General features: G+C 38.1%; 893 protein-coding genes, 41 tRNA genes, 3 rRNA genes, 3 other RNA genes, 10 pseudogenes, 2 CRISPR repeat arrays, 4 riboswitches and 3 other annotated features (2 of these 959 running past the window's edge). Of the genes and pseudogenes, 667 read left to right on the forward strand and 283 right to left on the reverse strand.

Features of this window, described 5'->3' with window-relative positions:
- The 7 genes in view from rsmG to MOO45_RS00285 are tightly spaced (at most 20 nt apart) and all read left to right on the forward strand, a layout consistent with a single transcriptional unit that may run on beyond the window.
- Window positions 1–639, forward strand: partial view of a 16S rRNA (guanine(527)-N(7))-methyltransferase RsmG gene (gene rsmG / locus MOO45_RS00255; RefSeq protein WP_249514436.1) — the 3' portion only. Its footprint begins 81 nt before the window's first position; 639 of the gene's 720 nt are visible here — the last part of the coding sequence; its start codon lies beyond the left edge, outside the window; its stop codon occupies window positions 637–639.
- A 20-nt stretch (window positions 640–659) separates the two neighbouring features.
- Window positions 660–1,490, forward strand: a complete 831-nt coding sequence (locus tag MOO45_RS00260) for a ParB/RepB/Spo0J family partition protein (RefSeq protein ID WP_249514437.1) — start codon at window positions 660–662, stop codon at window positions 1,488–1,490.
- A complete protein-coding gene (locus MOO45_RS00265) occupies window positions 1,483–2,250 on the forward strand; it encodes a ParA family protein (RefSeq protein WP_249514438.1) in 768 nt (255 codons plus the stop codon). Before MOO45_RS00260 ends, MOO45_RS00265 begins: the two co-directional genes overlap by 8 nt.
- Window positions 2,240–3,100: a ParB/RepB/Spo0J family partition protein gene (locus MOO45_RS00270; protein ID WP_249514439.1), complete on the forward strand. Its 861-nt coding sequence runs from the start codon at window positions 2,240–2,242 to the stop codon at window positions 3,098–3,100. The genes MOO45_RS00265 and MOO45_RS00270 overlap by 11 nt, the downstream gene beginning before the upstream one ends.
- A 12-nt stretch (window positions 3,101–3,112) precedes the next feature.
- A complete protein-coding gene (locus MOO45_RS00275) occupies window positions 3,113–3,364 on the forward strand; it encodes a DUF951 domain-containing protein (RefSeq protein WP_249514440.1) in 252 nt (83 codons plus the stop codon).
- 12 nt (window positions 3,365–3,376) lie between these two features.
- Window positions 3,377–4,477 (forward strand): redox-regulated ATPase YchF, encoded by a 1,101-nt coding sequence (gene ychF / locus MOO45_RS00280; protein WP_249514441.1) that lies wholly within the window; start codon window positions 3,377–3,379, stop codon window positions 4,475–4,477.
- Between the two features lie 8 nt (window positions 4,478–4,485).
- Window positions 4,486–5,241: a DUF1129 family protein gene (locus tag MOO45_RS00285; RefSeq protein WP_249514442.1), complete on the forward strand. Its 756-nt coding sequence runs from the start codon at window positions 4,486–4,488 to the stop codon at window positions 5,239–5,241.
- Window positions 5,242–5,813: 572 nt separating this feature from the next.
- On the opposite strand, the gene MOO45_RS00290 is transcribed toward MOO45_RS00285, so the two are convergent.
- Window positions 5,814–6,692: a Fic family protein gene (locus tag MOO45_RS00290; RefSeq protein WP_249514443.1), complete on the reverse strand. Its 879-nt coding sequence runs from the start codon at window positions 6,690–6,692 to the stop codon at window positions 5,814–5,816.
- A gap of 78 nt (window positions 6,693–6,770) precedes the next feature.
- Window positions 6,771–7,790 carry a zinc-binding alcohol dehydrogenase family protein gene (locus MOO45_RS00295; RefSeq protein ID WP_396022410.1) on the reverse strand — a complete coding sequence of 340 codons (1,020 nt, stop codon included), beginning with the start codon at window positions 7,788–7,790 and terminating at the stop codon, window positions 6,771–6,773.
- Between the two features lie 144 nt (window positions 7,791–7,934).
- On the opposite strand from MOO45_RS00295, the gene MOO45_RS00300 reads away from it, so the two are divergent.
- The gene (locus MOO45_RS00300) at window positions 7,935–8,267 is read left to right on the forward strand and encodes a winged helix-turn-helix transcriptional regulator (protein ID WP_249514444.1); all 333 of its coding nucleotides are present in this window, start codon (window positions 7,935–7,937) and stop codon (window positions 8,265–8,267) included.
- A gap of 75 nt (window positions 8,268–8,342) precedes the next feature.
- On the opposite strand, the gene MOO45_RS00305 is transcribed toward MOO45_RS00300, so the two are convergent.
- Window positions 8,343–9,038, reverse strand: coding sequence for a GTP pyrophosphokinase (locus tag MOO45_RS00305; RefSeq protein ID WP_249514445.1), 696 nt, complete (start codon window positions 9,036–9,038; stop codon window positions 8,343–8,345).
- A 132-nt stretch (window positions 9,039–9,170) separates the two neighbouring features.
- Between MOO45_RS00305 and MOO45_RS00310 the strand changes: the two genes are divergently transcribed.
- The 6 genes from MOO45_RS00310 (at window position 9,171) to MOO45_RS00335 (ending at window position 14,186) form a co-directional block, all read left to right on the forward strand.
- Window positions 9,171–9,734, forward strand: a complete 564-nt coding sequence (locus MOO45_RS00310; RefSeq protein ID WP_249514446.1) for a TetR/AcrR family transcriptional regulator — start codon at window positions 9,171–9,173, stop codon at window positions 9,732–9,734.
- 22 nt (window positions 9,735–9,756) lie between these two features.
- Window positions 9,757–12,147: a YhgE/Pip domain-containing protein gene (locus MOO45_RS00315; protein ID WP_249514447.1), complete on the forward strand. Its 2,391-nt coding sequence runs from the start codon at window positions 9,757–9,759 to the stop codon at window positions 12,145–12,147.
- Between the two features lie 239 nt (window positions 12,148–12,386).
- On the forward strand, window positions 12,387–12,551 hold the full coding sequence (locus MOO45_RS00320; RefSeq protein WP_249514448.1) for a hypothetical protein: 165 nt from the start codon (window positions 12,387–12,389) through the stop codon (window positions 12,549–12,551).
- A gap of 499 nt (window positions 12,552–13,050) precedes the next feature.
- Window positions 13,051–13,200 (forward strand): hypothetical protein, encoded by a 150-nt coding sequence (locus MOO45_RS00325; protein ID WP_249514449.1) that lies wholly within the window; start codon window positions 13,051–13,053, stop codon window positions 13,198–13,200.
- Between the two features lie 99 nt (window positions 13,201–13,299).
- Window positions 13,300–13,944 (forward strand): hypothetical protein, encoded by a 645-nt coding sequence (locus MOO45_RS00330; protein WP_249514450.1) that lies wholly within the window; start codon window positions 13,300–13,302, stop codon window positions 13,942–13,944.
- Window positions 13,945–13,979: 35 nt separating this feature from the next.
- Complete coding sequence (locus tag MOO45_RS00335) at window positions 13,980–14,186, forward strand: hypothetical protein (RefSeq protein WP_249514451.1); 207 nt, start codon at window positions 13,980–13,982, stop codon at window positions 14,184–14,186.
- Window positions 14,187–14,248: 62 nt separating this feature from the next.
- Here MOO45_RS00335 and MOO45_RS00340 read toward each other — a convergent pair whose 3' ends face one another.
- Window positions 14,249–14,569: a DMT family transporter gene (locus MOO45_RS00340; RefSeq protein WP_249514452.1), complete on the reverse strand. Its 321-nt coding sequence runs from the start codon at window positions 14,567–14,569 to the stop codon at window positions 14,249–14,251.
- Between the two features lie 408 nt (window positions 14,570–14,977).
- On the opposite strand from MOO45_RS00340, the gene MOO45_RS00345 reads away from it, so the two are divergent.
- The 3 genes from MOO45_RS00345 to MOO45_RS00355 all read left to right on the forward strand — a co-directional run bounded on the left by MOO45_RS00345 (window position 14,978) and on the right by MOO45_RS00355 (window position 20,322).
- Complete coding sequence (locus MOO45_RS00345; RefSeq protein WP_396022417.1) at window positions 14,978–16,015, forward strand: PTS sugar transporter subunit IIC; 1,038 nt, start codon at window positions 14,978–14,980, stop codon at window positions 16,013–16,015.
- An 81-nt stretch (window positions 16,016–16,096) separates the two neighbouring features.
- Window positions 16,097–17,224, forward strand: a complete 1,128-nt coding sequence (locus tag MOO45_RS00350) for an exonuclease SbcCD subunit D (protein ID WP_249514454.1) — start codon at window positions 16,097–16,099, stop codon at window positions 17,222–17,224.
- A complete protein-coding gene (locus MOO45_RS00355) occupies window positions 17,224–20,322 on the forward strand; it encodes an AAA family ATPase (RefSeq protein ID WP_249514455.1) in 3,099 nt (1,032 codons plus the stop codon). The genes MOO45_RS00350 and MOO45_RS00355 overlap by 1 nt, the downstream gene beginning before the upstream one ends.
- Window positions 20,323–20,356: 34 nt before the next feature.
- On the opposite strand, the gene MOO45_RS00360 is transcribed toward MOO45_RS00355, so the two are convergent.
- Window positions 20,357–21,919 (reverse strand): APC family permease, encoded by a 1,563-nt coding sequence (locus MOO45_RS00360; RefSeq protein ID WP_249515107.1) that lies wholly within the window; start codon window positions 21,917–21,919, stop codon window positions 20,357–20,359.
- Window positions 21,920–22,196: 277 nt separating this feature from the next.
- Here MOO45_RS00360 and MOO45_RS00365 point away from each other — a divergent pair, with 277 nt between their 5' ends.
- From MOO45_RS00365 to MOO45_RS00380, 4 genes are all read left to right on the forward strand, one after another.
- Window positions 22,197–23,642, forward strand: coding sequence for a 6-phospho-beta-glucosidase (locus MOO45_RS00365; protein ID WP_249514456.1), 1,446 nt, complete (start codon window positions 22,197–22,199; stop codon window positions 23,640–23,642).
- Window positions 23,643–23,657: 15 nt separating this feature from the next.
- On the forward strand, window positions 23,658–24,956 hold the full coding sequence (gene celB, locus MOO45_RS00370) for a PTS cellobiose transporter subunit IIC (RefSeq protein WP_249514457.1): 1,299 nt from the start codon (window positions 23,658–23,660) through the stop codon (window positions 24,954–24,956).
- An 11-nt stretch (window positions 24,957–24,967) separates the two neighbouring features.
- Window positions 24,968–25,276, forward strand: a complete 309-nt coding sequence (locus MOO45_RS00375; protein ID WP_249514458.1) for a PTS sugar transporter subunit IIB — start codon at window positions 24,968–24,970, stop codon at window positions 25,274–25,276.
- 95 nt (window positions 25,277–25,371) lie between these two features.
- The gene (locus tag MOO45_RS00380) at window positions 25,372–26,076 is read left to right on the forward strand and encodes a MurR/RpiR family transcriptional regulator (RefSeq protein WP_249514459.1); all 705 of its coding nucleotides are present in this window, start codon (window positions 25,372–25,374) and stop codon (window positions 26,074–26,076) included.
- A gap of 6 nt (window positions 26,077–26,082) precedes the next feature.
- Here MOO45_RS00380 and MOO45_RS00385 read toward each other — a convergent pair whose 3' ends face one another.
- The 7 genes from MOO45_RS00385 to MOO45_RS00415 all read right to left on the reverse strand — a co-directional run bounded on the left by MOO45_RS00385 (window position 26,083) and on the right by MOO45_RS00415 (window position 32,075).
- Window positions 26,083–27,168 carry a tRNA dihydrouridine synthase gene (locus tag MOO45_RS00385; protein ID WP_249514460.1) on the reverse strand — a complete coding sequence of 362 codons (1,086 nt, stop codon included), beginning with the start codon at window positions 27,166–27,168 and terminating at the stop codon, window positions 26,083–26,085.
- A gap of 128 nt (window positions 27,169–27,296) precedes the next feature.
- Window positions 27,297–27,956, reverse strand: coding sequence for an ABC transporter permease (locus MOO45_RS00390; RefSeq protein ID WP_249514461.1), 660 nt, complete (start codon window positions 27,954–27,956; stop codon window positions 27,297–27,299).
- Entirely contained in the window at window positions 27,957–28,892 is a 936-nt protein-coding gene (locus MOO45_RS00395) for an osmoprotectant ABC transporter substrate-binding protein (RefSeq protein WP_249514462.1), read from the reverse strand.
- Between the two features lie 13 nt (window positions 28,893–28,905).
- Window positions 28,906–29,538, reverse strand: a complete 633-nt coding sequence (locus tag MOO45_RS00400; RefSeq protein ID WP_249514463.1) for an ABC transporter permease — start codon at window positions 29,536–29,538, stop codon at window positions 28,906–28,908.
- Entirely contained in the window at window positions 29,531–30,733 is a 1,203-nt protein-coding gene (locus MOO45_RS00405) for a betaine/proline/choline family ABC transporter ATP-binding protein (RefSeq protein ID WP_317619035.1), read from the reverse strand. Before MOO45_RS00405 ends, MOO45_RS00400 begins: the two co-directional genes overlap by 8 nt.
- Before the next feature lie 100 nt (window positions 30,734–30,833).
- Entirely contained in the window at window positions 30,834–31,571 is a 738-nt protein-coding gene (locus tag MOO45_RS00410) for a DUF475 domain-containing protein (RefSeq protein WP_249514464.1), read from the reverse strand.
- A 63-nt stretch (window positions 31,572–31,634) separates the two neighbouring features.
- Window positions 31,635–32,075, reverse strand: coding sequence for a MerR family transcriptional regulator (locus MOO45_RS00415; protein ID WP_249514465.1), 441 nt, complete (start codon window positions 32,073–32,075; stop codon window positions 31,635–31,637).
- A 277-nt stretch (window positions 32,076–32,352) separates the two neighbouring features.
- On the opposite strand from MOO45_RS00415, the gene MOO45_RS00420 reads away from it, so the two are divergent.
- From MOO45_RS00420 to MOO45_RS00440, 5 genes are all read left to right on the forward strand, one after another.
- Complete coding sequence (locus MOO45_RS00420) at window positions 32,353–33,789, forward strand: MDR family MFS transporter (RefSeq protein ID WP_249515109.1); 1,437 nt, start codon at window positions 32,353–32,355, stop codon at window positions 33,787–33,789.
- A gap of 2 nt (window positions 33,790–33,791) precedes the next feature.
- Window positions 33,792–34,529 (forward strand): DUF4811 domain-containing protein, encoded by a 738-nt coding sequence (locus MOO45_RS00425; RefSeq protein WP_249514466.1) that lies wholly within the window; start codon window positions 33,792–33,794, stop codon window positions 34,527–34,529.
- Between the two features lie 163 nt (window positions 34,530–34,692).
- Window positions 34,693–34,789, forward strand: a riboswitch (TPP riboswitch).
- 45 nt (window positions 34,790–34,834) lie between these two features.
- Window positions 34,835–35,407, forward strand: a complete 573-nt coding sequence (gene thiT, locus MOO45_RS00430) for an energy-coupled thiamine transporter ThiT (RefSeq protein ID WP_249514467.1) — start codon at window positions 34,835–34,837, stop codon at window positions 35,405–35,407.
- A 72-nt stretch (window positions 35,408–35,479) separates the two neighbouring features.
- Window positions 35,480–36,493, forward strand: coding sequence for a lipoate--protein ligase (locus MOO45_RS00435; RefSeq protein ID WP_249514468.1), 1,014 nt, complete (start codon window positions 35,480–35,482; stop codon window positions 36,491–36,493).
- Between the two features lie 28 nt (window positions 36,494–36,521).
- Complete coding sequence (locus tag MOO45_RS00440) at window positions 36,522–37,535, forward strand: lipoate--protein ligase (protein WP_317619036.1); 1,014 nt, start codon at window positions 36,522–36,524, stop codon at window positions 37,533–37,535.
- Between the two features lie 66 nt (window positions 37,536–37,601).
- Here the strand turns inward: MOO45_RS00440 and MOO45_RS00445 are convergent, their stop codons facing one another.
- On the reverse strand, window positions 37,602–38,066 hold the full coding sequence (locus MOO45_RS00445; protein ID WP_249514469.1) for a GNAT family N-acetyltransferase: 465 nt from the start codon (window positions 38,064–38,066) through the stop codon (window positions 37,602–37,604).
- Window positions 38,067–38,201: 135 nt separating this feature from the next.
- On the reverse strand, window positions 38,202–39,290 hold the full coding sequence (locus MOO45_RS00450; RefSeq protein ID WP_249514470.1) for a DUF871 domain-containing protein: 1,089 nt from the start codon (window positions 39,288–39,290) through the stop codon (window positions 38,202–38,204).
- 216 nt (window positions 39,291–39,506) lie between these two features.
- Between MOO45_RS00450 and MOO45_RS00455 the strand changes: the two genes are divergently transcribed.
- A complete protein-coding gene (locus MOO45_RS00455) occupies window positions 39,507–39,815 on the forward strand; it encodes a PTS sugar transporter subunit IIB (RefSeq protein ID WP_249514471.1) in 309 nt (102 codons plus the stop codon).
- Between the two features lie 14 nt (window positions 39,816–39,829).
- Window positions 39,830–40,150 (forward strand): PTS lactose/cellobiose transporter subunit IIA, encoded by a 321-nt coding sequence (locus MOO45_RS00460; protein ID WP_249514472.1) that lies wholly within the window; start codon window positions 39,830–39,832, stop codon window positions 40,148–40,150.
- A 62-nt stretch (window positions 40,151–40,212) separates the two neighbouring features.
- On the opposite strand, the gene MOO45_RS00465 is transcribed toward MOO45_RS00460, so the two are convergent.
- Entirely contained in the window at window positions 40,213–41,784 is a 1,572-nt protein-coding gene (locus tag MOO45_RS00465) for an Nramp family divalent metal transporter (protein WP_249514473.1), read from the reverse strand.
- Between the two features lie 235 nt (window positions 41,785–42,019).
- Here MOO45_RS00465 and MOO45_RS00470 point away from each other — a divergent pair, with 235 nt between their 5' ends.
- Complete coding sequence (locus tag MOO45_RS00470) at window positions 42,020–43,333, forward strand: MFS transporter (protein WP_249515111.1); 1,314 nt, start codon at window positions 42,020–42,022, stop codon at window positions 43,331–43,333.
- Between the two features lie 371 nt (window positions 43,334–43,704).
- Complete coding sequence (locus MOO45_RS00475; RefSeq protein WP_249514474.1) at window positions 43,705–46,008, forward strand: hypothetical protein; 2,304 nt, start codon at window positions 43,705–43,707, stop codon at window positions 46,006–46,008.
- A 146-nt stretch (window positions 46,009–46,154) separates the two neighbouring features.
- Here MOO45_RS00475 and MOO45_RS00480 read toward each other — a convergent pair whose 3' ends face one another.
- Window positions 46,155–46,985 carry an aldo/keto reductase gene (locus tag MOO45_RS00480; protein WP_396022418.1) on the reverse strand — a complete coding sequence of 277 codons (831 nt, stop codon included), beginning with the start codon at window positions 46,983–46,985 and terminating at the stop codon, window positions 46,155–46,157.
- Window positions 46,986–47,061: 76 nt separating this feature from the next.
- Between MOO45_RS00480 and MOO45_RS00485 the strand changes: the two genes are divergently transcribed.
- Window positions 47,062–47,532 (forward strand): hypothetical protein, encoded by a 471-nt coding sequence (locus MOO45_RS00485; protein WP_249514476.1) that lies wholly within the window; start codon window positions 47,062–47,064, stop codon window positions 47,530–47,532.
- A gap of 62 nt (window positions 47,533–47,594) precedes the next feature.
- On the opposite strand, the gene MOO45_RS00490 is transcribed toward MOO45_RS00485, so the two are convergent.
- The 4 genes from MOO45_RS00490 to MOO45_RS00505 all read right to left on the reverse strand — a co-directional run bounded on the left by MOO45_RS00490 (window position 47,595) and on the right by MOO45_RS00505 (window position 54,780).
- Window positions 47,595–51,605, reverse strand: coding sequence for a pectate lyase-like adhesive domain-containing protein (locus tag MOO45_RS00490; RefSeq protein ID WP_249514477.1), 4,011 nt, complete (start codon window positions 51,603–51,605; stop codon window positions 47,595–47,597).
- Window positions 51,606–52,053: 448 nt separating this feature from the next.
- On the reverse strand, window positions 52,054–53,514 hold the full coding sequence (gene cls / locus MOO45_RS00495) for a cardiolipin synthase (protein ID WP_249514478.1): 1,461 nt from the start codon (window positions 53,512–53,514) through the stop codon (window positions 52,054–52,056).
- An 11-nt stretch (window positions 53,515–53,525) separates the two neighbouring features.
- The gene (locus tag MOO45_RS00500; protein WP_249514479.1) at window positions 53,526–53,930 is read right to left on the reverse strand and encodes a hypothetical protein; all 405 of its coding nucleotides are present in this window, start codon (window positions 53,928–53,930) and stop codon (window positions 53,526–53,528) included.
- Complete coding sequence (locus tag MOO45_RS00505; RefSeq protein WP_249514480.1) at window positions 53,923–54,780, reverse strand: alpha/beta hydrolase; 858 nt, start codon at window positions 54,778–54,780, stop codon at window positions 53,923–53,925. The genes MOO45_RS00500 and MOO45_RS00505 overlap by 8 nt, the downstream gene beginning before the upstream one ends.
- An 85-nt stretch (window positions 54,781–54,865) precedes the next feature.
- On the opposite strand from MOO45_RS00505, the gene MOO45_RS00510 reads away from it, so the two are divergent.
- Complete coding sequence (locus MOO45_RS00510; RefSeq protein WP_249514481.1) at window positions 54,866–55,528, forward strand: ribonuclease H family protein; 663 nt, start codon at window positions 54,866–54,868, stop codon at window positions 55,526–55,528.
- A gap of 94 nt (window positions 55,529–55,622) precedes the next feature.
- Here the strand turns inward: MOO45_RS00510 and MOO45_RS00515 are convergent, their stop codons facing one another.
- Window positions 55,623–56,327 carry an MFS transporter gene (locus MOO45_RS00515; protein WP_249514482.1) on the reverse strand — a complete coding sequence of 235 codons (705 nt, stop codon included), beginning with the start codon at window positions 56,325–56,327 and terminating at the stop codon, window positions 55,623–55,625.
- Window positions 56,328–56,457: 130 nt separating this feature from the next.
- Here MOO45_RS00515 and MOO45_RS00520 point away from each other — a divergent pair, with 130 nt between their 5' ends.
- Window positions 56,458–56,973, forward strand: coding sequence for a PadR family transcriptional regulator (locus MOO45_RS00520; protein ID WP_249514483.1), 516 nt, complete (start codon window positions 56,458–56,460; stop codon window positions 56,971–56,973).
- An 83-nt stretch (window positions 56,974–57,056) separates the two neighbouring features.
- Here the strand turns inward: MOO45_RS00520 and MOO45_RS00525 are convergent, their stop codons facing one another.
- Window positions 57,057–58,028 carry a DUF1002 domain-containing protein gene (locus MOO45_RS00525; RefSeq protein ID WP_249514484.1) on the reverse strand — a complete coding sequence of 324 codons (972 nt, stop codon included), beginning with the start codon at window positions 58,026–58,028 and terminating at the stop codon, window positions 57,057–57,059.
- Window positions 58,029–58,227: 199 nt separating this feature from the next.
- Here MOO45_RS00525 and MOO45_RS00530 point away from each other — a divergent pair, with 199 nt between their 5' ends.
- The 3 genes from MOO45_RS00530 (at window position 58,228) to MOO45_RS00540 (ending at window position 63,712) form a co-directional block, all read left to right on the forward strand.
- Entirely contained in the window at window positions 58,228–59,283 is a 1,056-nt protein-coding gene (locus tag MOO45_RS00530; RefSeq protein WP_249514485.1) for a D-alanine--D-alanine ligase family protein, read from the forward strand.
- A 121-nt stretch (window positions 59,284–59,404) separates the two neighbouring features.
- Window positions 59,405–60,562 (forward strand): N-acetylglucosamine-6-phosphate deacetylase, encoded by a 1,158-nt coding sequence (gene nagA / locus MOO45_RS00535; protein WP_249514486.1) that lies wholly within the window; start codon window positions 59,405–59,407, stop codon window positions 60,560–60,562.
- Window positions 60,563–60,733: 171 nt separating this feature from the next.
- The gene (locus tag MOO45_RS00540) at window positions 60,734–63,712 is read left to right on the forward strand and encodes a BspA family leucine-rich repeat surface protein (RefSeq protein ID WP_249514487.1); all 2,979 of its coding nucleotides are present in this window, start codon (window positions 60,734–60,736) and stop codon (window positions 63,710–63,712) included.
- A 133-nt stretch (window positions 63,713–63,845) separates the two neighbouring features.
- Here MOO45_RS00540 and MOO45_RS00545 read toward each other — a convergent pair whose 3' ends face one another.
- From MOO45_RS00545 to MOO45_RS00560, 4 genes are all read right to left on the reverse strand, one after another.
- Window positions 63,846–66,221, reverse strand: a complete 2,376-nt coding sequence (locus MOO45_RS00545) for a BspA family leucine-rich repeat surface protein (RefSeq protein ID WP_249514488.1) — start codon at window positions 66,219–66,221, stop codon at window positions 63,846–63,848.
- A gap of 128 nt (window positions 66,222–66,349) precedes the next feature.
- On the reverse strand, window positions 66,350–67,783 hold the full coding sequence (locus MOO45_RS00550; RefSeq protein ID WP_249514489.1) for a helix-turn-helix domain-containing protein: 1,434 nt from the start codon (window positions 67,781–67,783) through the stop codon (window positions 66,350–66,352).
- Window positions 67,773–69,089 (reverse strand): NAD(P)/FAD-dependent oxidoreductase, encoded by a 1,317-nt coding sequence (locus tag MOO45_RS00555; protein ID WP_249514490.1) that lies wholly within the window; start codon window positions 69,087–69,089, stop codon window positions 67,773–67,775. Before MOO45_RS00555 ends, MOO45_RS00550 begins: the two co-directional genes overlap by 11 nt.
- 26 nt (window positions 69,090–69,115) lie before the next feature.
- Window positions 69,116–70,453, reverse strand: a complete 1,338-nt coding sequence (locus MOO45_RS00560; protein WP_249514491.1) for an amino acid permease — start codon at window positions 70,451–70,453, stop codon at window positions 69,116–69,118.
- Window positions 70,454–70,632: 179 nt separating this feature from the next.
- Here MOO45_RS00560 and MOO45_RS00565 point away from each other — a divergent pair, with 179 nt between their 5' ends.
- Genes MOO45_RS00565 through MOO45_RS00575 form a run of 3 tightly spaced genes read left to right on the forward strand, consistent with a single transcriptional unit; the run spans window position 70,633 to window position 72,331 of the window.
- Window positions 70,633–71,118, forward strand: a complete 486-nt coding sequence (locus MOO45_RS00565) for a hypothetical protein (RefSeq protein WP_249514492.1) — start codon at window positions 70,633–70,635, stop codon at window positions 71,116–71,118.
- Window positions 71,115–71,966: a sulfite exporter TauE/SafE family protein gene (locus tag MOO45_RS00570; protein ID WP_249514493.1), complete on the forward strand. Its 852-nt coding sequence runs from the start codon at window positions 71,115–71,117 to the stop codon at window positions 71,964–71,966. Before MOO45_RS00565 ends, MOO45_RS00570 begins: the two co-directional genes overlap by 4 nt.
- A complete protein-coding gene (locus MOO45_RS00575) occupies window positions 71,966–72,331 on the forward strand; it encodes a DUF1634 domain-containing protein (RefSeq protein ID WP_249514494.1) in 366 nt (121 codons plus the stop codon). The genes MOO45_RS00570 and MOO45_RS00575 overlap by 1 nt, the downstream gene beginning before the upstream one ends.
- A 60-nt stretch (window positions 72,332–72,391) precedes the next feature.
- On the opposite strand, the gene MOO45_RS00580 is transcribed toward MOO45_RS00575, so the two are convergent.
- Window positions 72,392–73,777 (reverse strand): PTS transporter subunit IIC, encoded by a 1,386-nt coding sequence (locus MOO45_RS00580; RefSeq protein ID WP_249514495.1) that lies wholly within the window; start codon window positions 73,775–73,777, stop codon window positions 72,392–72,394.
- 176 nt (window positions 73,778–73,953) lie between these two features.
- Between MOO45_RS00580 and MOO45_RS00585 the strand changes: the two genes are divergently transcribed.
- Genes MOO45_RS00585 through MOO45_RS00595 form a run of 3 tightly spaced genes read left to right on the forward strand, consistent with a single transcriptional unit; the run spans window position 73,954 to window position 76,501 of the window.
- Window positions 73,954–74,940 (forward strand): LacI family DNA-binding transcriptional regulator, encoded by a 987-nt coding sequence (locus MOO45_RS00585; RefSeq protein ID WP_249514496.1) that lies wholly within the window; start codon window positions 73,954–73,956, stop codon window positions 74,938–74,940.
- Entirely contained in the window at window positions 74,933–75,601 is a 669-nt protein-coding gene (gene rpe, locus MOO45_RS00590; protein WP_249514497.1) for a ribulose-phosphate 3-epimerase, read from the forward strand. The genes MOO45_RS00585 and rpe overlap by 8 nt, the downstream gene beginning before the upstream one ends.
- The gene (locus MOO45_RS00595; RefSeq protein ID WP_249514498.1) at window positions 75,602–76,501 is read left to right on the forward strand and encodes a ribokinase; all 900 of its coding nucleotides are present in this window, start codon (window positions 75,602–75,604) and stop codon (window positions 76,499–76,501) included.
- A 139-nt stretch (window positions 76,502–76,640) separates the two neighbouring features.
- Here MOO45_RS00595 and MOO45_RS00600 read toward each other — a convergent pair whose 3' ends face one another.
- Window positions 76,641–76,964 carry a winged helix-turn-helix transcriptional regulator gene (locus tag MOO45_RS00600; RefSeq protein ID WP_249514499.1) on the reverse strand — a complete coding sequence of 108 codons (324 nt, stop codon included), beginning with the start codon at window positions 76,962–76,964 and terminating at the stop codon, window positions 76,641–76,643.
- Between the two features lie 214 nt (window positions 76,965–77,178).
- Between MOO45_RS00600 and MOO45_RS00605 the strand changes: the two genes are divergently transcribed.
- Window positions 77,179–78,639: an MFS transporter gene (locus MOO45_RS00605; protein WP_249514500.1), complete on the forward strand. Its 1,461-nt coding sequence runs from the start codon at window positions 77,179–77,181 to the stop codon at window positions 78,637–78,639.
- Between the two features lie 117 nt (window positions 78,640–78,756).
- On the opposite strand, the gene nrdF is transcribed toward MOO45_RS00605, so the two are convergent.
- From nrdF to nrdH, 4 genes are read right to left on the reverse strand one after another with little or no spacing between them, the layout of a single operon-like run.
- Window positions 78,757–79,731: a class 1b ribonucleoside-diphosphate reductase subunit beta gene (gene nrdF, locus MOO45_RS00610; protein ID WP_249514501.1), complete on the reverse strand. Its 975-nt coding sequence runs from the start codon at window positions 79,729–79,731 to the stop codon at window positions 78,757–78,759.
- Window positions 79,732–79,749: 18 nt separating this feature from the next.
- Complete coding sequence (gene nrdE, locus MOO45_RS00615; RefSeq protein WP_396022411.1) at window positions 79,750–81,957, reverse strand: class 1b ribonucleoside-diphosphate reductase subunit alpha; 2,208 nt, start codon at window positions 81,955–81,957, stop codon at window positions 79,750–79,752.
- On the reverse strand, window positions 81,905–82,282 hold the full coding sequence (locus MOO45_RS00620) for a ribonucleotide reductase stimulatory protein (RefSeq protein WP_249514502.1): 378 nt from the start codon (window positions 82,280–82,282) through the stop codon (window positions 81,905–81,907). The genes nrdE and MOO45_RS00620 overlap by 53 nt, the downstream gene beginning before the upstream one ends.
- Window positions 82,283–82,284: 2 nt before the next feature.
- Entirely contained in the window at window positions 82,285–82,515 is a 231-nt protein-coding gene (nrdH, locus tag MOO45_RS00625; RefSeq protein ID WP_249514503.1) for a glutaredoxin-like protein NrdH, read from the reverse strand.
- Window positions 82,516–82,799: 284 nt separating this feature from the next.
- On the opposite strand from nrdH, the gene MOO45_RS00630 reads away from it, so the two are divergent.
- Window positions 82,800–83,420, forward strand: a complete 621-nt coding sequence (locus MOO45_RS00630) for an LVIS_2131 family protein (protein ID WP_249514504.1) — start codon at window positions 82,800–82,802, stop codon at window positions 83,418–83,420.
- 55 nt (window positions 83,421–83,475) lie between these two features.
- Here MOO45_RS00630 and MOO45_RS00635 read toward each other — a convergent pair whose 3' ends face one another.
- Entirely contained in the window at window positions 83,476–83,691 is a 216-nt protein-coding gene (locus tag MOO45_RS00635; RefSeq protein ID WP_249514505.1) for a DUF2187 family protein, read from the reverse strand.
- Window positions 83,692–83,769: 78 nt separating this feature from the next.
- Here MOO45_RS00635 and MOO45_RS00640 point away from each other — a divergent pair, with 78 nt between their 5' ends.
- The 3 genes from MOO45_RS00640 (at window position 83,770) to MOO45_RS00650 (ending at window position 86,077) form a co-directional block, all read left to right on the forward strand.
- Window positions 83,770–84,318 carry a guanylate kinase gene (locus MOO45_RS00640; protein ID WP_249514506.1) on the forward strand — a complete coding sequence of 183 codons (549 nt, stop codon included), beginning with the start codon at window positions 83,770–83,772 and terminating at the stop codon, window positions 84,316–84,318.
- A 161-nt stretch (window positions 84,319–84,479) separates the two neighbouring features.
- Entirely contained in the window at window positions 84,480–85,148 is a 669-nt protein-coding gene (locus MOO45_RS08145; RefSeq protein ID WP_317619038.1) for a C40 family peptidase, read from the forward strand.
- Window positions 85,149–85,738: 590 nt separating this feature from the next.
- On the forward strand, window positions 85,739–86,077 hold the full coding sequence (locus MOO45_RS00650) for a GNAT family N-acetyltransferase (protein WP_249515113.1): 339 nt from the start codon (window positions 85,739–85,741) through the stop codon (window positions 86,075–86,077).
- An 86-nt stretch (window positions 86,078–86,163) separates the two neighbouring features.
- On the opposite strand, the gene MOO45_RS00655 is transcribed toward MOO45_RS00650, so the two are convergent.
- The 7 genes from MOO45_RS00655 to MOO45_RS00685 form a co-directional block, all read right to left on the reverse strand.
- On the reverse strand, window positions 86,164–86,577 hold the full coding sequence (locus tag MOO45_RS00655; protein ID WP_249514507.1) for a hypothetical protein: 414 nt from the start codon (window positions 86,575–86,577) through the stop codon (window positions 86,164–86,166).
- Between the two features lie 1,034 nt (window positions 86,578–87,611).
- Window positions 87,612–88,541 carry an ABC transporter ATP-binding protein gene (locus MOO45_RS00660; RefSeq protein WP_249514508.1) on the reverse strand — a complete coding sequence of 310 codons (930 nt, stop codon included), beginning with the start codon at window positions 88,539–88,541 and terminating at the stop codon, window positions 87,612–87,614.
- A gap of 2 nt (window positions 88,542–88,543) precedes the next feature.
- Window positions 88,544–89,620 carry an ABC transporter ATP-binding protein gene (locus MOO45_RS00665; protein ID WP_249514509.1) on the reverse strand — a complete coding sequence of 359 codons (1,077 nt, stop codon included), beginning with the start codon at window positions 89,618–89,620 and terminating at the stop codon, window positions 88,544–88,546.
- Window positions 89,621–89,631: 11 nt separating this feature from the next.
- Window positions 89,632–90,651, reverse strand: coding sequence for an ABC transporter permease (locus MOO45_RS00670; RefSeq protein ID WP_249514510.1), 1,020 nt, complete (start codon window positions 90,649–90,651; stop codon window positions 89,632–89,634).
- A complete protein-coding gene (gene opp3b, locus MOO45_RS00675; RefSeq protein ID WP_249514511.1) occupies window positions 90,652–91,587 on the reverse strand; it encodes an oligopeptide ABC transporter permease in 936 nt (311 codons plus the stop codon).
- Between the two features lie 80 nt (window positions 91,588–91,667).
- On the reverse strand, window positions 91,668–93,308 hold the full coding sequence (locus MOO45_RS00680) for a peptide ABC transporter substrate-binding protein (protein ID WP_249514512.1): 1,641 nt from the start codon (window positions 93,306–93,308) through the stop codon (window positions 91,668–91,670).
- Between the two features lie 182 nt (window positions 93,309–93,490).
- Window positions 93,491–95,134 (reverse strand): peptide ABC transporter substrate-binding protein, encoded by a 1,644-nt coding sequence (locus MOO45_RS00685; RefSeq protein WP_249514513.1) that lies wholly within the window; start codon window positions 95,132–95,134, stop codon window positions 93,491–93,493.
- A gap of 214 nt (window positions 95,135–95,348) precedes the next feature.
- Here MOO45_RS00685 and MOO45_RS00690 point away from each other — a divergent pair, with 214 nt between their 5' ends.
- Window positions 95,349–96,068 (forward strand): hypothetical protein, encoded by a 720-nt coding sequence (locus MOO45_RS00690; RefSeq protein WP_249514514.1) that lies wholly within the window; start codon window positions 95,349–95,351, stop codon window positions 96,066–96,068.
- A gap of 61 nt (window positions 96,069–96,129) precedes the next feature.
- Here the strand turns inward: MOO45_RS00690 and hflX are convergent, their stop codons facing one another.
- Both hflX and MOO45_RS00700 read right to left on the reverse strand, forming a co-directional pair.
- Entirely contained in the window at window positions 96,130–97,422 is a 1,293-nt protein-coding gene (gene hflX / locus MOO45_RS00695; RefSeq protein ID WP_249514515.1) for a GTPase HflX, read from the reverse strand.
- A gap of 69 nt (window positions 97,423–97,491) precedes the next feature.
- Window positions 97,492–98,934: an APC family permease gene (locus MOO45_RS00700; RefSeq protein ID WP_249515114.1), complete on the reverse strand. Its 1,443-nt coding sequence runs from the start codon at window positions 98,932–98,934 to the stop codon at window positions 97,492–97,494.
- A gap of 139 nt (window positions 98,935–99,073) precedes the next feature.
- Between MOO45_RS00700 and MOO45_RS00705 the strand changes: the two genes are divergently transcribed.
- From MOO45_RS00705 to MOO45_RS00730, 6 genes are all read left to right on the forward strand, one after another.
- The gene (locus tag MOO45_RS00705; protein ID WP_249514516.1) at window positions 99,074–99,826 is read left to right on the forward strand and encodes an ABC transporter ATP-binding protein; all 753 of its coding nucleotides are present in this window, start codon (window positions 99,074–99,076) and stop codon (window positions 99,824–99,826) included.
- Between the two features lie 20 nt (window positions 99,827–99,846).
- Entirely contained in the window at window positions 99,847–101,640 is a 1,794-nt protein-coding gene (locus tag MOO45_RS00710; RefSeq protein ID WP_249514517.1) for an FtsX-like permease family protein, read from the forward strand.
- 416 nt (window positions 101,641–102,056) lie between these two features.
- The gene (locus MOO45_RS00715) at window positions 102,057–102,794 is read left to right on the forward strand and encodes an amino acid ABC transporter ATP-binding protein (protein ID WP_317619039.1); all 738 of its coding nucleotides are present in this window, start codon (window positions 102,057–102,059) and stop codon (window positions 102,792–102,794) included.
- 11 nt (window positions 102,795–102,805) lie between these two features.
- Window positions 102,806–103,621 carry a transporter substrate-binding domain-containing protein gene (locus MOO45_RS00720; protein ID WP_249514518.1) on the forward strand — a complete coding sequence of 272 codons (816 nt, stop codon included), beginning with the start codon at window positions 102,806–102,808 and terminating at the stop codon, window positions 103,619–103,621.
- A complete protein-coding gene (locus MOO45_RS00725; protein WP_249514519.1) occupies window positions 103,618–104,256 on the forward strand; it encodes an amino acid ABC transporter permease in 639 nt (212 codons plus the stop codon). Before MOO45_RS00720 ends, MOO45_RS00725 begins: the two co-directional genes overlap by 4 nt.
- Window positions 104,257–104,269: 13 nt before the next feature.
- The gene (locus MOO45_RS00730; protein ID WP_249514520.1) at window positions 104,270–104,923 is read left to right on the forward strand and encodes an amino acid ABC transporter permease; all 654 of its coding nucleotides are present in this window, start codon (window positions 104,270–104,272) and stop codon (window positions 104,921–104,923) included.
- Window positions 104,924–104,971: 48 nt separating this feature from the next.
- Here the strand turns inward: MOO45_RS00730 and MOO45_RS00735 are convergent, their stop codons facing one another.
- The 3 genes and pseudogenes from MOO45_RS00735 to MOO45_RS00745 all read right to left on the reverse strand — a co-directional run bounded on the left by MOO45_RS00735 (window position 104,972) and on the right by MOO45_RS00745 (window position 108,195).
- The gene (locus MOO45_RS00735) at window positions 104,972–105,643 is read right to left on the reverse strand and encodes a histidine phosphatase family protein (RefSeq protein ID WP_249514521.1); all 672 of its coding nucleotides are present in this window, start codon (window positions 105,641–105,643) and stop codon (window positions 104,972–104,974) included.
- Between the two features lie 110 nt (window positions 105,644–105,753).
- Window positions 105,754–106,659 (reverse strand): proline-specific peptidase family protein, encoded by a 906-nt coding sequence (locus tag MOO45_RS00740; RefSeq protein WP_249514522.1) that lies wholly within the window; start codon window positions 106,657–106,659, stop codon window positions 105,754–105,756.
- Window positions 106,660–106,810: 151 nt separating this feature from the next.
- Window positions 106,811–108,195 (reverse strand): annotated as a pseudogene (locus MOO45_RS00745) (FAD-dependent oxidoreductase).
- A 533-nt stretch (window positions 108,196–108,728) separates the two neighbouring features.
- Here MOO45_RS00745 and MOO45_RS00750 point away from each other — a divergent pair.
- The 5 genes from MOO45_RS00750 to MOO45_RS00770 all read left to right on the forward strand — a co-directional run bounded on the left by MOO45_RS00750 (window position 108,729) and on the right by MOO45_RS00770 (window position 116,070).
- Window positions 108,729–110,117, forward strand: coding sequence for an amino acid permease (locus MOO45_RS00750; protein WP_249514523.1), 1,389 nt, complete (start codon window positions 108,729–108,731; stop codon window positions 110,115–110,117).
- A gap of 214 nt (window positions 110,118–110,331) precedes the next feature.
- Window positions 110,332–111,267, forward strand: coding sequence for a histidine decarboxylase, pyruvoyl type (hdcA, locus tag MOO45_RS00755; protein WP_249514524.1), 936 nt, complete (start codon window positions 110,332–110,334; stop codon window positions 111,265–111,267).
- Between the two features lie 26 nt (window positions 111,268–111,293).
- On the forward strand, window positions 111,294–112,778 hold the full coding sequence (locus tag MOO45_RS00760; protein ID WP_317619040.1) for an amino acid permease: 1,485 nt from the start codon (window positions 111,294–111,296) through the stop codon (window positions 112,776–112,778).
- Window positions 112,779–112,792: 14 nt separating this feature from the next.
- Complete coding sequence (gene hdcB / locus MOO45_RS00765) at window positions 112,793–113,323, forward strand: histidine decarboxylase maturation protein HdcB (RefSeq protein WP_249514525.1); 531 nt, start codon at window positions 112,793–112,795, stop codon at window positions 113,321–113,323.
- A 401-nt stretch (window positions 113,324–113,724) separates the two neighbouring features.
- Window positions 113,725–116,070 (forward strand): SdrD B-like domain-containing protein, encoded by a 2,346-nt coding sequence (locus MOO45_RS00770; RefSeq protein ID WP_249514284.1) that lies wholly within the window; start codon window positions 113,725–113,727, stop codon window positions 116,068–116,070.
- 646 nt (window positions 116,071–116,716) lie between these two features.
- Here MOO45_RS00770 and MOO45_RS00775 read toward each other — a convergent pair.
- Together MOO45_RS00775 and MOO45_RS00780 are read right to left on the reverse strand one after the other, a co-directional pair.
- Window positions 116,717–117,574 (reverse strand): helix-turn-helix domain-containing protein, encoded by an 858-nt coding sequence (locus MOO45_RS00775; protein ID WP_249514526.1) that lies wholly within the window; start codon window positions 117,572–117,574, stop codon window positions 116,717–116,719.
- 51 nt (window positions 117,575–117,625) lie between these two features.
- The gene (locus MOO45_RS00780) at window positions 117,626–118,063 is read right to left on the reverse strand and encodes an SRPBCC family protein (protein WP_249514527.1); all 438 of its coding nucleotides are present in this window, start codon (window positions 118,061–118,063) and stop codon (window positions 117,626–117,628) included.
- Window positions 118,064–118,259: 196 nt separating this feature from the next.
- Here MOO45_RS00780 and MOO45_RS00785 point away from each other — a divergent pair, with 196 nt between their 5' ends.
- The 14 genes from MOO45_RS00785 (at window position 118,260) to MOO45_RS00850 (ending at window position 134,965) form a co-directional block, all read left to right on the forward strand.
- On the forward strand, window positions 118,260–118,637 hold the full coding sequence (locus tag MOO45_RS00785; RefSeq protein WP_249514528.1) for a GntR family transcriptional regulator: 378 nt from the start codon (window positions 118,260–118,262) through the stop codon (window positions 118,635–118,637).
- Window positions 118,627–119,349 carry an ATP-binding cassette domain-containing protein gene (locus tag MOO45_RS00790; RefSeq protein WP_249514529.1) on the forward strand — a complete coding sequence of 241 codons (723 nt, stop codon included), beginning with the start codon at window positions 118,627–118,629 and terminating at the stop codon, window positions 119,347–119,349. The genes MOO45_RS00785 and MOO45_RS00790 overlap by 11 nt, the downstream gene beginning before the upstream one ends.
- The gene (locus tag MOO45_RS00795) at window positions 119,342–120,139 is read left to right on the forward strand and encodes a hypothetical protein (protein WP_249514530.1); all 798 of its coding nucleotides are present in this window, start codon (window positions 119,342–119,344) and stop codon (window positions 120,137–120,139) included. Before MOO45_RS00790 ends, MOO45_RS00795 begins: the two co-directional genes overlap by 8 nt.
- A gap of 128 nt (window positions 120,140–120,267) precedes the next feature.
- Window positions 120,268–122,568 carry an RNA polymerase recycling motor HelD gene (gene helD / locus MOO45_RS00800; RefSeq protein ID WP_249514531.1) on the forward strand — a complete coding sequence of 767 codons (2,301 nt, stop codon included), beginning with the start codon at window positions 120,268–120,270 and terminating at the stop codon, window positions 122,566–122,568.
- Between the two features lie 123 nt (window positions 122,569–122,691).
- Entirely contained in the window at window positions 122,692–123,870 is a 1,179-nt protein-coding gene (locus MOO45_RS00805; RefSeq protein WP_249514532.1) for an MFS transporter, read from the forward strand.
- 154 nt (window positions 123,871–124,024) lie between these two features.
- Window positions 124,025–125,308, forward strand: coding sequence for an RNA polymerase factor sigma-54 (gene rpoN, locus MOO45_RS00810; protein ID WP_249514533.1), 1,284 nt, complete (start codon window positions 124,025–124,027; stop codon window positions 125,306–125,308).
- 23 nt (window positions 125,309–125,331) lie between these two features.
- Window positions 125,332–128,082, forward strand: a complete 2,751-nt coding sequence (locus tag MOO45_RS00815; RefSeq protein WP_249514534.1) for a sigma 54-interacting transcriptional regulator — start codon at window positions 125,332–125,334, stop codon at window positions 128,080–128,082.
- 87 nt (window positions 128,083–128,169) lie between these two features.
- Window positions 128,170–128,580: a PTS sugar transporter subunit IIA gene (locus MOO45_RS00820; RefSeq protein ID WP_249514535.1), complete on the forward strand. Its 411-nt coding sequence runs from the start codon at window positions 128,170–128,172 to the stop codon at window positions 128,578–128,580.
- A complete protein-coding gene (locus MOO45_RS00825) occupies window positions 128,573–129,043 on the forward strand; it encodes a PTS sugar transporter subunit IIB (protein ID WP_249514536.1) in 471 nt (156 codons plus the stop codon). Before MOO45_RS00820 ends, MOO45_RS00825 begins: the two co-directional genes overlap by 8 nt.
- Window positions 129,044–129,070: 27 nt before the next feature.
- Complete coding sequence (locus MOO45_RS00830; protein WP_249514537.1) at window positions 129,071–129,850, forward strand: PTS mannose/fructose/sorbose/N-acetylgalactosamine transporter subunit IIC; 780 nt, start codon at window positions 129,071–129,073, stop codon at window positions 129,848–129,850.
- Window positions 129,851–129,865: 15 nt separating this feature from the next.
- Window positions 129,866–130,708: a PTS system mannose/fructose/sorbose family transporter subunit IID gene (locus tag MOO45_RS00835; RefSeq protein WP_249514538.1), complete on the forward strand. Its 843-nt coding sequence runs from the start codon at window positions 129,866–129,868 to the stop codon at window positions 130,706–130,708.
- Between the two features lie 22 nt (window positions 130,709–130,730).
- Window positions 130,731–131,708 carry an SIS domain-containing protein gene (locus MOO45_RS00840; protein ID WP_249514539.1) on the forward strand — a complete coding sequence of 326 codons (978 nt, stop codon included), beginning with the start codon at window positions 130,731–130,733 and terminating at the stop codon, window positions 131,706–131,708.
- An 89-nt stretch (window positions 131,709–131,797) separates the two neighbouring features.
- Window positions 131,798–132,856, forward strand: coding sequence for an SIS domain-containing protein (locus MOO45_RS00845; RefSeq protein ID WP_249514540.1), 1,059 nt, complete (start codon window positions 131,798–131,800; stop codon window positions 132,854–132,856).
- A gap of 372 nt (window positions 132,857–133,228) precedes the next feature.
- Window positions 133,229–134,965 (forward strand): SLAP domain-containing protein, encoded by a 1,737-nt coding sequence (locus MOO45_RS00850; protein WP_249514541.1) that lies wholly within the window; start codon window positions 133,229–133,231, stop codon window positions 134,963–134,965.
- 456 nt (window positions 134,966–135,421) lie between these two features.
- Here MOO45_RS00850 and MOO45_RS08170 read toward each other — a convergent pair whose 3' ends face one another.
- The gene (locus MOO45_RS08170; RefSeq protein WP_396022419.1) at window positions 135,422–135,475 is read right to left on the reverse strand and encodes a hypothetical protein; all 54 of its coding nucleotides are present in this window, start codon (window positions 135,473–135,475) and stop codon (window positions 135,422–135,424) included.
- A gap of 768 nt (window positions 135,476–136,243) precedes the next feature.
- Here MOO45_RS08170 and MOO45_RS00855 point away from each other — a divergent pair.
- The 6 genes from MOO45_RS00855 (at window position 136,244) to MOO45_RS00880 (ending at window position 141,649) form a co-directional block, all read left to right on the forward strand.
- Window positions 136,244–136,990 carry a GntR family transcriptional regulator gene (locus MOO45_RS00855; RefSeq protein ID WP_249514542.1) on the forward strand — a complete coding sequence of 249 codons (747 nt, stop codon included), beginning with the start codon at window positions 136,244–136,246 and terminating at the stop codon, window positions 136,988–136,990.
- A 170-nt stretch (window positions 136,991–137,160) separates the two neighbouring features.
- On the forward strand, window positions 137,161–138,015 hold the full coding sequence (locus tag MOO45_RS00860; RefSeq protein ID WP_249514543.1) for a class II aldolase: 855 nt from the start codon (window positions 137,161–137,163) through the stop codon (window positions 138,013–138,015).
- A gap of 11 nt (window positions 138,016–138,026) precedes the next feature.
- Window positions 138,027–138,506: a PTS sugar transporter subunit IIA gene (locus MOO45_RS00865; protein WP_249514544.1), complete on the forward strand. Its 480-nt coding sequence runs from the start codon at window positions 138,027–138,029 to the stop codon at window positions 138,504–138,506.
- A complete protein-coding gene (locus MOO45_RS00870; RefSeq protein WP_396022420.1) occupies window positions 138,503–138,802 on the forward strand; it encodes a PTS sugar transporter subunit IIB in 300 nt (99 codons plus the stop codon). Before MOO45_RS00865 ends, MOO45_RS00870 begins: the two co-directional genes overlap by 4 nt.
- Before the next feature lie 11 nt (window positions 138,803–138,813).
- Entirely contained in the window at window positions 138,814–140,193 is a 1,380-nt protein-coding gene (locus tag MOO45_RS00875; RefSeq protein WP_249514546.1) for a PTS galactitol transporter subunit IIC, read from the forward strand.
- Complete coding sequence (locus MOO45_RS00880) at window positions 140,177–141,649, forward strand: FGGY-family carbohydrate kinase (RefSeq protein WP_249514547.1); 1,473 nt, start codon at window positions 140,177–140,179, stop codon at window positions 141,647–141,649. The genes MOO45_RS00875 and MOO45_RS00880 overlap by 17 nt, the downstream gene beginning before the upstream one ends.
- Before the next feature lie 163 nt (window positions 141,650–141,812).
- On the opposite strand, the gene MOO45_RS00885 is transcribed toward MOO45_RS00880, so the two are convergent.
- From MOO45_RS00885 to MOO45_RS00900, 4 genes are all read right to left on the reverse strand, one after another.
- Entirely contained in the window at window positions 141,813–143,009 is a 1,197-nt protein-coding gene (locus MOO45_RS00885) for an MFS transporter (protein WP_249514548.1), read from the reverse strand.
- A gap of 179 nt (window positions 143,010–143,188) precedes the next feature.
- A complete protein-coding gene (locus MOO45_RS00890; protein WP_249514549.1) occupies window positions 143,189–144,604 on the reverse strand; it encodes a glycoside hydrolase family 1 protein in 1,416 nt (471 codons plus the stop codon).
- A gap of 4 nt (window positions 144,605–144,608) precedes the next feature.
- On the reverse strand, window positions 144,609–145,901 hold the full coding sequence (locus MOO45_RS00895; RefSeq protein WP_249514550.1) for a PTS sugar transporter subunit IIC: 1,293 nt from the start codon (window positions 145,899–145,901) through the stop codon (window positions 144,609–144,611).
- A 131-nt stretch (window positions 145,902–146,032) separates the two neighbouring features.
- Complete coding sequence (locus MOO45_RS00900; protein WP_249514551.1) at window positions 146,033–147,043, reverse strand: AraC family transcriptional regulator; 1,011 nt, start codon at window positions 147,041–147,043, stop codon at window positions 146,033–146,035.
- A 193-nt stretch (window positions 147,044–147,236) separates the two neighbouring features.
- On the opposite strand from MOO45_RS00900, the gene MOO45_RS00905 reads away from it, so the two are divergent.
- The 9 genes from MOO45_RS00905 (at window position 147,237) to MOO45_RS00945 (ending at window position 159,996) form a co-directional block, all read left to right on the forward strand.
- Window positions 147,237–148,940, forward strand: coding sequence for a glycoside hydrolase family 3 protein (locus MOO45_RS00905; RefSeq protein ID WP_249514552.1), 1,704 nt, complete (start codon window positions 147,237–147,239; stop codon window positions 148,938–148,940).
- A gap of 19 nt (window positions 148,941–148,959) precedes the next feature.
- The gene (locus MOO45_RS00910; protein ID WP_249514553.1) at window positions 148,960–151,782 is read left to right on the forward strand and encodes an alpha-L-rhamnosidase; all 2,823 of its coding nucleotides are present in this window, start codon (window positions 148,960–148,962) and stop codon (window positions 151,780–151,782) included.
- Window positions 151,779–152,447: a beta-phosphoglucomutase gene (gene pgmB, locus MOO45_RS00915; RefSeq protein ID WP_249514554.1), complete on the forward strand. Its 669-nt coding sequence runs from the start codon at window positions 151,779–151,781 to the stop codon at window positions 152,445–152,447. Before MOO45_RS00910 ends, pgmB begins: the two co-directional genes overlap by 4 nt.
- A 690-nt stretch (window positions 152,448–153,137) precedes the next feature.
- Window positions 153,138–155,102, forward strand: coding sequence for an isopeptide-forming domain-containing fimbrial protein (locus MOO45_RS00920; protein ID WP_249514555.1), 1,965 nt, complete (start codon window positions 153,138–153,140; stop codon window positions 155,100–155,102).
- Window positions 155,086–155,631 (forward strand): hypothetical protein, encoded by a 546-nt coding sequence (locus tag MOO45_RS00925; protein ID WP_249514556.1) that lies wholly within the window; start codon window positions 155,086–155,088, stop codon window positions 155,629–155,631. Before MOO45_RS00920 ends, MOO45_RS00925 begins: the two co-directional genes overlap by 17 nt.
- A gap of 198 nt (window positions 155,632–155,829) precedes the next feature.
- Window positions 155,830–157,140, forward strand: coding sequence for a Sapep family Mn(2+)-dependent dipeptidase (locus MOO45_RS00930; RefSeq protein WP_249514557.1), 1,311 nt, complete (start codon window positions 155,830–155,832; stop codon window positions 157,138–157,140).
- 15 nt (window positions 157,141–157,155) lie between these two features.
- Window positions 157,156–158,112, forward strand: coding sequence for a N(4)-(beta-N-acetylglucosaminyl)-L-asparaginase (locus MOO45_RS00935; RefSeq protein ID WP_249514558.1), 957 nt, complete (start codon window positions 157,156–157,158; stop codon window positions 158,110–158,112).
- Window positions 158,113–158,129: 17 nt separating this feature from the next.
- Window positions 158,130–158,657: a GrdB-related putative oxidoreductase gene (locus MOO45_RS00940; RefSeq protein WP_249514559.1), complete on the forward strand. Its 528-nt coding sequence runs from the start codon at window positions 158,130–158,132 to the stop codon at window positions 158,655–158,657.
- Window positions 158,658–158,679: 22 nt separating this feature from the next.
- On the forward strand, window positions 158,680–159,996 hold the full coding sequence (locus MOO45_RS00945; protein WP_249514560.1) for a PTS sugar transporter subunit IIC: 1,317 nt from the start codon (window positions 158,680–158,682) through the stop codon (window positions 159,994–159,996).
- A 68-nt stretch (window positions 159,997–160,064) separates the two neighbouring features.
- Here MOO45_RS00945 and MOO45_RS00950 read toward each other — a convergent pair whose 3' ends face one another.
- Complete coding sequence (locus tag MOO45_RS00950; protein ID WP_249514561.1) at window positions 160,065–160,631, reverse strand: SGNH/GDSL hydrolase family protein; 567 nt, start codon at window positions 160,629–160,631, stop codon at window positions 160,065–160,067.
- A 133-nt stretch (window positions 160,632–160,764) separates the two neighbouring features.
- On the opposite strand from MOO45_RS00950, the gene coaA reads away from it, so the two are divergent.
- Window positions 160,765–161,694, forward strand: coding sequence for a type I pantothenate kinase (coaA, locus tag MOO45_RS00955; protein WP_249514562.1), 930 nt, complete (start codon window positions 160,765–160,767; stop codon window positions 161,692–161,694).
- Here the strand turns inward: coaA and helD (MOO45_RS00960) are convergent.
- The gene (gene helD / locus MOO45_RS00960) at window positions 161,691–163,961 is read right to left on the reverse strand and encodes an RNA polymerase recycling motor HelD (protein WP_249514563.1); all 2,271 of its coding nucleotides are present in this window, start codon (window positions 163,959–163,961) and stop codon (window positions 161,691–161,693) included. The two genes, coaA and helD (MOO45_RS00960), sit on opposite strands and share 4 nt — an antisense overlap.
- 296 nt (window positions 163,962–164,257) lie before the next feature.
- Between helD (MOO45_RS00960) and trpS the strand changes: the two genes are divergently transcribed.
- From trpS to MOO45_RS00985, 5 genes are all read left to right on the forward strand, one after another.
- Window positions 164,258–165,277, forward strand: coding sequence for a tryptophan--tRNA ligase (gene trpS, locus MOO45_RS00965; protein ID WP_249514564.1), 1,020 nt, complete (start codon window positions 164,258–164,260; stop codon window positions 165,275–165,277).
- Window positions 165,278–165,464: 187 nt separating this feature from the next.
- On the forward strand, window positions 165,465–166,931 hold the full coding sequence (locus MOO45_RS00970; RefSeq protein ID WP_249514565.1) for an MDR family MFS transporter: 1,467 nt from the start codon (window positions 165,465–165,467) through the stop codon (window positions 166,929–166,931).
- A gap of 1 nt (window position 166,932) precedes the next feature.
- Window positions 166,933–167,631 carry a DUF4811 domain-containing protein gene (locus tag MOO45_RS00975; protein ID WP_249514566.1) on the forward strand — a complete coding sequence of 233 codons (699 nt, stop codon included), beginning with the start codon at window positions 166,933–166,935 and terminating at the stop codon, window positions 167,629–167,631.
- A 96-nt stretch (window positions 167,632–167,727) separates the two neighbouring features.
- Window positions 167,728–168,603 (forward strand): DNA/RNA non-specific endonuclease, encoded by an 876-nt coding sequence (locus MOO45_RS00980; protein ID WP_249514567.1) that lies wholly within the window; start codon window positions 167,728–167,730, stop codon window positions 168,601–168,603.
- A gap of 90 nt (window positions 168,604–168,693) precedes the next feature.
- Complete coding sequence (locus MOO45_RS00985) at window positions 168,694–169,581, forward strand: Ppx/GppA phosphatase family protein (protein WP_249514568.1); 888 nt, start codon at window positions 168,694–168,696, stop codon at window positions 169,579–169,581.
- 86 nt (window positions 169,582–169,667) lie between these two features.
- On the opposite strand, the gene MOO45_RS00990 is transcribed toward MOO45_RS00985, so the two are convergent.
- The gene (locus MOO45_RS00990) at window positions 169,668–170,180 is read right to left on the reverse strand and encodes a YbhB/YbcL family Raf kinase inhibitor-like protein (protein ID WP_249514569.1); all 513 of its coding nucleotides are present in this window, start codon (window positions 170,178–170,180) and stop codon (window positions 169,668–169,670) included.
- Between the two features lie 103 nt (window positions 170,181–170,283).
- Between MOO45_RS00990 and MOO45_RS00995 the strand changes: the two genes are divergently transcribed.
- The 9 genes from MOO45_RS00995 (at window position 170,284) to MOO45_RS01035 (ending at window position 179,029) form a co-directional block, all read left to right on the forward strand.
- On the forward strand, window positions 170,284–170,973 hold the full coding sequence (locus tag MOO45_RS00995) for an NAD-dependent protein deacylase (RefSeq protein ID WP_249514570.1): 690 nt from the start codon (window positions 170,284–170,286) through the stop codon (window positions 170,971–170,973).
- Window positions 170,974–171,054: 81 nt separating this feature from the next.
- Window positions 171,055–173,064, forward strand: coding sequence for a methionine--tRNA ligase (gene metG / locus MOO45_RS01000; RefSeq protein ID WP_249514571.1), 2,010 nt, complete (start codon window positions 171,055–171,057; stop codon window positions 173,062–173,064).
- Entirely contained in the window at window positions 173,065–173,844 is a 780-nt protein-coding gene (locus tag MOO45_RS01005; RefSeq protein ID WP_249514572.1) for a TatD family hydrolase, read from the forward strand.
- Entirely contained in the window at window positions 173,831–174,409 is a 579-nt protein-coding gene (gene rnmV, locus MOO45_RS01010) for a ribonuclease M5 (protein ID WP_249514573.1), read from the forward strand. Before MOO45_RS01005 ends, rnmV begins: the two co-directional genes overlap by 14 nt.
- Window positions 174,390–175,280 (forward strand): 16S rRNA (adenine(1518)-N(6)/adenine(1519)-N(6))-dimethyltransferase RsmA, encoded by an 891-nt coding sequence (gene rsmA / locus MOO45_RS01015; protein WP_249514574.1) that lies wholly within the window; start codon window positions 174,390–174,392, stop codon window positions 175,278–175,280. Before rnmV ends, rsmA begins: the two co-directional genes overlap by 20 nt.
- Before the next feature lie 60 nt (window positions 175,281–175,340).
- On the forward strand, window positions 175,341–175,574 hold the full coding sequence (locus MOO45_RS01020) for a Veg family protein (RefSeq protein ID WP_249514575.1): 234 nt from the start codon (window positions 175,341–175,343) through the stop codon (window positions 175,572–175,574).
- Between the two features lie 131 nt (window positions 175,575–175,705).
- Window positions 175,706–176,557, forward strand: a complete 852-nt coding sequence (gene purR, locus MOO45_RS01025) for a pur operon repressor (protein WP_249514576.1) — start codon at window positions 175,706–175,708, stop codon at window positions 176,555–176,557.
- Window positions 176,558–176,628: 71 nt separating this feature from the next.
- On the forward strand, window positions 176,629–178,020 hold the full coding sequence (gene glmU, locus MOO45_RS01030) for a bifunctional UDP-N-acetylglucosamine diphosphorylase/glucosamine-1-phosphate N-acetyltransferase GlmU (RefSeq protein ID WP_249514577.1): 1,392 nt from the start codon (window positions 176,629–176,631) through the stop codon (window positions 178,018–178,020).
- 34 nt (window positions 178,021–178,054) lie between these two features.
- The gene (locus MOO45_RS01035) at window positions 178,055–179,029 is read left to right on the forward strand and encodes a ribose-phosphate diphosphokinase (protein WP_249514578.1); all 975 of its coding nucleotides are present in this window, start codon (window positions 178,055–178,057) and stop codon (window positions 179,027–179,029) included.
- Window positions 179,030–179,064: 35 nt separating this feature from the next.
- Here MOO45_RS01035 and mscL read toward each other — a convergent pair whose 3' ends face one another.
- Genes mscL through MOO45_RS01050 form a run of 3 tightly spaced genes read right to left on the reverse strand, consistent with a single transcriptional unit; the run spans window position 179,065 to window position 181,628 of the window.
- Entirely contained in the window at window positions 179,065–179,436 is a 372-nt protein-coding gene (mscL, locus tag MOO45_RS01040; RefSeq protein WP_249514579.1) for a large conductance mechanosensitive channel protein MscL, read from the reverse strand.
- A gap of 39 nt (window positions 179,437–179,475) precedes the next feature.
- On the reverse strand, window positions 179,476–180,816 hold the full coding sequence (locus MOO45_RS01045; protein WP_249514580.1) for an HD domain-containing protein: 1,341 nt from the start codon (window positions 180,814–180,816) through the stop codon (window positions 179,476–179,478).
- Entirely contained in the window at window positions 180,813–181,628 is an 816-nt protein-coding gene (locus MOO45_RS01050; RefSeq protein WP_249514581.1) for a lipoate--protein ligase family protein, read from the reverse strand. Before MOO45_RS01050 ends, MOO45_RS01045 begins: the two co-directional genes overlap by 4 nt.
- A gap of 68 nt (window positions 181,629–181,696) precedes the next feature.
- Here MOO45_RS01050 and MOO45_RS01055 point away from each other — a divergent pair, with 68 nt between their 5' ends.
- From MOO45_RS01055 to MOO45_RS01075, 5 genes are all read left to right on the forward strand, one after another.
- Complete coding sequence (locus tag MOO45_RS01055) at window positions 181,697–182,131, forward strand: DUF1934 domain-containing protein (RefSeq protein WP_249514582.1); 435 nt, start codon at window positions 181,697–181,699, stop codon at window positions 182,129–182,131.
- 98 nt (window positions 182,132–182,229) lie between these two features.
- Window positions 182,230–182,760 (forward strand): DNA-directed RNA polymerase subunit delta, encoded by a 531-nt coding sequence (rpoE, locus tag MOO45_RS01060; protein WP_249515117.1) that lies wholly within the window; start codon window positions 182,230–182,232, stop codon window positions 182,758–182,760.
- A gap of 153 nt (window positions 182,761–182,913) precedes the next feature.
- Window positions 182,914–184,527 carry a CTP synthase gene (locus MOO45_RS01065; RefSeq protein ID WP_249514583.1) on the forward strand — a complete coding sequence of 538 codons (1,614 nt, stop codon included), beginning with the start codon at window positions 182,914–182,916 and terminating at the stop codon, window positions 184,525–184,527.
- 140 nt (window positions 184,528–184,667) lie between these two features.
- Window positions 184,668–185,936, forward strand: coding sequence for a UDP-N-acetylglucosamine 1-carboxyvinyltransferase (locus tag MOO45_RS01070; protein ID WP_249514584.1), 1,269 nt, complete (start codon window positions 184,668–184,670; stop codon window positions 185,934–185,936).
- A 101-nt stretch (window positions 185,937–186,037) separates the two neighbouring features.
- Complete coding sequence (locus MOO45_RS01075; protein ID WP_249514585.1) at window positions 186,038–186,286, forward strand: type B 50S ribosomal protein L31; 249 nt, start codon at window positions 186,038–186,040, stop codon at window positions 186,284–186,286.
- Between the two features lie 99 nt (window positions 186,287–186,385).
- On the opposite strand, the gene MOO45_RS01080 is transcribed toward MOO45_RS01075, so the two are convergent.
- Window positions 186,386–187,579, reverse strand: coding sequence for an MFS transporter (locus tag MOO45_RS01080; RefSeq protein ID WP_249514586.1), 1,194 nt, complete (start codon window positions 187,577–187,579; stop codon window positions 186,386–186,388).
- A 92-nt stretch (window positions 187,580–187,671) separates the two neighbouring features.
- Between MOO45_RS01080 and MOO45_RS01085 the strand changes: the two genes are divergently transcribed.
- The 7 genes from MOO45_RS01085 to MOO45_RS01115 all read left to right on the forward strand — a co-directional run bounded on the left by MOO45_RS01085 (window position 187,672) and on the right by MOO45_RS01115 (window position 193,713).
- Complete coding sequence (locus MOO45_RS01085) at window positions 187,672–189,039, forward strand: UDP-N-acetylmuramoyl-tripeptide--D-alanyl-D-alanine ligase (RefSeq protein ID WP_249514587.1); 1,368 nt, start codon at window positions 187,672–187,674, stop codon at window positions 189,037–189,039.
- Between the two features lie 187 nt (window positions 189,040–189,226).
- Complete coding sequence (locus tag MOO45_RS01090; protein ID WP_249514588.1) at window positions 189,227–190,738, forward strand: DEAD/DEAH box helicase; 1,512 nt, start codon at window positions 189,227–189,229, stop codon at window positions 190,736–190,738.
- Window positions 190,739–190,772: 34 nt separating this feature from the next.
- Complete coding sequence (gene acpS, locus MOO45_RS01095; protein WP_249514589.1) at window positions 190,773–191,171, forward strand: holo-ACP synthase; 399 nt, start codon at window positions 190,773–190,775, stop codon at window positions 191,169–191,171.
- A complete protein-coding gene (gene alr / locus MOO45_RS01100) occupies window positions 191,131–192,240 on the forward strand; it encodes an alanine racemase (protein ID WP_249514590.1) in 1,110 nt (369 codons plus the stop codon). The genes acpS and alr overlap by 41 nt, the downstream gene beginning before the upstream one ends.
- 52 nt (window positions 192,241–192,292) lie before the next feature.
- On the forward strand, window positions 192,293–192,541 hold the full coding sequence (locus tag MOO45_RS01105) for a ribbon-helix-helix domain-containing protein (protein WP_249514591.1): 249 nt from the start codon (window positions 192,293–192,295) through the stop codon (window positions 192,539–192,541).
- A complete protein-coding gene (locus MOO45_RS01110) occupies window positions 192,541–192,885 on the forward strand; it encodes a type II toxin-antitoxin system PemK/MazF family toxin (RefSeq protein WP_317619041.1) in 345 nt (114 codons plus the stop codon). Before MOO45_RS01105 ends, MOO45_RS01110 begins: the two co-directional genes overlap by 1 nt.
- A 75-nt stretch (window positions 192,886–192,960) precedes the next feature.
- On the forward strand, window positions 192,961–193,713 hold the full coding sequence (locus MOO45_RS01115) for a C39 family peptidase (protein WP_249514592.1): 753 nt from the start codon (window positions 192,961–192,963) through the stop codon (window positions 193,711–193,713).
- 53 nt (window positions 193,714–193,766) lie between these two features.
- On the opposite strand, the gene MOO45_RS01120 is transcribed toward MOO45_RS01115, so the two are convergent.
- Genes MOO45_RS01120 through MOO45_RS01130 form a run of 3 tightly spaced genes read right to left on the reverse strand, consistent with a single transcriptional unit; the run spans window position 193,767 to window position 195,695 of the window.
- Complete coding sequence (locus tag MOO45_RS01120) at window positions 193,767–194,132, reverse strand: mucin-binding protein (protein WP_249514593.1); 366 nt, start codon at window positions 194,130–194,132, stop codon at window positions 193,767–193,769.
- A 25-nt stretch (window positions 194,133–194,157) separates the two neighbouring features.
- Window positions 194,158–195,354 (reverse strand): BspA family leucine-rich repeat surface protein, encoded by a 1,197-nt coding sequence (locus MOO45_RS01125; RefSeq protein WP_249514594.1) that lies wholly within the window; start codon window positions 195,352–195,354, stop codon window positions 194,158–194,160.
- Window positions 195,288–195,695 carry a hypothetical protein gene (locus MOO45_RS01130; RefSeq protein ID WP_249514595.1) on the reverse strand — a complete coding sequence of 136 codons (408 nt, stop codon included), beginning with the start codon at window positions 195,693–195,695 and terminating at the stop codon, window positions 195,288–195,290. The genes MOO45_RS01125 and MOO45_RS01130 overlap by 67 nt, the downstream gene beginning before the upstream one ends.
- A gap of 575 nt (window positions 195,696–196,270) precedes the next feature.
- Between MOO45_RS01130 and MOO45_RS01135 the strand changes: the two genes are divergently transcribed.
- Window positions 196,271–200,533, forward strand: coding sequence for a pectate lyase-like adhesive domain-containing protein (locus MOO45_RS01135; RefSeq protein ID WP_249514596.1), 4,263 nt, complete (start codon window positions 196,271–196,273; stop codon window positions 200,531–200,533).
- A gap of 100 nt (window positions 200,534–200,633) precedes the next feature.
- Here MOO45_RS01135 and MOO45_RS01140 read toward each other — a convergent pair.
- The 4 genes and pseudogenes from MOO45_RS01140 to MOO45_RS01155 form a co-directional block, all read right to left on the reverse strand.
- Window positions 200,634–200,913: pseudogene (locus MOO45_RS01140) on the reverse strand (aldo/keto reductase); the annotation flags it as partial.
- A 58-nt stretch (window positions 200,914–200,971) separates the two neighbouring features.
- On the reverse strand, window positions 200,972–201,637 hold the full coding sequence (gene cbpA, locus MOO45_RS01145; RefSeq protein ID WP_249514597.1) for a cyclic di-AMP binding protein CbpA: 666 nt from the start codon (window positions 201,635–201,637) through the stop codon (window positions 200,972–200,974).
- Between the two features lie 15 nt (window positions 201,638–201,652).
- The gene (locus MOO45_RS01150; protein ID WP_249514598.1) at window positions 201,653–201,793 is read right to left on the reverse strand and encodes a hypothetical protein; all 141 of its coding nucleotides are present in this window, start codon (window positions 201,791–201,793) and stop codon (window positions 201,653–201,655) included.
- Between the two features lie 150 nt (window positions 201,794–201,943).
- Window positions 201,944–202,915 carry an L-lactate dehydrogenase gene (locus MOO45_RS01155; RefSeq protein ID WP_249514599.1) on the reverse strand — a complete coding sequence of 324 codons (972 nt, stop codon included), beginning with the start codon at window positions 202,913–202,915 and terminating at the stop codon, window positions 201,944–201,946.
- Between the two features lie 306 nt (window positions 202,916–203,221).
- Between MOO45_RS01155 and pth the strand changes: the two genes are divergently transcribed.
- The 21 genes from pth (at window position 203,222) to rpoC (ending at window position 227,582) form a co-directional block, all read left to right on the forward strand.
- Window positions 203,222–203,779, forward strand: coding sequence for an aminoacyl-tRNA hydrolase (gene pth / locus MOO45_RS01160; RefSeq protein ID WP_249514600.1), 558 nt, complete (start codon window positions 203,222–203,224; stop codon window positions 203,777–203,779).
- A 14-nt stretch (window positions 203,780–203,793) separates the two neighbouring features.
- Window positions 203,794–207,309, forward strand: a complete 3,516-nt coding sequence (gene mfd, locus MOO45_RS01165) for a transcription-repair coupling factor (RefSeq protein WP_249514601.1) — start codon at window positions 203,794–203,796, stop codon at window positions 207,307–207,309.
- 7 nt (window positions 207,310–207,316) lie between these two features.
- Window positions 207,317–208,837, forward strand: a complete 1,521-nt coding sequence (locus tag MOO45_RS01170) for a polysaccharide biosynthesis protein (RefSeq protein WP_249514602.1) — start codon at window positions 207,317–207,319, stop codon at window positions 208,835–208,837.
- A 20-nt stretch (window positions 208,838–208,857) separates the two neighbouring features.
- A complete protein-coding gene (locus tag MOO45_RS01175; RefSeq protein WP_249514603.1) occupies window positions 208,858–209,100 on the forward strand; it encodes an RNA-binding S4 domain-containing protein in 243 nt (80 codons plus the stop codon).
- Between the two features lie 71 nt (window positions 209,101–209,171).
- Complete coding sequence (locus MOO45_RS01180; protein WP_249514604.1) at window positions 209,172–209,564, forward strand: FtsB family cell division protein; 393 nt, start codon at window positions 209,172–209,174, stop codon at window positions 209,562–209,564.
- Window positions 209,565–209,581: 17 nt separating this feature from the next.
- A complete protein-coding gene (locus MOO45_RS01185) occupies window positions 209,582–209,989 on the forward strand; it encodes a S1 RNA-binding domain-containing protein (RefSeq protein WP_249514605.1) in 408 nt (135 codons plus the stop codon).
- Window positions 209,990–210,079: 90 nt separating this feature from the next.
- Entirely contained in the window at window positions 210,080–211,348 is a 1,269-nt protein-coding gene (gene tilS, locus MOO45_RS01190; RefSeq protein WP_249514606.1) for a tRNA lysidine(34) synthetase TilS, read from the forward strand.
- A gap of 8 nt (window positions 211,349–211,356) precedes the next feature.
- Entirely contained in the window at window positions 211,357–211,908 is a 552-nt protein-coding gene (gene hpt / locus MOO45_RS01195; protein ID WP_249515119.1) for a hypoxanthine phosphoribosyltransferase, read from the forward strand.
- A gap of 136 nt (window positions 211,909–212,044) precedes the next feature.
- Window positions 212,045–214,126, forward strand: coding sequence for an ATP-dependent zinc metalloprotease FtsH (gene ftsH / locus MOO45_RS01200; RefSeq protein WP_249514607.1), 2,082 nt, complete (start codon window positions 212,045–212,047; stop codon window positions 214,124–214,126).
- Window positions 214,127–214,187: 61 nt separating this feature from the next.
- Window positions 214,188–215,057, forward strand: coding sequence for an Hsp33 family molecular chaperone HslO (hslO, locus tag MOO45_RS01205; protein WP_249514608.1), 870 nt, complete (start codon window positions 214,188–214,190; stop codon window positions 215,055–215,057).
- 161 nt (window positions 215,058–215,218) lie between these two features.
- Entirely contained in the window at window positions 215,219–216,706 is a 1,488-nt protein-coding gene (lysS, locus tag MOO45_RS01210) for a lysine--tRNA ligase (RefSeq protein ID WP_249514609.1), read from the forward strand.
- A 78-nt stretch (window positions 216,707–216,784) separates the two neighbouring features.
- Window positions 216,785–216,857, forward strand: a tRNA-Lys gene (locus MOO45_RS01215).
- A 5-nt stretch (window positions 216,858–216,862) separates the two neighbouring features.
- Window positions 216,863–216,934: transfer RNA gene (locus MOO45_RS01220), tRNA-Gly, on the forward strand.
- Window positions 216,935–216,949: 15 nt separating this feature from the next.
- Window positions 216,950–217,035: transfer RNA gene (locus MOO45_RS01225), tRNA-Leu, on the forward strand.
- A gap of 10 nt (window positions 217,036–217,045) precedes the next feature.
- Window positions 217,046–217,119: transfer RNA gene (locus MOO45_RS01230), tRNA-Arg, on the forward strand.
- A 22-nt stretch (window positions 217,120–217,141) separates the two neighbouring features.
- Window positions 217,142–217,213, forward strand: a tRNA-Gly gene (locus MOO45_RS01235).
- 10 nt (window positions 217,214–217,223) lie between these two features.
- Window positions 217,224–217,297 (forward strand) — tRNA-Pro (locus MOO45_RS01240).
- 8 nt (window positions 217,298–217,305) lie between these two features.
- Window positions 217,306–217,379 (forward strand) — tRNA-Pro (locus MOO45_RS01245).
- Between the two features lie 198 nt (window positions 217,380–217,577).
- Window positions 217,578–220,052: an ATP-dependent Clp protease ATP-binding subunit gene (locus MOO45_RS01250; protein WP_249514610.1), complete on the forward strand. Its 2,475-nt coding sequence runs from the start codon at window positions 217,578–217,580 to the stop codon at window positions 220,050–220,052.
- A 211-nt stretch (window positions 220,053–220,263) separates the two neighbouring features.
- A complete protein-coding gene (rpoB, locus tag MOO45_RS01255) occupies window positions 220,264–223,926 on the forward strand; it encodes a DNA-directed RNA polymerase subunit beta (protein WP_249514611.1) in 3,663 nt (1,220 codons plus the stop codon).
- A 14-nt stretch (window positions 223,927–223,940) separates the two neighbouring features.
- Window positions 223,941–227,582 (forward strand): DNA-directed RNA polymerase subunit beta', encoded by a 3,642-nt coding sequence (gene rpoC / locus MOO45_RS01260; protein WP_249514612.1) that lies wholly within the window; start codon window positions 223,941–223,943, stop codon window positions 227,580–227,582.
- Window positions 227,583–227,673: 91 nt separating this feature from the next.
- On the opposite strand, the gene MOO45_RS01265 is transcribed toward rpoC, so the two are convergent.
- On the reverse strand, window positions 227,674–228,462 hold the full coding sequence (locus tag MOO45_RS01265) for a TraX family protein (RefSeq protein WP_249514613.1): 789 nt from the start codon (window positions 228,460–228,462) through the stop codon (window positions 227,674–227,676).
- 135 nt (window positions 228,463–228,597) lie between these two features.
- Here MOO45_RS01265 and msrA point away from each other — a divergent pair, with 135 nt between their 5' ends.
- The gene (msrA, locus tag MOO45_RS01270) at window positions 228,598–229,116 is read left to right on the forward strand and encodes a peptide-methionine (S)-S-oxide reductase MsrA (RefSeq protein ID WP_249514614.1); all 519 of its coding nucleotides are present in this window, start codon (window positions 228,598–228,600) and stop codon (window positions 229,114–229,116) included.
- On the opposite strand, the gene MOO45_RS01275 is transcribed toward msrA, so the two are convergent.
- Window positions 229,108–229,785, reverse strand: a complete 678-nt coding sequence (locus MOO45_RS01275; RefSeq protein ID WP_249514615.1) for a prepilin peptidase — start codon at window positions 229,783–229,785, stop codon at window positions 229,108–229,110. The genes msrA and MOO45_RS01275 overlap by 9 nt on opposite strands.
- 234 nt (window positions 229,786–230,019) lie before the next feature.
- Here MOO45_RS01275 and rpsL point away from each other — a divergent pair, with 234 nt between their 5' ends.
- From rpsL to pepT (MOO45_RS01300), 5 genes are all read left to right on the forward strand, one after another.
- Window positions 230,020–230,430: a 30S ribosomal protein S12 gene (rpsL, locus tag MOO45_RS01280; RefSeq protein ID WP_249514616.1), complete on the forward strand. Its 411-nt coding sequence runs from the start codon at window positions 230,020–230,022 to the stop codon at window positions 230,428–230,430.
- A 43-nt stretch (window positions 230,431–230,473) separates the two neighbouring features.
- Window positions 230,474–230,944, forward strand: a complete 471-nt coding sequence (rpsG, locus tag MOO45_RS01285; RefSeq protein WP_249514617.1) for a 30S ribosomal protein S7 — start codon at window positions 230,474–230,476, stop codon at window positions 230,942–230,944.
- Window positions 230,945–230,979: 35 nt separating this feature from the next.
- Window positions 230,980–233,073 (forward strand): elongation factor G, encoded by a 2,094-nt coding sequence (gene fusA, locus MOO45_RS01290; protein WP_249514618.1) that lies wholly within the window; start codon window positions 230,980–230,982, stop codon window positions 233,071–233,073.
- A gap of 378 nt (window positions 233,074–233,451) precedes the next feature.
- Window positions 233,452–235,071, forward strand: a complete 1,620-nt coding sequence (locus MOO45_RS01295) for a peptide ABC transporter substrate-binding protein (RefSeq protein ID WP_396022421.1) — start codon at window positions 233,452–233,454, stop codon at window positions 235,069–235,071.
- A gap of 13 nt (window positions 235,072–235,084) precedes the next feature.
- Window positions 235,085–236,326, forward strand: coding sequence for a peptidase T (gene pepT / locus MOO45_RS01300; RefSeq protein ID WP_249514620.1), 1,242 nt, complete (start codon window positions 235,085–235,087; stop codon window positions 236,324–236,326).
- A gap of 54 nt (window positions 236,327–236,380) precedes the next feature.
- Here the strand turns inward: pepT (MOO45_RS01300) and MOO45_RS01305 are convergent, their stop codons facing one another.
- Window positions 236,381–236,932, reverse strand: a complete 552-nt coding sequence (locus tag MOO45_RS01305; protein ID WP_249514621.1) for a cysteine hydrolase family protein — start codon at window positions 236,930–236,932, stop codon at window positions 236,381–236,383.
- A gap of 342 nt (window positions 236,933–237,274) precedes the next feature.
- On the opposite strand from MOO45_RS01305, the gene rpsJ reads away from it, so the two are divergent.
- The 35 genes from rpsJ to rpsI all read left to right on the forward strand — a co-directional run bounded on the left by rpsJ (window position 237,275) and on the right by rpsI (window position 255,496).
- Entirely contained in the window at window positions 237,275–237,583 is a 309-nt protein-coding gene (gene rpsJ, locus MOO45_RS01310) for a 30S ribosomal protein S10 (RefSeq protein ID WP_249514622.1), read from the forward strand.
- Window positions 237,584–237,619: 36 nt separating this feature from the next.
- Window positions 237,620–238,315: a 50S ribosomal protein L3 gene (gene rplC / locus MOO45_RS01315; protein ID WP_249514623.1), complete on the forward strand. Its 696-nt coding sequence runs from the start codon at window positions 237,620–237,622 to the stop codon at window positions 238,313–238,315.
- A 19-nt stretch (window positions 238,316–238,334) separates the two neighbouring features.
- Window positions 238,335–238,958 (forward strand): 50S ribosomal protein L4, encoded by a 624-nt coding sequence (gene rplD, locus MOO45_RS01320; RefSeq protein WP_249514624.1) that lies wholly within the window; start codon window positions 238,335–238,337, stop codon window positions 238,956–238,958.
- On the forward strand, window positions 238,958–239,245 hold the full coding sequence (gene rplW / locus MOO45_RS01325) for a 50S ribosomal protein L23 (protein ID WP_249514625.1): 288 nt from the start codon (window positions 238,958–238,960) through the stop codon (window positions 239,243–239,245). Before rplD ends, rplW begins: the two co-directional genes overlap by 1 nt.
- Window positions 239,246–239,262: 17 nt before the next feature.
- Window positions 239,263–240,102 (forward strand): 50S ribosomal protein L2, encoded by an 840-nt coding sequence (gene rplB, locus MOO45_RS01330; protein ID WP_249514626.1) that lies wholly within the window; start codon window positions 239,263–239,265, stop codon window positions 240,100–240,102.
- A 39-nt stretch (window positions 240,103–240,141) separates the two neighbouring features.
- On the forward strand, window positions 240,142–240,420 hold the full coding sequence (gene rpsS / locus MOO45_RS01335; RefSeq protein ID WP_249514627.1) for a 30S ribosomal protein S19: 279 nt from the start codon (window positions 240,142–240,144) through the stop codon (window positions 240,418–240,420).
- Between the two features lie 17 nt (window positions 240,421–240,437).
- On the forward strand, window positions 240,438–240,791 hold the full coding sequence (gene rplV, locus MOO45_RS01340; RefSeq protein WP_249514628.1) for a 50S ribosomal protein L22: 354 nt from the start codon (window positions 240,438–240,440) through the stop codon (window positions 240,789–240,791).
- Window positions 240,792–240,814: 23 nt separating this feature from the next.
- Window positions 240,815–241,507 carry a 30S ribosomal protein S3 gene (gene rpsC, locus MOO45_RS01345; protein ID WP_249514629.1) on the forward strand — a complete coding sequence of 231 codons (693 nt, stop codon included), beginning with the start codon at window positions 240,815–240,817 and terminating at the stop codon, window positions 241,505–241,507.
- 3 nt (window positions 241,508–241,510) lie between these two features.
- Window positions 241,511–241,945, forward strand: a complete 435-nt coding sequence (gene rplP / locus MOO45_RS01350) for a 50S ribosomal protein L16 (protein WP_249514630.1) — start codon at window positions 241,511–241,513, stop codon at window positions 241,943–241,945.
- Window positions 241,935–242,132: a 50S ribosomal protein L29 gene (gene rpmC / locus MOO45_RS01355; protein WP_249514631.1), complete on the forward strand. Its 198-nt coding sequence runs from the start codon at window positions 241,935–241,937 to the stop codon at window positions 242,130–242,132. The genes rplP and rpmC overlap by 11 nt, the downstream gene beginning before the upstream one ends.
- Window positions 242,133–242,148: 16 nt before the next feature.
- A complete protein-coding gene (gene rpsQ, locus MOO45_RS01360; RefSeq protein WP_249514632.1) occupies window positions 242,149–242,424 on the forward strand; it encodes a 30S ribosomal protein S17 in 276 nt (91 codons plus the stop codon).
- A 36-nt stretch (window positions 242,425–242,460) separates the two neighbouring features.
- Window positions 242,461–242,829, forward strand: a complete 369-nt coding sequence (rplN, locus tag MOO45_RS01365) for a 50S ribosomal protein L14 (protein ID WP_249514633.1) — start codon at window positions 242,461–242,463, stop codon at window positions 242,827–242,829.
- A 31-nt stretch (window positions 242,830–242,860) separates the two neighbouring features.
- Window positions 242,861–243,112 carry a 50S ribosomal protein L24 gene (gene rplX / locus MOO45_RS01370; protein ID WP_249514634.1) on the forward strand — a complete coding sequence of 84 codons (252 nt, stop codon included), beginning with the start codon at window positions 242,861–242,863 and terminating at the stop codon, window positions 243,110–243,112.
- A 25-nt stretch (window positions 243,113–243,137) separates the two neighbouring features.
- Window positions 243,138–243,680 (forward strand): 50S ribosomal protein L5, encoded by a 543-nt coding sequence (gene rplE, locus MOO45_RS01375; protein WP_249515120.1) that lies wholly within the window; start codon window positions 243,138–243,140, stop codon window positions 243,678–243,680.
- 17 nt (window positions 243,681–243,697) lie between these two features.
- Entirely contained in the window at window positions 243,698–243,883 is a 186-nt protein-coding gene (locus tag MOO45_RS01380) for a type Z 30S ribosomal protein S14 (RefSeq protein WP_249514635.1), read from the forward strand.
- 24 nt (window positions 243,884–243,907) lie between these two features.
- Window positions 243,908–244,306, forward strand: a complete 399-nt coding sequence (gene rpsH, locus MOO45_RS01385) for a 30S ribosomal protein S8 (RefSeq protein WP_249514636.1) — start codon at window positions 243,908–243,910, stop codon at window positions 244,304–244,306.
- Window positions 244,307–244,334: 28 nt separating this feature from the next.
- Window positions 244,335–244,865: a 50S ribosomal protein L6 gene (gene rplF, locus MOO45_RS01390; RefSeq protein ID WP_249514637.1), complete on the forward strand. Its 531-nt coding sequence runs from the start codon at window positions 244,335–244,337 to the stop codon at window positions 244,863–244,865.
- Between the two features lie 27 nt (window positions 244,866–244,892).
- Complete coding sequence (gene rplR, locus MOO45_RS01395; RefSeq protein WP_317619042.1) at window positions 244,893–245,258, forward strand: 50S ribosomal protein L18; 366 nt, start codon at window positions 244,893–244,895, stop codon at window positions 245,256–245,258.
- A 17-nt stretch (window positions 245,259–245,275) separates the two neighbouring features.
- Entirely contained in the window at window positions 245,276–245,776 is a 501-nt protein-coding gene (gene rpsE / locus MOO45_RS01400) for a 30S ribosomal protein S5 (RefSeq protein ID WP_249514639.1), read from the forward strand.
- Between the two features lie 11 nt (window positions 245,777–245,787).
- A complete protein-coding gene (gene rpmD, locus MOO45_RS01405; protein ID WP_249514640.1) occupies window positions 245,788–245,970 on the forward strand; it encodes a 50S ribosomal protein L30 in 183 nt (60 codons plus the stop codon).
- Between the two features lie 29 nt (window positions 245,971–245,999).
- Window positions 246,000–246,440 carry a 50S ribosomal protein L15 gene (rplO, locus tag MOO45_RS01410; RefSeq protein ID WP_249514641.1) on the forward strand — a complete coding sequence of 147 codons (441 nt, stop codon included), beginning with the start codon at window positions 246,000–246,002 and terminating at the stop codon, window positions 246,438–246,440.
- The gene (gene secY, locus MOO45_RS01415) at window positions 246,440–247,744 is read left to right on the forward strand and encodes a preprotein translocase subunit SecY (RefSeq protein ID WP_249514642.1); all 1,305 of its coding nucleotides are present in this window, start codon (window positions 246,440–246,442) and stop codon (window positions 247,742–247,744) included. Before rplO ends, secY begins: the two co-directional genes overlap by 1 nt.
- A gap of 20 nt (window positions 247,745–247,764) precedes the next feature.
- A complete protein-coding gene (locus MOO45_RS01420; RefSeq protein ID WP_249514643.1) occupies window positions 247,765–248,421 on the forward strand; it encodes an adenylate kinase in 657 nt (218 codons plus the stop codon).
- Window positions 248,422–248,528: 107 nt separating this feature from the next.
- Window positions 248,529–248,747 carry a translation initiation factor IF-1 gene (infA, locus tag MOO45_RS01425; RefSeq protein ID WP_249514644.1) on the forward strand — a complete coding sequence of 73 codons (219 nt, stop codon included), beginning with the start codon at window positions 248,529–248,531 and terminating at the stop codon, window positions 248,745–248,747.
- A gap of 48 nt (window positions 248,748–248,795) precedes the next feature.
- Entirely contained in the window at window positions 248,796–248,912 is a 117-nt protein-coding gene (gene rpmJ / locus MOO45_RS01430; RefSeq protein WP_045922249.1) for a 50S ribosomal protein L36, read from the forward strand.
- Between the two features lie 18 nt (window positions 248,913–248,930).
- Complete coding sequence (gene rpsM / locus MOO45_RS01435; RefSeq protein WP_249514645.1) at window positions 248,931–249,296, forward strand: 30S ribosomal protein S13; 366 nt, start codon at window positions 248,931–248,933, stop codon at window positions 249,294–249,296.
- Window positions 249,297–249,317: 21 nt separating this feature from the next.
- On the forward strand, window positions 249,318–249,713 hold the full coding sequence (gene rpsK / locus MOO45_RS01440; protein WP_249514646.1) for a 30S ribosomal protein S11: 396 nt from the start codon (window positions 249,318–249,320) through the stop codon (window positions 249,711–249,713).
- A 68-nt stretch (window positions 249,714–249,781) separates the two neighbouring features.
- Window positions 249,782–250,717: a DNA-directed RNA polymerase subunit alpha gene (locus tag MOO45_RS01445; RefSeq protein WP_249514647.1), complete on the forward strand. Its 936-nt coding sequence runs from the start codon at window positions 249,782–249,784 to the stop codon at window positions 250,715–250,717.
- Between the two features lie 21 nt (window positions 250,718–250,738).
- The gene (rplQ, locus tag MOO45_RS01450; protein WP_249514648.1) at window positions 250,739–251,119 is read left to right on the forward strand and encodes a 50S ribosomal protein L17; all 381 of its coding nucleotides are present in this window, start codon (window positions 250,739–250,741) and stop codon (window positions 251,117–251,119) included.
- 188 nt (window positions 251,120–251,307) lie between these two features.
- Window positions 251,308–252,144 (forward strand): energy-coupling factor ABC transporter ATP-binding protein, encoded by an 837-nt coding sequence (locus MOO45_RS01455; RefSeq protein WP_249514649.1) that lies wholly within the window; start codon window positions 251,308–251,310, stop codon window positions 252,142–252,144.
- The gene (locus MOO45_RS01460) at window positions 252,120–252,977 is read left to right on the forward strand and encodes an energy-coupling factor transporter ATPase (protein WP_249514650.1); all 858 of its coding nucleotides are present in this window, start codon (window positions 252,120–252,122) and stop codon (window positions 252,975–252,977) included. The genes MOO45_RS01455 and MOO45_RS01460 overlap by 25 nt, the downstream gene beginning before the upstream one ends.
- Window positions 252,974–253,774, forward strand: coding sequence for an energy-coupling factor transporter transmembrane component T family protein (locus MOO45_RS01465; protein ID WP_249514651.1), 801 nt, complete (start codon window positions 252,974–252,976; stop codon window positions 253,772–253,774). The genes MOO45_RS01460 and MOO45_RS01465 overlap by 4 nt, the downstream gene beginning before the upstream one ends.
- Window position 253,775: 1 nt before the next feature.
- Complete coding sequence (gene truA, locus MOO45_RS01470; RefSeq protein WP_249514652.1) at window positions 253,776–254,525, forward strand: tRNA pseudouridine(38-40) synthase TruA; 750 nt, start codon at window positions 253,776–253,778, stop codon at window positions 254,523–254,525.
- A gap of 121 nt (window positions 254,526–254,646) precedes the next feature.
- The gene (gene rplM, locus MOO45_RS01475; protein ID WP_249514653.1) at window positions 254,647–255,090 is read left to right on the forward strand and encodes a 50S ribosomal protein L13; all 444 of its coding nucleotides are present in this window, start codon (window positions 254,647–254,649) and stop codon (window positions 255,088–255,090) included.
- A 13-nt stretch (window positions 255,091–255,103) separates the two neighbouring features.
- Window positions 255,104–255,496, forward strand: coding sequence for a 30S ribosomal protein S9 (gene rpsI / locus MOO45_RS01480; RefSeq protein ID WP_249514654.1), 393 nt, complete (start codon window positions 255,104–255,106; stop codon window positions 255,494–255,496).
- 188 nt (window positions 255,497–255,684) lie between these two features.
- Here rpsI and MOO45_RS01485 read toward each other — a convergent pair whose 3' ends face one another.
- Window positions 255,685–256,647: a DUF5067 domain-containing protein gene (locus tag MOO45_RS01485; RefSeq protein WP_249514655.1), complete on the reverse strand. Its 963-nt coding sequence runs from the start codon at window positions 256,645–256,647 to the stop codon at window positions 255,685–255,687.
- 218 nt (window positions 256,648–256,865) lie between these two features.
- Between MOO45_RS01485 and MOO45_RS01490 the strand changes: the two genes are divergently transcribed.
- Both MOO45_RS01490 and MOO45_RS01495 read left to right on the forward strand, forming a co-directional pair.
- Entirely contained in the window at window positions 256,866–257,090 is a 225-nt protein-coding gene (locus MOO45_RS01490) for a hypothetical protein (protein WP_249514656.1), read from the forward strand.
- 51 nt (window positions 257,091–257,141) lie between these two features.
- A complete protein-coding gene (locus MOO45_RS01495; RefSeq protein WP_249514657.1) occupies window positions 257,142–258,044 on the forward strand; it encodes a cation diffusion facilitator family transporter in 903 nt (300 codons plus the stop codon).
- Here the strand turns inward: MOO45_RS01495 and lepB (MOO45_RS01500) are convergent.
- The gene (lepB, locus tag MOO45_RS01500; protein ID WP_249514658.1) at window positions 258,031–258,609 is read right to left on the reverse strand and encodes a signal peptidase I; all 579 of its coding nucleotides are present in this window, start codon (window positions 258,607–258,609) and stop codon (window positions 258,031–258,033) included. The two genes, MOO45_RS01495 and lepB (MOO45_RS01500), sit on opposite strands and share 14 nt — an antisense overlap.
- Window positions 258,610–258,725: 116 nt before the next feature.
- Here lepB (MOO45_RS01500) and MOO45_RS01505 point away from each other — a divergent pair, with 116 nt between their 5' ends.
- Window positions 258,726–259,667, forward strand: a complete 942-nt coding sequence (locus tag MOO45_RS01505; RefSeq protein WP_249514659.1) for an AEC family transporter — start codon at window positions 258,726–258,728, stop codon at window positions 259,665–259,667.
- 16 nt (window positions 259,668–259,683) lie between these two features.
- Window positions 259,684–260,394 (forward strand): 2,3-bisphosphoglycerate-dependent phosphoglycerate mutase, encoded by a 711-nt coding sequence (locus tag MOO45_RS01510; RefSeq protein ID WP_249514660.1) that lies wholly within the window; start codon window positions 259,684–259,686, stop codon window positions 260,392–260,394.
- Window positions 260,395–260,409: 15 nt separating this feature from the next.
- Here MOO45_RS01510 and MOO45_RS01515 read toward each other — a convergent pair whose 3' ends face one another.
- The gene (locus tag MOO45_RS01515; RefSeq protein WP_249514661.1) at window positions 260,410–262,497 is read right to left on the reverse strand and encodes a KUP/HAK/KT family potassium transporter; all 2,088 of its coding nucleotides are present in this window, start codon (window positions 262,495–262,497) and stop codon (window positions 260,410–260,412) included.
- Between the two features lie 125 nt (window positions 262,498–262,622).
- Between MOO45_RS01515 and MOO45_RS01520 the strand changes: the two genes are divergently transcribed.
- The 4 genes from MOO45_RS01520 to MOO45_RS01535 are packed head-to-tail and all read left to right on the forward strand — an operon-like array spanning window position 262,623 to window position 266,712.
- A complete protein-coding gene (locus tag MOO45_RS01520) occupies window positions 262,623–263,690 on the forward strand; it encodes a serine hydrolase domain-containing protein (protein ID WP_249514662.1) in 1,068 nt (355 codons plus the stop codon).
- Window positions 263,691–263,712: 22 nt separating this feature from the next.
- Entirely contained in the window at window positions 263,713–264,879 is a 1,167-nt protein-coding gene (aroC, locus tag MOO45_RS01525) for a chorismate synthase (protein ID WP_249514663.1), read from the forward strand.
- Window positions 264,880–264,897: 18 nt separating this feature from the next.
- Window positions 264,898–266,187: a 3-phosphoshikimate 1-carboxyvinyltransferase gene (aroA, locus tag MOO45_RS01530; RefSeq protein ID WP_249514664.1), complete on the forward strand. Its 1,290-nt coding sequence runs from the start codon at window positions 264,898–264,900 to the stop codon at window positions 266,185–266,187.
- Window positions 266,188–266,712, forward strand: coding sequence for a shikimate kinase (locus MOO45_RS01535; protein WP_249514665.1), 525 nt, complete (start codon window positions 266,188–266,190; stop codon window positions 266,710–266,712).
- Between the two features lie 479 nt (window positions 266,713–267,191).
- Here the strand turns inward: MOO45_RS01535 and MOO45_RS01540 are convergent, their stop codons facing one another.
- From MOO45_RS01540 to MOO45_RS01550, 3 genes are all read right to left on the reverse strand, one after another.
- Window positions 267,192–268,535, reverse strand: a complete 1,344-nt coding sequence (locus MOO45_RS01540) for a C1 family peptidase (RefSeq protein WP_249514666.1) — start codon at window positions 268,533–268,535, stop codon at window positions 267,192–267,194.
- A 71-nt stretch (window positions 268,536–268,606) separates the two neighbouring features.
- Window positions 268,607–269,293, reverse strand: coding sequence for a ribose-5-phosphate isomerase RpiA (rpiA, locus tag MOO45_RS01545; protein WP_249514667.1), 687 nt, complete (start codon window positions 269,291–269,293; stop codon window positions 268,607–268,609).
- Window positions 269,280–269,588, reverse strand: coding sequence for a GNAT family N-acetyltransferase (locus tag MOO45_RS01550; protein WP_249514668.1), 309 nt, complete (start codon window positions 269,586–269,588; stop codon window positions 269,280–269,282). Before MOO45_RS01550 ends, rpiA begins: the two co-directional genes overlap by 14 nt.
- 143 nt (window positions 269,589–269,731) lie before the next feature.
- Here MOO45_RS01550 and MOO45_RS01555 point away from each other — a divergent pair, with 143 nt between their 5' ends.
- The 19 genes from MOO45_RS01555 to MOO45_RS01645 all read left to right on the forward strand — a co-directional run bounded on the left by MOO45_RS01555 (window position 269,732) and on the right by MOO45_RS01645 (window position 287,390).
- Window positions 269,732–270,268, forward strand: a complete 537-nt coding sequence (locus MOO45_RS01555) for a dUTP diphosphatase (RefSeq protein ID WP_396022412.1) — start codon at window positions 269,732–269,734, stop codon at window positions 270,266–270,268.
- Window positions 270,269–270,274: 6 nt separating this feature from the next.
- Window positions 270,275–271,651, forward strand: a complete 1,377-nt coding sequence (gene radA, locus MOO45_RS01560; protein ID WP_249514670.1) for a DNA repair protein RadA — start codon at window positions 270,275–270,277, stop codon at window positions 271,649–271,651.
- Between the two features lie 80 nt (window positions 271,652–271,731).
- Window positions 271,732–273,225, forward strand: coding sequence for a glutamate--tRNA ligase (gltX, locus tag MOO45_RS01565; protein WP_249514671.1), 1,494 nt, complete (start codon window positions 271,732–271,734; stop codon window positions 273,223–273,225).
- A gap of 67 nt (window positions 273,226–273,292) precedes the next feature.
- Window positions 273,293–274,705 (forward strand): cysteine--tRNA ligase, encoded by a 1,413-nt coding sequence (gene cysS / locus MOO45_RS01570; protein WP_249514673.1) that lies wholly within the window; start codon window positions 273,293–273,295, stop codon window positions 274,703–274,705.
- Window positions 274,702–275,115, forward strand: coding sequence for a Mini-ribonuclease 3 (locus MOO45_RS01575; RefSeq protein WP_249514674.1), 414 nt, complete (start codon window positions 274,702–274,704; stop codon window positions 275,113–275,115). Before cysS ends, MOO45_RS01575 begins: the two co-directional genes overlap by 4 nt.
- Window positions 275,096–275,866: a 23S rRNA (guanosine(2251)-2'-O)-methyltransferase RlmB gene (gene rlmB / locus MOO45_RS01580; RefSeq protein WP_249514675.1), complete on the forward strand. Its 771-nt coding sequence runs from the start codon at window positions 275,096–275,098 to the stop codon at window positions 275,864–275,866. Before MOO45_RS01575 ends, rlmB begins: the two co-directional genes overlap by 20 nt.
- Complete coding sequence (locus MOO45_RS01585; RefSeq protein ID WP_249514677.1) at window positions 275,863–276,390, forward strand: NYN domain-containing protein; 528 nt, start codon at window positions 275,863–275,865, stop codon at window positions 276,388–276,390. The genes rlmB and MOO45_RS01585 overlap by 4 nt, the downstream gene beginning before the upstream one ends.
- Window positions 276,391–276,404: 14 nt before the next feature.
- Window positions 276,405–277,718, forward strand: coding sequence for a D-alanyl-D-alanine carboxypeptidase family protein (locus tag MOO45_RS01590; protein ID WP_249514679.1), 1,314 nt, complete (start codon window positions 276,405–276,407; stop codon window positions 277,716–277,718).
- Window positions 277,719–277,801: 83 nt separating this feature from the next.
- Window positions 277,802–278,413 carry a hypothetical protein gene (locus MOO45_RS01595; RefSeq protein WP_249514680.1) on the forward strand — a complete coding sequence of 204 codons (612 nt, stop codon included), beginning with the start codon at window positions 277,802–277,804 and terminating at the stop codon, window positions 278,411–278,413.
- A 143-nt stretch (window positions 278,414–278,556) separates the two neighbouring features.
- Window positions 278,557–278,733, forward strand: a complete 177-nt coding sequence (gene secE / locus MOO45_RS01600; protein WP_249515121.1) for a preprotein translocase subunit SecE — start codon at window positions 278,557–278,559, stop codon at window positions 278,731–278,733.
- A gap of 108 nt (window positions 278,734–278,841) precedes the next feature.
- Window positions 278,842–279,387 carry a transcription termination/antitermination protein NusG gene (gene nusG, locus MOO45_RS01605; RefSeq protein ID WP_249514683.1) on the forward strand — a complete coding sequence of 182 codons (546 nt, stop codon included), beginning with the start codon at window positions 278,842–278,844 and terminating at the stop codon, window positions 279,385–279,387.
- Between the two features lie 121 nt (window positions 279,388–279,508).
- Window positions 279,509–279,934: a 50S ribosomal protein L11 gene (rplK, locus tag MOO45_RS01610; RefSeq protein ID WP_249514685.1), complete on the forward strand. Its 426-nt coding sequence runs from the start codon at window positions 279,509–279,511 to the stop codon at window positions 279,932–279,934.
- A gap of 94 nt (window positions 279,935–280,028) precedes the next feature.
- Window positions 280,029–280,712, forward strand: coding sequence for a 50S ribosomal protein L1 (gene rplA / locus MOO45_RS01615; RefSeq protein WP_249514687.1), 684 nt, complete (start codon window positions 280,029–280,031; stop codon window positions 280,710–280,712).
- Window positions 280,713–280,730: 18 nt separating this feature from the next.
- Window positions 280,731–280,844 (forward strand) — a sequence feature (ribosomal protein L10 leader region).
- 26 nt (window positions 280,845–280,870) lie between these two features.
- Window positions 280,871–281,380: a 50S ribosomal protein L10 gene (rplJ, locus tag MOO45_RS01620; RefSeq protein WP_249514688.1), complete on the forward strand. Its 510-nt coding sequence runs from the start codon at window positions 280,871–280,873 to the stop codon at window positions 281,378–281,380.
- A 29-nt stretch (window positions 281,381–281,409) separates the two neighbouring features.
- Window positions 281,410–281,778, forward strand: a complete 369-nt coding sequence (gene rplL, locus MOO45_RS01625) for a 50S ribosomal protein L7/L12 (protein WP_249514689.1) — start codon at window positions 281,410–281,412, stop codon at window positions 281,776–281,778.
- 73 nt (window positions 281,779–281,851) lie between these two features.
- The gene (gene abc-f / locus MOO45_RS01630; RefSeq protein ID WP_249514691.1) at window positions 281,852–283,396 is read left to right on the forward strand and encodes a ribosomal protection-like ABC-F family protein; all 1,545 of its coding nucleotides are present in this window, start codon (window positions 281,852–281,854) and stop codon (window positions 283,394–283,396) included.
- Window positions 283,397–283,428: 32 nt separating this feature from the next.
- The gene (locus MOO45_RS01635; protein WP_249514692.1) at window positions 283,429–284,037 is read left to right on the forward strand and encodes a class I SAM-dependent methyltransferase; all 609 of its coding nucleotides are present in this window, start codon (window positions 283,429–283,431) and stop codon (window positions 284,035–284,037) included.
- A 34-nt stretch (window positions 284,038–284,071) separates the two neighbouring features.
- The gene (gene tadA / locus MOO45_RS01640) at window positions 284,072–284,518 is read left to right on the forward strand and encodes a tRNA adenosine(34) deaminase TadA (protein WP_249515122.1); all 447 of its coding nucleotides are present in this window, start codon (window positions 284,072–284,074) and stop codon (window positions 284,516–284,518) included.
- A gap of 382 nt (window positions 284,519–284,900) precedes the next feature.
- On the forward strand, window positions 284,901–287,390 hold the full coding sequence (locus MOO45_RS01645; RefSeq protein WP_249514694.1) for a hypothetical protein: 2,490 nt from the start codon (window positions 284,901–284,903) through the stop codon (window positions 287,388–287,390).
- 91 nt (window positions 287,391–287,481) lie between these two features.
- On the opposite strand, the gene MOO45_RS01650 is transcribed toward MOO45_RS01645, so the two are convergent.
- From MOO45_RS01650 to MOO45_RS01660, 3 genes are all read right to left on the reverse strand, one after another.
- Entirely contained in the window at window positions 287,482–288,759 is a 1,278-nt protein-coding gene (locus MOO45_RS01650; protein ID WP_249514695.1) for a DUF1542 domain-containing protein, read from the reverse strand.
- A 171-nt stretch (window positions 288,760–288,930) separates the two neighbouring features.
- Complete coding sequence (locus MOO45_RS01655; protein ID WP_249514696.1) at window positions 288,931–289,422, reverse strand: hypothetical protein; 492 nt, start codon at window positions 289,420–289,422, stop codon at window positions 288,931–288,933.
- A gap of 29 nt (window positions 289,423–289,451) precedes the next feature.
- Window positions 289,452–289,985 (reverse strand): Ig-like domain-containing protein, encoded by a 534-nt coding sequence (locus MOO45_RS01660; RefSeq protein WP_249514698.1) that lies wholly within the window; start codon window positions 289,983–289,985, stop codon window positions 289,452–289,454.
- Between the two features lie 216 nt (window positions 289,986–290,201).
- Here MOO45_RS01660 and ffs point away from each other — a divergent pair.
- The 10 genes from ffs to MOO45_RS01710 all read left to right on the forward strand — a co-directional run bounded on the left by ffs (window position 290,202) and on the right by MOO45_RS01710 (window position 297,565).
- An RNA gene (gene ffs, locus MOO45_RS01665) (signal recognition particle sRNA small type) lies at window positions 290,202–290,289 on the forward strand.
- Window positions 290,290–290,364: 75 nt separating this feature from the next.
- A complete protein-coding gene (gene dnaX, locus MOO45_RS01670) occupies window positions 290,365–292,101 on the forward strand; it encodes a DNA polymerase III subunit gamma/tau (RefSeq protein ID WP_249514699.1) in 1,737 nt (578 codons plus the stop codon).
- 18 nt (window positions 292,102–292,119) lie between these two features.
- Window positions 292,120–292,719: a recombination mediator RecR gene (recR, locus tag MOO45_RS01675; protein ID WP_249514700.1), complete on the forward strand. Its 600-nt coding sequence runs from the start codon at window positions 292,120–292,122 to the stop codon at window positions 292,717–292,719.
- 45 nt (window positions 292,720–292,764) lie between these two features.
- The gene (gene tmk, locus MOO45_RS01680) at window positions 292,765–293,403 is read left to right on the forward strand and encodes a dTMP kinase (protein WP_249514701.1); all 639 of its coding nucleotides are present in this window, start codon (window positions 292,765–292,767) and stop codon (window positions 293,401–293,403) included.
- Window positions 293,404–293,407: 4 nt separating this feature from the next.
- A complete protein-coding gene (locus tag MOO45_RS01685; RefSeq protein WP_249514702.1) occupies window positions 293,408–293,734 on the forward strand; it encodes a cyclic-di-AMP receptor in 327 nt (108 codons plus the stop codon).
- Window positions 293,734–294,660, forward strand: a complete 927-nt coding sequence (locus tag MOO45_RS01690) for a hypothetical protein (RefSeq protein ID WP_249514703.1) — start codon at window positions 293,734–293,736, stop codon at window positions 294,658–294,660. Before MOO45_RS01685 ends, MOO45_RS01690 begins: the two co-directional genes overlap by 1 nt.
- A gap of 12 nt (window positions 294,661–294,672) precedes the next feature.
- Entirely contained in the window at window positions 294,673–295,005 is a 333-nt protein-coding gene (locus MOO45_RS01695; RefSeq protein ID WP_249514704.1) for a DNA replication initiation control protein YabA, read from the forward strand.
- On the forward strand, window positions 295,005–295,877 hold the full coding sequence (rsmI, locus tag MOO45_RS01700; RefSeq protein ID WP_249515123.1) for a 16S rRNA (cytidine(1402)-2'-O)-methyltransferase: 873 nt from the start codon (window positions 295,005–295,007) through the stop codon (window positions 295,875–295,877). The genes MOO45_RS01695 and rsmI overlap by 1 nt, the downstream gene beginning before the upstream one ends.
- Window positions 295,877–296,608, forward strand: a complete 732-nt coding sequence (locus tag MOO45_RS01705; protein ID WP_249514705.1) for an acyl-[acyl-carrier-protein] thioesterase — start codon at window positions 295,877–295,879, stop codon at window positions 296,606–296,608. The genes rsmI and MOO45_RS01705 overlap by 1 nt, the downstream gene beginning before the upstream one ends.
- A 96-nt stretch (window positions 296,609–296,704) precedes the next feature.
- On the forward strand, window positions 296,705–297,565 hold the full coding sequence (locus MOO45_RS01710; RefSeq protein ID WP_249514706.1) for an alpha/beta hydrolase: 861 nt from the start codon (window positions 296,705–296,707) through the stop codon (window positions 297,563–297,565).
- Here MOO45_RS01710 and MOO45_RS01715 read toward each other — a convergent pair whose 3' ends face one another.
- Entirely contained in the window at window positions 297,566–298,216 is a 651-nt protein-coding gene (locus MOO45_RS01715) for an HD domain-containing protein (RefSeq protein WP_249514707.1), read from the reverse strand.
- A 284-nt stretch (window positions 298,217–298,500) separates the two neighbouring features.
- Between MOO45_RS01715 and MOO45_RS01720 the strand changes: the two genes are divergently transcribed.
- Together MOO45_RS01720 and MOO45_RS01725 are read left to right on the forward strand one after the other, a co-directional pair.
- Window positions 298,501–299,718, forward strand: coding sequence for a NupC/NupG family nucleoside CNT transporter (locus MOO45_RS01720; protein WP_249514708.1), 1,218 nt, complete (start codon window positions 298,501–298,503; stop codon window positions 299,716–299,718).
- 127 nt (window positions 299,719–299,845) lie between these two features.
- Window positions 299,846–300,642: pseudogene (locus MOO45_RS01725) on the forward strand (hypothetical protein).
- A 46-nt stretch (window positions 300,643–300,688) separates the two neighbouring features.
- Here MOO45_RS01725 and MOO45_RS01730 read toward each other — a convergent pair.
- Window positions 300,689–301,609, reverse strand: coding sequence for an asparaginase (locus tag MOO45_RS01730; protein WP_249515124.1), 921 nt, complete (start codon window positions 301,607–301,609; stop codon window positions 300,689–300,691).
- 127 nt (window positions 301,610–301,736) lie between these two features.
- A riboswitch (THF riboswitch) is annotated at window positions 301,737–301,838 on the forward strand.
- 34 nt (window positions 301,839–301,872) lie between these two features.
- Here MOO45_RS01730 and MOO45_RS01735 point away from each other — a divergent pair.
- From MOO45_RS01735 to MOO45_RS01760, 6 genes are all read left to right on the forward strand, one after another.
- Window positions 301,873–302,388, forward strand: a complete 516-nt coding sequence (locus MOO45_RS01735) for a folate family ECF transporter S component (RefSeq protein WP_249514709.1) — start codon at window positions 301,873–301,875, stop codon at window positions 302,386–302,388.
- A gap of 56 nt (window positions 302,389–302,444) precedes the next feature.
- On the forward strand, window positions 302,445–303,167 hold the full coding sequence (gene tsaB, locus MOO45_RS01740; RefSeq protein ID WP_249514710.1) for a tRNA (adenosine(37)-N6)-threonylcarbamoyltransferase complex dimerization subunit type 1 TsaB: 723 nt from the start codon (window positions 302,445–302,447) through the stop codon (window positions 303,165–303,167).
- A 30-nt stretch (window positions 303,168–303,197) separates the two neighbouring features.
- A complete protein-coding gene (gene tsaD, locus MOO45_RS01745; RefSeq protein ID WP_249514711.1) occupies window positions 303,198–304,214 on the forward strand; it encodes a tRNA (adenosine(37)-N6)-threonylcarbamoyltransferase complex transferase subunit TsaD in 1,017 nt (338 codons plus the stop codon).
- Window positions 304,215–304,316: 102 nt separating this feature from the next.
- Window positions 304,317–305,294: a mannose/fructose/sorbose PTS transporter subunit IIA gene (locus MOO45_RS01750; RefSeq protein WP_249514712.1), complete on the forward strand. Its 978-nt coding sequence runs from the start codon at window positions 304,317–304,319 to the stop codon at window positions 305,292–305,294.
- A 21-nt stretch (window positions 305,295–305,315) separates the two neighbouring features.
- Window positions 305,316–306,134 carry a PTS mannose/fructose/sorbose transporter subunit IIC gene (locus MOO45_RS01755; protein ID WP_249514713.1) on the forward strand — a complete coding sequence of 273 codons (819 nt, stop codon included), beginning with the start codon at window positions 305,316–305,318 and terminating at the stop codon, window positions 306,132–306,134.
- A gap of 15 nt (window positions 306,135–306,149) precedes the next feature.
- Window positions 306,150–307,064 carry a PTS system mannose/fructose/sorbose family transporter subunit IID gene (locus MOO45_RS01760; RefSeq protein ID WP_249514714.1) on the forward strand — a complete coding sequence of 305 codons (915 nt, stop codon included), beginning with the start codon at window positions 306,150–306,152 and terminating at the stop codon, window positions 307,062–307,064.
- Window positions 307,065–307,184: 120 nt separating this feature from the next.
- Here MOO45_RS01760 and MOO45_RS01765 read toward each other — a convergent pair whose 3' ends face one another.
- Window positions 307,185–307,544: a hypothetical protein gene (locus tag MOO45_RS01765; protein WP_249514715.1), complete on the reverse strand. Its 360-nt coding sequence runs from the start codon at window positions 307,542–307,544 to the stop codon at window positions 307,185–307,187.
- Window positions 307,545–307,837: 293 nt separating this feature from the next.
- A CRISPR array of direct repeats spans window positions 307,838–308,467; the repeat unit is 36 nt; unit sequence ATTTTACTATTACTAAATCTTTAAGGGTACAAAAAC.
- A 274-nt stretch (window positions 308,468–308,741) separates the two neighbouring features.
- On the opposite strand from MOO45_RS01765, the gene MOO45_RS01770 reads away from it, so the two are divergent.
- Both MOO45_RS01770 and MOO45_RS01775 read left to right on the forward strand, forming a co-directional pair.
- Window positions 308,742–310,085: an aspartate aminotransferase family protein gene (locus tag MOO45_RS01770; RefSeq protein ID WP_249514716.1), complete on the forward strand. Its 1,344-nt coding sequence runs from the start codon at window positions 308,742–308,744 to the stop codon at window positions 310,083–310,085.
- 51 nt (window positions 310,086–310,136) lie between these two features.
- Window positions 310,137–310,508 carry a DUF956 family protein gene (locus tag MOO45_RS01775; protein WP_249514717.1) on the forward strand — a complete coding sequence of 124 codons (372 nt, stop codon included), beginning with the start codon at window positions 310,137–310,139 and terminating at the stop codon, window positions 310,506–310,508.
- Between the two features lie 31 nt (window positions 310,509–310,539).
- Here MOO45_RS01775 and MOO45_RS01780 read toward each other — a convergent pair whose 3' ends face one another.
- A complete protein-coding gene (locus MOO45_RS01780; RefSeq protein ID WP_249514718.1) occupies window positions 310,540–312,462 on the reverse strand; it encodes an ABC-F family ATP-binding cassette domain-containing protein in 1,923 nt (640 codons plus the stop codon).
- Between the two features lie 396 nt (window positions 312,463–312,858).
- Here MOO45_RS01780 and MOO45_RS01785 point away from each other — a divergent pair, with 396 nt between their 5' ends.
- The 32 genes and pseudogenes from MOO45_RS01785 (at window position 312,859) to MOO45_RS01940 (ending at window position 347,668) form a co-directional block, all read left to right on the forward strand.
- The gene (locus tag MOO45_RS01785; RefSeq protein ID WP_249514719.1) at window positions 312,859–313,488 is read left to right on the forward strand and encodes a redox-sensing transcriptional repressor Rex; all 630 of its coding nucleotides are present in this window, start codon (window positions 312,859–312,861) and stop codon (window positions 313,486–313,488) included.
- 13 nt (window positions 313,489–313,501) lie between these two features.
- Complete coding sequence (locus MOO45_RS01790; protein WP_249514720.1) at window positions 313,502–314,476, forward strand: type I phosphomannose isomerase catalytic subunit; 975 nt, start codon at window positions 313,502–313,504, stop codon at window positions 314,474–314,476.
- A 68-nt stretch (window positions 314,477–314,544) separates the two neighbouring features.
- A complete protein-coding gene (locus MOO45_RS01795; RefSeq protein ID WP_249514721.1) occupies window positions 314,545–316,461 on the forward strand; it encodes an LTA synthase family protein in 1,917 nt (638 codons plus the stop codon).
- A 231-nt stretch (window positions 316,462–316,692) separates the two neighbouring features.
- Window positions 316,693–316,977: a co-chaperone GroES gene (groES, locus tag MOO45_RS01800; protein ID WP_249515125.1), complete on the forward strand. Its 285-nt coding sequence runs from the start codon at window positions 316,693–316,695 to the stop codon at window positions 316,975–316,977.
- Between the two features lie 52 nt (window positions 316,978–317,029).
- The gene (groL, locus tag MOO45_RS01805) at window positions 317,030–318,661 is read left to right on the forward strand and encodes a chaperonin GroEL (protein ID WP_249514722.1); all 1,632 of its coding nucleotides are present in this window, start codon (window positions 317,030–317,032) and stop codon (window positions 318,659–318,661) included.
- Between the two features lie 243 nt (window positions 318,662–318,904).
- Window positions 318,905–319,687 carry a TIGR00282 family metallophosphoesterase gene (locus tag MOO45_RS01810; RefSeq protein ID WP_249514723.1) on the forward strand — a complete coding sequence of 261 codons (783 nt, stop codon included), beginning with the start codon at window positions 318,905–318,907 and terminating at the stop codon, window positions 319,685–319,687.
- Window positions 319,688–319,715: 28 nt separating this feature from the next.
- Window positions 319,716–322,298, forward strand: coding sequence for a DNA mismatch repair protein MutS (gene mutS / locus MOO45_RS01815; protein ID WP_249514724.1), 2,583 nt, complete (start codon window positions 319,716–319,718; stop codon window positions 322,296–322,298).
- A 14-nt stretch (window positions 322,299–322,312) separates the two neighbouring features.
- Entirely contained in the window at window positions 322,313–324,187 is a 1,875-nt protein-coding gene (mutL, locus tag MOO45_RS01820) for a DNA mismatch repair endonuclease MutL (RefSeq protein ID WP_249514725.1), read from the forward strand.
- A gap of 3 nt (window positions 324,188–324,190) precedes the next feature.
- Window positions 324,191–324,790 (forward strand): Holliday junction branch migration protein RuvA, encoded by a 600-nt coding sequence (ruvA, locus tag MOO45_RS01825; RefSeq protein ID WP_249514726.1) that lies wholly within the window; start codon window positions 324,191–324,193, stop codon window positions 324,788–324,790.
- Window positions 324,791–324,802: 12 nt separating this feature from the next.
- Complete coding sequence (ruvB, locus tag MOO45_RS01830; protein WP_249514727.1) at window positions 324,803–325,813, forward strand: Holliday junction branch migration DNA helicase RuvB; 1,011 nt, start codon at window positions 324,803–324,805, stop codon at window positions 325,811–325,813.
- A 3-nt stretch (window positions 325,814–325,816) separates the two neighbouring features.
- Window positions 325,817–326,848 (forward strand): tRNA preQ1(34) S-adenosylmethionine ribosyltransferase-isomerase QueA, encoded by a 1,032-nt coding sequence (gene queA, locus MOO45_RS01835; RefSeq protein ID WP_249514728.1) that lies wholly within the window; start codon window positions 325,817–325,819, stop codon window positions 326,846–326,848.
- 30 nt (window positions 326,849–326,878) lie between these two features.
- Complete coding sequence (gene tgt / locus MOO45_RS01840) at window positions 326,879–328,021, forward strand: tRNA guanosine(34) transglycosylase Tgt (protein WP_249514729.1); 1,143 nt, start codon at window positions 326,879–326,881, stop codon at window positions 328,019–328,021.
- 69 nt (window positions 328,022–328,090) lie between these two features.
- Entirely contained in the window at window positions 328,091–328,507 is a 417-nt protein-coding gene (gene yajC / locus MOO45_RS01845; protein WP_317619043.1) for a preprotein translocase subunit YajC, read from the forward strand.
- Between the two features lie 151 nt (window positions 328,508–328,658).
- Window positions 328,659–330,147, forward strand: a pseudogene (zwf, locus tag MOO45_RS01850) (glucose-6-phosphate dehydrogenase).
- The gene (gene dinB, locus MOO45_RS01855) at window positions 330,147–331,253 is read left to right on the forward strand and encodes a DNA polymerase IV (RefSeq protein WP_249514730.1); all 1,107 of its coding nucleotides are present in this window, start codon (window positions 330,147–330,149) and stop codon (window positions 331,251–331,253) included. The pseudogene zwf and the gene dinB overlap by 1 nt, the downstream one beginning before the upstream one ends.
- 11 nt (window positions 331,254–331,264) lie before the next feature.
- Window positions 331,265–332,206, forward strand: coding sequence for a DHH family phosphoesterase (locus tag MOO45_RS01860; RefSeq protein ID WP_249514731.1), 942 nt, complete (start codon window positions 331,265–331,267; stop codon window positions 332,204–332,206).
- A 30-nt stretch (window positions 332,207–332,236) separates the two neighbouring features.
- The gene (locus MOO45_RS01865; RefSeq protein ID WP_249514732.1) at window positions 332,237–333,583 is read left to right on the forward strand and encodes a DEAD/DEAH box helicase; all 1,347 of its coding nucleotides are present in this window, start codon (window positions 332,237–332,239) and stop codon (window positions 333,581–333,583) included.
- A gap of 236 nt (window positions 333,584–333,819) precedes the next feature.
- Entirely contained in the window at window positions 333,820–336,462 is a 2,643-nt protein-coding gene (gene alaS / locus MOO45_RS01870) for an alanine--tRNA ligase (RefSeq protein ID WP_249514733.1), read from the forward strand.
- A 112-nt stretch (window positions 336,463–336,574) separates the two neighbouring features.
- Complete coding sequence (locus MOO45_RS01875) at window positions 336,575–336,838, forward strand: IreB family regulatory phosphoprotein (RefSeq protein WP_249514734.1); 264 nt, start codon at window positions 336,575–336,577, stop codon at window positions 336,836–336,838.
- Complete coding sequence (ruvX, locus tag MOO45_RS01880; RefSeq protein ID WP_249514735.1) at window positions 336,835–337,275, forward strand: Holliday junction resolvase RuvX; 441 nt, start codon at window positions 336,835–336,837, stop codon at window positions 337,273–337,275. Before MOO45_RS01875 ends, ruvX begins: the two co-directional genes overlap by 4 nt.
- A 12-nt stretch (window positions 337,276–337,287) precedes the next feature.
- Complete coding sequence (locus MOO45_RS01885) at window positions 337,288–337,587, forward strand: DUF1292 domain-containing protein (protein ID WP_249514736.1); 300 nt, start codon at window positions 337,288–337,290, stop codon at window positions 337,585–337,587.
- 25 nt (window positions 337,588–337,612) lie between these two features.
- Window positions 337,613–338,155 carry a CvpA family protein gene (locus MOO45_RS01890; RefSeq protein WP_249514737.1) on the forward strand — a complete coding sequence of 181 codons (543 nt, stop codon included), beginning with the start codon at window positions 337,613–337,615 and terminating at the stop codon, window positions 338,153–338,155.
- Between the two features lie 66 nt (window positions 338,156–338,221).
- Window positions 338,222–340,573, forward strand: coding sequence for an endonuclease MutS2 (locus tag MOO45_RS01895; protein ID WP_249514738.1), 2,352 nt, complete (start codon window positions 338,222–338,224; stop codon window positions 340,571–340,573).
- Window positions 340,574–340,648: 75 nt separating this feature from the next.
- Window positions 340,649–340,957, forward strand: a complete 309-nt coding sequence (trxA, locus tag MOO45_RS01900) for a thioredoxin (protein WP_249514739.1) — start codon at window positions 340,649–340,651, stop codon at window positions 340,955–340,957.
- 157 nt (window positions 340,958–341,114) lie between these two features.
- Complete coding sequence (locus MOO45_RS01905; RefSeq protein WP_249514740.1) at window positions 341,115–341,255, forward strand: teichoic acid D-Ala incorporation-associated protein DltX; 141 nt, start codon at window positions 341,115–341,117, stop codon at window positions 341,253–341,255.
- A 12-nt stretch (window positions 341,256–341,267) separates the two neighbouring features.
- Complete coding sequence (dltA, locus tag MOO45_RS01910; RefSeq protein ID WP_249514741.1) at window positions 341,268–342,779, forward strand: D-alanine--poly(phosphoribitol) ligase subunit DltA; 1,512 nt, start codon at window positions 341,268–341,270, stop codon at window positions 342,777–342,779.
- Complete coding sequence (gene dltB, locus MOO45_RS01915; RefSeq protein WP_249514742.1) at window positions 342,772–343,992, forward strand: D-alanyl-lipoteichoic acid biosynthesis protein DltB; 1,221 nt, start codon at window positions 342,772–342,774, stop codon at window positions 343,990–343,992. Before dltA ends, dltB begins: the two co-directional genes overlap by 8 nt.
- Window positions 343,993–344,011: 19 nt before the next feature.
- Window positions 344,012–344,254 (forward strand): D-alanine--poly(phosphoribitol) ligase subunit DltC, encoded by a 243-nt coding sequence (gene dltC, locus MOO45_RS01920; RefSeq protein WP_249514743.1) that lies wholly within the window; start codon window positions 344,012–344,014, stop codon window positions 344,252–344,254.
- The gene (gene dltD / locus MOO45_RS01925; RefSeq protein WP_249514744.1) at window positions 344,247–345,521 is read left to right on the forward strand and encodes a D-alanyl-lipoteichoic acid biosynthesis protein DltD; all 1,275 of its coding nucleotides are present in this window, start codon (window positions 344,247–344,249) and stop codon (window positions 345,519–345,521) included. Before dltC ends, dltD begins: the two co-directional genes overlap by 8 nt.
- Before the next feature lie 114 nt (window positions 345,522–345,635).
- Window positions 345,636–346,442, forward strand: coding sequence for a glutamate racemase (murI, locus tag MOO45_RS01930; protein WP_249514745.1), 807 nt, complete (start codon window positions 345,636–345,638; stop codon window positions 346,440–346,442).
- Window positions 346,443–347,036: an XTP/dITP diphosphatase gene (locus MOO45_RS01935; protein ID WP_249514746.1), complete on the forward strand. Its 594-nt coding sequence runs from the start codon at window positions 346,443–346,445 to the stop codon at window positions 347,034–347,036.
- A 476-nt stretch (window positions 347,037–347,512) separates the two neighbouring features.
- Window positions 347,513–347,668 (forward strand): hypothetical protein, encoded by a 156-nt coding sequence (locus MOO45_RS01940; RefSeq protein ID WP_249514747.1) that lies wholly within the window; start codon window positions 347,513–347,515, stop codon window positions 347,666–347,668.
- 97 nt (window positions 347,669–347,765) lie between these two features.
- Here MOO45_RS01940 and MOO45_RS01945 read toward each other — a convergent pair whose 3' ends face one another.
- Complete coding sequence (locus tag MOO45_RS01945; protein WP_249514748.1) at window positions 347,766–348,677, reverse strand: mechanosensitive ion channel family protein; 912 nt, start codon at window positions 348,675–348,677, stop codon at window positions 347,766–347,768.
- A 157-nt stretch (window positions 348,678–348,834) separates the two neighbouring features.
- Between MOO45_RS01945 and MOO45_RS01950 the strand changes: the two genes are divergently transcribed.
- From MOO45_RS01950 to MOO45_RS01990, 9 genes are all read left to right on the forward strand, one after another.
- Window positions 348,835–349,236 (forward strand): DUF948 domain-containing protein, encoded by a 402-nt coding sequence (locus MOO45_RS01950; protein ID WP_249514749.1) that lies wholly within the window; start codon window positions 348,835–348,837, stop codon window positions 349,234–349,236.
- A 12-nt stretch (window positions 349,237–349,248) separates the two neighbouring features.
- Window positions 349,249–349,524, forward strand: a complete 276-nt coding sequence (locus MOO45_RS01955) for a hypothetical protein (RefSeq protein WP_249514750.1) — start codon at window positions 349,249–349,251, stop codon at window positions 349,522–349,524.
- Between the two features lie 110 nt (window positions 349,525–349,634).
- The gene (locus MOO45_RS01960) at window positions 349,635–350,090 is read left to right on the forward strand and encodes a hypothetical protein (protein WP_249514751.1); all 456 of its coding nucleotides are present in this window, start codon (window positions 349,635–349,637) and stop codon (window positions 350,088–350,090) included.
- The gene (locus tag MOO45_RS01965; RefSeq protein WP_249514752.1) at window positions 350,087–350,812 is read left to right on the forward strand and encodes a GntR family transcriptional regulator; all 726 of its coding nucleotides are present in this window, start codon (window positions 350,087–350,089) and stop codon (window positions 350,810–350,812) included. Before MOO45_RS01960 ends, MOO45_RS01965 begins: the two co-directional genes overlap by 4 nt.
- A 173-nt stretch (window positions 350,813–350,985) precedes the next feature.
- Window positions 350,986–351,375 carry a PTS sugar transporter subunit IIA gene (locus MOO45_RS01970; protein ID WP_249514753.1) on the forward strand — a complete coding sequence of 130 codons (390 nt, stop codon included), beginning with the start codon at window positions 350,986–350,988 and terminating at the stop codon, window positions 351,373–351,375.
- A 20-nt stretch (window positions 351,376–351,395) separates the two neighbouring features.
- Window positions 351,396–351,869: a PTS sugar transporter subunit IIB gene (locus MOO45_RS01975; RefSeq protein ID WP_249514754.1), complete on the forward strand. Its 474-nt coding sequence runs from the start codon at window positions 351,396–351,398 to the stop codon at window positions 351,867–351,869.
- A gap of 13 nt (window positions 351,870–351,882) precedes the next feature.
- Window positions 351,883–352,674, forward strand: a complete 792-nt coding sequence (locus MOO45_RS01980) for a PTS mannose/fructose/sorbose/N-acetylgalactosamine transporter subunit IIC (RefSeq protein WP_249514755.1) — start codon at window positions 351,883–351,885, stop codon at window positions 352,672–352,674.
- Window positions 352,664–353,491, forward strand: coding sequence for a PTS system mannose/fructose/sorbose family transporter subunit IID (locus MOO45_RS01985; protein WP_249514756.1), 828 nt, complete (start codon window positions 352,664–352,666; stop codon window positions 353,489–353,491). The genes MOO45_RS01980 and MOO45_RS01985 overlap by 11 nt, the downstream gene beginning before the upstream one ends.
- A gap of 17 nt (window positions 353,492–353,508) precedes the next feature.
- Window positions 353,509–354,510 (forward strand): SIS domain-containing protein, encoded by a 1,002-nt coding sequence (locus MOO45_RS01990; protein ID WP_249514757.1) that lies wholly within the window; start codon window positions 353,509–353,511, stop codon window positions 354,508–354,510.
- Between the two features lie 65 nt (window positions 354,511–354,575).
- Here MOO45_RS01990 and MOO45_RS01995 read toward each other — a convergent pair whose 3' ends face one another.
- Entirely contained in the window at window positions 354,576–355,679 is a 1,104-nt protein-coding gene (locus MOO45_RS01995) for a M24 family metallopeptidase (RefSeq protein ID WP_249514758.1), read from the reverse strand.
- A 144-nt stretch (window positions 355,680–355,823) separates the two neighbouring features.
- Between MOO45_RS01995 and ccpA the strand changes: the two genes are divergently transcribed.
- Entirely contained in the window at window positions 355,824–356,831 is a 1,008-nt protein-coding gene (ccpA, locus tag MOO45_RS02000; RefSeq protein WP_249514759.1) for a catabolite control protein A, read from the forward strand.
- Window positions 356,832–356,951: 120 nt separating this feature from the next.
- Here the strand turns inward: ccpA and MOO45_RS02005 are convergent, their stop codons facing one another.
- Window positions 356,952–359,765, reverse strand: coding sequence for a transglycosylase domain-containing protein (locus MOO45_RS02005; RefSeq protein WP_249514760.1), 2,814 nt, complete (start codon window positions 359,763–359,765; stop codon window positions 356,952–356,954).
- A gap of 246 nt (window positions 359,766–360,011) precedes the next feature.
- Here MOO45_RS02005 and MOO45_RS02010 point away from each other — a divergent pair, with 246 nt between their 5' ends.
- Window positions 360,012–361,181 (forward strand): MFS transporter, encoded by a 1,170-nt coding sequence (locus tag MOO45_RS02010; protein ID WP_249515127.1) that lies wholly within the window; start codon window positions 360,012–360,014, stop codon window positions 361,179–361,181.
- 30 nt (window positions 361,182–361,211) lie between these two features.
- Here MOO45_RS02010 and pepV read toward each other — a convergent pair whose 3' ends face one another.
- Entirely contained in the window at window positions 361,212–362,618 is a 1,407-nt protein-coding gene (pepV, locus tag MOO45_RS02015; RefSeq protein ID WP_249514761.1) for a dipeptidase PepV, read from the reverse strand.
- A gap of 61 nt (window positions 362,619–362,679) precedes the next feature.
- On the reverse strand, window positions 362,680–364,110 hold the full coding sequence (locus MOO45_RS02020) for a glycerophosphodiester phosphodiesterase (protein ID WP_249514762.1): 1,431 nt from the start codon (window positions 364,108–364,110) through the stop codon (window positions 362,680–362,682).
- 37 nt (window positions 364,111–364,147) lie between these two features.
- Between MOO45_RS02020 and MOO45_RS02025 the strand changes: the two genes are divergently transcribed.
- From MOO45_RS02025 to MOO45_RS02045, 5 genes are all read left to right on the forward strand, one after another.
- Entirely contained in the window at window positions 364,148–364,459 is a 312-nt protein-coding gene (locus MOO45_RS02025) for a hypothetical protein (protein ID WP_249514763.1), read from the forward strand.
- An 82-nt stretch (window positions 364,460–364,541) separates the two neighbouring features.
- On the forward strand, window positions 364,542–365,933 hold the full coding sequence (locus tag MOO45_RS02030; RefSeq protein ID WP_249514764.1) for a bifunctional metallophosphatase/5'-nucleotidase: 1,392 nt from the start codon (window positions 364,542–364,544) through the stop codon (window positions 365,931–365,933).
- A gap of 7 nt (window positions 365,934–365,940) precedes the next feature.
- A complete protein-coding gene (locus MOO45_RS02035; RefSeq protein ID WP_396022413.1) occupies window positions 365,941–366,525 on the forward strand; it encodes a YutD family protein in 585 nt (194 codons plus the stop codon).
- A 114-nt stretch (window positions 366,526–366,639) separates the two neighbouring features.
- Window positions 366,640–367,413 (forward strand): TIGR01457 family HAD-type hydrolase, encoded by a 774-nt coding sequence (locus MOO45_RS02040; protein ID WP_249515129.1) that lies wholly within the window; start codon window positions 366,640–366,642, stop codon window positions 367,411–367,413.
- 6 nt (window positions 367,414–367,419) lie between these two features.
- Window positions 367,420–368,037: a TIGR01906 family membrane protein gene (locus tag MOO45_RS02045; protein WP_249515130.1), complete on the forward strand. Its 618-nt coding sequence runs from the start codon at window positions 367,420–367,422 to the stop codon at window positions 368,035–368,037.
- Here the strand turns inward: MOO45_RS02045 and MOO45_RS02050 are convergent.
- On the reverse strand, window positions 368,034–368,672 hold the full coding sequence (locus tag MOO45_RS02050; RefSeq protein ID WP_249514765.1) for a VTT domain-containing protein: 639 nt from the start codon (window positions 368,670–368,672) through the stop codon (window positions 368,034–368,036). The two genes, MOO45_RS02045 and MOO45_RS02050, sit on opposite strands and share 4 nt — an antisense overlap.
- Window positions 368,673–368,741: 69 nt before the next feature.
- Window positions 368,742–369,725, reverse strand: a complete 984-nt coding sequence (locus MOO45_RS02055) for an NAD(P)/FAD-dependent oxidoreductase (protein WP_249514766.1) — start codon at window positions 369,723–369,725, stop codon at window positions 368,742–368,744.
- A 69-nt stretch (window positions 369,726–369,794) separates the two neighbouring features.
- On the opposite strand from MOO45_RS02055, the gene MOO45_RS02060 reads away from it, so the two are divergent.
- From MOO45_RS02060 to MOO45_RS02220, 33 genes are all read left to right on the forward strand, one after another.
- Entirely contained in the window at window positions 369,795–370,151 is a 357-nt protein-coding gene (locus tag MOO45_RS02060) for a CvfD/Ygs/GSP13 family RNA-binding post-transcriptional regulator (protein ID WP_249514767.1), read from the forward strand.
- A 300-nt stretch (window positions 370,152–370,451) separates the two neighbouring features.
- Window positions 370,452–372,018, forward strand: a 16S ribosomal RNA gene (locus tag MOO45_RS02065).
- An 88-nt stretch (window positions 372,019–372,106) separates the two neighbouring features.
- Window positions 372,107–372,180: transfer RNA gene (locus MOO45_RS02070), tRNA-Ile, on the forward strand.
- A gap of 21 nt (window positions 372,181–372,201) precedes the next feature.
- Window positions 372,202–372,274: transfer RNA gene (locus tag MOO45_RS02075), tRNA-Ala, on the forward strand.
- An 89-nt stretch (window positions 372,275–372,363) separates the two neighbouring features.
- Window positions 372,364–375,273, forward strand: a 23S ribosomal RNA gene (locus MOO45_RS02080).
- Between the two features lie 74 nt (window positions 375,274–375,347).
- A 5S ribosomal RNA gene (rrf, locus tag MOO45_RS02085) occupies window positions 375,348–375,464 on the forward strand.
- Together the 16S, 23S and 5S rRNA genes with 28 tRNA genes alongside form the textbook arrangement of a ribosomal RNA operon.
- A 23-nt stretch (window positions 375,465–375,487) precedes the next feature.
- A tRNA-Val gene (locus MOO45_RS02090) sits at window positions 375,488–375,560 on the forward strand.
- 2 nt (window positions 375,561–375,562) lie between these two features.
- Window positions 375,563–375,635 (forward strand) — tRNA-Lys (locus tag MOO45_RS02095).
- Window positions 375,636–375,642: 7 nt separating this feature from the next.
- Window positions 375,643–375,725, forward strand: a tRNA-Leu gene (locus MOO45_RS02100).
- 20 nt (window positions 375,726–375,745) lie between these two features.
- A tRNA-Thr gene (locus MOO45_RS02105) sits at window positions 375,746–375,818 on the forward strand.
- A 3-nt stretch (window positions 375,819–375,821) separates the two neighbouring features.
- Window positions 375,822–375,893 (forward strand) — tRNA-Gly (locus MOO45_RS02110).
- Window positions 375,894–375,908: 15 nt separating this feature from the next.
- Window positions 375,909–375,994: transfer RNA gene (locus MOO45_RS02115), tRNA-Leu, on the forward strand.
- Between the two features lie 10 nt (window positions 375,995–376,004).
- Window positions 376,005–376,078: transfer RNA gene (locus MOO45_RS02120), tRNA-Arg, on the forward strand.
- Between the two features lie 3 nt (window positions 376,079–376,081).
- Window positions 376,082–376,155 (forward strand) — tRNA-Pro (locus tag MOO45_RS02125).
- Window positions 376,156–376,181: 26 nt separating this feature from the next.
- Window positions 376,182–376,255: transfer RNA gene (locus MOO45_RS02130), tRNA-Met, on the forward strand.
- Window positions 376,256–376,259: 4 nt separating this feature from the next.
- Window positions 376,260–376,333 (forward strand) — tRNA-Ile (locus tag MOO45_RS02135).
- A gap of 33 nt (window positions 376,334–376,366) precedes the next feature.
- Window positions 376,367–376,440: transfer RNA gene (locus MOO45_RS02140), tRNA-Met, on the forward strand.
- Window positions 376,441–376,443: 3 nt separating this feature from the next.
- Window positions 376,444–376,517, forward strand: a tRNA-Asp gene (locus tag MOO45_RS02145).
- Window positions 376,518–376,522: 5 nt separating this feature from the next.
- Window positions 376,523–376,595, forward strand: a tRNA-Phe gene (locus MOO45_RS02150).
- Window positions 376,596–376,610: 15 nt separating this feature from the next.
- Window positions 376,611–376,681, forward strand: a tRNA-Gly gene (locus tag MOO45_RS02155).
- A 3-nt stretch (window positions 376,682–376,684) separates the two neighbouring features.
- Window positions 376,685–376,758 (forward strand) — tRNA-Ile (locus MOO45_RS02160).
- Window positions 376,759–376,760: 2 nt separating this feature from the next.
- Window positions 376,761–376,848 (forward strand) — tRNA-Ser (locus tag MOO45_RS02165).
- A gap of 19 nt (window positions 376,849–376,867) precedes the next feature.
- Window positions 376,868–376,955: transfer RNA gene (locus tag MOO45_RS02170), tRNA-Ser, on the forward strand.
- 17 nt (window positions 376,956–376,972) lie between these two features.
- Window positions 376,973–377,046 (forward strand) — tRNA-Met (locus MOO45_RS02175).
- Window positions 377,047–377,049: 3 nt separating this feature from the next.
- Window positions 377,050–377,123 (forward strand) — tRNA-Asp (locus MOO45_RS02180).
- A gap of 5 nt (window positions 377,124–377,128) precedes the next feature.
- Window positions 377,129–377,201: transfer RNA gene (locus MOO45_RS02185), tRNA-Phe, on the forward strand.
- 5 nt (window positions 377,202–377,206) lie between these two features.
- Window positions 377,207–377,289 (forward strand) — tRNA-Tyr (locus tag MOO45_RS02190).
- Window positions 377,290–377,297: 8 nt separating this feature from the next.
- Window positions 377,298–377,368: transfer RNA gene (locus MOO45_RS02195), tRNA-Trp, on the forward strand.
- A gap of 10 nt (window positions 377,369–377,378) precedes the next feature.
- A tRNA-His gene (locus MOO45_RS02200) sits at window positions 377,379–377,452 on the forward strand.
- A gap of 6 nt (window positions 377,453–377,458) precedes the next feature.
- A tRNA-Gln gene (locus tag MOO45_RS02205) sits at window positions 377,459–377,530 on the forward strand.
- A 7-nt stretch (window positions 377,531–377,537) separates the two neighbouring features.
- Window positions 377,538–377,608 (forward strand) — tRNA-Cys (locus tag MOO45_RS02210).
- A gap of 31 nt (window positions 377,609–377,639) precedes the next feature.
- Window positions 377,640–377,724, forward strand: a tRNA-Leu gene (locus tag MOO45_RS02215).
- Window positions 377,725–378,312: 588 nt separating this feature from the next.
- Window positions 378,313–378,486, forward strand: a complete 174-nt coding sequence (locus MOO45_RS02220; RefSeq protein ID WP_249514768.1) for an ATP-binding cassette domain-containing protein — start codon at window positions 378,313–378,315, stop codon at window positions 378,484–378,486.
- Between the two features lie 254 nt (window positions 378,487–378,740).
- On the opposite strand, the pseudogene MOO45_RS02225 reads toward MOO45_RS02220, so the two are convergent.
- A pseudogene (locus MOO45_RS02225) lies at window positions 378,741–379,303 on the reverse strand (SPFH domain-containing protein); the annotation flags it as partial.
- Window positions 379,304–379,715: 412 nt separating this feature from the next.
- On the opposite strand from MOO45_RS02225, the gene glmS reads away from it, so the two are divergent.
- The 11 genes from glmS to ssrA all read left to right on the forward strand — a co-directional run bounded on the left by glmS (window position 379,716) and on the right by ssrA (window position 388,740).
- Complete coding sequence (gene glmS, locus MOO45_RS02230) at window positions 379,716–381,527, forward strand: glutamine--fructose-6-phosphate transaminase (isomerizing) (protein ID WP_249514769.1); 1,812 nt, start codon at window positions 379,716–379,718, stop codon at window positions 381,525–381,527.
- 107 nt (window positions 381,528–381,634) lie between these two features.
- Window positions 381,635–382,357 carry a YebC/PmpR family DNA-binding transcriptional regulator gene (locus MOO45_RS02235; RefSeq protein WP_249514770.1) on the forward strand — a complete coding sequence of 241 codons (723 nt, stop codon included), beginning with the start codon at window positions 381,635–381,637 and terminating at the stop codon, window positions 382,355–382,357.
- 138 nt (window positions 382,358–382,495) lie between these two features.
- Entirely contained in the window at window positions 382,496–383,467 is a 972-nt protein-coding gene (gene comGA, locus MOO45_RS02240) for a competence type IV pilus ATPase ComGA (protein WP_249514771.1), read from the forward strand.
- Window positions 383,433–384,434 (forward strand): type II secretion system F family protein, encoded by a 1,002-nt coding sequence (locus MOO45_RS02245; protein ID WP_249514772.1) that lies wholly within the window; start codon window positions 383,433–383,435, stop codon window positions 384,432–384,434. Before comGA ends, MOO45_RS02245 begins: the two co-directional genes overlap by 35 nt.
- A 3-nt stretch (window positions 384,435–384,437) precedes the next feature.
- The gene (gene comGC / locus MOO45_RS02250; protein ID WP_249514773.1) at window positions 384,438–384,749 is read left to right on the forward strand and encodes a competence type IV pilus major pilin ComGC; all 312 of its coding nucleotides are present in this window, start codon (window positions 384,438–384,440) and stop codon (window positions 384,747–384,749) included.
- Window positions 384,721–385,188, forward strand: a complete 468-nt coding sequence (locus tag MOO45_RS02255) for a type II secretion system protein (protein ID WP_249514774.1) — start codon at window positions 384,721–384,723, stop codon at window positions 385,186–385,188. The genes comGC and MOO45_RS02255 overlap by 29 nt, the downstream gene beginning before the upstream one ends.
- Window positions 385,169–385,480, forward strand: a complete 312-nt coding sequence (locus MOO45_RS02260) for a hypothetical protein (protein ID WP_249514775.1) — start codon at window positions 385,169–385,171, stop codon at window positions 385,478–385,480. The genes MOO45_RS02255 and MOO45_RS02260 overlap by 20 nt, the downstream gene beginning before the upstream one ends.
- A gap of 43 nt (window positions 385,481–385,523) precedes the next feature.
- Window positions 385,524–385,913 (forward strand): ComGF family competence protein, encoded by a 390-nt coding sequence (locus MOO45_RS02265; RefSeq protein ID WP_249514776.1) that lies wholly within the window; start codon window positions 385,524–385,526, stop codon window positions 385,911–385,913.
- A gap of 182 nt (window positions 385,914–386,095) precedes the next feature.
- Window positions 386,096–387,121 (forward strand): class I SAM-dependent methyltransferase, encoded by a 1,026-nt coding sequence (locus MOO45_RS02270; RefSeq protein ID WP_249514777.1) that lies wholly within the window; start codon window positions 386,096–386,098, stop codon window positions 387,119–387,121.
- Window positions 387,122–387,126: 5 nt separating this feature from the next.
- Entirely contained in the window at window positions 387,127–388,320 is a 1,194-nt protein-coding gene (locus MOO45_RS02275; protein WP_249515131.1) for an acetate/propionate family kinase, read from the forward strand.
- 51 nt (window positions 388,321–388,371) lie between these two features.
- Window positions 388,372–388,740: a transfer-messenger RNA gene (gene ssrA / locus MOO45_RS02280) on the forward strand.
- Window positions 388,741–389,183: 443 nt separating this feature from the next.
- On the opposite strand, the gene MOO45_RS02285 is transcribed toward ssrA, so the two are convergent.
- From MOO45_RS02285 to MOO45_RS02295, 3 genes are all read right to left on the reverse strand, one after another.
- On the reverse strand, window positions 389,184–390,008 hold the full coding sequence (locus MOO45_RS02285) for a hypothetical protein (protein WP_249514778.1): 825 nt from the start codon (window positions 390,006–390,008) through the stop codon (window positions 389,184–389,186).
- Window positions 390,009–390,209: 201 nt separating this feature from the next.
- On the reverse strand, window positions 390,210–391,169 hold the full coding sequence (locus tag MOO45_RS02290; protein WP_249514779.1) for a hypothetical protein: 960 nt from the start codon (window positions 391,167–391,169) through the stop codon (window positions 390,210–390,212).
- A complete protein-coding gene (locus MOO45_RS02295) occupies window positions 391,154–391,576 on the reverse strand; it encodes a hypothetical protein (protein ID WP_249514780.1) in 423 nt (140 codons plus the stop codon). Before MOO45_RS02295 ends, MOO45_RS02290 begins: the two co-directional genes overlap by 16 nt.
- 681 nt (window positions 391,577–392,257) lie before the next feature.
- Between MOO45_RS02295 and MOO45_RS02300 the strand changes: the two genes are divergently transcribed.
- Together MOO45_RS02300 and MOO45_RS08175 are read left to right on the forward strand one after the other, a co-directional pair.
- A complete protein-coding gene (locus MOO45_RS02300; RefSeq protein ID WP_249514781.1) occupies window positions 392,258–393,190 on the forward strand; it encodes a nucleoside hydrolase in 933 nt (310 codons plus the stop codon).
- Window positions 393,191–393,324: 134 nt separating this feature from the next.
- Complete coding sequence (locus tag MOO45_RS08175) at window positions 393,325–393,948, forward strand: C40 family peptidase (protein ID WP_396022414.1); 624 nt, start codon at window positions 393,325–393,327, stop codon at window positions 393,946–393,948.
- A 258-nt stretch (window positions 393,949–394,206) separates the two neighbouring features.
- On the opposite strand, the gene MOO45_RS02310 is transcribed toward MOO45_RS08175, so the two are convergent.
- Entirely contained in the window at window positions 394,207–394,680 is a 474-nt protein-coding gene (locus tag MOO45_RS02310; RefSeq protein ID WP_249514782.1) for a nucleoside 2-deoxyribosyltransferase, read from the reverse strand.
- Window positions 394,681–394,845: 165 nt separating this feature from the next.
- On the opposite strand from MOO45_RS02310, the gene MOO45_RS02315 reads away from it, so the two are divergent.
- The 4 genes from MOO45_RS02315 (at window position 394,846) to MOO45_RS02330 (ending at window position 400,698) form a co-directional block, all read left to right on the forward strand.
- Entirely contained in the window at window positions 394,846–395,868 is a 1,023-nt protein-coding gene (locus tag MOO45_RS02315) for a zinc-binding alcohol dehydrogenase family protein (protein ID WP_249514783.1), read from the forward strand.
- A gap of 45 nt (window positions 395,869–395,913) precedes the next feature.
- Entirely contained in the window at window positions 395,914–396,633 is a 720-nt protein-coding gene (locus MOO45_RS02320) for a response regulator transcription factor (RefSeq protein WP_249514784.1), read from the forward strand.
- Window positions 396,630–398,105 carry a sensor histidine kinase gene (locus tag MOO45_RS02325; RefSeq protein WP_249514785.1) on the forward strand — a complete coding sequence of 492 codons (1,476 nt, stop codon included), beginning with the start codon at window positions 396,630–396,632 and terminating at the stop codon, window positions 398,103–398,105. The genes MOO45_RS02320 and MOO45_RS02325 overlap by 4 nt, the downstream gene beginning before the upstream one ends.
- 64 nt (window positions 398,106–398,169) lie before the next feature.
- Window positions 398,170–400,698 carry a M1 family metallopeptidase gene (locus tag MOO45_RS02330; protein ID WP_249514786.1) on the forward strand — a complete coding sequence of 843 codons (2,529 nt, stop codon included), beginning with the start codon at window positions 398,170–398,172 and terminating at the stop codon, window positions 400,696–400,698.
- Window positions 400,699–400,737: 39 nt separating this feature from the next.
- Here MOO45_RS02330 and MOO45_RS02335 read toward each other — a convergent pair whose 3' ends face one another.
- A complete protein-coding gene (locus MOO45_RS02335) occupies window positions 400,738–402,855 on the reverse strand; it encodes an LTA synthase family protein (protein ID WP_249514787.1) in 2,118 nt (705 codons plus the stop codon).
- 72 nt (window positions 402,856–402,927) lie between these two features.
- Between MOO45_RS02335 and MOO45_RS02340 the strand changes: the two genes are divergently transcribed.
- Entirely contained in the window at window positions 402,928–403,530 is a 603-nt protein-coding gene (locus MOO45_RS02340) for a VanZ family protein (RefSeq protein WP_249514788.1), read from the forward strand.
- 84 nt (window positions 403,531–403,614) lie between these two features.
- The gene (locus tag MOO45_RS02345) at window positions 403,615–404,955 is read left to right on the forward strand and encodes a glucose-6-phosphate isomerase (protein WP_249514789.1); all 1,341 of its coding nucleotides are present in this window, start codon (window positions 403,615–403,617) and stop codon (window positions 404,953–404,955) included.
- 35 nt (window positions 404,956–404,990) lie between these two features.
- Here the strand turns inward: MOO45_RS02345 and MOO45_RS02350 are convergent, their stop codons facing one another.
- Window positions 404,991–405,923, reverse strand: coding sequence for a glycosyltransferase family 2 protein (locus tag MOO45_RS02350; protein ID WP_249514790.1), 933 nt, complete (start codon window positions 405,921–405,923; stop codon window positions 404,991–404,993).
- Window positions 405,924–406,026: 103 nt separating this feature from the next.
- On the opposite strand from MOO45_RS02350, the gene MOO45_RS02355 reads away from it, so the two are divergent.
- The 5 genes from MOO45_RS02355 (at window position 406,027) to MOO45_RS02375 (ending at window position 412,322) form a co-directional block, all read left to right on the forward strand.
- On the forward strand, window positions 406,027–406,515 hold the full coding sequence (locus MOO45_RS02355) for a GNAT family N-acetyltransferase (RefSeq protein ID WP_249514791.1): 489 nt from the start codon (window positions 406,027–406,029) through the stop codon (window positions 406,513–406,515).
- A gap of 40 nt (window positions 406,516–406,555) precedes the next feature.
- Entirely contained in the window at window positions 406,556–408,013 is a 1,458-nt protein-coding gene (locus MOO45_RS02360) for a multicopper oxidase family protein (RefSeq protein ID WP_396022422.1), read from the forward strand.
- Window positions 408,014–408,119: 106 nt separating this feature from the next.
- Complete coding sequence (locus MOO45_RS02365) at window positions 408,120–409,568, forward strand: APC family permease (RefSeq protein WP_249514793.1); 1,449 nt, start codon at window positions 408,120–408,122, stop codon at window positions 409,566–409,568.
- A gap of 415 nt (window positions 409,569–409,983) precedes the next feature.
- Window positions 409,984–411,030, forward strand: a complete 1,047-nt coding sequence (locus MOO45_RS02370; RefSeq protein ID WP_249514794.1) for a hypothetical protein — start codon at window positions 409,984–409,986, stop codon at window positions 411,028–411,030.
- Window positions 410,970–412,322 (forward strand): hypothetical protein, encoded by a 1,353-nt coding sequence (locus tag MOO45_RS02375; protein WP_249514795.1) that lies wholly within the window; start codon window positions 410,970–410,972, stop codon window positions 412,320–412,322. The genes MOO45_RS02370 and MOO45_RS02375 overlap by 61 nt, the downstream gene beginning before the upstream one ends.
- Window positions 412,323–412,368: 46 nt before the next feature.
- Here MOO45_RS02375 and dapF read toward each other — a convergent pair whose 3' ends face one another.
- Entirely contained in the window at window positions 412,369–413,352 is a 984-nt protein-coding gene (gene dapF, locus MOO45_RS02380; protein WP_396022415.1) for a diaminopimelate epimerase, read from the reverse strand.
- A complete protein-coding gene (locus tag MOO45_RS02385) occupies window positions 413,352–414,713 on the reverse strand; it encodes an aspartate kinase (protein WP_249514797.1) in 1,362 nt (453 codons plus the stop codon). The genes dapF and MOO45_RS02385 overlap by 1 nt, the downstream gene beginning before the upstream one ends.
- Window positions 414,714–414,885: 172 nt before the next feature.
- Window positions 414,886–415,059, forward strand: a riboswitch (Lysine riboswitch).
- 84 nt (window positions 415,060–415,143) lie between these two features.
- Here MOO45_RS02385 and lysA point away from each other — a divergent pair.
- The 7 genes from lysA to MOO45_RS02420 are packed head-to-tail and all read left to right on the forward strand — an operon-like array spanning window position 415,144 to window position 422,241.
- Window positions 415,144–416,454, forward strand: a complete 1,311-nt coding sequence (lysA, locus tag MOO45_RS02390; RefSeq protein ID WP_249515132.1) for a diaminopimelate decarboxylase — start codon at window positions 415,144–415,146, stop codon at window positions 416,452–416,454.
- A 6-nt stretch (window positions 416,455–416,460) separates the two neighbouring features.
- Window positions 416,461–417,162, forward strand: a complete 702-nt coding sequence (gene dapD, locus MOO45_RS02395) for a 2,3,4,5-tetrahydropyridine-2,6-dicarboxylate N-acetyltransferase (protein WP_249514798.1) — start codon at window positions 416,461–416,463, stop codon at window positions 417,160–417,162.
- Between the two features lie 6 nt (window positions 417,163–417,168).
- Window positions 417,169–418,320: an N-acetyldiaminopimelate deacetylase gene (locus MOO45_RS02400; RefSeq protein ID WP_249514799.1), complete on the forward strand. Its 1,152-nt coding sequence runs from the start codon at window positions 417,169–417,171 to the stop codon at window positions 418,318–418,320.
- Window positions 418,321–419,217, forward strand: a complete 897-nt coding sequence (dapA, locus tag MOO45_RS02405) for a 4-hydroxy-tetrahydrodipicolinate synthase (protein ID WP_249514800.1) — start codon at window positions 418,321–418,323, stop codon at window positions 419,215–419,217. It begins immediately after the preceding gene.
- 16 nt (window positions 419,218–419,233) lie between these two features.
- Window positions 419,234–419,992, forward strand: a complete 759-nt coding sequence (gene dapB / locus MOO45_RS02410) for a 4-hydroxy-tetrahydrodipicolinate reductase (protein WP_249514801.1) — start codon at window positions 419,234–419,236, stop codon at window positions 419,990–419,992.
- Between the two features lie 15 nt (window positions 419,993–420,007).
- Window positions 420,008–421,192 carry an aminotransferase class I/II-fold pyridoxal phosphate-dependent enzyme gene (locus MOO45_RS02415; protein ID WP_249514802.1) on the forward strand — a complete coding sequence of 395 codons (1,185 nt, stop codon included), beginning with the start codon at window positions 420,008–420,010 and terminating at the stop codon, window positions 421,190–421,192.
- The gene (locus MOO45_RS02420) at window positions 421,189–422,241 is read left to right on the forward strand and encodes an aspartate-semialdehyde dehydrogenase (RefSeq protein WP_249514803.1); all 1,053 of its coding nucleotides are present in this window, start codon (window positions 421,189–421,191) and stop codon (window positions 422,239–422,241) included. Before MOO45_RS02415 ends, MOO45_RS02420 begins: the two co-directional genes overlap by 4 nt.
- A gap of 32 nt (window positions 422,242–422,273) precedes the next feature.
- On the opposite strand, the gene MOO45_RS02425 is transcribed toward MOO45_RS02420, so the two are convergent.
- Window positions 422,274–423,329, reverse strand: coding sequence for a YdcF family protein (locus MOO45_RS02425; RefSeq protein WP_249514804.1), 1,056 nt, complete (start codon window positions 423,327–423,329; stop codon window positions 422,274–422,276).
- A 30-nt stretch (window positions 423,330–423,359) separates the two neighbouring features.
- Window positions 423,360–425,762 carry a Xaa-Pro dipeptidyl-peptidase gene (locus MOO45_RS02430; protein WP_249514805.1) on the reverse strand — a complete coding sequence of 801 codons (2,403 nt, stop codon included), beginning with the start codon at window positions 425,760–425,762 and terminating at the stop codon, window positions 423,360–423,362.
- A 152-nt stretch (window positions 425,763–425,914) separates the two neighbouring features.
- Between MOO45_RS02430 and MOO45_RS02435 the strand changes: the two genes are divergently transcribed.
- Complete coding sequence (locus MOO45_RS02435) at window positions 425,915–426,160, forward strand: GlsB/YeaQ/YmgE family stress response membrane protein (RefSeq protein ID WP_249514806.1); 246 nt, start codon at window positions 425,915–425,917, stop codon at window positions 426,158–426,160.
- Between the two features lie 51 nt (window positions 426,161–426,211).
- Here the strand turns inward: MOO45_RS02435 and MOO45_RS02440 are convergent.
- Window positions 426,212–426,284: transfer RNA gene (locus MOO45_RS02440), tRNA-Gln, on the reverse strand.
- A 150-nt stretch (window positions 426,285–426,434) separates the two neighbouring features.
- Here MOO45_RS02440 and MOO45_RS02445 point away from each other — a divergent pair.
- On the forward strand, window positions 426,435–427,853 hold the full coding sequence (locus MOO45_RS02445) for a C69 family dipeptidase (RefSeq protein WP_249514807.1): 1,419 nt from the start codon (window positions 426,435–426,437) through the stop codon (window positions 427,851–427,853).
- Between the two features lie 69 nt (window positions 427,854–427,922).
- On the opposite strand, the gene glyA is transcribed toward MOO45_RS02445, so the two are convergent.
- The gene (glyA, locus tag MOO45_RS02450; protein WP_249514808.1) at window positions 427,923–429,155 is read right to left on the reverse strand and encodes a serine hydroxymethyltransferase; all 1,233 of its coding nucleotides are present in this window, start codon (window positions 429,153–429,155) and stop codon (window positions 427,923–427,925) included.
- Window positions 429,156–429,241: 86 nt separating this feature from the next.
- Between glyA and MOO45_RS02455 the strand changes: the two genes are divergently transcribed.
- From MOO45_RS02455 to glpO, 3 genes are all read left to right on the forward strand, one after another.
- Window positions 429,242–429,862 (forward strand): sugar O-acetyltransferase, encoded by a 621-nt coding sequence (locus tag MOO45_RS02455; protein ID WP_249514809.1) that lies wholly within the window; start codon window positions 429,242–429,244, stop codon window positions 429,860–429,862.
- A gap of 11 nt (window positions 429,863–429,873) precedes the next feature.
- On the forward strand, window positions 429,874–430,686 hold the full coding sequence (locus tag MOO45_RS02460; protein WP_249514810.1) for a Cof-type HAD-IIB family hydrolase: 813 nt from the start codon (window positions 429,874–429,876) through the stop codon (window positions 430,684–430,686).
- 207 nt (window positions 430,687–430,893) lie between these two features.
- Window positions 430,894–432,726, forward strand: coding sequence for a type 1 glycerol-3-phosphate oxidase (gene glpO / locus MOO45_RS02465; RefSeq protein ID WP_249514811.1), 1,833 nt, complete (start codon window positions 430,894–430,896; stop codon window positions 432,724–432,726).
- Window positions 432,727–432,794: 68 nt separating this feature from the next.
- Here the strand turns inward: glpO and MOO45_RS02470 are convergent, their stop codons facing one another.
- The gene (locus tag MOO45_RS02470) at window positions 432,795–433,541 is read right to left on the reverse strand and encodes a tyrosine-protein phosphatase (RefSeq protein WP_249514812.1); all 747 of its coding nucleotides are present in this window, start codon (window positions 433,539–433,541) and stop codon (window positions 432,795–432,797) included.
- Between the two features lie 168 nt (window positions 433,542–433,709).
- Between MOO45_RS02470 and MOO45_RS02475 the strand changes: the two genes are divergently transcribed.
- The 17 genes from MOO45_RS02475 to MOO45_RS02555 all read left to right on the forward strand — a co-directional run bounded on the left by MOO45_RS02475 (window position 433,710) and on the right by MOO45_RS02555 (window position 446,716).
- Window positions 433,710–434,435: an ABC transporter ATP-binding protein gene (locus tag MOO45_RS02475; RefSeq protein ID WP_249514813.1), complete on the forward strand. Its 726-nt coding sequence runs from the start codon at window positions 433,710–433,712 to the stop codon at window positions 434,433–434,435.
- Window positions 434,432–435,532, forward strand: coding sequence for an ABC transporter permease (locus tag MOO45_RS02480; protein ID WP_249514814.1), 1,101 nt, complete (start codon window positions 434,432–434,434; stop codon window positions 435,530–435,532). The genes MOO45_RS02475 and MOO45_RS02480 overlap by 4 nt, the downstream gene beginning before the upstream one ends.
- Window positions 435,532–436,170 carry a TetR/AcrR family transcriptional regulator gene (locus tag MOO45_RS02485; protein ID WP_249514815.1) on the forward strand — a complete coding sequence of 213 codons (639 nt, stop codon included), beginning with the start codon at window positions 435,532–435,534 and terminating at the stop codon, window positions 436,168–436,170. Before MOO45_RS02480 ends, MOO45_RS02485 begins: the two co-directional genes overlap by 1 nt.
- A gap of 46 nt (window positions 436,171–436,216) precedes the next feature.
- Window positions 436,217–436,329, forward strand: a sequence feature (ribosomal protein L20 leader region).
- Between the two features lie 47 nt (window positions 436,330–436,376).
- Window positions 436,377–436,889 (forward strand): translation initiation factor IF-3, encoded by a 513-nt coding sequence (gene infC, locus MOO45_RS02490; protein WP_249514816.1) that lies wholly within the window; start codon window positions 436,377–436,379, stop codon window positions 436,887–436,889.
- 18 nt (window positions 436,890–436,907) lie between these two features.
- Complete coding sequence (gene rpmI / locus MOO45_RS02495; RefSeq protein WP_249514817.1) at window positions 436,908–437,108, forward strand: 50S ribosomal protein L35; 201 nt, start codon at window positions 436,908–436,910, stop codon at window positions 437,106–437,108.
- A gap of 38 nt (window positions 437,109–437,146) precedes the next feature.
- A complete protein-coding gene (gene rplT, locus MOO45_RS02500) occupies window positions 437,147–437,503 on the forward strand; it encodes a 50S ribosomal protein L20 (protein WP_249514818.1) in 357 nt (118 codons plus the stop codon).
- 98 nt (window positions 437,504–437,601) lie between these two features.
- Window positions 437,602–438,111: a YqeG family HAD IIIA-type phosphatase gene (locus MOO45_RS02505; RefSeq protein ID WP_249514819.1), complete on the forward strand. Its 510-nt coding sequence runs from the start codon at window positions 437,602–437,604 to the stop codon at window positions 438,109–438,111.
- Complete coding sequence (yqeH, locus tag MOO45_RS02510; protein ID WP_249514820.1) at window positions 438,104–439,210, forward strand: ribosome biogenesis GTPase YqeH; 1,107 nt, start codon at window positions 438,104–438,106, stop codon at window positions 439,208–439,210. The genes MOO45_RS02505 and yqeH overlap by 8 nt, the downstream gene beginning before the upstream one ends.
- Window positions 439,211–439,221: 11 nt before the next feature.
- Window positions 439,222–439,539, forward strand: a complete 318-nt coding sequence (locus MOO45_RS02515; RefSeq protein WP_249514821.1) for a YhbY family RNA-binding protein — start codon at window positions 439,222–439,224, stop codon at window positions 439,537–439,539.
- Between the two features lie 9 nt (window positions 439,540–439,548).
- Entirely contained in the window at window positions 439,549–440,199 is a 651-nt protein-coding gene (locus MOO45_RS02520; protein ID WP_249514822.1) for a nicotinate-nucleotide adenylyltransferase, read from the forward strand.
- The gene (yqeK, locus tag MOO45_RS02525) at window positions 440,192–440,773 is read left to right on the forward strand and encodes a bis(5'-nucleosyl)-tetraphosphatase (symmetrical) YqeK (protein WP_317619049.1); all 582 of its coding nucleotides are present in this window, start codon (window positions 440,192–440,194) and stop codon (window positions 440,771–440,773) included. The genes MOO45_RS02520 and yqeK overlap by 8 nt, the downstream gene beginning before the upstream one ends.
- A 9-nt stretch (window positions 440,774–440,782) precedes the next feature.
- Window positions 440,783–441,136 (forward strand): ribosome silencing factor, encoded by a 354-nt coding sequence (gene rsfS, locus MOO45_RS02530; protein WP_249514824.1) that lies wholly within the window; start codon window positions 440,783–440,785, stop codon window positions 441,134–441,136.
- Window positions 441,136–442,275: a nucleotidyltransferase gene (locus tag MOO45_RS02535; protein ID WP_249514825.1), complete on the forward strand. Its 1,140-nt coding sequence runs from the start codon at window positions 441,136–441,138 to the stop codon at window positions 442,273–442,275. The genes rsfS and MOO45_RS02535 overlap by 1 nt, the downstream gene beginning before the upstream one ends.
- A gap of 29 nt (window positions 442,276–442,304) precedes the next feature.
- Entirely contained in the window at window positions 442,305–442,841 is a 537-nt protein-coding gene (locus MOO45_RS02540) for a DUF177 domain-containing protein (RefSeq protein WP_249514826.1), read from the forward strand.
- A 91-nt stretch (window positions 442,842–442,932) separates the two neighbouring features.
- Window positions 442,933–444,348 (forward strand): NADP-dependent phosphogluconate dehydrogenase, encoded by a 1,416-nt coding sequence (gene gndA / locus MOO45_RS02545; protein WP_249514827.1) that lies wholly within the window; start codon window positions 442,933–442,935, stop codon window positions 444,346–444,348.
- Between the two features lie 191 nt (window positions 444,349–444,539).
- Window positions 444,540–445,229: a response regulator transcription factor gene (locus MOO45_RS02550; RefSeq protein ID WP_249514828.1), complete on the forward strand. Its 690-nt coding sequence runs from the start codon at window positions 444,540–444,542 to the stop codon at window positions 445,227–445,229.
- Window positions 445,226–446,716, forward strand: a complete 1,491-nt coding sequence (locus MOO45_RS02555; protein WP_249514829.1) for a HAMP domain-containing sensor histidine kinase — start codon at window positions 445,226–445,228, stop codon at window positions 446,714–446,716. Before MOO45_RS02550 ends, MOO45_RS02555 begins: the two co-directional genes overlap by 4 nt.
- A 106-nt stretch (window positions 446,717–446,822) precedes the next feature.
- Here the strand turns inward: MOO45_RS02555 and yidC are convergent, their stop codons facing one another.
- On the reverse strand, window positions 446,823–447,800 hold the full coding sequence (gene yidC / locus MOO45_RS02560; protein ID WP_249514830.1) for a membrane protein insertase YidC: 978 nt from the start codon (window positions 447,798–447,800) through the stop codon (window positions 446,823–446,825).
- Window positions 447,801–447,812: 12 nt separating this feature from the next.
- Entirely contained in the window at window positions 447,813–448,085 is a 273-nt protein-coding gene (locus MOO45_RS02565) for an acylphosphatase (protein ID WP_249514831.1), read from the reverse strand.
- Between the two features lie 143 nt (window positions 448,086–448,228).
- Here MOO45_RS02565 and MOO45_RS02570 point away from each other — a divergent pair, with 143 nt between their 5' ends.
- The 14 genes from MOO45_RS02570 to MOO45_RS02635 all read left to right on the forward strand — a co-directional run bounded on the left by MOO45_RS02570 (window position 448,229) and on the right by MOO45_RS02635 (window position 460,859).
- Complete coding sequence (locus MOO45_RS02570) at window positions 448,229–448,996, forward strand: TrmH family RNA methyltransferase (RefSeq protein WP_249514832.1); 768 nt, start codon at window positions 448,229–448,231, stop codon at window positions 448,994–448,996.
- A gap of 17 nt (window positions 448,997–449,013) precedes the next feature.
- Window positions 449,014–449,511, forward strand: a complete 498-nt coding sequence (locus MOO45_RS02575; protein ID WP_249515133.1) for an HD domain-containing protein — start codon at window positions 449,014–449,016, stop codon at window positions 449,509–449,511.
- Between the two features lie 40 nt (window positions 449,512–449,551).
- Window positions 449,552–449,743, forward strand: a binding site (T-box leader).
- A gap of 54 nt (window positions 449,744–449,797) precedes the next feature.
- The gene (gene pheS, locus MOO45_RS02580; protein ID WP_249514833.1) at window positions 449,798–450,841 is read left to right on the forward strand and encodes a phenylalanine--tRNA ligase subunit alpha; all 1,044 of its coding nucleotides are present in this window, start codon (window positions 449,798–449,800) and stop codon (window positions 450,839–450,841) included.
- 3 nt (window positions 450,842–450,844) lie between these two features.
- Complete coding sequence (gene pheT / locus MOO45_RS02585) at window positions 450,845–453,265, forward strand: phenylalanine--tRNA ligase subunit beta (protein WP_249514834.1); 2,421 nt, start codon at window positions 450,845–450,847, stop codon at window positions 453,263–453,265.
- 119 nt (window positions 453,266–453,384) lie between these two features.
- On the forward strand, window positions 453,385–454,491 hold the full coding sequence (mltG, locus tag MOO45_RS02590; protein WP_249515134.1) for an endolytic transglycosylase MltG: 1,107 nt from the start codon (window positions 453,385–453,387) through the stop codon (window positions 454,489–454,491).
- Window positions 454,492–454,538: 47 nt separating this feature from the next.
- Entirely contained in the window at window positions 454,539–455,192 is a 654-nt protein-coding gene (udk, locus tag MOO45_RS02595) for a uridine kinase (RefSeq protein ID WP_249514835.1), read from the forward strand.
- 17 nt (window positions 455,193–455,209) lie between these two features.
- Entirely contained in the window at window positions 455,210–455,683 is a 474-nt protein-coding gene (greA, locus tag MOO45_RS02600) for a transcription elongation factor GreA (protein ID WP_249514836.1), read from the forward strand.
- Window positions 455,684–455,732: 49 nt separating this feature from the next.
- Window positions 455,733–456,029 (forward strand): HesB/YadR/YfhF family protein, encoded by a 297-nt coding sequence (locus MOO45_RS02605; RefSeq protein WP_249514837.1) that lies wholly within the window; start codon window positions 455,733–455,735, stop codon window positions 456,027–456,029.
- An 87-nt stretch (window positions 456,030–456,116) separates the two neighbouring features.
- Complete coding sequence (locus MOO45_RS02610) at window positions 456,117–458,222, forward strand: peptidoglycan D,D-transpeptidase FtsI family protein (RefSeq protein WP_249514838.1); 2,106 nt, start codon at window positions 456,117–456,119, stop codon at window positions 458,220–458,222.
- 75 nt (window positions 458,223–458,297) lie between these two features.
- Window positions 458,298–458,447: a 50S ribosomal protein L33 gene (gene rpmG / locus MOO45_RS02615; protein ID WP_249514839.1), complete on the forward strand. Its 150-nt coding sequence runs from the start codon at window positions 458,298–458,300 to the stop codon at window positions 458,445–458,447.
- 134 nt (window positions 458,448–458,581) lie between these two features.
- Window positions 458,582–459,256, forward strand: a complete 675-nt coding sequence (locus tag MOO45_RS02620) for a rhomboid family intramembrane serine protease (protein WP_249514840.1) — start codon at window positions 458,582–458,584, stop codon at window positions 459,254–459,256.
- Between the two features lie 14 nt (window positions 459,257–459,270).
- A complete protein-coding gene (locus MOO45_RS02625; RefSeq protein WP_249515135.1) occupies window positions 459,271–459,480 on the forward strand; it encodes a YqgQ family protein in 210 nt (69 codons plus the stop codon).
- A complete protein-coding gene (locus tag MOO45_RS02630) occupies window positions 459,470–460,432 on the forward strand; it encodes an ROK family glucokinase (RefSeq protein WP_249514841.1) in 963 nt (320 codons plus the stop codon). The genes MOO45_RS02625 and MOO45_RS02630 overlap by 11 nt, the downstream gene beginning before the upstream one ends.
- 25 nt (window positions 460,433–460,457) lie before the next feature.
- On the forward strand, window positions 460,458–460,859 hold the full coding sequence (locus MOO45_RS02635) for a rhodanese-like domain-containing protein (protein WP_249514842.1): 402 nt from the start codon (window positions 460,458–460,460) through the stop codon (window positions 460,857–460,859).
- A gap of 42 nt (window positions 460,860–460,901) precedes the next feature.
- Here MOO45_RS02635 and MOO45_RS02640 read toward each other — a convergent pair whose 3' ends face one another.
- Window positions 460,902–461,084, reverse strand: coding sequence for a DUF3042 family protein (locus tag MOO45_RS02640; RefSeq protein ID WP_249514843.1), 183 nt, complete (start codon window positions 461,082–461,084; stop codon window positions 460,902–460,904).
- Between the two features lie 93 nt (window positions 461,085–461,177).
- Here MOO45_RS02640 and miaA point away from each other — a divergent pair, with 93 nt between their 5' ends.
- From miaA to MOO45_RS02665, 5 genes are all read left to right on the forward strand, one after another.
- Window positions 461,178–462,119 carry a tRNA (adenosine(37)-N6)-dimethylallyltransferase MiaA gene (gene miaA / locus MOO45_RS02645; protein ID WP_249514844.1) on the forward strand — a complete coding sequence of 314 codons (942 nt, stop codon included), beginning with the start codon at window positions 461,178–461,180 and terminating at the stop codon, window positions 462,117–462,119.
- Window positions 462,106–463,359: a methionine gamma-lyase family protein gene (locus tag MOO45_RS02650; RefSeq protein ID WP_249514845.1), complete on the forward strand. Its 1,254-nt coding sequence runs from the start codon at window positions 462,106–462,108 to the stop codon at window positions 463,357–463,359. The genes miaA and MOO45_RS02650 overlap by 14 nt, the downstream gene beginning before the upstream one ends.
- Before the next feature lie 101 nt (window positions 463,360–463,460).
- Window positions 463,461–463,832, forward strand: a complete 372-nt coding sequence (locus tag MOO45_RS02655) for a MerR family transcriptional regulator (protein ID WP_249514846.1) — start codon at window positions 463,461–463,463, stop codon at window positions 463,830–463,832.
- Between the two features lie 20 nt (window positions 463,833–463,852).
- Entirely contained in the window at window positions 463,853–465,193 is a 1,341-nt protein-coding gene (gene glnA / locus MOO45_RS02660) for a type I glutamate--ammonia ligase (RefSeq protein ID WP_249514847.1), read from the forward strand.
- A 102-nt stretch (window positions 465,194–465,295) separates the two neighbouring features.
- Window positions 465,296–466,336 carry a zinc-binding dehydrogenase gene (locus MOO45_RS02665; protein WP_249514848.1) on the forward strand — a complete coding sequence of 347 codons (1,041 nt, stop codon included), beginning with the start codon at window positions 465,296–465,298 and terminating at the stop codon, window positions 466,334–466,336.
- A gap of 62 nt (window positions 466,337–466,398) precedes the next feature.
- On the opposite strand, the gene MOO45_RS02670 is transcribed toward MOO45_RS02665, so the two are convergent.
- A complete protein-coding gene (locus MOO45_RS02670) occupies window positions 466,399–466,836 on the reverse strand; it encodes a MarR family winged helix-turn-helix transcriptional regulator (protein ID WP_249514849.1) in 438 nt (145 codons plus the stop codon).
- Between the two features lie 86 nt (window positions 466,837–466,922).
- On the opposite strand from MOO45_RS02670, the gene MOO45_RS02675 reads away from it, so the two are divergent.
- The gene (locus tag MOO45_RS02675; protein ID WP_249514850.1) at window positions 466,923–467,888 is read left to right on the forward strand and encodes a quinone oxidoreductase family protein; all 966 of its coding nucleotides are present in this window, start codon (window positions 466,923–466,925) and stop codon (window positions 467,886–467,888) included.
- Between the two features lie 56 nt (window positions 467,889–467,944).
- Here MOO45_RS02675 and MOO45_RS02680 read toward each other — a convergent pair.
- Window positions 467,945–468,018: transfer RNA gene (locus MOO45_RS02680), tRNA-Arg, on the reverse strand.
- 147 nt (window positions 468,019–468,165) lie between these two features.
- Between MOO45_RS02680 and MOO45_RS02685 the strand changes: the two genes are divergently transcribed.
- From MOO45_RS02685 to MOO45_RS02700, 4 genes and pseudogenes are all read left to right on the forward strand, one after another.
- Window positions 468,166–468,495 (forward strand): carboxymuconolactone decarboxylase family protein, encoded by a 330-nt coding sequence (locus MOO45_RS02685; protein WP_249514851.1) that lies wholly within the window; start codon window positions 468,166–468,168, stop codon window positions 468,493–468,495.
- Window positions 468,495–468,908 (forward strand): cupin domain-containing protein, encoded by a 414-nt coding sequence (locus MOO45_RS02690; protein WP_249514852.1) that lies wholly within the window; start codon window positions 468,495–468,497, stop codon window positions 468,906–468,908. The genes MOO45_RS02685 and MOO45_RS02690 overlap by 1 nt, the downstream gene beginning before the upstream one ends.
- 530 nt (window positions 468,909–469,438) lie before the next feature.
- Window positions 469,439–469,516, forward strand: a pseudogene (locus MOO45_RS02695) (type II toxin-antitoxin system HicA family toxin); the annotation flags it as partial.
- Window positions 469,517–469,546: 30 nt separating this feature from the next.
- The gene (locus MOO45_RS02700) at window positions 469,547–469,936 is read left to right on the forward strand and encodes a type II toxin-antitoxin system HicB family antitoxin (protein WP_249515136.1); all 390 of its coding nucleotides are present in this window, start codon (window positions 469,547–469,549) and stop codon (window positions 469,934–469,936) included.
- Between the two features lie 345 nt (window positions 469,937–470,281).
- Here MOO45_RS02700 and MOO45_RS02705 read toward each other — a convergent pair whose 3' ends face one another.
- The 4 genes from MOO45_RS02705 to MOO45_RS02720 form a co-directional block, all read right to left on the reverse strand.
- Complete coding sequence (locus MOO45_RS02705) at window positions 470,282–471,406, reverse strand: site-specific integrase (RefSeq protein WP_249514853.1); 1,125 nt, start codon at window positions 471,404–471,406, stop codon at window positions 470,282–470,284.
- 124 nt (window positions 471,407–471,530) lie between these two features.
- The gene (locus MOO45_RS02710; protein WP_249514854.1) at window positions 471,531–472,442 is read right to left on the reverse strand and encodes a DUF3862 domain-containing protein; all 912 of its coding nucleotides are present in this window, start codon (window positions 472,440–472,442) and stop codon (window positions 471,531–471,533) included.
- 350 nt (window positions 472,443–472,792) lie between these two features.
- Window positions 472,793–473,239, reverse strand: a complete 447-nt coding sequence (locus MOO45_RS02715) for an ImmA/IrrE family metallo-endopeptidase (RefSeq protein WP_249514855.1) — start codon at window positions 473,237–473,239, stop codon at window positions 472,793–472,795.
- 14 nt (window positions 473,240–473,253) lie between these two features.
- Entirely contained in the window at window positions 473,254–473,655 is a 402-nt protein-coding gene (locus MOO45_RS02720) for a helix-turn-helix domain-containing protein (RefSeq protein WP_249514856.1), read from the reverse strand.
- 212 nt (window positions 473,656–473,867) lie between these two features.
- On the opposite strand from MOO45_RS02720, the gene MOO45_RS02725 reads away from it, so the two are divergent.
- The 3 genes from MOO45_RS02725 to MOO45_RS02735 are packed head-to-tail and all read left to right on the forward strand — an operon-like array spanning window position 473,868 to window position 474,949.
- Window positions 473,868–474,071, forward strand: a complete 204-nt coding sequence (locus tag MOO45_RS02725) for a helix-turn-helix domain-containing protein (protein WP_249514857.1) — start codon at window positions 473,868–473,870, stop codon at window positions 474,069–474,071.
- 3 nt (window positions 474,072–474,074) lie between these two features.
- Window positions 474,075–474,725 carry a Rha family transcriptional regulator gene (locus MOO45_RS02730; RefSeq protein WP_249514858.1) on the forward strand — a complete coding sequence of 217 codons (651 nt, stop codon included), beginning with the start codon at window positions 474,075–474,077 and terminating at the stop codon, window positions 474,723–474,725.
- A 2-nt stretch (window positions 474,726–474,727) separates the two neighbouring features.
- Window positions 474,728–474,949: a hypothetical protein gene (locus tag MOO45_RS02735; RefSeq protein ID WP_249514859.1), complete on the forward strand. Its 222-nt coding sequence runs from the start codon at window positions 474,728–474,730 to the stop codon at window positions 474,947–474,949.
- On the opposite strand, the gene MOO45_RS02740 is transcribed toward MOO45_RS02735, so the two are convergent.
- Window positions 474,938–475,324: a hypothetical protein gene (locus tag MOO45_RS02740; protein ID WP_249514860.1), complete on the reverse strand. Its 387-nt coding sequence runs from the start codon at window positions 475,322–475,324 to the stop codon at window positions 474,938–474,940. The two genes, MOO45_RS02735 and MOO45_RS02740, sit on opposite strands and share 12 nt — an antisense overlap.
- 180 nt (window positions 475,325–475,504) lie before the next feature.
- Here MOO45_RS02740 and MOO45_RS02745 point away from each other — a divergent pair, with 180 nt between their 5' ends.
- The 38 genes from MOO45_RS02745 (at window position 475,505) to MOO45_RS02930 (ending at window position 506,987) form a co-directional block, all read left to right on the forward strand.
- A complete protein-coding gene (locus tag MOO45_RS02745) occupies window positions 475,505–475,864 on the forward strand; it encodes a DUF771 domain-containing protein (RefSeq protein WP_249514861.1) in 360 nt (119 codons plus the stop codon).
- On the forward strand, window positions 475,855–477,189 hold the full coding sequence (locus MOO45_RS02750) for a DEAD/DEAH box helicase (protein WP_249514862.1): 1,335 nt from the start codon (window positions 475,855–475,857) through the stop codon (window positions 477,187–477,189). Before MOO45_RS02745 ends, MOO45_RS02750 begins: the two co-directional genes overlap by 10 nt.
- Before the next feature lie 139 nt (window positions 477,190–477,328).
- Entirely contained in the window at window positions 477,329–479,959 is a 2,631-nt protein-coding gene (locus tag MOO45_RS02755; RefSeq protein ID WP_249514863.1) for an ERF family protein, read from the forward strand.
- Entirely contained in the window at window positions 479,960–481,024 is a 1,065-nt protein-coding gene (locus tag MOO45_RS02760; protein WP_249514864.1) for a YqaJ viral recombinase family protein, read from the forward strand. It begins immediately after the preceding gene.
- Window positions 481,025–481,039: 15 nt separating this feature from the next.
- Window positions 481,040–481,504 (forward strand): hypothetical protein, encoded by a 465-nt coding sequence (locus MOO45_RS02765; RefSeq protein ID WP_249514865.1) that lies wholly within the window; start codon window positions 481,040–481,042, stop codon window positions 481,502–481,504.
- A gap of 2 nt (window positions 481,505–481,506) precedes the next feature.
- On the forward strand, window positions 481,507–481,791 hold the full coding sequence (locus MOO45_RS02770) for a hypothetical protein (protein ID WP_249514866.1): 285 nt from the start codon (window positions 481,507–481,509) through the stop codon (window positions 481,789–481,791).
- A 3-nt stretch (window positions 481,792–481,794) separates the two neighbouring features.
- Entirely contained in the window at window positions 481,795–483,720 is a 1,926-nt protein-coding gene (locus MOO45_RS02775; protein ID WP_249514867.1) for a phage/plasmid primase, P4 family, read from the forward strand.
- A 12-nt stretch (window positions 483,721–483,732) separates the two neighbouring features.
- Entirely contained in the window at window positions 483,733–483,951 is a 219-nt protein-coding gene (locus tag MOO45_RS02780; RefSeq protein ID WP_249514868.1) for a hypothetical protein, read from the forward strand.
- Window positions 483,905–484,399: a hypothetical protein gene (locus MOO45_RS02785; RefSeq protein WP_249514869.1), complete on the forward strand. Its 495-nt coding sequence runs from the start codon at window positions 483,905–483,907 to the stop codon at window positions 484,397–484,399. Before MOO45_RS02780 ends, MOO45_RS02785 begins: the two co-directional genes overlap by 47 nt.
- The gene (locus MOO45_RS02790) at window positions 484,392–484,916 is read left to right on the forward strand and encodes a class I SAM-dependent methyltransferase (RefSeq protein ID WP_249514870.1); all 525 of its coding nucleotides are present in this window, start codon (window positions 484,392–484,394) and stop codon (window positions 484,914–484,916) included. The genes MOO45_RS02785 and MOO45_RS02790 overlap by 8 nt, the downstream gene beginning before the upstream one ends.
- 204 nt (window positions 484,917–485,120) lie before the next feature.
- A complete protein-coding gene (locus MOO45_RS02795; protein WP_249514871.1) occupies window positions 485,121–485,315 on the forward strand; it encodes a hypothetical protein in 195 nt (64 codons plus the stop codon).
- Window positions 485,316–485,960: 645 nt separating this feature from the next.
- Window positions 485,961–486,140 (forward strand): hypothetical protein, encoded by a 180-nt coding sequence (locus MOO45_RS02800; protein WP_249514872.1) that lies wholly within the window; start codon window positions 485,961–485,963, stop codon window positions 486,138–486,140.
- 399 nt (window positions 486,141–486,539) lie between these two features.
- Window positions 486,540–486,962: a hypothetical protein gene (locus MOO45_RS02805; RefSeq protein ID WP_249514873.1), complete on the forward strand. Its 423-nt coding sequence runs from the start codon at window positions 486,540–486,542 to the stop codon at window positions 486,960–486,962.
- Window positions 486,963–487,092: 130 nt separating this feature from the next.
- A complete protein-coding gene (locus MOO45_RS02810; protein ID WP_249514874.1) occupies window positions 487,093–487,314 on the forward strand; it encodes a hypothetical protein in 222 nt (73 codons plus the stop codon).
- 7 nt (window positions 487,315–487,321) lie between these two features.
- Window positions 487,322–487,750 (forward strand): terminase small subunit, encoded by a 429-nt coding sequence (locus tag MOO45_RS02815; RefSeq protein ID WP_249514875.1) that lies wholly within the window; start codon window positions 487,322–487,324, stop codon window positions 487,748–487,750.
- Complete coding sequence (locus MOO45_RS02820; RefSeq protein ID WP_249515137.1) at window positions 487,737–489,005, forward strand: PBSX family phage terminase large subunit; 1,269 nt, start codon at window positions 487,737–487,739, stop codon at window positions 489,003–489,005. Before MOO45_RS02815 ends, MOO45_RS02820 begins: the two co-directional genes overlap by 14 nt.
- An 11-nt stretch (window positions 489,006–489,016) precedes the next feature.
- Window positions 489,017–490,384 (forward strand): phage portal protein, encoded by a 1,368-nt coding sequence (locus tag MOO45_RS02825; protein ID WP_249514876.1) that lies wholly within the window; start codon window positions 489,017–489,019, stop codon window positions 490,382–490,384.
- Window positions 490,381–491,787, forward strand: a complete 1,407-nt coding sequence (locus MOO45_RS02830; RefSeq protein ID WP_249514877.1) for a minor capsid protein — start codon at window positions 490,381–490,383, stop codon at window positions 491,785–491,787. The genes MOO45_RS02825 and MOO45_RS02830 overlap by 4 nt, the downstream gene beginning before the upstream one ends.
- Before the next feature lie 7 nt (window positions 491,788–491,794).
- A complete protein-coding gene (locus tag MOO45_RS02835; protein WP_249514878.1) occupies window positions 491,795–491,983 on the forward strand; it encodes a hypothetical protein in 189 nt (62 codons plus the stop codon).
- 199 nt (window positions 491,984–492,182) lie between these two features.
- Window positions 492,183–492,749 (forward strand): DUF4355 domain-containing protein, encoded by a 567-nt coding sequence (locus MOO45_RS02840; RefSeq protein WP_249514879.1) that lies wholly within the window; start codon window positions 492,183–492,185, stop codon window positions 492,747–492,749.
- Between the two features lie 2 nt (window positions 492,750–492,751).
- Window positions 492,752–493,567, forward strand: coding sequence for a N4-gp56 family major capsid protein (locus tag MOO45_RS02845; protein WP_249514880.1), 816 nt, complete (start codon window positions 492,752–492,754; stop codon window positions 493,565–493,567).
- 11 nt (window positions 493,568–493,578) lie between these two features.
- Window positions 493,579–493,923 carry a phage head-tail connector protein gene (locus MOO45_RS02850; RefSeq protein ID WP_249514881.1) on the forward strand — a complete coding sequence of 115 codons (345 nt, stop codon included), beginning with the start codon at window positions 493,579–493,581 and terminating at the stop codon, window positions 493,921–493,923.
- Window positions 493,907–494,221, forward strand: coding sequence for a hypothetical protein (locus MOO45_RS02855; RefSeq protein ID WP_249514882.1), 315 nt, complete (start codon window positions 493,907–493,909; stop codon window positions 494,219–494,221). Before MOO45_RS02850 ends, MOO45_RS02855 begins: the two co-directional genes overlap by 17 nt.
- Entirely contained in the window at window positions 494,214–494,570 is a 357-nt protein-coding gene (locus MOO45_RS02860) for an HK97-gp10 family putative phage morphogenesis protein (protein WP_249514883.1), read from the forward strand. The genes MOO45_RS02855 and MOO45_RS02860 overlap by 8 nt, the downstream gene beginning before the upstream one ends.
- 8 nt (window positions 494,571–494,578) lie before the next feature.
- Window positions 494,579–494,989, forward strand: coding sequence for a hypothetical protein (locus MOO45_RS02865; protein ID WP_249514884.1), 411 nt, complete (start codon window positions 494,579–494,581; stop codon window positions 494,987–494,989).
- A complete protein-coding gene (locus MOO45_RS02870) occupies window positions 494,990–495,619 on the forward strand; it encodes a phage major tail protein, TP901-1 family (protein WP_249514885.1) in 630 nt (209 codons plus the stop codon).
- Window positions 495,620–495,664: 45 nt separating this feature from the next.
- Entirely contained in the window at window positions 495,665–496,006 is a 342-nt protein-coding gene (locus MOO45_RS02875; RefSeq protein ID WP_249514886.1) for a tail assembly chaperone, read from the forward strand.
- Window positions 496,007–496,104: 98 nt separating this feature from the next.
- On the forward strand, window positions 496,105–496,428 hold the full coding sequence (locus MOO45_RS02880) for a hypothetical protein (RefSeq protein WP_249515138.1): 324 nt from the start codon (window positions 496,105–496,107) through the stop codon (window positions 496,426–496,428).
- On the forward strand, window positions 496,412–499,912 hold the full coding sequence (locus MOO45_RS02885) for a phage tail tape measure protein (RefSeq protein ID WP_249514887.1): 3,501 nt from the start codon (window positions 496,412–496,414) through the stop codon (window positions 499,910–499,912). Before MOO45_RS02880 ends, MOO45_RS02885 begins: the two co-directional genes overlap by 17 nt.
- Window positions 499,913–499,925: 13 nt before the next feature.
- Window positions 499,926–500,714 carry a distal tail protein Dit gene (locus MOO45_RS02890; RefSeq protein WP_249514888.1) on the forward strand — a complete coding sequence of 263 codons (789 nt, stop codon included), beginning with the start codon at window positions 499,926–499,928 and terminating at the stop codon, window positions 500,712–500,714.
- Complete coding sequence (locus tag MOO45_RS02895) at window positions 500,702–502,693, forward strand: phage tail spike protein (protein ID WP_249514889.1); 1,992 nt, start codon at window positions 500,702–500,704, stop codon at window positions 502,691–502,693. The genes MOO45_RS02890 and MOO45_RS02895 overlap by 13 nt, the downstream gene beginning before the upstream one ends.
- Before the next feature lie 15 nt (window positions 502,694–502,708).
- Window positions 502,709–502,930 carry a hypothetical protein gene (locus MOO45_RS02900; RefSeq protein WP_249514890.1) on the forward strand — a complete coding sequence of 74 codons (222 nt, stop codon included), beginning with the start codon at window positions 502,709–502,711 and terminating at the stop codon, window positions 502,928–502,930.
- Window positions 502,930–503,094: a hypothetical protein gene (locus MOO45_RS02905; protein WP_249514891.1), complete on the forward strand. Its 165-nt coding sequence runs from the start codon at window positions 502,930–502,932 to the stop codon at window positions 503,092–503,094. The genes MOO45_RS02900 and MOO45_RS02905 overlap by 1 nt, the downstream gene beginning before the upstream one ends.
- Window positions 503,094–504,143 carry a BppU family phage baseplate upper protein gene (locus MOO45_RS02910; protein ID WP_249514892.1) on the forward strand — a complete coding sequence of 350 codons (1,050 nt, stop codon included), beginning with the start codon at window positions 503,094–503,096 and terminating at the stop codon, window positions 504,141–504,143. Before MOO45_RS02905 ends, MOO45_RS02910 begins: the two co-directional genes overlap by 1 nt.
- Window positions 504,144–504,154: 11 nt before the next feature.
- A complete protein-coding gene (locus MOO45_RS02915) occupies window positions 504,155–505,270 on the forward strand; it encodes a BppU family phage baseplate upper protein (RefSeq protein WP_249514893.1) in 1,116 nt (371 codons plus the stop codon).
- Between the two features lie 146 nt (window positions 505,271–505,416).
- Window positions 505,417–505,662, forward strand: coding sequence for a hypothetical protein (locus MOO45_RS02920; protein ID WP_249514894.1), 246 nt, complete (start codon window positions 505,417–505,419; stop codon window positions 505,660–505,662).
- Window positions 505,646–506,038, forward strand: coding sequence for a holin (locus MOO45_RS02925; RefSeq protein ID WP_249514895.1), 393 nt, complete (start codon window positions 505,646–505,648; stop codon window positions 506,036–506,038). The genes MOO45_RS02920 and MOO45_RS02925 overlap by 17 nt, the downstream gene beginning before the upstream one ends.
- A complete protein-coding gene (locus MOO45_RS02930; RefSeq protein ID WP_249514896.1) occupies window positions 506,025–506,987 on the forward strand; it encodes a peptidoglycan recognition protein family protein in 963 nt (320 codons plus the stop codon). The genes MOO45_RS02925 and MOO45_RS02930 overlap by 14 nt, the downstream gene beginning before the upstream one ends.
- 191 nt (window positions 506,988–507,178) lie before the next feature.
- Here MOO45_RS02930 and MOO45_RS02935 read toward each other — a convergent pair.
- Window positions 507,179–507,262 (reverse strand) — tRNA-Leu (locus MOO45_RS02935).
- A 58-nt stretch (window positions 507,263–507,320) separates the two neighbouring features.
- Between MOO45_RS02935 and MOO45_RS02940 the strand changes: the two genes are divergently transcribed.
- The gene (locus MOO45_RS02940; protein WP_249514897.1) at window positions 507,321–508,163 is read left to right on the forward strand and encodes an NAD(P)H-hydrate dehydratase; all 843 of its coding nucleotides are present in this window, start codon (window positions 507,321–507,323) and stop codon (window positions 508,161–508,163) included.
- Window positions 508,164–508,199: 36 nt separating this feature from the next.
- On the opposite strand, the gene MOO45_RS02945 is transcribed toward MOO45_RS02940, so the two are convergent.
- A tRNA-Gly gene (locus MOO45_RS02945) sits at window positions 508,200–508,270 on the reverse strand.
- Window positions 508,271–508,351: 81 nt separating this feature from the next.
- Between MOO45_RS02945 and MOO45_RS02950 the strand changes: the two genes are divergently transcribed.
- The 7 genes from MOO45_RS02950 to argS all read left to right on the forward strand — a co-directional run bounded on the left by MOO45_RS02950 (window position 508,352) and on the right by argS (window position 518,001).
- A complete protein-coding gene (locus tag MOO45_RS02950; protein WP_249514898.1) occupies window positions 508,352–509,197 on the forward strand; it encodes a YitT family protein in 846 nt (281 codons plus the stop codon).
- A gap of 130 nt (window positions 509,198–509,327) precedes the next feature.
- Window positions 509,328–512,741, forward strand: coding sequence for a type II CRISPR RNA-guided endonuclease Cas9 (cas9, locus tag MOO45_RS02955; protein WP_249514899.1), 3,414 nt, complete (start codon window positions 509,328–509,330; stop codon window positions 512,739–512,741).
- Window positions 512,742–512,967: 226 nt separating this feature from the next.
- Window positions 512,968–513,864 carry a type II CRISPR-associated endonuclease Cas1 gene (gene cas1 / locus MOO45_RS02960; protein WP_249514900.1) on the forward strand — a complete coding sequence of 299 codons (897 nt, stop codon included), beginning with the start codon at window positions 512,968–512,970 and terminating at the stop codon, window positions 513,862–513,864.
- Window positions 513,865–513,888: 24 nt separating this feature from the next.
- A complete protein-coding gene (cas2, locus tag MOO45_RS02965) occupies window positions 513,889–514,197 on the forward strand; it encodes a CRISPR-associated endonuclease Cas2 (RefSeq protein WP_249515139.1) in 309 nt (102 codons plus the stop codon).
- A complete protein-coding gene (gene csn2-St, locus MOO45_RS02970; protein ID WP_249514901.1) occupies window positions 514,194–515,219 on the forward strand; it encodes a CRISPR-associated protein Csn2-St in 1,026 nt (341 codons plus the stop codon). Before cas2 (MOO45_RS02965) ends, csn2-St begins: the two co-directional genes overlap by 4 nt.
- A gap of 14 nt (window positions 515,220–515,233) precedes the next feature.
- Window positions 515,234–515,797: direct repeats of the CRISPR family, unit length 36 nt; unit sequence GTTTTTGTACCCTTAAAGATTTAGTAATAGTAAAAC.
- Between the two features lie 98 nt (window positions 515,798–515,895).
- On the forward strand, window positions 515,896–516,018 hold the full coding sequence (locus tag MOO45_RS08120) for a hypothetical protein (RefSeq protein ID WP_260524458.1): 123 nt from the start codon (window positions 515,896–515,898) through the stop codon (window positions 516,016–516,018).
- Window positions 516,019–516,297: 279 nt separating this feature from the next.
- Window positions 516,298–518,001, forward strand: coding sequence for an arginine--tRNA ligase (gene argS / locus MOO45_RS02975; protein WP_249514902.1), 1,704 nt, complete (start codon window positions 516,298–516,300; stop codon window positions 517,999–518,001).
- 53 nt (window positions 518,002–518,054) lie between these two features.
- On the opposite strand, the gene MOO45_RS02980 is transcribed toward argS, so the two are convergent.
- Window positions 518,055–518,921 carry an RluA family pseudouridine synthase gene (locus tag MOO45_RS02980; RefSeq protein WP_249514903.1) on the reverse strand — a complete coding sequence of 289 codons (867 nt, stop codon included), beginning with the start codon at window positions 518,919–518,921 and terminating at the stop codon, window positions 518,055–518,057.
- A 47-nt stretch (window positions 518,922–518,968) separates the two neighbouring features.
- Here MOO45_RS02980 and MOO45_RS02985 point away from each other — a divergent pair, with 47 nt between their 5' ends.
- From MOO45_RS02985 to MOO45_RS02995, 3 genes are all read left to right on the forward strand, one after another.
- Window positions 518,969–521,074: a transglycosylase domain-containing protein gene (locus MOO45_RS02985; protein WP_249514904.1), complete on the forward strand. Its 2,106-nt coding sequence runs from the start codon at window positions 518,969–518,971 to the stop codon at window positions 521,072–521,074.
- 14 nt (window positions 521,075–521,088) lie between these two features.
- Window positions 521,089–521,430, forward strand: a complete 342-nt coding sequence (locus MOO45_RS02990) for a YlbF family regulator (protein WP_249514905.1) — start codon at window positions 521,089–521,091, stop codon at window positions 521,428–521,430.
- A 77-nt stretch (window positions 521,431–521,507) separates the two neighbouring features.
- Complete coding sequence (locus MOO45_RS02995; protein ID WP_249514906.1) at window positions 521,508–522,455, forward strand: 3'-5' exoribonuclease YhaM family protein; 948 nt, start codon at window positions 521,508–521,510, stop codon at window positions 522,453–522,455.
- A 72-nt stretch (window positions 522,456–522,527) separates the two neighbouring features.
- On the opposite strand, the gene MOO45_RS03000 is transcribed toward MOO45_RS02995, so the two are convergent.
- Both MOO45_RS03000 and rpiB read right to left on the reverse strand, forming a co-directional pair.
- On the reverse strand, window positions 522,528–523,535 hold the full coding sequence (locus MOO45_RS03000; RefSeq protein ID WP_249514907.1) for a LacI family DNA-binding transcriptional regulator: 1,008 nt from the start codon (window positions 523,533–523,535) through the stop codon (window positions 522,528–522,530).
- A 64-nt stretch (window positions 523,536–523,599) separates the two neighbouring features.
- A complete protein-coding gene (rpiB, locus tag MOO45_RS03005; RefSeq protein ID WP_249514908.1) occupies window positions 523,600–524,094 on the reverse strand; it encodes a ribose 5-phosphate isomerase B in 495 nt (164 codons plus the stop codon).
- Window positions 524,095–524,455: 361 nt separating this feature from the next.
- Between rpiB and MOO45_RS03010 the strand changes: the two genes are divergently transcribed.
- From MOO45_RS03010 to MOO45_RS03025, 4 genes are all read left to right on the forward strand, one after another.
- Window positions 524,456–525,823 (forward strand): PTS transporter subunit EIIC, encoded by a 1,368-nt coding sequence (locus MOO45_RS03010; protein WP_249514909.1) that lies wholly within the window; start codon window positions 524,456–524,458, stop codon window positions 525,821–525,823.
- Entirely contained in the window at window positions 525,810–526,301 is a 492-nt protein-coding gene (locus MOO45_RS03015) for a PTS sugar transporter subunit IIA (RefSeq protein WP_249514910.1), read from the forward strand. Before MOO45_RS03010 ends, MOO45_RS03015 begins: the two co-directional genes overlap by 14 nt.
- A gap of 356 nt (window positions 526,302–526,657) precedes the next feature.
- Complete coding sequence (locus MOO45_RS03020) at window positions 526,658–527,584, forward strand: proline iminopeptidase-family hydrolase (protein ID WP_317619044.1); 927 nt, start codon at window positions 526,658–526,660, stop codon at window positions 527,582–527,584.
- Window positions 527,574–529,187: a peptide ABC transporter substrate-binding protein gene (locus MOO45_RS03025; protein ID WP_249514911.1), complete on the forward strand. Its 1,614-nt coding sequence runs from the start codon at window positions 527,574–527,576 to the stop codon at window positions 529,185–529,187. The genes MOO45_RS03020 and MOO45_RS03025 overlap by 11 nt, the downstream gene beginning before the upstream one ends.
- Before the next feature lie 80 nt (window positions 529,188–529,267).
- Here MOO45_RS03025 and MOO45_RS03030 read toward each other — a convergent pair whose 3' ends face one another.
- The 3 genes from MOO45_RS03030 to MOO45_RS03040 form a co-directional block, all read right to left on the reverse strand.
- The gene (locus MOO45_RS03030) at window positions 529,268–530,200 is read right to left on the reverse strand and encodes a peptidylprolyl isomerase (protein WP_249514912.1); all 933 of its coding nucleotides are present in this window, start codon (window positions 530,198–530,200) and stop codon (window positions 529,268–529,270) included.
- A 116-nt stretch (window positions 530,201–530,316) separates the two neighbouring features.
- Window positions 530,317–530,583: a hypothetical protein gene (locus MOO45_RS03035; RefSeq protein WP_249514913.1), complete on the reverse strand. Its 267-nt coding sequence runs from the start codon at window positions 530,581–530,583 to the stop codon at window positions 530,317–530,319.
- 2 nt (window positions 530,584–530,585) lie between these two features.
- A complete protein-coding gene (locus MOO45_RS03040; protein ID WP_249514914.1) occupies window positions 530,586–531,026 on the reverse strand; it encodes an HIT family protein in 441 nt (146 codons plus the stop codon).
- Window positions 531,027–531,116: 90 nt separating this feature from the next.
- On the opposite strand from MOO45_RS03040, the gene MOO45_RS03045 reads away from it, so the two are divergent.
- Genes MOO45_RS03045 through trmB form a run of 3 tightly spaced genes read left to right on the forward strand, consistent with a single transcriptional unit; the run spans window position 531,117 to window position 533,713 of the window.
- The gene (locus MOO45_RS03045) at window positions 531,117–531,845 is read left to right on the forward strand and encodes an ABC transporter ATP-binding protein (protein ID WP_249514915.1); all 729 of its coding nucleotides are present in this window, start codon (window positions 531,117–531,119) and stop codon (window positions 531,843–531,845) included.
- 5 nt (window positions 531,846–531,850) lie between these two features.
- Complete coding sequence (locus MOO45_RS03050; protein ID WP_249515141.1) at window positions 531,851–533,056, forward strand: ABC transporter permease; 1,206 nt, start codon at window positions 531,851–531,853, stop codon at window positions 533,054–533,056.
- Between the two features lie 12 nt (window positions 533,057–533,068).
- The gene (gene trmB / locus MOO45_RS03055; RefSeq protein WP_249514916.1) at window positions 533,069–533,713 is read left to right on the forward strand and encodes a tRNA (guanosine(46)-N7)-methyltransferase TrmB; all 645 of its coding nucleotides are present in this window, start codon (window positions 533,069–533,071) and stop codon (window positions 533,711–533,713) included.
- 70 nt (window positions 533,714–533,783) lie between these two features.
- Here trmB and MOO45_RS03060 read toward each other — a convergent pair whose 3' ends face one another.
- Entirely contained in the window at window positions 533,784–534,098 is a 315-nt protein-coding gene (locus MOO45_RS03060) for a hypothetical protein (protein ID WP_249514917.1), read from the reverse strand.
- A 120-nt stretch (window positions 534,099–534,218) separates the two neighbouring features.
- Between MOO45_RS03060 and MOO45_RS03065 the strand changes: the two genes are divergently transcribed.
- From MOO45_RS03065 to thrS, 12 genes are all read left to right on the forward strand, one after another.
- Window positions 534,219–534,542: a thioredoxin family protein gene (locus tag MOO45_RS03065; RefSeq protein WP_249514918.1), complete on the forward strand. Its 324-nt coding sequence runs from the start codon at window positions 534,219–534,221 to the stop codon at window positions 534,540–534,542.
- Window positions 534,543–534,579: 37 nt separating this feature from the next.
- Window positions 534,580–535,212 (forward strand): YtpR family tRNA-binding protein, encoded by a 633-nt coding sequence (ytpR, locus tag MOO45_RS03070; protein ID WP_249514919.1) that lies wholly within the window; start codon window positions 534,580–534,582, stop codon window positions 535,210–535,212.
- A gap of 22 nt (window positions 535,213–535,234) precedes the next feature.
- Window positions 535,235–536,554 (forward strand): UDP-N-acetylmuramate--L-alanine ligase, encoded by a 1,320-nt coding sequence (gene murC / locus MOO45_RS03075; protein WP_249514920.1) that lies wholly within the window; start codon window positions 535,235–535,237, stop codon window positions 536,552–536,554.
- A gap of 130 nt (window positions 536,555–536,684) precedes the next feature.
- Window positions 536,685–539,342, forward strand: a complete 2,658-nt coding sequence (polA, locus tag MOO45_RS03080) for a DNA polymerase I (protein WP_249514921.1) — start codon at window positions 536,685–536,687, stop codon at window positions 539,340–539,342.
- Window positions 539,343–539,986: 644 nt separating this feature from the next.
- The gene (locus MOO45_RS03085; RefSeq protein WP_249514922.1) at window positions 539,987–541,543 is read left to right on the forward strand and encodes a hypothetical protein; all 1,557 of its coding nucleotides are present in this window, start codon (window positions 539,987–539,989) and stop codon (window positions 541,541–541,543) included.
- A 178-nt stretch (window positions 541,544–541,721) separates the two neighbouring features.
- Entirely contained in the window at window positions 541,722–542,789 is a 1,068-nt protein-coding gene (locus MOO45_RS03090) for a mucin-binding protein (protein WP_249514923.1), read from the forward strand.
- 21 nt (window positions 542,790–542,810) lie between these two features.
- The gene (gene mutM, locus MOO45_RS03095) at window positions 542,811–543,638 is read left to right on the forward strand and encodes a bifunctional DNA-formamidopyrimidine glycosylase/DNA-(apurinic or apyrimidinic site) lyase (protein WP_249514924.1); all 828 of its coding nucleotides are present in this window, start codon (window positions 542,811–542,813) and stop codon (window positions 543,636–543,638) included.
- The gene (gene coaE / locus MOO45_RS03100) at window positions 543,638–544,222 is read left to right on the forward strand and encodes a dephospho-CoA kinase (RefSeq protein ID WP_249514925.1); all 585 of its coding nucleotides are present in this window, start codon (window positions 543,638–543,640) and stop codon (window positions 544,220–544,222) included. Before mutM ends, coaE begins: the two co-directional genes overlap by 1 nt.
- Window positions 544,223–544,235: 13 nt before the next feature.
- Window positions 544,236–544,724 carry a transcriptional regulator NrdR gene (nrdR, locus tag MOO45_RS03105; RefSeq protein WP_249514926.1) on the forward strand — a complete coding sequence of 163 codons (489 nt, stop codon included), beginning with the start codon at window positions 544,236–544,238 and terminating at the stop codon, window positions 544,722–544,724.
- The gene (locus MOO45_RS03110) at window positions 544,714–546,018 is read left to right on the forward strand and encodes a DnaD domain protein (protein ID WP_249514927.1); all 1,305 of its coding nucleotides are present in this window, start codon (window positions 544,714–544,716) and stop codon (window positions 546,016–546,018) included. Before nrdR ends, MOO45_RS03110 begins: the two co-directional genes overlap by 11 nt.
- A 9-nt stretch (window positions 546,019–546,027) precedes the next feature.
- Window positions 546,028–546,942, forward strand: coding sequence for a primosomal protein DnaI (gene dnaI / locus MOO45_RS03115; protein WP_249514928.1), 915 nt, complete (start codon window positions 546,028–546,030; stop codon window positions 546,940–546,942).
- Window positions 546,943–547,206: 264 nt separating this feature from the next.
- Window positions 547,207–549,150 (forward strand): threonine--tRNA ligase, encoded by a 1,944-nt coding sequence (gene thrS / locus MOO45_RS03120; protein ID WP_249514929.1) that lies wholly within the window; start codon window positions 547,207–547,209, stop codon window positions 549,148–549,150.
- 677 nt (window positions 549,151–549,827) lie between these two features.
- Here the strand turns inward: thrS and MOO45_RS03125 are convergent.
- The 3 genes from MOO45_RS03125 to MOO45_RS03135 all read right to left on the reverse strand — a co-directional run bounded on the left by MOO45_RS03125 (window position 549,828) and on the right by MOO45_RS03135 (window position 550,941).
- A complete protein-coding gene (locus tag MOO45_RS03125; protein ID WP_249514930.1) occupies window positions 549,828–550,094 on the reverse strand; it encodes a hypothetical protein in 267 nt (88 codons plus the stop codon).
- Window positions 550,095–550,177: 83 nt separating this feature from the next.
- Window positions 550,178–550,249: transfer RNA gene (locus MOO45_RS03130), tRNA-Glu, on the reverse strand.
- Window positions 550,250–550,296: 47 nt separating this feature from the next.
- Window positions 550,297–550,941 (reverse strand): CPBP family intramembrane glutamic endopeptidase, encoded by a 645-nt coding sequence (locus MOO45_RS03135; protein WP_249514931.1) that lies wholly within the window; start codon window positions 550,939–550,941, stop codon window positions 550,297–550,299.
- Window positions 550,942–550,975: 34 nt separating this feature from the next.
- Here MOO45_RS03135 and MOO45_RS03140 point away from each other — a divergent pair, with 34 nt between their 5' ends.
- From MOO45_RS03140 to MOO45_RS03150, 3 genes are read left to right on the forward strand one after another with little or no spacing between them, the layout of a single operon-like run.
- Window positions 550,976–552,694: an ABC transporter ATP-binding protein gene (locus MOO45_RS03140; protein WP_249514932.1), complete on the forward strand. Its 1,719-nt coding sequence runs from the start codon at window positions 550,976–550,978 to the stop codon at window positions 552,692–552,694.
- Complete coding sequence (locus MOO45_RS03145) at window positions 552,687–554,516, forward strand: ABC transporter ATP-binding protein (RefSeq protein ID WP_249514933.1); 1,830 nt, start codon at window positions 552,687–552,689, stop codon at window positions 554,514–554,516. The genes MOO45_RS03140 and MOO45_RS03145 overlap by 8 nt, the downstream gene beginning before the upstream one ends.
- A complete protein-coding gene (locus MOO45_RS03150; RefSeq protein ID WP_249514934.1) occupies window positions 554,516–555,514 on the forward strand; it encodes a serine hydrolase domain-containing protein in 999 nt (332 codons plus the stop codon). Before MOO45_RS03145 ends, MOO45_RS03150 begins: the two co-directional genes overlap by 1 nt.
- Before the next feature lie 54 nt (window positions 555,515–555,568).
- On the opposite strand, the gene MOO45_RS03155 is transcribed toward MOO45_RS03150, so the two are convergent.
- Together MOO45_RS03155 and MOO45_RS03160 are read right to left on the reverse strand one after the other, a co-directional pair.
- Window positions 555,569–556,189, reverse strand: a complete 621-nt coding sequence (locus MOO45_RS03155) for a response regulator transcription factor (RefSeq protein WP_249514935.1) — start codon at window positions 556,187–556,189, stop codon at window positions 555,569–555,571.
- Window positions 556,182–557,258: a sensor histidine kinase gene (locus MOO45_RS03160; RefSeq protein WP_249514936.1), complete on the reverse strand. Its 1,077-nt coding sequence runs from the start codon at window positions 557,256–557,258 to the stop codon at window positions 556,182–556,184. Before MOO45_RS03160 ends, MOO45_RS03155 begins: the two co-directional genes overlap by 8 nt.
- 112 nt (window positions 557,259–557,370) lie before the next feature.
- Here MOO45_RS03160 and MOO45_RS03165 point away from each other — a divergent pair, with 112 nt between their 5' ends.
- The 3 genes from MOO45_RS03165 to MOO45_RS03175 are packed head-to-tail and all read left to right on the forward strand — an operon-like array spanning window position 557,371 to window position 560,566.
- On the forward strand, window positions 557,371–558,312 hold the full coding sequence (locus MOO45_RS03165; RefSeq protein ID WP_249514937.1) for an ABC transporter ATP-binding protein: 942 nt from the start codon (window positions 557,371–557,373) through the stop codon (window positions 558,310–558,312).
- Between the two features lie 3 nt (window positions 558,313–558,315).
- Window positions 558,316–559,434 carry an ABC transporter permease gene (locus MOO45_RS03170; RefSeq protein ID WP_249514938.1) on the forward strand — a complete coding sequence of 373 codons (1,119 nt, stop codon included), beginning with the start codon at window positions 558,316–558,318 and terminating at the stop codon, window positions 559,432–559,434.
- Window positions 559,421–560,566, forward strand: coding sequence for an ABC transporter permease (locus tag MOO45_RS03175; RefSeq protein WP_249514939.1), 1,146 nt, complete (start codon window positions 559,421–559,423; stop codon window positions 560,564–560,566). Before MOO45_RS03170 ends, MOO45_RS03175 begins: the two co-directional genes overlap by 14 nt.
- 7 nt (window positions 560,567–560,573) lie before the next feature.
- Here MOO45_RS03175 and MOO45_RS03180 read toward each other — a convergent pair whose 3' ends face one another.
- On the reverse strand, window positions 560,574–560,993 hold the full coding sequence (locus MOO45_RS03180; RefSeq protein ID WP_249514940.1) for a MerR family transcriptional regulator: 420 nt from the start codon (window positions 560,991–560,993) through the stop codon (window positions 560,574–560,576).
- A 154-nt stretch (window positions 560,994–561,147) separates the two neighbouring features.
- Here MOO45_RS03180 and MOO45_RS03185 point away from each other — a divergent pair, with 154 nt between their 5' ends.
- Window positions 561,148–561,831 (forward strand): dihydrofolate reductase family protein, encoded by a 684-nt coding sequence (locus tag MOO45_RS03185; protein WP_249514941.1) that lies wholly within the window; start codon window positions 561,148–561,150, stop codon window positions 561,829–561,831.
- A gap of 58 nt (window positions 561,832–561,889) precedes the next feature.
- Here the strand turns inward: MOO45_RS03185 and MOO45_RS03190 are convergent, their stop codons facing one another.
- Window positions 561,890–562,531, reverse strand: coding sequence for an NAD(P)H-binding protein (locus MOO45_RS03190; protein WP_249514942.1), 642 nt, complete (start codon window positions 562,529–562,531; stop codon window positions 561,890–561,892).
- Window positions 562,532–562,624: 93 nt separating this feature from the next.
- The gene (locus MOO45_RS03195; RefSeq protein WP_249514943.1) at window positions 562,625–563,974 is read right to left on the reverse strand and encodes a Mur ligase family protein; all 1,350 of its coding nucleotides are present in this window, start codon (window positions 563,972–563,974) and stop codon (window positions 562,625–562,627) included.
- 145 nt (window positions 563,975–564,119) lie between these two features.
- Here MOO45_RS03195 and MOO45_RS03200 point away from each other — a divergent pair, with 145 nt between their 5' ends.
- The 19 genes from MOO45_RS03200 (at window position 564,120) to MOO45_RS03290 (ending at window position 578,189) form a co-directional block, all read left to right on the forward strand.
- Window positions 564,120–564,701, forward strand: a complete 582-nt coding sequence (locus tag MOO45_RS03200; RefSeq protein WP_249514944.1) for a thymidine kinase — start codon at window positions 564,120–564,122, stop codon at window positions 564,699–564,701.
- Between the two features lies 1 nt (window position 564,702).
- Window positions 564,703–565,800: a peptide chain release factor 1 gene (gene prfA / locus MOO45_RS03205; RefSeq protein ID WP_249514945.1), complete on the forward strand. Its 1,098-nt coding sequence runs from the start codon at window positions 564,703–564,705 to the stop codon at window positions 565,798–565,800.
- 22 nt (window positions 565,801–565,822) lie between these two features.
- A complete protein-coding gene (gene prmC, locus MOO45_RS03210) occupies window positions 565,823–566,620 on the forward strand; it encodes a peptide chain release factor N(5)-glutamine methyltransferase (protein ID WP_249514946.1) in 798 nt (265 codons plus the stop codon).
- A gap of 8 nt (window positions 566,621–566,628) precedes the next feature.
- Complete coding sequence (locus MOO45_RS03215; protein WP_249515142.1) at window positions 566,629–567,645, forward strand: L-threonylcarbamoyladenylate synthase; 1,017 nt, start codon at window positions 566,629–566,631, stop codon at window positions 567,643–567,645.
- 13 nt (window positions 567,646–567,658) lie between these two features.
- On the forward strand, window positions 567,659–568,288 hold the full coding sequence (gene upp / locus MOO45_RS03220; protein WP_249514947.1) for a uracil phosphoribosyltransferase: 630 nt from the start codon (window positions 567,659–567,661) through the stop codon (window positions 568,286–568,288).
- 118 nt (window positions 568,289–568,406) lie between these two features.
- Window positions 568,407–569,123 (forward strand): F0F1 ATP synthase subunit A, encoded by a 717-nt coding sequence (gene atpB, locus MOO45_RS03225; protein WP_249514948.1) that lies wholly within the window; start codon window positions 568,407–568,409, stop codon window positions 569,121–569,123.
- 15 nt (window positions 569,124–569,138) lie between these two features.
- On the forward strand, window positions 569,139–569,348 hold the full coding sequence (gene atpE, locus MOO45_RS03230) for a F0F1 ATP synthase subunit C (RefSeq protein ID WP_249514949.1): 210 nt from the start codon (window positions 569,139–569,141) through the stop codon (window positions 569,346–569,348).
- Between the two features lie 39 nt (window positions 569,349–569,387).
- On the forward strand, window positions 569,388–569,909 hold the full coding sequence (gene atpF / locus MOO45_RS03235) for a F0F1 ATP synthase subunit B (RefSeq protein WP_249514950.1): 522 nt from the start codon (window positions 569,388–569,390) through the stop codon (window positions 569,907–569,909).
- A complete protein-coding gene (gene atpH, locus MOO45_RS03240; protein ID WP_249514951.1) occupies window positions 569,896–570,441 on the forward strand; it encodes an ATP synthase F1 subunit delta in 546 nt (181 codons plus the stop codon). The genes atpF and atpH overlap by 14 nt, the downstream gene beginning before the upstream one ends.
- Window positions 570,442–570,465: 24 nt before the next feature.
- On the forward strand, window positions 570,466–571,989 hold the full coding sequence (gene atpA, locus MOO45_RS03245; protein ID WP_249514952.1) for a F0F1 ATP synthase subunit alpha: 1,524 nt from the start codon (window positions 570,466–570,468) through the stop codon (window positions 571,987–571,989).
- 15 nt (window positions 571,990–572,004) lie between these two features.
- Complete coding sequence (locus tag MOO45_RS03250; protein WP_249514953.1) at window positions 572,005–572,928, forward strand: F0F1 ATP synthase subunit gamma; 924 nt, start codon at window positions 572,005–572,007, stop codon at window positions 572,926–572,928.
- A gap of 17 nt (window positions 572,929–572,945) precedes the next feature.
- Entirely contained in the window at window positions 572,946–574,397 is a 1,452-nt protein-coding gene (gene atpD / locus MOO45_RS03255) for a F0F1 ATP synthase subunit beta (RefSeq protein ID WP_249514954.1), read from the forward strand.
- Window positions 574,398–574,414: 17 nt separating this feature from the next.
- Window positions 574,415–574,843 (forward strand): F0F1 ATP synthase subunit epsilon, encoded by a 429-nt coding sequence (locus MOO45_RS03260; protein ID WP_249514955.1) that lies wholly within the window; start codon window positions 574,415–574,417, stop codon window positions 574,841–574,843.
- A gap of 91 nt (window positions 574,844–574,934) precedes the next feature.
- Window positions 574,935–575,156, forward strand: coding sequence for a DUF1146 family protein (locus MOO45_RS03265; protein WP_249515143.1), 222 nt, complete (start codon window positions 574,935–574,937; stop codon window positions 575,154–575,156).
- An 84-nt stretch (window positions 575,157–575,240) separates the two neighbouring features.
- Window positions 575,241–576,227: a rod shape-determining protein gene (mreB, locus tag MOO45_RS03270; protein ID WP_249514956.1), complete on the forward strand. Its 987-nt coding sequence runs from the start codon at window positions 575,241–575,243 to the stop codon at window positions 576,225–576,227.
- 25 nt (window positions 576,228–576,252) lie between these two features.
- Window positions 576,253–576,423 carry a DNA-directed RNA polymerase subunit beta gene (locus MOO45_RS03275; protein ID WP_249514957.1) on the forward strand — a complete coding sequence of 57 codons (171 nt, stop codon included), beginning with the start codon at window positions 576,253–576,255 and terminating at the stop codon, window positions 576,421–576,423.
- Window positions 576,424–576,429: 6 nt separating this feature from the next.
- Window positions 576,430–576,723: a membrane protein insertion efficiency factor YidD gene (gene yidD / locus MOO45_RS03280; RefSeq protein WP_249514958.1), complete on the forward strand. Its 294-nt coding sequence runs from the start codon at window positions 576,430–576,432 to the stop codon at window positions 576,721–576,723.
- 11 nt (window positions 576,724–576,734) lie between these two features.
- Window positions 576,735–576,971, forward strand: a complete 237-nt coding sequence (locus MOO45_RS03285; protein WP_249514959.1) for a DUF2969 family protein — start codon at window positions 576,735–576,737, stop codon at window positions 576,969–576,971.
- A gap of 12 nt (window positions 576,972–576,983) precedes the next feature.
- Window positions 576,984–578,189, forward strand: a complete 1,206-nt coding sequence (locus tag MOO45_RS03290; RefSeq protein WP_249514960.1) for an FtsW/RodA/SpoVE family cell cycle protein — start codon at window positions 576,984–576,986, stop codon at window positions 578,187–578,189.
- 72 nt (window positions 578,190–578,261) lie between these two features.
- Here the strand turns inward: MOO45_RS03290 and MOO45_RS03295 are convergent, their stop codons facing one another.
- From MOO45_RS03295 to rpsD, 3 genes are all read right to left on the reverse strand, one after another.
- Window positions 578,262–578,732 carry a universal stress protein gene (locus MOO45_RS03295; protein WP_249514961.1) on the reverse strand — a complete coding sequence of 157 codons (471 nt, stop codon included), beginning with the start codon at window positions 578,730–578,732 and terminating at the stop codon, window positions 578,262–578,264.
- Between the two features lie 352 nt (window positions 578,733–579,084).
- A complete protein-coding gene (locus MOO45_RS03300; RefSeq protein WP_249514962.1) occupies window positions 579,085–580,368 on the reverse strand; it encodes a replication-associated recombination protein A in 1,284 nt (427 codons plus the stop codon).
- A 73-nt stretch (window positions 580,369–580,441) separates the two neighbouring features.
- Complete coding sequence (gene rpsD / locus MOO45_RS03305) at window positions 580,442–581,050, reverse strand: 30S ribosomal protein S4 (protein WP_249514963.1); 609 nt, start codon at window positions 581,048–581,050, stop codon at window positions 580,442–580,444.
- A gap of 289 nt (window positions 581,051–581,339) precedes the next feature.
- Between rpsD and MOO45_RS03310 the strand changes: the two genes are divergently transcribed.
- From MOO45_RS03310 to MOO45_RS03380, 15 genes are all read left to right on the forward strand, one after another.
- Window positions 581,340–583,025 (forward strand): septation ring formation regulator EzrA, encoded by a 1,686-nt coding sequence (locus tag MOO45_RS03310; protein WP_249514964.1) that lies wholly within the window; start codon window positions 581,340–581,342, stop codon window positions 583,023–583,025.
- Window positions 583,026–583,087: 62 nt separating this feature from the next.
- Entirely contained in the window at window positions 583,088–584,233 is a 1,146-nt protein-coding gene (locus MOO45_RS03315) for a cysteine desulfurase family protein (RefSeq protein WP_249515144.1), read from the forward strand.
- Window positions 584,234–584,242: 9 nt separating this feature from the next.
- Window positions 584,243–585,460, forward strand: a complete 1,218-nt coding sequence (gene thiI / locus MOO45_RS03320; RefSeq protein WP_249514965.1) for a tRNA uracil 4-sulfurtransferase ThiI — start codon at window positions 584,243–584,245, stop codon at window positions 585,458–585,460.
- Window positions 585,461–585,742: 282 nt separating this feature from the next.
- Window positions 585,743–588,391 carry a valine--tRNA ligase gene (locus tag MOO45_RS03325; protein WP_249514966.1) on the forward strand — a complete coding sequence of 883 codons (2,649 nt, stop codon included), beginning with the start codon at window positions 585,743–585,745 and terminating at the stop codon, window positions 588,389–588,391.
- 177 nt (window positions 588,392–588,568) lie between these two features.
- Window positions 588,569–589,513, forward strand: a complete 945-nt coding sequence (locus MOO45_RS03330) for a 2-dehydropantoate 2-reductase (RefSeq protein WP_249514967.1) — start codon at window positions 588,569–588,571, stop codon at window positions 589,511–589,513.
- A gap of 139 nt (window positions 589,514–589,652) precedes the next feature.
- Window positions 589,653–590,936, forward strand: coding sequence for a bifunctional folylpolyglutamate synthase/dihydrofolate synthase (locus tag MOO45_RS03335; RefSeq protein WP_249514968.1), 1,284 nt, complete (start codon window positions 589,653–589,655; stop codon window positions 590,934–590,936).
- A 33-nt stretch (window positions 590,937–590,969) separates the two neighbouring features.
- Complete coding sequence (locus tag MOO45_RS03340) at window positions 590,970–591,614, forward strand: JAB domain-containing protein (RefSeq protein WP_249514969.1); 645 nt, start codon at window positions 590,970–590,972, stop codon at window positions 591,612–591,614.
- 96 nt (window positions 591,615–591,710) lie between these two features.
- Window positions 591,711–592,703, forward strand: coding sequence for a rod shape-determining protein (locus tag MOO45_RS03345; protein ID WP_249515145.1), 993 nt, complete (start codon window positions 591,711–591,713; stop codon window positions 592,701–592,703).
- Between the two features lie 42 nt (window positions 592,704–592,745).
- Window positions 592,746–593,597 (forward strand): rod shape-determining protein MreC, encoded by an 852-nt coding sequence (mreC, locus tag MOO45_RS03350; protein ID WP_249514970.1) that lies wholly within the window; start codon window positions 592,746–592,748, stop codon window positions 593,595–593,597.
- Complete coding sequence (gene mreD, locus MOO45_RS03355) at window positions 593,590–594,126, forward strand: rod shape-determining protein MreD (protein WP_249514971.1); 537 nt, start codon at window positions 593,590–593,592, stop codon at window positions 594,124–594,126. Before mreC ends, mreD begins: the two co-directional genes overlap by 8 nt.
- A gap of 18 nt (window positions 594,127–594,144) precedes the next feature.
- Complete coding sequence (locus MOO45_RS03360) at window positions 594,145–594,807, forward strand: septum site-determining protein MinC (RefSeq protein ID WP_249514972.1); 663 nt, start codon at window positions 594,145–594,147, stop codon at window positions 594,805–594,807.
- A gap of 10 nt (window positions 594,808–594,817) precedes the next feature.
- Window positions 594,818–595,633 (forward strand): septum site-determining protein MinD, encoded by an 816-nt coding sequence (gene minD / locus MOO45_RS03365; protein ID WP_249514973.1) that lies wholly within the window; start codon window positions 594,818–594,820, stop codon window positions 595,631–595,633.
- 277 nt (window positions 595,634–595,910) lie between these two features.
- Complete coding sequence (locus MOO45_RS03370) at window positions 595,911–596,552, forward strand: amino acid ABC transporter permease (protein ID WP_249514974.1); 642 nt, start codon at window positions 595,911–595,913, stop codon at window positions 596,550–596,552.
- Window positions 596,545–597,189: an amino acid ABC transporter ATP-binding protein gene (locus MOO45_RS03375; protein ID WP_249514975.1), complete on the forward strand. Its 645-nt coding sequence runs from the start codon at window positions 596,545–596,547 to the stop codon at window positions 597,187–597,189. Before MOO45_RS03370 ends, MOO45_RS03375 begins: the two co-directional genes overlap by 8 nt.
- Window positions 597,186–597,983, forward strand: a complete 798-nt coding sequence (locus tag MOO45_RS03380) for an amino acid ABC transporter substrate-binding protein (RefSeq protein ID WP_249514976.1) — start codon at window positions 597,186–597,188, stop codon at window positions 597,981–597,983. The genes MOO45_RS03375 and MOO45_RS03380 overlap by 4 nt, the downstream gene beginning before the upstream one ends.
- A 60-nt stretch (window positions 597,984–598,043) precedes the next feature.
- On the opposite strand, the gene MOO45_RS03385 is transcribed toward MOO45_RS03380, so the two are convergent.
- Window positions 598,044–598,154, reverse strand: a complete 111-nt coding sequence (locus tag MOO45_RS03385; RefSeq protein ID WP_249514977.1) for a DUF4044 domain-containing protein — start codon at window positions 598,152–598,154, stop codon at window positions 598,044–598,046.
- Between the two features lie 290 nt (window positions 598,155–598,444).
- Between MOO45_RS03385 and rsmH the strand changes: the two genes are divergently transcribed.
- From rsmH to MOO45_RS03460, 15 genes are all read left to right on the forward strand, one after another.
- Window positions 598,445–599,386, forward strand: coding sequence for a 16S rRNA (cytosine(1402)-N(4))-methyltransferase RsmH (rsmH, locus tag MOO45_RS03390; protein WP_249515146.1), 942 nt, complete (start codon window positions 598,445–598,447; stop codon window positions 599,384–599,386).
- Window positions 599,387–599,404: 18 nt separating this feature from the next.
- Entirely contained in the window at window positions 599,405–599,794 is a 390-nt protein-coding gene (gene ftsL, locus MOO45_RS03395) for a cell division protein FtsL (RefSeq protein ID WP_249514978.1), read from the forward strand.
- The gene (locus MOO45_RS03400; RefSeq protein WP_249514979.1) at window positions 599,791–601,962 is read left to right on the forward strand and encodes a penicillin-binding protein; all 2,172 of its coding nucleotides are present in this window, start codon (window positions 599,791–599,793) and stop codon (window positions 601,960–601,962) included. The genes ftsL and MOO45_RS03400 overlap by 4 nt, the downstream gene beginning before the upstream one ends.
- Before the next feature lie 15 nt (window positions 601,963–601,977).
- The gene (gene mraY, locus MOO45_RS03405; protein ID WP_249514980.1) at window positions 601,978–602,943 is read left to right on the forward strand and encodes a phospho-N-acetylmuramoyl-pentapeptide-transferase; all 966 of its coding nucleotides are present in this window, start codon (window positions 601,978–601,980) and stop codon (window positions 602,941–602,943) included.
- Between the two features lie 9 nt (window positions 602,944–602,952).
- Entirely contained in the window at window positions 602,953–604,302 is a 1,350-nt protein-coding gene (gene murD / locus MOO45_RS03410) for a UDP-N-acetylmuramoyl-L-alanine--D-glutamate ligase (protein ID WP_249514981.1), read from the forward strand.
- A 9-nt stretch (window positions 604,303–604,311) separates the two neighbouring features.
- Window positions 604,312–605,412: an undecaprenyldiphospho-muramoylpentapeptide beta-N-acetylglucosaminyltransferase gene (gene murG / locus MOO45_RS03415; protein WP_249514982.1), complete on the forward strand. Its 1,101-nt coding sequence runs from the start codon at window positions 604,312–604,314 to the stop codon at window positions 605,410–605,412.
- 4 nt (window positions 605,413–605,416) lie between these two features.
- The gene (locus MOO45_RS03420; RefSeq protein WP_249514983.1) at window positions 605,417–606,220 is read left to right on the forward strand and encodes a cell division protein FtsQ/DivIB; all 804 of its coding nucleotides are present in this window, start codon (window positions 605,417–605,419) and stop codon (window positions 606,218–606,220) included.
- Window positions 606,221–606,298: 78 nt separating this feature from the next.
- A complete protein-coding gene (ftsA, locus tag MOO45_RS03425; protein WP_249514984.1) occupies window positions 606,299–607,603 on the forward strand; it encodes a cell division protein FtsA in 1,305 nt (434 codons plus the stop codon).
- A gap of 35 nt (window positions 607,604–607,638) precedes the next feature.
- The gene (ftsZ, locus tag MOO45_RS03430) at window positions 607,639–608,823 is read left to right on the forward strand and encodes a cell division protein FtsZ (protein ID WP_249514985.1); all 1,185 of its coding nucleotides are present in this window, start codon (window positions 607,639–607,641) and stop codon (window positions 608,821–608,823) included.
- Window positions 608,824–608,835: 12 nt separating this feature from the next.
- Entirely contained in the window at window positions 608,836–609,237 is a 402-nt protein-coding gene (locus MOO45_RS03435; protein WP_249514986.1) for a cell division protein SepF, read from the forward strand.
- Window positions 609,238–609,279: 42 nt separating this feature from the next.
- Entirely contained in the window at window positions 609,280–609,516 is a 237-nt protein-coding gene (locus MOO45_RS03440; protein WP_249515147.1) for a YggT family protein, read from the forward strand.
- A complete protein-coding gene (locus tag MOO45_RS03445) occupies window positions 609,516–610,268 on the forward strand; it encodes a YlmH family RNA-binding protein (RefSeq protein WP_249514987.1) in 753 nt (250 codons plus the stop codon). Before MOO45_RS03440 ends, MOO45_RS03445 begins: the two co-directional genes overlap by 1 nt.
- A 20-nt stretch (window positions 610,269–610,288) precedes the next feature.
- Window positions 610,289–610,969, forward strand: coding sequence for a DivIVA domain-containing protein (locus MOO45_RS03450; protein ID WP_249514988.1), 681 nt, complete (start codon window positions 610,289–610,291; stop codon window positions 610,967–610,969).
- Window positions 610,970–611,157: 188 nt separating this feature from the next.
- On the forward strand, window positions 611,158–613,938 hold the full coding sequence (gene ileS / locus MOO45_RS03455; RefSeq protein WP_249514989.1) for an isoleucine--tRNA ligase: 2,781 nt from the start codon (window positions 611,158–611,160) through the stop codon (window positions 613,936–613,938).
- A complete protein-coding gene (locus MOO45_RS03460) occupies window positions 613,938–614,141 on the forward strand; it encodes a cold shock domain-containing protein (protein ID WP_396022416.1) in 204 nt (67 codons plus the stop codon). The genes ileS and MOO45_RS03460 overlap by 1 nt, the downstream gene beginning before the upstream one ends.
- Before the next feature lie 96 nt (window positions 614,142–614,237).
- Here the strand turns inward: MOO45_RS03460 and MOO45_RS03465 are convergent, their stop codons facing one another.
- Window positions 614,238–614,876, reverse strand: coding sequence for a DUF421 domain-containing protein (locus tag MOO45_RS03465; protein WP_249514990.1), 639 nt, complete (start codon window positions 614,874–614,876; stop codon window positions 614,238–614,240).
- 9 nt (window positions 614,877–614,885) lie between these two features.
- Window positions 614,886–615,335, reverse strand: coding sequence for a DUF3290 family protein (locus MOO45_RS03470; RefSeq protein WP_249514991.1), 450 nt, complete (start codon window positions 615,333–615,335; stop codon window positions 614,886–614,888).
- Between the two features lie 93 nt (window positions 615,336–615,428).
- Here MOO45_RS03470 and MOO45_RS03475 point away from each other — a divergent pair, with 93 nt between their 5' ends.
- From MOO45_RS03475 to recD2, 9 genes are all read left to right on the forward strand, one after another.
- On the forward strand, window positions 615,429–615,974 hold the full coding sequence (locus tag MOO45_RS03475) for an NUDIX hydrolase (protein WP_249514992.1): 546 nt from the start codon (window positions 615,429–615,431) through the stop codon (window positions 615,972–615,974).
- A gap of 2 nt (window positions 615,975–615,976) precedes the next feature.
- Complete coding sequence (locus tag MOO45_RS03480; RefSeq protein WP_249514993.1) at window positions 615,977–616,168, forward strand: hypothetical protein; 192 nt, start codon at window positions 615,977–615,979, stop codon at window positions 616,166–616,168.
- A 15-nt stretch (window positions 616,169–616,183) separates the two neighbouring features.
- On the forward strand, window positions 616,184–616,873 hold the full coding sequence (locus tag MOO45_RS03485) for a 5'-methylthioadenosine/adenosylhomocysteine nucleosidase (RefSeq protein WP_249514994.1): 690 nt from the start codon (window positions 616,184–616,186) through the stop codon (window positions 616,871–616,873).
- A gap of 21 nt (window positions 616,874–616,894) precedes the next feature.
- Entirely contained in the window at window positions 616,895–618,031 is a 1,137-nt protein-coding gene (locus MOO45_RS03490) for a cysteine desulfurase family protein (protein ID WP_249514995.1), read from the forward strand.
- Window positions 618,032–618,050: 19 nt separating this feature from the next.
- Complete coding sequence (locus tag MOO45_RS03495) at window positions 618,051–618,392, forward strand: DUF1831 domain-containing protein (RefSeq protein ID WP_249514996.1); 342 nt, start codon at window positions 618,051–618,053, stop codon at window positions 618,390–618,392.
- 42 nt (window positions 618,393–618,434) lie between these two features.
- A complete protein-coding gene (mnmA, locus tag MOO45_RS03500) occupies window positions 618,435–619,517 on the forward strand; it encodes a tRNA 2-thiouridine(34) synthase MnmA (RefSeq protein WP_249515149.1) in 1,083 nt (360 codons plus the stop codon).
- Between the two features lie 158 nt (window positions 619,518–619,675).
- The gene (locus MOO45_RS03505) at window positions 619,676–620,338 is read left to right on the forward strand and encodes a histidine phosphatase family protein (protein WP_249514997.1); all 663 of its coding nucleotides are present in this window, start codon (window positions 619,676–619,678) and stop codon (window positions 620,336–620,338) included.
- Window positions 620,339–620,353: 15 nt separating this feature from the next.
- Window positions 620,354–621,028, forward strand: coding sequence for a tetratricopeptide repeat protein (locus tag MOO45_RS03510; RefSeq protein WP_249514998.1), 675 nt, complete (start codon window positions 620,354–620,356; stop codon window positions 621,026–621,028).
- Window positions 621,021–623,390 carry an SF1B family DNA helicase RecD2 gene (recD2, locus tag MOO45_RS03515; protein ID WP_249514999.1) on the forward strand — a complete coding sequence of 790 codons (2,370 nt, stop codon included), beginning with the start codon at window positions 621,021–621,023 and terminating at the stop codon, window positions 623,388–623,390. The genes MOO45_RS03510 and recD2 overlap by 8 nt, the downstream gene beginning before the upstream one ends.
- Here the strand turns inward: recD2 and MOO45_RS03520 are convergent.
- The 4 genes from MOO45_RS03520 to def all read right to left on the reverse strand — a co-directional run bounded on the left by MOO45_RS03520 (window position 623,387) and on the right by def (window position 627,051).
- The gene (locus MOO45_RS03520) at window positions 623,387–624,316 is read right to left on the reverse strand and encodes a diacylglycerol/lipid kinase family protein (protein WP_249515000.1); all 930 of its coding nucleotides are present in this window, start codon (window positions 624,314–624,316) and stop codon (window positions 623,387–623,389) included. The two genes, recD2 and MOO45_RS03520, sit on opposite strands and share 4 nt — an antisense overlap.
- Window positions 624,317–624,417: 101 nt before the next feature.
- Window positions 624,418–626,106, reverse strand: coding sequence for a ribonuclease J1 (gene rnjA, locus MOO45_RS03525; RefSeq protein ID WP_249515001.1), 1,689 nt, complete (start codon window positions 626,104–626,106; stop codon window positions 624,418–624,420).
- A 4-nt stretch (window positions 626,107–626,110) separates the two neighbouring features.
- Window positions 626,111–626,332, reverse strand: a complete 222-nt coding sequence (locus MOO45_RS03530; RefSeq protein ID WP_249515002.1) for an RNA polymerase epsilon subunit — start codon at window positions 626,330–626,332, stop codon at window positions 626,111–626,113.
- Between the two features lie 152 nt (window positions 626,333–626,484).
- A complete protein-coding gene (def, locus tag MOO45_RS03535; RefSeq protein ID WP_249515003.1) occupies window positions 626,485–627,051 on the reverse strand; it encodes a peptide deformylase in 567 nt (188 codons plus the stop codon).
- A gap of 209 nt (window positions 627,052–627,260) precedes the next feature.
- Here def and MOO45_RS03540 point away from each other — a divergent pair, with 209 nt between their 5' ends.
- From MOO45_RS03540 to holA, 18 genes are all read left to right on the forward strand, one after another.
- On the forward strand, window positions 627,261–628,361 hold the full coding sequence (locus MOO45_RS03540; RefSeq protein ID WP_249515004.1) for a thiamine pyrophosphate-dependent dehydrogenase E1 component subunit alpha: 1,101 nt from the start codon (window positions 627,261–627,263) through the stop codon (window positions 628,359–628,361).
- Window position 628,362: 1 nt separating this feature from the next.
- Window positions 628,363–629,340 carry an alpha-ketoacid dehydrogenase subunit beta gene (locus tag MOO45_RS03545; protein ID WP_249515005.1) on the forward strand — a complete coding sequence of 326 codons (978 nt, stop codon included), beginning with the start codon at window positions 628,363–628,365 and terminating at the stop codon, window positions 629,338–629,340.
- A gap of 26 nt (window positions 629,341–629,366) precedes the next feature.
- Window positions 629,367–630,647, forward strand: coding sequence for a 2-oxo acid dehydrogenase subunit E2 (locus tag MOO45_RS03550; protein WP_249515006.1), 1,281 nt, complete (start codon window positions 629,367–629,369; stop codon window positions 630,645–630,647).
- Between the two features lie 7 nt (window positions 630,648–630,654).
- Window positions 630,655–632,076 carry a dihydrolipoyl dehydrogenase gene (gene lpdA, locus MOO45_RS03555; protein ID WP_249515007.1) on the forward strand — a complete coding sequence of 474 codons (1,422 nt, stop codon included), beginning with the start codon at window positions 630,655–630,657 and terminating at the stop codon, window positions 632,074–632,076.
- A gap of 120 nt (window positions 632,077–632,196) precedes the next feature.
- Window positions 632,197–632,958 carry an inositol monophosphatase family protein gene (locus MOO45_RS03560; protein WP_249515008.1) on the forward strand — a complete coding sequence of 254 codons (762 nt, stop codon included), beginning with the start codon at window positions 632,197–632,199 and terminating at the stop codon, window positions 632,956–632,958.
- A 70-nt stretch (window positions 632,959–633,028) separates the two neighbouring features.
- Window positions 633,029–634,870 (forward strand): translational GTPase TypA, encoded by a 1,842-nt coding sequence (typA, locus tag MOO45_RS03565; protein WP_249515009.1) that lies wholly within the window; start codon window positions 633,029–633,031, stop codon window positions 634,868–634,870.
- Between the two features lie 309 nt (window positions 634,871–635,179).
- Window positions 635,180–636,043: a hypothetical protein gene (locus MOO45_RS03570; RefSeq protein ID WP_249515010.1), complete on the forward strand. Its 864-nt coding sequence runs from the start codon at window positions 635,180–635,182 to the stop codon at window positions 636,041–636,043.
- A 33-nt stretch (window positions 636,044–636,076) separates the two neighbouring features.
- Window positions 636,077–636,460 carry a hypothetical protein gene (locus MOO45_RS03575; RefSeq protein WP_249515011.1) on the forward strand — a complete coding sequence of 128 codons (384 nt, stop codon included), beginning with the start codon at window positions 636,077–636,079 and terminating at the stop codon, window positions 636,458–636,460.
- A 144-nt stretch (window positions 636,461–636,604) separates the two neighbouring features.
- Window positions 636,605–637,516: a DUF1542 domain-containing protein gene (locus MOO45_RS03580; RefSeq protein WP_249515012.1), complete on the forward strand. Its 912-nt coding sequence runs from the start codon at window positions 636,605–636,607 to the stop codon at window positions 637,514–637,516.
- 32 nt (window positions 637,517–637,548) lie between these two features.
- Window positions 637,549–638,412 (forward strand): SLAP domain-containing protein, encoded by an 864-nt coding sequence (locus MOO45_RS03585; RefSeq protein WP_249515013.1) that lies wholly within the window; start codon window positions 637,549–637,551, stop codon window positions 638,410–638,412.
- 285 nt (window positions 638,413–638,697) lie between these two features.
- Window positions 638,698–639,810 carry an FtsW/RodA/SpoVE family cell cycle protein gene (locus tag MOO45_RS03590; protein ID WP_249515014.1) on the forward strand — a complete coding sequence of 371 codons (1,113 nt, stop codon included), beginning with the start codon at window positions 638,698–638,700 and terminating at the stop codon, window positions 639,808–639,810.
- 2 nt (window positions 639,811–639,812) lie between these two features.
- On the forward strand, window positions 639,813–640,103 hold the full coding sequence (locus MOO45_RS03595) for a YlbG family protein (RefSeq protein WP_249515015.1): 291 nt from the start codon (window positions 639,813–639,815) through the stop codon (window positions 640,101–640,103).
- Window positions 640,104–640,108: 5 nt separating this feature from the next.
- Window positions 640,109–640,675: a 16S rRNA (guanine(966)-N(2))-methyltransferase RsmD gene (gene rsmD / locus MOO45_RS03600; RefSeq protein WP_249515016.1), complete on the forward strand. Its 567-nt coding sequence runs from the start codon at window positions 640,109–640,111 to the stop codon at window positions 640,673–640,675.
- Window positions 640,672–641,160: a pantetheine-phosphate adenylyltransferase gene (coaD, locus tag MOO45_RS03605; RefSeq protein WP_249515017.1), complete on the forward strand. Its 489-nt coding sequence runs from the start codon at window positions 640,672–640,674 to the stop codon at window positions 641,158–641,160. Before rsmD ends, coaD begins: the two co-directional genes overlap by 4 nt.
- The gene (locus tag MOO45_RS03610) at window positions 641,157–642,200 is read left to right on the forward strand and encodes a SepM family pheromone-processing serine protease (RefSeq protein ID WP_249515018.1); all 1,044 of its coding nucleotides are present in this window, start codon (window positions 641,157–641,159) and stop codon (window positions 642,198–642,200) included. The genes coaD and MOO45_RS03610 overlap by 4 nt, the downstream gene beginning before the upstream one ends.
- A 42-nt stretch (window positions 642,201–642,242) precedes the next feature.
- Entirely contained in the window at window positions 642,243–642,848 is a 606-nt protein-coding gene (locus MOO45_RS03615) for a ComEA family DNA-binding protein (protein WP_249515019.1), read from the forward strand.
- On the forward strand, window positions 642,841–645,045 hold the full coding sequence (locus tag MOO45_RS03620; RefSeq protein ID WP_249515020.1) for a DNA internalization-related competence protein ComEC/Rec2: 2,205 nt from the start codon (window positions 642,841–642,843) through the stop codon (window positions 645,043–645,045). The genes MOO45_RS03615 and MOO45_RS03620 overlap by 8 nt, the downstream gene beginning before the upstream one ends.
- Complete coding sequence (holA, locus tag MOO45_RS03625; RefSeq protein WP_249515021.1) at window positions 645,032–646,063, forward strand: DNA polymerase III subunit delta; 1,032 nt, start codon at window positions 645,032–645,034, stop codon at window positions 646,061–646,063. The genes MOO45_RS03620 and holA overlap by 14 nt, the downstream gene beginning before the upstream one ends.
- 28 nt (window positions 646,064–646,091) lie before the next feature.
- Here the strand turns inward: holA and rpsT are convergent, their stop codons facing one another.
- Window positions 646,092–646,343, reverse strand: a complete 252-nt coding sequence (rpsT, locus tag MOO45_RS03630) for a 30S ribosomal protein S20 (protein ID WP_249515022.1) — start codon at window positions 646,341–646,343, stop codon at window positions 646,092–646,094.
- Window positions 646,344–646,540: 197 nt separating this feature from the next.
- Here rpsT and rpsO point away from each other — a divergent pair, with 197 nt between their 5' ends.
- The 5 genes from rpsO (at window position 646,541) to tig (ending at window position 652,457) form a co-directional block, all read left to right on the forward strand.
- Window positions 646,541–646,810: a 30S ribosomal protein S15 gene (gene rpsO / locus MOO45_RS03635; RefSeq protein WP_249515023.1), complete on the forward strand. Its 270-nt coding sequence runs from the start codon at window positions 646,541–646,543 to the stop codon at window positions 646,808–646,810.
- Between the two features lie 181 nt (window positions 646,811–646,991).
- The gene (locus MOO45_RS03640) at window positions 646,992–648,695 is read left to right on the forward strand and encodes a ribonuclease J (protein ID WP_249515024.1); all 1,704 of its coding nucleotides are present in this window, start codon (window positions 646,992–646,994) and stop codon (window positions 648,693–648,695) included.
- Between the two features lie 38 nt (window positions 648,696–648,733).
- The gene (locus MOO45_RS03645; protein ID WP_249515025.1) at window positions 648,734–649,672 is read left to right on the forward strand and encodes a hypothetical protein; all 939 of its coding nucleotides are present in this window, start codon (window positions 648,734–648,736) and stop codon (window positions 649,670–649,672) included.
- Between the two features lie 180 nt (window positions 649,673–649,852).
- Window positions 649,853–651,043: an elongation factor Tu gene (gene tuf / locus MOO45_RS03650; protein ID WP_249515026.1), complete on the forward strand. Its 1,191-nt coding sequence runs from the start codon at window positions 649,853–649,855 to the stop codon at window positions 651,041–651,043.
- Between the two features lie 124 nt (window positions 651,044–651,167).
- Window positions 651,168–652,457, forward strand: a complete 1,290-nt coding sequence (tig, locus tag MOO45_RS03655) for a trigger factor (protein ID WP_249515027.1) — start codon at window positions 651,168–651,170, stop codon at window positions 652,455–652,457.
- 123 nt (window positions 652,458–652,580) lie between these two features.
- Here tig and MOO45_RS03660 read toward each other — a convergent pair whose 3' ends face one another.
- Entirely contained in the window at window positions 652,581–653,501 is a 921-nt protein-coding gene (locus tag MOO45_RS03660) for a lactate/malate family dehydrogenase (RefSeq protein WP_249515028.1), read from the reverse strand.
- A 128-nt stretch (window positions 653,502–653,629) separates the two neighbouring features.
- Here MOO45_RS03660 and clpX point away from each other — a divergent pair, with 128 nt between their 5' ends.
- The 3 genes from clpX to galE all read left to right on the forward strand — a co-directional run bounded on the left by clpX (window position 653,630) and on the right by galE (window position 656,627).
- Window positions 653,630–654,877: an ATP-dependent Clp protease ATP-binding subunit ClpX gene (gene clpX, locus MOO45_RS03665; protein WP_249515029.1), complete on the forward strand. Its 1,248-nt coding sequence runs from the start codon at window positions 653,630–653,632 to the stop codon at window positions 654,875–654,877.
- A 4-nt stretch (window positions 654,878–654,881) separates the two neighbouring features.
- Entirely contained in the window at window positions 654,882–655,463 is a 582-nt protein-coding gene (gene yihA, locus MOO45_RS03670; protein ID WP_249515030.1) for a ribosome biogenesis GTP-binding protein YihA/YsxC, read from the forward strand.
- 174 nt (window positions 655,464–655,637) lie between these two features.
- Window positions 655,638–656,627 (forward strand): UDP-glucose 4-epimerase GalE, encoded by a 990-nt coding sequence (gene galE, locus MOO45_RS03675; RefSeq protein ID WP_249515031.1) that lies wholly within the window; start codon window positions 655,638–655,640, stop codon window positions 656,625–656,627.
- A 126-nt stretch (window positions 656,628–656,753) separates the two neighbouring features.
- Here the strand turns inward: galE and MOO45_RS03680 are convergent, their stop codons facing one another.
- The gene (locus MOO45_RS03680; RefSeq protein ID WP_249515032.1) at window positions 656,754–656,894 is read right to left on the reverse strand and encodes an SPJ_0845 family protein; all 141 of its coding nucleotides are present in this window, start codon (window positions 656,892–656,894) and stop codon (window positions 656,754–656,756) included.
- 164 nt (window positions 656,895–657,058) lie between these two features.
- Here MOO45_RS03680 and uvrC point away from each other — a divergent pair, with 164 nt between their 5' ends.
- Complete coding sequence (gene uvrC, locus MOO45_RS03685; RefSeq protein ID WP_249515033.1) at window positions 657,059–658,870, forward strand: excinuclease ABC subunit UvrC; 1,812 nt, start codon at window positions 657,059–657,061, stop codon at window positions 658,868–658,870.
- Window positions 658,871–658,874: 4 nt separating this feature from the next.
- On the opposite strand, the gene MOO45_RS03690 is transcribed toward uvrC, so the two are convergent.
- From MOO45_RS03690 to MOO45_RS03705, 4 genes are all read right to left on the reverse strand, one after another.
- Window positions 658,875–659,489 carry a copper homeostasis protein CutC gene (locus MOO45_RS03690; protein ID WP_249515034.1) on the reverse strand — a complete coding sequence of 205 codons (615 nt, stop codon included), beginning with the start codon at window positions 659,487–659,489 and terminating at the stop codon, window positions 658,875–658,877.
- 68 nt (window positions 659,490–659,557) lie between these two features.
- The gene (locus tag MOO45_RS03695; protein WP_249515035.1) at window positions 659,558–661,474 is read right to left on the reverse strand and encodes a PTS fructose transporter subunit IIABC; all 1,917 of its coding nucleotides are present in this window, start codon (window positions 661,472–661,474) and stop codon (window positions 659,558–659,560) included.
- A 30-nt stretch (window positions 661,475–661,504) separates the two neighbouring features.
- Window positions 661,505–662,422: a 1-phosphofructokinase gene (gene pfkB / locus MOO45_RS03700; RefSeq protein ID WP_249515036.1), complete on the reverse strand. Its 918-nt coding sequence runs from the start codon at window positions 662,420–662,422 to the stop codon at window positions 661,505–661,507.
- On the reverse strand, window positions 662,419–663,177 hold the full coding sequence (locus MOO45_RS03705; RefSeq protein ID WP_249515037.1) for a DeoR/GlpR family DNA-binding transcription regulator: 759 nt from the start codon (window positions 663,175–663,177) through the stop codon (window positions 662,419–662,421). Before MOO45_RS03705 ends, pfkB begins: the two co-directional genes overlap by 4 nt.
- A gap of 161 nt (window positions 663,178–663,338) precedes the next feature.
- Between MOO45_RS03705 and obgE the strand changes: the two genes are divergently transcribed.
- The 5 genes from obgE (at window position 663,339) to rpmF (ending at window position 668,625) form a co-directional block, all read left to right on the forward strand.
- Window positions 663,339–664,628: a GTPase ObgE gene (obgE, locus tag MOO45_RS03710; protein ID WP_249515038.1), complete on the forward strand. Its 1,290-nt coding sequence runs from the start codon at window positions 663,339–663,341 to the stop codon at window positions 664,626–664,628.
- A gap of 24 nt (window positions 664,629–664,652) precedes the next feature.
- Window positions 664,653–666,542, forward strand: coding sequence for an acyltransferase family protein (locus MOO45_RS03715; RefSeq protein ID WP_249515039.1), 1,890 nt, complete (start codon window positions 664,653–664,655; stop codon window positions 666,540–666,542).
- Between the two features lie 15 nt (window positions 666,543–666,557).
- Window positions 666,558–667,505, forward strand: coding sequence for a ribonuclease Z (rnz, locus tag MOO45_RS03720; RefSeq protein ID WP_249515040.1), 948 nt, complete (start codon window positions 666,558–666,560; stop codon window positions 667,503–667,505).
- Window positions 667,502–668,308, forward strand: coding sequence for an SDR family NAD(P)-dependent oxidoreductase (locus tag MOO45_RS03725; protein ID WP_249515041.1), 807 nt, complete (start codon window positions 667,502–667,504; stop codon window positions 668,306–668,308). The genes rnz and MOO45_RS03725 overlap by 4 nt, the downstream gene beginning before the upstream one ends.
- A 134-nt stretch (window positions 668,309–668,442) precedes the next feature.
- Window positions 668,443–668,625 (forward strand): 50S ribosomal protein L32, encoded by a 183-nt coding sequence (rpmF, locus tag MOO45_RS03730; RefSeq protein WP_249515042.1) that lies wholly within the window; start codon window positions 668,443–668,445, stop codon window positions 668,623–668,625.
- Window positions 668,626–668,780: 155 nt separating this feature from the next.
- Here the strand turns inward: rpmF and MOO45_RS03735 are convergent, their stop codons facing one another.
- Entirely contained in the window at window positions 668,781–668,963 is a 183-nt protein-coding gene (locus tag MOO45_RS03735) for a YjzD family protein (protein WP_249515043.1), read from the reverse strand.
- Between the two features lie 95 nt (window positions 668,964–669,058).
- Between MOO45_RS03735 and MOO45_RS03740 the strand changes: the two genes are divergently transcribed.
- From MOO45_RS03740 to MOO45_RS03835, 20 genes are all read left to right on the forward strand, one after another.
- Window positions 669,059–672,361 (forward strand): DNA polymerase III subunit alpha, encoded by a 3,303-nt coding sequence (locus tag MOO45_RS03740; RefSeq protein WP_249515044.1) that lies wholly within the window; start codon window positions 669,059–669,061, stop codon window positions 672,359–672,361.
- An 85-nt stretch (window positions 672,362–672,446) separates the two neighbouring features.
- A complete protein-coding gene (pfkA, locus tag MOO45_RS03745; protein WP_249515150.1) occupies window positions 672,447–673,406 on the forward strand; it encodes a 6-phosphofructokinase in 960 nt (319 codons plus the stop codon).
- Between the two features lie 59 nt (window positions 673,407–673,465).
- Complete coding sequence (pyk, locus tag MOO45_RS03750) at window positions 673,466–675,235, forward strand: pyruvate kinase (RefSeq protein WP_249515045.1); 1,770 nt, start codon at window positions 673,466–673,468, stop codon at window positions 675,233–675,235.
- Between the two features lie 113 nt (window positions 675,236–675,348).
- Window positions 675,349–675,810, forward strand: a complete 462-nt coding sequence (locus tag MOO45_RS03755; RefSeq protein ID WP_249515046.1) for a DUF441 domain-containing protein — start codon at window positions 675,349–675,351, stop codon at window positions 675,808–675,810.
- A 12-nt stretch (window positions 675,811–675,822) separates the two neighbouring features.
- The gene (locus MOO45_RS03760; RefSeq protein WP_249515047.1) at window positions 675,823–676,677 is read left to right on the forward strand and encodes a S1 RNA-binding domain-containing protein; all 855 of its coding nucleotides are present in this window, start codon (window positions 675,823–675,825) and stop codon (window positions 676,675–676,677) included.
- A 15-nt stretch (window positions 676,678–676,692) separates the two neighbouring features.
- Window positions 676,693–677,058 (forward strand): N-acetyltransferase, encoded by a 366-nt coding sequence (locus MOO45_RS03765; protein WP_249515048.1) that lies wholly within the window; start codon window positions 676,693–676,695, stop codon window positions 677,056–677,058.
- A complete protein-coding gene (locus MOO45_RS03770) occupies window positions 677,055–677,786 on the forward strand; it encodes a segregation and condensation protein A (RefSeq protein WP_249515049.1) in 732 nt (243 codons plus the stop codon). Before MOO45_RS03765 ends, MOO45_RS03770 begins: the two co-directional genes overlap by 4 nt.
- 3 nt (window positions 677,787–677,789) lie before the next feature.
- Window positions 677,790–678,344, forward strand: a complete 555-nt coding sequence (gene scpB, locus MOO45_RS03775; protein ID WP_317619046.1) for an SMC-Scp complex subunit ScpB — start codon at window positions 677,790–677,792, stop codon at window positions 678,342–678,344.
- 22 nt (window positions 678,345–678,366) lie between these two features.
- Entirely contained in the window at window positions 678,367–679,080 is a 714-nt protein-coding gene (locus MOO45_RS03780) for a pseudouridine synthase (protein WP_249515152.1), read from the forward strand.
- Window positions 679,081–679,197, forward strand: a riboswitch (FMN riboswitch).
- A gap of 57 nt (window positions 679,198–679,254) precedes the next feature.
- Complete coding sequence (locus MOO45_RS03785) at window positions 679,255–679,806, forward strand: ECF transporter S component (protein WP_249515050.1); 552 nt, start codon at window positions 679,255–679,257, stop codon at window positions 679,804–679,806.
- A 78-nt stretch (window positions 679,807–679,884) separates the two neighbouring features.
- Window positions 679,885–680,547: a LysM peptidoglycan-binding domain-containing protein gene (locus tag MOO45_RS03790; protein WP_249515051.1), complete on the forward strand. Its 663-nt coding sequence runs from the start codon at window positions 679,885–679,887 to the stop codon at window positions 680,545–680,547.
- 61 nt (window positions 680,548–680,608) lie between these two features.
- Entirely contained in the window at window positions 680,609–681,274 is a 666-nt protein-coding gene (gene cmk / locus MOO45_RS03795; protein WP_249515052.1) for a (d)CMP kinase, read from the forward strand.
- Window positions 681,275–681,345: 71 nt separating this feature from the next.
- A complete protein-coding gene (rpsA, locus tag MOO45_RS03800) occupies window positions 681,346–682,548 on the forward strand; it encodes a 30S ribosomal protein S1 (RefSeq protein WP_249515053.1) in 1,203 nt (400 codons plus the stop codon).
- 69 nt (window positions 682,549–682,617) lie between these two features.
- Complete coding sequence (der, locus tag MOO45_RS03805; RefSeq protein WP_249515153.1) at window positions 682,618–683,931, forward strand: ribosome biogenesis GTPase Der; 1,314 nt, start codon at window positions 682,618–682,620, stop codon at window positions 683,929–683,931.
- Between the two features lie 156 nt (window positions 683,932–684,087).
- The gene (locus MOO45_RS03810; RefSeq protein ID WP_249515054.1) at window positions 684,088–684,363 is read left to right on the forward strand and encodes an HU family DNA-binding protein; all 276 of its coding nucleotides are present in this window, start codon (window positions 684,088–684,090) and stop codon (window positions 684,361–684,363) included.
- Between the two features lie 185 nt (window positions 684,364–684,548).
- A complete protein-coding gene (locus tag MOO45_RS03815; protein WP_249515055.1) occupies window positions 684,549–685,820 on the forward strand; it encodes a tetratricopeptide repeat protein in 1,272 nt (423 codons plus the stop codon).
- A complete protein-coding gene (locus MOO45_RS03820; RefSeq protein ID WP_249515056.1) occupies window positions 685,810–687,012 on the forward strand; it encodes a CCA tRNA nucleotidyltransferase in 1,203 nt (400 codons plus the stop codon). The genes MOO45_RS03815 and MOO45_RS03820 overlap by 11 nt, the downstream gene beginning before the upstream one ends.
- A gap of 4 nt (window positions 687,013–687,016) precedes the next feature.
- The gene (locus MOO45_RS03825) at window positions 687,017–688,903 is read left to right on the forward strand and encodes an ABC-F family ATP-binding cassette domain-containing protein (RefSeq protein ID WP_249515057.1); all 1,887 of its coding nucleotides are present in this window, start codon (window positions 687,017–687,019) and stop codon (window positions 688,901–688,903) included.
- Window positions 688,904–688,905: 2 nt separating this feature from the next.
- Complete coding sequence (locus MOO45_RS03830; RefSeq protein WP_249515058.1) at window positions 688,906–689,865, forward strand: thymidylate synthase; 960 nt, start codon at window positions 688,906–688,908, stop codon at window positions 689,863–689,865.
- A 15-nt stretch (window positions 689,866–689,880) separates the two neighbouring features.
- Window positions 689,881–690,384: a dihydrofolate reductase gene (locus MOO45_RS03835; protein ID WP_249515059.1), complete on the forward strand. Its 504-nt coding sequence runs from the start codon at window positions 689,881–689,883 to the stop codon at window positions 690,382–690,384.
- Here the strand turns inward: MOO45_RS03835 and trhA are convergent.
- Window positions 690,373–691,038 (reverse strand): PAQR family membrane homeostasis protein TrhA, encoded by a 666-nt coding sequence (gene trhA / locus MOO45_RS03840; protein ID WP_249515060.1) that lies wholly within the window; start codon window positions 691,036–691,038, stop codon window positions 690,373–690,375. The two genes, MOO45_RS03835 and trhA, sit on opposite strands and share 12 nt — an antisense overlap.
- A gap of 123 nt (window positions 691,039–691,161) precedes the next feature.
- Here trhA and MOO45_RS03845 point away from each other — a divergent pair, with 123 nt between their 5' ends.
- From MOO45_RS03845 to MOO45_RS03915, 15 genes are all read left to right on the forward strand, one after another.
- Complete coding sequence (locus MOO45_RS03845; RefSeq protein ID WP_249515061.1) at window positions 691,162–692,007, forward strand: DegV family protein; 846 nt, start codon at window positions 691,162–691,164, stop codon at window positions 692,005–692,007.
- A gap of 56 nt (window positions 692,008–692,063) precedes the next feature.
- Window positions 692,064–692,843 (forward strand): GDSL-type esterase/lipase family protein, encoded by a 780-nt coding sequence (locus tag MOO45_RS03850; RefSeq protein WP_249515062.1) that lies wholly within the window; start codon window positions 692,064–692,066, stop codon window positions 692,841–692,843.
- Window positions 692,840–693,445, forward strand: a complete 606-nt coding sequence (locus MOO45_RS03855; RefSeq protein ID WP_249515063.1) for a YpmS family protein — start codon at window positions 692,840–692,842, stop codon at window positions 693,443–693,445. The genes MOO45_RS03850 and MOO45_RS03855 overlap by 4 nt, the downstream gene beginning before the upstream one ends.
- A gap of 8 nt (window positions 693,446–693,453) precedes the next feature.
- Window positions 693,454–693,684 carry a YozE family protein gene (locus MOO45_RS03860; protein WP_249515064.1) on the forward strand — a complete coding sequence of 77 codons (231 nt, stop codon included), beginning with the start codon at window positions 693,454–693,456 and terminating at the stop codon, window positions 693,682–693,684.
- A gap of 16 nt (window positions 693,685–693,700) precedes the next feature.
- On the forward strand, window positions 693,701–695,110 hold the full coding sequence (locus MOO45_RS03865) for a S41 family peptidase (RefSeq protein WP_249515065.1): 1,410 nt from the start codon (window positions 693,701–693,703) through the stop codon (window positions 695,108–695,110).
- Window positions 695,111–695,959, forward strand: a complete 849-nt coding sequence (gene ylqF / locus MOO45_RS03870; RefSeq protein WP_249515066.1) for a ribosome biogenesis GTPase YlqF — start codon at window positions 695,111–695,113, stop codon at window positions 695,957–695,959. It abuts the gene before it with no gap.
- Window positions 695,949–696,725 (forward strand): ribonuclease HII, encoded by a 777-nt coding sequence (locus MOO45_RS03875; RefSeq protein WP_249515067.1) that lies wholly within the window; start codon window positions 695,949–695,951, stop codon window positions 696,723–696,725. The genes ylqF and MOO45_RS03875 overlap by 11 nt, the downstream gene beginning before the upstream one ends.
- 39 nt (window positions 696,726–696,764) lie before the next feature.
- Window positions 696,765–697,601: a DNA-processing protein DprA gene (gene dprA, locus MOO45_RS03880; protein ID WP_249515068.1), complete on the forward strand. Its 837-nt coding sequence runs from the start codon at window positions 696,765–696,767 to the stop codon at window positions 697,599–697,601.
- Window positions 697,602–697,675: 74 nt separating this feature from the next.
- Window positions 697,676–699,787, forward strand: a complete 2,112-nt coding sequence (gene topA / locus MOO45_RS03885; RefSeq protein ID WP_249515069.1) for a type I DNA topoisomerase — start codon at window positions 697,676–697,678, stop codon at window positions 699,785–699,787.
- 100 nt (window positions 699,788–699,887) lie between these two features.
- Window positions 699,888–700,412 carry an ATP-dependent protease subunit HslV gene (gene hslV / locus MOO45_RS03890; RefSeq protein WP_249515070.1) on the forward strand — a complete coding sequence of 175 codons (525 nt, stop codon included), beginning with the start codon at window positions 699,888–699,890 and terminating at the stop codon, window positions 700,410–700,412.
- 12 nt (window positions 700,413–700,424) lie between these two features.
- Window positions 700,425–701,840: an ATP-dependent protease ATPase subunit HslU gene (gene hslU / locus MOO45_RS03895; RefSeq protein WP_249515071.1), complete on the forward strand. Its 1,416-nt coding sequence runs from the start codon at window positions 700,425–700,427 to the stop codon at window positions 701,838–701,840.
- A gap of 10 nt (window positions 701,841–701,850) precedes the next feature.
- Complete coding sequence (locus MOO45_RS03900) at window positions 701,851–702,705, forward strand: aldose 1-epimerase family protein (protein ID WP_249515072.1); 855 nt, start codon at window positions 701,851–701,853, stop codon at window positions 702,703–702,705.
- Window positions 702,706–702,808: 103 nt separating this feature from the next.
- Complete coding sequence (locus MOO45_RS03905) at window positions 702,809–703,297, forward strand: hypothetical protein (RefSeq protein ID WP_249515073.1); 489 nt, start codon at window positions 702,809–702,811, stop codon at window positions 703,295–703,297.
- Window positions 703,290–703,739 (forward strand): RusA family crossover junction endodeoxyribonuclease, encoded by a 450-nt coding sequence (locus MOO45_RS03910; protein WP_249515074.1) that lies wholly within the window; start codon window positions 703,290–703,292, stop codon window positions 703,737–703,739. Before MOO45_RS03905 ends, MOO45_RS03910 begins: the two co-directional genes overlap by 8 nt.
- Window positions 703,726–704,412, forward strand: a complete 687-nt coding sequence (locus MOO45_RS03915) for a hypothetical protein (protein WP_249515075.1) — start codon at window positions 703,726–703,728, stop codon at window positions 704,410–704,412. Before MOO45_RS03910 ends, MOO45_RS03915 begins: the two co-directional genes overlap by 14 nt.
- 73 nt (window positions 704,413–704,485) lie before the next feature.
- On the opposite strand, the gene MOO45_RS03920 is transcribed toward MOO45_RS03915, so the two are convergent.
- Window positions 704,486–705,670, reverse strand: a complete 1,185-nt coding sequence (locus MOO45_RS03920; protein WP_249515076.1) for a hypothetical protein — start codon at window positions 705,668–705,670, stop codon at window positions 704,486–704,488.
- 159 nt (window positions 705,671–705,829) lie between these two features.
- On the opposite strand from MOO45_RS03920, the gene MOO45_RS03925 reads away from it, so the two are divergent.
- The 9 genes from MOO45_RS03925 to MOO45_RS03965 all read left to right on the forward strand — a co-directional run bounded on the left by MOO45_RS03925 (window position 705,830) and on the right by MOO45_RS03965 (window position 716,393).
- Window positions 705,830–707,038, forward strand: a complete 1,209-nt coding sequence (locus MOO45_RS03925; RefSeq protein ID WP_249515077.1) for a metal-dependent hydrolase family protein — start codon at window positions 705,830–705,832, stop codon at window positions 707,036–707,038.
- A 30-nt stretch (window positions 707,039–707,068) separates the two neighbouring features.
- On the forward strand, window positions 707,069–708,274 hold the full coding sequence (locus MOO45_RS03930; RefSeq protein WP_249515078.1) for a metal-dependent hydrolase family protein: 1,206 nt from the start codon (window positions 707,069–707,071) through the stop codon (window positions 708,272–708,274).
- Between the two features lie 103 nt (window positions 708,275–708,377).
- A complete protein-coding gene (locus MOO45_RS03935) occupies window positions 708,378–709,751 on the forward strand; it encodes a glycoside hydrolase family 1 protein (RefSeq protein ID WP_249515079.1) in 1,374 nt (457 codons plus the stop codon).
- Between the two features lie 29 nt (window positions 709,752–709,780).
- A complete protein-coding gene (locus MOO45_RS03940; RefSeq protein WP_249515080.1) occupies window positions 709,781–711,085 on the forward strand; it encodes an alpha-L-fucosidase in 1,305 nt (434 codons plus the stop codon).
- 84 nt (window positions 711,086–711,169) lie between these two features.
- On the forward strand, window positions 711,170–712,000 hold the full coding sequence (locus MOO45_RS03945; protein ID WP_249515081.1) for an exodeoxyribonuclease III: 831 nt from the start codon (window positions 711,170–711,172) through the stop codon (window positions 711,998–712,000).
- 21 nt (window positions 712,001–712,021) lie between these two features.
- Complete coding sequence (locus tag MOO45_RS03950; RefSeq protein ID WP_249515082.1) at window positions 712,022–712,720, forward strand: nicotinamide mononucleotide transporter; 699 nt, start codon at window positions 712,022–712,024, stop codon at window positions 712,718–712,720.
- 72 nt (window positions 712,721–712,792) lie between these two features.
- On the forward strand, window positions 712,793–713,356 hold the full coding sequence (locus MOO45_RS03955) for a hypothetical protein (protein ID WP_249515083.1): 564 nt from the start codon (window positions 712,793–712,795) through the stop codon (window positions 713,354–713,356).
- Between the two features lie 79 nt (window positions 713,357–713,435).
- Window positions 713,436–715,607, forward strand: a complete 2,172-nt coding sequence (locus MOO45_RS03960; RefSeq protein ID WP_249515084.1) for a peptide cleavage/export ABC transporter — start codon at window positions 713,436–713,438, stop codon at window positions 715,605–715,607.
- A gap of 114 nt (window positions 715,608–715,721) precedes the next feature.
- A complete protein-coding gene (locus tag MOO45_RS03965; protein ID WP_249515085.1) occupies window positions 715,722–716,393 on the forward strand; it encodes a type 1 glutamine amidotransferase in 672 nt (223 codons plus the stop codon).
- On the opposite strand, the gene MOO45_RS03970 is transcribed toward MOO45_RS03965, so the two are convergent.
- Complete coding sequence (locus tag MOO45_RS03970) at window positions 716,380–716,760, reverse strand: hypothetical protein (protein WP_249515086.1); 381 nt, start codon at window positions 716,758–716,760, stop codon at window positions 716,380–716,382. The genes MOO45_RS03965 and MOO45_RS03970 overlap by 14 nt on opposite strands.
- Window positions 716,757–717,230 (reverse strand): alpha/beta fold hydrolase, encoded by a 474-nt coding sequence (locus MOO45_RS03975; protein ID WP_249515087.1) that lies wholly within the window; start codon window positions 717,228–717,230, stop codon window positions 716,757–716,759. Before MOO45_RS03975 ends, MOO45_RS03970 begins: the two co-directional genes overlap by 4 nt.
- Before the next feature lie 229 nt (window positions 717,231–717,459).
- Here MOO45_RS03975 and cas9 (MOO45_RS03980) point away from each other — a divergent pair, with 229 nt between their 5' ends.
- From cas9 (MOO45_RS03980) to MOO45_RS04050, 15 genes are all read left to right on the forward strand, one after another.
- Window positions 717,460–721,620 carry a type II CRISPR RNA-guided endonuclease Cas9 gene (gene cas9, locus MOO45_RS03980; protein ID WP_317619047.1) on the forward strand — a complete coding sequence of 1,387 codons (4,161 nt, stop codon included), beginning with the start codon at window positions 717,460–717,462 and terminating at the stop codon, window positions 721,618–721,620.
- Window positions 721,621–721,824: 204 nt separating this feature from the next.
- Window positions 721,825–722,742: a type II CRISPR-associated endonuclease Cas1 gene (gene cas1, locus MOO45_RS03985; protein ID WP_249515088.1), complete on the forward strand. Its 918-nt coding sequence runs from the start codon at window positions 721,825–721,827 to the stop codon at window positions 722,740–722,742.
- Window positions 722,720–723,025, forward strand: coding sequence for a CRISPR-associated endonuclease Cas2 (gene cas2 / locus MOO45_RS03990; protein WP_249515089.1), 306 nt, complete (start codon window positions 722,720–722,722; stop codon window positions 723,023–723,025). Before cas1 (MOO45_RS03985) ends, cas2 (MOO45_RS03990) begins: the two co-directional genes overlap by 23 nt.
- Entirely contained in the window at window positions 723,022–723,708 is a 687-nt protein-coding gene (csn2, locus tag MOO45_RS03995) for a type II-A CRISPR-associated protein Csn2 (protein WP_249515090.1), read from the forward strand. The genes cas2 (MOO45_RS03990) and csn2 overlap by 4 nt, the downstream gene beginning before the upstream one ends.
- A 265-nt stretch (window positions 723,709–723,973) precedes the next feature.
- Window positions 723,974–724,393, forward strand: a complete 420-nt coding sequence (locus MOO45_RS04000) for an MBL fold metallo-hydrolase (RefSeq protein WP_249515091.1) — start codon at window positions 723,974–723,976, stop codon at window positions 724,391–724,393.
- 304 nt (window positions 724,394–724,697) lie between these two features.
- Entirely contained in the window at window positions 724,698–725,189 is a 492-nt protein-coding gene (locus tag MOO45_RS04005; protein ID WP_249515092.1) for a PTS sugar transporter subunit IIA, read from the forward strand.
- Window positions 725,190–725,205: 16 nt separating this feature from the next.
- Window positions 725,206–726,054 (forward strand): PRD domain-containing protein, encoded by an 849-nt coding sequence (locus tag MOO45_RS04010; protein ID WP_249515093.1) that lies wholly within the window; start codon window positions 725,206–725,208, stop codon window positions 726,052–726,054.
- 3 nt (window positions 726,055–726,057) lie between these two features.
- Complete coding sequence (locus MOO45_RS04015) at window positions 726,058–727,515, forward strand: PTS transporter subunit EIIC (RefSeq protein WP_249515155.1); 1,458 nt, start codon at window positions 726,058–726,060, stop codon at window positions 727,513–727,515.
- Window positions 727,516–727,518: 3 nt separating this feature from the next.
- Window positions 727,519–728,277, forward strand: coding sequence for a ChbG/HpnK family deacetylase (locus tag MOO45_RS04020; protein ID WP_249515094.1), 759 nt, complete (start codon window positions 727,519–727,521; stop codon window positions 728,275–728,277).
- 323 nt (window positions 728,278–728,600) lie between these two features.
- Window positions 728,601–729,608 (forward strand): tryptophan ABC transporter substrate-binding protein, encoded by a 1,008-nt coding sequence (trpX, locus tag MOO45_RS04025; protein ID WP_249515095.1) that lies wholly within the window; start codon window positions 728,601–728,603, stop codon window positions 729,606–729,608.
- A complete protein-coding gene (locus MOO45_RS04030) occupies window positions 729,605–730,504 on the forward strand; it encodes an ABC transporter permease (RefSeq protein ID WP_249515096.1) in 900 nt (299 codons plus the stop codon). The genes trpX and MOO45_RS04030 overlap by 4 nt, the downstream gene beginning before the upstream one ends.
- Complete coding sequence (locus tag MOO45_RS04035) at window positions 730,500–731,261, forward strand: ABC transporter ATP-binding protein (protein ID WP_249515156.1); 762 nt, start codon at window positions 730,500–730,502, stop codon at window positions 731,259–731,261. The genes MOO45_RS04030 and MOO45_RS04035 overlap by 5 nt, the downstream gene beginning before the upstream one ends.
- A gap of 122 nt (window positions 731,262–731,383) precedes the next feature.
- A complete protein-coding gene (locus MOO45_RS04040) occupies window positions 731,384–732,910 on the forward strand; it encodes a ClC family H(+)/Cl(-) exchange transporter (protein ID WP_396022423.1) in 1,527 nt (508 codons plus the stop codon).
- Between the two features lie 76 nt (window positions 732,911–732,986).
- Complete coding sequence (locus MOO45_RS04045) at window positions 732,987–733,154, forward strand: hypothetical protein (protein ID WP_249515098.1); 168 nt, start codon at window positions 732,987–732,989, stop codon at window positions 733,152–733,154.
- Entirely contained in the window at window positions 733,129–733,569 is a 441-nt protein-coding gene (locus tag MOO45_RS04050; protein WP_249515099.1) for a hypothetical protein, read from the forward strand. Before MOO45_RS04045 ends, MOO45_RS04050 begins: the two co-directional genes overlap by 26 nt.
- Window positions 733,570–733,695: 126 nt before the next feature.
- On the opposite strand, the gene MOO45_RS04055 is transcribed toward MOO45_RS04050, so the two are convergent.
- The 3 genes from MOO45_RS04055 to MOO45_RS04065 all read right to left on the reverse strand — a co-directional run bounded on the left by MOO45_RS04055 (window position 733,696) and on the right by MOO45_RS04065 (window position 736,654).
- Entirely contained in the window at window positions 733,696–734,028 is a 333-nt protein-coding gene (locus MOO45_RS04055) for a type II toxin-antitoxin system PemK/MazF family toxin (protein WP_249515100.1), read from the reverse strand.
- Entirely contained in the window at window positions 734,029–734,304 is a 276-nt protein-coding gene (locus MOO45_RS04060; RefSeq protein WP_249515101.1) for an AbrB/MazE/SpoVT family DNA-binding domain-containing protein, read from the reverse strand.
- 154 nt (window positions 734,305–734,458) lie between these two features.
- Window positions 734,459–736,654: a putative mucin/carbohydrate-binding domain-containing protein gene (locus tag MOO45_RS04065; RefSeq protein ID WP_249515102.1), complete on the reverse strand. Its 2,196-nt coding sequence runs from the start codon at window positions 736,652–736,654 to the stop codon at window positions 734,459–734,461.
- A 586-nt stretch (window positions 736,655–737,240) separates the two neighbouring features.
- Here MOO45_RS04065 and gap point away from each other — a divergent pair.
- The 13 genes from gap to MOO45_RS04130 all read left to right on the forward strand — a co-directional run bounded on the left by gap (window position 737,241) and on the right by MOO45_RS04130 (window position 750,030).
- On the forward strand, window positions 737,241–738,242 hold the full coding sequence (gene gap, locus MOO45_RS04070) for a type I glyceraldehyde-3-phosphate dehydrogenase (RefSeq protein ID WP_249515103.1): 1,002 nt from the start codon (window positions 737,241–737,243) through the stop codon (window positions 738,240–738,242).
- A 131-nt stretch (window positions 738,243–738,373) separates the two neighbouring features.
- Window positions 738,374–738,901: an ABC transporter permease family protein gene (locus tag MOO45_RS04075; protein WP_249515104.1), complete on the forward strand. Its 528-nt coding sequence runs from the start codon at window positions 738,374–738,376 to the stop codon at window positions 738,899–738,901.
- Window positions 738,902–739,269: 368 nt separating this feature from the next.
- Complete coding sequence (locus MOO45_RS04080; protein ID WP_249513701.1) at window positions 739,270–739,854, forward strand: TetR/AcrR family transcriptional regulator; 585 nt, start codon at window positions 739,270–739,272, stop codon at window positions 739,852–739,854.
- 202 nt (window positions 739,855–740,056) lie between these two features.
- Entirely contained in the window at window positions 740,057–741,853 is a 1,797-nt protein-coding gene (locus MOO45_RS04085) for an MFS transporter (protein WP_249513700.1), read from the forward strand.
- Window positions 741,854–742,158: 305 nt separating this feature from the next.
- Entirely contained in the window at window positions 742,159–745,176 is a 3,018-nt protein-coding gene (locus tag MOO45_RS04090) for a BspA family leucine-rich repeat surface protein (RefSeq protein ID WP_249513699.1), read from the forward strand.
- A gap of 448 nt (window positions 745,177–745,624) precedes the next feature.
- Window positions 745,625–745,897, forward strand: coding sequence for a hypothetical protein (locus MOO45_RS04095; protein WP_249513698.1), 273 nt, complete (start codon window positions 745,625–745,627; stop codon window positions 745,895–745,897).
- On the forward strand, window positions 745,879–746,529 hold the full coding sequence (locus MOO45_RS04100; protein ID WP_249513697.1) for a hypothetical protein: 651 nt from the start codon (window positions 745,879–745,881) through the stop codon (window positions 746,527–746,529). Before MOO45_RS04095 ends, MOO45_RS04100 begins: the two co-directional genes overlap by 19 nt.
- A gap of 8 nt (window positions 746,530–746,537) precedes the next feature.
- Entirely contained in the window at window positions 746,538–746,729 is a 192-nt protein-coding gene (locus tag MOO45_RS04105) for a hypothetical protein (RefSeq protein WP_249513696.1), read from the forward strand.
- Window positions 746,730–746,734: 5 nt separating this feature from the next.
- The gene (locus MOO45_RS04110) at window positions 746,735–747,067 is read left to right on the forward strand and encodes a hypothetical protein (protein ID WP_249513695.1); all 333 of its coding nucleotides are present in this window, start codon (window positions 746,735–746,737) and stop codon (window positions 747,065–747,067) included.
- Window positions 747,068–747,140: 73 nt separating this feature from the next.
- A complete protein-coding gene (locus tag MOO45_RS04115; RefSeq protein WP_249513694.1) occupies window positions 747,141–747,680 on the forward strand; it encodes a hypothetical protein in 540 nt (179 codons plus the stop codon).
- Between the two features lie 137 nt (window positions 747,681–747,817).
- Window positions 747,818–748,363 (forward strand): TetR/AcrR family transcriptional regulator, encoded by a 546-nt coding sequence (locus MOO45_RS04120; protein ID WP_249513693.1) that lies wholly within the window; start codon window positions 747,818–747,820, stop codon window positions 748,361–748,363.
- Between the two features lie 70 nt (window positions 748,364–748,433).
- Window positions 748,434–748,814 carry a hypothetical protein gene (locus tag MOO45_RS04125; RefSeq protein WP_249513692.1) on the forward strand — a complete coding sequence of 127 codons (381 nt, stop codon included), beginning with the start codon at window positions 748,434–748,436 and terminating at the stop codon, window positions 748,812–748,814.
- Between the two features lie 415 nt (window positions 748,815–749,229).
- Complete coding sequence (locus MOO45_RS04130; RefSeq protein WP_249513691.1) at window positions 749,230–750,030, forward strand: 2-keto-4-pentenoate hydratase; 801 nt, start codon at window positions 749,230–749,232, stop codon at window positions 750,028–750,030.
- A gap of 110 nt (window positions 750,031–750,140) precedes the next feature.
- On the opposite strand, the gene MOO45_RS04135 is transcribed toward MOO45_RS04130, so the two are convergent.
- Both MOO45_RS04135 and MOO45_RS04140 read right to left on the reverse strand, forming a co-directional pair.
- Window positions 750,141–750,779 carry a DUF5067 domain-containing protein gene (locus tag MOO45_RS04135; RefSeq protein ID WP_249513690.1) on the reverse strand — a complete coding sequence of 213 codons (639 nt, stop codon included), beginning with the start codon at window positions 750,777–750,779 and terminating at the stop codon, window positions 750,141–750,143.
- 18 nt (window positions 750,780–750,797) lie between these two features.
- A complete protein-coding gene (locus MOO45_RS04140; RefSeq protein ID WP_249513689.1) occupies window positions 750,798–751,976 on the reverse strand; it encodes an MFS transporter in 1,179 nt (392 codons plus the stop codon).
- A gap of 138 nt (window positions 751,977–752,114) precedes the next feature.
- Between MOO45_RS04140 and MOO45_RS04145 the strand changes: the two genes are divergently transcribed.
- Window positions 752,115–752,690: a hypothetical protein gene (locus tag MOO45_RS04145; RefSeq protein WP_249513688.1), complete on the forward strand. Its 576-nt coding sequence runs from the start codon at window positions 752,115–752,117 to the stop codon at window positions 752,688–752,690.
- Between the two features lie 1,962 nt (window positions 752,691–754,652).
- On the opposite strand, the gene MOO45_RS04150 is transcribed toward MOO45_RS04145, so the two are convergent.
- Window positions 754,653–755,228, reverse strand: a complete 576-nt coding sequence (locus MOO45_RS04150; RefSeq protein WP_249513688.1) for a hypothetical protein — start codon at window positions 755,226–755,228, stop codon at window positions 754,653–754,655.
- A 138-nt stretch (window positions 755,229–755,366) separates the two neighbouring features.
- Here MOO45_RS04150 and MOO45_RS04155 point away from each other — a divergent pair, with 138 nt between their 5' ends.
- Both MOO45_RS04155 and MOO45_RS04160 read left to right on the forward strand, forming a co-directional pair.
- Window positions 755,367–756,545 carry an MFS transporter gene (locus tag MOO45_RS04155; RefSeq protein ID WP_249513689.1) on the forward strand — a complete coding sequence of 393 codons (1,179 nt, stop codon included), beginning with the start codon at window positions 755,367–755,369 and terminating at the stop codon, window positions 756,543–756,545.
- Between the two features lie 18 nt (window positions 756,546–756,563).
- Window positions 756,564–757,202, forward strand: coding sequence for a DUF5067 domain-containing protein (locus MOO45_RS04160; RefSeq protein ID WP_249513690.1), 639 nt, complete (start codon window positions 756,564–756,566; stop codon window positions 757,200–757,202).
- Between the two features lie 110 nt (window positions 757,203–757,312).
- Here the strand turns inward: MOO45_RS04160 and MOO45_RS04165 are convergent, their stop codons facing one another.
- The 13 genes from MOO45_RS04165 to MOO45_RS04225 all read right to left on the reverse strand — a co-directional run bounded on the left by MOO45_RS04165 (window position 757,313) and on the right by MOO45_RS04225 (window position 770,530).
- Complete coding sequence (locus tag MOO45_RS04165) at window positions 757,313–758,113, reverse strand: 2-keto-4-pentenoate hydratase (protein WP_249513691.1); 801 nt, start codon at window positions 758,111–758,113, stop codon at window positions 757,313–757,315.
- Between the two features lie 415 nt (window positions 758,114–758,528).
- The gene (locus MOO45_RS04170; protein ID WP_249513692.1) at window positions 758,529–758,909 is read right to left on the reverse strand and encodes a hypothetical protein; all 381 of its coding nucleotides are present in this window, start codon (window positions 758,907–758,909) and stop codon (window positions 758,529–758,531) included.
- A gap of 70 nt (window positions 758,910–758,979) precedes the next feature.
- Window positions 758,980–759,525 (reverse strand): TetR/AcrR family transcriptional regulator, encoded by a 546-nt coding sequence (locus MOO45_RS04175; RefSeq protein WP_249513693.1) that lies wholly within the window; start codon window positions 759,523–759,525, stop codon window positions 758,980–758,982.
- Window positions 759,526–759,662: 137 nt separating this feature from the next.
- A complete protein-coding gene (locus MOO45_RS04180; RefSeq protein WP_249513694.1) occupies window positions 759,663–760,202 on the reverse strand; it encodes a hypothetical protein in 540 nt (179 codons plus the stop codon).
- A gap of 73 nt (window positions 760,203–760,275) precedes the next feature.
- A complete protein-coding gene (locus MOO45_RS04185; protein ID WP_249513695.1) occupies window positions 760,276–760,608 on the reverse strand; it encodes a hypothetical protein in 333 nt (110 codons plus the stop codon).
- Between the two features lie 5 nt (window positions 760,609–760,613).
- On the reverse strand, window positions 760,614–760,805 hold the full coding sequence (locus MOO45_RS04190) for a hypothetical protein (protein WP_249513696.1): 192 nt from the start codon (window positions 760,803–760,805) through the stop codon (window positions 760,614–760,616).
- A gap of 8 nt (window positions 760,806–760,813) precedes the next feature.
- Complete coding sequence (locus MOO45_RS04195) at window positions 760,814–761,464, reverse strand: hypothetical protein (protein WP_249513697.1); 651 nt, start codon at window positions 761,462–761,464, stop codon at window positions 760,814–760,816.
- Window positions 761,446–761,718 (reverse strand): hypothetical protein, encoded by a 273-nt coding sequence (locus MOO45_RS04200; RefSeq protein ID WP_249513698.1) that lies wholly within the window; start codon window positions 761,716–761,718, stop codon window positions 761,446–761,448. The genes MOO45_RS04195 and MOO45_RS04200 overlap by 19 nt, the downstream gene beginning before the upstream one ends.
- A 448-nt stretch (window positions 761,719–762,166) precedes the next feature.
- Window positions 762,167–765,184 carry a BspA family leucine-rich repeat surface protein gene (locus MOO45_RS04205; protein WP_249513699.1) on the reverse strand — a complete coding sequence of 1,006 codons (3,018 nt, stop codon included), beginning with the start codon at window positions 765,182–765,184 and terminating at the stop codon, window positions 762,167–762,169.
- Between the two features lie 305 nt (window positions 765,185–765,489).
- The gene (locus MOO45_RS04210) at window positions 765,490–767,286 is read right to left on the reverse strand and encodes an MFS transporter (RefSeq protein WP_249513700.1); all 1,797 of its coding nucleotides are present in this window, start codon (window positions 767,284–767,286) and stop codon (window positions 765,490–765,492) included.
- 202 nt (window positions 767,287–767,488) lie between these two features.
- Entirely contained in the window at window positions 767,489–768,073 is a 585-nt protein-coding gene (locus tag MOO45_RS04215; protein ID WP_249513701.1) for a TetR/AcrR family transcriptional regulator, read from the reverse strand.
- A gap of 368 nt (window positions 768,074–768,441) precedes the next feature.
- Window positions 768,442–769,638 carry an ABC transporter permease gene (locus MOO45_RS04220; protein ID WP_249513702.1) on the reverse strand — a complete coding sequence of 399 codons (1,197 nt, stop codon included), beginning with the start codon at window positions 769,636–769,638 and terminating at the stop codon, window positions 768,442–768,444.
- Window positions 769,619–770,530 carry an ABC transporter ATP-binding protein gene (locus tag MOO45_RS04225; protein WP_249513703.1) on the reverse strand — a complete coding sequence of 304 codons (912 nt, stop codon included), beginning with the start codon at window positions 770,528–770,530 and terminating at the stop codon, window positions 769,619–769,621. Before MOO45_RS04225 ends, MOO45_RS04220 begins: the two co-directional genes overlap by 20 nt.
- A gap of 369 nt (window positions 770,531–770,899) precedes the next feature.
- Here MOO45_RS04225 and MOO45_RS04230 point away from each other — a divergent pair.
- A pseudogene (locus tag MOO45_RS04230) lies at window positions 770,900–771,448 on the forward strand (uracil-DNA glycosylase).
- 205 nt (window positions 771,449–771,653) lie between these two features.
- Here MOO45_RS04230 and MOO45_RS04235 read toward each other — a convergent pair.
- A pseudogene (locus MOO45_RS04235) lies at window positions 771,654–772,812 on the reverse strand (MFS transporter).
- Between the two features lie 372 nt (window positions 772,813–773,184).
- Between MOO45_RS04235 and MOO45_RS04240 the strand changes: the two are divergent.
- On the forward strand, window positions 773,185–773,481 hold the full coding sequence (locus MOO45_RS04240; RefSeq protein WP_249515157.1) for an ArsR/SmtB family transcription factor: 297 nt from the start codon (window positions 773,185–773,187) through the stop codon (window positions 773,479–773,481).
- Window positions 773,482–773,642: 161 nt separating this feature from the next.
- Here the strand turns inward: MOO45_RS04240 and MOO45_RS04245 are convergent, their stop codons facing one another.
- The 5 genes from MOO45_RS04245 to MOO45_RS04260 all read right to left on the reverse strand — a co-directional run bounded on the left by MOO45_RS04245 (window position 773,643) and on the right by MOO45_RS04260 (window position 777,966).
- Entirely contained in the window at window positions 773,643–774,239 is a 597-nt protein-coding gene (locus MOO45_RS04245; RefSeq protein ID WP_249513704.1) for an NAD(P)H-dependent oxidoreductase, read from the reverse strand.
- An 83-nt stretch (window positions 774,240–774,322) separates the two neighbouring features.
- A complete protein-coding gene (locus MOO45_RS08125; protein WP_260524459.1) occupies window positions 774,323–774,445 on the reverse strand; it encodes a hypothetical protein in 123 nt (40 codons plus the stop codon).
- A gap of 141 nt (window positions 774,446–774,586) precedes the next feature.
- A complete protein-coding gene (locus MOO45_RS04250; RefSeq protein WP_249513705.1) occupies window positions 774,587–775,735 on the reverse strand; it encodes a mannitol-1-phosphate 5-dehydrogenase in 1,149 nt (382 codons plus the stop codon).
- 2 nt (window positions 775,736–775,737) lie between these two features.
- Complete coding sequence (locus tag MOO45_RS04255; protein ID WP_249513706.1) at window positions 775,738–776,178, reverse strand: PTS sugar transporter subunit IIA; 441 nt, start codon at window positions 776,176–776,178, stop codon at window positions 775,738–775,740.
- A gap of 12 nt (window positions 776,179–776,190) precedes the next feature.
- Window positions 776,191–777,966 (reverse strand): PTS mannitol transporter subunit IICB, encoded by a 1,776-nt coding sequence (locus MOO45_RS04260; protein ID WP_249515158.1) that lies wholly within the window; start codon window positions 777,964–777,966, stop codon window positions 776,191–776,193.
- 196 nt (window positions 777,967–778,162) lie between these two features.
- Between MOO45_RS04260 and MOO45_RS04265 the strand changes: the two genes are divergently transcribed.
- On the forward strand, window positions 778,163–778,867 hold the full coding sequence (locus tag MOO45_RS04265) for a glucosamine-6-phosphate deaminase (protein WP_249513707.1): 705 nt from the start codon (window positions 778,163–778,165) through the stop codon (window positions 778,865–778,867).
- 78 nt (window positions 778,868–778,945) lie between these two features.
- Here the strand turns inward: MOO45_RS04265 and MOO45_RS04270 are convergent, their stop codons facing one another.
- The 5 genes from MOO45_RS04270 to MOO45_RS04290 form a co-directional block, all read right to left on the reverse strand.
- On the reverse strand, window positions 778,946–781,009 hold the full coding sequence (locus MOO45_RS04270) for a BglG family transcription antiterminator (protein ID WP_249513708.1): 2,064 nt from the start codon (window positions 781,007–781,009) through the stop codon (window positions 778,946–778,948).
- A gap of 128 nt (window positions 781,010–781,137) precedes the next feature.
- Window positions 781,138–783,078: an FtsX-like permease family protein gene (locus MOO45_RS04275; RefSeq protein WP_249513709.1), complete on the reverse strand. Its 1,941-nt coding sequence runs from the start codon at window positions 783,076–783,078 to the stop codon at window positions 781,138–781,140.
- A 6-nt stretch (window positions 783,079–783,084) separates the two neighbouring features.
- Window positions 783,085–783,837: an ABC transporter ATP-binding protein gene (locus MOO45_RS04280; RefSeq protein WP_249513710.1), complete on the reverse strand. Its 753-nt coding sequence runs from the start codon at window positions 783,835–783,837 to the stop codon at window positions 783,085–783,087.
- A gap of 90 nt (window positions 783,838–783,927) precedes the next feature.
- Entirely contained in the window at window positions 783,928–784,839 is a 912-nt protein-coding gene (locus tag MOO45_RS04285; protein ID WP_249513711.1) for a sensor histidine kinase, read from the reverse strand.
- Between the two features lie 64 nt (window positions 784,840–784,903).
- A complete protein-coding gene (locus MOO45_RS04290; RefSeq protein ID WP_249513712.1) occupies window positions 784,904–785,593 on the reverse strand; it encodes a response regulator transcription factor in 690 nt (229 codons plus the stop codon).
- An 86-nt stretch (window positions 785,594–785,679) separates the two neighbouring features.
- On the opposite strand from MOO45_RS04290, the gene MOO45_RS04295 reads away from it, so the two are divergent.
- A complete protein-coding gene (locus MOO45_RS04295) occupies window positions 785,680–786,174 on the forward strand; it encodes a cupin domain-containing protein (protein WP_249513713.1) in 495 nt (164 codons plus the stop codon).
- 90 nt (window positions 786,175–786,264) lie between these two features.
- On the opposite strand, the gene MOO45_RS04300 is transcribed toward MOO45_RS04295, so the two are convergent.
- The 5 genes from MOO45_RS04300 to MOO45_RS04320 are packed head-to-tail and all read right to left on the reverse strand — an operon-like array spanning window position 786,265 to window position 789,651.
- A complete protein-coding gene (locus MOO45_RS04300) occupies window positions 786,265–787,104 on the reverse strand; it encodes a PTS system mannose/fructose/sorbose family transporter subunit IID (RefSeq protein ID WP_249513714.1) in 840 nt (279 codons plus the stop codon).
- A gap of 14 nt (window positions 787,105–787,118) precedes the next feature.
- Window positions 787,119–787,928 carry a PTS mannose/fructose/sorbose transporter subunit IIC gene (locus MOO45_RS04305; RefSeq protein WP_249515159.1) on the reverse strand — a complete coding sequence of 270 codons (810 nt, stop codon included), beginning with the start codon at window positions 787,926–787,928 and terminating at the stop codon, window positions 787,119–787,121.
- Window positions 787,928–788,413: a PTS system mannose/fructose/N-acetylgalactosamine-transporter subunit IIB gene (locus MOO45_RS04310; protein ID WP_249513715.1), complete on the reverse strand. Its 486-nt coding sequence runs from the start codon at window positions 788,411–788,413 to the stop codon at window positions 787,928–787,930. Before MOO45_RS04310 ends, MOO45_RS04305 begins: the two co-directional genes overlap by 1 nt.
- A complete protein-coding gene (locus tag MOO45_RS04315) occupies window positions 788,410–788,829 on the reverse strand; it encodes a PTS sugar transporter subunit IIA (RefSeq protein ID WP_249513716.1) in 420 nt (139 codons plus the stop codon). The genes MOO45_RS04310 and MOO45_RS04315 overlap by 4 nt, the downstream gene beginning before the upstream one ends.
- Before the next feature lie 15 nt (window positions 788,830–788,844).
- Window positions 788,845–789,651 carry an SDR family oxidoreductase gene (locus MOO45_RS04320; protein ID WP_249513717.1) on the reverse strand — a complete coding sequence of 269 codons (807 nt, stop codon included), beginning with the start codon at window positions 789,649–789,651 and terminating at the stop codon, window positions 788,845–788,847.
- 160 nt (window positions 789,652–789,811) lie between these two features.
- On the opposite strand from MOO45_RS04320, the gene MOO45_RS04325 reads away from it, so the two are divergent.
- Window positions 789,812–790,789 carry a sugar-binding transcriptional regulator gene (locus MOO45_RS04325; protein ID WP_249513719.1) on the forward strand — a complete coding sequence of 326 codons (978 nt, stop codon included), beginning with the start codon at window positions 789,812–789,814 and terminating at the stop codon, window positions 790,787–790,789.
- A 113-nt stretch (window positions 790,790–790,902) separates the two neighbouring features.
- Window positions 790,903–792,141 (forward strand): MDR/zinc-dependent alcohol dehydrogenase-like family protein, encoded by a 1,239-nt coding sequence (locus MOO45_RS04330; RefSeq protein WP_249513720.1) that lies wholly within the window; start codon window positions 790,903–790,905, stop codon window positions 792,139–792,141.
- A 168-nt stretch (window positions 792,142–792,309) separates the two neighbouring features.
- On the opposite strand, the gene MOO45_RS04335 is transcribed toward MOO45_RS04330, so the two are convergent.
- Together MOO45_RS04335 and MOO45_RS04340 are read right to left on the reverse strand one after the other, a co-directional pair.
- Window positions 792,310–792,639, reverse strand: coding sequence for a PTS lactose/cellobiose transporter subunit IIA (locus tag MOO45_RS04335; protein WP_249513722.1), 330 nt, complete (start codon window positions 792,637–792,639; stop codon window positions 792,310–792,312).
- Between the two features lie 16 nt (window positions 792,640–792,655).
- The gene (locus MOO45_RS04340; RefSeq protein ID WP_249513724.1) at window positions 792,656–792,967 is read right to left on the reverse strand and encodes a PTS sugar transporter subunit IIB; all 312 of its coding nucleotides are present in this window, start codon (window positions 792,965–792,967) and stop codon (window positions 792,656–792,658) included.
- Between the two features lie 182 nt (window positions 792,968–793,149).
- Here MOO45_RS04340 and MOO45_RS04345 point away from each other — a divergent pair, with 182 nt between their 5' ends.
- The 6 genes from MOO45_RS04345 to guaB all read left to right on the forward strand — a co-directional run bounded on the left by MOO45_RS04345 (window position 793,150) and on the right by guaB (window position 799,629).
- A complete protein-coding gene (locus tag MOO45_RS04345) occupies window positions 793,150–793,881 on the forward strand; it encodes an alpha/beta hydrolase (RefSeq protein WP_249513725.1) in 732 nt (243 codons plus the stop codon).
- Window positions 793,882–794,095: 214 nt separating this feature from the next.
- The gene (locus MOO45_RS04350) at window positions 794,096–795,397 is read left to right on the forward strand and encodes a PTS sugar transporter subunit IIC (protein WP_249513726.1); all 1,302 of its coding nucleotides are present in this window, start codon (window positions 794,096–794,098) and stop codon (window positions 795,395–795,397) included.
- A 65-nt stretch (window positions 795,398–795,462) separates the two neighbouring features.
- The gene (locus MOO45_RS04355) at window positions 795,463–796,485 is read left to right on the forward strand and encodes a serine hydrolase domain-containing protein (RefSeq protein WP_249513727.1); all 1,023 of its coding nucleotides are present in this window, start codon (window positions 795,463–795,465) and stop codon (window positions 796,483–796,485) included.
- Window positions 796,478–797,533 carry a dipeptide epimerase gene (locus tag MOO45_RS04360; protein ID WP_249513728.1) on the forward strand — a complete coding sequence of 352 codons (1,056 nt, stop codon included), beginning with the start codon at window positions 796,478–796,480 and terminating at the stop codon, window positions 797,531–797,533. Before MOO45_RS04355 ends, MOO45_RS04360 begins: the two co-directional genes overlap by 8 nt.
- 11 nt (window positions 797,534–797,544) lie before the next feature.
- Window positions 797,545–798,303, forward strand: a complete 759-nt coding sequence (locus MOO45_RS04365) for a serine hydrolase (protein WP_249513729.1) — start codon at window positions 797,545–797,547, stop codon at window positions 798,301–798,303.
- 189 nt (window positions 798,304–798,492) lie between these two features.
- A complete protein-coding gene (gene guaB, locus MOO45_RS04370) occupies window positions 798,493–799,629 on the forward strand; it encodes an IMP dehydrogenase (RefSeq protein ID WP_249513730.1) in 1,137 nt (378 codons plus the stop codon).
- Between the two features lie 63 nt (window positions 799,630–799,692).
- Here guaB and MOO45_RS04375 read toward each other — a convergent pair whose 3' ends face one another.
- Entirely contained in the window at window positions 799,693–800,559 is an 867-nt protein-coding gene (locus MOO45_RS04375) for a DegV family protein (RefSeq protein WP_249513731.1), read from the reverse strand.
- A 129-nt stretch (window positions 800,560–800,688) separates the two neighbouring features.
- On the opposite strand from MOO45_RS04375, the gene MOO45_RS04380 reads away from it, so the two are divergent.
- A complete protein-coding gene (locus MOO45_RS04380) occupies window positions 800,689–802,410 on the forward strand; it encodes an NFACT RNA binding domain-containing protein (protein WP_249513732.1) in 1,722 nt (573 codons plus the stop codon).
- Between the two features lie 33 nt (window positions 802,411–802,443).
- Here the strand turns inward: MOO45_RS04380 and MOO45_RS04385 are convergent, their stop codons facing one another.
- From MOO45_RS04385 to MOO45_RS04415, 7 genes are read right to left on the reverse strand one after another with little or no spacing between them, the layout of a single operon-like run.
- On the reverse strand, window positions 802,444–804,822 hold the full coding sequence (locus tag MOO45_RS04385) for an ATP-binding protein (protein WP_249513733.1): 2,379 nt from the start codon (window positions 804,820–804,822) through the stop codon (window positions 802,444–802,446).
- On the reverse strand, window positions 804,794–805,906 hold the full coding sequence (locus tag MOO45_RS04390) for a carbamoyl phosphate synthase small subunit (protein ID WP_249513734.1): 1,113 nt from the start codon (window positions 805,904–805,906) through the stop codon (window positions 804,794–804,796). The genes MOO45_RS04385 and MOO45_RS04390 overlap by 29 nt, the downstream gene beginning before the upstream one ends.
- Window positions 805,890–806,423, reverse strand: coding sequence for a bifunctional pyr operon transcriptional regulator/uracil phosphoribosyltransferase PyrR (pyrR, locus tag MOO45_RS04395; RefSeq protein WP_249513735.1), 534 nt, complete (start codon window positions 806,421–806,423; stop codon window positions 805,890–805,892). The genes MOO45_RS04390 and pyrR overlap by 17 nt, the downstream gene beginning before the upstream one ends.
- A gap of 33 nt (window positions 806,424–806,456) precedes the next feature.
- Entirely contained in the window at window positions 806,457–807,368 is a 912-nt protein-coding gene (locus tag MOO45_RS04400) for an RluA family pseudouridine synthase (RefSeq protein ID WP_249513736.1), read from the reverse strand.
- Window positions 807,365–807,829 (reverse strand): signal peptidase II, encoded by a 465-nt coding sequence (gene lspA, locus MOO45_RS04405; protein WP_249513738.1) that lies wholly within the window; start codon window positions 807,827–807,829, stop codon window positions 807,365–807,367. The genes MOO45_RS04400 and lspA overlap by 4 nt, the downstream gene beginning before the upstream one ends.
- A gap of 9 nt (window positions 807,830–807,838) precedes the next feature.
- Window positions 807,839–809,512 (reverse strand): formate--tetrahydrofolate ligase, encoded by a 1,674-nt coding sequence (locus tag MOO45_RS04410; RefSeq protein ID WP_249513739.1) that lies wholly within the window; start codon window positions 809,510–809,512, stop codon window positions 807,839–807,841.
- 29 nt (window positions 809,513–809,541) lie between these two features.
- Entirely contained in the window at window positions 809,542–809,919 is a 378-nt protein-coding gene (locus tag MOO45_RS04415; RefSeq protein WP_249513740.1) for an EbsA family protein, read from the reverse strand.
- A 126-nt stretch (window positions 809,920–810,045) separates the two neighbouring features.
- Between MOO45_RS04415 and MOO45_RS04420 the strand changes: the two genes are divergently transcribed.
- Window positions 810,046–810,969, forward strand: a complete 924-nt coding sequence (locus MOO45_RS04420; RefSeq protein WP_249513741.1) for a magnesium transporter CorA family protein — start codon at window positions 810,046–810,048, stop codon at window positions 810,967–810,969.
- Here MOO45_RS04420 and MOO45_RS04425 read toward each other — a convergent pair.
- From MOO45_RS04425 to MOO45_RS04440, 4 genes are all read right to left on the reverse strand, one after another.
- Complete coding sequence (locus MOO45_RS04425; protein ID WP_249513742.1) at window positions 810,957–812,087, reverse strand: THUMP domain-containing class I SAM-dependent RNA methyltransferase; 1,131 nt, start codon at window positions 812,085–812,087, stop codon at window positions 810,957–810,959. The two genes, MOO45_RS04420 and MOO45_RS04425, sit on opposite strands and share 13 nt — an antisense overlap.
- A gap of 60 nt (window positions 812,088–812,147) precedes the next feature.
- Window positions 812,148–812,511, reverse strand: an RNA gene (gene rnpB, locus MOO45_RS04430) — RNase P RNA component class B.
- A gap of 39 nt (window positions 812,512–812,550) precedes the next feature.
- A complete protein-coding gene (gene gpsB, locus MOO45_RS04435) occupies window positions 812,551–812,997 on the reverse strand; it encodes a cell division regulator GpsB (protein ID WP_249513743.1) in 447 nt (148 codons plus the stop codon).
- 85 nt (window positions 812,998–813,082) lie between these two features.
- On the reverse strand, window positions 813,083–813,637 hold the full coding sequence (locus tag MOO45_RS04440; RefSeq protein WP_249513744.1) for an SLOG family protein: 555 nt from the start codon (window positions 813,635–813,637) through the stop codon (window positions 813,083–813,085).
- A 73-nt stretch (window positions 813,638–813,710) separates the two neighbouring features.
- On the opposite strand from MOO45_RS04440, the gene recU reads away from it, so the two are divergent.
- Together recU and MOO45_RS04450 are read left to right on the forward strand one after the other, a co-directional pair.
- Window positions 813,711–814,313: a Holliday junction resolvase RecU gene (gene recU, locus MOO45_RS04445; RefSeq protein ID WP_396022400.1), complete on the forward strand. Its 603-nt coding sequence runs from the start codon at window positions 813,711–813,713 to the stop codon at window positions 814,311–814,313.
- Window positions 814,313–816,604: a transglycosylase domain-containing protein gene (locus MOO45_RS04450; protein ID WP_249513746.1), complete on the forward strand. Its 2,292-nt coding sequence runs from the start codon at window positions 814,313–814,315 to the stop codon at window positions 816,602–816,604. The genes recU and MOO45_RS04450 overlap by 1 nt, the downstream gene beginning before the upstream one ends.
- Window positions 816,605–816,925: 321 nt before the next feature.
- Here the strand turns inward: MOO45_RS04450 and MOO45_RS04455 are convergent, their stop codons facing one another.
- The 10 genes from MOO45_RS04455 to parE form a co-directional block, all read right to left on the reverse strand.
- Window positions 816,926–817,567: an endonuclease III domain-containing protein gene (locus MOO45_RS04455; RefSeq protein ID WP_249513747.1), complete on the reverse strand. Its 642-nt coding sequence runs from the start codon at window positions 817,565–817,567 to the stop codon at window positions 816,926–816,928.
- Window positions 817,567–818,193: a DnaD domain-containing protein gene (locus tag MOO45_RS04460; RefSeq protein ID WP_249513748.1), complete on the reverse strand. Its 627-nt coding sequence runs from the start codon at window positions 818,191–818,193 to the stop codon at window positions 817,567–817,569. Before MOO45_RS04460 ends, MOO45_RS04455 begins: the two co-directional genes overlap by 1 nt.
- Window positions 818,194–818,324: 131 nt before the next feature.
- Complete coding sequence (locus tag MOO45_RS04465; RefSeq protein ID WP_249513750.1) at window positions 818,325–818,978, reverse strand: nitroreductase family protein; 654 nt, start codon at window positions 818,976–818,978, stop codon at window positions 818,325–818,327.
- Window positions 818,979–818,994: 16 nt separating this feature from the next.
- On the reverse strand, window positions 818,995–819,651 hold the full coding sequence (locus tag MOO45_RS04470) for an NAD(P)-dependent oxidoreductase (RefSeq protein ID WP_249513752.1): 657 nt from the start codon (window positions 819,649–819,651) through the stop codon (window positions 818,995–818,997).
- Between the two features lie 54 nt (window positions 819,652–819,705).
- Entirely contained in the window at window positions 819,706–820,602 is an 897-nt protein-coding gene (locus MOO45_RS04475) for an ROK family protein (protein ID WP_249513754.1), read from the reverse strand.
- 12 nt (window positions 820,603–820,614) lie between these two features.
- Window positions 820,615–821,841 carry an ArgE/DapE family deacylase gene (locus MOO45_RS04480; RefSeq protein ID WP_249513756.1) on the reverse strand — a complete coding sequence of 409 codons (1,227 nt, stop codon included), beginning with the start codon at window positions 821,839–821,841 and terminating at the stop codon, window positions 820,615–820,617.
- A 122-nt stretch (window positions 821,842–821,963) separates the two neighbouring features.
- The gene (locus tag MOO45_RS04485) at window positions 821,964–822,893 is read right to left on the reverse strand and encodes a manganese-dependent inorganic pyrophosphatase (protein ID WP_249513758.1); all 930 of its coding nucleotides are present in this window, start codon (window positions 822,891–822,893) and stop codon (window positions 821,964–821,966) included.
- Between the two features lie 50 nt (window positions 822,894–822,943).
- Window positions 822,944–823,912: a LysR family transcriptional regulator gene (locus MOO45_RS04490; RefSeq protein ID WP_249513759.1), complete on the reverse strand. Its 969-nt coding sequence runs from the start codon at window positions 823,910–823,912 to the stop codon at window positions 822,944–822,946.
- 13 nt (window positions 823,913–823,925) lie between these two features.
- A complete protein-coding gene (gene parC, locus MOO45_RS04495) occupies window positions 823,926–826,346 on the reverse strand; it encodes a DNA topoisomerase IV subunit A (RefSeq protein WP_249515161.1) in 2,421 nt (806 codons plus the stop codon).
- Between the two features lie 59 nt (window positions 826,347–826,405).
- Window positions 826,406–828,394: a DNA topoisomerase IV subunit B gene (gene parE, locus MOO45_RS04500; RefSeq protein WP_249513760.1), complete on the reverse strand. Its 1,989-nt coding sequence runs from the start codon at window positions 828,392–828,394 to the stop codon at window positions 826,406–826,408.
- Between the two features lie 104 nt (window positions 828,395–828,498).
- Here parE and plsY point away from each other — a divergent pair, with 104 nt between their 5' ends.
- Window positions 828,499–829,131 (forward strand): glycerol-3-phosphate 1-O-acyltransferase PlsY, encoded by a 633-nt coding sequence (gene plsY / locus MOO45_RS04505; RefSeq protein ID WP_249513761.1) that lies wholly within the window; start codon window positions 828,499–828,501, stop codon window positions 829,129–829,131.
- 225 nt (window positions 829,132–829,356) lie between these two features.
- Here plsY and MOO45_RS04510 read toward each other — a convergent pair whose 3' ends face one another.
- From MOO45_RS04510 to MOO45_RS04555, 10 genes are all read right to left on the reverse strand, one after another.
- Window positions 829,357–830,193 carry a histidine phosphatase family protein gene (locus MOO45_RS04510; protein WP_249513762.1) on the reverse strand — a complete coding sequence of 279 codons (837 nt, stop codon included), beginning with the start codon at window positions 830,191–830,193 and terminating at the stop codon, window positions 829,357–829,359.
- Between the two features lie 166 nt (window positions 830,194–830,359).
- Window positions 830,360–831,046: a methionine ABC transporter permease gene (locus MOO45_RS04515; RefSeq protein WP_317619022.1), complete on the reverse strand. Its 687-nt coding sequence runs from the start codon at window positions 831,044–831,046 to the stop codon at window positions 830,360–830,362.
- A complete protein-coding gene (locus tag MOO45_RS04520) occupies window positions 831,047–832,108 on the reverse strand; it encodes a methionine ABC transporter ATP-binding protein (RefSeq protein ID WP_396022424.1) in 1,062 nt (353 codons plus the stop codon). It lies immediately after the preceding gene.
- A 10-nt stretch (window positions 832,109–832,118) separates the two neighbouring features.
- The gene (locus MOO45_RS04525) at window positions 832,119–833,447 is read right to left on the reverse strand and encodes a M20/M25/M40 family metallo-hydrolase (protein ID WP_249513764.1); all 1,329 of its coding nucleotides are present in this window, start codon (window positions 833,445–833,447) and stop codon (window positions 832,119–832,121) included.
- Between the two features lie 24 nt (window positions 833,448–833,471).
- On the reverse strand, window positions 833,472–834,299 hold the full coding sequence (locus MOO45_RS04530) for a MetQ/NlpA family ABC transporter substrate-binding protein (RefSeq protein ID WP_249513765.1): 828 nt from the start codon (window positions 834,297–834,299) through the stop codon (window positions 833,472–833,474).
- A gap of 406 nt (window positions 834,300–834,705) precedes the next feature.
- Window positions 834,706–836,001, reverse strand: coding sequence for an asparagine--tRNA ligase (gene asnS, locus MOO45_RS04535; RefSeq protein WP_249513766.1), 1,296 nt, complete (start codon window positions 835,999–836,001; stop codon window positions 834,706–834,708).
- Between the two features lie 118 nt (window positions 836,002–836,119).
- Entirely contained in the window at window positions 836,120–836,605 is a 486-nt protein-coding gene (locus MOO45_RS04540) for a peptidase (RefSeq protein ID WP_249513767.1), read from the reverse strand.
- 22 nt (window positions 836,606–836,627) lie between these two features.
- Window positions 836,628–839,411, reverse strand: coding sequence for a helicase C-terminal domain-containing protein (locus MOO45_RS04545; RefSeq protein WP_249513768.1), 2,784 nt, complete (start codon window positions 839,409–839,411; stop codon window positions 836,628–836,630).
- A gap of 4 nt (window positions 839,412–839,415) precedes the next feature.
- Window positions 839,416–843,084, reverse strand: a complete 3,669-nt coding sequence (gene addA, locus MOO45_RS04550; RefSeq protein WP_249513769.1) for a helicase-exonuclease AddAB subunit AddA — start codon at window positions 843,082–843,084, stop codon at window positions 839,416–839,418.
- Window positions 843,071–846,553, reverse strand: a complete 3,483-nt coding sequence (locus MOO45_RS04555; RefSeq protein WP_249513770.1) for a PD-(D/E)XK nuclease family protein — start codon at window positions 846,551–846,553, stop codon at window positions 843,071–843,073. Before MOO45_RS04555 ends, addA begins: the two co-directional genes overlap by 14 nt.
- Before the next feature lie 90 nt (window positions 846,554–846,643).
- On the opposite strand from MOO45_RS04555, the gene mvk reads away from it, so the two are divergent.
- From mvk to fni, 4 genes are read left to right on the forward strand one after another with little or no spacing between them, the layout of a single operon-like run.
- Entirely contained in the window at window positions 846,644–847,570 is a 927-nt protein-coding gene (gene mvk, locus MOO45_RS04560; RefSeq protein WP_249513771.1) for a mevalonate kinase, read from the forward strand.
- A gap of 8 nt (window positions 847,571–847,578) precedes the next feature.
- The gene (gene mvaD, locus MOO45_RS04565; protein WP_249513772.1) at window positions 847,579–848,553 is read left to right on the forward strand and encodes a diphosphomevalonate decarboxylase; all 975 of its coding nucleotides are present in this window, start codon (window positions 847,579–847,581) and stop codon (window positions 848,551–848,553) included.
- Window positions 848,554–848,600: 47 nt separating this feature from the next.
- Window positions 848,601–849,677, forward strand: coding sequence for a phosphomevalonate kinase (locus MOO45_RS04570; protein ID WP_249513773.1), 1,077 nt, complete (start codon window positions 848,601–848,603; stop codon window positions 849,675–849,677).
- Window positions 849,678–849,697: 20 nt separating this feature from the next.
- Window positions 849,698–850,765, forward strand: coding sequence for a type 2 isopentenyl-diphosphate Delta-isomerase (gene fni, locus MOO45_RS04575; RefSeq protein ID WP_249513774.1), 1,068 nt, complete (start codon window positions 849,698–849,700; stop codon window positions 850,763–850,765).
- Window positions 850,766–850,777: 12 nt separating this feature from the next.
- Here the strand turns inward: fni and MOO45_RS04580 are convergent, their stop codons facing one another.
- The 4 genes from MOO45_RS04580 to MOO45_RS04595 are packed head-to-tail and all read right to left on the reverse strand — an operon-like array spanning window position 850,778 to window position 853,911.
- Complete coding sequence (locus MOO45_RS04580) at window positions 850,778–852,157, reverse strand: RsmF rRNA methyltransferase first C-terminal domain-containing protein (protein WP_249513775.1); 1,380 nt, start codon at window positions 852,155–852,157, stop codon at window positions 850,778–850,780.
- Window positions 852,147–852,875, reverse strand: a complete 729-nt coding sequence (locus MOO45_RS04585) for a hypothetical protein (protein ID WP_249513776.1) — start codon at window positions 852,873–852,875, stop codon at window positions 852,147–852,149. Before MOO45_RS04585 ends, MOO45_RS04580 begins: the two co-directional genes overlap by 11 nt.
- A gap of 11 nt (window positions 852,876–852,886) precedes the next feature.
- On the reverse strand, window positions 852,887–853,129 hold the full coding sequence (locus MOO45_RS04590; protein WP_249513777.1) for a hypothetical protein: 243 nt from the start codon (window positions 853,127–853,129) through the stop codon (window positions 852,887–852,889).
- A 5-nt stretch (window positions 853,130–853,134) separates the two neighbouring features.
- Window positions 853,135–853,911, reverse strand: a complete 777-nt coding sequence (locus MOO45_RS04595; RefSeq protein WP_249513778.1) for a hypothetical protein — start codon at window positions 853,909–853,911, stop codon at window positions 853,135–853,137.
- Between the two features lie 184 nt (window positions 853,912–854,095).
- Here MOO45_RS04595 and lepB (MOO45_RS04600) point away from each other — a divergent pair, with 184 nt between their 5' ends.
- Complete coding sequence (gene lepB, locus MOO45_RS04600; RefSeq protein WP_249513779.1) at window positions 854,096–854,755, forward strand: signal peptidase I; 660 nt, start codon at window positions 854,096–854,098, stop codon at window positions 854,753–854,755.
- Window positions 854,756–854,780: 25 nt separating this feature from the next.
- Window positions 854,781–854,963 (forward strand): LBP_cg2779 family protein, encoded by a 183-nt coding sequence (locus MOO45_RS04605; RefSeq protein ID WP_249513780.1) that lies wholly within the window; start codon window positions 854,781–854,783, stop codon window positions 854,961–854,963.
- A gap of 43 nt (window positions 854,964–855,006) precedes the next feature.
- Here the strand turns inward: MOO45_RS04605 and MOO45_RS04610 are convergent, their stop codons facing one another.
- The 7 genes from MOO45_RS04610 to dnaG form a co-directional block, all read right to left on the reverse strand.
- A complete protein-coding gene (locus MOO45_RS04610) occupies window positions 855,007–855,198 on the reverse strand; it encodes a 2-hydroxymuconate tautomerase (RefSeq protein ID WP_249513781.1) in 192 nt (63 codons plus the stop codon).
- A 3-nt stretch (window positions 855,199–855,201) separates the two neighbouring features.
- Window positions 855,202–856,440: a peptidase T gene (gene pepT, locus MOO45_RS04615; protein ID WP_249513782.1), complete on the reverse strand. Its 1,239-nt coding sequence runs from the start codon at window positions 856,438–856,440 to the stop codon at window positions 855,202–855,204.
- A 13-nt stretch (window positions 856,441–856,453) separates the two neighbouring features.
- Window positions 856,454–857,251: a Nif3-like dinuclear metal center hexameric protein gene (locus MOO45_RS04620; RefSeq protein WP_249513783.1), complete on the reverse strand. Its 798-nt coding sequence runs from the start codon at window positions 857,249–857,251 to the stop codon at window positions 856,454–856,456.
- Entirely contained in the window at window positions 857,248–857,937 is a 690-nt protein-coding gene (locus MOO45_RS04625) for a tRNA (adenine(22)-N(1))-methyltransferase (RefSeq protein WP_249513784.1), read from the reverse strand. Before MOO45_RS04625 ends, MOO45_RS04620 begins: the two co-directional genes overlap by 4 nt.
- A gap of 64 nt (window positions 857,938–858,001) precedes the next feature.
- Entirely contained in the window at window positions 858,002–859,126 is a 1,125-nt protein-coding gene (gene rpoD, locus MOO45_RS04630; protein ID WP_249513785.1) for an RNA polymerase sigma factor RpoD, read from the reverse strand.
- A 123-nt stretch (window positions 859,127–859,249) separates the two neighbouring features.
- Complete coding sequence (gene rpoD / locus MOO45_RS04635; protein ID WP_249513786.1) at window positions 859,250–860,377, reverse strand: RNA polymerase sigma factor RpoD; 1,128 nt, start codon at window positions 860,375–860,377, stop codon at window positions 859,250–859,252.
- Window positions 860,378–860,414: 37 nt separating this feature from the next.
- Window positions 860,415–862,250, reverse strand: a complete 1,836-nt coding sequence (gene dnaG, locus MOO45_RS04640) for a DNA primase (RefSeq protein ID WP_249513787.1) — start codon at window positions 862,248–862,250, stop codon at window positions 860,415–860,417.
- Window positions 862,251–862,435: 185 nt separating this feature from the next.
- Between dnaG and MOO45_RS04645 the strand changes: the two genes are divergently transcribed.
- The 3 genes from MOO45_RS04645 to MOO45_RS04655 all read left to right on the forward strand — a co-directional run bounded on the left by MOO45_RS04645 (window position 862,436) and on the right by MOO45_RS04655 (window position 864,304).
- Entirely contained in the window at window positions 862,436–863,002 is a 567-nt protein-coding gene (locus MOO45_RS04645; RefSeq protein ID WP_249513788.1) for a cadmium resistance transporter, read from the forward strand.
- A gap of 9 nt (window positions 863,003–863,011) precedes the next feature.
- On the forward strand, window positions 863,012–863,353 hold the full coding sequence (locus MOO45_RS04650; RefSeq protein WP_249513789.1) for an ArsR/SmtB family transcription factor: 342 nt from the start codon (window positions 863,012–863,014) through the stop codon (window positions 863,351–863,353).
- 132 nt (window positions 863,354–863,485) lie between these two features.
- Window positions 863,486–864,304: a glycosyltransferase gene (locus MOO45_RS04655; RefSeq protein ID WP_249513790.1), complete on the forward strand. Its 819-nt coding sequence runs from the start codon at window positions 863,486–863,488 to the stop codon at window positions 864,302–864,304.
- Here MOO45_RS04655 and MOO45_RS04660 read toward each other — a convergent pair.
- Window positions 864,301–866,064: an ABC transporter ATP-binding protein gene (locus MOO45_RS04660; protein ID WP_249513791.1), complete on the reverse strand. Its 1,764-nt coding sequence runs from the start codon at window positions 866,062–866,064 to the stop codon at window positions 864,301–864,303. The two genes, MOO45_RS04655 and MOO45_RS04660, sit on opposite strands and share 4 nt — an antisense overlap.
- A 111-nt stretch (window positions 866,065–866,175) precedes the next feature.
- On the opposite strand from MOO45_RS04660, the gene MOO45_RS04665 reads away from it, so the two are divergent.
- Genes MOO45_RS04665 through MOO45_RS04675 form a run of 3 tightly spaced genes read left to right on the forward strand, consistent with a single transcriptional unit; the run spans window position 866,176 to window position 868,773 of the window.
- The gene (locus MOO45_RS04665; protein WP_249513792.1) at window positions 866,176–866,952 is read left to right on the forward strand and encodes a 1-acyl-sn-glycerol-3-phosphate acyltransferase; all 777 of its coding nucleotides are present in this window, start codon (window positions 866,176–866,178) and stop codon (window positions 866,950–866,952) included.
- Window position 866,953: 1 nt separating this feature from the next.
- Window positions 866,954–867,910 (forward strand): glycosyltransferase family 8 protein, encoded by a 957-nt coding sequence (locus MOO45_RS04670; protein ID WP_249513793.1) that lies wholly within the window; start codon window positions 866,954–866,956, stop codon window positions 867,908–867,910.
- Window positions 867,907–868,773, forward strand: a complete 867-nt coding sequence (locus tag MOO45_RS04675) for a 1-acyl-sn-glycerol-3-phosphate acyltransferase (protein ID WP_249513794.1) — start codon at window positions 867,907–867,909, stop codon at window positions 868,771–868,773. The genes MOO45_RS04670 and MOO45_RS04675 overlap by 4 nt, the downstream gene beginning before the upstream one ends.
- On the opposite strand, the gene MOO45_RS04680 is transcribed toward MOO45_RS04675, so the two are convergent.
- The 11 genes from MOO45_RS04680 to rpsU all read right to left on the reverse strand — a co-directional run bounded on the left by MOO45_RS04680 (window position 868,770) and on the right by rpsU (window position 877,755).
- A complete protein-coding gene (locus tag MOO45_RS04680; RefSeq protein ID WP_249513795.1) occupies window positions 868,770–869,393 on the reverse strand; it encodes an endonuclease III domain-containing protein in 624 nt (207 codons plus the stop codon). The two genes, MOO45_RS04675 and MOO45_RS04680, sit on opposite strands and share 4 nt — an antisense overlap.
- Before the next feature lie 134 nt (window positions 869,394–869,527).
- Window positions 869,528–871,603 carry a glycine--tRNA ligase subunit beta gene (glyS, locus tag MOO45_RS04685; RefSeq protein ID WP_249513796.1) on the reverse strand — a complete coding sequence of 692 codons (2,076 nt, stop codon included), beginning with the start codon at window positions 871,601–871,603 and terminating at the stop codon, window positions 869,528–869,530.
- Entirely contained in the window at window positions 871,596–872,516 is a 921-nt protein-coding gene (gene glyQ, locus MOO45_RS04690; RefSeq protein WP_249513797.1) for a glycine--tRNA ligase subunit alpha, read from the reverse strand. The genes glyS and glyQ overlap by 8 nt, the downstream gene beginning before the upstream one ends.
- A gap of 212 nt (window positions 872,517–872,728) precedes the next feature.
- The gene (locus tag MOO45_RS04695; protein ID WP_249513798.1) at window positions 872,729–873,463 is read right to left on the reverse strand and encodes an NADPH-dependent oxidoreductase; all 735 of its coding nucleotides are present in this window, start codon (window positions 873,461–873,463) and stop codon (window positions 872,729–872,731) included.
- 23 nt (window positions 873,464–873,486) lie between these two features.
- Window positions 873,487–874,248, reverse strand: a complete 762-nt coding sequence (gene recO / locus MOO45_RS04700) for a DNA repair protein RecO (RefSeq protein ID WP_249513799.1) — start codon at window positions 874,246–874,248, stop codon at window positions 873,487–873,489.
- On the reverse strand, window positions 874,249–875,154 hold the full coding sequence (gene era, locus MOO45_RS04705; RefSeq protein ID WP_249513800.1) for a GTPase Era: 906 nt from the start codon (window positions 875,152–875,154) through the stop codon (window positions 874,249–874,251).
- The gene (locus MOO45_RS04710) at window positions 875,144–875,548 is read right to left on the reverse strand and encodes a cytidine deaminase (RefSeq protein ID WP_249513801.1); all 405 of its coding nucleotides are present in this window, start codon (window positions 875,546–875,548) and stop codon (window positions 875,144–875,146) included. Before MOO45_RS04710 ends, era begins: the two co-directional genes overlap by 11 nt.
- A gap of 20 nt (window positions 875,549–875,568) precedes the next feature.
- Entirely contained in the window at window positions 875,569–876,045 is a 477-nt protein-coding gene (ybeY, locus tag MOO45_RS04715; RefSeq protein ID WP_249513802.1) for an rRNA maturation RNase YbeY, read from the reverse strand.
- Window positions 876,042–876,974 (reverse strand): PhoH family protein, encoded by a 933-nt coding sequence (locus tag MOO45_RS04720; RefSeq protein WP_249515163.1) that lies wholly within the window; start codon window positions 876,972–876,974, stop codon window positions 876,042–876,044. Before MOO45_RS04720 ends, ybeY begins: the two co-directional genes overlap by 4 nt.
- Window positions 876,975–877,102: 128 nt before the next feature.
- Window positions 877,103–877,546, reverse strand: a complete 444-nt coding sequence (locus MOO45_RS04725) for a GatB/YqeY domain-containing protein (protein ID WP_249513803.1) — start codon at window positions 877,544–877,546, stop codon at window positions 877,103–877,105.
- 20 nt (window positions 877,547–877,566) lie between these two features.
- Window positions 877,567–877,755: a 30S ribosomal protein S21 gene (gene rpsU / locus MOO45_RS04730; protein WP_249512765.1), complete on the reverse strand. Its 189-nt coding sequence runs from the start codon at window positions 877,753–877,755 to the stop codon at window positions 877,567–877,569.
- 161 nt (window positions 877,756–877,916) lie between these two features.
- Between rpsU and MOO45_RS04735 the strand changes: the two genes are divergently transcribed.
- A complete protein-coding gene (locus MOO45_RS04735) occupies window positions 877,917–878,732 on the forward strand; it encodes a pyruvate, water dikinase regulatory protein (RefSeq protein ID WP_249513804.1) in 816 nt (271 codons plus the stop codon).
- A gap of 2 nt (window positions 878,733–878,734) precedes the next feature.
- Here MOO45_RS04735 and MOO45_RS04740 read toward each other — a convergent pair whose 3' ends face one another.
- The 4 genes from MOO45_RS04740 to hisS all read right to left on the reverse strand — a co-directional run bounded on the left by MOO45_RS04740 (window position 878,735) and on the right by hisS (window position 883,229).
- Entirely contained in the window at window positions 878,735–879,613 is an 879-nt protein-coding gene (locus tag MOO45_RS04740; protein WP_249513805.1) for a YitT family protein, read from the reverse strand.
- A 76-nt stretch (window positions 879,614–879,689) separates the two neighbouring features.
- Window positions 879,690–880,121 carry a peptide-methionine (R)-S-oxide reductase MsrB gene (gene msrB, locus MOO45_RS04745; RefSeq protein ID WP_249513806.1) on the reverse strand — a complete coding sequence of 144 codons (432 nt, stop codon included), beginning with the start codon at window positions 880,119–880,121 and terminating at the stop codon, window positions 879,690–879,692.
- A gap of 57 nt (window positions 880,122–880,178) precedes the next feature.
- Window positions 880,179–881,939: an aspartate--tRNA ligase gene (gene aspS / locus MOO45_RS04750; protein ID WP_249513807.1), complete on the reverse strand. Its 1,761-nt coding sequence runs from the start codon at window positions 881,937–881,939 to the stop codon at window positions 880,179–880,181.
- Window positions 881,940–883,229, reverse strand: coding sequence for a histidine--tRNA ligase (hisS, locus tag MOO45_RS04755; protein ID WP_249513808.1), 1,290 nt, complete (start codon window positions 883,227–883,229; stop codon window positions 881,940–881,942).
- Window positions 883,230–883,564: 335 nt separating this feature from the next.
- On the opposite strand from hisS, the gene MOO45_RS04760 reads away from it, so the two are divergent.
- Window positions 883,565–884,896, forward strand: a complete 1,332-nt coding sequence (locus MOO45_RS04760) for an N-acetylmuramoyl-L-alanine amidase (RefSeq protein WP_249513809.1) — start codon at window positions 883,565–883,567, stop codon at window positions 884,894–884,896.
- 64 nt (window positions 884,897–884,960) lie between these two features.
- Here MOO45_RS04760 and MOO45_RS04765 read toward each other — a convergent pair whose 3' ends face one another.
- The 7 genes from MOO45_RS04765 to MOO45_RS04795 are packed head-to-tail and all read right to left on the reverse strand — an operon-like array spanning window position 884,961 to window position 890,439.
- Entirely contained in the window at window positions 884,961–885,596 is a 636-nt protein-coding gene (locus MOO45_RS04765; RefSeq protein WP_249513810.1) for an HAD-IA family hydrolase, read from the reverse strand.
- Entirely contained in the window at window positions 885,586–886,038 is a 453-nt protein-coding gene (gene dtd, locus MOO45_RS04770) for a D-aminoacyl-tRNA deacylase (RefSeq protein WP_249513811.1), read from the reverse strand. Before dtd ends, MOO45_RS04765 begins: the two co-directional genes overlap by 11 nt.
- Window positions 886,039–886,046: 8 nt before the next feature.
- Complete coding sequence (locus MOO45_RS04775) at window positions 886,047–888,272, reverse strand: RelA/SpoT family protein (RefSeq protein ID WP_249513812.1); 2,226 nt, start codon at window positions 888,270–888,272, stop codon at window positions 886,047–886,049.
- A gap of 28 nt (window positions 888,273–888,300) precedes the next feature.
- Window positions 888,301–888,648, reverse strand: a complete 348-nt coding sequence (locus tag MOO45_RS04780; RefSeq protein ID WP_249513813.1) for a hypothetical protein — start codon at window positions 888,646–888,648, stop codon at window positions 888,301–888,303.
- A 1-nt stretch (window position 888,649) separates the two neighbouring features.
- Entirely contained in the window at window positions 888,650–889,402 is a 753-nt protein-coding gene (locus tag MOO45_RS04785) for an RsmE family RNA methyltransferase (RefSeq protein ID WP_249513814.1), read from the reverse strand.
- A 1-nt stretch (window position 889,403) separates the two neighbouring features.
- Window positions 889,404–890,267, reverse strand: a complete 864-nt coding sequence (prmA, locus tag MOO45_RS04790) for a 50S ribosomal protein L11 methyltransferase (RefSeq protein WP_249513815.1) — start codon at window positions 890,265–890,267, stop codon at window positions 889,404–889,406.
- Window positions 890,260–890,439 carry a hypothetical protein gene (locus tag MOO45_RS04795; RefSeq protein WP_249513816.1) on the reverse strand — a complete coding sequence of 60 codons (180 nt, stop codon included), beginning with the start codon at window positions 890,437–890,439 and terminating at the stop codon, window positions 890,260–890,262. The genes prmA and MOO45_RS04795 overlap by 8 nt, the downstream gene beginning before the upstream one ends.
- A gap of 71 nt (window positions 890,440–890,510) precedes the next feature.
- Here MOO45_RS04795 and MOO45_RS04800 point away from each other — a divergent pair, with 71 nt between their 5' ends.
- Complete coding sequence (locus MOO45_RS04800; protein ID WP_249513817.1) at window positions 890,511–891,017, forward strand: YbaK/EbsC family protein; 507 nt, start codon at window positions 890,511–890,513, stop codon at window positions 891,015–891,017.
- On the opposite strand, the gene MOO45_RS04805 is transcribed toward MOO45_RS04800, so the two are convergent.
- Window positions 890,978–892,519, reverse strand: a complete 1,542-nt coding sequence (locus tag MOO45_RS04805) for a glycosyltransferase family 39 protein (protein ID WP_249513818.1) — start codon at window positions 892,517–892,519, stop codon at window positions 890,978–890,980. The two genes, MOO45_RS04800 and MOO45_RS04805, sit on opposite strands and share 40 nt — an antisense overlap.
- Window positions 892,520–892,708: 189 nt before the next feature.
- Here MOO45_RS04805 and MOO45_RS04810 point away from each other — a divergent pair, with 189 nt between their 5' ends.
- Window positions 892,709–892,885 (forward strand): PspC domain-containing protein, encoded by a 177-nt coding sequence (locus MOO45_RS04810; protein WP_249513819.1) that lies wholly within the window; start codon window positions 892,709–892,711, stop codon window positions 892,883–892,885.
- A gap of 35 nt (window positions 892,886–892,920) precedes the next feature.
- On the opposite strand, the gene MOO45_RS04815 is transcribed toward MOO45_RS04810, so the two are convergent.
- Window positions 892,921–893,166: a helix-turn-helix transcriptional regulator gene (locus MOO45_RS04815; protein ID WP_249513820.1), complete on the reverse strand. Its 246-nt coding sequence runs from the start codon at window positions 893,164–893,166 to the stop codon at window positions 892,921–892,923.
- A gap of 122 nt (window positions 893,167–893,288) precedes the next feature.
- Between MOO45_RS04815 and MOO45_RS04820 the strand changes: the two genes are divergently transcribed.
- On the forward strand, window positions 893,289–893,948 hold the full coding sequence (locus tag MOO45_RS04820; protein WP_249513821.1) for an XRE family transcriptional regulator: 660 nt from the start codon (window positions 893,289–893,291) through the stop codon (window positions 893,946–893,948).
- Window positions 893,949–894,012: 64 nt separating this feature from the next.
- On the opposite strand, the gene MOO45_RS04825 is transcribed toward MOO45_RS04820, so the two are convergent.
- From MOO45_RS04825 to MOO45_RS08130, 8 genes are all read right to left on the reverse strand, one after another.
- Window positions 894,013–894,486: an S-ribosylhomocysteine lyase gene (locus MOO45_RS04825; protein WP_249513822.1), complete on the reverse strand. Its 474-nt coding sequence runs from the start codon at window positions 894,484–894,486 to the stop codon at window positions 894,013–894,015.
- 460 nt (window positions 894,487–894,946) lie between these two features.
- Entirely contained in the window at window positions 894,947–895,864 is a 918-nt protein-coding gene (gene rbsK / locus MOO45_RS04830; protein WP_249515164.1) for a ribokinase, read from the reverse strand.
- A gap of 152 nt (window positions 895,865–896,016) precedes the next feature.
- Entirely contained in the window at window positions 896,017–897,420 is a 1,404-nt protein-coding gene (locus MOO45_RS04835) for a monovalent cation:proton antiporter family protein (RefSeq protein ID WP_249513823.1), read from the reverse strand.
- A 63-nt stretch (window positions 897,421–897,483) separates the two neighbouring features.
- Window positions 897,484–898,596 carry an MDR/zinc-dependent alcohol dehydrogenase-like family protein gene (locus MOO45_RS04840; RefSeq protein WP_249513824.1) on the reverse strand — a complete coding sequence of 371 codons (1,113 nt, stop codon included), beginning with the start codon at window positions 898,594–898,596 and terminating at the stop codon, window positions 897,484–897,486.
- A gap of 18 nt (window positions 898,597–898,614) precedes the next feature.
- Window positions 898,615–899,424: an ABC transporter permease gene (locus MOO45_RS04845; protein ID WP_249513825.1), complete on the reverse strand. Its 810-nt coding sequence runs from the start codon at window positions 899,422–899,424 to the stop codon at window positions 898,615–898,617.
- Window positions 899,425–900,348, reverse strand: coding sequence for an ABC transporter ATP-binding protein (locus tag MOO45_RS04850; RefSeq protein WP_249513826.1), 924 nt, complete (start codon window positions 900,346–900,348; stop codon window positions 899,425–899,427).
- Between the two features lie 33 nt (window positions 900,349–900,381).
- Window positions 900,382–900,771: a hypothetical protein gene (locus tag MOO45_RS04855; protein WP_249513827.1), complete on the reverse strand. Its 390-nt coding sequence runs from the start codon at window positions 900,769–900,771 to the stop codon at window positions 900,382–900,384.
- Window positions 900,772–901,167: 396 nt separating this feature from the next.
- Window positions 901,168–901,296 carry a hypothetical protein gene (locus MOO45_RS08130; protein ID WP_260524457.1) on the reverse strand — a complete coding sequence of 43 codons (129 nt, stop codon included), beginning with the start codon at window positions 901,294–901,296 and terminating at the stop codon, window positions 901,168–901,170.
- A 141-nt stretch (window positions 901,297–901,437) separates the two neighbouring features.
- On the opposite strand from MOO45_RS08130, the gene MOO45_RS04860 reads away from it, so the two are divergent.
- From MOO45_RS04860 to MOO45_RS08180, 4 genes and pseudogenes are all read left to right on the forward strand, one after another.
- Entirely contained in the window at window positions 901,438–901,686 is a 249-nt protein-coding gene (locus tag MOO45_RS04860; RefSeq protein WP_249513828.1) for an Ltp family lipoprotein, read from the forward strand.
- A 168-nt stretch (window positions 901,687–901,854) separates the two neighbouring features.
- Entirely contained in the window at window positions 901,855–902,553 is a 699-nt protein-coding gene (locus MOO45_RS04865; RefSeq protein ID WP_249513829.1) for a hypothetical protein, read from the forward strand.
- A gap of 46 nt (window positions 902,554–902,599) precedes the next feature.
- A complete protein-coding gene (locus MOO45_RS04870; protein ID WP_249513830.1) occupies window positions 902,600–902,758 on the forward strand; it encodes a hypothetical protein in 159 nt (52 codons plus the stop codon).
- 101 nt (window positions 902,759–902,859) lie between these two features.
- Window positions 902,860–902,940, forward strand: a pseudogene (locus MOO45_RS08180) (hypothetical protein); the annotation flags it as partial.
- Between the two features lie 69 nt (window positions 902,941–903,009).
- Here MOO45_RS08180 and MOO45_RS04875 read toward each other — a convergent pair.
- From MOO45_RS04875 to MOO45_RS04925, 11 genes are all read right to left on the reverse strand, one after another.
- Window positions 903,010–903,234 carry a capsid assembly scaffolding protein Gp46 family protein gene (locus MOO45_RS04875; protein WP_249513831.1) on the reverse strand — a complete coding sequence of 75 codons (225 nt, stop codon included), beginning with the start codon at window positions 903,232–903,234 and terminating at the stop codon, window positions 903,010–903,012.
- Between the two features lie 200 nt (window positions 903,235–903,434).
- A complete protein-coding gene (locus tag MOO45_RS04880; protein WP_249513832.1) occupies window positions 903,435–903,611 on the reverse strand; it encodes a hypothetical protein in 177 nt (58 codons plus the stop codon).
- Window positions 903,608–905,017: a minor capsid protein gene (locus MOO45_RS04885; RefSeq protein WP_249513833.1), complete on the reverse strand. Its 1,410-nt coding sequence runs from the start codon at window positions 905,015–905,017 to the stop codon at window positions 903,608–903,610. The genes MOO45_RS04880 and MOO45_RS04885 overlap by 4 nt, the downstream gene beginning before the upstream one ends.
- The gene (locus MOO45_RS04890) at window positions 905,014–906,381 is read right to left on the reverse strand and encodes a phage portal protein (protein ID WP_249513834.1); all 1,368 of its coding nucleotides are present in this window, start codon (window positions 906,379–906,381) and stop codon (window positions 905,014–905,016) included. The genes MOO45_RS04885 and MOO45_RS04890 overlap by 4 nt, the downstream gene beginning before the upstream one ends.
- Before the next feature lie 11 nt (window positions 906,382–906,392).
- Window positions 906,393–907,661: a PBSX family phage terminase large subunit gene (locus tag MOO45_RS04895; RefSeq protein ID WP_249515165.1), complete on the reverse strand. Its 1,269-nt coding sequence runs from the start codon at window positions 907,659–907,661 to the stop codon at window positions 906,393–906,395.
- Complete coding sequence (locus MOO45_RS04900) at window positions 907,648–907,965, reverse strand: terminase small subunit (RefSeq protein ID WP_317619023.1); 318 nt, start codon at window positions 907,963–907,965, stop codon at window positions 907,648–907,650. The genes MOO45_RS04895 and MOO45_RS04900 overlap by 14 nt, the downstream gene beginning before the upstream one ends.
- Window positions 907,966–908,117: 152 nt before the next feature.
- Complete coding sequence (locus MOO45_RS04905) at window positions 908,118–908,345, reverse strand: hypothetical protein (protein ID WP_249513835.1); 228 nt, start codon at window positions 908,343–908,345, stop codon at window positions 908,118–908,120.
- Between the two features lie 361 nt (window positions 908,346–908,706).
- Window positions 908,707–908,919 carry a helix-turn-helix domain-containing protein gene (locus MOO45_RS04910; RefSeq protein ID WP_396022401.1) on the reverse strand — a complete coding sequence of 71 codons (213 nt, stop codon included), beginning with the start codon at window positions 908,917–908,919 and terminating at the stop codon, window positions 908,707–908,709.
- Between the two features lie 159 nt (window positions 908,920–909,078).
- On the reverse strand, window positions 909,079–909,216 hold the full coding sequence (locus MOO45_RS04915; protein ID WP_249513836.1) for a hypothetical protein: 138 nt from the start codon (window positions 909,214–909,216) through the stop codon (window positions 909,079–909,081).
- Between the two features lie 106 nt (window positions 909,217–909,322).
- Complete coding sequence (locus MOO45_RS04920) at window positions 909,323–909,703, reverse strand: type II toxin-antitoxin system HicB family antitoxin (RefSeq protein WP_249513837.1); 381 nt, start codon at window positions 909,701–909,703, stop codon at window positions 909,323–909,325.
- Window positions 909,704–909,741: 38 nt separating this feature from the next.
- Window positions 909,742–909,930 (reverse strand): type II toxin-antitoxin system HicA family toxin, encoded by a 189-nt coding sequence (locus MOO45_RS04925; protein WP_249513838.1) that lies wholly within the window; start codon window positions 909,928–909,930, stop codon window positions 909,742–909,744.
- A 497-nt stretch (window positions 909,931–910,427) separates the two neighbouring features.
- Here MOO45_RS04925 and MOO45_RS04930 point away from each other — a divergent pair, with 497 nt between their 5' ends.
- From MOO45_RS04930 to MOO45_RS04940, 3 genes and pseudogenes are all read left to right on the forward strand, one after another.
- Entirely contained in the window at window positions 910,428–911,255 is an 828-nt protein-coding gene (locus MOO45_RS04930) for a hypothetical protein (RefSeq protein ID WP_249513839.1), read from the forward strand.
- Window positions 911,256–912,555: 1,300 nt separating this feature from the next.
- Window positions 912,556–912,756 (forward strand): hypothetical protein, encoded by a 201-nt coding sequence (locus tag MOO45_RS04935; RefSeq protein ID WP_249513840.1) that lies wholly within the window; start codon window positions 912,556–912,558, stop codon window positions 912,754–912,756.
- Window positions 912,757–912,993: 237 nt separating this feature from the next.
- Window positions 912,994–913,935, forward strand: a pseudogene (locus MOO45_RS04940) (site-specific integrase).
- A 211-nt stretch (window positions 913,936–914,146) separates the two neighbouring features.
- Here the strand turns inward: MOO45_RS04940 and MOO45_RS04945 are convergent.
- The 7 genes from MOO45_RS04945 to dnaK all read right to left on the reverse strand — a co-directional run.
- Window positions 914,147–914,234, reverse strand: a tRNA-Ser gene (locus tag MOO45_RS04945).
- 25 nt (window positions 914,235–914,259) lie between these two features.
- A complete protein-coding gene (locus MOO45_RS04950) occupies window positions 914,260–914,772 on the reverse strand; it encodes an adenine phosphoribosyltransferase (protein WP_249513841.1) in 513 nt (170 codons plus the stop codon).
- 1 nt (window position 914,773) lies between these two features.
- Entirely contained in the window at window positions 914,774–917,107 is a 2,334-nt protein-coding gene (recJ, locus tag MOO45_RS04955; RefSeq protein WP_249513842.1) for a single-stranded-DNA-specific exonuclease RecJ, read from the reverse strand.
- A gap of 12 nt (window positions 917,108–917,119) precedes the next feature.
- Window positions 917,120–917,779 carry a class A sortase gene (locus MOO45_RS04960; RefSeq protein WP_249513843.1) on the reverse strand — a complete coding sequence of 220 codons (660 nt, stop codon included), beginning with the start codon at window positions 917,777–917,779 and terminating at the stop codon, window positions 917,120–917,122.
- Between the two features lie 64 nt (window positions 917,780–917,843).
- Entirely contained in the window at window positions 917,844–919,673 is a 1,830-nt protein-coding gene (lepA, locus tag MOO45_RS04965) for a translation elongation factor 4 (RefSeq protein ID WP_249513844.1), read from the reverse strand.
- A 91-nt stretch (window positions 919,674–919,764) separates the two neighbouring features.
- Window positions 919,765–920,886, reverse strand: coding sequence for a molecular chaperone DnaJ (gene dnaJ / locus MOO45_RS04970; RefSeq protein ID WP_249513845.1), 1,122 nt, complete (start codon window positions 920,884–920,886; stop codon window positions 919,765–919,767).
- A gap of 108 nt (window positions 920,887–920,994) precedes the next feature.
- Window positions 920,995–922,746, reverse strand: partial view of a molecular chaperone DnaK gene (gene dnaK / locus MOO45_RS04975; RefSeq protein ID WP_249513846.1) — the 3' portion only. Its footprint extends 84 nt past the window's final position; only the last 1,752 of its 1,836 coding nucleotides appear in the window; its start codon lies off the right edge, out of view; it ends in the stop codon at window positions 920,995–920,997.

Consider the following 922,746-nt stretch of genomic DNA (forward strand, 5'->3'; position numbering starts at 1 on the left):
TATCTAGATTTATTGATTCAAACGAATAAAGTAATGAATTTAACGAATATTACAGAACCCCGCGAAGTTTATGTCAAACATTTTTATGATTCCGCGACGCCGCTGTTTTTTGAGCCGCGGTTGCTGGAAGACCTGAGCTTAGCCGATATTGGTTCGGGCGCGGGTTTTCCCGGGATCGTTTTAAAAATTATCAATCCAAACCTAAAATTAACCATTGTGGATTCACTTCAAAAGCGAATCAAATTTTTGGAGCAAGTGGTCACTGAACTTGGCTTAACACAAGTGACGTTGGTACATGCCCGTGCGGAAGAATTTGCGCGGCAAAAAGATCAGCGCGAAGCCTTTGATTATGTGACGGCACGCGCTGTGGCTAAATTATCAGTTTTATTAGAGTTATGTTTGCCGGTGGTCAAAGTTCAAGGCACATTTATTGCTTTAAAAGGCATTCATGCACAAGATGAAGTTAAGACTGCACAACAGGCTCTAAAAATTTTAGATGCCGAGGTAACCCAAACTAAAAGTTTCGAGTTACCAGAGCAGGCGGGTCAGCGGGAAATATTATTTATTCAAAAGCAAACACGTACACCTAAAAAATATCCACGTAAACCAGGAACACCTGCTAAGGAGCCGTTAGAGTAGTCATTAGGAGGAGTTCAGATTTGTCATTTTGGGAAAATCTTTGGGACAAAAATTCAAAGCAACCGGCAGATACAGTCCAGTCGATTCCGCTCCAGCAAATTGTTGCTAACGCGTATCAACCGCGTCAGGAATTTGATCCGGTTCATATTTCTGAATTGGCGCAGTCGATTCAATCTAATGGTTTGCTGCAGCCGATTGTTGTGCGCCCCAAGGCGGATCAACAATATGAGTTAATTGCTGGCGAAAGACGTTTGCGCGCGGTCACGACTTTGCAGTGGGAGCAGATTCCCGCCATTGTCCGCGATTATGATGATAATCAATCAGCATCACTAGCTTTAATTGAAAATTTACAGCGTCAAAATTTGAATCCCATTGAAGAAGCACAAGCGTATTTGAATTTGGCACAGATGAATCAAATGACGCAAAAAGATTTAGCCCGACATTTGGGCAAAAGTCAATCTTATGTGGCGAATAAATTGCGCTTGTTAAAATTAGCACCTGCTGTGCAAACGGCGATTAGCCAAGGGCAGATTTCTCAACGTCACGGGCGAGCATTGTTGAGTTTGGATGCACAGCAACAACAAACAACATTAACAAAAATTGAACAAAATTCTTTGACTGTGAAACAGACGGAACAATTGGTTCAAAAAATCAAGCAACCGGTAGTTCAAAAGAAAGCGCAACGAATTCGAGCTTTACCGTCAAAGAACGCGCAATTATCCATTAATACCGTCAAAGATGCAGTCAATTTAGCACAAAAAAATGGCGCACAATTTAGTTATCAAGAAATTGATGGTGAGCAAGAATATCAATTGATTATTACAGTCAAAAAGGAGAACGGGCATGGTTAAAGTAATATCCCTAGCTAATCAAAAGGGTGGTGTTGGCAAAACAACAACTACGATTAATTTGGGTGCTTGCTTATCCGAATTAGGTCAGCGTGTTTTAGTTATTGATATTGATCCGCAAGGCAATGCGACGAGTGGTTTGGGCATCAAAAAAGTGGATGTCACGCAAGATATTTACGATGTGATTATTAACGAAATGCCCTTGGGTGATACGGTGATGCACACGCAACGCAAAAACTTGGATATCGTGCCGGCTACAATTCAATTAGCAGGTGCTGAAATGGAGTTGACATCAATGATGGCGCGCGAAACCCGTTTAAAAGAAGCGATTGGTTCGATTGCCCAACAGTATGATTATATTTTGATTGACTGTCCACCGTCATTGGGGCAACTGTCAATCAATGCCTTTACCGCCAGCAATTCTATTGTCATTCCGGTGCAAAGTGAATATTATGCATTGGAAGGCTTGAGTCAGTTATTGAATACGATTCGGCTGGTGCAAAAGCACTTTAATCCCGATTTGGCGATTGAAGGCGTTTTGTTGACGATGTTTGATGCGCGAACGAATTTGGGTACGCAAGTTGTTAATGAAGTTCAAAGTTATTTTGGCGATCATGTCTATAAAACGATTATTCCGCGCAACACTCGTTTAGCCGAAGCACCCAGTTATGGTTTGCCGATTATTGATTTTGACCGCAAATCACGTGGCGCCGAGGTGTATTTGCAATTAGCCAAGGAGGTTATGGATAACGATGACCGATAAGAAAAGAAGCGGCTTAGGTCGCGGCATTGATGCAATTTTTTCAGATTTTGAAAAAGATGAAATTACGTCAGAAAATGTTGTCGAAATTTCTTTAGAAGATATTCGCCCGAATCCTTATCAACCCCGGAAAACCTTTGATCAAGAAGCTTTAGACGATTTGGCACAATCCATTAAAGAAAATGGTGTGTTTCAACCGATTGTGGTTCGTAAAAGTGTCAACGGTTTTCAGATTGTGGTGGGCGAGCGTCGATTTCGTGCCAGCAAAATTGCTCAGCGGTCCACGATTCCCGCCATTATCCGGCAATTAGATGAAAGTCAAATGATGGAAATTGGGGTACTGGAGAATCTGCAACGTGAAGATCTTAACCCCATTGAAGAAGCGCAAGCTTATCAAACTCTGATTGAAAAATTGCATTTAACGCAAGAACAAGTTTCGGAACGTTTGGGTAAAAGTCGGCCGTATATTGCCAATTACTTACGCTTATTGAGTTTGCCAGAACAAACCAAGCAATTGTTAATCAATGGTGATTTAACGATGGCGCAAGCGCGGACGTTATTGACGTTTAAAGATCCGAAGAAGATTGATCAAGTGGCTAAATTAGCAGTTGAGCAGGGGTTGACGGTGCGCCAATTAGAATCCATGGCCACACAACCGGTCAAAATTGTGAAAAAAACAGCTCCGGCTAAATCATCATTCATTACAGAAACTGAGGAGCAATTAGTCAATAAATTTGGCACGAGTGTCAAAGTTACTGATAGTAAAAATGGGAAGGGTAAAATCCAGATTGATTTTGCTTCAACCAAAGATTTGAACCGTATTTTAGAGCTATTAAATATTTCGATTGATTAGCGGAGGGTGAAGATGTATCAAATTGGTGATATTGTCATGATGAAAAAGCCACATGCTTGTAGCATAAATCGTTGGGAAGTGGTGCGTTTGGGCGCTGATATTAAGATTTTGTGCTTAGGTTGTGGTCATCAAGTGATGATGGCGCGTGGTGAATTTAATAAAAAATTCAAAAAGATTATTACCAAACAGCACGAAGTCAAAACTGATCAAGAAAACTTTTACTTATTACCCGCCAAGTTACACTTACCAAATCAAATTAACTAAGGAGTTTGAAAAATGTCATTAACTGCAGGAATTGTGGGTTTGCCTAATGTGGGTAAATCGACCTTGTTTAATGCGATTACCAAAGCGGGTGCCGAAATGGCGAATTACCCGTTTGCGACTATTGATCCAAATGTGGGCATGGTAGAAGTGCCCGATGCGCGTTTACAGCGGATTGATGAGCTGATTCCCGCCAAAAAAATTGTGCACACGACCTTTGAATTTACCGATATTGCGGGCATTGTCAAAGGCGCCAGCAAGGGTGAAGGCTTAGGTAATAAATTTTTAGAAAATATTCGTCAAGTTGATGCGATTGTCCACGTGGTGCGGGCGTTTGCTGACGATAATGTCACTCATGTGAGTGGCAAAATTGATCCGTTAGATGATATTGAAACAATTAATCTTGAATTGAGTATTGCGGATTTAGACAGCGTGAATAAGCGCTTTGCCAAAGTTGAAAAAGTGGCGCGGACCAAAGATAAAGAAGCGATTGCGGAATTAGCTGTCTTACAAAAAATTAAACCATTGTTGGAACAAGGTGGCGCTGTCCGCAGCTTAGACTTCACCAAAGAAGAACAGCAAATCGTCAAAGGCTTATTCTTGTTAACATCAAAGCCGGTTTTATATGTAGCTAATATTGCCGAAGATGATATGGCCGATCCCGAACAATCGCCATATTATCAGGTTGTCAAAGACTATGCCGCAAAAGAAAATGCAGAAGTTATTGGTATTTCGGCGAAAACTGAAGAAGAAATTGCGGAATTAGGTGATGATGAACGTCAAGTCTTCTTGGAAGCTGAAGGCGTGAGCGAATCTGGTTTGGATCGGTTGATTCAAGCTAGTTATCATCTGTTAGGTTTAGCAACTTTCTTTACCGCTGGCGGCGTGGAAACCCGTGCGTGGACGTTCAAGCAAGGGATGAAAGCGCCCCAAGTTGCTGGTGTGATCCATTCGGATTTTGAACGCGGTTTTATTAAAGCTGAAGCTGTTTCATTTGCGGACTTGGATGAGCATGGTAGTATGCAAGCGGTGAAAGAAGCTGGTAAATTAAGGCTTGAAGGCAAGGATTACGTTGTCCAAGATGGCGATATTATCGAATTCCGGTTTAATGTGTAGGAGAGAGTATGGATCCCAGAGAAAAAAATGAGCAAAAACAAGCACAAAGTCAGGAAAAAACAATTAAACGTCAACAACAGTTAGCGACGGAAGAACAGATCCGCAATGCTGATGCAACAGCTTTGTGGCAAAAATTGAGCCGCAAGAATGAAGATTACTTATTTAAATTGCATAAAGCATTACAAAATAACGGTAAAACGACTTCGCAGGCGCAAGAAATCATTGATAATTTGTTGCCAGAAGTGTTGGAAAACCAGGTCAAAGGGATTACAGCGCGGCAACTTTACGGTAAAGTCGCTGATAAGCTAGACGCTACCTTGCATAGAAAGGTGCCGTCCCAGACAGCTGCTAATACACCAATGTGGCAGATGGCGGTTGATAATTCCCTATTGTTTATTGCCGTGTTTGCGGTCATGTACGGTATCATGAGTCTGTTTATCAAAAATCCAAGTCGCGATAATCAAAGCGGAATTCTATCCATTTTGATTATTGCCATTATTTGGGGTGTGCTCTTTGGTTGGCTCAATAAGCGTATGATGACAAAAAAAGAGGAGCGTGAACCATTTTGGAAAACGATTCTCGTCATTATTGTCGGACTGTTGTTTATGATGTTGGCTTGGTTATTCACGGTCTTGCTGCCACCAGTATTGAATCCAATTTTGCCAGCTTGGGCCGAAATTCTGATCGCGGTCGTGGCCTATGGCTTACGTTGGTTGTTCCGGCGGTATTATCATATTACTTTCAGTTCATTTACCGGTAAATAAAACTTGTTTATGTAAAATTAATGCTTCATTGTAGTTAGTCGAAGCTAGCTATGATGGGGCATTTTTGAGAAATATACGGACAATGGCTTTTTCTTGTCTAAGGCTCGAATTGTGTTATTATATTCATATAAAGAAAAAGCCTAGTGCGCTAACACTAAGCTTTAATGCAAGCCGTTTTAAAGACGGTAGCTAAATTTTAGAATTAAAAAACCATCCTAGAACTCGCTAAAGTTTATACAGGACGGTTTTTTATTTACTTTTTGTGATTTAAAATCATCACAATGATTTGGACAATTACATTGCCAAATGAAATAATTACCATGAATAACTGGTAAATACTCAAGTAATGCTGTTTTCCTTTCCGTCAGTTTCTTCCGTATTCTCATACGCAAGCACCTCCTTGAGAACAAACGGCTACCGCCCATAAAACTTCTTACTTTTATATTATATCATAAAAAGCAGTTAAAAGCCTATTAGATTAGGATTTTGACCGCTTTTATGTGGAGTCCTTGTAATTAAATGTCGTTAGAAAATTCATCAAATCTTATCTAGTATTTTATTTTGACGATTACTCATCGATCAATCTCTCCGTCTTTTTGTGCTTTATATTCCCTGAAAAGTTTATCCCAATCTAGTTTGCTTTTCGCAAAATCTTTTTGAGCCTCTTTTTCGTTTTCTTCACCTAATTCTAGTGTATCTGTTCTCCTATTCAATTCACTTTTGACATAATCCGCAATTAAATTTCTAAATGGACTCATATTTTTATCGGAGCGTGACGTTTCTAAAGCTTCCATATACTTATTTCTAGCTTCTTTAGACGGGTTAACATTAATCACAGGATAACCATTTTTGGTTAATGCAAAATTCATTAATAATCTAGCCGTTCGCCCATTACCATCTCTGAAAGGGTGAATTGAGACAAACTTTTGGTGTAAATCTGTGGCATATTGCACGGGGTGTAAAGTTTCTGAAGCTTGATTACTCCATTGAATCAGATTATCCATAGCTTGCGGAATGTCATAAGGTGCCAAATATGGGTGATCTTCTAAACTATATGGATAAACATCAATTTGTCGATATTTTCCAGCTTCGTCTTTAGATTGTAAAGTTTCCAGTGTAGCTATACGGTTTAGATTACGAATATCAATTGTCTGCAAGGGCCTTTTTTCAGTTGCTAATTCTTGCATATAACCATACGCTTCATTTAAATCAATAATTTCTAGTGTTTCCCTAATCGTCTTACCATGAATCGTTGCTCCTAGACCACTATTAATAATTGCTGCTGTTTCATATTTATTGAACGTATTTCCCTCAATGGCTGCTGAAGACCAAACGTGCTCAATGCGAATATTTTTCTCTAACTGTTTAACTTCTGTGGGAGGGAGTGGCCGATATTGATTCATTTTATCTTTTAATTGCGTTAATTCTGTTAATTTAGCTTCGTAATTCATTAAATCATCACCTCTATTAATTGATAGTTTATCATTTTTAAATTTCATTATCGTTTGAGCTAAAATTGAATTAATTTTTTATCTTTTCCATCCAGCTAATATGACTTTGCCAACCATTCGCCCCGATTCGATATCGTGATGGGCCTGACGCAGGTTAGTTGCGTTGATTGGTGAATAACTGATTTTATTGATGGGAATCAAGAGTTTAGTTTCGTATAACTTAGCCAATTTACTTAAAATGTCATGTTGAGTCATCATGGATGGCAACTGGTAGTAAGATTTGCTGTACATCCACTCCCAGCTGAAAGTGACCCTTTTTTTGGTTAATTTTTGTAAATCAATTAATTGGTGATTTTCTGTTGTTGCCACCACTTGACCGTCGGGTTTGATCAGTTCGGCAATTTCTGACCAGTGTGCATCAAGGTTATTTAAATTTAAAATTTTATCGACATAACGAAAACCGAGAGCTCGCATTTGTGAAACCAAATCTTGGTGATGATCAATAATAAAATCGGCGCCTAAGTCTTGAACCCAAGCAACAGATTGAGGTTTGGAAGCCGTGGCAATCACAGTTAAACCGGCCAACTTGGCTAATTGAATCGCCATTGAACCCACGCCACCGGATCCATTAATAATGAGAATTTTATCGTTTTTTTGAAGCGAAAACTTTTCAAATAACGATTCATATGCGGTTAAACCAACTAATGGGACGGCAGCTGCTTGTTCATCAGACAAATTTTGAGGAGCGGTTCCGACAATTCGTTCATCAACTGCCTGCAATTGTGTGTTACTTCCAGAACGTTGGAAGTCACCAGCATACCAAACACGATCGCCGGGTTGAAACAAAGTAACTTCTTTGCCCACCGCCTGCACTTGACCGACAGCATCCCAACCAAGCACTTTGGGATGTTTAAGACGTTGGGCGGAGCCACCGCCACGCACGCCCGTATCAACCGGATTCACAGAAACGGCGTTGACTTGTACTAAAAGATCATGCGCTTTCATGGTTGGGGTTGTGACCGTAATATCTTGTAAGCTGTTTGGATTAGAAATCGGTAAATGTTGGTAAAAGCCTACAGCTGCGATTTGATTATTCATAATGTGCTCCTTTTTAGTTAATATATTGAATAGCTTAACTGGGATTTTGAAAATGTTAATAGGTGAATTTAAATTCACCATAAATTTTTTCTAAAAAATGCTAAAATTAATTATGAGATAATAATGATAAGTAGGTTAATAAAAATGCGGAAAATTTATGATTGTGATCCCGGTTGTCCCGTTCAAAATACGATGATGTTTCTGGCAGGCAAATGGAAGTGTGTGATTTTGTATCATTTATTTCAGGAAGAAGTTTTACGTTTTTCTGAATTGCAACGAAAACTGCCGTATGTCAATAAAAGAATGTTGGCCAAACAATTACTGGAATTAGAGAAGGACGAAATCATCGCCAAAAAAGTGTATCCCGTTTATCCACTCAAAACAGAATATTCCGTGACGGATTTTGGGGCCACCTTTTATCCAATCATTCATGAGATGATGAATTGGGGCGAAAAGTATCTGGACGCTGTTAGATAAAAATAGATTAAACAACACAAAAAAACACCAAATTATCCAATTAAAGATAGTTTGATGGCTTTTTTGGAGATGCAATTATTTTGATTTATCTAAATCTTTAGCAATTTGTTGCATCCCAACTTCAATATCGTTGATTCGTTGGGAATAGTCGCCCAATTTTTGCGTATAAGAGTCAGCTTTTTGCGCACTCGTCTCATTTTTATAGTGTAATTTGTGTTCCAAACTGGCCCACATTTCCATGCCGCTGGTCCGTAGTTGGACTTCGACGGGGACATCTTTATGTGTTTTATTCGCCAAGAATACGGGCACACTAACCACCAGATGAAAACCACGATAACCGTTTGCCTTAGGGTGATTTAAGTAATCTTTGGTCTTGAGCACTTTGACGTCATCTTGATTACTAAGAACGTCTTTCACACGTAAAATATCATCTAAATAGTTGGTAATTACGCGAATGCCGGCAATATCCAGCATATTCTTGTTAATACTGGCCAGTGAAAAAGGCAGCTGCTTGCGCCGTAATTTTTCAAACAAACTGGACGGACTTTTGAGGCGTTCTTCGATCAAATGGATCGGATTATGGTGATGGGCGATAGAATATTCGTCATCTAAATTCACGAGCTTGGTACCAATTTCGTTAATCGCGGAGCGCCGTAACATATATAAATGAATCAGTTGGTTCAAGTCAAGATCTTGATCTTGGAGCAAAACGGAGCTGATTTGTGTTTCAATTTGATCAATACTTAAAAAATTATTACGTTCTAAAATCATAAAAACCTCCAGATTTTTTAATTATAAGACTTTCGGTGACTAATTCAACGACAATGACTTGCCAAAAAGGGGATTTCGTATTAAAATTACAACTTGTAATTTTAGAGTTACAAATAGAAAGATGGTGTGGAGATGAGTAATCAAAGAGTGACCAAAGACCAAATTATTCAGACAGCTCAAGGAATAATTTTCCACGAAGGGTTAACGGCTTTGTCTTTTCCACGCTTATCTAAAATGCTGGCGATCAGATCACAGGCACTGTACAACTATTTTGATAACTTGGACGATTTGGTCAATCAAATTGGCGCCATTTTTATGGATAATCTCTATCAACAAGTCATTGAGAGCTTAGTTGGTTTGTCTGGCAAAGCTGCTTTTAAGAAGTATGCGGAAGTCGCACATGATTATTTTGAGAGCCAAGGTAAGATGGTGGAGTTGATTTATGATGTGCATAAAGTCAATCGTGAGAGCCAGTTTTATCAAAATACGGCCAAAGTGTTGGCGTTGTTGAATAAGTTAGTTGACAGTGTGCATCTGAAGCAAATGCACGCACAAAGTTATGTACAAACATTAATTAGTTCAGTTTTGGGATTTACGGCAATTGAAATGATGGGTTTTTTGCCACCAGAAAAAAAGCAACGGCAACTCGAATTTCAAGAGCTATTGAATTTGCAACTGAGCGAAATTGATGAATAAATAAGGAGCAGAGCACAGTCAGATGATTAAGAAAGAATTCCAGTTTATTAAGCATAATCGCTTAATCTTGATTTCGTTGATAGCCATTGCGTTCATCCCCTTTTTGTATTCCATTTTTTTCCTAAGATCAGTTTGGGATCCTTACGGACATACGGGTGATTTGCCCGTGGCGGTGGTGAATCAGGACCAAGCCGTGAAGTATGAAGGCAAGAAGTTGGCAGTTGGCAAGCAATTAACTAAAAAATTAAAGTCCAATCATGATTTAGGTTGGCGTTTTGTTTCACCCCAAGTTGCGCAAAAAGGTCTGAAAGATCGCAAATATTATACGGTCATCACGATTCCGCGGAATTTTTCCAAAAATGCGGCGACAGCTTTAAATAAGAAGCCTAAGCAAATGCAACTCAAGTATGAAACTAATGGTTCGCTCAATTATATTGGTCAAGTAGTCAGTAAAATGGGTGTCGATCAGTTGAATACGCAGATTCGTTCTTCAGTGACGCAGGCTTACGCGCAAGCGATGTTTGAAGCTTTGCACGTGGTCAGTCATGGGATGAAACAAGCTGGGGACGGAGCAGCGCAATTGAATACAGGAACGGTCGCGTTGAATGATGGTTTGAATCGGTATACGGCGGCGATTTCGCAAGTGGATAATGGGGTTCAAAGTTTGAATCTTAGTGTGGCACCCTTAACTAGCGGCTTGGCTCAATTACAGCAACAGGTGCAACCACTAGGCAGTGGCGTGGGTCAGTTGACCACTGGTGCTGATCAATTAAGTAACGGCTTGACGCAATTGCAAAATGCGGTGAGTGCGAGTGCTTCAGGCAGTCAACAAGCTCAATTACAACAAGTCGTGGCTGCTTTGCCACAAATTAATACTGGTTTACAGCAATTGAATCAAAGTTTACAAGCTAGTCAAAATTTACTGGGCGGTTTGACGAATTTGCAGATGAGCTTAAGTAATGTCGGTGCACAAACCCAAACAATCGGGGCTAATTTAACACAAGCTCAACAAACATTGGCTAATTTGCAGGCAACTGGTGGTACTACCGGCGCCAACAGTTCGGATGTTGTTGGGCAAGTTAATCAAGCTTTAGCTAATCAAGGACTTACGCAATTAACACCAGAACAGCAAAGTGTGCTCGCTCAAGTGATGCAACAAACTGCCGCGCAAAATAGTACGAACGAAGACGTCACCACGGCTTTGCAAAGTGTGGCTGGTAATTTGCAGACAGCAGGGACAGCAACGCAAGCAATTAGCGGTAACTTGCAACAAATACAGCAGGTCCAGCCACAGCTTCAACAAATTCAGGGGCAAATTGGACAATTACAGAGTAGTGTCAGTCAGTTAGCACAAGCGTCAAATGTCGCTTTACCGGGTGCTAGTCAGGCAATTACGCAATTGAATTCGGGTGTCCAAGGTATTCAAGGTGCGTTAAACGGCACGGGCACTCAAACTGGTTTGACGAGTGGTGCCAACCAATTAGCGACAGGCTTGTCGCAATTGAATCAATCAGTGCCAACGTTAATGAATGGAATTAATCAATTAAGTGCTGGTGGCCAGCAATTAGGTAGTGGGGTCGGTCAATTAGCCAGCGCGACAGAACAACTCAATGCAACAGGACCAAGTTTAACTGCTGGTAGTCAGCAATTACTTGGCGGCACGCAACAATTAAGTCAATCGTTGCAGGATGGTGCTAAACAACTGGGGAGTATCAAACCAACGAAGCGCAATACCAAAATGATTGCGGAACCGTCCAAAGTTAAGCACAAAGAATACAGTCATGTGGCCGATTATGGTCATGCCTTGGCGCCATATGTCTTGTCATTAGCTTTATATGTTGGTTCAATTGTCTTTAACTTTGCTTATCCCATTCGCAAAGTTGCCGAAAAGGGCAAACCAGCTTGGCAATGGTTCTTAAGTAAGGTCACCGTCGGTGGCATTGTTGCCGTAGCGATGGCGATTGTGGAAGCGGGACTGATGTTAATCGGTGGTATCCAGCCAGATAATTTGGCTCAATATTTCACCACGGCGATTATCTTCTCGTTATCTTCAATGTACTTGATTATGCTCTTATCAATGTTGTTTGATAATCCGGGACGTTTTGTGGCGATGGTGTTATTGATGTTGCAATTAGGCGGTTCCGGCGGAACCTTCCCAATGCAATTAACCAGTCATTTTTATAATGTGATTCATCCATATTTACCGATGACTTATTCGATTGATGCCTTCCGCGAAGCAATTACTTCCGGACTAGGCAATGAAGTCTTTGGACAGGCAATGTTGATCTTATTAGCATTGATTATTGTTTGCTTAATCTTATTGTATTTCAGCATGGATTTCTTGCAGAAAAAGCATTTAGATGGTAAATCGCAATTGGACGATAATCAAGAATTGCAAGCGGTCGAAGAATAAAGATTGTAAGCATTAAAAAAGAAAGCTGAAATTTGAGTGATCAAATTGTCGGCTTTCTTTTTTTGTGGTGATCAAGTTAAAAAATAAACAAAAAGTATATTGTCAAAGCGAATAGATAATGCTAAATTGAAATGGTTGTATAGTTTTTTACATAATAATGATTATATTTGTATAAAAGCGTCAATAAATTGTTTAAATTATAAAATAAAATCAAAAATCAAAGGAATTGTTATCAAATCATGGTTCAAAAACTGAGAGCAATCATTTTAGCGTTGCTACTATTATTACCAATCAATTCTTTACCAAAAGTATCAGCTGCTACGACCAGAGCCACGCCCGTGAATGTGCAAAAGACAGCTAAACAATCAACGACGAGCGATTTATTAACCGGTGATAACATCTGATCACAAATAACAGCCAAGCAGGTTGGACCTACGACCAAGGCTACTCTACTAACGGTGCCTTACCCTTAGCAACGCCAATTACGGGGCAATTTGGTAGTTGTGATTGGACTATTGGAACTAACGGAATCTTAACAATTAATCCAGGAACTTTGGGAACTGCAATTGGTCAAACTTTTCAAGATCAGTATGGTAATACACGAAGTCCCAGTGGTGGTAATTGGTTACCATATTTCTTTTATATTACTAAGGTTGATAATTTCGCCAGGGGTTAAAGTTCCCACAAGTATGAACCGTTTATTCAGTAGTTTTGATACAGGAAATTTAGTGAAATCTTATTCGCAAGGATCCAGTAGTATTTTTGCTCATTCAGAACTTTGGCAGTTAACTTTAGGACCTAAAACAGCTTTTTTTAGATGATTATAACTATTCTAGTCAGTTACCACATATTGATAAGCATACCGATTCGTCTACTTTTAAAGACGGTGGCAAGACTTACCAAGTGCTCAGCAAAGATTGGCAGGCGGTTGGTGATGGGACGGTTCACCATCCGACAGGTAAAACTTATGATGGTGGAGCTGGGACATATACCAAGGATGGTTTTGAAACATGTTTAATGACAGGCCGTCCCCAAACGCAAACTTATGTTTGACAACACGAACTCCAAAATCATGCGCCGGCTATCAAGATTGATAGTGTTAATGATGTTACGACGAGTTTAGCATAAGTCCATGACTATCATGATGCGAATTTGCCAGCTATCACTTTTAAGGGGCAGATTACCGATGAGGATAGCCCCAGTTATCAAATTTATTATGTAATTGATCCGATGACTGATCAAATGTCGGTGAAGGATGCTAAACAAATGACACCAGATCAAGGCTTTTATCCATTGGTGTCGTCGATCCCCAAAGAAAGTCCTGATAATAACCAAACTAATTATACTGTGGCTTTGACGGATAATGACGCGCTAGCACAGATCGCAAAGCCACAAGCTGGAGGCCACAAAATTGGTCTGTATGTTGTGGATAATGGCTCACAAGGTAGTACCGAAAATCCTAAAATATCTCCGATAGCAACTTTTGCGGTACAACAAAACGGACTTGCGAAGTTCCATTATGTTGATAATGCAGGCAATCTCTTGCCAGAAATTAATTCTGAGGTCCCTGATCAAACGATTGTTGGCTTAGCAGGACAACCGATAGATTCCAAATATTTTCCTAAGGATGTTTGGACCAAACATTGTCATTACCAATTGAATTACAGTCAGTTACCGTCATCTGTAACTTTTGACAAAGATGGTGATCCTGATGTCAAGGCGGTTAATGTGCCTTATAATTTAGGAACGTTAACTTTGTCAGCTATGAAGAAACTGGATTTTGGGCAGGAAACCTAAAGTATGATTCTACGCCAATTACGACGGAGCCAACTGTGATCCGCAAGTTCAATGAAGCTGCAGATTCCAAAGGAGCTGCTTTGGGGGAGTCGGTGACAACGGATATTTCCAAAGACTGGTGGAACAGTCAAGATCAACAAGTAAATGGACCGATGCTGGATTTGCGGACGCTGACTACGACACCAGAAAAGAGAGCGTACAATGCAACTATTAATTGGAGCCTCACCAACAGTTTATTGTGATAAAATTGTTATCTGTTGAGCTTGCCGGTAACGACTGAAACGTTTCACGTGAAACAATTTGACTAATGATTACTAAAAAGATTGACGAGAACGATACCTAATAAAATCAAAACTAAGCCAATGATGGTCATGAAATTGAGATTTTCTTTCCAGATAAAGTAACTAATCGCGGTGGTGGCCACAATGCCAATGCCGGACCACAAGGCGTAGGCGACACTTAAGTTGATCGTCTTCAAGGATAGTGACAAGAAGTAAAAGCAAATACCATATGAAAGTAACGCGCCAAGTGTGGCGAATAATTGGGTGAAACCATTTGAAGCTTTCAACAAGGAAGTACCCAAAATTTCGCCGATCACGGCCACAACTAAATAAAGATAACTCAAAATAAGATTTCCTCCTGAATGAAGTCTGCAGTAAATTTTAGATAATACCTTATTACAAATAAATTGGGGACGCAATGAAGATCATTTGTTAACTACTAGATTAAGAATTGCTAAATAATTCTTAAAAAGACTTTGCTTTTTATTAGAAAATCAGTTATGATAATTTTTACAAGAAGGGAGAATTTCAAATGATGAAGACTAAGTATAATCAATATCTTGCAAAGAAGATTGCCTATTATTATTTATACTTTAATTCATGATCTTAAGTTCTCAAATTTTCTAGATTGGGACTGTGCAGATCTTTTAATGGTGATTAAAAATTGTGCAGGACCAGTATTGATGAGTTGTTTGTTAGCCTGCATATTGGATGCAGGCTTTTTTAGTTGGTGCGAGGTGGAACAAATGAAAATTGGTCAAATAATAAAAAAAGTTGCGTGGGATACCTTGAACGGCGTGTCCGTGGGCGTGGTAGTGGCTTTGATTCCCGCGGTATTAATGAATTTAGTAATTAAAGCGCTCATGCCGCTGTGGCCCGATGTAGGGAATACGATCACGTTTTTAACAAATATTGCGACGGCTTTGTTGCCTGTGGCGTGTGCTGTTTGTGTGGGAATGACAGCCAAATTGACTTCGATTCAAACAGCTTCAATCACTTTGGCAGCTATGGGTGCCGCTGGAAATATCACTGTGAAAAATCAACAGTTGGTGCTCAAAGGAAGTGGCGACGTGATTAATGTAGCGTTGACGATTATGATTGCATATCTGTTGGTTTTAGTTTTGGGTAAAAAACTCAAAGCTTATACAATTTTATTGGTGCCATTGCTTGTCACTTTAGTTGCTGGCGGCATAGGGTTGTTCTTGTTGCCATATGTCGGTCAAATCACGACGGAGATTGGGATTGGCGTGGAACATCTGATGACTTTGCAGCCGATTGTCATGGGGGCAGTCATTGGCATTGTGTTTGCGTTATTGATTGTCTCACCGATTTCGTCGGTCGGAATTGCGACTGCAATCGGAATCCATGGTGTGGCCGCAGGTAGCGCTAATTTGGGTATTACCGCAGCTGCCTTTGCGTTAGCAATTTACGGTTGGCGAGTTAATTCGATTGGCACCTCCTTAGCGCACTTTTTGGGTTCACCAAAAATGCAGATGCCCAATTTAGTGGCACATCCCAAAATTTTATTGCCGGTTATTGTGAATTCAGGATTGATGGGCGGCTTGGGAGCAATTTTAAAAATTCAAGGTACCACAACTAGTGCCGGCTTTGGTTTTTCAGGATTAGTTGGTCCCAGCGTGGTCTTAGAGCAGCTATCCGTGACTCCCTTAAATTGTTTGTTGGTAATTTTTTTGTATATTATTTTGCCCGTCGGTTTGGGTTTATTAAGCAATTGGCTGTGTCAAAAACGCTTATTTGAAGCCCAAGATTTAGCTTTACATTTTGATTAAATTAATAATCGTTGCTTAAGAAGCAGCGATTATTTTTTTGACAGTGTACAATTAAAGAAAAAGTGACGAAGGAGATTGAGCATGCGATTTTTACACACGTCTGATTGGCATTTGGGTCGGCGGTTGCATGGTTTTGACTTGCAGGCCGAACAAGCTGACGCATTTTCCCAAATTGAACAAATTGCTTTGGCGCAACAAGTTGACGGTGTGATTGTGGCCGGCGATTTGTACGATCGTTCTTTGCCTGCTGAACAATCTGTGCGGATGTTGAATCAACAATTTAAGCAGTTAAATTTGGTAGATCACTTGCCGTTATACGTGATTGCCGGCAATCATGATAGTGCGACGCGCTTGGCGACAGGAGCGTCTTGGTATCAGCAAACCCACTTATATGTAGCGACACAATTGGCACAGGCATTTACGCCCGTGGAATTGACGGACACACAAATATTTTTGTTGCCATATTTTGAACCTTTTGCGGCTCGACAATATTTTCATGATGAGCAGCTCCAAACGCTACAACAGGCGATTGTACCAGTTTTCCAAAAAATGAAACAGGTCTTTGATCCGGCCAAAAAGCATGTATTAGTGGCCCATTTTTTTGTGGCAGGCAGTAGTCAGACGACGTCAGAAACGCCGTTGACGGTGGGTGGTTTGGCAGCGATCCCCAGCGATTTATTAGCTGATTTTGATTATGTTGCCTTAGGCCATTTACATGGTAAAGATGCGCTGCAGTTACCCAATGCTCGTTACAGTGGTTCGCCGATTAAGTTTTCGTTGTCAGAAACGACTCAGCAAAAAGGGGTGTGGATTGTAGATACGGAGCCCTTTTGGCTACAATTTTATCCGCTGAAGCTGTTGCACGACGTAATTCATTTGACACAAAGCTTTCAGACTTTAACCGATGAAAGCTATTATCAAAAGCAAGATTTGAATAATTATTTTGGGATTACGTTAACAGACCGGCAAATTATTCCGAATTTGTTATCACGTTTGCGGACGATTTATCCTAAATTACTCACCGTAGAACGCCAAACTAAATTGCAGTTGCCCGATAGTGCGAAGTCTGATGTACGGCAATTGCAGCAACAGGATCCGATGGATTTATTAACAGACTTTTATGAGCAAGTGGCACAAGTTCCGTTAACGAAGCAGCAACAACAATGGGCAACGCAAGCTTTGCAATTAGCACAAAAAGAGGTGCAGTAATGCGACCAATGAAACTGATTTTGCAAAATTTTGGTCCATATGTGAATGAAACGGTGGATTTTGAGCGTTTGCAGCAAAACGGCTTATTTTTAATTACGGGCAAAACGGGCAGTGGCAAAACCACGATTTTTGAAGCGTTGACTTTTGCCTTATACGGGTCCACGACCAGTGATGATCGACCGCCGGAAAGTTTGCGTTCAGATTTTGCGTCATCGCAAGCAGCAACTTCGGTCCAATTAACCTTTGAGCATCGTGGGAAAATTTATCAGGTGATACGTTTGCCGAAGCAAATATTAGCCAAAAAGCGGGGAGTTGGTGATAAGGAATATGAAAGTCGCGGGCGCTTAAAGATTTTTAAAGATGCACAGCAAGTTGATGAATTGACCAAACTCAAGGATATTAATTTAAAATTATTAGATGTGTTGCAGTTGTCCAGGCAACAATTTATTCAAATCGTTTTATTGCCGCAAGGTGCCTTTCGCCGCTTTTTGATGGCGTCAAGCGTGGATAAAGAACAAGTGCTTCGCAAAATTTTTCGAACGCAATTATATCAAAAGTGGACGCAAATATTGAATGATCAACTCAAAGATCAACAGCGACAGAGCAAACAGCTTCATCAAACTTTAACAACTGATTTGACCAAAATTCATTGGGTCACGACCCCTGTATCCAAGGCCTTGTCTGCCGTTCAACAAATTGCCGACTTAGAACAGCAGCAACAGCAACAGCATGCTAAATTAACGCATCGCCAAGCGCAACAACGTGACCGCCAAGCACAGCTCCAGCAACGGCAACAAGCACTGTCAGAACATCAAAAAATTAATAACCAAATTGAGCAATTAGCACAACTTCACCAAACACAACAGTCTCTTCAGCAACAACAGGACAATTTTGAACAAGTAAAGCACCAAATTCAGCAGTTAACTTGGGTGAAAGATCGACAAGCTGCCGTTCAACAAATCCAGACTTTACAGCAGCAGCAACAAGCCGTGACGACCCAACAGACTACTTTTGTGCACCGCCAAGCGCAACTCCAGCAACAATTGGCGTCAGCAAAGGCGACCCAGCAAGATTTAATTCAAAAAACACCGCAAGATCGTCACCGCCAAGCGCAACTTGCGACTTTGAACGCGCAGCGTAAATCTTATGTTCAATATCAGCAATTACAGGATCAATTAACTGAGGCACACCAACAAGTCGAACAGGCGTACCAAAATTTACAACAAACCAAAGCACAGGTCGAGCAAGTCCAAACGACATATCAACAAGCTTTGAATGCAGTGCAAACGTTACCTGATTTGTTGCAGCAACAACAATGGACCCAAAATTTAGTCCAACAGTTGCACGAATGGCAACATCACCAGCAAATTGAACAAGAATTAGAGCACCAGCAGCAACATTTGCAAGACCAATTCGTGTATCAACAACAAGTTGTAGCTCAATGTCAAAACCACCAGCGCGCGTTAAAAGATCAATGGCTGCAAAATCAAATTGCGACTTTGGCGGCCCAATTGAGTCCCGACCAGCCTTGTCCCGTGTGTGGCAGTTTAGACCATCCAGTTCCTAATACGAATGCGCCCAAAGCTGTCACGGCTTCCGCTGTCAAATTGGCGGATAAACAATTAACGACCAGCCAAGAAGCGTTGGTTCGTTTGCAAACGCAAATACAAGCCCAACAATCACAGCTGGAAGTGCAGCAACAAGCAATTGTTCAAATTCAAGTCACTTGTCAAGAATTATGTCAGCAATTAGCAATATCAATTGATGCTGATGATTTAGCCGAGCCAGTGGCGCCCATTTTGGCGCAACAGCAAGATCATTTACAACAATTGACAGTACGAGTGCAAAAAGTGCAACATCAACAGCAAACCGTGGCACAGACAAAAAGACGTCTGCAAAATTTGAATGAAACGCTGACACAATGGCAAACTAAACATCAAAGTGCACAACGCGTTTATCAACAATTGTCAGGACAACAGACGATGTTAGCCCAACAATTACCCGGGAAATATTCAGACTTAGCCGCAGTGGATCAAGCCATTACACAATTAGCGCAACAAGTTCAAGATTTTTCTGAGCAACTAACCAAAAATCAACAGCAATTACAACGAGATCACCAACAACAAGCTGCTTTGAATGCACAAGCGGAATTAGTTCAGCAACAATTAGCCCAAATTAGTCAAACTTTGCAAGCGAACACGCAGCAATTGACAGCACAAGTGCAAGCTTATTTTGGAGAAAATTCGCAACAGCGTTTTGACCAATTGACAGCACAATTGCCGCAATTAACCCATCTTCAGCAAGCCGTCAGTGATTATGAGCAGCGATGTCAGACGGTAGCGACGCAAATTCAAGTTTATCAACAATTGATTGGATCTCAGCGCCAATTTGATGTAACCGCGGAGCACCAACAATTAGTAGAATTGCAGTTGCAGTGGGATGCAGATGCGGCTGCCACAGAACAATTTTATCATCAGGTGCTCAATAATGATGCACTATTGCAGCAGTTGCGACAAACTCAACAGGAATTAACCGATCGGCAGGATCAAGAAGATCAATTACAGATTTTGGCAGAAACGATGGCTGGCAAAAGTGCTGCCAAGTTGAGTTTGGAACGGTTTGTCTTGCGGGCACAATTAGTTGATATTTTAGAAGTGGCAAACCAACATCTCCAACAGTTCAGCTCAGGGCGGTATTACATGCTGTTGCATCAAGCTCAAGGTACTTATCAAAAAGACACAGGCTTAGAAATTGATGTTTATGATGATAATGTGGGTGAGGTACGCAGTGTGCACACTTTGTCTGGCGGCGAAAGCTTTTTGGCAGCGTTGAGCTTGGCTTTGGCGTTGGGCGAAGTGATTCAGGAACAGGCTGGCGGTGTGCAAATTGAGGCTTTGTTCATTGATGAAGGTTTTGGTTCATTAGATCAGGAGTCACTTTTGATAGCCTTGCGCGCTCTGGAACAAATCCAAACGGGTCACCAGGTAATTGGCATTATTAGTCATGTGGCTTTGTTGAAGGAGCAAATTCCGAATCAATTAGTGGTGCACGCAAATGATCAAGGTCAAAGTACGGTGCAGTTAAAAATTAGTGATTGATAAAATTAATATCAAAAAAGAAACTCTATTTTAATTAAAATAGAGTTTCTTTTTTGATTTTACGGTTAATTTGATAACCTTGATTGAGAAAGCGTGACTGCCAGTAACTGTGCGTGCCCCAATAATAGAAGCCACCTGAACACAAGATAATGATGAGAAAATCATAGGGATAGTGGAGCCAATTTTGACCATTAAATTGCCGACTACCAATAAAGGACATGATCGCCATAAAAATCAAATAACAAATCAGCCACGCGGCTCCTTGCAGTTCTTGCTTGGTCGTTTGCCAGCCGGCTTTGGCTTCATAATAAAAATAAATGGGTAAACCCAAGGTAATAATAAAAATAACTTGAATCGTAGTTGGCCACATGCCCCAATAAATTGCTAAAGACGTGAGAATAAAGGCTAACGGAGCCATTAATTTCAGATGCTTCAGGACAATTGGTCGTTTAAAGTGTGGTGCTAATTTACGTAAAGCAACAACAGTGGTCGGACCCGTCAGATAAGCAATTAAAGTGGACGTACAAATTACGGTCGCCAGTGATGCCCATGATCGAAACAAGCCCACCATGACCATGCTTAACAAGGCATCGATCACCATGGCGGTCCTGGGCGTATGGTATTTTTGATTCAACTTGCCCAAAAATTTGGGTAAATGTTCATTATCTACCATGGCGGCCAAGGCTCTGGATGTCGAAGCAGTGAAGGAGACACCGGTGCCAAATGGCGATACAAACGCATCTAAGTATAAGAGGATTGCGAGCCAATAAATATTTAATAAAATAGCCAAATCGGCAAAGGGAGAATTAAAGTTGATCCCTTGCCATCCATGACACAACATGTGTGGCGTCATGGATGTAATAAAAGTGCTTTGTAACAAAATATAAATGACGGCACTAATACTTAGCGAAATTGTGATAGCGCGACCAATATTTTTTTGCGGATTACGCACTTCGTTGCCCATGTTAATTACGGTTTGGAAAGCATCGAATGAAAAAATGATTCCGGACACGGACGTTGCTGCAAAAATCGGCGCACTACCGTAAGGCATGAAGGAATGCCAAGTGTGCCCATAATTGGCCGGATGAAAGCTACTGATTGTCAATAAAATCACCGTTAACAAAGGAATCGCAATTTTAAAGAGCGAAATAGCACTCGTAAAATGGGTCAGTAAGGCGACCGACCAATAGTTCAACAATGTAAAGATAATAATAAAAATGAAGACCATAATCAAACCGCGATTAGTTACCGTGTTATTGTGCATGAATTGATTCGTAAAATGCGCCCATTTGAATGGCCAAGCGCTCATATATTGTACGGCCGCGACCGCTTCAATCGGCAATAGGGTAATCAACGAAATCCAATTGGCCCACGCGGCAATGAAGCCTAAGAGCGAACCATGACTGTATTGGGCAAATTTGCTCATACCACCGGATTCCGGAAACATAGTGCCTAATTCAATATAGTTGTAAGCGATGGCGCCGATAATAATGGCACCCAAAATCCAAGAGATGATGGCTGCAGGTCCTGCGACGGCAGATGCTTCCCAAGCGCCAAATAACCAGCCGGAACCAATTAAAGATCCCAAGGCTAACATGACCAAATGAAATAAATTGATTTTGGTAGATGAGGAACTTGTTCGCTGAATTCTTTGATACATTGATGAATGATTTTTAATTTTCTTCATAGGGTTAGTGTAAAAGATTGTTGGCCAAATGAAAAGGATAAATTCTGGCGATCAGGCTAATATTCAAAAAATAGGAGTGGAATTTTCTGAAACGTGTTTCTTAAATGTCTCCAATACAATTTGCTTTTTGGAAACAAAGTGGTATTATGTTTCTTGTAAACGCTTTATAATTTTAGGAGGAAACATAATGGGGAAAACGACAACGTTGCGACCAGATTTTTTATGGGGTGGAGCAGTGGCAGCTCATCAATTAGAAGGTGGCTGGCAAGCTGGCGGCAAGGGTGTCAGTGTTGCTGATATCATGACGGCCGGTGCTAATGGTGTCCCACGGCAAATCACCAAGGGTGTGCAACCAGATTTGTACTATCCAAACCATGAAGCAATTGACTTTTATAATCGTTATCCCGGCGATATCAAGCTATTTGCCGAGATGGGGTTCAAGTGTTTTCGGACTTCGATTGCGTGGACGCGGATCTTTCCAAATGGTGATGAAGACCAGCCTAATGAAGCAGGTTTAAAGTTTTATGATGATTTGTTTGACGAATGCTTGAAATATGATATTGAACCAGTGATTACTTTGTCCCATTTTGAAATGCCGTATCACTTGGTTGAAGAATATGGTGGTTGGCGCAGTCGCAAAGTGATTGATTTCTTTGTCAAATTTGCCGAAGTTGTTTTTAAGCGCTACCAACATAAGGTTAAATATTGGATGACTTTTAACGAAATCAACAATCAGTCGGACTATCAAAATGATTTTTCGATTATGACTAATTCCGGTTTATTCAAACATGACGGCGAAAATATGGAGCAAACGATGTATCAAGCCGCTCATTATGAGCTAGTGGCCAGTGCCGAGGCTGTCCAAATTGGGCATCAAATTAATCCTGAGTTTCAGATTGGTTCGATGATTGCGATGGTGCCGTTGTATCCAGCAACCTCTAAACCGGCAGATGTCATGAAAGCGCAGCGCGCCAACCAAGCGCGTTATTGGTTCGAAGATATTCAATCGAATGGTCAATATCCTAAATGGCTGACAGCTTATCAACATAATCAGGGCTGGGACATGGATATTACCTTAGCTGATTTGGATGTTTTAAAAGCCGGAACGGTTGATTATATTGGCTTTAGCTATTATATGTCGCGGGCGGTGTCGGCGCATGATGATGAGCGGGTCGATTATCATTATGACGAAGCGGCGGATAGCGTGGACAATCCTTATGTGGAAAAATCGGAGTGGGATTGGCAAATTGATCCCGAAGGTTTGCGCTATGCGATGAACTGGCTGGCAGATCGTTACGACAAACCGCAATTCATTGTTGAAAATGGGTTTGGTGCCGTGGATCAAAAAGAAGCAGATGGTTCAGTCCATGATCAGTATCGAATTGATTACTTAAAAGCACATATTGAACAAATGAAATTGGCTGTCTGTGAAGATGGTGTGGACTTGATGGGCTATACCCCATGGGGCTGTATTGATTTAGTTTCAGCTGGGACAGGGCAGATGTCTAAGCGTTACGGTTTCATTTATGTTGATAAGGATGACGAGGGCAACGGAACTTTGGAGCGTTCCAAGAAAGATTCCTTTGCTTGGTACCAAAAAGTCATTGCGTCTAATGGTGAAGATTTGAGTTAAAAAGGGGAGAGGAAAATGGCACAGGAAAAGTCAAAAAATAGTTTTTTGACCACTAAATTAATTCCGTTTTTCCAAAAGATTTCAGCTGAACGACATATGGTTGCCTTGCGTGATGGGATGGCTGCCGCGATTCCCATGATCATCATCGGCTCCATGTTTATGATTATTGCGCAATTTCCTGTTAAAGGTTATTTAGCCTTCATGGCTCAGACCTTTGGTCCGCATTGGGCGGATATCTTGCAGTACATTACCAATGCGTCATTTCATATTATGGGCTTGGTTGCCGTTGCTGGTATTTCATATAATTTGGCGAAAAGTTATAAAGTCGATTCTTTTTCAGCGATGATTGTCGCCGTTGGAGCCTTTATCTTAACGATTCCGTTAAAAACCGATAAAGCCGGTAATATGTGGGTCCCATTGAAGGAATTGGATTCGTCTGGTTTATTCATTGCGATCTTGGTAGGATTATTCATTACTGATTTTTATGTCTGGATTGTCCACAAGAATTGGACCATTAAAATGCCCGCTAGTGTTCCACCCGCAATTATTAATTCATTCGCGTCTTTAATTCCCGGCGCATTGTCATTATTTTTGGTTTGGTTAATTCGTTTAGGTGTAGAAGCCACGCCAATGCATAGTATTCCTAATGTAATTACTTTCTTCTTACAAGATCCATTGAGTAAGTTGAGTAATACTTTACCCGGCGCGTTAGTTGCTGAAGGTTTAGTCTGTGTTTTGTGGATCTTTGGGATTCATGGTTCCAATACAGTGGCGGGGGTCATGCAGCCGATTTGGTTAAGTGCCATGGCGCAAAATGCGGCTGCCTTGAAAGCTGGTCACGCTTTACCAAATATTGTAACGCAGCAGTTCTTTGATAACTTTGTGCATATGGGCGGTTCTGGTGCAACTTTGGGATTGGCCTTGATGATTGCCTTTCTGTCCAAGAGCAAAGAGTATAAAACTTTGGGTGAATTAGTCATTGGTCCAGCAATTTTTAATGTCAATGAACCAATTATTTTTGGTTTGCCCATTGTGATGAATTATAAAATGGTCATTCCGTTTATTGCTGCACCTTTGACGAATGTGACGACGACTTATCTAGCTATGAAATGGGGTTGGGTCGCCAAAACCATGGGCGTGGCTGTTCCGTGGACGACACCACCAATTATGTCGGGTATTTTAGCAACGGGTCATATTTCTGGTGGAGTTATGCAGATTATCAATATTATTTTGGATACTTTGATTTACTACTTCTTCTTTAAGAGTATGGATAATGAAAAGGTCAAAGCCGAACAAGCTTTGGCAACTGAATAAGGAGTTCCATTATGAGTGAAAAAACCATTATGTTGGTGTGTGCCGCAGGCATGTCGACCAGTTTATTAGTCAGCAAAATGCAAAAAGCCGCCGAAGAAAAGGGCATTGAGGCCAAAATTTTTGCGACAGCGGCCGCAGATGCTGATGCTAAAATTGAGACTGAGCAACCTGATGTTTTAATGTTAGGACCGCAAGTTAGTTATATGTTGGATGATTTCAAAGGTCGGGTTAATATTCCGGTGGAAGTCATCAATATGCAAGATTACGGCATGATGAACGGTCCCAAAGTGTTAGATGAAGCTTTGAGTTTGCTCAATTAAAAGATATATAAAATAAACAAGCGATTCTGTCAGGAGATTTTTCCTAAAGAATCGCTTGTTTTATTGTATAATCAGAACGTTGAGGTGATAAAAGAGTGCCGATTAATGATTTAACTAAAATGCAACAAAAAATTTATCAGTATATTTTGGACCATAAAGAAACCGTAAAGGATTTTAGTTTGCGGCATTTGGCCGAAGAATTAGATGTCGCACCAGCTTCAGTTTTACGCACGATTAATCGCTTGGGATATCAACATTATTATGAATTTTGCCAGCAATTAAACCAAGAAGTTGCTGAAGATCGTTTAGACGATGTGACTTATCAAGCTCAAAGTTATTTTGCTCAGGCGCCGGAATATGAGACACAAATGCAACAGTTTTTGAATTTGGTGTTTGCGGATACAATTTTTATTTTTTTTGGTGTGGGAACTTCAGGCGATTTGGCCAGTTATGGTGCTCGCCAATTTGTTAATCACGGTCGGGAGGCTTTTGTGATTTCAGATCCATTTTATCCGGTGCAGTTGGGGAAGAATTCATTAAAAAACCATTTACTGATTGTTCTATCTGCCAGTGGTGAGACCGCCCAAACTTTGGATCAAGTGGTTAATTTTTATGATCATAATGCCAAAATCGTCAGCATCACAAATAATCCGACTAATTCGTTGGCGGAATTGTCGGATTTGAATTTTTCGTATGAAATTCCGGAGCGCATCGTGGGTCAAGGCGTCAATTTAACAAGCCAGGTACCGGTCGTTTATTTGCTTGAGCGGTTAGCGCAAGTTGTGCATCAATGTCAGTAATAGATTTTATTGGTCGTCAGTGTTGGACTGGCGGCTTGATTTTTTTATGGGAATGACGATTTGTTCGGGAGCGACCATCTGTTGTTCAAAATCATCCAAGAGTTGACGGGCTTCGTCGGTGCTATTACTATCCATTAGGGCCACACGGAGGTCAGAAGCATTATCAAAATGCCGCACGTAAATTTTGAAAAAGCGGCGTAATTTGCGAAAATTCAGCGGACCGTGTTCGGCATTAAATTGATCATGCAGATCTAATTGCATACGTAACAGATGTAAATTTTCAGCTAAAGTGTGTTCTTTGGGGGTGTCTTCAAAGGCAAAGGGGTTTTCAAAAATGCCACGTCCAATCATAATGCCATCGACACCGGGATGTTGGCGTACTAACGCTAAGCCCGCTGCGCGATCCTTGATATCACCATTGATTTGCAGCAGAGTGTTGGGCGCATATTGATCACGGAGCGCCACCAATTCGTCAATTAGTTCATAATGAGCGGGAACTTTGGACATTTCCTTGCGTGAACGGACATGCACGGTTAATAGGGGAATATCTTGTTTTAGTAAAAAGGGAATCCAAGTTTTGTAGGTGTCAAGTTCATTAAAACCCAATCTAGTTTTGACTGAAACGGGTAAGCCCGCCGTTTTCGCGCCCGCAATGACAGCTGCCGCATCATCCAAATGGCGGATCAAATCAGAACCGCCACCATTTTTAATAATCGTCGCGGAAGGACAACCCATATTAAGATCAATTGCTTGGTAACCATGAGCTTTCAAATCTTGACTGGCTGTCTCAAAATCAATTTGCCGATTACCCCAAATTTGTGCGATGGGCATTTGTTCACCAGGCGCGACATTCAAACGAACTTGCGCGGTGAATTTGGCCTTAGGATGTGTGATACTGCGGGCATTGGTGAATTCTGTAAAATAAACATCGGGTCCACCGGCTTGTGCCACGACACGCCGGAAAACAGAATCGGTGACGCCTTCCATCGGTGCCATAGAAAAAAAGGGAATTTGAGTTAAGCCCGCGACTGCAGGATGTTGTTGGGCACGCTCGACAACGTTTTGCCAGTAGGCAGATTTAATTTGAACCATGAATGACTTTCCTCACTGATCTATAATGCGAAACTCTATCTATCTTAGCGATATTTAGGCGAGCTTTCAAGCTAGGACTTGGGAATGTAATAAAAAACTTCAGAAGAATCAACCCCTGAAGTTTTCATTTAATCATCTAAGCCCGCCGGTTTGAGCCATTTTTCTAATAAATTCAATAATGAATCCGAAATGATGGACATCAAGGCTGTTGGTAATGCGCCGGCCAAAATTAAAGCACCGCCATTGGTGGCATTGGTGCCGCGGATAATAATATCACCTAAACCACCAGCGCCAACGAAGGCTCCGATAGCCGTAATTCCGATTGCTAAAACTAATGCGTTCCGAATGCCTGCCATGATAATGGATAATGACAGGGGCAGACGAACCATGTATAAAATTTGAAAATTCGTCATCCCCATGCCCTTACCAGAATCAATAATATTTTCGTCAACATTGCGCATACCCGTATAAGTGTTTTTGATAATCGGCAGCAGCGAGTATAAGAAGACAGTCACAATCACGGTATTAACACCTAGCCCCATCACAATCATGATGATGGATAAAAGCGCTAGTGAGGGAATCGTTTGAATGACGTTGGCAATACTGATGACAAAATTGCCTAATTTATGATTGCGAGCGATGAAAATCCCGATCGGAATCCCAACAATGGCCGCGAATAAGACGCCATAGATCGAAATCAGAAAGTGGCGCATAAATTGCTGGAGGATGTACATCCCGTTGTGACTGTAATAATAAAGCAATTGTTGCCAAATATTTAAATGAGACATCTACTTATCACCTCGGAAATAATGATTTTCCTGTAAAAATTTTTGCGCGACAACTTGAGGTTCCAGTAACTGATCATCAACTTGATAATTTAATTTGCGCATGGTGTGGACATCAATTTTGTTATCCAAACGATGTAAGATAGGTTTTAACTGTGGATCTTTTTTTAATAAAGAATTATTAACTAACATGGAACATTTGTATGGTGGGAAGAATTTTTTATCATCTTGTAATTGTTTAAGATGGTAGCTATCCACGCGTCCGTCAGTCGAATATCCCAAAACCACGTCCATTTTCTTGGAAGCTAACGCGGAGTAGACTAAACCAATCTGCATGGGATAAGCTTTCACAAATTCAAATCCATAATATTTAGTGAAATCTTTGTAGCCATCACCTTTGCGATTGAGCCAGTTGGCGTCTACTCCGATTGTGGAGCTGTCGGCGATCTTGTTGAGATCAGAAACTTTTTGGAGATGGTCTTTTTGAGCCGTTTGTTGCGTCACCATGAAGGCAAATTTGTTTTCAAAACCATAGGTCGGAAATAAAGTTTGGTTATAACGCTTTTTGACAGTTTTGGCCACCGTTTTAGTCGCTTTATCAGCATTTTTGGTTGGCGGCAAGTTCAAAGTAGTGGTCAATTCGGTACCGCTGTAAGATACTGCTTGAATATCGGCATCTCCTCTGATTAAGGCTTGATGCATTAGCGGAGCCGAACCTAAATTGTTGACGATTGATGTTTGGTAATTAGTTTCATGATCAATTAATTCACTAATAATGTTAGCGATAATCTGTGATTCGGTAGTGTTCAATGAGGCGATCCGTACGGTGTTGCCACTACCTTGCGCTGACGATAATCCCGGTAAGCTGCAACCACTAGTAGTCAGTGTGGTTAAGAGTAAGGTCAGAGCTAAAAAACCGCGTAATAATTTTTTCTTCATACGACTTCCTCCCTTATTTAGTCTTGCTGGAAATTGGCGTCAGTTTGGCTTCCAATTTTCCTAATAGATAATCAGTCAAAATAGCAAGAATAATGACAGGAATTGTCCCGCCGAAAATCAAATCCGGCTGGAATAAGTTTAAGCCGTTGAAAATAAAATCGCCTAAACCACCGGCACCAATATAAGAGGCTAAAGTTGACCAAGCAATGACGTAAATGGCAGATAACCGAATACCAGACATAATGACAGGCATCGCTAGGGGCACTTCAACTTTGATGATGGACTGCCAATTAGTCATGCCGATCCCCTTAGCGGAATCGATGATATCAGGATTCACGCCTTTCATCCCAATATAAGTATTGCGCAAAATTGGCATTAAACTGTAAATAAAGAGCGCAATAATGGCCGGCAGCTGGCCGATCCCAAAGACAGGAATCATGAGCGCTAATAAAGCTAATGCAGGAATTGTCTGTAACATACTGGCAATATTCATTACCACATTAGCAGTTTTGGGAAATCGTGATAAGACAACGCCTAACGGCACCGCCACGATAATCCCCAAGCCTAAAGCAATTAAGGAAATATAGATTTGTTCCCACGTTTTAACTAAGAGCTCTGAACCGTGCTGGGCTAAAAAACTACTCATTTTCGCTGTCAGCTCCCTTATTGCTGGAATTAGTTTTGGTTTCAGCAAGCGGATCGTTATCGCCCCAAATGGTGTTGTAAACTAAGTTAACTAAGGCCGAACGAGTGACGATTCCCACTAAAATATGATTATCGTCAACAACTGGCACGTAACTGACACCCCGCTTGAGAATTCGATCAACGGTATCACGCAAATAAGCATCAGGTTTCACCGTGTAAAGTTGCTTTTCTAGAATGTCACTGACGCCAGATGCTTTATGATATTTTTGTTCCAAACGATCCACACTAATCATGCCCTTGAGATGATCGGTATCATCAGTGACTAATAGGGTATCGACGTGGCGTTCTTTCATTAATACCAAGGCTTCCTTTAACGAAGCGCCTAAATTAATTTTGACAGGAGTTTTCAGCATGACTTCTTGGACTTGCACGGTATCATGCTTAGCTTCAGCCAGCCGTTCTTCACCAATTAAGTTTTCAACAAATTCGTTCGCAGGTTTCTGCAAAATATTCGTGGGTGTATCATTTTGAACGACTTGACCATCATGCATGATGACGATATGCGTGGCTAACTTCAAAGCTTCGTCCATATCGTGGGTTACGAAGACAAAAGTTTTGCCAGTGTCTTGTTGTAATTTTTGGACTAAATCTTGTAAATTTTCACGGGTAATCGGATCTAAAGCACCAAACGGTTCGTCCATCAAGATTAAGTCTTGATCCGCCGCCAAAGCCCGCACGACGCCGATTCTTTGTTGTTGACCGCCAGATAGTTCAGATGGATAACGGTCTAAATAAGATTCCGGCAATTCAGCTAATTGAATCAATTCTTTAGCACGTTGCTCTAGCTTTTCTTTGGGCCATTTGAGCAATTTGGGTACCAAAATAATGTTATCTTTAATTGTCATATGGGGCATTAAGCCGTTGTTTTGAATTACGTAACCGATTTTGCGCCGCAGGTCCACAGCATTAAAACTATTCACATCTTCACCGTTAATTAACACTTGACCAGAAGTGATGCTATTCATGCGGTTAATCATGCGCATTAAGGTGGTTTTACCAGAGCCGGAGGTTCCGATAAAACAACAAAATTCACCTTTTTCAATTTTGATGTTAGCATTGCTAACAGCGGGCGTTTTACCTTTATAAATTTTTGTAACGTTTTTAAACTCGACCATTGGTGTATTATTATCTGCCATGCAGAAAAATACTCCTTTCTGAGATTCTAACTAAGAGTCCAAAGTTGGAAGACCTTAATTACTATAATAACGAAGCTTTCCGTTTAAATCAAAAAACAGCCTAATTTTTCGGCTGCTTCTTGCGAATAATATGAACAATAAAGGTGGCAATAAAGGCAATCGCCATCACGATCGTGAACACAGTGTTGGGAATTTCAATATCAATTGCAGGAATGGTCAAAAATAATTTCACTGCGATAAATAAAATGAGGACATAGGCCATCGGCTCTAATTCGGGAATTTTGTTCATCAGACTCATGATCACTTCGGCTACCCCGCGCATTGCAATGATGCCGATGACACTACCAATCAGAATGATGACGGGATTATTAGACACCGCAATTAAGGTGAGGACAGAGTCTAAAGAAAACATGATATCCGTAAATTCAATTGAGATGATGACTTGCCATAACGGTGATAAACCTTTAATTTTAAACATTTTCACTTTTTTGTGTTGACCAGACATTTTTTCCCAGAAAAAGTGAATTGCCATGTACACTAAATACAAAGCACCAAGAATCTTGATCCACCAAAGATCAATCAAATAAGTGCCGATGCCAATGACTAAAAAGCGGAAAATAAACGCGCCCCAGATACCATAAAAGAGGGCATCTGCTTGTTCTTTTTTGGTCTTTAAAGTGTGAGCTTGGGCCGCTAAAACGATTGAATTATCCACGGATAATAGACATTCCATAATAATCAATGAAATGATCAACAACCAATCGTTGGGTGAAGAAATCACCTTTTCCCAATTTTGTAGATCGAAAAAGGGCTTATATAAATTGATAATGAAATTCACGCAGTACTCCTTCTGCTCCAAAATAAATACTATTTAATAGTAAAAAGTGACATTCAGTCCGTTTTAAGGCTCTTGCACCGTAAAATGAATTTTTCCTTGCTGCTCAATGCCGTACACATGGCGTTTTTCATCTTCCGCTAGGGGGCCAAAATCAAAGATCACTTGATCATTGTCAACGGTAATATTTTGCATACTATCTAATAACATTGTTTGTAACGAACGGGCCAAAGAAATTTTGTCTTGAGCCTTTTTGACTGCAGCATGTAGGGTGAATCCGTCGTCAAGAAATTTTTTAATCATGCGCGCATGGATAATTTGCTTATACGGTAATTTAACAGCACCATTTTCGGCTTTCACCGTTTTTAGGTAACCATTTTTGATCCAATAACGAACTTGAGTATCCGTAATTTGACAGGCACGAGCCGTATCGCGAATACTCAAATAGAGATTATCTGGTCGAATAATATCATGAAGCCACTGCATGTAATTGTTGATTTGAGTCATTTTTCACCTAGTAGTATCACACAAATTTTTGCTTACTGTATAAAATAGGAAAATTAAACTAGCCTCATTATATGATGCTGACGAGAAAATGTAAAATTGTTAATTTGTTAACATTAATATTGAATAGTTGACAAGATTATAAAGATAGTCTATATTATACCGTATTGTTTTTTTATCAAAATTATTCATTGTAACTATTGAAAATTAGTTAATCAAGAATATGAAAGAAGGATTTTACTTGGCAAAAAGCGATACAGATAATAAATTTAGCAAAATCATGCTGATTATTGTCTTATTAGTTGGAACATTTTGTACAGTTTTAAATCAGACTTTATTGTCGACGGCATTACCAAAATTAATGTCCACTTTTAATGTTTCTACAGCAACAGTTCAGTGGTTGACCACTGGATTTTTGATGGTGAATGGGATTATGATTCCTTTGTCAGCTTACCTAGCGACAACCATTAATACGAAGTGGCTCTACGTTTCAGCAATGGTTATCTTTTTAATTGGAACCATTGTGGCTTTTCTAGCTCCAAGTTTTGGTGTCTTATTAGCAGCACGTTTGATTCAAGCGGTGGGTGTCGGAATTACGATGCCGTTGTTGCAGACCATTATGTTATCACTGTTTCCTGCCGAATCACGGGGGGCAGCTTTAGGCTTAGTTGGAATCGTCGTAGGATTTGCGCCAGCAATTGGACCGACTTTATCAGGTTGGATTGTTGATAATATGTCTTGGCGTGATTTGTTTGGTTTATTGATTCCAATTGTGTTGATTGTGGTTATTTTGGCGTTAATTTTTATGAAGCCTGTCATTGAAACACATAAACAAAAATTAGATTGGGTATCTTTAGTCTTTTCAACAGTTGGTTTCGGTGCGTTATTGTACGGCTTCTCTGACGCTGGTAATGACGGTTGGGATTCTGCCGGGGTAATTGCTAGCTTAGTTGTAGGTGTCATTGTGGTGATTTTGTTTGTTTGGCGTCAATTAGTTATCGACAAACCATTCTTGGAATTACGTGTCTTTAAGACGCGTGACTTTACGATTGCCGCAATTTTATCTTCAATTGTAACGATTGCTATGTTAGGTGTTTCGACCGTTTTACCTTTATATTTACAAATTGTGCACGGGATGAGCGCCTTAAAATCAGGTTTAATCTTGTTGCCAGCTGCGTTAGTCATGGCCTTTATGAGTCCAATTACCGGTCGAACCTTTGATGCTGTCGGTGGCAAACGCTTGGCTGTCACAGGTTTAGTTATTTTGACTTTGTCAACATTACCATTTCTGTGGTTGACAGTTGATACACCAACAAGTTATATCGTGATTTTGCAGGTTGTGCGGACCTTTGGAATTTCAATGGTTTTGATGCCGGTGACGACGTCTGGAATGAACGCTTTACCAGATCACTTGATTGCAGATGGCACGGCTGCTAATAATACAGCTCGGCAGATTGCTTCGTCCATTGGTTCAGCTATTATGATGACATTGTTGACGAATGTCACAACGAATCATCAGCCCGCTAAGCATTTATTGCATGCGGCACCTTTCCAATATAAACATGATTATCTCAATGCTACTTTATCTGGTTACCATGCATCCTTTATGTTTTCCTTAGTTTTTGCGGTAATTGGGGTAGCTTTAGCTTTCTTCTTAAAAGATAAATCACGTTCTGACGATGTGGATTTAGAGCAAATGCAAAAGGACGGTGAGTAAGTATGATTTTAGTAATTTTAATTCTCGGCGCACTTGCCACCTTTATTAGTTTTGTTTATTTGCGCAAACCAATTATTCGCGCTACTGCGACGATTTTGTCGTTATTGATTCTCGGGTTATCCTTACTCTTTTTAGTTTTGAATGATTATAATCATTACGGCATGCATCAAGTTAGTGAAAGTAAAACAACGCGGATTTATCCTGCTAAGTCGGCTAATGGCATGAACTTGATGTTGTACAAAACGGTTGGCAGCAACGGTAAAGAAACAGTGCAAGTTTATAAAACTGATCCTAATCAGAAAAAGCCTGTGCATTCGCAAGTTAATGAAGAAACGATTTCCAATAATCATATTAAAGCTACAACGAAGAAGCATGGTTCGTTGAAAGCAACGACTACACGTTGGCGCTTTGATTCGAATGCGGCCAAGATTTGGTTTGGTGTTTCCGGCATGGATGGTAAGCTCGTTAAACGGGTGAATACGTTCTATGTGCCAAATAATTGGTTGCACTTGTCCATGAGTCAAGTTAAGCAATTATCCAAAAAAATGAAGCAAATGAAGACGCCTGCTGGGCAAGCGCAAGTTAAGGCGCAAGCTCAAGATTATGTGAAACAAAAATTAGCTGCGGATATGAAAAAAGATCCAAGTTTAGCTACTAATAAGGTTAAATTAACAGCTTTGACAAAGCAGTATGGTCAAGAATTTCAATTACAATTAATTAAAAAAGCAGTTGCAAAATAATTAATGGAATAAAATAAAAGACTTGTAAACTTTTGGATGAAAGTTTGCAGGTCTTTTTTGATGCTTAAAATTGTAGTTTAATTAAAAATTGGTTCAGACGGATTATCCCAAAAGACTTGTATAAAGGACTCTTTTAAATTACACTGAAACTAATTAAATAATTGTCATCGCAAAGGGGAGCTATTAGCTGAGAGTGATTGAGTTCAGACCCTTGGAACCTGTTTGTTAGTGCAAGCGTAGGGATTGTGATGAGTGCAGATAAAGCACTCTCTTTGCGTGGCAGAAAGCAAAGGAGTGCTTTTTTGATGAAGAAAAATAGTTTGCAGTCGATTACTGAAGGTGCAATCATTGTTGCTTTAGCGATGGTTTTGTCCTATATTCCGCATAGTGTGGGGATTTCATCCATTGAAGTTTTGTATGGAGTGGTGCCGCTATTTTTATATTCATGGCGCCGTGGTTTCAAAGCTGGCGTTATTGCGGGTATTGCATGGGGTTTATTGGATTTGATTTTGCGGGGACTCAGCAGCGGTTCGGTGTTAAACGCGTGGCAGGGAATTTTGGAATATCCGGTAGCGTTTGGTTTGTTGGGTTTGGCCGGTATTTGGTCCAAAGCGATCAAAACGAAACTGGACGAGCATTTGTCGATTGGCAGTTTGGTGATCATTAGTAGTTTGGTCGCTTTATTTGGCAAATATTTGATTCATTTTTTTGCAGGGGTATTGGTCTGGGGTTCCTACGCGCCCAAGGCGTTTAATCCGTGGACTTGGTCATTATTGGTGAATGGCGGCAGTGCGATTGTCACCTTGGTTTTTGTCATAATTATTATGCTACTTTTGAAACGCGTACTACCCAAAATTATTAATTGGCGCTTAAAATGATGGTGGTTAAATTCACCATTTTTTATTATAATATTTTTGGAAACGTTTCAAAATAGAAAGGTGGCTTTTAATGTGTACTATGTTGTAATGCAATCGCATGATATCCGTGATAATTTGGCGACAGAACAGTATCTAATGAATAATAAAAACTTTGATGAACCGCTGGTTCTCTTTTATATTGAAGGACCGTGCATTATTGTCGGACGCAATCAAAATACGTTGGAAGAATTAAATAATGATTATGTGCGCGAACATCAAATTACTGTGACGCGACGATTATCCGGGGGTGGTGCCGTCTATCAAGATTTGGGTAATCTTTGTTTTAGCTTTGTGGTGGATGCCCAAGATGAAGAGTTTGGCAATTTCAAAAAGATCACCCAACCGATTGTAGATGCATTACATCGTTTAGGAGCTACGGGCGCTGAGGTTTCAGGGCGCAATGATATTTTGATTGATGGTAAGAAGTTTTCGGGCAATGCAATGTACACCAAGAATGGCAAGACATTCTCGCATGGTACTTTGTCTTATAATGTGGATTTAGATGTTTTGACTAAAGCCTTGCATGTGCAAAAAGATAAAATTGCGTCGAAGGGGATTAAATCAATTCGCAGTCGCGTCACGAATATTCGACCTTATTTGGATCAACAATATCAGCAATTAACGACCGAACAGTTTCGGGACGTTTTGTTGTTGAGTTTATTTCAAGCTAATGATTTATCCCAGATTAAAGATCATGAATACCACATCACTGCTGAAGATCAAAAAGCGATTGAGCAGTTAAAACAAGATATTTATTACAATTGGGATTGGGTTTATGGTAAATCGCCCGAATTCACGGTGAAAAATCGCAAACATTTTGATATGGGAACGATTGACGCCCGCTTTTTAATTGAACATGGCAAAATTGCTCAAGCCAAATTTTATGGTGATTTCTTTGGGACGCAAAATGTTGGAGAATTAGAGCAGCAATTACAAGGTACGATTTATGATTACGATCACTTAGCACAAAAACTGCAGGCTATGGATTTGAATCAGTATTTTACAGGTGTACGGGCAGAGGATTTGATTGAATTGGTGACACCATAGAAAAAAATGTTGAAAGGGAGTGGGTTGTTTGTATTATTTTTGTATGCCTGAACGTGATATTCGGATTAATTTGGCGACAGAACAGTATTTAATGAACAACAAAGATTTTGATGAGCCGCTGGTTTTGTTTTATATTCAAAAACCTTGCATCATCGTCGGACGTAATCAGAATACTTTGGAAGAGCTGAATTTGGATTATGTCAAGAAACATCAGATTACTGTGACGCGACGCGTTTCTGGTGGCGGTGCCGTTTATGATGATTTAGGTAATGTGTCGTTTAGTTTTGTGATCAACGCCCAAGATGAGCGCTTTGGCGATTTTAAGAAAATGACGCAGCCGATTGTGGAAGCACTACACCGAATGGGGGCCACAGGGGCGGCAGTTTCAGGGCGCAATGATATTTTAATTGACGGTAAAAAGTTCTCGGGCAACGCGATGTATACCAAAAATGGTAAAACTTTTTCTCATGGAACTTTGACCTATGATGTGAATTTGGACGTTTTGAGCCAAGCTTTAAAAGTTGCGCCAGATAAAATTGCGTCGAAAGGGATTAAATCAATTCGCAGTCGGGTGACCAATCTTAAACCATATTTAGCGCCGCAATATCAAAATTTAACGATTGATGAATTTCGTGATGCGCTGCTGTTGAGTCTATTTGAAGCTCAGGATTTGGCAGAGATCAAAGATAAGGAATATCACCTGACCCCAGATGATCAACAAGGCATTGCACAACTGAATCAGGAGTTGTATTCGAATTGGGATTGGGTGTATGGTCGTTCGCCAGAATTTACGGTCAAAAAGCGGCAGCATTTTGATATGGGAACAATTGATGCGCGCCTGTCCATCGAACATGGCAAAATTGCCCAAATTAAATTTTATGGTGATTTCTTCGGTACCAAAGATGTTGAAAGGCTGGAACGGCAGTTGCAAGGGACCATTTATGATGCTGAACATTTGACGCAAAAGTTGCAAGATATTGACTTAGATCAATATTTTACTGGGATCAAAGTCTCAGATTTGAGCCAATTGATTGCACCGTGAACGTCAGTAAAAAAAATGCCAACCGGATTGATTGTCGATATTCTATCGGCGTCAATCTTTTATTTTTTAGTTATTTCCTTTTTCAACATGACCATATCTTTTAGGTAGAGATACCATTCGATAAAATCTTTTTTTGATAATGCGCAAAAAAAAAATTTTTATTTTATCAAATCTAAATCCATTTCTTAAATAAAAAAGGATATTTTGAATATCTGCATCTCCAGTACCAACAACAAATTCAGTCGTTTCTTTAATCGCAAAATTTTCTATAAATGAAATCATTTTACGACCTATTCCTAATTTTTGGTATTCCGGTAGTACGGCAATATTTTTCAGCTCTAAAGTGTGTTGATTTAGCTTCATAACTAACGCAATCGCGACCACTCTAGACTCTATTTCTGCGGCAAACAATTGTCCATTATTTATATATTTATTAACCTCAAGACTATCTTCATCTCCCAGTAAAAGTAAGTCTCTGAAATTTTCTCTGTTTGTTTCCCGTACTTCGTAGAAATTAATTTTTTTGTTCATTTATTTTGTTCCTACTTTTGTAGTGATGTTGATTTTCGCGGTATTGACGTAGTCGATTAATTTGGCCATAAAAAATGCACCTCCAAAATTGGCTTCATTTTGAGGTGCACTTCACAGGCGATTGGTCTTTTTAGGTTAATGATTTAATTTGAATTTTGTCCAAGGTTTAATAAAATCTAACAAGAATAATTCTTCGGGTTTGATGCGACCAACTTTATTTTTACGTTGATCTTGATGCGGCTCTAGCACAATTTGTAATTCATTCTTATAGATACCAAAATCGTCATTACCAATTAAGACATCACCACGTTGGAAAGTTTCGTGGTTGTCATGCGGTTGATTGGCCACAGCTTTGTAAGTCACGCGCGGCATCGTAGACCGTACGACCAAGCGATTCACGTCACCGCGGCGGAAATGTTGCGGTTTAAAGAGAATGTCTTGTTCTACCTCGTTGAGTTGGTCATTTAAATCTAAGGTAAACTCTAATTGATATCGATTGGTGTTTGCCAAATCTGCTAGTTCGGCTTCACTGGCGTAAGCATTGCCGATAATGACGTCATCAATTAAATTAGAAGCAAATAAATGTTTAGCTTGAACTGCAATTGGTAACCGCCGGTCTTCTTCAAGCGTCGGCAAGCCGTCATTGACATTCCATGGACCTTGATTGCCTACTTGGCTAGCCACGAACGCGGCAGTATGAATGCCTGCTTGCTTGAAGCGCTGACTGCATTTTACGAAAAAGTCATACGGTAAGCCGGTCCCAACTTGCGGATAAAAATTATGACAGCCGTAAATGAAAGGTTCATTGGCTTGATAACTCAAAATATTGTTTAAATAATCGACATTGTTACTCATGTTTAATTCCACGATTAAGCCATCCGGATTATATGACAGCATCGCTTCGGTGGCTCCGTCAAATGCTTGATCTAAACGGATCCCAGCTGCATGTAATTCATGGAAAAATGATAAATCGTTATAAGAAATATGCAGATCATCAAAAATTTTGGGTGCGACATCAATGATGGTTTGATAACCTAGATCGTTACCAACATCAATAATTTTTCGAAACTTGGCTTTGGTTTGTTCAGGTGAACCAGAGACTTCCAGCATACTCATAAAAATCCGCGAGTAGCCGTATTTGTGACCTAATTCCAAATATTTGCGATCAGCTTCGAAATTACTATGATCGGGATAAATTGAGAGGCCTAATTGCCTTTTAGTCATGTAAAAACTCCTTTTCTGTGGATAAAAATTGAGATTGACGCTAGCTTTAGTTTAGCCTAATGCCAAACTTTTGCAACCGCTTAAAAGTAAATAAATTAGAATGCTCCTGTCAAATTAAAAAGTTATTCATTCAATGTAAAAAATAGCGCATCCGACGAGAATTAGTGGTTTAATATAGTTATGTGATTTTTGAATAAAATTTTAAGGAGTTCAATTATGAGTGAAAAAACCATTATGTTGGTGTGTGCCGCAGGCATGTCGACCAGTTTATTAGTCAGCAAAATGCAAAAAGCCGCCGAAGAAAAGGGCATTGAGGCCAAAATTTTTGCGACAGCAGCAGCAGATGCGGATGCCAAAATTGAAACGGAGCAACCTGATGTTTTAATGTTAGGACCGCAAGTTAGTTATATGTTGGATGATTTTAAAGGCCGGGTGAACATTCCGGTAGAAGTCATCAATATGCAAGACTACGGTATGATGAACGGTCCCAAAGTATTAGACGAAGCGTTGAGCTTAATTCAATAGTAAAGGATAAATTGATGGACGAAGAAGAAAATTTACAAACAGTCATGGGACTGATTATGAATGGTGGCAATGCCAAGGGTGCAGCTGTGGAAGCCATTAAAGCTGCTAAAACTGGCGATTTTGAGCAAGCTGCTGCCAAATTGAAGCAGTCTGATGAATTTTTGAGTGAAGCACACAATGCCCAAACCGGTATGTTGACGCAAGAAGCTAGTGGTGAACATACACCTGTCACTTTGTTGATGGTGCATGGGCAAGACCATATTATGAATGCGATCACTTTTCGGGATATGGCAGGAGAAATTGTTGACTTGTATAAGCAATTAGCCGAAAAGTAATTAAGCTTAAGTATTAAAAAAGGAATGACCTTTGTAGTCATTCCTTTTTGTGTGGCAAAATTTTATTCTTCAGGATTGTTCAACTGAGCTTCTTCATAACGTTTATTACCTTTGTAAAGCTCAATGATTGTCCAGAATAATAAGGCTAGCACTAAGATAATCAAAACCCAAGCAATAATGTTAGCTTGCGTGGTTTGCGCCGCCGTGATGTTAGATCCGTAAAAGGCGGCAATAGAATCTGGCAAGCCTTTTAAGTTCAAGAAAGTCAAACCAATTACTGAGATCCAACCGAGGATTTTGACCCACCAAGAGTTCTTGAAACGTTCGCCCATTTCAACTTTGCTGTCGGTAAACATCAATAATGGCAGCATAGAGAATGGTAAAGCGAAAGCTAGGAAAACTTGAGAATTGTTCATTAAATCGTTCAAAGCAGCATGCTGTTGAATTTTGTTTTGACCGCTAGTCATTAATACACAAACCAAAACCGGGATGACAGAGATAACACGCGTAACCAAGCGCCGTAACCATAGCGGCATCTTCATATGCACGAAACCTTCCATGATAACCTGACCAGTTAAAGTCCCGGTAATCGTGGAGTTTTGACCAGAAGCTAATAAAGCGACAGCGAATAACGTTGACAAAACGCCTGTCTTGGCAACGGAAATTAAAATACCGTTACTCAATTTAGAAGTATCGGATAAAGCTTGATATAAACCGAAGAATGAAGGATCTTTCACAGCGCCTGTCTTAAAGACTGCAACACCAGTGATGAGTAACAATGCATTCACAAAGAAAGCAAATGTTAACTGAATGTTGGAGTCCCAAGCAGAGAACTTAACTGCGTTAGCAACTTCATCTTGACTATCGTGATTGATTTTCCGCGTTTGGGAAACTGACGAATGCAAGTATAAGTTATGCGGCATAACCGTGGCCCCGATAATCCCCAAAGCTCCTTGTAATGGACTCATCCCATTAACCACAGGGTGACTGGAGAAAGCTTGCGCTGTTGGGACTAACCCCTTTAAGACACCGCCCCAGTCAGGATCAGATAAAGCCACTTGATAAACGAAAATTACCAAGATAACCAAGATTAAAGCGACCACAATTGCTTCAATCTTCCGGAAACCAATTTTGGTTAACAATAACAAGACTAAAACATCAAGGACGGTAATAAAGACCGCGATGACTAAAGGAATGTTGAACAAGAGATACAATGCAATAGCGGCTCCGATAACTTCAGCAATATCGGTAGCCATGATCGCCAACTCGGTAAGAATCCATAAAATGACACCTAAAGATTTACTCGTCCGCGCTCGAATCGCCTGTGCCAAGTCCATTTGTGTCACAATGCCAAGTTTAGCTGCCATGTATTGGAGCAACATGGCAATTAAACTTGAAATTAAGATAATGGACATTAATAAGTACTGGAAGTTCTGTCCACCAGTAATTGATGTTGACCAATTGCCCGGATCCATATAACCAACGGCTACTAACGCGCCAGGTCCTGAATAAGCAAATAATGTGCGCCAGAAGCCTTTACCTTTGGGAACTTCAACCGTACTGTTGATTTCCTCCAAAGAAGGACCATTGGCATACTCAATTAAATGGTGTTTTTTCTTTGTATTTTCAACCACTATAATTCCTCCTAAGTGTTTTCCAAAAGACAATAATACTCCTACTTTTGCCAAAATTAAACCTTAAATTAGGCTGACTTAAAAAACTTATTGTTTGCTATTTTCTGCAAGTCACTGAATAATAGGCGTAAAAGATGGATGGGAGTAACTGGAGGTCAACAAATTGTCAAAACAATTATCCAAAAAAAGGCTGCGTTGGGCATTTGTAATTACTTTGTTAGCGGGAACATTTACGATGTCGATTAGTCAATCAGCACTCTCCACGGCGTATCCCACTTTGATGCGTTATTTTGGATTGCCAATGTCGTCCATTCAATGGCTGACAACAGGGTTCATGTTAGTGATGACAGTGATGATTCCGGTCAGTCCGTGGCTATTGGCTAATATTTCGTTCAAATCATTATTCTTAAGTCTGTTGGCGATTTTTGACGTAGGGACTTTGCTCATTATTGTAGCGCCCAACTTTGCTCTAATGATGTTCGGGCGCGTACTGGAAGCTATCGCGGTCGGCGTGTTGTTTCCGTCCTATCAAACAGTGCTGCTCAAAATCACTGCCGATAAAGAACGGGGTACAATGATGGGCTTGGCTGGCCTAGTGATGGGGTCAGCGCTCGCTGTGGGACCAATTATTTCCGGCATTGTCTTGCGTTTTTTCAGTTGGCAGGGAGTGTTCATTCTCTTCTTATTAATCATTACAGTGGTATTGTTGGTGGCAATGCGCACGATTACCAGTCCGCTATCCTTGACGCCGATCAAATTAGATTGGCTTTCAGCTCTATCATCGGTTAGTTTCATTGGTTTGTTGTACGTCTTAACGCAATGGGGGAAAACATTGGTATTCACACCGTTTTTAGGACAACTGTTAGCTGTCAGCTGCTTGGGCTTAGGAGTCTTTATTTGGCGGCAATTAACGGTTCAACAGCCGATGTTACAATTACGGGTGATGCAAACTTTCAATTTCGATTTAGCCATTTTATTAACGGGAATTTCGTATATTTCCCTCATTGTGGTCACGATTATCTTCCCATTGTATTATCAAAATATCTTGCATTTATCGGCTTTTTGGTCCGGCTTAGCGCTTGTGCCGGGGGCAGTGGTCTTGAGTGTCTTGAATCCGTTAACGGGCAAATTGGCAGATCACTTCGGTTTTAAAACGATTTTGTTCGTGGGTATGTTGATGATTAGCGGTGGTTGGTTATTGTTATGGTTATTGCATCATCAACTTAATTTATGGTGGCTCTTGTTGTTGGCGGCATTGATCGAAGGTGGCAACGCATTTGTAATGATGCCCGCGGTGACAATGGGGGCCAATGTATTGCCCGGGAAATATTTAGCCCACGGAACGGCGGTCATCACGACTTTTCGTCAAACTTTGGGCTCGTTTGGCGTCACTTTAGCTACTTTGTTGTTGGCTTTGCCTGCACGTGGTTCAACTTCTAGTTTTCGGAAACAAAATCAGTTTCATCTAGTTTTTCTAGTATTTTTGGGTATTTCCTTGCTCGGATTATTAGCCGCGGTGGTAATTCGAGATAAAAAAAGAACTAATTGATCGAAGCTTTAAAAAAATATAAATATTTTTTGAGGCTTTTTTTAGTGCAAAAAATTATTGATTTTAGTTAAAATATATTTATGTGAAAACTTTGTTAAATATATCATTCTAAAAATCCCAAGTGAGCTAAAAATAATTTGCATTATTTAATCAGATTGCTAGACAACCATTTGCAAACGTCGCATCAGTCGATTAAACTGAAATTAATTTTACAAGTGTCAATACCAACAAAAACAGGAGCAGTATGTTAAAATGTTTTGTCATTTATCACGATTAGCTAGAACTAATAGGAACCATAAGAAAATCCTAGGGGGGGGGGTTCACTCCTATTAATTTTGGCTAGTTTATTTTTTTTAGTTTCGATACATAATGTGCAAGCCAAGAAAACAACTTCTTTGACCATCACTCCAACACTCATTGACGATGGTTTTAATACACCTGAATATACTCAACAGGAGCAAGCTGTTCCCACGGGTTTTACTGATATAGTTGCTAAATTACAACTAGCAAATGGGTTTTCTTGTGGTGTCAAAATGAATGAAAAGCAAACACTGGATACTAATAATGAATATTATTATGATAATTTATTTCGTTTGCTTCATACGCAAACAAGTGGTCAAGAATTTGATCTGGAATTAAACTATGATTTGTTAGCTGTAGATGATAATTTAAGTAATCATTCTTCAATGCTAGAGGGTAAACATTATGTTGGGGAGTCTTCGTTGCATGATGCCACTCATGATGCCGCTATGGGAAAATATTATGTAATTAAAGATAAAGTTGGTCAAATTAAGGCTATTAAATGGGTGAATTATTCGACGACGAATAATTATACTGGTGGTAATATTCCGAATAACGCGTTTGTTGTGGAAAAATTAATTACACCATCAAAAAGTTCAACTTCAGGGGTTGATGTTCAATTATTTGTTAAGAATATTTCAAAAGCAACTTATGGTTATGGTGTAGATTTCGATACAGATGATCATTACTACGGTGTGGATAGCTCATCTGCAGCCAAGGCATTGGGTGATAACCAAGGTTTTACCACATTATTAGGTGATAACAATAACTTGAATCTGACCGTTAGAACTAAAGTTTCTGATGGACCCAATCGCTATTTTGCAGGACATTTAGGCAAGATAAACGATTTGTTTCAGGGTTCGACTTTTAGTAATTGTGTTGGTCAGGAAGCGGAAAATTATTCTGTAGGTACTGTTTTAGATTCAGGTAATGTAATGAAAAGTTTTTACTTGTTATGGCCATGGAAGAGTATTGCCCCACAGGAAACGCAGCATTATAATACTGAAATTGAGTTGGAGACGGCTGGACAAGCCAAACCTGTCTTGACTCAAAATTACAGTAATTCCCGTTCTTCACGTTTTAATTATCAGGGAGATAAGCTTAATCTGCAGGTTAAGCTGGTTAATAATAATGATAGTCGAGGCAGTTTAACACCCACAACCTTTTATGTGAATTTACCACAAGGTTTATCTGTGACGAAGGCAGATCTGGAGCAAATATATAGTGAGGGAACAGTTGCAGAATCTGCTGAATATGACGCTAATACTGGACAAGTAAAAATCATTTCAAATGGATCATATTTATCTAATCCTAATGACTCAATTTCAATCAATATTCCAGTGACAGTTAGCAATGATGCACCGATGGGTGATGCTACAATCAAAACTAATTTTTCAGGTGAAAATAAAGATGCCACTGGTGCTCATCAGACAGTTACAGCTGATTCCGCCGACTTGAAAGTACCAATTACGCCATCATATGATGCCAAACTCACTTCTGAGGTTAAAAATACGAGATATTCAAGTGTTTATGCCAGTTCGGCGCAATATGTGCCGGGCGATACTTTGACGTATCATGCGCAGTATCAGTTGAATAGTGACAATGAATATGCTTTAAAGGCGCCCGTAACTTTTGGCAACAGTAATTCGGGATTGGATTTTTCAGATAGCGCGCCAAGTGTAACGGTCAACGGTGATAGTTCGGTGGCGTCGGCGTCAGTCGATCCTGTGACCGGCAGGATTACAGTAACTAAGACCAGTGGTAACTTCAGTCCGGGTGATTTGCTTGATTTGACGTATAATGTCAAAGCTAAAGCAGATCCCGTAGCCGGTGAACCGGGCGCTAACCACGAAAGTACGATCACCGCACCATATAATACGGTGAGTGTCAGTGGGACGCGCAGTGATGGACAGGCGATTCCGAGCGCGTCTAGTGGTACAACGTTGCAACGTAAGGATTTAGATTATTTTGTGCGTGTGCCTGAGGTGATTGATTTTGGGCACAATCCATGCGTCTTTGACAGTCCGTTTTATAGTACGACTAGTGGTCGGTTGAAGTTCAGTCATTATTCGGCTTCGGGCAGTGGTCAATATTATATTCAAATGAAGTATAATCAGGATTTGCGCACCAGTGCGTATGCTTACTTGCGGCCGGATTCGGGGAACGCGCTGATTGAATATCGACCTAACGATTATGGTTCATATCAATCAATTGATGGCATCGCCGGTAATTTGTCGACGAGTGGTTTCACCACGCAAGGTATTAGTGATTTGACGAGTTATGTGTCGGATAAGCATTTTCGCTTGAATTCCAATGATAAACCGCTAGGCAATTACAGCGGCACGATGACGTGGACGTATAGTAATTCGCTTTAAGATTATTGATGTAATAATAATCTAAAACTATCTACAAAAAAGAACCTTTCAAGAAGTCTTGAGGGGTTCTTTTTTCGGTGCCATACAACTATAATTCATTTTTACGAGCTCAATAGAATATATTTTCTACTTCGCTTGCTGATTCCCTAAAATTCTTCGTATTCAGCCGGATCTTGATTCTGCAGGCGACCATCTGCACGATCCAAGTTGGTAATAGTTTGCATTTGCGCATCACTTAAGCTGAAATCAAAGACAGCGAGATTTTCTTGTTGGCGCTTGAGATGGGCTGCTTTTGGAATTGGTAACACGCCTAACTGCACTTCCCAACGTAAAATCACTTGCCCTACGCTGCGATGGACTTGTTGCGCGATGCCTTGTAAAATTGGATCTTGCAAGACAGAACTAGCGCGTCCCAGTGGACTCCAAGCCGAAGTAATAATGTCATTTTTAGCATCGTATTGACGTAATTCAGGCTGGGAGAAGTAAGGGTGTAATTCAATTTGATTGACGGCCGGTTTGACTCCTGTTTCCTGAACTAAGCGGTCAATATGTTCAGGCAAAAAGTTGGACACGCCGATCGTTTTAATTAATCCCATTTGTTGGGCGGTAATCAGTGCTTGCCAAGCTTCCACGTACAGATTTTCCTTGGGATTTGGCCAATGAATCAGATAAATGTCATAATAATCCAATCCCGCGCGGTACAGAGATTCTTGGATCGTATCCAGCGCTTCTTGATAGCGGTGATGTCGTCCCGGCAGCTTGGATGAAATAATAATTTGTGAACGTTCAACTTCACTGCGTTTGACACTTTGACCAACTGCGCCTTCATTTTCATAGTTGAATGCGGTATCGAGCAGGCGATAACCGGTGCTTAAAGCGCTTTGCAGCACATTAACCCCTTTTGCTCCATTTAAACTGTAAGTTCCGAACCCGATTTGTGGTAAAATTAATCCATCGTAGGTTGTTAGTGTAGGAATTTGCAAAGTAAAACCTCCTTTAAAATATTAACGCTACTTTCATTATATAAAATTTATATTAATTAGGGGTAATTTGATGGCTGATTGGATCTTTATTTTGATTGATTTGTTCTTTATAGTAGCTTTTTTATTCAACTTATTTTGGCAAGCACAGATTGTAGTGCCTGCTAAATACAAAATTTCGAGTTTAGTCTTAACCGTCTTTTTAGCAATCTGGATTTTATCGCTACCTAGTGACTCTTGGTGGTACGTGCTGATGGTTGCGGCCTTTTTGACGACGACTCTAATGCAAGGCACGGGTGGTTTAGGTAAAAAGCGGTTGATTACGAATAGTTTTTTTGCGGGCGTGTTGGGTTATCAAAAGGTAGAACATGTGACCCTAGTGCCGATTGAATTACCAGATACACCAGCGCAGGTCGTTGCAATTTTTACCACAATTAATCGGCAAAATATTCAAATGACTTTCAAAAAATCAATCACTGATTTTCAAAAAGATTTACAGGATGTTTTACCGAATAATATCAAAATTGATATTTCACGTTTATAAAAAAGCTATGAACTCCGAATTTATTAAGATTCGGAAATCATAGCTTTTTTTGTACATAAAATTTAATTCAAACTGTTCACTGCACTCCAAGTAATCGTACCATCATATTTGCCTTCAGGTAAACCATCATCTTTGAGATCTAAGAATAAGCCGTTAGGGTCGCTGGACGTAGGATGAGTATTAAGATTTTTACTACTCTTTTTGGCAAGGGCGCCTTGGAAAATTAAAGCAGGATTATTGAGATTGACTTGATCGGCGGCGTTAACCTGGTAATATAAGCGACTGGCAATCTTTGGATCACCCTGATATTGAGCATAAACGTTGATATCATTCATATCATAGTCAGCGTTATTCAATAATTGGACATACTGGTCTACTGCATCAGGATAGAGCAAACTCTTTTTATCATTAGGTCGTTTCGAAAAGTTCAATGCTTTGGGCACCTTCAATTGCAAATCGGGTTCGGTAATGAGATATTTAACTGCTGGGGTTGCGGCCAGTTGTTTGGTAGTACCATCTGGTAAAACGGCTGATAATACATCACTATCAGTTTGGAAATAATCTTGATTGGACAGACCTTTCACATCAACACTTTGCTGGATTTTAAAAGTGGTATCCGCCGGAATCTTGTCGTCAGGAAAGGCGAAATTTTTGCCCGATAAATCATAGAGATTATCGTCATTGGTGATTAAAGTGATTGTTTTGGACAACGTTTTGTCAGTGCTCATGGTATCAGGATTAGGATAACTGGCCGTGATTTTGATATTTGGATCGTTCAGTTGCCCACCGTCAGTAATAGCCCCCAGTTGCAACTGGACTTGACTCATATTATGGTGCCCCACGGGCGTAAATTTAGTGACCAGCGTCTGTGGACCAGCTCCAATTGTTGCAGCTTGCTGGGCAGAACTTTGAAAATTCTTGGTTCCGATGTATTTCGGATACGGCAAAACTTGATATTCATAAGTTAGATCTGGATTGCCCAATAATGGATAACGATTGCTGGGCGTGAGATCGTCTTGACCGGAAAAACTGATTTTATGGGTGGTGTCATCCGTATCCGTACTATTGGTAATATCGCTGATAGACCAGTCGGTGTGACTGTCACTTTGGTCGGAATTATGCTGCATTGCCAGTTTGGGACTAGTTAGTGTCTTATCTTGACCGGCGTCTTTGACGGTACCGTTGAGTGTGAGCTCTTGGGCGCTGGGATTACCATCAAAATAACTGATCGGAATTTTGACATCGTCACCAGTCAAATATTGGGTGACTTTTTTATCAGTTTTGAGCACCAGATTCACAATATCAATCGGCTGTTCAGGTGTTTGCTGAAAATTAGCGACCGCACTGACGGCTAATTTGTCTTTCGAAGAAAGGTCCCCGATGGGATTATCTTTGGGCAAATCATCTAAAACTTTCTGTAAATTAATATCGTACGTATAAGTCGGATATTTTTTATCAGTGTCATTCTGTGGCGTTATTTGAACTTCTTTTTTGTCGGGAGATAGATATTGGGGGGCAGATTCGACGACGTTGCCGTCACCACCTGTGGCTAGTAAACCGTTTTGTTGTTGATTGTCGCCTACACCTAAAACATCCGGGGTAACAGGGAGTTCTTTGGCGGTTGTTTTTTGAGTCCCATAGGCTTGCGAAGGATTAGTGGTACTACCCAAATCGTACGACTTGTCACCGCGTTTGAGAGTTAGCCGAATCATTGGTGGATCTGGATCAAAACTCGTATCGTCATCGTAGTGCGTCACGGTCCCCGTTAAGTGAATATCTTTATTTTTGTGGGGCACAATGGCAGTGGTTTGATTATCAATCACCGGACTATCCACCTTACCAAATTGCAGAGTATGGAATTCTTTACTATTCATAGCATTTAAACCAGTTGTTAATTCTTTGCGCGGTTCTTTTTTGGCATACATCGCAGCAGTGCCATCGGTGACTAAATTGTTAGGCGTACTCCAATAAGAAAACGGAATTTGCATTTTTTGAATAGGGATATTACTTAATTGCACATTCTTGCTATTGTCCGAACCGATAGAACCATTAGGTCCACTAACAGTGCTAGCATCACCATTAGCGCTGACGGTACTGTTATCAACGTTGATGTAACCACCGGGATTATTTTTGTCACCGCCTTCAATATAAACTAAGTTGGATTGCGGATTATTATTAGTGCCTAGATCAAAATCAACTTCTTTCGGGTTAGAAATATTAAACTGTAATCCCTTTGCCGCTTGGAGCAAATTCATGCCGTTGTTGATTTGTTTATCACCGGTGTTTCGTAAACGAAAAATTCCATCTTTTTTAACGTAAACGTTCATACCCCCACCGATGTACATTATATAACCATTGGAGGGCGTCCAAGTGCTGTTAGGTGAGCCGGTCCCAAAATCATGTAAGTTGTTGGCTTGGACATCAAAAGTCCCGTTATCAATGGTAGCGGTACTTTGATTACTGCTACTATTACCTAGATAAATTAGGGGGTTACTATTTAAAGTTGCCCCCGTTGTTGTTGTGGAGCCATCCGTCCCGGTACCACCATTACTGGTAGATAAACATGAAACATATTTGCCATAATCGTCCGTTGAAAAATCATAGTCGTCACCATAGGCTTGATAATTGACATTCTTATCACCCGTTGCTGTATTATTCGTCGCTGGAATATTTAAATTACCATTTTGATCCATCACATTATTTTCGGGGTGCACATAATCCATCGTGCTTTGATCATTACTTTGCACCCGGATAGTCGGCGAACCGGTGTTGTCTTTGTGATAGTTCAAATCAAACTGACCAGAAACGTATAATCCGCCAGCTAATTCTAAGTTATGGCGCAATTTGTTGGTGCCATTATAATATTGCCCTTTAGCTGGCGCATCGTTGGAAATAATATTTAATTCTGCATCACCATATAAATCCATCTTAGATTTGTCACCTAAAGAGGTGATCGCGTAGGGCATGCCTTTGGAATTACCAGCATTTTCGGCGGAACCATCCCCGTGTGGGAAGAGATAAACTTTGGCGCCATCCTCCAGTTTGATACTATTACTTTTATGGACATCATTGATTCCTGCGTTATTGAGGGCAATGCCAATTCCGTCATAGGTATAACCTGTAAAGACACTGTTTTGATCAAAAATAATTTTAGAGGCTTCAAAAATTTGTTGATCACCGTTGTCATCACATTGATATTCGATTCCTTTATATTTATAACGGTCGACTGAAGACATATCAACGCGATTTTTGATAATAATTTCTGTGTTGGCTGACCCACTACCAGAGTTATGGACTTGCGAGCCTAAATAGCTAAAATTATCATACGTGAGGCGAGTAAAGCCGCCGTTGGTTTCAATCGTGGCATCACCGGTACCATTGTCAGCTGCTTCGGCATTATCGGCGACGCCATTGTTTCCAGCGACAGGTCCCCAATAAGTGGTTCCATAAGTGTGCAGATTTTTAAAACTCCAATCTTCCTTGTATAAACCGCCGGGCGAAGACAAAGCAATACAATGAGAACTAAAATTAATCGTGTGACCTTGACCGTCAATAGTGAATTTAAAGTGGCGTGCATAATTATAGCTATACGTGGAACCATTGGCAAAGCCGAAACTGCCATCAATATTAGAAGTGTCGTAAAAGTCTAAGTCTTGCTTAATTACAACCTTGCTAATATGAGAAACACGATTGCCATAATCAGGATTTTGCAAATCATAAACAGCTTCTAAAAAAGCCAAAGGGGTACTGACATAAGCAGTGTAAGTATTTGTAGATTGAAGATTTTTACCATTTGAATCAATTAAATACTGAAAATCGGTTTTATTGCCGTTAGTTTGACCTTCCGTATTAACAGTAAAATAATTTTTACCATCGTTAGCATTCGCTTGAGCTTCACTATCTGTCCATTGAAAATCAGGATACATATATAATCCTGGATGACTATTACCATCTGTGGCAGCATCTCGTAACATAGGTGAAGGCTGCGTTAAAAAACTAAAATTAGCTGGGGCTTGTGGTGCATGCGCATTTGGATAAAGAATATTGTCTAAAGTTGGGTTATTAGTAGTCAATGTGGTGTTGGATGCTTGGGTAGTGTTAGTGCTTGATGTGCAAAGAAGATAAAATATACTGATAATTATAAAAGTTATTCCTAATTTAAATTTGCTATTCATTTTATTTAAGGCCCTTAATAGAAAAAATCATAATTAATGATATCATTTTCGAATAAAATGAGCAAAAATCAGTTCAAGCTATAAAAATATTTATTAGAATGAGTTTTAAAGACATTTTTATTAAAAAAATAGTATAGAAAATAAGAAACGCCGTTTTGTCAGTCAATTAGCTTTTTGTTTTTAATTCTGGAAGCGTCTCAATGAACCCCAGATTTCAACGTCGACATCTGTCAGAATTTATTTCATAAAAATTAATTTTAATTCTCATAAATTGATGCTTTTAGCAAATCTAATTACCATAAAAAAGCCAACGCTTAAATGCGCTGACTAATGGTATGATTAAATTTTATAAAATGGGTGACAGCAATCGGGAAAATAGTTGTTTGAAATGTAACCATCTGGATTGCTGGTTTATGATCTCCATGGTTAATAAAGTGCAGTGTTTAATATCTTCTTCAAAAATTTTGGTTAACTGCTGACTCACCTTGGTGTCGTATAAAAAAGCATCCGCTTCAAAATTCAAACTATAACTGCGATAGTCCTGATTCATTGAACCGATGGCGCTGATTTGATGATCAAAAACCGCTGTTTTGGCATGCATAAAGCCATTATTATAAATGTAAACCTCAATATTTTTTTCACTCAACAAATTGGCGTAAAATTGCGTTGCGCGGTAAATAAAGGGATGATCTGGTTTGTCAGGAATCATAATTTTGACTTTGGTACCTGAACGGGCGGTCACTAATAAAGCGTCTAGCATGGAATCATCAGGAATTAAATAAGGCGTTTGGATCAAAACACTCTTTTGAGCATTCATAACAAAGCTCATTAAACCGCCCTTCAGAGTGTCGAAATTATTGTCCGGACCGTCAGAAACAATTTGAATCGGCGTGATGTCTTCCGGAACTTCCCAGTTAATTGGGAAATACTTCTCTTGAAATAAAATCTTTTCATGATGGCGGTTAACCGAAGCGTTCCAATCTAGGACAAATCGTTCCTGTAAAGATAAAGCGGCATACCCAACAATCCGAACATGAGTATCACGCCAATAGCCGAATTTAGGCTTCAGTCCCAGGTATTGATCACCAATATTAAAGCCACCTGTCCAACCAATTTTACCGTCAATAACGACAATTTTACGGTGTAAATGATAATTTAAACGATACTTAGTAATAGCATTTTGTGAAGTGATAAATGGCATTACTTGCCCGCCAGCTTCCATTAACGGCTTGAAAAATTTTTTATTGGCACCCGGCGACCCCCAGCGATCATAAATGACGCGCACTTCTAGACCCTCTTGAGCCTTTTGGGTCAGTAATTGCAAGATTTGGCGCCCCAAATCATCATCAAAAAAGGAGTAATATTCTAAATGAATGGTTTCTTTAGCGGCTTTGATATCTTGTTCTAGCGCGGCAAATTTAGCTTTGCCATCCGTAAAAATTTTCGGCTGATTATGAACGGTCACCGGAGCATCTTCACTTTGGTTAAAATAATCAATTTGGCGTTGCGCTTTTTTTGTGGTTTCGTTGGCCGCGGAGGGTCTTTTTTTGGCTAAATCTTTGGATACCATTTGCTTTAAGCGCTCTAATCCCACGTGTTCAGCGTTACTAATGGCAAAAAGATTTTCTTGGGCAATGCCGCGACCGAAGAATGCGAAGATAATGAATCCGATAATTGGCAATAAAATCAGCACAATCAGCCAAGCTAGGGTGGTGCTGATACTGCGCCGTCGGTGAAAAACGGTGATGATTGCGGCAATGGTATTTAATAGAAAAATTAGAATAACAATATTAATAAAAATTTGCATGAAAAAATTCCTTAAGTAAGATTTTTGTTGAAAAATTTTTGTGATAAAGCTGCTTGTGTAGATTCGGCAGTGACTAGAACAGCTTGATGATGGAATTGATCATTGATTAACTGTTGCAGACGTGTCAAAATCTCGGCAGGGACCTCTGTCTTGAAGTTTAACGTTAAAGATAGTTGAGGACTATCAAAATGCTTGATCGTGATCAGACCGATTAATTGCCGTGACTTTTTGGCTAAAACACCCCAAGTGATAGCTTGATTACGCATGATTTGTTGCATAGCCCGATTAATAAAAGCAGACGTTTGCGCTATATCGGTCTGCAAAAAGGTTTGAATAATTTGACCGGGCAGATAACTTAAAAAGTTTAACTCAAAATGAGCGGTAATAATAGGGTGGAAAATTTGTAAATTAGGCATAATCTGACCTGCTAACTGTAAATTCGGGATAAATGAACGTATTAATTTTGTGCAACACATGCTTATCATCATGCATTTTTGAATGTTCACCACTATTGCCTAGCGCGTTATATTCTTGGAATTCTCGAACCTGGTCTTGCAAAATATATTTGATGGAACGTGCGGAACTGACGGAAACGTATTTGTCCGTGTTAGAGTGGTCATTAATATTACCATAAATATTCAAAACCAAGGCATTAGCTGGAATTTTGTGGCGGTTCAAGTACATCCACAAATACTTGGGTGTCATAAAAGCAGGTTTACCAGAAGCATCCAACGGATTAATATTGGGTAAATCACCAAAAGCAACCAAACCGTCAAACGGTCCCGCAATTAAAGCTAATCGATTAATCTGCGGCAATGGTTGATTGTACGTATGAATTAACTGCGAAATGACAGCCACTGCCCCTAAAGAATGAGCAATCGCGTTATAATTTTGAAAATGGTAACGTTGGCTGAGATCATTCAGAATTTGATTGAACCAACGCTCCATAAGCGCTGACGGAATCCAGCGATCTTGAAAAATGAGTTGTACTATGGGATAACGGGCAGTAGACCAGTAACCAGAATAATTGATTTTGCTATGCCAATCCACGGTGGCACGCAAAAAAACGGGTGATCCTGTCACTTTTTGGGCAGAACCAACCATTTTCTCAGTGGTGTAATTACCACCACGAAATCCGTGAATGTAAAAGGTTGGAATTTGTTCTTGACTAGAAGTTACGGAAATAGTCTGGTCTAATTTACAAATCGGAATTGTGGCTGTTTGTTTATTATCTAGTTGCTGATGCAGATATCGCCAAGCGCTCATGCTTTAAGTGTCCTCTAATTGAGTAAAATCGCTATTCAATATCATACAGGTTCTGAAAGGGTAATTCTAGTTACAGGAGAAAAATATGAAAAAATATTATGCTGTGAAATCTGGTCGTCAGCCGGGAATTTATCAAACTTGGGCGGATTGCCAGCGACAAGTCACGGGCTTTTCTGGTGCCCAGTTTAAAAGTTTTGTGACTTTAGCCCAAGCGCAAGCGTTTTTGGAATCAGACGGTACTAAATCCACGGCCTCAACTTCCGCGCCGACACCAATAATTCAGTTATACACTGATGGTGGGACGCGCAATACGGGTAATGTCCATGGTGGTCACGTCAACGCGACGGATAAAGCTGCTTGGGCGTATCTGATTGTGACGCCGGCTCAGCGTTATTCAGATAGTCAAGGTTGTTTGGGTGCAACCAATAATCAAATGGAATTGCTGGCTTTATTGCAAGGGTTGAAGCAATTAATTAACCTCAATTTGCAGTATGAAGCAATTTTGGTTACTATGGATTCACGTTATGTGTTGAATGCGATTAACAAGCATTGGCTCCAAAATTGGCAACGTCGAGGCTGGAAAAAAGCTGACGGACAACCAGTTTTGAATGTACAGTTGTGGCAAGCGTTCGTCAAGCTTTTACCGACTTTTCCACGGATTCAATTTGTTTGGACGAAGGGGCACGCAGATAATGCCGGGAATGTGTTTGTGGATCGGTTGTTGAATAAAACGATGGATGATATGTAAATAAAATAGAAGGTTACTTGTTAAATTTATATTAACGGCGATCCTATTATTTGATAAAAAAACTCTACCAAAATTGATTGGTGGAGCTTTTTTATCATGCTTTATTGCCACTACTGTCTTTTTTCTTTGGAAAAAGTAAGAAAGAAAAGATAGATATTGCTACAAAAATAATGGAACTGGAATATAACTTGATGAAAGCTTTATTGTGCTGACTAAGTGCGTAATTTTTGATTTTTTGAATCACATGATTGATTTGGGCATTCAGTTTGGTGACACGTTGCAATACTTTTTTTCGAACTTGTTGTTTAATGACTGCAGCTTGTTGTGGTGGTAAATTCGGTTGTTGCTGGATAACTTTATGATAATTGTGTTCAACGAGTTCTTTTTTATCTTCTTTCGTGAAATGTTTGGTATTGGTATTAGTCTTGTTACTGCTTAGGGCAGCAACCGATTTCTTAATAATTACTTTTTGCTTTGCTTGAGGTACATCTAGTGTGGCAACTTTTTGATGAATATAGTTAACAGAATGATCATGTGCTGTATTTAAGTTGCTATATAAGCTAGTTACATAAATAGCAACTGCTAAAATCGTTCCGACTTGGCGCAAAACGCCAGCGATACTTTGCGAAGCTGTCAGGAGTTTACCTTCAAAATCTGAAGCTGCTAGCAAAGTTATAGGTCCAGCAATAATGCCATAACCCGTTCCCAAAATCAAACAAGTTCCGACAACGACGGGGTTATTAGTCATATCTATATGTGCTAACAACACGTAAGCAATGAGCAAAAGATTTTTTTTCATAATAAGATCCCTTTATTCATATTATTAATATTAATAAAGTTAATATAATCAATCTATCTTGGGATGTCAATAATCTAGTTAATTTTGTGGTACGATTGACTTTAATAAAATTATTCGGTGATGGTGGCATATGAAGGGCAAAGATATTATTTTAGGTATTTTGAGTACGTCTGATAAAACAGGTTATGAAATTAATGATATTTTGCAAAATCAGTTATCTTATTTCTGTGATGGTACGTATGGCATGATCTATCCCACGCTCAAGAAACTAGAACAAGCTGGCTCTATTTCGAAGCAAGAAATTATTCAATCCGGTAAGCCTAATAAGAATATTTATTCGATTACCGATAAAGGGCAAAGAGAATTTGCCGAATATTTATCTGCTGATGTGGCACCATCAACTTTTAAATCTGATTTCTTGCTCCATTTATTTTTCGGAGCCGATTTACCAAAAGAACAAGTAGAGAAACTTATTAAAGAAGAATTAGCTAGAAAAAAAGGGCAGTTACAACAATTGCTAGATAACTATCAAATGTGGCAGCAACAAGGAATCTCACAAACGCAATTAATTACGGTAAATTATGGAATTGTTCAATATAAAGCAGTGATTGAATTTTTGCAGTCACAGCTGGATGAATTAAACTGAAAAAAGGATTGACGCCGATAGAATATCGACAATCAATCCTAAATTAAGTTATTCAATCTTTCTTTAATTTGTAGGTTGCTTTATTATTGTGGTTGATTCTGATTACCACCAAATAAATGGCTAAAGAAATTAGTAATGCTGGTCCAAATTTGCTGGAGCAGGTTCTGATTTTGCGGTGTATTCACTTTGTTAATAATGGCTTGAGCATGACTTTTGATATCAGAACTTAGTTTGTTGGCTTGTTGTTTGAAATTGCCATTTTTTAAAGCTCCCGAATCGCGGACTTGCACGAGCAAATTAATGATTTGCTGTTTTTGATTAGCAGTGATAATGTTTTGCAGATTGTTACTTTGAATCGTGTTATTAACGATATTGGTAATTTGGTTCACCGTGATGTTGGGACCAATCTTCGCCATTTGACTTTTGGCTTGCGCGACAGCATTGTTGAGTTGCGTATCACTATAGCCATTTTGGCTTTTATTTTGTTGATTAATTTGACTGAGTGTGTTCATTTCATTTTGAGCTGCGGCAACTTGATTTTCATTTAAGTGGTCACCATTTTGTGCAAAAGCAGCATAAACTCCGGCTAAAGCACCCGAACCATCAATCGGGGTGGCGGAGGTGACGTAAATATTAGCGTCACTGATCCCGGCGGTTAAGGCAGCGTTACGATACTGATTTTCTGTAATTGTAGTGATGTTATTTTTACCATTATATTTCAAAATTTGGACGTTAATTCCGGATCCCTTGGCAGTTTTCTCAATTAAGGCTGAGGACCAAACTCCAGAATTATTTGTAAAATTATCACCAGCAGGATTGAGATACTGCACTAAAGTAGCGCCAGTAACGGTGAGCTTTTGAAAGTTCTTGTTGGCAATCTGATTCGATAAAACATCGATGGTACCTTGACGTTGACTGGTGGATAATGAAGTTCCTAACGTCATGACCGGTGTATTCCAATTTTGATTATCATCCGCGCGCACAGGATTAATCCATATTGAAAAACTGCTAATGGCCAAAGTCAGGATGGTGAGTAATGAAACTTTTTTGTGCATAGTTTGATCCCTCCTAATTAGGAAACTAGGTTAATTATAGCAAGATTATAATAAGGAAACCACTTACAGAATTCAAAAGTCGTGTAATCTTCATTATTAAGATATTTGGTTAAATAATCTGTTAACGTTTTAAATATGTTATACTTTAGGTTCTGGAATTGTTCTTAAATAATCCTAAATTCAATTTAAGGAGAAAAAAATGAAAATTGTAGTTTTATCTGGCGGTCGCAGTACCGAGCGCAATGTCTCACTATCTTCAGGTGTCAAGATTACGAATGCTTTACGTGGTAAAGGTTACGAAGTGGCGTTGGTTGATTCATTCTTGGGGCAAGCCTTAGATCCGTCGCAATCAGTGGAGGATTTGTTCTCCACGCAATTGGCTGACGAAAGTAATTTGGTAATTGCTGACGAGGTCTTGACTGATGACAAGATTAACGCTTTGCGGACCGATGGCACACGTGGCTTATTGGGTCCTAACGTATTAAAAATTTGCCAAGCAGCTGATTTGGTTTACCTTGGTTTACACGGTGAAGATGGCGAAAATGGTAAAATTCAAGCAACATTGGATGTCTTTGATATTCGCTACACTGGCAGTGGTCCACTGGCTTCAGGTTTAGCAATGAATAAGAAGTTTTCCAAAGAAGTCTTCATGCAAAATCAGATTCCGACAGCCCCTTATATTACGACCAAAACTGCCGACGTGGACGAATCCGCGATTACGTTTGGCTTCCCAGTCGTCGTCAAACCAGCTAATGGTGGTTCTAGCGTGGGGACACATATTGTGCAAAAGCATGCGGATTTAAAAGAAAGTCTGCTTGATGCCTTTAAGTTTGATGATGACGTTTTGATTGAAAAGTATATTAAGGGTCGTGAATTTTCGGTTGCCATTGTGGATGGAGAAGTTTTGCCACCAGTTGAAATCGTCGTGACACAGGGTTGGTACGATTTTCAACATAAATTTCAAGATAATAATCAAACACAATTTATCACACCGCCAGAATTGGATCACGAAACGTTGGAAGCTTTGAATAAGTGGACGAAGGCGACCTTTAAAGCTTTGAATATGGAAAATTATGGTCGCATTGACTTCTTGGTTAATGACGAAGGCGTGTATGTCATGGAAGCCAATTCTTTGCCGGGGATGACGCCGCGGTCGTTGATTCCTCAAGAAGCTGCTGTGGTCGGTATTAATTACGCGGATTTGTGTGAGAAAATCATTCAAAGCAAATGGCGTTTTTATGAAGATCAAGCTTAATTTGTTTTTAAGAGTGTAATCAACTGTATCGGGTTGGTTACACTTTTTTGTTGGCCAAATGGGAATGTTCGTTTACTTTCTTAAAAGAGATGAGTAAAATTAGAATAAAACGGGGGAAATAGTGATGAAATATATTCATGCAGCAAAGTTCTTTTTAAAGAATACGACTGAAAATGGTGGTTATTTGGAAATTACGAATGACGGGAATTTTGGTCAGTATTTGCCCGAAAGTCACCGTCCAACGAGTGAAATTTTGGATTATCAAGATCAGTGGATTGCGCCGGGGTTGATTGATACGCATATTCATGGGATTGCGGGTCATGATGTTATGGATAATGATTCTGAAGGTCTCAATGAAATGTCTGAAGCTCTGTTGCGCTGTGGGGTCACATCTTGGATGCCAACGACAATTACTGGTTCTAAGCAACAACTGCAGGATATTTGTGCGACTATTGCCGCTAGTCAAGAGCAACTAACAGGCGCAAAAGTGGCTGGAATTAATTTTGAAGGACCATTTTTCACGCCTGAACATAAAGGGGCGCAGAATCCAAAGTATTTTATGGATCCTGATCCTGAAATTTTTTATGATTGGCAAGACGCTGCCCAAGGATTATTACGTCAAATTACGATTGCGCCGGAGCGTCATGGTGCGGTGGAATTCACCGAAGCTATCAGTAAAACGGGTGTGGTTGTGGCTTTGGGGCATAGCTCGGCTACTTTTGAACAAGCCAAAGCTTGCGTGGAAGCTGGCGCAACCACTTTTACACATACTTATAACGGCATGAGTGGCTTGAGTCACCGTGAACCTGGTATGGTCGGGGCGGCGATGAGTTTGTCTGAAGTCAATGATGAACTGATTTGTGATGGTCATCATGTGTATCCTAATGCTGTCAAAATTTTGTTAAATCAAAAAGGCTCCGAACATATTATCCTGGTCACTGATTGTATGTCCGCAGGGTTAATGCCTGATGGCAACTATATGCTAGGTGAATTGCCCGTGGTGGTGGCTGATGGGACAGCGCGACTCCAAGATGGGGATCACAATTTAGCGGGGAGTATCTTAAAATTGAACGATGCGATCAAGAATTTAGTTGATTGGAATTTGGTTACGCCTCAAGATGCGATTGAGATGGCGACGGATACGCCTGCTCGAAGCATTGGCATTGATGATAAGGCCGGTGCCATTTTACCTGAACATCCCGCCGATTTTATTGTGTTGAATCCAAAGATGGAATTACAGGCCACTTACTTAAATGGTCAGCAACGTTATCATATCTAATTTAAAATAATTATCATCCGTCCATATCTCATTATGGGCGGATTTTTTAGTTTAAATGAGGCAAGTTATATGAGTTAATAAAATCACAAGTCTAAATCTTTGCTTTTGACCCATTTAGTAAGCTAGATTGAACATGTGTCATTATGCAGATTTTTAAAGGGGGAAAATACAGTGAAGCAAAAGTTACATTATATTGTTACTTTATTGACCTTAGTAACGGTATTTGGTTTTATCGAAGGTCTTGGGGGGGAAAATGTGTCTGCAAAGACGACCATTCCTGATCCGCCGTATAGTAGTCAAGTCACAACATTAGGGGATAATTTTACTGTTAATAGTAATAGTGCTAACAACGGTAATATTATGTTGGCTGGACATACTGAAGTGCAGGTGATGAGTCAGGGCGAAAATGCCATGGCTAAGTCGATGTGGAACAAAACACCAATTGATATTAAAAAGCCGTTTACCATCAACTTTCAATATTATTTAAATGGTGCTGGTCCCACTAAAAGTGGTGATGGTTTAACTTTTACTATGCAAAATGAAAATCCTTATTTGCTCGGACATGCAGGTGAAGCGATTGGTGTTTATGGGGCTTTGCGTAATAGCAGCACTTATCAACCGGCATATAAGCAAGGATTGACGGTGGAATTTGATCCTAAATATAACGATGATGCAAGTGATAGTGACTTAAAGATGGATTCTAATGCACCTAAGAATCATAATCATGTCGCCATTACGGATGGATCGGTGACCAATGTTGGTGACCATTTTGCAATTAAGCATTTGGCGGTTTTGTATGATCCAAGTATGGTATCGAATGTTTGGAAGCAAGTTGAAGTACACTGGGAGCCTAATTTGGCTGATAATACTGGTACTTTGACCGTTTCGCATACAGATACTTCTCATTTTGCGGAATCGGGGTCGTTAATGCCAAGTACGCAGACGATTGCTTACACCAAATCGTTGAGTGATTTTAATTCGAGTAAGCCGATGTATTGGGGCTTCACCGCTGGTACTGGTGATAAGACGATGACCAGCGCCATTGCATTGGATAAGGTTGATGTCAAACCTGTGGTTAATAAAACCGATCCATTAGTGACGAAGAAGATTCGCAATGTTACGCAGGGGACTGATTTTAGTTCTTCTGAAGTAACAGCCAATCCGGGTGATACTTTAGAATATCAAGTGTCCGTTGATAATAGTCAGGCTCATGGTCTCAAAGAAACTTGGAACGGTGTTAATTTGACAGAAAAGTTGCCTACCGGCTTAACTTCACCTTTAGACGGGGGTCAAAACATCAGTTTACCAGCATTTGATGTACCATTTGGCAACAGTCTGGTAACCAAAACTTATCGTGTGAAGGTTAGTTCTAATGCGACGTCGGGTCAAACTTTAAAGAGTGAGACAGACTTATTCGGACAGAATTGGCCAGCAAAGGGGAGTGTGGTTTCTGCAAGCAATAATCCAGAGATTAAGATTCAAACGAAAGTACAACCTTCTAATCCCTTGATTAAAGAAGAGGTTCGTGATGTAACCGCCAAGGGAGCGTATACGACCGATCAAATTTCTGTAGTTCCTGGCGATGAGTTGCAATATCGCATTACGGTCGATAATAGTGATGGTCACGGGATTCAAGAGACGTGGAATAATGTTAATTTTAGAAATAATTTACCTGACGGTGGCTGGTTGACATGGAATAACCAAAATGGGAATCCTAAGTTAACGGCTAAAGGAGACTTAGGTGCGGTACCATTTGGGCAAACGAAGTCTACAACTTATAAAGTAAATGTTGCAAAAGATGCTGCCGTTGGGTCATCTTTTGCCAGCAGATTACGTGTTGGCGGTGACAATTGGCCAACTAATGGAAAAAGGTTGAAATCAACTAATAGTCCAATTGTCAAAGTTAAGGCTCCGATTTCTAATCCGAAAGTTGTTGAATCTGTGCGTAATGAAACGACAGGTGATGGCACTTTTTCGCAAGAAGGAGTGAAAGCTAAACCAGGTGACGTATTAGAATACCAAGTTTCAATTGACAATAATCAAGAAACGGGGATTCAAGATACTTGGAAAATGGTGCAGTTAACGGATCAATTACCTAATTGGTTAGAAAATATGGGCGATGGTAGCCATGTAGCCCAAGCCTATGTTGGTGATGTGCCATTTGGTAATACACCAGTAACTAAAATTTATCGTGTCAAAGTCTTAGAAAATGCCTCCGATGGTCAATCTTTTACTAGTAAAGCAGTGGTCAGTGGTATCAATTGGCCAAAAACTGGTACAGTTGCATCGACTACTAGTCCAAAGGTGACAGTAGATACAACAACCCCTTGGTGGGATATTACCAAGGGCGTTTTGACAATTCATAAACATGCAATTGCCGACGATGAATTGAAGGATAATGCCGGGCAAGTTACAAGAGAAAGTTGGCCTTGGGATCAAGAACGTTCTACCATTCGGAGCGTCCAAATTGAACCTGATGTGACCGCCCAAACTTCATTAAAAAATATGTTTTCAGATATGCCTAATTTAATAGATGTTTATGGTTTAGGAAACTTACAGACTAGCTCAGTGCAAAATATGTCTCAGATGTTTAAAGGAGACACTAAGTTGAATAAGCTAGATTATCAAACTGACAAATTGATTAATCATTTTGATAGTAGCAAGGTGACAGATTATAGTAGTATGTTTGAAGGATGTCAGAAGTTAACTAATTTTGATGCCACCAAGTTGAATGTTTCTGGAAATGTGGACATTTCCAGAATGTTCTATGATTGTGCTAATTTGTTGCAATTAGATTTAACTGATTGGAATTTGGTTTCTGCGAAAGAAACGAATATGTTGACTAGCACAGTCGATGCGGATCAACCCCTTACAGGGCATGATCCTATTAAGTCTCATTTGTGGAAAATCACTTTAGGTTCTAATGCGCGTTTGAATAGTGATTGTGGTTTGGCGCCAGCGCCAGATGATCAGAATCCATTACCTGAAAATTCTCAATTTTATAGTAAAGATGGGACTTGGACGCTAGTTACGACGAGTGATGATTATCGTCCAGGTACAAGAATTTATACATTTAGTCAGATAATAACTCTATCTTCCCAGTATCATTTCAATCCTTATGTCTTTGTTTGGACCCCGATACTACGTTAAACAAAATTAGATCGTCTTTTTATACAAGTAAATATCCACAAAATGAATTATCAATTTTATTTGATTTCCATACAAGAGATGTCATATAAAAGTATACAAAACAGCCACCAGCTATGAACTGGTGGCTGTTTTATTAAATATTCGTGGTTGGATTAGTAACTGAGTTTGTTAAGGTATATACCATGGTGGCGGTGTAAGAACCACTGTGGGGAACATTGCTGGCATCTAATTTAAATGGAATGGAGGTCCAACTGTGAGAATATGTGGAGGCATCGCTGGTTGGTGGTTCCTTAACGCTATTTTCATACATAATCCCGGAATTATTATTTGATAGTCGATCATTGAATAATAATTGTGGTGTAAAGGAAATGGTCTGATTTGTATCAAGTACAAAAGGTGAAAGACTGTAATTAATCGTAAAACCACCTCGGACACGGGGATCTCTTGTATCATTAACGCTAATGGCAAACGGTTTTTCCTTGTCTGTCGATTTGGGAGTTAAATTGTCTAGAGGTTCATTCATGTAATGACTTTGAAAGTCTAAATCACCTGGATATTGTGTCAAAGAGATAGTTCCCTTAGTTTGTCGCCAGACGTAAGTTTTGGAACCAGCTAACCGATCGTCGTCTAACACGGCAACTCCACTCTCAAATGAAGTACCATTAGGTTCGTGATCACTACCCCCAGCTTTATCCTGCCAACCACCGTTAGAAGTATAGGTTGTAGGAAATTCAGCAGAAGTATTTAATGAATCAGCACCCAACATTTTACCAGCCGGTCCATCGTTTAATTTGGCCACAGAATTACTATCTCTAAAATTAGTTTGAGATCCTAAAACTATTTTCCAGAGATTACTGTCACCTTGAAACATCTTGTTGTATGAAATATTGCCACTGGAGTTAGACGACGTTAAGTTCATGGGACTAATGTCTAGGGTATGCAGGTTAGAGCAACCACTAAACATGGAGTTAGCATTGTTTAAACTAGTTTGGTTAGTCATAGGATCGTTGAATTGCCAATTAGTTAAATTCAAATGAATTAAATCAGAACAATAGCTAAACATACTATCCATATTTTGAACTTGAGAGACGTTCCAGCTATTAACATCTAGATATTGTAAACCGGTAGATGAAAACATAGATTGCATATTCGTTACCTTAGCAGTATCCCAGTTTGCCAAATTAGAAATATCACGTAAACTAGAACAATTTTCGAAAACAGCCCCCATATTCGTTATTCCACCAGTGGACCAGTCTTCAAGTCCATTAACTTTTGTCAAATTAGTGCAATTATAGAACATGTCAGAGATATCAATAACGTTATCAACCTTAAATCCTGTTAAATTAATTGTTAAAAAACTAGTTCCCGCAAACATATAAGAAGTGCTTGTGACCTGGTTAGTTTGTAGGAGTGCAAAATTGTAGTCATCATTAGGTGGTTCTGTCAAGGCAGCATCATACTGGAATAAACTTTGAAAAGAGGTAACGTGAGAAGTATTAAAACCTAAAAAATTGTGAGCATGATCAAAAAATTTAACTGTCGAAATTTGACTTTCAGCAAACATACTATACATGTCTGTTAAAGAATCAGTTTGCCATTGACTCAAGTCTAAACTGACAGGTGCGGATGCTTGCTGAAAATATTGGTAAAACATAAGGCTCATATTTTTTACATGTGTGACGTTTAATTTATATAAATTGATTAATTTAATACTATTATTGGCAAACATATCTTGCATGTTAGTGACCTTAGCAGTATCCCATACATTATCCTGTGGCTGAAAAGTGATTGTTGGACTGGTGGTATCATTTAAAGCACTATTACTAAACATATAACTCATATCAGTCACAGAATTAGTCACAAAATTTTCAATTCCGTTTATGCTGGATAACGCATAATCACCATAAAACATTGCTTTCATACTGGTCGCACCCGTCGTGTCCAAATTATTTAAACCGGAGATGGTGGTGACTGAGTTTAAACCGCCAAACAAGTATTCTAAAGATGCATTCTGATTTTTAACAGTTAAAGGTGTATTTATTTGAATAGAATTTATTGTGAGACCAGCTTCCTGTTGCCAAGGCCATATTCTAGACGAGGAATAACTGGATGTATCATTACTGTTACCACTATTAGTTTTTTCCGTAGTATCCTCATCATAACTTAAGCCTTCACCATCAGGACCATTTTGGTTGATTATCAAGGTTTCACCACTAATATACCACCAACTGCCATCTCTTAAATTTAGTTGCTGTTGGAAATTACTGACAGGATTAACGGAAGGATTTGATGGTGGATCATTGGTTATGGAATCTTGGGTTTCATGAGTTGATGAAAGGGGCTCAACAGGCTGAATTTGCATTTTTGTCAAAGAAGTTTGAAAATTTTGACGAGATTGATCAGAAACTGGCGCTGCTTGTACTTTGGATAAGGGCAGCAAACTGACGATCAAAATCAAAATTAAAGCTAAATTGAAACTATTTACTAATAATTGACGCTTATTATGCAAAATAAATCCCCCATCAGAATTAATAGTTGTGACTAATAATCACTATTAGTTAATTCTAACAAGGTGGTAGATGAGCATCTTGCCACTTTTTGTATAAAAATATAATTATTTGACAACTTATTTAAAACTTAAGCTAATTTGTGAATCAAACGCTTAACCTCACTTAAATCATAAGCTGAATTGACTTCGGTGATTTGATAAATTGGTGCGTCTAACTGTAATTGCGTGTTAGTGATAACCAGATCATATTGATGTTTGGCGTTAAAAGTTTCTACTTGCACACCGTTGAGATTCTTTAATTGGAGCGCCAAGATTTGTGCGGCCTCTTCTTGAAAGGCACCTTCTAGATTCAACGCAACACCGAGGCGAATCGTATGGCGAATTGCCAAATCAACTATCATGATAATGCTGGCGTAGCGCACGAGTGTCATTTTTTGTACACTAGAACTCGTTTGCAGTTGTAATTCAGATTGCATTATGGCTGACAAATATTGCGCATGCTGTTTAATGCCATTGAGATAGAGATTGTGGTCCAGTTGGTCGACAATTTTTAAATTATAAATTTCAAAATCACCTTGAAAAAAATAGAGTTTCATATGCATTTGAGTTAAGTAATAAAGACATTTGGTTTGTAAGTCTGGTTCAATATGCGGCTGGTCATAAAATTGTGCAATTTGGTGAAATAAACGTTCGTTGCAATGATCAACCAGTGTTTTTGCACCGGTAGTCGCTTGATGTTGAACAAAATCAGTTTGCTCCAAAATCCCCATACTCTGGAAAAAAGCAAAGTGAAGCATAGTTTCTTCAGGGCGCAATTCCAACGCATAAAAACTGTTAATTCGTTGCATGAGCGGGCGCAATTTTTGGTATAAAGGTTCTTTTTGAAAAGGTTGAAATTGCTGAGCAAAGGCGCCAAAGTTGATTTGAGGATTATTGATGCGTTTTTTGGTAATCCGCAACCAAAGTAATAATTTTCGGCGGGTTGTTTCGGTCAAAGTGAGTTGTAATCCTCGGGTTAAATCTTGGATAATATGCTGTTCTGAAGGTGTTATCTGGTCGAATCCTTGTTCTAAGCCCCAAAATAAATTGAAGTAAAAATAACGAATTTGACTTTCATCGCCGCATAATTTGCCTTGCCAAATCCGCAAACTAAATTCTTGCAGTGACACATTTAACTCTTTGATTTTGCGAGAGATTGAAGACTCACTCATGGACAAATCTTGCGCTAAAACAATCAAATTCAGTTCTTGCTTTTTAAATAGTGTCAGGAGAATTTGATATTTACTAGAGCTTAGATAAATTTTTTGTTCTAATGCTTTTAACGACAATTCGGGCGGCTTTTGAAAAGTTAAGGTCACGCCGTTATAAGTCAGTTGGCAAGCAGGTGCAAAATCCTGCAAAGTTTGCGCCGTTTCTTCAATATAGTTTTCCAAAGATTTTTTGGATAAATGTAATTGTTGATACATAGCCTTAGCGTCCATCGTGCCCCCAGCATTAATAAGCAATTTGACGAGTGTCACTTCTTTGGCTTCTTTAGTTTTAAGCAAATCCTCATAACGCATCGCTACGGTCACTTCCTAACGATAATCTATTTAGTGGTTCGCTGAGATTCGTGAATTCTGGTTGAAAAAAATAGTCGCTTTGCATTAATGCTTCTAAAGTCAACCCTTGTTGAATCGCTAAAGCGGCAGGATTAATTTTGGCGAGGCAATTGACTTTGGACATGATTTGCAAGCCTAATAATTGATGGGTATCTTTGGTATAAATCGCTTTGTAATACATTGGTTGAGGATTCAACAAGGAATAATTTTGGCAGAAAATGTGACTGTCAATGTCTGATTGAACACTAAAAGCATTCGCTTCCAACAGACCGCTACTAGCCAAATACCAATCAAACATTTGCGTGCCCACAGTTTTAACGCCACTGTTGCACGGAATTTTTGCCTGTTGCAAATTATAGGCCGCCACTTGTCCTGATCTGAGTGCATGAGTCACTTGGGCCAAGTATGGTCCCAGCTCGTTTGGTTGTTGTGCAGGTGCGTGAATCAAGTCACCGATCGCAAAAATATCGGGAATGGAAGTTTCTAGATATTGATTGGTTTGTAAAGTGTTATCCACGTTCAAGGCAAATTGCTGAGTGAGCTGATTTTTGGGTGGATGCACATTCACCGTTCCAAAAATGTAATCACTTTGGATATCATTTCCATTGACTTGCACGGCAAAACCGTCATGTTGTTTGATCTGTTTGATGGTTGTATCAAAATAAAGTTGCAATTGTTGTTGAGTTTGTAAATCCCTAATAAAGGGTTGCAAAAAATCTTGATCGAAGTATTTGAACAACGGATAACTGGCAGTTTCAATTAGATTGACTGCCTTCTGGTTGGCAATTAAAGCGCTAGCGAGCTCCATCCCGGATTGGCCTGCACCAATAATTGTTAATGTTTGAGCTTTTTGAATGATTTTCAGAGCTTTTTGGGCTCCCAGATAGGTTTTGAAACTAGAATTCCAGTCGGTACCGTCTAGATTAATATTTAACGATTGTTGTTCAGAACCCATGGCCAAAACTAATTTGTCATAAGAGTATTGTCGTTGATCAGTCGTAATTTGATGATGTTTGGGATCAATAGCAATTAATTGTTCCTGCAAATGTAAATCAATTTGGGCTGCTGCTAATTGTGTGGGCGTGACAAACACGGCATCTTCTAAATGCTCGACCTTATGTCTGAGATAAAGCACCAAGCCACCGGGAATAAAGCCGAGCGTGGGGCTACGTTCAATTACGGTGATTTGTGCGTGAGGATATAGCTGTCGAGCTTGGCGGGCACAACTGATACCTGCAAACGAACCACCAATAATAAATAATCGCATCTCTTTTGAACTCCTATTTCAAATAGCTAACGCTTGACTACTTTGAAACTAAGCAAATAAATCAATACAAACCAGATTAAAGTTAAGACTGTGGTGCTAGTTGTTTCAGGAGTAAATAAAAGAATCAAGAAAATTAAAAACATAAAGATAATCGTTAAATAATCAGTTACGGGAGCGCCAGGCATTAAAAATTGTTTCGAGTTGGCGCTCAGAAAATTATTTGAGGAACGGTATTTTGCATGTGTGAGCATTAAAAACATGTAAATTACCAAAAAGCCCGCTGAAGCAATGGATGTGATAAGTTTGAACGCACCCTGCGGGGATAAATAATTGATGATGACGACTAATGCAACTAAGAGCGTGGACAAGGAAATGGCGCGCATGGGAATCTGATTGCGATTCAATTTGCCCAACCAACTGGTGGAAGGACACATTGAATATAACATGCGTCCAGTCGTGAAGAGGGAACTATTCAGAGATGAAGCCGCGGCCGTCAGCACGACAAAATTAATGATGCCAGCAGCTGCCTTGATGCCGATTCCCCCAAAAACTTGGACGAAAGGAGAATGACCAGCACTATAATTAGGCCATGGTTGAATGATCATAATCGCTGCCAAGGCGCCAATGTAAAAAATTAAAATTCGCATGATCACAGAATTAATGGCATGTGGAATATTGGTGAATGGATCTTTAGTTTCCGCCGCTGAAACACCCACGAATTCTACGCCTAAGAAGGAAAAGAAGGCCATCTGAAAGGCTGAAATAATTTCTTTAGGGTGACCGGAAGAACTGCCAAAGCGCCATAAATTGCTGAATTGAACATAGCCGTGATTTGTTTTGGTATGCAGACAAACCATAATCACAGCGACGGCAATAATTGCCAAAATCGCGACAATTTTAATAAGTGCGAACCAAAATTCTGTTTCTCCGAACGCTTTGACGGCAATAATATTAATTAAATAAAGAATTGCCAAAAAGGCTAATTCCCAAATCCAAGTGGGAATATGGGAAAACCAAAACTGCATATACGTTCCGACTGCAGTTAGTTCAGACATGGCAATGACCAACCAGCCTAACCAGTAAGTCCAGCCCATGATGAAACCCGTACGATCACCTAAGTATTCTTTGATAAAATCAACAAAAATAATTTTTTTCGTGTCAGATAGTAATAATTCGCCTAAAGCACGCATCATTAAAAAGACGAACAATCCAGTAATTAAGTAAATGACCAAAATCAATGGTCCTGCTTTATGAATTGATTCTCCCGATCCTAAGAATAGTCCGGTACCGATTGTGCCGCCTAAAGCAATCATGCTCACATGACGTGAGGATAAAGTTCGTGCTAATTCATCTTTTTGTGCCATTACGGTTCTCCCCTTACTGTAAAAGCTCTCATTTATGTCTAATTATTTTAAGCTGTAATAATACCATAAAAATTATAACTTGTTAAAAAAGTTTGAAGCAAATCAGTCACGCATTGATAGATAATTGAATCCACTAAGGTGCAGTAGTATGATAATTTTATTAATAGAAGGGTCTTATTATGGAAATTACAACGAAACAATTTCAAGATAAAATTCAAAATCAAGATTACCAAAGTTTTACACAAACAGTTAAAATGACCAAAAGTTTAGCCCAAAGTAAAATTGCCGCTGCGGTACAAACAAGTTGTGAACAGTTGAGTGAAGCTTGTGATAGTGGCTATTTGGCACAAGGAATTTTAGATTTTCAAGGCTTAAACTTCCCGGTGACTTGTTCCATTCAAATGAGTCTGATTAATTTGCCGTGGGTCGATAGTGCGAAGGTGAGTCACTTTTTGGATGCTGACGAGAAGCGGACATTGCACGCCTATCTTGTAACAGATTGTGAATGGATTAATGTTTCACATTTGCGTATTGATGAGGTGGCGCAAGATCCCAGTAATCTCATGGATTGTCAGCAGTCAATTGTGGAGATGATTACCGCTAACTTAAAGCAAGCGATGGACAATCAAGAACAAGCTGCCCAAGCTTCTGAGGATCAAAAATGATTGCAAATTTGTTGTTGATGTTAGTAACGGGTCTCTTTGCAGGTATTTTAGGCTCGATTTTAGGTATTGGTGGTGGCATGATTGTCACGCCGATTTTGACGATTGCCATGGGCTTGGATATTAAATACGCCATTGGAACCAGCATTATCGTGGTCATTGCGACAAGTTCGGGGGCGACGATTTCGTTTTTGAAAGATGACATGCTGAATTTGCGTGTGGCGATGTTTTTGGAAATTGCGACGACAGTTGGTGCCGTTACAGGTGCGGCGTTGAATGGTTGGATTCCCAAATCAGTCTTGTATGTGTTGTTTAGTCTGTTGTTGTTGCAATCCTGTTATAACATGGTCAAAAAGTTGTTGAATAAGCCAGCTACTGCGGAGCAAGCTGTGATTCAGCCGGACTATCTTTCGCAAAAATTGCGCTTGAACGGTAGCTATTATGATAAAGCGCTCAAGCAAAAGGTCGATTATCAAGTTAAAAATGTACCGGGTGGCTTTTTGATGATGCTGGCAGCCGGGCTTGCGAGTGGCTTGTTGGGAATCGGGAGTGGCGCGTTCAAGGTAATTGCGATGGATAACATCATGCGCATGCCGCTCAAGCCGTCCAGTGCGACGAGTAATTTGATGATGGGCGTGACAGCGGCGGCCAGTGCGACGGTATATTTCTTTAATGGGACTATTTTGCCAAATATTGCAGTGCCATTAGCGTTGGGCGTGGTGTTTGGCGCCACGATTGGCAGTCGAATTATGCAACATCTGCACCCGAAAGTGATTCGGATCATCTTTATTCCCATTCTGCTGTATTTAGGTTTACAAATGTTTTTGAAGGGATTCGGGGTCAACATTTGATGAAAAAAGATGAAATGTGCGATATTGAATTATTAATCGGTAAAATTTTACGTGTGGGCGTCATTGTATCCGTTGTCGTCATGGTTTTAGGGATAGTTTTGATGCTGGTACAAGGTCAAGGCGGTTATGCGGCTAAGACTTATCCTACGACTTTTGCGGCCATTTTCCGCGGCGTTGTGCAATTAAAACCATATGCGGTGATGATGTTGGGAGCGTTCTTGTTAATCTTGACGCCAGTTTTACGGGTGGTTGTTTCCATTTATGCTTTTTTGAAAGAAAAAGACTACTTATATGTAGCGATCACCACCATTGTTTTAATTATTTTAGCCATTGCGATGATCGGTGGTTATTTTGCCGGACACTAGAATTTTCTTAATTTAAGCACAAAAATAGTCCTCAAATTCGAGGACTATTTATTTTGCTATTTAAGCCTTTAACGGATTGTTCTTTTTCATCATTTTGAGGTACCAGATGAAGACGAGTGCGTAAACCACGATGGCAACCACGGAAATAATCAGTAACTTGACATCCCAAGTTTTGACCGTTTTTCCAAACAAAATCGCCAAGAACTTCTCAATCGGATCGGAATCAATGGAACTGAACGTTTGCCCCTTAGAGAGACCCTTGGGGAAATTACCCATGGAAATCGAAGTGGCGGTAATAAACTTGGAAATTGCGGTAGCTCCCCAAAGGTATAGCGGAACTAAAACGGTGCCAATAATGGTCATTCGAATCACTCGCCCGCGCGTCACCAGCAATAAAGCCGGTGTTAAGACGGTCAATATGATGCCACCGAGTGGCAAAACTTTATTACCAGGTAAAATCATGGCAATCACTAACATAATGGGCGCTAAAATATTGGCTACCGCCCAAATTTCGGCCCGTGAAGCCAGAATCGGCCAATCAATGGCGACGAACAGTTTGCGCCCGCGCAGACGTGAACTCATGAATTGTTGAATTCCCCCGGATAAGGGTTCAATGGCGGGACCAAACCAGTCGCCCACGGCACCAAATAATTCTAGCGCTACCCCGGCGGTAAAGGCTAATGAACAAATATTAGCAGCACTTTGTTTGCCTAGAAGACCAATGAAAATCCCTAAATAAGCGCCAATGGCGAATTTGCTACCCCAAAAGCCGATTTTTTCGTTTAAAGTATCCGCATTAAAATCGAATTTATCCACAAAAGGAATTAACCAATCAATTAATTTATTCACAATCATGGCAGTCGGCATAATTAGTAACGATGGATGCGCCGTGGTCGTGATGTTATTGTCGTCATATTTCAACAGATAATTAATGGTGGGTTTGATAGCATCAGCATTAAAGAGCATCAACATCACAATCACCACGACGAACAATGAGGTGATCCACAGATTATTGCCCGAATAATGGTGAATTAACAGCCCTAGAATCGACACGTTCCAGATATTGAACATATCAACATTTAATGTATTGGTGCATTTTAAAAAGAGCATCACCAAATTGGTTAAAATTTCTAGAAAAGCAAAATAAAGCGTATAGACGGATCCCCAAGTGATGACAGCCAATGGTGCCCAACCTAAGTCAGTGATCGTCAGGTTAACGCCGGTCGATTTGACAAAAGCATTGAGCGCCGGACCAAAGGAAGTCGTCAGTAATGAAATGACGGCGCTCATTCCGGTTAATGCGGTGGCCATACGCAAACCACCCTCGACCGCCTTGGAGAATTTTACCCGAAAACATAGTGATAGCAGCGTAATGATGAAAAACATCATTGCCGCGCCACCTAAACCGATAAAGAAGTTAAAACCAGCACGAATTGTATCAAGCATGACATTACTCCTATTCTTTGAGAATTAAGAGTAACCGATTACGTAAAATTGAAAACATCTAAAATATAGCGCTTTCTTTAATGGAAAGCAAGGGCGGTGAGCAATTTGACAAAATAAATTGGAAACGCTATATTTATATTTACGTAACCGATTACGAGAACAATTGAGGACTATAAATGACAACGTTAAAAGATATCGCCCAACTAGCGGGTGTTTCCACGGCGACGGTATCGCGCGTGATGAATGGCAAGGGGGAAGCGAGCCTACAAACGATTCAAAAGATTCAAAAAATTATTGAACAAGTTAATTATCATCCGAATCGGACAGCAAAAATATTGTCCGCGCAGAAGTCGAATTTGATTGCTTTGTTGATTCCTAATTTTAGCAATCCGTTTTTTAGTGAATTAGTTCAAAAAATTGAGCAAGCCGCTAATCGGCAAGGATACCAGATTTATTTGTGCAACAGTGAAGATAATCGGCAAAAAGTTGAATATTATTTGGAAACGATGCAGGATAATTATGTAGCAGGCGCAATTATTGATTCACTATTTGTCAAGCAGGCTGATTTAGATCGGTTGGAGCAACGCCAGATTCCGACGGTCACGATTGATCGGACGCATTTAAAACATCCGTATGCGGCTTTGAATGTCGATCATGTGCAAGGTGAGTATTTGGCGACGAAAAATATTTTGCAACAGCAACCGCAAGCAAAGCTTGTCTTTCTGTCAGGACCTGCTGGTGAACAAAGTTCCAAAGATCGTTACCAAGGTTATTGCAAAGCGCTTCGGGAAGTAGGCGCAACGTCGTTAGCCGTCTTGTACGGTGATTTTACTTACGAAAGTGGTTATCAACAAGTCGACCAATTTTTACAGTCCAGGACTGATTTACAAGGGATTGTTTGTTCCAATGACGCGATGGCTGTGGGTGCACTGCGAGCATGTCAGGATCATCAATTAAGGGTTCCGCAAGATGTCCAGCTGGTGGGCTATGATAATACGCGCTTGGGTAAATTTATGAATCCGCGCTTGAGTACGGTGCAACAGTTTGCGCCAAATTATTTTGATTTAATGATTGATGAATTAACGCAAAAACAGAAACAGCAATATTGCTTAACACCGCAATTTATTGCGCGAGAATCAACTTATGGAGGAAAAAATGACTAAAAAAATTGCACCATCATTAATGTGTACGGATTTAGGACATGTCGCCCGTGACGTGCAGGCTTTAGATGCTGCGGGCGTGGATTATTATCATATTGATATCATGGACGGTAGTTTTGTGCCAAATTTCACTTTGGGACCAGATTTCATTCAGGCGGTTCGCAAGTTAACCAACAAACCGTTGGATATTCATACTATGGTGCAGCAACCGGAGCGTTTTGTGGACTTATTTCAGCAAGCAGGTGCCGATATGATGTCCATTCACGCGGAAGCAACGATGAATTTGCAAGGTACACTCACGCAAATTAAAGCTTGTGGCATGCAAGCAGGGGTGGCGATTAATCCCGCCACACCGTTAAGTGTTTTGGATTATGTTTTACCAGTAGCGGATTATGTCGTGTTGATGACTGTGAATCCGGGCTTTGCGGGTCAAAAGTTTATCCCCGAAATGTATCAAAAAATTGCACAGCTGAAACAAAAAATTACTGATTTACATTTAACGACTAAAATTGAGGTTGACGGTAATTTGGGTGCCCAAACCATTCCACAGTGTGTCAAAGCCGGTGCCGATTGGTTCGTTGGTGGCACCAGTTCGGTTTATCGCGCAAGAGCTTCGTTGGCGGACAATGTTGCCCAAACCCGGCAATGGTTGGAGGTTAAATAAATGAAATATGATGTGGCAGTTTTAGGCAGTATCAATGTTGATATTAAAGCACAAATCAGTCAATATCCCGAATATGGTGCGACGGCGACCGCTAAAAGTGTGGTTACCTTACCTGGCGGCAAGGGCGCGAATCAAGCAATTGGGGTGGCGCGGCTCGGGGGCAAACTTGCTTTCATGGGTTCCGTCGGTCAAGATGCCAGCGGTCAACAAATGTTACAAAATTTAACTAATTTTAGAATTGACACCAAGTATATCAAGCAAAGTCCAGATGCAGGCACCGGCAGTTTTATCGTGTGGTTGGATGATGACGGTGAGAATACGATGGTGGGTACACTGGGAGCGAATGCCAGTTTAACGGCGGCCGATATCGACAGGGCGATGCAGGAAATTGAAGCCCCCGTCTTATTACTACAAATGGAAACCAGTCGCGAATCAATCATGGCGGCTCTGAAACAGGCGCAACAAAAAGGCATGTTTGTCATTTTGGATCCCGCACCCGCTGATAATTATTTTGAGGAAGCTTTGCAATACGCTGATTGTGTGACGCCCAATGCGCAGGAAACACAAAAAATTAGTGGTGTGCAGGTGACTGATCAACAAAGTGCGTTGCAAGCAGCGAAAGTGATTGCCGCTAAAGGTGTGCCCAATGTGATTGTTAAAATGGGCAGTCAAGGTAATTTAGTTTATCAAAATGGCAAGGTGGATTATGTGGCTGCTCACAAGGTTCAAGCGGTGGATACTTTGGGCGCGGGCGATACCTTTGCTGCTGGCATGGCGGTCAGTTATGCGAAAAATCAAGACTTGTTGGCGGCAGTGGAATATGGCAACAAGGCGGCGGCCATTAAAGTCAGTCGCACCGGTGGTCAAAAGTCGATGCCGACCGCTGCAGAAATGCAATAAAACTTAATCATTAATTCGAGAGCAGGGTCGTGATGGCGATCCTGTTTTTTGAGTTGCGGCAGAAAATTATGTATACATTTTGAGTAAAGACTAAGTAACGTCGAAAGGCGGGCGCGGTCTTTTTTTGTTCAATTGCAGATTAAGCATATTTGTCAGCCCAAATGTTCATATCTGTAAAAATACACTTCAAACTCTTCCCCTTTTCAGTCAAATTATATGTACTTTGTTGAGAGAGAGAATTTGTTTCTTTAATTATTATATTTTCTTTTTCTAGTGTTTTCAGACTATGCGCCAAAGATCTTGGATTCAGCCCCGGTAAAGATCTGAGCAATGTTCCGAAATGGTTATTACCGTTAGAAATTTCTATCCAGATGTTGAATATCCATTTGCCCTTTAAAATATGGATTACATGGATAACACTTGCTAGATTACATTTGATAGTATTTTTTTTATTTTCCCCCATTTGATACCTCTTCTTCCTACTATAAAAAAATTCCGTACTTTAATTATATTTTGTTTGCATTAATATTAAAACATGCATTGTGTTGATATTTTAATCATATTATTTATTTATTGTCAATTAATAAATAAATAATATTGCAAAAAATGTAGATACACAAATTTTGATAGGAACAATTTTCTGAAGTGTTGAATAAAGTGATTTTGGGGGAATAGAGATGCAAACTAAGCATAAGTCAATTATTATGGTAGCCATTTTTATAGCAACATTTATGACTTCCATTGAAACAACTATTATTACAACGGCAATGCCGACGATTGTTAGTGATTTGCATGGTCTAGCACTGCAAAGCTGGATTTTTACCATATATTTATTAACAACTTCCGTTACCACGCCCATTTATGGAAAATTATCGGATCAAATTGGTCGAAAACCCATTTTTTTGACAGGGATTGCTTTATTTGCGCTGGGTTCATTATTGAGTGGTTTGTCGCCGAATATGATCATTTTAACAGCTGCCCGTTTTATTCAAGGTTTAGGGGCTGGAGCAGTTCTTCCAATAACTAACACGATTATTGCTGATCTATTTGAATTCGAGAAAAGATCCACGGGTTTAGCATTTAACAATACTGCGTGGGGCATATCGGCTTTGGCGGGTCCTGTAGTGGGGGGCTTTATAGTTGATAAATTGAGCTGGCATTGGGTATTTTTCATCAATGTTCCCTTAGGAGTTATTGTCTTCATTATTATTGCGACGATGTACACTGAAAAATTAAATAGTAATATAAAGCACATCAATATTGATTATATCGGGATTGTGACTTTGTCTTTGGCAATTTTAAGTCTCTTATTTATTTTTCAGGATTTACAAAATAGTTCCATTAAAATGTTTTTGATTATTATCTTGTTTCTTGTTTTTATATTGTCCACCATCATGTTTATTTACCGGGAAAAGAAAACCAATGATCCATTAATTAATTTAACCATTTTCAAGAATAGAACTTTTTCAGCACAAATTGCCACAGCATTTTTGCTCAGTGGAGCACAATTTGGCTTTCAGATATACTTTCCAACTTGGCTACAATCAATTTATCGAGCACCCGCTTCACTAGCTGGTCTGGTTGTCTCGCCTAGTCCGATTATGTGGTTGGTTGCTTCATTTTTTGTAGGGTCATTAGTCAAGCGTTTGGCACCTAAATATATTAATTTAATCTTTGTCAGTATTATGGCGCTTGGTTTTGTAGTTATTTTGCGTACTAGTGTGGATAGCAAGATGATTTTGTTTTATGTAATTTCTGGAATTTCAGGTGTTTGTTTGGGGACAGTCATTACGACAAATACAGTTGTCTCGCAGCAAGTAATTGATCAATCGCAATTGGGAACGGCCTCTTCAATGTTGACACTAGGCCGAACTATGGGGCAAACAATTATGACCGGCATTTATGGTCTGGTGTTTAATTATGCCTTAGACAAAGGAATTCAAAATAAGTCGGGTGTTTCACAAACAGTATTGAATAAATTTATTGATAACTCGGCTCAGATAGCAGCATCAACCAGACATGCTTTGAACCAAATTATGTTAAATGCGCAACATCAAGTGTTTTATATTGTTATTTTTGTTTTAATAATTGCGCTCGTTATTAATGTTTTTGATAATCAGAAAACTAAATTAATTTAAATTGAAACGTTTATAATTTAAATTGACTGGGGAATGGGAAACATGTATTGAAGATATATTTGATCTTATGTAAACTAAAAAAAGCTCCATTTCGACTTCAAATCGAAATGAAGTTTTTTAATTATTATTACGGCCAATGTCGTAATCAGACTCTTTCATGGCCGACACGCGTCCTAATAAATAACCATTGCCGACTTGCGAGAAAAAGTCGTGATTATTCGTTCCTGTCGAAATGCCGTTCATCACGATCGGATTAACGTTTTCGGCTGTGCCATCAGGAAACAAGGGATTTTGTCCGAGATTCATGAGCGCTTTGTTAGCGTTATAACGCAAGAATCGGTTCACATCATCGGTCCAGCCAATCTCATCGTACAATTGCGCGGTATATTTTTCCTCATTGTCATACAGCTCATATAATAAATTATACATCCAATCTTGGAATTTTTCTTGTTCCGCGTGAGAGAGTTCTTGGAAGCCGAGCTGAAATTTGTAACCAATATAAGTGCCGTGGACAGATTCATCACGAATAATTAACTTGATGATTTCTGCGACATTTGTCAATTTATTATTGCCGAGATAATACAGTGGCGTATAAAAACCTGAGTAGAACAGGAAAGTTTCCAAGAAGACAGAAGCAACTTTCTTTTCGAGGGGTTGCCCAGTTTGATAGATTTGATTGACCACTTCTGCTTTCTTTTGTAGAAATTCATTGTGATTCGTCCAATCAAAGATTTCGTTGATTTCTTCGGCTGTATTGAGCGTGCTAAAAATTGATGAATAACTTTTGGCATGGACGGATTCCATGAATTGAATATTATTAAATACGGCGATTTCTTCAGGTGTGCGGGCATCTTTGCGTAAGACTTCCGCGCCATCTTGGGATTGCAAAGTATCGAGTAAAGTTAAGCCGCCAAATACGTGTCCCACCACGGTGTGCTCAATTTCACTTAATCCACGCCAATCGTCGCGATCGTTGGATAGTGGAATCCGTGTGTCCAGCCAGAATTGTTCCGTCAATTTTTCCCAGGTGGCTTTATCAACTTGATCTTCAATTTGATTCCAATTAATTGCTTCGTAGTACGTTTTAACCATTTGGCTCTCCTTTTTTGCTTAAATTGAACAGCTTTCACATTCGTTGACACCTACTTCGGAACTATCATCGGTAAAAGTGCGCACATAATATAAGGACTTAATTCCTTTGTAATAAGCGTAATTGCGCAGAATTGTCAAGTCACGCGTTGTTTGCTTATTTTCCTCATCAGGTGTCTTCCATTCATACATGCCCTCAGGAATGGTGGAGCGAATGAATAAAGTCAAGCTCAAGCCTTGATCGACATGTTCTTGCGCGGCAGCATAGGTGTTAATCACTTTACGCATGTCGGTGTCATAAGCTGAACGATAGTAAGGAATCGTATCATTAGCCATTTTTGGTGCGGGGAAATATAATTTGCCATTCTTTTTTTCTTGGCGTTCTTCCACCAACCATGTAATCGGCTGTAAACTGGCGCTGGTGTCGTCAATATAAGAAATCGATCCCGTGGGCGCGACTGCTAAGCGATTTTGATTGTATAAGCCAGTGGCTTGCACTTTGTGTTGTAATAGTTCCCAATCTTTGGGCGTTGGTACAAAAATGTCCGCGAATAATTGTTGAACCACAGGATCTTTGGGGGCAAAGCTGTGTTGTGTATATTTAGTGAAATATTGACCATTAGCGTATTGTGATTTGGCAAAATTATGAAACATTGTATGTCGTTCACGGGCAAGCTGATTGCTTTCAACCAGGGTCCAATAATTCAATAACATAAAATAAACATTCGTGAATTCTAGCGCTTGTGGTGAACCATATTCGATGTGCTGGGTGGCTAAATAGGTGTGCAAACCCATAGCGCCCAAGCCGATTGAATGACTAAGCTTATTGCCCTTGCGAATGGAAGGCACAGCATCAATTTGGGAATGATCCGACACAAAAGTCAACGCCCGTGTCATGGCTCGCACCGATTGACCCAAATCAGGACTAGCCATCAATTGGGGAATATTAGTGGAACCGAGGTTGCAACTCACATCGGTCCCCATTTTGACGTATTCTTGCTTGTCGTTGAGAATTGACGGCGTTTGGACTTGCTGAATTTCGGAGCATAAATTGCTCATGATAATTTTGCCATCAATTGGATTATCACGGTTGACGGTATCAATATTAAGAATGTAGGGATAACCTGATTCTTGTTGCAATTTGCTGATTTCTAATTCCAAATCCCGTGCCTTGATTTTATATTTCTTGATTTGCGGATTGGCCACCAAATGATCATATTCTTTAGTGATATCTACGTAGGAAAAAGGCGTTTGGTACACGCGTTCAACACTGTATGGACTGAACAAATACATATCAGCATCTTGACGCACGAGTTCATAATATTTATCCGGCACAATGATGCCAAGTGATAAAGTTTTTACCCGAATTTTCTCATCGGCGTTTTCTTTTTTAGCAGACAAAAAATCAATAATATCGGGATGAAAGACGTTCAAATAAACAGCGCCGGCACCTTGGCGTTGCCCCAGTTGGTTACTGTAACTGAAACTATCTTCTAATAGTTTCATCACTGGCAAAACGCCGCTAGATAAGTTCTCCACGCCCTTAATCGGCGCCCCCGCTTCACGTAAATTGGACAGAGTAATCCCCACACCGCCACCAATGCGGGAAAGTTGCAACGCACTATTAATAGCGCGGCCAATTGAATTCATATCGTCAGTCGTTTGAATCAAAAAGCATGACACGAATTCACCACGTCGCTTTTTACCAGCATTCAAAAAGGTTGGCGTTGCCGGCTGATAGCGTTGATGAATCATTTCGTCGGCTAATTGCTGGGCCAATTGTTCGTTGCCATCTGCGAAATACAAGGCATTATTGAGAACCCGCAGTTCATAATTTTCTAAATAATAGTTACCATCGTTGGTTTTTAAAGCATACTGATTATAAAATTTGTAAGCTGCCATGAAAGATTTAAATTGAAAATGTTGATCTAATAGATATTGGTAAAGCTGTTGGATAAAAGCTTTCGAATATTTTTTAAAAAAAGCACCTTCCAAATAATCGTTTTGAACCAGATTGGTTAAATGATCAAGCACATCAGGCAAAATCTTGGTGTTCGGTGTCACATTTTCTTGCCAAAATGCGGTCAGGGCTTCTTGATCTTTGGCTAAGGGAATGTGACCATCGACGGGGATATTTAATTCATTGTTTAGCTTGAAATAGTGAACTTTAGCGATATCAATGTTGTTTAGACTCAAGTTGTTCAACCACTTTCTGAAAATTTGCGACATCTGTCAGCGTTCCATTGAATTCATAATCGAAGACCACAGGAACACCCAGCCCTCTGGCGATGTCTTTAGCCGTGTGAATATACAACTCATTAAAGTTGCGATTACCACTGCCGACAACGCCTACTAGACGTTGAGCATTAGTTTGATACCCCAAAAAATCAATGACAGCGTCCATCATTTCGTCATCATAGGCGGGCACTGCTAGCAAATATGGGGCACTCATTTGGTGAAAAGGATCCGTATCGTTGATTTCATAGGCGGACAGTTGCGTTTTTTCGATAAAACGCCGCGTCTGACCGGTGATCGTGTAATAAGCAATCAGCATGATTACACCAGAGCTTTCAGTTCATCTGGACGAAAACCGACAATGGGTTGGACGCCATCGGCTATCACGATAGGCACACTTTGAAAGCCTTGCTGTTTTAAAGTTGCTAAAGATTCCGGCTGTTGATTAATGTTCACTTCTTGAAAATCAATTTGATGTTCAGTTAAAAAGCGCTTTGTCATCTTGCATTGCATGCAACCATTTTTGGTGTAAATCAATGCTGTTTTTTTCATTGCGACGACCTCCTATTTGATTAGCACTCATTATAAAACCCAAAATAGGCAAATACAATATATTGTATTTAGTACGATGTCGAACTACATGATAGTGTGGTTGATGTACTAGGCGTTTGTACAATTTAAAAAAATGTCGAACGTTAGTTCTTATATATTTCGAGCAATTTGTCAAGTAAAAAAGCTCTTTTTCTAATGTTAAAATCCGGTTTTCATTAATGCGACCCAGACCGAAGTGAGCTATAATAGAACTAATAAATTTATGATGAATTTGGAGAATGTTGATGCATCTTAATTGGAATATTTTGGGAGTATTGTGTTGGATCGTGGTTATTTGTCTTGTGGCTGGGATTATTTTTCATACACGGCAACGCCATTTAAAGATGATTGTGGTGCAAAAAAAACATCATTCACAGATGAATTGGTTTTTGGATATCATAGAATTTTTAATTGCGTTGATCGCGGTTGGTGGCATGCTTTACGTTACCGTTTTGGATAGAGCGAATGCTAAAGATAGTCAACGCATAACACTTAATTACGAAGTTCAACCATTGGTGATGCAGACTAAGAGCAGTCAAGGATACTATGTCCAAGCTAAAGGGGCTGCCGACAAAAATATAATTCAGTATTATACTTATTGGACTCATGGGGCTAAGTACAGTGTTCCCAGTAATAACGCTTCAGTTGTGGATGGTGACCAATCGATTAGTTTGAATGCGAAGAATTATCCGTGGCCGCATACGCGAAAATATGATCAAAAATATCAAAAGGCTTATGTAATTACGATGGTGGCCCATTACAAAAATAATTGGCGTAACGGTTTGGGGATGCATGTAGGTAGTGTGGCAACTGATTACACATTGATTCGTATTCCATCGAATACTTTCTTACAAATGCTTCCATAAAAAAGGCTTCTTAGTCGTTCAAAAGAAGGACCGAGAAGCTTTTTTATACTGTTATTTATTTTTTAGCTGGTTTTTTCAGATTTTGTGCATTGACGACAATTTTATGATTCAATTCAATGACATTATCGTTATCTTGTGGATCATATTGTTCAATATCAATTAAAACGGAATTGGTGTAAAGTTTTTCAACGGTGCCCGTAAAGGGTTGTTCCATATCTTCTTCAACATGACCTTGTAATTTATCGCCAACTTTAATGTTATCCATCTTCATAATGCGCAACTCCCTTCACTAAAACAATCTTTATCATAAGCGATAAAGCCTAATTTGACAATTATTTGGAGTAAATCAATGCAAAAAGTTATCATTATTACTGGCGCGAGCGGTGTTGGCAAAACGACGGTGAGCACTTATTTAAAGCAGCAATATCAGATTCCGGCAGTTGTGACGCATACGACTAGACCCAAACGGAAGCATGAAGTTGATGGTGTAGATTATTATTTTGAAACGCCGTCAACTTTTCGTCAAAATGAGTATCTGGAATCAGTGACTTATAGTGGACATCTGTATGGTTCCTCCAAAGAGGGCTTGACCAAGGCTTGGGCCAAATCCGACGTGGTGAGTATTGTCTTAGATACTAAAGGCGCTGTTAGTTATGTTCAAGCTTATTCTCAACAAGCCATGGTGTGGTTTTTAACGGTGGATGAGCACTTGTTGATGCAACGTTTAAAAATGCGCGGAGATACGCCAGATTTGTTGGCGCAGCGCTTGCATAGCAAAGAGTTTCGACGTGATTTGCTGGTGCCGCAAGTCTTGCAAACATGCGCTCACATCTTGCGAAATGATTCATGGCCGCAGTTAAAAACTGAAGTGGATTTGTTGATGAAATCAGTCAAGTAATCGTTTCACATAAAATCACTTTTTGTAATTAGATATTTTTCTGTCTGTAACATGTTTGACATATAAAAAGGGTATTATTCGTATTGTTAAGTTAATTAAGAAAAATAATTGCAATTTAAAAATAAGTTTTACCGATTTTATGTTGGAGGTAGATTAATTCAATGATTTCTAAAAAAAGTTTACTCAGTTTTGTTGCAGCAGGTGTCGTTAGTATTTCTGCAGTAGGTGTAGTTGGTCATCATCAAGATGCTCAGGCTGCTAATGTTGGCGAAAGTGTGACTGTAACTAAGGATTCTGTAGGCTTACGGCATCAACCATATACGAATGGTTCTTTGACAGGTCAATATGTTGATAAAAATACCACTTGGAAAGTTACCGACGTGACTTCTGATGGCCAATGGTATAACGTAGGTGCTGATGATTGGATTGCATCTGATGATGTTGCTGATACAAATTCTTTAAGAGATACTAAGGTACAACAAGTTATTAATGAAGCACAAATGCAAGGTGGCAAGCCTTACGTTTGGGGTGCTAAGGGTCCTAATTCCTTTGACTGTTCTGGTTTGATGCAATACGTGTTCAAGCAAGCTTTGGGTCAAGATATTGGTGGTTATACAGTTGCTCAAGAAAGTGCTGGTCCTAAAGTTTCGATTGATAACTTACAACCTGGCGATTTGATGTTCTGGGGTTCACAAGGTAATTCTTATCATGTTGCTTTATATATTGGTAATGGTCAATATATTGATGCACCAAAACCGGGCGAAGGCGTTGGCGTTCACAGCATTTCTAGTTACTTCTATCCATCATTCGGTGTTCGGGCAATTAACTAATAAATTATTGATAATGTAATAAACGATAAAGTCAGCATTAGTTAATGCTGACTTTTTAATTGATCTAATGCGTTATTTACGAAAATGATGGTATCTTGGAGCTGATTTTTGAGGGGAGGGAGTGTGTTATTTTGAATAAAGGTGTTTTTTTAATCATAATATTTTTAACGATGATGGTGGATACACTAGTTTACTATTTTTTTAAACCAACATCGTTAGAAATGTTTATATTAGTTATATTTTTGTTCCTGATACAAATGTTTTTATTTTTTAAGGTTAAATAAAACATTTTGGTTAGGTAAATGCTAGATTTTAAGGAAATGGAAATTGAAAAATTATTTTTCTAATGGAACTAATCTCTGGACGGGGGTTAATATTAGAGCTGTTTTCATACTAAGTGTAGCCGCATGTTTAACGTATAAGAAATAATGCTTTATATGAGAGGACGATGTGATTTGGAAATTAGAGAAATAAAAGATGAAGACGTTTATTTTTTAAAAGATATGCTTTATGAAGCCATATAATATATACCTGATGGTGATCATAAATTACCTTATTCGGCTATATATAATGATGATTTATATACATATATAAAAAAATTTGGTTCAAGGAACGATGATGTATGTTTGGTTTCTTTGAGTAAGGGGAATTTAGTTGGTGCTGCATGGATTAGAAAAATTCGGTCGTACGGTTATGTTGATGCTGATACACCGGAGTTAAGTATAGCTCTGAAAGCAGAGTTTAGAGGTCAGGGCTATGGAACGAATTTATTGAATTCTCTCATTGATTTATTAAAAGGTAAAAAATATAAAAAAATTTCGTTGAGCGTAGATAATAGAAATATTCCTGCTTATAAACTTTATCTAAAAAATAATTTTAAGACTGTAAGGAAGTGTGATCATACTGAAATAATGGTTGTTAATTTGTGATATTTAGGAAAAACGTATCTTATATTATTGCCCTTTGAGGACATGAGGACAAATAAAAAGTCATCAGCAAGCCGGTGGCAATTTTGTCATATTAATTTATTATAATATCCGATATATTCTGTTAGTTTTAATATTCTTGCGTTGTGAAGAATACGAATGTGGTTTTCCTGATATAGATAGCAAATTAATCCATTTTCGGTGGGACTTACTGAGACAAAAAATGCTGCCTGTGGTTTTTGTCCGTTTTCGATAATTTGTTCAAGTAATTTTAGGCGTGTATCCAGCCCTTCGATTTTTTGGACAAAATAATCAGGGCTGGTATAGATTGTTTCTACCAATTTTGTGTCTTCATCTATTAATTCAAAGGCAATTTTTTTATTGTGTCTATGAACATTAATAAGTGTACCACCTAGTGCGATTGCAGATTCGTTAACGTCTTTGGGCTGGATTTTGCCCAGGTAAGAAATATTCCATTGGAGCGCTTCTCGTTTGCATTTCAATATGATTAATGTCTGTATTATTAGATTGTTTGACCGATGGTTTTTTTAAAGTTTTATGTTGCTTTTTTGTATTCAGATCCGTTTTTGGACTTTTTGTCTGTTTATTGGAACTTTGTTTATTTGACTGAGTTAATTGGTTATTCATTTTTTTAAACAAATAATTAGCTCTTTTGTTTATATCATTATCGTCAATCAAAGAATATTCCACTATGTTAAAGGAATCAATAGATTTTCTAATACTGGGTTCATGGTAGTATATACACTCCTTGTTATGGACACGGTCACGCCAAGTACTTAAATAAGCCTTACGTTTTTAGGTTCATCGATGAAATTCAAGCTTGCACCCGCAGTACATACATTCAATGTGATTAAGTCTTTCATCGTTTGGATCTGCTTCTTTGATATCGCTTACTTGGGAAGTATTATATATCTTCCCATCAATTATGCATTCATTAATTAACGCCATTTTACAAAGATCCTCCCATTATAAGAAGGAAACAAATAAGCTCTAAGTTATTTACTTAAAGTAGATACAATGGTATTATAAATACTGATATAAATTTTTATAATGTCATATTAGAGCTTACTTTTGTTTCTCTTCTGATTTTTATTTGATAAATGATTAACGAATGATTCTGCCAAATTATTCGTTAATCATTTTTTGTATCGAAATTGTTTAATCATATTATCATCCCCTTTAACTAAAGGATATTACAATTTAATAATTTGTCAAACTAAAACTAAAGTATATATTGTTTGTTATTACTAAAATAATAATTGCTTGTTTTTTATTTCTTTTAGTCTACAATGAACATATGCTTTTTTAATATGTAATTTTGATTAATATTATGGACTTTGAGTCATGTATTGTTGTTTGTTATTAGTTTCCGTACCCTTAAAGATTTAGCAATTGCAAATCTTTATGGCTTCTTTGCTTAAGACGTTAAGCATCGAACTTACTTAATGAGATAGAAAAATAAAAAAGTACGTTGAATTCAATTTTGAATTTCAACGTACTTTTTTGATTTAATAATTTAATCTTGATACTGTGTAATCTCTTCTTCACTACAAAAGACGAAGTGGTCATGCTGAACTTCCCGTAGTTGGCGCTCGTTATTGTTGCTAGCTTCGATAGAAGCATCGTAATCAATCCGAGTTCTTTGACGTTCTAATTCAGGATCGGGCGTCGGGACCGCCGACAACAAACTTTTAGTATAAGGATGCAGTGGGTGATTATAAACTTCATCAGCATCACCTAATTCCATGAGGCGACCTTGGTGCATCACCGCAATACGATCGCTAATATATTTAACCATCGACAAATCATGTGCAATGAATAAATAAGTTAGATTATTTTTCTTTTGAATATCTTTCATCAAGTTGACGACCTGTGCTTGAATTGATACGTCCAAAGCTGAGATTGGTTCGTCGGCAATGATGAATTGTGGATCTACCGCCAACGCACGGGCAATACCAATCCGTTGCCGTTGTCCACCAGAAAATTCATGTGGGTAACGAGTCGCGTGATCAGGATTTAAGCCGACAATCTTCAGTAAATCGTTCACCCGTTGGTCACGGTCTTGATCGTTTTTTGCCAGACCATGCACATCTAAACCTTCAGCAATAATATCTTTAACTTTCATCCGGGGATCCAAAGAAGCATATGGATCTTGGAAAATCATCTGCATTTCACGTCGAAACTTCAGCATCTCAGGGCTATGATTTTTGATTGTGCTGATATCCTTACCATCAAAAATAATTTTACCGGACGTTGGATTATACAGACGAATGATGCTACGACCCGTGGTACTCTTACCAGAACCAGATTCGCCAACGAGGCCGAAAGTTTCACCTTCATAAATGTCAAAACTAATATCGTCGACAGCCCGAACTTCATTTGGTTTACCGGGACTAAAATATTGTTTCAAATGTTGCACTTGAATAATTTTTTTTCTTTCACTCATGATTAAAGTGCTCCTCCTTGATTCGGGTTAATCACTTTGCCATCTTGAATTAAACGTTCATATTCTTGAGCACGTTTTTGAATGGCTAATGGTGGTTCCACTTTGGGAGCATCAGGATGCAATAACCAAGTTGCCGCATAGTGGGTATCACTCACTTTGAAGAAGGGCGGCTGTGCCTCCAAGTCAATTTTCATAGCGTAAGGATTGCGAGGAGCGAAAGCATCACCCTTTGGAGGATCTAACAAATCCGGCGGAGTACCAGGGATTGAGGACAGTTTGGACCCCTTAGTATCTAAGGTCGGCATAGAACTCAGTAAGCCCCAAGTATAAGGGTGTTTTGGTTGGTAAAAAATTTCATCGACGGTGCCATATTCAATGATTTTACCTGCATACATAACGGCCACCCGGTCAGCAATTCCAGCCACTACACCCAAATCATGCGTGATAAAGATAATCGAAGTTTCCAGTTTTTCCTGCAATTCACGCATCAAATCAATAATTTGTGCTTGCACAGTCACATCCAGCGCTGTGGTTGGTTCGTCAGCAATCAAGATTTCAGGATAATTGACAATGGCAATTGCAATCACAATCCGTTGCCGCTGTCCACCAGAGAATTGGTGCGGATAATCTTTCATCCGGGCTTTAGCATTCGGAATGCCGACCAATTCAAGTACTTCTTGGGCCCGTTTCATGGCTTTTTCTTTAGAAATTTTACTGTGAATGCGTAAAGGTTCAGCAACTTGCTTGCCGATTGGCATTGTAGGATCTAAAGAGGTCATTGGATCTTGGAAAATCATAGAAAGATCATTACCGCGATGGTGATCCATTTCTTTTTCAGATTCCTTAAGCAAGTCTTTGCCTTTATATAAAATTTCACCGTTTGCCACAATGGCATTAGATGCTAACAAGCCCATGATACTGCGAGTTGTGACGGATTTACCAGATCCAGATTCCCCAACAATTGCTAAAGTTTCACCTTTTCGCAAATTAAAGCTGACGTCACGAATTGCTTGGACGGTACCGGCAAAGGTTTTAAAATTGATTTCTAAATTTTTTACTTCAAGAATATTATTCGCCATTTTAGAACCTCCTATTCTGATTTTGGATCGAATGCATCACGCAGACCATCAGCAAATAAGTTAAAGGCAATCATTAAGATACAAAGCACTAATGCTGGGTACCACATCTGATATGGCAAGAAACGGAAAGCTTTTTGACCGTCAGACAATAACGTACCTAAAGAAGCATTTGGTGCAGGAATCCCGATCCCAATGAAACTCAAGAAAGCTTCAAAGAAAATGGCGTTTGGAATAGAAAACATGGTTTGAATAATGATGGTTGAAGACAAATTGGGAATCAAATGCTTCATCGAAATTTTAAACGGTGATTCACCCACAGTTAACGATGCTAGAATATATTCTTCTTCTTTTAATTGTAAGGTTTGCGCTCGAATTAGCCTGGCCATGGTGACCCAACTACTAAAGGCAATCGCAATAATGATTGAAGATAGCCCCGGTTTTAAGACCAGCAGTAATAAGATAACGACAATTAAGTTCGGCACTGAGGAGATGACTTCAATAATCCGCTGCATGACCAGATCCACAGTGCCACCTTTCCAACCAGAAATAATCCCGTATGGTAAACCGATTAAGAGATCAACCAAAGTGGCAACAAAGGCAATAATTAATGATAAACGAGTACCATATAAAATCCGCGAGAACAAATCGCGACCAAGATAATCCGTTCCTAAAATATAGGTACGGTTTTTAGGAACATTATTAGTGGTGTAGGAATTAACTTTAATCCCAGCAGCATTCTTGGTGAGACCACGAAAACCAGGAATATTGGTATTCGCAATTCGTGGTGGTAAGTTCGCATAGTTAGGATTTTGAGCATTGGGATCACGTGGTGACAAGATCGGTGCGCAAAAAGCAACGAGTGCAATAAAAACTAATACGAAGAATGAAACCACCGCGATTTTATCCTTTTTTAAACGGCGAACGGCATCTTGGAAAAAGGTTAGTGAAGGGGCATTAATTTTTTCTTGGTTTTGTGATTGATCACCACTAATTTTTTCAAAGCTTTCAGTAGTGATTTTGATATCAGCCATCTAGTTGCCCTCCTTGTTGTTCGTTAAGCGAATCCGTGGATCAATAATACTATATAAAATATCGGTAATTAATAACATGACCATGAACATTAACGAGTAGAAAATGGTCAAGCCCATGATGGTTGGATAATCGTTCGTCATAATGGATTTCACAAATTGTTCACCGATCCCTGGAATGGAGAAAATGTTTTCCACAACAAGTGAACCGGTTAAAATATTAGCAGTCAAAGGTCCCAAAATTGTGATGACAGGAATTAACGAATTTCGCAAAGTATGCTTCACAACTGTTTGCCAGCGGGTATTCCCCTTGGCTTTAGATAATTCAATATAATCACTATTTAAAACGTCGACCATTTCGGTCCTCATGAAACGGGCTGTTTGCGCTAACGGACTTACAGCCAAGGCTAAGGATGGTAAAATGCTGGATTGCCAACCGTTCCAGAGCGCAATTGGTAATATATGCCACTTGAAAGCGATGAAGAATTGTAATAAAACGCCTAGGACAAAACTAGGGACGGAAATGCCTACAATGGAGACAAAAGTAGCAAGACTATCAATCCAGTTATTTTTGTTAATCGCGGCAACGGCTCCCAGTAAAATTCCTAACAACGAACCAATAATCATTGCTTGTGCACCAATCAGCATGGACGGTTTTAAGCGGGTCATGATTAGTGATAGAACTGGTTGATTATTGAATTGGAAAGAAGTTCCAAAATCACCGTGCAATAAATTGCCTAAATAAATTAAATATTGTTGCCAAATCGGTTTGTTTAAGCCATATTGTTCATTCATGATTTTTAATTGAGCGGCGGATAACTTGTCTTGATTGGAAAAAGGCGTTCCAGGCATCAATTTCATCATAAAGAATGTGACACTGGCAACGATAAATAATGTCAGAATCATATAACCAATACGCTTGAGTATATATTTGGTCATAAAACCAGCTCCTTTACATAAAATGAAAAACGGAGTCCCAGACTTAACTGCAACTCCGCTTTCAACGATGATCGACGTGCTTATTTATGAATACGAAGTGAAACCATGTTATAGGTTCCGGATGGACCATAGTCGAGATTCTTAACCTTATTATTGGTTAAGTGGGCTTCACCGACTTGATACAGAGGAATGACGCCTTGTTGCTTATTCAAAATATCTTGCGCTTGTGTCATATCTTTCCAACGAATAGTCGGATCGTTAGCGTCAGTACTCAAACTCTTATTAACCAGATTGTCATAATCGCTATTATTCCAGTGACCATTGTTGTTACTTGCACCATTGGTGAAGAGGGTTAAGAAGTTAGATGGATCAGGAAAATCTGCATTCCAAGCGGTAACTACAAGATCGAAGTCTCCAGATATCGATCGACTTAAACGGCTCTTGAATGGAACATTGTTCAATGTAACTTTGATGCCAGGAAGCTTTTCTAATTGACTTTGTAAGAATTCGCTTTGTTTCTTAGCAGCGTCAGTATCGTCACTTAAAAGGGTTAAATTGAATTTCTTACCCGTTTGTCCTGTTTCAGTTAAACCTGTTTTCCAAAGTTTTTGGGCTTCTTTGGTGTTATATTCAGCTGTTTTGGCACTTTGTTTGGTATCACTGACGAAATCTTTGGATTTGTTGTTTGGATCGTAGGACATATTTGATGGTGTTGTGGATAAACTAGCTGAGCTACCATCACCTAAAATTTTATTTGCTAATTGTGTCCGATCAATAGATTTGGCTAAAGCTTGCCGAATTTTTTGATTCTTGAAGATAGGATCTTTTTCTTGATTCATTTCTAAATAGAAAGTTGAATTCATCTTCTTGACATTGAAGCCTTTAGAACCCTTCATTTGTTTGGCAGTGTCACCAGTCAAGATTACATCATCTAACTTGTTGGATTGATACAGATTCAAAGCTGTGGAAGCATCTTTGACGACTTGATATTGCAACTTCTTAACTTTGACATCTTTAGCATTCCAATAATCTTTGTTCTTAACTTCGTTCCAAGTATTATCAGGACCGTTCCATTTTTGAAGTTTATAAGGTCCATTGAAAACTAACGTCTTTGAATTTGTTCCATATTTCTTACCCCATTTTTCTACCACTTTTTGATCTTGTGGAAAGAATGTTGAGGAAGTCATTAATTGATTAAAGTAAGGAATGGGCTTATCTAAAGTGACTTGTAAAGTATGCTTGTCTAAAGCTTTGACACCTAAAGAATCAACGGGCTTTTTATTGTCAGTAATTTCTTTGGCATTCGCAATTCCTTCGTAAATATAAGCATATTGGGACTTAGTTTTTGGATTAACGGTCCGTTGCCAAGCATAAACAAAATCATTGGCAGTAACAGGATCACCATTGGACCATTTAGCATTTTTACGTAATGGGAAAGTGTAAGTTAAACCGTTATTGGTTGGTTTAACAACTTTGGTCGCAATGGCCGGCTTGACAGTTTTGCCTTGATAACGATACAAACCATCCATTGTATCGCTCAGAGCTTGAGTACCAATAATATCCGTGTTGAGGGATGAATCCATGGTAGCAATAACATCTTTTCGCATAATCCGGACGGTATTTTTAGGACCTTGTGCTGACTTGGATGAACTGCAACCAGCCAGCACGCCTAGACTCACTAATGCACTCGCACTAGCAACTAACATGCGTTTAAACTTCATTTGAACTTCTCCTTAGTTTCCAGTGTTGAGTTAATTTTACAATGTTTAATATTAAAAGTAAACTGATAAATTAAAAAATGCTCATGAGGTAATTGACAAGCCGATCAAATGGATTAAAATCAGCGTGCTCAAAGAAAAAGAATATCTAAAATCGACATTCTTTTTCCGTAAAATCTTTGAATTTATTTAATCTGCACATTAATCATATTGTACTTGCCATTCGGGGTCATTTTATAGTTCTTGATCTTGGTGTTTGTGAGGTGAGCTTCACCAACTTGAAACAACGGAATGACACCTTGTTGATCATTCAAAATATCTTGAGCCTGCTTCATTTTTTGCCACCGTTCGTCGGTATTATTAGATGAGGTAGTGAGACATTCATTAACTAACTTATTGTATTCAGCATTTTGCCAGTGGCCATCATTGTTGCTGGCACCTTTAGTAAAGAGCGTTAAGAAGTTAATGGGATCGGGATAATCGGCGCTCCAGCCAGTCACAACGAGGTCAAAGTCGCCATTATCTGTTTTGCTGAGCCGACTTTTGAAGGGCACGTTGCTCAGGTTAACTTTGACACCGGGGAGTTTTTCCAACTGATCTTGTAAAAATTCACTTTGTTTCTTACTGGCATCAGTGTCATCACCTAAAATAGTCCAGGTGAGTTTTTTACCGGATTGTCCAGTTTCTTTCAAACCTTTCTTCCATAATTTTTTAGCTTCGGCCGGTTTATATTGTGTATATTTTTGCCCACTGTTTTTGGTTTCAGCCACAAAATCTTTGGATTTGTCGTTCGGATCATAACTCATTTTACTTGGAGTCGCGGAAGTTGCAGGATTGTCGCCACTACCTAAAATTTTATCCGTTAATTCTTTACGATTGATTGATAAAGCAATGGCTCGCCGAATATTTGCATTTTGGAATAATTTATCTTTTTTCTGATTCATTTGTAGGTAAAATGTGGCATTTTGCTTCACCACATTGTAACCCTTGGAATCTTTCATTTGCTTGGCGTTGTTGCCGCTGACAATGACGTCGTTTAATTTCTTTGATTGATAAAGATTTAAAGCGGTTGAAGAATCCTTGACGACTTGATACTGTAATTTTTTGACGGTCACTGCTTTAGCATTCCAGTAATTTTTATTCTTCACTTCAGTCCACGAATTATCTGGGCCATTCCAATTTTTCATTACATAAGGACCGTTGAAAACCAAAGTTTTTGAATTAGTCCCATATTTTTTGCCCCATTTGTTGACATTTTTTTGATTTTGGGGGAAATAGGCCTCCGAAGTTAACAGTTGTAAGAAATACGGAATGGGTTGCGATAGTTTAACTTTTAAAGTGTGATCATCGAGGGCTTTCACGCCTAAAGCAGAAACGGGCTTTTTGCCGTTAGAGATATCTTTCGCATTTTCGATGCCATCAAAAATATAAGCATATTGAGACTTAGTCTTGGGATTGACGGTGCGTTGCCAGGCAAAAACGAAATCTTTCGCGGTCACGGGATCACCATTGGACCATTTAGCTTCAGGTCGTAAACTGAAAGTATAAGTCAAGCCGTCTGTAGATGGTTGGACAATTTTGGTCGCTAAAGCAGGCTTGAGCGTTTTATTATCATAGCGATACAAACCTTCCATTGTATTATTGATGTTTTGGGAACCGATCACATCGGTATTTAATGAAGAATCCATCGTAGCAATTACATCTTTAGACATAATTTTGAGTGTATCGCTTTTGGCCGCTTGTACAGTGTGGGTAGCATGGTAGCCTCCCAGAATCCCCAAATTCAAGAGGACAGCGGTCGTAAATAATAAAGACTTATGAACTTTCATGGTAAACACTCCTTAATTAAGATTGTCCATAGTCTAATATGTTTATTATTAAAAGTAAATAAATATGTTAAGAAAAATTAATTGAGGATTTTTTAGTGCAAAAACTTTGACGATGAGACGAAACTTGTATAAAATATAGGTTTTTGTTTTGATAGTTCTGAAATAATTTTAATGCTATAATAAAATCACTGCTTAATTTGGAGGAGTAATAGATATGAAATTAAATAAAATTTTGTTTTCAGCAATGGTTTCGTTTGGAATTTTATGTACAGGCGCACAAACGGTTTCGGCAGCGCAAGTAATTAGTCCGCGGAGTAAGGTTTATTATTCCAATGGTCAAACGACAACTATTTACAGTGATCCCAATTTAACTCAGACGACGGGAAAAACTTTGGATCGCAATGTTGATCAATGGGAGATTTTTGGTGAAGCAATTAATGATGCTGGTCAAAGAACGGCGGTCAATTTAGGCGGCAATCAGTGGATTTCAACTTGCGATGCACCAAAATATCATGATATTGCCGAGGGTTCTTACGTTTTTAATGAAGCATTTTCCAATTATCGCCCGATTCAGCTGTATAGTGATCCGCAATTGACGCAGCCGATTGGCAAATTATCGACCCAGTATGCGGATTGGAGAATTAATCAAGTCGATTTTGTCGATCAATCGGAAGCAATTTATTCGATTGATGTCGGGAATAATCAATGGGCTTCGGTGGAAGCATTTGACTATCTCTTGCCTCAAGTTGTTTGTGTGCAACCGGGAACGCAGTTGTGTGATCAATTAGGGCATTCAACAGGCAAAATTATTCAAAATGTTACTAATATGATGTACTCCACTTATGGAGTTAAATCGATTGACGGTCAATTGTATGTGCGTTTGGGTAGTGATCAACAGTGGGTTTTAGCACAGAAAGTGAGTCCGGTTGCTTAAAAAGAATTTCAAAAAAATCAGTGCTGAATGAAAGCACTGATTTTTTTATGGGAGCAATCAATTATTGATGGAACGAAGATATCGCCATAGGTTTATCGGTTAAGGCAATTTCATATGGTTGTAATTGTGCGGCTTGACTGCGAGCGACTTGCAAGCGATAATAAGTGCCTTTAGCAGTGAAATACTGTTCTTGGATTGTCAGATTTGCTTGAATTTGATTGACAATATCACCACAAGCATACGGAATGACAACAGCAATTTGGACATAATCACGACTTAAAGTTTGTTCAATTAATTGAATCAATAATGCGATATCTTGGAGACGTTTGGCGCTGTAATAGATTGTGTTGCCTTTGATTTGTGCTGGCTCGTGGGTGACTTGGTCGGCTTTGTTATAAGCAAAAATCATGGGTTTATCGTGAATGCCAATTTCGGCTAAGGTTTGTTGTGTAACATCAATCATTTGTTCATGATTAGCGTCAGCATAATCAACGACTTGTACCAAAAGATCAGCGTTTTGCGCTTCCGCTAAAGTGGAGCGAAAAGCAGCAATTAATTTATGCGGTAATTTATTGATGAAACCGACCGTGTCCGAAAGCAAAAAACGCGCTTTAGCAGGTGGCTTAATGGTGCGCACTGATGTATCCAGCGTCGCAAATAATTGATCTTTGACGCCAACTTGTTTGGCAGTGGTTTGTTTGGTGTAATCTAAAACACCGTTTAAAGTTGTTGATTTACCCGCGTTTGTATAACCAACTAAGGCGACTTGGGGCAATTGCGATTGACGGCGGCGTTTGCTTTGTGTAGTTAACGCTTTTTGTAATTGTTTAAGTTCGTGCTTGAGTTTGGTAATGCGCTGTTTGATCACTCGGCGGTCCAATTCTAATTGACTTTCGCCGGTGCCACGGTTTGCTAAGCCGCCACCACGTTGTTGATCTAATGGATTACCTGAAGGATGAACTCGTGGTAATTGATATTGCAATTGGGCAATCGCGACTTGCAGTTGAGCCTGTCGACTATGAGCACGTTGACTGAATACTTGCAAAATTAATTCGGTGCGGTCTAGAAAATGAAGTTTAGTATCTTTTTCTAAATTACGTAATTGTGCGGGAGTTAGTTCGTCGTTGACCAAAATTAAATCGACTTGATGATATTGAGCAAGTTGCTTTAATTCCTGAACTTTGCCTTGACCAAAGTAAGTTTTATGATTCACGAGTTCAAGCATTTGGGTAAATTCTTGGACTGGTTTTAATTGATCAGCGAGCGCTAGTTGCTTTAATTCACGCATAGAATCGGTGAAATCGGTTTGTAAGTGGCTGACACCACTGACGATAACGGGGATGGGTTCGCTCATAAGAAGTCCTCCTTGAAAAAATTCCTACTTTGAATATATCAAAAAAGCAACCGGTTGGTTGCTTTTTGTTTAGTCTAATTCTTTTTGTTGTTGATGATGAGCAATCATTGGTAAGATGGCGCCGATCACGATCATTACTAATGGCTCAATAATGTTTAAGGCTAAGACATGATAGAACGTTGATGTGCCAGGCTTTTCATCCACTGGCCAAATGCCGAGGGTAGCAAATAAGAAGGTGATGGCAAAACACCATATTCCCACGGCAACTGCCAATTTATTATTTTTAATATAGACAAAGTCTGACGGATATTGCTTATCATGTAAGCGCACTAAGATAAATGAAGAAAATAGGAAACAGGTGGTATACGGGGAGACGATGCCGTTGAGATTCAATAATTGGTTAAAAATAGAATTCATATTGGGCAATGTCGCACTGGCGACCATGATGAAGGTACAGATACCAGTAGTCAGCCAATAACCGTTCACAGGTAAACCGCGATTATCAAGTTTGGTTAATGACTTAGGTAAATATTTTTTAGCAGTATCAGACAAGAACATCCGTGTTCCCGCATCCAGTAAAACGGCCAATTGTGCCATCATATAAATTGCCTGCGTAATTGCAAAAGCATATAAAAAGAAATTACCGAGGCCAAACTCAGACCCCATTTTCTGAAAAGCGTAATAAGAACCGTTCATTTTGAGGTCATTCGGCAGATGATGAGCGTTGAAGAAAATTCCCAATGAGAATGAGCCTAAAACGGTTAAGAAACCAGTCATAATTGCTAACATCCACATTGCTTTAGGAAAATCATGCTTGCCATCTTTCATTTCAGTCACATACGGTGCGGCAAATTCACTACCGTTCATAGCAAAAATAATGAGGGCAAAAGATCCCAAATACTTCATATCAACATGAGGCACAAAAGATTTCCATGTGAACGGCTGCGTATGCGGTGCACCGCCGTGTCCTAAGTAAACAAAGGTCATAATAACGTAAAGGACAGTCATTATGAACATTGCACCACCACCAATGACACTGAAAACTTGCAATGAATTCTTGAAGCGATGTTCTAAAAAGATGAAAATCGTGAAAATCACAGCGGTTAATAAAGCAAACATGGCGTTACTCATTTTGTTAGATAAAGAATTATTACCATAAATTAGCCAGCCAAACGAAATGACCATGGAATTAGCCACGTCGACAATGTACGGCAAACCGGAAACCCAGTAAGTCCAAGCGCATATGTAGCCCCATAGGTCGCCACTCGTATGACGCACCCAAGAGGTCATGCCGCCGCCATCATGGCTAAAGACAGATCCTAAATGCCCCACAATCATTTCATATGGGACAACAAAAACAAAAAGCATCAAAATCCAGGTTGTAACCACTGCCAAACCTTGGTTTTGAAAATTATAGATAATATCATCAAACCCAATCACCGTAACAAAATCCATCAGTGCCACCACGGGCCAACTAATGAATTTTTTGCGATCGGGATCCAAATCGTCCATCATAATCCTTCCTCCTTCAAATCGACAAAAACCTCAATTAGTATACTGCATTTATTGTTTGACGAAAATATATAATTTATTGTACAATGCTATTCGTCATATAATATTATTCAAAATCAAATTACTCTGGAGGTTAGTCATGACCAAAGTCGTAGAATTACAAGATGTCCAAAAAGTTTATGGCAAACAAAGTTCGCAGCAAGTGCAAGTTTTGAAAAATGTTAGTTTTAGTGTGGGAAAAGGTGAATTTGTCGCAATTATGGGTGCTTCAGGTTCAGGGAAGACCACATTATTAAATACAATGTCAACGCTAGATCGACCAACCAGTGGCAGTATCAAGATTGGCGGGTCTGATGTAACCAAGTTGAAAGGAAATCAGCTAGCCGATTTTCGGGCACAACAAATTGGTTTTATTTTTCAAGAATTTAATCTGTTAGAGAATCTAACCGCGTTTGAAAATATTGCTTTGCCGTTATCTTTGCAACGCGCAACACCGAAAATCATTGACCAAAAAGTGCAAGTTATGGCTGCTAAATTAGGCTTAAGCGATTATTTGAATCATTATCCCACGCAATTATCGGGTGGACAAAAACAGCGTGTGTCCGCAGCGCGAGCGCTCATTAATGAACCAGCGATTTTATTAGGTGATGAACCCACGGGTGCGCTGGATTCTAAAAGTGCGCGCGCTTTGTTGGATACGATGACTAAGGTGAATCAGGAAGATCAAACTTCCATTTTGATGGTGACACACGATCCGTTTTCGGCTAGCTTTTGCCAACGCATCTTATTTATTAGGGATGGTCAAATTGGTTTGGAATTGCAACGTGGTGGTCTGGAGCGGCCACAGTTTTATCAACAAATACTCAATAATTTAGGAACGTTTGTAGAGTAATCTAGGGAGGACAAAGGCAGATGTTGAATAAATTAGCCTTAACGGGTATCAAAAAACGCTGGAAAGATTATTTAGTCTTGTTTTCTGGCTTACTGATTGCGGCAGCCATTTTTTATATGTTTCAAGCTTTGGCTTTAAATCAGCGCTTTTTAAAATCTAATTCGCCAGTGGCGGTGACACCGATTGTTTTTCAAATGGGAACGATTTTCCTCGTGTTGATTACGATTGTCTATGTTTTGTATGCAAATAATTTTTTGATGAGTATGCGTCAACAAGAATACGGTATGTTCTTGATGTTGGGAGCCAAAGAACGAACTCTTCGGCGCTTAGTAATGACCGAAACGTTGGTGATTGGCCTCAGTAGCACCGCCGTCGGCGTCATCTTAGGCTTGGGACTAACGCAGTTGATTGCACCAGCCTTAGCTCATCAATTACAGACGTCATTAGTTGGTTTTCACGTATTTTATTGGCCCGCAGTGTTGTCCACGGTCCTCATTTTAAGCATCATTTTTTTATTTGCTGCGTTCAAAAATAGTTGGACAATTAGTCATCGTCCGTTATTGAATCTTTTAAAAGATTCAGCACCAAAAGCTGGTTCCAAAATGCGCGTTGGCTTTGTCCAAGTTGGACAATTAGTCATGAGTTTGGTTTTGTTGGCTATCGGTTATTGGTCTATGACGCAAGTTCAACAAATGCAGCTATTGGCGGTAGGACTGGCATTAGTGACTGTTAGCTTAGGTACCTATGGTGTCATTAATACTCTTTTTAGGTTCCTAATTCAGTTACTACGGCGGCGAAAATTTGCACAGCGTGATCTGCATAGTTTTACTTTGGGCCAATTGAACTTTCGTATTGCCGATTATACTAAAATTTTGACGATCGTCACATTGTTATTCTCGTTAGCTTTAGGAGCCTTAAGCGTCGGTGTTGGCTTTGCCCAAAGTGTTCAAAAAACGACGGATCGTTCGGAATATTATGATGTGACGGTGAATAATCCCAATCGTCGGGAACAAAAATTATTGACGCAATTAAAAGCAGCCAAGAAAACGGTATATCAGTATAAAGTGCAACACCAGACGGTTTATTTTGCGCAAGAGCAGATGCACCGACAACCGTTTCATTATTTATTGACCAATCAAGAGCAGGTGGCAACGATCACGCCGACGATCCAACAAATGCAACGGCGTGAGTCACAAACTGGTGATCACTTGCAGTTGATGTTGATACCGCAAGCCTTAGATCATCAACGGCAATGGGTCGATTCAGCAGCTTTTCAGCAGATTTCAGCACCCACAAATCAGATAATTTTAGTCAAAACAGCCGACTTTTATCAAAATATTTCCGTGATTAAAAGTTTGGTTCAAGAACAACAAGCGCGTTATCCAACTTTAAAAATTCGAGGTACAACACCCAAAGTATCCACATATCAGATGATTAACGAATTATTTAGTGGTTTGGAGTTTATGGGCTTCTTCTTAGGCTTTGCTTTTTTGGCGATGTTGGCTAGCTGTTTAATGTTTAAGGTGCTGTCTAGTGCTAATAGTGACCGATTACGGTATCAAATGTTACAAAAAATTGGCGCACGAACTAGCTTATTGAAACGTTCGCTACGCCAAGAATTAGGCGTGTTGTTTGGGATTCCCGCGGTGATGGGAATTGTGAATATGTTGTTTGGTTTACAATTATTCACATCACTCATTTCCCAGCCATACCAACGAGTTTGGCTACCAATTGTCGTGTTTTTAGTATTATATTTCTTCTATTATGTATTGACCATATCTTTATATCAGCTGATCGTGCTCAAACGTCGATAGCTTTTCAGAGGGAGTTTAGTGAAAACTAAGCTCCTTTTTGAATTGTTGTACGTTTACGATGTAACTGGGGTTTTCGCATAATTAGTCATCATATTTATTTAAACGAAAATGAACTTAATCCTTGGACAATGCTAGCAAGGCAACAATTATCTGCCACTTAGGTCTAGGGGGTTGTTTTTTTATGATAAAATACCGTAAAATTGATTTTTGCTTATTTTACGATTTGATATTAATAATAATTAATTAAATTAAATCTCAGATTTACTCTCACAATACGGTCTACCGATCGTAGTCTGCAGAACCCCTAAAAATAAAACTCTTTTCATTATGTTAGTACATATTGTCTAATTTCTTTAATTTAGAGTATAATTATTTCAAATCATGATACTGGTAAGAAGAATAAAGAGGCGATGAAAATGTCAATGATTGAATTTCATGATGTACAAAAATATTACGGCCAATTTCATGCACTACACGATATTAACTTAGAAATTGATCAAGGTGAGACGGTCGTTCTCATCGGGCCTTCAGGATCCGGTAAAAGTACTTTGGCGCGGACAGTGAACGGCTTGGAATCAATCCAAAGCGGACAGCTCATTGTTAATAATCATGATTTATCAGCTAAAAAAACCGATCTGAATATCTTACGGCGTGACGTTGGGATGGTGTTTCAGCATTTTAATTTGTATGCTAATAAAACGGTTTTAGAAAATATTATGTTAGCACCGCGCATTGTCGGTCACGTGCCAGAAGAGGAAAATCGTAAAAGCGCATTGAAGTTGTTACAAATGGTAGGTTTGGAGAGTAAGGCTCAAAATAAACCATCTCAGATATCTGGCGGACAGCAACAACGCGTAGCGATTGCCCGTTCATTGGCCATGAAACCCAAGTTATTGTTATTCGATGAGCCGACTTCGGCGCTGGATCCGGAAATGATTGATGATGTTTTGCAAGTTATCAAAAAAATCACGTCCGACAGTGATATGACGTCGTTAATTGTGACACACGAAATGGGTTTCGCTAAAGAAGTCGCTAACCGAGTTGTTTTTATGGATGAAGGTCGAATTGTGGAAGATGATAAAACGAACAGTTTCTTTGAGCGTCCACAGACTGAACGTGCTCAGCAATTTTTAAGCAAGATTATTACGCATTAGGAGGGTCCATAATGAAAAAACGTTTTTGGTTATTCTCCTTATTAATTAGTTTATTGATGCTCACTGGCTGTGGAAAAAGTGTGGCTAATCAATCGGTTTTGAAGAATGCGCAGGCCACTAAAACGATCACTTGGGGGGTTAAGGGTGACGTCAAACTGTTTGGCTTAGTTGATGTGAAAGATGGTCAGCAAAAAGGGTTTGATGTCGATATGGCCAAGCACATTACTAAGCATATTTTAGGACCCAAGGGCAAGGCTAATCTGGTTACAGTTACTTCGCAATCACGAGTACCGTTGTTGAAAAATGGCAACGTTGACGCGGTCATTGCCACGATGTCCATTACCCCTGAGCGCAAAAAAATTATTGATTTTTCGCATCATTATTTTAATGCAGGCCAATCTTTATTGGTGCCTAAAAATTCGTCCATTCAGAACGCGAAAGATTTGAATGGTAAAACGGTGATTGGGGTTGTCGGCGCAAATTCCGTGCAAAATATTAAACAGCAATCACCCAAGGCCAAGGTGGTGGAACTGCAAGATTACGCTCAAGCGATGAATGCCTTAAAATCGCATCAAGGTGACGCGTTGACGACAGATAACGGCATTTTATATGGTTTAGCTGTCGAAAATCCTGGTTTCGTTGTCCGCGGCGGGACTTTCACCAAGGAACCTTACGGAGTAGCCGTGAATAAGGGGCAAAAATCATTTACCCGTGCGGTGGATAAAGCAGTGTTGGAGATGCAACATGATGGTGAGTATAATCGCTTAGTTAAAAAATGGTTTGGTAATGTTCCGGGATTTAATTATAAGGAGTTGTATCGCAAATGATTAATATTTTTACGCATTTTGGCAGCCAACTTCTTGTCGGCTTCTGCTGGACGGTGCTTTCAAGTATCTTGGCGCTGGTCTTTAGCTTGATTATTGGCGCGTTGTTCGCAATTATGGAGGTTTTGCCGAATAAAACAGCCCGCATTGTGGCAAAAACTTATGTTGAAATTTTCCGGAATATTCCGTTGTTGGTTATCACAATGTTCTTTTATTTAGTCATTCCGATGTTTATCGTCAAAATTAATGGCTTTACGGCGGGGACCATTGGTTTGACGCTATATACCTCAGCTTTTATTGCCGAAACAGTTCGTTCTGGGATTCAGTCCGTGTCCGTGGGACAAATGGAAGGTGCCCGTTCGGTGGGGATGACTTATTGGCAGGCAATGCGCTATATTATTTTGCCGCAAGCTTTTAAAATCGTGATTCCGCCATTAGGTAATCAATTTGTGAATTTGGTCAAAAATTCATCTGTCTTAGCATTCGTGGCGGGCTTTGATTTGATGTATCAGGCTAATTCTATCGCTTCGACGACATTTGACACAATCAATAGTTATCTGGTGGTCGGCGTCTTGTATTTGGTGATTACGTTGCCGTTGAGTTACTATATGCGATATTTAGAAAAGAAACTGGCTTAGGAGGTGGATATCAATGCAGACTTGGATTCAAGCTTTTTCATGGTTAAATATCCGCTTTTTGCTGATGGGTTTATGGGTTACGATTTATATTTCGGTGATTTCGGTCATTTTGAGTTTTATTTTAGGTTCCTTGTTGGGGATTATTCGTTATTCGAAAATTAAGTATGTGTCCGCAGTGGTCGGTTTTGTGATTGATATTATCCGCAACTTGCCGTTGCTGTTGATTATTTTCTTTACTTATTTTGGCTTACCGAATTTTGGGTTCAAACCTGATACGATTCCGGCGGCCATTATCGCAATGACGTTGTTTGAATCAGCGATGATTGCCGAGATTGTGCGTTCTGGTTTGAATGCAGTTGATGTCGGGCAAATGGAAGGCGCCCGTTCGGTGGGCATGAGTTTTGTCCAAGCCTTGTGGCATATTATTTTACCGCAAGCATATAAGAAAATGATTCCGACATTGATTAGTCAATTTGTTTCGTTGATCAAAGATACCTCGTTGGCCACCATTATTGTGGTGCCCGAAATGTTGCAGCATGCGCAAGTGATTTACGGACAAAATGCCAATTACATTTTACCGATGTTTGCGGCGTTAGCAGTTTTATACTTTATTGTTTGTTTCAGTTTGTCGTTGTTAGGCAATCATATTGATAAAAAAATGGCATAAAATATTAAAAAAGCATCCCACGGGATGCTTTTTGTGCACATAAAAAGATTAGTTTGATGAATCGTTATCTAAAGTTTGATTGTAACTAGTGACGACATTTTGACCATCTTCGCGAACTAAAGTGGTTAAACTAGAATTCTGAGGGCCGGTTGTCACTTCAAACGAACCGTCACCAAAGCGTTCGGCTAAGGAACGAATTGTGGTGCCGTGACTCACCAATAGAATTTTGGCACCATCAAAAGCCAGTTGATCTAAATCGTTGAAACCAGCTTCCAAACGTTGCCAATATTCGTGAGCATCTTCAGCATCGTGAAACGGGTCGGCTGCTTTCATCCAATCTTTGGTTTGGTCTAAACCAACTTCTTGGGCAGCTTCGTTAAATGAACCAAAGCCATGTGGTGCTAGCACCATATGCCAAGTTTCGGTAGAGTTCATACCCTCAAAATAACCATAAAATTCTTCACGAAAACGAGGTGATTTTTGGGGAATCAAAGTTTGATGATTGACGTTTGCTGAGGTGATGAGTCGACAAGTATCAATGGCCCGTCTTGCATCAGAGGAAATTGCTAAGTCAAATGGCACATCTTTTAGTTGTTGAGCGGCTCTTTCAGCAACCGCTGTTCCTTCAGTGGTTAAAGGGCTGTCCGACCAGCCTTGCATTTTATCATAAGTATTGAACCAGGTTCGACCGTGACGCAGGATATAAACTGTGTATTTCATAAAACTACCTCCCATCGTCATTTTACTCGTTTAATGAAAGAATGTGTATAATTTTTCAAATAAAAAAACATTATGAGATTAGGATTTCTCACAATGTTCAAGAAAACGATTTAATCGTTGAAATTATCACTTTCAACGTCGTTGATAAATTGCTTCAAATGTTCAAAATAAACAGGCGCATTATCAATCATATGATGATGACCACCATTGGGTGTGGTGACTAAGCGAGCATGCGGAATTTTTTCTTGCATAATTTTGGCTGTCGCAATTGGCATGGTTTCATGTTCGCCAAAAGTTAACAGAGTAGGCACGGTGATTTCATGCAAATGCTCACGAAAATGCCATTGACCTAACTTGCCGGTGATGACGAATTCATTGTCACCTTGGAAGACGTTATAAACGTCGGTAGCCATCGTAGAAACTAAGTGGCGAATGGCTTCAGGTTGTTTGCGATCCACATATTCTGCGTTGAGAATATCGACATAACTTTGATAAGTTGGATCAGCTAATCGATTTTCTTGTTCAATTTGTTCCATGTAAGCAACTTTGTCAGGACCTAAGCAATCCATGCGGCATTGATTAACATGTGTAACATATTCGTCAATTTCGTCCACCATACTGGAGATAATTGCACCTTTTAAGTGTTGACCGTATTTGGCCGCGTACATTTGAACCAATAGTCCACCCCAAGATTGTCCAATTAAATAGAAATTGTCTAAGCCTAATTTTTGGCGAACTTCTTCAACTTCATTTAAGTAATAATCATAGGTGAGGTATTTGTCCGCAATTTTGGGATCACTATAATCTGGTTGATCAGAATAAAAGGAACCTAGCTGGTCGTACATGGTGACTTCCACGCCTAAATCGGCTAACTCATCACCAAAGTTTTCCCAGTATTCATGTGTACCACCAGGACCACCGTGCAGACAGAGTAATTTGATGTCACCTTGACCCACCGTGCGCGTCCAAAGATGATAACCGTTATCTAATGTTAAAATATGGGTACCTTGTTTCATGAACTCACTCTTTTCTATCGTAATTGTCCTTATCATAGCAAATTTTGATGGGTTAGGATATATGTAACTATGGAATAGAAACTTATTAGCCATAAAAAAATTCTGAAACCATTTGACGATTTCAGAATTTTTTTGTTATTTTGTGCAGCAGTTATTTTCTGGTAAACTCAATTTCACCTAACGCATGTTGTGCGGCCAGATTTAATAAACTCCATTGACGATCAAAGCCGGGCTGGAAGAAGAAATCGGCTTCAGCCAAATCTTCAAGGGTTAATTGATGTTGAATTGCCAAAGATAAAACATTACCTTGGGCGGTAATATCAGCAGTCGATAAGACGGCACCGCCCAGAAGGCGATGACTTTTTGGATCGAAGAATAATTGAACATAAACATCAGGATTGCCTTGGTTTTGAGGCACATAACTAGGACGCAAAGTGTCTTGATAAAAATCACTTGCGATAGGCACACTGGCATTTTGAGCAGTGAAACTATTCAATCCACTTTCGGCAAAATGATAGTCAAAAGCACTCAAAGCAGAAGAACCTACGACGCCACCAAATGGTTTGTTAGGTTGATCTTCAAACAAATGTTGCACGATATAGCGAGCTTCACGCCGTGCTACCGTGGCGAGGGCAATTGGCATTTTTTGACCAGCCGCCACCGAATAAGCCAAAGTCGCATCACCGATAGCATAGACATCAGGCAAGTTCGTTCTTAAATACTCATCTGTTTGAATCCAACCGCGCTCATCTAAATCAATCGTACCTTTGAGCCAATCGGTAGCAGGTTTTACACCAGTTGCTTGAATCACTAAATCGCTCGGATAAGTGCCTTGATTGCTTTTGACTGCTTTAACTTGACCATTTTGCCCGCTAAATTCTGTAATTTGGACATTCGTTTGTACGTTAACACCTTGATCCGTTAAATGTTGGCTCAAAATATCAGTCATTTCCGCGTCTAAATAAGTGCCCAGAGGTCGTGCAATAACGTCTAACAGTGTCACATGTTTGCCAGCTTTAGTAGCAGCTTCGGCAGCCTCAATACCAATATAGCCAGCACCAACAACGGTCACATTTTTGACTTGCGGGTCGGTTAATTTCGCTTTAATTTTAGTTGCCCAATCAAAGCCCCACATTAAATCGACATTGTCTAGATCGTGGCCGGGAATGGGTAGCGATTTAGGTGTGACGCCTGACTGAGAATCAATTTGTCATAAGCAACCACTTGATTTTGACCAGTTTTGGTATCTGTCACATTAACGGTCTTTTGGTCCCCGTTAATCTTAGTGACTTGATGATTATTACAAATATGCACATTTTCCTATGGAAAACTTTCCGGGCGAAAATTGCGGACATCGTTGACATCCGTCACGCAATCTTCCAAATACAATTCCATTCCGCAAGACATGAACGAAATAAAGTCATCCGCTTCAAATAATGTAATCTCCACATTATCATGATAACGTGTTAATAATTCTAAAATTGATTGATGTCCACTGTGGGAAGCACCTACAATCACTACTTTTTGTTTTGCCATCTTTAATCTTCCTTCCAAAAATTCGACCCAACAACCCTAGTTATAATGACATCTGGAGTGCTTGGTTACCTTTAAAATAGCACACTCAACAAGGGTGTTCAAAATCAAAATCGGTAGCTGGAAGTGGAAATAGTCTATATTCGCTAGTTTAGATCCATTATAAACTGGAAAGTTTTTTTCATGGCTGATCTAAGCATGATGTATTTTATAAGGACATTTTGCAAAGTAATGCTAATTTTATTTACGGATTCTATGGAAAAATTATGAAATGGCTACTTGCTTTCTTTTAATAATAATGATATTCTTCTAATTATTAATTGCAGAGCGGAGAAAATGTGATGGTTCTTTGTCCAGAAATTCAATTTAGTTTCGAAAATTATCTAACAACTACCACCTCAACCACCATTATGGCTGGTTGGGATGTTTAACGTGCTGCTAAAATAAACGTAAACAAAACGTCCAATCAGCTAATATCCCAATGCGATATTAAGTTGGTTGGACGTTTTTTAGTTGATTTGAGAAGGAGTTTGGTGATGAAAGCTAAGCAGGAATATTCAGAACGCCAGTTAAAGCGTTCGTTATCAGGTGGGCAAATGCAGATGATTGCCTTGGGCGGAACCATTGGGGTAGGGTTATTTATGGGTTCCACCTCGACCATTAAATGGACGGGACCCTCAGTCTTATTAGCCTATGCTTTTGTGGGAATTTTATTGTACTTAGTCATGCGGGCATTAGGGGAAATGATTTTTATTAATCCCACTACGGGCTCGTTCGCGGATTATGCCACCACTTATATTCATCCACTGGCTGGATATTTAACCAAGTGGAGCAACGTGTTTCAATATATTATTGTGGGTATTAGTGAAGTGATTGCTGTTAGTACTTATTTGAATTATTGGTGGCCTAACTTGCCCGACTGGGTTTCGGGGATTGTGGTGATTGTTACTTTAGCCCTCGCTAATTTAACCTCGGCGAAAGCTTATGGCACGTTGGAATTTTATTTTGCATTGATCAAAGTGGTCACGATTATCTTGATGATTGTCTTAGGGTTTTTGGTGATCTTTTTGGGTTTGGGGAATCATTGGCAGGCTATTGGTCTGAGTAACTTATGGAAACACGGCGGCTTTTTTACGGGTGGCGTCAAAGGTTTTATCTTTGCATTGTCCATTGTCGTAGGCTCGTATCAAGGAATTGAAGTTTTGGGTATTACGGCGGGCGAAGCAGCTCATCCTAAGCACGCGATTGTAGCTTCGATTAAATCCATTGTGTGGCGCATCTTGATTTTTTATATTGGCGCAATTTTTGTGATTGTGACAATTTATCCGTGGAATCAACTTGAAAGTGTCGGTTCACCTTTTGTGGAAACTTTTTCGAAAGTGGGAATTGCAGGTGCCGCGGGAATTATTAATTTTGTTGTGTTAACGGCGGCGATGTCGGGGGCTAATTCCGGAATTTACAGTTCGAGCCGGATGTTATTCAAATTATCTAAAGATGGTGAAATCTCTGAATCCATGTCGAAATTATCTACTAGACAGGTGCCATATGTGGCGATTCTAGCGATTGCAGGTGGGATTTTATTAGGCTTTATTTTGAATACAGTCTTTTCTGCGTATAGTAAATCGACTGCCAATCTGTTTGTCTTAGTTTATAGTTCCAGTGTATTGCCGGGGATGGTGCCGTGGATTGTTATTTTGTTGTCGGAACTGCGTTTTCGGGCGGATAATCAAGATTTGATGGTTGATCACCCGTTCAAAATGCCCTTGTATCCGTGGACAAATTATCTGGCATTGGTCTCGTTGATTATTATTGTCATTTTCATGTTCATTAATCCTGATACCCGTATTTCGGCCGCGATTGGCGCCGGATTCTTAATTCTCTTATCATTGAATTTTTGGCTCCGTCATCGAAAACAAAAGCGGTAAGCCTAAATTTAGAATAGCATTCGCCGAATGATGAATGCTATTTTTTTGGTTTCAGAAAGTCAATTGGGCACACTTATCCATAATTAATATCATAAATATATTTAGATTCAACTAATATGTCTTATATAGCTTATTACTTGATAAATAAAAATGTGGATTTTATGATATGCCGTATAAAGGGCTGGCAAAGTCACAAAACTTTGGAGGTAACAAAATGGCAGAATTAGATTTAAGTTTGAACAAAATTGGCATTGATCGAATTGCGATCAGTCCTTATAAACAATATTCACGCGGTTACATGGAACCGGGTAATCTGGGCAATGGCTATGTTACTGGAGTCAAAGTGGACGCGGGCGTTCGTGAAAAAACGGATGATGATGTGTTAGACGGCATTGTTTCGTATGATCGAGCCGAAACGAAAAATGCTTATATTGGGCAAATTAATATGACAACAGCGTCTAGTTTTACTGGACCACAAGGGCATTTTTTAGGGTATGACTTATTGCGCAATCCGCAAGTGGATCAAGCAAAGCCGTTATTTAGTGTGAAACAATGGGATGGCAGTGATTTGCCCATTTATGATGCCAAGCCGTTGCAGGATTCGTTAGTGGAATATTTTGGCGTGCGGGATCAACGTCGACATTATCCAGCACCGGGGAGTTTCATTGTTTGTGCGAATAAGGGTGTCACCGCTTCGCGACCTAAAGCCGATCAAGAGATGAAGCCGGGGCAAGGTTACGGTGTGTGGTCAGCAATTGCGATTTCGTTTGCCAAGGATCCTGAACGTAATTCGAGTATGTACATTGAAGATGCGGGTGTGTGGAATACGCCGAATGAAGAAGAATTGCTTGAATTTTTGAATCATCGGCGTCAAGCCGTTGCCAAATCCATTGCAGCGTGTGGTCAAGATGCGGATACTTCGTTTGCAAGTTCGTGGATTGGTTTTGCGCATACGATGATGGAGCCGGGACAAATTGGTAATGCGATTACCGCGGCACCCTATTTTGCGATGCCAGTTGATTCGATTCCGAATGGTTCACTCTTAACGCCAGATAAAGATATGGAAATTATGGAAAAGTTGACGTTACCACAATGGCTAGACCAGATGAATTATGAATCACTGGTCGAAACTAAAAAGATTAAATACTAATTATATTAATTTGAGGGGGAATTGATGTGGCTGCGCAAGAAAAGCAAGCGTCAAAAAGTTCTAATACCCAAAAAGTCGGTGTTATCGGCCTGATCGCGTTTGTTTTGTCGGCAATGGTCGGGGGCGGTATTTATGATTTGCCGCAAAACATGGCGATCAAAGCTGGGATGTTAGGCCAAGTTTTGGGTTGGATTTTAACGGGAATTATTATGTGGTTTATTGTGCGCTCATTTTTGACTCTCTCCGAAATTCGTCCGCAATTCATCACCGGTTTATACAAGTACGCAGACGATGGTTTTGGCCGCTTTACAGGCTTTTTCGTGAGTTGGGGTTACTGGATTTGCGAATGTTTCGCTAATGTCACTTATGCCGTGTTGTTGATGTCAACATTAAATACATTATGGCCGGGAACCTTTGGCAATGGAAATAATATTCCATCGTTAATTTTGAATAGTTTAATTTTGTGGGGCATGAGTCTGTTGATCCTCAACGGCATTAAGGGTGCCAGCTGGGTTGATATCACCGGTACGGTCGTGATGCTGTTATCGACGGCGGTGTTCTTAATTACGATGATTGTGGTCTTTAATTGGGATACTTTTACTACGAACATGTTCGCTAATCACGCGGTCGCCAGTCTTGGTGATAAGAATCTGGGTTCGTTGGCCAGTCAAGTCAAGAACACCATGATGACGACCTTGTGGGTCTTTGGTGGCGTTGAAGGTGCGGTCGTCTTGTCAGGGAAGGCGCGCAGTCAAAAAGATGTGCGGACCGCTACGAAATACGGCTTCTTAATCTGTTTAGTGTTGTATGCAATGGCATCATTGTTGCCGCTAGGATTGAAAAGTTATGGACAAATTGCGGCGATGCATTCACCGTCTTCGGGTGAATTAATGAATCTGGTGGTCGGACCTTGGGGGCGTTTGGTTATTACCTTTGGCGTTATCTTGGCCGTTTTATCTAGCTGGTTGACTTGGACTTTGTTATTGTCACAAATGCCAGCGGCTGCGGCTCAAGATAAGACTTTCCCTAAGGCTTTCGCCAAGATTAATAAGAATAATGTGCCATCATTTTCCGTGATTGTGTCAACCATTGTGATGCAGGTCATTATTATCGGCACGCACTTTGCCGTCAATGCATTCAATACAATGTTGACGATTGTCGGCACCATGACAGTGCCACCGTACTTGATTTCCATGATGTATCTATTCAAATCGACAAATAGCGAACAAATGTTCAATCCGCAAAAATTAACTGTGACTTCATCACGTCAATCAGCGCGGTACATTAGTTTGTTAGCGGCCTTAGGAACATTATTCATGGGTTACGCGGCGGGCATTGAATATACGACTTTATCATTCATTATTTACGCTTTGGGCATTCCCGTCTTCATCTATGGACGTAAGCAATATGCGCCACATGAAGCAGTGTTTACCAAATATGAAAAGATTTTTGCAGGAATCATTGTTTTAGTGGCTGTGTTAGGATTGATCTTTGTTTTAGCTAAACATTGAAGGATGGTGATTGGATGAGTGCCGATTTAGCCGCGAATGAACAATTTGTTCGCAAATATTTACCGGAAGTCAAAGTGAAAAAAGTTTTGCCCGCATTAGCTAATGTGTCTGAAAAGATGAATAGTATTGCGCTTAATGAAGATGGCGCTTTGGAGCAAGTGATTTTTACCGCGGGAACCAAAGTGTTCTTCTATGATTTAAAAAAGAAGGATTCCTTACGTTACCGAAGTCGCGAGGAAGTTAAGTCAGCGCAGTGTTTGAAGGGTACGCCACATGGCAAAATCAAAATTGTGTTTGAAGATTTAGAAAAATGGGAATTTGATGATATTGTGGCAGGGCGAGCGTTTGATCTGGTACAGGCCATTAAACCGCAAACGCAAAATCAAGCTGCCTATGATAATACGATTCGAGGTGGTTTTCCGCAATTGTTGGACGCCGATCACGGACCGGAAGTGGATCGCTTGCGCAATTATATGCAAGCTGGCTTTATCAGCCAATATGAATATGATGATAGTAATCCGGCTTTGCCAAAAGCTGGTAAGTAAGATAAAAAGGGAAAAGTGTTGCTTTTTAAGGGCAACACTTTTTATATTGTTTAATATTTCACGAATAGTTTGTCAAAAAAATATTCAAAAAATAAAATATCATAATTATTAGTTAAAAAAATAGTCTTTTTAAGATGAAAGCCATTAAATCTGAATCTTTTTAGTTAATTTAGTTTTGAAAAAGTCGTTTCAGCTAAAAATAATTCCCGTGAATCACAACTGACTTTGTTTGCTGATTTGCAAACTACGCGTAAACGTTTTAAACTGAAATCAATTTCACAAGTGTAAGTTTAGCTAAATCAGGGGAAGTGTGTTAAAACGCGACACTATTTATCATTAGCTCAAGCTAATAGTAATTATAAGAAAATCCTAGGGGGGGGGGGGTACTCCTATTCGCTCTCGTGCTTAGTTTTTTCGTTTCCTTACATATAACGCAAGCCAGCGATACGATTGCCGGTAGCGTGGCTCAAAAATCAACAGCACCCTTTTCGTTCACATTGACCACGCAAAGCGGTTACAATGATGGGCACAAAGCTTATGTGAGTTTGAATTGGGACACCGTGCCCAATCTCCAAGACGGTTATATCTTACAAAAAGCGCAAGGTTCAGATCTAACTAGCTTGGATTTTAAGGATACAACGAGTAATTACGGTAAGAAAATTAAAGTTTTGAATGTTTATCCCGATAATTATGGCGATAATGGGAAGTATTTAGGAAGTTGGTTAAGTCAAAAAAATCCTGATGGACAAGTGATTTCGGACGGTTTAATCAGTGTTGACTATGTAGCCATGTCGGCATTTAACACTCATCCAAGTCAATATTTAGTTAAAAATAGTAGTGGCCAGTACAATTATGATGGGGTGTATTTTGGTTCACATGATGTTGGCGGTGATGATTTAAGTGCTAATGCGCTGACTGTGACCAAAGATTTTGGTCTCACCGGTCGTTCGCTAATTTTTGGACACGATACAGTACGTTCAGCCCATTCCAATTATGGAACTTTTGCCTCCAATTTGGGACTAAAGCTAAATAAGCCAGAGGTAACATTGGGATCAACAACTGTGGCGTTTACGGATAATTCTAAAGATGGTTTTTTAGCTACTTATCCGAATGATTTGTTGAAGTTTGAACCAAATAACAAATTTACGATTTCTTTTTCACATAATGAAGGTCAGTTTTATCCGTATCAAGGTGGAGGTCAGCGTTGGCTGCAATATGTTGGTCCACCTTTTTTTAATCCAAGTCTAGGGGCAGCTGATATGAGTTATATGAATAATGCTGGCGTGGTCAGCAAGAATTCTTCAGGTGCAGTAGCTGACAATAATTTTTATTTAGTCACTAATAATAATTACGCTCTGATTCAGACTGGTCATACAGTGGGTAGTTGTACCCCCGAAGAAGCCATGATTATTGCCAATATGATGTACTACACCAGTACTTTGAACTTGAGTACCAAGGGCGAGGACCGTACGGTCAAAGATACCGCTAAACCTGATGCACCCACGATTGATTTGTATTATGGTGCGGCGACTGTCGTCAAACAAAGTTTGCAAGGTCGCTTATTCAGTAACGATCAGCCATCGACTTATTATTACCGCGTCAAAGCCAAGAACAATACGGAGACTTACTATTCGGATGTGATGAAACAAGACGTTTTGAGTAAAGTGAAAGGCTATATTTGGCAGGTTGATGATAGTCCTGATACGCAAATTACACCCGTGGCGGATAATGAAGGCAATATCGACAAGACAAAGAATCCGCATTATGTAGCGGTTGACACGCCCGCTAATCACGCGGTAACGGACATGATTTCCAAGGATTCCAAGGGTTATTTGCACGCGGTGGCAGTAGATAACGATAATAATTATTCGGCGACAACCACCAAAAAAGTTTCGTCATTGTTTATGGGTGGTCAAGTTCAAGGCACAGCTTGGCAAGACCAGAATCAAGATGGCAAGCTGGATACCACGGAAGCTAAATTACAAGATTTAGATGTGAGTTTATTGGTGTCGGATATTAATGATAAGAAGTTATATGTCACGTCCGCAAAAACTGATGCCGACGGCAAATATGTATTTAAGAATTTGTTGCCGGGAACCTACACGGTGGCAATTGCTAAGTCAGCAATTAAAGGCAAATTGCCAACGAAAAACGGTGCTGGCTTGGATTCGGCGCTGTTATTGAATCAAGAAGAAACCGTCGATGGTGTGGATTATTGTTTGACCGATACTTTTAAAGTAGCCGCCAATGGCACGCTCCAAAAAAATCTGGGTTTGGATAGCCAATATAATTATTTGCGTTTTGACCATTTGCCGAATCTCAATTTCGGGCGAATCAATTTGATTTTTCCAGAAAGCAAAACGTTGACCAATCAAAGCGGTGATAACCAAGTCGTAGTCGACGATCAGCGCAGTGCGCATCCGGAATTCAATGATTATTATGTACCGTATCAAATTTTGATGGGGTTGAGTGTTTTTCAAGATGGGCAAAACGCTGTGGGTTTGCAACAAGCACAACTAGATTTACGAGAACGCGATTCTGCCACGCCAATCCAGTTGCAACCGGGCCAAGATACAATTTTGTATCAACAGCCGGTCGATAGTTATACCAGTAAAACTTTTAATTTTGATGATAGCGCCGGAAATTCCTTGATTAAAATGTTGGTGCCCGTGCCGTCTTCCTTGAATACGATTAAACCGACGCAATATACGGCCACGTTGAAATATACGATCAAAAATGCGCCGTAAGAATGCGTTGCTATTGATGGGCATAAGCTAAACTTTGTCAGCAATAGTAAAACCGCAAATTAAAAAGCCTAGTTAGTAGGCTTTTTTGGTGTGTTAAAATATTTATTGGTGAAGCAAAAAGCTAAGATGGTGGCTATTCCCGAAGGGAAGTGGTGCTTATGGTGTAAAAACTGTAAACGCACATTCTGAAGAAAGGAGTAGTCGGGTATCCATGATGGATACTTTGAGATTAATCAACCAGCTCTTGACGAACTTAAATTTAGTTTTAAGTCATACTCAAGATGTTCTGGCGTTAATCTTTTTGCTCATATATTTATATAAGCAAAAAAATAACCATTTTAGCCCTGCAAGGCTGATGGTTATTTGAAATTTAAGTTTTGAATAGTCACTGTCTTAGCAACTTCACCAAGGAGTTAGTGTTCCCACACTAGCTCCTTTTCACTACCAATATAACACATTTTTATACGTGTTTAAACTTATGCACTCTGTTCGCTAATTAAATTTTGGTTCACGTCACTATTGTTGATAAATCTAATTAAGCTGGATGATTTTGAATAAAGAGGCTTGATTCAATCGGTCAAAAAAAGACCTATCAAGAGAATTATGACAAAAAATTGGTTTGGATATCTAAAAAATGATGGATAATTTATCCATCATTTTTATTTAGCATAACGTCAGCAAAAACGTCATAGTGAGCTTTATATTTGGCCACTTCAGTGTTGTTGCCTAAGTGCTGATAGCAATTCATAATCATCAAAGCATATTCTGGTAACATAAAGTATGATTCGATTTGTCGAATCCGATCATAACCAGCTAGCAACACGGCCAGCGCGTCAGGATACTTTTCCAATTTATACAAGGCAAGGCCATACTGATAGTCAATCACATTTAAGTTTTCACTAGAATTATGACTCAAATCCAAGTTCTGTCGTGCTTCAGTAAACTGTCCGAGCGCTTTTTGGGTATGCCCAAGTTGCATTTCCACGACTGCAGTGGCGTTCAGAATCAAAATTTCTACTTCTGCGGGCTTCGACCGCTTCTTGCCTTGGTCATGACTATATAATGAAGCAATCTGAAAATAACGTTTTGCTTCCACAGCGCTATGCTTCAATTGATAAATCGCGCAACCATAATAGTAGTAATAAGTTTGCAAATCATTGGTTGTGTTTAAACTATCTAATACACTTTCTTCATTTAAATAACTTAACATTTCAGCATATTTGTGCTGTTTACATAAAGCAAAAATGTCTTTGCTAAAAGTTGCGCTACTATTCAAAATTAATTCAGATTTTAAAAAGGAATCATCCAAATGAATATTTAATCGATGACACAATTTGAGAAACAAGAGCGCATTGGGAATATATGAACCATGTTCGATACTGCTAACCATCGATTGTGAACAAATCCCCTCGGCTAACTCATGCTGCGACATTTGCAGCTGGCAACGTTGGTCCTTAATTAATTGTCCCAAACGTTGCTCAATTTCACTTTCATAGTTCAACATTTACAAAATCACTTCACTTAATCGGTTATCACACTTATTTTACACTAAATTTTAAAATATTTTGGTGCCGATTTGTTGTTCGCAAACTAGTTTTAAAGTTTTTAAATTTTCATAGAAAGCTTTTTTAGTTACAGGGCGAAGTAATTCAGCTAGTGGCAAAAACAGATTCTTCTCTGTTAAAAATAAGGTTTGCGATAAATTGGTGGTATGTTCGGATATTGGTTCAATTAGCCAGTCCACCTGATATTCAATCGTACCATTAGTCGAGACGTAACGGATAAGCTTTTCGCTGGTGATTATTTTGATTGTTTCTTGTTGATTAATGGCTGCATTTTGGCGATAAATCACAAATTGATTTGCTTCCAGTGGTTGCAGTTCAGTTATTTCGGAATCCCATTGTAAAAGATTTTGTGGTTCACTCAGCACTCCTTGAACACGTTGAGCTGAACTTCGAATCGTTGTTTGATTGGTGAATAAGCTGGTTTTCATTATTTTGAGCTCCCTTGTTTTTGGTATGTTGCAAGTATGCTCTAAGTCGTAGAAAAATCCTAATTAGGATTCTGATTTTGTTTATTAGAATACTGATAAATATTTTGCTTAAAGTTATCATTGGATAATTTGGTCGCTTGCATTTTTGACAAAATGTGTTATGCTGTAATAGCACACAGATGGAGGGCATATGCAGATGAAATTTAAAGATAATATTCCTATCTATCTTCAAATTAAAGATTTGATTAATCAACAAATTGTTTCACAAAAATATCCTTTGGGAGCCAAAATACCGTCCGTGCGGGACTTATCGGTTCAACTGGAAGTTAATATCAATACGATTCAAAAGGCGCTGACGGAATTGATCCGCGAGGGAATCATCGAAACGAAGCGCGGCCGTGGCAATTTTGTAACAGAAAATCCACAGGTAATTGATGAGATTCGTATCAAAATTATTCAACAATCTTTGAGCAAAATGTATGAATCCTTGTCCCGAATTGGATTAGATCAAGGCGAAATGTTGTATTACATCAAAACTTATTTTGGTGAGAGGATGGCGGAAGATGAAAAATGATGAACTCTTAAAAATTGTGAATTTAAGTTATAAGAAGAAGCAAAAAACAATTTTGCAACAAGTGAATCTAACTTTGACTGCGGGCCATTTTATTGGTTTGGCAGGACTCAATGGTGCAGGTAAAACAACTTTGATGCGCTTGATTGCTGGTGTAGCAACTGATTATCAAGGGCAAATTTTCTTTCAAAAAGAGACAGATATCGTTAAACGCAAAGCGCTGGTGAGTTATTCAGACGAGTTACGTGGTTTTAAAAAGCGAACATCTCTCAAAGAAATTAATCAATTTTATCAAATGGTCTATCCAGATTTTGACATCCAACGTTATCAGGAATTAGTGGCATTTTTGCAATTAGATAACCAACAAAAATTAGGCGCGCTATCTAAAGGCATGAAAGAACGCTTAATCATGGCCTTGACCTTAGCGAGAAAAGCTCGCTTGTACTTATTGGATGAACCATTTAGCGGGATTGATGTGTTAAGTCGCAAAAAGATTATCCAAGGTATGTTGAGCTGGATTCCCGAAGATGCGACGATTTTAATCAGTAGTCATCATTTGGAAGAAATTGTGCAGATTTTGGATGAATTAGTGGTGATTAAGGATCAAACCGTGTTTGCGCATCGAGCTACAGATGACATTTTAGCATCAGAACATTGCTCTGTTGAAGAATATTTTGAACAGTTATATGACGAACGGGAGGCACAAAATGACTAAATGGAGTCGGGTTTTTCATGCAATGACGCTGGAGCAATGGAAAAAAGGGTCTAAAGCTTTAGGATTAAATTTAATCTGTATCGTTTTGACATTTGTTATCTCACTGTTTTCAAATGGCACGGTGAGTTTCAAAATGAATCATGTTCAGTTTCAATCTAAAGAATGGTTGGTCCCATTAATGATGATCAGCGTTTTTTGGTGTTTTGTGTTTGGAATTTATTTTATAATCCAAGCCCTGATGATAAGTGGTCGACAAATTCAAACTAATCGTTATCGCTTGATTCCACTTGCGGATTGGAAGTTATATTTAGCCCAAATTAGTAGTGTCATTGTTAATTGGTTATACGTAGCGGTGGTGTATGGCGTTTACTTCTTGGGCATGATGCTGGCTATTTTTTTACATGAAAATGTGAATATAAATACATGGCTGGGTTCACATTATTTATCTGGATTATTGCTAATTTTTGTCGGTTTGTTTGTGGCTGTTCTTTTATTCTTAGTACTTTGCCATTTAATTGGTTTTTTAAGCGATATTTTAGTCGACCATTTACCAGGTCAGATGCCGATATTGATTCAAATCTTGGTGGATATAGTACTTTTTGTAGTTATGTATAAAGTCTTGCAATATCTGTTCCGTTTCATCCAAGCTAATCTATTACACATTCACTTTTTAGGGAATTCACTTGCGCCGGTAAATGGCGTTTGGGGGATTGTCGTTTTAATTTTACTGACGGTGATCATTTTTATCGTCAATGCGTTCTTAGTGGAACATTTGGAAACGAATCGTTGAATTTTACTTTTGGCATAGCCCAATGCGTTGGAGCTATGCTTTTTCGATGGTGTTATTTCGCTTATGGTTGTGCTAAAATATTTCACTAATATTTGGCGAAAATTCAATTAGTTTGGGGATTATGTTCAATGACAAAACAGACAATCAAGCAACAAGAACAAGCGCATTTAGATGAAGTAGTCCAATTAATCCAGCAATCAGAACAAAAAATGGAACACAATATGTCCACAGCTAAGGCAGATATCAAAGAAATTGATCGGACTTTTGGCGATGACGTGCATATTGGCATGGGCGACGATTCTGTTTCCATGGCTGGCGCGTTATCGATTCATCAACAGCAACAAATGTTGGCGGAGCGAAATAATTCTTGGCAACGTTCGCACCAGCAATTGGGCGTTTTACAAAAGTTAGAAAAAACGCCCTATTTTGCGCGACTTGATTTTCAGGAATTGCCAACTGGGAAGCCCGAAACGATTTATATTGGCTTGAGTTCGTTTACGGATCAAAATAATAAATTTTGGGTTTATGATTGGCGCGCACCGATTTCGTCGATCTATTATGATGGAGATTTAGGGCGGATTAGTTATCAAACGCCTGATGGTCAACAAGCTGTCGATGTCCATCTTAAACGGCAGTTCATTATTGCAGATGGGCAAATTCAAACGCTTTATGACACGGCAGAAACCATTGGCGATCAAATGTTGTTAGAAGTGTTAGACGAAAAAGCTAGCACGCAGATGAAGGGGATTGTTTCGACCATTCAGCGCGAACAAAATCAAATTATTCGCGATACCGAATCGAATTTGTTATTTGTCCAAGGAGCCGCTGGTTCAGGGAAAACGTCCGCGATTATGCAACGAATTGCGTATTTGTTATATCGGTACCGCAAAAAATTGACTTCGGGTCAAGTGTTGATGTTTTCACCCAATATGTTATTTAACGATTATATCAGTCATGTTTTGCCAGAAATGGGTGAACAAAATATGGTGCAGATGACGTATTTGCAGTATGTGGCGCGTCGCTTGCCCAAAATGCGATTACAAACACTCTTTGAGCAATTTGAACAGACGCAACAACGTGTTCATGATCCAGTTGCCAATTTAATGGAAGATTTAGATTTTTTCAAACTTGAAACCAATTACGCCAAAATTTTGAATAGTGGCGGCGTGTATTTTCGCGATTTGAAGTTTAAGGGACGCGTGCTGATTACGAAAGAAAAAATTGCCCAAATTTATTATGGTTTTGGTCCGCAGTATAAGTTAATTAACCGGATTGATGGCACAAAACAGCAATTGCTAAAATTGCTGAATCAGCGTATGGGGCAAGAAATGCGCAAGAAGTGGGTGCAAGAGACCATTGAATCATTGAGTTCTGAACAATTGCGGGCCTTATATGATTATCCCGATCAGGAGTTTACCAACGGCGATGCTGAGCAACGTTTTTTGGCGCGTAAGTTGGTTCAAAAAGCTTTTAAACCATTGATTCGTCAAATTAAGCAGAATAATTTTTTGAATATTACCGCCACGTATCAACGTTTTTTGGAAGTTGTTCCGCAGCTTGTTAAAATATCTCACTATGAGATAAAAGGAGAACAGTGGCAAAATCATATCCAAGAATTCCAGCAAAACTTCAAGGAACACAAGATTACGATTAATGAAATTTCGCCTTATTTATACTTGTACGATTTATTGACAGGATATCATGGTGATTCAGAGATGAAATTCGTGTTCATTGATGAGATTCAAGATTATACGCCGTTTCAATTAGCGTATTTGAAATTTAATTTTCCTCGGGCTCGTTACACGATGCTGGGGGATTTGAATCAATCGATTTTGGTGCAGAACAAAACTAATTCATTATTAAAGGAAATTGCGCGTTTATTTGATGCGCCAAAAGTACGCGTGGTGCAACTAACGCATTCGTATCGTTCGACCAAGCAAATTACGGAATTTACGCGGGGCTTGTTGACTCATGGCGAAAAAATTGTGCCGTTTGACCGAAATGGCGATTTGCCTAATATTACAGTTAGTGCTGATGAACCAGCCATGAGCCAAACGGCGCTGACGCAACTGCAGCAAAATCAAGCGGATGGTTATGTGACAGCGATTATTACCAAAGATTTGGCGCAAGCGCAGGCTGTTTACGAACGGTTCACAGCTGCAGGACAAAAATTAACCCTGATCAAATCAGAAAATCAACGTTTAGCGAATGGTAATTTGGTGATTCCCGCCTATTTGGCCAAAGGTTTGGAATTTGATGCAGTGATCATGTGGAATATGAGTGCTGGGCAATTTAGTGAGGACGATCGCCAATTGATTTATACGATTGCATCTAGAGCGATGCATCGCTTGAGTATTTTAGCGACTGGGACGTTAGAACCCATTATTGCCCAAGTTCCAGCGCAGTTATCCACACAAAAGCACAGTTAACTTCTGGCGAATCATACCAGAAGTTTTTTCTTATTTTAGAAAAAATCAATTGCAAAAAAAGCTTATTCCTAGTAAAGTTAAATTTGCTGTGTTGAAAAAGAAGTGAAAAAAGGACTGTTATTTTTGAAAAAAAGAACTTTATGGAGCTTAAGTGTCGGTATTATTTTAATTGCGGCTAACTTACGTTTACCGATTACAATGTTACCGCCGATTCTACCTTGGCTACATCATGCTTTAGGGTTAGCAACGAGTTTAAGTGGTTTATTAACGACGATCCCGTTATTGATGTTTGCGATTTTATCACCGCTGATTGCTAAATGGGGGATTCGCTTTGGCAATGCGCGTGTGTTGTTAGTGACGTTGGTAGTCTTAACGATTGGTGGCTATTTAAGAGCTTGGCCCAGCAGCTTTGTCTTGATTGCGGGCACAATTTTAGTAGGAATAGGGATTTCAGGTGGCAATGTGTTACTGCCAGCCGTAATTCAAGAATATTTTCCACAAAAAGCCACCTTATTAACGAGTTTATACACTTTCACCATGGGCTTAGTGGCTTCGTTTGGAACAGGCTTTGCGGCACCGTTAGTTAAGAAAACAAGTTTAAGTGCGGCGATTATGATAATGTCATCAGTAAGTTTGGTAGCGTTAATTGTCTGGTGGTTTGTAGATCATCAATTACCGGCTCACCAAAAGCTGCAACATCATCAAACGCCAGTGATAGCAATTAAGCAATATCCCTTAACTTGGCTGATGACATGTTTCTTTGGCTTGCAGTCGTTATTGTACTATTCAATGTTGACTTGGTTACCTGTATTTTGGCGGGATAACCATTTTTCAACGAATCAAGCAGGTTTGTTAGCAACAGTCTTTCAATTATGCGGGATGCCGATGTCCTTATTGATTCCGCCGCTGGCTTCTACCAAACTTGGTAAATATGTGAGTGTTGTGATTGTCGGTGGCGGTTATGCACTAGGCACCTTTGGTTTGTTGGTGGTACCGCACACCATGGGTTGGAATTTGCTTTTAGCCGTGATTACTGGATTGGCGTCTGGTTCGGCGTTTAGTTTATGTATGGTTTTCTTTCAAGACAAAACGAGTTCATTCGCCCAAACGGCTAAATTGTCCGGAACAGCGCAATCCGTGGGTTATTTATTGGCAGCGATTGGTCCTACTTTAAGCGGCGTGATTGAAAGTCAGCAACATTCATTTGTAGGTATTTTCAGCGGTTACTGTGTTTTGGGTGTGATTTTGTTGATGAGTGGCATCTTGATTACACGGCATGGCGCTTTACCCGATTCTAAATAAGCAAATTAATATAAGCAATTAGTCTTTGACAGTTCAATTTGGAAACTGTTAAGGACTTTTTTTATTGCCAAATGACAAATCATTTTCATAGATTAAAAAGTTTTTAATATTTTAACATTTATGACATAATGAGGGCTAAAGGTTGGTGAGCGTGATGAGTTTTCGACAAACATATCAGCTTAATCAAAAACAAGTCCAAAAGTTAGTTCTTTCACAGACGATGAAGCAATCGCTGCAAATCCTGCAAGCTAATGTCTTGGATTTGAATGATTATGTGAAAGAGCAAAGCCTCGAAAATCCACTGTTTGATGTGAATCCTCGATTGTCTAAAACCGAAGTGGCGTTAAGTGCGCAAACTTGGCATGTAGATGTCGCACCACAAAATTTAGATGATTACTTATTGGAACAAGTGCAATTAACCATGCGCAAAACACACTTACAACAAATTGTGATTTTGTTAATTAATTGTTTGGATGAGCATGGCTATTTGTCGTTTTCTCAGCAGCAGTTACAGCGAGAATTACAGATACAACCGTTAGAATTCGCGGATGCCAAGGAATTATTGGTCAATTTGGATCCACCGGGGGTGGGTGCGCAAAGTTTGCAAGAATGTTTGCAGTTACAATTATTTAATTTACCTGCAACGCCCACGAACTTGTTGGCAAGTCAGATGCTGAAACAAACGTTTGATCAAGTAGTGAGCCACGATTGGGCGGCTATTACTACACAATTGCAGGTATCTTTGCCGCAAGTACAAGCTGCTTTTGGCGTTATTCAAACTTTAAGTCCGTATCCTTATACAGCTGATCAGACGGCGCAATATGTTATTCCGGAATTAATTGTGCAGCGGCAAGGGCAACAATTATCTTTAGAAGTGACCAAATATGGGTATCCCAATTTGATTTTTGTACAGGAAACGTATGATATGTTGAAACAAAGTACCGATCGTGCGGTTCAACAATATGTGCAACAAAAATATCAGGCTTACCAAACTTTACAGCAAAATTTGAATCATCGTTTGACAACCTTAAGCTTGATTGGACAGTTGATTATTGAGGTGCAGGCCGATTTTTTCTTAAATGATACCGCTAGTTTGCACCCGTTGTTACTGCGGGATTTGGCACAAAAATTAGCTTTGAGTGAATCCACGGTTAGTCGGGCGTTGAATGGCAAATATTTACAATGTGAACGCGGCATTTTTCCTTTGAAGTCATTTTTGATGAAACGCAGTTCGGGTCCAGCAGATCATTCAGTGGCGGAAGTTCAAACGCAAATCAAAACGTTGGTGCAACAAGAAGACAAGGCTCATCCACTCAGTGATCAAAAATTGTGTGCGTTATTGACGCAAGCCGGTGACTACATTTCGCGCCGCACGGTGGCCAAATATCGGCAACAGTTAGGGATCGTTGCTGCCGCCAAACGCAAGGTGCGACGCTAAAATTTTGATGGTGGTGATGGCCAATGTTATTGGATCAAATTGAATTATGTTTAAAAGAAGCAACAGCTGATGAACACTGGCAACAACATGAAATCAGCGCGGCATTTTTGTGTCAAAAATTTCGGGTTAAGCGTAATACTGTGAGTCATTATTTAAATTTGTTATTTAAGGACCATAAAGCGTTGAAAATTAATTCGCGACCTGTGATTTATTGGGATAAACGGGTTTTGGAAACACATTATCAAGTGCGTTTGTTAGATATGTACCCGACCAGAGAAACATTATTGCAAGCATTGGCACAATCAGCGTCTGGTACGAATGCGTTTGATCAAGTGATTGGCAATCGTGGTTCGTTATATATTGCGATTGAGCGTTTGAAAATGGCAGCGAGCTATCCCCAAGGTTTATCGATTTTGTTGACAGGACCTACGGGGGTCGGCAAAAGTTTCTTAGCCCAAGTTTATTATCAATATTGCTTGGATCAAGGCTATTTGGCGTCCAACGCGCAATTTGTTCATTTTAATTGTGCAGAATATGCTGACAATCCTGAATTATTGGCTAGTAATTTGTTTGGCTATAATCAAGGGGCATTTACAGGTGCTAGTACCGCGCAAACTGGTGTCTTTGATCAGGCCAATCACGGCGTTTTATTCTTGGATGAAGTACACCGGTTGGATGCTAAAGGTCAAGAAAAATTATTTAACTATCTGGATACGGGTTATATCACCCCATTGGGTGGTTCAAGTAAACGGCATTTGGTGGACGTGCGCATTATTTGTGCGACCACGGAAAATCTTCAAAGTTATTTTTTGGATACTTTTTTGCGACGTATTCCGATTCAAATTGAAATTCCCAGCTTGCAACAACGGGAACTGCAGGAAGTCAAAGATTTAATCAAATTTTTTTATTGGCAGCAAGCTCAGCAATTACAGCGCAATTTACAAGTCCATCAAGCGGTCATTAAGGTTTTATGTTCCATTCGTTATCAAGGTAATATTGGTTCGCTGAAAAATGCGATTGTACTTTCGGTAGCCAGTGCCATTCATCAGGCAACCACGCTTGTTCCGTTGAAAATCACTTTGCCGAATTTGCCACCAGAAATTTTAAATTTGAATAGTAGTCATGCCCAAGTGGTGGCGCTCCAAACCGGTTTTTTGGACATTACTGTGGAACAAACACTGGCGCAATTGATCACCAAAGAACCAGTGTTGACCGACGAAATTCAGCAGACGATTCAACAAATTCTCAATGATTATCATCAGATGCAGTACGCGGATTTGTTCATTGAAAATAGTATTGCGAAGATTAATAAGTTATGCGATTATCTAGTGTTTGAAAAGGATCAGCACGCTAATATTATCCCCCTTAATTTTTTTAAAAACTTATTTGAAAATGTTTTAGCAACGATTACCAAGGATCAAAATATTGATTTTACAGGTAATACGGCCTTGATTTTGTCATATTATTTTTACAATCGACAGGATTCCAATGGTTATTTGACCGGCAAGCAAGCACGTTTAGCCAAAAAAGTGGTGCATTATTTTCAAGCTTTGAATGCTAATTTACAGATTGTGGTGGAAACCATTGATAGTATCATCACGCAAAGTGTGGGTCTGGCTTATGATTTGATGGATGCAGTGTTTTTGTACATTTTTTTGTATAGCATTATTCAAAAGTCGCAAACCAGTGCCTTGCGGTGTATCGTTTTGGCACATGGTTATTCTACCGCCAGCAGTATTGTGAATGTGGTGAACGGTATGCATCATCTGCATATTTTGGATGCAATTGATATGCCGGTGGATATTCAAATTGCCACCGTTGGTCAAAAAATCAATCATTACATTCAAAATCATCAAATTGATCAAGGACTGATTTTGATGGTGGATATGGGTTCCTTAGAAGGTGTGCAAAAATATATTGCGCGAGATGTGGAATTCCCGATTGCCATTTTGAATAATGTATCCACGCAAGCTGCTTTGTTAGTGGCAACAGGTATTCAACAAAAGCAAAGTTTACCCAAAATTATGACGAGTGTGAAAAAGCAAATTCAGCCCGAGCAACAAATGATTTATCCACAAAAAGTCAAAAAGAATTTAATCATTACTTGTTGTCTGACGGGGATCGGAACCGCCACGAAAATTCGTAAATTAGTGTTGGATAGTTTGCCTGCCAATGCCCATTTGTCGGTGTTGGCGTTTGAAGAAAGTCAACTTAAGGACTCCCAAGAGCTTGCTTTGTTGCGTCATGTTTATAATATTGTCATGGTGATTGGTACGATGGATCCGCAGTTACCGCAGATTCCGTATTTTTCGTTAGAAAGCATGATTTCGGGGGCAGATCTCACAGCATTAACGCACGTTTTAAGTCAATATTTGAGTGAACAGGAGTTAAACGATTTTAATGATCGCTTGATTCACAATTTTACTTTGCAACGGGTGTTAAACTCAATTACGATTTTAGATGTCAATGTTGTGATGCAAAATATTGACGAAGCTTTCAAGAATTATACTCAGCTCAGTGGACAACGCTTGAGTAGTGGCACACGAATGACGCTATATGTCCATGTAAGTTATTTGGTTGAGCGTTTAATTCGTAATGAACCCATCACCACGTATAATTGGGACAGTTTAACCGACACAAAAAGTTTAACAATCTTTCAGAATATCCAAAAAGCGTTTAGTGTCATCGAAACTGAATATAGTGTCACGATTCCTCAAGCTGAATACGGTTATATTTATGATATTATCGCCGCTGATACCGTTAATCAGTTATAAAAATGAACGCAAGAAAGCGTGCCAGATTTTGGCACGCTTTTTGCTTGTAAATAGATGAAGTGGGCTAAAGCAAAAGAGGTGATGAGAATGGAATTGATTCTAGTCAGCCATGGTCAGTTGGCCAAAGGCATGAAGGATACGCTAGAAATGATTGTTGGCCCGCAATCGCAAGTCACAGCTTTTTCGGCTTATGGAGTGCAGGATGCAGATTTTTTGTCCTTAATCAAAGCAAAGATTGAACAAACGCAAGAGCCTGTGGTGATTTTAACGGATATTTTAGGTGGTTCGGTTAACAATAATCTCACGCAGTTAATGTTGCAAAATCATTCAATCACTTTGATTACGGGCATGAATTTGCCCCTTGTCCTAGCCTTGGCAACTTGTAGTGAGGACTTAACGAAAACGAAAATTCAGGAGCTAATTCGAGAATGTCGTCAAAGTATGGTTTGGATGAATGAGCAATTGGATGATGCTAGTGAGGAGGAAATAGATGATTAAAATGATTCGGATTGATCACCGATTGTTGCACGGTCAAGTCTTGTTTGCTTGGACCAAGTCTCAAGGAATTGAGCGCATCATCGTTATTGATAATGCGACGGCACAAGATGATTTTAAAAAAATGTCGTTGAAATTATCCAAGCCGGCAGATATTAAGTTGAGCGTTTTTAGTGACGAACAAGCATTGGCTCGCATGACAAAAATTAACGCACTGAGCGAACAAACGATGATTATTTTTGGCAATGTGACTGAAACAGCGGCTGTGGCGCCCAGTCTGACAGGAATTAAAGCTATTAATTATGGTGGGATTCCGGAACGGTCGGAGACTAAAAAATTTAGTAAAGCGATTTATTTAACTACAGCTGAAGTGCAAGCTAGTCGACAATTGAAGGAACAGGGTTTTGAGTTATATATGCAACAAGTTCCCACATCGAAAAAAGAAAATTTGAATCAATTAATTTGAACCTAATCATAAAAAGGAGGGAGTTTGATGTTAGTCAAAGCTATTTTACTAGGATTTGTCGGCGTTATCGGCGTGATGGATTCACGGCTATTGGGACGCAGCAATTTGGAACAACCGTTAGTCATGAGCTGTTTAGTCGGCTTGGCTTTAGGCGATTTGACCAAAGGCTTAATTGTCGGCGCTTCATTGGAATTAGTGTTTATGGGCATGGCCAATATCGGTGCGGCAGCGCCACCAGATTTGGTTTTGGGATCAGTGATTGCGACGGCGTTTGCTATTTTGTCACATACGAATGCACAAACGGCTCTAACGATTGCTTTGCCCGTAGCGATTTTGGGACAAATGTTGGCAATTGTGGTGCGAATGTTTATTTCGACATTTAATCGTTGGGCCAAAACGGCGATTGATGAGGGTAAATTTGCTAAAGCTCGCCATTACCATATTTTGTGGGGATCGTTATTGTATGCTGGTTTGTATTTTATTTTAGTTTTCTTGTCGGTTTATTTAGGCACCGATTTAGTCAAGAACGTGGTTGCCATGATTCCAAAATGGGTCACGGATGCGTTAACTTTGGCCAGCAAAATCTTGCCAGCCTTTGGTTTTGCCTTGTTGATGCAAACGATGCTGACGAAAAAAACGATGGTGTATTTGTTGTTAGGTTTCTTTATCACCGCATATGCCAAGATGTCAGTTACTGGGGTGGCCATCTTTGCGGTGCTCTTGGTTTTAGTCTTGAACGAAGTTTTGCCCAAAAAGCAAACGGCTCATACTGAACAAACAGCCGATGACGATTTAGAAGAATTATAGAAAGGAGGCTAAAAGATGTCAGTTGCACAAAATGTTCCAAAATTAACGCAAAAAGAATTGAAAAAACGCTATTGGTCCTTTGTTTGGCGGTCGTACGCGATTCAGGCGTCGTGGAATTATGAAGGTCAAATGAATCTGGGTTTTATGTACGGAATTGCTCCGATTATTGATCGTATTTATGGTGATGGACGACCAGAAACACTCGAAATGAAAAAAGAGGCTTATAAAAGACATTTAGCGTTTTATAATTGTACGCCGCAAACCAGTGCCTTTGTTTTGGGCATTACTGCTTCGATGGAAGAAGAATATGCGCGCAAGCCAGATGAGTTTGATCCCAATTCAATCAATGCTGTGAAGTCGTCACTGATGGGGCCGTTGTCAGGAGTTGGGGATTCCTTTTTCCAAGGCACAATTAAGATTTTGGCCTTTGGCTTGGGCATCACATTTGCCAAGCAAGGCAATATCTTGGGCCCCATTTTAGCTGTTTTGATTTCTGTAGTTCCCGCACTGTTGGTCACTTATTACGGTGGCAAATTCGGATATTCAGCGGGAAATACTTTTCTGAAAAAATTGACCGCGGAAGGGATTATGGATCGCGCCATGTACTTAGTGACAATTGTAGGTTTGATGGTTATTGGCGCAATGATTGCCAGCATGATTGGGATTACTACGCCTTTGCATTTTGGCAAAGCGTTCAGTTTGCAGAAAACGTTGGATTCCATTTTTCCCCAGATGATTCCGCTGGCGTTCACTTTCTTCATGTACTGGCTGTTGCAAAAGCATGTCAGCACAGGTTGGATTTTGGTAATTTGTATTGTCTTGGGCTTAGTGTTAAGCCCATTAGGAATTTTTGCATAAATTTTAGGAGGACGAATTAATTATGACACAGACACCAAAGGATATTATTGCAACAATTAAGCAGAACAATGACCAAATTAAGCATGTGATTTTCACTGGTTGTGGTGCTTCGATGGCCGATTTGTACCCAGCATACTATTTTGTGGCACAAGAAAGTCAGCGCTTATCCGTGCAAATTATGCAAGCTAACGAATTTAATTATGCTACACCCAAATTTGTGGGAGCCGATACTATTGTGATTACTGCTTCATTGGGCGGTACCACGCCGGAATCCATTGCAGCTACCAAGCATGCGCGGGAATTAGGCGCCCAAGTCATCACTTTATCGCATAATCCAGACTCACCCATTGTCAAAGCTGCCGAGTTTGTCCTAATTCACGGTTTTGAAGAAGATTATGCGCACAAAACCGAAAAAATGACGATGGCTTTACAATTAGCGATTGAAATTGTGAACCAATTTGAAGGTTATGAATTTTATGATGAAGCCCAAACAGCTTTCGATGGTTTATTTGACCTGATTAATCATGAAGTTCAGATGGCCCAAGGTGCCGCCAAAGAGTTTGCGCAACGTTATCAATATGTAGACAAAATTTATGTTTTGGGTAGTGGGGCAACCTTTGGTACTGCTTATTCGACTGCTTCGTTCTTATTCATGGAAATGCAATGGATTACGGGCACGACAATTAATTCTGGTGAGTTCTTCCATGGTCCATTTGAATTGGCGCTCAAAGATGCACCATATTTGTTATTCATGAACGACGGTTCGACCAGACATTTGGATGCTCGCGCCTTGGAATTCTTGCAACGCTTTGATACTAAGTTGACTGTAATTGATGCCAAGGATCACAATTTAGCTTCGATTGCTTCGCCGAATGTGATTGATTACTTCAACCCGATGTTAATCACGGGCGTGATGCGAATTTATGCCGATGAATTGTCCGTTGCTCGGCAACATCCTTTAACACAACGCCGCTATATGTGGAAATTAGAGAATTACTAGGTAGCGATTTAGACATTAAAATGATAAAAAACTTTCTTGTGTCTAGCTGGCATGAGAAAGTTTTTGGTTAACGGCGAAAGGATAGTCAGATGAATTTAATTCAACAAGCTTTACAACAAACACCCACGCAGTTAGTTCAGTTAATGGCAGGTAGTCAAGAATTGTTTGCCCGGGTGGTTCAGCGTCCGCTTCAACAAATTATACTGACCGGTTCTGGAACCAGTTACCATTCTGGCGTTCAAATGCAGGAATTGATGCGCCAAAAGAGTGGGATTAAAGTTCAAACGGCGTATCCCTTTTTATTAACGGATGCTTATTTACAAGGGTTGGATGCGCAAACTTTATTTATTGGCATTTCGCAAGGTGGTAGCAGTTTGTCAACTTTTGAAGCAATGCAGCGTGCACAACAAGCTGGATGTACGATTGCGACCATGGCTGGTCAACCGCAAGCTTACTTGGACCAACTCGCCGATGAAGTGCTGACCGTCGATCTCGGCGAAGAAACAGCAGGTGCCAAGACAAAGGGCTATTACGCAACCAAATTGAATTTGTTGTTGCTGGCAGAATATCTGGGGGTAGCTAATCATCATTTAACCAAGGTGCAGTTTGAACAGGATTTACAGGCACTCCACCAAGTTTTACAACAATTTGACCACGCTTATGAACGATCACAGCAGTGGGTTCGAGCTCATCAATTAGATTTTGCTAAAACGCATGATTTACGCATAGTCGGTCCGGCCAATTCATATGGTGACACGCTGGAAAGTGCGTTGAAGTTGCTGGAAACATGGCGGATTCCGGTGACAGGTTATGAGTTTAATGAATTTATTCATGGCATTTATAACGCAATTGATGCGCAATCAACGATTTTTTTCATTGATGATGGAAGTGAGCCGCGGCTTGCTAAAATGCTGGAAGTGTTAGGAAAGTGGACTTCCCAATTATATGTTGTGGACTTGAGTCAGCAAATGACCGAACATCATTTCGGTTATGATGTACAGGTGCTACCAGCTTTCACAACTTTTATCGAACCCTTAGTTTTTCAATTAATGGCTGCACTGGTCCCAGAGTCCAAAGGGATAGATCCTAGTCACCCCAAAGATCCGCAATTTCACACGGAATTAAGTTCCAAAAAATTTAATCGATAAAAACAAGCAGACTTCCAAACACAAGCTAATTTTGGAAGCCTTTTTTGTTGCTTTAGATGAGTTTCAATGAGCAAAACTTGTGAAAAATTTTTTTAGAAAAAATAACGATTTTGAGATTGCTCCCAACTTATGTTGAGTTTTTATCCCGGAAGCGTTGATGAGGTGTGTATCAATTTGTTTTGATACCAAATTGTTTAGCATCTTATATGCAAATTATAATTAATTTTTTTGTACAAATTAGTTGAGATATTTTTATTATCTGAGTGTGGTTTTAAATTACAAAATTAGCTCATTTTACTATATATAATTTGATTTTTAGATTTCGAGTAGTATTATAAGGGTGTATTTTAATTAGAGAAGGGGAAGAAAAAGATGAGACATTCAAATTTAAAAATCTCAGGCGTCGTTTTGGCAGCACTTTTAGCTGCTGCACCAATTGTTTCTACAAGTACAACCGCATTTGCTGATCCCAATGGTGGGCAAGGTGGCAATGTTTCGGCAACTTCAGGAGAAGCTGGTACATCTGGTAGTTCAGCAACTTCAGGAGAAGCTGGTACATCTGGTAGTTCAGCAACTTCAGGAGAGGATAACACTTCTGATGCTTCTAAAATTGCAGATGCAAGTACGGTTAATAAATTTGTAAGTCATTTTAGCAGTAAACCTTTAATTTTCAGTAGAAAAGCCGCTGCTAAGTATGATCCCGCTGACCTTTTAAATTGGAGTGGTTTGGTTGATACTTATTCTGGGCCAGGACTTGTTGATGGGGGAGATACTGGCAAAGTCAATGATTTAGCAGGTTTCTTTTATGATGCTAAGAATGGTAAACAAGATGCTATTAATCTTTGGAAGCAGAGTGGTGCAAATAATAAGTTTAAGTCATTTGTAAGTTTTAATGGTGGTGACAGAGTTCAAGCTACATTAAGGAATGCTAGTGTACTTGCAGCTGATTGGAATGATGTTTTACAAAATGGTGGCAATGTTAAAGAAGAAATTAACTTTTTGGATACCGATGGCAATGTGAGAACGGATGTTCGGCCTATCGTTTTGCAAGTGAATGTTTTGTCTAATGATACTGCAGTAAATAATTTCATGAACTATTTCTCAACGAGTCCTAAAAATGTTACCACAGATCAATTGAATAAAATGGGACACAATCCACTGCCTTTGTTGAATCATAGTGGTGTTGTTGGTACTTATAGTACTACGACAAGTGGTAGTGCAGGTGAACCTAATAACGATCATTTTGGTTTAGTTGATATGGGTGGTGGAATAAATGGTTTAGCTCAATATTTCTATGATACAAGTACTGAAGCTAACCAAACTGCTGTTGCTATGTGGGAAGCTTCCGATCAATATGATCTGAAGTCTACAATTAAGTATGGTGATAAAACTTGTGAAGTAAATGATAATCCTGTTAATGAAGATAAGATTGATGATTTATGGGATACATTGAAGCAAAATGGCGGCGATGTTAAGGAAACACTTGAAATATTGAGTAAGTCAGACGGTCAAGTTGTTGGAACAACGACTTTGACAGTACATGTAACTAAGGGTTCAACTTCAACATCATCCGTTTCTGGTGGCGGCTCTTATTATCCTGCAGCCAGCGATACTTGGGCTGATACAACAGATAACGATAATGACAATAACAACACCTCTGCACCAACAGTTTCTGCAACCGTACCAGTAACGGGCATTATGCATATCAAGTCTAGTAACACAATACTTTACACTAAAGATGGTAAGGCTATTCCAAGTCGGGTTTTGCCTGCCAATACTGATTGGCGGACTGACACCAAAGTTACTTTGAATGATGGTCGGGTACTGTATCGTGTGGCCACGAATGAATATGTATTAGGTAGTGCGGCTGATTTTTCTGAAAACAGTGTATCCGTAACTCCAGTGTCATCTGGTGTCTTCACTGTAACACAACCTGGTTTCATTACTTTACAGAAGTTGACTGACAATAATACTTTTGAACCCGTTCCTGTGCGCCTTATTCAAAATTCTTCTTGGAAGTATGATAAAAAGGCTGTCTGGAATGGTCAAACTTATTACCGTATTGCTACCAACGAATGGGTTAACGCCACAGATGGTAGCTTGTCTTAATTAGAACTTTGATTTCATGGTGATGAGCTCAGTTTTATGTACGTGTAAAAACTTAAGGTTTAACAAAAGTACCGAATTTTCCTTTGGGAGGAAAATTCGGTACTTTTGATGTTGCGAATAAAAATTAGTAATAAATTTGGTCTGTGAAGAGTTTAGATTAGTGTTTACTTGCAAATTGGTAAATCAAATGTGAAGTTGAGCAATTGTTGTATCATTCCATAATTCTTCTCAAATTGGATGAAACGATCTATTATTATTTATTTTTGTGAAACAAAATAAAAAAGAAACAATTTAGTTATTACAAATAGAATTCATGTTATAATATTCAGGTAAAAAAAGCCAGTGCTGGTAACACTGACTTTTCCTAAGTAAGCTGCTTTAAAGGCAGTAGCGTTATTTTAAAATGATAAAGTCATCCTAAAACTGGCTAAAGTTTTGACAGGACGGCTTTTTTTGTTACTTATTTTTATGATCAATTACGGTCAAAATCAACAGGCTGAATTGAAACATTAAGCTCAAGGCTTGATAAGTCGTCAAGCTGCAAATTCCCTTCCGTCAGATTTCTCCCGTATTCTCATACGCAAGCACCTCCTTCGAGAACAAACAGCTACCGCCCATAAAACTTCTTATAGAGGTATTATATCAAAAGTAAAAACTTTTATTTTAATTAATTCGTGTGATATACTGCATATGTAAAAGGAAAAGCCTAGTGCTCTAACACTAAGCTTTTGTAAGCCGTTTTAAAGACGGTAGCTTGATTTTAAGATATAAAAGCCATCCTAAAACTACGCCAAAGTTTGGTAGGACGGCTTTTTATTTACTTTCTGTGGTTCAAGATAATTACAATAATTTGGACAATCAGATCGCCTAAAGTGATCACTAAATTGTCTATTGCAACTAACACCATTAGTACCTCGTAGGCACTCAAGTAATGCTGTGAGCCTTTCGTCAGATTTCTTCCGTATTCTCATACGCAAGCACCTCCTTCGATAATCAACAGCTACCGCCCATAAAACTTCTTACAGTAAAGATTATATCATAGGATTTTTTTGAAAAGACTAAGGTTTTAATAGAATTATGAACTCATTGCCACTGAGATTTATTCTACCGAAACTTTTAATCTACCGTTAATTGTTGAGAATGATTTTGAGTGCTAAACTGTACTTAAACCATGGTCTTCATGATCTTTATTGAGCCTGATATTCGCTTGAAAGTCGCTTTGGTTCAAATATATGTTATGGTTTACATAAAATTTGTCAAATATTTATGAGGGATAACGTGAAAATAGAAATTAATAAAGATTCTATGGTTCCAATTTATAAGCAGGTGGCGGATATCATTCGTGATGATGTTTATAACGGTTCTTTAGCTAAGGGCGAGAAATTACCATCGGAACAGACTTTTGCTGAAAAAATTGGTATTAGTAGGGGAACAATGCGAAAGGCGATTTCCGTTCTGATTGACGATGGAACTCTTGTCCAAATTCAAGGCAAAGGAACCTTTGTTAATTCACAAGAAGTAGAATTTCCGTTAAATGAACAATTATTTTCTTTTGCTGAAATGTTGGAAAGAGAAAATTTGGATTACAAGACAACTGTGGTGAAAAAGGAGACTCGCAAGGCAGATCAATTAATTTCCAAAAAACTAGACATTGAGGCAAGTAATCTGTTTTTATATTTGGAACGAATTAGGTCGATCAATGCGGAAAATTTAATGCTGATTGAGAATCGTATTAATATTCAGAACTATCCGGAATTAATTGATGTCGATTACAATAATGTGAGCTTATTTAGGAAAATTGAGGAATTAACACATCACAAGATTTCTTATGCAAAAAGTACGTATGAAGCTGTGGCAGTGGGCAAACAACGGGGGGAATTGTTGGATGTTCCTGAGGCAACACCGATTTTGAAAATGACGCAATCAGTCTATTTAGATAACGACGATCCGATAGAATACGGAACCGTTTGGTTGAAAGGAAATAAATACTTTTTAACAACTACGGCACAACGAAGAATGTCGTAAAAATATGGTTCATCAAAAAATTTTTAAAGGAGTTTGGCCCGGGTGAGGGGGTTAGATGAATTTAAAGATTTTTTATTTTGAGTTGACATTTCTATGAAACCGGTTTATTCTTTATACGTATTCAAAAGTATATATACGTATATAGTCAAAACGCAGAAAGGATAATTCAAATGCCGTTAGTAAATGGATTTAAATTAATTGATATAGTGCAGGAAAGAAATGTTGTGGCGGGGGCTTTTAACACGACTGACTTAATTACAACTATGGGGATTTTAAGTGCTGTGGAGAAAAGCAAAGTTCCGGCGTTTATTCAAATTGCGCCAACGAACGTTTCTTTGTCTGGTTACGGATATATTGCAGATATGGTCAAACGTTATACAGCTAATATGGAGACTCCTGTGGCGCTGCATTTAGATCATGGCAAGACTTTTGAATCCGTAAAACAAGCCGCACGTGCTGGTTTTACCTCGTTGATGACAGATAATGCAAAATATGATTACGAGGAAAATATTTTACATACTGCCGAGGCAGTAAGGTTTGCTGAAGGATATGGGATACCGGTTGAAGCAGAATTAGGCGCGATTGCGGGTAAGGAAGATGATGATGTTACCGAGGGTAACGCCAAGACAGATCCTGATCAAGTTGTCGACTTTGTGCAGCGGACAGGGGTTGACTTATTAGCAATAGCTGTAGGCAATGTGCATGGCTTGAACCTTGATCCAAACATTGATTTTCCTCTTTTGGAAAAAATAGAAGCAGTCTGTCCCGTACCTTTAGTTTTGCATGGAGCGTCCGGCATTCCAGATGACCAAATTGCACAGATGGTTAATTATGGAGTGGTCAAGATTAATGTTGCCAGTGATTTAAGGAATGCATATATCAAAGCAGTCGGTCAAGATTATAATGATGATCCGCATCGGTTTGATTTGATTGATGTCACTTTGGATGCTAAGAAAGCGGTTGCGGACGTTGTATATCAAAAAATCCAAATGATGAATCAAAATTCGACCAGTAAGGTTTATTAGGAGGTTTCATTTTGACTAAGGAAGTTCAAACAAGTATCGCGTTCGATGAATCATTTATTCAATATTTTTTGGAACCAACTGATTTCGCTGCTGTAATTGAAAGTTTGAGTAAGAATCTATTAGCCAAAAAGTTGGTCACATCTGGATATGCTAATGCAGTTCAAGCACGCGAGAAAAAATTTTCCACAGGTTTGCCAACTGAACCAATTGGTGTGGCAATTCCTCATACGGATCCTGAGTATGTCAACGAAAATGCGATTTCGGTGGCAATTTTAAAGCAGCCAATTTTGATGAGGGTCATGGCTTCTGGTGATCAGTTTGTGGATGTCTCAGTAATTTTTCTTTTGGCGTTAGGTGAATCCAACAAGCAATTGAATGTGCTACAAAAATTGATGGGCATTGTTCAAGATCAACAAGTACTGAGTGAATTAACGACAATGTCGAAAAAAGAAATGGTTCGTACAATTAAACAAGCAATTTTGGAGGGATAAAAATGAATAATTCAAAGAAAAATATTTTATTTGTGTGTGCAACGGGAATTGCAACATCAACGGTAGCTGCCGAAAAAACTATGGATTATTTAAATGCACATAATGTCGATGTGGATTATGTGCAGACTAATGTTTCATCGTTAGGACAATATGATATGAGTGATGTTGATGTAGTGGTTGCCACCACTCAAGTTCCGTATGATTTAGATGTGCCAGTGATCAGTGCGTTACCCTTAATTACGGGAATTGGCGATCAAAAAGTTTTAGAAGAGGTCTTGCAGATAGTTAGTGAATAGGAGTGATCTCAATGTCAGGAATAACTGAAACATTAAACAATGGTGTGCAGTACGTTTTAGGACTTGGGGTCAGTGTCATGTTGCCGCTTTTCCTATTTATTTTATCTTTGTTTTTCCGATTAAAACCAGCTAAAGCACTCAGGTCGGCTTTGACCGTAGGGGTCGGTTTTGTGGGAATTAACGCTGTCATTTCCATTTTATCTAACAGTGTCGGGCCGGCAGCGAAAGCAATGGTTAAGCATGTAGGGATTAATTTGCCGAATACAGATTTGGGTTGGCCAGCTTTGTCAGCGATTACATGGGGGCTACCCATTGCACCATTTGTCATTATTATGACGATTGTGATTAATATTGTGATGCTGTCTTTTAAATTGACGAAGACGGTTGACGTTGACCTATGGAATTATTGGCATTTCGCATTAGCAGGAACTTTAGTTTATTACGTGACAGGCAATTTTTGGTTGGGCATCTTAGCGGCCGGGATTATTACGGTGATTGTATTTAAAATGGCTGATTGGGCAGCACCATATGGAGAAAAATATTTTGGATTGACGGGGATTTCTTTGCCCACAGTTTCTGCAATTACTTTTTGGCCGATTGGTTTACTGGGTAATTGGATTTTTGATCATATCCCCGGTCTGAAGAAAATTCATATTAATCCGCAGACGATTCAGAAGAAACTAGGAATTATGGGTGAGCCTTTAATGATTGGTTTATTTCTGGGGTTATTATTTGGAATTTTAGCAGGTTACGATATTAAAAGGATTTTGAATATTGGGGTTAATGTTGCAGCGGTAATGTTTATTTTGCCGAGAATGGTGCGAATCTTGATGGAAGGCTTAATGCCAATTTCTGAAGCAGTCAAATCTTGGTTAAATCAACATGTTAAAAATAGTGGCAATTTATACATCGGATTGGATACTGCAGTGGCAATAGGGAATCCTGCGGTCATTTCGACGGGTTTGATCTTAACGCCTATTGCTGTGGGTTTAGCTTTCATTTTACCCGGGAACGGAACAATGCCGTTAGCCGATTTGGCTAATTTAGCCGTCTTTTGTTCCATGATTGTTTTAGCAACCCATGGCGATGTCTTTCGATCGGTCATTATCAGTATTCCGTGTATTATTGGTGACTTGTATATTTCATCAGCAATGGCTAAAACTATTACCAAAATGGCGCATGCAGTTAATTATGGAGGAGCTAAAGGAGGATCTTTAACGGCTTTTTTAGACGGTGGCAATCCTTTACGATATTGGTTAGTTAAAATTTTTCAATTGAATCCAATTGCATTAATTCTAATTCCAATCATCGGGTTACTCATTTGGTGGCTTTATAAAGAAACTAAAAAAGCAGTTCAGAAAACGAGTGATTTAAATGAATCTAACGATTGATGTTGGTACAACTAATACGAAACTTTCTCTTTGGGACAGAGGTACACAGTCTGCGCCGATTCAACAAATTAAATTTCCAACGCCCAAAACAGTTGTACATGACAATACTAATTTTGATTTGTCACAATTGTTACGGGAGCTTGAAAATCATTTATTGCATATTGATCTTTCGCAAAGAAAAAAAATTCAAAAAATTGCCATTGCGAGTGTGGGTGAAACTGGTGTTTTACTGGATGAATCAGGGCAAATAGTTAGTTCTGCTATTGCTTGGTATGACACGCGATCGCAAGCGATAATTGATGGATTGTCTGCCAGTCAAAAATATGAAATTTACCAAATCACTGGTTTACCCGCGCATGTTCATTATTCAGCTAGTAAAATAGCGTGGCTGTTAGAAAATGAAGTTGACTCTAATCGGAGTTATACTTGGCTTTGTATACCAGATTATCTTTGTTATCAATTAACAGGTGCAATCGCGACAGAGTATTCTTTAGCTAGTCGGACAATGGTTTATGATCTCAAACGAAGAGTTTGGTCGACTCAGATAAAAGATATTTTCAATATTCAAAATGTCTCATTTCCAAAAGTTTATCCAGCTGGTCAACAAATTGGGACAGTGCTGGCTCCATTAGCTCAAAAATTGGGTCTGGCGCAGGATGTGACAGTTGTTATTGCTGGTCATGATCATATGGTTGGTTCGCTTGTCAGTAAACAGAAATCCGATGAAATTTTTGATTCGACGGGAACAACCGAGGGTATTTTACTAGTCACGCCCACTTTGACCAATGATTTAGAAAAAGAAGCAGCAGGGATTGCACATGGAATCTATGTAGATCCTAAATATTATACAGTTTTTACCGCTTTGCCTTCAGCGGGGTCAGTGATTAAATGGTTTACCGATAGATTTGCTATGAACGAAAAACAGTTCATGACAGCGATGAATTCAGCTTACAATCAATATTTAAATCAACAATTTATTTTGGAGAGGGTTCCTTGGATTATTCCGCATTTTAATGGAAGTGGTAGTCCTAATAAAGCTATTAATACGAGAGGCTTGATCTATGGAATTACGACTCAAACTACCACGGAAGAGATGATTCTGGGAATGTTCTTGGGTTTAACTTTTGAGTTAAAACATGCCTTAGAGTCGATGACCAGTGAAAGGATCAGTAAGATTAAGCTGGTTGGTCCAGCAATTCTTGATCCGTTATGGGTTCAGTTAAGAGCAGATTTATTAGCTGTTGATGTTGAAATTATTGAGGAGCGTGAGGCGGTTTCACAAGGAGCCAATATTATTGCTTCCTCCTATCAAAAGCAAATCAAGCAACAAGCAGTTGAAACAGGAGCTATTTATACACCCAATAAGAATGAGCAGGTTATCAAGCAGCTGCTAGAAATCTATCACAAAAAATATTTGCCACTTTACCAAAAAAAGATTGAGTTAGAAATTAGATGATGACCAAATTATGTTATAGTAAATGTGTGAAAAATGTTTCAATGCTACACCCCATTTTGTTGTAGGGTTGCAACAAAACAATTCTAATTTTTAATTCAACAAAAAAGGTTGTCTATTTTAACTTTAACTAAGTTAAGTAGACAACCTTTTTTGATAGAGACAATTATTCAACAGTTTTAACTGTTGCTTGATTTTCAATACTTTTACCTATGCGGCTGACTAACAGCAGTGCGGCAATAATTGCACACATCACTGTAGCGGCGATAAAAGAAGCATTGCCCGCTGGAATTTTGATTGCAGCCAACAAAATTGGAGCAAACATGCCTGCCAGTGATGAAACTAAGGTATTCATCGAAATCACTACTGGGAATTGATGTTCATCAGCTAAAATTGATAATTCGAACTGAATCGTTGCGTTCACCATAACGACGCCCATGCCAGAGAACATGTTGCCAATCAAATGACAAACGGGATTATGGAAAAAGACGACGAAAGCATACGACAAAGCAAAAGCCACAAAGCCAAAGGCTAAGGTATTCGATTTAGTCAATTTGCGAATATATTTTAAAAGAAAACCAGTTAAAATGCCGCCAATATTACCAATTGCCGTAATAATTGCCGTATATGCAGTTCCGCGACCTTGGGAAGCTAAAGTAATAGATTGATTGGACATAAAAATCATTAAAGCTAACGATGTGAAGAACGTTAAAATAACAATGACATAAATGCGCCAATTGAGATTCTTGACTGATTGCCAAAAAAAACTTTGTTTCTTTTGATTGCCGTCTGTTTGGGTAACTAATTTTTGATCTTGCGGTACTAAGAACCAAACAATGAACAAAACAACAAAGGCGAGACCGTAAACCCAAAATAAATTTCGCCAATTAGAGCCGCCTAAAATACCACCCAGAGCAGTAAAAATCATCATGCCAAGATTGTTAAAACCAACAGACCAACCCATGACGCTGGCCCGATCTTCACCTTGAAAATGTTCTTGCAATAAAACGGGGCTCACGTTGCTAATTAAGCCTGCACCACAACCTAATAGAACCATACAAGCCAGAATCAAGTTCAGACTATTCGGATAAATCAAGGGGATAATCCCGCTAACTCCTACGAAAAGAACAGCGATCAATCCAATATTTTTCCGGGTTAGCTTATAAGTTAGCCAAGTAAACAAAAGGGTTGCCACTAGCTGTCCTAATTGAGAAATAGAACTAACCATTTGGACTTTGGAAACAGGTTCATTTGGAAAAGATTTAGTCATGGCAGCGATTGCAGAACCGATGACAGATCCGGTCATCAAAAGTAAATTCATACTTAAGATTCCTAAAGCTAAAAACGTTTTTTTTCGACTCATTGTGTCGTGCTCCTTTCGAATATGTAACACTCTTTTATGTTAAAGGGTAATGAAGAGGTTTTCTATATTCAAAAGTCAGGTATTAACTGTTGATTTCGCAGGTTGTCTTTAAAAGGAACAAAAAAGCTCAACCACCAAGGAATGGTAGATTGAGCTTGCTTTTGATTTTCGGTTAAAAATTATTCAGTTTTCATTATTTTTACATTTTTGGCATGATTGACAATCGTTTTTTGATAAAAAAGATAACTATCTTTTTTATAGCGTTTTTGTGCTTTGGTGGATTGATTGTCACGGTCAACAAAAACTAGACCATAACGCTTATTCATCCCGTCGTTGACGCTAATTAAATCCAAAAAAGACCACGGATTAAATGATATAACATTCACACCATCCCGAATAGCTTCGCGTAATTGGTAAATATGATCATTCAAGTAATCAACCCGTTGGGAATCATGAACTTGACCATCTTCTAATATGTCAGCGTCCGGCCAGCCACATTCGGTAATAATAATTGGAATATTTGGGAAGCGGTCGTTGACTTTTTGTAGGGCATAGCGTAACCCCTTTGGATCACAAGAAAAATCCCATTGCGAATTGATAATTCGATCGTCACGAACCTTTTCCACACCGGAAATGACACCATCAAGCATCTTGGGGTTAGCTTGTTGATTGAGCCGGAAAATACTTGTGGAATACCAGTTTAAACCGAGAAAATCTGCCCGACCAGTTTGGAAAATAGCTTCATCTTCAGGTTGAGTAACGAGTTGAATCTGGCTATCCTGTAAATAACGCAGATAATAACTTGGTAATTGTCCACGCACTGCCACATCCATGTCAATATAACCAATTAAATCTTCTAATTGTTTACTTTTTAAAACATCACTACTGGTATGATCGTAAGGCAATGTTGTCATGTAAGACACTGCCGGGCCAATCTTGGCTTGCGGCAACATCTGATGACACAAATTGTATACTTTAGCTTGTGCCAAGAACATATGATAATTGGATTGTTCGCCTAATTGCCGCATTTCACGCGTATCACTAGCTTGCAAACCATTCATTGCCGGCACATTAGCCAATAATGATTGTTCGTTAATAGTCAACCAATATTTAACCCGATCGCCAAATAATTCAAATAAAGTTTTGGCATAATGATAAAAATCAGCTACACATTGTCGGCTCGCCCAACCATTATATTGTTCCACTAGACTTTGCGGCAAATCAAAATGAAACATGGTGACAATTGGCTCAATTTGATTTTGGACAAGGAGGTCAAGCAAGCGATTATAAAAATCGACACCGGCTTGATTGACTTGTTGGTCATTACCATGCGGAAAAATGCGCGCCCAACTAATGGAAAATCGGTAACTTTTCAGTCCTAATTCCTTCATCAATGCCACATCTGCTTCGAGATGATGATAATGATCGACAGAAACGGAAGTATCCAAATATTTACTTTTTTGTGAACGCAAATCCGCTACTGTTACCCCTTTGCCGGCTTCATGGGCTGCACCTTCGACTTGAAATGCAGAGGTACTAGCACCCCATAAAAAATCTGACGGAAAATCAGTTGGTAAAGTTCGAATCATACTCATAAAGTTACTCCTTTGTGTTTGCTTGAGCTTCGGCATCCAAAGCTTGCTGGTCTAAAACTTTGAAAAATGGTAGATAAATGATAAACATCAAGGCAAAGTTAATCAACCAAATCACAATGCCTTGCCAACCCATAATTAAGAAATTAGAAATAATTTTAGGCATTGTCCACGGCATTCCTAAGCTTAAAATGGGATTGTAATTCGTCAAAAAACCGAGATTGACTGCTGAAATAGCCACAAAGCCAGAAACTAACGATGACAAGATGAAAGGCACAAACAAAATCGGATTCAAGACGATGGGTAAACCGAACACGATGGGTTCGTTGATGTTGAATAAATTAGGAATTGACGAAATTTTAAAGAATTGTTTATAGCGCTTGGATTTACCAAAAATTAACGCAACTAAGACCAAACTCAAAGTGGCTCCAGCCGCGTCGTTGTTCGAAAAAGTAAATGCCACTAAATTTTTGAGGTAAGGAATGGTTTGATGTTGTTGAAAGGGCTTGGCACTAGTCACCATCATTGAAATGACTAAGGGCATGATGACTGATTGGATGGCTGCGGGGTGCACACCAAAGAAAAAGAGCAGGTTGGACAGAGTAATAATCAAAATCAAAGTCCAAGGTGAGCCGCCAACATGGATTAATGGCGTGGTAATAATTTGGTTCACAAAATCAAATACATCATGATACGGAGTATAACTGAAACCGGCGCCGACAATAAAGACAACCACAAAAATAATAATGCCAATAATCAGAGGTTCAATAGACGAACTCACCATACTCGGAACGGAATCTGGCAATTTGATGGTTAATTGCTTAATATTGCTCAAACGTACATACAACATCGCAATTAAAATGGACAAAATAATGGCCACAATGATGCCTTGGCTGCCCATATATTTAATTTGAAAAGCGTCAACTGATTGTTTACCATGTCCGACACTTTGCGGTGCTAACACGAAGAAACTAGCTAAACTAAAAAGTCCAGCAATGACACCGTTGGCCTTACTTTTTTGTGCATAATTATAAGCAATACTGAACGCGATAAAAACGGCTAAAATGTTCATGGAACCATTTGCCACAGCGTTCATCGGTTGGGTCAAATGAATCGCGTTGAACCAGTTACTAACTGATTTCACTGGGAAACTAGCTAAAATCGAAAAAACAGATGCCCCGATGGTAATTGGTAAAGTCATCACCATCCCAGACGAAATACTTTGAAGAATTTTACTTTGTCCTAGTTTGTTGGAGACAGGAACTAAAGTTTTCTGCAATAATTCTTGAAATTTATTCATCAAATTTGCTCCTTATTCTTTAAATGAAGTACATCTAAACTTCATCTTAATAATGACAGCAAGGAAACGCTAGATTGAAAACGTTGATAAAGTATGTTTGATTCTTAGAATGACCCAGAAAATAATGAAAATCACTTAAATTGTTGGCGATAGGTATCAGGTGAAACACCTAAAACTTTTTTAAAAATCTTATAAAAATAAGATGGATTTTCATAGCCCACTTGTGCGGCGATGCTTTCAATTGGTGCTGAAGTATAAATTAAGTATTCCGCTGCAGTGTTAACACGTTGTAAATGGACTAATTGAATAAAAGTTTGGCCAGTTTCTTTTTTTAAATAAGTTGATAAATAATTCGGATTGAAACCAAAATGTTGGGCCATATCATCTAACTTGATATCGCGGTAATTGTTTTCAATATAAAGTAAAAGAGATAATAGATTAACCTGTGAATTATTGATGCTCGGCATTTTGGTTGAGGAATGATACGCTTGGCGAATGAGTCGGGAAAATAAGGTCAGAATATTAAAGCGAATAATCTGGTGGGATTGAATATCGTAATGATAATATTCATCAATAATATCGTAGATAGTTTGCACAATTTTGGGTTGATGCTGCACCTGAAACCAAACATAGCGTCCTTCGCCATAATCCTTGTTCGACAACAGCGCAAATAAAAGGTTGGAAATATTGGAACGGGCACCATTACGATGCAAAAAATTTAAATCATTGAGCGAAAAAGCTGAACTTTTTAAGGCAATATTGACAACGATATCATTTTTTTGTATCGGTTTGACCTTATGGGCGGTTTGATTACCAATAAACAGAACATCTTCACAATTTAAATGCAATTCTTGCTTGTCTAGATAAACGGTACATTCGCCAACTAAGGGAATCATAATCTCGACATAATTATGAATGTGATAGGGAATGTACGACAAGACAGGTTGCACAGAAATGGTAATAGCATTCAGATCTAAGACTAAGCCATCTGCGTAAGTTTCAAAGAATTCATAGGTCGGTTCATCAGTGATTTGGCCGACTTTTTTGACAGAATTGCCCTTTTTAGCAAATGAAGCTGAAATTTCATTCCAATCCCGGGGCTGGTTATTGCGTCGCAATAGTGATAGCAGCTGTTTGTTCACAATTTAGTCTCCTCTTTATAACGGACGTGTCTCTACCTATATAATATAAATTATTACGATAAAAAAATAGATTGGTAGCCAACTTTCTAGGAAATAAACATACGACTTATGGATTTTAAACATAGTCCAGATTAATTATCTTCGTTACAATGAGTTTATTATTGCGATTAATAGCCAACTGGAGGTTAATTTAATGGTTGATTTGACAAAGAAACCCTATTATTTAACAAAAGAACAAATAGCTTATCTAAAGCAACAACTTGCAACAATGACCACGCAGGAAAAAATTGGTCAGTTGTTTTTTGTGATTGGTCCGGATGAACAAACGATTGATATTGCGGCTTTCGTGAAACAATATCAACCCGGTGGTGTGATGTATCGAGCTGATGAGTCCACAAAAATTAAGCGTGAATTAACTATTGCCCAACAAAATAGTGCGATTCCATTATTGACGGCAGCTAATTTGGAAGCTGGGGGCAACGGCATTGCCACGGATGGGACTTGGTTTGGTACACCATTAGAAGTGGCCGCTAGTGATAATCCCCAAAATGCTTATCAATTAGGTAATGTGGCGGGCTTTGAAGCCAGTCAAGTGGGCGTCAATATGTCCTTTGCACCGATTGTAGATTTGGATCAAAACTTTCGGAATCCAATTATGAATACACGGACTTTTGGTAGTGATCTGAACCGTGTTTTGACGATGGCACAGGCACAAGCAAAGGGTTTAACAGATAATCAAGTGATTCCAGTTATCAAGCATTTTCCCGGAGATGGTGTCGATGAACGTGACCAGCATTTATTAAGTTCGGTCAATTCCTTAGATAAAGATACTTGGATGAATTCTTATGGACGAATTTATCATCAATTAATTGATGGCGGGATCCCCAGTGTGATGATTGCGCACATTTTCCAACCAGCATGGGAACGCGAACTGGAGCCGGGCATTAGTGACCAAGATTTACGGCCAGCTTCAAGCTCAAAATTATTAATTGATGGCTTGTTGAGAGATGTGTTGCATTTTAATGGTTTAACAATTACGGATGCGACCCCAATGATTGGTTATAATGCCGCCTCAAGTCGTGAACAACTGTTACCGGCCACGATTAATGCGGGCATTGATATGATTTTATTTAATAAAAATATTGATGAAGATTATCAATTTATCGCGCAAGCGGTGCAAGATGGCACGATTAGTGCGGCACGCTTGGATGAAGCGGTGACACGGATTTTGGGAACCAAATTGGCACAAGGTGTGATGAATACGCAAGGTGAATTTACCAAAGCCCCGACAGCCAATTTAGATTTACAAACGGCAATTCATCATCAGGCTGCGCAACAATTAGCTGATGAAGCAGTCACTTTAGTTAAGGATCGGGATCAATTGTTGCCAATGACACCACAAAAATATCCACGAATTCGGTTGGTCGTTTTAGGTGATCAAGATGACGGTGGTTTTAAAGAAGGTGGCAGCGTTACTGATAAGGTCAAGCAACAATTGGAACAACGTGGCTTTGAGGTAACTTTATTTGATCAACAACATTTAGATTTTCATGAAGTCTTTGAAGAAGGGGTTGCGGATTTAAAAGCCAAATTTGACTTGGCTTTATATGTAGCTAATGTCGAAACGGCCAGCAATCAAACAACGACGCGGCTAGATTGGGTGCATTTAATGGCTGCCGATGCGCCATGGTTTATGAAGTCAATTCCGACGATTTTTGTTTCCACAGCTAATCCGTATCATCTCTTTGATATTCCAAATGTTTCCACATTTATTAATGCTTATACAGGTAATGATGAAACGCTCAATGCGGTGATGGACAAGTTAATGGGCAAGAGTCAATTTAAGGGGATTAATCCGGTGGATCCGTTCTGCGGCGATTTCACCACGAAGTTGTAAGTCAGAGGAGGACGCATTAATGCAAATCACAAAGATTTTGGTCAATCATATGCAACAACCGCTGGGATTTGAGCTCCAGGATTTGCGAGTGGAATTTCAGTTACAAGCAACAGGCACTTTGCCGCACACGCTCAAAAAACATTTACAGATCTATCAACAGCCGCAACAGAAATTAGTGTATGAAAGTAATTGGTCCACTTTTCCGACCAATTATTTTGTGCCAGATTGTTCTTTGCAACCACGCACTCGTTATATGGTCAAAATTCAAGTTCATGCCGATCAAGACTTGGTGACGGGAGAATCTTGGTTTGAAACGGGAAAAATGAATGAACCATTCCAAGCTGATTTTATTGGTCATCCCGATCAAGATGTAGCAAATACCCTTTTGCAAAAGCAACTGACAATTCAGAAGCCAGTTCGGCAAGCGCGTCTATATATCACCGGTTTAGGCTTGTATGAAACTTATATTGATCAGCAAAAAGTCGGTGATGAGTTTTTGACGCCAGGAGTGACCGCGTATGATCAATTTGTGCAAGTCCAGACCTATGATGTCACCCAAGCTTTGCAGGTTCAAGGCGACCATCAATTGTTGATTTCTTGTGGCGATGGTTGGTATAAAGGTAACTTCGGCTTCGATGGCGGGCAAGATTGTATCTACGGTAATCGCCAAATGGCGTTGGCAGAGTACCATTTGGATTATGAAGATGGCACTCACGAAGTGATTACTACAGACGCCGATTGGCAGACAACTGTTGGACAAATCACTAAATCAGCAATTTATTACGGCGAAGATTATGATGCTACTAAGCCGGTGACGGATTGGCAACCAGCGGTGGTGGTTGAGCAAACTAAAGCAGTTTTAGCTGATCGTTTGAGTTTGCCCATTACGATTAATCAACAATTAAGTCCTGAACTGCTACAAACGCCTGCTGGTGAGCAAGTGTTAGATTTTAAGCAAAATCAAGCTGGTTGGATAGAATTTTACAATCGTGAGCCCAAGGGAACCAAATTAAATTTTGAAATGGGCGAAATTTTGCAGGACGGGAATTTTTATCGGGATAACTTGCGAGAAGCGCGCGCTGCTTTCACCTATGTTTCAGATGGAAAAGAACAGTGGGTGCGTCCGCATTTTACGTATTTTGGTTATCGTTATGTGCGGGTACAGGGCAATACGCAACCTCTGCAAATGGCGGATTTTAAAGCTGATGTGCTGTATTCAAAGATGCAAGAGACGGGTGTTATTCAAACCAATAATGCATTAGTAAATCGTTTATTCCAAAATATTATTTGGGGACAACGCAGTAATTTTATGGATGTACCCACGGATTGCCCGCAACGTGATGAGCGTTTGGGCTGGAGTGGTGATGCCGAAATATTTTCCAATACGGCCACTTATAATATGAATGTTTTTGCTTTCTTTAAAAAATATGCGCACGATATGGCATTAGAACAGAAGCAAAATGATGGTATGTTGCCGATGTATGCGCCAGCAATGGGGCAAAGTGATGGTGGTTCGGCGGTTTGGGCAGATGCTGCTACCATTATTCCGTGGAATATGTATCAAGCCTATGGCGATCCAGCAATTTTGCATCAGAATTATCCACAGATGAAAGCTTGGGTAGACTGGATTAGTCTGCACACGACAACCCCTAATTTGTGGACTGGAACTTTTCAATTTGGTGATTGGTTGGCGCTAGATGGTGAAAATCCGGCTAAACCGACCGGCAAAACGGATGAAGATTTTATTGCTTCTGTTTATTATTATTATTCCACTAGTATCGTGGCGAAAACGGCGCAATTATTGCATGAAGACCAAGACGCTAAGGATTATTCCGTTTTGGCACAAAAAATTAAAATGGCTATTCGTCAAGAATATATTACGGAAACTGGTCGTGTAGCAATCAATGCACAAACGGCGTATGCTTTGACATTGTATTTTGATTTGGTGACGCCGGAGCAAAGAAAACATGTTGTAGCAGATTTGGTTCAGCGCTTGCAATTAGATGGTAATCATCTGCAAACCGGTTTTGTTGGTACGCCGTATTTGTGTCAAGTTTTGTCAGCTAATGGGCAGCATAAATTAGCGACCCAGATTTTTCTCAATGAAGATTTTCCAAGTTGGTTATATGCTGTGAAGTTAGGGGCGACGACGGTTTGGGAACGCTGGAATTCGGTGGAAGCGGATGGTTCGATGAATCCCGAAGGGATGAATTCGCTGAATCATTACAGTATCGGAACGATTATGGAATGGGCATATAAGTATTTGCTGGGAATCAAGGAGCATACAGCTGGTTTCGCGAGTTTCACTTTCGCGCCGCAATTTGATTATCGTTTGCCGCAAATTCAAGGACATTTTGATAGTCCCTACGGTGATATTCAAGTTCAAACGGCGATTGAAACGGACGCCCAGCATACGATTCAAATTCAGTTAAGCGTGCCAATTGGGACGAGTGCCCAGATTGAGTTGCCACGTTCGGCGAGCCAAACAATTCGGGTCAATGACCAAGAATATCAAAGTGACCAGTTGACATTAACAGCAGGTCGATATGAAATTAGTTATCAACCGACGCAAGATTATGTGGAGCGCTATCAAGCTGCTACGCCGTTACGCGAGATCATGGTGGATGAGCAATTGGTCGCCCAAATTGATGCGGTAGATCCAGTCTTAAACTTCTTCAAGCAAAATCCCCAAGAAGTCGCTGGTGGTATGGGCTCGATGAGTTTGACTGAAGCTAATATAACTTTCCCGTTTATCAATGTGAGCGAGGAACATTTGGCTAAAATCAATCAATTATTAATCAAAACACCAATTTTAAGCGAACGAAAGCAGGGAAAACAATGATTCAAGGAGCTTTATTTGATTTGGATGGTGTCATTGCCGACACTTCGGTTTATCATTTTCAAGCTTGGCGGGCATTAATTCAGACGAATTTTCACAAGAAATTGCCTGACGAATTGGAGCAACGGACTAAAGGCGTTAGCCGGGCTGATTCCTTGCAAGCAATTTTAGATTTTTTGCAGATTGATGTGCCACAAAAGCAATTTGAGCAGTTGATGATTGAAAAAAATCAATTGTATTTGCAATCTTTGGAGCAATTGCAACCTAAAGATACGTTACCAGGCATTGTCGCATTATTAGAAGCATTACAAGCTCAAAAAATTAAGATTGCGTTAGCTTCAGCTAGTCGCAATGCGCCAACAATCTTGGCTAAATTGCAATTAACGGACTATTTTGCAGCGATTGCTGATCCCGCCCAAGTTCAGGCCGGTAAACCAGCTCCCGATATCTTTTTGGCTGCGGCCCAAGGCATTGCTGTAGCACCTAAAGATTGTATTGGCATTGAAGATTCCATTGCCGGCATTCAGGCCATTAATGCTGCGCAAGCTTTTTCAGTTGGCGTGGGTTCTGCGCAAGAATTAGGCGCGGCGGATTTATTAGTTGACGATACTAGTCAGTTAAAGCTAGATATCATTCAGACACAATTTGCCAAGCACATTCAAAACTAAACATTTTGTTTGTTCCATTTAGCGTCAATGTGTTATATTAGTAATGAAAAAGGAGCTAGCGCGATACGCTAACTCCTTAGTGAAGTTGCTAAGACAGTGACTATTTTACAAATTTATTTATATATTAAAAACAGCCATCAGCCTTGCCCGGCTAGGACGGCTGTTTTTGTGTTATTTGCTGAATAATTTGATCAGCGCAATAACAAATTCTAGTACGGCTTTGATCACAATCATAGCCTTTAATACTAGAAACAGAATATCCATGAGGATATTGGCTAATCTTTTCTTCAGAATGTGCGTTTACAGTTTTTACACCATAAGCACCACTTCCTTTCGGGAATAGCCACCATCTTAGCTTTTACTTCACCAGTTTCTAATTTAACATAATTTCGAAGATATTTTCAAACCACTCCAGTAAATTTGGGAGTGGTTTTTGGTTGCTGTGAAAAAAAATTCAAAATAAATTTATAGTACAATTTTTAAAAATAAAAATTGAGTAATTAGTTTAAAAAGTAATTATCAGAATCATTCATCAAGAAAAATTCCATAAAATTATCGTTTATGCTGAAAATAATCACCACAATTCAATTATCTTTTCGTGATGTCATTTGCAAACGGCTCGCCAATCAACTAAACTGAAATTAATTTCACAAGCGTTAATACCAACAAAAATAGGAGCAGTATATTAAAATGTTGCATTTTTTATTAGCTAGAACTAATAGGAACCATAAGAAAATCCTAGGGGGGGGGGGGTCACTCCTACTAATTTTAGTTAGTTTGTTCTTTTTAGTTTCGATACATAATATACAAGCCAAAGTTTCCACGAAAACCGCGCCACCAGAAATTACACCCAATCTAATTGATGATGGTTTTAATTCGCCGGAATATACGCAAGAAGAACAAACGGTTTCTATTCCTGATGGGTACTCTCAAACAATTGCTAATCTACAACTGGCAAATAATCTCGTTTGTGATTGGGTATCGGCGTGGTTGGGAATGGATCATCACTCCGATAATCTGGCGTCTACGGATCCAACCTGGTTTGATGGCGAAATCCATTATTACTATAGTTCTTTAGACTTACATGATGCCAGTGCTGGAATTAGTGCAACCTATAATTTGTTCTCAGCGATTGATGATCAGAATGTTGATGAATATGAATCCTTGACTAATATTGCATATTTTGATAGTAACACGGGGGCATGGTCAGATCTGAACGGCAATGTGCCAAGAAAAAAATTTTATATGGTGAAAGATCAAACTGGCCACATTAAAGCTTTGAAATGGTTACATTATTCGGTGAAATCTCGCATTAATAAGGGTAATATCCCGAGTAATGCCCTTTTAATGGAAGAACTCATCACTCCGTCGAAAACTGCGTCCACGGGTGTTAATTATCAATTGCTTGTTAAAAATGTTTCGAATTCAACTTATACTTATGGTGTAGATTGTACAGAGGATATACACTATGACAGCATTAGCAGTGAAGCAAAAGCGTTAGGTGATAATCAAGGCTTTACCTCGCTAATGGGAACCAATAATCAGTTATCAGATTTGACTGTGCGAACCAAGGTGGATGACGGTCCGAATCGTTATTTTGCAGGTCATAGTGCTCCCACTTCCGCAGATTTTCCGTATCCCTTGCCCATGTTATTTCAGGGCACTAATTTTAGTAATTACGTTGGTCAAGAAGCGGGGAATTATCCAGCGGGCACGGCGTTAGATGCGGGTCGGCCAATGTCAAACTTTTACTTATTGTGGCCCTTGCAAAAGATTGCGCCGCAAGAAACACAGCGGCACAATGTGGAGTTCGAATTGGAAGTGGCAGGCAAAGCTAAGCCGGTATTGACGCAAAGTTACAGCAATCCACGATTGGCGCGTTTGAATTATCAAGGAGACAAGTTAAATTTACAGGTCAAATTAGTCAATAACGGTGATGGACAAGGCAAGTTATATCCATTTACTTTTAATGTGAATTTACCTAAGGGATTGACGGTGACGAAAGAGGATCTCAAGCAGATTACTTACTCTCTGGGATCCAAAGCTGGCAGTTTAACGGGCAGCTATAATGCTACCACAAGACAATTGAAAATTTCCGGTTCTGGTGGCAATTTGGTGACTTCAGCTGATCAATATGTGATTAATCTGCCGGTGACGATCTCTGATGATGCGCCAATCGGTGATACGGTGGTTAAAACTAGTTTTTCTGGTCAAAATCGAGATACTGCTGGTCGGCAAAACGTGACGGCTAATGCTACTGATTTAAAAATTCCCATCACATCTTCGTATGCGGCTAAATTAATATCTGGCGTCAAGAATGTCAAAAATTCCAGCGATTATGCCAGTTCGGCAACATATGTGCCAAGTGACACTTTGGCTTACCATGTGCAATATCAGTTAAATGGTGATAATGAATATGCTTTGAAATCGCCGGTAATGTTTAATAATAGTAATGCAGGGTTAGATTTTAGTGATAGTGCGCCAAGTGTAACGGTAAACGGTGATAATTCAGTGGCATCGGCGGCAATAGATCATACCACGGGCAAGATTACGGTCACGAAAGCCAATGGCAATTTTAGTCCCGGTGATTTGATTGATTTGACGTATAATGCCAAGGCTAAAGCAGATCCCGTAGCCGGTGAATCAGGGTGCTAAACATGAAAGTACGATTACCGCACCGTATAACACGGTGAGTGTCAGTGGGACACGGAGCGATGACAAGGCGATTCCAGCTGATTCCAGTTCGACGTCATTGCAACGTAAGGATTTGGATTACTTTGTGCGTGTGCCTGAGGTGATTGATTTTGGGCACAATCCACGCATGTTTGATAGTCCGTTTTACAATACGACGAGTGGTCGATTGAAGTTTAGTCATTATTCGGCGTCTAGCAGTAAGCAGTATTATCTGCAAGTTAAGTATAATCAGGATTTGCGTACGAGCGCAGGGGCTCGTTTGCTGCCCGATTCGGGGAATTCCTTGATTGAATATCGACCCAATGATGTTGGTTTATATCAATCAATTGACGGTACTTCCAGCAATTTAACGACGGACGGTCTCACCACTCAAGGGATTAGTGATTTGACAAGCTATGTTTCAGATAAGCATTTTCGCTTGAATTCTAACGATAAACCGCTGGGTAATTATAGTGGCACGATGACATGGACATATAGCAATTCGTTATAAGAGATAAATATGCAGGATTAGCTGATAGATTCAAGCAGCTAATCCTTTTTTGATGGAAATTTTATTTTTTTCTAAGCGTATTGTAAATGTTTTGATAACGGTTTAAGATGTGTCTTAAATAAAAGTGATAAATGGATTAGACCAATTTTGTTTTGATTTAATTTTTATCATCACTTAATTTTATTAAAGGAAGTAGCAATGTTTGCCAAAGACCAAATTCGACAGAGAATTCACGCACAACAAACAACTTTTTTAACTGATTTACGTCAGTTAATCCGAATTTCCAGTGTCAAATCACAACCACAAACGCATGCGCCTTTTGGTATCGGTCCGCGCCAAATTTTGGATAAAATTGTGACATTAGCGCATCAATACGGTTTTACTGCGCAAGTTGTCAATGATGCGGTGGCTTATGTACAGTGGGGTGCGGATCCGCGGAATTATCAAGCAATTGTAGGGCATTTGGATGTTGTGGCAGCAGGTGATCATTGGACTAGTGCACCATTTGAATTGACCCAGGTTCAGCAAATGCTATATGGGCGTGGGGTTTTGGATAATAAGGGTCCTAGTTTTGCCTGTTTATACGGGATGAAAATTTTAAAAGAGTTGGGCGTCCAGCCTAAACGGACAATTCGCTTGCTTTTTGGTTCGAACGAAGAAAGCGGCAGTCATGATATTGCTCGTTATCTAGCGCAAGAAGCCGCGCCAAGCTTTGGTTTTACGCCAGATTGCAAATTTCCAGTTGTTTATGGTGAACGGGGAATTGTAAATTATCAAATTACGACGGATTTTGCAGGCGCAGACTTGCAGCCACTGTCCACCATTAGCGGCAATCAAGCCAGTGATCATGTGCCTGATGAGCTTCAGGTGCAAGTCAATGGGCAGTTATTAACTATTCATGGGCAAAGGTCACCGAGTAATGCGCCGGAATTAGGTCAAAATGCCATTACTTATTTAGCCAAGCGGATCAATGATCAACAATTGGTGACGGGAGCTTTAGCAGACTATTTTCAGTGGCTGGAGCGGTCTTTTCATGAAAAACATTTTGGTCAAGGGCTGGGGTTGACATTAGAAGATGCAGCTAGTGGCAAATTAATTCAAACGCCGTATAGTTTGCAAAAACAATCGCAGAATTTGATTTTAAAAGTCGCGATGCGTTATCCAGTTTCTTACACGGAACAACAAGTGACAGCTGGCCTCAAAAAAGTTGTTCCACCGAATAGTCAAGTGCAAGTCATTCGTAGTTTGCCCAGTGTCTTGCATGACCCAACAGATCCACGCGTCAGTCAACTATCACAGATTTATCAACAAGTTACGGGATTAGATGCGACGCCAGTCACCACCACAGGTGCGACCTATGCGCGGGTGATGCCGAATATTGTCGCCTTTGGACCGTCTTTTCCAGGACAAAAAGGGATTGCGCATAGGCAAGATGAATGGATGAAGTTGTCTGATTTATTAACAATGATGGAAATTTATACCCAAGCAATTTATACAATGACACGTTGATGAGAGGAAAAATTGATGAATAAATGGGGAACGATCGCCACATGGCGGATGTCTTACGAAGGTTTAGTGGCTGCCAGCCAACTATTAACTGAGCAAAATTCAGCAGCGGACGCGGTAGAAACCTTGATTCAAAAAGTAGAAAGTTATCAATATTACAAATCGGTCGGGTATGGCGGCTTGCCTAATGAAGCTGGTGTGGTCCAAATGGATGCGGCATTTATGGACGGCGATACTTTTGCACAAGGAGCAGTTGCAGGGATTGAAGATGTTCAACATCCAATTAGTGTTGCTCGTGCTTTGAGCCGGAATCATTATAATAGCTTTTTAGTTGGGACGGGCGCAACCCAATATGCTAAGCTTCACGGTTTTACAACAACCAATATGTTAACTGCTCGTGCGAAAAAAATTTGGGAAAACAGACGTGCACAGTTGCGTCGGCAGTCTTTGAATCCTTATGACGGTCATGATACGGTGGGGGCGATTGCTTTGGATCAGCAAAATTCATTGGCAGTGGGTACGTCAACTTCGGGATTATTTATGAAAAAACCTGGACGTGTAGGGGATTCACCATTGTCCGGCTCAGGTTTTTATGCGGATAGTCAAGTGGGCGCTGCGGCAGCGACGGGTTTGGGTGAAGACATTATGAAGGGCTGTTTGTCTTATGAAATTGTGCGGCTCATGGCAGCTGGTTGTTCGCCACAACAGGCTTGTGATCAAGCTGTTTATCCGTTTATTCAAAAGTTGCAACAACGCTATGGTCAAGCAGGTGAATTTTCACTAATTGCGATGAATACAAAGGGTCAATGGGGCGTGGCAACCAATGTCGAATTCACCTTCAGCGTGGCCACGAGCCAAAGTCATCCTCAAATTTTGATTGCTTATCCAGCTGAGCAGCAATCAACCAAAATTCAACCAGTGACCCCAGAATGGTTAGCGGCTTATGAAAAGAGAATCAAAAAGCCGCTTGATTAAAATGTGAGGAGTAAGCAATGATTAAAGCGATTATTATTTTGGATCAGATTCAAGCCGGTTTAGGTGGCAAAGAGCAAGCTGACACACCTTATGGTGGTAAGAGATTGGCAATGGGTGCTGGGGAAGCTGTCGACCAGGAGTTGAAACGAACTGACGGTCAATTATTAGGAACCTTCTATTGTGGAACAGCTTATTATCAGAAACATCAAGCCGAAGTTCAAAAAAAATTTACGAAAATGGCTGAAAAAATGACCGCCAATCTGGTTATTCTGGGGCCAGCGTACGATTATTCGGATTTTTCACAAATGGCTTGTGAATTAAGTATGGCTTTTCAACAGAAAACACAGATTCCTACGATTGTGGCGCTGGCTGCTGAAAATAATGCACAGTTAATTGCACAATATCGTCAAGATTTATGTCTAGTCAAAATGCCTAAAAAAGGTGGTGGCGGCTTAAACCAAACGATTAAGAATTTGGTAGCCGGTGGCAACAAGTTGGTGAAACAAGAAGAGATGACGACATTTAAGGCAGATTATTGTTATTAACACTGATACAGGAGGTCAGACAATGCAAAAACAGATGGAAAAAATGTTGATGCCGATTGCCGTGAAATTGGGCAATAATGTGGTTTTAAGATCCTTACGTGATGGATTTTTAATTATTATGCCGTTAATTATTGTCACGTCGATTTTCCTATTAATTGGCAACTTTCCAATTCCGGGATGGAGTGCATTTTGGACGCATATTTTGGGTGCCAAATGGAATGATTGGTTTGCAGCGGTCTCTAATTCAGTGTTTAGTTTTACAGGTATCTTGTCTTGCATGGGTATTGCGTATGCTTATGGCAAAAATCGTGGTTTACAAGCGATTCATTCTAGTGTGATTGCGATTATTTCATTTTTAATTCTGACACCTACGACGGTGAAAGTGGGAAAAAGCACGGTTAGTGCTGTGCAAACGATATACTTAGGCCCTAATGGCGTTTTCTTAGGTATTTTCATTGCTTTATTGAGTGTGGAAATTTATCGTTTCGCGGTCAAACGTGATTGGCGCATTAAAATGCCTGAGGGCGTGCCGCCGGCTGTGGGACAAGCATTTGATGCATTGATTCCAAGCGCATTAGTGATTTTTGCCTTTTTCTTAGTGCGCATTCTGTTTAGCCTGACCAATTTTGACACGGCATATAATTTTATTTATACCCTCTTACAGCAACCGCTCAAAGGGGTCGGCAACTCCATGCCATCAGTTTTGTTATATAATTTTTTAGCCAGTTTACTATGGTGTTTTGGCATCAACGGACCCACGATTACGAACTCGGTGTGGCAACCTATCTTCTTTGTCTTGACCCAAGATAATTTGACTGCTTTTAAAAATCATGCGGCGTTGCCCCACATTTTTACGCAACCATTTATTGATATTTTTACAACTTATGGTGGCGGCGGGAGCACTTTATCCTTATTGATTATTATGTTATTCGTTTGTCGCTCCAAACGAATTAAAGAACTAGCCAAATTAGCGATTGTGCCGGGAATTTTTGGCATCAATGAACCAATTATTTTTGGTTTACCAGTTGTCTTAAATCCTATTATTGCGTTGCCATTTATTATTGTGCCTACCCTCAACACTTTGCTTTCAGGACTCGTTTTTATGGCGGGGTGGGTGCCACGAACCAATGGTGTGATGCTGCCTTGGACGACGCCGCCTATTATTTCTGGTTGGTTAGCGACTGGGAGTTGGACCGGTTCGGTGTTACAAATTGTCGAAATTATGCTGGGGGTGGCCATTTATTATCCGTTTATTAAGATGCTTGATAAGCAATATTTGACAGAAGAACGGCAGACGCAAGCTCAAGATAACGTGGAGATTGATTTTGGTGAAGTTTAATGTTGAAGTCAGAAGTGGTGATATATCTTTTTATGTATGAAAAGAGCGATTATTAAAAATAAATTCGCTCATTTTTTTAACAATTGTGTCAGTAACGGCTTGATTAAACTCATCAATAAGTCCCAACCTAATTCGTTTAAATTACGGCCATCAGCCTGTAAATAAGCTTTGGCAGCGTAATGACTGTGTTGCATTTTTTTTAAAAGATTAATAAAGGGCACGTTCAGTTGCTGGGCCACATATTCAGCAGCCAGAGTTAATTGTAATTGCCTCGGCCAGTTGTGATTAGGCTGTTTTTGAGCGTCCGTATAGGGTGGCGATAACAAAATTACTTTATATGGGCCAATCAATTGCATCAACTTGTGCAAATTACTTGTGAAAATCCCCGGCTTGATTTCATCATGCACTGAAACGTCATTGACACCAAAACCCAGCACCACGGCAGCGGGATTGAGTTTGACAACATCACGATTCACATGTGTAAGCGCGTCACTAGTTTTGTGGCCCGGAATGGAACGATTAATGACTTGCGTTTGGGGAAACGCAGTGGCGACGCGTTTCGTTATGGCATCGGTGACTTGATTATTGGCCACTCCGCCGAGCGTATCGTCACCAAATAAAACAATTCGTTGCATAAAAATTAACCTCAAGACTTAATTGATAACGCTTATAATTTTGTTATAATAAGCGACAGAACAAAGCAGCCTCAGATGAAACGGGCTGTTTTCTTATTTACTAAATTAATCATATCATGAGTGAGGCAAATAAATGCAAGACTTTATGAATTACAATGAATACTCTAGGCAGCAGTGGTCTCAGTTTCGTGGCGCTGATTTTCATGATATTGGCACCACTGATTTGGATCATGTGCGCTCCGTGGATGATCAGATTTCATTAAAAGATGTTCAAGAAATTTATTTGCCATTACGTCATTTACTGCATCTTTATTTTAAAAATTATCAAGCATTGTCCAAACAAAAAGCGCAATTCTTAGGCAAACAGCCGCAAAAAGTGCCCTTTATCATCGGGATTAGCGGCAGTGTCGCTGTTGGTAAAAGTACGACAGCGCGTTTGTTAAAAGTGATGTTAGAGCGCGCCTATCCTCAATATTGTATTGAACAGATGACGACCGATGGTTTTTTGTATTCTACTAAAGAATTAGAGCAACGCCACATTTTGAACGATAAGGGTTTTCCATGGAGTTATGATAACGAAAAAATCCTGACTTTTTTGGAACAAGTCAAGGCCAATCAAGGACCAGTCAGTTATCCGATTTACTCGCACGAGAGTTACGATATTGTGCCGAACCAAGTTCAGTGGGTGGATCATCCAGATATTTTGATTTTGGAGGGTATCAATGTGTTACAGTCGCCGCAAAATCAAAAATTGTATGTGAGTGATTATTTTGATTTTTCTATTTATATTGATGCTGATCCCAAACTAATTGAAGAATGGTTCATTCACCGTTTCCAAGGCTTTTTGGCAGCTGAAAAGGACCAACCTAATCCGCAAAATTATTACTACCAATTTTTGAATCAACCTTACGAAGAAGTTATGCAGTTGGCGCATCAAGTTTGGCATGATGTTGATTATCGCAATTTAGTTGAATATATTGCACCAACGATGAATCGTGCGGATGTTATTTTGCATAAAACGCATCAACATATGATTGACAAAGTGTTGTTTAAGAAATATTAGGACTGTGCAAGTGTAAAAGTTGTTGGATCTAACTTCTGTAACAAAGTTGAGGGTTGGAGGGGAGCAATCAACGTTAATTGGTGCATCGCCCGCGTTGCTATGGTGTACAAGATGCCTTGGTCGCCAAGTGTTTGATAATTATCAGGGCTGACGTCGTAAGCAATGACGCTGTCAAATTCTAACCCTTTTGCTAAGTACACCGGCAAAATTATAATACCTTGCGGAATTTGGAGGGCTTTTTCAGTTAATAAATGATGTGTCAGTGTGAATTGGTCGTCCAATTTTTGGGCTTGGGCTTGCGTTTTAGTGATAATTGCGACCGTTATTTGATGAGCAAGGTTTATTTTAGCTTGTTGTTCAACTGTTTCTTGCAAATGTGGCGTCAAAATAATTTGCGGTTTTTGACCTTGCCGATTGAACGGTTGAATTTGGTCACCAGAAGCGATGAGTTGCTTGGCAAAATTAGTGATGGCCGCCGTCGAGCGATAGCTTTGGTTGAGCGTAATCACAGCAGTTTTGGCAGCACCTAAAAGCGTGGCAATTTCTTGAAAATGTTCTGTTGGTAAACCATCGGCTTGATAAACGTTTTGTTCAATATCTCCCACCAAAGTGAGTTGGGCTTGAGGAAATGCTTCATGGATATAGGCTAATTGTAAATCAGAATAATCCTGAATTTCATCAATAAATAAATGCTGAATCTGGTGATTTTGCCCGCGTCCAGTGACCAAATAACGCAGATATAAAATGGCCGTCGCATCATCAAGTTGTAAAGAATGCCGCTCCAGCTGTTCTTCAAATTGTTGAATCATTTCTTGCCAAACTATTTGGGAGATGTCCGCTGGCTTAAGTTTACGTAAAAATTGGGCGTAAGTTTGGGTTTCGTCAAACAGATAATCGTTGTAAATAGCATCATATAAAGGTAAATAATGCTGTTGCAAATAATAGTGATTCAAAGCTTGTTGTTGCTGATTAACCTCAGCATCCAACAGCTTTTTTTCTTGCAAAATTTGTTGATATTGGGCGTCACTGAATTGATTAACTGCCTCGACCACCCAGTCGGCGTTCTGTTGTGAGCTAATCAGTTGTTTAACTTGCTGAATCAATTGATTTTTGGTTTGCAAATATTTATCCGCCGGTAACAAATTCTTGGGCCAACTTTGATAGATTTGTTGAATTTGCTCCGCACTAAAAATAATCTCACCTTCAAAATATAGATTCCGAAAAGTTGGTGTTGTCAGCAACTGTTGATAATTTCGTAAGAGCTCAATGAAAGTCTTGCTGGTTTTAAATTGCCGAATTTTTTGATGAGAGCAGTGATTTTGCTGCTCATGTTCGAAGCGTTCAAAGAGTGTTTCAATATGAAAACCTTGCAAACGTTTGGTTAAGAATTCGCTCAAGGTGACTTGACGCATATTTTTTTCGCCTAAACTAGGTAAGACTTCGGCAATATAATTGGAAAAAAGTTTGTTCGGTGAAAACAAAATAATTTGATCGGAGTCCAAGTTTTGACGACTATGATACAGCAAATACGCGATGCGCTGCATAATGGTGGAAGTTTTACCGGAACCGGCAGCACCTTGAACGATGAGCACTTGTGATTTAGTATCTCGGATAATTTGGTTTTGCTTGCGTTGAATGGTAGCCACGATATTTTTCATTTGCGCGCTGCTAGCTTGTCCCAAGGCATTTTGTAAGATTTCATCGCCAATCGTTTCGTTGGTGTCAAACATGTTGGTGATTTGCCCAGCTTTAATCGAAAATTGGCGTTTACGTTGGAGGGCAACTTGTTTGGGACCCGCAGGCGTTTGATATTTGACTTGGCCTAAAGTGCCGTTGTAATAAATTGCCGCAATCGGTGCGCGCCAATCATAAACTAAAAAATTACCTGTTTGGGGATCGTCTAACGAGGCTGTGCCAATATATAAAGTATCAGCTTCTTGATCTTCAACGATATCAATCCGGCCAAAATAAGGAGTTGTTTGTAAATTCAGGAGATTTTTTTGTTTACGCTGCAATAATTCTTCGTCGCTGGTCGAACTGTTCAACAATTGCTTTTGTTGTTGCGTAGTGGCGTAAGTTTCCATGATGTCATCAGTTTCAATATAGTTAGCGCGCGTGTTTGCGCCATAATTAATTTCGACACGGTGACGCTCTTGTTGGACTTGCTCAAGTTTTTGTTCTGTTTGCTGTAATTGTTGGGCAATATTTTGTTCGACATGATTGAGATGGGCTTGTTCTTGTTGTTGCGTATTATTTAAAAAATTCATGGTTCAGTCCTTTCAGTGGCGCCAGAATTAGCTAAGCCAACTGCTGAAAATTATGTTATAATCACATTAACATTTTGTATAATTAAGTGCAAAGTATTGTCAAACTGGGAAAACAGAAACTAGCTGGTGCTGTGAAGCTAGCCCAAGTTGGATAAGAAGTGGAGCTTAATTCATAAACGGTTTTTAGTGCCTTAAGCTATGTGAGTGGTAATTTTTTACAAAACAGGTGGCACCACGGTCATGCGTCCTATTGTTCAATGAACAATAGGACTTTTTTATATTTAGGAGGAAAAATAATGCAACATACGATTTTAACAGCGGATCGCCCAACAGGCAAATTACACATTGGTCATTATATTGGCTCTTTAAAAAACCGGGTGCGGTTGCAAAATAGTGGCGAATATCGAACTTTTATTATGATTGCGGATATGCAGGCGCTTACCGATAATGCGCGCAATCCTGAAAAAATTCAAAACAGTTTGATTGAAGTCGCACTAGATTATTTGGCTGTGGGGATTGATCCTAGCAAATCGACCATTTTTGTACAATCGCAAATTCCAGCATTAAATGAATTGACAATGTACTATCTAGACTTGGTTTCGTTGGCACGGTTAAAGCGCAATCCTACGGTCAAAAGTGAAATTCAACAAAAGGGTTTTGGTGAGAGCGTGCCGGCGGGTTTTTTAGCTTATCCAATCAGTCAAGCCGCGGATATTACGGCTTTTAAAGCCGATACCGTCCCAGTTGGTGATGATCAAGAGCCAATGCTAGAACAGACACGCGAGATTGTGCGGTCATTTAATACAACTTATCAAAAAGACGTTTTGGTGGAGCCAGCTGGCTTGTTTCCACCGAAAGGTCAAGGCCGCTTGCCCGGATTAGATGGCAATGCTAAGATGAGTAAATCGTTAAACAACGCCATTTATTTGTCTGACAGTGCAGACGAACTTCATCAAAAGGTCATGAAAATGTATACGGATCCCAAGCACATTCATGTGGAAGATCCAGGGCAAATTGAAGGTAATATTGTGTTTGACTATCTAGATGTTTTTGCTACGGATCAAAAGCAAGTGGCGGCATTAAAGACGCAGTATCGACATGGTGGCCTTGGCGATGTAAAAGTGAAGTGTTATTTAGAAGAAGTTTTGAATGCTACTCTAGCGCCCATTCGCCAGCGTCGTGGCGAATATGCCAAAGATTTAGGAACGGTTTATCAAATTTTAAAAACAGGTAGTCAAAAAGCAAACGAAGTGGCTGCACAAACCTTGTCGGAAGTACGGGCAGCCATTGGGGTTAATTACTTTGATAAACACTAAATTCAAAAAGAATTAGTTAGAAAAAAGTGTATTTTATTAAAAATACACTTTTTTTATTTGGTAATTCTTGCTATTTGTTCATCGTTGGCATAACGTAATAATAGTTAAACTAATCTGGGGATCTGTGCACTAAATTTTTCCAGATTGGAGTTGCATCAAGCTTTCCAAAATAAATGAGGTGTAATTAATGAACGGCAATATTGACAATAATGGTAAAAAATTTAACCGTTTGGTCATGGTCATTACGCTTTTGTGCGGAACTTTTTGTACCGTGCTCAACGGGACCATTTTAGCGACCGCGTTTCCCACATTGATGCGAACGTTTAATATTTCAGCATCAACAGTTCAATGGTTAACGACTGGTTTTATGATGGTTAATGGGGTTATGATTCCAGTGAGTGCTTGGTTGAGTACACGCATTAATTCAAAAACGCTGTATATTTTTGCTATGAGCACTTTTCTGGTGGGGACGATAATTTGTTATTTTGCACATAGCTTTGGAGTTTTATTGTCAGGGCGCTTGATTCAAGGCGTTGCTGTCGGGATTACAATGCCTTTGATGCAAACAATTATGTTGAGTATTTTTCCCAAAGAAAAACGCGGCATGGCGATGGGGCTTGGCGGCTTGGTGATCGGATTAGCACCAGCGATTGGACCGACCTTATCTGGCTGGGTGATTGATAATTGGACTTGGCGAGATTTGTTCAGCATCATCATTCCAATTGTGGCTTTGGTGGTTGTCGCCAGTTTCTTTACGATGAAGTCAGTTTTAAAAACGTCCAAGAGTTCGATTGATATTTTGTCCATTGTTGAATCAACGGTTGGTTTTGGAACATTGCTGTTTGGTTTTTCATCAGTTGGTGATGATGGTTGGACGTCACCCAAAGTTTATGTCAGCATTATTGTTGGGGTCATCTTTATCGTGTTGTTTGGCTATCGTCAATTAAAATTAACGAAACCATTTTTGGAATTACGCGTCTTTAAATCTTCAGAATATGCTCTGTCAGTTGTTTTGTCTTCGGTAACGAATATGGCCATGATGGGCGTCGAAATGATTTTGCCATTGTATTTGCAAATGGTCAAAGGTTTATCAGCATTTCATTCAGGGTTAGCTTTATTATTGGGAGCTTTAGTTACTGGAATAATGAGTCCTGTAACTGGGGTGGCTTTTGACAAATTTGGGGCCAAACGTTTGGCTACTACTGGCATGTTTTTTTTAACGTCAGGAACGATTCCTTTTATTTTTATCACGCAGCATACGTCAACTGTATTAATTATTGCATTGTACACATTCAGAATGTTTGGAATTTCCATGGTTAATATGCCAGTGACGACTTCAGGCATGAATTCTCTACCATTCGATTTAATCAGTCATGGGACAGCGGTGAACAATACGATTCGCCAGGTTTTTACTTCGATTGGGACGGCGATTTTGACGAGTGTGTTGACCAATGTGACGAATACGGTTAAACCAGCCCATAGGTTGTTGACGCAAGCACCGTTCGCATATAAAAATCAGATGATGAATGCCACGGTGATCGGCTATCGGGCTGCTTTTGCGGTGGCCGTACTTTTTTGTTTAGTGACCTTTACATTATCGTTTAAGTTAAAAGATAAGACGCCAACTTCTAAAATCGTTAAGGAGGCTGCTTAAAATGATTCTTTTTTTGTTAATTGTTTTAACGTTAATCACTTATTTAGGCAGTGTCTATTTAAAAAATCGGCGTGCCAGTTTGTGGATTCGCTGGGTAGGCAATTTGTGTTTGGTGGTCGTATTGGCATTGTTGGTGCTTAATGATTCTTTTCATTTGGGGATGAAGACTATCACGACCAAACAAACGACAGCCATTGAGTCAGTATCTTCCCAAGCTAATTTGTCAATGTTGATGTATAAACCGGTTGGAACTAAAGGAACCGAAAAAGTTTATCTGTATAAAACAAACCACTCACAAAAAGTACAGACGTTGACTCCTGAACAGGCAACCACAAAGGTTGTTCAAACTAAAGGTAAACCCAAATTGGTCCAAAAAAAGCAGCAGTGGGTTTACCAAAATGTGGCGATGAAACAGCTATTTGGGGTTCTAGGCAATGATCATCGTCGAATTAAAACGCAAAATACGTTGTATGTTAAAAATGATTGGTTAGTGCTATCGACCAAACAAGCTAAAATATTACAAAAGAAACTGGCTAATAAGCAAATACAGGCGAGGTTGCAACAACAAATCAAACAAAAAGTCACTGTCAAAATGGCGCAAATGTCAAAAGAACAATTAACGCCACAACAACAAGTGCGGCAGATCCATCGTCTGACCCAACAAGTTCAAAAACAAGCACTTGAGTCTTTATTGAAATAAAAGTAGTGAGGGTTTAAAATCAGATTTTGATTTTAAACTTTTTTTTTCGGCAAAAAACGTAATTTTAGATAGAAACGATTCAGGATAGGACAAAATATGAGTAAACGCGGTTATAAAAAGCAACGTTCAAAAGGTAATCTCTTCTTAGCGATAGTTATTCTCATTGCTATCATCTTTTTTGGTCAAAAGTTACCTAGTCATGATCAAACCAATCAACAAGGCAATGCTAGTGCTTTGTTGAATCTGAAATTTGATCTCACGAAATATCCGCAAAATTATGCTGTAGTAAATCAAAATAATCCGCAGTGGAGTACCGCAGTTGCTCAGGAGATTAAAGATGTCACGCAACAACGTCCACAGTATTTACAACAACTGGCACAACAACAAAAAACGCAATATTCAGCCTTTGATCATTTAGGTCGTACACAAATGGTCACAAGTTTTGTCCGTTATAAAGATGTTGTCAAACATTCATCGCAAGTGATGGCCCGACCTGCTTTTCCATCAACGACGAAAGTGTCGGGAGAATATCAAGATGGTCATTTTGATGCTCAACAAAATCGTTGGACTGGGACAGTTTCGAACAATCAAATTGTCCAGTTGTCCGGTTATCGGGGCTACCTTTATAATAAAAGTCATTTATTGGCTTGGTCGTTGGGTGGTTCGATGGATAGTGACAATATTATTTTGGGAACGCGTGCCCAAAATGTCGGGACCAATAATAGTCGAGATCCCGGTGGTATGGCGTACGCTGAAACTAAAGTCCGCAATTACTTGCGTCAAAATCAGGATGAAGTGGTCTTTTATCAGGCAACGCCTATCTATTCTGGTCAGGAATTGGTCCCACGAGGGGTGCAAGTGCAAGCCCAAGCGCTTAAAAATCCGCAAGCTCTCAAAATTAATATCTGGACATTTAATGCACAAGCTGGTGTAGCGTTGAATTATCAAACCGGACAAGCTAGTGTTAATTAAATTTGCTTAATTATTTTTTATGAGTTGGTTTTAATGGTCGAAATTTGGTCCTAAATTGTGTATTCTATTAATTGTGAACAGGAGGATCTTATGACCAAAATTGCCTTGATTGATGTCGGTTCTAATTCAATTAGAATGGCTATTTACCAGATCCAAAATCAACAAATTATTGCTGAAGGGCAACGTTATCGTGAGTTTGTGCAGTTGGCTAAGGGCATGACAAGTGATGGTTGCATTAATGACGCCAATTTTGATGCGGGCGTCCAAGCGTTAAAGCAATTTCGGCAAGTGATTGATCAAAATCAGGTTGATCAAGTGATTGCGACAGCCACAGAAGCTATTCGACGAGCCAACAATCAAAAAGCATTTTTGGCAGCTGTCCAAGCTCAAGCACAAATCAAAATTCAAGTTTTGAGTGGTTATCAAGAAGCTTATTTTGATTCATTAGCCATCCAAAAGGCGTTTCCCACAGATGATTTTTTATTTTTGGATATGGGTGGCGGTAGCTTTGAATTAGGTGCAGTTATTAATCAGCGTCTGGTCAAGGCAGACAGCTGGTCTTATGGTGCGGTGACTTTGTATGACTTGTTGCGCCAGCCAGATTGTTTGTCACGGCATCAGCAACAACAGCTTCAAAAATTATTACAACCTTGCTGGTCTGAGTTTAAGGGTTTGACTGCCTCCAAATTGGTGGTCATTGGTGGTGTTCATCAAGTTTTGTTTGAAGTCATGCAGCTCAAAGCTAACTGTTGGCAACCGGCTCAAACGATTACACGTTGGGTTGAGCGAGTTCAGCATAATAATTTGGCTGCTAATTCAGCACTGGCGAATATGGAATTTGTGCGGGCACCTTTTATGCCGGCAGGTTTGATGCCCTTGCGAGAAATATTGACGCAGTTTGCTATTCAACAGGTCAGTTTTTGTTCTTATGCGTTACGCGATGGTATTTTGGCAGATTTATTAAAAAATAAAATGTGAGTTAATTGGTAATTCTTACATATCAGGACAATTAGATTGGGAATAATTATGTAAAACTCAGTAGTTTAAATACTGAATTAGGGAGATCAGCCACGATAAGGTAAAACGATTTTTTGATGTGTTAAGATACGTCCGGCCATTTCGTGGATCAATTCATTCAACCAAAATCCGGGTTGCAGATCTAACATTTGATCTAATGCATATACGCGTAGTTCGTATTGGTGAGTGCCACTTGGTGGTGTTGGTCCGTGGTAAGTTTGATTCAACAGAGGATCACTTTGATTGAGCATCGATCCAGCAAATGAGTTCTTACCCTGAAGCATTGTAAACGGCGGCTTTTGGCTGGCATTTTCAGGAATTTGGTGAATGTCGGGCGCAATATTGGCTACTGTCCAATGAATCCATTCAAAACCACAGACCGGGATAGAATCTGGATCTAAGAAGGTCAACGCTAACGATTTGGTTAATGCAGGTACGTCTGCAATCTCAATCGGAAAAGATGTCGCAGGATATTTATTTTGATATAAATCATTACCCGTCGCAAATTTGCCATATTTTTTGGGCAGTAATTCACCGATTAGAGGCACATTAATTTTCATATACAATCTTCCTTTGCTTAAATGTTATACTGAAAACAGTTTCTGCACTAAATTTTAACAATTTGAAAAGATAATGCAAACGATGAGATAGGCGGTGTGTCAAATGGATGAGTTACAACAATTGATTGATCAAGCGCAACAGGTGACTTTTTTGACAGGAGCTGGTGTGTCGACAGCTTCGGGAATTCCAGATTATCGATCGAAAACAGGTTTATATGCGGGAAGGCAGCGGCCTGAGGAACTGCTGAGTCATGACTACTTTGTCGCTCATCCTGACAAATTTTGGCAATTTGTCAAACAAAGTTTGTACTTTCCGGAGGCTCAACCAAATATTATCCATCAAAAAATGGCGCAAATTGCAGCCACTAAGGGACAGGTTATTACGCAAAATATTGATGGTTTGGATCACAAGGCAGGCAATCAACAAGTCATTGAGTTTCACGGTAATTTATATCAAACATACTGTACTCAATGTCAAAAAGATGTGCCATGGCAGGAATATTTGGCTGATTATCGTCATCCAGATTGTGGTGGTTTCTTGCGTCCACGCATTGTTTTGTATGGGGAAGGTATTAATGAACAGGTCGTCCAAAAGTCAGTACGTGCCATTCAACAAGCGGATGTCATTATTGTTGTGGGCACTAGTTTTCAAGTTTATCCATTTGCGGGTTTGTTGCAGTATCGACAACCTCAAGCTAAATTAGTGGCTGTGAACAAAACGCCGTTAGATGTTGGTCAACATGGATTGATGTTGACGGGTGATGCTGCACATATTTTTGCTCAACTTCATTAAATTCCAGTTTTTGGTAAAGATTTGCGCGATAGTAAGGCAATGCTATAATTGACAACAATACGAAAGAATTGAGGCAAGTAAATGTCTAAAAAACCAACATTTTATATTACGACACCGATCTACTATCCTTCGGGAAAATTAACGATTGGTAATTCTTATACAACAGTTGCTGCGGATACTTTGGCTCGTTACAAACGTTCGCGCGGTTTTGACGTCTTCTTTTTGACAGGAACTGATGAGCATGGTTTGAAAATTGAGGAAAAAGCTGAAGCTAATGGCATGGATCCCCAAAGTTATGTTGACAAAATGGCTGCGGGCATTAAGGAACTCTGGCAGCTTTTAGAAATTTCGAATGATAAATTTATTCGCACGACAGACCAAGAACATGTTGATGCTGTTCAAAAAATTGTCCAAAAATTAATTGATAGTGGCGATGTGTATTTGGGTGAATATCTGGGCTGGTATTCCGTTGAGGATGAGGAATATTTTACTGAATCACAATTGGCAGAAGTCTATCGAGATGATCAAGGACAAGTCATTGGTGGCAAAGCTCCTAGTGGTCATGAGGTGAAATTAGTTAAGGAACCATCATATTTCTTCAAAATGAGTAAATATGCGGATCGTTTGTTGCAATACTATGAAGATCATCCTGATTTCATTCAACCGGAAAGTCGCAAGAATGAAATGATTAATAATTTTATCAAGCCGGGCTTAGAAGATTTGGCGATGTCTAGAACTAGTTTTAATTGGGGCGTGCCGATTCCTAGTGATCCAAAGCATGTGGTTTATGTGTGGGTTGATGCTTTGTTGAACTATATTACTGCACTAGGTTATGGTAGCGACAATCAAGCTTTATTTGATCGTTACTGGCCAGCCAATGTTCATTTTGTCGGCAAAGAAATTGTGCGTTTTCATACCATTTATTGGCCAATTATTTTGATGGCGCTTGGTTTGCCTTTGCCAAAGCAAATTTTTGGTCATGGGTGGCTCTTGATGAAAGATGGCAAGATGTCCAAGTCGAAGGGCAATGTCGTTTATCCAGAAATGTTGGTGGAACGCTATGGTTTAGATCCATTGCGTTATTATTTGATGCGTGCGATTCCATTTGGCAGTGATGGAGTTTTTACGCCTGAAGATTTTGTGCAGCGAATTAATTATGATTTGGCAAACGATTTGGGTAACTTGTTGAATCGGACAGTATCCATGATTAATAAGTATTTTGATGGTCAGATTCCAGCACTAGTGTTGGGTCAGACTGCAGTAGATCAAGACTTGGAAAACTGTGCTGCCCAAACAATTGCGGATTACAATCAAGCAATGGATCAATTTGAGTTTTCCACAGCCTTAGATGATACTTGGAAATTTATTTCGCGAACCAATAAATATATTGATCAAACTCAGCCATGGATGTTGGCTAAAGATCCTGATAAAAATGAGGAACTTGGCAATGTGATGGCGCATTTAGCGGAAGCTTTGCGGATCATTGCCATTTTGATTAGCCCAGTGATGACGCATGCGCCGCAAAAGATTTTTGAGCAGTTAGGCTTTACGGCTGAACAATTCCAGCCGATTAGTTATGGTCATTTACCACAGCCTAAAGTAGTGGCACAACCGACACCGATTTTTCCGCGGTTAGATTACGATGAAGAAGTCGCTTATATCAAGGACAAAATGCGTCAGGAGCAACAAAAAGCGCAAGCTAATGGGACGCTCAAAGTTACTAAATCGGCGGCCGCAAAGCAAAAGCAAATTAGCCAAAAAGCTGAAATTAATATTGACGATTTTGATAAAGTACAAATTCAAGTCGTAGAAATTTTGGCGGTTCAAAAGGTTCCAAAGGCTGATCGGTTATTGCAATTTAAGTTGGATGATGGTAGTGGTCAAGAACGGCAAATTATTTCGGGAATTGCAGAATTTTATCCCAATCCACAAGAATTAGTTCATCAAAAAGTCTTAGCGATCACGAATCTGAAACCTCGAAAAATGCGTGGTGTAATTAGTTCAGGGATGTTATTATCCGCTGAACACAACGGGCAAGTGCAATTGGTCACGGTACCACAAGAATTAGTCAATGGCTCAGGTGTAGAATAGATGCAAATATTCGATACGCATACGCACTTGAATGATGATCCCTTGTGGGATCAAACACCTCAATATCTCCAACAAGCCCAGCAATTAGGCGTTATTCAGATGGCTATCGTGGGTTCAAATGCCAAATTTAATCAGCGAGCGTTGCAGTTAGCAAGACATTATGAACCTTTATTTGCGGTTCTAGGTTGGCATCCAGAAGATAGTGCGCATTATGACAAACAGGAACAAGAACGACTCATTACTCAGTTGCAAGATCCTAAAGCAGTAGCAATTGGTGAAATTGGTTTGGATTATCATTGGTCCCAAAATCCGGAACCCAAAATTCAACAGGCTGTTTTGATTCAGCAATTAGAATTGGCACAACAGTTCCATTTGCCAGTTAATATTCATACGCGAGAAGCTATGGCTGATACGTATGCCATTTTAAAGGATCATTTGCCGGATAAGGGCGTTATTATGCACAGTTTTAATGGTAGTGAAGCTTGGTTGGCTAAATTTTTGGAGCTGGGCTGTTATATTTCGTATAGTGGCGTGGTTTCCTTTAAAAATGCGCCTGAAGTTCGTCAAGCAGCGATCAAAACACCATTAAATCGGTTGCTAGTTGAAACGGATGCACCATATTTAACGCCAGAACCCCATCGTGGCGAATTGAATCAACCAGCGTTTAGTCGGTTTGTTTTGGAAGCAATTGCTAACTGTCGCGATGAGTCTTTAGAACACTTAGCACAAGTCACTTATCAAAATGCACATGAGGTTTATGGTTTAAATGAAAAAAATTAAAGAGGTAATTGTCGTAGAAGGGCGCGATGATACTGCACGTTTGCAGCAGGTTTTAGGGGATGTTGATACGATTGAAACTAATGGTTCAGCTATTAATGAGCAAACGATTCAATTAATTCAACAAGCTCAAGCCAAACGGGGCGTAATTGTTATTACAGATCCTGATTTTAATGGTGAGCGTATTCGTCGGAAAATTTTAGAGCAAGTACCAGATGTCAAGCAGGCTTTTTTGCGGCGTCAGGATAGCGTACCGGCTAATCATCATGGCAGTTTAGGTCTGGAACATGCTAGTGGTGCTGTGATTAAGCGTGCTTTGCAGGCCGTTTGGACGACGGATCAAGGTGGCGAGCAACTGATTTCACAGCAAGATTTATTAGATTTAAATTTAATTGGTGCAGCGGAATCACGGCATTTACGCGAACGAGTGGGCGATTTATTACACATTGGTTATGGTAATGCCAAGCAATTTTTGCGGCGTTTGGCCATGTTTCAGATTACATTGGTACAATTACAACAAGCAGTGCAGCAAGCAAAAGAGGAATTACATGGCAGTTGGGAAATTTGAGATTGCAGATCCTTTACGGACCCAAGCAATTTTGGCAGAGCATCAAATTCAAGCTAAAAAAAGTTTAGGACAAAATTTTTTAAAAGAACCAGCGGTTATTGATCAGATTGTTGCAGATGCTCAGTTGACTGCCAACGATATTGTTTTAGAGATCGGTCCAGGCATTGGCAGTTTAACGGAGCAATTAGCGAAGGTTGCAAAACAAGTTTATGCATTTGAATTAGATCAAAGTTTGATTGCGCTATTAGAGGAAAATTTGGCACCTTATGACAATATTCAAATTATCCAGGGCGATTTTTTGGAAGTAGATTTGGCGGCTTTTTTTGAGCAAAAGCAACTAACGGGGCAATCAGTGAAAGTTGTTGCTAATTTGCCGTACTACATTACCACGCCAATTTTGTTGAAGTTGTTGAATGCACCTGTTGCACTAGACAAATTAATTTTGATGATGCAAAAAGAAGTCGCCTTGCGCTTAACAGCTCAGCCAGGACATCGTGAGTATGGCTCTTTGAGTGTGGTTGTCCAAACCAAGTCGCAAGTTAAAATTGAACAAACTGTTTCGCATGCTAGTTTTGTGCCACAGCCTCAAGTAGATTCAGCCGTGGTTAGTTTTGATTTAGCACAGTTGCCTGATTTTGCAATTACAGATCGGTCATGGTTTGATCAAGTTGTAAAGGCGATTTTTAAGCAAAAGCGAAAGAATCTTTGGAATAATTTATTATCTTTTGTTGGTAAAAATCCTGAAAATAAAGCGAAATTAGAAACTGTTTTTCAGAAATTACGGTGGCAACATCAAGTGCGTGCAGAGCAGTTGAGTATTGAACAAATCAATACTTTAGCGCAACAATTGGCGTTGATCTTCCCAAAATAAATAAGAAAATTGAAAAAAAGATTGTTTAATGTTACAATTTATGCTAAAGGGGTTGAGTTTATGCCAACAACATTTGATTCAATTAAACATAAGTTGGATGATCATCTAGGTGAAAGTATCACGGTTATTGCTCAGGTAGGACGTAAAAAAGTTACTCGTCGTCATGGCAAATTAGCGGAAACTTTTCATTCAGTGTTTGTCGTAGATTTAGATCCTACTGAAAATTCTTTTGAACGTGTTTCATATAGTTATGCTGATTTATTAACTAAATCTATTGAGTTGTCTTTTGATTAATAGGTTGCCTTTTATGAAAGGGCAATCTTTTTTTGTGCCATTTCGAACAGTCTAAACGCCGATGATTTAAAAATGTTCGGTTTTTCTGTATAATTGAAATGTTAATAATCTCAAAAAAGTAGGTATGCTTTATGAAAGTTCGACGTAGCGAACGCTTAGTGGCTATTACTCATTATTTAGAACAACGACCTTACCAATTGGTTCCACTGACTTTTTTTGCGCAAAAATATAATTCAGCTAAATCGTCGATTAGTGAAGATATTACGATTATTAAGCGAGCGTTTTTGAATAGTCATTTGGGTGTTGTCGAAACGCTACCGGGGGCTGGTGGCGGCGTCTTGTTTACTCCCGGCATCGACCATCAAACTGCGGAAAGTTATCTGTTTGATCTGAAAGCTTTGTTGGCTGATCCGAAGCGAATTTTGCCCGGAGGATATTTATATTTGTCTGATATGTTGGGCAACCCCGCCACTCTCAAAAAGATTGGTCAGTTGATTGCCACTCAGTATGCTGGTCAAAAAATTGACGCCATTATGACGATGGCAACAAAGGGAATCCCGATTGCACACAGTGTTGCGTACTATCTGAATGTTCCGTTTGTGATTGTGCGACGGGAATCTAAAGTAACAGAAGGCCCTACTTTAAGTGTTAATTATGCTTCTGATTCTTCTAATTATGTCGAAAAAATGGAGTTATCTAAACGTAGTTTGAGCCTAGGCTCACGTGTTTTGGCAGTGGATGACTTTATGAAGGGTGGTGGCACGGTCAGTGGAATGCAAAATCTGGTGCAAGAATTTGAAGGTCAGTTAATCGGGGTTACCGTTTTGGTGGAAGCTAAAAGCCCCAATGATGATCTGACTAAAAAGATGACGACCTCGTTATTAAATGTTCAAGATTTGACGACTAGTTCGCAAGTAATTAACGTGTCCATGGGCAATTATTTGCAGCGCACAGATTTTGCTCGCTTTGAAACAAAAGATTGAGTGGTTTTCGACATTCATGTATGATAATAATGACAAGATTGATAAATTTGAAATGGAGCGAAGGAGTTTAAATGGCTGAGCGTTTGACAGTGATTTTAGCTGCGGGTAAAGGTACCCGTATGAAATCCAAATTATATAAAGTTTTGCACCCGGTTTGTGGTCGAGCAATGGTTGATCATGTGTTGACCCAAGTGGAACAAACGCATCCTAGTGAAATTGTGACGGTTGTGGGCTTTGGTTCGGATCAAGTTCAAAAATTGTTGCATACCAGAACTGCTTATGCTTTACAAAAAGAACAATTAGGGACCGCACATGCGGTTTTACAAGCAGAGTCGTTGCTAGCCGATAAAAGTGGGACAACATTAGTCATTAGCGGTGACACGCCATTGTTTACGGCAGAAACATTGAATCAGTTATTTGCTTATCATGAACAAAATCAAGCAATGGCAACGGTATTAACGGCTAAGGCACCAGATCCTTTTGGTTATGGTCGGGTGATCCGCGATGAAAATGGTCAAGTGTTGCGGATTGTGGAGCAAAAAGATGCTACTCCAGAAGAACAGCAAATTCAAGAAATCAATACTGGTGTTTATTGTTTTGATAATCAACAGCTATTTACTTATCTGCACATGGTCAACAATGATAATGTACAAAGTGAATATTATTTGCCTGATGTGATTGGTTTGATGCAAGCGCAACAGCAAAAAGTTTTGGCTTATCAAATGGCTGATTTTACAGAATCACTAGGGGTTAATGATCGAATTGCCTTGGCGCAGGCTAACCAAATTATGCAACAACGGATTAATCGACGGTTGATGGCGCAAGGTGTCAGCATGTTAGCTCCTGAACAAACAGCGATTGATATTGATGTTCAAATTGGTGTGGATACGGTCGTTGAAGGTGGAGTAACCATCAAAGGTCAAACCCAAATTGGCGCAGATTGCTATATTACTAGTGGTTCGCGAATTGTGGATTCGACGATTGGTGACGGAGTTACGATTACGAGTTCAACATTGGAACAATCAGTGATGGATAATCAGAGTAATATCGGTCCCAATTCACATTTGCGTCCGAAAAGTCATATTGGTGTTCAAGCTCATGTCGGTAATTTTTGTGAGGTCAAAAATGCCACTTTAGGTGCGCGGACCAAAATGGGGCATTTAAGTTATGTCGGTGATGCTCAAATTGGAAGTGATGTTAATATTGGTTGTGGTGTAGTGTTAGTCAATTATGATGGTGTAAAAAAGTGGTCGACCACTGTGGGCGACCATGCTTTTATTGGTAGTAATTCTAATTTGGTGGCGCCATTGACAATTGCCGATCATTCTTTTGTCGCTGCTGGTTCCACAATTACTCAAGATGTTGCACGACATGATTTGGCTTTGGGTCGTGCACGGCAAATTAATAAAGCTGATTATTGGGACAAGTTGCCCGTTTCAGATGATCCAAATTGGAATAAATAGTTAAGATATTGGTTAAAAGAAAGTTGAGAGAATAATGTCTACACAGAGATCAAATAGTCCGATGAAAATTTTTGCGCTAAACTCCAATAAACCATTGGCAGAAAAGATTGCCCAAGAAGTCGGAGTTCCGTTAGGGAAGTCATCTGTCAAACGTTTTAGCGATGGAGAGATTCAGATTAATATTGAGGAAAGTATTCGCGGTTCCGAAATTTTTATCATTCAATCCACATCGGCGCCTGTTAATGATAATTTGATGGAGTTGTTAATCATGATTGATGCGCTGCGTCGGGCCTCGGCAGCCATGATTAATGTGGTTATTCCGTATTACGGTTATGCGCGTCAAGATCGTAAGGCACGTGCACGTGAACCGATCACTTCCAAGTTAGTAGCTAACATGTTGCAGACAGCAGGGGCTGACCGCGTTTTGGCGTTAGATTTGCATGCTGTTCAGATTCAAGGCTTCTTTGATATTCCTGTTGATCATTTGATGGGTGCGCCGTTATTGGCCGATTATTTTTTGGAAAATGGTTTAGAAAAAGATGCTGTGGTTGTTTCACCTGATCATGGTGGTGTGGTGCGGGCACGTAAATTGGCTGAATTTTTGAAGGCACCAATTGCTATTATTGATAAACGTCGTCCACGTCCGAATGTTTCAGAAGTGATGAATATTATTGGCGATGTGAAAGATAAGCGTTGTATCATTATTGATGATATGATTGACACCGCTGGCACGATTTCCTTAGCAGCACAAGCACTCAAAGAAGCTGGCTCTAAAGAAGTTTATGCTTCTTGTACGCACGCCGTTTTATCTGGACCGGCTATTCAACGTTTGGAGGATTCTCCGATTGAAAAAGTTGTAGTGACAGATTCAATTCAGTTACCACCAGAAAAAATTATTGATAAGATGGTTTCTATTTCCGTCGCACCGTTAATTGGTGAAGCAATCAAGCGGATTTATGACAATGAACCAGTTAGTCCCTTATTCAAAACAAGATTTAAACGTCACTAAATTAAACACTAAAAAAGCTCCCATAGGGAGCTTTTTTAGTGTTTAATTTGTTTTTGCAACAAATCTTTGATGTCTGCTAAATATTGCACTGATAATTCTTCATTGCTGGGTGTTGGTGTATCTTCTACTTGAGGCTTTTTTATCACATTTAAAGCTTTGACAATAAAAAAGACGACCACAGCAATAATCAAAAATTCAATAATTGAATTGAGAAAATCGCCAATCCGAAACATGCCTAATTTAATTTGTGAAAGATCAATACGCCCTAAGAATAATCCAATAAAAGGATTAAGAATATATTTAGTTAAAGCACCGACAATATTTTGAAATGCGCCCCCAATAATCACCCCAATGGCTAGGTCAACTACGTTACCGTGCGAAATAAAATCTTTGAATTCTTGCCACATTATTGCAATTCCTCCTTTTAGCTCATAGTTTTAGCATAACTAATCTTGCAGAGAATTGTTGTTAATATGACTTTGAAATTGACGTAAAACATCGGGAAAAGTGGAAGTGTGTGAATCAGCCAGCATTTCTTTTGGAAAATAAAAACGCTGATCACCACTCAGGCGACCATTTAAGGCACTTACCAAAGGACTAACTTTTGATAGCTCACGTAAAGTGCCATCAGGCTGCATCAACTCAATGGGGGTCTGTGGTTTTTTCGATGTGGGATCATAAACATCGTATGGTAAGTCAAAACTGTTATTGACATCAGTATAAAATTGGGGATCAAAGCCAGCATCTTGGACTAATTGTTTCATATGAGACAATGAGGTGTGTTGTTGAGGATTGAAAGTAATGGATTTCAAGGGAATCCGATCCAAAAAATGGTGGACTAAGTTGCGCAAAATGGGATCATGATGGTCGCGCCATAAATTAAAATAAGTGTTTAATGCATCATCATCAAGGCGTAAATAATCTTGAACCTGAATATGATTTTCAAAAAAAGGAACTAATAAACTAGGCATTTGCGCATCGGTAAATTGCTGCTGTTCGTATAAATATTGTGCACGCTGTAAAGTTTTGCGCAGCACAATCTCTAATCCTCTAGACACTGGATGAAAATAAACTTGTTGATACATCTGAAACCGCGACACAATATAGTCTTCTACGGCGTGCATACCACCAATTTCAAATGCTAAACCATCTTGGTAAGGCCGAATCACCCGCATAATCCGCTTAAGATCAAAGGTGCCGTATTGTGTACCGGTAAAGTAAGCATCGCGCAGTAAATAATCCATCCGATCGGCGTCAATTTGACTAGAAATCATCTGTACCACTTGTTTATTGGGATAAGTTTTAGCAATCACGCTAGCTACCTGATTAGGAAAAGCTGGACTCACGCGTTGGAGAATTTGATTGACTTGGGTATCCGGTGAAGTAATAATGTGTTGAGTCCACTGTTCATGATTGGTATGAAAAATATGTTCAAAGGTATGCGAATAAGGACCATGACCAATATCATGCAGTAATGCTGCACATAGTGCCACCAAGCGCTCGTCATCGTCCCAAAGACCATCACCCGGTTTTTGCGTGGGATAATTGCGACTAAAATAATCACATAATTGGCGCGTAATCTCATAAACGCCAACACAATGCCCAAAACGTGAATGTTCTGCGCCATGGAAGGTAAATGAGGTGGTGCCTAACTGTTTAATCCGCCGTAAACGTTGGAATTCGGGCGTGTTGATTAAATCCAAAATAATTTGTTGATCAACATGAATGTAACTATGAACAGGATCACGTAAAACTTTTTCGCGTGGTAATAAACCGGTTGGCTTCATTTTGAATCCTCCATAATTGCTTGATTAAGATGCTGTTGCTGAATTAATTTTTGTTGCAAAAAACTGGTGTAATCCATTTGATGAGTTAGTTGGCGCTCAGTCAGTAATTGGCAGTTGGCGTGCTGTTTAATGACTTTAAGTATATGTTGCTTGAATTGAGCGATCGTGAGCTCATGTGAATCAAAAGCTGCCAGATTGGCCATGGAAGTCGGATCGACTGCCGGATAACGCGGATTTTTTTGATGATTGGCCAGTTGATAAAAATGTTGAAGCACTTCGCCACGTTGCTGTTGATTGCCTTGAATAGACAAATACGCCATAATTGCCACAGCATTTTGATTACGCCGTTGAGCAATTCCCGCAATTTTTTGATGATTGACCACTAAATCAAAGCTGCCGGGGCAATAAGAAGTTTTGACTTCATAATGATCTATCTTTAAATTCGTAAAACTGGCTTGAATTAATTTGAACATCAAAAAATAGGCTTGGTCAATACTCAAATTTGTAGCATCGGGTAATAATAAACTCAAGTTCATCACACCAGGATCACTGACCACCGCTAAGCCACCAGCGTTTCGAAGTAAGACTTGATAATTTTGAGCTTTCAGATATTGGATACCCTCACTCAAATGATCTAAGTGTTTATCACGCAGGCCTAAAATAACCGTCGGCGTAGTTTGCCAGAAGTGAATTAAAGGTTGGTTGTGACTTTGGCAATAATGTAATAAATAATCGATTTGAGGAAAAATCGTTAACAGTTGGTTCGAAGTCTGATATTTGACATCATAGAGTAAACAGTTTTTTTCTATCATAATATTCCTCACTTCTTCTGAAATGGATTATAATAAGTTTATTATAGAACATGTGAAAGGAGATTGGCATGGAACGTATGGCTCAAGATGTTCAAGTTCATTTAAAAACACAAGTTGTTCAAGCTGGTCAGGTGCATAATTATAAGGTGGATCAGGTTGGTCAAGCCGTGATTATGGGTGATAAAATTTATGTTCGATACATGGAGTCTCCCGAAAAGCAGGATAATGTTAAGGTGATCGTGAAAATTGCTTCCAATAATCAAATCACGATTAAACGTAAGACGCAAAATCAAATGACGACCAATATGATGTTTGATCAGGTGCATGATCAGGCTTTTGATTATATGACGGATTACGGGATGATTCCGCTCGTTTCGCATACGAATAATTTGCAAGTCTTAGTGGCGCAAGCCCCGATTTCTGGTCAAATTAAGCTGGATTATTCGCTCCATTCGGGTCGACAATTAGTTGGTAATTACAAGTTACAATTGCTTTTTAGTTGAGAAATCGTTAAAATTAAAAGTAGACTGTTGAAAGGACGTGTACGTCGTTGGCTTTAGAACTCAAACAATTCGATGGTGAAGACAAAAAAGATTTGTCCATGATCGAAGTAGCACACGCAATTTTAGAAGAAAAGGGTGATGTGTTGCCCTTTGCAGACATTGTAAACGAAATTCAACAATTCACAGAAAAAAGTGATCGTGAAATTCGGGAACGTTTGCCACAATTTTATACCGATCTGAACGATGATGGTAGTTTTATTTCATTAGGTGAAAATGTTTGGGGACTGCGTACTTGGTATCCTTACGATTCGATTGATGAAGAAGTTAATCATCCAGAAGATGCTGATAATGTCAAAGCTCCAACTTTAAAACGAGTTAATGCTTTCTTAGACGATGATGACGACGATGTTGTTGAATATGACGATGATACTGTTGATACCACTGAGGAAGAAGAAGACGCAGATACGCAAAGTACACCAGATTTATCACAATTTTCGCATCAAGATTTGAGTTTTGATGATGATGACGATGAATTGGTCGGTGACCCTGATGATGATTTGGAAGGCGGTATTGAAGGCAATTTGAGTGAATTTTCGGCCGATGATGACGAAGATGATGATGCTGAATAAACGCATCATGATTATTTGACATTGATACTAATTAAGATATAATAAGCTTTGGGCGCTTTATAGTGCGACGAAAGCTCTCTGTTCAGCTAATGAATAGGGAGCTTTTTTAATGTTACGATGTTTGTTCTCAATAAATTTGAAGGAGTAAAGTGAATGACCAAATATATCTTTGTAACGGGTGGCGTAGTTTCTTCGCTTGGAAAAGGAATTGTAGCTTCCTCTTTGGGGAGATTGTTGAAAAATCGGGGATTGAAAGTAACATTACAAAAATTTGACCCGTATATCAATATCGATCCCGGAACCATGAGTCCTTATCAACATGGTGAGGTCTTTGTCACAGATGATGGTGCTGAAACAGATTTAGACTTGGGTCATTACGAGCGTTTTATCGATAACGATTTAAACCAATATTCTAATGTTACAACGGGTAAAATTTATTCTGAAATTTTGCGTAAAGAGCGCAAGGGTGAATATAATGGGGCCACAGTGCAGGTAATTCCGCATATCACGGATATGATCAAAGAAAAAATTATGCGAGCAGCCACCACGACTGATTCTGATGTCATTATCACCGAAGTTGGCGGTACAGTTGGCGATATTGAATCGTTACCTTATTTGGAAGCTTTGCGCCAGATGAAGTCTGAGGTTGGTGCTGAGAATGTTGTTTATATTCATACTACTTTAGTTCCTTATTTGAAGGCAGCTGGAGAAATGAAAACTAAACCAACTCAACACAGCGTTAAAGAATTGCGGGGGTTAGGAATTCAGCCTAATATTTTAGTGGTGCGCACGGAAAAGCCAATTTCACAAGGAATGCGGGACAAGATTGCGTCATTTTGTGATGTGGCTCCGGAAGCTGTGGTTGAATCGTTAGATGTGCCGACTTTGTATTCAATTCCCTTGAATTTGCAAAAACAAAATATGGATCAGATTGTTTGCGATTATCTCCATTTGGATTTACCGCAGGCCGATATGCAGGTTTGGAAACGCCTAGAGCAACGCGTTTTAAATTTGCAGTATCAAACTAAAATTGCTTTGGTTGGTAAATATGTAGATCTGCAGGACGCTTATATTTCTGTGAACGAAGCTTTGCGCCACGCGGGTTATCAATATGATACCGAAATTGTGATTGAACGGATCAGTGCTGAAGAAATTAATGAAGATAATGTTGCTGACAAATTGGGCGATGTCGATGGTTTAATTGTCCCAGGCGGTTTTGGTTCCCGTGGTTTAGAAGGAATGATTGCGGCAATTAAATATGCGCGTGAAAATGATTTGCCATTTTTAGGCATTTGTCTAGGAATGCAGATGGCTAGTATCGAATATGCACGGAATGTTGCAGGCATTAGTGACGCAATTAGTGGTGAAGTAGATGCCGATGCACCACATAAGATTATTGATTTGATGGCTGATCAAAAAGATGTCGAAATTCGTGGCGGAACTTTGCGTCTAGGCTTATATCCATGCAAATTGACTCCGAATACTTTGGTTGCCAAGGCTTATGCGGGACAAAGTGTGATTCAAGAACGTCATCGTCATCGTTACGAATTTAATAATGAGTATCGTCAAACTTTGCAAGATCAAGGTTTAGTTTTGTCAGGAATTTCACCGGATAATCATTTAGTTGAAATTATTGAAGTACCGCAAAATAAATTCTTTGTGGGTGTGCAATATCACCCGGAATTTTTGTCACGACCTAATCGTCCGGAACCAATTTTTAAAGAATTTATCGGCGCAGCTAGTGGCTTGCCATCGCTTGATATTTAACAATATGGGTGTACTTTGCTTAAAGTTTATATTATTATTTTAAAATGGGTTTTATTTTAAATTATTTTCTAATTTGTTCGTTGAATTAAGCAGAAAAAACCCTTCATTTAGTAATAACTAACGAAGAAGGATTGAAAATTATGGCAAAAATGGTGATTCATGGGGGCAAAAGACTTTCCGGATCAGTGACAATTGGCGGCTCTAAGAACAGTACAGTAGCAATTATTCCCGCGACCATTTTGTCTGATACACCGGTCGTTTTAGATTCGGTTCCGCAAATTAAAGATGTCTATAATTTAATGGCCTTAATGGATGAGATGGGCGTTAAATCCGATTTTCAAGGTGAGATTCTGAAAATTGATCCGACGCAAATTTTTCCTATTTCATTATCACACAATAAAGTTACAAGTTTGCGGGCGTCTTACTATTTTATTGGTTCACTATTAGGTCGATTTGGTAAAGCTGTCGTTGGTTTTCCTGGTGGTGATGATATTGGTCCGCGACCGATTGATCAGCATATTAAGGGCTTTAAGGCTTTAGGCGCGACAATTACGGAAAAAGATAACTATATTGTGGTGGAAGCTCGCAATGGTTTGCACGGTGCGCGGATTTTTTTGGATATGGCGTCAGTCGGAGCAACCATCAATATTATTTTGGCAGCCGTCAAGGCTCAGGGCACAACGATCATTGAAAATGCTGCTAAAGAGCCGGAGATAATTGATTTGGCAACCTTTTTGAACAATATGGGGGCCAATATTCGTGGCGTCGGCACGCAGACAATTCGCATTACGGGTGTTGATTGTTTAAAGGCGACTAATTCTCATACGATTATTCCGGATCGTATTGAAGCGGGAACTTATTTATCTATTGCAGCTTCCAGTGGTAATGGTATTCTGATCAAAAATATTATTGCGGAACACTTGGATGCTTTCTTGGCAAAAGTTCAAGAATTGGGTGTGAATCTAGATGTGCGCGAGGATAGTATTTTTGTGTATCCCAACAGCCAATTGACGGGCGTTGAAATTAAGACTAGTCCTTATCCGGGATTCGCGACCGATTTGCAACAACCCTTAACGCCGTTGTTGTTGTTGGCAGATAGTCAAAGTACCATTATTGATACCCTTTATCCGAAGCGAACACGCCATATTCCCGAGTTAATTAAAATGGGAGCCAAAATTAAAGTTGTTGATAGCAAAATTGTGATTGAACACACTGATCATTTTAACGCAGCAGAAGTGACGGCTGAAGAGATTCGCGGTGGCGCCAGTTTAATGGTGACCGGTTTGATGGCTCCGGGCACCACAGTGATTAATCAAGCCGAAAATATTATGCGAGGTTATGATCGCGTCATTGACAAACTACGCTCTTTACAAGCTGATGTTTCTTATAGTGGTAGTGAGAAGTTTTAGTAAAGCAAGTTGCGTCACTGTTTAATTCGTGTTAACATATAGAATTGTTAACAATTTAATCTCTAGATCAGCAAATGATTTAGGGCAAGGAGTGTCCATTTATGAAGAAAAATATCCATCCAGATTATCATGAAGTAGTATTTATGGATTCTGCTACAGGTAAGAAATTCTTGGCAGGTTCAACTGTTAATTCTAATGAAACAACGGATTATGAAGGTAAAGAATATCCTTTGATTCGTGTTGAAATCACTTCCGATTCGCATCCTTTCTATACTGGTAAGCAAAAATTTACCCAAGCCGATGGTCGGATCGATCGTTTCAACAAGAAATATGGTTTATCAGAAAAATAATATTGGCAATTTTCGAAAAGACATCTCGCAAGAGATGTCTTTTTATTATGCAATTAAAAAAACCGTTATCTTCAGGATAACGGTTCAGTAATGATGGACTTATTGATTTTTGTGGGTCACGCGTTGCACAAAAACTAAATTGAATAATTCCAAAAAAGCAGTGGATAAGAAGACCATGCTGTAACCTAATAGTCCGGAAACTAATGATCCGAGCAACGGACCTAAGAAATTCCCCACATACATAAAACTTTGATTATAGCCAAAAATCCTGCCAGAAATCTCGTGTGGACTTTCTTTCGCCAAAATTGTTTGGACTTGGGGCAAGAGGGCGGCGTTAGAAATACCTACTAAGAAGCGTAAGATCATTAACTGCCAGACATTGGTGACAAAAGCTTGGGGAATATAAACAATTGTGGCAAAAATTAAGCCGGCAATTAAGACTTTTTTGGTCCCAATGCGATCACCTAAGGCGCCCAAACGAGAAGCCAACAAGGCCGATGGAATTCCTGGCATAGCCGTGACAAGCCCACTAATAAAAGCTACTTTACCTTGCCCATGCATCAATTGATGCACATATAAGCTAATAATGGGGTTAATCGAATTATTGGCTGTTTGGATGACCAAAGTGGTTATGCACATGCCAATAATGATTTTTGGTTCCGAAAGCTTATGATAAAGTTGTCCAAATGAAAGTTCCTTGCCTTTTTTGACCGGAACAAAATCTTCTTTGACAAAGAAGAGACATAAGAAAAAGGCACTTAATAATAAAATCCCCGTAATCAAAAACGGTAAGCGGTAACCAAACATCTGTGCAATAGCGCCACCCAGTAAGGGACCGAGTAAGTTCCCTGTGACTGTCCCAGTGGTTAGCGTTCCTAAAGCTTTACCAACTTGATGCGAGGGTGCCGTAGTGGCAATTAAGGTATTAGAATTACTGATATAACCAGAAAAAATTCCTTGTAAAGCCCTTAGAACCAGTAATTCATAGACATTCGTGACGATGGACATGCAGCCGATGACAATTGCCATGCCTAAAGATGCTCTCAAAATAATGAGTTTGCGTCCTTTACGATCCGCTAATTTACCCCACATGGGGGAGACTGCTGCCGAAACCAAAAAGGTGATGGAGTATGTAATTCCAGACCAAAAAGAAAGTTGCGTCGTGTTAAAATGGTGTAACGTGTTAATATATAAAGATAAAAACGGTACAACCATACTGAACCCGACTCCGGCAATAAAATTACCGAACGTCAGAATATACATGTTGCGTTGCCAATATTTATTTTCTACCATTATTTCACTTCCATTTACATGGAGATATTATAGCACTTCAAAAATTATTATTTAAAAATTATTTTCATTCGACAATGATAAGGAGTAGATTTATGCAAATGAATCTTAGTACAATTGCTCAAATTCTGCATCTCCAACAAACTTTTGTGACAGACGCAGTCGTTCAAGACGTGGTGTTTGATAGTCGCAAAGTCACGCCCAATTCTTTATTTGTACCATTAGTTGCTCAACGTGATGGTCATGATTTCGTACCTCAAGCCTTGGCTGCAGGGGCAGTGGCAACTTTGTGGCAAAGTGATCATCCCTTACCGGCAGGTCATCACGAGAATTATTTGGTGGTGGATGATCCGTTGAGTGCAATCCAAACTTTGAGTCAAGCTTATTTACACGAAGTTGCGCCTAAGGTGGTTGCCATCACAGGCAGCAATGGTAAAACGACCACCAAAGATATGATTGCCGCAGTTTTGTCCCAAAAATATCAAGTAGCTAAAACACCCACCAATTTTAATAATGAAATTGGCGTTCCGCTCACTATTCTCCAAATGGCACCAGATACGCAAATTTTGGTAGTTGAATTAGGCATGGATCGTCCCGGGCAGCTCACAAAGTTGTCAGCACTCGTGCAACCAGACATTGCCGTGATCACCATGATTGGGGAAGCTCATATTGAATTCTTCGGGACACGAGCCAAAATTGCGGATGCTAAAATGGAAATTGTTTCCTCATTAAAACCAAGTGGTTTATTCATTTATAACGGCTCAGAACCACTTTTGGTTCAACGAGCTGCTGCGGTGACACAAAAACAGGCTACTTTTGGACGGGCGTCAACCTTAGATATTTATCCATCAACTATTCAAACTTACCAAACATATACCACCTTTAGAATAAATCTGGTACCGGAGTTTGAGTTTCGGTTGCCATTGATGGGTGATTATAATGTAGATAATGCATTAGCTGCCATTTTGGTAGGAAAACAATTTCAAGTGGATTTCCAGAAAATTCAAGAAGCATTGGCACATTTCCAACCCACGAAAAATCGGACGCAATGGTTACAAGCTCAAAATGGTGCGCAAATTTTGAGTGATGTGTATAATGCTAATCCAACAGCAATGATTGATGTAATTCAGAATTTTCAAAAAATTCTAACGACAGGGCGCCGGATTCTGGTTTTAGGTGATATGTTGGAATTAGGTGAGCAGGCTCCTCAATTACATGCTGAAGTAGCTCAAGCGATTGATTTACAGGCAATTGCTCAAGTTTATTTATACGGCTCTGAAATGCGAGCTTTGCGGGATGCTTTGCCGAGTCAGTTGTCAGTACAATGGTACTCACGAGATCAAAAAGTAAAATTGATCCAAGATTTGCAAGAAATATTACAACCACAGGATTTGATTTTGTTAAAAGCCAGCAACGGTTTGCACTTAGATGAAGTTGTGCAAGCTTTACAAAAAAGCAATTGATGAACAATTAAAAATGCGACTCGTGCTAAAATAAAAGTTTAAAGATCTTTATCTTCCATACAAAACGTGGTAAACTGGTTAGCTAGTGAAAGTTTCTGAAAAATATAATCTGAATTACAAGACAGTTCAATTTTTAATTTTAGCCCCTGTTTTGTGATCGACTTTCACAATTCTAGGAGGACAATTTTTGAAATTTAGTGAACTTAATTTAGATCAAGATATATTGGCAGCAGTCACCGAGGCAGGCTTTGAAGAAGCGACACCGATTCAAGCACAGACGATTCCGTTAGTTTTGTCGGGTGTTGATGTCATTGGTCAAGCGCAAACAGGAACAGGTAAGACTGCGTCCTTTGGTTTGCCATTGTTACAAACGGTAGATACTCATGATTCACATGTGCAAGCCTTGGTTATTTCACCAACTAGAGAATTAGCTGTGCAAACGCAAGAAGAATTGCATCGCTTGGGTCGGCATCGTCATGTCGCTGTGCAAGCTGTGTATGGTGGTTCTGATATTCGGCGGCAAATTCAATCTTTGCGTAATCATCCCCAAATTGTGGTAGGAACGCCTGGTCGGGTTTTGGACCATATTAAACGACACACGTTGAAGTTAGATCAAGTCCAGACCGTGGTGTTAGACGAAGCTGACGAAATGTTGGACATGGGCTTTGTCGAAGATATTGAAAGCATCTTGAAAAATGTGCAAGCTGAACATCAAACTTTATTGTATTCAGCTACGATGCCGCGGCCAATTATGAATATTGCCGAGAAATTCATGAAAGATCCGAAGATTGTTCAGATTAAGTCTAAGGAATTAACCGCTGATAATATTGAACAATACGTTGTGCGGTCCAAAGAATTTGAAAAATTCAATACAATGACGCGGTTGTTTGATGTTCAAAAACCTGAATTAGCAGTCATTTTTGGTCGAACCAAGCGGCGCGTTGATGAAATTACGCGTGGACTAAAAGCACGTGGATATAACGCTGAAGGCATTCACGGAGATTTATCGCAACAAAAACGGATGAGTGTTTTGAAGCAGTTTAAAGCGGGCAAACTTGAATATTTGGTGGCAACTGATGTGGCAGCGCGTGGCTTAGATATTTCTGGTGTCAGTCACGTTTATAATTATGATATTCCTCAAGATCCAGATAGTTATGTGCATCGAATTGGCCGGACAGGTCGTGCAGGACATTCTGGGGTATCAGTGACATTTGTTTCGCCAAACGAAATGAGTTATTTACGCGGGATTGAGCAATTAACTAAAGTGCGGATGATGCCTTTGAAGCCACCGACCAATGAACAAGCATTGGCGGGTCAATTAGAAGATGCCAGTGCACAAATTGCCCATGATTTGAAGAGTCAACATTTGACTAAATTTGAAGTGGCAGCGCAAGAATTGATTGAACAATATGATGCCACAGAATTGGTCGAATTATTATTGAAAAGTTTGACAAAAGATCCTGAAGCTATTCCTGTGAAAATTACTCCGGAACGCCCATTACCAAATCGGCGCGGTCGTAATAATTCACGTGGTGGTGATCGGCGTTCGCATGGTCGTTATCGTGGCGGAAATAGTAATGATCGCCGCCGTGGCAACAACGATCATCGTTCCCGTCGTAACAACAATGGTCATCATGATTCTAATAATCATGGCGGTGGTAATCGCAAACGGAATTTTACGGTGCGGACTAACAAATAAACGATAAAATTTCTTGATCGTAAAGGAGTTGCTGATGATTCAGGGTTTGGGCGTTGACTTAGCGGAAATAGAACGGATTTGGGCTACTTATCAAAAACGCCCTCGTTTTTTAACGAAAGTTTTAACGCCTAGTGAACAAGCGGTTTTCCAATCTTATCAAGGACAAAGACAAAAAGAATTCTTAGCGGGACGTTTTTCGGCAAAAGAGGCTTTTAGTAAAGCCTTGGGCACTGGGATCGGCCCGATTAGTTTTCAAGATGTGTCGATTCTGAATCTTGACCATGGCAAACCTTATGTTCAACAGCAAGTTTATGCAGGAAATGTGTTGATTTCTATTTCGCATACCCAGTTGTATGTCATGACGGAAGTTATTTTGGAAGGGGGAAGCCCTAGTGCAGCCTTCAATTCATCGTCCAACAGTCATTCAAATTGATCGTGACGCTTTGCGGAATAATTATTTGCAGGCCCGTCAACTGGCGGGTTCTGAAAAAAGAATATTTGCGGTAGTCAAAGCTGATGCGTACCATCACGGTGCCGTCGTTGTTGCGCAAATCTTGCATGAACTGCAGGTGGATGGCTTTTGTGTGGCCACTATTGATGAAGCTTTAGAATTGCGGACGGCGGGAATCACCGAGCAGATTTTGGTGTTAGGCTTGATTCCGGTGCAACAAGCACCGTTAGCAGCACAAAATGATATTTCAGTGGCTGTTGGTGATTTAACTTGGTTGCAAACTGCGGCTTTTACCGTGCGGTCACCGTTGAAAGTGCATTTAGCATTAGATACGGGCATGGGACGTATTGGTTTTCGCGAGAAATCCGCCTTGGTTGAAGCTTGTCAGTTTTTAAAAACACAGCCACAATTAATTCCTGAAGGAATCTTTACGCATTTTGCAACGGCGGATGAACTTAGTGATGATTATTTCCAACAGCAATTAGCGCAGTTTGAGTTTTTAATTCAAGATTTACCGATTACATTTGAAAATGTGCATTGTGCTAATTCGGCAACTTCCTTATGGCATCGGCAAGCACCGGGAAATTTAATTCGGCTGGGAATTGGGTTGTATGGTTTGAATCCAGCGGGGTCGCATTCAAAGCAGTTACCGTATTCGTTACAACCAGCGCTTAGTCTCACCAGTCAAATTGTGGCAATTAAACAATTACCGGCAGGACAAAGTATCAGTTACGGTGCAACGTATACAACTGAGCAACCAGAAATTATTGCGACGGTGCCACTGGGTTATGCAGATGGTTGGCAAAGACGAATGACTGGTAGTAAGGTGTTAGTAGACGGTCATTTATGTCCAATTGTAGGACGGATTTGTATGGATCAGCTCATGATTAAAGTACCGAAATTTTATCCGTTAGGAACGCTTGTGACATTTATTGGTCAGCAAAATCAGCAAACTTTGAGTGCAGATGTTGCTGCTGATTATGGTCAAACCATTAATTACGAAATTTTGTGTAATTTATCTGACCGAATCCCGCGAAAATATATTAATTAATTGATGACTTTGTGTTATATTTAATTAAAATTATCCGAGGGGGAGATTGGATATGGCTGGCTTTTCAAAAAACTTTTCTTTACAATTGGACTCAGATCTTATTGATCGTTTGATGCAATACAGTAATGAAAATGCTTGTGACACTAGTTATGTAGTGGATGAAGCACTTTTTAGCTTCTTTCAACGTGAGGATAGGATGGTAAGTCAATTGATGGATGGTTATGTGAATATGGCAGATATTAATGAAGAAATCAGCAATGCTTTTTCAGTTTGTGAGCAGGAAGTAGATAGGCAAGTTTAGTGGGAATTACAATTAAACGGGGCGATGTATTCTTTGCGGATCTCTCTCCGGTTGTTGGTTCAGAACAAGGTGGCATGCGACCCGTTTTAGTGGTCCAAAATAACGTTGGTAATAAATACAGTCCGACAATCATTATCGTGGCCATCACGGGACGAATTGATAAGCCAAAGATGCCAACGCATGTCGGCATTACCCGTAAAGATGGTTTTAGTAAAGATTCGGTTATTTTAACTGAGCAAATCAGAACAATTGATAAACAACGTTTGAAAGAAAAAGTTACAACTTTATCCGCACAAAAAATGCTACTAGTGGATAAAGCGTTACGTGTGAGCGTTCATGTGTAAGCAAAAAGCATCCAGATTCTGATGGGATGCTTTTTTGGTGTTTTTAAATAAGGTTAAATTCGGTATAATACAACCATGGAAAATAATCGTCGAACTATTCGCAAGAAGCATCAACGACAATTTAAAATTGGTGTTACAATTTTAGTTTTATTAGTAACTGTCTGGGGCTTGTGGTTTTATTTTGTGAAGTCAGACGACGGCTTACGCAATCCCTTGACTTATCATCGGCAAGTGGAGTTGACCGTTCCCTATGAGAATCAATTAAAGGATCAGCCAGCCCTCAAAAATGGTTGTGAAGTCACTTCATTGGCGATGTTGTTGCGCTATTATGGTTATAATGTGAATAAAAATGTGTTAGCGAAAAAAATTGATTGTGTGCCGTTTAATGTTGATCGGCATCATCATGGTGATCCGCATGATGGTTTTGTAGGCAATATGACGTCGGGTTATGCGGCAATGGGCGCTTATGTGGAACCCGTCAGCAAGTTGTGTAAGCAGATCGTTGGTTCAGATTATACAGTTCATAGTGGTGAGAAGTTGGAATTAAAAGATTTAGAACGTTTGATTCATCATGGACATCCAGTTTGGATTTTAGCCACGCTAGACTTTCAACCAGTGACGAAAAAAGACTTAATCAATTGGAAGACGCCTAATGGGATAATTACGGTGACGCCATTAATTCATTCAGTCGTGGTGACGGGGATTAATCAAAAGGATTTTTACGTGAATGATCCCTTGAAGAAGGCTAATCGCAAGGTACCGATTGCCAAACTAGCGAAGTCGTTTGCGGGCTTGCGGTCACAATATCTGTATTTAATGCCAAAATAAAGGGGCTATTGTCGAACGAAATCGACGACAGTCCTTTTTTGGTACAGTGGATGTTAATTCTTAGTATAGTAAAGATCAATTGTGGAGACGTTTGGGGTAGCACTTGTCACCGGAACACTGTCCACTAATGGTTGACTAGCTGTATAACCAGTAATAGTCGGTGTTACATATTCGTCAAAATTGCCCGTGCTCCAAGTATTATAAACCGTCTCATTGGTGACTTGATCAACATACAAATTCCGCTTGAGAACGGCAACTTGCTTAATTGACTTCACGGCGCTACTGGGATAATGAACGTTAATAACCCTTAATTTGGTCTGTTTTTGAGAAGTTGGATCAATTTGATGTGCCACATGGGCCTGAACAACTTGTTGACCCGAAGCGTCAATCGTAATCGTGGCTTGCGGTTGATCAATCAATTCATAGCCCTGAGGTGCTTAGTAATTAAGCGCTAAAGTTTGTCCCGTGTAACCCCGTTAGTTGTTGCGTACCGACTTCCTTACCCGCTTCATCTAGATATTGAATCGTGACTGTTTGTTCAATCGGTGTGTAGTAAATGTCAATTGTTTGATCTTGATTAAAATCACTAATGACGGCTGCTGGAACTTGCGTTTGGGAAGCTGTGTATCCCGCAAATTTAGGAATTTGATAACTGGCAAACTGATCATCTGACCAATCCCCAAAAGTGGCATTGCCATTATTATCGTAATGTACTGTGCGTTCTACTTTGCCGGTTTGGGTTTCGGTGTGCACTTGTCCGTCAGGTTGATGTACGTTAATGGTTCGGGTGATAGCTTTAACTTCTTGGTCATCTAATAATTGACCGGTGTCCCATTCATAAACGGTAACTTGGTCGCGTCCGGTTAAATTTTCCAGTTCATCAAGTGAATAATGTCCGCCTTTTTGATAGCCACTGACGGCGACCAAGTCATTTGAAATAGCTTTTTTATTGGTGCCGAGAATGGTTCTACCGATATGTCCATTGTGGAGCTGATCTAGACCGCCCAAGTTAACATCGTTTTTTAGTATTAGACGATTTAAGTTGAAAGTTCCGTTTAACTCTACTCCCTTACCAATCAAGTTACTTAAATTAAGACTGGTTAAACCACAACCATCCAATATCGCGAATGGATCTTCTTGTAAACCAGAAAGATTGAAATTGTTAAGATCTAATTCTTTTAGACTGATACAGTCCATAAACATTGCTGTAACATCAGCCACGTTAGCTGTATTAAAGCTACTAACATTAACATTTTGTAGATTTTTACACCCCTGAAACATGAATAACATGTCAGTGACATTAGACGTATCCAAACTACTTAAATCTAAACTGGTTAATGTAGACCCGTCAAACATTTCTGACATGTCGGTTACTTTGGATGTATCTAAATTTTCTAATCCTATAATCTGTTTTAAATTATACAAATTTGCAAATAATAATGATGAATCTTCATTAGCAACAACACCTTGATCTAAGACAATTTTAGTAATCTTTGTAACGTGATAGTCGTTTGTTATACCCTTAAATTCGTTTCCGTCAATTCCCCCACTCCCCAACGTTCCTGCATGGAAAGTCAGTACATAATCATCACCATCTTGAGTGTAATCCCACTTGCTGGTGCCCCAAGTGCCTTGTGCCAAGGGGACTTCGTAGCTGATGCATCATTAGCATCAGACACTGTGGTGGTATCGGTGGTATTAATATCGTTATTAATGTTAACGTTATCATTAGAAGCTACATTATCAGTCGTGTTACTACTTTCGTTAACAATATTAGTTTGAGATGTCGTTGTATCATTGTTTGGCGCCACAGCAGGCACAGTCTGATCATTCATATCATGATTGTTAACCGCTTCCAAATTGGTATCAACTATTGGATTCGTGACTGGCGTAGCTGAAGTAGGGTCCGGCGTTTGCACCTGTGTAGTAGCCACGTCATTCGCCTCATTATTATTATCAGCATTCACAGCTTGTTGGCTCAACACGATGCCACAGACTAACCCTAAAAAGTACCCATAGTGCGAATTGTCAATTTTTTGTGATTCATTGTCATCTTTACTCCTTATCCCTTATCTTGTGTAAACAATAACGATCATTTACAAATTTGATTGTAAAGTTTTAATTAATAATACACAAGCCTAATTTTTAAGGAATAATATTTAACGATAGGATGGGATAATAATCTGCTTTTAGATTTAACCAAAATAAATTCTAATGACCAAATCTATGGATTAATATTTAATAATAGAGATTATTTTATGTGAATATAACAAAAAAATATTTAGGCAATTCTTTCTATTTCATTAATATAGCCTAATAATTATAAATTTTACTAAATAAAAATCAAAATGCAATAAAATATTTTTTTAATTATACTTGAAATTTGCTTTGGAAATAGTGATTTAGGATGCATATAACATATGGTATAAAAAATTATAGATATTTAACATTGTTTGATAACTTTGATTCCAGATGATATAATTAGCATCGTGCTTAATTTAATTTGCAATCTGATACTGTTGTTTTTATTAAAATAATTCGAAGGTCTCGAGAGATATTGAATAATTATAAATACTTACTTAAAATTTTAAAATTGTTTCTATTGTTTGTGACAGCCTATTTGTTGTTAATTTCGCATTGTCAGTTGGTGCGGGCAGCACATAGTAAAAATCTGAATTTGACGACTAATAACCTCATAGTTGACTCTGCCTTGCATTCACCGCAAACGCAAACTCAAGATAATACCAAAAATTTTGATTATTTGACGCAACCATCGCCCATGGTCGACAATATTGCAAGAGAGGCTACTGCTCATCCAGGATTGTATATGTATGATAATTATGCAAATCTGAATGGACAATTTTACTGGGCCGATTCTGACGCTCAAGCTAGTGTTGCTGACGGTAAAAATTATTTCACTGTTGATAATGATCCTGACGCTAAAGATAATCAAGATGATTTCAACTATTTAATCAAGAATGGTGAAAATTTGGGATCTAGTGCTACATATACGGCCTACGTTAGTACGGCTCAAGGATTCTTGGAAGCTGTTTATGATGAAGATAGTCCTGATGCTAAAAATGACAATGTTTCGCATATCAGTAAAATAGTAATTAAAAATGATTTAGATTTATCAAAGGATTACTGTGACTATACTGGTTATCGTGGCTTAACTTTTGAATGGAACTATACTAGACATTTTAAAATGGATATTGAGGGGAATAATCATTCAATAGAGTTTGCAGATTGTAGTATTGCTTTAATTTCTAATGGAAGCAGTACTAACAAAGATTCTACTTTTTCAGTAAGTGACGCCGGTGCAATATGTAGCACCCTCTATAAGGAAGATTGGACTTTGAAGGATTTACACGCCTATGATCAAAGTTACTGGGGACCAATCGCTGCTAATAATGGAGTAGCTGATAATGCGCAAAAAGCTGATGAAGGTAAAGATAATAATTATATCCAACGCCACGGAGGGTTTACTCGAATTACCTATGATAACTTTACTGATGTAGGTGCGCAAACACATAATGGTTATAGTTCTAAAGCTAATAGTGATATTGTTATAAAAGATAGAGTCGATTTATCTTCAGTTAAAAGTTATAAATATAATGGCAAAGTATATGAGAGTCAAGATAAAAATCAACAGATTTTTGAAGCCTCCAATATCACTTTTTCTAAGGGGTGTCTTTTCACTGGTTATACGTATGATGCTAGTGGGATTACACTAAGTGGTTCTACAACACATTCTGAGGATCCTAGTCGTGCTCATGAACACAATGTCGTCAAACTAGAAGATGGAGCAAAAGTTTATCTCTTTCCACACGGAGATGCCAGTGCAGAAAATAGTGGTGATTCTCCAAATATTAATATGCCATATGCAATTACATCTATTGGTAATAATTCTAAGATTGAGCTGCACGGTAATTCGGAATTATACATGATCTCTAATGATGCTCCCCCCAAAGGTCAGTACTATACTAGTAGTGATCCACTACGCAATAATCATTCATTGGCTGGTGGATTGTATGTTGGTGGAAAGTGTGATGTTGAATATCACAAAGATAGCACTGGTTCACCCATTCTACGTGTTCAAAGTAACGATGATAGTACAATGGATTATAATAATCCACAAAATAATGTTATGGACGATGATGGCAACTTTCCGGCGGGTCGTGAGACGAATAGTAATGCTGCAGGTGATGCTAATGTTCAAGAAAGCTCTTATAGTAATGCTATGGGTGATGCTCACAGTAACTATGGTCAATATATTTCACCTGATACTAATTCGACAGGCGCAACTTTAGCCAGTAAACCGCTTGTTTATTTAGGTGGTGCTGGTAGTAGCGCTAATTTAGATAACGGGACTTTTAGTGTTCAAACACACAATCTCCATGACTTTGGAACTGGTAATAGTTCAAATAGTATAGGATTATCGGCTGGTCGCGGTCAGGTAATGGATATTGCTTCAGGGATGAAAGTTACCATCAATAAAGATGGAATATTCAATTTAAAGAATACTGGTGCTTCGAATACTGGTGGTGCGATTATTCTGTTATATGCGGATAATGGTATGGATTTGAATATTTATAATCCTGAAAAAATTAACTTGGATTTGGGAACGAATAACAATCCTAATAGTGATATTGTTTATGTTAATGGTGGTTCAGCAACTAGTCCAGGTGGGAGTGTTAACGTGTTTAATAGTACCTTTAGTGCTAGTGGTAATTCTAGCGCAATTAGTGGACCTAGTGGTTCTTTAGGAACTGGTAATAATGACGATGTTACATTGGATAATGTGCCGATTCAAAAATTAGAAGTTCCCTTTGCCTACTGGGCAATTATGGGTAATCTGCTTCAAGATGGTACGAAAGATGTTTATGCTTCCAAAGATAATTTAGCAAAATTGAATATAGGTTTAGCCGCAATGAACGGTAAGGAATTCCATCAAATTACTTTCGGTAAATTGGATAGTCCTTTGATTAATAACGCAACTGATGATGTGATTCCTGCTCACAGTATGGATATTAAGGGCACGATTAGTCACTACGATAATGATACAGCCTTTACGCCGGCCACTCCATTGTTGCATTTGAGTTTGGTGCGGCAAGATGGCTCCACTTATGATTTGGGCACTGTTAACAATTCTCAACAATCTTACTGGGGTTACACAGATAGTAGTAATAATGCAATCACTAAACCCGTTTCTCCCGGTATTTTAGGTGTGGGTGAAGATGGTAAGCAAAATGGTTTAGTTAGTTCGGACCGTACTGGTGATGTTGTTTTAACTGCACCGCTCTACTTGAATGATGGTGTCGATGATGCAGATCATCCTGATGATCAAGATGTTAAAATTACACAGACTGCTTCTGATCCTAAAAGTTCTGTTTTTGATTATACGATTGACTTTGCCAATGCTTTGAAGAAATATAATGAGTTTGCCGAGAAGCCTGACAGTGGTAAGACGCCGATTAATGATTTGAAATCGAGTGATAAGTTGATGGTTAGTGCTGTTACTAATTATCAAGAGACGCCATTGCAAACAGTCAATGTGACCAATCTGTTTTTGAGCACAGGGGACAGCAAGGATGTTCTCTTAGGTGATGAGGTGGCCGTACCGCTGAGTTATTACGATGGTGATCCTAATGCTAAGAAGCTACACTTGAATGGGACTGTTATTGGTGATGGTACTTCTAAGACGGTTACTACTGGTGATGATCCATTGAATATTACACATCCAGCTGATAAAAAGGATGTGCCAACAACTTGGAATATTGCTGATGTTACGGATAAGGTGGGGCAACATACTTTGAGCTTTGATGGTAAAGATGATATTGATCCCGCCAATCCGTATCCGACTAGTGGTCAATTGACTTATGATTATAATGTTTTGCCATTTCCTAAGTATCAGGGAACCAAAAAATTAAGTCATTTAAATGAGCAAACTTATACTGATGGTGATCAGACCATTCATACTGCTAGTGCTGGTAATAATAAGTTGGTCACCACGTTTAAGCCTGTTGGACACCATGATTTAGCCGAAGTTAAATTGTCGTTACATCAACCAACATCAGGGGCAATTACTACGAGTTCCGCATATCAAATTACTGCTAGTTATCCTGATACAACAGATTCCACGAAGACGGTTACCAAAACGATAACTGAACCGATGGCGACTAATGACGGTGTATATACATTAACTGCCAATGATTTTGGTTTTGGCGTGGCTGATTTTCCAGTAGATACTACTTTTACGATTCAACAAGATGTCAATGTTACGGGCGATATTCAAAGTTTATTTAGTAGTGCGGCGGATACCTTGTCGACGATAGATAGTGATGGAGCTGAACATGTATTGGCGACGACGAACGCTCCTAAGAACTGGATTACGAATCATGATGTAGAATTGTTTGTGCCTCAAAAATTGAACTATACAGCCAAATTATTTGATAAAAAGAAAGATTTTTATCCCGATGATAGCGAGGATAAACCTGAAGTAGAGTTGAAAAATAATTTTACAGGTGACGAGAATATTACTTTAATTGCTAAATATGAAGGTGAATCAACGGATGATAAAGTGGGACCTTTATTGATGTATGGTAGTTGTGATAATGCACAATCCTTAGAGGATGATGTTACAATTGATAAATGTTCTTTAGCTGGTAGTACAAGCAAAAAAATCAATCTCAAACCAAGCTCGCCAACTGAGACGACAGGATTATTTATTCAAGTACCTGATGATGGAAGTCATAAGTTAAATAATAAGACGACTTATAAGGGCAAGGTGACTTGGTCTCTGAGTAATTCTATAAGTTAAAAAGCTTGTCTTATCACTATAATAACAATAAAAAATCTCCAAGATTAATTGAAATCTTGGAGATTTTATTTGTGAACATAGATTGCTCAATTGGTAAATAAGTTGTTTTATCTGGAAAATGAAAAAAAAACTAGGTAATCGGTTTTGAGGTGCGCTAACGTGTCTTGGGCCGCTTTGGTAGCGATTAAGATTTTTGAGTGATCATAGATCATAATCTTGCAGAACATCGCCAATAACTTCTTCTGAGCGACCATTGCTATAGACAGAAGCCGTGTCTAATAACTTGATGTCATCATCTATAGCTTGTCGAACAGATTGTGACCTCCGACTTTGTTGCTTCCCAATCCTATAGTGACTGCAGGCACTTTAGGATTGGACATAAAAAGACCTCCTCTTATGTATTAATTTTTGCCATAAGAGAAGGTTGCGACAAGTAGTTTAAATTTTAGGTAATTCGTCTAAAATACTGCCTTTTTGGAGATCATCAATTTCGGCAACGCGATAGTTGTTCGCTTCTAAATTGTCAACGATATGTTGTAATTTGGCTGGACTAATGCCCGCTTTTAAGGTGAAGAGATTCCGCCGAACGAGTGCGGTTTTACGGGCATCTAAAGTTAAGCAACCGGCGATATTGGCTTCTCGACTGATAATACCAGCCATTTCGGCTAATTCACCACTTTGGCCTGAGGAAATCACGGTCAGGACATAACTGCCGGTGTTGATATTCCAAGCTTCTGATAACATATTAAGCAACTTGGTATGCGTTAAAATGCCATAAAAACGGTGTTCTTCATCTAAAACGGCGATATAAGGCAAGTCCTTAATATTAAAGAAAACTTTAAAAAAGGGTGAATTAATCGGAATTGTCTTTGTCGCATTTTTAAGCAGATAAGTGACTGGCAAACTCATGTCACCACCACGCGATTTATGGCGATAAATGTGCATTTTATAGATATTACCACGAAAAATGGTACCTGTTTCGTCTAAAATGGGCACACAACGAAAGCCAGTATCTTCCAGAATTTGTAAAGCTTCTTCTAAATTGACTGATTCTTGAACGGTAGTAAGGAATTGCTTTTTTAAAACAAGTGATTTTATTAACATTTCCAGTCTCCCTGACTAATCTTGGGCAGCAAAGTAGGCTGTCGGCACTAAAGCAACAAAAAGTGGGATAATGCCGAACCATAAACTTTCTAGTAAAATGCCTAAACCGACGCTTGCCAAACACAAAATCATAATTATAATCATTAAATTTTTCAATTTCTTCCTCCAGCTATTCAATTGTTAATAAGTCAATTGTAAAGCCATTTGTAAAGTTTGACAAATAAACTTGATTAAATTAAGAAAAATATTAAAAAATTGCAATAAAAAAGGCCAAGCTTTTGCTTGGCCTTTTTAGAAGATGCTTGCTTATTTAATGCCTGTAGCTTTAAAGCCATCCGTAGCTACTTTTCTCAATTGTGCAGCAGAGGATTGCATCTTTTCTTTTTCACTGGCAGATAATGGAATTTCCAGAACTGAGACCACACCGTTGCGGTTGACCACTGTCGGTGAACTAATATATAGATCATTGACACCGTATTGACCGTCCATGTGAACGGATAATGGTAAGACCGTATTTTCGTCGCGCAACAAAGCTTGGCAAATACGAGCTAAAGCAGTCCCCACACCGTAGAAAGTAGCACCTTTGGTATTAATAATGTCATAAGCCGCGTTGACAACGGTGTCGTTTAATTCCGCCAACCGTTGATCTGTTAATTCTGGGTGGGTAGCGTTCAATTCTGCAATGCTCAAGCCACCAACGGTTGTATGAGACCAAGCAGCGAATTCGCTGTCGCCGTGTTCGCCTAAAATATAACCATGCACGGAACGTGGATCGACATTCAATTCTTGACCCACAAATTTACGTAAGCGTGCAGTATCTAAGGAAGTACCGGAACCAATTACACGTTCTTTAGGGAAACCGGATAATTTCCATGTACCATAAGTTAAAATATCAACTGGATTAGCAGCAACTAAGAAAATACCATTGAATCCTGAGTCAACAATTGGATTCACGATGGTCTTTAAAATATTCAAATTTTTGTTAACTAAATCTAAACGTGTTTCACCGGGCTTTTGAGGAGCGCCGGCTGTAATTACAACAATATCTGCATCTTTAGCATCACTATATTCTGCTGAATAGAGCTTTGTTGGCGAACTATACGGTGTGGCATCAGCAATATCTAAAGCGTCACCCTTTGTTTTGTCTTTAGCAATATCGGTGATCCCAATTTCGTTGGCAATACCATTCAAAACCATGGCGTAAGCAAAAGTGGACCCAACTGCGCCGTCACCGACTAACAATACTTTGGTATGATTCTTGTTTGTAATACTTGTCATTATACTAGCCTCTCCATTTGTTAAATTAATTACATCACTAAGTTTACCACTTCATTCTTAGAACTGAAAGAGGAATTGTGTATTTTCACACAATTAATGAAAATTAAATCGAACTAATTTACAAAAACATTAACCAATAATAAGGAAACATTCTATCTCATGCACGGTAAGTAATGTTATAATCAAACAGCACGTTTAAGAATCAAAGCTTTGCGTAATTTGGAGTAAAGCTTCCAACTGAGAAACACGATATTTGTTGATTTGCAGTGATGAAAGGCTTTTAAAAAGACGATTTAAGGTGAAAAAATGAAAGCAATTTTTGGTTTAGGCAATCCGGGACGTGAATACGATCAGACTAAGCATAATATGGGGTTTATGACGATTGATGCCCTAGCAGATACTTATCAAGTTGAATTGAACAAGAGTGAATTTTCGGCAATTGATACTCATTTTAAATTAGCAGGTGAAACGATTTATTTAGTCAAACCGCTAACTTTTATGAATAGTTCAGGCAACGCGGTGAAGCAATTGATGAGTTATTATCAAATTCGTCCCGAAGAAATTTTGGTCATTCAAGATGATTTGGACTTGCCGATTGGTAAGATTCGGTTGCGAGAAAAGGGTTCCGCCGGCGGTCATAATGGGATCAAGAGTATTATTGCGGCAACGGGAACCCAAGACTTTAAACGTGTCAAAATTGGCATTGGCCATCCAGATCGTGCACAAGTGGTGAATTGGGTGTTAACTCCTTTTCAAAAAGCAGAACAGGCCAACGCTCAAGCTGGCATTGGTTTAGCCGCCCAAGCAATCCAAAAATGGTTAGAAACTGATAATTTCAGCCAAGTGATGAATGATTTTAACTAAAGGAGCGAGAATCGTTGCAGTTAATTGATTTTTTGGAGCAAAATCAAACTTTACATGATTTTGTCGCTAATTTGCTTCCGCAGACCCACCAAGTGGTTACGGGCTTGAATGGTTCGGCGAAGGCGTTATTTTTGGCAACGGTGGCTCAGCAGACTCAGCAACCGTTGTTAGTGGTCGTCGACGATAATTATCATGCTAATTTGTTGATGGATGATTTGCAGCAACTTTTGCCAACTGAACAGTTATATCATTTTGACGTGGAAGCTCCGATTGCGATGCAAATGGCTACAAGTTCACCTGAAGCGTTGAGTCAAAGATTATTAGCGTTGGAATTCTTGGGTTCTCAGCAAGCGGGGGTTGTGGTTACTTCCGTGGCTGGTTTGGAGTTTTTGCTGCCGACACCGCAACAATTTGCAGCGGCGCAAATTAAAATTGCACAAAATCAAGAAATTGTCGTAGCAAATCTAGGGCAACAATTAGTTGATCTAGGTTATCGACGCCAAAATTTGGTGATGAGTCCTGGTGAATTTGCGATTCGAGGCGATATTGTTGATTTTTACCCATTGACAATGGATAAACCCATTCGTGTTGAGTTCTTTGGTGATGAAGTCGACGCTATTCACACATTTGATCCCGAGACGCAGCGCAGTCAAGATGAACTGACGGAAACGCTCGTATTGCCAGCGAGTGATTATTTGGTTGATGATAAGCGCTTACAAATTGTAGGGGAATTATTAGAGCAGCAATTAACGACTGAAATTGGGACGATCAAAGATCCAGAACTTATTCAAAATTTAAAACATAATTTTCAAAGTGATATTGAACAACTACAACACGGTGTCCATTTGGAACAATTAGGACAATATGTATCGTTGTTATATCCCAAGCCGGCAACGTTAGTGGATTACTTAAGTTCCTCGGGGATTATTATTTATGATGATTTGGCGCGTCTTAACGAGCAAGAGCGGACTAATTTGGAAGAAAATTCCGCTTGGGTGAGTGGTCGGATCGAAACGGGGAAACTTTTAGGCCAACAGCGTTTTCGCTGGTCATTAGCTGAAGTAATTGATGAAGTTTTACAGGCAAAATTAGATTTAACCTTGTTTCAAAAAACAAGCTATCCTGTGCGATTAAATCAATTATTGAATTTGAATACGCGTACTGTACAGCAATTTTTTAGTAATCTACCATTGCTCAAAACGGAAATTCAACATTGGCAAGTTCAAGGCTACACGATTGTCCTTTTGCTGAGTGTCAAAAGTAATTTGCAGAAAATACAACGAACACTAGCGGATTTTGAGATTTCCAGTACGCAAAGTACGTTAACGCGAATTGAAAAGCAGCAGACCCAGTTGATTGCCGGTGGTTTACACACCGGAATTGATTTTCTAGATGAAAAATTAGTCATTATTACTGAAAAGGAATTGTTCAATAAGCAACCGCAACGTCGGCGCCAACGTTCGACGATTAGTAATGCTGAACGATTAAAAAGTTATACGGATTTGAAGCCCGGCGATTATGTTGTACACGTTAATCATGGGATTGGAAAATTTTTGGGGACGCAAACTTTAGAAGTTGATGGCAAGCATCAAGATTATATGACAATTGAGTACCGAGATGATGGCAAGCTTTTCATTCCCGTGACCCAATTGAATATGGTGCAAAAGTATGTGTCAGCCAAAGGCAAAGCTCCCCGCATGAACAAATTGGGGGGGACAGAATGGCATAAAACCAAGCAAAAAGTTCAAAAAAATATTGAAGATATTGCTGACGATTTGGTGAAATTATATGCCCAACGTGAGTCTGAACCGGGATTTGCTTTTGCGCCGGATGATGATTTGCAACATCAATTTGATGAACAATTTGCCTATGTCGAAACGCCTGATCAATTGCGTAGTATTGAAGAAGTGAAGGCGGATATGGAAAAGCCGCATCCAATGGAACGCTTGTTAGTGGGAGATGTCGGCTTTGGCAAAACTGAAGTTGCGCTCAGAGCAGCGTTTAAGGCTGTTAATAATGGTAAACAGGTCGCTTTTTTGGTACCGACAACTATTTTAGCTCAACAACACTATCAAACAATGCTGGAGCGTTTTGAGGGCTTTCCTGTCAAAATTGCGATTATGTCGCGGTTCCAAACCGCAACTCAACAACGAAAGACGAAAGCCGGTTTGGCAGATGGTTCGGTAGATATTGTGGTTGGCACGCACCGCCTGTTGTCTAAAGATATTGAATTTTTAGATTTAGGTTTATTAATCATTGATGAGGAACAACGTTTTGGCGTCAAACATAAGGAACGTCTGAAACAATTAAAGTCACAAATTGATGTTTTATCAATGACGGCAACTCCGATTCCGCGGACTTTAAATATGTCGATGATGGGGGTCCGGGATTTGTCGGTTATTGAAACAGCGCCACCCAATCGGTACCCAATTCAAACTTTTGTGATGGAACAAAATTATGATGTCATTCGGAGTGCGATTTTGCGGGAAATGGAACGTGGCGGTCAAGTGTTTTACTTGCATAATCGTGTGGAAGATATGGAACAAGTAGTTAGTATTTTGGAGGGTTTGATTCCAGATGTCCGCGTCGGTATTGCCAATGGGCAGATGACAGAAAATCAATTGGAAGCAGTGATTACGAATTTTTTAAATGGTGAATACGATGTGTTAGTCACCACGACAATCATTGAAACGGGGGTTGATATTGCGAATGCTAATACGTTAATTGTTGAGAATGCTGATCATTACGGCTTATCACAGCTTTATCAATTGCGGGGGCGCGTAGGACGTTCGAGTCGGGTGGCGTACGCGTATCTCATGTATCGGCCGGACAAGACTTTGACAGAAGTTGGCGAAAAGCGCTTAGAGGCTGTCAAAAACTTTACAGAGTTAGGTTCCGGTTTTAAAATTGCCATGCAGGATTTGGCTATTCGTGGTTCGGGGAATCTATTAGGTCAGCAACAGCATGGCTTCATTGATTCGGTCGGGTATGATTTGTATACGCAAATGTTGAATGAAGCGGTAGCTAAAAAGCGACGTCAACAAAGTTGGCAAGCTAAGACTAATGCAGCAATTCGTTTGGATGTGGAAGCTTATTTGCCCAGTGCTTATATTAGTGATGAGCGGCAGAAAATCGAAATGTATAAGCGCTTACGGGAAGCTAAAGATTTGGCGCAGGTGCAGCAATTGCGTCAAGAATTGCTAGATCGTTTTGGCAAATTTCCTAAAGAAGTGGCTAATTTATTAGCAATGACGCAAATTAAAGTACTAGCAGATCAAGCTTTGATCAACAAAATTACACAGGTTCAATCCCAAGTGCAAATTGTGTTTGATCCCATGGCTAACCGTTATTTGGTCGGTGAACAAATTTTTGCTAATTTGGCAACCACCCAACTTAAAGCGCAAGTGGCGAACGAACACGGTTACTTTATTATCTCGCTAAAAATGCAACCGCAAGTGCCGTTGTTAACGGAATTGGAAGCTTTTTTGCAACCTTTTGCCGAACAAGCACAGCAAATTTCAGAAAAGTAGTCTTGGTATGAATAATAAACAGCATTTTTGGACCGGTGCTTGGATCTTATCAGTTTCCTCATTAATTACTAAGATTTTAAGTGCTTTATATCGAGTACCACTCCAAAATTTGGTAGGCGATCGCGGCTTTTTTGTCTATCAGCAAGTTTATCCGATATACGGTTTGTGCAGTGCCATCATGTTGACTGGAGTGCCGATGTTTATTTCCCAAGTTGTGGCCGAAAATCCAGCGCAAGCTTTAGATAATTGGCGCCAACTTCGACGTAATTTGATTGGTGTAGCCCTTTTAGGTTCCATCAGCTTGTTTGTGATAGCACCATATCTGGCAAAATGGATGGGCGATCGGCGATTAACGCCCCTGATTCAAATTCTAGTGGTTTTTTATTTTTTGGCGCCATTTTCGGCATTATTGCGTGGCTATTTTCAAGGAGAGCTGTGGATGTTACCGACCGCTTTGTCGCAAGTTTTGGAGCAAAGTGTGCGCGTCATCGTCATCATCATTGTGGCGTTATGTTATTTGACAAAGCATTGGTCAGTTTATCGAATGGGCATGTGGGCACATGCAGGTTCGGTGATGGGATCATTGGTGTCTTTAGGTTTATTACTATTTTTTTGGTACCATTTTCGACAACATGAGACAGTAAAGAGCAGGATTGAAAAATCGTTTGACGGATCTTTAACGAAACGTTTTCTAAAAGAAGGCTTATCTTTAAGCTTGTTTGGTAGTATTTTGGTGCTGTTGCAGTTGATTGATTCGCTCACCGTTTTCAAATTGTTATATCAAAATCAGGTTGCACATGCTCAAATTATTAAGGGCATTTACGATCGAGGGCAGCCTTTAGCACAGTTAGGAATCGTGGTGGCGGTTTCATTTGCCACCACTTTATTGCCACAGATTAGTGCAAATAAAACAGCACAAGATCAAGCATTAATTGGCTCTACTTTGCGTGTTTGTCTGGTTTTGGCGGCTGCCTGTGCGGTTGGTTTGGCCGCTTTGATGCCGCAAATTAATACATTGTTGTTTACGAATTCGGCTCAAAGCTTGGCGTTAGCGATTTATGTTTTAAGCATTGCACTAATTTCTTACGTCACGATTGTTAATACTGTCATGCATGCTCAACATCAACAACATAATAATTGGCAAGCGTTATGCATAGGTTTATTAGTGAAATATTTGGGCAATCTTTGGTTGGTTCCTAAGTTTCAGGTAGTGGGAGCCAGTTTGGCGACTATTTTGGCGACGTTTGTGATGGCTTTGATCATTTATTATTATTCGGGCATTAAATTGCAGCGAGTAATTTGGCAACAGGGCTTTTTGTTGCGATTGATGTTAGTCATTGGCACGATGGGCATTGCAGTGTTCTTTACTAGTTGGATATGGCAGTTAATTTGGCCTTTGACACGGATGCATGCGGTGTTTGAAGTTATCGTCGAAAGTGGTCTTGGTTTGCTTTGGACTTTAGTTGGTTGTTATTATGGCCGCGTTTTTTCGAAAGCAGATTGGGTTTTGTTGTTTGGTCAAAAATAAATGAAAGAATAGGTAAAAAAATGCGATTAGATAAATATTTGAAGCTTTCCAGATTAGTGAAACGGCGTACGATTGCAAAAGAATTGGCTGATAAAGGGCGAATTGAACTCAATGGACGCGTAGCAAAATCAGCAAGTGATGTGACGATCGGCGATCAATTAATTTTGCATTATGGAGATCGGCAAATTAAAGTAGAGATTTTGGCAACGCCAGAAATTGTCAAAAAAGAGGATGCTTCATCCATGTATCAAAGACTAGATTAAGTTATGCTAGACAAGTACTTGAGAGAGTTGGTATACTCAACTCATGGCAATGGATAAACGGAGGGATTTTTTTGCCTAATCAGACTAATCTAGCTAATGTTAGCCAAATTAATATTGATAATAATGATTTGTCGGCTGAGCGGCGTTTTAAACACCGAGTTCGCGTTGTTCATCGGCGCCGAACTGCGATTCTAATCGTTTTTTTAGTGATTTTTAGCATAATTTTGGGCTGGCATATTTATCAAGCAAATCATTCAAAAGCATTAGCTCAAGAGGCAATGACTAGTCAAGAACGTAAATTAGCTAAAGCTAAGGATAAGCGTGCGGATTTAAAAACAGAAGTTAAGCAGTTGCATGATCCAGAGTATTTAGATAATTTAATTCGTTATCGGTTTAACTATTCCAAGGATGGGGAGATTATTTATAATATTCCTAATGAAGCAAACAAAAATTTAAACTTTTAAGGAGTAAGAAGAGAAAAATGGCCGTTTCAGTAGGAACCAAAGTAACGGGTAAAGTCGTCGGTATCAAGAATTTTGGAGCTTTTGTTGATATTGGTAATGGTCAAAGCGGACTGGTACATATCAGTCAGATTTCCAATGACTATGTTAAAGATATTCATGACAAACTTAGTCTTGGCGATCAAGTTACGGCAGTAGTGGTGGGCATAGAGAATGGTAAGATTTCTTTGTCGATGAAAAAAGCACAAGCGCCTGCTCAAAAACATCGCAGTTCTTCTCATGCACATATGCGTACTAATTCACATAAATCTGGTGAAGATTTTGATGACTTGCTGGCTGATTTTATGAAGGAAAGTCAAGATCGCCAGGCAACATTAAAAAAGAATACTGAAGGAAAACGCGGTGGCCGTGGGGGACGCCGTGGTTAAGTGCGGGTTTTTATAACTCGGACTTTTTTAATTTATATGGATATTGTAGAAAAAAAATTTATTCATCAGGTCAAAACGAGGCAAACTTGGATGCCGCAAACAAAAGTTTTGGTGGCGGTTTCGGGTGGTAGTGATTCGTTAGCATTGTTGATGTTATTAATCAATTTGCCCGCAAATTTACGTCCGCTTATTCATGTGGCGACCGTGGATTTTGCCTTGAGAAAACAAAGCGTAACCGAAGTGGCTGCTGTTCGCCAGCTTTGTCAGCAATACCAGCTACCTTTTTACACAACCACTTGGCAACATTCTGATCAACTTAGTGGGTTGGAACAACAGGCACGCAAGTTTAGGTATCAGTATTTTGCGACATTGATGCACCAAAATCATTTGCCGCAGTTGTTAGTCGCACATCAGTCAGATGACCAAGCGGAAACAGTTTTGATGAAATTAATTCGTAGTGGTAGCTTATGGGAATTAGCCGCGATGCGACCTTGTCGGCCATTTGCTGGTGGACAATTAGTGCGACCGTTACTGAACTTTTCCAAAGCGGAATTACGTAATTATCTGAAACGGCAGCATATCCGATTTTTTGTAGATCAAACTAATTTTGAAAATATTACTTGGCGTAATCAATTACGAAATCAAGTGTTGCCGCAATTACAGCAATTTAATCCACAAGTCAATCAACATCTAACCAGTTTTGCTCAGCAATTGCAGGCGGTCACTAGTTTATTGCAGGAAAATTTTCAACAATTGGCGCAAATCAGTGTGCAACAAGTTGGTCAACAATTAACGGTTAATTTAAGTCAGCTGGCTCAATTCGATGACCAACAAATTAGTTTGTTCGTACAATATATTTGTCATCAACGATTAGCATTAGATCTGACGAATCGGCAATTAACGGCGGTAGCGCAACTCTTGTCTAAATCCAACGCACGATTGGCTTTGGGGCATCAATGGTCGTTGGTGAAAAGTTATCAATTTTTACACATTAAAATGTCTCAAATTCAACCCTTACCCAGTAAATGGGACTTGAGTTTGAATCAGCCAACAACAATCGGCCAAGGACAACAAGTCCTGGTTCAGCGAGCTCAACAGCCAAATACGCGAACCTTTTATTTTGATCATTTGCCCCAAACAATTCAATGGCGCTCACGCCAAGTGGGCGATCGGTTGCGATTGTTAAATGGACACCATCAAAAGCTCAAGAATCGTTTAATTAATTTAAAAATTCCATACGAACAAAGACAAGATCTGATGGTCTTAACGTTCGACGAAAAGATTGTGTGGATTCCCAATATTTATCGTTATCAAATTGCACCAACACCATATTTATTTGAATTGAAGATAGGAGATTGATTATGACTATGATGAATCAAGATATGCAAAAAGTATTATTTTCCGAGGAGGAAATCGCGCAAGCAAATCACAATTTAGCACAACAATTAATGACAGATTATGCTGGTAAAAATCCCCTATTTGTTTGTATTTTGAAGGGAGCCATCGTCTTTTTAACTGATTTGATGCGCCAGCTGCCTCAAAGTGCTGAAATTGATTTTATGGATGTTTCCAGTTACAATGGGCAAACTTCGTCATCTGGACAGGTCCGTATTCTTAAGGATTTGGATGTTTCTGTGAAAGGCCGCGATGTTGTTTTCGTTGAAGATATTATTGATACTGGCATTACTTTGAAAGAATTGACCCAACTGTTCAAATCACGGCAGGCCAAGTCTATTAAAATTGTGGCTTTACTGGATAAAGAAGCCAATCGCCAACAAAATGTTCACGTTGATTATGTTGGGTTATCATGTCCGGATGAATTTGTTGTTGGCTATGGTATGGACTATCAAGAATGTTATCGTAATCTTCCTTATATCGGGGTTTTGAAGCCCGAGGTTTATTCAAAAGCAGAATATTAGTCCATGTTAAATTGTTTGCAACGGTTATGATATACTAAGCATAATTGTTAAATAATCTCATTTTTAATCAGCTAGCGACTCATGTTTTGTTGTGTTAGTATGAGAAACAAGCTAAATTTTGTGGAGGACAGTCATTTTGAAAAATAATCGAAATGGACTACGTAATAATAGTCTATTTTATATCATTATTTTTATTTTATTAATTTTAGCAACCAGTTGGTTCGTCGGTGGACAAGGTTCTTCTCAAGTGGAAAATTTGTCTTCAAGTGAATTTGTTGCCAAATTAAAAGCCAAAAAAATTAAGAATTTTTCGCTCCAACCGTCTAACGGTGTTTATAAAGTTTCTGGTGACTTTAAAAAGGCTGAATCGTCTAAAAGTCATTCTAATGGTGTGAATTTATTTGCGCATTCGGCGGCTACAGTGAATCGTTCTAAAAGTTTTTCGGCAACGGTTTTGCCGAATAATTCAACTTTAAAAGAAATTAATCAAGCAGCTCAAAAAACGAAAACCAAAGTCAATACGCATGAAGAATCGCAGAACGGTATGTGGTTGAATATTGCGCTGACAGTTATTCCGTTCTTATTCTTTGCTTTCTTATTGTATTCAATGATGGGGCAAGCTGGTCAAGGCGGCGGTGGCGCTGGCAAAATCATGAGTTTTGGTAAATCGCAGACTAAGCCGGTTGACCCGAAGAAAAATAAAGTGCGTTTTTCTGATGTGGCTGGTGCGGAAGAAGAAAAGCAAGAATTAGTTGAAGTTGTAGATTTCTTAAAAGATCCGCGTAAGTATCTAGCATTGGGCGCACGAATACCGTCAGGGGTTTTACTTGAAGGACCTCCTGGAACTGGTAAAACATTGTTAGCGCGAGCAGTTGCGGGTGAAGCGGGCGTGCCATTCTATTCTATTTCTGGTTCTGATTTTGTGGAAATGTTTGTGGGTGTCGGCGCTTCACGAGTTCGTGATTTATTTAATAGCGCTAAGAAAAGCGCTCCAGCGATCATTTTTATTGATGAAATTGATGCTATTGGTCGTCAACGTGGTAATGGCAAAACTGGTGGTGGCAATGATGAACGTGAGCAAACTTTAAATCAATTGCTGGTGGAGATGGATGGTTTCACTGGTAAAGAAGGTTTGATTGTGATTGCTGCTACCAACCGTTCCGATGTTTTGGATCCAGCTTTGCTACGTCCCGGTCGTTTTGATCGTAAAATTTTGGTGGGTCGTCCAGATGTTAAGGGGCGTGAGGCCATTTTAAAGGTTCATGCCAAAAATAAGCCTTTAGCAGATGATGTTGATTTGAAAGTTATTGCTCAACAAACACCAGGTTTTGTTGGTGCTGATTTAGAGAATGTCTTAAATGAAGCAGCTCTGGTCGCTGCGGAACGTAACAAGACAAAAATTGATGCTACTGATATTGATGAAGCCGAAGATCGGGTGATTGCTGGACCGGCGAAAAAGGACCGCGTAATTTCCGCTAAAGAACGTGAGACTGTCGCTTATCATGAGGCAGGTCATGCGATTATCGGGGTTGTTTTAAGCGATTCACGGGTCGTCCGCAAAGTTACAATTATTCCGCGAGGGCGTGCTGGCGGTTATGCAATTATGCTCCCGAAAGAAGATCAGAATTTGTTGACCAAAAAAGATTTAATGGAACAAGTTGCTGGTTTGATGGGTGGTCGAACTGCTGAAGAAATTATTTTTGGCGTACAGTCTTCAGGTGCTTCCAATGACTTTGAACAAGCAACTCAAATTGCGCGTTCGATGGTTACTGAATATGGAATGACCAAGCGTTTAGGCATGGTGCAGTTAGAAAAAGGTGGTGCGCCTGTTGGTGCGTATGGCCAGGCTAATTATTCACAGGAAACCGCGACAGCTATTGATGAAGAGATTCGGAAGATTTTAGATGAAGGGCATCAAACAGCGATTGATGTTATTCAAAGTCACCGTGAACAGCATAAAGCAATTGCCCAAGCTTTATTGAAATACGAAACTTTGGATGAAAAACAAATTTTGAGTTTGTACAACACGGGGAAAATGCCTGCTTCGGCGCAAGATGAATTTCCATCAGAGAAGGCTTCAACTTTTGAAGAGGCTAAGCAAGCCGCTCAAAAGCGAGATGAAGCTAAACAAGCAGAAGAATTAAGTAAGAAAAATGATAGTGATCAACAAATGACGACGGATCCTACTGATTCTAATGATGATCAAACTGAAGAATAAAATTCAATCAAGTAGCACAGACTTTCAAGGTCTGTGCTATCTTGTTATTTAAGGAGTTTTTATGGATTATTTAGTCAAGTCTTTAAATTATAACAGTCATTTTCGCATTTACGTGGTGAATGCAACCCAACTGGTAGCAACTGCACAAAGTAATCATGATACGTGGAGTGCGTCCAGTGCAGCTCTGGGGCGTAGTTTAATTGGGACATTGTTGTTGAGTACGTCTATGCTAAAAAATGACGAACTGATGACCACTAGAATTAATGGTGGTGGCCCAGTCGGCTTGATTTTAGCGGATGGCAATGCCCAAGGTCAGGTAAAAGGATATATCCAAAATCCGCATATCAGTTTGCCTTTAAATGCTAAGGGTAAAATTGATGTCGCCAAGGCGGTTGGTCAAGATGGTGTTTTAGCAGTCACAAAAGATCAAAAGATGGCGCAACCTTTTACGGGCAAAGTTCCTTTGATTTCTGGTGAGTTGGCGGAGGATTATGCATATTATTTGGTGCAATCTGAGCAAATTCCAGCGGCCGTCGGCTTATCGGTTTTTGTTGAAAGTGATAATCATGTGAGTTGTGCAGGTGGCTTTATGGTGCAAGCTTTGCCAAACGCCCAAGATGGTGAAATTGATACGTTGACCAAAACGATTCAACAATTACCACCGTTACATGAATTGTTTCAGCAGTATACTCCTGAAGAGATCGTTAATCTCCTGTTTACGCAACCAGCTAAGATTTTGGAGCGAATGCCTGTTGAGTTTCAATGTGATTGCTCCCAGGAACATTTTGCGCAAACTTTAAGAGCTTTACCCAAAAGTGAACTGCAAGAATTGGCCCAGCTGAAACAAGATACAGAAATTGTTTGCAAATTTTGTGGTCAAAAATATCAATTTACACCGCAACAATTTCAACAAATGATTTTGGAGAAATGATTGCCAGTCTGAGGCTAATTTTGCTATGATATAAATGATTGACAAAAAGAAGTAGTTATTTTCAACAAATAAGTAGTGGATTTGCTAAGATTCAATTTTGCGCACGTATGGGTTTAATAGTACGCGTCACAAGATAATATGTAGAAATAGGGGTAAATTGGATGGCAGAAAATGAAATGAATGATCAGTTAAAAGTTCGGCGTCAGAAGATGCAAGAATTGCGTGACGAAGGCATTGATCCCTTTGGACATCGCTATCAGCCGACAAAAAACGCTCAAGAATTGCATGACCAGTACGACTCTATAGATAAAGACGATATAAAAGGAGCATCCGTCAAAATTGCTGGTCGTATGATGACCAAACGTGGCAAAGGGAAAGTTGGTTTTGCGGATATTAAAGATCGTACAGGCAAAATTCAGATTTATGTGCGTAAAGATGTTGTCGGTGAGGACAATTATCATATTTTCAAGCGGTCTGATTTAGGTGATTTATTCGGTATTGAAGGTACCGTGATGAAAACCGATATGGGTGAACTGACCGTCAAGGCCGAACATGTAACGCTGTTGTCCAAAGCTTTGCGCCCCTTGCCGGACAAATATCATGGTTTAACTAATGTTGAACAAATTTATCGGCAACGTTATTTAGATTTGATTACGAATCCTGAAAGTTTTGAGCGTTTTGTGAAACGGACCAAAATTATTTCGGCCGTTCGTGAATATTTAGATAATAATGGTTTTTTGGAGGTCGAAACGCCAGTCTTGCATTCACAAGCTGGTGGTGCGTCAGCACGACCATTTTTGACACATCACAATGCGTTAGACATTGATTTATACATGCGGATTGCTTTGGAATTGCCCTTGAAACGACTAATTGTTGGTGGCATGGAACGAGTTTATGAAATTGGACGGGTATTTCGGAATGAAGGTATTGATACTAAGCATAATCCAGAATTTACCGAGTTAGAAAGTTATGCTGCCTACTTCAATTTTGAAGATGTCATGGACGAAACTGAGGGCATTTTCAAGTATGCTGCCCAAAAGGCGTTGGGAACTACAAAAGTCACTTATCAAGGTCATGATGTAGATTTAGGCAAAGCCTTTAAGCGTCAGCACATGGTTGATGCGATTAAAGAGCGTACTGGCGTGGATTTCTGGTCGCAAATGAATCTCGATCAAGCGCGCAAACTTGCAGATGAGCATCATGTGCATTATGAAGATTACTGGCAAGTTGGTCATATTATCAATGCGTTCTTTGAGGAATTCGTTGAAGAAACAATCACAGAACCAACTTTCATTTATGGTCATCCCATTGAAATTTCACCGTTAGCCAAAAAGAATGAAGACGATCCGCGCTTTGTTGATCGTTTTGAATTGTTTATTTTGGGTAATGAATACGCTAATGCCTTTACAGAATTAAACGATCCGATTGATCAACGCCAACGTTTTGAAGCTCAGGTGAAAGAGCGTGAAGCTGGTAATGATGAAGCCGAACCAATTGATGAAGATTTTGTAGAAGCTTTGGAATATGGGATGCCACCAACTGGCGGTTTGGGTATCGGCATGGATCGGTTGGTCATGTTATTAACTGATGCGCCATCGATTCGCGATGTGATTTTATTCCCAACGATGCGTCCTGATGATCGAAAATAATTTCTTACAATGTTTAGTTGAAATTTAAATGTTAACTTGCTATAATAAGACAGTCATTGGTTGAACAATGATTGTGTTGAGTCGCTAGCTCAGCTGGTAGAGCAACGGCCTTTTAAGCCGTGGGTCGTGGGTTCGGGTCCCACGCGACTCATTTATGCGGAAGTAGTTCAGTGGTAGAACATCACCTTGCCATGGTGGGGGTCGCGGGTTCGAATCCCGTCTTCCGCTTTACATTATAATAACGCCGGGGTGGCGGAACTGGCAGACGCACAGGACTTAAAATCCTGCGGTAAGTGATTACCGTACCGGTTCGATTCCGGTCCTCGGCATTATAATGTTGCACCCATAGCGCAATTGGATAGAGTGTCTGACTACGAATCAGAAGGTTGTAGGTTCGACTCCTACTGGGTGCATAGTTTCATTTTTAATATTTTTGCGGAAGTAGTTCAGTGGTAGAACATCACCTTGCCATGGTGGGGGTCGCGGGTTCGAATCCCGTCTTCCGCTTTTTGTTTATCGGGAAATAGCTCAGCTTGGTAGAGCGCTACGTTCGGGACGTAGAGGTCGCAAGTTCGAATCTTGTTTTCCCGATTGATTGGCGGGAAATAGCTCAGCTTGGTAGAGCACTACGTTAGGGACGTAGGGGTCGCAAGTTCGAATCTTGTTTTCCCGATGAGTTGTTTGATGATCAGAAGTGATGCCTGGCAGGTATCACTTTTTTAGTCTAAGCATTTTAGCAAAGATAAGTGTACAATTACTTTCAAGGGAAATTATGAATTAAAAAGTTGCACATCAAATAATCTGATGTAAAATGTTTAAACACTGACCATAACTATACGTCTGAACTGGATTTATTGGAAAAGAGGCTATTATGGGTAAACTATTCACGACAAGTGCGAAAGAGGCTTTGCAAATTGCACAAAAAATGGCAATTAATTTTCGACATAATGCTGTTAGTACGGAGCATATTCTTTATGGTTTGGTTAAAGAGGGCTCGGGAGTGGCCGCAAAAACGATTAATGGATTGACAGTGACTGCTGATGACATTAAAGATGAAATTGAGTTATTAACGGGTTATGGTGACAATACTTTTGAACAGCAGGATCAATTATATTTGCCATATTCACCACGTGCTGGGCAAATCTTAGAAACAGCCACCAAGCAGGCTAGTGAGTTGAAAGCTCCACAGGTGGGGACAGGACATTTGTTATTAGCGTTATTGCGTGATCAAACGATCTTGTCATCACGAATTTTGACTAATTTGGGTCTTAGTATCGTCAAAACAAGGAAAATTTTGCTGGGCAAAATGGGAATTTCTGAGCGTTCAGAGCATCATACTCGTAACAAAAATACGCAAGTAGACGATACGACCAGTCAGACACCGACGTTGGATGCTTTAGCGCGCGATTTGACCGCGACAGTTAGTCAAAAGCAGTTAGACCCGGTTATTGGACGTACACCAGAAATTGCACGTGTGATTCAAATTTTAAGTCGTCGTACGAAAAACAATCCAGTATTAATTGGTGAACCGGGCGTTGGTAAAACGGCTATTGTGGAAGGTTTGGCGCAAAAAGTTGCACAAAATTTGGTGCCCGAAAACCTAGCCAATAAACGAGTTATGATGTTGGATGTTGGTTCGCTAGTTGCAGGTACTAAATATCGTGGTGAATTTGAAGATCGTCTGAAAAAAATTGTCAATGAAATCTACCAAAGCCGTGATGTGATTTTGTTTGTTGATGAATTGCATACGTTAATTGGCGCTGGTGGGGCTGAAGGTGCCATTGATGCGTCTAATATTTTAAAACCAGCTTTGTCACGTGGCGAATTACAGATGATCGGAGCCACGACATTGGATGAGTATCAAAAATATATTGAAAAAGATGCAGCTTTTGCTAGAAGATTTGCGAAAGTTTTGGTGGAAGAGCCTTCAACTGAGGAAACATATCAAATTTTGCAAGGCTTAAAACCGCAATATGAGCAACATCATCATTTGACAATTACTTCCGATGCTTTGCGTTCAGCAGTCGATCTGTCCAAACGTTATTTGACTAATCGGTTTTTGCCGGATAAGGCTATTGATTTGGTGGATGAAGCTTCAGCGATGGTCCACATCAAGCACTCACAACAAAATCAAATGGATTCGGTGGAGCAATTAGAACAACAACTTCAACAATTGGACTTGCAAAAAGATGAGGCTATTGAACAACAAGATTTTGAAACCGCAGCTCAAGTACGGCAACTGGAGTTGCAATTACAGGCTAAATTAGAAGTCGAAAGTCAAAAATCTATATCTCAACCTAATTTACCCACCGTCATGGCTGAAGATATTGCACAAATTGTCTCTCAGTGGACCAATATTCCTACCACTAAAATTAGCCAGCAAGAGTCCAAAAAATTGTTGCATTTGGAACAAGAATTGCATCAGCAAGTCGTAGGCCAAGATGGGGCGGTTAGTGCCGTGGCAAAGGCCATTCGACGCTCACGTAGTGGGTTAAAAGATCCGCAGCACCCCATTGGTTCGTTTCTCTTTTTGGGTCCAACAGGTGTTGGTAAAACTGAATTAGCTAAAGCGTTATCGCGCACAGTGTTTGGCAGTGAAGAAGATTTAATTCGAATTGATATGTCTGAATATATGGAAAAATTTAGCACTTCACGCTTAGTTGGGGCTGCACCAGGATATGTGGGCTATGAAGAAGGCGGTCAATTAACGGAGCAGGTGCGCAATCATCCATATGCGGTCATTTTGTTAGATGAAGTTGAAAAGGCACACCGAGATGTATTTAATCTGTTGTTACAGGTGTTGGATGATGGCTTCTTAACTGATTCTAAGGGTCGCAAAGTTGATTTTCGGAACACGATTATCATTATGACTTCTAATCTAGGCGTACAAAGCCTGCAAGATGAGCATAATGTTGGTTTTAACCAAAGTAATCCTAATAATTACCAAGCGATCAAGAGTCATATTTTGGCAGAAACGAAACAATTTTTCCGTCCAGAATTTCTCAATCGAATTGATGATATTTTGGTGTTCCATGAATTAACGAAAGTTGATTTGGAACAAATCGTGAAGATTTTATCGAAAAATTTGGTGGTACGGTTAAAACAACGCCAAATTCAATTAAAATTAACACCACGAGCATTAACGTGGTTGGTTGATAAGGGTTATACTCCACAGTTAGGTGCCCGTCCCTTGCGTCGAACCATTCAAACAGAAGTCGAAGATCGAATTAGTGATTTATTATTGGCACATGAATTAATTGCTGGTGATCGCTTGTCAGTTGGTGTTGCCAAAGATCAGCTAACATTTAATATCAAACATTTAGAAAAAATACATGCTAAAAGTTGACAATTGATTGAGTTTGTTATATCATGTACTTTACTATTAGCGTGGATTGGTGGGCGTATTCCCTCGAAATATTGTCCGAGCCGGAATTATAAAAAGCAAAAGTAGCAGTGAAATAGCTATTTTTGGTTTTTTTTTTGCCTTTTTCTATTGATCCGCTAAATTGTAACTTAATTGTAATATTTATGGGAGTTTAATCGAAAGGGTGAATCGCTTGACGCAAAAAACAGTTCATTATCATAATGTCAACTATGGCAAACATCGAACACGCCGTAGTTATGCGAGAATTAAGGAAGTTTTGCCTTTACCAAATTTAATTGATATTCAAACGAATTCGTATAATTGGTTTCTTGATGAAGGTCTTAAGGAAATGTTTCAAGATATCATGCCAATTAATGATTTTGCCGGCACTTTGTCATTGGATTACGTTGGTTATAAATTATTAAAGCCAAAGTATACTGTGGATGAGGCCCGTGATCATGATGCTAATTATTCGGCACCTTTACATGTTACTTTACGTTTGACTAATCATGAGACTGGTGAAATCAAAACGCAAGATGTTTTCTTCGGTGATTTCCCATTAATGACTGAACAAGGTACTTTTATTATTAATGGTGCAGAACGGGTTATTGTTTCGCAATTGGTACGTTCGCCAGGAGTTTATTACACGGCAGAACCTGATAAAAATGGTCGAATGATTTATGGCACTACGGTGATCCCTAACCGTGGTGCATGGTTAGAATTCGATAACGATGCCAAGAATATTAGTTATGTGCGTATTGACCGGACACGGAAATTACCGATTACGGAATTAGTGCGGGCGCTTGGTTTTGGCTCAGATAGTGAAATTACTGATATTTTAGGCGGCAATAGTAACACTCTTAACTTGACTTTAGAAAAAGATGTTCACAAAGATACAAGTGATTCACGAGTAACTGAATCCTTAAAAGATATTTATGAACGTTTACGTCCAGGTGAACCCAAAACTGCTGAAAGTTCGCGTTCTTTGTTGTATGCGCGTTTCTTTGATCCCAAGCGTTATGACACGGCGCCCGTTGGTCGATATAAAGTTAATAAAAAATTAAATTTAAAAACACGTTTGGCTGGTTTGACTTTGGCTGAAACGTTAGCAGATCCGGATACCGGTGAAGTTATTTTAGCTAAGGATACGTTGCTGGATCGTGAAGCAATGAGTAAATTGGCACCTTATTTAAAGAATGCTGATTTTAAGGCTGTGACTTTCCAACCTTCAGATGAAGGAATTTTGGGTGATCCGGTTAAATTACAGGTCATCAAGGTCTATTCACAAAATGATGAAGATCGGATCGTCAATGTTATCGGTAATGGTAATATTGATGAAAAAGTTAAGCACATTACACCAGCTGATATTTTGGCTGAAATTAATTACTTCTTGAATTTGCAAGAAGGTATTGGCACGACTGATGATATTGATCACTTAGGTAATCGGCGGATTCGTTCCGTGGGTGAATTATTGCAAAATCAATTTCGGTTAGGCTTGTCAAGAATGGAGCGGGTTGTCCGCGAACGGATGTCTATTCAAGATACCGCCACAGTGACACCGCAACAATTGATTAATATTCGTCCTGTTGTCGCAGCAATTAAAGAATTCTTTGGTTCATCTCAATTGTCACAGTTTATGGATCAAAACAATCCTTTAGGTGAATTGACGCATAAAAGACGTTTATCTGCTTTAGGACCTGGCGGTTTGACACGAGATCGTGCAGGTTATGCAGTCCGGGATGTTCACTATACCCATTACGGTCGGATGTGTCCTATTGAAACACCCGAAGGACCTAACATTGGCTTGATTAACAACTTGGCTAGTTACGGAGTTGTTAACAAATATGGTTTTATTGAAACACCTTATCGTCGGGTATCATGGGATACGCATAAAGTCACCGATAAAATTGATTATTTAACAGCTGATGAAGAAGATAACTATGTTGTAGCACAGGCCAACACACCATTAAACGATGATGGTTCGTTTGCTGAAGAACGCATTTTGGCACGTCATCAAGAAGATAATATTGAAACAACTGTTGATAAAGTCGATTATATGGACGTTTCGCCACGGCAAGTTGTTTCAGTTGCGACTTCATGTATTCCATTCTTAGAAAATGATGACTCTAATCGGGCTTTGATGGGTGCGAACATGCAGCGTCAGGCGGTACCGTTGGTTAAACCACATTCTCCATTAGTTGGAACCAGTATGGAATATGTTGCAGCACACGATTCCGGAACGGCAATGTTGGCTAAATATGATGGAATTGTTGAATATGTTGATGCTAAAATTATCCAAATTAAACGTGATGAAGACGAGACAGTTGACACTTATCATTTGATGAAATATCGGCGTTCTAACGCGGGTAAATGTTACAATCAACGTCCGATTGTGGAAAAGGGCAATCATGTAGAACACAGCGAGATTATTGCTGATGGTCCTGCGATGCAAGAGGGTGAGTTAGCTTTAGGCCAAAATCCTTTGATTGCCTTTATGACTTGGAACATGTACAACTATGAAGATGCGATTGTTTTGTCAGAACGTTTGGTTAAAGATGACGTTTATACCTCTATTCATATTGAAGAGTATGAATCAGAATCTCGTGATACCAAATTAGGACCTGAGGAAATCACCCGTGAAATTCCGAATGTCGGCGAAGAAGCTCTGAAGGACTTAGACGAAGAGGGAATTGTCCGCATTGGTGCAGAAGTTCGTGATGGTGACATTTTAGTAGGTAAGGTTACCCCGAAGGGAATGACTGAATTATCCGCTGAAGAACGTTTATTGCATGCTATTTTTGGTGAAAAAGCTCGTGAAGTTCGTGATACTTCCTTGCGTGTTCCTCATGGTGGCGGCGGAATCGTCCAAGATGTACGCGTCTTTACACGTGAAGCTGGCGATGAATTAAGTCCTGGTGTCAACACAATGGTTCGAGTCTATATTGCTCAGAAACGGAAAATTCAAGTGGGCGATAAGATGGCTGGTCGTCACGGTAATAAAGGTACGGTTTCAATCGTGGTGCCAGAAGAAGATATGCCTTATATGCCAGATGGTACGCCAATTGATATTCTCTTGAATCCAATGGGTGTGCCTTCACGTATGAATATTGGACAGGTTTTGGAACTGCATTTAGGAATGGCCGCTCGTAATTTGGGCATTCATGTAGCCACACCAGTTTTTGATGGTGCACGTGATGAAGATTTGTGGGAAGCTGTCAAAGAAGCTAATATGGCCTCAGATGCGAAGACAATTTTGTATGATGGTCGAACTGGTGAACCATTCCATAACCGGGTTGCTGTTGGGGTTATGTACTATATGAAATTAGCCCATATGGTTGATGACAAGATCCATGCACGTTCCATCGGACCTTACTCTTTAGTAACGCAACAGCCTTTAGGTGGTAAAGCACAATTTGGTGGTCAGCGGTTTGGCGAAATGGAAGTCTGGGCATTAGAGGCTTACGGTGCTGCTTATACGCTGCAGGAAATTCTAACTTATAAATCTGATGATGTTGCTGGTCGGGTCAACACTTATGAGGCAATTGTCAAGGGTGAAACGATTCCAAAGCCTGGTGTTCCGGAATCCTTTAGAGTTTTAATTAAGGAATTAGAATCTTTGGGATTAGACATGAAGATTTTGGATCATGAACATCGTGAGATTGGGTTGCGTGATATGGACGAAGACACCACAGAAAAGAGTGTTGATGCGTTATCTAAATTGGCTAAAGAGCAAGAACAGAAAAAAATGGATGAATACGCAGCCAAAAAGAAGCAAAAAGAAGCGCAAATGCAACCTAATTTAGATAATTTAATGGATAGAATTAATAATTTGAGCTCTGATCCGACTGATAAATAAGAGGAGGTTGCCAGTTGATAGACGTTAACAAATTTGAAAGTATGCAAATTGGTTTGGCATCGCCTGATAAGATTCGTAGTTGGTCTTACGGTGAAGTTAAAAAGCCGGAAACAATCAATTATCGGACGTTAAAACCAGAACGTGATGGATTGTTTGATGAACGCATTTTTGGGCCAACGAAAGATTGGGAATGTGCCTGCGGTAAATACAAACGAATTCGCTATAAGGGAATTGTTTGTGATCGTTGTGGTGTGGAAGTCACACGTTCCAAAGTTCGGCGTGAACGAATGGGGCATATCGAATTAGCGGCTCCAGTAACGCATATTTGGTACTTTAAAGGTATTCCAAGTCGTATGGGTTTGGTCTTAGACATGAGTCCACGTGCTTTGGAAGAGATTATTTATTTTGCAGCCTATGTTGTGATCAAATCTGGTGATACTGATTTAGAAGATAAGCAATTATTGACAGAAACGGAATATCGCAAAAAACGTGAACAATACGGTGATGCTTTTGTTGCCAAAATGGGTGCCGAAGGTGTCAAAGAACTACTGGCAGCTGTGGATTTGGATAAAGAAGTTGCTGGTTTAAAAGAATTGTTGAAGAGTGCGACTGGTCAAAAAAGAACTCGTGCCATTCGCCGGTTAGACATTTTAAATGCGTTTAAGAATTCTGGTAATCGTCCTGAATGGATGATTATGGATTGTGTTCCAGTTATCCCACCAGATTTGCGCCCGATGGTGCAATTAGAAGGTGGACGTTTTGCCACCTCTGATTTGAATGATTTATATCGGCGAGTTATTAACCGAAATAATCGTTTGAAACGGTTGTTAGACTTAAATGCGCCTAACATTATTGTGCAAAACGAGAAGCGGATGCTTCAAGAAGCTGTCGATGCTTTAATTGATAATGGTCGTCGTGGTCGTCCAGTTACAGGTCCAGGTAATCGTCCATTGAAGTCTCTATCACACATGTTGAAAGGGAAGCAAGGCCGTTTCCGTCAGAACTTGTTAGGTAAGCGTGTTGATTATTCTGGTCGTTCGGTTATTGATGTTGGCCCAACTTTAAAATTTTATCAATGTGGTTTGCCTCGAGAAATGGCGTTGGAATTATTTAAACCATTTGTGATGCATGAATTAGTTAAGCGTGAGTTGGCTTCTAATATCAAAAATGCAAAACGGAAAATTGAGCGTCAAGATGATGCTGTTTGGGATGTTTTGGAAGATGTGATTAAAGAACGTCCTGTTTTGTTAAACCGGGCACCAACATTGCATCGCTTGGGTATTCAAGCTTTTGAACCGGTTTTGGTAGATGGTAAATCAATTCGGTTGCACCCGTTAGCATGTGAAGCTTACAATGCCGATTTTGATGGTGACCAGATGGCCGTTCACGTGCCGTTATCTGATGAAGCGCAGGCTGAAGCACGAATGTTAATGTTAGCTGCGCATCATATTTTGGCACCTAAAGATGGGAAGCCTATTGTTACACCTTCACAGGATGTTGTGTTAGGTAATTATTATTTAACCTTGGAAGAACGGGGTCGTGAAGGCGAAGGCATGATCTTTAAAGACATGGATGAAGTTGAGATGGCCTTTCAAGATGGTGTTGTTCATTGGCACACACGGATTGGTCTTTCAACGAAAGACATGAATGATTTTTCTTTTAATGAAGGTCAGAAAAATCGGATTATGTTGACAAGTGTTGGTAAAGTCATTTTTAATCGGATTTTGCCAAAGGGTATGCCGTATTTAAATGAGCCAACCGAAGAAAATCTAACCAATGGTATTCCTGATAAGTATTTCTTAAAAGAGGGCGAAGATATTAAACAGCGCCTGCAAGATGCACCGCTAATTGATCCCTTTAAAGAAAGTTATTTGAGTGATATTATTGCGCAAATCTTTAAGATTTACCGAGTACAGCGGACTTCAGAACTGTTGGACGATATGAAAGAATTGGGTTATACAATTTGTACTTTGTCTGGTTTGACAGTTGGGGTTTCTGATGTGCCACAATTAGATGATAAACAACCGATTGTTGACGCTGCTCATAAGCAAGTTGCAACAGTTTCCAAGCAATTTAGACGCGGTTTGATTACCGATGAAGAACGTCATAATCGGGTGATTAGTATTTGGAATGATGCCAAAGATGAAATTCAACAACAACTAGTTGATAGTTTTGATCCTAAGAACCCAATTTCAATGATGTCGGATTCTGGTGCTCGTGGTAACATTTCGAACTTTACGCAGTTGGCTGGAATGCGTGGTTTAATGGCTGCTCCTAACGGTGGAATGATGGAAGTACCTGTTACGTCTAACTTCCGTGAGGGTTTATCTGTCTTAGAAATGTTCATGTCCACGCATGGTGCCCGTAAAGGAATGACGGATACAGCTTTGAAGACTGCTAACTCTGGTTATTTGACTAGACGTTTAGTGGATGTGGCTCAAGATGTGATTGTGCGTGAAGAAGATTGTGGTACGGATCGTGGTTTAGAAGTTAGTGCCATTATGGATGGTAATGAAGTGATTGAGCCCTTATATGATCGCTTGGTTGGCCGTTATACGCAAAAAGAAATCTTAGATCCACAAACCGGTGAAGAATTAGTCGGACGTAATATTTTGTTAGATGAAGATTTAGCTAAGCAAGTGTTAGACGCTGGTGTGACGAAGGTAACTATTCGTTCATCATTCACCTGCAATACTGAACACGGAATTTGTCAAAAATGTTACGGTCGGAACTTAGCTACTGGCGAGGAAGTTGAAGTAGGTGAAGCTGTTGGTGTTGTGGCTGCTCAATCCATCGGTGAACCTGGTACGCAGTTAACAATGAGAAACTTCCATACCGGTGGTGTTGCTGGTGGTGAGGATATTACGCAGGGACTTCCTCGTGTCGAAGAAATTTTTGAAGCACGTAATCCTAAAGGTTTAGCTTATATTTCTGAAGTTGATGGTACTGTGACGGCAATTGATGAAAATCCGGCTGAGCATACGCGGGAAATTACCGTGGAAGGTAAGATTGATACAAGAACTTATAGTGTTCCTTATACAGCCAGTGTGGCAGTAGCTGAAGGCGATGTTTTGCATCGTGGTGATAAATTAACTGCTGGTTCTATTGATCCAAAACAGTTGATTAAAGTTACTAACGTGTTAACTACTGAAAATTATCTTCTTTCTGAAGTCCAAAAGGTTTACCGGATGCAGGGTGTTGATATCAGTGATAAGCATATTGAAGTTATGGTTCGCAAGATGTTGCGCAAGATCCGGGTCTTAGATCCAGGTGATACTGAAGTGTTGCCAGGCTCCTTATTAGATATTGGTCAATTTACGGAAAATAATAAGGAATCTTTGATCCAGGGTAAATTGCCTGCGACAGGTTCGCCAGTCTTATTGGGTATTACCAAGGCATCTTTGGAAACGAATAGCTTCTTGTCGGCCGCTTCCTTCCAGGAAACAACACGGGTCTTGACGGATGCTTCTATTCGTGGCAAGAGTGATCCATTAGTTGGGTTAAAAGAAAATGTGATGATTGGTAAAATTATCCCTGCTGGAACTGGAATGGCTAAATATCGGCATATGCAGCCAGAAAAAGTTAGTGACAGAGATCTTGATGATGAACCAACAGAAAATTTAGCAACAATTCAAGCGGAAATGCAGCAAGATTAATTTTAATACCATGCAGCTATTAGTTGCGTGGTATTTTTTTACATAAAAATATATGTACAAAAAAAGAGTGAAACTTCACTCTTTTCGTGATTCAGTGTAAATTATATAAAACGGCAGACAACAAGTATAAAAGAATAATGTGTGTGGGATAAAAAATGTAGAAGAAAGATTTCATCCCACGTCCTTTATTACCGTTATAAAACCAAATCGGAATAATTGCCAAAATCATCAACCATTGGTTGGTGCGTACAACACCGTAGGCTAGCGCAAAAATCGCAATGATAAGACACTGCCATTTGCGGTTGTCTTTAAATAAATACAGTAATGGAATCATTAAGGTCATGACATTATTTTCCGCTAATGCAATTGCCGGCAATAAACTAGATAGAGTTATCATAACTGGAATAGGGGCTTTAGTTAACGGTAAAACTAGTAATGATGCGATGAAGGGGATTGCTAAAAGAATAATGCCAAAAATAAGATTTCGAGTACGATGTTGAGGATGACGTGCTTTTTGGAAAAAATTAATCCCTAGCATAAAGAGCGTACCAACAAATAAATCACGAAAGATATTATTTGATAAGACCACTTTGTCATATTTAACTATGTTTTGCGTGATAAAAGTTAATAACGACATGAAAAACATGCTGAGATATAAGCGCAACATATATTTGGATTTGCTATGTGTGTGAGAAAACCCAATAACACTGGTGAAGAAAAAAATAGTGGCTACAGGTCGTCCAAACCAATCTAACCAATTGGGGGCACCAAATGGTAAAAACATTTGGTGGACGTGGTCAATCACCATGAGAATGATTCCTAAAATCTTAAGATCAAAAGTCGTTAAACCTTGTTTAAGTTTTTGTATACCAGCGTTCATTGTAATAAAATCCTCCTAGAATTGAGTGCGGAATAAGATTATATCTAGTTGTATATTTTATTGCAAGCATAATAAACATTTCAGACGACTTAAGTATTGGTTCATGATACTATAAAACTCAAGGAGGAGATTTATATGGAAGAAAAAGCAATTTTTGCAGGTGGTTGTTTTTGGTGCATGGTCAAGCCATTTGACACGATGCCTGGAATTAAGCGCGTCATTTCTGGCTATACAGGTGGTCATGTACCAAATCCGACGTATGAACAAGTTGCTAGTCACCAGACGGGACACACAGAAGCTGTAGAAATTATTTTTGATCCACAAGTTATTTCATATCAAGAATTAGTCAATATTTATTGGCAACAGACTGATCCTACAGATGCGATGGGACAATTTCAGGATCGTGGTGACAGTTATCGTCCGGTCATTTTTGTTCAAAATGAAGAGCAACAAAAAATTGCGGAACAATCCAAAAAAGAACTAGAACAAAGTGGTCGATTTGATCAACCGATTGTAACACAAATTGAACCTGCCCAACCATTTTATCCTGCCGAAGATTATCATCAGAATTTTTACCAAAAGAATCCGTTACGATATGAAATGGAAGAAGCTGGTGGACGGACGGCCTTCTTAAAAGATCATTGGTCAAAATAAAAATCGAATAAAAATACCGGCAAGAATGAAGGGCACAAAAGGCAAAATAATTCGGTGTCGGTATTTTTGATATAAAACTAAAAAGCCAAGACAAGCAAAGAAAGTTGCCAAGAGAATAATCTGCAAGACTGTTTGTAAATCAAAGGCTAAAATCAAAAGTAATAAAATTTCACAATCACCGAGACCAAAATGCCCTTTAAAAAGAAAATAAAGGCTTGCTAATGTCAAACTAAAAAGAATAATTGTCAGAAATTTGGACCAATTGGGGAAATTGAGGATGAGGCAGCTAATGACAGCAGGTATTAAAGTTAGCGGCCAAATATTTAAATAATAATAATCGGTAAACGCTCCTAAAGTTAGGGTAACGGCAACAATAATGAATAAAAAAGGATTAATCATTGTCTGGTTAATGGCTTCAATGCCAAAACAGAGTCCTAATAATTCAATGATAAAAATCCCCCGATGAATCCGATGGTGACAATAGGCACATTGACCGCGTAAACAGATATAACTAATCAGGGGAATTTCTTGATACCATTTGAGTTGGTGTTTACAGATGTCACAGCGTGAACGACCTTGGACGATGGAATAGCCTAGGGGGAGCCTAATAGCTGTGACACCAGCAAAAGATGCTAGACAAATACTAAAAAGTAATTCAAAAATAATCATATTTTCACCTCGTGTATAATTACGTTAACTAATCTCAATTTTGTTTTTAAAACTAATAAAATTTGGGCAAAGCCGAATTTGACAGTAGGGACGATTAATGATAACATATGATTTGTGTTTTTAGAGGTATTAGTGTGTCATAAACAGTTTGGAAAACCACATTAGGTGGTATTTTTATTTGTTAGAAAAAGAACCACCTGGATGTGTGTGCTTAAAAATAAGGAGGAACTTTTAATGCCAACAATTAATCAATTGGTACGTAAAGGTCGTAAATCAAGAACTTCAAAGTCAGATTCACCTGCTTTGAACTTCGGCTACAATAGTATGAAAAAAATCAGTACTGACAATCCTGCACCGCAAAAACGTGGTGTGGCTACGCGTGTCGGAACAATGACACCAAAGAAACCTAACTCTGCTTTGCGGAAATATGCTCGTGTGCGTTTGTCTAATTTGATTGAAGTAACAGCTTATATTCCTGGAATTGGTCATAACTTACAAGAACATAGTGTTGTGTTAATTCGTGGTGGACGTGTTAAGGATTTACCTGGTGTGCGTTATCATATTGTCCGTGGTGCTTTAGATACTGCTGGTGTAGATGGTCGGATGCAAGGTCGTTCTAAGTATGGCACAAAGAAGCCTAAATAGGTAACTAATTAAAATTTAGAGATAAGATGTGGGAGGATTTACAATGCCAAGAAAGGGTAGTGTCTCAAAACGTGATGTTTTGCCAGACCCAATTTATAATTCAAAGCTTGTCACTCGTTTGATTAATCATTTGATGGTTGATGGTAAAAGAGGTAAAGCTTCAACTATTCTTTATGATGCTTTTGATATTATTAAAGATAAAACTGGTAATGATCCAGTGGAAGTATTTGATGAAGCAATGAAAAATGTCATGCCAGTCTTAGAAGTTAAGGCTCGTCGAATCGGTGGTTCCAATTATCAAGTGCCAATTGAAGTGCGTCCTGAACGTCGGACTACTTTGGGCTTACGTTGGATTGTTAGCTATGCACGTTTACGCGGTGAACATACGATGGATGAACGTTTAGCTTCTGAAATCATGGATGCTGCTAATAATACTGGTGCAGCTGTGAAAAAACGTGAAGATACACATAAGATGGCTGATGCTAACCGCGCTTTTGCACATTATCGTTGGTAATTTGAAACCAATTTATTGAGAGGAGTACTAGTCTTATGGCTAATAAGCGTGAATTTCCTTTAGCAAAGACACGTAATATCGGTATCATGGCTCATATTGATGCTGGTAAAACAACAACAACGGAACGGATTCTGTATTATACAGGTAAAATTCACAAAATTGGTGAAACTCATGATGGAGCTTCCCAAATGGACTGGATGGAACAAGAACAAGAACGTGGAATTACTATCACATCTGCTGCCACGACAGCTGAATGGAAAGACAACCGAATCAACATTATTGATACCCCGGGACACGTGGACTTCACAATTGAAGTTGAACGTTCTTTGCGGGTATTAGATGGTGCCATTACTGTTTTAGATGGTCAATCAGGTGTAGAACCACAAACAGAAAACGTTTGGCGTCAGGCAACAACTTATAGTGTTCCTAGAATTGTTTTTGTGAACAAGATGGATAAATTGGGTGCAGATTTCGATTATTCTGTACAAACGATCAAAGATCGCTTGGATGCTAAACCTTTAGCAATTCAAATGCCAATTGGTGCCGAAGATGCTTTTGAAGGTGTCATTGATTTAATTGAAATGAAAGCTGATCTTTACGATGAAGATGAGTTAGGTTCCAAGTGGGATACGGTTGATGTACCTGAAGAATATTTAGAAGAAGCTCAAAAGCGTCGCGCTCAAATGATCGAAGGCTTAGCTGATGTTGATGACGCGATCATGGAAAAATATCTTGATGGTGCTGAAATCAGCAATGATGAAATTCGCAAGGCTATTCGTAAGGCAACAATTAACTTAGAGTTATTCCCTGTTTTAGCTGGTTCTGCCTTTAAGAATAAGGGTGTGCAAATGTTGATGGATGCTGTTGTTGATTATTTGCCATCACCATTGGATGTACGTCCATATAATGCAACGGATCCAGCTACTGGTGAAGAAATTGAATTAGTAGCTGATGATGATAAACCATTTGCTGGTTTAGCTTTCAAGATTGCTGCTGATCCATTTGTTGGCCGTTTGACTTATTTACGGGTTTATACTGGAACTTTGGAATCAGGTTCTTATGTCTTGAATGCTACAAAAGATAAACGTGAACGTGTTGGTCGTTTATTACAAATGCATTCTAATCACCGTAGCGAAATTCCTGAAGTTTTCTCAGGTGATATTGCAGCAGCTATTGGCTTGAAGAATACGACAACTGGTGATTCATTGACTGATCCAGATCATCCATTAATTTTAGAATCGATGGAAATTCCAGACCCTGTGATTCAAGTTTCAATTGAGCCTAAATCTAAAGAAGATCGTGACAAATTAGATATTGCTATTCAAAAATTAGCTGAAGAGGATCCTACTTTCAGAGCTGAAACCAATCCTGAAACTGGTGAGACATTGATTTCTGGAATGGGTGAATTACATTTAGATATCATGGTTGATCGGATGCGTCGGGAATTTAAAGTTGATGCTCAAGTTGGTGAACCGCAAGTTGCCTACCGTGAAACCTTTACAAAGCAAGCTTCCGCTGAAGGTAAATTTGTCCGTCAGTCTGGTGGTAAAGGTCAATATGGTGATGTTTGGGTTGAATTTACACCAAATGAAGAAGGCAAAGGCTTTGAATTTGAAGATGCAATTGTCGGTGGTGTTGTTCCACGTGAGTATATTCCGTCCGTTGAAGATGGTTTGAAAGATGCCATGGCTAACGGTGTGTTAGCAGGATATCCATTAATTGATATCAAAGCTAAATTGTATGATGGTTCTTATCATGAAGTCGATTCTTCAGAGGCTGCCTTTAAAGTGGCTGCATCTATGGCATTGCATAATGCTGTGAAGTCGGCTGGTGCTGTGATTTTGGAACCAATCATGAAAGTCGAAATCGTTACTCCTGAAGATTACCTTGGCGATGTTATGGGACAGGTTACGGCTCGTCGTGGCCGCATTGAAGGAATGGAAGAACGTGGTAATGCCCAATTAATTAATGCGTTTGTGCCATTGTCTGAAATGTTTGGATATGCCACTACTTTACGTTCTGCTACGCAAGGACGTGGTACTTTCACAATGACCTTTGATCATTATGAGAAGACTCCTAAGAGTATTCAAGAAGAAATTATTAAGAAAAACGGTGGTAACGCTGGTTAATTAATCAGAAAGATCTCAAGTTTAGATTGAGGTCTTTTTTTGTGCTTGACGAAGTCAAATCAAACTAATACAATGAAAATTAATTAATTTTGATATTGAGATGAGTAAGAAAGTAGACTTTTCAGAAAAGCATTGGTGGCTGTGAAATGCTAAGGAAAACTTTTGGAAGATGGTCTCAATTGTTTTTGATTAGCCGATGAGTTTAAAAGACAAATTGGTTATGGTTGGTTACCATTACAAAACTGAAGTATATTTGTACTTTTTAAGAACTGGCTACGTGAGTAACTAGTTGAAAACAGGTGGTAACACGATTGTTGATCGTCCTGCAGGCTGATTTTTGAGCTTGCAGGATTTTTTGTTTGTGAGGGGGAATTTATGATGAAAAGCGTCACAAAAATTAGGTCGTTAACTTTGTTGTCAATTGCAGCATTAGCCTTATTTAATAGACCAAATGCACTTCAGGCTAAAGCAAAACAAGTTTTGAATTGGACGGAAAGTACAGAATTAGCCACTTCTGATATTTCACAAGCAACAGATACTTTGAGTTTCAATGTGTTATTGAATACGCAAGAAGGTTTGTATCGCTTGGATAAAAAAGGTGTACCGCAACCAGCCTTAGCAAAGAAAACACATGTGTCTGCAGATGGGTTAGTTTATACTTTTTGGTTGCGTCCACATACTAAGTGGTCCAATGGTCAGACTGTGAAAGCGCAAGATTTTGTATATTCATGGCAGCGAACGGTAAATCCCAAGACGGGTTCGCAAGATGCTTTTTATTTGAATCAAATCAAAAATGCTAAAGAGATTAATGAAGGTCAAAAGTCGGTTGGGGATTTAGGTATTCAAGCGTTGGGGAATAACAAATTGAAAGTTACGTTGACAAAACCAGTACCATACTTCAAAAAATTGCTAGCGTGGCCTTTATTCTTTCCGCAAAATCCGACGGCAGTTCGAAAATATGGCAAAGCATACGGAACGACATCACAGAAGGTTGTGTCTAACGGACCTTACAAGTTAACGGATTGGGATGCCAGTCGTTCCAGCTGGAAATTGGTTAAAAATAAGACTTACTGGGATCAAAAGAAAGTCCATTTACAAAGGATTAATGAAACTGTAGTCAAGGATCCACAAACAGGTTTGAATTTGTATCAGGATCATAAAGTGGATCAAACTCTTTTAACAGGAGCACAAGTACCGAACTTAAAGAGTGAACCAGACTTTGTGGTTCAAAAATCATCTAACATGAATTTTCTAAATTTGAATCAAAATAAAATTGCAGCTTTTAAAAATCAGGATGTCCGCCAAGCTTTTTCTTTAGCTATTAATCGGCAGCAATTAGTGAAAAATGTTTTGCAAGATGGTTCCTTGGCGCCAAGGGGTTTTGTACCAGTCGGTTTGAGTTCTTATCAAGGCAAAGATTTTGCGAAAAGTACTAGAGTCAAAAATTCAGTAATGCCAAATCTACCTAAAGCAAAAAAACTTTTGGCAAAGGGCTTCCAAGCAACACACACTAAGCAATTAAAATTAAGCTTAATGATAGATGATACGCAAACGTCCAAGTATGCCGGAGAATTCGTACAATCCGAATTAGAAAAATTGGATCATGTAAAAGTTAGTTTAAAAACTTTACCCAAAACACAGCGTTTAACGGAAGAGCGGCAGGGTAATTACGACATGGTGATTAGTTCTTGGCAATCTGTTTTTGCTGATCCGATTAACTTTCTAGATATTTGGGAAGCTAACTCGTCTTATAATACTTCTGGATTTAAGGATGCCAAGTTTGATCATTATTTGGATTTATCTGAAAATGAATACGCACAAAACGCTACCAAACGTTGGCAAGCACAACAAAAAGCTGAAAAGCGGTTGATGGATTTGCAAGCTACTTTACCATTGTATCAAGCAACAAAAGCCCAATTAATGAATCCCAAGGTTAAGGGAGTTGTCTATAACGGCTCAGGTGTACCTTATGATTGGAAGACGACTTACATCAAGTGAAGGAGAATAAGTCATGGTAGAAATTGATTGTAAAGCGTTGTTAGCAGATTTTTTGCAATATGTACAAATCAATACGCGCTCTGATGAACATGTTCCGTTGACTAAAGTACCAACAACCGCAGGTCAAACCGAATTGGCGCAGGTATTGATGCAGCAACTACAAGATTTAGGATTAAGTGAAATTAAATTGAATCCTCAAAATTCATTTTTGACAGCCTTATTACCAAGTAATGATCCTCAAGCAAGTGGCACGGTTGGCTTTATTGCCCATCTAGATACCGCAGATTATCTAGCGGAGCCAGTTTGTCCGCAGGTACACTATGATTATGATGGTCAGGATATTCGATGGGAAAATGGGTTAGTTTTGTCTACCAAACAATTCCCACATTTGAAAAACTATTTGCATCAAACTCTAATTACCGCTGACGGAACAACTTTGCTAGGAGTTGATGATAAAGGTGGCATTGCTGGTTTGATGGCAGCAGTACGTTATTTAGTTTATCACCCAGAAGTCAAGCATTGTAGTGTTAAAGTAGCTTTTGGTCCCGATGAAGAAATTGGTCGTGGTGCTGACCGCTTTGATGTGCCAGATTTTGCAGCAGATTTTGCGTATACATTAGATAATGGTCTGGTTGGTGAAATTGAGTATGAGACATTTAATGCAGCGCAAGCGGTGATTGAGATCACAGGTACGAGTGTGCATCCTGGTGAAGCTAAAGGTAAATTGGTTAATGCAGTTACGTTGGGAGAACAAATTGATCAGCAATTACCAGTGCAACAACGTCCAGAATTAGTTGATGGTCAGGAAGGTTTCTATTTATTAACCGAATTTCAAGGAAATGTTAGCCATGCACAACTGGTTTATATTATTCGTGATTTTGATCATGATCAATTTATTCAGCGGAAAGCAAAATTGCACAAAATTATTGAGCAAATGAATCAAAGGTTAGATCAAACTCGAATCAAGATTCAAATGCAAGATCAGTATTATAATATGGCAGATATTATTAATCTGGATCGTTATCCGCTAGATTTAGCACGACAAGCGTTGGATGAATTAAATATTAAGTCGTTTTTTAGACCATTTCGTGGTGGTACAGATGGATCTAAGATTACTTATTTAGGTTTACCTACCCCTAATTTATTTAATGGGGGCGAAAATTTTCATGGTCCGTATGAATTTGTAACCTTGGAATCTTTAGCTAAATTGGCACAAACTATTGTAATGATTAGTCATTTATATCAAAAACACTAAATGATTCTATCAAAAAAGACTTTAACTTCACTGTTCTGAAGTTAAAGTCTTTTTTTACTTGATGGTCGCACCGAGGCTATTTTTAAAATGATCTAAAGCCCAAGTTTGACCTTGCGGATTAAAAGTAGCCACTCCGTCTTGATGAATGACTAAGTTATAATCACGATTATACGCATCTATAGCAGTATGCAGAACACAAATATCAGTGCATACACCAGTTAAATGTAATGTTTCAATTTTGCGTTCGCGTAAAAAATTATCTAAGTTGGTATTAGCAAATGCTGAATAACGATTCTTAGCTAAGTTATAAAGAGCAGGGTTGTCCCGATTTTGTTCATACCAAGTTTGCAATTGCCCGTAAAATTCCCGCCCCCATGTATTCGCTAGATTATGTGGAGGAAACAATTTGGTTTCTGGATGATAAAGGTCATCTTTTTGATGCAAATCGGTCGGAAGAATAACCCACTTTTCATCTTTCAAAAATTGCTCAGCTAATTGAACAATATAACTTTCCAATTTTTGAGCTGGTGCTCCAGCTGTCAAGGTACCCTTGTCGGCAACAAAATCGTTTGTATAATCAATGATTAATAAGGCTTCGTTTTTCACAGAAAATCATCCCTTTTTTGATTATTCTACCATAAATAAGGCAAGATAAATTGATGAACCATTGATCAAGAATATAGTTAGCAGTATTAAAAAAATGATTTTTAAACATTGGGAATTTATGGTAGAAAAATTTGGATCTTTAACACTTGAAATAACTGGTTAAACAGTATATTATAGTAAGAGTGCAATTTAGATTGAGGGTGAGTTATGCTCTCGATTCTGATTTGTGGCTACGGCATTGATGTGAGAGGTTGCGACACGCCCGGACGCTTTGCCACGGCAGGGCTATCGGTAATTTTCACAGAGCCGGTGTCTTGAAAGATACAAAAAGGAGGGAAATCCATGGCAAGTCAAAAGATTCGTATTCGTCTTAAAGCTTATGAACATCGGATTATCGATCAATCAGCTGATAAGATTGTAGAAACTGCAAGGAGAACTGGTGCACAAATTTCTGGACCAATTCCTTTACCTACTGAACGGACAGTATATACGGTTATTCGTTCACCACATAAGTTTAAAGACTCACGGGAACAATTTGAGATGCGGACGCATAAGCGTTTGATTGATATTGTGAACCCGTCACCGAAGACCGTTGATTCATTAATGAAACTTGATCTTCCGAGTGGTGTTTATATCGAAATCAAATTATAATTAATTATTTAAAAATCAATTAATGGAGGTGTAATCATGACCAGAAAAGGTATTCTTGGTAAAAAAGTTGGGATGACACAGCTTTTTACAGATAAAGGCGAGTTGATTCCTGTAACAGTTATTCAAGCAACTCCGAATATTGTTATGCAACTTAAGACCAATGAAAATGATGGTTATGAAGCTGTACAATTAGGCTTTGAAGATCGTCGTGAAGTTTTGGCTAATAAGCCACAACAAGGTCATGCAAAAAAAGCCAACACAACTCCCAAACATTTTGTTCGCGAATTTCGTGACGTTAATTTGGATGATTATAAAGTTGGCGATGAAGTTAAAGTTGATACATTTGCTAGTGGCGATGTGATTGACGTAACCGGAATTACTAAGGGACATGGTTTCCAAGGTAATATCAAACGTTTTGGTCAATCAAGAGGACCTGAAACACACGGTTCACGTTATCATCGTATTCCTGGTTCAATGGGATCGATTATTAATCGGGTTTTCAAGGGCAAGATGTTACCTGGACGCATGGGTGGTAATCAAGTAACAACTCAAAACTTAGTTGTTGCAAAAGTTGATATTGAAAATAATCTATTAATGATTCGTGGTAATGTTCCTGGTGCTAATAAATCTTTGATTAAGATTCAATCAACAATTAAGGGAATTAAGGGTCAAAAAAATATTGGCGCCGTAATTTCTGACGAAACTTCAGAAGCTATTGAAGAAGCAAAATAGGAAAGGAGGAGACTAATTAATGACACAAATTGATATTTTAAAGCAGTCTGGTTCAAAAAACGGTTCAATGGACTTGAAGGATGAAGTCTTTGGCATTGAACCCAATAATCATGTTCTTGCTGATGCAGTGATTATGCAACAAGCATCTTTACGTCAAGGAACCCATGCAGTTAAAAATCGTTCTGCAGTTCGTGGTGGTGGTCGTAAACCGTGGCGTCAAAAAGGTACAGGTCGTGCTCGTCAAGGTTCCATTCGTTCACCACAATGGCGTGGTGGTGGTGTGGTTTTTGGACCTACTCCAAGATCATATGCTTATAAATTACCGCGCAAAGTTGCACGTTTAGCGATTAAATCTGCATTATCACAAAAGGTAGCAGATCAAGAATTAATTGTGGTTGATGCATTAGATTTTACAAAGCCAAGCACAAAAGAATTTAAGCAAACTTTAGATCGATTAAATGCTAAGGGTCGTACTTTAGTAATTGTTGAAGCTGATAATGAGAATGCAATTTTATCTGCTCGCAATATTGACGAAGTCAAAATTATTAAAGCTGATGGTGTCAATGTTTTGGATGTGTTAAATAACAACCAAATCGTTGCTACACAAGCAGCACTATCAACAATTGAGGAGGCACTTGGATAATGGCAGCACAAGATATCATTTTACGTCCTGTAATTACTGAATCTTCCATGGCTGATATGGATGACAAAAAGTACGTTTTTGACGTTGCAGTTACTGCTAACAAAATTCAAGTACGCCAAGCCATTGAAGAAATTTTTGGTGTTAAAGTTGCACGAGTTAACATCATGAATGTGAAACCAAAGAAAAAGCGTGTTGGTCGTTACATTGGTAAGACGAATCGTCGTCGTAAAGCTATTGTGCAATTAACAGCTGATTCTAAAGAAATTAAAATTTTTGAAAACAAGTAAAATAGGAGGTAATGAGCATGGGTATTATTAAATACAACCCGACTACAAACGGTCGTCGTAACATGACTGGCTCTGATTTTGCTGAAATTACAAAAACTAAGCCAGAAAAGACTTTATTAGAATCACAAAGTCATACAGCTGGCCGTAATTCGTATGGTCAAATCACCGTGCGTCATCGTGGCGGCGGTCATAAACAAAAGTACCGTATTATTGATTTTAAGCGGACTAAAGATGACGTTACAGCAACTGTAAAAGCTATTGAATATGATCCTAATCGTTCTGCTAACATTGCTTTGCTTCACTATGATGATGGTGTTAAGGCCTATATCTTGGCTCCAAAGGGCTTAGAAGTTGGTCAAAAATTACAGTCAGGTTCACAAGCTGATATTAAAGTTGGTAACTCTTTACCATTGGTTAATATTCCTATTGGTACTGTGATCCATAACATTGAATTAAAACCAGGCAAAGGTGGCCAATTAGTACGTTCTGCAGGAACTTCTGCACAAGTTTTAGGACGTGATGGTAAATATAGCTTGATTCGTTTGGCATCTGGTGAAGTACGGATGATTTTATCAGCTTGTCGAGCAACAATTGGTGCTGTTGGTAACGAGCAACATGAATTGATTAACATTGGTAAAGCTGGTCGTAAGCGTTGGATGGGTATTCGCCCAACAGTTCGTGGTTCTGTTATGAACCCTAACGATCACCCTCATGGTGGTGGTGAAGGTAAGGCTCCAGTTGGACATCCATCTCCTCTTTCTCCTTGGGGTAAGAAGACACTTGGTAAGAAGACACGTTCTAGTCGTGCTCAATCTGAGAAATTTATTGTCCGTCACCGTAAGAATAAGAGAAAATAATCTTAGCTTTCATAAGATAATATTAAGGGAGGTTGTCTAATGAGTCGTAGTTTGAAAAAGGGACCATTTGCAGATGCTCACTTGTTAAAAAAAGTTGAAGCACAAGCAGATCATGAAAAAAAATCAGTCATCAAGACTTGGTCACGTCGTTCAACTATTTTTCCAAGTTTTGTAGGCTATACGATTGCTGTTTATAACGGAAGAAAGCACGTTCCAGTTTATATTCAAGAAGATATGGTTGGTCATAAGCTTGGCGAATTTGTGCCAACGCGGACGTTCCATGGTCATAGTAAAGATGACAAAAAAACTGGCGCATAGAAAGGAGAAATCATACGATGGCAGAAGAACAAATTACTACTGCACAAGCAACTGCTAAGACTGTTCGCATTGCTCCAAGAAAAGTGCGTCTAGTTGTTGACTTAATTAAGGGTAAAAGTGCTGCTGAAGCTTTGGCAATTTTGCAATTTACTCCACGTGCAGGTTCACCCATTGTGGCTAAAGTATTGAAGTCTGCGATTGCGAATGCTGAACATAACTATGATTTAGATACGCAAAATCTTGTAGTTACTGAAGCTTACGTTAATGAAGGACCAACTTTGAAACGTTTCCGGCCTCGGGCTAAAGGCTCTGCTTCTCCGATTAACAAGCGGACAAGTCATATAACAGTTGTTGTTTCCGAAGTCGAATAATAATCCAATAAGGAGGAAAAAACGTGGGTCAAAAGATTAATCCAATTGGATTCCGTGTTGGTGTTATCCGGGATTGGGATTCCAAATGGTATGCTGATAAAAAAGACTTTTCAAATTACTTGCTTGAAGATTTAAAAATTCGTAAGTTTATCGAAAAGAAATTAGCTAGTGCTTCAGTTTCACGTATTGAAATTGAACGTGCAGCTAAAAAAATTAATGTTTCTATTCACACTGCTAAACCTGGTATGGTTATTGGTAAGGGTGGTTCTGAAGTTGAAAAGCTTCGTAAGGAATTGAATGCATTAACAGGTAAAAATATTCACATTAATATTGTGGAAATTAAGAAACCTGATTTGGATGCTAAATTAGTTGGTGAAAGTATTGCTCGCCAACTTGAAGCACGTATTGCTTTTCGTCGTGCACAGCGTCAAGCTACGCAACGGACACGGCGTGCCGGTGCTAAGGGTATTAAAACTCAAATTTCTGGTCGTTTGAATGGTGCAGATATGTCTCGGACTGAATGGCATACAGAAGGTACCGTGCCATTGCATACATTACGAGCTGATATTGATTATGCTTGGGTTGAAGCAACGACAACTTATGGTAATTTAGGTGTCAAAACATGGATTTATCGTGGTGAAATTTTACCTGATAAACCAAGATCAAACAATCAAACAAATAATCGTAAGAATAACGGAGCGAAAGGGGGAAACTAATCGATGTTAGTACCTAAGCGTGTAAAACACCGTCGTGAATTTCGTGGTAAGATGCGTGGTGTTGCTAAGGGTGGTCGTGAAGTGACTTTTGGTGAATATGGCTTACAAGCTGTTGAATCCCATTGGATTACGAACCGTCAAATTGAAGCAGCCCGTGTTGCTATGACTCGTTATATGAAGCGTGGCGGTCGAGTTTGGATTAAGATTTTTCCGCACAAGTCCTACACCGCTAAGGGTGTTGGTGTCCGGATGGGATCTGGTAAAGGTGCACCTGCTGGTTGGGTAGCTGTTGTTAAGCGTGAAAAAGTCATGTTTGAAATCGGTGGTGTTCCCGAAGAAGTTGCTCGCGAAGCTTTACGGCTTGCATCTAACAAACTCCCAATCAAAACTAAGTTTGTTAAGCGTGAGGAAGTAGGTGGCGAATCTGATGAAAACTAGTGAAATTAGACAATTAACCACTGCACAAATGCATGATAAAGAAAAGCAATATAAAGAAGAATTATTCAATTTGCATTTTCAACAGGCAACTGGTCAATTAGAAAATACCGCTCGCTTAAAGCAAGTGCGTAAGAATATTGCACGAATTAAAACAGTTTTACGGCAACAAGAGTTAGAAGACAAGTAGGAAGGAGAGAATTTAATTGAGCGAAACAGAAAACAATCGTAACCATCGTAAGGTTTATCAAGGACGTGTCGTTTCTGATAAGATGGATAAGACAATCACTGTTGTTGTTGAAACTTACAAAACACACCCTGTATATGGTAAACGTTACAGATATTCAAAGAAATATTATGCCCAAGATGATAATAACGAAGCAAAAATTGGCGATATTGTTCGTATCATGGAAACTCGTCCCTTGTCACGGCTCAAACGTTTCCGTTTACTAAATGTTGTTGAAAAAGCTGTTAAAATTTAATCATTGCAATAAAGTTCGTGAGAGGAGGATCCTAATTTGATTCAACAAGAAACGCGTTTACGAGTTGCTGATAATTCCGGCGCTCGTGAATTGCTAACAATTAAAGTATTAGGTGGCTCAGGTCGCAAAGTTGCCAGCGTTGGTGATGTCGTTGTTGCTACTGTTAAACAAGCAACACCAGGTGGCGTTGTCAAAAAAGGAGAAGTCGTAAAGGCTGTTATTGTGCGGACTGTTTCTGGTTCACATCGTTCTGACGGCTCCTACATTAGTTTTGATGAAAATGCCGCAGTTATTATTAATGCTGATAAGACACCTAAGGGAACTCGTATTTTTGGACCGGTTGCACGTGAATTACGTGATAACAACTTCATGAAAATCGTGTCATTAGCTCCCGAAGTTTTGTAAAATCTGGAATTCATAAGGAGGTGCTTGTCCAGTGTTTGTAAAGACCGGCGATAATGTCAAGATCATTGCAGGAAAAGATAAGGGTAAAACTGGTACAGTTATTAAAGCTTTCCCTAAGGCCAATAAAGTGACTGTTAAGGAAATTAACATGATTAAAAAGCATCAAAAACCGTCCCAAACAGAGCCTAATGGTGGTATCAAGGACGTCGAAGCTCCGCTTGATGCGTCAAATGTTAAAGTTGTAGCTGCAGAGGAAAAACCTGCTGAAAAGAAATCTAAATAATTAAGGAAGGAGGATTTTGTCTAAAATGGAAAATGCTTTGCATAAAAAATATGTTGAAGAAATTGTTCCAAGTTTAGTTGAAAAATTTAACTACACTTCTGTTATGCAAGTACCAAAGATTGAAAAAATTGTGTTAAACATGGGTGTTGGTGATGCTGTTGCTAACTCTAAGAACTTGGATAATGCCGTTGAAGAATTAAGTTTGATTTCAGGACAAAAACCTTTAATTACTAAAGCTAAAAAGTCAATTGCTGGCTTCCGTTTACGTGAAGGTATGGCGATTGGTGCAAAAGTTACTTTGCGCGGTGAAAGAATGTATGATTTTTTGGATAAATTAATTAACATTTCGTTGCCACGTGTGCGTGATTTTCATGGTACAAATGGTCGTTCATTTGATGGTCGTGGTAATTATACTTTGGGGATTAAAGAACAATTGATTTTCCCAGAAATTGACTATGATAAGGTCAGCAAAGTGCGTGGTTTAGACGTTGTTATTGTTACAACTGCACAATCTGATGAAGAATCCAAAGAGTTATTAACACAAATCGGAATGCCATTTGCAAAGTAAAATAGGAGGTTCAACTCTTGGCTAAGAAGTCACAAATTGTTCGGAATCATCGTCCAGCAAAACATTCAACACAAGCTTATACACGTTGTGAACGCTGTGGTCGTCCACATTCTGTATATCGTAAATTTAAACTTTGCCGTATTTGCCTTCGTGAATTAGCTCATGATGGTCAAATTCCAGGTATGCGTAAGGCTAGTTGGTAAAAATAAAACTTAGGAGGTCAGCACATGTCTATGACAGATCCAATTGCGGATTATTTAACACGAATTCGTAATGCAAATATGGTTCGTCATTCTTCAGTCGAAGTACCTGCTTCAAATATGAAGAAAAGTATTTCTGAAATTCTTAAGCGTGAAGGATTTATTCGCGATTATGAAGTGATTGATGATCATAAACAAGGTATAATCAAAATTTATTTGAAATATAGTAAAGATAACGAACGTGTCATTACTGGTTTAAAGAAAATTTCAAAACCAGGTTTACGTAGCTACGTTAAGGCTGACGCCGTTCCCAAGGTTCTTAATGGTTTAGGCATCGCGATTCTTTCAACTTCTCAAGGAGTTATTACGGATCGTGAAGCAAGAACTAAAGAAGTTGGCGGCGAAGTTATTGCTTACGTTTGGTAAAAATCAATAATGAGGAGGTGCCTATCTCGTGAGTCGTATTGGAAATAAAGTAATTGATCTGCCTGAAGGGGTTAGCGTTAGTATCAAAGATGATACTGTGACGGTTAAGGGTCCTAAGGGTGAATTAACCCGTTTAGTTAGTCCTAAGATCAAAATCGTTCAAGAAGACAATCAATTAAAATTTGAACGCAGTAGTGAAAATGATAAAGCTATTCATGGTACTACCAGAGCCAATGTTAATAACATGGTTGTGGGCGTTACTGAGGGTTTCCAAAAAAGTTTGGAGCTTGTCGGCGTTGGTTACCGTGCACAAAAAAAGGGAAATAACTTAATTTTAAATGTTGGTTATTCTAACCCTGTTGAAATGGATACACCTGAAGGTTTGTCAGTTGATGTTCCTTCAAATACTCAAATCAACATTAGTGGTATTAGTAAACAAAAGGTTGGCCAATTTGCTGCGGAAATTCGTGATGTACGTCCACCAGAACCTTATAAGGGTAAAGGTATTAAGTATGTTGACGAACATATTCGTCGTAAAGAGGGTAAGACTGGTAAATAGATCAGTTAATTAGTAAAATTTGATGAGGTGAAAATTGTGATTACTAAACCAGATAAAAACAAAACTCGTGCTAAGCGCCATCGCCGGGTTCGTGCAAAAATCTCTGGTACTGCTGAGCGCCCACGCTTAAACGTTTTTCGTTCCAATAAAAACATCTACGCTCAATTAATTGATGACGTAGCGGGTGTAACGCTAGCAAGTGCCTCAACTTTGGATTCAGAAGTTAGTACTGCTAACAAAACTGAACAAGCTGGTGCAGTTGGCAAATTGATTGCACAACGCGCTGTAAAAGCTGGTAAAGAAGAAGTTGTCTTTGATCGTGGCGGTTATTTGTATCAAGGCCGGGTTCAAGCCTTGGCAGAAGCTGCTCGTGAAAATGGTTTGAAATTCTAGAAAGGAGGAAGAAATCTATGGCTTTTGTTGATCCATCTCAATTAGAATTAGAAGATCGTTTAGTTTCAATTAATCGGATTACTAAGGTTGTTAAGGGTGGTCGTCGTCTACGTTTTGCTGCAATTGTGATTGTTGGTGATAAAGATGGTCATGTTGGTTTAGGTACGGGTAAAGCGCAAGAAGTTCCTGAAGCTATTCGCAAGGCTGTTGACGATGCTCGTAAAAACTTAGTTGAAGTTCCTAAAGTTGGCACAACAATTCCTCATGAAATTATTGGTGAATTCGGTGCTGGTCGTGTGCTTTTAAAACCTGCTGTTGCTGGTTCTGGAATTGCTGCTGGTGGTTCGGTTCGTGCAGTTATGGAATTAGCTGGTATTGATGATATTACCAGTAAATCACTTGGTCGGAATACGCCAATCAATATGATTCGTGCAACGATGGATGCTTTAAGAAAATTAAAAACTTCACAAGAAGTTGCTAATTTACGTGGTATTTCGACTGAAGAATTACAAGGATAGGAGAACACACAATGGCTAATCAATTAAAAATTACTTTAAAGCGTAGTGTGGCACACCGAATCCCAGAACAACGTAAAGTTGTGAAAGAATTGGGGCTTGGTCGGATTAACAGTTCAGTTGTCAAGCCTGATAATGCCGCAATTCGTGGTGCAGTTATAAAAATTGCTCATTTAGTTGAAGTTGAAGAAGCTTAAACATTAAATTTTAAGGAGGTGCCTGAATCGTGAAGTTACATGAAATTCAAACGAGTGCTGGTTCCCGTCAGACGCGTAAACGTGTTGGTCGTGGAACTTCTTCTGGTTTTGGAAAGACTTCTGGGCGTGGCCAAAAGGGTCAATTAGCTCGTAGTGGTGGTAAAACTCGTCAAGGTTTTGAAGGTGGACAAATGCCTTTATTCCGCCGGATGCCAAAACGCGGTTTTAACAATATTAACCGTAAAGAATATGCCGTTGTTAACTTAGATCAATTAAATCAATTCCGTGCGGGTAGTGTGGTGGATGCCAAATCTTTATTAGAAGCTGGTATCATTAAAAAAGAATTATCTGGCGTGAAATTGTTAGCTAATGGTGAATTAACTAAGAAATTAACTATTAAAGTTAATAAAGCATCAAAAGCTGCTCAAACGGCAGTCGAAGCAGCGGGTGGTTCAATCGAGGTGATCTAATGCTAGGAACATTAAGGAATGCTCTCAAAGTCAAGGAAATACGTAAGAAAATTTTCTTTACGTTGTTCATTTTGGCAGTTTATCGTTTAGGAGCACAAATCACAGTTCCAGGTATTAATGCACTAGCTATGGAAAAGGTTGGTTCTTCAGGTCTGATTCCTCTGTTAGATACTGTTAGTGGTGGTGGATTAGCCAACTATTCAATTTTTTCTTTGGGTGTTTCACCATTTATTACCGCACAAATTGTTATCCAATTACTACAGATGGATATTGTTCCAAAGTTTGTAGAGTGGAGTAAACAAGGTGAAGTTGGTCGGCGTAAATTAAATCAAGTAACTCGTTATTTAACAATTGTGTTAGCTTTCATACAATCAGTAGGAATTACTGCCGGTTTCAATGCTTTAAGTTCTATGAAGGGCTTAAAGTTAGTTCCTAAGCCAAGTATTCAAACTTTTGTGGTTTTGGGAATTGCAATGACCGGTGGTTCCATGTTGTTGACCTGGATGGGCGAACAGATTACAGATAAGGGGATTGGAAATGGCGTTTCTATGATTATCTTTGCTGGTATTGTGGCACGTCTTCCTCGTGGAGCATATCAATTAGTTAAAGAAAAAATTGTTAGTTCCACAGGTTCTGATCTTTGGTTAAATATTTTGTTCTTAGTTTTAATTTTAGTGGCTGTTTTACTTGTAACGCAGTTTACAACTTATGTTCAACAAGCTAATCGTAAGGTTCCGATTCAATATACGCGCCGTGCTAATAGTGGTGGTGCTGAGAGTTATTTACCGTTAAAGGTGAATGTGGCTGGTGTGATTCCTGTTATTTTTGCCAGTTCGTTGATTGTAACGCCGTCAACCATTTTAATGGCGTTTCAAACTTCGCACGGTGGTGATACTTGGTATCAGATATTGCAGAATATTTTCAGTTTGCAAACAACAACAGGTTCAATCGTTTATACTGTTTTAATTGTTTTATTCACATTTTTCTATGCCTTTGTTCAGGTTAATCCTGAAAAATTAGCTGAAAATCTTCAAAAACAAGGTGCTTATATTCCAGGTATTTGGCCGGGTAAAGAAACAATTAAGTATGTTTCAGGCTTGTTGATGCGCTTATCCACAGTTGGTGCTGTTTTCTTAGGTTTAATTGCTTTAATTCCACAATTAGCAAGTAATATTTTTGGATTGCCACAGTCAATTGGCTTAGGCGGAACAAGTTTATTAATTGTTGTGGGTGTAGCGATCGAAGCTAATCGCCAATTAGAAGGTTTGTTGATGAAACGCAAATATGTTGGTTTTATTCGCTGAGAAGGATTGGTGGCAGATAAATGAATTTGATGCTCATGGGCTTGCCTGGTGCTGGTAAAGGCACGCAAGCTGAAAAAATTGTTGATAAGTATCATGTAATTCACATTTCAACAGGTGACATGTTTCGGGAAGCAATGGCTCAAGAAACACCGGTTGGTTTAAAAGCTAAGGGTTTTATCGACCAAGGGAATCTTGTTCCGGATAGTGTTACGAATGAAATTGTGAAAGAACGTCTAGCCCAAAGTGATGTTTTTCAAGCAGGTTATATGTTGGATGGTTTTCCACGCAATTTAGATCAAGCCAAGGCTTTGGATCAAATTAATCAAGATTTGAACTTGAATTTAGATGCAGTTATTGATATTCAAGTTGATAAGAATTTATTAATTGATCGTTTGTCAGGGCGTTTCATTTGTCGTGATTGCGGGGCAACTTATCATAAGTTGAATAACCCCACTAAAGTTGCTGGAATTTGTGATCGCTGTGGCGGGACTGATTTTTATCAACGTGATGATGATAAGCCAGAAACGGTGAAAAATCGTCTGGATGTCAACATCAAAATGAATACACCTTTGATTGATTATTATCAAAAAGCGGGTGTTCTGCATCAAGTCAATGGTGCACAGGAAATTGATCAAGTTTTTGTAGAAATTGATAAGATTTTAAATGCGATTAATTAATTGGTGGCAACCACTTCATTTATATGATACACTAACCGGTGTATCGTCTAGTGAGTGCCGAGCTCTCACTATTTTTGTGTTTAATGAGAAACGAGGAGGATACTTTTTTGGCTAAAGATGATGTAATCGAAGTTGAAGGAACTGTTTCTGATACTTTGCCAAATGCAATGTTCAAAGTTAAATTAGAGAATGGGGCTACAGTTTTGGCCCATGTTTCTGGTAAAATTCGGATGCACTATATTCGTATTTTACCGGGTGATAAAGTTACGGTTGAACTTTCACCTTATGATTTAACTAAGGGACGTATTACCTATCGTTTCCGATAATAGTGTTAGTCAAAGTTGTCCGTCATTTCAGATGGGAGGATTTATTTTATGAAAGTTAGACCATCAGTGAAACCAATGTGTGAACATTGTAAAGTTATTAAGCGTAAGGGTCGCGTGATGATTATTTGTTCAGCTGATCCTAAGCATAAACAAAGACAAGGTTAAAAAGGAGGTTAACAGCATATGGCACGTATTGCAGGTATTGATTTACCGCGAGATAAGCGAATTGTAATTGCATTAACCTACATCTACGGGATTGGTGATACAACTGCCCGAAAGGTGTTGGCGGATGCAGGTGTTTCTGAAGATATCAGAACACGTGATTTGACTCCTGATCAAGAGGAAAAAATTCGTGCACAAGTAGACGGTATCAAAGTCGAAGGTGACTTACGTCGTGAAATTAGTATGAATATTAAACGCCTTCAAGAAATTGGTTCTTATCGTGGTATGCGTCATCGTCGTGGTTTACCAGTTCGCGGTCAGAACACGAAGAATAATGCTCGGACTCGTAAGGGCAAGAAGATGGCAATTGCTGGCAATAGAAAATAAGTAAAAGGAGGTAAATAACTAATGGCAAACAAGAAAGTTAAAACATCACGTAAGCGTCGTGTGAAGAAAAATATTGAATCTGGTGTTGCACATATTCACTCCACTTTTAATAATACAATTGTGATGATTACTGATGTTCATGGTAATGCGGTTTCTTGGTCTTCTGCGGGTGCTTTAGGCTTTAAGGGTAGTCGTAAGTCAACACCATTTGCTGCACAAATGGCTGGCGAAGCTGCTGCCAAGGAATCTATGGAGCATGGTATGAAGTCTGTTGAAGTCGCTGTTAAAGGACCAGGTTCTGGTCGTGAAGCTGCTATTCGTTCTTTACAGACAACAGGATTAGAAGTAACAGCCATTCGTGACGTTACTCCAGTTCCGCATAATGGTTCTCGCCCACCTAAGCGTCGTCGTGTCTAGTTTTGACCCAAGCATTAGTGTATAACTTTTGTTGTAAAACAGTGTTGTGAAAGGGGCAAAACATAATAATGATTGAATTTGAAAAACCTGTTATCACAAAAATTGATGAAACAGATAATTATGGTAAATATGTAATTGAGCCATTAGAACGTGGTTACGGAACAACTTTAGGCAATTCTTTGCGTCGAGTTCTCTTAGCTTCTTTACCGGGTACAGCTGTTTCGGATATTCAAATTGATGGTGTCTTACATGAATTTTCGACAATTGATGGTGTTTTAGAAGATGTAACCGAAATTGTGTTAAATATTAAAAAGCTTTCTTTAAAATTGTATACTGACGAAAAGAAAGTGGAGATTAATATTACTGGACCTAAGCAGGTGACGGCAGCAGATATTGAAACCGATGATGATTTAGAAATTTTAGATCCTGATCAATATATTTGTTCCGTAGCTGAGGGTGGACAGTTGCATATGCAATTGACAGTTAAAACCGGTCGTGGTTATATCCCAGCAGAGCAAAACAAGACTGATGAAACGCCAATCGGTGTTTTACCTGTTGATTCAATTTTTACCCCTGTTTCTCGTGTGAATTATCAAGTTGAGCATACCCGTGTAGGTAAACGCAATGATTTCGATAAACTAACATTGGATGTTTGGACGAATGGATCAATCGGACCGCGTGAATCAATTAGTTTAGCTGCTAAAGTTTTAACAGAACATTTATCAGTTTTTGTTGAATTAACCGAGGAAGCTAAAGGCGCTGAAATGATGGTTGAGAAGGAAGAAACTCGTAAAGAGAAGAAACTGGAAATGACCATTGAGGAATTGGACTTGTCGGTTCGATCTTATAATTGTTTGAAACGAGCTGGAATTAATACGGTTCAGGAATTAACAGATAAATCTGAATCGGATATGATGAAAGTTCGTAATTTAGGACGTAAGTCACTTGAAGAAGTGAAGGAAAAATTAGCTAACTTAGGTTTATCACTTCGACAAGACGATTAAGGTAAAAAGGAGGTAAAGAATATGAGTTATCGTAAATTAGGTCGTGCATCAGATAAACGTAAAGCTTTATTACGTGATTTGACGACTGATTTGTTTATTAATGAGCATATTGTAACGACGGAAGCGCGCGCTAAAGAAGTTCGTAAAACAGCAGAAAAGATGATTACTTTGGCTAAACGTGACGACTTACATTCTCGTCGCTTAGCTGCAAAGTATCTACGCAATGAAGTTGCTAATATTACTGAAGAAGAAGATTCTGTAGTAATCCAATCAACTTTGCAAAAATTGTTTAGTGATATTGCACCTCGTTATCAAGATCGCCAAGGTGGATATACCAGAATTTTAAAAACTGCACCGCGTCGTGGTGATGCAGCACCAATGGCAATTATTGAATTAGTTTAATTCTTGATTTTTTTAAATAGCTATTTAAATTATCATTCTTTCGATTAGTAGTGAGCGTCATGATGTTGGCGAAAGCTAAGTCTAGCTCTAATGCTTTGGCGCTACTTTTCGGGAATGATTTTTTTGTGTTTTGGCATCGTTTGACACTATGATATGATATGGTTAATAATGCGAAAGGAAAATATGTAATGGAAAATATTATCCAATTAGATGATGTTACTTATTCTTACGAAGAAGCGTCTACTCCCACATTAAATCATATAAGTTTTGCCGTGCAGGCAAATCAATGGGTCGCAATTATTGGTCAAAATGGTAGTGGTAAAAGTACTTTGGCGCGCGTTTTAAACGGCCTTTTGGAACCAAATTCAGGACAAGTAAAAATTGGTGGAATGTTACTAACAGAAGATACTGTTTGGCAGATTCGGCAGCAATTAGGGATTATTTTTCAAAATCCCGATCATCAGTTTGTTGGAGCAACGGTTGAAGACGATGTAGCCTTTGGTTTAGAAAATCAAGGTATGAAACGTTCGCAAATGATTGAGCGAGTTCAATGGGCGTTGGAACTGGTCAATATGACTGATTTTGCTAAACGTTCACCTCAAGTTTTGTCTGGGGGACAAAAGCAACGTGTGGCAATCGCGGGGATTATTGCGTTAAAACCGCAAATTGTTATTATGGATGAAGCAACTAGTATGCTGGATCCACAAGGTCGCCATGATATTTTGTTGCTAATCAAACGATTACAACGCGAATTAGGAATGACAGTTCTGTCAATTACACACGATCTTAATGAAATTACGCAGGCAGATCAGGTAATTGTTCTGCAAAAAGGGAATGTTTTAAAAATAGGAAATGTAGAACAGATTTTTGCGGATCCTACGAAACTCTTGTCCTTTGGTTTACAGGCACCGTTTACGCAAAGATTACAATTAGATTTACAGCAACATGATGTTGCGATTGATTCGAATTATGTCACAAAACAGGAATTGGTCCAAAAGTTATGGCAATTACATTTAAACACGTAACACATACTTATCAAGCTGATGGTCCCTTGGCTTATACGGGATTGTCAGATATTAGTTTTCAGATTAAAGATGGTAGTTTCACATCAATTATCGGTCAAACGGGGAGTGGCAAGTCGACTCTAGTGCAGCATATGAATGCGCTATTAAAACCAACTGCAGGTGCGATTCAGGTTGGTTCTCAGCAAATAACCCCCGAAACAAAGAATAAGCATCTAAAAAAGCTGCGCCAAGAAGTCGGCATGGTCTTTCAATTACCTGAGCAACAACTTTTTGCGGAAACCGTTGTGAAAGATATTAGTTTTGGACCACAAAATTTTGGTATAGAAAAAGAGGAAGCGGAACAATTGGCCCGGCAAATGTTAGAGGTTGTTGGATTGCCTACCGAAGTTGCCGAACAATCCCCATTTGATTTGTCAGGTGGACAAATGCGCCGTGTAGCTATTGCAGGGGTTTTGGCATCAAAACCTAAAATTTTAATTTTGGATGAACCGACAGCAGGATTGGATCCTAAGGGTCATGTAGAACTCATGAAATTGTTCGCCAAATTACATCAAAATGGTACAACGATTGTCTTGATTTCACATCAAATGGAAGACGTTGCTCAGTATAGTGATCAAATATTGGTAATGGATCAAGCACATTTGATTGCAGATGATACGCCACAGGAAATTTTTAGTGACTTGGAATTTTTGCAGCAACATCATCTGGATCAACCTGAAAGTGCACAATTTGCACAAAAATTGATGCGGCAAGGCTTTAATTTTACTTCATTGCCGATTACGGAAGCAGAATTAGTCAAGCAATTATTACCGCAGTTACAAAGGAGAAATTGATGGGAAAAATTATTATTGGTCGTTATTTACCGGGCAATTCTTTGATTCATCAATTAGATCCCCGAGCCAAATTTATTGCGACTTTTTTATTTGTGATCATTGTCTTTCTAGCCAATAATTGGCAGTCTTATGTTGCTTTGTTGGCCTTTGTACTACTAGCTGTCCATCTATCTAAAATTTCCTTGCGATTTTTTTTACGTGGTATTAGGCCAATGATTATTTTAATTTTGTTTACTGTCATTTTACAGATCTTTTTTACAACTGGTGGTGATCCCTTTTGGCAATGGGGGATTTTGTCTCTATCGACTTTGAGTTTAACTAATGGTGCTTATATTTTTATTCGGTTTTTGCTGATTATTTTTATTTCCACACTGCTGACGATAACTACCACGCCGTTACAAATGTCGGATGCGATTGAAGCAATTTTGAAGCCCTTACGTTACGTTCATTTTCCAGTGGATGAAGTAGCGTTAATGTTATCCATTGCTCTACAATTCATTCCCTTGTTGTCTGATGAAACAACCAAAATTATGAATGCTCAACGAGCTCGGGGCGTTGATTTTGGTGAGGGTGGACTCATTAAGCAAGTTAAGGCAATTGTGCCAATTTTAATTCCGCTCTTCATTAGTAGTTTTAATATTGCGTATGATTTATCGATTGCGATGGAATCCAGAGGTTATCAAACTAGTGAAGGTCGCAGTAAATATCGTCAATTATCTTGGCAGTCTAAAGACACTTGGGTGTTAATTTCATTTGGTTTGTTGGCGATTATCTTATTAGTTTTACGGAGTTATTGAAATGACAACTTATAAAATTACGATGGCTTATGATGGAACAAATTATCATGGTTTTGCGCGGCAACCACATTTAGCGACAATTCAAGGAACTGTCGAGCGAGCTTTGTTGAAAATGAGTAAGGGGTTACCCGTTGAAGTGGTTGGATCAGGGCGCACGGATGCAGGAGTCCATGCTTTGGGACAGGTAATATCATTTAATTACCCGGGAAATATTTCTGCTGACAAAATGGTCAAAGCATTAAACAGCTTGATGCCGTTAGATATTTTATTTAAGCAAGCAACTATTGTTCCAGCTGATTTTAACGCTCGATTTGATACAGTTAGCAAGATTTATGAATATCGCGTATCTTTAGATTATTATACAGATCCGTTTGACCGGTTATATACAGGTCATTATTCTTATTCTATTGATTTGGACTTAATCAAAATAGCTTTACAAGATGTTGTCGGCGTTCATGATTTCACCAGTTTTGAAGCGAGTGGTGGTGTGATTAAAGATAAAGTGCGGGAAATATATCAGGCCGAAGTAGTTCCTTTGTCTGATAAGCACCAGATTATATTTTTATTTCATGGCAATGGTTTTTTATATAATATGGTCCGTATTATGGTGGCTGTTCTCTTGGAAATTGGTTCAGGTCGGCGGGCTGTTCATGATTTTAGACGGTTATACCAAGTGAAAGATCGCCAACAAGCACGTTGGACGGCGCCAGCTAGTGGTTTGTATTTAAAGCAGGTTTTTTATGATAATTAAGGGGAGTTCATTGACTTCACCATGATTAGACGATATACTGATAAATGGTATTGTTTACCCCACAATGGGCCCCGGAAACTTATTGAGTGTGTGAACAAACACAGATATTGGAGGAAAACAAATGCGTACAACACCATTAGCTAAACCAAGCGAAGTTGAACGTAAATGGTATCTGATTGATGCAACTGATGTCGTTTTAGGACGTTTATCATCAGCTGTCGCTACGATTTTACGTGGCAAGAACAAACCAACATTTACCCCGAACGTTGATACTGGTGACAATGTAATTATTATTAATGCTGATAAGATCAAATTAACTGGTAGAAAAGCTACCCAAAAGATGTATTACCATCATAGTAATCATCCGGGTGGTTTGAAAGCTACTTCGGCCGGTAAAATGTTAGCTGAAAAGCCTGAACGGTTGGTTGAGACTTCTATTCGCGGTATGTTGCCAAAGAATTCCCTTGGTCGTCAACAATTTAAAAAGCTTTATGTTTATGCTGGTTCTGAACATAAGCATGCTGCTCAACAGCCAGAAGTTTTAGATATTAATAAGTTGATTTAAGGAGGAGAAGGATTTGGCACAAGTATCTTATGCTGGAACGGGTCGTCGTAAAGACTCAGTTGCTCGTGTACGCTTAGTCCCTGGTAAGGGTCAAGTAACGATTAATAAACGTGCTGCGGAAGATTATATTCCATCCGCAAGCTTAATTAAAGATTTGAAACAACCACTAGATTTAACGGAAACTGCTGAAAGCTATGACGTTTTGGTTAATGTTCGTGGTGGTGGTTTTGCTGGTCAAGCTGGTGCTATTCGTCATGGAATTGCACGTGCTTTACTAGAAGTTGATCCAGATTTTCGGGCACCTTTAAAGCGGGCAGGAATGTTAACCCGTGATCCACGAATGAAGGAACGGAAGAAACCTGGTTTGAAGAAAGCTCGTAAGGCTTCACAATTTTCCAAACGTTAATTTTATACAAGACACTTCGATTATCGAAGTGTTTTTTTGTACATTAATTATGCGAAGTATATGATTCCAAGATTGAGGTGGAAAAGATTGGTCTAGAGATTGCAAAAATATTTTTAAAGACCTGATACATTAAAGTCTAAAAAAATACTCCCGAAATCATTTTGATTTTAGGAGTATTTTTTAGTTACTTATAATTTAAACGGTTGCGTTGTAGCAATTGGTTGTTTCGTTTTTAAATTCATGAAGAACATTGAAATCTGGTCTTTAGTATTATTGACCGAATATAGCATCGCAACTTGCGCTTGTTGACCAGCTGCAACACTTTGCTGGGCAGCATCCAATTTGGCTTTGACATTATTGTCGTCACCAGGATTCGTATTGGCATTTAAAACTTGATTGTCTTGTTTCAATTGCAAATCTTGATTAACTATGTCTGCTGGCTTGAGATCTTGCTTTGTATGGTTGGTAAAAGTATATTCGACATATAGTGCCGGTTTGTTATCAGCATCTGAGATGAGTTTCACGCCGTCACTGGAATTATTTAATTCGATGGTGAAGTCATCAGTGTCATATTTCATATTGTCATAGGACCCAGGATTCTTCCACTGACGATCGCCACTAGTAGTTTCTGATTTAACTTGGCGTTCATTTTCATCTTTTTTAAGATCAGAATTAGCCTTTTTAGCAGGATCTTTCTTCTTCAATTTGGGAACTTTCGTGCTAACTTTTTCGGTTTTGGGATGAGTGGGAGCTTTAGAAGCATTATCTTTAGACGGATGCAACAGTAAAAAAACGCCCAAGACAATGATTACTAGAACCACCAAACCAACGATAATCCAAACTAATGGTTGCTTATACCAAGGCCGTTTAGACTTTTGAGGGGGATTTTGTGGAGGAATAAGACCTCTGTTGTCAGGCTGATTACTTGATTCCATCGTTTCGGTCTTGGGATTGAGGGGAGGAACCTGATAATCAGGATATTGATTAGTTGGATAAGGTGGCTTTTGATCATGCGGCTGCTGTGAATTAGAATTGGCATGCGGTTGAACAAGTGGCTGTTCCGATTGATTCAAATTAGCCTGTGGATTTTGTTGATTTAAATTGTTTTGTTTATTTGTTTGAAATTGGCGTCGCTTATTTCTTTCAGGCATGATAAAAAAACCTCCTATCTGTAATATTACACGATAAAACTTAATAATTACACTATTCTGATAAAAACTCAATTAAAATTTAAAATTTGAAGATATTGGCTACCCAGACCGATTGACATTAAATAAAAAGCATCGTCTAAGTCTTGAATTCAAGTAAAAAAAATGATATAACATTCTGGTTGATAAAGAGAAGTAAGGTTTCTCATGGAGGAATTGTGATGCTATTTTTTGATCGTCAGGTGTGTGATTACGAAGTTATTGGTAAATTCAATAAAATTGGTGGCGAACAAGTGGTGACTAAGCGAGTTTGTCATAATGTTTCACGCCGTGAAGCTATTCAACGAATGAGATTATGGGTTCAAGCCCAATATTCAGATAGTTTAGACGTACATCATCCTATCAAAATTAATGCTAAATCAATGCAAAATAACCTGCGGAATTAATTTCTGACAGGTTTTTTCTTATTTTTGACTAAAAGCAATGGAGGAATTTTTATGAGTCATGATCACGGGGAAATGTCCACACCCGAATTTGCTTTAGTGACAGTCTTGAATGCAGTTATTACGGTGGCAGAAATTGTCAGTGGTCTATTTTCGGGAAGCTTAGGCCTAGTTTCGGACGGTTTTCATAATATGGAAGATACACTTTCAGTTGTGTTATCATTTGCAGCGCATGTCATTAGCCAAAAAGATAGTAACGAGCGTCAAACTTTTGGTTATCGACGGGCAGAAATTTTAGCAGCGTTCATTAACTCTGTGATTTTAATTGCAATTACGATTGTTTTAGCATTGGAAGGACTACAACGTTTATTCCATCCTCAAAAAGTCAATGGAAACATTATGTTTTGGGTCGCTGTTGTTAGTTTTGTTGCAAATCTGACGTCAACATTAATCATGTTACAAGGTTCCAAGCACAATTTAAATATTAAAGCGACCTTTTTGCATATGGCAGCCGATGCGGTGACTTCCTTGAGCGTGATTGTAGCTGCATTGTTAGTGAAAGTTTGGCATTGGTACTGGGCTGATCCGGTGATTACATTATTGACGTCGGTGTGGATTATGAAAGAATCATGGTCAGTTGTGAAACAAGCGGTAGCGATTTTGATGGAGGCTAGCCCCAAGTTAGATTTAAAACAAATTTGTCAGAGAATTCAGTCTTTACCGGAAGTCATCAGTGTTCATCATGTCCATTTATGGCGCATTGATGAGCAATTAATCGCCTTTGATGCCCACATTAATGTTGCTGAAGACGAGTCGTTATCGCAATTAGAGTTGTTATATCAAAAAATTTCCCAAATTTTGCAAATAGAATTTGGGATTGAGCATGTTACATTACAACCAGAGTATAAGCATGGTTTAAAGGAAACTTTGGTCCATCAAAAAGTTAATAAAAAGTAATCCGGTTTAACGGCCAATAACGGACTTTAACGACGCCGATTATGCGGCTTTTTTTTACAGGACCAAAATAACGGCTATCTGCTGATTGGCGCCGATTGTCGCCCATAACAAAATAACTTTGCGCAGGAACTTTTTTTAAGCCAAATAGTTTTTTGAGTGTAAAATTCTTGGTTAATAGTTGATTTGGGGGCAATTTAGTTTTATATGGATCCAGATATGGTTCGCTGATGGGATGATTGTTGATATAAGTGGTGTCGTCATTTGAACGAATTTGATCATGCGGACCGGCGATGACCCGCTTAACGAACAGTTTGTTGCCACTAGACCCAGGCGGATCCAACAAGACGATATCACCACGATGAATGGGAGCATTAGGCGAAACGAGGACACGATCGTGAGCATAAAAGTTCGGTTGCATGGATCGACCATGAACGGTGCCGTTAATCCAAACGACATTAAAAAGGAGATAAGTAAACAAAGCCACTACGACAATCACGCCTAAAAAGAGAGTGAAGCCGAAATGGTTTTTTTGAAAAAAATGTTTCAAATTGGACCAGATTTGCATGAACTGTTGCCACCTTTAAATTAGGAGAATTACTCAAGTAACACCAATCTTTTCTGAAAAAACAGTCAAATCATGCTAACATATAATTTAGTAATTTGAGATGGTGAGATGAATTTATGTTTTTACGTAGTATTAGTGGTGTTTTGATTATTTTAATTTTAATTTCAGTTGGCTACGTGTTAACGCAGCGCGGTTGGTTCGATGAGAATTTTAGCCATGTTGTTTCTAAAATTGTAACGCAAATTGCCTTACCATGTTACATGATTAATACTATCACGTCCAAGTTTTCCAGAGGAGAACTTTTTCAAATTTTTCCAGATTTAAAGTTTCCGATCTTGTCTATGACAATCTTATTTTTCGTGGCGTGGCTGATGCAATATGTATTTCGGATTGATGCCAAACATCGTGGTTTGTTTAAATCAATGTTTTCTAATTCTAATACGGTTTTTGTCGGTTTACCAGTCAATATGGCTTTATTTGGTAAAGCTAGTTTGCCGTATGTCTTAATTTATTATATGGCAAATACGACGTTTTTTTGGACATTGGGTGTTTATTTAATTCGCTTGGACGGCGATGCCGAAACTAAAATGACATTGAAAGAAGTAGTACAAAAAATTTTTTCACCTCCGCTATTAGGCTTTTTGCTGGGTGTGGCTTTAGTTCTGATGAATATTTCATTGCCTAGTTTTTTAAATTCTGATTTAAAATACATTGGTAACTTGACGGTGCCGCTATCGATGTTTTTTATTGGAATGAAATTGGCTCAAGTGGGCCTAACTAACATTCACTGGAGTAAGGATATGGGCGGTATTTTTCTGGGCCGTTTTGTGTTGGCACCGTTATTAATGATGGTATTAGTCGCATTTGCACATGTACCGGTATTGATGAAACAAGTTTTTGTCATTCAAGCAGCCATGCCGGTGATGACGAATGCGCCTGTGGTAGCCAAACTTTATGGTGCAGATTCCGATTATGCAGCGGTAATGGTGACAGCAACAACGGCGTTCAGTCTGATTATGGTACCAATTTTGATGCTGATTGTCGTTAATCAATTTTAGATAGTTTGGAAAAATTATGGTTAAACTAATTTTACTTCGACATGGACAAAGCACTGCTAATGCTAAGAATGAATATACAGGTTGGTCGGATGTCGATTTGACCTCCCAAGGAATGATGCAAGCCCGATGGGCGGGAAAAATGTTACGGCAACATCATTTGACATTTGAGCGAGTGCACACTTCTGTTTTGAAGCGGGCAATTGTCACCGCTTATCTTGTGCAAGAGCAATGTCTGGCTTTGGCAGTGCCCATTCAAAAAACTTGGCGTCTTAATGAACGGCACTATGGCGCGTTGCGGGGGTTGAACAAAGAGACGACCCGACAACAATATGGTTCACAGCAAGTAGCGTTATGGCGCCGAAGTTTTGACAGCGTCCCTCCAAAATTAGCACAAAAAGATGTTAGTCAACGGATTTACCAGAGTTATTCGTCGGATATTTTGCCTCGTGCTGAAAGCTTAAAAATGGCTCTTCAGCGTACGATTCCTTATTTTCAAGATCAGATCGGTCCGCGATTATATCGCGGTCATAACCAATTAATTGTTGCACATGGCAGTACCTTACGGGCTATGATTAAATATTTAGAACATATTTCGGATGATAGAATTGATGGTGTTGAGGTTGGGAATTGCGAGCCAATTATTTATCAATTAGATGATCAATTACGGATTCAAGATAAGCAAATTTTATCTATTTCCAAAATGGATATCAAAAAAGAGCAACTTTGAGTTGACCTTTTTTGGTTAATCATCGTCGTCCAAATCATCATCACTATTTAACTTATCTGCGTCGATATTGACTTTGGGTTCGCGTTGAATTAATTGGAGACGATCGGAACGAATTTGTCCTAAAATTAATGGTACATATTCGACCACGACATCAGAGTATGATAGGCCATACCAAGTTGTGGGGGTGACCGTGTATTTTTGTAACCACAAGCGGCTTTGAATCAAGTTCTTTTTCCAACTGTTCAGCTGGGTATCCGGTGATAAAACTTCTTTAATCAAAACGAAAGAGAAGTCCCCAACACTGCGGTCAGGAATCGTGGTATAACGTTGTGGTTGACGAGGTAATTCTTTTTGGATCATCATTTCATTCACGATTTGTCGTAAGAAGAAATTAACTTTTTGCTCCATTCGAAAACCTAGATATAATTGAACGTTAACCATATAATCGGTACCGTAAGTTTCGACACTGTAAGAAGTTGTGTAAGGTTTGTCGGTTACATTGACAGTCACAAACCAGTAAACTTGGGCACGCTTGGGGCGCTTATCCAAGATTGAATACAGAATATCTTTTTTAATTTTATAGCCATCCTTGACTTTAGTTAAATAGACTAAATTCGTGGTATAAATCGGCAGACTCTCATCCTGACTTAATTCTCGCAATTGATTTTTGTAAGCTAATAGAGAAACATAGTCACGATGGAACGTGTTATCATTTTTCAATAAGGCACCGTAACGCCAAATAATCATAACGACGATTAACAACAAGGCAATGCCTAATGTGATATAACCGCCATGCACGAATTTAACACTGTTGGTAATTAGAAAAATGGATTCTAGCGCAAGGAAAAAGGCGATAATTAAGCGGGAAAGCCAGCGATTCAGATGCGTCGTGGACAACCAAGCATTTAATAAGAGTGTGGTCATGAGCATGGTAATTGTGATTTCTAAGCCATATGCTGCAGACATCTTAGCGGATGTTTGAAAGTAAAGAACAATGAAAGAACAGATAATCCAAATAATGTTATTAATGGTGGGAATGTAGAGCTGACCTTTAAAATTAGTTGGATAATTCGTCCGGAGGCGCGGAAGAATCTTTAATTTGGTGGCTTCTGAAACTAGCGTGAAAGAACCTGAAATTAAAGCTTGTGAAGCAATAATAGCGGCTAAAGTTGCTAAAAAAGTCATTGCCAATCGGTATTGCTCAGGAACCATGGCAAAAAACGGATTCATATTAGCCATTTTTTGGTAGCCGGCTTGATCTTTAATTTGATTGATCCAAACGCCTTGTCCCAAATAATTAATCAGTAAACAAATTTTGACATAAGGCCAACTACCATAAATATTATTGCGACCAACATGTCCCATATCAGAATACAGAGCTTCAGCGCCGGTTGTTGCTAGAAAAATACTTCCTAAAATAAATAATCCATTTTTATTTTCAGGGCTGATCAGTATTTTGACGGCATAGTAAGGATTTAAAGCGCGTAAAAAGCTCCAATCACCTGCCAGTCGGTAAAGTCCCGTTAAAGCTAGACAAGTAAACCAAACCAGCATAATCGGACCGAAGGCCTTACCAATAGCTTCAGTCCCAAAACGTTGAATGAAAAATAAGCAAGACAAGATGATAATTGTCGTCAAAATGACCGTTTGTTGGTTGGTAATGGGGGTGTGATGGAAAATCTGCACACCCTTTAATCCTTCAATGGAGGTTGTAACCGTAACTGCAGGAGTCATCATACCATCCGCCAAAAAAGTGGCCCCGCCAATCATAGCCGGAATAATTAACCACTTGGCTTTGCGACGAACTAATGTGTATAACGCAAAGATCCCACCTTCACCGTTGTTATCCGCACGCAGCGCGATTAAAACATATTTGATGGTGGTGACGAGCGTCAATGTCCAAAAAATTAATGAAATTGAGCCCAATAAAAAATCGGTTGAAATATGCTGCAGACCGTTGTTGCCTCGAATTAGAGATGACATGGTGTACATCGGTGAAGTTCCGATGTCCCCATAAACAACACCTAAAGCAATAAGAATGCTGCCTAAGGACAATTTGTTCTGCAAGCTTTTTTTGCGTTGAATTGTATTCTGAAATTTCATAAATCATCGCTTATCCTTCATTTAGTCAAGACCGATTATAACAGAAAAAACCTTTTCTGAACTGACTTTTACAACTAAATTGTAAATGGTAAGATAAAACGAATAAACGTTAAAGGGATAAGGTCATGAAGAAAGATTTTGGGTGGATTGGCGTCCTGTTTTTGATGCTGGTGGCTGGGAGTTATTGTTTCAAAACTCCTGTGCAGGCAACATCTCGGATGCAAGAACAAAAGACGATTTCAAATATTTTAAAACAAAATGAATTTAGTGGCACAGCGTTAATCATAAAGCATGGCCAACCGTTTTATCAAGCGACACAAGGCTACGCTGATTATCAAAAGCGCCAAGCGTTGTCGATGGATTCAACCTATCAATTAGCTTCATTGGAAAAAGCCGTGACTGCAACATTGCTGATGAAAGCCCAAGAACAAGGACGATTGCATTTGTCGGATAGTTTGCATGCTTATTTACCACAGATTCCGTATTCTGCTAATTTGAATTTATGGCACTTACTCAAAATGGAATCAGGTTTAGTTTTGCCACCTGCATCTGTCAAAACGGCATTGACGACACGCAAATTACCACATTATTTAAATAAACACACTAAATTTGTACCAGAATATCGTAATCGTTGGCATTATAGCGATGTTAATTATATTTTATTGGCGCAAATTTTGACGCAAGTGTACCATCGTTCTTATGCACAGCTGTTTCAACAATATATTGTGCAACCGCTGCATCTGCAAAATACGGGCGTAACGGCTAATTATTTACACAATCAACATGCAGTGTTGGCTTATGCTGTGAATGGTCAGCCGGCGAATTATGATACGCCATTGCGTTGGTCTTGGAATCCGATTGCTGATGAATTGGGAGCAGGCCAACTGTACGCTGATGCACACGAGTTGTATCGGTTGGAAAAAGCAATTGTCCAAGGCGAAATTATCAAGTTAAAAGATGTGCAAAAATTGCGAAAACCTGGAGCGACTAATATTTATAATGGTGGTGTTTATCATGAGGTTTCAAAACATTATTTTTATGCACACGGTGTGCAACAAGGCTTTGACACGGTTGTTTTAATGTCAGACGATGGTCAAAATGCGGTGATTTTATTGAGTAATCGGCATAATAATCGTCAACAAAATTTTATTCAATTAGCGAAACAATTTTATGGATTGATGCATCCAAATTAATTATGAAAAAATGAGGTTAACAATGTTTACGTATTTAACGGCTGGGGAATCACATGGTCCCCAATTAACAGGTATTATTGAAGGTTTTCCTGCGGGAATGACGGTGGATATCCAGCAAATTAATTCCGCGTTAACGAAGCGGCAAGGCGGTTATGGACGCGGTAATCGTCAAAAGATTGAACACGATCAAATTCAGATTACGGGCGGCATTCGCCATCAAACCACGTTGGGTTCACCAATTTCGTTAACGATCCAGAATCAAGATTTTAGTCATTGGCAAGATATTATGGATCCTTTGGCAAGTGGCTCACAACGCTCTAATTTGCGCCAAGTCAAGCGTCCCAGACCAGGACACGCTGACTTAGTTGGCGGAATGAAGTATCGTCATCAAGATTTACGCAATGTTTTAGAACGTTCATCGGCACGTGAAACTGCCATGCGGGTAGCAATTGGCAATTTGTGTGAGCAATTATTGCAACAATTAGATATTCATTTAGTTGGTTATGTTTATCAAGTTGGACCGCAGGTGGTGGGCAATCCTGAACATTTGGGGGTTGCGGCAATTCAACAACAGATCCAAACAAATGAATTACGGATTGTCGATTCTCAGCAGGAAGCCAAAATTAAAGAACTGATTGACCAAGCTAAATTGACCGGAGATACCCTAGGTGGTGTACTGCAAGTTATTGTGGAAAATGTTCCGGCAGGTTTAGGTAGCTATACCAGTTGGGATACAAAATTTGATGCACAAATTGCAGCTAGTGTTATGGGCATTAACGCAATGAAAGGAGTCAGTTTTGGTGATGGTTTTTTGAATAGTAAAAAGTTAGGCAGTCAAGCCATGGATCCAATTGCGCATCAACCTGGTGAATGGTATCGCTTGAGTAATCATTTGGGTGGTTTTGAAGGTGGAATGACCAATGGGATGCCCTTAATTGTTAATGCCGCTATGAAGCCATTGCCGACGCTTTATCATGCTTTACAATCAGTGAATATTGATACCAAAGAGGTTCAAAAAGCTAATGTAGAGCGTTCAGATACTACGGCAATTGTACCAGCTGCTTTAGTTGTTCAAAGTGTGGTTACTATTGAGTTAGTGAAACAGTTGACGACAACTTTTGATGGTTCGAATTTGGGACGGTTACAAGAACAAGTCGCTGCCTATCGGCAAGAATTAGCTCATTATTAAGAATAAGGATCAGATTAAATGAAAATTTTACCACATGCACCTCATGGTGTTCGGGGAACCTTAGTATTACCGGGTGATAAAAGTGTTACTCATCGGGCGCTGATTTTTGGTGCTTTGGCAACTGGGACAACAGTTTTAACTGGAATTAGTTTGGGAGAAGATTGTTTAACCACCTTAGCTATTTTGGATAACTTTCAAATTCAGCTGCAACGTTCTTTGGATACGGTTCGGATTATTGGTCGTCCACTTCAGGCTTGGCGACCACGAAAAACAGTTTTAAATTTTAATAATTCTGGTACTGCCGTTCGTTTGTTTATGGGACTTTTGGCAAGTGGTGCTTGGACGTTAAAATTGTTGGGCGACGCTTCGCTAACCCAACGTCCGATGCAACGAGTAGCAGAACCGTTGAGGCAATTAGGCGCCAAGATCATGACAACTGAGCAGCATTTACCCGTTGTCATGACGGGCCAGAATTTAACCGGCACGAAAGTTGTTTTGCCGATTGCGAGTGCACAAGTCAAAAGTGCAGTCATTTTGGCAGCATTACACGCGCAAGGGGCGACAACCATTGTGGAAAAATGGCCTACCAGAAATCATACCGAATTACTTTTGGAACAATTTGGCGGACGCATAAAAACGGCTAGTGATCAAAAAACAATCACCATCTGGCCAAAAACAGTATTGCAGGCTCAAGAATTAGTCATTCCCGGTGATTTATCTGCAGCAGCGTTTTGGTTAACTGCCGCGGTAATTGTGCCTCATTCACAATTAAAATTAAAACATGTCGGTTTGAATCCAACACGGAGTGGTTTTTTGCGTGTATTACAACAAATGGGAGCTAATTTGACCGTTCAACGGCAAACACGGACAGGAGAAATTGTTGGTGATTTGCTGATTCAAAGTAGTCAGTTGACTGCCATTCAGCTGACAGCATCCCAAATTCCCAGTATTATTGATGAATTGCCATTGGTGGCGTTATTAGCCGCCTATGCTGAGGGAACGAGCACGATTACGGGAGCACAAGAATTGCATTATAAGGAGACGGATCGTATCCAAACCGTAGCACAGGAACTTCAGAAATTAGGTGTCAAAATTCAAACTCAGCCCGACGGATGGCTGATTCAAGGTTCAACTGATTGGCAGTGGAATCATGAGCCTTTAGATAGTCATGGTGACCATCGTTTAGCCATGATGCTTTCAATTGCAGTACTTAATTTACCAACGGGGATTCCATTGGCTAACGAGCGAAGTGTAGCTATTTCGTATCCACAGTTTTGGCAAGATTTAAATACAATTATTGGAGTTTGAATGATGGATATTGTTTTGACAGGCTTTATGGGTAGTGGCAAAACGACGATTGGGCCTTTGTTGGCGCAAGAGTTACGATTGCCATTTTTTGATTTAGATGTCCAAATTGTGCAGTTGACGGGGTGTTCGATAGTCGAATTGTTTGAAGATGGCGAAAATTATTTTCGACAAAAGGAACAAGAGGTTTTGCAAAAGGTGATTAAACAACCAGGGGTGTTGGCTTTGGGTGGAGGCACACCGACAAGGCCATCTAATCGAGAACTTTTAAGACATTCGGGTGCTCAAATTATTCTATTAGAAGCCCAAATACAGACTATTTGGCAACGTTTGCAACAGACACAGGTACAGCGACCATTAGTTCAAACTAAAGATCAATTGGTGGCATTAAAGAAACAGCGTCAAAAAAATTATCAGCAAGTAGCAAATTTATGTGTGCAAACGGATAATTACACACCCCAGCAAGTTGTCAAACAAATTGCTGAACAAGTTCTAATTTTGAGAGGTAGCGAGAATTACAGAAACTAATTTGTTATGAATTTAGTATATAAAGACTAAAGTTGGATGCACGGTTCAAATCATCAACATATAATATCCCAAGTAATTCCTTTTTTCTGTGAAAGCTTATAGACAATAATCATTAACAGTCTCAATGATTTTTATAAATATAAATCCAAAGAAAAACCCAGTACTTATGTTAAAAAAATTTTCATGATCTGAAAAATCCTAAGAATTATGATGAAGTATATCATTTTTGGTCTAAACACACTCAAGACTTAGTTACTGCAATAAAAACGTATGCTCGTAAAACGACTACCAAAAATGAAGAAACTTTGGCAGATATTTTAAAAGCTAACTGAATATTTATTATCGTAAAAAACGAGCTTGGGATGAAATTGAGTCTAAAAAATAAGAAAGTTGAAATTAATTTCAACTTTCTTATTTTGTTCTTTTAGGCTATCAAGTATTTTGTTGTAGTCTCTTTAACTTATAAACTATGCGAAACTTTAAGCTAACGCCCCCATGGGATCCCAAGGAGCCAAAACTTTCGGTGTGTTCACTTCTTGTTCGTAAACAGCTTGTGCACGTTCGGGAAGATACTTTTTGTTGATGACTAATTGATAAACAAATTCGTCAAACCAGCTGTCACTCATTACAAAGTAACCCTTATTACCGGCTTTTTCACCCCAAGAATTTTCAATTTTCCACTTGGTTGGTTGTCCGTTGTCATCAAGATCTACGCCCGTAATTACCATGGCGTGATCCATCAAACTTTCGGCGTAATCGAGACGTTGTGCTTTGGTCATCTTAAAGTCGATATTAAATAAACCATTCAAATCATAAATTTCGGTGTCCAAAATACCCTTTTTACGATCAGACATAGCCCCAACATCGCTGCCAAACCAGATAGCTTCGCCGTTTTGTAGTTGCTTGACCGCGCTGGCTTTGAAATCGGCTAGATCTAAGTTTAAATGACGGACGCCACGACCATCAACCACATTACCTAACATTTCGACTGTATAAACGTGATTGTAAGGTTTATCTGCAGTCGGCGCGTTAATTGTGGAAAGATAATCAGGCAAATTAAGGTTGATATATTTCTTGTAAAAAGCTTGTGGTGTTATTTGCCTTTCAGCATGAAATTGATTATCATCATCACGATATGACCAATCAAATTGTACGGGTGGCTCACCTAAGGCATAAACTAGCATTCGATAAACTTCTGATAACATTTGGTCTTTGCGTTCTTCCACAGTGTCCACAGGTACGCCATCATCCAGCCATTGGCGCAAAGAAACGGCATCTTTACGTAATTTAGTATTTAACACCTTATTGAGTTCTGAAGAATTCGTGCGGCTGGCGGTGTCTGGCATGACACTTTTGGGCACGACGCCATATTTTTCGAATAAAGCACAAACCATATCCCATTGGCCACCATCTTGTTGTGGCGTCGTCATTAAGAAATCGACTTTGCGATCGCCAATTGGTAGACTGGCAGTGTCAATAACATTTTCATAGAAATAGTTAGATTTTTCTAACTTGTCCCAGAAGAACACATAACCTTGGGACAACTCAAAATCTTTAATCTTGAATTTTGCTTGCATAGGATGGCGCAAAGTATTTAAAGCCGCAAATACCCAGCATAAACCGGATTGTTTTTGATCGGCAACTTTGCCCGTATTTAAATCAATGGAAAAAGTAGGATCCATTGCCACGCGGGCTTTTAAGTTTTCACTTGCTTGATAAATTCCGTTGTTAGCGACACTATTTTGTAAAATATTTGTGGCGGGAATTTGTTGTAAATCTTGCGTAAATTGCTGTAAATCTTGTTGTTCGATTGCTTTTGTCATAAATAGCCTCCAGTTAAATTAAAAAAGCCTAACCTAAATAATAACGTAAGTTAGCCTTTTATGCTAGTTATTTAACGAATCTCTGCGATAACTTTAGGACCACTGGCTTGACCAACGACAACTTCATTGACTAAATCTAAAAACAGACCGTGTTCAATAATTCCCGATTGATGATCTAACCAATCAGCCAAGAGATGAGGATGCTTGATTTGCTCAAGATGTAAATCAACAATGTAATTATTCATGTCTGTTTTTACCAATTTTTTTTGTTGAGTATAGCGTAATTTGGGATGTAAGCCTTCTTGAGTCAAACGGTCAATTAATTGCTGACAACCAAACGGATTCACTTCCAGTGGCAATGGGAAAGCCCCTAATTGGGAAACTAATTTTGTTTGGTCGACGATCCACAAATTGTGCTTAGAATTGAGGGCCACAATTTTTTCATAAGTTAAAGCAGCGCCACCCCCCTTGATTCCTTGAAAATGAGCGTCAATTTCGTCAGCTCCGTCAATTGTCAAATCCAAAGTTTGCATTTCAGATAGGGGATGCATGCGAATACCTAATTGTTGCGCTTGCTCAAAAGTACGCTTAGAAGTAGAAGCACAATCAATTTGTAACTTGTCTTCTTGAACGCGTCGGCCTAATTCCTCGACGAGATAGTAAACAGTGGAGCCGGTACCTAGGCCAATTGTCATATCATTGTGGACGGCATCCGCGGCTTTGATGGCGGCTGTTTGTTTTAATTCAGATTGAGTCATTAGGATTCTCCTTAGTTGATTGGTCAGCTAATAAGTTAGTTAAATGAGGTTCTGTTTGAAAAACTTGGCGAGCGTACGGACAAATTGGAATAATTTTCAAGTTTTGCGAGTCAGCCCAATCTAGCGCTACTTGCAAAATTTGGCGTGCATGTCCTTGGTTACGAAAAGCTGGTGGTACAAAGACTTGATCAATGCTTAACGCTTGTCGCTCTGGAATTAAAGTATAATGTAGCGTCGCCGTGATTTGTCCTTGCGTGTTCTGTTGGTAAAATTCATCATTATTTTGCTTAAACATTCGTTGAGCCACTTACTTTCTTCAAATCAATGTTAACTTTATCATACCGCAATTTGGTGGAAACTAAAAAGTTAATCACCGGCAAATAGCGAACTTGTTGTATGATAATAGGAACAAAAAAATAAATTAAGGGAGCTGATTTGGTGCCAGAACGCAGATTTGAAATTGTTACAAGTTACCAAAATCAAGGTCTCACTTTGCCAAAAAGACAAACAATCGCTGCAGCTGGTTATGATTTGGCAGCGGCCCAAGATTTTGTGGTACCTTCAATTTGGAAACAACCATTAGCGCAATTTATTTTGCACAAAAGTAAGTCACAGGCGCGCGATCTTTGGCAAAAATGGGTGCAAAAAGCTCTAAAACCAGTTTTAGTACCCACGGGAATTAAGGTTAGTTTGCCGGAAGATGAGGTTTTGTTGCTAGTTAATCGCTCCAGTGGCCCGCTCAATCGCGGGTTAGTGTTACCCAATTCTGTGGGCGTGATTGATGCTGATTACTACAATAATCCGCAAAACGAAGGCGAAATTTTTGTACAATTATTGAATTATTATCCACGTGATTATTTAATTAAAAAGGGTGAACGGATTTGCCAAGGTATTTTTACGAAATATTTGACGACTGTTGACGATCAAATCAGCCAGCAACAACGTCAAGGCGGCTTTGGTTCATCTGGAAAGTAGGTTATTGTGGCAAAAGCAAAAACGCGTTATATTTGTCAGACTTGTGGTTATGTATCGCCGCAAATGTTGGGGCGTTGTCCTAATTGTGGTGCTTGGAATCAAATGGTGGAAGAAATTGAACGTCCGGTCAACACCAAGGCGACGCCGAGTCGGACGTCCGTGTCACATAGTCAACCTATGAAGTTAAACGCAGTGCAATTTGATGAGCAGCAAAGGCATCAAACCGGCATTTCTGAGTTGGATCGAGTGTTAGGCGGTGGTGTGGTACCTGGTTCGTTGGTCCTGATTGGTGGCGATCCGGGGATTGGCAAGTCGACTTTGTTATTGCAAGTGTCGGGGCAATTGGCACAAACGGGTGGCAAAGTTTTGTACGTTTCTGGTGAAGAAAGTGCTTCCCAAATTAAATTGCGCGCCAATCGGTTGCAAATCACGGCAGATAATTTGTATTTATATCCTGAAACAGATATGAGTGCCATTCGCGATGCGATTGCTGAGCAAAAACCTAATTATTTGGTCATTGATTCAGTGCAAACGATGAATGAGCCTGAATTGGCGTCGGCAATCGGCAGCGTGGCCCAAATTCGCGAAGTGACGGCTGAATTAATGAATATTGCTAAGCAACAAGGCGTCAGTGTTTTTGTCGTGGGTCATGTCACGAAAGGCGGGGCCATTGCGGGACCGAAAATTTTGGAACATATGGTTGATACGGTTTTGTATTTTGAAGGCGATTTGCATCATAATTATCGAATTTTGCGTTCTGTCAAAAATCGTTTTGGTTCCACGAATGAAATCGGCATGTTTGAGATGAATAACGATGGTTTAAGAGAGGTGACGAATCCGTCCGAAATCTTTTTAGAGGAGCGTTTGGCGCAAGCAACGGGTTCGGCAGTGGTCGTTTCAATGGAGGGCACGCGTCCAATTTTAGTGGAAATTCAATCTTTGATTAGTCCAACTCTGTATGGTAACGCGAAACGAACAACGACTGGTTTGGACCATAATCGGGTTTCGGTAATTATGGCGGTGTTGGAAAAGCGGGCCAATATTTTATTGCAAAATCAAGATGCTTATCTGAAAGCAACTGGTGGTGTGCGGCTGAATGAACCAGCGATTGATTTAGCCATGGCCATGGCGATTGTGTCCAGTTATAAAGATCAAGGTTTGGCTCCCGATGAATGTTTTGTGGGGGAAATCGGCTTAACCGGCGAAATTCGGCGTGTGAATTTAATCGAACAGCGGATTAAAGAGGCGGCCAAATTAGGCTTCCAAAAAATTTATGTACCGGCTAATAATGATATTGACGTACATGATTTTCCAGAAATTCAAATTGTGGGTGTGAAGACCATTGGCAAGACAATTAAGCAGGTCTTTGGAACGCGAATTTAATAGGGGAAGATTTGGCTTTTTGAGTTAAAGCAGTTAAGCTATATAATGATGGTAATCTTGTCAAGAAAGAGGAGTTTATTTTGACTGATAATAAAATTCGAGTTCGTTATGCGCCTAGTCCAACCGGACATTTACACATTGGCAATGCGCGAACAGCGTTATTTAACTATTTATTTGCACGACATAATAAAGGTACCTTCGTGATTCGGATTGAGGATACGGATACCAAACGAAACGTGACTGGCGGTGAACAAAGTCAGTTAGAGAATTTGAAATGGTTAGGTATGGATTGGGATGAGGGCCCTGATGTTGGTGGGGATTATGGTCCTTATCGCCAGTCAGAACGTCAGGAAATTTATCAAAAATATATTCAGCAATTATTAGATGCTGGTGTGGCTTATGAATCTTATAAGACAGAAGAAGAGTTAGCGACGGCACGCGAATTGCAAAAAGCAGCCAAAATTATGCCGCATTATGAATATGAATTTGCCGGTATGACTGACGCTCAAAAAGCTGACACGATCGCCAAAGCCAAGGCCAAGGGGATTAAACCAGTCATTCGGATCAAGGTTCCTGATGATAAGATTTATGAATGGGACGATATGGTGAAGGGCAAAGTCCAGTTCGAGTCCAATACAATTGGCGGCGATTGGGTGATCCAAAAGCGTGATGGAATGCCAACATATAATTTTGCGGTGGTGATTGACGATCACTTGATGCAAATTAGTCATGTGTTACGTGGCGATGACCATGTAGCTAACACGCCTAAGCAATTGATGATTTATGATTATTTAGGCTGGCAACCCCCGAAGTTTGGCCATATGTCTTTGATTATTAACACGGCCACTGGTAAGAAGCTTAGCAAGCGAGACGAAAGTGTTTTGCAGTTTATTGAACAATATAAAGAACGTGGTTATTTGCCGGAAGCAATGTTTAATTTCATTACCTTGTTAGGTTGGTCACCAGTTGGTGAGGATGAAATCTTTACGCGCAAGCAATTTATTAAACAATTTGATCCCAAACGCTTAAGCAAGTCACCAGCTGCTTTTGATCAGAAAAAATTAGAGTGGGTCAATAATCAGTATGTGAAAGCTGCTGATTTGAGCAAAATTACCGATTTATCTATTCAGAGCTTGCTGCAAGCTGGCGTAATTCAGTCTAACGATTTAGATTTTAAGACGATCGAATGGTTGCGGGCGTTGGTAGCGTTATTTAAAGATCAGATGAGTTATACCAGTCAAATTGTCGAATTGTCCGATATTTTCTTCCATGATCCTGCCAAACTAGATGAAGAAGCGATTGCAGAGTTAAATAATGATGACGCTTTGGTAACTTTACAAGCTTTTGGACGGCAAATTGAACAGTTACCACGCTTTACCGCAACCCAAATTATGCAGGCGATTTTTGCAGTTCGCGATGAAGTAGGTGTTAAAGGTCGCAAATTGTATATGCCAATTCGGATTGCTACGACGCGTTCCATGCATGGTCCGGGGATTGGTGAATCCATTGAATTATTGGGTTATCAACGTACGCAACAGCATTTAACAGAAACACTCAACCAGTTAACAGACTAAATTTATAAAACAGCGTATGATATGCTTAAAGACATTCATAAGCTGTTTTTTTATGAGAGGTGAATTCATGATTCGCGTTTTTAATACTTTAACGAACCAAAAGGAAAAGTTTGTGCCACAAAATCCCCAGAAAGTGCTGATGTATGTCTGTGGTCCGACTGTTTATAATTACATTCATATTGGCAATGCCCGTTCTTTAGTGGCGTTTGATACGATTCGCCGTTATTTAGAATATCGAGGCTATCAAGTCGATTATGTGTCTAATTTTACTGATGTTGACGACAAAATTATTCGTGCAGCCAAGGAACAAAAAATTACGCCCCATGAATTGACGACCAAGTATATTGAAGCTTTTCATGAAGATCGACTGGCGTTAAATGTCTTACCAGCAACACTTAATCCCAAAGCTACTGACAATATGAATGAAATTATTAGCTTTATTCAGGATTTGTTGGCCAAGGGTTACGCTTATGAGAGTGCTGGCGACGTTTATTATCGGACGCGCAAATTTGCACACTATGGTCAATTGTCGAATCAGTCGGTTGATGATTTAGAACAGGGAGCTAGTCAACGAATTACAGCTCGAGAAACGGCAAAAAAAGAAGATCCTTTGGATTTTGCGTTGTGGAAACAATCCCCCGCAGATGAATTATCTTGGCCTTCACCTTTTGGATATGGTCGACCGGGTTGGCATATTGAATGTTCGGTGATGGCGGGCAAATATTTAGGTGCGACGATTGATATTCATGCGGGTGGCGAAGATTTGATTTTTCCTCATCATGAAAATGAAATTGCGCAAAGTGAAGTGCATACAGAGCAACAATTTGCCAAATATTGGTTGCATAATGGCTTTGTAACCGTTGGTGAAGCTAATGAAAAAATGAGTAAATCGTTAGGCAATTTTGTCACGGTGCATGAATTGTTGCAACAGGTAGATCCTCAAGTTGTCCGTTTATTCATGGCAAGTACGCAGTATCGGCGACCGATTCAGTATTCAAAAGCCAATCTGCAGGCTTCACAAAATAATTTGCAGCATCTAACGGCGACATGGCAAAACTTGAATTTTCGCCTCGAGCAATTAAACGCTCAATCCCCTTTAGATGAAACGGTTCAACGGCAATTGGCGCAGTTGGAACATCAGTTTCAAACGCATATGGACGATGACTTTAATGTGCAAAACGGGTTGAGTGATTTGTTTGAGATCCAACGTTTGATTAATACGTACTTGAAACGTGCGCAAGTTAATCAACAGAATTTACAACAATTACAGCAAGTTTTTGCTCAGTTGGCAGGTATTTTTGGAATTCAATTTCAAAGTGAACAGCAGTTGGCTGCGCAAGTGCAAGACTTGATTGAGCAGCGTCAATTGGCACGCCAACAAAAAGACTTTGCCCAAAGTGATGCAATTCGTGACCAATTAAAAGCACAGGGTATTATTTTAGAAGACACTCCTCAAGGAACGCGGTGGCATAAAGGATGATTGATTATCAACAACTAAACGGCGTGACTTTGGCTTATCTCGGCGATGCTGTCTGGGAAGCCTATGTCCGTGAACATTTATTAAATCAGGGCTTGACAAAAGTGAATCGCTTACAAAAACGAGCAACACATTTTGTGTCGGCTAAATCCCAAGCGGCACTGATTGCTTTGATGCAACAATATGATTATTTAACAGACGATGAACTGGCAATTTTTAAGCGTGGGCGGAATGCCAAAAGTTATACACACGCCAAAAATACGTCCGTCCAAACGTATAATATTTCGACGGGTTTTGAGGCAATTTTTGGCTATCTCAAGGCAAGTGGACAAGATCAACGATTAGAAGAATTAGCTCAATGGTGTATTGAGCAAGTAGAGGCAGGTCATAGTGATGAATTCGATTTCCGATGATTCAACTGAAATTATTTTTGGTCATCATGCGGCGTTGGCGGTTTTAGAAGCGGATGATGCACCCCAAAAAGTTAATAAAATTTTTTTGCAGCGTGGTTTGCATAATAGTGGGATTAAAGAGGCGGTTAAGCTAGCGCGCGCCAAAAAATTGGTGATTCAAGATGCGCCGAAGCAAAAATTAGACGAGTTGTCGAATAATGGCAATCATCAAGGCATCGTTTTGACGGTCACTCCATTTGCTTATACACAATTACCGGACTTGTTGCAGCGACTGAAAGATCAGCAGCAAACACCTTTTTTTGTGATTTTAGATAATTTAAACGATCCGCATAATTTTGGTTCCATTTTGCGAACTGCCGACGCAGTGGGTGTCAATGGCGTGATTATTCCTAAACGGCGGTCGGTTGGGGTGACTTCAGTGGTGGCGAAAACGTCCACGGGTGCCATTGAACATATGCCGATTGTGCGCGTGACGAATTTGGTGCGAACGATTCAGGACTTGAAGGAGCAAGGAATTTGGATTTTTGGGACCGATATGCAAGGCAGTGATTATCGGACCTGGAATGCTCAAGGTCCGATTGCGTTGGTGATTGGCAACGAAGGCAGCGGTCTGTCAACTTTGGTCAAAAAACAAGTCGATCAGATGCTGACAATTCCCATGGTAGGTCATGTTCAAAGTTTAAACGCGAGCGTAGCCACCGGTGTGCTGTTATATCAAGCTTTCAGCAGTCGTGAAAGTGCTAATCGATGAAAAACAGAATTTTAATTGTGGATGGCTATAATGTCATTGGCAGCTGGCCAAAGTTAACGCAGTTAAAGCAACAAGATCACTTGGCAGATGCCCGCGATCAATTGCTGTCGATTTTGGCAGATTATCGAAAATTTTTTGGTGGGCAGATTATTGTCGTCTTTGATGCTATGTATGTGCCCGGATTGAAAGAGCAGTTTACTAAATGGCAGTTGGACGTCATTTTTACCCCTGAAGCGGTGACAGCGGACACCTATATTCAAAATCTCACGAATGAATTAAATAAGGTTTCCAATCAAATCACGGTGGTGACATCTGATCAAGCTGTGCAGTGGACTGTTTTTTCCAGAGGTGCCAGTCGAATTTCGTCGACTGATTTTTATAAACGGATCAAAGAGATGCGTCGACAGTTGCAGCAAGAAAGTCGGCAGCATTTTGATCGACAAGTCCAACGTAATAATCCTTGGAGGGAAGATCAATTAGAACAACTCGAAAAATTGCGCGATCACTTGTCCTCCAACTCCTAATTTGTTGTTGTTGTTTGGTAAGTGGTTGCAGCGTTCATTGGCAAGTAGCACTGGCAAAACATGAAATTGGTGAAGGAAATTTTGCAAAAGCAACCCAACTTTTAAAGCAAAGTGATGCCAGACAGGCCCAAAAATATTTGCAGCAAATTGTGTTATTGAAACAATGTCAACAGCAATTTAATTCGCAACAATGGTCGCAATTACAACAGACCAATTATCAATTACAGCAACAACAAGCCCTACCGGCCATTAAACAACGAGCACAGCGCTTGGTCAAAATTAGCCAACAAATCACGCCTGTGAAATCCAGATCACAACAAGCAACTGGTGTTTTGAGTAATCAACAATTTGGGACCGCCATTACCGCAGGTATTTTGATTGATCAGCAAACCGGTCAGATTTTATGGCAAAAATCAGCGCAAGTTGCGCGGCCAGTGGCGTCAATGTCGAAGCTGTTAGCCGTTTTGACAATTGAACAAGCGATTAAAAAACGGCATCTGAATTTGCAAACGCCGATCGTGGCCTCAGACGTTATTGTTGGTTTAGATCAAAAAACCGGTCTGACGAATGCGGGCTTAAAAATTGGTCAAACGTACACCATGCAGCAATTGTTAGAAGCCACGATGGTCGCTAGTGCTAACGATGCAGTCATGGTTTTGGGGCAATATTTGTATGGTAGTCAAGATCGTTTTGTGACCAAAATGTTAGCGCAGGCACGCCAATTAAAATTATCGGATTGTCAAATTGTGAATGCGAATGGTTTGCCTAAAACTTTGGATCCGATGTTGAATGATAATCCACAAGCGACTGTCAATGAAAATCAACTTAGTGCCCAGGATCTGGCTAAGATTACGCAAAAATTGTTAGCATTAAACCCTAACTTACTGCAAATTACGCAGCAAAAACAAGTACAAATTGATAATCGTAGTTTACCGAATACGAACAAGATGCTACCCGGTACTAAATTTGGCTCGACAGTGGTTTCCGTTGATGGTTTTAAAACCGGAACGAGTACGCAAGCGGGGGCGTGTGTAACGGTTACGGGCAAGATTTACGGTCGACGGGTTATTTTCGTTTTATTGCATGCGCCCAGTGATTCCGCTCGTTTTTTGCAGGCGCGGGAACTCTTAGAAAAAGCGGCGCAGTCTTTGACCTTGAAGCAAGTCTCGGTTATTCATTGGCAAAAAGCCAAAACACAAGCAATCTGGTTAACCACGTCGCAGGCTGCTTCGCTGCAAATGTGTTATCAAGCGCAAGTTTTGACGTCCAAACCACGTTTAACAGTTCAATTTCAAAGTCAGCATCAACGGCTACAATTTTTAGCTTAGTCTGTAAACGCTTGTTCGCTTATCAAATAGGGAAGAGTTTGCTATATTTGTGATTCATTCATCCCTTTTGAGTGTGAAGTTTTATGCAAACTAAGGATTTGGTCAAGCAAGAATTGACATGGGTTAAAGCGGTGCGTGAACAAAATGATTCGGCAGCTTTGGAAAAATTGTTTTATAAGTATTTGCCATTAATTGAAAATACTCGGCGCAGATATCAATTACGTTTGTTTGATCAAGATGATTGGCGTCAAGAAGCGCGGATCGTTTGTGTTGAAACTTGTCGCCGCTTTAATGAACAACAAGGTTCAAAATTTGGTAGCTTTTACAAATTACGTTTGCAGAATCATTGGACGAATTTACTACGCCAGCAATTGGCTGTGAAGCGTCAAACTAATACTCAAGCCGTTTCGATGGAGGCTTTGAAGCAAGCTAATCCTGACTTGGAGAATGATTTGCAGGCAGATTATAATGTCAATGCATCTAAAAATGAGATTGAGTTTTTGTTTCAGGATTTTCGCAAGCTGCTGGAACACTTATCATTAGTTGAATTACAGGGCTTACAAATGTTGTTGGGGACCAAAATGACGTATCTGGTGCAGACGTCACCTTATTCGGCCAAACAAATTAGCCAAGCTAGCCAACGCAGTCGCAGCAAATTTATGGCTTTTTACCATGGTGTCCTGCTTGACATTTAATGACAGAATCGTTATATTTATGATCTAGTGATGGATGAGAAAATGAAACGTGTAAAAATTGTGTTAGAATGTCAGATTTGCGGTGCGCATAACTATCGCACATCAGTTGCAAGTCAACATCAAGAAACGAGATAGAGGGTTAAATAATGAAATTTTTAAAAAGTGTTAAACAAGAAATGAAATTGGTTCAATGGCCGACAGCTAAAGAAAATCGGCATGATACGATGACGGTTATTTTAACTTCTCTGTTCTTTGCAGTTTTCTTGGGTGCTTGTGATTGGCTGTTTGAATTGTTAGTGACAATGTTAGTCTCACATTAGTCTTAACGTTTGTAGTTTCGGAAAGAATTTGCTAGAATAAATTTAGATTAACAGCAAAAACTTCGTATTCGCGAGGTTTTTTTTATTTGATTAAAGAAGGTATTAATAATGGCAGAACAAAGCGATAAGATGTGGTATGTCTTGCATACTTATTCTGGTTACGAAAATCGTGTCAAGGAAAACTTGCAATCACGGGCGCAATCGATGGGGATGGAAGATTATATTTTTCAAGCAGTAGTTCCTGAAGAAGAAGAAACGGAACGCAAAAACGGCAAAGTTAAGACTGAAATGAAGAAAACTTTCCCCGGCTATGTGCTAGTCGAAATGGTGATGTCTGATGAATCTTGGTTTGTCGTCAGAAATACTCCGGGTGTGACGGGCTTTGTCGGCAGTCATGGGGCTGGAAGTAAGCCCGCACCGCTTTTACCTGAAGAAGTTGCTAGTATTTTGAGTTCAATTCAAGAAGATAAGCCTAATTATGATATTGAATTTGAAATTGGCGATAATGTCAAAATTGTCACGGGTGCGTTTGCTGGTTTGGAAGGTCCGGTCACCGAAATTGATGCTGAACATGGCAAATTAAAAGTCGAAGTAGATATGTTTGGGCGCTTGACAGAAACTGAACTTGATTACAGTGACGCTAAACGCATCTAAGTCATTTGTGTTGATAAGTTAATTATGATATCATCAATAAGAATGTCTTAGACATTTCTGTGGGAGGGAAAATTTTAATTCCCATTTTTTACCACATCACGGACTTAAGGAGGTATGTACCGTGGCTAAAAAAGTTGCAAATGTTGTTAAATTGCAAATTCCAGGTGGAGCAGCAACACCAGCTCCTCCAGTTGGTCCTGCTTTAGGTCAAGCAGGTATCAATATTGTTGAATTCACAAAAGATTTTAATGCTCGGACCGCTGATCAAAAGGGAATGGTTATTCCGGTTGTTATTACCGTTTATGAAGACCGTTCATTTGATTTTGTGACCAAAACACCACCAGCAGCTGTCTTGTTAATGCAAGCAGCCGGTGTGAAAAAAGGTTCCGGTAATCCTCGCGATGAAAAAGTGGCGAAAGTTACGAAAGATCAAGTGCGTGAAATTGCGGAAACAAAGCTCAAGGACTTAAATGCTAACGATGTTGAAGCAGCAATGCGGATGATCGAAGGTACAGCACGGAGCATGGGCTTCACGGTTGAAGGCTAAGTTTTATTTGATCAAAAAGTAATGAAAGCTAAAAGCTTGTCAAAGTGGGAGGGGTAAAACCCCACTTGACCACAATCACAAGGAGGAACAAAACGTGGCTAAACATGGAAAGAAGTATTTAGAAGCTGCTAAGCAAGTTGATAAAAACCAAGCTTATGATCCTAAAGCAGCAATGGAATTATTGAAAAAGGTTAATTACGCAAATTTTGATGCAACCATCGAAGTTGCTTTTAATTTGAACTTAGATACCAAACAAGCTGATCAACAAATTCGTGGCGCAATGGTTTTACCTAATGGTACTGGTAAAACTCAACGTGTGGTAGTTTTTGCTGACGGCCAACAAGCTAAAGATGCGCAAGCAGCTGGTGCTGATTTTGTTGGTGATGACGATTTAGTTGATAAGATTACTGACGGCTGGTTAGATTTTGATGTTGTTGTGGCAACACCCAAAATGATGGCTAAAGTTGGTCGTTTAGGTCGGATCTTAGGACCGAAAGGTTTAATGCCTAACCCGAAGACGGGTACCGTCACGATGGATGTCACGAAAGCTGTTAATGATATCAAATCTGGTCAAGTAACTTACCGTGCTGATGCGCAAGGTTTGATTCACGCACCATTAGGCAAGGTTTCCTTTGATGTTGATCAATTAGTTGAAAACTTCAACGCTTTAAATGATGTTGTTGTGAAAGCTCGTCCGGCAACAGTTAAGGGTCAATATGTGAACTCAGTTTATTTGACTTCAACCTTTGGTCCCGGGATCAAGGTAGCAGTTGACTAATTAGTTAAATGATGTTAGATTTTTAAAAAGAAACTACCTAAGACTCAGGTGACTATGTCTTAATATCCTGCCGAGGCTGATGCTATTCGTTAGGGCATCGTGACTTGGTCGCGGTGCCCTTTAATTTTAGGTAGAAATAATTATGGAGGTGAAACCACGTGAAAGATGCTGTTTTAAAAGCTAAACAAGATTTAGTTGATGAAGTTGCTGACAAAATCAAGCGTTCTGAATCAGTTATTGTTGTTGATTATTTGGGCTTAGATGTTGCGCAAGTGACTGAATTGCGGAGTCAATTAACGGCTGAAGATGTTGAAATGCGCGTTATCAAGAACTCTGTTTTACGGCGTGCTGCTGATAAAGTTGGCTTTGAAGGTTTAGATGAAGCCTTTACTGGTCCTACAGCGGTAGCATTTTCTTATGAAGATCCAATCGTTGCAGCGAAGACTATCTCTAAATTTGCTGAAACTGCTGATGTCTTGGAAATCAAGGGTGGTATTATCGAAGGTGAAGTTCAAAGCTTAGCCAAGATTGATGAATACGCTCATATGCCAAGTCATGATGAATTGTTGGCAACTCTTGCTTCAATGTTGCAAGATCCTGTCCGCAAAGTTGCTTATGCTGTTAAAGCTGTTGCTGATAAAAAATCTGAAGACGGCGACGCTGCTTAATTAATTTATAATCCATTGGAGGAATAAAAATGGCTTTCGATAAAGACTCAATTATCGCTTCTTTGAAAGAAGCAAGTATTTCCGATTTAAACGACTTAGTAAAGGCAATTGAAGAAGAATTTGATGTATCTGCTGCTGCTCCTGTTGCCGTAGCTGGTGCTGCTGGTGGCGATGCCGCTGCTGCTAAAGATGAATTTGACGTTGAATTGACTGAAGCTGGTCAAGAAAAAGTTAAAGTTATCAAGGCTGTTCGTGAAATCACAGGCTTAGGCTTGAAGGATTCCAAGGACTTAGTTGACAAGGCTCCTTCCGTTGTTAAAGAAGGCGTAGCTCAAGCTGATGCTGACGAAATGAAAGCTAAACTTGAAGAAGTTGGCGCTACTGTAACTTTGAAATAATTACAGTTTTGAAAATGAAAGGCTATCGACTTAGTTCGATGGCTTTTTTATTTGGACAAATTAGGAGAACATTTTGAGTATTGTGCGCGTGGAACATTTAAGTCAGCAATTTTTGGATAAAACGTTGTATGATGATGCCAATTTTCAAGTGAACGATCACGACCATTTAGGCATTATCGGTCAAAACGGTGTGGGCAAAAGTACGCTGATTAATATTTTGACTGGGCAATTGGTGCCAGATAGCGGCAAAGTGTTGTGGAAGAAAAAAGTCAAAGTTGGTTATTTGGATCAATACGCCAATTTGAAACCGGGGCAAACCATCAAAGAATTTTTGCAAACAGCCTTTCAAGAATTGCTCGATCAAGCTCAGCAACTGGAAGAGATTTATACAACATTGGCGCAGGACACGTCGGAAGACTTGTTGGAGAAAGCAGGTGAGTTGCAGGGCAGTCTAGAGACGCGAGGCTATTATGAAATTGATGCGAAAGTTGCCGAAGTGGCGCAGGGCTTAGGTTTGGATGTGCTGGGTTATGAGCATGATGTGGCGCAATTAAGCGGGGGCCAGCGTTCCAAGTTGATTTTAGCGAAGTTGTTGTTAGAGCAGCCGGATATTTTGCTGCTGGATGAGCCGACGAATTATTTGGATCAGCGACATATTGCGTGGTTGGCGGATTATTTGCAGCATTTTGAGGGCGCCTTTGTGGTCGTTTCGCATGATTATCAATTTTTGAATCAAGTTGTAAATGTGGTTTGTGATATTGAATTAGGTAAGTTAACGCTGTATACGGGCAATTTGCAGCAAGCTTTGCGTCAAAAGCAGGCCGATCAACGCACGTATTTGAAGGCTTACGCGAGTCAACAAAAAAAGATTGCCAAGACGCAGGCTTATATTCAAAAGAATAAGGCAGGTTCACGTTCCAAAAGTGCGCGGAGTCGGGAGAAACAGTTGGCGCGCATGGATCAGTTAACACCGCCAGCGCAAAAGCACTTAGCTCATTTTAACTTTCCATATGTTGACAACAAGAATCATATCATTCTGGAAGCTAATGATTTGTTGATCGGTTATCAAGCTCCCCTCTTGTCTCAAAAAATGAACTTTTCGCTGGCAATGGGTGAAAAAGTGGTGATTAAAGGTTTTAACGGCATTGGCAAGACCACTTTATTGAAGACGATTCAAGGCTTGCTTCCACCGATTGCGGGGGAAGTCAGCTGCGTGCCCACGATTCAAATGGCGTATTATGAACAGAATCTGAATTGGTCGTCACCTATGGCGGAACCATTGACGATTTTGCAACAACAATTCAGCGCGCAAGCACCCAAAGATTTGCGCCGGACCTTAGCTCAAACAGGACTGACACAACAACAAGTCACGTCACCGATCAAAACGTTATCCGGGGGCGAACAAGTGAAGGTCAAATTAGCGCAATTAATGCTCCAACCGGCGAATGTGTTATTCTTAGATGAGCCGACCAATCATTTGGATGACGATACCAAGTTGGCATTGCGGCAAGCGTTAGTTGATTATCCCGGCACCGTAGTGTTAATTACGCACGAAACGGACTTTTATGACAGTTCATGGATTGATAAAGTGCTGGATATCGAAGATAATCTGCATTGATAATAAGTAAACCAAACAACGAGGTGTTTTGGATGACGGAGCAATATTTCACGAGCAATCCCACAGCGGCGCATCATTATCAAGAATTTCCCTTTACACTGCGCCAGCAGTCACTCAACTTTGTGACCGATAGTGGGGTCTTCTCCAAGCAGACCATTGATTATGGCACGCGAGCGTTGTTGGCGGCGATTGATGTTGCGGGACTAGTTGCGGGACCATTATTAGATCTGGGGTGTGGCTATGGACCGATTGGCTTAACGTTGGCGAAAGAAACGGGGCGGCAAGTCGATATGACGGATCTCAATGAACGGGCGTTGGCGTTAGCTCGCCAGAATGCGACCAACAATCAGTTAATGAATGTGCATATTTTCACATCTGATGTTTATGAACAGATTGCGGCCACCAATTACGCGGCGATTTATACGAATCCGCCGTTTCGCGCAGGGAAAAAAGTGGTGAGCGCAATGATTCAACAAGCGTCTGCACATCTGAGTCCTAAGGGGCAATTCTGGTTAGTGGCACAAAAAAAGCAAGGCGCGAAAAGCTATCAACAACTGATGCAAGCTAGCTTCGGGAACGCAGAAATCAAACAACGAGATAAAGGATATTATATTATTAACAGTGTTAAGACAAACAATTAGCGAATTATATACGCCCGCACAATTAACCGATCATATGCGACAAGCCATGGTGGCGGCGCAACAGGCCCGTTCCTTAGCTGAAGTCCCGATCGGTGCAGTCATCGTTGATGAGCAGACCAACCAAGTCATTGCGCAAGGCTTCAATCAACGCGAAACTAAACAAGCCAGCTTGGCTCATGCGGAGTTAATCGCCATTGAGCAAGCCAGCCAACGGTTAAACAGTTGGCGCTTGGAATATTGCTCCTTATTTGTGACTTTGGAGCCGTGTGCCATGTGTGCTGGGGCGATTATTAATAGCCGCATCAATAACGTCGTCTTTGGCGCTTGGGATCCCAAAGCCGGTTCGGTCGGTTCCTTAACGAATCTCTTCGAACTGCCGTATAATCACCGTCCTGATTATCAAGGTGGAATCTTAGAGTCTGAATGTGCCCAGCTCTTAACGGATTTTTTTCATGAGATTCGGCAAAAGCACCAACAGTAACAACCTGATGAATGGGAATTGGGTTGTTTTTTTGTGCGCCAAAAAAATATTTTTCAAAAATTTTTATTGGCAATTGTTGAATTAAAATCTTCTTAATATTAATCAAACTTCGATCGAACAAAATATTTTTACGGAATCAAATACATTAATTGCCATTTTGGCGAAAAATAATTCGCATGATTTACATTTTGACTTGTGTAGGCATTTGCAAGCACCGATTAAATCGACTAAACTGAAATTAATTTCACAAGCACAAATGTCAGCTCACAGAGGAGAAGTATGTTAAAATATTTTCTCATTTATTTCGTTTAGATAAAACTAATAGTAACTATAAGAAAATTCTAGGGGGGGGGGGGTACTCCTACTAACTTGGCTTGGTTTGGTGATGATCAGCCAGCCGGTTCGAGCTAAAGTTGAGACGAAGATTGCACCCCCGGACATTACGCCGACGATGATTGATGATGGCTTTAATGCTGATCAAGATACATATGAGGAAGTTGGTTATTCAGGATTAGGTGGGATCGTTGATAGGAATAATGGTCTGTATGCTTTTGCCGGCAGTAAAAATTTAGGGATTACAACTGATACTAATGGCGTTACTAGTACAGCTAACCTTGCACAATATGCTATAGGAACTAACAGTGAACTTTATTATCAAAAACCCAATTCAACTGATTGGACTGGAATCACTAATAGTCTCGGTGTGGGGGCTGGTTGTGATTTATACGATAATGGTTATTCATTGATAGACAATCCCAATACGACTTCGTTCAAAAATCACGGAATTTTTGCGAGTTTAACGGGTGGCAATACGAATACGCAAAAGAAGTTTTATAGGATTAAAGATAAAACCACAGGAAAAGTGTTGGGCATTAAACAAATGGCCTATGCGCCGAGTGTGGCAGGTCTGTTAGCAAACACGCCTTTAAATTCGTTATTGTGTGAAGAGTTAGTAACGCCTAATTCGGACGGTAGTTTTGATACGCAACTTTTTGTCAAGAATGTCTCTGACGCACGGCGTTCGTTTGGGATCTTGAATTATCGGACGTGGAGTCTTGATTTTGATGATTGGCCTCGGGCTATATCTTTAGGTAGTCAGCAAGGATTTAGAATTGAACGACAAAGCAGTAGATGTTTATTCGTTAATTTTGATGTGCATGATGGTCCTACACGTTATATGTTAGTGAAGGGTAAGAATTATTATATGGATTCCAGTCATCATTCTTTTATTGATGCGGTGGGTTTAGAAGCTCAGAATTATCAACTTGGTGATACAATTTCTTGGTTTAATAAACCGCTAGGTGGTTGGGATGGCAGTTGGAATTATCAATTATTATGGCCATGGCAAACGGTAGCACCGAATCAAACGGTTCATTATGATGTGAATTTAAAGCTTGTAGCGCTGGGATATCCTAATCTACAATTTAAACAAAGCTACACAAATACGCGTGGGAGTGGGTCAAATTATCCGGGGGATAAGTTGAACGTTACAATGAATGCTTGGGATGCGGGGACTGGTGGTAACAAATTATGGGGGCATGACTTTACGATCACTTTACCGAAGGGGTTAAAGCTGACGACTAGTGATTTGCAACAGGTGCAGGCCAAATTTGCTTACAGTATTAATGACCCCAATTCTCCCGATGGCCATTCTATTGTCAAGTACGGTTGGACTCTGTGTGATGGTCAAACTAACCACCCTAGTTTATCTTATGATGCGAATAGTCGACAATTGAAAATTTCGCCTCCATCGGATGAATCTTTTGCATTTGATTATAACGATTTTACTCTCAAATATCCCGTGACCGTGGCAAATGATGCATTAAATGGCAATTTGCTTATTTCCACAACTTATAATGGTTACGATTCCAACAAGGGTAAGTCATTTACAGCCTCTTCTCCCGCTCTCCAAATTCCGATTGCTAAAACGACCTATGAACCGAAATTAACAACCAAAGTGAAGAATTTGACGCGCAATCAGGTGGGCAGTTATGCTACATCAGCAATGTATGTGCCCGGTGATCAGCTTGGTTACGAAGCCAAATACACGGTGGATCCTGACACCTCGTTTAGTGTGAATTCGTTGACTTTTCAGAATAGTCCGAACGCGAATTTACGTTTTCCAGCGCAAACCTCAACGGTGACAGTCAAGCATCGTGATGGGAGCCCGGTGGACGCCTCGGCCACGCTGAATCCTAGCACGGGGGCGATTACCGTCACGCGCAATGGTGGTTTTCAAGCGGGCGATGTTATTGATTTGACGTACAAGGCGAAGACGAATGCTGATGCGGTGGCCGGTCAAGCCGGGGCTAAGTATGAAAGTGTTAAGGATTCGTTAGCGAACACGGTCAAGGTGCAGGCCAGCTTAAGTGGCGACATTCGCCCACCGGCGGTGTCCTCACCACTGGCGATATCGTCATCAACCAATGTTTATCGACAGACTTTTGATTATTTTGTGAGTGTGCCAACGTTGATTGATTTTGGCAAGCAAGCCAATGTGGCGGCAGGACCTTTTAGCAATCAGACCACGGGTCAGCTCAAGGTTAGTCATTATGTCGCCGCGACTGACAGCAATATGCCCTATCATGTTGATGTGCAATATACCGGAGCGTTGCACGATAGTGGCTTGCATTTCTTGCAACCTGATATCACCAAGGCTTTGATTTATTATCGTTCAGGTGGTGCTGGTGCTTTTGCGCCGATTAGTTCCAGTCCCGCGCCGTTGAATGCGGCTGGTTTTACTACCAAGGGGATTTCGGATTTGACAGATGCTGTCGGGAATGGTCATTTTCAGTTGCATCACGATTATTCAGGTCAGCCACTGGGGCAGTTCTCAGGGACGGTCACGTGGACGTTGAATAATTCGCTTTAAGTTTAATTCTGAATTCAAAAAATAACCCGCAAGATTTTTGGTCTTGCGGGTTATTTAGATCGAACACACTAATGACGAGGGGGAGTTTTGATTAGTGTGTTTGTTTCTTGTAAACCATGGTTCCAAGGACTGCCAAAACGGCGATTAAGCCTAAAACAATTAAGCTAGCATCAGCTTGACCATCATTTAATTGTGGTAAGAAGCCTTGGCTCTTTGGATCGTTCGTATTGTTTTGACTATTGTTGGCACTCTTAGCACTAATTCCAGCCGCAGAACCGGGAGTTGTCACGGTATTATTCGTAGGCAAAGTTCCGAGTTGAGAATTGGCGGGTTTGCTAGGATCAACTGGGGTGACATCATTATCGAGATCGGTGGTGTCATCAGTTGGTTGACAAACATTATTAGCCGTCAAGACGGTTTGAATCTTATCCAAACCAGTCTGGGTTGCGGCATTCATTGTTTCCAATGATTGGGCGGTGTTAACTTGATCAACGGCATCTTGGTGTAATTGGTCAATTTGAGCTAATAACGTTTGTTTGAGACCAGCATCTAGGTCACAAGCTTGAATTTGTGCTTTAGCTTGAGTCTGGGCATCATCTAATTCTTGCAAATTCAAGGCTCTCAATGAATTATGGTCGATATAAGCAGCATAACTGCTGATGTCTCGGTGACCAAGGCTATGATTTGGATTGGCTTCATCGAGGGTGGTACTTTGATTGACACTATCAATCGCTTTGGTTAACGCTTGATCAACTTGCCCTTTTAAGTGATCTTTTTGCTTGTCAGTATAGCTAGAATTCTCATCAATCTGGTCTTTGCTCCGTAAAGCTAAAGAATTCAATTGATCAATGGAATTAACTTTGAAAACTGATAGTTGCACACTATTGTCTGGCAAAGTAGGGTTGGAAGGTTGGGTCGGCGTCGAAATAGGATCATAAACATCGTTATCTGTTAAGATTTTATTGATGGCGTCTTGGCCGGCTTGATAAGCGTCATTAGCTTCACAGACAGTTTGGGCATTTTGAATACTTTGCAAAGCGGAATTATATTGACTGTCAACTTGTGCAAGCAATTCTGTTCGTTGTGAACTGATGAGCTGATCGCAATTGTTAATCGCATCTTCGGCTTCATTTTTCACAATGGCTAAATCTGTTTCGGCTTCACTCTGTGTTTCTTCCAAAGCCACATCGTCAGCTAAAGCGTTGATATTGATTTCACCCGTATTTTTTTGTTGTTCAATATCAGCCGATGTCGTACTTTGATTGATAGCGGTGGTTGTAGCACTCACGGCTTGATCAATTCGGTTTTTAAGATCGGTCATTTGCTCGGTGGAATAGCATGGGTTTTGATCCACACGCTCTTTAGCCACATCAGCCACATCTTGAATGACGTTAATCGCTGCTGTTTTACTGTTATTTAACGTAGCATCAGCGTATAAAGCGTTGATTTGGTCAATCGCACTATCTTTGGCCGCAATGGCATCATTGACCGTGTTGGTATTATTAATCGCCTGCGTTTGGGCAGCAACAATCTGATTAATTTACTCAGTTAAGTCTTGTTTTTGTGCAGCTGTCAAACTATTGTCAGCATTAATATTATCAATTGTCGAATTAGCGGTTGAAGTCATATCGTCAATCGCTTCGGTTTTGGCCTGAGTGACATCCGCTTCACTTTCACCACCAGAATTAGCAATATTTGTAACCGTTCCTGTATCATTAATTGTTTGCGGATCACTAGGATCACCATATGCCATGGTAAAGTCATTGCGCAAATCATTGAATTGCATCTCTGTTTCGTTAATTCGTGTTTGATAATTAATCGTCGCGTAAACGTGGTCAACAAGTGCTGGTTGTAAGACAAGATTAAATGCATTAGCACCTATCTGGGTGAAAGTTGCGGTACCATTATTTTCAAATTGACTGATTGGTAAGCCGTCAATTGTGAAGGTGTCCCACAAAATATCATGTCCGGGTTGTAAGTTATCAACAATTGTGATCGGTCCGTTAGCTTCTTCACTGTTACCATTAGCCACGAGATACCAACTTAAGAGGGTGGGATCGGTTAAATCGGCGACCCGCCTTTGTATCCAAAAGGATACACATCTGGGGCAGGAATTTTGTTGATTGTGATATTGTTGGGTGGCAGGTTATTCAATCCTAAATTACCATCGACGACTTGGCTATCGTTAGGATTATTATCCATGTTGGCGCGAAGATTCAAATGAAAATCGCCACGAACATTGGTATGACTAGCCACGTTACTATTGAAAGCGATGACGATTTGCCCGCTAGTGATGGTAGCGGTTGCATATTCGCTCAAAGTAATCGTCGCGTTGACTCCCGTTAATTCTGGCGGTAAATTCAACGTAATCGTATCACCACTTTGGATAGAATTAGCCGTCTTTTCACTGAAAGTGACATCTAATTGGGTAGTGCCACCATCATAGAGTTCACTATCACCGTACTGAAGACTGTCGATATATTCATTTGGATCTAACGCCGCCGCTTGAATATTATTCATCGACATATGAATCAGTGATAGGAAAAAAACTAATAGTGCTGTAATCAAAAGATTCCTTTTTTTGATTCTCAACATAAGTACTCACTCCTTTATTATCTAATCAATTTAGATTACGCTTTCAACATAAGCTTTATTCCTTGAAAAAACGAATGAAAAGACCTGCTGAAATTTAAAAATTCGGATTTTAGAAGAGTGGAGAGAATTATTTGTGGTTGGTTGAACAATTCTTGGATAATTCGAACTTTTTATTGCAAAAAAAAATCAAATCAATTATAATGTTCATTGCCGTAAGGCCTGAGGCAATGGTTGGCTTATGAATCGTGTCAGGTTCGAGAGAAAGCAGCACTAAGTAGGTTCAATCATGTGCCTTTTGATATAAATTTAACGCTCCTAGCTTTTTAGCTAGGAGTTTTTTAGTATAATGAAATCAAACAAACCATGAAGGAGGAGTTAAATGGCTTATCAGGCATTGTACCGTGAATGGCGTCCGCAAAATTTTGGCGATGTGGTTGGGCAAGAAGTGATCACAACGACATTGAAGAATGCCGTGATGGAACAGCAAGTCAGTCACGCTTATTTATTTACAGGTCCACGCGGCACTGGTAAAACTTCGTGTGCCAAGATTTTAGCCAAGGCAATTAATTGTCCTCACCAAACCGATGGTGAGCCCTGCAATCAATGCAGTATTTGTCAAGATATCACCGATGGTAGTTTGAATGATGTGCTGGAAATTGACGCTGCCTCCAATAATGGTGTCGAACAAATTCGTGATATTCGCGATAAAGTGAAATATGCGCCCACGCAAGCGGAATATAAAGTTTATATTATTGATGAAGTGCATATGCTCTCAACAGGGGCGTTCAATGCTTTGCTTAAAACATTGGAAGAACCGCCAGCCAAAGTGGTTTTTATTTTGGCAACGACCGAACCGCAAAAAGTCCCAGCGACGATTATTTCGCGGACGCAACGCTTTGATTTTCGTCGGATTGAAGCGGCAGATTTGTTAACGCGAATGCAATTTATTTTGCAAGAGAAACAGTTAACTTATGATGATCAAGCCTTAGACACGATTGCCCAAGCTGCTGAAGGCGGCATGCGCGATGCGTTGAGTATTTTGGATCAAGCGTTATCGTTAGGTCAAGGTCAACTAACGTTAGACGGTGCATTGCAAGTGACGGGCGCACTCAATCAACAGCAATTGGCGCAGTATCTTACAGCTGTTGGTCACCAAGATGCAGTGGTAGCTTTGCAGTCTTTGCATGAGATTATGGCTAGCGGGCGTTCGGCAAATCGCTTCACGGATGCGTTGATGGAAACCGGGCGCGATTTATTATTGGCAAAAAGTGATCCCAAATTATTGTCACAGTTGGATCAAGAATTAATTGCGCCAGATGTGTTGGAATTACGAACACAGTGGAATTTTAAACAATTATACGAGTTGATTAATCAAGCTTCGACGACACAACAAGAATTAAAAAATACCGATCGCCCCTTAATTGCTTTGGAAGTTTTGACGGTTAGATTAGTCGATCTTTTGGCTCCTCAGTCAGCTGGTTCCAATGCAGCCGTTGATGACCAACAATTAGCACAGTTGCAACAACAAATTCAGCAATTACAACAACAAGTTGCGCAGTTGCAGACGCAAGTTCAACAAAATCAGACAACGTCAGCACCAACCATGCCGGCAGCGGGTGCAACGCCAGCTCCTAGTGAGCCAAAAAATACGAGTCACACCACTGCTAAACCCAAAGTCCATGTCGATCAAGTTAAAGTTAATCAAATTTTACAAGCGGCGACACGTGAGGCTTTGAATACGGTCAAAGAAGTTTGGCCGGATTTGATGAGTATGCTGAGTGTCACGCAACGGGCAGTTATGAAGGTTTCCAAGCCTGTAGCCGCTAGTAGTCAAGGCGTGATTGTGGCGTTTGACTATGCAATGTGGTTTGAACGGGTGATGAGTAATCAAGAAATGTTATCCATGTTAAAAAATAACTTGGATCAACTTTTGAAAAATGACGCAGAAGTGGTGTTGGTTTCAGCACAAGATTGGCCGAAAATTCGCCAACAATTTTTGCAAGGCCATCAAGTTCACGCTGCCACAAAAACGCCTCAAGTTGATGAGGGCGAAAAATTAGTTCAACAAGCTCAAGATTTGTTTGGCAAAGATTTAGTCGAGGTCAAAAAAGATTAAGAATAAAGGAGACCACAGATGCAATATCCCAAGTCGGTCAATAGATTGATTGATTCGTATATGAAATTGCCGGGCATTGGCGAAAAAACCGCCACGCGCCTAGCATTTTTTACCATTGATATGGATAATGAAGATGTGCAGGAATTTGCCGCTAGTTTGCAAGCTATTAAACAGGAACTGCATTATTGTCATATTTGTGGCAATATCACTGATGTTGAACCGTGTGATATTTGTCAAAGTGCCAGTCGAAATCAACAGCAAATTTTGGTGGTGGAGCAACCTAAAGACGTTATGGCGATGGAAAAAATGCAAAGCTATAATGGCTTATATCAGGTGCTAGGGGGCGTCTTATCACCAGTGAACGGCGTCGGTCCTGACGAATTACAGATCAAGCATTTATTAGAGCGGTTGAAGCAAAATACTGATTTAAAAGAAGTTATTGTAGCCACGAATGCGACCCCTGAAGGAGAAGCCACGGCAATGTATTTGGCCAAATTGATTAAGCCATCAGGAATTAAAGTGACGCGCTTGGCGCATGGTTTGGCCGTCGGTGCGGATATTGAGTACGCTGATCAGATGACTTTGCAACGTGCCGTCGAAGGGCGGCAACCAATTTAATTTTATTTATACAATTAAGAAAAAATGGAGAAAGTGGGCAAATTAGTGGCAGGATTATTTATTTCGTTGGAGGGTCCCGATGGTTCCGGCAAGTCAACAGCTGCCCAAACAATCGTTGCCAATTTAACCGAACTTACAACAAAACCGATCCTTTTAACCCGAGAACCGGGGGGCAGTGTTATTTCGGAACAAATCCGCCAAGTCATTTTGGATGTGGATAACACGCAAATGGATGCACGAACCGAAGCTTTGTTGTATGCGGCTCAACGGCGCCAGCATTTAGTAGATGTGATTTTACCAGCGCTCAAAGAAGGTCAGATTGTGATTAGTGACCGCTATGTGGATAGTTCGATTGCTTATCAAGGTGCGGGTCGACAGTTAGGCACGCAAGCGATTGCGCAAATTAATCAATTTGCGACTAGGGGCTTCTTGCCGCAACTAACACTCTATTTTGATATACCGGTGGAAGTAGGTTTGGCGCGCATTAAGCAACACCGAGTGGAGCCTGAGGATCGCTTAGAACAAGAAAAATTAGCGTTTCATCAACGGGTGCAACAGCAATATCAACAATTATTACTGGAAAATCCCCAGCGCATGAAACGGATTGATGCTCAGCAATCCCCTGCACAAGTCGCTGCTGAAGGTTTAACGCAAATTAAGCATTGTTTAAAAGAAGAAGGATGAAATCATGAAGTTATTGATTGTTATTGTACAAGATAAGGATCATTCCAAATTGAGCAAGGCCTTGAATCAAGCGCAAATTCGTTCCACACGGTTATCCACAACGGGTAATTTTTTACGGAACGGGAACTCAACTTTTTTGATGGGAATTCAAGATGAGCAGTTAGACAACGTTTTAGACATCATCAAGGCTAATTCGCAGATGCGGCAAGAATATGTTTCTACTGCAATCGCCACCAATATGCTAGGGGAGATTCCCGAACAACCCATCCAAGTCACGGTAGGCGGGGCAACTGTCTTTATCTTGCCAATGGAACAGCTGGTTCACTTCTAATGGAGAAAACAATTACAACGGAGCAACCGCAGGCAACTAAACAAGTGGCTAATCAAATTGGCGAACAGCGTATTTCGCACGCGTATTTGATTGTCGGAGCCAATCCTGAACAACTAAATGCGTTTGGTGAGTGGTTTTTGCAGGCATTATTTTGTCCACAGGTTCACGATGGTTATCCTTGTCTTGCATGTAATTATTGCCAGCGGATTAGCCAACAAGATTTTCCGGATATAACGTGGCTAGCGACAGCCAAAAAAAGTTTTGGTGTAGATGAAATGCGCGCGGTCAAGCATGCTATGGAGCAGACACCACTAGAAGGCAGTCGGCGGGTTTTGGTGATTGAAGCAGCACAAAAGTTGACGACTGCCGCAGCCAATAGTTTACTTAAATTTTTGGAAGATCCCAGTGGTCAAGTGACGACAATCTTATTAGCCAACAATGCGGCCGCTATTTTGCCGACAATTTTGTCACGTGTGCAGTTACTTAGTTTGCAAGATCAAGCGGATCAAAATTTTAACTTGCAATTGCAGCAGCGAGAATTTGCTCAAAGTGATATTCAACTCATTACGGATGCACACTTGGAAAATTGGGTAGCGGATTTATCACCTGCACAATTTGATACAATCAAAAAGACAGCGACTGATTGGTTCAAAATTTTGCAAGTTCGCCCGGGACAGGCTTTTATTAATGTAAGTGCAAAAGTTTTGCCGAATCTTGATAATCAAGTCCAGCAACAACTCTTCTTTAATTTATTAGCCAATGTGTTGTCACAACAATTGATGGCTGTGGCGGACGATAGCAGCCAACGCAATGTTTTAGAGCGGATGATGACGTTATTCTTACACGCACAAAAATTATGGCGAGCCAATGTCAGTTTTGAAAATTGCTTGGAACAATGGGCACTGCAATTAACAACTGCTAGTTAAGGGAGGCTGATCATGGAACAACAAACGGATTATTATGCGAAATTTGCGGAATTGCAACATGTGGCCCAAGATTTGACGCAAGTTTTGGCGGAAATGAAAGATAATATTTCGCAAGTTTTGGAAGAAAACGCGGAATTAAAAATTGAAAATGAGCATTTGCGCAGTCGTTTGAGCGAAATGGATAATAAAAAAGAGCTCGAACTGCCACATGCGCGCAAAACTTTGGAAAAATTATATGAAGACGGCTTTCACGTTTGTACCGTGATGTATGGTGCACATCGTGATGGACATGAAGAATGTGCTTTTTGCCTAGATGTCATTTATGGTGAGCGAGGTTCTAAATGATTCAAGAAACGGCTAGTTTTCAACCACAGGCCACTGGGGTTTTATATTTGGTGCCAACGCCGATCGGTAATCTGCAAGACTTGAGCGCGCGGGCTGTCCAAACATTAAAAGATGTGGACTTAATTGCTGCGGAAGATACCCGCAATACGCAAAAATTGTTAAATCACTTTGAAATTACAACGCCTAAAATTAGTTTTCATGAGCATAATACGCAACAGCGGATTCCTGAATTGCTCCAAAAATTGCAGCATGGGCTTTCCATTGCTCAAGTCAGTGATGCTGGGATGCCTTCAATTAGCGATCCCGGTAAGGAGCTGGTGAATGCTTGTATTACTGCCGGGATTCAAGTCGTGCCGTTGCCCGGACCGAATGCTGCCTTAACAGCGTTAATTGCTTCAGGTTTAGCACCCCAACCGTTTTATTTTTATGGTTTTTTACCCCGTAAAGCGACGCAAATGCATCAAGAATTGGCACAATTGGCACAATTAAGTGTCACCTTTATTTTGTATGAATCACCTTATCGCGTTCAAAAAACGATTCAGTCTTTAATTCAGGCAGTCGGAGAGGAGCGCCAAGTCGTCTTGGCTCGGGAGTTAACCAAGGTGCATGAAGCGTTTTTGCGCGGAACATTGGCGCAGGTCCAGACTTATTTTCAAGAGCACGAACCACGCGGCGAGTATGTTATTTTAGTGGCTGGAAAAACGCCGACCGCTGTGGCAAAACACTTAGATGATGCACAGTTAAAGCAATTAGTTCAAACTCAAGTTGATGCTGGGATAAAACCGAATGCTGCCATTAAAAAAGTGGCGCATGAGTACCAAGAAAATCGTCAAGACGTTTACAATATTTATCATGGATTGGAGTCAGACTAATGTCCAAGAGACAATATACAGAATCATTAACCGTTCCTTATTTTGATATTGATATGACCAAAAATATGAAATTATCGGCTTTATTTAATGAGATTTTGTGGGTTTCCGAATCACAATTAAAAGAAGTCGGCATTGATTCGCAACATATGGTTGCGCAAGGAATTGGTTGGGTGGTCACGAAATATCATTTAGAAATTACGCGGATGCCACACTTGAATGAAGCAATCAGCATCACCACAGAAGCCAATAGTTATAATAAGTTCTTTTGTTACCGTACTTTCACGGTTCAGGATGCTTCGGGGCAAGAAATTGTGAAATTGACCAGCAATTGGGTGATGTTGGATATCCAAAGTCGTAAAATGATGGTCATTAAGTCTGAAATTATGGAACAATTAAACTGTCCTTATTCCACAGAAATTTGGCGGTTTCCACGTATTGATCTTGTGGAACATACCGACCAGCCAATCGCGTATCCAACACGTTTTTTTGATATTGATATTAATGGTCATGTGAATAATGCTGTTTATTTGGATTGGATGCTTGATTCGTTGGGGCGCGACTTTTTGATGGCACATCAATTGCAGCAGTTGGATATTAAGTACGAACAAGAAGTGCAGTATGGTGACACCGTGGAAAGTTTCGTGCAACAAGAGGGCTTGACCACTCATCATTTAATTAAAACATCTGCTGGAATTAATGCCCAAGCGCAAGCCGTTTGGCAGCAGAATTAACGAGATTCTTTTCTGAAAGAATCTTTTTTTATACAGTAATTTTTAGAAAAAACTGCTACAATTATTAGTAATTATTATAGTTAAAGGATTGATGTCATGAAAAAACAACAGACCTCATCTTGGGGTCGTCGCGTTAGTCTAGGATTGATGATAGTTGTCTTGTTTATTTTGCTAGCGATTTTATCTTGGCGTTCCACTCAGCCGCTTACGACGAATCAATCTGAAAGTGTTCCCACGCTTTATCTGCACGGTTATGGTGCGGGTGCGAAGTCCACTGATTATTGGATTAATTACGCCAAAAAGCATGATCAGGCGCAAAAGGTATTGACGGCTGTCGTATCACCTCAAGGCAAAGTCAAATTGCAGGGCGAATGGGGGACACGTGTGAAACATCCGTTGGTGCAAGTTGTCTTCCAAGATAATAAAAATACGGATTATCAACAAACCAGTCGGTGGTTTGCAAAGGTTTTGCAAGCCTTGCAACAACGTTATCAAATTAAACAATACAATACGGTGACACATTCAATGGGCAACTTAACGACAATGTATTATCAAATGTCGCCCAAACTCAAAAAAGGCTTGCCTAAGTTGCATCAGCAAGTCAATGTTGCGGGCCATTTTGATGGTATTGTGGGCAAGGATGATCAGCCTAATCAGAATCATTTGCAACAAAATGGTGAACCACAGCAGCAAGATGCTACTTATCGGTATTTGAAACGCAATCGTCAACAGTTTCCAAAGAATGTTTCGGTCTTGAATATTTATGGCAATCTTGATGATGGTACCAATTCTGATGGTGATGTGACGGTCGTATCTGCTAAATCACTGGGCTTTTTGGTGAAAAAGCAGACTCATTATCAAGAATTAGAAATTAAGGGTGCTAAGGCCCAGCACAGTCAGTTGCATGAAAATCCGCAAGTTGCGCGAGCGATTGACCACTTTTTGTGGGCAAAATAATCAAATTTGACCTTGCCATTCTTTTGAAAATTGTTGTACAAAGTTGCGCATGTAAGTGGTTCGTTGGTGCGCTAACTGTTGCCCGGCTGTTGTGTTCATCAGTTGTTCTAAGTGAAATAATTTTTCATAAAAATGATTAATCGTCGTTGTTTGATGTTGACGATAGTTAGTTTTGGAGGTTAGTTCAATAGGCTTGAGCTGTGGATCATAAAGCAACTGCTTGTGGCTGGCACCGTATGCAAAGGCTCGCGCAATCCCAATTGCTCCTAAAGCATCTAAGCGATCGGCATCTTGAACATACTGCCCCCAGGTTGGTAAAACTTGTTTGTGTTGCAGATTTTGGGCAAAGGACATTTTGGTAATAGTTTGCATGATTTCTTGTTGTTGCGACTCGTCAAATCCTGCTTCAGTTAATAATTGCATAAGTTGTTGCTTTCGGCTTAAAATATCATCTGTAAGCTTATCGTCAATCGTATCGTGCAATAAGCTGGCTGCTTGCAACAAAGCGGTGATGTCAGGCGTTAACGGCTGGTCTGTTTGGTATAAATTGACCGCTAAGCTCGCGACACGGCAAACGTGATTGTAGTCATGTCCGCTGACGTCGTTACCTAGAGTTTTTTGGGCAAACGATTGGATTTGCATAAGATTCATATAAAAGCGCCTCTTTTTAATTCAACATAACATAAAGAAGATTTGAAATGCAAAATCAAAGGAGGTGATGTGTGCTGGAAACACTGGTAACTTGATATTAAGTTTTTGGGCAATGGGTCGTCGCGTAATTTAGGGCGCTAATAAATCTACACAGATTTTAGTTGGGAAATGGAGTGTTAGCGATTGTTTCGACATTAGTGTGGGTCAAAAAATGAGCTCAATAATATTAATGTTATTTTTGGGCCTATACACAATGTCACAACGGATATTAAGGAGAGTGTACAGTGTCATACTTAGTTATCAATGCAGTTGGATTAATAGTCTTTTTGACCATTGCGTTTTTGTTTTCAAAGAATAAAAAAGCAATTAATTGGCGTTCAATTATTGTCATGGTAGTCTTAAATTTGGTCATTGCTTGGTTCTTAACCAGCTTTGCAGTTGGGCGTCAAATTGTTTCAGGGGCGGCCGACGGCTTCAACGCGTTAATTCAGGTGGCTTATTCAGGAATTGCGTTTGCTTTGCCAAGCATGGTTCATGTTAAAAACATGGATTTTGTGATTAGTTCATTGATGCCGATTTTATTAATTGTTCCACTGTTTGATATTTTGACCTATATTGGTTTTTTACCATGGGTAATCAAATGGATTGGCAAGATTTTAGCCAAAGTGACCGGTCAACCTCGATTTGAATCATTTTTTTCCGTTGAAATGATGTTTTTGGGAAATACAGAAGCTTTGGCGGTTTCAGGATTACAGTTACGTCAAATGAGTAAAGAGCGCAATTTGACGATTGCAATGATGTCCATGAGTTGTGTCACTGCATCCATTTTGGGAGCTTATACCAAGATGGTACCTGCGCAATTTGTTTTAACGGCAGTGCCTGTGAATATCATTAATGCGATTATTGTGGCTAGTATTATGAATCCTGTGAGTGTGACGCCTAGTGAAGATACGATTGCCACTGTTTCGGGACAAACAGATGATTCAGAAACTAGTGGACGTGAACCGTTCTTCTCCTTTTTAGGTGATTCAATTCTTGCCGCAGGAAAATTAATTTTAATTATTACTGCTAATGTGATTGCTTTTGTTGCTTTAGCAAACTTAATTGATAAATGTTTGGGTTTGATCAATCCTTGGTTGAGTTTGGAACATTTATTGGGAATCGTTATGTTTCCTTTTGCTTGGCTCTTGGGCTTAAATGTCCAAGATGCCTTTCAGTTTGCCCAGTATATGGGTACCAAATTAGTCACCAATGAGTTTGTGGTGATGGGGAAAGTTTCCTCAATTATTAAACACTTTAGCCCGCATTATCAGGCTATTTTGACAGTCTTCTTAACATCGTTTGCCAACTTTTCAACTGTCGGTATGATTATCGGAGCGTTTAAAGATTTGGTTGACCGTGAAAAAAATAATTATATCGCTAAAAATATTAGTTATCTCTTAGTTTCAGGAATTTTGGTTTCACTTTTATCCGCGGCTACTGTCGGTTTGTTTGTGTGGTAGCTGGATTTCAAAAGCAGGTCATCAATTGGTGATCTGCTTTTTTGATCCATAAAATTAAAAAATAATTGACACTAAAATAGCTTACAGTTAAGATTAATTAATCTTATTAAGAAAAGAGGAGATAAGTATGGAAGTTATTGGATCATTTCTGTTAGTTATGTGCTGTATGTTTTTGGGGGAATGGGTGTCTACCAAAACCCATGCTTATCTCCCGTCTATTTTTGTTACAGCGGTTTTATTTATGATTGGTTACTGGACTTTTTTTCCAAAGAACATGGTCGCCAAAGCGTCATTTACGGATACAGCCGTTAATATGTTTTTATCATTTACCTTAGTGCATTTAGGAACAATGATGAGCTTGAAAAAATTGTTACAGCAATGGCGCGCAGTCTGTATTGCCTAAAGCTTATCAAACGTCAGCTTTTTTGTTGGCTAATTTGACGCATGGCGCCGTTAATTCAAGCATTATCTGTTTAATTTTAGGCGTAATTTTCCATCAGATTGGTTTTTTAGATGATGAAATTGTACAAAAAAGCGGGAATTTATAATTGGTTAATGTACGGCATCATGGCTTACGGTTTTTCGCAGTTACGCTTGGTTTCGGTATCACAATTATTGCCATTAATTATCCAAATTGTCACTTTGATTGTATTGGGCTTAATCTGCATGTTGCTGGTGGCGCTAGTCTTAGCGAAGCCATTTAAAATGTCGTGGCAAATGGCTTACGCTTGTTCGTTAACGGCGTTGTTTGGCTTTCCAATGGATTATGTTTTGACGAACGAAGTAATTGATAGCTTGACGACAGATACTAAACAAAAAGCTTACCTCACAGACCAAATGCTGCCCAAGATGTTGGTGGGAGGCTTTGCCACAGTTTCAATTGCCTCGGTTGTGATTGCTTCCGTTTTTTTAAGACTATTATAAAAGGAATCAAAAAACCATGCCGTCTCAAACGTCATGGTTTTGTTAGTTAATGATTAATATAATGGACAAATTGCGAACCAGTTAACCCAGCACTCAAACCTACTAGCAATTTAATCCGCGCTTTTTGACCATTGAGTCCGCGACAAAAGACAATGCCCATTTTTTGTAGATGCGCCCCGCCACCTTCATAAGCATATACCGGTTCAGCAATGCCGTTGAAACACCGTGAAACGAGAATAATGGGAATGTTATGGTCTAATAATTTTTGCACGGCGGGTAAGGCTTGGGGGGGCAAATTGCCGGCACCGAGCGCCTCAATCACCAGTCCATGAGTTGTTGGTTGATCAAGCACTTCAAATAATTCAGAAGTCATGCCGGCGTAAGCCTTGACTAGGAAAACACCGTCAATCACTTGTTCAATTGGTAAATGTTTTTGGGGCACAATTTCTTGAATATAGTCCACGTGACCGTCAGACAAAATGCCGATGGGACCAAAAGTTGGCGTCCGAAAGGTGGCCACATTAGTTGTATGCGTTTTGGTCACGTAACGTGCGGAATGAATTTCGTCATTCATCACTACAACTACACCTTGACCCACCGATTCATCAGCTCTGGCAACTTGGATTGCCGATTTAAAATTATATAATCCGTCGCTGCCGATTTCGTTGGACGAACGCATAGCGCCTGTGACCACCACAGGCATGTGACCTTGTAAAGTCAAATCTAGAAAGAAAGCTGTTTCTTCTAAGGTGTCTGTTCCGTGGGTCACCACCGCGCCAAAAAAACCTTCTTGTTCAGCTTGGCGAATTCGTTTGGTTAGTTGCAGCATGTGTTGCGGTGTCATATGCGGTGAAGGCACGTTAAAAATTTCTTCAGTCACGAGTTCCAAATGATGCGCATTAGTCAGATCTAAAGTAGCTAAGGGATTTTGTTGATTGGGTTTAATTTTACCATCAGTGCTGGACATTGAAATAGTCCCACCCGTATGTAAAATTAGAATTTTTTTCGTCAATGTTTAAACATCCTTTTATAATTATTCTTATCAATTCTAACACGTTTGGCTTTAGATATGATATCGTTAAGATGATACAAATCTTGGAGTAGGAAATAAAGCGTAAAGTGCTGGTGGAACGGAATGTGAACACCGGACGAAAAGTCGAAATGCGGCTTGCGGTTTTATTTTCGCATTCGCCACGATGCTGGTGGCAGCTCCTTAAGGGGATGCTGAAATTGGATAAACTACAACTCAGTAAAAAAGTGTTTGGTTTAACTTGGTTGGCGATGTTAATCGCCTTACAAGTAATTGTTGGTCGTTTTCATGTGGGACCGAGTTTTTTAAAAATAGGTTTTGGTTTCATTGTCACAGCCTTGATTGGTTATTATTTTGGTCCCATCAAATCAATTGGGGCAGGGTTTATTAGTGACATTTTAGCCAATGTTTTGTTTCCGCCACAAGGTGGGTTCTTTTGGGGTTTTACTTTGTCAGCGATGGTGACTGGCTTCATCTATGGTCAGTTGCTATACCAAAAGCAAATTACCTGGCAACGTTTGTTGGTGGTGAACATTGTTGTAATTTTGGTTGTTAATTTATTATTGAATACGATTTGGGTATGCGTGTTAGGCAAATTACCCTTTCTACAGATGCTCTTACTGCGGGGTGTGAAAGAACTGATTTTCATTCCGATCCAGACGATCATGCTCTGGTTAGTCTTTAGATGGTTGAAACAACATAGTTTTTTGGAATAAAATCAAGCTGCGGCTTGATTTATTTTTGAGTAAAAAAGATTAGAGGTTAAAAACAAATGAAGCTTTTAACAATTGATACTTCTAGTGGTCCGCTAGTGGTTGCGAGCGTTCAAGATCATCAGGTGTTGGCTCAAGTCAGTGAAACTCAGTTGAAGTCACATAGTATTCAATTATTGCCCGCCATTGACCAAGTTGTCCAACAAGCGGGCTGGCAACCGCAAGATTTGGAGCGGATTGTGGTGGCACAAGGTCCGGGTTCGTTTACTGGTTTGCGTATTGGTGTCACTACCGCCAAAGTGCTGGCATGGACACTGGAAAAAGAGCTAGTTGGAGTCTCCAGCTTGGCCGTGTTAGCAGGTAATGTGCCCAATTTTGCCGGCCTAATTGTGCCTGTTATTGATGCGCGCAATCAAAATGTCTTTGCGGGTGTGTATCAAGTTGTTCGAGGTGAATTGCAGGCGGTGGTGGCTGATTGTCATACTAGTTTGGCGCAATTGTTATTACAGTTGCAAGCAATGGCACTACCCGTGCAGTTTGTCGGTGATTTGCCCGCCGAAGATTTAGCCCTCATCAAGGCACAATTGCCGGATGCCAAATTTTATGCAAATAATCAACCACAAGGTCATGTTTTGGCACATCTAGGCCAAAAGCAAACACCCGTGGTAAATTTGGATACCTTTATTCCAAAATATTTGCGACAAACGCAAGCTGAAGTAGTTTGGGCGCACAAGAATCCAACATTGGATTCACAAAATCAGCATTATGTTGAAGATGTTTAGGCGTGAAAATTTAAAAAATAGGAGTTTGACATGCAACAAGATGTTTTGATTTTAGCGTTTGAAAGTAGTTGTGATGAAACCAGTGTCGCAGTCGTCAAAAACGGCAAGGAAGTTCTAGCCAATATTATTGCCACTCAGATTAAAAGTCATCAACGTTTTGGTGGCGTCGTGCCAGAAGTAGCAAGTCGTCATCATGTGGAACAAATTGTACATTGCAGCCAGTTGGCGATGGAACAAGCGGGTGTTAGCTATCAGGATTTGTCTGCAGTGGCGGTGACTTATGGTCCGGGGCTGGTCGGTTCACTCTTAGTTGGTTTGATGGCAGCCAAGACGATTAGTTGGGCACATTCGTTGCCATTGATTGGCGTTAATCATTTGGCTGGTCATATTTATGCGGCTAATTTGGTAGCGACGATCGAATATCCGGCCATGGCTTTAGTGGTATCTGGTGGTCACACGGAATTGGTGCATTTGACTGCTCCCGGTCATTTTGAAATTTTGGGTGATACCCGTGATGACGCCGTGGGTGAAGCTTATGATAAAGTTGGGCGGATGTTGGGCGTGAATTACCCCGCTGGCAAAACGATTGATCAGTGGGCGCATGAAGGTCAAGATAATTATCAATTTCCGCGGGCAATGTTGGAAGAAGATAATTTAGATTTTAGTTTCAGTGGCATCAAAAGTGCTGTCATTAATATGTTGCATCACGCTGAGCAAGTGGGTGATGCTGTGAACAAAAAAGATGTGGCCGCTAGCTTTCAGGCAGACGTTTTGGATATTTTGGTAACGAAAACTAAACGGGCGTTAAAAAAATATCCAACGCAACAATTGATTGTGGCTGGAGGTGTGGCAGCTAATTCCGGTTTACGCGAACGATTGCAGCAAGAATTAGGTGACCGAGTGACGTTGATTTTCCCGCCGTTACGTTTATGCGGGGATAACGCTGCGATGATTGGGGCGTTTGCTTACATTAAGTATCAACAGCACGATTTTGCGGATTTAACGTTGAATGCAGATCCGAGTTTAGATTTTGAATATGCAGAGTAAAATGCTTTGGATTAACTAAAGGCTATGCTAAACTACTTGAGTTAGGCATAGTTTTTGTTTTATGCAAACGATTTCGAATAAAAAGTAAAGGAGGATCTACAAATGGTGGGAATAGTGATTGCCAGTCATGGCGGTTTTGCGAAAGGTATTTTGCAATCCGGTAATATGATTTTTGGTCAACAAGAAAATGTGCAAGCAGTGACATTTATGCCCAACGAAGGTCCTGACGATTTGCATCAACATCTACAAGATGCAGTTACCCAATTGGAGAATGAGACCGAAGTGTTATTTTTGGTTGATTTATGGGGAGGTTCGCCGTTCAACCAAGCTAATACTTTGTTTGAAGAGCATAAGGATCATTGGGCCATTGTCACGGGTTTGAATTTGCCCATGTTGATTGAAGCGTATGCCTCACGTATGTCGATGGATTCGGCACAAGAAATTGCGGCGCATGTTTTAAAGGAAGCTCAAGCCGGTATCAAGTTGCGTCCAGAATCATTGGCACAACAAGCTGCCAAGAATTCGAATGCCACGGTATCGGCAACTGTCAAAGAAGGCAAACCGGGTAAAATGGAATATGTCTTGGCGCGTATAGATTCGCGTTTGTTGCATGGACAAGTGGCGACTTCTTGGAGTAAATCCGTGAAGCCGAATCGGATTATTGTTGTGTCGGACGCGGTCGCCAAAGATGAATTGCGCAAAAAATTATTGGTGCAAGCTGCTCCTGTGGGAATTAAAGTGCATGTCATTCCCGTTAAGCAAATGATTAAGATTGCTCAAGATGATCAACATTTTGGTGGTCAACGCGCATTATTATTATTTGAAACACCGCAAGATGCTTTGCGAGCTATTGAAGGCGGTGTGCCGTTAACGACGTTAAATATCGGTTCGATGGCGCATTCCGCGGGCAAGGTGCAACCTAATAAAGTGTTAGCCTTTAATCAAGATGATATTGATACTTTTCAGAAGCTGGCGCAATTAGATGTTCAATTTGACGTACGGAAAGTGCCCAATGATTCACCTGATAATATGCAGTCCATTTTGAATAAGGCACAAGCAGAATTGGATAAACAAAAATAAAAAGAACGGAGGAGTAGAAACATGCATTTAAATGCGATTCAGATCATTTTAATTTTAATTGTTTCTTTCTTGGCGGGAATGGAAGGAATTTTAGATCAATTTCACTTTCATCAACCAGTCATTGCCTGTACTTTAATTGGCTTAGTGAGTGGTGATTTGACGCCATGTTTAATTTTAGGCGGTTCTTTAGAAATGATGGCCCTAGGTTGGGCGAATATTGGTGCAGCAGTTGCTCCTGATGCAGCGTTGGCGTCAGTAGCTTCAGCAATTATTTTGGTTTTAAGTGGCGGTCAAAGTCAATCCAGTATTTCATCGGCGATTGCGATTGCCGTCCCACTAGCCGTTGCGGGCTTATTGTTGACAATTTTAGTGCGGACTTTAGCAACAGGGATTGTACATATTATGGACTCTGCTGCTAAAGAAGGTAATTTGCGTAAAATTGATTTTTGGCAGGCGATTGCGACTTGCATGCAAGGTTTAAGGATTGCGATTCCAGCCGGTTTAATCCTTATGATCGGTGCGAGTCCAGTCAAAATTTTGTTAGCGATGATGCCAGCTTGGTTGACCGATGGTTTGTCCATTGGCGGAGGCTTAGTCGTGGCTGTTGGCTATGCGATGGTCATCAATATGATGGCTAGTCGCGAAGTTTGGCCGTTTTTTGCGATTGGCTTTGTGCTAGCCACCATTAAAGATTTGACCTTGATTGGCTTAGGGGCGATTGGGCTCGCGTTAGCGCTCTTATATTTGGCATTGTCGAACAATCATGGCGGTTCCGATTCGAACTCGGGTGGTAACGCCAATGTTGGCGATCCCGTGGGCAATTTGATTGATGACTATTAAAGGAGGACCAAGATCATGAATGAAAAAAAGCTTACATTAACGAAAAAAGATCGATTGGCTGTCTGGTGGCGGTCGACTTTTCTGCAAGGTTCGTGGAATTATGAGCGAATGCAAAATGGTGGTTTTGCTTATTCTTTAGTACCGGCGTTAAAAAAGTTGTATCATACTAAAGAAGATCGGGGAGCCGCTTTAAAACGGCATCTGGAATTTTTTAATACGCATCCTTATTTGGCTTCACCCGTGTTGGGAGTAACCTTAGCTTTAGAAGAAGACAAAGCTAACGGCGCGCCAATTGATGAAGTGACGATTCAAGGTGTCAAAGTGGGTATGATGGGGCCGTTTGCAGGAATTGGTGATCCAGTCTTTTGGTTCACGGTTAAACCGATTGTCGGTGGTTTGGCCGCTTCCTTAGCCATGGCCGGCAATATCATGGGGCCGATTATCTATTTCGTGGTTTGGAATGCGATTCGGATGGCCTTTACATGGTATACGCAGGAATTGGGTTATCGAGCTGGTTCGAAGATTACAGAAGATTTATCAGGTAATTTGTTGCAGAATATTACCAAAGGTGCTTCGATTATGGGGATGTTTATCCTTGGGTCGCTGGTTAACCGTTGGGTCACGGTTAAGTTCACGCCTGTGGTTTCGAATGTTAAATTAGACGGTAAAGCGTATATTCATTGGGATCAATTAGGTCATGGTCCGCAAGCCATTCAACAGGCGCTTTTGCAGCAACAACAAGGTTTATCGTTAACGGCGCATAAGCTGACCACTTTGCAAGATAATTTAGATTTGCTGATTCCCGGTTTGGCGGGCTTATTGCTCACTTTGTTTTGTATGTGGCTGCTCAAGAAGAAAGTTTCACCGATCATTATTATCTTGGGCTTGTTCGCCGCAGGTGTCATTTTCCACGTTTTGCATATTATGTAAAAATTAGATTGTGATTGGCATTTTGGTTTGAATGCCGATGACATGGACGTACAATAATTCATTGTAAATAAAAAGGAGGTTTATTTATTATCAGCCTCCTTTTTGCATTTTGATGACTAATTATCTACTCCGAAAATTGATTAAATTTGCCACTATGACCGCCACGGTGATGATAGCAACAATAATACTAATGTTGGTTAAAAAAGAAAAATCATTTTGAAAAGTTGTGCAAATAATGTTGAGAATCATTAACACGATCATGACGTTATTTAAAGTCCTTTGATTGCCACTTTTGTCTTTGGTAAACTGCATGTACGTGGCGACTAAGGCGGCGATGAAAGAGACAATTGCTTCTGCGATAGCCAGTTTTTGCTTTAAAGTGCCGGAATTGACTAAACTGGGATTGACAATGGATACGACAAAACTTAACAATAACAGAATCCAAACTATTAACGATAATTTGTTTTTGCACTTGACCATAATCTCTTCGCTTCTTTCTGATGAATGTTTTGGAAATGAACTCACTTTTATTATAATGATATTTCAAATTGTGCCAAGTTAATATGTGAATTATTAATTGAATTTAAATAATAGTAAATCATTTTTAGCAATTCAATGTACCGTTTATTGATGTGGAGTAGCCATTTATTGAATAACTTTATCAAATTGTTATATTTTCTTTATCATATATCATACGAAAGGACAGTTTGTAGTTAGATTTACTAGTTAATATTTGGAGAACAAATAGGTTTTAAACTTGGATATATCAATATATTTTACTATTACTAAATCTTTAAGGGTACAAAAACATTTGGTAAATAGTAATTTTTTTTTCATAAATTTTACTATTACTAAATCTTTAAGGGTACAAAAACTAGACCCGGTGATAACACCACCGCCAGTGTATTTTACTATTACTAAATCTTTAAGGGTACAAAAACGTAGGGGCAGTCTCATCTGTAGTTTTTTCAATTTTACTATTACTAAATCTTTAAGGGTACAAAAACTGCAGTTGGTTAACCTTGGCGTCGATTTCGATTTTACTATTACTAAATCTTTAAGGGTACAAAAACATGCTCGAACGGCTCCCAAATATGCAGCTGATTTTACTATTACTAAATCTTTAAGGGTACAAAAACTAACCAAACTGTTAGGAACTCTCTTCCTTGATTTTACTATTACTAAATCTTTAAGGGTACAAAAACAGATGTCGAATACATTAACATTATCGGCTAATTTTACTATTACTAAATCTTTAAGGGTACAAAAACCCTAACCCGGGTATACTATGGCTGCCAGCAATTTTACTATTACTAAATCTTTAAGGGTACAAAAACCTTTGCTCTTCAATTCGCGAAGCAGTCTTGATTTTACTATTACTAAATCTTTAAGGGTACAAAAACCTCAAATTTAAAAATTAATCTCTTTTTAAGTTTGAAACTTCTGTGCTCATTAATGAAAAATCATCAGAATTAAATGACGTCTCACATCCCGACGATACATTCATTACCCCTAACAATATCAAATTTTGCGGCATTAAGTCAATTTTTTCAGAATATCATTTAAAGCCAAAAGATCAACAATTATAAAACACTTTATCCAAGAAAGCCTATTGACAAAAAATGTTTTTAAGTTTAATCTAATTTAAATTTAATAAATAATCAATAGGAGTCGAAAATGACAAAAAATCGCAATCAAGATTTGTTGCAACAAGAAGCTAAAGTTGTAGCACCAGCTTCACGAATTAAGTATTTTGATCTGGTGATTAAAAGTGGACAAGGAGCGGAGTTGACTGATGAAAACGGACGTACATATTTGGATTTATTGGCTAGTGCTTCCGCAACGAATACCGGACATTGTCACCCTCATGTTGTAGCGGGGATTCAGCAACAAGCGCAACAATTAATTGAGTATACGCCGGCTTATTTTGCTAATCGGACTACAGCAGAACTGGCAGCACGCTTGGCCAAATTAGCACCGATGAGCGGTCCCGTCCAAGTAGCGTGGGGGAATTCAGGGTCTGATGCCAATGATGCGATTATCAAATTTGCTCGTGCTTATACCAAACGTCCCTATGTGGTCAGTTTTACCGGAGCTTATCATGGCTCGACTTATGGATCAATGAGCGTTTCGAGTGTGAGTTTGAATATGTCCCGCAAAATGGGACCATTACTGCCTGGTGTTGTCCGCGTGCCGTATCCTGATGTTCATGATCGGCTTCAAGGTGAAAGTGAATCAGCTTTTGTCCAACGATTGTTCAAAGCATTTCAACAACCGTTTGAAACTTATTTGCCTGCTGAAGAAGTCGCGGTGATTTTGATTGAACCGATTCAAGGTGATGGCGGCATTGTGAAGGCACCGCAAAAATATCTGGAATTAGTTGCCAATTTTGCCCATCAGCACGGCATTTTATTCGCTGTTGATGAAGTGAATCAAGGTATGGGGCGCACCGGTAAATGGTGGTCTATTCAACATTTTGGCATTGAGCCGGATTTGATGTCAATTGGCAAATCTTTAGCATCAGGCCTACCATTGAGTGCCGTTATTGGTCGGCAAGAAATCATGGCTGCGCTAGATGCTCCTGCTAATGTATACACGACAGCTGGTAATCCAGTCGCGACGGCGGCAGCTAATGCGACATTGGATGTAATCGAAACTGAAAATTTATTGGAACGTTCACAAGTTTTGGGAGTCAAGGCGGAACAATTCTTTGTGCAAACACAAGCTAAATATGATTTTGTGGGTGATGTGCGAATGTATGGTTTAAATGGAGGAATTGATATTGTTGATCCAAAAACCAAGCAACCTGACACTGAGCGCACTACAAAGTTGATTACACGGATCTTTGAATTGGGGGCGGTCATGATTAGCTTGCGGGGCAATATTTTACGCTTCCAGCCACCGTTAGTGATTACTGAGGAACAATTGAACCAAGCTTTCGCTATTATTGATCAAGCAATGTTCGATCTCGCGAATGATCAAATCCAATTACCACAAAATGCAGCAGAAATCGGCTGGTAGTTTTGGCACTTTATGTTAAAGTAGAATTAATTTTAGCTAAAGAGGTTCAAGATGGTTCAGTCGATTAATACCAAGGTAGATCTGGTAATGAAAGCAACGTCACATTTGGGTATGGAAACTTACGGGCAAATTATGATTGGCGATCGCGGCTTTGAGTTTTTTGATGATCGGAATGTGCAAAATTATATTCAAATTCCGTGGGTGGAAGTCGAGTATGTGATTGTTTCAATTATGTTTGGTGGTAAATGGATTCCGCGGTTTGCGTTGCAAACTAAAACTAATGGAACATATACCTTTTCTGCACGTCGGCCCAAGCCTTTGTTAAGAGCGATTCGCGAATATCTTGATACTCAACGAATTGTTCGTTCATTGACTTTTTTGCAAGTGGTCAAACGCGGTGTTAAAAATATTTTTCATCACTAAAAAAACTTCAGCAAACGTGTGCTGAAGTTTTTTAATCGATTAAGTCTTCCCATTGTTCTTCGACTTGTTTCTTTTGTTGTTGCAGGGAATCCAATTGTTCTTGTAATTCTTGCAGCTTTGAATAACTGCTTAAATTTTCTGGAGCCAGCATTTCCTGATTAATAGAAGCAATTTGTTGGTCGAACTCATCAATTTGTTGTTCCAAAGCAGCCAATTTCCGCTCTTTTTTCCGCTGGGCACTTTGTTGTTTTTTAGCTTCTTGGTAATTCTGTTGCCCTTGGTTAGTTTGGGGCAAATCGGTTTCAGAAGAGGGCGTTTGTTCGGCTTTTAAAGCGTTTGTTTCCGCCTTTTTAGCCAAGTAATAATCGTAATTGCCAAGATAAATTTCACTAGTAGTAGTCTGTAATTCCAAAATTTTCGTAGAAATTTCATTTAACAAATAACGATCATGTGAAACAAAAAGAACAGTGCCAGCAAATTGTTTTAATGCTTCTTCCAAAATTTCTTTACTTTGAATATCCAAATGGTTCGTTGGCTCATCCATAATTAAAAGATTGTTGTGTTCTAAAGCCAACTTACATAAAGTCAAACGGGCCTTTTCACCACCGGATAAATCGTGGACGATACTAAAGACGCTATCATCTTGGAATAAAAAGGAGCCCAAAATATTGCGGATATCTTTTTCATCCATTGTGGGATTGGCGTCCCAAATTTCATGCAAAACATCTTTACTAGAATCTAACTGATTTAAAGTTTGGTCGTAATAGCCGATTTGCACATTGGTTCCCCAATCAACGGTTCCCGCCAAAGGTTTGAGTTGGTCAATTAAAGTTTTAATTAAAGTGGATTTGCCAACACCGTTAGGGCCAATAACGCCTAAGCGTTCGCCCTTGGTCAAAGTAAAGGAAATTTTTTGGTCTAGAGTTTTGTCAGGATAGCCCGTTTTAAGATCCTGAACTTTCAAAACATCGTTTCCGCTATTTTTCTGAATCGTAAATTGAAAATGAACGTTATTTTCATTGCCTTGTGGGCGCGGTAAACGTTGCAATTTCTCCAGTTGCTTACGACGACTCTGGGCACGCTTGGTTGTCGAAGCACGGACAATGTTTTTCTGAACAAAATCTTCCATTTTTTTGATTTCATCTTGTTGCTTATTGTAAGCTTTCCAAGCTAGCTCCAAGTTTGTGGCCCGTTCCTTTAGATAACGCGAATAATTCCCCGTGTAATGTCGCAGCGACCCGTGTTCTAAAGCGTAAACTTCTTTAATTGTATGGTCTAAAAAATATTGGTCGTGTGACACAATCAATAATGCGCCGCGATATCCTTGAAGATATTTTTCCAACCAGTTGAGTGTGTCAATGTCTAAATGGTTCGTCGGCTCATCCAAAATTAAAAGGTCATGCTGCTCCAACAACATTTTGGCAAAGGCTAGACGTGATTGCTCTCCTCCAGATAAATTGAGAGCTTGATCAGCAAAGCGCTTTTCTGGAAAACCAAATCCTGCCAAAACTGATCGAATTTCTGAGCGAAAACCGTAACCATTTTCGTCTTTAAATTTGATTTGTAATTGATCATATTGCTGGAGCAATTTTTGATAACTGGTGGAATCAGAAGTAGCGCCTGGTTGTGCCATTTGTTGCTCTAATTGGTGTAAACGTTGTTCATCTTGGATGACCTTATCAAAAATGCGTTCCATTTCTTCATAAATAGTATTTCCGGACTGAAAAGTTGGATTCTGAGCCAGATACCCGATACTTAATTGATTCTGGTAAATCATTGTTCCAGCATCAGGTTCATGTTCTTGATTGATGATTTTTAATAGGGTGGACTTGCCCGCGCCGTTAGGGCCAACAAGTCCAATTCGAGCTTGGTCAGCGATTTGAAAATTCAGATGACTGAATAAAACGTCGCTGCCAAATCGTCGTTCAATGTTTTGTCCTTGTACAATTAACAATTTCAGACTCCTAAAAAATAAATTCTTGTTCATTCCTATTCTAACACGGGGAACAATTGGACTATATAAAAGTTAATTTAATTGGATAATAAGTTGTTCGAAAGTTATTTTGTAATTGTTATTTAATTGTAACTTTAACTCGAAGTAATGATTGTTTGATTTTTTAATAAATAATCTGTTATGTACGTTAAGAATCTGACGGTTATTGACTATTGGTTAAGCTGAAATTACAAAATGTTGAAATTATTTTCTTGCTTTTTGTTAAAAAATTCTACTAATTTTAAGCAATAAATGCCTAATTAGCTTGCATTGTGATTTTAGTTACTTGACATTATCGCACTGATTAGTAGATACTGTTAATAATATCTCTATATTATTTCACAAGGAATGTTTATTATGACAAAATACCAAATACCAAATGCAACAATCAAGCGATTACCACTTTACTATCGTTATTTCCAGTTTTTAAATGACTCTAAGAGAGACAAAATTTCTTCAAGCGAATTGGCCAAAGCTGTCCAAGTAGATAGTGCCACTATTCGGCGTGACTTCTCTTATTTTGGTTCATTAGGCAAACGTGGTTATGGCTATGAAATTGCCCCGATGCTCGAATTTTTTAAGGAATTATTGAATCAAAGTCAAACAACGAAAGTCGCTTTAGTTGGGGTCGGTAACTTAGGTAGTGCGCTACTCAATTATAATTTCTCGCAAACGAATAATATTCAAATTACGGCGGCGTTCGACAATAATCCATCATTAATTAATACCGTGGTTAATGGTGTTCGCGTTTATAATGTTGATGATTTAGCGACAGAACTGACGACGCAAGAAATTGATGTTGTGATTTTGTCCGTGCCTGTTGCTAGCGCTCAAAAAGTGGCCGATCAATTAGTTGAGGCGGGCGTAAAGGGCATTTTGAATTTTACGCCCATCAGAGTGGCCACACCAGACACAGTGCGCGTGCATAATGTTGATTTAGCAAATGAATTGCAGACGTTAATTTACTTTTTAAATAATTATAGCTAATGGAGGCCTTTACTTGGAACCATTATTCTTGCGGCCAGTTTTTCAAGAAAAAATTTGGGGTGGAACGCAGTTAGCCAAGCGTTTTGGTTACTCGTTACCACCACGGCCAAAAATTGGTGAGTGTTGGGCCATTTCAGCACATCCGCACGGTTTGTCTTATGTTCAAAATGGTTTCTTCCAAGGTCAATCGTTAGCCCAACTGTGGCAACAAGCTCCGGAATTCTTTGGCTATCCAACAGCTAAAGTCTTTCCGTTGTTAACCAAAATTTTGGATGCTGAAGATAGTTTATCTGTCCAAGTCCATCCTGATAATGCGTATGCAATGCAACATGAAGGCGAATTGGGTAAGACGGAGTGTTGGTATATTATTGATGCGCAGCCGAATTCTTATTTAATTTATGGTCATAGTGCACAGACGCTCCAACAATTAAATGACCTGATTGACAGTGGTGATTGGCAGCATTTATTAACGAAAAAGCCTGTCAAGACCGGGGATTTTATCTTCGTACCTAGTGGCAGTGTTCACGCCTTGAATCGTGGAATCATTGCACTTGAAACACAACAAAGTAGTGATACTACGTATCGCTTGTACGATTACGATCGAGTAGATGCAAAAACGGGGCAGAAACGGGCTCTGCATTTACAACAAGCTAAAGAAACTATTACGGTACCCTTCGTGGCACCACAGTTGACTTTTGACACACAACAAATTGGCCATAGTCGTATCATAAATTATGTCAAACCGCCTATTTCACCATATTTTGCAGTTTGGGGTTTAGAAATTCACGGTGACCAGCTGGCATTGACGCACCAAATCGGCGCGTATACTTTGTATTCAGTAATTGAAGGTTCTGGTCAGCTTCGAATTGGTGATCAAACTTATCCTCTCCGTTTAGGTGACCATTTTATTATTCCTGCGACTATCAAAAATTGGCAAATTCAGGCTTCTTCGTTACATCTAATTGCTTCAGAGGCAACAGGTGAATAAAATTTTTCAATAGATTGTGGTATAATTAAAAACTGAAATTATCAAAACTGATTAAACGAGGTTTTATTGTGCAAAATCTAAATGTTAAACGGATCCTGTATCATTTAGTCCAAGTTTTCTTAGTGTTAGCGGTGGCAGGCTTTTTTTATATTGAATGCCAACTAGCTTTAACGGGCAGTTTAACGCATGGTTACCAAGCGTTATTTAGAGATATGAGTTTAAGTCCGTTGACAGTTCGACTTAATTTGCTTTTTTTAGTTGTCTTGATCACTACTTTAATTGCCATTATTGGTGATTATTGGTGGGGTTTGGCGACATCAATTAGTTTATTAACTATTTTTTTGTATGTTAATTTTCAAAAAATTGTTTCACGTTCAGAGCCGTTGGTGCCTAGTGATTTACAAATGGTTGGTCAAACTAAAGGCTTGACACATATGGTCAGTTGGCAGTCGATTTTAGTTTTGGTGGGCTTCATCGTTGTTTTGATGATTTTAGCTTTTTTCTTACGTAAGTGGACCAAAACTTTTTGGTGTCAGCGCCATGTCATTGTTTGGTCTACGCGGATCGTTGTGGTTTTAGTAGGTGTTGTCACCTTTGGTTTGCTATCGCAAGCTGGTGATGCAGATTCTTTTGTGGGACGACAGTTAACAGTTCGGGGAATCTTAAATAATGAAAACCATCAGTTGGCTAATTATTATAATCACGGAACTATCATTGGCTTTGCCTTTGAAATTCGTTCCACGCCGATGACTAAGCCGGCTCATTATAATCAGCAAACGATGAAAGCTGTAGCTAGTCGGTATCGACGACATTTGGCAACAACGAATCACGGCAAAAAAACTCAAAAAGTTAATATCGTTTATATTTTGAATGAATCGTTAACCAATCCTCAGCGGACGCAGTCGATGTATCCAATTGCCGGTAATAAAAATCCAATGCCGTATATTTCGGGAATTTTGAATCATCCGAACCACACAGAAGCTAGTGGTTACATGGTTTCACCGGGGTTTGGTGGTGGGACGGCCAATATTGAATTTGAAGCCAATACCGGCTTTTCGAATTATTTCTTGCGGTCAACGCCATATCAAGATATTTTGCCCCATAAATTATATTTTCCCAGTGTGTTTCATTATTTAAAAGGCGAAGGTTATACTTCTAAGGCTTATCACCCGTATACGGGAATTATGTATCGGCGCACGCAGGCATATCCAGCGTTAGGAATTAAAACGTTTAAAGATCAAGACAAATTAAAGGGTTTGAAGACAACACAATTTGGTCAATATGCGACGGATGAATCTGCTTATACGAATTTTAACCAACAACAAAAATCTACGAAGCAAATGAGTTTGATGATTACAATGCAAAATCATATGCCGTACGATGCAAAAGTTGGTGTGAAAAGTGCTTATAAATTGCAACATTCGATTAAGGGTGATGTAACCAAAACGCAAAAGTTGCAAACTTATTTCCAAGAAGTGAATGAGTCTGATCAAGCTTTTAAAAAATTAGTGCAGCATTTTCAGGATTCTAAGCAAAAAACACTTATTGTGATGTATGGTGATCATTACCCGGGTGATGGGATTTATGATGATTTGTTAGCTAAGAATACTTTGTATTCGCACACCACACCGTTTGTGATGGCGGCTAATTTTCCATTAAAAACGCACCATTATGATTATTTTTCACCAAATTATATGTCGTGGCATTTGTTGGAGCAATTGAATTATCCGCAAACTCCGTTTTATCAATTATTAGGTCAACTTTATCAACAAGTACCAGTGCTCACGCAATCTTTGCAAATGGATACTTCAGATTTACAGAAATTAAAGCAGCAAGGGCATGATAATCTTAATTATCGAGTTTCGAGTTCCGAGTCTAAACAATGGACGCATTCCAAAGCCTATAAGGATTATCGGTTAGTTGAATATGATATGACTTATGGTAAGAGTTATGCCAAAAAGTACGGCATGTTTGACGTTAAATAAAAATCGCAAAATCTCCTGGCTCAAGAGTCTAGGGGATTTTTTTGTAATAATTTGCCTCCTTGTAATGAAATTTTACCTGTAGCTGGGTTATCGTTTTTTTAACTAATGCAATTTTTTAAAATGAATTGCTTGCATCTATGATAAAACATGTTATTATAGAAATTGTATTAGCACTGTTACTAAATGAGTGCTAAGAGTGCTAAAATCGTTTTTTATTTTGGAGGGATTACTTTGTTAAAGCCATTAGGTGATCGTATTCTGGTACAAGTTGAAGAAGAAAAAGAACAAACAGTTGGTGGGATTGTTTTAGCCAATAATGCTAAAGAAAAGCCCCAAGTTGCTGAAGTTGTTGCTGTCGGCGAAGGTGAAAAGACGCCTGAAGGCAAGATTGTGGCTTTAAGCGTTAAAAAGGGCGACCAAGTTCTTTTTGACAAATACGCCGGTTCAGAAGTTAAGTATGAAGGCCAAAAATATCTTGTTATGCATGAAAAAGATGTCATGGCAATTGTTGAATAATTAAACTATTAATCTTAATTATAATCTAGATAAATAATGAGGTGGCTAAATAATGACTAAGGAAATTAAGTTTTCAGAAGATGCTCGAGCTAAAATGCTTGATGGTGTCAATAAATTAGCAGATACAGTAAAGACAACCATTGGTCCTAAGGGACGTAATGTTGTGTTGGAACAATCTTATGGTTCACCTAACATCACTAATGATGGTGTGACGATTGCCAAAGATATTGAATTAGAAGATCATTTTGAAAATATGGGTGCTAAATTAGTTTCCGAAGTTGCTTCCAAAACTAATGATATTGCTGGTGACGGAACAACAACGGCTACAGTTTTAGCTCAATCCATTATTCAAGAAGGTATGAAGAATGTAACCGCTGGTGCTAATCCGGTTGGTATTCGCAATGGTATTGAAAAAGCTACACAAACTGCTGTTGACGAATTACGGAAAATTTCTCACGAAGTTAGTGGTCGTGACCAAATTGCCCAAGTAGCTGCTGTTTCTTCTGCTAACACTAAAGTCGGTGAATTGATCGCTGATGCCATGGAAAAAGTTGGTCATGATGGTGTTATTACGATCGAAGAATCCAAGGGAATTGAAACAACTTCTGATGTTGTTGAAGGTATGCAATTTGATCGTGGTTACTTGTCACAATATATGGTAACTGACAATGACAAGATGGAAGCTGATTTAGAAAATCCTTATATCTTGATCACGGACAAGAAGATTTCGAATATTCAAGATATTTTACCTTTATTGCAATCCATTGTACAACAAGGAAAATCATTGTTGATTATTGCTGATGACGTTGATGGTGAAGCTTTACCAACTTTAGTGTTGAATAAAGTTCGTGGTACATTCAATGTTGTTGCTGTCAAGGCACCTGGTTTTGGTGATCGTCGTAAAGAACAATTGGAAGATATTGCCATTTTAACTGGTGGGACTGTGATTACGTCTGACTTAGGCTTAGAATTAAAAGACACGACAATTGATCAATTAGGTCAGGCTGGTCGAGTTACAGTAACTAAGGATAATACGACAATTGTACAAGGTTCTGGTGCTAAAGATGCGATTGACGATCGTGTTGATTTCATTAAGAAGCAAATTGATGATACAACATCTGATTTTGATCGTGAAAAATTACAAGAACGCTTGGCTAAATTAGCTGGTGGTGTTGGTGTGATTAAAGTTGGTGCGGCTACCGAAACCGAATTAAAGGAACGTAAATACCGCATTGAAGATGCTTTGAATGCGACGCGCGCTGCCGTTGAAGAAGGCTATGTTGCTGGTGGTGGTACAGCTTTGATGAATGTCATTCCGGCGGTTGCTAAATTAGCTGATAGTGAAACTGGCGACGTTAAAACTGGTATTAACATTGTAAAACGTGCTTTAGAAGCACCGGTTCGGCAAATTGCAGAAAATGCTGGTAAAGAAGGTTCTGTGATTGTTGAGCATATGAAAGATCAAGATGTTGAAATTGGCTATAATGCAGACACTGATAAATGGGTCAACATGATCGAAGTTGGTATTATTGATCCAACCAAAGTTACTCGTTCAGCTTTACAGAACGCTGCTAGTGTTTCCGCTTTGATTTTGACAACCGAAGCAGTTGTTGCTGATAAACCAGAACCTGCTGCTCCAGCGCCAGCTGCTGATCCTAATGCTGGTATGGGCGGTATGATGTAAAAGTTTTACCAATATTTTATTAATAACAAGCAAAATATACCTGAATATATCTGTATAAAAAAGAATACCTGTGGAAAATGTGGACATTTTTCATGGGTATTTTTTTAGTTAAGCACAGTAAATATCTGTGGATAAATATTGGATACATGATTATGTTAGAATGGGTTTTGCTAGGGAAGATGCTGAATTTTAGTGGTATGATAAACACTAATACTGAAGATAAAGAGATAAGGAAAGGGATTTATGAGACTGATTTTTGTTGGGGATGTCATGGGACAATTGGGCATTCAAACATTACAAACATATTTGCCACAAATCAAAGCTAAATGGCGACCGCAAGTAACCATTGTGAATGGGGAGAATGCGGCTAATGGGCGTGGAATTAAAGAAAAACAATTTAAGGAAATTTTAAAAGCAGGCGCTGACGTAATTACATTAGGGAATCATGCTTTTGACCAAAGTGAAGTGCAGGATTTGTTGCAGAAAAATGATAATTTGATTCGGCCTGCTAATTATCCGGGGAATGCCGTGCCAGGCAGTGGCGTTACTGTGAAACAAGTTAATCAAGAACATTTAGCTGTCATTAATTTGCAAGGTCGAGCCATGATGAATCCGCTGGATGATCCTTTTCAAAAAGCACAAGAAATTATTGGTGCGCTGCCAAAAGAGACCAAAATTTTTGTGGACTTTCATGCTGAAGCCACTAGTGAAAAAGCTGCTTTGGCTTATTATTTAGATGGCAGGATAGATGCCTTAGTAGGTACGCACACGCATGTCCAGACTAACGACGCGCGGACGTTATCGAATGGAACGGTCTTTTTAACTGATGTGGGAATGACCGGTGATTATGATGGCATTATTGGCGTTAAGAGTGCTAGCAGTGTGCGGCGGTTTTTGACACAACGACCGACACGCTATGAATTGGCGGAGCATAGCCGGATGCAAATTAATTATTGTGTTGTGGATTTATCGCAAACAAACAAGATTCAAGCATGTCAAATTAATCCAGATCAACCATTTATTTAAGAAATACCAGAGACAAGGGAGTTTGAAGATGCCACAAACCACTAAAGAGACACCGATGATGCAACAATATTTAAAAATTAAAAAAGATTATCCGGATGCGTTTTTGTTTTACCGGATTGGTGATTTTTACGAAATGTTCTACGATGATGCTGTCAAAGGTGCCCAACTTTTGGAGTTGACCCTAACGGCACGTAATAAAAATGCTGCGGATCCTATTCCCATGTGTGGTGTGCCCCACCATGCGGCACAAAGCTATATTGATGTTTTAGTTGATAAAGGCTATAAAGTAGCTGTTTGTGAGCAATTAGAGGATCCTAAAGACGCCAGGGGCATGGTTAAAAGGGGCATTATTAAATTAGTAACGCCGGGGACCAGTTTAGAGGATAAACCTAATCAAAGTCATGAAAATAATTATTTGGCAGCAATTGTTGTTAAAAAGCAAACTTATGGTTTTGCATATACAGATTTATCCACAGGCGAAGTAAAGGTCACCAAGTTACAGAGTTGGGAACAGGTTCAAAATGAATTACTTAATTTACGCTCTAAAGAAGTCGTCGTAGCGTCGGATTTACCTACGGAGCGTCAACAACAATTACAAAAATTAGGGTTATTAGTATCCACGGAAGACCCCCAGCAAAGTTTTGCGGAGGTTCAATTTGTGACGCAATCAGTACAGGATGACACCCAAAAGCAGGCTATTACTTATTTGATTTCGTACTTGGTGGAAACACAAAAACGTTCACTAGCTCATTTGCAGATTGCGCAAGTTTATCAAAATAGTAAATATTTACAGATGGATCACAATGTGCAAAGTAATCTGGAATTATTTCGGTCGTTACGCACTGGGGAAAAAACAGGTACTTTGGCTTGGTTGTTAGATGCGACTAAAACGGCGATGGGCAGTCGGTTGTTGAAGCAGTGGTTACAACGTCCATTATTAGATGTGGAACAATTAAAGCAGCGCCAAAGTATCGTGCAAATTTTCTTAGATAATTTTTTTCAACGAGGAAATTTGCAGGACAATTTGACCAAGGTCTATGATTTGGAACGCTTAGCGGGTCGCGTTTCCTTTGGCAATGTGAACGGTCGTGATTTAATCCAGTTAGTCACATCCTTGGAACAAGTGCCGCAAATCAAGGCTACATTATTAGATTTGCATGAACCATTGATAGACGATTTATTAAGTCAAATGCCCGAATGCCAAGATGTGGTGGACCTAATTGAAGCGGCGATTGTCGATGATCCGCCCATTTCTATCACGGAAGGTAATTTGATTCGCGACGGCTATAATCAGCAATTGGACGATTACCGTGATGCGATGAAAAATGGCAAATCTTGGTTAGTCAAATTACAGGCCGACGAGCAAGCAGCCACAGGGATTAAAAATTTAAAAATTGGTTTCAATCGTGTTTTTGGTTATTATATTGAAGTTACCAATGCTAATAAGGATCAGGTACCGCTAGATCGGTATCAACGCAAACAGACTTTAACGAATGCAGAACGATATATTACACCGGAACTCAAGGAAAAAGAGCATCTGATTTTGGAATCAGAGGAAAAATCTACTTTGCTGGAACACCATTTATTTACGGAAGTGCGTCAGCAAGTCAAAACACAAATTGAACGAATTCAAAAGTTAGCGCAAATTTTAGCACAATTAGATGTTTTACAAGGTTTTGCAGTGGTTAGTGAAGCTCAACATTATGTTCGTCCGCAGTTTACCGAGCAACACGAAGTTCAGATTGTTAATGGACGACACCCAGTTGTGGAAAAGGTCTTAGGGAAACAGCACTATATTCCTAATGATGTACAAATGCGCGATCAAACGGATATTTTGTTGATCACGGGACCGAATATGTCCGGGAAAAGTACGTATATGCGCCAAATGGCACTCATTGTCATTATGGCTCAAATTGGATGCTTTGTGCCGGCAGATGAAGCTACTTTACCAATCTTTGACCAAATTTTTACGCGGATTGGGGCAGCAGATGATTTAATTGCTGGGAACTCTACTTTTATGGTGGAAATGATGGAAGCTAATGATGCTTTGCAGCATGCTACCCAAAATTCGCTAATCATCTTTGATGAAATTGGGCGTGGAACGGCGACTTATGATGGCATGGCGTTGGCTCAAGCAATTATTGAGTATCTGGATAAAGTTGTCCATGCTAAAACGTTTTTTTCCACACATTATCATGAATTAACAGCGTTGGAAGCGGATTTAACCACAGTTCAAAATGTCCACGTCGATGCGACTGAAGAAAATGGACAATTAGTCTTTTTGCACAAGGTTTTGGCAGGTCCAGCGGACAAATCTTACGGAATTCACGTAGCCAAATTAGCAAGTTTGCCGACAAAACTATTAAAACGTGCACAAACTATTTTGGATAAATTGGAACAAAAAAATACAACAACTTTGCCGGCGCAATCCGTCTCAGAACCACAGCCAACCCCAACTTCAGAAGTGGACCAATTGGCGTTGTTTGATGCCCCTAGTTTAGACATTAATCAGGATTTGTTAGAAGAACTGAAAAAGGCTAACTTGTTAAAAATGACGCCGTTAGAAGCATTGAACTTTTTAGATAAGTTGCAGACGGAATTACAAGCGTAAGAAGGAGTGGTTCAATGGCACAAATTCAAAAATTAACACCAACGCTCAGTAATCAAATTGCCGCGGGCGAAGTCATTGAACGTCCTGCTTCGGTTGTGAAGGAATTAGTTGAAAACGCGCTGGATGCCAATGCATCACAGATTGATATTCAAATTAAAGATGCTGGTGTGACGCAGATTACCGTAGCCGACAATGGTACTGGTATTGCGAGTGACCAAGTGGAATTGGCTTTTTTGCCACATGCCACAAGTAAAATTAATTCCACACAGGATTTGTTTAATGTTAAAACTTTGGGATTTCGTGGTGAGGCATTAGCCAGCATTGCCGCGGTGGCTAAAGTTCGTATAATTACAAGTATTGATGCTAAAAGTGGCACTCAATTAGAGATTATTGGTGGGGAATTTCAAGCGCCAATGACTGTTGCAGCCACTAAGGGAACTATAATTACGGTTGAAGATTTATTTTATAATACGCCCGTGCGCTTAAAATATATTAAGACGTTAAATACGGAATTAAAACAAGTCGTGGATATTGTGAATCGGCTTGCTTTGGGGCATGCAAAGGTAGCTTTTACATTGACTAATGAAAAGAAAACCTTAATCAGAACATCGGGCAATGGGGATGTTCAGCAGGCAATGGCTGGTATTTATGGTCGCAAAACAGCTGCTGATTTGGTGGCTTGTCAGGCGCAAGATGCAGATTTTACGATTAAGGGTTACACCTCTTTGCCCAAGCAAACACGGGCTAATCGTAATTATCTTTCGTTGTTAGTCAATGGACGCTATATTAATAATTATCAGTTGAGTCAAGCTTGGTTAGCTGGTTATGGTTCTAAATTAATGGTGGGACGCTATCCGTTAGGTGTTTTGCAGATTACAGCTGCTCCGCTTTTAGTTGATGTAAATGTGCATCCTACCAAACGTGAGGTGCGGTTAAGTAAAGAACAGCAATTAGCTGCTTTAGTTGAGCAGGCGGTTTCCCAAGCGTTAGAATCTTTAAATTTGATTCCTGATGTACCTGTGGATCTCACGCACAAGAAGCAACCTGTATTGACTCCACTGACATTGCATCAGATTGCAGAGCCGGCAGGCCCACCGCAAGTGACAGAGCAATCGTTAATTGCACCCGATGCGTTACATTGGACGAGCATTTTTGACGATCCTAAACATTTAAAAGAATGGGATGAACGTTTGCAACAAGCAACGCCTGTTTGCCCAAGTTCACCGCAAGTGCCCGATTTTGCGGCACAGCTGGAAACAAATGCTGGACAACCTACTTTTCCACAGTTACAATTTTTGGCCCAAATTCATGAAACTTATTTGGTAGCGCAAAGTAGTGACGGCTTTTATTTAGTTGATCAACACGCTGCTCAAGAGCGGGTTAAATATGAGCAATATCGTGTACAAATGGGACAAGTTAGTGCATATCAACAAAAATTATTAGTCCCGTTAATTTTGGATTATTCTAATGCCGATACAGTTACTTTGAGCGATCACTTAGATTTGTTGAAACAAGTCGGTGTAGAAATTGCGCCATTTGGGCAGAATAGTTTTGTGGTCACGGCACATCCTGCTTGGATTCCTGCCGATCAAGAAGAAGCAACAATTCGAGAAATGATTGATTATATTTTGCAAGACGGTAAAATTGATATTGCTAAGTTTCGGGAACAAACAGCTATCACGATGAGTTGTAAGTTGTCGATTAAAGCAAATCATCATTTGGATCAATCACAGGCGCAGGCAATTTTGGATCAATTAGCGCAAACTAAGAATCCTTATAATTGTTCACACGGACGGCCAACATTGATCCATTTTAGTGATCAAGATGTGCAAAAAATGTTTAAGCGAATTCAAGATCCGCATCAGTCAAGATGGAAAAAGCGAGGTTAAAACGTGTTTGAATATTTTCAGGGTATTGTTACTTTTGTGCATCCAACTTATGTGGTGATTGAAGTGGGGCATGTGGGTTACCGCGTTTTGGTGGCCAATCCTTATCGCTATCAAGTCCAGCAGAAAACAACCCTTTATATTGAGCAAGTTGTGCGCGATAATGCGCAGTTGCTTTACGGTTTTTATGACTTGGCAGAAAAAGAATTATTTTTGCAATTAACTTCGGTTTCCGGAATTGGTCCTAAAAGTGCATTGGCAATTTTGGCGGATGATGATCATTCAGGTCTGATTCAAGCGATTGTGGATAACGATTCGCAATTTTTGGTGAAGTTTCCTGGTGTGGGCAAAAAAACCGCACAACAAATTATTTTAGATTTAAAAGATAAACTGCCGTTTAAAAATTATGCACCGCAGCAAGCACCAGATTTGTTTACGTCAGTTGTTGAGACTACGACAACTCCAGCATTGGCGGATGGTTTGGCTGCCTTAGCAGCTTTAGGTTATAAAGATAAAGAAATTCAAAAAATTCAACCGCAATTAAAATCAATGTCGCTCAAAAATGCCGGCGAATATGTGCGCGAAGGTTTAAAATTATTACGTTAGTGAGGTATGGTGATGACGCAAGACAAGTTAACTGATGATCAGTTTTTGAATGACCAAGAAGCAGCAGTCGAAAAAAGTCTGCGGCCCCAAACTTTACAACAATATATTGGGCAAGATCGTGTTAAAAATGAATTAAGGGTTTATATCAAAGCTGCTTTGGATCGCCAAGAAGCGTTGGATCATGTTTTATTATATGGACCACCGGGGTTAGGAAAAACGACGTTGGCGTTAGTGATTGCCCATGAATTGAATGTTAATTTACGCTCCACGACAGGACCATCTATTGAAAAAGCTGGCGATCTCGTGGCTATTTTGAGTGAATTGCAGGCTGGTGATGTCTTATTTATTGATGAAATTCATCGTCTGCCTAAGAGTATTGAAGAAATTTTGTATTCAGCGATGGAAGATTTTTATATTGATATTATCGTGGGGCAAGGTTCAGATGCGCATGCGGTTCATTATCCTTTGCCACCTTTTACTTTGATTGGGGCCACAACACGAGCCGGACAATTATCGGCTCCGTTACGCAGTCGTTTTGGGATTGTGGAACATATGAACTTTTATACAGAAGCTGAATTGACCACGATTATTCAACGTTCGGCGCAAGTTTTGGCAGTTGTTGTGTCTGATGAAGGTGCCCATGAATTAGCCCGACGTTCGCGTGGGACGCCGCGTGTGGCTAATCGTTTATTGAAACGGGTACGCGATTTTGCACAAGTTGAGAACCAAGAACAAATTGACCAAAAATTGGCAGCTTCGTCGTTAGATCAACTGCAAGTTGATGATCATGGTTTGGATCAAACAGATCGTAAATTGTTAACGATGATGATTGAGTTATACCAAGGTGGACCGTTGGGTTTGAAAACCATGGCGGTCAATTTAGGTGAAGAACAAGAAACAATTGAAGCTGTGAACGAACCTTATTTGTTGCAGCAAGGTTTTTTAAAGCGCACGCCGCGTGGACGGGTGGTTACACCCAAAGCTTACGAACATCTAGGAATTCCATTTCCTAAAGGAGAATAAAAATTGTTAACATTAGAAGATTTTGACTATGATTTACCGCAAGAATTAATTGCACAGACACCAATTAAAAATCGCGATCAGTCCCGCATGTTGGTGTTAGACCATCAAACTGGTGCTTACCAAGATCGCCATTTTTATGACATTTTAGATTATTTAAATCCGGGTGACGCTTTGGTGATGAATGATACCAAAGTGTTGCCAGCACGGTTGTATGGCGTCAAATCAGATACCAAAGCACATTTAGAGGTATTATTACTGAATAATACCGAAGGTGATAACTGGGAAGTATTGGTCAAACCGGCTCGGCGTGCGCCAGTTGGTACGATTATTGCATTTGGTGACGGTTTACTGACTTGTGAAGTGACCGAAGAGCTGGATCATGGCGGTCGGATGGTGCATTTTAATTATGATGGTATTTTTATGGAAATTTTGGAACAGTTAGGCGAGATGCCTTTACCACCGTATATTAAAGAAAAATTAGACGATCCTGATTGCTATCAAACTGTTTACGCTAAAGAAAAGGGTTCTGCAGCAGCCCCAACGGCAGGTTTGCATTGGACGAAAGAATTGTTACAACAAGTCGAACAAAAAGGTGTTAAATTAGTGTATTTGACTTTACATGTTGGTTTGGGGACTTTTCGGCCAGTTTCTGAGGAAAATATTGAAGATCATAAGATGCACAGTGAGTTTTATCGTTTAAGTGATCAAGCCGCAAAAACACTGAATGAAGTCCGTCAAAACGGCGGCAAGATTGTGGCAACGGGGACGACCTCTATTCGGACTTTAGAAACAATTGGGACTAAATTTGATGGTGTGTTGCGAGCTGATAGTGGTTGGACCGATATTTTTATTAAGCCGGGTTATCAGTGGAAAGTGGTGGATGAATTTATTACGAATTTTCATTTACCGAAGTCGACATTAGTCATGTTGGTTGCTTCCTTTACTGGGCGTGATCATATTTTGCAGGCTTATCAACATGCTGTTCAAGAGCAATATCGTTTCTTTAGTTTCGGCGATGCGATGTTTATTAAGTAGCATCAGCATAATTAAAAATTTGGAGTTAATATGGAACAACCAATTAAATATCGATTAATCAAAAAAGAAAAGCACACGGGCGCACGTTTGGGAGAGTTAGTTACACCGCATGGGACTTTTGAAACGCCAATTTTTATGCCGGTGGGTACGCAAGCTAGCGTCAAAACGATGGCGCCAGAAGAATTAAAAACGATGGGTTCTTCCGTAATTTTAGCGAATACCTATCATTTGTGGTTGCGGCCGGGTTCTAAATTAGTTCGTGAAGCTGGCGGTTTACATCAGTTTATGAATTGGGACCAAGGAATTTTGACGGACTCAGGCGGTTTTCAAGTCTTTTCCCTTACTAAACGTCGTGGGATCAGTGAAGAAGGTGTGACATTTAAGAGCCACTTAGATGGACAAAAGATGTTTTTGTCACCGGAAAAAGCCATTCATATTGAAAATGATCTAGGTCCGGATATCATGATGAGTTTGGACGAATGTCCGCCTTTTTATGAATCATATGATTATCTCAAAAAATCAGTGGCGCGGACGACTCGTTGGGCAGAGCGTGGTTTAAAGGCGCATCGTAATCCTCGGACACAGGGTATTTTTGGGATTGTCCAAGGTGGTGGTCACCAAGATTTGCGCACACAAAGTGCCAAGGATTTAGTTTCGTTGGATTTTGCAGGCTACTCAATTGGTGGATTATCAGTTGGTGAATCGAAAACTGAAATGAATGATGTTTTGGATTATACGACGCCATTATTGCCAGAAAATAAGCCTCGTTATCTGATGGGAGTTGGCACCGCTGATTCCTTAATTGATGGTGTCATTCGCGGCATTGATATGTTTGATTGTGTCTTACCGACGCGAATTGCGCGCAATGGGACTTGTATGACGTCTAATGGTCGCTTAGTGGTTAAAAACGCGAAGTATGCTCATGATTTTGGTCCATTAGATCCCAATTGTGATTGTTATGCTTGCAAGAATTATACGCGGGCTTATATTCGGCATTTATTGCAAGTTGATGAAACTTTTGGCATTCATTTAACTAGTTATCACAATTTGTATTATTTATTGCGCTTGATGGAACAAGTGCGCCAAGCTATTCGTGAGGATTCACTTTTGGATTTGCGAGCACAAGTCTTTGAACAATACGGCTTTAATCAAAAAAATGCCAAGAATTTTTAATGACAGCTACTGTGTTTTAATTTATAGTTTGTTAAAATAGAACTTAAAGAAGAAATTGAGGTGGATTAATTGAATTTATTAGCAGCTAAAGGCAGCAGTGGAAATATGATGATATTAGTGTTTTTCGTGATTATGATTGTTTTGATGTATTTCACAATGTGGCGTCCACAAAAAAAGCAGCAAGAACAACGTCAAAAAATGTTAAGTGAATTAAAAGTTGGTGATCCTATCGTGACAATTGGTGGTTTACACGGCGTGATTGATACGATTAATGATGAAGACAAGACCATGGTGCTAGATTGTGATGGCATTTATTTAACATTTAGTCGTTCTGCTATTCGGGCCGCTAATCCTAAAACAGTTGCACCAGTTGCTTCAACCAAACCAACTACTGAAAAGTCACAGTCAGATGTAACATCTGAAGCAAAAGCAAGTGAAGTTGAAAAAGACCAAACTTCTGATACAGAGACCTCACAAAGCAACTGAAAAAGATTAGAGCATTATATAAAAAGACTTTTTCTAGTGAAAGGGTCTTTTTTATTACAAAAAGCAGTCCGTACTCAAAGCAGATCGCTGTTTTAAGCAAAAAGCTAGTGTAAAATAGTTATAAAGAGACCAGTAACCAATGGGGGAATTAATAATGCAAGAACAACGTGCCGTTTTTATTATTTTTGGTGGTTCAGGCGATTTAGCGCATCGAAAATTATACCCAGCATTATTTCAGTTATATATGAAAGGTTATTTACAGGAGCACTTTGCAGTGATCGGAACGGCTCGCCGGACTTGGAGTCACGATTATTTTCGCCAGATTGTCGCACAATCGATTGAATCAGAAAATATTGATTCTGATCAAATTAATAAGTTTGCTGAACATTTTTATTATCAATCTCATGATGTTAATGACGCGGATCATTATGTTGCATTAAAGCAATTAGCGCAGCAATTGGATCAAAAGTATCAGACGCAAGAAAATCGGATTTTTTATATGGCAATTGCGCCCAAGTTTTTTGGAACAGTGGCCGAACATATTAATTCGGAACAATTATTGACTGATAAGGGCTTTAATCGGTTGGTGATTGAAAAACCCTTTGGCCGTGATTTGACCAGTGCTCAGGAACTAAATAATAGTATTACGCAAACTTTTCATGAGAATCAAATTTATCGAATTGATCATTATTTGGGCAAAGAAATGGTTCAAGCTTTACCTATTATTCGTTTTACGAATCCCATTTTAGAAGCGGTTTGGAATCGTCATTATATTAGTAATGTGCAGATTACTTTGGCAGAAACTTTGGGCGTGGGTGAGCGAGCAGGCTATTATGAGACCGCTGGCGCTTTGCGGGATATGATTCAAAACCACGCGCTGCAGATTCTGGGTTTGTTGGCTATGGAACGTCCGGCTGAATTTACGTCACAGGCGGTTCATGAACAAAAAGCTAAGTTGTTTTCTGAATTACAATGCTATACGCCGGAGCAAGTTGATCAGAATTTTGTCCGCGGTCAATATGATAGTGATAAAAAAGAATATAAGCGTTCTTATCGTGAAGCTGATCACGTGGCAGATGATTCAGTTACGGAAACGTTTGTGGCTGGTAAAATTCAAATTAAAAATGATACTTGGCAAGGGGTGCCTTTTTATGTCCGTTCTGGTAAAAGATTACGGCAAAAAACAACTCGTATAGATATTGTTTTTAAAGAGGAAACACAAAATATTTTTGCAGAATCTTTGCATGGGGATGTGCGTCCCTGTCGGCCTATTTTGACGATTTTGATTGAGCCTACACAAGGTTTAAAATTGAGTTTGAATGCCACGACTCCCGGTGAAGGCTTGCGTAATTCTTTAAAGACGCTATCGTTTTTGCAGACGCCCGAAACGATGAATCATTCGCAAGAAGCCTATGAAAAATTGTTGATTGATATTTTATATGGAAATCGGACGAACTTTACTAATTGGCAGGAACAATACTATACTTGGCGTTTTATTGATTGTATTAGTCAGCGTTTTGCACAAAAAAAAACCGCAGTTTCCAAACTATAAAAGTAACACTTGGGGACCCAAAGCCAGTGAGCAATTAGTTCAGCGTGATGGCAATGAATGGATTTGGGGCCTTGATGAGTTAGATTAATGAGTTTTTTAGACTTGCCAATCGTGGTGAATGATCAGCGGCAGATTATTCACGTTGATATGGACGCTTTTTATGCATCTGTGGAAGAACGTGAACATCCAGCGTTCCGCCAAAAAGCGTTGGTGATTGCCCCCGATCCGCGTCAACATAATGGTCACGGTGTGATTACGACGGCGAATTATAAAGCACGTCAGTATGGGATTGGGTCGGCAATGCCGGCAATCAAGGCTTTGGAACAAATCCCTACGGAATATTTGCAGTTTACAGACCCGCATTTTGATTTGTACAAACAAGTTTCAGCCCAAATTCATCAAATTTTTGCTCAAGTAACTGCACAATGGGAACCAGTAGCTTTTGATGAGGCATATTTAGATGTGACGCATAATAATTTGGGCATGTGTAATCCTATTCAAGTGGCGCAGTGGATCCAACGCCGGATTAAGCAAGATTTGCATTTGACTTGTTCGGTGGGGATTTCATATAACAAATTTTTGGCTAAAATGGCATCCGATTATGCTAAACCTTTTGGACGGACGGTAATTACTAGTGTTCAAGCGATGAATTTTTTAGCAGAATTACCGATTGCCAAATTTCATGGAATCGGGCAGGCGATGCAAAAAAAATTAGCAGCTCTGGGATTAGAAACTGGCCGACAATTGCAACAAGTACCGGTAGAACAGTTAACGCAAAAATTAGGAAAAATGGGTTTTGTATTGTATCAGCGCGCCCATGGGATGGATGATGAGCCTGTGCACACGAAGCGTCAGCACAAATCGATTAGTAGTGAGCGTTCATTTAATCGACCAGTTTTTAACGATCAAGAGTTAACGCAAATTTTGGAGCAACAAGCTCAACAAGTGGCCACAGTTTTACAGCAGAAGCAATTACGCGGACAGACCGTGGTGCTGAAAGTTAGAACATTAGAGTTTGTAACATATACAAGGCGTAAAACGTTAGCTCATTTAACTAATGATGCGCAGTTAATTTATCAAACTAGTCAGCAATTATTTGCACAATTAGCGCTAACTAATCAACCTTTGCGTTTGTTGGGAATTGGTGTTACCAATTTAACAACGCAAAAATTTGAGGAAATGACACTTTTTTAGGAGGATGAGAGATGAACACTTTTGGGGAGATTCTTGACCAAATTCAAAAATATGATCGCATTATTATTCACCGACACGAAAATCCAGATCCAGATGCTTTGGGCTCACAGTTAGGTTTGGCAACCAGCATTCGAGCTGCTTATCCGGATAAAACTGTTTTGCTGGCAGGTGATAGTGTTGGCGATTTAGATTGGTTAAGTACAATGGATCAAATTGAAGACCAACAATATCCGGGTGCACTGGTGATTGTGGTTGACACGGCCAATCGACCACGAATCAGTGATCAGCGTTATGATCAAGGTGCTTGCCTGATTAAAATTGATCATCATCCAGATGTTGATCCATATGGTTACTTGCGCTACGTGAATACGAGTGCTTCAAGTTGTTCAGAAATTATTGGCGATTTGATCAATAGTGCTGGTCATCGATTATGTTTAACTGACCAAGGTGCTAGAGCATTGTATGCTGGAATTGTAGGCGATACCGGTCGGTTTATGTATGATGCGACGACTTCGCATACACTAGCTTTAGCTGCGCAATTGATCGGTTATCGTTTTGATGCGCCCGCTTTGAATCGTCATATGGGACAAATTACGTTAAATCAAGCGAAGCTGCAAGGTTATGTCTTTGAACATTTGGAACTAGCACCAAACGGAGCTGCTTTAACAGTGATTCCAGCTGAGATTTTAGCCAAATTGGAGTTGACGCAAGCTGATGCACATGCAGTTGTTACGACACCTGGGAGATTGCAAGGAGTTTTGGCGTGGGTGATTGCGGTTGCAAAACCAGAAGGTGGTTATCGGATTCACTTACGTTCAAAAGCCGTCGTGATTAACGATTTAGCGGCTTTACATGATGGCGGTGGTCATCCATTAGCTAGTGGTGCCAATGCCCAAGATTTGGTCGAAGTTCAACAAATTTTTACCCAGTTGCAAGAAAAATTATTGTCCTAATTTTAAATAAAAATTGAGGTTTAAACCTAAATGACCACTTTTACAGACTATCACTTTGTGAACTATATTAACCAAGCATTAGAAGAAATCGGTTTTCAAGAGCCTACGGAAGTCCAACAACAAGTTATCCCTGTGATTCAAAGTGGACGTGACGTCATTGTTCAGGCACAAACTGGTAGCGGCAAAACGCACGCTTATTTGTTACCGTTGTTAGATCAAATAACCGATAAGCAGCAAGTGCAGCTTTTAATTACGGCACCTAGTCGTGAGTTAGCTTATCAGATTCGCGGTGATGCCGAACAAATTATTGCACATATTCCTAGCCACTTGAAAATTGGTTTATACGTGGGTGGTACTGACAAGAATAAGCAATTACAAAATTTAGCCAAACATCAGCCACAGATTGTGATTGGGACCCCCGGGCGGATTTTGGATTTGATTCGGCGCCAAGCTTTATTGGTTTATACTACTAAATATTTTGTGATTGACGAAGCAGATATGACGTTGGATTTGGGCTTCTTAAAAGAAGTTGATCAAATTGCTGGCAACTTGCCGGCCAGATTACAAACGATGGTTTTTTCGGCAACCATTCCTGCCAAATTGCAACCTTTTTTGAAAAAATATCTGCATAATCCCAAGTTGGAGAAATTAGCAGTTCCAACAGTTATTGCGCCTAATATCAATAATTTAGCAATTTTTACGCGTGGGCGAAATCGTGAGGAAATTCTTTATCAAGTGTTGACACTTGGCCAACCTTATTTAGCATTAATTTTTGCGAATACTAAAAAGACGGTTAATCAAGTTTTTGATTTTCTGAGAGCTAAGGGTTTGAATGTTGCGCGGATTCATGGTGATTTAACGCCACGTGAACGCAAGCGCACGATGAAAGCCATTGAAAATATGGAATATCAGTACGTAGTAGCCTCGGATTTGGCAGCGCGTGGGATTGATATTCCTGGTGTTTCGCATGTTGTCAATTATGAAATCCCAAGTGATGATGAGTTCTTTATTCATCGAGTAGGGCGGACAGGTCGCAATCAGATGTCTGGGACGGCGATTACCTTATACGATCCTGATGAAGAAAGCCAGTTGGCACATTTAGAACAATTAGGCATCAAATTTACCGCCAAAGAATTGAAACATGGTGAATTGGTGCCGACTCATCAGCATGATCGTCGGAACCAACGCACAGCTACGCAACATCAATTGGATCCCACTTTGCGTGGTTTGGTGAAAAAGCAGAAGCAAAAGAAAAAACCTGGCTATCGCAAGAAAATTAAACAGGCGGTAGCGCAAGATCAGCATCAAAAACGTAAATTGGCCCAGCGCGAACAACGTAATCAGCGCAAGAAGATGCGCAAGCAGCAAAATCAGTAATTGACTTTCGGCGCATTAAAAATTATGATTACAGTAATTGGATATGTTGTTAGTGGAAAACTCTTCCAGAGAGGACAGGTTTGGTGTAACTGTCCGGGTTTGGCTGGCAATGCTCCCAATGATTCAGATGAAATTAATTAATGAAGTGGCAAACGACAAATCGTTGCAATCGAGGTGGTACCGCGCTTTCGCGTCCTTGGATCGCAACGGTTTTTTTATTTGAGGAGAGATAGATAATGAAGCAAATGACTAGTGCCCAAATTCGTCAGATGTTTTTAGATTTTTTTGCGGACAAGGGACATACGATTGAACCAAGTTCGTCATTAGTGCCTAAGGATGATCCAACTTTGTTATGGATTAATTCTGGTGTGGCAACGATGAAGAAATATTTTGACGGTGAAAAAATCCCGAAAAATCCCCGCTTAGTTTCTGCACAAAAGAGTATTCGGACCAATGATATTGAAAATGTGGGCCATACTGCGCGGCACCAAACCTTTTTTGAAATGTTGGGTAATTTTTCTGTGGGTGACTATTTTAAACCCCAAGCAGTAGCCTGGGCTTGGGAATTGTTAACAAGTCCAAAATGGTTTGATTTTGATCCACAAAAATTGTATGTAACTGTTTATCCAAAGGATCAAGCCGCTTATGATTGTTGGCTTGAACAGGGTGTTAGTCCCGAGCATATTTATAAGGTGGAAGATAATTTTTGGGATATTGGCGTCGGTCCGTGTGGTCCCGATTCTGAAATTTTTTATGATCGTGGTCAAGAAAACAATGATGTGGCAGAGAATGACCCCGAAAATTATCCGGGTGGTGAGAATGCTCGTTATCTAGAAATTTGGAATATCGTCTTTTCTGAATTGAATCATTTGCCTGACGGACAATATGTGGATCAACCTCATAAAAATATTGATACCGGCATGGGGTTAGAGCGGATGGTGTCGGTCATTCAAAATGCACCGACCAATTTTGAAACAGATTTATTTTTGCCGATTATTCATGCCACGGAACAAGTTAGTGCGAATAAAAAATACGGAGTTAATCCTGAAGATGATATTGCCTTTAAAATTATTGCTGATCATGTGCGAGCTGTCAGTTTCGCAATTGGTGATGGGGCTTTGCCATCCAATGAAGGCCGTGGCTATGTTTTGCGTCGGTTAATTCGGCGGGCCGTTTTAAATGGTCATAAATTAGGGATTAAGGGTTCATTTTTACGTGATTTGGTGCCTGTTGTTGGTCAAATCATGCAAAGTTATTATCCAGAAATTGTCGATCAGCAAGAATTTATTCAAACAACAATCGAAAATGAAGAGACACGGTTTGCTGCCACTTTAAATGATGGTTTGTCCTTATTAAAAGAAACAATTGCTAAAACCAAGGCTACTGGTAGTCAACAAATCAGTGGAGAAGCTGCCTTTAAGCTCTTTGACACCTATGGTTTCCCGTATGAATTAACTGAAGAATCAGCTCAAGAACAAGGCTTGAGTGTTGACCGTACCGGTTTTGATAATCAAATGGAACAGCAAAAACAGCGGGCGCGGAATGCTCGAGGCAATAAGCAATCTATGGGGAATCAAGATCAAGTCTTAATGAGTCTCAAAACGCCAAGTATTTTTGTCGGTTATGACCAAAATGTTGTTGAACAGGCACAATTGAATGCGATTATTGTTCGAGACCAGGAAGTTAGCCAAGTGACTGAAGGCCAAGCACAATTAATTTTTGATCAAACGCCGTTTTATGCAGAAATGGGTGGTCAGGTTGCCGATATTGGTGAAATCCGAGATCAGGCTGGTAATGCGGTGGCGGAAGTAGTTGATGTACAGCATGCCCCTAATGGTCAAAATTTACATTTAGTGAATGTTAAAGCACCGTTAGTGAAAAATGAACGTTATCAACTAGCCATTGATGAAACGTTCCGAATGAAGGTTCGGCGTAATCACACGGCCACACATTTGTTGGACCAAGCTTTGCGTAATGTCTTAGGTGGTCAAACGCGTCAGGCTGGTTCGTTAGTTGAACCGGATTATTTGCGGTTTGATTTTACTAGTTCGCAACGTTTGACAGAAGCTCAATTGCAACAAATTGAACAAATTGTGAATGAAAAAATTTGGCAAGAGATTCCTGTCGAAACGATTGAAACGGATTTGGAATCGGCGAAAAAATTAGGTGCGATTTCCTTATTTGATGATAAGTATGGCGAACAGGTGCGTGTGGTCAAAGTAGCCGACTTTTCGATGGAATTTTGTGGCGGCACGCATGTCAAAAATACGTCTGAAATTGGCATTTTCAAAATTGTTTCTGAAACTGCGATTGGTTCAGGTGTGCGGCGTGTGACGGCAGTTACTAGTCAAGAGGCTTATCGAGTTGATCAAGAGCAATTATCTTATTTAAAGCAAATGCAACAAGATTTGAAGACACCGCAATTAAAAGCTTTACCATCTAAAGTCGCGCAATTAACCGCGCAATTGAAGACCACGCAACAACAATTGCAAAGTTTGCAAGTTAAATTAGCACAACAAGAAGCTGGTGATTTATTAACTAATGTGCAACAATTAGGTTCCTTAAAAGCAATTATTGCATTGGTACCTGACACTGGCATGAATGAATTACGGCAAATTGCGGATAATTGGAAACAAAACCAACCTTCAGATATTTTGGTCTTGGGCACCAAGAATCAGGATAAAGCTAATTTATTGGTATCCGCTAATTCAGTGGCGATTGATCACAATTTGGCAGCAGGCGATTTAATTAAGCAAATTGCCCCGCAAATTGATGGTGGCGGTGGCGGCCGTGCACAAATGGCTCAGGCTGGTGGTAAAAATCCGTCTGGTTTGGATGCAGCATTACAATTAGCTAAAGATTTGATTACGAAAGCTTAATCCGCTACAAATCACCTCAATTTAGAGTATGCTATAATGATTACTTGAAAAATATATTTGTGATTGAAACGTTTTTTGAGTATGATAAGTTTTATAAAAAGAGGTGTAGCTTGTGAGTTCTTTAGATAATACAATGAACTTCGATTTTAATGAAAATCGAAGTCAAGACGTTCGTGACACTTTACGCAATGTTTATACTGCATTGGAAGATAAGGGATATAATCCAATTAATCAAATTGTTGGTTATTTGTTGTCTGGTGATCCGGCTTATATTCCTCGTTATAACGATGCACGAAATCTGATTTTGAAGCATGAGCGTGATGAGATTATTGAAGAATTAGTGCGCTATTATTTGGAAAATGGTGATCATCATTGAGGATTATGGGTTTAGATGTAGGCTCCAAAACGGTTGGTGTCGCTGTCAGTGATCTTTTGGGCTGGACGGCGCAAGGCATTGAGATTATTCGCATTGATGAAGCCAAAGAGGAGTTTGGTTTGGAACGCTTGAGTGAGTTAGTAGCTCAATATCGAGTGGAAAAGTTCGTGGTAGGTTTGCCTAAAAATATGGATAATTCACTAGGAGAACGGGTGGAAAAATCGCAAGCTTATGGTCAATTGATTGCAGAAAAATTTAATTTACCTGTTGCTTATATGGATGAGCGCCTCACGACGGTTCAAGCTGAGCGGATGCTGATTGAAGAAGCGGATGTTTCACGCAAAAAACGCCATCAGGTCATTGATGAAGTCGCCGCGATGATGATTTTACAAACTTATTTAGACAAATTGGCTTATCAAAAAGCTAATCCACAATAGAGAGGTTAATTAATGAACGGTAACCCAGAAAATATTGATCGAGAAATTGTTTTAAGTGACGATCAAGGCAACGAAGAAGTTTACAAAATTTTGTTTACATTTGATTCTGATGATTATAATAAATCGTATGTATTGATGTATCGGGCTTCCCAAAAAGACAATGACGAAATTGAAATTCAGGCCTTTAGTTTTATGCCAGATGAAAATGGTGATGTATCTTCGGGTGATTTGATGCCAATTACAGATGATGACGAATGGGAAATGGTCCAAGAAGTTTTGAATACTTTTTCGGCAGACGATTCTCAAGAATAAATTTTATAATGATCAGGGTGTTGGAATGTTAAGCATATTAATAATTTTAACTTTGGCTTATGGAGTTTATGCTGGAATTAGAAGAGGATTAGCACTGCAAATCGTTTATAGTGTTGGGTATACAATAAGTGTTATTGTTGCGATCTTAAGTTATCATTGGCTAGGGCCTAAATTGGATTTGATTATTCCGTATCCTTCAGCTTCTCCGCAAAGTTATTTTGCTTTTTTTAGTTCACGAGTAAGCTTGAGTTTGGATAATGCATTTTATTTAGGTGTTGCATTCTTATTTGTTGTGTTTTTAGGCTGGTGTATAACAAGGATTTTAGGAGCTTATTGCAATGATTTAACTTATGTTTCACTAGGAGGAGAGTTTAATTATCCTTTTAGTGCCTTGTTGGCATTAATTTGTAATTATGTCGGTTTATTTATGATACTGTACGTCTTGGCATTAATTCCGATTACCGGCTTACAAAAAATGTTAGATCATTCATTGCTAGCTTCAACAATGATTCGATATTCCACCGGTTTAACACATTTGTTTACTAATCTATTAATGAGTACTTTATAGAAAGGTTGCTTAAATAAGCAGCCTTTTCTTGTGGATTTTTTAAGAAAACATTGGAGAAATAAAGTGATGAATCAACGAATTTTACAGACGTTAGAATATGACAAAGTGCGACAAAGTTTAACTGAATTCTTGATTACTGACCCAGGTTTGGACCAATTAAAACAGTTACAGCCGCAAACACAAATTGCACAGGTAAAACATTTGTTGGCGCAAACTGCTGACGCGGTGGAGTTATGCCGTTTGGCACAAGAATTACCAATTGAGCCACTGCAGCGCATTGATAATGAATTAAAACGGCTACAAATTGATGCTTTATTAAATGGTAGTGAATTATATCGCATCAGTATGGTATTACGGGTCACTAATAATATCAAAACTGCGTTTGAGCAATTACGTTTAGATGGTGTTGATTTGCAAGAATTATATGACTATGGTGCCCAATTAGTTGCCTTGCCGAATCTTAATTTGACTTTGCAGCAATCTGTAGATAGTCAAGGTAAGTTATTAGACACTGCTGATCCACAATTAAAACGCGTTCGACGGAGTATTTTACAGTCACAACAGCAAGTTCACGAGCAAATGGATCATTATTTGCAAGGTAAGCAGAATAAGTATTTAAGTGAGAAGTTGATTACGGTTCGCGATGGCCGGCTAGTATTACCAGTTAAGCAAGAGTCGCGCAATCATTTTGGTGGTGTAATTCATGACCAAAGTGCTAGTGGACAGACGGTTTATGTAGAGCCGCAAACAGTGATTGCTTTAAATAATAAAATTCAAGAACAGCAAGCACGAGAAAAGCAAATTATCCATCAAATTTTACAAAAGTTAAGTGATACGTTGCGGCCTTACGTTCAAGAATTAGCCCAAAATACCCAGATTATTGGGCAATTGGATTTGATTCAAGCTAAGGCTCAATATGCTGCGCGCTTGCAGGCGGTGGAACCGACGGTCAATGCTAATTATGTCATTGACCTCAAGCAGGCACGGCATCCGCTCATTGATCCAGCCAAAGTAGTTGCGAATACGATTATTTTAGGTAAAGATTATCGAAATATTATTATTACTGGTCCCAATACTGGGGGTAAAACGATCACCTTGAAAACGACGGGGTTGCTGCAGTTGATGGCCCAATCTGGCTTATTTATTCCAGCGCAAGCAGACAGTCAAGTGACAGTTTTAACTGAAATTTTTGCAGATATTGGCGATGAACAATCAATTGAACAAAATTTAAGTACATTTTCTTCGCATATGGATAATATTATTCAGATGTTACCGCATTTAAGTGAATCTAGTTTAGTTTTGTTAGACGAATTAGGTGCGGGCACGGATCCTAAACAGGGTGCAGCTTTAGCAATGGCGTTAATTGAAGCAATGAGTTGCAGTCGTTGCCTCATGTTAGTAACGACGCATTATCCCGAATTAAAATTATTTGCCTATGATTATCCACAGACAACCAATGCTTCGATGGAATTTGATGAACAGACTTTGCAACCGACGTATCGGCTGCTAATTGGTGTGCCAGGTAGCAGTAATGCGTTTGATATTGCTCAGCATTTAGGGATGGACGCTCAAATTGTGCAGCAAGCACGCCAGATTCAAAGCGATGATGAACAAGATTTGAACAAAATGATTCAAGATTTAGAGCGTCAGCGCAAAGAATTCGAACAAAAAACGACACAGTATCAAACGCAATTAGCGCAAGTTCAGCAACAACAAGAAGCGTTGGCTGCTCAGCAACAAACTTTGACCCAGCAACAAAATCAAATATTACAGCAGGCTCAAACCAAGGCTAATCAGTTAGTTGCCCAAGCTCAAGAACGTTCAGAAAAAATTATTGCGGATTTGCATCATTTACAACAACAAGCTCCTGATTTAATTAAGGAAGATCAGATTATTTCGGCCCGCACGAACCTCAAGAAACTTCATCATGATGAAGTTCTGAAGAAAAATAAAGTTTTGCAGCGCCAAAAGCGCAAGCAACAGTTAAAAATCGGTGACGATGTGCATGTCGACGAATATGGTCAAGATGGTGTAATTGTTGGTCAAGATAAAAAAGGCAATTTTGAAGTGCAACTAGGTATTATTAAGATGAAATTAGCGTCCGATCAAATCACGAAGGTGAAAAATCAGCCTGAACAACAGTCACATTTTACGCAAAAACGTTCACATAGTCGAGTACCTCTAAAATTAGATTTGCGGGGTGAACGTTATGAAGAGGCGATGGGCGATTTAGAACAGTATTTAGACGCCGCATTGGTGGCTGGTTACGGTCAAGTGACAATTGTGCATGGTTTTGGAACGGGCGCGATTCGCAAAGGTGTTCAAAAAGCGTTACGGCAAAATCCGCGGGTTAAATCTTTTGAATATGCCCCAGCAAGTTCCGGCGGTCAAGGGGCGACGATTGTTAAATTTGGCTAAGGGACACTAAAGTTGAGTATTTGAAATTAATTGTTATAATTTAGTTATGATTTTGGAATAAGGAGGCTGATCTTAATGGTAGATAGTGTAACCGATCAAGATTTTGAGCAGGAAACGAAAAATGGCTTAGTGTTAACCGATTTTTGGGCTGCATGGTGTGGTCCTTGCAAGATGCAGTCACCAGTGATTGATAAATTGTCGCAGGATTATGACGATGTCAAATTCACTAAAATGGATGTTGATGCGAATCCTAAGGTGCCAGAACAATTTGGGATTCGGGCAATTCCAACCTTAATTTTGAAAAAAGATGGTCAAGTTGTGGAAACTTTAGTTGGTTATCAAAGCGAAGATCAACTGAAAAAAGTTATTGCTAAACATTCTTAATTTAGGTCCAGATTGTTTAAAATGTGAAAGCGGGAATATTTTTATTCACGCTTTTTTTGAATAAACTTTTAGTCTTTTCTGTGAATTATATCTGTTTATAAAATAAAAATTGTATAATAAAACTTGTTTATTATCTGAATATGTTAGGAGTCTGTTCATGTTCAAAAAATTTTGGCAGCATCCGGCAGTGAAGTTTATTGCACTAACTTTGCTGTACTTTCTAATCATTATGGCCTTGGTTTACTTGTATAGTTATTCAGGCATTAATAATAGTAAATTTATCTATAATGAGTTTTAGGAGGCATTAATTTTGCGTTATCAATTAACTAATTTACTGGAGACACTTGATCAAGTAGCACAGAACAATGCAGATATTTGTTATCAGGATCAAGACGGTTCACACTCATATCAAGAGTTGTATCAAAGTACGCAACATTTGGCTGCTTATTTGCAAAGTTTAGAGCTGCCTAGTGGTCAACCATTGATGGTTTACGGTGATCAGAGCTTTTTCACAGTTGTGGCGATGTTAGCTTGTGTGAAGGCGGGACACGCGTACATCCCAGTGGATGCCCATTCGCCGAATGAGCGTTTATTACAAATTAATGAAATTGCACAACCCGCGGCGATTTTAGCAGTGGTTGATTTGCCTGTAGAAGTCGGTGTCGTGACGATTACGTTGCAACAAATTCAAACGGCTTTGGACAGTGAACAACCACCGTTGGATCGTGACCAAATGGTTCACGGCGATGATAATTTTTATATTATTTTTACCTCGGGAACAACAGGTGTGCCTAAAGGGGTACAAATCAGTCATAATAATTTATTAAGCTACGTCAATTGGATGGTGAATGATTTTTACCTGCCGCAAAAGGTACGTTGTTTATCACAGCCACCATATTCGTTTGACTTATCAGTAATGGATTTGTATCCAACTTTAGTTTTAGGTGGCACTTTAAAAGCAGTGTCACAAGAAGTAACCGAAAATTTTCAAAAGTTATTTCAAGTTTTGCCAACTTTAGACTTGCAAGAATGGGTTTCAACACCATCATTTGTGGAACTATGTTTGTTGGATAAGAACTTTGAGCAAGAGCATTATCCAGCTTTAAAGCATTTTTTGTTTTGTGGTGAAGAATTAACGAATAGCACTGCCCAAACGTTGTTAAAACGGTTCCCCCAAGCCCAAATTTTTAATACCTATGGTCCTACCGAAGCTTGTGTGGCGGTGACGGCCATCCAAATTACCCCTCAAATTGTGGAAAAATACGCTCGCTTGCCAATTGGCTATCCCAAAGCAGATACGAAGATTCAATTGGTTGATGCACAGGGCAAGATTAGTCGTGATGGTGAATTGTTGATTAGTGGTCCCAGCGTCTCCAAGGGTTATTTGAATAATCCGGATAAGACAGCGCAAGCTTTTGTGCAACAAGCAGGAGCGTTGGCGTATCGTTCAGGCGATTTGGCGACGATGGCAAGTGACGGTAAGCTGTTTTATCGTGGGCGCAGTGATTTTCAGGTGAAGTTGCACGGTTATCGAATCGAATTGGAAGATATTGATCAAAATTTGGCAGCTTTGCCGCAAGTCGATCAGGCTATCACGGTGCCACGTTATGATGCCCATCAAAAAGTTAGTCAATTGATTGCGTTTGTTGTTTTGAACCAGGCTGTGGATAATCCGAGTGCGAAGCTCAAAGAAGAGTTAGCACAAAATGTGATGTCGTACATGATTCCCCAGCGAATTGAGGTTCGTGACAATCTACCCAAAACAGCGAATGGCAAGATTGATCGTAAAGCTTTAACGGCCGAGGTAAATCATCATGCCTAATGTGCAACCGTATCAAAATCCACAGTATTTTATTTGGCTGTTATTTGCGTTATTGCCGTTGATGGTGGGATTGTACCATGGCAAACGTTGGCGTTGGTATGAAACATTAGTTTCGTTAGTTTTTTTAATTTTGATTTTTGATCAAGACAAACTATCACAAGGAATTGCGCTAATCTGTTATACGATCATTCAAGTGGTGATTGTGGCGGGATATTTTCATTATCGCACTAAAAAAGATTCGCCCAATCAATTCTGGGTCTTTGCATTGGCTGTCTTTTTATCCATTATTCAAGTCATTGTTGTGAAATTTACGCCGCTATTTTGTGCGGGACGTGATTCGATTGTGGCCTTTTTAGGAATTAGTTATCTAACTTTTAAAACCGTCGGCATGTTGATGGAAATTCGCGATGGCGCTATTAAAGAGTTTAGCTTGAGTAAGTTTTTGCATTTTTTGTTGTTCTTTCCCACCTTGTCCTCAGGACCGATCGATCGTTATCGGCGTTTTACTAAGGATTACGAGCAAGTTCCTGATCAAAGCAAATATGTTGAATTAATCGGTAAGGGTCTGCACAATATCTTTTTAGGATTTTTGTATAAGTTTTTGTTAGGCTACCTTTTTGGTACTTTATGGTTGCCACGTCTGGAACGTTTGGCCTTGATGCAACGCAATGGGCACTTTTTAGGATTGTCCATTTATGTCATAGGTGTGATGTATTGTTATAGCATGTATTTATTCTTTGATTTTGCGGGTTATAGTTTGTTTGCTGTTGGGACGAGTTATTTGATGGGAATTGAAACCCCAATTAACTTTAACAAGCCGTTTTTGGCACCCAATATTAAGGAATTTTGGAATCGTTGGCACATGAGTTTGTCCTTTTGGTTCCGCGATTATATTTACATGCGCTTTGTCTTTTGGGCGATGAAGCATAAAGTCCTCAAAAGTCGCGTAGCTATGGCCAATATTGGTTATCTATTGCTGTTTGGTTTGATGGGTATTTGGCATGGTGAAACTTGGTATTATATTGTGTATGGATTATTCCATGCATGTTTGATTATTGGGACAGATGCGTGGTTACGCTTCAAAAAAAAGTACCGTCAAAGCATTCCCAGTAATCGGTGGACAAAAGCGTTAGGCATCTTTTTAACATTTAATGTCGTTTGTTTTAGTTTCTTAATTTTCTCAGGCTTTTTAGATCAATTATGGTTTAGTTAATTTAGGAGGATTTATCATTATGGACGTAAAAACAACAGTTTTGGATATTTTGGCAGATTTAACAGGTACAGATTCTGTGAAAGATAATTTAGATGAATCATTATTTGACAACGGTTTGTTAGATTCTATGGCAACGGTACAATTATTGTTAGAATTACAGCAACAATTGGGCATTGACGTACCAGTGTCTGAATTGGAACGCAGTGAATGGGATACACCGAATAAGGTGATTGCTAAAGTTGAAAGCTTAATCAATGAGTAATTTTAAAAAATTAATCTCAATCATTGCTCCGATGATCATAGCACTGTTATTGGCAGTGTTGGTTTTGTATGGTCCGTTTTGCTTGCCTAAATCAGAGCCGGCAACAGTAGAAAAAGCCGCCACTTCTTTGTCAGCCAATGTTTTAAGAGGCGAACAGCTTAAGGATCAAGCGCTGGATTCGGGCTATTTAATGATTATGGGTTCGTCAGAATTATTGCGTTTTGATTCGTTTCATCCGTCAGTGTTAACGCATAAATATCAACGTGGTTATCAACCGTTTTTGCTGGGATCGGCAGGAACACAATCGTTAACACATTTTTTCTCGGCACAGGCGATGGGCAAACATTTGAATCACAAACGGGTAGTGGTCATCATTTCACCGCAGTGGTTTGTCAAAAAAGGTGTGGATAAGAATATGTTTGACTATTATTATTCCAAACAGCAGGCTACGCATTTTATTCGGCATGCCAATCCCCATAGTGAAGCGGATCGTTATGCGGCACAGCGTTTGTTGTCCATGCCTTCTGGGCGGGGTGATGAAGTGATTGAGAGTTCTTTGAAGAACATTGCTTCAGGTCAAAAAATTAGTGCTAATCAAAAATTTTTGGTTAACGATTTGAAGAGTCCTAATCTTAGTCATCAAGATCAATTATTTACGCGGTTCTTTATTAAAGATCGCCGGTCGAAGATTGACGAACAATCGCGGGTTTTGCCAAATAAATATAATCAACAGCAATTAAATTGGATTGCGGGCAACTTAGGGAAAGAGCATTCAACGAATAATTCGTTTCAGATTGATAATAGGTTTTATGATCGCCAATTGAAGCATGCTTTGCCGGGATTGATGAATAGTCAGCAAAATTATACCTACGAATATGGTCCAGAATTCTCCGATTTTCAGTTGTTGTTGAATCAATTTAAAAAGCATAATGTCACGCCGTTGTTTGTGATTCCGCCCATTAATTCTAAATGGATGGTGTACACCGGATTACGGCAATCAATGTTAAACGATTTTGATAAGAAGATTACTTATCAATTGAAGACCCAAGGCTTTGATAAAATTGTTGATTTGCACACTGATGGTGATGTACCGTATTTCATGCAAGATACGATTCATTTAGGTTGGCGTGGTTGGGTGAAAGTTGATCAAGAACTGAATCGGTTTGTGAAGCAAAAGCAACCGCAACGTGTTCATTATCATTTACGAGATTATTTTTATACAAAAGATTGGCAGCAACGGGTGCCAGCAACAATCAAAAAATATTGAGTAGTTTGTCGGCTCAATATTTTTTATTGGTCTGAATGAAGCCTAGAATATACATTCTAGGATTTTTGTAGTACACTGGAATTTCGAGAAAAAATCAGAAAAGGGGTGCAGCTGATGGATAATCGCCCGATTGGCTTTTTGGATTCAGGTGTCGGCGGTTTAACAGCGGTTAAGGCTGCGTTACAACTATTGCCTCAGGAAAGTACCGTGTTTATTGGTGATCAAGCGCGATTACCATATGGTCCACGCCCTATACAGCAAGTGCAGACATTTACCAAACAATTAGTCCAATTTTTAGTTAAACGAGATGTGAAAGTAATTGTCATTGCCTGCAATACAGCAACTGCGGCCGCTTTGACATGGGTGCGCCAGCAGTTTACGCTGCCTATTTTTGGCGTGATTGCGGCGGGTAGTCGACAGGCAGTGGCGTTAACTAAACAGCAACAGATTGGTTTAATTGCCACGCAAGGGACGATTGCTTCCAAAGCCTATGAACGTGAAATCCAGCAATTGGCTCCACAAGTGACGGTTCAGGGGCTGGCGACACCAGAATTTGTCACCTTGGTTGAGCAAGGACAGTATCATGATGCTCAAATTTTGCAGCAAGTACAAAAAATTTTATCTCCATTAACGAAGCTAGATTTAGATACCTTGATTTTGGGCTGTACGCATTTCCCACTCTTACAACCAACGATTCAGCAAGTGATGGGAGCAAGTGTTCAATTGGTGGATGCGGGTGCGCAAACCGTCCAAGAATTACAACGTTTTTTGGTGCAAGAACAGTTGCAAGCAGATCCAGACAGTCCAGTCAGTCATCATTATTATACGACGGGGCAGCCGGATTCTTTGCAAGGGATCGCCCAAGAGTGGTTGGAAGAGACCAATTTGGTCGTGAAAGAAGTCGATTTAGGAGCAAATTAAATGCAAACTTTATTAGTAGCAACCAAAAATCAAAATAAAGCTCAAGAACTTACCACATTGTTGGCGGATCAGCAGGTTACTGTTCAAACTTTGTTAGATTATCCTGAATTTGTTGATGTGGACGAAACGGCAACGACCTTTGAAGGCAACGCTCGTTTAAAAGCACAAGCGGCAGTCAAAGCCTTTCAAGTACCGACTTTGGCTGATGATTCTGGATTGATGGTCGATGCCTTATATGGGCAACCCGGTGTGCGTTCGGCGCGTTATGCGGGCGATCACAATGATGCGGCCAATAATGCTAAATTGTTGGCGGAATTAGGTGGTGTGCCACAAAAAGGGCGCACAGCCCACTTTGTGGCAACTTTGGTCTATCAAGATCCCATTTATCATCAAGAACTCGTCGTGAAAGGGCAACTAGATGGTTTAATCTTAACGGTTCCTCGCGGTCAAGATGGTTTTGGCTATGATCCGTTATTCTTGGTGCCAGAGCTCCACAAAACGCTGGCGGAGTTGACGCCGCAAGAAAAGAATCAAGTGAGTCACCGAGGGCGCGCTTTACGGCAATTTGTACAGAAATGGCAACACTTGAATTAAGGAACACTTCCGTTAATGGAAGTGTTCCTTTAGTTCTTAAGAAAAATTTTATTAAAAATTATGTACTCATTTTTAAGACTAAAAAAATAATTAATTTGCGTATAAGATGATTTTTGCAATCATTCTTCCAAAAAAATTCTATTAATTCGCCACTATAGCTGAAAATAATTCGCATAATTTACAAATACATTTGTGCGGACATTTGCCAGCGTCGACCAAATCGACTAAATTGAAACTAATTTTACAAGCTCGAATATCAGTCAAATTAGGGGAAGTATGTTAAAACGTTGCACTTATTATTATCTATAACTAATGGTAACCATAAGAAAAAACTATTTACAATACGACGACCGGTCGATTGAAGTTTAGTCATTATTCAGTGTATAGCAGTCAGAAGTATAATTTACAGGTCAAGTATAATCAAGATTTGTGTACGAGCGCAGGTTCCCGTTTGCTTCCTGTTTCGGGGGAACGCGTTGATTGAATATCGACCTGATGATGGTGCTTATCGGTCAATTGATGGGACTGCAAGCAATTTAACGACGGCCGGTTTGACTACTTTTACTACTCAAGGGATTAACGATTTGACGAGTTATGTTTCAGATAAACATTTTCTTTTGAACTCCAACTAAGCCGTTAGGCAATTCTAGTGGTGGACATATAGTAATTCGTTGTAAGCATAAAAATAGCGTACGGATCATCAAAATCCTGTACGCTATTTGTTTGGAACTATTGGGTTAAGTCTAACTTGTTTTCGGGCAACGCAATTTGTGCAGCTTGCAGGGCAGTCAGATAAGCTTCCAAGAATTTGCGTTTGACGATTAATTGCGCACCATTGCGGGTGTCAATTTGAATTTGGTAGATTAACAAACCATTTTGCACATCAGTGGGTCCTAAAAGATGCGGAGCACTGACTAAATCTGGATCTTCGGGCGTTAATTTTTGATTGACTTGGCTCAAAACTTTGGTGACCGCTTTGACATCCGTATGTGGAAATAATTGTAAATTGATAAAAGTTGTCATATTGCCACGCGATAAATTTTTAACAATCGTAATATTGCGATTAGGAACGTAATTCAAAGTTCCGTCACCACTGCGAATTTGCGTCGTCCGCAGACCAATATAAGTTACCGTTCCCGAAATATCGCCAACAGTCACCGAATCGCCAACATCAAACTGCTGTTCCACCAAGATAAAGAATCCGGTGACCACATCACTGACAAAGCCTTGAGCACCAAGACCTAGAGCTAAACTGAAGATTCCAGCTCCCGTAATCAAAGTGCCAACGGGCGCTCCTAAAATGGATAAAGCCATATAAATATAGATAAAAGCTAAGAAGTAAAAATAAATGTTCTGCGTTAACGTAGCGATTGTCCGTGTTCGATTAGAACTGGTTTCGTTATGTTGTAAATTTTGTGAAATCCGTGAGACAAAGCGTTTGCCCAGTTTATATAACAACCAAAAAACAATTGATAACAAAATCAATTTGATAATATTGCTGACGACCGTGTTTAACAGGTTGATCCAATATTGAGGATTGTTGATTTGCTCCCAAAATAGTTGGGTCTGACCATTGTTAGTGTGTTGCTGATTAGGCTGTGAATTTTTATTAAGATTATATTTACCGAGAATATTGTTCAAGCGATCACTCCTTAATTACTCTTTTTAGTATAACGATTAAGTTTGTCCTTGTCATGAATTAATGATGAATTTTCGGACCGAGTAAGCGGCAATAATTGCTGTTATGAACAATTAATGATAAACTTTATTTGACAATATGAAGTTGGGGGTAGTGTGAATGACACTCGGACAAATAGCTGGTTTAATCGCAGCGTTAGCATTTTTAGTTTTGGTAATTTTTTTGGCATTGATGTTGGTACAATTAGCTAAGGTTTTGAAGAATTTGCAAGCAACCGTTGAAGAAACAACCAAAACAGTGAAAGTTTTGACTCAAGATATGGACAAAATTGCTACACAAGGTAACGATTTGACTGAAAAAGTTAACGATTTGATGTCAGATGTTAATGGCAAAGTTGCGCAATTAGATCCCTTCTTTGGTACTTTAGAAAATGTTGGTACCAGTTTGGAAAAACTAACAGATCACTCCGAAGATTCCAAGCATTTCGCATTTAAGGGTAATCCACGGATGTATGGCAAATTAGCTAAAATGGCGTGGAAAATTTTTCTGAAACGTAAATAAGGAGTTTATTGCATGTCTAAATTTAAATTTTTGGTAGGGACTGCCGCGGGCGCTGGCTTGACTTACTGGGCTTTGGAACAGTGGCAGGCGCACAAGGATGATATAATTGAATTGTTGGCGGACAAGTTTTCCAAGTTATCGCAGATTGATTTTAATTTACATCAGAAGAATTTTCAAACGGAAACACAGCAGTTGCAAGCAGCGTTACAGACTGAAAATGATACCACTACGGATTTTGATGATATCCATTTGGATGAAAGTCAAATTGTGGATACTGCTAAAAAATAGTTTTATTTAGTTGGCTCGGCAACGAAGGTTGCTGGGCTTTTTTGATATAAAAAAATCGGTTGGAAGTGTTAAAATAATTGTTAATTACTGATCAATTATGGAGTTGCTATATGCAAATTATTGATTTATATCATTATTACACCCCTAAACAGCGCACCCAACAATGTGTTGAGCAGCAGCAATTGGCTAGTTCTGGTTTTTATGATGCAATATTTCATCAAAAATTGGCACAATTGCAGAAAAGACTATTTATTTTGACGCAGGACCAACGACCGATTGCATTACTTAATTCCTTAGTTCCCACCCAGTACTTGCCAGAAAATGACCAGTCGGTGGCAGATTTGGAAGCAATCGTTGATGCTCAAGAGCAAGTTGTGCAAATAGGGCATGATATTATGTTAACTTGGGCGAATGATGACGAAAAAAAGTGGTTACAGTTTTCCCCAGCGCAAGCGCAGATTTTGTTGCGGCAGTCAACCTTTTTAAATGCTCAAAAACAAGTGATTCGTTACGAAGAAGAAGCAATGTTGCCTGCAGAGTTTATGTTTCAGAAAGGGACTAGATGAGTCGATACTTATATCAATCTGCTAAAAAGGATCTACTTAATTTAATTGCGGACGGCACTTTTCTACCCAATTCTAAAATTTGGAACGAGCGTAAATTAGCGACTACTTTGGGATATACGCGATCCACGATTAAAAATGCGATTGATGCTTTGGTTGAAGATAATATTTTACAAAAATATCCCGGCGATGGTACTTATTTAGTGCAACTCAGTGCGGAGGATCCTTTAAGAATTGGGGATAATGCACCGAATTCGTTTACGCAACTGATGCGCGTTAATAAAAAGTCGTTAACTAGTCATGTTGAATCGTTTCAAGCACTTTATCGGAATACTGAATTGGCGGATCTATTTCATAATGGTGCGCAAGATTTTTACGAGTTGGTGCGGACGCGTTTTGTGGCCCAGAATCCATTGGCTTTACAAAAAGCCTATATTCCTTTTAAAAAATTTCCCGATGCGCATCGTTACGATTTTAGTCAGTTGTCTTTATATGATTATATGGATTTTAAAAATAAAAAGCCGATACAGTTCAAAACTAAGATTAGGGCGTTCAAATTAGTAGACGCTCAAGTACAATTAAGTCAGTTATTTTCGCCAACGGATTATGCATATTTGCTCTATTTTGAATATTGGGGTTATACGAATAAACACGAATTAGTTGAGTATACGCAATCTTGGTATAATCCGGAGTTTGTGAATTATAAAATTACGACCAAACGGTGATTGGTTGTCCAATTGGTTGCGAAAAAGAGGCCATTTTTGAAAATGGTCTTTTTTTTATTGCCTCTAAAAGAGGTCTGCTCTAAACTGGCAAATGTAAAACGTTTTCGCTATGTAGAAGGAGGTGAAAGAAAAAGGAAATTATTCTAGCTAGTCACTCTACTTTAGCTAAGGGGATGTTCCAAGCGATTTCATTAATTATGGGGTCCCAAAAACATTTACATTATTTAACCGCTTACGTAGATGATCAATTGAATTTTAGTGACCAATTAGCACAAAAAGTCCAACCAATTTTGCAGCAGCAATTAATCTTTGTGTCGGACGTGGTTGGCGGTTCAGTTAATAATGAATTAATGACTTTTACTCAAGGACGCTCTAATTGTCTGCTGATTTCTGGCATGAATTTACCCTTTTTATTGGAATTAGTTAATTATGTGAACACCACGAATTGTCAAACAGTTGCGCAAAGCGTGACCAACGTGCAGAAATTGATCAAATTGGGACAGCAGGGTTTGCAATTAGTTCAATTGGATTCTACTGCCACACCAGCTGAGGAAGATTTTTAAAAATAAAGGAGGACCAAAAAATGATTGTTATGACTAGAATTGATTATCGCCTGATTCATGGACAAGTGGCCTTTACTTGGACGAATAATTTGTCCGCAAATGCCTTACTGATTGCTAATGACAGTGTAGCTCAAGATAATTTTCGCAAAAAAACACTGCAATTGGCGAAACCAGATAGTGCCAAATTAATTTTTAAATCGATTGCAGATTCTGCCAAGGCTATTGCTAGCGGTGTAACGGACAAGTATCGTGTCTTTATTATTGTAGAAAATATTGGTGATGCTTACCGTTTAGCTAAATTAGTTCCACAAATTAAAGTAATTGACCTCGGTCTGGCTAATAAGAAAGCTGGTGCTCAAAATATTGCTAAGTCGGTTTATGTGACACCTGAAGAAACAGCACAATTGCAAGAATTAGAGCAACGAGGAATTCAAGTTTTGGTAAAACAAGCACCGACAGATCCTGATACAACATTTTCATCATTAATTAAATAAGAAGGGCAAAATTATGGTCTTACAAGTAATAGGCGTCTTTTTGGTGGCGTTGGTTGCGAACATGCAGGATTTTTTTGGTTCGTCGTTTATTGGTCGTCCGATTGTGACGGGATTATTGATTGGGATGGTCTTCGGTGATGTGAAACAAGGATTGATGATTGGCGCTACCTTGGAATTGGCCTTTTTGGGGCTAATGGGAGTTGGTGCAACGGTACCTCCTGACGAAATTATCGGTGGAATTTTGGCCACTGCGTTAGCTTTGAAAAATGGTTATGGTGTTAGTGTGGCTTTAACACTGGTTTTGCCGATTGCGACTTTAGGTTTATTAGTTAAGAATTTATTATATGTGGTTATTTTTCCGGCAATGGCTCATCAAGCGGATCGTTTAGCGGACGCGGGACAAATTACGCAGGCTGCTAATATGCACATTTGGGCATCTTTCACGCGAATTATTTTGATGACTTTGGTGACAACAGCTTCTTTTGCGTTGGGGAGCGGCTTAGTAAGTCAATTTGTCAAAATTATTCCCAAGGCCTTGATTGATGGCATTACGATTACCACAGAAGTTTTGCCAGCAGTAGGCTTTGCAATGCTATTGAATATGACTTTTTCCAAAAAGGTAGCACCATTTTTCTTTATAGGTTTTGTTTGTGCCGCCTACTTGAAATTAGATATGATTGCTGCTTCCATTATTGGCGCTATTTTTGCAGGTATCATGTACTTAATTATGACAGAAATTCATCAAAATCAGTCTACATCAACCACAAAACAGTCTACGACGGAGGTACAAGAAGATGACTTCTAAGTCTCAAGTATCCAAAAAATTAACGAAAAAGGATTTACGCGGTGTTTTTTGGCGCAGTATGCCCATGGAAGCTTCATTTAATTATGAACGAATGATGAGTTTAGGTTTTGCTTATACGATGAAAGGCATCGTTACCAAATTATATGACAAAAAAGCAGACCAAATAGCCGCTTTGAAACGACATCTGGAATTTTTTAATTGTACTTCGGCAACGTCCCCGTTTATTGCGGGAGTATTGGCTTCCATGGAAGAGAAAAATGCAGCTGATGATGATTTTGATCCCAGTGCGATTAACTCTATGAAAACAGGTTTGATGGGTCCTTTGTCAGGAATTGGTGATTCTGTGTTTTGGGGTAGTTTGCGGATCATTGCAAGTGGCATCGGAGTTTCTTTGGCTCAAAAAGGCAGTATTTTAGGACCGATCTTGTTTATTTTAATTTATAACATCCCCAATTTGTTGGTTCGTTATTATGGAACGATGTGGGGCTATCAATTAGGCAGTGCCTTTGTTGATAAGATGGCTGATGGCTTAATGAACACAATTACGTATGCCATTAATATTTTGGGCAACACGGTCATTGGCGCGATGGTTGCTTCGATGGTGGTGATTAAGCTCCCAGTCAAAATTAGTGGTGGCAAAAATCCTGAAACAATTCAGACTTTATTAAATTCAATTATGCCCGATTTATTGCCGTTAGCGGTCACTTTTTTCATTGCTTGGTTGCTGAAAAAGAAGCATGTCAAAATGATTTGGATTTTACTCAGTATTTTAGTAATTAGTGTTGTTGGGGCGTTTTTAGGAATCTTGAAGCCTTAGAAGGGAAAGTAAATTTTATGTATTTTAATCAAGAAATTTTTTCGAAAAATTATCAGGCCTCAGTAAATGAGTTAGACCATGTTACAGAAATCGTGGATTCGCTCAAGGGTCGTCAATACCAGAAAATCTTTTTTGTGGGCTGTGGCGGCACATTTACGAAATTTGTGAATTTAAAAGCGTTAATGTTTGCCAAATTAAAGGTACCATTCATGATTGTAACTCCGGCCGAACTGTTAGAAACTTATCAATCGCAAGTTACAGCGCGGACATTAGTTGTGGTAGGAACTAAAACGGGCGAAACAAGTGAAATTTTGCATTTAGTCGAAGTTTTAAAGCAAAAAATACCGAATTGCAGTTTGATAGCCTTTATTGGTGACGATCATAGTACTTTAGAGCAAAGTCAATTAATTGATGCACGGATTCATTCGATTGATACGGATGCTAATTTACTGGCGGTTGGTTGGTTTTTGTTAAATCTAGCTGGAAGCGATGCTGCGCAATTAGTCCGTCAAAAACAGCAAATTATTGGTGCCAAAGCGCCGATTATTGCAGGCATTAAACAATTATTGCCATACTCGTTGAAGCAGGTTAACCAAACCGATTTGTCAGCAATGCAAATGTGGGTTGGTTCTGGCAATTTATGGGGGGAAGTTTGTTGTTTCACCAATTATATGTTAGAAGAAATTCAACGCATTAAAGCGCAGGCGATCAATGCTGGCGAATTTTTTCATGGTCCCTTTGAAATTGTTGATCAGAATCAAAATGTTAATGTCGTGATTAATAGTGGTGCTAACCGGCAAGAGGATTTACGGGTCTTAAATTTTGTGAAAAATTTGGTTGCAGAGCCATTAGTAATCGACTTACAAAATTTTGCACTTCAGGATTTGGATCCTGATATCCGAGCTTTCGTCGAACCATATGCGTTAAATCATTACTTTGACACTTTGTATAATATGTATTCTGTGAAAACTGGTCGGACAGCCCAAACACGACGCTACTATCGTTTATTAGATTATTAAAGTTGCATTTTTAATAAAAAACTCTCAACATTTTATCGTTGAGAGTTTTTGTCTGCAAAAGATGCTTATTTAACAGGAATCATTTGTAGATCTTTGGAGGTATGTGTGAAAGCTTCACAACCAGTTTCCGTCAAATAGACACAATCTTCAATACGGACACCTGCGACGCCTGGAATATAAATTCCCGGTTCGATGGAGAAGCACATGCCAGGCTTTAAAATCATTTGATTGCCTTCCATAATGGATGGAAATTCATGTGTCGAAGTACCGATACCATGTCCTAAACGATGAATAAAGTATTCGCCAAAACCGGCATCTGTAATAATTTGGCGAGCAATATTGTCCAAACTTTCGGCAGTAATACCCGGTTTGGCAGCGTCCATAGCCGCTAATTGCGCTTGTAAGCAAACGTCATAAATTTCTTTTTCCTTAGCTGACGGAGTCCCGAAAGCCACTGTCCGACTTGCGTCACTCATGTAGCCTTGATTGTTAGTTCCGAGGTCAAATAAAGCGAGCGTATTGGCCTTAATAGCGCGTTTTTCGGGTACACCGTGCGGATTAGCAGCATTGTTACCAGATTGAACAATCGTATCAAAACTAGTGTGCATTACGCCTTGTTTCATCAAACCATATTCGATTTCGGCAACAACTTGCTGTTCAGTACGTTGGGTACAGAGAGCTTCAAAACCTAATTTAAAGGCATAATCAGCTTGTTTGCCGGCTTCTTTCATCAGTTCAATTTCGTCAGGAGTTTTGATGAGTTTTAATTGATCCAAAAATTCAGAGGCATTGCCCGGAAATTGAGCATCCGGAAATTGCATTTTGATTTGTTCATAACGAAAATAAGATAGATCGGCCTTTTCAATCGCCCAATTTTGTGCTCTATGTGTTCGTTCCTTAATATGATCAGCAATTAGTGCAAAGGGATCTTGATGATCTAAGTAACCGAACACATCATAGTTCCAGCCTGCTTTTTTAGCAGCTTCTACTTCTAGTTGTGGTGTAAACAAGAACGGCTCTGCTTCGGCAAAGACAAAGAGCGCCAGTACCCGTTCTTCGGGATCACTGTGAAAACCTGTGAAATACAAGATATCCGTGGGATTACTGATATAAGTCACATCGTAACCTTGATCAGCAGTCCACTTTTGTAAACTCTGTAAATGATTCATTGTTATCCTCCTAATTTATGTTAAACAAATTATAGCACTTTTCATGAAAATGAGGTTTTCAGATATAAGCGCTTGCAAATTGAACGATTTTTTGCTAAATTGAGTATGAAAACTAATGAAAAAACTTGAAAATGAGGTATCAAAATGGATAAACCAGAGAAAGAAATTACAATTACTGATGTTGCGCGGCAGGCTGGCGTATCCATGGCAACGGTATCACGGGTTGTGAATGGCAATAACAATGTCAAAGAGACTACCCGCAAGAAAGTTATGGCTGTCGTTGATAAATTGCATTATCGGCCTAATGCTGTGGCTCGTGGTTTAGCTAGCAAAAAGAGTACAACGATTGGTGTTATTATTCCCAGCATGACTGACTTATTGTATGCTAATTTGGCTAAGGGGATTGATGATGTTGCTTCAATGTACAAATATAATATTATTTTGACCAGCAATAATAAAGGCATCATTAGTGAGCAGCAAATGTTCAGTGATTTATTAGCAAAGCAAGTTGATGGCATTATTTATATGGGAGAAAAAGTTTCTGCTGATTTGTATAAGGAAATTAATAATTCACGGGTACCCGTAGTCTTTGCTGGTGCAATCGATGATAGCGGTAAAATTCCTAGTGTCAATATTGATTATAAGACGGCTGTGCGTGATGTGGTGCAACTGTTGATTAATAATGGCAATCGGCAAGTGGCGTTGGTTGCAGATGATTTGAGTAATTCAATCAATGGCAAGTACCGGTTGACCGGTTATCGTGAGGCTTTGGAGCAAGCAGGTTTGACATATTCATCTAATAATGTGTTTGAAACCATGTACAATTTGCAAGCCGGCGCAGCAGTTTGGGATGTTATTCATGAAAGTGGCGCAACGGCTGTGTATGTGGCTAACGATCTCTTAGCCGCGGGGATTTTGAACGCAGCAACGGCTTCTGGTGTGAAAATTCCGGAAGATTTTGAAGTTATTACCAGTAACAATACTATTTTGTGTGAAGTAACGGCGCCTAGGATGACATCTATTGCGTTGCCCTTATATGATATTGGTGCTGTTGCAATGCGGATGTTGACGAAATTGATGAACAATGAAGAAGTTGAAAATATTGATATTAAATTACCATATAGCTTGATTAAACGAGGAACAACAAAGTAAATTAGTTACTTAGATGAACCGAATTCTGCGGAATTCGGTTTTTTTGATGTCATAAAATGTACACAATAAAACAGCCATACAATGAAATTATTCATTATATGGCTGTCCATTTTGAAAAATTTAATTGCTAGCGTCGCTTAATGAATCGCTAACTTTCGAAGAATTGCTGTCTTCTGCTGGTGGCGTAGTCGTTGCCGGAGTTGCTGGAGATTCAGTAGTCTCATTGGCGGGCAGAGACGGCTCAGAATTATCAGTGCCAGTTCCGCCGGTTCCACTGACCATAGAATTAGTAAATGAATTCTCACTTTCACTATTAGATAGACTGCTATTATTACTTGATTCAGGAACATAATTACCAATGATGGAATCAGGTAAGCCATTGGTATGCCGTTTGCTAGGTGATTTAGCCTTTTTTTCGTCCAAATATTGAGTAATTCCATAGCCATTATCGGCGCCGAAGTAATTATTCCAGAAGAGGCGATAATTTTTATCTTTACCACCAATGCCAAAATGTTTCGAAAGTGGTTTGGCATGGGTCTTAAAGAAGAGGCTTGTAGTTGTCGGAGTATTGATTTGGCTTTGATAACCTTCATAATTAATGCTGCCGGGTAAGGTTCCAGTTCGACGCAAAACTTTTTCGGCATTAACAGTATCAGGACGTTTCATTGTAGTGTGTTCCTTAAGTAACTCGGGTTTAGTTTGATAGACACTATTCATTAAGTTAGCCCATGTTGTCTGATTAGTCTCGGTAGAATCAGGATCTAAGTCATAATTGTGCCTGTACAAATTATCATAACCCATCCATGTAGCCATCGTTACGCCTGCAGTACTACCAACAAACCAGTTGTCTCTAAAGTCGTTGGAAGTTCCGGTTTTACCAAAGGCGTTCTTATAATCAAAGTCTAATTGATAAGTTAATGAAGAAGCTGTTCCTTGTTCAATAACGCCATGCATCATCTGTTGCATGATATATGAGGTTCCTGGCTGGAAGACGCGCTGTTTTTTGGTGTGATGCTGATAAATAACATGATTATTAACATCTGTAATCTTGGCAATATAGTACGGATTAACGTGAACACCTTGATTAGCAAAGGTTGAAAAGGCACTGGCTTCCTGAAGAACGCTGAAACCGTTGCGAGTTCCCCCTAAAGAAATTCCTAATTCACGGTATTCTTTGTTACTGAGTTTCAAGCCCATTTTATCCATATATTTGCGTGGATTAACTTTTTTAAGGACTTGATCATATAGATGCACGGCTGGAATATTTAAAGATTGCTCTAAAGCTTTATCCGCGGGAACGAATTTATTCCCAACAGTATCGTCAAAATCGGTCGGCTTATACTTGCCAAATTTAGCCTTGAAATCGGCTAACATCGTTTTGCTACCAATAATGCCTCGTTCAACTGCTGGTGCATAAACAAGCATTGGTTTAATTGACGAACCTGGTGAACGCAAGGTATCAAAAGCATGGTTCAATTGATTTTGCTTAAAGTCTTGTCCACCGACAAAGCCCAAGACAGCACCGGTTTTGTTGTCTAATAATACACTACCGTTTTGAACCGGTTCCGTGACTTTGACCGTAGCGCCAGTATTAGGATCTTGGGTAGTAGTATGGTGCGTGGTCCCTAATAAATCAGCATTTTTGGCGAAAGCAGTTTGCATATTATCGTAAAGATTTTTATCAATCGTTGAATGGATTTGATAATCATGTTCACTCATCATCCGGTTCGCTTTTTGGGAGAAAACTTGATATAGGTCTTTATTGTGCTGAACTTCGGAATACTTAATGTTATTCTCACGTGCTAATTGATGCATCAATTTGGTACGCAATTTAGCAGTTAACATGTTATAGAGATAACCATATTTAATATGCGCTTTAGGTGCCGGTGCTTGGTTTTTAAATTGAGAACGCAAATCAACTTTTTTAGCCGCTAAATATTGTTTTTTAGAAATATCGCCGTGACGATACATTCTAAATAGAACGGTATTTTTACGTTCTAAACCTAATTTGAGATTACTCTTTAAATTACCATGTTGGTCAAACGGTGTGTAAACAGACGGACTTTGCGGCAAGCCAGCGATAAAAGCAGCTTGTGCCAAAGTTAAATCTTTTGCATTCGTATTAAAAATACCTTGCGCAGCTGCCTGAACACCAGCAATATTTTGACCTTGGTTGTTCAATCCTAGTGGAACTACATTTAAATAAGATTCTAAAATTTGATCCTTAGAAAAATGTTTTTCCAAACGCGTAGCCAACAAAATTTCGGTAGCTTTACGTTTCCAAGTCGTTTCCGATGATAAAATCTGCATTTTAACTAATTGTTGAGTTAAAGTAGAACCACCAGTTTGGGTACCGTAGCCGGTAATTTCGGAGATAATAGCCCGAATCACCGATTTGGGGACCACCCCGTGATGTTCGTAAAAGTTTTCATCTTCAGTGGCCACAATCGCCTTTTTCATATAAGGCGAGATTTGGTCAAAATTAACGCGTATCCGTTTGGTATCCGAAAGAACACGATCCATAGGGACATTATTGTCAAAGTATAATGTTGTAGATTGATCTGTTTTTTCGATTTGATTTTTTAAACTTGTATAAGTGGGAATGGGTTCCTTACTGATTAAAGTAACCAAATAGCCGCTACCGATACCGGCACCTAAGCCAATAATAAGTAAAAAAGTTACAAAACCAATCAGAACAAGTTTACGAATAATACTGACGAATAATGTTAACTTGCCTCCAACTGTTCGGGGAAGATCTTGTGGGTTGACGACATATTTTGCAGATGGATCCTGAACCGGCGTATTAGTCGCTTGCGGTACAGGTTGGGAACGAAAGTGGTTTTGGAAATGGACACCCACAGGCTGATCGTCCGTTAGAAAATGTTGACGAATGTGATTAAAGAGGCGATCCCACCATGAATTTTGATTTCTCACAAAAAAACCTACCTTTTATTTTTGATTCATTACTCAATAAAATTTTGATGATAAAGCCAACACTCTATCTATTTTAACTATTATACAACAAGATAAACGCTCTGGTGAGACTCCATTGAAATTAGAACTGTGTAAAAAGTTACGATATGTTATGATTAATCTCAATAAATGGATTAATTACTTTTGCTTGATAATTGTGTTTAGGTTATAGTCAATTATTGGGCTTTTTATATAGGAGCAATTATGATGGATAAAACAACCAAACGGGCTATATATATTCTTATTATCGGGAACTTTTTAGTATGCTTAGGTATTAGTTTAGTCATTCCTGTTGAACCATATATCAAAAAATCTTATGGTCTTTCAACGACAGATATCGGGATTATGACAGCTTTGAATGCGTTTACACAATTTATTATTTCTCCCATTATGGGACGAGTTTCCGATCGTATTGGTCGAAAGAAAATTATTGCTTGGGGCATGTTAATGTATGTTATAGCCGAGGCAATCTTTGCTTTGTCTAATCATTTTTGGTTATTTAATATTTCACGGGTGATTGGTGGTTTTTCATCAGCGATGTGTTTACCAGCTTCGATGGCGATGGCTTCAGATATGACTAGTGACCAGGAACGTGCAAAAGTGATTGGCTGGTTATCGGCAGCTTTTAGTGGTGGTTTAATTTTGGGCCCGGGTTTGGGTGGTTTATTAGCCCATATCACTTACAAAACACCATTCTGGGCGGCAGCTCTGTTAGGCTTAGTTAGTTTTGTTTTTACGATTCTGTTTTTACCTAACGAAACGACTGAACAGACAGTGAAAGTTCCTAAAATGCGTATCAAAGAATTTTTAACGCCTGTGCTAACAGTTTTATTTGCAATGATTTTCATTTCATCTTTTGGACTTCAGGGTTTTGAAAGCATTTATAGCATTTACGTGAATCAGGTGTTTAATTTTGGAATGGGCTTGATTGCGTTAGTTCTAACATTGAACGGCTTAATTTCCTTATTCTTTCAGGTGGTTTTATTTGACTGGCTAACGCAATTTTTTGGTGAGCTCAAACTCATTGCAATTTGCTTCTTGAGCGGTTCATTGGCGACTTTGTGGATTACGCAAACGCATCAGACTGTGTCAGTAATCGTGGCTACGTTAATTGTCTTTACGGCTTTTGACTTGTTGAGACCGTCAATTACTACTTTACTTACTAAAACTAGTCATGCTAATCAGGGCTTAATTAATGGTTTGAATACGTCTTTGACCAGTGTTGGTAATGTGATCGGTCCGATTATTGCGGGTTATTTAATGGATCAAAATCCCAATAGTCCCTATTTGTTGGTAGTGGTGATCTTATTTGTTTCCTTCTTAATTACGATTTTAGTGCATTTTGTAATGTTTAAAAGTCAACATGCAGCCAAATGAAAAAGCTTGCTGGTTACGGCAAGCTTTTCTTTACTTGTTTTTAGTTAAGCGCCATAAGGCATCGGCATAAATTGCAGTTGCTTGCAGTAAATTGTCAATTGTAATGTATTCGTTAGCTTGGTGCATCACATTAGGTCCGTCTGGCATTAACGCACCAAAGGCCACTCCACGATTTAATAGTCGGCCGTAAGTACCTCCGCCGACAGTCATGGGTTGACTGGTTAAGTCGTTAGTTTGGGTTCGATATGCTTTTAATAATTCACTCACTAGTGGATCTGAATCACTAACGTAGTGGGGTTCTTGGGCATGTTCTGCAGCAGTCACATTTCCGTTAATAGGTAAAGATTGTTGGTATTGTTCCTGTAATTCGCCGGCAGTGTGCCCTTTAGGGTAGCGTACGTTAATAACGATGTTGCCACTGTTTGTTTGATCATACTGAAAAATATCAGGACTCTGGCTCAAAGCTCCCATTGTTTCATCTTGATAAGCTAAACCTAATTTGGTTCCAGTAAAGTCTAAATGTAATTTTGTTTGAATAAATTGCAGATAAGCCTGAGCTTGATCATCGAAGCGTTGGTCAGCTAAGAAATCAGCCAAAAAGGTAGCAGCGTTATAGCCATTTTCAGGTTCCATCGCATGACACCCTTGACCAACTAGCGTTAAAGTGACTGCTTGATCTTGAATTAGTGCGTTTCCTTGAATTTGAGGATGTTGTTTTAAATAGTAGTTGTAGTGATTGACCAATTCAGAACTATCCAGAGTTTGAACGACACAAGTTGCACTTTGAGGTACCATATTGGGACGTAAACCAGCCTGAAAACTCATTAAGACTTGGTCGCCAGTAGTTGCAGCGATAGGAAATTGTAATTGATAAGAAACGATGCCTTTTTCACCGTTAATTACTGGGAATTCGCCATCTGGTGAGAAGCCTAAATCAGGTAGAGGTTCCACTTCTAAATAATGGTTGATGCCTCGCCATTGATTTTCTTCGTCAGTTCCAAAAATTAAGCGAATAGTTTTGCTGGGCTTGATATTCTGATCTTTCAAAATTCTTAAGGCATAATAGGCAGCTAGAGATGGACCCTTGTCATCTAAAGCTCCGCGCCCAAATAATTGACCATCAACATTTGTGAGCAAGAAAGGATCGCTGTTCCAACCTTCGCCCGCGGGCACAGTATCCATATGACCGAAAATCCCCAAAATTTCGTCACCAGTTCCATATTGAATGTGACCGCCTAACTGATCGACATTCTTAGTTATAAAGCCATCACGCTCACCAAAAGCTAGCATCTGTTGTAAAGCATGAGCTGGACCAGGACCTAAGGGGAATTCTGTAGTTTCTTGTTTGGGATCATTAGCGCTATTAATAGCAACTAAAGTAGTCAAATCTTGAATCATTTGCGCTTGATAATTATGAGCTAATTTTTTCCAATTCATTAGATTTTTCCTCCAATTATTGTTTGCTTAATTTAATATATCAGACTCTGAGGTATTTGTTTTACCAGGCTGCGTTATTTTTAAGCTGATTTAAATTACTGGCAATGCCACAGGTGTAAGTGATAGCCGGTAGCTGACTGACGTTGGTTTGGATTTGTAAACGGACAGGACTCGGTTTTAACGTAATTTGTTCGTTGATATCTACCAAATGATCAGCTTTTTTGTCGGTGTTGGCGGCGTAGTTATTATATTGTTCAAAATTATCATAATAATGGGCGCTACTATGACTAACCAAGAGATTTTGAAGTTGAATCCATCCACGGTAATTAATTTGAGCCCAATTTTGACCATTGACATTTTGCAAGGCTGTGATCCAATATACTTGATTAGGAACTAAGCTTCCTTGTTGACTAGCAAAATTATTAGGATCTAGGCGGAGGTTACGATTTGTTGGACCATTTTTAACGACCACTTGTTGATTTAAAAAGGGCGCTAGATTGGGTGTAAATAAACTTTGGACTAGACCATTAGCCGCTATGAATCGGTTGGTATCAATCTGAAAATAGGTTTGGTCTTCCCAGTCGATTTCTTTTTGAATGTGCACGGTGCTATTGGGCTCTAACTGTCCTCTTTGTGGAGAATTAGGATATGGATTTTCCCAAATTGGTTGTGATTGATTATTCAGCAAGGTAGCCATAAAATTCGTGTTAGATTGATTGGTGTTTTTTTTGAGTTGTTGATAATAGACTGCACGCTCTGGGAAGTTGGTTACAATGCCATCAATTGGTAAGTTGATTAACCAATTCCACTGTTTAGGGTTTTCAGTCATTTCATCCCAAACAAAAACTTTTTGACCAATTGCATGTAATTGGTCAATTAAACGTGGTGTTAGCAATGCAGAAGAAACATTGACTGCATTGCTAGTTTGAAAGACTTCGAAGGTTAATCGCTTCAAGCTGCCAGCAATAAAGATACGAGGAATTTGTGGTGCTAAAGCTTTCATATTTTCTAGACTATCTAGGGAAAAGGAATGGACCATCACGCGTGATTGCATATAGTACTTGTTAATAGCAGCGACCAGTAAAGCTTCCATGTTCTTAGGATTATTGTGTTTAGTCTTTTTAGTTTCAATCAAAAATTTGGTGTTCGGTTGATTTTGATATTGAGCAAATAGTTGATCAATCGTATAGATATTTTCACCGTTACTCTGCTTTAATTGAGTTAATTGACTGGCCGAATGTTGTGAGACAATCCAATTTTGACCAGTCACGCGGTCTAGATTACGATCATGTGAGATAATAAGCTGATTATCATTAGATTCGTGGATATCTAATTCCACCCATTGAGCACCGTCATCAAAGGCAGAATTAATGCTAGCAAAGGTTTCTTCAGGGACTTTCATCGGATTGCCTCGATGACCAATTACGGTAAAGCCACTATTAAATAATAAAATGATGCTGATTAAAGCTGTTAATGCAGATTTTTTGAACACAAATATAACCTCATATAGGATAGGAGTAAAATTTAAATTGGATAAATATCAAACTTTAGATTTAATTGAACAAATTACTCGCAACGATGGGAGTAAATATTATGAAATTTCTAATATGTTTATGAACGGTCGAGCCGAGTTAGCTGCTCAACGGGGAATGATTCAGGAAGTTCGCATTTTAGAGTTGAATATTCCTCACTCCACAGCTGTTCAGACTTATGAAGACTATGTCAATCAAACCTATACTTTTCCAGATGAAGATTTTGATCATTGGGACGAGTGGGACAAACCTGCTGGCAAAATTCAAACAGCATATGAACAAATTTTGCGAGCAAACAATGTCAATTAGTTTTTTGATATTATTAGTATCATAAATCATTTCCAAAAAACATTTAAGTGATTTAGTAGAATTTTTAGAAAAGGTGAATATAATGGACGAACAAATTCAGCTACTTCACACGAATGATTTACATTCGCATTTTGAAAACTTTCCGCGTATTGAACGCTTTATCAAACATCGCCGTCAAGTCAATCAGGAGGCAAATGTACAGACTTTTTTGTTTGATGTAGGCGATGCAACTGATCGTCAGCATCCGTTAACAGAAACGACGCAAGCACAGGCCAATATTCAATGGATGAATCGGCTGAATTATGATGCGGTAACAATTGGTAACAGCGAAGGTTTATACTATAGCCATAATGTTTTAGAGCATATGTACGATACGGCTAAATTTGATGTGATTGTGGGCAATTTGAAAGAAACTAATCAAATGTTGCCTCATTTTGCTAAAGAATATCGGATTATTACGACTGCTAAACAAACAAAAATTGGTCTGCTCGGTTTAACTGCTCCTTATACTTCCGCTTATCCGTTGGCCGATTGGCGTATTGAAGAGGTTGCTCAGGTATTACCAACGTTGATTGTCGAATTAGCACCGCAAGTGGATGTGTTGGTTTTGTTGTCTCATTTAGGTTTGAGTATGGATCGCATTTTGGCTAAAACTTATCCCCAGTTGGATATTATTATTGGCGCACACACCCATCATTTATTACCTCAAGGTGAGTTGGTTAATCAAACTTTACTAACTGCGGCTGGTAAATATGGTCAACATGTTGGTATGATTAATTTGCAGTTACAAGATCATCAGTTGATAACCAAATCTGCAAGGACTATTCAAACGGCTACTTTACCTGAGCATGCGGCAGATCAACGTGTTATTACTACTTATGAACGAGAAGGTCGTCAGTTGTTGCAACAGCAAAAGTTGGCATGGTTACCGACAACGTTGACTAAAAATCCATTTACATCCTGTGCAGCAATTAATATGGCCTTGCAAGCGCTCAAGGAAATTACGCATAGTTCAGCAGCAATGCTGAGCAGCGGTTTATTCTTGACTGATTTGCAAGCCGGTTTAGTCACTGCGGATACTTTGCATCAACAATTACCTCACGCGGTACACATAATGATTACGAAATTAAAAGGACAAGATTTTTGGCGCTTTGTAATGGAAGTTGAAAAAAATCGTGGTTTTTTACGTAATTTTCCGCAAAAGGGTATGGGGTTTCGCGGTAAAATTTTTGGTGAAATTGTCTTTTCTGGAGTTCAAGTTGACCACAAATTGCAGCAAGTTTTCTACAATGGACAATTAGTGCAGTCAGATCGGATTTATCAGATTGCACTTTTGGATCATTATTCGTTTATTCCCTTCTTCCCGACATTGCAAATTGTTGGTCAGAACCGGATTTTATATCCAGAATTTTTTCGCGAAACGTTAGGACGTTACTTGACCAAAAAATATCCATTAAAACAAGAAAGTGATTGAGAAAACTTTGATAACAGATAACCAGAACCAATCAATAGAAAAGAAGAAGTCGATTCTAAGTCGGAGTATTGAACATGCTATTGCGGCTAATAATGCAGATATTCCTGATGAGCAACCTGCAGCTGAAGTTTTGCAAGTTAATGATCAGTTGATCAAAATTAATCGAGAGCCATATAAAGTGGTTGTTAATCATCAACAAGCCTTTGATCCTGAGCGCTTGGCATTGCGCTACCACGCTATTTTGGATAAATATGATTATATTGTCGGTGATTGGGGATATGGTCAATTGCGCTTGCGAGGGTTTTACGAAATGAATCGGCCCCAAGCAAAAATTGATCAAAAAATTGATACTTTGCAGGATTATCTTTTAGAATATTGCAATTTCGGTTGTGCTTATTTTGTCTTAGAAAAAGAGCATGAAACTACTCAGCATCATGCAAATTTTGCGACAAATAAATCTCCCAAACAGCATCGTGCAACTAATAAAAAGTCTAATCGCAATAATAATAATGGTCGCAATCATTTTCGGCGGCGCCCATTACAGCAAAATTCTAAATTGGCCAAACTAACAAAAATAGCTATTAAAAAATAAAAAAGCGATTATTGTTGCCTCATTTTGGCTATGTTAAGATAGAAAAGTTGGTTTTTTATGGGTCAATAATCGAAATTTTAGAATTTGCTTAATATGACAAAAAAGGTGATTAGGTTGAAGTATCAGGGCTATTTGATTGATTTAGATGGAACTGTCTATCGTGGTAAGGATAAAATTCCAGCAGCGGCTCGGTTTATTCGGCGCTTGCAGCGCAAACACATTGCGTTTGCTTTTCTAACAAATAATACAACTAAAACTCCAGAGCAAGTTGTCAAAAATCTAGCAACAAATCATGATATTCAGGTGCAATCTAGCCAAGTTATTACGCCAGCGAGTGCTACTGCAGATTATTTGGTGCGACATAATGATGGTTCTAAGCAACAGACTTGTTTTGTGATTGGTGAGTTTGGTTTGAAGCAAGCAATTTTTCAATTGGGAATTCAAGTTGAGGAAAAACATCCTGACTATGTAGTAGTAGGACTGGATACGGATGTGACATATCATAAATTTGAAACAGCAACACTGGCTATTAAGGCTGGTGCAAGTTTTATTGGCACTAACGCGGATACTAATTTACCCAATGAACGTGGTTTAGTTCCCGGTGCTGGCTCAATTATCTCCTTGGTAGAAACATCAACACAGCAAAAGGCAATTTACATCGGTAAACCTGAACGTTTAATTGCTGATTTTGCATTGCGCAAACTTGGTTGGCAGCGTCAAACAGTGGCAATTATTGGTGATAATTATAAGACAGATATTCAATGTGGTTTCAACGCTGATCTGGATACAATTTTAGTTTATACGGGTGTTAGTACCAAACAACAAATTGCTGATTGTCGGCAAAAACCGACAATTGAGATTGATAGTCTCGACGAGTTGGAAGTTTAAACGTTGATGAATCTTTTATTTTGCATAGTTAGTCTAATCTTTTTGTTGTCGGCAACGGTGCTGTTAACGATTGGTGGTAGCTATTTAATATTTTGGTGGGATTTGCACTATTTGCAGTTAGATTTGATAGTTCATTTAACATCTAAACAAATTTGGCATAGTTACCAACAAGTAATGCAATATTTATTGTTACCTATACAAACGAAGTTTCGAGTCAGTCATTTTATCAGTTCGCCATCAGGGATAGAACATTTTTATGAAGTTAAAGTTTTGTTTGGAATTGTGGTATTTTTATTTATACTTTCAGGGTGTTTCCTTTTGCTTTGGCTTAAAAAACATCAGCTTAGCCCTCTTATAATACTTAATATCGCGTTTTTTAAAATTCTATTGGTAGTTCCTTGGCTCTTAGGAATTATTGTCAGCATTGATTTTGATGGTTTTTTCGTCGCGTTTCATCAGCTATTATTTCGTAATCATGATTGGCTGTTTGATCCACTTAAAGATCCAATTATTAATATTTTGCCGGATACATTTTTTGCGCACTGTTTCTTTTTAGCTTTTATTATTTTTGAAGTTTTAGTATTTTTAATTCTCATCTGGAAACATCAAAAAAACAGGCTTTAGTTGCCTGCTTTTTTTGTCCGTAACATGCCGATTAAAGCCGGAATTACGGAAATAAAGATAATTGCAAGGACGATCATTGAGAAGTGATCTTGGACGAAAGGTAAATTGCCGAAGAAGTGTCCACAAATTAAACAGATTGATACCCAAACGAATGATCCGATGACATTGTAATGCAAAAATTTTGAATATTTTAAGGCACCTCCACCTGCAACAAACGGTACAAATGTACGAACAATAGGAATAAAACGTCCCATAGCAATTGCCTTACCACCGTGTCTATCAAAAAATTCTTGAGCTTGTGTTAGATATTGCGGTTTAACTAGTTTATGAAACCACTTCTTTTTTTGAAGCCAATGATTTAGATATTTACTAATAAAGTAATTGCAAGAATCACCACTAATTGCGGCAACTAAAAATAGAATTAACAAGGTCCAAATATTTAAGCCGCTAGTTTTATTGGCCGCTAAGGCTGCTGCAGCAAATAAAAGCGAGTCTCCCGGCAAAAAAGGTAAGATAACAGCGCCTGTTTCAATAAAAATAATTCCAAATAAAATTATATACGACCAATCACCGAATTGATTTACCAAACTGAAAAGGTGTTTATCAACATTCATGACAAAATCAATTAACTGCATAAATTCTCCTTCAAAGGTAAGTTATGTTTTTTATTTTACAGGTTCTCTATTTTAGTGCCAACTATAATTTCAATTAAATAAAGATGAGCTATGTGCCAAATGTCTTTTGTCAGGATAAAGTTCTTCGATCGCGGTATTGACAGCAATCGGTCCTTCAGCAAAACCTAGTGTGATTAGGCGTTCTTTGCCAGGATAACTAACTACATCGCCTGCGGCGTAAATATGCTTTCTATTAGTATGCATTTTTGAGTCAACTTGAATAAAGGGTCCCTGTAAATTTAAATGCCAAGTTTTTAGTAAGCGTGAATCATTAATCATTCCATAATTAACTAATAATTTATCCACCACAAGCTGATGTTCAGTACCTATTTTGATGGTTTTATAGGTAACATTTAATTTTTGCTGATGATTGAGGTAGATGCCCGTGATAATGTTAGGTGTCAGCAGATTAACTGTTGATTTGTTGAGTGACTTTATGCTAGATTCCAAGGCACGAAATTGATTGCGTCGATGCAGCAAATAGGTATTATTAGCCAATTTATTGATAGCAAGGGCCCAATCGACAGCGGTATCACCACCACCGGCGACTAAGACGTCTTGATTTTTAAAGTCATTAAGGTTTTGAACAAAATAAGTTAATTGTTTTCCTTCGATATTAGGATCGTAGTCAAAGTTTAATTTACGTGGTGTAAAAGGCCCATTTCCTGCTGTAATGATAACAGCTTTACTTAAAATTTTATTGTGATTAGTATTTAACTGATAATGAGAACAATCATGATGAATTTGTAAAACTGTAGTTTTTAAACAGACTTTATATTGAAATTGCTGATTGGTGTTTACTAACCGATTAATTAATTTTTCACCTGTAATACCAAATTGACCAGCAACGTCATAAATCTTTTTTTGAGAATAGAGGTTAGAGGGCTGTCCCCCTAATTTTGGCATACTCTCAATAAGAATAGTTTTTAAGTTACGCATAGCTGCATAGTAAGCAGTGAAAATTCCGATTGGTCCACCACCAATGATCGCTAAGTCGTAAATTATATTTTGCAAAGTGCACCCCCTAAGTTTATTTTCATAATTGTTATTATATGTTAGTCTAAACATAGGGGGAAAGTATAGATGGAATTATCAATAGGTGCGATAATTTCGGGTAAGATTTCCGGAATTAAGCCGTATGGAATTTTCGTTCAATTGAATCAAGCAAATCGGCAAGGTTTAATACATATTTCAGAATGTAAAAATGGGTATATAGCTGATATAAATCGGTTATATAGAATAGGTCAGAAAATTACTGTTCAGATTTTGGATATTGATGAATATACAAGGCAAATTAGTTTATCACTAAGAACTTTGCAAAAGTTGTCATATGATTCAAGACATTTCAATAAGAAAAAATACTGGACAGATAATAAAAAACATCTTGGATATCAAACAATTGCTGATTTAAAGGGTGTTTGGATGGCGGAAGCTAAATAAAAATCAAAAAAGATGCAAAAAGGGGTTGCAAAAGAAGAAAAAAGTTGATAATATATTTTCTGTTGTCAATGAGTCATGTTCGTCACTGCTAAATGATTTAAAAAAGCAGTTGACAAGCTCATGATAAGATGATAAACTAAACAAGCGGCATAATCAAGTGCTGTGAGCAAAAAAGTAGATCTTTGAAAACTGAACAAAGTTTCTTTTTAACCAAAGTGCTGGGTTCGCAAGAACCCGTCAATAAAAGCAATAAATAAAGAAGACAAAGAACGTTAGAGTTCAGAGTCTGAGTCACAAACTAAAAATGAGAGTTTGATCCTGGCTCAGGACGAACGCTGGCGGCGTGCCTAATACATGCAAGTCGAGCGAGCGGAACTAACAGAATACCTTCGGGTAGGAAGATAAGGAAGCGAGCGGCGGATGGGTGAGTAACACGTAGGTAACCTGCCCTTCAGTGGGGGATAACAATTGGAAACAGTTGCTAATACCGCATAAGCCTTCTAATCACATGATTGGGAGTTAAAAGACGGTTTCGGCTGTCACTGAAGGATGGACCTGCGGCGTATTAGCTAGTTGGTAAGGTAACGGCTTACCAAGGCAATGATACGTAGCCGACCTGAGAGGGTAAACGGCCACATTGGGACTGAGACACGGCCCAAACTCCTACGGGAGGCAGCAGTAGGGAATCTTCCACAATGGACGAAAGTCTGATGGAGCAACGCCGCGTGGATGAAGAAGGTTTTCGGATCGTAAAATCCTGTTGTTGAAGAAGAACGTATTTGAGAGTAACTGCTCAGATAGTGACGGTATTCAACCAGAAAGTCACGGCTAACTACGTGCCAGCAGCCGCGGTAATACGTAGGTGGCAAGCGTTGTCCGGATTTATTGGGCGTAAAGGGAGCGCAGGCGGTTTTTTAAGTCTGAATGTGAAAGCCCTCAGCTTAACTGAGGAATTGCATCGGAAACTGGAGAACTTGAGTGCAGAAGAGGAGAGTGGAACTCCATGTGTAGCGGTGAAATGCGTAGATATATGGAAGAACACCAGTGGCGAAGGCGGCTCTCTGGTCTGTAACTGACGCTGAGGCTCGAAAGCATGGGTAGCGAACAGGATTAGATACCCTGGTAGTCCATGCCGTAAACGATGAGTGCTAAGTGTTGGGAGGTTTCCGCCTCTCAGTGCTGTAGCTAACGCAATAAGCACTCCGCCTGGGGAGTACGACCGCAAGGTTGAAACTCAAAGGAATTGACGGGGGCCCGCACAAGCGGTGGAGCATGTGGTTTAATTCGAAGCAACGCGAAGAACCTTACCAGGTCTTGACATCTCCTGCAAGTTGTAGAGATACAAGGTTCCCTTCGGGGACAGGAAGACAGGTGGTGCATGGTTGTCGTCAGCTCGTGTCGTGAGATGTTGGGTTAAGTCCCGCAACGAGCGCAACCCTTGTTACTAGTTGCCAGCATTAAGTTGGGCACTCTAGTGAGACTGCCGGTGACAAACCGGAGGAAGGTGGGGACGACGTCAAATCATCATGCCCCTTATGACCTGGGCTACACACGTGCTACAATGGATGGTACAACGAGAAGCAAACTCGTGAGGGCAAGCAGAACTCTAAAAACCATTCTCAGTTCGGATTGCAGGCTGCAACTCGCCTGCATGAAGTTGGAATCGCTAGTAATCGTGAATCAGCATGCCACGGTGAATACGTTCTCGGGCCTTGTACACACCGCCCGTCACACCATGAGAGTTTGTAACACCCAAAGCCGGTGGGGTAACCTTTATAGGAGCTAACCGTCTAAGGTGGGACAAATGATTAGGGTGAAGTCGTAACAAGGTAGCCGTAGGAGAACCTGCGGCTGGATCACCTCCTTTCTAAGGAAAATAACGGAAAGCACTTTGTAGAAACTTTGTTTAGTTTTGAGAGGTCTACTCTCAAGGTTGTTGGGTGTAACGCAGTAACGGGCCTATAGCTCAGCTGGTTAGAGCGCACGCCTGATAAGCGTGAGGTCGATGGTTCAAGTCCATTTAGGCCCATGAAAAATAAAATAGTAGTACGGGGGTTTAGCTCAGCTGGGAGAGCACCTGCTTTGCAAGCAGGAGGTCATCGGTTCGATCCCGTTAACCTCCATTGACAGGGAACTGTCAAGGATCATTAGTACTTTGAAAACTGAATATTAAGAGAAAAGACACCGAGAAACGAAGAAGAATTAAGAAATAGGTTAAGATAATAAGGGCGCACGGTGGATGCCTAGGTACTAGGAGCCGAAGAAGGACGCAACGAACAGCGAAATGCTCCGGGGAGTTGTAAGTAAACGAAGATCCGGAGATATCCGAATGGGGGAACCCGGCTAAGATAAAGCTTAGTCACACTTGGTCGAAAGATGAAGTGGGGAAGACGTGGTGAACTGAAACATCTAAGTAGCCACAGGAAGAGAAAGAAAAATCGATTTCCGTAGTAGCGGCGAGCGAAGTGGAAAGAGCCCAAACCAAAGAGCATGCTTTTTGGGGTTGTAGGACTGCGAAGTGAGATAGTGGAAGATAGTCGAATCAGTTGGGAAACTGAGCTAGAGAGAGTGAAAGCCTCGTAGACGAAATCAGAAGCGCTCTAGCAGGATCCTGAGTACGGCGGGGCACGTGAAACCCCGTCGGAATCCGGGAGGACCATCTCCCAAGGCTAAATACTCCCTAGTGACCGATAGAGAACAAGTACCGTGAGGGAAAGGTGAAAAGCACCCCGGAAGGGGAGTGAAATAGATCCTGAAACCGTGTGCCTACAAGTAGTCAGAGCTCGTTAAAGAGTGATGGCGTGCCTTTTGTAGAATGAACCGGCGAGTTACGTTTGCGTGCGAGGTTAAGTTGAGAAGACGGAGCCGAAGCGAAAGCGAGTCTGAATAGGGCGAGTAAGTACGTAGATGTAGACCCGAAACCAAGTGACCTACCCATGTCCAGGTTGAAGGTGCGGTAAAACGCACTGGAGGACCGAACCCACGTAAGTTGAAAATTGCGGGGATGAGGTGTGGGTAGCGGTGAAATTCCAAACGAACTTGGAGATAGCTGGTTCTCTCCGAAATAGCTTTAGGGCTAGCCTCAGGGAGAGGATCTTGGAGGTAGAGCACTGTTTGAACTAGGGGCCCGTCATGGGTTACTGAATTCAGACAAACTCCGAATGCCAAAGATCTATACCTGGGAGTCAGACGGTGAGTGATAAGATCCATCGTCGAAAGGGGAACAGCCCAGATCACCAGTTAAGGTCCCAAAATCCATACTAAGTGGAAAAGGAAGTGGAACTGCTTAGACAACTAGGATGTTGGCTTAGAAGCAGCAACTCATTTAAAGAGTGCGTAATAGCTCACTAGTCGAGTGGTTCTGCGCCGAAAATGTACCGGGGCTAAGTATGGTACCAAAACTGTGGGTGTTCATGTAAAAATGAATGCGATAGGAGAGCGTTGTAAGCACGAAGAAGCCAGATCGAGAGGACTGGTGGAGAGCTTAGAAGTGAGAATGCCGGTATGAGTAGCGCGAGATCAGTGAGAATCTGATCCACCGGAAGACTAAGGTTTCCTGGGGAAGGCTCGTCCGCCCAGGGTTAGTCGGGACCTAAGATGAGGCCGAGAGGCGTAATCGATGGAAAACAGGTTGAGATTCCTGTACTGTTCTGTATTGTTTGAGCAATGGAGGGACGCAGGAGATGAATCGTGAGCATGCAGCTGGAAAAGCATGTCTAAACATTAAGTTTGGTTGTGAGTCAAATGCTTGTAACTAAGAATGAGATGTGATGGGGAGCGAAATTAAAGTAGCGAAGCACGATAGTCACACTGCCGAGAAAAGCTTCTAGTTAGATACAGAATACCCGTACCGCAAACCGACACAGGTAGTCAAGGAGAGAATCCTAAGGTGAGCGAGAGAACTATCGTTAAGGAACTCGGCAAAATAGCCCCGTAACTTCGGGAGAAGGGGTGCTGGTATAAGAGCCAGCCGCAGTGAAAAGGCCCAAACAACTGTTTATCAAAAACACAGGTCTCTGCAAAATCGTAAGATGACGTATAGGGGCTGACGCCTGCCCGGTGCTGGAAGGTTAAGAGGATGAGTTAGACTTCGGTCGAAGCCCAGAATTGAAGCCCCAGTAAACGGCGGCCGTAACTATAACGGTCCTAAGGTAGCGAAATTCCTTGTCGGGTAAGTTCCGACCCGCACGAAAGGCGTAATGATTTGGGCACTGTCTCAACGATAGACTCGGTGAAATTATAATACCCGTGAAGATGCAGGTTACCCGCGACAGGACGGAAAGACCCCATGGAGCTTTACTGTAGCTTGATATTGAGTTTTTGTGTAACATGTACAGGATAGGTAGGAGCCGAAGAGCTCGGTACGCTAGTATCGAAGGAGGCAATGGTGGGATACTACCCTTGTTATATGAGGACTCTAACCCGCGCCGTTGAAGCACGGCGGGAGACAGTGTCAGGTGGGCAGTTTGACTGGGGCGGTCGCCTCCTAAACAGTAACGGAGGCGCCCAAAGGTTCCCTCAGAATGGTTGGAAATCATTCGTAGAGTGTAAAGGTAGAAGGGAGCTTGACTGCGAGACAGACAAGTCGAGCAGGGACGAAAGTCGGGCTTAATGATCCGGTGGCACCGTATGGAAGGGCCATCGCTCAACGGACAAAAGCTACCCTGGGGATAACAGGCTTATCTCCCCCAAGAGTTCACATCGACGGGGAGGTTTGGCACCTCGATGTCGGCTCATCGCATCCTGGGGCTGTAGTCGGTCCCAAGGGTTGGGCTGTTCGCCCATTAAAGCGGTACGCGAGCTGGGTTCAGAACGTCGTGAGACAGTTCGGTCCCTATCCGTCGCGGGCGTAGGAAATTTGAGAGGATCTGTCCTTAGTACGAGAGGACCGGGATGGACATACCGCTGGTGTACCAGTTGTCTTGCCAAAGGCACAGCTGGGTAGCTATGTATGGAAGGGATAAACGCTGAAAGCATCTAAGTGTGAAACCCACCTCAAGATGAGATTTCCCATTCAGGAATGAAGTAAGACCCCTCAAAGAAGATGAGGTAGATAGGTTGCGAGTGGAAGTGTAGTGATATATGGAGCTGAGCAATACTAATCGGTCGAGGGCTTAACCAAAGGTGTAAGTAACTTAATATTCAGTTTTGAGAGGACTAAGGTTCTTTCAAGCGAAAAGGTAAGAAGAACGCAAGTGTGGTGGCGATAGCGGGGAGGAAACACCTGTAAACATGCCGAACACAGAAGTTAAGCTTCTCAGCGCCGAAAGTAGTTGGTGGGAAACTACCTGCGAGGATAGGTCGTTGCCACGCTGGTTTATTTATTAGCCTTTTCTGGAAGATTAGCTCAGTTGGGAGAGCGTCTGCCTTACAAGCAGAGGGTCACAGGTTCGAGCCCTGTATCTTCCATTGAGTCGCTAGCTCAGCTGGTAGAGCAACGGCCTTTTAAGCCGTGGGTCGTGGGTTCGGGTCCCACGCGACTCATTTGTTTGCGGGTGTGGCGGAATTGGCAGACGCGCTAGATTTAGGTTCTAGTGTCCTTTGGACGTATGGGTTCAAGTCCCTTTGCCCGCACTTGTACGATCTTTTATTATGCCGACTTAGCTCAGCTGGTAGAGCACCTGTCTTGTAAACAGGGGGTCGGAGGTTCGAATCCTCTAGTCGGCATTTGCGGAAGTAGTTCAGTGGTAGAACATCACCTTGCCATGGTGGGGGTCGCGGGTTCGAATCCCGTCTTCCGCTTTACATTATAATAACGCCGGGGTGGCGGAACTGGCAGACGCACAGGACTTAAAATCCTGCGGTAAGTGATTACCGTACCGGTTCGATTCCGGTCCTCGGCATTATAATGTTGCACCCATAGCGCAATTGGATAGAGTGTCTGACTACGAATCAGAAGGTTGTAGGTTCGACTCCTACTGGGTGCATTTCGGGAAGTGGCTCAGTTTGGTAGAGCACCTGGTTTGGGACCAGGGGGTCGCAGGTTCGAATCCTGTCTTCCCGATTAGCTTATTGTTTATTAGCTATAATGGCGGTGTAGCTCAGCTGGCTAGAGCGTCCGGTTCATACCCGGGAGGTCGGGGGTTCGATCCCCTTCGCCGCTATATCGGACCTTTAGCTCAGTTGGTTAGAGCAAACGGCTCATAACCGTTCGGTCGTAGGTTCGAGTCCTACAAGGTCCATGTTTTGGATTTTGTGGTAGTATATAATATTATCGCGGGATGGAGCAGTCTGGTAGCTCGTCGGGCTCATAACCCGAAGGTCGTAGGTTCAAACCCTACTCCCGCAATTTGGTCCTATGGTGTAGTTGGTTATCACGCCTGCCTGTCACGCAGGAGATCACCGGTTCAAGTCCGGTTAGGACCGTTAATGGCTCGGTAGCTCAGTCGGTAGAGCAATGGATTGAAGCTCCATGTGTCGGCAGTTCGATTCTGTCCCGCGCCATTGATTAAAGACATTGCGGGTGTAGTTTAGTGGTAAAATCACAGCCTTCCAAGCTGTTGTCGCGAGTTCGATTCTCGTCACCCGCTTATGGGCCTATAGCTCAGCTGGTTAGAGCGCACGCCTGATAAGCGTGAGGTCGATGGTTCAAGTCCATTTAGGCCCATTGGAGAAGTACTCAAGTGGCTGAAGAGGCGCCCCTGCTAAGGGTGTAGGTCGCGTAAGCGGCGCGAGGGTTCAAATCCCTCCTTCTCCGTTGTTTTATATGTTTTCGTGGAGGATTACCCAAGTGGCTTAAGGGAACGGTCTTGAAAACCGTCAGGCGTGTAATAGCGTGCGTGGGTTCAAATCCCACATCCTCCTTTTATGGATAATATTATCGCGGGATGGAGCAGTCTGGTAGCTCGTCGGGCTCATAACCCGAAGGTCGTAGGTTCAAACCCTACTCCCGCAATTTGGTCCTATGGTGTAGTTGGTTATCACGCCTGCCTGTCACGCAGGAGATCACCGGTTCAAGTCCGGTTAGGACCGTTAATGGCTCGGTAGCTCAGTCGGTAGAGCAATGGATTGAAGCTCCATGTGTCGGCAGTTCGATTCTGTCCCGCGCCATTGATGGAAGGGTAGCGAAGTCTGGCTAAACGCGGCGGACTGTAAATCCGCTCCTTCGGGTTCGGTGGTTCGAATCCACTCCCTTCCATTAGTAATAGGGATATAGTTCAATGGTAGAACAACGGTCTCCAAAACCGTCGATGTGGGTTCAACTCCTACTATCCCTGTTATATTACGGCGGTATTGGTGAAGTTGGTTAACACACCGGTTTGTGGCACCGGCATACATGAGTTCGAGTCTCATATACCGCCCTTTGATGGGTTATAGCCAAGTGGTAAGGCAATGGACTTTGACTCCATTATGCGCTGGTTCGAATCCAGCTAACCCAATTTATATGGCGGTATAGCCAAGTGGTAAGGCAGAGGTCTGCAAAACCTTTATCACCGGTTCAAATCCGGTTACCGCCTTTGGCTTTTGCCATATAATAATAGTTATATTGCCGGTGTGGCGGAATTGGCAGACGCGCTGGATTCAAAATCCAGTTCCTGTTAAAGGAGTATCGGTTCGACCCCGATCACCGGTATTAAAGTGTTAAATTAGTTGACTGACTTTTTTTGATTGTTGCTCTTAAATTCAATATAAACAATATTGAATTTAAGAGCTTTTTTTGTCTGTAAGTAGTAAAAAGTTGTTTTATTTTACACTACGATCTGTGACTGCTTAGGCGACTAATTGCTTAATTTCTTGGGAAAATGTTTTTAATAACTTTAGTAATTATTTTCTGGATTTTATTTTTTGCTTGTATAAAATTTAAAGGACTATTTAATATTTATAAATAAGTATAATGATGATAAATGGTGTTAGTTAAGAATAGAAAAATCCGTAATCTTAGCTATTTTTGTAAAAAATTTAAAAAACTAATTTATGTTTGTTTAAAATATTTTCTTTTGGTGCATAATTTATATTTAGAAACTAAAGGTGGTATTTATAATGAATGGTTTTTATGATTAAAAAAAGTTTCCAAATATAATATTAAAATATTTCTGTTAAATTTCCCCAAAATGATTAACCGTTGTTACAGGTGTGGCTGGTTCTGGTAAAAATACCTTAATTGATTTTTTTAAAGAAAAAAAAGAAAAATATGTTAGTATAGTTGTGCTTAATCTCTATATTGCAGAGGCAGTTAAATGTTAATCTTGGTTATATTAAATTAGTCCAAAGTCTTGATACTTTTTCTGGTGGCGAGTTACAAAACGTTAAATTAGCTAAAGTTTTATTGCAAGGTCACATGAATCTTTTAGTTTTAGACGAACCAACTAGTGGTTTACATGAGGCAAATATCTAAAATTTGATTGATTTGTTAAAGAGATTAATTAAAGAACAAAAATGAACTGTTATCGTGATTTAACATAATATTAGAGTTATGGATCAAGCAGATTGGATAGTTGATATGGGACCTTTGGCAGGAAAAAAAGGTGGTAAATTACTCCGTATACGTTAGTACAACAAAATAATACTTTAACCCCTAAAGCAATAAGTCATTACTTTAATGTCTAAAAGACTGTAAGGGTTGTTCTAATTGATGAGATCACTTTTTTAATATTTATTATCCGTTTGATTTGATGTTTCTTGCAGTTTATTAATTCTATAATTTTCAGCATCTGTCTGTGTTTTTGTTGCCTGAGCCTGAGTTTTGGATGTTTCAATCAGAGCTTTGTTTTTTAGCATCATTTGTCAGTCGAATAAATTCTGCTTTACCTTCGACTTTAGTAATTGCTACTACACGTTCTCAATTTACTTATTAATAGATCGTTGAATTTCAGCAGAAGGTACTAATTCATCAATATTTATTCGCTCAACGTTAATACCATAAATATTTGTTAAGTCACTAATGGCGATTGCTAGGTCAGCATTAATTTTGGCTGTGGAGACTAAAGCTTCGTTAAGATCTATGCGACCGATAATATCACGTAAATATCCACGTACCAATTGTGACATTGATTCTACAGAATCTGTATTGTTATAACAATATTTAACGCATCAGTAATATGAAAATTTAAGGTTACAGAAGTAGAAAATTCAGCATTGTCTCGGGTGATGATGGAATAGTGTGGTAACTCTAGTGGTTGCATGGCTAAATTGACAGAGATAATTTTCCTTATTTCTTAACAGTACAAGTTGTTAAAATATTTCCTGTTATATTAGTAATTGTCTTGGATGTAATAGTTTCATTATTTTCTACAAAATAACAATAATAAATTCCATTAACTATTGCTAAACCACTTGTCGGCAAAGTATTTTGTATAGAATAACTTTATTAATAATCAATCTATTTTCTAATGTGGGAATATTTGCTAAATCATTATTAATATTTTTTTACACACTTTGAATGACTAATTGATTTCGTTTTTATCATCTCTTTTGATATTAAGATGAATATAATCTATTTTTTGGAATATACCAATACTGATAAAAAGTTGACATACTTTTGATGGTTATTTATCATATCAACCGTCAACAAACTTTTTAAAAATTATTATGGGACTATACCAATTTTTTGGAGGATAAAATAGTATGTGTGGAATTGTGGGCGTTGCCGGTAATATTTGCGCAACGACAATCTTGTTAGATGGTTTGGAAAAGCTGGAATATCGTGGTTATGATTCTTCTGGTATTTATGTTACTAATGGCGAAAATGGTTTTTTATGTAAGCGACAGGGAAAAATTGCGAATTTACGTGAAGCTGTGGGAAAAAAGCAGCACGGAACAACAGGAATTGGACATACAAGGTGGGCCACGCACGGAGCACCGTCACAAGAGAACGCGCATCCGCAGGTTTCAGATAGTCAACGCTTTTATTTGGTTCATAATGGTGTGATTACTAATGCTGAAGATTTAAAAGAACGTTATTTAAAGCATATTACGTTTACAAGTCAGACTGATACGGAAGTAATTGTGCAACTGATTGCATATTTTGTAGAGCAGAAACAATTAACTACATTGCGGTCACTACAAGCAGTAATCTCACTATTAGAAGGTTCTTATGCAATAGCAATGATGGATCGCCGAATACCTGAGCAAATCTTTATTGCTAAAAACAAAAGTCCATTACTGATTGGGTTAGGTGATGATGCTAATTATTTATGTTCCGATGCTTTAGCTATGTTGCCACAAACACAGATATTTATGGAAATTAAGGATGGTGAAACTGGTATCATTTCATCGAATGAAGTAAAATTATTTGATGAAGAAAATAAAGCGATTAATAGGTCTACCTATCAGGTTAAGATTGATGCAAATGACTTATCTAAGGGTGCTTATGACAGTTATATGTTAAAAGAAATAGATGAGCAACCAGCAGTTTTACGACGGATTATTCAAACTTATACTAATATTAATGGTGATATTAATATGTCATCAGAATTAATAGAACGATTAATTCAAAGTGATCGACTCTATATTGTCGCAGCGGGGACCAGTTATCATGCTGGATTAATTGGCAAAAGTTTATTCGAGCAATTAACAGACATACCTGTTGAGGTCGTTTTAGCAAGTGAATTTGGTTATCATTTACCGAAGTTATCTGCGCATCCATTCTTTTTGTTTTTGAGTCAAAGTGGTGAAACGGCTGATAGTCGCCAAGTATTAGTTAAAATTAAAAAACAGAATTACCCATCTTTAACTATTACTAATGTTGCAGATTCCACGTTATCGCGTGAAGCTGATTATACATTATTATTACATGCTGGTCCTGAAATTGCTGTGGCCTCCACGAAAGCTTATACGGCGCAAATTGCTGTGGAATCACTTTTAGCTAAATTTTTGGGAACAGCTAAAAAAATAGAGGCGGCACGACAATTTGATGTACGTCAGGAATTGTCGTTAGCTGCCACTGGGATGCAAAGTATGATTGATGAAAAAGATTACATTTCAAAATTAGCTAAAAAATATTTTTACAATCAAAGGACAGCCTTTTTTATTGGTCGTGGGAACGGTTATTATTTATCACTAGAAGCGGCGCTGAAGTTAAAAGAAGTTTCATATTTACATGCCGAAGGATTTGCTGCTGGAGAGTTGAAGCATGGTACAATTGCCTTGATTGAACAAGATACACCTGTTGTGGCCTTTGTCACCGAAGCAAAAACAGCTGACCATACTAGAAGTAATGTTCAAGAAGTATTAAGTCGTGGTGCCAAAGTGTTAATTATTAGTCAGGAAAATCTAGTACATCCAAATGATCAATTAACTTTTCCAGTGATTAGCGAATTGTTAAATCCGTTAGTAGCTATCATACCGACACAACTATTTGCTTATTTTACGGCCAAGGCTCGAGGAAATAATGTTGATCAACCACGTAATTTAGCTAAAAGTGTTACCGTAGAATAATAAAGAATAGAAATGTGGGTGAAATAAAGATTGAAGTAGGCGTGTTTTTTGGTATAATTAAAAATAGTTTTGTCTACCAATACTAATCGGAAAGAAGGAGTAAGCATATGTCAGGACATTCTAAATGGCATAATATTCAGGGTCGTAAAAACGCTCAGGATGCAAAACGTGGTAAAATTTTTCAAAAGCTTTCACGTGAAATATACATGGCAGCAAAGGGTGGTGATCCTGACCCTGCGAACAACGCTTCTTTACGTTTGGTGATGGATAAGGCACGTGCTGCTAATATGCCAAAAGATAATATTAAACGGGCTATTGAAAAGGCATCTGGTGCTGGTGGGGCTAATTATGAGGAAATTACTTATGAAGGCTATGCACCAGGTGGTGTAGCAGTGTTAATCAATACACTAACTGATAATAAAAATCGGACCGCGACTTCTGTGAAAGTTGCTGTGACACGTAATGGCGGTAGCATGGGTTCTGCTGGCTCAGTAGCTTATTTATTTGATCGTAAAGGGTACATTGTAATTGATCGGTCCACTACGGATGCAGATGAAGATAAAATGCTGGAAGATCTGATGGAAGCTGGCGCTGATGATTTAGAAGTTAGTGATGAGTATTTTGAAATTTATACTGATGCTAAAAGTTTTACACAAGTACGTGATGCATTAGAAAAGATTGGTTATCAATTAACTAATGCGTCTTTAACAATGATTCCTCAAAATACAGTTCCTGTTCCTGAAGATAAAAAGGAGCAGTTTGAACACATGATTGAACAATTAGAAGACGATGATGATGTGTCTGAGGTCTTTACAGCTGCGGCAGAATAATACAATTGATAATGCTTAGATTATGTCTTTATATAATCTAAGCATTTTTATTTTAAATAAATAAAAAAACTTTTTCCTATTTGGAAAAAGTTTTTTGCTTTTTTCGGGTACTTTAATATAGAGGAGGGATTAAAAGCAATGCAACCAGAAACATATACTCAGCAATTATTGGAATTTGCATGTCAACGAGAAGTTTCGGATATCTTTTTTCTGCCACATGAACAAAATGTGACTATAAAAATGCGTGAAATTGATGGTTTACATGAGTATCAAACTTTAAATGTCGCTTTTGCGCAAGGAGTTATTAATTATTTAAAATTCACCTCGGATATGGATATTAGTGAGCATCGTCGTCCACAAATTGGTGCGCGCTCTTTTTCCTATCAACAGCAACGATTTAATTTGCGATTATCGTCTGTAGGTAATTTTTCTAACCAAGAATCTTTAGTAGTGCGACTGTTATATCCGTTGAAGAATTTGACAGAAACTAACGATCCTAATGAAGATTGGCAACAAGTAATGAATCATCGGGGCTTAATTTTATTTAGTGGTCCAACAGGATCTGGAAAAACAACCTCAATGTATCAGTTAACTAAAAAATATGCTGCGGACAAAATCGTATTGACGATCGAAGATCCAATTGAAATTATTGAGCCGAATTTTTTGCAAATTCAAGTCAATAAGCAGGCGCAAATGAGTTATGCAGAGTTAATTCGTGCGTCACTGCGACATCGTCCGGATATTTTAATTTTAGGTGAAATTCGTGATGAAGATACAGCTCGAATGGCTTTAAGAGCGGCATTAAGCGGTCATTTGGTTTTGTCTACAGTTCATGCTAGAAATAAGTATGCTGTGATTGGCCGAATGATGGAATTAGGAATTAGTCAAAGTGAAATGCACTCTGTGTTAAATTGTGTGGTGTATCAACGATTAGTTCCGTTAGTTAACCATCAAGTTAAAGCTTATCAAGATGTTTTGATGCATGAAGATTTGACTAAAGCGATCCAAATTCCTCAAACAAACTTTGAGAATTGGCAACAAATGTTGAAGAATGACTGGAAAAAAGGACTCATTAATGAACAAACTTATCAAGAATTACAGACAGGATAAATTAACCACACAACAACAAGCTGATTTTTTATCTACTTTAGCTAAATTAGTTCGTAATGGTTTTTCTATTGAGGTAGCGCTAATCTCACTCAAATTAATTTATCCTCAACAAGAAGTAATACTAAATCAAGTTTTAGCACAGCTAAATTCAGGTCAGACATTAGCGCAAGCTTTGATTAAGACGGGATTATCGAAAACTATCATTAGTCAAATTACGATTGCTGATGTTCATGGAAATTTGGTTCGTTGCTTAGAAGAAAATGCGGCAACGTTAGTGTTACGTCAGAAAAACAAACAGAAAATCTTAAATTTATTGGCGTACCCTTGTTTTTTATTAATTAGTTTAATTACATTGCTTATTTTTTTAAAAGTAGAGTTGGCACAACAGCTCCCTAAAGTCAATTTTTCATTGTGGACTAAAATTGCGATAATTTTATTTGGTTTGTTTGTTTTTGTTTTTTTGTTAACAGAGGTCATTCGTTTAAGGCGATTAAGTGAACTACAACAGGTCATGAGAAAAATGAAATGGCCCTTTATCGGCGCTATTTATGGTAATTATTATCAATATTTAATTTTATCAGCTTTGTCTACATTTTTAAAAAGTGGTCTATCTTTAAAAGAAATTATAATTGCCGCCCAAAAATTAACGCCAGGATCGGTGCAATATGATTTGGCCCAGGTTATACAGCGACAGCTATTGGCAGGTTACTCGTTAGGCGATATCGTTAGAGCAAATAAATTATTGTCACCAGAGGTTGAAGTGGCAGTTAATTTGGGACATGAACCATTGCAATTGGCTATCGAATTACAAACAATAGCTGAATTAAAGCACCAACAGGTTCAACAGAAAATTCAACGATTAATTAATCAAATTCAACCGATCTTCTTTATTATTGTGGCGGTTATGATTTTAGGAACTTATTTAAGTATATTATTGCCGATTTATTCAATGATGAAAGGATTATAAATTATGTCAAAATTAAAACTGAAAAATCACGGGGCCTTTACTTTGATCGAAATGGTGATAGTGTTATTCATCATTTCGCTGTTATTATTAATTATTATACCTAATATTAATACTCAAAAACATTCAGCTCAAAGCAAAACGGACGCTGCTTTTCAATCGACTTTACAAACACAAGTTGATATGTACGATAATGATGATGCCGTAAGTTGGGACCAATTAGAAAAAGATAACTATTTGTCTGCATCGCAAACAAAAAAAGCCAAAAGTGAGGGGTACACTATTCACGATGGAACTGTTGTCGGTCCTAAGAAATAAGCATGCGGCATTTACTTTAATTGAGGCTGTTATTAGTTTGGGAATTATTTGTACGATTTTGTTATTACCAGCCAACGATTATCGAAAACAACAGATTAATCAACAAGAAAAATTGGCTTTAACACAGTTTGAATATTATTGGCGTGAATCTTTAAAAGTGGCTTTTTTGAATCAAAAGCCGTGTACGATTGTGATAAATAATACAGAACATAAAATTTATTATGAATCTGCTAGTTTTACCTCAGGGCGCATTGTCCAAAACTTGCCTAAGACAATGACTTCTGATTTTAATACTAATCAAGGGCGGAGTTTAGAATTCAAAATTTCAGGTAAAGGAACTGTTTCGCCAGCCTCTATTTATTTTTATACTACGAAAAAAAGATATAAATATACTATTCAAATGTTATGGGGGCAACTAATTGCACAAAAATCAACATAAAGCGTTTTTACTTTTAGATAGTATGTTAGGCTTTTTCTTAGTTTTACAGGCGATTAGTATTATTCCCTTGTGCATTTTGCCAACGCAAGACAAATTACATCATGAGGAGATACGGACAGGGTTAAAAATTGCTTTGTATCAAAAAATAAAACATCGTGATTTGACAAAGTGTACATTGGATAATCGGCTATATGATTTAACACAACGAGGTTCAACAATTGAAGCTAAGTATCAAAAGGAAAAACTTATCTATAATTTACAAACCAAAACATTCAGCTTTTTTACTCAGTGAAGCGTTAGTCTCCTTGTTGATTTTGGTATTAACATTATCTTGCATGTCCTATTTTGTTACGAATTATCATCAACAACAAAAATCACTTTTCCATTCTAATAGTGATTGGGTGGTAGCAATGTTGCGCTTAGAATCAATTAGTGAACATGCGACAATTACTGAAACTACGGACGATTGCGTTACGTTTTTAACGGATCCACAAGCACCCAAGCCCAATAAATTATATAAATTACAGATTTATAAGGATATGCTACGCTTGTCCAGTGACAAAGAAGGTCATATGCCGTTATTGCTTAATCAAAATTATTTGCGATTACAAGTTCAAGATCAAGTTTTAAGGATAACTTCTATTGACCAGTTTGGTCGAAAGTGGGAATATTATGTTGACTTCCAATCAGCGTCATCCAAAGCATCAAGCGATGATCTCCGTTAGTGCAATTTTTTTATTGAATATTGAATGTCTGTTTTTAGTAGTTTATTTAAATTTTTATCAAACAGAATTACACAGTCAAAAACAGTTGGGTCAAATTTATACTGAAAAAATTACAAATTTTGCTAAATGAGTGGACTTCGGCTAAGATATTAGGAGGAATTAGAGTAGGAGGAGATGACCTAATGAATGAAGTTCAAGCTCGAATTCAGCAGATTTATCAATTTGTAGATCAAACAACAACCGAATTAAAACAGGATTTGCGTGTTTCTTATCAAGATGCTTTGTCGGAAAATATTTTAAATATTTTAGGTCAAACAACTTTTGTTGAAGATGGTTTTCCTAATGAAGAACAAGCTGCGCATTTAAATCAACAATATCAAAATTTTGATCTGAAGAGTTTTACTAGACATGAAATTAAGAAAGCGCTTGAATTGAGTATTATCAAGGCGCAACGTTTGGATAAAGTAGATGTTAATCATTTAATGACGCCAGATATTATTGGAACCATATGTTCATTAGTAATTATAGAAATCTTTCAAGCATATCCTAAACCGAAGTTGCAGGTTGTAGATCCGGCTGTGGGAACGGGCAATTTTCTTTTTCAAATTGCACAAGATCTGAAGCAAGATATGAATTTAAGCTTACAATTGTATGGATTGGATAACGATGATCAAATGTTGATGTTGACTGATGCATTTAGTCAAGCAATTGGTATTGAGATTGATCTATATCATCAGGATGCTGTTGCGGATTGGTTATTGCAAGATTTTGATTTGATTTTGTCAGATTTACCGGTGGGATATTATCCATTAGATGAAAATACTACTAATTTTAAAACAAAGTCTGAAAAGGGTCATTCCTATGCTCATCATTTAATCATTGAACAAGCGATGAAATATGTACAGCCAGGTGGCTTAGGTGTTTTTGTGGTTCCGTCACAAATCTTTCAAACCGATCAAGCTAAATCATTGGCAGAATGGATGGTTAAAGATGTTTATTTACAAGCCGTGTTAAGTTTGTCGAATGATTTGTTTGCGAGTCTAGAAGCTGCCAAATCAATTGTTGTTTTACAGCGGCATGGACAAAATGCTAAACAAAGTCCACAAGTATTGATGGGGCAAATTCCTAGCTTGGATCGATCCGCTGAAATGGCACAATTTAAGCGTCAGTTGCAGATTTGGAGTCAAAATACTTTTAACTGGGGGTAAGTATGATGCAACAAATTTTAGTAGTGAATTCTGGGAGCTCTACATTGAAATTTAAGCTCTTTCAAATGCCTGACGAAGAAGTTATTGCTCAGGGCATGGTTGATCGGCTGGGTAGTGACAAATCAGTGTTTGAAATTAAGTTCCATGGCCAAAAGCAGACGAAAAACTTACCGATTAAGTCGCATGCGGCAGCAGTTGATTATTTGATGAAACAATTATTAGGATTAGGAATTATTAAGGATATTAAGGATATTTCAGGTATTGGTCATCGTGTAGTTTCTGGTGGACCGGTTTTTGATAATTCGATTGCGATGTCAGATGATAATTTATCAAAATTGGCTGAAGTAGACGAGTATGCGCCATTGCATAATCCTGCTGAAAGAAAAGGAATCGAAGCATTTAATGAAATGTTACCTGGAGTTCCACAAGTAGCTGTTTTTGATACCAGTTTTTACCGTGATTTACCTGAAATGAACAAAATTTATTCTATCCCACGTCATTTGGATCACAAATATGGTGCTCACAAATATGGTGCTCACGGTACAAGCCATCATTATGTATCGGATGAAGCGGCAAAATTACTTAATAAAAATTTATCGTCGTTAAAAATGATTACTTTACACATGGGTAGCGGGGTATCGGTGACTGCTGAAAAAGATGGTAAGGCATTTGATACTTCGATGGGTTTTACACCTATTTCAGGTGTAACAATGAGTTCGCGAGCTGGTGATGTTGATGTATCATTAGTAGCTTTTTTAATGGAAAAATTGCAAATTAATGATATGCAAAAAATGATTGACTTATTAAATAATGATTCTGGTTTAAAGGGTATTTCAGGAATTTCGCCTGATATGCGCGATTTAATTGCAGCACGAAAAACTAATCCTGATGCCCAGTTGGCGATTGATGTGTTCATTAATCGTATTGTTAAATATGTTGGTAGTTATATCGCAGAGATGCATGGACTAGATGTTATGGTCTTTACAGCAGGTATGGGCGAAAATAATCCGCACATTCGAGCGAAAGTAATGCAGAATTTTGAGTTTTTAGGTATGCAAGTTGATCATGAGAGCAATGATAATGGACAAGGAGCACGGATTATTACTACGCCAAATTCAAAAATTAAGGGACTGGTTGTACCTACTGATGAAGAGTTGATGATTGCACGGGAATTTGAGCGATTGGTTCAATCTAATTAATGGATATTTGAATTTCTATCGAATTCGTGATAACATCTTCTTATGTATGAAGGGGATGTTATGGATTCGACATATGTAGTTGAGCATTGGTTGCATCTCGTAGGTTACGGCTACGTAAAAACGTTACAGTTAAATTATAACTGCAAAAAATAACAATAATTCTTACGCTTTAGCTGCTTAATCTCAGTTTAAAGTGTGATCTATTCAATCTTGCTCAAGGGTTGTTTTTGGGTCTCAAAATATTGGGCTACGATTAATTGTGCTACCTGAGCAATTAATAAGAGATTAGTAGGTTAGTCGTTAAGGTTAGCCTAGTTGCACGGCGCGCTTGACGGTGAAATTTAAATGGTGTAGCTATGGATGTAGATGCTAATGTGGCAGTACGTGTGGACAGGAGTTCGATTCTCCTCATCTCCATTTGAGGTTTATCAAATAGATTCAAGTAACATCATTTTACAACAGAAACACCTTTAAACTAACCGTTTAAAGGTGTTTCTTGGATTTTGATTATTAGTTTAAATTCAAATAATTCCATCTTAAAACGGTTTTTTGTTACCACATGTGTTACCACGAAATTTACTCTTCCTTTTGTTGGTTTAATAGATTAAGTGCATCAATTATCTTTTAATTTGAGTTACTAGTTTCATGTTCGTAAATATTCATAGGTAGTATCGACCAAGTTGCTTTTGAACATCTTTGGCTGAATGGTAGGGGTTCTCGTTGAATACGTGTGGTGACATCATTTTAATATTATTCATGTTATTCTTCACTGTTCAATAAGTGCTTTAAGTTTTATTGAATCTGCAGAATTATAAAAAAATACATCTCCAAGCTTATTCTAAAGTTGGGAGATGTATTTTAAATTATTCTAAACTAGAAGTAAGTGTCCACTTGATAGTACCCTTATAATTACCCGCTTGAGGATTATTAACCATTAGACGCCACTTATTATTAATATAAGGCGTTAAATCCGTTACACCCAATTTATTGAATCCAGTAGAATTTAAAGGGAGACCGTCAGATGTTAGTGGTGCGTAGCTACCGTCACTTTGTTTTAATTGCAGTGCGTTAACATCATTTATTTTTTGACCGCTGGTACTAGTTAATTGTTGATTAGCGTCGGTACTATCGTAAGCAACCTTCACTTGATAGTTACTGCTTGTAGATGGTGAATAATGGGTAACTTTTAAAGAACTAGCTGTACTACTGTCACCATAAATTCCAGTTGCATTCTTAATTAAAGAACCGAAATCAATACGGTCAGGAACAGACGTAAAGTATGTTGTGTCCATGAGATAGGCTGTAACTTTATTAGAATCTGCAGAAATTACTTGGTTGGTTATGATAGGCTTGGCATAAGCAGTAACTTGACTCGCCACCGAATTTGGAGGAGTATCGGTCTTCGAAATTGTTTTTGAAAAAGTGATTTCAATCGTACTATTGGCAAGCAAAGGTTTTGATGCAGGATCTTTAATAGTGAAATTACCGGGACTATTGTTTGTAGCCGTCAGATCAGTACCAGGTTCATCAGCCGATTTTTTGAGCTTGGCATGAATATCACTTGCATCCACATTTTGAACTTTAAATTGAGAGACATCAGTATTTATTGTGTAATCTAATTTGAAATTGAGCGTATCGCCCGGAAGGTATGTTGCTATATCCTGATAGCTACTACCTGACAGACTCATATTTTTTAACTTGTTGAGTTAGCGAAGCTTTCAAATCCAATTTTTTGACGGGAATAGTGAGTGATTTTTGGAGGTTTTTTGAAGTAACATCTGACATGTCCTTTCCGATGGCTTGACCCGTGGCGGTAATGGTTTGACCGGAGGCTGCATAATTGATTGTCGCATCGAATGTAATAGACGTTTCGTTACTATCAACAATATCTAAAAATTACTTGGCTGAAATTGTAATCCATCTGCATCATTGGTTATCTGGCTGTCATTAGACGGAATAGAGGTTTGTTTACCATTGCTATCCGTCAATTTAATTGAATTGGGGTCAATGGTTAAACCATTTTTGATACTGAAACTATTAATCAACTTGGAGATTCTCCAGTCACTACTAGAACCTTCATTAGAAACAGACAGTCTGAAATGTAGTTTATCACCAACTTGATTTGTACCGTCTGTTCGAGTGGTGTTTTCATAAGTTTGCTTCAGTATGGGTTGAACTTTGCCTTGAGTATTCATTCCGATGGAAACGCCATAATTATCAGTTTCACCTGATTGTAGTGTTTGATAAGGCCATAGCAAGGAGTACGAAGTATCACTACCGTCGGTACCGCCATAAAGAATATCGCCATTATTGTGATGTGTAGCTTCTTGCCCTTTTGCATCTTTAAAATTAGTACCAGTAAAAATAGGATAGGCTGGGTCCACGATATAGTTGTTAATCGGTAACCAATTTGAAGTATAATGGGCCAGATAACGATTTGGACCATTTGGTGTATCTAAATTAACGTTTAAACGATATTGAGTTCGATCCTCTCTAAAGTTGGGACTATTTGGGTTACTATATTTAGGATCGCTAAAATCATTTTCAATGTAAAAACCATGATTATTCCCTAATGACTTGACGGGCACATTATCTTGATTGTTCAAATCTGTATCTTCACCGTTCATGACACCAAAACTAACGGGATTGGAACTAACATTTTTAATAAATAATTGTTGGTCAAGATTACCATCAAAATCCTTGGAAGGTCCCAACACAATTTCAAATTCTAAAATATCGGAGGAATTTGTACTTGCAGTAGTATACCCCATACATTTCAAATAACTATTTGATCCATCCATTGCTGTATAAAATGTTAAATCATCAGCGTTGTTTAATAGACCTGCCATGGGAGAGGGCTAACAAGAGCAAAATCCATACTGGTTGCAGGATCATAGCTTGTGTTATACACCGTGGTAAATAGAGCTTGAATATACTGTTCTGAATGTTTTATGAAAAAATTGGACTTTATTGTGGAACTAGTATTGTCAGGTACAACACCGTGTGGCTCCCAAGATCCAAAGGTATAACCTAACTGAGTGTTACCACCTAAGTTAATGTAGGAAGGTGTGATATACATGAGCTGGGCCCAATTCTTTACTCCATCGTCAATATCTGCATTGGGATTGGTTCTGCTTAATATAGTTTGATTAAGTGTTGAATCTGCTTTGACTGGTGTATTAGTACTACTTAAAAAGAAGGACAAACCCAAGATTAAACTGGAAATAATGATTTGAAAGTAGGTTTTTTTGGTCAATTTTACTCCAAACTCCTTTTATATAAATCGAAAATAAATTATTTTGAAAGCATTAGTTTTGTCTTATATAAATTATTAGTTTATTGAGTAATGGTAAATTCTTATTTAAAATTACTAATAATTAGTTAATTAATTACCTAAAAATTATTATTAATTACTTTTTTAAAAATAATATTATAATAGGTGACAGTAGCAACCACGGTTTTAATTCTGCGGCAAGAATGGTTATAATTTCACAGAATTAACGATTTTTTTCACTATAATTTCCATAAGCAACTATGCCGGTTCTAGTAACAGCTAAAACGCTTTTATAATTTTTAGTTTCACTTGATAATTCATGGCTTGAGCTTGATTTTTCAATACATAATTTATGATTGACATCGATTTTAATTGGAATTAATTCTTCCATAATATTTAGTTTTAATTTTTTTGAGTGAAAGATTTGATAAATTGATTTTACGAAGGACAATTAGATGGTTCATGACAGTCATGCTTAGCAAAATTATGATTAGTGCTTAAAGTTTGTTGTTTCTCTTAATATATGAAAGAATGTTGACTAATTACAAATTCTTTCACTATTATTTGCGAATGTTAATATGCTATTTTATCTGTAATGTTCGGTTGACTATGAGTGAAAAATTCGTTATGGTTTAGTTAGTTTTATTAAGGGAGGATCATTCAATGCGCAATTTTTATTTCAATCATGATGGTAATGTTGATGATTTGGTGTCTTTAATCTTGTTGTTAAAGATGCCTGATGTTAAGCTTTTAGGGGTTGGTGTTACGGATGCTGATTGTTATGTTGAACCAGCGGCCTCTGCTTCACAGAAAATTATTGATTTATTTGGTCAAGATGGTCGCAAGCCTAGGGATGTTGCTAAATCTAATTCACGAGCCGCTCATCAATTTCCTAAAGAGTGGCGCTTAAGCTCTTTTTCGTTTGATGATTTTCCTATTTTAAATGAGCATGGTGAGCCCCAAACGCCGTTGGCGGTTAAACCAGCTCATTTAGATATGATTGATAAGATTAAAAAGGCTGATAGTAAGGTGACTTTAGTAATGACGGGGCCATTATCAGATTTAGCGCGTGCTTTAAAAATTGACCCGACAATTAGTAATCAAATTGAAAAACTTTATTGGATGGGTGGTGCACTCAACAGTAAAGGGAATGTTTTTGAACCAGGTGCCGATGATACGATGGAATGGAATGCGTATTGGGATGCTCCTGCTGTGAAAACCGTTTGGGATTCTGATTTAGATATTGTGATGGTTGGTTTAGATAGTACTGATCAAGTTCCACTCACTAAAGAGTTGCGTTTACGCTGGGCTAAGCAGCGTCGATATCCAGCTTTAGATTTGATTGGTCAAGGTTATTCCTTGGTGCATTCGTTTGAGGCCGGTTCAATATATTATTTGTGGGATGTTTTGACGACGCTTGTCAGCAACTACCCTGAATTGACTGATTCTAAACAAGTTAGAACTGATGTTATTACCAGTGGGCCTTCTGAGGGACGGACGTATCAAACGGATCAGGGACGGGAAATTACTTTTATTCAAAATGTTGATGCAAAAGCCTTTTATAACAAAATTGATGAATTAGCCCGTTTAAATTAAAAATTAGTTTATAAGCATTTGTCTGGTATTTGAGACAAATGCTGTTTTGATTTTTAGGTAGAAAATGCGGCTTGCTAAACGACGGTAGAAACTATAAAATGAAGAATAACTAATAAATTAATTTAGGGGTACAAATGAAGAAATTAATAATGAAACGACAATTGATTTTTGGTGGTTTGATTGTCGGACTCTTTTATTGGTTGATGACAATGTCTGTTCAGGCAGACTCAATTCAAGTTAAAAGCGTTCAGTCACCTCAAATTCAAGTGCAAAATAACTTAGCGCAGACACAGGCGGTACCAATGCCGGATATTCAAGTTAATGCCACTGGATTGCAGGCAGCGGATTCTCTTGTTGATCCTGATGCGGATGAAACTTTAACACTACCGGATATTGCTAAGAGTAATTTATTTATTCAAACTGCAAGTCAATATTTGGGTGTGCCATATGTTTGGGGTGGAACGACACCTGCTGGATTTGATTGTTCGGGATTAGTACAATATGTAGCACGTAAAAATGGTTTACTTTTACCGCGGACTTCACAAAGTCAAAGTTTGGTAGGGTCTTATGTGAAATTAGCTGATTTACAGCCGGGCGATTTAGTATTCTGGGGTCAACCAGGTGAAGCCGATCATGTTGGGATCTATGTAGGTGATGGTGAGTATATTCATGCACCACAACCTGGTGAACAAGTGAGAATTGGAAAGATCCAATGGTTTAAGCCCGACTTTGGTCGACGTTTGAGTGGTTTAGAGTAGTGGTGAATAAATTATGTTGCGGTTAGTAACAGGAATTGGTTTGATTGTAGTGAGCTTTTGGTTATGCTTGCTGATTTATGTGAATCATCATCAGTTTGCGGAAACTGAATTAAAGCGTGTAGTTTATTTTTCTCAAATATGTAATGGAATTGTTGCTGTTTTATTATTCATTTTTGGATTAATGTTAATCTTTTTTAAATAAAAAAAGACCGTCATGCGCTGATTGACAGCGATGGCGGCCTTTTTTGTTACTGAAAGTTACAGTGCTTGTGCTCGATGGGGCTGAAAGGAAATATTTGTAAAATCGAAAGTAGCTAGTTGGCTTAAGGTTATATAATGGTTCACACTTGGCAATAACATTAAGTTAATAGCTTCTTGACTATCATCGGGAATCACTGAAACGATTGGCTTATGATTTGCATAAGCATAGCCATATTCAAAGGCCATACCAGTATCTGGATTTTTAGGGAAATACATCCCACACAAGAGATCAGAACGATCAATTCCAGCGAGATCAGAACGAAAAGTTCCCATTTGCCAAAAAAGATCAGCCGTTATTTCTGGTTGTTTATCAACATCAATATGATTGAATTGATAATCTAAAGGGCGAAAACTGTTTTTCCAATCGATGGTAGGATTTTTGGCTAATTGCGCTTGACCTTGAGCCATGAATTCTTTTTCGGCTTCTGAAAACCATGAGCAAGCAAAGTAAACTGTTTTTTGTTGGGTCATACGAAACTCCGATCTGGTGAATTAATTTAATATATTTATTATAACGTAAAAAAGATTAATTCGGTTGATTGTCAATGAGATTGTTCGTCTTTTTGGCGTTCTTTATATCAGAAGCCAAGTTTATTTAATGGTAAGCTAAATAATAATATAACTAAGGGGGACTTCATGATGTTAAATCAGGTTATTGGTTCACAACAATTTTATCCGGCGACTGATTCTAGAAGTTTTGTCGATAGTCAGGTTACGATCGGCGAAGTGGGAGCTAACGATTTATTAGTTCAAGTTTTGGCTAGTGCGGTCAATCCAATTGATATCGCTGTTCGCAAAACGCTGATAAATGAACAAGAACCGCGGGTACTAGGTTTTGATGCGGTGGCGATTGTACAAAAAGTAGGTAAAGATGTGGACGATTTTCAACCAGGAGATCGGATTTTTTACGCGGGGGAATATTCACGGGCCGGAAGTAATGCCCAATATCAAATTGTTGACCAGCGTATCGTTGCTCTGGCACCACAGCAATTGACTGATGCGCAAGCTGCCGCGATGCCTTTAACGGCTCTGACGGCGTATGAACTATTGTTTGAAAAATTAAATTTGACAATGAATGTGGCAGTAAATCAACAGAAAACAATTTTAATCATCAATGGTGCTGGTGGTGTGGGGTCCAGCGCCATTCAATTGGCTAAATTATGCGGTTTACGGGTATTTGCGACCGCTTCACGACCAGAGTCAATTGCTTGGGTGAAAAAGATGGGTGCAGATGATGTCTTGAATCATCACCAGAATTTGGTTCAGCAGGCACGAGCGATTAGTCAATCAAAATTTGATTATTTATTAGTTTTGAGTAATGCGGATGATCATTGGGCAGAGATTTGTGAACTTATTCAACCAGCTACCGGCATAATTGGCACGATTACTAATTTAAGCGATCATCAAATTAATGATTTGAAACGGTTGAGTGTGACCTTTGCTTGGGAATGGATGTTTGCCAAAACTTATTTTCAGACTGCTAATTTGGAATCCCAGGGGCGTTATTTACGGCAAATTGCTTTATGGTTGGATCAAGGCTTGCTGCAATCAACGCTCACGCAAACTGTTACTCCGTTTAATGCTGCAGGGTTGAAAAAGGCGACACAAATTGTTGAAAGTCATCATGCAATTGGTAAAGTCGTCTTAACGCATGAATAGTTTGTATTATAATTAAAATTAAAGTCTTGATTTGGAGATAAGGTTATGAAGTTATTAATGATTGAAGACAGCAAGTCTGTTTCAGAAATGATGTCGATGTTTTTTCAAAAAGAAGATTGGGATGTAACTTTTGCTTATGATGGTAATGAAGCAATGGATTTGTTCAATCAGGATCCGGTATCTTGGGATTTGATTACGTTAGATTTGAATTTGCCGGGAAAAGATGGCATGGAGGTAGCCAAAGAAATCCGGCAAAAGTCAGCTTCGGTACCGATTATCATGCTGACAGCCAGAGATTCTGAAAGTGATCAAGTCTTGGGATTAGAGTTTGCGGATGAATATGTGACCAAACCGTTTAGTCCAATTACTTTGATTGCGCGGATTAAGGCTTTGCATCGACACTTTGAGTCAGGTGATCAAAAGCCTGCGGAGTTAGCCACGGATAAAAAGTTTGATGTTCAAACAAAACACTTTGGTCTAAATAGTGGTACGCGAGAAGCATATTTGTTTGATCAAGAAATTCCGAATTTGACGCCCAAGGAGTTCGATTTATTAAAAACTTTGGCGAATAAACCACGGCAAGTTTTTTCACGAGAGCAGTTATTGCAACAGGTTTGGGGTTATGACTATTTTGGCGATGAACGGACCGTGGATGCGCATATTAAAAAACTGCGTCAAAAAATTGAACAAGTTGGCCCACAAGTCATTCAAACCGTGTGGGGTGTGGGTTACAAGTTTGATGATTCGGATTTGGCAACATCATGAAGCTGATTTATCAATATATGTTGGGTTTTTTGGTGGTTGTGGGAACTTGTTTAGGTGTCATTTCCATTGCAATTTATAGTTACAGTGAGAGTATGGCTTATCGACAGACGTGGATGCAATTAGAGGGCTATTCAGATAATTTACAAAAAATGGCTCTCAGGGTAGATCCGCGTACCGGAACTATTGATAATATTACAACGGAAACTTTAGATGATATGCAGGATATTTTGGCAGATCAAAAAGTTAATTTTGTGCTGTTTGATAAAATTGGTCGGGAACTGTATCCTAATCGAACATCGCAACCGCTGATTGATGCTAAGACGTTAGCCCTATTGCGCAAGGGCAATACGATTCGCGAGCGTAATAGCACGGAAAGGTCGCGTCCACGAGTTTACCATAAGCGACCGATGACCTATATTATGAAACCTTGGTTTGACCAGGATAATAAAATGGTCGCAATTTTGTTGGCTGGTTCAGAAGTTTCGGCAGTGGAAACCAATATTAATACCATTAAACGTAATTTGCTAGTAGCGCTATTAGTTTCTGTCTTTATCGCGTTGGTTTTGAGTTGGTTTTTGGCTAATTGGCAGGTTAAACGGATTGATAAATTGCGACAGGCGACTAAGCAAGTGGCTGGTGGTGATTTTGATGTCAAGATTGCTACTGATGGTCAAGATGAATTAGATGATTTGGCGCACGATTTTAATGCGATGACGATTTCTTTGCAGGATTATGATCAAGAAATCAAGCGTCAAGAGCAACGTCGCAAGGATTTTATGGCCGATGCGTCGCACGAGATGAGGACACCATTGACGACAATCAATGGTTTGCTGGAAGGATTGGCTTATGATGCAATTCCTGCGGAAAATCGTGGTCAGAGTATTCAATTAATGCGCAATGAAACGAAGCGATTAATCCGTTTAGTCAATGAAAATTTAGATTATGAAAAAATTCGGACTAATCAGATTCCTTTACATCAACGTAGTTTTGATGTACAAGATTGTTTGCAAAATATTGTGTCGCAATTACAAGAAAAGGCGACGACGTCACAAGATCAATTGGTATTACAGGCTCCCGATGATTTACAAATCTATGCTGACTATGATCGATTTATTCAGATTGTGTTTAACATTACGCAAAATGCTATTCAATTTACGAATCAAGGCTTAATTACGATTAAAGCTTGGCACGATGACCAGCAACATGCAGTGTTAATTACGATCAGTGACAATGGTATTGGGATGAGTTCGGATCAAGTTAAAAATATTTGGGAACGATATTATAAAGCAGATCCATCTAGAAAAAATACTAAATATGGCGAATCTGGACTAGGTTTGGCAATTGTTCATCAATTAATGCAGCAACATCATGGCAAAATTCAAGTTCGTAGTCATTTGGAACAAGGCACAACTTTTACGTTAACTTTTTACGATCAAGAAGTTATTCGGGCAAACGATACTGACCAAAATTAGGCGTTGGTTGCAAGACCATCCTATATTATAATAAATTCACTTTAATGATTGGTGGGATAATTTAATGGCAGCAAGATTTTATGATAATTTTCATCCGGAGCATTACGACTTGTACTTGGATGTTAATCGGGCAACAAAGGATATTCAAGGTCAAACAACGATTACTGGTGAGGCTTTGAGTTCAGAAATTAAATTGCATCAAAAGTATTTACAAATTCAACAAGTGCAAGTTAATGGTCAAACAGCTGATTATCAACTTGATGAAAAGAATGAAGCGGTGATTGTTTCATCAATTGAGCCGGGGTCGGTGCAAATTAAAATACAATATCAAGCTCCATTGACGGATACGATGATGGGTATTTATCCGTCGTATTATCAAGTTGATGGCGTTGAAAAGCAGATTGTGGGGACGCAATTTGAAACAACCGCAGCTAGACAGGCGTTTCCGTGTGTTGATGAACCAGCGGCAAAGGCGACCTTTAGTTTGGCAATTAAATTTGATGAACATGATGGCGAAACTGTTATTAGTAATATGCCTGAAGATCATGTGGCACAAGGCATCCATTATTTTGCAACCACTGTCAAAATGTCCACTTATTTGGTCGCTTTTGCTTTTGGTGAGTTGCAGGGGCAATTTACGAAAACGGCTAGTGGCGTGCAGGTAGGAGTTTTTGCAACAAAAGCGCATTTGGCGAAAGAATTAACTTTTGCGGTGGATATTGCTAAGCGAGCCATTGAATTTTATGAAGACTTTTATCAGACACCATATCCCTTGCCACAATCTTTGCAGCTGGCTTTGCCAGATTTTTCCGCCGGTGCGATGGAAAATTGGGGCTTAGTCACCTATCGGGAAACTTGTTTGTTATTAGATCCAGATAATGCTTCCTTAGATACGAAAGAATATGTGGCCACGGTCATCGCGCACGAACTAGCCCATCAATGGTTTGGCGATCTAGTAACAATGCAGTGGTGGGATGATTTATGGTTGAACGAAAGTTTTGCTAATATGATGGAGTATGTTGCAATTGACGCGTTGGAGCCTGAGTGGCATGTTTGGGAATTGTTCCAGACGGCCGAAGTGCCTGCAGCCTTACAGCGTGATGCAACTGATGGTGTGCAACCAGTTCATGTTCAAGTGGAACATCCAGCTGAAATTGATTCAATTTTTGATAGTGCGATTGTCTATGCTAAAGGCGCTCGCATGTTAGTGATGGTTCGATCGTTGATTGGTGATCAAGCCCTGCGTCAGGGGCTGAAAAATTATTTTCAGGAACATCAATTTGGTAATGCAATTGGCCAAGATTTGTGGCAAGCATTGGGGCAAGCAGCACAAATTGATTTGGCAACGATTATGCAGACTTGGTTGGAGCAGCCTGGTTATCCAGTAGTCCATGCTCAAATTCAAGATGGACATTTAATTTTAAATCAGGAGCAATTTTTCATTGGTAACGGTCAGACTAACAATCGTCAATGGCAAATTCCGTTGCAAAGTAATTTTGCGCAGGTGCCTGCTTTGATGACAGAATCGCGATTAGATTTGGGTGATTATCAAACTTTACGAGCACAAGAGCAGCAGCCATTCCGCTTAAATATTGGCAATAAGTCGCATTTTATCGTGGATTATGATGCTACATTATTAGCAGAGATTTTAGCTGACGTGGACCGATTAGATGCGATTACGCAACGGCAATTACTGCATGATTTGGCCTTGTTGGCGGAAGCTCAACAAGTGGCTTATGCGGATGTGCTTGTATTGTTGCCTAAATTTGTCCAAAGTCATTCCAGTATCGTGAATGCCATGTTGTATCAAATTTTGGGTCAGTTGAAGAAATTTGTTCAGGATGATGCAAAAGCTACAACGCAATTACAACAATTGTATCAACAACTCAGCGCTCCTGCGGCCAAACGATTAACTTGGCAAGCTCAGGATTTAGAAAGTAACGATGATGAATTGACACGTCCTGACGTGCTACAAGCGGCTTTGTATGGCCAGAATGCAGATATCATTGAACAAGGACATCAAATTGTTCAGCAAAATATGGCCCACTTAGGAGCTTTGCCTGCAGCTACTCGGGCATTGTTGTTAGCCAATGAAGTTCAAAACTACAATTCGTCCGCGTTAATGGCGCGGTTACTGGACTTGTATCAAACAGCTAGTGACGGTAGTTTAAAACAAGATTTGGCTTATGCGGTGACTAAGACAACACAAAAGGTACAAATTGAACGCTTGATTCAGCTATTTCAAAATAGTAAAGTTATTAAGCCACAAGATTTGCGGACTTGGTACAATTACTTGCTCAAAAATTCAGATGGGCAACAATTAGCTTGGGATTGGTTGCGGACCAATTGGCTGTGGCTAGCAGAAAAATTAGGTGGTGATATGGAATTTACCACTTATATTACGGTCACAGCAAATGCTTTTGCGACTGATGCACGTTTGAAAGAATTTGAAGAATTCTTCACACCAAAAGTAGAAATTCCCGGTTTGGGACGTGAAATTAAGATGGATATCCAAGCCATTCAAGCACGCGTACAATTGGTGTCTGCTGAACAAACGGCGGTGCAAACAACTATTAAAAAATTAATTGGTTAATAAATGATAAAAAATAAGAGCTGCCTTTGATGGCAACTCTTATTTTTGTGGAACTTCATACAATGGACTATCGTCATCTTGTAATTCTGGTGCATCTGTTTTGTATAAATCAGTTGAAGATTTATTACCACGTTTAGAATATAAACTGGTTGAGTCAACACCTAACGAATCGCGGACCTTAATTAATTGCTGGAATTCGTTTTGATAATTGTAATCTTTAGGATTAACTGGGGTGAATCCCTTCGGGGTATAGAATCGCAGCAGATTCGTTTTATTGACACTGTCAGAGAGGTTTAGCTCGTTTGTTTTTTGTTTAGCAATCCGTTTCATTTTTTTGGTTAATGCCAGAGAGGGATCACTGATCAAATCACCAGTACTGTTTTTATAAATCGTTAATTTGTTGTTATTGTTCATGACTGTATACTTAGGAGTGACGAACGATCGATTGCGGAAAACGACATTTTGATCATGCTGTGGTGAAAGCAGGTCGTTACCCATTAACACATATGGTTTAGTACTGATGCCTAACAAATGCAGAAGTGTTGGCAAAACATCAATTTCACCGCCATATTGCTTTTGAACGCCACCTTTTAGATTGGGCATGTGAATCATAAATGGTACGCGTTGTAACTGTGTGTGATCGAATTGATTCCATGTTTTGGGGTCACGATTCAAGATGGGAGCTAAATCTTTTTCATCACCTTCATTCAGGCCAAAATGATCGCCATATAAAATGATAATGGAATTGTCATAAAGACCGCTAGCTTTCAAATAGTTGAAGAATTCGTGAACAGCTTCATCTAAATAATGAACGGTGCCAAAGTAATTATTGACCATCGTGTTAGATGTATCTGGTTTTTGAAAACCGTCTAGATCGCTATCAGACAATTCAAAGGGATTGTGATTGGAGACTGTTAAAAATTTAGCGTAAAAAGGCTGTTGTAATTGTTCTAAATATTTGGCACTTTCAGAAAATAATAATTTATCTTTGCTGCCCCAGTATGTGTTACTATCCGGCGTTTGTTGGAAATATTTTTGGTCAAAAAAGTAGTTATAACCCATATTTTTGTAAACAGTGTCACGACTCCAAAATGATCCAATATTACCGTGGAATACCGCACTTGTATAGCCTTTTTGCTGGCTTAAAATGGCAGGTGCTGCTTGAAAAGTGTTGTTAGAACCCAAGCTAGTAAAAAATGATCCTTCTGGTAAACCAAACAAGCCCGTTTCCAGCATCGTTTCGGCATCGCTAGTTTTACCCTGACCGACTTCGTGAAAAAAGTTCGAAAATGCCAACGTATTGTCAGAGTGATATAAACTATTTAAAAATGGTGTAACCTCTTGCCCTTTAACTTTGCTATCAATCAAAAATTGTTGAAAACTTTCCAAATGGATCACAATGACATTTTTACCCTTAGCCACGCCTTCATATTTAGGATTTGGTGCAGCATCATGTTGTTTGGTATAGGCTAATACAGGATCCATATTGGCACCTTGAGCGCCAGAGCGTAGATTATTACTTTGAGCAGTTTTAATGCTATCATAAGCTAAAAAAGAGTTTAAGCCTAAATATTTGACAATATAAGTTCGATCAAAAGTCCGCACTAATAATTGTGGACGACTTAATTCTGCTAAAAATATATTACCAGCCATTAATAAGATACCTAGACTGGTGACGCTAAAGGCCTGCAACTTGCTAGTTGGATGCGGATCCAGCTTGATTTTTTTGGCCAAAAGTAAAATCAGCAAGATGATAAGATCCACAAAATAGATCCAATCGTGGGGCTTAACCATGGCTAGAGCACTGTTGCCCAGCCCCTTGGCAACTTTGCCGACACTCATGATTGTGCTAATACTGATAAAATCACTGAATTCGCGGTAATACAAGATGTTACTATAAAGTAAAATAGTTTCGATCAGATAAATCACAAAAGCTACGCTGTACGAAACTTTGGGCTTTTTAAAATAAAGCGCTATGCTCAATAGTAAGATCGTCGAAGCAATCGGATTAATGATTAAAAGAAAATGTTGATAGATATCCGCTGCTCCCATGGTGAAGTCCCAGTAGTAGGCGATCACGGTTTTCACCCACAGCGCACCGGTTAAAATCATGATCCAACCGCTTTTTTTTGAACCAATATGTTTTAAAGTTGACATAAATAAATTTCACTCCGTAATTATAATCAATCATAATTTTAACATTTTACAATCCTGACGGTGAGGTTCTCGATGATTTTCTTAAATTCAATATATCAGCAGGTCTATAATCATTGGGCTGGGCGAATTAATCATTTTCCATTAATTCGCTTAATTTTCGTCAGTTTGGATAAAACAATTTTTTATATGCTGTTGTTTGTCGTTTTGCGGATCATTTGGCGCAAATTTCACCCATCAAAAACAACATGGCGCCATGAATTCAATCTGTTTATTTTTACAATTTACTTACTTTTATTATTTTGTTTAACAGTATTTCGACAGGGTTATTTTCCGTGGGATTTTCATTTATACTTACATCGTTCCTTAACGCAGATTAATCTGATACCGCTGGTGGAAACTTGGAAACTGCAACATGGCAAATCAATTGTGGACTTATTATATAATTTGGGCGGAAATATTTTGTGGTTTGTGCCGTTTGGATATTTACGTCCAAAAATTATTCAAAAACCGTATCGAGGTTGGCAAATTATTCTTCAAGGTTTTCTATTATCCGTTTTAATTGAAAGTTTACAATTTATTTTGTTCACAGGGGTCAGTGATATTGATGATGTGATTTTTAATACCTTGGGTACGACAATTGGGTATCTGATCTATTGTAAGCGACCCTTAAGATAGGATTAAGATTTTGATTGATGTGTCTTAGATTATGCTATAATTTGGGCGTGGTTACTTAATTATTAAAAATTTGGAGGTAATATAGTGGCACATATTCAATTTGATGATTCTAAATTAGGTACATTCGTTCACGATAATGAATTAGCGGAAATGCAACCTTTAGTAACAGCTGCAGATCAAGAATTACGGGCTGGAACCGGTGCGGGTAAAGATTTCCGCGGCTTTTTGGATTTGCCAGTTGCTTATGACAAAGATGAATTTGCTCGCATCAAGCAAGCTGCCCAAAAAATTCAAAAGGATTCTGAAGTCTTCGTGGGGATCGGCATTGGTGGTTCTTATTTGGGTGCGCGCGCCGCGATTGATTTTTTAAGTAGTAGTTTTTATAACATTCATAATGATCGTAAAGTTCCTGAAGTGTACTTCTGTGGGAATTCGATTAGTCCTAATTATTTATCAGATTTGTTAGAAGTGATTGGTGACCGTGATTTTAGTATTAATGTGATTTCTAAATCAGGAACTACTACGGAACCTTCGATTGCGTTTCGTGTGCTAAAAGCTAAGTTAATCCAAAAATACGGTGAAGCAGAAGCTAAAAAGCGGATTTATGCAACAACTGATCGTCAAAAAGGTGCTTTGAAGACCGAAGCTGATGCTGAAGGTTATGAAGAATTTGTTGTACCTGATGATATTGGCGGACGTTTTTCAGTTTTATCAGCGGTCGGTTTGTTGCCCATTGCCGTGGCAGGGATTGATATTGACCAGTTGATGCAAGGAGCAGCCGCTGCGCGCGAAGATTATCAAGATCCTGATGTCCAAAAAAATGACGCCTATAAATATGCTGCTTTACGTAATATCTTGTATCGCAAGGGTTATACGATTGAATTATTAGAAAATTATGAACCTAATTTACAATATTTTGGTGAATGGTGGAAGCAATTGGCTGGTGAATCCGAAGGTAAAGATCAAAAGGGTATTTTCCCAGCTTCTGCTAACTTTTCCACGGATTTGCATTCTTTGGGACAATATATTCAAGAAGGTTTGCGTAATTTAATGGAAACAGTAGTCATGATTGATCAACCACGGCATGATCTGGAAATTCCACAGGAAAATGATAATTTAGATGGTTTGCAGTATCTTGAAGGCAAGACGATGGATTATGTCAACAAAAAAGCCTATGAAGGTGTTGTTTTGGCGCATACTGATGGCGGAGTGCCGGTGATGAGTGTCAAAATTCCACAACAAGATGCCTTTACTTTGGGTTATTTAATTTATTTCTTCGAAATTGCGATTGGGATTTCAGGTTATTTGAATGGTATTAATCCGTTTAATCAGCCTGGTGTCGAAGCTTATAAGAAGAATATGTTTGCTTTATTAGGTAAACCGGGCTTTGAAAGTTTGGGTCAAGAATTAAATCAACGTTTATAAAATAAAAATCAAAAAAATAACAGCCGAGGGGGCTGTTATTTTTTTTCTTGAATAATATATAAGGGACGATGCTTAACTTCGAGAAAAATTTTGCCAATGTAATTGCCGATAATTCCTAAGAAGAAAAGCTGCATTCCACCTAAAAAGAGAATGAACGACAGTAGTGACGACCAGCCTTTGGTAGGATTGCCAAAAATAGCTGAACGAACAACAATAAATATTAGTGCGGCAAAAGAAATTGACATAACGAGTAAACCTAACCAAATAGCGATGGTCAGGGGTACTGTGGAAAAATCGGTAATACCTTCCATGGAGTATTTTAACAAGCTCCAAAAATTCCAGCTGGTTTTGCCGGCGACACGTTGTACATTTTGGTAAGGTAAGTATTTAGTTTTGAAACCAACCCATGAAAAAATTCCTTTGGAAAAACGATTGTACTCGGTCATTTCTAAAATGGCATCGACCATATTGCGTCGCATCAAGCGAAAATCGCGGGCACCGGGAATAATCTCAATGTCAGAAATTTTGTTGATAATTTTGTAAAATAAATTGGAGAAGAAGGAACGAATAACTGGTTCACCACTGCGGTCCTGACGCATCGTGCCAATACAATCATAATTGGTTGTTTCTAAAAGATGGATCATTTCGACCAACATTGATGGTGGATCTTGCAAATCAGCGTCCATAATTGTAACTAATTCGCCTTGGGACACCTTTAAACCAGCATACATGCCAGCTTCTTTGCCAAATTGCCGCGAAAATGATAAATAATGATTTTCGACAGCTTTATTGTGTTGTAATTGACGTAATTTTGGTAAAGTGTGATCTGTGGAGCCATCATTAATAAAAATGATGACCGGATGATAGTTGGGTAATTGTTCAAAAGTTTGTTGGATAGCTTGATAAAACAATTCGACTGTTTCTTCCTCATTGAAACAAGGTACAATGATGTTGATAGTGGTTTCCATACATTCGTCTCCTTACTCAATATGAATATTTTAACTGGAACAAATCATAATTACTAGTTTATTATGAGATAAAACTTAGGAGTTCAACAAAGAAGGTTAGGTCATGGCTAATGAACATTTAACTCTACAAAAAATGACTGAAAAACAATTCCAACAATTTTGTCAATCACAAAGTCAAGAATATGCTCGGCAGAAAGTAAGTGAAAAATTGTGGAAAGCTGATGAAGCCTTGTCGCGTGCACAAGATGAGTTTACGTTATTGTTGCCTGATGGTTTACAAACGTATCATAATTTTTTCTATACGATTCAAAACATAGCGCAAAAAATTATAGGTTACGTTTGGTTCGCGGAAGTTTATGATAGTGATCAACCGAGCAAACCGTATGCATTTATCTATGACTTTGTGATTTTGCCGGCATTCCAAGACCGTGGTTTGGGTCAGCAAGCTTTGCAATTAGTGTTGCAAAAAATGCAGCAATTAGGTTATCGACAGGTCGGTTTGCATGTTTTTGGGAACAATCAAAAAGCACGGCATCTTTATCAAAAGTTGGGTTTTGTTGAGACAGATGTGACCATGAAGCATTTCATGTAGAATGATAATGTCGTTGCTTGATGATAAAAAATTTAAGGGAGTGTTCAGTTTGGGACAACGAGCATTTTATCAGCAGTATTTTTATGATGAGAATGTCTATGATTTGCATGATGGTGGTTATAAGAAGTTGGCGATGCCAGCTGTGCCAGAAAAAGCTTTGGCAATGCCATCAGTGTTACAGCCGGATCGTGTCCAAGGTCATGAAGCTTGGTATACGATCGTAGCGCAAACTGGAGAAACTGCGATTTTACCTGGAAAATTGACCCAGACTTGGGGTTATAATGCGTCTTTATTGGGCCAAACGTTGATTTTAGAAGATGGTTGGCATTACCATGTGCATATTGAAAATCATTTGCCAGAAACGACAACATTACATTGGCACGGCTTAAATATTCCGGGTCCAATTACTGATGGTGGACCACATGCGCCTATTATGCCGGGAGAAGCACGCGAAATTGAGTTTACCTTGCATCAAGAAGGTGCGCAAACAGATTGGATGCATCCGCATCCTTGTCCGAACACTGCGCGTCAAGTGTGGCAAGGACTGGCTGCAATGGTGATTGTGACGGATGAACATGCTAAAAATTTGCCAATTCCTCAAGAATATGGCGTCGATGATTTGCCAATCATTTTGCAGGATCGGACGTATCATGATAATCAACTGGATTATGAAGCCGATTATGATGTTGATGGGACTTTGGGTACGGTACCGTTGGTTAATGGGACGGTCAATGGTGTGTTCAAAGTCACAACCGCACAGTTACGTTTGCGCTTATTAAATAGTGCTAATCGTCGAGAATTTCGTTTGCATTTTGATGATGGTCGTCGATTTACCCAAATTGCGGGTGATTGTGGCTTTTTAGAGCAGGCTATTGATCTGGACCGGTTGATGTTGACAGTTCCTGAACGTGCCGAAATTGTGGTGGATTTTAGTGATTGTCAACCGGGCGATCGGGTGCAATTAATGTCTGATGACGCGGTGTTATGCACATTTGAGATGGATGAATTTACGAAGAAGGCGCAAGCCATTCCTGATCATTTGTTCGATGTTCCCAAATGGCAAGTTGATCCCGACAGTCAATTGCAGACAACCGTGATGTCGGGCATGGATGATGAAGTTTTATTGGATGGCAAGCGTTTTGATATGACACGGATTGATCGTCAACAATTATTCAGGCAAACAGTGGATTGGGAAGTCAAAAATACTAATGACGCTTGTGGAGGCATGATTCACCCGTTTCATATGCACGGCTGTCATTTTCAGATTATCAGTCGTAATGGACAAGTGCCTTATCCGAATGAAACAGGATTTAAAGATACAGTTGGTGTCAATGCAGGCGAGACGGTGCGGATTCGCGTGTGCTTTGATGTACTAGGAATCTTTATGTATCATTGCCATATTTTGGAACATGAAGATACAGGGATGATGGCGCAAATTGAAGTGTATGATCCCAAACATCCTAAAACGTATGATTTAAAACCGATGCACGAGATGTAAATTAAATAAATTGCAAAATAGATTTGTCTAGCGGTTGACAAATCTATTTTTGTGTTAGAAAATATTCACCATATTCTAATTTGATTACTAATTTGGAGGCACGATTATGGCGAGTATTAAAGAACGAATATTTCGCAAAGAGGATCCGAGCGTTTATGAAACGAAGGATTCACATTTAGAGAAAACATTAACGACCAAGGATTTTTTGGCGTTAGGAGTTGGGACCATTGTTTCGACGGCAATCTTTACTTTACCGGGCGACGTGGCCGCGTTACATGCAGGGCCGGCAGTTGTTTTATCCTTTCTTGCAGCAGCTGTGGTAGCAGGGTTAGTGGCGTTCGCTTATTCAGAAATGGCATCCGCAATGCCCTTCGCCGGTTCGGCTTATTCTTGGATTAATGTGATTTTTGGTGAGGTGTTTGGCTGGGTTGCCGGTTGGGCATTACTGGCGGAATACTTTATTGCCGTGGCTTTTGTGGGTTCAGGTTTATCGGCCAATTTTCGAGGGTTGATTGCACCTTTAGGATTACGATTACCGAAAGTGTTGGCTAATCCTTTAGGAACTGACGGCGGAGGCATTGACTTAATTGCAGCGATTGTCATTATTTTGGTAGCTCTGTTACTATCTTTAGGTGTCTCCAAAGCTTCTAAGGTTGAAAATATTTTAGTGGTTGCCAAAGTTTTAGCAATTTTGTTATTTATTGTTGTTGGTTTAACGGCTATTCATCCGCACAATTATGTTCCATTCATTCCTAAATATCGTTTGAATCCTGATGGTAGTGCGTTTGGTGGTTGGCAAGGGATTTATGCGGGCGTTTCGATGATTTTCTTAGCATATATCGGTTTTGATTCAATTGCAGCTAATTCAGCGGAAGCCAAAAATCCCCAAAAGACGATGCCGCGAGGTATTCTGGGTTCATTGATTATTGCCGTGGCTCTGTTTATTGCTGTTTCATTGGTTTTGGTCGGGATGTTCAAATATACAGCTTATGCGAATAACGCAGAACCAGTTGGTTGGGCCTTACGACACAGTGGCTTTGGTATCGTTGCTGCGATTGTGCAAGCTATTGCGGTTGTGGGAATGTTCACCGCGTTAATCGGTATGATGATGGCGGGTTCGCGTCTAGTCTATTCCTTTGGTCGGGACGGTTTATTACCTAAATGGTTAGGTCAATTGGATCAGAAAAAGCGTCCGAATCATGCAGTGGTCTTAATTACGATTGTCGCAGTGTTAGTGGGAGCAATCTTCCCATTTGGCGTATTATCACAATTGATTTCAGCTGGAACGTTAATTGCCTTTATGTTTGTAACTTTGGGTATTTACGGCTTACGAAAGCGTGAGGGTAAAGATTTGCCAGATCCGAGCTTCAAGATGCCTCTGTATCCAGTGATGCCGCTGTTAGGTTTCTTAGGCTCGTTGGTGGTCTTCTTAGGGTTAAGCAAGGAAGCTAAAATCTATGCGGCCGGTTGGTTTGTCGTTGGTTTAATTATTTACTTCACGTACGGGATGAAGCATTCTTATTTAAGTCAAAAAAATAGTCAAGGGGAAGCTTAGGTAAACTAAGCTTCTTTTTTGTGTCTTTTGAAAGCGATTAATCAAAAAAAGATTTATAAAATTTAATAACACATTATTCAATTAAAAAAATAGACTTTTTTGGATAAAAAATAATTACTGCAATTATTCTTAATAAAATACTATATCAAATTGCCATTTTAGTGAACAATAATTCTCGTGATTTAATTCGACTCTTGTTCAGCCATTTGCAAACGTCACAGCAATCAACTAAACTGAAATTAATTTCACAAGTGTAAATACCAACAAAAACAGGAGCGGTATGTTAAAATGTCTCATCATTCATCACGATTAGCTGGAACTAATAGAAACCATAAGAAAATCCTGGGGGGGTTCACTCCTATTAATTTTTGCTAGTTTGATTTTTTTAGTTTCAATACATAATGTGCAAGCTAAAGTGGCCACGAAAACCGCGCCACCCGAAATTACACCTAATATGATTGATGATGGCTTTAATTCGTCAGAATATACGCAAGAAGAACAGGCAATGCCCACGGATAATAGTGATCATAATTTATCGTTTGATTTAGCCAATAATAGTTTGAGTGGGATGTTGTTGCGGTCGTATTCAACAATTCTTGACTCTTCAGAAAGAGAGGGGCTGGTGGGGAAAATTTCTGAATATGGGCATGAATTGTTTTTGCTGAATCGTTATTTAACTTTTGATGGAGATTATGGTTTGTGGCCCGCAGTCGATGCTCAAAATGTTAGTTTTAAGGAATCCTTGACGTTAACTCCATATCATGATACGCAAACAGTGATCAACAATCCCCATGCGCGAGGCAAATTTTATCTTATTAAAGACCAAGCGGGGCAAGTGCAGGGGGTGAAATGGTTAAATTACTCATCTAGAACGAGGGTTACGGGAGGAAATATTCCGCAGAATGCCTTTCTAATGGAGGAATTATTGACGCCGTCAAAGAGCTCAAGTTTTGGAATTGATGATCAATTATTTGTTAAAAATGTGACGAATGCGACTTATGCTTACGGTGTAGATTATTATGGTGACACATATGGATCGTTAGTGCCCACAGCCTTAGGGAATAATCAAGGTTTCACGGCATACACAAATGGTAATCAATCAAAGGTGACGGTGAGAACTAAGGTGGCCGATGGACCTAATCGTTATTTTCCAAAACATGATGTTTTTGTACCTTATGGTTATGACGGTTTATTAGACTATTTGATTAAGAGTCAGGGGACTAGTTTTAATAATTATGTTGGAGAAGAGGCCGGCAATTATCCGAAGGGCACAGCGTTAAATTCAGGTCAGACAATGAACTATTTTGAATTATTGTGGCCCTTACAACAAATTGCGCCCCAAGAAACCCAGCGCCATCGAGCTGAGCTAGAGCTGGAGCCCAGAGGAGCCGCCAACCGGTATTGGCCCAAAGATACAGTAATGCGACTTCTTCGCACCGGAATCATCCGGGGGATCAATTGAATTTGACAGTGCAATTAGAAAATAAGAGTGATGGTAAGGGTAGTTTGACGCCCAAGACCTTTTATGTGACTTTGCCGCAAGGACTGTCGATGACGGCAGACGATCTCAAGCAGATTACGCTTGGGTTTTCAGGGCTTCCTGTCGTATTGTCTGGTAGTTATAATGCCACGACTAGGCAAGTCAAGATGGTCGTACCAGCTGGTTCTAGTTCAGGGATAGTATTAAATGGTCCTGCCAATCGTGATATGGTCAAATTTCCCGTTACAATTGCCACCGATGCGCCAGTCGGTAATGCGGTGATTAAAACCAGCTTTTCTGGTGATAATCAAGATGCTACGGGCGATCATCAGACGGTCACGGCGGCTGCCCCGGATTTAACGATTCCCATTACCAAAGCTTTTGACGCTAAATTGACATTAGGCGTGAAGAACACGAAAGACACCGGTGATTATGCCAGTTCGGCGACGTATGTGCCGGGGGATACTCTCCAATATCATATGCAATATCAATTAAACGAAGCTAATATGTACAACTTAACATCGCCAGTAACTTTTAGTAGTCGTAATGCGGGGTTAGATTTTAGCAATAGTGCACCAAGTGTGACGGTAAATGGTGATCGTTCCGCGGCCTCGGCAACGGTCGATCCTAACACGGGCAAAATTACGGTCACCAAGGCCAGTGGCAATTTTAGTCCCGGGGATTTGCTTGATTTGACTTATAACGCGAAAGCTAAGGCTGATCCGGTGGCTGGTGAACCGGGAGCTAAACACGAAAGTACGATTAAGATACCGTATAATACGGTGGGCATCAATGTGACCATGAATGGTCAGACGCTTTCGAATACTTCCGCTTCAACATCGTTGCAACGCAAGGATTTAGATTATTTTGTCCGTGTGCCTGAGGTGATTGATTTTGGGCATAATCCGCGCGTGTTTGATAGTCCGTTTTACAACACTACAAACGGTCGGTTGAAGTTCAGTCATTATTCGGCGTCTAGCAGTAAGCAGTATTATCTGCAAGTAAAGTATAATCAAGATTTGCGTACGAGCGCTTACGCTTACTTGCGGCCGGATTCAGGGAACGCGCTGATTGAATACCGAACGGATTCCTCTGGAACGTATCAATCAATCGATGGCACTGCAAGCAATTTGACGACGAGCGGTTTGACCACGCAAGGAATTAGTGATTTGACAAGCTATGTGTCGGATAAGCATTTTCGGTTGAATTCCAATGATAAACCGCTGGGCAATTACAGCGGCACGATGACGTGGACGTATAGTAATTCATTGTAGGTTTGACGTAAAAAAGAGTTTGCATAATTGAATGCAAATTCTTTTTTTAGTTGCGATATTTGGTTGCCCGTTGTTCGTAAGTGGCGACTTCGGGTGATAAAGTTAACTTGATTTGCGTAAAATCAGCGTTGGAATCGTGTAAGGTTGCTTCAGACAGGGTTAAATGCCCCATGATAGTAGCATTACCGATAAGTTCCATCCAATAACGATTCTGTACTTGGTGAACTTTGACTTGTACCAGCCCGCCGGGATTATAGACGGTAATGGATTTATCCAATTGAGCTTGCTGTGGATAAGTCAGGACGAAAGCCAAACTCGTAGCTGACATGCCCGTGCCACAGGCGTTGGTTAAACCGACCCCTCGTTCAAACGTTTGGACAAATAATTGTTGATCCGCCAAAATTTGTGCAAAACTGAGATTGACACCGTCTGGAAAATACGGATTAGGAGCATTTAAGCGTTGACCTAAGGCGACTAACCGGTTTTCTTGGTCAGAAAGATCATCGACAAAGCTAATTAAATGTGGATTGGGCACGGCAATCGCGGTGAAAGTTAGTTGCGGATCAAGTTCAGGTAGCGGTTGGTTGATTAATTCGGTAGCGTTAACATTAGTCAAACCGATCTTGGGTAAAGCAAAACTAACCGGCGAAATTTCGACGCCAAAAGCAGGGACTTGCGGAGCTAAATCAGGATAACGTTTGACTTGTAATGTTTGTTGCGGTGTTTGTACCTGAAATTGGTCTAGATGGTTTTGGTCAGCTAAATAGCGCGCTACTGTGCGCAAACCATTGCCGCACATGGAAGCTTGGGAACCGTCCGCATTGAACACCCGCATTTGGGCTATTGCCTCAGGATCGCTAGGTTGATCAATGACTAATAAACCGTCAACTAAGCCGAAATTGGGCGCTTGGGCTAAGTTTTGAACCAGCTGTGCTAGTTGCGTGGATGTGAGTGGTTGCTGCAATTGTGTTTGGTCTAACAAGAAGAATTGGTTCAAGGAACCATGAACTTTTAATAATTGCATCTTCATTACTCCTCATGAAAAAAAGTATGATAAATAGCTTGGACAGCCTTAGGGGCATCAGCCTGTTTGGTGCCCAGCATAATGGAAATTCTCGATGCGCCTTGGTTAATCATGTGTAAGCCAATCTGATTTTGAGCCAAAGAATCAATAATTTTTTGGACAACCCCGACTTTATTGGCCATGCCTTCGCCAACCACCATCAAAATGGCGTAATCATCAATCCATTCTAACTGATCTGGTTGCAAAGTAGCTTGAATTTCTTGGCACATGGCTTGCTTAATAGCTGGTGTAAATTGTCGCCGATCAAAAATGACGGTCAAATCGTCAATTCCGGAGGGCATATGCTCATAAGAAATCTGATATTTATAAAAAATTTTTAATAATTGTAGTGTAAATCCAACTTGCTTATTTAACAAGTAGCGGTGCAAATATAAGGCTGCAAAATGATTGTCGCTGGCAACACCGGTAACAATTTGGTGAGGCTGCAACTGTTGTTGCGGCACAATCATGGTTCCTGGTAACTGCGGTTGATTGGTATTTTTGATATTAATCGGAATCTGACCTTGAATGGTCGGAATTAGCGCTTCGTCATGAAAAACTGAAAAACCAGCGTAAGATAATTCTCGTAATTCACGATAGGTCATTTTTTTGATCGGTTGCGGTTGTGCAACGATACGTGGATCAGCGGCGTAAACTGCGTTAACGTCAGTGAAATTTTCATAGAGTTGTGCGTTGAGCCCCTTGGCTAAAATAGCGCCAGTAATGTCCGAACCACCGCGTGAAAAAGTGGCGATGTGCTGGTGCGATGTCAGACCGTAAAAGCCAGGCACTATGTAAAAAGTGTGGGGCTGGACAGTTAGTTGCCGCAATTTAGCATAAGTTTCAGGCAAAATTTCCGCGTCGTTGGGTTGATCGGTCACGGTTAAGCCAATAGTTTGCGGATCCCAAAATTGGGCGGTGTAACCTAACTTTTGAAGCACGAATGTGAGTAATTGTGCGTTTAATTTTTCTCCATGAGCCTTAAATGCAGCCAAGAGATACGCGTCAGATGGGTAATTGGTCGTTGCTAAGGCGGTTAACTGCGTTAATAGCGGTTGCAAATCAGCAGCAGTTAAGGCAAAATTTTGACCAATTTCGGCGTAACGTTGCCAAATGGTCTGAATAATTGCGTTAGGATTTTGATGCGCTAAGATGGTCTGCGCGTATTGAATTAAGAGATCAGTCACCTTGGTGTCGTGAGTAAATCGCTTGCCCGGTGCCGAAGTCACAATGACCTGCCGTTTTGGATCATCTGTAATAATTTTAATAATTTTATCGAATTGTTCCCCGGTCGCTAGTGAACTGCCACCAAATTTTACCACTTTCATAATTCACCATTTCCTTTCGCAAAAATCAGCCAAGCACTAATTTTAGCAAAAATAAAATCAATTAATTTGCATTCTAACATTTATTTTTTAATCTGCAACTGTTTGATTTTTAATTCAAAATTGATTTAAATTAAAATACCTTGACAAGAAATAGAATTAATTATAAGATTTGGACTATCGAAGAGGTCGCAGCGGCCATGATTACCGATTGGAGTTTGTCAACTGAGAACGTCGGGAAAGGGAATGCTGCCGAAGTATTAATCTATTGACAAAAGATTAATGACTGGGACGTGATTGAATAAATCACGGACTGTCGTAGATCAATCTACGGAGCGCTTTCGACAAATTAAACTCAACTAATAAAGTGATGGGTTCTTTTGTTCGATTGCGGACGAAGGAACCTTTTTTAGTTGGAGGCTTAATTTTGCACATGAAAATTAACGTGAATGAACAAGGACATTTAACTATTGGTGGCTGTGATGCGCTTGAGTTGGCGCAAAATTATGAAACCCCCTTGGTTGTCTATGATGTAGCGCAAATTCGTCAACAATTACGCAGTTATCAGGAGGCTTTTAAGCAGCAACAAATTTCAGCAGTAGTGAGTTATGCCAGCAAGGCCTTTTGTGCCAAGGCGATTTACCAAGTCGTCCAACAAGAAGGTGCCCATGTAGATGTGGTTTCTGCTGGTGAGTTGGCCACGGCGTTAGCAGCGGGTTTTGATCCGCAAAATATTAGTTATCATGGCAATAATAAATCTTTGGCTGAGTTAGATTTTGCGATTGCCCAACAAGTTGGTGTGCTTGTGGTGGATAATTTTTATGAATTAACTTTGTTGCAAAGCTTATTGCATTACAAATATCCACGCCAAACGATTCAAGTGATGTTGCGCATTACACCGGGGATTTCGGCGCATACGCATGAGTACGATCAAACGGGTCAAATTGATAGTAAGTTTGGTTTTGATGTGAATTCAGGTCAAGCTGAAAAAGCACTGCAACAGGTTTTACAAAATCCACAGTTAGATTTAATCGGCATTCATGCGCATATTGGTTCGCAAATCATGGCAGTGGCGGGATTTGAATTATTAGTCGCTAAATTATGTCAGTTAGCGCATGCTTGGCAGCAAAAATATCACTTTGAAACGAAAATTTTGAATTTGGGTGGCGGTTTTGGTATTCGTTATACCGATTCGGACGAGCCGTTGACAGCACAACAATTTGTTGAAGCGATAGTTCAGACTTTGCGTAAAGAATGGGTTAACTCAGATTCCGAGTTGCCACAGGTTTGGATTGAACCGGGGCGTGCAATTGTCGGTAATGCAGGTGTTAGTTTGTATACGATTGGTTCGAAAAAAACAATTCCCCATGTGCGCACCTTTTTGACTGTGGATGGTGGCATGGGTGATAACATTCGTCCAGCTTTATATCAAGCACAATATGAGGCGGTGTTAGCACGAGCGCCGCTAGCTGCTGCTGAACAAACCGTTACAGTGGCGGGACGTTATTGTGAGTCAGGGGATGTGTTAATTTCACAACAGGCTTTGCCCGCAACACAACCTGGCGATATTTTGGCTGTATTGGCGACTGGAGCTTACGGCTATTCCATGGCATCAAATTATAATCGGATTGGCCGACCGGCTGTCGTTTTTGCAGAAGAAGGTCAGGGTCAAATAGTAGTTGCACGTGAAGAAATTGTAGACTTGATGCATTTGGATCAAGATTATGTCAAAGAAAACGAGTGAAAAATAATGAATACACAAGAAATTATTAAGTTTATTAGTGAAGCACCTAAGAAAACGCCTGTGAAAGTTTTTGTGAAAGGGCAGTTGGATCAACTTCAAGACACTGAGCCATTAGAAACTTATTTTGGCGATCAAGCAGGTGTGGCATTTGGTGATTGGGCAGATGTACAAACTTTTTTGCAAGCCAATCAGCAATTGATTAGTGATTATCATTTGGAAGTACAAGCGCGCAATTCTGCTGTTCCGTTATTAGATACGAAAGATGTATCTGCTCGAATTGAGCCGGGAGCGTTAATTCGTCAGGAAGTGACGATTGGTCAAAATGCGGTAGTCATGATGGGTGCCGTGATTAATATTGGCACACAAATTGGTTCAGATACGATGATTGATATGGGGGCTGTTATCGGTGGTCGAGCACAAATTGGTGCGCGGGTGCATGTGGGCGCGAATGCAGTGGTGGCTGGGGTGATTGAACCAGCTTCCGCGCAACCGGTGGTGATTGGTGATGACGTTTTGATTGGCGCGAATGCGGTCATTTTAGAAGGTGTCCAAGTGGGAGCAGGTGCCGTCGTTGCAGCAGGTGCGATTGTGACCGAAGATGTATCGCCCAAAAATGTTGTCGGAGGTGTCCCCGCCAAAGTTTTAAAACGTGTTGATGAGCAAACGACGCAAAAGATTGGTTTAGAACAAGATTTACGAAAGTTGTGATAGTCGATGTTTAATAAGAAAGAAGACTTAATTCAAGTACGCCGGCATCTTCATCAAATTCCTGAATTAGCGCTACAAGAGCAAGAAACGGCAAGCTATTTACGCCAATTGATTGCCCAGTTGCCACAAGACTATTTAATAGTAGAAACAGTTCCAAAATTACCTACAGCCATTTTAGTGCGGGTGCAAGGAATAAAGCCCAAACGCACAATTGGTTATCGGGCAGATATGGATGCTTTACCTGTACAAGAATCATCAAGTTGTCAGTATGGTTCACAACATGCAGGCGTGATGCATGCTTGCGGACATGATTTTCATTTAACGATTGCCTTAGCTGTGTTGGCATATTTTGCACAGCATCAACCGGTGGATAACTTAGTTTTCTTTTTTCAACCGGCTGAAGAAAGTCAAAGTGGCGCGAAAATTGCCTATCAAGAACAAGCTTTTACTGGGGCATTTCAAGTCGATGAATTTTATGCATTACATGTCAAAGATGACCTACCCGTAGGCAAGATTGGTTGTCGTGTCGGAACGTTGTTTGCGGGCACCACAGAAGTGAATGTAGATGTTTGCGGCGTAGGTGGACATGCGGCAGCACCTCAAAGAGCTCGGGATGTCATTGTTGCGGCGGCACAATTTGTGACACAAGTTCAGACGATTATAGCCCGGAGCATTGATCCGTTAGCGAGTGGCGTGATCACTTTTGGTAAATTGAATGCGGGTAGTATCCGCAACGTGATTGCTGATCATGCTCGGTTGGAGGGTACGATTCGGGGATTAGATCAGGCCATGATTGAGCAAATTAAACAGCGTTTGCAAGAAATTGCTAATGGGGTTGCAAATAGTTTTCAGGTCAAGGTGGATGTGAAGTTTAATCAAGGTGGTTATTTGCCAGTAGTGAACCAAGTGGAAATAACGACAAGTTTTATTGATTATTTGCAACAAAATCCACAAGTTTCATTTGTGCAAACAGCGCCAGCGATGACGGGCGAAGATTTCGGTTATTTGTTGAGCAAGATTCCCGGGATGATGTTTTGGTTGGGTGTTCAAAGTCCATCCGGTTTACATACGGCCGGCTTTGAGCCAAATGAAGCTGCGTTGACAGTCGGCGTAAAAACAGTGATTGGTTGGTTAAAGCAAAGAATGGAGGAAAAGTAAATGTTTGATAAAGTAGAATTGATGACGGCCATTGTGACGCCATTTACAGCAGATAATCAGATTGATTTTGCCGGTTTGGAGCGATTGATTGAGCATTTGTTAAAAACGGGCAGTCAAGGCTTTGTTGTAGGTGGGACGACTGGTGAGACGGCGACGATGACGCAAGAAGAAAAGTTGTTACTTTATCGCCGTTTTAGTGAAATTGTAGATGGACGGGTGCCGGTGATTGCTGGTACGGGATCCAATAATACCCAAGAAACGATTACTTTTACACAACAAGTGGGACAAATTCCCGGCATTGACGCTACTTTGGTCGTGGTGCCGTATTATAACAAGCCGGATCAGCGGGGAATGATGGAACATTTTCAAGCTGTGGCGGATAAAAGTCCAGTACCATTGATGATTTACAATATTCCGGGGCGTACCGGTGTCAAAATGGAACCCAAAACAGTGGTGCAATTGGCACAAAATCCGCAAATTATGGGGATTAAGCAGTGTTGTGACTTGACAGATTTGCAGACAATTATTGAGGCTGCTCCTGCTGATTTTCTAGTTTATACCGGTGAAGATGAACAAGCTTTGACAGCCAAAGTGTTAGGCGCAAAGGGTGTGATTTCGGTGGCTAGTCATTTATACGGACAACAAATGCAGGCTATGTATCAGGCCTTAGAACATGGTCAAATTGAAAAAGCTGGACAATTGCAGCGGCAATTAACGCCACGAATGCAGGCACTATTTCTTTATCCTTCGCCTTCCGGGGTCAAAGCCACACTCAATGCACAAGGTTTTCAGACTGGTGGTTGTCGTTTACCGATTGCAGATTTAAATGACGAACAACAATCCCTGTTAGCACAAGCTTTACAAGTCAATGATTTAGCACAGACGTTAGATTTTTAAGGAAGGTTGGATCAATATGTATCAAGTTTTAGTTGCTGGTGCAACTGGCAAGATGGGGCGCAAGGCGGTGGAACTCATTGAGCAAAAATCAAATTTTGCGTTAGCTGCGGTATTGGCACCATCAATTGCTGATTCAGATTTGACTTTGCCACAGACGACTCAATGTTTTAGTGATTTAAGTCAAATTAATCATTCCTACGATATTTGGCTGGATTTCACGACACCGCAGGCTGTTTATCAAAATACGGAATTTGCTTTGCAACACCAAATGCGGCCGATTATTGGGACGAGCGGTTTGACTGAGCAGCAAGTGGCAAGTCTACAACAATTAGCACAACAGCAGCAAATTGGTGGTTTGATTGCACCAAACTTTGGTTTATCGGCTGTCTTATTAATGAAGTTTGCTAAAATGGCCGCGCAATATTTGCCCGATGCAGAGATTATTGAATTGCACCATGCTGATAAAAAAGATGCTCCTTCAGGGACTGCCTTGGCGACTGCTCAACAAATTCAAGCTGGCAGAACGCAACCAGTTAAGAAAACGTGGTCTCAAAATTCGGCTCGTGGTTTGAACGTCGATGGTGTCCCGATTCATGCAGTCCGCTTGCCGGGCTATATTGCCCATGAAGAAGTTTTGTTTGGTGGAACGGGCGAAGCGTTGACCATTCGGCAAGATTCGTTTGATCGCGGCTCCTTTATGACCGGTGTTAACGTGGCTTTAGATAAAATTAGCGATTTGACACAATTAGTTTTTGGCTTGGAAAACTTATTATAGAAAGAAGGACCCAGTATGCCAGAATTAGCGAAAGAATTGCGTAATGTAACTAACCAAACTTTGGCAACAATTCAACCATCGGCAATTAGAAAATTCGATCAGGAAATTTCCCAAATTCCCGGAATTATTAAATTAACTCTGGGTGAACCAGACCTCAATACGCCTGAGCACGTGAAACAAGCAGCAATTGCTAGTATTGCTCAAGATGATTCGCATTATTCGGCACCAAAGGGGAAAATGTCACTGCGCCAAGCAATTAGCGCTTATTTAAGGCGAAAGCAGAATATAACTTATGATCCAGAAACAGAAATTATCGTAACTGTCGGCGCGACTGAAGCCTTGACCGCAACGATTTTTTCCTTGGTGAATCCCGGTGATGAAGTGATTATTCCAACTCCTTCATATGCATTATATTTTCCATTATTAAAATTAGCGGGAGCTAAGTTAATCGAAATTGACACTTCGACGACCCAATTTGTCTTAACACCGGAAACTTTAGCGCAAACATTGGTACAACATCCGCAAGCTAAATTTATTATTTTAAATTATCCCGGTAATCCGACGGGGCAAGAATATTCCAAAACTTTACTACAACAATTAGCCGCGGTGATTAGACAATATCCTTTAGGCGTGATTGCCGATGAAATTTATAGTGAGTTGGTTTATGAGCAACCGCATTATTCGATTGCGCGAATCTTGCCAGAGCGCACGGTTTTGGTCAACGGTTTATCCAAATCACATGCGATGACGGGCTATCGTTCGGGTTATGTGGTAGCTCCAGGACCTTGGATTCAGGCAATTGCTAAAATGCATGGTTTTCTAGTGACTTGTCCACCAGATACGGCGCAAGCTGCCGCACTTGAAGCTTTGAGTACTGGTGATGAAGATCCACAGGCAGCTGTGACCGTTTATCAACATCGTCGCGATGATTTGGAACAAGCTTTGGTCAACTTAGATTTTCAACCGTTGCATCCCCAAGGGGCGTTTTACTTGTTTGCTAAAATTCCGGCACAATATGGTGATGATGATTTAACTTTTGCACGGCAATTGGCGCAAAAAGCTAAAGTTGGTTGTACACCGGGACGTGCTTTTGGTCAAGGCGGTCAGGGTTATTTGCGGTTTTCATATGCGTCTAGTGATGAAATTTTGCAACAAGCAGTGCAACGGATTACGTATTTTTTAAATGGAGGAATTGATTGATGACCAGTTATAATGTAGCAATTTTGGGCGCAACGGGCGCAGTGGGAACACGCATGATCGAACAATTAGAAACTAGTTCGATTCCGGTCAAAACGGTTAAATTCTTGGCATCTAAACGTTCAGTTGGCAAAGTTTTGCGGTTTAAAGGACAGGATGTCAAAGTAGAAGAGGCAACTCCTGAAGTTTTTCGCGGTGTGGATTTGGTTTTGTCTTCAGCGGGCGGGTCAGTTTCTAAAAAATTGTTGCCTGCAGCTGTCAAAGCTGGTGCAGTATGTGTGGATAATACGAGTGCTTTTCGAATGGATCCTAACGTTCCGTTAGTAATCCCTGAAGTTAATCGGGCTGCCTTGGCGCAACATCAAGGTATTATTGCTAACCCTAATTGTTCGACAATTCAAATGTTGGTAGCTTTAGCGCCTATTTATCGGCAATATGGCTTAAAGCAAATTGTAGTTTCTACTTATCAAGCTGTTTCTGGTGCGGGACAATCGGCAATCAATGAATTATTGCAGCAAACGCAACAATACCTGAAACAAGAGCCGTTGACAGCGAATATTTTACCGACAAAAAATGATATTAAGCATTATCCGCAAGCTTTTAATTTGTTGCCGCAGATTGACGTATTTGAAGATTCTGGTTATACGCATGAAGAGTGGAAGATGATTCATGAAACCAAGAAAATTTTATTGGCTGATCCTGATGCAACTCAAATCAAAGTGACAGCTACTTGTGTCAGAGTTCCCGTGGTGATTGGTCATGGCGAATCAGTTTACTTTACAGTAACGGATCAAACAGCGACCACAACACAAATTCGCGACCTTTTGGCTAAATCCCCAGGAATTGTAGTACAAGATGATACACGACAACAATTTTATCCACAGCCTTTGAATGCTGAAGGAAAACGTGAGACTTTTGTTGGGCGTTTGCGACCTGATTTAGAAAATACAGGTGCTTTTAACTGTTGGGTTGTTTCAGACAACTTGTTGAAGGGCGCAGCTTGGAATACAGTACAGATTGCGGAATGCTTGATTGAAGATCATTTATTATAAAAAAACTGATTGAAATGAATTCAATCAGTTTTTTAGTTGGTGAACCAAGCCCAAACATCAAACAGTGAAACTCCTAAAATGAAAGTTAAGCAACAGATGTGAAAAATTTTGTGATTGGCTAACAAAGCTAGGTATTCACGTAGAAAAGCATTGGGAATAAAGAAGCGGCTGGTTTTCGCACCAATGCCAGAAATATTCAGCCCAACAAAGCGAGCATAACCGGCAGCACGAAAAGTATGGTAATCGCTGGTTGCAAAAATTCCACGGTGTGGATTGAGCTGATGTTGATATACAATTTGTTGAGAAAATTTCATGTTTTCATAAGTGTTGCGTGACTTTTCTTCACTAACAACCATTTTTGGAGCAATGCCCTGAGCTAACACATAATTTTTCATAGCTTGACCTTCAGGAATGGTCTCATCGTCCCCCTGTCCGCCAGAACAGATAATCAAGGGAAAGTGCCCGCCGCGTTCAACTTGTTTACGTGCAAAATTCAATGCAACATCAACTCTCGAAGCTAATAGGGGGGAGACTTGATCGCCATGAAATAGCCCCGCACCCAAAATAATAATGTAATCTTGATCAAATTTGGGATGGTATAGTCTTGTAATCAAAAATGAAGTGACGAATGCTAAGAACCAAAAGAGGATATAGATGACAATGGGCGCCACGACATGTTTATAAAGTATTAAAATTTGTTCAGATAAAAAATTATTAGTCCATAAACGAATGAGCGGCAGTAAAAGGAAGCCAATTCCTAAAATTAAAGTAAGATTATTGGTCAAAGAATGATTCTCTTTATGCCAAACAATGATAGCGTTCCATAATAATAAAAAACCTAAAGATAAATATAAAATTAAAATACAGCCATAGATGATAGTAATAATAATATAAGTTATGAGATATAGCCAGTGAATACGAAGCGTTTGTGCACTGACGACACTGGCCACGCCGAAAGTAAACAGAATAAGATTGGTTAGGGCACCATTCAGCAAACGAAACTTGTTTTGATGAAGACTCACAATAAGTGTGATACTAAACAACCCCGTTAGCGACCATAAAACTATCATTAAATTGTAAGCATTCATAAATTTATCCTTTAGATTGATTGGAGTTCATTATAGATGGGGAAGATTTAAAGTGCAATGATTTAGGTCCAAGTGATATTTTAAGTCTTGGTTTGGACGAATAGTCATTTCAAAATCGGTACCATAAATAATTAGCCCCAGTTGATGTCCAGGTGCTAATTGATAGTGAGTAGGTTGTAATTTGAAGGATAGATCATAATATTTCCCGGGAAATATTGGTTCAACTTGTGTCAATTTAGTACGGTTTTGTAAATTCAAGTGGGATAGTGAGATTAATTGATAAGGAGTAGTTTGTTGTGCTAGCTGGTATTCTTTGAGATCTTCTTTATGATAGTGATAACCTTGATCGTAGGCTTGGCTGTCCAGCATGCTAGGCATTTTAGCCAGGCGCTGAAAGTCACCATAATCGACCAAACGCGCACTGATCATTCCGATTGGTTGCGCGCAAGCAATTCTTAAGTTGAGTTGTGGTCGTCCGTCAATGACTAAGGGTTGAGCTTGTTTGGCTGCTAAAAAGGTTAAGCGTTGTTTTGTTAAATTAGTATTGTTTAAGTCCGTCAAATCGTGTTGCCAACTTGTAAGATCGTGGTTATAAGCTTGAAATTGTGTGGTAGGCAATTGATCGGTCAAAGAAATAGGAGCCTTAGTGGCGGTTTTGGCGGGTAATAATTGGTCACCAGCCAAATAAAATTTTGTTTGTGGATTTTTGGGATTATTCCAATCATTCAAAACCTGCCAAGTCTCAGCTTGTGTATTGTCTTGAATTAAAACATTGGGCAAAATTTGTGCCGCCTGGTTATCTAAATCATAAAGTTTGTATGATAACCATAGATTCATCATATCGTTAAAATCTAAGGAGCGATTATTGTTAATATAAATATGCGGGCCTTGATGCAAGATTAGTTTTTTAGTAATAGGTAAATTACGTAAACCGTCCCATAATTTTTGTACATTTTTGGGTTTTACATTCCAGTCATTTAAACCATGAACTAAAATAACATCAGCTTTAATTTGATGGAGTTGACGTCGATAATTGCGTTGATCCCAATAATTATTGTAATCTCCATTCAGACGGTCTTGTTGTTGCGTCAATGTTTGTAGTTGTTGGTGCCACTTATTTTTAATGGGTAGATAGTCACCAGCTTGTTTTTGGCGTGAAAAAGTTTCTTCAGCTAAAACATCACTATCTTCACCAGGGAAACCGCCAGGTGCAACGACTAAACCATGTTCGCGATAATAATCATACCAACTTGAAATGGCGGCTTCGGCGATAATTGTTTTTAAGCCTGCGACACCTGTGGTGGCAGCAGCGATGGCGAGCGTTCCCAAATATGAGCGTCCTGTCATAGCGATATGGTGATTGCACCACCAAGCTCTGGTTTGCTGGCAATCCGTTTTGTTTGTGAAAGCGGTACGTGAACCATTCAGCCACTCAATAATTGCAGTTGTAGAAATTGTTTCTTCAGGATCACCACAAGTCCGCAAACCGTCCGAATCCTTGGTACCAATGCCTGCAGCATAAACGACTGCAAAACCGCGCGCCAGGAAATAATCATTTAAACTGTATGAAAAATGGTTGCCAAAGGATTCTGTAGCAGTGTGCACCTCTCCTTGAATTGAGCTAGGGTTAGGCACCAAACGGTGTAAGGATGCAACTTGAACGGTGTTATCAGTTGGTTGTTTCACATGTAAAGCAGTTTGCACATTGTGCGTTAATTGCTCACCTGCAAAGTCGTTGGTTCCCTGATTATAGGGCGAAGAAGTATAAAGAGCAGGGACTTGAAGTCCTTGATTAGTTTCGACGGGGCGAATAATTTCAGCTTTGAGCAAATCTCGTTGTTGATCATGATCAGTATCTTGACTGGATTCCACATAAACAACTTCATGAATCAGCTTCGTCGTGTCAAAGACGGGTTGGGCTTTGCCGTTAAAAAAGAGCGGTTTCGGTAAAGTTTCAGTTTGCATGATTTTGACAAAATATCCGCGACTAGCTAACTCATCTAGATAAGTTTGACCATGAATCGTATGCGTAATCAAAAGTTGATACCAGCCGTGCACAAGGTCTTGCGCGTTCAAATATTCGTGCTCAAATTGAGGATAATGTAGCTGCACTTTAGTGGCTAATGGTGTTGCTAAATTAAAATCTTGTTCAATTTCGAGTCCCAGTAATTGAAAAGTTAAATTGTAAAAAGCGGTAGCGGACACTTGTTGACCAGTTAAATATTGGGCAGCGTTTTGGTCAGCGGTTGCCATTAAATTGTTCAATTGTTGATCGAGCGTATTGGTTTCTGGGAAGCACTTACATAACAAAATGCGCAACAATTGATTGGGAGCTTGGTCTAACGATTCTTCATCAATAAATTTAATTCGTTGTAACTCGTTAATTTCTTCGGTTAAAGTTGTTGGTCGAATGCCGAATTGATTTAATTTCATAAACTGTTTCCTCTCATCTTATTAGTATCATCATTATAAGATGAAAGTTAGGTTAACAAAAGAGTTCCGAAAGTTTTTTTGTGCAAGCGAATTATTATGTAAATGCTATTTCATTTTATATACTAAATGCAAAAATAAAAGGAGATATGAAAATGCATTGGATCTGGGTTTTAATTGTAGGCGCACTTATTGGTTTATTAGCCGGTACGTTAACCAAGCAAAATGGTTCAATGGGATGTGTGACGAATATCATCGCCGGTTTATTGGGATCAGCTTTGGGTGAATGGTTGTTTGGTTTTTGGGGACCACAACTAGCCGGAATGGCATTAGTTCCATCCATTTTAGGAGCTGTCGTTTTGGTCTTGATTGTGTCATTTATTGTAGCCAAAATTAATTAATTGATAATAAAAAACCAGCCACATCAGGCTGGTATACTCTTTGAAAACTGATTGGGTATGTAGGGCTCGAACCTACAAATTACGGATTCAGAGTCCGTTGCCTTACCGGTTTGGCGAATACCCAATTAAATAACATAAATATACTAACTGAAATTTGGCATTCTGTCAATGGGTCAATTGACTTTAAGAAATTAATCACGAGTTGTAAGTCAGAATAATTATGAATATAATGAACTTACAGCATCGCAAAAGGGAAGAATTAAAGGAGTAAATAATGGATTTAGTTCAGAGGACAAGCGCTTGTACCAGTATTTTGGTTGGCAAGAAGGCTAGTATTGATGGTTCAATTATTATTGGACGCAATGAGGATGCCAGCGCGGCTTTGGCCAAACATTACGTAGTACATGAGCGTCGGGAATTTTCCAAAATACAGCATTTTGTTTCACAGGCGAATCACTTTCAAATGAAATTGCCTAAAGTCCGGTTTAAATATACAGCGACACCGGAATGTACTGCTCAAAAGGGCCTTTTTGAAGAAAATGGTTTTAATGAGTATGGGGTAGCGATGAGCGCGACGGAAAGTACTTATACTAACGCGACAGCATTGGGCGCTGATCCGTTAGTAACTAATGGTATTGGTGAAGAGGCAATGGTGACTTGTGTGTTGCCGTATGTCCAATCTGCACGGGCGGGCATTGAGCGCTTGGGTTCTATTGTTGAAAAGTATGGTACTTGTGAATCCAATGGTGTTTTGTTTGCCGATCGCCAAGAAGCTTGGTATATGGAAATTGTTTGCGGACATCAATGGGCAGCGCAACGGATTCCTGATGATAGTTATGCGGTGATTGCCAATCAAGTGGCCATCCAAGAAATTGATTTTGCAGATAACTACAATTTTATGTTTAAAGATGATTTGAAGGAGTTTGTCGTAGATAATCAGCTCAATCCCAATGCTACCGGCTTTAATTTTCGACAGATTTTTGGCACACAGACGGATTTTGATGAGCATTATAATACGCCACGAGTTTGGTATGGACAGTGGCAATTTTCAAAGGACGAGTCGATAGAACCGACTAGTGAGCAGTTGCCATTTACCCATCGGCCTGCGCATAAGTTGAGTATTGATGATGCAAAAAATTATTTAGCATCGCATTTTGAAAAAACACCGTATGATGTGTTAAATGAACAAGCACATCCTTATCGTCCGATCAGTTTAGCAAAAACGCAGGAATCACATCTCTTACAAATCCGTCCCCAATTAGCGCCAGCAATTGGTTGCGTCCAGTGGTTAGCGTTAGGTGTCACAGCCCAAAGTGTTTATGTGCCTTTTTATTTGGGTATGACACAAACACCTAATTTTTATCAAATTGGCGATGTACATTATGATCAAAAATCAGCTTATTGGCTGTATAAATTGGCGGGTGTGTTAGTTGATAGCCATTACCATGAATTTGGTCCGTTATTGAAAGAGTGTCAAGCCAAAGTGAATGCGCAATTGAATGCGCGGTTGCGCCAGAGTGATCGTGAAGCACAGGAATATAGTAATAAGACGATGTTAGCCAATTACTTAACGCAACAATCGGCGGCTAATGCGAAATATGCGGCACAGCAATATCGGCAGTTGATTGCCGAGTTGGTAACGCGAGCCACGGCGATGTCCCCCCTGAATTACCAAACAGATTTGAATTTATAATCGTGCATAATAATAAAAAAGAACTTTTAAATCGTTAGCTGATGATTTGAAAGTCCTTTTTAATTGGAATTAGTTTGGAATTGGATGCTCAGTAGTTAATTGTAAAACTTGTTGCGCTAAGGTATCTAGTTGTTGTTGATCTTGATAATGATGAATTGCTTTCAGAATAATTTGGGCAACTTGTCGCGCGTCGTTTGCTTGGAAGCCACGTGTCGTGATTGCCGGTGTTCCTAAACGTAGACCAGACGTTTTGGAAGGTGGCAGGGGATCATTAGGAATCGCTTCTTTATTTGTCGTAATATGAATCTGATCTAACAGATCTTGGAGCTGTGCGCCATTGAGCTTTGTTTGTGTTAAATCAAGTGTTAGGAGATGATTATCAGTTCCTCCAGTTAGGACATGTACCTGTTCATCTTGATTGAAGACTTCAGCCATTGCCTGGGCGTTCAGAAGAACTTGTTGTTGATAATCTTTAAATGTAGGTTGCATGGCTTCAAACAAAGCGAACGCTTTGGCCGCAATTACATGCTCCAATGGACCACCCTGCGTACCGGGAAAGACAGCACTGTTAATCTTTTTAGCATATTTAGCTGGAGCTAGAATCAAGCCACCACGCGGTCCACGTAAGGTTTTGTGTGTGGTTGTCGTGACGATATCTGCTAAGCCAATCGGACTTGGATGAAGCCCAACCGCGACTAAACCAGCAATATGTGCCATATCGACCATTAATTTGGCATGGACGCTATCGGCAATCTTGCGAAATTTTCGAAAATCGATTATCCGACTATATGCAGAAGCGCCTGCTACGATTAATTGCGGCTTGACTTGTTTAGCTTGTTGCCAAATTGCTTCATAATCTAAATAGCCTTGGTCATTGACGCCGTAAGAATAGAAATCATAGGTTTTCCCTGAAAAATTCACTTTGGAGCCGTGTGTCAAATGACCTCCAGCTTCTAAATCCATGCCCAGTACCCGATCGCCTGGTTGAATTAATGCTCGATATGCAGCCTCATTGGCCTGTGAACCAGAATGAGGTTGTACATTGGCGTATTCAGCATGAAATAAAGTTTTAGCACGGTCAATTGTCAATTGTTCCAGCTGGTCGATGTATTCATTGCCGCCATAGTAGCGCTTACTGGGATAGCCTTCAGCGTACTTGTTCGTCAACACGGAACCTTGGGCCACTCGCACTGCTTTAGAAACGATATTTTCTGAAGCAATTAATTCAATATTTTGAGCTTGACGTTGTTCTTCTTGGGCAATTAAGTTAAAAACAGCTGCATCTTTTGGTAAGTTAGTCAAACTTTCCACCTCTTTTTATTATGATAAAATTGATTATAATATATTTTTAATGAAAATTGGATTAGAATATTGCACAAGGAGTTCAGATGGCAACAGATTTTGATTATGAGCGAATGTTACAAGGAAAATTATATCGTTCTGCACAGATTCATCCTGAAAATAGTTCTACTGCAGGAAAACTAATTGCCCAGCAAATCAATCAAGTCCCGCTGGATCAAAGACAACGGATTGTTGAGCTAGAGCGACAATTATTCAACCAAGCTGGTGAGAATATTTATTTGAATCCTCCGCTATATGTCGATTATGGTCGTCATATTTCCATTGGAGAGAACTTTTATGCGAATCAAAATTGCACGCTCTTGGACGTGAATACGATTACAATCGGCGATGATGTTTTGATCGGTCCGAATACTAGTTTGTATACGGCAGGGCATCCACTGGAGCCAACGGTTCGTCGCGAGGGATTGGAGTTTGGTCTGCCGATTGTCATTGAAGACAACGTTTGGCTTGGTGGTAGTGTCACGGTGTTACCAGGAGTGACGATTGGTCAAAATACTGTCATTGGCGCGGGTTCGGTGGTCACACATGATATTGAGGCTAACGTGTTGGCAGTGGGGAATCCTGCACGGGTGATCAAACGCTTGGATACATCGGAAATGCAAATTTGGCAACAGCGCCGGTTAGAATATTTTCAAAATCAAAAATAGGAGTGAAAGATATGATTAAATTGGTGGCAATTGATGTTGATGATACTTTATTAACTAGTCAGGGGACGTTGTTAGAGTCAACGAAGCAGGCAGTGAAACAGGCTTGTCAAATGGGGATTAAGATTGTTTTATGTACCGGACGTCCATTAGTGGGCGTTCAAGGTTTTTTGCAGGAATTGCAGCTCCAACAGGCTGATCAATACGCAATTACTTTTAATGGAGCAGTGATTCAAGCCACCGCAGGACAAGTCTTGACACAACAGGGTCTGACTCGGAAAACTTATGAACAAGTTGATGCTTATGCCAAGCAAAATCAGCTAGCATATAATGTATTGGATGCTGATGGTGCTATTTATACGAGTAATCGTAATGTTAATTGGGTTACCGTGGTGCAAGCTTGGGAAAATCAGGCTGGGGTTTTAATACGAGAACCGCAAGAAGTGGACGTTCAGATTCCAATGATTAAGGCTGTTTTTGTGGGAGAAAAAGGAGAATTAGATCAACAAGAAGCCGCAGTCCAACAGCAATTTGGTCAAGCTAATTATGTTGTGCGAGCAGCGGATAATTTTTTGGAAATGATGCACGCAGATATCAATAAGGGGGTGGCTGTCCAAGCATTAGCTGAGCACTTGCGAATTGATTCGCAAGATATTTTGGTGTTAGGTGATGAACAAAATGATTTGCCGATGTTTGAGGTGGCAGGCACTTCAGTGGCAATGGGTAATGGAAGTTCAGTTGCCAAACAAGCGGCTGATTATACGACTGCTAGCAATGATGAAGATGGAATAATGGAAGCATTTCAAAAATTTATTTTTAGAAAATAATTAACAAACTTTTTTATAACAAAATAATTAAAATTAAATGATATTTTATGAGCAGATATTGGTTGCTAGTTGTTGAATGCTTAATGTATGATAGTGATATTGTTTAGAGTTAATGAAATGAATGTAGGCCATTTATTTTAATCATGTTCAATGGGGATTAAGTGATTAAAATTAATCGCTATTTGGACTACGATAGGGGATAATTCAATGAAATTTTCATACGAAGCGCGCTCACAAACGATTCAAAAACTTCAAGATGAAACGCTGGATTTGTTAATCGTTGGTGGTGTTATTGTTGGCGCTGGCGTGGCATTACAGGCAGCTGCAGCGGGGGCAAAAGTTGGCTTAATTGATATGCAGGATTTTGCTGGCGGGACTAGCTCGCGGTCAACAAAATTAGTTCATGGTGGAATTCGCTATTTAAAAACGTTTGATATTGGTTTGGTATCTGACGTTGTTTCGGAACGGAAAATCGTTCAAAATATTGCGCCGCATATTTTGCAGCATTTTTCGATGTTGATGCCAATTTATGATTCGATTCATTCAACTTTTGATATGCGTAATATTAAAGTAGGGATGAATTTGTATGACAGTTTAGGTGGCGTGACCGATGAACAATATCAAAATCGAGTGTTAAGCCGACAAGAAGTTTTGCAACATGATCCTAATTTAAAGACCAAGGGCTTAGTTGGTGGCGGATTGTATTTAGATTTTGGAAATAATGATTCTCGTTTAGTCATCGAAAATATTAAGGAAGCTGTCGATCTTGGGGCACTGGCAGTGAGCAATCTGAAAGTTCTAAAAGTAACTCACAATGGTGAGGTAGTTGACGGTGTGCTTGCCCGGGATGTTTTGACGGGTGAACAAGTGGCAATCCATGCCAAACTTGTGTTGAATGCAACTGGTCCATGGTCGTCAAAATTTTTGAATCGAGATGCTAATAGCGGTCAAGGACAAGTTATTCGTCCTACTAAGGGTGTTCATTTAGTTGTTGATCATGATCGTTTGCCTGTTAAGCAACCGATCTACTCGGATTCTGGTGAATGGGATGGGCGGATGTTGTTTGTCATTCCACGTGAAGGCAAGACTTATTTTGGAACGACAGACACGGATTATCAAGGCAATTATCAGCATCCTCGCGTGGAACAAGAGGATGTGGACTATCTATTGAAGGCAGTCAATAACCGTTTTCCTGGGCAGAACATTCGCTTGGAGGATGTCAAGGCTAGCTGGGTTGGTTTGCGACCGTTGTTAGATTCTAATCGAAGTTCTGATTATAATGGCGGAGCCTCGAATATTGGCAAAGTGACGGACGAAAGTTTTAATTTGCTGATTGAAACAGTGGAAGACTATCAGCATGGTTATGCCAGTCGCCATGATGTGGAAGAACTTCTGAGTAATCTCAAAATTAATAACAGTGAAAAATATGTTAGTAATTCGCAAATTGCGCGGGGAGCCTCTTTAGATATTGCTGATGATGGTTTAGTTAGTTTGTCTGGTGGTAAATTAACCGATTATCGCAAGATGGCTGCTGGCGCGTTGACGTTGACCACCAAAATTTTGGCGGAAGATTTTAATGTTCATTTGGATTCTGTTGATTCCACACGGTTGCAAGTTTCTGGCGGTCACTTTGACTCGCATAATGTGGCAGCAGCAATTAAAAAATATCAACAATTGTTTATTGATAAGGGTTTGTCGGCGGATGAGGCCGACATTTTAGCCCAAACGTACGGTTCGAACTCACCTAAGGTAGCAGCGTATATTGATCAGCTTTCTGCGGCGCCGGGTTTAACCTTGGCAGAAACGATTAGTTTGCATTATGCGATTGATTATGAAATGGTGTTAACTCCGGTCGACTATATGTTGCGCCGAACGAATTATGTTTTGTTCCATCCGGAACAGCTAGCTGTTAAAAAACAAGCTTTTATTGCGGAAATGGCCCGCGTTTTCCAGTGGTCAATTATCGAAACACAGCATCATGAATTAGTGCTTAATCAGTTGCTTTATGAAAGTCGTTTAGATTATTTAAAAAATAAATAAAAAACCCAAGTGGGATATGACTGTAAAAGTTCATATCGAAGCACTTGGCTTTTTAATTTTTGCTCAAATTACTTAACGTAAAGTTTGCGAAATTGTTCAGTATAATCATTGACTAAATGTAAACCTTGATGTAAATAATTGTCAAATGTGCCAAATTCTTGTTGGATCGTTTCTTTAGCACGCAATAAATATTCGGGCGCCACTTGTAAAGCCACCATCATTTCTTTGGCTTGTTGTTCAGTTATTTGGTCACGGTAAGTTTCGAGCATTTCTTGATTAGCTTGTTGACGTAATTTATTGGTTAATAAATAATCGTCCATGATAGTTTCATCACTAGCTCCTGCAACTTTTAAAATTAAGGCTGCTGCAAAGCCGGTTCGATCTTTACCAGCAAAACAGTGGAAAAGAATTGTTTTTGGTTCCTGAATGAGATCATTCATAAAAGTCTGATAACCCGTTTGAGCTGACGAACTAACGATCAATTGTTCATAGGTTTCGAGCATGTGTTGATGTGCGTTTCCAGAATTTTCAACCATTTTATTCATTGAAGCGTAGTTAGCCGTAGCATCAGCTAAAATATCCAAGTGCTTCCATTGAGTGTTCGGGACGGTGGTATCAGGCATTTCAGTTGTTTCTTTAGTGCTTCGAAAATCATAGATGGTTTGCAGTTGACAAGTGTCAGTTAAAAAATCAACAGTGGCATCATTTAAGTCGACCAATTGCCCACTCCGCAAAAAAATACCGGCTTTTAAAGTTCCATTGGCGACATTGATTCCGCCAATATCACGGAAATTTACAGGTTTATTGTCTATCATTTGTTAAATTCCTTTTCTAGTTATCAAAATCAATATCTTTTAATATAGTTCAATTTGCGTGATTGTCAATATTTGTAAAATTTGCTTTTTTTAACTATATTTTTTATACTAATTTTAGTGAGTAACTATTTACTCACCTATTTTTGAAAAGATAAAAGGAGCATCACAATGTCTCAAACGATTATTAATTTAAAGCAGATTCATAAAAAGTTTGGCCCACAAATAGTTTTGGACGATATTTCATTTCAAGTTTCATTAGGTGAAATTGTCGGTTTAATTGGACCTTCAGGTGCAGGTAAATCAACGATTATCAAGATCACTTTAGGCATGGAAAAGTCTGATCGTGGACAAGCAACTGTTTTCCAAACGATCATGCCTAATCGGAAGTTATTGCACCAAATCGGTTATATGGCGCAGTCGGATGCTTTATATGATTCGTTGACAGCTTATGAAAATCTGGTATTTTTTGCGCAAATGAAGGGTGTTGCCAAACAGCAACTAGTCTCAGAGATTCAGCGTGTGAGTGCGGTGGTGGACTTGTCCGAATATCTATCAAAAAGAGTTGGTGGCTATTCTGGTGGCATGAAACGGCGACTGTCTTTAGCGATTGCTTTATTAGGAAATCCGCCATTATTAGTTTTAGATGAGCCAACCGTGGGGATTGATCCAGCATTACGCCGCAAAATTTGGCACGAATTAACACGATTGAAAACAGCAGGGCATGCGATTTTAATTACAACGCATGTGATGGATGAAGCTGAATTAACAGATCGGGTTGCGCTGCTATTGGGAGGACATTTGATTGCTAATGCTGCACCCCAAGTTTTGGAAGCTCAATATCAAGTGCCAACGATTGAAGATGTCTTTTTGAAAGCGGAAGGAGATTTAGCATGAGAACTTGGGCAATTACAAAGCGTGTACTAAAGGAATTATTTCGTGATAAACGAACGTTAATGTTAATTTTTATTGCACCGTTAATTGTTTTAGCATTAATGAATTATATTTTTGGTGTAAATACAACAACTGATGTCACGATTGGGACGGTACATGTTTCTCAAACTGTCAATCAAAATTTAACTAAAGTTCAACACGTCCAAGTGCAAAAATACCATTCTCAAGCTGATGTGCAGCAAGCCTTAAAGTATGAAAAAATTGATTCTTCATTAATTAAGCATGGTGATCATTACCAACTAACGCATGCTAATGTTGATACGGGCAAAACTAAGTTGGCTAAATCAGCGGTGCAAGTAGCTTTAACCCAGAATAATATTCGGCATCTGACCACCAGTCTAACTAAAATGCAGATGCTTATGCCTCAAGGTCGTGCTCCCAAGTTGTCTACTAAAATCCCACAGATTCACAATCGTTATAATTATGGTGATGGTAATTCTACCTTCTTTGCCAAATTAATGCCAATTTTAATGGGCTTTTTCGTCTTTTTCTTTGTCTTTTTGATTTCAGGCATGGCATTATTAAATGAACGAACTTCTGGCACCTTAGATCGTTTGTTAGCAACGCCAGTCAAACGTTCAGATATTATTTTTGGTTATATGTTGAGTTATGGTCTCATTGCTATTTTACAAACATTGCTGATCGTTTGTTTTACGATCTATGGTTTAAAGGTGCAAGTTATTGGTTCTATTGGAATAGTAATTTTGGTGACAGTTTTACTAGCTTTGATTGCCTTATCATTAGGGATTTTTTTATCAACATTCGCCAAATCAGAATTTCAAATGGTTCAATTTATTCCAGTGGTGGTTGTGCCGCAAATCTTTTTCTCTGGCATTATTCCATTAACGTCTATGGCTGCTTGGGCGCAATGGTTGGCCAATATTTTGCCAATGAAATACGCAGCTGATGCTTTGACTAATGTTATTATGAAAGGCTCAACATTAATTGATGTCAGTGGCGATTTGCTAATTATGGTCCTATTCATTATTATTTTAACTATTAGTAATATTGTCGGCTTAAAGCGGTATAGGAAGGTTTAATGATGAGTTATACAAGTGTCCAACAATGGTTAGATAAAAGTCCAATGTCAGCTGGTAAAAGAAAAATTATCCAGTCGGCAGTTAAATTGTTTGCCCAGTTTGGTTATCAAGGTACGACCACGGCAATGATTGCCCAAGATGCTGGCTTGAGTAATGCGACGATGTTTAAGCACTTTAAGTCGAAAGAAGAGTTGTTGCAAAAAATTGTGACACCGTTAATTAGTGAATTAGTTCCTTTATTCAGTGAACAATTTTTGAAAGATGTCAAAAATCATTTAGTATCCATTTACGATTTGATGGACTACATGATTCGTGATCGCTATCAATTTATGAATCAAAATTGTCAAATTGTTCTCATTATCATCAATCAATTTTTGACTAATGAAGATGTTAAACAGACAATTGTTAAGTTGCTAGGTCCTAAAGAAGAGCAATTACAGCAAATTATTCAAGAATTATTAACTACTGACCAAACAACTGATTCTAATTTAACGGCGTCAGTAATCATCCAGTTGTTTGCCGGTCAAATGTTAATTAGTTTTTTGAAACGATACAAACTAAATGTTGTTGTAGATAATGAGCAAGAAGTGGCACAAATTATTGCTAATGTGCAAAAAGTAATTCGCAAAAATGCGTAATTATTGCTTGACATTCTTTTATACGAACGCTATACTAATTGAGTATTGAATCAAGCAGAAGCTCCCGCTTCTCACCTATGCCTTAAGCCTCTGGGTAAGTTAATTAAGATAATCGATGATTAATTGCGGGTGCTTTGGCACCCGCATTTTTTGTGAGTGATAATTTTCGGAGGTGGATACTCATAGCTAATAATGGCAAGAACAATATGATCGTGAACGATAAAATTCGAGCACGTGAATTGCGTGTGATTTCAGTTGATGGTGAACAGTTGGGGGTTATTTCTAAACAGGAAGCGATGCGCTTGGCAGAACAAGCAGATTTGGATCTTGTTTTAGTTTCACCTAATGCCAAACCACCCGTAGCTAGAATCATGGATTACGGAAAATATCGGTTTGAGTTACAGAAAAAAGACCGAGAATCACGTAAGAAGCAGAAGATTGTTAGTATCAAAGAAGTTCGGTTAAGTCCGACCATTGAGAAGAATGATTTTGATACTAAACTGAAGAATGCTCGGAAATTTTTGGAAAAGGGTTCTAAAGTTAAAGTCTCGATTCGCTTCCGTGGTCGTGCTATCACTCACAAAGAAATCGGTCGGGATGTTTTAGAAAAAATGGCTGAAGCCACCAAAGACGTTGCTTCAGTAATTACGCGACCTAAAATGGATGGCCGCAGCATGTTTTTAATGCTTGCTCCAATTAATGACAAAAAAAAGAAATAGTGCAGGAGGATCTTCGTAATGCCTAAGCAAAAAACACATCGTGCATCAGCTAAACGTTTCAAATTTACTGCTAATGGTGGATTAAAGCGTAGCCATGCATATACAAGTCACCGTTTCCATGGCAAGACCAAAAAGCAACGTCGTCAATTGTCGAAGTCAACAATGGTTAGTGCTAGTGATATGAAACGTATCAAGCAAATGTTGACGACTTACAAATAATCAGTCATTTTAAACAATAATTTTTAGGAGGAATCACTATGCCACGTGTTAAAGGTGGAACAGTAACTCGTAAGCGTCGTAAGAAAGTTTTAAAGTTAGCTAAGGGTTATCGCGGTTCTAAACATATTCAATTTAAGGCTGCATCAACACAATTATTTAATTCTTATCATTATGCTTTCAGAGATCGTAAGCAAGTTAAGAGAGATTATCGGAAATTATGGATCGCGCGGATTAATGCTGGCGCTCGGATGCAAGACATCAGTTATAGTAAGTTAATGCACGGTTTAAAGGTAGCGCAAGTTGATATTAATCGTAAGATGTTAGCTGATTTAGCAGTTAACGATCAACGTGCTTTTAAAAAGTTAGTTGATACTGCTAAAGATGCATTGAAATAAACACGTAACTAGCTTGATGCTAGTTGCGTGTTTTTACTAAAAAATAAATTGTCAAACTGTGACGTGAGGTGAACATTCTGGGACTGTTTAAGCCAAATATGATGCTTGAGCAAATTACGTGGGTCACACCGCAAGAATTTATTCAAGCAGGTGTGAAAGTGATTTTATCTGATCTTGATAATACGTTATTGCCTTGGAATCAAAAAGAACAACACAATCAAAATTTAGTAGATTGGATCCAAGCTTTGAAAGCTAACGGTATTACATTGGTGATTGCATCAAATAATAGTGAAGAACGTGTTAAAAAAGCTGTGGCGGATTTACCGGTGCAAATTTTGGCACGTGCCTTAAAACCTTTGCCGTTTGGTCTGCACAAATATTTGAGGCAGCATCATTATCGACGCCAAGAAACTGTCATGGTGGGCGATCAATTAATGACTGATGTTTTAGCCGGTAATTTAGCTGGCGTGCGGACCATTTTGGTGCAACCGTTAGTTCAGACCGATGCTAAGAAAACTCGGATTAATCGGTTGATTGAACGACCAATAATGAAGTTGAATCACTTTTTATATCCTCATTTACGGTGGAGGAGGAATTTAATTGAGTGAAAACGAACTATTTTGTGTCGGTTGTGGTGCACAATTACAAAGTCAAGATTCAAAATTAGCCGGTTTTGTGCCAGCTAGTCGCTTACAGCAAACTCAAGAAACTGATTTATATTGTCAACGCTGTTTTCGATTGCGTCATTATAATGAAGTCGCTGAAGTTCCCTTGGATAATGCCGCATTTCAAGATTTATTAACAAGTATTGGTCATCAGGATGCTTTAGTCGTTTATGTGATGGATATTTTTAATTTTTCTGGTAGCGTGATTGCTAATTTGCGTAAATTTATTCAGCATAATCCTGTCTTAGTTGTCGGCAATAAAATTGATTTAATTCCTAGTTCTTACCATGTTAATAAGTTGCAGAATTGGTTACAAAATCAAGTGAAACAAATTGGCCTCAAACCTGTTGCAACACAATTAGTTAGCGCTAAAAAGTTAGCCGGTATTGATGAGTTAATGACCAAAATTGAGAATTTACGACACGGACTTGATGTTTATGTGGTAGGTTCGACTAATGTTGGTAAATCAACATTAATTAATGCTATTTTGCAAGCAAATAGTGATCTCAAAGACCTTATTACAACTTCTAATTATCCTGGTACCACTTTAAATGAAATTCGGATTCCGTTAGCTGGCGGTGGTGATTTGGTTGATACGCCGGGAATTATTCATGCAGGACAAATTGCTAATTTATTGACACCACAAGAATTGAAGTATGTTGCGCCACAAACGCAATTACATCCGCGAATTTTTCAGTTAAATGCTCAACAAACGCTCTTTTTGGCCGGGTTAGGACGTTTAGATTTTGTAGAGGGAGAAGCTGGGTCATTTGTCGCTTACGTTGACAATCATTTATATATTCATCGCACCAAATTAAGCAATGCTGATCAATTTTATGCTGCTCATCGAAGTGATTTGTTGACGCCACCACAAAAGCAAACAGATTTTCCTGATTTAGTTGCGCATGATATTACAACAACTGTGAAAAGCGATATTGTTTTTTCTGGTTTGGGTTGGGTGACGGTGCCCAAACAAGTGCGGTTAAAAGCGTATTTACCAGCGGGGATTAAGTTAGATGTTCGGCCTGCTTTGATTAATTAATGAGGATAACAATGTTAACAAAAAAACAAATCAAATATTTAAAATCTCAAGCACAAACTTTGACGCCTAGTTTACAAATTGGTAAAAATGGGCTCAGTACTAATTTGTTTGCACAATTAGCTGAACAGTTAGAACATCAAGAGTTAATCAAGATTAGTTTGCTGCAAACAGCTCCTTTAACAACCAAGTCTTTTGCGATGGCTTTGGCAAAAGCTTTGCCGCAAGTGAATATGGTTAATCAAATTGGTCATACTGTTGTTGTGTATTCACAAGCTTCTGAAAGTAAACATCGAACAATTAGTTTAAAAGTAGACCAAATTAAGGGTTAGGTAATTAAAATGACACAGACAGTGACAACTAATAAACCAGTGACACAAGTCCAATCCCAGACGCAGACACAATCAAAAGGTCAGCGCATTGGAATTTTAGGTGGTACGTTTAATCCGCCCCATATTGGTCATTTAATGATTGCTGATCAGGTGTTTGAACAACTTGATCTGGATAAAATTTTGTTTATCCCAGACGCTAATCCCCCTCATGTCGATGAAAAAGGAGCAATTGCGGTGGAACATCGCATGGAGATGGTTCGGCGAGCTATCATTAATCATCGAGATTTCGATTTGTGCTTGATTGAAGCGCAACGTGGTGGAATTAGTTATACATTTGATACAATTCGGCAGTTGAAAAAATTGCATCCGGAAAACCAATATTATTTTATTATTGGTGGCGATATGGTGGAGTACTTGCCTAAATGGCATAAAATTGATGAATTAGTCCAAATGGTGCAATTTGTGGGCGTATGTCGTAAAGGTTATGAACAAAATTCGACTTATCCGATTATTTGGGTAAATATGCCTACGACTGAAGTTAGTTCAACTTGGATTCGTCAGACAATCCAGACGCACGGTTCTGTTCGTTATTTTGTACCCGATTTAGTACAGCAGTATATTGATGAAAAGGGGCTTTATTTAGATGATTGTAATGACTGACTATGATATGGCGGCTTTGGTGGCCCAAGTAAAAGCTAAATTATCTCCTTATCGATTTGAACACTGTGTGCGGACTAGTCAGCGTTCAGTAGAATTGGCTCAATTAAATCACGCTGATCTTCAAAAAGCACAAGTGGCGGGTTTGGTTCATGATTATGCCAAAGAACGTAGCGCTGAAGAGTTTATGAAAGTCATTAAGCAAGAACATTTAGACAGTGACTTATTAAATTACGGTAATGCCATCTGGCACGGTGTGGTGGGTGTCTATTTTATCAAGCGAGAATTAGGCATTTATGATGAAGAAATTTTAAACGCTGTGCGTAAGCATACGACTGCTGCTGAAGTGATGACTACTTTGGATAAAATCGTGTTTATGGCAGATTATACGGAATCAGGCCGTGATTTTGAGGGCGTGGAGCAAGCACGTCAGTTGACGGATCGTGATTTAGATGCCGGAGTTAGTTATCAATTAGCGCATACATTACAATTATTAGTTAACAAGCAACAACAAATTTATCCCAAGACTATTGATAGTTATAACAAATGGGTTGTTGCCCGTCAGGATGAAAAGTGAGGATGACGATTGAAAAGTCAACAAGTGATGGAACTGGCTGTCAAAGCTGCAGATGCTAAACATGCTAATGAAATTCAAGTTTTGGATATGCAACAAGTTAGTTTAATTGCAGATTATTTTGTGATTGCAGATGCGAATAGTCAGCGGCAAATTGCGGCGATTGTAGATCAAATTGTCGAAACAGCTGTTAAAAAAGGAATCCATGCGTCAGTTGAAGGTCAAAAAAATTCACAATGGATTTTAGTTGATTTGGGTGATGTAATTGTTCATGTCTTTACACGCGAAATGCGTGAATATTATCAATTGGAAAAATTATGGTCGGATGCCAAAGCTGTTGAAATTCAGTCTTTAGTGGCCGATTGATGAAAATTTGCGGAGTCATTGCTGAGTATAATCCTTTTCATAATGGTCACTTGTGGCAAATTCAACAGATTCGACAACGTCTTCATTCAGATGTGCTCATCGTGGTGATGGCGGGAAATTTTGTACAACGTGGCGAAATGGCAATTGTCAATAAATGGTCGCGAACCCAAATGGCCTTGGATGCTGGAGTTGACTTGGTTGTAGAATTACCGTTTGCTGGTGCTGTCCAACCTGCGGATTTATTTGCCCGAGAAGCGATGCTGATTTTACAACAACTGCAAGTCACGGATTTGGTCTTTGGCACAGAAAATTCAACCTTGGACTATCAGCAATTAGGCCAGCAAGTTGAACAGGCAATGCAGACGACGCATTTTTTGACTGATTATCATCAAACCTATGCCACGCAATTCAATCAAGTTTTGCAGGATCAATTAGGTTTGACTTTGACTGAACCTAATGAGTTATTGGGTGTTGCTTATGCACAAGCAGCTATTAAAATTAAATATCCGATCCGCTTGGTACCATTTGCACGGCATGGCAAGGCACAGCATGATCAATTGACACTAGGACGAAAGTTTTCGAGTGCGAGCGCAATTCGGCAGGCAATTTTGCAACAACGAGATTATGCTATGAGTTTACCGGATTTCGTATTATCTAATTTAGGCACGCAATTTTTAGATTGGAATCAAGTTTTTATTTTTTTAAAGTATCGAATTTTAACTAGCAGTTTGGCAGAGTTAACGCAAATTTATCAAATGAACGAAGGTTTGGAGTATAAATTTAAGCAAGAAATTATAAAGAGTTCGGACTTTGCAACTTTTTTATATCGAATTAAAAGCAAAAGATATACTTTTTCACGGTTGCGTCGTTTATGTTTATATGTATTGTTGAATGTGACAACTGAACAAATGCAGGAAATGTGGTCGCAACGTTATCTACAGATTTTAGGTTTTAATGCGATTGGCCAACAGCATTTACATGCTTTACGTAAGCAAGTTAGTTGGCCGCTTATTACGAAAGTAACTCAGAAATTAGGCAATGGTTCCGGAAGAATGGCTCATGCGGTTCAGATTGATCGCTTTTTAACTTTGTTTGGGCAACCTGAACAAAATTTTGGTCATCAGCCACTTAGAAAGTAGGTGATTATATTTTTTTTAAAACGTCAGAGTTGGAAAAGTATCGTCAACAGCCTTTAATTTTAGATCAAGAAATGGATGTTACTGCAGAATTGAAGCAACGCGACCCACAAATTATTGATATGAGTCCAATTAGGTTACAAGGAACGATTAGTTTAGAAGGTCAATTTATTTTTGGAGATTTTCGACTAACGGCGCAAATGGATTATCCATCGACGCGTAGTTTACAGGTGGTGCATTTGCCACTGGATCTTTCTGTTCATGAAACTTATACGACTTTGCCTGAAGATCAGTGGCAACCTGAGGATAAAGAACGCTATGGTTTAATTATTCCGTTAGAAGATCAGACTTTAGATTTGCAATCAGTCGTCGAAGACAATCTTTTGTTAGGTATTCCAACGCAAGTTTTGACACCACAAGAACAGTCAGAAGGGACAATGCCTGAGGGACAGGAATGGTCCGTGATCTCAGAAGAAGATTATGAAAAACAAAGTGCGACCAATTTAGAAGCTCAGTCTGAATTGGCCAAATTAAAGCAACTTTTTCCAGATGCCAATGCTAAAGATTAAAAGTGTGTGACAAAATAATGTTTGGTCTTGGTAAGATAATTTGCATATTGTATGATAAGTGAGAGTAGTAAATTGGCAGGGGGTAGCATTCATGAATAAACCAACCGTTGGTGTCATTGGCATGGCTGTAATGGGTAAAAACTTGGCTTTGAATATTGAAAGCCGCGGTTATACAGTTGCGATCTACAATCGAACTGGTTCCAAAACTCAGCAGGTGGTTGAAGATCATCCAGATAAAAAATTGGTTCCGAGTTTTAGTGTGGAAGATTTTGTTGATTCATTAGAAAAACCGCGGCGGATTGTGATGATGGTTAAGGCAGGCAAACCGACCGATGCGGTCATTGATGAATTATTACCATTATTAGATCAAGGTGACGTTTTGATTGATGGTGGTAACACTTTCTTTGAAGATACCATTGCTCGCAATGAGCGTTTGGATAAATCTGGGATTAATTTTATTGGTATGGGTGTATCTGGCGGTGAATTAGGTGCGTTAAAGGGTCCGTCTTTGATGCCTGGTGGTCAAAAAGAAGCTTATGATTTGGTGGAACCTGTATTACAGCAAATTGCAGCTAAAACTGATGACGATCAACCTTGTGTAACTTATATTGGTCCTAACGGAGCCGGTCATTATGTAAAAATGGTTCATAATGGGATTGAATATGGTGACATGCAACTCATCGCGGAAAGTTATAGTTTGATGAAAGACTTGGGTCATTTGTCAACGGATCAAATTGCTGTAACTTTTAAAGATTGGAATCAGGGCGAATTATCTAGTTATTTGATTGAAATTACGGCTGATATTTTGACGCGTAAGGATGATCTAGGTTCGAATCAGCCTATTGTGGATTTGATTTTGGATGCGGCGGGTAATAAGGGCACTGGTAAGTGGAGTTCTCAAAGTGCGCTGGAATTAGGTGTACCGCAGTCATTGATTACGGAAGCTGTTTATGCTCGTTATATTTCGACTTTTAAAGATGAACGGGTCAAAGCTAGTGAGCGGTTGCCTCAGAGTCAACTGAACGTGCAAATTCCTGCTGATTTTACAGAAAAAGTTCGCGAAGCTTTATACTTTAGTAAAGTTATGAGTTATGCGCAAGGTTTTGCACAATTAAAGGCTGCTTCTCAGCATTATGATTGGAATTTACAGTATGGTGAGATTGCTAATATTTGGCGCGAGGGCTGTATTATCCGGGCACAATTTTTACAAAAAATTACCGCAGCCTATCAAAAAAATGCTGATTTAAACAATCTTTTGTTAGACGATTACTTTAAAGAAATTTGTGCGAAATATCAAGATGCAACGCGGCAAGTGGTTGCTTGGGCTGTACAGTCTGGTATCCCGGTGCCAGCTTTTAGTGCTGCGTTAGCTTATTATGATTCTTATCGTTCCGCCGTTTTACCCGCTAATTTAATTCAAGCACAGCGTGATTATTTTGGAGCACATACTTATCAAAGAGTAGACCGCTCAGGAATTTATCATTATCCGTGGTATGAAGAACAATAAAAAAGTTATTTTAATTTAATTAGCATTATTTCTGAAAACTCGGTGATTTTTTACCGAGTTTTCTCAATGTTTAGTCCAGTTTAGGACAAATTATTACGTGCTTTATTAGTATGAAAACTATAAAACGTGATAAAATAGTGATGGACTTATTTAAGAAAGTTAATTTATATTCAGAATTGGAGCATATAATAATGGCAAAAATATTAATAATTGAAGATGAAAAGAATTTAGCGCGCTTTGTGGAGCTGGAATTACAGCATGAAAGCTATGAAACACGCGTGGAATTTGATGGTCGCAAAGGTTTAGATGCAGCTTTGGCTGAGGATTGGGATGCTGTATTGTTAGATTTGATGTTGCCAACCTTAAATGGTTTAGAAGTTTGTCGACGAATTCGCCAAGAAAAAAGTACGCCGATTATTATGATGACTGCTCGGGATTCGATTATTGATCGTGTATCTGGTTTGGACCATGGTGCTGATGATTATATTGTAAAGCCATTTGCGATTGAAGAACTTTTGGCTCGTTTACGTGCTTTATTACGGCGGATTGATATTGAAGATCAAAAAATGGCACCACATTCAACAAAAATTGAGTATCGTGACTTAATCATGGATAAAGAGGCTCATACTTTGAGTCGCAATGGTAAGGTAATTGAATTAACACGGCGGGAATATGATTTGTTCTTGACTTTGTTAAATAATATGGGCAAGGTTTTAAGCCGGGAACAATTATTGAAGAATGTTTGGGGCAGCGAATCAACCCAAAGTGAAACAAATATTGTGGATGTTTATGTTCGTTATTTACGTAATAAAATTGACTTGCCTGATAAGGAAAGTTATATCCAGACAGTACGTGGGACTGGATATGTTGTTCGCCCATGAAGCAAAAATTAGCGGATTGGAGAATTACGATTCAATTTAAATGGACTTGCTTTTTGAGTTTAGCTATTTTTATCGTGTTTGGCTTGTTCGCAACTTTGGTTTACACGTCGGTTAATCAAGCATTATTGCGTAGTGAAGAAAACAATGTCCGGGATACGATTGCGGCGGTTGACAGTCGCTTTAATGTTTATCGAGCACCCTTGACCAAAGAACAAGTACAACAACGTCTGGCACCGCGTTTTAATCAAAAAACTTTAGAGCAAAGTGGTCATGGTCAATTTGTGACCGGGGATCCAGAAAAATTTTATCATGATAGCTTGTCTAAACAATTAGCGCGTGGCGACTTGGCAATCGTTTTGTATGATGTTAAGGGTCATCCTTTATTTAAAGCTGGGCAGATTGATGCTAATTTTACTGATGTAACCAAAATTACGTTCAAAAAAGAATATGATGGTCGTCCTAGTTATTTAGAAACTACTGTACCAATCCATTCTAGTCGAACTAATAAGGTCATTGGTTATGTCAAAATCAATGATGGTTTACGTAGTTATCATCGTGCTTTTCAAGAATTAAATCGACGTATAATTTTAGTGATTGTTTTTGCTGTTTTATTGAGTTTGTTTTTGGGCTATATTTTAACGCAGCCACTGGTTAGACGTATTAATCAAGTGAATCGAACAATTGATGAGATTAATGAGGATCCAGATTCGCAAGCGAGAATTCCGAAGCAACGTTCTAATGATGAGATTACTGACTTAGTTGATCGTTTTAATAAAATGTTAGATCGTATGCAAGAATATACGAATCAGCAAAAAGAATTTGTGGAAGATGTGTCGCACGAATTAAGGACACCAGTAGCCGTTATTGAAGGTCACTTAAAGTTGTTGCAACGATGGGGCAAAGATGATCCTCAAGTTTTGGATGAATCAATTAATGCTTCTGTGAGTGAAGTTTCACGGATGAAAAAGTTAATTCAAGAAATGTTGGATTTAACTCGTGCTGAACAAATTGAGATAAATTATACTAAAGAAGTCACGGAAGCTAACGAAACTTTAGAACAAGCTTATAACGATTTTGTGATGCTGCATCCTGATTTTAAAATTAATTTTGATGATACTGTCCCACCACATACAATGGTTCAAATTTATCGAAATCATTTAATGCAGATTTTAGTGATTCTGATGGATAATGCGATTAAGTATTCTAAAGATCGTAAAGAGATGAATCTTTCGGCTTCAACTGCTGATGGCATGTTAATGATTGCTGTCCAAGATTTCGGGGTTGGTTTAAGTCAGAAAGATTTGCAAAGAATTTTCAATCGCTTTTATCGTGTTGATAAGGCACGTTCTCGTGAAAGTGGTGGCAATGGCTTAGGCTTGTCGATCGCAAAAAAAATTATTGAAATGTATAAGGGATCAATTACCGCTGAAAGCGCAGTAGGCTCGGGAACTATTTTTCGGGTAAATTTACCGTTAGTTAAAAAATAATTTTTGATTCAAAAGAGTGATGATCTCACTCTTTTTTTGTTCGTCTATATTCGATGGTAAATAAAAACGATCACCTCAATGAAGTGATCGAAATTGAATAGCTGAATTATTTATGCGGATGTTGCTGTCTGCCAGCATTGCGTTGTCGATTTTTTTGATGTTGCTGTTGCAAATGCTGGTTTTGAACCTGCTGCTCAGTGCTATCTGGACGAGAGTTTAAACTTTGAAAAGTGTCTTTGGTAACCACTTCGACAATTGGTGTTTCTTTTAACTCTTGATCAACCTGTTTACGGACGCGTGGTGTAATAATATAGTCACTAATTAATTGTTGAAGCACGACGATAATTCCACCAATTAAAAAGTACAAGGCTAATGCAGTCGATGAAGCTAAACTGATGAAAAAGGTCATTGCGGGACTCAAAATTAACATTGTCTTCATTTGTTGACGTTGTTCTGCGGGAACATTTTTTAACGATATCCAACTTTGGAGAAGATAAAAAGCAGTAGCGATAATGGTAATAATTAAGCTCGGCTTAGATAAGGGTGCACCCCAAAAATTAGCTTTAGAAATTTCTGGCGAATATTGCACAGCTTGATAAATTCCGATGAAGACAGGAAATTGCAACAATAATGGTAAGCAACCTAGACCACCAGTTAATTTGATATTATTTTTAGAATAGACTTGCATCATTAACTGGCTAACAGCAGCTTGTTCTTCCTGTGTTTTGGCTTTTTTTTGCTGCTCTTGAATCAGTTTTAATTGTGGCTGAATTCCCTTCATTTTTTCTTGTTGAATAATTGATTTTTTTTGTTGAATCAAGCTTAGTGGCAATAAAATTAGCCGCACTAAAAATGAGATGATAATAATGCCCCAAGCATAACCATTCTTGCCACCAATGGTATTAGACGCATATAACATCAAATTTTGAAAGGGAATACCTAGATAACGATAAACCCAGCCGTACGGACCACTGGTTGGTGGTTTGGGGGTGCCACTGATGCCTGATTTTGAACAAGCAGCTGTCAGTAAAAGAATTCCCAGCAAACTGCTTAGTAAAAGAACGCGCTTTGTTGTTTTTTTCATTGGTATCTCCATTTATAACATTAAGAATTCGGAAAAATTTGATAGCGGTTGTTCTTGCAATTGCATTTGTTTGACATGGGCAAATTTATTAGGACCATTTTGGATGATTTTGATGAAATGTTCCAATTGCAAAGCTTCACCTTGAGCTTCCAAATGTACACTGCCGTTTGTGCAATTTTTGACTGATCCCACAATCGCATACTTTTGAGCCCAAGAATAGGTTGCATACCGAAAGCCAACGCCTTGAACCAGTCCGTAAATGTCAGCTGAAAGATGTTTTTGCATGTAAACCGCTTCCTTTTTATTCCAATAATATAAATATTATAGCGAAAAAGTCGTCTTAACAAAAGGCTTGTGTAATTTTTTTCAAGTGTTAAAAATGATATGATTAATCTAGTTAATTTTGTGATAGGAGAATAGATTAATCTATGGTATATATTAGTTCAACGCAAAATACTAAAATTAAAGAATTAAAAAAATTACAAACGCATAAAGGACGTAAAAAACAACAGCGTTATTTGTTGGAGGGTGAACACCTTATTTTTGAAGCACTTCAACAACAAATTAGTTTGCAAGATGTTTATGTGACTACAGATTATCTCAATCGTGATCCGAAACATTTAGTGCGTGATCATTTTCCTAATGCTATTGAAATTAGTCGAGAAGTGGCGCAAGCATTGGGGGAGACAGTTACACCACAAGGTATTATTGCTGTGACACCATTAGTGGCCTTACAAGCACCAACTTTGACGCACGGTACATGGTTATTACTAGATCAGATTCAAGATCCTGGAAATGTGGGAACCATGATTCGTACAGCCGATGCAGCTGGCTTTACGGGCGTGATTTTGAGTCCTGATTCAGCTGATTTTTATTCAGCAAAAGTTCAACGTGCTATGCAGGGGAGCCAGTTTCACTTGCAGATTCAATCAATGGAGTTGACGCAAGCAATTGAACAATTGAAAGCAGCACAAATCCCGGTCTATGGGACTTTAGTTGATGAGACGGCCCAGCCTTATCAGACATTGACAGCACCGCAACAATTTGCTTTAATTATGGGCAACGAGGCGCACGGCTTAAATCCTGACTTAGCTAAATTAACAGATTTGAATTTGTATATTCCTATTTTGGGTCAAGCAGAATCATTGAATGTCGGTGTAGCAGCGGGAATTTTAATTTATAGACTTTCTGTCTAAAAAAGGGGCGTATGACTTTGAAGAAAGCGTTGAATTGGCAACAAGATACTGCTTATGTTGAACAAGTGGCTGATTTATTGGCAAAAACTGAAGTCCAAAAGTTACAACAGATTAAACATCATATTCACTCTAATCGCTTAGAACATTCGCTAAGTGTTTCTTATCATAGTTATTTAATCGGTCAAAAACATCATCTCAATACGCGGGCTTTAGCACGTGGAGGTTTGTTACATGATTTATTTTATTATGATTGGGATCCTAAGCAGCTTAGTTTTCGACAGCATGCTGATTTGCATAGTCAAGTTGCTTTAAATAATGCACAAAAATTAACGAATTTAACACCGATGGAAGCTGACATTATTGTCAAGCATATGTTTGGGGCAACTATGATACCACCGAAATATCGGGAAAGTTTAGTGGTTAACTTAGTAGATGATCAATTAGCCGTGCAAGAAGCTTGTGAGCCCAAGTTAATTGAATGGCGTAAGAAGTTTTTACATGTAGGCACTAATTAAAATTTGTTTGAAATTTAACTTCGAAAGATTTAAACTGTCTTTATCGACGATGAAAGAAAGTAGTACCACCAACAGCTCAATTTAACAGAGACAATTGATAAGTGAGAACAATTGAAATTGAGAGGTGGAAATTCGTTCTGGAGTCAAAACGTGATTAGTTGGCGTTATCCGACATGAAAGTGGTCAAGTTTACTTGGCAACTAGGGTGGTACCGCGAGACTTCGTCCCTTTTGAGGAGACGGAGTTTTTTTGTTGGTTAAAATAAGTAAATCGAAGGAGAAGAAATATGGATTTAAGAAATGTCTTAGAAGAGTTACATCGCCAAGGTTTACAGCAGATTAAAGAAGCACACGAAATGGAGAAATTGAATCAAATTCGGGTTCAATTTTTAGGGAAAAAAGGTCCTTTAAGTCAAGCATTGCGTGGCATGAAAGATTTGACGGCGGAACAACGTCCTAAGGTTGGTGCCTTGGCTAATACGGTTAGAGATGACTTGCAAGAAGCCATAGATCAAGCAAAGAAACAATTAGAGCAAAAAGCAACCGCTGCTAAGTTAGCAACAGAAAAAATTGATGTGACTTTACCCGGTAAAAAACGGCGTCTTGGTACAAAACATGTCATTTATCAAATTATGGACGATATTGAAGCTTTGTTTATCGGTTTGGGTTATGAAGTAGTTAATGGTCCCGAAGTCGAAGAAGATCATTATAATTTTGAAATGATGAATTTGCCTAAGGATCATCCGGCACGGGATATGCAAGATACATTTTATATTAGCGATGAAATTTTGATGCGGACCCAAACTTCACCGGTGCAAGCTAGAACCTTGGAGAAGCACGATTTTTCTGAAGGTCCATTAAAGATGATTAGTCCGGGCAAGGTTTATCGGCGCGATACGGACGATGCAACACATTCACATCAATTTAACCAAATCGAAGGTTTGGTGATTGATAAACATATCACGATGGCTGATTTGAAAGGAACACTAGAATTAACAGCCCGTCATATTTTTGGTTCTGAAAGAGAAATTCGGTTGCGTCCTAGTTATTTTCCGTTTACTGAACCATCCGTGGAAGTTGATGTATCTTGTTTTGCTTGTGGTGGTGAAGGCTGTAAAGTCTGTAAGTTCACCGGCTGGATTGAGGTTTTAGGTGCGGGCATGGTGCATCAGAATGTTTTAGAAAATGCAGGTGTGGATTCTAAAGTTTACGGTGGTTTTGCCTTTGGCTTAGGTCCTGATCGCTTTGCAATGCTGAAATATGGGATTAATGATATTCGTAATTTCTATTTAAACGATGTGCGCTTTTTAGAACAATTCAAAGGAGAATAAATCATGAAAATTTCTACGAAATGGCTTGCACAATATGTACAATTACCAGAATCACCTGAAAAATTAGCTGATCGCGAAACCGTTACTGGTATTGAAGTAGACGAAATTATCAAGCCAGATGCGGGCCTTAAAAAGTTGGTGACTGGTAAAATTGTATCTTTAAAAGCGCATCCAGATTCAGATCATTTGAACGTTTGCCAAGTTGATGTGAACCAAGATGAATTATTGCAGATTGTTTGTGGTGCACCTAATGTTGCGCAAGGGCAAACGGTGATTGTGGCGTTGCCAGGAGCTCGAATTGCTGACAATCAAAAAATTAAAAAGGGTAAGTTTCGTGGTGTTGAATCGAACGGGATGCTGTGTGCTTTACAGGAAATTGGTTTTGATGATGCCGTTGTTCCCAATGAATTTAAAAATGGTATTTATGTCTTTTCAGAAACAGAGGAGATTCCGTTAGGACAACCGGTTTATCCTTATTTAGGAATGGACGATACGATTTTAGATTTTGATTTAACCCCGAATCGGGCTGATGCTTTGGGAATGCGTGGAGCAGCTTGGGAAGTTGCAGCCATGTATGATGAAAAGCCTGAATTTGAGCACTCATTAGTTCAGGAAGGTTCGACCTCTGCTGCTGATAAATTGAGCGTGGAAGTACCTGATGTGAATTTGGCACCAACGTATCGTACACGAGTAATCAATAATGTACAGATCAAGCCGAGTCCGCTTTGGTTGCAGGTTCGTCTTTGGAACAATGGCATTAAGCCGATTAATAATATCGTTGATATTACCAATTATATTATGTTAGATTTTGGACAGCCATTACATGCATATGATTATGACAAATTAGGTTCTAAAAAATTAACAGTTCGCCTAGCTGCCAAGGGCGAACAATTTACTGCTTTGAATGAAAAAGTTTATGATTTGGATGATCAAGATATTGTCATTTCTAATGATGAACAGGCAGTTGGCTTAGCTGGTGTTATGGGCGGATTGGCAACATCAGTCACCGATCAAACTAAAAATATTATTCTAGAAGCCGGTGTCTTTAATCCTACAAAAATTCGAAAAACGGCACAACGGCATAATTTGCGAACAGATGCTTCGGCACGTTTTGAAAAGGGTGTTGATTTGTCAGCTGTTGCAGAGGCATTGGATACAGCGGCGCAATTAGTTACACAATTAGCTGATGGTGACGTTTTAGCTGAACAATTAGTTGGGAGTCAGTCCGCTTTAACGCCGACGGTTGTAAAAATTACAGTAGATCAGATTAATCATGCCTTGGGTACTGAAATTTCTGAAGCTGAAGTAATTGCTATTTTTGAGCGACTAGGCTTTCATGTTGAACAGCAGAATAACGAATTGGTTGTGACGGTGCCTTTACGTCGTTGGGATATTTTTATTGAGTCGGATTTAATTGAAGAAGTAGCTCGGATTTATGGTTTTGATAAAATTCCTAGTACTTTGCCAGTCGGAACCCAGACTATTGGTGGTTATACACCACGCCAAAAATTTTTACGGCAGTCACGTCGCGCTTTGCGTTCTTTAGGTTATGACGAAGTGATTAGTTATTCTTTGACCACTGAAGAAAAGGCTGCTGCATTTAGTTCACCGGATGTTGTTGTGACCAAAGTGGATTGGCCGATGACACAAGATCATGAATATTTGCGAACGAATTTAGTCAGTGGTTTATTAGATGATTTAGCTTATAATGCAGCGCGTAAACAGACTGATGTAGCTATATTTGAGCAAGGTCGGGTTTTTGTTAAGTCAGATAAATCGGTGGTTCGTCCTGCCGAAGTAGAAATGATTGCGGGAGCAATTAGTGGTAACGTAGTTACTTCGACTTGGAATCAAACGGCACAAACAGTTGATTTTTACAATGTTAAAGGAGATGTGGAACAATTAATCGCTAGTTTCAATAAGAAAGCAACCATTTTGTTTCAGGCAACTGGTTCGATTAAAAAATTGCATCCTGGTCAGACAGCGATTATTTTGATGAATGAACAACCTGTTGGTTTTGTGGGGACTGTGCATCCACAAGTACTTCAAAAATTGCGTTTAGCGCCGACGGTCGTTTTTCAATTAGATTTAGAGAAAATCATGGCTCTACCTGATCAATCACAAATTTATGTAGAAACTAGCAAGTATCCAGCCATTCAACGAGATATTGCTTTGATTTTACCGGATGTGGTTACAAATGAGTCAGTGGAACTGGCAATTCAAAAAGTTGCTGGTCCATATTTGACGGATATCCAATTATTTGACGTTTATGCAGGCAAAGGAATCACATCGCAGCATAAATCCTTAGCTTATCGTCTGACTTTCCAAAATTCTGAAGCGACTTTGACTGATGTTGAAGTGAATCATTACTTCGATGCTGTGAAGCAAACATTGCAAGATTTATTTAATGCACAAATTCGTTAAAAAGAACAACAATTGTCTAAAAATTGTGTATAATTAGTTGTTGAGATTAATTTGTGGAGGAACCTTTTTTGGCTAATTCAGATAAAAATGGTAATCAACCAACTAATAAGCGTCAAGCAATGCAGCAAAAGAAAATGGTTCGCGAATCAGAACAAAGAGTGGTTAATCATATTGTTTACTGGATTGTGGGAATTTTAGCAGTCTTAATTCTGACGGTAGGGGTACTGGGTTATAATTTTGTTCAAGAATCTTTGCAGCCGTACAATAGTAAGGATCATCAATCTGTTGAAGTTAAAATTCCGATTGGTTCATCTAATAAGCAAATTGCTTCCAAATTACAAAATAAACACGTAATTCGTAGTGCCACAGTTTTTAATTATTATGTTAAATCTCATAATTATACGGATTTTCAAGCTGGTTATTATACTTTTAAGCCTTCGATGACCTTAACTCAAATTGTTGCGCGTTTGCAAAAGGGTGGTAGTTTGGAACAAATTGGTCAACCCGGCGATAGTGTCTTGGTACGTGAAGGTGTTACGGTGGATCAGATTGGAAATGTGATTGCTAAGAAAACGCCCTTTTCCAAAAGGCAATTCTTAAACTTGATGAAGGATCAATCTTTCATGCGTGACTTGCAGAAAAAGTATCCTGATTTGTTGACTTCATCAATGGATTCTAAGCATGTGCGTTACCATTTGGAAGGTTATTTATTCCCTGCCACTTATCCGTATTATTCTGGAATGTCTTTGAAAAAATTAGTGACGGAAATGGTTGATAAAACTAATCAAGAATTATCTCCATATTATAATCAATTAAAAGAGAAGAATTTGACGGTTCAGCAGTTGCTAACTTTGGCTTCGTTAACTGAGCGTGAAGGTGTAAAAAATATTGATCGGCGCAAGATTGCGGGGGTTTTCTTTAACCGAATTGATGCTGATATGCCTTTACAATCTGATATTTCGGTTATGTATGCTTTGAATAAGCATAAACATAGTTTGACAAATAAGGATACAAGTGTAAAATCTCCTTATAATCTGTACAAGAATAAGGGTTTTGGACCAGGTCCCTTTAATTCACCAAGTTTAGGTTCGATTCAAGCGGTCTTGAATCCAGCAGAACGTGATAAGGGATATTTGTACTTTGTTGCTAATTTGAAGACTGGTAAAGTTTACTATTCAACAAATTATTCACAACATTTAGATACTAACTCTCGTATTGGTCAATAAAATTAGTGGACTGACAGATGTCAGTCCCTTTTGATGAGGAGAACAAAATGAGTACTGTGAACAAGCCTTTAATTATTGGTGTTAGTGGTGGATCAGGTAGTGGCAAAACAACGATTGCTCAACGCTTAATCAAAGAACTGCCTGATGAATCAATTGCTTTGTTGCAGATGGATTCTTATTATAAAAAATTAGATTTGCCGTATGAAGAGCGAAAATTACAAAATTTTGATCATCCTTTATCATTTGATACAGATTTATTAGTTGCTGATTTAAAAAAATTGCGTGCTTTTCAGAGTATTGAAGTTCCTATTTATGATTTTGTGGATAGTAATCGAACTAATAAAACCCGTCATCAAGAACCTGCAGAAGTGATTGTCTTAGAAGGTATTTTAACTTTGTACGAGAAGCAGCTTCGCGATTTGATGGATATTCGAGTTTTTGTTGATACAGATGATGACATTCGTTTAATTCGCCGGATTAAACGAGATGTCGAAGAACGTGGCTATACACTTAGTAAAGTGTTTGATCAATATTTGGATCATGTACGACCAATGTATCAGCAATTTATTGAGCCAACCAAACGGTTTGCAAATTTGATTATTCCTGAAGGCGGTTCTAATGATGTGGCAATTGATTTATTGACTTCTAAAATCAAATATTTGATACATCAAAAGTGGCAAGTTAAACAAAAACGTGATTAGTTAGGTAGGGTGTTAAAATGGCTGAACAAAGATATCCAATGACAGCGCAAGGTAAGCAAAAATTAGAGCAAGAATTAGAAGATTTAAAATTAAAGAAACGTCCTGAAATAATTGAACGAATCAAAATTGCCCGTGGTTTCGGTGATTTATCTGAAAATTCTGAGTATTCTTCAGCTAAAGATGAGCAAAGTATCGTTGAGTCACGGATTTCTGAAATTATGACCATGTTGCAATATGCTGATGTTGTGGATGTTAGTCAAGTTGATGAAAATGAAGTATCAGTTGGTAAGACGGTGACTTTTCAAGAAGATGGTGAAGAAGCTGAAACTTATCAAATTGTTGGGGCTGCGGAAGCTGATCCTCTTGAAGGCAAGATCAGCAATAATTCGCCAATTGCCAAGTCTTTGTTAGGCAAAAAGGTGGATGACTTGGTTGAAATTAGTACTCCAGGTGGTTCTTTTACTGTTAAAATTATTGACGTTCAAAATTAATTAGTGGAATTAATCGTTTTCATGCGTTATGATGATAATGGTGATGCAGATGAAATTTACGATTAGTCCACAGGCACAGACTTGGTACCGTGAAAACTTAGATTTACGGCCGGGTGATGGGTTACATTTTTATGGTAAAGTTTATGGCAAGACCAATGTTCATGATGGTTTTTCGCTAGCTTTTTTGATAGAGAAGCCGCGCAATCCATATTATGAATTGCAGATTGATGATATCAGCTATTTCTTTACTGATAATGATGTTTGGTTTTTTAAATATTATGATTTGCAGATTGATTATGATGCAAAAAGTGATAGTCCTATCTATACGTTTGTGCCAGAAGCCTAAAAAGCAGTTTACTAATAACTTGATGTTAAGTAGGCTGCTTTTTTGCTATAATTGGAGGGTAATCTTGAAATTGAGGAGTATTAAATTTTGAAATTTTTTCAAAGGTTGAATCGACCTAAAACGACCCAATCACTGTTACCTTTTCGGTTAAATGTTTTATTAGTTTTAGTTTTTTCCTTATTTGCATTACTCATTGGACAATTGGCATATCTGCAATTGCTCAACGGGCATAAATTTCAAGCAGAAGTGGAACGGTCTGATAAAACGATTATTAATGGTAATGTACCTCGCGGATTAATTTATGATTCTAAAGGTCGATTGATCGTTGACAATCAAGCTAGTAGTGCGATTACTTATACGCGTAGTGCGTCAGTTAAAACCACGGATATGTATCAAATCGCTAATCGTTTACAAAAATTTGTGACAATTGATGATGTTAAATTATCTAAGCGTGATCAAGCAGATTATTATTTGGCACCAACAAAGAATTATCAAAAAATTCTCAAACAAGTAAACCGTGGTTTGACGGATGAACAGGTTCAGGAAAAAAGTCAATCTGAGCAATATAGTCGAGCAGTTAAATATGTTTTAAAAAATGTTTCGTTGCATCTAACGCCAGCTCAGCAACAAGCGGCAGCTATCTTCCAACGAATGAGTTCAGCATCGCAATACTCAACCGTATTTATTAAAAATTATAATGCTACGGCTAAAGAGGTTGCCGAAGTCAGTGAACACCAAATTGAATTGCCTGGTGTGCAAGTGGGAATTGATTCTAAGCGTTCCTATCCCATGGGAGATTCGATGACCAGTATTATTGGTCAGGTATCGACTGAAAAACAAGGCTTGCCTGATAACAATGTGAATGAATTGTTAGCTCAAGGTTATTCACGCAATGACCGCGTGGGGACGAGTTATTTGGAACAGGAGTACGAGCCGATTTTAAAGGGTAGTAAATCGCAAACACAAATTTCGGTGAGCCCTAGTAATAAACTCACTGATTCGGTGCAAAAGTATGCTGGTTCTAAGGGTGATAATTTAAATTTAACAATTGACGCTGACTACCAGAAAAAATTAGATTCTGCTTTGCGTGACACTTTTGCTTCTGCACAAGCTAATGGGGTGACACAATATTCTGATGGTGCTTACGCGGTGGCAATGAATCCTAAAACAGGCGCTGTGTTGGCGATGTCGGGGGTTCACTATAATCCTAAAACTAATAAAGTTTCTGATGATGCTTTGGGCGTGATGAATCGAACTTTTGTGATGGGGTCGGCTGTTAAAGGAGCCACGGTCTTAGGTGGTTTAATGAATGGTGCGATTACGCCAGACAATAATGTTTTACCAGATGATCCGATTTATTTGCCTAGTACACCTGTGAAAAAGTCTGTCTATCCGGTGGGAACTTTTGGAGCTCTAGGGGCAGAACAAGCCTTAGAAGTGTCTTCAAACATTTATATGATGCGTTTAGCCATGCGTGAGGGTCATGCTAAATATGTTCCCAATAAATATATTCACATTGATCAGGATATTTTTAAAAAATTGCGCAGTAATTTTAATCAATTCGGTTTAGGGGTCAAAACAGGGATTGATTTACCCGGTGAAGCTAGCGGAATTAAAGGACCCACGATGTCTGATGGTTTAGTCAAAGTTGGTTCGGCTTTGGATGAATCGTATGGTAACTACGATGCTTATACTTTACTGCAAATGGGACAATATGTTTCAACCATTGCTAATGGCGGTTATCGCATGCGACCTTACGTTGTCCAATCAATTCAAAAAACTAAACGAGATGGTTCAAAAGGAGCGATTGTGCATACAACACAACCACAACCGCTTAATCGAGTTGATTTTACTTCAAGTCAATTAAATGTGGTGCAGACTGGTTTTTATAATGTGGTTCACGGATCCGGTGCTTGGACGACGGCGAAGCCTTTGGCAAATATCCAACCAGATATTGCAGCTAAGACTGGAACGGCGCAATCATTTTATTATGACCCTGAAAATCCTGATAATTCTAATCCACCTCAAACGATTACTTTAAGCATGGTGGGTTATGCTCCCGCTAAAGATCCTCAGATTGCTTTTGCGGTTGTTTTCCCCAATTTGAGCAGTGAAAAGGGTAATTATAATTTGAATTTAGTTCGGAGTATGGTCACAGCTTATTTTAATACTAGTAATAAAGATTCTCAGTAAAGGACTGGTCAAGAAACTTTGAAAGTGTTATTATGGTAAAGTCGTGTAGCAAAAGTTGTAAAGGAGTTCATTGATATGCGCGTAAATATTACACTTGAATGTACCGAATGTCACGAACGCAATTATTTAACTAGCAAAAATAAGCGGAATAATCCAGATCGCTTGGAATTAAAAAAATATTGCCCACGTGAACGTAAGACAACGTTACATCGAGAAACTAAATAAAAGACAGCAGGTTAAACCTGTTGTTTTTTTTAAAACAAATTATAATCGCTTACATGTTAAGCTAATATTTAGTATAGCTTATCTTGTGCTAAACTAAAGAAGTTGATGTAAGTAATTGAATACATGAGGTAACAATGAATGAATATAGATTACGCGAACTACCGATAATGACATATTTATTGCTGATAATTCAAATTCTTGTTTTTGCATGGGAATTGTTCAACGGCGGTAGCTATAATAGTGCTACCTTAATTGATGCGGGCGCTAAAGTGAATCAATTGGTGCAGATGGGTCAATGGTGGCGATTATTGACGCCTATTTTTGTCCATATTGGTTGGTCACATTTATTGATTAATTCATTGACACTGTATTTCGTCGGCATTTTGTTGGAACGTGTTTATGGTGCTTGGCGATTCTTGTTAATTTACTTATTAAGTGGTTTAGGCGGTAATTTGATGAGTTTTGCCTTTGGCAGCAATTTTAGTGTTGCAGCGGGAGCTAGTACTTCATTATTTGGTTTGTTTGGAGTGTTTGTCAGTTTAGGTTATTTCTTTCGGACTAATCCAGCCTTGCGTGCTTGGTCGCAACAATTTTTAATCCTTATTGTATTTAATTTAGTCGCTGATTTATTTATGGGCCAAATTGATATTTGGGGACATATTGGTGGAGTCTTGAGTGGTGCTTTATTAGCAGGAATTATTGCTGTACCTCATCAAAGTGCGAGTTTGACAAATAAAATTCGTTTGTTGTGTATCACAGGCGTACTTTTATTGTTTGGCGTGCTATATTACGTGGGAATGGGTCGATAATGAAAGAAACAAATATTAAAACTTTATATGATGTGCAGCAGGTGCTCAAACGCTTTGGAATCTATGTTTATGTAGGCAAACGTCTTTGGGATATTGAGTTAATGTCGATTGAATTAGATCGCTTGTACAAAGAACAAGTTATTGATCAACCCACTTTTCTAACATGTAAAATGGTATTAAAACGTGAACATCAGATTGAAGAAGGGCAAGCAAATGACAAATAAAAAAGTAATTGGAATTGATTTGGGCGGTACGACAATTAAATTTGCAATTTTAACTGCGGCTGGTGAAATTCAACAGCGATGGAGTATTCCGACCGATATTTTGAATGATGGGCAAAATATTATTCCCAGTACGATTGCAACAATTAATGAGCATTTACAGATGTATCAGTTAACGCCAGCTGATTTTTTGGGTATTGGAATTGGTACTCCCGGTAGTGTGGATTACGAACAGGGGACGGTTGATAGTGCTTTTAATTTGAATTGGGATCATCCAGTTGCCTTAAAAGCGCAGTTAGAAGCAGGAACCAATATTCCTGTCACACTTGAAAATGATGCTAATGTGGCAGCTTTAGGTGAAAAATGGCAAGGTGCGGGCAATAATGCAGCTAATGTGGCTTTTGTAACCTTAGGGACTGGTGTTGGCGGTGGGATTATTATCAATAATCAAATTGTCCATGGTGTTGGCGGTTCCGCTGGCGAAATTGGGCATATTACAGTTGATGCTCAAGGCTTTGCCTGTACATGCGGTAAAAAGGGTTGTTTAGAAACAGTGGCTTCTGCAACGGGCATTGTGCGTGTGGCTAATGCTTTATCGCAAGAATACGCAGGCCCAGCGCAGTTAAAAGCTTTGATTGATGATGGACAGCAAGTTTCATCTAAGGATGTGTTTGATTTGGCTCAGCAAGCTGATCCTTTGGCGCAAATGGTGGTCAAACAAATTTGTGATCAATTAGGCTTGGCATTAGCTAATGTTGCAATGACATTAAATCCAAAGTATATTATTATTGGTGGTGGTGTTTCTAACGCTGGTGAATATTTGCTAAATCAAGTGCAAACAGCATATTTAAAATATGTATTTCCAGCAGTCAAAAAAACCACAACTTTACGTTTGGCAACCTTAGGCAATGAAGCAGGTGTAATTGGTGCAGCATCATTGGTTATTCAGCCATAATTATAATGAGGTGTGAGGTGGAACTTTGTCATTTTTAAATGCGTTATTTATTGTTATTATCATTATTGCGTTATATTATGGGATTTCTTGGTTTTATTATTGGTTGCGGGCTAGGCAATTAGGTGGTGCTTTGGATGAAAAAGAATTTGAAACAACTATGCGTAAGGCACAGTTGATTGATTTACGTGAAAAAAAATATTTTGATGCAGGACATATTTTGGGTGCTCGGAATTTACCTTATACACAATTAAAAATGTTGATTTCTGAATTAAGACCTGATTTACCAGTTTATCTATATGAACAGGGAAGTACTTTGGCGGTACGCGCAGCACTTAAATTAAGGAAACAAGGCTTTCGAGAAATTAAGTGGTTGAAGCATGGTTTTAACGAATGGAATGGCAAAACTAAAAAAACGACTAAATTATAAAAATAGCCGAGGTCATAATTTCCTCGGCTATTTTTCTGATTCTTAATTAATATGTGAAAAATGGGCTTTACGATTGGCGCGACGACGATTTTGTTCAATGCGTTCGTCTTCTTGATCCAGTGGTTGAATTACTTTTTTATGGTAAGTTAAAGCGGAACCAGCAATTGCCCCTACAGTAGCTAAAGTACCAATGATAACACCTGAAAATAAACTTTTTTTATGCATAATGTACCTCCTTGTTTCTTTAATTATTAACAATATAACTGGTAATTTCAACTAAAACCCTTATAAATTTATTTCAAATAGAGGAGTTTTTCCATGACAGCTAAGGCAATTGTCATTGCAGGACCTACTGCAGTTGGTAAGTCAGACTTAGGTTTACAATTGGCACACCAATTTGATGGCGAAATCATTTCGGGAGATTCTATGCAAATTTATCGCCATTTGGATATTGGTACAGCCAAAATAATGCCTGCAGAGCAACAAGGAATACCGCATCATTTGTTAGATATTTGTGAAGTTGACCAACGTTATACGGTTTATGAATTCCAGCAGGAAGCACAAAAGTTGATTGGAGAAATTAATCGAAGACAACGTGTACCGATTGTTGTGGGAGGAACAGGCTTTTATCTAAATGCACTGATTAATAATTTGCAATTAGGTGGTGTTGCAAGTCGTGACCCAGAATTTGGCGTTCGGCAACATTTTGAGCAGTTGCTGCAAACTAGGGGTGCTCAATATTTGTGGCAATTGTTAAACCAAGTTGACCCGTTAGCAGCTCAACAAATTAATTCAGCCAATACGCGTCGGGTGATTCGGGCGTTGGAAGTGGTGCAGTTGACTGGTCAAAAATTCAGTCAGCAAAGTCAAACCCAACCAGCAATTGATTTTTTAGTGTTAACTTTGAATACCAAGCGGTCAGTCTTGTATCAGCGAATCAATCAGCGTGTAGACGTCATGTTACAACAAGGTTTACAAAAAGAAGCCGAAGACCTTTATCAACAGCGTGATCAAGTCCCTCAAGCTGCGCAAGGGATTGGCTATAAAGAGTGGTTTGCTTATTTTGAGCAGCAACAGTCATATGCAGATACAATTGCGTTAATTAAGCGTAACTCGCGACGTTTTGCTAAGCGTCAGTTAACTTATTTTAAAAATCAATTGACGAGTCAGTGGTATGATTTAATCGCAGAACCACAACAGCAATTATTAATTCAGCAAGTAATACATCATTTTTTGGAGGAAGATTATGAATTGGTTTGATGAATTACCTACAAAAATTCAAACTGCTGTGAAAATAGCAGAGCAAAAAATTCAACCTTATCTAGCAGTTATAGACCGGCAAACGGAAAATAATCAAGCTAAAGTGCTCAAGGCTTTTCACGATCAACAAGTAGCTGAAACGCACCTATTTGGTTCGACGGGTTACGGTAACAACGATGAGGGGCGAGAGGTTTTAGACGCAGTGTATGCACAAGTTTTTGGGGCACCGGCAGCATTAGTCCGACCACAATTTGTTTCGGGAACGCATACACTAGCGGTGGGTTTATACGGCTGCTTAAAACCTGGACAAAAGTTGTTATATTTAACAGGCAAACCATATGACACAATGCAGGAAGTGATCGGTTTGACCGGTGATGGAACTGGTAGCTTAAAGGAATATGGTGTTACTTTTGATTATGTAAGTTTGACCGATCAAGGACAAATTGATTATGAACAGGTTGCTCAAAAGTTGGCTACTTTTGCTCCAGATGTTGTCGCGATTCAGCGTTCACGAGGTTATGATCCACGTCCTAGTTTACGAATAAGTGAAATTCAGAAGTTAATTACTTTTGTCAAGCAACGTTGTCAAGCTTTGGTGTTTGTGGATAACTGTTATGGTGAATTTTCAGAAGAAATTGAACCAACGCAAGTTGGTGCTGACTTAATAGCAGGCTCGCTTTTTAAAAATGCGGGGGCTGGTCTGGCGACAACAGGTGGTTATCTAGCAGGTCGTGAGGATTTAATTGAGCGAAGTGCGATTTTCTTGACGGCACCAGGGATTGGTCGACATGAAGGTGCGACTGGAACTAATTTGCGGTGGATGATTGAAGGTTTCTTTTTGGCACCCCAAGCGACAGGAAATGCGATTAAAGGGGCAATTTTTGCGGCTGCATTGTTGGAAGAATTAGGCTTTGAAGTTACGCCCCGTTTTGATGAACCCAGAACTGATTTAATTCAGACTGTGATTTTAGGTAGTGCTGAAAAAATGATTCAGTTTGCTAAGGCAATTCAAAAATATTCACCAATCGATTCGTTTGTAGAACCAGTAGCGAGTGCAATGGATGGTTATGAAGATCAAATTGTGATGGCGGCAGGAACTTTTGTTCAAGGTTCGACAATCGAATTATCAGCAGATGGTCCGCTGCGTCCACCATATGCAATTTATTTGCAAGGTGGTTTGACTTACGCGCATGCCAAAATTGCCGTTGCACATGCTTGTGCTGATTTATTGAAAATTTAATTTTAGGCAAAACTAAAATTCATATGTTAGCTTTGCTGACGTGAATTGTTGACACTAAACTTTTTACTTGTTACAGTTTGCTTATGTTCGAGGTTTAGAAGATGAAAGAAAAAGTTATGCGGCGTAGTCTGGCTGTGTTAACGGTCGGGACTGTTACGAAACTAACAGGTTTAACTCCTCGCAAGTTACGATATTATGAGTATTTTGAGCTAATTCATCCGAAACGTAGCACTGGTAATCAGCGGCAGTATTCATTAAATGACGTTGATCGCTTGTTGGAGATTAAGGATTACTTGGCTTCAGGAATGACCATGCATGAAGTTGTGAGGGTATTAAATAAAAAAACGTCTACTGTGTCTTTAACTACATCCGATACTGAGACAATGAGTGATTCAACTGCCCGTAAGATCTTTCATGATGAGATGTTACAAATTGGTCGGTGGAATAACCAAGACTCGAATAATTCATTTTAATTAAGGAGACGATTGGTTTTATGGCTACAAAAAACTATACAGCACAAGATATTCGGCAAATGGCAAAAGAGGAACATGTTGAATTTTTACGGTTAATGTTTACTGATATTAACGGTATTATCAAAAATGTGGAGATGCCGATTGATCAATTAGACAAAGTGTTGGCTAATGAGGCTACACTGGACGGTTCTTCAATTGATGGTTTTGTACGAATTGAAGAAAGTGACATGTTGTTGTACCCCGATTTAAGTACGTGGTTAGTATTTCCATGGGGTTCTGAACATGGTAAAGTTGCGCGATTGATTTGTGATATCCATAAGGCTGACGGTTCAGAATTTGCGGGTGATCCGCGAAATAATTTACGACGGATTGTTGAAGAAATGCATCAGGCTGGTTTTACCAAATTTAATATTGGACCGGAACCGGAATTCTTTTTATTCAAAATGGATGAAAAAGGTGAGCCGACACTTAAATTAAACGATAATGGTGGTTATTTTGATTTTGAACCGATTGATTTGGGAGAAAATTGTCGCCGTGATATTGTCTTAGAATTAGAAAAAATGGGCTTTGAAGTAGAAGCTAGTCACCATGAAGTGGCTCCGGGACAGCATGAAATTGATTTTAAATATGCGGACGCACTAGAGGCTGCTGATAATATTCAAACTTTCAAATTGGTGGTACGGACGGTGGCACGGAAACATGGCTTGCATGCAACCTTTATGCCGAAGCCACTGGAAGGAATTAATGGTTCAGGCATGCATATTAATATGTCCTTGTTTAATCAACAAGGGAATGCTTTTTATGATGAAACGACACAAAATCAACTTTCCAAAACGGCGATGTATTTCTTAAATGGGTTATTGGAACATGCACGTGGGCTAACCGCCATTAATAATCCGACGGTCAATTCTTATAAGCGCTTGGTTCCAGGATTTGAAGCGCCAGTCTATGTAGCTTGGTCAGGAAAAAATCGTTCACCATTAATTCGGGTGCCTTTATCACGCGGAACGGGTACCAGATTAGAGATGCGTAGCGTGGATCCAACAGCTAATCCTTATTTAGCAATTGCGGCTATTTTACACTGTGGTTTGGCGGGCATTAAAGAGCGGAATACGCCTGTAGAACCAGTTAATCGCAATATTTACCAGATGAGCGAAGCTGAACGTCATGAAAATAAAATTTATGATTTGCCATCAACTTTGCATAACGCAATTAAGGAATTGAAAAAAGATTCAACTGTGACACAAGCGATGGGCGAACATTTGTATAAAAGTTTTGTTGATTCGCGAGAATTTGAATGGGATGCTTATCGGCAAACTGTTTCAAGTTGGGAAAGAGAGCAATATTTGAAACGCTTTTAAGAATTAACGACATCTTAACTCAGGTTAAGATGTTTTTTATTGACCTCTGGCTAACTTGAAGGTTTAAACTGAAAATATTAATTTAAAAGTGAGGTTAGCGAAGTGAAGAGTGCAGTTTTTGTAAAACCTGGTCAAATGATGGTAAAAGAAGTAGCACAACCAAAAATTCAAGAAGTAGACGATGTTGTTATTAAGGTAATTCGGGCTTGCGTCTGTGGTTCGGATTTATGGAAATATCGCGGCTTGGATGCAAAAGAAACTAATTCTGATAATACTGGTCACGAAGCACTGGGTGTTGTGACAGCGACTGGTCAAAACATTTCCACAGTTCAGCCAGGTGATTTTGTGATTGTGCCGTTTACGGATGGTTGCGGACATTGTGCAGCTTGCTTAGCAGGATTTGATGGAAGTTGTTCGGTTAATAAGGGTCGTTTGCATACAGGAACACAGGCTGAATATGTTTTGATGAAACATTGCGAGTGGAGTTTAATTAAAATTCCGGGTAAGCCTGCAGATTACAGCGATGGAATGCTCAATTCACTATTGACCTTAGCTGATGTGATGGCTACCGGCTATCATGCTGCGCGAGTGGCCGAGGTTCAACGCGGTGATAGTGTGGTGGTTGTCGGTGACGGTGCTGTGGGTTTGTGTGGTGTGTTAGCCGCTAAAATTCGTGGTGCTAAACAAATTATTGCATTGAGTCGCCATGAAGATCGGCAAAAATTGGCCTTAGAATTTGGAGCGACGGATATTGTGGCTGAACGAGGTGAAGAAGCTGTTCAAAAAGTTATGTCTTTGACACATAATGCTGGTATGGATGCGGTTTTAGAATGTGTCGGGACAGATTTGGCCGTTCAAACGGCCTTGCAAGTTGGGCGTCCGGGGGCAATTGTTGGCCGCGTAGGTTTGCCGCACGAACCACAAACTGATTTGAGTCAATATTTTTATAAGAATATTCGTATTGCTGGTGGTCCGGCTTCGGTGACAACTTATGATAAGCAATTTTTGCTGCAGGCTGTGTTGGATGGTAATATTCGTCCGGGAAAAGTTTTTACAAAGCAGTTTAACTTAGACCAAATTGATCAGGCCTATCAAGCAATGGATCAGCGTCAAGCCATCAAGTCGTTGGTTGTTATTGATTAGAATTGAAAAAGTTCTCTGAAAATTTTTCAGGGAACTTTTTTGATGCATATTAGGAAAAAAGATTATTGGGAAAGTAATTGATTGAGGCATTTAATTGCTTGTAAAATTTGATTTTGTTGCTCAATCGTCAAAGATCGTAATGCTTGGTTTAAGAGTTGAACACGAGAAGCGCTAAGCTGTTTATCTAAAGTGACACCCTTATCACTTAATTGAACAGTTCGACTTCTTAGATCGTTATTTTGAACAGCTGAAATTAAGTTTTGTTGTTCTAACCGATCTAACCGACGACTGATAGTTGAATGAGGAATTCCCATTAATTGGGCCAGTTGACCGACACTAATGGGTTGCTTGCGAGCAATGGTTGAAAATAGAGGAAATAAGCGTTGATCTAATTCAATTTTCACATGCTTTAGCAAAAGCAGATCGTTTTGTGGCTGATTAAAAAAGTCATTCAATTGAACCATCTGTTGGTATAAGTTGTTAGCAAAATTATCATTCATAATAATCTATATTAACAAAAATTAGTGCATTTTGCACGTATATGTTATACTGATTGGTGCAAAATGCACATAAAGGAGATTAAATTATGCAAGCAGCGATTATTACAGCACCTAACACACTTCCCGTAATAGACGAATTTCCAAATCCTAAAGTTCAAAATACGCAAGAGCAAATTGTGACGGTTAAAGCGAGTGCTTTGAGCAATTTTAGTAAGATGAAATCATTAGGTAAACATTATACAAAGCAAGATTATTTTCCACGTGTAGCAGGTATTGACGGCGTGGGAACTTTAGCTGACGGGCAGCTAGTTTATTTTTTCAAAACGATTGCGCCGTATGGATCTTTGGCTGCGCAGACTTTGGTCAAACAATCAGATTTGATTGAATTACCGGCAAATTTGGCACCAATTCTAGCAGCCACCTTAGCTAATCCGGCGATGAGTTCTTACGCTGCCTTAACTTATCGAGCTCATTTACAGCAAAATGAAGTCGTGCTAATCAATGGGGCTACTGGTTTGGCGGGACAATTAGCCGTTAAAATAGCTTATGCGTTGGGTGCTCGCAAAGTTGTTGTCACGGGGCGTAGTCCAATTAAGTTGGCACAAATTAAGGCAGATGCATTTGTCGCCAGTGAGAATTACGATTTGAAAACATCTACTGGTCGCAGCGGGTATGTTCAAGCTTTGGGTTCGCTGACCAGCGATGTGAGTGTTGTGCTGGATTATTTATGGGGACCAACCACGACAATGATTTTGCAAGCATTGCAACAGTTTACAAGAGTACAACAACAAATTCGATATGTAGAAATTGGTTCAATTGTGCAATCTGAATTAGTTTTACCAGCACAATTATTACGGTCACAAAACCTTAGTTTGTTGGGATCTGGTATAGGTTCAGTGACAGCCAGCGATATGAAAAAAGCAATCGCTCAATCATTTGAATTGGCTGTGAAATATAATTGGCAATTACCGCTACAAAAATATTCTTTGCAACAAGTGCCTAAAGCTTGGCAAGCAGCAGGAGTCCCCCGTGCAGTCATCACTTTTGATTAAATTTTGACTAAGTAAAAACCACAATGCAAAAAAGACATTGTGGTTTTGTTATATTATGTCGCAGGTGGGATTCGAACCCACGACCTACGGTTTAGAAGACCGTTGCTCTATCCAGCTGAGCCACTGCGACAAACAAACACTATTATATGAAATTGCGAATATTGTTGTCAATATAATTCTATGTATTTTCATAAAACAAATAAATTTTATCATTTAAAACTTGACTTCAAGTTGACTTCAAGTTGTATGTTTGAACCATTCAGATGGGAGGAATTTGATGCTTGAAAAGCAAACTGCAGGACGTGATAATTTAGGTGAATTTGCGCCTAAATTCGCACAATTAAATGATGACGTTTTGTTTGGTGAAGTTTGGTCGCGAGAAACAGAATTAGCACCACGTGATCGTAGTTTGATTACAATTGTGGCCTTGATTACGGGCGGTAATTTTGAACAATTAACTTATCACATGCGTTTAGGGAAAAAGAATGGCTTAGCAAAGGTCGAAATTAGTGAAGTGATTACGCAATTGGCGTTTTATGTAGGTTGGCCCAAAGCTTGGTCAGCGTTTGACGTCGCTAAAGAAGTATATGGAGAGGATGAAAAATAATGGTGAAGAATGAATCGGTCAAAGATGGTGTAATTTTTGACAGTGGTGACAAGAATACAGCTTTTGCACAATATTTTATTGGTCAAAGCTATTTGAACAATTTAGTGGCGGATCCTCAAGTTAATGTTGGTGTGGGTAATGTGACTTTTGAGCCCGGTTGTCGCAATAATTGGCATATTCATCATGATGGTTTTCAGATTTTGCTAGTAACTGGTGGTGAAGGTTGGTATCAAGAAGAAGGCAAGCCAGCTCAGAAATTACATCCTGGTGATGTTATTGTGACTCATGATGGCGTCAAGCATTGGCACGGTGCCACAGCAGATAGTTGGTTTGAACATTTGGCAATTACTGCGGGTACTCCAGAATGGTTGGAACCCGTCTCGGATGAGCAATATGACGCATTAGAAGATTGAGTTGTGATGTAGCTGCTAAATTTAAGACAAGTTTATTCAGGATTGATTGTCGATATTTCATCGGCGTCAATCCTTTTGTTCAATATGGTACGAGTAAACTACAAGATTACTTGTGGGGACAGAAGAGCAAGGCTGTAGAATGACAGCTGGTGGACCAATTTTTAAAGTTGGTTCGAGCTGGCAAACGGAAGATAATTTAAAAGTGTTGGCAATTGCTATAAAGCAGCAATTGATGAGTTTGTGCCGGTTAAATATCAGGTTGGTTCTGGATTTAAAGGAGAATTCAACGCCCCTTCAGCGAGGGGTTACATATATCTATCTGCACTTTGTTCTATTAAAACATACAAAAAAGTGTGTATTTTATATTTACAAATATGCATATTATATATATAATATAAACGTGAAAAGGAGGAAGATATGCCAATTCGTCCCAAACAGCTAGAAAAAGAAATACTGAAAGCTGGTTTTATTTTAAAAAGGGAAGAGGAAAAGGCGGCCATCGTCGGTATAAACATCCAGATGGTCGCACAACTGAAATTCCTTTTCATTCTAAAGAAATACGGAAAGGGACAGAACAAGCAATTAGAAAACAAGCAGGGCTAAAATAATAGCCTTGTTTGGCATATCTAAACGAAATTATGAAAAACTTAATCTATCCAGTCATTATTTCTGAGTTTGATGATGACGGTCATTATTATGTAGTAACTTCTCCTAATATCCCAGGTATGGTCACTCAGGGCGATACTTTCTCTGAAGCGGCTTACTGGGCTGAGGATGCTATCGCCACAATGTTGGATGATAGTACTAACTATCCAGAGCCACAAGATCCTAGTCAATGGCATTTAAACGCTAATGATAAGGTAGTCTATATTAGTGTTGACATGAACAAATGGTTGAAACAGAACTCCAAAACAATTAGACGCTCTATTACAGTACCTGAATATCTCAATAACTTAGCCAAGAAAAATAATATCAATGTATCACGCTTGGCAACTGAAGCTTTAAAAGCAGAGCTAAATGTAAATTAGTTTTTGTGCTCTTAGAGATCTGGTAGTAGTAAAAAACACCGATCAAATGATCAGTGTTTTTTTGTGTGGTTAATTTTAAATTAGTTGATTATCAGTTTACAGTCTTGAAATACGATTAAATCAACAATTGTTCAAATTTGCAAATCAGTTTGCTATCGGTTAGACTACAGTTAATATGCCGTTGACAGGCGTTTAAACACTAATCAAATACTTACATACACAAACAATATATTTATGAATGCCCGTATAATAGAATTTTTAATTCGATACATTCACAAACGCAAAGAAAAATTGGTGAACATTTCGGTGAACTTTTAATTTTGGTGAACAAATGGTGAACAAATTTTAAAGGCTGTCAAGAACCGAAAGAGTCTTTAAATCATCCTTTTGCCGTTTGTTTTGTAACAGGTGGGTATATATATTTAAAGTAGTCCTAGGTGTGGAATGACCAAGCCTCTCCGCAATATAATCAATACTAACTCCTTTAGAAATTAAAATGCTAGCATGAGTGTGTCTTAAACCATGGAAAGTAATTATATTTGTCGCATCAATAGATTTTAAAATTTTAGATAACAATTTGTTTACTCCAGTATCGGTTGGAACTTGAAAAAATTTGTTTCTAAAAACTAGATCTAAGGAATCACGATAACCATGTTTTAAATAGTATTGAATTTGTTCAGTTTTTAAATTAGTAAACATGACTACTAAATCAGAACTAATAGAAATAGTTCGTTTAGATGACTCTGTTTTTGTACTTGATAATTTATTTTCAAAATGGTAATCCCAAGAATGCTCAATTCTAATGGTTTTGTTTTTTAGGTCAACGCATTTCCAGGTTAAAGCTAACAACTCACCAATTCTACAACCAGTTAATAAGCCCGCTAATATCAAATAGTAATTAATTTTCAAGTAAGATCCATTATTAATACAAATTTGTTTTAGTTGTTCAGCTTCAGTGAGTTCTAAATATTTAAGACTGGAATCCTTAGATTTTTTACCACCAATATCTACATCATGGGTTACATCTCGGAATACAATACCATCATCAGCAGCATATTTAATGCATTTACGAATATAACTATTTAAACGACTAACACTATCCCTGTAATGATTTAATGCATACTTATTTAAAAATTGTTGGTATTCGGTACGAGTAATATTCTTAAGTGGCTTATCACCAAAAAAATCCTTGATTTCGATTGATGCTCGTTTATATTTTAGTTCTGTAGATTTATTCAATTTACCTAATTTATAAATCTTGATCCAATTTTCAAAAAAATCAGTTAAACTAATTTTTGCTTTGTCTGATATTCCAACCGTGTTTTTTTGATTTTCCAATTTAGTAGCTGCAGCATTTGCTTCCCGCTTGGTATTAAATCCTGATTTAGTTGTCCAATGGCGTTTTTTCTCATCGTCGTACCAAGATACTTTAAACGCCCATTTGGATCCTCTCTTGTAAATTTGACTCATAATTTTCCTCCATTTATGTTAAAATGGTACACGAAAAGCGCATACCATTAGTATGTTCTTTCGATAGTTAGTCATGTCTCAAACTTTGGTCGGTTGGGAGATATGGCTATTTTTGTGTTTTCAATTATTTCATTTGCGTTTGTGTTTTTCCTGAAACTTGTCCATTTTGTGTATTAATAATTAAATTAGCACCCATATCTCCATTAATACCAGAATCATAGGTTAAATCTTCACTTTCTTGACCATCAATATTAGTTTCTGAATAACCGTTGGGTTGACCAAATTTTTTAGTAATATCATCAATTGATTGCCCATTTTGAATTGAATTAAAGTCGTTCAGCGTAATTTTTTTGTCACGTTTAACTTTTAAACCAGTTATTGCCTTGGAAATGGCTTTACCGTTTGAAAATCCAACTGTGAAATTAGCACCTATATCACCGTTCTGCACTTTATTCCAGATTTTATCGGAAGCTTTGATGTTTTCAATTGTTTGCGTTGATGTGGTACTTGGTGATCCAAACTTATCTTCTAATTCTTGTTCAGTAGATCCATCACTAGTGCCTAGTTTAATAGCTTTAAAGTCAGTTAATGACGCACCATCTTTTTTAGGATTATTTGATTTTTGATTTGATGCTGTTTTTTCAGTTTTATTATGCGATTTGGCCGTTTTCGACGAACTGCCGCCAGACCCACCACTGACAATCGCAATTATTACAAGTACAATAAGTATTAACCAAAACCACCAGCGTTTATAAAAATGTTTTTTAGATTTTGGATTAATCGGCGATTGAGGCGGAACTTGTTGTTGAGGCTGATTTGAATAAGCCCCCTGATATTGACCTTGTTGATACTTAGGATTGAAATTGTTAGGCTGCTGGTAATTATTATTATGCTGTTGATAGTTGGGATTGGGCTGAGAATAACCATTTCGAGGCTGATTTGGATAATTAGGGTTATGGTTATTTGCTTGTTGATTTGTATTGTATCCATCGTTAGAGTTATTAGTTTGCTGATTGTTAAATCTTCTATTTCCCATCTTTAAAGTTCCCCCTTAAAATCAAGCTTTTAACGTCAATCAGATTTTTTGGACTTTTTATAACAGAATCTATAACAGAATCTGCACAAAAACTCCGATTTAAATCAATTTTGTTATATTAGTTCCATTTCTAACAATTAAAAATTCTGATTTTAAAAATAGTTTTTGAGATTCTGTTATGTTTTTGTGATAGATTTTGTGAACGAAAAATCCTATTATATCAACGTTCACAGAACCTCCATAACACAATCTCTATATTTTTCTTTATTCTTAAGAAATAATATATAGAGTATATATAAAGTTTATGTTATTAGGTATATACAGAAAATCAAAAAGTTTTTGAGTTTTTGTTAATCACCTCCTGATTTGATTGGTAATGGCGTAATAAATCTGATCATATTATCGGGTAAATGAAAATAATGCAACACAGTATATAGATTTATGGATTCGCTTTCAAAATCATAATCAAGGTCATACAATAATAAATTAAATGCAAATCGGTTGGCTTTAGCTTCAATCCCTGGAATGTTAAATCCAAAATATTTTTCTCTCAATATAGTGGTGGATTGGCTAACCCCACTAACAATGTGACCTAACTCATGAGCTGCTACATATGTTTTTAATTGTGACGGAATACATTCATTAATAATTACCGTATCCTCGTTTTCACTAATAACATTGATTCCTAGCGTTCCTTGCCTTAAATTTTCAAAAATCAGGTGACAATCTAAAAAATTGATGATTGCGAATGGATCAGTGGTTCCCCAAGTTTTAACTAGTTCCTCGACTTCGTCCAAAGTCTTCACCTCAATTATTTATTTTGGTTTAGTCGTTTCTTCTTAGCGTGTTCTTTATTAATTGCTACAGCAGTTTGAAGTGCAGCTTTAATAGCGGCTTTGTCTTCATCGTCCATTGGTTCGCCGAAAAAACTAACTTTATCATCAGTTTCAATACCATTTAAAATGTTTTCAACTCTAAAACCAACATCTGCTTTTTCTTTATCAGATAATGAATATCTGTCGTTAGATAATCCTAATAGATAATCAGTCGAAACTTCGAAAAAATTAGCCACTAATTTAACTTTATCAATAGATGGTGATGTTTTAGTCCATTTATATAAAGAACCATTCGATAGATCTAATTTTCTTTCTAGTTCAGCAATGCTAATATTTTTACTTGCAGCCAAATCTTTTATTTTTTGGTATATGTTCATAACTATCTCCATATTCCTCTCAAAAAATAGAATATTTTACTTGCCAAGGAAAATATTACGTGATACTATTTAGTTGTTCTTAATGGAGGGAACACTAAGCTTATATCAGTAATATACCTCATTGCAGGTCTTATTTTCTATGCATTCATAATAGAATATATTCCGTTATAAGTCAATGTGGTTTATGCAAAAAAGGAGGGCTAGATAAATTAATGAATGTTTATAACGCTATTAAAGAAATAGCGTATGGAAAAAAAATTACCATTTATCAAATCGAAAAAGATTTGAAATTTACACCTAGTTTGATTAGTAAATGGAATACTAGTATGCCTAGTGCGGATCGGTTACAGAATGTAGCTGATTATTTAGGAGTAACAATGCAATTTATACTAGATAAAGCTCGGAAGGGGGGCTAATACGTGAATTTAGTTGAATTGAAAAATAACGAACTGGTAACCACCAGCTATCTAATTGCGAGAGCGTTTAATAAACAGCATAAAAATGTATTACGCGATATTGATATTTTATTAACTCAAATTAACAGCTCAAATTTGGGCATTGCGTCAACGGCGCGGTTTGAAGAGTGTTATAAATCTAGTTCAAATACAATTGGAATTAATACGAACCGTAAATATCGAATGTTTTATTTGAATCGTGATGCCTTCACATTGGTTGCAATGAGTTACACCACTAAAGAAGCATTGCGATTTAAGATTGAATATCTAAATGAATTTAATCGAATGGAGCGGCAGTTAAAGAATCAAAAGATGTTGACCGCTAGTAAATACCAAGATTTGGAGCAGCGTTTAAAAGTTAGTGATTCTCTAGCTATTGATAGAGCGAAAAAGCAATATGGTCCCTATAATTATCAAACGCCCGAGCGTGCTAAATGGTCACAGATTATTAGTTCAACAATGGAGTCTAAGAATATTACGTTGATTGAGATCGGTGAGGCATTGAATTATTCACCAAATTACATTGGTTGCATAATTCACGGTGAAAGGAAAGGGATTAATCGCCGAAATAATTTGGTCAAGCTAATTACTGAATATGTATTGGGAGATGAATAAAATTGGAAGATATGATGTCTAAAAATATTAAGACTAAAAAACTAACCATATCACAACCAGAACATGTTGTTACTGAGACTGATGACGAATTATTTATTGATAATTTTCCGGTGCATTTTGTGTCTGATGTAGAAGTTGAACCATTTGGTGATTTGAAATTGATCAAGGTAGAATTTTTTGCAAAAAAATATATTGATCAAAGAAAAGAAAATCTAAAGAAATAGTTGAGCAATGGCGCGAGTAATATCTTTGAAATTTGTAGATATGCCTTGTTCTTTTAAAATAGTTTTTACTTTAGTTTTGAAATCAGGTTTTTGATTTTTTTCTAAAAATAAATATCCAAGTGATGTTAGGTGATTAAACAAAGCAACAGGTTTATCTTTAGTTGCTATAAATTGACCGTTAATGAATCCTTCATCAATCAAGTTTTCTGACAAATCTAAAAATTGACGGATTAACACTTGATTGTCTTGACCACTTTTAATAATTTTTTGAACTTCAAGATATTCTTGAGATTTATACAAAAGTTCTTGAAATTGAATATTAGGATTATCTTTAACAATTTCCAAAATAATAATCATGACATCTAAATAATGCATAATATTACCTCCAATTTATTTATTTCAGCATAGTACTATATCGTACTTTTTTACACGGAGTATACCATATGTTTTGAGCAGAGTTGGAAAAATATATAAATCGACAAAACACTTTAAGAAATTAGGGAAGGGTAATGAAATATAAATGGAACAACAAATTAAAGCTATGGTGGAATTCAAATGATTGCTATTGATGAAATTGACCAAACAGTTCAAGCAATTGATTTAAGTGGAGTCCAAATTGAGCTTTCGCCTGATCAAATTATCATTCCTAAGACTGAATACAAAGATTTGCGAGAAGCTGTTGACAATGAACCAGTGTTTTGGACGCTTAAACAAGCACAAGAATATTTGGGAGTCGGACGTCAAAGTCTACTGACCATTATTTACAATCCACAAATCAAAAAAGAATTAGATATCGAACACGGGGGCTGTGTTAAATACTGGTCTAAAGGTTCACAATATTATTTTTTGCGTGACGATTTTAAAAAATACGTCGATAAGAATAAAAAACGTTTATTAGGTTTGCTATGCAAATAAAGTTATATGAACACCAAAAGTTAGCATTAAGTTATTTACGTTTGAATGACCAGTTTGCATTGTTTATGGAACAGGGAACAGGTAAAACTATTCCCACATTAGTTAGATTACTGGAATTGATTACCGTTGGCAAAGCTAAGGAGTGTTTGATTGTCGCACCGAAATCGGCACTAGGTGCTTGGCAACGTGATATTGAATTATTTGACGTGGTTGAGCAGCACGTTTTGAATCGACACTTAACTTTGATTAATTACGACCGCGTTTGGCGACAGTCGCAAAAGTCTGAAATGGATAAGTACTGGGATGCAATTGTTCTGGATGAAAGTCACTTTATTAAGAATCGAACATCTAAGCGAGCTAAATTCTTGTTGCACTTGGCCACCAAAAGCATTTACCGCTATATCTTGACCGGAACCCCTATTTCGAATGGTCAATTGGAGAACATTTGGTCGCAATTGACTTTTCTGAAGCCAAAAGTAGTTAAAGGAAGAGTAAATTCAGAAATCTTTGGTAGTTACTATGATTGGTTAGATAAATATGCGTTATTGAATCAGTATTACCAGCCATATCGATATCACAATGTAACGGAGTTACAACAGATTATTAATGAACACTCCTATCGGGTGACGAAAGAAGAATGTTTGGATTTACCTGAGAAGTTGCCTGATGAAATCTTGCCGATTGAATTAGCTGAAAAGTCTTATTACAAAGAATTGTCTAAAGATTCAGTAATTAGTCAATTCGAAATATTGGCTGAGAACCCGTTGAGCCGAATGCTGAAGTTGAGGCAAATTTGTTCAGGATTCGTGATGAATGATTATGGAGATTTGGAATTTCTCAAGACGAATAAACTGCAAGCATTGAATGATTTTCTAGAGGGTTTTGAAAAGAAACTGGTTATCTTTGCCGAATTTAGCTACTCCATTGATTCTATTTGTCAATTGCTGGCTAAGCGCAAGATTAAATATGTTCGTCTTGACGGCAGTCAAAAAAATAAGCTGATTTGGCGGGACTTTCAAAGTGACCCCAGTATTCAAGTAATTGTTGTGCAATACCAAAGTGGTGCCACAGGGATTGACCTTTATGCAGCAGATACAACCATCTATTACGAACCGACTTTACGAAGCACGATTTTAGAGCAAAGTCGTGATCGAACACATCGAACTGGTCAATTAAATAAATGTTCCTATATTCATTTCATCACCACAGGTACCGTGGAGCGCCAAATCTATCAATCGTTAGCTAATTTTGAAGATTTCAGCGAAAAGCTATTTGAAGAATATATTGACCATTATCAGAAAGGTTTTTACAAACGAAAGAAGTGATGGAATTGGAGGATTTATATTTAAGATTTTGTTATTACTTTGGGCTGGAGCCGCATTCAAAGTTGACTAGTTTTTTAGGTTATTATTTTGAAATCATAATAGTGTTGGGATTGTTGGCGATGACAATATGATTAATTACATGATTTACGATATTGAAGTGTTTAAAGAAGACTGGTTAGTTGTAATTCATGATGTGACTAATAACTCAACGCGAGTTATCCATAACGACTTAAAGCAAGTCAAAGATATGTTTGATGCTAAGGATCATAAGTTATTCGTTGGATTTAATAACAAACATTATGATGACTACATCATATTGACCATGCTGGCCGGTGGTTCAAATAAGCTTGTAAAAGAGCATAATGATTGGATTATTGGTGGTAAGAATCCGTGGGAATTTAAATTCATTCAGTACCGTAAGAAGCCGTTTTATAGTTCAGATTTGCGAGATGACTTGTCGATTAATTTATCTTTAAAGGCAATTGAAGCTAACCTTGGTAAATCTATTGTGGAAACGGGCGTGCCATTTGGTATTGACCGTGCGTTAACTAAAGCAGAATTAGACTTAGAAATTAAATATTGCTCGTCAGATGTTCTTAATACCGTGCGACTGTTCAACGAACGGAAGAACTACTTAGACGCAAAGTTAACGGTTGGTAAATTGAAGGACTTTGAGCCTAGATATGCCCTCAGTTTAACGAATGCGAAATTAACAGCAGCATTCTTGGAAGCCAAAAAGAAGAACCATACGGATGAATTTGATTATCCAATCAATGAGAACTTGAAGATTGGTAAATATCAAGAAGTGCTGGATTTCTTTAAAGATCCAATTAGTTTTGAACAAAAACGATTAAAAGCTAAGCTAACTAAAGCCAAAAGTGAGAGATCTAAGCAGTCAATTAAACGACAGCTCAAAGAATTAACCAGTATGTATCAGACCAGTTTGGATGTGAAAGTGGCGGGTGTGCCACACACGTACGCTTGGGGTGGATTACATGGGGCTGTTAAGAATTATTTCGTGAAAGAAGATAGTGAACATACGATCTTAACCGCTGATGTGTCTAGCTATTATCCAAGTTTGATGATTCAATATCAATATCTTTCACGTAATGTGCCTAATCCTAAGGGCTTTGAAGATGTTTATCATCAGCGGATTAAAGCGAAAAATAGCGGTGATAAAGCTACGGCGGGAGCATTAAAATTGATTTTAAACACCACATATGGTGCATCCAAGAATCAATTTAATGAATTATTTGACCCACGGCAGGCGAATGCTATTTGTATCAACGGGCAACTATTATTAACTGATTTGATTGACAAACTGGAAGATATTGAGAGCTTCGAACTAATTCAAACGAATACGGATGGGATTATTTTTCGCTTTAAGAATGAAGTTGCTGATGAAATTGAGTCAACTTTAGAAGAATGGGAACACCGTACCAATATGAATATGGAACGCACGGCGATGAAAGTGATAGCCCAGAAAGATGTTAATAATTACGTCATGATGAAAGGCGAATCTTACATTTTTGAGAATGGTCAAAAAGTGGTGATTGATGAAGATCATGATGCACTGAAGACTAAAGGTGGTTATGTTTCGTTGTTCAAAGGTGGCAGTTTTGAAAATCGGTCACTAGTAGTGCTTAACAAAGCTTTGGTGGATTATTTCATGAATGGAATTGATCCCAAAGAAACGATTGAAAATGACCAGAATGTACTAGATTTTCAAATGGTCGCTAAAACTGGTTCTACCTATGATAGAACCGTGCAAGTGGTTAATGGTCAAGATGTTGAAGTCCAGAAAGTCAACCGAGTGTATGCGTCTAAGGATGAGAGCAATGGTTCACTGTTTAAGTTAAAGGGTAACGGTCGGCGAGATAAGATTTCTAACTTACCTGAACATTGTGAAATTGATAATACTAATACCATTACTTTAGAACAAATTGATAAAGAATTTTATATAGAACTAGCTAATAAGCGAATTGCCGATTATGTAGGCAAGAAAGGATACGAAGTGGCAGCGAGTAAAAAGACAGTAACGAAAGCAAAAGAATCAGATGTATCAGAACTAAATATTTACCAAAAAATTACGAATGTGCGTTTGGAGTTTCTGGACGAAGAAATTAAGAAGAGTGGTGTGAATCGGTTTTCGGAGTATAAATATTTCGAACTAGAAGATATTGTACCCATTGCTAATCGTCTGTTGGCTAAATATCATTTAACAGCCAACATCTCATTTAATCATGAGGTTGCAACGCTAAAGGTGGTTGATGCAGACAGCATTGTGCGCGATGAAAATCATGTGATTAAATCAGTGGACTTCGAAGAATTTAAGTCACCAATGGTGGAATTAACTGCTAAAGGCATGAACTCAATTCAAGCCATGGGCGCTGTTGAAACATACCAAAGGCGGTATCTATACTTTCTACTATTGGATGTAGTTGAACATGATGAGATTGATAGCGGAAATACGGCTGCTAAGGAAGAACCCCAAGCTGAAAAATCTAATAAAGTAGCTACTACCAAAGTTAACAAGAAATCCGCTAGTGCAACTGAACGCAAGAATGCCAAAGCCAAAATTACAAACGCCGACGGTGAAATGACTGACGTGCAGAAGCATTCAATTGTGAAAGGTCTGAAGAAGTTACGGGCAAAAGATGAAAAGTATGAGCCATTTATTGCCAAAGTAAAAACTAAGATTAAGGGTGGGTTGACACAAAAACAAGCTGATAAATTACTAGAAAAAGTCGGCGATACGGTGGCGGAATAGATGAGTAATCAATATCATTTTGAAAATAATCATATTGTTTTGGACACAATGCCTAAATCGTTTAAAAAAATTACGGCAACCAGATTTGCGGCAGTTATGGGTTTGAACCGGTGGACAACACCCTTTCAAATTTGGTGCGCATTGACTCGAACTTGGGAACAACCGTTTGAAGATAATATTTACACCAAAGCTGGGAAGATCATTGAACCCAAAATTCGCGAAGATTATTTACGAAACAAACTTTTTTGGGACGTTGACAATCCAGATGATGTCATTGGTGATGGCACAGCAGGTTCGGCGTTTAAGAAGACATGGGGTGACTTTTATCACAGCACCAAAGTATTAGGTGGTATGTGGGATGGCCTTGGTCATGATGATGAAACAGGTGAAGATTATATATTGGAGATTAAGACCACTAAACGAGCAGAAGACTGGCTGGATGGGGTTCCCGAATATTATAAGCTTCAAGCCGCACTTTACACCTATCTTTCAGGGTTAGATCGCTTTTATGTAACGGGTACTTTTCTTGAAAATAGTGATTACGATCATCCTGAAAATTTTGTGGCAAATAGCCAAAACACGAAAATATATTTATTTAGTTTGGGTGAAGAATATCCACATTTCAAACGAGATTACGTTGATAAAGTGCTTGCTTTCTGGAATCAATATGTAGTAAGTGGTATGAGTCCAGATTTTGACGAAAAGAAAGATACGGAAGCACTGAAAGCATTGCAAACTGTTGAGGTAACAGATGATGATTTGAATACACTGTTAGAAGAATATGATGCCAACCAGATGGAACTTAATTCAAAAATGGTTGAAGTTCAGCCTTTAATTGACCGGCAGAAAAAGTTGAAAGTTGCAATCAAAGGACTAGCCGTAGATAACTTTAAAGCCGATTCAAAATATGAAAGCTTTAGTAGCAAACATTTTGACTTTAATGTAACTAAGACTACTAGACAGACGGTAGATGGTAAGAAGCTAAAGGATGCAGGTTTGTTTGATCAGTATAGTAAAGAAACTGAAAGTTACACGTTGCGTGAAAAAGTTAAATCAGAAGATTAAATAGGAGAAATTAAAATGGCAAAAATTAAGACAGTTGAAGTTGGTCAAGGGCTTATTCCAGAAGGGCACTATGTATTTAAAGTTGACGATGTGGATGATTCGAAGTATGAAGATTTCGGCAAAATTACAATTAATTTAATTACCAAAGATGGTAAGAAATTTAGTGAAAGATTCACCTTGTTAAAAGCCGATGGCAAATTGAATGAAGGTGCGCAGAAAGCCTGGAGTTTCTGGGTTGGTATTATTCTCAATCAATGGGGCGCTGGTGAAAGTGACACCGATGATTTGATTGGCAAATATTTAGAAGCTGATGTGGTTCACAAAGAATCAGATCAAATTAACGAGAAAACAGGTAAAGCTTATGTTAATGCTAATTTGGAAAATATAAAAAGTGCTGATGGATTCGATGGTGCTGAAGATGAAAAACCAATGGTTGATAGTGATGAAGATGATGATTTAGATGACTTGGACGACCTTTAATTATGGGTCGTGAAGCACAACTTCAAACCAAATGCTTAAATTATTTGAAACAAAAGCGGATTTATTGTGTGAATGTTTATGGTTCGGGCAGAACTGGTAAAGGTACACCTGATATTCTGGCTTGTGTTAATGGTCAGTTTGTCGCATTTGAATTGAAGGTTGGTTCTAATCAAATGCAGTCTGATCAAGTGATTCATCGAAAACGAATTTGGGCAAGTGGTGGCAAACACTACACACCACGTTCAATTGAGGAATTTAAAGAAATCATTAATCAGTTAGGAGGGTAACTTTTGGAATTTATCATATTAAACGACAAAAAGAAACCCGCACATAAATGGAAAGACCCCAGCAATACGAAAACGGCAGCGGAAGTGAAAGACTTCGACAACTATGCCGTGGTCGTGCCCAAAGGTTTCATCGTTTTGGATTTCGATAGTACTGATGATGCGCAATTAATGCTGAATATTGTTGACGGTTTGGAACTTAAAACGCGTGTTTATCAAACAACTCGTGGATATCATTTCTGGTTCAAAGCAAATGAACCATTTAAAAATTTCGTAAAAGCTAGATTAGCCTGTGGTTTATTTTCGGATTGTCGCAGTGGCACCAATGGTAATAAACGTGCCTATGTTGTTCTCAAAAAAGACGGCAAGAAGCGTGAAGTATTACGAAAAGTAGCGCTGAAAGATCTTGATGAAGTTCCAGCTTTTCTTAAACCAGTGTCAGCGCCTAGTGATAAGTTTAACTTTAAATTTATGTCTGATGGTGACGGGAGAAATCAGCAACTTTATAACTATATTGTTTTCTTGCAAGGCCAGGGATTGAATAAAGATGCTATTAGGCAAACAATTGAAGTAATTAATGATTATGTCTTTGATGAACCATTACCAAATAGTGAGCTACAGGTGATTCTTCGTGATGAATCATTTAAGGCTGAGGATGAAGTTAAAAAAATTGAACCCAAAAAAGTGAGTGGCTTCAAGCACAATGAGTTTGGTAATGAATTAATTAAGCAATACCATATCGTGACGGTTAACAATCAACTTTATGTTTATGATGACAATTATTATCAACAGGATGATCGAATTATTGAGCGCAAAATGATTGATATGTTTCCAGCGATTAAACAACAGCAACGCAATGAAGTTCTGGCTTATATTCGAATCGAAACTCACCGCAACCAAGCGGATATCAAAATTAATCCTTATGTGATTAATTTGAACAACACGAGATTAGATGTCCGCACTGGTGAGTTGATGGACTTTGATTATCGGGCAATTGAATTTGACCGAATACCAGTCAAATTCAATCGTGATGCCTATGATGAGAACGTTGACCAGATGTTAAGTAATGTATTTCAAGGGGATGTAGAAATTAGAGCTTTATTTGAGGAAATTCTTGGGTACTGTTTAATTAAGAACAATCGGTATCGAGCTGGATTTATGTTTGTGGGCAGTGGACGTAACGGCAAGTCGACTGTAATGGACATGATTAAAAATTTCTTGGGTCGACGCAATTATTCAACAATTGGTTTAGATAAACTAACTGATCGATTTGCTACCGCAGAATTGGAACACAAATTGGCAAACATCGGGGATGATATTAATAATCTACCGCTGAAAGAAACCGGGACGATTAAGAAAATATTTACCGGTGATTCGATTATGGTTGAGCGCAAAGGTGAGCGACCTTTTGAATTAGAACCTTATGCCAAGATGATTTTTTCAGCAAATACAATCCCGCGGAGTTACGACAAGACAGATGGATTTTACAGTCGACTGATGTTCATACCCTTTAACGCCAAGTTTAGTGCTGATGATGCTGATTTCGATCCAAATATCGAAGATAAATTAACGACCGATAACGCGATGAGTTATTTATTAAACCTTGCTTTGAGCGGAGTCAAGCGATTGATTAACACTGGTGAGTTTGCACAACCGAATAGAGTAATTGACATGATGAATGACTACAAAACGGATAATTCAACAGTACTAAGTTGGGCTGATGATCAAGAAGTTAATTTGGAATATGTACTCAGCAAACCATCGGCGGATTTATATTCAGAATTCACCAGTTGGTGTAAAGAGTCTGGAATTAAATCAAATAATATTACGGGCAAGAAAATATTCAACAAAGAATTGATTGAGAAATTTGATTTAGATAGTAAGCAAAAACAAAGGTCGGATCGAAAACGATATTTTGTAGTGGCTTTATAGGAGGGTTTAACAATGAGAAAACATTATGATTGGAAAACGCAACGGGTCAAGATTGACCCCGTTAATTTAAAAGAAGATGCAATAACACGGACTTCAGAGTTATTTGATGAGTATTGGGATGGTCAAATAAGTATTGATGAGGCAATTGTAAATGGAATTCGAGAGTTACGGGAGGTGGCGGAGATTGATGAGCAGCCTAACGACAGTTCTACCATTGATTCAAGACCTTGAGTATGAATACGGATCAGTAGCCAAAGTTCCAGCTGATGACGAAAGATTAATTGTAATTCGGGATAATTTGGACACCGAAGAATCCACAAATCCAAGCTTAGCTGAAATTAATAGATATTTGATGGAAACTAATCAGACGCTTAAAGAGGCAGGTTTCCACTTCGATGTAGCAGGAAACACATTAGGTAATATTTATAGAGCTGCTGGAGTTGAAGTACCACACCTTTACACGCATGAATTAATCAAGGGTGAGAAAGTGTATTATGCAAGAACTTTATACGAAATTAGTGATTTCTTAAAAGCTTCAGTCTCACTGGTTAATTATATGAAACGTAGTGGCAAATTACTTCATGGTTGGCTGATTTGTCCTTGTCAGAAAATATCACTAAATATTCCTAAAGAATTGTTATTATCTGAAATTTTGAAAAAGGAGAAAGTAATTGTCTAAAGTTTTAGATATGTGTTGTGGTGGTCGAATGTTCTATTACCAACCAAATCATCCAGATGTTACTTTTTGCGACATTCGGCAAGGTACTTTTGATTTGGGCACTTATCCAACGAATTATGGCCAACGTGAGCGAACTATCAAAGTAGACCCTGACGTGATATGTGATTTCAGAGACTTACCTTTTGAAAACAATAGCTTTGATTTAGTAGTGTTTGATCCACCTCATTTAATCAGCGCTGGAAAAAACAGTTGGTTGGCCAAGAAATATGGAGTATTAAATAAAACATGGTCAAGTGATATAGTTCAAGGTTTCAACGAAGCTATGCGAGTATTAAGAGCTGGGGGAACATTGATATTTAAGTGGTCTGATGAGCAGATACCCGTGACTAAAGTACTGAAATCAATTGATTTCAAACCGCTATTTGGTGATAAACGTGGTAAGACCAGATGGTTAGTATTTTTTAAATCAAATTATCCCGATGTACAATTCTCAAATGATCAAATGAACGATTCGTAAACGATTAATTCCTAATTTAATAGGATTTAGAGCACATTCAAACGCAAGGTGCCGAATTAGCAAATGAATTGACAAATTTAAATTTGGTGGTAAGTGTAAATGAATTACGGTGACAGTACAGAAGAAGTTAGAGTGGCTATCAGACAATTTACTGAAGAAGTAATTATTAAATGGGGAATAAATTTATTTAAGGAGAAATAAACAATGGAACCCAAGTTAGTTAAATTAGAGAATGGCGATTACGTTAACATAAACTATATTAAGGCTTTGAGCGGTGGGACTGGAGCTGCCTATTTAGTTGGAGATGATCCAGCTAAGGGACAAGCAGTACATTTAACTGATAAAGACCGAAAGAAAGTAATAGAAACTATGGGTAGTGTTATTGAAGTTGAGGATTGATAATGAATATTTGTAGTGTAATGCTAATAGGAACACTTCTATTGTTTTTTGCTATTAGCAATTTTAAAATTCATTTCGTTAAGTTGTTTCATTTATAAAGTGAGTGCTTACTGTTTCGAAAAATATATTGATGCAATTATAACCGTAGTAGGGGTAATTATATTAATAAAACTGTTAATGATTGGATTTAAATAGGAGGTCGTGAGCAATGAGAAACACACAAATTTGTGCTGATAGATTCATATAAATACAAATTTCAATACAATTTAATACCATATTTTGATGTGATTATTCTGATATTGAAAGACATGTTTGGAAAGACTTCGAACCTCGGATGGCAGATTCAGAGGGGAGCGATTATGACGAAAATTATGTTCAAACAATTTAAATATAATTAAAACTACTGGATGGACTGATACTTTGTTGGAGGATTAGGAAGTGAATATCAGTGAATTAATGACGTTATACATTGGCATATTTCTATTAGTCATAGAACTTTCAACAATAGTTTTCTTTGGTATACAAGTTTATAAAACGGCAGGTTTCGTAGTGCTAGAAACCTACGTTATAGGAATTATGCTGGGGTTATGCGTTATTGTGCCCTTGATACTAATTATTAAATAGGTTTAAACAGGAGGATTTGGAATGATTGTGAATACGAAAGATCCCGTGGTTTGTTTCAAGGCAATGAGGACGCATGGAAAATTTATTTTTGACGAAGATAAAAAATTATATCTTAATTTGAAAGCAGCTAAAAAACGAGCTGCAGTTTTAAATAATCGAGATGAGACTGATCAGTGGAAAGTAGTCGGCGCTAGTGGATAGTTTGACGTGGAATATTGAGGTAATTTTTACGCCACTATTTAAATAGGAAGAAAGTAGAAAGTATTTAAAAATAACAGAATCTATAACAAAAACATAACAGAATCTATGTTTGACATTAGTTTTTGTTAAATCGGCGGTGATGCGTTATATAATTCACAAATAGTTTTTGTGATTTTGTGCAGATTCTGTGCAGATTTTGTTCACGGTAAACCCCTTGGGGCGCACGGAATCTCAAAATTTTATAACACAATCACACTATTATTCTTTACTTTTATAAGAAATAATATATAGAGTATATAGGGCATTATGTGATAGTAAATATTAGTATATATAGAACTTAAGAAAGTTTTTGTGATTCTGTTATTTTCAAGCAAATTGAACAAATAGGAGTTGAATTAGGTGAGCGACGAATTGTTTAAAATTAACAAACGATTTTTAAATCAATATCGAATTATTATGTCGAAAGTTGATCGACTTGAAACTAAATTAGCTCGACTTGATGAGAGAAAATTTGCGTTAGGTAATTCTAAAATTACGGGGATGCCTAAAGGTGGAATTGCTTTGAGCTTGGAAGATACTGTGGCGCAGATTGATGCAACTAATCGACGAATCAATGAGCATTTACAAGATGCCCGCAAATTGAGAGGTCAGTTAGAGAATATCTTTGATCAGTTAATCAATTCCAAACAGGCTGAAGTGCTGGATATGTATTTTATTGAACGGCTAGGATTATATGAAATATCACTTGAAACGAGTTACAGCTACCGCTATGTGACGCAACTTTACACTCGTGGCGTGAAATCTTGCCGAATAAATAATTAGTTCCCTATTTGTTCCCTAAGTGTTCCCTATTTGTTCATTGTTTGCCCGCTTGCACGGTGTTAAATTAGTAATATCAAAAATTAATCAAAGAGCTAGTCAATTGTGACTGGCTTTTTTATTTGGAGAAAATATGATTAGCATTTTTACTTATGATTATGATGAGGATTTAGATTTTATTGATAAAGATAGTGCTTTAAAAGCCTGGATTGATGTGACACAAGTGGCGCTGATTGATGAAATTTATCAGAATGATGACGAATATTATAACTTGGTATTAAATGGTGGACGATTGAGTTACGTAATTGATAAACAAAGTGCAATAGATATTCTGAAATTTAAGGATGTGAGTTGATGATTAATTGAAAAAGAAATTAACAGCTAAACAACAACGATTTGCTGATGAATATATTAAAACAGGTAATGCAACACAAGCTGCGCTTGAAGCTGGCTATAGCAAAAAAACAGCAGGAGTTATTGCTAATGAAAACTTAAATAAACCTTACATCAAAGAATATATTGATAAACAACTAAATTTAATTCATTCTGCCAAAATTGCAGATGCTAAAGAAATTCAAGAGTTCTTAACTTCAGTATTGCGCGGAGATGAAACGGAAACGGTGGCGACAGCCAAGGGGCTGTTCTCAAATGTTGAGTTAGGTGGTAAGGATCGGTTGAAAGCTGCTGAATTGTTAGGTAAAACGAAGTCAATGTTCACCGACCGCAAGCAAATTGATGGTGACTTGAATATTAGCATTGATAGTGATGGTGAATATGATGCCAACGATTAATATTAAGTTCCCGCACCCAAGTCACGTATTCAATCGACAAGTTTGGGAGAAACTGAATGATTATGAACACTTTACGGAGATTTGGTACGGTGGAGCGTCTAGTGGTAAAAGTCATGGTGTAGTGCAAAAAGTCGTAATCAAAGCACTTAAGAACTGGAAGTATCCACGCAAAATCTTGTTTACCAGAAAAGTAGGACGTTCTATTAAAGATTCCATCTTTACTGATGTATTGGATTGCCTCAAAACATTTAAATTACTGGATTTATGTAAAGTGAACAAAACTGACTTCACGATTACACTGCCAAACGGCGGTGTTTTTTTATTCAAGGGCATGGATGATCCTGAAAAAATCAAGTCTATTAAAGGCTTAAGTGATGTGGTTATGGAAGAAGCCACGGAATTTAATTTGGAGGATTACACGCAGCTGACCTTGCGGCTTAGGGAACCTAAACACAAGCAGCGGCAGATTTATTTGATGTTTAATCCGGTGTCTAAGTTGAATTGGGTGTATAAGCAATTCTTCGATGGGCAATTGAACGATCCTGATAAGATAGCTATTTATCAATCAACGTATACGGATAACCGCTTTTTGGACGCAGATAATCGTGAGATTATTGAAAATTTAAAAAATACGGATCCAGCGTATTACAAGATTTATGCCTTGGGTGACTTTGCCACGTTGGATAAACTGGTGTTTCCTAGTTTTGAAACTAAAAGATTGAATCCTAATTCAGATGAGTTAAAGGATTTGCCTTCCATGTTCGGTTTGGACTTTGGGTATGTCAATGACCCGAGTGCTTTTATTCATGTGAAAGTTGATGTACCGAATAAAGTTTTATACGCGATTGAAGAGTACACCCAGAAAGGTTTAATCAATAGTGAACTAGCTGAGGTTATTAAGGATTTAGGTTACGAAAAAGAAGTAATTACTGCCGATGCTGCTGAAAAGAAATCCATTGAAGAAATGCGCAGAGATGGAATCTATCGCATTCGACCAGCTAAAAAGGGTCCTGATTCCATTATTCAAGGTATTTCATTTTTACAGCAATTTAAATTAGTGATTGATGATCGTTGCGTGAAGATGATTGAAGAACTGGAAAATTACACTTATCAGAAAGATAAAAAATCAGGTGAATATATCAATAAGCCCATTGATAGTTATAACCACGTGATTGATGCCACGCGATATGCTGTGGAAGAAATCAATGGAAAAGGTTCACCAAAGATTAAATTAAGTAAAAATATTTTATTTTAAGGAGGTTGAGGATGTTAACTAAAGGGTCAATTGACTATAACGGGAATTATTTATTTCCAAGGGACCAAGATTTAACACAAGATGATATTAAAGAATTCATTGACTATCATCGTGCTAATGACGCACCTGTGTTTAAAGAAAAGCTGGATTACTATTTAGCACATCCCAAGAATAGCAATCGAATTGATGATTACCATAACCATTTAGTTGTCAACATGAGTAAATATCTTGTCGATACGCTGAATGGTTTTTTTGTAGGAATTCCGCCCACTATTAAGATTGATGATGACTCAATTAACCAGGCATTGCAGGATTGGTTGAATGAATCAGATTTTACAGACGAATTGAGTGAAGTATCCAAACAATCTTCGTTGTATGGCAAAACCTATTTATTGATTTATACAAATGAGAATTCAGAAACCAAAGTAACTGTGGTACCACCTTATTCGGGATTTCTTATTTATGACGATTCGGTGGCTCATGAGCCTTTAGCATTTGTTCAATATGCTGTTGGTACGGATTTGAGTATTAACGGGACTGTTTATTTAGCAAATCAATTAGTTCAGTTTAGTAATGCAACAGTAGTTAATGAGCAATCATTATTATTTCAAGGGGTTCCAGCAATTGAGTTCTATGACAACGAAGAACGCACAGGAATTACGGACGGTGTTAAAACTTTAATTGATGCATTAAATAAAACTTTGAGCAATAAAGCGGATGATGTTGATTACTTTGCTGATGCATATTTATTTTTAAAGGGATTTCAACTTGATGATGGAGACCAACTGGCTATCAAAGATAGCAGGTTGATTCAAGCGATTGCTCAAGATTCTAGTGCTGATATTGATGCCAAATTCTTAGAAAAGCCCAATGCTGACGCAACCCAAGAACATTTAATTGACCGAATAACCAATTTGATATTTCAGATTTCAATGGTAGCAAATATTAATGATGAGGTGTTTGGCAATGCTACTAGTGGGCGATCATTGGAATATAAGTTATTGTCAATGCGCAATTTGACTTCGAATAAAGAACGTAAGTTTACTAAGCAGTTGCGAAAAGTGTTTAATTTAGTGGCTAAAACCGTTAGTTTTGGACTTAATGCTGATAACTTAGGCAACGATTTAGAGTTTCATTTTGTACGCAATCTTCCAAACAACAATTCTGAAGAAGCCGATACAGCTAACAAGTTGAATGGCATAGTTAGTCAAGAAACATTGTTATCTACGCTATCATTTGTACCTGATCCGAAAGCTGAACTTAAAAAGATTGCGGATGAGCAAGATGAAAAAGTGAAACGTGCTGTGGTCAATCAAAAGCAGTTTGCAGGGTCTGATTCTGAAAAATCTGACGATTCAGATGAAGATGGTGAACAATGACCAAGGACTATTGGGAGAAGCGTGAGAAAGACTGGATTAATTCCAATATTAAACAAGATCAGAAATTTGATAAAGAGTTAGAAAAATACTATAACCAAGCGCTCAAAGATATTCAAAATAAGATTAATCAATTCTATTTGAACTATTCTAAAGCCGAAAATCTTAGTTTGAATGAAGCCATGAAGCAGATTTCTAATGCTGATATTGAAAAGTTAGCTCAAGAAGCTGCGCAAATGGTACCTAACAAAGATTTCAGTGATTATGCTAATCAGCAAATGAAGCTTTATAACGCAACTATGCGAATTAATCGTTTGGAGATGATTAAATCTCAGATTGGGCAGATCTTAGTGGAAAATGGTGCTAAGGTTGAGAAATCACTTAAAAATAAGCTAACTGATTCATATTTAAAAGAAATTAAGCGCCAAACCGGTATCTTTGGTGATTACAAGAATTCAGATGCCAAACTTAAAGCTAATGCTGAATCTGTAGTTGATGCGTCATTCCAGAACGCACAATGGTCGGAACGGTTATGGAATTCTATAAGCGCATTGCAAGCCACCATTGGGATCGATTTGACTAATGCACTGACGCAAGGTTTGAATCCTGATAAATTACAGCATGATTTAATGCCGTTAATTAGTGATGATATTAAAAATAAAACATATGTCGCGCAACGGTTAGCACGAACTGAAATGGCACGCGTACAAGACCAAGCCCAGATGACTAGTTTTAATAAGTATGGTGTTCGCTATGTAAAATGGATTGCTGAGCCTAGTGCTTGTCGAACTTGTCGAGAGATAGCTGATGCAGATGAGGGTATTTATCCGATTCAAGATGTTCCAGATATTCCAATTCACCCAAATTGCCGATGTTCAAAGGCTGGTGATGCACGAAGTGAGTTTGAAAATTATCTAGCAAAGAAGAGACTCAATCCACAAGATTTAGCTGATGACGAATTATGGGCATTGCGCAGTTATAAGAGTTTTGATTCTTACGATTTGAACTATAATTTACGCAATGGTATCAAATTAACATCTCAACAAGAAAAAATAAAAAATGGTTTGGATAAAGCATTGGATAAGCTACCAGTCTTTGATGGTTCAAATAAAAAGTTGCAACGATCATTTACAAGATTTAATTCACACAAAGAATTGAATGATTTGTTGAACAAAATGTATGATAATAAAGGTTATACGGTTCCAGCTTATACATCTGCTGCTAAAACAATTTATGATGAAGATGATATGATGCGAATGATTATTTTACATTCACATTCAGGTCGTGACTTAGTAGGCTATGATTTAGAAAATGAGGTATTATTTAAACGTAATACTCATTTTAAACTTGTTGAAATGTATTTGGATGCCCATGGAAAGCCGATAATTGTTGTTGAGGAGGATTAGTTATTTAATGACTAACAAAAATAAAAAAAACTATGACGCTGACAGGTGGCAAGGATCACCTAAAGAATTTGTTTTTGATTCTGATTTTAAACCAACAATTGAACAGCAAAAAAAACATGATGAATTCATGAAAAAGTTTCAAAAAGCATATGGCCTGGATGAAAATGGTAACGAGTTACCAAAGAAACAGGAATAGGCATAGCGTTATGTTTGTGATAGACTACTTCAATTCTGTTAGTAGTTGTGACTAATTATATGTAATTTAATAAAACGCCTTAAATCGAAAATTAAGGCGTTTTTATTATGCCTAAAAATGACCAAGCATTGATGTCAAAAAAAGCTATGGAAAGTGCAAGCATTAATCACTTAAAAAGTTATGGAAAGGAGCTATTAATATGGCTGAAGAAAATCAAGAAGAACAACAAACAAAACGATACACCGACGAAGATGTTAACCAAATTGTGCAAAAACGTTTAGCACGGGCAAAGGAGGAAGCTGAAAAAGAACAAAATACAGCAATTGAAAAAGCCAAGGCTGACGTTATTGAGCAGGCGAAAAAAGAAGCCAAGATGACAGCAGATCAAAAGCGAGATGCTGAATTAGAGCAAGTCAAGGCTGATAAGGACAAGGCTGAAGCTCAATTGATGCATATTAACTTGTTAAGTCAAGCAAGGGCTGCATTAAAAGAATCAAACATTGATTTGACTGATGATGAATTAGAACTGGTTGTTGGCGCGGATGAAGATACCACTGGTACGAATATCAAAGTTGTGCAATCAATGTATGAACGACAGTCGAAATCAATCAAAGATGAATTGTTAAAAGGCAAGACACCTAAAGGAGCGGGTAACAACAAAGTTGATGTGACGGCAGAACAATTCAATCAAATGTCAAGTAGAGAACGTGCGGAGTTATTTAAAGACAATCCAGAGGCGTTCAATAATATTGTAGGAGGAATTTAAATATGGCAGATCAAACCATGTTACAAGATTTAATTAACCCAGAAGTTTTAGCACCAATTGTGTCTTATACGCTGAAAAAAGCATTGCGATTCACACCTTTAGCAACAATTGACAACACATTAACTGGAACACCGGGTGATACCTTAATCATGCCGGCTTTTGGGTATTTAGGTGATGCCCAAGATGTGCCTGAAGGTCAACCAATTCCTGTAGCCAAATTGGGCACGACAAAAAAAGCAGTGACGGTTAAAAAGGCTGGTTTAGGTACGTCAATCACTGATGAGGCTAGCATTAGTGGTTATGGCGACCCCGTCAAAGAGTCCACCAATCAATTAGGCTTAGCATTAGCCAACAAAGTTGATAATGATTTATTAGCCGCCGTCAAAGGTGGTACTCAAACTGTATCTATGGCATCCACTGTTGATGGAATTCAAACAGCACTGGATATTTTTAATGATGAAGATACGGCGCAAGTAGTTTTAATTGTGTCACCCAAGACCGCTAGTGCTTTGCGGATGGATGCCGTTAAGCAAAAAATTGGTTCTGATGTTGGTGCTAATGAATTAATTAATGGGACATATGCGGATATTTTAGGTGTGCAAATTATTCGTTCTCGCAAATTAGCTGACACTGATGCCTTATTTGTTAAGCCGGGTGCTTTGAAATTGGTGATGAAGAAAACGGCAACTGTTGAAACTCAACGGGTTGCAGGAACAGCGTCAACTGAGATTTATGCCACCGAGCATTATGCACCATATTTGTTTGATGATACCAAAGTGGTTGTGGGAACTATTGGTGGTAGCACCAAGAAATCCTAGTGAGGGTTTGAATGAGTGAGATTTTAAGTCGAATTAAGCGATTATTGTTTATTGATAATGATTCCAGTGATGAGCTATTAAGCGATATTGTGGATATGACGACTCAACGGCTTCAAACCTTAACAGGTTTAGCGGTTATTGATGTTAGTCTGAATTACATTATCGTGGAAGTGTCAATCAAAAGGTTTAATCGTTTGAAAAATGAGGGTATGAGTTCCTATTCCCAGGAAGGAGAGTCGATTACATTTAGCGATAATGACTTTGCCGAATTTAGCAAAGAGATTAATCAGATTGCTGATTCAAATAGTAAGCCAAGTGTAATCAAATTTGTAAATCCATATGCGCAAAACAAATGATGTGAAATTTTATATTGAAAATAGTGATAGCGGTGGCTATAACCCTATTACTGGAGAATATGATGATGGTGAAAACTTAGTTGCAACTTTACCAGCAAATGTAACGGATTTAAGTATTGATCGTGCAAAACAATTGTTCGGTGATATTTTGGATGTTAAAAAGGTTGTTCGAGCCTTTAAGCCTGTTGACTTTGATTGGTCATATTGTGTAATTAATGATATTAAATATCAATTGACTACTCAAACTAATACATTGAATGGTTCAAGTAGTCTGATTGTGGGGCGAATCAATGGTTAAAGTGAAATTTAGTATTTCGGGTGATAAGGAATTATCACGTAAATTAACGAAAATGCAGGATAAAGAAGGTGTGCGTTTAGCAATTAAAACCAACACTTTAGAATTACAGCAAAAAATCATGGAAGAAACCTCAACCGCCTACGTTAAAGGATACTCAACACAAACAACCAAGCGGACAACTACCTTTGATTTTCCAAACAAATTCATTGGTGAAGCTGGGATTGTGCAAAGTTATAATCCATATACTGAATATGGGACTAGATTCATGCAAGCTGAACCGGTTGTTAAACCTGCTTTCGAAAAACAACGCCCGATATTTATTAGTGATTTGCAGAAATTAGTAAAGTAGGTGGTTAAATGGTGCAAAAATCACCGGAACAAGATATTTTTGATTATTTTTATAGTTTTTCATTGAAAAATCAGTACAAAACGTATGATTACTTGCCTGCTAAGGAAAATAACGCACCATATCCATTTGTTTATGTGGGTAATGTACAAGGAGTAAGCGGTGGTAGTAAAACAGCGCTTAATGGTTCAGTAGTAATAGATATTGATGTTTGGGGGAATCAAAAACAGCGATTGACTGTGTCAACTATGGTCGACCGCTTTTTTCATGCCGCGATTGGTCGAATTGATGGCTTAAATTATGTATTTTATGGAAAAGTTCAAGATCAATCCAAGCAAATCAGAGTTGACACTAGTGTGCCCAACACTGTTTTAGTGCGAGGAATGTTAAATTTAAGATTACAAATTTTAGGAGTGATTTAGATGGCTAATAATCAAGTATTACAGATGCAAGGTGGAGACGTGGTTGCATATGCGCGCCTGTTAGAAAATGCGGCGACCGAATCTGCGTCATTAATTCCAGGACAAACGTCCTTTGAATTTGATCCACAACGAGATAGTGATTCAACTACTACCAAAGATGGTGCATTTCAAACTAGTTCCTCTTTGGAAACTGATGTGGAAGTTGACTTCATCAACAACACATCTGTGATTGCGGATCAAATGTATGACGCGTTATTAAATAATAAGGTGATGGAACTGTGGGCGGTTCACCGCAGCCGAACCAATGCTGAAGGAAAATTCTATGCGTGGTATATGCAAGGCACCGTTAGTGAAGACGATAATTCCAATGATGCGGACGATATTTCTGAACGTGATGTATCCTTTGCGATTAATGGAGTTCCGAAGCGTGGATGGTTAGCTTTGAGTGCTGACCAAAAGGAAGAAATTGATTATATTTTCCGTGGTTTAGATAAAGTCACAGATAACAATGGTATTGAGACTAATGGAGGTACTGATTGGGCAAAAACGGATGAAGGAATTTACATCCCATCTACTGCGCCGAAAAGTGTTGATAATCAGTCTTTAAATAATGTCGTTGAACCGTCCTAATTGGGCGGCTTTTTAATAGTTAAAATTTAAAGGAGAAAATAAATTATGAAACTAAAAATTAATAATCAAGAACAGGAATTAAACTTTGGTGTTCGTTTTGTGCGTGAATTGGATCAAGTGGCGGGCATGAATATGCAAAACTTTAGTTTCGGGATGGGCTTAACTCGTGCCATTCCAGCACTGAAAACCTATGATCCTGCAATTTTGTCTGACGTCATTTATTGTGCAACGTTTAAGAATAGTCCCCGGGTTAGTCATGAAGCAGTGGATGATTTTATTGATTCAATTACCAGTGGTAAAGAGCTAGGAAAATTATTTGATGATGTCAATGCCGAAATGAATGAAGCTAATGCTTTAAAAGTAGCCTTAAAAAACGCTCAACCCTAGATCCTACTGAATTCAAAAATAGTGAGGTAACATACCACGAGATTATTTTAAATTCATTAGCGTATCTAGGTTTTTCTAACTTGAAACAATCTGAAGAGATGACTTACGTGGAGTATCAAATCTACATGGAAGCCTATCAAATTAAGCAAATCAAGCAACAAGAGCAATTAGCCATGCAAGCTTGGCTTAATCAAGGAGTGCAAGCTACTACAGGTTCTTCTAAGAATCCTAAACCCAAATTTAAGAAATTTACGCAATTTTTTGATGCTCAAAAAGAAATTAAGAAAGTGCGGGCTGAATTTGAGGAGTGCAACGTTAGTTATCAAGAACCACAGCTATCGAGGAACCAAATAATTGCTAAGCGATATGAAGAATACCAAAAAATTAAGGAAAGGAGGAAACTAAATGCCCGAAACGTATAGCGTCAAAGCTGTGTTGAGCGCTGTTGATTCAGGATTCAATTCCACTGTTAATAGCGCCGTTGGTAGTTTGAATAAGTTATCCAAACAGTCAGGATTAAGTGCCAACGGAATTGGTAAATCTATGACGGTTGCTGGGGCAGCAATTACGGCAATGGCTGCTAGTTCAGTTAAAGGTTTTGGCGATTTTCAAAAGTCAATCAACCAAGCGGCTGTGATTGCTGGTGGTTCTTCGAAAGATATTAAAGCTTTAAGTGATGAAGCGAATAAATTAGGTCAAACCTTGCCAATTAGTGCACAGGAAGCAGCTGATGCCATGATTGAAATGGCTAAAAATGGGGCGTCGGTTAAGGATTTAAAAGACGACTTCCCGCCAATAGCTAAAGCTGCTGCTGCTACTGGTGAAGATTTAAGTAGTACGGCTAGCGTGGTTCAACAATCAATGAACCTTTGGGGTGGTGGTATGAAAAATGCCACTATGTATTCGGCTATTTTGGCAGAAACCGCCAATAAGTCCAATGCCACGATTGGCGACATGCAACAAGTTCTAGCCGATGTCGGCGGAACAGCGGTTAATATGGGTATGGACTTGAAGACGCTATCCACCGCAGTCGGGATATTAACCAACAGTGGTATTCCAGCAGCACAAGCGTCAATGGATTTGAACCATGCATTAACAGCAATGGAAGCACCAAGTAAAATTGCCAAAGGCGAAATGACTGCTTTAGGGCTATCATTTACTGATGCTCAAGGCAATATGAAACCATTCCCACAGATCTTGCAAGAAATAGCTAGTGCCACTGACGGTATGGGCGAATCTCAAAAAGCAGCAGCATTAAAAACAATGTTTGGGACAGCTGGAATGAATGCAATGTTGCCTTTGTTAAAATCAGTTAATGGTGAGGCCAAAAATGGTAATGTCGACTGGAATATTTTATCTTCGGCGCTAGATAATGCAGGTGGATCTTTTCAAACGGCAAGTGCTTATTTAGACAGTTCAACGCAGCAAATGCAACAAAACCTTGGGTCTCGAATTGACCAGATGAAAGATGCATTTACAGGGTTGCAAAATACGGCAATGGCTTCAACCAGTGGGATGGTTTCGGGTGTGGTAAATGCCTTAGATAATATGTTTACGCACATGCAAACTAGTAATGATGGAATTTCTCAATTAGCCCGTGGTTTCATTGGTTTGGCACCAGTAATTGGGCCGGCTGTGACTGCTGTGGGTGGCTTTTTGACCTCAGCCGATCGAATTAAGTCCACCTTAGTTGATGCAGCCAATTGGTTAGTGAGTCCTTGGGGTTTAGCTACTGTGGCAATCGGCTTGGTAGTTGGTGCGCTAGCTGGTTTGTATCAGAATTTTACTCCATTTAAAACGGCTGTTGATAATACCGTTGCAGCCTTCCAACAAGGTTTTGGACAAGCGATGCCTGTTGTATTACAAAGTTTTCAAGGGCTGATTAGCAATTTAAAAGGTGATTTAGAACAAATTGGTTCCGCAATTAGAGATCAATTAGGCGGCAGTTTACAATCCATTGATGCTCAAACGGCAGCAACTAACATTGAGAATGCTTTTAATGGAATCATTGGGGTAATTCAAAACGTTGTCGGTGCCATTACGAAAATGGTGACGGCATTTATCAATACAGGCGCTATTCAATCTGTTTGGGGCGCAATTAAATCAGTAATTGGTGCTGTTGTTGATGTGATTAAAAATGTAATAAATAACATTAACAATTTAATTAATATAAATGGCAGTATTGAAGCACTGAGTGGCGTTTGGTCGATATTTGGAACAGCAATAGGAGACATTGTAAAAGTAATTGGTAATGCAGTTAGTGGAATTACTGATTTTATAAAAAAAGTAAGTAGTATTCCTGAAGTTATGACACCTTTACTAGCAGGAGGTTCAGCAATTTTAGGCGTTACAGCATTGTCTAAAGGATTTGAGTTATTAAAAACAGGTGTTGATAAAGCTAAGCTTGCTATTGTTGGTGTTAAAAGTGCTATTGACACGATTAAAACAGCTTGGGTAGCATTCAATGCTATTCTAGAAGCGAATGTCTTAATGATTATAGTCACCGCAATTGCAGCCGTTGTGGCTGCTTTGGTTGCCTTTTTTACGAAAACCCAAACTGGACAAGAAATTTGGCAAAGTTTTACCACGTTTTTGTCCGGAATTTGGAATACTTTAGTACAAACTGCTCAAACGGTATTTGGAGCGCTAGGTTCTTTCTTTAGTGACCTGTGGAACGGGATAGTTTCGGTAGCTCAAACTATTTGGAATGGTTTAGCTCAATTTTTCCAAACTATTTGGAACGGTGATGTAGCGATTGCTACTACTATTTGGAATGGTTTGAGTAACTTTTTTAGTGGGTTATGGAATGGAATAGTTTCGGTAGCTACTAATGCTTGGAATACGTTTAGTGGTGGATTATCCCAAATTTGGAATGGGATTATTGATATTGCCAAAGGTATTTGGGGATTAATCAAAGATGCCGTGATGAGCCCAGTATTAATTGTTATTGATTTAGTAACCGGCAATTTTAAGCAATTGGGTTCGGATGTTCAGTTAATTTGGAACACTATCAAAGATTCCGCAAATACTATTTGGAATGGTATTAAATCAGTTATTACTGGTTTGGTTACAACCACGGTCAATATTATCAAAAGTGCTTGGACAGGTTTTAAAAGTTTTATCAATGCCATATGGACCGGCATTAAAACTATTGGAAGTAATATTTGGAATGGCATTAAATCTAGTTTGACTAGTATTCAAAAAGGTACAGTTAGTGCAAGTAAAAATATTTGGAACGGTCTTAAAAATTTCATTAATTCATTTTTAAATACAATTAAAACCCTTTGGAAAAATGGGTTTAATGCAATTAAATCGACAATTGTTAACATCGCGAATGCGATGACAAGTGGCGCCAAAAAAGCTTGGAATGGGCTGAAATCTGGTGCCACTTGGATTGTCGACCAAGTCAAAAATGCGTTTAATGCTATGAAGCATATCAATTTGTTTGACATTGGAAAATCAATTATTAAAGGTTTTTTGAATGGCTTAAAAAATGCATTTAATGATGTCAAAAACTTTATTGGTGGGATTGGCGACTGGATTCGGAAGCATAAAGGACCGATCCAATATGACCGTAAGTTATTGATTCCCGCTGGTAATGCGATTATGAATGGCTTGAATAATGGATTAGTAGACTCATTCAAGTCAGTTCAAACCAATGTTTCAGGCATGGCCAAGCAAATTGCTGAAGCAGCTAATACTGATTTTTCAAAAAATATTAATGATTTCAATACTAATTTAGCAGCTAATAATTCTATTGACCATTTCGTTAGTGGATCAATTGATATCAATCGACAACCGATGCAACTAAGTTTGAAGCTAGGGGATACGACATATGGTGCATTTGTTGATGATATTTCAAAACAACAAGATATTAATTTGTCGTTAAGTCGTTTTGGTGCATAAATGGAGGGCAGTTATGTATGAGTTTAGAGATTTAAGTTCAAATGATAGTTTGAATGATAATTTACCTGCTGAAGCGATGGCTTTTCAACGATATGGGCAGTTTGATTATTTAGAAGACTTGATACCAGGCTATAGAACACTACAAGTAACGGGGCGTGAGCTAACTGCTTATAAATTAACAGAAGAAACACCAAGCGGAATGGATGGCTCAATTGTTACTAACCAAGTTTGGCCAAGCCGAGATATCAAGATTAAATACTTGCTTAATAGCGATACACCATATGATTTTCGTCAAAAATATAATAAATTGATGTACTTTTTAAGTAATCAGACTTTAACTTTTAATTTCAAAGATGAAGCTGATTACTTTTTTTACGGTGGTTTGAGTGATGTTGATACCCCTGAGGGAGGGCAGTCGGAAGTGGTTTCTGATTTCACACTCCATTGCCCGTCTCCATGGAAGTTTAGTGACGTTAAGTCACTGACGGTAAGTGATGGGCAAACAATTAATGACCACTATCTGATTTATCCAGTCGTCCCTGAAAGTATTAGTTTTACTTCCACAAAAGCAAACTTTCAGTTTCAAAATGTAACTAGTGAACAAACATTTGGGTTAAACACGGCTCATACAAATGTGGTTCTAGCCCCGAATACTGGTGAAGTTAGTGCTAATGGTCAGTTAATATTGAATGATATCGTGCAATTTAGTGAATTGGAGCAATTGAAAATTAAGAATGGTGATCAGATTAAGATTACAAATGGTAGTTCGGCAGTTATTCAGTATCGGAGATGGCTACTTTAATGGGAACAACACTGTTACTTTTAAATAAAAATGAAGAAGTCACTAAGCGAATCCCGCCCAAAGACCTAATTGAGTTGTTTGAAACTCAAGAATTACGGTCTAATGATCAATTAGAAGGTACTTTATTAGCTAAAGATTATATGGCAGATTTCGATGACGCCAAATATGTTGGTGTGGAAATTAAAGATACCCGTGAGTATCACATTTATGCGCTGACCAGTTGGAAAGTCAATAACGACCACCAGATTACCTTTAGTGGGATTGACGAGGCTCATTTTGAATTAGATGCTGATGGTTTTATTCAAGACCGCCGGTTTGTGATGAACGACTTTGCTAAGGTGATTCACCCCATTTTTGAAGACAGTCGGTGGGAGATTCGGTCAATTCCCACTGAAATCCCCGTGGGTACGATTAATTTTTATTTTGTCAGTCGGTTAGCGGCGTTAAAAGATGTAATTGACACGTTTGACGTTGATGTGGGTTTTAGTTATGTGATTGAAAATAATCAAATCACGCATCGTTATGTCGATTTCTTTAATTCCATGGGCAAAGATAGTGGCAAGCGATTTGCCTATGGGTCAAATCTGTTGTCAGTGGTCAAAGAAACTTCTACCACTGATTTATATACCGCCGTCGTCCCCCGTGGTGACGGGATTGCCAAACAAGATGAAGACGGCAATGATACCGGGGGATATAGTCGTAAGATTAATATTGCCGATGAAGTCTGGTCGAAAGCCAAGGGAGATCCCGTGGATAAACCACAAGGTCAACTCTATTTGGAAATTCCCGAACGCACCGCTCAATTTGGTTATCCAACGGGGCGTCCGAAAGTGCTAATTAAGGACTATGACGGTATTAAGGATACAACTGATTTAATTAGGCAAGCGTATCTTGATTTGAAGGATATATCACGCCCCAAAGTGCAATTTACCAGTGATGTAATTAACCTTGGCACCGTTAGTTTGGGTGATGCAATCACCATTATCATGCCCCAATACCAGATTGAATACAAAACGCGAATTTTCAAACTCAAAATTGACTTAGTCACAAATACGCGTTCGGTAGCGGAATTTGGTGATTATGTGGTTAAAACGGCAGGTCAACGTGCTTATGATATGTGGCTGAAACAAAAGAAACAACAGGATAATCAAGATGATGTTAATCAAGGTTTGAGTAATACGATTGACCAAAATAAAGACGACCAGGACGAGATTAATCAGAATCAAGACCAAATTAATCAAGATACCACGGATAAAATTGATCAAAATCAGGAGATTCAAGACACAATTAATCAACAGCTGGAAGCGGCTGATCAAGAAGCTCAGAAATTAATTGAACAATGGCAGCAGCAATTAACCGACCAAATTAATCAAGCGCAACAAGATATTGGTGATTACATTCAAGGCCAAGATCAACTTGGTGAAATTATATTTACAGGTAAAAATATGCTACCCACTAGAGGCAATATTTACAATATTGTGGCCCGCACGTCACTTGATAGCGGTAAAGGTCAGTTAATTTTCAACTCCAATGGCCTCGGATATTACGACGGCAATCGTTTAGTCAAAACCGCAGTTACCAACGATGGACGAGTATACGCTGATGCCATTACGGGCAATCAAATCACTGGTTTAACCATTAATAGTGGCACGCTTAAAAGTGGTCAGATTAGTGCTGCCAAAATTGATGGTTCGTATATTACGGGTGGGACGATTTACGGTACCAATATCAGCGGTGGAACGGTTACTGGTGTCAAGATTCAAGGTGGCACGATTAGCGGCAATACTACGATTGCATTAGGTGGAACACGAATTACTAGTTACGGTATTTCTGTTCCAGAGTTAACGGTCACGGGTGAAATTAATGGAGTTCAAGCCATAGGCGTCAGTGATCATATGTACCTCGGCCAAAAACAATTAACTTGGGATGGTTATTATCTTTATTATGGCGACCACCAAATAGCATTTTCAGAAAATTAGGGAGGATAAATTTGCATGTTACGGAAACAAGAAAAAATTATTAATTTAACTGGACAATCTTTAGATGAAAATAAAAATCGATTAGCAACTTTTAGCGCTGTGATTTATTCCGATAGTAATCACTATTCAATAACGCAGTCCGTAGACGCCGTTATTGATGGACAGAAAAAACAGGTGGATACCGATTTTAAAGAATTTAAAGCGAGTGTTGAAGCTGTACTAGATGGAGGTCAATGATGGATTATCAAGCAGTTGCTACCAAATTAGCGATTAAGGTAGCTAATTTGGAATTAGCTAATTCAATCTTGGAATCAAACAACGACGCACAAGCCCAAGTTATTAATGATCTAAAGTTGAAACATCCTGGAGATTTTGACAGCGATGAGACGGGAGGTAATTAATGTCCAAAGTATTTAATTTGAAGTTAAGTGTTGGACAACAACACTTTGGCGAAAACAGTCCCGTGATTATTCGTCAAAACGATGTTGGTACCCAAATTAGTGCTCAAATTCTAACTGATGATAGCACTCCATATGATTTAACTGATTGCACGATTACTTTTAATATACGGATCTGTGGCGGAGAAGCGGTAACCATGGAGCCAGCTACAGTTGTTGATGCCGTCGATGGGAAGATCAATTATTCTTTAACAACCGATGATAGTAAGTACGCAGGGAATGCCGAAAATGCTTATTTTCGAATTGAAAATACCAAAACGAGTGTAATTGAAACCACTGGGCAAGTGGATTTGCGTGTGTTAGAAGCAGCGATGATTACTGATGATGATTACATTATCAAAGTTAGCGATTTCAAGCATAAAACCAAAGGGGATTTTGCTATCAATCCTAATTTGATTGGTATAAGTTGGTTTGTTTATGCTAATAAGGATGAGTTGTATTTACAATGGCCCTCAGATGAAATTTCACAAAAGTTATATGATAAATTCAATAATCCTAAGCCAGGGGTTAACATTTATGAGATTAATAATGAACGTAGTCGCTATATTATTTTTGCTTTTAAAATACCGTTAAATACAACCAAAATTTTGGTCAAAAATTTTGATCCAATTCTTCCATTTGGGAAAACTAGATCTATTGTTAAATTTACCAAAAAAGATAATTCAATTAATCCAGGTGGTTTCAATCTACATTACATTCAAATATACGATATAGATTCCGCTACTAAAATTCCAGGGATAAATATGCTTGAGAAGAATATAAATGGTGACGTGATGAATTTCTCAATAGATTTAACAATTAATCCAGATGTTTTAACTTTAGATAACTATTTTCTTTTGGCAACGAGTATTGGTACAAAAAATCGAAAATATGCCTCATATAATGAATCACAAGGTTTTAGACTAGACAATCCTTCTCAAAATTCAATAAGCGAAGGGCTAACTTGGTTACCGTCTCAAATAGAGGTGATTAGCTATGTTTTACCCAAATGAGGAGTGATAATATGGCGAAAATATTTAGTGTTAACTTTAACTTGTCACATAAGTACAGCGGTGAAAACAATCCTATAGTTATTCGCCAAAACGATGTTGGTACGCAGATTAGCGCTCAAATTCTAGTTGATGACGATACTCCATATGATTTGACAGACTGTAATATCACTTTCAATCTCAAACTTCAAGGTCACACAGCTGTTCTAAATGAAGAAGTTCAAATTACAAATGCTAAGCAAGGTTTAGTAAATTATCTTTTCACATCTAAAGTTACAAAATTTTCGGGTTATGCTAAGCATGCATATTTTCAAATTAGTGATTCAAAAACCAAAGTAGTTGAATCGACTGGTGATATTGATTTAAAAATTTTGCCTAGTTTTCCTATATTGCCAGATAAGGACGATAATTTTAAAACAGAGACATTTAAAATAATTAATGGTTCTGATGGTTTTGATAATAATATTAATTTGATTACTAATTGGGATACTTATAACTATTTGTTCCCAGTATTAAATTCTACTACCCCACAACCGTTAGTTACTAATTCTGACATCTATAAAACTTTTCGTGATAATCAGCAATCTGAAAACTTTTTTCAATTTATTAGTAATAATACCAGCCCTATCGTGGTATTTGCGTATGCTTTGAAAGTACATCCTAAAGCTTCCAAAATTCGGATTAGTAATATGGGAAATATTATAGGCAATGTTCTTTTCACAGGCAAATGCAATAGCTTTGGATTAACTGACAAATATGGAATTGTTTACTATGATTGGATGCGGCGTTACGCCAAAAAGATTGTCCCAATAAATGCTCTCTACTTTAATGGTCAAGATTCTTTAGATTATCCAGAGGTTACAACTTTATCAATTGATGAAAATGGGAATGCGGATTCAATTGAGGTTGATCTTACCAAAAATAGAAGATTATTAACCACTGATAATTATTTTATGCTTTATAGTAATGATGTGGAAAATACCAAAGATTATATTAAATATCAAAATTTAGATCCCAGGCTGGGCGATTTGGAATATGAAAATCCACATGATAAAAACCCTCATATTTTATATCACTATTTTTGTATTTATAATCCCCAATTAGAAATCACTAGCTATTACAAAGACTAACTCAACAATCAGTTGGGTTATTTTTTTACACAAAATTAAGGTGGTGATGTATATTGCATGTATTTTTAGGTCTAAGTTGGGATGAATGGGCTTCAATCTTAGCGATTCTAACCGGATTATGTGGCTTGATTATGTGGATCTTCCGCATGGCTTCTAAATCAATTGTTGCACCCTTGACAAGGTCACTGAATCAACTAAGTCAAACGATTCAAAATTTCAAGCAGGATTACAAAACAGATTATTCTAACGTCCAAAAGCAGATTAGTGATGTCCAAGCACAACTGAATGAACAACAAGAAGAAATTGACGAGTGTAAAGAATCAGAGGTTGATCAGGATAAGCGACTTACAATTATTGAATATGAAAGAGGCAAACATGGATTGGATAAATAGTTTAAATTTAGGTAGCAGTATGGAAATAGTTTTAATCGGAGCATTGTGTTTGATGCTGACACAAGCAATCAAGCAAACCAAATTAAATAATCATTGGCTACCGTGGGTAGCTATGGCATTAGGAGTTTTAATTGCCTTATTAGTGGGCGCAAGTCAAGGCGATACACATTATTGGTCACTAATTATTTTAGGCTTATTAATTGGTGGATTTAGTGCAGGTTTATTTGATGGCTTCAAGGCACCATTTCAAGCTTATCAAACTAATAAATCTACTAATAATGCTCCAGAAACACCAGTGCAATGGCAACCCAGTTCAGCCCAGCTAAACGAAAGTGCCAAAGATGAGGGGAGTGTGCCGAAAGATGCAAATCAATAAAGATTATGTATTAGGAGATAATGAAGGGGATGCTCGTACCGCGCAAAATTATTATGTTATTTTGCATGAATCGGGTAATGCCAACGATTGTAATGATCCAAATGCTATTTTGCATGAAGTGCAATATATGCGCAATAACTACAACAATGCTTACGTTACCCATTTTGTGGGTGGCGGCGGTCAAGTCTATCAGATTGGTGAGCCGGGATATGTATCGTGGGGAGCTTTGTCGGCTAATCCGTACGCCCCGGCACAGATTGAATTGGCAGAAACTAATGATCCAGAAACATTTAAAAAAGATTATGTAGCATATGTAACTTTAGCCCGTGATTTGGCTAATCAGTATGGCATTCCTTTGACCTTGGATGCGGGTGGTGCAGGAACACCTGGTATTAAATCCCACCAATGGGTGACAAATAATTATGATGGCGATCATGTTGATCCGTATCCTTATTTTAGTAAGCACGGTATCACTCAAGAACAGTTAGCTCATGATTTGGCGAATGGTATAGCTGAACAAACAGATACTATTAACAATGTGATTACTGTTGACGTGGGTTCGGATGGTGTTTCTACTGTTTTATTTAATAAAACTGATCCATTGGATACTACTTGGTGTTCGCACGGATCGTCATGGAAATCTTTTGGAATTATCGGTGATAAATTAAATCGTCCGATGTTCAAAGTTGCCGAAGATATTTATATTCCACAACGCTGTACCACTTTGAAAAACATTGTTCAGATAAATTATGCAGCTGGTTATGGTGTCAATGCAGTGGACAAGAAGGGCAAAGAACTTCCGGGTACTAATAGTAAATTTAAAGCCGGTACAAAATGGGCTACAGAAGATAAATTATATAATTTGCCTAAAGTTGGATTAGCTTATAAAGTTTCTACTAATGAATATATTGCTGTTAAATATCAGGTGGGTTCTGGATTTCAAGGATAGTAAAAAGCCTCCCAAGGGGAGGTATACATAGTTTTAGATAAAATGTTCATTTTGAACAAATTTATTCAGTATTAATAATTCTTGTGTTTAAATTTTTCTTCGGTACAATGAAATCAGTGGTCTTCAAATAAGTCATGGTGAACATTTGGTGAACAAATTGCTTTGAAAAGTTGATTTGTTAGGTATTAGAATGCCGTTGACAGGAGTCGAACCTGCACATGGAAACCCATACAGCGACCTGAACGCTGCGCGTCTGCCAATTCCGCCACAACGGCTTTACAAATAATTATTGTACCAAACTTAACGATAAAAGTAACTAGGAATTTGAAGAAAATGATAAAATTGACGACTGAAATATTAAAACAGGTGATTCAAGTTAGACCGAATAATTCTTACAAGGGGACTTTTGGCAAATGTTTGCTGATTGCCGGCAGTGCTCAATATGGCGGTGCGGCGTTGTTAGCTTCGTCAGCAGCGGTGTATTCAGGAGCGGGATTAGTGACGTTAGCCACGGATCCAATCAATTTTACTAGTTCTAAAACACGTTTGCCTGAAGTAATGAATTTAGATTTAAAGCAGTCAAAATTAATTTTAGAGCTGGCAAAGCAAGTACAAGTCGTAGCATTTGGTCCCGGACTGCTAATTAATGAAGTTAATAGTCGATTGTTGGAGAAAATAATTGAGCAGATGAAGCCAGAACAAACTTTAATTTTAGACGCTAGTGGGTTTGGAATTATCAAAACTTTCCAAGTCAACTTAAAATTATTGCAAGCGCAATTGATTTTGACACCACATGTTGGTGAATGGCAACATGTCAGTGAGTTGGCAGTTTCGCAACAAACGTCCAAGAATAATCAGCGGCAATTAGATTTATTAACGCCAGCTGGAGCGGCATTAGTTTTAAAGGGTGCGCCGTCACATATTTATTTTAGCCAAACAGAGACCATTTTTGAAAATACTTTGGGAACGCCGGCCATGGCAACTGGTGGGATGGGTGATGCTTTGACCGGTATTTTGGCAGGTTTTGTAGCTCAATTCGGTTGGCAACCAGAAGTTGTTTTAGCAGCCGTGTTTGCGCATAGTTATCTAGCCCAAGAGTTGGCGCAAAAGCAATATGTTGTATTACCAAGTCAGTTGGTTCAAGCGTTGCCAATATTTATGAAACAATGGGAATAAAAATAGCCATCCTCTGAACTAGAAGATGACTTACGAAGCGGATGACGAGAATCGAACTCGCGACGCCAGCTTGGGAAGCTGAAGTTTTACCATTAAACTACATCCGCAATATATTTAAACATTATACACCTTTTGGTGAAAAATGGTTAACTTTTTTTGATATTTAATGTTCTATCAGGCATAATAATATGATGATGATAAGTAAAAAGAAGTACTTCAAAAAATCACTCCGAATTTTAGGCGTTTTGATTGGCTTGGAATTAATTGCCGTGAGCGTTGCTATGTTTTTTGACCCACACAAAATTGCTGCTGGTGGGGCGACGGGTATTGCTATTTTAGTCAAAGAAGTTTGGCAGGTTCCTTTGTCCTCAACATTATTGGTGGTTAACGTTTTGATGTGGATTTTAACCATGATTTTTTTGGATAAAGTTGCAGCCGCCAAAATTACTTTTGGGAGCATTATTTTGCCACTTTTCTTAGCCTTGACACCCAATTTGATGATCATCAAAAATCCGCTATTGTCTGATATTATCGGTAGTATCGTGTTTGGCGTTGGTTTATCAATTATTTATCGTTCAGGTTATTCATCTGGCGGGACCACAGTGCCACCAATGATTTTGAATAAGTATTTTCGGATTCGTAACGCTAATAGTTTGTTTGTGATTGATGGGATCGTTTGTCTTGGAAATATCTTTGTGTCAGGATTTGAAAATTTCTTCTTATCGATACTATCAGTTGGTATTTCCACGATCGTGATGAATTATATTCAAACTGGTCTGGATAAGAAGTTGGTGGTTTACGTGATGAGCGAGGATCATCAAGAAGCAATTCAACAATCTTTGGAAGAAAAGTTGGCGGTTGGTAGCACTGTCTTTGATGTGCGGGGTGGTCATTCAAATAAGCAAAAAGAAATGTTGATGATCGTAACGGACACACAAAATTACGCCACTTTGCTGGATTTAATTTTTGACCTTGATCGAGAGGCTTTTGTGTTAGCAGATAGCGTGGCAGAAGTGCATAATGGTAGTTTTTAGCGAAAAATGTTTAAGTTGGATTAACAGTTTTATGTTAATTCAACTTTTTTAATTTTACTAAAATATTTCCAACCATCGGCTAACTTTTTTTGATAAAATAAGCGTAGTTTATTGAAAACGGGTGATTAGTATGGCACGAAGATTGAGCTTAGGGTTAGATATTGGTGTTTCATCGGTTGGTTTTAGTGTTTTAGATCACCAATCGGGCCAAGTTTTGGAATTGGGTTCGCGCTTATTTAATGCTAGCGTTTCTGCAGAAAATGAGACACGTCGAAGTCAACGTGGCAATCGTCGCTTATTGCGGCGTAAGCGTCAACGTCGGATTGATGTTGTCAAGTTATTTGCTGAATTTGGTTTGATTGATTTACCAGCAAATCAAAATTTGGAAGATATTTATTACTTACCATTTGATCAGAATGCTAATCCATATGAGCTACGCGTTCAGGGATTGACGGAACAATTGACCAAAACAGAGTTGGCCACGGCCTTATATCAGTTAGTTAAGCATCGGGGAATTAGTTTTGATCTGGAAGATTGGGAAAGTTCTAGTGATTATGCGCAAAGCTTAAAGGTTAACGAAAAAGATTTGACAGAGCAAACGCCCGCTCAAATTCAATTGAAACGTTTTCGAGATTTAGGCCAAGTTCGAGCACAAATTCATTATCATGAGGATGATCAAGAACAAGTTTTGCTCAATGTGTTTCCAACGGCAGATTTTTTAAGCGAGGCCCAAAAAATTATTGCAACGCAGCGTCAGTTTTATCCGGAAATTTTGACGGATGAATTTGAAGCAAAATATTGCGCGATTTTAAAGCGTAAACGTGAATATTTTAAGGGACCCGGGAGCGAAAAATCACGGACTGATTACGGTGTTTTCAAGGAAAACGGTGAGACGGTTGATAATTTATTTGAAGAATTAATTGGTCATGATGATGTTTATCCAGATGAGTTGCGAGCTTCGGCGGCTTCTTATACGGCACAAATTTATAATGTTTTAAATGACTTGAATAATTTAACAATTGTTTCATATGAAGATGGCAAGATGCCACAAGAAGGTAAGCAAGAAGTTATCGACCGTTTAAAGGCAGCAACTGGCAACATTGCGACTATAAAGGTAATTAAGCAGGTTGCTAAATGTGAGGATAGTGATATTCGTGGTTATCGGACGAATGAAAAGGACAAACCAGATTTACATTCCTTAGCAATTTATCGTAAGATGCACAAAGATTTTCTGAAAGATAATATTGATATTACGACTTGGCCAGCTGATTTTATTGATGATCTAAGCTTTATTATGACATTGAATACTGAAGATGGAGAAATCCGTCGGCAATTGCAACAACGCCTACAACCTAAGTATGATTTGTTAACGGATGATTTGATTCAAATTATTATTGACCATAAAGAAGCATTTAAGATTACGACGAATAATAAGTGGCATCGGTTTTCGCTCAAAACTATGCGGCAACTAATTCCTGATTTATTGGCACGCTCAGTGGAACAAATGACTTTATTACATGAAATGGGTTTAGTCAAAAAAGAGCAGCATCGTTTTCAAAATGATAAATATTTGCCTTATCAGCGTATTACGGAAGATATTTATAATCCAGTGGCGGCTAAAGCAGTTCGTGAGGCGCTCAAAATTACCAACGCTGTCCTCAAAAAATATGGTCATTTAGATTATATTGTGATAGAAATGCCGCGAGATGATAATGAAAAAGATAAAAAAAAGCAGATTGAAAAGTTTCAAAAGGAAAATAAAAAAACCAAAGACAAAGCTTTAGTAAGTTTTATAGAAGCAGTGGGTAGCAAAGCCTCGGTGGATCAAGCTTTCAGACGACAGGGTACTAAATTATATGATATGATTCGTTTTTGGTACGAACAGGATGGTCGTTGCTTTTATAGTGGCAAAAAAATTGATCCTGATGATTTACTCACGAAGCCTGGAGAGTTTGAAATTGATCATATTATTCCACAGTCGATTTCTTTTGACGATAGTTTGAACAACAAAACACTTTGTTTCAAGGATATGAATCAGGGCAAAGAAAAAAAGACACCGTACGAATTTTTGAATGAGGGCAAGGGTCAAGGCTGGGATACGTATAAAGCTCAAGTTATGGCCGATAAGAAAATTGGTAAGTTGAAACGAGCTAATTATTTATTTATGGGTGATGTTAGTGATGTTGAGGTTCGAAAACGCTTTATTAGTCGCAATCTGGTAGATACACGTTATGCATCGCGCGTTGTGTTGAATAGCTTACAAGAATTTTTCAATGAAAAAGCAATTAATAAAAATCAAAGTCAGACGCAAGTCACCGTGATTCGAGGAAAATTCACTTCTAATATGCGTAAACATTGGCATTTAACAAAATCTCGTGAGACGGATCATCACCATGCAATTGATGCTTCAATTATTGCTGCGACACCCTTTTTAAAATTATGGAAAAATGGAGGGAGTATTTTTCCAGTTAAGGTCAGTGAGAATCTGATTGATATTGAAACTGTGGAAGTTTTGACTAATACTGAATATAGTAAAAACTTGTTAGATTTACCGTATAGTCATTTTGTGACTGATTTATTCAAGATTGAAGATCGTGTGCAATTTTCTCGCCAAGTGGATAAAAAAATGAATCGGCGAATTAGTAATGATACGCTTTATTCGGTTCGTGATGGTCAATTAGTCAAAGATAAGCAAACAACTCCATATATAATCGCAAAAATTAAGGATATTTATTCGGTTGACGGATATCAAGCTTTGAAAAAAATATGTGAGAAAGATCCGACTAAGTTGTTGATAGCACAAAATGATCCGCAAAGTTTCAAAAAAATACAAGCTGTTATGGATGAATATTGTGACAAAATTGAAAAAACAGATCAATCTGGCCAAATCAAAATGGTTCCAATTAGTCCCTTTGAACTGTATCGGCGTGAGCACGGTTATTTGACTAAATATGCTAAGCATAATAATGGGCCGATAATTAAACAGTTAAAGTATTATGACAAAAAAGTTGGCATTCACATTGATGTCACACCAAGAAATGTTAAAAATAAACAAGTGATTTTACAATCACTCAATCCTTGGCGGACAGATGTTTATTACAATCAAGAAACTGATGAATACCAGATTATGGGAATTAAGCATTCTGATTTAGATGAAATTGCCGGTGAACGTGGTATTCGTAAAGGAAAATATTTACAAATTAAAGAGTACGAACAAATTAGTCCACAAACACAATTCGTATTTTCACTTTACAAGAATGACCGGATCAAAGTTCAAGATCCTGAAACAGGAGAGCAGATAGAATTATTGTTTAGATCGCGCAACAATTCCAATAGAAATTACGCTGAATTTAAGTTAATTGAATCTTTTGATGTTCTTGAAGATCGTAATTTGCCGATTTATGGCAATGTCAAAAAAGGTAAGCAAATTATCAAACGTTTCGCGCCAAAAGGATGTAAAGTTTGGAAAGTTAACACAGATATATTGGGGAATCCATATTATCTTTCGCGGGAAGGAGCTGCTCCCAAAAATATTCTTGATTAATTTTATTTAAGATGTTATATTAATTTTTGTAAGGGACGCCTTATATGTTTGAACGTTCAGGCATTAGTTTTACTATTGCTAAGTCTTTAAGGATCTACAGAAATAAGGGTTTATCCCGTATTTACCGCTTTCGGGCGGTTTTTTTGTGCCTTGAATTATGTGCTTGTCTTATTTTAGTAAACGTTTTATGATAATTATTGTAATCGCTTTATAAAGGAGGCTTAATATGGGGTGGCGCATTGTACATATTAAAGAAGGCGAACTATTACGACTTAAATTAGATAATGTAGAAATTGTTAAATTGTCTAAAAAAGTTTACGTTCCATTGTCAGATATTAATATGATTATTTTAGAGGGAAATCGTACTACAATTACAACGAAACTGTTGGTGGGCTTGAGTCATAATAATATTGGTTTAGTGATTTGTGATGATAAGTACTTGCCAGTCGGGATGTATCTGCCATATGGGCAATATCATCATGCTGCTAAAAGGGTGATTGAGCAAGCGCAGTGGACTACGGAACAAAAAGCGATCATGTGGCGGCAAGTGATTGGTCAAAAAATGAAAAATCAGGTGGCGTTTGCTAGATATAAGGGTATTGAACAGGAACGCTTAGAGATAATGGAACATTTAATTGTTGAACTGACTGACGGGGATTTGACTAATCGTGAAGGACATGTTGCCAAGGTTTATTTTGACTCATTATTTGGTAATTCTTTTACGCGGGATGATGAAGTTTTAGCCAATTATGCCATGAATTTTGGATATGCGATTGAACGTTCTTGCGTAGCACGTTGTGTGGTGGGTGATGGTTTGAATTCAATGCTAGGTATTTTTCATCACAATGAGTTCAACAGTTTTAATTTAGCAGATGATCTGATGGAACCTTTTCGACCGTTAATGGATTATTGGATTGATAAGCAAGTTTTAGCGCAAGATGATTATTTAAGTTATGAAGCTCGGATAAAACTTATTGACTTCATGAATCAAACGATGATCATTAATCGTCAGCAAATGTCGATGGATCATGTCATGCAATTATTTGTTCAGTCGTTTATTACTGCGATGACAACTAATGATCCGACTGCACTATTGGAAATTAAGTTGCAAGATTTTATATAGGAGAATCAGGTGAAATATCAAAATATGCGCTTATTATGTATGTTTGACTTACCCATGGAAACAAAGAATGACCAACGTCAATATCGGATTTTTCGCAAAGCTTTATTGAAAAATGGTTTTACAATGTTGCAATATTCAGTTTATTATCGGACACTGCCGAATCGCGCGGCTGGTAAAAAATATGAACACGCAATTCAAACTTTTTTACCGATGCATGGTGAAGTTCGCCTTGTGGCTGTTAGTGAAAAGCAATTTAACGATATGAAAATTTTGGTTGGTAGTCGGAGTCAACAAGAAGCTTTGGTAGGCAGTAAAAAGTTGGTGCAAATATGAATTTAAAATTAGAATACCATGATGGTAAGTATATTGATGTCGATTTGGATCAATTTTTGTACTTTACGGGTCCCAATAAAAAGTTGCTTTGGCAAGTTTTTCGGAGCTTTTATTATTATCAGCAAAAAGTGCGTGAAGATTTGGCTAACATTTATGGTGATAATGGCATTGAAATTTATTTGAATCAAGAAAAATTGGTGTCAGCTCATAATCATTTTTATTTTATCAATAGTCGAAATGCGATTTATCAACAATTAAAATATCAAAAAGCTTCTTTATTATTTAATTTTTTGAATCAACAAAGCAATGAACCAGATATTGTCCAACATATTGAACGATTAAATAATGAGTTATATCAACTAACATTTGTGCTGCAGGATTATGTTGATTCGTTTGCCAACAGTTTGCAAGTTGATTTGGAAGATTTGAATTATTTGCAGTTATTAAAGGATCATCTAACGCTGGGGTATCAAGAAGATCAGCAGATGACGCCTTTAGAATTGATGAGTACCGATGAATTAGTAGATGAATATGTTAATTTGTTGCGATTGTTTGCTCAAGACAATTCTGATAATTGTTGGTTAATTTTGTACAATTTGCCAAGTTATTTGTCGCAATCAAAAATTCACGAATTACTTCAGGGATTAAAAGAAATTACGCAAACAACGAATTTAAAAGTTATTTATATTGCTAACGATTTGAAAGCTGTTAATCTGACGCAAGAGGATATTGAAAATATTGTATTAGTACACGATCAGGCTGAGCAGCTGCCAAATTATGATACTTTGCATGAAACTTTGGCTCAGCATTATCCTAATGAAATGAAAATTACAGATTGTCGATTACTGTCAATTTTGCAAAATATTTTGCCATTAGTAGGTTATCCAAAAAAAGTTGACTTAGCTCCACAGGATTTGATATTGTTAAAAGTAATGAATGAATTATCGGGATATGAGACGTCATTTAATTCTGACGATTTTTCATTAACGAGTGCAGAAATTTCATTCTTAAAAAGAGATTAATTTTTAAATTTGAGGTTTTTGTACCCTTAAAGATTTAGTAATAGTAAAACCGACCCTACAGTTAGCGCTGAAGCCTTAGGGTTTTTGTACCCTTAAAGATTTAGTAATAGTAAAACATAAAAATGAATTGATAGGGTTGTACGGGTGTTTTTGTACCCTTAAAGATTTAGTAATAGTAAAACGTAATTTGGTTTGTCTGACATAGGCATCTCGTTTTTGTACCCTTAAAGATTTAGTAATAGTAAAACGTAATTTGGTTTGTCTGACATAGGCATCTCGTTTTTGTACCCTTAAAGATTTAGTAATAGTAAAACCTAAATAAATTAAGTATGCGGTCGCTAAAGGTTTTTGTACCCTTAAAGATTTAGTAATAGTAAAACACCAGTCCTAGCGTGGTATTTGCTTATGCTGTTTTTGTACCCTTAAAGATTTAGTAATAGTAAAACCCGGGGGAAGCAATAATAGCTACAAGGTTAGTTTTTGTACCCTTAAAGATTTAGTAATAGTAAAACTTTTGTGTCATCAGCGGTGAAGGTCTTTCTGTTTTTGTACCCTTAAAGATTTAGTAATAGTAAAACATTGAAAGAACATATGGTTAATAATTGTTATTTTTATCTTGACATTTTCTGGATAACCTAGTAAAATTCCTTTAATTATTCTTAAGGAGGTAATGAACATGAATAAATTACGTATTCAACTTGATACAGCTTCACAAACGTTCATTGCCGTTGATCCAAACAGAAATGTAAGTGGACAAGGCAAGACCATTCAAGAAGCAATTGTACAATTAAATAGTTGATGGAAGATAGAAGAAGGCTTTTTGGCTTTCTTCTTTTCTCTACTTCTTGAAATTATGTTTTAAATACCTTAGAATAAGCAGGTGCATAGAGTTAAAGCATGATTGATTATTTTAGTGAGGTTGTTGGTAGTGAAAGGCAACTATAATCAAATGCTGTCGTGTCTTTGCAACATAATAAATTAATTAAAAAGTGGATTACTAATCAATTAGAGTGGTACCGCGGGTTAACTCGTCTCTTTCATTTTCAATGGAAGGGACTTTTTTAATGTGGAGGATTTAATGGATATACAACAAGCAAAAGTTGCCGTACAAACAGCATTGCAACCAGTGTTAACGGATTTAGGTTTGACAGCTGAACAAATTTTGAGTTTGATTGAAGTGCCTAAGAATTCGCAAATGGGCGATTTTGCCTTTCCAACTTTTCAATTGGCGAAGCAATTGCATCAAGCACCAGTGCAAATTGCCCAAAATTTAGTTGAGCAATTGGATGCTAGTGCTTTTGCTAAGGTAGAGGCTCAGGGACCTTATATTAACTTCTTTTTGCAGCGTTTTGATGTAGCTCAAACAACAATCCAAACCATCTTAATGCAGCAACAGGATTACGGTTCGACGACGCAAGGGCAACGACGAACGATGGTTTTGGATATGTCATCACCTAATATTGCTAAGCCGATGTCGATGGGACATTTGCGTTCCACAGTGATTGGCAATTCTTTGGCAAATATTTTGGCCAAATTAGGTTATCAACCAGTTAAGATCAATCATTTGGGCGACTGGGGGACACAATTTGGTAAATTGATGGTTGCTTATAAAAAATGGGGTTCCGAAGCCGAAGTTAAAGCGGATCCGATCACAAATTTACAAAAATATTATGTTAAATTTCATCAATTAGATAAGGAACATCCAGAATTAGATGATGAAGCACGTGAATGGTTCAAAAAACTAGAAAATGGCGATTCCGAAGCAACACATTTGTGGGAATGGTTCCGAACTGAGTCACTGAAAGCTTTTACCAAAGTGTATGATGAGTTGGGGATTAATTTTGATTCTTATAAAGGTGAAGCTTTCTACAATGACAAAATGGACGCGGTGGTTCAAGAGTTAGCGGACAAAGGTTTGCTAGAAACTAGTCAAGGTGCGAAAATTGTGGATTTGGGGGAGCAATTGCCGCCAGCCATGATTAAAAAATCTGATGGTGCCACTTTGTATATTACCCGGGATTTGGCGGCGGCTATTTATCGTAAGCAAACATATGATTTTGACAAGGCTTTTTATGTTGTGGGGAGCGAACAAAGTGTGCATTTTGCGCAACTGAAGGCTGTGTTAACAAAGTTAGGTTATACTTGGGCGAATGATATCGAGCATATTCGTTTTGGTTTAATCACTTCGGGTGGTAAAAAATTATCCACACGTGCGGGTCGTGTGATTTTGTTGGAAGATGTTTTGCACGATTCAGTGGAATTGGCGCAGCAACAAATTGCTTTGAAAAATCCAAATTTGAAAAATAAAGAGCAAGTCGCTCACGATGTTGGCGTTGGAGCGGTGATTTTCCATGATTTAAAAAATAATCGGACAGATAATTTTGATTTTCAGTTAGAAGAAGTAGTGCGTTTTGAAGGAGAAACAGGTCCGTATGTTCAATACACGCATGCACGGGCGATGAGTATTTTGCGCAAAGCTAATTATCAAGGTCAGGTCGCGGCGTTTGATGCGGCAACTCTAGACGATAATGCTTGGAATATTGTGATGAATTTGGCACATTTTCCCGAAATTATTCAACAAGCTGCGCGGCAAAAAGAACCGTCATTGATTGCTAAATATGCTTTAAAATTGGCTAAATCGTTCAATCATTATTATGCACATACTAAGATTTTGGTGGAAGATGACCAATTAGCTAGTCGGTTGAATTTGGTGCAAGCTGTCGCAATTGTGTTGACAGAAGCATTAGCTTTATTAGGTGTCCAAGCACCTGACGAAATGTAAAAACGGATATAAAAAGAGCTGAAAGCTAGTATTTTTCAGCTCTTTTTAATTTTTTAACGTGTCAGTGCCAAGAAACTAGTCGGAATAGTCGTTTGGATAGTTTGCATTTGCCAAGTAAAAGGTTGTTGATAGGTTAATTGATATGCGTGTAAAAATAAACGTGGGGCTGTTTGGCAACTGTACAAGGGGTCACCTAAAATTGGTGTTCCTAAAGCTTTCAGATGAACACGTAATTGATGTGTGCGTCCCGTTTCTAATTGTAATTTGACTAAAGCCCAACTAGTGTTGTGTTGTATAATTTGATAATGTGTCATGGCACTTTTTCCGGCTGGATCAATTTGACGTTTGCGTTGATCTGTTGGATCTCGTCCGATGTTGAAATCAATTGTACCCTGGGGGTCCATTTGCTTTTGGTAGGGAATCACTGCTATATAAGTTCGCTGGAGTTGTTTTAAGGCTAATTGACGTTCGATAATAGGTACAATCAGCGGATTCTTACCAACCATGATTAAACCGCTGGTCATTTTATCTAAGCGATGCAACATAAGTGGTCCGCTTGGCAAAATCGCTGCTAAATGGTTAAATAAAGTTTGAGATTCATGCGGTTGGTTTGGGTGTGTTTTGATGCCGGCGGGCTTGTTGACGATGATTAAATCACGATTTTCAAAAATAATTGGACAATTTGGAAGGCGATGTGGTTGATAAGTTTGCGAATGAATTTGCGCCGCGAATGCCAAGTCAATTTGCTCCCCGTTATGGACTAGTTGATTGAATGATTGGTAATGACGGTTCACTAAAATTGAGCGATTAATGCGCAATTCGTGTTGCCATTTACGAGGTAAGTACCAGCTGGTTAATAATTGTCGTAAATTCATTACTTGGGGCATGTTTTGTAAAATTAAGTGTCGTTCAAGGATCAAATTAAACCCTCCACGGTGAAATTTAAATTTATTATTGAGGAACATATATGAAACATAATGAACAATTTGATTGGGCTGCCTGGTTCAAAAAACTTTGTCAAAAAAGTTGGCAAGCTATTCACTATTTTACCAAACGGTTTCACATCCTTCGTTGGCTATTATTAATTTTTTTGAGTTGTTTTCTCGTTTTTAGTGCTGTGTTAACGTTTAAGGCCAAAACAGCTAACGTAAATCATCTAAAGGCTTCATTGCAGACAACGACCACCATTATAGACAAGAATAATCAAAAAGCGGGTTCGTTGTACTCTCAAAAAGGCACATATGTTAGTTTAGACCGGATTTCCAAAAATATGCAAAATGCGGTAATTGCCACTGAAGATCGTACTTTTTGGACAAACCATGGCTTTAGCTTGAAAGGTTACGCACGCTCTTTCTTGAATTTGTTGCTTTATCATCAAATTATGGGTGGTGGGAGTACTTTAACACAGCAGTTGGCCAAGAATGCTTTGTTAACGCAAAAGCAAACTTTCACGCGCAAAGCGGAAGAATTCTTTTTAGCCGTGGAAATCAACCGTGTTTACAGTAAGCATGATATTTTGTCAATGTATCTGAATAATGCTTATTTTGGCAATGGTGTGTGGGGCGTTCAAGATGCAGCTAAAAAGTATTTTGCAGAAAATGCGGAAGATTTGACTCCCTCGCAGGCAGCCACGTTGGCGGCAATGTTACGGAATCCGAGTTTTTATGATCCTTATCGTCATCCTGATAATTCCAAATCACGGCGCAATCTTATTTTGAATTTAATGGTCCAGACACGTTCGTTAACGACGCCCCAAGCTAAAGCTGAACAAAAAACGGCGGTACGTTTGCAGGATGGCTATCAAAAGCAGAATGGTTACCGTTATCCGTCTTATTTTGATGCGGTAATTTCCGAAGCTGAAAGTCGTTATCATTTAAGTGAAGATCAAATTTTGAATAAGGGTTACAAGATTTATACTAGTTTAGATCCGACAATTCAACAAAAGATGCAAACTAGTTTTGATCGTGATTGGCTCTTTCCCCGCAGTAATAGTGATGCGACTTATGCCCAAGGTGCTTCTATTGCGATTGATCCGCAATCTGGTGGTGTGAGTGCGGTTGTCGGTGGCCGAGGGCAACACGTTTTTCGAGAGTTGAATCGGGCGACGCAGACCAAACGGCAGCCTGGATCAACGATGAAGCCGTTAGCGGTCTATACGCCAGCGATTGAAAATGGTTATCAGATTGATTCAATGCTGCCAAATCAAGTAACAAGTTTTGGGAAAAATCATTATACGCCGACCAATGCTGATGGTAGCTATACGCAAGAATTGCCTTTATATCAAGCTTTGAGTAAAAGCGAAAATGTCCCAGCAGTGGCGTTATTAGATAAAATTGGTGTCAAAAAAGGTGTGGCGTCCGTCGAAAACTTTGGGATTAAAGTGGCGAAGAGCGATCAAAATTTGGCGCTAGCACTGGGCGGTTTACAAACCGGTGTGACACCTTATCAAATGGCACGGGCGTATACGGCATTTGCGAATAACGGACGTTTGGCGAATACGCATTTTATTACGAAAATTGTGGATGCTACGGGCGCAGTTGTCGGTCAAAATGACCAAACTAATTCGCGACCAATTATGAGTAAAAAGACAGCACAAACCATGACTAGTTTGTTGTTAAATGTTTTTAATCAAGGTACGGGAGCAACCGCTAAGCCGACTGGATATCAAGTTGCGGGCAAGACTGGTTCGACAGAAGTTCCCCAAGATTATGGAAATGGGACCAAAGATCAGTGGATTGTCGGTTATACGCCAGATATTGTAGTCGCTACATGGGTCGGTTTTGACAAAACTGATCGCCAACATTTTATTCCCGGTAGTAATGAACAAGGTGTTGCGCCACTGTTTAAAAATGAAATGGCCAATATTTTACCAGAAACTAAACAGACTTCGTTTAAAGTTGATGATGCTTCGACCATTGTGCAGCGGAAAAAACAGACTTCGCCGGGTAAATGGACGCATAACTTTAGTGGCAATTTGCGGCAAAAAGTTGAAGATACCATAAATAACTTTAATAATGCCAAACAAAATGTCAGTCAATGGTATAATCAAATTAAAGGTCATTGGGGCCAATAACGAAGGAGAAAAACATGGTGAACGTTTACGATACAGCAAATCAATTAGAAAAAGATTTACGCCAATCTGAAGAAGTGATGGGTTTGCAAGCAGCCTTTAATCAAATGAAAGCTGATCCGATGGCTTATCAGATGTTTCAACAAATGCAAGAAATGCAGGAAAAATTACAACAAAAACAAATGGCTAATCAAGAAATTACGGATGATGAGTTTAAACAATTACAGACTTTGTCAGGTCAATTGTCTAAGTTTGATTCAGTTCAAAATTTGATGCAACAAGAACAAAAAATTAATGCTATGATGGAAGAATTAAATAAAATTATTTCGAAGCCGATTGCGGATATTTATAATAGTTAATTCTGATTCTGGCTTCAAGCAGTTAGCGGCGCTTTGAGGTGCCGTTTTTTTGTAAATTAAATTAAGGAGTTGAGCTCATGTCCAAACGATTAGCTGATTTACAAGCAGGTGATCATTTAGAAATGCCTGTATTGATTGAACAAATGGATGTCCGTAAAGCTAAAAATGGTAAACAATTTTTGGCGTTAACTTTTGCGGATGCTTCGGGGAAAATTGCTGGTAAGTATTGGCAGGCTAGCGATTTAGATGCAAAGACTTTTGTGGCGGGCCAGATTGTTTTGTTAAATGGCCAATGTGAAACTTATAATAACGCTTTGCAGGTTAAAATTGATCATTTAAAACTGGCTCCACCCAATACTTATACTTTGGATCAATTTGTTCAGCACGCTCCTTTGACTAAGCAGCAATTGCAGGATCAAATGAATGAATTAGTTTTGGAAATTACGCAACCGCACTGGAATCGAATCGTGCGTTATTTGATTAATCAACATCATGAAGGATTCTTTGAGTTTCCGGCTGCTAAAAAAAATCATCATGATTATACAGGCGGTTTGGCGTTTCATACGCTGAGTATTGCCAAATTAGCCAATGCAGTTTGTGATCAATATTCGCAGGTTAATCGAGCATTATTGATCGCGGGAACAATTCTGCACGATTTGGGGAAGACGACAGAATTGAGCGGACCGGTGAATACGCAATACACTGTTGAGGGCAATTTACTGGGACATTTGGTCATTATGGATGGGGAAATTGTCGCAGCTTGCCAACAGTTAAAATTAGATTCTAATGCTGAAGATGTAGTGCTATTGCGGCATATGATTATTGCGCACCATGGCTTGTTAGAGTATGGTTCAGCTAAGCGCCCGCAACTTTTAGAAGCTGAAATTTTGCATGATTTGGATGAACTAGATGCAACGATTACAATGATTACGAAAGCTCAAGCTAAGGCTCAACCCGGACAATTTAGTGAGCGAGTATTTGGTCTGGACAATCGGCGTTTTTATGTACCAGCCAATTTGGATTAAAATTAATTATCTGATGACAAAAAAGCGTAGAAATTATTTTTAGATTTCTACGCTTTTTTGCCTAACTAGAAGTTAAACGGTTCCGCGCTTAACTAAGTGGACATTAATAATGGTATTGTTGGCTGCTGTTTGACGATTGTTTTGCATTGCATCAATTAGTTGTTGACTAGCTGCCAAAGCAATTTTTGAAGTGTCTTGATGAATAGTTGTCAATTCCGGATAACAATATTTAGCAATCGGTGCATCATCAAAACCAATAATTTTTAAATCACCCGGAATACTAAGATTAAGATCTCGGGCAGCAGTGATTAAATCTGCCGCTAAAGTGTCACTATATGCAAAAATACCCAGAGGAAGAGTCTGTTTTCCCATTAAATTACGTAATTGAGTCCTTAATTCTAAACGTCGTTCATTCGAACCAGCCTGATTGGTTGCACTAATATCAATGATGGAGTCAGTTGTTAAATTCTGTTGGAGCGTATCCTTAAAACCTTGAATTCGATCATTAATTGAAGAAGATTGACCGTGAACTTTGAACAAAACTGGTTGCGTTTTAGCTTCGAGCAATGCTTGAGTTGCAATCACTGCACCTTGATAATGGTTGGAGCTAATAAAGGCATCGGTTTTATTGCTTGGTTTCCGATCAATGCAAACGACAGGCACGGCTCGATTTAAAGTTGACGAATCAAACATTTTTTGACCAGAAATAACGATCAAACCGTCGACAGATTTAGCTTCAAGCATCTGAATATAGGCTATTTCTTTTGTAATGTTTCTCTTGGAATCACAAATAATTGTGGAATAATTTTTTGAAAAAAATTGATTTTCGATTTTTTCTACTAGAGCTGAAAAAAAAGTATTAGCCAAATCGGGTACAATAATGCCAATTGTATTCGATTTTTGCATCCGCAAACCTTTGGCCAGAGTATTAGTTTGATAATTGTATTTTTCAATAACTTTGGTGACTTTTTGACGAGTTTGCTCAGAAAAACGGCCATTATTATTAATGACGCGTGAAACAGTTGCCGGTGAAACACCACTAATTGCGGCAATATCTTTAATAGAAATTTTTTTAGTCATCAGTTCGTTTACTTCCTCATATCATGGTTACTTGGAAATAAATAATGGTTAATATAATCAAGATTTAATCATCATATTGACCACTATTATCTTTTACAATTCTATCAAATTTTGTTTCGTTGTGCTCATCTTCAGCAGTTAGTTCGTCAATTCTTCGTTGATGGCGTCCACCTTCAAACTGGGATTCTAACCAACTTTTGACAATCAATTTGGCCATTTCAGAACCAATAACTCTCGAACCTAGTGCCAGAATATTAGAATTATTATGTCTCCGTGATAAAGCAGCCGAGTAAGGTTCACTAACACTGGCAGCTCTGATGCCGGGAACCTTGTTAGCGGCCAAAGAAATTCCGACTCCAGTTCCACAGATAATAATGCCTAAATCGTAATCGCCACGCGCGACTACTTCACCAACCTTTTTGCCATAAATAGGGTAATCGGTTCTTTGCTTGGAATAAGTTCCGAAATCGTAGGTTTCATAGCCTAATTCTTGAACATACTTAATTAGAGTAGGTTTTAACTCGTAACCAACGTGGTCAGATCCAAATGCAATTTTCATTTTAATTTATCTCCTTTTAACTGTTTCATAATATTCGTATAAGCTTGCCAATGGACTGACAATAAATCCAGTTTTAGTCAAAATTGACTATTCCCTCTGATGAGCCGGCTCATGATATTCTTCAGATCAGTAACATTTAGTGTAAGCCAGACTAAATATGTGATGAGGACCACACTTATATTAAATATTTGAGAAAACGTTTGTTCAAAGAAGAAGTGTACCAGTCGTTTGATTAGAAGTCAAATACGACTTTTATTTACTAGAATACGCTTTTTTAAATGGTTTGACATGAAATATCAATTGTGATACGCTTTCTTTTGAGAAAACGTTTACTCAAAAAATAAGAAAGTAGGAAACACCGATGGATAAAGAATCGTTGGGTAAGAAAATTCTGAAATTAGTGGGCGGCGAAGAAAATATTACTGGTATTTCTCATTGTGCGACGCGCTTGCGTATGCTTTTAAAAAATGATCAAGTTGCACAGGATAACAAAGATAAAATTGAACAATTAGACGGTGTGATCAGTGTGGTAGAAAATGGCGGACAGTTTCAGGTTATTATTGGACCTGCTGTGGGAAAAGTTTATGATGAATTGCTGATTGACACGGATTTAAGTACAGAATCAGCTCAAACTACTGATAAAGATCATAAATCGAAAAAAGGCCTCGTATCTACATTTTTAGATGTGGTTTCAGGTATTTTTACACCACTATTACCCTTATTGGCAGGTTCCGGAGTTTTAAGAGGTTTAGTTTTGTTGTTGACACAATTCGGTTGGTTATCTAAAACATCGGGAACTTATCACATTTTGACGGTTTCTTCAACGGCTGTATTTTATTTTTTACCTATCCTATTGGCAATTACTTCCGCAGAAAAATTTAAAACCAATAAATATGTTGCTGCGGCGGTTATGGGTGCCTTAATTATGCCAGAATTTACCCAAATGATGGGAAATCATGGAAATGGTACTATCACTCATTTTCTTGGTTTGCCCATTGTGATGATGCAATATACTTCGACAGTTATTCCGGCAATTTTGGCCATCTGGTGTCTATCATATCTGGAACGGTATTTGAAAAAAATTATTCCTGAAAATGTACAATTGTTATTTGTACCGTTAATTTCACTATTTATCATGGTGCCTTTAACAGCTGGAATTTTTGGTCCCTTCGGTGTGTATGTTGGTGAGTGGATTTCTGACGCAATTAATTTTTTGATGAATACGAATGGCTGGATTGCAGGAGCTTTGGTAGGTGGCGCATGGAATGTATTTGTGATTTTTGGATTGCAGTGGGCTGTTAATCCGGTAATGATTCAAAATGTGAGTCGTTTTGGTTTTGACTATATCGTGCCGTTGACGTCTGCTGCTAATTTTGGAATGGCGGGAGCTACGTTAGGAACCTTTTTTAAAACTAAGAATCAAAAAATGAAAGCTTACACGATTTCATCACTTTTGTCGATCTTTTTTGCTGGAATTACAGAACCAGCCATTTACGGTGTTGGAGTTAAATATAAAAAACCGTTAATTGGTGCGATTGCTGGCGGTGCAGTAGGTGGTTCATTTATTGCGGGGATGCATGTTAAATCGTTTGCATTTGTTTTTGGTGGTTTAACTACTTTACCAGCTTTTATTGGTAAGACATTCGCTTACTATCTTATTGGTTTATTAGTCTGTTTTACTGTTGGAATGGCTGTGACACTAGTTTTAGGCATAGATGAAAAAAAATGATAACGCTGTTAAAGTGGATTCCTTAGGTAATGCTCAAAAAATAACTGATGAAACTATTTTACAACTACTAGATGGAACTGTGGCAGATTTAATTGAAGCTCCTGATCCAGCTTTTGCTTCTGGTTCAATGGGACAAGGAATGGTAATTTATCCAACAGCTGGTGAAGTTTTTGCACCAGTGAATGGTGTTGTTTCCATGTTGTTTAAGACTAAACATGCTATTGGTATTATTTCCAATCAAGGCTTGAATGTAATGATTCATATTGGAATTGATACGGTCAAACTAAATGGAAAATATTTTGTTGCGTGTGTTCAACAAGGTGATATTGTTCAAGCAGGTCAACTGTTAATTAAATTTGATTTACAATCTATTAAAAAAGCAGGTTTTGATCCAGCTACATTTGTTATTGTTACCAATAGTAATGATTATCAGGAGATTTCATTAATGAAAGCGGATAAAGGTTTAAGATGTTTATGATCTTAATTATTTGTAAATTATGGTTGACATTTCTTGATTATAGATTTACCATCTTCATTAAATTTAAATGATAGTAAATTAAAAATATGCGAAGAAGTTAGTAGACTAAAAATTGGTATACAGCGAACCTGGTTTGGTGTGAGCAGGAATATTGGTTTTAGTTGAAGATCACTTTGGAGTTTTAGTCTGAAAGTAAGTTTATCGGTGACTCCGTTATTGTCGTCTGCTTGTAAATTTAGTTTACAGTTGGAGTTAAAGACAAGGTGGTACCGTGTATTTTGCACCCTTTTCAAAGATTTAATCTTTGAAAAGGGGTTTTTTATTATCACAAATTAAAAATGGGAGGATCAATCATAATGAATGGTAGTAAGATTATAACGCTTAGGAATGGTTTTCATTTGTTTACACGAACAGTTGGTTCAGGACCGATTCGACTATTGTGTGTTCATGGTGGTCCAGGTTCCAATCATGAAGAATTTGAAAATTATGGGGAAAAATTGGCTGACGTGCAAGTCCAAGTTTCAATGTACGATCAATTGGGATCATTTTATTCAGATCAACCAGATTTTAATGATCCAGGTAATCGGAAGTATTTGACAATTGATTATTATTTATCCGAATTAGAGGAAGTCCGCCAGCAATTAGGTTTGGATCATTTTTATTTATTAGGTCATTCATGGGGCGGCGTTTTGGCGCAAGAATATGCTTTGAAGTATTCAAAATATCTTAAGGGATTAGTCTTAATGAGCATGATTGACAACATTCCTGAATATATCACTAATATTAATCATTTACGGGAGCAGATGTTTGCGCCAGCTATGGTGGATTACATGCGAGAAGTTGAACAGCAGCAACGTTTTGACGATCCAGAGTATAACGAATTGGTTCAGCGCTTGTATAAAAAATACGTCATGCGTCATCCTGAAAATAGTGGACGGCATACCGTAGCGACGAGTGCAACTAGTGTCTACAATTATTTCCAGGGAAATAATGAGTTTGTAATGACGGGCACATTGAAGAATTGGGATCGCAGAGGTGATTTAGCGCAAATTAAGGTACCAACATTATTGACTTTTGGCGAATATGATACGATGCCACTGGCTGCAGCTCACAGAATGCATCAAGTTTTACCTAATTCACGATTAGTGTTGACACCAGATGGGGGTCATTGTCATAGCGTGGATAATCCGCAGGCATTCTTTCAAACATTGGCTCAATTTTTGCAGGATGTGGAGCAGAATCCGCAAGTTAATTTGAAAGAAGGTACTACTCATGAAAACTAAATTGTGGTTTTTGTTGGGTACGCTTGCGTTATTATTAACAGGATGCCAATCAAAAAATAACAGCGGGTCAGCACAGCAGCTTAATTTGATGCAAACTAGTGATTTGCTATCGTTAGATACTTCACAACACGCCGATTTACCAACTTGGAATACGTTAGAAAATTCAATGGAAGGCTTATATCGGGCGGACAAACATAACCAACCACAGGCGGCTATGGCAACCAAAGTGGTTCAACCAACAAATCAAGGCAAAACGTATACTTTTTCTTTGCGAAAAAATGCTAAATGGAGTAATGGGGAACCGGTGGTGGCCCAAGATTTTGTTACCGCTTGGCGGCGTTCTGTTTCGTCTAAAGCTCAATCTGGCTATAATTACATTTTTTCAGGAATCCAAAATGCTGATGCTATTTCTAAGGGCCAAAAGGCTCCACGGAAATTGGGAGTTAAGGCATTGGACAAACACACTTTGCAAGTCCAATTAGAGCACCCGATGCCATATTTTAATAAAATGATGGTTATGCCAGCATTCTTTCCACAAAATCGCACAGCTTTGAAAAAATTTAAATCGCATTATGGCACACAATCCAAGTATTTGTATTACAATGGCCCGTTTAAGGTGACGAAATGGACGGGGGATAACGATAGTTGGGTTTTAATGCGAAATAAATATTATTATGATAAGAAACAGATTCATTTAAATAAAATTAAGTATTTAGTCGTCAAAGATGCGAATACAGCGCATGAATTATTTAGTCAAAATAAATTGGATGATGCAACGATTACAGGTGTAACGGCTAAAGAGCTGCAAGGATCTAAAAATTTAATCCATGAGAAAAAGGCTGGCAATTATTATTTACGTGTGAACGTTCGCAATAATCAACCATTGGCGAATGCCAAAATGCGTCAGGCAATCAATTTGGCCATTGATCGTCAAGCTTTAACCAAAAATATTTTGGCAGATGGTTCCTTGCCGGCTTCGACTTATACCGCCAAAGATCTGTCAATTGATCCAACTACAAAGAAAGATTTTGCGCAAGAAACGACACCACAACAGACTTATAATGTGAAACAGGCTCGAACATTGTGGGATGAAGGTCGGCAAGAAGCTAATTTACCGAAGAAATTAACATTAAAAGTATTGGGTGACGATCAGACAATTACAAAGAATGTCGCCGAATTTTTGCAAGATGAGTTACAGCATAATTTGCCAGGTGTTAAAGTCCAGATTCGTAATGTCCCTGATAAAACAGCATCCAGTGAAACGCGTAGTGGTCAATTCAATTTATCACAAACACTGTGGCTAGCTGACTTTGCTGATCCAATTAGTTTTATGGGAATTTTAAACAGTGATAATCCACAAAATTATGGCAAATATCATGATGATCAATTTGATCAGTTATACCAAAAGGCTATTCTGGATAGTAGTAATAATCAGCAAGCTTATTGGCAAACGCTTCGTCAAATGCAGGCACGGTTGAATGAATCAATGCCGGTGATCCCGCTATATCAAATGGTTGAAAGCCATTTGGTTAACCCCAAATTGCAGGGAGTGTTGCGACATCCTGTGGGGGAAGATGATTACACGCGTGCATACTTGAAATAAATCTTGATGAGTTTGAAGTCATAAAAAATCACCTACTAAAATTTAGAATTTAGTAGGTGATTTTTTTGAAACGATAATAATTATTTGCTAGAACTTGCAGCAGATTTAGCATTGTTATTTTTATTAGCTTTGTTTGAACCTAAGAATCCTGATAAAACATCTTTCAAATCATTATCTTTAATTGAAATGTCAGACTTCTTCAAAACCTTAGCAACAACTTTTTGCATTGTAACAGAATCGTTCATGCGTGAAGCATAAATTTGATTCTTCAAAGTTTGTTCATGAGACTTCATCGTACCCTTGGCAGGACGCTTGTCCATCTTGATGACGTGGTAACCGTATGAAGATTTAACAGGATCTTTAGTATATTGACCTTGCTTCAACTTCAAAGCAGCCTTTTTGAAGTTAGGATCTAATGAAGTATCGTCATTGTTAAAGGCTGGTAGTTTGCCACCCTTATTCTTTGTACCGCTATCGGTTGAATACTTTTTAGCTAACTTGTCAAAACTAGCACCGTTATCTAATTGCTTAATAACATCTTTTGCGGTGGATTCATCTTTAACCAAGATGTGTTGAGCAGTGATTTTAGGAGTGTACTTCTTCCACTGTTTCTTTAGTTGAGCATTGGTAATCTTAGTTTCCTTACGGATTGCAACTTTCGTTAACAATTGAGTCCGAATTGTATCCTTAAAATCAGCGGCATCCATACCATTTTGTTGTAATAAAGTTTTGAATTGGGAACCATACTTATTTTTGTATTGGTTGAATTCTTTGTTAACTTCTTTATCACTAACATCTTTGCCGTATTGTGATTTCAAAGCTTGAGCAATTACCATTTGTTGTAACTGTTGTTGACCGGCTTGAGATTTCTTCATCTTTTGATAAAGTTGTTCCTGAGTGATTTTGCCACCCTTCATAGTTACGACTGCTTTATTGCTTGAACATCCAGCTACCAAAGTAATGGATAAGAAAGCTGCTAACGTCAAGACAATTCTACTGAACTTTTTCGACATAATCCTTTAACACATCCAATCTAATTTTATCTCGAATAAGATAACACTTACCAAGATACCATATTTAGCAATATTTTCCTATATTAATAATTCTAAATTCATGAAAAAATCATATTTTAATCTGGCAAATCTTGTTTGAACTGATTTAATTGTTGCTTTAGTTCTTGTGCCTCATCCATTAGGGAACGGCTTTGTTGTTGAATCGTCTGGGACATATCTTTAATCCAAGGTACTACTTCGGTGGTGACTTCTTCTTTGAGCTGTTGCGTTTGAAAAAGCAGATTTTTGATATTGTTGATTCTAGGGGTCTGTTGTTTAATAAATTTACGGCCGCCTAAGATCAAGCCCGTACCCGTTAGTAAACCATAAGTAAAACTCTTCATAACTAATCTCCAATATTTGCTTTGATTTGATCGGCTAATTGCTGCAATTGTGCTGCCTCATATTGATCCGTGTTATCAGCGAATGTTAAGGCAAAGCCATCACTTTCAGTATACCGCGGAATTAAATGAATATGGGAATGAAACACTGATTGATACGCCAGTTCGCCATTATTAATGCAAATATTCATTCCTTGAATATTAGAATCGAATGCTTTGATTGCATTCGCAACTTTAGGTAGGCGACTAAATACTTCACCTGCTTGTTCACTCGTGTAAGCGAAAATATTTGGTAGATGTGTTTTGGGTACCATTAAGACGTGGCCCGGTGTCACTTGGGAGATATCTAAGAAAGCTTTCACAATATCATCTTCATAGACAGTGTAACTGGGAATCTCGCCAGCAATGATTTTACAAAAAACACAATCTGAGTTGTTTTGCTTCATCTTTTCCTCCTTAATAATAAAAAAACAATAACGACTAATTTCATGCTATCATAAATACAATGTAATAACAGAGAGTAGGTTAGATTTTTTATGACTTTAGTAGTAGATCATTTAACTGGAGGTTATGGACGCTTGCCAGTCATTAAAGATGAGAGTTTTACAGTCCAAAATGGCGAAACAGTCGGGCTTATCGGGCTGAATGGTGCTGGTAAATCCACCACGATTAAACATATTATTGGCTTACTGCAGCCTCAGCAAGGTCAAATTAAACTGGATGACATTGATTTAAAGCAAGATATTACCGCTTACCGCAGTCAGATTGCATACGTGCCCGAATTGCCAGTTTTATATCCGGAACTGACTTTGAAGGAACATTTAGAATTAACGATGATGGCTTATAATTTGGATGAACAAGCGACTTGGCAGCAAGCCCATCAATTATTGCAGACTTTTCGCTTGGATGATAAATTAAATTGGTTTCCGATTAATTTTTCTAAAGGGATGAAGCAAAAAGTTATGATTGTTTGCGCGTTTATCACGCAGGCTAAATTATTCATTGTAGATGAACCATTTACTGGATTAGATCCCTTAGCGGTGCAAGATTTGTTAGATTTGGTGCAAGCCAAAAAACAAGCAGGGGCGGCAGTATTGATGTCGACGCATATTTTGGCAAACGCTGAACAAAGTGCGGATCGGTTTATTTTGTTGAATCATGGGCAAGTGCGGGCGCAAGGAACGTTGCCACAAATTAAGGAACAATTTGGTGCGCAAGATGATAATTTAAATGACCTTTATTTGCGGATGTCCAAGGAGGCCTAGGATTGATGAAAGACTTATGGCAAAGCCGACTAGAGCGTCATTTAAAGGAACAAAGTAAATTTTTAAGGTTAGTATTTAATGAGTATTTTATTATTGCGATCATTTTTATGATTGGGGCGTTAGGTTTTTGGTATTCCAAAGCTTTGACGCATTTAGCACCACATACTTGGTGGACGCAACCTGTGGCGATTATTGTATTAATTATTTTGGCACTCTGGTTTCAAGTAGCGACTTTGATGCAACCAGCAGATACCACTTTTTTACTGCCGAAAGAACAAGAGCTCAAGCAGTATTTGCTTCATGCACGTAATTACAGTCTGATTTTGCCCTTGTTGGGTTTGTGTATCGGCAATTTTTTATTGACACCCTTTTGGGCACGAGGTGCTGGTTTTCAGGCTCTTGATGTATTAGCCGTGGCTGTAGTGACGTTAGTATTAGAAATTGGCGTGATCAATAATCGGTTAGCCAGTTTTTATGTGACACAACGGGGACAATTGTTAGGAGAAAGTTTAGTAAGTTTGCTGGTAACTTTGGGAATAACGGTTTATATCAATCGAATTCTAGGCATTGTCTTAGCGGTCATTTTATGTCTCGCCAGCTTTTATCAATTATCGACTTTAATGAACCAGCGATTATTAAATTGGAATTATCTGGTCCAACAAGAACAGCAACGGAGTTACCAAATTAAACGTTTCTACAATTTATTTACTGACGTGCCCGGGATGTCTAGTAAGGTGCGTCGTTATCGATTCTTAGATGTGTTCTTTAAGCCGATTTCAACTAAGCAAACACAAACAAGTTTGTATTTATTTGCGCGTGGTTTTGTTCGCAATACCGAGTACAGCAGTTTATTTTTACGGTTAACAGTTTTGAGTTTATTACTAATTGCCTTTTTGAAAAATGTTTGGCTTATTACTGTGATTGCGTCGTTATTTTTGTATTTAGTTGAATTTCAGTTGATACCATTGTATAAAAGTTATGATACGAACGTGCTATTTCAGATTTATCCATTAACATCTGTTCAAAAGCAGCATAGCTTTGTACAATTATTAACAGTTATTTTAGTCGTTCAATGGTTCTTAGACGTGTTAGTGTTAGTTTTAGTCTATCATTTGAGTTCGATTACCTTTATTAGTGGTGGTTTGAGTTTATTAGTAACCATCTGCTTGCTACTGTATTTACCGCACCAGTTACAAAAAATTGAGAGATAGGAATTTTAAATTATGCGATTACGGAATAAACCTTGGGCAAAAGATTTAATCCAAGCTCACCCAGAGGCTATTTTAGATCGTCCACTTAATATGGCCGGTCATTGGCAGCAGCGTTTTAACAAAGTTCAGCCATTAGAATTAGAATTGGGTTCTGGGAAAGGGCAGTTTATTATCGAAAAAGCCCACCAGAATCCTGATCATAATTTTATTGCGATGGAGTTGCAAACAGCTGCTGCAGCAATGATTCTCCACAAGCAAGTTGCGGCAAAATTACCCAACTTACAAATTTTGATTGATAATGGCCAAAAGTTAACGGAATTATTTAAACCAGGGGAAATTGCTAAAATCTATTTGAATTTTTCTGATCCTTGGCCAAAATCAAAACACACGAAAAGACGGTTAACTTCACCAAATTTTTTGAAATTATATCAACAGGTTTTGCCTCCCAAAGGTCAACTTGAATTTAAAACAGATAATCAAGGTTTATTTGAATATTCATTAGTAAGTTTAACTGATTTTGGAATGCAATTAGAACAAGTTAGCTTAGATTTACATGCCAGTGAGTTGCAAGCGACGAATATCTTGACGGAATATGAGGAAAAATTTGCGGGCAAGGGTCAACGAATTTATTATTTGGCAGCCCATTTTTCAGCTTAAAGCCATACAAAAAACTGATCTCCAAAAGTTAAACTTTCGAAAATCAGTTTTTTATTACGATTAAACTTGCTTAGACACGTTGAATGTCTAATAATTGACTTGTTAAAGCTGAAGCGATGAAGTGATATTGAGCTTCTTCGCCATCTTGTATAACGGTCACGCCGCCGACTAAGGCCCAAATGTCAGCACCATCAACGTTTACTTTTTGGAACATTGGTTCCACCCAAGTTGTGATAATGGTAGTATCGGAACCTAAATTTGTTTTAATGCGTTCAATTACTTGTTTACTGTCAATTTGATGCATTAAGTAAACTGCACCAGCGCCTGCAGCTGCTACAGCAGTTGAAGCAATAAGAGTTGACTTAACCAGTCCTTTAAAGCTCATAAAAACAACCTCCTATGTCTTTATACTTTATTTTATCATTATATTTGGATAAAGTGGGTAATTGACAACATTTTTTTAGTTTGTAAGATAGAAGATAGAGTAGAAAGGAATTGATGAAAGGTGCAAAAGCTTGAAGATCAAGCAACAACCAAGATTTCAGAATTAACGAAATCGGGTAAATATATTTTATTTTTTGAGGCAGATTGGTGCCCTGATTGTAAATTTATCGAACCAGAGATGCCAGCAATCGAACAGGATTACCCGGATTATCAGTTTATTCAAGTTGATCGGGATCAATTTTTGGATTTAGCAAAAGAGTTAGGTATTATGGGTATTCCTAGTTTTGTAGCATTTAAGGATGGACAAGAAATTGGTCGTTTGGTGAATAAAGATCGCAAGACTAAGGCACAAGTAGAAAGTTTTCTTGATTCATTACCAAAATAATTAAACGGAATAATTTTAGAAAGATATGGTGAAGAGTTTGCAGATAAGTGTTTACAATCCTTCGGTCTTAGGTAACGCATTATTAATCACATTGGGAGCAGATACAACGACCCAAACAGTAATTCAGAAGGAGCAGATTGTTCAAATTTTGGATGATCAAAATCAAGTGATTGGCTATAATTTTTTGGAAATCGTTCCCAATTTGCAGTTAGATCCCGAAGGTAGTGGGCAAGTTCATTTAACAGCGCCGCAAATTACCGTTTTAAATGATGCTTTACAAGCGGCTGGTTTTGACCAACAATTACAATTTGATCCAACACAGTATTTTGTCGCAGGCTTGGTTAAGAAAATGCAGCCTCATCCAGATTCCGATCATTTGCATATTTGTCAAATTGAATTAGATCAAGCGCAAACAGTGCAGATTGTCTGTGGGGCACCAAATATTGAAGTTGGGCAGATCGTGGCTGTGGCTAAAGTAGGTGCGATGATGCCCGATGGTAAAATTATTTATTCAGGTGTTTTACGTGGTGTGCCAAGTGAGGGCATGGTTTGCGCGCCAAGAGAATTACAATTAAAAAATGCTCCACAAAAACGCGGTATTTTGGTATTAGATGACCAAACAACTGTTGGTTCACCGTTAGATTTTGCTGCTTTAAACCAACTTTATTAATAATGTAAAAAGAGGGAAGCAAATGGAAAAAACGCAGTATCATTTTGTGGGTATTAAGGGTACAGGAATGAGCGCTTTAGCTTTAATTTTGCATGATCTGGGTTTTCCCGTGCAAGGCTCTGATATTACGAAACAGACATTTACCCAAACAGGTTTGGAACAAGCTGGCATCAAGATTACAGCTTTTGCCGCGGATAATATTCATGCTGGGTTAACGATTGTGGCAGGCAATGCTTTTGGTGATGATAATTCGGAAATTGCACAAGCTAAAAAGCTCAATTTGCCAATGCTGACTTATCCGCAATTAGTGGGGCAGTTGGTTCAAAAATATACTTCGATTGGTGTGGCTGGTGCGCATGGCAAAACTAGTACCACGGGCTTGTTGGCACATGTATTAGAAGGTATTGCACCTACTAGTTATTTAATTGGTGATGGTACCGGTAAGGGGATTGCCGAGAGTCAATTTTTCGTCTTTGAAGCAGATGAATATCGGCGCCATTTTTTGGATTATGCACCGGATTATTTAATCATGACCAATATTGACTTTGATCACCCTGATTATTTTACAGATATTGATGATGTTTTTGATGCGTTTCAAACCGAGGCTAATCAGGTTCAAAAAGCCATTTTTGCTTGGGGTGATGATCCGCTCTTGCAAAAAATTACGCCGCCACAAGGAACCAAATTGTATTACTACGGTTTGAATGATGGAGACGATTTTCAAGCGGTAGGAATCAAACGGACAACGACGGGTTCTAGTTTTGAAGTGTTGCACCATCAGCAAAGTTTGGGGCGGTTTGAGATTCCAATGTTTGGTCAACATAATATTTTGAATACGTTGGCGGTAATTGGGGTCAGTTATCTAGAGCAAATTGCGATGTCTGAAGTTCAACATGAATTGCAGACCTTTTCCGGTGTGAAGCGTCGTTATAGCGAAAAGCAGGTCGCAGATATGATTTTGATTGATGATTATGCGCATCATCCTTCAGAAATCAAGGCCACAATTGATGCTGCGCGCCAGCAGTATCCTGATAAAAAGATTCTTGTTGTCTTTCAGCCGCACACTTATAGTCGTTTGCAAGCATTGTTACCAGGCTTTATTACGAGTTTGAATTTAGCTGATCAAGTCTTCTTAACGGAGATTTTTGGTTCAATTCGCGAGCAGCAGGGTCAAATTTCGAGTGCTGATTTGGGCCAGCAACTAGCGCATGGTGGTGAAGTCATTACGCAAACGGATTTCGGCACTTTACTAGATTATCATGATGCTGTCGTGATTTTCATGGGTGCAGGTGATATTCAAAAATATGAAACAGCTTATGAACAACAATTGAAGCAACGTTAAATGGAAACTGATCTTTTGGCTGGATGCTGGAAGATCAGTTTTTTGGAGTTAGGGTTTGATTTTTTGTATGATTATTTTATTTCTGTGAGATTTTGTTAAAATTAAATTAGTTCAAAAACGAGGTATGATAATGACTACAAAAAGATTGGTATTAGTCGACGGAAATAGTATTGCGTTTCGGGCTTTTTTCGCGATGCACAATGTGTTAGACAAATTTAAAACGCCGGAAGGTTTGCACACCAATGCAATCTATGCTTTCAATAGCATGCTAAATTTAATTTTGAATAAAGCTAATCCGACGGATATGTTGGTGGCGTTTGATGCGGGGAAAGTCACTTTTCGCACGAAAATGTATCCCCAATATAAGGGGGATCGGCCGACCACGCCAGATGAGTTTCGCGAGCAATTGCCGTACATTAAGGAGTTATTGACGGCACGAGGAATTAAGTCTTACGAGTTAGCTAATTATGAAGCAGATGATATTATTGGCACGATGGCGACACAAGCTAAACAGCAAGGTTATGAAGTCGTTATTGTGACAGGCGATCATGATTTGACTCAATTGGCGGATGACCGAGTAACTGTTGCGTTAACTGTCAAAGGTGTTTCGGATTTGGAATTTTATACGCCAGAATCTTTTAAAGAAGAAATGGATATCACACCGCGTCAGTTAATTGACTTAAAAGGTTTGATGGGGGACACTTCGGACCATTATCCTGGAGTTTCTAAAGTTGGTAAAATCACCGCTTTAAAGTTGCTTCATCAATATGGCTCTATAGAAAATTTGTATGCCAATTTAGGTGAGATGAAGCCCAGTCGACTCAAAGATCATTTAATTGAAGATAAGGATATGGCGTTCTTATGTAAACAATTGGCGGAAATTAATTGTCAAGCGCCTGTAACCATTCAGCTCAATGAGTTACATTATGATGGCGATCAACGCGAGCAATTAATTGCGTTTTATCGAAAGCTGAATTTTCGTTCGTTTTTGAATCAAATGGATGTGCCGTTGGATCCCCATCCTGCAGAAGCCCGTGCAAAAGTGGATTATCAACCGCTAACGGTGACTGCTTTGAAAGAATTGGTTCAAAAACAACAGCCTTTGAGTGTGGTCATTGAGATGTTGGGCGCCGATTATCACACAGAACCGATTATTGGCGTGGCAGTTGGCAATGAGGAAACCATTCTAGTTGCGGATCATGATGATATTTTGTTGGATGATTTCACTAAGCAATGGTTAGCTGATGAACAGGCTGTCAAATATGTGTTTGACTTAAAATGTGATTTGGTGACCTTGAATCGTTATGGAATTTTATTCAAAGGGGCCACGTTTGATGCATTATTGGCTTCATATTTAGTTGATGTAAATGATAATACCAATGATCTGGGGCTGATTGCGCAATCGTATGGTTATAGCAATTTATTGCCGGATATGGAAGTCTATGGTAAGGGCGCGCATGTAGCAGTGCCGCCGACCGAGCGCTTGCAGGAGCATTTGGCCAACAAGGTTGCGGCTTTGAATTATTTGCAAAAAAGTTTACCAGAGGCTTTGAAAAAGCATGATCAAGATCAATTATTTGATGAAATCGAACTGCCGTTGTCGCATGTTTTGGCGCAGATGGAAATTGATGGGGTCAAAGTTGATACTAACGTATTACGGACGATGCAAAATGATTTGAGTGGCCGCTTGGCCGCTCTGGAAGCGGCTATTTATGAAAAGGCTGGTCAAAAATTCAATATCAATTCTTCTAAGCAATTAAGCGAGATTCTATTTGACAAAATGGGTCTGAAACCGTTGAAAAAGACGAAAACTGGTTATTCAACATCAATGGAAGTTTTGGAAAAATTGCGCGATCAAGCGCCCATTGTTGATGATATTTTGAATTATCGGCAAGTTGCTAAGATTCAATCAACTTATGTACTAGGCTTGCTCAAAGCGATTGCGCCCGATTGTCGGGTGCATACGCGCTATTTACAGACTTTAACTCAAACGGGTCGCTTGTCATCGGTAGATCCGAATTTACAGAATATCCCAGCTCGTGATGAAGGTCGCGATATTCGTAAGGCTTTTGTGCCGCAACAAGCTGGTTGGCAACTGTTTTCCAGTGATTATTCGCAGATTGAGTTACGAGTGTTAGCGCATTTGTCCGGTGATGATAATATGCAGCAGGCCTTTCGGGAAGATTATGATATTCACGCGCACACGGCGATGAAAATTTTTAACTTGCATAGTGTTGATGAAGTGACACCTAATATGCGTCGCAAAGCCAAGGCAACGAATTTTGGAATTGTCTACGGCATTAGTGATTACGGTTTAGCCAAAAATATTGGTATTTCACGCAAGGAAGCGGCCGAATTCATCAATTCTTACTTTGATCAATATCCTAAAGTGGAAGAGTATATGAACGAAATGGTTAAAAAAGCGCGTGAAGATGGTTATGTTGAAACAATTATGCATCGGCGGCGTTATTTGCCTGATATTCATGCACGGAGTTTTCCAGTGCGCTCCTTTGCGGAACGGACGGCGATGAATACGCCGATTCAAGGCAGTGCGGCGGATATTATCAAAATTGCGATGATTAATATGGAACAACAACTGAAAGAACAGCATTTACAGGCACGCATGTTACTACAAGTTCACGATGAGTTAATCTTTGAAGCACCTCAAGAAGAAATTGAGATTTTGGCACAATTAGTTCCCAAAGTGATGGATTCAGCAGTCACACTGGATGTCCCGTTGAAAGTCGAGTCAGCTGCTGGTCGGACTTGGTTTGAAGCTAAGGGATAAATTTAAAGATAATTTAAGTAAAAACACAGTTTATTATTATAATTTGGATTACATATTATAATAATGAATTGTGCTTTTTAATATCTTGGACGATATTTAATAATTTTATTATATAAAAATAATTAAATATCAATAACATGCAATATTCTTTTAAATTTATTATCTAAAATGTTGCTATCTTTAGCAATTATGAATACTGATAAATCAACATTTATGTTGAATATTCACAATTTTTTAATTGGTAGTAAAATGTAGAATGTATTAAGTAATATTTTGAACCTATCTAGTGAATAGGGAGCTTAATGATGTTAAGGAGATATTAAAAGTAATGTTTAGGGGTATCAGTGTTATTTTAAGAAATTTGGTGTTTGGTTTATTATTAATTGGATCAATTACATATGTGCAAGCGACTAGTATTCAGGTACCATAGGATACGCTGAATAATGGCATACTAACGAATGATCAAACTGATTCTAATACGGACCCGATACATAATCTGATGGATCCGCCATTGTTGAAGACGGGTGCGGATAGTCAAGCTATTTCTCCTAATGCTACGGAATATCCTAATTACCCGACATATGATGATATGAAACCGGGCAACGCCCAATCAATATCCCGGTAAAAGTGCCAAGGATAAGGATGTGATTTATAATTATCAAGTTTTGTCTTATCCCAAATATGATGGCATTAAAAAGTTAAAGAAGACTAATTATTCAGGCAATATTGCCTGTGGTAATAACAAATTGATTAGTACTTTTACACCAGTTGAACAACAAGCAATGTCTAAAGTGCAATTGAGTTTGGGTTCTGTAACGGGAAGTTTAGCCTTGGATTCTAAAATCACGATTAACGCTTCAGGTTCTGATACTAAAGTAGTTAAAGATGTCAGCCTAGATGGAAACTATCAATTGAGTGAGAGTGATTTTGGTTTTGCAAACGGACAGATTCCGGCTGGAACGACTTTCACGGTAATACAAAATGTGACGATTACGGGTCCAAATGGTAGTACGTTAGATTTGGCGCCAGATAGTTTGTCAGTAGTTTTAGACTACGGACAATTGCAAGAATTAGCCAAGACGCCAGAAAAGAGTTACACAATTGAAGATCCGGATTTGGCATTGAAAGTACCAAAGAGTTTGAGTTTTGAAACGCAATTGTTGCATAAAGAGCGCACAATTTATTCAGACTGTAAGGATTCTGTGGAATTAACCAATAATTATTCGTCTGCGCAACATGTGACATTGTCTGCTAGAGAAGATGGAGATGATTTAAAGAATTTGCTTTTCTATCAGAAGGGATCTGACAGTTTGCCGCTATCAAATGAAGAGTCTATATTTGATGGTGATTCTAAAGATGGACTAGTCTTGCATGTGCCAAAGGATGACATGGGCCTAAAGAGGAATATGACAGGAACTATCACTTGGACCGCAACTAATAGTCTATTTATGAGGGGGAGTAAGATAATGAATGGTAAGGAATTAACAGTGCGCACAATGGGGACTTTTATGGGGTTAGTTTGTGGCGTGGTCTTGAGCCAACAAGTCATTCATGCGGATACGACTGAACAAGAAAATGCAGATGCCAATACAGCGTTGGTTAAAACGGCTCCGGATACCGAACAATCTGCGGCAGAGAATAATTCCGACAATAATGTTAGTTCTGATCAACAAACAGCAACAACAGATTCGGTGAATAGTGATGTATCAAATACAACAACTGCACCTGCAGAAGCAAGTACGGATACGTCGGTGAATTCTGATGATAACGCGAATGTTGTTTCAAATGACGAAACAAATACTAATACTACCAATAGTGATATGACTGGTACAACGACTACCAATGTAGACAATACCGTTACCGATAGTGATGCAGCTCCAGCCACGAATGCACCGTTAGCGCAAGGAACTTGGGGCACTAGCAAGTGGGATTATACCCAAGATGGTGATGATTATGTACTGACTTTTCACGCGGGAACTTTAGGGTCTGGTGGTATTAGTGGGTCAGATGAATTTAAAGATATACCTGGTGGATCTTATAACAAAGAAATCACTAAAATTATTTTGGATCAAGATGTGGTTGCTAACGAAGATTCATCGTCTTTATTTGCGGATTTGGAAAATTTAAAAGAGATTGTTGGCTTACAGAATTTAGATACATCCAAAGTGACGAATATGGAAAGCATGTTTAGAGAGTGTTAATTTAACTAATTTTTGTGTTCGTGATAGTGGGGCCGATGTTAGATTTATGTTTTATGGTTGTGACAGCTTAACTAGTGTAGACCTTTCAAATCTTTATGTGTCTCTTGATCATGGATTAGGATTAGAAGATACATTTATTTATTGTCCAAATTTGTGTCGTGTTGTTGTTGGTCCTTTCGTGCAGTTAACATTAAGATCATTGGGGGATCATACTGGCAAAACAATGCCAGGAACTCATAATAAGACTTCTTCTAATAACTGGGTTGCAGTTAGCGGTTATCAAAGGGGACGTAGTTATACGATTGATGAACTTACAAATTTAACTGGTCGTGATCAAGTAACCACTTATGAATGGGATGTGGGACAATTAGTCGATGGTGATAGCGAAACTAAAGCTGTTACCCGCACCATCAATGTGCATCAGCCAAATGGGCAAGTCCAGACTGAAAATCAAACTGGTATGATTGAACGGACTGTTCATTATAATGATGATGGCACGCTCACTTATGGTGCTTGGTCCAAAGCTCAATGGGACAGCTATCCAGTGCCTGCCTTGGCTGGTTATCAAGCTTCTGTGGATAACGTGGTAGCGCAAGCGATTGATGGTGATACGCAGGATCAAACTGTTGATATTTATTACACACCGGTTGAACAAACGGTTACAATTCAATATTTAGATTCTGCTGGTAAAGAAGTTGGTACGCAAGCTTTGACAGGTTATGCTGGTGAAACTTATAACCTTTATTATCGCGTACCGAATGGTTATGAATTGATTTATCAGCCGCAAGCTACGATTACGATTGATGCTTCAGGCAAGCAGGTGATTCAGGCTTATGTGGAAGATCAAATGGAGCAGTCATCGGAATCCAAAACAATGTTGCGCGTGATTAATGTTCACTATCCAAGTGGAGCAATGAAACATGAGAATCAAGTTGCTGTTTTACATCGTAATTTGTACGTCGATCAAGTAACTCATGAGACGGTTTATGGGACTTGGAGTATCGGTAATTTTGATGAATATCAGGTGCCGGTTGTCAAGGGTTATACGGCTAGTCAACCGTTAGTGCAAGGTGTCACGGTGATGAGTGCTGATGCAAGTTTGTCAACAATTGATATGTTATTAAAAGGGCAGTGCTATTTAGCGCTGCTCTTTTTGTCATCATTTGAACCACTTATTTTGATAACCCTCCATGACTTTGCGCTGTTTTCAGAAGATAGTATAATGTCATTAGTGAATTCAACTTAATTATATAAAGGAAGTTATCATATGCCGGAATTGCCAGAAGTGGAAACAGTTCGTCGGGAATTGAATCAGATGATTAAGGGGCAGACAATTACTGCAATTGATGTCCGTTATCCCAAAATTGTAGTCAATCCAATTGCCCAATTTAAGCAATTGTTGATAGGTCAAGAGTTGGTTGACGTTGGTCGGCGAGCCAAATATTTATTATTTCATTTTGGCGATGACTTGACGATGATTAGTCATTTGCGCATGGAAGGTAAATATCAAGTGCGCGATAATTTGCAAGATTTTGACAAGCACGTGCATGTGATTTTTACTTTGAGTGATGGCCGTTATTTGGGGTATCGGGACGTTCGCAAGTTTGGCCGGATGGAAGTTGTCCCCCGAACAGCAGAATTAACCACCAAGGGTATCGCTAAGCTGGGACCAGAACCCTTAACTCCAGCTTACACTTACGAAACTTTGGCGGATGGTTTGCAGCGTAAAAAGAAAAATATAAAAACGGTTTTGTTGGATCAACAAGTTGTTTCTGGTTTAGGCAATATTTATGTCGATGAAGTTTTGTGGCAAGCGCAAATTAATCCGGAAGAACCCGCTAACAATTTGACGACCGCGCAACTCACAGCTTTATATTCAGCAATTAATGACACGATTCAAGCCGCAATTGCGGCTGGTGGGACGACAATTCGTAGTTATGTGGATGCTGCGGGGAATCAAGGACAATTTCAGCTGCAATTAAGGGCTTATAAGCAGGATGGCAAGCCGTGTCAACGTTGTGGTACTACAATTGAGAAAATCAAAGTTGGTGGTCGTGGAACACATTTCTGTCCTCATTGTCAGAAGTTGAACTAATGGGACAGGTTATTGGTATTACAGGTGGAATTGCTAGCGGGAAGACCACGGTTGGTGAATTAATTCGAGCAGCAGGTTTTTTGGTGATTGATGCCGACCAAGTTGCTCAAGAACTGATCGCTAGTCCATCAATCGTTCACGAATTGGCGGAGCGCTTTGGTTCACGCATTTTAAATCGTGATGGTAGTTTGAATCGTGCTCAACTTAGCCAAATTGTGTTTGGTCATGCATCCAAACTGCAAATTTTGAATGAGTTAACACAGCCAGTCATTCGTCAACAATTATTAGCACAAATGGACGCAGCACGTGCTGGTGAATCCAAGGTGTTTTTTGAAATCCCGTTACTGTTTGAACAACATTACGAGCGGTTGGTTGATCAAATTGTGGTGGTTTCTGTGCCCGAGCAACAACAATTAACGCGGCTAATGCAGCGCAATGGCTTCACAAAAGCGCAAGCACGCGTTAGAATAAACAGTCAATTACCGATCGCACAAAAATGTCAGCGCGCGGATTTTGTTTTGGATAATACCCAAGGTCCACACGAATTGGCGCAACAAGTTCAAGCGCTTTTGACGCAGATATAAGGGAGTAAGGAATATGATTTGTCCACATTGCCAACAAAATGCTTCACGCGTCACGGATAGTCGGCCGAGCGATGAGGGCAAGGTCATTCGGCGGCGGCGTGAATGTGAAAATTGCGGTTATCGTTTTACAACTTTTGAGCGTGTGGAACAGGTGCCAATTTTAGTTGTGAAAAAGGATGGTAGTCGTGAGGAATTTAATCGTGATAAATTGTTACGGGGCATTGTGCGAGCGGCTGAAAAACGACCGGTCACTTTAGAAAACATGAATAAATTAGTTAATAAAGTTGAGGCGCAGATTCAGGCGATGGGCGAAAATGAAGTTCCTTCACGCAAAATTGGGGAATTTGTGATGCAAGAATTAGTGGATATTGACGATATTACCTATATTCGTTTTGCGAGCGTCTATCGACAATTTACAGATATTAATGGTTTTATGCAAGAAGTTCAAGATATGATGACGACACGTCATCAATTAGATAAGGATACTGATCATGACAAGTAATTCGGCAATGGTGGATCCGTTATGGGGCTATTGGGTTGTCAGTGAGAGCACTTTAACGCAACTTGATTATCAAGTCTTAACCGATTTATATCAACCACTGATGGGGAGTCACGCGTTGAGTTTGTATCAATTATTGTGGCAACATCAAGAACCTTTGCTGTCACAACGCCAGCCACATGCCCAACTTTTAAATTTATTAGATCTGGATGCACATGCATTTTATGCTGCTCGCATCAAATTAGAAGCGTTGGCTTTGTTGCAAACATTTCAAAATCAAGATAGTTGGGGCCATTATTTAATTTACCAACTCAAACGTCCGCTAACCGGTGCGGAATTTATGCGTGATAATATTTTGACGACGTTTTTAATGGAAAAAATTGGGCAACCGGATTTTAAAAAATTACGGAAGAAATATGCTCCAATGCAACACAATCTACATCAAGCACAGGAAATTACGAAGAGTTTTTTAGATGTTTTTCGGCTTTCTAATGCTGTGGTGGATGCGCCTAGTGAAACTAGCGCCGTTTTGCCTAAGCAGGTGCAATATACAACACAACAGATGGCAGAATTTGATTGGGATTTATTGGCGCAACGTTTGGCACCACTGAAAGTATCTGCGGCTCAAATTCAAACTGCGCGCACAGATTTGTTTAATTTGCATACATTTTATGGTTTGGATGAGATGGAATTAGCGAATTTAATTGCCAAAACAATCAATTTGCAGACGAATCAAATTGATTTGCCACGGTTAACAAAGTTAGTGCAAAAAAAGTATGAAAAACGGTCCAATATGCAGGCACGGCTGTCTGGAGAAGAGCCCAAACAAAAGCCACAGGAAAACTTGCAGGATTTACCGCAGCAACAAGTTCAATTAGTGCGGTCAGCACAAAAATTGGCACCAGCTGAATTTTTAGCAGCTAAAAAGCGGCAAAAAGGTGTGGCAGTGTTCAGTTCGGATGTCCAAGTGTTACGTAAATTGCAGGCGCGACATATTCTGCCAGATGAAGTGATTAATATTTTGGTGAATTATGTGCTGGATAATTCGGCTACTTTGACGAATAGTTTTGTCGAAAAAATTGCGGGTGACTGGATGCAGCACCAATTGACTTCAGCAGCGGCAGCCGTCAAATATTTACAAAGTTTTCCACAGCAAAAGCGTGTGCGAAAAAGTAAGAAGTCGACTAAACAAGAAGCAGCCACAGATTGGTCACAAGCTTCCAGTCAAGAAGTTAGTCCCACTGAATTAGCGAAATTGCAGCAACAATTGCAAAAATTAAACAAGAAGCCCCAATGAGGTGCGTAAATGGAAAAGTTATCCCAGTCTTTGTCAAGAATTATTAAAGACCGCAAATGGCAAGATCAATATCAAGATTTGTTAGCGCAGGCGGTTAAAGATCCTGATGTGCAACAATTTTTGCAGGAACATCAAGCACAAGTTAATGAAGCAATCTTGCAGCAAGGTTTGGATGCAATTTACGAGTTTGTGCAGGCTAAAAAGCATATGAATGCGTTTGCGGCAGGTTATCAACCACGATTAATTTTTAAAAATCGGGCGATTCAAGTTAGTTATGAACCAGATCAAGAATTAATCGCACACAAAGAACAGCAACGTTTTGAGCAAAATTTTATGACAATTGATATGAGTAGTGATATTAAACAAGCCGATTTAACAGCTTTTGCGCAAGGTGCTAGTGGCCGGCAGAATGCCTTGGCAGCCGCTTATCGTTTTGTTATTGATTACACGACCAAGCCGCAATTTACGCCGGGCTTGTATTTGTCGGGCGATTTTGGCATTGGTAAGACGTATTTGTTGGCAGCTATTGCTAAAGAATTGGTCCAAAATCAGGTTGCAGTTTTGCTGATTCATTTTCCGACGTTCACGGTACAAATGAAAAATGCGATTCACGATAATTCAGTTTTGAGTCGGATTGATCAAATCAAGACTGTGCCGATTTTGATGTTGGATGATATTGGGGCGGATTCTTTGAGTTCGTGGATCCGTGATGAAGTGTTGGGCGTGATTTTGCAGTATCGGATGCAGGAACAATTGCCGACTTTTTTCTCTTCGAATTTTGCGATGAAAGATTTGGAAAAACATTTGACCATTAATCAACGTGGTGACCAAGAACCTATCAAAGCCGCGCGCATTATGGAACGGGTGCGGTATTTATCACATGAAGTTATCTTGTCAGGTCCTAATCGTCGTTTTGAAAAATAGTCAAGTTGACTTGCAAAAAATAAAAGTGCGTGTTTTAATGTGAACATAGCTTGAAAGTTTTCTTTGCAGGGAGAGTTGACCTTAGACTGAAAGTCGCTCATCAGAAAACTTAACTAAATAAAATTGATATTAGTGTTGGTTTGGTCACATTATCGACTGATGAAGATAAGTAATTCATTACTTAATGTGGGTGGAACCGCGTCAACGACGTCCCTTAGACTATTTAATAGTTTAAGGGGCGTTTTTTATTTTTAGGAGGAGAAAATGGCTCGAATTACCTTAGAATTTCCAGATGGCTCCAAGCGTGAGTTTGCACAAGATGTGACACCGCTATCAGTGGCTGAATCGATTAGTAATAGTTTAAAAAAGCAGGCGGTGGCTGCCAAAGTTAATGGCGTTTTGGTGGATATCAATCGGCCTATCGTTCAAGACGCACAAGTAGAAATTGTCACGAAGAAAGATGATGCAGCTCCAGAAGTTGCTCGGAATACTGCAGTATTCTTGTTGAGTGCAGCGTTAAAGCAAAAATATCCTGCAATTCATTTTGGCGAACAAGCTGTGAACAATGATGGTTTTTATTTAGATACCGATAAGGCTGAGAACCAAGTTAGTGTTGATGAATTATCTGCTTTGATGCAAGATGTTAATAAATTGATTAAGGATAATGCGCCAATTGAACGTCAATTAATGGCAAAAGAAGATTTGGTTGCTCGTTTTAGTGATGATCCTTACCAAACGGAAATTTTAAAATCCATTGATAGCGTGCAGATTCCTGTTTATCAAATGGGTGAGTTTATTAGTTTTGGTGAAAAAGCATTATTGCCCAAAGCCAGTGATTTGAAGTATTATCAATTGCTATCAGTGGCGGGAGCTTATTGGCAAGGTAAGTCCAGCAACCCCATGTTGCAACGGATTTATGGGACTGCCTTTATGAATGATGAAGATTTACAAGCTGATTTGAAGCGGCGGGCTGAAATTAAAGAGCGTGATCATCGGACGATTGGTCGCGATTTAGATTTATTCTTTGTGGATCCTAAAGTTGGTTCTGGTTTGGCTTACTGGATGCCTAAGGGTGCAACAATTCGACGGACGATTGAGCGTTACATCACTGATAAAGAAATTGCGGCCGGTTATGAGCATGTTTATACACCAGTGTTAATGAATTTGGACGCTTATAAGACTTCCGGTCACTGGGCGCATTATCGTGAAGATATGTTTCCACCAATGGATATGGGTGACGGCGAGATGTTGGAATTGCGCCCAATGAATTGTCCATCACATATTCAAATTTACAAGCATCATATTCGTTCTTATCGTGAATTACCGATTCGGATTGCGGAATTGGGCATGATGCACCGTTATGAAAAATCAGGTGCCTTGTCTGGTTTGCAACGGGTGCGGGAAATGACTTTGAATGATGGTCATACTTTTGTGGCTTTGGAACAAATTGAAGATGAGTTTAAGAAAGTTTTGCAGTTGATGATGGACGTTTACAAAGATTTCAATATTGATAACTATACTTTCCGTTTGAGTTATCGTGATCCAGCTAATACTGAAAAGTATTTTGATGATGATGAAATGTGGGATCGTTCCCAAGGTATGTTGAAGTCGGCGATGGATGATTTGGGCTTGGAATATTACGAAGCTGAAGGTGAAGCAGCCTTTTATGGTCCAAAATTGGATGTCCAAACTAAGACTGCTCTCGGCAACGAGGAAACTTTATCAACGATTCAATTAGATTTTATGCAACCCGAAAAATTCCAATTAACTTATGTGGGTGAAGATGGTCAAGAGCACCGTCCAGTGATGATCCACCGTGGTGTGATTTCGACAATGGAACGTTTTATTGCTTATTTGATTGAAATGTATAAGGGTGCCTTTCCAACTTGGTTATCGCCTGTCCAAGTTCAAATTATTCCCGTTAATAATGAATATCATTTGGATTATGCTCAAGAATTACAGACGCGGATGCGTAAATTAGGTTTGCGTGTAGAGATTGATGCGCGCAATGAAAAAATGAATTATAAGATTCGCGAAGCACAAACGCAAAAAGTACCATATACGGTCGTGATTGGTGATCAAGAAGTCCAAGATTCCACCGTTTCTGTTCGAAAATATGGCGAACAGGATAGTAGTACGGAAGATGTCAGTATGTTTGTTGATAGCGTGGTCGCTGACGTGAAGAACTATTCACGAAGCGAGAGATAAATAAAAATAGGAAAAAGCTATTCGATAATATATTTCGAAATTAATTCAATTTTGAAGTATATTGTGCGAATAGCTTTTTAATTTTTTAGATCATAATGAACAAATTAACTTTATTATTTTTTGGTGATTGTCGTGCAACCATTATTTATAGAACGTCTTAAAACATGAATAATTGCTGCAATTAAGGATAAAGTAAGGGATGTTTTAGTTGATCATGATGTAACTAATTCTGCTTTTGTACGAATGATGTTGGCAATTGTTGTGACTGATGGATTTAGAACTAAATTTTAAATTAGTACTCCGAAAAATAAGAGGCTTATTATCCCCAGAGCTAATATAACTAAAATGAGTTTAAAAATGAAAATGGTAGATATCCAAATAATACGTTTATGATTTTTTCTCAGTTTTATTACGGACTTATCATCTTTAGATGCAAGTAATTTATTTGGACAATTGATTAACATGGGAAAAATAGTGCAAATGTAAGTCATAATGATAAAATAACTCAAAGAGGCTGATAATGGAATGCTAACTCTTAGCTTGAGCAGAACATACATGATTAGTTCAGAAATAAAATTTACACATAAAGAACGGTTTACTAATTTATAAATATTTATAATTGTACGTGACTTATCGCTAAAATCTAATAGCTCTTTATTAGGTAATTTATTAGAGTATCACATAGAAATATCAAAAGCATCCATGCTGAAGTAAATTATGGCAATGGTAAACAATATAATTGAAATTATTCTATAGCCATAACCTTGCTTATTTAAAATTGGTGGATATGTAATAATGAGAAAAATGATCATGTTAAAACAAAGTCTTGTGATTTCTTTGCCAAGTGTTGTTAAATTCTCTAAGTCTTTCTTTTCCTTTTGTTCCGATGAATAAGGATATGTATATTTTCCTATTTTCGCCAAATGTTTATATTGTTTTTTCACATTTATTCCTCCTTTAAATCAAGATTATTATAAAACAAAAAAGTTCCCTCATAAGGGAACTTTTTTAACGTAAATTATAATTATCACCCGTACGGGAATCGGACCCGTAACTCCACCTTGAGAGGGTGGCGTCTTAACCATTTGACCAACGGGCAATCAAACAATAAGTATTCTACTGAAAAATCGTCTACTCGTCAAGTACCTAAATAAAAAATGCCGCCAAATTATTCAAAAGATGTAATAAAATATTACTTTTGATGTTGTGCGTTTTGAGATAAAGGAGACCTAGTAACCAACCAATCAAAAATTTTGACAGAAAATAAATTGGATCTTGCGAAACATGAATTAGGCCAAATAAAAGAGCACTGAAAAACGCTCCCCAAGCTAAATGCTTGGGAAAGAACCAGTTGATAATAAAGCCGCGAAATAAAATTTCTTCCGTAATCGGTGCGATAAAAACGGCATAAAGAAGAAAAAAGACGGGCGAACTACCAGCCAATTTCAGCAAACCGTTAACATTGGTGTTACCACTCGTTTTCATCAAGGGCAACAATAAATGATTAATTAAAATTGTAATGAAAAACGTAATTAAAAGGTAGCTATAACTTTTGAGATTTAATTTTTGGGTGGAAAAAATTTGCGTCTTCAATAAAGTCACCAACATCATGCTCAAAGCCAAAACAACACCTATTACAAAATAGATATTGCTTTGCATCGGTGAAAAGTGTAACTTATTAACTAATTGCAAAATTAGCAGTGGCAACTGTTGAATTAAATAAAAAATAATGAGACCAACTAGTTTTAGTATTGTGCTAAAATAATTCTTATTTTGTTCAAAAAATTTCATGAATCAACCTTTCTGCAAGGAGCTGGTAAAAAGAATGTTTCATATTATGCGAAAAAGGATTCCTATGCTTGCCGTGTGGGGTTCTATTTTATTTATGGTTTGCCAGGTGATGGGGACGTTGTATATTCCCAATATTACTTCGGATATTGTTAATAAAGGCATTACTAAGGGCGATACTCATTATATCATAGTAGCTGGTCTACACATGATCGGGGTGTCTTTGGCGGTAATTGTGGCCGCAGGTTTGAATGTCTTGTTATCATCACAAGCATCACAAAAGTTAGGTAAACGTTTGCGTAATGATATTTATCGTAAAGTTTTGTATTTATCCAATGATGAATTTGATCAAATCGGAACGTCATCGTTGATTACGCGGACCACGAATGATGTGGTACAGATGCAAAATGTGACGATGATGATGCTACGAATGATGATTATGGCGCCAATTATGATGATTGGTGCTAGTTTTATGGCTTATCAAAAAAATCCGCAATTAACTAAAATTTTTGTAATTGTTCTACCTATTTTAATTATTATTGTGGCAGTCATTTTGTATTTTGCTGATCCTTTATTTCGCAAGATGCAGGCAAAAACAGATCGTCTTAATTTAGTTTTTCGTGAAGGATTGACGGGAGTGCGTGTGATTCGGGCATTTCGTCAAGATGATTGGGAGCAAAAGCGGTTTGCCGCAGCCAATCAAGATTATACGCATAATGCACAAAAAGTATTTTCAATTATTGCAGTGATGTCGCCACTAACGACCTTGATTATGAGTGGGACAAATATTGCGATTACATGGTTGGGCGCCAAATATATTTCGATGCAAACTATGCAAATTGGAAATTTGCTGGCGTTCATGACTTATGCTTCACAAATTTTGATGAGTGTCATGATGTTGTCGATGATTTTTGTGGTAGTCCCACGGGCGCAGGCTTCAGGGGTACGGATTCGTGAAGTTTTGGATTTGAAGAAGCAGCTGTCTGAACCTCAGACTAGTAAAATGTTGGATGATGAAGCGTCATTGAGTTTTCATGATGTGTCATTTCGCTATCAAGATGCACCACAACTGTCTTTGCAGCAAGTGAATTTTCAAGCTCAAAGTGGACAAAGTGTGGGAATTATTGGTGGCACGGGCTCCGGTAAAACGACACTAATTAGTTTGATTAGTCGGTTATATGATCCAGAAACTGGCGTAATTAAAGTTGATGGTCAGGATATACGAGCCTTAACAATTAAAGATTTGCGGGAGCGGGTCTCAGTGGTGCCACAAAAATCAATTTTATTTAAGGGCAATGTGCGTGCTAATTTGCAATATGGTGACCAAACTGCGACCGATGATAAGTTATGGCACGCTTTAAAGATTGCGCAAGCTGATGAATTTATCGAAACGTTGGATCAGACTGTGGAACAAAATGGTGATAATTTTTCTGGTGGTCAAAAGCAGCGTTTAGCGATTGCCCGAGCATTGGTTAAAGATGCGGATATTTATGTGTTCGATGATTCGTTTTCAGCGTTAGACTTCAAAACGGATGCCAAATTGCGGCAGGCTCTCAAAGACGATCCGCAAATGCAGCAAAAGGTAATTGTCATTGTCGGACAACGGATTTCTACAATTGCGGACAGCGACGTGATTGTGGTTTTGGATCAAGGCAGGATGATTGGTTGTGGGACACATCAAGAACTGAAAGCTTCCAATGCAATGTATCAAGAAATTATCACATCTCAGTTAAAGGAGGGATCGGTAGATGCCTAGTAAACAGAATATAAATCGGCAAAAACCACAAAATTTTTGGAAAACAACGTGGCGTTTGGCTCGGTATTTATCGGATTATATTGTTTCTTTGATTGTGGTTTTGATTTTGGCAATTACCGCGACTATTTTTCAAATTAAAACACCGAAAATTTTGGGGGAAGCAACCACTGAAATTTTTAAGGGTGTGATGGCAGGAATAGCTAAGCAAAAAGCGGGAATTCATGTGACGCAATTTCCTGTTGATTTTCACAAAATTGCCCAAATCTTAATGATTGTTGGCTTAATGTATGTAGGATCGGCCATTTTTAACTTTTTACAACAAATTTTGATGACACGTGCCTCGCAACAAACCGTTTTCAAATTGCGACGTGATTTGAAGTACAAAATGAAGCTATTGCCGGTCAATTTTTATGATACACACGATAATGGTGATATCATGTCGCGGGCGATTAATGATATGGACAATATTGCGGGAACGCTGCAGCAAAGTATCACGCAATTGGTGACCAGCGTTGTGACTTTAGTAGGAACCTTGTGGATGATGTTTTCGATTAGTTGGCAGCTGACATTGATTGCACTAGTAACAGTTCCGGTTAGTATAGTGTTAATTGGATTAATAGCTCCTCAATCACAAAAAGCATTCGCGGCTCAACAGAAATCGTTAGGTCTGTTAAACAATCAAGTTGAAGAAAATTACGGGGCCCATTTAGTGGTCCAAACTTTCAATCATGAACCTGCAACTTTAGCCGAATTTGAAGAAGAAAATGATCGTTTGTATTCAGCTGCATGGAAAGCACAATTATGGTCGGGGTTAATGATGCCATTAATGACTTTTGTGAATAATTTAGGCTACGTTGGTGTGGCCATCTATGGTGGAATTCAAGTGGCACATGGACGTTTGCCGATTGGGGATATTCAAGCCTTTTTACAATATACTCAACAATTTTCCCAACCAATTAATCAATTGGCAAACTTGGCGAATACCATTCAGGCGACAGTTGCTTCAGCCGAGCGCATCTTTGAAATTATGGATGAGCCAGAAATGCAGAAAACACATGTGGATGTGCCAGATACGCAAACCGATAATTTGATCGAATTGGATCATGTGCAATTTGGCTATCAAAATCAGCCCATCCTTTTACAGGATTATTCTTTGGAGGTCAAACCGGGGCAGATGATCGCTATTGTTGGACCGACTGGTGCTGGGAAGACAACGATTATTAACCTATTAGAACGTTTTTATGATATTAATAGCGGTTCGATTAAATTGGCAGGTCGAGATACACGGAATTTGACACGAGAGCAGTTGCGTTCCCATTTTGCGATGGTCTTACAGGAAACATGGTTATTTACGGGTAGTATTTATGATAATTTAAAATACGGGCGTGAAGACGCGACGCATGAACAGATTATGGCGGCTGCACAAGCTGCTCACGTCGATGAATTTGTTCAACAATTGCCTCAAGGGTACGAAACCGTTTTAAATGAGGAAGCTTCCAATATCTCGCAAGGTCAAAGGCAGTTATTGACGATTGCCCGAGCCTTTGTGGCTGATCCCGAAATTTTAATTTTGGATGAAGCAACATCATCAGTGGATACCAGAACAGAAGTCAAGATTCAACACGCAATGACGCGCTTACTTGAAGGTCGCACGAGCTTTGTGGTAGCACATCGTTTGTCCACGATTCAAGATGCCGACCAGATTATCGTGATGAATCACGGTTCAATTATGGAGACAGGTACGCATGAGCAATTGTTGGCGCAAAACGGTTTTTATGCGGATTTGTATAATGCCCAATTTAGTGGCAATGTGAGTTTGTAATGGTCGTACGAGCAGAGTATTTATGTGCCAAAATTAAGCAATTGGTCAATGAGCAAGTCGTACCGGGAGTTAGTTTTGCATTTATAACGCCCGAATGTACTATTCAAGATTATTACGGTGCTAATAGTTGGCAACCAAGTGTTACACCATTGAAAGCCGATCAATTATACGATTTGGCGTCATTAACGAAAGTATTAGGAACAACTACACTTTTATTACATTTAATTGAGCAAGGTCAGCTGCAGTGGAAATCAAAAGTAGCGGACTTCTTGCCATATTTTCAAGATTCTCGAGTGACAATTACACATTTGATGACGCATACTTCAGGTATTCGTGGTTATATTCCGCATCGTGATCAATTATCGGCGCCCCAATTGTTGCGGGCGCTTCAACAATTGCCGGTGACTGATGAATTTGAACAGGTAGTGCGCTATACCGATACTGGACCCATTTTAGCAGGTTTGATCATTGAGCAGTTGTATCAAAAACCAGTACAAACTGTAATTGCACAGCAAATTTTGCAACCGTTAAAATTACCGATGGCTACTTTTAAGCCTGATCCGGATTTGTGTGTGGTAACTAATCGACGAGCTGGTTATTGGTTAAAGGGACAAGTTCATGATCCGAAAGCTTGGCAATTGGGACCACATTGTGGTTCCTCTGGACTTTTTGCGAGTGTGGCCGATCTTTTAGTCTTTACACAGTGGTTCTTGGGGCAAACGAAAACGATACATCCGCCAATTCAGCAAACAATGATTGATTATTTATTTCAAGATTTTACTAAAAAGCAGTTAGGGCGTTCCTTTGGTTGGGATTTAAGGCTTAATTGTGTTCGACAGGCTGTTTTATATCATACGGGTTTTACGGGTAATTTTTGGTTAATTGACAAACAGCGTCAGCGAGCATTGATCGTTTTAAGTAATCGGGTGCATCCTTTAGTACAGAATCAACGTTTTTTCTTAGAACGGGATGCCATTGTGGATTTGTTTTTACAGTGAATTAAATAAAAAGAAGTGTCTGCCAAAATCATTAGCATTTTGGTGGGCACTTTTTTAATGATGTTGATAATAAAAAATTGCTAATTGCGTCCGATCCCGCAATTCTAATTTTAACAATAATTGACTGATCAGATTACGTACGGTACCCACACTCAAAAATAGTGTTTGGGCAATTTCTTTGTTGTTTTGACCATGTGCCACGAGCTGTAAGATGTCTTGCTCACGATCTGTTAGGTTTGTTGTCGTGTGATATGGCGCTTGATTTGTTAATTGAGCCTGCATTTTATGGATAATCTCGTCGCCATACACATATTGTTGATTCAAAACAGCATGGATTGCTGGAACAATAGCCTGAAAGTTTTGCTTAATCAAATATCCTTGAATTCCGATTGCTAGAGCTTCATTAATGTATTCATCATCGCTAAAAGTTGTTAGTAATAAAATCTTCGCTTGTTCATTTTTTTTGAAGATGCTTTGAGCGGCTTGCAAACCTAAACCGTCAGGCATCCGAATATCTAATAATAAAACGTCTGGACAATATTGTTTAGATAAATTGATGGCGTCTTGAACAGTGTGTCCGCAAGCGGGGACTGTTAATGTGGAATCGGTTTGAATGATCGTGGTTAAAGCTTGCGTTACTAATTGATCATCGTCGACGATAATAATTTTAGCCATGTACTTGCTCCTTCATTAAGATAATTGTAATTAAAAATTGATGTTGATGAACGTGAAAATGAATCTGACCACCAATCTCAGTGATCCGCTCCATCATATCAGTTAGACCCATACCAATCTGATAATTATCGTTGGCGCCATCGTTTTTGATTTGTAAACGATAAAATCCGAGTAAATTTTGAAAATTTAACACGACTTGCTTGGCGTTTGTGTGTTTTATAATATTAGTCAGAGTTTCTTTAATAACTGCCAAAAGGGCTTGAGTCGACTGTTCATCTAATTGAAAAATAGTGCCTTGAATCTTTATAGGACAAAATTGAAAATTTTTACTTAATAATGTTAATCCATCGCTAAGTGTCATTGCCTTTTGTTGAAGTTGATGAACATTGGTACGGATACTGTTTAAAGCTTGATTCAAGGTTATTTGTAAATTGGTTAGGGACTCGTTAACGACGGGTTCTTGATTAAGGGCACTTAAGGCGCCCACTTGCAAGATACTACTGGATAATAAATGGCCCACATTATCGTGAATATCACGGGCAATTCGATTGCGTTCGTTGGCAATTTGCAGTTGTAGCTGCGTTTGGCTAGCTTTTGTTAACGCAAGATTTTGTTGTGTTAATTGCCTCTGTTGTTCAAAACTATCATCTTGTAATTGGAGGATTTGCCTTTTCAAATGTTTAATTTTGCCGTTTAAAGTAGTCATTTCCAAAACAAGCCAATTTAAGCCAACGATCAAAATAGTTTGCCATTGCCAATGGATCAGCGTTGGCATCAGTATCAAAATAAAGACTAATTTTCGTGAAATAGGCGGTTGCTTGAATAGGGTCATTGCTAGAATTAAAGGCGAGAAGTACCAAAATTTTAGGTGCCAACTACCCAAAATGCTCAAGATTCCGAGTGGTAAATAATATTGCCAGTTTTTCAGGGGTAGCATAATTAAACTTGAACAGAGTAGACTGATTAAAGGATACATGACTGCTGTTGGTTGAAGTGGTTGCTGAAAAAATAAGATAAAACATACGCCACCAATTATGAATACTTGATTGAACGCCCTTGATTTGTTCATTTTTAATTCTCCTATGACAAATGTCATCTTATTTTAGGCCAGATGTCACTATTAAATGAACACCATTTCCATTATATTAAATATAGCTCATGAATGATAGGAGACATCAAACTTGATAATCGAAGTGCAGAATTTAGTCAAACGATACAACCAAAATAAAGTTTTGAATCATCTTAATTTAACGGTGCCTAAGGGTCAAATTTTGGGGTTATTAGGGCCTAATGGTAGTGGTAAGTCGACTTTGATTAATTGCATTTTAGGATTGTTAAAGTTTGATCGCGGACAAATTAAGATTTTTGGGCAAACCATGACGCCCACGAATTATGCGATGAAAAAGCGGATTGGCTTGGTTCCGCAGGAATTGGCTTTATTTGACGAATTAACAGTGCTGGATAATTTAAATTACTTTTGTGGTCTGTATATTCAAAATAAAAAACGGCGTCAATTTTTGGTTCAACAAGCGATGGAATTAGTAGAATTGCAGGATTTTGCAAAATACTACCCCAAACAATTGAGTGGTGGCCTAAAACGACGTCTGAATATTGCTTGTGGAATTGCGCATCAACCAGAATTACTTTTTTTAGATGAACCGACAGTAGCGGTCGATCCGCAGAGTCGCAATAAAATTCTGGACAGTATTCAGCAGTTAAATCACCAAGGTACAACCATTATTTACACGACGCATTACATGGAAGAAGTTGAACAGTTGTGTCAGCAGATTGTAATTTTGGATCATGGTGACGTTATAGCGCAAGGCACTACAGAGCAATTAACGCAATTAATTCAGACTACCGGCACTTTAACATTGGATATAGCACAAATTAGTTCGTCACAGCTTGTTGAACTTGAGCAAATGCCGGGAATGCAACAGGTTTTGTACAGTTTATCTCAGCTCACAATTGTTAATCAAAATTTGAACCAAAATTTAATTGTGATTTTGGAATATTTGCAGCAACAGCATATTTTGTATACGAATTTACGCATACAGACGGCTAATTTGAATGATGTCTTTTTAGCAATTACTGGTCGCCAGTTGCGCGATGCCAAGGAGTGATTTATGAAACAATTAATTTTAGCCCGACTAAAAATGTTTGGTCATCAGCGAATCTTATTATTTTGGTTAGTTTTGTTTCCGATGCTTATGGGTATTTTGATGAAATTGGCCTTTGGAAAATTAATGAATCAAAATCAATCACCAAATGTTCAACCGATTGCTGTGGCAGTAGTAGGTCGCAATGAGCAACAGCAATTTTTGTACCAGACATTGATACAAACTAAACAAGCTAATCAACAAAAATTATTTCATGTTCAACATACTTCGGCATCGAAAGCAAAAAATTTGCTCAGACATCAACGAATTGCAGGTTACTTTCAGCAAAATCAACATCAAAAATGGACTTTGTATTTGATTGAAAAAGGTTTTGCGCAACAGATTTTACGCAACTTTTTAACGGCTTATTTACAAAATAATCATCAGCAGCAAATGCCGCAAAATTCCAGGCGCATTTCTTTGCGCCATTGGACATCCAGACTAGATCAAAAACGTCATTTTAATAGTTTTAGTTTTTATTTTTTTGTCCTGCTAGCGTTTACTATTTTAGATGGTTACATGTTGGGCTTGACTTTGGGTCGTGACGAACAACCTCAACAATCAGCGCTCGGGGTGCGTTTACGGGTCGGTCCCACCAGTTATTTAAAGATTTGGTTGAGCGATCTATTAGCGACTTGGCTGGTCTTTTATTTGTTGGTCTTATTGATCTTAGCCTTTTTTCATTGGGGTTTGGATATTCCGTTTGGCACACGCTGGGGTTGGTTGTTGTTGGTGATTGCACTGGGTTGTTTATTGTCAATTTCCGGCGGTCAATTATGGAATAAGCTTCTCGTTTCTAAAAGTTATGCACAACAGTCCAATCTTGGATTAGTAATTGTTTTGTGCGCAGCCATGCTCAGTGGCTTAATGGGGACGATTGATTTAAAATTTTGGATTGGGCAACATTTACCTTTATTAGGCAACATTAATTTGAATACACTTTTAGGTGACTGTTTTTATCAACTCTTCTTTTATCAAGATTTACAGCCGTTTTATACCAACTTAGCTTGGTTGATTGGCATTTTGTGTATCATCTTTTTAATTAATCTAATTTTGGAAAGGAAAAATGCGTATGAACATCTATAAAGTGACTTGGAAGCTCATATATAAAAATTTAGGAATCTTGTTTTTGGGCACAGTCGTTACTTTATTCATGATGATTTTTATTGCTCAAGATTTTATCAATTCCAAATCAAGTTTGGATGAACCTAAAATAGCAATTTTGGGTTGCAAGAAATCTATCACTGCCCGTAATTTGGCACAATATTTAACTCAACAGACAAAAATTCAGTCACTCAAAAAGCAGGCGAACGCTGTTGATGATGCTCTATACTATCGGCAAATTGATGGTGTAATTTATTTACCTTCTGACTTGCAACAGCAGTTACAGGCAGGACATCAGATTAAATTAAACACAAAATATGCTACTAATCAAGCAGCTTCGTTGGTGGATGGAATGGTTGATCAATATTTCAATACTTTGACTGCTTTCAAGCAAGCTAATCCACAATTTTCGTGGTCTCAGATTCTAGCTAAAACTCAAGCCAAGCTCAGACAAAAGGTGCAAGTGCGCTACGATCAAGCTTATGTTCAACAAATAAAGCAGGAAAAAGCATCCGCAATCTACAGTAGTTTGGCCTATGGAATTGCGCTCGTGATTTTGGATTTGTTTGGCACAGTTCGACTTAAATTTAATCAAACGGCAATTTATCGACGTAACTTTACTTCACCGCAACCGTTAAAGAAAATTAACGCGCAAATTAATCAAGCGCTGTTGAGTTATCTGATTTTGATTTCCTTGGTTTTTTTGTTTGTGAGCATGTTGTTTTCACAAGGATATTGGAATCAGCAAACGTTACTTTTCTGGTTGAATACAGGAATTTTTATCTTCACGACAATTGCGCTGGCTTCACTGTTGACCAGTATAGCTCAGCATCCGTATTCCATTACTGTTTTTGAGAATACCTATGTTTTAGGTTCGTGTTTTTTAGGCGGCGTTTTTGTTAATAATTCAGTTTTGCCACAGATTACGACGCAAATTGCTACGTTTACGCCAACGTATTGGTTTGTTCAGGCTAATGATGTCGTTGCCAGTCAAGTGCAATTGAGTGAATCGTTGCTGCAAAAAGATGGGATTTTACTTTTATTTGGCTTGGTCTTTTTCGTCCTACAAAAGCTATATGAGCATTTACAGAATCACCAAATGGTTACTAACTAAAAAGACTTTATTCTTGATGACCTAATTTTTGCAAATACTGCGCAAATTGTTCTTGATCAGAAATGATGCCGGCTTGTTTGGCTTCATACCAGTTAATTTTATCGTTTAAAATTTGCAGATGATGTTGAATATCTTCCAAGTTTTTCAAAAATTCAGCTTTCGTCTGTTTCAGCAATGCTAACCGTTGTGGAATAGTTTGGTCGCCTTGTGCCCGCCAATTAATATAAATTTTTAAATCTTTAATACTCATACCCGTTCCTTTTAAATGATCTAAAAATTTGAGCCAGTCTGCATCTTTGTCAGTGTAATAACGGTGACCGTTGGCGTGACGCTGCGGTTGAATTAGTTGTTCTTTTTCGTAGTAGCGTAACGTGGATTCGGATAAACCTGTTTTTTGGCTGAAAGTTCCAATTTCATAAGTTGTCATCAAAGTTTCTCCTTTATTTGTGGTTAACTTTAGGTGTTATTATAAATTGAATCATGACTAAATTGAATGCTTTAAATTAATTGACTTAAAGTCTACTTTAATTTTTATACTCGTAAAAAGATAGTCAAAAATTATAAGGGGAAGTGTTGTGATTATGGATCGTAGTAAGGTGATTGTGCATATGTACGTTTCGATTGATGGCAAAATTGATGGTCCGTATGGTAGTGGGGAGTCCAGTCGGTATTATTCTGATGAGTTGTTTAAATTAAGTAACGCTGACGGTAACGGACGACGAACGATTCAAATGTACGCGGCTTCAGGACAGCCGGATTTGAACCAATATGATATTCAGGGAATTGATTACACCGATTGGATCCCAGCTGTTCAAGCAGAAACTTGGTCGGTATCCTTTGATCGGTATGGTAAGTGCGGTTGGCAACAGAATTATTTCGCCTATAATGGACAGCAAATGCGCGCAATTGAAGTGGTGACCAAACAAGCTAGTAAACAATATTTAGCTTTTTTAAGATCTATGCAAATTCCATATTTGGTTAGTGGAAAAACTGAATTTGATTTGAATAATGTTTTGCAGAAATTAAAACGGTATTTTCAAATCGAAACTTTAGCTTTATGTGGTGGTTCCATGATTGATGGTGTTTTTTTGCAGGCACATCTTGTCGATGAGATTTCGCTAGTAGTGGCGCCGCATGTGAGTGGTGATAGTTCCCAAAAAGCTGCCTTTGATACTTTGGGTCAATTTGTAGATGATACTTTCCAGTTTCAAACGGCCAAAAAGTTGAGTGACGGTGGTGTTCATCTACTTTTTTCGAAAGAATAACATTGTAAAAAAAAACGATCTCTGTATAGAAATCGTTTTTTGTTCTAATAATAAATATTTAATACCAATCTGGTTTAGGTTTGTTTTCAGATCCGGGTTCCCATAAACCTACGCTTTGTTTCACATCGTTTCGTTTGCCAGTTAAATTGTCGATTACAAACTGCGCAATAGCTTTCCGCGAGATTTGAACCCCTGTAAAAGGTTCATTTTTAGGGCTAACCACATACGCGTTTTTCTCACCATTGTATAGCCAAGTCATGCGCATATAAGTGTAATCTAAATTACTAGCTTCGAGGACTTCGTTTCCGCGATTTTTAGCAGCTGTGATGCCTAAGATTTGTTGATTCCAAGACCAAAAAGGTTCAACCACTTCATTATCAACACCTAAAACGCCAGCTTGAATGATACGCTGAACACCATTTACTTCCATCGCTTGGACAACTAATTGTGTCGTGGACTTTTTGTCAAAATCCATGAAAACAGCATCTTGATTTTTCATAGCATGACTCAATTGTTTAAAGTCATTAGCATCACCAGTGATTTTTTGAACATTTTGGTACGGCAAATCGTCCGCATGTGAACTAAATAAAGTTAATTGTAATTCAGTTTGTTCTTTTAGCATCGGAATCAAATAGCGGGGAATTTGACCGCCAGCGCCAATAATTAGTAAATTTTTCGATTTAATCTCCTTCTTTCTCAATAAATTAACAGGAGTATACTCCCTCAAGTTAACTTGAAGGCAAGCGTTACGAACCAAAATGAAAACGCGCCTTGTCTAAATGAGGCACGTTTCTCAATCCAACATTTTTTGTTTGATATATCCCTGGTCAATTAATTTTTTTCGTAATTGCAACATAGCGGTGTAAGTTGCCAAAATATAAATTTTGTCGGTCGATTGCTGTTGGATTGCTTGTAAAAAAGAATCCAGACTTGCTTGATTACTCAATTTGTTTTCGGGTGTGCCTGCAATTTGAAAACGCAAATTAATATCTTGCCAACGTTCGCCACCGGTAATGACTTGACTAATCTGGTCAAAAGGTAGTTCCTCAAAATTACTATCCCAAATCCAACTGGTGTCAATCCCGTCAGCATAATTGGCATTTAACAGAAAGCCTAATAAATAAGGTTCTTTTTCAAAATTTAAGGTAGTAATCACTTGGTTTAAGCCAACTGGATTTTTAACTAAAATGATAGTTAATTGCTTTTGCTGCAAATTGATCACTTCTTGGCGTCCGAAAACTTGCTCGTTGTAACTAAAAGCTTCTTTAATTTGATTGGGCGAAACGGCGAACTCACTGCCCACCGCATAAGCTGCCAAGGCATTATAAATATTATACATACCACCAATATTAATGATAAAATCATTTCGATCAATACTAAAACTGGACTGGTTGGGCATTAACTCATCAACTTGAGTTACTTGATAATCCAAATTGGGACGTTGAAAATGACAGTTAGGGCAAAAATAATCGCCTAAATTAGCGTAAGTCAGCATGCGGTAGTGCATAATATGCTGACATTTGGGGCAAAGCACGCCATCAACATTAAAGTCCGCACGCAAATCTTCCTTAGCTTGTTCTTTATTTTGAAAACCATAATAAATTTTGGAATTAGGTAAATCCTCAACATTAAAAATAGCCGCGTCAGCGTTGATAATTAATTTAGCTTGTGGTGCCAATTTGATACCAGCACGAATTTTTTTCCAGGTTGTATAAATTTCACCATAACGATCCATCTGATCGCGAAAAATATTAGTTAGCACAAAAGCGCTGGGCGTCATGGCTTGACAAATAGCTTCTACATTAGCTTCATCAACTTCTAAAATCGCGATTTTGGCATTGCTACTGGACTGACTTAAAAAAGTCGTAGTGATCCCTTGAACCATATTGGAACCAGTGGAATTAGTCAAAACTTCATCGTATTTTTCTTGCAGAATTTTTGTAATCAAAGATGTGGTTAAAGTTTTCCCGTTTGTTCCAGTTACCAAAATCACTTGATAATCACGACTTAATTCCTTTAAGACATTTGGATCCAAGCGGTAGGCCAATTTGCCGGGCAAAGAACTACCGCGATGAAATATATTGTGCAAAATTTGATAAGACCAACGTCCGCAGAAAACAGCTAGTTTGGATTTTAAACTCATGAACAACCACCCATATTAATTAATAAAAAAATCATACCATAAATTCAATAATTACGGCGTGACAGAATGATAATTTATATAGAAGTTTTATTAGATTTGGGTATAATGGTAAACAGTGAATCTAAATATAAAGAGGTTTTTGGTAATGGCACAATTATTCTTTCGCTATGGTGCGATGAATGCGGGCAAATCTATCGAAGTCCTCAAAGTTGCTCATAATTATGAAGAGCAAGGCAAGCATGTCTTGTTACTGACTAGTGGTTTGGATAATCGTAATGGCGTGGGTAAGATTGCGAGTCGCATTGGACTGGAGCGAGATGCACGAGCTTTACAACGTGAAGAAGATTTGTTGGAAATTGTTCGAAAGCAAACAGATCCCATTTCTTGTATTTTAATTGATGAGGCGCAATTTTTAACGGAATCACAAGTTTGCCAAGCTGCCCATGTTGTGGATGATTTTAATATTCCAGTGATGGCGTTTGGTCTCAAAAATGATTCGATGAACAAGTTATTTACTGGTTCACAGGCACTATTGATTTATGCTGACAAAATTGAAGAAATGAAAACTATTTGCTGGTTTTGTGAGAAAAAAGCTACGATGAACTTGCGCATTACCAATGGTCAACCCGATTATGGTGGTGAACAATTGCATATCGGTGGTAATGAGTCTTATTATCCGGTCTGCCGTAAACACTATTGGCATCCTAAAATTGAAGGTGAAAGCTAAAATGGATAAAGTATTTGATCAATTAGAAGGTTTAGTGGAACGCTTTGAAGAATTACAAGAAATGATGAGCGATCCCGAAATAATTAGTGATACACCGCGTTATTTGAAAATTTCTAAAGAAGCAGCTAGTATGCAAGAAGTTGTGGAGCAGTTTCAAAAATATCAACAATTAAAATCGGACATTGCTGAAAGTCGTGAAGTTCTGAGTGAAAGCCACGACGCTGAGCTGGAAGAACTTGCTAAGGAAGATTTGGCAGAGATGGAACCACAATTAACAACAATTGAAGAAAAAATTAAATTGTTGATGATTCCTAAGGATCCTAATGATGATAAGAATATTATTATGGAGATTCGGGGGGCTGCTGGTGGTGATGAAGCTAGTTTGTTTGCTGGTGACTTATTAAATATGTATGAACACTATGCTGAAAATCAAGGTTGGAAGTTTGAAATTATTGACGAAACCAAAACGGAAGTCGGCGGTTTTAAAGAAGTTGCGATCATGATTACGGGACAAAATGTCTATTCCAAACTCAAATTTGAAAATGGCGCACACCGAGTTCAGCGCATTCCAGCGACAGAATCTGCCGGACGGGTGCATACTTCAACAGCAACCGTAGCTGTCATGCCAGAATATGATGAAGTGGATTTAGAAATTGATCCTAAAGATATTCGTGTGGATGTTTATCGCTCTTCTGGTGCTGGTGGTCAGCACATTAACAAAACTTCTTCGGCGGTACGGATGACGCATTTGCCAACCGGAATTGTTGTTGCAATGCAGGATCAGCGTTCTCAACAACAAAATCGGGAAAAAGCGATGCAAATTTTGCGTTCTAGAGTTTATGACTATTATGAATCACAGAATCAAAGTAGTTACGATGCCGAACGTAAGCAAGCTGTCGGTACCGGTGATCGTTCAGAACGTATTCGCACTTATAATTATCCACAAAATCGTGTGACAGATCATCGAATTGGTTTGTCGTTAAATAAACTAGATAAAATCATGGGTGGTCAATTAGATGATGTGATTGATGCTTTGATTTTGTCTGATCAAACACAGAAATTGGAGCAGATTCAAGATGGTTCCACCAAATTATACTAACGCCCTCCAATGGGCTTTTTTAATGCTTCAAGATCTAAAACAAGGAGCAGAGGTTGCACAATATTTGCTGTTAGAATTGACGCATTGGACCCCAACGCAGTTGCAGTTCCATGCTCAAGATCAATTAACGGCGCAGTTATGGTCACAATATCAAATGGTGGTTCAAACTGCGCAAACTGGACGTCCACCGCAATATATTTTGGGTGAAGCCTGGTTTTATGGACGACAGTTTCATGTTAATAAAGATACATTAATTCCACGTCAGGATAGTGAAGCGATGATTGCCCAAATTTTACAGGATCAATCTACGGGCAGCTTGCTGGAATTAGGAACAGGTTCCGGAGCCTTAGCCTTAACTTTGGCGTTGGAAGGACATTATCAAACCGTTACAGTGACTGATATTAGTGATGGTGCGCTGGCGGTTGCGGCACAGAATGCACAAAAATGCCAAGTGTCATTGAATCTTCTTCTAGGAGATTTGTTTGCTCCAGTCAAGGACCAGCAATTTGACACAATTGTGTTTAATCCTCCGTATATTAGTCGTGTGGAGACTTCTTATATGGATCAATCAGTGTTAGATTTTGAGCCCCATCAGGCACTGTTTGCTCCTGAAGATGGTCTTCAGTATTATCGTTTGATTTTTGCTGAATTTCAACAATATCTAACGCCCAATGGTCGACTTTATTTAGAATTTGGCTTTCAACAACAAGCAAAAATTAGTAAAATGTTTCAAGAACAGGTAACAGGTTACCAGTTAGATTTTTATCATGATTTAGCTGGTCAACCACGATTTCTTCGAATCCAAAGTGAAAAGAGGTGAGACAATTGTTGGAAACAAAGATGTTTACTAAAAATGATATTGCTCAAGCAGCAAAACTATTGGCTGAGGGGCAATTGGTGGCGTTTCCTACGGAAACAGTTTATGGTTTGGGTGCTGACGCTACAAATCCCCAAGCAGCAGCGGCGGTCTATCAAGCAAAAGGGCGTCCTAGCGATAATCCGTTAATTGTTCATGTTAATAGTGCTAATATGGTTTGGCAGTACGCTGCTCCAACTTATCAAAATGTTGCGACAAAATTAATGCAGACCTTTTGGCCAGGTCCATTAACCATTATCTTGCCTGTTGCTCAAGATAAATTATCTAAAACGGTGACTGGTGGTTTACAAACAGCTGCATTCCGCATGCCCGATAATCAGTTAACATTACAACTAATTACGCAGTTAGGTAAACCTTTAGTAGGGCCTTCAGCCAATACGTCAGGTAAGCCGAGTCCTACTTTGCCAGAGCATGTTTATCATGATTTACATGGCAAAATCGCAGGGATTTTGGCAGACGGTCCAACGCGTGTAGGTTTGGAATCAACAGTCCTAGATTTGACCAGTTCAGTGCCTACAATTTTGCGTCCGGGCGCCTTAACCCAAGAACAGTTAGCGCAAGTTATTGGTACAGTTCAAAGTAGTCATCATAAAGTTCAAGCGGGTGAAATTCCTAAGGCACCGGGCATGAAATATAAACACTATGCGCCTAAGGCTCAAGTTGTGATTGTTGATCATCCTAATGATTTTGAAGCGGCATTAACTTGGGTGCAACAGACAACGAAAACTTTTGCAGTCATGGCAACTGATGCAATTTTACAAAAATTAGATCTGTCCCAGGCAACAGCCACGTTTTCGTTAGGTGATTCATTAGAATCAGCTAGTCATTTATTGTTTGCTGGCTTGCGGCAATTTGATCTGAATGAAGATATTGAGTATATTTTGGCTCAAGGTAGTGATGATCAAGATTTAGGCATTGCTTATATGAATCGTTTGAACAAATCTGCAGGTAATAATCATTTTAAATAATAGGAGGACAATCATGTCTAAATTTACAGTTTTAAACCACCCTTTAATTCAACACAAATTAACAATTATTCGGGATGAAAACACTGGTACGCGGGTTTTTCGTGAAGTTGCTAATGAAATTGCCGAATTAATGGTTTATGAAATTACCCGGGATTTGCCACTAGAAGATAAAGAAATTCAAACACCGATGGGCAAAACGGTGCAGAAAGTTTTAGCTGGTAAAAAATTGGCAGTTATCCCGATTTTACGGGCTGGTTTGGGCATGGTCGATGGTGTTTTGGAAATGATTCCAGCTGCTAAAGTAGGCCATATTGGGATGTATCGAGATGAAAAGACATTACAGCCACATGAATATTTTGTTAAATTACCATCTGATATTGATCAACGTGATTTATTTATTGTTGATCCTATGCTAGCAACAGGTGGTTCGGCGAATATGGCAATTTCTGCTTTGAAAAAACGTGGTGCCAAAAATATGCGTTTAATCGTTTTGGTTGCCGCTCCGGAAGGGGTCAAAGCTGTTCAAAAAGAGAATCCAGATGTGGATATTTATGCAGCAGCTTTGGACGAAAATATCAATGAAAATGGTTATATTTATCCAGGATTAGGTGATGCTGGTGACCGGTTATTTGGTACCAAATAAATTTTAATTCTGTGAAAAAATTCCTTTAATTTTGAGACTTTTGGTGGTAATCTAACCGTATGCCATACTTTTCTAATGGCAGTTATGAAAAATTGTTGAAAGGGAGGAGTTGTGCCGGTTGGATGAATCATATCCACTTGTTTCAATTGGTGGTTTGACTTTTAGTGTGACGAACTGTTTGTCAACATTAATTGCGGCTTTAGTTGTTTTTTTTGTGTTTTTCTTTATGTCGCGTAAGATTACGATGCGTCCGGGAAAAGCGCAAAATATGTTGGAGTGGATTGTTGATTTTACTAATGGAATTGTGAAATCCTCATTTCCTGACAAGAATGAAGCACGGCCATTTATGCTTTACGCATTTGTGATGTTTGCCTTTATCTTTGTTTCTAACCAACTAGGGTTAATCTTTGAGATTATTGTTGGTGGCAAAACTTATGTTAAGTCGCCGACGTCAGACCCGATTGTGACTTTAAGTTTAGGAACCATTACTTTGGTTTTGGCGCATTATTTTGGTGTTAAAAAATTAGGTTTCGGTGGTTATCTGAAATCTTACTTCAAACCTATTGCACTTTTATCACCAATTAACCTGCTGGAAGAATTTACTAACTTTTTAACTTTGTCTTTACGGCTGTATGGTAATATTTTTGCTGGTGAAGTATTGTTGAGCTTGATCACAAAACAATTAGCACCGTCGTTTGGCGTTTGGAGTTATTTATTTTCTCTACCATTAAATATGGTTTGGCAAGGATTTTCGGTATTTATCGGAGCCATTCAGGCTTATGTTTTTGTGGTCTTATCCACAGTTTATATTTCTGAAAAAGTAGTAAGTGAATAATTGGAGGTATTATAAATGAAATTTTTAGCTGCAGGTATTGCTATAGGTTTAGCTGCCTTGGGTGCATCTTATGGTAATGGACACGTTATTTCCAAAACAATTGAAAGTATGGCACGTCAACCTGAAATGGTTAGCAAATTACAAACAACAATGTTTATTGGTGTTGGTTTAATTGAAGCTGTTCCTATTTTGGCCGTAGTTATTGCTTTTGCGTTAGTATTTTAATGATTAATTAAAAATTAATAAGAAAGGGATGACGCGGTCATGCAACCAGAATTATTATTAGCGGCTCATTCCTCATCGTTGGGTGATTCCTTATTTGTTTTAGTTTCATTTTTGCTTTTGTTGCTTTTGGTCAAGCATTTTGCTTGGGGTCCGATTACGAAAATGATGGATCAACGGGTTGATAAAATTACTGGCGACTTGGACTATGCTGACAATGAACGTAAGGAAGCTGAGCAGTTGAAGCAAAAACGTGCTTCAGCTTTGAAGGATTCTAAAGCTGAAGCCGTACAAATTGTTGCCGATGCTAAAAAATCTGGTGAAGACCAACGTAGTACTATCGTTGATCAAGCACATACAGAAGCTCAAGATATTCATCAACGTGCTCAAGCTGATGCTAAGCAGGCCAAGGTTGATGCCATGAAATCGGTGCAACATGATGTTGCTCAATTGTCTGTTGATATTGCAACGCAGATTATTGGTCGTGAATTATCAGTTTCTGATCAGCAAGATTTAATCGACTCATATATTAAGGAGTTGAATCCTAGCCATGAAACTAAATAAAGATGAAATTGGCCGACGCTATGGTAGAGCTTTATTTGAATTTGCAAGTGAACAAGCACAACAAAAAGCCATTTTGGATGAGCTTGTAGCAATTGAACAAATTTATGAACAAGTGCCCGATCTGGGCAATATTTTAACGGATGCGCGTTTGTCCAGTTTGGAAAAACAAAGTTTGTTGGATCTGATTCAAAAAAATGCAAGTTCTATTATGCAGCATTTTTTACAATTGCTATTTGATTATCGTCGACTAGATTGTTTGTCTGCAATTAAGGACTTCTATCAAACGTTGTATGATCAAGCTGACAGTATTTATGATGCGACTGTCACTTCAGCGATTGACTTAAACACAAGGCAAAAGAATTTGTTGATGCAAGCAATTGCCCAACAATTTGGAGCTAAAAAAGTGCGATTAGAAATTCAAATTAATCCAGAAATTATGGGAGGATTAATTATTAGAGTCGGGGATCAAATTATTGATGGTAGTGTGGCCTCTCGACTGAAGAAAATGAGTCAAGCCTTACTGAATAGTTAATTTAAAAGTATAGAGGTGAATTTAATGAGCATCAAAGCTGAAGAGATCAGTTCTTTAATTAAAGAACAATTAAAAAATTATCATGATGATCTTGAAGTTGAAGAAATTGGGACTGTGACTTATGTTGGTGACGGAATTGCCCGTGCTCATGGATTGGATAATGTAATGTCCAATGAATTGTTGGAATTTACCAATGGCTCATTTGGAATTGCTCAGAACTTGGAGTCCACTGATGTCGGAATTATTATTTTAGGTAAATTTGACGACATTCGTGAAGGCGATAAAGTTAAACGAACCAATCGAATTATGCAAGTACCAGTTGGTAAAGAATTGATTGGTCGTGTAGTTAATCCACTCGGTCAACCAGTCGACGGCTTGGGTAAAATTGCCACCGATAAAACTCGTCCAATTGAGACACCTGCACCGGGCGTTATGGATCGGCAATCTGTTAAGGAACCGTTACAAACGGGTTTGAAAGCTATTGATTCTTTGGTGCCAATTGGTCGTGGTCAGCGTGAGTTGATTATTGGTGATCGTAAGACTGGTAAAACTTCAGTAGCTATTGATACAATTTTAAATCAAAAAGATCAAAATATGATTTGTATCTATGTTGCTATTGGTCAAAAAGAATCAACAATTCGGGCTCAAGTGGAAACTTTGCGTAAAATGGGTGCAATGGATTATACAATTGTTGTCGAAGCTGGTCCTAGTGAACCAGCACCACTATTATATATTGCTCCTTATGCTGGCGCCGCGATGGGTGAAGAGTTTATGTATAATGGTCAACATGTGCTAATTGTTTATGATGATTTGAGTAAGCAGGCAGCAGCTTATCGTGAGATTTCGTTATTGCTCCGTCGTCCACCTGGGCGTGAAGCTTATCCAGGCGATGTGTTCTATTTACATTCACGTTTACTGGAACGAGCTGCTAAGTTGAATGACAAATTAGGCGGTGGTTCGATGACTGCTTTGCCAATCATTGAAACGCAAGCCGGCGATATTTCTGCTTATATTCCAACCAATGTCATTTCTATTACTGACGGACAAATTTTCTTGCAAAGTGATATGTTTTATGCCGGTAATCGGCCGGCTGTTGACGCGGGAACTTCCGTTTCACGTGTTGGTGGTGATGCCCAAATTAAAGCAATGAAAAAAGTTGTTGGAACTTTGCGCTTGGATATTGCATCATATAATGAATTGGAGTCATTTGCACAATTTGGTTCCGATTTGGATGAAGCTACTCAGTCCAAATTAAATCGTGGTCGTGTAACGATGGAAGTTTTGAAACAACCCTTGCATGATCCGATTCCAGTAGAAAAACAAGTTGTGATTTTCTACGCTTTAACGCACGGATTTATTGATAACATTGCCGAAGATAAGGTTTTAGATTATCAAAATCAATTGTTTAATTACTTTGACGGCAATTGTGCTGATTTGTTAAAAGAAATTAAAACAACCGGACAATTACCAGATACTAAAAAAATGGATAGTGCAATTAAAGACTTTACTGATGGTTATCAAGCTAACCTGGATAATCAGGATCAATAGTGGGGGGAATGACTAATGGTTGAATCCTTAATGGATATTAAGCACCGGATTGCTTCAACTAGAAAAACTGGTCAAATTACTCATGCTATGCAAATGGTTTCTGGTTCTAAGTTGATGCAAATTGAAAAAAGCTCTGCTGCTTATCAACTTTATGAGCAAAAGATTAAAGAAACGATGGGACATTTGGTTGCTAGTAAAATTATTAGCAGTTATAGTGGTGCAGAATCATCCAAAAGTGGTTTGTCGTTAGATCAGTTGCTGAAATCGCGCCCAGTTAAAAAAACAGCTTATATGGTTATTACCTCTGATCGGGGCTTGGTTGGCAGCTATAATTCAACGATTTTAAAAGCAATGATGGAACTATTTACCAAAAATCATGGTAATGACAAATCACAATTTACGATTATTGCAATCGGAGGTACCGGGGCCGATTTCTTCAAAAAACGTGGTTATGACTTGGCTTATGAATATCGCGGTGTGGAAGATGTACCCACGTTTGAAACAATTTCGAATTTGGTACAGGCCTGTGTTGAATTATTTGATGATGGCGCATTTGATCGTTTGGTACTTTGTCATAATCATCACGTTAATTCATTAACTTCAGCTTTTACGACAGATGAATTATTGCCGATTTCTACGGATGTGGCTGATGCTAATGATTTAGAACATCCTAAATTGTTAGAAGAATACATTGTTGATCCGTCGGTTGAAACAGTTTTGGAAAAAGTGGTTCCGCAATATGTGGAGTCAATCGTTTTTGGTTCTATTATGGATGCTAAAACGGCTGAACATGCTGCTTCAATGACTGCGATGCGGACCGCAACCGATAATGCTGATGATTTAATTGCAGATTTATCCTTAAAGTACAATCGGGCACGGCAGTCGCAGATTACGACAGAAATTACCGAAATTATCAGTGGCGCTGCAGCCTTAGAATAAAGGAAGGAGTTGTTTGAATGAGTCAAGGAAAAGTCGTTCAAGTAATTGGACCAGTTGTAGACGTTTCATTTCCGCTAGATGGCTCCTTGCCGGACATCAATAATGCCCTGACAGTTGAAACTAGTCAAGGAAATAAAATTACGCTGGAAGTTTCATTGGAATTAGGCGATGGTGTGATGCGAACCATCGCGATGGCAGGAACTGATGGCTTACAAAGAGGCACCGTTGTCGAAGATTTGGGTCATCCAATTAGTGTTCCAGTTGGTGATGTAACTTTGGGGCGTGTGTTCAATGTTTTGGGAGATCCAATCGATAATGGTGATGCGATTGATCAGGATGTTCAACGCGAAAGTATTCATAAGGAAGCTCCTAAATATGAAGATTTGAGTACAACTTCTGAAGTTTTGGAAACTGGGATTAAAGTTATTGATTTATTAGAGCCTTACTTGCGCGGTGGAAAAGTTGGTTTGTTCGGTGGTGCTGGTGTTGGTAAAACAGTTTTAATTCAAGAATTAATTCATAACATTGCTCAAGAACATAACGGTATTTCTGTTTTCACTGGTGTTGGTGAACGAACTCGTGAGGGTAATGATCTTTACTATGAAATGAAAGAATCCGGAGTTCTGGCCAAGACAGCAATGGTCTTCGGTCAAATGAACGAATCACCTGGTGTGCGGATGCGTGTTGCTCTGACTGGTGTAACCATGGCAGAATACTTCCGTGATGTTGAAGGTCAAGATGTCTTGTTATTTATTGATAACATTTTCCGGTTTACTCAAGCTGGTTCAGAAGTTTCAGCTTTGTTAGGTCGGATGCCTTCAGCTGTTGGGTATCAACCAACTTTGGCGACAGAAATGGGTCAGTTGCAGGAACGGATTACTTCCACTAAAAAGGGTTCGATTACTTCAATTCAAGCTGTTTATGTGCCAGCGGATGATTATACAGATCCAGCGCCAGCTACGGAATTTGCGCATTTGGATGCTACTACGAACTTGGAAAGAAGTTTGACGCAGCAAGGAATTTATCCAGCTGTTGATCCGCTGGCTTCAACTTCTAGTGCATTAGATCCAGAGATCGTTGGTCAAGAACATTATGCGGTAGCTACCGAAGTTCAACATGTTTTGCAACGGTATCATGAATTACAAGATATTATCTCTATTTTGGGAATGGATGAATTGTCTGATGAGGAAAAACAAATTGTTGCTCGCGCACGGCGAATGCAATTTTTCTTATCACAAAATTTCCATGTTGCAGAACAGTTTACCGGTCAACCTGGTTCATACGTTTCCATTAATGATACTGTTAAAGGTTTCAAAGAAATTTTGGCTGGTAAATATGATGATGTTCCCGAAGATGCTTTCCGAAGTGTGGGTACGATTGAAGAAGTCTTAGACAAGGCTAAACAAATGGGCTATCAACCTGATAGTGAAACAACTGCTAATTCGCAAGAGGCAGATGTTGCTAGTTAAACATTAGGAGGCTGATTATGGAAGATACAGCTGTAATGGTTGTTAACATTATCACACCTGATGGTCAAGTTTATTCGCATCATGGCAAGCGTGTTGTTGCGCGAGCTACAGATGGTGATTTAGGTATTTTGGCCAACCACTTGCCGATTATCGCGACTTTAAAAATTGCGGAAGTGCGAGTCTTGCGGGCTGATAATGATAATCATGAAGATGCAATTGCTGTGAATGGTGGTTACTTGGAATTTAAGGACAACGTGCTGAATATCGTCGCTGATAGTGCTGAACGGGCACGAAATATTGATTTGAGGCGTGCACGTTATGCTAAAGAGCGTGCTGAAGAAGAAATTAAGCATGCTAAAACAGTCCAAGATATTGATGAAGTTCAACGAGCACAAGTTGCCCTAGCACGAGCAATTAATCGAATTCAAGTTTATAATCATCGTTAAAATCCTCTTTTAAATAAGAGGATTTTTCTTTTATTCATGGTATGATACTATAGAATTACTGGAAGTTATAAGGAGAAATTTTTTGAAACAAGTGGGAATTCAAAATCTATTAATTATTTTTAGCCATCTTTTCTTTATTTGGCTGGCGTTTTTAGCTGTACAGACCTTAGATTGGGATCGAGTTTTGCACGTACACACAAATAATTGGGGCAAAATTTTAATTGTCTTTTTAGCTATTGCACTAGGCTATAATGTTAGTTCATTTTTCATTAGTTTCGTCCAAGCGTTCCAGAATTTGATTTTTATGTTATAGGGATTTTTAATTGTGTTATTACGCAATTAAAGAGTGGAGATATGGTATAATCCTATTTTATGAAGACTTTTTGGGAGGCTGAAAATGGCGAAATCTATTGGAATTGATTTAGGGACAGCTAATGTTTTGATTAATGTTCAGGGCGAAGGAATTGTTGTTAACGAGCCATCGGTAGTTGCAATTAATACAGAAAATCATGAATTATTAGCGGTTGGTACCAAAGCATATCAAATGGTAGGGCGGACACCAGGTAATATTCAAGCCATTCGTCCGTTAAAAGATGGTGTCATTGCTGATTTTGATATTACGGAAAAGATGTTGCAATATTTTATCAATGAAATTGATATTAAAAGTCGCTTTTCACGTTTAACGATTATGATTTGTTGTCCAACTAACATTACGTCCATCGAGCAAAAATCAATTATTGAAGCCGCCGAACAAACTGGTAGTAAAGATGTGTATCTGGAATTAGAACCTAAAGTAGCAGCCGTGGGAGCTGGCATGGATATTTTTAAGCCACAAGGTAATATGGTAATTGATATCGGTGGCGGAACCAGCGATATTGCTATTTTGTCTATGGGAGATATTGCTGTTAGCAAATCAATGCGGTTGGCTGGCGATAAGATGAATACTGCCATTCAAAATTATGTTAAAACTCAAAAAAATATTATTATCGGTGAACGTACCGCTGAAGACATCAAGAAACAAATTGGTTCGGCTTTTGAGCCCGATCCTACTAATGAAATGACAATTCGGGGTCGTGATATTGCTACTGGTCTGCCGGTGACGGTCACTATCTCAGAAGTAGATACTCAAAAAGCATTGACTGATATCTTGTCTTCAATTATTGATGGTGTTAAATCTGTTTTGGAACAGGCTGAACCCGAGTTATCTGCAGATATTATTGATCGTGGAATTATGCTAACGGGCGGTGGTTCCTTGATTAAGGGAATTGATAAACTTTTTGCTCGTGAGTTACAGGTTCCAGTTCTCATTGCTGAAGATCCGTTAGATACTGTTGCTAGAGGGACGGGAATTTTGTTAGAAAGAATTGCTGCAGGTAATAAATAAGAAGTGTTAGGAACTTGTGATATTCATGAATAAGTCGTACGGTAACCATTTAGTCAAAAATATTTTCAAAATTATTCTGGCATTTATTCTGTTATTTATTGTTGGAATGATGGTAGGTGCTTTGATAGGCGGTGGCAATATTTTGACGCCGCTATTACCAAAGACGTGGGTTCATATTTTTCAATTTATGAAGTGATACAAGATGTCTAATTTATTAATTAAGTTTGTACACTTTTATCAAAAATTTATCTCACCCATATTTCCTCCAAGTTGTCGTTATTATCCGACTTGTTCTAGTTATATGATTCAAGCAATTGAAAAAGTAGGTAGTTTTAGAGGATTCATAATGGGGATTGCGCGCATTTTACGCTGTCATCCTTTTATTCATGGTGGTTTTGATCCAGTACCCGATCATTTTACGATTTTTCGTAATAAATATCCGGAAAAATATGAAGATGAAATTATTGCAAAACGATTTCATCCTAAAAAGAATTAAACGAGGAAAAAATGAGAACAAAAGAACGTAAATTTAATGTAAATTTATTAGAGATCAGTGCAACCAGTTGGAAAGTGGTCATTGATAAAAAAAATCATGAACAGACAATTGCACGGATTGAACAAGTTGATCAAAAGCACTTTGAAGTCAATTTAATTGACGATACTAATGCCACTAAGTTAGTTGCTACCAATTTAAATGAAGCAGTAAATAGTGCACTAATGCAGTACAACTTGCATTTAAATTAGGAGCAAGAGTTAATGGGGTTAAGAAGATCGAAAATTAAAGTTGATGATGAAAATCCGAGAATTGATTATGGTGTTATTTTTTCGGTAATGGTTTTAGCATTAATTGGTCTACTATCAATTTATGTTGCGGCTTCACATGATTATCGCGGCAGTGGTCCTTGGCGTATGGTAGTTTCGCAAATGCTTTGGTATGTAATTGGAGCAATCGGAGTTTTTGTGATCATGCATTTTGACGCGGAACAATTGTGGACAATTGCACCTTATGCGTATTGGGCAGGTATTGGCTTATTAATTGCCGTGTTATTTTTTTATAGTCGCGAGTATGCCATGCAAACCGGCGCCCGAAGTTGGTTTGCTTTAGGTCCCTTGTCGTTTCAACCATCTGAAATAATGAAGCCTGCGTTTATTTTAATGTTGGGGAGAGTCGTGACAATTCATAACCATACTTTTCCCATCCATACATTAAGAAATGATCTGCGCTTAATTGGAAAAATGGTTTTATGGTCTATACCAGTCATTGTCTTGATGTTATTGCAAAAAGATTTTGGTACCATGTTGGTCTTTTTAGCCATTTTGGCTGGCGTTATTTTGGTATCAGGAATTGATTGGCGGATTCTATTATTTTTAGGTGCATTAGTTGGTATTTTGGGTGGTGGCGCCATTTATTTGGTAGTAACAGGCGAAGGTCGGCAAATTTTGGCTAGCATTGGTTTTCATGCTTATCAGTTTGAACGGATTGATTCATGGTTAAATCCGTCAGGTGATACGTCGAATTCCAGTTATCAACTTTGGCAAAATTTAAAGGCAATTGGTTCCGGTAAATTGATTGGCAAGGGTTTTAATCACTCGAATGTGTATGTTCCTGTGCGGGAATCTGATATGATTTTTTCTGTTATCGGTGAAAATTTTGGATTTATTGGCTGTTGTGCATTAATTATGGTTTATTTTTTACTAATTTCGCAAATGGTCAAGGTTACGTTTGATACTAAAAATGAATTTTATGCCTATGTGTCAACAGGTATTATTATGATGATTTTGTTCCATGTTTTTGAAAATATTGGAATGAGTATTGGACTGTTACCAATGACGGGAATTCCGTTGCCATTTATCTCACAAGGTGGTTCGGCTTTGTTAGGTAATATGATTGGCATCGGGATGATTATGTCGATGCGTTATCATTATAAAAGTTATATGTTCAGTAGTGATGATTTTAAATAATAAAAAAAGAGTTTCCATCAAGATACTTTCCTGGTTCGGAAGTTATTTTGAATGAAAACTCTTTTCTTTTTATTACTTTTTATGATTGATTTTTTGACCGTCAAGGTTAGTTCTCACGACCATTACATCACATGGAGCATTGCGAGTAACAAATTCAGTTACAGAACCAATCAATAGTCTTTCAACAGTGTTTAAGCCAGTGGCACCAATCATAATTAAGTCAATTTGATTGTCAATGGGATACGTACGGGCAATGGTAGTTTTTGGAGCACCATATTTGATAGTTGTCGTAACATTTGCAATTCCACGTTTTAAAGCAGTTTGTTCATATTTATTGATAGTTTCTTGAGCGGTTTGCGAAATTTTTTCCACCATAGAAGAATCAAAGCTAGAGACATCCTGAAAAGCACGCGTATCAATAACATGTAAAATGTGCAAGTCGGCTTGATTACGCTGGGCTACTTCAATTGCTTTATTAAAAGCCGTTTCCGCTTCATACGAGCCGTCAATGGGAACTAGAATATTTTGATAATTTTGTAACATAAGCATTTCCTCCACATCTATTTAAAGATTATTGTAAATGACTTTGGACAAAATTGCACAAATATTTATTTACATAATTGACCTGTGATAACTGGAAAAATTCCAACAATGAAGCTGCTGAAAATCAATGTCCATAAATTCCAAAGTGGGGGAGATAATAATAAATTAATAGACCTATACCGACTGAAATTAGCAAAAGATAAGCAGTTATTTTGGTACAACTTTGTAATTTTAATTGCTTGGTGACATTCACTAAACTCAACAGATTTTGTGGGTAAACTAATAATAAAATTGCTAATATAGTGATTAAAATTAAAAAAATGATCATCAATATAAAAAGCATGTTGCTACCCTAACTTTCAGTGTGATTTTGTAAAGTATGCAGATGGTCGTAAGTCTTTTTTAAATTTGTTTCATATTTACTGTTGGTTTTCGCCTGATAATATTGTCGCTTTTGCAAAAGGTCAGGTAAATACTGTTGAGCAACCCAATCATTAGCAAAATCATGAGGATACTGATAACCGATACCATGTTGTAATTTTTCGGAACCCTTGTAATGGCTATCTTTTAGACTATCGGGAATTTGACCAACCTTTCCTGAACGGATATCCTCTAAAGCGGCATCAATGGCCAAAATACCTGAATTAGACTTAGGGCTTAAGCAGAGTTCAATGACAGCATCGGCCAAGGGAATGCGGGCTTCAGGCAAGCCAATTTTTTCGGCAGCGCTACAGGCTGTGACAGTCCGTTGACAGACGGGAGGATTGGCAAGACCGATATCTTCATAAGCACAAACAATCAAACGGCGAATAGCTGTCTTGAGATCACCGCCTTCTAATAAACGTGCTAAATAATATAAAGCGGCATCGGTATCACTGCCACGAATGGATTTTTGGAAAGCAGATATCACATCATAATGATCGTCGCCATTTTTATCAGTTAATAACGTCTTTTGCTGCAGAGATTCACTAGCAATTTCAGAATTAATTTGGATAATATCATCTTTATCTTTAGGAGTAGATTTAACTGCTAACTCTAGACCGTTTAAGGAACTGCGTAAATCACCATTGGTTGCATGAGTAAAAACTTGCCAAGCATTTTTAGTTAGTGATGTCTGATAGTTGCCTAAGCCGCGTTCAGTATCCTTTAACGCCAGTTGTAAAGCTTGTTTAATATCTTGTGGCGTCAAAGACTTGACTTCGAAAATTTGAGTCCGACTACGGATAGCAGGATTGATGGCCAGATAAGGATTTTCTGTGGTAGCACCGATTAAAATAATTTGTCCACTTTCCAACAATGGTAATAAAAAATCTTGTTTAGTTTTGTCGAGACGATGTATTTCATCCAATAACAAAACAACAGTACCGCTCATTTTGGCTTCTTCGGCTACAATTTGTAGCTGCTTCTTGGAATCGGTTGCCGCATTTAGTTGACGAAAAGCGTACTTAGTACTACCGGCGATAGCACTGGCAATGCTTGTTTTTCCAGTTCCCGGTGGACCATATAGGATCATAGATGAAAGTAATTTGGTATGAACCATGCGCCAAATAATTTTGCTTGGGCCAATTAAATGTTGTTGACCAACTACTTCATTTAAGTTGCGAGGTCGCATACGATAAGCTAAAGGTTGATTCAAATATTTCAAAGACCTTTCTTTTTCTACAAAAAAAGCAATCCGAAGATTGCTTTTTGCAAAAATATAAGATAAATTACAGAATCTGGTTGTAAAATTCAACAACTAATGATTCATCAATTTCTGGTGCTAATTCATCACGTTGTGGTAAACGAATAAATTTACCAACCATCTTGTCTTCATCAAATTCAACAAATGGTAAACGAGCGACATTTGCTTCCAAAGCATCTTTAACAACCTGTAAATTCTTTGAACGATCACGTAAGGAAATTTCCTGACCAGGTTTCACTTCATACGAAGGAATATCAACACGTTTGCCATCAACAACAACATGACCATGGTTAACCAATTGACGAGCTTGAGCACGTGTAGTAGCTAAACCCAAACGATAAACTAGGTTATCTAACCGTGATTCAAGTAAAATCATAAAGTTTTCACCATGTTTACCTTGACGAATCTTACCAGCGCGCAAGAAAGCATTTCTAAATTGACGTTCGTTTAAACCATACATTAGACGTAATTTTTGTTTTTCTTGTAACTGGGTACCATATTCAGATAACTTGTTCCGATTTTTGGGACCGTGTTGACCTGGTGCATAAGGACGACGAGACAATTCTTTGCCAGTACCTGATAAAGAGATACCTAAACGCCGTGACTTTTTCCATGTAGGACCTGTATAACGCATAAAAAATTCCTCCAAGATTATATTTGGAGTAAAATAATCAAAAATAGAGAGTTCAACATTCGTGCAGTTAATATTGCAATCTTCACCTTTTGCAGCCGTAGGTTACACAATTGAACAATGAGCTATTAACTGTTGACGAGCTTGTCACTTCCTGCTGCAATTATTTTACACTCCGTCATCATACCGATTTCTAGGATCAATGTCAATCTTAAATCTTTTTTAAATGATTGCGGATATTTTCTTTGCTATAATACTAATTAATGTTGAATACGTAGCGCGAGGCATAAATGTGATATTTTTTATTCTATTGATTTTAATTATTATCTTCTTAATTGTGGGTTTTATATATTTTTACCAAAAAAATTTAAAGACGATTGACCAATTAACGGACAAATTTGATCAGACGCAACAACAGAATTTAGATGCAATTGTTGATCAATTAGCTGATTTAAAATTGGCGGGATCTAGTTTGGTTAATTTTCAAAATGATAAAACTATTTATCATCAACAAAAAAAAGAGATTACGATGTTACAAACGCAACTTATTAATGCTTCTGAAAAGAATGCTAGTTTCCGTGTTATTTCAGCATGGAATCAATTGAAGCAGATTAATGCGAATTTAGTCTCCCAAAGTTCTGCTCTGGATCAGTCTGTTCAAGGCTTACGCCAGCTGTTTGACAGTGTTCAACAAAATCAAGTTAGTCTGAAGCAAGCACAAGAGGAATTAGCACGATTACAAAATAATTTAACACAGCAAAGTACTATCTTAGGGGCGCCGGTGGCATCTTTACAGCAATTGTTGGATGATATTTCACAAATGTTTGAGCAGGCTATTGAAAAAATTAATCAGGGTGATGCCTTAGCGGCAGATCAAGATTTGCAACAAATTAATCAACATTTACAAAAATATCGCCAACAATTCACAGCCGTGCAGGAACGTTTAGTGATTGACTATTCTGAACAGATAGAAGAGTTGCAAAGTGCAGAAAAGAAGATGCAGGTTGCGGGAATTCGGCTTGGTGATCCTCAAATTGAGACGGAACTGCAAAAAATTAAGCAACTCATTATTGAAATGAATCAAGAGTTGGCCAATCTGCAATTGGATCAATTTGATAATAAGAATCAGCAAATCAAAAAATTAATTGATTATCTGTATGAACGAATTACGGATGAGTGGCGTGCTAAACGGAAAGTACAGAAGAGTCAGACAATAATTGGCAATTTTATCCGCCATGCTGAAAAACAGAATCATGTATTAAAGCAGAAGATTAATCAGTTACTTGAGGAATATGTGGTTCATGATGAAGAACGGCAGACGGTTAATTTTAATTCACAAAAGTTGGGACAAATCAAAGGCGATTACCAAGAACAATTAAAATTGATTCGTGAGGAGCATGCAATTTTTTCACAAGTTTGGCAACAGTTGCAAAGTTTTAACCAGCAGTTACAAGAAATTGAGCAACAACAAATTAAAGTGGAACAAAATTTGGATGGCTTGACTCACGGCAAAGAGGTTGCAGAAGCTAATTATCATTCTTTTGTTATGAAGTTGAGTCAGTTGAAAAGACAAATAGCAGTTTTACGACTTAATGGTACTTCTAAAAGTTACCATGATGATTTGCAGATGGTGCAAAAAGAAGTCCAAACGGTGGGAGATATGTTGACACAGGTGCCAGTTGATGTGGAAGAACTTACGAAGCAGTTATTTGTGACACAGGAAGATTTAAATAATTTTGATCAAATTACGCAACAATTAATCGCCGATGTACAAATTACGGGACGACTGTTACAATATGCTAACAGGTACGTTAATACAGTTCCAGAAGTCCGACAAGCAGCAGATGCTGCGCAAGCTGATTATGATCAACAATTTGATTATCAAACTGCGCTTGAAACGATTAGCAATGCTTTAGAGAAAGTTGAACCAGGATCGGCTCAGCGAATTATTGATTTGTACCATGAGGATCATTCTTAAAAGTCCTAAACATAATTTTAGGATTTTTTTGTTTGTAGGAAAATTTTGGGTGGAGTGAAATGATGATTTATTTCGATAATAGTGCCACAACATTAATTGAGCCATCAGTTTTAAAGACTTATCAGCAAGTTAGTACGGATTATTGGGGTAATCCCTCTAGTTTGCACCATTTAGGCGATAAAGCAACGCAGATTTTGGCTGCTAGCCGCAAGCAGATTGCGGACAATTTAGGTTGTTTACCAGAAGAAATTTATTTTACTAGTGGCGGTTCTGAGGGTGATAATTGGATTATTAAGGGTACTGCTATTGAAAAGCAAGTCTTTGGTAAGCATATTGTTACGTCGCAAATTGAGCATCCAGCGGTGACAAAAACATTACAGCAGTTAGAAAAATTAGGGTTTGAAGTAACCTATTTGCCAGTGAATAAAGATGGTCATGTAGCGGCGTCGGATGTTCAGGCAGCGATTCGACCAGATACTATTTTGGTAACGATTATGGGTGTCAATAATGAAGTTGGCGCAATCCAGCCGATTGCTGAAATTGGCAAAATTCTGGAAGCTTATCCTAATATTCATTTTCATGTTGATGCCGTTCAAACTGTAGGCAAAAATCTCAGACAACAATTGTTTAGTCCGAGAGTTGATTTTGCAACTTTTTCAGGGCATAAATTTCATGCACCACGTGGAACGGGTTTTATTTATGCTAAAAAGCATCGCAAAATAGCATCATTGATTAACGGTGGTGGTCAAGAAAATAATTGGCGTGGTGGGACTGAAAATACGCCTGCCATTGTAGCTATGGCTAGAGCTTGGCGGTTGGCTACAACTGATGAAGCTATTAAAGCTCAAAAGCAGCAACAATTAAGACAGATGCTGTTTGAGCATTTAAATACTTTAAAGAATGCAGTTATTTTTTCACGTATGGATGCAGGCTTTGCACCGCATATTTTGTGTTTTGCGTTAAAAGGTGTGCGTGGTGAAACGATTGTTCACGCTTTTGAAGAGTATGGTATTTATTTATCCACAACCAGTGCTTGTTCATCACGAAATGGTGAAGAATCTATTACGCTTAAAGCTATGCATGTTCCAGATGCGTTGGCTACGAGTGCAGTGCGGGTCAGTTTAGATGAGATGAACACAATTGAGGAAATGCGCTCATTTATTGTTGCTCTGGATAAAATTTATCAGCATTTTCAAGTATTAAATTAGGAGAATTTTATGGAATATACAGAAGTTATGATTCGTTATGGCGAGTTGTCAACTAAGGGTAAAAATCGGCGTAGCTTTATTGATCGATTGCATGGTAATGTTGAAAAAGTTTTACAACCTTATCCGCAAGTTAGGATTCATCCTAAGCGAGATCGGATGCATATTAACTTGCATGGTGCTGATGCTCAAGGCGTAATGGAGCGATTATGCGTTGTTTTCGGCATTCAAAATTATTCACCCAGTGTGCAAATTGAGAAGGATTTGGGGCAAATTAAACAATTAGCTTTGCAAATGGTTCAAGAGCAATATCAAGTTGGGAAAACATTTAAAATCGCTACTAAAAGGGCAGATCATGATTTTGAATATGATACAAATCAAATCAATTTGGCGGTAGGCGACTATGTCAGTGAACATATTCCCGAAATTCAAGCTGAAATGCGTCATCCTGATATTAAAATTCAAATCGAAATTCGTATGGATGGAGCTTATTTGTCTAGTCATACTTATAAGGGTGCCGGTGGGTTGCCTGTTGGCACCGCGGGTAAAGCAGAATTGATGTTGTCTGGTGGAATTGATTCGCCTGTGGCTGGTTACTTGGCGATGAAACGGGGCGTGGAAATTGAAATGGTACATTTTTACAGCCCACCGTATACCAGCGAGCATGCGTTACAGAAAGCTAAGGATTTGACAGTTAAGTTGGCTAAATATGTGGGGCACATTCAATTTATTCAAGTTCCGTTTACGGAAATTCAAGAGACAATTAAGCAAAAAGTTCCTGAAGGTTATTTAATGACTATTCAGCGTCGTTTTATGTTACGATTAACAGATTTGATTCGGCAAAAACGGCAGGGTTTAGCGATTTTTAACGGTGAATCTGTTGGACAGGTTGCTTCACAAACTTTGGAAAGTATGGCAGCCATTAATGATGTCACAACGACTCCGATTGTACGTCCAGTGGCTACAATGGACAAAACTGAAATTATCAAGATTGCTGAAGAGATTGATACATTTAATCTCTCAATTCAACCATTTGAAGATTGTTGTACGATTTTTGCACCGCCGCGCCCCAAGACCAAACCTAATCTGAAAAAAGCTCGTCAGTATGAATCATTGTTAGATATTGATGGCTTAATTGAGCGTTCTTTGGCTGGAATTGAGGTTACTAATATTACACCATTTGATAATTTTTTAGATCAAGAAGATGAGGAAATTACGTCACTGTTATAATAAAACTTGACGGTAGGTACTTTTTTTCTTAAAATGAAATCAATATTAAAAAGCGATGAACAAGAGGCTTTTAGTAGCTAATTTACAGGGAGACTATCTGAGTGAGAATTAGTCGATGGGTTAGTAAAAGTTGTAACTTGTGAGCTGTCAATTTGACCGGGTAACCGTTACTTTTTTTGAGATAAAGTCTAATTCAGTTGGCTTTAATTTAGGTGGTACCGCGTATGCCCACATTCGTCCTAAGCAATTAGGGCGTTTTTTTATATATAGGAGTTGGAATTTATGTCGAATCAAGAAACAACTATGGCACCAAAATATGATCATAACGAAGTGGAGAATGGTCGTTATCAACAATGGGTGGATGCAGGTTTGTTTAAACCTAGCGGTGATCAAAAAGCAAAACCTTATTCTATCGTAATTCCTCCGCCAAATGTAACGGGTAAATTACATTTGGGCCATGCTTGGGATACAACTTTGCAGGATATTCTGATTCGCCAAAAGCGTATGCAAGGTTTTGATACTTTATATTTACCTGGAATGGATCATGCAGGAATTGCGACCCAAGCTAAGGTAGAGGCTAAACTGCGCGCGGAAGGTAAAACGCGATTTGATTTAGGTCGTGATGATTTTGTCAAAGAAGTCTGGAAGTGGAAAGAAGAATACGCACAGATTATTCGTTCACAATGGGCTAAAATGGGCCTATCATTAGACTATTCGCGTGAACGGTTTACCTTGGATGAAGGCCTATCTAAGGCAGTCCGGAAAGTTTTTGTTGATTTATATAATAAGGGCTTGATTTATCGTGGTGAATACATCATTAACTGGGATCCTGAGTTGCAAACCGCATTATCAGATATTGAGGTAGAACACCAAGATGATGCAGGAGCCTTTTATCATGTGAAATATCCTTTTGCAGATGGATCCGGTTTTATTGAAATTGCAACAACACGTCCGGAAACGATGCCTGGCGATGTTGCGATTGCAGTTTATCCAGGTGATGAACGTTATCAAGATGTTGTCGGTAAAGAAGTTATTTTACCGTTATTTGGTCGTAAATTGCCGATTATCGAGGACCATTATGTTGATCCTGAATTTGGAACTGGAATGGTCAAAATTACGCCAGCACATGATCCCAATGACTTTAAAGTCGGTAATCGTCATGATTTAGAACGGATTAATGTCATGAATGCTGATGGGAGCATGAACGAGAATGCGGGCAAATATGCGGGGATGGATCGTTTTGCTGCACGTAAAGCAATTGCTCAGGATTTAAAGGAACAAGGCTATTTATTAAAAGAAGAGCCGATTACGCATAGTGTTGGCCATTCTGAACGTTCAGGTGTTCAGGTTGAGCCACGTTTATCAACACAATGGTTTGTCAAAATGCAACCGCTGGCTGAAATGGTATTGAAAAATCAGCAAACTAAAGGCAAAGTTAATTTTGTTCCAGAACGTTTTGAAAATACGTTTGAACAATGGATGAGCAATGTACATGACTGGGTTATTTCGCGTCAATTATGGTGGGGACATCGGATTCCAGCTTGGTATCATAAGCAAACTGGTGAAATGTATGTAGGTGAGACAGCCCCAGAAGATGCCCAAAATTGGGAACAAGATCCAGATGTGTTGGATACTTGGTTTTCTAGTGCGTTATGGCCATTTTCAACCCTAGGTTGGCCTGATGAAGAGTCTTCAGACTTTAAACGCTATTTTCCAACGAATGCTTTGGTAACAGGTTACGATATTATCTTTTTCTGGGTTGCCCGAATGGTCTTTGAAGGATTAGAGTTTACTGGAGAACGACCATTTAAGGATGTTTTGATCCATGGTTTAATGCGCGATGAAAAAGGTCGTAAAATGAGTAAATCTTTGGGAAATGGGATTGATCCCATGGATGTGATTGATAAATATGGCGTTGATGCATTGCGTTGGTTTTTGATTACTGGTTCTGCGCCGGGGCAAGATACGCGCTTTAGTTATGAAAAAGTGAGTGCAGCATGGAACTTTATCAATAAAATTTGGAATGCAAGCCGTTTTGTGATCATGAATCTTGAAGATACACAACCGCAATTACCAGCAGTTGAGCAGTTAGATTTAACGGATCAGTGGATTTTGTCAGAATTGAATACAACTGTCGAAAATGTGTTGCGTCTCTCAGATAATTATGAATTCGGTGAAGTGGGACGGGCTTTGTACAATTTTGTTTGGAATGAGTTTTGTGATTGGTATATTGAATTAAGCAAGGCTACCTTAAATGGAGACAATGAACAGAAAAAAACTGCTAAGCGGCAAGTTTTGGCTTATATTTTGGATCAAATTTTGCGTTTACTGCATCCAATTATGCCTTTTGTAACGGAAAAAATTTGGTTAACAATGCCTCATACTGGTCAATCCTTAGTTGTAGCTGAATATCCGGTAGTACACAAGGAATTGGCGCAACCACAGGCAGTTGAACAAATGCAGACTGTGATTGAATTAATTCAGGCGATTAGGCAAATTCGCTCGCAAGCTAATGCGCCATTAGCTAATCCCATTGATATTTTGATCAAGCCGCAAGATGAAACTAAATTATCTTTAATTAATAGTAGTCAAGAATATATTGAGCGATTAGGACATCCCAAACAGCTAATGATTGCGCTAGATTTACAAGCTCCAAAATTAGCCATGAGTGCAGTAGTTGACGGTGCAGAAATTTATATTCCGTTGGCGGAATTAGTTAATTTGGAAGAAGAAATTCAGCGTCAAGAAAAAGAATTGGCTAAGGTTCGAAAAGATATTGATTTCTTAACGGGTAAATTAAATAATCAAGGTTTTGTTGCCCATGCTCCAGCGCAAGTCATTGATCAACAAAAAGCAAAATTAAATGATGCTAGGAAGCGTCAAACAAAGATTCAGGCTAGAATTGCTGAATTAAAGCAAAATGACGATTAAGTTTAAGTGATGCGGTTTTCATTTTAGTAATTTTATTAAGGACTAATTTCGATTTGTGATCGATTTTAGCCCTTTTAATTTGCGGCCATTTTTTAAAATAAATTTATTTTAATATTTTATTAATATGATGAGCATGGTATCATATTGGATATTAGGATAAGAAAGGGGAAATTTTTTATGAGAATTGCAGTCGTAGGTGTTGGTGCGATGGGAAACCGTTTTGGTTATGCGTTATCCCAAGCAGGTAATGATGTTACTTTAGTTGATGGTTGGCAACCCAATGTTGAAGCTATTAGACAAAATGGTTTGCGAGCTAATCTAAACGGTGAAGAGGTGCAGACCCCTTTGCCTATTTATTATCCTAGTGAAGTTAATCAAATTGAGGAACCTGTTGATTTAATTGTTGTTTTCACTAAGTCGTATCAATTAGAGGAATATTTTGACCAAATTAAACCGCTTCTGACTCCACAAACTTATGTTTTATGCCTGATGAATGGCATGGGTCATGAAAATATTTTAGAAAAGTATGTGGATCAAAATTTGTTATTGATTGGTGTTACCATGTTTACTGCTGGTTTGGATAAGCCAGGTCATGCACAATTATTCGGCGATGGCAATGTAGAAATTCAAAACCTGGGACCTAAAGGTGAGACTTTTGCTAAAAAAGTGGTGGAAACTTTGAGTCAAGCAAAGTTGAATGCTAAATATAGTACTAGTGCACGCTACTCTATTTGGCGCAAAGCTTGTGTGAATGGGACCTTGAATTCACTTTGTTCGCTTTTGGAGTGTAATATGGGTGAATTAGGTCAAACTAAAGAAGCCAAAACTTATTTAAAGGATATCATTGCAGAATTTGCAGCAGTTGCAAAGCATGAGAACATTGTATTGGATCAAGATGAAGTTTTTCATCATATTGACGAAACTTTTTACGGTAATATTGCTAATCATTATCCTTCTATGTATCAAGATTTAGTCAAAAATCATCGTATGACAGAGATTGATTTTATTAATGGTGCGGTATGGCGACGTGGTCAAAAATATGGTGTACCAACACCTGAATGTCGTTTACTAACCCAATTAATTCACAGTAAGGAACAATTAGTTGGGGCAAAATTAGATTAATTTTCTGTCTGAACATCCGCTTTCTGGGCTGAAAGTGGGTGTTTTTTGTATCCATTCAAAATAATTTAAGTTGTGATACGAGGTACTTTGTAGTTACAATAAGTAAAATTGGATGCAGAAGAAAGGATTTTGTGTGAGGATGAAGCTTACTAATTACGAAAAGGCGTTAAACTATATTCATAATTTGCCTAGACTGCATGAAACTAATAATTTAAAGTTTGTGAGACAAGCGCTAGAGTATTTGGATAATCCTCAGGATCAAATTGCGACAGTTCATGTTACGGGCACTAATGGTAAGGGGACAACTTGTTATTATTTAACGCAATTTTTGATTAATAATGGTGATAAAGTGGCGACATTCACTTCACCATATGTTGAACAATTTACAGAACGGTTTCAAATTGACGAAATTCCTGTGTCTCCCGAAACAATTGTTGATTTGACAAGACAGGTGGATCAAGTAGTTAAACAAATTAAGAAGCAAGATTCTGAATTTTATTTAGTGGAATTTGAGTTTTTAGTAGTGATGATGTTTTTATTATGTGTTCAGGAACAAGTAGATTGGGGAATTATTGAGGCTGGGATTGGTGGCCAGCATGATAAGACGAATGTTATTCACCCCAAATTATCAATCATCACTAATGTAGGGTTGGACCATATGAAATTGATTGGCCCTACTTTAGAAGATATTGCTCGTGAAAAAGCTGGTGTTATCAAGCAGGATGTCCCTATCCTTTTGGGAGATATAACACCGGATGTTTTGTCCATTTTTTTAGAGACTGCAAAACAAAAACAAGCACCTGTGTTCAAATTTAGAGATGATTTTACAATATCAAACGTTAAAATGCGCGAATCCAAGACAACTTTCTTTACTTGGCAAGATCCAAACTATCTATGGAAGAATCTGCAATTGAATACGATTTCAAAAACACAATTACAAGATGTTGCTTTGGCTATCAAAGCCTACGTTACTTTAGTTTCACATCCTGATGTAAATGATATTCAGCGTGGATTAAGAGTTTACGGTTTGCCTGCGCGGATGCAGTTTCTAAGCGAAGAACCATTGATTATCTTAGATGGAGCTCATAATTTACCGGCGATCACTCAATTATTAGCAGATATCCAACCTTTAAAGCAGTCCAAACGTTTGATTGTTTTGTACGCGGCGATGCAGGACAAACAGCGAGATGCTATTTTAACGTCTATTTCCAAAGTTGCAACACAAATTTTTGTTACTCAATTAACTGAGCAACGTTCGGCTAAAGAAATGGATTATCAATTACCCAAACAAGCGATTTTTGTACCTTCTTGGCGCCTAGCGTTTGGGCAGGCGGTTAATAGCCTAGACAACGATAGTTTGCTTTTAATTTGCGGGTCGTTACATTTTGCGGGAGATATTTTACGATTACTCAAAGAAAATTAATCGTTTTGCATAATTTTGCTTGAGGTGAAAATTATGCAGAAGAAAACTAACGACAATTGGTTGCCGCAGAATTTGACAATTTCTCAATTGTTAATGTTAATCTTGGACCAAACTTTAGCAGAAGATGTTAGATTGACAATTGTCCAACAATTAGCTGCTTATAGTGCTGGTTTCACGGATTTATTGAAGTTAAGACAATTATCCAGAGGGCAGATCACTTATTTATCGTTTGAGGATCTAAGGCGTCTACAAGCAATTTTGGAGATAAGTACGCGTTTGAATTATCAAAATCAATTATCTGTGGGACAAATTTTTTCCACGCAACAATTGGGTAAACATCTAATCAAGAAATGGTGTCAAACAGATCATGAGGAATTGTTAGGCTTCTTTTTTGACGCACAACGACAATTATTATGTGAACAGGTGATTTTCATGGGCTCACTAGATCAGGCATTGGTGCATCCTCGTGAAATTATGCAGATAGCATTGAATTTACCTTGTAAATACTTTGTTGTGGCACACAATCATCCTAGTGGCAATTTAACTCCATCAAATGCGGATATTACTTTTACTCAACGTTTGGCAACGTGTGGTCATTGCTTAGAGATCGAATTAGTTGATCATCTCATTATTGGCAAAAATAATTTCAGCAGTTTTCGACAATTAGAACTGTTGTAATGGCACAATAAATGTTTTTGAATTAAAATTTTGTATGATATAATTTAATAGATATGATAAGTACTGTTAATTTAAGGAGATAGTGTTTTGTTTGGAATGCGTTCGCGAAAAGTTGGGATAGATTTAGGAACCGCAAATACCATCGTGTATGTTGATGGACAAGGAATTGTTTTACGTGAACCCTCTGTGGTCGCCAAAAAGTCTACGACTGGTGAAGTTGTTGCTGTTGGCTCAGATGCTAGAGCAATGATTGGACGAACACCTGGGAGTATTCAAGCAATTCGTCCAATGAAAGACGGTGTTATTGCCGATTATGATACGACAGCGGCAATGATGAAATATTTTTTATCAAAAGTAGTAGGTAATTCAAAGCCGAACGTGATGGTTTGTGTGCCTAGTGGTGTGACGGAAGTTGAAAAAAGAGCTGTCATTGAAGCAACGCAAAATGCTGGTGCAAACGAAGCTTACTTGATTGAAGAGCCTTTTGCAGCTGCTATTGGTGCTGGTTTACCAGTGATGGATCCCACGGGTAGTATGGTGGTTGATATCGGTGGTGGTACAACTGATGTGGCAACTATTTCATTAGGTGGTATTGTTTCCAGTCGTTCGATTCGGATGGCTGGTGATAAGTTTGATGAATCCATTATTGCGTACGTAAGGCAGAATTTTAGTTTATTGATTGGTGAACGCACTGCTGAACAAATGAAAATTGAAATTGGTTCTGCTTCAATTGAAAGTGCTAAGCAACTGGGTGAAATGAGTATTAGAGGCCGTGATTTAATTAGTGGTTTACCCAAAACGGTTGATTTATCTGCTCAAAATGTTGCAGAAGCTATTCACGAGGATATTGAGGAAATCGTGACAGCTATTAAAGAGACTTTGGAGGCTACTTCTCCAGAAATAGCTGCGGATATTATTGATCATGGCATCGTCTTAACCGGTGGGGGTGCCCTATTAAAAAATTTAGCCGATGTAATTTCTGACTCTACTAAGGTACCAGTCTTTGTTGCGCAAGATGCTTTGGATTGTGTCGCTATTGGTACAGGCGAATCTTTAAAAAATCTTGATGTAATAAAGCGTCATAAATAAAAAGGTGGGTTAGCCCACTTTTTTAATTTTTGGAGGATTTGCATGCGTAACTTTTTCTCTAACAAAAAGTTAATTATTATTATGACAGTAGTCATCGTAGTTTTTGGTATGATTGCTGTTTCTGTAACTTTTAGTGATCGTAAGGATCAGCCGTCTGAGATTCATCAATTAGGTAATGATACTTTAGGTATTGTGGGCAATGTAATTGCTTTTCCAGTGAACGCTGTGCGAACGGCTGGCCAAGACGTGAACGATTTGTTTAACACCTACCAGGAAAATCGACACTTAAAAAAGCAGATTAATGATTTAGCACAAACAAAAGCACAAAATAGTGTTTTACAAAAAGAAAATCGTGATTTAAAACAACAAGTCAAGTTAAATAAAACTCTGACGGATTATCACCGAATTTCTGCAGCTGTAACGGCGCGTTCACCCAATGAATGGCAGAATTATTTAATTATTAATAAAGGATCAATTGCTGGCTTAAAGAAAAACATGCCGGTCATGTCTGGTTCTGGTTTGGTCGGTCGGGTTATTGAAGTTAATCGGACCAATTCTAAGGTGAGTTTGATTTCGACGGATAAGTCCTTAAGCAATAAATTTGCTGTAGAAGTGGTCAAACCTAATGGCGACGATACTAGTGGTATTATTGGTAGCTATGATAAAAATAATAATTTGTTGGTCATGACGAATGTAACTTCGACGAGAGGTATTAAAGTTGGTCAACAAGTAGTCACATCAGGTTTAGGTGGGTTAACACCGCGTGGACTTTTTGTAGGAAAAGTCGCAGCGATTAAAAAAGATGATTATGGTTTAGTTTCGTCTGTTTACGTTAAACCGGCGACTGATTTGAATAACTTTACGATTGTGACGGTTATTAGTCGATATGTTTAAAAAATTTGATTTTAGAAATAAAACGACCAGATACATCCTGCAATTTTTGATATTGTTAATTGGCTTTTTTCTGGATGGCTTAATAAAACAGATGGTTCCATTATTTAATGATGCTTTTTTTCAGGTCTCTGTTCAATTATTACTGATGGTTTTAGTGATGATGGCATTACGAGATAAACCAGTGGATAATCATCTATTTTGGTATGCACTTATTTTAGGGATATTGTACGATTCTTACTATTCGCATATTTTTGGCTTGTATACTTTAGTTTTTCCGCTAACTTTGGTTTTAATTCGTTCACTTCGGAATTTTGTTCCAGAATCATTGATTTTTGAGGGGAGTACGTATTTTATCAATTTAACAATTTCATTAATTTATTTGTATTTTGTTGGTTCTTTTTTAAGTTTAACTGCTGTGGATATTGCACATTTTGTAACCGACTGCTTAGGGCCAACGTTATTGATTAATACTATTTTGTTTGGGATCATCTATTATCCATTATCAAAACTATTAGACTGGTTAGTATAACATGTGGGGGAGAGTAACGTGAAAAGTGCAGTATTGAAGGGTAAAGGTCAAAGTTATTATTTGGAGATTATTGATGAAAGTGAATTTTCTGAAGCTTTGCGCCAGGTAGAAAACTTATTGACAGAAATTCAAAATCAGGTCAAAAATGATAGTGTTTTGTCTTTAACCGTTGATACTCAAAAGCGTTTATTGACCGACAGACAAAAAAATGAATTGAGAGATACGATTGCACAATTTTCTGTTTTTCATTTACAACAAATTACTAGTCAAGTTGTATCCAAGGACAGATTGCAACAAATTTTAAGTAAGAAACAATTAGAATTCGAACCCCACTTAATCCGATCAGGGCAAATTAGAGAATTTTCGGGTAATGTTTTATTATTGGGAGATCTACATGCGGGAGCTCAATTGCGAGCTGGCGGTAGTGTTTTTATTATGGGGAAAGCTGAAGGAATTATTCATGCAGGCTATCCTGATGATGATAAGGCTGTTGTGGTAGGCAACTTGGCAAATGTTAGTCAAGTTCGAATAAGCGATTTGATTCAAATTATTTCAGATTTACCAAAAAAATCTTTGGAGGCTGATTCGTTCTTTTCTGTGAATGATTTGCACGCTTTGGTAATTGATTCAATTGAAAATTTATTAGAGGTTAAACCACAGACAGAAATTGTTTTAAATTAGGAGGAGTTTGATGGGAACTTCAATTGTTGTCACTTCTGGTAAAGGCGGCGTAGGTAAAACGACTACAACTGCCAGTTTGAGTTTGGCATTGGTTCAGGCAGGTAAAACAGTTTGTGCAGTAGACTTAGACGTGGGTTTACGTAATTTAGATTCTTGTTTAGGATTAAGTGATCGTATTATCTATGATATGACAGATGTTTTGAGTGGCAAGGTTGCTTTATCTCAAGCTTTAATTGAACATCCTAATTATCATGACCAATTGTTCTTATTGGCAGCATCGCAAAATGATAGTCAAGAAGTTTTAGATGTTCGTAAAATTCAAGCAATTATTGGTGAATTAAAACAACAATATGATTTTGTACTTTTGGATTGTCCTGCGGGAATTGAAACAGGTTTTAAAGCGGCCGTTTATGTTGCGGATAGTGCAATTATTGTTACTACACCAGAATTAGCCGCGGTGAGTGATGCCGATCGAGTTGTTGGTTTATTAGAAAAAATGAAGTTGTCATACGGAATTCACTTAGTTATTAATCGGGTCAGATTGCAAATGATCGAAAATGGTAAGGCCATGGATATTCAAAGTATTGTGAATCGCTTGTCGGTTCCATTAATTGGTGTTATTATAGATGACGATGACGTCATTGCTACTTCCAATCATGGTCAGTCAGTCTTGCAAGAAGACATCGAAAACCCAGCTGCAGTGGGTTATCGTAACTTGGCACATCGGATTTTGGGAGAAAAGATTCCGTTGAATGAAATTGATGAGCATCGTTTGTCTTCTAAAAAACAAAATTTTTGGCAACGGATGTTTCATCATGTTAATTAAATAATTATTATGCGACTATGATCAAGATAGATATGTGCGCTAATTCAGAAAAGCTGTGGTTGATGTGAACAGTTATTAGTGACAACATAGAACACACTTGTGAGTCAAAAGGTTAAAGTGCCCGTTCGGTTTAACATCCGTTATTTTGTGCAGTTAACTAACTGCCTGAGATGTCAAGCGTGAGCTTGATATAAATTGAGGTGGAACCGCGGAAAATTTTCGTCCTCTTGAGTTTAATTACTCAAGAGGACTTTTTTTATTTATAGGGGGTTTGAAAATGAATTATATTTCAGAAATACTGCCATCGTTATTAAGTGGGACTAAGGTGACTATTGAGCTGTTTGTCTTGACATTAGTTATATCTGTTCCCTTGGGAATTTTGGTTTCGGTAGGTCTTAGAAGTAGATTTTCAATTGTACGTCTAATTTTAGAGGCCTACGTTTGGTTAATGCGTGGGACACCCCTATTGCTGCAGTTAATTTTTATTTTTTATGGATTGCCCACAATAGGAATTGTCTTTGAGCGGATGACCGCAGCTATTGTTGCGTTTGTTTTGAACTATGCTGCTTATTTTGCTGAAATTTTTCGTGGTGGTTTGCAGGCAATTAGTCAGGAGCAGCGTGAAGCAGCAGCCCTGTTAGGATTGACTAAATTGCAAGCTTTTCGATTCATTATCCTACCACAGGTCATCAAGATCGTTTTACCGTCAATGGGAAATGAAGTTATTAACTTAATTAAGGATTCTTCACTGGTCTATGTTTTAGGGATTGGCGATTTATTACGCGCAGGTAATGTAGCAACAGCACGTGATGTAACACTGGCACCCTTAATTTTAGTTGGTATCTTCTACTTGATTATGACAGGATGTTTGACGCTATTGCAGAATTGGATTGAGCGGAGGTTTTCGTATTATGAATAAACAGCCAAAATTACAACTAAAAAATGTTACCAAAACTTTTGGAACAAAAGTAGTGTTAGATTGTTTAAACCTTTCGGTGGAAACAGGCAGTATTTTATCCATCGTGGGTCCTAGTGGAGTTGGTAAGACGACGCTATTAAGAACGATTCTAGGATTAGAAAAAGTTGATCGTGGACAGTTTTTTTTAGATGGAATTGCTTTTACACCTCAAGATCATAGTCAAAATAATGTGGGCATTGTTTTCCAGGATTATCGCCTGTTTCCCAATCTTAGTGTAATGGATAATTTGATTTTAGCTCCTGTCCGGGTTCAAAAAAAATCCTCAATACAAGCTCAACAGGAAGCTCAAAATCTATTAGATTTGCTTCAAATCAGTGAGCAAGCTCAGCAATATCCATTTCAATTGTCAGGTGGACAAAAACAACGGGTAGCGATTGCACGTTCGTTAATTTTACGACCAAAAATTTTGTGTTACGATGAGCCGACAAGTGCTTTGGATAGTCAAAATCGACAACAAGTGGCCAATTTATTACAGCAATTTCAAAAATTAAGTATGACACAATTAGTGGTAACGCACGATTTAGATTTTGCTCGTCAAGTTTCAGATCAAATGTTTGAATTGAGGTCAGAACAATGAAAAAACAACGTTTGCTATTATTGTTTATGAGTTTGTTTTGCCTTGTTTTAATGGGGTGCAATCACCAGCAACAACGTATCGGGACCAAAAAAAGTACCTTGATTGTAGGTTTAGATGATTCTTACGTTCCAATGGGATTCGTTAAAAAATCTGGGCAGTTAACTGGCTTTGATGTCGATTTAGCTAAATTAGTTGGGCAAAAAATTCATCGTAAAATTGTTTTTCAACCGATTGATTGGTCCATGAAAGAGACGGAATTGCGCAATGGGACAATTGATTTGATTTGGAATGGATACACTAAAACACCACAACGTGCTCAAAAAGTAGCTTTTTCACAACCGTATTTAAAGGATTCACAAGTTGTGGTAGTTAAACGAAGTTCAAATATTCATAATATGCAACAGCTGAAAGGAAAAGTTGTGGGCACGCAAGCGGGTTCTTCAGGATATAGTGCATTGATGGGTCATCCTCAGCTACTAAAGAATCGAATTAAAAATCGAACGCCCGTTTTATACGATAATATTGAAAATGGTTTCTTGGATTTAAAGGCGGGACGGATTGAAGGATTTTTATTTGATCGGGTATTTGCGGATTATTATCTAGCGCACAGTAAAGATCGCAAGCAATTCGTGACACTAACCACCGATTTTTCTGGTGAAAGTTTTGCGATTGGGATGCGAAAGAATGATTCTTCAACAAGGCAGGAAATTAATTCAGCTTTGAATCAATTAAGACAGAATGGGCAACTAAAGAAACTGAGCCAAAAATGGTTTCAACATGATATTTCTAAATAAAATATAGACAATAAAAAAGTACAAATTATATCTTAATCTGTACTTTTTTATTGATTGTAATTACATAGAACCCATAAATGCTGGAATAACAATTCCGGCAATTGTTACGATAATCATGGTCCAAACAAAAATTTGTGTAATACGTGTAAAGACGCTTTTCTTTTTTTTCAAGAAATTCACCTGAACTCTTTAAGTTTGTTCCCATCTTACGTTAAATCATAAAGAAATGCAACCAATAATCATACGGCGAACAAATGTTTGTATTATTATCAGCAACTTATTGACAAAACTGATAAATTTATAATAATTTTTACTGATTAGTGGTGGTATATAGGAGATTGTGTTAACATTTATAGTATAAATTAATGTAAATTGCGCTTTAATTGAACACACGGTTAAACTGTTTTAGTTTAGCTTTGAAGGCCAAGATTTTAGTACAATTTAGAAATTTGTTAGGTGATTTGATGTTCCAGCATGAAACGGTATTATTGAATCCGACGGTTGATGCTTTACATGTTCAAGATGGCGGAATTTATGTCGATGCGACGTTTGGTCGTGGTGGTCATACTAATTATTTGTTGAGTCAAGGCCAGAATCTTTCTGTTTTTGCTTTTGATCGAGATCAAGAAGCTATTGTTGCTGGTCAGAGTTTGATGCAACAAACGAATACGCAAACGAATAATCATTTAGAATTAGTTACAGCTAATTTTGCTGAACTGACACAACAGTTGGCAACATTTGGTATTCACAAAATTAATGGGATTTTATATGATTTAGGAGTTTCTTCTCCACAGTTTGATGATCCGAAACGAGGGTTTAGTTATCGTTATGATGCGCGTTTAGATATGCGGATGGATCAAACACAGCAGTTAGATGCTTATCAGATTGTTAACCAGTGGGATCAGCAACGTCTGACCTATATTTTTAAGCGTTATGGTGATGAGAAATTTGCTAATCGAATTGCACATGCTATTGTCCAACAGCGGCCACAACCGATTACTACAACTTTGGAATTAGTTCATATAATTGAGAATTGTTTACCTGCGGCTGTGCGGCGTCAAAGTAAAAAGCATCCTGCTAAGAAGGTTTTTCAGGCTTTACGGATTGCGGTTAATGATGAATTGAGTTCGCTGGATCAATCTTTAGAAGCAGCAATTTGTTTGTTAAAACCAGCTGGTTTGATTAGTGTGATCACTTTTCAATCATTAGAAGATAAAATTGTTAAGCAAGTTTTTCGACGGCATGGTGAGGTAGACGTGCCCAGAAATTTGCCCGTTATTCCACCAGAATTACAACCGGAACTCAAAATTTTAACAAAAAAACCCATCCTGCCATCGGAAACTGAAATTGCGAAGAATCATCGTGCACATAGTGCTCATCTGCGTGTGGCACAAAAATTATAGAAAATCGAGATAAGTTTAATGGAGCAAAGCACAGTTCGAAAAATTTCGTCTAATCTTCAAGAACAATCTGAATATTCTGCTCAACGAAAGCCAGTTAATCATGTTCAAAATGCAGTTGCATTAAATACAAAAAGTGTCCCGTTTTCAGGCTTTGAGAAATTGTTATCATTGTTAATTGGAGTTGTTTTAGCAGTGACAATGTTTGTCTTAATTGATTTGCGAACGCAAACATCTATACAGCAACGACAAATCCAAGATGCGGCTGCTCAGACACAAAAAGTAACGAATGATAATAATAATCTCCATCAAGAAATTATTGAATTGAGCAATTCGGGACGACTTTTAAAAATAGCCCAAAAGCACGGTTTGAAATTACAGACTAACAATGTTAGGAATATTTCAAAATGAGTAATCATAAGGCAGAAGATAAAAGAATTATAAACAAGGCAAGACGTGATCGAAGAATTATCGGTAGATTCTTTTTAATCATAATTGCCTTATTTTTTATAATATGTATTTTTCGTTTTACGTATATTACGATTAGTGGGCATGTAGGTAGTGTTGATTTGTCCAAAAGAACGGAACAAAAGTATCGACATAAAAAAACATTGTCGGCCTTGCGCGGTAGTATTTTTGCGAATGACGGTACTAAAATTGCTTATAGTGATCAATCTTATGAACTTTATGCTGTGATTGATCCGACTTATCATAGTACTGTGGGCAAGCCTTTGTATGTTCATGACAAAAAAAAGACAGCTCAAACATTGAGTCGCTATATTCCAATGAATGCCAAGGAAATTTATGAGATTTTGAATCCGAAAGAGAAAACAACTTTTCAGGTGGAATTTGGGACCGCTGGTCAAAATATTAGTTTTGGTATGAAAAAAGCGATCCAAAAAAAGCATTTGCAGGGGATTTATTTTCAAGCAGTTCCCAATCGTTCATATCCTAATGGCAATTTTGCGTCTAATACCATTGGTTTGGCACAAATTTCGGAGTCGACTACGAAAAAGAAAAAATCTAGTCAAGGTGTAATGGGGTTAGAAAGTTACTACAATAAGGTTTTAGAAGGAAAAAATGGTTACGAGATTAATTATACAGATCCAGAGGGTTACACTTTACCTAAAACGCACAAAAAAACTAAACTTCCGGTGCAAGGTTCAAATGTCTATACAACTTTAGATTTAAATTATCAGCATTATTTGGAACAATTGTTAGATGATGTTTATACAAAATATCATCCACAATCAATGCAAGCAATTGTGACAACGCCCAAAAATGGGCATATCATTGCCATTTCACAGCGGCCTACATTTAATCCTGATACTAAGGAAAATATTATGAATTCTTGGCAAGATCTGAATTTACAAGATACTTACGAACCGGGATCAGTGTTTAAAGTTTTAACGTTGGCGGCCTCAATTAATTCAGGAAATTATAATCCAAATCAATATTATCATTCGGGGGCTATCACGATTGGTGACCGAACAATTCATGATTGGAATACTAACGGTTGGGGTGAAATTCCGTTTAATCAGGCCTTTCCGCGCTCCAGTAACGTGGGAATGGTCAATTTAGAACAGCAGATGGGTGCTAGTACTTGGCTCAAATACATGAAAAAATTTAAGATTGGTAAATTGACGAATATAACTTTACCAGGTGAGGTAGCAGGTTCAATTAATTTTCAGCATGCTTCTGATCAGGCAATTACATCTTTTGGTCAAAGTGTCTCAGTGACAGCGCTACAAATGGTGCAAGCGTTGGGGGCAATCGGTAATCATGGCAAATTAATGCAGCCCCAATTAGTTAGTCAAATTGAAAATCCTAATACTGGTAAAATTAAAAAAATTATGCCTAAAGAAGTTGGACAACCTGTTTCTGACAAAACGACGCAACAAGTTTTGGATGCTATGCGTGATGTTGTACGAAAAGATTATGGTACGGGTTCTATGTACAAAATTCCTGGACAAGATGTGGCGGTAAAAACTGGGACAGCACAAATTTCTAGCTCTAAGGGTGGATATTTAACTGGTAGTAATGACTATGTCTATTCTGTGGCGGGCTTAGCGCCAGCTAGTAATCCGAAATATTTAGTTTATATTACAATGAAAAAGCCACAAGTGATGACGAAGGCACCTGAACAAATGTTAGCAGAAATTTTCAATCCGATGATGCAACGTTTGCTGGGAACGGGTAAAATAGAGAATGTTGAGACAAGTGACACTTCAATTTCAATGCCAGAATTGACTAATCAGTCTTTGGCTTCAGTACGGCAAACTTTAAATAAACAGCATTTGACAGCAGGGGTTGTCGGGACAGGTTCAAAGGTTGTTCAGCAATTACCTAGTGCTAAAACGCCTGTTGTTCAAAATCAACGAGTTATTTTACTAACTGACGGCGCTATGACAATGCCAGATGTACGGGGCTGGTCTAAAAACGATTTGTTGAAATTAGCTGAAATTACGGGGAAAAAGATTGTACTAAAAGGTCATGGGTATGCATATAAACAAAGCGTTGCTCCACAATCAGTTTTGAACAATGTTAAGGAAGTAGTAGTCTCTTTGAAACAAAATTAAAGTGAGGATTTTGGTATGAATATTGGGAAGATGATTGTTCCCGTCATTATTAGTTTTATCATTGTTGTAGTATTAATGCCGTTATTTATTAAACTAATGGTGGCTAATCAAGAAGGACAGCAGATTAGAGCAGATGGTCCTAGTTGGCAGGAATATAAAAATGGTACGCCGACAATGGCGGGCATCATTTTTTTGGTGGCCATTGTATTGTCCAGTCTGTGGGTAGCTTCATGGCAAGAGTTATTTTCTAATTCTTTGATGCTTGTCAATTTGATGTTGCTTTTATTTGGAATTATTGGTTTTTTGGATGATTTTATTAAACTCAAAAATCATCGTAATTTAGGTTTATTAGCATGGCAAAAATCATCATTACAGGTTATTTTTGCGATCATCTTTTGTGTATTGTATTTTCACTATCATTTTCCAATTGATTTGCAATTTTTTGGGTATATTTTCCATTCACCTGTTTTGTATGTCATTTTTATACTTCTGTGGTTGGTTGGTTTTTCGAATGCTGTTAATTTAACAGATGGTTTGGATGGTTTGGTAACAGGATTAAGTATTATTGCTTATCTGACTTATGCTTATATTGCCTATCAGCAGCAAAATGATGATATTTTATTGGTGTGTTTAAGTGTAGTTGGGGCAATGGTAGGTTTTTTTCTTTTCAATCATAAACCTGCTAAGATTTTTATGGGGGATGTAGGATCTTTAGCTTTAGGAGCTGGTTTAGCGGCCATTTCTTTGGTTTTAGATTGTCCATGGTCTTTATTGTGGATTGGCATTGTTTTTGTTGTAGAAACGTTAAGTGTCATTATTCAGGTGGCTGTTTTTAAAACTACTGGTCATCGGGTATTCAAAATGTCACCGATTCACCATCACTTTGAAATGTTAGGTTGGTCTGAGTGGAAAGTTGTTGGTGTTTTTTGGACAGTGGGGTTAATTGCGGCACTTAGTTATATTTTAATTTTTGTGGGGTAAAGATTAATCATGAAGCAATTAAAAAGCTATGTTGGTAAAAAGGTTTTGGTTTTGGGTTTGGCAAAAAGTGGCTTTAATGCGGCTATTTTGTTGACGAAGTTAGGTGCTGAAGTGACAGCCAATGATCAACAAAATAGTTCAGAAGCTACTCAATTGCGGAATTTAGGTTTGAACGTGATTACTGGCAATAATTCAATTGAAATCTTGAATCAAGGATTTGATCTGATTGTCAAGAATCCTGGAATTAATTATGAAAATCCGCTAATTCAAGTAGCACTTGAAAGGCAAATCCCTATTATTACGGAGCCTGAATTGGCTTATGAAGTTTCACAAGCGCCTTTTATTGGTGTGACAGGAACGAATGGCAAAACGACCACTACGACCTTGATTCGACTTATCTTAGATCAAGATCGTGCCAAGGGTCATGCTTATAAAGCTGGAAATATTGGGATTCCGGTTTCTAAAGTAGTACAAGAGGCTACCGCTGACGATGATGTCGTTGTGGAACTTTCCAGTTTTCAACTTTTAGGAACTACAAAATTGCGACCTAAAATTGCTGTGCTAACGAATATTTATGAAGCTCATCTGGATTATCATAAAACACGAGCTAATTATGTGAAAGCTAAAATGAAAATTACGGCTAATCAAGCAGTGACAGACTATTTTGTGGTTAACTTTGATAAGCTGGAATGGCGGGAATTAAGCCGACAAACCCAAGCACAAGTTGTTCCTTTTTCAAGATTAAAGAAAAGTACAGCCGGTGCTTATCAAGATGGTAACACCTTATATTTTCGGGGCGAGCCGATAATTGATGTATCAGAAATTGTGCTGCCGGGACAGCATAATCTAGAAAATTGTCTAGCAGCTATTGCCGTGGCAAAATTATTAGGTAAATCTAATGAAACCATCAAAAAAGTTTTAACAACGTTTCAAGGTGTCAAACATCGAATTCAATTTGTTCAGGAGATCCATGGGCGCAGAGTATATAACGATTCCAAAGCAACTAATATTGAAGCTACAATTGTTGCATTGCAGTCATTTGAGCAACCGATTGTCTTGATAGCTGGGGGATTAGATCGAGGTTTTAATTTTGATGAATTGGTGGAACCCTTAAAAAGGGTCAAAGCAATCGTTTTATATGGTGAAACTAAATTTTTGATGCAAACAGCTGCTAAAAAAGCTGAAATTAAAACAATTGCTTTGGTTGACCGATTGGATGATGCAGTTGAGCAAGCGTACCAATTTACCAATGAAGGTGATGTCTTGCTCTTGTCACCAGCAGCTGCTAGTTGGGATCAGTTTAAAACTTTTGAAGAACGTGGCGATCGTTTTATTGAAGATATTGAAAAACTAAAATAGGAAGAAAAAATGAGAATAATTGTATCCGGTGGTGGCACTGGTGGACATATTTATCCAGCATTAGCTTTGATTAAACGCTTACAGCAACGCCGTTTAATTGAAGAAGTTCTTTATGTTGGAACGCAGACAGGTTTGGAACAAAAGATTATCAAACAAGAGCAAATTCCGTTTAAAGCATTGAAGTTGCAAGGTTTTCAGCGCAAATTGTCATGGCATAATGTAGAAACGGTCAAATTATTTGTTCAAAGTATTCATCAAGCTAAGAAAATTATTACGGATTTTCGGCCGGATGTTGTGGTTGGTACTGGTGGCTATGTTTGTAGCGCTATTGTTACGGCAGCTCATTTTAAGAAAGTACCAACCTTAATTCATGAACAAAATTCTATTGCAGGGCTAACTAATAAATTTTTAGGTCATTTTGTTGATAAAATTGCATACGCATTTGAGAATGTAACTACGCAATTTAGTGAAAAAAATAAATTAGTGTTTACAGGAAATCCACGTGCACAAGAGGTCAATGCTCTAAAACCGAATGAAAGATTAAGAGATTTTGGTTTGGATCCACAAGAAAAAACTATTATGATTTTTGGTGGCAGTCGTGGTGCTAAACCGATTAACCAAGCTGTTATTGATAGTTTGCCTTCGTTTAGTCAAATGAATTATCAATTGTTATTTGTTACTGGTCAAGCTCACTTTGCGGCTGTTCAAAAACAGTTAACTCAACCATTATCTGACCGCATTAAAGTTGTACCTTATATTGACGATATGCCATCAGTTTTACCTGATTTAACATTGATTGTTGGGCGCAGTGGTGCTACTTCGATTGCTGAATTAACATCTTTGGGAATTCCTGCTATTTTTATTCCTAGTCCATATGTTACACATGATCATCAAACAAAAAACGCCCAAGCATTGGTTGACCAAAAAGCAGCTTTGATGATACCTGAAACACAATTAACAGCGCAAACATTGGTACAGACGGTTTCTCAAGTTATGGGTGATTCTCATTTGTTGCAAGAATTGTCGGATAATGCTAGGCAGTTAGGTGTTGATGACGCTAGCGATCGTTTAATTCAAGTACTCTTAGATTTAATTCAAAATAATAAGTAAAACTATGAAAAATTCTAAGCAACAAACCATGTTAAAATTTCAAAATCAATACTCTAGAAATCATCAAAGACCGACGCGATGGATGCGCTTTAAGAATATTTTACGTAAATTTTCTTTTAAAAATTTGTTTTTATTAATGTTGATGTTGGGTATTTTGTTTATAGGTTATTTGTTTTCGCCTTTAGGGCATGTCCGGACAATTAATGTGACCGGTGTTAATTATTTGGGAGCACAACAAATTATTGATGCGTCCAAAATTGATAATAATTCGCTTGTGTTGCAGACTTTGTTGATTCGTAAAAGAATTAATCAGCAAGTGAAACGACAAGTTCCTTTGATAAAGGATATCAATTATTATTATACGAATTTTAATACACTGCATTTTAAGGTTAAAGAATATCGAACGGTAGGTTTTGTTGTTCGCAATCATGGCTATTATCGGATTTTGGAAAATAAAAAAATTATCAATTCTAAGTTGAAGCAACCGATTGGTAATTTTCCAATTTATCAAAACTTGAATCATAAAGTGACATTAGCTAAGACAGTTGAGTTATATGTTAAATGTCCGCATACTTTAAAAAGTGATATTTCAGAAATTCATGGCTCCAAAAATTCTCTAAAGTATCCTTATCGTGTTGAACTATATATGAACGATGGTAATTTAATTATAGGCGATATTCGGACATTGGAGTCCAAACTGAAATATTATCCAGCCATTGTTAAGACAATGTCTAAAAAAGGAGTTATTAATTTGGAAATTGGAGCATACCTGCAATCGGTTAAGGGTAAGGGTTCTGAGCTGGATTAGTTATTAGAATTTTGGTATTATTTACTGTGATAGGTTTTTAAATTATAAGTTGGAATATTGTGGGAGGTTCATAATAATATGGATGATTCACGAATCATTGTCAGCTTGGATATCGGTACAACTGCAATGAAAGTGGTTGTGGCCAATATTCAAAACTCTCAAGCAAATATCATTGGTATTGGCAGCGCACATTCTCAAGGAATGGATCGTGGTGTTATCGTTGATATTGATCAAGCAGCGACAGCGATTAGTGAAGCAATCAAAAAAGCATCATCACAATCTAATACAGATATTAAAGATGTGGTTGTTGGTCTTCCTGCTAGTGGTTTGCAAATTTTTAAGGCTCACGCCATGGTTGCTTTAAATGGTCAATCTAAAGAAATTAATAACGATGACGTTCAAGAAGTGATGAGCGCTTCTGTTGTGCAAACTTTACCGCCTGAGTTGGAATTTGTAACACTATTACCAAGTAGTTTTAGTGTTGATGGTTTTACCAATGTCAATGATCCGAGAGGGATGATTGGTAATCGTTTAGAATTTAATGGTGTTTTATATGCTTTACCAAAATCTATTTTGCACAATGTAAAACGTGTTGTTCAGCGTGCAGGATTGAATTTGATACATGAAATTTTAGCGCCGTTAGCTTTGGCTAAAGTTGCTTTGAATAAAGGTGAACGAGATTTTGGTACCGTAGTGATTGACTTGGGGGGGGGTCAAACCTCAGCTTCGGTGATTCATGATAATAAACTGAAATTTACTGCTATTGACCCTGAAGGTGGCAATTTAGTCGCGCATGATATTTCTGTAGTTCTGAATACGACTTTAGATAATGCTGAGAAGTTGAAACATTATTATGGTAATGCGGATGTTCAACATAGTTTGTCTGGGGAAACGATTCCTGTAGAAGTTGTTGGTCAAGAACAAAATCAAAATATTTCTGGCGAGTATTTGGCTTCAATTATTTCGGCACGTTTGCAGCAAATTTTTGAACGTTTAAAGCGTAGTTTAGATCATATCAAGGCTCAAGATTTACCAGGTGGTGTGATTTTAACTGGTGGCTTGGCAGAAATGAGCGGCATTAAGGCATTGGCGCAGCAGGTATTGCAAGTAAAAACTAAGACATTTATTCCCGAGCAAATGGGATTACGTCACCCTTCGTTTGCGGAGGGCTTGGGGTTAGTTTTGTATACAAAAGATTTGAATGATTTAGATTTGATTGCATATGATGTAGTACATGAACCAGTATCTAAAAAAACAAGGGTGACAAGTTCCAGTCGATCTGATTCTTCACCGCGGACAGAAAATTCTGGGAAAGAAAAACCACCAAAATCGATTTCAACTGGTGAAAAAATTAAAAATTTTTGGAGTCGTTTCTTTGATTAGAAGTACTGAATCAGATCAGGAGGAAAGTTGTTAAAATGGATAGTTCAATAGATAAACAAGAAAAAAATTCCGCCACCATTAAAGTGATTGGTGTTGGTGGTGCCGGCGGTAATGCTGTTAATCGAATGGTTGAAGAAGAGATCAAGGGTGTTGATTTTATTGCCGCCAATACTGATATGCAGGCGTTGGATCTTTCAAAAGCCAATACGCGCCTGCAATTAGGACCTAAGTTGACACGTGGTTTGGGTGCTGGCTCAGATCCTGAGGTTGGTCAAAAGGCTGCTGAAGAGAGTGAAGATGTTATATCTGATTTGTTGAAAGAATCGGATATGATTTTTATTACTGCAGGGATGGGCGGTGGTACTGGTACTGGAGCGGCTCCAGTGATTGCCAGAATTGCAAAAGATTCAGGAGCTTTGACTGTAGGGGTAGTGACACGTCCATTCTTATTTGAGGGTCCTAAGCGCGCAAAATTTGCGGATAAAGGGATCGAAGAATTAAAGCAACATGTTGATACTTTAGTTATTATTGCTAACAATCGCTTATTGGAGATTGTTGATAAAAAGACCCCGATGAACGAAGCCATGCATGTCGCTGATGATGTTTTGCGACAAGGTGTGCAAGGAATTTCTGATTTGATTACTTCTCCAGGATTTGTCAATTTGGATTTTGCCGATGTCAAAACGGTGATGTCTGATCAAGGTTCTGCGCTGATGGGAATTGGCATCGGTAATGGCGAAAATCGGATTGTAGATGCTACTAAGAAAGCAATTTCCTCACCTTTATTAGAGGTGTCAATTGATGGGGCAAGACAAGTGCTTTTGAATATTACAGGTGGACCCGATTTATCATTATTTGAAGCGCAAGAAGCAGCAACAATTGTTTCGAGTGCAGCCACTGAAGATGTTAATATTATTTTTGGAACGTCAATTAATGAGGGCTTAGGCGATGAAGTCAAGGTGACGGTAATTGCTACGGGAATTGATGATGATTCGAAGGATAAACGTGAGAAAAATGATTCGACTGGCTCGGAAAATATCAAGGGTCAAAAAGAACAATTTGATCCATGGAATATTAGTAACGATAATTCCAATTCTTTAAAGCAAAATTCGTCAAATAATAATGATTTTGATATTTTTCAACAGTCTAATGTTTTGAATGATAACGACAATGATGATGATGATTCAATGCCGCCTTTTTTAAAGCATAATCCCAAATAATGGAGGATAACAATGGCTTTTGGTAAATTAGCAAGTTTTTTTGGCTTGGATGATAATGAAAATAATGTTTCTGAAGATGTCATGCCGCCAGATATTTCGATGGAAGTAGATAATCAAAAGGACAACGTTGTGGCATTGAGTACACATACAGCTCAAAAGCCGAGTAAAATTCAAGTCGTTGAACCACATTCTTACGCTGATGCAAAACAAATTGCAAAAGAATTGTTGATTAGTCGGGCAGTGATTGTGAATTATCGTAATGTTACTGATGAACAGATGCGTCGAATTGCAGATTTTTTGTCAGGTGCAATTTATGCCACTAAAGGTGATATTAGCCAAGTGGATGAGCAAGTTTTTTTGTATGCACCATTAAATTTTAAGGTTAACAGTAACGCGATTAATTTTAACGATTAAGTTGAGGATGATTGAGTGGTTAATGTATTAACTGGATTGCCAGTGACTTTAATTTATTTAATAGATATTTACGAATGGTTAATAATTATCTGGGCGTTATTAACTTGGTTTCCTGGAGCTTCCCAGTCTAAATTAGGAGTATTACTCGGTAATTTGGTAAATCCTTTTTTGTCCATTTTTGATCGAATTATCCCACCTATTCTCGGAATCAGTTTTTCACCAGTCTGGGCCTTTTTAGTATTAGATTTGATTAAACAATTGGTTTACAAAATATTCTGATGAAAAATAATTCGGATCAGCTTTTTAAACTAAAAAATTTAATTCGTGCCGCGCATACTAATTATAGTAAGCAAGTTAGTAATTTTTTAAATCCGTATGAACAGCGTTTAGCTCAAGAACTTTTGACTAATATGGATGAATTTGTTGCAAAGTTTTCTGGTGGATATCCACAAGCTCAGAGAAAAAGACTCTTGATTGTTCCGCCATATCTTGAATATTCGAGTGATGATTTAGAAATTCAATTGTTTCAAATTAACTTTAATGAACGTTTTGTTAAGTTGCATCACCATCAAATTATGGGAAAATTATTGCATTTAGGTTTAGATGAAGGTACTTTTGGTGATATTATTACTGATGGTAGTCACTGGCAGTTTTTTGCACAGAAACATTGCACTGCTTTATTAGAACAAGAAGTGACGCGGATTGGTAATTTTAAAGTTAGTATTCAGCCAATTGATCGTCATGAGTTGCTTCTGGTGAAAAGTGAATATCAAATGGTTTCTGTTAACACCAGTTCATTGAGAATTGATCAATTGATTAGTGTAGTTTTTCAATTGAGTAGACAAACAGCTAAGGAATTGATTCATCGTGGTGAAGTTATGGTTAATTGGCAACGTGAAAAACGTAGTGACTATATCATTACCGTGGGTGATTCTATCAGTGTACATGGTTTTGGTCGGGCAACATTAGTGGATTTGTTAGGTCATAAGAATCAGAAATGGCAGTTATACTTACAAGTTTATCGACATTAATGAAAAAAGGAGACTTAAAAATGGATTTAACTCCCAATGATATTAAAATCAAAGAATTCAAATCGCAATTACGAGGCTACGATAAGAATGAAGTTAATCAGTTTTTAGATAAGATTATCGAAAATTATAGTGATGAGATAAAGACTAATCATAAATTAGATCATGAATTAAAAGACGCTAAGGCACAGATTGCATATTTTAATGAATTGCAAAATACAGTGAATGAATCCATTATTACGGCACAAAATGCTGCAGATCAAGTGAAAAAGACCGCTGATGCTCAGGCTCAAGAAGTTATGGCTCAAGCTCGTCATAATACGGAAAATATGGTTGATCAAGCTATTGATCAAGGTCGACAAATTATCAATGATGCTCAAAGTAAAGCACAAGCCTTGATTCAAAAAGCTAACGAACTCCAGACACAGATCCAAAAAAATTATGATGATTTACAAAACATTATGGCGGAACAACAAAGTTTATTAACGTCCGATACTTGGCGGGATTTATTAACTAAAAATGATCAGCAATTAACAAAAAGTATTCAAGCTGATACACAAAATTATTTGGATAAGTTAGATCAATTTGCAGCAGAAATTAAAAATAATAGTACGGATGAAGAACAAGATACTGATGATCTAGTTTCGGCCAATTTAGGAACACAAGTGGTTGACAAAGATGTACAAAATGTTGATAATCAGTAATAAATTAATTAAAAAATCAAACATGAACTTGACAGCGAACTTGGGGCGGTGAAAGCCAGGATGGAGCTCTCGGTTTGGTTTTATCAGCTTTAACTAGCAATTTTATTTGGTAGATACTTATTTTAGGTGGTATAGCGAGCAATTCGTCCTGATAAGGGACGAATTTTTTTATTTAGGAGGGGAAATTCATGCGAATCAAAGATACCTTAAACTTAGGAAAAACTGCTTTTCCAATGCGTGGTAACTTACCCAAAATGGAACCCGTTTGGCAAAAAGATTGGGAAGATAATAAAGTTTATCAGCGACGGCAAAAATTGAACGAAGGCTTGCCAACTTTTGTATTACATGACGGGCCACCGTTTGCGAACGGTAATATTCATATGGGACATGCAATGAATAAAATTACTAAGGATATTATTGTTCGATATAAGTCTATGGCTGGTTTTCGAGCACCTTATGTGCCAGGTTGGGATACCCATGGTTTACCAATTGAGCAGCAATTGACTAAGCAAGGTGTTCATCGTAAAGAAATGACAACAGCCCAGTACCGACAACTTTGCTATGATTTTGCGATGAAAGAAGTTAATAAACAGCGGACTGATTTTAAACGTTTAGGCGTTAGTGGTGATTGGGATCATCCATACATTACTTTGCAACCAGAATATGAGGAACAAGAGATTCGGGTGTTTGGTAAGATGGTGAAGCGTGGTTTGATTTATCGTGGTAAAAAGCCTGTTTATTGGTCGCCATCATCGGAATCAACTTTAGCTGAAGCAGAAGTCGAATATCACGATATTAAATCACCGTCATTGTATGTAGCGTTTCCAGTGAAAGATGGTAAAGGTATTATTGATAATGATGCTTCTTTCTTAATTTGGACGACGACTCCGTGGACCTTGCCTGCCAATGAAGCAATTGCAGTTAATCCGCGATTTGAGTATTCATTGATTAAATTGCCTTCAGGTCAAAAATATGTAGTCGCTAGTGAGCGGATTGATTATTTAGCTGAGACTTTAGGCTGGAATCAATATGCAGTTTTACGGCAATATAAAGGTTCAGATTTAGAATATTTAGTTGCTAAGCATCCTTTCTATGATCGTAATTCCGTCCTAATTCTTGGTGATCATGTCACATTGACTGATGGGACTGGTTTGGTTCATACGGCACCTGGTTTAGGTAGTGATGACTTTAATGTAGGAATGAAATATCATTTGGAAGTTTTATCACCGGTCGATAATCAGGGACGTTTGACTGATGAAGCCCCTGGCTTTGAGGGTGTCTTTTATGAAGATGCTAATAAAATGGTAACCAAGGTGTTGGAAGAAAAAGGCACAATGGTGAAATTAGACTTCTTTGTTCACAGTTATCCACATGATTGGCGGACGAAAAAACCAGTGATTTTCCGTTCAACGCCACAATGGTTTGCTTCGATTGATAATATTCGTGATGAAATTTTAGAGCAAATTCAAAAAGTAGAATTTCAACCTAGTTGGGGTAAAACACGTTTATATAATATGATTCGTGATCGTGGCGATTGGGTGATTTCTCGACAACGTATTTGGGGAGTTCCGTTACCAATTTTTTACGCTGAAAATGGTGAACCGATTATGACACAGGAAACGATTAATCATATTGCTGATTTATTTGGCAAATATGGTTCTAATATTTGGTTTGAAAAAACAGCGGAAGAATTGTTACCTGAAGGATTTACACATCCTGGTAGTCCAAACGGCAAGTTTACTAAAGAAACTGATATTATGGATGTTTGGTTTGATTCTGGTTCCAGTAATCAGGCGGTTCTAACGACGAGACCCGATTTACATTTTCCATCTGATCTGTATCTGGAAGGTTCCGATCAATATCGTGGTTGGTTTAATTCCAGTTTGATTACGTCCGTTGCTGTTAGTCATCAGGCACCTTATCGCAAGATTTTGTCGCAAGGATTTACCTTGGATAAACAGGGTCGTAAGATGAGTAAGTCGTTAGGCAATGTGATTGTTCCAAGTGATATTGAAAAGCAATTTGGTGCTGAAATTATTCGCTTATGGGTGGCTTCCGTCGATACAAGTTCTGATGTGCCAGTATCTTTAGACACTTTTAAACAAGTTTCAGACGCTTATCGTAAGATTAGAAATACTTTGCGGTTTATGTTGGCGAATACTGCTGATTTTGATCCGCAAACGGATCGTGTGGTTGATCAAAACTTAAGTTCAGTAGATAATTATGTTAAGGTAAAATTGTCTGAGCTCATTCAAGATGTGCAAACAGATTATGATCAATTTGATTTTGTCAATGTGACGAAAAGAATCAATGAATTTTTGGTTAATGAAATGTCGACTTTCTATCTAGACTTTGCTAAGGATGTCGTTTACATTGAATCTGTTGATATGTTAGCAAGACGCCAGATGCAGACAGTGATCTATGACGCAGCAGTAGCCATTACCAAAATGTTAACACCTATTTTGCCGCATACGATGGAACAAGTTTGGCAGCAACTAAAGGAACCGGAAGATTATGTTCAATTAGCGCAAATGCCGGAAATTAAGCCAGTTTTGAATGCTGAACAAGTTTTGGCAGATTGGCAAGAATTTATGGAGTTTCGTGCAAATGTTTTGAAGTCGTTGGAAAGGGTTCGAGATCAAAAACTGATTGGGAAGTCTATGGAAGCGGCGGTGACAATTTATCCTGATCAACATTTAAAAGAAGTCTTGGAACGTTTGGATGTTAATGTTGGTCAATTATTGATTGTCTCTCAATTCGCCATTGCTTCACAACCTTTAGCAGATAGTGATGAGTATGATGATGTTCAAGTTTTGGTACAACCGGCACAAGGTGAAGTTTGTGAACGTTGTCGAATGACCAAGAAAGATGTTGGTTTAGATCAACAATTACCAATGCTTTGTGAACGTTGTGCTACGATTGTTCGTCAAGATTATCCTGAAGTAATTGAGGAAGGATTTGATGAATAATGACAGGAACGGTTGATTGGTTTGATATCAAAAAGGGTTTGGGTGAAATTATAGCCCAGGATACAAAAGAACATGTTTTTGTGTATTTTACAGCTATTCAGGGTACTGGTTTTAAAAGCTTGGAGGCTGGTCAGCAAGTAAATTTTGAAATTGCTCAAGGCTTTAAAGGTCCACAGGCAGTTAATGTGTCTGTTTTATCTTAAATCTGTTTTAAAAAGGGATCCGTTACTGATGTGCACCCCAAAATTGTCTTAATTTTGGGGTGCACTTCATACGCGAATCCTTTTTATATTTAGTTTTTAATGTTTTAAACCGTAAGGAAAAATACGCAAACCATCGTGATCGACCATAGCCATGTAGATATCATTGACATCATAGTGAGCTTGTTTGATTTGATTAATGACCCATTGTTCGTCATGATTAGTGTACTCTAAGCCTAGTTGATCGATCTGACCGTCCATAATAACGGGAAATTGATATTTGAGATCTTTTTTAACTGTAAAACTAATTTGTCCGTTTTGTTCCCAAACGGCTTTATCAATATCATTTAAATCGTTTATACCAGCTTGTCTTAATTTAAAGGCTAGGTCATGAGCCGAAATTCCAGCTTTGGTGGTACGTTCCGATAAAATTTTGCCCTCAGAAATAATAATCGTGGGTTCACCATCGATGAAATGTTTGATAAAATGATTACGGTTTGTTAAAAATTTCATGGTGAAAACTACTAGTGTCCAAATTAGGAGCACGATGAAAAATTGTAACAGGGTAATATCAGAGTTGTATAAAACGCCACCGATGATGCCGCCTAAAACAAAGTTCTGCATTTGATCGATGACATTGCTAGGTGCTAAATTAGACTTACCTAAAAGGTTAATTTGAATAATCATTGCAAAAAAACCCATGATTAATTTAATAAAAGTTTGCCAGTAAAAAGTCATTTGTTCCTCCTAATGATTGATAACATTGATTTGGGGATTAGTGAGATGGACTTTGGTGATTTCAAAGCTTGAATTATCCGCATTTAGTTGCACTTTGAAAATTTGAGATTTCACTTTGAGTAACATTCCATCCTCTAAAGCTGTAGAATTAGAGTAAATTTGATGTACATTAGTCTTTTTTGTATGAGCGACTTGCTTCATTAAACCGGCGACTTGACCATTGCCATTAATGGAATTACGATCTTGCGTCCAATTATCGTATTGAATCGTCAGAGTTAGTAGTAGAGCGAGGATCGTGATGATAGTCAATTCACGATATTTGCCATCATCACGGTGCTTGAGAAATAATAATAGGCTAATGATGATGATACCCAATAAAATGACGCTGATGAAAATCATAATTGCAGACATGCGATTGGGCTGGCGTGTTAGATAATCGTAAGTATAAAAATTTGACATCTATATGCCTCCATTAATTGTTTAGTGATAGTGTAACAATAAATGAGCAGAGGCCAAAAAATGATGCATTAATTTTGAAGGAATGGTTGAAAGATGGATTTAGTAGAAAAAAAATTAACAAACAAACGGATCTATACAGGAAAGATTTTAAATTTAGACGTTGAAACGGTACAATTACCGAACAAGCAAACTTCAACTAGAGAAATTGTTCATCATCATGGAGCAGTTGGCGTGATTGCTTTTATAGATCATAAATTATTGTTGGTCAAACAATGGCGCGAACCTATGCAATGTTTGACTCTAGAGATTCCTGCTGGCAAAGTTGAACCCAATTGTCAGGATTTACAAGCTGAGGCTTTGCGTGAATTAAATGAAGAAACTGGCTATACTGGTTCAAGTTTACAACGTGTGACGGGTTTTTACTCAACTCCCGGCTTTAGTGATGAATACATTACGCTGTTTCAAGTTTCTGATGTCATGCCGGTTCAACATAAATTACCTTTAGATGAAGATGAGTTTGTGACAACGGAGTTGTTAACTTTGGAACAAGCAAATGAGCAGGTTAAATCAGGTTTAATTTGTGACGCAAAAACGATTTGGACGTTACTGTTTTGGCAACAGTTTGAGGGAAAAAAGTAATAATGGAAACTGAAGAAAAATCAGAAATGAGTCGGTTGAAATCATCTGATCCAGCAAAAGAAACTGAACATCACGTTTTCAGTCGCTTTGATCCACAGGCTAAGTCTTTACGTTTGAAAAGATGGTTGAACCATTGTTTAGTGATTGTAATTATCTTAATTATTTTGGTTTATTTAATTTTGTTTTTTGTCTAGGAGGATTTTATTTTTATGAAAATTGGTGTTATTGTTCCGATGGAAGAGGAATTGGGCTTATTGACAAATTCTTTGAATAATGTGTCTTGCGAACAAATTGCAGGCATTAAGTTGTGGTTGGGTTGTTATAAAAATCATCAAGTCGTCGTTGCACAATGTGGGATTGGTAAGGTTCAGGCCGCAATGGTTACTACATTATTATGTAGTAATTATCAAATTGATATTTTGATCAATACTGGTTCAGCGGGTGGAATTGGGGAAGGATTAAATGTCGGTGACGTTGTAGTTTCTAAGCAAGTAGCTTATCATGACGTCGATGTCACTGCTTCTGATTATCCCAAGGGTCAATTACCACAGCAACCATTGTATTTTAAAGCGGATGATCGGTTAGTTGAACAAATTGTCGATGCTGGACATACTGTAGGGCAAGATAGTAAAGTTGGCTTGATCGTTTCGGGTGATCAATTTATCGGTAGTCAGCAACAAAAACAACAAATTTTGGCTGATTTTCCAGATGCGTTAACCGTAGAAATGGAAGGGGCAGCAGTTGGTCAGGTTGCAACTCAGTTTTCAATTCCGTTTGTCATTATTCGCTCAATGAGTGATGTGGGTGATGATCAAGCTAGTGTTTCTTTTGATGAATTTGTGCGTGACGCTGGAGAACGTTCGGTTCAGATGTTATTGAATTTTATGGATCATAATTAAGAATTAGGAGTTTGAGAAAAAATGGAGCATGTCTATTTGGATAATGCGGCGACAACGCCAGTAGCACCTCAAGTTGTGTCCGCGATGACCACGGCTTTAAATAAAAACTTCGGCAATGCCTCCACCCCGAATTTTTATGGTCGGCAAGCACGTGCGGCGTTAGATCAGGCACGCATGGTCATTGCTAAGCAAATTAATGCACAAGAAAACGAGATTGTGTTTACGAGTGGTGGTTCTGAAGGTGACAATACGGCGATTATTCAAACAGCGTTAAAACAGCAACATTTGGGAAAACATATTATTACCACGGCTATTGAACATGAAGCAGTATTAAAATCAATGCAGTATTTAGAGCAGTTAGGATTTGAAGTCACTTATTTGCCAGTTGATCAAAAGGGCTATATTAATTTGAGTGACTTGAAGAAAGCCTTACGCCCAGAGACGATCTTAGTTTCAATAATGATGGTCAATAATGAAGTAGGTGTAATAAATCCTATTAAAAAAATTGGGCAAATATTGCAAAAACATCAGGCAATTTTTCATACAGATGCCGTCCAGGCTTTTGGTCATCAGTCTATAGATGTTCAAGATTTGGGTGTTGATTTATTGACCACGTCTGCGCATAAACTAAATGGTCCAAAAATGATTGGCTTTATGTATGAACGTTCAGGATTGAGTTTGCCACCTTTCATCAAGGGTGGTGATCAGGAGACTAAACGCCGGGCTGGTACTGAAAATGTTCCAGCAATTGTCGGTTTTCAAGTAGCTGTTGAGTTGCACGATGCAGATAAAATTAGGCAAGATCAAGAGCGTTTGATGGCATACAAACAACGAATTATTCAAGAACTAACTAATAATGGTGTTGAATTTGCCGTCAATGGGCCCAAAGTGGCTGATGGTGCACCCAATATTTTGAATTTGTGGATCAAGGGTTGGTCAACATCTGTATTACAAATCAAATTAGATTTAGCGGGAGTCATTATTTCTGGGGGTTCTGCTTGTACAGCAGGTAGTCTAGAACCGTCACATGTGTTGAGTGCACTTTTTGGAGCAGACAGTCAACGTGTGAATGAGTCTATTCGGATTAGTTTTGACACATTTACGAGTGAAAGTGATATACTCAAGTTTACTGACATTTTAAGTCAAATCGTACAATAGAAATTAGGGGGTGTTCGTATTGTCAATTTTTGCATGCATTGATGGAGATAGTCATCAATATCAAGTTCATCCACAGTTAAAAGTTTATGCGCTGCAAGATGTTGGTTTTACTAAATCAAAACAAGGCAATTTTACTTGGGAATACCCATTAAGTGGTGCTTCGCCTTATGTAGCAACGTATAATTTAAAAGTTAAGATTAAGAGTGATTTAAAATCTTTGAGTTTGAGTGTGACTGATCAGAGTGGTTTACACAAAGTTAATTTATTTAAATTAGCTGATAATCAAGAACTGTTAAGTCAATATCAATACGTGATGGATGATTTAGTACAACGAGCAATTTTACAAAGAGTTGAAAGTTAAGTAAAGGTGATGTAATTGACGAAAAAGCGTGTAGTTGTCGGAATGAGTGGCGGCGTTGACTCCTCAGTTTCGGCATTGTTACTGAAAGAACAGGGATATGATGTCGTAGGTGTTTTTATGAAAAACTGGGATGATAGCGATGATTCTGGTGTTTGTACAGCTACAGAAGATTATGAGGATGTTGCAAAAGTTGCCAATCAGATTGGGATTCCATACTACTCTGTGAATTTTGAGAAGGAATACTGGAATCGAGTTTTTGAATATTTTTTGGCTGAATATAAATTGGGCCGGACACCTAATCCGGATGTCATGTGCAATAAAGAAATTAAGTTTAAGGCTTTTTTGGAATATGCGTTACAATTAGATGCTGATTATATTGCAATGGGACATTATGCACAATTGCAACGTGATGATTCGGGATTGGTGCATATGTTACGTGGCGCGGATCTTAATAAAGATCAGACCTATTTTTTAAGTACTGTGGCACAAGATCAATTGCAAAATGCTCTTTTCCCTATTGGTCATCTGCAAAAGTCGCAGGTACGGGCAATTGCAGAAAGGGCTGGTTTGGCTACAGCTAAGAAGAAAGACTCAACGGGGGTTTGTTTTATTGGTGAGCGTAATTTTAAGCAATTTTTGAGTGAATTTTTGCCAGCTCAAAGCGGTAAAATGATGACACCCGATGGTCAGGAATTAGGACAACATGCAGGGTTGATGTATTACACAATTGGTCAGCGTTCAGGCTTGGGCTTGGGTGGTAATGGAACTTCTAATGAACCATGGTTTGTTGTCGGCAAGGATTTGCAGCACAATATTTTATATGTGGATCAGGGTTATGAGAATCCCTTGCTTTATGCTGATAGTTTGACAGCCACTGATGCGTCATTTATTCGGCCATTGGATTTGAATCAACCAATGCATTGTACGGCTAAGTTTCGGTACCGTCAAAAAGATACTGAGGTGACAGTTACACAAACAGCTACGGGCTTGAACGTTGATTTTGCTCAACCGGTACGTGCTGTGACGCCAGGACAAGAAGTCGTTTTTTATAATGGTCCAGAATGCTTAGGTGGTGCGACGATTGATCGAGCATTTAGTCATCAAAATCAGTTACAATATGTTTAATTGATAGAAGCTAGTTTTCATTTTTGGTTACTGCAATCAAAATGATAATTAGCTTTTTTATTAATCGTCCATAATGAAAGTATGAAGTCTTGAATAATTGCTAAAAATAAACGATAATGTTAATATTAGTATTTTGAGGAAAGTTTGGAGTGAGGAAATTGACGCAATTTTACTTTGTTAGACACGGTAAAACCCAGTGGAATTTTGAAGGTCGCTATCAGGGATCTAATGGTGATTCACCGTTGCTGCCATCTAGTTATCGAGATATTGGTTTACTGGCTAATTATTTGACTGATCAAAAAATTGATCATATTTATACGAGTCCGATTAAGCGAGCATACATAACAGCAAAAACTTTAGCTGATGATTTAGGTGGTGACATACCTATTTCAAAGATTTCTGCCTTACGGGAATTTGATTTAGGCATTTTGGAAGGACAAAAATTTGTTCTTGCGGAAGAAAAATATCCCCAATTAATCTGGGCTTTTCGGCATGATCCTAGTCAATATAATCCAGATATTATCCAAGGAGAAACGTTTGATCAAGTAATTCGGCGAACGAATGAATTTATTAAACAGTTGGCACAAGCTGATGATTCAGGCCAAAAAACATATTTAATTGTGAGTCATGGAGCTGCTTTAGTTGCCATGATTAAATCTTTATTAGGGGTTCCCTTGGCACAAATGCGCAAAGAAGGCGGAATGTCCAATACGGGTTTGACAATTTTACAGACATCAAATCATGGTCAAACTTTCGAATTGTTAAAATGGAATGATACGAGTTATTTACGACGTAATTTAGATATAACGGATACAATTTAAGTATGGTAATTAATAATGAATAAGCAAGCACAAAAATTATATCAATCAGGCCAAAAACAGGCAGCGGTTAAATTTTTAGCTCGAAAATTACAAACGGATTTCGGTTATTTATCGTGGTTTATTCAATTAGCTGGCTACTTAGTTGCTGGCGGTGATTTAATTCAAGCTGAGGAATTATTGATTAAAGCAAAGCAGTTATTTCCTGATGCTCAAGCAATTGATTATAATTTAGCGGTTGTATATTTTCAGGCAGGTCAATGGGAAAAAGTAGTTGAGTTATTAAAATCAATCAATGATCCGGCTTTATTGAGTGATGCTTACTATTTGTTGGCGAAGACTTCGCAAAAACAACAGCAAATTCAGCAAGCTTTGGTCTTTGCTTTAACAGCAATTGATTACGATTCGCGGTTAAATGATAATTTTTTATTGGCCGGAGATTTATTGCTGCAATTGCAGGATTTTTCAGAAGCGCAAGGATATTATCAAAATGCGATTAAACTGCAGCCATCAGCGGCAGGTTATTTTAAGTTGGGATTATGTGAAATGGTCACAGGAGATTTGACATTTCAGGATCATTTTCAAAAAGCGCGACAGTTGGATGAAAGTTACGTAAATCAACATCAACAGCAATTAGCTGAAATTGAACGATATGTCCAGATGATGAAAGAAAAAGAGAATCCAGATGAGTGATGAGTATCTAGTAGGCAAGATTCAAGCGGTATTTTTTGAAAAGCCAGAAGATTACTTCAAAATTATGCTCATTAAAGTACAAGAGACTTCGTTTACTTGGTCAGATGCGGAAATTGTAGTTACGGGAACTTTTGACGAATTAGATTCAGAGCAAAATTATCGATTTACAGGTCAATTGGTGGAACATCCCAAATATGGTCAGCAATTTAAATGTAGTCATTATCAAGTAGAGACACCGCTTGATCAGAAAGCTTTGGTTGCGTATTTTTCAAGTGAGCAGTTTCCAGGAATCGGTAAGAAAACGGCTACCAAAATTGTGGATATCCTAGGCGAACAAGCAATCAATCTTTTGATTACACAACCAGCTGCTGTCAAAAAATTACCCTTGAGTACGACTAAACAAAAGTTATTGCTTGAACAAGTACAGTCATCTTATCAATCACAGGAAATTATACTGCAATTAAATCAACTAGGTTTTGGTAATAAAATTGCCTTACGGATTTATCATTATTATCATGAAAAGACATTAGAAGTTTTGCAGACGAATCCTTACCAATTGATTCAAGATGTGAAAGGAATTGGTTTTCGAAGAGCTGATCAGTTGGCACTCAATTTTGGTTTAGCGAGTGACTCACCTCAAAGGGCAGCAGCTGGTTTGTTGCATGTGTTGAGCATGCTCACTAATTCAACAGGTAATACGTATTGTACAAAGGCTGATTTGTTCAATTATACTTTGAAATTATTGAATGTAGCTGATCAAGTAGTTACTACAGATGATTTAGAGCAAGCTTTAAAAAAATTGATAGCTGAGAATGAAATTGCGGTTGACCAAGATTGCTATTTTTTGCAAAAATTATATGAAAATGAATGGTCTATTGCCCGGCAGTTATCTTTAATTGAAACTAGTTTTCAAAATGAGTTAATCAATCAATCACGAGTTGAGCAAGTGTTCAAGCAAATCGCTCAAAATTCGGCCATTACTTATGATCAAAACCAACTTTTGGCGATTCAACAAGGTTTGACACATTCAGTTCTTTTGTTAACTGGAGGTCCAGGAACTGGAAAAACAACCATTATTAATGGTTTAGTGAATGCTTTTGCAACTTTACATGAGTATTCATTGGATCCTGCTGATTATGAAGATACAGCTTTTCCAGTTGTATTGGCAGCACCCACGGGTAGAGCAGCCAAGCATTTGATGGAAAGTACCAATTTGCCAGCCAGTACAATTCATCGATTATTAGGTTTGACTGGTCAAGAAGAGGCGGAACCTTCAGAAACTAACGAAATTCAAGGCAAAATTTTGATTGTGGATGAGGTCTCTATGGTTGATACTGCTTTATTTGATTTATTGCTCAAAGCAATTCCGGCGGGTATGCAATTAGTTTTGGTAGGTGATCAAGATCAATTACCTTCTGTGGGGCCAGGACAAGTTTTTCATGATTTAATTCAAAGTCAGGCTTTTTCCACAGTGAATTTAGAAAAAATTTATCGTCAAGATCAAGATTCAACGATCGTTGATCTGGCGCGACAGATTAATCTTGGTGAAGTGAATACTAAATTGTTTCAAAATTTTGCGGACCGAAGTTTTTTTGATTGCAATGCCAATCAGGTTTCGCATGTTCTCCAACAAATCGTAGTTAAAAGTCGGGATAAGGGTTTTTCGTTGAATGATATGCAAATTTTGGCTCCCATGTATCGTGGACCTGCTGGCATTGATCATTTGAATCAGTTAATGCAAGAGACCTTGAATCCGCTAACGCTTGAAACCAAGTCGGTCAAATTTGGTGATGTACAGTACCGAATTGGTGATAAAGTTGTACAATTAGTTAACGATGTAGAAAAGAATGTTTTTAATGGCGAAACTGGCATTGTTGAAGGGATTACTTTGGCTAAAGATAATCCGGATAAAAAGCAGGGTGATGTATTACACTTAGATTTTGATGGTCGGCAAATTGCGTATGCACGGGCAGACCTAAAAAATATTAGTTTGGCTTATTGCACTTCTATCCATAAGGCGCAAGGTAGTGAATTTCCATTAGTTATTTTAATTTTAGTGAAGCAACATGCGCGGATGCTAAAGCGCAACTTATTATATACTGCCATTACTCGTGCTAAATCAAAGTTGATTATGCTGGGGAATCATGAAGCATTTGAGCAAGCTGTGAGGGATGATTCCAGTCAACGACAAACGCGACTTCTGCAGCGGATTCAATCAACTTTTAAATTAGCAAAAAAGCCATTGGACCAGATTGATGATCATGATTTGGTACTTACTTTGAACAAAATTCAAACGCATCAAATTGATCCAATGATTGGTTTAGACGGAACAACGCCCTTTGATTTTATGGATATCAATTAAAACCAGAATTGCTGAGTGGCACAAGTGATTGTGAGGCTTAGTTGTTCTGAATTTAGTAATTCACCATCAATTTGCGTAAATTGAGAGTTAAGAATCTTAATTTGCGCTTTTTGAACGGAGTAGTAATGGACGGCAGGATTTTGTAAATGATTTTTAGTAATGAAAACTTGTGCTATGAGTTTCCAAAGATCTTTCCAGTGATCTGCTTTGGCTACGGCTAAGTCTAAGCTGTTTTGGGCCAGATTGGCTGGGGGAATAAGAGGTACACCGCCACCAAAGTATGGTTGGTTAGCCAAGACACACAAAAAGATATTATTAAAATCGAAAGTTTTGTCGTTAATTGTGATTTGAACGGAAAATTTGGGTTGGGTAAAAGCTTTGAACGCTTGGGAGACGTAAATCAATTTACTTAAATGTAATTTATTGAACCGCTTTTTCCATGATGAATTCAAAGTTAATTGGATAATGTTGGCGTCAAAGCCAATTCCAAAATTATTAACAAAGTAATTAGTTTGTGTGGGAGTGTTGATTTGGCCAATGTTAATAGTTCTTATTGTTGGATGGTGACATAAATGATTTAAGATTTGGTTTTCGTGATGCGCTCTTAGATTAATTGCCCGTGCAAAATCGTTGCCTGAACCAGCAGGAAGATAGGCTAAGGGCGTTGTTGGATAATTAGAAGTTTGTACACCATTGACAGCTTGATTTAAGGTACCATCACCGCCAATAATTAATAAAATTTGGTTTTCCTTTAAAGGGCGATTCACGATATTTTTGATTAAGTTTTTTGCACCTTGGTCGGGGGTAGAAAATATCTCAAAGGACTGTTGATGCTGCTTGAGATATTTGGTGGTGCGTTGAAGGCAATTTTTGGCATGACCGCTAGCAGCATGTAAATTAACTACAATGAAAAATTTAGCAACCATAAAATAAATAAGTATTCCTTTCGTGTAATGGAACGATAATCAGATAAAAAGCTGAGAAGTTTAACTTCTCAGCTTTTATGAATCCAAATTAATCATAGTACTTAAACTTGGGTGGAAATAATCATTGGCAAAATCACAGGGTGACGTTCGGTTCTGCGATACAAAAATTCTTGTAAATTATCAACAATGTCCTGTTTTAGAACGTCTTCTGCAACTGCATCATCATTATCAAGATGAGTTTTAATAGTGTGAAAAATATGCTTCTGCGCTTGATTAATTAAATTACCAGATTCACGCATATACACAAAACCACGAGATAAAATATCAGGTCCTGAAAGAACTAAGCCCTTTTTATAATCAATGGTTGCCACAACGATTACTAAACCCTCTTCAGATAACATTTGACGATCTTCAATGACTTCACTGCTAATGTCACCAATACCGTTACCATCGACATACACGTCACCGGCAGGAACATGTCCAGCCTTACGTGCCGAGTTTTGAGTTAAGGCTAAAACATCCCCATTTTCATAAATGAACGTGTTTTCTTTGGGAACACCACATAATTGTGCTAACTCAGTATGAATTTTTAACATTCGGTATTCACCGTGAATGGGCATAAAATATTTGGGCTTAATTAAGCGTAACATCAATTTTTGTTCTTCTTGACCACCATGACCGGAAGCATGAATATTATTTACTTTACCGTGGATAACATTCGCACCAGCTTCCTCTAAAGCATTGATCAGGTGATTAACGCTGACCGTATTACCGGGAATAGGGTTAGAGGAAAAAATTACCGTGTCATCAGGTTGAATCGAAATTTGACGATGGGTTCCGTTAGCAATCCGGCTTAAAGCAGCCATAGGCTCACCTTGGGAACCGGTACATAATAGCATGACTTTATTGGCAGGTAACTTGTTGATTTCAGAAGCATCTAGAATTTCACTATCTGGAATATCTAAATAGCCAAGTTCACGACCATTGACGATTGCTTGTTCCATGCTACGCCCAAAAACAGCGACTTTGCGTCCATTTTGAATAGCGGCATCGACTGCTTGGGAAACGCGGTACAAATTAGAGGCAAAAGTAGCGAAAATAATTCTTCCGTCAATTCTTTCAACGATCTGATGAATTGTGTTACCAACGAAACGTTCAGATTTCGAAAAAGTAGGAATTTCTGCATTAGTACTATCAGATAATAATAACAAAACACCATCAGTACCCAATTTTGCCATTTTTTGCAAATTAGGTCCAGGTTGATTCCCAACTGGCGTTAAATCAAACTTGTAATCACCAGTTTGGATAATAACACCTTGCGGTGTGTGAATAGCAATTCCTAATGTGTCAGGAATTGAATGTGTTGTTCGAAAGAATTCAACACTTAAATTATTAAATGTAACAACGTCACTTTCTTGCAAAACGTTCATTTTGGTTGATTCTAACAAACCATGTTCCTCTAATTTACCCTTAATTAAGGCCGTTGCTAATGGACCAGCGTAAATGGGAACATTGGGTACCTTTTGTAGAAAATAGGGAATTCCACCAATATGATCTTCATGACCATGGGTAATAAAAAGTCCCTTTATTTTGTTTTGATGCTCTGCTAAGTACTGATAATCTGAGATTACATAGTCAATTCCCAGTAGCTCATCTTCAGGAAATTTAATTCCTGCATCGACGATAACAATCTCATCTTGGTACTGAATCGCATACATATTTTTACCGATTTCACCTAAACCACCAATGGCAAAAACGGCAACTTCGTCTTCTTTAATTTTCAAATCCATAGCGTTAAAGCTCCGCAAGATCTGTTAATTGAAAATTAGAACTTTTTTGCTCATATTCTAAATAATTACCAGTTAATTCTTCGATAGATTCAATATTGTAATCGGTTTTGTCTTCAATGACAGCTCGAATATCAATAGCCGATTCACCCTCAGTATATAAGGTCTCAGTTGTTTCCCGACGGGGATTTTGAACAGTGTTATCTTGGTATAATACTTTATAAATCAAATGACTCTTCTCCTTTTAAAAAAGTTTATAAACGTCGCAGGTGGTTGACATTACTATCAACAGTTATTCTTAATCATATCATATCCATAGATACTTGTATACAAACAACTCCCGTGTTTCAACGGGAGTTGTTATATTTTTAATAATTAAAATTAAGAAATAATAATCGTATTTTCTGTAGCTTTAAATGGTTCTGCTTGGTTAATATGATCATAAAATAAATGACCATTCAAATGATCAATCTCATGTTGACAGACGATTGCAGGATAATTTTTAACACGCATGGTCTGAGTATTACCGTCAAAGTCTTGGTAGCGAATGGTTATTCGCGCACTTCTGGGCACGTAACCAGGTACGTCTTTGTCTACTGAAAGACAGCCCTCACCTTCGGCTAATTGTGCTTTTTGGACTGAATTAGAAATAATTACAGGATTGATTAACGTAATTTTTAATAGGTAATCTTGTTCTGCATTTGGACGATCATCAGGTACTAAAACGGCAGCCATTTTTTCAGAAATACCAACTTGTGGTGCGGCAAGACCCACGCCTGCTCGCAGATGATGCTTTTGAGCAAATTCTAAATTTTGACTATTAATTAAATATTCCATCATATCATGAGCCAATTGTTTGTCTTCATCAGATAAGGGAAATTGAACTGATTGAGCGATCTTACGAAGAACTGGATCGCCATCACGAGTAATATCTTTCATCATATACATAAAATTGAGACCTCTTCTAAAACAATATATTTCTATATAATAATAGCTTAAAGTAGTGATAATTCATAGATAACTACTTGAAAAAAATATTGATAAAAAATTAATTAATCATTTTCATAAGTTACTTGGATTTATTAAAAAAAGATGTTAAAATAACTTCTGGAAACCTTTACAAAAGGTTCTGTTGCATTTGAAAGGAATGGTAGAATATGGCAAAAAAATCAATTGTTGATTTTGAAAAGATCAAGCAAGAGCTTTCAGATTTACCTACTCCAATACAGGTGATTGATCAGAACGCTAAGGTTGTTAATAAAGAAGCTTTTGATAGTTTTAGCGATGATCAACTTGTAGAATTTATGGAAAAGATGGTTTGGGAACGTGCACTGCATGAGCAAACGATGAATTTCTCACGGCAAGGACGGATGGGTTTTTATGCACCAACGGCCGGTGAAGAAGCTAGTGAGATGGGTACTGTTATGGCTATGAAGGATCAAGATTTCCTCCTGCCTGCTTACCGTGATATTCCTCAATTAATTCAACATGGAGCTACTGTAACAGAGGCATTTTGGTGGTCTCGTGGTCATGTTAAGGGTAATGAATTTAAGGCCCGTTCATTGATGCCACAAATTATTATTGGGGCCGCTTATTTAGAGACTGCAGGTGTGGCTCTGGGTTTAAAGAAAAATGGTGAAGATGCTATTGCTTTCAGCTATACTGGCGATGGTGGTACTTCGCAAGGTGATTCTTATGAGGGAATGAATTTTGCAGGTGCCTTTCAAGCTCCAGCACTATTTATTGTACAAGATAATAATTATGCTATCTCTGTACCAAGAGAAAAGCAGACAGCTGCTAAGACATTAACTTTAAAGGCAGCAGCAGCAGGTATTCCAGCTGTCCAAGTCGATGGTATGGATATTTTAGCTTGTTATAGTGTTGCCAAGGCTGCTAGAGAATATATTTTGGCTGGTAATGGTCCAGTTATGATTGAAACGTTAACCGATCGTTATGGAGCACACTCTTCAGCTGGTGATGATCCAAGTCGTTATCGTTCCAAAGAAGCTCAACAACCGTGGTTAGATCGTGATCCATTAATTAGAATGCGCAAAATTTTAACTGATAAGGGTTTATGGAGTGAAGATCATGAAGAGGAATTGACTAAGAAATATAAAGATTCCTTTAAAGATGCTTTGAAAGAAGCAGATGCTGTTGAACCTGAAAAAGTTTCTGACATGTTGAAGCGGACGTTTGAAGTACCTACTCCTGAAATGCAAGTTGAAATTGCAAAATTTGAAGAAAAGGAGTCCAAATAACATGACTAAAAAATCATATATTCAAGCCATTACTGATGCGTTAGATATTGAGTTACAAGAAGATCCTAAAACTTTAATTTTTGGCGAAGATGTTGGTAAAAATGGTGGTGTGTTTAGAACCACGCAGGGTCTCCAAGAAAAATATGGTGAAGATCGTGTTTTCGATACACCGTTAGCAGAATCCGGTATTTTAGGCTTATCAATTGGTTTAGGTTTAACTGGTTGGCGTCCTTTACCTGAAATCCAATTTTCAGGTTTTACTCTCGAAGGCGTTGATTCGATTGCTGGTCAAATGGCAAGAATGCGGTTCCACTTTAATGGTAAGCAAACTAGTCCAATTACAATTCGTTCTCCTTATGGTGGCGGAACACATACAGCAGAAATGCATTCAGATAATTTTGAAAACTTCTTTGTTGGTGTCCCAGGTTTAAGAGTGGTGATGCCAAGTAATCCTTATGATGCTAAGGGATTACTAATTTCTTCCATTGAAAATAATGATCCAGTTCTTTATTTGGAAAACCTAAAACTTTATCGTTCAATGAAAGATGATATTCCTGACGAAAAATATAGTGTACCTTTAGATCAAGCTAATGTTGTTCAAGAAGGTAACGATGTTACTTTAGTTGCCTATGGTGCTCAAGTTCAAGAGGCGCAAAAAGCTGCTGAAGAATTAGCAAAGGACAATATTTCTGCTGAAGTAATTGACTTACGGACTGTTTCGCCAATTGATACGCAAACCATCTTTAAGTCAATTGAAAAGACTCATCATGTAGTCGTTGTTCAAGAAGCTCAAAAGATGGCTGGTGTTGGTGCCCAGGTAGCGTCAGCTATTGCAGAGGAAGCTATTATGTCTTTAGATGCACCGATTGGACGTGTAGCAGCACCTAATTCAGTTTATCCATTTGCTTTGGCGGAAGAAGCGTGGATTCCACGTAAAGATGAAATTGTTGCTAAGGCGAAAGAAATTATTAATTACTAATCAGAATTGAAAGGTAGGATTAATACATGGCATTTAAATTTACACTTCCAGAATTAGGTGAAGGAATGGCTGAAGGTGAAGTCGCTAACTGGTTAGTTAAAGAAGGAGACGAGATTAAAGAAGACGATTCTTTAGTTGAAATCCAGAATGATAAATCAGTTTCAGAATTGCCTTCACCTGTTTCTGGTAAAATTAAGCAAATTGTAGCGCAAGAAGGAGATACAGTTGAGATTGGTGATCCCTTAGTTATTATTGACGATGGGTCTGCTGACACTCCAGATGACGACGTTGCACCAGCAAAAGAGGAAAAGGCGCCTGCATCCGAACCAGTAGCTGTTGACGCTAAAAAGGATGCTCCATCCGCTGCACCAACAGGACAAGCTAATCAAGATTATTTGGCAATGCCTTCTGTACGTCAATATGCACGAGATAAGGGTGTTGATTTGGCGCAAGTTACTCCTTCAGGAAAACATGGTCAAATTACTAAAGCTGATGTGGACAACTTTAATGGATCTGGTCAACCTGCTGCTGCTCCAGTATCAGCAAGTGCGTCTGCTGAAGTTGAAGCTACACCGATTAAACCATATAAATCAGATGAACCTGAACTGGAAACACGCGAAAAAATGAGCATGACACGTAAGGCTATTGCTAAAGCAATGTCTGAAAGTAAGAAGATTACCCCGCATGTGACAAGCTTTGATGACGTGGAAGTTTCTGTTTTAATGGCTAATCGTAAGAAATACAAGCAAGCCGCTGCAGATAAGGGTATCAAATTAACTTTCTTACCTTATATTGTTAAAGCTTTAGTGGCTGTTTTGAAAGAATTTCCTGAATTTAACGCTTCAATTGACGGTTCAACTAACGAAATTGTCTATAAACATTACTATAATATTGGTATTGCAACCAATACTGATCATGGTTTGTATGTACCGAATATTAAGAATGCTGATTCTAAAGGCATGTTTGAAATTGCTAAGGAAATTACTGAGAACACGCAAGCTGCGTATGACAACAAGTTAAGTGCCAAAGCTATGAGTGGTGGTTCTATCACTATTAGTAATGTTGGTTCCATTGGTGGTGGCTGGTTTACTCCTGTCATTAATCAACCTGAAGTAGCAATTTTAGGCATGGGTAAAATTGCTAAGGAGCCATACGTTGCTGAAGATGGTTCTATCAAAGTTGGTAACATGTTGAAACTTTCCTTAAGTTATGACCATCGTTTAATTGATGGTGCATTAGCACAACAAGCTTTGAACATGATGAAGAGTTTGTTACACGATCCAGAAATGTTATTGATGGAGGGTTAAGCGAAGAATGGCTGATGTTGAACAAAAAGATACTGTAATTATTGGTGCAGGCCCCGGCGGCTATGTTGCTGCTATTCGGGCAGCGGAACTAGGGCAGAAAGTTACGATTATTGAAAAGGAATACTATGGTGGCGTTTGTCTCAATGTTGGTTGTGTTCCTTCCAAATCTTTGATTCAAGCAGGACACCGTTTACGAGAATCTAAAAATGGTGAAACTTACGGTATTGACACTAGTAAAGTTTCACTTGATTTTACGAAAACGCAAGCTTGGAAAGATGAAAAAGTTGTAAAGCGGATGACCAACGGTGTGAAAATGCTGTTGAAAAAGCATAAGGTTGAAATGATCGAAGGCGAAGCCTTTTTAGACAATGATCATCAATTACGTGTTATGTCTACAGGTCCAAAGCAATTTATGGACAATGGCGGTGGTCAAACTATTCAATTTAAGAATCTAATTATTGCAACTGGCAGTCGTCCTATCGAAATCAAGGGATTTAAATTTGGTGAACGAGTGCTTAGTTCTACTGGGTTATTAAATGTTAAAGAAGTTCCCAAGGAATTAGTGATTGTTGGTGGTGGCTATATTGGCACTGAATTAGCTGGAGCGTTCGCTGACTTGGGCTCTCATGTTACAATTTTAGAAGGTACTGACAAGATTATTCCTAATTTTGAACGTGATATGGTCAAAATTGTCGAAAAGAATTTAAAAGCCAAGGGTATTGATATTGTGACCAGTGCTATGGCTAAAGAAGCTAAGACTTCAAAGAATGACGTAGTGGTCACTTATGAAGTGGATGGCAAACCTACTACAATCAATGCTGATTATGTGATGGTTTCTGTTGGTCGTAAACCAAATACAGATAATTTTGGTTTAGAGATGACGGACGTTGAAATGACTGATCGTGGCTTGGTGAAAGTTGATGAACAAGGTCGGACCAATGTTCCTAATATTTATGCTATTGGTGATATCGTTGCAGGACCAGCATTGGCACACAAGGCCTTCTTTGAAGGTAAAACTGCTGCTGGTGCGATTTCTGGTGAAAAAACAGCTAATGATTTTTTGAGTGTACCATCAGTGTGTTTCAATGATCCGGAAATGGCTAGTGTTGGCTTAACCGAAACTGAGGCCAAAGATCAGGGTAAAGATGTAAAAGTGGCTAAATTCCCATTTGCGGGAAATGCACGAGCAGTCTCTTTAGATAGTCCAGATGGTTTTGTCAAATTAATTTCTGACAAAAAGACTGGTACGATTTTGGGTGGTCAAGTAGTCGGGCCTAGTGCAAGTACGCTTGTATCTGAGTTGAGTATTTTAGTTAACTGTCAGCTTAATGAGGAAGATGTGGCTTTGACCATTCACCCACATCCTACTTTAGGTGAACCGATTCAAGAGGCCGCTGATATGTTAATGGGTTACCCAACTAATATTTAGCTTCCTTTAGAATTAGAATTTGAGAAAAAATCGACGTTTTGGCGTCGATTTTTTTCTTTTCATGCACTAAGATAAGAGCAGAGGAAATCTTGGGACGATTATGCGAATGGAGTTTGATAGATGACTAACTTGCATAGAATACAGCAGCATGTATTAGAAATTTTGACACAAGTGAAAAATCAGTTACAAGCTGATTTGAGCTATCAAACTATTCAAATAAAATCTTCCAGCACAGATTTAGTTACTGAACGAGATAAATCAGTTGAACAACAAATTATCACCTACTTAAAGAATTATTTTCCAGAAGCTCATTTTGTGAGTGAGGAGGGTTTTGGTGATCATGTCAATAATCTACAAGGTTTGGTCTTCTTTGTTGATCCCATTGACGGAACTATGAATTTTATTAAAGCTCACGATCAATTTGCCTCAATGATTGGTGTTTATTTGAATGGTCAACCGCTTTTTGGCGCCATTATTGATATTATAGAAGATCAACTTTATTATGGTGGCGCTGGACTAGGGTCGTTTGTTAATGGTCGCAAATTACCGCAGTTAATTGATGTTCCCTTAAGTCAAGGCTTGGTCATGATTAGCAATCGTTTCTTGAATGATGTACCTTACCAAAATGTAAAAAATCAGAGTAGCGGATTACGAGTTTTTGGTAGTGCAGGGATTAGTTTTACACGTTTATTGAGAGGAAGTGCTATTTTATACATCTCAAAATTGAAGCCTTGGGATATGGCGGCTGGCTGGGCTATCGGCAAACCACTAGGTTTAATAATGCGAACGATTGACGGCACCCCTATAAGTATGCTAAAATCACAAACTGTAATTATCGGAACAAGATGCGCAACAGAAGAAGCTGAGAGAATTTTATCTTAGTTTGATGAGCTGTGATTCCAACAATCACAGCTTTTTTATACACTTAGATCTAATGGAAGGAAGCTAAGTTTTGAAAACAAGAGAAGATATTCGTAATATTGCGATTATTGCCCATGTCGATCATGGTAAAACGACATTAGTTAATGAACTTTTAAAGCAATCTGATACACTGCCTGAACATATGGAGTTAGGTGATCGGGCGATGGACTCTAATGATATTGAAAAAGAACGTGGTATTACTATTTTATCTAAAAATACTGCGGTTAATTATCAAGGTACTCAAATTAATATTTTAGATACACCTGGACATGCCGATTTTGGTGGCGAAGTGGAACGAATCATGAAGATGGTTGATGGTGTTTTATTGGTTGTGGATGCTTATGAAGGAACTATGCCACAAACACGTTTTGTGTTAAAAAAGGCTTTGGAACAACATTTAACGCCGATTGTTGTGATCAATAAAATTGATCGTCCCGGCGCGCGTCCTGATGAAGTAGTTGACGAAGTTTTGTCATTATTTATTGACTTGGGTGCCGATGAAGACCAGCTTGAATTTCCAGTTGTTTATACGTCAGCTGTCAATGGGACTTCTAGCTATGAATCTGCTCCAGAAGATCAAGAACACACGATGAAACCGGTATTCGATACCATTTTAAAAACAATTCCAGCGCCAGTCGATAATAGTGATGAACCGTTGCAATTTCAAGTTGCAATGTTAGACTATAACGATTACGTGGGTCGAGTTGGTATCGGTCGCGTGTTCCGTGGTAAAATCAAAATTGGTGATCAAGTTTCAGTGTTGAAACTTGATGGTTCTAAAAAGAATTTTCGTGTAACTAAAATCTTTGGTTTCTTTGGCTTGAAGCGTGTTGAAGTTGAAGAAGCTAAAGCCGGTGATTTGATTGGTTTATCCGGGATGGATGATATTTTTGTTGGGGAAACAGTTACCCCGGTGGAACATCCTGACGCCTTACCAATTTTGCGAATTGATCCACCAACTTTAAGAATGACTTTCTTAGCTAATGATTCACCGTTTGCTGGCCGTGAAGGCGATTTGGTGACAGCACGTAAAATTCAGGATCGTTTGGAACAACAATTACAAACTGATGTATCCTTAAAAGTTGAAGATGCGGGTACTGCTGGTGCTTGGATTGTTTCAGGACGTGGTGAATTACATCTATCCATTTTGGTTGAGGAAATGCGTCGTGAAGGTTTTGAATTACAATTGTCACGTCCAGAAGTTATTTACGAAGAAATTGATGGTAAGTTATGTGAGCCATTTGAATTAGTGCAAATTGATACACCTGATGAGTATGTTGGGACTATTATTGATTCAATGGCACAACGTAAAGGTGAAATGAAAAATATGGAAAGTACGGGTAACGGTCAAACTCGTCTGACTTTCCTAACACCATCACGGGGATTAATCGGCTATTCTTCTGAATTTTTATCACAAACGGGTGGCTACGGTATTATGAATCATGCCTTTGAAGATTATTTACCTGTTATTAAAAATTGGGAACCAGGACGTCGGAGTGGCGCCTTAGTGTCGATTAATCAAGGACCATCTACCACTTACAGCTTGCAATCAGTAGAAGAGCGTGGTCAATTGTTTATTGGTGCGGGTGTGGATGTTTATGAAGGAATGATTGTTGGTCAAAGTAGTCGTGATCAAGATATTGCTGTCAATGTTACGAAGGGTAAAAATTTGACAAACACTCGTGCATCCGGGAAAGATCATTCTGCAGCTATTAAGACGCCTAAATCTCTATCTTTAGAGCAGTCTATTGAATTTTTGAATGAGGATGAATATTGCGAGGTTACTCCTCAAAGTATTCGCTTGCGTAAAAAGATTTTAAATACTAATGAACGTAAAAAAGCTGATAAAAAACGAAAAGTAGTTAAAGATTAATAGTTATATGTAAAACGACTGACTTTTTGATTTGATGAATATCACAAAATTATTCTATTTTTAGAATGTTTTGTGGTATTTTTTTGTCTTAGTTTACTACTTTCGGTTTGTTAACCGATAAATTTTGAAGGGGAACAGAGGTTCCTACGTCGTTTCTTTTTGGTGATTTTAATTTAAAGATAAATAAAAACAATTCAAATATTTGCGCTTTGTCGTTGATGGTGTTTATCTTTAAAGAGAAGATGGTTTGTTTTCAATAATCATTTAATTTGATTAGGGAGGATTTAAAATGAAAAAAAGCAGTTACTTATGACCTTAGGAGTTACACTTTTTTCATCAGTACTGTGGATCAATACGAATAAAACTATTACGAAAGCGAATGATTCGGCATTCACAGGTGTACAATCTCAGGGCGAGACATCTGATAATAATGTAACCGGTAACAGTAATATGGATTCCAGCAAAATAGCTGCCAAAAGTTCGTTGCAACTTAATATTCAAACAGCTAGGAATCAAGTTAATTCTTTCAGTTTACCAACAGAACAAACAGCATCTTTACAACAAAAGTTACAAGATATTGATACACAATTTACAAATCAGATTGATCAGGCACAAGTTAATGCGGATTTAATCAATATTCAAGGAACAGCACAAGCACAAATCCAGACTGTAGTTCAACAAGCACAAAGTTTGCAGTCGTCACAATCTAATAATTCTGTTAATGCTCAAGTGACTGGGACTAACGAAGGATCAGTTGATGACAATAATGATCAACCTGTATCAACTACCCCGCCAACTAGTGACAATGAAGCTAATACAACAAATGAAACAACAGATAATAACACTGATCAAGAAGCTATACCGACTCAACCAACAACTACGACCACCACAAATTCAGAAGATAATCAGGCTGTAGCTACGGCTGATACTAAGCCACAAATTGCAAATCAAGCTTTGGTTATTAACGGTAACGTAGCTGAAGTTGATAATGATGCAGATTTTTACAAAGTCTTGAGTGATAGTAGTTATGACAACATTGATACGATAGTGTTGACGAATAATATTACACTTTTATTGATAAAGTCTTTGGATATTGACGTAGATAGCGATAGGCCTATGACAATTAAATCGGAGGATGGTCAGCGTTATTATTTAGATATGCGTGCTTTTTAAATTATCACAAAAGGTGATATTACTTTTCAAAATTTGGATATATATGGGTCTACTTTCTGGGGCGTTGTGAATCCTAAGGGTACACCGACGATTACCTTTGATAATATTTCCTGTACTGGTTCACAAATGATTCATTCTGCTAAGAATCAAACAATTGTGATTAAGGGAAATGTCACAACAACTATTGTACCTTCGTATGATAGTCCATCTAACGGTATTCCGATTCCGTCCACTAGTGGTTATCAACAAGCTATTGAAATGGCGGCAGGTGGCACACTGAATTTTGCAGATAACTCAACTTTTACGGGAACAACTTATAAAGATGACGTTATTGATATGCAAGGTTCCGGGGTGGTTAATATTGGTAAGAATACTGTTGTTAATTTGAATCCACACAGTCATGGCTTGCCACCATAAAATTCTGGATCTAAGCTAGCTGGTCTTTATGTTGAAAAATCCGGAATTATTAATACTGCGGAAGGATCCGTATTAAATGTTAATGTTGCTGGTGAAACTGCTCTTGATACCGCCCAAGCCATTTATTTGGGTAGTGGTTCTAGTTTGAATGTTAATTCAGGTGCTACAGTTAATGTGACGAGCGATAGCACTGCCAGAGATGGTTTAGTAACGATTGGTGGTAATTTAATCGTCAATGAAGGTGGCGTGTTTAATGTTAAAGGACAAAATATGGGGCTGTTTTCAGGCTCTCTTATGAATATCACTAGTGGTGGTAAAATTGATGTCACTGGTGGTGCAGTAGAGTTGTCAGCCGATGGTTCAGGCATTTTATATTTGTTGAATGTTAGCAGTTCCACAATTAATGTTGATAATCCTAAATCTTTCATTTTAGACGCTAGTCAGAATACCAATGCTAGGTTAATTAATAACAGTACTTTGACTTTAAATGATATTAAATCTGTTAATGGGACACAGACTTCTGGTCCATTGTCTAAATTGGTTTTGAAAGTTACAGCTAACAATATTGGTACAATTAATGCTCCGACAGAAGCTAGTGCAGCCACTGATATTATTGGTAAAACGTCAGCCGACGAACAACAAGTGGTTGGCTGGTTAAGTGGTCTCAATCTAACTGGAAAGAAATTAGAGTTTGTTTCAGCGGGACCGTTTATTAATGTTAATAGTGTTAATGTTTCGTCTGATAAGAAACATGTTACAGGTCATGTTAGTTCTACGACATCTGATGCGGATCCGAACTTGACAGAACAAATGAAGACAACAGCTAAGCAAAATGTACTGTCTGCATATAATGAAGCAGTAAGCAATGTTAATCATGCACAGACATCTACTGATGTAGTCAATGCTAAAAATGTGGGTGTTCAAAATATTGTAGCCGCTTTAACAGATGCACAAAATGCTGCCCATACTTTACAAACAGATAAAACTTCTGCTTTAAAAGATTTGTCTGAAGCACAGACAAACGCCAATCAAACAATTGATGTGACAATAGTTTAAGCCCCGATCAAAAGACAAAGTCTAAGGCAGCTGTGCAAGCAGCCTATGACCAAGCAGTCAGCCAAGTCAATGTTGCTACGGACACGACAGGTGTCGGTTCTGCTAAGGCAACTGGTATTACTAACATTAATAAAGCCGTCACAGACGCACAAACTAATGCTGGGAGCCATAATACGCCGACTTATTATCCTACTATGCCAGATGATAATGATCAACATTCAACTCTGACAATGCAGTCACAAATGTGTGTGGTTACTATCAATCCTAATGTTACGAATGGTTATGTTCATCTGTATGATCAGGACGGTAAGCAAATTTCAAATCGAGTTTTAGGAGCTAATACTGCTTGGCGTACTGATTATAAGCGTACGATTAATGGTCAAGTCTTTTATCGTGTAGGTACCAATGAATATGTCAAAGCTAGCGATATTGCTTTTGGAACAGGTGCCAAAGTACAAATAATTGACGGTGTTGTAACAATTCGTTCAGATGTGTCGAATGGAACAGCTCCTGTTTATGATTCGCAGGGTAATCGAATAGCTTCGCGTAATTTAGCTGCTAATACTCAGTGGTTAACTAATAATGAGCAAACATTAATTAATGGTCAAGTTTATTATCAAGTAGCAACAAATGAGTATGTTGCGTCTAGTGATATTAACTGGACACCAGAGTCGATTGTTTTAAATAATCAAGAAGGTGTTTTATCTATTAATCAAGCTAGCGCTCCTGTATATCACTATGATTTAGACCGTAGTTTAATGACCAAGTCTCAAAATAAAGGAATAAATAATAAGAATGCTTGGTTCTATGATAAACAACTGATTGTTAATGGTCATGCTTATTATCGTGTAGCAACTAATGAATGGGTAGAGGATAATAAAGTTCTTTTAGGTTAAGACGATTTGAGTAATAATATTTAAATAAACTATCGCAAAACTATATCTGTTTAAATAGATTTTGCGATAGTTTTTTTGTATGTAACACTCAAAAACATAATATTTAAGTGTTTTATTTGATTTGCTATAATTACTTTTGCGACGATAACCAGTAATATTGCAAAAATGATATAATTAGTAAAAATTACAGAAAGAGTTTAAGCTGAATTTTTGAAAACGAAATTAAAAGATCTTGATTATTGGATTTTCATACCCTTTGTTGTATTGTCCATTTTGGGAGTGATCATGATTTACTCTGCCAGCTCCAATGCGGCGTTACTACAAGGTTTGAGCAATATTGTGTATTTAAAAAGACAGTTGATTTATGTCGTTATTGGCCTTTTTGGCTGCTTTTTATTTTATTTGTTGAAAATTGACATGTTAAAACGTAAATTATTTGTTCAAGATTTTGTTGTAGTTGTATTGGCATTGCTATTTTATTTATTATTAAAACGCCATTTTGATCCACAATCAATGGTTAATGGGGCTTCTGCGTGGATCCCGCTGGGGCCAATTCACTTACAACCGCTGGAATTGGCCAAGTTAGCTTTAATATTATATTTAGCAAAAGTTTTTAGTGCGCGCTCGTTGAGAATTAGACGACAGCGTTTGAAGTTGATGATGCGAGAATTATTTCCACCGATTTTGTTAGCAGGTTTAATTATTTTATTGACACTCTTGCAACCAGATTTAGGTGGTGCAGCTATTTTGGCTTCAATTGTGTTTTTGTTGACGTTCAGTTCGGGCTTGGATATGAAATATGTGCTAGCAATTGTATTGGCACTCATTGCGCTATTTGCAGCAGCCTATTTCTATTTTAAACATCAATTAAATGTTGGTAGTCATTCCTCATATAAATTAAAACGCTTGATGGCGTTTTATCATCCTTTTGAACTGGAAAAAACTGGTGGTATTCAATTAGTCAATTCGTATTATGCAATCAACAATGGTGGCTTGTTTGGTCGGGGATTAGGTAATAGTATTCAAAAATTGGGTTATCTTCCCGAACCTTATACGGATTTTATTTTGTCAATTATTAGTGAAGAATTAGGCATCATTGGTGTAATTTTTGTATTGGCATTAATATTTGTTTTAATTGTTCGGATTGTTTATGTAGGTGTGAAAGCTAATAATGTTTATTGGACATTATTATGCTATGGTGTGGCAACGTTGTTATTTGTTCAAACGGCGTTTAATGTTGGCGGTGTAGTAGGGTTATTGCCGATCACAGGCGTAACGTTGCCCTTCATCAGTTATGGTGGCTCCAGTCAAATTGTGTTGTCTATCTGTGTTGGGATTTGTTTGAATGTTTCAGTTAATTTAAAAAGAGAGCAAACAATGGAAATAAAGGAGGGATAGTGGTGAAATTAATTCCGCGTCAGGAAGTAATTGTTTGGATGAATAATAGTCATCCTAGTAAAAAGTTACGTCGTTTTGGTACTGTAATTTATGTTTCTTTTAAGATGAACTACGCGATCATGTATTTAGATCAGGCTAAATTAAAACAACAAGTTGAACAAATCGCTCGGCTATCTTTTGTTAGTAAGGTTGAACTCTCGCCAAGACAAGATTTGGAAACTTATTTTGATGATAAAATTGGGCAAGTTGCCAATTTAATACCGCCAGAATTACAAAGTAAAGAGAAGGATTAAATAAAATGCGAGTAATTGCAGGACGCTTTCATGGCTTAAATTTATTGCCTGTCAAAGGACGTAATACGCGTCCTACTAGTGCTAAGGTTAAGGAAGCAATGTTCAATATTTTGACACCTTATTTTAGAAATTCAATGTGTGGGTGTGATTTGTTTGCGGGGACTGGGGCCTTAGGAATTGAAGCAGTGTCCCGCGGTGTTCAACGGATGTATTTGGTGGATTCTAATCGACAAGCTCAACAAGTCATCCGTCAAAATGTAGATAAAACTCACGCACAAACGGATTTTAGGATTTGGTCAATGACTGCACAGCGTGCTCTGATTCAATTACAAAAAGAACATGTGAAATTGGATTTATTGTTATTAGATCCTCCTTATGCACAGCATACGACGCAAAAATTAATTGAGCAAGCTCGTCAGGCCAGCATTTTGAATCAGCAAGCACTAATTATGATTGAAACAGATTATCATTTATCGTTGCCACCAGAACGGTTGTATCAAGTTTTAGCAGATAAAACATATGGGCAAACATATATTCAAGTTTGGCGATTTATAGGGAGTCGGGAAAATTGAGAAAAATTGGTCTTTATGCGGGGAGTTTTGATCCTATTACCAATGGACATTTAGATATTATTAAACGTGCCAGTCGATTATTCGATGTTTTGTATGTGGTGATTATGAATAATACGCGCAAACAATATACATTTTCATTTGAACAAAAGCAGCAATTAGCTTCAAAGGCTATTCAAACGCTTAGACAAGATAATATTCAGGTACTGGCACGTCCAGAGCAATTAGTTGCACAAGTGGCCCAACAATTAAGCGCCCGTTGGTTGGTTCGTGGGGTTAGAACGGCCGAAGATTTGAATTACGAGATAGGGATGCAACAAATTAATCAACTGCAGAGTTCTGATTTGGAAACAGTTTATTTGGTCGCTAAACCTCAGTATATGTACGTTTCTTCCAGCATGGTTAAAGAAGTAGTAACTTATGGTGGGCAAGTAAAGGGATTAGTCCCGTTGGAAGTTGAACAGGCATTGGTGGATAAATTACGATGATTTATCATAAGTCTAAATACCGTGGCTTGGGGCTGGGGATTGTCTTGTTATTACTAGTTTTTGTTTTTTGTCCGTTACCTTATTTTATTGAGTCGCCAGGAACAGCACAATCTAGTAGTCGAGTGATTAAATTTAAAGCGAAACCGGAATATTCAACAGATAAATTACTTTTTACAACGGTCAGAATTCAACAGGCAACTCCACTGACCATTACGCTTGCGCAATTAACTCCTTTTAATGACGTGATTTCGCGCAAAGATTTAATGGCTGATAGTAACACAGCTGAATATAACCAAATGGAAAAGTATTATATGGAAAATGCAGGCAATAACGCGATTGAAGCTGCTTTTAAGAAAGCCCAGCAGCCAATTCATAAAAAGTATTTGGGAATCTATGTGATGTCGATTTTAGCAAATTCACCTGCCAAAAAAGTTCTTAAAGTAGGTGATGTGATTTCAAAAATTGATGGTCATCGTTTTGCTAGTAGTGCTGCGTTTATGCATTATATTCACACTCAGCGTGTCTATCATCAAGTGACGATTACCTACCAGCGCCACGGTCAAACGCGTGTAGTTAAATCAACTTTAATGAAATTGCCTCAGACTAAACAAGTAGGTTTGGGTATTAGCCTCGTCGATCATGTACATGTGCAGACTAAACCTAGAGTGCAAGTTAAAGCTGGTGATATCGGTGGACCTTCTGCTGGTTTGATGTTTACGTTACAAATTTATTCTCAGTTGACACGACATGATCTCACGCATGGACGTATTATTGCAGGAACGGGCACAATTACGCCAGAGGGAAAAGTGGGTCCTATTGGCGGTATTGATAAAAAAGTTTATGCAGCTAATAAAGCAGGTGCTAAAGTCTTTTTAGCACCAAGAGATAAAGTCACCAAAGCTAAACTGAAATTAGATTCGCATTACCAAAGCAATTATCAAACAGCCAAGAAAGCTGCACAACGCTTACATACTTCTATGAAAATTGTTCCCGTCGACAATTTAAATCAGGCAATTAATTATTTAGAGGCTCATCATTAAAAAAATGATGGCCTTTTTTCGTAATTTCAAATGGGTGATTTTATGGAAAAAATAAAGGTGTTATTACAAACTTATTGGCAGTGGCTTCTAGGTGGTGTCATCATTATAGTCGTTTTGATATGGCGATTTTGGCCTGCACCACAGGCAAATAATCAAATTGTGCAATCAGCACCACAAAAACAACAGACCAAAATAGCACATCAAACTTCTACTTCTAGAACCATCATGGTGGATGTTCAAGGCGAAGTGAACAAACCAGGAGTTTATCATTTGCTGACTACGGCACGTGTTTATGATGCACTGCAACACGCGGGCGGTCCAACGGCTAATGCAAACTTGCAGGGAATTAACCAAGCTCAAAAATTACATGATCAAGGACAAGTGATCGTTCCTAATAAAAACCAATCAACATCAGCGGTTGGTGGTGACACAACTGCTTCTATGGGAGCCAATAGTAAAAGTATTAATTTGAATTCGGCAACGTCCGAAGAATTACAGCAGGTGAATGGCTTAGGTCCCAAAAAAGCTGACGCAATTGTTCAATATCGACAAGATCATGGTACTTTTAGTTCAGTAAATGACTTGACTAAAGTCAAGGGAATTGGTGATAAAACAGTTGAGAGTTTGAAGGATCAACTTAGTGTTTGAACGTGGTTGGTTTTTATTTGGAGCACTAGCATTACAATTGATGATTGCTTTTAAAGTGACGCATAATTGGCTATGGTTGAGCTTATTTGGTCTCTTAATTTTGGTTATTTTTCGTAATCGGCATTATCAAACTTTATTTTTAATATTGATTGCAGGATTTGTTGGTACGTTACTTGTTCGCTCACCCGATATTAAAGAACCTACAGTCAGAATGATTACGGTCTATCCTGATCAAATTACTCAAAAAAATGATTGGACTTATGGTCAGGGACGATTACCAACTGGCCAACGAGTTAGTTTTGGTTTTTCTAGCAAAAAGCATTTTTTACAATCCAAAATCTTGTATTTACAAGCTGATTTTGAATGGCAACGAGTTGCGCCGGCCACAAATCCTGGTGAATTTGATTTTCAAAAATATTATCAGACTAAACAAATTTATTTTCGGGCTAATGCAACGCAGGTACGTGTTCAGACTCGGTCACCGCATAGTATTTTAGAATTGTTGCACGTTTGGCGTTTTCAATTACTTCAAAAATTGCAGTCGCTACCACGATGGTTAAAACTGAATGCCAGCAGTTTATTATTTGGTCAGTTTGATAACCAGGAACAAGATCTGCGACAAGGTTTAACTAATATTGGTATTATTCATATTTTTAGTATTTCAGGTCTGCATATTTCCTTGTTGGTTGGCTGGGTATTACGAATTAGTTCTCTTATACGTTTACGCAAAGAACGGGTGGAATGGGCGGTGATAGGGACCTTACCGATTGTTGCGATCATTACGGGATCAGGCGTTGGTGTTTGGCGAGCGTGTGTAGGACGTACGTTACAAATCTTAAATGATAAAGGAGGTTGGCTTTTATCGCGTAATGATTTGTTTGCGTTAACATTGACAATTCATAGTTTATTTGATCCGTATGTTCTTTTTTCTTTAGCAGGACAATTGAGTTATCTTTTGGCTTATGGATTAATTATTTTGAATCAGAGTAATCTCTTGCAGCAGTCACTTTTAATTAACTTAATTAGTGCACCAGTTTTAATTTTTCACAATTACAGTTTTGGCTGGCTGACTTTTTTAGCAAATCTGTGTCTAACACCATTATTTGAAAAATTTATTATTCCAGTAACCATATTTAGTGTGTTTTGTTCTTCCAATTACTGGTTAATTACTAATTTAGAACTTTTTTTTGATATCATTTATCGGCCAATTGAATTAACCGCTCATGCTAGTTGGACACAGTTGACCGTTGGTCAGATGAGTCTAATGTTTTTGATTTTATTATTGTGTCTTACTTTAATGGTTGTACAACATCCAACGAAAAAGAATTTGCTAGGATTGTTGAGCATATACTGTTTTTTAATTTTAAATAATCATTTTCCGGTAAATGGTGAAGTTAGTTTGATTGATATTGGTCAAGGAGATAGTATTTTGATTACCACGCCTTTTTTGCAACACACTTTTTTAATTGATACAGGTGGTAAATTGAATTTTGGAAAGTATCATTCTACCAATAATCGTGTGCAATCAATTACAATTCCTTATTTACGTTATAAGGGAATTACTCATTTAGATGGGGTCTTTTTAACGCACCAGGATGCTGATCATATTGGTGATTTATCCGTTTTGCTACAAAATTTTCCTGTCCATAATGTTTATTTTGCAGATGGTATGCAAAATAATAAAGCTGTTCAGCGACAATTGCAAAATTTTCAAACTAAAATTACACTAACTAAATTGCACGTTAATGATCAATTTAATTTGGGACATCATAATTCCATTAAGGTGGTCTGGCCGGATCATCTGTCTAATAGTAAGAATGAGGATTCATTAAGTTTGTTGTGTCATTTGCAGAATAAGACATGGTTATTTACAGGCGATTTAGATCGTCAAAATGAATTAAAATTATTTAAAAATCATACACAACATGTTGATTACCTTAAAGCGGGACATCATGGTAGTAAAACTGCTAGTTCACCGAAATTTTTACGCCAGATTCAACCTGAAAAAGTTTTGATTTCTGTTGGACGGCATAATCGGTATGGTCACCCTAGTTCAGAAACGATGTCGACTTTAAAAAAGTTACGGATTCCTACGTTAAGTACAGCACAACATGGTATGATTACTTGGCAGTACAATTATCATAATCAACAAAATTGGCAAGTTTTTTCGAGGAAAAAGTTAGATGAAAGTCAATGAATTAAAAGAACAATTAACAAAACAAATTGCACCAGTTTATGTAGTTTTAGGGACACAAACTCAGTTAATCAGGCAAACCAAGCAAGCTTTTTTGGCAGTTTTGTCAGCTGAAGAACAGTCACTTAATGTGGCTGAATTTGATTTGGAACAGGTCGATATTGAAGAAGCAATTGGAGAAGCCAATACGCTTCCTTTTTTGGGAGAGCATAAATTGGTTTTGGTCAATAATCCACACTTTTTATCGGGAAGTCACACTAAAAGTGTAATAAATCAAAATATTGATGCGTTCAGTTCTTATATTATGGATCCACAGTTAACAACTATTTTGGTGATTTTTGCGCCTTACAGTAAATTAGATCAGCGTAAAAAAATCACTAAATTACTCAAACAGTATGCCGAGTGGGTGGATGCGCAACAACAAGCTGGTCAAAATTTAAAGTCGTTTATTTTACAAGTTTTGCAAGAACAGGGGTTTACGATCGAACCTCGTGCTTTGACTAGTCTTTTGCAGCGCACACAAGAAGATTATTCTACAGTAGTTGCAGAATTAGAAAAACTGATGCTCTATAACATGCATTCTCAAAAAATCACGGCGCAATCAGTGGAAAAATTGGTTCCACAATCGCTAGATGATAATATTTTTGATCTGATTGATTCAATTTTACAAGGAAATTTGCAGCGATCCGAGCAATTGTATCAACAACTGCTCTTATTGAATAATGATCCGATTTTGTTGACAGCAGTTTCTCAAAGTCAAATTCGGTTGTTATTGCAAGTTAAAATATTATCAAAAGAAGGTATGGCGTCTGGCAAGATGGCAAAGTTTTTACAAGTCCATCCTTATCGTGTTAAATTAGCACTCCAACGAGTTCGATTGTATGATTTATCGCAATTGAAAAAAGCATTATTGGATTTGATTGAGATAGATTATCAAATGAAAACAGGGCAGGGCGATAAAAGAAGATTGTTTGAGATTTTTATGATTACTTTTATTATGGATAATAAAAAGACGGACTAATGTTAGTCCGTCTTTTTGAAAAATCTAATTATTTAATTTTAGCAGCTAAACGGGATTTATCACGAGCAGCTTTATTTTGTTTAATTAGACCTTTAGATTTGGCCATGTCAACAGCACGTGTAGCTTGACGATACAATTCTTGTGTATTGTCAGAATTGTTGGCAACAGCATTTTCAAATTTCTTAATTGTTGAACGCATCTCACTGCGTTGAGCAGAATTACGTTCGTTTGCCTTTGCAGATGTACGTACTCTCTTAATTGCTGATTTAATTTGTGGCATTCTTATTCACCTCCGCCGTCATTCCAATACTTAAAAAGTATACTAAACCCCTGCAGACTTTGCAATGATTGAGAAATAAATTCTTGCATTTTTATTATGATTACGGTATATTTTAAAGTGTGTTAGCTTTGCTTTGTTTGTTGTTACACCGACGCAGACGAAGTTTAGCTGAATTATTTAATAAGGTGGAATGAATTATGGCAATTACTAAGGAAAAGAAGCAAGAATTAATTGAAAAATACGGTCGTAAATCTGGGGATACTGGTTCTCCAGAAGTACAAGTAGCTGTTTTAACTTATGAAATTAATAATTTAAATGATCATTTGAAGATTAACAAAAAAGATCATCATTCTTATGTAGGTTTATTGAAAAAAATTGGTCATCGTCGTAACTTGTTGGCTTATCTACGGAATAAAGATATCAACCGTTATCGTGATTTAATTCAAAGTTTAGGTTTACGTCGTTAATATTATATTTTAAAAGTTGTTGGGTTATACCCAGCAGCTTTTTTATTTTGACTGTGAAGATGATTTCTATAAAAAAGGCTTGGGATGTGCTACAATTAAACAAATACATTCAGATGTTCCGTTAGAACAGTAAGATCTGCTTAATATTTTAATAAAGTTTTTCATAAGAAAGGTGAGCTGAGTGGCAAAGTTAAAAATTATTCCTTTGAGTGGTTTACGCGAAAACGGCAAGAATCTATATGCCGTAGAATATGGTGACGAAATCGTTGTTTTGGATTGCGGATTGCAATATCCTGAAAATGAGTTGTTGGGAATTGATATCGTAATTCCTGACTTTAGTTATTTACAAGATAATATTGATAAGGTTGTTGGGATTTTTTTAACACATGGTCATGCCGATGCAATCGGTGCATTGCCATATTTGATAGATAATTGTGACATTCCTGTATTTGGATCTAAACTGACAATTGAGTTGGCTAAAATTAGTACAAAAGAAAACAGTCGTAGTCGTAAATTTAATAATTTTCAAGTTATAGATGCACAAACAGCGATCGATTTTGAAAATTTGAGCGTTTCCTTTTTTAAAACCACGCACTCCATTCCTGATTCCTTGGGAATTGTTGTAAAAACTCCTGTTGGCCAAGTTGTTTATACCGGTGATTTTAAATTTGATCAGTCTGCAATTCAGTCTTATCAAACTGATTATCAGCGTTTGGCAGATATCGGTCGCGAACCGGTACTTGCGTTATTAAGTGATTCGGCAAATGCGGAATCCCCTTATCCTGCGGCAGATGAACGGGATATTTATAATTATATTTGGGAGACTTTCGAATATCAAACTGGTCGAATTATTGTGGCTTCAGTAGCTTCTAATATTCTGCGGATGCAACAGATTTTTAATGCTGCGCAAAAGACTCATCGGAAAGTGGTCTTGACAGGTCAAAGTGCTTTAAAAATTGTCCGGATGGCAATTAAGTTGGGGTACTTAGATGTTCCGGACGATTTGTTAGTTTCAGCTAGACAGGCTGAAAGTTTACCTAATGAACAAATTGTTATTATTGAGACTGGACGTATGGGTGAACCAATTAAAATTTTGCAAAAAATGGCTACCAGTCATCATCATTTTTATCATATTGAAGACGGTGATTTGGTCTTTTTGACGACGACACCATCACATGCTATGGAAACTACTGTGGCAAAAACGCGAGACTTGATTTTTAGAGCTGGCGGCAATGTTAAAAGTTTAAGTGATTCAGGCTTGTATACTTCAGGTCATGCGGCTAAAAGCGATTTGCAATTGATGATTAATATTTTGCATCCTCAAAATGTAATTCCTGTGCAGGGTGAGTATCGCAATCTCAATGCTCATGCTAAGATTGCCATGGAAGCAGGTTTGGATCAGAACCATGTCTTTTTATTGCAAAATGGTGATGTTTTAAGTTATGAGCATCAACAATTTCACTTGGCGCCAGCAGTGACGGCTGGTGATACCATGATTGATGGTATTGGTGTAGGCGATATTGGAACAATTGTTTTACGCGATCGTAAATTATTGTCACAAGATGGTGTTTTCATTGCTGTTGTGACGATTGATCGTAAAAAGAAGCGAATTGTTTCGCAACCGCAGATTACAGCACGTGGTTTTGTAGGCATGGAGCGTAATCAAAATTTGTTTGATACCAGTCGAGATATTGTAGTTAAAGCTGTGGAAAATAATTTGGTGCATAAAGATTTTGATTGGTCCGAACTAAAACAAGATGTTCGTGAAAATTTGAACCATTTCTTGTGGGATAAAACAAAAAGGCACCCAGTTATTTTACCTGTCATTATGGAAGTTAATCAAAATCGGCATCGTAAATCACAAAGTGGTGCTAGTCATAAATAAAGTCCTGATTTCAGGACTTTTTTCATGGGAGTTTTCAAGTGAAAGATAATACTGAGGCAAATTATCAAAAGTTATTAGATAATGCGAAAAAATACTTGGTAAACAAAGCTTATGACTTGGCTGCGCAAGCTTTTGAAGAAGCTTATCAACTAAAGCCAAGTTTTGATTTGCATCAAAAGATTGTACAAACATGGCATCGAGCTCATCAAGATCAAATTGCTTGGCAATTGGTTCAAGATAAATTGGATCAATATCTGACTAGTTTAACGAGTATTGCTTTGGTTTTGGATATCATTATGGCATTGCATGACTTTATTGGAGCACAGCAGTTAATTCAACAAAATGTGTCCGTTTTGGAAAACAAACAATCAGAATTTCAAACTTTGGTGATGAAAAATCAATATCATTATCAATTAAATCATCTTGAAGACGTGAAAAAGCTCAAGCGACAAATATTAACGATTTTGACCTATTCATTAACAAAACAATCAGAGCTGATTTGGGGGTTACACTGTCTTTCTTTGACTGATTTCAAGCAGTGTTGTCAAAGTCTTTTAGATAATCCGTATTTGCATCCATTATTGAAAGCCAGTGTTACTGAAGATTTAGTAAAATTAAATTTGCGTCAACGGTGGACCATTAATTTTTTTGGTGAGCTGCGCGAATTTGTACCGGGGCGTCAACGATTAATTTATCAATCTAAGAGTTTGAGTGTAATGCAAAATTTATTAGTAGAAAAATTTTCTGATGGGACGAATAATAATTTGGATTTTTGTCAAAAAGAGATGAATCTATATGCAGCAATGCTGTATCCTTTCACAGATCAAATTATTACCGAACCTGATTTATGGTTTCAGCTAATTATGGAGCGTTTGAATTTTGAAAAAAGTAGTCAATCACTTGAAAATCAGCCAAAAGCTGTTAAAGTAAATAAGTGGTTGGATGAATTAGAAAATTTATTAAGTTTATTCAATTAATAAAAAATGGTTTACATTTTACAACGCAGTTTGTATACTACTAAGAGTATATTTTTGGTCGGTATCGCTTTGTTTTTGGAACCAAAAGTAGTATAATTTTTGCATAAAGAGTTATCTTCGCATTACTCTTTATATTTTTTTGTGAAGATAATTCAGATGACAAACAGGAGGTTTCTTTTCATGGCAGAAAAAGAACATTATGAAAGAACTAAGCCCCATGTAAATATCGGTACTATCGGTCACGTTGACCACGGTAAAACAACTTTAACAGCAGCTATTACTAAAGTTTTAGCTGATAAAGGTTTAGCTAAAGCCGAAGATTACTCTGATATTGACAAGGCCCCAGAAGAAAAAGAACGTGGGATTACAATCAACACAGCTCACGTTGAATACGAAACAGAAAAGCGCCATTATGCTCATATTGACGCCCCAGGACATGCTGATTACGTTAAAAACATGATCACTGGTGCTGCGCAAATGGACGGTGCTATTTTGGTTGTTGCTGCGACTGATGGTCCTATGCCACAAACGCGTGAACATATTTTGTTAGCTCACCAAGTTGGTGTTGACTATATTGTTGTGTTCTTGAACAAGACAGACTTAGTTGATGATGATGAATTAGTTGACTTAGTTGAAATGGAAGTTCGTGAATTATTGTCCGAATACGATTATCCTGGGGATGATATTCCAGTTATTCGTGGATCCGCTTTGAAAGCTTTGGAGGGTGATCCAGACCAAGTTAAGGTTATCGAACAATTAATGGATACTATTGATGACTATATTCCAACTCCAGAACGTAGCAATGATAAGCCATTCTTAATGCCAGTTGAAGATGTCTTCACAATTACTGGTCGTGGTACTGTTGCTTCTGGTCGTATTGATCGTGGTGAAGTTAAAGTCGGTGATGAAGTTGATATCGTCGGTTTACACGAACAAGATGGTCATTCAACTGTTACTGGTTTGGAAATGTTCCGGAAAACACTTGACTTAGGTGAAGCTGGCGATAACGTTGGTGTACTTTTACGTGGTGTTAACCGTGATCAAATCGAACGTGGTCAAGTTTTAGCTAAACCAGGTTCTATTCAAACTCATAACAAGTTTAAAGGTGAAGTTTACATCTTAACTAAAGAAGAAGGTGGACGTCATACTCCATTCTTCTCAAACTATCGTCCACAGTTCTATTTCCATACAACTGATGTTACAGGTGTTATTGAATTACCTGATGGTGTTGAAATGGTTATGCCTGGCGATAATGTTACGTTTGAAGTTGATTTAATTGCTCCAGTTGCTATTGAAAAGGGTACTAAATTCACAGTTCGTGAAGGTGGACGTACCGTTGGTGCTGGTGTTGTTACTGATATTTTAGATTAATTTTATCAAGAAAGCCTGGGTTACCAGGCTTTTTTTATACATAGAACTAGTTATAATATTTACAACTTGTTTTATTTAGAGTAAAATAATACTGTATGAGACAATTAGTACCGGAGGGATATTAATGGCTACGCAAGCTGAATGGACGAAAGAAAAAGATCAAGACGGAAAATTAACATTTGAAATAGATCAAGATACAATTAAACAAGGATTGGATACTGTTTTTCAACGAGTTCGCAAGACATTAAATGTTCCTGGATTTCGGAAGGGAAAAGTTCCGCGTGTGGTTTTTAATCAGATGTATGGTGAAGAGGCTCTTTATCAGGATGCTTTAAACGATGTTTTACCTTTAGCTTATTCTAAAGCAATTGATGAAACAAAGATAAAGCCGGTTGGTCAACCACAAGTTTCTATTGAAAGTATGGAAGCTGATAAGCCTTGGAAGATTTCTGCGACAATTGCTATTGAACCAGAAGTTAAACTTGGTGATTACAAGGGCTTAGAAGTCAAAAAGCAAGATACAGATGTTGCTGATACAGATATTGACGATGAGTTAACACGTCTGCAAAAACAACAAGCGGAATTAGTTTTAAAAGAGGATGGTAAATCTGAGAAGGGTGATACTGTCATTATTGACTATAAAGGAACTGTTGATGGTGTTGCTTTTGATGGTGGTAGTGCTGATAACTATTCATTAGAATTAGGTTCTGGCTCATTTATTCCGGGATTTGAGGATCAATTGATTGACCATCAAAGTGGTGATGATGTTGATGTTAAAGTAACTTTTCCTGAAGATTACCAGGCAAAAGATTTAGCTGGTAAAGAAGCTCATTTTCAAACAAAAATTCACGAAATAAAAACTAAGGAATTACCTGAATTAGATGATGATTTTGCAAAAGATGTTGATGAGGATGTTAATTCTTTGTCAGAATTGAAGACAAAAGTTAAGGAGCGTTTGCAAGATCAACGTAAAGCTGCTGCTGAAGATGCAATTGAAACTGAAGTTGTAGATCAAGCTATTGAGAATGCTACGTTTGAGGCGATTCCACAGGTGATGATTGATACAGATGTTCAAAATCAAATTGATCAGTATTTAGGTAATATGCAACGTCAGGGAATTAATCCTAATATGTACTACCAAATGACTGGCACAACTGAAGATGATTTAAAGAAACAATTTAGTCAAGATGCAGAAAAACGGGTTAAGACTAACTTATTGTTAGAAGCAATTGTCAAAGCGGAAGATATTAAGGTTTCTGACGATGAACGTGATGAAGAAGTTAAAGAATTGGCTCAAGATTATGGTATGCAAGAAGATGCTGTACGGAATGCTTTGTCTAATGAAATGTTAGATCATGATATTGCTATTAAGCGAGTTGTTGATTTAATGACTGATTCAGCTGTTGAAAAATAATAAATTTGGTTAAAATAATGCTATCTAAGCGTTATTTTATTATCATAAATCATCAAAAAAGATAAGAATCGGATACTTTTAATAAGAATCGATTCTTATCTTTTTATTTCAATAAATATTGTATTAATGCACTTTGTTGTAATTAGCCTGAATGGCTTGTGCGGCTTCTTGATATGCTTTTTGTTCGTGGTCATTTAACGCTAAATCAACAATTTCGTCAATGCCGGTCTGACGCACAATAGCAACTTGACCAATATATAATTTGAGATTAGGATCATAGGCGCTAACGGGCATAGCAATACGAGCATCGTTAAGAATTGCTTCGACAATTAAATTGACCCAAGTAGCAATGCCATTATTGGTGAAATGTTTGCCATTAAAAATGGTATAACCACCATCGGTAATGTCTTCAGCTAATTTATCTAGGTCTAACTGAAAGTGATTAATAGCTTGGCTAGCTACCTGTACTGTTGACCAAGCAGGAAACATTTTGTCACCATGTTCACCGAGAACATAGCCTTGAATATCATGATAGTTGTGACCAGTGGCGTTGCCCACAGCGTGATGCATTCTGGCGGTTTCTAAACCGGTACCAGTACCAATAACTTGACTAGTTTTGACCCCAATTTCCTCTTGTAACATTCGGGCGATAACGTCACAAGGATTAGTAATTGTAACGATAATACCGCTGAAGCCTGAAGCTTTAATTTTAGGGGCTATTTCATGAACCATTTGACTGGTTAAATTTAATTCGTAGTCACGTTCACCGCCATGCTCTAATAATGCGGAAATTTTGCCAGGACAAAAGATAATGATATCTAAATCTTTTAACTTGCTCCATTGCTCAGCATTGTAATCCTGCACCTCAATTTCGGTATCCGTTGATAATAAGGCGATCTGATCTTGCAAATCAGCTTGTTCAGATTTAGCCTTTGCATTATTTTTATCGACAATAACGATTTTACCAACTTTTCCACGTTGAGCCATTACTAAAGAAGTGGTTGCTCCAACGTGACCTTGACCAATAATTCCTACTTTGTTCATATTCTGCACCGACTTTCGTGTATAATTAGAACAGCAAAAGGTTTTAAAACTTTTACTTTTCTTGAAGTCTATGCTAACCTTTTTATTGCGCAATTCATAGTATTAGACTTAAATTGGGAGGAAATTTTATGTTTGATAGTACCAATGATGACAGTACAATTGTTTGTTCGTTTTGTGGCAAATCCCAAGATCAGGTTCAGCGTATTGTTGCGGGACCAGGTGTGTATATTTGTAATGAATGTGTTGATTTGTGCAAGCAAATTATCGATGATGCAACTGATGTCGACAAAGAATTAACAATCACAGATTTACCTTCACCTAAAGAAATTATGGCCGTTTTAGATCAATATGTAATTGGTCAAAAAGAAGCTAAGAAAAATTTAGCAGTAGCGGTTTATAATCATTATTTGCGAATTAATAGTCAATCGACGGACGATGATCAAACGGTTGAAATGCAAAAAAGTAATATTGCATTAATTGGCCCGACTGGTTCAGGGAAAACTTATTTAGCACAAACTTTGGCTAAAATTTTGCAGGTTCCCTTTGCAATTGCAGATGCCACTGCTTTAACGGAAGCCGGTTATGTGGGTGAAGATGTAGAAAATATTTTGCTCAAATTATTACAAAACGCAAACTTTGATGTAGAAAAAGCAGAACATGGCATTATTTATATTGATGAGATTGATAAGGTTGCCAAAAAAAGTGAAAATGTTTCGATTACTCGTGATGTTTCAGGTGAGGGTGTACAGCAGGCGCTTTTGAAAATTTTAGAGGGAACAATTGCTAGTGTGCCACCACAAGGTGGTCGAAAACATCCACAACAAGAAATGATTCAAATTAATACGAAGAATATTTTGTTTATTGTTGGGGGTGCGTTTGACGGCATTGATGAAATTATCAAAAATCGTTTAGGTGAGAAAACAATTGGCTTTGGTTTTAACGATGAGAGTCAAGGTGGTTTACATGACGAAATTAAAACCCATATTATTCCCGAAGATTTAATGAAATTTGGTATTATTCCAGAATTTATTGGGCGGATTCCTGTGATAACAACCTTAGATAAATTAACACAAAATGATTTAGTGCAAATTTTAACCAAGCCTAAAAATGCTTTAGTCAAGCAGTATCAGCGACTATTTGCACTTAATGATGTGGAATTAGAATTTAATCGTAATGCGTTGGAAGCGATGGCTGATTTAGCTATGAAGAGAAATACTGGTGCGCGGGGCTTACGTTCGATTATTGAGGAAACGTTGATGGATACAATGTATGAAGTACCCAGTCGCGATGATATTCAGCGGGTAGTCGTTACGAAAAAAGCTGTTGAGGGTACACAAAAGCCTGCTCTATATGATAGCAAAGGCAAGGTTGCTTGAAGTTATGCAAATTAAAAATGTAACAATGGATTTAAGTGCTGTCAATTCGTTACAATATCCAAATGATCATTGGCCGGAAATTGCATTGGCCGGTCGTTCGAATGTGGGTAAATCATCATTAATTAATAGTTTATTGAAACGCAAAAATTTTGCGCGAACTTCGAGTACTCCTGGTAAAACGCAGACATTAAATTTTTATGGAATTAATTCTCAATTGTATTTGGTTGATGTGCCAGGTTATGGCTATGCTAAGGTTTCTAAAAAGCAACGGGCAGAGTTTGGTGCTATGATTGAGGAGTATTTAACAACGCGGCAGGAGTTAAATGGGATTATTATTTTGGTTGATGGGCGTCACGCACCAACTGACGATGATGTGTCGATGTATCAATTTGTTAGTTATTATAAAATTCCAACTTTGATTGTGGCGACTAAAATGGATAAAGTTAAACATAATCAATGGAATAAGACGGTTGCAAATGTGATCAAAACTTTGCAATTAAATCAACGCGACCAGCTCCAATTATTTAGTTCCGTGACTAAATTTGGTTACGATGAAGTTTGGCATTGGATTGAATCACATTGTTAATATAAAAATAATAAAGATTGAGCAACTGATATTGGTGGCTCAATTTTTTTGGTTTCCAAAAAGTAGAAAAGAGTTTTCGTTTCATCGATAAATTAAGTAGTATTCACGATTTGGAATGGCTATAATAAAAATGAAGTTTAATGAATAAGCTGTTATCTGAACAGGAGGAATAATATGGCCATTTTGGTTTTAGGTGGTGCTGGTTATATCGGTTCACACATGGTCGATTTATTAGTACAAAAAAAAGAAGATGTAGTAGTCGTTGATAATTTAAGTTACGGACATCGGCAAGCAGTTCCAGAATCGGTGCCATTTTATCAAGGTGATGTACGCGATCACGACTTTTTAGAGCAAGTGTTTACACAGCATGATATTGAAGCTGTATTTCATTTTTGTGCCTACATTCAAGTTCCAGAATCTGTTGTTAAACCAAATGATTATTTTGATAATAATGTGGTAGGCTTAATTAGTCTAATTAATGTGATGAAAAATCATCAAGTTAAAAAATTAATTTTTTCCTCATCTGCTGCGGTATACGGAACTCCGGAACGCGTTCCTATCAAGGAAGATGATGCCAAAGATCCGATTAATCCTTATGGTTTAACCAAATTAATGATGGAACAAATTATGCGTTGGGATGGTGCTGCGTATGAGATGCAATGGTTGGCCTTTCGTTATTTTAATGTTGCAGGTGCGCGGTTAGATGGTAATTTAGGTGAAGATCATCGACCAGAAACACATTTGATTCCAATTGTTTTGCAAGCTGCTCTGGGGCAGCGTGAACATGTTGAGATGTGTGGTAATGATTATCAAACGCGTGATGGTTATAATGTTCGCGATTACGTTCATGTTTTAGATTTGGTGCAGGCGCATTATTTTGGGTTAGAATATTTGCGCCAAGGTGGTCAAAGTGACTACTTTAATATTGGTTCGAAGCAAGGTTTTACTGTGAAAGAAATTGTTGAAGCAGCAAGACGGGTTACTGGTGTAAATATTAAGGCTATTGATGCTCCACGACGTGGCGGTGATCCAGATTCGTTAGTTGCGGATAGTACTAAAATTCGAACTGATTTAGGTTGGCAATCACCACACACAGATATTGATACGATTATTAGTTCTGCCTGGAATTGGCTGCAAAAGCATCCCAATGGTTATTCAAAATAGCAAGTACCTGTTGTTAGTTTTACTCATGTCACTAAAAATTCTTTCTAGGAAAATTTAGTGATTTTTTTATAAATGAAATCATATGTATAAAAAAAGACTAGCTTTAAAACCAGTCATATTTTTGAATTAATTTTTATCTTTTTCTCGTTGTAATTTATCTTTAGTCTCTTTAACTGCTTGAAGATCTTTCTGGGTCTCATCAGGCAGAGAAGCAAATTTATCGAATAAACTTTCGAAATTATTTTCGCGTTTGACAGTCAATCCCATTCCGGCACCTCTTTCACATTACTTGAACATCACTAATTATAGCATAATAACTGCAATATTAGTTGGTTAAACTTATAGAACGAACGAATATTCGTTTAATACTTGGTATTTGGCAACAATCAATGTAGAATATTTACATGATAAATTGAGGAGTGAAGCAATCAATGGCCACAGAATATTTAGAACATAAACTAGCGTTACTTCCCGATCGTCCAGGATGTTATTTGATGAAGGATATTAATGCTAAAATTATTTACGTTGGTAAAGCCAAAAATCTCAAAAATCGTGTTCGGTCTTATTTTAAAAGTTCCCATGAAGGTAAAACCGCGAAATTAGTCAGTGAGATCCGTGATTTTGAGACTATTGTGACTTCCACAAATAAAGAAGCGTTTTTGTTGGAAATTACCTTAATTCAAAAACATCAACCTTATTTTAATATTAAACTGAAAAAGGGTACCGGTTATCCTTATATTAAACTGACTAATGAACGTGATCCGAAGATGATCATCACAGGCCAAATCAAAAAAGATGGTGGATTCTATTTTGGTCCATATCCTAACGTGTACGCAGCTGAAGAAACGTTAAATTTTTTGCAAAAAGTTTATCCGTTGAGACGTTGTAACGGATATCAAGGTCGACCGTGTTTATATTATCATATGGGTCAATGTTTGGGTGCTTGTTTTAAAGAGATACCTGAGGAAAAATACGCGCAACAAATTAAGCATATTAAAAGTTTTTTGAATGGCAATGTAAAAACAGTTAAGAAGCAATTGACTCAAAAGATGGATGCTGCTGCACAAGATTTAAAGTTTGAAAGAGCAGCAGAACTACGCGATCAAATTCATTATATTGAGCAGACAGTTGAGAAACAAAAAATTATTTCTAATGATCGTACTCCTCGCGATTTATTTAATTTTTACGTGGATAAAGGCTGGATTTCCATTCAAGTCTTTTTTATTCGTCAGGCCCGCTTGATGAAACGAGAAAAACGAATTTTTCCTTGTATTGGTACACCAGAAGAAGAATTAGCAACTTTTATTTTGCAATTTTATAATCGTAAAAATAATGTATTACCACGGGAAATTTTAGTTCCTGAAGATGTTGATCAAGAATCTTTAAGTTCAATTTTACACGTTCCATTTCGAACACCGCAAAGAGGCGTGAAGCACGATTTATTAAAAATGGCGCATGATAACGCGCAACTTTCGTTAGAAGAAAAATTTCGGTTAATGGAGTTAGACAATCGACAGACAGTCGGTGCACAAAAGCAGATTTTTGATGCATTGTGTTTGCCATATGGACATGTGATTGAATCCTTTGATCATTCACATATTCAGGGGGCTGATGCGGTATCAGCGATGATTAGTTTTGTCGATGGTCAACCAGCTAAAGCAAATTATCGTAAATATAAAATTAAAGATATTTTGGAGCAACATAATGGTGCAGATGAATCAGCTAATACACGAGAAGTTATTTATCGTCGCTATTCGCGTTTGTTAAAAGAACACAAGCCGCTACCAGATTTGATTTTGATGGATGGTGGCTTGATTGAATTGCGAGTGATTTTGGATGTATTGCATAATGAATTAGGGATCCATATTCCTGTGGCGGGGATGGTTAAAGATGATCATCACAGTACATCGCATTTAATTACTGGTGAGCAGGGACAAATAGTGCCGTTAGATCGTAAAAGTCAAGGGTTTTATTTATTACAAAGAATCCAAGATGAAGTTCACCGATTTGCGATTACTTTTCATCGTCAAACACACAGTAAAAATGCTTTATCTTCACAATTGGAAAGTGTTAAGGGGGTAGGTCCCAAAACGCGAATTAAACTATTAAAGCATTATGGTTCTGTCAAAAAAATTAAAGACGCTCCCATTGATGATTTGATGAAATTAGGGATTTCACAAACGACTGCACAGGCAATTAAACTGTCATTGTCAGTGACACCAGTTCGCAAAATTGGTAAGTAGATTGTTAAACAATTTTCGTTCCGTGAGCTTCCTTAAGTCCTAGCAATTGAGCAATGTCATTAACATTATTTTTGGTAATGCCACCTCCCGGTAGAATGGTAATTTGTTGTTGAGCGATACAAGTTAACTCCTGCAGATGTTTAATATTAAGTGGTTGATCCAATGGACCTCCATGAGTTAAAATTCGCTGAAATTTGTGTTTGATCAACCAATTTATTGCCTGTTCTTGATTTTTAATTTCGTCGAAAGCCATGTGAAAGACGCGTTCGAGTGGTAAATCTTTTAAAACATAAAGTAGAGCATCATAATTAATTTGCTTACCAGAAGTCAATATTCCGACAGCTACACCATCGGCGCCACTTTGTGCGATCAACTTTGCATCATTACGCATGATTTCGATTTCAGTAGTATTATAAATGAAATTCCGTCCGCGAGGGCGCAACATGACAATGACGGGGGTATGATGATGGTGTGCATACTGAACAGTGGCTTGAATGACACCTAAACTCGGGGTAATACCTCCTTGCGCTAAATCAGCGTTTAATTCTAGGCGGTTAGCACCACGAGCGATTGCTTTTGGAACCTGATTGAATTCACCTACACAAGCTTCTAAAATCATTAATAATCGACTCCTTTCTAATTAATCATACAAAAAAAGTCCAATTATTTGGACTCTTTTGTGAATTTTTATTTAACAACTTCTTTTTCAGGAGCTTGTTTCCATAAACCATAAATAATTCCGGCTATAACGGCACCGATAATAACAGCTAAAATGAATAACCAAGGATGATTTGATAATGGTGAAACAAAAATTCCGCCGTGTGGTGCTGGAACGTTAACTTTCCAAAATTGGGTTAATCCACCACCAATTGCAGCACCAATCACACTTGGAATAATTACGTGTAATGGATCGCCAGCCGCGAAAGGAATTGCACCTTCAGTAATAAAGGCAGCACCTAAAATATAGTTACTCATCGCTGCTTGATGTTCTTGTTCGGTAAACTTATTTTTCCAAATTGTAGCAGCTAAGGCAATCGCTAATGGAGGAATCATTCCACCGGCCATAACAGCGGCCATCAAAGCACCACTTTTGGTAGTGGTAAAACTGGCAATCGCAAAAGCATAAGCTGCTTTGTTGAAAGGACCACCCATGTCGAGGGACATCATACCGGCTAATAAAGCACCCAAAATCACAGCATTGCCTGTTCCCATATTAGTTAAGAAAGTTGAAATTGCCTTGTTAACAATTGCGAAGACAGGATCAATAGCAAAGTACATAATAGCGCCGACAATTAATAAACTGAAGACAGGATATAACAACATTGGCTTCATTCCTTCAAGAGACTTGGGAATGAACTTGAAAAACTTTTTCAGACCAACAACTACCCAACCAGCAATGAAACCACCTAAGAGTCCGCCGATAAAGCCAGCAGGACTATTTGAGGATACAACGCTAGCACTTGCTTGTGAGGCCATAAAACCAGCTACAAAACCAGGCATTAATGCGGGTAAATCAGCCATTGAAACGGCGATATAAGCAGCTAAAACTGGAATTAAAAAGTTAAAGGCATAGTTCCCAATACCGTTAAAGAAAAGAAATGAAGTAGACTTAGGACCAGCTACATTTTCGATTAAGAAAGAGATAGCCATTAAAATTCCGCCACCAACAACAAATGGTAACATGTGTGAGATACCATTCATTAAATCGGCATAAATACGTGACCAAGTAGATTTACCTTCAACTGCGTCTTCACCAGCAGTATTATCATCGGGATTAGCATGATAAGTAGGTGCATTACCAGCCTCAATTTTATTAATTAACTCTTCAGGTTTATTAATACCATCAATTACTGGCCGATTTAATAATTTTTTACCATCAAAACGTCCCATATCTACTTTTTTATCAGCAGTAATAATGACTCCGTCAGCTTTACTAATTTCGGCGGCAGTCAATTTATTTTTGACACCTTCGGAACCATTTGTTTCGACACGAACCTTGATGCCTAATTTTTCGCCAGCTTCTATTAATCCTGCTTCAGCCATGTAAGTGTGAGCAATACCATTAGGACAAGCAGAAACAGCTACAATGAAACCTTGATCGTTTGTCTGTTCGGGTGCAGCTTGTTGTTGTTTTTCTTTTTCTTCTTTAGCTTGTTCGGCTTGATTAAACAAGTCTTGAACTTCTTGGGGTGTAGTTGCTTTCTTTAAATTAGACACTAGATCAGGATTAATTAATAATGAAGAAAGAGCCGCCAGCGCTTGTAAGTGCAAGGTATCAGCACCATCAGGGGCGGCAATCATGAAGAATAAATAAACTGGTTGTCCGTCTAAAGCATCATAGTCTACACCTTGTTGACTTTTAGCAAACATTACAGTTGCTTTTTTGACAGCTTTATCACGGGCATGGGGCATCGCAATACCATCGCCAATACCTGTACTGGTTTCAGCTTCACGCTTTAAGATATCTTGTTTAAACAATTCAGCGTCATCAATAACGCCCGTTTTAACATAATTGTCAATCATTTCATCAATGGCAGCTTCTTTCGTAGTTGCTTTCAAATCCATAATCATGACGTCTTTACGCAATAATTCGTTGAGATCCATCTTTACACTTCCTTAAATAAAATTAAGTTCCTACTGAATTTGAGTAACTGTGATCTGCTGATAGACTGTTTTAATTTTGTCTATCGTTGCTAAATCTTCACTAAAAGCAGTTGCCGAACCACAAGCGGCACCGACGTGGAAACTTGCCAAAGGATCGTTGGTTTTCATGTAAGTTCCAACAAAACCTGCAATCATTGAATCTCCAGCACCCACAGAATTCTTAACAACATCCTTGGGGGCATTACACTTATAAGCCGCATCGTTAGTCACTAATAATGCGCCATCGCCAGCCATCGAAACTAACGCATGTTGAGCCCCCTTATTGAGTAAGCGACGAGCAGCGCTAATAATTTCGTCAAGACTTTGAAATTGTGTAGCAAACAAGTCAGCTAACTCATGGTGATTCGGTTTAATAACTAACGGGTGGAACGGCAAAGTGTCTAGTAATGCTTGCCCAGTTGTGTCAATTATGAATTCTGCACCGTGTTCGGTAACCTGCTGAGCAATATCTAGATAGAATTGTTGATCTAATCCAGGTGGCGTACTACCAGCCATCACAACCACATCTTTAGGACCAATTTGGGCAATTTTTTGCATCAAATCGGCTTTTTCCAAATCGCTGATGGTTGGACCTTGACCGTTAATTTCTGTTTCCTCGTGATCGGTCTTGATTTTGACGTTAATACGAGTATCACCGTTCACTTTCGTAAAAGCAGTTTGAACTTGATTCTGTGACAATAATTGGTTAAACATTTCACCAGTTAAACCGCCAACAAAGCCTAAAGCGACAGAATCTGAATTCAATTCTTTTAAAATACGTGAAACGTTGATGCCTTTTCCACCAGGAAGTTTAACATCTGTTTGGACACGATTGACTTCGCCTAAAGTGACCGCCTGTAACTGCAAAACGTAATCAATTGAAGGATTCGCAGTAAGGGTATATATCATTTAGTGACCTCCATTAAGATAGTATGTTTCATTAATCGTGCTTTTATATCAGCAGGCAATTCGTCAGAAATAATGGCAGCGTTTTGAATGCTTGCAAATTTACTAAAACGTGTTTGCTGATACTTAGAGTGATCAGTAAGAATGTAAGCTTGTTCAGATTGTTCAATGGCAATGCGCTTGACCAATGATTCTTCAGGATCTGGTGTTGTGAATCCATGAGATTCATCAAAACCATTGGTTCCCAAAAATGCTTGATCTAAATGGCAATCCCTTAAGTAAGTCAAAACAGTCTGTCCAACCGCTGCTTTAGTAGAATTGCGCAATTGACCACCTAACATAATCGTGTTTATTTGATAATCAGCCAATAAAGCAGCATTATCAACACTATTTGTCAAGACAAGTAAGTCTTGATGATTAGCTAAAAACGGAATCATTGCTCGGGTGGTGGTCCCTGAATCTAAAAAAATCACTTCATGATCGTTAATCAAATTGACGGCTCTTTGCGCAATTAATTTTTTAACTGACTGATGTAATTGTGCTCGAATTCCAACTTTAGATTCTTCCAGTAGAGAAGAGGTTACCAATTTAGCACCGCCATGAATTCGCAGCAATAATTTTTGCTTTTCTAAATCACATAGATCACGGCGGACTGTTGACTCTGATGCACCAGTTAAAGTGGTTAAATCATGAATGGTAACAATTTTTTTTTGATTCAATTGGTCCAAAATGACTTGCCTTCGTCGTTCTGTAATCACTTACATATTACCTCCAAGAATATAATACTCTATTTTTAATCAAAATCAATCAAAATCTTTCAAAAACTCTCAAAAAATACTAATGCGATTAACGAGGTTCAACACTTTTTTGAAGTGATTTATGGTAAAATTGAACTCTGATAAGAATTCTGGAGGTTTCCATGTTTGTAGATAATGTAAAAATAACTGTTAAAGCTGGGGCTGGTGGCGATGGATCTGTTGCTTTTCGCCATGAAAAATATGTTGCCAAGGGTGGTCCTTATGGTGGTGACGGCGGTAATGGTGGTAGTGTCATTCTCAAAGTTGATTCGGGATTACGAACTTTAATGGATTTTCGTTATCAGCATAATTTTAAGGCTCATGCTGGTGGTAATGGGATGACTAAAGCCATGCATGGCGCCAATGCGCAAAACACCTATATCAGTGTGCCTCCAGGGACGATTGTGACAGATTTGGCAACTAAGGAAGTATTAGGAGATTTGGTGGATAATGACCAAGAATTGATTGTGGCTCAAGGTGGTCATGGTGGTCGTGGTAATATTCATTTTGCTACCTCCCGTAATACGGCTCCAGAAATTGCGGAAAATGGTACTCCAGGCGAACAGCGAGAAATTCAATTAGAACTGCAATTGTTAGCTGATGTTGGTTTGGTTGGCTTCCCATCAGTGGGTAAGTCAACATTGTTATCAGTGGCGACAAAAGCTCGTCCTAAGATCGCTGCTTATCAATTTACAACTTTAAAGCCTAATTTAGGCATGGTACGTTTAGCTGACGGTCAAGATTTTGTGTTGGCAGATTTGCCTGGTTTAATCGCCGGTGCTGCTCAAGGTGTTGGCTTAGGTTTTCAATTTTTACGGCATGTTGAGCGGACCAGAGTTTTATTGCATCTAATTGATATGGATCCTAATAACGGACGCGCTGCGGTAGCTGATTATCGTCAAATTAATGAGGAATTACGTCAATATGATCCACGATTACTTGAACGACCACAATTAATTGTCGCCACCAAAATGGATTTGCCAGGTGCTAAAGAAGCCTTGAAAAATTTCAAGCAATCCTTAAGTTTATCTGATCAAGATGTTGTGGAAATTTCGAGTGTGACCCATGCGGGCGTAGACGATCTGTTACGAAAAACGGCACAGCTTTTGCTTGATGCACCAATGCCGAAAAGTCAGGCTGAAGAGGTGGAGATTCCGGTACAAAAAGTTTATAAATACCAAGAGAACAATCAATCACAAATTGAAATTAAGCAATTGGATGAGCATACGTTTGAAGTAGTTAATTCTGCAGTCGGTTCATTGCTGCAACGTAGTAATTTGAATTATCAAGATGGTGTCATGCGTTTTGCACGTAAGATCAAGCGCATGGGAGTTGATCAAGCCTTAGCAGAGGCTGGAGCGCAAGTTGGCGATACGGTCGTTATTGACGACTTTGAGTTTGAATTTATGTAATAACTGTTGGAGTTGTGGAAGGTATTGGAACAAGTTAAACAAAAAAGCCGTTATATTACTGGTTTTGACGGTTTGCGGACACTAGGTGTTATTGGTGTTATTTTGTACCATTTAAACCCAGCTATTTTTGCGGGTGGTTATTTAGGGGTTCCTATTTTTTTAGTGTTATCGGGCTATTTGATAACTGATCAGATTTTAAGATCATTGCGAATTGACGGTCATTTTTCGTTAAAACAGTATTACGGCAAGAGAATTCGCCGACTGTATCCGGGTCTTTTGTTGATGCTATTTAGTGCGAGTGCTTATATTACTTTGTTTCAACAAAATCTATTAAAAAATTTACGGTCTATTTTTGTAACTAATGTATTAAATGTTTATAATTTTTGGCAAATTTTGCATGGACAATCTTATTTTGATCGTTTTGCCAATAATGAATCGCCGTTTACTCATTTGTGGACTTTGTCATTGCAGGGCCAGTTTTATTTTTTGTGGCCATTGCTGCTAATTTTGTTGTTGAGATGGTTTTCGACCAAAAAATTCTTTACCATTACATTTTTAGTGACTTGTTTTTCGGCAGTTTTAATGGCGTTATTGTATAATCCGCACCTGGATCCTAGTCGCGTTTACTATGGTACAGACACACGGATGTTTTCATTGCTATTAGGTTGTTTGTTAGCAATGATGTGGCCGAGTAATAATTTACGGACGACAGTAAGACGTTTTGATCGAAATTTGTTGAATATTGTTGGCACTGTTGCATTTGTTGGAATGCTGTTTCTAATTTTTAAAATGAAGGCTACAGATGCATTCACTTATCGGGGCGGAATTTTTCTTTTTTCAGTTTTGACCACGTTATTAGTGGCTGTCATTGCACACCCAGCGGCAATGTGGAATCGTCTTTTAACTAACCCACTTTTTGCAAAGATTGGTAAAATTAGTTATGGTCTTTATTTATATCAATTTCCTGTGATGATTTTTTTTGAATCAAAATTCAAAAATGTTGCGGATCATCCATTGTTATATCCGATAGTTGAAATTGTGTTAATTTTTGGAGTTAGTTGGATGTCCTACTACTTTGTTGAAAGTCCGCTAGGCAAGGGTGATTGGCGCCAATTATTGAAACAATGGGCAAGACCGAGTCATTTATTAATTGAAATTGTGTTGTTGGTGATTGTATTTTTAGGAAGTGTGGGCTTGATCCGGGATAATGGTCAGGCTGTCAATGCTGACCATAGTCCGCTAGCGCAAAAAATTGCCCAAAATAAGAGTCAAAATGTTAGTCATAATCAGCAAGCTTTAAAAGTAATTAAAAAGAATCAACAGGTTCATAACCATCGTCAAGTTAAGAAATGGCAGAAATTAGCGCAAAAACATCCAGTTAATCAGCGTTATCAAAAGTTAGGAATATCACAATTTGATTTACAACGTGCACAGGATCTACCTGCTTTAGCGGTTGGCGATTCGGTGATGGTAGATGGCTCTGATGGATTACGAGCTATTTTTCCAAAAATGGTGATTAATGCTGATGTCAGTCGGGGAATTGAAGCAGCAATTACTACTTTAAGCAATTATAAAGATCAGAATGCTTTGCCTCAGACAATCATTATGGGTATTGGAACAAATGGAGCAATTAGTGAAAAACAGGTTGTCCAAGTTTTGAATTTGGCAGGAGCAAAAAGGCAGGTTTTTTGGATTAATGTTCACGTGCCAACGCGTTCATGGGAAAAATCAGTGAATGACCTGCTACAATCTGAGTCTCAAAAGTATCATAATTTGCATGTGATCGATTGGTATGAGTATAGTCAAGCTCATCCAAAGTGGTTTTATGATGATCAAGTGCATACTAATGATCAAGGTTCCAAGTATTACAGTACTTTGATTGCTAAAAGCATTTTAAAACAGACAAAATATTAATGATGGAAGATAATTATGGAGTTAGAATTTTTAGGAACTGGAGCAGGTGTACCGTCTAAGGGGCGTAATCTATCAAGTTTAGCTTTAAAATTATTGAATGAGCGTAATGAAATTTGGTTATTCGACGTAGGCGAGGGCACTCAGCAGCAGATTTTGTCAACCAATATCCGTCCACGTAAGATTACGAAGATTTTTATTACGCATTTGCACGGGGATCATCTTTTTGGGTTGCCAGGATTGTTGTCTTCGCGCTCCTTTCAAGGCGGTGATACGCCCTTAGATTTGTACGGACCGCCGGGAATTAAGCAATATGTTCAAACAAGTATTGCACTATCGGATAGTCATTTAGGGTATCAAATTCGTTATCATGAGTTAAAAGATGGCGGAATTGTTTTTGAAGATAAGACTTTTAAAATCAGTTGTCAACAAGTAGATCACCGGATATTGTGTTATGGTTATCGTATTGAGGAAAAACCTCATCCGGGGGAATTATTGATGGATCTTTTAGCGGATTATCATTTGCCTAATGGGCCTATTTTGGGTCAATTAAAACGTGGTGAGCAGGTCAAATTGGCTGATGGTAGGGTCTTAAATGGCTTTGATTTTTTAGGCCCCAGCCAATCGGGACGAATTGTGACGATTATTGGTGATACGCGTTATACAGATGCTAGTGTACAACTGGCTCGAAATGCCGATGTTTTAGTGCACGAGAGTACTTTGGCTGGTAGTGAAAAAAAGATGGCACATCGACACTATCATTCGACAAGTGCGCAAGCAGCGCAAATTGCGAAGAAAGCACATGTTCAAAAATTATTGTTGAATCATATTTCGGCGCGATATGTGGGGCATAAATTTTATGAGTTATTAAACGATGCACGTAAGATTTTTCCTAATACTTACGTTGTTAAAGATTTTGATCAATTTGAAATCAAGTTAAATCAACAAGGAGATGACTCTCAATGAATCTTGCCCCATTAAAACATTTACAAAGTCAAACTATTATTATTACAGGGGCCTCATCAGGGATTGGACGACAGTTGGCATTCAAATTGGCTAATCAAAATGCAAACTTGATTCTGATTGCTAGAAATCAAACCAAATTAGTTGAATTGACTCAACAGTGTCAGGTGTTATCTGATGGTACGGTGGATTATTATAGTTTAGATATCAGCGTTGCGAAACATGTTAAAACAACTTTTGAGGATATCCAAAATAAGCATAAGCGTATTGAAATTTTGATCAATGCTGCGGGGTTTGGAGATTTTACGCAATTTAACCAAACGGATTACGCTTTATGGCATAAGATGTTTAAGGTTAATGTTCTTGGCACAATGCTATTGACACGATATGCGGCACAAATGATGATGGAGCAAAAATTGGGGCAAATTATTAACCTAGGCTCCATGGGTGGTAAAATTGCGACACCTAAATCGGCCGTTTATTCTGCGACTAAAGCAGCCGTGATCGCATTTTCTGATGCACTACGTCTAGAATTACGTCCATTTAATGTTCAGGTTACGACGATTAACCCCGGGCCTGTGGAAACTGAATTTTTTCAAACAGCTGATCATACAGGACAGTATTTGAAGTCGATTGGTGGATTGAAGTTACAGCCGCAACAACTTGCTGAAGATATCATTCACTGTATCGGTCGACCGGTTCGTGAGTTGAATCGTCCTCAGATTATGCAGCTAGCTTATGTGGGTTATCAGTTGTTTCCGTATGTAGGTGATTGGTTAACAGCACGATTTGGTAATCAAAAATGACATATTTCTGGTAGAAAAAAGTAAAATGGCTTGCTCTTCATGTGAATTGATAGTAACATATTAAAGTAAATACGGTTGTTATCTATGTATTCATATATTTGAAAAGCAATTTAGAAAGAGGAGAGTTATTAAAAATGGCAGTTCCAGCAAGAAAAACTTCCAAACAAAAAAAGCGTCAACGTCGAGGACATATTAAATTAAGTCAACCCAATATTCAGTTTGATGCAACGACAGGTGAGTATCGGATGAATCATCATGTTTCCCCTAAGGGCTATTACAAGGGTAAACAAGTTGTGACCGCAGATCAAAAAGATTAATAATTTTATTTAAGACAGATTAACTTGGTTAGTCTGTCTTAAATTTTTTAGTTGTTTTCCAGTTTGTGGGAAAGTAGTATATACGATATTATTGCATGGTATCAGCTTAATTTTGTCTAGTTGTATAAAAAAAGAGTAACTTTTTGAATTGAAAGTTACTCTTTTTTTGAATCACTGGATTCTAAGCAAGCTGCTAAGATCCAGAAGACAATTGTGAAAATGACAGAAACTATCAAGGCAGTTTGAGGTTTATATGAACTGCTAGTTAAAGCAGAGCCAATATAACCCAACACTTGTCCATACACTAAAATCCAAAAAAGACTAGTTAGATATTTCATTATTTGCATCTCACTTTCATATACGGATTTTAACATAAAATTAGGCAAACAGTTGAAAAATTAGTAAAATAATTGGTGTTAGGAGGTTATAATGATTGACCGTACAATTACAAGTTTTAAGTAGTTATTCTTTGTTGCAAAGTACAATTCGTTTGCCACAATTGGTGCAACAAGCATCTCAAATGGGTTATAAATTTATAGCGTTAACGGATGTTAATGTGACTTATGGACTAGTCGATTTTTATAAGTTAGCGTGCAAAGCTCAGTTGCGACCATTATTGGGCATGACTTTACAAATTCCCGGAATTTTGGATTTGGAAAATGAATATCAATTGCTGGTGATAGCTAAAACGCAACAGGGATATCATAATCTCCTCCAATTATCGACGTTGATTCAAACTCAGCAAGAGCCTTTTATTCTCAATGAGCATGCTGATCTATTCAAGGATACGGCTTTAATTATACCTGCCGGTCAAAGTGAATTGACTTCCTTATTGCAACAAGAAAAAGGACAACTAGTACCACAATTTTTACGTCAATTACAACAGTTGCCGACCCATGATTTGTATTTAGGATTAGACATGCGAAATATGACTGTCTCTCAGTTACAATTGCGTTTGCGCTTGAGTGAGTTGCAGAAAATCAAATGTGTGTTGTTAGATGATGTTCAATATTTAAACGCGAATGATGCTTTTGCACAAAAGATTTTGCATCATGTATCGACTGGTCAAAAATTAACTGATACTGATGTTCAAGGACAACATGATTTGAGATCAGCAAGTCAAGTAGCTAAACAAGCCCAACAACTGGATTTAAAAAAAGCATTCGTTAATACACAAAAATTGGCACAAAATTGTAATGTTGAACTAGAATTTAAGCGCACACAATTACCTCAATTTGTGACACCCAATCAAGAATCTTCGGAACAATATTTAACAAGTTTGACACAAAAAGGCTTAAAACGTTATTTACCCAATGGGATTCCCGACCAATATCAACAACGTTTACAGCATGAATTACAGGTGATTAACCAAATGGGATATGCTGACTATTTTTTGATTGTATGGGATGTAGTCAATCAAGCGCACCACTTAAATATTTTGACTGGTCCTGGCAGAGGTTCTGCTGCTGGTTCGTTGGTTAGTTTTGTATTAGGTATTACACAAATTGATCCATTAAAATATGATTTGCTGTTTGAACGTTTTTTGAACCCTGAACGTGTTGATATGCCAGATATTGATTTGGATATTCCAGATAATCGGCGGGGAGAATTGGTTCAATATATGCATCAAAAATATGGTGCTCAACATATGGCACAGATTATTACTTTTGGGACGTTTGCGGCGAAACAAGCTTTGCGTGATGTAGGATCGGTCATGGGGTTAAGTCAGATAGAATTGAAGCAATGGTCCAGTTCTATTCCGACTCAATTGGGGATGAAATTACAAGATGCTTATCGTCAATCACGTCAACTTCAAACTTTAGTTCAAAAAAATCAGCATAATCGGCTTATTTTTGATACTGCTATCCAGATTGAAGGACTACCACGTCATTTTTCGACGCATGCGGCAGGAGTTGTTTTGAGTGCGTCAGATTTAACGCAAACAGTAGCATTACAGGCGGGTGGCAGTGAAAATATTTGGTTAACGCAACAGACGAAAAATAATGTAGAGGCACTGGGATTACTGAAAATTGATTTTTTAGGTTTACGTAATTTAACCATTTTGGCACAAGCACTCAAATTAGTTCAACAGCATACGGGCACAGAACTAAAAATTACACAAATTCCGTTGGATGACCCACAAACACTCCGAATCTTTAGTCGTGGTGCTACAGATGGTATTTTTCAGTTTGAATCTCCAGGTATTCGTGAGGTCTTAAAACAGTTAAAACCGGATAATTTTCACGACATTGTGGCTACTAATGCCCTGTATCGTCCGGGACCGATGCAAAATATTCCACATTTTATCGCACGTAAACATCATCAAGAACCAGTTGTTTACCCAGATGATTCTCTGAAAAAGATTTTGCAACCAACGTATGGAATTTTGGTGTATCAAGAACAAGTGATGCAAGTGGTCGCGCAAATGGCGGGCTTTAGTTTGGCACAAGCTGACTTGTTACGGCGTGCGATTGCCAAAAAAGATAAGCAAATCATGGATCAACAGCGACAACAATTTATAGATAATTCTTTACAAAGAGGTCATCAATTGTCGAACTCTCAACAGGTTTTTGACTATATTGAAAAATTCGCTAATTATGGTTTTAATAAGGCACATGCGGTGGCTTATAGTCAGTTGGCATATAGTTTAGCTTATTTGAAAGTTTACTATCCACAGTCCTTTTTTACAGCGCTTTTAAATAATCTTCGAAATGAGGCAAAGTTATCCACATATTTTCAGGATTTGAAACACCGCGGCATTAAAGTCCTCTTACCTGACATTAATTGTAGCCAGGGAATGTTTACGATAGAGGGCGCGAACGTTCGTTTTGGCTTTAGTTTTATCAAACATTTGCGACGTGATTTAATTCAAGATATTCTCCGACAACGTCAAAGAGGACCATTTAAAAGTTTAACAAATTTTATTCAACGAATTGATGAACGCTTTCAAACAGTTGATGATATATTGCCACTTATTTATAGCGGTTGTTTTGATAATTTAACATCGAATCGCCGACAACTAGTGGAACAACTAGATGATTTGATTCAAAGAATCAAATTTGCTAAGGGAAGTCAAAGTATATTTGATACACTAAAACCTAAGCAACAATTGATTGAAGACTTTAGTAACTTAGAGAAGTTGAAGTATGAACAAAAATATTTGAGTAGCTATATCTCAGGTCATCCTGTTGATAAATATTCATCCTTGAAATGGCTGTATCCTATTCAATCTATTAATCAGATTCAGTCACAGCAGCGGCCGCTTATTTTATATTTTGTAAAAAAAATTAGGGTTATTCGGACGAAAAAGGGTCAGCAAATGGCATTTTTGATGGGAGGAGATCAGCAAAAAGATATCTCTGTTACAGTTTTTCCAGATTTGTATCAAAAAACTAAATTGCAAGAAAATAGTGTTTATCTTATGCAAGTACGGACTAATCGTAATAAGCAAAATGAATTCGAGCTAGTTGCAATCACAATTCAGCCAGCACGGTCGTTAATGACGCAAGTCCCTAAACATCAATTATTTATCCGTTTTCCACATAAAAAAAACGAATTAATGGAAAAATTAATGATATTAACGCAAAAATTTCCAGGATCAACACCCATAATCGTATTGTTTTCAGAAAATAATGAAAAGATTTTATTAAAAAAAAATAACTGGTTAAACTACAATCAACAAAGCAAACAAAGCTTGTTGCAGTTAGTTGGTGAGGGCAATTTTGTCTATCAATAGACTGGTTTTCTGGTAAGAGACACTGTTTTTTTTTCAAAATAATGGTATATTTTGTATGTAGTTTCATTAAGTGTGAGGTGTGATGATGAAAAGAATTGGTGTGATGACTAGTGGCGGCGATGCTCCTGGGATGAATGCTGCAGTTCGTGCAGTAGCTAGACGTGCAATGTCACAAGGCTTAGAAGTTTATGGGATTGACTATGGATATGCTGGCTTGGTAGCGGGCGACATTTTCAAGATGGAGCGCTCTGATGTCGGTGATATCATTAATCGTGGTGGAACAATGCTTTATTCAGCACGTTACCCAGAATTTGCCCAAGTTGAGGGTCAATTAAAGGGAATTGAACAGCTGAAAAAATTTGATATTGATGCATTGGTTGTTATTGGTGGCGATGGTTCTTACCATGGAGCGTTACGTTTGACCGAGCATGGGTATAATACTATTGGTTTACCGGGAACGATTGATAACGATATTCCTTATACTGATTTTACCATTGGCTTTGATACGGCTGTGAATACGGTTGTTGAATCCATTGATAAAATTCGTGATACGGCTGCTAGCCATGAGCGGACTTTTGTTGTTGAAGTTATGGGACGTGGTGCCGGCGATATTGCATTATGGGCTGGTGTTGCTGGTGGCGCCGATGAAATTATTGTTCCAGAAAAAGAATTCGATATTGCAAAAATTGCTGAGAATATTCAAGCATTAAGAGCACGTGGTAAAAAGCATACGATCATTGTCTTGGCTGAAGGTGTCATGCATGCTGATGAATTCATGACTCAATTGAAGGCTTATGGAGATTTTGATGCACGGAGTACAGTTTTAGGACATGTCCAACGTGGCGGTTCACCATCAGCTCGTGATCGAGTTTTGGCAAGTAAAATGGGTGCTTATGCGGTCGATTTGTTATTACAAGGTAAGGGTGGCATTGCTATTGGCACTGAGAATAATCAATTAACATATCATCCAGTAACTGAATTATTTGATCAAAAGCATCAACCAGATTTAAGCTTATATGAGATAAACAAATCTTTAGCTAAATAATGTTTTCTGCTATCCTATATAGTTGGAGATTAATTTTACTTTTTTAAGGAGAGACATTGATGAAAAGAACTAAAATTGTTAGTACCTTAGGACCTGCAAGTAATAACGTGGAAACAATTTCCAAATTAATTGAGGCCGGTGCTAATGTTTTCCGTTTCAATTTTTCGCATGGTGATCATGAAGAACATTTATCAAGAATGAACATGGTTCGTGAAGCTGAGAAAATCACAGGCAAGATTGTTGGTATTATGTTAGATACCAAAGGTGCTGAAATTCGGACTACCGTTCAAGAGGGTGGTAAGTTTGAAGCGCATAAGGGTGACACAATGCGCGTGTCTATGGACGCTAATTTGGTTGGTAATTCTGACAAAATTGCAGTCACTTATCCAGGCTTGTACGATGATACGCATGTTGGCGGTCACGTTTTGATTGACGATGGTTTAGTTGATTTGAAGATCACTGAAAAAGATGAAGCCAATCGTGAATTGGTAACAGTAGTACAAAACGATGGTTTAGTTGGCTCCAAAAAGGGCGTTAACGCTCCTGGTGTGGAAATTCGCTTACCAGGTATTACGGAAAAAGATACGGATGATATTAATTTTGGTTTAGATCAAAATATCAATTACATCTCTGCTAGTTTTGTGCGTAAGGCGCAAGATGTTTTAGATATTCGTGAATTATTGGAAGCTAAACATAAGGAAAAAGTACAAATTTTCCCTAAGATTGAATCTCAAGAAGGTATTGATAACATTGATGAAATCTTGAAAGTTTCTGATGGTTTAATGGTTGCTCGTGGTGACATGGGTGTCGAAATTCCATTTGAAAATGTTCCGTTTGTACAAAAGAATTTAATCAAGAAATGTAACGCTTTAGGAAAACCTGTGATTACAGCTACACAAATGTTGGATTCAATGCAAGAAAACCCACGTCCAACACGTGCTGAAGTTACGGATGTTGCTAATGCTGTTTTAGACGGTACAGATGCTACAATGCTTTCTGGTGAAAGTGCTAACGGCGATTATCCAGTTGAAGCTGTATCTGCAATGGCTCGGATTGATCTTCGTACGCAAGAACATTTAAATGCTTCTAATACTTTAGCTTTACAAGCTTTTGAGGAATATAAAGGTTCGAATGCGACAGAATCTATTGGCGAATCAGTTGTACGGACTGCTCAAGAATTGGGTGTTAAGACAATTGTCACAGCAACAAATTCTGGTTATACTGCCAAAATGATTTCTAAGTATCGTCCAAGTGCTGATATTTTAGCAATTACATTTGATGAAGCTGTTCAACGTAGTTTGACTGTTAATTGGGGTGTTTGTCCAATTGTTACCAAACGTCCAGCGAATACTGATGAAATGTTTGATTTAGCAACGCAAAAAGTTCAAGAATTGGGCTTTGCTAAAGAAGGCGATTTGATTTTAATTGTTGCTGGTGTTCCGGTTGGTGAAAGTGGAACAACTAACTTGATGAAAATTCAATTGATTGGTTCTAACTTGGTCAAGGGTCAAGGCGTTGGTGATGAAACAGTTATTGGTAAAGTAACCGTTGCGCACAATGCTCAAGAAGCTATTGATAAGATGAATGATCAAGATATTTTGGTTGTTGAAAATACTGATAAAGATTACTTCCCAGCAATTGAAAAAGCTAGTGCTTTAGTTGTTGAAAATGGTGGTTTGACTTCCAATGCTGCAGTGGTTGGCATTGCGTTAAGTATTCCAGTAATTGTTGGTGCTCAAGACGCTACTAAACTAATTAAAGATGGTGAAGTTATTACGGTTGATTCTCGTCGTGGTAATGTTTATCGTGGTGCTTCTAACTCACTTTAAGATGAATGTGAAATCAAAGAAGGAAAGTAGGGCTTGCCCTACTTTTTTTGTACTTAGGGAAGTCAGCAAGTGAAGCTATTTTATGGTAAGATGTTGAATGATTAGGAGAAATTATGGAGAGTTGGCTTTTTTTATTAATAATTTTAGGTGTTGCCTTTTTAAGTAAGAATAATTCGTTGCTAATTGCCACAATTGTGACTTTGATTTTGAAATTACTTCCACAAACCGGTCATTTATTGAATTTAATTCAGACAAAAGGGATTAATTGGGGCGTTACGGTGATTTCTGTAGCTATTTTGATGCCAATTGCCACGGGGCAAGTTGGCTTTAGAGATTTATTGAATGCTTTTAAGTCTCCGGCCGGATATGTAGCGGTTATTTGTGGCATTTTGGTTGCTGTTTTGTCAGCCAAGGGTGTTCATTTGTTATCAGCATCTCCGGAAATGACTGTCGCATTAGTTTTTGGCACAATTGTTGGCGTGGTGGTTTTTAAAGGAATTGCTGCTGGACCAGTGATTGCGTCAGGTATCGCATATTGTATTTTAACTGTTTTAGCCAATATTGGAATTAAATAACGAGGTGAAGATTTGAATTTAGAAGAGTTATTGGGAACTGTACGAACAGGCAAAATTATTGATCAAAATACGGATTATTATTTTGTCTCAGTCGCAGGACAGACTTTACAAGTAGCAAGAGATTTGGTTTCAAATCCTAAAGAAGAGATTCAGGGTTATGTTTATGAGAATCAAGCACATAAGTTGGTATTAACTCCGAATATTCCCGCTGTTGGTGTGGAACGCTTTGGCTGGGGTGAAGTTGTACAAATCCGTGGCGATTTAGGCGTTTTCGTTAATATTGGTTTGCCTGATAAAGATTTGGTAGTATCTTTAGACGATTTACCTGAATTAAAAAAATTATGGCCTCAAAAGGGTGATCGCCTGTTACTAGCTGTGAAAGTAGATCGTAAAAATCGGATGTGGGGACGTTTAGCGGATGCGAATATTTTCCAGCAGCTTAGTCGTCGACCACAGCACAGTTTGCAAAATAAAGATGTTCAAGCGACAGTGTATCGCTTGAAATTGAGTGGTACATTTGTTTTGACTAATGATTATTATCTAGGTTTTATTCATCCAAGTGAACGGCAGCAAGAACCACGATTGGGTCAAGTTGTTCATGGTAGAGTGATCGGTAGTAGTTTTGATCATCTCAATTTGTCATTAAAACAGCGTGGTTATGAAGAAATTGATGATGATGCGGCGATGATTTTGGCTGTATTGAAGCATCAATCTGATTGGTCTTTGCCTTATAATGATAAAAGTGATCCTCAAGATATTAAGCGCTATTTCGGCATTAGTAAAAGTAGTTTTAAGCGAGCTCTAGGGCATTTGTTAAAGCAAAATTTGATTGAGCAAACGGCAACGGGAATTAGTTTAAAGCAATAATTAATTGGGTGAATCATGTTAGTTAAATATAATAATAATTATCAAAAAATTGTCATGGGTTTTTTGTCTTATATTCCAGAATTAAAAGATTTAGATCATGTTCAAATGGAGTTAGATTTATATGCTTCAGATAATGTGCATCAGCTATTTTTGTATAAATATCAAAATTCTGATTTCATTGGAATTATTGCGCTAGAAGTACAGAATTCGATTGTTATGATCCGATATATTTCTTTAATTCCTGCTGAACGTTCGCGGCAGGTTGTATTTAAAATTTTAAATGAGATTCAAGAATATTATCCAGAGCATAAGCTTATGGGGACAATTGAGCTAACACCCACTATTATGCAATGGCACAAAAATTCGGGTGCTTCAGTGTGAAACCATTAGAATTAATTTTAACCGATTTTCAAGGTCCGTTAGATTTATTGCTCCATTTAATTAAGCAGGCGCAGATTAATATTTATGATATTCCCATTGCCCAAATTACGGAACAATATTTAAATTATCTTCATCAAATGAAGTCGTTAGAATTAGATATTGCTGGCGAATATTTGGTTATGGCCTCGACATTAATGCGCATTAAAAGTCAAATGTTGTTACCACAAGATCCTATTTTTGAGGAGGATCCGGTTTTTGTGGAAGAGGAAGTGGATCCTCGAAGTGATTTAGTGGCTCAACTTTTAACTTATCAGGTTTATAAGCTTGCTGCACAAAAATTAAAGGAGTCAGCACAGCATAGACAGTGTTTACTGGAGCGTCCTGCAACCCAAGCTCCTAAAGAGCAGCCGTTGCAAGTCAAGCCCGGAGCATATGTGGTGAATGATCTGGCGTTGTGCTTGGCGGATTTATTAAAAAAGGTACAACAGCAGGAAAATTTAGCGCAGTTACCACAACGAGAGATTTTATCTGTAGCCCAAGCACAAGAACAAATTCTGGAATCTTTACAACAAAATTCAGAGATGACCTTTTTGCATTTACTACAACGTTCAGCCCAAGTTGAGGAAGTAGTCACCAAGTTTATGGCGATTTTGGAATTAATAAAAGACGGAGTTATTTGGGCACAGCAACGAGAATTACAACAAGATATTTTGATGAAATTGAGGTAAACCATGCTCACGCAACAATTATTTGCTTTATTATTTGTAGCTGGAGATCAGGGACTGACTTTAGCAGATATGGCTAGTTATTTAGCTAAAGATGTGGCTAGTATTCGTCAGCAATTACAGCAATTACAGCAAAGATTACAAGATGATGATGGTTCTGTTTTAGTGATTCAACAATTTGGTACAACTTATAAATTGTTGACAAAGTCAATCTATTACCCAATATTGTCTAAATATTGGCAATCAGAGCGAGCAACTAATCTCAGTCAAGCAGCGCTTGAGGTATTAGCAATTGTTGCTTATCAACAACCGATTACCCGTATTGAGATTGATGAATTACGTGGTGTTAAAAATAGTAGTGCTACTTTACAGACATTGATGATGCGACATCTAATTAAGACGGTTGGGCATAAAGAAGTTCCTGGGCGACCATTGATGTATAAAACAACTGATTTCTTTTTGGATTATTTTGGTTTAAAATCTTTAGACGATTTAACGCCCTTAGCGGATTTTCAACAACAAAATTTAGATCGTCAGGGTAATATTGATCTTTTTTCATGAAAAGGAAAGTAAAATGAAACAATTGGAACGATTACAAAAATTAATTGCAGAAGCTGGTGTAACTTCACGCAGGAAAGCTGAAGAACTAATTGTTAACGGACGTGTGCAAGTTAATGGTCAAGTAGTTAAGCAATTAGGAAGTAAATTTACGACGCAAGATTTAATTGAAGTTGATGGGATTGCCATTGAACGTAGTCCTAAGGTATATCTAATGTTTTATAAGCCACGCGGTGTTATTTCATCAGTTCATGATGAAAAGGGACGTAAAGTCGTGACGGATTATTTTAAGGATATTATTGATACACGGATTTATCCTGTGGGACGTTTGGATTATGATACGTCTGGTTTATTGTTGTTGACGAATGATGGTGATTTAACCAATCATTTACTGCATCCGCATAATCAAGTTAATAAAGTTTATATTGCTAAAATATCGGGTGTAGTAACTTCTAGGGCTTTGGAACAATTACGTCATGGTGTCAAAGTTAATGGTCGGAAGACGGCTCCTGCAAAATCTGAAATTATGAGTGTAGATCGTAAAAAGCAAACTTCTTTAGTTAAGTTAGTGATTCATGAAGGGATGAATCACCAAGTCAAAGAAATGTTTAAACAAGTTGGCTTTAATGTGGTAAAATTACGACGTGAGCAGGTTGGCTTTTTAACGTTAAATGGGTTAGTATCTGGCGACTGGCGCTTTTTAACTAATGATGAAGTCAAGGCTCTCAAAAAATTATAATATCGTTTTCAAGGCAAGGTGTAATTCCTGACCGGTGGTTAAAGCCCACAACCCAGTAATGGTGGATTTGGTGTAATTCCAGAGCCGATGGTATAGTCCAGATGATAGAAAACGAATAAGTTCACATTTAGTGATCTTTTTTGCCTTGCAACGATTTGTTGGAGGTCTTTTTTTATGGAAAGAAACAAATTGGCACGCAATAAACTAATTGGTGGAGGAATTCTAGCAGCGTTAGCGGCTTTGATAATGTTTATTGGTATTCCCATTATTCCCGGATTTTCTTTTTTGAAGTTAGATTTTAGTGATGTTGTGGTTTTATTAGCTTTTTATCTTTATGGAATGTCAACAGGAACTTTGGTAGCTTTATGTAAAGTTTTAGTACATTGGTTACTAACAGGGATGGGTTTGCCAGGAATTATTGGTGATTTCTCGTCTTTAGTCTCCAGTTTAGCTTTTATTATTCCAATTATTTTACTATTACAACATCATCAAAAACCATTGTTAGCCTATACTTGTGGGACATTGAGTTTAACAATTTTTCTGTCCTTAGCCAATTATTTTATTTTGATGCCAATATACATGGCAGTTTTGAACTTTAATATCGGAATGCCCATTGCTAAGTATGTTTTGTATGGTGTAATTCCTTTTAATCTGGTGAAGGGAGTTATTCTTTCTATTTTGAGCATCTTGTTAACTCATAGATTGAAATTATTGAAATTTAAATAAGATTTTCGGAAATTTACCTTTTTTAATGAAATTTAGTAACTGAACTGGTAAACTTATTAATTGTCAGAGGTGAGATGGATGAGCGATAAAAAGCCCAAATTATGGGAATCAACGTTTGGTGACTCCGATGATGATTCTGATTTGATTGATAAGAATCAAGCATCAGAACAATCAGCGACTGATGATGCTCCTAAGGAATATTCTAGGACTCATCGTCATGAGACCCAACAAAGTAATAAAGTTTTGGTTTGGTCTTTAGTCGTTGTGTTGTTGGCTATTATGTGTTTGCCAGTTGCTTGGTCGGCAATGTCTTCAGGACATCATAAAACTGCAGTTGATAGTAATAATCAAGTGGCTGTAAGTTCCAAGCCTAAAAGTACTAAAGTTAAAAAACAAAAGCCTAAAAAAGTAGCATCACAATTAAAACCAGCGTCTAGTAAAAAAGCTAGTGAGCCATCAACGGTTAAACGTGATGATGAACATGCGGCAGATCAAAATGATAAATCAGAACAGTCTACAGCTAATGATACGAATAATGGTAATACTAGTGCGCAGTCTTCGTCAGAAACATCAAATGCTGGATCTGCGACAAATAATTCTTCGTATTATGTTGTTCAAGCACATGATAATGCGTACCGAATTGCGCTGAATCATGGGATGACCACACAGCAGTTGTATCAACTAAATGGTTTGAATAGTAATACTGTTTTACGGCCTGGCATGCAATTGCGAGTTCGTTAAATTAAAAAGCTGGCTTCGGCCTGCTTTTTTAATGTCAAAATTTCAATAGGGGTGTAAGAATATGCAAATAGCGATTGACGGACCGGCTTCATCTGGCAAAAGTACGATTGCCAAAAAAGTTGCTCAGCAATTGAATTTTTTATATGTCGATACGGGGGCAATGTATCGAGCTGCAACTTGGTTAGCACAACAAAATCAGGTGGATTTTGGTGATGCTTTGAAAATTACTTTGCTATTAAAGAAATATCCTATAAATTTTAAATTGACGAAGACCCAGCAACTAGTATTTGTCGGCTCAACTGATGTGACCCAAGCAATACGTACGTCGATCATTTCGCAAAATGTTTCTCAAGTTTCGGCGTTAGAAGAAGTCCGGCATTTGCTGGTACAACAACAACGTGATCTAGCGAATCAAAACAATGTGGTCATGGACGGTCGAGATATTGGGACGGTTGTTTTACCCCAAGCGCAAGTGAAAATTTTTATGACAGCTAGTGTAGATGAACGAGCTCAACGACGTTATCAAGAAAATTTAGCCCGAAATATTAAAACTCCTTTAGATCAGTTGCAACAAGAAATTGCAACCAGAGATTACAAAGACTCGCATCGTAAAATATCACCATTAAAACAGGCAGTTGATGCAATTTTGTTGGATACGACTAGTCTAGATATTGATCAAGTGGTACAAAAAGTCTTGGAGATAATTCAGTTAAATTTGAATAAATAAATAATTACACTGGTAATTGAAGTGATTTTCCATTAAGATAGACTTCGAATGATGGCGAGGAGGATGTAAAAATGGCTGAAGAGAATAACAGCATAAATTCCATGGAGCAGGCACTGGATAGTTTTAATCAAGTGCAAATTGGCGATGTGGTTACAGCAGAGGTACTTTCAATTGAGGATAGTCAATTGATTGTTGGGATTGATAATTCTGGAGTTGAAGGGGTTGTACCACTGCGTGAATTAACTTCAGATCGGAAGGCTGATATTCACAAGCTAGCACAAGTTGGCGATAAATTAGAATTATTAGTCGTGCGGCATTCTGCGAGCGATAAAGAAGATGGCAGTTTTATTTTATCTCAACGGCGTATTGCTAATCGCAAAGCTTATGGCAAAATGGCTGAGTTGATGTCAGCTGATACGGTTGTTAAGGGTGAAGTTGTCGGGACAGTTCGTAGTGGTTTACTAGTTGAAGTTGATGGTTTACGTGGCTTTGTTCCAGCTTCGATGATTTCGGATCATTTCGTACGTGATTTCAAATCTTTTGTTGGTCAAATTTTGGATTTAAAAATTATTGAAGTGGAACCTACAAAAAATCGCTTTGTGTTGTCTCATAAAGAAATTGCAGCACAAGAAAGAGCACAAAAAGAATCTGAAATTATGGCTAATATTCTGCCTGGAGATATTATTGATGCTAAAGTTTCGCGTTTAACTAACTTCGGTGCTTTTGTGGATTTGGGTGGAATGGATGGTTTAGTTCATGTTTCACAAATTTCTTATGATCATGTCGATAGACCAGCAGATATCTTAAAAGTTGGTCAAGATGTGAAAGTCAAAATTTTAGATGTTGACAAAGATCGAGGACGAGTTTCGCTTTCAATAAAAGCCGCTCAACCAGGGCCCTGGGAAACTATTGGCGAAAAATTTGCAGCGGGTGACCAAATTGATGGTGTTGTGAAACGCTTAACTGATTTTGGCGCCTTTGTTGAAGTTATGCCTGGCATTGAGGGATTGGTTCACGTATCTCAAATTTCATGGAATCATGTAGATAATCCTGCTGATGTTTTAAAAGTGGGTGAGAAAGTGCATCTTAAAGTTTTGAATGTTGATCCTGAACAAAAACGTTTAGGTTTATCTATTAAGGAACTTACTGAAAATCCACATTCTAAAGCCAAAGAAGCGAAAAAAGATGAACAAGAATTAGATAATTACGAATTACCTGATGAAGAACGCGGTTTTGCATTAGGTGATATTGTGGATGAAGATTCCAACAATTAAGATTAGTTTTAGGAAAGGCTGACTTTGATGAGTCAGTTTTTTTATTTAGAAGAAAAAGCAGGTGATAAAATGGAAATGCCAATTGTAGCGTTAGTTGGACGACCAAATGTTGGAAAATCCACATTGTTTAATCGTATTGCTAGCGAGCGAATTGCGATTGTAGAAGATACCCCCGGAGTAACCAGAGATCGAATTTATACGCACGCTGAGTGGCTTGGAAAGCAGTTTCGCTTAATTGACACTGGTGGGATTACTTTAGAGGAAACAACATTAAATCAAGAAATCAAGAGCCAAGCGGAAATTGCTATTGATGAAGCTGATGTTTTGGTCATGGTTGTGGATGCTCGCGTGGGTGTAGTCAAAGAAGATGAAACGGTTGCACGGATTTTATATCAGGCGAAGAAACCGGTGATTTTGGCAGTTAATAAGGCGGATAATTTAGAGCAACGACAGGATATTTACGAATTTTATTCTTTAGGTTTGGGTGAACCATATCCAGTGTCAGGTGTTCATGGTACAGGGATGGGAGATTTGTTAGATCAGATTATAAAAACTTTTCCTGATGATCAATTTGTTGATGAAGACCCGGCAATTAGATTTAGTTTTATTGGTCGTCCCAATGTTGGTAAATCGTCGCTGGTGAATGCAATTCTGGGTGAACAACGTGTCATTGTGTCTAATCAAGAAGGGACGACGCGAGATTCAATTGATACCAGTTTTGTGGATAACTTTGGACAACTTTATAGAATGATTGATACTGCGGGTATTCGTAAGCGTGGCAAAGTTTATGAGAATACAGAAAAGTATTCAGTGATGCGTGCTATGCAGGCTATTGATCGCAGTGATGTTGTGGTCATGGTCTTAGACGGTGCGCAGGGAATTCGTGAACAGGATAAACGTGTTGCTGGTCTCGCCCACGAAGCAGGGCGCGGAGTTATTATTGCCGTCAATAAATGGGACGCTGTGGAGCATAAAGATCAAAAAACAATGCAAGAGTTCACTGATTATATTTATCAGGAATTTCGTTATTTGAGTTATGCGCCAATCATATTTGTATCGGCTTTAAAAAATCAGCGTTTAGCTAAAATTATGGAACTAGTAACAGCTGTTTATGAGAATCAACATCGGCGGATTCAGTCAGCTTTATTAAATGACTTATTATTAAAAGCAACAGCGATTGCACCAGCTCCAATTGTGAAGGGCAAGCGCTTGAAGGTTTATTATTTAACACAAGTTAGTGTCGGACCGCCAACATTTGTGGCTTTTGTGAATGATGTTGAACTCTTTCATTTTTCCTATGAACGTTTTATCGTGAACCAACTGCGAGAGATGTTTGATTTTACGGGTACCCCAATTAAGATTATTGCAAGAACACGTAAATAAAATTTTTATTAAGAATTATTGAATTTCGTAAAAAAAGCTGATTATAACTTGCTAGATGGGGAATCTTATGATAATTTGTTTAAGAATGATGGTGTGGTAGTCGTTGTTCGAATCAAGTAATGATCACTTCATTGCTTCAGGGAGGTGAAATAATTTATGGCAAATAAAGCAGAATTAATCCAAAGTGTAGCTGAAAAAACAGGCTTAACTAAAAAGGATTCTACTGCTGCAGTGGATGCAGTTTTTGATTCCATTCAAGAAAACTTGGTCAAGGGCGAAAAAGTTCAATTAATTGGCTTTGGTAACTTTGAAGTTCGTCACCGTGCTGCTCGTAAGGGCCGTAATCCACAAACAAATGCAGAAATTACTATTCCTGCAAGTGATGTTCCAGCTTTCAAACCTGGTAAAACCTTGAAAGATGCAGTTAAATAATTTTTTAAAAGATTGTTTATTGAAGACGATTATTACTGTTTAAGTGTAATCGTCTTTAGCTTACATAAATCAAATTTAGAGCCGACATTTGTTGGTTCTATTTTTTTAGGAGTTAATAATTGTGGATGGCAAGGTTTAGATTTTGTGTTATCGTGAAACTAGATCAATAAAGGAGTCATTAATTCATGTCACTTAGTGAACAAGCTCTAGCCGCTTTTCAAGAAGGTGCAGTAAATCAAGGACAAGAGTTACTTGAAAAAGCATTACGTAAGGATAGCGCTGATGATTTATATCAATTGGCCCAAGAGTTACAACAATTAGGATTAAGTGTTCCAGCGAAGCAATTGTATCAATTTTTATTGGCGCAGTTTCCTCAAGAGGACATTTTACGAGTGAATTTGGCAGAAATTTTAATTTCAGATGGTCAAATTGATTCAGCTACAGATTTATTAGCGAGGGTGGCTCCAGATTCTGACGCTTATGTTGCATCATTGCTAGTAGGTGCAGATTTATATCAAACTTTGGGATTATACGAAGTTAGCGAACAAAAATTATTACAGGCTTTAAAATTAGCTCCACAAGAACAAGTGATTCAATTTGCGATGGCTGAGCTTTATTTTAACGAAAATAAATTTGCTGCTGCCATTGATTTTTATGAACAATTATTAGATCAAGAAATTACTGAATTCTCAGGAATTTCAGTTTATCAACGTTTAGCGGCAGCGCAGGCTGGTTTAGGCAATTATGAAGCTGCCATTGATAATTATTCTAAAACAAGAGCTGAATTCTTGAATGCGGACAGTTTATATAATTACGCTTCTTTAGAACTAGAAGTCAAAAATTATACTAAAGCACAAGAATTAATTCAGCAATTATTAAAATTAGCTCCAGATTATTCATCTGCTTATATTTTACAAACGCGGCTGTATTTAGCTCAAAATCAGCCCAATAAAGCTTATCAAGCAGCGCAGCAAGGATTAAGCTATGATCCTTACAATGAACTTTTATATGAATTAGGAGCTAATGCTGCACAAAAATTGGGGCAAAGTGATGCGGCAATTGCTCTATTAAAACAGGGTGTTAAGCAAATGGATGCACCCAATAGTTTGATTTTAGCCTTAAGTCAGCTTTATTTAACGGAGGAGGATTATCAAGAAAATGTTGATTTGTTAACACAATATCAAGATCAGCTCCAAGATGACGCACAACCGCAATGGAATTTAGGCCGTTCGTTTGCGGCTTTGGAGCAAAGTCAAAAAGCGTTAGAGGCGTTATTAGGCGTTTATGAAACTTTTAAAAATAATTCTGCTTATTTGCAGGATTTGATTTTGTTATTACGTCAAGGTGATCAACCTGATTTATTGAAAGCCGCGGTTCAAAATTATTTACAATTAGATCCTGATAATTTGGAAATGAATGACTTATGGCGGGAGTTGAATTCAGATTATGATAATTGAGCATTTTCCAATGGCTTTGCAGGCGGCCATTCCCATTTTAGAAAAAATTAATGCTGCTGGTTTTGAAGCTTATTTTGTAGGTGGTTGCGTACGCGATACATTGTTAGATCATCAGATTCATGATGTTGATTTAGCTACGAGTGCCTATCCGCAAGAGGTGAAAATGCTGTTTCCACATACTGCAGATACGGGAATTGAACATGGAACGGTAACCATTATCACTGATGAGCAAAACTATGAAATTACAACTTTTCGGACAGAGTCGGGGTATCAGGATTATCGTCGACCGCAACATGTGGAATTTGTTCGATCGTTAACTGAGGATTTAAAAAGACGTGACTTCACAATCAACGCTTTAGCCATGAGGACTGATGGACAAGTGATTGATTTATTTGGTGGGGTGCAAGATTTATCACAAAAAAAGATAAAAGCTGTCGGTCAAGCGGCAGAACGTTTTCATGAAGATGCTTTACGAATGGTACGCGCAGTCCGGTTTCAGGCACAGTTAGGTTTTGAAATTGAGTCACAGACTAAGATGGGGATTCAATTAAACGCGCTTTTATTGAAAAAAATTGCAGTAGAACGGATTCGCGATGAATGGTTAAAATTAATGCAGGGCAGAGCTTGGCAAGCAGGTTTAACAACGATGCTACAAACGAAACTTTATCAATATTGTCCGCAGTTGATAGCTGAAGATTTAAATGGTTTGTTAAAGCTGCCCGCTGTTAAGTTAAGCAGTGAGAAGCAAGTTTGGACCTTAGTGTGTTGGTGTTTACAATTTAGCGAGCAGCGAATCAAAACTGTTTTAAAGTCCTGGAAAACAGCCAATGATGTTCAAAAAATTGTCTTGGCGAGTGTAAATCTTTTGAATCAAGCAGAGGTGACGGCTTGGAATTTGTATCAAGCTTCGCCTGGAGTAGTGACGAATTGTTTGGCGATTCTCAATTTATTAGGCAAAACAACGCTGGCAAATGAATTACAACAGCAGTACGAGCAATTACCGATCAAAAATGTGCGGGAGTTAGCAGTTAATGGTCGTGATTTAATGTCTGAATTGAAGATGCCAGCGGGTCCGCAGTTAGGCCAAACTTTGCTGTGGATTCAGCAACAGGTGGTTGCCCAGCAATTAGTTAATCAAAAAGCAGTAATTATTAATGAACTGAAAAATAGGTACGCACAAAGAGGCAGGTAAAGTAATGAAGATGTTGAGTGTTAACGATTTGCAGCAATCTTTTGGTGCACGTAATTTATTTTCCCAAGTTAATTTTAAAATTCAAACGCATGATCGGATTGGTTTACTAGGATTAAACGGTGTCGGAAAAACCACTTTATTGAATTCGTTGGTGGATAAGCGATTATTACGACAAGGAGTTATTGATCGTTCTAAAGACTATCAGATTAGTTATTTATATCAAAATCCACAATTGGATCCTGAAAAAACTATTTTAGACGCAATTTTAGAAGGTAGTGAGCCGCTGTATGTAACGGTTCATCAATATGAAGTTGCTTTAAATCGTTATAGCAAGGATAGTGATAACTCCAAATCCGCACAAACATTTTTTCAAGCTCAGGAAAAAATGGATGCCATTGATGGCTGGGAGTTTCAATCGACTGTAGAAACGATTTTGACAAAATTAGGAATTAAGAATTTTACCCAGCAGATTAAGGAATTATCAGGTGGTCAACAACGTCGAGTGGCTTTAGCGCAAGTATTAGTTTCCGATTCAGACTTATTAATTTTGGACGAGCCGACTAATCATTTGGATGAACATGCAATTGCGTGGTTGGAAACATTCTTGAATAATTATCGCGGTGCAGTTATTTTTGTGACGCATGATCGATATTTTTTAAATGTGGTGGCTAATCGGATCTTGGAATTAAGTAATCAGAGAATCCAGGAATATAGTGGTAACTACGAAGCTTATTTGAGGCAAAAAGCTCAAAATGCAGCGACTCTAGCTGCCACGAAACAACACCAGCAAAACTTGTATCGCCATGAATTGGCTTGGATGAGAGCTGGGGTCCAAGCCAGAGGAACTAAGCAAAATGCGCGTGTGGCCCGTTTTAAGGAATTGAGTCAAACATTAAAACAACAACCGGTGGCGCAAGGCCAATTAAATATTGATATTCAACAGCAACGTTTAGGTAAAGATGTCTTCGAATTACGGCATGCTCAATTGTACTTTGGTGAGGAACAATTATTACAAGATTTATCTTTGCGGATTAATTCTGGTGAGCACTTGGGCATCATTGGTGCGAATGGTGCTGGGAAAACCACATTTTTAAATTTGTTAGCTGGTCGCCAAAAGCTAACTTCTGGGGAGCTTAATATTGGACAAACCGTCAAAATTGGTTATTATACGCAACAAGTTGAACAAATGGATCCAAATCAGCGTGTGATTACTTACTTAGAATCAATTGGGCAGAACGTGGCTAATCAAGAGGGTACGCAAATGTCGGCATCGCAATTACTGGAACAGTTCTTGTTTGCACCTGCTCAACAGGGTGCCTTTATTCGTGATTTATCAGGTGGCGAGCAACGACGTTTATATTTATTGGCTGTTTTGATTCGACAACCCAATGTTTTGCTTTTAGATGAGCCTACGAATAATTTAGATATCGAAACAATGACGATTTTAGAAAATTATATTGAACAGTTTAATGGGACTGTGGTGACGGTTTCGCATGATCGTTATTTTTTGGATAAAATTACTGATGATTTATTAGTTTTTCATGGAAAGGGTCAAATTCAGCGTTATTGGGGGTCTTACTCGAAATATTTAAAGCAGATGAAGACGTCTCTACCCAAAAAAGGGGTGAAGCCCAAAATGACAAAAGGAGTCCAGGCTCAGCCGCAAGCTGTTAAGCATAAGTTGACTTATGCGCAAAAATTAGAGTTAAAAGATTTGGAACCAAAGATTGATCACTTAGAACACCAACAAGAGCAGTTAGAACAACAGATGGCACAAGATGGTGATAATTATCAGGAAATCTTAAAGCATCAACAAAAATTGACACAGGTGAAAGCAGAGTTGGATGCAGCCACGAATCGGTGGCTAGAGTTGGCGGATAAGGAAGATTAGATGTGACAGTTAATAACAATGAATGGCAATATTTAAATTTGTTAAAAGAAGTGTTGCAACATGGGCAATTTAAGGCAGATCGAACCCATACGGGGACTTATAGTCTGTTTGGTTATCAAATGCAATTTGACTTACAGGCAGGCTTTCCTTTGTTGACAACGAAAAAAGTTCCGTTTGAATTAATTAAGTCTGAGTTATTATGGTTTTTAAGTGGCGATACTAATATTAAATATCTATTGGAACATCAAAATCATATTTGGGATGAGTGGGCTTTTCAACGATTTGTTCAGAGTTCGGATTATCGGGGACCAGATATGACAGATTTTGGACGTCGATCGTTAGAAGATGCTCACTTCAATAAAATTTATCAGCAGCAAAAAAATTTGTTTTGTGAGCAAATTTTGGATGATCCACAGTTTGCACACAAGTATGGTGATTTGGGCAATGTGTACGGTAAACAGTGGCGTCATTGGCAATCTAATGGTAAAGAAATTGATCAAATTCAAAATGTAATTGACCAAATTAAGATTAACCCTGATTCACGTCGGTTAATTGTTAGTGCGTGGAATCCGGCGGAAATTGAACAAATGGCGTTGCCACCATGTCATACTTTGTTTCAATTTTACGTTAATGAAGGGACTTTGTCGTGTCAATTGTATCAACGTAGTGGTGATTTATTTTTGGGAGTTCCGTTTAATATTGCGAGTTATGCTTTATTGACGCATTTGATTGCACAAGTGACCGGCTTGAAAGTGGGAAAATTCATTCATACTTTAGGTGATGCACATATTTATCAAAATCATTTGTCGCAAGTTAAGTTACAGCTCCAGCGGACACCACGGTCAGCACCACATTTATGGTTAGATCCTCAGATTACGGCGGTGGATAATCTAAGCGTGGAGCAGATTCAAATGAAAGATTATCATCCTGCACCGAGTATTAAAGCTCCAGTGGCTGTTTAGGGAGGAGAAATTTAGATGTTGGCATTTATTTGGGCGGAAGATCAAAATCATTTGATTGGTCAAAATGGTCATTTGCCTTGGTCTTTACCTGCTGATTTACATTATTTAAAGCAAACGACTCTGAATAGTACAATCGTGATGGGCGCCAAAACGTTTCAAAGTTTTCCTAATGGCGCTTTACCGCAACGCAAAAATTTGGTCTTGAGTCATGAGCCGCAAAAATTTAGTAATGAAAAAAATATCCAAGTTGCTAACTCAAAAGTACAGTTGCAAAAACTATTTGCGCATGATTCGCGAGTGTTTATTTTTGGCGGGCCGGCTTTATTTCAAATGTTTTTATCGGAAGTTCAGTATTTATATGTAACACAAATTACAGCACAATTTGTGGGTGACACTTGGATGATTCCCATTGATTATTCGCAATTTGAGTTGATCAAGAGAACTCAAGGGACTGTGGATAAAGTTAATTTATGGCCTCATGAATTTTTGTTATATCGTCGTAAGAATCTAGAGATATAAATAGACGGCTATAAACATTAAGGTTGTGCCCAGCATGACAAAAACGTGCCAGATAACGTGAATATATTTAATACCCCGCATGGAATATAAAAGAGCGCCGATCGTGAAAGCCACGCCACCCAAAAATAAAAGAAGCACGCCGTTCCATCCCATTGAATTACTTAAGGGTTTCATTGCAATAATAACCATCCAGCCCATAATTACGTAAAGGCTGGTGTCAATGATGGGATGACTGCCAAGGTTAAAAATTTTGTAAATAATGCCACCGATTGTGGTCAACCAAATAATGCTCAGCAGAATCCAATTCAACGGTGTTGGAATTCCTAGTAAACAAAATGGTGTATAGGTTCCAGCAATCAGCAAAAAAATGGAACTATGATCCAAGATTTGGAAGACATGTTTAGCACGAGTAAAATATAAACTATGAAACAAAGTTGAACATAGGTATAAAAAAATTAGCGTGAAACAATAAATTAAATAGGCAACGATAGCTAATGCGCTGGGATGGGCTTGATGAAAAATTTTAATCATCAACAAAATAGTGCCGATAATTGATAGAATAATACCGATCCCATGGGTTATAGCACTAAAGATTTCGTTAGTTATGCGATAAACTTTGGTAGAATTTTGAGGTGCGGAAAAAAGTTTAGACATCTGATATGCTCCTTGAATAATAGATGTGCGAATTTAAGAAACGTTTGATACAATTTTGTAAGTAACAAACAATTCTAAAAAAATTATAGCTTAAATAATATAAATGATAAAGGCAGGATAAAAATGGCGAATGTCAAAATTTTAACAGATTCTTCTGTACAATTAACATCAGCAGAAATTGATCAATATCAAATTACAGTTGTTCCTTTAACCGTAGCAATTGACGGTAAGCAATATATTGATGGTCATGACATTACACGTCAAGAATTTGCTGATGAAATGTTATCTAGTACTAATTTTCCCAAAACAAGTCAACCGCCGATTGGTCGTTTTTTAGATGCGTTTAACCAACTGGGTGAAGATGGTAGTGAAATTTTGGCGATCACTTTAACCAAAGGGTTAAGTGGGACTGTTGATGCAGCCAGACAAGCTGCAGAATTGAGTGACGCAAAAGTAACCGTGATTGATAGTGGTTCCACGGATCGTGGGATGGCTTTTCAAGTAATTGAAGCTGCTAAAATGGCTCAAAAAGGTGCTCAAATGTCGGAGCTGGTAGCTAAAGTTCAGGAAATTGTCAACAACATGGAATTATATGTTTGTATTCCGCATCCTGAGAATATTATTAAGGGTGGTCGTTTGGGCAAAGTGGCGGCTTCATTAACTTCTTTATTGAATATTGATGTTGTTGTGCAGGTTAAAAATAACAAGTTATCTATTGCTCGTAAGGGACGTGGAGTGAAAGTTATCAAACGTTTTGTGGCAGAAACTTTATCACGCATTGAAACCGATAGTGATCGGATTTCTGAAGTGGGAATGTCTTATGTTAGTGATAAAACATTTCCCGAACAAATTGCACAAGAATTGCAGCAGAAATGTCCTAATGTTAAACCTTTTATTGAATTAACTAGTCCGATTATTATGACGCATACGGGTGAAGGGGCGTTTGCTATAATTTTTTACCGGCAATAAGTAAAAAGTAAAGCTGAGAGATGAATCAGCTTTTTCTTTAATTTAAGGAGTATATTTTGCGGATAATTAAACAGATAATTGTGAGCTTGATTCTGACAATTGGTCTGAGTTTTGGTTTCACTCATTCAGTTTTTGCGGCTAAAAAGCCACTCAATGTAGTCGCAGTAGGCGATTCTTTAACTTACGGAATCGGAGATCATCATCATGGTGGTTATACATCGTTAATTAAAAAGCCGCTGAAAAAAGCTAGTCAGCGACCAGTGCATGTTCAAAATTTTGGAATTAGTGGTGAAACTAGTACACAAATTTTGCAACGTGTGCGAGATAAGCCGGCGCTGATTAAAGCAATCAAACAAAGTGATATAATTACGATTACTGCTGGGGGCAATGATATAATGCATGTCTTGCAAAAACGCGGATTAAAATTATCACAAGAACAGTTTCAGCAAGCCAAAGATCATTATGTGAAACAAATGGTTCAAATGATTATGTTGATACGGCGCTACAATGAACGGGCTCCGATTTACTTAATTGGTATTTATAATCCATTTGCAATTTATGTCAAAAAAGCTAAAAGTGTTAAGCAGGCAGTTATAGCTTGGAATCAAGCTAGTCAAGACATTGCTCGTGATAATTATCGCATGCATTTTGTAGATGTTTCAGCATTGGCTAATCCTAAAAAAGTTAAGTACTCTAAAAAAGAGCAAACGACTATTAATCCACTGCTTTATACCAAAGATTATTTTCATCCGAATCATAAGGGATATCAGATAATGACACAGAAGCTGTGGCAGCAAATGAAAAATACCAAGAAAGAGTGGCTTAAGTTATCATGAGACGGAGCACAGAGCAAAAGCATAATTGGTGGAAATGGGCCTTTTTATTGTTAATTGGAATTTTGTTAATTGGTGGTGGAGTTATTTGGTATCAGGTTACATGCCCTGTTAGCTCAGCGCTTGTTTCCAAAAGTACGGTACCTGCAACTGCCAATCACAAACCGGTTTTTCAAGTGACGTTAGACAAACGGCAAGCCCAACGCTTAGCCAATCACTATATTTCTGAATATTTAAATAGCAAAGATATTAAGTATCATTTACAATTTGATCAGCATATTTCGTTAATTGGCAGTGCTGATTTGTTGGGTTCTAAAATTGGATTTACGTTGCAAACAGATCCTTATCCGGATGAGTCTGGTGGAGTTCAATTGAAAGCTCGTCGTTTAAAGCTCGGCAGCTTAGGCATTCCGTTAGGTTTTGTTTTAGGTTATGTAGGTGGTAATTACCATTTTCCTAGCTGGGTGACAGTTGATAGTCATAAGCAGTTGATTAAGATTCATTTGCAACGTTACCAAACGAGTGATGGCTTTTATTTTAAGGTTAAACAGTTGAATTTAAAAAGAAATAAAATTGTTGTGAGTGTTTATTCAAGTAAATTTTAGGAGTAATCATGCAAAAATCTTTCTATCAGTATTTGATGACGCAGCGTGATCCTAACAGTTCTAGTCTGTTGGCACATTTTGCGGAATCAGCGTTTTTTGATCAAACTTTTCCAAAACAAGCACAAGATTATGCTGTGATTTCAGAATATTTGGAATTGAATGGTTCTTATTTGCCATCAATGGATATTTATGACGATGCTTTTCGGCAATATCAAGAATCAGAGGCACACTTTAATTAAGGAATCGAGAAGAAGTATGAAGAAAAAATTTTCATGGATCACTTTGTTTTGTTCGCTCTTAGGCGGGATATTATTGGGGGTAATTGGAACTTTTGTGGTTTTAATCTGTACGATTAACCGTTCCACTTCAAGTAGTAATAATTTTGCACAAGTGCAGCAAGTGTATAACACGATCAGCCAAAGTTATTATAAAAAAGTATCATCTAAAAAATTGGTTAATGGTGCTATTAAGGGGATGGTTGATTCTTTGGATGACCCTTATTCAGAATTTATGGCAGATCAAGAGCAAGATTCTTTTAATAGCAATATTTCTGGCAAAATTTCGGGAATTGGTGCCACGATTGAACAAGGAACTCAAGGAATTCAGATTGTAGCACCGACGGCTAAATCTCCCGCGGCTAAAGCGGGGTTGAAACCTAAGGATCTGATTGTTAAGATTAATCAGCGATCAACTAAGAAAATGACAGTAGATCAAGCTTCTTCTTTAACGCGTGGCAAAGCAGGGACAAAAGTACATTTACAAATTCGTCGGGGTAATCAAACCTTTAATAAGGTAATTACTAGGGCACCAATTAAAGTTGCAACGGTTATGAGTAATTTAGATAAAAACGATAAGCAAATTGGAGAGATTACGATTACCCAATTTTCCGAGCACACTGCTAAAGAGTTGAAGCAGCAAATTCAAAAGTTAAAACGCAAAGGTGCCAAAAAATTGATTATTGATGTGCGTAATAACCCTGGTGGCGTGATGGATCAGGCGATTGCAGCATCCAGTATGTTTATGTCAAATGGGCGCAAAATCATGACAATGGATTCGCGGATTGATGGGAAGAAAAGTTATTATGCTAATAAAAAATATTTGAATGATTATAAGTTCAAACTGCCCACGGTTGTCTTAGTTGATAAGGGAACTGCTAGTGCTGCTGAAATTTTTGCGGCTGCCTTGAAACAATCGGCAGGTGTTAAAATTATTGGTGAAAAAACGTTTGGTAAGGGTGTCGTGCAAACACTTAGTCCATTAAGTTCAAATTCGGAAATGAAGATTACGACGGCTAAATGGTTAACTCCGAATGGTAGCTGGATTAATCATAAGGGGTTAACGCCTTCAATCAAAGTTTTGTATCCAGATTATTTAAATATTAAGAATTTTACTAGTCAAAAGATAATTAAAGTTAACGAAAAGAGCTCAGATGTTAAGGTTGCTCAACAGATTTTGGTGGCATTAGGGCAAACAGTTCCAGTCAACGGGACTTTGGATGAGCAAACAGTACAGCAATTGACAACCTTTCAAAGTCAGCAACAGTTACCAACAACAGGACAATTAGATTTGGCTACACGGCAGTCATTGACTAAAGTGTTAATGGATAAAGCTCAAAAGGACGATCCGATGCAACGTCAAGCTTTGCAGAGCTTAAAGGAGCAATAGATGCAGATTCAATGGTATCCAGGTCACATGAATAAGGCCAAGAATCAGATTCAAGATCGATTAAAATTAGTGGATTTAGTTTTAGAAATTCGTGATGCTCGTTTACCACAATCATCCACTAATCCGGTTTTAGAGCAAATCATTAAAGCTAAACAGCGGATTATTATTTTGAATAAAGCGGATTTGGCTGATCCACTAATGACGCAGCAATGGTTACGCGATTTGCAAGCACAGCAACAAATGGCACTGGCTTTGGATGCGCAGCATACAAATAAGCTTCAAGTTATTCAATCTGCGGTCCAAGAGTTGATGCAGGCCAAGATTCAAAAATACCAACAAAGTGGTGTTCGTAATTATAAACTTCGGGCAATGTGTATTGGTATTCCCAATGTCGGCAAGTCGACTATTTTGAATAAATTAGTCGGTAAAAAAGTTGCAGTGACAGGCAATAAGCCAGGTGTAACTAAAAACCAAAATTGGTTAAAAACAACTTCTAATTTGGAATTATTAGATACACCGGGAGTTTTGTGGCCTAAGATTGACGATGAACAAGTTGGATATAATTTGGCTTTGACAGGGGCAATTAGTGATCGACTCATTCCAGTGCAGGATTTAGCTGTGTATGCGCTGGAATTTTGGCAACATGAATATCCTGATAGGTTACAAACGAATTATCAGTTGACAGAACAAGAATTGGTCTTGCCACCAGCCAAATTGTTAGTATATTTGACTCAAAAATGGACAGGAAATGATGATTTTGAGCGGGCGAGTCGCCGCATAATTCAAGATATCCGTCAAGGTTTACTGGGACAATATACTTTAGATCGGGTGCAAGTTAATGGAGAATGATTGGTCAAAATTAAGTATTACAAAAATCAAAACGGAACTGCAGTTACGAGAATTAACTGTGGATGACTGGTATCAGTTGGCCCAAGATTCACGTCAAGGCGTACAGCAAATTGTGAAACAGCATCAACGTCGACTGCAAAAAGAGCAAGCGTTGCAAGCTTCTTTTGTCGAACGGGAACACTTTGAACAGCCTTTTTGGCAACGCCGACAGTTAGTGGCTGGGATTGATGAGGTAGGGCGCGGTCCTTTAGCGGGACCAGTCGTCGTGGCCGCGGTTATTTTGCCACCAACAATTGATTTATTGGAAATTAATGATTCCAAGCAATTAAGTGATCAAAAACGTCATACTTTGTACACACGAATTGTGGCGCAAGCAGTTGATATCAGTGTAGCAGTCGGTAGTCCAGAATTAATTGATCAAGAAAATATTTATCATGCAACGGAATTAACAATGGCTAAGGCAGTCGCAGGCTTATTTCAAAAACCTGCCCACTTACTAGTAGATGCCATGCATGTGCCTGTTTCCATTGCACAAACAAAGCTGATCAAAGGCGACGCGCGTAGCGTTTCTATTGGTGCAGCTAGTATTATTGCGAAAGTTTATCGTGATGAATTAATGAAGAAATACGCTCAGCTCTATCCTGGATATGGTTTTGAACAGAATGCTGGCTATGGAACTAAAGTTCATTTAGCAGGTTTAAAAACACAAGGTATTTGTCCGATTCATCGAAAAACATTTGCGCCAGTTAAAAATTATTTAGGTTAAACTCCGTAATTTTAAAAAAATTATGGAGTTGTTTTTTATATGTCATTACGAACATTTTTATATCAATTATCCAAGACACGTTGTGTGAGCAATCAATTATTGCTCAAAGTTTGCCAATTAGCGGTCGAAGAAAAAATGAATATAGAGCAATTGTTTCACTATGTGCGTAGTCAGTTGAAAGATCAGCAACGAATTTTATTTGATCAAGTTTTTAACCAAGATACTAGTCAGGTTCCTGCCATGATAACATTTTTGGATTCAGTTTATCCGCAAAAATTACGTGAAATCTATAATCCACCGGCTATTTTATATTATCAAGGTAATTTGCAATTATTGCAAAAAACGACCGTTGCCATTGTGGGGGCACGTCAGAGTAATCGTTACACGCAAACGGTTGTGCGTAGTTTGGTTCCTACCCTTGTCCGCCAAGATATTGTGACAGTCAGTGGTTTAGCGCAAGGTGCGGATAGTTGGTGTCATCAGGTAACTTTGGATGAAAATGGTCAAACCATTGCAGTGGTCGGTAATAGTATTGATTATTATTATCCAGCGCAGAATCAAAGCTTACAGCAACAAGTTAGCAAAAGGGGGTTACTCTTGTCCGAATATCCACCAACCACTAATCCACGGAAATATTTTTTTCCGCAACGCAATCGAATTATTGCTGGATTATGCGAAACACTCGTAGTAACGCAAGCTAAAAAGCGCAGTGGTAGTTTAATTACGGCTCAGTTGGCCTTGCAAGAAAATCGCAACGTCTGGGCGGCCCCAGGACCGTTGGATAGTTCATTATCTAAGGGGTGTAATGAGCTAATTGCGGCTGGCGCAAGGCCCTACTTTTCGGCGCAAGATTTAATAGATGAACTCCGAGATTAACGAAAAAGATTTGACAAATAGGAAACGACTAGCATATTATGTGAAGCGACTTGATTTATGAAAGGAGCTTCGTTTTGGTTAGCTCAAAAACAACCAAACGCAAACCGGCGAAAAAAAATTTAGTAATCGTGGAATCACCTGCTAAAGCTAAAACAATTGAAAAATATTTAGGACGTAATTATAAAGTTTTAGCTAGTAAAGGCCATATTCGCGATTTACCGAAAAGTCGGATGGGCGTTGATATTGAACATAATTATGAACCAACTTATATCTCCATTCGTGGTAAAGGAGATACTATTAAAGAATTAAAAAAAGAAGCTAAAAAAGCTAAAAAAGTTTATTTGGCAGCCGATCCGGATCGTGAAGGAGAGGCAATTGCCTGGCATGTTGCGCATATCTTGGGTTTAGATTTAGATGATAGTAATCGTGTCGTTTTTAACGAAATTACAAAAGACGCGGTCAAAGAATCGTTTAAGCATCCACGCAGTGTCGATATGGACTTAGTTGATGCTCAACAGGCACGACGTGTTTTGGATCGTTTGGTAGGCTATTCAATTAGTCCCATTTTATGGCAAAAAGTCAAAAAAGGTTTGAGTGCAGGACGTGTTCAGTCAGTGGCTTTAAAACTAGTGATTGATCGCGAAAAAGCTATTCGTAATTTTCAACCGGAAGAGTATTGGACAATTCCTAGTCGTTTTCAAGCCGGAAGATTAAAAAAGAATCAGTTTGCAGCTAATTTTTATGGTGTTAACCAAAAGAAGAAAGAATTAAAGTCACAAGCTGATGTTCAAGAAGTTTTACAACTATTAGATCAAAAAGCGTCGTTTGAAGTAACGAAAGTGGTTAAAAAGGAGCGTAAACGTTATCCTGCAGCGCCTTTTACAACGAGCTCTTTACAACAAGAGGCTAATCGTAAGTTAAATTTTAAGACGCGTAAAACGATGATGTTGGCACAACAATTATATGAAGGAATTAATTTAGGTTCACGACAAGGTAGTGTAGGCTTAATCACGTACATGCGAACCGACTCAACAAGAATTGCGGCTGTGGCCAAACACGAAGCGTCGCAATTTTTGCAAAAAGAATATGGTGTTGAATATGCGGCAACGAAGGTCCATGCGACTAAGAATCCTGAAGGGGCGCAAGATGCCCATGAAGCAATTCGTCCGACTTCATTGCAACGTACACCAGCATCATTGGCAAAAATTTTAACGCGTGATCAAATGCGGTTGTATACACTGATCTGGAATCGCTTTTTAGCTAGTGAAATGACGCCTGCTATTTTGGATACAATGACGGTGACGATTGACCAAAATAATGTTCAGTTTCGCGCTAATGGTTCCAAAATTAAATTTGACGGTTTTTTGAAGTTATATAAAGATGATCAAAAAACGAAGGATAATTGGTTACCTGATTTAACCGAAGGTCAAAAGGTTAAGATGGTCGAAACTAATCCTGAACAGCATTTTACACAACCCCCGGCTCGTTTTACGGAAGCATCATTGGTTAAAACGTTAGAAGAAAATGGTGTAGGTCGTCCTTCAACTTATGCTCCAACGATTGATACAATTCAAAAGCGCTATTATGTTAAATTGAATGGTCGCAGTTTTGAACCGACAGAACTAGGCGAAATTGTTGATAATTTGATTGAGCAGTATTTTCCAGATATCGTTAATGTTGATTTTACGGCAAATTTAGAAAATGAATTAGATGGCATTGAAGTCGGTAAGGAAAATTGGACTAAAGTAGTGGATGAATATTATCAGCCTTTTTCCAAAGAATTGAAAGACGCTGATGAGAAAATTGAGAAACTGCAAATTAAAGATGAGCCAGCTAACATGGACTGTGACATTTGTGGCGCACCCATGGTGATTAAGTTGGGCCGTTACGGCAAGTTTATCGCTTGTAGTCGTTTTCCGGATTGTCGTAATACGAAAGCGATTGTCAAAGAAATTGGCGTAGTTTGTCCCAAGTGCAAGGAGGGGCAAGTTGTGGAGCGTAAATCCAAAAAGAATCGGATTTTTTATGGTTGCTCTCGTTACCCGGATTGTGATTTTGTAGATTGGAATAAGCCGATTGGGCGAGATTGTCCTAAAGATGGTCATTATTTAGTTGAGAAGAAAGTTAAAGGCGGTCGGCGGGTGATCTGTCCTAATGACGATTATCAAGAAGAAATTCAAAAATAAGAAACGTTGGCATCGTAGTTTTACTTTATGGTATGGTAAAGAAGTAAATTACGGTGTTTTTGTTTTAAAAATTAATAATTATCAAAAGTTGAGGTAAGTTATGACAACAATTTGTGCGGTTCGACATCAAAATAAGATTGCGATTGCAGGTGACGGACAAGTGACTGCCGGAGAAAAAACAGTGATGAAGGCGTCTGCTCATAAAGTCCGGCGGATTTTTGGAGATCAAGTAATTATTGGTTTTGCGGGTGGCGTTGCAGATGCGTTCACCTTGGAAGATTGGTTTGAAAAAAAACTGCAAACTTATGCCGGAAATTTAAAACGTTCAGCGGTTGAATTAGCTCAAGATTGGCGTAAAGATCCGACTTTACAAAAATTAGAGGCAATGATGATTGCTTTTAATAAGGAGGATCTATTGTTAATTTCTGGTAATGGAGAAGTCATTGAACCCGATGAAGACGTGATTGCGATCGGCTCTGGTGGTAATTTTGCACAAGCGGCTGCGATTGCTATGATTCGCCATAGTTCTGATTTGACAGCACAGCAAATTGCATACGAGGCAATAAATATTGCATCAGGGATTGATATTTTTACAAATCAGCAAATTTTGACGGATCAAATTTAGGAGGACACGTAGATGGCTAAACAAATGACCCCTAAACAAATTGTTCAAGCTTTAGATCAATATATTGTTGGACAAGATGAGGCCAAGCGTTCGGTGGCGATAGCTTTATATAATCGCTATCGACGGACACAATTATCGCAACAAATGCAAAAAGATATTACACCCAAGAATTTATTAATGATCGGGCCTACAGGTGTTGGGAAAACGGAAATTGCGCGACGGTTAGCAGACATTGTTCAGGCACCTTTTGTCAAGGTGGAAGCTACCAAATTTACGGAAGTTGGCTATGTGGGACGTGACGTGGAATCCATGATTCGCGATTTGGTCGATGTCGCAGTCAAAATGGAAGAGAAACAACGTTATCGTGAAGTACGTTCACAAGCGGCCCGACAAGCGGATAAAATTTTGGTGAAATTATTGGTGCCGGCGCAAAAAGCTGAGTCAAAAAGTGGATCTCGTCAGGGAATTCCTGACTATATGTCAATATTGAATTCTTTAAGTCAAGGTAAAGCCCCACAAGAGTGGCAACAATCAGAAGAAGAAATTACAGATGAGATTCGTGACCAGCGTTTGAGCGTTAAAGAACAATTAGATCGTGGATTATTGGAAGATGAAGAAGTTACAATTGAAGTTCCTGAGAATAATAAAGTCAATCCGATGAATGACTTGATGGGTCAGATGGGTATTGACTTGAATAATGCAATGGATGCAATGCTTCCCAAGAAGAAAATTAAGCGTACTTTGCCTGTGAGTCAAGCACGCGAGGTTTTGATTGAGCAAGAATCGGCTCAATTGGTTGATCATGATCAAATTTATCAAGCAGCTATTCAACGAGCAGAAAATGATGGAATTATTTTTATTGATGAAATTGATAAAATTACGGCTGGCAATAAGAAAAATTCTGGTGAAGTTTCGCGTGAAGGTGTGCAGCGAGATATTTTACCAATTGTCGAAGGTTCTAGTGTGAAAACCAAATATGGTAGTGTGCAAACTGATCATATGCTCTTTATTGGTTCCGGTGCATTTGCTGAAAGCAAACCGAGTGATCTTATTGCGGAATTGCAAGGTCGTTTCCCGATTCGTGTTGAATTAAATGATTTAACTGAAGCTGACTTTATTCGGATTTTGACATCACCAGACAATGCTTTAGTGAAACAGTATATTGCTTTAGTCGGTAGTGACGGCATTAAACTAACCTTTACGCAAGAATCAATTGAAACGATTGCTAAAATTGCAAATCAAGTGAATCACGAAAATCAAAATATAGGTGCCCGCCGATTGGCAACTATTTTGGAGAATGTCTTGGCTGATATTATGTACGAAGCTCCCGATATGCAAATGGGCGATATTTTAATTACGCAGGAATATGTTGAAGATAAAGTGGGTAAAATTGCCAGCGACAGTGATTTAACGAAATATATTTTATAGGATGTAACTAATGACAGTCATTACGTTAAAGAATGCTGATTTAACTGTTCAAATTGATAGCTTAGGTGCGCAAATTCTGAGTATTTTGGATCAAACGGCGACGGAAAGAATTTGGACAGCCGATCCAAAGATTTGGGGACGGCATGCGCCAATTTTGTTTCCAATTGTGGGTCGTTTGAAAGATAATCAATATCAATACAAAAATCGCGTTTACCAGATGAATCAGCATGGTTTTGCCCGTGATTTGGAGTTTCAAGTTTTGTCACACAATGCACGAGCGGTGACATTTGAATTAAAAGTTGCGCCGCATTCAATAGATAATTATCCATTTAGTTTTTCATTGCAAATTGCGTTTGTGTTAAAAAATAATGGTTTGCAGGTTAATTATAGTGTTCAAAATTTAGATCAGCAGGCCATGTATTTTTCAGTAGGTGGTCATCCTGGTTTTATGTTTGCATATCAACAATCAGGTGCTCAATTGGTAATCAAGCATCCCGAAAATTTGCGACAGTTTGCGTTAAATACGGCTAATTTAGTTGATTTAACTACAAGACAACAACCCCAAGCCAAAATCTATTTTCATGGAACGAGTTTTGAAAAAGATGCTTGGATTTTTGAAAATCGTGGTCTTAATAGTTATGAATTATGGCAAAATAATTGTAAAAAAGTTAGTTTGACTAGTAATGCTCCGTATTTCGGAGTTTGGTCACCTTATCCACAAACTGCAGATTTTGTTTGCTTAGAACCTTGGTGGGGCATAGCTGATGTAGCAAGTACTAGCGGACAATTAGTAGATAAGTTTGGCATTAATATTTTACAACCGCAGCAAGTTTTTAACGCACAATGGAGTGTGGAATTTGATTAGGATAAGCAATTTGGATAGCTGAAAGGCTCTTTTTTGCATTAATTGTATGTTGGCAGTTGCTGGTAGTATATAATTGATTTTCAATTGTAGAGGAGGCGCCGTGATGAGCAAACCACGAAAAATTGCGCAGATTCGTTTTAGTGATAGTGCTAAGCAACATTTGAGTGATTGGTTAGTTAAAGACGCTAATCGGACGAAAGTTATTCAGCAAACTAATTTAAGCAAGAGCACTGTGTTGCGTTATATTAAAAAAATCCAAACAAAAACTGGTAAATTAGAAGATTTATTTTCTCTCTCACAGATTCAAACACTGATTGATTTAGCGAATGAAGATTGGCGTCAGTACAAAGAACTGCTGCAAAAGAAAAATCAGCCACTGAATCGGATTGATTTGAGCGAGCAAGAGACGTTATTGAATCAAACTTTGAAAAAGCAAGGTTGGGGTTTATCCACAGAACAGTTGGATTTTGCTAAATTATTACGCTTAGAAAAGAGTGACCATGATCAACAACAAAAAATTTTTCAGAGTTGGTCACAGTCTAAACAAAATCGTTACATTAAATATAAAACTGAGGTGACTAACCATGAGTGAGTGGCACGCAGTCATTCCTATCGCACCTATGGCTACTCCACGACCACAGTTCAAACAAATTACTACCGGTGGTAAGAAGCGTACAATTACTTACTATCCAACACGTTACTTTGATTATATGCATGATGTACAGCAGTATTTGGTGGATCATCAGTTGTACAATGATGAATTTTATCAAACAGTTAATGCTCCGTTTGGCACCTTGGCGGAGGTTGTTTTTTATTTGGCGGTTCCTAAAAATCAAAAGCAAGTTAAAAGTTTATTACGTAAAGCGGCACCAGACATTGATAATTTACAGAAGGCTATTTTGGATAGTATTTTTAAGGATTTAAAGGTTCGTGATAGTCGGATTGTAGGAATTAATGCATTGAAATTGAATGAAAAAGATTATCCGCGTACGGAAATTAAGTTAGTGGGAATTGATCGTGATGAAAAAGATTAATAATAATGACAAAATTCTGCATCTGATAGCTGGATATCAGCAATTAAAACAAAAAGTTCCCAATTATTTGGAAAAATTACATCATTATCAAGAACAGCAAAATCAAGATCAGAAATTGGTTAATCAATTACGTCAACAATTGCTAACTTTTAATCGACAGCTCCCTCCTGCTACGAAAAAAGTCGATGATGTTAAAAAGCAAATCAAAGGTTTACGAACTGGTCCATTTAAAAGTTATCGTCAATATCGGACTTATGGTCGAAAAAATGTAGTAGATTTACTAGAGAATTTGATTCAAGAAGCTCGTCAAGTGAATTTGGCTGAAAAATTTGTCTCACCGCTACAAGTTTTGGTGGAGCAATTGGCCCAATTAGATTTATCAGAGCGCCCTCAGGCAGGGGAGTTGGTCACGATTATTCATGCAATCCGGCATCGCAATATGTATATTAAACGTGGTTATCAGATTTTAAAGTACGTTCAGCCAGTTTATCAAGCATTAACTAATTTGCGAACAGCTTTAGTCCAGGGTGCTAAATATTTGCGAACTTTACATGCTTGGCAAAAATATCAGCAGGCTTTCCAAAATCTAGATAAGTATTATCGGATGCATTATGTACAAGCTGGTGGGCGCCCACGAAATTATCATGGTCATCGCAGTGGTGAACATAATTAAAGATGATAAAAAATCCTTGAACTGTTGCCAAGTTTCAAGGATTTTTTGATATTTGGTATATCTGTAACGACAACTATAAAAGTTTTAAAAATACGGAAGCAATAATAACTGAAGCTACCGAAACGGTGGCAAAGCCGCCGACTAACATTTTGGGTAAAATTTGATCTAGTAAAACAGCTTCTTCTTTTGCATCGGCTGCAACATTGTGACAGACTTCAGTGGTTAAAATATAATCAGCTGGGAAACCAAAGAGTGAAGTTAATGCACATGCGAAAGCCATGGGACCGCTCATTCCAAATGGCTTGGCTAAGATCCATGAAGCTAAAAACATTCCTGAAAGACCTAACAAAATTAAAACAATAATTTGGATGATGACGTGTCCCATAATTGCTGGTGTTGTAATATTTAATTGCGAAAAGATATATGCTAACAAGCCGTACATCAACCATTGAAAGACGCCAGCTTTGTTTAAGGAATTAGTTTCCAAAAATCCTAATTGATGTGCGATGACACCAAAGATTAGGCAAATTACATTGGCGTTAATTGTGTTGTGAATTAAGAGGGTAAAACCATTAGCCAAGATGGCTACTAATCCGACACGAAAGATAATGAATGCGGAGGTTTGGTACTCATTTGGTAATCCTAGAAAGTTGCGACTTTTGTTTGTTTCAGTATCTGCCTTACTTGAATTATTGTCAGCAATAGCTGTTAAATTACCAGCCCGATATTCTTTAGCGACACGCCGACCCTCTTTTTTTAACATAAAGGATGTTAGCGGATAGCCAATGACAGAATGAATAACGAACATAGCGACGGGCAAAGCGATTAAAGAAGTTGCATGGACAGCCTTCAAGCCATCACTCATCAAAAGCGCGGCGACTAAACCACCTGTTAATGGCGGAATTGCTGCAATGACTGTACGCCAGCTAAATAGCCAAGTGCCAATAGTTAAAGTTAAAATAATGGTCCCTAGCACGCCTAATAAGGCAATACAAACAGCTTTCCATTGTTGTAATAATTCTTTTAGATTCATTAAGGTTCCTAAATGAACTAATAAAAGGGAAATACAGACACCGGAAAATGTTGGACCAAAACTGGCATCTGCAACGACGGTTTTGGGTAAAATAGTCCAATAACCGATTACAAAAAGCACTGCACTGACAAAAACGGATGGTATATATGATTTAGTTGCTGTAGAAACCCATTCGCCGATAAACATGAATAACATGACTACGGATAAAGAAATGACAAATTTCATAACGCTTCCCCCTATGTTAAAAATTAAAACAGATAAAATAATCTAATTTCTTCTAATAAATTATACTGCAAAAAATTAATTTGGCAATGATGACTTCAACAGGAAAAAGTGTTATTTTAATATGTAATCAACAAGTTAGATTTGATTTAGGAGATGTTTTTGATGAAAACTTTATTTAAAAATTCCAATTTATTCACGGGCACAACCAATGAAGTGATACCTAATGCTTGGTTTTTGATTGATGAGACTGGCAAAATAACGGCTAGTGGGACTAAAGAAAATGTGCCAACTGCCGATCAAGTGATTGACTTGGATGGTAAATATGTCATGCCAGGGTTGATTGATGTGCATACGCATGCCATGATGGATCCGGTTGGTAACGAAATGGAGTACTTATCAGAAACCGAGGCCACCGTGGCTTCTTTGCATAATTTCAAAGAATTATTAAAGGGTGGCGTTACCACGGCCAGAGAGTGTGGCAGTGTCTTTGATGTTGATATTAAATTAGCTAAAATGGCGGCCCAAGGTACTTATAGTTTTACTGCACCACAAATCATTCCATCGGGACGCCCAATGTCGATGACTGGTGGACATGGCGATTTTGTTGAAGGCTGGGATGGTAGTCAGACTTGGGGCTATTTAACGGATTCGCCTGATGAAATGCGTAAAGCCGTACGTACAGCCTTTAAATGGGGTGCAAAAAATATTAAGGTGATGGCGACAGGTGGTGTGATGTCAGCTACTGATCAGATTGATGATACTGAATTAAGTTTGGAAGAGCTTCAGGTTGCCGTTGAAGAAGCGCATTCTAAGCATATGACAGTTGCAGCACATGCAGAGGGCGCACGGGGAATTCATAATGCAGTTGTGGCGGGCGTGGACTCTGTTGAACATGGTTCGTATGTGACTGATGAAGATATTCAATTGATGATTGATAAAGGTATTTATTTAACACCAACTTTGATTGCTGGATATACTATTCCAAAATATGGTGACGGTAAATTACCCCAATATATGTTAGATAAAGCGCGTTCTTTTTTGGATACGTATTTTGAACGGGTTGGCGCAGCTATTAAAGCCGGTGTAAAAATTTCATTTGGGACTGATTCTGGGACACCGTTCAATCGTTTCAGTGAAGCTTCTAAAGAATTAGAGCTGATGGTTAGCGTTGGGGCAACTAATTATCAAGCACTGGTGGCAGCAGGATCTTCAGCGGCACAGTTATTGAAAATTGATGACGAGTATGGAACTTTAGAGACAGGCAAGTATGCTGATTTTCTAGTCTTGGATGGTAATCCTTTAGTTGATATTAAGGCTGTTCAACAAGTAGACAAGGCAGTTTATCAGCATGGTAACAAAGTCTTTTAAATTGGCTATGGCTGAGGTTAGGGAGAATTAATGACAACTTTTATTAAAAATATTTCTCTGTTTGATGGTTTGCATGAGCAGTTTGAAGAAAATGCTTATCTAGGTTTTGATCCCCGAACAGGCAAAATTACAGAATTGGGTACGGGTCAGTTTGTTTGTGATGCGACAGATTCGGTCGTTGATGGTAAAAATCAATATCTATTGCCCGGGTTGATCAACGCACACACGCATATTATGTGGGATCCTAATGCCAATAAATTAGAATATTTATCTGAGAGTGAAGTAACCGTCAATGCGTTACACAATTTGAAATTGCTGTTAAATGCTGGTGTGACCTATATTCGAGATTGTGGGAGTGCCTTTGGAATTGATGTCAAATTAGCTCGCTTGATTCAGCAAGGTCAAATTAGCGGTCCAGATATTATAGCTTCTGGTCGACCAATGTCGATGACTGGTGGACACGGAGATCTTATTGAAGGCGCCCATGGTGAAGTTGTTTGGGGACATCTTGTAGATTCCAAGGATGCTATGCGTCAAGCTGTTCGTGAGGAATTCAAACATGGTGTTAAAAATATTAAAGTAATGGCGACAGGTGGTGTGATGTCGGCCACTGATGAGATTGACGATATCGAATTAAGTGAATCAGAATTGAGTGTGGCAGTCGCAGAAGCACATACAAAGCATATGACAGTGGCTGCACACGCCCAAGGTAATCAGGGCATTACTAATGCTTTGCGAGCAGGTGTCGATTCTATTGAACATGGAATTTATCTAGATGAACGACAAGCTCAGTATATGAAAGATCATCATATATTTTTGGTGCCTACGCTCAATGCGCCAACTTGTATTGCTGAACAAGGTGTAGGTATTTTGCCTGATTATATGTTACGTAAAAATGATCAAGTCAAAGATGATTTTTTTCAAAATATGAGAATGGCTTTCAAACTGGGGGTACCTATAGTTGTTGGGACAGACGCAGGCACGTCGTTTAATCAGTTTGATACAGGCACAGCAAAGGAAATGGCGTTGTTGGTTTCCGTCGGTGCGACGAATGCTCAAGCTTTACAGGCAGCAACGCGTTATGCGGCAGAATTGTTACGGATTGATGAGGCTTATGGTACTTTAGAAGTAGGCAAGAATGCTGATTTATTATTGCTAGATCAAAATCCATTGGAAGATATTACCGCTATGGAATATGCTCAAAAACGAGTTTATAAAAATGGACATTTAGTTTGAAAATGATTGTTTGATTAAAAACTTATTCTTTACAAAAGAATAAGCTTTTTTTATAATTTTATTTGGAAACGCTTTAAATTATGGAAAGGATAGGAAGATTAGTATGTCGAGAACAATGCCGGAATCATTTTTGTGGGGGAATTCGACTTCGAGTATGCAAACCGAAGGTGCCTTTGACGAGGGAGGTAAAGGTAAGTCTGTTTATGATACATATCCAGCGACGGCTCATAGTTCTGATTGGCATGTTGCGATTGATGAATATCATCGCTATCTTGAAGATTTCGATTTAATGGCTCAACAAGGAATTAATTGTTACCGATTTCAAATTTCTTGGAGTCGCGTGAATCCGCAAGGTGACGGTGATTTTAATTCTGAAGGAATTGATTTTTATTCACGTATGATTGATGAATTGTTGGCACGGGGAATTCAGCCGATGATTTGTCTCTATCATTTTGACATGCCGCTGCATTTAGCCGAAAAGTACAATGGTTTTATTGATCGTCATGTTGTAAAAGCATTTGTGCGTTACGCTCAAAAAATGATTGATTTATTTGGTGATCGAGTCCAATACTGGTTAACTTTTAATGAACAAAATTTATATTTAACGACCCAAGGATTTAAAATTTCGGGTTATCTTCATGGTCCTAGATCCTCAGCGGAATTGTTTAAAATTACTCATCATTTGTTTGTAGCACATGCTCAGATTGCCAATTATTTACATGCCAAAACGAATGCTCAGATTGGTGGCATGTTGGCTTATAGTGAAGTCTATCCTGTATCTGCTGACCCCAAGGATAATTTATTTGCGCGCCAAATTGATGAATTTATGAATAAAAATTTTTTGGATGTGTTTGTCAATGGAAAATATTCCACGGAAGTTCAACAATTTATCGCTAACCAGCAAATTGATATAGACTGGCAAACGAGTGATCAAGCACTATTTAATCAGCTATCTAGTGATTTTATTGCTTTTAGCTATTATCAAAGTTTGACAATTAGTAGTCGCTTAGTCCCAGCGGGGATGGCTCCAAATTTGTATTTGGATTATGGTGCTAAAGAAAATCCATTTTTGAATGTGAATGAGTGGGGTTGGTCGATTGATCCGTTAGGTTTTCGGGATGTCTTGAGTAAAACTTATAATCAATATCACATACCAATGTTTCCGATCGAAAATGGCTTGGGAGTACGGGAAGAATATCATGGTGAAATCTTACAAGATGATTACCGCATTGCATATCATCGAGCCCATTTGCAAGCACTGCAAGATGCTATGTTTGAAGATGGGGTTCAAGTGTTAGGTTATTTGGGCTGGGGCTTGATTGATATTCCGAGCTCATCGGGTAATATGGATAAGCGCTATGGAATGGTTTATGTGAATCGAACAAATCATGATTTGCGTGATTTACAGCGAATTCCGAAGCAAAGTTATTGGTGGTTTCAAAAGGTAATCCAAAGTAATGGTGCTAATTTGGATTAATGTTGTTAGATTTTTAGTAAGGAAGATAAATGAATCAAAAAATTAGGCAAGACATTGTTAAAAATCAGGCTGCAGTTGCAGAAAATTATCAAAATTTATCGTCCATTTTACGAGATAAATTAGCATGGTTTCAAGATCAAAAATTGGGTGTTCTTATCCATTGGGGGCTGTACTCGCAAGCTGGGATTATCGAATCATGGCAGTTATCTAAAGAAGATACTTGGGCTCGCAAAAACGGTGCTTGGCGAGCTGATTTGCAGACTTTGCGTCATGATTATTGGAATTTAAATCATGATTTTAATCCAGTGTTCTTTGATCCCCAGGATTGGGCGCAACAATTAAAAGCAGCAGGTTTTAAGTATACACTTTTCACGACCAAGCACCATGACGGTTTTAATATGTATGATACTAAGTTTAGTGATTATAAAATAACAGCTGACGATTCGGCTTTTGCGAAAAATCCTTACGCTGACGTCTTTAAACACTTAAATCAAGCTTTTCGTCAAGTCGGTTTGGCAACAGGTGCTTATTACTCTAAAGCTGACTGGCATTCTGAAGATTATTGGCTTCCCGGCTCCAATCCACGCGGACGTTACGCCAGTTACGATCCACAAACGGATCCTAAGCACTGGCAGCGATTTAACAACTATGTGCAAAATCAATTAGTGGAAATTTGTCAAGATTATGGTTCGATTGATATTTTGTGGCTGGATGGTGGTTGGGTTAATAGTCAAAACCATGAGCAATTAGACATGGACCAAATTGTGACTCAAATTAGGACGATCAAACCTGATACGTTGATTGTTGATCGAACAATCGGTGGCCAATATGAAAATTATGTAACACCTGAACAACAAATTCCGGATATTGCGCCTAAAAAAGTTTGGGAGAGTAATTTAACTTTGGCTCAAAATTGGGGTTACGTACCTCATGACAAGTATAAGAGTTTTGCTGAAATTTTAGATTCTATTGTAAAAATCATTACATTAGGGGGAAATGTTGTTTTAGGGATAGGACCGAAGCCTGATGGAACTTTTCCTGTTGAAGCGCAGAAAATTATGCAACAGTTAGGAGCTTGGCTGCAGGTGTTTGGAGAAGCGGTTTATGAAACGCGTGCTGGAGCGGTCGCGCCGCTATTGTGTACTAAAAAAAATCATACATTGTATTTGTTTTTTAAACAGCAATCTGTGGGCCAAAAGTTAAACCTATCACGTTTATTAACGCATTCATCCCAAGTTTTGGTCCTTGAAACAAAACAGTTTATCACCGTACAACAGGGGCAAATAATTTTACCAGTAACCAAGTTTCCATATGGAGTCTTAAAAATAGAATAATTAATTGCTTAAGTAAAAACTATTGCTTAATCTTTTTTAATTTGGGTATAATAAGTTATAAAATTTGAGAAAAGAGTTAAGTCGATGAAGTTCATTTCATGGAATATTGATAGTATTAACGCTGCTGTAGAACATAAGTCCAATCGTGGTGAAATGACGTGGCAGGTTTTACAGAAGTTGGCAGCCGAACAACCAGATGTTTTGGCCATCCAAGAAACCAAATTGCGACCATCAGGGTTAACCTCGAAACAAGCGGATGCTTTAACTGAATTGTTTGGTGGTTACTATCGTTATGTTCGATCAAGTACAGGCCGTAGCGGTTATTCAGGGACGATGATGTTTACTAAAATTAAGCCGGTCAATGTGACATATCCTAAACTAAATGCTCCAGAGGCAATGGATTTGGAGGGCCGTGTGATTACTTTGGAGTTTCCTCATTGCTATGTAACCACGGTTTATACACCTAATTCTGGTCGAAAATTAGATCGTTTACCTCAACGAATGCTCTGGGACGATACCTATCGGGATTATTTACAAAAATTAAATCAACATAAGCCAGTCATTGCGTCGGGGGATTTTAACGTAGCTCATCGAGATATTGATCTGAAACATCCAGCTGCTAATCATCATCATGCTGGTTTTACTGATGAAGAACGTCAAAAATTCACTTTATTATTACATGCAGGTTTTACAGACACTTTTCGTTATTTACATCCTGACCAGTCCGGTGTTTATACTTGGTGGTCGCAAATTTCTAAAACGGCTAAGGTGAATAATTCAGGTTGGCGCATTGATTATTACTTAGTTTCCGAAAGTTTGAACCAGCAAATTGCGGCTTTTAATGTGGTAAACACTGGCGAACGTCAAGATCATGCCCCAATTAAGTTACAAATGAAGTCTACATTTAAATTATAAGAAGGTATATAAAAAGGGAATATGTGGGAAAAATTAGCAAAATCTATTTGGTTTGATTTGTTAGGTGTCGCGATTGTTGTTGCCATTTCTTTGGCGTCGGGATATTTAACGGAAAGTTTAAACGATGTGACACATTGGGGTACTTGGGCGCAATTTGTTCCGTTTGGCATCATTAGTATTTTGAATACAGTTTTGTCGGTAATGTCGACACGCTTGACGGGACGAATGTTGAATGCGGGCAATGTTGTCGGGATTATCAATACAATTTTGTCAGGGGTTATTGATTACTTGTTAGGAAATCAGGCAGCAGTGATCACGTATCCAATTACTTTTTTGATTTATGTTTTAGCGATCAATAAATGGACGCACAGTGAAAAGTATCAAGCAGCTGCCCCATTAACTGGCCTGAAGGGGATTTTGGTGACGATTGTTATTTTTGTTGCCAGTTTCATTTTTAGTTTTTTGACGAACTATTTAGGATACCACGGCCAAACTAATGTGCTCTTTTGGATTACGACGATTGTTTTTGGCTTGTCAATGGGGTCTAACATTTTGAATGCAATGAAATTGACCTTGCAGTGGCCATTTTGGTTAGTCTACGATTTGGCGCAGTTGATGAAAGCTTTCGTGCAAGGTAATTTTGCAAATGTTGGCAAGTATATTTATTATATTATTAATTCTGTGGCGGCACTTAGTTTTTGGCAAAAGCGCACGGTTTAATAATTAAGCCAGTTTGTGGTTGATTATGAAAACAGTTGCAATTAATTGAGATGAGGAGTAATTTGAGATTAGGTGTTGTTTTGGAAAGAAGATAATGCAATGTTAACTTTTGGAAAAAGAGCATCCTATCGACCGTTATTAACAAGTATTTTGACGGGGTTAATCTTTAGTCTGATTATTGGAGATATTTTGGGTTTAACTTTTGGGATCGTGACATTTGTGGTAGTTATGGTGTTGTGCCTATTGTGGTATGTTCATCGCTTGCCGCATATTTATGGCTATTTGCATATGGGGCATGATCAAATTAATTATTATGATATGCGTAATTTTTGGTCAAGATTGTATTTGCTCTTTTGGCCGTTCGCTCAAACTACACAGTTAACTTTTGATCAGATTGCTGCCGTAACTCTTAATGGTGATTTGGTTTCTGAACCTGAGTTTGATACGCTAATTCCAACCACAGCTAGGTATGGGTGGTGGTATTCAACGATTCAGATGGGCAAGCATCCCATGAGTTTAAAATTAAAGTTGATAGATGGACGAGAAATTGCTATAGATTTGTCGCGAGATTATGTCTATAATCCGGTGCAATTTAAAGATCGAGTGCAACAATTTAGTCTAAAATTAGTTCATTAACATATATTTGTTTGAGGCAGGCTTAGTAGTTATATTCAGTTTGCTTTTTATTAATATAAAAAATGGAAATGGATAAAAAATGTTGAATATCAAACGAATTTATACACCCCAAGTCGACGAGCAAGATTGTGGTGTGGCAGCATTAGCGATGATTTTAAAAAATTATGGGTCTCGCGTTTCGTTAGCTCAATTGCGGATGTATACGAAAACTACGACGGCTGGTACCACTGCTTTTGGAATAAAAAAAGCAGCCGAACAATTTCACTTGGATGTTCAAGCTGTTCAAGCGGACCTGGCCTTATTTCAAACTAAACAAGTTCCATACCCCTTTATCGCACATGTTGTGAAAAAAGGTAATTTAGAACATTATTATGTAGTGCTAAAGGCTAATAAACATCATATTGCCATTGCGGATCCGAATTCAGCCGTTAAAATAGTAAAAATGGATTATCAACAATTTGCACAAGAATGGACAGGGGTGGCTTTATTTTTTCAACCAACAGCCGATTATCACCCTGTTCAGAATCAGCAGCGAGAATCTTTGTTACAATTTATTCCCGTTATTTTTAAGCAAAAACGGCTTTTAGCTAAAATTATCTTAGCGGCTTTGATTGTCACCATCATTAGTATCCTAGGTTCTTATTTTGTGCAGAGTTTGATTGATACATACATTCCTCAGCAACTGGTTAACACTTTGTCCATTATTGCAATAGGCTTATTAGTAGCCTACGTTTTCCAAGCAGTGTTTTCTTATATCCAAAATTGCTTGTTAGCTGTTTTGGGGCAACATTTATCTGTTGATATTTTGTTGGATTATGTGCGCCATTTGTTTGAATTGCCCATGTCCTTTTTTGCCACTCGGAAGACTGGTGATGTAATTTCGCGCTTTAACGATGCTAGTAAAATTACCGATGCTTTAGCGAGTTCCATTATTTCGATTGGATTAGATTTGACAATTGTTTTATTGACGGGCGTCGTATTAACAATCCAAAACCGGCTATTATTTATCATTACTTTGTTGGTATTACCTGTTTATATGGTAATTATTTGGTCATTTAACAAGCCATTTGTGAAGTTGAATCAAAAGCAAATGGAAAGTAATTCACAATTAAATTCTACAATTATTGAAGATTTGCATGGTATGGAAACCATCAAATCGTTATCCAGCGAACACCAGAGTTATCAAAAAATAGACCACGAATTTAGTGATGTCTTAGAAAAAAGTTTGAAATATATAAAAGCCGACCAATTACAGCAAGCTTTGAAGCTGTTTGTGCAATTAGGATTGAGTGTGGTTATTTTGTGGGTAGGAGCCATCTTGGTTGTGCACAAGGTTTTAACGGTGGGGCAATTGATGACTTTCAATGCTTTGTTAACGTATTTTACGAACCCGTTGCAAAATATCATTAATTTGCAACCGAAAATCAAAAGTGCTCAAGTAGCTAATAATCGTCTCAATGAGATTTATTTAGTGGAATCTGAGTTTAAGCAATCACGCCCGCTTCAAGATCCCACATTATTACAAGGTGATATTACTTTTAACAATGTTAGTTACCATTATGGCTATGGTGCAGATGTAGTTCGTGATGTTTCTTTAACGATTCCTGCACAGACCAAATTGACGATTGTGGGTATGAGTGGCTCAGGTAAGTCCACTTTAGTCAAATTGTTGGTGGATTTTTTTACACCAACACAGGGTCAAATTTTGATTAACGGGCACCAGCTTACGGCAATTGATAAAATGACTTTACGGCAGCAGATTGTTTATGTACCGCAGGAGCCATATATTTTTTCAGGTACCATTTTAGAAAATCTCCAGCTTGGTAATCGATCGGGCGTACAATTAGCTGATGTTCGACAAGCTTGCCAAATTGCACAAATTCAAATGGAAATTGAGCAGCTGCCTTTACAATATGAAACCAAATTAGATGAAAACGGTGATATGTTATCGGGCGGGCAAAAACAACGGTTAACAATTGCGCGTGCATTACTGTCGCCAGCGCAAGTTTTGATTTTTGATGAATCAACGAGTGGTTTGGATGCTATCACGGAAGCCAAATTAGTCCAAGCGTTGCTGTGTTTGCCTCAAACTGTGATTTTTATTGCCCATCGACTAGCGATTGCTCAAAAAACGAATAATATTGTGGTCCTAAAACAGGGCAAACTCATTGAACAAGGAACACACCAAGCATTGGTAGCACAGCAAGGTGAGTATTATCGTTTGTTGAAGGCTACAGGATCAGGATTATAATCGTATAACTTGAAACTAATTATAATACTTTGTTGTGAATTTGCCTTTTATTGCGAAACTATTTTTGATCTTAAATATAATGATTGAATAATTAATTTGGAGGAGGACTTCGTCATGCGCATGAATATTCTGCAACACACGCCTAATGAAGGTCCGGGCACAATTTTAGATTGGGCGCAAAGTAGGGATAATGAAGTATTTATTTATCATCCAGCGCAGTTTCAAATTTTACCGAAAGCTTCAGAAACGGATTTTCTGGTGATTTTGGGTGGTCCCATGAGCCCCAATGATCAATTGTCTTGGATTCAACAAGAACGATTCTTAATTCAGGAATTATTGAACCAAAATAAGCCTATCTTTGGAGTTTGCTTTGGTGCGCAGCAAATTTCCAAAACATTGGGTTATGCCGTGGTGAAAGCACCGATCAAAGAAGTTGGCTGGGGTAACGTTGTATTACAAAGTCAAGCTATTCCTAAATTGCCTACAAAATTAGACGTTTTACATTGGCATGAAGAAACATTTGTGATGCCGCAACAAGCGAAATTGTTGTTTTCTAATCAATATTTAGCTAATCAAGGTTTTTTGTTAGGCCATCATGTGGCGGGATTGCAGTTTCATCTGGAACCTAAGTTGTTAAATGTGCGTGAAATGGCGATTAATGACCAGCAATACGTACAAAATTCAATTTTTCAGCAAAGTGTCACCGAAATTTTGGAGCATCCAGTGCCAAGCGTTAATCGTCAAGCAATGTTTGTACTTCTTGATTATTTGGTTACGCAGGATTAATTTTTTCACTTTGGACCAAATAATTAGCGATGAACTGAGCCATCAATTTGGGATGTAACCAGTGTAAAAAGTGATGTCCGTTAAGTTTGATTTGGATTGAATATGGATTTTGGTTGAAGTATGGGTTGCCATATTGTTCATATCCTGCAGCATTTAGGGATGAAATGAAACTTAAGGCGGATATTTCGTCAGGTAACTGGAGATTTTTCATGGACTCTAGCGTTTGAGGTGCTGCTTTTAATTCGGCAATTTCAGTGGTTGAACCGGATAAGTCAGTATAAAGTTTTTGACAACGTGTTGCTAAATCAGCTGGTAATAATGGATTGATGTCAGCATCTGGAATAATTGATTGCCTCTGAGCTTTCAACTGTCGATTGGTCTGGGCTGGGATTCTTCTAAACTATCTTGAAAGGGATCAGTGTAAGATTTCATAATTTCGACAGTGGTTGGATCAATGCTAATGAATCCCTTGATATTGGTGTTCAGTGTTGCTTGATGGAGGGTAGCCAATAAATACAAAGAACTAAAGCTATGACAACATAGATAAACTTCGTTGAGCGGTAATTGATTTAAAAATATTGTAATTTCTTGAACAATATTTTGTGAATTACGTTTCAAATTGTGCGGTTGAGAACTGGAACCAGATCCTAACAAATCTACACAGAGGCAGTTTATAGTTTGCGGAAGTTCATTCACCAGGCCGTAAAAATCAAAATAAGAACAACCAATTCCCATTGCTGTGAAGAAAAGCAAATTGATGTGTGGTGAAGTTAATTTTTGCGTTGATATATAAGAAAAAGTACCTGCTTTGGTTGTTAGTTTGTGGTGAAAAATCATATATATTCTCCTGACTCAATTTGATTAAAACTTCCTCTACCTTATAGAGAAAATTTTTTATTTGCTTTCATTTTAGCAATTAATAAATTAAAAATTTAACTTGCTTATTTATAAGGTTTGGATTCAAATGTATTTTTTGGATTAAAAGGTTATAATGTTCTAAAGTAAGCGTTTTTAAAATTGGAGTATAAAGGAGATCGTTATGACTAAAGTCAAGTAGGATTACATTGTGTGCTTAGATATTGGAACTAATTCTTGTGGTTTTGCAGCCATGGATATGAAAAATCAATTACTACATCTTCAAGGCAAAACTGCGATTGGTGCGCGGTTGTTTGAAGAAGGAAAATCTGCTGCTGAACGACGCGGTTTTCGTACGACGCGTCGTCGTCTGAAACGGCGAAAATGGCGTTTGCGCTTATTAGAAGAATTTTTTGATGATGAGATGTCTCAAGTTGATCCGTATTTCTTTGCCCGAATGCGCGAGTCGGGCTTATCACCTTTGGATCATCAAAAAACTGCGCAAGCAATTGTTTTCCCTACTCCCAATGAAGATCATGCTTTTTATTGCGATTATCCAACCATCTACCATTTACGAAAAGCTTTAATGACTCAAGATAAAAAATTTGATTTACGTTTGGTATATTTAGCAATTCATCACATTGTTAAGTATCGTGGGAACTTTTTACAGAAGGATGGTGTTGATAATTTTAACGCTTCCAAAATCGAAGTTGGTAAAGTTTTAAAAAAGCTCAATTATTTTTTTGCTGAAATCAATCCAGATCATCCAATCCAATTAGCTATTCAAAATTCTGCCGAGATTGAAGCTGTTTTGCGTGATGTCAAAAAATCTAAAACTGATAAAGTTAAAAGCATTGGTGAATTATTGGTTTCTGATTCCAATCATGATAAAAATACGAAAGCCATTGCGAGTCAAATTGCGAAAGCTATTATGGGTTATAAAACACAATTTGAAACTATTTTATCGCAAGAGATTGATTCTGATAGTAAAAGTGAATGGCAGTTTAAATTAAGTGATTCAGATGCCGATGATAAATTAGCGGCAATTACGGATCAGGTTGATGAAACTGGTCAAGAAATTATTGAAGTTATTCAATCATTATTTGGTGCAATTACGCTGAGTGGAATTGTGGATGAAGGTAAAAGTTTATCCGAGTCAATGGTTCGTAAATATGATGATCATAAAAAAGATTTAAAGTTATTGAAACAAGTTATTAAGCAGCATCCCGATCGCGATAAAGCTCAAAACTTGCAACTAGCTTATGATTTGTATGTTAATAATCGCCATGGGCAACTGCTAAAAGCTAAAAATAAGTTCAGTGCTAAAAAAGTTATGAGTAAAGAAGAATTTTATAAAACGATTGAGAAGAATTTAGATGATTCTTCTGAAGTTAATGCAATTCTAGAGAAAATAGCTTTGGATACATTTATGCCGAAGCAAAGAACCAGTGCCAATGGTGTGATTCCTTTTCAACTTCACCAAATTGAATTAGATCAAATCATTAAAAATCAGAGTAAATATTATCCATTTTTAGCGCAGCGTAATCCTATCATTGAACATCAAAAGCAAGCCGCTTATAAGCTTGATGAATTAATTCGTTTCAGAGTGCCATATTATGTAGGACCAATGATTACAAAAGAAAACCAAATTAAAACTTCAGGGACTGAGTTTGCGTGGATGATCCGTAATCAAAATGACCCTAAGCCTAATGAAGCTATTACACCTTGGAATTTTGATGAAAAAGTCGATCGGATGGCAACGGCTAATCAATTCATTAAGCGGATGACCACGAAGGATACTTATTTGTTGGGTGAAGACGTTTTGCCGGCGAATAGTTTGCTATATCAAAAATTTACAGTTTTAAATGAGCTAAATAACCTTCGAGTTAACGGTCAACATTTAAAAGCAGCTACAAAACAAGATGTTTATGAGAATCTGTTTAAGCAAAACAAGACTGTTTCTAAAAAATGTTTGAATGCGTATTTATGTCAAAGCTATCAAATGGCGAGTGTGAAAATCGAGGGTCTGGCTGATGAACATAAATTCAATTCCAGTTTAAAAACATATAATCAATTTAAAAAGTTTATTCCACTATCTATTTTGGATAATGCTGACTATCAAGCTGATTTAGAGAAAATCATTGAGTGGTCCACAATTTTTGAGGATCGTCATATTTATCAAGCTAAATTGGAACAAGCCCAGACTGAACAAATTTCTTGGTTGACTGGTAAGCAAATTGGTTGCTTACTGAAATTACGCCATCAGGGTTGGGGAAGCTTGTCGTATAAATTGTTGATCAATTTGCATGATGATAATGGTCAGAACATTATCGAACGGTTATGGGATAGTCAATTGAATTTTATGCAAATTGTCAAAGAACCTGCTTTTAAATCGGTAATTGATCAAGCCAATTCATCTTTAGTTAAAGATAACCAAGAAAATGCGGTAGAAGATGTGCTGGCAGATGCTTACACCTCACCTGCTAATAAAAAAGCCATTCGCCAAGTAGTGAAGGTAGTTGCCGATATTGTTAAAGCAGCAGGCGGGAAAATTCCAGCAAAATTTGCCATTGAGTTTACTCGCGAACCGCAAAAAAATCCGCAATTGTCTAAGCAGCGAGGCAAACAATTAAAAGAAGCTTATAAAGAAATTGCTAATCAATTAGTTGAGCAAGGTGTTAAGGATGAATTAGATTCAGCTATCCAGAGCAAGCAATTAGTTAGAGACAAATATTATCTATACTTTATGCAGGGTGGACGCGATGCGTATACTGGTCAGACTATCAATATTGATGACATTACTACTAAATACCAAATTGATCACATTTTGCCACAATCTTTTATTAAGGATGACTCTTTGAATAATCGTGTTCTAACAGCTTCTGCACTAAACAATGCTAAATCTGATGATGTTCCGTTCAAGCATTTTGCCAATAAGCTAGTCCCTGATTTAAAGATCAGTGTATCTGAAATGTGGAAACAATGGCAAAAAGCGGGGATGATTAGCAAGTTTAAATTAAATAACTTACAATTAGATCCCGATAATTTGGATAAGTATAAACGTGCAGGTTTTGTTAATCGCCAATTGGTCGAAACAAGTCAAGTAATTAAATTGGTAACGATTATTTTGCAGACCAAATATCCTGAAGCGGAAATTATTACTGTTAAAGCTAGTTATAATCATGCTTTGAGGAAACGATTAGATTTGTATAAAAGTCGAGAGGTTAACGACTATCATCATGCAATCGATGCATATTTGTCGGCAATTTGTGGTAATTATCTATATCAAATGTATCCTAATTTGCGCCAATTTTTTGTCTACGGAAAATTCAAAAAGATGAATGCCGATTCTGATAGAAATCATGCTGCTATCAAGGAACTCAATAATTTTAATTTTATTGGTTTACTGTTGCAAAAAGATCGACCAGGTCATTCAACTGTTGAGAAAATCTATCGTCCACATACTGATGAGTTACTTTTTGAAAAACATCCGGATATTTTTGATCCGTTGCGGCACGCTTATAGTTTTAAGCATATGTTGATTTCTAGAGAAACTTATACGCAAGATCAAGAAATGTTTGGCATGACACTTTATCCTAGATTGGAACGCGATACTAAGAAGACTAGAACGTTAGTTCCTAAGTCTAAGAACTTGGATCCAAACATTTACGGTGGTTATTCTAGTAATACAAATGCTTATCTGGCGATTATAAAGATTAACAAAGCCAGCGAATCAACCTATAAAGTGGTTAGTGTGCCTATGCGTATTTTAGGTAAATTAAATCAAACCCAAAATGTTATCGAACATGATAACTTATTAAAAGAATATCTAGCGCCAACAATTTTAGATAAACGTGGGGTTAGAGATTTTTCAATTGTCAAAGGGAAAGTTCATTACAAACAAGTCGTTTGGGATGGCAATCGGAAATATATGTTAGGATCGGCAACTTATCTTTATAACGCCAAACAATTAACATTATCAACTGAAGCTATGCGTGTGGTAACGGGTGATTTTAAGACTAATGATGACGAATCTTTATTGTTAGACCAGGTTTTTGATGAAATCTTAACCAAAGTTGATCAATATTTGCCACTCTTTGATGTTGGAAAAGCACGTGAAAAATTGCACCACGGTCGAACTAAATTTTATGATTTGTCTGTTATTGACAAAAAATATGTTGTTCATCAATTACTCATTGGTTTACATGACAATCCGGCCCAAGGTGATACACTTAAGATTGGTTTTAGTAATGGTATGAAATTGGGATTGATGAAATTAGGTTCAGGTATTACTTTGTCTCCGAATACTAAATTAATTTATCGATCTCCAACGGGATTGTTCGAAAAGCGGATCAAAATTACTGATTTGTAAGCAAATAGAGAATCCAATTTTCGGATTCTCTATTTTTAGGCAATAAAAAATCCCAGCCATAGGGTTAGGGATAAGTGTTGAAACTTTGCTTTCGCATTGTTTGATTTTAAATCTAGTTGTTAGATCAATAAGGTTTATTGCTGGGAGCTACCCAACAAGGACAATATACCATTAATTAGACTAAAAGACAAGGAGAAATGAGGTATGGCATGGCGATCGGTTATTATTACGCAACATGCAAAGTTAACTTATTCAATGAACATGATGATTGTACAAACACGTGATGGGATTAATCAGATTCCCATTGCAGATATTAAGTTATTGTTGGTGTCGACATCACAAGCGGTGATTACTAGTGCTTTAATTAGCAAGTTAGCGCAGAGTCAAACAAAAGTTATTTTTGTAGACGAGCATTATCAGCCAGTATCGGAAACAATGGATTATTATCCAGGCAGTCGTAATTTACAGAAATTGCGCCAACAATTTGGTTGGGACTTACAGCGTCAAAAAATTTTATGGACCAAAATTGTGAATGCGAAAATCAAAAATCAAATTGCAGTTTTAGATAATTACCAAATAGATTCTTGTAAACTGCAGACAGAGTTAGACGCTTTAGAATTAGATGATGTAACTAATCGAGAAGCAGTTGTCGCGCGAAAATATTTAAAATATTTTATGATGTTATTTGGTCACCAATTTGTCCGTCGCAGCGTAGAGGCGATCAATGCAGCTTTAGATTATGGCTATGGCATATTATTGGCCAGTTTTGATCGGGAGATTGCAGTTAATGGTTACTTAACTTATTTGGGAATCCATCACCATTCAGAAGAAAACGAATTTAATTTAGGTTCTGACTTAATGGAACCGTTTCGACCAATTGTGGATTATTGGATGAAAGATCATGATCAAATTTCAGAGTTTACGCCTGATATTAAATATGGTTTGGTAGAACTTTTAAGTTTAGAAATTCAGTTCAATGGGCAAACAACGTTATTAACTAACGCGATTACGACTTATACAAGAAATTGTTTTCGTTTTTTGAATGGAGAAACAGATGAAATTAAAATGGAAATGAGTGTGACAAATGAGGTACCGAATAATGCGCTTAATGATAATGTTTGATTTGCCAATGGAGACCACTGCCGAAAAAAGAGAGTACCGCCAATTTCGGAAAAAATTAATTAATGAGGGTTTCTTGATGATTCAATATTCTGTTTATGAGCGCGTGTGTGTAACACGCCAAACTGCAACTTTCCTAGAAAATCGCGTTCGGCAGTTTTTGCCTCGAGGTGGTGTAGTTCAATCACTAATGGTAACTGAAAAACAATATAACGATATGCATTTTTTAGTTGGTAAGCCAATTAAAGATGTGCGTAATACATCCGATCGGACGGTGATTTTATGATTTTGTCCTATTTAACGCACAAAAAGTGGCAATGGCAGACTAAAGGAATTAAGTTGATCGCCACTAATAGTTCAATTGCTTATCGGGACTTAGTACAGGGATTTCAGAGTCAAAAAGATAGTTTGCTGTGTACCAGTGATCATTATGAGCAATTAGAGATTAGCAAAACGTTTGATTTTGTGGGTGATTTGTTATTAAGTGGTGACGTTACCAAAAAATATCTTGCACATATTGTCAAGAGTTATATCACTAACCTGGATGAAGACAATCGTAATAAAATTATGATTGCTTTCCATCATTTAGAGGCTACTGTACAGGTAGAGGCTACTGTACAGGATTCGTTATTGTTAGAAGACTTGCCCTTGGAAATAGATTTTGATGAAGATCTAAGGAAATCTTTAAAAATGTTGAATGTACATTTAGATCAGCAGATGTTGCTTGATCCGTGTGCTATAACGAAAACAGTTCTAAAGATTCATGAGATTTGTCATCTCAAAACAATTCCTGTAGTTTGTAATCTCGCTAATTACTTAGAATTACAGGAACTGTCTGAAATCAATCAATTAGTTAATGAATTAAATTTAACTTTCATTGTTTTAGAGTTTGTGACTCCTGATTTGCTAAAGGTCCCACTAGGAGTGCAATTCTATTACATTGATGAAGATCTTGTTGATTGGTATTAACGGCTGAATTAAAATTTGATTATAAAAAATCGGTTTTAGGTAGTTGTTAGATCAATGAGGTTTAAAATGCACTGGACGGGCAGACTTAAAAACATCCTGTTTTAGGTAGTTGTTAGATCAATGAGGTTTAAAATATAATTTTTAAATTTTTATGGTAAAATTATGGAATTTTTGATACATAAAAGTACCGCTTGGGGTAAAAATAATTTATTTTATCCTGTTTTCCAATCAAGGTCAGGTCATTATTGTTGATCCGCCTAGCGATGTGGAACAGTCTAATTCGTTTTTACAAAATTATGGTGTGAAACGCTTGAACATTTTTTTGACGCACAGCCATCATGATCATATTGATGGTATAACTTTTTTGTTGAATCATTTTCAGTGTCAACTCTATGTGTCAGCGTTAGAATGGTCCATTTGGTCCCATAAGCCCGATTTGGTTGAACAAAATGTAACTAAATTCAAGCATGCACAAGTTTTAAAATTTGATGATGTGCGATTAAAATGTCTATTGACACCAGGTCATACGCAAGGCTCAAGTTGTTTTATGGTCAACGATCGGTATCTCTTGTCGGGAGATACGCTATTTATTGAGGGTTGTGGTCTTTGTGGCGATTATCCTCAATCTGACGGCGAAATGTTTACCTCGTTACAACAAATAAAAACTTTGGCAGATGACTTATAGTTTACCCGGGACATACGTATCGGCGACCTCCGGGACTTACGCTCCAATATGTGAAAGAACGTAATATTTATTTACGGTTTCGAAAATTAGATCAATTTATTAGTTTTCGTAATCGAGGTCAGCAAAAAAATTATTGGATTTTAAGTAAATAAATACTTGCTAGTCTTTTTAATTATGTTAAAATTGATTTGGAATTGTTAGAGGATTGTTACTCGCTTTTTGAGGCGTTACCCTTTTCTATTTTAGAAAGGAGGTTTTGTGCTTTAAAAAGCTTTTTTTATTTTTTAAGGAGGGTGAGTTGATTTTGAAATTTTTGAGAAGTCGAAATGTTAACAGCCTTAAGGTTGCGGCACCGATTGCTGGTCGTTGTGTATCTTTGACCAAAGTTCATGATGAAGTTTTTGCACATAAAATGATGGGGGAGGGTTTTGCCATTCAACCTTTGGAAACAGAAAACATTATTGTGGCACCAGTCACGGGCAAAGTTGTGGCTTTGCCCACTTCCAAACATGCAGTTGGGATTAAAGTAGCGCGGTTTAATTTAGAAATATTGATTCATATTGGCTTAAACACTGTTTCATTGAAAGGGCAGGGTTTTCAAGCTTTAGCTAAAGTTAATAGTTATGTTAAACAAGGCATGCCTTTAATTCAATTTGACAATGAATTAATGAAGCAAAAGCAATTAGATATGACTACAATGGTGATTTTCACTGAGGGATACGCTCACCCTATCAATTTAGGAAAATTAGCCGATTCTGCCGTAAAAAGCGGTCAGGTATTGTTACAAGCGGAATAATTTTGAGGATAACAAAATGCAGGTTGTTAAAAAAATTAATAATAATGTAGCTTTGTGTTGTGATAATAATGGTCAGGAATTAGTGGCTTTTGGCAAGGGGATAGGTTTTCCCAAAGTTCCTTATGAATTGACTGATTTGAGTCTGATTGAGATGACTTTTTATAAATTAAATGCTCAATATCGGCGGTTACTAACGGAATTACCAGAAGATATTTTGACTCTGAGTTCGCAAATTGTTCAGCATGCGCGCGCAACGATTGATCGGCCCTTGAACCCTAATATTGTTTTTAGTTTGGCTGATCATCTTAATTTTGCGATTATTCGTTTACAAAAACAACAAGATGTACCCTTGTTATATTCATACGATATCGAGCAGTTTTATCCACAAGAAATGGCTGTTGGGCAATACGCTGTTCGTTTAATTAATCAACAATTAAAGATTAAATTACCAACTGCGGAAATCACAGCAATTGCAACGCATTTTTTGAATAGTCAAGTCAATGTAGATATAAAAGTCCAGCAAGAACAACAAATCATTGAACAAGTTATGCGGTTAATTGAACGTTGCTTTCAATTACAAATTGATCGCCAAAGTTTTACGTATAATCGTTTTGTATTACATCTCAATTATTACTTACGACGTTTGCAACAGTCACAACCAACGCCAAGTCATGACCAGAATCGTTTGTATCAAATTTTTAAACAACAATTGCCTCAAATTTATCAATGTGCCTGTGATGTGAGCGCTTTGATTGATCAGGCTTATCAAACAACCAGTAATCAGGCAGAACAAGTATATTTGATGATATATCTGCAAAGAATTATTGATAATTCACAAACTGAACAATTAGGGGGAGAGAAGTAGATGATTCCAAAAAAACAGCAGGAATATCAAGCTATTGCACAACAGATTTTGCAAGAAGTGGGTGGCAGTAACAATATTGAATCTGTCACACATTGTATGACGCGCTTACGTTTCATTTTAAAAGATAATAGTTTACCTGATGACCAAAAAATCAGCGAGATTTCGGGAGTTATTGGGGTTCGCAGAGCGGCAGGGCAATATCAAGTGATTATTGGGCAAACGGTTACACAAGTTTATGAACAATTATGCCAGTTAGCAGATTTACAGCAGACGCAAGTCATTGATGAAAATTTAGATTTAGACCTAGCAACTAAAACGCGTCCACATTTAACTTTCAAATCCATTGGGTCTGCAATTATGAACAAATTAGCAGGTAGTTTGACTCCCTTGATTCCCGTTTTGGTAGCGGCATCGATGTTTAAAATGTTTGCAGCAGTCTTGGGTCCGAGCATGTTAAATTGGCTTAGTGCGACAAGCGATACTTATCAACTATTTGTGTTCGTTGGTGATGCTGGTTTTTATTTTTTCCCAATTTTAATCGGTTACACTGCTGCTAAACAGTTTCACGCTCAACCTTTGGTCGCCATGTTTTTGGGAGCTATTATGGTTCACCCAACTTTATTAAAATTAGTGACTGATAAGAAAAATTTTGCGATTTTTGGCTTGCACATGCCATTAGTTAATTATAGTGCTACCATTATTCCCATTATTTTGTCTGTATGGATTATGTCTTATATTGAACGGTTTTTGAAAAAGTGGATTCCGGCATCTTTGAGTACAATTTTTGTTCCTACTTTGACGATTTTAATTATGTTACCGATTACTTTGTGCATTGTTGGACCAGCGGGTGGTTTCTTAGGTAAATATATTTGTGATACGATTATTGGTTTTGGCAAATTAGGTGGAATTTGGAGTATTCTGGCGATTGCGCTCATCGGTGCACTTTGGGAGTTACTAGTGATGACTGGAATGCACCTTGTTTTGATTTCGGCGATGATGATGGTAATTGCTCAGAATGGTTTTGATAATTTTACAATATTGGGTTCGATTGCAGCTAGTTTGTCCGTGGCTGGAATGTGCTTGGGAGCAGCTTTAAGGTTGCGTGATAAAAAGCAAAAAGCCCTAGCTTGGAGTTACTTGATTGCTAGTTTTGTTGGTGGCGTCACGGAACCGGCACTGTATGGAATTGCGGTTCGTTATAAACGCAGCTTTTGGGGGATGATGATTGGCGGTTTTTGTGGAGCCTTGTATGCGGCTTTGTGCCATGTAAAAGGTTATGTTTTGGTTCCAGTTGCGAACTTCATGTCCTTGACTGCCTATGTTCATAATGATCCTACTAATTTGATTAATGGGATTATTAGTGGTGTTATTGCGTTTTTAGTCGCAGCGCTCGCTACGTATCTGATTGGTTTTGACAAATCGCCAAAAGTAATCCATGAATTGAAACCGGTGGAGGGATAAGTTATGTCTAGACAAATTATTATTCGTGCTGACGATTTAGGATATAGTGAAGCGGTCAATTTAGGAATCATAAAGACGGTACAAAATGGTTTAATCAAAAATGTTGGCGTCATGGTGAATATGCCAACGGTTCTTGAGGCCGTTCAAATTTTGCAGAAAATTAATCCGCACATTGATTTAGGTTTACATGTTGTTATTTGCATGGGTCGACCGCTACAAAATGCTTGTCAGTTACCCAGTCTAACCATGCCCGATGGGACCTTTAAAACTTCTAAAATGTACCGCAAGGCGACCCGAGATTTTGTTTCTCTAGACGAAGTAGTTTCGGAGATTGAGGCGCAATATCAACGATTTGTCAAACTGGTCGGTCGCCAACCAGATTATTTTGAAGGACACGCCGTCGTAAGTGATAATTTTGTTAAAGGGTTAAAAATTGTAGCGCAACGTCATCATTTGAAGTATTTAGAATACCATTTTGATGATCAACCGACATTGGTAGCGAGACAAAAGTTATATATAGAAATGGATAGTATGGAACCGAATTATGACCCATACCGAACTTTAAGAACGACAGCTTTAACTAAGCATGATGATGGTTATGAAGTAATGGTGTGTCACCCAGGTTATTTAGATAATTTTATTTTACAACATTCGAGTTTAACTATTCCTAGAACCCAAGAAGTGGCCATGTTATGTGATCCGCAAACTAAGATTTGGCTTTGGGATCATGAGGTTGAATTGATAAAGTACAGTCAGTTGTAAAAAATAGTTCATTTTCATTTGACAGATTTTCTGTTATATGTTTAAATGTTGTTAATTTATTTCGAGAAAGGTCGATCAAAATGTCATTTTTATTTAATTCTTTATTATCTGTTTCTTGGCAAAGCCAGCATAGTTGATCGTACTTCCGGAGAACGGATACGATCTGGCAAACAGTTTGTATCCGTGCTGACTTCTTTTTAATGTTATTGTGCAAAGTCTGCATGGTTCGTTGACAGCAGGCTTTGGTCCACGTGGGCAGACCAGAAGATTGCTGGTTTGCCTTTTTCTTTTGCCCACTTTTAATTTTATCGAGGTGGACACTGATGAAACGCATGCTTACTTTTATTACGGCAATTATCTTATTTTTAGGAATTGCTTTTGTTAAAATGCCAGCGAAAGATCAAACTTCCGCGCCTGTAGAAAATACTAAAGTCGTTCATGTGGGCATTCTCCAAATGGTTACCCACCCTGCTTTAGACCAAATTCACCAGGGCATTATCAGCGGTTTGAAAGCGAAAGGGTTTGTGGCAGGGCGCAATTTGAAGATTGACTTTTTAAATGCTCAAGGTGATCAAAGCAATCTCAAAACGATGTCCCAAAAATTAGTTAATCAAGATGATTTAGTCTTTGGCATCGCCACGCCAGCTGCTCAAGCTTTAGCGAATAGTGCTAAGAATAAACTACCGATTATTTTAGCGGGGATTTCAGCGCCTGCTAGTAGTGGTTTAGTGAAAACGGAGCAGCGTCCGGGGGGCAACATTACCGGTTCTTCAGGAAGTTATCCCGTCATGGGGCAATTAAAACTGATTCAAGCTTTACTGCCACAAGCACACAAAATTGGTATTATTTACACTTCTTCAGACCATGGTGGGCAAATTAATGCTCATGCTTTCGAAAAAGTTGTGCGCAAAGCGGGGTTGACGCCTAAAATGTATACGATCGCCAATACGAATGATTTACAACAAGTGGCTACCCAAATGGTCAGCGAAGTTGATGCCGTTTATGCGCCACAAGATAATGGCATTGCTTCTGCTATGAAAACTTTAGTTAATGTTACCAATAATGCAGGTATTCCAGTATTTCCTAGCGCTGAAACCATGGTTCCAGATGGTGGTAGTGCTGCTTATGCCATTAATCAACGTGACATGGGCGTTTTGGCTGGTAAAATGGCGGGGAATGTTTTGCACGGTAAAAAGCCAGCTACTTATCCCATTTCATATGTCAAAAAGGGACATTATATTATTAATCAAAAACAAGTCCGCAAGTTGCATTTGAAAATTCCAGCTGATGTGATGCAACAGGCCAAACAAACGGGGAGGATCATCAAATGAGTTTAATTACATCCAGTATCGGACAAGGTTTATTGTGGGGTATTTTAGGAGTGGCGCTATTTTTAACATTTCGCATCTTGAATTTTCCAGATATGACTGTTGAAGGAACGTTTCCATTGGGGGCGGCAGTGACAGTAGCTGCCATTACGCACGGTTTTTCACCATTAGTTTCGACTTGTTTTGGCTTTTTAGCTGGTTGCGCTGGTGGCTTAACAACGGGATTACTGTATACGAAGGGCAAAATTCCCATTTTATTAGCAGGTATTTTGGTAATGACGGGCTGTGTGTCGATTAATTTGCGGATCATGGGTGGTTCGAATATCTCTTTATTGGGTCAAAAGACTTTTTTTACAGCACAGATTTTCCAATATTTGCCACATTACTTTGATGGAGTAGTGATTGGTGGCGTGACCGTAATTGTTTTGACGGGATTGATTGTGCTCTTTTTAAATACTGATTTAGGTCAAGCATTTGTGGTGACCGGTGACAATCCGGTAATGGCTAGTTCTTTAGGAATTAGTACTGATCGGATGCAGATTGTTGGTTTGACTTTGTCTAATGGTTTAATCGGTCTAGGAGGAGCTTTAATTGCGCAAAATAATGGTTACGCAGATGCCAATATGGGGATCGGAATTATCGTGATTGCTTTGGCTTCCATAGTGATTGGTGAAGTAGTGTTTGGCGAGTTAACCTTGGGTCAGAGGCTGGTAGCGGTAATTTTGGGCAGTATTATTTACCGTTTAATTTTGCTCATTGTCTTGCAGTTGGGTTTTTCGACGAATGATTTTAATCTGATTTCGGCGATTATTTTGGCTTTGTGTTTAATGGTGCCGAACCTGAGTCACAAATTAAAATTAGATCTGTTCTTCAAGGGAGGTAAAAAACGTGGACATTAAGCAACCGATTTTAGAATTGAAAAACATTACAACAATGGTCAATCAACAAACGAATCAACCAGTAGCCATTTTACAGAATTTAAATTTGGCAGTTTATCCAGGTGATTTTATTACAGTTTTGGGTACCAATGGTGCTGGCAAATCCACTTTATTTGAAACAATTGCTGGCAATATTGTTCCAACTTATGGGAAGATTAAATATCATCAAAAAGATATTACGCAGTGGTCCGTAACGAAAAGGACTCGTTTTTTAAGCCAAGTTTTTCAAGATCCTAAATTAGGTACTGCCCCTCGTATGACGGTGGCCGAAAATCTATTGTTGGCAGCTAAACGCGGTCAACATCGAGGCTTCCACTTACGCAAATTAAAGTCGACCAAAGTAAAAATGATACAATCTTTGCAACAAATGCAGCATCCATTAATTGATAAATTAGATTTGCCAACAGAAAATTTGTCTGGTGGTCAACGCCAAAGTTTAAGTTTTTTGATGGCAACCCTGAATCAGCCAGAAATATTGTTGTTGGATGAACACACTGCGGCGTTGGACCCAAAAAGTAGTATGCAACTGATGGCCCAAACTGCGCAGAAGATTGCTCAGGAACATTTGACTTGTTTAATGATTACGCATCATTTGGAAGATGCGTTAAAATATGGCAATCGCTTAATTATTTTACAAGAAGGTCAAGTTGTTTTGGATCTATCACAAGCTCAAAAATCCCAATTAACTAAAGAACAATTAGCTGGTTATTTTATCTAAGCGTAGTGATCACTTTGAAGTGTTGCCAAATTTATTGGTAGCACTTTTTTGATGGTCATTGCGTAATCTCTTAGAATTCATTATGCTAAATAAGAGAGGTTTTGAAGATGTTAAAACAGCAGATAGCCCGACCACGAGTGGATAGTGTCCGTTTTCGACTGATTTTCCAAGGTTTCCTGGTGGGGATTGTAACGGGAATTGTCGTATCATTATTTCGATTATGTATTGAAAAATTATTAGGATTAGTTCAGATTAGTTATATCCATGGTCATGTCAAAACATTCTGTTTAATGCTTGTGGTTAATTTGGTTTTGACCATCTTTGTTGGTTGGCTAATCAAAAGTGAGCCCCATATTGCGGGTTCAGGTATTCCAGAAGTGGAAGGCCAATTACAAGGTAAATTTACTTTTCATTGGTGGCCCATTTTATGGAAAAAATTTATAGCTGGTGTTCTCAGTATTGGGTCAGGCCTTTTTTTGGGACGTGAGGGACCGTCAATTCAGTTAGGCGCGGCTGTGGGTCAAGGCATAGCTAGTAGTTTTAAACAACATGGCTCCAAAAATCGAGCCCTGATTGCTGCTGGAGCTACGGGTGGGTTGGCAGCTGCTTTTAATGCTCCGATCGCAGGAACAATGTTTGTATTAGAAGAAATTTATCATAATTTTAGCCCCTTAATTTGGCTGACAAGTTTGAGTAGTGCAATTGGCGCGAACTTTGTTTCCTTAAAAATTTTTGGTGAAGTGCCGATTTTGCATATGGTTTATAATCATCCTTTACCTGTCAATTTATATGGTCATTTGTTGCTGCTGGGAAGCATTTTAGGACTTTTAGGTTTTGTGTACCAGCGTGTCTTATTGATGATGCCCAAATTATATCAATTAACGAAATTACCACGGGCATTCCAAGGAGTTATCCCGTTTGTCTTAGTAATTGGAATAGGTTTTTGGCAACCAAAATTATTGGGTGGTGGCAATAATCTAGTATTAGCTTTAGGTGAACATCATTTTGTGTTGACAAGTTTGCTGATAATTTTAGTTGTACGTTTTCTTTTTTCAATGATTTCTTATGGTTCTGGTTTGCCTGGTGGCATCTTCTTGCCAATTCTGTCTTTAGGGGCAGTCATTGGTGCGATTTATGCAGGCATCATGATTCGACTAGGATGGCTACCGCGGATATACTTAACGAATTTGATTATTTTTTCGATGGCAGGTTACTTTGCTGGTATTAGTAAAGCCCCGTTTACGGCGATACTGTTAGTGACTGAAATGGTAGGCAATTTGACTAATTTGATGGCAATGGCTATTTTAACTTTGGTGGCGTACTTAGTGGTCGATTGGTTGGGTGGCGCCCCAATATATGAATCGTTGTTGCAGCGAATGATTGTGCCACAACGAATATCGCAACCGCAACATTTTGAACAAATTGAAGTTCCTGTTTTTGAAGGTAGCGTTCAAGATGGGCAACAGGTGCGGGCTATTTATTGGCCCTCGGAGGCGCTGTTAATCAGTATTCATCGTGGCTCACAAACAATTTTGCCGCACGGTGATACGATGATTTATGCAGGGGATACTTTGTTGTTATTAGTTGATGCATCACATATGGCACAGGTACGCAGACAAGTGGCAGAATTGTTAAAGCCACCGACATAGCATTGCTTAAATTTTTAATAATTAAAAAATAATCGATGGTATACTGAAATTAATGTAAATTAACAGAATAAATTTAATGAAAATTAAACATATATTGCTACTTGTACTATTGGCGCTAGTTGGCGGTGTTGCTTTTGAATCTACACAAACGACGCAAGCTGCAATTACAGTGCAACCGCAAAGTTGGCTGATTTATAATTGTGAACATCAAGTGTACCATGTTTACGCAAATTGTTTCTTATGATTTAGGTGGTAATCAGTGGGTTAGTCCCGTGCAGGTTTCTAAACAAATACAGGCAGCAGATATTTTAGAGGCAGTGTCTGATGATTCAACGATTCCGTTGTATCAAAATTCGGATGCTATGAGTGTCGTTGATGGCTCTTTAAGTCCAGCCATTCATGAATGGCGCGTGATTCAGTTTGGCTTTACTGGTGAAACTACCATTTCCGTTGATCGGGTTGATTTAGGGAATAATCAGTGGGCGTGGATCAGTCCAAAACCCGGTTTAAATTTAATTTATCGAAAGTATGCTCATGAACAAAATACACCTCTATATAATCAAGCAGGGCAACCAACTGGTAAAATTGCAGCTAATAGTTTTTATCGCGTCTATGGTGTCCGAAGAATTGATGGCAGTTGGTTACGTGCGGTTGGGTAATGATCAACAATGAGCTAAACTTGCTCAGGGTGTTCACGCTTAAAATTTTCATAAAATAAAAGTAACCAAGATAAGGAAATTTTCCAGTCTTGGCTACTTTTTTTGCTACATAAATCATGATGATTATTACAATGTTTCCTTAATGTTGTTTAGAACTTCCATCAAGATATTATTTGGCACTTTTTCTATATAAATCACTTTTCGTTTGAGAAAATCAATTGACTTTAATTGTTCGACAAAAATTGTTCCGTCTGTTATGGTTCCTTTATCTAGTTTGATGTGCAAAGGATGGTCATAGTTTCCATGTGAGATCGGAACAATCCAAATAAATGGTGAAGTCAAGCTCATTATATCTTGGCTAATTATTAAAGCCGGTCGATACCCCTTTTGTTCATGCCCTAAAGAAGGATCGAAATGTACTTTAACGATATCCCCCTGGTGAGGTTGATATTTTTCCATTTATAGGAGTTCTCTTCCAAGTGGTTTGACATTTTCCCAGTCCTTTAAATCTTTAGGGTATTCATAACTATCTGGTGTTCCTTGGTAATTGGCGTACTTCTCGGCTAAAGATTGTTTTTTAATTGGATTTAGGACAACGACAACGTGATCATTTCTTTTTTCGGTTTCTATTTGTACCTTGGAACCTGTGATTAATCCAGCTGCTTGCAGGATTTCTTTTGTTAGAATGACACCATTACTATGGCCCCAAGACATTATTTTACTTTCTTTAGTCATAGGATATCACCTCACATTATTTTTGGTTTTAATATATTCTTTTGTTTATTCTTTTTCAAGGATTATACATTTTTCAATTATCGCGTATATGTGATCTAAATCATAGTTTAATAAAAACAGCCAATCATAAAATTGATTAGCTGTTTTTTTAAACTTAATTGAAAGCTTGTTTTGAATATTGTGTTTTGTATGGTTCATTTAACGAATCAATTGCCACCAATAAATTCTTTTTAGCAGGTGTATCGGCAGGATCATTTTGGAGTTGCGAACTTTGTTGAGTAATCTTTTTTATTAAATCTTGTTGGGGATCGTTTTTTAAAGTCTTATTCTGTAAGCCCCATTTGGTAACCGTCCATTGATTGGTTGTCTTTGTTTTGTCAATAATGTTGTCGCTACTGCGCAAACGTGTCCGCGTTTCCGCGTGATAAACTTCAATCGTGTCACCAACTGCTAAAGGAATCTTCGTGGTGCCCGTTTGGTTATTTGTACCCAAAATTGTTCGGTTAAATTTCACCTTGTTGTCACTGTCTTTGACTGTGATTTTAGCGTAAGTCTCACCAACGTAACGATTATGCGGACTACTTTTAAGCACATCTAAAACAGCTTGTCGGTTGTTCAAATTGGTTTTTAACGTAGCGAATTTAACATCGCTCAAGCCTAATAAATCTAATTCTTGATTGGTCAAACTACTGTTATTAATTTTGGTTAACTTAACATTGGCAGTATTGTTGGCTTCTTTGACGTAAACATAATTTTGGTCAGGCAAATAGTTATCCATCTGTTTACCAGCAAAGTCAAGTGTATAAACACCGTTAGCAATATTTTTAAAATTAACTGTATCGCCATTGATAGTTTGTGTTGCCACAACTTGTGCACCGTCTTTTAAGGACACTTTGGTGCCGGCTAATTGTTTAAGATCGTCAGCGTTTAATTTCAAGGTTAGATTACCGTGCAAATCCATCGGGACAATATCTTGATCTTGAACCATCTCAAAGTTGGAGTTAATCATAATCTTGTCGTCTAATAAAGCGTGTGCTCGGGGCAATTGGCTCTTTGGAATCACGTCAGCCAACGAAGCGACTGCGGGATAATTGGCGGCACGATTTTTAGCAGCTTGATTATTATTTAAACTGAGACCCCATTTTTGTAAAACGGGCGTAAAGTCTTGATGACTATTTTCACTGTAAACTTGGTTCATGAGGTCAGGCAATGGGTAGTTATTTTTGTTAAAACCAGGTTGATTAGCCAGTTGGCGATACTCTTGATACATCTTGGTAAAGGAAGCATCGCCAGCTTTTTGTTTAATCATGGTCAATAAAATCAATTTTTCACGTAAGTCAACCGAACTATAAGTGCCGTGATTCGTAATCAAATCTTTATATAAACCATTTTCGACAGCATCTTTTTTACCATAGTTGAAGAGCCAGCCGATTTGGTCAGCTTTTTTACCATATTTGGTGTATTGATATTGAACGCCGAATAAGTTGTTGGAAACTTCACCGGTGTACATTCCAACGCCATCAAAGCCTGCTTGGTAGCCGTGGGCAATTTCATGAAGTGTTGCCCAATCATTTTTCTTAAGCCACATGTCAGCAGTTTTGGCAGTATTAGCGGCCCATTGGTCACTATAATAAGCACCACCATCGCCGTGTGCATCAGCTTTTAAGAAATAACGATTTTGACCGTTTAGATTAAGTGGGGTGGAACCATCAAAACCGGCCATCTTATTGTAAAAGGCAAATAGTTCGTTGTAATGTTCGATCAATTCGTCTAAGTTTTTGTAATCTTGTAAGTGACGAACTTTCTCTTTATCTGATTTCGGAATTAATAGTTGGAAATCTTTGCCTTTAATCAAAGCAAAGTTAGCGTCGTAATCATCCCAAGTTTTGAAGAAAGCTGTTTGATTACCATATTCTTGATAAATAGGTAACGGCTTTTCTTTGTGAGTATCTTCCACTTCGTATTCAATTTTGGCAGAAGTGTTGCCGTAAGGGGTATCAATAAACGGGACTAACGGACTGTCGGCACTGACGGTTTGCCATTGAGAAGTCACATTTAAGCTTTTCTCCATCTTGGAGTCGAAGCCTAATAACCGTAAAGTTAGCTTACCTTTAAAATCAGGATTAACTTGGCGAACTTTGAGCACCTTGTTTTCCCGTAGGATAAAACCAAGGTCTTGGCGATCATGATATTTACCTTTGCTCATGCCGGAATTAGAAATCCAAGTTGGTTCCGGTAAACTGGTGATATTTTGTGTCTTGATGTCTTGCGCTTGGACGGATGAGTAACTGAATAGCATAAAAGTCACCAATCCGAGCCAGAACCATAACGATTTTTTAGTTAAATGCACTTTATTCACTCCATTTTTTAAGAATAGAATGACCATTATATTGATAAAAGGGGTAATGTTCAAATTTTTATTTTGATTAATATGGGCACCATCAATCATTAAAAAAGATTTTAGACATATGGAAACCATAAAAATATTTTTTGGGGATAGACCTTGGTAATAGGAGCTTCACTCAAAAAATATATTTTGAAAATATTACCGAAAAAATCGGCTTATTTTTAATTTGTTTTTCATAGATAAGTTTGAAATTGATAATATTTTTATTTTTTAAATCAAATAGAAAAAAATTATTCAAAATAATTGAATAATAAAACCTGATGTAATTGACAAAATCTGTCTTGATGATAAATTTTGTACATTATTAAGGAATTAATTGGCTAAAAGAAATTATTTTGGAAAAGAATCTAGGTATAGTTAAACATGATAACTGTATCGTAATTACTGAATATGCAAATGAGTTATTAGCTTTTATACTTAGGTCGTCAACTCAAGAGAGTCGATAAATATTGAGAAAGTCCTTTTAGTAACATTGAAGTAAGTTACTAGGACGAAACTTATTGTATGTAATGAAGGAGTGGAAAAGATAATGGTTACGAAATTAGGAATTAACGGTTTTGGTCGAATTGGTCGTTTGGCTCTAAGAAGAATTATTACAACATCTAATGATTTAGAAGTGGTGGCGATTAATGATTTGACATCACCAAAAGTATTAGCTCATTTATTAAAATATGATACGGGTCAGGGTACCTTGGATGGCGAAATTACGGCGACAGAAAACGCGATTGTTGTTAATGGACATGAAATACCAGTTTATTCACAGTCAGATGCTTCACAGATTCCCTGGGTAAATAACGATGGTGTAGAACTTGTTCTAGAATCTAGTGGGTTTTATACATCACAAGAAAAGGCGCAAGCTCATTTGCGAGCGGGGGTAAAGCGAGTTTTAATTTCTGCTCCTGCAGGTGAGATGAAAACGATCGTTTATGGTGTGAATGATGATATTTTAACTCGTCAAGATCAGATTGTTTCTGCTGGATCATGTACCACAAATTGTTTGGCTCCTTTGGCGCAAGCCATGAATGATTCTTTTGGAATTAAAGTGGGATCAATGACAACGATTCATGCGTATACTAATAGTCAATCCTTACAAGATAGTCCTAAGAGCAATTTGCGTGCTGCACGGGCTGCAGCTATGAACACGGTGCCGTTGTCAACAGGGGCAGCCAAAGCGATTGGTTTAGTCATTCCTGAATTAAAGGGCAAGTTGAATGGTCATGCTCAAAGGGTACCGGTGATTGCGGGTTCTGTGGTGGAATTAGATACGGTTTTAAATCAAAGAGTAACTGCAGAGCAGGTTAATCAAACAGTTAGTTCGTTGGCTAATAATGACAGTTTTACAACGGTGACTGATGAGATTGTATCTTCTGATGTCATTGGTTCGACGTACGGTTCGATATTTGACCCGACCCAGACACAGGTTGTTGATGGGGGCGATTTACAAATGGTTAAGACGGTAGCGTGGTATGATAATGAATACGGATTTACGTCACAAATGATTCGAACCTTAGATAAATTTGCGCATTTTTAATAAGTAATTAGTCTTTAAATAGAAAAAACTTGAGAACTATTTTTATAACTAGTTCTCAAGTTTTTTTGATCAATAGTGATCACGTACCGATAAAATGTATATTGTGTTACTTTCTCTTGTTGGTGACTAACTTGGTTATATATGCGGTTTTTGTTGGCGTTTTAGTTTTATTCCGACATCAATTTACGGCAATCAATCATATTTTTGAATTCATTCAGAATTTAACCAATGGGAATTTGACTAGTATCATCTTATTAGATGGGGTGTTTATTTTCTTTGGCGTGGCTTTGTTTTTGTTAGTATCTTCTTTTGCTGGCATTGGTGTCACTAAACAAGAGGATATCTCCAAAGTTTCGACGCCGGTTGGATTAATAGTTATGGTGTTATATATGGCGACCATATGGACATTAACGTTGGCTAAGCCGATTAATTACGTCACAAAAATCTTATCTGTTTTACCGTTTACTTCGTCTTTTTTCTTGCCGATCTGGGTTTCCACAGAAGCTGTTCCGATCTGGATTATTTTGGCAGCCATTATCCTCGCTGTCGGTACAATTATTCTTTTATCGTGGGTCTTTTCGCAACTGTACCAAATATTGGCGTTATATAAAGGCAGTAAGCCCATTAAGTATGCATTCAAACATTTCTTAAAGCAGTGAATATATCATAAAAATAGTGTTTGTGAATAGTTCTGTTTCAAATTAACGATCAAGATGTCAGTATCTTGGTCGTTATTTTAGTGAACAACTAGATTCCTTTGCTTTGAAAGCTATTCTTATCAAATAATGAATTATAATTCATAACTGGCTTGGCAAAAATGGATTTTAATTAGCTCTTTTCCTTTAGACTTGACTTGAATTCCTTGTTAAAGCAAAGAATTGAATGTTTTTAATGTTGCTACTTGATTGCAGTTATGTCCATAGCTACTCATCTATGATGACAACAAGTTCATAAAATGGTTGATTTTTGTTTTAATATGAATTAATATTCATATATGGACATCAAGAATTACTTTGAGGGAGGAAAGATGGCTAAACAAGATAATAAGCAAAAATTAATTGAAGCGACCGACAAGCTACTTCAAACCAATAGTTTGTTTGCGATCACCACGAAGGAAATTACGACGACCGCGGGGCTTTCGGTGGGGGTGTTTTACAATTACTTTAAGGCCAAAGAAGATGCGTTTAAAGAAGTTGTGAATCGTTTTTTTAAGTATACAGTTGCAACTTTAGAAAGATTGAAACAGGAACTGACTGGCAATAATATTCGTTCGGAAATTAAGTTTAAAGAGGCCTTAATCAATGGCATTGATAAACAATGGGAAAATAATTTTTTGAATGGTGACATCATCATCTTGTCCCGTCAGGATCATCAGTTTAGGGACACTATTAATCGTTACAATGACCAAATCATTGAACTGATTATGGATATTTTGATGATCACTAACCCTTTAATAAAAGAAAAACCTAAAGTCAAAGCAATGCTGGTCATGAATCTAATTGAAAATTCGGGCCCCGCATTCTTTAAATTTGACTCTGCTGCACAACAAGAAGCTTATATTGATGAGTTAGTTATGACGATCTACAAGATTTGCTTTGGGAAAGAGTCATAAGCATGACCAATATGTTAGAAGGTAAAACTTAAGTAAACCGTATCAAACAGGAAAATGCGCTCTAACTGAAAGTATTGGTAACAGTGAGCTTATATATTGGAGTATTTTTATCATTGCTTGGTGTGCTCGGAAAAAGAGAGTTAATTAGAAAAATTAATATTAAAAATCATTTTAAAAAATTATGGATTGAAGGAAAGTTGAGATGTCCAATACCAAAAAATTAATTAGTTTTGTTGGTTTAACAATTGCAATGTTCATGGGAACGTTGGATAGTACAATTATTAATATTGCTTTGCCTAGTATTATGGATCAATTTCATGCCAGTCTGAATGATACGAGTTGGGTGACCACCATTTATACTTTAGCGTTGGCTGTGTTTATGATCACAGGTTCTAAATTAGCGGATCGTTACGGTCGCAAAAAGTTAATGCTCATTGGCTTGGTGCTCTTTGGTGGCTTTTCAGCGGCTTGTATGTTTGCACCCTCATTATTGGCTTTAATTGTTTTTAGATTTTTCCAAGGCATTGGCGGGGCGATTATCACACCAATTGTGTTGCCTATGGGGATTGAAATTTTTGGGAAAGAAAATACGTCTAAAATTTCGAGTGTCGTTGGTGCCATTACAGCGTTGGCGGCTGCTGGTGGACCACCGATTGGTGGCGTTATTTTACAATATGGTTCCTGGCGCGGTGTGTTTGGGATTAATTTACCATTATCCATTCTTGCCCTATTAATTGTGGTCTTTTTCATTCAAGAATCATATGACAACACACTATCTGGCAAAATTGATTGGTTTGGTATGCTGGCACTGTCTGTTTCACTAGGCGGAATTGTCTTCGGCTTGCTGGAAGGTCGACAATTAGGTTGGCATTCAGTGATTATTGTGACTAGTTTAGTAATTGGCGTTTTAGCGCTATTGGTCTTTTACCTAATTGAAAAACGCGTTGCGGAACCGTTAATTGAACTAGATCTAATCAAGGAAAAGACTTTTACAGCATCCAGCTTAGTTTATTTTGTGACAGGCTTTTCATTAGTCTGCCCTATGTTAATTATTAATTATTTTTTACAAGATTTACTCAATTACAGCGCACTGCATGCCGCGTTGATTATTATTCCGGTATCGTTGACGGTGGTTGTAGCGATGCCTTTGGGAACGAAAATTTTTGATGCAATGGGTGCCAAATGGGTCACAGGAATCGGACTATTATTGATTGCGGGTAGTTTAGGCTTGCTATCATTAATCAAAATGAATACCCCAACCATTATTATTGTTGTTTTTCTGATTATTAATGGTTTTGGCTTTGGTTTTTCATCGGTTTCACTTGTTGCTTCGGTCCAATATTTGCCTAAAGAAAAAACGGGGATTGGTTCGGGAATCGTTAATTCGATGCGTCAAATTGGTACGTGTCTAGGCATGGCGTTATTGGTGACAGTTTTAAACAACAATGTTTTAAATGCGAAAAATGAAATTAGAAGTGATGCAGTTCAAACGATTCAAACCCATCGTTTGGCGCCACAGGTTCAGAATGTGGCAGAAAAAGAAGTTAAACGTCTTTTTAAAACGAATTCCAAGGGTAAAAATATTAAAACGAAAACTTCTGGTTTACAGAAAAAAATCAAACGGGTAGCTCAGCAAACTAATAATTTACCTGAACCTGCTAAAAAGAGTTCTTTAGGAATCATTTATCAAAAACAAAAAATGATGACTGATGGCACCAGAACGCTCAATACTGGTCTCACTAAATTGGTGAAAGATAGCAATAATCCTTTGTTGACGGCGACTGGTGGTTTAGTGAAGGGACAACAGAAGATGTTGACCGGTATTAAGTTGTTGGCACAAAAGAACGAAATCAGAACCACGTTAAGGGACATTAAGAAACAAAAAAATAAAAAACTAACGGCTGCATTTAGTAAAACTTATTTACTTGCCGCGATCATTGTCTTGCTGTGTTCGCCAATTGCGTTGTTAACGGATTATCAAAAGAAAAAAGTAGCTTAAGTATTTAAATTAACACTTCCCAGAGAGCTGATGAAAATCGGCTCTTTTTTTGGTTACAATTGTTCCACATCATACTTATACGGAGATTGTTATTGCTTATATATAATCTGGAAATTAATTAAATTGAAGATAAATTATTAAGTTAATTGCAAACTTTCAGCTGAGGGTTTAAGATGAAGATGATTTCGCAAACATATTATTAGCTAAAAGGATAATTAATATGTTAAAATGATAAGTTTTGTTTATTGAAAATCTGTAATCGTGATGGCGTCTTTGGTTAACATTAGTGAGAGGACAAGAGCCTGATGTTTAAAAAAGTTGTGAAAGTCGTTTTACTTTTAATTTTTGTCGGTAGCGTTTTCTTATTTAAAAGATTCATTTTATCCCAAGCTGCTAATGTTCAACCAACTGTCATGATTAATACCAAAAATAAAGATGTGGTTAATTTTTTACAAAAATTACAACAATTATCTGAGAATACAATCCAAGATCAGGAAGCAACAGATCAGCCTGACCAGCACCAATTGATTAGTACGAAAGTGTCTGCCGACATTCCAGCTACGGGTGTGAGCGGAACTGATGGAACTTGTGCATGGACTTTAGATGCAGCTGGTAATTTAACGATTAATAGCGGCACTTTAAATCAGAGTAATGATAGAGGTATTGGTTGGGACAGTGATCATTCTGGCTTTTATGCTTATAGAACGAATATTAAACAAATTGATTTTGCGGGTCCAGTCACTGCACCAGTTAATAGTCAATATTTGTTTCAGGAAATGTCAAACCTTGTATCATTTACCAATCTGTCTAATTTCATAACAAATCAGACTGTTGATACGTCTTATATGTTTTATGACTGTCGGGGGCTAATCAAATTGGATGTAAGTAATTTTGATACTAGTAATGTAACTAATATGTCTGGTATGTTTAGTAGTTGCAACAACGTAACTCATTTGGATGTAAGTAATTTTGATACTAGTAATGTAACTAATATGTCTGGTATGTTTAGTAGTTGCAACAACGTAACTCATTTGGATGTAAGTGGTTTTGATACCAGTAAAGTTACGAATATGTCTAATATGTTTAGTAATTGCCGCAATACTGATCTGGATGTAAGTAATTTTGATACTAGTAATGTAACTAGTATGTCTGGTATGTTTAGTAGTTGCAACAACGTAACTCATTTGGATGTAAGTGGTTTTGATACTAGTAATGTAACTAGTATGTCTGGTATGTTTAGTAGTTGCAACAACGTAACTCATTTGGATGTAAGTAATTTTGATACTAGTAATGTAACTAATATGTCTGGTATGTTTAGTAGTTGCAACAACGTAACTCATTTGGATGTAAGTGGTTTTGATACCAGTAAAGTTACGAATATGTCTAATATGTTTGATGGTTGCCGCAATACTGATCTGGATGTAAATGGTTTTGATACTAGTAATGTAACTAATATGTCTGGTATGTTTAGTAGTTGCAACAACGTAACTCATTTGGATGTAAGTGGTTTTGATACCAGTAAAGTGACTAATATGTCTTATATGTTTAGTATTTGTAGTCACTTAACTAGTTTAGATTTGAGTAATTTTGATACTAGTAAAGTGACTAATATGTCTTATATGTTTCAGGATTGTAGCAAATTGCCCAAGTTAGACGTCGGCAATTTTGATACTGGTAAAGTGAACTATATGTCTGGTATGTTTTCTATGTGTTATGGTTTAACTAAATTGGATTTGAATAATTTTGATACTAGTAAAGTGACTAATATGTCTAGTATGTTTACAGCTTGCAGTGGTTTAACTAAATTGGATTTGAGTAATTTTGATACCAGTAAAGTTACGAATATGTCTGATATGTTTGATAGTTGCACTAGATTAACTAAATTGGATTTGAATAATTTCGATACTAGTAAAGTGACTAATATGTCTGATATGTTTGATTTTTGTCCTAGTCTTTGGGGGATTCAATTTGGTTCGCAATTTATAATTCCATCCAATGTATCACCTTCTTTAGCTATGCCTACAATAGGTAATACTTTTATTGATAATGACAAAACCTATCTTGTCACTGCTGCTGCATGGCAAGATGTCGGCAATGGCAGTGACCATAAGCCTACGGGTCCTGTCTATGATAATAATCAATCACTTGTATCATCTTTAAGTTCGCCACACGCACCGTTTACTTATGTTTGGCAAAATGAGTTGCAGGATGTGAAGCCAACATTATCCAATGTATCGGTTACAGATGCAAGTACGAATCAAACTGGGACAACAACTTCCGCATTAACTTATTGTTATGATTCAGCGGTTGCTGAGTTGCCTAGTTTAACTGTGAGACTCGGGATTACCGATACCGATAGCACCAAATTTGATGTTTACTATGGTATTGATCCTGTAACCGCTATTACGGATGCTAAAGATATCGTGAATAATGCCAATTTTCATAAGCTTCCTGCGTCTGATTTGAACCCTGGTAGTTATTCGATCACCGATCAAACTGATTTATGCCAAGTAGCTCAACCTAAGTCTGGTGGCCATCGGTTAGTCTTTTATGCTGTGACCAAAGATGCCCAAGGCGAAGCTGTTAGCCCGGGGAAGATTTCACAGCCGATGACGATTACGACCAAAGAGAATCTTTACGCTAGATTGCATTATAAGAATTCAAACGGTGTTGTCATTAAAAGTGCTCAACCTGTTATTTTCGGAACTGCGGGTGATGTTATCAAAACTGACGGTTCTGACGATTTAATCCCTCCTTTTATTAGTCATAGGAACACTCGTTATCAACTCAGCACTGCTAATTCATTCCCTAAAATTGATGCTACGACCTCAGCTGGCATTTCTAAAAATAATCCTAAAGATTTAGATGTCCTTTATGACGTTGAGGGTGCGGTCACAGTTAATGCGCCGAGTCTTGATTTTGGTAAGGGGGTGCCTTTGGTTAAAAAGCAATATCACTTGCAGAAAGATTCCGCCGAAAAGTTAATTGTGACAGATACCACGGGAGCTCCTTGTTGGCAGCTATCGTTAGCGATCACACCTTTTTCAAGTGATAAGCAAAATCAAAGTATTGATGGAATTATGAATTATCAGCCTGTGGGCTTAATTGGCGCCAGTCCGATTCTGATTAGTCAATTTAATGAAACGGATGCTAATAATGTACAGACGGGTTCTGAATGTATTACCAATATTTCGAATGGTTGGTGGCAAGATAGTCAGCAAACGAGTGGTCCGATGCTAGATATTTCGAATCAATCTGCCGAGATTATACCTGGTAACTATCAAGCTACGGCGACTTGGTCGGTGGTCGATTCATTAAATTGATGGAAGCATCACGCATTATCATCGTGTTGTTCGGATTAATTATAGAATCTGTGGAAATCATAAGCCTTTTGAGCAGGCTAAATCTGGTCTGCTTAAAAGGCTTATTTAGTACGGCTTTTTAGTTAATAAAATTATTTTTTAATTTATTTTAACACTAACTTTAATAAACGAATGATTTAATTCTTTTAAAAGGAGAATACGATTTTAATGATCTGGATAGATATTTTTATGAAATAAACCAAATAGATAGATTCGAAAATGAAATGCCAGTTTATATAAATGATAAACGTAGGGATTTGTTAGAAAAGATAGCTCTAAGTAATACAACAGATTTAGAATTTGTGCGCCCTATCAAAGCTGATTTAGGAGTAATCCTTTCTAAGGAAGCGCTATTATATGAAACAAATCAGTTGCTTGCTAACAAGTGGACTACTGATCCAGAAACCGTATGAACCAAGATTTGGCTGAGAAAGCTGATCTGTTAGTTATCGGTTTGTTCCAAGATTTTACTGAGAATAAAATTTTAGAGCTGCTTAATTTTGCTGACCAGAAAGATATAAATATTTACTTTTTGTTAGGTCGAGATATGTCGTCTTTGTCTTGGCTAGTAGCCAAACAGTTTTTGAGAAAGAAAAATGTTCAGCAATTGCCTAATGGATTGTTTTCACATAAAAAAATGAATTCTTATCAGGATCAAACATCTTGGCAGATTTTACACTAAGCGGCTTAAATGCAGCGCTACCATATAATGGTCCTTTTGCTCCTTCAGTTGGTCATGCAGGACAATCCTTTTTTAAAGATGCCAGTAAAGCCATCAAAACCTCAGAGATTCAATGTCAAACCTTTTTCTTTTTATCCTGCAATAATTTAATTTTTAATGATACGAAATTATATGGACCAAGATACAATTTAGTACTCAATGCTATTGATGGTTATGCTTCGACCATAGTTGCCGCGATAGGTGTTCAATCAGCAGATAATCCGGAATTAGATTTAGTCATGAAGCACGCGGGAAATAAAAATATATCACGGATGTTAAATAAAAAATTGTCCGATGTGCAACCTTTTGTATCTATTATTCATGTGGGACTACCTGAAAATAGTGAAGTTGATGGAACAACATCCGCAGCTGTTAGGTTAACTCCAACCACAAAAATTATTTTATCTAGATTGTCGTCATATATTTCTTCCATGATGCTAGGACAAGAGCATTTAATTTATAAATTAGCAAAAAACATTTTGTTTGACTTTATGCAACGTACTCGGCGTGGAACTTTTGGTGTTTCTGATGCTGAAGCTAAAGATTTTGAATTGTCGTTGATCAATCGTGTGAACCCTTTTTCTAAAAAATAGCTGAATTAATGATGAATAATTCAGTAGATTCACTGCAAGAATTCGATAGTTATAATGTTTATCGTTCGGTTCTAGATAAGATGAGTATTCAAAAAATGCGCTGTGAATGTGGGAATGTAGCAACTTTTTGTCAGTATTTGCCAGAAGTTAATGGGATATTTCCGGTTGCTATCGTTGTGGTGATAAGACAACAGGAATGAAAAACATGTCTAATTTAAAATTTAGTTGTGATTCCTATAACAATGATGACTTAACGATCCATTATAGGATTGAAATTACCCCCAGTGAGAAGGGTGATATTTATTATGGGATACAACTGCCTAGTTATGTAGAACAATATTCTACAACACAGTTTAAAGTGACTCGAATCAAAATGAAAACACCGCAGACTAAAATTATTACTGGAGAGATTGCCTTTTCTGAGCAAACCCAGTTACAAAGTTATTATATGAAACTAATCATCGTTCAAAATGGAGGAATCCAAATCAGTAGAAGCTTTTTTAATTTGATTGAACCAAACAAAGCTAAACTAATTTGATGTACAATTTATTTTGGACGTTATGGGTAATGAATAATATTGTTAATATTTGTGTTGGGAGTGGTGATACATTATGTTATCTTTTGGTAGAAAACCACTATATCGACCGTTAATGGTTAGTTTTGTTATTAGTGCAGTTTGTGGTTTGTTTGTTGGTTCCGTGTTTAGATACGATTTGGGCTTTTTAACTTTTATCATTTGCTTTATTTTGGCTATTTTAAATTATGCCAGCAAGATTGATATTTTAGATGGTTTTTTAAAAATTAAGCGCCCAAAAATTTATTACTATGATATGAGTACTTTGACGAAACGTATTCTGTTAGTGATATTTCCGTTTAGGCGGCCGCAAAATATCGATCTAAGTTCTATTGCAGATTATCAATTGCAAGGTGACTATAATAAGTTTGAGGATATCAAATTACCCTTGACCATGACTACTGCTTATGGCCTCTTTTTTCCGGCTATCTTATCAATTAAAAATTCTATGGTTTTCAATTTGTATCTTAAGAATTCAAAAGTGATTGTTATTAATTTATCAATGGACTATGTTTACTATCCTGATGAATTTAGACAAAAGATAGATTCACTACAATCTTATTTGCCACGCAGATAGAGTGGTGAAAAATTGATGACAAAAAAAGTTACTTATTAATAATAAATTATTCCGAATTCAATTCAGTATTTTATAAAAAAATGCTGTATCGTAAAAGTATGTATTCAATATTTTTTTGTTAAGGAGATAGTGTTTCGATGGCCAAGTTAGATCCCCGAGTCCGGAAAACGAAATCAAGAATTCAACACGAGTTAGTATTGATGCTCAGTTATCAAGATATTAATGATATTTCTATTACTAAATTGTGTAATCAAGCGCAAATTAACCGTTCGACTTTTTACAAGCATTACGATTCAACCCTTGAAGTCTTGGAAGAAATTGAATCTGAAGTGATTCAAAAATTTGAAGAATATTTACGTCAACAACGTCGGAAGATTGATGTGTCCAATCGTGAACAAATGTGGACGATGTATTTACAGCTGTTGCAGTTTTATCAATCCAATCCAGACATGATTCAAGCTTTGTTTGTGTATCCGATCAATAAAACTTTCAAAGCAGATTTGCTCAATTTTTCGATTCAATACAATACTTATACGGATAGTTATTATCAACAAGCTTATACAATTGCGGGTGGCTTAGAGATGATTGAATTGTGGGTCAAGCGTGACTTTGATTTGTCACCGGAGCATCTTTGTCGGTTAATGATGGAGATGGGACCATTTCATGATGATTCTTCCAAGTAAAGTGCATTCTCAATTATTGTCTGCTATAATTTTCATTTAAATTATAAATTTGGTAAAGGGGTCTAGTCTTATGGAAATAGGCAGTTTAGCCGAGTGGATTACTGGCATTGCAGAGGTGGCGGCCGTGGTTGTAGCTCTATTTTTACCATCTTATCAGGCTCGCAAAGCGCGCAAAGTTAGTCAGCAGCGGATAATGAATTTAGTGCGCAGCTTGTTGAATGACTTATTGTCTAAAGTTAAAGCAACTCCGGATATGGATATTGCAGCGTCTGATGAATATAGTGATTTTCAAAAGCTAGTTTCCATCTTGGCAGTTACCGATGCTGATTTAGTCAATATTGATATTTTGCGACAAATTGAGGGCTTATTAACAGATAGCGATCGTGGAGATACAACCGAACAACTTGTCGTTAAAGTAGAAAACCTGATGAATAATTATCTGTCAAAATAGTGATTCACATCGTGTTGACTGATCTTTTCTTGACAAACACCAAATAATATTGTAAATTGCTCATAACAATTAAAATAAAATTAAGGCTCATGAAGGAAACTTTATCTTGTGGGTACAGTCAGCGAGTTGTCGGTTGGTGCAAGACAATCTGTCAAACAAGATTATGATCAGCCTAAAAGAGTGCAGTGCTGAAATTTAGTAAGCACTGCTGGTGGACAATCATTAACATGGATGCAAAATGAATACGTTTTGTAGAGTGGTATTTAAGCTGTTTAAATAACTAAAATAAGGTGGTACCGCGTTAATTGACGCCCTTAGCAAAAAATGCTAAGGGCGTTTTTTTAATTTAAGGAGGTGAGGCAAAATTTCAGATCTTGTTGGGATTAGTTTAGGAGCCAATTTAGGAGGAAAAAGGATGACCGATTTTAACGATTTAACAGACGACCAAATGAGTTTAGCAGAGAATTTATATCAAGCTTATGAAAATCATCAGCCGTTAGACCAAGCTAAATATGCAAAAGTTTTGGATGATGAGGATACGGCTTACCAGGTTCAACAATATTTAATGCAACTAAAAAATGAACCGATTGGTGGCTACAAGGTGTCTTTGACGAGTGAGGAAACTCAAAAAATGTTTGATTCTCAAAATCCGCTATATGGTGTGCAAGTAGTTAGTCATTTCGTACCATCACCTTCGCATTTTCGAACTTCACAACTGATGGATCCACTAGCCGAGGTGGAATTGATGTTTACAGCCACGCAAGATTTACAACCAAATGATAGCTTAGAAGATTTAATGCGAAAAACGACGATAGCCCCCGACATTGAGGTTCCTGATTCCCGTTTTTCGGATTGGTTTCCCGATTTGTCTAAGTACTTAGTGGTTGCTGACGCAGCTGTGGGCGGGTACGTTGTTTATGGCCGACAAGTTCCCACCACTCAAGCTTTTGCCTCAGTTGATGCCGTTACGCAAGTAACTTGTGAATTATTGCATGACGGTCAAACACTCAAGACAGGTGCTGCAACAGAAGTTTTGAGTAACCCATTGTTGTCTTTACAATGGTTGGTACAGAAACTGGCGGCTCAAGGTGTTCAATTTTTAGCAGGACAGCGTGTTTCCAGCGGAACTTTTTTGTTGCCGGAACGTGTCACTACAGGTCAATGGCAGGCCGAATTTAATCATGATTTAGGTGATGTAGAGTTGACAGTGCAGTAAATGCTAGATACTGATTTGTCCTGCGTTTATGTCTAAAGGTTTCTACAGTTTAAATCAAAAAAATATTAAAGGACTAACTTCGAAATTTAATCGATTTTAGTCCTTTTTTGTTAATTTTTATAATCCTGCAAGTTGATTTTATAAGAGGTTCCTACAGACTTACTATCCACGTTATGCATATCTTTTTTGGCAGTAGCAAAAACCGGATGCTTCTTATTATTTAATTCATAGCCCCGGACTACTTTGATGCTTTTACCAGGTAATAATTGAGCGTTTAAAGGTTTAACGTATTTTTGGTTATAGTCAGTAGCTTTACCAATATTTGTACTGGCATCTGCTGTTGAAGATCCATCTGAATTAATAGTGGGAAAGAGTGCCGCGGCAACATTAAAAACTGGCCTTAAGTCATAATTTGAACTGCTATTGCTTTGGTGGAAGTTCAGATAGTTTAATAAAGCTGACGGTTTAATTCGATGCTTCGATTTGTTTTGGATCCAGAAAGTAACGATTAAACCGTCGCTTTGAGTTTTGTTTGAATGGCCAACTTGGGTTTTTAAAATTTTGATTTTAGTTTGCCTATTTTCAAAAATTCCATTCTGAAAAGTGGTTGCGGACGGATGGTTTTGATCAGTAGATATATTGCCGCCAATGTCAAATTTCATACCACCAATCTCAAACTTTGAATCACATCCTGATAATAATATGGCTGATAATAAAGTAATGATGGTTAATTTGTGACCCTTATTCATATATATCTTTCTCCTTAATTATTGAACTTTTGAGGATTGTTTCCTGTTCACGTGATTTAACGCTAAGACTAAGACGAAGGTTACGACTGTAAAAACCACTCCGCCTGCCCCAATATCTTGGACTTTGAATTGTAGTGTGACAATGCCCCCTACGGCTGAACCCAACGAAATACCTAAATTTGAAAAAATCGAATTAATTGATGATGATAAAACGAGGCTTTGGGGATATTCTTTTTCTGCAATGCCCATTATGTGTAATTGAATAGGCGAATTAATTAAGTACATCAAAAAGCCAACACATAAAATATCAATGACCCCCAGCAATTGATTAGTTAATAACTTCGGCATGAATAGTAAAACGAAAAATTCGATAGCGTAATACCACGGCATTATTTTTAAACCGTGTTTATTTGCAATTTTGCCACTGAATTGATTACTTAATAATGACATCAAACCATAGGCAACTAATAAGAAGGTGATCGTTTGATGATTAAAGCCTAGAGTTTGGGACAAGATTGGCCGTAAATAAGTATAAAAAACATATACCCCTGCTAAGCTAAACATAATAATTCCAACACTTAAAAAAATTCGAGGATCTTTGAAAATTATAAATTGTTTCCAAACGGAATCTGCTTGTGTTTGATTTAATTGATGAGGTAATACTTTCATAATTAAAATTAGGGCGATAATGCTAAATAAAACAATCGTCACAAAAGTTATGCGCCATCCCCAAGTTGTACTAATCCAGGTACCTAGTGGTACACCGAAGACTGATGCAATACTGAATCCAGAAAAAATCCAGCTCACGAGCCAAGCTTTTTTCTCCATCGGGGCAATTTTGGCTGCGAAAGTCATGGCTAAAGAAACTAAAGAACCAGAAACTAGTGCTACAATGATACGAGAAATAACTAACCAACTATAATTAGGTGCGATAACGGTTACTAAGTTGCCTAAGATAAAGATGCCAATTAAAACTAGTAATGCGTGGTAGAGATTGTTCTTTAATAATGAAGTTATAACGGGCGTACTAAAAGCATAAACCAACGCAAAGATTGTTACTAACGACCCTGCAGTTGCCACGGTAACATTGAATTGATGTGCTAAATCATCCAAAATGCCAATAATGATGAATTCACTGAACCCTAAAACAAATGATAATAAAATCAAAGCCCAGCTTTGTAAGTAGAATTTTTTCATGCTATTCCTCGTCTTTTTACTAATATTAGGTTATAAAAAATTAAAGGTAGTTGTCAAATACATTTACTAATTATTTGATAAAATGTTTAATATTTATGTTCAAATTATTGTATTGGTCAGTAAGGAGATACTTCTACAATGGTAAAAGTTGATGCGAGAGTATGTAAAACTAAATTAAGAATTCGACATGAATTGGTAACGATGCTACAGCATCAAAATATTAATAATATTTCTATTACGAAATTATGTGATCAAGCGCAGATTAATCGTTCCACTTTTTATACACATTACAACTCAACGATTGAGGTTTTGGAGAAAATGGAATCAGAAGTCCTTCAAAAATCCAAGGAATATTTACGCCAGCAGCGTCAAACGTTTGATGTACGTGATCATCAAAAAATGTGGGTCATGTATTTGAAACTTTTAAATTTTTATAAGGCTAATCCTGATATGACTCGGGCTTTGTTTGTTTATCCTATTAATAAAAAATTCAAGACAGATTTGTTTAATTTTTCAGATCAATATAACACTTATACAGATAGTTATTATCAACAGGCTTATACGATTGCAGGTGGCTTAGAGATGATTGAATTGTGGGTTAAGCATGACTTTGATTTGTCTCCTGAGCGCTTGTGCAAATTGATGGTGGAGATGGGCCCCTCTTTAACGATAACGGTACCACTTATAATCGCTTTAATGAGCGGTCAAGAATAAGGGCCTGATCTATCAAGCGCCCGTTTTTATTAGCTATACGGATTCGCATGATACTTTTTTCGATCAAGCATTGACCAAGTTCAATAAAAATAATAAATGTAGAATCAGATGAATTGGCTAAGTTTAAGCTTTTTGTGTTTATCTGGCTTAAAAAAGTATAATTTATCAACAAATATTAAAACTATATAGATAGATTTTATAAATTACTATGGGCTTAAGAACTAAGTTAAAAAATACGATTTAATGATAGTTGCTGATGGTAATGTTTACTTTAAGGAAATCAAAGTAATACTTAGAAGTGAAGAATCTTATCGATTGTTATAAAACAGATTTTAAACAAAAAATATGTTTGAAGTATTGTCAACATATATCGATACGTGTTGGCAATTAATTATGTCATGAGGCAAGAGATCACATATCAAAATTCAAAAATTAGATAAAAGACCGGTTATTATTCTGCATGGCGAACTATCTTCTAAAGAGAAGCTGGATTAAAGTAAACGGCTTTTTTGTGACTTTTAAAGGGGATATTTTCATGTTAGTCTTTATCATTTTCCGCGATTTTGATAATAGTGTAGCTCAAGGAGTTAATGAAAATGATTTTATACGGATGGCTTCAGATTATTTTAAATCGAATCTGACGGATAATTATGTTAGTCGATTGATAAATTTCTAAACTGTTAAATTTAGTGTCTATTTTGTTAAGTAAAAACAATCTATATGAGAATAAACTTGATTATAATAAAGGTTTAGTATAGTGATTTAGCTTTCCGAAAGTATTCGCTGATTCTTTTTTAGTGTAGATTATAAAAAAAGTTAATAAAACTATAGTCTTATTGCTAAAAAAGCGGTGAATCTTTTATTTTATCTGGAATAGTTAGAGATATAGGACAATAAAAAAAGACGTGTCAAAATAACACAGTATATATATATATATACTGTGTGTCATAATAATACGAAAAATAAGAGTCCTATGAGCTATAGCTCATAGGACTCTTATTTTTCGTATTATTATGACACACAGTATATATATATATATACTGTGTTATTTTGACACGTCTTTTTTTATTGTCCTATATCTCTAACTATTCCAGATAAAATAAAAGATTCACCGCTTTTTTAGCAATAAGACTATAGTTTTATTAACTTTTTTTATAATCTACACTAAAAAAGAATCAGCGAATACTTTCGGAAAGCTAAATCACTATACTAAACCTTTATTATAATCAAGTTTATTCTCATATAGATTGTTTTTACTTAACAAAATAGACACTAAATTTAACAGTTTAGAAATTTATCAATCGACTAACATAATTATCCGTCAGATTCGATTTAAAATAATCTGAAGCCATCCGTATAAAATCATTTTCATTAACTCCTTGAGCTACACTATTATCAAAATCGCGGAAAATGATAAAGACTAACATGAAAATATCCCCTTTAAAAGTCACAAAAAAGCCGTTTACTTTAATCCAGCTTCTCTTTAGAAGATAGTTCGCCATGCAGAATAATAACCGGTCTTTTATCTAATTTTTGAATTTTGATATGTGATCTCTTGCCTCATGACATAATTAATTGCCAACACGTATCGATATATGTTGACAATACTTCAAACATATTTTTTGTTTAAAATCTGTTTTATAACAATCGATAAGATTCTTCACTTCTAAGTATTACTTTGATTTCCTTAAAGTAAACATTACCATCAGCAACTATCATTAAATCGTATTTTTTAACTTAGTTCTTAAGCCCATAGTAATTTATAAAATCTATCTATATAGTTTTAATATTTGTTGATAAATTATACTTTTTTAAGCCAGATAAACACAAAAAGCTTAAACTTAGCCAATTCATCTGATTCTACATTTATTATTTTTATTGAACTTGGTCAATGCTTGATCGAAAAAAGTATCATGCGAATCCGTATAGCTAATAAAAACGGGCGCTTGATAGATCAGGCCCTTATTCTTGACCGCTCATTAAAGCGATTATAAGTGGTACCGTTATCGTTAAAGAGGGGCCCATCTCCACCATCAATTTGCACAAGCGCTCAGGAGACAAATCAAAGTCATGCTTAACCCACAATTCAATCATCTCTAAGCCACCTGCAATCGTATAAGCCTGTTGATAATAACTATCTGTATAAGTGTTATATTGATCTGAAAAATTAAACAAATCTGTCTTGAATTTTTTATTAATAGGATAAACAAACAAAGCCCGAGTCATATCAGGATTAGCCTTATAAAAATTTAAAAGTTTCAAATACATGACCCACATTTTTTGATGATCACGTACATCAAACGTTTGACGCTGCTGGCGTAAATATTCCTTGGATTTTTGAAGGACTTCTGATTCCATTTTCTCCAAAACCTCAATCGTTGAGTTGTAATGTGTATAAAAAGTGGAACGATTAATCTGCGCTTGATCACATAATTTCGTAATAGAAATATTATTAATATTTTGATGCTGTAGCATCGTTACCAATTCATGTCGAATTCTTAATTTAGTTTTACATACTCTCGCATCAACTTTTACCATTGTAGAAGTATCTCCTTACTGACCAATACAATAATTTGAACATAAATATTAAACATTTTATCAAATAATTAGTAAATGTATTTGACAACTACCTTTAATTTTTTATAACCTAATATTAGTAAAAAGACGAGGAATAGCATGAAAAAATTCTACTTACAAAGCTGGGCTTTGATTTTATTATCATTTGTTTTAGGGTTCAGTGAATTCATCATTATTGGCATTTTGGATGATTTAGCACATCAATTCAATGTTACCGTGGCAACTGCAGGGTCGTTAGTAACAATCTTTGCGTTGGTTTATGCTTTTAGTACGCCCGTTATAACTTCATTATTAAAGAACAATCTCTACCACGCATTACTAGTTTTAATTGGCATCTTTATCTTAGGCAACTTAGTAACCGTTATCGCACCTAATTATAGTTGGTTAGTTATTTCTCGTATCATTGTAGCACTAGTTTCTGGTTCTTTAGTTTCTTTAGCCATGACTTTCGCAGCCAAAATTGCCCCGATGGAGAAAAAAGCTTGGCTCGTGAGCTGGATTTTTTCTGGATTCAGTATTGCATCAGTCTTCGGTGTACCACTAGGTACCTGGATTAGTACAACTTGGGGATGGCGCATAACTTTTGTGACGATTGTTTTATTTAGCATTATCGCCCTAATTTTAATTATGAAAGTATTACCTCATCAATTAAATCAAACACAAGCAGATTCCGTTTGGAAACAATTTATAATTTTCAAAGATCCTCGAATTTTTTTAAGTGTTGGAATTATTATGTTTAGCTTAGCAGGGGTATATGTTTTTTATACTTATTTACGGCCAATCTTGTCCCAAACTCTAGGCTTTAATCATCAAACGATCACCTTCTTATTAGTTGCCTATGGTTTGATGTCATTATTAAGTAATCAATTCAGTGGCAAAATTGCAAATAAACACGGTTTAAAAATAATGCCGTGGTATTACGCTATCGAATTTTTCGTTTTACTATTCATGCCGAAGTTATTAACTAATCAATTGCTGGGGGTCATTGATATTTTATGTGTTGGCTTTTTGATGTACTTAATTAATTCGCCTATTCAATTACACATAATGGGCATTGCAGAAAAAGAATATCCCCAAAGCCTCGTTTTATCATCATCAATTAATTCGATTTTTTCAAATTTAGGTATTTCGTTGGGTTCAGCCGTAGGGGGCATTGTCACACTACAATTCAAAGTCCAAGATATTGGGGCAGGCGGAGTGGTTTTTACAGTCGTAACCTTCGTCTTAGTCTTAGCGTTAAATCACGTGAACAGGAAACAATCCTCAAAAGTTCAATAATTAAGGAGAAAGATATATATGAATAAGGGTCACAAATTAACCATCATTACTTTATTATCAGCCATATTATTATCAGGATGTGATTCAAAGTTTGAGATTGGTGGTATGAAATTTGACATTGGCGGCAATATATCTACTGATCAAAACCATCCGTCCGCAACCACTTTTCAGAATGGAATTTTTGAAAATAGGCAAACTAAAATCAAAATTTTAAAAACCCAAGTTGGCCATTCAAACAAAACTCAAAGCGACGGTTTAATCGTTACTTTCTGGATCCAAAACAAATCGAAGCATCGAATTAAACCGTCAGCTTTATTAAACTATCTGAACTTCCACCAAAGCAATAGCAGTTCAAATTATGACTTAAGGCCAGTTTTTAATGTTGCCGCGGCACTCTTTCCCACTATTAATTCAGATGGATCTTCAACAGCAGATGCCAGTACAAATATTGGTAAAGCTACTGACTATAACCAAAAATACGTTAAACCTTTAAACGCTCAATTATTACCTGGTAAAAGCATCAAAGTAGTCCGGGGCTATGAATTAAATAATAAGAAGCATCCGGTTTTTGCTACTGCCAAAAAAGATATGCATAACGTGGATAGTAAGTCTGTAGGAACCTCTTATAAAATCAACTTGCAGGATTATAAAAATTAACAAAAAAGGACTAAAATCGATTAAATTTCGAAGTTAGTCCTTTAATATTTTTTTGATTTAAACTGTAGAAACCTTTAGACATAAACGCAGGACAAATCAGTATCTAGCATTTACTGCACTGTCAACTCTACATCACCTAAATCATGATTAAATTCGGCCTGCCATTGACCTGTAGTGACACGTTCCGGCAACAAAAAAGTTCCGCTGGAAACACGCTGTCCTGCTAAAAATTGAACACCTTGAGCCGCCAGTTTCTGTACCAACCATTGTAAAGACAACAATGGGTTACTCAAAACTTCTGTTGCAGCACCTGTCTTGAGTGTTTGACCGTCATGCAATAATTCACAAGTTACTTGCGTAACGGCATCAACTGAGGCAAAAGCTTGAGTGGTGGGAACTTGTCGGCCATAAACAACGTACCCGCCCACAGCTGCGTCAGCAACCACTAAGTACTTAGACAAATCGGGAAACCAATCCGAAAAACGGGAATCAGGAACCTCAATGTCGGGGGCTATCGTCGTTTTTCGCATTAAATCTTCTAAGCTATCATTTGGTTGTAAATCTTGCGTGGCTGTAAACATCAATTCCACCTCGGCTAGTGGATCCATCAGTTGTGAAGTTCGAAAATGCGAAGGTGATGGTACGAAATGACTAACTACTTGCACACCATATAGCGGATTTTGAGAATCAAACATTTTTTGAGTTTCCTCACTCGTCAAAGACACCTTGTAGCCACCAATCGGTTCATTTTTTAGTTGCATTAAATATTGTTGAACCTGGTAAGCCGTATCCTCATCATCCAAAACTTTTGCATATTTAGCTTGGTCTAACGGCTGATGATTTTCATAAGCTTGATATAAATTCTCTGCTAAACTCATTTGGTCGTCTGTTAAATCGTTAAAATCGGTCATCCTTTTTCCTCCTAAATTGGCTCCTAAACTAATCCCAACAAGATCTGAAATTTTGCCTCACCTCCTTAAATTAAAAAAACGCCCTTAGCATTTTTTGCTAAGGGCGTCAATTAACGCGGTACCACCTTATTTTAGTTATTTAAACAGCTTAAATACCACTCTACAAAACGTATTCATTTTGCATCCATGTTAATGATTGTCCACCAGCAGTGCTTACTAAATTTCAGCACTGCACTCTTTTAGGCTGATCATAATCTTGTTTGACAGATTGTCTTGCACCAACCGACAACTCGCTGACTGTACCCACAAGATAAAGTTTCCTTCATGAGCCTTAATTTTATTTTAATTGTTATGAGCAATTTACAATATTATTTGGTGTTTGTCAAGAAAAGATCAGTCAACACGATGTGAATCACTATTTTGACAGATAATTATTCATCAGGTTTTCTACTTTAACGACAAGTTGTTCGGTTGTATCTCCACGATCGCTATCTGTTAATAAGCCCTCAATTTGTCGCAAAATATCAATATTGACTAAATCAGCATCGGTAACTGCCAAGATGGAAACTAGCTTTTGAAAATCACTATATTCATCAGACGCTGCAATATCCATATCCGGAGTTGCTTTAACTTTAGACAATAAGTCATTCAACAAGCTGCGCACTAAATTCATTATCCGCTGCTGACTAACTTTGCGCGCTTTGCGAGCCTGATAAGATGGTAAAAATAGAGCTACAACCACGGCCGCCACCTCTGCAATGCCAGTAATCCACTCGGCTAAACTGCCTATTTCCATAAGACTAGACCCCTTTACCAAATTTATAATTTAAATGAAAATTATAGCAGACAATAATTGAGAATGCACTTTACTTGGAAGAATCATCATGAAATGGTCCCATCTCCATCATTAACCGACAAAGATGCTCCGGTGACAAATCAAAGTCACGCTTGACCCACAATTCAATCATCTCTAAGCCACCCGCAATTGTATAAGCTTGTTGATAATAACTATCCGTATAAGTATTGTATTGAATCGAAAAATTGAGCAAATCTGCTTTGAAAGTTTTATTGATCGGATACACAAACAAAGCTTGAATCATGTCTGGATTGGATTGATAAAACTGCAACAGCTGTAAATACATCGTCCACATTTGTTCACGATTGGACACATCAATCTTCCGACGTTGTTGACGTAAATATTCTTCAAATTTTTGAATCACTTCAGATTCAATTTCTTCCAAGACTTCAAGGGTTGAATCGTAATGCTTGTAAAAAGTCGAACGGTTAATTTGCGCTTGATTACACAATTTAGTAATAGAAATATCATTAATATCTTGATAACTGAGCATCAATACTAACTCGTGTTGAATTCTTGATTTCGTTTTCCGGACTCGGGGATCTAACTTGGCCATCGAAACACTATCTCCTTAACAAAAAAATATTGAATACATACTTTTACGATACAGCATTTTTTTATAAAATACTGAATTGAATTCGGAATAATTTATTATTAATAAGTAACTTTTTTTGTCATCAATTTTTCACCACTCTATCTGCGTGGCAAATAAGATTGTAGTGAATCTATCTTTTGTCTAAATTCATCAGGATAGTAAACATAGTCCATTGATAAATTAATAACAATCACTTTTGAATTCTTAAGATACAAATTGAAAACCATAGAATTTTTAATTGATAAGATAGCCGGAAAAAAGAGGCCATAAGCAGTAGTCATGGTCAAGGGTAATTTGATATCCTCAAACTTATTATAGTCACCTTGCAATTGATAATCTGCAATAGAACTTAGATCGATATTTTGCGGCCGCCTAAACGGAAATATCACTAACAGAATACGTTTCGTCAAAGTACTCATATCATAGTAATAAATTTTTGGGCGCTTAATTTTTAAAAAACCATCTAAAATATCAATCTTGCTGGCATAATTTAAAATAGCCAAAATAAAGCAAATGATAAAAGTTAAAAAGCCCAAATCGTATCTAAACACGGAACCAACAAACAAACCACAAACTGCACTAATAACAAAACTAACCATTAACGGTCGATATAGTGGTTTTCTACCAAAAGATAACATAATGTATCACCACTCCCAACACAAATATTAACAATATTATTCATTACCCATAACGTCCAAAATAAATTGTACATCAAATTAGTTTAGCTTTGTTTGGTTCAATCAAATTAAAAAAGCTTCTACTGATTTGGATTCCTCCATTTTGAACGATGATTAGTTTCATATAATAACTTTGTAACTGGGTTTGCTCAGAAAAGGCAATCTCTCCAGTAATAATTTTAGTCTGCGGTGTTTTCATTTTGATTCGAGTCACTTTAAACTGTGTTGTAGAATATTGTTCTACATAACTAGGCAGTTGTATCCCATAATAAATATCACCCTTCTCACTGGGGGTAATTTCAATCCTATAATGGATCGTTAAGTCATCATTGTTATAGGAATCACAACTAAATTTTAAATTAGACATGTTTTTCATTCCTGTTGTCTTATCACCACAACGATAGCAACCGGAAATATCCCATTAACTTCTGGCAAATACTGACAAAAAGTTGCTACATTCCCACATTCACAGCGCATTTTTTGAATACTCATCTTATCTAGAACCGAACGATAAACATTATAACTATCGAATTCTTGCAGTGAATCTACTGAATTATTCATCATTAATTCAGCTATTTTTTAGAAAAAGGGTTCACACGATTGATCAACGACAATTCAAAATCTTTAGCTTCAGCATCAGAAACACCAAAAGTTCCACGCCGAGTACGTTGCATAAAGTCAAACAAAATGTTTTTTGCTAATTTATAAATTAAATGCTCTTGTCCTAGCATCATGGAAGAAATATATGACGACAATCTAGATAAAATAATTTTTGTGGTTGGAGTTAACCTAACAGCTGCGGATGTTGTTCCATCAACTTCACTATTTTCAGGTAGTCCCACATGAATAATAGATACAAAAGGTTGCACATCGGACAATTTTTTATTTAACATCCGTGATATATTTTTATTTCCCGCGTGCTTCATGACTAAATCTAATTCCGGATTATCTGCTGATTGAACACCTATCGCGGCAACTATGGTCGAAGCATAACCATCAATAGCATTGAGTACTAAATTGTATCTTGGTCCATATAATTTCGTATCATTAAAAATTAAATTATTGCAGGATAAAAAGAAAAAGGTTTGACATTGAATCTCTGAGGTTTTGATGGCTTTACTGGCATCTTTAAAAAAGGATTGTCCTGCATGACCAACTGAAGGAGCAAAAGGACCATTATATGGTAGCGCTGCATTTAAGCCGCTTAGTGTAAAATCTGCCAAGATGTTTGATCCTGATAAGAATTCATTTTTTTATGTGAAAACAATCCATTAGGCAATTGCTGAACATTTTTCTTTCTCAAAAACTGTTTGGCTACTAGCCAAGACAAAGACGACATATCTCGACCTAACAAAAAGTAAATATTTATATCTTTCTGGTCAGCAAAATTAAGCAGCTCTAAAATTTTATTCTCAGTAAAATCTTGGAACAAACCGATAACTAACAGATCAGCTTTCTCAGCCAAATCTTGGTTCATACGGTTTCTGGATCAGTAGTCCACTTGTTAGCAAGCAACTGATTTGTTTCATATAATAGCGCTTCCTTAGAAAGGATTACTCCTAAATCAGCTTTGATAGGGCGCACAAATTCTAAATCTGTTGTATTACTTAGAGCTATCTTTTCTAACAAATCCCTACGTTTATCATTTATATAAACTGGCATTTCATTTTCGAATCTATCTATTTGGTTTATTTCATAAAAATATCTATCCAGATCATTAAAATCGTATTCTCCTTTTAAAAGAATTAAATCATTCGTTTATTAAAGTTAGTGTTAAAATAAATTAAAAAATAATTTTATTAACTAAAAAGCCGTACTAAATAAGCCTTTTAAGCAGACCAGATTTAGCCTGCTCAAAAGGCTTATGATTTCCACAGATTCTATAATTAATCCGAACAACACGATGATAATGCGTGATGCTTCCATCAATTTAATGAATCGACCACCGACCAAGTCGCCGTAGCTTGATAGTTACCAGGTATAATCTCGGCAGATTGATTCGAAATATCTAGCATCGGACCACTCGTTTGCTGACTATCTTGCCACCAACCATTCGAAATATTGGTAATACATTCAGAACCCGTCTGTACATTATTAGCATCCGTTTCATTAAATTGACTAATCAGAATCGGACTGGCGCCAATTAAGCCCACAGGCTGATAATTCATAATTCCATCAATACTTTGATTTTGCTTATCACTTGAAAAAGGTGTGATCGCTAACGATAGCTGCCAACAAGGAGCTCCCGTGGTATCTGTCACAATTAACTTTTCGGCGGAATCTTTCTGCAAGTGATATTGCTTTTTAACCAAAGGCACCCCCTTACCAAAATCAAGACTCGGCGCATTAACTGTGACCGCACCCTCAACGTCATAAAGGACATCTAAATCTTTAGGATTATTTTTAGAAATGCCAGCTGAGGTCGTAGCATCAATTTTAGGGAATGAATTAGCAGTGCTGAGTTGATAACGAGTGTTCCTATGACTAATAAAAGGAGGGATTAAATCGTCAGAACCGTCAGTTTTGATAACATCACCCGCAGTTCCGAAAATAACAGGTTGAGCACTTTTAATGACAACACCGTTTGAATTCTTATAATGCAATCTAGCGTAAAGATTCTCTTTGGTCGTAATCGTCATCGGCTGTGAAATCTTCCCCGGGCTAACAGCTTCGCCTTGGGCATCTTTGGTCACAGCATAAAAGACTAACCGATGGCCACCAGACTTAGGTTGAGCTACTTGGCATAAATCAGTTTGATCGGTGATCGAATAACTACCAGGGTTCAAATCAGACGCAGGAAGCTTATGAAAATTGGCATTATTCACGATATCTTTAGCATCCGTAATAGCGGTTACAGGATCAATACCATAGTAAACATCAAATTTGGTGCTATCGGTATCGGTAATCCCGAGTCTCACAGTTAAACTAGGCAACTCAGCAACCGCTGAATCATAACAATAAGTTAATGCGGAAGTTGTTGTCCCAGTTTGATTCGTACTTGCATCTGTAACCGATACATTGGATAATGTTGGCTTCACATCCTGCAACTCATTTTGCCAAACATAAGTAAACGGTGCGTGTGGCGAACTTAAAGATGATACAAGTGATTGATTATTATCATAGACAGGACCCGTAGGCTTATGGTCACTGCCATTGCCGACATCTTGCCATGCAGCAGCAGTGACAAGATAGGTTTTGTCATTATCAATAAAAGTATTACCTATTGTAGGCATAGCTAAAGAAGGTGATACATTGGATGGAATTATAAATTGCGAACCAAATTGAATCCCCCAAAGACTAGGACAAAAATCAAACATATCAGACATATTAGTCACTTTACTAGTATCGAAATTATTCAAATCCAATTTAGTTAATCTAGTGCAACTATCAAACATATCAGACATATTCGTAACTTTACTGGTATCAAAATTACTCAAATCCAATTTAGTTAAACCACTGCAAGCTGTAAACATACTAGACATATTAGTCACTTTACTAGTATCAAAATTATTCAAATCCAATTTAGTTAAACCATAACACATAGAAAACATACCAGACATATAGTTCACTTTACCAGTATCAAAATTGCCGACGTCTAACTTGGGCAATTTGCTACAATCCTGAAACATATAAGACATATTAGTCACTTTACTAGTATCAAAATTACTCAAATCTAAACTAGTTAAGTGACTACAAATACTAAACATATAAGACATATTAGTCACTTTACTGGTATCAAAACCACTTACATCCAAATGAGTTACGTTGTTGCAACTACTAAACATACCAGACATATTAGTTACATTACTAGTATCAAAACCATTTACATCCAGATCAGTATTGCGGCAACCATCAAACATATTAGACATATTCGTAACTTTACTGGTATCAAAACCACTTACATCCAAATGAGTTACGTTGTTGCAACTACTAAACATACCAGACATATTAGTTACATTACTAGTATCAAAATTACTTACATCCAAATGAGTTACGTTGTTGCAACTACTAAACATACCAGACATACTAGTTACATTACTAGTATCAAAACCACTTACATCCAAATGAGTTACGTTGTTGCAACTACTAAACATACCAGACATACTAGTTACATTACTAGTATCAAAATTACTTACATCCAGATCAGTATTGCGGCAATTACTAAACATATTAGACATATTCGTAACTTTACTGGTATCAAAACCACTTACATCCAAATGAGTTACGTTGTTGCAACTACTAAACATACCAGACATATTAGTTACATTACTAGTATCAAAATTACTTACATCCAAATGAGTTACGTTGTTGCAACTACTAAACATACCAGACATATTAGTTACATTACTAGTATCAAAATTACTTACATCCAATTTGATTAGCCCCCGACAGTCATAAAACATATAAGACGTATCAACAGTCTGATTTGTTATGAAATTAGACAGATTGGTAAATGATACAAGGTTTGACATTTCCTGAAACAAATATTGACTATTAACTGGTGCAGTGACTGGACCCGCAAAATCAATTTGTTTAATATTCGTTCTATAAGCATAAAAGCCAGAATGATCACTGTCCCAACCAATACCTCTATCATTACTCTGATTTAAAGTGCCGCTATTAATCGTTAAATTACCAGCTGCATCTAAAGTCCATGCACAAGTTCCATCAGTTCCGCTCACACCCGTAGCTGGAATGTCGGCAGACACTTTCGTACTAATCAATTGGTGCTGGTCAGGCTGATCTGTTGCTTCCTGATCTTGGATTGTATTCTCAGATAATTGTTGTAATTTTTGTAAAAAATTAACCACATCTTTATTTTTGGTATTAATCATGACAGTTGGTTGAACATTAGCAGCTTGGGATAAAATGAATCTTTTAAATAAGAAAACGCTACCGACAAAAATTAAAAGTAAAACGACTTTCACAACTTTTTTAAACATCAGGCTCTTGTCCTCTCACTAATGTTAACCAAAGACGCCATCACGATTACAGATTTTCAATAAACAAAACTTATCATTTTAACATATTAATTATCCTTTTAGCTAATAATATGTTTGCGAAATCATCTTCATCTTAAACCCTCAGCTGAAAGTTTGCAATTAACTTAATAATTTATCTTCAATTTAATTAATTTCCAGATTATATATAAGCAATAACAATCTCCGTATAAGTATGATGTGGAACAATTGTAACCAAAAAAAGAGCCGATTTTCATCAGCTCTCTGGGAAGTGTTAATTTAAATACTTAAGCTACTTTTTTCTTTTGATAATCCGTTAACAACGCAATTGGCGAACACAGCAAGACAATGATCGCGGCAAGTAAATAAGTTTTACTAAATGCAGCCGTTAGTTTTTTATTTTTTTGTTTCTTAATGTCCCTTAACGTGGTTCTGATTTCGTTCTTTTGTGCCAACAACTTAATACCGGTCAACATCTTCTGTTGTCCCTTCACTAAACCACCAGTCGCCGTCAACAAAGGATTATTGCTATCTTTCACCAATTTAGTGAGACCAGTATTGAGCGTTCTGGTGCCATCAGTCATCATTTTTTGTTTTTGATAAATGATTCCTAAAGAACTCTTTTTAGCAGGTTCAGGTAAATTATTAGTTTGCTGAGCTACCCGTTTGATTTTTTTCTGTAAACCAGAAGTTTTCGTTTTAATATTTTTACCCTTGGAATTCGTTTTAAAAAGACGTTTAACTTCTTTTTCTGCCACATTCTGAACCTGTGGCGCCAAACGATGGGTTTGAATCGTTTGAACTGCATCACTTCTAATTTCATTTTTCGCATTTAAAACATTGTTGTTTAAAACTGTCACCAATAACGCCATGCCTAGACACGTACCAATTTGACGCATCGAATTAACGATTCCCGAACCAATCCCCGTTTTTTCTTTAGGCAAATATTGGACCGAAGCAACAAGTGAAACCGATGAAAAACCAAAGCCAAAACCATTAATAATCAGAAAAACAACAATAATAATGGTTGGGGTATTCATTTTGATTAATGATAGCAAGCCTAAACTACCCGCAATCAATAATAGTCCGATTCCTGTGACCCATTTGGCACCCATTGCATCAAAAATTTTCGTTCCCAAAGGCATCGCTACAACCACCGTCAACGATACCGGAATAATAATCAACGCGGCATGCAGTGCGCTGTAATTGAGTAAATCTTGTAAAAAATAATTAATAATTAACATAGGGCAGACTAATGAAAAGCCTGTCACAAAATAAACTAAGCTGGATGCTGTAAAAGTCTTTTCCTTGATTAGATCTAGTTCAATTAACGGTTCCGCAACGCGTTTTTCAATTAGGTAAAAGACCAATAGCGCTAAAACGCCAATTACTAAACTAGTCACAATAATCACTGAATGCCAACCTAATTGTCGACCTTCCAGCAAGCCGAAGACAATTCCGCCTAGTGAAACAGACAGTGCCAGCATACCAAACCAATCAATTTTGCCAGATAGTGTGTTGTCATATGATTCTTGAATGAAAAAGACCACAATTAATAGGGCAAGAATGGATAATGGTAAATTAATCCCAAACACACCGCGCCAGGAACCATATTGTAAAATAACGCCACCAATCGGTGGTCCACCAGCAGCCGCCAACGCTGTAATGGCACCAACGACACTCGAAATTTTAGACGTATTTTCTTTCCCAAAAATTTCAATCCCCATAGGCAACACAATTGGTGTGATAATCGCCCCGCCAATGCCTTGGAAAAATCTAAAAACAATTAAAGCCAATAATGAGGGTGCAAACATACAAGCCGCTGAAAAGCCACCAAAGAGCACCAAGCCAATGAGCATTAACTTTTTGCGACCGTAACGATCCGCTAATTTAGAACCTGTGATCATAAACACAGCCAACGCTAAAGTATAAATGGTGGTCACCCAACTCGTATCATTCAGACTGGCATGAAATTGATCCATAATACTAGGCAAAGCAATATTAATAATTGTACTATCCAACGTTCCCATGAACATTGCAATTGTTAAACCAACAAAACTAATTAATTTTTTGGTATTGGACATCTCAACTTTCCTTCAATCCATAATTTTTTAAAATGATTTTTAATATTAATTTTTCTAATTAACTCTCTTTTTCCGAGCACACCAAGCAATGATAAAAATACTCCAATATATAAGCTCACTGTTACCAATACTTTCAGTTAGAGCGCATTTTCCTGTTTGATACGGTTTACTTAAGTTTTACCTTCTAACATATTGGTCATGCTTATGACTCTTTCCCAAAGCAAATCTTGTAGATCGTCATAACTAACTCATCAATATAAGCTTCTTGTTGTGCAGCAGAGTCAAATTTAAAGAATGCGGGGCCCGAATTTTCAATTAGATTCATGACCAGCATTGCTTTGACTTTAGGTTTTTCTTTTATTAAAGGGTTAGTGATCATCAAAATATCCATAATCAGTTCAATGATTTGGTCATTGTAACGATTAATAGTGTCCCTAAACTGATGATCCTGACGGGACAAGATGATGATGTCACCATTCAAAAAATTATTTTCCCATTGTTTATCAATGCCATTGATTAAGGCCTCTTTAAACTTAATTTCCGAACGAATATTATTGCCAGTCAGTTCCTGTTTCAATCTTTCTAAAGTTGCAACTGTATACTTAAAAAAACGATTCACAACTTCTTTAAACGCATCTTCTTTGGCCTTAAAGTAATTGTAAAACACCCCCACCGAAAGCCCCGCGGTCGTCGTAATTTCCTTCGTGGTGATCGCAAACAAACTATTGGTTTGAAGTAGCTTGTCGGTCGCTTCAATTAATTTTTGCTTATTATCTTGTTTAGCCATCTTTCCTCCCTCAAAGTAATTCTTGATGTCCATATATGAATATTAATTCATATTAAAACAAAAATCAACCATTTTATGAACTTGTTGTCATCATAGATGAGTAGCTATGGACATAACTGCAATCAAGTAGCAACATTAAAAACATTCAATTCTTTGCTTTAACAAGGAATTCAAGTCAAGTCTAAAGGAAAAGAGCTAATTAAAATCCATTTTTGCCAAGCCAGTTATGAATTATAATTCATTATTTGATAAGAATAGCTTTCAAAGCAAAGGAATCTAGTTGTTCACTAAAATAACGACCAAGATACTGACATCTTGATCGTTAATTTGAAACAGAACTATTCACAAACACTATTTTTATGATATATTCACTGCTTTAAGAAATGTTTGAATGCATACTTAATGGGCTTACTGCCTTTATATAACGCCAATATTTGGTACAGTTGCGAAAAGACCCACGATAAAAGAATAATTGTACCGACAGCGAGGATAATGGCTGCCAAAATAATCCAGATCGGAACAGCTTCTGTGGAAACCCAGATCGGCAAGAAAAAAGACGAAGTAAACGGTAAAACAGATAAGATTTTTGTGACGTAATTAATCGGCTTAGCCAACGTTAATGTCCATATGGTCGCCATATATAACACCATAACTATTAATCCAACCGGCGTCGAAACTTTGGAGATATCCTCTTGTTTAGTGACACCAATGCCAGCAAAAGAAGATACTAACAAAAACAAAGCCACGCCAAAGAAAATAAACACCCCATCTAATAAGATGATACTAGTCAAATTCCCATTGGTTAAATTCTGAATGAATTCAAAAATATGATTGATTGCCGTAAATTGATGTCGGAATAAAACTAAAACGCCAACAAAAACCGCATATATAACCAAGTTAGTCACCAACAAGAGAACCATACCCAAGAATTTACCAAAGAAATATTGCGTAGCAGAAATACTGGACAGTATCATTTCCATCACCTTGTTGCCCTTTTCTGAACCGATTTCTTGTGCAAAGATTGACGAATAAACCAGTATAATCAGATAGATGATTATACCTGTGACTAAGCCGACAAAGAACGTTTTATCACTCAATGAAGCTTGCTGACTTTCATATTGAACACTCGGTTTCTGATTGAGCATTTGTACTTGGTCTTGAGTTAAACCTGAACGCACAGAATTTATTTTTGCTTGAAGATTTTCAAAAATCTGCTTGATTTGTGCCACTTTATCAACACTAAGATTTGCGCCATAAATTTGGACTTTGAACCTATTTTGTTTGAGGGCTGCATCATCGATTTTAATGTAAGCTTTCGTATCACCTGCGTTCAATCTTCGCTTAGCTGCCTGCCAAGTTTGGTCCTTGACAGTGAACAAATCATCATTTCCATTCCTAATCGTCTTCGTTAACTGTTGCTGATTGCTAGCAATATCAATTTTTTTGGACCCGCCTCCCCAAATCAGAATGGCGATTATAACTAACAAAATCGGTAGAAAAATCATTAAGAGAAAACTTTTAGAAAAAAAGTGCTTTTTGAAAGTCTCAACGGTTACCGTGATCATCTTCATTTACCTTCCGTGTAAATATTTCTGCTAATGTAGGATAATTTTGATTAAACACCGGCTTATACCCATCACCTTCGATTGATGAATAAACTTTCTTTCCTACCTGCGCGTCAGATAATTGTAAATCAAACATATGCGTCACGGGATCATGCTTTTTAACAGCGACTCCAGGAATTTGTGCAAAAAAACTTGGCGGCCGTAAGGACCATAAGCTTAACTTAGTCCGTCCAAACATACTTTTGATTGTATGAATATCGTTATTTAAGACAACACTACCGTTTTTTAACATCACGACTTTGTCACAAAGATATTCTACGTTATTCATGTTGTGGCTCGAAAAGATAATCATTTTCCCCTGCGCCTTCAGTGCCAAAATATTGCGCATAAAAATATCAGCATTTACGGGATCCAAACCACTGAACGGCTCATCTAGAATAATCAACTCAGGATTATGAATAAGAGCCGCGATCAATTGAACTTTTTGTTGATTTCCTTTGGACAGCATTTTAATTTTCGTCGTGGGCGTCCCTTTAACCTCAAACAGTTCCAAAAAGGTGTGCATCCTTTCAAGAGCCACACGCTTTTTGAGACCATGAAGTCTGGCAAAATAGACCAGTTGATCTTGAATTGTATAATTAATAAATAAGCTGCGTTCCTCAGGTAAAAAACCAATTTCGTTATATAATGTTTGCGTTACTTTTTGATTTTGATAACAGATCTCACCTTGTGAAGCAGAAATAAAATGCATAATGATGCGTAAAATAGTGGATTTACCGGCACCATTTTGACCAACAAGACCGGTTATTTCGCCATCATTAGCACAAAATGACACCTTTTTTAAAGCCTCGTTGTCAGCAAATGATTTGGACACATTCTTAATTTCAAGCAAATAAAATTTCCTTCCCCTCTTGCCTAGATGACTGCATTAAGTTTGTTTTAAAAGAACCGAGAATAATCAATACCAACTTTAAAACATCACCAACACTTTTTAAAGTGAATCAGGCAGACCTGTCGCTGCTTGCAAAGACGATTTACTAATTTTTGAATTTTTTCTTTAAAAAATAAAATTATGTGTCAAATTCAGAGCTCCTGATACAATATTTAAGTCACTATTATTTTAAAATACACGACACAAAATACTTTTCCTAAGAATCTACTCAAAAATCACACTATTATTATATAATATTTAAACCATTAAATGTGACAATTTTTAGTAAATTAATCTTTGCTTAGTTCAATTAACAAGGGGGCAGTTAACATGAAATATCCTGCTACTTGCGCAAAGAAATCCAACAACGCAGTCAAGGCTTACAACTAGAAGACCTGAACAAAGGTGCTGGACCTCAATATCCAACTTTAATGAATATCGGTGAAGCTCCCGGACGTGACGAAATCAACACACACATTTCCTTCCATGGACGTTCGGGTCAAGAGTCGAGAGTCGTTGACAACTTTAAATTTAACCAGAGCGGACGTGTATATTACTAGTGTGGTGCGTAGTCGACCTTATCGTATCAAACAAGTTTTTGATCAAAAAGCACAACAACTAGTGACCAAATATTCTAATCGGAAACCGACACAACCAGAAATTCTCGCTTACGCACCATTTTTGGATTATGAAGTCAATTGGGTCCAACCCAAAATAATTATTACGCTAGGAAAGACTGCTGCTCAGGATGGTTATTGTTGGTAAAAGCAAAAATATCAAGTTTTTTGTACTTATCACCCTGCTGCTGTTTTTTATAATCGAAAGTTGACGCAAACGATTCAGCAAGACTGGCAAGTTTTAAAGGAGAGGTTGAAATAATGATTTTGCTGTTTTAAGTTAGTTTTTTATGCTAAAGATTTTTTGAATCAAAAAAGCAAAACTTATGGCAGATAAATAATCTTAATGTCTTTTTATATTCAATTGAACATAAAATCTAAATCAAGTGGTACTAACTGCAAATCAAATTTTGCAATATCAGAAATTAAATCTTTAAAAGTCATTTTTTATTTTAAGATATAGATAATTATGATTTTTTTATAAATAAAGCTGGTAATATTCCCACAATTGATAGCACTCCTGAGCCCAACATTGCAGCATTAAAACCGTGTGAAAATAAACGAGCGGATTGAACGCCACCAAAATTATAAAAAATGATGACGGCAATAGTAACCCCTATAGCCCCTCCAAACAATTTAAACATATTATAGATGCCCGAAGCTTTACTGATAAAATCATTCTCTACAGCATCAACTACAGATTTTTGTAATGATGGCCCAGCTAAAGACAATCCTATACCCGAAATAGCCAAGGGAATAAACATTAAAACAAATGATGATGAAGTATTAATTGATAGTCCAATCAAAACATATCCGATACCTTGCATAGTCAACCCTAAAATACCAATTATCTTTTCACCAAAACAATCCACAGCTTTACCTGCAAATGGTGCAACAACAACTAATGTACCTGTCCATGTAGCATCATCAAACCAGAATGAAGAGCATCTGCATGATCAACACTTTGAAAATAACAGCTAATATCACACTTGTTATACCTACAACAATCATTGCAGCACTGATAATTCCAGATTTACTTTCAGAAAATGTCAAAATAAGTCCAGCAGAAGACAAAAAAATCAGAATGGAATCAATTACATTTAGTTTAGAATTTGCAACAATAGTTTCTGGCAATTTTTTCTGCGATAAATATATTGTTATTAGTCCGATAGGCACATTTATCCAAAATATCCATTGCCAAGCTAATTTAGATACAATAATTCCTCCCAATGCAGGACCAATAATCAAAGCAAAACCACCTATACCGCTCCAAATACCTAATCCTCTTCCTCATTCCTCTGGTTTTAAAGATGAAGACAAAATTGCCATCGACATAGGAGAAATTACAGATGCACCAACACCTTCAACCACTCGAAACATAATTAGTGAAACAATATTATCAGATAGTGCATACCCGATAGATCCTAACACAAAGATAAGTATTCCAATATTATATATTTTTCGATGTCCAATCTTATCTCCCAGCGCAACTCCAAAAAGTAATACTCCGGCAACGGTTATATTATATGCATTCAGCGCCCATTGTAATTGGTCAACCGTAATATGAAAACTATTTTTAATAGCCGTTGATGCCGTCATAACAATCATCGAATCCATCATAGACATAAAAAAGCCTAATGAAGTTAAAAACAAGACTCATTTTGAACTTACTCTATTATTTACTTTCATCTTACTTAAATCCCCTTTACATATATATGGTAGTTATAATGATATGAAGTAAATTTATTCTCTGGATCAAATTCCACACATTCTCTCCAAATTCATATCCATGCTCTTTACAACTGTTCTATAGTTAAAACACTTTTAAACTATTCAAAATAGTAACATTATCAAATTGATCCGTCAATGTCTGCTTGCATGCTAAATTACTACTAACTTATTTCATCATTGGAATAATATTAATATGTAGGATAGAATTATATAAGATTTCAAAGGTAGGAGTAGCCAAAATTGGAAAAACAAAATCAATACAATAACATAATCCAACAATCAATCAATGAACAAAAAAATAATACTAGGGTAAAAATTTTTAAAGCACTCGCAGATCCTATACGTCTTCAAATAATATGGTACCTAAATTACGTCAATAGAGAAATAACTTGTGGTGAAATTGACAAGGTATTAAATATTAGCAAATCTGCTGGATCTTATCACTTTAAAATTTTGAGAGAAGCTGAATTAACAATTACAAGAAAAAGTTCAAGGGAAAAGTATGTAACTTTGAATTACACTACTTTTGACAAATATGTAATTGATTTCTGGAATTACAGTTAGGCAAAATTAAAGGCTTGCTTTTCTGCTTTTCATAGTACTAATTAAATAACGCATTAAAAAGAAAGAAAAACTTGCCAATTGCATATTAAACAAGAGTCCAACTTTTTGATCAAATTGAACTCTTGTTTCTTTTTTATTAAAACTGCCGATGTCAAATAGCATCAAATAGAAATCTGTTGTAAATATGTTTCCAACTCATGTCTTGGACGCTGCGTCAATTGTCCAAAATGACGCCAATCTAGTTTACTAACGGAACAATTATGCCAATGAACATGCTTGATTCCCGCCTGTTTCAGGGTCGCATGAGCAAAAACAGACTGCACCGCATTGCCTGCTATCAATTTTAAATACCAAGTCGGCGAAGTTGAAGTCGTTAAAAGCTGGACTTGTTGAATGTGTTGTAATTGACCTTGGACGCCGTAATTGCTGTTAACATAAGCAAAGTGCAGTTTAAATACTTTATCAAGAAAACCCTTGACTATCGCGGGTAAATCATTCCACCAAATTGGAAAAATAAAAATTAAACGTTGAGAATGTTGAATGGCAGCCTGATATTTTGAAACCAGCGGATCTGTGGTTTGTCCAATATGAAATAAACGCAATTCTTCTGTTGTATAAGCTGGATTAAAATGATCCTGATACAAATCTAAGACTTTGTATGGTTCATTTTGCGACTGTAATACTTCCTGAACTTGAAGTAGTACCGCATGATTCAAACTCTCCGCATACGGATGTGCATAAATAATGGTCGTAGTCATTCATATTTCCTCCTAGATTGTCTTCGCACCTTGCAGATAAATAGCAATCATTCGTTTAATAACGTCTGTGACTTGTTGATCTGTCAAATTGACAATATCTTTTTTGCTGACATTTGTAAATATTGTGCTACTTCCAATTCATTGCCACCCACAGAATTAATGGCAATCAAATCCCGTAAAATTTGCACTTGTTTTTGTCGTTCCATTTTTAAACCTTCTTCAAATCATTGATTAATAAACATATTTATATCCTATCACGATCAAATAAAATTTTCTATTTCAAACATAAATATGCCAAAAAAGCCTGGAAGTTTTTACCTCCAAGCTTTCAAGCTACTTATTCAAAATTATTTTTTAAATTCACTATCCATTTGCTTAGCAATTTCTTGAATCAAATCTTCATCGGTTAAATATGTTGTTTTCTTAACTACTTCACCAAATTTTGCCTGCAACATCTGATGTAACTGAACACTTTCATCATCTGCTGGTTCATCAAACTGGTAAATTTTACCCACTGTCTCCAACAATTTTTCATAGCTTAAACCACGTTCTTTAGCTTCGCGAATTGGACGAATAAATCGCTCATCAAACCCCAGTTTGCGAATTGGTGTTCGACCAACACGTGCAATCGAATCCGAAATATAAGGATTTTCAAATCGACTAATAATTTTAGCTTGATAAGCTTCGTGATCGCTACGATTAAAGCGCCACTTTGCGATTAATAAATCACCAGTTTCTTTCAAAACACCTTTTAACTGAGTTAAGACTTTCGGATCTTTAATGGCATCACCGATGTTATCATAGCCTAAAGTCTTACCAGTATACGCCACCGTAGCGTGACCTGTATTAACAGAAAAGAGCTTACGTTCAATATACGGTTCCAAATCAGGAGCATAATCAACACCCTTTAACTTTAAATCAGGATTGGCCATTTGCGATTCATCAACAACCCATTCCTTAAAAGGCTCAACAGACACCATTAACGGATCATCATGTTTTTGGATAGGCACAATTCGATCCACAGCCGCATTAGGAAAACCAATATATTGATCCGCAAACTCCTGATCTGCCTGCTCTAAATGTTGATAAACCTCTTCTTTCAAAACTTGCGAACCACCAATCATATTCTCGCAAGCAATCACATCAATTTTTTGAAGATTCTGATTTTGTTTACGAGCAGTAATTCCTTGTGCAATTAATGGAGCAATAAATTTCAAAATTTTGGGACCAATGGCAGTCGTCACTAGATCAGTTGTGGCAATAGCATCAACCACTTGTTCAGGATTTTTTCCATTATTAATACCAGAAACATTGGCCACGTGCAGTTTTTGTTGACCTTCTGCAGCTAATTCAATATCGTATTCATGACGTTTATTCAGTTCATTAATAATTGTTTCATTCAAATCAACGAATTGAATCGAAAAATCATTAGCCGCCAAAGTTTCGCCAATAAATCCCCGGCCAATATTACCTGCTCCAAAATGTACTGCTTTCATAATTATTCTCCTACCTCTTTCAACAAATTAATAATTTCTTGCTCCGATTGTGCATCGGATAACTGCGCTACATTACCTAGTTTACTGCAAAACAAGGCAATTTGTGACAAAACATCTAAGTGCTCATTATTCAGTCCCGCTATTCCAAAGACAATTGTTACTAATTTGGAATCTTTAGCACTACCAAATTCTACTCCCTCTGGAATCTGCATTACTGAAATACCAGTTTTGTGAATATACTGCTTTCCCGCGTCAGTTCCGTGTGGAATCGCAATGAAATTGCCCATATACGTCGAAAGCTCATTATTCCGGTCAATCATGGACTGCACATATTCTGGTTGAACACAGTGATCTTCAACTAATAATTGTCCCGCAGCGGTAATCGCTTCTTCCTTAGTTGAAAAATGTTGATTCAGCCGAATCATCTTTTTCTTTAATTCCATAGCTACCCCTCACTAATTTAAGTGTAAAACTAATTCCTTTAAGTCGTCATTCTCCAGCATATTCGATACAACAACTACTTGTGCCTGCGAAACTTTAGCTCGCAAATCCGCCTGTAACGCTGTTGTTGTAACCAAAAGCTGATCTGCCTGATCTTTGACATCACTTAAAATCACTCTGTCGGCTCTTAAAGCTTTATCGGCCGTCTGCAATTCTTGATTAAATTCACTAACTGCCATCGTTGTTGAACCTACATGGTGCGAATCAGTTACAAATCTAATTTGTTTAATTTGAGCAAAATCAATGTCACTAAAAATTGAATGCCCAGGCTGCTTCGTTTCAACTTCAGAAACGGAACTATTATCCTGTTTTAACATCTGAGCAATTTCATCATAACGCGGACTATTCATAAAATTATCCACCGAAACATGCATTGCATCTGGCGTTTTTTCCAAAGCTCTTTCAGCCAATTCATTTTGTGTTACCACTAACAGATTAGGCTCCGGCTTTAAGTTACGCACTGCCAGATTGGTTACTGGAACGTCTGTAACGCCTTCTTTTTTGAGCTTATCTCGTAACAATGAAGCACCCATAGCCGAAGAACCCATCCCAGCATCACAAGCAAAAATAATTTTTTGAATACTTACCTTAACGTTTGTAGTATCTAATTTTGGATCAGTTGCCTTAGAGTCGCTTTTCATTTGTTCCATTTGTTCTTTTTTAGCATCTAAATCTTCATCAGTCGATTTATTATTTTTTAAAATGGGCACGGACACAACAAAGGAAACAACTGCTGCCACCAAAACACCCGCTAAGTTGGCTAAATAGCTCCCTTTGGGGGTCATTAACAAAACAGCGATGATTGACCCGGGTGATGCAGCAGCCTTTAGACCAGCACCCATGATCTGAAAAGTAAAGGTGCCCGCCACGCCACCTAATATTGCCGAAATAATCAACATAGGTTTCATCAAAATATAAGGAAAGTAGATTTCATGCACGCCACCAAAGAAATGAATTAGCACTGCCCCTGGAGCTGAAGCCTTGGCGTTGCCTTTACCAAACATACAAAATGCTAACAAAATACCTAATCCTGGTCCCGGATTAGATTCCAGTAAGAACAAAATTGATTTACCAGCTTGACTGGCTTGTTGAATACCCAAAGGTACCAAAATACCATTACCAACGGCATTATTTAAGAACAACACCTTGGCTGGCTCAATAAAGACATTCGCTAATGGCAACAAATGGACAGAAATAATCCAAGCCACACCTTTGGCCGCCAAATTACTGCCACTTACAACCAGTGGATTGACAATAAATTGACCAATAATGGCCAAAATCATTCCCAAAATGCCGGCGGAAAAATTATTGTATATCATTTCAAAACCAGTTTTAATTTTATCTAAAAAGAGTTGGTCAAACTTCTTAATGCACCAGCCACCCAAGGGCCCCATAATCATAGCACCTAAAAACATCGGTACTTTGGCACCAACAATTACCCCCGTAGTAGCGATCGCACCAACCACAGCACCACGTTCTTCATACACCATTCGACCACCGACATAACCAATTAAAAGCGGTAACAAATAATGCAACATTGGATTAATTAATTGGGCGATGTGTTTATTCGGCATCCAGCCCCCTGGAACCATAAATAAAGCTGTCACCAATCCCCAAGCAATAATTGCCGCAATATTCGGCATAATCATTCCCGAAAGCGCCGTTCCAAAACGTTGAACTTTGGCCTTCAAAGAAGATTTAGGCTTTGTTGATACTTGTTTTGAATCCATCTGATCTTCCAAAATTGAAATCTCCCTTCTAGAAATTACACTTTTATTTTAAGCGCTATCACTACTATTCACAATAAAATCCAGTATTCATTCTGACAGTTGTAAACTGCCAAGATAATATTTTTAGATTTCCCTTGCAAATAAAATCTAAACTAACTATAATTGGACTATACCAATATTGAGAGGAGTAATTTCTATGAAATTAATCGTAACTAAAGACGAACAACAGGGTGGTCTGGAAGGCTTTAAAGTCTTTCAAGAAGCATTACAAAATAATGCACAAACTTTCGGTTTAGCTACTGGTTCAACACCTATTACCACTTATGAACAAATTGTCCAAAGCGATTTGGATTTTTCTAACTGTATTTCGATTAATTTGGATGAATATGTCGGCATCAAACCAGATAATCCGCAAAGTTATCGTTACTTTATGAATAAGTATCTCTTTAATCAAAAGCCCTTCAAGCAATCATTTTTACCTAACGGCTTAGCGCAAAATTCAAAGCAAGAAGCTGCTGATTACGATCAAATCATTAATCAACATCCAATTGACCTACAATTATTGGGAATCGGGCAAAATGGTCATATTGGTTTTAATGAACCCGGAACTTCCTTTGATCTCACCACACACGTTGCTAAATTAACTGAATCAACAATTCAAGCTAACAGTCGTTTCTTCAAAAATATCAACGATGTACCAAAAGAAGCTTATTCGATGGGGATCGGCTCAATTATGAAATCGAAAAAGATTTTGTTAGAAGCTTTTGGTACTCAAAAGGCAGATGCTGTGGCGGCAATGTTTAATGGCCCCGTAACAATTGATGTCCCGGCCAGCGTTCTGCAAAATCATCCTGATGTTGTCGTGATCGCTGATGAAGCAGCTGCTGCAAAAGTAAACTAATCGAATCTGACCAACAAAAAAACTCTCGAAAATATTTCGAGAGCTTTTTTGTATGAAAAAACAAATAAATCATTGGTTTTAAGACAAATTATTTGCTTGTAATTTTTGCAAAAATTTATCTGCCAAAAAATTTTGTAAAGCTAGCGTATTACCCGTTTCAAATAAGTGTAGATTGGCATCATTCATGACCAACAAGCTGCTAATCATTCCTAACAACTTCGTTTCCAAAGCATCAATATCAGCCGGTGCCAACATCAACAAAAAACGTGAAACTTGAATTTCTTCATGATCCATCGCTAGCATTGTGACCGGCCACTGCAACTCCACCACTTTGATCGCCAATTGCAAAACACCAGCACTACTTGTATGCAGCAACGCTAAGTGGGTATTGGGCAAACCGATCGGTGCTAACTCAATACGCTTGATCAAATTGGATGCCACTTGTGTTCCGTTTTCAATAATTGTGTCAGGTAAACTACGAAGTAACTGATGTATTAATTGCTCTAAATTATTTTGCGGTTTATTCAGCAACTTAACCACTTTAAATTGGGTTGTGATTTGTTGATACAGGGTAATTTCTAATTGTTTATTAGCTAAATTTTGTAAAGCATGGTCCGTTTTCGATGAATCAAAAACAGCTTCATGTCTGGCTTGAGAATGATTCTTTTTCAAATGCTGTTTAATTTCTTCAACATCGCTGTCTAACAACAAAGGACTGACAATTTGATACTTGCCAGTAAAGCCAGGCAGATCAATCGTTGTTAAAAGTAAATCATATTCAGTAGGATGAATTTGCGACAATTGAGCAATTTTAATCGTATCAATTTGTTGAATATCCGGAATTTCCTGATGTAAGCGATTCTTCAAAATTTGTGCAGTTGAAAAACCATTTTCACAAGCAATTAAGACCTTAGTTGCGTAATAATTACCATAATTTTCATATTCATTCGTAAAATATAACAATAACAATTGTATTTCTGCTGGATTGATCTTTTGCTGAGGAAAAATTTCCTGCCAGCGCTTGGCAATAATTTGCGACAATTTTTGATACTGTTGACCAATCGTCTCTAATGCCATAAATTTCATTTTGGGAAGTTGCGGTTGCTTCTTCTGAACCAAATTTTCCACATGCAGTGTTAATTTTTCAAAAAAAATCGCATCATGCGTAAAATCCCAGTGATAATCCATGGAAACCAGAACAATTAACTTTTTAACTTTCATAGAAACCGACAAATCATTATAATCCAAGTAATGACTTTTAATCTGATGATCACTATTTTGTAATTGCAACGCTAAAAAATTACGTTCTGCTGATTGCAGATTTTTAACCAAAGTTTGCGACGGCCAACTCAGCAAAAATTGATCAATAATATTTAAATATTTTATTTGTACCTGAGCATTTTCTTGACTAGAAAGAATGCATTTTTTGGAAATTCGGTACAGCGACATCGCAAAAATTAATACTAAAAAAATACTTTGTTGATCCGAAATCTCTTTGATTTGTCCCAAGACCTTGGTTTTCAAAACGCGATAACATTGCCGTAACAGTTTAACTGGTAAAAGCACCGCTGAAAAATTGGTTACAGTCGTTCTTTGACCTTGTAAATATGCTAAAAATTGATATTCATTAACCGAATCTGCAACCAAATGACAAAATAAATAACGGCGAACATCTTCACGACCACTTAGGACGATTCCCACCCCTTTTTTGCGCTCTAAATGTAAATCATATTGCTTAAAGGTTGTTTCAACTTTATTCAAATCACGTTGAATTGTCCCCAGACTTACTTCCAAATTTAATGCCAAATCAATCATTTTTATTTCTTCACTATTCAACAAAAGCATGGTCGCTAACGCTTTTTGCCGCGAATTAGCAGACAAAGTATCTTGAGGATTCTGGTGTTGAATATTGGTTTGGATTTGGAGAAGACTTACTGAGTTTCCTTCTAATCGATAAAATCCATGATCGTTAATGAGTTGAATTCCTTGATTTTCTAAATATAAGCGTAAATCAGAAAATTCTCGATACAAAGTCCGGGAACTAACATTTAACTGGTGCTCAAATTTTGTTAAAGACAATCCCTTTTTTGTTTGAAGCAATAATCCTAAAATCTTTTTCTGTCGTTCTGTAAAAATAACCATGCCAAACTCCTCTAATAACTATGTAACTTCGAAAATTTAATAATCATTTAATTTTAACGCTTACATCTAAACAAAACAAATTCTTTTTCAAAAATAAAAGCATCCCTTTTAGAGGATGCTTTTAAAATCTATTCTATGCTCATTGTTTTTGTATTAACAATTTTTGTGTACGCTCGTGTCGTTAAAGCATAAACTATCAAATAGTAAATTATGAGTAAAACTAGAGTTGTGATTGACACCGCCAACAATATCAACACATTGTATATGGAGAAAACTGCTAAAATACTTTTAATAGCCGGTAATGCAAATGCTAAATTAATTATGGCACCAATAATCGGTAGCATAAATAAAAGCAACACTTGACTACGGATTGTTTGTGCCGTTTCTTGTTTACTCAATCCAACTTCTTGCATAATTTGAAAACGTTGACGATCTGCATACCCTTCAGATAATTGTTTATAATAAATTAATGCTCCCGTCAACAGAATCATCGACAAACTAATTAAACCACCAACAAACAAAATACTACCAACTAAACTATTCCAAAATCCCTCTAACTCTGGCTTAGAAGTGTACTGTTCAGCTGTCAGATGTAACGCTGTAGTAACTAGTTTTGATGCGTGTAAAACTCGCTTTGAATTTCCAGCCAAATTTTGACCTTGAACATAAAGCCAAGGTTGATGATTGATTTGTTGTGCCACTTGCCTGTTAGCTGCCACAATAAAAAGTGATTTATAAATACTATTTTGATAATTAAACTGCATTGCAAATTGAGGAATCATTTTAGTTCGATATTGTCTACCATTTAGTGTCAGCTGCTGTGCCACTTTTTTACCATCATCAGTATAAACCAAAATTTGATTTGGTTGCAATTGATAATGTTTACGACTCAAATTATTATATTCCGCTAAAGTTAGAGTGGACAGTTGATGTGTAGCCGATGGTGCAGTCATACTAGAAGGAAAAATATGATGATTTTTAACAATTACCGCCTGTGGTACAGTCATCATCATTTGTTTAGGTTTAGATATTTTAACATCCTGTTTTTTAACTACTTGTTGCATAACCTTTTGCTCTGTTGCCGAAAAAGGTTTGCTTTGCGTCATCATCAAATCATAAGGAGCACTACGATTAATCATCTTTTCCTTGCCAACATACAAGCTTACGCTACCAACTAAAGCCACTAAAATGGTCGTACAGAGTAGACAGATAGAAGCCAAGCTCGCTCCATTTTGCTTCATCCGATATAAAGTTCCTGAAACAGAAATAAAATGTTTGGGCTGATAATAAAATTTTCGATTTTTCTTCAGTAACTTTAAAATAACAATACTGGAGGCAATAAACAAGCCGTAAATACCAATGATCACTAAAATCATTGCTAACACAAATTGGACCATTGCTTCTGCGTTGGGTGAAGTTTTGACAGCAATCCAATAACCCACCGCCAAAAATAACAGACTGCTAACTCCCAACAACCAATTGCTCTTCGGTTCGGGCTCCGGTTGTTCACTTTGATTCCACAAATTTGCCGGTTGAACTTGGTAGAGACTTTTAAAATCGCTCATAAATAATATGCTAAAAATGCCGCTAAATATAACCGTTACTAAAATTAAACTATTCAAACTAAATTGTTCCACAATCGTTGTAGTTTGCAAGAAAAATGTCAAAATTAAAAAGAATAATTTACTCAAAACCAGACCGACAATTAGTCCTAAAACTACAACCATCGCCCATAGGATTAAAATTTCATACAAAACTACTAATCTCAGATCGCCCTTTGTTAAACCTAACATGTTGTACAGCGCTAATTCTTTTAATTGTCGCTTCATCAAGAAACGATTAATATAAAATAAGAAAATTACTGACAAAACTGTCACAAAAATAGCGCCCAAAAGGATAATGTAACTGGCATTGGTTCCAGCTGCAGTCTGTTTCAAACTAGAATTTTGGGTCATTGACCAAAAAATTTCACAAATAGCCACTAAAAGCATACTGACTAAAATAAATGGTATATATAATTCACGATGACTAATTAATGCTTTTTTAGCTAGTCTCCAATGAATTTTCATTATGGTCTACCCCCTCACCAACAAAGCAGCACTATTCGTAATCTGTTGTAAATATTGTTCAGACGTTTGCTCACCGCGAAAGATTTCATGAAAAATCAAACCATCTTTAATAAATAAAATCCTTTTAGCATGACTAGCTGCTAAAGCACTGTGCGTCACCATCAAAATTGTTTGACCAGCTTGATTAATTTGTTCAAACAAACGCAACAACAACTCGGAATTATATGAATCCAAAGCTCCTGTTGGTTCATCAGCTAAAATGATTTGTGGTTTTGTGATTAAGGCTCTTGCCGCTGCAATTCGTTGTCGTTGACCACCTGACACTTCATATGGATAACGTTTTAGCAATTCAGTCAGTTTTAAACTTTTTGCTAAGGGCATCAAACGTTGCTGTAATTGTGGAACTGGAGTTTTATTCAAGACTAATGGTAATAAAATATTATCTTGATTATTAAATGTATTCAACAAATTAAAATTTTGAAATACAAATCCTAAATTCTTTCTTCGATACAAAGCCGCTTGATTCTCAGACAAATCAGCTAAATTTTGGCCATTGATTTGCAGACTACCACTGGTTGGCTGATCCAAAGTAGCAATCAAATTCAAGAGCGTCGATTTACCAGAACCTGATTCCCCCATGATAGCAATATAATCACCCTCTTGTACCTCAAAGGAAATATCTTTTAACGCTTCGACTGTCTCAATACTTTCTGCTTGTTCAAAATTTTTTTTGACATGTTTCAATTCAAGTAAACTCATTAAAAAACCTCCTTGACTCAACTAAATCATTACTAGCATCAGTGTACAAAGCTAGAGATTTTCTCACAAGTTACAATTCTGTCAATGACCTTACAATTTAGCAATGTGTTGTACATGCTCAGCAGGAAAAACTATACACACTGTTGTTCCTTGATGGACTTTAGAAGACAAATTCAATCGAAGATTTAGTTTATGACTAATTTGCTGTGCTAAATAAAGTCCCATTCCTGTGGACGATTGATTATCACGACCATTTTGACCAGTAAAACCCGGCTCAAAGATCCGCGGTAATTCACTAGCAACAATGCCAACACCAGCATCTATAATTAGTAAAGTATTATTTTGCCATTGAATTTTTATCTGACTTTGTGAAGAAGAATATTTCAAAGCATTAAAGATTACCTGTTCCAATAATGTTTGCAGCCATTTAGAGTCCGTTAAAACTTTAACTGATTCCACCTCAACAAGCGGTTGAATTTGAAATTTAATAAAAAAAGTCGCATATTTTTGAATAATTTTAATCACAATAGAACTTAAATCAACCCAGGTAAACCGCAAATCATGTTGAAAATCCAATAAGCGATCATAATTCAACATTGTCTCCAATTGTTGTTGAATCATTTCCGTCTGTTCTCGGACTCGTCTACTAGATACCTGTTCTGAATCTTCACTCAAAATTAGCAAATCCGTAATTGGAACTTTAATTTCATGTGCCCAATTGATGAGATAAACTTGATACTGTCGGAATTGCCTTTGCAAGTCAGCATCTTTTTGGACTTGTTGATTAACTTGAGATTGTAATTGTTGTTGATATTCACGTTCAATCAAAGTTACTGGCGGCCACATCGAATGTTTATTTACTAATCGTTTTAAATTACGTTTTTGATGAACAATTTGCCAAACAATTTGAGCAATGATGAATAAAAAACTAAATCGCAACAAATCCCACCAAATAATTAAACGGACATGATATAACCCAAATAACAATAATAACAGTGCCATTATCCAGAAATAGCAAAATAAAATATTTTTTTGCTCCCAAATTAAATGTAAATCTTGTTTTATTTTATTTTTCATAAGGAATTAACCGATAACCAGCTCCAGGCTGCGTTACAATATATTTTTGCAAACCAATTGGTTGCAGTTTGTGACGCAACCGACTCATGTTGACTCGTAAGGTAGCAGCGTCTAAAAACAAACCGCCTTGCCAAAATGTCTGCAAAAAACGTTCTGTGGAAATCAATTGATCAACATTCAAAATCAACTGTCGCAGAATATTTCCTTCCATCGGCGACAAACTAACATGTTGCTGATGAAAAACTACTTCATTTCCTAAAACATAAAAAACATATGGTCCAAAAATTAATTGATTGGTCTGTTGTTGCATATCATAAGTTTGAGTTCGCCGCAAAATTGCTCGAACTTTGGCTACTAACATACTAAGATTGAAAGGTTTAGTTAAAAAATCATCAGCTCCATTAGATAAAGCACGCAATATAGAAGGTTCTTGATCCACAGCAGTCAAAAAAATCAACGGAATTTTAGAAATGGCTCGAATCTTTTGAGCCCAATAAAAGCCATCAAAATTTGGTAAATTGACATCCATAATTATTAAATCTGCATGAGACTGTTCAAAATCTTGTTGGATGTGTTGCCAATCATTAGGTATTTGTAATTGGATATTCCATTTGAGAAAAGATTTTCGAACTTCTTGGATTAAAGTCTGATCATCATCGACTAGAAAAACGGTTGTCATGATTGCCCCCTATTTTTAATTAAGTTTCTTAAGAAAAATAATTTTTGAATTATAATATCCTTAGTATAAGAAAGGATTTGAATATTTTGCAACCGAGTATTGAATATTGGCGAAAAGAATTACAATTAGAGCCACACTCCGAAGGCGGATTTTTCAAAGAAACCGCGCGTAGTGAGCAAACAATTAAGACTAGCCGTGGACAACGTCCGTTATACACATCTATTTTATTTTTATTAACAGACAAGAATCCTTCTCACTTACATCGACTGAATTCAGATGAAACTTGGTATTATCATGCCAATGATCCACTCAGTATTCACTGTATTTTTCCGGACGGTCATTATCAGGAAATTGTCATCGGACCGCAGGTCGACAAGGGACAAGTTTTATCTTACACAGTTCCTAAAAATACGATTTTTGGTTCCAGCGTAGCACAAGGTCACAGTTTGGTTAGTTGTGTCGTAGCGCCTGGTTTTGACTATCGAGATTTTGAATTATTCACTCAAGAAGAGTTGCTTAAGTTATATCCACAACATCAAACCATTATCAAGCAACTGGCTTATCAAAGCTTACCTCATTAAAGAAATATTTTCATATAAATACGAAAAACAGGCCATGTTACAACAAGCCTGTTTTTTAATTATTTTAAAATAAAGATACTCTGACCTAATTCACTTCAAAAATCCTAACCAATAACCTAAAATCCCTAGACCAAATAAACCAAAAATCAGGATAATTGGATTAATTTTCTTTTTCAATAAATACATCATTAAAAGTGTTAAACCCAAAGCTGGCAAACTCGGACAAAGTTGATCCAAAATATTCTGCAATGTCGTGACTGTCGTTTTTCCATTAACCGCCGTTTTAGAAATAACTAGTGGAATATTAATTGTAGTCCATTTCGGAATGAGCACTCCCATAACGAAAAGGCCCAAAACAGTAGCACCTTCGGTCAACTTAGGTAATAGATTGCCTGAAATATCTTTAATTAGATCAAGCCCCTTATTATGACCCATCGTTAGCCCAAACCACTTTAAAGCTAATCTAAAGCCATTAAACGCCAAGAAAAAGATAATTGGACCGAGCCACGAACCTGATAATGCTAACGAAGCACCTAAAGCTGCTAAAATTGGTCGCAACGTTCCCCACATCAAGGGATCACCAACTCCTGCTAACGGGCCCATCAAACCAACTTTTAAACTTTGAATGGTTCCTTCATCAACATCTTCGCCATTAGCTCGGGCTTCTTCCATCGCAATTGTTAAACCAACAACGGGCCCGCAAAATCCCGGTGTCACGTTAAAAAATGTCATATGCCTTTTTAATGCAGCGATTTGTTCTTTTTTATCATGATAAATTCGTTTAATTGTCGGGATCATATCCACGCAAAATGCTAAACCATGAATAGTTTCGTAATTGTAGGATGCCTGTTGAAAATTCTCGAAAACAAACGTCCAAATTAGATCCTTTTTAGTTACTTTTTTGGTTTTAACCGTTGGTTCCTTGGACACTTTGAACACTCCTTTCAATCGTCCAGTTCATCTTCACGCAATTCTAACTGAACATTTTCATTCGATTGAGTTACCGTCTCAGCTTTTGTGAATTTAGGATTTAATTGAACATAAATAATTGCTAAAATCAAACCTAAAACCCCAAATGACAATAAACTTAATTTCAGATAAGCGCCTAAAATGAAGCCCAAGTAAAAGAACGGCATTAAGTATTTCACACTCATCATATTTAAAACCATGGCGTAACCAACAACCGTAATCATTCCTCCGGCAACGTTTAATCCCCCCGTAATAACTTGTGGAATCGCATTCAGCAAAGTTTTAACCATCGTTGGACTCACAAAAACCGCAACCAAAGTGGTCGGCAGTGAAACCCGCAGGGCTTGAATAAATAAAGCAGAAAAATGTAACCACTCTATTGTCTTAAACTTTGCATTTTCTGCAGCTCGCTGGGCAGCATGTTGAAAGAAAACTGTAATCGAACGTACAATAACTGTTAAAACCTGGCCTGCAGCAGCAACTGGTAAAGCGATTGCAATACCTTTGGTAATACTTTGATTACCCATCACAACCAAAATTGTGGAAATCGTACTTGCTAAGGCAGAATCTGGCGACTGAGCTGCGCCAATATTCATCCAACCTAAAGCAATTAATTCCAGCGTTCCACCTAAAATAATTCCTTTCACTGGATCCCCAAGAATTAATCCCATGACACTACAAGCAATCAAAGGACGATGTGTCTGAAATTCATCAAGCACACTCCCCATTCCTGTAATGGAAGACCAAATAAAAACCAAAATAATTTGTATAACCGACATTTCTATCACCCTTCTGCTGGCAATTTTTCCATTAAATTAATATGTGGATCTGTTTTAACAGTCTGAATATCTAACTTGACTCCTAAATCATTAAGTTGGCGAAAAGATTCGATATCCTGCGCATTCACCGAAATTGCTTTAGTAATTTGACTTCGATCCTCTCTATACTGCATACCACCAATATTCAAGATTTTAATAGCAATCCCTCGTTGAATAACTTTCAGTGCTTCAGTCGGATTCGTAAATAAATAAAAAACTTTTACATCCTTATATTTGGGATTATTGTAAACAGCCACCGCTTTTTTGGCATCCACAATATTAACTTTCATTCCTGGAGGACAGGCCTGTTTTAACAACGTTTTTCTAATCTCGTCATGATAAACATCTTCATCTACAATAATCATGCGATCGGCATGAGATTCTTTAGACCAAACAGTTGTAACTTGCCCATGAATCAGTCGATCATCAATTCTAGCCAAAGTAATAATCATTCCATATCATCTTCTTCCGTTTTTTGTAGTTCTAAGCTGAGAATTCTTGTATAAGAAGTGCTATTTTGATTAATTTCGCGGGTAAGCTGCGAACAAGTCATCGAAAGTGACATATTTGCCACTTCTAAACAAATTGGTAGCGACATGCCTGCGATCACATCTGTTACTAAACCTTTCAAACATAAAGTTGATGCTGCATTGTATGGTGTTCCGGAAAATAAATCAGCAATAACCAAAATTTCTTCATTGGTATCAAATTGCTTAATAACCGCTTTCATTTTTGCTTGAACAGTTTCTAAGCCCTCTCCTTGTAAAAAAGGAACTTCTTGAAAATTATCAACTTGACCAAAAATCATTTCAACAGCACTTTTCATTGCAATTGCGGTCTTATCATGACCCGTTAATATAACTTGCATTGTATCCACTCCTCACTATCCGCGGGACTTTCCACCGGCAACATTGGTCGTCACACCGGTAATATAGCTAGCTCGGTCTGAAAGATAATATGCTACCAAATCAGCAACTTCGCTCAAATGACCGCTTCTTCCCATAGGCGTTGTCGTTTCACTTTTATAGCCAGCCCGGATATCGGCAACGGTTTTGTGTCGCGTATATGCCAAAGCTTCCTCATATTCTGGTGTTCGCAGACCAGTCGCCTCCATAATTCCAGGCGCAACTCCGACAACTCGAACATTATATTCACCTAATTCTTTAGCCCATGAACGTGTGAAACCATTAATCGCGCCTTTTGTCGCAGAGTAAACACTTTGTCCCACCGAACCTTCCAAGCCAGCTTCTGACGACATATTGACAATAACGCCTTGCCGTTGCTTGACCAATTGTCTAGCTACAGCCTGTCCTAAGAGAAAAACACTCTTAACATTGACGTCAAACATCTTTGTAAAATTAGTCTCTGTAAATTCATATTGACTTTGTGGATTTTTGGAATCTACTAAAAGACGTGGCAAATTAATGCCCGCATTATTGACTAAGCCATCAACTCGTCCTTCTTTCTCAATAACTTGTTTAACTAAAGTATCGACATCCGCATCAGAAGTCACATCGGTTTTGACATACAGATATTGTGAATCATTTCCTTGATCCTGATTTTTTTGTAAATCTGCATTATAAACGTGTGCACCATCTGCCAATAGCTCACGAACAATTGCCAAACCAATTCCCGAAGAACCACCGGTGACAATAAATACTTTATCCGTTAAATTTAACCAATTCGACATTTTAATTACTCCTCACATAAGTGTATTTTTTAAGAAAGTAATTGTTAATCTATTCATAAGCTATTATAAATACCGTGTATAAGTTGTAAACAATTCTAAATATTATTTCACAAATGTGATATATTTAAGTAAGGTATTTTTTTTAAAAGGAGTGCTACCAATGACATTGTCAAATGCAGAGAAAATGGATCGTCTAATCAAAATTGCCAAATTGTACTATGAAAAAAATTATTCCCAACAAGAAATTTCCGCAATCGTGCATATTCATCGAACCGAGATCAGCCGTTTACTCACACTCGCTAAAAAAATGGGCATTGTTCGAACTATCGTAAGAGCACCCATCAATTCCCAAACACAAGAATTATCAGATTACATTTGTCAAAACTTTGACGTTAAACAAGCGGTTGTTGTTCCGACCGATCCGCAAGAAACCTATCAAGATACTTTAAATTCCATCGCTTTATACGCTAACGAAGTTATTAATAATTACTTAACTGATAACTGTGTCGTCGGCTTATCATGGGGTAAAACTTTAGAAGCTATTGTCAATCTCTTTTATCCACAGGAAAATTATGAACATATCAAAATAGTGCCACTAATTGGGGGACCCTTAGATCAACTAGAGATGTCTTGCCAAGCAAACTCTTTAGTTTCCAACTTAAGTCGAAAAATTCCGAATTCTACAATTAGTACCATCAATGCGCCCGCTTTCATTAGATCGCTGGCTGCTAAAAAAGAAATCTTAGCTACCAAAAATAATCGTGATACTGTCAACTCATGGAAGAAAGTCAATTTGGCCATTGTTGGAATCGGTAGTGTTAAAAACGTTACTAATAATTGGCATCAATTCTATAAACAAATGGGTGTTGGTGAAATTTATCCTCAATCTATGGTGGGCGATATTTTATCGCAAGCTTATTCACTTGACGGCACAGAATATCAACAAACTTCCCCCAATTTAGTTGGTATGGAGTTAACTAATCTTAAAAAGATTTCTACAACCATTGCTGTCGCTACTGGTAGCAAAAAAATTGATGCTATTTTAGGTGGTCTCCGCGCTCAAATATTTAATGTTTTAATCACTACAGACAAAACTGTGCAACAAATCCAAAATCAGATCAATAATTCACAAAAGTGATTAAATTTTAAAAAGGATTGTATTCAACAAAAGTTCTGTTATATTGCAAGCATAAGCAAGTGATTGTTAACCTATTCAAATAAAATCACATTAGTGAAGAAAGCTTGTAATATATGAAAAGTACTGGTATTAGAATTTATGGCAAGGACGATCTACGGCTCGAAAATTTTGAATTACCCGAAATTAAAGATGATGAAATTTTAGCGACAGTTGTCGCTGACACAATGTGCATGTCGTCATGGAAATTGGCCAAAGAAGGTGAAGATCATAAAAAAACGCCTGCTAATTTGGCTCAAAATCCCGCTTTAGTTGGTCATGAATTTTCTGGTAAAATTTTAAAAGTAGGAAGCAAGTGGGCAAATAAATTTTTTGAAAATGAAAACTATGTAATCCAACCAAATTTAGCGCGTGATGACACCCCGTTTGTCCCAGGATATTCTTATCCTTACATCGGCGGAAACGCAACTTGTATTATTATTCCCAATGAAGTCATGGAGTTAGGCTGCTTAATTCCATTCAAGGGACAAGCGTATTACGAAGGTGCATTGTGTGAACCACTTAGTTGTGTCATTGCCGCATTTAGTTCACAATTTCATTTAATCCCTCACACATATAATCACACAATGGGGATTAAAAATGGCGGTAATACTTTAATTTTAGGTGGTACTGGTCCAATGGGGTTATTAGCAATTGACTATGCCATTCATACGGATAAAAAACCTAAAACATTGGTTGTCACTGATTTAGTCGCTGACAAACTTGCACGTGCTAAAGAATTATATCCTTCATCTGAAGTAGAAATGAAATTTGTCAATGTTGACGGACTCTCTATCGATGAACAAAAGCAAGCACTGTTAACTGCCGTAGACAATGAGGGCTATGATGACATTTTTAGTATGGTTAGTGTCAGTCCTATCTTGACTTTAGCTGGACAATTATTGCGTGCTGATGGTTGTCTGAATCAATTTGCTGGTCCTATGAAAAAAGATTTTTCCGCTAACCTTAATTTTTATGACGTTCACTATAACTTCACTCATGTCGCAGGCACCTCAGGTGGAAACGCCACCAATGAGGCGCAAGCAGCACAATTAATTGCAGAACGTAAAGTAAACGTTGCCAAAGTAATTACCCATGTTTTAGGACTAGATGCCACCTCTGAAACTATTCTTCACCAACCAGAAATCGGCGGCGGCAAAAAATTAACCTATGTTGGTCATAAATTTGATCGAATAGCAATCGACCAAATAGCTACTAACTCTCCATTAGGACAAATTCTAACAGCTCACAATGGACTTTGGTCACCTGAAGCTGAACAATGGATTTTAGCTAACACTGATGCAATTGATTCTTAACACATTCAAGTTTAAAAAAACAAAATGGTCAGCTCGCCAAACGCAATCTTAAATCAATAAAAAGTGCTCCATCATAGTCAATTCATCTGACTATTGTGGAGCACTTTTTATATTTAATAAATTACCTACCAATTCCATATTTCTTAATTTTTGATCTACTTATTTCATTTATTTATTGCTTAACTCTGCTACTTTTTGATTCAAATGAACTAGATGAATAGTAAGATCGCGAATTAGTTCGGCAGCCATCATTTGATCTTCAGCATGCACTAATAATGCATTCATTGAACTTGCCTCGCCATTTTGTTGTGCATCATCACTCAATAGTTTTAAATGTGTTTTTTGAGCAGCCTTCAGACAATCATTCGCCAGCTTAAGCTGTTCGTCGACCTGGGAAAAATTTTCCTTCTCGGCTTCAGCAATCAAATTCATCAAAATTGAGCGTGCCTCACCAGTATTACTAATAATGTCAAATGCAATTTGTTCAGTGTTATCCATATTTACCAGCTTTCATTCATTTGTTTAGTTCTTGCTGTACCAAATCTAATAATTTAGGTACAGCGACCGGATTATACATGGTTCTCGGGATCATAAGAAATGGTGTGTCATGATCTTGGGCCTGTTCTTGAATATAGTCCTTACGATAAACAGACTGGGGTGCCAATAATACTATATCAAATTGGTCATTGCCTAATAAATCAGCAACTTCTTCCGTTCCCACTGCTTGCACTGTAATTTTTTCTTGGCGCTTTTGACCTTCTTTTTGTAAACCATCTGCGATTAAAGAAGAACTCATACCACCACTGCATGAAAGTAAAATTTTCATATTATTGATACTCCTTAATTATTAAAATACTCCTGATATTATAGTAAACGATATCACGTGCTTTAATTCTAAGTAATTTAAATTAAAAAAGCAATTATTTTTTTAAAAATATACCAAAGTGTCATTTTCAGTGCTAAATTAGAATATTGGAAAATAAAATCAATATCTTACTGGAGGTTTTCATGGCTCTTTTAAAATTAACTAGATTCTCACTACTTTTGCAAAATCAATGCACCACCCGTATTTTATTACCTGATAATTTAGAAATTAACCAGCCGTTAACAGTAATCTGGTTGCTCCATGGTCTGGGTGATAACGGAACTTGTTGGCTTCGCAAAACTACTTTGGAACAAATTACTAGTAATTATCGGATTGCCGTTATTATGCCAGACATGGGACGCAGTTTTTATACCAATGCTAAAGACGGCCTCCCCTATTGGGATTATTTAACCGAAGAACTAATACCTCAAATGCGGCGACTATTACCTCTCAGTAACCAAAGAAGTGAAAATTACTTATTGGGTAACTCGATGGGCGGTTTTGGTGCATTTAAGTTAGCTTTCAAACACCCCAATTGGTTTCAAGTCGTTGCTACCTTTTCTCCAGTTGTTGATTTAAATATTGTCAAAACTATTATGCCAGACTATACACATATTTTTGGTAGCCAAATTCCTCAAAATTATTTACAAAAATTAGCAAAACAATCATCGCCAGAACAACTAACAAGTATTCATTGGCAGCACACTATTGGTCAAAATGACTTCATGAAAGACGCCAATGATCAATTTGCGCAATGGATGAAAACCTTGAAGCTAGACTACACTTACACGGTCAGTCCTGGTCAACACGATTGGTCATTCTGGGAAAATGAATTGGTTAAACTTTTTAAAATTTGGCAACTTCCACTTGTTTAATTGATCATTTATCCAATAAATTATCTACTAATTACTTAAACTAGCTAAATCTCAAACAAAAATTTCCATTAATACAAAATGCAATCTCACTACACTGATTATTTAATAAAGATGAGATTTGCCTAAAATTAATTAAAGTTTTACTTGTACTTTAAAAAGTGATTGGTATAATATTTTTTGTAATCGTTTTAATTAAAACTTCAGGGGGAGCAATATGAAGAAATTTGACTCAGAAAAGATTGCGAGCTGGATGGCCAAATTAGCTGGCAATCGATATTTTACGGCAATTCGTGATGGGATGGCTGTTATTATTCCCGTCTCAATCGTCGGATCTTTTTTTACAATTGCTGCACAATTACCAATACCAGCTTGGCAAGCATTCGTTAAACCTTATGTAACCGAGTTAAGTGTTCCAGTAACTTTTTCAATCGGCTTAATGGCACTTTATTCATGTTACGCTATTGCCGCGAGTTTGGCTGGCTATTATAAATTAGATAAAATTTCCAGTGGTACGATTGCTGTTATGGTTTTTTTAATGCTAGCTGTTGAACCCGGAACACTGACACCAAAAATGGGAAAAGCCACTGGAATTGTAGCTGGAACAGTCTTTCCAGCCAAAAATTTTGGTTCCTACGGCTTATTTACAGCGATGGTTGTTTCTATTCTTAGTGTGGAAGTTATTTATTTCTTTAAGAAAAAGAATTGGGTTATTAAAATGCCAGATGGCGTTCCACCAGCTGTCTCTAATTCCTTTATGTCTTTAGCACCTACTGCCATTTTAATTATTTTGGCTTGGGTCATTAAGTCGGGCTTACACTTCGACTTAAATCAATTTTTACTTTCAATTTTGTCACCCCTGTCACATTTCGGCAAAGACAATTTTATTTCTGTTATCATACCTATCTTTTTCAATTCTATTTTCTGGCTATTTGGAATTCATGGTGCGATCACTTCGACACCGATTTACCCTTATTGGTATAACAATTTATCAGACAATATGGCAGCTATCACTCATGGAGCAACAGCCGCAATGGCTCCCCATTTTATGACAGAACAATTTTTCCAATTTTTCGTTTATATTGGTGGCTCGGGGTCAGTTTTAGCTTTATGTATTCTGTTAGCTTTCTTATCAAAATCTGGTATGGGCAAAACAATGGGCAAGGCCGTTTTAATCCCAAGTATTTTTAACATCAATGAACCTGTTATTTTTGGTTTACCGATTGTCATGAACCCTTACTTCGCTATTCCCTTTATTATTGCACCGTTGGCCGACGGTATTATTACTTGGTTGGCTACCATTAGCGGCCTGTTAAATAAAACAACCGCATTGGCTCCTTGGACCTTACCAGCACCGATTGGAGCATTCATGGTTACAGGTTTTGATTGGCGGGCGATTGTGATTACAATTATTAATATTATTGTTGCCATGGCAATCTATTTTCCATTTTTCAAAATGTGGGACAAACATCAGCTTGATATTGAACAACAAGCCGCTCAAGACGACTCTCCAGCTTAATTTTTAACCCAAAAGTATCAATTTATAAGATTGATACTTTTTTTAATTTAGAAAGGAACTGATAAATGACCCCAGCTGAACAAAAGATCAACCAACTAATGAAAACAGCTATTAATCAAAAAATTGTTTATGGCGTATCTTATGCTTTCGTTAGTGCTAAAGAAGAACAAATTTTTTATTTGGGAGATCAAGGCAAAAATCAGGAAAAAGTAGCGCTAGAACCCGACATGTTATACGATCTCGCCTCGCTAACCAAGGTTGTCGCTACGACTACTAGAATTCTTCAATTGCTGGAACAAAATCAAATCCACTTAGATGATCATGTTGGATATTATCTACCAATGATTCATTATCCACAAATTACTATCAAACAATTACTATTACACAACAGTGGTTTGCCAGCAGATATATCTAATCCACAAAAATTGGATTCTCAACAACTAATTAACGCTATTACACATGCTAAACTATTAACCCCATCAAATACTAACACCATTTATTCAGATTTAGGATATATCTTATTAGGCTGGTTAATCGAACAAATTGACGGCAATTTAGCTCACAGTTTTGCTAAAAATATCTTTGAACCATTAAATATGCAACATACTAAATTTAATCCCATTAGTAATCAGACATTAAATTTTGTACCCACAGAATTCGATTCAACACGTGGTGGCTTAATTCGCGGTCACGTTCATGATGAGAAAGCCGCAATTTTGGGAGGAATTAGTGGACATGCTGGCCTTTTTTCGACATTGAATGATCTAACCAAATTTACCAGAATGTATTTGAATCAGGGCTGTTATCATGGCCAGCAACTCTTAAATACTACTAGTTTTGCTTACTTAAAGAAGACTTATTGTCGCGGTCGTACTTTAGGATGGAAAAAATGGACGCCAACAGGCAATCAGTTATGGCACACAGGTTTTACTGGAACTTCCATCGCTTTAGACTTAGATCATCAAACGGGCTTTATTTGTCTCACCAATCGTATATACCCTACCCGCAATGACAGGCGTTGGCTCCCAATCAGACGTGAAGCCATCAAACTTTTTTATCATAAAGAGGAGAAAATTATCAATGACTGATCTAATTATTCAAGATTTAACGTGTCAATTGTTGCATACCGAGCTAAAACAGCCGTTTACCACGGCTTTACACAAAGTCACAGAAGTTCAAGCTGTTGAAGTCAAAATCACTTTATCTAATGGTCTCACCGGTTTTGGAACTGCGACACCTAATGAAAAAGTCACTGGTGATACTCTGGCAACTATCCAACAAGTGATTATCGAAGTTTTACGGCCTTGCTTACTTCACAAACATTTTTGGCATTGGAATTTACTTTTAGATGATTTGCAAAATAGTATCATCCATAATACCGCTGCCAAAGCGGCTGTAGAATTAGCACTTTATGATTTACGCCGTCAAATCTTTGGTGTGAGTCTGACTGATCTATTAGGTGGACATAATCAAAAAGTGATAACTGATTACACAATTAGTATTGCCAAGCCTCAAATCATGGTTCAACAGGCTCAACAGTTAGACCAACAAGGCTTTTCGGCATTAAAAATTAAGGTGGGCCAACGCCCAATTTTAGAGGAAATTAGTATTGTCAACGATATTGCTAGTGCGGTCTGTGAACATCATGTACACCTTCGAATTGACGCTAATCAAGCTTGGACGGTTAAAGAGACTTTATTAGCGGATCAAATTTGGTATGAAAATAATCTGCCAATTGATTTTATTGAGCAACCTGTACTTGCTCAACAAATAAATGCTATGGCCAAGTTAACAGCACAAACTCATTTTCCAATTATGGCTGATGAAAGTGCCTTTTCAGTAATTGACGTTCTTAATTTAATTGAACAAAAGGCGTGTGACTTTGTAAATATTAAGTTAATGAAAACAGGTGGTCTTAGAAATGCTCAACAGATTAATGATCTTTGCGCAACTGCGGGAATTTCTTGTATGATCGGTTGTATGATTGAACCCATTAATAGTATCACGGCGGCAGTAGCATTCGCGAGTGCGAATACTAATATCAAATTCGTCGATCTTGACGCAATTTTAATGACTAAAACTGCTTCACATAATTCATTCTTAAAAATTGACCAAAATATCTTAACACCTAAGTAAGGACAAGCATTGTGAATACTTTAAAATCAAAAATCAACCAAATTTTGACAACCAGTCCATTTGATTACGCGATTCAGATAAATAGAGGAACAGATATCTTAATGGCTACCAACACTCAGGTCATCTTTTCTGCTGCCAGTTTAATTAAACTAGGTATTGCTCGCTATTTGGTCGACCTCAGTCAAAAAAATCCCGACATTTTACAAGAAAGATTATCATTCATCGCAGAACAACGTGTCGGTGGAGCTGGTATTATCGCTGACCTAGACCAAAATAGTTGGTTAGTTGAGGACTTAATTCGTTTAATGTTAAGTTTATCCGATAATAGTGCCACCAACCTGTTATTACATCATTTTACTGTTTTGAAAATTCACAATTGGTTAAATGCTCACTACTCACAAATCAATCTGCGACGCTTGATGATGCAAGCCAGTCATAAGCATCAAGATAATAGCCTTACTCTGAGTTCTCTAATGCAGCTTTGGCAAGATTTGTTCAATGATCACTCGGCTGGTGCACGAATTGTCCAACAAGCTTTATCGCACCAGCATAATCAACAAAAATTAGTTGCCAATAAAAATCAACTCGTGACATATAACAAAACTGGCGAACTAGCCCTCGAAGAGCATGACCTTGCACGCTTTCAATTTACTAAGCAAATTATCGATTGTGGCATTCTCGTCCATTTCAATGACCCCAGCCAAAGAAAACAAGCGATTAAACTAATTCAACAAATCGGTACCTTAGTTATTAATCATTTTGATTGTTAGACTAATTTAATAATTAAAATCAAATTTCGACCTTGCTAAATTCTTTCATGATGAATCTGGGCTTTTTTCGTCATTAAAAGAATTAATCTTTCTCATTTGTGATTACACTACGGAATCAAGCATTTGACAAAGCTATGATATGTGATAGATTAATATCAATTTTACATAGAAATTTTCAGGAGGATGAAGTTGCAAGCTAACGAAAAATTTTTAAAACAAGGATTAACCTTTGATGACGTCTTGTTAATACCCGCAGAAAGCGACATTTTGCCACGTGAGGTATCCTTAGATACCCAATTGGGGTCAAATTTGAAATTACATTTACCAATTTTAAGTGCTGGTATGGATACAGTGACGGAAAAAGAGATGGCCAAAATCATCGCTTTACAAGGTGGTTTGGGTGTTATTCATAAAAATATGTCTATCCAACAACAGGCCGAACAAGTCGAAGCAGTGAAAGCGGAACTTGCTACCAACAAAATGGCTGCCGTAGATGACAACAAGCATTTACTTGTCGCCGCTGCTGTTGGCATAACTAACGACAGTTTTGACCGCACTAAAGCTTTAATTGATAACGGGGTAGATGCAGTTGTTATTGATACCGCGCACGGACATTCTAAGAGCGTGTTGGAAAAAATTGCTCAGATCAAAAATGCTTTTCCTGATTTAACTATTATTGCAGGCAATGTCGCCACAGCTGCAGGTACTAAAGCTCTATTTGAAGCTGGTGTTGATGTTGTGAAAGTTGGAATTGGACCTGGATCAATTTGTACAACGCGCGTCGTAGCTGGTGTGGGCGTCCCGCAAATTACGGCAATCTTTAATGCCGCACAGATTGCTCATGAATATGGTAAGCAAATCATTGCTGATGGCGGAATTAAATATTCTGGCGACGTTGTTAAAGCCTTAGCTGCAGGTGGTAATGCAGTCATGCTAGGTAGTATGCTGGCCGGTACCACAGAAGCACCGGGTGAAGTCTTTAGTGACGGCAACGGGAAGCAATTTAAATATTACCGGGGGATGGGATCTGTAGCTGCTATGAAGCACGGTTCCTCAGATCGCTATTTCCAAGGCGATGTTCAGGAATCTAAAAAATTAGTTCCAGAAGGCATCGAAGGAAAAACCAAATATAAGGGTGATGTCACTGATATTCTTTTCCAAATCTCTGGCGGCTTACGATCAGGAATGGGTTATGTCGGTGCCCATAATATTCAAAATATGATTGATCACGCACAATTTATCCAAATTACTAATGCAGGTTTAATTGAATCTCACCCACACAACATTACTATCACCCGTGAAGCACCCAATTATAGCGGAAAATAAGTAAACTAAAAAAGCTTTGGTTCAAAAATGAACCAAAGCTTTTTATTATCTAAAAATTAGCAATTATAATTGAGTAATATCTTTCATCCAACCTAAAGCCATCGCTTTTTCGCCCAAATGTGTGCCAATCACTGGTCCGAAATAAGTCTGTTCAATTACTACATTCGGAAACCGCTCGCGCAAATGAGCCGTCCACCGATCATTCTCCTCAGGATCATTCGCATCAATCACCAATAACCGATATGAAAAATCAGCCTGTGCTAAAGCTGCCGCAAAACGATCCTCACTTTTTAAATAAGCTCTTTTTTCAGAACGAACTTTGCCATAAGCCACAATCTCATCGCTTTGATCATCAAATGTTAGTAAGGGTTTAATATTTAACATCGTGCCGATCACTGCTGAAGCATTTGATAAGCGACCGCCTTTAACTAAATTATTTAAATCCTTCACAACAATATTTTCATCAATAGTTCGTCTTAAATCATCTAAACGTGCTAAAATTTGATCTAACTCAGCACCATCTTGAGCCATTCTACCAGCTTCCAAAGCCAAATAGCCCATTAATTTTACTGTAATCCGCGAATCATAAGGGACAATTTTAATATTAGTCTTACTGGCGGCCAGTGTACGCAAACTATTAATAAAACCCGATATTGTAGCTGCCAAATGAATCGAAATCACCGTATCATAACCTTGATCAGCCAAGTTATCGTAAACTTTTTCCATTTCACCTAAGCTAGGTTGCGAAGTCTTAGGCAATTCATCCAAATTACGTATTTTATCGTAAAAATCTGAATTAGTAATATCGACACCTTCATGATAAACCTCACCTTGAATGATGACTGGAATTGAAACAACAAGTATATTATATTTTGCTGCTTCTTCCGCAGTTAAGTATGAAGTGCTGTCGGTTACTACGGCAATTTTCATGTAAATAAGATACCTCACTAATCCATATAATTAAAATTATGCAAAATCCAACAGATATTATTGTATCATAAACCATATAATGGTGTAAAATAGTAGTTTAAGGTTTAATTTTAGATCAAGGAGAAAAATATGTCATTTGACGGTCTTTTCACGCATGCGATGATTCAAGAATTGCAACCAATCTTACTCGGCGGACGTCTAAGTCGGATTCATCAACCATTTGCGCAAGAATTAATCTTGACTATTCGGAGTAATCGTCGCAATCACAGTCTATTACTTTCTGCTAATCCCACATATGCCCGTGTGCAATTAACGCAGAGTAAATTTCAAAGTCCTGCGACACCAAGCAATTTTGTTATCACTTTGCGTAAACATTTGGAAGGCTCTATTTTAAAGAATATTGGGCAGATTGCTAATGATCGAATTTTAACCTTGACTTTTCAAAGTCGTAATGAAATTGGCGATTTAAAAAATATTACTTTTTATGTGGAAATTATGAATCGCCATAGTAATATCGTCGTCGTAGATGATCAATCCCAGAAAATTATCGACGCAATCAAACATGTCGATATCACCCAAGATCGTTATCGTGAATTATTACCCAAAGTTCAATATCGGCTCCCTCCCCAACAGACCAAAATTAATCCCTACGACATTTTTATTCGTGAAAAATTCATCAAGCAACATTGGTCTGAGATAGCTGCATTGGAAACTGAGACCTTAATAAATTACATTCAAAATAACTTACAAGGATTAGATAAAATAAGTGCTGGCGAACTAAGTTATCAAAGCCAAGCTGCTGCTACTGAACAACAATTGAGACAAATCTGGAACAAATTTTTTCAGCTTCCCACAAATGATCAAGGATACATTTATACCAAAAAATATCAACAAATTTTTACCGCTAAAAGCTATTCATATTTACTCGCACAGGACTACCAAGCTCAAAGTTTTGAATCTTTGAGCCAAATGTTGGATACATTTTACAATGATCGAGCACGAAAAGATCGTATCCGCCAGCAGGCTAGTAATTTAATCCAAGTACTAAAGCGAAATTTAAAGCGGAATCAAACTAAAGTTAAACGTCTGCAAAAAGATTTAGTCAAAACAGAATCCGCCGAACAATATCGTATTAAGGGCGAATTACTCACAACTTATATTCATCAAGTTAATCGCGGTAACCAACAGGTCCAATTACCTAATTACTATGATAATGAACAACCACTAAATATCCCATTAAATCCTGCCTTGTCACCAGCTCGCAACGCACAAAATTATTTTAAAACTTATCAAAAATTAAAGAAATCAATTAAACACCTGCAAAAACAAATTGAGAATACGACAACCGAAATCGACTATTTGCAGGGGATTCTTAGTCAATTAAATTATATTGATCCCAACGATTTGCCTGGTATTACTGCCGAATTACAGCAGCAAGGTTATTTAAAACCACAATTAAACAAAAAAAAGCGCAAAGTCAAATTATCTCATGGATCAGTTTATCAAGCTAGCGATAGAACAACAATTCGTGTTGGTAAAAATAATTTACAAAATGATTATTTAACTAATAGAGCAGCAGACAAACGATATACTTGGTTACACATCAAGGATTTACCTGGGTCACATGTTATTATTGAATCTTTTAATCCTAGTCCTGAGACACTGATTGAAGCGGCACAACTGGCAGCCTACTTTTCTAAAGCAGGTCCTGAAAGTAGCAAAGTCCCCATTGACTACACACTCATTAAAAACGTTCATAAACCTAATGGTGCCAAACCTGGCTTTGTAACTTACACCAACCAAAAAACACTATTGGTAAATCCAAAAATCACTATTCCACAAATCCAATAATTATTAGTTATCGTCACATCACGATAACTTTTTTTATAATGAAGATGATGGTAGCTCAAAATAATTGACACGACTACTGTACAAACCATTTTTGTGATGAATTAAGGTTACCTTGCGTCCAAAATAATCCTGCTGTTTATTTGAGTATTTAGAATTAACTCCCAACAAAACATGTCCCAGCGTCGTCACAAAGTTGGAATTGATTTGTTGAATTAATCCAATATTCGGTGTAAAACCTGCTAAAACTTGAACCACACGTTGATTTTTTAAGATCAAAGTTCCATACGGAATTTGTGGCAATCTTTTCTTAATATACCGATTAACTAATTTAACAATCTTGGCAGTATGTTTACCTGGGATAGCTGTGAATTCTTTTCGATGACCGCCATTTTTTCTAAAAATTAATGTTAAAGGCGACGACAACCAAGTTTGGTGATTTGTATCTTGAATAAAGACAACTTCCTGAAAAGGTTGACTAGGTTCTAAGTTCAAATAACTATCAAAATTAAAAATTGTTAAATGATATAACTTTTGGTGTGTCTCTTGCGTATTAATTTTCAGTTGCAGCGAATTTTCATGACTATACAAATAGTGTTGCTGATCCAAGGTATCCATATAAAAATTAATATCTGTCTTTGCATCACTCTTAGTCAACAAATTGCCATAAACGGCTGTCGAAAAACCATCATCACGAAATGACACGAGCAAATGATGTGCCAATAAAAATTGTTGATAATTTAAAAGTGCATCCGCCGTTTGATAGTTATTAATTTCAATTTGAAATCGTTTATTTTGAGGTTGATCGTATAAATAAGTGGAATAATAATTCTGAACTTGATTATTGGCTGGAAGATCAAACAAAGTTGGCGTAGGTTGTTGAATTTGTTGAATCGGTAATTGAGAAACCAGTTGTTGCGCCTGCTCTAGCGTCAAATGCCAAAATTTAGCAATCAATTGATTATCAAAACCATAAATTTTACCTTGTACCAATAAATCTAGATCACCTTTTTGCTGGCACAATGTCTGTGCCAACTGGAATAGGTGTTCTAGCGCTTGTAAAAACATCAAATTATAATGCGTGAAACTTTGAATTTCATGCAAATCAAATCCACGCCCCATCGCCTCGCAAACCACTAAAATGCGATTTACTTTCGTTCGAAATAAATCAGCTTCCAGCTGTTCATCACTCAAGAATTTTAAAGGATGGTTCCAAAATATCTCCATTGTTAATTCCAGAGCATTAAAGGCCTTCATTGTCAAGCTTTCTAAATTATCACCATTGACAATAATTGCACCAGTGGAAGTTTGATGCGGACCTAGTAAGACCTGCAAATTTTCTTGACGATCTGATTGCCATGTGGGAATACGCGCAGTTAAATGACTGGCAGTTAGTTCTACGGCTGCATTAAAAGTTTTCCCGTTTAATGTTGTAACTTCCTGTAACCTTTTGCCATCACTAACTTGACACATCACTTCGAAAAGAGGATAGCCCAAATTTTCGATTAAAGGCACCATTTTACTCCGAAATGTGGGCGAAATTTCTAAAACATAAAACGATTCACTTTCCTCATCAACTGCTAAATGAAAAGTACAAATGCCCACAATTTTGAGTAAGGTCGTCAATTTTAAAACGGCATCTCGTAAACGTTGAAATAACGTATCTGTGATCGAAAAAACTGGCGCCACGCTGGTCGAATCATTTGAATGAACACCGATCGGATCCATATCTTCTGATGAATATAGCATTGCACTATTATCAAATTTATCTCGAATTGTCACCAGCGTTAATTCTTTAAAATTATTAATTCCACGCTCTATCTCAAAACTTTCAACTTCATCATGAACCTGAAAAATACCAGCTAACTGATCGGAATTATTAATCGTATTCCAATAAGCTTTTTGATCAGCCATATTGGCCCGAATTAAAACGGGAAAATTCTGCTTTTGTGAAAAACGGAGCGCTTCTTCATAACTCTGCACATTTTGGTGCTCAATCAATCGAAAATTATGTTCCTGTAAATATTTATTTAGCGAGCGCTTACTTAGGCTCAGCGTTAAATTTTGCAAATTAAAACTCAGCAATTGTGTTTCACTAGCCTGAAAGGTCGGATCTTTCAATAAATTACGAAAAACATTAAACGTATTATTCCCGTTAAAACAAGGAAAAATATAATCAACCTGATATTGTTTGATTAACGCATTGATATTCGAAACTGTAATTTCCTTATATATTAGTGTTACCTGTGTAGCAGAAAAGTTAATCATTGACTCCCGATTTTCTGTCAACAAAAGTACCTGATAACCACTTTGATAAAATGACTTGATTGCAATATCAAGTGCTCGCTCCTGCTCAATTTTTTCATTAGTTACTAAGCCTGTAGTATTACCAATTATTAACATTGTTTTGGTCATATTTTTTACCTTGCACAAATGAATTAATCATTTCGATAAACTCATCAAATACATACAACACATCATGTGAACCAGGAGCAGCTTCTGGTTGAAACTGTACCGTCATAGTTGGATCACGACGATGTCTTAATCCTTCAATTGTATTGTCTGTCAAACAACGATACGTAATAAAAAAATTATTCCGTGCTTCCTTTGTAAAATCAATCGTATAATTATGGTTATGATTGGCAAATTCTACATTTTCCGTAGCAATTTCTAACGTCGGCACATTCGAACCGTGGTGACCGCTCTTCATTTTTTTGACCAAAGCACCATTTGCCAACGCTACAACCAAATGACCTAACCCGACTCCCATAATAGGAATGCGACCTTCTAGGACTTGACAAGTCGCTATTGTATCAGGAATTTCTGTGGGATTTCCTGGTCCACTTGTGAACAAAACCGCATCTGGATCTAAATCCATAATCGTCGCTGCAGAAGTATTGTACGGTAAAATAATCGAATCACATTTGCGAATTGATAGTTGACGCAATAATGAAAATTTCAGCCCCAAATCAATCACTGCAATTTTAAAACCAACATTAGGATTAGGATATGGCTGTTTGGTTGAAACTGTTTTAACCCGATCCCGTGGAATAACCAATGCCCGAATTTGATCCATCGCATGTTCATCATCAGTATCCATAATACTTGCTTTCATGGAACCGTATTGTTGAATATGTTTGGCTAGACGTTGAACATTAATATTGGTAATGCCGGGAATACGTCTTTTTTTCAAAAAAGAATTCAACGAATTATTGGCAGCACTTGTTTGTTGTACAAAATTAACACTACCAAAAATAACCCCCCTGCAACTGGGCGAAATGGATTCATAATCGTCTCGATTCATTCCCGAAGTATTAACAAGTGGACTCACAAACACCAAAATCTGATCATTATAAGTTTGATCAGTAATTGCGTGTTCCACCCCGTTCATATTGTTCGTAATTACTAATTCACCAGTAGAAATAATCGGTGCACCTAATGGATCACCAGCAAAAACAGTTCCGTCTTCTAAAATTAAATATCTAATTTTGCTCTTCATGACTAATAATTTCCACACCATCTTCGTCATCGACTTCTGCCATTGAAACCTTAATTGCTTCATGACGCGATGTGGGAATATTTTTGCCCACATAGTCAGCTCGAATCGGTAATTCACGATGACCTCGATCTACCAAAACAGCCAATGAAATCTTTCCTGGACGTCCAATACTCATAATTGCATCTAAAGCTGCCCGAATTGTGCGTCCTGTGTACAACACATCATCCACTAAAACCACGTTTTTATTATCAATATCCTTATCTGTAAACGTTGGAATTGCACCCTCAGTTGTCTTCTGATCATCTCGAAAATTTGTCACATCTAATTCAAAGAAAGGAACTTCATAATCCTCTAATTGACGCAAACGATTTTGAATTCTTTGTGCCAGAAAAGTTCCTCGCGTTTTGATCCCGATTAAAACTAAATTTTGATCGCCCTTATTTTTTTCAATAATTTCATAAGTGATGCGCGTCAAAGTTCGTTTCATGGTTTTATTATCAACAATTTCTTTTTTCATAACCTACTTCTCCTAGAAATGCAGAATCAATTTTCAATCTTGAACCAGTTGTAAATTACGTAACTGCTCTTGGAAAATTTTTGGTGGCTCAACCTCAAACTCCAACCATTTTCCAGTCCGTGGATGATAAAAACCTAACTGTTGCGCATGCAAAAATTGTCCTGAACCTTTTAAAGTTTGCCGTGGACCATACAGTGGATCACCAGCAACAGGATGACCAATATATTGTAGGTGAACCCTAATCTGATGCGTCCGTCCAGTCTCCAATTGACACTCAATAAGTGCATAATCAGCAAAATTCTCTAGCACCCGAAAATGTGTGATAGCAGATTTTCCACCAGCCAAAACAGCTTGTTGCTTTCGATTTTGCGGATCACGACCAATCGGTGCATCAATAGTTCCTTCCTGCTCACTAAAAGGAGCGTGCACAATGGCCACATAACGCCGCAAATTAGTTTTATTTTTCAATTGCTGACTCAACGATTCCTGTGCCAAATCAGTCTTAGCCACCATTAATAATCCTGAAGTATCTTTATCAATTCGATGCACAATTCCTGGTCTGACTTCATCTTGACTATCAAGTTGAGTGTGATACAAAATGGCATTGACTAATGTTTGATCGGGATGCCCTGCGGAAGGATGAACCACCATTCCTTGAGGCTTATTAACAACCAAAACATCTTGGTCTTCATAAATAACTTCTAACGACAAATTCTGTGCAAACGCCTTTAACGGTGGTGCTTTCGTCGGAGTTACTTGAATTTGATCGTCTAATTTCAACTTAAATCCAGTTTTAGTAACTCTAGTACCATTCACAAGTACCTGACCCGACTTAATCCATTTTTGAATTTGCGCACGAGTATATATTTTTTTATATAAAAAAATTTCCTTATCCAAACGTTGATTATCATCAGGATTTTTAAATTCAAAAGTTTCTAATTTCATAATTCATCCGCATCCGTCTTTATTAAATAAATCAACAACAGGCAAACTCCCACAGTGATCAAAATATCCGCAAAATTACAAACAAAATTGAACGCTGATAACGAACCGATACTTACTGCAAACATATCAACGACATAACCGCGAAAAACACGATCCAGCGCATTCCCCAAAGTCCCTGCCAACAATAACGCCAAACTCGTTAAAAACCAACGATTGCGAATTTTGCCTTTAATTAATAAATAACCTAAAATCATGACCACAATCGCTGTTATAACATAAAAAAAATACATTTTACCGTTTAGCAGATTATACGCAGCTCCATGGTTATTCACTCGAATTAAACCGAACCAATCCGACATTAACGGCTTAAATTGCTCCGACGGCAAGCTTTGAATAGCCCACCATTTAATCAGCTGATCTAACAAAACCCCTACCAGTATAATTATAAAATAAACTACCATACTTGACTCCTAAAACAACCCTGTAATTTGATTTTGTTCGTTAATATCCATTTGCAAAGCTGCTGGTTGGGCTGGCAAACCGGGCATTGTTAACACATTACCCGTCAAAACCACCAAAAAACCTGCCCCTAGCTTTGCCTCTACCGCTTGTACATGTAAAGTGAAGTCTCGTGGACTACCTAGCACTTTGGGATCATCGCTAAAAGAATATTGTGTCTTCGCAATACAAATTGGCAAATTAGACCATTGATTAGATTCAATTTCTGCCATTTGTTTTTGCGCCTTAGCACTAAAAACAACATCTTTTGCACCATAAATCTTTTTAGCAATAAGCTTAATTTTTTCTTCAACCGCCATCACATTTTGGTACAAAGGTTGAAAATGACTAGCAGATTGTTGATCAATTAAGGCCTGCGCTAATGTTAACGCACCGCGACCACCATCTTGATGAACAGTTACTGGATACGCTCGAACATTTAATTGTTGACATAATTTTTGCACCTGCAAAATTTCTTCAGGGATATCACTTGCAAATTGATTAATTGCCACATAAACCGGAATCCCAAAACGTTGCAAATTTTGAATATGGTGTTGCAAGTTACTAAAACCCTTGGTTAATGCCGCCAAATTAGGTTCGGTTAATTGGGCCTGTGTGACACCTCCATTGTATTTTAAAGCGCGCACAGTTGCGACCACAACAGCAGCATCAGGCGCTTTATCCAAACGAGGTGTTACAATATCCAAAAACTTTTCAGCACCTAAATCGGCACCAAAGCCTGCTTCCGTGAGTGCAAAATCGCCCAAACGCATCGCCAAATTGGTTGCAATTAAACTATTGCAGCCATGAGCAATATTAGCGAACGGTCCTCCGTGAATTAATACGGGCGTATGCTCCAATGTCTGCACCAAATTAGGCTTGATAGCATCTTTCAATAATAACGCCAAAGCTCCTTGTGCATCTAAATCACTGACAAAGACAGGTTGCTGTTGATACGTATATCCAATTAAAATTTTACCAATGCGGCACTTTAAGTCATTTAAATCTTGCGCCAAACACAAAATCGCCATTAACTCCGAGGCAACTGTAATCTGAAAATGTTCTTCACGGACGACACCAGAACTCCGACCGCCCATCCCAATGACTGTATTTCTCAAAGCACGGTCATTGACGTCTAAAGCTCTTCGCCAAGTAATTTGTCTCGGATCTAAATTCAATTGATTACCTTGTTGCAAATGATTATCAATTAACGCTGCCAAAGTATTAATCGCTGACGTCAAGGCATGCAAATCACCCGTAAAGTGTAAATTAATATCTTCCATCGGCACTACTTGGGCAAAGCCACCGCCAGCAGCCCCACCTTTCAACCCCATAACTGGTCCCAATGATGGTTCTCGCATGGCCACAATCGATTTTTGGTTTAATTGCCGCAACGCATCCGCCAACCCAATTAATACCGTGGATTTACCTTCCCCCATAGGAGTTGGACTCATCGCGGTCACCAAAATTAATTTTCCCAAAGGATTGTTACGTATTTTGGCTTGAGCTGTTGTCGTGATTTTGGCTTTAGTATTGCCATAATTTTCCAAATCTTCGGGCAATAAGCCAATTTGTTGCGCAACTTTTTGAATTAACCACATCTCTTGTTGTTCATTTTTTTGGGCAATTTCAATATCTGTCTGCATCTATTTCCTCCATTAACCAATAATCATTCTTAAATTTGACGTAATATTTTTTGGGATTTTTTGGATACTAGTAATTTGATAGGAAAATAGCCTTTATCTTTTAAAGTAATCACACACATATGTCGCTTCAAATTAATTTGTTGAATTTGCTGAAACGAAAAACTGCGGTTTCCTGCATTAAAAATCCCTCGTATTTTTAAATGATGATTTTTGAGATCAATTTTTAACTGACAACGATAACTAATAAATCCCATCAAGATTAACGACAAACCAATTATAGATATTGCCCAATAATTAATACTTTCATCTTCCAGTTGCAATACGCCACCGATAAACAATAAAATAAAAAGCCAACACCAGATTAATTTTCCCAATTGATCGGCTGCTTGATAACGAAATTTGTACATAATTCAACCTCATATTTAATACATTCATAAGAATTTAACATACTGCTTTTTGAAGATATTATCAATGACAACAATTTTTCAAAAGTATATTATAATGATGGATTATAAATTGGGAAGGAACCTTATATGATTACCTCTTACGAAACAAAATTTAATTTTAGACTCATTGACGCCAATAATCCAACTACTGATGAACAAAATGAATTAATAACCAAGTACCATGTTACACGTGAAATTATTAACTATGCTCTAGATAAATTTGAACTTCCACGAATTACATACGATGAATATACGCGTAGTTTTTTAATGGTCTTATCAGTTCCTAGCCATCAACAAACGTTAGAAACCGCGGTTCAATCAGTTACTATTTTTGCCAATCGTCAGCAAATTATTTGCTTTACCAATAATCACAGTCAACATATTATTAATTATCTGCAAGAATTTTTAAAAGTTTACTCTGACAATCATAATCTAACATTTCGATTATTCGCTGATTTGATTCGTCAAATTTCTGATAACTTTTTAGATAAAGTTAAAAAATTCTATGATGAACAAGAACAAATTGAAATGGAATTCCAGCATCATCACCATCGTTCAGCCACAATCAATCAATTAGCAACCCTCCAAACAAAAATCACATTTGGTGTTACTGCCACCTCGGGTAATGCTGATTTAATTGACGAATTATTCGGTTTTTTTAATTCAGACGACAATCATCTCAAACTGGATCCTTGGACAGCGAAACATTTTGATCAAGCACGTATTGAATCCAATCAAGCTCTCAAAAATTTCCAACTAATTAATGAAATTGCTCAACAATTATCTGGCACCTACAACAATTTATTGAACGACGAAACCAATGATGTTATGCGATACCTGACGGTTTATTCTTTAATCTTAACTATTCCGTCTATTGTTGTCGGCTTTTACGGCATGAATATGCATCTACCTTTGGCTAACAGTAAGTGGTCCTGGATTATTTCTATTGTTATCATGCTATTATTGTGTTTACTACTAATTATTGATATGATTCGTCGTCATTTTTTATAAGTGGGGTGCCCCCAATATTGAAATAAATCTGTCCGTAAGGCACCATTATACAATTTGCGCCGTTTAGTCGCTTTTTGACCATAGAATTTTTCAAATTCCAAGTCACTAGAAAGATAATATTTACTCCAAGTGCTCATTTTCCCGAAACTTTGACCCATTTCGTGATATAAATGATGGACTTTAGTTTGTTCCTGCATTCGCTTACCATACGGAGGATTAGCAATTAAGATACCATTTTGACTCGTAATTCGAACATCTTTGACCGCCAGTTGTTTAAAATTAATATCATGTAAAACACCAGCTTGGTGCGCATTTAATTTGGCCACATCAATCATGGAACCATCAATATCACTGGCATTAATCTCTAAAGTCCCGCTCGGTTGAATTTGACTCTGAGCCTTGTCTTTGGCAATTTGTAAGAGCTCCGGATTGAACCAATCAAAATTTTCAAATGCAAAGTGACGATTTAAACCTGGCGCAATCTTACGACCAATTAATGCAGCTTCAATTGCAATCGTTCCCGAACCTGTTGTTGGATCATAAAAAGGATCATTTGCCCGCCAAGGTGTCAATAAAATTAAAGCTGCGGCAAAATTTTCTTTTAAGGGCGCACCACCATGTTCCGTCCGATAACCACGTTTAAACAAAGACGCGCCTGTCGTGTCCAAAGTGATTTCAACTTGATCTTTGACCAAGCGCACCTCAATTTGAAAAGTATTACCACTCTCTGGCAAAAAACCGCGCCGATGATACACTGTTGCCATTTTATCAACAATGGCTTTCTTAGTAATAGCTTGAATATCGGGTTCTGAATGCAATTTAGAACGAACTGAACGACCCTTCACAGGAAAACTCGCATCCAAAGGCAGCCATTGATCCCAAGCCATCGACTTGACACCTTCAAATAATTCATCAAAAGTTAACGCTTTAAATTTCTTCAAAACAATTTTGATACGATCCGCACTCCGCAACCACAAATTCGTCAACACGATTGCATCCAAATCACCAGTAAAATAAACTTTGCCAGTGTCAACTTGATCAATTGTGAAACCTAAATTTTGTAATTCTTTTTTCGTGATGGCTTCAAAACCACTGGCCATCGTTGCTAATAATTTCATCAATTACTCCTTTAATTTAAAAAAGAGACGAACTAAAGTCCGCCTCTTGAGTCTACAGATTTCTATAAGCCACGTTCTGTTCCAGTTAACCTAACTCACATTAACCTTCAGTAATCATCTATCTACACAAAATGTGTTTTCAATTCAAGTTTGTTTCCCTAAATTGAAACTCCCCTACCAAAGTTTGGGTTTCCTGCTCGTGGGGTTTACCCGTTCCACTTTTTTGTTTCCAAAAAAATCCGTCTCTGTGGCACTTTCAAGCTACTCTGACTTAGTATGAAAATACCTTAGCCATTTCACTGCCGTTACCTAACAAATAGGTACTCCAGCTTATTGGGCTGAACACGAACACTATGAGCATTACAGCTCATGCCGGCGTGGACTTTCCTCAGCTTACAATTGCAAACCGCGATTACTCAAAACCTGCATTTTTATCATACGCTAATTTGGACACAATTACCAATTATTTTTGATCATGCAACTGTTCACTAGAATTAATAATAGGCTGTTGCTCGCCAGTTGCCATATTCGAGTTAGAAGTGGAAGTGTAATTAGTACGCGGTTCAACGCTTTGTCCAAAGACATGTCGTTCCAAATTGGACAAACGCTTTAAGATATCATAATTAGTGGTTCCCGGTGCCGAATTCTCATTAACGACCACCTGCGGTTCAACAGCTTGTGATGGCTTGGGTTCCACATTAGAGGTGGTAACGACTGATCTCTTTTCCTCCAGTTGGCGGGCCAAACGATGGTTCTCTTCTTTCAATTCATCAATATTTGCTTGAAAAGCCTCATAATCTTTGATAATTTCATCTAAAAAAGAATCAACATCTTTACCATTGTAACCATGCACCGCATTTTTAAATCTTTTTTCAACAATGATTTTCGGACTTAACTTGATTTCTTTCATTTATCATGCACTCCTAACTTACTTGATTAAAGTATATCAAAAAGTTTGACTACTACCAAAAAAACCAGTTTAACTTTATGTTTTCTTAAAATTCCTGCCGATCATTGACAAAATCCTGCAAATCATAAAAACTAGCCAATTGGCAATCGTAATCATGATACTTTTGATATTGTGTAATCGCCATATATTCATACTGACATTTACCCGGAACATCCAAATCATATACAAAAAAACTGCCATCAGTATGTGACAGCATAAATTGTTGCCAATTTTTAAATTGTTGCGGTCCTTGATAGCCTGTATGACTAACGCTGTTAAAATAATCTGTTGTCTGTACAGTCTGACTAAATCGCTGCTTATTTTGGTCATTCCATCGATCGGCCATTCCTTCAAATGGTAAAATAACCGCTGTTTGTAGCTGATATTCTTGAAAAATCGGACGTTTAGCAACACGCACCGTGGTTTGCTCAATTCCCAATTGGGCACCCGTCAAGATCCATTTCAAACCTTTTTCACAATAATCTCGTAAACGCATTTCTAAAAAATCTTCAATTACTTTGGCTTTGGGATCATCATCTTTGAAAATTTGTAATTCAAACGAACGGTAACCGCCCACCCAAAGATTCTGAACTCTTTGCATTTCAACATCATTCTCTCCCTCAATTTGATCTTGAGCATGCTATAATATTTACCAACTAGGAGTTGATTATAACTTGACTATTAATTACCCTCAAGGTGTTTCACATCAAGCAAACATAAAAAGTCGCCCGACCATTTTTGGAGATCGTGGCATGACACTGGAACAAGAAATCAATGAAAGTAACATCTACTATCGTAATCATCAGCTCGCGGTGATTTACAAAAAACCCACCCCTATTCAAATTGTCAAAGTGGATTATCCCAAACGCAGTCGGGCAGTGATTAAAGAGGCATATTTTAGGCAAGCTTCTACGACTGACTATAACGGCGTTTATCAAGGTCACTATATTGATTTTGAGGCCAAAGAAACGCGCCATACAACTTCTTTTCCATTAAGCAATTTTCACGATCATCAAATCAAACATTTAGCACAATGCCTGAAGCAACAAGGAATCTGTTTTGTCCTAATTAAATTTGTAACGCTCGGTCGTTATTTTATTTTACCCGCTTCAGACTTATTACTTTTTTGGCAGCAAGCACAAAATGGTGGACAAAAATCCATGCCGTTAACTTTCATTAGTCATAAATCTATTGAAATTCAAGCTGGTTTTAATCCTATTTTGCCATATTTATCAGCTTGTAAACAATTAATTGCCCAACAAGGAGGCCAAAGCTAATGGATGATTCTCGAATTTCTCGCTACCATCAACCTATTAAAAGAAAACATCATTTTTGGGCCTGGTTTTTAACTTGTCTTTTGCTTATTATTGTAGGATTTATAGGAATCTTTGTTTACTATGGTCTAAGTGCGCCTGATATTAATTCCGAAGTTTTACAAAGTGGTGGTTCTTCGACTATTTATGATCAAAAGGGCCACGAAATCACCACACTCGGTAATCAAAACCGGACTTACGTGACGATTGATAAAGTTCCTAAACAGATGCAAGATGCTGTAGTATCAACTGAAGATCGGCATTTTTATAAAGAACATTTTGGTGTGAATCCCATCCGCATTATCTTAGCAGCCTTAAATAATTTACGTGGGGGCGATTTACAAGGAGGCAGTACTTTAACACAACAGTTAATCAAGCTGTCCGTTTTTTCAACCAAAAAATCTGATCAAACTATGAAGCGTAAAATGCAAGAAGTCTGGTTAGCGGCCAAAGTAGAACGTAATTTTTCAAAAAATCAAATTTTAGAATTCTATATGAATAAAGTTTACCTAGCTAACGGTACTTACGGTTTTCAAACAGCAGCTCAATATTACTTTGGCAAAAATTTAAACAAATTAACATTAGCGCAAATGGCTTTATTAGCAGGAATGCCGCAAGCACCCAACAATTATAATCCTTACACGAAACCAAACTCGGCTACCCAACGGCGTAATCTAGTTCTACAATCTATGTATGATAATCACAAAATTTCGCAACAACAGTTAAATAGCGCTAAAAATACCCCCATTAATGAAGGGCTCAAAGCATATCAACCCAACTCTGGTGTTGGCGATAATAAAATGATTGTCGATCCCTATATTAAACAAGTGATCCAAGAAACAAAAGCTAAAGGACTAGATCCTTACCGCGATAATCTCAAAATCACTGTCAATATGGATCTTAAAGCACAAAAATATTTATATGATTTAGTCAATAGCGATACCAACGGACTATTTCCTAACAACAAACTTCAAACCGCTGTTAGTATAGTTACCAACAATGGAGCCGTGGTAGCAATGATTGGCGGCCGAAAATTAGGCAATGTTCAGCTAGGATTAAATCGAGCTGTCCAAGACACCCGTAGCAACGGTTCTACCATGAAGCCTATTCTCGATTATGGACCGGCTATTCAGTATTTAAAATGGAACACCAATCATCCGTTGATCGACGAACCTTTCACATATCCTGGAACAAATATTGCTTTGCAAAATTGGGATCACACTTATGACGGCACAATGACGATGCGCTCCGCTTTAGCCCAATCACGTAATATACCTGCTATTAAAACTTTACAAGCCGTTGGTTTTAACAATGGTCGTAAATTTGCCCAAAAATTAGGCATTGATGTTCCTTATAAACAAGGATTATCCGCGGGGATTGGCAGTGATTTATCGACTTTACAACTGGCGAGTGCTTATAGCGCCTTTGCCAATGGCGGTAATTATCATAAGCCTCAGTATATTTCCAAAATTCAGACAACTGATGGTCTAATTCATGATTACGATTCTACGACCAAAAAAGCCATGAGTTCTTCGACAGCTTATATGATCACGGACATGCTCAAAGACGTTGTGACACCCAATGGTATGGGATCACAAGCCTACATTAGTGGGCTCCACCAAGCAGGCAAAACCGGCACTACGAATTATAGTAGTGAGGAATTAAGTCGTAATCCAGCGTTAAATGGAACGGCCAAGGATTCTTGGTTTGCCGGATATACTAAACACTACTCAATTAGTGTTTGGACAGGTTACGATGCACCTACGCAAGCTGGTGTCACAGCTAATCAGCAACTCATCGCTGGTAAAGTTTATCAAAAATTGATGCGCTATCTTTCATTAAATAAATCAACCCCCGATTGGACTAAACCTCACAACTTAGTACGAGCTGACGGAACAAATATTCTTTATTTCCGTAGTAAAAAGCCCAAAAATCTACCGAACGTTAATCGTAACAATAATGTAAATAGCGACAATCGCGATGTTGTGCCTAATCGAAACAATGGGCGGACAGACGAAAGTAATTCTCCAGAAACAGATCACTCAACACAAACTACTGATGGTAATAGCGCTGAAACTAATCAGCCAAATCCAAATTCCAGCAATAATCCTAATCAACATACTGACGGCTCGACCAGTAATTCTAGTGGCAGTAACGACACTCAACCTTCACCCAGTTCACCGTCCTCTGACAACAGCATTCCACCTAACAACAATTCCAACACCAATGCTGGTGCTAATACGAATACCAATTAAAAAACAACTGCATGAATGGTAAGATCTCAAATTAATATCTAATTCAAAGATCTTATCAAACTGCAGTTGTTTTTATTTTATCCAAATCAATTGACTCTAAGATGTTGTAATTTTTGAAACAATTGTTCTTGATCTTTCTTTTGTCGTAAATTCAAATCATCACCCACCAGTAGCATAAAATAGTCTGGAAACTTTTTATGGAAAAATTCATATTAATCATGTCAGTAGTATATAAAAAGCACAATTCCAATTGCTCAATCAGAATTGTGCTTTTTTCGGTCATTAAAATTTATAAATTTTATAAAAGAGAGTTTTTTATTACTAATTTGCTGCAACCCATTGATCACATTGCTGAACTATTGGCAACTGCTCAATCGCCTTTTCATTATGAAAATTAAATTCACGACCAAAATCAATGAGTGCATGATGCGCTTTGATCCAGTCTTTCGAAGCTAATGCTTCAGTAACTCGTTTTTCAACTACTTGCACACCAGCTTCAGCTTCCACAAAGTGTAATCGTTTGGCGATTTTGCTAACATGCGTATCCACCGCAAATGCCGGAATACCGAAGCAATCACTCAAGACAACATTGGCCGTTTTCGTCCCTACCCCTGATAGTGTAATCAACTTCTCTTGGCTAGTTGGAACTTGTCCATCAAAATTTTGGACTAATTGTTGCGCACATAAAATTAAATGTTTGGCTTTAGTGTGGTACAGCCCCAAACTTTTAATTAACGCTTCAACTTGCTCCACAGTCGCTTGAGCTAAAGTTTGAGCATCCGGAAACGCCGCAAACAACTGCGGCGTAACGCGATTCACCGATTTGTCAGTTGTCTGAGCGCTTAACATCACCGCAATTAGATATTGAAAATGTGATTGTGCCTGTAAACTAGGACCAGCGTTGGGATAGCAGTCCATAATCATTTTCATAGCTTGTCTAATTTGTTCATCGTCTAATAACATCAATAATCTCCCTGTTGTTCCTTATAGCGTTGTAGCTGGGCAACCGTTTTAATATTATGCTTTTCCCAATTCAATAAAATTCGATCAATATATTTTAATGAATAAACCTGATTCAAAACTGATTCCTTCAATGCCAGTTGAATCAATTCCACAGAATAGTGATCTTGCGTTAGCCATCCTTGAATCACTTGCTGCTCAATCGGGGACAACGGACGACCAAATTCAACCTCAATTTGTTGGAAAATTCTTTGTAGTTGATTGGAGTCAGCTGATGGTGTCGGCTCTGTAGCCTGTGCAACATCTCGCTCCAATAATTTTTCATACGTCGGGGTTAAATCATAACAATCTTGATACGGTGTTCCAGGCCGTGTTTGCGAAATCAGTTTAATAAAATTCTGCTCAATTAAATCCTGAAGAATCTGATAAAGTTTCTCTTCACTGAAACCAGTATTTTGAACTAATTCATGCGTGGAGGGAAAATTAATTCCTTGCTCCTGATACATTCGCAAATTGACCCATACTAGAAATTGTTCGCTAGTCATCTTCAATTGTCCAATTTGGGTTAACAAGATATTATTGATTGTCGTATTTCCCGCATTCAATAAGTCGCGTGCAGCAACTGCCATTCAATTCCCTACTTTCCACAACGTGATTGTGAAATCAACAAGCTCTCAGCACAATCACACATTTATTTTTTATTTGCAATCAAAAAAGTAGACAACCTACTGGACTGTCCACTCTCTATTAAAACAACCAATTATTTATGGATTGTCAAAATATCTGATAAAGGTTGACGCTTGGCACCAATCTGATTGACCAGATCAGACTCTTTTGCATAACCCAAACCAAGTCCCACAATTAACTGGCGTTGCTTATCAATGTTTAAAATTTGCTTAACCATCTCAGGATAAAGCACAAATTGATAAGCAGGCAACGAATCAACTTGCAAATCATATGCCGCTACCATCAACGCTTCACTAAAAGCTCCCAAATCATACAATGACCAACTCGTGAAATGCTGCGGCAAACTCAAATAAACAATCGCTGGTGCATTATATAATTCAGCTTTTAAAGTATTTAAATGTGCCAAATTTTTATCATCCAACAACTGTTTCATTTTATCAGACCATTGCTGCATATTTAATTGTGCTTCGGATGACCACTGATCTGCAACTGGCGCTGGTAAATCAGCCTGACTTAATTGTCCCGCTTCCACAGCTATAACATTTTTCTGTCGAATTTGTTCCAAAGAAGAGCCAACGGCCACATCAACATGTAACTCTTGACTATTAACCCATGATGGCGCTTTTTGAGCGATTGAAATAATTTGCTTAATCTGTTCTAGCTCAAGCTTCTGTGATTGAAAACTACGAACTGCATGACGTTTTTGAATTGCTTGAATTGCATCCAAAAAAATATCCCCTTTTTCATTTATCAATAACTGTAAAACGCTGCTTAAAATGTTTAGGTTGTTCAATTTCATCTAAGATGGCCACAGCCATCGTCCCAGAACTAGTAGTAGATACCTGTTGCTCGTTATACAATAAGTGATTTTCACCCATCAACAACGCTTTTTTCGATCCAGGTAAAAAGTTAATCCCTGGGGAAATACCGACCCAATTAACATTGTTAACATTCCGCAAAAAATCTAGTTCTGCTAATTGATTTTGCGGTACAGCAATAAATGCCTGTGCTTGAGGATCTTGCTCCATGTCTCTAACAAAAAGATGATCGTCTGATCCTGTTAACAAACTACCTGCACCTAAAATAAAAACTAACCGCGGACGATCGACTTCCCGTAATAAGGCTATCAATTTGGTTGCCAAATCAAGATGCAAATACGCTTTTTGAGGATCTGTAGCAAAAGCATCCACTACAACATCAAATTGATTTAAGTCTGCCGCCATCAATTCAAAAGCATCCATAACTTGAGTCGTCAGCCGGTCGTTATCTACATCGATTACCAACTGATCTAAATTAGCCTTGGTCCGACTCAATGCTGTGACCAAATGGCCTCGGATAACGGCTTCTTTCACAACAGCCGCTCCTGCCATTCCTGTAGCCCCAATTACTGCAATTTTCATCAATATCACCCCTATATTTGACTCATGATAACAATAAATTTAATACTAGGCTTTTTACCTAATTTGTAGCAACTGATAGAGTGCACCATACAAATTAGCATCATTATGAAATTTACCCGCCATAATCTCTGGCATCACAAAAGTCTTTTCCAGGAAAGGAAAATTTTGTCGCAAATCTTGATATTTTTGTCGAATCATTGTACTCACAATAAGTTGAGCAGAAATCCCTCCGCCGATAACAAAACGTTGAACATCTACAACCGTTTGAATATTATAAATCAGAATTGCGATATTTTGGCAAAATTCCTCAAAAACAGCCATTACACGAGGATCATCCTGATTGATCGCCGCAAATACCTGCTGACCATCCGTTAAATCAACCAACTCTAATAATTGGGCTGCTTGCTCAATCATTGATACGGCTGAACCTGACGTGCCAGCTAAATTCTGCATGTCAAAAGTATTATTTTTCAACATAAAGCTAACTTCACCAGCTTGAAAGTTTGTCCCATAATAAAGTTGCTTGTTAAGGATGAGGCCACAACCAATACCAGAACCCAAAACTATTGCCGCCCCATTTTGCACATCCCGTAAATTACCTAACCACATCTCTGCTAACGCCGCAGCTTTCCCATCATTTTCAACACTCAAAGTAGTATTATTTGGAATTCTTAGCAACTCGTTAAAGTTTTGCTGATCTAAAAATGATAAGAAACCACCGCCAATAATTTGATCCGAAGGATGGATGACCTTACCCGGGACACTGATTGCAATCCCCTGATAGTTGCCAGCCAAATCATCAATAATTTGTTGAATTTGTCGTACAAAATCAGCCAGATTAGACTTTACAGTAGCAACTGTCTTTTTTTGCAAAAGTTGACCTTGTTGATCAATTAAAGCATATTTGACATTAGTACCACCAATATCAATACTTAAAAAATGTTTTTTCATATAAAAATCCAATTATTTTAAAAATTCAGTAAATAATTCCTTATAAATTTCAATAAATTGTAGAAACATTGTTTGTGAAACATATTCATTATCTTGGTGAGGATTATCATTACCCGGACCAAACATTACATAATTAGCGCCTGTTGGTTTATCAAATAACAACCGCGAAGCGTCTGTGCCACCAGCAATTCCCACTGCCATAATTTGATCTGGCGCAAATTCAACCCCTATCATTGAACTTTGCTTTTTCTTTTGTTCTAAATCAGCCGCACTGAGAGTATTAGTATAATAATCCTTAGCATATGGGGCAGCAACTTGCTGAACTAATTTAATAATTTGTGCATCTGCCTTACCGACAATAGGGATAATATCCATGTTCACGTCCATTGAAATTTGTCCTGTTGTCGAAGCATTATATTGATCAATTACTGACTGAATCGTCTCCAAAATCTTTTGATTCGTCAGTTCAGGAATTGTTCGAATATTTAAAACAGCATTTGCAGACCCAGGAATTGCGTTATCCTGACTACCACCATGAATAACATCAATATTAAAGACCGTATCGCCTAAGACATCATTATGAACATCTGCCATTAAATCATTAACTGCTTGCTTAATTTGATTTAACACATCAATCAAATGCTCAACCGCATTATTACCAAACTGTGGCATCGAACTGTGCGCAGCTTTGCCTACTGAATTAATATGGATATCTAACTCACCTTTACTAGCATAAGGTGCTAAATAGCCCGAAGGTTCACCAACTAAAAGCGTATCTACATCTTGCATGTATCCTTGATCAAATAACACTTTAGCACCTTGTTGCCCTACTTCTTCACCAGCAGTTGCCATTAAACGAATCGTGCCGTTAAATGGTGTCTGATTTTGCTTTAATTCAATCATCGCAATAACCATTGCTGCCAAACCAGCCTTCATATCAGTACTACCACGGCCATACAACTTATCACCCTTAGCAGTTAACCGAAAAGGATCTGTCTGCCAATTGTCCAGTTCCACATCCACGACATCCATATGGCCCGTAATTCCTAAAATAGGCTTGCCTGAACCAATTTCAGCAACCAAATTAGCACGATCACCCTCAACAGGTACTAAAGTACTGTCAATATCTGCATCCTTTAACAATTCTTGTAAATATTTAGCTACTTGTTTTTCATGGTCATTAACTGATTTAAAACTGATCAATTTTTCCAAAATAGCCATCTTTTGTGTTTGATTCATAATTAGCCTCCGATTCTTTTAAACACTTTCTCTCCTATAACAAAATTCAAACTAGATAAACTCACTTTTACAAAAAAGTCACAACTATTCAGTCATGACTTTTAGCAATTGAACACATTCAATTAAAATTGTTGTTGTAACGGCGGTACAATCTGTTTCTTTCGCGAAACCACACCTGGCAGACTCATTCTACCTGCTTCCAGCTTCTGATGGAAAGCTGCTTCCACTTTTGGCAATAACGATTGATCGCCGCTGACAATCATGGTTGTATTACTATCCAAAACATTCGTAATCGCAAGCAAAAACAGTGCATAACCATTTTCTTGGCAACTTTGTTGCATAGCTGCTTCGAATTTCTTTTGTCGAGCAACTGCTTCATCCATATCCACCACATTGACTTGGGCAATTCTAATTTGTTGACCACCCATTTCAAAGCTCTTAGCGTCAGCATTAATCAATGCTGCTGCTGACTTATCAGCAATATTCGCACCTGCTTTGAGCATTGTTAAACCGTAAGTATGATAATCTTCATGAGCCAACTGTGCCAAGTCTTCAATTGCCTCGCGATCTGTGTCAGTTGTTGTCGGTGAATTTAACAATAATGTATCCGAAATAATCGCTGACATCATCAATCCCGCAATTTGACTAGGAATTTCAATTCCCTCTTCATGATACATTTTCCACAAAACGGTATTACTTGATCCTAAAGGTTCAGCACGATAATACAATGGACCAGCCGTTTCAAAATTAGCAATACGATGATGATCAACAACATGTGTGACCGTGACATCCTTGATGTCACTAACACTTTGTTGAGCTTCATTGTGATCGACTAACATAACTTGGTCTACTTCAGGTTTAGCTTTTTCAATCACACGCGGTGCTGTTTGGTGAAAATGATCTAATACAAACTGTGTTTCATCATTAGGTTGACCCAAAGCCACCGCTTCGGTATCCATTCCCAATTGATTTTGCAAATAAGAATAAGAAATAGCACCCGCAATTGCATCTGTATCCGGATTTTGATGTCCAAAAATTAATTCTTTTGTCAAAATTATCCCCTCCTAAAAAGTCAATTATTATTTTTATTATAATACAAGGCTCAGCTTTTGGAAAAACCTTTTAAACGATCTTCATAAGAAATATCACTCAAATAATTATTCCAAGCTTTCAAGAAGGTTGAAATTCGTGGAATGTTAGCTTTTTCTTTACGATACACAAAATTCAAATCAAAAGAAACCGATGCATCAATCAAATTTTTTTGCGAAGTAATTTGCGACTCATTAGCTAACACATAGCTCTTGGGAAAAAGTGCATAAACATCTTTTTCCCGAGTAAATTTCAAAATTTGATCTGGGGCAGCAAACCGTGCCACACAATGAGGACCATCAACCAATTGATTCTTTAATTGCTCTGATAAAAATTCCGTCAAATAATAATTATCCGGATAACCTACCCAAGGTTGATCAGTGATTTCTTTTAGATGCAACGTACGTTGATCAGACCATTTAGGATTATTATTAACCAAAATTAAATTTTCATCCATAATTTTTTGCGAAATATACGGCTTCCAATTTTTGATTGAATCATCCGGCAAATACATAATAGCTAAATCAAGCTGATTATTTTCTAAATAATTCCATAATTCATGTCGTGTCAATAACAAAGTTTCTAAAACTACATCTGGCTGTAAATCATTATAACGAATAATAAAATCCTCAATCACGCTATCTTCAATAGTAGATAACAAGCCAATTTTAATTGAGCCTGTCGACGATAAAGTAGATTTTTGAATATTATCAATCGCTTTAATCATAGTTCCATAAACATTCTGAACTGCTTCTAATAAAATTCGACCAGCGTCAGTTAAATGGATTTGCTTACCCATAGAATAAAATAAGGGAGTACCAACATTTCGCTCAATTTTTTTAATTTGTTGCGTTAAGGCCGGTTGCGTAATTCCTAATGAACGCGCAGTTTTGGTATAACTTAAATTACTCGCTAATTGAGAAAAATAACTTAGCGATTTGGACGTAAAAACTTTCGTAAAATCATCGTTACCAACAGTCATAAAGTTACCTCACTTAACTTATCTCACCACTTTCAGGCTGGTTAACCTTTTTTGCCAAGATTATTGGACCATTTTTTTCAATATCAATCACAAAAGATCCATTTGAGTAACGATCACCAAACGAAAAATCTGCTAAATTAATCTGTTTCCAATAATTATTTTTGGTTTCAACTTTTAATATATCATTTTTTGAAAATAAAGAAACAAATTTTATAAAATGTGAATCTTTTTTTAATTTTCGTAAAACTAATATACCACGGCGACTACGAGTTGTTGACGGGATTTCCGACATTCTCATTTTCTTAACCGCACCACGTTGTGTCAAAATACCAATATATGATTGCTGATCTGCTAAATCGTGTATACAAAAATTGACGACCTGATCATCAGTTTTTAAATCCATCAATTTGACACCAGTAGCCTTCGCTTTAACAAGCGGAACTTCAGTCAGATCAAACCGGAGTGCATAGGTATTTTTCGACCAAGCAATAACTTCTTTGGGCTGTGAATCAGTCGCATTGAGACAATAGATATCCAACACCCGACTAGCCTGATCGTGTAGTTTAATAGCCTGAACCAGGCGTGTACGATAAGTCCGTCCCGGCAACAAATCTTGAAAATTAACCTGCTTAATATAATTATCATTTGTTGCTAAAACAAAGTTCTGCTGTTGCTGTAAATCCTGAAAAACGAAAGCTTTTAAAATAGTTTCATCAGATTTCAGTGCATAAGTTTGTGATAAATGTTGTCCAGTATCTTTCCATCTAACATCAGCCAATTCGTGAATTGGTCGATAAATTAAATGACCATAATTCGTAAACATCCATAAATGTTCCAGAGTTGAAGCCTCTTGATCCAAAATAACTTCATCACTAGTTTGTAACCCGTTATCCTTGCCTACAGAAGCCTGATAAGAACGTAAGCTACTCCGCTTCAAATAACCCTGCTTACTAACCAAAATGCGAACAGTTTCATTACCAATCATCACACTACGATCAATTTTCAATTCCTTAACTTGTGCTTCGATTTTAGTTAAGCGTGGTGTTGAAAATTCTTGTTTGGTTGCCATTAATTCATCTTTGATAACTTTCAACAAAGCTTCGGGCTTATCAATAATTGTACGATACTGCTGAATTATTTTTTCCAAGCGAGCCTGTTCAGCTTGTAAAGAAGTCACATCCGTATTGGTCAGTCGATATAATTGCAACGCTACAATTGCATTGGCCTGCGCTTCACTAAAATCATATATCTTCATCAAATTCTGTTGTGCGTCACGCTTATTTTGACTAGCTCGAATCGTTTTAATAACTTGGTCCAAAATAGATAACGCCTTAATCAAGCCGTCGACAATATGCAATCTTTGTTGAGCTTTATTTAAATCAAACTTCGTTCTACGTAAAACAACTTCTTTTTGATGTGCTACATATGCCTTTAAAATAGGCAATAATCCCATCTGTTGAGGACGCATCTGCGCAATCGCTACCATATTAAAGTTATAGGTAACTTGTAAATCTGTGTTCATAAAAAGATAGTTCAAAACACCTTGTGCATCAACTTCTCGCTTGAGCTCAATTACGATGGATAAACCATGACGATCTGATTCATCACGAACTTCCGCAATGCCTTCAACTTTTTTCAAAACCCGAACTTCATCCAATTTTTTGACTAATTGAGCTTTATTCACTTCATACGGAATTTCAGTTACCACAATTTGGCTACGATGACCATGTAACTCACTAATTTGAGTTTTAGACTGTAGAATAACCTTCCCACGACCTGTTTCATAAGCTTTTTTAATGCCTGCCACGCCCTGTAAAATTCCTCCTGTAGGAAAGTCTGGACCTTTGACATACTGCATAGCTTCATCCAAAGTCAAATCGGGATTATCCAACAAAGCGACCGTTGCATCAATAACTTCGCCCAAATTGTGTGGCGGGATTTCGGTTGCATAACCTGCCGAAATTCCAGTGGCCCCATTGACTAATAAATTGGGAAAACGTGCTGGCAAAACCGTGGGCTCTTCTTGGGTATCATCAAAATTAAGCACCATGTCGACTGTATTTTTGTCAATATCTTGCAACATTTTTTGAGAAATTTTACTCAAACGTGCTTCAGTATAACGCATCGCCGCTGGCGGATCGCCATCCATCGAACCGTTATTGCCATGCATTTCAATCAGTGGAACCCTTAATTTCCAATTTTGACTCAAACGAACTAACGCCTCATAGATTGAACTATCACCATGAGGATGAAAATTTCCCATCACATTACCGACAGACTTCGCCGCTTTTTTAAAAGCTTTATCATAAGTATTGCCATCAATATTCATTGCGTATAATATGCGACGTTGCACTGGCTTCAAACCATCGCGTACATCAGGCAAAGCACGCTCTTGAATAATATATTTTGAATAACGACCAAAACGATCGTCCATAATTTCTTCTAGTGAAAGTTCTTGTATTCTAGAATCTGCTACCAAATTTTTCACTCACCTTATTTATGATTCAACTGCTTCTTTAAGTCTTTGGTTCCGACGGCATTAGTTTGACTGTCCTCAATTAAACTACCGTCTTCTTCTAGATTAAATTTGACATTCGTTTCAATCCATTGCCGCCTAGGGGCTACTTTATCTCCCATCAAAGTCGTCACTCGTCGTTCCGCCAATGCTGCATCGTCAATTCGCACACGGACCAACGTTCGCGTCTGTGGATCCATTGTCGTTTCCCATAATTGATCCGCATTCATCTCACCTAAACCTTTGAAGCGTTGCAAACTATAACCCGATCCCATCTGATTAATATCTTTCACTAATTCATCTTCCGTCCAAGCATATTCAATCTGAGTTTTAGAACCACGGCCCTTTTGTAACTTATAAAGTGGCGGTAACGCAATATACACACGGCCAGCTTCAATTAACGGACGCATATAACGATAAAAGAACGTTAATAACAAAATTTGAATATGTGCTCCATCAGTATCCGCATCAGTCATAATAATCACTTTATCATAATTACTATCCTCAACCTTAAACTCAGCACCCACGCCTGCACCAATTGTGTAAATCATGGTGTTAATTTCTTCATTTTTAAAGATGTCTTCTAGTTTAGCTTTTTGTGTATTTAAAACCTTACCTCGTAACGGCAAAATGGCCTGAAATTTGCGATCCCGCCCCTGCTTAGCTGAACCACCAGCTGAATCACCCTCCACCAAATATAATTCATTCTTTTTCGCATTACGTGATTGAGCCGGCGTCAACTTACCAGACAGTAATCCTTGATCTTTCTTCTTTTTCTTCCCGCGACTATTTTCACGGGCCTTACGTGCAGCTTCACGGGCTTCGCGGGCTTTCAATGCCTTTTTAACAAGTGTTTGACTAAAATCACCATTTTCTAACAAATAAAAGGTCATTTTTTCATAAACAATATTGTCGACAACACTACGTGCCTCTGGTGTTCCTAACTTGCCCTTGGTCTGCCCTTCAAATTGCAAAAGTTCTTCAGGAATCCGAACTGCCAAAACTGCGCTGAGTCCCTCGCGAACATCTGAACCTTCCAAATTTTTTTCATTATCTTTAAGCAAACCAACTTTGCGTGCATATTCATTAAAAGCTTTGGTTAAGCCAGATTTCATCCCTGCCTCATGACTACCACCGTCACCAGTTCGCACATTATTGACAAACGACAAAATATTCTCAGAATAGCCATCATTATACTGTCCAGCAAACTCTACTTCAATTTCGTTCTTACTACCTTCAAAGTAAAAAACATCCTTAATGACATCTTTGCCTTCATTTAGGTATTTGACAAACGATTGAATACCATCTTCGAATAAATATTCCGCTGTGTGTTTCGGTGTAGAACGCGCATCCTCAAGCGAAATCTTAACTCCCTTCAATAAAAAGGCCGATTCCCTTAAGCGTTCCGCTAAAGTATCAAAATTGAACTGTATTGTTTGAAAAATTTGAGCATCAGGCTTGAAAGTTAAAGTCGTACCACTTTGCTGATGCACCTTACCAATTTTTTTCAATGTTCCTACAGGATGACCACCGTCTTTAAATTCTTCTTCATAAGCAATGTGATCGCGAACCACTCGAACTGTCAACCATGAGGATAATGCATTAACAACTGAAGAACCCACGCCATGCAAGCCGCCAGATGTCTTATAATTATTATCGGAAAATTTACCACCAGCATGTAAAACAGTTAGAATTACTTCAATCGTGGGAATTCCTGATTCGTGCATGCCAGTTGGCATTCCACGACCGTGATCGGCTACAGTTACTGAGCCATCAGCGTTCAACGTTATAGCGATTTCTTGACCAAAACCAGCTAAAGCTTCATCAACTGAATTATCAACAATTTCATATACCAAATGATGCAGTCCGCGCGCATCTGTGGAACCAATATACATCCCAGGCCTTTTACGAACGGCCTCTAAACCATGTAAAATTTGAATTGATGCATCATCATAATTATTTGTCATAGGAACTCACTTTCAAAAAATAACAGAATATTTTAGTAATTTGTATTAAAATAGAATTTTAAACCTGATTAAGACGGTTTATTTTAATTACGGAGGTTTTATTATTGTTAAAAATCGCAATCTGTTTCATTTTAGCATATTTAATCGGTTCTTTTCCGTCAGGCTATTTAATTGGCAAGCTCTTTTTCCATCAAGATATTCGCCAAAATGGTAGTGGTAATATCGGAACTACTAACACTTTTCGAGTTTTCGGAGTTCTACCCGGCGTGACGGTTTTAGTTCTAGATATTTTCAAAGGAACCCTAGGCGCCAGTCTTCCAGTCTTTTTCCAAGTTCCAGGCAAGCCGTGGATGATCATTATCGGCTTAGCCTCAGTCTTAGGACACTGTTTTTCAATTTTTATGCACTTCAAAGGCGGCAAGGCTGTGGCCACCGCAGCAGGAATTTTATTAGCTTATAACCCACCATTATTTTTGTTTGCCTTTTTCTTGTTTGCAATAATTATCTTAATCAGTAGCACCGTCAGTTTAGCTAGCCTGATTTCTTTACCAGTTTTGACATTTCTAATTTGGCGAACGCATGATCCGTATTTCCTATTTGCTGCCGTTTTGGTAACTATTGTCGTGTACATCCGACATATTCCGAATATCAAGCGTTTGGCGAATCACAATGAAAATTTAGTGCACATCGGCTTGGTTTATTCATTGTCTAAAAAAAGACAATCACGAAGTCATTAAGACAAAAGGGCATATCCATTCTACCCAAAATTATTAAGATTGCAATTCATAATCAGCTTAAGCAAACTGGTGTTCGTATAATTTTAATTATATCATGTTGACCTTTAAAATGCTTCTTCTTTTTGAACTACTCAAAGAGTAATGTATAAAAAATAAAATGGCCTGCCAATTATCTAAATTTGGAGGTCATTTTATTTTTTATAACTGAAAAACTATCTTGGAAACTTATTTGTTACTTTTCAAATCCTGTTTTCCAGCATCATAATACTTGGTAGAACCAATTTTTCCTTGCAACTTAAATTTCTTATTTTTATAAACTAACTTCGTTACAGAATCATTATCTAAACTCTTACCTTGATATTCTGGAATTCGTTCCGCACTTAAAAATTGATCAATCGACATGCCAGAACTCACGACTAAAACATTACCACCACCATTTTTTTTCTGATGCTGCGCAATTTGCGTTAAAACATCTGTCATCCGTTTTTGGACCTGTTTGGAACTTTCAGCCCGATCACGTGGTTTTAAGTCAGTTTGCAACTCATTTTCCTTATCCAATTGATAATAACCATCTTGCATCTTTTGCATAACCTGCTTGCCTGTTTTTTTGGTAAACGTTTGCACGTTGGGGTAACCATAATACTTAGCTATTTTAACAACTGATTCCTTCATATCAGGTCGACCTTCGTAACTACCGTAATTATCTTCACGCAAATCAGGTTTAGTCTGTAACTTGACCTTTTTATTATCAGAATATTTTAAAGCTCCTTGTGCAGTTTCCTCTTGTCGTGTTAAATTCCCTGCATAAGCCGATTGAAATTTAACTTTTTTCAAACCTAATCCTAAGGCTTTGGCCCCTTGTTTACCATTATTCGTTAACGGATAATCCGACCAACCTTGAGCCACATGCATCACATTAGCTGTGGTTTCCCCATGACGTGTTAAGTAAATAACCACCGGTTTTTGTTTGGTAGCTTGCGTAACTTGCGGTTGCTGCAGTGCAATACCTCCAGCCACTCCCAACGCTAGCACACTAAGTACCTTCGTTACTTTTTTGAACATTCTTAAAACCCTCTTCTTTTAAAATTCGAAACAGGAACATTTTAATCTAAGAATGAATGCGGTGTCAATCCTAGTTCTCTATTCTATCAGCACTTAAAGGAATCTTCAGTCAACAAAAAGAGTGTCAAATTAATAAAAATTCGACACTCTTTTAAATTTAATTCATTTAATGCTGCAATTTTTTCATAAAATAGTCGCCAATGCCTTGAATCACAAAGACCAAAATTAAAATAAAAATTAACGAAACAATTGTAACATCATTTTCAAAACGTTGATAACCAACAGCAATGGCCATATTGCCTAGGCCACCACCACCAATAGCGCCAGCCATTGCCGTTAAACCTATCAAACTAATCATCGTTAGTGTCGCCGAACGAATTAACTCTGGTAAACCTTCTTTTAAATAAACCCGATAAATAATTTGCCAAGATGAACACCCCATCGCTTGTGCGGCTTCTACCACACCAGGATCTACCTCGACTAATGCCAATTGAACTTGCCGGGCAAAAAATGGTGCTGTTCCAATAATTAACGGAACTAAAGCTCCTGTTGGTCCAATCGTTTGTCCTACAATCAACTTAGTAAACGGACCAATGACAGCTAACAAAATAACAAACGGAATAGATCGAAAAATATTTACTAGTTTATCTAAACAATAATAAAATTTTTTATGAGGCAAAATACCATTTTCTGCTGTTACAATCAAAGCTAATCCTAAAATTAAACCTAAAACACCAGCAAACAAAGCACTAACAAAAGTCATATACAAGGTTTGATAAATTGCTTCTACAAAACCGTTATCACCCGACCAATTAGCTACAACATTGGGCATCCAAGCCTTAATTAACTGCATTTAATTCACCTCTATCTGATCTAAATCAATTTGCTTAACTGTGACTTGCAAATGATTCAAATAGTCCAATGCCGACTCAATTTCAGGATCTGGTCCTGATAATTCCAATAACATAATTCCCACAGTTGTTCCTTGGATTTGCTCAATATTACTAAATAGAATATTAGCTGTCACCCCAAAACGCTGGTACAATTCCACGACAATCGGTTGCCCCGTTACATCACCAAAATAATCTAACTCTACTAAATTATAATTTTTGGAATCAACTAGCTGTTGGTGCTTGATTTCTTCTAATACATTATCCAAACGAGTGGCAGATGCAACAAATTTTTGCGTTAATTGTTGTTTAGGATGACCAAAAATATCCAACACACTCCCTTGCTCAATTAGTTCACCTTGATCCATAACGGCTACGTAATTACAAATTTGTTTAATCGCGTCCATTTCATGAGTGATAATCACAATCGTAATTTGCAATTTTTGGTTCAAATATTTCAACAAATTCAAAATATCAGTTGTTGTTTCTGGATCCAATGCACTCGTCGCTTCATCGGAAATCAAAATCTGTGGATCATTAGCCAAAGCTCTGGCAATAGCGACTCTTTGTTTTTGACCACCTGATAATTGTGATGGATAAGTATCAACTTTATCAGATAATCCCACCAAATCTAGCAATTTAAGAACCTTATCGTGACGTTGCTGTGCATTTAATTGACTATTTAATAAGGGAAACTCAACATTTCCGAAAACTGTTCGTGAAGCCATTAAATTAAAATGCTGAAAAATCATGCCGATCTTTTGTCGTGCTTCGCGCAATTGCTTGGGTTTATATGTCAACAAATCTTGACCGCTAACAATCACTTGTCCTGCGGTAGGGCGCTGCAGTAGATTAATTACTCGTACAAGCGTACTTTTGCCTGCACCAGAGTAGCCCATAATGCCAAACACATCACCTTTTTTTACACTTAAAGAAACATCTTTGACAGCTTGTAATTCTTGTTCTTTAGTTTGAAAAGTAACTGAAATATTTTTTAATTCAATAATTGGTTCTTGTTTATACATCATACAAAACCTACAACTTATCCAAAAATTGGCTAAAGAAATCAATAAACTGCAAATAATCGTTAATCCGAATATTTTCATTTGGTGCATGCGGACCTGAATGACTATAACCAACCCCACAAGAAACAATTGGTGCATGCGTATTTTTGTTCAATAGATACATTGGACCTGTACCAGCACTGGAGGGTAATGAAACTACTTTATCGTCTCCATAAACTGTCTTAGCTGTCGCAATGAGTCGATCAACCAACGGATTTTGCAAATCCCAACGATAGCCTCGTTCACCCAGTAAATAGTCAACTTGAATATCTGTAAAACCCTGATCTTGCAAATATTGCGTTAATTGCTTAAAAATCACTTGCGGATCTTGATTAGGGACTAAGCGAAATTCCAATTTTGCTGTTGCTTGTTTGGGAGTCACCGTCTTGACACCAGAACCTTCCCAACCACTACTAATACCTTCAATATTAATAGTTGGCGCAAATGTCAGATTATTATTAACACTTTTATTTTTTAACAAGGGTAGCTGCAAATCCCACTTTTTGGTCAAATCAGGTGTTGGTGCTTGGGCTACTAATTGTTCTTCGATCTCACTAGGTGCCACAACTTCCTCATAAAATCCCGGCACCTGAATCGTACCATCAGTTGCTCGTAAAGAGTTCAATGCCTGAACCAAACGCCAAGTAGCACTATCTGCGACTGCTGCTAAAGAAGAATGCAGATCACTGGCCGCCGACTTTGCAGTTAATTTAAAACATAGAACTCCTTTATTGCCACCCTCAATTTGAAATTGCTCATGATCATTTTTACTACCAGATTCCCAAATCACTAAGTCTGCTACCAATAAATCATTATATTTAGCTAGATAATCACTCAAATGTTCACTAGCAACTTCTTCTTCGCCTTCAATTAAAAATTTGATATTGCAAGGAAAATCACCATGCTCTTGACGATACAATTTCAAAGCTGTCAAGCGACTAATAAAATCACCCTTACAATCTGCAACACCACGTCCGATCAAACTTTCAGCAGATTGTTTAAGCTCAAAGGGATCTGATTCCCATAATTCTACGGGTTCCTCTGGTTGCACATCATAGTGATTATAAATTAATAATGTCGTATCACTTAAATGTTGTGGTTGGACCTGTGCAAAAACTAATGGCGCTTGATAATCATCAAAAACTTGTACTTGTGCACCTAATTGCTCCTCCAACAAATTTTTTAAAAAAGCAGCAGTTGCGGCCTGTTTTTGATGCTTAGCAGAAACTGATGGGAGCGCAACATAATCGCTCAACTGCTGAATTGAATTTTGAATAATTGAATCTTGTAATTTAACCATTGTTTTATCCTTTCTAAGACAACTTTAAAGCTTAACTTTCCAAGCTGCAACGCCATTAGGTCCATAAATTTTATGAATTTCTTTTAGAACATCATCACTTTGATAAGCCTTGACAATTTTCTTATACGTTGGATTATTCTTATCCTTTTTATTAGCAGCAATGACATTAATCCACGGACGAGACTTCTTCGTAACCTTTTCGCGATAAACAACCTTTTTTGAACTCAATTTAGCAGCACTAGCAACATTACCGTTAATCACCGCGGCATCAACATCATTGAGTGAATGAGCTGTTTGGGCTGCGTCTAACACTTTGAACTGTAAGTGATGGGGATTATCCGCAACATTTTTGGTAGAAGGCAATTGATTTTTCTTCGTCCGTAATTTGATTAAGCCCACTGATTCCAATAATTCCAACGCCCGAGCTTCATTTGAGCTATCATTTGGTAACGAAATTTTCGCTTTATCCGGTAATTCACTAACTTTCGTGACTTTATTGGAATACATTGCCATTGGTTGAATCATCGTATCACCGATAGCTACTAAATCAGCATGATGAGCTTTATTCCAATTATCTAAAAAATAATGATGTTGAAATGCATTGATATCCAATTCATGCTGTAATAAAGCAGTGTTCGGCTGATTATAATCAGAAAATTCTACAATTTTTAAATTGATATGTTCCTTTTTGACTTTCTTCTGAACAACCTTCCATGCTGGTGCATCAGCATTATTAATACCCACTTTCACTGTTTTCTCTTGCGACTGTTGGCCACACCCAGTCAAAACAAACAATAATAAAGCAGAGCTTATAACTAACACGTACTTAAAAATTTTCGTTAACTTTTTCATCAATCTCACCTCATAAATTTCAAATATTCTGAAAAATTAATAACAAAAAAACCGCCCCTAATAAACTTCTTATAGAAACTTATTAGAAGCGGTCAACACCACGGTACCATTCTAATTCAGGATGACCAAAAGCCAATCCTCTCATCAACATACAAAACAACTATATGTGTGTACAATAAAGAGTACCAACCATTGCCACCTTATCAAACGACTCGGTGCACCAATCACAGGTCATTTTCATTAGCTAACGTGATCCCTTCACATCGACTGGGACTTTCTGAACACAATAAGCTTAACTACTTCCCCTGATCACTTTGTTTATCAATATTTCATCAACTTGTTGACGATATCATATAATTAACTATTTCAAATGTCAACCTTTTTCCTTAAAAAAATCCAATTTAATTTAAGGCTTTAAGCGATTGATCATTCGGGGAAATGGAATTGCTTCACGCAAATGATCCAAATGACAAATCCACGTAATTGCCCGTTCCAAGCCCATGCCAAAGCCAGAATGTGGAACAGAGCCATATCTACGAAGATCTAAATACCAATCATAATCCTCTAAATTCATCCCCTCTTTTTCCATTTCTGCTTTCATCTGGTTATAATCCACTGCCCGCTCAGAACCACCAATAATTTCGCCATAACCTTCTGGCGCTAATAAATCAGCACAAACATAAACATTATCACGATCTTGAGCTTCCTTCATGTAAAATGGCTTGATTTGTTTAGGATAATCCAATACAAAAACTGGCTGTTCAAATTGATCCGAAATATAAGTTTCTTCAGGAGAACCAAAATCGTCTCCCCATTTGATGTCAAAACCGCCTTCCTGACACAATTCAATAGCCTCATCATATGAAATTCGTGGATAAGGTAGATGAGTATATTTTTCTAAAATCTCGGGATCACGATCAATCAGCTTTAATTCATACTGACAATTATCCAACACACTTTGCACCAGATAACTGACATAGCGTTCCTGAACTTGTAAACTTTCTTCTTGATGCATAAAGGCCATTTCAGGTTCAATCATCCAAAATTCGGTTAAATGACGCCGTGTTTTTGATTTCTCAGCCCGAAAAGTTGGACCAAAAGAAAAAACTTTACCAAACGCCATTGCGCCAGCTTCCATATACAGCTGGCCACTTTGCGATAAATAAGCGGGATTATCAAAATAATCAGTTTCAAACAATTCAGTTGTACCTTCTGGAGCAGTCCCTGTCAAAATAGGCGGATCCATCTTGATAAAGCCTTCTTGCTTAAAGAAGCGATAACTAGCGTCAATAATCTCATTTCTAATTTTCATAATTGCAAAAGGACGCCGTGATCGTAACCATAAATGCCGGTGATCCAACAAAAATTCGATTCCATGTTCCTTAGGCGTAATCGGAAAATCTTCACTTTCACCTAAAACTTCAATTGCAGAAACCTCAATTTCATAACCAAAATGTGAACGATCATCCTGATGAATCACACCCGTCACGTAAAAACTTGTTTCCTGCCGTAATTTCTTAGCTAACTCAAATACTTCCTCAGCTACATCACTTTTAACAACTACACCTTGGAAAAAACCCGTTCCATCACGTAATTGCAAAAAAGCAATCTTTCCCGAAGAACGTTTATCGGTGAGCCAAACACCAATTTTCACCTCTTGATCAACATGATCCTTGGCATCAATAATCCTAATGGTTTCCACAATACTGCCTCCAAAATTGATTTTTGTTGTTCAATTTTATTTTAATTATCTGTCAAAATTATAGCAAATTCAATCTAGTTTAGTTACCCAAAATCTAATCATCAAGCTGTTAAACATTCTATAAATTATTAATTACTTGCAAGATTTTTGTATTATGAAAATTAATCAGATAGTAACCTAGGCTATTATTCTGATTTCGATAGGTAACTTCCCACACCGGGTGTTTTTGATAATATCCCAAAGCAACTTTATTAATTTGTTTAGGATTTTGATGATTTTGAACCGTTTGTCGAACTTGACGAACTAAACCTGCTGGACTATTCAACAATTGAATTTTTCCATTTTGACCATTGATAACGACATAACGATAACCTTGTCGCGTCTGACCACCGACTGTGTAAAACTGCTGTCGACGGTCAAACTCTGAATAAAAAGTCGTAGTCTGCAGTCCACCCTTAGTTTTTGCAACGTGGATCGCTTGACTACGTGCAGAACTATGTGAAGCATTCATCACATAAAAACTACCTACAGATAAAACCAATAAAATGATTAAAATCCCCAAAAGTAAGGGACGTTTCCATTGCCGCTTCAAATTTTTCACCACGCTTAGTTTAATCACCAGTGTATCAAAGATCTGTCTGGAAAAACATCTTTATTTCCGAAGTAACCTGCTCTGTATCCAGCTCTGTCGTGAGTGGTGGTAAATCTAAATCTTGATATAAACGCGCCCCATAAGCAGACGTCTGTAATCTCTGATCTAGCAACACTAATGCCCCACAATCATCAGGATCTCGAATTAAACGCCCAGCTTGTTGCTTTAAGCGTCGAGCCGCAGTCGGAAGACTCTCAACCTTGAAAAAATTCTGACCTTGAGTACGCCAAAAATTGGTTTTAGCTTGTACAAAAGGATTGTCTGGTGCTTCAAAAGGAATGCGCGTCACAATAACTAATTTCAAATTTTGCGGCGCCAAATTAACGCCACTACCAAAACTACTGGTAGCTAACAAAACGGCTTGGTTGTTGAGAGCAAAGCGTTTTTTGACACGCTGATTGGATCCTGAAACAGATTGTGCCAGAATTTCTCGCTGCTGACTAATCTCATGTTCTCCTAACAATTGATACACAGCTTGCAACAAAGTCAATGAATTAAATAAAATCAAAGTCTGCTGCGAATTTTGTTGGAGCAGTGGCAAAATATTTTGTGTTAAATGTTGTGCTAAATCCGTTGTTTGTTGAGGATAGGGGGCATCTGTTGGTAAATAAACTTTTAGACGCTCTTCCAAATTAAAATCACGTTGCAAACTTAACTTGTTTTTTTGAGCTATCGATTGAGAAAGTCCCAACTGTTGCAAAAAATTGTGAAAACTATTGTGATATTTCAAAGTCGCATCAATCAAAATCGTTATTGGAAACTGTGTCTGCAACTTCTGAATAATATTTTCCTGATTAAAAATCTGCGTCGCTAACTTTAAACTGTCCCAATCCTGATAATTTAACATCGTTAGCACTAAACCGCCAGGTTCTTGCCAAATGGACAAACTTTCTAAAATTGCTTTTAATTGCTGCAACTGTTGCTGCAAAATCAAATATTCATCAGTAATTTGTTGCAAAACTTGCTCTAACGCTAAACTAATATTGCCTTCTACCGCTTGAGACAGCTGCACCAATTGCCCGACTTGTTCTAATAACAGCCGAAATTGTTGAGAACTCTTCTTTAAGTATTGCAAAGTTCGCTGCGCTAGTTCATCACGCTTCAAAGGTAACTGAATAACCACAGATCGTTTTTGCAAGGGGACTTTGGTTTTAACATATTGACTGACCAAATCCGCACTTAACCGTGTTAAAGCACGCGCTAACTGATCAAATAGCAACTGAAAATTGGCTAAATCAGCATGCTGCCAAGATTGCCACAAATTTTGATGAAAGGTATTCCGTAACAACACCCGATTTTGATACAACAAATCACTCAACCGCTTTAACGCTTTACGAGTCGTCTGAAATTCAAATTGTGCCTGCGGCTGCAAAGTTTGTTGCAACAAATTGCTAGCTTCATCAATAATTAAACCAGCACTTGCTTGAAACAGCTGTTCCTGCAAATTATTCAATAAATAACTATGATTAGTGATAATTAAATCACTGTGTTCAGCCTGTTTGGTCAAACGCAACCAAAAATCATACGGCGCAAAAATCCCCGTTGCAGGGTGCCCATTACTCCGAATGAGACGAAACAAGGAAGTCTGATAATTCGTTAAATTAAGCTCTTGCAAATTACCGGTAGTGGTTTGCGTCAACCAAACTAGAATCTTCAACAACATTAATCGCAACAAACGGTGCTGCTTTTCGCTAGTCAATAAACGATAAAAATTGGCTAAATCTAAATAATCATTCGGACTAGAAATGACCGTCGTACTATATTTTTGCTGACGCAACTGTTCTACGCGTGAAACATCTTGTAATAATTGCTGTTGCAACAATTTGGTTGATGTAGCAACTACCAATTTTTGTCCTTGGTCTAACTGATAAGTTATTGGTAACAAATAACCCAATGTTTTCCCTAAACCGGTAGGAGCATTAATTAAGGATAGTGGCACCTGCTGAGTTAGCTTTCGATGCACAAAATTCATCATTTTTGTTTGTTGTGCCCGCCACTGCAGTTGAGTTCCAAAAAGTTTCAATTTTTGTTTCCGATTAACTGGAAAAGTTGACGATTTGAGACCAGTACTCACTACTGCTACGGGTTTTTGCAACACTAAACTGCGCACTTGAACTAAATTCGAAGATAAAGCAGACTTTTGGATCATCGCGTTTTGCGTTACATCACGGATAAATTCACCCGTTTGGCGCAAAAAATTCTTTGCAAATTTATTTAACCATTTCATCGTGGGCACTGGCAAAGCTAACAAACGTTTTCGTAATTGCAAAAATAATTTGGCGGTCGCCCAAGCATCACTGTCGGCTTGATGCGGCTTATCGTGAGTAATCTGTAAATAATTAGTTAATTCTGCCAACTTAAAACTCGGCGCCGTTGGCAATAAGACTTGAGCTAACTCTACCGTATCAATCGCTGCCAAATTTAATTCTGGAAAACCAGCATTGGTGAATTCTGTTTGCAAAAATGGATAGTCAAAATTGACATTATGCGCCACGAAAACTTTACCTTGCAAAAACTGCCAGATTTGTGGTGCAACATCGACAAACACCGGTTGTGACTGCAATTGCTCATTCGTAATCCCAGTTAATTGATGAATGCGGTCATCAATTAAACATTCAGGATTAATCAAAAAGGAGACTTGATTGGTAATTTGAAAATTCTCAATCACCACGCCCGCAAACTGAATAATACGGTCATGCTCATGCCGTTTTGTCCCGGTCGTTTCCAAATCCACAACAACATACTTTTTATTCTTCATACGTTTAGTTTACCTTAATTATTTGATTAACGGATAACAAACATAAAAATTTTTGTTGCACAGGCTGTTGCATAATTTGTTCCGCAGCCTTTTGATATAAATTCAATTGCCCGGAATATTGTTCAATTGCCTTAGTCACAGAGTGTGGGCCTGTTTTTTTATGCATATCAATGTAATCCGTTTTATAATCAAACAACGTAATTTGTTGATGCTCATCACTAAATAATCCATCAATGATTCCGTGAATCAAAATTTGATCATTATTAGCTGCCATCGCTGTAAAGACTTGATCCGCTGGTAAAACCATTGAAAACGCCCATTCCCGTTGTAAAGTTGCTTGATGAGCTATAATTTGTTGACCTAGATTTGACTGATAAAATTGCGCCAAACTAGCAAAATTGATTTGCTCCATCACTTGTTGAGTAAAGACTTGTTGTTGGACCAATTGCTGAGCCAACAACACAAAATCAGTTTGTTTCGGTGTTTGATCTAAATTGATTTTTTGTAACAATAAATGCGTAGCACTGCCCACATCGGCTGGTTTAACTTGCGATTTTTCTTGACTCAAAAATCGTGGACGCTTGAAATCATCCAAAACATATCTTTGGCCTTTGGGGACAGTATCTTTTAAATCTATGACAGGTAAATTTTGATCGTCAGGATTCGCGAATAAATGTTTAATCTCCGAAACAGATTGGTAAGCCGTCGTTTGGGTAGCTGCTTGCTGCGGATATTGGAAATTTAAAATTTTTTGTGCTTCCTGCTTAAAAAGTGGTGAAGTCGTTATTGAATTTTCTGACAGTTGTCCTTCAGAATTTTGATTCGGGGACTTTTTAGAACCTTTTTCAAGCCGAAAACTGTGCACACTAAAATCAAAGTCAGAATTGTCTGCAGGTATAATTTTCTCATCCTGTAAAATACCATTCAATGCCAAGATTGGTTCTAAAATATCTTGAAAAGATTTAAAACTAGAACGAAGTCCCAAATCTAAGACTTGTTGATGACCGTTCGGCAATCCCATTTGCCAACTGTCCCAAGCTTTTGACAAAGCAACTTTTGTTGAGCCCACTAAAATTAATTTCTGTTGTGCTCTGGTTAATGCTACATATAATAATCTGATTTCCTCAGACAACAACTTATTCTTTTGTGCAGCTTTAATTGCTGCCATTGGCAAGGTTTCATAAAAAATCCGTGTTTCAGGATCCAAATAACGAATGCCCAACCCCTGTTTAGCATCCAACAGATAACGCTTTTTGACATCTATCGCGTTAAAACTATGGTCAAGATTCAATACAAACACAATTGGAAACTCCAAACCCTTACTGCCGTGAATCGTCATCGCTTGAATCTCATCAGCTTGAGCTTGAAATTCTACCGGTCGCGCCAAATCGTGTTCATTTTCCTCAATATGTTCAATAAAATGAATAAATTGAAACAATCCCTTAAACTCCAGCTGTTCAAATTCTGTGGCCCGTTGATACAGCGCGTGCAAATTAGCCACTCGTTGCTTACCATTCGGCATGCCTTGCACATAGGACAAATAACCCGTTTTTAAATAAATTTGCCAAATTAATTCTGCCAAACTTATTTTGGGTGCCAATGTCCGTAATTGCGTCAGTAAAGTCATAAATTGTTGAACCTTAGTTGTCAATCGCTGAGCAAATTGATTTTTTTGATTATACTCATCGTTAGCCAAATAATTCGATAAGGCCTGATAATAATCACCGCTCCGTTGATTGATACGCAAATAAGCTAATTCATTCTCATCTAAACCAACGATGGCGGATCGCAAAACCGCCACTAAAGCAATATCTTGCCGCGGATTATCAATAATTTTTAACATCGACAGCATCGTCTGTACTTCACTAGCTTGAAAATAATTAGCCGAATCATGAACCACAATCGGCAACTGTGATTGAGCAAATTGTTCAATTAAATCATTGTTTAAACTTTTAACGCGCGTCAAAATTGCAATATCTCCGTAACGCAAAGTTCGTAGCTGTCCCGTTTTGCGATCATAAACCTGAAAATTTGCAGCTTGCAATTCTTTAATCCGCCGAATCACAGCCTGAATTTCCAATTGTTCACTCGTCAACTGCATTTTAGGTAATACAGTTTGATCCACGAACCAAAATTCGGTCTGCGCGTCAGTAGCCGATGGAAATTGACTACCAGCTTTTAAGCTTGCTGCTTGATCATATTGAACATCACCTAAACGCTCATCCATCACATGAGCAAAAATAGCATTGACCGTCGCTAAAACATTCGTGTGTGAACGAAAATTATCGGTTAAATTCACTAATTGTCCCGCGGAACTATCTTGTTGAAATCCCCGGTATTTGTGCGTGAACAATGCTGGGTCTGCTTGCCGAAAACCATAAATGGCTTGTTTGACATCGCCAACCATATACAAATTACCGGGCTCAAGCCGCTTAAATTGTTGAATAATGGCTTCTTGTAACGGATTGGTATCTTGATATTCATCAATTAAAATTTCACCAAACAAGTCATGATAATAATCGCGTGCCACTAATTTGCCCCGATAGTCAGCCTGTAATATTTTTAAAGCATAATGTTCTAAATCATTAAAATCTAAGCTATGCTGAAACCTTTTTTTAGCTTGAAAAGTGGTCAAAAAAGCTTGTTCCACTTCAATTAACTTAGCTACCATCTGACCACTATTTTGTAAAATCTGCCGCCAATGTTCGTTATCTAATACAAAATATTTATATTGCCAATTTTCCACAATTTGCGTAATCCGCTTTTTACATTGCTTGAAAGGTTCCATAATCTCAGCCGCTGTTTTGGCTTTAGCTCGACCTTTAATTTTAACTAAATGATTAATTTGCTGGCGCAATTGGTCCCAAGAATAATGCTTCAAATGCGCCAATAATGCTTGAATTTGTTGTTGAAACTGCTCTACACTATCAGCATAATTAGCCAACTCTTCAAACGTCGTGACTTGTTGTGCTAGTTGTGCTGCTTGTAATGTTACATAATGCATCTCTTGCTCCAACATTGGCACAAACTGTTCTTGATAAAACGTCATCTGACTCAAATCATCCTGCACTTGATAATCATCAACCAAACTGCTTAACCATTGTTTAGGATTTTGATTTGTCAACGCCACATTAGTTAATTTAAACAACAAATTTTCCATTTCCTGATCGTCGTTACCTGTGGCAAAATTATTTTCTACGGCTAAAAAATCCGTATCTTCGGCTTGATAATAAGTATTGCGTACTTTTTGCCAGGCCCGTTCCTGTAACAAAAATCGTTCATTATCATCACTCAACAATCGAAAATTAGGATCCAAATCAATCAAATAATAAAATTTGCGAATAACTTGTAAACAAAAAGCATGTAATGTACTGATGGAAGCCGTTGGCAACTTGGACAGTTGTGCCCGTAAATGCTGTTGCTGTTCCCCTGTTGCTGTCATCGCTGCTTGTTGAATTTTTTGTGCCAAACGTTGTTTCATTTCTTTAGCAGCAGCTTCAGTAAAGGTCACAATCAATAAGTGGTCAATTTGTTCTCCTGCTTGCAATTGTTGCACAATTCGGTCAACTAAAATGGTCGTTTTTCCCGCACCTGCGGAAGCAGACACTAAAACATCACTCCCTGTCACCGTCAGTGCTTGCTGTTGTGCGGCGGTTGGTTTAAATTTTGCCATGCGGTTGCTCCTTCAAATTTAATTGTTCAAAAAATTGCTTTCTATTTAACTTTGGCATGAGCCGGTAATTATTTTCCGGCAACATCGCATCAAATTGCATAATAGGTAAATAATCACTATACTGTAACGTCGTTTTCTTCTCATCCAATCGCAACGGACTAATCTGGTTTTGTCCTTTCAAAATAGCATTAGCAGCTTGAACGATTAATTGTTGATTAAACGCTAGTAACTGTTGAAATTCATCTTGGTTCACAACCTTGTTAGCATTCAGACGTCGATTTCTAGCAATTTGAAAAACTTGGGACGCCTGTTGCTCTGCAGCTGGATCCAAAATTTCAGAGCTATGACCATCATCAATGATCAAGCCTTTATATTGATACTGTTTAAATAACGCTGCCGGTGCTTTTGTTAAATCACCCTTTAAACTTTCTAAATTGACAGTGGAATCTTGAATATGAAAATAAAAACCACCCACGGGCAGCATATCTTGTGCCAACAACGAAGAATCATTCAACAAACTAGCCAAATAAGTCAACATCTGCAAATTTAGACCTGCGGCAAACTCTTGAAATTTAAAATCTTGTTGCCCTGATTTATAATCCACAACCATATAATAATGTGGATCGCTCATCAACTGATCAATCCGATCAATCCGTCCCCGCACAATAACTGATTTTTGGTCATCCAAAGCAAATTTTAACGGTTCAAGATTATGCTCAGCACCCACTTGACCAAAAGTCACTTCCGTTTTAAGAGGATAAAATTGCGCCTGCTGCGTCTGTTGGCGCAAAACTTCTAATGAACGCTGCACCGTTTCAATCATGTGCTGTTGAATGAACTGCTCATCGTGAGTAAAAATCTGATAAGCGGGTTGTTGCAAAACCTGTTGAACGATCTGCTGAGAAACTTGCTGCAAAGTCTTCGCGGACAAATCAGCCCACGATTGATTTTGACTTTGCAATTGCTTGACTGTCAGATCCAATACTTCATGAAAAAAGGTTCCTTGGTTTGCTGGAGTGATTTTAAATTGTGGTCTCGGTTTTAAATGCAAACCATATTTCAAAAAATATTCATATGGATTGCGATAAAAAGTTTCTAATTGCGAAATAGATGCCAACAACTGTGAACCATATAGCGCCTGACTAATTTTTAAATCTAACGAAACCGCAATATTTTGATAAGATAAGCCCCGCCAGATTTTTGACAAATAAATTTGCGCCGCCGTTGACGATTGAAAAATTAAGTCTTTCACATATTGCCAAGCAGGCGCCACCGGTGTTTGATCAGTCTTACTCTTTCGGTACACTGCTAATAAATGATCTGCTGTCATAATCGGACTGCCTAATAATTGCAGAACCTGTTCTTCTTCAGTTGGTTGAGTAAAATCAATAATTTGTTCTGTCAATTGAAAACGTTGCTTGAGTAATTGCACATAAGGTGATAGTTGCATCGCTGTTACTTGTTTGGTGCGTGCATACGTAAAAATCAAGCGTTCGCTACTACTCAAAAACGCCAAATCATGAACATAAGGTTCATTACTATTTAATTGTTCTTGCGTTTGCGGCAAAGTTTCTGTATCTCGCAATAATGGCTGTAAATGGACCAAATCATCATCAGACAGCACCCCACCAATTGGATTGACCTGAGGCATATTCTGATCATCAGCACCCAAGATCAGCGTAATTTTCCGTCCTGTCGGTTGGACAAGTGCCAAATTAGAAATTTGCACAGCATCTAAGACCGCTGGAATGGTTAAATATTGCGCTTTATCAAAACCGTTATCTAACACTACTAAAAAGTCTTCCAAGACAAATTCGTCCGTGCCGAATAATTCAACAAACTCATCTAAAATTTGTGTAAAAGTATTGACCACTTGCTCCGGTTGCTGGCTCAAGACTAAATCGCCTGCTTCAATCGCAGTTGTTTCCCATTGTTTCAAAGTTTTAAAAACCTGCAGTTTATCTAATAGTTGATACAATTGCGCACAAGCGTCCCGAACAGAAGTCGCTTTTTGCGTCATTTTTCGCAATGCTTGATCAATTTGAGTAATTAGATGCTTGATCCCATTAATTTGCGCAAATTGTTGTTGACTCTCCAATGAAGAATGCTGTGCTGGACTCACAAAATCCGTTTTTTGCCGCCAATCATGTGCGCGGATCCCGTGTGCTAAACAATAATTATCTGTCAAATCAACCGCTTGCCGATACTGATCTAAAGTCCAACCTTTCGGAATCACCAATTCTGTCCGCAATAATGTCATCACATCATGATATTGCAAATTATTTTGTAATAAAGCAAACAGACTATCAATCAAAGACTTGAATGCATGATCACGCATTGAATGGGGCAAATCCAAGAAATAACTAATTTGTTGCATTTGAAAATACGGATCCAAAAATTGCTGATAATCTCCCAAATTACGAGCTAAGACCAAAAAATCTTTATAACGATAACCTTGCGTGGCCACCAATTGCCGAATATATGTCGTTACCGCCACAATTTCTTGTTGCATTGTCGCTGCCTGCCAAATTTGCACGGAACTATTATCCTGCAACATTTGTGTATCTAACGTTTGCAATCGATTATTTTGTTGCATCCAAAAATTTTCGACCAACTGCAAATCAACATTGACACGAGTTTGCTCAGCAACTTGGGTCGTAAACGGTATTTGCCGCTGACGCGCCGTTTGCGTCAATTTTTGAAAAAATTTAATTGGTTGCTGAAAAAAAATATTCGTCTGATCTTCACTGTAAGGACGATCCAAAGTTAAACTCAACTCAACATCAGCCGCCTGAGTCATGAGCGTCATAATAATTTGTAATTCTTGTAGACTAAATTGCGTAAAATCACTCACAAAATAGTGCACTTTAATTTGATTGGCATCCGTTTTTAAATAATTATTCAATAAATTCAATAGTTGATATTCATCATTATATTGCGCTGTCGTTTTTTGCAAATATTGCTCATAAATTAACGCTAAATCATCTAATTTTAAATCTAAGTCGCCTTGATTTCTCACCTGCTGTGCAAACTCAGTTAATCTTTGCGGCGTCAAGTGATTCGTTAATAACAAATCAACTTGCTGCTGTAAATTTTCAATAAAACCAATTCGCTTAGCTTCACCCGCATACAGATGTAACTTAGGCGCCAATTGTCGTACAATTTTGGCTAGCAACATGACTTGCGTGGTACCGGTTAGTTGAGGACTTTGATAAATAGGATCATTACGCAAGTAGTACCAAGCCAATCGAGAAAAGGAAAATACTTGCAAACGGTTAGTTGCCAATGTGGTGTGTGTATCTTGTTTTAAATGTGTTAAAATTTGAACTTCACTGTCAAACTTAATATGATCGGGAGTTAACCAGATAAATGTATCTTGGAGATTTTGTTGCATCTTTTGGTTCAAATCCGCTAATAAAATAGCGCGCTTATCCTTTTGAGCGGCACCTAATACGAATTTCACAGACATTTGGAACCTCCTAAAATATTTCGCAAACTATCAAAAGATGCGGACTAAAGTTAAATTGTGTAAAATAAAGCGTATGAGAAAGGTGATTTTATGATAACTAGTGGTCAAGCCCACGGAAAAATAATTTTAATTGGCGAGCACGCCGTCGTTTATGGGCAACCAGCAATTACAATTCCGTTACTGGATATTGTCACCAATGTAACTGTCCAAGAAACGCAGACACAAACCACGATTAATTCTAAATACTATCAAGGTGCTTTATTGAAAGCTCCACAAGAATTACAAGGAATTGTTGCCCTAGTTCAACTTCTGCTGAAAGATTTGCCCATTACAACTAATGTCAGCATCAATATTACTAGTGATCTGCCTATTGAACGCGGTATGGGCTCTTCTGCAGCCACTGGTGCCGCCATTACAAAGGCTCTTTTTAAGTATAGCAACACTACTTTAAACAATGAAAAACTGTTGTACTATACTAATTTTTCAGAAAAAATCATTCATGGCACCCCCAGTGGTGTCGACGCAGTCACGGTGAATTCCCAGCAACCCATTTATTTCATCAAAGATCAACTGACCGAAGCTTTTACAACTAATCTGCAAGGCTATCTTATCATTATTGATTCAGGCATCAAAGGCAATACTGGTCAAGCAGTACATGATTTACGAGTTTTTAAGCAACAACACCCCGCTATCGTCAACCCCAAAATTACACAGTTAGGCCGACTAACCGTGCAAACCAAGTCAGCCTTACAACAACAAAATTTAACTCAATTAGGTCTGATTTTTCACACGGCTCAACAACTACTTCATGATCTAAAAATCAGTCTACCCATCTTAGAACGTTTAATTGATATTGCCAACCAAAACGGTTCTTTGGGCACCAAAATCACTGGTGGAGGGCGTGGTGGCTGTCTGATTGCCCTGACAAGCGATCAAGCGAGTGCTCAAACAATTGCCACAGCCGTTAAAGCCTCCGGCGCTAAACAAACCTGGATTCAACCACTTCAACAAAGTTAGGAACTATTATGAATAATACGCAAACAACAGCCCATACCAATATTGCTCTCATCAAATACTGGGGGAAAAAAGATTCCCAGCTACGACTGCCTTATAATGACAGTTTATCATTAACATTAGATGGCTACTATACGACAACTTCCACCAAATTTATTGATCAAGCTGATGATCAAATTTGGCTGAACCAAAAACCCGCTCCACTCGCCTTCGCCACCCGGGTCCAACATTTTTTGGATTACGTTCGGCAGCTGAATCACTCTAAGCAGGCTATCTTAGTCCAAACTGACAACCATGTTCCCACCGCGGCTGGACTAGCTTCATCTGCATCAGGCTTTGCAGCTCTAGCAGGTTCTTTAAATTACTTATTTCAAATGCATCTTGATCTCAAAACCTTATCCATTTTAGCCCGCCACGGTTCTGGTTCTGCCACACGTTCAATTTTTGGCGGTTTTGTCCGTTGGTATCATGGTCATGATGATCAAAGCTCGTTTGCAGAAGAGATTGATGGCGCGGACCAAATGCCTCTTAGAATTATCAGTGTGGTCTTTTCCGATCAACCTAAAAAAATTTCATCTACCAAAGGCATGCAACAAGCCGTCAGTACTTCACCGTTTTATCGTACTTGGCCCACTACGGTGCAGCAGGATTTAACCGCAATGCTGCAGGCGATTAAACAACGTGATTTAGAACAAATCGGTTTAATTGCTCAAAACAATGCTTTAGCAATGCACGCCTTGAACTGGACTGCAAGACCCGCTTTTTCTTACTTTACAATGGATACTATTCATTTATTAACTTCTTTAAATGAGCTCCGTCAAAAAGGATATCTAGCTTATGCCACAATTGATGCCGGACCCAACGTGAAAGTATTGACATCTACTTCCGACGCAGCATTTGTTCAGCAATATCTCTACCAAAATTATCCGCAAGCTACAACCACATTTTTAAAACCCGGACCGGGAATAAAAAAAACTGTGCTATAATATTTTTTTGGTATTTTATCTCAACAACAGTGAAAGGTTTTGATTAATTGATAACTGTGAAAGCACCAGGCAAATTATATATTGCGGGTGAATATGCCGTAGTAGAGCCTGGCTATCCAGCCATTGTCGTCTCTTTAGATCAATTTGTGACGGTCTCCATTAACCGTGCACATGATCATGGCACCATCAATTCTAAACAATATGAACAAATGCCTGTCATTTGGCAGCGCAAGGGCAATCAACTGATTATTGACAATCGTGATAATCCGTTTGAGTACATTTTATCATCTATTAAGTACACCGAAATCTATGCTTTAGAAAAAAACAGACAGCTCGAACTTTTTGACGTCAACGTCAACAGTCAATTAGATGCGACCGATGGTCGAAAATACGGTTTGGGTTCCTCAGCAGCTGTTACTGTCGCAACGGTGACTGCTTTAGCACGTTTTTATGAATTAGATTTAAAGAAAGAAGAAATTTTTAAATTAGCCGCTATTTCACATTTTATGGTGCAAAATAATGGCTCTTTTGGTGATATTGCTGCCAGTGTTTACGGTGGTTGGATTGCATATCAATCGCCAGATCGTCAGTGGCTCACTCAGCAATTAAACACCACTTCTTTAACAAACGTGATTCAACAAACTTGGCCTAAGTTAAAAATCGAATCTCTAACTTGTCCTCCTGAATTGAGTTTACTGATTGGTTGGAGTGGCAGTCCCGCCTCAACACCAGTTTTAGTCGATAAGATTGCTGCCAAACGTACTCAACAAAAAGCTAGTTATCAAACTTTTTTACAGGCTTCTCGCAATTGCTTACAGAAAATGATCCAAGGTTTTAAGCAAAAGCAAGTTGCCCTCATTTTGCAGCAAATCAACATCAATCGACATTTACTACACCAGCTGGCAAAATTCAGTGGTGTTTCTATTGAAACCCAGCGTTTAACAAAATTGTGTGAAATTGCTCAACATTTTGGTGCTGCTGCTAAAAGTTCCGGTGCTGGTGGTGGCGATTGTGGGATCGCTTTAATTGAAAATAAGTCGCAAAAGCAACAGCAATTGCTACAAGAATGGCAGAAAAACAATATTCAACCGTTAAACTTTAATGTCTATGAATCCACCAATTAATAACAACGAGGTAATTATATATGCCTAAACAACCGTTAGATTGGCAACGTAAAAATGAGCATATTTTTTTATCGGAAAAATTCTACCAAGAATCTAATAGTGAATTTAATCAGTTACAAATTTTGGCTAAGAGTATTCCAGATACATCCACCAGCCAAATTAATATTCAATTTCAATGGCAAGATCAGCTCCCCATCATGTCAGCTCCTATTTATATTAACGCCATGACTGGTGGTGCTCCCCAAGTCACCGAAGTGAATTCGCAATTGTCCAAGGTGGCTAAAGCTCTAAACATTCCTTTAGCAGTAGGCTCGATGAGCAATTACTTACGCTATCCTCAAGAAATGATTATTAAGAATTCTTATCAAATTGTTCGCCAAAATAATCCCCATGGCCTCCTTTTCGCCAATGTTTCTGCACAAACTCCCTGGGCAAAAGCCCAACAAGCTGTCGATTTGATTCAGGCTGATTTTTTACAAGTCCATCTAAATGCAGCTCAAGAAATTGTCATGTCCGAAGGTGAAGTAGATTTTAACTGGAGTCAAAATCTTCAAACCATCATTCAAAATGTTAATGTCCCTGTCATTATCAAAGAAGTCGGTTGCGGCATGACTAGTCAAACAGTCCAACATTTACAAGATCTCGGTGCGACTATCATCGACATTAGTGGTCGCGGCGGTACTAATTTTGTTCAAATCGAAAATGAGCGCAATCATTCTTTAGATTACAGCTTTCTCAATGATTGGGGATTAACCACTCTAGAATCACTAATTGATATTGAACCCCAAAATTTACCAATCACTATTTTGGCTTCCGGCGGTATCCGAACTCCATTAGACGCAATTAAATGCTTAATCTTGGGTGCTAAGGCCGTCGGAATCGCTGCTCCAGTTCTACATTCCCTTAAACATCAAGGCTTACAACAGACTATTATCAACGGTCAAAAATGGCTTCAGCAATTTACAGACTTAATGACCCTATTAGGTTGTCATAATTTACAGCAATTATCCCAAATTAATTATCGTTTCAAAGGTGATTTATGGTCTTTCTATCAACAAAAATATTGTACGAAAAAAGCGGGAAAATAAATTCCTGCTTTTTTATTGTCGCAAACCTTTTGGATAAAAATTTTTCAATTGTTGCTGTACTAATTTGCCCCAAGCAAAAATTTTCTGTTCAAAACTAACCGCAACCCATCCCTGATAATCTTGTGATTTATTTAAAATCAATGCTTCCCCATGCACAAAATGGTGAAACTGCTCTGCATCTAAATCAATCACTTTTTGAAACTGCTCCGATGCTAAAGCCATGACCAATGCGTGATCTGGTTCAAAACGCCGTTTTTTAAAAATTCCTAGTTTCAAACCATTACGCAACACATGTAAAGAAGTCAGATCCTTTGATACTAAGGCAACATCGTATAAAACATCGTTATATATTTGTAATTGGCTGGGCACAAATTTACGCAAAGTCTGTTGCTGAAATTGCTCCCAAAGTTGGAACTCAGCATGTTGTTGGCGTACACTATTTCGCCTTTTCACTTTAGATGGAACTTGATTTTTGTCCCGATCATTTTTGACCACAGCAGTTTGCCTTTTTTGTAACGCACAAATAAAATGTCCTTCACCTGCATAATGATGTGGAAACAACCGAACTGCTTTACTTAAATCTTGGTTATTATTGCCCCAAGCTGGTTGTCCATGATCCATCCCCGCGTAATGCTTTAAATCAATAATTTCTAATTCGTAATTTTGCGTCAGCCAATCCATATTTTGCTCATTTTCTTCAGGGGAAAAAGTACATGTTGAATAAATCAAACGTCCGCCTGGCCGTAACATGGACACAGCCATTGTCAAAATAGTCCGTTGCCGATTGGCACATTCTACTACGTATTGCGGTGACCAATAAGCCTTAGCTTCAGGATCCTTGCGAAACAAGCCTTCTCCTGAACAGGGTGCGTCAACCACAATACAATCAAAAAATTCAGGAAAGACTTTATTCAGTTGTTCAGGCGTATTATTCGTGACAACAACATTCGTACTACCCCAGCGCTCAATATTAGATGACAAGACCCGCGCTCGTTTTGCATCAATCTCATTAGCAACTAAAATACCAGAACCTGCCATTAAAGCCGCAAGCTGCGTACTTTTCCCACCAGGAGCAGCACATAAATCAAGCACTCGTTCATGCGCATGGGGATCAGCAAACTGCGCAACATTCATTGCACTCGGATCCTGCGAATAAAGCCATCCTGCCGAATGATCAATGTCGGCCCCACTAATTTGTCCATAATAACCATTTAACACACTCAAAATGGGTTGATTCAGCGGTTCATTAACTAAATTAGACTGTACTTTCTCTGGATTTAATCTAAAACCATGCGTAGATGATTCAAAAAAACTCTTAAAAAAAGCCGGTGCTTGCGTACCTAGTAATTGTTGATATTTTTCTTGAAACTCTTTTGGTAAATCAGTATTCATCTGTGGCCTCATTTTTATGTCGTAATAGTGTACTCAAAGCAGATAATAAAATAACGACGATATACAATAGTAAAAAGTAAATAAATAAATATTTCCAACTAATTATTTGAATTTTAACAGAAATCAAAACTAAGGCTATTCCAAAAACTACCGCTTCCGTTACGATAAATTGTAGCCATTTGCCAAATTGAAAATCAAACAAAAAATCACCTTGAACATTCAAATTATGCAACAAACGTAAAGTTGGAATTTGTACAAACGAACTCAAAATCACCACTAAAATGGCAATTGCACCTAAAATTAAAAACGTTCCGCCCCAGCGAGTCCACCAACCTTGCGTCACATTATTAATCTGATTGGCGGAACGATAAGGAGTCCGAGCCCGAATTAATTTTTGCATTGTTTTTAACTGCTGACTATGACGCAAAATGGGACCATCAACCACCACTTGATAATGACGCAATTGCGTTTTATTAGATTGTTGGGGTGAGGTAGAAATAAAAATGTGTCGATTCAACTTTTTAGTCGATTTTAAACCTGTCACACCCAAAACCGAATAATAATTATCATTTAACTGATAATATGCTTGATACTGCGGTTTATAAACAGTTTTAGCAACATCACGACCCAAAACAGCAAACGAAATGGGCGATTGAAAATCACTTGCAGAAAAAAAGCGGCCATTAGTCATGGGTAATTTTGTTTGAGCATGAGACATATAAACATAACTCAAGTCAGGATTTTTTTCTGGATAAAATAAATTTGATATTTTTTCAAATTTGCTTTTTCAAACTTGCGTAACACGCCCGGAATAGATTGGTGTGACTTGGTCGGGTAAATCAATGCATTTTCTTGAATATTACCCCGATCCATCAAATTATGATAATTGCGCATATCATTATGCGAAACAGCGAATCCTGCAAAAATTAATAATACTGCAATCAAAAAATTCAAAATAATTGTTCGTTTCATTAGATTCACCTAACTAAAAATAAATGGTCTTTGACTAAGTCAAATCCACGATAATATTGATTAATCTTCATCAAACGTGCGTCATAATCCAAATGCGCCCGTTGCCAGAACTGCATGCTATTAGTAGCACCTTTATATTCGCCGATCACCCAAAATTGAGGCGGCTTGACCCACGAACGCAATTCTTGCAATAATTGCCAATCAATCAATTCGCGATCAGGACTCCACGACAATAACACCACATCTACTTGATGACCAAATTCGTTCAGTGCTGTTAAAGCATCCATTGAGATAACCGACGTCCAAGTATCATGACCTGTTTGACTTTGCTGTGACCAAGAAAAATCATCGGTTGCAATGACTGCTTGTTTTTGTTGTCGCAAAGCCCAACTTAAACTCGCATTTCCCGCCATCAACTCTAAATATCGCAGATGCGGAAACTGTTGTTGCCAACAAGTCATCATTTGTTGATTAATCATCGCCCAAACACCATATTCTTGTTGAATAAATTGCCGAAAATCATCCAAGAAACGTGCCAAATCAGTCAAAAAAGTTTGCTTTTGAACCCAAGTATCCTGCGGTAAAAATTGCTTATTAGTCATTAATCGTACAAAATCAACTTCTGTTAACTTTAACTCAGGCAAGCTCCTCGCAGGTAAACGATGTTTTTGATAAGCCGACACCGTTTCCTGCATTTGATCAAATATATGACAAAATTTTGGATCAAATTCCAACACCTGACGTGCCTTTGCTAATTGCTGTAAATAATTTGTTTGTGTCATAATAGTTTTCTATATTTTCCTAGTATTCTTAAAAAGTGTATCATAAACATGTAGTTGCCGTGAATACCAAAGTTTGACACAAATTAGCTCCCACAATTCAAAATTTGAAAATTTTTGAAGATATTTTTTACAGAAAAGTGTATCATAATTTAAGGATATCTAGTATTTATGAGCGAGGTTAATCATGAGTAAAGAAAAAAGTACTACTGAACCTAGTAGTTTGAAAGAATGGGGCATTTGGTTATTACAAACTCTTGTCCTAGCAGCAATATTATTTGGTATTATTACCTTATTAAATCATTTTGTTTTGGATAATGCTCGAGTTTCAGGAACATCCATGCAGCCAACCTTTGAAGATGGCGATCGTTTAATTGCCTTTCGTCACAGTAAACTGCATCAAGGTGACGTCGTTGTTGTTGACGCACCTGATGAACCAGGGCAATTCTATATCAAAAGAATTATTGCCACTCCTGGTCAAAGTGTGGTCGCTAAAAATAATCAGATCTATATTAATGGTAAAAAATTAAAGCAAAATTATCTCAAGCCTGGATTAAAATTAGTGGATGATGGTAGTGATGGTGTTTATGGTACCCGTTATGCCGATACTGGTGACTTTACTTTGCGTTCTTTAGCCAAAACTTCTAATTATATGCAGATTTATTCTAAAGACCAATTAAATCAATTGAAAAAAACGAATCGGGTTCCTAAAAACTCTTATTTTGTTATGGGTGATCACCGTAGTGTCTCAAAAGACAGTCGCTATATCGGTTTCATCAAACGAAATAAAGTTGTTGGGGTTGTCAAATGGCGCTATTGGCCACTCAATCATATGAAAACTTTTTAAATGCTTTTTGATAAGGAGGAATAGTATGGAACCTAGTTTAGCCACACTAATTATTGCGTACCAGAAAAAGATGAATCAAATAGATACACAATTTGCTTTTGCTAGTCATTTACCCGTCGAAAAAATTCATCAAATCAAAAATGGTTCAACCAATTACAGTTCTGAGGACAAACAACGAGTACTGCAATATATTAATGACCATTCTTAGTAAAAATAATTCCAAATAAAAAAGCCATTTGAAAATGGCTTTTTTATTGCTCTTCATCAGCTTTTAAAACACCACCAACCGCATAATGGTCATGTTGCATTTCATTAAGAACAATATGCACATGCTCTTTAGGTGCGCCAAGATTTTGACTAATAGCTGTCGTCACATCTTGACACATTTTTTTTAATTGCTCTGGTGAACGTCCCTCAAGCAAATCAATATGAACTAATGGCATAAATTAAACTCCCTTACTATTTAATCGAATAATTTCTAGGATTACATCTACCGCGCTTTGCATTACTTGTTGCGAAACATACTCAAAACGACCATGCATGTTCTCCGGTCCCGCAAATAAATTAGGCGTTGGCAAACCCATAAAAGAAATAATGGAACCATCAGTTCCACCACGAACTGGTTCCTCATCCGGTACAATATCCAAATTCTTCATGGCTTGTTCTGCTAATTGTACAACATCCAAATGATTTTTCATCACTTCAATCATATTATAGTATTGATCAAAAATCTCTGCTTGAACAACTTTGTCCCCATATTTGTTATTTAATTGATCAACAACCTGCTGCAATAGTTGTTTCCGTTGTTCCAAGCCTTCCCGCTCAAAATCGCGAATAATATAGGACAACCGTGCTTGATCAATCGTCCCAGTAAAGTCGGTTAACAAAAAGAACCCTTGCCGACCTGCTGTTTTTTCGGGCACTTCTTGAGCCGGCAATAAATTTTGCAACTCTATTGCCACCAAATTAGCATTCAACATCACATCTTTTGCCATACTTGGATGAACATTTTTACCCGTAATCTGTATACGGGCCGCTGCGGCATTAAACGTTTCATATTCTAACTGCCCTTTTGAGCCGCCATCCACCGTATAGGCAAAATCTGCCGCAAAATCCAAGACATCGAAATTTTTAGCACCCTTACCGGTTTCTTCATCAGGACTAAAACCTAGGCGAATCTCACCGTGGGAAATCTCTGGATGTTGAATCAAATATTCCATCGCCGTGACAATTTCACTAACGCCAGCTTTGTCATCAGCTCCCAATAAAGTAGAACCATCGGTAGTGATCAAATCATGGCCTTGATAATTCTTCAAGTTTGGAAAAACAGCAGGATCCAAGACATATTTACCATGAGCATCCAGATTAATTGCGCTTTTGCCATCGTACTGATGCACAATTTGGGGATTTACACCTTCAGCATTAAAATCTGCGGTATCCACATGAGCCAAGAAGCCAATTGTTGGCACTTCATAATCCAAATTACTCGGCAAAGTGGCGGTTAAATAAGCATTATTGTCATGATATTTCACTTGACTTAAACCCAAACTTTCCAATTCTTGTCGTAAATTTTGTAAAAAAGCCACCTGATTTTTTGTCGTGGGAATTGTGTCAGACAATTCATTTGAACGTGTATTTTGTTGAACATATTTCAAAAAGCGCGGGATCAAACGTGTATATTCCATATTTCAACCTCTCTTAAAGAAAAGTAAAAGGATCAGTATTACATTGAGATGCCATCACCGTTAGTTGAAAAAAGGGGCACTCTTCGTTCCATTGATCTAATAGTTTTTTCATTTCATACTTAAAAATAGATTCCACATGATGTCCCGGATCAATAACTGGCAGATGATTGGCTAGTAGATCATGCCCTGTATGATAGTATACATCACCCGTAATTAAAAGATCTAATGGTACTTTTAATGCTTCTGGGTAAAATTTACTACCATCTCCACCAATAATACCCACTGTGCGCACTGAATCAGCCAAATCGTGAGCAATAACTCGAACTCCTGATAATTGCCAAACTTGCTTTAACTTTTGAGCTAACGCCTGTATTGTTAAACTTTTGGGCAAGGAACCAAAGCGGCCTAAAGCAATTTGTTGTTCATCAAAATTAAACGGTTGAATATTTTGTAAATCTAACGACTGTGCCAACCAATCATTCATTCCGACAGGAGCTCGGTCCAAATTAGTATGCGCAGCATAAACCGTAATCTGATGTGTCAATAAATCCGCGTACATCTGATTTTGTGGAACTGAGATATCCAAATTCTTAGCTGGATGAAACATTAAAGGATGATGCGCTAAAATAAAATCAGCTTTTAATTCAATTGCTTCTTGAACAACTTCAGGACGGACATCTAAAGTTGTCAACACCCGATGTACAGGTTGCAATAAACCACCTACTTGTAAGCCAGTAGGATCATCGTGCATTTTCAATGACAACGGTGAAAATTTTTCAATGCGTTGCACCAATTCCTGACCAGTGATCATTGTAGAATCTCCTCAATTTGTTGTATTTGTTGGCGAACTCCATGCATTTTGTGACAATCAGGCTTCTTAGCCTGTTGCAAATTATTATACATCATTTGGTATTGCTTTAATTTATGCTGCCATTTTTTTTGAAATATAGCACTTTTTTGCTGCAATAAGATGGGCCCAAATAAAATTTGCATGGGGGTCAGCTTTGCCACATTGGACTGCTTTTGCGCCTTAATAACTTCATAAATATGGTGGCCATCTTGGACAATTTCTTCCTCAAGAATCGCAAAATGATGCTGATTCAACCATCGTCGAACCTGCGGTTCGTCATTATTTGGTTCCAAAACTAAACACTCAATGGAACGTAATTGTTTTTGACCACGCTCCAAAATTTGACTAATCAGTTGACCACCCATCCCCGCAATGACAGCTGCCTGAACTCGATCTGTTGGCGCTAAAGCCCCCAAACCATCACCTAAACGCGTCGCAATAACATCTTGCAACTGGGCAGCCTGAATATCTTTTTGTGACACAGTTAATGGACCAACTGCGACTTCCGTGGCAATCGCAGTCGATATCTGTTGATTCTGTACTAAATGAATCGGGATATACGCATGATCAGAACCAATATCGGCCGCACAACTAACTTTCGGTATTAGATCCGCAATGACCTGCAACCTCCGAGATAATTTCACCATTTATAACACCACGCTCTCCATTTTCATTAAAAAAGACCGCCTAAAGCGGCCCTAAATAGAATTATTAATCTAAAAAATCTTTGAGTTGATTGGATCGTGATGGATGACGTAACTTCCGCAAAGCCTTAGCCTCAATCTGCCGAATCCGCTCCCGCGTAACTCCGAAAACTTTACCAACTTCTTCTAATGTTCTGGTCCGTCCATCATCCAAACCAAATCTCAAGCGCAAAACATTTTCTTCGCGATCCGTTAGCGTATCTAAAACATCCTCTAATTGTTCTTTCAACAATTCATATGAAGCATGATCTTCTGGACTAGTGGCTCCGTTATCTTCAATAAAATCACCCAAATGAGAATCATCCTCTTCACCAATTGGTGTTTCCAAAGAAACTGGCTCTTGGGCTATTTTCAAAATTTCCCGCACTTTTGGTGTCAGTATATCCATCTCTGCACCTATTTCTTCGGGCGTAGGTTCTCGTCCCAGATCCTGCAATAACTGGCGCTGAATCCGAATCAATTTATTGATCGTTTCAACCATATGCACCGGAATCCGAATCGTCCGTGCCTGATCAGCAATTGCACGCGTAATTGCTTGGCGAATCCACCAAGTCGCATACGTGGAAAATTTAAATCCCTTACGGTAATCAAATTTTTCAACAGCTTTCATCAAACCCATATTGCCTTCTTGAATCAAATCCAAAAAGTGCATGCCACGACCAACATAACGTTTAGCAATAGAAACAACTAAACGCAAGTTAGCCTCTGCCAACTGCTGTTTAGCAATGGTACTGCCCTCTTCAATTTGTTGGGCCAAAGCGACTTCTTCCTGCGCATTGAGCAGCGGAACACGACCAATTTCTTTCAAATACATCCGCACCGAATCATTAATTTTAACTCCCGTTGGTGCTGACATGTTTTTCAACTCATGGCTCTTAACTTCTTTTTGGCTTTTTAAAGCAAGTTGACTCGGATCACCATGTTCATCAACAATACTAATACCCTTATCTACCAGATGATTAATAACTTCTTTGAGTGAATCACCTTTCAAGTCAAACGGTTTTAATAACTGTTCCGTCAAATCTTGTTCGGCAATTTTTTGATCTTTTTTGTGAGCTTTGATTAATTCATTCGTGGCCCGCTCCAATTCTTTACTGGACTTGACAACACTTTTCTTTTTCGTATCAGCCATGAAAATCCTCCTTATTTCATTCACTAATGCCTAACACATCGGAGATTTTTGAATTATCATCTTGCAAACACATGCTTAAACAGTATACCAACCTTGCATAAAAAAAGAAAAGTATATCTCCAATTAATCTAAAAAATCTTTGAGTTGATTGGATCGTGATGGATGACGTAACTTCCGCAAAGCCTTAGCCTCAATCTGCCGAATCCGCTCCCGCGTAACTCCGAAAACTTTACCAACTTCTTCTAATGTTCTGGTCTGTCCATCATCCAAACCAAATCTCAAGCGCAAAACATTTTCTTCGCGATCCGTTAGCGTATCTAAAACATCCTCTAATTGTTCTTTCAACAATTCATATGAAGCATGATCTTCTGGACTAGTGGCTCCGTTATCTTCAATAAAATCACCCAAATGAGAATCATCCTCTTCACCAATTGGTGTTTCCAAAGAAACTGGCTCTTGGGCTATTTTCAAAATTTCCCGCACTTTTGGTGTCAGTATATCCATCTCTGCACCTATTTCTTCGGGCGTAGGTTCTCGTCCCAGATCCTGCAATAACTGGCGCTGAATCCGAATCAATTTATTGATCGTTTCAACCATATGCACCGGAATCCGAATCGTCCGTGCCTGATCAGCAATTGCACGCGTAATTGCTTGGCGAATCCACCAAGTCGCATACGTGGAAAATTTAAATCCCTTACGGTAATCAAATTTTTCAACAGCTTTCATCAAACCCATATTGCCTTCTTGAATCAAATCCAAAAAGTGCATGCCACGACCAACATAACGTTTAGCAATAGAAACAACTAAACGCAAGTTAGCCTCTGCCAACTGCTGCTTGGCCTCTTCATCGCCGTCCTCAATTCGTTGAGCCAAAGCGACTTCTTCCTGCGCATTGAGCAGCGGAACACGACCAATTTCTTTCAAATACATCCGCACGGGATCGTTAATTTTGACTCCCGTTGGCGCCGACATATCCTTCAATTCATGCTTACTGACTTCTTTTTGATTCTTTAAAGCAAGTTGACTAGGTTCACCCTTGGCATCAACCACGCTGACGCCCTTTTCTGACAAATGATCAATTAATTCCACAATTGATTCACCCTTTAAGGCAAAAGGCTTCAGGAGCTGTTCGGTCAAATCTTGTTCCGAAATTTTACCAATTTTTTTATAAGATTTCACCAACTCATTGGTAGCCCGCTCTAATTCTTTACTGGACTTGATAACACTCTTTTTTTTCTTATCTTCTGCCATCCATTAGCACCCCTCAACTTCTATTTCTCCATGACAGTTACTGCAATTGCTCTAATTCTTGACGCAACTGAACCAATTGGACGGTCAAATCTAGCTCTTGTTGAACATCACCAATTTGGGCTGCTTGTTTAACTTGTGCTTGATATTGCTGCAATTGCTGCTGTTTATAATCATACATAATATTATTTATATAATCATTAATTTCTTCATCAGAATAATCTCTTGGACGAGACATCATCTCAATCGTGCTGGCTAAACTCCGAAGACGATCCGGAATTTCATCCATAAAATCTGCAATCAATGGTTGTGCATTCATTAAACAGTAACGCACCCAATAATCAAACAGATCTTGATACTGTTCATGTACAAAACTAAAGTTCGGCCACTGATCCAACACAGAAATAACATCGGGATTTTGAAAAACAATATTTAATAGATTGCGCTCTGACTGCTCTGTTTTATTTATTTGTAAAGTCGACGTTTGTGCTTCCAATTGCGACTGTTCTTGACTTTGACTGACACCATAATCTGCTGCAGGTTGTAAAATCACTTGCTCGCGCTCTTTGTCAGCCACTTCTTGCTGAATTGAACGAACTGACACGTTCAAGCGTTGAGCTAGTTGTTTTATATATAGTTCTCGCTCAACTGGTGATTTATCCACTACCACGTATTCTAAAGCTGTGTTTAAAAAATCAACTTTGGCACCATCATTGGTCAAATCGTATTGTTGACTCAAATATTCAATCATAAACGCCGTCGGTGTCAAAGACTTTTTTTGAACCAACGTTTGAAAAGCCTGGGCACCTTGACTTTTAATAAATTCATCAGGATCTTGCTTGCTGGGAATAATCACAATTCCTACTTCAAAATCTGTTTCTCGTAATAATTTCATAGCGCGAAGAGCCGCTTTAATCCCAGGATCGTCACCATCATAACAAATTACAATACGCTTAGTTAAACGATTTAACGTGTAAAGTTGCTGATCAGTTAAACTAGTCCCCATGGAAGCCACACCGTTTTCAATTCCCGCTTGATAAGCACTGATGACATCCATAAAACCTTCAAATAAAATAACTTCACCTAATTGGCGAATTGACCGCTTAGCCTCGTCTAAATTAAATAAAGTTTGGCTCTTATTAAAGATTTTGGTTTCTGGACTATTCAAATATTTAGCAACTGGTTGATCGCTTTGCGCTGGCATTTGCAAAATACGACCCGAAAAGGCAATCGGGCTACCACTTTGATCATTAATCGGAAACATAACACGATCACGAAAACGATCAAATAACTTACCTTGACCAGACTGAGCAAATAAACCCGAGTCCACCAATTCCTGCAAATTTTTCTCACGACTCTGAAACAAATCAACCAAGGTATTATTAGCCGCAGGAGCGTAACCAATTTGAAAATGATCAATCGTTTCATCACTTAATTGCCGCTGATGCAAATAATTCAATGCTTGCTCGCCAGCCGCTGTTTTGCAAAGGATATAATGATAAAAATCACGAACGGTTTGATAATCTTGTTTTAAAGCCGTCAATGGTGAATTATCTACCGCGTGAGAGTCATGACTATATTGAGCGGGTAACGAAACACCACTTAATTCCGCCACTTTCAGCACAGCTTCTGGAAAAGTCATGCTTTCCATTTCCATTAAAAACTTAAAAGCATTACCACCACGACCACAACTAAAGCAATGAAAAATTTGCTTCTCTTCTGAAACGGAAAATGAAGGCGTCCGCTCCTCGTGAAAAGGACACAAACCAAATAAATTTTGTCCCGACTTTTTTAATTGGACATAGGGTTCAATAATATCAACAATGTTGGTCTTTTGGCGAACATTTTCAATCACATCACTCGGAATTTTCGCCATTATTATTTTCCCCCAATTCGTGAAAATAAGTAGCCACACTAAAAATGTGACTACTAAACCCGATATTAAATTATAGTATAGTAGTTTTAACTTTAAATTGCAAAATAGCCGTCTACAATTCATTGATTATATATCAAATTAGATATATAATCTGATTGTTTTTTAAATGAAAGTGATGTTACTCAATGAATCTATCAGTTATTATTTTCAGTTTTATAGGTGTTAATACTGATTTTTTCTTAGTCTTGTTAATGCTATTGCACAAATATCAATGGAAATCTGTGCTCATCGGTTATTGGAGCGGCTTAATCATTATTTTAGGTTTAAGTTTTATTTTAGGACATTTTTTACAGATTTTATTACCAGAATGGATTCTGGGATTGCTCGGCTGTATTCCACTTTATCTAGCCTTCCATGACAATGATTCAATGCCACCCAATAATCAGCTTCTGCGTTCTCCAATCATCATGACCTTAATTACTTTTTTAACAGTTTGTGGTGGCTGTAATTTGTCCCTTTTCCTGCCATTATTGACCACAGTTAGTTTTTTACAATTTTTAATCGTGTTAGGATTAGTTGTGTTAATTGCTGGCATTATAGTCGGAATCGTGAAAATAATTGGTGACCATCATATCGTGCAAAGATTGATGACCAAATATGGCGAAATAGTGACTAAAATTGTTTATTTAGGCGTTGGAATCTACGTTTTTTGGGATAGTGGTCTAATTAATAAAATAATTTCAATAATTTAAGGATAGATTATGCAAAAAAAATTTTCTAATACAGATTTTTTAACTGAAATTGCTACAATTTATAAAATTTTAGGCAATGTGACCCGCTTAAAAATCCTTTATTTCTTAATGACACAAGCCAACCCTGTGAATGTTTCCACCATCGTGCAAAATATACATTCTGAACAACCGATTGTTTCCAAACAACTTGGCATTTTATATCACTATCAACTAGTCGACCGCCAGCGTCAAGGAGTGCAGATTTTGTATCAAGTCAGCGACCCCCACATTGTTGAATTACTAGCAGACATGTTTAACCATGTTCAACATGAAATTAAGGGTCAAGCCCATCCCTTTAACGCTAAAAACTAATTTAGATATAACTTTAATTGATTGTCTTTGAAGACAAAATATATTATTATTATATCTTTGAGTAAGTAATTGATCACTTTAATTATATGGGGCGCTCTAAAAGTTTTAAGTTAGTCAACCCCCAAGGAGGTCTTGAGCATCAATATTTTATACTGTGGCGATGATCAAATGTTTCACGGCATTTTGTTATCTCTGTTATCCATCACTAAACATACCAAAACCGCCTGTAACTTTTATCTTGTTACAGCATCTTTAACAAATAAAAAGCGAAAATTTCAAGCTTTTAGCGATGAACATGTGGATTTTTTAACGAATGTATTGCATCAAAAAAATCCGCAACATACTCTCACCAAAATTGATTTGACAGCAATCTTTAACAAATATCCTCCTATTGCTAACTTAAACACAATGTTTACACCATACAGTATGTTACGGTTGTACATTGATTTGGTTCCGCAAATTCCCAGTCGTCTTTTATACTTAGATGCTGACGTTATTTGTCATCATGATTTCACGGATTTTTATAATCAATCATTAACAGATACTGAATTAGTCGGAGTCCTAGATTATTATGGGCGCTGGTTTTTTCATTACCATTGGCAAAAATTCGATTACCTGAACTCGGGAATGCTACTGCTGAACATGAACTACATCCGCCAAACAGGGCTTTTTGCAAAATGCCGCACTTATTGTCGACGCCACAAATTAATTATGCCTGATCAATCAGCAATTAATAAATTTGCTCACACCAAACGTCTGACGCAATCCAAGTTTAATGAACAACATGGTGTGACAACCGAAACTGTCTTTCAACATTTTTCCACCAATTGGAAATTGTGGCCAGTGATCCATACTGTCACTGTCAAACCATGGGAGGTTGACAAAGTCTTTCAATTAGACTTAACTGCCGATGATCAAGATGTTTTTCTGGAATATTTAACTTTAATTTAGTTGGCTGCTGACTTCAAAAATTGATCCTGAAAATAGGCCTGATAAGGTGCATAATTTTGCAAAAGCTCAGTATGCGTTCCAAAACTCTGCACTTGACCGTTTTTAACAAAATAAATTCGATCCGCATTAATAATCGTATTCAAACGATGGGCGATGATTAAGGTAGTCCGTCCGACCATTAATTGCTGAAGTGATTTCTGGATTAATGTTTCGGACTCTAAATCTAGACTAGCTGTTGCCTCATCTAGTAAAAGAATTTTGGGATCTCGTAAAAAAACACGTGCAATTGCTAAACGTTGCCTTTGCCCACCCGATAAATTCATCCCATGTTCACCGACCGAAGAAGCTAATTGTTGAGGCAGTTGTTTCACAAAATCTTTGGCATTAGCCCAAGTCAAGGCTTGCCACAACTGTTGATCAGAATAATGCTTTGTTAAACCGTAAGTTAAATTGTCCCGAATTGTTCCGGTCACTGCCGCAGAATTTTGATCAACCAAACCTAATTGCTGGCGCCAAGATGCTAAATTAACGTCTTTTAAATTCGTAGTGCCAATTTGTAGTTGTCCATGATGTGGTTGATAAAAACCTTCTAACAAATTAAAAATAGTTGTTTTGCCGCTACCAGACGGACCAACAAAGGCCACCGTCGTTTGTGGCTGAATTTGTAAATTTAATCCGTTGAGTGCCTGACGACCATCAGGATAAGCAAATTTCACATCTTGAAAAATCAATTCTTGCGCCTGATAATCAATTAATTGTCCTTTAGTCTGATCTTCCTCTAATTCATCAAGTAAGGCTCGGATTTTGATAGTTGAACCATCTACTTTAGCCAAATCTGTTAAAAATTGCCCTAAAGTTGTAAAAGGAACCATTAATTGAACCAAATACATCATAAAAGCCAAGAGTGTCCCCATATCTAGTGTGCCCATTTTAATCCGCACTTCGCCGTATAATAGAATACTCACAATCGTTACCAGCATAACAATTCCCGTCACGGGACCAACGATCGCATCATAGACTGCTTCCAAGCGACCAACATGATATAATTTTTGTAATTGCTTGTGAACACTCTGATACTCCAATTTTTCCGCATTATCTGATTTTACCAAAGTGATTTCGCCAATCATTTCGCTAATTTTACCGTTAAATTGTGCCAACAAATTCTGACGCTGACTGGCAATTTTGGTGGAACGATGAAAAACTGGTAGCAAAATGACCACTAACAAAGGAACTGCAATAAATAAAACAATTGTCAAGCGCCAGTCCATGGCCAACATAAATAACAATGCACCCACCAATTGCAACAAAGAAGTCAACATCTTTGGTAAAGAATTCGCCAATAAATCTTTCACCTGGTTAGCATCATTAGTGATACGTGAGGCAATTTCGCCAGATTGTTTTTGATCAAAATAGCCCAAAGGAACATTGAGCAATTTATTCCAAAGTTTCAGCCGTAACTTGAATACGACTTCTTCCCCAAAAAAGCCTAAAAAACTACCCGAAACAGCCCCAATCAGGGTACTCAATAAAAAAAGCCCGCCACCTAAAATGACCAAGCGGACATCTACATGTGCTAGTGATTTTTGAACCATGTCAACCAATTGCTTGACAATGACCGGAACCACTAATTGAATCAAAATCGAAATCGTCCCCAAGGCGATTCCGACAATCAATTGCCAATAATTTGGTTTAATTGTATGTATTAATGTCATTAAATTATGGTAACTGCTCCGTAATTTTTGACTACTAAAACTTTGCATGATGGTTACTCCTGTTAATTAGTGATTAAAAACATTCCTTGTCATCTTAAATGAATCCACACTCGAAAGTAAAGCAACTCTTTAAAATTTATTACAAAGGATCATAATTCTATGACGCGTTCGAAGACTATCTATTACCAATCTTACAGCGACGATGTGATTGTTTCCAAAAACCAATCTGCTAAACTGAAACGTAACCATCGTTGGCTACATCATAATTTAGTTTATCGTTTCCTTTCACAAACATTTTCTTATTTAGTAGTTATCTTGGGTTTTATTTATTGTTATGGTTGGTTACATTTAAAGTTTAAAAACTTAGCCAAACTGCGGCATAATAATCAAAAAGGTGGGATTGTTTATTGTAATCATACCCAACCACTAGGTGATGCTTTACTGCCCTTTCTTGTAGCCTTTCCCAAACGACCATATATCATTTGCGACCAAGCTAACTTAGGAATTCCCATCATTGGCAAACTCCTTACATTTGCAGGCGCTTTGGTGATTCCTGATGGTAAAACACAATTTAGTAAATTCAATCAGGCAGTCAAATATCACTTGCAGCACAATGAGTTAATTTTTATTTACCCTGAGGCACATGTTTGGCCTTATTTCACTAAAATTAGGCCCTTTGTAGAAGCCAGCTTCCACTATTCAGCCACACTTAAAGTTCCGAGTTTTAGTTTAACAACAACTTATCAAAAAAAACGTTGTTATCGAAGACCTCAAATGATATCTTATCTAGATGGTCCCTTTTACGTCACAAGAGAACTTAAAGTCAAACAAAATCAAAGAAAACTCTACCATGATATACGCCAAGCCATGATTGGACGTAGTCGTGCTAGTAATTTTAATTATATCAATTATCAGCAAAGAAGGCATAATAAATAAAATGACTAATTTTAATCACGAAGTTCCCATCTTTTTTTCAGTTGATGACCATTATTCACCGTATTTAGCAGTTGCCATCAATTCCCTTATTCAAAATAGTGATCCCAAACGTCACTATCATATTATCGTACTGTGCGACGATTTGTCTCATGATAATCAACTAAAATTACAAACTTTGACTAAAGACAATATTAAATTAGAATTTGTTTCGATTAACGAGCAAATTAAACAACAGATTACCGATAAAAATAATAAATTACGTGCAGATTATTTTACTTATACCATTTATTTCCGCCTATTTATCGCGGAATTATTTCCACAATTCAAAAAGGCCATTTATCTGGATGCTGATACCGTAGTTAATCAAGATATTGCTACTTTATTTGATTTACCGCTGGGTGATAATTGGATTGGCGCTGCTGTGGACCGCTTTATTACCGAAAATCCTGAAACATTTAATTATGCTGAACAAGCTATTGGCGTGGCGGGTAATAAATATGTTAATTCGGGGGTTTTGCTTATGGATCTCCAAGCTTTACGTGAATATCGTTTTGCTGATCACTTCTTTAAACTACTCAATCAGTATCATTTTCGCAGTCTCGCTCCCGATCAAGATTATTTAAATGCGATTGCTAAAAATAAAATTCTTTATCTAGATCCTACCTGGAATGTGATGACGACTTTTCCCGAAGAAACACCAGCAGCTTTAATTCATTGGAATTTATTTAATAAACCTTGGAACTACCAAGATGCTCCACGCCAAAAATATTTTTGGAAATATGCTAAAGATACGCCATATTATGACCAGTTATTGCACCAACTGCAAAATGTCAATACCAAAATTATTCAACAGGATGAACAAAACGCTGCTGAACTAATGAATTTAGCCGTCACGATTGCTAAAACAGAGAATACTTTTCGTAATCGTGCAGAGCAAGGAGTCCAAATCGCCTTATGATGATTGACCATTTTATTGATATTGGTGAGCGCCAACCAGTGATTCAAAACATTATCACCAAAGTAAACCAACATAATTTCAATGCTAAAGTTGAAGTGAATGATCCTGTCATGGATCTGAATGAAGAACAACAGGTCATTCGAAAATTTCAAAGATTAATGTTAACAACCAAATATCAGCGCCATAATTATCTGGCTCGCAAAATCATGAATGTTGCTGCTGCAAGTTTAAAACCCAGCTTACAGGTTACAACTAACCAAAATTTGAAAACTTTACCACGACCTTCTATTATCACTTGTAATCACTTCAATCCTATCGACAGCTTATTAGTCCGCCAAGGATTGAATCTTAAGCGGCTAGGAATCGTGATTGAACCAACTAACTTAAAGATGCCAGGTATTTTGGGTTATTTAATGAACTATACTGATACAATTCCAATCAGCCAAAGTTTTACCTATATGAAAAAGGATTTTCAAAATTTGGTAACTCACAATTTTATCCGCCATTTGCCTTTATTAATTTTTCCTGAAGGTGAAATGTGGTTTAATTATCGTAAACCACGTCCCTTACAAAGAGGCGCTTATTATTACGCAGCAAAGAATCATGTTCCTATTATTTCGTGCTTTGTTGCTATTTTCGACAAACCAACAACTAAAGATCCCCATGCAGTTAAATATCAATTAATGGTTTTAAAAACAATTAATATTGATTCCAGCCTATCAGTTAACGAAGCTTCTGAAAAATACAGGCAAATTGATTATCAACAAAAAATTGCTGCTTATGAAGCTGCTTATCACAAACAATTTAATCCAGCATTTGAAACTGATGATATCGCGGGTAACTACTCACAAGATAATGGCTAAATTTCTTTATCAAAATACTTTAAGTTTAAATAATCAGCCCCGTGCTCATCAATTAAGGCGTGAAATTCTTGTAATTCCTTGACTGTTAATCCTGCCAAATGCTGTTCCATGAATTTTTTTATTGTTAGATAACTGTCTTTCAAAATATCTCTTTGTTCTAATACAGAAATAAGTTTTTTGGCATAATTATCCGCAATAAAAACGGGCTGCTCAAAAATATACAAAAGTAACACATCAGCAGTTTCGTTCCCAATCCCTGTAATGGTTAATAACATTTTCCGCAATTGAGCGGGTGAATATATTGACAGCAACCGTTGGAAATCAAATTGATACTCTTGAAAAAATTCCAATGTTGCTTGAATGGTCCGGGCTTTTGCATTATAAAAACCACTTGGACGAATCAAATTTTTTAGTTCCATCAAACTTAGACCTAACATTTTTTGTGGGTCAAATTGCGTCTTTTGACGTAAATTACATAACGACTTTTCTGCGTTTCGCCAATTCGTATTTTGAACTAAAATCGCACCACTCAATGTTTCCCAATCCGTTTGAGATGGCCACCAACCTTGTGGACCAAACATTTGCAGCATTTCTTTAAAAATTTGTTTATAGTCAACCATTTCACGACACTTCCTTAGATTTAGACTTCTTTAATTATTATAAAGCTAAATCGTCGTTACACGAACTTAGGTTCGCTATATGAAGCAAAAAAAGAACCTCTACTTGTGTAAAGGCTCTTCATTATACCTATTATTTATTTAATTACTAATTGGTTCAAATCTGCTAAATTATTGATCAAATCCGCTAATAGTTGCAACTGACTCAATCGATTTTGTTTAACTCGTTCATTTTTATCCATAATCATATTTTCATCAAAATAAGCTGTAATAACCGGCTGCAAAGCTACTAAAGCTTGATAATTCTGCTCAATGGTTTGTCGTGCAAAGTTGGTCTGCAACTCATTGACAGCATCAAATAATTTTTGTTCAGATGGATGCTGAAAATATGTCGTATCTACAACTGGATTTGCCACAGACTGCTTCTTCACAATGCGTAACACACGCGTCAAAGCTTCCATCTGTTCTTTATAATGAGCATCAGCTTGGTGTTGCGCCAAAATTTGCGCTGTTTGCATCATCTTCACCGGATTAATTGTTGATACCGAAGTAGCTGTTAAAATTATATCATGTGGCAATTGTTTTTGCGATAAGAATTGACGTACACGTTCCACCAAGAATTCATCAACTTGCCCTAGATGTGCCTGATAATCAAAATGATTATCTGCCAATAATTGATGATATTGCTCCATAATCAAATACTGTAATTTATAAAAATCTAGTGACCAATTTTCTTGATCTAAAATTCGCACAATTCCTGTTGCTTGCCGACGTAAACCATAGGGATCATTAGAACCTGTCGGAATCAAATCAACCGCAAAGAAACTCATTAAACTTTCAATTTTATCAGCTATGGATAAAACTTGGCCCACTTTTGATTGTGGCAAAGAGCCATCAGCCGAAATTGGTTGATAATGTTCACGTATTGCCTGAGCGACAGCTGGTCTTTCGCCAAAGATCAACGCATATTTTTCACCCATCACACCCTGTAACTCAGCAAATTCGCCAACCATTTCTGTCACTAAATCAAACTTATAAATATCAGCTGCCCGTAACAAATCTTGACGCTCTTGATCAGATAATTCAAATTTTTGTGCTAATAAATCAGCAATAATCCGGGTTCGCTGCATTTTTTCAGACATGGAACCAATTTTATCATGAAACGCTACTTGTTTGAGACGTGCTACACATTCATCTAACGAATGTTTTTGATCCTCTTCAAAAAAGAACGCTGCATCTTCTAAGCGTGCTACCAAAACTTTTTCATTCCCAGCAATCACATTGGCTAAATGTTCCTGATTGCCATTACGCACGCCAATAAAATAAGGTGCTAATTTTCCGTCAGCCGTTCGCACATCAAAGTAACGCTGATTATCTTTCATGGAAGTAATCAATACTTCTTCAGGGATTTTTAAATATTTTTCATCAAATTGCCCTGCAAAAGCAGTCGGATACTCAACCAAATTCGTAACTTCTTCTAACAAATCGTCATCAATGTCTATTAACCAGTTGTGCTCTGTAGCCAGCGCTTGAATTTGTTCTTGAATTAATTGCTTACGCTTGTTAGCATCCACAATAACAAAATCATTGGCCAAGGCTTGCTGATAATCAGCTGCTTGACTCAATGTAATAATCTTTGTTCCCAAGAAACGATGTCCACGCGTTTGATTGCCAGATTTCACATTTAATAATTGCATATCGACAACTTGATGGTCCAACAAGGCTACCAGCCAATGGAAAGGCCGAATATATTCAAAATCAAATTTATTCCAGCGCATTCTTGTCGGGAAAGTCATTTCAGACAATGGTTGAGTTAAACCAGCCAAAATTTCGGCTGCCAAACGTCCTGGAGTATGCTTTTTAACATAAACATACTCCACACCCTTTAATTCTTGAAAATAAATGTTGTCAGTACTTAATTTTTGACCTCGTACAAAGCCTTGCGCCGCTTTACTCCAATTGCCTTCACTATCCTGTGCAATTTTTTTCGCCGGACCTTTGACCGCGACATCTTCATCAGGCTGTTTATCAGCAACATCATGAATTAAGACAACCAATCTACGTGGTGTTGAAAATTGTTCAATTTGACCATGTGCCAAATTATTTTCTGTTAAATAGTCACTAATGCGTTGGACTAACTGCTGTTCTGCGGGAGTGACCACATGAGCAGGCATTTCTTCTAATCCTAATTCTAATAAAAAATCCTTAGTCATTTGCTTGCTCCTTTAAGATTTTTTGACGTGTTGCTTCATCTAATAATGGAAACCCAAGTTTTTGGCGTTCTGTCACAAAAGCTTGAGCTACTTGATGTGCCATCGAACGAATTCGATGCATAAAGCCTGCCCGTTCCGTCACAGACACAGCCCCTCTTGCATCCAATAAATTAAAAGTATGGCTACATTTCAAAATATAATCATACGCCGGATGCACTAAACCCAAGTCAATTAGACGCTTGGCTTCATGTTCATATTCATCAAAAAATTGTAATAACATCTCTTGATTACTCTCTTCAAACGCATATTTCGAATGTTCATACTCTGGTTCTTTAAAAATATCTCCGTAGCGAACGCCGTTACCCCATTCCAGATCAAACACCGAGTCTACATTTTGAATATATGACGCTAAACGTTCTACACCATACGTAATTTCACTAGTTACTGGCTTGGCTGTCAGACCTCCAACTTGTTGGAAATACGTAAATTGAGAAACTTCCATGCCGTCTAGCCAAACTTCCCAACCAACACCGGCACAGCCCATCGATGGATTTTCCCAGTTATCTTCGACAAAACGAATATCATGTTCCAAAGGTTCAATCCCTAAAGCTTTTAAACTATCTAAATAATATTCCTGAATATCTAGTGGCGCTGGTTTCATAACCACTTGAAATTGATGATGTTGATACAAACGATTCGGATTATCGCCATAACGACCATCAGCGGGACGCCTAGATGGTTCAACGTATGCTGCATTCCAAGGTTCCGGACCAATCGCCCGCAAAAAAGTATACGGACTCATCGTCCCTGCACCTTTTTCCGTGTCATAAGACTCCATCAACATGCAACCCTTGGCACTCCAAAATTGTTGCAATGTTAAAATCATTGCTTGCACATTTAATTTTTTTGTCAATTACTTAACCTCATTCCATAAAAAAAGCCCTATGCAATCTAAATAAATTGCATAGGGACGACTTAAATCGCGGTTCCACCCTACTTCAGGCTGTTAACCTGCTCTTAATTATCAATCTTGTAATTCACCATTAACTTGCACGCTCACACTATCCGCACTCGCTGAATCATCACTTTCATTTTAGCATTTTAGACACCACTGTCAACTCAACCTTATAGTACAAAGCCTTGTTTTTTAATAAATTGACTAACTTCTGGACGTCTAATTTCTTTGAAAAAAGCTAAATTCTTCTGTGACCAATTTGTCTGTTGATTATTCTGAGTCCGATTTTGATAGTAATCCCCAGTTATTTGATCATAAGCTGACAAATCAGTAAATTGTTGTCGTGGATAAACATCAATTGCAACTTGATTAGCTTGAGGTAGTCGCGGTTTAACTTCATTTTGACTCAAAGGCTCCCCAATGGTTAATCCAAATAATGGTACTGTCAATTCTGGCAATGTTAATAATTGCTTAACTTGGAATAAATCATTACGAAGACCGCCAATATAACAAATCCCGAGCCCCATTTGTTCGGCGGCTATCACCATATTTTGAGCACTAATCGTCGTATCTACCACACTAACTAACAACGACTCTAAATTTCTCAAACTGGCAATATCTTGATGATGCTGTTCTAACAAAATCTTTTGCCGATATAAATCAGCAATAAAAACATAAAAAACACCACTATGCAACACATATGGCTCACAATGAGCAAGTTGTCCCAGCTTAGAGCGCACCGCTTTATCATTAATTTCTAAAACAGTCCACGCCTGCACAAAATTCGATGAGGCACCACTCTGCGCTGCCGTCAACAATTCCTGTTTAATTTCCGTAGACAATGGTTGATCTTTGAACTGGCGTACCGAAGCATGATTAGCCATTCTAGCAACCAACTCATTCATAACTTTCACCTCAAATTACAATTTTATAATTGCCATTGATACATCTGATCAATAAATTTTTTACTTTTAGGGTAAACGCCCACATTATCTTTATAAAGTAGATCCAACGTCTTCCGTAACTGTACTTTTACATTTTCTGACACACTAATTTTTCCCACACGCTGTAAATCTAAGCTTGCAAACAAACGTAAATACGCAACCGTCTTCGGAATCAAATGTAATCGGTGTTCATCATGTGACCAATGCTTCGAACACAAAAGTCCACCCAAACTCAAAGAATAATCAAAAATTCCCTGCGTTTCACCACCGATCACACAGCTTCGTAAATTAGGTGCAACCCCAAACGGCTTCAGCAATTGAACTTCCAGAACATTAGTAATAATTTCAGGATCTAATTGCTGATTAACAAGTCTTTGCGCTGTCAAAATTTGTGTAAACCAATGTTGCGAAACAAGTTGCTTATCAAAGGCACGCAAAAGCAAATCATTTTGATAAGTCACATAAGCATTAGCTTTTATATCTTGTATCAAATATTGGAATTGCTGTAACTTCAACGCCGCAGTCAAGTAAGAAAAACCATGTTCATTAATCACCCCTTGATAATTTCCATACGTGAAAGGCAAGCTCAAAGAACGATTTTTCGCATTCACTTTTTTGACACCGCGCATCAAGAACGTTTTAATTCCAAATTTATCTGTCAATAGCCAAACTAATTGGTCATTCTCATGATAATCTTGCGTTCGTAAAACTAGTCCAGCAAAATTTTGATTGCGTTTTAAAACCAACTATTTCAAATCCTTTAAGGCATAGCCAGCGCGTGCTAAAAATAATGGATCCTCGCGCCAATTTTTTTGGACCTTCACCCATAATTTCAGATTAATTTTCTCACCTAATAAATCTTCTAATTTTTTTCGTGAACGAATTCCAATTTGTTTCAACATTGAACCCTTGGTACCAATCAAAATTTTCTTTTGACTATCACGTTCCGTATAAATCGTGACCTCAATCTGAAGTTTATTATTAAGCCGTTGATTCATTTGGTCCACAAGCACCGCCACAGAATGCGGAACTTCTTGACGCGTCAACTCAAGAATCTTTTCACGAATAATTTCAGCCACCACAAAATATTCAGGATGATCACTTAATTGATCTTCTGGATAATACTGCGGTCCTTCCGGTAAATTTTGCCCAATCGCTGCCAGCAATTCAGGTACATTATTACCCTGTGTTGCCGAAATGGGAAAAATTTCCGTAAATTTCAATAAATTATTATATTGGTCAATCAACGGCAACAGTTTGTCAGGATTAATCAAATCAATTTTATTAATTACCAAGAAAACAGGTACATTTAACGCACTCAACTTATCCAAAAGCTTATGTGCAGTATCATCAAGCGCTGCTTGAGCGCTAACCATCATTAAAACTAAATCCACTTCTTTTAAAGCGGAATAAGCGGCCTGATCCATATACTGATCCAAACTATTTTTCGGTTGATGCACTCCTGGTGTATCCAAAAAAATAATCTGCTGCTGACTATCAGTATAAATCCCCTGAATCTTATTTCGCGTAGTCTGCGCTTTTGGCGAAATAATAGAAATTTCCTGCCCCAAAATTCGATTCATAAAAGTCGATTTTCCGACATTCGGAGCCCCGATAATCGCCACAAAACCTGAACGAAAACTATTTGTCATCTGCTAAATCTCCTGTCGAAAAAGCTCCTGGCAACAATTGCGCCACGCTGACTTGCTGCTGAGCACCCGCTTGATTAGTTAAAATCACAGGCATTTGTGGATCGCAAAATTCACTAATCACCTGCCGACAAGCACCACACGGCGCAATCGGGCCACCGGTTTGGCCGGTAATTAACAACGCTTGAAAATCTTGACAACCATTTGCAACTGCTTGAAAAATAGCAGTTCGTTCAGCACAATTAGTCAATCCATATGAAGCATTTTCGATATTACAACCACCAAAAATTTGACCATCGGTCGTCAACAAAGCAGCACCGACATGAAAATGTGAATAAGGAGCATAAGCTTGATCTAACATTTTTGTCGCTACATTCATTAATTTATCTATTTTCATTTTGCCAAGCTCCTTTTTATTTAACGCTTCAAACCAAAATCAGCTAAAATTTCACGTTGTAATCCAAACATTTGCTCAGCCTCATCATCTTGAATATGATCCAGTCCAGATAAATGTAATAAACCGTGCACAACAGTATAACCAAATTCACGATCAAAAGAATGACCATACTCTTGAGCCTGTTTTTGAACCACAGCTGGACAAATAAATAAATCACCAATATTGCGAGGAATACCAAATTCTTCAGCTAATGCTTGTGAACTAATTCCGTCATCATCACCATCTTCAATGGCAAAACTGATCACATCAGTCGGTCGATCAACATTGCGATATTCTAAATTAATTTGATGTATTACTTCAGATGTACAAAAGGTCATCGAAGCTTCTGTTTGTTGAGGCAACGCAATTTTTTGAGCACCATATTCAAATAAATCTCGCGCCAATTTGAGGTGTTCAGCATCAACTAATTGATGCGCATCATAAATCTCTAAATTCATTCTTTACTCCTGTTTACTTGGTCATAAGCACGAATAATTTCGGCTACAACGGGATTTCGTACCACATCATCAGCAACAAAATCGACGAAACCAATATGTGGCAAATCTCTGAGAATTTCTTGCACTTGTAATAAACCACTATGAGAATGCCGCGGCAAATCAATCTGGGTCGGATCACCATTCACAACCATCTTGGAACCAAAACCTAAACGTGTTAAAAACATTTTCATTTGTTCGTGGGTCGTATTTTGGGCTTCATCAAGGAGACAAAAAGCCTGATCCAAAGTTCGACCACGCATATAAGCTAAAGGTGCTACTTCAATGACCTCGCGCTCCAATAACCGATTGGTTTGATCCGATCCTAAAACTGAATATAAAGCATCATAAATTGGTCGTAAATAAGGATCAACTTTTTCCTTTAAATCTCCTGGCAAAAACCCTAAATTTTCGCCTGCTTCCACAGCTGGTCTGGTCAAAATTAATTTTTGCACACGCCCTTTTTTCAAGGCTGCCACTGCCATGACTACAGCTAAATAAGTTTTCCCCGTACCAGCCGGTCCAATGCCAAATGTAATATCATTTTTCTTAATTGTTTGAATATACTGACGCTGCCCCAAATTACGTACACGAATGGGCTTGCCCTTGGCATCACGAATCAAAATTTCATTGTATAAATCTTCAAAATATTCTAAAGTACCTGCTTGAGCCATTTGGGCTGCACTGACAAAATCCGCTTGACCAATCTGAATCCCAGAATGCTGTAAATGATTCAAAATTTTTAAAATTTGAAAAACTAGATTAACATTCTGAGGATCACCAGCTAAATCTACACGATTACCAAACGGATGAATTTTAATAGGAAATTTTTCTGCCAAAAGCAGCAAATTGCTATCATTACTACCAAATATTACAGCATCATCATTATTCATTAACTGAAACGATTTTGTTATCTCATCTGTCAAAAACGTCTGCTCCTGTCAATTGGATTTTATAATCATTTTACAGCAAATTGAAGTTAAATAAAAAGGCTAAAGTAAATTAACTTTAACCTTTATATTTAACTCAATACTTCTTTGACAATTTGATTAACTACTGAGCCATCAGCTTGACTTTTTGTCTTAGCCATTACGGCCTTCATTAATTTACCAAAATCAGCTTTTGATTCTGCACCAATATCAGTAGCAGTTTGTTGAACAAGTTGACGAATTGCAGATTCGGATAGCTGTTGCGGCATATACTTATCCAAAACAGCCATCTGCTCTTTAGTTTGTGCAACTAAATCATCACGATGACCATTCTGAAATTCTACCAAAGAATCTTTTTGTTGCTTCATTTGCGAAACAACAACTTGCTGTTCTTCAGTAGTAGTCAAATCATGACCAACTTCGATTTTTTTGTTCATCAAAGCAGACTTAAGCATTCTGATAACTGACAAACCGACTTTGTCATGACCTTTCATGGCAACTTTCATGTCAGTCATTAATTGATCAGTGAGGGACATTACTATCACACTCCGAATTATTAACGTCTTCTTCTCTTCTTATTACGCTTACGTGCAGCTTCAGATTTTAACTTGCGTTTAACGCTAGGTTTTTCATAAAACTCACGCTTACGGTATTCTTGAAGAGTACCACTCTTAGAAACAGAACGTTTAAACCGACGAAGAGCATCATCAAGAGACTCGTTCTCACGAACAACTGTCTTAGCCATATGATATCCCTCCTTCCGTTCGTTACGTAACTGTTCGTTAAAACAGTTCTTATTTAGTATACCAAACAATATCAGAAGTTGAAACCATAATTTCTGAAGTTAGACTAGCTTTTTTTGAGAAAAAATGATAATTTTAAAAAAAAACAGCAGGTAACCGACTTATGAAACAAATTGTTTATACCATTTCCGACTCTTCTGGTGAAACGGCAACTAATTTTGCCCGTTCCATGATGGCACAATTTAATGAAATTGACACAACACAAAAGCGCTATTCTTTCATTAAAGACATTGATCAATTAACACGTATCTTGCAGCATGCTCAGCAAGATCAAGCCTTGGTTTTTTATACGCTCAGTAACCCGGAATTTGACCAAATCGTTAAAAATTTTGATCATGACAAACATATGCTTTGCTTTGACATTTTAAGTCCTTACTTAACGATGATCGAAGCTTTTACTGGTCAAAAAGCTTCCCACGAAATTGGCGCTGCCCGTAAACTCAGTACCCAATATTTCAAGCGGATCGAAGCCATTGATTTTGCTGCCGAAAATGATGACGGCAAAAATCCACATAGCATGGTCGAAGCTGATGTTGTTTTATTAGGGATTTCTCGAACTTCGAAAACACCCCTAACTTTTTACCTAGCCAATCAAGAAATTAAAGTTATGAATTTGCCCTTAGTTCCTAGTGTTCAATTACCTGATGAACTCTGGGAAATTGATCCACAAAAAATTGTTGGTTTGACTAACGATGAGGAAGTTTTACGCAAAATCCGAGAAGAACGGATGCTGTCGTATGGTCTAAAAGCTCAAACAAACTATTCTAGTACTGAAAAAATTCAACAAGAATTACAATATGCCCAAAATTTATACGATCAATTAGGTTGTTTGGTTATCAATGTCGCCAATAAATCAATTGAAGAAGTTGCAGCGATCATTGAAGAAAAATTACAGCTGAACACTTTTTCCGCCAATTAGTATTAATAAATATGCTCTTGATAAAAACGCCCCATAATCATTTTAGCTTCGGTAATGCTTACGAAAGCATAAGGATCAGATTCATGCATTGCCTGACGAAAAGTGGGCAGTTCATATTGCGAAATTACCGTAAACAACATTGTCTTTTGTGCGTGTTGATACGCACCTTCAACATCATTAACAATCGTGATTCCCCGTCGCATTTCATCTTGAATTTGTTTAATCACTGTTTGGGCATGCGAGGTTACAATAATTACCTGCAATTTCTGGTCCCGGGTATATAAAGCATCGATCACCCGACTATTAATAAAAATACTCAAAATAGTATACAAAGCATGGATCCAACCAAACAAAAAACCAGAACCAATGACAACAATCAAATTAAAAGTCAAATTAATGGTCCCTACACTTTCGCCGACCTTTTTACGCAAAACAATGCCAATAATATCTAAGCCACCTGTAGATAATTCATTTTTCAAGGACAAACCTGTACCAAAACCGTTAAAGACACCACCAAAAATAGCACAAATAATTGGATCAAATTGAACCTTAACTGGATGCAAAGAACGCATTAAAATTGTTGATAAAACAACAGCTACAATCGTAAAAATCGTAAAATTGTGACCGATTTTTTTCCACGAAAGAATGAGCAATGGAATATTAAAGAGCGCATATAAAAATGCAACCGGAATTCCGATGCCGAAAAAGCGTCCACAAACAGTTGAAATTAATTGAGCAAAACCAGTAATCCCCGAGCCGTAAATATGACCCGGAGTCCAAAAAATATTAACCGCAATAGAAACACAAATGGCGTAAATTAACGCAATAGATAACTTGGTAAGCGTGCGGTAGCGATGCAAAACTTCTTCTAAATCTTTCATAATTGATGTGTAGTCCTAGCCCTTTATTAAATATCTTGCATTGACTACTTTAACACATTACTAAGTTAATAAAAGACTAATTTTTAGCCGTCTCCACCTGGTCGACATATTGACCGTAACCTTCTGCCTTCATTTTTGCCAACGGAATAAATTTTAAAGCCGCAGAATTAATGCAATAACGTAGGCCACCTGCTGCTCTCGGTCCATCCGTAAACACATGTCCCAAATGTGAATCCGCTTTCTTACTACGAACTTCCGTCCGATCCATCTGATGGCTTTGATCATGCTTTTGCTTTAACGGTCGAATCGGTTTCGTAAATGCTGGCCAACCACAACCTGATTGATATTTATTAGCCGAAGAAAAAAGCGGCTCTCCACTTACAACATCCACATAAATTCCTGGTTCAAAAAAATTATCGTATTGATTATCAAATGGTCGCTCTGTTCCATTTTCTTGTGTCACATGATACTGTAATGGATCTAATTTTTGCTTTTGTTCTTCATACATAAAAAAACACCTCCAATGAAATTGTAACTTTTTTGGAGGTGTCTTTCAGTTAAAAGGCTATTTTTTTATTTCTAAATCCAATTCATCTAATTGCTTTTGAGCAACTCTGGCCGGAGCTTTCATCATGGGTTCCGAAGCTTTAGAATTTTTTGGAAAAGCAATAACATCACGAATATTATTACGGTGAGCCAACAACATCGCAAAGCGATCCAAACCGATTGCCAAGCCACCATGTGGTGGAAAACCATAATCCAAGGCATCTAATAAGAAACCGAACTGTTCTTGTGCCCGCTGCGGTGTAAAATCAAGGGCTTTGAACATTTTTTCTTGAATTTCTCGTTCGTGAATCCGAATTGAACCACCGCCTAATTCATAACCATTGAGTACAATATCATAACTTTGTGCATGGGCCTGATGCGGATTAGTTTCTAATAAGGCAATATCCTCTTCATTAGGCATCGTGAACGGATGATGTGCAGCAATCCAGCGACCCAAACCTTCATCATATTCAAATAGTGGCCAATCAACGACCCACAAAAAATTATATTGATCATCATCGTACAATTGTAATTCTTTGGCAAAATGTTTCCGCAAATAACCGAGCGCATCCGCACAAACTTTACGCGAATCAGCCACAAACAACACCAAATCATTATCGGCTAAATCTAATCGTTCTTGTAATTGTTCTGCTTGGTCTTGCACAAATTTAGCCACCGGGCCCGTTAAATCTGCTCCTGAAACTTTTAACCAAGCCAAGCCCTTTGCACCAAACCGTTTAATATAATCTTGTTGTTCTTCAATTTTTTTACGAGAATACTGATCAGCTGCATTTTTTAAGACAATTGCTTTGACTTGACCACCGTTAGCCAGTGCATTTTGGAAAACTTTGAAAGTAGAATCCGCAAATACCGGACTTAAATCTTGTAATTCCATACCAAAACGGGTGTCTGGTTTATCCGAACCAAAACGATCCATCGCTTCATTCCAAGTTAAACGTGGAAATGGCAGTTGCACATCAACGCCCTTTACATCATGCATAACTTTGGCAATAAGACCTTCAGTAATATCTTGAATTTGTTGAGCGTCCAAAAAACTGGTTTCTAAATCAATTTGCGTAAATTCAGGTTGACGATCTCCCCGCAAATCTTCATCACGAAAACAACGTGCAATTTGATAATAACGATCAAAACCTGCACCCATTAATAACTGTTTAAAAATTTGAGGGGACTGCGGCAAAGCATAAAAACTCCCCGGGTAAACTCTAGAAGGCACTAAATAATCCCGTGCACCTTCAGGAGTGGATTTAGCCAAATCTGGCGTCTCAATATTGATAAAATCAGTTTGATCCAGATAACTATTGACGGCGATCACAATTTTTGACCTAATGCGCAATGCTTGTTGCATTTCTGGCCGTCTTAAATCTAGATAACGATACTTTAATTTTGTTTCTTCACTAACTTCTACGTCATTTTCAATATTGAAAGGTACCGTTTTAGCACGATTTAAAATCTGCAATTGTTGGACGGCAACCTCAATCTCACCAGTTTGCATTTTGTGATTCACTGCCTCAGGATCGCGAGCTACTACTTTACCTTGTACACTAATGACGTATTCAGAATGTAATTCTTCTGCTTGTCGTAAAGCTTCTTCAGTACTGTTGTCTTGACTAAAAACTAATTGGACAATCCCCTCGCGATCGCGCAAATCAACAAAGATCAAATTACCTAAATTACGCTTTTTTTGAACCCAACCAGCCAAAGTAACTTCCTGACCTAAATACTGGCCATCAATCAAACCACAATAATTTGTTCTATTCATTTAATTACGTCCTTCTTTTTTTATTTGTGCTAATAACGAAGACTGATCATTGAGATCCACTACAAATTCTTGACCGTCCGTCAAACGTTTAAGCTTAGCTTGGCCTGTTTGCAATTCATCATCACCAATTGTTAACGTAAACTTGGCTTGCAAACGATCAGCTTGCTTAAACTGTGCCTTAACTTTTTTATTTAAATAATCTCGTTCAGCGTAAATTCCTGCTTGACGTAATTGCATCAACAATTTAGAAACTGCCAAAGAATCTGCAGAATCAACACTCACCAAATAAACATCTGGCCCTTGTGCCTTTGGTAAATGTTGATTTTCAGCTTCTAATAACAGCATCAAACGTTCAACACCTAAGCCAAAGCCAACGCCGGAAACATCTGGTCCTCCCAATTGCTCAACCAAACCATTATAACGTCCACCAGCAATAACAGTCATTTCACGATTATCAAAAGCTGGGCTTTGCACCATGATTTCATAGATAGTGTGATTGTAATAATCCAAACCTCGAACCATGTTAGAATCAATTGTATAAGGAATTTGCAATGCATCCAATAATTGACGTACTTGTTGGAAATGCTCTGTCGCTTCTGGCGTCAAATAATCCAAAATAGACGGAGCATTCTTCACCAATTCCTGGTCCTTAGGATCTTTACTATCCAAAATTCGCAATGGATTTTTGCTCAACCGCGTTTTGGAATCAGCACTTAATTGTTCGCGTAAAGGATCCAAATAGTCTATTAATGCTTGCCGATAAGCTGTCCGTGTGGTTTGATCACCTAATGTATTAAGTACAACTTGATAATTGTTAATCCCTAATTCATTTAAAAAATTGACCGCCATTGCAATCGTCTCGCCATCTAATTGTGGACTCTCACTGCCTAAAGCTTCCACGCCAATTTGGTGAAACTGACGTTGGCGTCCTGATTGTGGACGCTCATAACGAAACATTGGTCCTTTATACCAGACTTTATACGGACGCACATATTCGGGCGCAAACAGCTTATTTTCGACATAAGCCCTCACAACACCTGCTGTCCCTTCTGGTCGCAAAGCTAAATGCCGTCCCCCTTTATCTTCAAAATCATACATTTCTTTGGAAACCACATCAGATGTGTCGCCAGAAGAACGCGCAAAAACATCGTATTGCTCAAACATTGGCGTCCTAATTTCTTGATAACGATAATTTTTAAAAATTTTTTGTGCTGTATTTTCAACAAACTGCCACTTTTCCGATTCACTTGGTAAAATATCTACAGTTCCCTTAGGTTTTTGATATTGCACTTAATTAGTCCTCCTCAATAAATATCCCAGATTGCCGTTTTACTGAACTTGATAACAAAAAAGCACCCTTGTCAGCCAAGGGTGCAAATCATTTACACGGTACCACCTTAATTAGTGCTGCAGTTAACGCCTGCCCAACGGATTTCAATCATAATGATACTGTCACAACGATTAATGAATACTCTCAGCCAACTATTCTCTCTGTTATAATAATCGTTCGTACACTCACGTAAATACATATTACCATCTTCGATTAGAAATTCAAGTTAGAATGTATAGCTATTTATTTTTTATTATTATAAGATAGTATTAATAAAATATTAGGATGTCTTGTGATGTTGAAACGAATACAGCAATTATTTAACATAAAAAATTACAATTATGCAAAATTTCTCCTGATTTTTATTTTTTTTATAACGGCTAGTTACTCGACAATCGCTGTAGCACAATCGAATCAGATGATTGTTAAAGCTAATTTTTTAAATGTTCGCATGGGTCCTAGTCTTTCGTACGATACGATTGCTCAAGTCAAGCGCGGCGAAAAATTGACAATCATTGATGAAAAAAATGATTGGTATCAAGTTCGCATTGCTGACGACAAAATCGGTTGGGTTGCTAGTTGGTTAATCAATAATAATGACGCCAACACCTCCAGTAATACTTCTGGTGTGATCAAAGCACCGAATACTAATGTACAAAAATATCCCCAAAAAGATTCTGAAGTTTTAGGAACGCTGTCTCAGTCACAGAAAGTCAATATTGTTTATTCGCAAAATGATTGGAGCCAAATTATTTTTAACCAAACGGTTGGTTGGATCCCCAACTCTGAATTAATTATTACTGACAAAGTTCCCGATAAGATTCAACAAAATCAAACGCAACAACAGCGCCAAACAGCCACTAATATCCAGTCGGTTACTACTTTGCAAAACAACACGCGGATCTTTAAAAATCCTTCTACGAATGCCAAAATTATTGCGCATATTACCGATCAAACAACTTTACCGTACTTAGGTCGTAGTGGTAAATTCTACAAAGTTAGATTAAATTCTGGCGATGAGGGCTATATTCCTAGTGGTTTAGTTTCTATTTCTGACACCAAATATGCGATAAAAACAGCAGCAACTAAACTAGCCGAAGCAACAATTGTCCTAGATGCTGGTCATGGTGGTAGTGATCCTGGCGCTTTATCCAGCAATCAAAAACACGAAGAGAAAAATTATACCATCCAAGTTGTAAAACTTTTGCAACAAAAATTACAACAAACTGGCGCAAATGTTGTTTTAACTCGTAGTCAGGATCAAAGCGTACCTTTGGCTGATCGTGCGCGTTTAGCTAATAAATTAAATGCCGATGTCTTTATCAGCATTCATTTTGATGCCGCCTACAGCGGTCATGCTTCTGGTCTAACGACGTATTACTATTCGGGGAAAAAAGATCGGCAATTAGCCAAAAACATTAGTGCACAATTAAAAACCATGCCGCTACCTAATCGAGGCACCCATTTTGGTAATTACGAAGTTTTACGGGAAAATGAGCAGCCGGCCATTTTAGTTGAAGGTGGCTACTTGGATAATAATAAGGATTATCAAAAAATTAAGAGCCCTAAATACCAAGCTGAATTAGCTGATGCTATTTACCAAGGATTAATTCAGCATTTTAAATAAAAACACAATTTTCATATCCTAGACAAAAAAATTGAACACCAGGCATTATCCTGAAGTTCAATTTTTATTTTGCAATCAATTTAGTAAGATCATCCAAATTCTTAACAATTATCTGTGCATTGGCGCTATCGTGAAAACTGTCTACATCAAAATACGCACTTGTTATCCCAGCATTATGCCCTGCTTCTACATCTAAAGAGCGATCACCAATCATTATCGTTTCCGCTTTTTCTAAACAAAAGTGTTGCATTAAATAATTTAACGCTGTGGGATCAGGCTTGCGCGGAAATGGTTGACTAGCTGTCACAAAACCACTGAACAAATCATAAATGCCTTGTTCCTTCAACAAACTCAATGCTTGATCATCTCGGTGAGTTAACAAAAAATTTTGCCCACCATTTTGTTGGATTGTCTGCAAAACACGCGGCGCATGTGGATACAATTGAACATCTTGCTGCGCTTGATGATCAAGTTTTTGATAATAGGCTTGGACCGCCGCAAATTCTTGCTGGCATTCATGCGCACAAACTTTTAAAATTTGCGTAACCGAAGTAAGCTTACTTTGACGATATAAAATTTGGCGTTCTGGACATTGTTGCCAACCAAAATATTCTGCTGTCTGCTGCAAACTTCTAACAATTCCTGCATAGGTATCTGCCAAAGTACCATCGTAATCCCACACAAAATTTTTAAACATCATTATTTTCCTTTTCATACATTATCGTCATTGGTCCGTCATTAATGAGTTGAACCTGCATATCCGCACCAAATTGACCAGTTTGTACAGTTAAATTACTTTGCCGCAATTGCTGATTAAAATCTTCATATAATTTTTGCGCTTTTGTTGGTGCTAAAGCTTCCACAAAACTTGGTCGATTGCCCTTTTTAGTATTGGCATATAAAGTGAATTGAGAAATCGACAAAATTTCGCCCTCAACATCTGTGATCGCCAAATTAGTTTTTCCATTTTCATCTTCAAAAATTCGACTTCGTAAAATCTTCTGAGCCAAATAATCAACTTGGACGACTGTATCGGTTAAACCAAATCCAACAAACAATAACAAGCCTCGTGAAATCCGTCCAATAACTTTTTGATCCACACTAACCTGTGCTTGCATTACTCTTTGTGCCAATACCTTCATAATTCACCTCAATTAATAACTCTTTGAATATCATATACATCCGGAACATTCTTCAATTTATTGATAATATCTTTCAAATGTGTTAAATTGCGGACTTTAACTGACAAAGTAATATGTGCCATTCGATCAGCATCAATTCGACCATTCACTCCCGACAAAAGATTACTTTGTTTATTAACTACCTGTAAAACATCCGTTAACAATCCGTTTCGATTATAACCAAAAATCTCTAACTTAACGATATAACTATGCTGCCGAATATTGCCCCACTGAGCTTCAATTAAACGACTAGATTCATCTTCATTCTGGAGATTGGGGCAAGTTTGGCGGTGAATTGTAATTCCACGGCCCTTGGTAATATAACCCACAATTTTATCACCTGGGATAGGCGTACAACATTTCCCCATATGAATTAACAAGTTATCTGCACCTAAAATATTAATCTCACGATCTTCTGTTTCATTATTTGGCGTTGATAGTTCTGCATCGCTATTACCGTCATCATTGTGATGTGCATCACGCATAATTTGCTGCTCGAGCTCTTGCTGCTTTTGCAATTCTTGCTTTTTGCGATCGTTTTCGGTCAAGCGATTAACAACGCCAATTGTCGAAATTTCACCGTACCCTACCGTCGCCAATAGTTCGTCTTCATTGTCAAAATTATAGCGTTCCAACACACTTTGCAGACTTTTCTTATTTAAATAATTCTTTGGTGCCAGATTACGGTCTAATAATTCACGTTCAAGTTTATTACGACCCAGCTCAATATTATTTTGACGATCAACACTTTTGAAATAACGTTTAATTTTATTACGAGCTCGCGTTGTATAAACTAAATTTTCCCAATCTGGGCTAGGAGTAGCATTACTTTGCGTCAACAACTCAACTAAATCACCATTCCGCAATTTATAATCCAACGGCACCATCTTGCCATTAACCTTGACACCAATTGTATGATTGCCCACTTCGGTATGCACCTGATACGCGAAATCTAATGGAATGGAACCCTTAGGCAACTCCAAAACTTCACCTTTTGGCGTAAAGACATAAACCCGATCACTAAAAATGTCACCCTTAACACTTTGCATAAAATCAGCATCATTAGTGGTTTCTTCTTGGATTTCCATGATTTCTCGAAAAACATCAATTTGCTGATCATTTTGATCCAGCTGAATAGCCGATTTAGTACCTTCTTTATACGCCCAGTGCGCAGCAACCCCAAATTCAGCGATTTGATGCATATCATATGTCCGAATCTGAACCTCTAACGGGCGTCCGTGTGGTCCCATCACCGTAGTATGCAACGATTGATAGCCATTAACCTTGGGTACAGCAATATAATCTTTAAATCGTCCTGGCATGGGCTTCCATTGTGCGTGAATATTGCCCAGAACGCTGTAACAATCCTGAACTGAATTGACCATCACCCGAATCGCCAGCAGATCATACAGTTCTTCAAAGCGCTTATGCTTTTCCTGCATCTTCTTATAAATTGAATAAATATGCTTAGCACGACCACTAATATCATAATGCAAGTGAAGTTGATCAATATTGTTCTTCACTTTTTGCACGGCTTCTTGAATATAAGCTTCCCGCTGTGTCCGCTTAGAATTCATCAAATGAACAATCCGATAATATTGCTGCGGATTCAAGTAGCGTAAAGATAGATCTTCCAGTTCCCATTTAATCGTACTGATTCCCAAACGATCAGCCAACGGCGCATAAATTTCTAAAGTCTCATTCGCAATTCGATACTGCTTATCAGGACGCAAATAATTCAAAGTGCGCATATTGTTTAAACGATCGGCCAACTTAACCATAATCACACGCATATCTTTGGCTGTCGCTAACAACATTTTACGATGATTAGCCGCTAGTAATTCTTGATGTGACTTATATTTATATTTTGAAATTTTCGTAACACCTTCAACAATATTGCAAACATCATCACCAAATAATTCTCGAATATCTGCTGACACAATCTTGGTATCTTCGACCACATCATGCAAAAAACCTGCCGAAACCGTATCTGGATCCATTTTTAATTGAGCCAAAATGGCCGCTACTTGAATCGGATGTACAATATAAGCTTCGCCAGAAGCACGTTTTTGATCCTGATGGACATAATCCGCCATTTCATAAGCCTTTTTAATATAAGAGACATGTCTGTCATTCATATATTGTGAACATAAATCAAAAACTTCATCTGCTGTATAAACTTTTTCTTTCGACAATGTTTTTCACCTTCATTTACTCATAATTTTAGTCGCTCAATTTATGAGTTAATAAAAAAGCCAAATATTCAACTAGTAGGTACAACACAACTAATAAATAAGCGTAAAAGCTCGTTAAATAACGCAACAAAACTAACACCAAAAAAATAACAGGCAAAATTCCAAAAGTCCATTTAGGTTGTTGCGTCTTTTTAATCCAATGTCCAAATAAAGCCGCTAAACATAAATTTAAGACTAAAAATGACAATCCCACTCGCCAAGCTTTACCAACTTTAAAAGCGCTCATCATTAATGGAACAAGCATTGTTAATACAATCGTTAATAAAATAATCTTACAATATGGTGAATTCCAAAACTTTACAATATTCTTTTTCACGTTAATATTCCTTATTTAATTCAATCTGATATGATAATGCACTCAAAAAATACAAGGGTGCTGTTTCAGCACGCAAAATGCGTGGACCTAAACCACAACTAGTATATTTATTTTGCCTCAATTGAGCAATTTCTTCAACATTAAAACCACCTTCTGGTCCAAATAAACAAATCAGTGAAGCCTGCGGAGGTACTTGTTGTAAAGTTTGGGCTAACTGAGCAATTTCTCCTTGCTTAGCTGCCTCTTCGTATGCCACCAAACGATAATCTGCACGGTAATCCAATAACTGTGCCCAATTGAAATAACTCACTTCTGGAATGAACAAACGTTGCGACTGCGCAGCTGCGGCGGTGACAATTTCCTGTAGTCGTGCAATTTTCTTAGCTTGAACATTTTTTTTCCACTTCATAATTGAATATCGTGATTCAAAAAAAATCATCTTCGTAGCACCCAATTCCGTAGCTTTTTGGGCAATTAACTCAACTTTATCTTTTTTAGACAAAGCACAAGCCACCGTTACTTGCACAGGTAATTCCGTCTGACGTCGACTTTTAGCTTGTAAACGCACCACGAAATTTTTTGTAGTAATCTGTTCTACCGTTGCTAAAAAAGTTTGTTGTTGTGCATCAACTAACCAGAACTGTGATTTTTCCTGAAAATGCAAAACCCTAATCAAATGTTGATAATATGAATCGCCCAACTCTAATTGCTGCTCATCTGGTGCTAGTATATGTGACCAAAAGACTTGTTGCATCTTAATCCAGCTCCTTTTGGGCAATGATGCAACCCCAACCATCTAAAGTTAAAGTTTGCAAAACTACAAAGGGTTGTTGTGAAATCAACGATGTTAGGTGATCTATTTGCTCCACCAAGAAACCAGACAAAATAATATAACCAGCTGACTGGACATGACTGGCCAATTGCGGCAATAAAGCTACTAACGGTTCTAGTAACATATTAGCTGTTACCACAGAAGCTGTTTGATCAATCCCATCTAACAATGAATTTTGCTGGACTGTGAATGTCGCATTCAATTGATTTAACTGAAAATTATCTCGCGCAACTTGCACGGCTTCCGATGAAATATCATAACCATAAAGTTGTTTTATACCTAATTTAGCAGCCGCAATTGCTAGAATACCGGTTCCGGTCCCAACATCAATTAGTGATTTTTGATCATCTACATAAATTTCTAAGGCTTGCAGACATAATTTAGTCGTCGGGTGCTCACCTGTTCCAAAAGATTCCTGTGGTCGCATCAAAATTTCTGTTGGCTGTGGCGTTGCTGTGGTTTGCCAAGCAGGAACTATGCGTAAAAAGTGGGTTACAGCTACTGGCTGATAATACTGCTGCCACTGTTTTCCCCAATGCATATCCACATTTTCTTGAATTTGTAAATGATATTGCTGAGCATTTAGGCCCCATGTACTAAACTGATCAGCCAACTCTTGACACCACTGCTTTGTTAATTGCTGTGCTGGTAAATAAATTGCTAAACCTTGGTCATTGGGCAGATTCTCAATTCCTAAAATTTGTTGTGCGATTAAAACACTACTAATTAACTCAAAATTTTGCGGTTCGGTTAAAATCGCTAGCCGATTCCATTTTTCATCACTCATTTACATGATCCTTACTTGAATTTTTTTTACCATCTTGATATTTTTTAACCAAATGGTCAAAACGTCGTTGTGTTGCCAACATCTGATCATCATCAAGTGCAGTCCGTGATAACAATTTTGCAAAATCTTGTTGCTGTAAATCTATCTTATGATGTTTGTGTGTATTAAACATTTTTATCACCTAAAAACCAAATTATAGTCATGTTAAAATTATAAAATAATCTACACTAAAGGAGAACAACTATGTCAAAAAAGAAACGTTTATCAAAAACCTTAGTCGAAAAAATCTTAGATAAAAACCAGATTGCATACCAATCAGTCACTTTTGCTACTCAAAAACAAGGCGATGTTCAACAAATTAGCCCTGAACAAACAACCACACCACAAACTATTTACAAAACATTAGTTTTAGATGGTAATAAAACTGGTCCCCTTGTTGGCGTCATTCCATTGAATAAACACTTGAGTTATAAGCTTTTAGCCCAAGCCTCTCAAAATAAAAAAGTCGCCATGGTACCCTTAAAAAAATTAAAACAAACTTCTGGCTTTGAACATGGCGCAAATAGTCCAATTGGCATTCGTGAACAGCATAATTACCCGATATACTTTGATTCACAAGCCCAAATTGATCAACAAATTACTATTTCGGCTGGTAAAATTGGTCGCTCGGTAACTGTTGATATCAAAGATGTACTTTCCTTAGTTGATGGTCATTTAGCATCATTGTCCGTCGATAGCCCCGAAGATTGATTGTCTAATCGGAAAGATGGTTGCACAATCACGGTCAAGTAAAAGGGCAAAAATTGAATCAAATAGCGACTCATCCCCGATTCAAACAATAATAAATACAAAATACTACCCAAAATTGTCAAATTCAAACCACTTTGTAACAAATTAGGTTGTCTCTTCAATTGCTGCCAACAGCTGGGTAGAGCCAAAACTAATAACAAGATCCACCAGCACTGCGCAACAACATAAAAAATCGAAACATGACGTCCCAAAGGATAGAACAAACTACGTAAATATCCCCCGATTGTCCGTTTCTGGGGTCGAGTCTGTAACAAAAAACCATTTGCATTGGAATTGCGCCCCCAACCCCAAGAACCATCTTGGACCGTGTAGTAAAATTTGCGTGCCAAAAATGGTAAATAACGCCAATTCATCTTTTTAACGCGTTGCGTATAAACATCAATACTCAATTTACGCTTATTATTCTGGCCTTTTGTTGCTAACATTCGTGCAAAATCTCGTTGATTCCAATCTCCAACGCCTTGCGAACCCAACATCATATAATATGTCGATGGATGTTTCAATGATGTATTAATCGGATAAAGCTTTTGCGTTTTATTAATCTGACCAAAAAGACCGAAAAACAAGCCAAAACTCACACAAGCTGTTGCCAATAAACCGACATTTCGCCAACGTTTAGGCGATTTAAACATCACCATGATTAAACTAATCAAACATGCAGCTACTGCAAATATTACACTGGAAGCTTTGAGATAATAGCCAATCGCTATGACTAATCCCATGCTAATTGCTTCTAAATAACGCCATGAACTTTTCGTTCGCAGTAACAAAATGAGGAGCCAGAGGGCTAACGACGTCGTCAACAATGAAAGTGTATCGGTATAGGTAATGACCACCCAAGGACTCCAAATAAAAGTCAAGGTAAGTAAGATAAACAATAGTAGAGATTGATTTTTAGGTAAGATTTTTTTACCTGTCGCATAAAAAATCAAAACAGACACATCAATTGCCAAAGCATTAAACCAGTTGATGAAGGTCCACGATAAAGTAACATGGAGCCACAATGCCATTTTTTGCAAACCAGCGTAGAAATAAAACAAAAATAAGTTGTTGGGACAATACGACAAATAATTATAAGTCATGGTATGAAACGGTATACTTTTATCTTTATAGACATAACGCCTGACCAATGAATTGAGTGTTACCTGCGGATCCCAAGTACTCCCGGTACTCAAGGTTAGAATCAATATAATTTGGAGTGCAACGCCACAAATAAATAAAAGCCAGGCTATTTTGACTTTAGTTCGAATTGTCATTCGACGCCAAAAATACCAACCAACCACAAAGATCATACCCAAAATTATAATTAATAAGCTCAAAACTCCTGTTTGGCTGCGCAGACGTTGTGGTAAAAAAAACAACGCCGATAGTAACATTGCTACCACGATAATTAATGTGAAAAACTGCAATAATTTAGCCTTTTTGTTTTGAAAAACTGTCATTTCGATGCTCTCCTAAATAAATTACTCAATTAGTATATCAAATTTCTACTAAATATTTTTCATTCCACAAAAAAACAGTAACTTTAAAAGTTACTGCTCTTAAGTACCCCTGCCAAGGAACTACATTATACACCTAACCTATGATAAGATAAGCACAAATAATAAATTAAAAATAAATAGGTGATTTTTATGCATATTTCTATCCGTCGTTCTAGTCGTAATCGTGTAGTTGCTGGTGTTTTAGGAGGGTTAGCCGTTCATTTTGACTGGAACGCTAATTTACTCCGCATAATTTGGGTGTTGTTAACTTTAACTCCCTTTCCAGGTTTAATAATTTATTTAATTCTATGGTTGATAATGAAATAGCGATAATAGCTATAAAGCATGCTTTTTCGTCGTTATTATGTATCCCAATCATAGAATAAATGTTTAATCGAAACGTGGAATTTATGAGATATAATATACATCTCATAATCATGGAAAGGTGCCTTACCGCGTTCCTTTTGTTCGTATTGGCGTCGATTTTTTAAACCAATTAATTCTGCCATCTCCGCTGTTGTCAAACCATTGTTTATTCTCAAGGCTTTTAATTTAGTCTGTGGATGTACATAAATTTCCTTCAGCGTTTTTTTATCGATTCGTGCCATCTATTTAGCCTCCTCTTTTTATAATATCTCATATTGAGATATTTATGTCAATCTCGAATTACAAAATTCTAATTTGATAAAAAATAGCTCTCTGTGATATATTTATCTCAAGGAGGAATTTAATGGTTAAAAATGTTTTAGGACCAATTATTAAAAAATTAAGGATTCAGCAACATTTAACACAAGCTCAATTAAGCAAACTGACTGGCTTTAGTCAAAATACAATTTCTAATCATGAAAATCAAAAACGTGCTTTAAGTGAACAAGAAATTGCTACTTATGCCCATACATTTAAGGTGACTCCCCAATTTCTTTATGATCTGCAACAAAAAGATGCTCATGACCCTAGTCAAAACCATTCTTATACCTACTTTGACAAGGGTCTTTCTGCTGGATTACCAGAAAATGTGGAGGCTTTGACCAAGCAACAATCCAAAATTTTAAATTTGCCCGATCTCTTTTTGGGTAAATATGCTGGTCAACAAGATATTTTTACAATTAAAGTTAATGGCGAATCCATGAATCGGGTTTTACCGAATAATGCATTAATTGCTGTCAAGTCGGTTACTGAAATTGCTGAATTACATAATAACGATTTAGTTGTTTTTAAAGTTAATCAAGAATTGGCCGTTAAACGTTATTTTTATGATGCAATCAAGCAAACTATTATTTTTCGTCCAGATTCTAACGATCCACGTTTTCATAGTTTAACTTATTCATTAACTGATTTTGATGATGTTCAAATCATTGGACGCGTAATTCTTTGTATTACACAATTCTAGTAAATCATGTAAAAAACCAGATAGTAAATTATCATCGCTGATAAATACTATCTGGTCTTTTTTGCTAAATAACATTTCGTTCAAAGGGTTGATCACTAATGCCCTCTGCTAAAATCTTTTGACACCATTCTTTCGCACTGAATAAAGAGTGATCGCGATAATTACCACAACTATAAATATCGGTGCCTTGCACATCATCCCAAGTAATCTGTTCAGCAATTTCCTGTAAAGAACTCTTAAGCGCTTTGGCCACCTCAGTTGTGGAATGTTGTCCCCAAACAATCAAATGAAAACCTGTCCGACAGCCAAAAGGTGAACAATCAATCACACCTTCCAAACGATCACGTAACAAACCCGCTAACAAATGTTCAATAGTGTGCAAACCACCTGTGGGAATCGCATTTTCATTCGGTTGAACCAACCGCAAATCATAATTACTGATAATATCGCCCTTCACACCATGTTCTTCGCTGATCAATCGCACATAAGGTGCCTTCACTTTTGTATGATCCAAGGTGAAACTTTCTACTTTTGCCATGTTAACTTCTCCTTTCAAAGGATTATTTTACTCGCATTTCATAATTTTAAAATAATCATCGCAAATAAACTTGAATTAATCCCACGTTTTAACATATAATTTCGGTAAATTAATTTGATTTCAAAGAAAGATGGCAAAAATAATGTTTACTTTACTCTTATTATTATTAATTTTAGCGATTCTCAGTCTCATTTGGAACGTCTTTAAATTTTCCGTTCATCTACTTCCAGTAATCTTAATTCTCACAGTTATCTTCCTCTTATTAAAGTTAGTCTGGCTCATTTTGCCAGTAATTCTGATTTTTCTCTTGATTAAACTAGTCAATCGATAACCACCTAGCAATTTGTCGAATAAATTTTAACAAAAATCATGGTTTGATTTTTTGAAATTTTATTTTTTACAATTGCTTTAAATCAGTTCAAAAAAACTAAGATCAAATGCTATCTTAGTCTCATTGATTTTACTTAGATAATTGCTCAATCTCTTTTTGATACGGAATAGAAGGTTGCGCACCATAACGTTGCACAGTAATCGACGAAGCTTGATTCGCTAACAAAATCGCATCTGCTAAATTGGACAAATCAGGGTGCAAGATACTACTTAAAGCGCCAATAAAAGTATCACCGGCGGCTGTCGTGTCAACCGCGTGCACTTTCAACGCCGGCACCAAAGCAAAAGTCTGACCATCATCATAATAGGCCCCTTGCGCACCAACAGTTATGATAACAACCGCGACACCTAAAGCATGTAATGCAGTCGCTGCCTGTTTGGCGGAAGCTTCATCTACAACTTGAACACCTGTGATCACTTGTGCTTCCGTTTCATTGGGAATAATAATATCTGTCAATGCCAATAACTCTGGTGCAATCTCGGCTTTGGCTGGTGCCGGATTTAAGATTGTTTTGACACCAGATGCCTGTGCTAATTTAAAGGCTTCGATCGTAGCCTCTGATGATGTTTCAAATTGTGCAATAACAAAATCACTCTTTTGAATCGTCACTGTTTGTACCTGCACCTCAGATACACCAAAATCAAAGTTGGCACCTGCATAAATGATAATATTGTTTTCACCAGCATCATCGACAGAAATAAAAGCTTGTCCCGTTGTCTGGTCAGCAATCGTCTGAATTCCAGTCACATCAATGTCTTCATTTTGCAACATTTGACGCATCATCTGCCCTGGCGCATCATCACCAACTGCCCCGATGAAATGAGTTTGACTGCCTGCACGACACGCAGCTACAGCTTGATTGGCACCTTTACCACCACCAGCTGTATAATGTTCTTTCGCATGAATCGTCTCTCCCGGACGAACCAACTGTTCAACTCGCAAATTATTATCTAAATTAATACTCCCGACAATGGTTACCGTATTCATCATAATCATCTCACAATCGTAAATTTAGCCTAAAAACTGTCCACAAGGTTATTATTATCATACCTTACTTATTTAAAATAACCTAGAATTCAAAAAAAGCACTTAAATTAAGTGCTTAACTTTTAGTAAATTTGCGTCCCAATAGACTATCTTTATTTCGGATTACTTAAAGTGGTATGCAATTCAGAAATTTCGTCCCAAGGTCCTGTCAAAATTAAGTGATCGTGTAATTGCATGATCGTTTCGCCATGCGGAACCAGTGGCTTTCTTTGCCGGATAATTCTGCTGACAGTAATATCTTTAGGCAGCTGGGAAATCTGGGTACCAGCAAAATTAGGATTCAAAATCTCAAATTCGAAGATTTGGGAATGCGTCGAAGTAATAAGCGGTAAAATCCGTGGTGATTCAATGGCTGACCGCAAAACACCTACACCTACATCAAATGTGCTGAAATATTCAACATTAGCTTGTGCCAATTCTTCCGCCATTTGACTGGCTTCCTCCGGATCAGGATTATCCAGCCGAACTAAAACGCGCTCCACACCATACTTTTTAGCTGCTAAAGCTAACTCATAATTAGTTTTGGAATGGATTTGCGAAACAACGAGAACATCAGTATCAAAGACACCGTCTTGAATTAGGACATCCTCATCCAAGTTAGGCACCATAGTTATTGATACATGATCTTGATACGTATCGTAATTCTCTTGATGATTGGTATAAAGAGACACATCATACCACTCCTTGGGCAACTCTTGGCAAGCGGCGGCAGCTAAAGATGTTGCCCCCAGAATATGAACATTGGTCTTAGCTATCTGCTGCTCTTTGGGTTGATACAATTTTTTAAACATCAGTGGACCCAGCAAGCAAGTCAAAACAGCTCCAATTGTGAAAGCGCCACCTTGCGCAGCCGTTAGCGCGTGAATATCTTGCGCAATGGCGACACCGGATATCACTAAAGTAATGGTTGTTTCAGAAAGCCAAGTACCAGCGATAGAATTTTTCTTGGAAAAAAGTAATTGAAAGCCAAAATAGCTCGGCAATTTTGCCAGCAGGAAAGCCACCAATATTAGCGGAATCAAAATAAGCGTAGTTTTGGAGCTCAAAAGCGTAACGAGATTTAACTTAACACCAGTCAAAATAAAGAAAAATGGAATTAGAAAACCATAGCCAATCGCATTTAATTTCATTTCCGTACTCTTTTGCGGTTCTAGTAATTTAATCACAATACCCGCTAAGAACGCGCCTAAAATATTTTCTGCGCCGACCGACATCGCCAAAACAACCAAAATGACAATGACCAAGAAGGCAAAACGCATGTCTAATTGCGTAGTCGATTTAGTAAATTTATTGAAATTTTTAAAAAAGTTGCGAAAACGTGTCAATAGGAAGGAGGCAGCTAAAAAAACAAGTGAAAGTAACCATAAAGTGCCACCATTGCCACTTTTAATGGAGGAATAAATAGTCAACCCTAATAATGGAATAATTTCGCCTAAAACACCGAACAATAACAGCGTTTGTCCATAAGTATTACCGAGCAGATTATTTTCCTTCAAAATACTAATCATGACACCTAGAGAAACTGTGGCGAACAAATTAGATCTAAAACTAGAATCACCTTATTCTCGATAGTTCATAATAACCTTGCCAAAACGAGCATTAACATTATAAGTTTGGTGTAAAAAATCATCTCCATTATTTGGTGTAAATGATCCATAAATTTTAAAAGGTGGATTCTTTATGTCATATCTTCTTATAGCTTGAACCAAATCTTCAGTGGTTCCAATGCAATTACCTATAATTGAAATATTATTTATCATTACTTGGAGCATAATATCTTGTAGTTTATTTTCAATTACATAATCAGTCGGCTCATAAAAAGTTTTATGCTGATTTTTATAACCACATGTAATATATCTACCTCCTACATTGAGGTGATTGACAGCGGTTCCAATATGAAGATCAAAAAAAGGATCAAAAATGACATCAAATTTTTCCAGAATATCTGGCCATTTAATATTTTTACGTTCCATATAAAAATACTTTGCACCTTGCACAGTACTCAATTCTTCTTTGCTCCATGGTGTAGTTGATAAAATAGTAGTGTTAATACCACGATTCAGCAATCCTCTAATTATAAATAGCGAAGTATTAGAACGTGCACTCAATACTAGTGCACGTTCAGTACTATTTATATTACTACGTCTAATCATACTTTCAGATGTTTGGCCACCAATAGAAAATCCCGCAGCAATATTATTAGATATCTTAGTGTCTATTTTCAATAATTTAGAATGATGGAGACTTAACCAACCTTTTGATGTTTCATTAGTAACAACCCCAGGGGCAACATTAGGAGCAGGAGCATCAGGATATGCACAGTCAGGAATAACTCTATCACCTATTTTTAAATCTTTAACATCTGGACCAATTGCTATTACTTCGCCAACAAAATCAGATCCAAAATATGATATAGGAGATGCTTCACTCTCAAGTCCATAATTGATTTTATTACCATTTTTCACAATAATAGCTTTGTCACGATAATTACACGAAAAAGAAAGTACTTTTATTAATACAAAACCACCATTTTTATAACTGCCTTTATCAAATCTTGGTTTATTAACATCTAAAGTGCCAACTTTTATTTCATTTTCTGCTATCTGTATAGGATTACTATTACATCTAGAATAAGGAATTAATTTGTCATTTATCAAACCTATAATTTTCAACTTTATAACCTCCATGAATTATAAATTTAATGTAATTTTTTCACGATTAAATTTTTTAACTACTATTTTAAATATTACAAAATCAATTATTACCAAAATAAATGCTAATAATAACGTTACTAAAACATTAAAAATCAGCAATCCACTTGCTTGAGAAATTATTAATCCAATAAGCGGTAAAATCAAAACCATAGAAACCGATTGTGCAGATTTACTAGATGAAACTCTTTGGGAAACCATAATTACCAATAATATAGATAAAAAAGTAATTACCGGAACTAAAACAAATCCTACAGTGATCCAAACAGCATTAGGAAAAATAACTCTACCAAAAATAGTTAAACCAACAGTATCCAGAATAATACCGTAAATTAATATAGATCCCCAAGTTATAAAAACACTTGGAATAGCTGCTGCCATAATCTTGCCCAAGATTAATTCTGAATCAGTGACAGGTGTATACAGCAATCCTTCCAATGTTTTATTTTCTTTTTCACCAACAAAACTAGTACTAGCAATAACAGTAGAAACAATAATTGGAATTAATAAAAATAATGGAATGAAAAAATAAATAAACAAAGCGTACGTACCAATTTGACTATGAGAAATATTATTCGGTAAAAACTTGACACTTAAATTCCCCAAAAACTGATTAATGCCACTTACATTTTGAATTAAAGCATTCCTAGTACCTCCAATAATGATTAATAAGGGTAAAATTATACTGAAAATTATAGGTATGATGAACAATGATGTCAGCGTTGCTTTATCTTTTTTTATTTCTAACAATTCTTTATTCATAATAGTAACAACTCTATTTTTATTCACTTACAGCACTCCTTTACCTAATAGATCAAAATATAATTCTTTAATTGTATGTTCAACTTTGTTAATTCCGATTACATCAACATTTGATGTAATCGTAGCAATTATTTTAGGAATGGATTGTTTGTTTTTCACTGTTAAATAAACTTTTTCATTTTTAAAGAAGTAATTATTAGAAAAATTTTGATCAAAATAATCTCTAGCTTTGTTGGCATTATCCAACTCTATTTTTAATTGTGTAGTTGGCCAATGTTCATTAATTAATCTATTTGATTCTCCTTGGACAATTACCCGTCCACTATTCATTATTAAAATATCCGTTGCTAATTGTTCTAGACCATCTAATTGATGAGTAGCCATAATAATTGTAGTATCTTTCTCTTCAATATAACTCTCAAGACAATCAATTAACTTCCGAGATGTTTGTGGATCCAAACCAGATGTAGGTTCATCCAATATTAATAATTTTGGTTTAGGTAATAATGATCTAATCAGCAATACTTTTTGTCTCATTCCTTTGCTTAATTGCTTTACCTTGTCATCCGATCTAGATACCAGCTCAAATACATCCAATAACTCAGCAATATCTGACATAGCCCTTTTTGCAGGAATATTATATAAATTAGCCCAAATACGTAAATTTTCCATTATACTTAGATTTTCATACAATGATCCGTCATTTTGAACGCTTATTTTTTCCCTTAATTTATCTGCTACTTTGCGAGAATTTAATTTCTGATTAAAAATAACAATATCTCCGTTATTTGGTACAATTAGCCCAGTCAACAACCTGATAGTAGTAGTTTTACCTGCACCATTTGGACCTAATAACGCTAAAACATGTCCTTTAGCAAGTGAAAAACTCATATCATTAACAACATTTATACCGTTAATTTTCTTGCTGACATTATTAAAATTTATTATCATAAAATAATTTTTCTCCTTCTAGTTACTAAATAATTAAATTTTATTTTTGGGTCTTATAGCAATTATAAAAATAGAAATGAATGTCACAATTAATCCTGTATAAATCATTAACCAGTAAGAAGAAAAATTATTTTGTAAAATTTTAATTGGACTCAATAATCCCGTGAAAGACCACTTTTTAAACCAATCAATATTATTAATTACGGTTGTAATTATTATTAACAACTCTATTAAGGCCGATGCAACAAAGGCAGAATCCAATAAAATTGCCAAGCATGTCCCCAAAATGGTAACAAAAAGTACTCCCATTGTTTCAAATAAGATCATATAAATAGCATTTTTGAAATTCAAATTAGAATAGTAAATCCAAGTCATATATATTGAAAATAAGCCACCCAACCAAACCATTCTTCTATTTACCATAAAAATATCCCATAAGTATCAGCTTTTTAAGTCGTCAGTCTTTGGACAATTGATCACAGTTCATTTAACACATTAGAACAGATTTTGTATTCTCACAATAAATAATTATACACTTTTACTGTGAACACCACTCATAAGTAATTCTAAATCAGTTACATTTTTAAACTTAACCTACATTAGATTAAAATAATAACATTAATTCAAAAAATGCACCATAACATAAATAATTTTATAATACAATAATTTGGTAGTGATTAATGTTGTGAATTGTATTTCTGTCTGAAAAACTATTCACTTGCTAAAACTAAAAATGTACAAAAATAACTGTTTTTTTTGATATACTTAAATTAGAAATTATTGTGATACTTATGATTAAAAATATACTTATAGGAAAATTTAATAACGGACACAATCCAAATCAACCAGCAAAATCAGTATCCGCAACCAGTTAGTCAAAAAATTAAAAATATTCTTACAAACGTTGGCAGTTTTAGGCAATAATTTTTGCCATTGTCGTAATTGCAATTGTCAGTCCTTATGATGATGAAACTGACGACAGCTAATCAGCACCTAAATCACAAGAACCGACTAAATCGTCTGTTCAATCAGATATCAGATCACAGTGACGCTTTAACAGATACTCAAATATACTCTGATTCACAACATATGTACAAACAAGGTATTTATGATCAATTAATTTCTGAGTATGGAAATAAATTTTTGCCGCAAGCAACACAGTATGCTACAGACAATTTGCAAACTGACTATAATGCAAACGCCCTGGCTTCAGCTAAAAATTATGAACAAGTCGAACATCTTTCTACCGAAGAAATTCGCGATCAACTTACCTCTCAATATGGTGAGAAATTTTCACCAGACGAAGCAAATTATGCAGTTCAACATTCAAACGATTAGACCCCTTTTTATAGGGATTGCCACCCTTGTTGCTGGATTTTATACATTTTCAAATGGGAACCCTGATGCGACTTTTCAGCAAAACCATTTTGCTTGAAAAGTTTAACCATCTCTTTCGATTTCATCAGCTATACTTTAAAGTAACTATAAATTTAAGGAGAAATTTGGATGTTTACATCACATATAACAAAGCAAAATTTTAGAGAAATCAACAAAACGACTTGGCGATATTGCAAATTAAATACTTTAAGACCGCTTTTCATAATCGTAGACTTTTTAATAATCTGTATTTGGATTAACGAATATCTTACAGATAAAAGGCAATTGATGAGCTGGATAATTATTGGACTATTTTTTATCATAGTATATCCATTTATAGCCAAATTAATATACACAACAATGTCCAACCGGAAATTCAAAAAATCAATTTTGGAATCTGATAATAACCTTTACTTCATTTTATTTTTTAATAAAAGCGAACAAACAAAAAATAGCTATAGAGAATTATTCGAAAAATTACCAGACCTAGTCACAGCATATAAATTTAAAAAAATAGCCATGCCTGATAATCCAGATTACAATTTAAAAGCTGATCCCATTTTTAACGAAATATTCAAAAAATTCGATATTGTGGCACCTACACAAAAATATAATAAGTTAATTGAAACAGACAATTTCTTGCTTTTAACACAAAAAATTTTAAAGCCATCTGGTATTTTTATATCGACAGGCAAATCATATATTATAACTAAATCTAAGAAAAATTTACACACATTTAAAACCAATCCTGAGTTAATTCAAAAATTAAAATCTATAACAAAGCATAGTGTCATTGCAACATCTAACCCTGAAATATTAAACTCATAAAGAAGCTGCAGCGGTTCGTGGTGGCTCTATTATTAATGGTGTCTTTTTGCGCGCCCACTTGGTAGATGAAATTTCCTTAGTCTTGGCACCACACATTAACGGTAATACTAATGAAAAAGCAGTTTTTGACACTTTGGAAACATTTATTGACGATATATTTGCGTTTGATAACGCGCAGATGGCGGCGTTCCAGCAATCGTCCTAGCGTTTTGTCATTCATCTTTGTTATTACCCGCCTTTTTAGCTTACGCGATTATGATCTAGCTGAATTATTGGCAAATTTGGCAACCGCTTGTTACTTGGGACATGCGGGTAGCCACAATCATCTTTGCTTTACGTGCAATCGTTGATTTCACAACTTGTGGACTGATGAAAAAGCGACGCAACACCTTATTTCATCATTGGGACACCCTCATTTACACGCCACTTTGTATCTGGCTATCTTTGACCACTTTACTACAAATTATCATGTTCAGCATCTCGCTTTTGATCTGCTGTCATCTTGGCTTCTTTTTTCACCTGCTCAATAACGTCAGCCTTGGCTTTTTCAATAGCTTCATTTTGTTTTTTCTCCGATTCCTCCTTTTCACGCGCTAATCGCTTTTGAACGATTTGATTTACTTCTTCATCGGTGTATCGTTTTGTTTGTTCTTCTTGATTCTCTTGATTTTCTTCAGCCATGTTAATAGCTCCTTTCCATTGCTTTTAGCGTGAATCAATGCTTGCACGTTCCATAAAGTTTACTGACATTAATGCTTGGTCATTTTTAGGCATAATAAAAACGCCCTAATTTTCGATTTAAGGCGTTTTATTAAATTACATATAATTGTTCATAGCTACTAACAGAATTGAAGTAGTCTATCACAAACATAACGCTATGCCTATTCCTGTTTCTTTGGTAACTCGTTACCATTTTCATCCAGGCCATGAGTTCTTCGAAACTCTGCCATGAAAGCTTTATGCTTGGCTTCTATTTTCGGTGTAGTTTCTCGTTTAACTAATTTTAGTTCATCAGGTTTTCCCTGCCAGCGATCATCGGAGTAAGGCTTTTGGCTCATTTCAATTCCTCCAATACAATAATGGGTTTATGAGTTTCATCAAAATACATATCTAAAATTTTAAACATCGTACCACGTTTAAATAACACTTCTTGTTCAGCATCATTATAACCTTTTAAATCGGATCCCGAATGTGAATTTAAAATAATCATTCTCACATCATCTTCAGAATCATAAATTCCTTTACTAGTAGATACATAAGATTTAAATTCATAGATATCTTGCTCTTTAAAACTATCTAAAAATGAATCCATTGTTTCGGGATTTTGAAATTTATATGAACGATTTAATTGAGCATAGCTACCATCAAATTTAGGTAATTTATTCAAAGCTTTATCTAAATTAGTCATCATTTGCTTCTGCTGTGAGGTTAATTGATCACCTTTTCGCAAAGCCTCATTTAACGGATACGAATCAAAACTAATATATTTATTCAATGCACCTAACTTATCATCATCCAAATCTTGTGGATTGAGCCTCTTCCTTGCTAGATAGTCTTCAAACTCACTCCGTGCATCACCAGCTTTAGAACACCGACAATTGGGGTGAATTGGAATATCTGGAACATCTTGAATCGGATAAATACCCTCATCTGCATCAGCTATCTCTCGACAAGTTCGACACGCACTCGGTTCAGCAATCCATTTTACATAGCGAACACCATAGTTATTAAAACTAGTCATCTGGGCTTGGTCTTGTACGCGTGCCATTTCAGTTCGTGCTAACCGTTGCGCGACATATGTTTTATTTTTAATGTCATCACTAATCATTGGCATTAAATCATGTTGCAATTTCTCAGGATTCAAACCTTGTGTCAGTGCATTAGTTAAATCAATTCCAACAGTAGCTTGTAATGCACTCATGGAATTCCATAATCTCTCGGACCATTGAGCGTTTTGATATGAAGCATTAACTACTGTTTCAGCATTAGCTTTCAATTTGGCATCTGAATTCTTGTAATCGCCAAAAATACCAGCTTGGCGTTCAATTTCTTTTAAATATGAATCGCTTAGCTTATTTTTGAGTGATTTCTCAACTTGAGCACCATGTTCAACTAACGTTTGCCCAATTTGAGATTTAATCATCTCTAAACGGTTAATTCGCATAGTGGCATTATAAAGCCTCATCTGTTGATTAGCATAATCACTGAAATCTTTGTTAGGTACCATTTGCGCAGCTTCTTGAGCTAACTTTTCAATATCAGCATTAGAAATCTGCTTCATAGCATCAGTTAAACTAAGGTTTTCAGCTTTAGCATAATTCAAATAAAATTGATTAATCTGACTTTGAATATCTTTAAGCGCTTGGTTATAGTATTTTTCTAACTCTTTATCAAACTGTTGGTCTTGTTTGATATTAGAATTAATCCAATTTTTTTCACGCTGTTTCCAATAGTCCTTGGTCATTGTTCATCATCTTCATCTGAATTATCAGACTTTTCAGAATCTGAACCTGCAAACTGTTGTTGATTAACCACTACGCGTTTCACTTTTTCATCTTGCTCATCAGCAATTTTTTTAAGTTCCGCTTTTGGATCAGATACAAAAGATAACGTTGATAGCAATGTTTCTTGACTTACAATGCCATTCAACTTGTTAGCTGTATCCGCTTCTTCCGAATTATTATTCGGCAAATTCCGTACAAAGTGAAACTCTAACTTATTGCCTAAATTCTCAACATTCAACCCAAAGCTCACGGTTTTGGTTACCAAATTAAACACTTTCCGTAATTGCTTAGTAAACTTACGTTCTTTATTCGACGTTAAGTTTCGCATCGAAAGCAATTTATATTCTAAGGATCTACCACTGGTAGCATTGCCAAACACCTCATCGTTAATATTTGCTACCATTGAAATCTGAAATATCAAATTAGTTATTCGATCAATCAAATGCTCTTGAGTAGTATCCGCATTGGGCTTTTCTAAGAATTTAGCATCAATGTCGGCACTAGAATCTTGAGCAATCGCTTGAATCAACCTGCTATCTTTGATAGCCAGTTGGTCTCCATCATCAAGTTGAAATCCTTTGAGAAATAAATATGCATCCGCAAAATAATCAACATCATCCGCTTTATTGCTCAAAGTCTTGTTTAGCGAATCAATTAGTGTCTTAACATCATCCGTAATTCCTGTGCGTTCTTCGTTATCATAGAACTCAATTGCTGGAACCCCTTGAAATAATAATGATTGCTCATTAATTACTGTTGCATTATTAAACTGAATTAAGCGATCCGCTAAATAAACAGTTCCACTAATACTCAAGTCTGTACCAACTGTGTATTGAACAAAGGCTAAAGGTTCATGAGCCACCGAATCGTCATAAATAATAAATCCTGAATACGGTGGTACCACAGTCACTTTGGTTTCTGAATTCTCATTTGTATAAATCAATAAATAAGTTTTGCCATACAGGGAAGATTGCTTGGATACTTCACTCAATTCGTCTGTAAAATCTGATTCATTCAACCAATCCTGCAATGCCTGGTTAATTGAGTCACCATCAATCTTAATAGTGGGCGGAATTCCTACAAAAAAACCATTCAGTGTATCAACAAGGTATTTACTCATGTTGACAACTAAATGGTTATGGTAATCATCAATTCGATTGCTATTCTTGGGATGTGCTAAATAGTAATCCAGCTTTTCTTTAAACACAGGTACGTCATTTGCTCGATGATACTCAATAAATTCTTTAATATCATCTTGTGTTAAATCTTGGCCCTTTGGAAATAAATAATTCCCGTTATAGTCAATTGACCCTTTAGTTAACATCCTCAACCTCCTTAAAATAAAATATTTTTACTTAACTTGATTTTTGGTGAACCTTTTCCATTGATTTCTTCCACAGCATATCGCGTGGCATCAATCACGTGGTTATAACTATCAATGGGCTTATTGATATATTCACCTGATTTTTTATCTTTCTGATAAGTGTAATTTTCCAGTTCTTCAATCATCTTCACGCAACGATCATCAATCACTAATTTAAATTGCTGTAAAAATGAAATACCTTGAATAATGGAATCAGGACCCTTTTTAGCTGGTCGAATGCGATAGATTCCATTTCTGCGCATTTCTTCAATGGATTTCTTTTCAGCAGCATCGGCAGTAATTACTTCTTTTTCGTAACCTAAATCCTTAATGACTTTCGCCAGTTCACTATTGATTAAACCTTTTTTCGTATACTCTTCAATCGCATATAAAACTTTATTCGGTACATCAACTTTCACATGAATAAAAGCACTCGGGTCATTGACATACCCAAAGTCCAAGCCAAACATTGACGGCAAATCCTTTAACTCATCTGAATTAGGATTCAATCTTTTAGTTTCAAAACTAGGAAACACCAGTTTATCCAACGTGGCAAAGTCACCTAACGCATAAATCTTATAATAAGCCGGATTCGTATTTTTTAAATTCTCAATAATCTCACGGTTATCTTCGTCTAAAAAACGATTATCTGTATATGTTGATTGATAAACAACCACCTTGTCTGGATCGTTCAATTGACCATCAAAGAACTGTTTATACACCCAATTCAATTTGGATACCGGATTAAACATCAAATAAATCTGCCGCTGCTTGTGTTTAGGTTCCCTAAGCCGCAAGGTCAGCTGCGTGTAATCCTCCAAATTAAATTCCGTGGCTTCTTCCATAACCACATCACTTAAGCCTTTAATAGACTTGATTTTTTCAGGATCATCCATGCCCTTGAATAAAAAAACACCGCCGTTTGGCAGTGTAATCGTGAAATCCGTTTTATTAACTTTACATAAATCCAGTAATTTAAATGTTTTGAGACAATCAAGCACATCACTGAAGATAGAATCCTTAATTGACCGCCCAACCTTGCGAGTAAACAAGATCTTGCGTGGATACTTCCAGTTTTTTAAAGCCTTGATTACGACTTTTTGCACTACACCATGACTTTTACCACTGGACGCTCCGCCATACCAAATCTCCGTAAAGTGTTCATAATCATTCAGTTTCTCCCAAACTTGTCGATTGAATACGTGACTAGGATGCGGGAACTTAATATTAATCGTTGGCATCATATTCACCATCACTATCAATGCTAATATTCAAGTCACCATCAATTTGCTTGCGATCGGTGAACATTGACTTCGTTTTCCCGAGCAATTCAGCAGCTTTCAATCGATCCTTACCACTTAACTCAACATTTGAAAACAATCCCTTGGCTGTTGCCACCGTTTCCGTCTCATCACCGCGCAAAACTGAAGTTAAGAACTCTTGAATTTCTTTTGCATCAGCAATTTTTGAAGAATGAATTAAATCTTGTTGTTTATCAATATAAGCTTTAATATAAGGTTTTTTTAAGTTTTCATTACCAATCACACCAGCAGTTTTTCGACTATAACCAGCGCTAATTGCTGCTCTGGTGGCATTGCCATATTGAAATATTCATCCACAAACAGTCTTTGCTTAGCAGTTAATTTATGTTTCATTAAGTCATCACCACACCTCCATTAATTTGAAACTACATATGCTCATCTACTTTTATGTTCTTTGAACTTCAGAATATCCTGTGCACTTTCCAAATCAATTACATAGCTCGTATTATCTCCGTTAAGTATTAGATTGAAGTAACCGTCGTTTCCTCGATGCAGTTCACTAATCACTGCTACTTGATTGGGATCAATCCATGCTCTGTAACTATCATTTTCCAGCACTCTTTGTGCGTCTTCATCATAATCAAATGTAATAATTTCAAACATTTATTGCACCATCGCCTTTTCACAGTTATTGAACTCTGCCTTGATTTTTTTAACATCACAACCACGCGTTTTCAGATTGCTGATAGTTCTCGCCAAGTTGGCATATAAGTCAATCCATCTGGGGTCACCACGTTGGCGATACCTGGTAATTAGTCTGAATGTTGCTTTGACGTCATCTCTGTTGCAGATATCATTTCGATAATCAGCTAGCATCTCTTTATTCAGGTTTCCGTCCATTACTTCAATAGATTTAAATTTTAGTGTCATGTCTAAATTCCTTTATTTTGAGTATAAAAATAGCAACCATCACTGGTTGCTTATGTAATATTTAGATTAAAAAAGTGACACTCTAGTTTGAGTATCACTTCTTTTTTCTTGGGTCTTTGATACCAGTCACAGCTTCCATACCTTTGGTAGTTACCACAATAGTTTTACCAAAGCGTCTATACGTTCCCTTGGGCCATTTATCCTTGGATTGTCGTAATGATATTCTAACGTAAGATTCACTTTTCCCCCAAATCTCAGCTGCTTCACTGGAACTCATAATATCCGGATTATCCAAATTTATGTTCAATTAACACACCTCAAAACTATATCCAGTATCAAGCCTAGCGATAATGCTGTAATAATTGAAATTATATACTTGTGTAATTGCTTATTTTGAAGTTTATTTTTGTCCATGTTATATTGAGTACAGCAATAAGCAAGGTCTCCAGCCCTGCTTATTATTAACTTACTTGTGAAAGATTAGCTTATTTATTAGTTTGATTAAGTCATCAATCGGATAAGCCCAAGCAGCGATTGCACCGTACTTCGCAATCAGAATACCCGCTTCTTTCGCGGTAAGTTTTTTCTTTTGCTTACTCAACATCTCACCTCCTTACATCTATTATATTATCACCTTACCGTTATAAAGTCAACACTTTATCGTGATATCACAACAATAAAAAGCACTCAATTGAGTGCTTTAATTACTATTAAACTTCTAATTTAGCCTTCAATGCTTCGGTTAATACTGCTGAAAAGTTAATCTCTTTTTCTTTGCCTAGTTTGACCAAATACTCTGGAACTGATACGTTCTTGCGAACTGTCTTTGGATTTTGGCGGTGATACTCGTCCATATCAACATTTACAATCGTTTTAATATCTTTGTCGCCGATCTGTACATCCTCCAGTGGAGTCGCTTTAGGATATTCAGTATCATCTTCCAAAGCCAAGCCAATTAAATCTTGGGCCATAGTTAAAGCATCACTCATTGATTCTCCTTGCGTCCAACCGCCTTGAATATCGGGAATCTCCACCGTGTATCCAACGTCTTCTGGATGCAAAATAACTGGATAGACAACTACTTTTTTCATGAAATATCCTCCTTTTGAGAGAGTACAGAAACAGGGGCTTATTTCAGCCCTGCTTCTTTTAAAATACCTTGTTCCATACCCTTCTTTAATTCTTTAGAATGAATTGGAACAAAGACGGTCACGTTTGTTATAGGATTATACATTTTCAAATGGGAACCCTGCTGTGACTTTTCAATAAAACCGTTTTGCTTGAGAAGTTTAACCATCTCTCTCGGTTTCATTGGCATTTCTTATACCCCCTCCTTATTACAATCATTATTATACACAACAATGCGTATAATAGCAAGCGATATATTAGTTATTTAAAAAATATTCCAGTTGGGCCAAAAAGTGGCTCTCATATTTGATTTGTATGCAATTTAAATTTGATTTACGTCTAACTATATTCAATACAACTATAATTGCTTTGTGGGCTTAATATCGGCTGTTGCGTTGATTCGTTATTTTTGACACAAAAAAATCGCCCGTCGGCGACTCGATTTGACATTTTACTACTGCTAAATCCTTAAGGGTACAAAAACAAGTCTGGGTAAGGCTGGTTATTATGTTCCATTTTACTACTGCTAAATCCTTAAGGGTACAAAAACCGATAAAAGTGCTAAGTCTTTAATAGACGAATTTTACTACTGCTAAATCCTTAAGGGTACAAAAACTAATAATGAACTACATAGTCCAAAAAAACTGACGACTTTAAAAGCTAAAGAATCATTGGAGGATTAATTTTATGTGGATTTATTTAACTGTAGAAATACTGGTGTTGGTCATTTCGATATTAATATTGGGATTAAAATTACTTGATGCAATAGGAATACAAATATTGCCTATCAGCAATAAAGCGACAAAAATTAGTGCTTATCTGGCTATAATTTCATTTATATTGATCCTAATTACTAGTTTTTCCGGAACCAAGGGTTTTCATTCATTCAAGTTTCTGCTAATTAACTTTATTATTTTAATAATTTCGGGTTTTGTATTATACATGCAATTGGCATCTGAGGAAAAAAGCAGGAAAAAAATAACATTGACTTTTGGTTCAATTGCTGCATTATCCATTACCATCTTTGTAGTAGCAATTTTAACTCCAAATCCTAGTGCGAAGTCCAAACCTAATCCAGATAACGGTTTAACTGATGAAGAAGTAGCTGAACAAAATAAAGAAGACGAAAAAGCTGCAGCAAAAAAAGATAAGCAAGAGAAGCAAGAAAAAAGTATTAATTCAGATATAACTGACCTACTTAATGATGATAAAAAAGATGCATCAAATGGCGATACTAACTATCAATATGCAAACTATATTCAAAAGATAGAATATACAAATGACAGCACCAAAGTTTATGTAAATACAGATTTTGTTAACTTAGACGATAATACTAAAAACCAAGTAGCCGAAAAGGTTCAAGGAGTTATTGGAGCTGGTGTGGCCATGGAAAAAACTGATTATAAACCAGCTGATGATCACGCAGGTTACTCACTATACTTTTGGTATGGTCAACGAGGCATTGGTCATTCTAAACTCAGTGATAGCCATCAATATAAATGGTACTCAAATTAATTGTTGTTATACCCTTAAGGATTTAGCAGTAGTAAAATGTCAAATCGAGTCGCCGACGGGCGATTTTTTTGTGTAAAAATAACGAGTTAGCAAAATAGTCGATATTAAACTCATGTAGTAACTTTAGCCATGCTGAATAAGGTTAGACACAAACCAAATCTAAATTTTATACAAACAAAATACGAGAATCGTTTTTGAAGTTTAAAATATTTTGACCAAATAAAAAGCCTACATTAATGTAAGCTTTTTAACTATTTAAATATAATTTGCTTTTATATAAATTAATTTTTGGATAAAACATAGTTCCGAACTGTATTGGTGTGTTGACCATAATCGTTTATTTTAGAGAGCGCTCGGTTTGCGATAATGGTCTTCTTAAGGTCACTTTCTAATATCAGGCTATCTACTCTGCTTTTTACCGCACCCTTTTTAGAAACTATCGCATCTTCAGTTTTTGTCGCATATCCGTTAGGGCTGATAGCGGTTACTCCACCGTCACTAAGGTTAGGTACCAAGCTTATCAATGTGGCAAGCAATAGTATTGCTAATAGTGACAATACTATTATTTTTTTGAATATGTTTAAAAAATTAATGCTAATTGAATTAGTTATTAAAATCATCTTCTTTCTTAAATAGTTACTAATATATATTATCATGGAAGCGATTGAAAGTTTATGGAGTCAATACTTTTTTCATTGATTAGAATATCCAATGCCTACTACTGTCTTTTAAAAGGAAAAACAAAGTCGTTGTCCACCAACGGTTACAGCCATTTTTATTTTTTCTAGGGAAAAAGCCGTAAACTAATTATATGTATTTTTAATTGTTCAATTTAGCATCAATGTGTTATATTGGTAATGAAAAAGGAGCTAGTGCTGGATACACTAACTCCCTTGGTGAAGTTGCTAAGACAGTGACTATTTAATTTTAATTAAACAAGAACAGCCATCAGCCTTGCAGGGTTAGGACGGCTGTTTTTTTGTTATTTGCTGAATAATTTGATCAGCGCGATAACAAATTCTAGTACGGCTTTGATCATAATCACAGCCTTTAATACTAGAAACAGAATATCCATGAGGATATTGACTACTCCTTTCTTTGGAATCTGGGGTTACGGTTTTTACACCATAAGCACCACTTCCTTTCAGGAATAGCCACCATCTTAGCTTTCACTTCACTAATAAATATCCTATCATATTTAGCCTGATAAATTCAGGCTGTTTTTTTATATTATTTTAATAAAAGTATTGATTTTTAATACTATCATTAGTATCATATTAGGAATATGGAGGTAAAAATAATGACAAAAGAAAAAAATAAACAAACAGAAGCCAACAAACGTTGGCAAGAAAAAAATCGTGATCGTACTCGTTATTTGCGCAATCGTTCCACCGCTCGCAGTTTCGTCAAAAAATGGGCACTACAAGAGGATTTAGATGAGCTTAAGGAATTGATCAATGAACGAGAACAATTGCTCAAACAACAAGAAAACGAGTCATAAGGAGAAATTATAAATGCCAAAAAAATTAAAGCAATCCATAAATACAAATTGTCATCTGGTAAAGAAAAGTATGAGTTTTCAATCCGCGCGAATAAAAGCAAGATCATTCATAAACGTGGATATCTAACTTATGAGGAAACTCAACTAGCTTATCTCAATTTGAAACAACAAATCCTTAATGGTGATCTTGATACTGAAATCCAACAAATCAAGTACGAAGAATTGTACTACAAATGGTTGAAACGCTATGCCAACACTGTCAAAGAAAGTACCCTCAATAAAACAATGACAATTTTTAAATTGCACATTCCCCCCCGTTTTGGTGATAAATACGTCAATGACATCACGGTTCAGGAATGCCAAGCTGCAGTCGATTTTTGGGCTGAGAAAATGGTTAAATACAAGTTTATATACAATTATGCCAACCACGTCTTCAAAGACGCTGTGAGGCTGAAATACATCAAAAATAGCCTCATGGATAATGTCGACGTCCCCAAAACCACCAAACATATTAAAGAACTACGCAATCAAAAGAACGATCACAATTTTTACAGCAAGCAACAATTGGAACAATTTTTAAATACAGCCCGCACCTTTATGCCCTTTCAAATCTATTCCTTCTTTAGACTGTTAGCCTACTCAGGAATGCGTAAGGGTGAAATTTTGGCTTTGACATGGGGAGACATCAATTTCAACGAACAAAACCTTAGCATCAACAAAACTGTATCTTCGGGCCTAAATTACTTAGAAAAAATTACTAGTCCCAAAAGCGAAGCTTCTATCAGAACTATTGTCATCGATGAAACGACGCTTGCTATTTTAAAGCAATGGCAGAATATCCAAAAAGAATTTTTGCAGCTAGATATTTTACCCAAAGATCAAGTTGTATTTCAAAACAAGGCTAATGAGCACTATGCGTTACCGCAACCGCGAAAATAGTTAATCAAAATTGCCAAACTAGCAAAGTTACCAATAATTACCGTCCACGGTTTCCGCCACACGCATGCTACATTGCTCTATGACGAGAACCCATATATTACTACAGCCAAAGACGTCCAGAAGCGCCTAGGCCACTCGGATGTCAGTGTAACAATGAATATTTACGAACATACCACTGACAATTCAGATAAAAAAATTATTGACGCAATTAATTCGTTTGACCGGCAAAACGCCGAATAATCGTCGTGGTAACAAATTTAATTCGATATCTAACGTTTTTTGACCGTGGTAACAAATTTTAGGGGTCGTGGTAACATTTTTGGTAACAAAAAGCTGGTAACTATTGATATTCATTGATAAAGAATAGGCAAAACAAAAGCCCTTGAATGTTGAATTCAAGGGCTTTTTGATAACTATTGTTGCTTATTGATAAAGACTGAAAACGTTCCAAAGGAGAGTACAGGATTTGAACCTGCGCGCCGATATTAATCGGTTCGCCGGATTTCGAGTCCGGTGCATTACCACTCTGCCAACTCTCCATAAAAAGCAGTTAGCAAACTGCTATTAATATTTCATTAAAGTAAACATATCATAATCTTTGATCTTATCACGACCATGTAAATCAGTCAGCTCAATTAAAAATGCGGTTCCAACTACAATGCCGCCTAGCTCTTCAACCAACTTAATTGTTGCAGCCAAGGTTCCACCTGTCGCCATCAAATCATCAACGACCAAAACTCGTTGTCCTAGTTGAACAGCATCTTTTTGCATATATAATGATGCTTGACCATATTCCAAATCATACGAAACCGAAATTGTCTCCCGTGGCAATTTACCCTTTTTGCGAGCAGGAGCAAAGCCAACACCCAATTTATAGGCAACAGGACAACCGACAATAAAACCACGCGCTTCTGGACCAACAATCATCTCTGTATCCAGGTTTTTCGCATATTCAACAATTTCATTTGTCGCAGCTTCATACACTTTACCATTATACATCAATGGCGAAATATCGCGAAACAAAATTCCGGGTTCTGGAAAATCAGGTACATCTGCCACGTACTTCTTAAAATCCATACTATCCCCTCACATTATAACGATTTTGTAATTTTTGTACATATCCAATTAATTGCGAGAATTCCGAGTCAATCAATGTTTGCTTAATTTTTAATTGTGCTTGATTTTGACAATATAAAGTGGATTCAGACAATTGTCGTTTAGGTAACATCTTAGCATGATATAACAAACCGCTTTTTATTGTAACAAATTTCAACTCAGAAAACACTCTTATTATCAATTTTATTTGCAAATTAGAAATTCGCAGATAACGAGCCACTAATGGTAAGTCTTGCACTGGTAATTGCTGATGCGTAAAAAAGTATTTTAAAGCCGCATGCCAATTTTCAGAAGCAATGGTTACCGGCTGCTGTGTATGATGAAATACAAAGAACAATTGCTTTACTGATGACAAAAATCGGATAGCTTGCTCAAAATCAGCTAGCGCACTGGGACAATCCATCAAAACAGCTGTTTGAAAAGAGGCACAATCTGCACTGATCAGACAAGTTTGATAATCATCATGTTCCAATATAAAGCGTTGTTGATTTCTAGCGTCAAAAAAGAGTAACGGATACTTCACATGACGTGACCCTAAATAAGGTTCCTGACGCAAATCGATAAACTGACTTTGACCAATATTTTGATGATCTAACTCAGCTGCTAATTGAACATCTTCCAAAGTCAACTGAACAGTCACCTGTTTATGCCAGTTATTGGTAGTCAACGTCCCATAAACAGCTTTTAGATGATTTTGGCGCAAATTTTCATACTGTTGTCCCCAGTTAAAACCCAAGCATTCCAAAGTTTGGTTTGGTGTATTCAACCAAATTTTGAGATGGGTCTGACTTTTTTTACCCAAAAAGCCTATCCTCGCCTGATCAAAATCTGCAATCTTAATTAAGGGATTCGGATTGCCTTGACCAAAAGGAGCCAAACGTCGCAATTGTTGATAAAAATCTAACGATAAATCTGCAACTTCTAGTTCTAAGGAATAATCGCGGCATGGCTTTTGATGAATATCCAATTGTTTAGCTGCAGGCAATAAATTTAATTGCTGCTGCAGCTTAGATAAGGCAGCTGCCTGCATCGTCAAACCACAAGCATGCGCATGACCACCAAATTTTTGATACAAAGCTTTTTGTGAGACCAATGCCTGATACAAATCAAATTGTGCATTACTTCGTCCGGAACCAATCGCTTGTTTTTGCTCATTAACTTGAAAAACTAATGTAGGACAACCACTTTGTTGTAAAACTTTACCAGCTACAATTCCTAAAATTCCTTGATGCCAAGTTTTTCCCGCTAAAACTAGTATCCGACTACCCGCCGCCAATTGCTCCTGAGCTTGTAACCAAGCTTCCTCAAATACTTCTTGACTCATCTGTTTACGTTGTTGATTTAAATGATCAATTTCTTTAGCCAGTGACGTCGCTTGTTCCTCATCAAACGTTGATAACAATTTAACTCCCTGATTCGCATTGGCTAAACGTCCTAACGCATTTAACCGTGGTGCCAACTGAAAAGCGATATCTTCTTCTGTCAAATCTGATACACTTAAATGTGCTACTTTCATCAATTTGGCTAACCCGATCCGTTCTTGCGTACGTATTTGCTGCAAACCTAAGGCCACCAATACCCGATTTTCACCAACTAATTCCATCACATCAGCAATCGTCCCAATTGCTGCTAAATCTATTAAATCATAAGGTACTTCTTCTAACAAAGCACTCGCTAATTTAAAAGCAACACCTGCTCCTGACAAATACGGACAAGGATATAAATCATCTTGGACAAAAGCAGGATGAACAATCGCCACTGCAGGTGGTAATTGTGCTGGCAAAGTATGATGATCCGTAATTATGACATCTACACCATGATTTTGAGCGTAAGTCACCTCTTCCAAACCTGTCACACCATTATCAACCGTTACAATTAAATTAAAACCCTGAGTCACAAAATCCTGATAACGCGTTAAATTAGGACCATATCCATCGTCAAAACGATCAGGAATGAAATACTCCACCTGACCACCCAAATTTTCAATTGCTTCTTTTAAAATCGTTGTACTCGTAATGCCGTCGGCATCGTAGTCACCATAAATAAGAATTTTTTGACCTTCTACAATAGCTTGCGTAATTCGATCCACAGCCAATTGCATATCATGTAATAAATAAGGATCACACAATTGTTGGACATCAGGTCGTAAAAAATCTTCAACTTGATTGAAAGTTTTCAAGCCACGCTGTTCCAATAACTGAACTAAAACTAGTGGCAACCCTGTTTGTTGAGCAATCTGCGCCGTCTGATCTGAAGGTGTCGTAACAGTCGATTGCCATTGATATTGTAAACTCAAATGAATTAACTCCTAATCAAAAATCGCTAAAGTGGCTCGATTAGCGACGCGAGCCTTTACTAAAACTCCCTGTACAATCCAACGATTAGCTCCGCCGTCAGCACATGTAATTAAACTAATCAACTTTTGATGATTCTGATCATCAATTCGCCAAGTCGCTTTAGGGGAAATAACTTGCTTCAACATAATTTTATAGGTATAAACGCTTTTTAAATCCGTAATATAAATCAAATCACCAATTTGAGAATCAGCAATCGGGGAAAACAGCGCGCCCTTTTGCGTCATATAGTGTCCTGCCAAGGCATAGTTACCCTCACCCATTTTTTCATCCGGTTTCATAGTACCAGCCCCCGTAGCTAGCGCATTATCGTCAACGCCCTTGACAATCGGCAATTTCAACTTAACTGAAGGAATCACAATCTTACCAATCATTGCCGCATTTTTTTGTACACTCGCCTTAGCAACTTGTTTGGCACTGATGGGTTTCACTTTAGAAAAATCATATGAGGCCGACTTAAGACTATTCTGACGAACTTGATCTTTGGTCAGAGCAGTCATGCTTTGCTGAGACAATTGTTTCACCATATAATCTTTGATCTGACCATTAAAAATTAAGACTAAACCAATGATTAAAACAAGTATTGATAAAAAATATTTTAAAAATTTTTTCATAAATTATTTCAAACCTACTTATTGTGCGTAATTTCCGATAGATCTTACCACAATCATACCAAATTTATTTAGATTCATCATCAACTTGTAAAACGGCCATAAACGCTGCCTGTGGTACAGTAACACTGCCAACTTCTTTCATTCGTTTTTTACCACGTTTTTGTTTATCTAACAGTTTGTTCTTCCGCGTCTGATCGCCGCCATATAAAGGACCTGTCACATCTTTACGATACGCTTTAACCGTTGAACGAGCCACAATTTTATTACCAATAGCTGCTTGAATAGCTATCTCGAATTGCTGTCGTGGAATAATCCCCTTCAATTTTTGAACAATTTGCCGACCACGATTAGCCGCAAATTGCTCATGAACAATAAAACTTAAAGCATCCACGGGTTCTGAATTCAATAAAATATCCATTTTCACCATCTGAGACGGTTGATAACCAATAATTTGATAATCTAACGAAGCAAAACCATGCGTATTCGACTTTAAAGCATCAAAGAAATCATAAATAATCTCGGCAAGTGGTAATTGATAAATCACATTAACATGATAATCATCTAAATAATCCATTGTCTGAAATTGGCCTCGCTTACGCTGAGCTAGTTCCATCACCGCCCCAACATAATCTTGCGGCACCATAATTTCAGCTTTAACCACTGGTTCCTGAATTTCTTGAATTTCCGAAGGATCAGGCATCTGAGATGGATTATCAATAATTTTTGTGGTCCCGTCAGTTGAAACGACTTTATAATTCACTGAAGGTGCTGTCATGATTAAATCCAAATTGAACTCTCGTTCTAGGCGTTCTTGGATCACATCCATATGCAATAACCCCAAAAAACCTACCCGAAAACCAAATCCCAAAGCCTGCGAAGTTTCAGGAACAAATTCCAAAGATGCATCATTTAACTGCAATTTTTCCAATGCTTCTCTTAAATCACCATACTTTGCATTATCTACTGGATACATTCCAGAATAAACCATCGGCGTAATTTTACGATAACCTGACAGAGATTCCTGTGTTGGATTTTGCGCCAGTGTGATTGTATCACCGACGCGTGTATCCTGAACACTCTTAATACTAGCACTTAAATACCCCACATCGCCAACACTCAACTGTGTTTGTGGTACAGCTTTGGGTGACATCACACCAACTTCTGTCACTTCAAACTTTTTACCATTACTCATCAATTCAATTTGATCACCGACTTTGACTTGACCATCAATAACCCGAATACTCAAAACCACACCACGATAACTATCATACACTGAATCAAAAATTAACGCTTTTAAAGGAGCGCTGATATCACCACTGGGGGCCGGCACATCTTGAACAATACGCTCTAACAAACCAGCAATTCCTAATCCCGTTTTGGCACTCGTCAAAACAGCATTGTCAGCATCAATGCCAATCATATCCGCAATCTCTAACTTCACTTGATCTGGATCGGCTGATGGTAAATCAACTTTGTTGATAACCGGCACAATTTCTAAATCGTTATCTACTGCTAAATAAGCATTCGCCATCGTTTGCGCTTGTACACCTTGAGCAGCATCTACTACCAACAAAGCTCCTTCACAAGCTGCTAAACTCCGTGAAACTTCATAAGAAAAATCGACATGCCCCGGTGTATCAATCAAATGAAATGTATACGTATGTCCATCTTGAGCTTGATATTTGAGTTCCACAGCATTCAACTTGATCGTAATCCCACGTTCCCGTTCAATGTCCATATCATCCAAAACTTGATTTTCCATATCCCGTTTGGCAACTGTATCTGTCATTTCTAAAATACGATCAGCAATCGTTGATTTACCATGATCAATATGGGCAACAATTGAAAAATTACGAATATATTTTTGCTTTTCTGTCGGATCAGATTGTGTCATTAGCTATTCCTTATCCCCAGTTCTCTAAACTTAACTCTGCCCTTTTACTATAACAAAAAAGATCCATAGTCATCTATGAATCTTTCAGATTTTATTGAAATTTATCTTTCATATTGTCCCGCATCCGTTCAAAAAAATTCCGGTCTTGCTCTTTAACCTTATCGCCGCCTAATTCAGCAAAAGCTCGCAACGCATCTTTTTGTTTTTCGTTCAAATGCTTCGGAGTGACAATTTCAATCTTAACTTGTTGATCACCAACACCACCATGAAGTCTTGGAACACCCTGACCCTTAAGTCGAAAAACTGTTCCCGATTGTGTACCAGCTGGAATTTTTAACTCAACTTTGCCATTAACTGTCTTAACTTTAATTTCATCGCCTAAAGCAGCCTGTGGAAACGAAATGGTTTCATGCGAATAAATTGTTGAATCTTTACGTTCAAAATCTTTGCTTGGTTCAATTTCAAAGACGACATATAAATCACCATAAGGGCCCTGATTATCACCAGCAGAACCCTGATTATCAAGTTGCATCCGTTGTAGATTATCAATTCCTGCCGGCACATTAATTTCGACAGCATGACTTCTCGTAACTTTACCACGTCCATGACAAGTAGGACATTTTTCGTCAATTTCTTGACCAGTACCTTCACATACGTCACAAACTCGCTGACTTTGCATCATTCCCAACGGTGTTCGTTGGTTAACAGTAACACGACCACTACCATGACATTTGCTGCAAGTTTTCGGACTGCTTCCCGGTTTAGCCCCAGAACCATCACAAGTTTGACAACGTTCACTACGATTGTAGCGAATTGTTTTTTGACCACCAAAAATAGCCTCTTCAAACTTCAATTTCAAACGATATTCTAAGTCCTGCCCCTTCCTAGGAGCCGTAGGATCATTACGACGTGAATCCCCGCCACCAAAAAAAGAATTGAAAATATCGCTAAAATCACCAAAACCATCAAAACCTTGACCACCACCGCCAAAACCACCGGCCTGTTGATCAGTCGATCCATATTGATCAAATTGAGCTTTACGTTGAGGATCTTTTAAAATTTCATAAGCCTCATTAACATCTTTAAACTTTTTTTCTGCATCAGGTGCTTTATTGATATCTGGATGATACTTTTTAGACAATTTCCGATAAGCACGCTTGATTTCATCATCTGAAGCATCCCGATCGATCCCTAAAGTTTCATATGGATCCATATTGTACCCTAGCCTTTCATTTAAAATTTATTCAAAACCATTAAACTAATAAATTGAGACAGTCATCCACTAAAGTGCAACCGTCCCAATTTATTAATTAATCAATGATTACTTTTTATCAGGATCAACTTCTTTGAAGTCACCATCCACTGTACTATCACCGTTGTTACCATCTGAAGTATCAGAACTAGCCTGGTCCTTTTGTGCATCCTGTGCTTGTTGATACAATTTAACTGACAAATCTTGAACAATCTTATTCAGATCATCTTTTTTAGCTTTCATTTCATCCAAATCATTATCAGCTTGTGCTTTCTTTAAGGCTTCCTTAGCATCGTTAGCCTTCTTAATTTCATCTTCAGAAACTTTACCGTCTAAGTCTTTCAATGTCTTATCAGTAGTAAAGATTAATTGATCAACTTCGTTACGCAAATCTGCTTCTTCCTTGCGTTTCTTATCTGACTCTTCATTTTCTTGCGCTTCTTTTTTCATCCGCTCAATTTCTTCATCAGACAAACCCGACGAACTCTTAATTGTAATCTTTTGTGATTTACCAGTTCCTAGATCCTTAGCAGAAACATTCACAATACCATTTTTATCAATATCAAATTTCACTTCAATTTGTGGTACTCCCCGGGGAGCTGCTGGAATATCAGTTAATTGAAAGCGTCCCAAAGTCTTATTATCAGCAGCCATTGACCGTTCGCCTTGTAAAACATGGATATCCACAGCTGGTTGATTATCAGCAGCCGTTGAGAAAACTTGCGACTTGCTGGTTGGAATTGTTGTATTGCGGTCAATTAATTTTGTAGAAACACCGCCCATAGTTTCAATACCTAAAGACAACGGTGTCACATCTAATAACACAACATCTTTCACATCACCCGTAATCACGCCACCTTGAATGGCCGCACCTAAAGCCACAGCTTCATCAGGATTAATTGAATGATCTGGCTCTTTACCTGTCCAAGATTTAACAGCTTCTTGCACAGCTGGAATTCGCGTAGAACCACCATTCAAAATCACCTTATCAATTTCAGAACTGCTTAAACCGGCATCTTTTAACGCATTTTGAACAGGAATTTTGGTACGATCAACTAAATCAGCTGTCAATTCGTTAAATTTAGCCCGAGATAAAGTCGTTTGTAAATGCAAAGGACCAGCAGCACCAGCAGAAATAAACGGTAAACTAATTTCTGTTTCCGTAACACCAGATAAATCTTTTTTCGCTTTCTCAGCAGCATCTTTCAAACGCTGTAAAGCCATCTTATCTTGTGATAAATCAATTTGATTTTGTGCTTTGAAGTCAGCTACTAACCAATCAATAATTGCATTATCAAAATCGTCGCCACCTAAATGTGTGTCACCATTAGTTGATAATACTTGAAAAACGCCATCGCCTAATTCCAATACAGAAACATCAAAAGTTCCACCACCTAAATCGTAGACCAAAACTTTCTCATCTGTATCACCCTTATCTAAACCATAAGCTAAAGCGGAAGCCGTTGGTTCATTAATGATCCGCTTCACATCTAGACCAGCAATTTTACCAGCATCTTTCGTAGCTTGACGTTGTGAATCATTAAAGTAAGCAGGAACCGTAATCACTGCTTCAGTTACGTCTTCGCCCAAATACTTTTCAGCAAAACCCTTAATATATTGCAAAATCATCGCTGAAATTTCCTGTGGTGTATAATCCTTACCATTAACTGTAACCTTGTAACCTGCTTCACCAATATGACGCTTAATTGAAGAAATCGTATCAGGATTCGTGATAGCTTGACGCTTGGCTACTTCGCCTACCTGCGTTTTGCCATCTTTAAATGAAACTACTGATGGAGTTGTCCGACCGCCTTCAGGATT

This window comes from Bombilactobacillus folatiphilus, assembly GCF_023380265.1.
Classification (GTDB): Bacteria; Bacillota; Bacilli; order Lactobacillales; family Lactobacillaceae; genus Bombilactobacillus; species Bombilactobacillus folatiphilus.

Excerpts from the sequence above, each read along its gene's own strand:
- MOO45_RS02915 (WP_249514893.1), top strand. The coding sequence starts at position 504,155 with ATGGCGAAAATATTTAGTGTTAACTTTAACTTGTCACATAAGTACAGC.
- trpS (WP_249514564.1), top strand. The coding sequence starts at position 164,258 with ATGCAACATACGATTTTAACAGCGGATCGCCCAACAGGCAAATTACAC.
- rpmG (WP_249514839.1), top strand. The coding sequence starts at position 458,298 with ATGCGCGTAAATATTACACTTGAATGTACCGAATGTCACGAACGCAAT.
- MOO45_RS01765 (WP_249514715.1), bottom strand. The coding sequence starts at position 307,544 with ATGGTCAAGTGCAAAAACAAATTATCGTTAATAGTTTGGATTCTGTTA.
- MOO45_RS02985 (WP_249514904.1), top strand. The coding sequence starts at position 518,969 with ATGAAACATAATGAACAATTTGATTGGGCTGCCTGGTTCAAAAAACTT.
- MOO45_RS00875 (WP_249514546.1), top strand. The coding sequence starts at position 138,814 with ATGTCAGGAATAACTGAAACATTAAACAATGGTGTGCAGTACGTTTTA.
- MOO45_RS04950 (WP_249513841.1), bottom strand. The coding sequence starts at position 914,772 with ATGGATTTTAAGAAGTACGTGGCAGATGTACCTGATTTTCCAGAACCC.
- MOO45_RS04470 (WP_249513752.1), bottom strand. The coding sequence starts at position 819,651 with ATGAAAATTGCAGTAATTGGGGCTACAGGAATGGCAGGAGCGGCTGTT.
- MOO45_RS04765 (WP_249513810.1), bottom strand. The coding sequence starts at position 885,596 with ATGATGTTTAAAAATTTTGTGTGGGATTACGATGGTACTTTGGCAGAT.
- MOO45_RS03465 (WP_249514990.1), bottom strand. The coding sequence starts at position 614,876 with ATGACTTTTTACTGGCAAACTTTTATTAAATTAATCATGGGTTTTTTT.
- MOO45_RS02045 (WP_249515130.1), top strand. The coding sequence starts at position 367,420 with ATGAATCTTTTATTTTGCATAGTTAGTCTAATCTTTTTGTTGTCGGCA.
- MOO45_RS02555 (WP_249514829.1), top strand. The coding sequence starts at position 445,226 with ATGAAGCAAAAATTAGCGGATTGGAGAATTACGATTCAATTTAAATGG.
- MOO45_RS03545 (WP_249515005.1), top strand. The coding sequence starts at position 628,363 with ATGACTAAAAAATCATATATTCAAGCCATTACTGATGCGTTAGATATT.
- MOO45_RS04340 (WP_249513724.1), bottom strand. The coding sequence starts at position 792,967 with ATGAAAATTTTACTTTCATGCAGTGGTGGTATGAGTTCTTCTTTAATC.
- MOO45_RS04610 (WP_249513781.1), bottom strand. The coding sequence starts at position 855,198 with ATGCCATTAGTTCATATTGATTTGCTTGAGGGACGTTCACCAGAGCAA.
- MOO45_RS00905 (WP_249514552.1), top strand. The coding sequence starts at position 147,237 with ATGGTTGATTTGACAAAGAAACCCTATTATTTAACAAAAGAACAAATA.
- MOO45_RS01420 (WP_249514643.1), top strand. The coding sequence starts at position 247,765 with ATGAATTTGATGCTCATGGGCTTGCCTGGTGCTGGTAAAGGCACGCAA.
- MOO45_RS00820 (WP_249514535.1), top strand. The coding sequence starts at position 128,170 with ATGGAATTGATTCTAGTCAGCCATGGTCAGTTGGCCAAAGGCATGAAG.
- rpsG (WP_249514617.1), top strand. The coding sequence starts at position 230,474 with ATGCCAAGAAAGGGTAGTGTCTCAAAACGTGATGTTTTGCCAGACCCA.
- MOO45_RS04310 (WP_249513715.1), bottom strand. The coding sequence starts at position 788,413 with ATGATTATTACTTTGGCTAGAATTGATGATCGACTGATTCATGGGCAA.
- MOO45_RS04275 (WP_249513709.1), bottom strand. The coding sequence starts at position 783,078 with ATGAAAATTCATTGGAGACTAGCTAAAAAAGCATTAATTAGTCATCGT.
- MOO45_RS01965 (WP_249514752.1), top strand. The coding sequence starts at position 350,087 with ATGAGTCGATACTTATATCAATCTGCTAAAAAGGATCTACTTAATTTA.
- pfkA (WP_249515150.1), top strand. The coding sequence starts at position 672,447 with ATGAAAAGAATTGGTGTGATGACTAGTGGCGGCGATGCTCCTGGGATG.
- MOO45_RS01155 (WP_249514599.1), bottom strand. The coding sequence starts at position 202,915 with ATGACAAGTATTACAAACAAGAATCATACCAAAGTATTGTTAGTCGGT.
- MOO45_RS00715 (WP_317619039.1), top strand. The coding sequence starts at position 102,057 with ATGTCAATGATTGAATTTCATGATGTACAAAAATATTACGGCCAATTT.
- MOO45_RS04060 (WP_249515101.1), bottom strand. The coding sequence starts at position 734,304 with ATGACTAAAGAAAGTAAAATAATGTCTTGGGGCCATAGTAATGGTGTC.
- MOO45_RS08145 (WP_317619038.1), top strand. The coding sequence starts at position 84,480 with ATGATTTCTAAAAAAAGTTTACTCAGTTTTGTTGCAGCAGGTGTCGTT.
- MOO45_RS03940 (WP_249515080.1), top strand. The coding sequence starts at position 709,781 with ATGAATCAAAAAATTAGGCAAGACATTGTTAAAAATCAGGCTGCAGTT.
- mutS (WP_249514724.1), top strand. The coding sequence starts at position 319,716 with ATGCCACAAACCACTAAAGAGACACCGATGATGCAACAATATTTAAAA.
- MOO45_RS04255 (WP_249513706.1), bottom strand. The coding sequence starts at position 776,178 with ATGGAATTAAAGAAAAAGATGATTCGGCTGAATCAACATTTTTCAACT.
- rplW (WP_249514625.1), top strand. The coding sequence starts at position 238,958 with ATGGCAGCACAAGATATCATTTTACGTCCTGTAATTACTGAATCTTCC.
- MOO45_RS03755 (WP_249515046.1), top strand. The coding sequence starts at position 675,349 with ATGGAGAGTTGGCTTTTTTTATTAATAATTTTAGGTGTTGCCTTTTTA.
- MOO45_RS00295 (WP_396022410.1), bottom strand. The coding sequence starts at position 7,790 with ATGAATAATCAAATCGCAGCTGTAGGCTTTTACCAACATTTACCGATT.
- MOO45_RS04120 (WP_249513693.1), top strand. The coding sequence starts at position 747,818 with ATGGCCAAGTTAGATCCCCGAGTCCGGAAAACGAAATCAAGAATTCAA.
- MOO45_RS02765 (WP_249514865.1), top strand. The coding sequence starts at position 481,040 with ATGGCAAAAATTAAGACAGTTGAAGTTGGTCAAGGGCTTATTCCAGAA.
- MOO45_RS04190 (WP_249513696.1), bottom strand. The coding sequence starts at position 760,805 with ATGATGAATAATTCAGTAGATTCACTGCAAGAATTCGATAGTTATAAT.
- trhA (WP_249515060.1), bottom strand. The coding sequence starts at position 691,038 with ATGTCTAAACTTTTTTCCGCACCTCAAAATTCTACCAAAGTTTATCGC.
- MOO45_RS02475 (WP_249514813.1), top strand. The coding sequence starts at position 433,710 with ATGTCTCAAACGATTATTAATTTAAAGCAGATTCATAAAAAGTTTGGC.
- MOO45_RS01595 (WP_249514680.1), top strand. The coding sequence starts at position 277,802 with ATGCAAACTAAGGATTTGGTCAAGCAAGAATTGACATGGGTTAAAGCG.
- rpsO (WP_249515023.1), top strand. The coding sequence starts at position 646,541 with ATGGCAATTACTAAGGAAAAGAAGCAAGAATTAATTGAAAAATACGGT.
- rpmI (WP_249514817.1), top strand. The coding sequence starts at position 436,908 with ATGCCTAAGCAAAAAACACATCGTGCATCAGCTAAACGTTTCAAATTT.
- MOO45_RS04030 (WP_249515096.1), top strand. The coding sequence starts at position 729,605 with ATGAGTTTAATTACATCCAGTATCGGACAAGGTTTATTGTGGGGTATT.
- MOO45_RS00555 (WP_249514490.1), bottom strand. The coding sequence starts at position 69,089 with ATGCGATTATTTATTATTGGTGGTTCGTTTGCAGGTATCAGTTGTGCC.
- mreD (WP_249514971.1), top strand. The coding sequence starts at position 593,590 with ATGTTTAAAAAATTTGATTTTAGAAATAAAACGACCAGATACATCCTG.
- pepV (WP_249514761.1), bottom strand. The coding sequence starts at position 362,618 with ATGAATTGGAAAAAATTAGCTCATAATTATCAAGCGCAAATGATTCAA.
- MOO45_RS00910 (WP_249514553.1), top strand. The coding sequence starts at position 148,960 with ATGCAAATCACAAAGATTTTGGTCAATCATATGCAACAACCGCTGGGA.
- MOO45_RS00940 (WP_249514559.1), top strand. The coding sequence starts at position 158,130 with ATGATTAAAGCGATTATTATTTTGGATCAGATTCAAGCCGGTTTAGGT.
- MOO45_RS03570 (WP_249515010.1), top strand. The coding sequence starts at position 635,180 with ATGACCTTAGGAGTTACACTTTTTTCATCAGTACTGTGGATCAATACG.
- uvrC (WP_249515033.1), top strand. The coding sequence starts at position 657,059 with ATGGCCACAGAATATTTAGAACATAAACTAGCGTTACTTCCCGATCGT.
- MOO45_RS04105 (WP_249513696.1), top strand. The coding sequence starts at position 746,538 with ATGATGAATAATTCAGTAGATTCACTGCAAGAATTCGATAGTTATAAT.
- MOO45_RS01685 (WP_249514702.1), top strand. The coding sequence starts at position 293,408 with ATGAAGTTATTGATTGTTATTGTACAAGATAAGGATCATTCCAAATTG.
- MOO45_RS04905 (WP_249513835.1), bottom strand. The coding sequence starts at position 908,345 with ATGTTTGAAATTATTACATTTGATTATGATGAAGACGCACAAAGAGTG.
- yqeK (WP_317619049.1), top strand. The coding sequence starts at position 440,192 with ATGACTGACTATGATATGGCGGCTTTGGTGGCCCAAGTAAAAGCTAAA.
- MOO45_RS02300 (WP_249514781.1), top strand. The coding sequence starts at position 392,258 with ATGCGCAATTTTTATTTCAATCATGATGGTAATGTTGATGATTTGGTG.
- MOO45_RS04545 (WP_249513768.1), bottom strand. The coding sequence starts at position 839,411 with ATGAAGAATAAAAAGTATGTTGTTGTGGATTTGGAAACGACCGGGACA.
- MOO45_RS00570 (WP_249514493.1), top strand. The coding sequence starts at position 71,115 with ATGATTGCAAATTTGTTGTTGATGTTAGTAACGGGTCTCTTTGCAGGT.
- obgE (WP_249515038.1), top strand. The coding sequence starts at position 663,339 with ATGTTTGTAGATAATGTAAAAATAACTGTTAAAGCTGGGGCTGGTGGC.
- lysA (WP_249515132.1), top strand. The coding sequence starts at position 415,144 with ATGAAAATTAACGTGAATGAACAAGGACATTTAACTATTGGTGGCTGT.
- MOO45_RS01775 (WP_249514717.1), top strand. The coding sequence starts at position 310,137 with ATGGTTCAGTCGATTAATACCAAGGTAGATCTGGTAATGAAAGCAACG.
- MOO45_RS03680 (WP_249515032.1), bottom strand. The coding sequence starts at position 656,894 with ATGGGATTGACTGTCAAACGCGAAAATAATTTCGAAAGTTTATTCGAT.
- MOO45_RS01890 (WP_249514737.1), top strand. The coding sequence starts at position 337,613 with ATGTTAAGCATATTAATAATTTTAACTTTGGCTTATGGAGTTTATGCT.
- atpE (WP_249514949.1), top strand. The coding sequence starts at position 569,139 with ATGAAATTTTTAGCTGCAGGTATTGCTATAGGTTTAGCTGCCTTGGGT.
- MOO45_RS00455 (WP_249514471.1), top strand. The coding sequence starts at position 39,507 with ATGAGTGAAAAAACCATTATGTTGGTGTGTGCCGCAGGCATGTCGACC.
- yidC (WP_249514830.1), bottom strand. The coding sequence starts at position 447,800 with ATGAAAAAAACAACAAAGCGCGTTCTTTTACTAAGCAGTTTGCTGGGA.
- MOO45_RS03420 (WP_249514983.1), top strand. The coding sequence starts at position 605,417 with ATGAAAAATTCTAAGCAACAAACCATGTTAAAATTTCAAAATCAATAC.
- clpX (WP_249515029.1), top strand. The coding sequence starts at position 653,630 with ATGTTTGATAGTACCAATGATGACAGTACAATTGTTTGTTCGTTTTGT.
- pepT (WP_249513782.1), bottom strand. The coding sequence starts at position 856,440 with ATGGAATATACACGTTTGATCCCGCGCTTTTTGAAATATGTTCAACAA.
- dnaJ (WP_249513845.1), bottom strand. The coding sequence starts at position 920,886 with ATGGATCCATATGAAACTTTAGGGATCGATCGGGATGCTTCAGATGAT.
- MOO45_RS01810 (WP_249514723.1), top strand. The coding sequence starts at position 318,905 with ATGAGACTGATTTTTGTTGGGGATGTCATGGGACAATTGGGCATTCAA.
- MOO45_RS00530 (WP_249514485.1), top strand. The coding sequence starts at position 58,228 with ATGAAAATTGTAGTTTTATCTGGCGGTCGCAGTACCGAGCGCAATGTC.
- MOO45_RS00270 (WP_249514439.1), top strand. The coding sequence starts at position 2,240 with ATGACCGATAAGAAAAGAAGCGGCTTAGGTCGCGGCATTGATGCAATT.
- MOO45_RS03020 (WP_317619044.1), top strand. The coding sequence starts at position 526,658 with ATGAATGGTAGTAAGATTATAACGCTTAGGAATGGTTTTCATTTGTTT.
- msrB (WP_249513806.1), bottom strand. The coding sequence starts at position 880,121 with ATGTATGAAGAACAAAAGCAAAAATTAGATCCATTACAGTATCATGTG.
- MOO45_RS01070 (WP_249514584.1), top strand. The coding sequence starts at position 184,668 with ATGGCAAAAATGGTGATTCATGGGGGCAAAAGACTTTCCGGATCAGTG.
- MOO45_RS04480 (WP_249513756.1), bottom strand. The coding sequence starts at position 821,841 with ATGAATCAAACACAAAAGATGGCTATTTTGGAAAAATTGATCAGTTTT.
- udk (WP_249514835.1), top strand. The coding sequence starts at position 454,539 with ATGAGTACTGTGAACAAGCCTTTAATTATTGGTGTTAGTGGTGGATCA.
- MOO45_RS03520 (WP_249515000.1), bottom strand. The coding sequence starts at position 624,316 with ATGGTTGCTAAATTTTTCATTGTAGTTAATTTACATGCTGCTAGCGGT.
- minD (WP_249514973.1), top strand. The coding sequence starts at position 594,818 with ATGGGAACTTCAATTGTTGTCACTTCTGGTAAAGGCGGCGTAGGTAAA.
- MOO45_RS04110 (WP_249513695.1), top strand. The coding sequence starts at position 746,735 with ATGTCTAATTTAAAATTTAGTTGTGATTCCTATAACAATGATGACTTA.
- MOO45_RS04515 (WP_317619022.1), bottom strand. The coding sequence starts at position 831,046 with ATGCAGTTAATTAAGGCTTGGATGCCCAATGTTGTAGCTAATTGGTCG.
- MOO45_RS04720 (WP_249515163.1), bottom strand. The coding sequence starts at position 876,974 with ATGAATAATGATGATGCTGTAATATTTGGTAGTAATGATAGCAATTTG.
- MOO45_RS04645 (WP_249513788.1), top strand. The coding sequence starts at position 862,436 with ATGAATCTATCAGTTATTATTTTCAGTTTTATAGGTGTTAATACTGAT.
- rbsK (WP_249515164.1), bottom strand. The coding sequence starts at position 895,864 with ATGAATACGGTAACCATTGTCGGGAGTATTAATTTAGATAATAATTTG.
- MOO45_RS04960 (WP_249513843.1), bottom strand. The coding sequence starts at position 917,779 with ATGAAAAAATTTTTAAAATATTTTTTATCAATACTTGTTTTAATCATT.
- MOO45_RS02850 (WP_249514881.1), top strand. The coding sequence starts at position 493,579 with ATGAGTGAGATTTTAAGTCGAATTAAGCGATTATTGTTTATTGATAAT.
- pepT (WP_249514620.1), top strand. The coding sequence starts at position 235,085 with ATGGTAGAAATTGATTGTAAAGCGTTGTTAGCAGATTTTTTGCAATAT.
- MOO45_RS01170 (WP_249514602.1), top strand. The coding sequence starts at position 207,317 with ATGAATAATAAACAGCATTTTTGGACCGGTGCTTGGATCTTATCAGTT.
- rpsD (WP_249514963.1), bottom strand. The coding sequence starts at position 581,050 with ATGCGTTATACAGGTCCTACATGGAAAAAGTCACGGCGTTTAGGTATC.
- era (WP_249513800.1), bottom strand. The coding sequence starts at position 875,154 with ATGACAAATAGTTTTCGTTCAGGTTTTGTGGCGATTATCGGGGCTCCG.
- MOO45_RS04320 (WP_249513717.1), bottom strand. The coding sequence starts at position 789,651 with ATGTCGAATTGGTTAAATTTAACGGATAAAGTATTTATTGTCACCGGT.
- MOO45_RS04935 (WP_249513840.1), top strand. The coding sequence starts at position 912,556 with ATGACAAAAGAAAAAAATAAACAAACAGAAGCCAACAAACGTTGGCAA.
- MOO45_RS00885 (WP_249514548.1), bottom strand. The coding sequence starts at position 143,009 with ATGAGTCGAAAAAAAACGTTTTTAGCTTTAGGAATCTTAAGTATGAAT.
- MOO45_RS03050 (WP_249515141.1), top strand. The coding sequence starts at position 531,851 with ATGAAAGACTTATGGCAAAGCCGACTAGAGCGTCATTTAAAGGAACAA.
- ftsL (WP_249514978.1), top strand. The coding sequence starts at position 599,405 with ATGGAGCAAAGCACAGTTCGAAAAATTTCGTCTAATCTTCAAGAACAA.
- groL (WP_249514722.1), top strand. The coding sequence starts at position 317,030 with ATGACTAAGGAAATTAAGTTTTCAGAAGATGCTCGAGCTAAAATGCTT.
- rpsU (WP_249512765.1), bottom strand. The coding sequence starts at position 877,755 with ATGGCTAAGACAGTTGTTCGTGAGAACGAGTCTCTTGATGATGCTCTT.
- MOO45_RS00580 (WP_249514495.1), bottom strand. The coding sequence starts at position 73,777 with ATGCTTGATACAATTCGTGCTGGTTTTAACTTCTTTATCGGTTTAGGT.
- MOO45_RS03375 (WP_249514975.1), top strand. The coding sequence starts at position 596,545 with ATGAATAAACAGCCAAAATTACAACTAAAAAATGTTACCAAAACTTTT.
- pheS (WP_249514833.1), top strand. The coding sequence starts at position 449,798 with ATGGATTTAAGAAATGTCTTAGAAGAGTTACATCGCCAAGGTTTACAG.
- MOO45_RS00595 (WP_249514498.1), top strand. The coding sequence starts at position 75,602 with ATGAAATATGATGTGGCAGTTTTAGGCAGTATCAATGTTGATATTAAA.
- MOO45_RS01005 (WP_249514572.1), top strand. The coding sequence starts at position 173,065 with ATGCAAATATTCGATACGCATACGCACTTGAATGATGATCCCTTGTGG.
- MOO45_RS04315 (WP_249513716.1), bottom strand. The coding sequence starts at position 788,829 with ATGCAAGTTATATTAACGGGTCATGATAAGACCGCAATTGCAATGAAA.
- MOO45_RS01185 (WP_249514605.1), top strand. The coding sequence starts at position 209,582 with ATGGCCGTTTCAGTAGGAACCAAAGTAACGGGTAAAGTCGTCGGTATC.
- MOO45_RS02930 (WP_249514896.1), top strand. The coding sequence starts at position 506,025 with ATGCAAATCAATAAAGATTATGTATTAGGAGATAATGAAGGGGATGCT.
- MOO45_RS02820 (WP_249515137.1), top strand. The coding sequence starts at position 487,737 with ATGCCAACGATTAATATTAAGTTCCCGCACCCAAGTCACGTATTCAAT.
- MOO45_RS03195 (WP_249514943.1), bottom strand. The coding sequence starts at position 563,974 with ATGAGTTTAAAATCCAAACTAGCTGTTTTCTGCGGACGTTGGTCTTAT.
- rplT (WP_249514818.1), top strand. The coding sequence starts at position 437,147 with ATGCCACGTGTTAAAGGTGGAACAGTAACTCGTAAGCGTCGTAAGAAA.
- MOO45_RS02315 (WP_249514783.1), top strand. The coding sequence starts at position 394,846 with ATGATGTTAAATCAGGTTATTGGTTCACAACAATTTTATCCGGCGACT.
- thiI (WP_249514965.1), top strand. The coding sequence starts at position 584,243 with ATGGAATATACAGAAGTTATGATTCGTTATGGCGAGTTGTCAACTAAG.
- MOO45_RS01990 (WP_249514757.1), top strand. The coding sequence starts at position 353,509 with ATGTATTTTAATCAAGAAATTTTTTCGAAAAATTATCAGGCCTCAGTA.
- MOO45_RS04410 (WP_249513739.1), bottom strand. The coding sequence starts at position 809,512 with ATGCAGACAGATATTGAAATTGCCCAAAAAAATGAACAACAAGAGATG.
- MOO45_RS04620 (WP_249513783.1), bottom strand. The coding sequence starts at position 857,251 with ATGATCACTGGTCAGGAATTGGTGCAACGCATTGAAAAATTTTCACCG.
- mltG (WP_249515134.1), top strand. The coding sequence starts at position 453,385 with ATGCAGCAAAAGAAAATGGTTCGCGAATCAGAACAAAGAGTGGTTAAT.
- MOO45_RS03315 (WP_249515144.1), top strand. The coding sequence starts at position 583,088 with ATGATTTATTTCGATAATAGTGCCACAACATTAATTGAGCCATCAGTT.
- MOO45_RS00485 (WP_249514476.1), top strand. The coding sequence starts at position 47,062 with ATGGCTGATTGGATCTTTATTTTGATTGATTTGTTCTTTATAGTAGCT.
- MOO45_RS00355 (WP_249514455.1), top strand. The coding sequence starts at position 17,224 with ATGCGACCAATGAAACTGATTTTGCAAAATTTTGGTCCATATGTGAAT.
- ybeY (WP_249513802.1), bottom strand. The coding sequence starts at position 876,045 with ATGAATTTAGAGATTTATGATGCGCATCAATTAGTTGATGCTGAACAC.
- atpD (WP_249514954.1), top strand. The coding sequence starts at position 572,946 with ATGAGTCAAGGAAAAGTCGTTCAAGTAATTGGACCAGTTGTAGACGTT.
- MOO45_RS02265 (WP_249514776.1), top strand. The coding sequence starts at position 385,524 with ATGTCCTATTTTGTTACGAATTATCATCAACAACAAAAATCACTTTTC.
- thiT (WP_249514467.1), top strand. The coding sequence starts at position 34,835 with ATGAAGAAAAATAGTTTGCAGTCGATTACTGAAGGTGCAATCATTGTT.
- MOO45_RS02050 (WP_249514765.1), bottom strand. The coding sequence starts at position 368,672 with ATGCAGTTAATTGATTTTGTCATGAATGTTGATAAACACCTTTTCAGT.
- MOO45_RS03035 (WP_249514913.1), bottom strand. The coding sequence starts at position 530,583 with ATGAAGAGTTTTACTTATGGTTTACTAACGGGTACGGGCTTGATCTTA.
- MOO45_RS01585 (WP_249514677.1), top strand. The coding sequence starts at position 275,863 with ATGAAAAACAGAATTTTAATTGTGGATGGCTATAATGTCATTGGCAGC.
- trxA (WP_249514739.1), top strand. The coding sequence starts at position 340,649 with ATGGTAGATAGTGTAACCGATCAAGATTTTGAGCAGGAAACGAAAAAT.
- MOO45_RS00945 (WP_249514560.1), top strand. The coding sequence starts at position 158,680 with ATGCAAAAACAGATGGAAAAAATGTTGATGCCGATTGCCGTGAAATTG.
- MOO45_RS03330 (WP_249514967.1), top strand. The coding sequence starts at position 588,569 with ATGAGAATTGCAGTCGTAGGTGTTGGTGCGATGGGAAACCGTTTTGGT.
- rpoD (WP_249513786.1), bottom strand. The coding sequence starts at position 860,377 with ATGGCAGAAGATAAGAAAAAAAAGAGTGTTATCAAGTCCAGTAAAGAA.
- mreC (WP_249514970.1), top strand. The coding sequence starts at position 592,746 with ATGCGTAACTTTTTCTCTAACAAAAAGTTAATTATTATTATGACAGTA.
- MOO45_RS00785 (WP_249514528.1), top strand. The coding sequence starts at position 118,260 with ATGAAATTTAAAGATAATATTCCTATCTATCTTCAAATTAAAGATTTG.
- MOO45_RS01860 (WP_249514731.1), top strand. The coding sequence starts at position 331,265 with ATGAACACTTTTGGGGAGATTCTTGACCAAATTCAAAAATATGATCGC.
- MOO45_RS02445 (WP_249514807.1), top strand. The coding sequence starts at position 426,435 with ATGGATTTAGTTCAGAGGACAAGCGCTTGTACCAGTATTTTGGTTGGC.
- MOO45_RS04380 (WP_249513732.1), top strand. The coding sequence starts at position 800,689 with ATGTCATTTGACGGTCTTTTCACGCATGCGATGATTCAAGAATTGCAA.
- ileS (WP_249514989.1), top strand. The coding sequence starts at position 611,158 with ATGCGAATCAAAGATACCTTAAACTTAGGAAAAACTGCTTTTCCAATG.
- MOO45_RS01905 (WP_249514740.1), top strand. The coding sequence starts at position 341,115 with ATGTTCAAAAAATTTTGGCAGCATCCGGCAGTGAAGTTTATTGCACTA.
- MOO45_RS00470 (WP_249515111.1), top strand. The coding sequence starts at position 42,020 with ATGTCGATTAGTCAATCAGCACTCTCCACGGCGTATCCCACTTTGATG.
- MOO45_RS02480 (WP_249514814.1), top strand. The coding sequence starts at position 434,432 with ATGAGAACTTGGGCAATTACAAAGCGTGTACTAAAGGAATTATTTCGT.
- cls (WP_249514478.1), bottom strand. The coding sequence starts at position 53,514 with ATGCAAATTTTTATTAATATTGTTATTCTAATTTTTCTATTAAATACC.
- MOO45_RS04010 (WP_249515093.1), top strand. The coding sequence starts at position 725,206 with ATGCAGGTTGTTAAAAAAATTAATAATAATGTAGCTTTGTGTTGTGAT.
- MOO45_RS00620 (WP_249514502.1), bottom strand. The coding sequence starts at position 82,282 with ATGCTGATTGCTTATTACACGATCACCGGTCAGACGCGGCGTTTTATC.
- MOO45_RS03950 (WP_249515082.1), top strand. The coding sequence starts at position 712,022 with ATGTGGGAAAAATTAGCAAAATCTATTTGGTTTGATTTGTTAGGTGTC.
- MOO45_RS03460 (WP_396022416.1), top strand. The coding sequence starts at position 613,938 with ATGACAGGAACGGTTGATTGGTTTGATATCAAAAAGGGTTTGGGTGAA.
- coaA (WP_249514562.1), top strand. The coding sequence starts at position 160,765 with ATGCAAGACTTTATGAATTACAATGAATACTCTAGGCAGCAGTGGTCT.
- opp3b (WP_249514511.1), bottom strand. The coding sequence starts at position 91,587 with ATGACCAAATATATACTCAAGCGTATTGGTTATATGATTCTGACATTA.
- cysS (WP_249514673.1), top strand. The coding sequence starts at position 273,293 with ATGATTCGCGTTTTTAATACTTTAACGAACCAAAAGGAAAAGTTTGTG.
- nusG (WP_249514683.1), top strand. The coding sequence starts at position 278,842 with ATGGCAGAACAAAGCGATAAGATGTGGTATGTCTTGCATACTTATTCT.
- MOO45_RS02640 (WP_249514843.1), bottom strand. The coding sequence starts at position 461,084 with ATGCATAAAAAAAGTTTATTTTCAGGTGTTATCATTGGTACTTTAGCT.
- MOO45_RS03450 (WP_249514988.1), top strand. The coding sequence starts at position 610,289 with ATGGATTTAACTCCCAATGATATTAAAATCAAAGAATTCAAATCGCAA.
- MOO45_RS00375 (WP_249514458.1), top strand. The coding sequence starts at position 24,968 with ATGAGTGAAAAAACCATTATGTTGGTGTGTGCCGCAGGCATGTCGACC.
- MOO45_RS03905 (WP_249515073.1), top strand. The coding sequence starts at position 702,809 with ATGAGCAAACCACGAAAAATTGCGCAGATTCGTTTTAGTGATAGTGCT.
- MOO45_RS04245 (WP_249513704.1), bottom strand. The coding sequence starts at position 774,239 with ATGACTACGACCATTATTTATGCACATCCGTATGCGGAGAGTTTGAAT.
- MOO45_RS02485 (WP_249514815.1), top strand. The coding sequence starts at position 435,532 with ATGATGAGTTATACAAGTGTCCAACAATGGTTAGATAAAAGTCCAATG.
- MOO45_RS04660 (WP_249513791.1), bottom strand. The coding sequence starts at position 866,064 with ATGCAAAGTTTTAGTAGTCAAAAATTACGGAGCAGTTACCATAATTTA.
- upp (WP_249514947.1), top strand. The coding sequence starts at position 567,659 with ATGTCTAAATTTACAGTTTTAAACCACCCTTTAATTCAACACAAATTA.
- MOO45_RS02235 (WP_249514770.1), top strand. The coding sequence starts at position 381,635 with ATGTCAGGACATTCTAAATGGCATAATATTCAGGGTCGTAAAAACGCT.
- MOO45_RS01085 (WP_249514587.1), top strand. The coding sequence starts at position 187,672 with ATGCAAATGAATCTTAGTACAATTGCTCAAATTCTGCATCTCCAACAA.
- MOO45_RS02515 (WP_249514821.1), top strand. The coding sequence starts at position 439,222 with ATGTTAACAAAAAAACAAATCAAATATTTAAAATCTCAAGCACAAACT.
- MOO45_RS02870 (WP_249514885.1), top strand. The coding sequence starts at position 494,990 with ATGGCTAATAATCAAGTATTACAGATGCAAGGTGGAGACGTGGTTGCA.
- pfkB (WP_249515036.1), bottom strand. The coding sequence starts at position 662,422 with ATGATATATACCCTTACTGCGAATCCTTCAATTGATTACGTTTTGCAG.
- MOO45_RS03490 (WP_249514995.1), top strand. The coding sequence starts at position 616,895 with ATGGAGCATGTCTATTTGGATAATGCGGCGACAACGCCAGTAGCACCT.
- MOO45_RS02685 (WP_249514851.1), top strand. The coding sequence starts at position 468,166 with ATGCTTGAAAAGCAAACTGCAGGACGTGATAATTTAGGTGAATTTGCG.
- aroC (WP_249514663.1), top strand. The coding sequence starts at position 263,713 with ATGTTTACGTATTTAACGGCTGGGGAATCACATGGTCCCCAATTAACA.
- MOO45_RS00890 (WP_249514549.1), bottom strand. The coding sequence starts at position 144,604 with ATGAGTATGATTCGAACTTTACCAACTGATTTTCCGTCAGATTTTTTA.
- thrS (WP_249514929.1), top strand. The coding sequence starts at position 547,207 with ATGGCTCGAATTACCTTAGAATTTCCAGATGGCTCCAAGCGTGAGTTT.
- rplL (WP_249514689.1), top strand. The coding sequence starts at position 281,410 with ATGGCTTTCGATAAAGACTCAATTATCGCTTCTTTGAAAGAAGCAAGT.
- MOO45_RS04680 (WP_249513795.1), bottom strand. The coding sequence starts at position 869,393 with ATGGTTGACTATAAACAAATTTTTAAAGAAATGCTGCAAATGTTTGGT.
- nrdH (WP_249514503.1), bottom strand. The coding sequence starts at position 82,515 with ATGAAAAAAACAGCATTGATTTACACCAAAAATGGTTGCATGCAATGC.
- MOO45_RS00990 (WP_249514569.1), bottom strand. The coding sequence starts at position 170,180 with ATGAAAATTAATGTGCCTCTAATCGGTGAATTACTGCCCAAAAAATAT.
- rpsA (WP_249515053.1), top strand. The coding sequence starts at position 681,346 with ATGGCTGAAGAGAATAACAGCATAAATTCCATGGAGCAGGCACTGGAT.
- hslU (WP_249515071.1), top strand. The coding sequence starts at position 700,425 with ATGGCTAAACAAATGACCCCTAAACAAATTGTTCAAGCTTTAGATCAA.
- MOO45_RS01460 (WP_249514650.1), top strand. The coding sequence starts at position 252,120 with ATGGCAATTACATTTAAACACGTAACACATACTTATCAAGCTGATGGT.
- MOO45_RS01695 (WP_249514704.1), top strand. The coding sequence starts at position 294,673 with ATGGAACAACAAACGGATTATTATGCGAAATTTGCGGAATTGCAACAT.
- rpoN (WP_249514533.1), top strand. The coding sequence starts at position 124,025 with ATGAGTTTTCGACAAACATATCAGCTTAATCAAAAACAAGTCCAAAAG.
- MOO45_RS02780 (WP_249514868.1), top strand. The coding sequence starts at position 483,733 with ATGAGAAAACATTATGATTGGAAAACGCAACGGGTCAAGATTGACCCC.
- MOO45_RS04670 (WP_249513793.1), top strand. The coding sequence starts at position 866,954 with ATGACTAATTTTAATCACGAAGTTCCCATCTTTTTTTCAGTTGATGAC.
- MOO45_RS04895 (WP_249515165.1), bottom strand. The coding sequence starts at position 907,661 with ATGCCAACGATTAATATTAAGTTCCCGCATCCTAGTCACGTATTCAAT.
- MOO45_RS04165 (WP_249513691.1), bottom strand. The coding sequence starts at position 758,113 with ATGACCGATTTTAACGATTTAACAGACGACCAAATGAGTTTAGCAGAG.
- MOO45_RS02520 (WP_249514822.1), top strand. The coding sequence starts at position 439,549 with ATGACACAGACAGTGACAACTAATAAACCAGTGACACAAGTCCAATCC.
- MOO45_RS01115 (WP_249514592.1), top strand. The coding sequence starts at position 192,961 with ATGGAAAATAATCGTCGAACTATTCGCAAGAAGCATCAACGACAATTT.
- murI (WP_249514745.1), top strand. The coding sequence starts at position 345,636 with ATGGATAATCGCCCGATTGGCTTTTTGGATTCAGGTGTCGGCGGTTTA.
- MOO45_RS02760 (WP_249514864.1), top strand. The coding sequence starts at position 479,960 with ATGAGTAATCAATATCATTTTGAAAATAATCATATTGTTTTGGACACA.
- dltD (WP_249514744.1), top strand. The coding sequence starts at position 344,247 with ATGAGTAATTTTAAAAAATTAATCTCAATCATTGCTCCGATGATCATA.
- MOO45_RS04215 (WP_249513701.1), bottom strand. The coding sequence starts at position 768,073 with ATGGCTAAACAAGATAATAAGCAAAAATTAATTGAAGCGACCGACAAG.
- MOO45_RS01520 (WP_249514662.1), top strand. The coding sequence starts at position 262,623 with ATGAAGAAAGATTTTGGGTGGATTGGCGTCCTGTTTTTGATGCTGGTG.
- MOO45_RS04385 (WP_249513733.1), bottom strand. The coding sequence starts at position 804,822 with ATGACCAAAACAATGTTAATAATTGGTAATACTACAGGCTTAGTAACT.
- MOO45_RS00600 (WP_249514499.1), bottom strand. The coding sequence starts at position 76,964 with ATGGGGGAAAATAAAAAAAATACTATCAAATGTAATCTAGCAAGTGTT.
- MOO45_RS02535 (WP_249514825.1), top strand. The coding sequence starts at position 441,136 with ATGAAAATTTGCGGAGTCATTGCTGAGTATAATCCTTTTCATAATGGT.
- MOO45_RS00920 (WP_249514555.1), top strand. The coding sequence starts at position 153,138 with ATGTTGCATTTTTTATTAGCTAGAACTAATAGGAACCATAAGAAAATC.
- MOO45_RS03615 (WP_249515019.1), top strand. The coding sequence starts at position 642,243 with ATGGAAAAAATAAAGGTGTTATTACAAACTTATTGGCAGTGGCTTCTA.
- MOO45_RS03855 (WP_249515063.1), top strand. The coding sequence starts at position 692,840 with ATGAGACGGAGCACAGAGCAAAAGCATAATTGGTGGAAATGGGCCTTT.
- MOO45_RS03590 (WP_249515014.1), top strand. The coding sequence starts at position 638,698 with ATGATTTACTCTGCCAGCTCCAATGCGGCGTTACTACAAGGTTTGAGC.
- MOO45_RS00850 (WP_249514541.1), top strand. The coding sequence starts at position 133,229 with ATGAGACATTCAAATTTAAAAATCTCAGGCGTCGTTTTGGCAGCACTT.
- MOO45_RS04440 (WP_249513744.1), bottom strand. The coding sequence starts at position 813,637 with ATGCAAAGAGTTCAGAATCTTTGGGTGGGCGGTTACCGTTCGTTTGAA.
- MOO45_RS03965 (WP_249515085.1), top strand. The coding sequence starts at position 715,722 with ATGCGCATGAATATTCTGCAACACACGCCTAATGAAGGTCCGGGCACA.
- MOO45_RS03915 (WP_249515075.1), top strand. The coding sequence starts at position 703,726 with ATGAAAAAGATTAATAATAATGACAAAATTCTGCATCTGATAGCTGGA.
- MOO45_RS02770 (WP_249514866.1), top strand. The coding sequence starts at position 481,507 with ATGGGTCGTGAAGCACAACTTCAAACCAAATGCTTAAATTATTTGAAA.
- MOO45_RS01515 (WP_249514661.1), bottom strand. The coding sequence starts at position 262,497 with ATGAAATTTCAGAATACAATTCAACGCAAAAAAAGCTTGCAGAACAAA.
- MOO45_RS01750 (WP_249514712.1), top strand. The coding sequence starts at position 304,317 with ATGGTGGGAATAGTGATTGCCAGTCATGGCGGTTTTGCGAAAGGTATT.
- rpsT (WP_249515022.1), bottom strand. The coding sequence starts at position 646,343 with ATGCCACAAATTAAATCAGCAATTAAGAGAGTACGTACATCTGCAAAG.
- cmk (WP_249515052.1), top strand. The coding sequence starts at position 680,609 with ATGCAAATAGCGATTGACGGACCGGCTTCATCTGGCAAAAGTACGATT.
- alaS (WP_249514733.1), top strand. The coding sequence starts at position 333,820 with ATGAAGCAAATGACTAGTGCCCAAATTCGTCAGATGTTTTTAGATTTT.
- MOO45_RS03370 (WP_249514974.1), top strand. The coding sequence starts at position 595,911 with ATGAATTATATTTCAGAAATACTGCCATCGTTATTAAGTGGGACTAAG.
- MOO45_RS04045 (WP_249515098.1), top strand. The coding sequence starts at position 732,987 with ATGAAAATTAAACATATATTGCTACTTGTACTATTGGCGCTAGTTGGC.
- MOO45_RS04280 (WP_249513710.1), bottom strand. The coding sequence starts at position 783,837 with ATGAGTTTACTTGAATTGAAACATGTCAAAAAAAATTTTGAACAAGCA.
- MOO45_RS01055 (WP_249514582.1), top strand. The coding sequence starts at position 181,697 with ATGGAACGTATGGCTCAAGATGTTCAAGTTCATTTAAAAACACAAGTT.
- tsaD (WP_249514711.1), top strand. The coding sequence starts at position 303,198 with ATGCAACAAGATGTTTTGATTTTAGCGTTTGAAAGTAGTTGTGATGAA.
- hpt (WP_249515119.1), top strand. The coding sequence starts at position 211,357 with ATGATGAATCAAGATATGCAAAAAGTATTATTTTCCGAGGAGGAAATC.
- MOO45_RS00935 (WP_249514558.1), top strand. The coding sequence starts at position 157,156 with ATGAATAAATGGGGAACGATCGCCACATGGCGGATGTCTTACGAAGGT.
- MOO45_RS01635 (WP_249514692.1), top strand. The coding sequence starts at position 283,429 with ATGACGGAGCAATATTTCACGAGCAATCCCACAGCGGCGCATCATTAT.
- MOO45_RS00985 (WP_249514568.1), top strand. The coding sequence starts at position 168,694 with ATGACCAAAATTGCCTTGATTGATGTCGGTTCTAATTCAATTAGAATG.
- MOO45_RS04785 (WP_249513814.1), bottom strand. The coding sequence starts at position 889,402 with ATGCAACAAGTCTTTTGGTCACATATACTAGCACCAGATGAGCAGCAA.
- MOO45_RS02855 (WP_249514882.1), top strand. The coding sequence starts at position 493,907 with ATGCGCAAAACAAATGATGTGAAATTTTATATTGAAAATAGTGATAGC.
- MOO45_RS03875 (WP_249515067.1), top strand. The coding sequence starts at position 695,949 with ATGGAGAATGATTGGTCAAAATTAAGTATTACAAAAATCAAAACGGAA.
- dapF (WP_396022415.1), bottom strand. The coding sequence starts at position 413,352 with ATGAAGATGCAATTATTAAAAGTTCATGGTTCCTTGAACCAATTCTTC.
- tgt (WP_249514729.1), top strand. The coding sequence starts at position 326,879 with ATGGAACAACCAATTAAATATCGATTAATCAAAAAAGAAAAGCACACG.
- MOO45_RS04330 (WP_249513720.1), top strand. The coding sequence starts at position 790,903 with ATGAAAAGTACTGGTATTAGAATTTATGGCAAGGACGATCTACGGCTC.
- MOO45_RS03175 (WP_249514939.1), top strand. The coding sequence starts at position 559,421 with ATGAACATCTATAAAGTGACTTGGAAGCTCATATATAAAAATTTAGGA.
- rnmV (WP_249514573.1), top strand. The coding sequence starts at position 173,831 with ATGAAAAAAATTAAAGAGGTAATTGTCGTAGAAGGGCGCGATGATACT.
- MOO45_RS02710 (WP_249514854.1), bottom strand. The coding sequence starts at position 472,442 with ATGGGAAATAGAAGATTTAACAATCAGCAAACTAATAACTCTAACGAT.
- MOO45_RS01035 (WP_249514578.1), top strand. The coding sequence starts at position 178,055 with ATGTCTACACAGAGATCAAATAGTCCGATGAAAATTTTTGCGCTAAAC.
- MOO45_RS03550 (WP_249515006.1), top strand. The coding sequence starts at position 629,367 with ATGGCATTTAAATTTACACTTCCAGAATTAGGTGAAGGAATGGCTGAA.
- tadA (WP_249515122.1), top strand. The coding sequence starts at position 284,072 with ATGCGACAAGCCATGGTGGCGGCGCAACAGGCCCGTTCCTTAGCTGAA.
- rpmJ (WP_045922249.1), top strand. The coding sequence starts at position 248,796 with ATGAAAGTTAGACCATCAGTGAAACCAATGTGTGAACATTGTAAAGTT.
- MOO45_RS01455 (WP_249514649.1), top strand. The coding sequence starts at position 251,308 with ATGGAAAATATTATCCAATTAGATGATGTTACTTATTCTTACGAAGAA.
- MOO45_RS03825 (WP_249515057.1), top strand. The coding sequence starts at position 687,017 with ATGAAGATGTTGAGTGTTAACGATTTGCAGCAATCTTTTGGTGCACGT.
- cas1 (WP_249515088.1), top strand. The coding sequence starts at position 721,825 with ATGGCATGGCGATCGGTTATTATTACGCAACATGCAAAGTTAACTTAT.
- MOO45_RS04325 (WP_249513719.1), top strand. The coding sequence starts at position 789,812 with ATGACATTGTCAAATGCAGAGAAAATGGATCGTCTAATCAAAATTGCC.
- MOO45_RS04290 (WP_249513712.1), bottom strand. The coding sequence starts at position 785,593 with ATGACAACCGTTTTTCTAGTCGATGATGATCAGACTTTAATCCAAGAA.
- MOO45_RS02325 (WP_249514785.1), top strand. The coding sequence starts at position 396,630 with ATGAAGCTGATTTATCAATATATGTTGGGTTTTTTGGTGGTTGTGGGA.
- MOO45_RS02940 (WP_249514897.1), top strand. The coding sequence starts at position 507,321 with ATGATAAAATTGACGACTGAAATATTAAAACAGGTGATTCAAGTTAGA.
- MOO45_RS00285 (WP_249514442.1), top strand. The coding sequence starts at position 4,486 with ATGGATCCCAGAGAAAAAAATGAGCAAAAACAAGCACAAAGTCAGGAA.
- MOO45_RS02400 (WP_249514799.1), top strand. The coding sequence starts at position 417,169 with ATGTTTAATAAGAAAGAAGACTTAATTCAAGTACGCCGGCATCTTCAT.
- MOO45_RS03180 (WP_249514940.1), bottom strand. The coding sequence starts at position 560,993 with ATGACAACTTATGAAATTGGAACTTTCAGCCAAAAAACAGGTTTATCC.
- MOO45_RS02550 (WP_249514828.1), top strand. The coding sequence starts at position 444,540 with ATGGCAAAAATATTAATAATTGAAGATGAAAAGAATTTAGCGCGCTTT.
- MOO45_RS04185 (WP_249513695.1), bottom strand. The coding sequence starts at position 760,608 with ATGTCTAATTTAAAATTTAGTTGTGATTCCTATAACAATGATGACTTA.
- mutL (WP_249514725.1), top strand. The coding sequence starts at position 322,313 with ATGGCACAAATTCAAAAATTAACACCAACGCTCAGTAATCAAATTGCC.
- MOO45_RS04115 (WP_249513694.1), top strand. The coding sequence starts at position 747,141 with ATGTTATCTTTTGGTAGAAAACCACTATATCGACCGTTAATGGTTAGT.
- MOO45_RS03160 (WP_249514936.1), bottom strand. The coding sequence starts at position 557,258 with ATGAACAAATCAAGGGCGTTCAATCAAGTATTCATAATTGGTGGCGTA.
- MOO45_RS04260 (WP_249515158.1), bottom strand. The coding sequence starts at position 777,966 with ATGGATTCAAAACAAGTATCAACAAAGCCTAAATCTTCTTTGAAGGCC.
- MOO45_RS00575 (WP_249514494.1), top strand. The coding sequence starts at position 71,966 with ATGAAAAAAGATGAAATGTGCGATATTGAATTATTAATCGGTAAAATT.
- MOO45_RS04130 (WP_249513691.1), top strand. The coding sequence starts at position 749,230 with ATGACCGATTTTAACGATTTAACAGACGACCAAATGAGTTTAGCAGAG.
- MOO45_RS02910 (WP_249514892.1), top strand. The coding sequence starts at position 503,094 with ATGTCCAAAGTATTTAATTTGAAGTTAAGTGTTGGACAACAACACTTT.
- rpsH (WP_249514636.1), top strand. The coding sequence starts at position 243,908 with ATGTCTATGACAGATCCAATTGCGGATTATTTAACACGAATTCGTAAT.
- MOO45_RS04555 (WP_249513770.1), bottom strand. The coding sequence starts at position 846,553 with ATGTCTGTGAAATTCGTATTAGGTGCCGCTCAAAAGGATAAGCGCGCT.
- MOO45_RS01935 (WP_249514746.1), top strand. The coding sequence starts at position 346,443 with ATGCAAACTTTATTAGTAGCAACCAAAAATCAAAATAAAGCTCAAGAA.
- MOO45_RS03435 (WP_249514986.1), top strand. The coding sequence starts at position 608,836 with ATGGCTTTTGGTAAATTAGCAAGTTTTTTTGGCTTGGATGATAATGAA.
- MOO45_RS03815 (WP_249515055.1), top strand. The coding sequence starts at position 684,549 with ATGTCACTTAGTGAACAAGCTCTAGCCGCTTTTCAAGAAGGTGCAGTA.
- MOO45_RS03835 (WP_249515059.1), top strand. The coding sequence starts at position 689,881 with ATGTTGGCATTTATTTGGGCGGAAGATCAAAATCATTTGATTGGTCAA.
- pheT (WP_249514834.1), top strand. The coding sequence starts at position 450,845 with ATGAAAATTTCTACGAAATGGCTTGCACAATATGTACAATTACCAGAA.
- MOO45_RS03325 (WP_249514966.1), top strand. The coding sequence starts at position 585,743 with ATGTCGAATCAAGAAACAACTATGGCACCAAAATATGATCATAACGAA.
- MOO45_RS01760 (WP_249514714.1), top strand. The coding sequence starts at position 306,150 with ATGAATGAAAAAAAGCTTACATTAACGAAAAAAGATCGATTGGCTGTC.
- MOO45_RS03110 (WP_249514927.1), top strand. The coding sequence starts at position 544,714 with ATGACAAGTAATTCGGCAATGGTGGATCCGTTATGGGGCTATTGGGTT.
- lspA (WP_249513738.1), bottom strand. The coding sequence starts at position 807,829 with ATGGTAGTTTATTTTATAATTATACTGGTAGGGGTTTTGTTAGATCAG.
- ychF (WP_249514441.1), top strand. The coding sequence starts at position 3,377 with ATGTCATTAACTGCAGGAATTGTGGGTTTGCCTAATGTGGGTAAATCG.
- MOO45_RS02690 (WP_249514852.1), top strand. The coding sequence starts at position 468,495 with ATGGTGAAGAATGAATCGGTCAAAGATGGTGTAATTTTTGACAGTGGT.
- comGC (WP_249514773.1), top strand. The coding sequence starts at position 384,438 with ATGTCAAAATTAAAACTGAAAAATCACGGGGCCTTTACTTTGATCGAA.
- hflX (WP_249514515.1), bottom strand. The coding sequence starts at position 97,422 with ATGAGCGAACCCATCCCCGTTATCGTCAGTGGTGTCAGCCACTTACAA.
- MOO45_RS03015 (WP_249514910.1), top strand. The coding sequence starts at position 525,810 with ATGAAAAAAAATGATAACGCTGTTAAAGTGGATTCCTTAGGTAATGCT.
- csn2-St (WP_249514901.1), top strand. The coding sequence starts at position 514,194 with ATGAATTTAAAATTAGAATACCATGATGGTAAGTATATTGATGTCGAT.
- MOO45_RS02950 (WP_249514898.1), top strand. The coding sequence starts at position 508,352 with ATGATGATGATAAGTAAAAAGAAGTACTTCAAAAAATCACTCCGAATT.
- dtd (WP_249513811.1), bottom strand. The coding sequence starts at position 886,038 with ATGAAGGTATTGGCACAAAGAGTAATGCAAGCACAGGTTAGTGTGGAT.
- MOO45_RS02810 (WP_249514874.1), top strand. The coding sequence starts at position 487,093 with ATGATTAGCATTTTTACTTATGATTATGATGAGGATTTAGATTTTATT.
- MOO45_RS03690 (WP_249515034.1), bottom strand. The coding sequence starts at position 659,489 with ATGATTTTAGAAGCTTGTGTAGGTGAATTCAATCAGGTTCCAAAAGCA.
- mnmA (WP_249515149.1), top strand. The coding sequence starts at position 618,435 with ATGAGTGGCGGCGTTGACTCCTCAGTTTCGGCATTGTTACTGAAAGAA.
- MOO45_RS01730 (WP_249515124.1), bottom strand. The coding sequence starts at position 301,609 with ATGTCCAGCACTGATGGTAAAATTAAACCCAATCAACAAAATCCCTTA.
- hslO (WP_249514608.1), top strand. The coding sequence starts at position 214,188 with ATGGATTATTTAGTCAAGTCTTTAAATTATAACAGTCATTTTCGCATT.
- MOO45_RS01770 (WP_249514716.1), top strand. The coding sequence starts at position 308,742 with ATGACAAAAAATCGCAATCAAGATTTGTTGCAACAAGAAGCTAAAGTT.
- MOO45_RS00390 (WP_249514461.1), bottom strand. The coding sequence starts at position 27,956 with ATGTCTCATTTAAATATTTGGCAACAATTGCTTTATTATTACAGTCAC.
- purR (WP_249514576.1), top strand. The coding sequence starts at position 175,706 with ATGAAAGTTCGACGTAGCGAACGCTTAGTGGCTATTACTCATTATTTA.
- dapA (WP_249514800.1), top strand. The coding sequence starts at position 418,321 with ATGTTTGATAAAGTAGAATTGATGACGGCCATTGTGACGCCATTTACA.
- MOO45_RS00895 (WP_249514550.1), bottom strand. The coding sequence starts at position 145,901 with ATGAATAAATTTCAAGAATTATTGCAGAAAACTTTAGTTCCTGTCTCC.
- MOO45_RS02455 (WP_249514809.1), top strand. The coding sequence starts at position 429,242 with ATGGCAACAGATTTTGATTATGAGCGAATGTTACAAGGAAAATTATAT.
- MOO45_RS00780 (WP_249514527.1), bottom strand. The coding sequence starts at position 118,063 with ATGAAAACCAGCTTATTCACCAATCAAACAACGATTCGAAGTTCAGCT.
- MOO45_RS00710 (WP_249514517.1), top strand. The coding sequence starts at position 99,847 with ATGTTGAATAAATTAGCCTTAACGGGTATCAAAAAACGCTGGAAAGAT.
- dnaI (WP_249514928.1), top strand. The coding sequence starts at position 546,028 with ATGGAAAAGTTATCCCAGTCTTTGTCAAGAATTATTAAAGACCGCAAA.
- fni (WP_249513774.1), top strand. The coding sequence starts at position 849,698 with ATGCCTAAACAACCGTTAGATTGGCAACGTAAAAATGAGCATATTTTT.
- MOO45_RS02700 (WP_249515136.1), top strand. The coding sequence starts at position 469,547 with ATGAAAAACTTAATCTATCCAGTCATTATTTCTGAGTTTGATGATGAC.
- MOO45_RS00860 (WP_249514543.1), top strand. The coding sequence starts at position 137,161 with ATGCCGTTAGTAAATGGATTTAAATTAATTGATATAGTGCAGGAAAGA.
- MOO45_RS00730 (WP_249514520.1), top strand. The coding sequence starts at position 104,270 with ATGCAGACTTGGATTCAAGCTTTTTCATGGTTAAATATCCGCTTTTTG.
- cas2 (WP_249515089.1), top strand. The coding sequence starts at position 722,720 with ATGCGCTTAATGATAATGTTTGATTTGCCAATGGAGACCACTGCCGAA.
- MOO45_RS04510 (WP_249513762.1), bottom strand. The coding sequence starts at position 830,193 with ATGTTCAAAAAAGTAACGAAGGTACTTAGTGTGCTAGCGTTGGGAGTG.
- MOO45_RS02460 (WP_249514810.1), top strand. The coding sequence starts at position 429,874 with ATGATTAAATTGGTGGCAATTGATGTTGATGATACTTTATTAACTAGT.
- MOO45_RS04820 (WP_249513821.1), top strand. The coding sequence starts at position 893,289 with ATGGTTAAAAATGTTTTAGGACCAATTATTAAAAAATTAAGGATTCAG.
- ccpA (WP_249514759.1), top strand. The coding sequence starts at position 355,824 with ATGGATAAACCAGAGAAAGAAATTACAATTACTGATGTTGCGCGGCAG.
- rpmD (WP_249514640.1), top strand. The coding sequence starts at position 245,788 with ATGGCTAATCAATTAAAAATTACTTTAAAGCGTAGTGTGGCACACCGA.
- MOO45_RS04080 (WP_249513701.1), top strand. The coding sequence starts at position 739,270 with ATGGCTAAACAAGATAATAAGCAAAAATTAATTGAAGCGACCGACAAG.
- MOO45_RS01505 (WP_249514659.1), top strand. The coding sequence starts at position 258,726 with ATGTTTTTACGTAGTATTAGTGGTGTTTTGATTATTTTAATTTTAATT.
- MOO45_RS02570 (WP_249514832.1), top strand. The coding sequence starts at position 448,229 with ATGGTATATATTAGTTCAACGCAAAATACTAAAATTAAAGAATTAAAA.
- aroA (WP_249514664.1), top strand. The coding sequence starts at position 264,898 with ATGAAAATTTTACCACATGCACCTCATGGTGTTCGGGGAACCTTAGTA.
- MOO45_RS03480 (WP_249514993.1), top strand. The coding sequence starts at position 615,977 with ATGGAAACTGAAGAAAAATCAGAAATGAGTCGGTTGAAATCATCTGAT.
- gpsB (WP_249513743.1), bottom strand. The coding sequence starts at position 812,997 with ATGAAAGAAATCAAGTTAAGTCCGAAAATCATTGTTGAAAAAAGATTT.
- MOO45_RS00775 (WP_249514526.1), bottom strand. The coding sequence starts at position 117,574 with ATGTTGAACTATGAAAGTGAAATTGAGCAACGTTTGGGACAATTAATT.
- MOO45_RS02630 (WP_249514841.1), top strand. The coding sequence starts at position 459,470 with ATGACAAATAAAAAAGTAATTGGAATTGATTTGGGCGGTACGACAATT.
- MOO45_RS01885 (WP_249514736.1), top strand. The coding sequence starts at position 337,288 with ATGAACGGTAACCCAGAAAATATTGATCGAGAAATTGTTTTAAGTGAC.
- MOO45_RS00835 (WP_249514538.1), top strand. The coding sequence starts at position 129,866 with ATGTCAGTTGCACAAAATGTTCCAAAATTAACGCAAAAAGAATTGAAA.
- MOO45_RS01490 (WP_249514656.1), top strand. The coding sequence starts at position 256,866 with ATGCTATTTTTTGATCGTCAGGTGTGTGATTACGAAGTTATTGGTAAA.
- MOO45_RS01865 (WP_249514732.1), top strand. The coding sequence starts at position 332,237 with ATGACCACTTTTACAGACTATCACTTTGTGAACTATATTAACCAAGCA.
- MOO45_RS00980 (WP_249514567.1), top strand. The coding sequence starts at position 167,728 with ATGAGTAAACGCGGTTATAAAAAGCAACGTTCAAAAGGTAATCTCTTC.
- MOO45_RS03790 (WP_249515051.1), top strand. The coding sequence starts at position 679,885 with ATGAGCGATAAAAAGCCCAAATTATGGGAATCAACGTTTGGTGACTCC.
- glnA (WP_249514847.1), top strand. The coding sequence starts at position 463,853 with ATGGCTACAAAAAACTATACAGCACAAGATATTCGGCAAATGGCAAAA.
- MOO45_RS04520 (WP_396022424.1), bottom strand. The coding sequence starts at position 832,108 with ATGTATAAACAAGAACCAATTATTGAATTAAAAAATATTTCAGTTACT.
- murD (WP_249514981.1), top strand. The coding sequence starts at position 602,953 with ATGAAGCAATTAAAAAGCTATGTTGGTAAAAAGGTTTTGGTTTTGGGT.
- MOO45_RS08175 (WP_396022414.1), top strand. The coding sequence starts at position 393,325 with ATGAAGAAATTAATAATGAAACGACAATTGATTTTTGGTGGTTTGATT.
- MOO45_RS02995 (WP_249514906.1), top strand. The coding sequence starts at position 521,508 with ATGTCCAAACGATTAGCTGATTTACAAGCAGGTGATCATTTAGAAATG.
- helD (WP_249514563.1), bottom strand. The coding sequence starts at position 163,961 with ATGAATTTTTTAAATAATACGCAACAACAAGAACAAGCCCATCTCAAT.
- MOO45_RS02860 (WP_249514883.1), top strand. The coding sequence starts at position 494,214 with ATGGTTAAAGTGAAATTTAGTATTTCGGGTGATAAGGAATTATCACGT.
- MOO45_RS03295 (WP_249514961.1), bottom strand. The coding sequence starts at position 578,732 with ATGTTACAAAATTATCAAAATATTCTAGTTCCCATTGACGGCTCGTAT.
- tuf (WP_249515026.1), top strand. The coding sequence starts at position 649,853 with ATGGCAGAAAAAGAACATTATGAAAGAACTAAGCCCCATGTAAATATC.
- MOO45_RS00720 (WP_249514518.1), top strand. The coding sequence starts at position 102,806 with ATGAAAAAACGTTTTTGGTTATTCTCCTTATTAATTAGTTTATTGATG.
- MOO45_RS01955 (WP_249514750.1), top strand. The coding sequence starts at position 349,249 with ATGTCTAAATTTAAATTTTTGGTAGGGACTGCCGCGGGCGCTGGCTTG.
- MOO45_RS02830 (WP_249514877.1), top strand. The coding sequence starts at position 490,381 with ATGACCAAGGACTATTGGGAGAAGCGTGAGAAAGACTGGATTAATTCC.
- MOO45_RS02290 (WP_249514779.1), bottom strand. The coding sequence starts at position 391,169 with ATGGCAGGTCTATTAAACAACGCTGATGATTTAACATTTTATACAGCA.
- rpiB (WP_249514908.1), bottom strand. The coding sequence starts at position 524,094 with ATGAAAATTGCATTTGGATCTGACCACGTTGGTTACGAGTTAAAACCT.
- MOO45_RS03610 (WP_249515018.1), top strand. The coding sequence starts at position 641,157 with ATGATTTATCATAAGTCTAAATACCGTGGCTTGGGGCTGGGGATTGTC.
- MOO45_RS04350 (WP_249513726.1), top strand. The coding sequence starts at position 794,096 with ATGAAGAAATTTGACTCAGAAAAGATTGCGAGCTGGATGGCCAAATTA.
- MOO45_RS02825 (WP_249514876.1), top strand. The coding sequence starts at position 489,017 with ATGTTAACTAAAGGGTCAATTGACTATAACGGGAATTATTTATTTCCA.
- MOO45_RS01950 (WP_249514749.1), top strand. The coding sequence starts at position 348,835 with ATGACACTCGGACAAATAGCTGGTTTAATCGCAGCGTTAGCATTTTTA.
- ftsZ (WP_249514985.1), top strand. The coding sequence starts at position 607,639 with ATGGATAGTTCAATAGATAAACAAGAAAAAAATTCCGCCACCATTAAA.
- MOO45_RS04050 (WP_249515099.1), top strand. The coding sequence starts at position 733,129 with ATGTTTACGCAAATTGTTTCTTATGATTTAGGTGGTAATCAGTGGGTT.
- MOO45_RS02430 (WP_249514805.1), bottom strand. The coding sequence starts at position 425,762 with ATGAAATTAAATCAATTCGGCATTCGACCAACAACTTTAACCGAAGAA.
- MOO45_RS02310 (WP_249514782.1), bottom strand. The coding sequence starts at position 394,680 with ATGACCCAACAAAAAACAGTTTACTTTGCTTGCTCATGGTTTTCAGAA.
- trmB (WP_249514916.1), top strand. The coding sequence starts at position 533,069 with ATGCGATTACGGAATAAACCTTGGGCAAAAGATTTAATCCAAGCTCAC.
- glmS (WP_249514769.1), top strand. The coding sequence starts at position 379,716 with ATGTGTGGAATTGTGGGCGTTGCCGGTAATATTTGCGCAACGACAATC.
- MOO45_RS02060 (WP_249514767.1), top strand. The coding sequence starts at position 369,795 with ATGGAATTATCAATAGGTGCGATAATTTCGGGTAAGATTTCCGGAATT.
- nrdF (WP_249514501.1), bottom strand. The coding sequence starts at position 79,731 with ATGGTTAAAACGTACTACGAAGCAATTAATTGGAATCAAATTGAAGAT.
- MOO45_RS04595 (WP_249513778.1), bottom strand. The coding sequence starts at position 853,911 with ATGACACAAACAAATTATTTACAGCAATTAGCAAAGGCACGTCAGGTG.
- MOO45_RS04450 (WP_249513746.1), top strand. The coding sequence starts at position 814,313 with ATGGATGATTCTCGAATTTCTCGCTACCATCAACCTATTAAAAGAAAA.
- MOO45_RS03660 (WP_249515028.1), bottom strand. The coding sequence starts at position 653,501 with ATGAACAAAGTAGGAATTATTGGTCAAGGTCACGTTGGAGCAACCACT.
- MOO45_RS01020 (WP_249514575.1), top strand. The coding sequence starts at position 175,341 with ATGCCAACAACATTTGATTCAATTAAACATAAGTTGGATGATCATCTA.
- MOO45_RS01975 (WP_249514754.1), top strand. The coding sequence starts at position 351,396 with ATGATTGTTATGACTAGAATTGATTATCGCCTGATTCATGGACAAGTG.
- MOO45_RS02725 (WP_249514857.1), top strand. The coding sequence starts at position 473,868 with ATGAATGTTTATAACGCTATTAAAGAAATAGCGTATGGAAAAAAAATT.
- cas9 (WP_249514899.1), top strand. The coding sequence starts at position 509,328 with ATGGCACGAAGATTGAGCTTAGGGTTAGATATTGGTGTTTCATCGGTT.
- MOO45_RS00405 (WP_317619035.1), bottom strand. The coding sequence starts at position 30,733 with ATGGCAGATAATAATACACCAATGGTCGAGTTTAAAAACGTTACAAAA.
- MOO45_RS00970 (WP_249514565.1), top strand. The coding sequence starts at position 165,465 with ATGAACGGCAATATTGACAATAATGGTAAAAAATTTAACCGTTTGGTC.
- MOO45_RS02920 (WP_249514894.1), top strand. The coding sequence starts at position 505,417 with ATGGCTTCTAAATCAATTGTTGCACCCTTGACAAGGTCACTGAATCAA.
- MOO45_RS02425 (WP_249514804.1), bottom strand. The coding sequence starts at position 423,329 with ATGAATGCTTACAATTTAATGATAGTTTTATGGTCGCTAACGGGGTTG.
- MOO45_RS04155 (WP_249513689.1), top strand. The coding sequence starts at position 755,367 with ATGAAAAAATTCTACTTACAAAGCTGGGCTTTGATTTTATTATCATTT.
- pyrR (WP_249513735.1), bottom strand. The coding sequence starts at position 806,423 with ATGAAAAAAGAAATTGTTGATAATAAAACCATGAAACGAACTTTGACG.
- hdcA (WP_249514524.1), top strand. The coding sequence starts at position 110,332 with ATGGCAGAATTAGATTTAAGTTTGAACAAAATTGGCATTGATCGAATT.
- rpsE (WP_249514639.1), top strand. The coding sequence starts at position 245,276 with ATGGCTTTTGTTGATCCATCTCAATTAGAATTAGAAGATCGTTTAGTT.
- mreB (WP_249514956.1), top strand. The coding sequence starts at position 575,241 with ATGGCGAAATCTATTGGAATTGATTTAGGGACAGCTAATGTTTTGATT.
- MOO45_RS03945 (WP_249515081.1), top strand. The coding sequence starts at position 711,170 with ATGAAGTTCATTTCATGGAATATTGATAGTATTAACGCTGCTGTAGAA.
- MOO45_RS04735 (WP_249513804.1), top strand. The coding sequence starts at position 877,917 with ATGAAACAAATTGTTTATACCATTTCCGACTCTTCTGGTGAAACGGCA.
- MOO45_RS04180 (WP_249513694.1), bottom strand. The coding sequence starts at position 760,202 with ATGTTATCTTTTGGTAGAAAACCACTATATCGACCGTTAATGGTTAGT.
- ftsA (WP_249514984.1), top strand. The coding sequence starts at position 606,299 with ATGGATGATTCACGAATCATTGTCAGCTTGGATATCGGTACAACTGCA.
- MOO45_RS02750 (WP_249514862.1), top strand. The coding sequence starts at position 475,855 with ATGCAAATAAAGTTATATGAACACCAAAAGTTAGCATTAAGTTATTTA.
- lepA (WP_249513844.1), bottom strand. The coding sequence starts at position 919,673 with ATGACACAATCTGATCCGACAGAAAAGCAAAAATATATTCGTAATTTT.
- MOO45_RS00585 (WP_249514496.1), top strand. The coding sequence starts at position 73,954 with ATGACAACGTTAAAAGATATCGCCCAACTAGCGGGTGTTTCCACGGCG.
- hslV (WP_249515070.1), top strand. The coding sequence starts at position 699,888 with ATGACAACAATTTGTGCGGTTCGACATCAAAATAAGATTGCGATTGCA.
- rplP (WP_249514630.1), top strand. The coding sequence starts at position 241,511 with ATGTTAGTACCTAAGCGTGTAAAACACCGTCGTGAATTTCGTGGTAAG.
- MOO45_RS03260 (WP_249514955.1), top strand. The coding sequence starts at position 574,415 with ATGGAAGATACAGCTGTAATGGTTGTTAACATTATCACACCTGATGGT.
- MOO45_RS04880 (WP_249513832.1), bottom strand. The coding sequence starts at position 903,611 with ATGAGCCAAAAGCCTTACTCCGATGATCGCTGGCAGGGAAAACCTGAT.
- MOO45_RS03285 (WP_249514959.1), top strand. The coding sequence starts at position 576,735 with ATGAGAACAAAAGAACGTAAATTTAATGTAAATTTATTAGAGATCAGT.
- MOO45_RS00500 (WP_249514479.1), bottom strand. The coding sequence starts at position 53,930 with ATGCCTAATTTACAAATTTTCCACCCTATTATTACCGCTCATTTTGAG.
- MOO45_RS04805 (WP_249513818.1), bottom strand. The coding sequence starts at position 892,519 with ATGACAGTTTTTCAAAACAAAAAGGCTAAATTATTGCAGTTTTTCACA.
- MOO45_RS00815 (WP_249514534.1), top strand. The coding sequence starts at position 125,332 with ATGTTATTGGATCAAATTGAATTATGTTTAAAAGAAGCAACAGCTGAT.
- glpO (WP_249514811.1), top strand. The coding sequence starts at position 430,894 with ATGAAATTTTCATACGAAGCGCGCTCACAAACGATTCAAAAACTTCAA.
- ylqF (WP_249515066.1), top strand. The coding sequence starts at position 695,111 with ATGCAGATTCAATGGTATCCAGGTCACATGAATAAGGCCAAGAATCAG.
- MOO45_RS03920 (WP_249515076.1), bottom strand. The coding sequence starts at position 705,670 with ATGAAATTTGTCATTTCTTTATCCGTAGTCATGTTATTCATGTTTATC.
- MOO45_RS00670 (WP_249514510.1), bottom strand. The coding sequence starts at position 90,651 with ATGGCTGATATCAAAATCACTACTGAAAGCTTTGAAAAAATTAGTGGT.
- MOO45_RS00825 (WP_249514536.1), top strand. The coding sequence starts at position 128,573 with ATGATTAAAATGATTCGGATTGATCACCGATTGTTGCACGGTCAAGTC.
- MOO45_RS00415 (WP_249514465.1), bottom strand. The coding sequence starts at position 32,075 with ATGACTCAAATCAACAATTACATGCAGTGGCTTCATGATATTATTCGA.
- MOO45_RS00350 (WP_249514454.1), top strand. The coding sequence starts at position 16,097 with ATGCGATTTTTACACACGTCTGATTGGCATTTGGGTCGGCGGTTGCAT.
- MOO45_RS02340 (WP_249514788.1), top strand. The coding sequence starts at position 402,928 with ATGATTTTCTTAAATTCAATATATCAGCAGGTCTATAATCATTGGGCT.
- MOO45_RS04925 (WP_249513838.1), bottom strand. The coding sequence starts at position 909,930 with ATGCCAATGAAACCGAGAGAGATGGTTAAACTTCTCAAGCAAAACGGT.
- recR (WP_249514700.1), top strand. The coding sequence starts at position 292,120 with ATGCAATATCCCAAGTCGGTCAATAGATTGATTGATTCGTATATGAAA.
- tig (WP_249515027.1), top strand. The coding sequence starts at position 651,168 with ATGGCTACGCAAGCTGAATGGACGAAAGAAAAAGATCAAGACGGAAAA.
- mvaD (WP_249513772.1), top strand. The coding sequence starts at position 847,579 with ATGAATAATACGCAAACAACAGCCCATACCAATATTGCTCTCATCAAA.
- MOO45_RS03170 (WP_249514938.1), top strand. The coding sequence starts at position 558,316 with ATGAAACAATTAATTTTAGCCCGACTAAAAATGTTTGGTCATCAGCGA.
- MOO45_RS04890 (WP_249513834.1), bottom strand. The coding sequence starts at position 906,381 with ATGTTAACTAAAGGGTCAATTGACTATAACGGGAATTATTTATTTCCA.
- MOO45_RS02355 (WP_249514791.1), top strand. The coding sequence starts at position 406,027 with ATGGCTAATGAACATTTAACTCTACAAAAAATGACTGAAAAACAATTC.
- MOO45_RS00310 (WP_249514446.1), top strand. The coding sequence starts at position 9,171 with ATGAGTAATCAAAGAGTGACCAAAGACCAAATTATTCAGACAGCTCAA.
- MOO45_RS04020 (WP_249515094.1), top strand. The coding sequence starts at position 727,519 with ATGTCTAGACAAATTATTATTCGTGCTGACGATTTAGGATATAGTGAA.
- dnaG (WP_249513787.1), bottom strand. The coding sequence starts at position 862,250 with ATGGCGAAAATTCCGAGTGATGTGATTGAAAATGTTCGCCAAAAGACC.
- MOO45_RS04135 (WP_249513690.1), bottom strand. The coding sequence starts at position 750,779 with ATGAATAAGGGTCACAAATTAACCATCATTACTTTATTATCAGCCATA.
- MOO45_RS04530 (WP_249513765.1), bottom strand. The coding sequence starts at position 834,299 with ATGAAAAAGTTAACGAAAATTTTTAAGTACGTGTTAGTTATAAGCTCT.
- murC (WP_249514920.1), top strand. The coding sequence starts at position 535,235 with ATGGAAAAAACGCAGTATCATTTTGTGGGTATTAAGGGTACAGGAATG.
- MOO45_RS02030 (WP_249514764.1), top strand. The coding sequence starts at position 364,542 with ATGGACGAACAAATTCAGCTACTTCACACGAATGATTTACATTCGCAT.
- acpS (WP_249514589.1), top strand. The coding sequence starts at position 190,773 with ATGATTCAGGGTTTGGGCGTTGACTTAGCGGAAATAGAACGGATTTGG.
- MOO45_RS03540 (WP_249515004.1), top strand. The coding sequence starts at position 627,261 with ATGGCAAAAAAATCAATTGTTGATTTTGAAAAGATCAAGCAAGAGCTT.
- MOO45_RS04865 (WP_249513829.1), top strand. The coding sequence starts at position 901,855 with ATGTTTACATCACATATAACAAAGCAAAATTTTAGAGAAATCAACAAA.
- helD (WP_249514531.1), top strand. The coding sequence starts at position 120,268 with ATGACAAAACAGACAATCAAGCAACAAGAACAAGCGCATTTAGATGAA.
- rpsJ (WP_249514622.1), top strand. The coding sequence starts at position 237,275 with ATGGCAAGTCAAAAGATTCGTATTCGTCTTAAAGCTTATGAACATCGG.
- MOO45_RS01690 (WP_249514703.1), top strand. The coding sequence starts at position 293,734 with ATGGAGAAAACAATTACAACGGAGCAACCGCAGGCAACTAAACAAGTG.
- MOO45_RS02270 (WP_249514777.1), top strand. The coding sequence starts at position 386,096 with ATGAATGAAGTTCAAGCTCGAATTCAGCAGATTTATCAATTTGTAGAT.
- MOO45_RS02885 (WP_249514887.1), top strand. The coding sequence starts at position 496,412 with ATGCCCGAAACGTATAGCGTCAAAGCTGTGTTGAGCGCTGTTGATTCA.
- dapD (WP_249514798.1), top strand. The coding sequence starts at position 416,461 with ATGAATACACAAGAAATTATTAAGTTTATTAGTGAAGCACCTAAGAAA.
- greA (WP_249514836.1), top strand. The coding sequence starts at position 455,210 with ATGGCTGAACAAAGATATCCAATGACAGCGCAAGGTAAGCAAAAATTA.
- tsaB (WP_249514710.1), top strand. The coding sequence starts at position 302,445 with ATGAAGCTTTTAACAATTGATACTTCTAGTGGTCCGCTAGTGGTTGCG.
- MOO45_RS04525 (WP_249513764.1), bottom strand. The coding sequence starts at position 833,447 with ATGGTTAAATTACAAGATTCAATTATTCAAAATTCAATTCAGCAGTTG.
- MOO45_RS00265 (WP_249514438.1), top strand. The coding sequence starts at position 1,483 with ATGGTTAAAGTAATATCCCTAGCTAATCAAAAGGGTGGTGTTGGCAAA.
- MOO45_RS02275 (WP_249515131.1), top strand. The coding sequence starts at position 387,127 with ATGCAACAAATTTTAGTAGTGAATTCTGGGAGCTCTACATTGAAATTT.
- MOO45_RS02865 (WP_249514884.1), top strand. The coding sequence starts at position 494,579 with ATGGTGCAAAAATCACCGGAACAAGATATTTTTGATTATTTTTATAGT.
- MOO45_RS04055 (WP_249515100.1), bottom strand. The coding sequence starts at position 734,028 with ATGGAAAAATATCAACCTCACCAGGGGGATATCGTTAAAGTACATTTC.
- rlmB (WP_249514675.1), top strand. The coding sequence starts at position 275,096 with ATGAATTCGATTTCCGATGATTCAACTGAAATTATTTTTGGTCATCAT.
- MOO45_RS00790 (WP_249514529.1), top strand. The coding sequence starts at position 118,627 with ATGAAAAATGATGAACTCTTAAAAATTGTGAATTTAAGTTATAAGAAG.
- MOO45_RS03275 (WP_249514957.1), top strand. The coding sequence starts at position 576,253 with ATGAATAAGTCGTACGGTAACCATTTAGTCAAAAATATTTTCAAAATT.
- MOO45_RS04665 (WP_249513792.1), top strand. The coding sequence starts at position 866,176 with ATGACGCGTTCGAAGACTATCTATTACCAATCTTACAGCGACGATGTG.
- MOO45_RS08120 (WP_260524458.1), top strand. The coding sequence starts at position 515,896 with ATGAATAAATTACGTATTCAACTTGATACAGCTTCACAAACGTTCATT.
- csn2 (WP_249515090.1), top strand. The coding sequence starts at position 723,022 with ATGATTTTGTCCTATTTAACGCACAAAAAGTGGCAATGGCAGACTAAA.
- MOO45_RS00685 (WP_249514513.1), bottom strand. The coding sequence starts at position 95,134 with ATGAAAGTTCATAAGTCTTTATTATTTACGACCGCTGTCCTCTTGAAT.
- rpoD (WP_249513785.1), bottom strand. The coding sequence starts at position 859,126 with ATGGCTGATACGAAAAAGAAAAGTGTTGTCAAGTCCAGTAAAGAATTG.
- MOO45_RS02415 (WP_249514802.1), top strand. The coding sequence starts at position 420,008 with ATGCCAGAATTAGCGAAAGAATTGCGTAATGTAACTAACCAAACTTTG.
- rpiA (WP_249514667.1), bottom strand. The coding sequence starts at position 269,293 with ATGACTCAATCTGAATTAAAACAAACAGCCGCCATCAAAGCCGCGGAT.
- MOO45_RS04855 (WP_249513827.1), bottom strand. The coding sequence starts at position 900,771 with ATGGTAAATAGAAGAATGGTTTGGTTGGGTGGCTTATTTTCAATATAT.
- MOO45_RS04415 (WP_249513740.1), bottom strand. The coding sequence starts at position 809,919 with ATGTACAAATTTCGTTATCAAGCAGCCGATCAATTGGGAAAATTAATC.
- MOO45_RS03400 (WP_249514979.1), top strand. The coding sequence starts at position 599,791 with ATGAGTAATCATAAGGCAGAAGATAAAAGAATTATAAACAAGGCAAGA.
- MOO45_RS00360 (WP_249515107.1), bottom strand. The coding sequence starts at position 21,919 with ATGTTAGCCTTGGGATCTTTAATTGGTTCCGGCTGGTTATTTGGCGCT.
- pth (WP_249514600.1), top strand. The coding sequence starts at position 203,222 with ATGAAAGCAATTTTTGGTTTAGGCAATCCGGGACGTGAATACGATCAG.
- MOO45_RS00445 (WP_249514469.1), bottom strand. The coding sequence starts at position 38,066 with ATGAACAAAAAAATTAATTTCTACGAAGTACGGGAAACAAACAGAGAA.
- recD2 (WP_249514999.1), top strand. The coding sequence starts at position 621,021 with ATGAGTGATGAGTATCTAGTAGGCAAGATTCAAGCGGTATTTTTTGAA.
- MOO45_RS00680 (WP_249514512.1), bottom strand. The coding sequence starts at position 93,308 with ATGAAGTTTAAACGCATGTTAGTTGCTAGTGCGAGTGCATTAGTGAGT.
- MOO45_RS01755 (WP_249514713.1), top strand. The coding sequence starts at position 305,316 with ATGCATTTAAATGCGATTCAGATCATTTTAATTTTAATTGTTTCTTTC.
- MOO45_RS02385 (WP_249514797.1), bottom strand. The coding sequence starts at position 414,713 with ATGAAAGTGGTAAAATTTGGTGGCAGTTCACTAGCGACCGGGGAACAA.
- MOO45_RS01705 (WP_249514705.1), top strand. The coding sequence starts at position 295,877 with ATGTCCAAGAGACAATATACAGAATCATTAACCGTTCCTTATTTTGAT.
- cas1 (WP_249514900.1), top strand. The coding sequence starts at position 512,968 with ATGGGGTGGCGCATTGTACATATTAAAGAAGGCGAACTATTACGACTT.
- MOO45_RS03810 (WP_249515054.1), top strand. The coding sequence starts at position 684,088 with ATGGCAAATAAAGCAGAATTAATCCAAAGTGTAGCTGAAAAAACAGGC.
- lepB (WP_249514658.1), bottom strand. The coding sequence starts at position 258,609 with ATGCAAATCTGGTCCAATTTGAAACATTTTTTTCAAAAAAACCATTTC.
- rpsS (WP_249514627.1), top strand. The coding sequence starts at position 240,142 with ATGAGTCGTAGTTTGAAAAAGGGACCATTTGCAGATGCTCACTTGTTA.
- MOO45_RS02900 (WP_249514890.1), top strand. The coding sequence starts at position 502,709 with ATGTTACGGAAACAAGAAAAAATTATTAATTTAACTGGACAATCTTTA.
- MOO45_RS04590 (WP_249513777.1), bottom strand. The coding sequence starts at position 853,129 with ATGAAACGAACAATTATTTTGAATTTTTTGATTGCAGTATTATTAATT.
- atpH (WP_249514951.1), top strand. The coding sequence starts at position 569,896 with ATGAAACTAAATAAAGATGAAATTGGCCGACGCTATGGTAGAGCTTTA.
- MOO45_RS01075 (WP_249514585.1), top strand. The coding sequence starts at position 186,038 with ATGAAGAAAAATATCCATCCAGATTATCATGAAGTAGTATTTATGGAT.
- MOO45_RS00995 (WP_249514570.1), top strand. The coding sequence starts at position 170,284 with ATGGATGAGTTACAACAATTGATTGATCAAGCGCAACAGGTGACTTTT.
- MOO45_RS03960 (WP_249515084.1), top strand. The coding sequence starts at position 713,436 with ATGTTGAATATCAAACGAATTTATACACCCCAAGTCGACGAGCAAGAT.
- MOO45_RS03155 (WP_249514935.1), bottom strand. The coding sequence starts at position 556,189 with ATGGCTAAAATTATTATCGTCGACGATGATCAATTAGTAACGCAAGCT.
- MOO45_RS03475 (WP_249514992.1), top strand. The coding sequence starts at position 615,429 with ATGGATTTAGTAGAAAAAAAATTAACAAACAAACGGATCTATACAGGA.
- MOO45_RS00750 (WP_249514523.1), top strand. The coding sequence starts at position 108,729 with ATGAAAGCTAAGCAGGAATATTCAGAACGCCAGTTAAAGCGTTCGTTA.
- MOO45_RS04475 (WP_249513754.1), bottom strand. The coding sequence starts at position 820,602 with ATGAAAAAACATTTTTTAAGTATTGATATTGGTGGTACTAATGTCAAA.
- MOO45_RS03725 (WP_249515041.1), top strand. The coding sequence starts at position 667,502 with ATGAATCTTGCCCCATTAAAACATTTACAAAGTCAAACTATTATTATT.
- MOO45_RS00315 (WP_249514447.1), top strand. The coding sequence starts at position 9,757 with ATGATTAAGAAAGAATTCCAGTTTATTAAGCATAATCGCTTAATCTTG.
- miaA (WP_249514844.1), top strand. The coding sequence starts at position 461,178 with ATGACAGCTAAGGCAATTGTCATTGCAGGACCTACTGCAGTTGGTAAG.
- MOO45_RS02720 (WP_249514856.1), bottom strand. The coding sequence starts at position 473,655 with ATGAACATATACCAAAAAATAAAAGATTTGGCTGCAAGTAAAAATATT.
- MOO45_RS00930 (WP_249514557.1), top strand. The coding sequence starts at position 155,830 with ATGTTTGCCAAAGACCAAATTCGACAGAGAATTCACGCACAACAAACA.
- MOO45_RS02565 (WP_249514831.1), bottom strand. The coding sequence starts at position 448,085 with ATGCAAAAACATCTTTCAGCTGACATTTACGGACTGGTTCAAGGCGTT.
- MOO45_RS04725 (WP_249513803.1), bottom strand. The coding sequence starts at position 877,546 with ATGTCCCTCACTGATCAATTAATGACTGACATGAAAGTTGCCATGAAA.
- MOO45_RS08125 (WP_260524459.1), bottom strand. The coding sequence starts at position 774,445 with ATGGAACGACAAAAACAAGTGCAAATTTTACGGGATTTGATTGCCATT.
- MOO45_RS04090 (WP_249513699.1), top strand. The coding sequence starts at position 742,159 with ATGTTTAAAAAAGTTGTGAAAGTCGTTTTACTTTTAATTTTTGTCGGT.
- MOO45_RS02620 (WP_249514840.1), top strand. The coding sequence starts at position 458,582 with ATGAATGAATATAGATTACGCGAACTACCGATAATGACATATTTATTG.
- dltB (WP_249514742.1), top strand. The coding sequence starts at position 342,772 with ATGCCTAATGTGCAACCGTATCAAAATCCACAGTATTTTATTTGGCTG.
- MOO45_RS03510 (WP_249514998.1), top strand. The coding sequence starts at position 620,354 with ATGAATAAGCAAGCACAAAAATTATATCAATCAGGCCAAAAACAGGCA.
- rnz (WP_249515040.1), top strand. The coding sequence starts at position 666,558 with ATGGAGTTAGAATTTTTAGGAACTGGAGCAGGTGTACCGTCTAAGGGG.
- dnaX (WP_249514699.1), top strand. The coding sequence starts at position 290,365 with ATGGCTTATCAGGCATTGTACCGTGAATGGCGTCCGCAAAATTTTGGC.
- MOO45_RS01105 (WP_249514591.1), top strand. The coding sequence starts at position 192,293 with ATGGCTGGCTTTTCAAAAAACTTTTCTTTACAATTGGACTCAGATCTT.
- MOO45_RS04815 (WP_249513820.1), bottom strand. The coding sequence starts at position 893,166 with ATGGCACGAATCGATAAAAAAACGCTGAAGGAAATTTATGTACATCCA.
- MOO45_RS04140 (WP_249513689.1), bottom strand. The coding sequence starts at position 751,976 with ATGAAAAAATTCTACTTACAAAGCTGGGCTTTGATTTTATTATCATTT.
- MOO45_RS02925 (WP_249514895.1), top strand. The coding sequence starts at position 505,646 with ATGGATTGGATAAATAGTTTAAATTTAGGTAGCAGTATGGAAATAGTT.
- MOO45_RS00630 (WP_249514504.1), top strand. The coding sequence starts at position 82,800 with ATGCATCTTAATTGGAATATTTTGGGAGTATTGTGTTGGATCGTGGTT.
- comGA (WP_249514771.1), top strand. The coding sequence starts at position 382,496 with ATGCAACCAGAAACATATACTCAGCAATTATTGGAATTTGCATGTCAA.
- MOO45_RS04455 (WP_249513747.1), bottom strand. The coding sequence starts at position 817,567 with ATGTTATTAGACGATGAACAAATTAGACAAGCTATGAAAATGATTATG.
- MOO45_RS00830 (WP_249514537.1), top strand. The coding sequence starts at position 129,071 with ATGTTAGTCAAAGCTATTTTACTAGGATTTGTCGGCGTTATCGGCGTG.
- MOO45_RS04920 (WP_249513837.1), bottom strand. The coding sequence starts at position 909,703 with ATGAAAAAAGTAGTTGTCTATCCAGTTATTTTGCATCCAGAAGACGTT.
- MOO45_RS04760 (WP_249513809.1), top strand. The coding sequence starts at position 883,565 with ATGTTGAAACGAATACAGCAATTATTTAACATAAAAAATTACAATTAT.
- MOO45_RS01275 (WP_249514615.1), bottom strand. The coding sequence starts at position 229,785 with ATGATTATTTTTGAATTACTTTTTAGTATTTGTCTAGCATCTTTTGCT.
- MOO45_RS00640 (WP_249514506.1), top strand. The coding sequence starts at position 83,770 with ATGCAAAAAGTTATCATTATTACTGGCGCGAGCGGTGTTGGCAAAACG.
- MOO45_RS02835 (WP_249514878.1), top strand. The coding sequence starts at position 491,795 with ATGACTAACAAAAATAAAAAAAACTATGACGCTGACAGGTGGCAAGGA.
- MOO45_RS03900 (WP_249515072.1), top strand. The coding sequence starts at position 701,851 with ATGACAGTCATTACGTTAAAGAATGCTGATTTAACTGTTCAAATTGAT.
- tilS (WP_249514606.1), top strand. The coding sequence starts at position 210,080 with ATGCCGCAAACAAAAGTTTTGGTGGCGGTTTCGGGTGGTAGTGATTCG.
- MOO45_RS03380 (WP_249514976.1), top strand. The coding sequence starts at position 597,186 with ATGAAAAAACAACGTTTGCTATTATTGTTTATGAGTTTGTTTTGCCTT.
- MOO45_RS02890 (WP_249514888.1), top strand. The coding sequence starts at position 499,926 with ATGTATGAGTTTAGAGATTTAAGTTCAAATGATAGTTTGAATGATAAT.
- def (WP_249515003.1), bottom strand. The coding sequence starts at position 627,051 with ATGTATATGATGAAAGATATTACTCGTGATGGCGATCCAGTTCTTCGT.
- MOO45_RS04150 (WP_249513688.1), bottom strand. The coding sequence starts at position 755,228 with ATGGTAAAAGTTGATGCGAGAGTATGTAAAACTAAATTAAGAATTCGA.
- MOO45_RS01485 (WP_249514655.1), bottom strand. The coding sequence starts at position 256,647 with ATGCCTGAAAGAAATAAGCGACGCCAATTTCAAACAAATAAACAAAAC.
- prfA (WP_249514945.1), top strand. The coding sequence starts at position 564,703 with ATGGATAAAGTATTTGATCAATTAGAAGGTTTAGTGGAACGCTTTGAA.
- MOO45_RS03785 (WP_249515050.1), top strand. The coding sequence starts at position 679,255 with ATGGAAAGAAACAAATTGGCACGCAATAAACTAATTGGTGGAGGAATT.
- MOO45_RS00635 (WP_249514505.1), bottom strand. The coding sequence starts at position 83,691 with ATGAAGATGGATAACATTAAAGTTGGCGATAAATTACAAGGTCATGTT.
- gap (WP_249515103.1), top strand. The coding sequence starts at position 737,241 with ATGGTTACGAAATTAGGAATTAACGGTTTTGGTCGAATTGGTCGTTTG.
- MOO45_RS03865 (WP_249515065.1), top strand. The coding sequence starts at position 693,701 with ATGAAGAAAAAATTTTCATGGATCACTTTGTTTTGTTCGCTCTTAGGC.
- der (WP_249515153.1), top strand. The coding sequence starts at position 682,618 with ATGGAAATGCCAATTGTAGCGTTAGTTGGACGACCAAATGTTGGAAAA.
- msrA (WP_249514614.1), top strand. The coding sequence starts at position 228,598 with ATGGAAGAAAAAGCAATTTTTGCAGGTGGTTGTTTTTGGTGCATGGTC.
- lysS (WP_249514609.1), top strand. The coding sequence starts at position 215,219 with ATGGCAGAAAATGAAATGAATGATCAGTTAAAAGTTCGGCGTCAGAAG.
- MOO45_RS00550 (WP_249514489.1), bottom strand. The coding sequence starts at position 67,783 with ATGCGTTATGAGGATTTGCTTAAAACTAAAGAAGCCAAAGAAGTGACA.
- MOO45_RS02330 (WP_249514786.1), top strand. The coding sequence starts at position 398,170 with ATGGCAGCAAGATTTTATGATAATTTTCATCCGGAGCATTACGACTTG.
- MOO45_RS00740 (WP_249514522.1), bottom strand. The coding sequence starts at position 106,659 with ATGAAACAAGGTACCCATATTTTAACATTAGATAACGGTTATCATCTT.
- MOO45_RS00300 (WP_249514444.1), top strand. The coding sequence starts at position 7,935 with ATGCGGAAAATTTATGATTGTGATCCCGGTTGTCCCGTTCAAAATACG.
- coaE (WP_249514925.1), top strand. The coding sequence starts at position 543,638 with ATGGGACAGGTTATTGGTATTACAGGTGGAATTGCTAGCGGGAAGACC.
- glyS (WP_249513796.1), bottom strand. The coding sequence starts at position 871,603 with ATGACTAAGGATTTTTTATTAGAATTAGGATTAGAAGAAATGCCTGCT.
- MOO45_RS03150 (WP_249514934.1), top strand. The coding sequence starts at position 554,516 with ATGGTCGTACGAGCAGAGTATTTATGTGCCAAAATTAAGCAATTGGTC.
- MOO45_RS01895 (WP_249514738.1), top strand. The coding sequence starts at position 338,222 with ATGAATCAACGAATTTTACAGACGTTAGAATATGACAAAGTGCGACAA.
- MOO45_RS00735 (WP_249514521.1), bottom strand. The coding sequence starts at position 105,643 with ATGAAATACACAGTTTATATCCTGCGTCACGGTCGAACCTGGTTCAAT.
- MOO45_RS02320 (WP_249514784.1), top strand. The coding sequence starts at position 395,914 with ATGAAGTTATTAATGATTGAAGACAGCAAGTCTGTTTCAGAAATGATG.
- MOO45_RS02350 (WP_249514790.1), bottom strand. The coding sequence starts at position 405,923 with ATGGAAACCACTATCAACATCATTGTACCTTGTTTCAATGAGGAAGAA.
- MOO45_RS03930 (WP_249515078.1), top strand. The coding sequence starts at position 707,069 with ATGACAACTTTTATTAAAAATATTTCTCTGTTTGATGGTTTGCATGAG.
- MOO45_RS03025 (WP_249514911.1), top strand. The coding sequence starts at position 527,574 with ATGAAAACTAAATTGTGGTTTTTGTTGGGTACGCTTGCGTTATTATTA.
- MOO45_RS02285 (WP_249514778.1), bottom strand. The coding sequence starts at position 390,008 with ATGAGTCTGTCAGGTAGTAGCTATCAGGATATAGCAACATACCTTCCG.
- MOO45_RS03735 (WP_249515043.1), bottom strand. The coding sequence starts at position 668,963 with ATGAAATATCTAACTAGTCTTTTTTGGATTTTAGTGTATGGACAAGTG.
- MOO45_RS04740 (WP_249513805.1), bottom strand. The coding sequence starts at position 879,613 with ATGAAAGATTTAGAAGAAGTTTTGCATCGCTACCGCACGCTTACCAAG.
- MOO45_RS03845 (WP_249515061.1), top strand. The coding sequence starts at position 691,162 with ATGGCGAATGTCAAAATTTTAACAGATTCTTCTGTACAATTAACATCA.
- MOO45_RS03345 (WP_249515145.1), top strand. The coding sequence starts at position 591,711 with ATGCGTTCGCGAAAAGTTGGGATAGATTTAGGAACCGCAAATACCATC.
- parC (WP_249515161.1), bottom strand. The coding sequence starts at position 826,346 with ATGGACGATCGTTTTGGTCGTTATTCAAAATATATTATTCAAGAGCGT.
- MOO45_RS01715 (WP_249514707.1), bottom strand. The coding sequence starts at position 298,216 with ATGAATCTTATGCAAATCCAATCGTTTGCCCAAAAAACTCTAGGTAAC.
- yihA (WP_249515030.1), top strand. The coding sequence starts at position 654,882 with ATGCAAATTAAAAATGTAACAATGGATTTAAGTGCTGTCAATTCGTTA.
- MOO45_RS03485 (WP_249514994.1), top strand. The coding sequence starts at position 616,184 with ATGAAAATTGGTGTTATTGTTCCGATGGAAGAGGAATTGGGCTTATTG.
- murG (WP_249514982.1), top strand. The coding sequence starts at position 604,312 with ATGAGAATAATTGTATCCGGTGGTGGCACTGGTGGACATATTTATCCA.
- mvk (WP_249513771.1), top strand. The coding sequence starts at position 846,644 with ATGATAACTAGTGGTCAAGCCCACGGAAAAATAATTTTAATTGGCGAG.
- MOO45_RS04850 (WP_249513826.1), bottom strand. The coding sequence starts at position 900,348 with ATGATAATAAATTTTAATAATGTCAGCAAGAAAATTAACGGTATAAAT.
- MOO45_RS01175 (WP_249514603.1), top strand. The coding sequence starts at position 208,858 with ATGCGATTAGATAAATATTTGAAGCTTTCCAGATTAGTGAAACGGCGT.
- MOO45_RS04355 (WP_249513727.1), top strand. The coding sequence starts at position 795,463 with ATGACCCCAGCTGAACAAAAGATCAACCAACTAATGAAAACAGCTATT.
- rpsM (WP_249514645.1), top strand. The coding sequence starts at position 248,931 with ATGGCACGTATTGCAGGTATTGATTTACCGCGAGATAAGCGAATTGTA.
- mutM (WP_249514924.1), top strand. The coding sequence starts at position 542,811 with ATGCCGGAATTGCCAGAAGTGGAAACAGTTCGTCGGGAATTGAATCAG.
- MOO45_RS04675 (WP_249513794.1), top strand. The coding sequence starts at position 867,907 with ATGATGATTGACCATTTTATTGATATTGGTGAGCGCCAACCAGTGATT.
- MOO45_RS02840 (WP_249514879.1), top strand. The coding sequence starts at position 492,183 with ATGGCTGAAGAAAATCAAGAAGAACAACAAACAAAACGATACACCGAC.
- rpsK (WP_249514646.1), top strand. The coding sequence starts at position 249,318 with ATGGCAAACAAGAAAGTTAAAACATCACGTAAGCGTCGTGTGAAGAAA.
- MOO45_RS04860 (WP_249513828.1), top strand. The coding sequence starts at position 901,438 with ATGTACAAACAAGGTATTTATGATCAATTAATTTCTGAGTATGGAAAT.
- MOO45_RS03030 (WP_249514912.1), bottom strand. The coding sequence starts at position 530,200 with ATGTCGAAAAAGTTCAGTAGAATTGTCTTGACGTTAGCAGCTTTCTTA.
- lepB (WP_249513779.1), top strand. The coding sequence starts at position 854,096 with ATGAGTAAAGAAAAAAGTACTACTGAACCTAGTAGTTTGAAAGAATGG.
- MOO45_RS04265 (WP_249513707.1), top strand. The coding sequence starts at position 778,163 with ATGAAATTAATCGTAACTAAAGACGAACAACAGGGTGGTCTGGAAGGC.
- MOO45_RS02740 (WP_249514860.1), bottom strand. The coding sequence starts at position 475,324 with ATGCATTATTTAGATGTCATGATTATTATTTTGGAAATTGTTAAAGAT.
- MOO45_RS02435 (WP_249514806.1), top strand. The coding sequence starts at position 425,915 with ATGCATTGGATCTGGGTTTTAATTGTAGGCGCACTTATTGGTTTATTA.
- MOO45_RS03140 (WP_249514932.1), top strand. The coding sequence starts at position 550,976 with ATGTTTCATATTATGCGAAAAAGGATTCCTATGCTTGCCGTGTGGGGT.
- MOO45_RS02880 (WP_249515138.1), top strand. The coding sequence starts at position 496,105 with ATGACTTACGTGGAGTATCAAATCTACATGGAAGCCTATCAAATTAAG.
- MOO45_RS03860 (WP_249515064.1), top strand. The coding sequence starts at position 693,454 with ATGCAAAAATCTTTCTATCAGTATTTGATGACGCAGCGTGATCCTAAC.
- MOO45_RS00700 (WP_249515114.1), bottom strand. The coding sequence starts at position 98,934 with ATGGACGATTTGGATCCCGATCGCAAAAAATTCATTAGTTGGCCCGTG.
- rpoE (WP_249515117.1), top strand. The coding sequence starts at position 182,230 with ATGATCGAAGTAGCACACGCAATTTTAGAAGAAAAGGGTGATGTGTTG.
- MOO45_RS01265 (WP_249514613.1), bottom strand. The coding sequence starts at position 228,462 with ATGAACGCTGGTATACAAAAACTTAAACAAGGTTTAACGACTTTTGAT.
- MOO45_RS02755 (WP_249514863.1), top strand. The coding sequence starts at position 477,329 with ATGATTTACGATATTGAAGTGTTTAAAGAAGACTGGTTAGTTGTAATT.
- dprA (WP_249515068.1), top strand. The coding sequence starts at position 696,765 with ATGTCATTACGAACATTTTTATATCAATTATCCAAGACACGTTGTGTG.
- MOO45_RS03010 (WP_249514909.1), top strand. The coding sequence starts at position 524,456 with ATGGATAAAGAATCGTTGGGTAAGAAAATTCTGAAATTAGTGGGCGGC.
- MOO45_RS03470 (WP_249514991.1), bottom strand. The coding sequence starts at position 615,335 with ATGTCAAATTTTTATACTTACGATTATCTAACACGCCAGCCCAATCGC.
- MOO45_RS00305 (WP_249514445.1), bottom strand. The coding sequence starts at position 9,038 with ATGATTTTAGAACGTAATAATTTTTTAAGTATTGATCAAATTGAAACA.
- MOO45_RS02670 (WP_249514849.1), bottom strand. The coding sequence starts at position 466,836 with ATGAATGATAATTTTGCTAACAACTTATACCAACAGATGGTTCAATTG.
- MOO45_RS04085 (WP_249513700.1), top strand. The coding sequence starts at position 740,057 with ATGTCCAATACCAAAAAATTAATTAGTTTTGTTGGTTTAACAATTGCA.
- MOO45_RS01080 (WP_249514586.1), bottom strand. The coding sequence starts at position 187,579 with ATGGTAGAAAATAAATATTGGCAACGCAACATGTATATTCTGACGTTC.
- parE (WP_249513760.1), bottom strand. The coding sequence starts at position 828,394 with ATGACAAATAATTATGATGATGCATCAATTCAAATTTTACATGGTTTA.
- MOO45_RS00880 (WP_249514547.1), top strand. The coding sequence starts at position 140,177 with ATGAATCTAACGATTGATGTTGGTACAACTAATACGAAACTTTCTCTT.
- rplD (WP_249514624.1), top strand. The coding sequence starts at position 238,335 with ATGACACAAATTGATATTTTAAAGCAGTCTGGTTCAAAAAACGGTTCA.
- MOO45_RS01495 (WP_249514657.1), top strand. The coding sequence starts at position 257,142 with ATGAGTCATGATCACGGGGAAATGTCCACACCCGAATTTGCTTTAGTG.
- MOO45_RS02365 (WP_249514793.1), top strand. The coding sequence starts at position 408,120 with ATGGCGAGTATTAAAGAACGAATATTTCGCAAAGAGGATCCGAGCGTT.
- MOO45_RS03040 (WP_249514914.1), bottom strand. The coding sequence starts at position 531,026 with ATGAAGCAAAACAACTCAGATTGTGTTTTTTGTAAAATCATTGCTGGC.
- MOO45_RS04285 (WP_249513711.1), bottom strand. The coding sequence starts at position 784,839 with ATGGCACTGTTATTATTGTTATTTGGGTTATATCATGTCCGTTTAATT.
- MOO45_RS01510 (WP_249514660.1), top strand. The coding sequence starts at position 259,684 with ATGGTTAAACTAATTTTACTTCGACATGGACAAAGCACTGCTAATGCT.
- MOO45_RS00690 (WP_249514514.1), top strand. The coding sequence starts at position 95,349 with ATGAAATTAAATAAAATTTTGTTTTCAGCAATGGTTTCGTTTGGAATT.
- MOO45_RS01295 (WP_396022421.1), top strand. The coding sequence starts at position 233,452 with ATGAAAAGCGTCACAAAAATTAGGTCGTTAACTTTGTTGTCAATTGCA.
- dapB (WP_249514801.1), top strand. The coding sequence starts at position 419,234 with ATGTATCAAGTTTTAGTTGCTGGTGCAACTGGCAAGATGGGGCGCAAG.
- MOO45_RS01050 (WP_249514581.1), bottom strand. The coding sequence starts at position 181,628 with ATGATAGAAAAAAACTGTTTACTCTATGATGTCAAATATCAGACTTCG.
- rplB (WP_249514626.1), top strand. The coding sequence starts at position 239,263 with ATGGGTATTATTAAATACAACCCGACTACAAACGGTCGTCGTAACATG.
- MOO45_RS04145 (WP_249513688.1), top strand. The coding sequence starts at position 752,115 with ATGGTAAAAGTTGATGCGAGAGTATGTAAAACTAAATTAAGAATTCGA.
- MOO45_RS04170 (WP_249513692.1), bottom strand. The coding sequence starts at position 758,909 with ATGGAAATAGGCAGTTTAGCCGAGTGGATTACTGGCATTGCAGAGGTG.
- MOO45_RS01960 (WP_249514751.1), top strand. The coding sequence starts at position 349,635 with ATGCAAATTATTGATTTATATCATTATTACACCCCTAAACAGCGCACC.
- MOO45_RS02010 (WP_249515127.1), top strand. The coding sequence starts at position 360,012 with ATGGATAAAACAACCAAACGGGCTATATATATTCTTATTATCGGGAAC.
- MOO45_RS02800 (WP_249514872.1), top strand. The coding sequence starts at position 485,961 with ATGATTGTGAATACGAAAGATCCCGTGGTTTGTTTCAAGGCAATGAGG.
- MOO45_RS04650 (WP_249513789.1), top strand. The coding sequence starts at position 863,012 with ATGCAAAAAAAATTTTCTAATACAGATTTTTTAACTGAAATTGCTACA.
- mraY (WP_249514980.1), top strand. The coding sequence starts at position 601,978 with ATGAATATTGGGAAGATGATTGTTCCCGTCATTATTAGTTTTATCATT.
- pgmB (WP_249514554.1), top strand. The coding sequence starts at position 151,779 with ATGATTCAAGGAGCTTTATTTGATTTGGATGGTGTCATTGCCGACACT.
- MOO45_RS00365 (WP_249514456.1), top strand. The coding sequence starts at position 22,197 with ATGGGGAAAACGACAACGTTGCGACCAGATTTTTTATGGGGTGGAGCA.
- MOO45_RS04580 (WP_249513775.1), bottom strand. The coding sequence starts at position 852,157 with ATGAATACTGATTTACCAAAAGAGTTTCAAGAAAAATATCAACAATTA.
- MOO45_RS04175 (WP_249513693.1), bottom strand. The coding sequence starts at position 759,525 with ATGGCCAAGTTAGATCCCCGAGTCCGGAAAACGAAATCAAGAATTCAA.
- MOO45_RS01995 (WP_249514758.1), bottom strand. The coding sequence starts at position 355,679 with ATGAATCATTTACAGAGTTTACAAAAGTGGACTGCTGATCAAGGTTAC.
- MOO45_RS02905 (WP_249514891.1), top strand. The coding sequence starts at position 502,930 with ATGGATTATCAAGCAGTTGCTACCAAATTAGCGATTAAGGTAGCTAAT.
- MOO45_RS02745 (WP_249514861.1), top strand. The coding sequence starts at position 475,505 with ATGATTGCTATTGATGAAATTGACCAAACAGTTCAAGCAATTGATTTA.
- MOO45_RS04205 (WP_249513699.1), bottom strand. The coding sequence starts at position 765,184 with ATGTTTAAAAAAGTTGTGAAAGTCGTTTTACTTTTAATTTTTGTCGGT.
- MOO45_RS03910 (WP_249515074.1), top strand. The coding sequence starts at position 703,290 with ATGAGTGAGTGGCACGCAGTCATTCCTATCGCACCTATGGCTACTCCA.
- MOO45_RS04795 (WP_249513816.1), bottom strand. The coding sequence starts at position 890,439 with ATGTTTAATACACACAAACATCATAAGATAGATTTACAGCAACAAGAT.
- aspS (WP_249513807.1), bottom strand. The coding sequence starts at position 881,939 with ATGAATAGAACAAATTATTGTGGTTTGATTGATGGCCAGTATTTAGGT.
- MOO45_RS00565 (WP_249514492.1), top strand. The coding sequence starts at position 70,633 with ATGGAAATTACAACGAAACAATTTCAAGATAAAATTCAAAATCAAGAT.
- MOO45_RS03045 (WP_249514915.1), top strand. The coding sequence starts at position 531,117 with ATGACTTTAGTAGTAGATCATTTAACTGGAGGTTATGGACGCTTGCCA.
- MOO45_RS04915 (WP_249513836.1), bottom strand. The coding sequence starts at position 909,216 with ATGTTGAGTAAGCAAAAGAAAAAACTTACCGCGAAAGAAGCGGGTATT.
- MOO45_RS02845 (WP_249514880.1), top strand. The coding sequence starts at position 492,752 with ATGGCAGATCAAACCATGTTACAAGATTTAATTAACCCAGAAGTTTTA.
- MOO45_RS01065 (WP_249514583.1), top strand. The coding sequence starts at position 182,914 with ATGACCAAATATATCTTTGTAACGGGTGGCGTAGTTTCTTCGCTTGGA.
- addA (WP_249513769.1), bottom strand. The coding sequence starts at position 843,084 with ATGGCAAAATTTAAACCAACCGCCGCACAACAGCAAGCACTGACGGTG.
- rpmC (WP_249514631.1), top strand. The coding sequence starts at position 241,935 with ATGAAAACTAGTGAAATTAGACAATTAACCACTGCACAAATGCATGAT.
- MOO45_RS02705 (WP_249514853.1), bottom strand. The coding sequence starts at position 471,406 with ATGAGTCAAATTTACAAGAGAGGATCCAAATGGGCGTTTAAAGTATCT.
- MOO45_RS00725 (WP_249514519.1), top strand. The coding sequence starts at position 103,618 with ATGATTAATATTTTTACGCATTTTGGCAGCCAACTTCTTGTCGGCTTC.
- lpdA (WP_249515007.1), top strand. The coding sequence starts at position 630,655 with ATGGCTGATGTTGAACAAAAAGATACTGTAATTATTGGTGCAGGCCCC.
- cbpA (WP_249514597.1), bottom strand. The coding sequence starts at position 201,637 with ATGTTAATAAAATCACTTGTTTTAAAAAAGCAATTCCTTACTACCGTT.
- MOO45_RS01535 (WP_249514665.1), top strand. The coding sequence starts at position 266,188 with ATGATGGATATTGTTTTGACAGGCTTTATGGGTAGTGGCAAAACGACG.
- MOO45_RS01045 (WP_249514580.1), bottom strand. The coding sequence starts at position 180,816 with ATGAAGCCAACCGGTTTATTACCACGCGAAAAAGTTTTACGTGATCCT.
- rplQ (WP_249514648.1), top strand. The coding sequence starts at position 250,739 with ATGAGTTATCGTAAATTAGGTCGTGCATCAGATAAACGTAAAGCTTTA.
- MOO45_RS03000 (WP_249514907.1), bottom strand. The coding sequence starts at position 523,535 with ATGACTAAAAAAATTTCTATTAAAGATATTGCCGCAATTAGTGGTGTT.
- MOO45_RS00395 (WP_249514462.1), bottom strand. The coding sequence starts at position 28,892 with ATGAAGAAAAAATTATTACGCGGTTTTTTAGCTCTGACCTTACTCTTA.
- rpmF (WP_249515042.1), top strand. The coding sequence starts at position 668,443 with ATGGCAGTTCCAGCAAGAAAAACTTCCAAACAAAAAAAGCGTCAACGT.
- MOO45_RS04400 (WP_249513736.1), bottom strand. The coding sequence starts at position 807,368 with ATGAAATTAGAAACTTTTGAATTTAAAAATCCTGATGATAATCAACGT.
- MOO45_RS00460 (WP_249514472.1), top strand. The coding sequence starts at position 39,830 with ATGGACGAAGAAGAAAATTTACAAACAGTCATGGGACTGATTATGAAT.
- hdcB (WP_249514525.1), top strand. The coding sequence starts at position 112,793 with ATGAGTGCCGATTTAGCCGCGAATGAACAATTTGTTCGCAAATATTTA.
- MOO45_RS00275 (WP_249514440.1), top strand. The coding sequence starts at position 3,113 with ATGTATCAAATTGGTGATATTGTCATGATGAAAAAGCCACATGCTTGT.
- nrdE (WP_396022411.1), bottom strand. The coding sequence starts at position 81,957 with ATGTCGCAAATTTTCAGAAAGTGGTTGAACAACTTGAGTCTAAACAAC.
- MOO45_RS01550 (WP_249514668.1), bottom strand. The coding sequence starts at position 269,588 with ATGTTTAAGCAAAATAATGATGAATTTTACCAACAGAACACGCAAGGA.
- MOO45_RS00605 (WP_249514500.1), top strand. The coding sequence starts at position 77,179 with ATGCAAACTAAGCATAAGTCAATTATTATGGTAGCCATTTTTATAGCA.
- MOO45_RS04200 (WP_249513698.1), bottom strand. The coding sequence starts at position 761,718 with ATGAACCAAGATTTGGCTGAGAAAGCTGATCTGTTAGTTATCGGTTTG.
- MOO45_RS03935 (WP_249515079.1), top strand. The coding sequence starts at position 708,378 with ATGTCGAGAACAATGCCGGAATCATTTTTGTGGGGGAATTCGACTTCG.
- MOO45_RS03135 (WP_249514931.1), bottom strand. The coding sequence starts at position 550,941 with ATGAAATTTTTTGAACAAAATAAGAATTATTTTAGCACAATACTAAAA.
- infC (WP_249514816.1), top strand. The coding sequence starts at position 436,377 with ATGATCGTGAACGATAAAATTCGAGCACGTGAATTGCGTGTGATTTCA.
- MOO45_RS02335 (WP_249514787.1), bottom strand. The coding sequence starts at position 402,855 with ATGTCAACTTTAAAACATATTGGTTCAAAAAAAAGCGGTTGGATCATG.
- MOO45_RS00520 (WP_249514483.1), top strand. The coding sequence starts at position 56,458 with ATGAAGGGCAAAGATATTATTTTAGGTATTTTGAGTACGTCTGATAAA.
- MOO45_RS02990 (WP_249514905.1), top strand. The coding sequence starts at position 521,089 with ATGGTGAACGTTTACGATACAGCAAATCAATTAGAAAAAGATTTACGC.
- MOO45_RS04360 (WP_249513728.1), top strand. The coding sequence starts at position 796,478 with ATGACTGATCTAATTATTCAAGATTTAACGTGTCAATTGTTGCATACC.
- rnjA (WP_249515001.1), bottom strand. The coding sequence starts at position 626,106 with ATGGATTTGAAAATTAAAGAAGACGAAGTTGCCGTTTTTGCCATTGGT.
- cas2 (WP_249515139.1), top strand. The coding sequence starts at position 513,889 with ATGCGCTTATTATGTATGTTTGACTTACCCATGGAAACAAAGAATGAC.
- MOO45_RS00505 (WP_249514480.1), bottom strand. The coding sequence starts at position 54,780 with ATGAGCGCTTGGCGATATCTGCATCAGCAACTAGATAATAAACAAACA.
- MOO45_RS02895 (WP_249514889.1), top strand. The coding sequence starts at position 500,702 with ATGGCTACTTTAATGGGAACAACACTGTTACTTTTAAATAAAAATGAA.
- MOO45_RS03765 (WP_249515048.1), top strand. The coding sequence starts at position 676,693 with ATGTTAGTTAAATATAATAATAATTATCAAAAAATTGTCATGGGTTTT.
- rpsL (WP_249514616.1), top strand. The coding sequence starts at position 230,020 with ATGCCAACAATTAATCAATTGGTACGTAAAGGTCGTAAATCAAGAACT.
- dltC (WP_249514743.1), top strand. The coding sequence starts at position 344,012 with ATGGACGTAAAAACAACAGTTTTGGATATTTTGGCAGATTTAACAGGT.
- MOO45_RS00660 (WP_249514508.1), bottom strand. The coding sequence starts at position 88,541 with ATGAGTGAAAGAAAAAAAATTATTCAAGTGCAACATTTGAAACAATAT.
- MOO45_RS03145 (WP_249514933.1), top strand. The coding sequence starts at position 552,687 with ATGCCTAGTAAACAGAATATAAATCGGCAAAAACCACAAAATTTTTGG.
- MOO45_RS01785 (WP_249514719.1), top strand. The coding sequence starts at position 312,859 with ATGACAAAATACCAAATACCAAATGCAACAATCAAGCGATTACCACTT.
- rplE (WP_249515120.1), top strand. The coding sequence starts at position 243,138 with ATGGAAAATGCTTTGCATAAAAAATATGTTGAAGAAATTGTTCCAAGT.
- MOO45_RS04625 (WP_249513784.1), bottom strand. The coding sequence starts at position 857,937 with ATGGTGAAATTATCTCGGAGGTTGCAGGTCATTGCGGATCTAATACCG.
- MOO45_RS04490 (WP_249513759.1), bottom strand. The coding sequence starts at position 823,912 with ATGACTGTTGGTAACGATGATTTTACGAAAGTTTTTACGTCCAAATCG.
- MOO45_RS04585 (WP_249513776.1), bottom strand. The coding sequence starts at position 852,875 with ATGTCTCATGCTCAAACAAAATTACCCATGACTAATGGCCGCTTTTTT.
- MOO45_RS01985 (WP_249514756.1), top strand. The coding sequence starts at position 352,664 with ATGACTTCTAAGTCTCAAGTATCCAAAAAATTAACGAAAAAGGATTTA.
- MOO45_RS02470 (WP_249514812.1), bottom strand. The coding sequence starts at position 433,541 with ATGATAGACAATAAACCTGTAAATTTCCGTGATATTGGCGGAATCAAT.
- MOO45_RS03060 (WP_249514917.1), bottom strand. The coding sequence starts at position 534,098 with ATGAGCTTTAAAGGACTGGTTAAGTCAACTCTTATTGCTTCAACTGCT.
- glmU (WP_249514577.1), top strand. The coding sequence starts at position 176,629 with ATGGCTGAGCGTTTGACAGTGATTTTAGCTGCGGGTAAAGGTACCCGT.
- MOO45_RS02605 (WP_249514837.1), top strand. The coding sequence starts at position 455,733 with ATGAAATTTACGATTAGTCCACAGGCACAGACTTGGTACCGTGAAAAC.
- MOO45_RS01540 (WP_249514666.1), bottom strand. The coding sequence starts at position 268,535 with ATGACAAAAGCAATCGAACAACAAGATTTACAGCAATTTACGCAAGAT.
- MOO45_RS04160 (WP_249513690.1), top strand. The coding sequence starts at position 756,564 with ATGAATAAGGGTCACAAATTAACCATCATTACTTTATTATCAGCCATA.
- nrdR (WP_249514926.1), top strand. The coding sequence starts at position 544,236 with ATGATTTGTCCACATTGCCAACAAAATGCTTCACGCGTCACGGATAGT.
- secY (WP_249514642.1), top strand. The coding sequence starts at position 246,440 with ATGCTAGGAACATTAAGGAATGCTCTCAAAGTCAAGGAAATACGTAAG.
- MOO45_RS00450 (WP_249514470.1), bottom strand. The coding sequence starts at position 39,290 with ATGACTAAAAGGCAATTAGGCCTCTCAATTTATCCCGATCATAGTAAT.
- celB (WP_249514457.1), top strand. The coding sequence starts at position 23,658 with ATGGCACAGGAAAAGTCAAAAAATAGTTTTTTGACCACTAAATTAATT.
- MOO45_RS02875 (WP_249514886.1), top strand. The coding sequence starts at position 495,665 with ATGAAACTAAAAATTAATAATCAAGAACAGGAATTAAACTTTGGTGTT.
- MOO45_RS04210 (WP_249513700.1), bottom strand. The coding sequence starts at position 767,286 with ATGTCCAATACCAAAAAATTAATTAGTTTTGTTGGTTTAACAATTGCA.
- trpX (WP_249515095.1), top strand. The coding sequence starts at position 728,601 with ATGAAACGCATGCTTACTTTTATTACGGCAATTATCTTATTTTTAGGA.
- MOO45_RS04710 (WP_249513801.1), bottom strand. The coding sequence starts at position 875,548 with ATGAAAATAGATAAATTAATGAATGTAGCGACAAAAATGTTAGATCAA.
- MOO45_RS02675 (WP_249514850.1), top strand. The coding sequence starts at position 466,923 with ATGCAAGCAGCGATTATTACAGCACCTAACACACTTCCCGTAATAGAC.
- MOO45_RS03335 (WP_249514968.1), top strand. The coding sequence starts at position 589,653 with ATGAAGCTTACTAATTACGAAAAGGCGTTAAACTATATTCATAATTTG.
- rplM (WP_249514653.1), top strand. The coding sequence starts at position 254,647 with ATGCGTACAACACCATTAGCTAAACCAAGCGAAGTTGAACGTAAATGG.
- rpe (WP_249514497.1), top strand. The coding sequence starts at position 74,933 with ATGACTAAAAAAATTGCACCATCATTAATGTGTACGGATTTAGGACAT.
- rsmD (WP_249515016.1), top strand. The coding sequence starts at position 640,109 with ATGCGAGTAATTGCAGGACGCTTTCATGGCTTAAATTTATTGCCTGTC.
- rplC (WP_249514623.1), top strand. The coding sequence starts at position 237,620 with ATGACCAGAAAAGGTATTCTTGGTAAAAAAGTTGGGATGACACAGCTT.
- MOO45_RS02650 (WP_249514845.1), top strand. The coding sequence starts at position 462,106 with ATGAATTGGTTTGATGAATTACCTACAAAAATTCAAACTGCTGTGAAA.
- rplV (WP_249514628.1), top strand. The coding sequence starts at position 240,438 with ATGGCAGAAGAACAAATTACTACTGCACAAGCAACTGCTAAGACTGTT.
- MOO45_RS00840 (WP_249514539.1), top strand. The coding sequence starts at position 130,731 with ATGACACAGACACCAAAGGATATTATTGCAACAATTAAGCAGAACAAT.
- MOO45_RS01445 (WP_249514647.1), top strand. The coding sequence starts at position 249,782 with ATGATTGAATTTGAAAAACCTGTTATCACAAAAATTGATGAAACAGAT.
- MOO45_RS01970 (WP_249514753.1), top strand. The coding sequence starts at position 350,986 with ATGTTCCAAGCGATTTCATTAATTATGGGGTCCCAAAAACATTTACAT.
- prmA (WP_249513815.1), bottom strand. The coding sequence starts at position 890,267 with ATGAGTGATGAAAAATGGAATCGGCTAGCGATTTTAACCGAACCGCAA.
- MOO45_RS04810 (WP_249513819.1), top strand. The coding sequence starts at position 892,709 with ATGCATATTTCTATCCGTCGTTCTAGTCGTAATCGTGTAGTTGCTGGT.
- argS (WP_249514902.1), top strand. The coding sequence starts at position 516,298 with ATGGATATACAACAAGCAAAAGTTGCCGTACAAACAGCATTGCAACCA.
- atpA (WP_249514952.1), top strand. The coding sequence starts at position 570,466 with ATGAGCATCAAAGCTGAAGAGATCAGTTCTTTAATTAAAGAACAATTA.
- MOO45_RS03250 (WP_249514953.1), top strand. The coding sequence starts at position 572,005 with ATGGTTGAATCCTTAATGGATATTAAGCACCGGATTGCTTCAACTAGA.
- atpF (WP_249514950.1), top strand. The coding sequence starts at position 569,388 with ATGCAACCAGAATTATTATTAGCGGCTCATTCCTCATCGTTGGGTGAT.
- galE (WP_249515031.1), top strand. The coding sequence starts at position 655,638 with ATGGCCATTTTGGTTTTAGGTGGTGCTGGTTATATCGGTTCACACATG.
- scpB (WP_317619046.1), top strand. The coding sequence starts at position 677,790 with ATGCTCACGCAACAATTATTTGCTTTATTATTTGTAGCTGGAGATCAG.
- MOO45_RS00525 (WP_249514484.1), bottom strand. The coding sequence starts at position 58,028 with ATGCACAAAAAAGTTTCATTACTCACCATCCTGACTTTGGCCATTAGC.
- rsmA (WP_249514574.1), top strand. The coding sequence starts at position 174,390 with ATGGCAGTTGGGAAATTTGAGATTGCAGATCCTTTACGGACCCAAGCA.
- MOO45_RS04695 (WP_249513798.1), bottom strand. The coding sequence starts at position 873,463 with ATGAATGAGTTGGTTGCTAGAATGGCTAATCATGCTTCGGTACGCCAG.
- MOO45_RS00560 (WP_249514491.1), bottom strand. The coding sequence starts at position 70,453 with ATGGCACAAAAAGATGAATTAGCACGAACTTTATCCTCACGTCATGTG.
- MOO45_RS00515 (WP_249514482.1), bottom strand. The coding sequence starts at position 56,327 with ATGAAAAAAAATCTTTTGCTCATTGCTTACGTGTTGTTAGCACATATA.
- dinB (WP_249514730.1), top strand. The coding sequence starts at position 330,147 with ATGAGTTTTTTAGACTTGCCAATCGTGGTGAATGATCAGCGGCAGATT.
- MOO45_RS02795 (WP_249514871.1), top strand. The coding sequence starts at position 485,121 with ATGGAACCCAAGTTAGTTAAATTAGAGAATGGCGATTACGTTAACATA.
- MOO45_RS03445 (WP_249514987.1), top strand. The coding sequence starts at position 609,516 with ATGAAAAATAATTCGGATCAGCTTTTTAAACTAAAAAATTTAATTCGT.
- MOO45_RS03975 (WP_249515087.1), bottom strand. The coding sequence starts at position 717,230 with ATGATTTTTCACCACAAACTAACAACCAAAGCAGGTACTTTTTCTTAT.
- MOO45_RS00705 (WP_249514516.1), top strand. The coding sequence starts at position 99,074 with ATGACCAAAGTCGTAGAATTACAAGATGTCCAAAAAGTTTATGGCAAA.
- MOO45_RS01710 (WP_249514706.1), top strand. The coding sequence starts at position 296,705 with ATGAAAAAACAACAGACCTCATCTTGGGGTCGTCGCGTTAGTCTAGGA.
- MOO45_RS04800 (WP_249513817.1), top strand. The coding sequence starts at position 890,511 with ATGTCAAAAAAGAAACGTTTATCAAAAACCTTAGTCGAAAAAATCTTA.
- fusA (WP_249514618.1), top strand. The coding sequence starts at position 230,980 with ATGGCTAATAAGCGTGAATTTCCTTTAGCAAAGACACGTAATATCGGT.
- MOO45_RS04390 (WP_249513734.1), bottom strand. The coding sequence starts at position 805,906 with ATGAAGAGCAAAATTAGATATTTAATTTTAGAAGACGGAACTGTTTTT.
- MOO45_RS02255 (WP_249514774.1), top strand. The coding sequence starts at position 384,721 with ATGGAACTGTTGTCGGTCCTAAGAAATAAGCATGCGGCATTTACTTTA.
- MOO45_RS04220 (WP_249513702.1), bottom strand. The coding sequence starts at position 769,638 with ATGATCACGGTAACCGTTGAGACTTTCAAAAAGCACTTTTTTTCTAAA.
- MOO45_RS04460 (WP_249513748.1), bottom strand. The coding sequence starts at position 818,193 with ATGGCAGTTGCTGCACGCGACTTATTGAATGCGGGAAATACGACAATC.
- MOO45_RS04335 (WP_249513722.1), bottom strand. The coding sequence starts at position 792,639 with ATGGATAACACTGAACAAATTGCATTTGACATTATTAGTAATACTGGT.
- truA (WP_249514652.1), top strand. The coding sequence starts at position 253,776 with ATGACAACTTATAAAATTACGATGGCTTATGATGGAACAAATTATCAT.
- MOO45_RS04250 (WP_249513705.1), bottom strand. The coding sequence starts at position 775,735 with ATGAAAGCAGTACATTTTGGAGCAGGTAATATTGGCCGGGGATTTATT.
- MOO45_RS04425 (WP_249513742.1), bottom strand. The coding sequence starts at position 812,087 with ATGAAATTATTAGCAACGATGGCCAGTGGTTTTGAAGCCATCACGAAA.
- MOO45_RS04125 (WP_249513692.1), top strand. The coding sequence starts at position 748,434 with ATGGAAATAGGCAGTTTAGCCGAGTGGATTACTGGCATTGCAGAGGTG.
- MOO45_RS04375 (WP_249513731.1), bottom strand. The coding sequence starts at position 800,559 with ATGAAAATTGCCGTAGTAACCGACAGCACTTCATACTTAACTGCGGAA.
- MOO45_RS00665 (WP_249514509.1), bottom strand. The coding sequence starts at position 89,620 with ATGGCGAATAATATTCTTGAAGTAAAAAATTTAGAAATCAATTTTAAA.
- MOO45_RS01980 (WP_249514755.1), top strand. The coding sequence starts at position 351,883 with ATGGTCTTACAAGTAATAGGCGTCTTTTTGGTGGCGTTGGTTGCGAAC.
- MOO45_RS04825 (WP_249513822.1), bottom strand. The coding sequence starts at position 894,486 with ATGGCAAAAGTAGAAAGTTTCACCTTGGATCATACAAAAGTGAAGGCA.
- MOO45_RS00845 (WP_249514540.1), top strand. The coding sequence starts at position 131,798 with ATGAATTTAATTCAACAAGCTTTACAACAAACACCCACGCAGTTAGTT.
- MOO45_RS00795 (WP_249514530.1), top strand. The coding sequence starts at position 119,342 with ATGACTAAATGGAGTCGGGTTTTTCATGCAATGACGCTGGAGCAATGG.
- MOO45_RS03290 (WP_249514960.1), top strand. The coding sequence starts at position 576,984 with ATGGGGTTAAGAAGATCGAAAATTAAAGTTGATGATGAAAATCCGAGA.
- MOO45_RS04885 (WP_249513833.1), bottom strand. The coding sequence starts at position 905,017 with ATGACCAAGGACTATTGGAAACAGCGTGAAAAAAATTGGATTAATTCT.
- mscL (WP_249514579.1), bottom strand. The coding sequence starts at position 179,436 with ATGTGGCAAGAATTCAAAGATTTTATTTCGCACGGTAACGTAGTTGAC.
- MOO45_RS00420 (WP_249515109.1), top strand. The coding sequence starts at position 32,353 with ATGCTGATTATTGTCTTATTAGTTGGAACATTTTGTACAGTTTTAAAT.
- ruvB (WP_249514727.1), top strand. The coding sequence starts at position 324,803 with ATGACGCAAGACAAGTTAACTGATGATCAGTTTTTGAATGACCAAGAA.
- MOO45_RS00385 (WP_249514460.1), bottom strand. The coding sequence starts at position 27,168 with ATGGTTCAAATTAAATCTGCCTACTGGCAAAACGTTGTCGAGCGTGCC.
- MOO45_RS00950 (WP_249514561.1), bottom strand. The coding sequence starts at position 160,631 with ATGCAACGAATTGTTTTATTTGGTGACGATACGCTCGGCGGAGTGGCC.
- MOO45_RS00975 (WP_249514566.1), top strand. The coding sequence starts at position 166,933 with ATGATTCTTTTTTTGTTAATTGTTTTAACGTTAATCACTTATTTAGGC.
- prmC (WP_249514946.1), top strand. The coding sequence starts at position 565,823 with ATGCTTCAAGATCTAAAACAAGGAGCAGAGGTTGCACAATATTTGCTG.
- MOO45_RS04270 (WP_249513708.1), bottom strand. The coding sequence starts at position 781,009 with ATGGTTATTTTTACAGAACGACAGAAAAAGATTTTAGGATTATTGCTT.
- holA (WP_249515021.1), top strand. The coding sequence starts at position 645,032 with ATGAAAGTCAATGAATTAAAAGAACAATTAACAAAACAAATTGCACCA.
- MOO45_RS01660 (WP_249514698.1), bottom strand. The coding sequence starts at position 289,985 with ATGTTGAGAATCAAAAAAAGGAATCTTTTGATTACAGCACTATTAGTT.
- MOO45_RS02505 (WP_249514819.1), top strand. The coding sequence starts at position 437,602 with ATGATGCTTGAGCAAATTACGTGGGTCACACCGCAAGAATTTATTCAA.
- MOO45_RS04345 (WP_249513725.1), top strand. The coding sequence starts at position 793,150 with ATGGCTCTTTTAAAATTAACTAGATTCTCACTACTTTTGCAAAATCAA.
- MOO45_RS03820 (WP_249515056.1), top strand. The coding sequence starts at position 685,810 with ATGATAATTGAGCATTTTCCAATGGCTTTGCAGGCGGCCATTCCCATT.
- MOO45_RS04875 (WP_249513831.1), bottom strand. The coding sequence starts at position 903,234 with ATGGCTGAAGAAAATCAAGAGAATCAAGAAGAACAAACAAAACGATAC.
- MOO45_RS00290 (WP_249514443.1), bottom strand. The coding sequence starts at position 6,692 with ATGAATTACGAAGCTAAATTAACAGAATTAACGCAATTAAAAGATAAA.
- polA (WP_249514921.1), top strand. The coding sequence starts at position 536,685 with ATGACTACAAAAAGATTGGTATTAGTCGACGGAAATAGTATTGCGTTT.
- MOO45_RS03695 (WP_249515035.1), bottom strand. The coding sequence starts at position 661,474 with ATGGATCTCAACGAATTATTGCGTAAAGACGTCATGATTATGGATTTG.
- MOO45_RS01575 (WP_249514674.1), top strand. The coding sequence starts at position 274,702 with ATGATTGATTATCAACAACTAAACGGCGTGACTTTGGCTTATCTCGGC.
- MOO45_RS03340 (WP_249514969.1), top strand. The coding sequence starts at position 590,970 with ATGCAGAAGAAAACTAACGACAATTGGTTGCCGCAGAATTTGACAATT.
- metG (WP_249514571.1), top strand. The coding sequence starts at position 171,055 with ATGTCTAAAAAACCAACATTTTATATTACGACACCGATCTACTATCCT.
- MOO45_RS00510 (WP_249514481.1), top strand. The coding sequence starts at position 54,866 with ATGAAAAAATATTATGCTGTGAAATCTGGTCGTCAGCCGGGAATTTAT.
- MOO45_RS00425 (WP_249514466.1), top strand. The coding sequence starts at position 33,792 with ATGATTTTAGTAATTTTAATTCTCGGCGCACTTGCCACCTTTATTAGT.
- MOO45_RS04605 (WP_249513780.1), top strand. The coding sequence starts at position 854,781 with ATGGAACCTAGTTTAGCCACACTAATTATTGCGTACCAGAAAAAGATG.
- MOO45_RS03560 (WP_249515008.1), top strand. The coding sequence starts at position 632,197 with ATGACTAACTTGCATAGAATACAGCAGCATGTATTAGAAATTTTGACA.
- MOO45_RS01250 (WP_249514610.1), top strand. The coding sequence starts at position 217,578 with ATGGGTAAACTATTCACGACAAGTGCGAAAGAGGCTTTGCAAATTGCA.
- MOO45_RS03200 (WP_249514944.1), top strand. The coding sequence starts at position 564,120 with ATGGCACAATTATTCTTTCGCTATGGTGCGATGAATGCGGGCAAATCT.
- MOO45_RS04095 (WP_249513698.1), top strand. The coding sequence starts at position 745,625 with ATGAACCAAGATTTGGCTGAGAAAGCTGATCTGTTAGTTATCGGTTTG.
- yidD (WP_249514958.1), top strand. The coding sequence starts at position 576,430 with ATGTCTAATTTATTAATTAAGTTTGTACACTTTTATCAAAAATTTATC.
- MOO45_RS00400 (WP_249514463.1), bottom strand. The coding sequence starts at position 29,538 with ATGAGTAGTTTTTTAGCCCAGCACGGTTCAGAGCTCTTAGTTAAAACG.
- MOO45_RS00320 (WP_249514448.1), top strand. The coding sequence starts at position 12,387 with ATGGTTCAAAAACTGAGAGCAATCATTTTAGCGTTGCTACTATTATTA.
- pyk (WP_249515045.1), top strand. The coding sequence starts at position 673,466 with ATGAAAAGAACTAAAATTGTTAGTACCTTAGGACCTGCAAGTAATAAC.
- MOO45_RS03185 (WP_249514941.1), top strand. The coding sequence starts at position 561,148 with ATGGATCGTAGTAAGGTGATTGTGCATATGTACGTTTCGATTGATGGC.
- MOO45_RS04420 (WP_249513741.1), top strand. The coding sequence starts at position 810,046 with ATGATTACCTCTTACGAAACAAAATTTAATTTTAGACTCATTGACGCC.
- gndA (WP_249514827.1), top strand. The coding sequence starts at position 442,933 with ATGAATAAACCAACCGTTGGTGTCATTGGCATGGCTGTAATGGGTAAA.
- MOO45_RS02655 (WP_249514846.1), top strand. The coding sequence starts at position 463,461 with ATGAAAGAAAAAGTTATGCGGCGTAGTCTGGCTGTGTTAACGGTCGGG.
- MOO45_RS04930 (WP_249513839.1), top strand. The coding sequence starts at position 910,428 with ATGTGGATTTATTTAACTGTAGAAATACTGGTGTTGGTCATTTCGATA.
- MOO45_RS02245 (WP_249514772.1), top strand. The coding sequence starts at position 383,433 with ATGAACAAACTTATCAAGAATTACAGACAGGATAAATTAACCACACAA.